The organism is Bradyrhizobium sp. NP1 (genome assembly GCF_030378205.1).
In the GTDB taxonomy this organism is placed as follows: domain Bacteria; phylum Pseudomonadota; class Alphaproteobacteria; order Rhizobiales; family Xanthobacteraceae; genus Bradyrhizobium.
Genome location: NZ_CP127385.1, coordinates 2006658 through 2926748 on the forward strand (window position 1 = coordinate 2006658; position 920091 = coordinate 2926748).

At 64.9% G+C, this 920091-nt stretch carries 825 protein-coding genes, 2 tRNA genes and 6 pseudogenes (2 of these 833 running past the window's edge); 487 read left to right on the forward strand and 346 right to left on the reverse strand.

Annotation, left to right across the window (positions count from 1 at the left end; all coding sequences use genetic code 11):
* A protein-coding gene (locus QOU61_RS09640) for an ATP-binding protein (protein WP_289657875.1) crosses the window boundary here: on the forward strand, nt 1-2871 show its 3' portion. It extends 1224 nt beyond the left edge of the window; only the last 2871 of its 4095 coding nucleotides appear in the window; its start codon lies off the left edge, out of view; it ends in the stop codon at nt 2869-2871.
* Nucleotides 2872-2887: 16 nt separating this feature from the next.
* On the opposite strand, the gene aptA is transcribed toward QOU61_RS09640, so the two are convergent.
* Nucleotides 2888-4225, reverse strand: coding sequence for an omega-aminotransferase AptA (gene aptA, locus QOU61_RS09645; RefSeq protein WP_289657876.1), 1338 nt, complete (start codon nt 4223-4225; stop codon nt 2888-2890).
* A 151-nt stretch (nt 4226-4376) separates the two neighbouring features.
* On the opposite strand from aptA, the gene QOU61_RS09650 reads away from it, so the two are divergent.
* The 8 genes from QOU61_RS09650 to QOU61_RS09685 all read left to right on the forward strand — a co-directional run bounded on the left by QOU61_RS09650 (nt 4377) and on the right by QOU61_RS09685 (nt 12599).
* Complete coding sequence (locus QOU61_RS09650) at nt 4377-4940, forward strand: cupin domain-containing protein (RefSeq protein WP_502876908.1); 564 nt, start codon at nt 4377-4379, stop codon at nt 4938-4940.
* Nucleotides 4941-5043: 103 nt separating this feature from the next.
* A complete protein-coding gene (locus tag QOU61_RS09655; protein WP_289657878.1) occupies nt 5044-5556 on the forward strand; it encodes a hypothetical protein in 513 nt (170 codons plus the stop codon).
* Between the two features lie 133 nt (nt 5557-5689).
* Nucleotides 5690-6751 (forward strand): ABC transporter substrate-binding protein, encoded by a 1062-nt coding sequence (locus QOU61_RS09660; RefSeq protein WP_289657879.1) that lies wholly within the window; start codon nt 5690-5692, stop codon nt 6749-6751.
* A 42-nt stretch (nt 6752-6793) separates the two neighbouring features.
* Nucleotides 6794-7594, forward strand: coding sequence for an ABC transporter ATP-binding protein (locus QOU61_RS09665; protein WP_289657880.1), 801 nt, complete (start codon nt 6794-6796; stop codon nt 7592-7594).
* A gap of 13 nt (nt 7595-7607) precedes the next feature.
* The gene (locus QOU61_RS09670; protein ID WP_289657881.1) at nt 7608-8432 is read left to right on the forward strand and encodes an ABC transporter permease; all 825 of its coding nucleotides are present in this window, start codon (nt 7608-7610) and stop codon (nt 8430-8432) included.
* Nucleotides 8433-8460: 28 nt separating this feature from the next.
* The gene (locus tag QOU61_RS09675) at nt 8461-9834 is read left to right on the forward strand and encodes an amidohydrolase family protein (protein ID WP_289657882.1); all 1374 of its coding nucleotides are present in this window, start codon (nt 8461-8463) and stop codon (nt 9832-9834) included.
* A 6-nt stretch (nt 9835-9840) separates the two neighbouring features.
* Nucleotides 9841-11238 (forward strand): amidohydrolase family protein, encoded by a 1398-nt coding sequence (locus QOU61_RS09680; RefSeq protein WP_289657883.1) that lies wholly within the window; start codon nt 9841-9843, stop codon nt 11236-11238.
* A complete protein-coding gene (locus tag QOU61_RS09685) occupies nt 11235-12599 on the forward strand; it encodes an amidohydrolase family protein (protein ID WP_289657884.1) in 1365 nt (454 codons plus the stop codon). Before QOU61_RS09680 ends, QOU61_RS09685 begins: the two co-directional genes overlap by 4 nt.
* Here QOU61_RS09685 and QOU61_RS09690 read toward each other — a convergent pair.
* The 9 genes from QOU61_RS09690 to QOU61_RS09730 all read right to left on the reverse strand — a co-directional run bounded on the left by QOU61_RS09690 (nt 12596) and on the right by QOU61_RS09730 (nt 22646).
* Entirely contained in the window at nt 12596-13699 is a 1104-nt protein-coding gene (locus QOU61_RS09690; protein WP_289657885.1) for a LacI family DNA-binding transcriptional regulator, read from the reverse strand. The two genes, QOU61_RS09685 and QOU61_RS09690, sit on opposite strands and share 4 nt — an antisense overlap.
* Nucleotides 13700-13912: 213 nt before the next feature.
* Entirely contained in the window at nt 13913-14464 is a 552-nt protein-coding gene (locus QOU61_RS09695; protein WP_289657886.1) for a YciE/YciF ferroxidase family protein, read from the reverse strand.
* A 95-nt stretch (nt 14465-14559) separates the two neighbouring features.
* Nucleotides 14560-15648 carry an arginase family protein gene (locus QOU61_RS09700; RefSeq protein WP_289657887.1) on the reverse strand — a complete coding sequence of 363 codons (1089 nt, stop codon included), beginning with the start codon at nt 15646-15648 and terminating at the stop codon, nt 14560-14562.
* A gap of 1 nt (nt 15649) precedes the next feature.
* Nucleotides 15650-16681: an ABC transporter ATP-binding protein gene (locus QOU61_RS09705; protein ID WP_289657888.1), complete on the reverse strand. Its 1032-nt coding sequence runs from the start codon at nt 16679-16681 to the stop codon at nt 15650-15652.
* Nucleotides 16678-17676 carry an ABC transporter ATP-binding protein gene (locus QOU61_RS09710; protein WP_289657889.1) on the reverse strand — a complete coding sequence of 333 codons (999 nt, stop codon included), beginning with the start codon at nt 17674-17676 and terminating at the stop codon, nt 16678-16680. The genes QOU61_RS09705 and QOU61_RS09710 overlap by 4 nt, the downstream gene beginning before the upstream one ends.
* Entirely contained in the window at nt 17673-18563 is an 891-nt protein-coding gene (locus tag QOU61_RS09715) for an ABC transporter permease (RefSeq protein ID WP_289657890.1), read from the reverse strand. The genes QOU61_RS09710 and QOU61_RS09715 overlap by 4 nt, the downstream gene beginning before the upstream one ends.
* Nucleotides 18556-19533: an ABC transporter permease gene (locus tag QOU61_RS09720; protein WP_289657891.1), complete on the reverse strand. Its 978-nt coding sequence runs from the start codon at nt 19531-19533 to the stop codon at nt 18556-18558. Before QOU61_RS09720 ends, QOU61_RS09715 begins: the two co-directional genes overlap by 8 nt.
* 86 nt (nt 19534-19619) lie before the next feature.
* Nucleotides 19620-21341: an ABC transporter substrate-binding protein gene (locus QOU61_RS09725; RefSeq protein WP_289657892.1), complete on the reverse strand. Its 1722-nt coding sequence runs from the start codon at nt 21339-21341 to the stop codon at nt 19620-19622.
* Nucleotides 21342-21407: 66 nt separating this feature from the next.
* Complete coding sequence (locus tag QOU61_RS09730) at nt 21408-22646, reverse strand: M20/M25/M40 family metallo-hydrolase (protein WP_289657894.1); 1239 nt, start codon at nt 22644-22646, stop codon at nt 21408-21410.
* Between the two features lie 227 nt (nt 22647-22873).
* Between QOU61_RS09730 and QOU61_RS09735 the strand changes: the two genes are divergently transcribed.
* The 5 genes and pseudogenes from QOU61_RS09735 to QOU61_RS09755 all read left to right on the forward strand — a co-directional run.
* Nucleotides 22874-23881, forward strand: a complete 1008-nt coding sequence (locus QOU61_RS09735; RefSeq protein WP_289657895.1) for a dimethylarginine dimethylaminohydrolase family protein — start codon at nt 22874-22876, stop codon at nt 23879-23881.
* 49 nt (nt 23882-23930) lie between these two features.
* Nucleotides 23931-25046 carry a M42 family metallopeptidase gene (locus QOU61_RS09740; RefSeq protein ID WP_289657896.1) on the forward strand — a complete coding sequence of 372 codons (1116 nt, stop codon included), beginning with the start codon at nt 23931-23933 and terminating at the stop codon, nt 25044-25046.
* Between the two features lie 134 nt (nt 25047-25180).
* Nucleotides 25181-25801 carry a cupin domain-containing protein gene (locus QOU61_RS09745; RefSeq protein WP_289657897.1) on the forward strand — a complete coding sequence of 207 codons (621 nt, stop codon included), beginning with the start codon at nt 25181-25183 and terminating at the stop codon, nt 25799-25801.
* 97 nt (nt 25802-25898) lie between these two features.
* A complete protein-coding gene (locus tag QOU61_RS09750; RefSeq protein WP_289657899.1) occupies nt 25899-26042 on the forward strand; it encodes a hypothetical protein in 144 nt (47 codons plus the stop codon).
* 18 nt (nt 26043-26060) lie between these two features.
* Nucleotides 26061-26219 (forward strand): annotated as a pseudogene (locus QOU61_RS09755) (PQQ-dependent sugar dehydrogenase); the annotation flags it as partial.
* 52 nt (nt 26220-26271) lie between these two features.
* Here the strand turns inward: QOU61_RS09755 and QOU61_RS09760 are convergent.
* Both QOU61_RS09760 and QOU61_RS09765 read right to left on the reverse strand, forming a co-directional pair.
* Nucleotides 26272-26742 (reverse strand): NUDIX hydrolase, encoded by a 471-nt coding sequence (locus QOU61_RS09760; RefSeq protein WP_289657901.1) that lies wholly within the window; start codon nt 26740-26742, stop codon nt 26272-26274.
* Nucleotides 26743-26791: 49 nt separating this feature from the next.
* Entirely contained in the window at nt 26792-27568 is a 777-nt protein-coding gene (locus QOU61_RS09765; RefSeq protein ID WP_289657903.1) for a cyclase family protein, read from the reverse strand.
* 164 nt (nt 27569-27732) lie between these two features.
* On the opposite strand from QOU61_RS09765, the gene QOU61_RS09770 reads away from it, so the two are divergent.
* Nucleotides 27733-28155, forward strand: a complete 423-nt coding sequence (locus QOU61_RS09770; protein WP_289657904.1) for a DOPA 4,5-dioxygenase family protein — start codon at nt 27733-27735, stop codon at nt 28153-28155.
* 309 nt (nt 28156-28464) lie between these two features.
* On the opposite strand, the gene QOU61_RS09775 is transcribed toward QOU61_RS09770, so the two are convergent.
* Entirely contained in the window at nt 28465-30123 is a 1659-nt protein-coding gene (locus QOU61_RS09775) for a porin (RefSeq protein ID WP_289657905.1), read from the reverse strand.
* A gap of 203 nt (nt 30124-30326) precedes the next feature.
* Between QOU61_RS09775 and QOU61_RS09780 the strand changes: the two genes are divergently transcribed.
* The 4 genes from QOU61_RS09780 (at nt 30327) to hemC (ending at nt 35062) form a co-directional block, all read left to right on the forward strand.
* Nucleotides 30327-30917 (forward strand): MarR family winged helix-turn-helix transcriptional regulator, encoded by a 591-nt coding sequence (locus QOU61_RS09780; protein WP_289657907.1) that lies wholly within the window; start codon nt 30327-30329, stop codon nt 30915-30917.
* Nucleotides 30918-31132: 215 nt separating this feature from the next.
* On the forward strand, nt 31133-32305 hold the full coding sequence (locus QOU61_RS09785; protein WP_289657909.1) for an alpha/beta hydrolase family protein: 1173 nt from the start codon (nt 31133-31135) through the stop codon (nt 32303-32305).
* A gap of 143 nt (nt 32306-32448) precedes the next feature.
* Nucleotides 32449-34065 carry a GMC family oxidoreductase gene (locus tag QOU61_RS09790; RefSeq protein WP_289657912.1) on the forward strand — a complete coding sequence of 539 codons (1617 nt, stop codon included), beginning with the start codon at nt 32449-32451 and terminating at the stop codon, nt 34063-34065.
* 55 nt (nt 34066-34120) lie between these two features.
* Nucleotides 34121-35062 (forward strand): hydroxymethylbilane synthase, encoded by a 942-nt coding sequence (hemC, locus tag QOU61_RS09795; RefSeq protein ID WP_289661422.1) that lies wholly within the window; start codon nt 34121-34123, stop codon nt 35060-35062.
* Here the strand turns inward: hemC and hemE are convergent.
* Nucleotides 35059-36108: a uroporphyrinogen decarboxylase gene (hemE, locus tag QOU61_RS09800; RefSeq protein WP_502876909.1), complete on the reverse strand. Its 1050-nt coding sequence runs from the start codon at nt 36106-36108 to the stop codon at nt 35059-35061. The two genes, hemC and hemE, sit on opposite strands and share 4 nt — an antisense overlap.
* 109 nt (nt 36109-36217) lie before the next feature.
* Between hemE and QOU61_RS09805 the strand changes: the two genes are divergently transcribed.
* Entirely contained in the window at nt 36218-36466 is a 249-nt protein-coding gene (locus QOU61_RS09805) for a hypothetical protein (protein WP_289657914.1), read from the forward strand.
* Between the two features lie 180 nt (nt 36467-36646).
* Here QOU61_RS09805 and QOU61_RS09810 read toward each other — a convergent pair whose 3' ends face one another.
* A complete protein-coding gene (locus QOU61_RS09810) occupies nt 36647-36859 on the reverse strand; it encodes a SlyX family protein (RefSeq protein WP_289657916.1) in 213 nt (70 codons plus the stop codon).
* The gene (gene trhO, locus QOU61_RS09815) at nt 36852-37604 is read right to left on the reverse strand and encodes an oxygen-dependent tRNA uridine(34) hydroxylase TrhO (protein WP_289657918.1); all 753 of its coding nucleotides are present in this window, start codon (nt 37602-37604) and stop codon (nt 36852-36854) included. The genes QOU61_RS09810 and trhO overlap by 8 nt, the downstream gene beginning before the upstream one ends.
* 172 nt (nt 37605-37776) lie before the next feature.
* Between trhO and ggt the strand changes: the two genes are divergently transcribed.
* A complete protein-coding gene (ggt, locus tag QOU61_RS09820) occupies nt 37777-39363 on the forward strand; it encodes a gamma-glutamyltransferase (RefSeq protein WP_289657920.1) in 1587 nt (528 codons plus the stop codon).
* Between the two features lie 120 nt (nt 39364-39483).
* Nucleotides 39484-39888 (forward strand): FKBP-type peptidyl-prolyl cis-trans isomerase, encoded by a 405-nt coding sequence (locus QOU61_RS09825; RefSeq protein ID WP_289661426.1) that lies wholly within the window; start codon nt 39484-39486, stop codon nt 39886-39888.
* 99 nt (nt 39889-39987) lie between these two features.
* Here QOU61_RS09825 and QOU61_RS09830 read toward each other — a convergent pair whose 3' ends face one another.
* Nucleotides 39988-40206 (reverse strand): CsbD family protein, encoded by a 219-nt coding sequence (locus tag QOU61_RS09830; RefSeq protein ID WP_289657922.1) that lies wholly within the window; start codon nt 40204-40206, stop codon nt 39988-39990.
* A gap of 127 nt (nt 40207-40333) precedes the next feature.
* Between QOU61_RS09830 and QOU61_RS09835 the strand changes: the two genes are divergently transcribed.
* Nucleotides 40334-40849, forward strand: a complete 516-nt coding sequence (locus tag QOU61_RS09835) for a cupin domain-containing protein (RefSeq protein WP_289657924.1) — start codon at nt 40334-40336, stop codon at nt 40847-40849.
* 147 nt (nt 40850-40996) lie between these two features.
* On the opposite strand, the gene QOU61_RS09840 is transcribed toward QOU61_RS09835, so the two are convergent.
* A complete protein-coding gene (locus QOU61_RS09840; protein WP_289657926.1) occupies nt 40997-42523 on the reverse strand; it encodes an amidohydrolase family protein in 1527 nt (508 codons plus the stop codon).
* A gap of 193 nt (nt 42524-42716) precedes the next feature.
* Here QOU61_RS09840 and QOU61_RS09845 point away from each other — a divergent pair, with 193 nt between their 5' ends.
* From QOU61_RS09845 to QOU61_RS09855, 3 genes are all read left to right on the forward strand, one after another.
* Nucleotides 42717-43733, forward strand: coding sequence for an alpha/beta hydrolase (locus QOU61_RS09845; RefSeq protein ID WP_289657928.1), 1017 nt, complete (start codon nt 42717-42719; stop codon nt 43731-43733).
* 210 nt (nt 43734-43943) lie between these two features.
* Nucleotides 43944-44375, forward strand: a complete 432-nt coding sequence (locus QOU61_RS09850) for a VOC family protein (protein WP_289657929.1) — start codon at nt 43944-43946, stop codon at nt 44373-44375.
* Nucleotides 44376-44402: 27 nt separating this feature from the next.
* Nucleotides 44403-44888 (forward strand): VOC family protein, encoded by a 486-nt coding sequence (locus tag QOU61_RS09855; protein WP_289657931.1) that lies wholly within the window; start codon nt 44403-44405, stop codon nt 44886-44888.
* 84 nt (nt 44889-44972) lie between these two features.
* On the opposite strand, the gene QOU61_RS09860 is transcribed toward QOU61_RS09855, so the two are convergent.
* Both QOU61_RS09860 and QOU61_RS09865 read right to left on the reverse strand, forming a co-directional pair.
* Nucleotides 44973-46046, reverse strand: a complete 1074-nt coding sequence (locus tag QOU61_RS09860) for a hypothetical protein (RefSeq protein WP_289657933.1) — start codon at nt 46044-46046, stop codon at nt 44973-44975.
* A gap of 2 nt (nt 46047-46048) precedes the next feature.
* Nucleotides 46049-46750: a FecR family protein gene (locus QOU61_RS09865; protein ID WP_289657934.1), complete on the reverse strand. Its 702-nt coding sequence runs from the start codon at nt 46748-46750 to the stop codon at nt 46049-46051.
* Nucleotides 46751-47089: 339 nt separating this feature from the next.
* On the opposite strand from QOU61_RS09865, the gene QOU61_RS09870 reads away from it, so the two are divergent.
* Nucleotides 47090-48418 carry a phospholipid carrier-dependent glycosyltransferase gene (locus tag QOU61_RS09870; RefSeq protein WP_289661428.1) on the forward strand — a complete coding sequence of 443 codons (1329 nt, stop codon included), beginning with the start codon at nt 47090-47092 and terminating at the stop codon, nt 48416-48418.
* Between the two features lie 96 nt (nt 48419-48514).
* Here the strand turns inward: QOU61_RS09870 and QOU61_RS09875 are convergent, their stop codons facing one another.
* Nucleotides 48515-49168, reverse strand: a complete 654-nt coding sequence (locus QOU61_RS09875) for an OmpA family protein (RefSeq protein WP_289657935.1) — start codon at nt 49166-49168, stop codon at nt 48515-48517.
* Nucleotides 49169-49358: 190 nt separating this feature from the next.
* Between QOU61_RS09875 and QOU61_RS09880 the strand changes: the two are divergent.
* Nucleotides 49359-49805 (forward strand): annotated as a pseudogene (locus QOU61_RS09880) (peptidoglycan-binding domain-containing protein); the annotation flags it as partial.
* A gap of 440 nt (nt 49806-50245) precedes the next feature.
* Nucleotides 50246-50476 (forward strand): hypothetical protein, encoded by a 231-nt coding sequence (locus QOU61_RS09885; protein ID WP_289661432.1) that lies wholly within the window; start codon nt 50246-50248, stop codon nt 50474-50476.
* Between the two features lie 89 nt (nt 50477-50565).
* Here the strand turns inward: QOU61_RS09885 and QOU61_RS09890 are convergent, their stop codons facing one another.
* Nucleotides 50566-51480, reverse strand: coding sequence for a LysR family transcriptional regulator (locus tag QOU61_RS09890; RefSeq protein ID WP_289657937.1), 915 nt, complete (start codon nt 51478-51480; stop codon nt 50566-50568).
* Nucleotides 51481-51592: 112 nt separating this feature from the next.
* Here QOU61_RS09890 and QOU61_RS09895 point away from each other — a divergent pair, with 112 nt between their 5' ends.
* Nucleotides 51593-52573, forward strand: a complete 981-nt coding sequence (locus QOU61_RS09895; protein WP_289657939.1) for a zinc-binding dehydrogenase — start codon at nt 51593-51595, stop codon at nt 52571-52573.
* 16 nt (nt 52574-52589) lie between these two features.
* Complete coding sequence (locus tag QOU61_RS09900) at nt 52590-53450, forward strand: alpha/beta fold hydrolase (protein WP_289657941.1); 861 nt, start codon at nt 52590-52592, stop codon at nt 53448-53450.
* Between the two features lie 32 nt (nt 53451-53482).
* On the opposite strand, the gene QOU61_RS09905 is transcribed toward QOU61_RS09900, so the two are convergent.
* On the reverse strand, nt 53483-53713 hold the full coding sequence (locus tag QOU61_RS09905; RefSeq protein WP_289662320.1) for a hypothetical protein: 231 nt from the start codon (nt 53711-53713) through the stop codon (nt 53483-53485).
* Here QOU61_RS09905 and QOU61_RS37175 point away from each other — a divergent pair.
* The 13 genes from QOU61_RS37175 to QOU61_RS09970 all read left to right on the forward strand — a co-directional run bounded on the left by QOU61_RS37175 (nt 53712) and on the right by QOU61_RS09970 (nt 70447).
* Nucleotides 53712-53843: a hypothetical protein gene (locus tag QOU61_RS37175; RefSeq protein ID WP_354142522.1), complete on the forward strand. Its 132-nt coding sequence runs from the start codon at nt 53712-53714 to the stop codon at nt 53841-53843. The two genes, QOU61_RS09905 and QOU61_RS37175, sit on opposite strands and share 2 nt — an antisense overlap.
* 88 nt (nt 53844-53931) lie before the next feature.
* A complete protein-coding gene (locus QOU61_RS09915; RefSeq protein ID WP_289657943.1) occupies nt 53932-55104 on the forward strand; it encodes a winged helix-turn-helix domain-containing protein in 1173 nt (390 codons plus the stop codon).
* Nucleotides 55105-55310: 206 nt separating this feature from the next.
* Nucleotides 55311-56642: an MFS transporter gene (locus QOU61_RS09920; RefSeq protein WP_289657945.1), complete on the forward strand. Its 1332-nt coding sequence runs from the start codon at nt 55311-55313 to the stop codon at nt 56640-56642.
* Between the two features lie 247 nt (nt 56643-56889).
* Complete coding sequence (locus tag QOU61_RS09925; RefSeq protein WP_289657947.1) at nt 56890-57996, forward strand: efflux RND transporter periplasmic adaptor subunit; 1107 nt, start codon at nt 56890-56892, stop codon at nt 57994-57996.
* Nucleotides 57997-58129: 133 nt separating this feature from the next.
* Nucleotides 58130-61270 (forward strand): efflux RND transporter permease subunit, encoded by a 3141-nt coding sequence (locus tag QOU61_RS09930; protein WP_289657949.1) that lies wholly within the window; start codon nt 58130-58132, stop codon nt 61268-61270.
* An 18-nt stretch (nt 61271-61288) separates the two neighbouring features.
* Entirely contained in the window at nt 61289-61894 is a 606-nt protein-coding gene (locus QOU61_RS09935) for a TetR/AcrR family transcriptional regulator (protein WP_289657951.1), read from the forward strand.
* 165 nt (nt 61895-62059) lie between these two features.
* Complete coding sequence (locus tag QOU61_RS09940) at nt 62060-62710, forward strand: flavin reductase family protein (protein ID WP_289657952.1); 651 nt, start codon at nt 62060-62062, stop codon at nt 62708-62710.
* A gap of 281 nt (nt 62711-62991) precedes the next feature.
* Nucleotides 62992-65259, forward strand: a complete 2268-nt coding sequence (locus QOU61_RS09945) for an acyl-CoA dehydrogenase (protein ID WP_289657954.1) — start codon at nt 62992-62994, stop codon at nt 65257-65259.
* Entirely contained in the window at nt 65259-66542 is a 1284-nt protein-coding gene (locus QOU61_RS09950; protein WP_289657956.1) for an acetyl-CoA C-acetyltransferase, read from the forward strand. The genes QOU61_RS09945 and QOU61_RS09950 overlap by 1 nt, the downstream gene beginning before the upstream one ends.
* Nucleotides 66543-66544: 2 nt before the next feature.
* Nucleotides 66545-68641, forward strand: a complete 2097-nt coding sequence (locus QOU61_RS09955) for a 3-hydroxyacyl-CoA dehydrogenase NAD-binding domain-containing protein (RefSeq protein WP_289657957.1) — start codon at nt 66545-66547, stop codon at nt 68639-68641.
* Nucleotides 68641-69075 (forward strand): acyl-CoA thioesterase, encoded by a 435-nt coding sequence (locus QOU61_RS09960; RefSeq protein ID WP_289657959.1) that lies wholly within the window; start codon nt 68641-68643, stop codon nt 69073-69075. The genes QOU61_RS09955 and QOU61_RS09960 overlap by 1 nt, the downstream gene beginning before the upstream one ends.
* A 153-nt stretch (nt 69076-69228) precedes the next feature.
* Entirely contained in the window at nt 69229-69417 is a 189-nt protein-coding gene (locus QOU61_RS09965) for a hypothetical protein (RefSeq protein ID WP_289657961.1), read from the forward strand.
* A gap of 160 nt (nt 69418-69577) precedes the next feature.
* Nucleotides 69578-70447 carry a DeoR/GlpR family DNA-binding transcription regulator gene (locus QOU61_RS09970; RefSeq protein WP_289657963.1) on the forward strand — a complete coding sequence of 290 codons (870 nt, stop codon included), beginning with the start codon at nt 69578-69580 and terminating at the stop codon, nt 70445-70447.
* 34 nt (nt 70448-70481) lie between these two features.
* Here QOU61_RS09970 and QOU61_RS09975 read toward each other — a convergent pair whose 3' ends face one another.
* Nucleotides 70482-71456 (reverse strand): ABC transporter substrate-binding protein, encoded by a 975-nt coding sequence (locus QOU61_RS09975; protein WP_289657965.1) that lies wholly within the window; start codon nt 71454-71456, stop codon nt 70482-70484.
* A gap of 245 nt (nt 71457-71701) precedes the next feature.
* Here QOU61_RS09975 and glpD point away from each other — a divergent pair, with 245 nt between their 5' ends.
* The 7 genes from glpD to QOU61_RS10010 all read left to right on the forward strand — a co-directional run bounded on the left by glpD (nt 71702) and on the right by QOU61_RS10010 (nt 79395).
* Nucleotides 71702-73246 carry a glycerol-3-phosphate dehydrogenase gene (gene glpD, locus QOU61_RS09980; protein WP_289657967.1) on the forward strand — a complete coding sequence of 515 codons (1545 nt, stop codon included), beginning with the start codon at nt 71702-71704 and terminating at the stop codon, nt 73244-73246.
* Nucleotides 73243-74388, forward strand: a complete 1146-nt coding sequence (locus QOU61_RS09985; protein ID WP_289657969.1) for an ABC transporter ATP-binding protein — start codon at nt 73243-73245, stop codon at nt 74386-74388. Before glpD ends, QOU61_RS09985 begins: the two co-directional genes overlap by 4 nt.
* A gap of 12 nt (nt 74389-74400) precedes the next feature.
* The gene (locus QOU61_RS09990; RefSeq protein ID WP_289657971.1) at nt 74401-75486 is read left to right on the forward strand and encodes an ABC transporter ATP-binding protein; all 1086 of its coding nucleotides are present in this window, start codon (nt 74401-74403) and stop codon (nt 75484-75486) included.
* The gene (locus QOU61_RS09995) at nt 75486-76388 is read left to right on the forward strand and encodes a carbohydrate ABC transporter permease (RefSeq protein WP_289657973.1); all 903 of its coding nucleotides are present in this window, start codon (nt 75486-75488) and stop codon (nt 76386-76388) included. The genes QOU61_RS09990 and QOU61_RS09995 overlap by 1 nt, the downstream gene beginning before the upstream one ends.
* On the forward strand, nt 76388-77194 hold the full coding sequence (locus tag QOU61_RS10000; protein WP_289657975.1) for a carbohydrate ABC transporter permease: 807 nt from the start codon (nt 76388-76390) through the stop codon (nt 77192-77194). The genes QOU61_RS09995 and QOU61_RS10000 overlap by 1 nt, the downstream gene beginning before the upstream one ends.
* A 2-nt stretch (nt 77195-77196) precedes the next feature.
* Nucleotides 77197-77526 (forward strand): DUF2160 domain-containing protein, encoded by a 330-nt coding sequence (locus QOU61_RS10005; protein ID WP_289657977.1) that lies wholly within the window; start codon nt 77197-77199, stop codon nt 77524-77526.
* Between the two features lie 72 nt (nt 77527-77598).
* Nucleotides 77599-79395 (forward strand): ABC transporter substrate-binding protein, encoded by a 1797-nt coding sequence (locus QOU61_RS10010; protein ID WP_289657979.1) that lies wholly within the window; start codon nt 77599-77601, stop codon nt 79393-79395.
* Between the two features lie 118 nt (nt 79396-79513).
* Here the strand turns inward: QOU61_RS10010 and QOU61_RS10015 are convergent, their stop codons facing one another.
* Complete coding sequence (locus QOU61_RS10015) at nt 79514-81184, reverse strand: virginiamycin B lyase family protein (protein WP_289657981.1); 1671 nt, start codon at nt 81182-81184, stop codon at nt 79514-79516.
* Nucleotides 81185-81323: 139 nt separating this feature from the next.
* On the opposite strand from QOU61_RS10015, the gene QOU61_RS10020 reads away from it, so the two are divergent.
* Nucleotides 81324-82040: a hypothetical protein gene (locus QOU61_RS10020; protein ID WP_289657982.1), complete on the forward strand. Its 717-nt coding sequence runs from the start codon at nt 81324-81326 to the stop codon at nt 82038-82040.
* On the opposite strand, the gene QOU61_RS10025 is transcribed toward QOU61_RS10020, so the two are convergent.
* The 6 genes from QOU61_RS10025 to QOU61_RS10050 all read right to left on the reverse strand — a co-directional run bounded on the left by QOU61_RS10025 (nt 82023) and on the right by QOU61_RS10050 (nt 89066).
* Nucleotides 82023-82835 carry a tetratricopeptide repeat protein gene (locus QOU61_RS10025; protein ID WP_289657984.1) on the reverse strand — a complete coding sequence of 271 codons (813 nt, stop codon included), beginning with the start codon at nt 82833-82835 and terminating at the stop codon, nt 82023-82025. The two genes, QOU61_RS10020 and QOU61_RS10025, sit on opposite strands and share 18 nt — an antisense overlap.
* A gap of 107 nt (nt 82836-82942) precedes the next feature.
* Nucleotides 82943-84046, reverse strand: coding sequence for an alkene reductase (locus tag QOU61_RS10030; RefSeq protein ID WP_289657986.1), 1104 nt, complete (start codon nt 84044-84046; stop codon nt 82943-82945).
* A gap of 226 nt (nt 84047-84272) precedes the next feature.
* Nucleotides 84273-84776: a DUF1993 domain-containing protein gene (locus QOU61_RS10035; RefSeq protein ID WP_289657988.1), complete on the reverse strand. Its 504-nt coding sequence runs from the start codon at nt 84774-84776 to the stop codon at nt 84273-84275.
* 163 nt (nt 84777-84939) lie between these two features.
* Complete coding sequence (locus QOU61_RS10040; RefSeq protein ID WP_502876910.1) at nt 84940-86295, reverse strand: lytic murein transglycosylase; 1356 nt, start codon at nt 86293-86295, stop codon at nt 84940-84942.
* A 109-nt stretch (nt 86296-86404) separates the two neighbouring features.
* Entirely contained in the window at nt 86405-88621 is a 2217-nt protein-coding gene (locus QOU61_RS10045; RefSeq protein ID WP_289657990.1) for a lytic transglycosylase domain-containing protein, read from the reverse strand.
* A gap of 313 nt (nt 88622-88934) precedes the next feature.
* Nucleotides 88935-89066 (reverse strand): hypothetical protein, encoded by a 132-nt coding sequence (locus QOU61_RS10050; RefSeq protein WP_289657992.1) that lies wholly within the window; start codon nt 89064-89066, stop codon nt 88935-88937.
* Nucleotides 89067-89271: 205 nt separating this feature from the next.
* On the opposite strand from QOU61_RS10050, the gene QOU61_RS10055 reads away from it, so the two are divergent.
* The 8 genes from QOU61_RS10055 (at nt 89272) to QOU61_RS10090 (ending at nt 97831) form a co-directional block, all read left to right on the forward strand.
* A complete protein-coding gene (locus QOU61_RS10055) occupies nt 89272-89526 on the forward strand; it encodes an iron oxidase (protein ID WP_289657994.1) in 255 nt (84 codons plus the stop codon).
* 181 nt (nt 89527-89707) lie between these two features.
* The gene (locus QOU61_RS10060) at nt 89708-91801 is read left to right on the forward strand and encodes a hydantoinase/oxoprolinase family protein (protein ID WP_289657996.1); all 2094 of its coding nucleotides are present in this window, start codon (nt 89708-89710) and stop codon (nt 91799-91801) included.
* Nucleotides 91798-93546: a hydantoinase B/oxoprolinase family protein gene (locus QOU61_RS10065; protein WP_289657998.1), complete on the forward strand. Its 1749-nt coding sequence runs from the start codon at nt 91798-91800 to the stop codon at nt 93544-93546. The genes QOU61_RS10060 and QOU61_RS10065 overlap by 4 nt, the downstream gene beginning before the upstream one ends.
* Entirely contained in the window at nt 93536-94216 is a 681-nt protein-coding gene (locus QOU61_RS10070) for a TetR/AcrR family transcriptional regulator (RefSeq protein ID WP_289658000.1), read from the forward strand. The genes QOU61_RS10065 and QOU61_RS10070 overlap by 11 nt, the downstream gene beginning before the upstream one ends.
* Before the next feature lie 25 nt (nt 94217-94241).
* The gene (locus QOU61_RS10075) at nt 94242-95225 is read left to right on the forward strand and encodes an ABC transporter substrate-binding protein (protein ID WP_289658002.1); all 984 of its coding nucleotides are present in this window, start codon (nt 94242-94244) and stop codon (nt 95223-95225) included.
* A complete protein-coding gene (locus QOU61_RS10080; protein ID WP_289658004.1) occupies nt 95209-96027 on the forward strand; it encodes an ABC transporter ATP-binding protein in 819 nt (272 codons plus the stop codon). Before QOU61_RS10075 ends, QOU61_RS10080 begins: the two co-directional genes overlap by 17 nt.
* On the forward strand, nt 96024-96830 hold the full coding sequence (locus QOU61_RS10085; protein ID WP_289658007.1) for an ABC transporter permease: 807 nt from the start codon (nt 96024-96026) through the stop codon (nt 96828-96830). Before QOU61_RS10080 ends, QOU61_RS10085 begins: the two co-directional genes overlap by 4 nt.
* Nucleotides 96830-97831: a DMT family transporter gene (locus QOU61_RS10090; RefSeq protein WP_289658008.1), complete on the forward strand. Its 1002-nt coding sequence runs from the start codon at nt 96830-96832 to the stop codon at nt 97829-97831. Before QOU61_RS10085 ends, QOU61_RS10090 begins: the two co-directional genes overlap by 1 nt.
* Here QOU61_RS10090 and QOU61_RS10095 read toward each other — a convergent pair.
* Nucleotides 97799-99244, reverse strand: a complete 1446-nt coding sequence (locus tag QOU61_RS10095; RefSeq protein WP_289658011.1) for a helix-turn-helix domain-containing protein — start codon at nt 99242-99244, stop codon at nt 97799-97801. The two genes, QOU61_RS10090 and QOU61_RS10095, sit on opposite strands and share 33 nt — an antisense overlap.
* A 231-nt stretch (nt 99245-99475) precedes the next feature.
* On the opposite strand from QOU61_RS10095, the gene QOU61_RS10100 reads away from it, so the two are divergent.
* From QOU61_RS10100 to QOU61_RS10110, 3 genes are all read left to right on the forward strand, one after another.
* Nucleotides 99476-101113: an isocitrate lyase gene (locus QOU61_RS10100; protein ID WP_289658013.1), complete on the forward strand. Its 1638-nt coding sequence runs from the start codon at nt 99476-99478 to the stop codon at nt 101111-101113.
* 15 nt (nt 101114-101128) lie between these two features.
* Entirely contained in the window at nt 101129-101338 is a 210-nt protein-coding gene (locus tag QOU61_RS10105) for a DUF4170 domain-containing protein (RefSeq protein WP_289658014.1), read from the forward strand.
* Nucleotides 101339-101532: 194 nt separating this feature from the next.
* Nucleotides 101533-102087 carry a hypothetical protein gene (locus QOU61_RS10110; RefSeq protein WP_289658016.1) on the forward strand — a complete coding sequence of 185 codons (555 nt, stop codon included), beginning with the start codon at nt 101533-101535 and terminating at the stop codon, nt 102085-102087.
* A gap of 60 nt (nt 102088-102147) precedes the next feature.
* Here QOU61_RS10110 and QOU61_RS10115 read toward each other — a convergent pair whose 3' ends face one another.
* Nucleotides 102148-103035, reverse strand: a complete 888-nt coding sequence (locus QOU61_RS10115; RefSeq protein ID WP_289658018.1) for a metallophosphoesterase family protein — start codon at nt 103033-103035, stop codon at nt 102148-102150.
* Between the two features lie 48 nt (nt 103036-103083).
* Here QOU61_RS10115 and QOU61_RS10120 point away from each other — a divergent pair, with 48 nt between their 5' ends.
* On the forward strand, nt 103084-103575 hold the full coding sequence (locus tag QOU61_RS10120) for an NUDIX domain-containing protein (RefSeq protein ID WP_289658020.1): 492 nt from the start codon (nt 103084-103086) through the stop codon (nt 103573-103575).
* 81 nt (nt 103576-103656) lie between these two features.
* Nucleotides 103657-104169 carry a GNAT family N-acetyltransferase gene (locus tag QOU61_RS10125; protein WP_289658022.1) on the forward strand — a complete coding sequence of 171 codons (513 nt, stop codon included), beginning with the start codon at nt 103657-103659 and terminating at the stop codon, nt 104167-104169.
* Nucleotides 104170-104309: 140 nt separating this feature from the next.
* Here QOU61_RS10125 and QOU61_RS10130 read toward each other — a convergent pair whose 3' ends face one another.
* The 6 genes from QOU61_RS10130 to QOU61_RS10155 form a co-directional block, all read right to left on the reverse strand.
* Complete coding sequence (locus tag QOU61_RS10130) at nt 104310-106589, reverse strand: TonB-dependent receptor (protein ID WP_289658024.1); 2280 nt, start codon at nt 106587-106589, stop codon at nt 104310-104312.
* Nucleotides 106590-106734: 145 nt separating this feature from the next.
* On the reverse strand, nt 106735-107148 hold the full coding sequence (locus tag QOU61_RS10135; RefSeq protein WP_289658026.1) for a DUF2946 family protein: 414 nt from the start codon (nt 107146-107148) through the stop codon (nt 106735-106737).
* A gap of 291 nt (nt 107149-107439) precedes the next feature.
* On the reverse strand, nt 107440-109503 hold the full coding sequence (locus QOU61_RS10140; protein WP_289658027.1) for a hypothetical protein: 2064 nt from the start codon (nt 109501-109503) through the stop codon (nt 107440-107442).
* A gap of 9 nt (nt 109504-109512) precedes the next feature.
* Nucleotides 109513-112326, reverse strand: a complete 2814-nt coding sequence (locus tag QOU61_RS10145) for a DUF4159 domain-containing protein (RefSeq protein ID WP_289661436.1) — start codon at nt 112324-112326, stop codon at nt 109513-109515.
* Complete coding sequence (locus tag QOU61_RS10150; RefSeq protein ID WP_289658028.1) at nt 112326-113267, reverse strand: DUF58 domain-containing protein; 942 nt, start codon at nt 113265-113267, stop codon at nt 112326-112328. Before QOU61_RS10150 ends, QOU61_RS10145 begins: the two co-directional genes overlap by 1 nt.
* Complete coding sequence (locus tag QOU61_RS10155; protein ID WP_289658030.1) at nt 113267-114265, reverse strand: AAA family ATPase; 999 nt, start codon at nt 114263-114265, stop codon at nt 113267-113269. The genes QOU61_RS10150 and QOU61_RS10155 overlap by 1 nt, the downstream gene beginning before the upstream one ends.
* A gap of 271 nt (nt 114266-114536) precedes the next feature.
* On the opposite strand from QOU61_RS10155, the gene QOU61_RS10160 reads away from it, so the two are divergent.
* The 6 genes from QOU61_RS10160 to QOU61_RS10185 are packed head-to-tail and all read left to right on the forward strand — an operon-like array spanning nt 114537 to nt 118307.
* Nucleotides 114537-115145, forward strand: coding sequence for a DUF1285 domain-containing protein (locus QOU61_RS10160; protein WP_289658032.1), 609 nt, complete (start codon nt 114537-114539; stop codon nt 115143-115145).
* 8 nt (nt 115146-115153) lie between these two features.
* A complete protein-coding gene (locus tag QOU61_RS10165) occupies nt 115154-115813 on the forward strand; it encodes a CoA pyrophosphatase (protein ID WP_502876911.1) in 660 nt (219 codons plus the stop codon).
* On the forward strand, nt 115810-116073 hold the full coding sequence (locus tag QOU61_RS10170; protein WP_289658036.1) for a DUF6111 family protein: 264 nt from the start codon (nt 115810-115812) through the stop codon (nt 116071-116073). The genes QOU61_RS10165 and QOU61_RS10170 overlap by 4 nt, the downstream gene beginning before the upstream one ends.
* A complete protein-coding gene (locus QOU61_RS10175; protein ID WP_289658037.1) occupies nt 116070-116213 on the forward strand; it encodes a hypothetical protein in 144 nt (47 codons plus the stop codon). The genes QOU61_RS10170 and QOU61_RS10175 overlap by 4 nt, the downstream gene beginning before the upstream one ends.
* Before the next feature lie 13 nt (nt 116214-116226).
* Nucleotides 116227-117489, forward strand: coding sequence for a CCA tRNA nucleotidyltransferase (locus QOU61_RS10180; RefSeq protein WP_289658039.1), 1263 nt, complete (start codon nt 116227-116229; stop codon nt 117487-117489).
* A gap of 50 nt (nt 117490-117539) precedes the next feature.
* On the forward strand, nt 117540-118307 hold the full coding sequence (locus QOU61_RS10185; protein ID WP_289658041.1) for a TSUP family transporter: 768 nt from the start codon (nt 117540-117542) through the stop codon (nt 118305-118307).
* Here the strand turns inward: QOU61_RS10185 and QOU61_RS10190 are convergent.
* From QOU61_RS10190 to QOU61_RS10210, 5 genes are read right to left on the reverse strand one after another with little or no spacing between them, the layout of a single operon-like run.
* On the reverse strand, nt 118304-119047 hold the full coding sequence (locus QOU61_RS10190; RefSeq protein ID WP_289658043.1) for an HAD family hydrolase: 744 nt from the start codon (nt 119045-119047) through the stop codon (nt 118304-118306). The genes QOU61_RS10185 and QOU61_RS10190 overlap by 4 nt on opposite strands.
* Nucleotides 119047-119934: an oxygen-dependent coproporphyrinogen oxidase gene (hemF, locus tag QOU61_RS10195; RefSeq protein ID WP_289658045.1), complete on the reverse strand. Its 888-nt coding sequence runs from the start codon at nt 119932-119934 to the stop codon at nt 119047-119049. The genes QOU61_RS10190 and hemF overlap by 1 nt, the downstream gene beginning before the upstream one ends.
* An 8-nt stretch (nt 119935-119942) precedes the next feature.
* Nucleotides 119943-120308 (reverse strand): 6-pyruvoyl trahydropterin synthase family protein, encoded by a 366-nt coding sequence (locus tag QOU61_RS10200; RefSeq protein WP_289658047.1) that lies wholly within the window; start codon nt 120306-120308, stop codon nt 119943-119945.
* A 17-nt stretch (nt 120309-120325) separates the two neighbouring features.
* Nucleotides 120326-120958: a 7-carboxy-7-deazaguanine synthase gene (queE, locus tag QOU61_RS10205; RefSeq protein WP_289658049.1), complete on the reverse strand. Its 633-nt coding sequence runs from the start codon at nt 120956-120958 to the stop codon at nt 120326-120328.
* A complete protein-coding gene (locus tag QOU61_RS10210; RefSeq protein WP_289658051.1) occupies nt 120955-121428 on the reverse strand; it encodes a tRNA (cytidine(34)-2'-O)-methyltransferase in 474 nt (157 codons plus the stop codon). Before QOU61_RS10210 ends, queE begins: the two co-directional genes overlap by 4 nt.
* Nucleotides 121429-121682: 254 nt before the next feature.
* Between QOU61_RS10210 and petA the strand changes: the two genes are divergently transcribed.
* The 3 genes from petA to QOU61_RS10225 all read left to right on the forward strand — a co-directional run bounded on the left by petA (nt 121683) and on the right by QOU61_RS10225 (nt 125165).
* A complete protein-coding gene (petA, locus tag QOU61_RS10215; RefSeq protein WP_289658054.1) occupies nt 121683-122213 on the forward strand; it encodes a ubiquinol-cytochrome c reductase iron-sulfur subunit in 531 nt (176 codons plus the stop codon).
* A 59-nt stretch (nt 122214-122272) separates the two neighbouring features.
* Nucleotides 122273-124333: a cytochrome c1 gene (locus QOU61_RS10220; RefSeq protein ID WP_289658056.1), complete on the forward strand. Its 2061-nt coding sequence runs from the start codon at nt 122273-122275 to the stop codon at nt 124331-124333.
* Between the two features lie 157 nt (nt 124334-124490).
* A complete protein-coding gene (locus QOU61_RS10225) occupies nt 124491-125165 on the forward strand; it encodes a dienelactone hydrolase family protein (RefSeq protein ID WP_289658058.1) in 675 nt (224 codons plus the stop codon).
* Between the two features lie 57 nt (nt 125166-125222).
* Here QOU61_RS10225 and QOU61_RS10230 read toward each other — a convergent pair whose 3' ends face one another.
* Complete coding sequence (locus QOU61_RS10230) at nt 125223-126218, reverse strand: VOC family protein (protein WP_289658059.1); 996 nt, start codon at nt 126216-126218, stop codon at nt 125223-125225.
* 287 nt (nt 126219-126505) lie between these two features.
* On the opposite strand from QOU61_RS10230, the gene QOU61_RS10235 reads away from it, so the two are divergent.
* Entirely contained in the window at nt 126506-128671 is a 2166-nt protein-coding gene (locus QOU61_RS10235; protein ID WP_289658060.1) for an anthranilate synthase component I, read from the forward strand.
* Complete coding sequence (locus QOU61_RS10240; protein ID WP_289658062.1) at nt 128671-129210, forward strand: adenine phosphoribosyltransferase; 540 nt, start codon at nt 128671-128673, stop codon at nt 129208-129210. Before QOU61_RS10235 ends, QOU61_RS10240 begins: the two co-directional genes overlap by 1 nt.
* 14 nt (nt 129211-129224) lie before the next feature.
* Here the strand turns inward: QOU61_RS10240 and QOU61_RS10245 are convergent, their stop codons facing one another.
* From QOU61_RS10245 to QOU61_RS10285, 9 genes are all read right to left on the reverse strand, one after another.
* Nucleotides 129225-129884, reverse strand: coding sequence for a hypothetical protein (locus QOU61_RS10245; protein WP_289658063.1), 660 nt, complete (start codon nt 129882-129884; stop codon nt 129225-129227).
* 60 nt (nt 129885-129944) lie between these two features.
* Nucleotides 129945-130694 carry a P-loop NTPase family protein gene (locus QOU61_RS10250; protein ID WP_289658064.1) on the reverse strand — a complete coding sequence of 250 codons (750 nt, stop codon included), beginning with the start codon at nt 130692-130694 and terminating at the stop codon, nt 129945-129947.
* A gap of 170 nt (nt 130695-130864) precedes the next feature.
* Nucleotides 130865-132088, reverse strand: coding sequence for a M48 family metallopeptidase (locus QOU61_RS10255; protein ID WP_289658065.1), 1224 nt, complete (start codon nt 132086-132088; stop codon nt 130865-130867).
* A 30-nt stretch (nt 132089-132118) separates the two neighbouring features.
* Nucleotides 132119-132679 carry a LemA family protein gene (locus QOU61_RS10260; protein WP_289658067.1) on the reverse strand — a complete coding sequence of 187 codons (561 nt, stop codon included), beginning with the start codon at nt 132677-132679 and terminating at the stop codon, nt 132119-132121.
* A gap of 297 nt (nt 132680-132976) precedes the next feature.
* Nucleotides 132977-133399, reverse strand: coding sequence for a COG4315 family predicted lipoprotein (locus QOU61_RS10265; RefSeq protein WP_289658068.1), 423 nt, complete (start codon nt 133397-133399; stop codon nt 132977-132979).
* A gap of 161 nt (nt 133400-133560) precedes the next feature.
* Entirely contained in the window at nt 133561-134529 is a 969-nt protein-coding gene (locus tag QOU61_RS10270) for a small ribosomal subunit Rsm22 family protein (RefSeq protein ID WP_289658070.1), read from the reverse strand.
* 137 nt (nt 134530-134666) lie between these two features.
* Nucleotides 134667-138131, reverse strand: coding sequence for a chromosome segregation protein SMC (gene smc, locus QOU61_RS10275; protein WP_289658071.1), 3465 nt, complete (start codon nt 138129-138131; stop codon nt 134667-134669).
* A gap of 247 nt (nt 138132-138378) precedes the next feature.
* Entirely contained in the window at nt 138379-139035 is a 657-nt protein-coding gene (locus QOU61_RS10280) for a DsbA family protein (protein WP_289658073.1), read from the reverse strand.
* Between the two features lie 120 nt (nt 139036-139155).
* A complete protein-coding gene (locus tag QOU61_RS10285) occupies nt 139156-139635 on the reverse strand; it encodes a DUF721 domain-containing protein (RefSeq protein ID WP_289658075.1) in 480 nt (159 codons plus the stop codon).
* Nucleotides 139636-139788: 153 nt separating this feature from the next.
* On the opposite strand from QOU61_RS10285, the gene mutY reads away from it, so the two are divergent.
* Complete coding sequence (gene mutY / locus QOU61_RS10290; protein WP_289658077.1) at nt 139789-140925, forward strand: A/G-specific adenine glycosylase; 1137 nt, start codon at nt 139789-139791, stop codon at nt 140923-140925.
* A gap of 66 nt (nt 140926-140991) precedes the next feature.
* Nucleotides 140992-141405 (forward strand): annotated as a pseudogene (locus QOU61_RS10295) (PaaI family thioesterase); the annotation flags it as partial.
* 11 nt (nt 141406-141416) lie between these two features.
* Here the strand turns inward: QOU61_RS10295 and QOU61_RS10300 are convergent.
* Complete coding sequence (locus tag QOU61_RS10300) at nt 141417-142691, reverse strand: flavin-dependent oxidoreductase (RefSeq protein ID WP_289658079.1); 1275 nt, start codon at nt 142689-142691, stop codon at nt 141417-141419.
* 134 nt (nt 142692-142825) lie between these two features.
* On the opposite strand from QOU61_RS10300, the gene QOU61_RS10305 reads away from it, so the two are divergent.
* Entirely contained in the window at nt 142826-143446 is a 621-nt protein-coding gene (locus tag QOU61_RS10305) for a glutathione S-transferase family protein (protein WP_289658081.1), read from the forward strand.
* Between the two features lie 18 nt (nt 143447-143464).
* On the opposite strand, the gene QOU61_RS10310 is transcribed toward QOU61_RS10305, so the two are convergent.
* Nucleotides 143465-144388, reverse strand: coding sequence for a LysR family transcriptional regulator (locus tag QOU61_RS10310; protein WP_289661439.1), 924 nt, complete (start codon nt 144386-144388; stop codon nt 143465-143467).
* A gap of 93 nt (nt 144389-144481) precedes the next feature.
* Between QOU61_RS10310 and QOU61_RS10315 the strand changes: the two genes are divergently transcribed.
* The 3 genes from QOU61_RS10315 to QOU61_RS10320 all read left to right on the forward strand — a co-directional run bounded on the left by QOU61_RS10315 (nt 144482) and on the right by QOU61_RS10320 (nt 145558).
* On the forward strand, nt 144482-144925 hold the full coding sequence (locus QOU61_RS10315; RefSeq protein WP_289658083.1) for a nuclear transport factor 2 family protein: 444 nt from the start codon (nt 144482-144484) through the stop codon (nt 144923-144925).
* 127 nt (nt 144926-145052) lie between these two features.
* The gene (locus tag QOU61_RS37180) at nt 145053-145160 is read left to right on the forward strand and encodes a hypothetical protein (protein ID WP_354142536.1); all 108 of its coding nucleotides are present in this window, start codon (nt 145053-145055) and stop codon (nt 145158-145160) included.
* Nucleotides 145157-145558: a RidA family protein gene (locus QOU61_RS10320; protein WP_289658085.1), complete on the forward strand. Its 402-nt coding sequence runs from the start codon at nt 145157-145159 to the stop codon at nt 145556-145558. The genes QOU61_RS37180 and QOU61_RS10320 overlap by 4 nt, the downstream gene beginning before the upstream one ends.
* Before the next feature lie 220 nt (nt 145559-145778).
* On the opposite strand, the gene QOU61_RS10325 is transcribed toward QOU61_RS10320, so the two are convergent.
* The 3 genes from QOU61_RS10325 to QOU61_RS10335 all read right to left on the reverse strand — a co-directional run bounded on the left by QOU61_RS10325 (nt 145779) and on the right by QOU61_RS10335 (nt 148159).
* On the reverse strand, nt 145779-146465 hold the full coding sequence (locus QOU61_RS10325) for a glutathione S-transferase family protein (protein ID WP_289658087.1): 687 nt from the start codon (nt 146463-146465) through the stop codon (nt 145779-145781).
* A gap of 142 nt (nt 146466-146607) precedes the next feature.
* Nucleotides 146608-146934, reverse strand: coding sequence for a hypothetical protein (locus QOU61_RS10330; RefSeq protein WP_289658088.1), 327 nt, complete (start codon nt 146932-146934; stop codon nt 146608-146610).
* Between the two features lie 88 nt (nt 146935-147022).
* On the reverse strand, nt 147023-148159 hold the full coding sequence (locus tag QOU61_RS10335; RefSeq protein WP_289658090.1) for a site-specific DNA-methyltransferase: 1137 nt from the start codon (nt 148157-148159) through the stop codon (nt 147023-147025).
* A 571-nt stretch (nt 148160-148730) separates the two neighbouring features.
* On the opposite strand from QOU61_RS10335, the gene ypfJ reads away from it, so the two are divergent.
* Together ypfJ and moaB are read left to right on the forward strand one after the other, a co-directional pair.
* Nucleotides 148731-149663, forward strand: a complete 933-nt coding sequence (gene ypfJ / locus QOU61_RS10340; protein WP_289658092.1) for a KPN_02809 family neutral zinc metallopeptidase — start codon at nt 148731-148733, stop codon at nt 149661-149663.
* Nucleotides 149664-149760: 97 nt separating this feature from the next.
* Nucleotides 149761-150324, forward strand: a complete 564-nt coding sequence (moaB, locus tag QOU61_RS10345) for a molybdenum cofactor biosynthesis protein B (protein ID WP_289658094.1) — start codon at nt 149761-149763, stop codon at nt 150322-150324.
* Nucleotides 150325-150359: 35 nt separating this feature from the next.
* Here moaB and QOU61_RS10350 read toward each other — a convergent pair whose 3' ends face one another.
* The 3 genes from QOU61_RS10350 to QOU61_RS10360 all read right to left on the reverse strand — a co-directional run bounded on the left by QOU61_RS10350 (nt 150360) and on the right by QOU61_RS10360 (nt 154849).
* Nucleotides 150360-152207, reverse strand: a complete 1848-nt coding sequence (locus QOU61_RS10350; protein ID WP_289658096.1) for a tetratricopeptide repeat protein — start codon at nt 152205-152207, stop codon at nt 150360-150362.
* Between the two features lie 1080 nt (nt 152208-153287).
* The gene (locus tag QOU61_RS10355; RefSeq protein ID WP_289658097.1) at nt 153288-154220 is read right to left on the reverse strand and encodes a bifunctional helix-turn-helix transcriptional regulator/GNAT family N-acetyltransferase; all 933 of its coding nucleotides are present in this window, start codon (nt 154218-154220) and stop codon (nt 153288-153290) included.
* Between the two features lie 59 nt (nt 154221-154279).
* A complete protein-coding gene (locus tag QOU61_RS10360; RefSeq protein ID WP_289661442.1) occupies nt 154280-154849 on the reverse strand; it encodes a glycosyltransferase family protein in 570 nt (189 codons plus the stop codon).
* Nucleotides 154850-155010: 161 nt separating this feature from the next.
* Here QOU61_RS10360 and QOU61_RS10365 point away from each other — a divergent pair, with 161 nt between their 5' ends.
* From QOU61_RS10365 to QOU61_RS10380, 4 genes are all read left to right on the forward strand, one after another.
* Nucleotides 155011-156204 carry a PA0069 family radical SAM protein gene (locus QOU61_RS10365; protein WP_289658098.1) on the forward strand — a complete coding sequence of 398 codons (1194 nt, stop codon included), beginning with the start codon at nt 155011-155013 and terminating at the stop codon, nt 156202-156204.
* A 53-nt stretch (nt 156205-156257) separates the two neighbouring features.
* Nucleotides 156258-156707 carry a VOC family protein gene (locus QOU61_RS10370; RefSeq protein ID WP_289658100.1) on the forward strand — a complete coding sequence of 150 codons (450 nt, stop codon included), beginning with the start codon at nt 156258-156260 and terminating at the stop codon, nt 156705-156707.
* Nucleotides 156708-156796: 89 nt separating this feature from the next.
* Nucleotides 156797-157621: a ribonuclease HII gene (gene rnhB, locus QOU61_RS10375; RefSeq protein ID WP_289658101.1), complete on the forward strand. Its 825-nt coding sequence runs from the start codon at nt 156797-156799 to the stop codon at nt 157619-157621.
* 111 nt (nt 157622-157732) lie between these two features.
* Nucleotides 157733-159241, forward strand: a complete 1509-nt coding sequence (locus tag QOU61_RS10380; protein ID WP_289658103.1) for a glycosyltransferase family 39 protein — start codon at nt 157733-157735, stop codon at nt 159239-159241.
* Nucleotides 159242-159249: 8 nt separating this feature from the next.
* Here QOU61_RS10380 and QOU61_RS10385 read toward each other — a convergent pair whose 3' ends face one another.
* Nucleotides 159250-160071 carry a uracil-DNA glycosylase gene (locus QOU61_RS10385; RefSeq protein WP_289658104.1) on the reverse strand — a complete coding sequence of 274 codons (822 nt, stop codon included), beginning with the start codon at nt 160069-160071 and terminating at the stop codon, nt 159250-159252.
* Nucleotides 160072-160198: 127 nt separating this feature from the next.
* Between QOU61_RS10385 and QOU61_RS10390 the strand changes: the two genes are divergently transcribed.
* From QOU61_RS10390 to QOU61_RS10400, 3 genes are all read left to right on the forward strand, one after another.
* The gene (locus QOU61_RS10390; RefSeq protein WP_289658106.1) at nt 160199-161857 is read left to right on the forward strand and encodes an electron transfer flavoprotein-ubiquinone oxidoreductase; all 1659 of its coding nucleotides are present in this window, start codon (nt 160199-160201) and stop codon (nt 161855-161857) included.
* A 248-nt stretch (nt 161858-162105) separates the two neighbouring features.
* Nucleotides 162106-163899: a tetratricopeptide repeat protein gene (locus tag QOU61_RS10395; RefSeq protein WP_289658107.1), complete on the forward strand. Its 1794-nt coding sequence runs from the start codon at nt 162106-162108 to the stop codon at nt 163897-163899.
* A 32-nt stretch (nt 163900-163931) separates the two neighbouring features.
* Nucleotides 163932-164810, forward strand: a complete 879-nt coding sequence (locus QOU61_RS10400) for a 4-(cytidine 5'-diphospho)-2-C-methyl-D-erythritol kinase (protein ID WP_289661445.1) — start codon at nt 163932-163934, stop codon at nt 164808-164810.
* Between the two features lie 50 nt (nt 164811-164860).
* Here the strand turns inward: QOU61_RS10400 and QOU61_RS10405 are convergent, their stop codons facing one another.
* Nucleotides 164861-165871: a polyprenyl synthetase family protein gene (locus QOU61_RS10405; protein ID WP_289658108.1), complete on the reverse strand. Its 1011-nt coding sequence runs from the start codon at nt 165869-165871 to the stop codon at nt 164861-164863.
* A 181-nt stretch (nt 165872-166052) separates the two neighbouring features.
* Between QOU61_RS10405 and QOU61_RS10410 the strand changes: the two genes are divergently transcribed.
* The 7 genes from QOU61_RS10410 (at nt 166053) to glyS (ending at nt 172222) form a co-directional block, all read left to right on the forward strand.
* Nucleotides 166053-166286: a putative signal transducing protein gene (locus tag QOU61_RS10410; protein ID WP_289658110.1), complete on the forward strand. Its 234-nt coding sequence runs from the start codon at nt 166053-166055 to the stop codon at nt 166284-166286.
* Nucleotides 166273-167043: a tRNA1(Val) (adenine(37)-N6)-methyltransferase gene (locus QOU61_RS10415; protein ID WP_289658111.1), complete on the forward strand. Its 771-nt coding sequence runs from the start codon at nt 166273-166275 to the stop codon at nt 167041-167043. The genes QOU61_RS10410 and QOU61_RS10415 overlap by 14 nt, the downstream gene beginning before the upstream one ends.
* Nucleotides 167044-167282: 239 nt before the next feature.
* A complete protein-coding gene (locus tag QOU61_RS10420) occupies nt 167283-168194 on the forward strand; it encodes a S49 family peptidase (protein WP_289658113.1) in 912 nt (303 codons plus the stop codon).
* A gap of 133 nt (nt 168195-168327) precedes the next feature.
* Complete coding sequence (locus QOU61_RS10425) at nt 168328-168519, forward strand: hypothetical protein (protein ID WP_289661447.1); 192 nt, start codon at nt 168328-168330, stop codon at nt 168517-168519.
* A gap of 110 nt (nt 168520-168629) precedes the next feature.
* A complete protein-coding gene (locus tag QOU61_RS10430) occupies nt 168630-169565 on the forward strand; it encodes a glycine--tRNA ligase subunit alpha (RefSeq protein ID WP_289658115.1) in 936 nt (311 codons plus the stop codon).
* 96 nt (nt 169566-169661) lie between these two features.
* The gene (locus QOU61_RS10435; protein WP_289658117.1) at nt 169662-170108 is read left to right on the forward strand and encodes an endonuclease domain-containing protein; all 447 of its coding nucleotides are present in this window, start codon (nt 169662-169664) and stop codon (nt 170106-170108) included.
* Nucleotides 170108-172222: a glycine--tRNA ligase subunit beta gene (glyS, locus tag QOU61_RS10440; protein WP_289658119.1), complete on the forward strand. Its 2115-nt coding sequence runs from the start codon at nt 170108-170110 to the stop codon at nt 172220-172222. Before QOU61_RS10435 ends, glyS begins: the two co-directional genes overlap by 1 nt.
* A gap of 264 nt (nt 172223-172486) precedes the next feature.
* Here glyS and QOU61_RS10445 read toward each other — a convergent pair whose 3' ends face one another.
* Entirely contained in the window at nt 172487-172831 is a 345-nt protein-coding gene (locus QOU61_RS10445; protein ID WP_289658121.1) for a DUF1236 domain-containing protein, read from the reverse strand.
* A 263-nt stretch (nt 172832-173094) separates the two neighbouring features.
* Here QOU61_RS10445 and QOU61_RS10450 point away from each other — a divergent pair, with 263 nt between their 5' ends.
* The 3 genes from QOU61_RS10450 (at nt 173095) to QOU61_RS10460 (ending at nt 178081) form a co-directional block, all read left to right on the forward strand.
* On the forward strand, nt 173095-173250 hold the full coding sequence (locus QOU61_RS10450) for a DUF3096 domain-containing protein (protein WP_289658123.1): 156 nt from the start codon (nt 173095-173097) through the stop codon (nt 173248-173250).
* 98 nt (nt 173251-173348) lie between these two features.
* Nucleotides 173349-176210 carry a pyruvate, phosphate dikinase gene (gene ppdK, locus QOU61_RS10455; RefSeq protein ID WP_289658124.1) on the forward strand — a complete coding sequence of 954 codons (2862 nt, stop codon included), beginning with the start codon at nt 173349-173351 and terminating at the stop codon, nt 176208-176210.
* 386 nt (nt 176211-176596) lie between these two features.
* Nucleotides 176597-178081 (forward strand): cell wall hydrolase, encoded by a 1485-nt coding sequence (locus QOU61_RS10460; protein ID WP_289658126.1) that lies wholly within the window; start codon nt 176597-176599, stop codon nt 178079-178081.
* Nucleotides 178082-178211: 130 nt separating this feature from the next.
* Here QOU61_RS10460 and nadC read toward each other — a convergent pair whose 3' ends face one another.
* Genes nadC through nadA form a run of 3 tightly spaced genes read right to left on the reverse strand, consistent with a single transcriptional unit; the run spans nt 178212 to nt 181840 of the window.
* Complete coding sequence (gene nadC / locus QOU61_RS10465) at nt 178212-179090, reverse strand: carboxylating nicotinate-nucleotide diphosphorylase (RefSeq protein WP_289658128.1); 879 nt, start codon at nt 179088-179090, stop codon at nt 178212-178214.
* A 5-nt stretch (nt 179091-179095) separates the two neighbouring features.
* Nucleotides 179096-180700 carry an L-aspartate oxidase gene (locus QOU61_RS10470; RefSeq protein WP_289658130.1) on the reverse strand — a complete coding sequence of 535 codons (1605 nt, stop codon included), beginning with the start codon at nt 180698-180700 and terminating at the stop codon, nt 179096-179098.
* Between the two features lie 24 nt (nt 180701-180724).
* Nucleotides 180725-181840: a quinolinate synthase NadA gene (nadA, locus tag QOU61_RS10475; protein ID WP_289658132.1), complete on the reverse strand. Its 1116-nt coding sequence runs from the start codon at nt 181838-181840 to the stop codon at nt 180725-180727.
* A gap of 381 nt (nt 181841-182221) precedes the next feature.
* Here nadA and QOU61_RS10480 point away from each other — a divergent pair, with 381 nt between their 5' ends.
* The 5 genes from QOU61_RS10480 (at nt 182222) to QOU61_RS10500 (ending at nt 186038) form a co-directional block, all read left to right on the forward strand.
* Nucleotides 182222-183472: an MFS transporter gene (locus tag QOU61_RS10480; RefSeq protein ID WP_289658134.1), complete on the forward strand. Its 1251-nt coding sequence runs from the start codon at nt 182222-182224 to the stop codon at nt 183470-183472.
* A 271-nt stretch (nt 183473-183743) separates the two neighbouring features.
* Entirely contained in the window at nt 183744-184730 is a 987-nt protein-coding gene (gene acuI, locus QOU61_RS10485; protein WP_289658136.1) for an acrylyl-CoA reductase (NADPH), read from the forward strand.
* Between the two features lie 113 nt (nt 184731-184843).
* Nucleotides 184844-185428, forward strand: coding sequence for a hypothetical protein (locus QOU61_RS10490; protein ID WP_289658137.1), 585 nt, complete (start codon nt 184844-184846; stop codon nt 185426-185428).
* 145 nt (nt 185429-185573) lie between these two features.
* The gene (locus QOU61_RS10495) at nt 185574-185807 is read left to right on the forward strand and encodes a DUF6894 family protein (RefSeq protein ID WP_289658138.1); all 234 of its coding nucleotides are present in this window, start codon (nt 185574-185576) and stop codon (nt 185805-185807) included.
* Between the two features lie 108 nt (nt 185808-185915).
* Nucleotides 185916-186038 (forward strand): hypothetical protein, encoded by a 123-nt coding sequence (locus QOU61_RS10500; protein ID WP_289658139.1) that lies wholly within the window; start codon nt 185916-185918, stop codon nt 186036-186038.
* Between the two features lie 3 nt (nt 186039-186041).
* Here the strand turns inward: QOU61_RS10500 and QOU61_RS10505 are convergent, their stop codons facing one another.
* The 6 genes from QOU61_RS10505 to ygfZ all read right to left on the reverse strand — a co-directional run bounded on the left by QOU61_RS10505 (nt 186042) and on the right by ygfZ (nt 192566).
* On the reverse strand, nt 186042-188726 hold the full coding sequence (locus QOU61_RS10505; RefSeq protein WP_289658140.1) for a DUF2339 domain-containing protein: 2685 nt from the start codon (nt 188724-188726) through the stop codon (nt 186042-186044).
* A gap of 166 nt (nt 188727-188892) precedes the next feature.
* The gene (locus QOU61_RS10510) at nt 188893-189861 is read right to left on the reverse strand and encodes an NUDIX hydrolase (protein ID WP_289658141.1); all 969 of its coding nucleotides are present in this window, start codon (nt 189859-189861) and stop codon (nt 188893-188895) included.
* A gap of 28 nt (nt 189862-189889) precedes the next feature.
* On the reverse strand, nt 189890-190396 hold the full coding sequence (locus tag QOU61_RS10515) for a tyrosine phosphatase family protein (RefSeq protein WP_289658142.1): 507 nt from the start codon (nt 190394-190396) through the stop codon (nt 189890-189892).
* A gap of 57 nt (nt 190397-190453) precedes the next feature.
* Nucleotides 190454-191065, reverse strand: coding sequence for a YfbR-like 5'-deoxynucleotidase (locus QOU61_RS10520; protein ID WP_289658143.1), 612 nt, complete (start codon nt 191063-191065; stop codon nt 190454-190456).
* Complete coding sequence (locus tag QOU61_RS10525; RefSeq protein ID WP_289658144.1) at nt 191062-191688, reverse strand: DNA-3-methyladenine glycosylase I; 627 nt, start codon at nt 191686-191688, stop codon at nt 191062-191064. Before QOU61_RS10525 ends, QOU61_RS10520 begins: the two co-directional genes overlap by 4 nt.
* On the reverse strand, nt 191685-192566 hold the full coding sequence (gene ygfZ, locus QOU61_RS10530) for a CAF17-like 4Fe-4S cluster assembly/insertion protein YgfZ (protein WP_289658145.1): 882 nt from the start codon (nt 192564-192566) through the stop codon (nt 191685-191687). Before ygfZ ends, QOU61_RS10525 begins: the two co-directional genes overlap by 4 nt.
* 124 nt (nt 192567-192690) lie before the next feature.
* Between ygfZ and QOU61_RS10535 the strand changes: the two genes are divergently transcribed.
* A complete protein-coding gene (locus tag QOU61_RS10535) occupies nt 192691-194025 on the forward strand; it encodes a dihydroorotase (RefSeq protein WP_289658146.1) in 1335 nt (444 codons plus the stop codon).
* 128 nt (nt 194026-194153) lie between these two features.
* On the opposite strand, the gene QOU61_RS10540 is transcribed toward QOU61_RS10535, so the two are convergent.
* The 4 genes from QOU61_RS10540 to QOU61_RS10555 form a co-directional block, all read right to left on the reverse strand.
* Nucleotides 194154-194417, reverse strand: coding sequence for a hypothetical protein (locus QOU61_RS10540; RefSeq protein ID WP_289658147.1), 264 nt, complete (start codon nt 194415-194417; stop codon nt 194154-194156).
* Nucleotides 194418-194616: 199 nt separating this feature from the next.
* The gene (locus tag QOU61_RS10545; RefSeq protein WP_289658148.1) at nt 194617-194994 is read right to left on the reverse strand and encodes a TIGR02301 family protein; all 378 of its coding nucleotides are present in this window, start codon (nt 194992-194994) and stop codon (nt 194617-194619) included.
* Between the two features lie 57 nt (nt 194995-195051).
* Nucleotides 195052-195477, reverse strand: a complete 426-nt coding sequence (locus QOU61_RS10550) for an NUDIX hydrolase (RefSeq protein ID WP_289658150.1) — start codon at nt 195475-195477, stop codon at nt 195052-195054.
* Between the two features lie 244 nt (nt 195478-195721).
* Nucleotides 195722-196234 (reverse strand): hypothetical protein, encoded by a 513-nt coding sequence (locus tag QOU61_RS10555; protein ID WP_289658153.1) that lies wholly within the window; start codon nt 196232-196234, stop codon nt 195722-195724.
* A 60-nt stretch (nt 196235-196294) separates the two neighbouring features.
* Between QOU61_RS10555 and QOU61_RS10560 the strand changes: the two genes are divergently transcribed.
* The gene (locus QOU61_RS10560; RefSeq protein WP_289658155.1) at nt 196295-197056 is read left to right on the forward strand and encodes an SOS response-associated peptidase; all 762 of its coding nucleotides are present in this window, start codon (nt 196295-196297) and stop codon (nt 197054-197056) included.
* A 15-nt stretch (nt 197057-197071) separates the two neighbouring features.
* On the opposite strand, the gene QOU61_RS10565 is transcribed toward QOU61_RS10560, so the two are convergent.
* The 4 genes from QOU61_RS10565 to QOU61_RS10580 are packed head-to-tail and all read right to left on the reverse strand — an operon-like array spanning nt 197072 to nt 200551.
* Nucleotides 197072-197653, reverse strand: a complete 582-nt coding sequence (locus tag QOU61_RS10565; RefSeq protein ID WP_289658156.1) for an NUDIX hydrolase — start codon at nt 197651-197653, stop codon at nt 197072-197074.
* 17 nt (nt 197654-197670) lie between these two features.
* Nucleotides 197671-198120, reverse strand: a complete 450-nt coding sequence (locus QOU61_RS10570; protein ID WP_289658158.1) for a GNAT family acetyltransferase — start codon at nt 198118-198120, stop codon at nt 197671-197673.
* Nucleotides 198117-199544, reverse strand: coding sequence for an FAD-binding oxidoreductase (locus QOU61_RS10575; protein ID WP_289658160.1), 1428 nt, complete (start codon nt 199542-199544; stop codon nt 198117-198119). Before QOU61_RS10575 ends, QOU61_RS10570 begins: the two co-directional genes overlap by 4 nt.
* 14 nt (nt 199545-199558) lie before the next feature.
* A complete protein-coding gene (locus tag QOU61_RS10580) occupies nt 199559-200551 on the reverse strand; it encodes an L-threonylcarbamoyladenylate synthase (protein ID WP_289658162.1) in 993 nt (330 codons plus the stop codon).
* A gap of 68 nt (nt 200552-200619) precedes the next feature.
* Here QOU61_RS10580 and QOU61_RS10585 point away from each other — a divergent pair.
* Nucleotides 200620-200696 (forward strand) — tRNA-Pro (locus tag QOU61_RS10585).
* Nucleotides 200697-200876: 180 nt separating this feature from the next.
* On the opposite strand, the gene QOU61_RS10590 is transcribed toward QOU61_RS10585, so the two are convergent.
* Nucleotides 200877-201812, reverse strand: coding sequence for a helix-turn-helix domain-containing protein (locus tag QOU61_RS10590; RefSeq protein WP_289658164.1), 936 nt, complete (start codon nt 201810-201812; stop codon nt 200877-200879).
* A gap of 609 nt (nt 201813-202421) precedes the next feature.
* Here QOU61_RS10590 and QOU61_RS10595 point away from each other — a divergent pair.
* From QOU61_RS10595 to QOU61_RS10605, 3 genes are all read left to right on the forward strand, one after another.
* Nucleotides 202422-202625: a hypothetical protein gene (locus QOU61_RS10595; RefSeq protein WP_289658166.1), complete on the forward strand. Its 204-nt coding sequence runs from the start codon at nt 202422-202424 to the stop codon at nt 202623-202625.
* Between the two features lie 182 nt (nt 202626-202807).
* Nucleotides 202808-203431 carry a hypothetical protein gene (locus tag QOU61_RS10600; protein WP_289658168.1) on the forward strand — a complete coding sequence of 208 codons (624 nt, stop codon included), beginning with the start codon at nt 202808-202810 and terminating at the stop codon, nt 203429-203431.
* A gap of 124 nt (nt 203432-203555) precedes the next feature.
* Nucleotides 203556-203753 carry a hypothetical protein gene (locus QOU61_RS10605; protein ID WP_289658170.1) on the forward strand — a complete coding sequence of 66 codons (198 nt, stop codon included), beginning with the start codon at nt 203556-203558 and terminating at the stop codon, nt 203751-203753.
* Nucleotides 203754-203765: 12 nt separating this feature from the next.
* Here the strand turns inward: QOU61_RS10605 and QOU61_RS10610 are convergent, their stop codons facing one another.
* Nucleotides 203766-203933, reverse strand: coding sequence for a hypothetical protein (locus tag QOU61_RS10610; RefSeq protein WP_289662321.1), 168 nt, complete (start codon nt 203931-203933; stop codon nt 203766-203768).
* Nucleotides 203934-204090: 157 nt separating this feature from the next.
* Here QOU61_RS10610 and QOU61_RS10615 point away from each other — a divergent pair, with 157 nt between their 5' ends.
* The 4 genes from QOU61_RS10615 (at nt 204091) to QOU61_RS10630 (ending at nt 207720) form a co-directional block, all read left to right on the forward strand.
* A complete protein-coding gene (locus tag QOU61_RS10615; protein ID WP_289658172.1) occupies nt 204091-205530 on the forward strand; it encodes a PAS domain S-box protein in 1440 nt (479 codons plus the stop codon).
* Nucleotides 205520-206128, forward strand: a complete 609-nt coding sequence (gene fixJ / locus QOU61_RS10620) for a response regulator FixJ (RefSeq protein WP_289658174.1) — start codon at nt 205520-205522, stop codon at nt 206126-206128. Before QOU61_RS10615 ends, fixJ begins: the two co-directional genes overlap by 11 nt.
* Before the next feature lie 119 nt (nt 206129-206247).
* The gene (locus QOU61_RS10625) at nt 206248-206463 is read left to right on the forward strand and encodes a YgaP family membrane protein (protein WP_289658176.1); all 216 of its coding nucleotides are present in this window, start codon (nt 206248-206250) and stop codon (nt 206461-206463) included.
* A 36-nt stretch (nt 206464-206499) separates the two neighbouring features.
* Nucleotides 206500-207720, forward strand: coding sequence for a cyclic nucleotide-gated ion channel (locus QOU61_RS10630; protein WP_289658178.1), 1221 nt, complete (start codon nt 206500-206502; stop codon nt 207718-207720).
* Nucleotides 207721-207736: 16 nt separating this feature from the next.
* Here the strand turns inward: QOU61_RS10630 and QOU61_RS10635 are convergent, their stop codons facing one another.
* Nucleotides 207737-207892: a hypothetical protein gene (locus tag QOU61_RS10635; protein WP_289658180.1), complete on the reverse strand. Its 156-nt coding sequence runs from the start codon at nt 207890-207892 to the stop codon at nt 207737-207739.
* 123 nt (nt 207893-208015) lie between these two features.
* Between QOU61_RS10635 and QOU61_RS10640 the strand changes: the two genes are divergently transcribed.
* From QOU61_RS10640 to ccoS, 12 genes are all read left to right on the forward strand, one after another.
* On the forward strand, nt 208016-208738 hold the full coding sequence (locus QOU61_RS10640) for a CBS domain-containing protein (RefSeq protein ID WP_289658182.1): 723 nt from the start codon (nt 208016-208018) through the stop codon (nt 208736-208738).
* Between the two features lie 14 nt (nt 208739-208752).
* Nucleotides 208753-208911, forward strand: a complete 159-nt coding sequence (locus QOU61_RS10645; protein ID WP_289658183.1) for a hypothetical protein — start codon at nt 208753-208755, stop codon at nt 208909-208911.
* A gap of 66 nt (nt 208912-208977) precedes the next feature.
* Nucleotides 208978-209217 carry a hypothetical protein gene (locus QOU61_RS10650; protein ID WP_289658184.1) on the forward strand — a complete coding sequence of 80 codons (240 nt, stop codon included), beginning with the start codon at nt 208978-208980 and terminating at the stop codon, nt 209215-209217.
* 21 nt (nt 209218-209238) lie between these two features.
* A complete protein-coding gene (hemN, locus tag QOU61_RS10655; RefSeq protein ID WP_289658185.1) occupies nt 209239-210573 on the forward strand; it encodes an oxygen-independent coproporphyrinogen III oxidase in 1335 nt (444 codons plus the stop codon).
* A 218-nt stretch (nt 210574-210791) separates the two neighbouring features.
* A complete protein-coding gene (gene ccoN, locus QOU61_RS10660; protein ID WP_289658186.1) occupies nt 210792-212447 on the forward strand; it encodes a cytochrome-c oxidase, cbb3-type subunit I in 1656 nt (551 codons plus the stop codon).
* Nucleotides 212448-212455: 8 nt separating this feature from the next.
* The gene (ccoO, locus tag QOU61_RS10665; RefSeq protein ID WP_289658187.1) at nt 212456-213190 is read left to right on the forward strand and encodes a cytochrome-c oxidase, cbb3-type subunit II; all 735 of its coding nucleotides are present in this window, start codon (nt 212456-212458) and stop codon (nt 213188-213190) included.
* Between the two features lie 10 nt (nt 213191-213200).
* Complete coding sequence (locus QOU61_RS10670; protein ID WP_289658188.1) at nt 213201-213365, forward strand: cbb3-type cytochrome c oxidase subunit 3; 165 nt, start codon at nt 213201-213203, stop codon at nt 213363-213365.
* 6 nt (nt 213366-213371) lie between these two features.
* The gene (gene ccoP, locus QOU61_RS10675; RefSeq protein WP_289658189.1) at nt 213372-214244 is read left to right on the forward strand and encodes a cytochrome-c oxidase, cbb3-type subunit III; all 873 of its coding nucleotides are present in this window, start codon (nt 213372-213374) and stop codon (nt 214242-214244) included.
* A 131-nt stretch (nt 214245-214375) separates the two neighbouring features.
* On the forward strand, nt 214376-215833 hold the full coding sequence (gene ccoG, locus QOU61_RS10680) for a cytochrome c oxidase accessory protein CcoG (RefSeq protein ID WP_289658190.1): 1458 nt from the start codon (nt 214376-214378) through the stop codon (nt 215831-215833).
* 27 nt (nt 215834-215860) lie between these two features.
* Nucleotides 215861-216358, forward strand: coding sequence for a FixH family protein (locus QOU61_RS10685; RefSeq protein ID WP_289658191.1), 498 nt, complete (start codon nt 215861-215863; stop codon nt 216356-216358).
* A 12-nt stretch (nt 216359-216370) separates the two neighbouring features.
* A complete protein-coding gene (locus QOU61_RS10690) occupies nt 216371-218563 on the forward strand; it encodes a heavy metal translocating P-type ATPase (protein WP_289658193.1) in 2193 nt (730 codons plus the stop codon).
* A complete protein-coding gene (ccoS, locus tag QOU61_RS10695; RefSeq protein WP_289658195.1) occupies nt 218563-218769 on the forward strand; it encodes a cbb3-type cytochrome oxidase assembly protein CcoS in 207 nt (68 codons plus the stop codon). The genes QOU61_RS10690 and ccoS overlap by 1 nt, the downstream gene beginning before the upstream one ends.
* Here ccoS and QOU61_RS10700 read toward each other — a convergent pair.
* Nucleotides 218730-218990 carry a hypothetical protein gene (locus QOU61_RS10700; protein WP_289658197.1) on the reverse strand — a complete coding sequence of 87 codons (261 nt, stop codon included), beginning with the start codon at nt 218988-218990 and terminating at the stop codon, nt 218730-218732. The genes ccoS and QOU61_RS10700 overlap by 40 nt on opposite strands.
* Nucleotides 218991-219195: 205 nt before the next feature.
* On the opposite strand from QOU61_RS10700, the gene QOU61_RS10705 reads away from it, so the two are divergent.
* Nucleotides 219196-219879 (forward strand): helix-turn-helix domain-containing protein, encoded by a 684-nt coding sequence (locus QOU61_RS10705; protein WP_289658198.1) that lies wholly within the window; start codon nt 219196-219198, stop codon nt 219877-219879.
* Here the strand turns inward: QOU61_RS10705 and QOU61_RS10710 are convergent.
* A complete protein-coding gene (locus tag QOU61_RS10710) occupies nt 219869-220159 on the reverse strand; it encodes a hypothetical protein (RefSeq protein ID WP_289658200.1) in 291 nt (96 codons plus the stop codon). The genes QOU61_RS10705 and QOU61_RS10710 overlap by 11 nt on opposite strands.
* On the opposite strand from QOU61_RS10710, the gene QOU61_RS10715 reads away from it, so the two are divergent.
* Nucleotides 220149-221408: a D-amino acid dehydrogenase gene (locus QOU61_RS10715; RefSeq protein ID WP_289658202.1), complete on the forward strand. Its 1260-nt coding sequence runs from the start codon at nt 220149-220151 to the stop codon at nt 221406-221408. The genes QOU61_RS10710 and QOU61_RS10715 overlap by 11 nt on opposite strands.
* Before the next feature lie 322 nt (nt 221409-221730).
* Nucleotides 221731-222903 (forward strand): M24 family metallopeptidase, encoded by a 1173-nt coding sequence (locus QOU61_RS10725; protein ID WP_289658204.1) that lies wholly within the window; start codon nt 221731-221733, stop codon nt 222901-222903.
* 26 nt (nt 222904-222929) lie between these two features.
* Here QOU61_RS10725 and QOU61_RS10730 read toward each other — a convergent pair whose 3' ends face one another.
* Entirely contained in the window at nt 222930-223748 is an 819-nt protein-coding gene (locus tag QOU61_RS10730; protein WP_289658206.1) for an IclR family transcriptional regulator, read from the reverse strand.
* 110 nt (nt 223749-223858) lie between these two features.
* Here QOU61_RS10730 and QOU61_RS10735 point away from each other — a divergent pair, with 110 nt between their 5' ends.
* From QOU61_RS10735 to QOU61_RS10775, 9 genes are all read left to right on the forward strand, one after another.
* Nucleotides 223859-225097 carry an ABC transporter substrate-binding protein gene (locus tag QOU61_RS10735; RefSeq protein WP_289658208.1) on the forward strand — a complete coding sequence of 413 codons (1239 nt, stop codon included), beginning with the start codon at nt 223859-223861 and terminating at the stop codon, nt 225095-225097.
* The gene (locus QOU61_RS10740; RefSeq protein ID WP_289658210.1) at nt 225094-225576 is read left to right on the forward strand and encodes a MaoC family dehydratase; all 483 of its coding nucleotides are present in this window, start codon (nt 225094-225096) and stop codon (nt 225574-225576) included. Before QOU61_RS10735 ends, QOU61_RS10740 begins: the two co-directional genes overlap by 4 nt.
* A complete protein-coding gene (locus tag QOU61_RS10745) occupies nt 225566-227191 on the forward strand; it encodes an acetate--CoA ligase (protein ID WP_289658211.1) in 1626 nt (541 codons plus the stop codon). The genes QOU61_RS10740 and QOU61_RS10745 overlap by 11 nt, the downstream gene beginning before the upstream one ends.
* 11 nt (nt 227192-227202) lie before the next feature.
* Complete coding sequence (locus tag QOU61_RS10750; protein ID WP_289658212.1) at nt 227203-227592, forward strand: RidA family protein; 390 nt, start codon at nt 227203-227205, stop codon at nt 227590-227592.
* Nucleotides 227593-227598: 6 nt separating this feature from the next.
* Nucleotides 227599-228465, forward strand: coding sequence for a branched-chain amino acid ABC transporter permease (locus QOU61_RS10755; protein ID WP_289658214.1), 867 nt, complete (start codon nt 227599-227601; stop codon nt 228463-228465).
* A 4-nt stretch (nt 228466-228469) separates the two neighbouring features.
* Nucleotides 228470-229420: a branched-chain amino acid ABC transporter permease gene (locus QOU61_RS10760; RefSeq protein WP_289658216.1), complete on the forward strand. Its 951-nt coding sequence runs from the start codon at nt 228470-228472 to the stop codon at nt 229418-229420.
* On the forward strand, nt 229417-230205 hold the full coding sequence (locus QOU61_RS10765; RefSeq protein WP_289658218.1) for an ABC transporter ATP-binding protein: 789 nt from the start codon (nt 229417-229419) through the stop codon (nt 230203-230205). Before QOU61_RS10760 ends, QOU61_RS10765 begins: the two co-directional genes overlap by 4 nt.
* Nucleotides 230189-230887 carry an ABC transporter ATP-binding protein gene (locus QOU61_RS10770; RefSeq protein WP_289658220.1) on the forward strand — a complete coding sequence of 233 codons (699 nt, stop codon included), beginning with the start codon at nt 230189-230191 and terminating at the stop codon, nt 230885-230887. The genes QOU61_RS10765 and QOU61_RS10770 overlap by 17 nt, the downstream gene beginning before the upstream one ends.
* Before the next feature lie 253 nt (nt 230888-231140).
* Nucleotides 231141-231929: a helix-turn-helix domain-containing protein gene (locus QOU61_RS10775; protein ID WP_289658221.1), complete on the forward strand. Its 789-nt coding sequence runs from the start codon at nt 231141-231143 to the stop codon at nt 231927-231929.
* A gap of 25 nt (nt 231930-231954) precedes the next feature.
* Here QOU61_RS10775 and QOU61_RS10780 read toward each other — a convergent pair whose 3' ends face one another.
* Nucleotides 231955-232728, reverse strand: coding sequence for a class II aldolase/adducin family protein (locus tag QOU61_RS10780; protein WP_289658222.1), 774 nt, complete (start codon nt 232726-232728; stop codon nt 231955-231957).
* A 22-nt stretch (nt 232729-232750) separates the two neighbouring features.
* Complete coding sequence (locus tag QOU61_RS10785; protein ID WP_289658223.1) at nt 232751-233629, reverse strand: ABC transporter substrate-binding protein; 879 nt, start codon at nt 233627-233629, stop codon at nt 232751-232753.
* Nucleotides 233630-233937: 308 nt separating this feature from the next.
* Between QOU61_RS10785 and QOU61_RS10790 the strand changes: the two genes are divergently transcribed.
* Genes QOU61_RS10790 through QOU61_RS10805 form a run of 4 tightly spaced genes read left to right on the forward strand, consistent with a single transcriptional unit; the run spans nt 233938 to nt 236795 of the window.
* Nucleotides 233938-234747, forward strand: coding sequence for an alpha/beta fold hydrolase (locus tag QOU61_RS10790; protein ID WP_289658224.1), 810 nt, complete (start codon nt 233938-233940; stop codon nt 234745-234747).
* A gap of 11 nt (nt 234748-234758) precedes the next feature.
* Nucleotides 234759-235160 carry a VOC family protein gene (locus QOU61_RS10795; protein WP_289658226.1) on the forward strand — a complete coding sequence of 134 codons (402 nt, stop codon included), beginning with the start codon at nt 234759-234761 and terminating at the stop codon, nt 235158-235160.
* A 38-nt stretch (nt 235161-235198) separates the two neighbouring features.
* On the forward strand, nt 235199-236011 hold the full coding sequence (locus QOU61_RS10800; RefSeq protein ID WP_289658228.1) for an ABC transporter permease: 813 nt from the start codon (nt 235199-235201) through the stop codon (nt 236009-236011).
* Nucleotides 235995-236795 carry an ABC transporter ATP-binding protein gene (locus QOU61_RS10805; protein WP_502876912.1) on the forward strand — a complete coding sequence of 267 codons (801 nt, stop codon included), beginning with the start codon at nt 235995-235997 and terminating at the stop codon, nt 236793-236795. Before QOU61_RS10800 ends, QOU61_RS10805 begins: the two co-directional genes overlap by 17 nt.
* Nucleotides 236796-237040: 245 nt before the next feature.
* Here the strand turns inward: QOU61_RS10805 and QOU61_RS10810 are convergent, their stop codons facing one another.
* Nucleotides 237041-239638: an MASE1 domain-containing protein gene (locus tag QOU61_RS10810; protein ID WP_289661451.1), complete on the reverse strand. Its 2598-nt coding sequence runs from the start codon at nt 239636-239638 to the stop codon at nt 237041-237043.
* 605 nt (nt 239639-240243) lie between these two features.
* Between QOU61_RS10810 and QOU61_RS10815 the strand changes: the two genes are divergently transcribed.
* Together QOU61_RS10815 and QOU61_RS10820 are read left to right on the forward strand one after the other, a co-directional pair.
* Nucleotides 240244-240708: an Rrf2 family transcriptional regulator gene (locus QOU61_RS10815; RefSeq protein WP_289658230.1), complete on the forward strand. Its 465-nt coding sequence runs from the start codon at nt 240244-240246 to the stop codon at nt 240706-240708.
* Nucleotides 240698-241591 carry an NAD(P)/FAD-dependent oxidoreductase gene (locus QOU61_RS10820; RefSeq protein WP_289658232.1) on the forward strand — a complete coding sequence of 298 codons (894 nt, stop codon included), beginning with the start codon at nt 240698-240700 and terminating at the stop codon, nt 241589-241591. Before QOU61_RS10815 ends, QOU61_RS10820 begins: the two co-directional genes overlap by 11 nt.
* Before the next feature lie 34 nt (nt 241592-241625).
* On the opposite strand, the gene QOU61_RS10825 is transcribed toward QOU61_RS10820, so the two are convergent.
* Nucleotides 241626-241838 carry a hypothetical protein gene (locus tag QOU61_RS10825; RefSeq protein WP_289658233.1) on the reverse strand — a complete coding sequence of 71 codons (213 nt, stop codon included), beginning with the start codon at nt 241836-241838 and terminating at the stop codon, nt 241626-241628.
* Between the two features lie 215 nt (nt 241839-242053).
* On the opposite strand from QOU61_RS10825, the gene QOU61_RS10830 reads away from it, so the two are divergent.
* The 4 genes from QOU61_RS10830 (at nt 242054) to hpaD (ending at nt 246940) form a co-directional block, all read left to right on the forward strand.
* Nucleotides 242054-242251 carry a hypothetical protein gene (locus tag QOU61_RS10830; protein WP_289658234.1) on the forward strand — a complete coding sequence of 66 codons (198 nt, stop codon included), beginning with the start codon at nt 242054-242056 and terminating at the stop codon, nt 242249-242251.
* 160 nt (nt 242252-242411) lie between these two features.
* Entirely contained in the window at nt 242412-243428 is a 1017-nt protein-coding gene (locus QOU61_RS10835) for a TRAP transporter substrate-binding protein (RefSeq protein WP_289658235.1), read from the forward strand.
* 201 nt (nt 243429-243629) lie between these two features.
* Nucleotides 243630-245702, forward strand: a complete 2073-nt coding sequence (locus QOU61_RS10840; RefSeq protein WP_289658236.1) for a methyl-accepting chemotaxis protein — start codon at nt 243630-243632, stop codon at nt 245700-245702.
* Nucleotides 245703-245959: 257 nt separating this feature from the next.
* Complete coding sequence (gene hpaD, locus QOU61_RS10845) at nt 245960-246940, forward strand: 3,4-dihydroxyphenylacetate 2,3-dioxygenase (protein WP_289658237.1); 981 nt, start codon at nt 245960-245962, stop codon at nt 246938-246940.
* Nucleotides 246941-246988: 48 nt separating this feature from the next.
* Here hpaD and hpaR (QOU61_RS10850) read toward each other — a convergent pair whose 3' ends face one another.
* Nucleotides 246989-247525, reverse strand: a complete 537-nt coding sequence (gene hpaR / locus QOU61_RS10850) for a homoprotocatechuate degradation operon regulator HpaR (RefSeq protein ID WP_289658238.1) — start codon at nt 247523-247525, stop codon at nt 246989-246991.
* A 187-nt stretch (nt 247526-247712) separates the two neighbouring features.
* On the opposite strand from hpaR (QOU61_RS10850), the gene QOU61_RS10855 reads away from it, so the two are divergent.
* The 4 genes from QOU61_RS10855 to QOU61_RS10870 all read left to right on the forward strand — a co-directional run bounded on the left by QOU61_RS10855 (nt 247713) and on the right by QOU61_RS10870 (nt 252781).
* Nucleotides 247713-248312 (forward strand): PAS domain-containing protein, encoded by a 600-nt coding sequence (locus QOU61_RS10855; RefSeq protein ID WP_289658239.1) that lies wholly within the window; start codon nt 247713-247715, stop codon nt 248310-248312.
* Between the two features lie 121 nt (nt 248313-248433).
* Nucleotides 248434-249411: a glycoside hydrolase family 16 protein gene (locus QOU61_RS10860; protein ID WP_289658240.1), complete on the forward strand. Its 978-nt coding sequence runs from the start codon at nt 248434-248436 to the stop codon at nt 249409-249411.
* Nucleotides 249412-249905: 494 nt separating this feature from the next.
* Nucleotides 249906-251366 (forward strand): GH1 family beta-glucosidase, encoded by a 1461-nt coding sequence (locus tag QOU61_RS10865; protein WP_289658241.1) that lies wholly within the window; start codon nt 249906-249908, stop codon nt 251364-251366.
* A 164-nt stretch (nt 251367-251530) separates the two neighbouring features.
* Nucleotides 251531-252781, forward strand: coding sequence for an ABC transporter substrate-binding protein (locus tag QOU61_RS10870; protein ID WP_502876913.1), 1251 nt, complete (start codon nt 251531-251533; stop codon nt 252779-252781).
* A 47-nt stretch (nt 252782-252828) separates the two neighbouring features.
* On the opposite strand, the gene QOU61_RS10875 is transcribed toward QOU61_RS10870, so the two are convergent.
* From QOU61_RS10875 to QOU61_RS10885, 3 genes are read right to left on the reverse strand one after another with little or no spacing between them, the layout of a single operon-like run.
* On the reverse strand, nt 252829-254049 hold the full coding sequence (locus QOU61_RS10875; protein ID WP_289658242.1) for an ABC transporter substrate-binding protein: 1221 nt from the start codon (nt 254047-254049) through the stop codon (nt 252829-252831).
* Nucleotides 254046-254993, reverse strand: a complete 948-nt coding sequence (locus QOU61_RS10880) for a dihydrodipicolinate synthase family protein (RefSeq protein ID WP_289658243.1) — start codon at nt 254991-254993, stop codon at nt 254046-254048. Before QOU61_RS10880 ends, QOU61_RS10875 begins: the two co-directional genes overlap by 4 nt.
* Nucleotides 254994-255016: 23 nt before the next feature.
* Complete coding sequence (locus QOU61_RS10885) at nt 255017-256171, reverse strand: mandelate racemase/muconate lactonizing enzyme family protein (RefSeq protein ID WP_289658244.1); 1155 nt, start codon at nt 256169-256171, stop codon at nt 255017-255019.
* A gap of 174 nt (nt 256172-256345) precedes the next feature.
* Between QOU61_RS10885 and QOU61_RS10890 the strand changes: the two genes are divergently transcribed.
* Both QOU61_RS10890 and QOU61_RS10895 read left to right on the forward strand, forming a co-directional pair.
* Nucleotides 256346-257074, forward strand: a complete 729-nt coding sequence (locus tag QOU61_RS10890; RefSeq protein WP_289658245.1) for a FadR/GntR family transcriptional regulator — start codon at nt 256346-256348, stop codon at nt 257072-257074.
* Nucleotides 257075-257246: 172 nt separating this feature from the next.
* The gene (locus QOU61_RS10895) at nt 257247-258983 is read left to right on the forward strand and encodes a PHA/PHB synthase family protein (protein WP_289658246.1); all 1737 of its coding nucleotides are present in this window, start codon (nt 257247-257249) and stop codon (nt 258981-258983) included.
* Nucleotides 258984-259195: 212 nt separating this feature from the next.
* Here the strand turns inward: QOU61_RS10895 and QOU61_RS10900 are convergent, their stop codons facing one another.
* Nucleotides 259196-260044: an Npun_R2479 family HD domain-containing metalloprotein gene (locus QOU61_RS10900; protein ID WP_289658247.1), complete on the reverse strand. Its 849-nt coding sequence runs from the start codon at nt 260042-260044 to the stop codon at nt 259196-259198.
* A 343-nt stretch (nt 260045-260387) separates the two neighbouring features.
* Here QOU61_RS10900 and QOU61_RS10905 point away from each other — a divergent pair, with 343 nt between their 5' ends.
* From QOU61_RS10905 to QOU61_RS10930, 6 genes are all read left to right on the forward strand, one after another.
* Nucleotides 260388-261983 (forward strand): NAD(P)/FAD-dependent oxidoreductase, encoded by a 1596-nt coding sequence (locus QOU61_RS10905; protein WP_289658248.1) that lies wholly within the window; start codon nt 260388-260390, stop codon nt 261981-261983.
* On the forward strand, nt 261983-262381 hold the full coding sequence (locus tag QOU61_RS10910; RefSeq protein ID WP_289658249.1) for a c-type cytochrome: 399 nt from the start codon (nt 261983-261985) through the stop codon (nt 262379-262381). Before QOU61_RS10905 ends, QOU61_RS10910 begins: the two co-directional genes overlap by 1 nt.
* A 14-nt stretch (nt 262382-262395) precedes the next feature.
* Nucleotides 262396-262890: a RidA family protein gene (locus QOU61_RS10915; protein WP_289658250.1), complete on the forward strand. Its 495-nt coding sequence runs from the start codon at nt 262396-262398 to the stop codon at nt 262888-262890.
* 137 nt (nt 262891-263027) lie between these two features.
* A complete protein-coding gene (locus QOU61_RS10920; protein WP_289658251.1) occupies nt 263028-264458 on the forward strand; it encodes a M20/M25/M40 family metallo-hydrolase in 1431 nt (476 codons plus the stop codon).
* A 115-nt stretch (nt 264459-264573) separates the two neighbouring features.
* Nucleotides 264574-265041, forward strand: a complete 468-nt coding sequence (locus QOU61_RS10925) for a hypothetical protein (RefSeq protein ID WP_289658253.1) — start codon at nt 264574-264576, stop codon at nt 265039-265041.
* A gap of 184 nt (nt 265042-265225) precedes the next feature.
* Nucleotides 265226-266044: an aldo/keto reductase gene (locus tag QOU61_RS10930; RefSeq protein WP_289658255.1), complete on the forward strand. Its 819-nt coding sequence runs from the start codon at nt 265226-265228 to the stop codon at nt 266042-266044.
* Nucleotides 266045-266168: 124 nt separating this feature from the next.
* On the opposite strand, the gene QOU61_RS10935 is transcribed toward QOU61_RS10930, so the two are convergent.
* From QOU61_RS10935 to QOU61_RS10945, 3 genes are all read right to left on the reverse strand, one after another.
* A complete protein-coding gene (locus QOU61_RS10935; RefSeq protein WP_289658256.1) occupies nt 266169-266381 on the reverse strand; it encodes a hypothetical protein in 213 nt (70 codons plus the stop codon).
* A 166-nt stretch (nt 266382-266547) separates the two neighbouring features.
* Entirely contained in the window at nt 266548-267186 is a 639-nt protein-coding gene (locus QOU61_RS10940; RefSeq protein ID WP_289658257.1) for a glutathione S-transferase family protein, read from the reverse strand.
* A gap of 252 nt (nt 267187-267438) precedes the next feature.
* Nucleotides 267439-268713, reverse strand: coding sequence for a serine hydrolase domain-containing protein (locus QOU61_RS10945; RefSeq protein WP_289658259.1), 1275 nt, complete (start codon nt 268711-268713; stop codon nt 267439-267441).
* 185 nt (nt 268714-268898) lie between these two features.
* Between QOU61_RS10945 and QOU61_RS10950 the strand changes: the two genes are divergently transcribed.
* Nucleotides 268899-270179, forward strand: coding sequence for an amidohydrolase family protein (locus tag QOU61_RS10950; protein ID WP_289658261.1), 1281 nt, complete (start codon nt 268899-268901; stop codon nt 270177-270179).
* A gap of 164 nt (nt 270180-270343) precedes the next feature.
* Here QOU61_RS10950 and QOU61_RS10955 read toward each other — a convergent pair whose 3' ends face one another.
* The 3 genes from QOU61_RS10955 to QOU61_RS10965 form a co-directional block, all read right to left on the reverse strand.
* Entirely contained in the window at nt 270344-273670 is a 3327-nt protein-coding gene (locus QOU61_RS10955; RefSeq protein WP_289658263.1) for an adenylate/guanylate cyclase domain-containing protein, read from the reverse strand.
* A gap of 361 nt (nt 273671-274031) precedes the next feature.
* Nucleotides 274032-275270 carry an aminotransferase-like domain-containing protein gene (locus QOU61_RS10960; RefSeq protein ID WP_289658265.1) on the reverse strand — a complete coding sequence of 413 codons (1239 nt, stop codon included), beginning with the start codon at nt 275268-275270 and terminating at the stop codon, nt 274032-274034.
* Between the two features lie 28 nt (nt 275271-275298).
* Complete coding sequence (locus QOU61_RS10965; protein WP_289658267.1) at nt 275299-275841, reverse strand: DUF3124 domain-containing protein; 543 nt, start codon at nt 275839-275841, stop codon at nt 275299-275301.
* A 331-nt stretch (nt 275842-276172) separates the two neighbouring features.
* Between QOU61_RS10965 and ribB the strand changes: the two genes are divergently transcribed.
* From ribB to QOU61_RS10980, 3 genes are all read left to right on the forward strand, one after another.
* Entirely contained in the window at nt 276173-277249 is a 1077-nt protein-coding gene (ribB, locus tag QOU61_RS10970) for a 3,4-dihydroxy-2-butanone-4-phosphate synthase (protein ID WP_289658269.1), read from the forward strand.
* Between the two features lie 207 nt (nt 277250-277456).
* Nucleotides 277457-278671: an acyl-CoA dehydrogenase gene (locus QOU61_RS10975; protein WP_289658271.1), complete on the forward strand. Its 1215-nt coding sequence runs from the start codon at nt 277457-277459 to the stop codon at nt 278669-278671.
* 157 nt (nt 278672-278828) lie between these two features.
* Nucleotides 278829-279752, forward strand: a complete 924-nt coding sequence (locus tag QOU61_RS10980; RefSeq protein ID WP_289658273.1) for an MBL fold metallo-hydrolase — start codon at nt 278829-278831, stop codon at nt 279750-279752.
* 11 nt (nt 279753-279763) lie between these two features.
* Here the strand turns inward: QOU61_RS10980 and QOU61_RS10985 are convergent, their stop codons facing one another.
* The 3 genes from QOU61_RS10985 to QOU61_RS10995 form a co-directional block, all read right to left on the reverse strand.
* Nucleotides 279764-280639, reverse strand: a complete 876-nt coding sequence (locus QOU61_RS10985; protein WP_289658274.1) for a caspase family protein — start codon at nt 280637-280639, stop codon at nt 279764-279766.
* Between the two features lie 202 nt (nt 280640-280841).
* Nucleotides 280842-281690, reverse strand: a complete 849-nt coding sequence (locus QOU61_RS10990) for a DUF1499 domain-containing protein (protein ID WP_289661453.1) — start codon at nt 281688-281690, stop codon at nt 280842-280844.
* Between the two features lie 281 nt (nt 281691-281971).
* Complete coding sequence (locus tag QOU61_RS10995; RefSeq protein WP_289658275.1) at nt 281972-283600, reverse strand: fatty-acid--CoA ligase; 1629 nt, start codon at nt 283598-283600, stop codon at nt 281972-281974.
* Between the two features lie 81 nt (nt 283601-283681).
* On the opposite strand from QOU61_RS10995, the gene QOU61_RS11000 reads away from it, so the two are divergent.
* On the forward strand, nt 283682-284797 hold the full coding sequence (locus QOU61_RS11000; RefSeq protein ID WP_502876949.1) for an extensin family protein: 1116 nt from the start codon (nt 283682-283684) through the stop codon (nt 284795-284797).
* A gap of 21 nt (nt 284798-284818) precedes the next feature.
* Here QOU61_RS11000 and QOU61_RS11005 read toward each other — a convergent pair whose 3' ends face one another.
* On the reverse strand, nt 284819-285505 hold the full coding sequence (locus QOU61_RS11005; protein WP_289658279.1) for a L,D-transpeptidase: 687 nt from the start codon (nt 285503-285505) through the stop codon (nt 284819-284821).
* Between the two features lie 471 nt (nt 285506-285976).
* Between QOU61_RS11005 and QOU61_RS11010 the strand changes: the two genes are divergently transcribed.
* Both QOU61_RS11010 and QOU61_RS11015 read left to right on the forward strand, forming a co-directional pair.
* Nucleotides 285977-286954, forward strand: coding sequence for a magnesium transporter CorA family protein (locus QOU61_RS11010; protein ID WP_289658280.1), 978 nt, complete (start codon nt 285977-285979; stop codon nt 286952-286954).
* A gap of 459 nt (nt 286955-287413) precedes the next feature.
* Nucleotides 287414-287632, forward strand: coding sequence for a hypothetical protein (locus QOU61_RS11015; RefSeq protein WP_289658282.1), 219 nt, complete (start codon nt 287414-287416; stop codon nt 287630-287632).
* 143 nt (nt 287633-287775) lie between these two features.
* Here the strand turns inward: QOU61_RS11015 and QOU61_RS11020 are convergent, their stop codons facing one another.
* The 4 genes from QOU61_RS11020 to pdxH form a co-directional block, all read right to left on the reverse strand.
* Nucleotides 287776-288471 (reverse strand): alpha/beta fold hydrolase, encoded by a 696-nt coding sequence (locus tag QOU61_RS11020; RefSeq protein ID WP_289658284.1) that lies wholly within the window; start codon nt 288469-288471, stop codon nt 287776-287778.
* A 918-nt stretch (nt 288472-289389) separates the two neighbouring features.
* Nucleotides 289390-290154 carry a class I SAM-dependent methyltransferase gene (locus QOU61_RS11025; RefSeq protein WP_289658286.1) on the reverse strand — a complete coding sequence of 255 codons (765 nt, stop codon included), beginning with the start codon at nt 290152-290154 and terminating at the stop codon, nt 289390-289392.
* 151 nt (nt 290155-290305) lie between these two features.
* Nucleotides 290306-291058 (reverse strand): SDR family NAD(P)-dependent oxidoreductase, encoded by a 753-nt coding sequence (locus QOU61_RS11030; protein WP_289658288.1) that lies wholly within the window; start codon nt 291056-291058, stop codon nt 290306-290308.
* A 21-nt stretch (nt 291059-291079) separates the two neighbouring features.
* Nucleotides 291080-291721 (reverse strand): pyridoxamine 5'-phosphate oxidase, encoded by a 642-nt coding sequence (gene pdxH / locus QOU61_RS11035; protein ID WP_289658290.1) that lies wholly within the window; start codon nt 291719-291721, stop codon nt 291080-291082.
* A 129-nt stretch (nt 291722-291850) separates the two neighbouring features.
* On the opposite strand from pdxH, the gene QOU61_RS11040 reads away from it, so the two are divergent.
* Nucleotides 291851-292255: an RT0821/Lpp0805 family surface protein gene (locus tag QOU61_RS11040; protein ID WP_354142523.1), complete on the forward strand. Its 405-nt coding sequence runs from the start codon at nt 291851-291853 to the stop codon at nt 292253-292255.
* Between the two features lie 296 nt (nt 292256-292551).
* Nucleotides 292552-293517, forward strand: coding sequence for a DnaJ C-terminal domain-containing protein (locus tag QOU61_RS11045; protein ID WP_289658292.1), 966 nt, complete (start codon nt 292552-292554; stop codon nt 293515-293517).
* Between the two features lie 296 nt (nt 293518-293813).
* Here the strand turns inward: QOU61_RS11045 and QOU61_RS11050 are convergent, their stop codons facing one another.
* Nucleotides 293814-294584: an anti-sigma factor family protein gene (locus QOU61_RS11050; RefSeq protein ID WP_289658294.1), complete on the reverse strand. Its 771-nt coding sequence runs from the start codon at nt 294582-294584 to the stop codon at nt 293814-293816.
* 64 nt (nt 294585-294648) lie between these two features.
* Entirely contained in the window at nt 294649-295137 is a 489-nt protein-coding gene (locus QOU61_RS11055) for an RNA polymerase sigma factor (protein WP_289658295.1), read from the reverse strand.
* A gap of 215 nt (nt 295138-295352) precedes the next feature.
* Here QOU61_RS11055 and fabI point away from each other — a divergent pair, with 215 nt between their 5' ends.
* The 5 genes from fabI (at nt 295353) to QOU61_RS11080 (ending at nt 299719) form a co-directional block, all read left to right on the forward strand.
* Entirely contained in the window at nt 295353-296171 is an 819-nt protein-coding gene (gene fabI / locus QOU61_RS11060) for an enoyl-ACP reductase FabI (RefSeq protein WP_289658297.1), read from the forward strand.
* Nucleotides 296172-296183: 12 nt separating this feature from the next.
* Nucleotides 296184-296783, forward strand: a complete 600-nt coding sequence (locus QOU61_RS11065) for a histidine phosphatase family protein (protein ID WP_289658298.1) — start codon at nt 296184-296186, stop codon at nt 296781-296783.
* A 95-nt stretch (nt 296784-296878) separates the two neighbouring features.
* A complete protein-coding gene (aroC, locus tag QOU61_RS11070) occupies nt 296879-297967 on the forward strand; it encodes a chorismate synthase (protein WP_289658300.1) in 1089 nt (362 codons plus the stop codon).
* 111 nt (nt 297968-298078) lie between these two features.
* Nucleotides 298079-299266, forward strand: a complete 1188-nt coding sequence (locus QOU61_RS11075; RefSeq protein ID WP_289658302.1) for an adenylate/guanylate cyclase domain-containing protein — start codon at nt 298079-298081, stop codon at nt 299264-299266.
* A gap of 123 nt (nt 299267-299389) precedes the next feature.
* Entirely contained in the window at nt 299390-299719 is a 330-nt protein-coding gene (locus tag QOU61_RS11080) for a PRC-barrel domain-containing protein (protein WP_289658304.1), read from the forward strand.
* 75 nt (nt 299720-299794) lie between these two features.
* On the opposite strand, the gene clpS is transcribed toward QOU61_RS11080, so the two are convergent.
* Nucleotides 299795-300100, reverse strand: coding sequence for an ATP-dependent Clp protease adapter ClpS (clpS, locus tag QOU61_RS11085; protein ID WP_289658306.1), 306 nt, complete (start codon nt 300098-300100; stop codon nt 299795-299797).
* A gap of 198 nt (nt 300101-300298) precedes the next feature.
* Between clpS and QOU61_RS11090 the strand changes: the two genes are divergently transcribed.
* The 3 genes from QOU61_RS11090 (at nt 300299) to QOU61_RS11100 (ending at nt 302671) form a co-directional block, all read left to right on the forward strand.
* Entirely contained in the window at nt 300299-301141 is an 843-nt protein-coding gene (locus tag QOU61_RS11090; RefSeq protein ID WP_289658307.1) for a DUF1194 domain-containing protein, read from the forward strand.
* A gap of 152 nt (nt 301142-301293) precedes the next feature.
* Nucleotides 301294-301932 (forward strand): hypothetical protein, encoded by a 639-nt coding sequence (locus tag QOU61_RS11095; RefSeq protein ID WP_289658308.1) that lies wholly within the window; start codon nt 301294-301296, stop codon nt 301930-301932.
* A gap of 208 nt (nt 301933-302140) precedes the next feature.
* On the forward strand, nt 302141-302671 hold the full coding sequence (locus QOU61_RS11100) for a septal ring lytic transglycosylase RlpA family protein (RefSeq protein ID WP_289658309.1): 531 nt from the start codon (nt 302141-302143) through the stop codon (nt 302669-302671).
* Between the two features lie 33 nt (nt 302672-302704).
* Here QOU61_RS11100 and QOU61_RS11105 read toward each other — a convergent pair whose 3' ends face one another.
* From QOU61_RS11105 to QOU61_RS11155, 11 genes are all read right to left on the reverse strand, one after another.
* Complete coding sequence (locus QOU61_RS11105) at nt 302705-303541, reverse strand: nucleotidyltransferase domain-containing protein (protein ID WP_289658310.1); 837 nt, start codon at nt 303539-303541, stop codon at nt 302705-302707.
* Between the two features lie 95 nt (nt 303542-303636).
* Entirely contained in the window at nt 303637-304554 is a 918-nt protein-coding gene (locus QOU61_RS11110; protein WP_289658320.1) for a hypothetical protein, read from the reverse strand.
* A 174-nt stretch (nt 304555-304728) separates the two neighbouring features.
* A complete protein-coding gene (locus QOU61_RS11115; RefSeq protein ID WP_289658323.1) occupies nt 304729-305787 on the reverse strand; it encodes a class I SAM-dependent methyltransferase in 1059 nt (352 codons plus the stop codon).
* Nucleotides 305788-305849: 62 nt separating this feature from the next.
* The gene (locus tag QOU61_RS11120; protein ID WP_289658325.1) at nt 305850-307094 is read right to left on the reverse strand and encodes a class I SAM-dependent RNA methyltransferase; all 1245 of its coding nucleotides are present in this window, start codon (nt 307092-307094) and stop codon (nt 305850-305852) included.
* The gene (locus QOU61_RS11125) at nt 307087-307821 is read right to left on the reverse strand and encodes a TlyA family RNA methyltransferase (protein ID WP_289658327.1); all 735 of its coding nucleotides are present in this window, start codon (nt 307819-307821) and stop codon (nt 307087-307089) included. The genes QOU61_RS11120 and QOU61_RS11125 overlap by 8 nt, the downstream gene beginning before the upstream one ends.
* A 24-nt stretch (nt 307822-307845) precedes the next feature.
* Complete coding sequence (locus tag QOU61_RS11130; protein WP_289658336.1) at nt 307846-308412, reverse strand: nucleoside 2-deoxyribosyltransferase; 567 nt, start codon at nt 308410-308412, stop codon at nt 307846-307848.
* Nucleotides 308413-308433: 21 nt separating this feature from the next.
* Nucleotides 308434-310383, reverse strand: a complete 1950-nt coding sequence (dxs, locus tag QOU61_RS11135) for a 1-deoxy-D-xylulose-5-phosphate synthase (protein WP_289658337.1) — start codon at nt 310381-310383, stop codon at nt 308434-308436.
* A gap of 547 nt (nt 310384-310930) precedes the next feature.
* Nucleotides 310931-311182 (reverse strand): exodeoxyribonuclease VII small subunit, encoded by a 252-nt coding sequence (locus QOU61_RS11140; protein ID WP_289658339.1) that lies wholly within the window; start codon nt 311180-311182, stop codon nt 310931-310933.
* Between the two features lie 224 nt (nt 311183-311406).
* The gene (locus tag QOU61_RS11145) at nt 311407-312336 is read right to left on the reverse strand and encodes a histone deacetylase family protein (protein ID WP_289658341.1); all 930 of its coding nucleotides are present in this window, start codon (nt 312334-312336) and stop codon (nt 311407-311409) included.
* A gap of 145 nt (nt 312337-312481) precedes the next feature.
* A complete protein-coding gene (locus QOU61_RS11150) occupies nt 312482-314155 on the reverse strand; it encodes a bifunctional metallophosphatase/5'-nucleotidase (protein WP_289661456.1) in 1674 nt (557 codons plus the stop codon).
* Between the two features lie 102 nt (nt 314156-314257).
* Nucleotides 314258-314671: a hypothetical protein gene (locus QOU61_RS11155; protein WP_289658343.1), complete on the reverse strand. Its 414-nt coding sequence runs from the start codon at nt 314669-314671 to the stop codon at nt 314258-314260.
* A 480-nt stretch (nt 314672-315151) separates the two neighbouring features.
* Here QOU61_RS11155 and QOU61_RS11160 point away from each other — a divergent pair, with 480 nt between their 5' ends.
* The 3 genes from QOU61_RS11160 to QOU61_RS11170 are packed head-to-tail and all read left to right on the forward strand — an operon-like array spanning nt 315152 to nt 318774.
* Nucleotides 315152-317410: a TonB-dependent siderophore receptor gene (locus QOU61_RS11160; protein WP_502876950.1), complete on the forward strand. Its 2259-nt coding sequence runs from the start codon at nt 315152-315154 to the stop codon at nt 317408-317410.
* A 9-nt stretch (nt 317411-317419) separates the two neighbouring features.
* Nucleotides 317420-318583 (forward strand): PepSY-associated TM helix domain-containing protein, encoded by a 1164-nt coding sequence (locus QOU61_RS11165; protein WP_289658347.1) that lies wholly within the window; start codon nt 317420-317422, stop codon nt 318581-318583.
* Nucleotides 318580-318774, forward strand: coding sequence for a hypothetical protein (locus QOU61_RS11170; protein ID WP_289658348.1), 195 nt, complete (start codon nt 318580-318582; stop codon nt 318772-318774). Before QOU61_RS11165 ends, QOU61_RS11170 begins: the two co-directional genes overlap by 4 nt.
* A 10-nt stretch (nt 318775-318784) precedes the next feature.
* Here the strand turns inward: QOU61_RS11170 and QOU61_RS11175 are convergent, their stop codons facing one another.
* Nucleotides 318785-320563 (reverse strand): acyl-CoA dehydrogenase family protein, encoded by a 1779-nt coding sequence (locus QOU61_RS11175; RefSeq protein ID WP_289658350.1) that lies wholly within the window; start codon nt 320561-320563, stop codon nt 318785-318787.
* Between the two features lie 290 nt (nt 320564-320853).
* On the opposite strand from QOU61_RS11175, the gene QOU61_RS11180 reads away from it, so the two are divergent.
* Nucleotides 320854-320928, forward strand: a tRNA-Gln gene (locus QOU61_RS11180).
* Nucleotides 320929-321106: 178 nt separating this feature from the next.
* Here QOU61_RS11180 and tcuA read toward each other — a convergent pair.
* Together tcuA and QOU61_RS11190 are read right to left on the reverse strand one after the other, a co-directional pair.
* Nucleotides 321107-322576: an FAD-dependent tricarballylate dehydrogenase TcuA gene (gene tcuA, locus QOU61_RS11185; protein ID WP_289658352.1), complete on the reverse strand. Its 1470-nt coding sequence runs from the start codon at nt 322574-322576 to the stop codon at nt 321107-321109.
* Between the two features lie 20 nt (nt 322577-322596).
* A complete protein-coding gene (locus tag QOU61_RS11190; RefSeq protein WP_289658354.1) occupies nt 322597-322818 on the reverse strand; it encodes a hypothetical protein in 222 nt (73 codons plus the stop codon).
* Between the two features lie 140 nt (nt 322819-322958).
* Between QOU61_RS11190 and QOU61_RS11195 the strand changes: the two genes are divergently transcribed.
* The 5 genes from QOU61_RS11195 (at nt 322959) to QOU61_RS11215 (ending at nt 328468) form a co-directional block, all read left to right on the forward strand.
* Nucleotides 322959-323627 (forward strand): FadR/GntR family transcriptional regulator, encoded by a 669-nt coding sequence (locus QOU61_RS11195; protein WP_289658356.1) that lies wholly within the window; start codon nt 322959-322961, stop codon nt 323625-323627.
* 132 nt (nt 323628-323759) lie between these two features.
* Nucleotides 323760-324686, forward strand: coding sequence for an ATP-binding protein (locus QOU61_RS11200; protein ID WP_289658358.1), 927 nt, complete (start codon nt 323760-323762; stop codon nt 324684-324686).
* Between the two features lie 130 nt (nt 324687-324816).
* Nucleotides 324817-326289, forward strand: a complete 1473-nt coding sequence (locus QOU61_RS11205) for an aldehyde dehydrogenase (RefSeq protein ID WP_289658359.1) — start codon at nt 324817-324819, stop codon at nt 326287-326289.
* An 8-nt stretch (nt 326290-326297) separates the two neighbouring features.
* Complete coding sequence (locus tag QOU61_RS11210; RefSeq protein ID WP_289658361.1) at nt 326298-326777, forward strand: hypothetical protein; 480 nt, start codon at nt 326298-326300, stop codon at nt 326775-326777.
* Nucleotides 326778-326818: 41 nt separating this feature from the next.
* Complete coding sequence (locus tag QOU61_RS11215; protein WP_289658363.1) at nt 326819-328468, forward strand: GMC family oxidoreductase; 1650 nt, start codon at nt 326819-326821, stop codon at nt 328466-328468.
* 105 nt (nt 328469-328573) lie between these two features.
* Here QOU61_RS11215 and QOU61_RS11220 read toward each other — a convergent pair whose 3' ends face one another.
* On the reverse strand, nt 328574-329404 hold the full coding sequence (locus QOU61_RS11220; RefSeq protein ID WP_289658365.1) for an AraC family transcriptional regulator: 831 nt from the start codon (nt 329402-329404) through the stop codon (nt 328574-328576).
* Nucleotides 329405-329701: 297 nt separating this feature from the next.
* Nucleotides 329702-330940, reverse strand: a complete 1239-nt coding sequence (locus QOU61_RS11225; RefSeq protein WP_289658367.1) for an ABC transporter substrate-binding protein — start codon at nt 330938-330940, stop codon at nt 329702-329704.
* A 312-nt stretch (nt 330941-331252) separates the two neighbouring features.
* Between QOU61_RS11225 and QOU61_RS11230 the strand changes: the two genes are divergently transcribed.
* The 14 genes from QOU61_RS11230 (at nt 331253) to QOU61_RS11295 (ending at nt 345588) form a co-directional block, all read left to right on the forward strand.
* The gene (locus QOU61_RS11230) at nt 331253-332572 is read left to right on the forward strand and encodes an MFS transporter (protein WP_289658369.1); all 1320 of its coding nucleotides are present in this window, start codon (nt 331253-331255) and stop codon (nt 332570-332572) included.
* Between the two features lie 57 nt (nt 332573-332629).
* Nucleotides 332630-333352, forward strand: coding sequence for an ABC transporter ATP-binding protein (locus tag QOU61_RS11235; RefSeq protein ID WP_289661457.1), 723 nt, complete (start codon nt 332630-332632; stop codon nt 333350-333352).
* Nucleotides 333345-334094: an ABC transporter ATP-binding protein gene (locus tag QOU61_RS11240; protein WP_289658371.1), complete on the forward strand. Its 750-nt coding sequence runs from the start codon at nt 333345-333347 to the stop codon at nt 334092-334094. The genes QOU61_RS11235 and QOU61_RS11240 overlap by 8 nt, the downstream gene beginning before the upstream one ends.
* Before the next feature lie 29 nt (nt 334095-334123).
* On the forward strand, nt 334124-334990 hold the full coding sequence (locus QOU61_RS11245; protein ID WP_289658372.1) for a branched-chain amino acid ABC transporter permease: 867 nt from the start codon (nt 334124-334126) through the stop codon (nt 334988-334990).
* A 2-nt stretch (nt 334991-334992) separates the two neighbouring features.
* Complete coding sequence (locus tag QOU61_RS11250; protein WP_289658373.1) at nt 334993-335964, forward strand: branched-chain amino acid ABC transporter permease; 972 nt, start codon at nt 334993-334995, stop codon at nt 335962-335964.
* A gap of 428 nt (nt 335965-336392) precedes the next feature.
* Nucleotides 336393-336599, forward strand: a complete 207-nt coding sequence (locus QOU61_RS11255; protein WP_289658375.1) for a hypothetical protein — start codon at nt 336393-336395, stop codon at nt 336597-336599.
* Nucleotides 336600-336686: 87 nt separating this feature from the next.
* Nucleotides 336687-338120 (forward strand): cytochrome ubiquinol oxidase subunit I, encoded by a 1434-nt coding sequence (locus QOU61_RS11260; protein ID WP_289658377.1) that lies wholly within the window; start codon nt 336687-336689, stop codon nt 338118-338120.
* Between the two features lie 2 nt (nt 338121-338122).
* A complete protein-coding gene (cydB, locus tag QOU61_RS11265) occupies nt 338123-339130 on the forward strand; it encodes a cytochrome d ubiquinol oxidase subunit II (RefSeq protein WP_289658378.1) in 1008 nt (335 codons plus the stop codon).
* Complete coding sequence (locus QOU61_RS11270) at nt 339130-339276, forward strand: DUF2474 domain-containing protein (RefSeq protein ID WP_289658379.1); 147 nt, start codon at nt 339130-339132, stop codon at nt 339274-339276. Before cydB ends, QOU61_RS11270 begins: the two co-directional genes overlap by 1 nt.
* Nucleotides 339277-339477: 201 nt before the next feature.
* Entirely contained in the window at nt 339478-339687 is a 210-nt protein-coding gene (locus tag QOU61_RS11275; protein WP_289658380.1) for a formate dehydrogenase, read from the forward strand.
* Between the two features lie 13 nt (nt 339688-339700).
* Nucleotides 339701-342646 (forward strand): formate dehydrogenase subunit alpha, encoded by a 2946-nt coding sequence (locus QOU61_RS11280; protein ID WP_502876914.1) that lies wholly within the window; start codon nt 339701-339703, stop codon nt 342644-342646.
* Nucleotides 342647-342658: 12 nt separating this feature from the next.
* Nucleotides 342659-343261 (forward strand): formate dehydrogenase FDH3 subunit beta, encoded by a 603-nt coding sequence (fdh3B, locus tag QOU61_RS11285; protein WP_289658383.1) that lies wholly within the window; start codon nt 342659-342661, stop codon nt 343259-343261.
* Between the two features lie 40 nt (nt 343262-343301).
* Entirely contained in the window at nt 343302-344300 is a 999-nt protein-coding gene (locus tag QOU61_RS11290) for a formate dehydrogenase subunit gamma (RefSeq protein WP_289658385.1), read from the forward strand.
* Between the two features lie 61 nt (nt 344301-344361).
* Nucleotides 344362-345588: an oxalate decarboxylase family bicupin gene (locus tag QOU61_RS11295; protein WP_289658386.1), complete on the forward strand. Its 1227-nt coding sequence runs from the start codon at nt 344362-344364 to the stop codon at nt 345586-345588.
* 31 nt (nt 345589-345619) lie between these two features.
* On the opposite strand, the gene QOU61_RS11300 is transcribed toward QOU61_RS11295, so the two are convergent.
* Entirely contained in the window at nt 345620-347614 is a 1995-nt protein-coding gene (locus QOU61_RS11300) for a 4Fe-4S binding protein (protein ID WP_289661458.1), read from the reverse strand.
* A 169-nt stretch (nt 347615-347783) separates the two neighbouring features.
* Here QOU61_RS11300 and QOU61_RS11305 point away from each other — a divergent pair, with 169 nt between their 5' ends.
* The 5 genes from QOU61_RS11305 to QOU61_RS11325 all read left to right on the forward strand — a co-directional run bounded on the left by QOU61_RS11305 (nt 347784) and on the right by QOU61_RS11325 (nt 351046).
* Nucleotides 347784-348797, forward strand: a complete 1014-nt coding sequence (locus tag QOU61_RS11305) for a DUF6352 family protein (protein ID WP_289658387.1) — start codon at nt 347784-347786, stop codon at nt 348795-348797.
* Nucleotides 348794-349297: a DUF3305 domain-containing protein gene (locus QOU61_RS11310; protein ID WP_289658389.1), complete on the forward strand. Its 504-nt coding sequence runs from the start codon at nt 348794-348796 to the stop codon at nt 349295-349297. The genes QOU61_RS11305 and QOU61_RS11310 overlap by 4 nt, the downstream gene beginning before the upstream one ends.
* Complete coding sequence (locus QOU61_RS11315; RefSeq protein ID WP_289658390.1) at nt 349294-349890, forward strand: DUF3306 domain-containing protein; 597 nt, start codon at nt 349294-349296, stop codon at nt 349888-349890. The genes QOU61_RS11310 and QOU61_RS11315 overlap by 4 nt, the downstream gene beginning before the upstream one ends.
* A 47-nt stretch (nt 349891-349937) precedes the next feature.
* On the forward strand, nt 349938-350549 hold the full coding sequence (locus tag QOU61_RS11320) for a TorD/DmsD family molecular chaperone (RefSeq protein ID WP_289658391.1): 612 nt from the start codon (nt 349938-349940) through the stop codon (nt 350547-350549).
* A 269-nt stretch (nt 350550-350818) separates the two neighbouring features.
* Nucleotides 350819-351046: a hypothetical protein gene (locus QOU61_RS11325; protein WP_289658393.1), complete on the forward strand. Its 228-nt coding sequence runs from the start codon at nt 350819-350821 to the stop codon at nt 351044-351046.
* 64 nt (nt 351047-351110) lie between these two features.
* On the opposite strand, the gene QOU61_RS11330 is transcribed toward QOU61_RS11325, so the two are convergent.
* Nucleotides 351111-351290 (reverse strand): hypothetical protein, encoded by a 180-nt coding sequence (locus tag QOU61_RS11330; protein WP_289658395.1) that lies wholly within the window; start codon nt 351288-351290, stop codon nt 351111-351113.
* Between the two features lie 402 nt (nt 351291-351692).
* Between QOU61_RS11330 and QOU61_RS11335 the strand changes: the two genes are divergently transcribed.
* From QOU61_RS11335 to QOU61_RS11365, 7 genes are all read left to right on the forward strand, one after another.
* Complete coding sequence (locus QOU61_RS11335) at nt 351693-352445, forward strand: IclR family transcriptional regulator (protein ID WP_289658397.1); 753 nt, start codon at nt 351693-351695, stop codon at nt 352443-352445.
* Nucleotides 352446-352700: 255 nt separating this feature from the next.
* A complete protein-coding gene (locus tag QOU61_RS11340; protein ID WP_289658399.1) occupies nt 352701-353903 on the forward strand; it encodes an ABC transporter substrate-binding protein in 1203 nt (400 codons plus the stop codon).
* Between the two features lie 22 nt (nt 353904-353925).
* A complete protein-coding gene (locus tag QOU61_RS11345; protein WP_289658401.1) occupies nt 353926-354798 on the forward strand; it encodes a branched-chain amino acid ABC transporter permease in 873 nt (290 codons plus the stop codon).
* 2 nt (nt 354799-354800) lie between these two features.
* The gene (locus QOU61_RS11350) at nt 354801-355895 is read left to right on the forward strand and encodes a branched-chain amino acid ABC transporter permease (protein ID WP_289658403.1); all 1095 of its coding nucleotides are present in this window, start codon (nt 354801-354803) and stop codon (nt 355893-355895) included.
* Nucleotides 355892-356671 (forward strand): ABC transporter ATP-binding protein, encoded by a 780-nt coding sequence (locus QOU61_RS11355; RefSeq protein WP_289658405.1) that lies wholly within the window; start codon nt 355892-355894, stop codon nt 356669-356671. Before QOU61_RS11350 ends, QOU61_RS11355 begins: the two co-directional genes overlap by 4 nt.
* Nucleotides 356658-357356: an ABC transporter ATP-binding protein gene (locus QOU61_RS11360; protein ID WP_289658406.1), complete on the forward strand. Its 699-nt coding sequence runs from the start codon at nt 356658-356660 to the stop codon at nt 357354-357356. The genes QOU61_RS11355 and QOU61_RS11360 overlap by 14 nt, the downstream gene beginning before the upstream one ends.
* A 43-nt stretch (nt 357357-357399) precedes the next feature.
* The gene (locus QOU61_RS11365; protein WP_289658408.1) at nt 357400-357552 is read left to right on the forward strand and encodes a hypothetical protein; all 153 of its coding nucleotides are present in this window, start codon (nt 357400-357402) and stop codon (nt 357550-357552) included.
* A 42-nt stretch (nt 357553-357594) separates the two neighbouring features.
* Here the strand turns inward: QOU61_RS11365 and QOU61_RS11370 are convergent, their stop codons facing one another.
* Nucleotides 357595-358884, reverse strand: coding sequence for an NAD(P)/FAD-dependent oxidoreductase (locus tag QOU61_RS11370; RefSeq protein ID WP_289658410.1), 1290 nt, complete (start codon nt 358882-358884; stop codon nt 357595-357597).
* A 169-nt stretch (nt 358885-359053) separates the two neighbouring features.
* Between QOU61_RS11370 and QOU61_RS11375 the strand changes: the two genes are divergently transcribed.
* The 4 genes from QOU61_RS11375 to QOU61_RS11390 all read left to right on the forward strand — a co-directional run bounded on the left by QOU61_RS11375 (nt 359054) and on the right by QOU61_RS11390 (nt 363352).
* The gene (locus tag QOU61_RS11375) at nt 359054-359920 is read left to right on the forward strand and encodes a carbon-nitrogen hydrolase family protein (protein ID WP_289658412.1); all 867 of its coding nucleotides are present in this window, start codon (nt 359054-359056) and stop codon (nt 359918-359920) included.
* An 80-nt stretch (nt 359921-360000) separates the two neighbouring features.
* Complete coding sequence (locus QOU61_RS11380) at nt 360001-360963, forward strand: LLM class flavin-dependent oxidoreductase (RefSeq protein ID WP_289658414.1); 963 nt, start codon at nt 360001-360003, stop codon at nt 360961-360963.
* Nucleotides 360964-361016: 53 nt separating this feature from the next.
* The gene (locus QOU61_RS11385) at nt 361017-362414 is read left to right on the forward strand and encodes a dihydroorotase (protein WP_289658416.1); all 1398 of its coding nucleotides are present in this window, start codon (nt 361017-361019) and stop codon (nt 362412-362414) included.
* Nucleotides 362415-362482: 68 nt separating this feature from the next.
* On the forward strand, nt 362483-363352 hold the full coding sequence (locus tag QOU61_RS11390) for a carbon-nitrogen hydrolase family protein (protein WP_289658418.1): 870 nt from the start codon (nt 362483-362485) through the stop codon (nt 363350-363352).
* Between the two features lie 254 nt (nt 363353-363606).
* Here QOU61_RS11390 and QOU61_RS11395 read toward each other — a convergent pair whose 3' ends face one another.
* Complete coding sequence (locus QOU61_RS11395; protein ID WP_289658419.1) at nt 363607-364056, reverse strand: nitroreductase family deazaflavin-dependent oxidoreductase; 450 nt, start codon at nt 364054-364056, stop codon at nt 363607-363609.
* A gap of 395 nt (nt 364057-364451) precedes the next feature.
* Here QOU61_RS11395 and QOU61_RS11400 point away from each other — a divergent pair, with 395 nt between their 5' ends.
* On the forward strand, nt 364452-366137 hold the full coding sequence (locus QOU61_RS11400) for a methyl-accepting chemotaxis protein (protein ID WP_289658420.1): 1686 nt from the start codon (nt 364452-364454) through the stop codon (nt 366135-366137).
* 138 nt (nt 366138-366275) lie between these two features.
* Here QOU61_RS11400 and QOU61_RS11405 read toward each other — a convergent pair whose 3' ends face one another.
* The 7 genes and pseudogenes from QOU61_RS11405 to QOU61_RS11430 form a co-directional block, all read right to left on the reverse strand.
* Nucleotides 366276-367823, reverse strand: a complete 1548-nt coding sequence (locus QOU61_RS11405; RefSeq protein ID WP_289658422.1) for a tripartite tricarboxylate transporter permease — start codon at nt 367821-367823, stop codon at nt 366276-366278.
* The gene (locus QOU61_RS11410; RefSeq protein WP_289658424.1) at nt 367824-368291 is read right to left on the reverse strand and encodes a tripartite tricarboxylate transporter TctB family protein; all 468 of its coding nucleotides are present in this window, start codon (nt 368289-368291) and stop codon (nt 367824-367826) included.
* Between the two features lie 172 nt (nt 368292-368463).
* Nucleotides 368464-369474, reverse strand: coding sequence for an LLM class flavin-dependent oxidoreductase (locus tag QOU61_RS11415; RefSeq protein ID WP_289658426.1), 1011 nt, complete (start codon nt 369472-369474; stop codon nt 368464-368466).
* Entirely contained in the window at nt 369471-370643 is a 1173-nt protein-coding gene (locus QOU61_RS37185) for a xanthine dehydrogenase family protein molybdopterin-binding subunit (RefSeq protein WP_354142537.1), read from the reverse strand. The genes QOU61_RS11415 and QOU61_RS37185 overlap by 4 nt, the downstream gene beginning before the upstream one ends.
* A 6-nt stretch (nt 370644-370649) precedes the next feature.
* Nucleotides 370650-371780 (reverse strand): annotated as a pseudogene (locus QOU61_RS37190) (xanthine dehydrogenase family protein molybdopterin-binding subunit); the annotation flags it as partial.
* Nucleotides 371777-372229 carry a (2Fe-2S)-binding protein gene (locus QOU61_RS11425; protein WP_502876915.1) on the reverse strand — a complete coding sequence of 151 codons (453 nt, stop codon included), beginning with the start codon at nt 372227-372229 and terminating at the stop codon, nt 371777-371779. The pseudogene QOU61_RS37190 and the gene QOU61_RS11425, both read right to left, overlap by 4 nt.
* Nucleotides 372230-372261: 32 nt before the next feature.
* Entirely contained in the window at nt 372262-373131 is an 870-nt protein-coding gene (locus QOU61_RS11430; protein ID WP_289658430.1) for an FAD binding domain-containing protein, read from the reverse strand.
* Between the two features lie 198 nt (nt 373132-373329).
* Between QOU61_RS11430 and QOU61_RS11435 the strand changes: the two genes are divergently transcribed.
* Genes QOU61_RS11435 through QOU61_RS11445 form a run of 3 tightly spaced genes read left to right on the forward strand, consistent with a single transcriptional unit; the run spans nt 373330 to nt 376739 of the window.
* Nucleotides 373330-374514 carry a M24 family metallopeptidase gene (locus tag QOU61_RS11435; RefSeq protein ID WP_289658431.1) on the forward strand — a complete coding sequence of 395 codons (1185 nt, stop codon included), beginning with the start codon at nt 373330-373332 and terminating at the stop codon, nt 374512-374514.
* 51 nt (nt 374515-374565) lie between these two features.
* On the forward strand, nt 374566-375567 hold the full coding sequence (locus QOU61_RS11440; protein WP_289658432.1) for an LLM class flavin-dependent oxidoreductase: 1002 nt from the start codon (nt 374566-374568) through the stop codon (nt 375565-375567).
* A 41-nt stretch (nt 375568-375608) separates the two neighbouring features.
* A complete protein-coding gene (locus tag QOU61_RS11445) occupies nt 375609-376739 on the forward strand; it encodes a DSD1 family PLP-dependent enzyme (RefSeq protein ID WP_289658433.1) in 1131 nt (376 codons plus the stop codon).
* An 88-nt stretch (nt 376740-376827) separates the two neighbouring features.
* Here QOU61_RS11445 and QOU61_RS11450 read toward each other — a convergent pair whose 3' ends face one another.
* On the reverse strand, nt 376828-377796 hold the full coding sequence (locus QOU61_RS11450) for a Bug family tripartite tricarboxylate transporter substrate binding protein (RefSeq protein WP_289658434.1): 969 nt from the start codon (nt 377794-377796) through the stop codon (nt 376828-376830).
* A 359-nt stretch (nt 377797-378155) separates the two neighbouring features.
* Nucleotides 378156-378974, reverse strand: coding sequence for an IclR family transcriptional regulator (locus QOU61_RS11455; protein WP_289658435.1), 819 nt, complete (start codon nt 378972-378974; stop codon nt 378156-378158).
* A gap of 156 nt (nt 378975-379130) precedes the next feature.
* On the opposite strand from QOU61_RS11455, the gene QOU61_RS11460 reads away from it, so the two are divergent.
* Nucleotides 379131-380399: a pyridoxal-phosphate dependent enzyme gene (locus QOU61_RS11460; RefSeq protein ID WP_289658436.1), complete on the forward strand. Its 1269-nt coding sequence runs from the start codon at nt 379131-379133 to the stop codon at nt 380397-380399.
* Between the two features lie 67 nt (nt 380400-380466).
* Here the strand turns inward: QOU61_RS11460 and QOU61_RS11465 are convergent, their stop codons facing one another.
* The gene (locus QOU61_RS11465) at nt 380467-381234 is read right to left on the reverse strand and encodes a 4'-phosphopantetheinyl transferase family protein (RefSeq protein WP_289658437.1); all 768 of its coding nucleotides are present in this window, start codon (nt 381232-381234) and stop codon (nt 380467-380469) included.
* 289 nt (nt 381235-381523) lie between these two features.
* Here QOU61_RS11465 and QOU61_RS11470 point away from each other — a divergent pair, with 289 nt between their 5' ends.
* Entirely contained in the window at nt 381524-384820 is a 3297-nt protein-coding gene (locus tag QOU61_RS11470) for a non-ribosomal peptide synthetase (protein WP_289658438.1), read from the forward strand.
* 6 nt (nt 384821-384826) lie between these two features.
* Here QOU61_RS11470 and QOU61_RS11475 read toward each other — a convergent pair whose 3' ends face one another.
* The 3 genes from QOU61_RS11475 to QOU61_RS11485 are packed head-to-tail and all read right to left on the reverse strand — an operon-like array spanning nt 384827 to nt 389143.
* Nucleotides 384827-385978, reverse strand: coding sequence for an ABC transporter ATP-binding protein (locus QOU61_RS11475; protein WP_289658439.1), 1152 nt, complete (start codon nt 385976-385978; stop codon nt 384827-384829).
* Between the two features lie 2 nt (nt 385979-385980).
* A complete protein-coding gene (locus QOU61_RS11480) occupies nt 385981-386817 on the reverse strand; it encodes an ABC transporter permease (protein WP_289658440.1) in 837 nt (278 codons plus the stop codon).
* Nucleotides 386810-389143, reverse strand: coding sequence for a condensation domain-containing protein (locus tag QOU61_RS11485; RefSeq protein ID WP_289658441.1), 2334 nt, complete (start codon nt 389141-389143; stop codon nt 386810-386812). The genes QOU61_RS11480 and QOU61_RS11485 overlap by 8 nt, the downstream gene beginning before the upstream one ends.
* Before the next feature lie 199 nt (nt 389144-389342).
* Here QOU61_RS11485 and QOU61_RS11490 point away from each other — a divergent pair, with 199 nt between their 5' ends.
* Both QOU61_RS11490 and QOU61_RS11495 read left to right on the forward strand, forming a co-directional pair.
* On the forward strand, nt 389343-389780 hold the full coding sequence (locus QOU61_RS11490) for a GNAT family N-acetyltransferase (protein WP_289658442.1): 438 nt from the start codon (nt 389343-389345) through the stop codon (nt 389778-389780).
* A gap of 243 nt (nt 389781-390023) precedes the next feature.
* On the forward strand, nt 390024-391616 hold the full coding sequence (locus tag QOU61_RS11495) for a gamma-glutamyltransferase family protein (RefSeq protein ID WP_289658443.1): 1593 nt from the start codon (nt 390024-390026) through the stop codon (nt 391614-391616).
* Nucleotides 391617-391695: 79 nt separating this feature from the next.
* On the opposite strand, the gene QOU61_RS11500 is transcribed toward QOU61_RS11495, so the two are convergent.
* The 3 genes from QOU61_RS11500 to QOU61_RS11510 form a co-directional block, all read right to left on the reverse strand.
* Nucleotides 391696-392403 (reverse strand): TetR family transcriptional regulator, encoded by a 708-nt coding sequence (locus QOU61_RS11500; protein ID WP_289658444.1) that lies wholly within the window; start codon nt 392401-392403, stop codon nt 391696-391698.
* Between the two features lie 145 nt (nt 392404-392548).
* Entirely contained in the window at nt 392549-393763 is a 1215-nt protein-coding gene (locus QOU61_RS11505) for an amidohydrolase family protein (RefSeq protein WP_289658445.1), read from the reverse strand.
* Between the two features lie 62 nt (nt 393764-393825).
* Complete coding sequence (locus QOU61_RS11510) at nt 393826-394848, reverse strand: polysaccharide deacetylase family protein (protein WP_289658446.1); 1023 nt, start codon at nt 394846-394848, stop codon at nt 393826-393828.
* Nucleotides 394849-394969: 121 nt separating this feature from the next.
* On the opposite strand from QOU61_RS11510, the gene QOU61_RS11515 reads away from it, so the two are divergent.
* The 9 genes from QOU61_RS11515 to QOU61_RS11555 all read left to right on the forward strand — a co-directional run bounded on the left by QOU61_RS11515 (nt 394970) and on the right by QOU61_RS11555 (nt 406195).
* Nucleotides 394970-396178, forward strand: coding sequence for an ABC transporter substrate-binding protein (locus tag QOU61_RS11515; RefSeq protein WP_289658447.1), 1209 nt, complete (start codon nt 394970-394972; stop codon nt 396176-396178).
* A gap of 35 nt (nt 396179-396213) precedes the next feature.
* Nucleotides 396214-397089 (forward strand): branched-chain amino acid ABC transporter permease, encoded by an 876-nt coding sequence (locus tag QOU61_RS11520; protein ID WP_289658448.1) that lies wholly within the window; start codon nt 396214-396216, stop codon nt 397087-397089.
* The gene (locus QOU61_RS11525; protein ID WP_289658449.1) at nt 397086-399632 is read left to right on the forward strand and encodes a branched-chain amino acid ABC transporter ATP-binding protein/permease; all 2547 of its coding nucleotides are present in this window, start codon (nt 397086-397088) and stop codon (nt 399630-399632) included. The genes QOU61_RS11520 and QOU61_RS11525 overlap by 4 nt, the downstream gene beginning before the upstream one ends.
* A complete protein-coding gene (locus tag QOU61_RS11530) occupies nt 399625-400653 on the forward strand; it encodes an oxamate carbamoyltransferase subunit AllH family protein (protein ID WP_289658450.1) in 1029 nt (342 codons plus the stop codon). Before QOU61_RS11525 ends, QOU61_RS11530 begins: the two co-directional genes overlap by 8 nt.
* A gap of 102 nt (nt 400654-400755) precedes the next feature.
* Nucleotides 400756-400947, forward strand: coding sequence for a hypothetical protein (locus tag QOU61_RS11535; RefSeq protein WP_289658451.1), 192 nt, complete (start codon nt 400756-400758; stop codon nt 400945-400947).
* A 10-nt stretch (nt 400948-400957) separates the two neighbouring features.
* Nucleotides 400958-402208: a YlbE family protein gene (locus QOU61_RS11540; RefSeq protein ID WP_289658452.1), complete on the forward strand. Its 1251-nt coding sequence runs from the start codon at nt 400958-400960 to the stop codon at nt 402206-402208.
* Nucleotides 402205-403740: an acyl-CoA synthetase FdrA gene (gene fdrA, locus QOU61_RS11545; protein ID WP_289658453.1), complete on the forward strand. Its 1536-nt coding sequence runs from the start codon at nt 402205-402207 to the stop codon at nt 403738-403740. The genes QOU61_RS11540 and fdrA overlap by 4 nt, the downstream gene beginning before the upstream one ends.
* Nucleotides 403727-404686: a carbamate kinase gene (gene arcC / locus QOU61_RS11550; protein WP_289658454.1), complete on the forward strand. Its 960-nt coding sequence runs from the start codon at nt 403727-403729 to the stop codon at nt 404684-404686. The genes fdrA and arcC overlap by 14 nt, the downstream gene beginning before the upstream one ends.
* Nucleotides 404687-404752: 66 nt before the next feature.
* Nucleotides 404753-406195: a DUF5107 domain-containing protein gene (locus QOU61_RS11555; RefSeq protein WP_289658455.1), complete on the forward strand. Its 1443-nt coding sequence runs from the start codon at nt 404753-404755 to the stop codon at nt 406193-406195.
* Nucleotides 406196-406260: 65 nt separating this feature from the next.
* Here QOU61_RS11555 and QOU61_RS11560 read toward each other — a convergent pair whose 3' ends face one another.
* The 5 genes from QOU61_RS11560 to QOU61_RS11580 form a co-directional block, all read right to left on the reverse strand.
* On the reverse strand, nt 406261-407142 hold the full coding sequence (locus tag QOU61_RS11560; protein WP_289658456.1) for an NAD(P)-dependent oxidoreductase: 882 nt from the start codon (nt 407140-407142) through the stop codon (nt 406261-406263).
* Between the two features lie 446 nt (nt 407143-407588).
* A complete protein-coding gene (locus QOU61_RS11565) occupies nt 407589-408644 on the reverse strand; it encodes an alpha/beta fold hydrolase (protein WP_289658457.1) in 1056 nt (351 codons plus the stop codon).
* 172 nt (nt 408645-408816) lie between these two features.
* Nucleotides 408817-409524: a hypothetical protein gene (locus tag QOU61_RS11570; protein WP_289658458.1), complete on the reverse strand. Its 708-nt coding sequence runs from the start codon at nt 409522-409524 to the stop codon at nt 408817-408819.
* Between the two features lie 117 nt (nt 409525-409641).
* Nucleotides 409642-412503 (reverse strand): ATP-binding protein, encoded by a 2862-nt coding sequence (locus QOU61_RS11575; protein WP_289658459.1) that lies wholly within the window; start codon nt 412501-412503, stop codon nt 409642-409644.
* A gap of 153 nt (nt 412504-412656) precedes the next feature.
* On the reverse strand, nt 412657-413010 hold the full coding sequence (locus QOU61_RS11580) for a winged helix-turn-helix domain-containing protein (protein WP_289658460.1): 354 nt from the start codon (nt 413008-413010) through the stop codon (nt 412657-412659).
* Between the two features lie 300 nt (nt 413011-413310).
* On the opposite strand from QOU61_RS11580, the gene QOU61_RS11585 reads away from it, so the two are divergent.
* The 12 genes from QOU61_RS11585 (at nt 413311) to QOU61_RS11640 (ending at nt 426252) form a co-directional block, all read left to right on the forward strand.
* Nucleotides 413311-414372, forward strand: a complete 1062-nt coding sequence (locus tag QOU61_RS11585) for a hypothetical protein (RefSeq protein ID WP_289658461.1) — start codon at nt 413311-413313, stop codon at nt 414370-414372.
* 112 nt (nt 414373-414484) lie between these two features.
* The gene (locus QOU61_RS11590) at nt 414485-415348 is read left to right on the forward strand and encodes an alpha/beta fold hydrolase (RefSeq protein ID WP_289658462.1); all 864 of its coding nucleotides are present in this window, start codon (nt 414485-414487) and stop codon (nt 415346-415348) included.
* 164 nt (nt 415349-415512) lie between these two features.
* Nucleotides 415513-416823: an epoxide hydrolase family protein gene (locus QOU61_RS11595; RefSeq protein WP_289658463.1), complete on the forward strand. Its 1311-nt coding sequence runs from the start codon at nt 415513-415515 to the stop codon at nt 416821-416823.
* 86 nt (nt 416824-416909) lie between these two features.
* A complete protein-coding gene (locus QOU61_RS11600; RefSeq protein WP_289658464.1) occupies nt 416910-417383 on the forward strand; it encodes a (2Fe-2S)-binding protein in 474 nt (157 codons plus the stop codon).
* A gap of 2 nt (nt 417384-417385) precedes the next feature.
* On the forward strand, nt 417386-419563 hold the full coding sequence (locus tag QOU61_RS11605; RefSeq protein ID WP_289658465.1) for a xanthine dehydrogenase family protein molybdopterin-binding subunit: 2178 nt from the start codon (nt 417386-417388) through the stop codon (nt 419561-419563).
* 25 nt (nt 419564-419588) lie between these two features.
* Nucleotides 419589-420179 (forward strand): redoxin domain-containing protein, encoded by a 591-nt coding sequence (locus QOU61_RS11610; RefSeq protein WP_289658466.1) that lies wholly within the window; start codon nt 419589-419591, stop codon nt 420177-420179.
* Nucleotides 420180-420201: 22 nt separating this feature from the next.
* Nucleotides 420202-420627: an OsmC family protein gene (locus QOU61_RS11615; protein WP_289658467.1), complete on the forward strand. Its 426-nt coding sequence runs from the start codon at nt 420202-420204 to the stop codon at nt 420625-420627.
* Nucleotides 420628-420687: 60 nt separating this feature from the next.
* Nucleotides 420688-421122: a cupin domain-containing protein gene (locus QOU61_RS11620; RefSeq protein WP_289658468.1), complete on the forward strand. Its 435-nt coding sequence runs from the start codon at nt 420688-420690 to the stop codon at nt 421120-421122.
* 127 nt (nt 421123-421249) lie between these two features.
* Nucleotides 421250-423046 carry a succinate dehydrogenase flavoprotein subunit gene (gene sdhA / locus QOU61_RS11625; protein WP_289658469.1) on the forward strand — a complete coding sequence of 599 codons (1797 nt, stop codon included), beginning with the start codon at nt 421250-421252 and terminating at the stop codon, nt 423044-423046.
* A gap of 51 nt (nt 423047-423097) precedes the next feature.
* Nucleotides 423098-424840: a ubiquinone-dependent pyruvate dehydrogenase gene (gene poxB, locus QOU61_RS11630; protein WP_289658470.1), complete on the forward strand. Its 1743-nt coding sequence runs from the start codon at nt 423098-423100 to the stop codon at nt 424838-424840.
* Between the two features lie 34 nt (nt 424841-424874).
* Nucleotides 424875-425210 carry a hypothetical protein gene (locus tag QOU61_RS11635; RefSeq protein WP_289658471.1) on the forward strand — a complete coding sequence of 112 codons (336 nt, stop codon included), beginning with the start codon at nt 424875-424877 and terminating at the stop codon, nt 425208-425210.
* A 274-nt stretch (nt 425211-425484) separates the two neighbouring features.
* Nucleotides 425485-426252, forward strand: coding sequence for a GntR family transcriptional regulator (locus tag QOU61_RS11640; RefSeq protein WP_289658472.1), 768 nt, complete (start codon nt 425485-425487; stop codon nt 426250-426252).
* A 129-nt stretch (nt 426253-426381) separates the two neighbouring features.
* Here QOU61_RS11640 and QOU61_RS11645 read toward each other — a convergent pair whose 3' ends face one another.
* From QOU61_RS11645 to QOU61_RS11655, 3 genes are read right to left on the reverse strand one after another with little or no spacing between them, the layout of a single operon-like run.
* The gene (locus QOU61_RS11645; protein WP_289658473.1) at nt 426382-427464 is read right to left on the reverse strand and encodes an aromatic ring-hydroxylating dioxygenase subunit alpha; all 1083 of its coding nucleotides are present in this window, start codon (nt 427462-427464) and stop codon (nt 426382-426384) included.
* A gap of 46 nt (nt 427465-427510) precedes the next feature.
* On the reverse strand, nt 427511-428266 hold the full coding sequence (locus QOU61_RS11650) for an SDR family NAD(P)-dependent oxidoreductase (protein ID WP_289658474.1): 756 nt from the start codon (nt 428264-428266) through the stop codon (nt 427511-427513).
* A 3-nt stretch (nt 428267-428269) separates the two neighbouring features.
* Nucleotides 428270-429334 (reverse strand): oxamate carbamoyltransferase subunit AllG family protein, encoded by a 1065-nt coding sequence (locus QOU61_RS11655; protein WP_289658475.1) that lies wholly within the window; start codon nt 429332-429334, stop codon nt 428270-428272.
* A 224-nt stretch (nt 429335-429558) separates the two neighbouring features.
* Between QOU61_RS11655 and QOU61_RS11660 the strand changes: the two genes are divergently transcribed.
* A complete protein-coding gene (locus tag QOU61_RS11660; protein WP_289658476.1) occupies nt 429559-430713 on the forward strand; it encodes an ABC transporter substrate-binding protein in 1155 nt (384 codons plus the stop codon).
* 126 nt (nt 430714-430839) lie between these two features.
* Here QOU61_RS11660 and QOU61_RS11665 read toward each other — a convergent pair whose 3' ends face one another.
* The 15 genes from QOU61_RS11665 to QOU61_RS11735 form a co-directional block, all read right to left on the reverse strand.
* Entirely contained in the window at nt 430840-432087 is a 1248-nt protein-coding gene (locus tag QOU61_RS11665; protein WP_289658477.1) for an NAD(P)/FAD-dependent oxidoreductase, read from the reverse strand.
* The gene (locus QOU61_RS11670; RefSeq protein WP_289658478.1) at nt 432075-432398 is read right to left on the reverse strand and encodes a 2Fe-2S iron-sulfur cluster-binding protein; all 324 of its coding nucleotides are present in this window, start codon (nt 432396-432398) and stop codon (nt 432075-432077) included. The genes QOU61_RS11665 and QOU61_RS11670 overlap by 13 nt, the downstream gene beginning before the upstream one ends.
* Before the next feature lie 166 nt (nt 432399-432564).
* Nucleotides 432565-433503 (reverse strand): LysR substrate-binding domain-containing protein, encoded by a 939-nt coding sequence (locus tag QOU61_RS11675; protein WP_289658480.1) that lies wholly within the window; start codon nt 433501-433503, stop codon nt 432565-432567.
* 147 nt (nt 433504-433650) lie between these two features.
* On the reverse strand, nt 433651-434229 hold the full coding sequence (gfa, locus tag QOU61_RS11680; protein ID WP_289658482.1) for an S-(hydroxymethyl)glutathione synthase: 579 nt from the start codon (nt 434227-434229) through the stop codon (nt 433651-433653).
* A gap of 48 nt (nt 434230-434277) precedes the next feature.
* Nucleotides 434278-435390 carry an S-(hydroxymethyl)glutathione dehydrogenase/class III alcohol dehydrogenase gene (locus tag QOU61_RS11685; RefSeq protein ID WP_289658484.1) on the reverse strand — a complete coding sequence of 371 codons (1113 nt, stop codon included), beginning with the start codon at nt 435388-435390 and terminating at the stop codon, nt 434278-434280.
* Between the two features lie 96 nt (nt 435391-435486).
* Nucleotides 435487-436647, reverse strand: coding sequence for an ABC transporter substrate-binding protein (locus QOU61_RS11690; RefSeq protein ID WP_502876916.1), 1161 nt, complete (start codon nt 436645-436647; stop codon nt 435487-435489).
* A 41-nt stretch (nt 436648-436688) separates the two neighbouring features.
* Nucleotides 436689-437711, reverse strand: a complete 1023-nt coding sequence (locus QOU61_RS11695) for a PDR/VanB family oxidoreductase (protein ID WP_289658486.1) — start codon at nt 437709-437711, stop codon at nt 436689-436691.
* A gap of 25 nt (nt 437712-437736) precedes the next feature.
* Nucleotides 437737-438456 carry a ferritin family protein gene (locus QOU61_RS11700; RefSeq protein WP_289658488.1) on the reverse strand — a complete coding sequence of 240 codons (720 nt, stop codon included), beginning with the start codon at nt 438454-438456 and terminating at the stop codon, nt 437737-437739.
* A gap of 326 nt (nt 438457-438782) precedes the next feature.
* Nucleotides 438783-440102, reverse strand: coding sequence for a dicarboxylate/amino acid:cation symporter (locus tag QOU61_RS11705; RefSeq protein WP_289658490.1), 1320 nt, complete (start codon nt 440100-440102; stop codon nt 438783-438785).
* Nucleotides 440103-440237: 135 nt separating this feature from the next.
* The gene (locus tag QOU61_RS11710) at nt 440238-441062 is read right to left on the reverse strand and encodes a bifunctional allantoicase/(S)-ureidoglycine aminohydrolase (RefSeq protein WP_289658492.1); all 825 of its coding nucleotides are present in this window, start codon (nt 441060-441062) and stop codon (nt 440238-440240) included.
* A gap of 16 nt (nt 441063-441078) precedes the next feature.
* Nucleotides 441079-441573, reverse strand: coding sequence for an ureidoglycolate lyase (locus QOU61_RS11715; protein WP_502876917.1), 495 nt, complete (start codon nt 441571-441573; stop codon nt 441079-441081).
* Nucleotides 441570-441740 carry a hypothetical protein gene (locus QOU61_RS11720; RefSeq protein ID WP_289658494.1) on the reverse strand — a complete coding sequence of 57 codons (171 nt, stop codon included), beginning with the start codon at nt 441738-441740 and terminating at the stop codon, nt 441570-441572. The genes QOU61_RS11715 and QOU61_RS11720 overlap by 4 nt, the downstream gene beginning before the upstream one ends.
* Nucleotides 441741-441860: 120 nt before the next feature.
* Nucleotides 441861-442310, reverse strand: coding sequence for a PaaI family thioesterase (locus QOU61_RS11725; RefSeq protein WP_289658496.1), 450 nt, complete (start codon nt 442308-442310; stop codon nt 441861-441863).
* 11 nt (nt 442311-442321) lie between these two features.
* Nucleotides 442322-444013, reverse strand: coding sequence for an AMP-binding protein (locus tag QOU61_RS11730; RefSeq protein WP_289658498.1), 1692 nt, complete (start codon nt 444011-444013; stop codon nt 442322-442324).
* A 56-nt stretch (nt 444014-444069) separates the two neighbouring features.
* Nucleotides 444070-444705: a TetR/AcrR family transcriptional regulator gene (locus QOU61_RS11735; RefSeq protein ID WP_289658500.1), complete on the reverse strand. Its 636-nt coding sequence runs from the start codon at nt 444703-444705 to the stop codon at nt 444070-444072.
* 106 nt (nt 444706-444811) lie between these two features.
* On the opposite strand from QOU61_RS11735, the gene QOU61_RS11740 reads away from it, so the two are divergent.
* Nucleotides 444812-445618 (forward strand): enoyl-CoA hydratase/isomerase family protein, encoded by an 807-nt coding sequence (locus QOU61_RS11740; RefSeq protein WP_289658502.1) that lies wholly within the window; start codon nt 444812-444814, stop codon nt 445616-445618.
* A gap of 91 nt (nt 445619-445709) precedes the next feature.
* On the opposite strand, the gene QOU61_RS11745 is transcribed toward QOU61_RS11740, so the two are convergent.
* On the reverse strand, nt 445710-446339 hold the full coding sequence (locus QOU61_RS11745) for a thiamine pyrophosphate-dependent enzyme (RefSeq protein ID WP_289658503.1): 630 nt from the start codon (nt 446337-446339) through the stop codon (nt 445710-445712).
* The gene (locus QOU61_RS11750) at nt 446333-446860 is read right to left on the reverse strand and encodes a thiamine pyrophosphate-binding protein (protein ID WP_289658504.1); all 528 of its coding nucleotides are present in this window, start codon (nt 446858-446860) and stop codon (nt 446333-446335) included. The genes QOU61_RS11745 and QOU61_RS11750 overlap by 7 nt, the downstream gene beginning before the upstream one ends.
* A 217-nt stretch (nt 446861-447077) precedes the next feature.
* Between QOU61_RS11750 and QOU61_RS11755 the strand changes: the two genes are divergently transcribed.
* From QOU61_RS11755 to QOU61_RS11770, 4 genes are all read left to right on the forward strand, one after another.
* Complete coding sequence (locus QOU61_RS11755) at nt 447078-448091, forward strand: ABC transporter substrate-binding protein (RefSeq protein WP_289658505.1); 1014 nt, start codon at nt 447078-447080, stop codon at nt 448089-448091.
* A 62-nt stretch (nt 448092-448153) separates the two neighbouring features.
* Nucleotides 448154-449005: an ABC transporter permease gene (locus tag QOU61_RS11760; protein WP_289658506.1), complete on the forward strand. Its 852-nt coding sequence runs from the start codon at nt 448154-448156 to the stop codon at nt 449003-449005.
* Nucleotides 449006-449827, forward strand: coding sequence for an ABC transporter permease (locus QOU61_RS11765; RefSeq protein WP_289658507.1), 822 nt, complete (start codon nt 449006-449008; stop codon nt 449825-449827).
* 10 nt (nt 449828-449837) lie between these two features.
* On the forward strand, nt 449838-450950 hold the full coding sequence (locus tag QOU61_RS11770; RefSeq protein WP_289658508.1) for an ABC transporter ATP-binding protein: 1113 nt from the start codon (nt 449838-449840) through the stop codon (nt 450948-450950).
* 169 nt (nt 450951-451119) lie between these two features.
* On the opposite strand, the gene QOU61_RS11775 is transcribed toward QOU61_RS11770, so the two are convergent.
* From QOU61_RS11775 to QOU61_RS11790, 4 genes are read right to left on the reverse strand one after another with little or no spacing between them, the layout of a single operon-like run.
* Nucleotides 451120-452535 (reverse strand): Dyp-type peroxidase, encoded by a 1416-nt coding sequence (locus QOU61_RS11775; protein WP_289658509.1) that lies wholly within the window; start codon nt 452533-452535, stop codon nt 451120-451122.
* Nucleotides 452536-452540: 5 nt separating this feature from the next.
* Entirely contained in the window at nt 452541-453269 is a 729-nt protein-coding gene (locus QOU61_RS11780; protein WP_289658511.1) for a hypothetical protein, read from the reverse strand.
* A gap of 5 nt (nt 453270-453274) precedes the next feature.
* A complete protein-coding gene (locus tag QOU61_RS11785) occupies nt 453275-454300 on the reverse strand; it encodes a catalase (RefSeq protein ID WP_289658513.1) in 1026 nt (341 codons plus the stop codon).
* Nucleotides 454301-454332: 32 nt separating this feature from the next.
* Nucleotides 454333-457086, reverse strand: a complete 2754-nt coding sequence (locus QOU61_RS11790) for an ATP-binding protein (protein ID WP_289658515.1) — start codon at nt 457084-457086, stop codon at nt 454333-454335.
* Between the two features lie 520 nt (nt 457087-457606).
* Here QOU61_RS11790 and QOU61_RS11795 point away from each other — a divergent pair.
* The 6 genes from QOU61_RS11795 to QOU61_RS11820 all read left to right on the forward strand — a co-directional run bounded on the left by QOU61_RS11795 (nt 457607) and on the right by QOU61_RS11820 (nt 463695).
* Nucleotides 457607-458452 (forward strand): dioxygenase family protein, encoded by an 846-nt coding sequence (locus tag QOU61_RS11795; RefSeq protein ID WP_289661463.1) that lies wholly within the window; start codon nt 457607-457609, stop codon nt 458450-458452.
* A gap of 5 nt (nt 458453-458457) precedes the next feature.
* Nucleotides 458458-459219 (forward strand): SDR family NAD(P)-dependent oxidoreductase, encoded by a 762-nt coding sequence (locus QOU61_RS11800; RefSeq protein WP_289658517.1) that lies wholly within the window; start codon nt 458458-458460, stop codon nt 459217-459219.
* Nucleotides 459220-459230: 11 nt separating this feature from the next.
* Nucleotides 459231-460139, forward strand: a complete 909-nt coding sequence (locus tag QOU61_RS11805; RefSeq protein ID WP_289658519.1) for a beta-keto acid cleavage family enzyme — start codon at nt 459231-459233, stop codon at nt 460137-460139.
* 9 nt (nt 460140-460148) lie between these two features.
* A complete protein-coding gene (locus QOU61_RS11810) occupies nt 460149-461177 on the forward strand; it encodes a quinone oxidoreductase family protein (protein ID WP_289658521.1) in 1029 nt (342 codons plus the stop codon).
* A gap of 77 nt (nt 461178-461254) precedes the next feature.
* The gene (locus QOU61_RS11815) at nt 461255-462607 is read left to right on the forward strand and encodes a dicarboxylate/amino acid:cation symporter (protein WP_289658523.1); all 1353 of its coding nucleotides are present in this window, start codon (nt 461255-461257) and stop codon (nt 462605-462607) included.
* Between the two features lie 26 nt (nt 462608-462633).
* Nucleotides 462634-463695 (forward strand): maleylacetate reductase, encoded by a 1062-nt coding sequence (locus QOU61_RS11820; protein ID WP_289658525.1) that lies wholly within the window; start codon nt 462634-462636, stop codon nt 463693-463695.
* A gap of 29 nt (nt 463696-463724) precedes the next feature.
* Here the strand turns inward: QOU61_RS11820 and QOU61_RS11825 are convergent, their stop codons facing one another.
* Complete coding sequence (locus tag QOU61_RS11825) at nt 463725-464576, reverse strand: VOC family protein (protein ID WP_289658527.1); 852 nt, start codon at nt 464574-464576, stop codon at nt 463725-463727.
* A 116-nt stretch (nt 464577-464692) separates the two neighbouring features.
* Between QOU61_RS11825 and QOU61_RS11830 the strand changes: the two genes are divergently transcribed.
* Nucleotides 464693-465991 carry an NAD(P)/FAD-dependent oxidoreductase gene (locus QOU61_RS11830; protein ID WP_289658530.1) on the forward strand — a complete coding sequence of 433 codons (1299 nt, stop codon included), beginning with the start codon at nt 464693-464695 and terminating at the stop codon, nt 465989-465991.
* Between the two features lie 4 nt (nt 465992-465995).
* On the opposite strand, the gene QOU61_RS11835 is transcribed toward QOU61_RS11830, so the two are convergent.
* The 5 genes from QOU61_RS11835 to QOU61_RS11855 all read right to left on the reverse strand — a co-directional run bounded on the left by QOU61_RS11835 (nt 465996) and on the right by QOU61_RS11855 (nt 471512).
* Entirely contained in the window at nt 465996-467624 is a 1629-nt protein-coding gene (locus QOU61_RS11835; protein ID WP_289658531.1) for an ABC transporter ATP-binding protein, read from the reverse strand.
* On the reverse strand, nt 467621-468451 hold the full coding sequence (locus QOU61_RS11840; RefSeq protein ID WP_289658533.1) for an ABC transporter permease: 831 nt from the start codon (nt 468449-468451) through the stop codon (nt 467621-467623). Before QOU61_RS11840 ends, QOU61_RS11835 begins: the two co-directional genes overlap by 4 nt.
* Before the next feature lies 1 nt (nt 468452).
* The gene (locus tag QOU61_RS11845) at nt 468453-469430 is read right to left on the reverse strand and encodes an ABC transporter permease (protein WP_289658535.1); all 978 of its coding nucleotides are present in this window, start codon (nt 469428-469430) and stop codon (nt 468453-468455) included.
* 24 nt (nt 469431-469454) lie between these two features.
* A complete protein-coding gene (locus tag QOU61_RS11850) occupies nt 469455-471074 on the reverse strand; it encodes an ABC transporter substrate-binding protein (RefSeq protein ID WP_289658537.1) in 1620 nt (539 codons plus the stop codon).
* Nucleotides 471075-471227: 153 nt separating this feature from the next.
* Nucleotides 471228-471512, reverse strand: coding sequence for a hypothetical protein (locus QOU61_RS11855; RefSeq protein WP_289658539.1), 285 nt, complete (start codon nt 471510-471512; stop codon nt 471228-471230).
* Nucleotides 471513-471973: 461 nt separating this feature from the next.
* Between QOU61_RS11855 and QOU61_RS11860 the strand changes: the two genes are divergently transcribed.
* The 9 genes from QOU61_RS11860 to QOU61_RS11900 all read left to right on the forward strand — a co-directional run bounded on the left by QOU61_RS11860 (nt 471974) and on the right by QOU61_RS11900 (nt 482905).
* Complete coding sequence (locus QOU61_RS11860; protein ID WP_289658541.1) at nt 471974-473071, forward strand: ABC transporter substrate-binding protein; 1098 nt, start codon at nt 471974-471976, stop codon at nt 473069-473071.
* Entirely contained in the window at nt 473049-474071 is a 1023-nt protein-coding gene (locus QOU61_RS11865; RefSeq protein ID WP_289658543.1) for an ABC transporter permease, read from the forward strand. Before QOU61_RS11860 ends, QOU61_RS11865 begins: the two co-directional genes overlap by 23 nt.
* Complete coding sequence (locus QOU61_RS11870; protein ID WP_289658545.1) at nt 474065-474862, forward strand: ABC transporter ATP-binding protein; 798 nt, start codon at nt 474065-474067, stop codon at nt 474860-474862. The genes QOU61_RS11865 and QOU61_RS11870 overlap by 7 nt, the downstream gene beginning before the upstream one ends.
* Nucleotides 474856-476040: an acyl-CoA dehydrogenase family protein gene (locus tag QOU61_RS11875; protein ID WP_289658547.1), complete on the forward strand. Its 1185-nt coding sequence runs from the start codon at nt 474856-474858 to the stop codon at nt 476038-476040. The genes QOU61_RS11870 and QOU61_RS11875 overlap by 7 nt, the downstream gene beginning before the upstream one ends.
* A 19-nt stretch (nt 476041-476059) precedes the next feature.
* Complete coding sequence (locus QOU61_RS11880; RefSeq protein WP_289658549.1) at nt 476060-477160, forward strand: LLM class flavin-dependent oxidoreductase; 1101 nt, start codon at nt 476060-476062, stop codon at nt 477158-477160.
* Entirely contained in the window at nt 477157-478107 is a 951-nt protein-coding gene (locus tag QOU61_RS11885) for an ABC transporter substrate-binding protein (RefSeq protein ID WP_502876918.1), read from the forward strand. Before QOU61_RS11880 ends, QOU61_RS11885 begins: the two co-directional genes overlap by 4 nt.
* Nucleotides 478108-478287: 180 nt before the next feature.
* Nucleotides 478288-479133, forward strand: a complete 846-nt coding sequence (locus tag QOU61_RS11890) for a CmcJ/NvfI family oxidoreductase (RefSeq protein ID WP_289658551.1) — start codon at nt 478288-478290, stop codon at nt 479131-479133.
* Nucleotides 479134-479219: 86 nt separating this feature from the next.
* The gene (locus tag QOU61_RS11895) at nt 479220-480863 is read left to right on the forward strand and encodes a hydantoinase B/oxoprolinase family protein (RefSeq protein ID WP_289658552.1); all 1644 of its coding nucleotides are present in this window, start codon (nt 479220-479222) and stop codon (nt 480861-480863) included.
* On the forward strand, nt 480860-482905 hold the full coding sequence (locus QOU61_RS11900) for a hydantoinase/oxoprolinase family protein (protein ID WP_289658554.1): 2046 nt from the start codon (nt 480860-480862) through the stop codon (nt 482903-482905). Before QOU61_RS11895 ends, QOU61_RS11900 begins: the two co-directional genes overlap by 4 nt.
* A gap of 30 nt (nt 482906-482935) precedes the next feature.
* On the opposite strand, the gene QOU61_RS11905 is transcribed toward QOU61_RS11900, so the two are convergent.
* Complete coding sequence (locus QOU61_RS11905; protein ID WP_289658556.1) at nt 482936-483391, reverse strand: RidA family protein; 456 nt, start codon at nt 483389-483391, stop codon at nt 482936-482938.
* Nucleotides 483392-483853: 462 nt separating this feature from the next.
* Between QOU61_RS11905 and QOU61_RS11910 the strand changes: the two genes are divergently transcribed.
* The 4 genes from QOU61_RS11910 to QOU61_RS11925 all read left to right on the forward strand — a co-directional run bounded on the left by QOU61_RS11910 (nt 483854) and on the right by QOU61_RS11925 (nt 486655).
* Nucleotides 483854-484237, forward strand: coding sequence for a hypothetical protein (locus QOU61_RS11910; protein WP_289658557.1), 384 nt, complete (start codon nt 483854-483856; stop codon nt 484235-484237).
* 177 nt (nt 484238-484414) lie between these two features.
* Nucleotides 484415-484648: a hypothetical protein gene (locus QOU61_RS11915; RefSeq protein WP_289658558.1), complete on the forward strand. Its 234-nt coding sequence runs from the start codon at nt 484415-484417 to the stop codon at nt 484646-484648.
* A 5-nt stretch (nt 484649-484653) separates the two neighbouring features.
* A complete protein-coding gene (locus tag QOU61_RS11920) occupies nt 484654-486240 on the forward strand; it encodes a glycosyltransferase family 39 protein (protein WP_289658560.1) in 1587 nt (528 codons plus the stop codon).
* A 115-nt stretch (nt 486241-486355) separates the two neighbouring features.
* Nucleotides 486356-486655 (forward strand): hypothetical protein, encoded by a 300-nt coding sequence (locus QOU61_RS11925; RefSeq protein ID WP_289658562.1) that lies wholly within the window; start codon nt 486356-486358, stop codon nt 486653-486655.
* 101 nt (nt 486656-486756) lie between these two features.
* On the opposite strand, the gene QOU61_RS11930 is transcribed toward QOU61_RS11925, so the two are convergent.
* Nucleotides 486757-486999, reverse strand: coding sequence for a DUF1127 domain-containing protein (locus tag QOU61_RS11930; protein WP_289658564.1), 243 nt, complete (start codon nt 486997-486999; stop codon nt 486757-486759).
* 153 nt (nt 487000-487152) lie between these two features.
* Between QOU61_RS11930 and QOU61_RS11935 the strand changes: the two genes are divergently transcribed.
* The gene (locus QOU61_RS11935; RefSeq protein WP_289658566.1) at nt 487153-488721 is read left to right on the forward strand and encodes a winged helix-turn-helix domain-containing tetratricopeptide repeat protein; all 1569 of its coding nucleotides are present in this window, start codon (nt 487153-487155) and stop codon (nt 488719-488721) included.
* An 8-nt stretch (nt 488722-488729) separates the two neighbouring features.
* On the opposite strand, the gene QOU61_RS11940 is transcribed toward QOU61_RS11935, so the two are convergent.
* Nucleotides 488730-490220: an AMP nucleosidase gene (locus QOU61_RS11940; RefSeq protein WP_289658568.1), complete on the reverse strand. Its 1491-nt coding sequence runs from the start codon at nt 490218-490220 to the stop codon at nt 488730-488732.
* A 141-nt stretch (nt 490221-490361) separates the two neighbouring features.
* Here QOU61_RS11940 and QOU61_RS11945 point away from each other — a divergent pair, with 141 nt between their 5' ends.
* Entirely contained in the window at nt 490362-491645 is a 1284-nt protein-coding gene (locus tag QOU61_RS11945) for a cystathionine gamma-synthase family protein (protein WP_289661465.1), read from the forward strand.
* 34 nt (nt 491646-491679) lie between these two features.
* Here QOU61_RS11945 and QOU61_RS11950 read toward each other — a convergent pair whose 3' ends face one another.
* The 4 genes from QOU61_RS11950 to QOU61_RS11965 all read right to left on the reverse strand — a co-directional run bounded on the left by QOU61_RS11950 (nt 491680) and on the right by QOU61_RS11965 (nt 495555).
* The gene (locus QOU61_RS11950) at nt 491680-491976 is read right to left on the reverse strand and encodes a hypothetical protein (protein WP_289658570.1); all 297 of its coding nucleotides are present in this window, start codon (nt 491974-491976) and stop codon (nt 491680-491682) included.
* Nucleotides 491977-492473: 497 nt separating this feature from the next.
* Nucleotides 492474-493298: a carbohydrate ABC transporter permease gene (locus tag QOU61_RS11955; protein WP_289658571.1), complete on the reverse strand. Its 825-nt coding sequence runs from the start codon at nt 493296-493298 to the stop codon at nt 492474-492476.
* Nucleotides 493295-494230 carry a carbohydrate ABC transporter permease gene (locus QOU61_RS11960; protein WP_502876919.1) on the reverse strand — a complete coding sequence of 312 codons (936 nt, stop codon included), beginning with the start codon at nt 494228-494230 and terminating at the stop codon, nt 493295-493297. The genes QOU61_RS11955 and QOU61_RS11960 overlap by 4 nt, the downstream gene beginning before the upstream one ends.
* Nucleotides 494227-495555 carry an ABC transporter substrate-binding protein gene (locus tag QOU61_RS11965; RefSeq protein ID WP_289658572.1) on the reverse strand — a complete coding sequence of 443 codons (1329 nt, stop codon included), beginning with the start codon at nt 495553-495555 and terminating at the stop codon, nt 494227-494229. The genes QOU61_RS11960 and QOU61_RS11965 overlap by 4 nt, the downstream gene beginning before the upstream one ends.
* Nucleotides 495556-495706: 151 nt before the next feature.
* Between QOU61_RS11965 and QOU61_RS11970 the strand changes: the two genes are divergently transcribed.
* Nucleotides 495707-496582: an MBL fold metallo-hydrolase gene (locus tag QOU61_RS11970; protein ID WP_289658574.1), complete on the forward strand. Its 876-nt coding sequence runs from the start codon at nt 495707-495709 to the stop codon at nt 496580-496582.
* 58 nt (nt 496583-496640) lie between these two features.
* Here the strand turns inward: QOU61_RS11970 and QOU61_RS11975 are convergent, their stop codons facing one another.
* Complete coding sequence (locus QOU61_RS11975) at nt 496641-497741, reverse strand: amidohydrolase family protein (RefSeq protein WP_289658575.1); 1101 nt, start codon at nt 497739-497741, stop codon at nt 496641-496643.
* Nucleotides 497725-497886, reverse strand: a complete 162-nt coding sequence (locus QOU61_RS11980; protein ID WP_289658576.1) for a hypothetical protein — start codon at nt 497884-497886, stop codon at nt 497725-497727. Before QOU61_RS11980 ends, QOU61_RS11975 begins: the two co-directional genes overlap by 17 nt.
* Before the next feature lie 140 nt (nt 497887-498026).
* On the opposite strand from QOU61_RS11980, the gene QOU61_RS11985 reads away from it, so the two are divergent.
* Entirely contained in the window at nt 498027-498275 is a 249-nt protein-coding gene (locus QOU61_RS11985) for a hypothetical protein (RefSeq protein WP_289658578.1), read from the forward strand.
* Nucleotides 498276-498575: 300 nt separating this feature from the next.
* On the forward strand, nt 498576-498776 hold the full coding sequence (locus tag QOU61_RS11990; protein ID WP_289658580.1) for a hypothetical protein: 201 nt from the start codon (nt 498576-498578) through the stop codon (nt 498774-498776).
* Between the two features lie 15 nt (nt 498777-498791).
* Here the strand turns inward: QOU61_RS11990 and QOU61_RS11995 are convergent, their stop codons facing one another.
* The 6 genes from QOU61_RS11995 to QOU61_RS12020 are packed head-to-tail and all read right to left on the reverse strand — an operon-like array spanning nt 498792 to nt 508687.
* Nucleotides 498792-499163: a BA14K family protein gene (locus QOU61_RS11995; protein ID WP_289658582.1), complete on the reverse strand. Its 372-nt coding sequence runs from the start codon at nt 499161-499163 to the stop codon at nt 498792-498794.
* Between the two features lie 17 nt (nt 499164-499180).
* Nucleotides 499181-499495 (reverse strand): hypothetical protein, encoded by a 315-nt coding sequence (locus QOU61_RS12000; RefSeq protein WP_289658584.1) that lies wholly within the window; start codon nt 499493-499495, stop codon nt 499181-499183.
* Complete coding sequence (locus tag QOU61_RS12005; RefSeq protein WP_289658586.1) at nt 499492-500991, reverse strand: efflux transporter outer membrane subunit; 1500 nt, start codon at nt 500989-500991, stop codon at nt 499492-499494. Before QOU61_RS12005 ends, QOU61_RS12000 begins: the two co-directional genes overlap by 4 nt.
* Nucleotides 500992-504273: an efflux RND transporter permease subunit gene (locus tag QOU61_RS12010; protein WP_289658588.1), complete on the reverse strand. Its 3282-nt coding sequence runs from the start codon at nt 504271-504273 to the stop codon at nt 500992-500994. It lies immediately after the preceding gene.
* 2 nt (nt 504274-504275) lie between these two features.
* Nucleotides 504276-507386, reverse strand: coding sequence for an MdtB/MuxB family multidrug efflux RND transporter permease subunit (locus QOU61_RS12015; RefSeq protein ID WP_289658590.1), 3111 nt, complete (start codon nt 507384-507386; stop codon nt 504276-504278).
* On the reverse strand, nt 507383-508687 hold the full coding sequence (locus QOU61_RS12020; RefSeq protein WP_289658592.1) for an efflux RND transporter periplasmic adaptor subunit: 1305 nt from the start codon (nt 508685-508687) through the stop codon (nt 507383-507385). Before QOU61_RS12020 ends, QOU61_RS12015 begins: the two co-directional genes overlap by 4 nt.
* Nucleotides 508688-508953: 266 nt before the next feature.
* Between QOU61_RS12020 and rfbF the strand changes: the two genes are divergently transcribed.
* The 4 genes from rfbF to QOU61_RS12040 are packed head-to-tail and all read left to right on the forward strand — an operon-like array spanning nt 508954 to nt 512927.
* Nucleotides 508954-509724, forward strand: a complete 771-nt coding sequence (gene rfbF, locus QOU61_RS12025) for a glucose-1-phosphate cytidylyltransferase (protein ID WP_289658594.1) — start codon at nt 508954-508956, stop codon at nt 509722-509724.
* Entirely contained in the window at nt 509718-510812 is a 1095-nt protein-coding gene (gene rfbG, locus QOU61_RS12030; RefSeq protein ID WP_289661468.1) for a CDP-glucose 4,6-dehydratase, read from the forward strand. The genes rfbF and rfbG overlap by 7 nt, the downstream gene beginning before the upstream one ends.
* Nucleotides 510805-512028: a class I SAM-dependent methyltransferase gene (locus QOU61_RS12035; protein ID WP_289658596.1), complete on the forward strand. Its 1224-nt coding sequence runs from the start codon at nt 510805-510807 to the stop codon at nt 512026-512028. The genes rfbG and QOU61_RS12035 overlap by 8 nt, the downstream gene beginning before the upstream one ends.
* Nucleotides 512025-512927 carry a Gfo/Idh/MocA family oxidoreductase gene (locus tag QOU61_RS12040; protein WP_289658598.1) on the forward strand — a complete coding sequence of 301 codons (903 nt, stop codon included), beginning with the start codon at nt 512025-512027 and terminating at the stop codon, nt 512925-512927. Before QOU61_RS12035 ends, QOU61_RS12040 begins: the two co-directional genes overlap by 4 nt.
* Here QOU61_RS12040 and QOU61_RS12045 read toward each other — a convergent pair.
* Nucleotides 512911-515250 (reverse strand): tetratricopeptide repeat protein, encoded by a 2340-nt coding sequence (locus QOU61_RS12045; RefSeq protein WP_289658599.1) that lies wholly within the window; start codon nt 515248-515250, stop codon nt 512911-512913. The genes QOU61_RS12040 and QOU61_RS12045 overlap by 17 nt on opposite strands.
* Before the next feature lie 199 nt (nt 515251-515449).
* Here QOU61_RS12045 and cyoA point away from each other — a divergent pair, with 199 nt between their 5' ends.
* Genes cyoA through cyoD form a run of 4 tightly spaced genes read left to right on the forward strand, consistent with a single transcriptional unit; the run spans nt 515450 to nt 519309 of the window.
* Complete coding sequence (gene cyoA / locus QOU61_RS12050) at nt 515450-516286, forward strand: ubiquinol oxidase subunit II (RefSeq protein WP_289658601.1); 837 nt, start codon at nt 515450-515452, stop codon at nt 516284-516286.
* Nucleotides 516276-518276: a cytochrome o ubiquinol oxidase subunit I gene (gene cyoB, locus QOU61_RS12055; protein WP_289658603.1), complete on the forward strand. Its 2001-nt coding sequence runs from the start codon at nt 516276-516278 to the stop codon at nt 518274-518276. Before cyoA ends, cyoB begins: the two co-directional genes overlap by 11 nt.
* Nucleotides 518276-518926: a cytochrome (ubi)quinol oxidase subunit III gene (locus tag QOU61_RS12060; protein ID WP_502876920.1), complete on the forward strand. Its 651-nt coding sequence runs from the start codon at nt 518276-518278 to the stop codon at nt 518924-518926. The genes cyoB and QOU61_RS12060 overlap by 1 nt, the downstream gene beginning before the upstream one ends.
* Nucleotides 518923-519309 (forward strand): cytochrome o ubiquinol oxidase subunit IV, encoded by a 387-nt coding sequence (gene cyoD / locus QOU61_RS12065; protein WP_289658605.1) that lies wholly within the window; start codon nt 518923-518925, stop codon nt 519307-519309. Before QOU61_RS12060 ends, cyoD begins: the two co-directional genes overlap by 4 nt.
* Before the next feature lie 51 nt (nt 519310-519360).
* Here cyoD and QOU61_RS12070 read toward each other — a convergent pair whose 3' ends face one another.
* From QOU61_RS12070 to QOU61_RS12090, 5 genes are all read right to left on the reverse strand, one after another.
* Entirely contained in the window at nt 519361-520506 is a 1146-nt protein-coding gene (locus tag QOU61_RS12070; RefSeq protein WP_289658606.1) for an OpgC domain-containing protein, read from the reverse strand.
* A 225-nt stretch (nt 520507-520731) separates the two neighbouring features.
* Entirely contained in the window at nt 520732-521487 is a 756-nt protein-coding gene (locus QOU61_RS12075; protein ID WP_289658607.1) for a GntR family transcriptional regulator, read from the reverse strand.
* On the reverse strand, nt 521480-522448 hold the full coding sequence (locus QOU61_RS12080; protein ID WP_289658609.1) for a Gfo/Idh/MocA family protein: 969 nt from the start codon (nt 522446-522448) through the stop codon (nt 521480-521482). Before QOU61_RS12080 ends, QOU61_RS12075 begins: the two co-directional genes overlap by 8 nt.
* On the reverse strand, nt 522445-523344 hold the full coding sequence (locus QOU61_RS12085) for an NAD(P)-dependent oxidoreductase (protein ID WP_289658611.1): 900 nt from the start codon (nt 523342-523344) through the stop codon (nt 522445-522447). Before QOU61_RS12085 ends, QOU61_RS12080 begins: the two co-directional genes overlap by 4 nt.
* 16 nt (nt 523345-523360) lie before the next feature.
* Entirely contained in the window at nt 523361-524323 is a 963-nt protein-coding gene (locus QOU61_RS12090) for a Bug family tripartite tricarboxylate transporter substrate binding protein (protein WP_289658613.1), read from the reverse strand.
* 140 nt (nt 524324-524463) lie between these two features.
* Between QOU61_RS12090 and QOU61_RS12095 the strand changes: the two genes are divergently transcribed.
* The 3 genes from QOU61_RS12095 to QOU61_RS12105 all read left to right on the forward strand — a co-directional run bounded on the left by QOU61_RS12095 (nt 524464) and on the right by QOU61_RS12105 (nt 527184).
* Entirely contained in the window at nt 524464-524856 is a 393-nt protein-coding gene (locus tag QOU61_RS12095; protein WP_289658615.1) for a carboxymuconolactone decarboxylase family protein, read from the forward strand.
* 15 nt (nt 524857-524871) lie between these two features.
* Complete coding sequence (locus QOU61_RS12100) at nt 524872-525762, forward strand: amidohydrolase family protein (RefSeq protein WP_289658617.1); 891 nt, start codon at nt 524872-524874, stop codon at nt 525760-525762.
* A gap of 78 nt (nt 525763-525840) precedes the next feature.
* Nucleotides 525841-527184 carry an aspartate aminotransferase family protein gene (locus QOU61_RS12105; protein ID WP_289658618.1) on the forward strand — a complete coding sequence of 448 codons (1344 nt, stop codon included), beginning with the start codon at nt 525841-525843 and terminating at the stop codon, nt 527182-527184.
* Nucleotides 527185-527203: 19 nt separating this feature from the next.
* On the opposite strand, the gene QOU61_RS12110 is transcribed toward QOU61_RS12105, so the two are convergent.
* Nucleotides 527204-528682: a sensor histidine kinase gene (locus QOU61_RS12110; protein ID WP_289661472.1), complete on the reverse strand. Its 1479-nt coding sequence runs from the start codon at nt 528680-528682 to the stop codon at nt 527204-527206.
* A 14-nt stretch (nt 528683-528696) separates the two neighbouring features.
* Complete coding sequence (locus tag QOU61_RS12115) at nt 528697-534987, reverse strand: HAMP domain-containing protein (RefSeq protein WP_289658619.1); 6291 nt, start codon at nt 534985-534987, stop codon at nt 528697-528699.
* Between the two features lie 255 nt (nt 534988-535242).
* Here QOU61_RS12115 and QOU61_RS12120 point away from each other — a divergent pair, with 255 nt between their 5' ends.
* From QOU61_RS12120 to QOU61_RS12140, 5 genes are all read left to right on the forward strand, one after another.
* Nucleotides 535243-535533 (forward strand): hypothetical protein, encoded by a 291-nt coding sequence (locus QOU61_RS12120; protein ID WP_289658620.1) that lies wholly within the window; start codon nt 535243-535245, stop codon nt 535531-535533.
* Nucleotides 535533-535697, forward strand: coding sequence for a hypothetical protein (locus QOU61_RS12125; RefSeq protein WP_289658621.1), 165 nt, complete (start codon nt 535533-535535; stop codon nt 535695-535697). The genes QOU61_RS12120 and QOU61_RS12125 overlap by 1 nt, the downstream gene beginning before the upstream one ends.
* A gap of 147 nt (nt 535698-535844) precedes the next feature.
* Nucleotides 535845-535976 (forward strand): hypothetical protein, encoded by a 132-nt coding sequence (locus QOU61_RS12130; RefSeq protein ID WP_289658623.1) that lies wholly within the window; start codon nt 535845-535847, stop codon nt 535974-535976.
* 155 nt (nt 535977-536131) lie between these two features.
* Nucleotides 536132-537448 (forward strand): PQQ-dependent sugar dehydrogenase, encoded by a 1317-nt coding sequence (locus QOU61_RS12135; RefSeq protein ID WP_289658625.1) that lies wholly within the window; start codon nt 536132-536134, stop codon nt 537446-537448.
* A 65-nt stretch (nt 537449-537513) separates the two neighbouring features.
* The gene (locus tag QOU61_RS12140) at nt 537514-539001 is read left to right on the forward strand and encodes an amino acid permease (RefSeq protein ID WP_289658627.1); all 1488 of its coding nucleotides are present in this window, start codon (nt 537514-537516) and stop codon (nt 538999-539001) included.
* Here QOU61_RS12140 and QOU61_RS12145 read toward each other — a convergent pair.
* Nucleotides 538998-539798: an SDR family NAD(P)-dependent oxidoreductase gene (locus QOU61_RS12145; protein ID WP_289658629.1), complete on the reverse strand. Its 801-nt coding sequence runs from the start codon at nt 539796-539798 to the stop codon at nt 538998-539000. The two genes, QOU61_RS12140 and QOU61_RS12145, sit on opposite strands and share 4 nt — an antisense overlap.
* Before the next feature lie 5 nt (nt 539799-539803).
* Nucleotides 539804-540574, reverse strand: a complete 771-nt coding sequence (locus tag QOU61_RS12150) for a thermonuclease family protein (RefSeq protein ID WP_289658631.1) — start codon at nt 540572-540574, stop codon at nt 539804-539806.
* A 195-nt stretch (nt 540575-540769) separates the two neighbouring features.
* Here QOU61_RS12150 and QOU61_RS12155 point away from each other — a divergent pair, with 195 nt between their 5' ends.
* The 7 genes from QOU61_RS12155 (at nt 540770) to QOU61_RS12185 (ending at nt 548143) form a co-directional block, all read left to right on the forward strand.
* Nucleotides 540770-542368 carry a GMC family oxidoreductase gene (locus QOU61_RS12155; protein ID WP_289658632.1) on the forward strand — a complete coding sequence of 533 codons (1599 nt, stop codon included), beginning with the start codon at nt 540770-540772 and terminating at the stop codon, nt 542366-542368.
* A gap of 8 nt (nt 542369-542376) precedes the next feature.
* Nucleotides 542377-542826 (forward strand): hypothetical protein, encoded by a 450-nt coding sequence (locus tag QOU61_RS12160; RefSeq protein WP_289658634.1) that lies wholly within the window; start codon nt 542377-542379, stop codon nt 542824-542826.
* Between the two features lie 51 nt (nt 542827-542877).
* A complete protein-coding gene (locus tag QOU61_RS12165; RefSeq protein ID WP_289658636.1) occupies nt 542878-543663 on the forward strand; it encodes a gluconate 2-dehydrogenase subunit 3 family protein in 786 nt (261 codons plus the stop codon).
* Nucleotides 543663-545426 carry a GMC family oxidoreductase gene (locus QOU61_RS12170; RefSeq protein WP_289658638.1) on the forward strand — a complete coding sequence of 588 codons (1764 nt, stop codon included), beginning with the start codon at nt 543663-543665 and terminating at the stop codon, nt 545424-545426. The genes QOU61_RS12165 and QOU61_RS12170 overlap by 1 nt, the downstream gene beginning before the upstream one ends.
* Before the next feature lie 8 nt (nt 545427-545434).
* Nucleotides 545435-546682, forward strand: a complete 1248-nt coding sequence (locus QOU61_RS12175) for a cytochrome c (RefSeq protein ID WP_289658640.1) — start codon at nt 545435-545437, stop codon at nt 546680-546682.
* Nucleotides 546683-546811: 129 nt separating this feature from the next.
* Nucleotides 546812-547840, forward strand: coding sequence for a S1C family serine protease (locus tag QOU61_RS12180; RefSeq protein ID WP_289658642.1), 1029 nt, complete (start codon nt 546812-546814; stop codon nt 547838-547840).
* A 48-nt stretch (nt 547841-547888) separates the two neighbouring features.
* A complete protein-coding gene (locus tag QOU61_RS12185; protein ID WP_289658644.1) occupies nt 547889-548143 on the forward strand; it encodes a hypothetical protein in 255 nt (84 codons plus the stop codon).
* Nucleotides 548144-548344: 201 nt separating this feature from the next.
* Here the strand turns inward: QOU61_RS12185 and QOU61_RS12190 are convergent, their stop codons facing one another.
* The 14 genes from QOU61_RS12190 to QOU61_RS12255 form a co-directional block, all read right to left on the reverse strand.
* Nucleotides 548345-551818 (reverse strand): indolepyruvate ferredoxin oxidoreductase family protein, encoded by a 3474-nt coding sequence (locus QOU61_RS12190; protein ID WP_289658645.1) that lies wholly within the window; start codon nt 551816-551818, stop codon nt 548345-548347.
* A gap of 183 nt (nt 551819-552001) precedes the next feature.
* A complete protein-coding gene (gene soxA / locus QOU61_RS12195; protein ID WP_289658648.1) occupies nt 552002-552781 on the reverse strand; it encodes a sulfur oxidation c-type cytochrome SoxA in 780 nt (259 codons plus the stop codon).
* Entirely contained in the window at nt 552778-553098 is a 321-nt protein-coding gene (gene soxZ / locus QOU61_RS12200; protein WP_289658650.1) for a thiosulfate oxidation carrier complex protein SoxZ, read from the reverse strand. Before soxZ ends, soxA begins: the two co-directional genes overlap by 4 nt.
* Nucleotides 553098-553577: a SoxY-related AACIE arm protein gene (locus tag QOU61_RS12205; RefSeq protein WP_289658652.1), complete on the reverse strand. Its 480-nt coding sequence runs from the start codon at nt 553575-553577 to the stop codon at nt 553098-553100. Before QOU61_RS12205 ends, soxZ begins: the two co-directional genes overlap by 1 nt.
* Before the next feature lie 175 nt (nt 553578-553752).
* A complete protein-coding gene (gene soxX, locus QOU61_RS12210; protein ID WP_289658654.1) occupies nt 553753-554202 on the reverse strand; it encodes a sulfur oxidation c-type cytochrome SoxX in 450 nt (149 codons plus the stop codon).
* Entirely contained in the window at nt 554195-555472 is a 1278-nt protein-coding gene (locus QOU61_RS12215) for an NAD(P)/FAD-dependent oxidoreductase (protein ID WP_289658656.1), read from the reverse strand. The genes soxX and QOU61_RS12215 overlap by 8 nt, the downstream gene beginning before the upstream one ends.
* Before the next feature lie 56 nt (nt 555473-555528).
* Nucleotides 555529-557712, reverse strand: a complete 2184-nt coding sequence (locus tag QOU61_RS12220) for a xanthine dehydrogenase family protein molybdopterin-binding subunit (RefSeq protein WP_289658658.1) — start codon at nt 557710-557712, stop codon at nt 555529-555531.
* Between the two features lie 12 nt (nt 557713-557724).
* Entirely contained in the window at nt 557725-558174 is a 450-nt protein-coding gene (locus QOU61_RS12225) for a (2Fe-2S)-binding protein (protein ID WP_289658659.1), read from the reverse strand.
* Nucleotides 558175-558358: 184 nt separating this feature from the next.
* On the reverse strand, nt 558359-559141 hold the full coding sequence (locus QOU61_RS12230; protein WP_289658660.1) for an ABC transporter ATP-binding protein: 783 nt from the start codon (nt 559139-559141) through the stop codon (nt 558359-558361).
* A complete protein-coding gene (locus tag QOU61_RS12235; protein WP_289658662.1) occupies nt 559129-560184 on the reverse strand; it encodes a dihydrodipicolinate synthase family protein in 1056 nt (351 codons plus the stop codon). The genes QOU61_RS12230 and QOU61_RS12235 overlap by 13 nt, the downstream gene beginning before the upstream one ends.
* A 10-nt stretch (nt 560185-560194) precedes the next feature.
* The gene (locus QOU61_RS12240; RefSeq protein ID WP_289658664.1) at nt 560195-561013 is read right to left on the reverse strand and encodes a GNAT family N-acetyltransferase; all 819 of its coding nucleotides are present in this window, start codon (nt 561011-561013) and stop codon (nt 560195-560197) included.
* Nucleotides 561000-562037 (reverse strand): NAD-dependent epimerase/dehydratase family protein, encoded by a 1038-nt coding sequence (locus tag QOU61_RS12245; RefSeq protein ID WP_289658665.1) that lies wholly within the window; start codon nt 562035-562037, stop codon nt 561000-561002. Before QOU61_RS12245 ends, QOU61_RS12240 begins: the two co-directional genes overlap by 14 nt.
* A 13-nt stretch (nt 562038-562050) precedes the next feature.
* On the reverse strand, nt 562051-562821 hold the full coding sequence (locus tag QOU61_RS12250) for an ABC transporter permease (RefSeq protein WP_289658667.1): 771 nt from the start codon (nt 562819-562821) through the stop codon (nt 562051-562053).
* Nucleotides 562822-562979: 158 nt separating this feature from the next.
* On the reverse strand, nt 562980-563627 hold the full coding sequence (locus QOU61_RS12255) for a TetR/AcrR family transcriptional regulator (protein ID WP_289658669.1): 648 nt from the start codon (nt 563625-563627) through the stop codon (nt 562980-562982).
* Between the two features lie 133 nt (nt 563628-563760).
* On the opposite strand from QOU61_RS12255, the gene QOU61_RS12260 reads away from it, so the two are divergent.
* Complete coding sequence (locus QOU61_RS12260; RefSeq protein ID WP_289658671.1) at nt 563761-564765, forward strand: ABC transporter substrate-binding protein; 1005 nt, start codon at nt 563761-563763, stop codon at nt 564763-564765.
* 33 nt (nt 564766-564798) lie between these two features.
* On the opposite strand, the gene QOU61_RS12265 is transcribed toward QOU61_RS12260, so the two are convergent.
* Nucleotides 564799-565770: a Bug family tripartite tricarboxylate transporter substrate binding protein gene (locus QOU61_RS12265; protein WP_289658673.1), complete on the reverse strand. Its 972-nt coding sequence runs from the start codon at nt 565768-565770 to the stop codon at nt 564799-564801.
* Between the two features lie 45 nt (nt 565771-565815).
* Nucleotides 565816-566634 (reverse strand): IclR family transcriptional regulator, encoded by an 819-nt coding sequence (locus QOU61_RS12270; RefSeq protein WP_289658675.1) that lies wholly within the window; start codon nt 566632-566634, stop codon nt 565816-565818.
* A gap of 99 nt (nt 566635-566733) precedes the next feature.
* Between QOU61_RS12270 and QOU61_RS12275 the strand changes: the two genes are divergently transcribed.
* From QOU61_RS12275 to QOU61_RS12285, 3 genes are all read left to right on the forward strand, one after another.
* The gene (locus tag QOU61_RS12275) at nt 566734-567996 is read left to right on the forward strand and encodes an acyl-CoA dehydrogenase family protein (RefSeq protein ID WP_289658677.1); all 1263 of its coding nucleotides are present in this window, start codon (nt 566734-566736) and stop codon (nt 567994-567996) included.
* A 30-nt stretch (nt 567997-568026) separates the two neighbouring features.
* Nucleotides 568027-569970: an alkyl/aryl-sulfatase gene (locus QOU61_RS12280; RefSeq protein WP_289658679.1), complete on the forward strand. Its 1944-nt coding sequence runs from the start codon at nt 568027-568029 to the stop codon at nt 569968-569970.
* A gap of 191 nt (nt 569971-570161) precedes the next feature.
* Nucleotides 570162-572510: a mechanosensitive ion channel domain-containing protein gene (locus tag QOU61_RS12285; RefSeq protein WP_289658682.1), complete on the forward strand. Its 2349-nt coding sequence runs from the start codon at nt 570162-570164 to the stop codon at nt 572508-572510.
* Here QOU61_RS12285 and QOU61_RS12290 read toward each other — a convergent pair.
* From QOU61_RS12290 to QOU61_RS12320, 7 genes are all read right to left on the reverse strand, one after another.
* On the reverse strand, nt 572507-573721 hold the full coding sequence (locus tag QOU61_RS12290; RefSeq protein WP_289658684.1) for an NAD(P)/FAD-dependent oxidoreductase: 1215 nt from the start codon (nt 573719-573721) through the stop codon (nt 572507-572509). The two genes, QOU61_RS12285 and QOU61_RS12290, sit on opposite strands and share 4 nt — an antisense overlap.
* Nucleotides 573722-573855: 134 nt before the next feature.
* On the reverse strand, nt 573856-574155 hold the full coding sequence (locus QOU61_RS12295; RefSeq protein WP_289658686.1) for a hypothetical protein: 300 nt from the start codon (nt 574153-574155) through the stop codon (nt 573856-573858).
* 195 nt (nt 574156-574350) lie between these two features.
* Nucleotides 574351-575055, reverse strand: a complete 705-nt coding sequence (locus tag QOU61_RS12300; protein WP_289658688.1) for an ABC transporter ATP-binding protein — start codon at nt 575053-575055, stop codon at nt 574351-574353.
* Nucleotides 575048-575797: an ABC transporter ATP-binding protein gene (locus QOU61_RS12305; RefSeq protein WP_289658689.1), complete on the reverse strand. Its 750-nt coding sequence runs from the start codon at nt 575795-575797 to the stop codon at nt 575048-575050. The genes QOU61_RS12300 and QOU61_RS12305 overlap by 8 nt, the downstream gene beginning before the upstream one ends.
* A gap of 9 nt (nt 575798-575806) precedes the next feature.
* On the reverse strand, nt 575807-576793 hold the full coding sequence (locus QOU61_RS12310) for a branched-chain amino acid ABC transporter permease (protein WP_289658691.1): 987 nt from the start codon (nt 576791-576793) through the stop codon (nt 575807-575809).
* Nucleotides 576793-577662, reverse strand: coding sequence for a branched-chain amino acid ABC transporter permease (locus QOU61_RS12315; RefSeq protein ID WP_289658693.1), 870 nt, complete (start codon nt 577660-577662; stop codon nt 576793-576795). Before QOU61_RS12315 ends, QOU61_RS12310 begins: the two co-directional genes overlap by 1 nt.
* Nucleotides 577663-577677: 15 nt before the next feature.
* Complete coding sequence (locus QOU61_RS12320; RefSeq protein ID WP_289658695.1) at nt 577678-578928, reverse strand: ABC transporter substrate-binding protein; 1251 nt, start codon at nt 578926-578928, stop codon at nt 577678-577680.
* Between the two features lie 190 nt (nt 578929-579118).
* Here QOU61_RS12320 and QOU61_RS12325 point away from each other — a divergent pair, with 190 nt between their 5' ends.
* The gene (locus tag QOU61_RS12325) at nt 579119-579862 is read left to right on the forward strand and encodes a GntR family transcriptional regulator (RefSeq protein ID WP_289658697.1); all 744 of its coding nucleotides are present in this window, start codon (nt 579119-579121) and stop codon (nt 579860-579862) included.
* Between the two features lie 122 nt (nt 579863-579984).
* Nucleotides 579985-581145: a patatin-like phospholipase family protein gene (locus QOU61_RS12330; RefSeq protein WP_502876951.1), complete on the forward strand. Its 1161-nt coding sequence runs from the start codon at nt 579985-579987 to the stop codon at nt 581143-581145.
* A gap of 12 nt (nt 581146-581157) precedes the next feature.
* Here the strand turns inward: QOU61_RS12330 and QOU61_RS12335 are convergent, their stop codons facing one another.
* Nucleotides 581158-582228 carry a glycosyltransferase family 4 protein gene (locus QOU61_RS12335; protein WP_289658702.1) on the reverse strand — a complete coding sequence of 357 codons (1071 nt, stop codon included), beginning with the start codon at nt 582226-582228 and terminating at the stop codon, nt 581158-581160.
* A gap of 298 nt (nt 582229-582526) precedes the next feature.
* On the opposite strand from QOU61_RS12335, the gene QOU61_RS12340 reads away from it, so the two are divergent.
* From QOU61_RS12340 to QOU61_RS12355, 4 genes are all read left to right on the forward strand, one after another.
* Nucleotides 582527-584290 (forward strand): ABC transporter ATP-binding protein, encoded by a 1764-nt coding sequence (locus tag QOU61_RS12340; protein WP_289658704.1) that lies wholly within the window; start codon nt 582527-582529, stop codon nt 584288-584290.
* A 156-nt stretch (nt 584291-584446) separates the two neighbouring features.
* Nucleotides 584447-586651, forward strand: coding sequence for an amylo-alpha-1,6-glucosidase (locus QOU61_RS12345; RefSeq protein WP_289658705.1), 2205 nt, complete (start codon nt 584447-584449; stop codon nt 586649-586651).
* Nucleotides 586652-586674: 23 nt separating this feature from the next.
* The gene (locus tag QOU61_RS12350) at nt 586675-587175 is read left to right on the forward strand and encodes a PRC-barrel domain-containing protein (protein ID WP_289658707.1); all 501 of its coding nucleotides are present in this window, start codon (nt 586675-586677) and stop codon (nt 587173-587175) included.
* A 95-nt stretch (nt 587176-587270) separates the two neighbouring features.
* Nucleotides 587271-588527, forward strand: a complete 1257-nt coding sequence (locus tag QOU61_RS12355) for an MFS transporter (protein WP_289658710.1) — start codon at nt 587271-587273, stop codon at nt 588525-588527.
* Here the strand turns inward: QOU61_RS12355 and glgA are convergent.
* Complete coding sequence (gene glgA / locus QOU61_RS12360) at nt 588512-589939, reverse strand: glycogen synthase GlgA (protein ID WP_289658712.1); 1428 nt, start codon at nt 589937-589939, stop codon at nt 588512-588514. The two genes, QOU61_RS12355 and glgA, sit on opposite strands and share 16 nt — an antisense overlap.
* 159 nt (nt 589940-590098) lie before the next feature.
* Here glgA and QOU61_RS12365 point away from each other — a divergent pair, with 159 nt between their 5' ends.
* From QOU61_RS12365 to QOU61_RS12375, 3 genes are all read left to right on the forward strand, one after another.
* Nucleotides 590099-591301: a CaiB/BaiF CoA transferase family protein gene (locus tag QOU61_RS12365; RefSeq protein ID WP_289658714.1), complete on the forward strand. Its 1203-nt coding sequence runs from the start codon at nt 590099-590101 to the stop codon at nt 591299-591301.
* 88 nt (nt 591302-591389) lie between these two features.
* A complete protein-coding gene (locus QOU61_RS12370; protein ID WP_289658716.1) occupies nt 591390-592460 on the forward strand; it encodes an alcohol dehydrogenase in 1071 nt (356 codons plus the stop codon).
* 148 nt (nt 592461-592608) lie between these two features.
* Nucleotides 592609-593691, forward strand: a complete 1083-nt coding sequence (locus tag QOU61_RS12375; RefSeq protein ID WP_289658718.1) for an isocitrate/isopropylmalate dehydrogenase family protein — start codon at nt 592609-592611, stop codon at nt 593689-593691.
* A 180-nt stretch (nt 593692-593871) separates the two neighbouring features.
* On the opposite strand, the gene QOU61_RS12380 is transcribed toward QOU61_RS12375, so the two are convergent.
* On the reverse strand, nt 593872-594036 hold the full coding sequence (locus tag QOU61_RS12380; protein ID WP_289658719.1) for a hypothetical protein: 165 nt from the start codon (nt 594034-594036) through the stop codon (nt 593872-593874).
* On the opposite strand from QOU61_RS12380, the gene QOU61_RS12385 reads away from it, so the two are divergent.
* Genes QOU61_RS12385 through QOU61_RS12395 form a run of 3 tightly spaced genes read left to right on the forward strand, consistent with a single transcriptional unit; the run spans nt 594014 to nt 596460 of the window.
* Entirely contained in the window at nt 594014-594511 is a 498-nt protein-coding gene (locus QOU61_RS12385) for a thioesterase domain-containing protein (protein ID WP_289658720.1), read from the forward strand. The two genes, QOU61_RS12380 and QOU61_RS12385, sit on opposite strands and share 23 nt — an antisense overlap.
* An 18-nt stretch (nt 594512-594529) precedes the next feature.
* Nucleotides 594530-595108, forward strand: a complete 579-nt coding sequence (locus QOU61_RS12390; RefSeq protein ID WP_289658721.1) for a protein-S-isoprenylcysteine O-methyltransferase — start codon at nt 594530-594532, stop codon at nt 595106-595108.
* A complete protein-coding gene (locus QOU61_RS12395) occupies nt 595108-596460 on the forward strand; it encodes a flavin-containing monooxygenase (RefSeq protein ID WP_289658722.1) in 1353 nt (450 codons plus the stop codon). Before QOU61_RS12390 ends, QOU61_RS12395 begins: the two co-directional genes overlap by 1 nt.
* Before the next feature lie 4 nt (nt 596461-596464).
* On the opposite strand, the gene QOU61_RS12400 is transcribed toward QOU61_RS12395, so the two are convergent.
* A complete protein-coding gene (locus tag QOU61_RS12400) occupies nt 596465-597277 on the reverse strand; it encodes an enoyl-CoA hydratase (RefSeq protein WP_289658724.1) in 813 nt (270 codons plus the stop codon).
* Between the two features lie 48 nt (nt 597278-597325).
* On the reverse strand, nt 597326-598654 hold the full coding sequence (locus tag QOU61_RS12405; protein ID WP_289658726.1) for a L,D-transpeptidase family protein: 1329 nt from the start codon (nt 598652-598654) through the stop codon (nt 597326-597328).
* A gap of 250 nt (nt 598655-598904) precedes the next feature.
* On the opposite strand from QOU61_RS12405, the gene QOU61_RS12410 reads away from it, so the two are divergent.
* The gene (locus tag QOU61_RS12410; protein ID WP_289658729.1) at nt 598905-599885 is read left to right on the forward strand and encodes a Bug family tripartite tricarboxylate transporter substrate binding protein; all 981 of its coding nucleotides are present in this window, start codon (nt 598905-598907) and stop codon (nt 599883-599885) included.
* A gap of 155 nt (nt 599886-600040) precedes the next feature.
* Here the strand turns inward: QOU61_RS12410 and QOU61_RS12415 are convergent, their stop codons facing one another.
* Complete coding sequence (locus QOU61_RS12415; RefSeq protein ID WP_289658731.1) at nt 600041-600436, reverse strand: helix-turn-helix domain-containing protein; 396 nt, start codon at nt 600434-600436, stop codon at nt 600041-600043.
* Nucleotides 600437-600870: 434 nt separating this feature from the next.
* Between QOU61_RS12415 and QOU61_RS12420 the strand changes: the two genes are divergently transcribed.
* Complete coding sequence (locus QOU61_RS12420) at nt 600871-601260, forward strand: hypothetical protein (protein ID WP_289658733.1); 390 nt, start codon at nt 600871-600873, stop codon at nt 601258-601260.
* A gap of 151 nt (nt 601261-601411) precedes the next feature.
* Nucleotides 601412-602146: a cytochrome c biogenesis CcdA family protein gene (locus tag QOU61_RS12425; protein ID WP_289658735.1), complete on the forward strand. Its 735-nt coding sequence runs from the start codon at nt 601412-601414 to the stop codon at nt 602144-602146.
* Nucleotides 602147-602158: 12 nt separating this feature from the next.
* On the opposite strand, the gene QOU61_RS12430 is transcribed toward QOU61_RS12425, so the two are convergent.
* Together QOU61_RS12430 and QOU61_RS12435 are read right to left on the reverse strand one after the other, a co-directional pair.
* Nucleotides 602159-603667: a sensor histidine kinase gene (locus tag QOU61_RS12430; protein WP_289658736.1), complete on the reverse strand. Its 1509-nt coding sequence runs from the start codon at nt 603665-603667 to the stop codon at nt 602159-602161.
* Between the two features lie 198 nt (nt 603668-603865).
* A complete protein-coding gene (locus QOU61_RS12435; protein ID WP_289658738.1) occupies nt 603866-605134 on the reverse strand; it encodes a serine hydrolase domain-containing protein in 1269 nt (422 codons plus the stop codon).
* Between the two features lie 139 nt (nt 605135-605273).
* On the opposite strand from QOU61_RS12435, the gene QOU61_RS12440 reads away from it, so the two are divergent.
* The 12 genes from QOU61_RS12440 to QOU61_RS12495 all read left to right on the forward strand — a co-directional run bounded on the left by QOU61_RS12440 (nt 605274) and on the right by QOU61_RS12495 (nt 620284).
* The gene (locus tag QOU61_RS12440; RefSeq protein WP_289658740.1) at nt 605274-606188 is read left to right on the forward strand and encodes an intradiol ring-cleavage dioxygenase; all 915 of its coding nucleotides are present in this window, start codon (nt 605274-605276) and stop codon (nt 606186-606188) included.
* Between the two features lie 143 nt (nt 606189-606331).
* Nucleotides 606332-606913, forward strand: a complete 582-nt coding sequence (locus tag QOU61_RS12445) for a hypothetical protein (protein ID WP_289658742.1) — start codon at nt 606332-606334, stop codon at nt 606911-606913.
* A gap of 369 nt (nt 606914-607282) precedes the next feature.
* On the forward strand, nt 607283-608665 hold the full coding sequence (locus QOU61_RS12450) for an MFS transporter (protein ID WP_289658744.1): 1383 nt from the start codon (nt 607283-607285) through the stop codon (nt 608663-608665).
* Nucleotides 608666-608730: 65 nt separating this feature from the next.
* The gene (locus QOU61_RS12455; RefSeq protein WP_289658745.1) at nt 608731-609156 is read left to right on the forward strand and encodes a globin family protein; all 426 of its coding nucleotides are present in this window, start codon (nt 608731-608733) and stop codon (nt 609154-609156) included.
* An 8-nt stretch (nt 609157-609164) separates the two neighbouring features.
* Nucleotides 609165-610379, forward strand: a complete 1215-nt coding sequence (locus tag QOU61_RS12460) for an NAD(P)/FAD-dependent oxidoreductase (RefSeq protein WP_502876921.1) — start codon at nt 609165-609167, stop codon at nt 610377-610379.
* 4 nt (nt 610380-610383) lie between these two features.
* Nucleotides 610384-613095 (forward strand): nitrate reductase, encoded by a 2712-nt coding sequence (locus QOU61_RS12465; protein ID WP_289658747.1) that lies wholly within the window; start codon nt 610384-610386, stop codon nt 613093-613095.
* 155 nt (nt 613096-613250) lie between these two features.
* A complete protein-coding gene (locus QOU61_RS12470) occupies nt 613251-614159 on the forward strand; it encodes an SMP-30/gluconolactonase/LRE family protein (protein ID WP_289658749.1) in 909 nt (302 codons plus the stop codon).
* Nucleotides 614160-614281: 122 nt separating this feature from the next.
* A complete protein-coding gene (locus QOU61_RS12475) occupies nt 614282-615121 on the forward strand; it encodes an aldo/keto reductase (protein ID WP_289658751.1) in 840 nt (279 codons plus the stop codon).
* Nucleotides 615122-615364: 243 nt separating this feature from the next.
* Complete coding sequence (locus QOU61_RS12480) at nt 615365-616309, forward strand: DMT family transporter (protein ID WP_289661476.1); 945 nt, start codon at nt 615365-615367, stop codon at nt 616307-616309.
* A 264-nt stretch (nt 616310-616573) separates the two neighbouring features.
* Nucleotides 616574-618748, forward strand: a complete 2175-nt coding sequence (locus QOU61_RS12485; protein WP_289658753.1) for an autotransporter outer membrane beta-barrel domain-containing protein — start codon at nt 616574-616576, stop codon at nt 618746-618748.
* Nucleotides 618749-618785: 37 nt separating this feature from the next.
* The gene (locus tag QOU61_RS12490) at nt 618786-619493 is read left to right on the forward strand and encodes a class I SAM-dependent methyltransferase (RefSeq protein WP_289658755.1); all 708 of its coding nucleotides are present in this window, start codon (nt 618786-618788) and stop codon (nt 619491-619493) included.
* A 389-nt stretch (nt 619494-619882) separates the two neighbouring features.
* Entirely contained in the window at nt 619883-620284 is a 402-nt protein-coding gene (locus tag QOU61_RS12495) for an EF-hand domain-containing protein (RefSeq protein WP_289658757.1), read from the forward strand.
* A 755-nt stretch (nt 620285-621039) separates the two neighbouring features.
* On the opposite strand, the gene QOU61_RS12500 is transcribed toward QOU61_RS12495, so the two are convergent.
* Nucleotides 621040-621501 carry an Lrp/AsnC family transcriptional regulator gene (locus QOU61_RS12500; RefSeq protein WP_289658759.1) on the reverse strand — a complete coding sequence of 154 codons (462 nt, stop codon included), beginning with the start codon at nt 621499-621501 and terminating at the stop codon, nt 621040-621042.
* 138 nt (nt 621502-621639) lie between these two features.
* Between QOU61_RS12500 and QOU61_RS12505 the strand changes: the two genes are divergently transcribed.
* Together QOU61_RS12505 and QOU61_RS12510 are read left to right on the forward strand one after the other, a co-directional pair.
* Complete coding sequence (locus tag QOU61_RS12505; RefSeq protein ID WP_289658761.1) at nt 621640-624006, forward strand: thiamine pyrophosphate-binding protein; 2367 nt, start codon at nt 621640-621642, stop codon at nt 624004-624006.
* A gap of 310 nt (nt 624007-624316) precedes the next feature.
* The gene (locus QOU61_RS12510; protein WP_289658763.1) at nt 624317-625747 is read left to right on the forward strand and encodes an aldehyde dehydrogenase family protein; all 1431 of its coding nucleotides are present in this window, start codon (nt 624317-624319) and stop codon (nt 625745-625747) included.
* A 63-nt stretch (nt 625748-625810) separates the two neighbouring features.
* On the opposite strand, the gene QOU61_RS12515 is transcribed toward QOU61_RS12510, so the two are convergent.
* Nucleotides 625811-626779 (reverse strand): SMP-30/gluconolactonase/LRE family protein, encoded by a 969-nt coding sequence (locus QOU61_RS12515; protein ID WP_289658765.1) that lies wholly within the window; start codon nt 626777-626779, stop codon nt 625811-625813.
* Between the two features lie 90 nt (nt 626780-626869).
* On the opposite strand from QOU61_RS12515, the gene QOU61_RS12520 reads away from it, so the two are divergent.
* Entirely contained in the window at nt 626870-627697 is an 828-nt protein-coding gene (locus QOU61_RS12520; protein WP_289658767.1) for an NAD-dependent epimerase/dehydratase family protein, read from the forward strand.
* On the opposite strand, the gene QOU61_RS12525 is transcribed toward QOU61_RS12520, so the two are convergent.
* Nucleotides 627694-628356 (reverse strand): GntR family transcriptional regulator, encoded by a 663-nt coding sequence (locus QOU61_RS12525; protein ID WP_502876952.1) that lies wholly within the window; start codon nt 628354-628356, stop codon nt 627694-627696. The two genes, QOU61_RS12520 and QOU61_RS12525, sit on opposite strands and share 4 nt — an antisense overlap.
* 192 nt (nt 628357-628548) lie before the next feature.
* Here QOU61_RS12525 and QOU61_RS12530 point away from each other — a divergent pair, with 192 nt between their 5' ends.
* The 5 genes from QOU61_RS12530 to QOU61_RS12550 all read left to right on the forward strand — a co-directional run bounded on the left by QOU61_RS12530 (nt 628549) and on the right by QOU61_RS12550 (nt 634377).
* The gene (locus QOU61_RS12530) at nt 628549-630255 is read left to right on the forward strand and encodes an IlvD/Edd family dehydratase (RefSeq protein WP_289658771.1); all 1707 of its coding nucleotides are present in this window, start codon (nt 628549-628551) and stop codon (nt 630253-630255) included.
* 193 nt (nt 630256-630448) lie between these two features.
* A complete protein-coding gene (locus QOU61_RS12535) occupies nt 630449-631453 on the forward strand; it encodes a TRAP transporter substrate-binding protein (protein WP_502876922.1) in 1005 nt (334 codons plus the stop codon).
* Nucleotides 631454-631682: 229 nt separating this feature from the next.
* Nucleotides 631683-632255 (forward strand): TRAP transporter small permease, encoded by a 573-nt coding sequence (locus QOU61_RS12540; protein WP_289658773.1) that lies wholly within the window; start codon nt 631683-631685, stop codon nt 632253-632255.
* Nucleotides 632252-633595 (forward strand): TRAP transporter large permease, encoded by a 1344-nt coding sequence (locus QOU61_RS12545; RefSeq protein WP_289658775.1) that lies wholly within the window; start codon nt 632252-632254, stop codon nt 633593-633595. Before QOU61_RS12540 ends, QOU61_RS12545 begins: the two co-directional genes overlap by 4 nt.
* Before the next feature lie 11 nt (nt 633596-633606).
* A complete protein-coding gene (locus QOU61_RS12550) occupies nt 633607-634377 on the forward strand; it encodes a substrate-binding domain-containing protein (RefSeq protein ID WP_289658777.1) in 771 nt (256 codons plus the stop codon).
* 137 nt (nt 634378-634514) lie between these two features.
* Here the strand turns inward: QOU61_RS12550 and QOU61_RS12555 are convergent, their stop codons facing one another.
* On the reverse strand, nt 634515-635096 hold the full coding sequence (locus tag QOU61_RS12555) for a histidine phosphatase family protein (RefSeq protein WP_289658780.1): 582 nt from the start codon (nt 635094-635096) through the stop codon (nt 634515-634517).
* A complete protein-coding gene (locus tag QOU61_RS12560) occupies nt 635093-635890 on the reverse strand; it encodes an enoyl-CoA hydratase/isomerase family protein (RefSeq protein ID WP_289658782.1) in 798 nt (265 codons plus the stop codon). The genes QOU61_RS12555 and QOU61_RS12560 overlap by 4 nt, the downstream gene beginning before the upstream one ends.
* A gap of 135 nt (nt 635891-636025) precedes the next feature.
* Here QOU61_RS12560 and QOU61_RS12565 point away from each other — a divergent pair, with 135 nt between their 5' ends.
* Nucleotides 636026-637228, forward strand: a complete 1203-nt coding sequence (locus QOU61_RS12565; RefSeq protein WP_289658784.1) for a cytochrome P450 — start codon at nt 636026-636028, stop codon at nt 637226-637228.
* A gap of 3 nt (nt 637229-637231) precedes the next feature.
* The gene (locus QOU61_RS12570) at nt 637232-638452 is read left to right on the forward strand and encodes an NAD(P)/FAD-dependent oxidoreductase (RefSeq protein ID WP_289658786.1); all 1221 of its coding nucleotides are present in this window, start codon (nt 637232-637234) and stop codon (nt 638450-638452) included.
* A 181-nt stretch (nt 638453-638633) separates the two neighbouring features.
* Here the strand turns inward: QOU61_RS12570 and rbsK are convergent, their stop codons facing one another.
* Both rbsK and QOU61_RS12580 read right to left on the reverse strand, forming a co-directional pair.
* The gene (gene rbsK, locus QOU61_RS12575; RefSeq protein ID WP_289658788.1) at nt 638634-639551 is read right to left on the reverse strand and encodes a ribokinase; all 918 of its coding nucleotides are present in this window, start codon (nt 639549-639551) and stop codon (nt 638634-638636) included.
* Nucleotides 639552-639571: 20 nt separating this feature from the next.
* Nucleotides 639572-640465, reverse strand: coding sequence for a sugar kinase (locus QOU61_RS12580; protein ID WP_289658790.1), 894 nt, complete (start codon nt 640463-640465; stop codon nt 639572-639574).
* Nucleotides 640466-640681: 216 nt separating this feature from the next.
* Here QOU61_RS12580 and QOU61_RS12585 point away from each other — a divergent pair, with 216 nt between their 5' ends.
* Together QOU61_RS12585 and QOU61_RS12590 are read left to right on the forward strand one after the other, a co-directional pair.
* Nucleotides 640682-641941 (forward strand): Glu/Leu/Phe/Val family dehydrogenase, encoded by a 1260-nt coding sequence (locus QOU61_RS12585; protein WP_289658792.1) that lies wholly within the window; start codon nt 640682-640684, stop codon nt 641939-641941.
* Nucleotides 641938-642789, forward strand: a complete 852-nt coding sequence (locus tag QOU61_RS12590; RefSeq protein WP_289658794.1) for a VOC family protein — start codon at nt 641938-641940, stop codon at nt 642787-642789. The genes QOU61_RS12585 and QOU61_RS12590 overlap by 4 nt, the downstream gene beginning before the upstream one ends.
* Here QOU61_RS12590 and QOU61_RS12595 read toward each other — a convergent pair.
* Nucleotides 642786-643877: a quinone-dependent dihydroorotate dehydrogenase gene (locus QOU61_RS12595; protein ID WP_289658796.1), complete on the reverse strand. Its 1092-nt coding sequence runs from the start codon at nt 643875-643877 to the stop codon at nt 642786-642788. The two genes, QOU61_RS12590 and QOU61_RS12595, sit on opposite strands and share 4 nt — an antisense overlap.
* Before the next feature lie 98 nt (nt 643878-643975).
* Here QOU61_RS12595 and QOU61_RS12600 point away from each other — a divergent pair, with 98 nt between their 5' ends.
* From QOU61_RS12600 to QOU61_RS12620, 5 genes are all read left to right on the forward strand, one after another.
* Nucleotides 643976-644683 (forward strand): TetR/AcrR family transcriptional regulator, encoded by a 708-nt coding sequence (locus tag QOU61_RS12600; protein ID WP_289658798.1) that lies wholly within the window; start codon nt 643976-643978, stop codon nt 644681-644683.
* A 181-nt stretch (nt 644684-644864) separates the two neighbouring features.
* Nucleotides 644865-646280, forward strand: coding sequence for an enolase-like domain-containing protein (locus QOU61_RS12605; protein ID WP_289658800.1), 1416 nt, complete (start codon nt 644865-644867; stop codon nt 646278-646280).
* Nucleotides 646277-647428 carry a Gfo/Idh/MocA family protein gene (locus QOU61_RS12610; protein WP_289658802.1) on the forward strand — a complete coding sequence of 384 codons (1152 nt, stop codon included), beginning with the start codon at nt 646277-646279 and terminating at the stop codon, nt 647426-647428. The genes QOU61_RS12605 and QOU61_RS12610 overlap by 4 nt, the downstream gene beginning before the upstream one ends.
* A 20-nt stretch (nt 647429-647448) precedes the next feature.
* Nucleotides 647449-648636 carry a dihydrodipicolinate synthase family protein gene (locus tag QOU61_RS12615; RefSeq protein ID WP_289658804.1) on the forward strand — a complete coding sequence of 396 codons (1188 nt, stop codon included), beginning with the start codon at nt 647449-647451 and terminating at the stop codon, nt 648634-648636.
* A gap of 171 nt (nt 648637-648807) precedes the next feature.
* Complete coding sequence (locus tag QOU61_RS12620; RefSeq protein WP_289658806.1) at nt 648808-649671, forward strand: sugar phosphate isomerase/epimerase family protein; 864 nt, start codon at nt 648808-648810, stop codon at nt 649669-649671.
* A 14-nt stretch (nt 649672-649685) separates the two neighbouring features.
* Here QOU61_RS12620 and QOU61_RS12625 read toward each other — a convergent pair whose 3' ends face one another.
* Together QOU61_RS12625 and QOU61_RS12630 are read right to left on the reverse strand one after the other, a co-directional pair.
* Entirely contained in the window at nt 649686-650360 is a 675-nt protein-coding gene (locus QOU61_RS12625) for a potassium channel family protein (protein ID WP_289658808.1), read from the reverse strand.
* Between the two features lie 30 nt (nt 650361-650390).
* Nucleotides 650391-651611 (reverse strand): cytochrome P450, encoded by a 1221-nt coding sequence (locus QOU61_RS12630; protein ID WP_289658810.1) that lies wholly within the window; start codon nt 651609-651611, stop codon nt 650391-650393.
* 212 nt (nt 651612-651823) lie between these two features.
* On the opposite strand from QOU61_RS12630, the gene QOU61_RS12635 reads away from it, so the two are divergent.
* The 9 genes from QOU61_RS12635 to cnbZ all read left to right on the forward strand — a co-directional run bounded on the left by QOU61_RS12635 (nt 651824) and on the right by cnbZ (nt 663343).
* Nucleotides 651824-652369, forward strand: a complete 546-nt coding sequence (locus QOU61_RS12635) for a phosphonopyruvate decarboxylase (protein ID WP_289658812.1) — start codon at nt 651824-651826, stop codon at nt 652367-652369.
* On the forward strand, nt 652366-652956 hold the full coding sequence (locus tag QOU61_RS12640) for a thiamine pyrophosphate-dependent enzyme (RefSeq protein WP_289658814.1): 591 nt from the start codon (nt 652366-652368) through the stop codon (nt 652954-652956). The genes QOU61_RS12635 and QOU61_RS12640 overlap by 4 nt, the downstream gene beginning before the upstream one ends.
* Nucleotides 652957-653125: 169 nt before the next feature.
* Nucleotides 653126-653827 carry a TetR/AcrR family transcriptional regulator gene (locus tag QOU61_RS12645; protein ID WP_289658815.1) on the forward strand — a complete coding sequence of 234 codons (702 nt, stop codon included), beginning with the start codon at nt 653126-653128 and terminating at the stop codon, nt 653825-653827.
* Between the two features lie 2 nt (nt 653828-653829).
* Nucleotides 653830-655023 carry an efflux RND transporter periplasmic adaptor subunit gene (locus tag QOU61_RS12650; RefSeq protein WP_289658816.1) on the forward strand — a complete coding sequence of 398 codons (1194 nt, stop codon included), beginning with the start codon at nt 653830-653832 and terminating at the stop codon, nt 655021-655023.
* 77 nt (nt 655024-655100) lie between these two features.
* Entirely contained in the window at nt 655101-658193 is a 3093-nt protein-coding gene (locus tag QOU61_RS12655; RefSeq protein WP_289658818.1) for a MexW/MexI family multidrug efflux RND transporter permease subunit, read from the forward strand.
* A gap of 129 nt (nt 658194-658322) precedes the next feature.
* Nucleotides 658323-660926 (forward strand): ATP-binding protein, encoded by a 2604-nt coding sequence (locus QOU61_RS12660; RefSeq protein WP_289658821.1) that lies wholly within the window; start codon nt 658323-658325, stop codon nt 660924-660926.
* Nucleotides 660923-661312, forward strand: coding sequence for a response regulator (locus QOU61_RS12665; protein WP_289658823.1), 390 nt, complete (start codon nt 660923-660925; stop codon nt 661310-661312). Before QOU61_RS12660 ends, QOU61_RS12665 begins: the two co-directional genes overlap by 4 nt.
* Nucleotides 661309-662559, forward strand: coding sequence for an adenylate/guanylate cyclase domain-containing protein (locus QOU61_RS12670; protein WP_289658825.1), 1251 nt, complete (start codon nt 661309-661311; stop codon nt 662557-662559). Before QOU61_RS12665 ends, QOU61_RS12670 begins: the two co-directional genes overlap by 4 nt.
* Before the next feature lie 40 nt (nt 662560-662599).
* Nucleotides 662600-663343 carry a 2-amino-5-chloromuconate deaminase CnbZ gene (gene cnbZ, locus QOU61_RS12675; RefSeq protein ID WP_289658827.1) on the forward strand — a complete coding sequence of 248 codons (744 nt, stop codon included), beginning with the start codon at nt 662600-662602 and terminating at the stop codon, nt 663341-663343.
* A 95-nt stretch (nt 663344-663438) separates the two neighbouring features.
* Here cnbZ and QOU61_RS12680 read toward each other — a convergent pair whose 3' ends face one another.
* From QOU61_RS12680 to QOU61_RS12735, 12 genes are all read right to left on the reverse strand, one after another.
* Nucleotides 663439-664326: an ABC transporter permease gene (locus QOU61_RS12680; protein WP_289658829.1), complete on the reverse strand. Its 888-nt coding sequence runs from the start codon at nt 664324-664326 to the stop codon at nt 663439-663441.
* Between the two features lies 1 nt (nt 664327).
* Nucleotides 664328-665269, reverse strand: a complete 942-nt coding sequence (locus tag QOU61_RS12685; RefSeq protein ID WP_289658831.1) for an ABC transporter permease — start codon at nt 665267-665269, stop codon at nt 664328-664330.
* Between the two features lie 22 nt (nt 665270-665291).
* Entirely contained in the window at nt 665292-666803 is a 1512-nt protein-coding gene (locus QOU61_RS12690) for an ABC transporter substrate-binding protein (protein WP_289658833.1), read from the reverse strand.
* A gap of 22 nt (nt 666804-666825) precedes the next feature.
* Nucleotides 666826-667926 (reverse strand): ABC transporter ATP-binding protein, encoded by a 1101-nt coding sequence (locus QOU61_RS12695; RefSeq protein WP_289658835.1) that lies wholly within the window; start codon nt 667924-667926, stop codon nt 666826-666828.
* 73 nt (nt 667927-667999) lie between these two features.
* Nucleotides 668000-668989, reverse strand: coding sequence for an ABC transporter ATP-binding protein (locus QOU61_RS12700; protein ID WP_289658837.1), 990 nt, complete (start codon nt 668987-668989; stop codon nt 668000-668002).
* Complete coding sequence (locus tag QOU61_RS12705; protein ID WP_289658839.1) at nt 668986-669696, reverse strand: DUF1028 domain-containing protein; 711 nt, start codon at nt 669694-669696, stop codon at nt 668986-668988. The genes QOU61_RS12700 and QOU61_RS12705 overlap by 4 nt, the downstream gene beginning before the upstream one ends.
* Before the next feature lie 5 nt (nt 669697-669701).
* Nucleotides 669702-671510, reverse strand: coding sequence for a gamma-glutamyltransferase family protein (locus QOU61_RS12710; protein ID WP_289658841.1), 1809 nt, complete (start codon nt 671508-671510; stop codon nt 669702-669704).
* Nucleotides 671511-671981: 471 nt separating this feature from the next.
* Complete coding sequence (locus tag QOU61_RS12715; RefSeq protein WP_289658844.1) at nt 671982-672971, reverse strand: ABC transporter ATP-binding protein; 990 nt, start codon at nt 672969-672971, stop codon at nt 671982-671984.
* Nucleotides 672968-673954 (reverse strand): ABC transporter ATP-binding protein, encoded by a 987-nt coding sequence (locus QOU61_RS12720; protein ID WP_289658846.1) that lies wholly within the window; start codon nt 673952-673954, stop codon nt 672968-672970. The genes QOU61_RS12715 and QOU61_RS12720 overlap by 4 nt, the downstream gene beginning before the upstream one ends.
* Complete coding sequence (locus tag QOU61_RS12725; protein WP_289658848.1) at nt 673951-674925, reverse strand: ABC transporter permease; 975 nt, start codon at nt 674923-674925, stop codon at nt 673951-673953. The genes QOU61_RS12720 and QOU61_RS12725 overlap by 4 nt, the downstream gene beginning before the upstream one ends.
* A gap of 4 nt (nt 674926-674929) precedes the next feature.
* Nucleotides 674930-675910, reverse strand: coding sequence for an ABC transporter permease (locus tag QOU61_RS12730; protein WP_289658850.1), 981 nt, complete (start codon nt 675908-675910; stop codon nt 674930-674932).
* 195 nt (nt 675911-676105) lie between these two features.
* Nucleotides 676106-677707, reverse strand: coding sequence for an ABC transporter substrate-binding protein (locus QOU61_RS12735; RefSeq protein WP_289658852.1), 1602 nt, complete (start codon nt 677705-677707; stop codon nt 676106-676108).
* A gap of 325 nt (nt 677708-678032) precedes the next feature.
* Here QOU61_RS12735 and QOU61_RS12740 point away from each other — a divergent pair, with 325 nt between their 5' ends.
* The 7 genes from QOU61_RS12740 to QOU61_RS12770 all read left to right on the forward strand — a co-directional run bounded on the left by QOU61_RS12740 (nt 678033) and on the right by QOU61_RS12770 (nt 686801).
* Nucleotides 678033-679286: an NAD(P)/FAD-dependent oxidoreductase gene (locus tag QOU61_RS12740; RefSeq protein WP_289658853.1), complete on the forward strand. Its 1254-nt coding sequence runs from the start codon at nt 678033-678035 to the stop codon at nt 679284-679286.
* Nucleotides 679287-679397: 111 nt separating this feature from the next.
* Entirely contained in the window at nt 679398-679649 is a 252-nt protein-coding gene (locus QOU61_RS12745) for a DUF6489 family protein (RefSeq protein WP_289658855.1), read from the forward strand.
* Nucleotides 679649-680449 (forward strand): esterase/lipase family protein, encoded by an 801-nt coding sequence (locus QOU61_RS12750; protein ID WP_289658857.1) that lies wholly within the window; start codon nt 679649-679651, stop codon nt 680447-680449. Before QOU61_RS12745 ends, QOU61_RS12750 begins: the two co-directional genes overlap by 1 nt.
* Before the next feature lie 59 nt (nt 680450-680508).
* Nucleotides 680509-682059 (forward strand): WS/DGAT/MGAT family O-acyltransferase, encoded by a 1551-nt coding sequence (locus tag QOU61_RS12755; protein ID WP_289658859.1) that lies wholly within the window; start codon nt 680509-680511, stop codon nt 682057-682059.
* 28 nt (nt 682060-682087) lie between these two features.
* A complete protein-coding gene (locus QOU61_RS12760; RefSeq protein WP_289658861.1) occupies nt 682088-683083 on the forward strand; it encodes an alpha/beta fold hydrolase in 996 nt (331 codons plus the stop codon).
* Nucleotides 683084-683223: 140 nt separating this feature from the next.
* The gene (locus QOU61_RS12765) at nt 683224-686454 is read left to right on the forward strand and encodes a bifunctional cytochrome P450/NADPH--P450 reductase (RefSeq protein WP_289658863.1); all 3231 of its coding nucleotides are present in this window, start codon (nt 683224-683226) and stop codon (nt 686452-686454) included.
* Between the two features lie 83 nt (nt 686455-686537).
* Nucleotides 686538-686801, forward strand: a complete 264-nt coding sequence (locus QOU61_RS12770) for a hypothetical protein (protein ID WP_289658865.1) — start codon at nt 686538-686540, stop codon at nt 686799-686801.
* A 62-nt stretch (nt 686802-686863) separates the two neighbouring features.
* Here QOU61_RS12770 and QOU61_RS12775 read toward each other — a convergent pair whose 3' ends face one another.
* Together QOU61_RS12775 and QOU61_RS12780 are read right to left on the reverse strand one after the other, a co-directional pair.
* The gene (locus QOU61_RS12775) at nt 686864-687331 is read right to left on the reverse strand and encodes a nuclear transport factor 2 family protein (protein WP_289658867.1); all 468 of its coding nucleotides are present in this window, start codon (nt 687329-687331) and stop codon (nt 686864-686866) included.
* A gap of 124 nt (nt 687332-687455) precedes the next feature.
* Nucleotides 687456-688376 (reverse strand): alpha/beta fold hydrolase, encoded by a 921-nt coding sequence (locus QOU61_RS12780; RefSeq protein WP_289658869.1) that lies wholly within the window; start codon nt 688374-688376, stop codon nt 687456-687458.
* 164 nt (nt 688377-688540) lie between these two features.
* Here QOU61_RS12780 and QOU61_RS12785 point away from each other — a divergent pair, with 164 nt between their 5' ends.
* The 16 genes from QOU61_RS12785 (at nt 688541) to QOU61_RS12860 (ending at nt 701789) form a co-directional block, all read left to right on the forward strand.
* Nucleotides 688541-688921 (forward strand): hypothetical protein, encoded by a 381-nt coding sequence (locus QOU61_RS12785; protein WP_289658871.1) that lies wholly within the window; start codon nt 688541-688543, stop codon nt 688919-688921.
* A complete protein-coding gene (locus tag QOU61_RS12790; protein ID WP_289658872.1) occupies nt 688918-690033 on the forward strand; it encodes a PHA/PHB synthase family protein in 1116 nt (371 codons plus the stop codon). The genes QOU61_RS12785 and QOU61_RS12790 overlap by 4 nt, the downstream gene beginning before the upstream one ends.
* Nucleotides 690030-690620 carry a GNAT family N-acetyltransferase gene (locus QOU61_RS12795; protein WP_289658873.1) on the forward strand — a complete coding sequence of 197 codons (591 nt, stop codon included), beginning with the start codon at nt 690030-690032 and terminating at the stop codon, nt 690618-690620. The genes QOU61_RS12790 and QOU61_RS12795 overlap by 4 nt, the downstream gene beginning before the upstream one ends.
* A gap of 153 nt (nt 690621-690773) precedes the next feature.
* The gene (locus QOU61_RS12800) at nt 690774-691250 is read left to right on the forward strand and encodes a phasin (RefSeq protein ID WP_289658875.1); all 477 of its coding nucleotides are present in this window, start codon (nt 690774-690776) and stop codon (nt 691248-691250) included.
* A gap of 236 nt (nt 691251-691486) precedes the next feature.
* Nucleotides 691487-692776, forward strand: coding sequence for a DUF445 domain-containing protein (locus tag QOU61_RS12805; RefSeq protein ID WP_289658876.1), 1290 nt, complete (start codon nt 691487-691489; stop codon nt 692774-692776).
* A gap of 199 nt (nt 692777-692975) precedes the next feature.
* Nucleotides 692976-693746, forward strand: a complete 771-nt coding sequence (locus tag QOU61_RS12810) for an esterase/lipase family protein (protein WP_289658877.1) — start codon at nt 692976-692978, stop codon at nt 693744-693746.
* A complete protein-coding gene (locus QOU61_RS12815; RefSeq protein WP_289658878.1) occupies nt 693743-693883 on the forward strand; it encodes a hypothetical protein in 141 nt (46 codons plus the stop codon). Before QOU61_RS12810 ends, QOU61_RS12815 begins: the two co-directional genes overlap by 4 nt.
* Before the next feature lie 28 nt (nt 693884-693911).
* Entirely contained in the window at nt 693912-694784 is an 873-nt protein-coding gene (gene paaX / locus QOU61_RS12820) for a phenylacetic acid degradation operon negative regulatory protein PaaX (RefSeq protein ID WP_289658880.1), read from the forward strand.
* Nucleotides 694785-694867: 83 nt separating this feature from the next.
* The gene (gene paaA / locus QOU61_RS12825) at nt 694868-695860 is read left to right on the forward strand and encodes a 1,2-phenylacetyl-CoA epoxidase subunit PaaA (protein WP_289658882.1); all 993 of its coding nucleotides are present in this window, start codon (nt 694868-694870) and stop codon (nt 695858-695860) included.
* 71 nt (nt 695861-695931) lie between these two features.
* Nucleotides 695932-696219 (forward strand): 1,2-phenylacetyl-CoA epoxidase subunit PaaB, encoded by a 288-nt coding sequence (paaB, locus tag QOU61_RS12830; protein WP_289658883.1) that lies wholly within the window; start codon nt 695932-695934, stop codon nt 696217-696219.
* 115 nt (nt 696220-696334) lie between these two features.
* Nucleotides 696335-697111, forward strand: a complete 777-nt coding sequence (gene paaC / locus QOU61_RS12835) for a 1,2-phenylacetyl-CoA epoxidase subunit PaaC (RefSeq protein WP_289658885.1) — start codon at nt 696335-696337, stop codon at nt 697109-697111.
* The gene (gene paaD / locus QOU61_RS12840) at nt 697105-697608 is read left to right on the forward strand and encodes a 1,2-phenylacetyl-CoA epoxidase subunit PaaD (protein WP_289658887.1); all 504 of its coding nucleotides are present in this window, start codon (nt 697105-697107) and stop codon (nt 697606-697608) included. Before paaC ends, paaD begins: the two co-directional genes overlap by 7 nt.
* The gene (gene paaE, locus QOU61_RS12845) at nt 697608-698684 is read left to right on the forward strand and encodes a 1,2-phenylacetyl-CoA epoxidase subunit PaaE (RefSeq protein WP_289658889.1); all 1077 of its coding nucleotides are present in this window, start codon (nt 697608-697610) and stop codon (nt 698682-698684) included. Before paaD ends, paaE begins: the two co-directional genes overlap by 1 nt.
* 33 nt (nt 698685-698717) lie before the next feature.
* A complete protein-coding gene (paaI, locus tag QOU61_RS12850) occupies nt 698718-699176 on the forward strand; it encodes a hydroxyphenylacetyl-CoA thioesterase PaaI (protein ID WP_289658891.1) in 459 nt (152 codons plus the stop codon).
* A gap of 23 nt (nt 699177-699199) precedes the next feature.
* Nucleotides 699200-700531, forward strand: coding sequence for a phenylacetate--CoA ligase PaaK (paaK, locus tag QOU61_RS12855; RefSeq protein ID WP_289658892.1), 1332 nt, complete (start codon nt 699200-699202; stop codon nt 700529-700531).
* A 202-nt stretch (nt 700532-700733) separates the two neighbouring features.
* On the forward strand, nt 700734-701789 hold the full coding sequence (locus tag QOU61_RS12860) for a YeeE/YedE family protein (RefSeq protein ID WP_289658894.1): 1056 nt from the start codon (nt 700734-700736) through the stop codon (nt 701787-701789).
* Here the strand turns inward: QOU61_RS12860 and QOU61_RS12865 are convergent.
* The 6 genes from QOU61_RS12865 to QOU61_RS12890 form a co-directional block, all read right to left on the reverse strand.
* The gene (locus tag QOU61_RS12865) at nt 701786-702733 is read right to left on the reverse strand and encodes a fatty acid desaturase family protein (protein ID WP_289658896.1); all 948 of its coding nucleotides are present in this window, start codon (nt 702731-702733) and stop codon (nt 701786-701788) included. The genes QOU61_RS12860 and QOU61_RS12865 overlap by 4 nt on opposite strands.
* A 28-nt stretch (nt 702734-702761) precedes the next feature.
* Nucleotides 702762-703982: a bifunctional alpha/beta hydrolase/OsmC family protein gene (locus QOU61_RS12870; RefSeq protein WP_289658898.1), complete on the reverse strand. Its 1221-nt coding sequence runs from the start codon at nt 703980-703982 to the stop codon at nt 702762-702764.
* A gap of 60 nt (nt 703983-704042) precedes the next feature.
* Nucleotides 704043-704708: a sulfite oxidase-like oxidoreductase gene (locus tag QOU61_RS12875; protein WP_289658900.1), complete on the reverse strand. Its 666-nt coding sequence runs from the start codon at nt 704706-704708 to the stop codon at nt 704043-704045.
* Between the two features lie 3 nt (nt 704709-704711).
* Complete coding sequence (locus QOU61_RS12880) at nt 704712-706028, reverse strand: MFS transporter (protein WP_289658902.1); 1317 nt, start codon at nt 706026-706028, stop codon at nt 704712-704714.
* A 41-nt stretch (nt 706029-706069) separates the two neighbouring features.
* Entirely contained in the window at nt 706070-707293 is a 1224-nt protein-coding gene (locus QOU61_RS12885; RefSeq protein WP_289658904.1) for a cytochrome P450, read from the reverse strand.
* Between the two features lie 61 nt (nt 707294-707354).
* Nucleotides 707355-707561: a ferredoxin gene (locus QOU61_RS12890; RefSeq protein ID WP_289661481.1), complete on the reverse strand. Its 207-nt coding sequence runs from the start codon at nt 707559-707561 to the stop codon at nt 707355-707357.
* A 158-nt stretch (nt 707562-707719) separates the two neighbouring features.
* On the opposite strand from QOU61_RS12890, the gene QOU61_RS12895 reads away from it, so the two are divergent.
* The gene (locus QOU61_RS12895) at nt 707720-708352 is read left to right on the forward strand and encodes a TetR/AcrR family transcriptional regulator (RefSeq protein ID WP_289658906.1); all 633 of its coding nucleotides are present in this window, start codon (nt 707720-707722) and stop codon (nt 708350-708352) included.
* Here the strand turns inward: QOU61_RS12895 and QOU61_RS12900 are convergent.
* Nucleotides 708349-709776 carry an amidase gene (locus QOU61_RS12900; RefSeq protein ID WP_502876923.1) on the reverse strand — a complete coding sequence of 476 codons (1428 nt, stop codon included), beginning with the start codon at nt 709774-709776 and terminating at the stop codon, nt 708349-708351. The genes QOU61_RS12895 and QOU61_RS12900 overlap by 4 nt on opposite strands.
* Nucleotides 709777-709867: 91 nt before the next feature.
* Here QOU61_RS12900 and QOU61_RS12905 point away from each other — a divergent pair, with 91 nt between their 5' ends.
* Complete coding sequence (locus QOU61_RS12905; protein ID WP_289658909.1) at nt 709868-710713, forward strand: alpha/beta hydrolase; 846 nt, start codon at nt 709868-709870, stop codon at nt 710711-710713.
* Between the two features lie 101 nt (nt 710714-710814).
* Here QOU61_RS12905 and QOU61_RS12910 read toward each other — a convergent pair whose 3' ends face one another.
* A complete protein-coding gene (locus tag QOU61_RS12910; protein WP_289658917.1) occupies nt 710815-711591 on the reverse strand; it encodes an SDR family oxidoreductase in 777 nt (258 codons plus the stop codon).
* A gap of 164 nt (nt 711592-711755) precedes the next feature.
* Here QOU61_RS12910 and QOU61_RS12915 point away from each other — a divergent pair, with 164 nt between their 5' ends.
* Entirely contained in the window at nt 711756-712835 is a 1080-nt protein-coding gene (locus QOU61_RS12915; protein ID WP_289658919.1) for a tartrate dehydrogenase, read from the forward strand.
* 30 nt (nt 712836-712865) lie between these two features.
* Here QOU61_RS12915 and QOU61_RS12920 read toward each other — a convergent pair whose 3' ends face one another.
* The 3 genes from QOU61_RS12920 to QOU61_RS12930 are packed head-to-tail and all read right to left on the reverse strand — an operon-like array spanning nt 712866 to nt 716004.
* Nucleotides 712866-713777 (reverse strand): NAD(P)-dependent oxidoreductase, encoded by a 912-nt coding sequence (locus QOU61_RS12920; protein ID WP_289658921.1) that lies wholly within the window; start codon nt 713775-713777, stop codon nt 712866-712868.
* 26 nt (nt 713778-713803) lie between these two features.
* Nucleotides 713804-715054 (reverse strand): Zn-dependent hydrolase, encoded by a 1251-nt coding sequence (locus QOU61_RS12925; protein ID WP_289658923.1) that lies wholly within the window; start codon nt 715052-715054, stop codon nt 713804-713806.
* Between the two features lie 32 nt (nt 715055-715086).
* Nucleotides 715087-716004: a LysR family transcriptional regulator gene (locus tag QOU61_RS12930; protein ID WP_289658925.1), complete on the reverse strand. Its 918-nt coding sequence runs from the start codon at nt 716002-716004 to the stop codon at nt 715087-715089.
* Between the two features lie 118 nt (nt 716005-716122).
* Between QOU61_RS12930 and QOU61_RS12935 the strand changes: the two genes are divergently transcribed.
* The 7 genes from QOU61_RS12935 to QOU61_RS12965 all read left to right on the forward strand — a co-directional run bounded on the left by QOU61_RS12935 (nt 716123) and on the right by QOU61_RS12965 (nt 722186).
* Nucleotides 716123-716938, forward strand: a complete 816-nt coding sequence (locus QOU61_RS12935; RefSeq protein ID WP_289658927.1) for a putative hydro-lyase — start codon at nt 716123-716125, stop codon at nt 716936-716938.
* Nucleotides 716939-717022: 84 nt separating this feature from the next.
* Entirely contained in the window at nt 717023-718270 is a 1248-nt protein-coding gene (locus QOU61_RS12940; RefSeq protein ID WP_289658929.1) for an ABC transporter substrate-binding protein, read from the forward strand.
* Between the two features lie 74 nt (nt 718271-718344).
* A complete protein-coding gene (locus tag QOU61_RS12945) occupies nt 718345-719178 on the forward strand; it encodes a branched-chain amino acid ABC transporter permease (protein WP_289661482.1) in 834 nt (277 codons plus the stop codon).
* The gene (locus tag QOU61_RS12950) at nt 719178-720158 is read left to right on the forward strand and encodes a branched-chain amino acid ABC transporter permease (RefSeq protein WP_289658931.1); all 981 of its coding nucleotides are present in this window, start codon (nt 719178-719180) and stop codon (nt 720156-720158) included. The genes QOU61_RS12945 and QOU61_RS12950 overlap by 1 nt, the downstream gene beginning before the upstream one ends.
* Nucleotides 720155-720886 carry an ABC transporter ATP-binding protein gene (locus tag QOU61_RS12955; protein WP_289658933.1) on the forward strand — a complete coding sequence of 244 codons (732 nt, stop codon included), beginning with the start codon at nt 720155-720157 and terminating at the stop codon, nt 720884-720886. The genes QOU61_RS12950 and QOU61_RS12955 overlap by 4 nt, the downstream gene beginning before the upstream one ends.
* The gene (locus QOU61_RS12960) at nt 720870-721574 is read left to right on the forward strand and encodes an ABC transporter ATP-binding protein (protein WP_289658934.1); all 705 of its coding nucleotides are present in this window, start codon (nt 720870-720872) and stop codon (nt 721572-721574) included. Before QOU61_RS12955 ends, QOU61_RS12960 begins: the two co-directional genes overlap by 17 nt.
* 96 nt (nt 721575-721670) lie before the next feature.
* Entirely contained in the window at nt 721671-722186 is a 516-nt protein-coding gene (locus QOU61_RS12965; protein ID WP_289658935.1) for a hypothetical protein, read from the forward strand.
* A gap of 150 nt (nt 722187-722336) precedes the next feature.
* Here QOU61_RS12965 and otnC read toward each other — a convergent pair whose 3' ends face one another.
* Complete coding sequence (gene otnC / locus QOU61_RS12970) at nt 722337-722993, reverse strand: 3-oxo-tetronate 4-phosphate decarboxylase (protein ID WP_289658936.1); 657 nt, start codon at nt 722991-722993, stop codon at nt 722337-722339.
* 114 nt (nt 722994-723107) lie between these two features.
* On the opposite strand from otnC, the gene ltnD reads away from it, so the two are divergent.
* From ltnD to QOU61_RS13010, 8 genes are all read left to right on the forward strand, one after another.
* Complete coding sequence (gene ltnD, locus QOU61_RS12975) at nt 723108-724022, forward strand: L-threonate dehydrogenase (RefSeq protein ID WP_289658938.1); 915 nt, start codon at nt 723108-723110, stop codon at nt 724020-724022.
* Between the two features lie 15 nt (nt 724023-724037).
* A complete protein-coding gene (otnI, locus tag QOU61_RS12980; protein WP_289658940.1) occupies nt 724038-724820 on the forward strand; it encodes a 2-oxo-tetronate isomerase in 783 nt (260 codons plus the stop codon).
* Nucleotides 724817-726094 carry a 3-oxo-tetronate kinase gene (gene otnK, locus QOU61_RS12985; RefSeq protein WP_289658941.1) on the forward strand — a complete coding sequence of 426 codons (1278 nt, stop codon included), beginning with the start codon at nt 724817-724819 and terminating at the stop codon, nt 726092-726094. The genes otnI and otnK overlap by 4 nt, the downstream gene beginning before the upstream one ends.
* A gap of 169 nt (nt 726095-726263) precedes the next feature.
* Nucleotides 726264-727955: a methyl-accepting chemotaxis protein gene (locus QOU61_RS12990; protein WP_289658942.1), complete on the forward strand. Its 1692-nt coding sequence runs from the start codon at nt 726264-726266 to the stop codon at nt 727953-727955.
* A gap of 240 nt (nt 727956-728195) precedes the next feature.
* Nucleotides 728196-729878, forward strand: coding sequence for a methyl-accepting chemotaxis protein (locus QOU61_RS12995; RefSeq protein ID WP_289658943.1), 1683 nt, complete (start codon nt 728196-728198; stop codon nt 729876-729878).
* A gap of 218 nt (nt 729879-730096) precedes the next feature.
* The gene (locus QOU61_RS13000) at nt 730097-733282 is read left to right on the forward strand and encodes an efflux RND transporter permease subunit (RefSeq protein WP_289658945.1); all 3186 of its coding nucleotides are present in this window, start codon (nt 730097-730099) and stop codon (nt 733280-733282) included.
* Nucleotides 733272-734465: an efflux RND transporter periplasmic adaptor subunit gene (locus QOU61_RS13005; protein ID WP_289658947.1), complete on the forward strand. Its 1194-nt coding sequence runs from the start codon at nt 733272-733274 to the stop codon at nt 734463-734465. The genes QOU61_RS13000 and QOU61_RS13005 overlap by 11 nt, the downstream gene beginning before the upstream one ends.
* An 89-nt stretch (nt 734466-734554) precedes the next feature.
* The gene (locus QOU61_RS13010; protein WP_289658949.1) at nt 734555-734950 is read left to right on the forward strand and encodes a VOC family protein; all 396 of its coding nucleotides are present in this window, start codon (nt 734555-734557) and stop codon (nt 734948-734950) included.
* A 22-nt stretch (nt 734951-734972) separates the two neighbouring features.
* Here the strand turns inward: QOU61_RS13010 and QOU61_RS13015 are convergent, their stop codons facing one another.
* Nucleotides 734973-736487 (reverse strand): acetyl-CoA acetyltransferase, encoded by a 1515-nt coding sequence (locus QOU61_RS13015; protein WP_289658951.1) that lies wholly within the window; start codon nt 736485-736487, stop codon nt 734973-734975.
* Between the two features lie 67 nt (nt 736488-736554).
* Entirely contained in the window at nt 736555-737688 is a 1134-nt protein-coding gene (locus tag QOU61_RS13020) for a nitronate monooxygenase (protein ID WP_289658953.1), read from the reverse strand.
* A 228-nt stretch (nt 737689-737916) separates the two neighbouring features.
* On the opposite strand from QOU61_RS13020, the gene QOU61_RS13025 reads away from it, so the two are divergent.
* Nucleotides 737917-739581 carry a flavin-containing monooxygenase gene (locus QOU61_RS13025; protein ID WP_289658955.1) on the forward strand — a complete coding sequence of 555 codons (1665 nt, stop codon included), beginning with the start codon at nt 737917-737919 and terminating at the stop codon, nt 739579-739581.
* A 1-nt stretch (nt 739582) separates the two neighbouring features.
* Here the strand turns inward: QOU61_RS13025 and QOU61_RS13030 are convergent, their stop codons facing one another.
* Genes QOU61_RS13030 through QOU61_RS13040 form a run of 3 tightly spaced genes read right to left on the reverse strand, consistent with a single transcriptional unit; the run spans nt 739583 to nt 744172 of the window.
* Nucleotides 739583-742822: a tetratricopeptide repeat protein gene (locus tag QOU61_RS13030; RefSeq protein ID WP_289658957.1), complete on the reverse strand. Its 3240-nt coding sequence runs from the start codon at nt 742820-742822 to the stop codon at nt 739583-739585.
* A 23-nt stretch (nt 742823-742845) separates the two neighbouring features.
* Nucleotides 742846-743382, reverse strand: coding sequence for a hypothetical protein (locus tag QOU61_RS13035; protein ID WP_289658960.1), 537 nt, complete (start codon nt 743380-743382; stop codon nt 742846-742848).
* A gap of 10 nt (nt 743383-743392) precedes the next feature.
* Entirely contained in the window at nt 743393-744172 is a 780-nt protein-coding gene (locus QOU61_RS13040; protein ID WP_289658962.1) for an SDR family NAD(P)-dependent oxidoreductase, read from the reverse strand.
* A 157-nt stretch (nt 744173-744329) separates the two neighbouring features.
* On the opposite strand from QOU61_RS13040, the gene QOU61_RS13045 reads away from it, so the two are divergent.
* The 3 genes from QOU61_RS13045 to QOU61_RS13055 are packed head-to-tail and all read left to right on the forward strand — an operon-like array spanning nt 744330 to nt 746540.
* Nucleotides 744330-745124 carry an enoyl-CoA hydratase/isomerase gene (locus QOU61_RS13045; RefSeq protein WP_289658964.1) on the forward strand — a complete coding sequence of 265 codons (795 nt, stop codon included), beginning with the start codon at nt 744330-744332 and terminating at the stop codon, nt 745122-745124.
* Entirely contained in the window at nt 745121-746110 is a 990-nt protein-coding gene (locus tag QOU61_RS13050; RefSeq protein WP_289658966.1) for a phosphotransferase family protein, read from the forward strand. Before QOU61_RS13045 ends, QOU61_RS13050 begins: the two co-directional genes overlap by 4 nt.
* A gap of 55 nt (nt 746111-746165) precedes the next feature.
* On the forward strand, nt 746166-746540 hold the full coding sequence (locus QOU61_RS13055; RefSeq protein ID WP_289658968.1) for a DUF6285 domain-containing protein: 375 nt from the start codon (nt 746166-746168) through the stop codon (nt 746538-746540).
* A gap of 122 nt (nt 746541-746662) precedes the next feature.
* Here the strand turns inward: QOU61_RS13055 and QOU61_RS13060 are convergent, their stop codons facing one another.
* Nucleotides 746663-747442, reverse strand: a complete 780-nt coding sequence (locus QOU61_RS13060) for an enoyl-CoA hydratase-related protein (protein WP_289658970.1) — start codon at nt 747440-747442, stop codon at nt 746663-746665.
* Between the two features lie 141 nt (nt 747443-747583).
* On the opposite strand from QOU61_RS13060, the gene QOU61_RS13065 reads away from it, so the two are divergent.
* Entirely contained in the window at nt 747584-748858 is a 1275-nt protein-coding gene (locus QOU61_RS13065; protein ID WP_289658972.1) for an acyl-CoA dehydrogenase family protein, read from the forward strand.
* Nucleotides 748859-748949: 91 nt separating this feature from the next.
* Here QOU61_RS13065 and QOU61_RS13070 read toward each other — a convergent pair whose 3' ends face one another.
* The gene (locus QOU61_RS13070; RefSeq protein WP_289658974.1) at nt 748950-749822 is read right to left on the reverse strand and encodes an SDR family oxidoreductase; all 873 of its coding nucleotides are present in this window, start codon (nt 749820-749822) and stop codon (nt 748950-748952) included.
* Nucleotides 749823-749926: 104 nt separating this feature from the next.
* On the opposite strand from QOU61_RS13070, the gene QOU61_RS13075 reads away from it, so the two are divergent.
* The 3 genes from QOU61_RS13075 (at nt 749927) to ppc (ending at nt 755165) form a co-directional block, all read left to right on the forward strand.
* Nucleotides 749927-750742: a crotonase/enoyl-CoA hydratase family protein gene (locus tag QOU61_RS13075; RefSeq protein ID WP_289658976.1), complete on the forward strand. Its 816-nt coding sequence runs from the start codon at nt 749927-749929 to the stop codon at nt 750740-750742.
* Nucleotides 750742-752301 carry an acyl-CoA synthetase gene (locus QOU61_RS13080; protein ID WP_289661485.1) on the forward strand — a complete coding sequence of 520 codons (1560 nt, stop codon included), beginning with the start codon at nt 750742-750744 and terminating at the stop codon, nt 752299-752301. The genes QOU61_RS13075 and QOU61_RS13080 overlap by 1 nt, the downstream gene beginning before the upstream one ends.
* An 83-nt stretch (nt 752302-752384) precedes the next feature.
* A complete protein-coding gene (gene ppc / locus QOU61_RS13085; protein WP_289658980.1) occupies nt 752385-755165 on the forward strand; it encodes a phosphoenolpyruvate carboxylase in 2781 nt (926 codons plus the stop codon).
* Between the two features lie 60 nt (nt 755166-755225).
* Here ppc and QOU61_RS13090 read toward each other — a convergent pair whose 3' ends face one another.
* From QOU61_RS13090 to QOU61_RS13105, 4 genes are all read right to left on the reverse strand, one after another.
* Complete coding sequence (locus tag QOU61_RS13090; protein WP_502876953.1) at nt 755226-756161, reverse strand: SMP-30/gluconolactonase/LRE family protein; 936 nt, start codon at nt 756159-756161, stop codon at nt 755226-755228.
* A 305-nt stretch (nt 756162-756466) separates the two neighbouring features.
* Nucleotides 756467-757381 carry an SDR family NAD(P)-dependent oxidoreductase gene (locus QOU61_RS13095; protein ID WP_289658984.1) on the reverse strand — a complete coding sequence of 305 codons (915 nt, stop codon included), beginning with the start codon at nt 757379-757381 and terminating at the stop codon, nt 756467-756469.
* A gap of 195 nt (nt 757382-757576) precedes the next feature.
* Nucleotides 757577-758716, reverse strand: a complete 1140-nt coding sequence (locus QOU61_RS13100; protein WP_289658985.1) for a thiolase C-terminal domain-containing protein — start codon at nt 758714-758716, stop codon at nt 757577-757579.
* 5 nt (nt 758717-758721) lie between these two features.
* Nucleotides 758722-759132 carry a Zn-ribbon domain-containing OB-fold protein gene (locus tag QOU61_RS13105; protein WP_289658987.1) on the reverse strand — a complete coding sequence of 137 codons (411 nt, stop codon included), beginning with the start codon at nt 759130-759132 and terminating at the stop codon, nt 758722-758724.
* A 206-nt stretch (nt 759133-759338) separates the two neighbouring features.
* Between QOU61_RS13105 and QOU61_RS13110 the strand changes: the two genes are divergently transcribed.
* The 12 genes from QOU61_RS13110 (at nt 759339) to QOU61_RS13165 (ending at nt 770365) form a co-directional block, all read left to right on the forward strand.
* On the forward strand, nt 759339-760586 hold the full coding sequence (locus QOU61_RS13110) for an amino acid ABC transporter substrate-binding protein (protein ID WP_289658990.1): 1248 nt from the start codon (nt 759339-759341) through the stop codon (nt 760584-760586).
* A gap of 43 nt (nt 760587-760629) precedes the next feature.
* Nucleotides 760630-761556 carry a branched-chain amino acid ABC transporter permease gene (locus QOU61_RS13115; protein WP_289658991.1) on the forward strand — a complete coding sequence of 309 codons (927 nt, stop codon included), beginning with the start codon at nt 760630-760632 and terminating at the stop codon, nt 761554-761556.
* A complete protein-coding gene (locus QOU61_RS13120) occupies nt 761549-762469 on the forward strand; it encodes a branched-chain amino acid ABC transporter permease (RefSeq protein ID WP_289658992.1) in 921 nt (306 codons plus the stop codon). Before QOU61_RS13115 ends, QOU61_RS13120 begins: the two co-directional genes overlap by 8 nt.
* Nucleotides 762459-763190, forward strand: coding sequence for an ABC transporter ATP-binding protein (locus QOU61_RS13125; protein WP_289658994.1), 732 nt, complete (start codon nt 762459-762461; stop codon nt 763188-763190). The genes QOU61_RS13120 and QOU61_RS13125 overlap by 11 nt, the downstream gene beginning before the upstream one ends.
* Complete coding sequence (locus QOU61_RS13130; RefSeq protein ID WP_289658996.1) at nt 763180-763899, forward strand: ABC transporter ATP-binding protein; 720 nt, start codon at nt 763180-763182, stop codon at nt 763897-763899. The genes QOU61_RS13125 and QOU61_RS13130 overlap by 11 nt, the downstream gene beginning before the upstream one ends.
* Nucleotides 763899-765242: an acyclic terpene utilization AtuA family protein gene (locus QOU61_RS13135; RefSeq protein ID WP_289661488.1), complete on the forward strand. Its 1344-nt coding sequence runs from the start codon at nt 763899-763901 to the stop codon at nt 765240-765242. Before QOU61_RS13130 ends, QOU61_RS13135 begins: the two co-directional genes overlap by 1 nt.
* The gene (locus QOU61_RS13140; RefSeq protein WP_289658999.1) at nt 765239-765553 is read left to right on the forward strand and encodes an AtuA-related protein; all 315 of its coding nucleotides are present in this window, start codon (nt 765239-765241) and stop codon (nt 765551-765553) included. The genes QOU61_RS13135 and QOU61_RS13140 overlap by 4 nt, the downstream gene beginning before the upstream one ends.
* 25 nt (nt 765554-765578) lie before the next feature.
* Entirely contained in the window at nt 765579-766925 is a 1347-nt protein-coding gene (locus QOU61_RS13145) for an amidase (protein WP_289659001.1), read from the forward strand.
* A complete protein-coding gene (locus tag QOU61_RS13150; protein WP_289659003.1) occupies nt 766918-767604 on the forward strand; it encodes a DUF2848 domain-containing protein in 687 nt (228 codons plus the stop codon). Before QOU61_RS13145 ends, QOU61_RS13150 begins: the two co-directional genes overlap by 8 nt.
* A gap of 53 nt (nt 767605-767657) precedes the next feature.
* On the forward strand, nt 767658-768407 hold the full coding sequence (locus QOU61_RS13155; protein WP_289659005.1) for a 2OG-Fe(II) oxygenase: 750 nt from the start codon (nt 767658-767660) through the stop codon (nt 768405-768407).
* Between the two features lie 75 nt (nt 768408-768482).
* Nucleotides 768483-769082 (forward strand): DNA oxidative demethylase AlkB, encoded by a 600-nt coding sequence (gene alkB, locus QOU61_RS13160; RefSeq protein ID WP_289661490.1) that lies wholly within the window; start codon nt 768483-768485, stop codon nt 769080-769082.
* 50 nt (nt 769083-769132) lie between these two features.
* Nucleotides 769133-770365, forward strand: a complete 1233-nt coding sequence (locus QOU61_RS13165) for an MFS transporter (RefSeq protein WP_289659007.1) — start codon at nt 769133-769135, stop codon at nt 770363-770365.
* A gap of 13 nt (nt 770366-770378) precedes the next feature.
* Here the strand turns inward: QOU61_RS13165 and QOU61_RS13170 are convergent, their stop codons facing one another.
* The 4 genes from QOU61_RS13170 to hpaH form a co-directional block, all read right to left on the reverse strand.
* Nucleotides 770379-772007, reverse strand: coding sequence for a thiamine pyrophosphate-dependent enzyme (locus QOU61_RS13170; protein ID WP_289659009.1), 1629 nt, complete (start codon nt 772005-772007; stop codon nt 770379-770381).
* A gap of 14 nt (nt 772008-772021) precedes the next feature.
* Nucleotides 772022-772894, reverse strand: coding sequence for a fumarylacetoacetate hydrolase family protein (locus tag QOU61_RS13175; RefSeq protein ID WP_289659011.1), 873 nt, complete (start codon nt 772892-772894; stop codon nt 772022-772024).
* 88 nt (nt 772895-772982) lie between these two features.
* The gene (locus QOU61_RS13180; protein ID WP_289659013.1) at nt 772983-773375 is read right to left on the reverse strand and encodes a 5-carboxymethyl-2-hydroxymuconate Delta-isomerase; all 393 of its coding nucleotides are present in this window, start codon (nt 773373-773375) and stop codon (nt 772983-772985) included.
* A 32-nt stretch (nt 773376-773407) separates the two neighbouring features.
* Nucleotides 773408-774214, reverse strand: a complete 807-nt coding sequence (gene hpaH, locus QOU61_RS13185; RefSeq protein ID WP_289659015.1) for a 2-oxo-hept-4-ene-1,7-dioate hydratase — start codon at nt 774212-774214, stop codon at nt 773408-773410.
* Nucleotides 774215-774331: 117 nt separating this feature from the next.
* Here hpaH and hpaR (QOU61_RS13190) point away from each other — a divergent pair, with 117 nt between their 5' ends.
* The 11 genes from hpaR (QOU61_RS13190) to QOU61_RS13240 all read left to right on the forward strand — a co-directional run bounded on the left by hpaR (QOU61_RS13190) (nt 774332) and on the right by QOU61_RS13240 (nt 791348).
* The gene (gene hpaR / locus QOU61_RS13190) at nt 774332-774859 is read left to right on the forward strand and encodes a homoprotocatechuate degradation operon regulator HpaR (protein ID WP_289659017.1); all 528 of its coding nucleotides are present in this window, start codon (nt 774332-774334) and stop codon (nt 774857-774859) included.
* 259 nt (nt 774860-775118) lie between these two features.
* Entirely contained in the window at nt 775119-776264 is a 1146-nt protein-coding gene (locus QOU61_RS13195; RefSeq protein WP_289659019.1) for an ABC transporter substrate-binding protein, read from the forward strand.
* Between the two features lie 90 nt (nt 776265-776354).
* Entirely contained in the window at nt 776355-777230 is an 876-nt protein-coding gene (locus QOU61_RS13200; protein ID WP_289659021.1) for a branched-chain amino acid ABC transporter permease, read from the forward strand.
* On the forward strand, nt 777227-779017 hold the full coding sequence (locus tag QOU61_RS13205; protein WP_289659023.1) for a branched-chain amino acid ABC transporter ATP-binding protein/permease: 1791 nt from the start codon (nt 777227-777229) through the stop codon (nt 779015-779017). Before QOU61_RS13200 ends, QOU61_RS13205 begins: the two co-directional genes overlap by 4 nt.
* A complete protein-coding gene (locus QOU61_RS13210) occupies nt 779018-779746 on the forward strand; it encodes an ABC transporter ATP-binding protein (RefSeq protein WP_289659025.1) in 729 nt (242 codons plus the stop codon).
* A gap of 19 nt (nt 779747-779765) precedes the next feature.
* Complete coding sequence (locus QOU61_RS13215) at nt 779766-780851, forward strand: malate/lactate/ureidoglycolate dehydrogenase (RefSeq protein WP_289659027.1); 1086 nt, start codon at nt 779766-779768, stop codon at nt 780849-780851.
* 29 nt (nt 780852-780880) lie between these two features.
* Nucleotides 780881-781660 (forward strand): HpcH/HpaI aldolase family protein, encoded by a 780-nt coding sequence (locus tag QOU61_RS13220; protein ID WP_289659028.1) that lies wholly within the window; start codon nt 780881-780883, stop codon nt 781658-781660.
* A gap of 63 nt (nt 781661-781723) precedes the next feature.
* Nucleotides 781724-783247 (forward strand): UxaA family hydrolase, encoded by a 1524-nt coding sequence (locus QOU61_RS13225; RefSeq protein WP_289659029.1) that lies wholly within the window; start codon nt 781724-781726, stop codon nt 783245-783247.
* Nucleotides 783248-783578: 331 nt separating this feature from the next.
* Entirely contained in the window at nt 783579-786848 is a 3270-nt protein-coding gene (locus QOU61_RS13230; RefSeq protein ID WP_289659032.1) for a transglutaminase family protein, read from the forward strand.
* 788 nt (nt 786849-787636) lie between these two features.
* Nucleotides 787637-787849, forward strand: a complete 213-nt coding sequence (locus QOU61_RS13235; protein WP_289659034.1) for a hypothetical protein — start codon at nt 787637-787639, stop codon at nt 787847-787849.
* A gap of 154 nt (nt 787850-788003) precedes the next feature.
* The gene (locus QOU61_RS13240; protein WP_289659036.1) at nt 788004-791348 is read left to right on the forward strand and encodes an adenylate/guanylate cyclase domain-containing protein; all 3345 of its coding nucleotides are present in this window, start codon (nt 788004-788006) and stop codon (nt 791346-791348) included.
* A gap of 33 nt (nt 791349-791381) precedes the next feature.
* On the opposite strand, the gene QOU61_RS13245 is transcribed toward QOU61_RS13240, so the two are convergent.
* The 7 genes from QOU61_RS13245 to QOU61_RS13275 form a co-directional block, all read right to left on the reverse strand.
* Nucleotides 791382-791738 carry a hypothetical protein gene (locus QOU61_RS13245; RefSeq protein WP_289659037.1) on the reverse strand — a complete coding sequence of 119 codons (357 nt, stop codon included), beginning with the start codon at nt 791736-791738 and terminating at the stop codon, nt 791382-791384.
* A 6-nt stretch (nt 791739-791744) separates the two neighbouring features.
* Complete coding sequence (locus tag QOU61_RS13250) at nt 791745-792890, reverse strand: SGNH/GDSL hydrolase family protein (RefSeq protein ID WP_289659040.1); 1146 nt, start codon at nt 792888-792890, stop codon at nt 791745-791747.
* 73 nt (nt 792891-792963) lie between these two features.
* Entirely contained in the window at nt 792964-794796 is a 1833-nt protein-coding gene (locus tag QOU61_RS13255; protein WP_289659041.1) for a carbamoyltransferase family protein, read from the reverse strand.
* Between the two features lie 10 nt (nt 794797-794806).
* Nucleotides 794807-794956, reverse strand: a complete 150-nt coding sequence (locus QOU61_RS13260; protein WP_289659043.1) for a DUF5989 family protein — start codon at nt 794954-794956, stop codon at nt 794807-794809.
* A gap of 11 nt (nt 794957-794967) precedes the next feature.
* Nucleotides 794968-795465 carry a hypothetical protein gene (locus QOU61_RS13265; RefSeq protein ID WP_289659045.1) on the reverse strand — a complete coding sequence of 166 codons (498 nt, stop codon included), beginning with the start codon at nt 795463-795465 and terminating at the stop codon, nt 794968-794970.
* A 175-nt stretch (nt 795466-795640) separates the two neighbouring features.
* Nucleotides 795641-796834 (reverse strand): aspartate kinase, encoded by a 1194-nt coding sequence (locus QOU61_RS13270; protein ID WP_289659047.1) that lies wholly within the window; start codon nt 796832-796834, stop codon nt 795641-795643.
* A gap of 211 nt (nt 796835-797045) precedes the next feature.
* A complete protein-coding gene (locus QOU61_RS13275) occupies nt 797046-798203 on the reverse strand; it encodes a M15 family metallopeptidase domain-containing protein (RefSeq protein ID WP_289659049.1) in 1158 nt (385 codons plus the stop codon).
* A gap of 450 nt (nt 798204-798653) precedes the next feature.
* Here QOU61_RS13275 and QOU61_RS13280 point away from each other — a divergent pair, with 450 nt between their 5' ends.
* Together QOU61_RS13280 and QOU61_RS13285 are read left to right on the forward strand one after the other, a co-directional pair.
* Nucleotides 798654-798890, forward strand: a complete 237-nt coding sequence (locus QOU61_RS13280) for a hypothetical protein (protein WP_289659051.1) — start codon at nt 798654-798656, stop codon at nt 798888-798890.
* 383 nt (nt 798891-799273) lie between these two features.
* Nucleotides 799274-799918, forward strand: coding sequence for a class I SAM-dependent methyltransferase (locus QOU61_RS13285; protein WP_289659053.1), 645 nt, complete (start codon nt 799274-799276; stop codon nt 799916-799918).
* Between the two features lie 165 nt (nt 799919-800083).
* Here QOU61_RS13285 and QOU61_RS13290 read toward each other — a convergent pair whose 3' ends face one another.
* A complete protein-coding gene (locus tag QOU61_RS13290; RefSeq protein ID WP_289659055.1) occupies nt 800084-801829 on the reverse strand; it encodes a methyl-accepting chemotaxis protein in 1746 nt (581 codons plus the stop codon).
* 289 nt (nt 801830-802118) lie between these two features.
* Here QOU61_RS13290 and QOU61_RS13295 point away from each other — a divergent pair, with 289 nt between their 5' ends.
* The 4 genes from QOU61_RS13295 (at nt 802119) to QOU61_RS13310 (ending at nt 808723) form a co-directional block, all read left to right on the forward strand.
* Nucleotides 802119-803501, forward strand: a complete 1383-nt coding sequence (locus QOU61_RS13295; protein ID WP_289659057.1) for an ethanolamine ammonia-lyase subunit EutB — start codon at nt 802119-802121, stop codon at nt 803499-803501.
* Between the two features lie 138 nt (nt 803502-803639).
* Complete coding sequence (locus QOU61_RS13300; protein WP_289659059.1) at nt 803640-805226, forward strand: B12-binding domain-containing radical SAM protein; 1587 nt, start codon at nt 803640-803642, stop codon at nt 805224-805226.
* Nucleotides 805227-805230: 4 nt separating this feature from the next.
* Nucleotides 805231-805995 (forward strand): ethanolamine ammonia-lyase subunit EutC, encoded by a 765-nt coding sequence (gene eutC, locus QOU61_RS13305; protein WP_289659061.1) that lies wholly within the window; start codon nt 805231-805233, stop codon nt 805993-805995.
* 361 nt (nt 805996-806356) lie between these two features.
* Nucleotides 806357-808723 carry an efflux RND transporter permease subunit gene (locus QOU61_RS13310; RefSeq protein WP_289659063.1) on the forward strand — a complete coding sequence of 789 codons (2367 nt, stop codon included), beginning with the start codon at nt 806357-806359 and terminating at the stop codon, nt 808721-808723.
* A gap of 83 nt (nt 808724-808806) precedes the next feature.
* Here QOU61_RS13310 and QOU61_RS13315 read toward each other — a convergent pair whose 3' ends face one another.
* A complete protein-coding gene (locus QOU61_RS13315) occupies nt 808807-809307 on the reverse strand; it encodes a hypothetical protein (protein ID WP_289659065.1) in 501 nt (166 codons plus the stop codon).
* A gap of 476 nt (nt 809308-809783) precedes the next feature.
* Between QOU61_RS13315 and QOU61_RS13320 the strand changes: the two genes are divergently transcribed.
* The 6 genes from QOU61_RS13320 to QOU61_RS13345 all read left to right on the forward strand — a co-directional run bounded on the left by QOU61_RS13320 (nt 809784) and on the right by QOU61_RS13345 (nt 816065).
* Entirely contained in the window at nt 809784-810026 is a 243-nt protein-coding gene (locus tag QOU61_RS13320) for a hypothetical protein (RefSeq protein WP_289659067.1), read from the forward strand.
* A 199-nt stretch (nt 810027-810225) separates the two neighbouring features.
* The gene (gene hpnC, locus QOU61_RS13325; RefSeq protein WP_289659069.1) at nt 810226-811104 is read left to right on the forward strand and encodes a squalene synthase HpnC; all 879 of its coding nucleotides are present in this window, start codon (nt 810226-810228) and stop codon (nt 811102-811104) included.
* On the forward strand, nt 811101-811940 hold the full coding sequence (gene hpnD, locus QOU61_RS13330) for a presqualene diphosphate synthase HpnD (RefSeq protein ID WP_289659071.1): 840 nt from the start codon (nt 811101-811103) through the stop codon (nt 811938-811940). The genes hpnC and hpnD overlap by 4 nt, the downstream gene beginning before the upstream one ends.
* The gene (hpnE, locus tag QOU61_RS13335; protein ID WP_289659073.1) at nt 811940-813187 is read left to right on the forward strand and encodes a hydroxysqualene dehydroxylase HpnE; all 1248 of its coding nucleotides are present in this window, start codon (nt 811940-811942) and stop codon (nt 813185-813187) included. The genes hpnD and hpnE overlap by 1 nt, the downstream gene beginning before the upstream one ends.
* A gap of 188 nt (nt 813188-813375) precedes the next feature.
* Complete coding sequence (gene shc, locus QOU61_RS13340; RefSeq protein ID WP_289659075.1) at nt 813376-815334, forward strand: squalene--hopene cyclase; 1959 nt, start codon at nt 813376-813378, stop codon at nt 815332-815334.
* Nucleotides 815268-816065: a phosphorylase gene (locus tag QOU61_RS13345; protein WP_354142538.1), complete on the forward strand. Its 798-nt coding sequence runs from the start codon at nt 815268-815270 to the stop codon at nt 816063-816065. The genes shc and QOU61_RS13345 overlap by 67 nt, the downstream gene beginning before the upstream one ends.
* Here QOU61_RS13345 and hpnH read toward each other — a convergent pair.
* Entirely contained in the window at nt 816006-817154 is a 1149-nt protein-coding gene (gene hpnH / locus QOU61_RS13350) for an adenosyl-hopene transferase HpnH (RefSeq protein ID WP_289659079.1), read from the reverse strand. The genes QOU61_RS13345 and hpnH overlap by 60 nt on opposite strands.
* A 31-nt stretch (nt 817155-817185) precedes the next feature.
* Nucleotides 817186-818112 carry a 4-hydroxy-3-methylbut-2-enyl diphosphate reductase gene (gene ispH / locus QOU61_RS13355; protein ID WP_289659081.1) on the reverse strand — a complete coding sequence of 309 codons (927 nt, stop codon included), beginning with the start codon at nt 818110-818112 and terminating at the stop codon, nt 817186-817188.
* Between the two features lie 435 nt (nt 818113-818547).
* On the opposite strand from ispH, the gene hpnN reads away from it, so the two are divergent.
* Nucleotides 818548-821136, forward strand: coding sequence for a hopanoid transporter HpnN (gene hpnN / locus QOU61_RS13360; RefSeq protein WP_289659083.1), 2589 nt, complete (start codon nt 818548-818550; stop codon nt 821134-821136).
* Here the strand turns inward: hpnN and QOU61_RS13365 are convergent.
* A complete protein-coding gene (locus QOU61_RS13365; protein WP_289661492.1) occupies nt 821104-821700 on the reverse strand; it encodes a DUF2147 domain-containing protein in 597 nt (198 codons plus the stop codon). The two genes, hpnN and QOU61_RS13365, sit on opposite strands and share 33 nt — an antisense overlap.
* A gap of 125 nt (nt 821701-821825) precedes the next feature.
* Here QOU61_RS13365 and hpnO point away from each other — a divergent pair, with 125 nt between their 5' ends.
* Nucleotides 821826-823217 carry an aminobacteriohopanetriol synthase HpnO gene (gene hpnO / locus QOU61_RS13370; RefSeq protein WP_289659084.1) on the forward strand — a complete coding sequence of 464 codons (1392 nt, stop codon included), beginning with the start codon at nt 821826-821828 and terminating at the stop codon, nt 823215-823217.
* A gap of 37 nt (nt 823218-823254) precedes the next feature.
* Here the strand turns inward: hpnO and QOU61_RS13375 are convergent, their stop codons facing one another.
* From QOU61_RS13375 to QOU61_RS13395, 5 genes are all read right to left on the reverse strand, one after another.
* Entirely contained in the window at nt 823255-824073 is an 819-nt protein-coding gene (locus QOU61_RS13375; protein WP_289659085.1) for an anti-sigma factor family protein, read from the reverse strand.
* Entirely contained in the window at nt 824070-824630 is a 561-nt protein-coding gene (locus QOU61_RS13380) for a sigma-70 family RNA polymerase sigma factor (RefSeq protein WP_289659087.1), read from the reverse strand. The genes QOU61_RS13375 and QOU61_RS13380 overlap by 4 nt, the downstream gene beginning before the upstream one ends.
* A 91-nt stretch (nt 824631-824721) precedes the next feature.
* A complete protein-coding gene (locus tag QOU61_RS13385) occupies nt 824722-825057 on the reverse strand; it encodes a cupredoxin domain-containing protein (protein WP_289659089.1) in 336 nt (111 codons plus the stop codon).
* A 13-nt stretch (nt 825058-825070) separates the two neighbouring features.
* Entirely contained in the window at nt 825071-826015 is a 945-nt protein-coding gene (locus QOU61_RS13390; protein WP_289659091.1) for a metallophosphoesterase family protein, read from the reverse strand.
* Nucleotides 826016-826326: 311 nt separating this feature from the next.
* Nucleotides 826327-827946 (reverse strand): GMC family oxidoreductase, encoded by a 1620-nt coding sequence (locus QOU61_RS13395; RefSeq protein WP_289659093.1) that lies wholly within the window; start codon nt 827944-827946, stop codon nt 826327-826329.
* 200 nt (nt 827947-828146) lie between these two features.
* On the opposite strand from QOU61_RS13395, the gene QOU61_RS13400 reads away from it, so the two are divergent.
* Entirely contained in the window at nt 828147-829316 is a 1170-nt protein-coding gene (locus tag QOU61_RS13400) for a M20 aminoacylase family protein (protein WP_289659096.1), read from the forward strand.
* 355 nt (nt 829317-829671) lie between these two features.
* Here QOU61_RS13400 and QOU61_RS13410 read toward each other — a convergent pair whose 3' ends face one another.
* Both QOU61_RS13410 and QOU61_RS13415 read right to left on the reverse strand, forming a co-directional pair.
* Nucleotides 829672-831300 carry an inorganic phosphate transporter gene (locus tag QOU61_RS13410; protein ID WP_289659098.1) on the reverse strand — a complete coding sequence of 543 codons (1629 nt, stop codon included), beginning with the start codon at nt 831298-831300 and terminating at the stop codon, nt 829672-829674.
* Nucleotides 831301-831587: 287 nt separating this feature from the next.
* Nucleotides 831588-833002 (reverse strand): annotated as a pseudogene (locus QOU61_RS13415) (UdgX family uracil-DNA binding protein).
* A gap of 378 nt (nt 833003-833380) precedes the next feature.
* Between QOU61_RS13415 and QOU61_RS13420 the strand changes: the two are divergent.
* The 4 genes from QOU61_RS13420 to QOU61_RS13435 all read left to right on the forward strand — a co-directional run bounded on the left by QOU61_RS13420 (nt 833381) and on the right by QOU61_RS13435 (nt 840556).
* Nucleotides 833381-834175, forward strand: a complete 795-nt coding sequence (locus QOU61_RS13420) for an ImuA family protein (RefSeq protein ID WP_289659100.1) — start codon at nt 833381-833383, stop codon at nt 834173-834175.
* The gene (locus QOU61_RS13425) at nt 834066-835670 is read left to right on the forward strand and encodes a Y-family DNA polymerase (protein ID WP_289659102.1); all 1605 of its coding nucleotides are present in this window, start codon (nt 834066-834068) and stop codon (nt 835668-835670) included. Before QOU61_RS13420 ends, QOU61_RS13425 begins: the two co-directional genes overlap by 110 nt.
* Nucleotides 835671-835672: 2 nt before the next feature.
* Nucleotides 835673-839041 carry an error-prone DNA polymerase gene (locus tag QOU61_RS13430; RefSeq protein WP_289661494.1) on the forward strand — a complete coding sequence of 1123 codons (3369 nt, stop codon included), beginning with the start codon at nt 835673-835675 and terminating at the stop codon, nt 839039-839041.
* A 117-nt stretch (nt 839042-839158) separates the two neighbouring features.
* On the forward strand, nt 839159-840556 hold the full coding sequence (locus QOU61_RS13435) for a CoA transferase (RefSeq protein ID WP_289659103.1): 1398 nt from the start codon (nt 839159-839161) through the stop codon (nt 840554-840556).
* Between the two features lie 9 nt (nt 840557-840565).
* Here QOU61_RS13435 and QOU61_RS13440 read toward each other — a convergent pair whose 3' ends face one another.
* Together QOU61_RS13440 and QOU61_RS13445 are read right to left on the reverse strand one after the other, a co-directional pair.
* Nucleotides 840566-841531 (reverse strand): amidohydrolase family protein, encoded by a 966-nt coding sequence (locus tag QOU61_RS13440; RefSeq protein ID WP_289659104.1) that lies wholly within the window; start codon nt 841529-841531, stop codon nt 840566-840568.
* Nucleotides 841532-841622: 91 nt separating this feature from the next.
* Nucleotides 841623-842171 carry a P-loop NTPase family protein gene (locus tag QOU61_RS13445; RefSeq protein ID WP_289659106.1) on the reverse strand — a complete coding sequence of 183 codons (549 nt, stop codon included), beginning with the start codon at nt 842169-842171 and terminating at the stop codon, nt 841623-841625.
* 194 nt (nt 842172-842365) lie between these two features.
* Here QOU61_RS13445 and QOU61_RS13450 point away from each other — a divergent pair, with 194 nt between their 5' ends.
* Entirely contained in the window at nt 842366-844228 is a 1863-nt protein-coding gene (locus tag QOU61_RS13450; RefSeq protein WP_289659108.1) for an acetyl-CoA hydrolase/transferase C-terminal domain-containing protein, read from the forward strand.
* A 165-nt stretch (nt 844229-844393) separates the two neighbouring features.
* Here the strand turns inward: QOU61_RS13450 and QOU61_RS13455 are convergent, their stop codons facing one another.
* Together QOU61_RS13455 and QOU61_RS13460 are read right to left on the reverse strand one after the other, a co-directional pair.
* Nucleotides 844394-845173, reverse strand: coding sequence for an enoyl-CoA hydratase (locus QOU61_RS13455; protein ID WP_289659110.1), 780 nt, complete (start codon nt 845171-845173; stop codon nt 844394-844396).
* A gap of 127 nt (nt 845174-845300) precedes the next feature.
* Nucleotides 845301-845903, reverse strand: a complete 603-nt coding sequence (locus QOU61_RS13460; RefSeq protein WP_289659112.1) for a hypothetical protein — start codon at nt 845901-845903, stop codon at nt 845301-845303.
* 294 nt (nt 845904-846197) lie between these two features.
* On the opposite strand from QOU61_RS13460, the gene QOU61_RS13465 reads away from it, so the two are divergent.
* Complete coding sequence (locus QOU61_RS13465) at nt 846198-846743, forward strand: sigma-70 family RNA polymerase sigma factor (protein WP_289659114.1); 546 nt, start codon at nt 846198-846200, stop codon at nt 846741-846743.
* 2 nt (nt 846744-846745) lie between these two features.
* Nucleotides 846746-847381, forward strand: coding sequence for an NrsF family protein (locus QOU61_RS13470; protein ID WP_289659116.1), 636 nt, complete (start codon nt 846746-846748; stop codon nt 847379-847381).
* Between the two features lie 9 nt (nt 847382-847390).
* On the opposite strand, the gene QOU61_RS13475 is transcribed toward QOU61_RS13470, so the two are convergent.
* Together QOU61_RS13475 and QOU61_RS13480 are read right to left on the reverse strand one after the other, a co-directional pair.
* Nucleotides 847391-848497: a DUF2336 domain-containing protein gene (locus QOU61_RS13475; RefSeq protein WP_289659118.1), complete on the reverse strand. Its 1107-nt coding sequence runs from the start codon at nt 848495-848497 to the stop codon at nt 847391-847393.
* Nucleotides 848498-848568: 71 nt separating this feature from the next.
* The gene (locus tag QOU61_RS13480; RefSeq protein ID WP_502876954.1) at nt 848569-849597 is read right to left on the reverse strand and encodes a GGDEF domain-containing protein; all 1029 of its coding nucleotides are present in this window, start codon (nt 849595-849597) and stop codon (nt 848569-848571) included.
* 522 nt (nt 849598-850119) lie between these two features.
* Between QOU61_RS13480 and QOU61_RS13485 the strand changes: the two genes are divergently transcribed.
* The 4 genes from QOU61_RS13485 (at nt 850120) to QOU61_RS13500 (ending at nt 853969) form a co-directional block, all read left to right on the forward strand.
* Complete coding sequence (locus QOU61_RS13485) at nt 850120-850689, forward strand: sigma-70 family RNA polymerase sigma factor (RefSeq protein ID WP_289659123.1); 570 nt, start codon at nt 850120-850122, stop codon at nt 850687-850689.
* A complete protein-coding gene (locus QOU61_RS13490; RefSeq protein WP_289659125.1) occupies nt 850686-851384 on the forward strand; it encodes a hypothetical protein in 699 nt (232 codons plus the stop codon). Before QOU61_RS13485 ends, QOU61_RS13490 begins: the two co-directional genes overlap by 4 nt.
* 37 nt (nt 851385-851421) lie before the next feature.
* Entirely contained in the window at nt 851422-853077 is a 1656-nt protein-coding gene (locus QOU61_RS13495; RefSeq protein WP_502876924.1) for a S8 family serine peptidase, read from the forward strand.
* Between the two features lie 412 nt (nt 853078-853489).
* Entirely contained in the window at nt 853490-853969 is a 480-nt protein-coding gene (locus tag QOU61_RS13500) for a TIGR03809 family protein (protein WP_289659127.1), read from the forward strand.
* Nucleotides 853970-853985: 16 nt separating this feature from the next.
* Here the strand turns inward: QOU61_RS13500 and QOU61_RS13505 are convergent, their stop codons facing one another.
* From QOU61_RS13505 to meaB, 3 genes are all read right to left on the reverse strand, one after another.
* Entirely contained in the window at nt 853986-855365 is a 1380-nt protein-coding gene (locus tag QOU61_RS13505; protein ID WP_289659129.1) for a TIGR03808 family TAT-translocated repetitive protein, read from the reverse strand.
* A gap of 125 nt (nt 855366-855490) precedes the next feature.
* Nucleotides 855491-856216, reverse strand: coding sequence for a pyroglutamyl-peptidase I (locus QOU61_RS13510; RefSeq protein WP_289659131.1), 726 nt, complete (start codon nt 856214-856216; stop codon nt 855491-855493).
* Nucleotides 856213-857205, reverse strand: a complete 993-nt coding sequence (gene meaB / locus QOU61_RS13515) for a methylmalonyl Co-A mutase-associated GTPase MeaB (protein ID WP_289659133.1) — start codon at nt 857203-857205, stop codon at nt 856213-856215. The genes QOU61_RS13510 and meaB overlap by 4 nt, the downstream gene beginning before the upstream one ends.
* Before the next feature lie 154 nt (nt 857206-857359).
* On the opposite strand from meaB, the gene QOU61_RS13520 reads away from it, so the two are divergent.
* Nucleotides 857360-857836: an SRPBCC family protein gene (locus tag QOU61_RS13520; protein WP_289659135.1), complete on the forward strand. Its 477-nt coding sequence runs from the start codon at nt 857360-857362 to the stop codon at nt 857834-857836.
* A 7-nt stretch (nt 857837-857843) separates the two neighbouring features.
* Here the strand turns inward: QOU61_RS13520 and QOU61_RS13525 are convergent, their stop codons facing one another.
* From QOU61_RS13525 to QOU61_RS13565, 9 genes are all read right to left on the reverse strand, one after another.
* Nucleotides 857844-858608 carry an RsiV family protein gene (locus tag QOU61_RS13525; protein ID WP_289661498.1) on the reverse strand — a complete coding sequence of 255 codons (765 nt, stop codon included), beginning with the start codon at nt 858606-858608 and terminating at the stop codon, nt 857844-857846.
* Between the two features lie 74 nt (nt 858609-858682).
* A complete protein-coding gene (gene scpA, locus QOU61_RS13530) occupies nt 858683-860839 on the reverse strand; it encodes a methylmalonyl-CoA mutase (RefSeq protein WP_289659137.1) in 2157 nt (718 codons plus the stop codon).
* Nucleotides 860840-861084: 245 nt separating this feature from the next.
* On the reverse strand, nt 861085-861564 hold the full coding sequence (locus QOU61_RS13535; RefSeq protein ID WP_289659139.1) for a GFA family protein: 480 nt from the start codon (nt 861562-861564) through the stop codon (nt 861085-861087).
* Nucleotides 861561-863429 (reverse strand): methylmalonyl-CoA mutase family protein, encoded by a 1869-nt coding sequence (locus tag QOU61_RS13540; RefSeq protein ID WP_289659141.1) that lies wholly within the window; start codon nt 863427-863429, stop codon nt 861561-861563. Before QOU61_RS13540 ends, QOU61_RS13535 begins: the two co-directional genes overlap by 4 nt.
* A 74-nt stretch (nt 863430-863503) precedes the next feature.
* Nucleotides 863504-864001 (reverse strand): 2-amino-4-hydroxy-6-hydroxymethyldihydropteridine diphosphokinase, encoded by a 498-nt coding sequence (gene folK, locus QOU61_RS13545; protein WP_289659143.1) that lies wholly within the window; start codon nt 863999-864001, stop codon nt 863504-863506.
* The gene (folB, locus tag QOU61_RS13550) at nt 863994-864371 is read right to left on the reverse strand and encodes a dihydroneopterin aldolase (RefSeq protein WP_289659145.1); all 378 of its coding nucleotides are present in this window, start codon (nt 864369-864371) and stop codon (nt 863994-863996) included. Before folB ends, folK begins: the two co-directional genes overlap by 8 nt.
* Nucleotides 864368-865228, reverse strand: coding sequence for a dihydropteroate synthase (gene folP, locus QOU61_RS13555; RefSeq protein ID WP_289659147.1), 861 nt, complete (start codon nt 865226-865228; stop codon nt 864368-864370). Before folP ends, folB begins: the two co-directional genes overlap by 4 nt.
* 137 nt (nt 865229-865365) lie before the next feature.
* The gene (locus QOU61_RS13560; protein WP_289659149.1) at nt 865366-865773 is read right to left on the reverse strand and encodes a DUF4332 domain-containing protein; all 408 of its coding nucleotides are present in this window, start codon (nt 865771-865773) and stop codon (nt 865366-865368) included.
* Nucleotides 865774-865796: 23 nt separating this feature from the next.
* Nucleotides 865797-866162: a DUF2267 domain-containing protein gene (locus tag QOU61_RS13565; RefSeq protein WP_289659151.1), complete on the reverse strand. Its 366-nt coding sequence runs from the start codon at nt 866160-866162 to the stop codon at nt 865797-865799.
* Between the two features lie 339 nt (nt 866163-866501).
* Between QOU61_RS13565 and QOU61_RS13570 the strand changes: the two genes are divergently transcribed.
* The 3 genes from QOU61_RS13570 to QOU61_RS13580 are packed head-to-tail and all read left to right on the forward strand — an operon-like array spanning nt 866502 to nt 870896.
* Complete coding sequence (locus QOU61_RS13570) at nt 866502-868118, forward strand: helicase HerA-like domain-containing protein (protein WP_289659153.1); 1617 nt, start codon at nt 866502-866504, stop codon at nt 868116-868118.
* A 27-nt stretch (nt 868119-868145) separates the two neighbouring features.
* Nucleotides 868146-869471: a glycosyltransferase family 87 protein gene (locus QOU61_RS13575; protein WP_289659155.1), complete on the forward strand. Its 1326-nt coding sequence runs from the start codon at nt 868146-868148 to the stop codon at nt 869469-869471.
* Between the two features lie 12 nt (nt 869472-869483).
* Nucleotides 869484-870896: a M20/M25/M40 family metallo-hydrolase gene (locus tag QOU61_RS13580; protein ID WP_289659157.1), complete on the forward strand. Its 1413-nt coding sequence runs from the start codon at nt 869484-869486 to the stop codon at nt 870894-870896.
* A gap of 146 nt (nt 870897-871042) precedes the next feature.
* Here QOU61_RS13580 and QOU61_RS13585 read toward each other — a convergent pair whose 3' ends face one another.
* From QOU61_RS13585 to QOU61_RS13595, 3 genes are all read right to left on the reverse strand, one after another.
* Entirely contained in the window at nt 871043-872026 is a 984-nt protein-coding gene (locus QOU61_RS13585) for an NAD-dependent epimerase/dehydratase family protein (protein ID WP_289659159.1), read from the reverse strand.
* Between the two features lie 24 nt (nt 872027-872050).
* A complete protein-coding gene (locus QOU61_RS13590; RefSeq protein ID WP_289659161.1) occupies nt 872051-872830 on the reverse strand; it encodes a class II aldolase/adducin family protein in 780 nt (259 codons plus the stop codon).
* A gap of 104 nt (nt 872831-872934) precedes the next feature.
* Nucleotides 872935-874584: a glycosyltransferase family 39 protein gene (locus tag QOU61_RS13595; protein WP_289659163.1), complete on the reverse strand. Its 1650-nt coding sequence runs from the start codon at nt 874582-874584 to the stop codon at nt 872935-872937.
* Between the two features lie 293 nt (nt 874585-874877).
* Here QOU61_RS13595 and QOU61_RS13600 point away from each other — a divergent pair, with 293 nt between their 5' ends.
* Both QOU61_RS13600 and QOU61_RS13605 read left to right on the forward strand, forming a co-directional pair.
* The gene (locus tag QOU61_RS13600; RefSeq protein ID WP_289659165.1) at nt 874878-875756 is read left to right on the forward strand and encodes a DUF308 domain-containing protein; all 879 of its coding nucleotides are present in this window, start codon (nt 874878-874880) and stop codon (nt 875754-875756) included.
* Nucleotides 875757-875905: 149 nt separating this feature from the next.
* Entirely contained in the window at nt 875906-876316 is a 411-nt protein-coding gene (locus QOU61_RS13605; RefSeq protein WP_289659167.1) for a Ros/MucR family transcriptional regulator, read from the forward strand.
* A gap of 68 nt (nt 876317-876384) precedes the next feature.
* Here QOU61_RS13605 and QOU61_RS13610 read toward each other — a convergent pair whose 3' ends face one another.
* Together QOU61_RS13610 and QOU61_RS13615 are read right to left on the reverse strand one after the other, a co-directional pair.
* Nucleotides 876385-876813: a SufE family protein gene (locus QOU61_RS13610; protein ID WP_289659169.1), complete on the reverse strand. Its 429-nt coding sequence runs from the start codon at nt 876811-876813 to the stop codon at nt 876385-876387.
* A gap of 94 nt (nt 876814-876907) precedes the next feature.
* Nucleotides 876908-877339, reverse strand: coding sequence for a DUF5330 domain-containing protein (locus QOU61_RS13615; RefSeq protein ID WP_289659171.1), 432 nt, complete (start codon nt 877337-877339; stop codon nt 876908-876910).
* Between the two features lie 397 nt (nt 877340-877736).
* Between QOU61_RS13615 and QOU61_RS13620 the strand changes: the two genes are divergently transcribed.
* The gene (locus tag QOU61_RS13620) at nt 877737-879560 is read left to right on the forward strand and encodes a PAS domain-containing sensor histidine kinase (protein ID WP_289659173.1); all 1824 of its coding nucleotides are present in this window, start codon (nt 877737-877739) and stop codon (nt 879558-879560) included.
* Nucleotides 879553-880248: a peptidoglycan-binding domain-containing protein gene (locus QOU61_RS13625; protein WP_289659175.1), complete on the forward strand. Its 696-nt coding sequence runs from the start codon at nt 879553-879555 to the stop codon at nt 880246-880248. The genes QOU61_RS13620 and QOU61_RS13625 overlap by 8 nt, the downstream gene beginning before the upstream one ends.
* A gap of 307 nt (nt 880249-880555) precedes the next feature.
* Here the strand turns inward: QOU61_RS13625 and QOU61_RS13630 are convergent, their stop codons facing one another.
* Both QOU61_RS13630 and QOU61_RS13635 read right to left on the reverse strand, forming a co-directional pair.
* On the reverse strand, nt 880556-881278 hold the full coding sequence (locus QOU61_RS13630) for a glutamine amidotransferase (RefSeq protein ID WP_289659177.1): 723 nt from the start codon (nt 881276-881278) through the stop codon (nt 880556-880558).
* Nucleotides 881271-881864 (reverse strand): amino acid synthesis family protein, encoded by a 594-nt coding sequence (locus QOU61_RS13635; protein ID WP_289659178.1) that lies wholly within the window; start codon nt 881862-881864, stop codon nt 881271-881273. Before QOU61_RS13635 ends, QOU61_RS13630 begins: the two co-directional genes overlap by 8 nt.
* Nucleotides 881865-882028: 164 nt before the next feature.
* Here QOU61_RS13635 and QOU61_RS13640 point away from each other — a divergent pair, with 164 nt between their 5' ends.
* On the forward strand, nt 882029-882373 hold the full coding sequence (locus QOU61_RS13640) for a DUF1491 family protein (RefSeq protein ID WP_289661499.1): 345 nt from the start codon (nt 882029-882031) through the stop codon (nt 882371-882373).
* An 18-nt stretch (nt 882374-882391) separates the two neighbouring features.
* Here the strand turns inward: QOU61_RS13640 and QOU61_RS13645 are convergent, their stop codons facing one another.
* Nucleotides 882392-883333, reverse strand: coding sequence for a DUF2336 domain-containing protein (locus tag QOU61_RS13645; protein ID WP_289659180.1), 942 nt, complete (start codon nt 883331-883333; stop codon nt 882392-882394).
* A gap of 294 nt (nt 883334-883627) precedes the next feature.
* On the opposite strand from QOU61_RS13645, the gene QOU61_RS13650 reads away from it, so the two are divergent.
* The 4 genes from QOU61_RS13650 (at nt 883628) to QOU61_RS13665 (ending at nt 888760) form a co-directional block, all read left to right on the forward strand.
* Nucleotides 883628-883813: a hypothetical protein gene (locus QOU61_RS13650; RefSeq protein WP_289659182.1), complete on the forward strand. Its 186-nt coding sequence runs from the start codon at nt 883628-883630 to the stop codon at nt 883811-883813.
* 19 nt (nt 883814-883832) lie between these two features.
* Complete coding sequence (locus tag QOU61_RS13655) at nt 883833-884594, forward strand: hypothetical protein (RefSeq protein WP_289659185.1); 762 nt, start codon at nt 883833-883835, stop codon at nt 884592-884594.
* A 291-nt stretch (nt 884595-884885) separates the two neighbouring features.
* A complete protein-coding gene (locus QOU61_RS13660) occupies nt 884886-888275 on the forward strand; it encodes a CHAT domain-containing tetratricopeptide repeat protein (protein ID WP_289659188.1) in 3390 nt (1129 codons plus the stop codon).
* Nucleotides 888276-888346: 71 nt separating this feature from the next.
* Nucleotides 888347-888760: a hypothetical protein gene (locus QOU61_RS13665; RefSeq protein WP_289659190.1), complete on the forward strand. Its 414-nt coding sequence runs from the start codon at nt 888347-888349 to the stop codon at nt 888758-888760.
* On the opposite strand, the gene QOU61_RS13670 is transcribed toward QOU61_RS13665, so the two are convergent.
* Nucleotides 888738-889079, reverse strand: a complete 342-nt coding sequence (locus QOU61_RS13670; protein WP_289659192.1) for a hypothetical protein — start codon at nt 889077-889079, stop codon at nt 888738-888740. The genes QOU61_RS13665 and QOU61_RS13670 overlap by 23 nt on opposite strands.
* On the opposite strand from QOU61_RS13670, the gene QOU61_RS13675 reads away from it, so the two are divergent.
* Nucleotides 889062-889739, forward strand: a complete 678-nt coding sequence (locus tag QOU61_RS13675; RefSeq protein ID WP_289659194.1) for a hypothetical protein — start codon at nt 889062-889064, stop codon at nt 889737-889739. The two genes, QOU61_RS13670 and QOU61_RS13675, sit on opposite strands and share 18 nt — an antisense overlap.
* A 73-nt stretch (nt 889740-889812) precedes the next feature.
* On the opposite strand, the gene QOU61_RS13680 is transcribed toward QOU61_RS13675, so the two are convergent.
* The 3 genes from QOU61_RS13680 to QOU61_RS13690 are packed head-to-tail and all read right to left on the reverse strand — an operon-like array spanning nt 889813 to nt 893268.
* Entirely contained in the window at nt 889813-890400 is a 588-nt protein-coding gene (locus QOU61_RS13680; RefSeq protein ID WP_289659196.1) for a DUF1254 domain-containing protein, read from the reverse strand.
* Nucleotides 890397-890975: a DUF1214 domain-containing protein gene (locus QOU61_RS13685; RefSeq protein ID WP_289659197.1), complete on the reverse strand. Its 579-nt coding sequence runs from the start codon at nt 890973-890975 to the stop codon at nt 890397-890399. The genes QOU61_RS13680 and QOU61_RS13685 overlap by 4 nt, the downstream gene beginning before the upstream one ends.
* A gap of 4 nt (nt 890976-890979) precedes the next feature.
* A complete protein-coding gene (locus tag QOU61_RS13690) occupies nt 890980-893268 on the reverse strand; it encodes a transglycosylase domain-containing protein (protein ID WP_289659199.1) in 2289 nt (762 codons plus the stop codon).
* A 287-nt stretch (nt 893269-893555) separates the two neighbouring features.
* Here QOU61_RS13690 and QOU61_RS13695 point away from each other — a divergent pair, with 287 nt between their 5' ends.
* From QOU61_RS13695 to QOU61_RS13705, 3 genes and pseudogenes are all read left to right on the forward strand, one after another.
* Nucleotides 893556-894071 (forward strand): YcgN family cysteine cluster protein, encoded by a 516-nt coding sequence (locus tag QOU61_RS13695; protein ID WP_289659201.1) that lies wholly within the window; start codon nt 893556-893558, stop codon nt 894069-894071.
* A gap of 148 nt (nt 894072-894219) precedes the next feature.
* Nucleotides 894220-895799, forward strand: a pseudogene (locus tag QOU61_RS13700) (MDR family MFS transporter).
* A gap of 244 nt (nt 895800-896043) precedes the next feature.
* A complete protein-coding gene (locus QOU61_RS13705; RefSeq protein WP_289659203.1) occupies nt 896044-896337 on the forward strand; it encodes a hypothetical protein in 294 nt (97 codons plus the stop codon).
* A 191-nt stretch (nt 896338-896528) separates the two neighbouring features.
* Here QOU61_RS13705 and QOU61_RS13710 read toward each other — a convergent pair whose 3' ends face one another.
* The 4 genes from QOU61_RS13710 to QOU61_RS13725 all read right to left on the reverse strand — a co-directional run bounded on the left by QOU61_RS13710 (nt 896529) and on the right by QOU61_RS13725 (nt 904769).
* Entirely contained in the window at nt 896529-898079 is a 1551-nt protein-coding gene (locus tag QOU61_RS13710) for a L,D-transpeptidase (RefSeq protein ID WP_289659205.1), read from the reverse strand.
* A gap of 351 nt (nt 898080-898430) precedes the next feature.
* Entirely contained in the window at nt 898431-898835 is a 405-nt protein-coding gene (locus QOU61_RS13715) for a response regulator (protein WP_289659207.1), read from the reverse strand.
* 2 nt (nt 898836-898837) lie between these two features.
* Nucleotides 898838-902992: a GAF domain-containing protein gene (locus tag QOU61_RS13720; RefSeq protein ID WP_289659209.1), complete on the reverse strand. Its 4155-nt coding sequence runs from the start codon at nt 902990-902992 to the stop codon at nt 898838-898840.
* A gap of 142 nt (nt 902993-903134) precedes the next feature.
* On the reverse strand, nt 903135-904769 hold the full coding sequence (locus QOU61_RS13725) for a thiamine pyrophosphate-requiring protein (RefSeq protein WP_289659211.1): 1635 nt from the start codon (nt 904767-904769) through the stop codon (nt 903135-903137).
* Between the two features lie 622 nt (nt 904770-905391).
* On the opposite strand from QOU61_RS13725, the gene QOU61_RS13730 reads away from it, so the two are divergent.
* Nucleotides 905392-905556 carry a Flp family type IVb pilin gene (locus QOU61_RS13730; RefSeq protein ID WP_289659213.1) on the forward strand — a complete coding sequence of 55 codons (165 nt, stop codon included), beginning with the start codon at nt 905392-905394 and terminating at the stop codon, nt 905554-905556.
* A 35-nt stretch (nt 905557-905591) separates the two neighbouring features.
* On the opposite strand, the gene ku is transcribed toward QOU61_RS13730, so the two are convergent.
* Nucleotides 905592-906548 carry a non-homologous end joining protein Ku gene (gene ku, locus QOU61_RS13735; RefSeq protein ID WP_289659215.1) on the reverse strand — a complete coding sequence of 319 codons (957 nt, stop codon included), beginning with the start codon at nt 906546-906548 and terminating at the stop codon, nt 905592-905594.
* A gap of 276 nt (nt 906549-906824) precedes the next feature.
* Here ku and QOU61_RS13740 point away from each other — a divergent pair, with 276 nt between their 5' ends.
* From QOU61_RS13740 to QOU61_RS13800, 13 genes are all read left to right on the forward strand, one after another.
* Nucleotides 906825-906980, forward strand: coding sequence for a hypothetical protein (locus tag QOU61_RS13740; protein WP_289659217.1), 156 nt, complete (start codon nt 906825-906827; stop codon nt 906978-906980).
* Nucleotides 906981-907224: 244 nt separating this feature from the next.
* A complete protein-coding gene (locus tag QOU61_RS13745; protein WP_289659219.1) occupies nt 907225-907896 on the forward strand; it encodes a response regulator transcription factor in 672 nt (223 codons plus the stop codon).
* A 64-nt stretch (nt 907897-907960) separates the two neighbouring features.
* On the forward strand, nt 907961-909337 hold the full coding sequence (locus QOU61_RS13750) for an ATP-binding protein (RefSeq protein ID WP_289661501.1): 1377 nt from the start codon (nt 907961-907963) through the stop codon (nt 909335-909337).
* 113 nt (nt 909338-909450) lie between these two features.
* Complete coding sequence (locus QOU61_RS13755) at nt 909451-910851, forward strand: hypothetical protein (RefSeq protein ID WP_289659221.1); 1401 nt, start codon at nt 909451-909453, stop codon at nt 910849-910851.
* 204 nt (nt 910852-911055) lie between these two features.
* Nucleotides 911056-911376 carry a hypothetical protein gene (locus QOU61_RS13760; RefSeq protein ID WP_502876955.1) on the forward strand — a complete coding sequence of 107 codons (321 nt, stop codon included), beginning with the start codon at nt 911056-911058 and terminating at the stop codon, nt 911374-911376.
* A 130-nt stretch (nt 911377-911506) separates the two neighbouring features.
* Complete coding sequence (ccmI, locus tag QOU61_RS13765) at nt 911507-912613, forward strand: c-type cytochrome biogenesis protein CcmI (protein WP_289659223.1); 1107 nt, start codon at nt 911507-911509, stop codon at nt 912611-912613.
* Between the two features lie 28 nt (nt 912614-912641).
* Nucleotides 912642-913154, forward strand: a complete 513-nt coding sequence (gene ccmE, locus QOU61_RS13770) for a cytochrome c maturation protein CcmE (RefSeq protein WP_289659225.1) — start codon at nt 912642-912644, stop codon at nt 913152-913154.
* Nucleotides 913151-915133 (forward strand): heme lyase CcmF/NrfE family subunit, encoded by a 1983-nt coding sequence (locus tag QOU61_RS13775; protein ID WP_289659227.1) that lies wholly within the window; start codon nt 913151-913153, stop codon nt 915131-915133. The genes ccmE and QOU61_RS13775 overlap by 4 nt, the downstream gene beginning before the upstream one ends.
* A gap of 4 nt (nt 915134-915137) precedes the next feature.
* Complete coding sequence (locus tag QOU61_RS13780) at nt 915138-915632, forward strand: cytochrome c-type biogenesis protein (RefSeq protein WP_289659229.1); 495 nt, start codon at nt 915138-915140, stop codon at nt 915630-915632.
* A 207-nt stretch (nt 915633-915839) separates the two neighbouring features.
* Entirely contained in the window at nt 915840-917432 is a 1593-nt protein-coding gene (locus QOU61_RS13785) for a Do family serine endopeptidase (RefSeq protein WP_289659230.1), read from the forward strand.
* A 358-nt stretch (nt 917433-917790) separates the two neighbouring features.
* Entirely contained in the window at nt 917791-918471 is a 681-nt protein-coding gene (locus tag QOU61_RS13790) for a response regulator transcription factor (RefSeq protein ID WP_289661504.1), read from the forward strand.
* The gene (locus QOU61_RS13795) at nt 918455-919915 is read left to right on the forward strand and encodes a sensor histidine kinase (protein ID WP_289659231.1); all 1461 of its coding nucleotides are present in this window, start codon (nt 918455-918457) and stop codon (nt 919913-919915) included. Before QOU61_RS13790 ends, QOU61_RS13795 begins: the two co-directional genes overlap by 17 nt.
* Nucleotides 919912-920091, forward strand: the 5' portion of a protein-coding gene (locus tag QOU61_RS13800; RefSeq protein WP_289659232.1) for a bifunctional [glutamine synthetase] adenylyltransferase/[glutamine synthetase]-adenylyl-L-tyrosine phosphorylase. The gene runs 2790 nt beyond the window's last position; the window shows 180 of its 2970 coding nt (coding positions 1-180); the start codon lies at nt 919912-919914; its stop codon lies beyond the right edge, outside the window. Before QOU61_RS13795 ends, QOU61_RS13800 begins: the two co-directional genes overlap by 4 nt.

Genomic DNA, 920091 nt, shown 5'->3' on the forward strand with positions numbered 1-920091 from the left:
AAGCTCGTGAACACGCTGCTCGATTTCGCGCGGATCGAAGCCGGTCGCGTCACGGCGGCGTATGAGCCGGTCGACCTCGCGGCTTTCACCGCGGAGCTTGCGTCGAATTTCCGTTCGGCGATGGAGAAAGCCGGCCTCCGGCTCGTGATCGACCCCGCCCCATTGCCGCAGCCGGTCTATGTCGACCGCGACATGTGGGAGAAGATCGTCCTCAATCTTTTGTCGAACGCCTTCAAGTTCACGTTCGTGGGAACGATCACGGTCGAGGTCAGGGCGGCGGACCACGCTCAGGCGGAGGTCGTGGTTCGCGACACCGGGACGGGCATCCCGCCGGCGGAGCTGCCTCATGTGTTCGAGCGGTTCAGACGCGTCGAAGGCGCGCGCGGACGTTCGTTCGAAGGCAGCGGCATCGGTCTTGCTCTGGTGCAGGAGCTGGTGAAGCTGCATGGCGGCCGCATCCAGGTCGAAAGCGAAATCGATCGCGGCAGCGCCTTCACCATTCGAATTCCATTCGGCAGCACCCATCTGTCGCCGGAACGGCTGAATGCGGCTCCCGGCCATGCCCACTCCAATGTGCGCGCGCAGGCCTATCTCGACGAAGCACTGGGCTGGCTCGACGGAAATGCTTCGGTCGACCGGCCTGCCGCATCGTCCACCGATGATTTCGGCCTCGTCGCCTCGTCCGCGCCGGAGCGCCGCCATCGCGTGCTGCTGGCCGACGACAACACCGACATGCGCGACTATGTGCGCCGCCTGCTCAGCGACCAGTATGATGTCGAGGCCGTCGGCGACGGCCAGGCCGCGCTCGAGGCCGCATGGCGTCAGCGCCCCGACCTGGTGCTGAGCGACATCATGATGCCGCGGCTGGACGGGCTGGGTCTGCTCAACGCCATGCGCAACGATCGCGAGTTGCGCGAGGTGCCGATCATTTTCCTTTCCGCGCGCGCGGGCGAGGAGGCCAGGGTCGAAGGCTTGCGGATGGGTGCCGACGACTATCTGGTCAAGCCGTTCAGCGCGCGCGAATTGCTGGCGCGGGTTGCCGCCAATATCGAGCTGTCGGCGACGCGAGCCGAGCGCGCGAAACTGCTGCAGGAGGAATCCCATGTCCTGGAGCTCCTGAACAAGGTCGGGACGACAGTTGCGGCCGAGCTTGACCTCGATCGCGCCGTCCAGATCGTGACCGACGCCGCCACTGAGCTCACTGGCGCCGCTTTCGGTTCGTTCTTCTACAATGTCATCAATCAGCAGGGCGAGAGCTACATGCTCTACCCGCTCTCGGGCGTGTCACGCGAGGCTTTTGCCGGATTTCCGATGCCGCGCAATACCGCGGTTTTCGCGCCGACCTTCAGCGGCGAGGGAATCATACGTTCCGATGATATTCTGCACGATCCGCGCTACGGCAAGAACCATCCCCATGGCGGCATGCCGAAGGGACATCTCCCCGTGCGCAGTTATCTCGCTGCCCCCGTCGTTTCCCGGTCCGGAGAGGTGCTGGGGGGCCTGTTCTTCGGCCATCCGGAGCCCGGCCGATTCGACGAGCGCTCGGAGCGGCTCGTTCTCGGCATCGCGGCGCAAGCGGCAGTCGCAATCGACAATGCCCGCCTGTTCCAGGCTGCAGAGCGCGAGCTTTCCGAACGGCGGCGCGCGGAGGCTGCTCTGCAAACGTTAAATGCGACGCTTGAGAAGCGCGTCCTGGATGAGGTCAATGAGCGCACCAAGGCCGAGGCGCAGCTACGCCAGGTGCAGAAGATGGAGGCGGTGGGGCAACTCACCGGCGGCATCGCGCATGACTTCAACAATATGCTCGCCGTCATCATCGGCGGCCTCAACCTGCTGCAGCGAAAGCTCGCCAAGGGCGAGACTGATGTCGGCCGGTTCGTCGAAAGCGCGATCGACGGTGCGCGTCGCGCGGCGGCGTTGACCCAGCGTCTGCTTGCCTTTTCGCGCCAGCAAGCGCTGTCGCCGGAAGCTTTCAATCCGAACCGGATGATCGCCGGCATGACCGATCTGCTCAGCCGCACCATCGGCGAGCACATCAATGTCGAGACCGTGCTTGCCGCCGGGCTGTGGCCGGTCAAGGCCGACGCCGGGCAATTGGAAAACGCGGTGCTCAACCTCTGCGTCAATGCGCGCGACGCCATGCCTGACGGCGGCAAGCTGACGGTCGAGACCTCGAACGCCTATGTCGATGAGATCGTGAGCAGGGAATATGCCTTGGCGCCCGGCCAGTATGTGCTGATCGCCGTGGCCGATAACGGGGTTGGAATGAGGGGCGAGGTGATCGCCAGGGCCTTCGACCCCTTCTTCACCACCAAGGAGGTCGGCAGGGGCACAGGCCTCGGCCTCAGCCAGGTGTACGGATTCGTGCGCCAGTCGGGCGGTCATGTGAAGATCTATTCGGAAGTCGATGTCGGCACCACCGTGAAGATCTATCTGCCCCGTCACTACGGCGAGCCGACGGCGGAGCAGGCAAGGCTCGGCCCCGACGCGCCCTACCGCGGCCTCAAGAGCGAGCTCATTCTGGTCGTGGAAGACGAGGAACGCGTGCGCGTCGTTTCGGTCGAGGCGCTACGCGATCTCGGCTACAGCGTCGTGGGCGCCGCCAACCCGGCCGAAGCGTTGCAGCTTCTGGAAAGCGGGCTCGGGGTGTCGTTACTCTTCACTGATGTGATCATGCCGGCCATGTCCGGCAGCGAGCTCGCCGATCGCGCGCGCGACCAAGTCCCGGGGCTGAAGGTGCTCTACACCACCGGCTACACGCGTAACGCGATCACGCATAACGGCTTTCTGGACCCCGGCACGAGCCTGTTGTCCAAGCCGTTCACCGTGGATGAGCTTGCGATGAAAGTGCGCCATATCCTCGATAGCTGAGCGGCGCAGCCCTGGCTTACGCTGCGCGCTTGAGCGCGTCACCCAGGATCGAGACCATCTCGCCGATCTGCGCCGCTTCCACGATCAGCGGCGGCGACAGCGCGATGATGTCGCCGGTGACGCGGATCAAGAGACCCTTGTTGAAGCAGTCCACGAACACCTCGTAGGCGCGCGCTCCCGGCGCCCCCGGCCGCGACGAAAGCTCGATGCCGGCAACGAGCCCGATGGTCCTGATGTCGATGACGTTGGGCAGGCTCTTCAGGCCGTGCATCGCCTCGGTCCAGGTTTCCTTGAGGCTCGCGCCGCGGGTCAGGAGGCCCTCGGACTCGTAGATGTCGAGCGTCGCCATGCCGGCGGCGCAGCCGACCGGGTGACCCGAATAGGTGTAGCCGTGGAACAGCTCGATCACCTCGGCAGGTCCGGTCATCATCGCATCGTGGATTTCGCGCTTGGCGAACACCGCGCCCATCGGGATCGCGCCATTGGTCAGCCCCTTGGCGGTCGTGATGAGGTCGGGAACGACGCCGAAATAGTCGGCCGCGAACGGCGTGCCCAGCCGGCCGAAGCCGGTGATGACCTCGTCGAAGATCAGCAGGATGCCGTGGCGCGTTGCGATCTCGCGCAGCCGCTGCAGATAGCCCTTCGGCGGCAGCAGGACGCCGGTTGAGCCTGCGACCGGCTCGACGATTACGGCGGCGATGGTTTCCGCACCATGCAGCGCCACCAGCCGTTCAAGATCGTCGGCGAGCTCCGCGCCATGTTCAGGCAGGCCCTTGGAGAAGGCGTTGCGGGCGGGATCGTGGGTATGGCGCAGATGGTCGGTGCCGGGAAGCTGCGGGAACACCCGGCGGTTGCTGACGATGCCGCCGACCGAGATGCCGCCGAAGCCGACGCCGTGATAGCCGCGCTCGCGTCCGATCAGCCGGGTCCGCGTGCCCTGGCCGATCGCGCGCTGATAGGCGATCGCGATCTTGAGCGCAGTGTCGATCGATTCGGACCCCGAGCCGGTGAAGAACACGCGGTCGAGCCCCGCGCTTGCGCCGCCAGGCGCGAGCCGCGCCAGCCGCTCGGCGAAGTCGAACGCGATGGGATGCCCAAGCTGGAACGACGGCGCATAGTCGAGTGTCGCGAGCTGCCGCTCGACGGCGCGTGCGATTTGCGGCCGCCCGTGGCCAGCATTGACGCACCAGAGCCCAGCCGTGCCGTCGATCACCCGCCGTCCGTCCGTCGTCGTGTAGTGCATCCCATCGGCGGCAGCGAACAGGCGCGGCGCCGTTTTGAACTGGCGATTCGCCGTGAACGGCATCCAGAAATTTTCAAGAACCGGCGTGTTTCGTCGCAACTGGATGGTCATGGCGCTCTCCCTTTGCCCCACCGGGCCACGAACGCGTTGTCGCAACAAGCCCTTTTCTGTTGTGACCTAAGCCATTGAAATATATGATAGTGTTTTGAGCGCGTTGCGATATTCGCAACGACCGCAACGGCATGGCGATCGCATGGAGAAAATGGGGAGTGCGTCCTTGGCTGATGACCTCGGCAACCGGCTTCGCTACGTGCGTACGCTGCACAACCTCTCGCAACGCGAATTGGCCAAGCGCGCCGGCGTCACCAATTCAACGATATCCCTGATCGAATCCAACTCCAGCAACCCTTCCGTCGGTGCGCTGAAGCGTATCCTCGACGGCATTCCGATCGGGCTTGCCGAGTTTTTCGGTCTTGAGCCGGCGCCTTCGAAGAAGGTTTTCTATCAGGCGGGCGAACTGCTGGAGATTGGCAAGGGCCCGATCTCCTATCGCCAGGTCGGCGACAATCTGTTCGGCCGCGCGCTGCAGCTGCTGAAGGAAAAATATCAGCCGGGCGCGGACACCGGTGTGATTCCGCTGGTGCACGAAGGCGAGGAGGGCGGCATCGTGCTCGCCGGCCGGCTCGAAGTCACTGTCGACGGCGAGCGGCGGATCCTCGGGCCGGGCGACGCCTATTATTTCGAAAGCCGCCGTCCGCACCGGTTCCGCTGCGTCGGCCCGGTTCCCTGCGAGGTGGTGAGCGCCTGCACGCCGCCGACCTTCTGACAGGCGCCAGAAAAAATACCGCTGGCTCGTCGGGCGCGACCGGCGCCGTTCGTCTTGTCAGGGATTGCGGGCCGCTGCGGTCAGCGGATCTCTGGAACGGCGCATGTTTCGTGTCGAAGCGGACAGCCTGAAAGCCTATTTCGATGTCGACCGCGAGCGGAAGGGCGACTTGAAGAAGCTTGACGCGCTAATCCGCAAGGTGGCGCCGCAGCTTCGCCGTCACTTTCATGAAGGGACCGCTGCGGGCGAGGCCGGCATGCGCATGAAGATGATCGGCTACGGAAAGTTTCGCTATGCGATCGGTTCGGGCAAGCGGGCCGACTGGCCCGTGATCGGCGTCGCGCTCCAGAAGAACTACATCAGCGTCTATCTTTCGATCACCCGGCGCGGCCGTCCGATCGTTCAATCCTACGCAGGCAAGCTCGGCGAGATCAGGGTCGGTCGCAACAATTTCAGTTTCGTGACATCGCAGGATTTGAAGGTTCCCGCATTGTCGGCGCTGTTTGCCGAGGCTGCCGCGATCTTCAGGGCCGATCCGCAAAATCCGGTGCGGTACAGGGAGGGCGGTCGCCGGACGCGTGTCAGCGCACAGGACGCCGTTGCGCGTCGACCCTGATCGCGTCACCGGTGGCGTGATGTGATGCCGAATGGGTGACATGTGCGCCGCGTCCGCGCAATCGCATTGACAGCGGCTGCGTTCGAGCTAGGATGCAATCGATTGCAAAGACACAAACGTCAAAGGGAAGCGAATGACCAAGGCGACACGGCGCCAGTTTCTGGCGGGATCGGCCCTCACCGCGGCAGGTTTGGTTGGCGCGCCCTATGTGTATGCGCAATCCGATTTTCTGGAACCTGTCCGGATCAGGATGGGCTACGCGCCCTACATCTCGGCCGGCCCGTATTACATCGCGCAGGAAAAGAGTTACTTCAAGAAGCTCAAGATCGACATCGTGCCTTCGAGCCATGTCGATGGCTCGCTGTCGATGCCCTCGCTGATTGCGGGGGAGCTCGACATCACCGGTGCGACCTTGAGCGCCGGCCTGTTCAATCTGATGACCAAGGGCTCGGACCTGCGTCTGTTCTTCGAACGCGGCCGCGAATCGCCGGGCTGGGGGTCGAATGCGATCCTGGTTTCGAACGAGATGTGGGAGAAGGGTTTTCGCAACGTCGACGGCTACAAGTTCGCCAAAGGCGCGAAGATCGGCATCTCCTCGCGCGGCAGCGTCGCGCATTACCTTCACACCGTGGGGCTGGAGCGCGCAGGCCTGAAGGTGGATGACGCCGAGTGGCAATGGGGCCTCACGCCTCAGGTCAGCCTGCCCCTGATGCAGCAGAATCGCCTCGACGTCCTCAATTTGCCGCTGCCAGGCGCCTATGCCGCGCAAAGCAAGGGCATCGGCAAGGTCGCGACCTGGAGCGACGAGCTTGCGCCCGATTTCGTGCTCGCCTGCTCGGTGGCGAGCCGAAAATTCCTGCGCGAGCAGCATTCAGCGGCAGTGCGCTTCTCGATGGCGATCATGCAGGCCAATGCCGAGTACATGGATGCCGCCAAGACCGGCAATCCCGAAGTGCTGAAGATCATCGCCGACAACACCGGCCTTGCGGTATCTGTGATCGACGAGACCCGGCCGCGCTGGACCTATATGGTGATCGACGGCACGCCGAACATGCCCTCGATCGTCGCGCAGCAGCGCTTCTGGCACGACCGCACCGACCTGTTGGCCAAGACGGTGCCGGAGGACGAGCTGTTCGACGACCGCGCCATCAAGGAAGCCAAGCAGCGGCTCGCCGAAAAGAATCCATTCAACTGATCCCGCCGTTCGCCGATCAAGCGCAGTCCGAGAATTCCTGGCATGTCATTCGAAGCCATCTCCATCGAAGGCCTTTCCCATCGTTTCCTGAGCAAGAGCCGCGCGCCGACGGTCGCGCTCTCCGACGTCTCGCTGCAGTTTCCCGCCGGGAAAGTGACCTCGATCGTCGGCCCGTCCGGTTGCGGCAAGTCGACGCTGCTGCTCATCATGCGCGGGCTCGTGAAGGCGAGCGAAGGCGAGGTGCGATTTCTCTATGGCGACGGCAAGGGGGAGCCGACCGCGGGCGGACCGCCGCGGATGGCAACGGTGTGGCAGTCGTTCAACCTCCTGCCGTGGCGCACGGTGATCGACAACGTCGCCTTCGGCCTCGAGCTGACGGGCGTGCCGCTCGAGGAGCGTCGTGCGAAAGCGATGGCCGCGATCCGGGCGGTCGAGCTCTCCGGCTTCGAGCAGCATTATCCCGGCCAGCTTTCCGGCGGCATGAAGCAGCGCGTCGGGCTGGCGCGCGGCATCGTGATGTCACCGGACATCCTGTTCCTCGACGAGCCCTTCGGCGCGCTCGATGCGCAGACCAGGCTTTACCTGCAGGAGCAATTGTCGACGCTGGTCGAGCAGAGCGCCAAGACCATCATCCTCATCACCCATTCGATCGAGGAGGCGATCTTCCTCGGCGACCGCGTGGTGGTGATGACGGCGCGACCCGGCCGCGTGGCGGCGACGCTCGACATCGACCTGCCGCGCCCGCGGAACTTCGAGGTCCAGAAGCAGAAGTCGTTCAGCGACCTGTTTTCCGAAATCTACGGCCTGTTGCGCGACGAAGTCCGCAAGTCGATGCTGAACTGAAGGACGCGAGGCGATGACACAGGTGGAACGATCCGCGGAGATCGAAGCCGCGACCTCGCGGTCGATGGAGGCGCAGGAGACGCGGCTGCGCGACGATACCTGGTGGTACGGCCCGGTCGCGCTCGCGCTGTTCCTGGTGCTGTGGGAAGTGGGCGTACGCCTCGGCAACATCCCGGAAGTGTTTCTGCCGGCGCCCTCGCTCGTGGTGGTGTCGCTCTACGACCTCTTCGCGCACAAGCAGTTGCTGTACGATCTCGGGGTCACGCTTTATCGCATCTTCGGCGGCTTCATCGCCGCCGCCTTCATCGGGATCGTGCTCGGCCTGCTGATGGGTATGTCGAAGCGGATCTACGCAATTGCCGACATCTTCATCGCCGCGCTCTATCCGGTGCCGAAGATCGCGCTATTGCCGCTGCTGGTGATCTGGCTCGGCACCGGCAACATCTTCCAGATCGCGCTGTCGGCGCTCGGCTGCATCTTTCCGATCCTGATCAACACGATCATCGGCGTCCGCCAGTGCGACGAGGGGCTCATTCTCGCCGCGCGCGATCTCGGCGCGACCAACATGCAGATCCAGCGCAAGGTGGTGCTGCCCGCCGCGGTGCCCGCCATCTTTGGCGGCTTGCGGCTTGCGCTCGGCATCTCGATCATCCTGGTGGTTGCGGCCGAGATGCAGACCGCCCGCTACGGCCTCGGCGCCAAGCTGCAACTCGCAGGGCAAGTGCTGGAAACGGGCCAGGTGTTCGCCATCCTGCTGCTGCTCGCGGCGATGGGAATCGTGCTGACCAAGGCGCAGGACCGGATCGGCAGCGTTGTCGATCGCTGGCGCGCGAAATGACAATCATGCCACTTGCGGAGTGCTGAAGATGAAGCGGATCTTGATCGAATGCGGCTGGCTCGTCACCATGGACGAGAAGATCGGCGACTTCCGTGGCGCGCAGTTGCTGATCGAGGGCAGCCGCATCGCGGCGGTCGGCCGCAACCTCAATGCGGCGGCCGACGAAACCATCGATGCGCGCGACAAGATCGTGATGCCAGGGCTGATCGATGCGCACATCCACACCTGGCAGGCCGGCTTGCGCGCGATCGGATCGGAATGGCTCGGGCCGGATTATCACAAGAACATCCACGCCAACCTCGCCACCCGCTACGGGCCGGAAGACAATTACCTCGGCAATCTCGTCGGCGCGCTCGGCCAGATCGACGGTGGCGTCACCACGATCCTCGACTGGTGTCATAACCTGACGTCGCTGGAACATGCCGAGCGCTCGGTTGACGGCCTGGAGGAATCCGGCATTCGCGCGGTGTTCGCGCACGGCACCGCAAAGCCGCCGACCAAACCAGGCGAGTTGCCCTACACCCATGTCCCGCATCCGCGCGATCGCATCGAGGCCTTGCGCAACGGGCGTTTTGCCAGCGACGACCGGCTCGTGACGCTTGCGATGGCGATCCTCGGCCCGCACTGGGGCACCTATGAGGTGGCCGAGCAGGACATTCGGCTGGCGCGCGAGCTTGACCTGCTGTCGACCTCGCACGCCACTCGCAAGCCTGCCGACCAGATCGCGCCGGGCGGCTACACCAGGCTCGCAAAGGCCGGCCTGATGGGCCCCGACCACAATCTGGTCCACGGCAACTATATCGACGACGAGGAGCTGAAGCTCCTGGTCGAGGCCGGTGCTTCGTTCACGGCAACCGTGCTGACGGAGCTGCACGGCCATGTTGCCGAGCCGGTGACGCTGCGGGTGCGCAAGGCCGGCGGCATGCCCTCGATCGGTATCGACGTCGAGCCGATTGTGACCGGCGAGATGTTCCGCGAGATGCAGGCGGCCCTGCTGCATGCGCGCTGGGCCTCGCTGCGCGACAACGCGGCGGCCGGCAATCCGGCGCCGCAGCACATTCCGGTCAAATCGCGCGAGGCGCTGGCCTGGGCGACGATCGGCAATGCGCGCGCGATCGGTCTGGAAGACCAGATCGGCTCGCTGACGCCGGGCAAGAAGGCCGACCTGATCATGCTCCGCGCCAACGACCTCAACCTGTTCCCGGTGCACGATCCGTTGTTCTCGATCACCGATCAGGCTCACGCCGGCAATGTCGACACCGTCATGATCGATGGCGTGACCAGGAAGCAGGGCGGCAAGCGCATCTTCCCGGACGCGGTGCTGAACAAGCGCCGCGCCGAGCTGGTCGCCTCCGTCGAGCGCATCATGCGCGAAGGCGATTTCACGCTTAAGGTTGCGTAACCGGTCATGGCACGGAGCCTGATCGAATGCGGCTGGATCGTCTCGATGGATCCGTCGATCGGGGACCTGCGCCAGGGCGAGATCCTGATCGAGGATGACCGGATCGTCGCGGTCGGCCGCGATCTTCAAGCCGCGCACGACGCGGTCATCCGCGCTCCCGACATGATCGCGATGCCGGGGCTGGTGGATGCGCACCTTCACACCTGGCAGACCGGGTTGCGGGCCATCGGTTGCGACTGGGCGCATCCCGACTATTTCAACTATCTGCACGGCGGCATGGCGACCCGCTACGGCCCTGAAGACAACTATCTCGGCAACTTGATCGGCGCGCTGAACCAGATCGACGGCGGCGTCACCACGCTCAACGATTTCTGCCACAACATCACCTCGACCGAGCAGGCGGGGCGGTCGCTGGATGCGCTGGAGGAAAGTGGCATCCGTGCGGTGTTTTCGCTCGGCGCCGGAAAACTGCCGCCCGACGGTGAGCGCGAGGAGCCGTTCGAGCGGCGGATCAATCCGCGCGAGCGGGTCGAGTCCTTCCGGAAGGGGCGGCTCGCCAAGGTCGACGCGCTGGTCACGATGGCGCTTGCCGTCTCCGGCCCGCACTGGTCCGAGCTTGATGCCAACCGCACCAACCTGAAGCTCGCGCGTGAGATGGGCTTACGCTCGTCCTCGCATGCGACCAAGCGGCCGGAGCTCGCGATCGCCCCGGACGGCTATCGGAGCCTGCTCGACGAAGGCCTGATCGGCGAGGATCACACCATCGTCCATGGAAACTATCTCTCGGACGATGAACTCAGACGCCTGATCGACGCGGGCGTCGGCGTCTGCTCGTCGGTGCAGACCGAGCTTCGTGGCTATGCGGCCGACCCGCTGGTCAATCGCGTGCGCGCGCTGGGCCACGTGCCGGCGCTGGGTGTCGATGTCGAGCCGCGGGTGTCAGGCGAGATGTTCCGTGAGATGCAGATTGCGCTGCTGCATGCGCTGTCGGTGTGTCATCGCGACAATGCCCGCGAGGGAAAGCCGCCCTTCCGCACCGTCCCGATCCGTTCGCGCGAGGCGCTTGGCTGGGCCACCATCGGCGGCGCCCGTGCGCTGGGGCTGGAGCACAGGATCGGGTCGCTGTCGCCGGGCAAGAAGGCGGATATCGTGCTGCTCGACGGCGCTGATCTCAACCTGTTCCCGGTGCACGACCCGGTGCTGTCGATCGTCGAACAGGCCAACCAGCATAATGTGGATACCGTCATCATCGACGGCGTCGTTCGCAAGCGCGGGGGCAGGCTCGCCTTCCGCGAAGACGTGTTGCGGCGGCGCAAGCAGGAGCTTGTCGCATCCGTCGAACGGCTGATGGGCGAGGTCGGCTATCGGCCGTTCGAGCCGGAAAGAAGGGCAGTGCAGCCATGAAACGAACGCTGATCCGGTGCGGCTTTCTGATTTCGATGGACGAGGCGATCGGCGAACGCCGAAATGTCGATCTCGCGATCTCGGGTGATCGCATCGAGGCGATCGGCGAGGGGCTTTCCGGCGCGGCCGACGAGGTTATCGACGCATCCGACATGATCGTGATGCCGGGCCTGATTAACATGCACCTGCACGCCTTCCAGGCCGGCTTTCGTGCCGCGGGATCGGAGTGGCTGGGCCCCGACTACTTCCGCATCTTCTACGGCGATATCGCAACGCGCTTCGAGCCGGAGGACAATTACCTCGGCACGCTGTTCGGCGCGCTGAACCAGCTCGACTGCGGCGTCACCACGCTGCTCGACTATTCGCACAACATTCGTACCCTGCAACAGGCCGAGCGCTCGGTCGATGCGCTCGTCGATTCCGGAATCCGCGCGCTGTTCGTCCATGGCGACGGCCTGCGCGAGAGGGCGGTACCGGGAAAATTCCCATCCTCGCGTCCGCATCCGCGCGACCGCGTCGAGGCGCTGATCAGGAGCCGCTTTGCGCGAGAGGGCCGCGTGCGGCTGGGGCTTGCGATCGCAGGTCCGCACTGGGCCGACTGGGAGGCCTCGCTGCACAATGTGCGGCTCGCACGCGATTTCGGCCTGATCGTGTCCTCCCACGTCACCAAGTCGCACGCCAATGCGGTCGTGCCTGACGGCTATGATCGGCTGGCGGCAATGGGCCTGCTCGGGCCCGAGCACAACCTGGTGCATTGCAATCATCTTTCGATAGACGAGCTGAAGCGGCTGCTCGATGCCGGCTGTTCGGTGACCTGCACCAACATGAACGAGCTGCACGACTATCCGAACCCGACGGCGATGATGAATCTGCTGGGCCTTGGCGCGCTGCCCTCGATCGGGATCGACGTCGAGGCGATGGTGTCGGGCGATCTCTGGCGCGAAATGCAGATGGCGCTCTTGTTCGCGCGGATCGAGAACCTGAAATCCGGGCGGTTCAAGCCGATGGTGCGTTCGCGCGAGGCGCTGCGCTGGGTGACGACCGCGGGCGCCAAGGCGCTGATGATGGAGCGCGAGATCGGCGCGCTCAGGCCCGGCATGAAAGCCGACGTCATCATGCTGCGGGGCAGCGACCTCAATTTGTTCCCCGTCCACGACCCGGTCTATTCCGTGGTCGAGCAGTCGCATGCGGGTAATGTCGATACCGTGGTCGTCGACGGCATCGTCCGCAAGCGCGGCGGGCGTCTGCTGTTCGACCAGGCCAAGCGGCATCATCTCGGCGAGCGGCTGCTCTCTTCGGTCAACAGGCTTTCGGCGGAAGCGGGCTACACGCTGCCGTTCGCCGCAGGAATCAGAAGTTAGCGCGCCGTTTGCCGGGAGCCGGGTTGCGCCGCCGGCCTGGCGTCGGCCGCCGGCGCCTTGGTCGACTGGCGAACAATCAAGGCCGGCTCGAGCACCATGCGCACGCTGGCCGGCGCGGTCGCGGCCAGTTCCTTCAGCATCAATTCCGCCGCCATCCGGCCCATCGCACGATGCTCGATCCGCACGGTGGTCAGCGGCGGCGAGATCAGGTCGACCAGCGGCATGTCGTTGTGTCCGACGATCGAGATGTCGTCGGGACAACGCAGGCCCAGCCGATGCACGGCATCGATGGCGCCGAGCGCGAGCAGGTCGTTGGCGGCGACGATCGCCGTCAGCCCCTTGACCCGGCCGATCAGCTTTTGCGCCGGCGGCAGTCCGCACTCGCGCGTATAGCGCTCGGCCTCCTCGACATGCGTCTTCAGCCGATGGCGCGCCATCGCCTTGGCAAAGCCCTCCCGGCGCAGCATGCCGGTCGAGGTGTGCCGGGGCCCGGCGATATGACCGATGATCCGGTGGCCCTGCGCGGCGAGGTGATCGACCGCCAACTGCATGCCCTTGTCGTCGTTGGAGACCACCGACGAGACCCGGCTGCGGATCTCGAAGCGGTTGACCAGCACCGCCGGCATGCCGTTACGGATGCAATGCCCCAGCACCTCGTCTTCCGACGACACGGTTGCTAGGATGAGACCCTCGACGCGCTGCACCAGCAGGCTGTCGATCATTTCGATCTGCCGCGAGGCGTCGTTGCCGGCGTCGATCACGACGGGTGCATAGCCTTCGGTGGCCAGCGCCTCCGCGATGCCGCCGAGGATCGGCGCGAACACGGGATTGGAGATGTCGGGCAGCAGCACGCCGATCAGGCGGGAGCGGCCGGTCTTGAGCGTGGTGGCGACCCGGTTCGGCCGGTAGTCCATCGCCTTGGCAAGCTCGGCGACCCGCTCGGCGACCTCGTCGGCGACAAGGTGACGCTTCTGCGGGTCGAGCGCACGCGACACCGTCGATGGGTGCACGCCCGCCCGCCGCGCGATCTCTTTCAGGGTGGCCGGTGCCCTCGGCTTTCCCGTCCTCACCGGCCGGCGGTCCGCTTCATCATTGGCCATGCATCGACACGTCAGAGTTGCAATCGTTTGCAGTGTGACCCGTTGTAGCACATGAAACGGCTGCAAACGCAACCGGTATCAACGATGGTCAAGGATGCAAGGTCCTGGCGCCGACCGCCGCGGATCGCAGCGCAACTCGCCGCTATGCCCCCGATCGTGGCAAAACGCCCCCAGCCGGGGAGGGCTGGGGGCGTTGTGTTGAGCGCGACCGGATCAGGCCGCTTCGCGCTGTTCGGCCTCGATGTTGACGACCGAGGTCGCAAGCCTGGTCAGGGTCTGGTCGGTCGCTTCCTCCTCGTCCAGCGTCGCCTGCAGCAGTTCTGCTGCCTCTGGCAGGCCAAGCTCCTCGGCCCAGGTGCGAAGCGTTCCATAGCGTGCGATCTCGTAGTGCTCGACGGCTTGGGCGGCGGCCAGCAATCCAGCGTCCAGCGCGGGCGCGCCCTTGAACTCCTTCATGATCTCCGCGCCTTCATCGGTAATGCCGTTGATGGCTTCGCAGGATTTGCCGCGCGCCGGCTTGCCCAGCATGCGGAATACCCGGTCCAGCCGCTTCACCTGGCCGTGGGTCTCCTTCAGGTGCTTGTTGAACGCGGCTGCCAACTCGCGGGACTGCGCGGCCTTGGCCATCTTCGGAAGGGTCTTGATGATCTTGTTCTCGGCGAAATAGATGTCCTTCAGCGTCTCGTGAAACAGATCGCTCAGGTTCTTCTGCTGCGCTCGATTGCGTCGCGCCGTCGTTCGGCTTTTCTTTGCTCGTTTGGCCATGGGACCTCCTGGTTGCGGGCGGGAAGAGACGTCCCTTCCTCGCAGGTCAACCAGTCGTGAGGATGAAGGTTCCGAGCGAGCGCAACCAGGCTCTCTCACGCGGTCTTCGGCGATTGGCGAAGCCCGTCGCCCTTGATGCGTCGCTTGGCGAGCCCCGCAAGAAGATAGGTGATCACATAGACGATCACCCGGTAGATGATCGGCGATCCCGGCGGGATGCAGATGAACGACAGCCCGCTCAGGCCACGCAGCCCAAGCTCGTGCGCGATCCGGATGACCTCGTAGTCGCTCATGCCGATCGGTTCGGCGAGCTCGCCGAGGATGTCGCCGCCGGTCGGGCCGGCGCCGCCCAGCACGTCCATGTCGAAATGCGCGTAGAGGTCGCTGGTGCCGTCATAGGCGCGGTCGAGCAGCTTGCAGAGGCCCTCGATGCCGAGTTCGGACCGCACCTTCCACATCGGCACGAAATGCGCGCCTTCCCTCACGAAGCGCCGCACCACGTTCTTGTCCTCGAGCATGCCGCGCTCGCCGATCTCGACGAGATGGGGGATGCTGAGGTTGGAATGCCACTCATAGAGCTTGTGCTTCCAGCTTGCCGCGCCCGCAATCAGAGGGTCCATGGAGGCGCGGTCGAGCGGGGCGGCGTCCCAATGGGTGTCGAGGCTGACCACGCCGACCTTGCCGGCGGCGCGCTCGGCGATCGCCTTGGCGATGGCATAGGAGCCGCAGGGCGAATTCTGGCCGATCACGATCGGGACGGCGCCGGCATCGAGCACTTCGCCGACCTTCTTCTCCACGGCCGCCTGCGCAGCCAGGATGTTGGCGGGCGTTGCCACAATGCTCGCCTCGGCCGGGATGTCGGCGTCGCCATAGTCGACGATCTTGAGGACCTCGGTCAGGTCGATGTCGAAGTCCTGTACATAGGTACCGTAGCGGATCGACTGTTGCCGGACGCGCTTCGGCCCCGCCAGCCATTGCGACTTGTCGACGCCGGCATATTGGGTTCCCCAGCCGGCGGCGAAAGGCGCGCCGATGATCGCGACATCGACACCCTTGAGGTCGGCGGGTGAATGTGCCTGCGGCACGCCGAGGAAGGTCGGCATGTCCTCGGCCAGCCGCGGGTAGAATTTGTGGCGCACGAAATGCGAGTTGCGGAATTCGTCCCATTCGGGATAGCCGGACATTTTATTTCTCCGTGATTGCGGCGCCTTTGCCGAGTTCTTCCACCCGGTGGCACGCGACCTCGACGTCGCCGATCCGTCGCGGCAACGGCACGGCGCTGCGGCAGGTTGCGACGGTGTGGATGCAGCGCGGCGCAAAATTGCACTGCGGACCGTCACCGACCACGCCGGCTGCGTTCATCAGCTGCGCCGGCAGCTCGGCAGGCGGGACCCGCGCATCGGGCACCGGCACGGCCGCCATCAGCTGCTGGGTGTAGGGGTGTCGCGGATGGTCGAGGATCGGAACCGCGGGGCCGAACTCCGCGACCTTGCCGCGGTAGAGGATCATCAGGTCGTCGCAGATCTGGCCGATCAGCGAAAGGTCGTGGGTGATGAAGACCAGCGCCATGCCGAGCCGCTCGATCAGCGAGCGCAACAGCCGCAGGATGCCGGCCCGCACGGACACGTCGAGCATGGACACCGGCTCGTCGGCGACCAGCACCGACGGGCCGAGCACGATAGCGCGCGCAATGGCGACGCGCTGGCGCTGGCCGCCGGAGAGCTCATGCGGGTATTTGTCAAGAAAGGCCGCGCCCGGTCGCAGCTCGGAGCGCTCCAGCGCCTCGATCACGCGCTGCGTGCGTTCGTGTCGCGGATGACGGTGGATGATCAGCGGTTCCTCGACCGTCTGGCGGATGGTGAAGCGGGGGTTCAGCGAGGCGTAGGGGTCCTGGAACACCATCTGCACCTGGCCGTGGAAGGCGCGCTTGTCGGTGCGGGAGAAGCCCGCGAGGTCGCGGCCTTCGAACAGCATCCGCCCCGAGGTCGGCGCCTCCAGTCCGACCAGCACATTGGCGAGCGTCGACTTGCCGCTGCCGCTTTCGCCGACCAGGCCCAAAACCCGGCCGCGCGCGAGGCGGAACGAGATGTCGTCGAGCGCGCGCACCTGGCTCGAGGCCTTCGCGCCGGGAATCAATTCGCCCATGCCGCGATGGCTGCGGTAGGTCTTGCAGACCTGCGCGAATTCGATCACCGGCATGCCGTTCGCCTCGCTCATTCCGGTCGTGCCCAGGTAGCGGGGTTGGCGGCGCGGACGCGAAACTCGGCGGCCTGTTCCGCGAAGTGGCATGCGACCTGGCGACCGGCGATCGGCCGCAACGGCGGCGCCTCATTCCGGCATCGATCCTGCGCGAACGGGCAGCGGGCTGCGAACAGGCAGGCATCGATGGGCCGATCGAGCGCGGGCGGGGCGCCTGGAATGTTGATCAGCGCGCGCCTGGAATCGCGCATGTCCGGAAAGGCCTGCTTGAGGCCGATGGTGTAGGGGTGCAGCGGCTCCTCGAGCACGTCGACGGTGGATCCCTTTTCGACGATGCGGCCGCCATACATCACCGCGACGCTGCTGCAGAGCTCGGCGATCACGGCGATGTCGTGGCTGATGAAGATCACGCCGGTGCCGTGCTGGATACGGATGCGCCGCAACAGATCGAGCACCTGGCGCTGCACGATGACGTCGAGGCCGGTGGTCGGCTCGTCTGCGATCAATAGCGGCGGCTCGAACAGGAGCGACAGCGCGATGATGACGCGCTGGCGCATGCCGCCGCTCAATTCGTGCGGAAAGCTTTTCAGCCAGCGGGCGTCGAGACCGACGTCGCGCATCAGCGCTTCCGCGCGCGCGGTGACATCCTTCTCGCCATGGGCCCGGCCGGTTTCCGCGAACTGGTCGAGAATGCGCGCCACCGGATTGAGCGAATCCATCGCGCTCTGCGTGACGTAGGCCATCTCGGTCCAGCGCAATTGCCGAAGCTGTTCGGCATTCGCCTTGAACAGCTCGGTGCCGTCGAGCACGACGGCGCCGCCGGTCACCCGCGCATTGCGCGGCAACAGCGCCAGGATCGCTTTCGCAAGCGTGCTCTTGCCGCATCCGGATTCGCCGACCACGCCGAGCGCTTCACCTGCGCCGAGCGAGAACGACACCTCGCTCAGCGCCTGCACCGACATGTTGCCGGCGCGGTAGGTCACGGTGAGGTCGCGGACGTCGAGCAGGCTCATGGGTTGCGCAGCCGGGGATTGACGATGGTTTCCGCCTCGCGGCCAATCATGAAGGCTGAGGCAACGAGCAGCGCGATGCAGACGCCGGGCGGCACCACCACCCACCAGGACGAGCGGAACGAACCGGTGAGATAGGCCTGATACAGGATCTCGCCCCAGCTCAGCATGTTGGGATCGCCAAAGCCGAGGAAGCTGAGGCTCGCCTCCGCCAGCACCGCCCAGCCGATGCCGAGCGCGACATAGAGCAGCGACATCGGCAGCACGTTCGGCAGGATGTGCACATACATGATGCGCAGGTGGCCCGCGCCCGCGACCTTGGCCGCCTTGATGAAGGGGCGCTCGCGCAGGCTCAGGACCTGGGCGCGGATCACTCGCGCCGTGGTGCGCCACAACAGGCAGGAGATCGTCAGGATGATGTTGGACAGCGAGGGGTGCAGCAGCGCGACCAGCACGACCGAAAAAGGCAGGAACGGAATTCCGAACACCACGTCGGTGATCCGCATCAGCACGGTGTCGATCCAGCCGCCGAAATAGCCGGCGACAAGCCCGATATTGGTGCCGATCGCGGTGATGAAGAAGGCCGAGACGATGCCGACGATCATCGCCACGCGCGTGCCGTAGATCAGCTGGCTCAGCACATCCCGTCCGTAATAGGTGGTGCCGAGCCAGAACCGCGAGGATGGCGGCATGAGCTGGGCCACGCTGTTGTCGGGAAGCCGGTGGATCATCAGCGGATCGTAAGGGGCGATCAGCGGGGCGGCGAGCGCGACAAGCGTGAACACGACGAGGATCAATACGCCCGTCGCCCCGATCCGGGAGGACAGGATGATGAACAGCGGCGCCTGCCAGCCGCGGCGGCGCGGGAGGGCGATAGTCGCGTCAGTCATAATGCACCCGGGGATCGATGAACACGTAGAGCACGTCGATCAGGAGGTTGAGCAGGATGGTGATGACGGCCATCAGGAAGAAGGCGGCTTGCGCCACCGGGTAGTCGCGCTGCGCCACCGAATTGACCATCAGGCTCCCCATGCCGGGCCAGGAGAACAGCACCTCGACCAGCACCTGGCCGCCGAAGGCGAAGGAGACCATGATGGCGAGATAGGTCAGCACCGGGCCGATGGCGTTGCGCCGGGCCATCTTGCGCACCGTCCGTTCGCGCAAGCCACGCGCTCGGGCGAACATGATGAAGTCCTCCTCGATCACCTCCAGCATGCTGGTGCGCATGATCATCAGCGGATCGGACAGGAAGTAGATCACGGACGTGAGCACCGGCAGGAACATGTGCTGCGCCAGATCATAGCCCGGCAGGCTCTGGATCGGCGTTTCCGGGATGAAGGCGGGCGTGCGCAGGCCGCCGATCGGAAACCAGCCGAGCCAGTAGGAGAACACCATCAAGAGCATGATGCCGATCCAGAAGATCGGCAGCGAACGCGGGATCAGCACCAGGAGACTGCCGATCGTCTCGATGCGCTGCCCGCGTTTCCAGCCGAGATAGGCGCCGACCACGACGCCGATCACGGTCGCCAGCACCATGGCGACGCCCATCAGGAGCACGGTGTTCCACAGCATCGGCAGCAGCACGTCGAGCACCGGCCGGCGGTAGTAGAACGACATGCCGAGATTGCCGGTCAGAAGATTGCCGACGTAGTCGAGATACTGCCGGTAGAGCGGGGCATCGAGGCCCCAGGAGTGGCGCAGCGCCGCCAGCGCGTCCGGCGGCAATTCGCCGCTGCCGAGGAAGATGGTGGTGGGATCGCCGGGGATCAGGCGAAACATGCCCCACATGAGCGTCAGCACGGCCAGCAGCGTGACCGCCGTCTGTGCAAGCCTGCCCCCGATGTAGCGCCACAATTTCAAGGAATGTTTCCCGTCGCTAAAACCTTGCCCGCGGATCGGCTGTTCGCAGACCCGCGGGCGGCTTCGAGGCTCAAGAACTCTACGGCCTATCCCTTCGGATAGAGCAGCTCGCCGCTCGAATTCCAGCTATAGCCGGCCTTCTCCAGCGTCTTGCGTGCCGCCTCGATGCTGAAGGTCGGGTTCGGCACATTCGGATTGCTCCAGAACTTGTTGATCGGAATGATCGGCGTGTTGTACGCGACCACCCCGGCCCCACCGAACACAAGGTCAAGCAGCATCTGCCGGTCGGTCGCCTGCTGCAGCGCCAGCCGCAGGTTGGGCTCGTCGAGCGGCGCCATTGTCACGTGCATGCGGATTTCATGCAGCCCGTGGGTCGGCGTCGAGACCACCGTGAGATCTGGATTCTTCGCCAGCATGTCGCCTTGCTTGCGGTCGATGTACCAGCCGAGCAGGTCGGCTTCGCCGCGCTCCATCATGCCCATCTGGTTTTCCAGGTTGGGCACCACGAGCCAGTACACGCCGTCGATCTTCGGCGCCATCCACCAGTCGGGATTGCTCTTGAGGAAGAGATACTCGCCGCGCTTCCACTCGCCGAGCTTGAACGGGCCCGAGCCGACCGCATCATCGTTGGGATAGTCGGCCGGCGTCTTGAGGTTGCCGCTGGAGGCGACCTTCTCCCAGATATGCTTCGGCGCGATGAAGGTGAATCCGAGCACGTTGGCGAGGAACGGCGCGTTGGGCTGCTTGAGATGGAAGCGCAGCGTGCGCGGCGGAATGATCTCGGTGCTCTCGACCGTCGAGGTGACGCGCGCGAAGGACGGGAATTTCCACTGCGCGATGAAGTCGAAGGTGAACTTGGCGTCCTCGATCGTGACCGGCTTGCCGTCATGGAACTTCATGCCGTCGCGGATCACGACGTCGACCGTGGTGGGGTCGACCACCTTGAAGGATTCGGCCGCCCATGGCGTCAGATTCCACTGCTCGTCGCGGATCACGAAGGTCGGATAGATCCAGCGCAGCAGGGTCGAGTTGTAGACTTCGGGCGTCGCGAACGGGTTCAGGGTGTGGATGTCGTAGATCGACGTCGACTTGACCAGCTTGCGGCCCGTCTTCGCCGTCATCTTCAGATAGGTCCAGGGGATATAGGGCATCGCGATGCCGCTGCCGGTCACCGGCACCACGCCTTCGAAGCGCTTGTTGTTGTAGGCCTGGATGTAGTTGCGCGAGAACAGGATCAGCGACGGATTGGCGGCCGCCGCCACCGCCTGCGCCTCGAACACCAGCTCCTGGCGCTTCTTGTCGTCCATCTCCTCGCGCTGCTTGTTATTGACGGCGTCATACTTCGGATCGTTGAACTCGCCGTAATTGATGCCGCCCTTCTGCAGGCGCGAGGAATTATAGAATTCGGTGAGGAAATAGTCGGGGTCGATGCGGTCGGGCGCGCCGCCCCATGACATCGCCGCCAGATGCGGCATCTGATGCTGGCCGATGATCTCCGCCGTCCAGGTGTCGAGCGTGCCCTGCTTGACCTGAACGGAAATGCCGAGCTTCTTCCAGGCGTCGGTGAGCTGGCGCGCGATCTCGATCATGTCGGGCCAGTTCGGGATCCAGAACTGCAGCGGCTCGACCGGCGCGCCGGGCTGCACCGCGGCGCGCGCGGCGTTGGCGCTGGCATCGAGCGCGGTCAGCACGGCCGGCGGAAGCACGGCACCCATTCCCAGCGCGCTCATCATGCGCAGCACGCCGCGCCGGGTCTCCGAGGGGGCGTCGGCTGGATCGGACGGCGGCAGATCGGTCATTTCCGACATGGGGACCTCCTCTTTTGCTGCAACCCGGCAGCACGGCCGAACGCGTCGTTCGGTGCCTTTGCGTTGCTATCTCGACAGATAGTCGTAGGCGGACAGCACGTGGGTCCGCACCACCTGCAGGAAATCGTCCACCGTCACGTGCTCGTCATAGGACGCCATCCCGGTCGGCGGCGGGCCGTAGACATAGGCGGGAATGTTGCGATAGCGCCAGAGACGGGCATCGGTGCCGCCGAGGCTGACGATGGGAGTTGGCGTGAGGCCGGACAATTGCTTGACGTTCTTCTGCAGGATCTCGACCATTTCGCCATAGGGGTCGCAATAGGACGGCGGCGTGAAGTTGATCTCCTCGAACGTCACTTCGGGATAGCGCGCCAGGATCTTGCGCACCTCCTTCATGATCGCTTCCTTCTCGACGCCGAGCGGCAGGCGGATGTCGGCTTCGACCCGGCATTGTCCGGGAATCATGTTGACCTTCAGCCCGCCGGTGACCATGCCGATGTTGAGCGTCACCTTCGGCACGATGTCGGCGGCGCCCTTGCCCATTGCCACGTCGACGGCGGGCGCTGCCAGCGTCACCGCCTGCGCGATGTTGTGCGGCGGGGTGGCGGGAATCTCGGTCAGCGCCTCGAGGTCGGCGATCAATTTTCCGGCGATCTTGGTCGCGCTGTCGGACAGGTGCGTGTAGGCGCCGTGTGCGCCGGGGCTTGCGATATTGAAGGCGACCCAGAACGGCCCCTTCTCGCCGAAGCGGATGGTGTTGGTGCCGCTCGGCTCGCCGTTGAGCAGGCAGTCACCGAGCACTTCCGGGCAATTGTCGACGAGATAGCGCGCGCCCCACGGACCGAAGGTCTCCTCGTCGGACACGCAGGTCAGCGTCAGCCGGCCCTTCAGCTTGTCGCGGATGCGATGCAAATAGCGATAGGTGAAGATCGAAGCCGACGTGCCCGCCTTCATGTCGCAGGCGCCGCGTCCGTAGATCTTGCCGTCGACAAGTTCGCCGCCCCAGGGATCCCTGGTCCAGCCGACCGGATCGACCGGAAACACGTCGATATGGCCGTTGAGCACGAGGTGGCGTCCCGACTGCGGCGCATCGAAGGAGGCGACCAGATTGGGAAACTCTTCCTTCGGCGCGACGGTGCGGAATTCGATGCCTTGCGCGGAAAGGAATTTGCCGACATAGGCGGCCGCATCGCGCGTATCGCCCGGCGGGTTCGGGCTCCTGACGCGAACGAAGCCGCGAAAGAACTCGATGATCTCGTCGCGATCCTGCTCAATTGCCGCGAGCAGAGACTCTCTTACGCTCACTTGCGCGCCCACCTGTGCATTCCACCCTGCGATTATTGTCGTTGCGCCGATCAGCGATCGCACTCAACGCTCCGGCCTTATTGTCAAGGACCTTGACTAAAGGATAAAGCAGCGAAACGATGACCGTCAAGCGATAGTTGCCCGCGCCGATTGCAGCGAGACAATGCTGCGACGATTGTTCGCGGCAGCGAAAACAACAGCACTTCCGTTTTTCGGGAATCGAGAACATGCCGATCATGTCCGCCGACGATCACAGCTACAACCAGCTGATGAAGACTTTTCCGTCGCTACCCGAACCTGCCTTTGAAAGCGCGGAAATGCAGGAACTGGTCTGGCACGGGCAATGGGGTTGCACCAATGACGTGGGACGGCTGCGTGCCGTGCTGATGCACCGCCCGGGCGAGGAAGTGAATCTGGTCAGTGGCGCTGCCTATCTTCCCGAGATCGGCGCGCATGGCGATCCAGCCGCGGGCTGGTACTGGCGGGGTAAGGAGCCGCCGGACCTCGTGGCGATGCAGGCGCAGCACGACGGGCTCGCCGCAGCGCTGCGCAAGGAGGGCGTGAACGTCGTTTATCTCGAGAATGTGCCGCGGCGGCAGCACAAGTCGATTTCGACGCGCGATGCCGTGATCGGCGTCGGCGGCGGCGCGATCGTCTGCCGGCTCGGCACCCGCTATCGCCGTGGCGAGGAGCTCGCCGTTACGCGCGCGCTTGCGAGGCTTGGCGTGCCGATCCTGCGTACCATTCATGGCACCGGCATCGTCGAAGGCGGCAGTTTCGCCTGGCTCAATGCGAGGACCGCGGTGCTGAGCCTGAGCACCCGGGTGAACGCCGAAGGCGCGCGGCAGGTCGAGGAGGTGTTGCGGGTCACCGGCGTCGAGCTGATCCAGGTGCCGCTGACCGGCTATCGCCAGCATATCGACGGTGTCATGACGATGATCGACGTCGACACTGTGCTGCTCAATCCGCTGACCACGCCCTATACGCTGATCGAGCGGCTCAACGCGATGAAGTTTCGGATCATCGAGCTCGATCCTGACGACCATGCCTTCACCATCAACTGCCTTGCGGTCGCGCCCGGCCGCGTCATCATGAGCGAGACCTCGCCGCGCACGCTGGAGCGGCTCGATCGCGCCGGCATCTCGGTGATCCCCGTGCCGTTCGACAAGGTGTATCGCGGCGGCGGCGGTATTCATTGCTCGACCGCGCCACTCGCGCGCGATCCGGCGGGATAAAGTCACAAGCAAGGATTCAAACAAGACGCGACAGAACGGGGAGGACATGGTGAACGACGCGAACGCGCGCGAGCGAATCAAGGCCGGGTTGAAGCGGACGCTGAACGATCTCTCCCGGCTGCATGGCATATCGGGGTTCGAGCAGAGCGTTGTGCGCTACACGCAAACGCGGTTCGGCGAATATGTCGATGACGTCGAGACCGATCGCTATGGCAACATCACGGCCACCAAGCGCGGCCGCGCGACGACAGCGCCGCGACTGATGGTCAGCGCGCATATGGATGAGATCGGCTTCATCGTGAAGGGCATCGAGCCGAACGGATACCTGCGCTTCGACCGGATCGGCGGGGCGGGCGATGCCCTGTTGAGCTGCCGCAAGGTTGACGTCAAAGGCCATTTCGGCCTGATCGGCTCGGTTTCGGGCCATCTCGGTTCGGCCGACCAGCTTTCGCGCGTCACGCCGCTGAAGGAGCTCTACATCGATGTTGGCGCTTGCAGCGCCGAGCAGGTCGCTGCCATGGGGATTGCGATCGGCGATCCCGTCAGCTTCGTCGGCGAACTCGCCGAGTTCTCCGGCGGCGACCGCGTTTGCGGCAAGGGCATGGACGATCGGGCGGGCCTTGCGATCCTGATCCAGGTGCTCTCCGAACTGAAGGGCGAGATGCCGCACGGCAGCGTCCATGCAGTCGCGACCGTGCTCGAGCAGGTCGGCCATCGTGGTGCTGCGATGGCGGCCTATCGGATCAAGCCCGATTATGCGATCGCCATCGACGGCGTGCCGGCCGGCGATACGCCCGATCTGAGCTCGACGAAGGACGTCCCGTGCACGATGGGCAAAGGTGCCGTGGTGCTGCTCGCTACTTCCAGCGGTGACATCAACGTCCGTGGCAACATCGCTCACCCCGCGATGAAGCGCTTCGTGCTGGAGGCGGCTGGCCGCGAGGTCCCCTATCAGTTTGCGACCACAATCGGCCGCGGCAGCACCGAAGCCGGTCTCGTCCACATGAGCCGCGATGGCATCCCGGCGATCAGCATCGGCGTGCCGCGACGCTATTCCTATTCGCCGCACGAGATGATCGACCTCAACGATGCCGCCGCCGCTGTCGACCTGATCGTCCGTTTCGTTCGCGGCATGGAGGGGCACGGCGATCTTGGATTCCTGTGAGGCGGGGCCCGGCCCGCGGGATTGATTTTGCGCCAGGCGCGGCGGTGGATTTACGGTCGCGGCAGGGCGAGGCTATAAATTGCTACTCGCCGGGACATTGTTTCCGGCGCCATTTGTAACCCCTGGGAGAATGCATGCCGCCGAGAAAGTCCCAACCGCGGCGCCGGGAAAAGGCCAAACCCGGCGACAACCTGCTGATCGGGGCGTACCTGAAGCACGCACGGCTGAACCAGCGCCGTAGCCTGCGTCAGCTCTCAGACGAGGTCGGCTGCTCCGAGAGCTTCCTGTCCAAGGTCGAGAACGACAAGCTGCGCCCGTCGCTTGCCATGCTGCACCGGATCGTCAGCGTCCTCGGCGTCAGCATCGGCAAGCTGTTCGTGGCCGGCAACGATGCCGATCCAAGCACGCTCACCGTGGTGCGGGCCAATAACCGACCGATCCTGAAGACCGGACATATGCGCGCCGGAACCGGCATCACGCTGGAGTCGCTGGTTCCAATGTCGACGGCCGTGCTTCTGGAAGCGAACATTCATCGGGTCGCCCCCGGCGGTTCGTCGCGCGGCCTCATTCAGCACCAGGGCGAGGAGATGGGTTTCGTGCTCGAGGGCCGGATCGAGCTCAACGTCCAGGGCAAGAAGGTCACGGTCAACAAGGGAGACACCTTCTTTTTCCAGTCGCACCTCAAGCATGGCTACCGCAACCCCGGAAAGACCGAGGCGCAGATCGTCTGGATCAACACGCCGCAAAGCTTTTGAGGGCGATCGCCCTTTCTCCGCAGCAATTTTTGCGACCGATGCGTGGAACAATCGGCCGGTCACTGAATTGTGACGCTACGGCAGCGGAGGACATCCCATGGCATATGTCGGGCGGCTCGCCATCGTCACGGCAGTGATCCTTCTGCTCGGTAGTGCGATCTGGGCCAATTTCACCAAGGCGCCGATGTCTGAAATGCGCGGTGCCTGGATCAGCCAGGCGATGCGCGGTTCGGTGCATTGAAGTATCGCGTGAGCGCTTAAGCCGAACGGGACCGCGCAGGACGTCGTGACCGGCTTCCTCAACGACGATAATCAGGCGCGCGGTCGCCCGGTCGGCGTCGCCATCGACAAGACCGGCGCGCTCCTGATCGCCGACGATGTCGGCAACACGGTCTGGCGGGTCACTGCGGCGCAATAGCTGCGTCAGGCCCAAGCCTCCGTACAACGCAGTGCATACTTTACGTCAGCCGTCAGGATTCCCGAACAAATGCCTGCAACCGTTCGAGGAACGGCACCTGCGCGGCGTTGATCTTCTGGCGCGCAGCGTCAGGCTGGAACCATTCCGCGCGGTCGATCTCGGGGAACGTCTGGTGTCGTCCGCTGCGCGGCGGCCACTCGATCTCGAACGTGTTGCTCTCGATTTGCCCGGCGTCGACGTCGATTTCGGTGGCGAAGGCGATCACGGTCTTGCCGGCGCGCTGGCGGATCTCGCCGAGCGGGATCAGCGGCCCAGCGAGCGCGACGCCAGTCTCCTCGCAAAATTCGCGCCGCGCCGCCGTCTCGGCGTCCTCGGTGTCGTTGAATTCACCCTTGGGAATGCTCCAGGCCCCGATGTCCTTGTTGCGCCAGAATGGGCCGCCGGGATGGACCAGCAGAACCTCGAGTGTTGCGCCTTGCTTGCGGAAGGCAAGCACGCCCGCGCTTTTCACTGCCTTTGCCATCGCCCGACGCCGCTCGATGCCGCGGGCCGCATTGCCCGATCCGGCTTGCTCACCTGTCGAGGATCGCGACCGCGCGGGTCCAGCCGGCAGATGCGCGCTCGATCTTCACCGGGAAGCAGGCGACCATAAAGCCGGTGGACGGCAATTGCTCGAGGTTGTGAAGCTTCTCCAGATGGCAATAGCCGATATGGCGTCCCGCCTTGTGGCCTTCCCAGATCAGGCTTGCGTCCCTGGTTTCCGCATATTTCTTCGCGGTAAAGACGAACGGCGCGTCCCAGCTCCAGCCGTCTGTGCCGGTCAGGCGGACCCCGCGTTCGAGCAGGTACATGGTAGCTTCATAGCCCATGCCGCAGCCGGAATTGACATAGTCGGGCCGGCCGAATTTGGCGCCGGCCGAGGTATTGACTACGACAATCTCGAGCGGGGCGAGCGAATGCCCGATGCGCTTGAGTTCCGCTTCGACATCGTCTGCGGTCGCCACATAGCCGTCGGGCAGGTGACGGAAGTCGAGCTTGACCGCCGGCTGGAAGCACCATTCCAGCGGCACCTCGTCGATGGTCCAGGATCGCTCGCCGCGGTTCATGGTGGGGTGAAAATGCCAGGGTGCGTCGAGATGCGTGCCGTTGTGGGTCGAGAGATTGACCTGTTCGACCGCCCAGCCCTGGCCGTCGGGCAGGTCTTCGGCCTTCAGTCCGTCGAAGAACTGCAGCATGCGCGGCAGGCCCTGCTGGTGATCGATATACTGGATGGTCGGGTGGTTGCCGGGGGGATCGGCGGGCACATCGTTCTGCAGGGGAACGGAAATGTCGATCAGCCGTCGCGCCATGACGCCCTCCCGGAAAATCTGGCGGAGCAACAATGGCGTCCGGCCGGCCGTCGTTCAAGGCCGTTGTTCAGCGCTGGAGGTCGCCGAGTCGGCCGCTACCCATCCGCTCGATTTGGGCCTATGAATTCATGGTGCGCGATCGACCGGTGAAGGAGCGCAAAGCCATGACCGATGTGCAGCAAGCGGAGCCGCGACCGCTCGCCGAAATCACCAGTTTCCATGCCCACGTCTATTACGATCCTCAGTCAACCCGGCCACAGGCCGAGCGGTTGCGCAGCTGGATCGGCGAGCGATTCCCGGTCACCCTCGGTCGCTGGCATGAGGTGAAGGTCGGGCCGCACGACCAGGCGATGTACCAGGTCGCCTTTGCCAAAGAGGTCTTTGCCGAGCTCGTGCCCTGGCTGATGCTGAACCACGAAGGGCTCAGCATCCTGATCCACCCCAACACGAGCAGTCCACGCCGCGATCATCTCGTCGATCCCATCTGGATCGGAAAGCCGCTTCCTGTGCATGCCGATCAGCTGCCGGAACAAGCCGAGATCGAGCTGGCGCCCGCGCCGAACACCCATCCTTCGCGCCGCGTCTGACCGCGGGACTATCGCATCAAGCCTCCCGAAAAACTGAAAGCCTCCGGCAGGGCATTGCCGGAGGCTTTTGGAGGTCTAGCAAAAGAGGTTTAGCTGCTCCTTTGCCAGCGGCTGGCCAAGAAAACCCGGTCAGCTACGAGAGCTTTATACGCGACCTAAATATCTTTTTCAATTACCTGAGCTACTCAACTAAATAAAAAATCCGCGGCGGTGTGTCGCGACATGAGCGCTGGGTCGGGGCGCTGCCGGCAAAGAAAAACCCCGGCGTTTCCGCCGGGGTTCTCTCAGATCGTGATCGGATGATCAGGATCAGAAGTTGCGCTGAACGCGCAGGTTCAGCGAGGTCGTGCCGTTGCTGCCGTAGGTGTAGTTGGTGGTCGCCAGCGGCAGGGCCGTCGACGGGCTCTGCGCAGTCGCGCCACCCGACATGTTGGTCTTGAGGTAGGCGTACAGCACTTCGGCGCTGAACGTCAGGTTCTTGACCGGGGTCCAGCGGGTGGTGAGACCGATCATCGAGACGGTGAAGCCCGGATCGCAGGACGAGCCCGCCGCCATGTTGGCAGCAGTGCCGCCACCGTTGGTCACGTTGCCCGTACCGCCGATCGCAATGCCAGCCGTCGTGGAGTAGGCGTTGCAATACAGGGTCTTGGCCGTCGAGTTGTAGCTCAGGCCGGCGATGCCGCCGAACAGGCTGCTCGACCAGTAGGGATCCCAGTTGTGGTTGAACGCACCACGGAAGCCCCAGCCGCGGGTCAGCTGCTGCTGCGTCTGCGCGTTGGTCGCGCTGGCACCCGAGTAGATCGAGTCGGTCACGACGCCCATAGCAAGCTTGGTGCCGCTATAGATGTCGAAGGCCGAAGGCGTCGGCGAGCTGGTGGCCAGCACGTATTTCGACGCGCCGAGCGACCAGGTCGCATCCATCTTGATGTCGTCGCCGGCACCGGTCGGGATGTTCTTGATCTGCAACGCAGCCGACACCGCACCGCCCCACTTGTCGTCGGGATGCCCGGTGTTCACGTTGCCAGCCTGCGTGAAGCCGCCGACAGCCGCACCAACAGTGTTGGCCGTGCCGAAGTAGCCTGCGCGATTGTCATGCAGGGCGCCCGAAATCTGGAACAGACCCCAGGCCTGGTCGACGCGGACGTTGCCGACGATGTCAGGAGCAGTCGTGCCGCCGTAGGCACTGCCGACGCCGGTGATGTTCGCGCTTGAGGCGCCACCGAAGCCGATCGAACCACCAGCCGGGCCACCGACCGCATTGATGATCTGGGTGCGGTTGAAGCCGTTGGCACTGGAGTCGTCGATACCCAAGGTCGCCGACACGCCGTTGCCGAACTGCCAGGAGTACTGGATGTTGTTGATGCCGGTGACCGTGTCGAAGCCGCCGATCAGGAACGACGAGTTGTTGCCCGGATAGCCATGCCACGGCGTCGAGAACGCCGAAGCGGACTTACCGAAGGTGAAGCCGGCGAACTGGATGAACACCATTTCCACCGCGGTGTAGCCGTTACCAGCGGTGTCGTTGTTCACCTGGCCCTGCCAGGCGGCCGGATTGACGCTGCCCTGCACGCCGATGCTGCTGCCCGAGCCGAAGGTCGAGAACTGGAAGTCAGCCTGACCGAAGGTGCGGACCACGCCGTACTCGGTCGCGGTGCGGGTGTCGATCGTCAGCGCCAAGCGCGAACGGTCGTTGTAGAAGTTGGCGTAACGGTCGCGGATGCCACCTTCGCCGTTCCAGAACGGGCCGTTATAGATGCCGCCGTTGATCGTCAGGTCGGCGCGCAGATAACCACCCAGCTTGATGCAGGTATCAGTACCCGGAATGTAGAAGAAACCGGCACCGTACAGCGAACAAATCCTCACGTATTCGACCGCTTTGGCCTTCACGGGAAGATCGGCTGCCTGTGCCCCGCCCACGGCGATCAGACCCGCCGCTGAGCCAAGGATGAGGCTCTTAATCGTCTTCATTTAAGTCTCCAAGTTGTGTTGGAAGGCTCTACCCCCCAGAACCCCCGAATTTTCCGCGGGTCATCATGGGCGCCCCGGGAAGACTCCCAGCGCACGAAGACAATGCATTTCGCAAATCACTTCGTAAAACAGTTTATCTACTCATATAACTTGATTGTGGGCCCGTGTGATTTTTGCGCAACATGGGATTTTCAGGACTTGTATTGACCCAATTAATTGATCTAATTATTGAAATTGCGTATAAAAGCGAGGTCGATATGGCCAAGCGGAACGTAACCTCAACGCTGACCGTTCGTGCGATTGACGGTTCTGCCCACAGGGGCGGTGAGATCAATCAGGACGTATTCCGGAGATTTCTCTGGGAAATCACGTCGATCAACGTGCATCTCGACCAGATTCGGGAGTTCTGGGCCAAAAATCTCGGTGTCACCGGCCCGCAATGGATGATTCTGACGGCGGTATCCGATCTCGACCGGGGACACGGCGTGCCGGTCAAGGACGTGTCGGCGATTCTCCGCGTTGACCCGTCCTTTGTGACGACACAGTCGAAAATGCTGGAAAAGATGGGCCTGCTTCGTCGCCTGTCGTCGAACGAGGACGCGAGAGTGGTGCTGATGTCGCTGTCGGAAAAAGCGCGCAAGCACGCTGCGAGCCTTGCTGCGAAGCAGGAACTGTTCAGCAAGTTCGTCTTCTCCGAGTTCAGCGAGGCGGCGGCGCGCGATATTCTCGGCAAGCTGTCGCTGCTGGAGATCAGGCTCGAGAAGGCGGCGCTCAAGCTCAACGCCGACCTGTAGCGAATCGCACGGCGCGCGCACATTTTGCCGCATCGTCATGCGTGAGGTTCACGGGTATCTAGAGTGGACGGGCGGAAGGGCCTGTGCGCTGCCTGGTGTCGCCGTACCACCTTCACGTCCCGCATCGCAGTAACCGGCTCCGACGAGGCGAGCCGGCGTTGTCTGCTGCCGTGTCCGAGCAGATCATGACAGCGCAGGGGTAAAAGAAGAAGAAAATGCAACGAAGGCTGCTGCATCCGCAGGAACCCGCCTGCAGCTTCGAGGGGTGGCCACGATGGCCCGACAACGAGGACTTCTCGCTCGAATTGATGCGCGTGCTTGCCACCGCGACGGAAGGCGCGAGCACCGTTTCGGAATGCTTCTGGGCGGCGCGGCAGATCGACCAGGCGGACCGCACGAGCTGGCACGATGCGTGGACGGCGCTCGCGGCACGGACCAGGCAGCGCGGCGACGCGGCGGCCGCATCGCGCGGCTTCGCCATGGCGACCGGCAACTGGCTGCGCGCCTCGAACTACTACCGGACCGCCGAGACGTTTTTGACCGAAGACGACGAGCGGCGAAAACCAACCATCGATCTGATGCGTGCCTGTTCGCGGCTCTACCTCGAGCACGCGGCTTTGCGCGCGAGTGTCGTGCGCATCGATGACGCCGAAGGCGGGCTGCTCGAAGGCTATTTTCTGCCGGCGCCGCGCATGCGCCGGCCGGGCGCGGTGATCTGCGTCGGCGGCATGCATTCCTTCAAGGAAGACCTGCTGTACACCATGCGCCGTCATGGTGCGGCGAACGAGCTGTCGCTGCTGCTCGTCGACCATCCTGGTTTCGATCCCGTAACGGGGCGCCATCGCGGAAGCCGACGGGCCGAGGCTCACTTTCCGCTCAGCCGCTGGCTGGATTATCTCCTGACGCACGCCGACGTCGATCCGGACCGTATCGCGATCTATGGCGACGGGCTCGGTGCTGCTTGCGCCACCCAAGCGGCCAAGCGCGACGACCGCTTTGCCGCCGCGGTGTGCGACGGCGGAATCTGGGAGGCCAAGGAAAAGGCCTTTGCCGCGCGGCGCCTGTCCCCGAATGCGACAAAGCTTGACAGTCGGCTGGTCGCGCCGAGCCATGCCGATCCGAAGCCGCTTGCTGAGGTGGCGTGGCTCACCCTGATCGGCCACAGCGATTTCGTATCGGTGACGGATGCGGAGGAAATCAGGGCTTCGAACGAGAGGTCGGGCCTGCATCACGATCTGAAGATCTTCACCGACGAGGAGACCGCCTCCGCCCCCGGCCAGGTGGACAACCCCACGCTTGCGAAGGAATTTGCGTTCGACTGGCTGCGGCAAAGGCTCAAGGAAGGCCGGCGCGTTCCGGCCGCCTCCGAGAGCGCTTTCGATTGCTGAAGCTGCGGCTCGGTTTCAGCCGGCAGCTTTGTTGCAACCTCCGCTTTTGGCGCTAGCCAGGCGCAGCCCGCGGTGGTCGCCTTTTGCAATTGACCCTGCCGGAACCCCCCGTTACCTGTTGGCGGGAATTGCGGGGAAACCAATTGAGCGAGAGCAGCGCCGGCACCTCCGAATACGACTACGTCATCATCGGCGCGGGATCGGCCGGCTGCGTGCTTGCCAACCGCCTGACCGCCGACGGCAGGCATTCGGTGCTGCTGCTTGAGGCGGGACCAAAGGACAGCAACATCTGGATCCATGTGCCGCTCGGCTATGGCAGGCTGTTCAAGGAGAAGAGTGTCAACTGGATGTACCAGACCGAGCCGGAGCCCCAACTGCACGGCCGGCAGGTGTTCCAGCCGCGCGGTAAGGTGCTTGGCGGATCGAGCTCGATCAACGGCCTGCTTTACGTGCGCGGTCAGCACGAGGACTATGATCGCTGGCGCCAGCGCGGCAATGCCGGCTGGGGCTATCAGGACGTGCTGCCTTATTTCAAGAAGGCTGAGGACCAGCAGCGCGGCGGTGACGCCTATCACGGCGCGGGCGGGCCGCTGCCGGTGTCCGATTGGCGTCATCATGACCCGCTGTCGGAAGCCTTTGTGCTCGCCGCGGCCGAGGCCGGAATTCCAACCAATCCCGACTTCAACGGCGCGACCCAGGAGGGCGCCGGCTTCTTCCAGACCACGACGCGGCGCGGTCGCCGTGCCTCCACTGCGTTCGCCTATCTGCGGCCGGCGCGGCGGCGCGGCAATCTGCATGTCGAAACCGACGCGCTCGCGCAACGGATCGTGTTCGAGGGCCGCCGCGCCAAGGCGGTCGAGTACCGGCAGGGCGGTCGGCTGCGTACTGCACGCGCCCGCCGCGAAGTTCTGGTGTCGAGCGGCGCCTATAATTCGCCGCAACTGCTGCAGCTCTCCGGCGTCGGCCCGGCGGAGTTGCTGAAACAGCACGGGATCGCGGTCGTGCTCGATGCGCCCGGCGTCGGCAATGATCTGCAGGATCATATGCAGGTGCGCCTGGTGACGCGTTGCGCGCAGCGCGTCACGCTCAACGACGTCGTCAGCCATCCCGTGCGCCGCGTCATGGCGGGCCTGCGGTACGCGGCGCTGCGCAAGGGACCGCTGACGATTGCGGCGGGAACGTCGGGCGCGTTCTTCAAGACCGATCCGCGGCTTGCCACGCCAGACATCCAGATCCATTTCCTGCCGTTCTCGACCGACAAGATGGGCGAGAAGCTGCACCCGTTCTCCGCTTTCACCGCCTCGGTCTGTCAGCTTCGCCCCGAAAGCCGCGGCTCGCTGAAGATCAGGAGCGCCGATCCGACGGTGCCGCCGGAAATCCGCATCAACTATCTCGCGACGGAAACCGACCGCCGCGCCTTCATCGACGGCATCAGGATCCTGCGCAGGGTCCTGGCGGCGCCGGCGCTCAAGGCCTATTGCGTGGACGAGGTCTATCCGGGCGCCAAGGTCGTCAGCGACGAGGACCTGCTGGAGTTCTGTCGCAAGACCGGCAGCACCGTCTATCATCCGACTTCGACCTGCCGGATGGGCAACGATGCGCTTGCCGTCGTCGACCAGCGGCTTAGAGTCCGCGGGATCGATGGCCTGCGCGTGGTGGACGCCTCGATCATGCCGGACCTGATGTCGGGCAACACCAACGCGCCCACGATCATGATCGCCGAAAAGGCCTCCGACATGATTTTGCAGGATGCGCGATGATCTGGAGTGGCGAATAGTGGCGGAGCGCTTGCGGATCGGCACGCGCAAGAGCGCGATGGCATTGGCGCAGACCGGCGAAATCGCGCGGCGGCTGGTTGCGGCCGTGCCCGGCATCGACGTCGAGATCGTCAAGTTCGAAACCACCGGCGATATCGACCAGACCGGCAAGCTCTTGGCGCATGGCGGCAAGGGCGGCGCGTTCGTGGCGCAGATCCGCGAAGCGGTGCTCGCCGGCAGGCTCGAGGCGGCGATGCATTCGTTGAAGGACATGCCAGGCAACGAGGACACGCCGGGCCTCGTGATCGGCGCGACGCTGTCGCGAGATCCGCCCGGTGACGTCTTGGTGCTGCGGCCCGGGCTGTCGCTCGACGAGTTCAGGCGCGCCAAGGGCAGGGGGTTCAAGGTCGGCACCAACGCGGTGCGGCGCGCGGCCTATGCGCGTCGGCTGTTTCCGGAGGTCGAGGTCATTCACTATCGCGGCGCCGCCGACACGCGCGTGCGCAAGCTCGATCATGGCGAGCTGCAGCGGCTCCCCGGCGGCGGCGCCGTGGGGCCTGCGGACGCGCTGATCATGGCGCGCTCGGGGCTGGAGCGCGTCGGCTTGGCCAGCCGCATCGCCTATGAATTCCCCGCGTCTGAAATGCTGCCCGCGGTCGGCCAGGGTATCGTCGCGGTCGAATGCGCTGCGAAGGATTGGCAGGCGCGCAAGACCTTGTCGCTGATCGACGATCCCGACGCGCACGCCTGCGGCGACGCCGAGCGCGAGGTGCTGTGGGTGCTCAACGGCCACTGCAATTCGCCGGTCGCGGGATTTGCCCGCATCGAGGGCGGCGAGATGTCGCTGACAGCTTCGGTGCTGGATGAGGCAGGCCAACGCTTCATCGAGGCGTCGCGAACGGGCCCGGCGAGCCGGCCACGCGAGCTCGGCCGCGCGGTCGGGATGGAGCTGCTCGCCAGGGGCGCAGCCGAGATCATCGAGCGCACGCGGCCCGTCTAATCACCTTTGAAGCTTCTGACACGCGCGATCATCCGCTCAACATGGGCGATCGGGGTTTCCGGCAGGATGCCGTGACCGAGATTGAAGATCAGCCGGCCGTGTCCGTAGTCAGCCAGCACGTCGTCGACGGCGCGCTCGAGCGCGGCGCCGCCCGCAATCAGCGCCAGCGGATCGAGATTGCCTTGTACGGCGACCTTGCTCTGCACGCGCTCGCGGATCAGCGACGGCTCGGCCGACCAGTCGATGCTGACGGCATCGACGCCGGTCGCCTCGACATAGCCGGGCAGCAGCGCGCCGGCGCCGCGGGGAAAGCCGATGATCTTCGCGCCCGCGACCTGCTTCCGCACCCCGGCCACGATGCGCCGGGTCGGCTCGACCGACCAGCGCGCGAATTCGCGTGGGGTCAGCACGCCGGCCCAGGTGTCGAAGATCTGCAAGACGTCCGCGCCCGCCTTCAACTGGCGCACCAGGTATTCAATGGAATTGTCGACCAGCGCATCGATGATTGCTTGGAACGACTCAGGATGCCGATACGCCATGATCCGTGCCGGCGCCTGGTCCGGTGTACCCTGTCCGGCGACCATGTAGGTCGCGACCGTCCATGGCGCCCCGCAGAAGCCGATCAGCGCGGTCCCGGGATCGAGCACATGGCGGACGCGGGACAGCGCCTCGAACACTGGCTCGAGCTTCGCAAAATCGGCGCGTGCGGCGAGCGTGGCCACTTTGTCCGGCGTATCCAAGGGATCGAGCCGCGGGCCTTCGCCAGCCTCGAAACGCACCGCGCGTCCAAGCGCGTAGGGGATCACCAGGATGTCGGAGAAGATGATCGCGGCGTCGAAATTGAAACGACGGATCGGTTGCAGCGTTACCTCGGCGGCAAGCTCCGGCGAAAAGCAGAGGTCGAGAAAGCCGCCGGCCCTGGCGCGCACCTCGCGGTACTCCGGCAGATAGCGGCCGGCCTGCCGCATCATCCAGATCGGCGGCGGCGCTTGCCTGTGGCCAGCGAGCACGTCGAGGAAGGGTTTTGTCGTGGATGTCTGGGTCACGCGCAGATCCTGGAACTCGAGACGATGCGCCCTGATACACCGTCACCGAGGCCGAGCGAAGGGGGAACCGAGCCCGGTTCCGCGGCGTTAGGCTCAATGGAGGATCATCATGGCAGAGAAATTCAACCCGTCGCCCCACGACAAGCATGCTGACGACCCCCACGAGGCCGCTCTCACCGACGCTGAAATGCACGCCCGACTCGAGGCCGGGCTGATCGATACCTTTCCGGCGTCCGATCCGGTCAGCGCAGCGCAGCCTGCGTCGAGCCGGCACGATCGCCCCCCGGCCGTGGCCGAGGAGGGCAATGATCCTCACCACGAGACGCTCTGGGAAAAGGTGAAGGCGGTGTTCCGATAAGCGCATGACGCATGCTGACCCGGAGTTCAATCATGCTGCGAACGATTCCCCGCGCCAGCGGCGGCTCGAAGCATGTCACGCCGGTCGTGTGGTGCTTGATCGTGGCGGTGGCGGTCGCCGTCTTCGTCTGGCTCGTGATGAGCCGGTAGCCGCCTCGGTTGCAGGCGCAAAGCGTGCGGCCTAATAGTGCGGCGGCCGCTCGCTGGGTGGCCGCGCATTCGCCTCGGCTTCGCTCAAGCGCTCGCTCACGGCGGCGATCTGGCGCTTGAGCGCGTCGATCTGCTGCCATTGCTCGGTGATCGTCTGGTTCAGCGTCTCGATGGTGTCGTCCTGATACATCAGGCGGCTTTCCAGTGCGTCGATCCGCTCGCTCAAATGCTTCACCTCACTCATGCGCTTTCTGTCCCTTGTCGCGCTCGCGCAGGCCGTGGCCGAGCGCGACGCGCTCGTCGAACACGAAGCATTCGCCGCGGAAGCTGCTTTGCTGCTCCGGCATCTCCTCCAGATATTTCAGGATGCCACCCTTGAGGTGATAGACCTCGGCAAAGCCGCGCGCGAGCAGATGCGCACTCGCCTTCTCGCAGCGGATGCCGCCGGTGCAGAACATCGCGATCCGGCGATGCCTTGCGGGGTCGAGATGGCGCGCGGCAAAATCCTTGAATTCGCCAAAACTCTTCAGCCCCGGATCGACCGCGCCCTCGAAGGTGCCCATCGCCACCTCGAAGGCGTTGCGGGTGTCGATGACCAGCGTGTCGGGCGATGCGATCAGTGCATTCCACTTGGCCGGCGCGACATAGGTGCCGACCCGTCGGGCCGGATCGGCTGCCGCATCGCCGAGCGTCACGATCTCCTTCTTCAGCCGCACCTTGAACCGCTGGAAAGGCATCCCGGCGCTTTGCGAAAACTTCAGCTCGAGATTGTCGAGCCGGCCCGCGAAGAGGGCACCATGGCGCAACTCCGCGACCCAGGCGTCGATCGCGTCAGGCTCGCCTGCGACCGTGCCGTTGATGCCTTCGGCGGCGAGCAGCACGCTGCCCTTCAGCCCGAGCCGGGCGCCGACCGTGCGCAGGGGCTCGCGCAGCGCGCGAAAATCGTCAAGCACGGCGAACTGATAGAAAGCGGCGACCTTGCAGGGCATGGCCCGCTCTTTATCAGGGGGGAGGCGTGCGGAAAAGCTGGTATACCAGCCATTGCCCTCTGCGGCATGAATATGTCATGTAGCAGCGCCCGTCTTGGCAGACGTGCGGGCACCAAAAGGCCCGACAAGAAGAGCACTTGGTAAGAGAGCACTTGGTAAAAGAGCGATTGGCATGAGGAACTTCCATCTCGCCGGCCGGTCCACGGTCCACACCCAGAACGGCATGATTGCCACCTCGCACCCGCTTGCGGCGCTTGCCGGGGTCGAGGTGCTGAAAGCCGGCGGCACCGCTGCGGACGCGGCGATCGCGGCCTCGGCGCTGCTGGCGGTGATCGAGCCGCAATCGACCGGGATCGGCGGCGACTGCTTCGCGCTGGTCCAGCCGCGGGGCGAGGGCAAGATCACCGCCTATAACGGCTCGGGCCGGGCCCCGATGGCGGCCAGGGCGGAATGGTATCTCGAGCGCAAGATCCACTCCGTGCCGCTGACTTCTGCGCACGCGGTCTCGATCCCCGGCGCGATCGACGCCTGGGACACCATCCTGCGCGATCACGGCAAGTTCGGGCTCGACATGCTGCTGCAGCCCGCGATCAGGGCGGCGGAAGAAGGCTATGTCGTGGCGCCGCGCATCGCCTTCGACTGGAAGAACCAGTTCGAGAAGCTCAAGAAGGGCGTCAACACCGACCGCTACCTGCTGCCGCATGGCAAGCCTGCGGCGGCCGGCGACGTGATCCGCCAGCCGGAGCTGGCGCAGACGCTACGCGCCATCGCCAAGGGCGGCCGCGACGCATTCTATAGCGGGCCGATCGCGGAAGACATGGTCGAGACGCTGCGCAGCATCGGCGGCCTGCACACGCTTGAGGATTTTGCCGCGCATACGACCGAGGTCACCGCGCCGATCGGCACCATCTACAAGGGCTGCGACGTCTGGCAGTGCCCGCCGAACGGTCCGGGCATCACCATGCTGGTGATGCTCAACATTCTGTCGCGCTACGACCTCACCAAATTCGATCCGCTCAGCATCGAGCGTTTCCATCTCGAGGCGGAAGCCGCGCGCATCGCCTACATGATGCGCGAGGAGCATGTCGGCGATCCCGCCCACATGAAGATCGAGGTGGCAAAAATCCTCGCGAAGGAATTCGCCGACGAGCACATCAGCCAGATCCGGATGGATCGGCTGCTCAATCTGCCCAATGTGGCGCCGCCGATGAACCCGTCGACGGTGTACATCACCGTGGTCGACAAGGACCGCAACGTCTGCTCGTTCATCAACTCGATCGCGCACGCCTTCGGCGCGGCGATCGTCTCCAACAAGACCGGCATCCTGTTGCAGAACCGCGCCGGCGGCTTCCGCATCCAGCCCGGTCATCCCAACTGCATCGGCCCGGGCAAGCGGCCGCTGCACACCATCATTCCTGCGCTCGCGACCAAGGGCGGCCGCGCCATCCTGTCGTTCGGGGTGATGGGCGGGCAGTACCAGCCGGTCGGCCAGACCCACGTCCTGACCAATATCCTCGACTATGGCTGCGACGTGCAGGAAGCGATCGATATGCCGCGCGGCCTGCACTATGAGGGCGTCTACCAGCTCGAGGACGGCGTGCCGGCGGCGACCGTCGAGGGCCTGAAGAAGCTTGGTCACAAGACCACGAACCTGGTCTCGCCGCTCGGCGGCGGCCAGGCGATCTGGATCGACTGGGACAAGGGCACGCTGACCGGCGGATCCGATCCTCGCAAGGACGGCTGCGCGCTCGGTTACTGAGCGCTCCGCCTTCGCGGCAGCTTTCCTGATCGAGCGCGCTGCGCTAAACACCTGTTTCGTCTCAACAGGAAAAGGTGGCCGATGCTGCGTGCAAGTCTTTCGTTTCTGTCGGCGATCGCGATGATCGCCGTGATCCTGTCACCCGGCGACGCATCGGCCCAAGGAGCAGCAAAACCCGTGACCACCGCTTCGGGACTTCAGATCATCGACACCAAGGTCGGCACCGGCGCCTCGCCCAAGCCCGGGCAGATCTGCGTGATGCACTATACCGGCTGGCTCTACGAGAACGGCCAGAAGGGCAAGAAATTCGACTCGTCGGTCGATCGCAACGAGCCGTTCGAATTCCCGATCGGTCAGCGCAAGGTGATCGCCGGCTGGGACGAGGGCGTCACCAGCATGAAGGTCGGCGGCAAGCGCACGCTGATCATTCCGCCCGCGCTCGGCTATGGCGCGCGCGGCGCGGGCGGCGTGATTCCGCCCAACGCCACGCTGATGTTCGATGTCGAGCTCCTGGCGGTGAAGTAGCGTTTCTTGGCGTCGCGACCACCGATCTACCACCGCAATCAAAATGAAGAGGACCGGCCTTTCGGCCGGTCCTCTCGTTAACGCAGATCGAGCACTGTCTTAGTCGGCTGCCTTCTTGGCCGCTCCGGCAGCGCGGTCGATCGCTTCCTTGGTGGCTTCCTTGGCGTCGCCCATCGCCTTCTGGCCCTTGCCTTTCACTTCCTGCATGGCGCCTTCGCCCTGCAGGCGCTCGGACCCGGTGGCTTCGCCCACGCCCTGCTTGGCCTTGCCGATTGCTTCGTTGGCGGTGCCCTTGATCTTGTCGGTCGTGCTACCCATTACATGCTCCTTATTCGCGGTTGCCGGGACAACCGGGGAGGCATGAAGAAGTTCCTCCAAACATGCTGGTTTGCGCGCGGCGGTTTCGCTACTGTTCCCCGCGATCCGGTTTCATCAGGACAGCACGATGTCAGGTTCCCACGACCACACCCACTCGCATGATCATACTCACGATCACGACCGCTGGAAGCACGACGGCGTGCGCGTCATTCCCGGCCACCAGCTCGATCCCAACGTGCCCTCGACGCCGGGCATGGACCGCAAGGCCGCGATCAACTTCGCCCGCGTCGGCGCGCAGAAACTGTGGGCGGGCACCGTCACCATCAAGCCCGACGCCAAGACCGGCGCGCATCATCACGGCCATCTCGAAAGCATCATCTATGTCGTGAAGGGCAAGGCGCGGATGCGCTGGGGCGAGCGCCTGCAGTTCACCGCCGAGGCCGGCCCCGGCGATTTCATCTTCGTGCCGCCTTACGTGCCGCACCAGGAGATCAATGCGAGCCCGGATGAAGTCCTGGAATGCGTGCTGGTGCGCTCGGACGGCGAGGCCGTCGCCATCAACCTCGACATCGAGCCGGTGGAGAAGCCGGAGACGGTGCTGTGGGTCGATCCCGTGCACCGCGATCCCGCGGAGAAGAAGTGACGGAGTGGCGTAGCCACGAAGTCATTCCCCACGCAAGCGCGTAGCGCTTGTCGCTCGCCCGACGCGGGAACGTCGAACCCGGATCTCGCCCACTCATTGGAGATTCCGGGGCCGCGCGCAAAGCGCGCGTCCCGGAATGACACCGAATTACGCGAACACCGCGTGGTCGATCTTGCCGTTCGGCACGACGTAGCCGTAGCGCATGTTGGATGGCTCCGGCCCAAGCTTCTCGTACTCCGCCTTCATCAGCGCGAAGCGGTCGCCCTTGAATTCCTGCATCGCGCGCTTGGGCTGGATGTCGTAGAGCCTCGCATTGTTGCTGCCGAAGATGGCGGTCTTCACCGGCCCGTCGGCAGGGCCGAGCGGCGCGTAACCGAACTTCTTCTGCATCTCCTCGGGAATCTCGAGCCGGCGCAGGCCCTCGATCTGCCATTGCGGCGCGCCGGTCCACAGCGCGTCGGTGCCCCAGCAGACGTGGTCGACGCCGAGCCCCTTGATCAGCGTGCCCATCAGGGCCGCGCAGACATTCGGTTCGGCGACGAGTGTTGTCGCGAACAATTGCCCGACGTCGCCATAGACGTTGTTCACGCCATACTGCGCCGGGATGTCGGCGAGGTCGCTGGTCCAGGCGATGCGGCCGGTGCGGTTGAATTCGGCCAGCGCCACCTTCGGGTCGCCGCCGACGTGGCGATAGGCGGAGTGATAGATCACGAAGTTGAGCTGCGGCCAGTCCTTGGCGGCCTGCCCGACATCGGCGACGTCGGCAAAGCCGCGCAGGTTCGGATACTGCTTCTCGATTCCCGGCGGGAACAGCCCTTTGTGCACGCAGACATTCTTGATGCCCGCCTTCACCATCTTCTCATAGCCCTTGTAGGCGACCTTCTCGTCGTCCAATCGCCAGGGATAGCGGCTGATGTCCTTGTGGGTGTTGTCGCCGATCGTGTAGCCCTTGCAGGATTCCGGCTTCAAGGCGAGACCGGCGTCGAGCTTGTCGAGCCAGCCGGGCTGGCCCGGCGTGAAGATCATGTGGCAGAACACGCGCCGCGATCCCGCCTCGTCGTTGATCTTCTTGCGCGCGTCGGCCATCTGCTCGTTGGTCAGGAACCAGTCCTGCTCGATGTCGGAGGGCGCCGACGAGATCAGCGAGATCTTGGTGTCGGAATCGAGAAACATCTCCTTCTTGTAGTTGTTGAACTTGAGATCATCGATGGTCTGCTCGTGCTCGGCGAGCTGCTTGTTCCAGCCGGCCTTGCCGACCGCGTTGCGCATGTCGACGAAGGTGGTGATGCGGGTGTCGTCGCGCAGGAAGTGCGTGTGCATGTCCATGATGAACTGGTCTTTCAGCGCGTTGGCGCGCTCCTGCGCCATGGCCGGCGTCGCGGCTTCCGCTTTCGTGACGTCGAACAGCGGACCGTAGACCTCGTTCATCGCCACGAAGGAGGCGGCCATTCCGGCTGCGGTCTGGAAGAAGCCGCGGCGATTGAGGCCCTGCTTGGCGCCAAGCTCGTCGGCCATCGCGAGCAGCCGCGCTTCCACCTCGCGCTGCCTTTCGTTCTGCGGATCGGGATAGAATTCGTCGCTGGCGACGATCTGGGTCGGGATCGGCGTCTGGTACTGGCACAGTTCCGACGGCATCAACGCGGCAAGTTCTTCCGGAGTCAGATTGTTGCTCATCAACTCGCTCCCTGCTTCACGCCGGATTTATCCGGTCTGGCGTTGCGGAGACTAGACCGCGTCTGGCAAGGTGTCAGCTTCTTCCATCGTTCATCGCGTGATGGTGTTTTAGGCAACTGCACCGCACACAAGTTCGGGACGATTGCAAAACTTTCATCATGCGAAAAAAGCGGACACCTTTTGGGGAAACGCCATGACTCATTTCGAGAACACGCTGGCGCGGCGCGCGGTCATCAAGGGAGCCGGCCTTGGTCTTGTTGCCGGCGCGCTTGTGGAGGCGTTGCCGGCGCAAGCCGCGACCGAGGGCGGCGAAATCTGGAGCGCGGAATACTGGGCGAAGAAGGGCGACGTGCCGTTGTGGATCTATCGCAAGCGGCTCGGCGCGCCGAAGCCCGGTGAGCCGCCAAGGCCGGTGGTGTTCTTCGTGCACGGCTCGTCCGTGACCTCGCGGGCGTTCGACCTCGCGGTGCCAGGCAAGGGCGAATATTCGCTCATGAACGAATTCGCCCGCTACGGCTTCGATTGCTGGACCATGGATCATGAGAACTACGGCAAGTCCGGCCGCACCTCTGGCAATTCCGACATCGCGAGCGGCGTCGAGGACCTGAAGGCCGCGGTCGAAATCGTCGCCCGCGAGAGTGGCCGGCAGAAATTCCATTTCGTCGGCGAATCCTCCGGCGCGCTGCGGGCCGGCGCCTACGCCATGGTGGCGCCCGAGCGCATCGACCGCCTGGTGTTCGCCGCCTTCACCTACAAGGGCGAGGGTTCGCCGACCCTGAAGAAGCGTGCCGAGCAGCTCGACTATTACCGCAGCCATAACATGCGCAAGCGCGACCGCGACATGATCCGCTCGATCGCCACCCGCGACAAGCCGGGTACCAGCGATATCGCCGCCGTCGAGGCGCTTGCCGATGTCGAGCTGCAGTTCGGCGACCAGATCCCGACCGGCACCTATCTCGACATGACCGCAAATTTGCCGGTGGTGCTGCCTGAGAAGGTTCTGGCGCCGGTGCTTTTGGTCCGTGGCGAGTATGACGGGATCGCAACCGTCGCCGACCTCGAGGAATTCTACAACAAGCTGCCCAACGGCGATCGCCAGTTCATCATCCTGCCGGGTACGGCGCATTCGGTCGTGCTCGCCATCAACCGGCAGCTGTTCTGGCACGTCACCCGCGCCTTCCTCACCATGCCGAGCCCGATCGCGACCTGACGCGCTAGCGCCACAGGGCTGGCGGACTTGCAGTGATTCGTCATGCCCGGGCCTGTCCCGGCCATCCACGCCCTTGGTTTCGCTAGGAAAAATCAAGCATGGGTGACTGGACACCGTCGGTCATGACGGACGAAATATTTTTTATGCCTCTTGTCGGCAGCGCGTCCGGCCATCCGTCCTTGGGGGCGAGCACACCCAAAAGGAGCCCACATGTCCAAAATGATTTTCGTCAACCTGCCGGTCAGCGATCTCGCGCGCGCGACGGCCTTCTATCAGGCGGTCGGCGCGACCAAGAACGCGCAGTTCTCCGACCAGACCGCCTCCTGCATGGTGTTCTCCGACACGATCCACGTCATGCTGCTGACCCATGACAAGTTCCGGCAATTCACGCCGAAGAAGATTTCCGATGCCAAGGCCTCGAGCGAGGTCCTGATCTGCCTCTCCGCCGACAGCCGCGCGGCCGTCGACGATGTCGTCGGCAAGGCCGTGAGCGCGGGCGGGTCCGCCGATCCCGGGCCGAAGCAGGATTACGGCTTCATGTACGGCCGCAGCTTCGAGGACCCCGATGGCCATATCTTTGAATTGATGTGGATGGACGTCGAGGCCGCGAGCAAGGCGCAGAACGCCGCGGCCAAGGCCTGATCTGATCGCGACCGAAGGAGCCTTTCGATGTCCAAGATTGAACCCTGCCTGTGGTTCGAAAGCGAAGCCGAGGAGGCCGCAAAATTCTATTGCTCGCTGCTGCCGGACTCCGAGATCGATACGATTCAGAGGAACACGGTCGATGGGCCCTCCGGCAAGGCGGGCACCGCGCTTGTGGTCCAATTCACGCTGGCGGGCCAGCCCTTCATGGCGCTGAACGGCGGCATGCGCGTCGAGTACACGCACGCGGTGTCGTTCAAGATCGACTGCGAGGACCAGGCGGAAGTCGATCGTCTCTGGGATGCGCTGTCGAAAGGCGGCTCGGGGGGACGCTGCGGCTGGCTCAAGGATCGCTACGGCGTATCCTGGCAGATCGTGCCGAAGGCCTTGCCGAAATATCTCGGCGGGCCGGATCGCGAGGGCGCCAAGCGCGCCATGCAGGCGATGCTCGGCATGGCGAAGCTCGACATCGAGGGGCTGCGCCGCGCCTATGAGGGCAAACCGGCGGCCTGAGCGCGCGACGCGGGCACAGTCCTGCAAACCCGAGGCTGGGAAGGGGCGCGACGGCGATGCCTCCATCGCGCCCCTTCGCTTGCGTCAGTAGTTGAAACGCAAGCCCACGCCGCCATGGATCGTATTGCCGACCGGCTGTGGGCCGAGCGTGCCGTTGACGAAGAGGTCGGTGACCCAGCCCTTGCTGATCCGGAAACCGAGCCGGCTGCCGTATTCGAACCAGCCCTGGTTGCCCATGGTCGGCACGATGGTGCCTTGCCCGGTGACGGTGGCGACGATGCCGGAATGCGTGCCAAACGACTGCACCCAGCCGCCGTTGATGTTGGCTTCGATGTTGCTGCCGAACAAATGGGTCCACTGCCCGCCGATCTTGACCAGGCTCGTGCGGTCTGTGCCGGTGGCGATGCTGGCGTCGAACGGGTTGAACGCGGCTGCGGGATCGGCATAGCCGCCGACGCGCTGCCACATCTGCCAGAGCTCGACGGATGCCGCGACCTCGTCGCGCGGCGAAAGCCGGCTGATCCAGCCGGCGCGGCCGTAGACACCGTAATCGGAGCTGTCGGTCGAGCTGGTCAGCGAGACCGGGCCGAGTGTCGTGTTGTAGCCGCGGGTGTAGCGCACATGCTGGAATGGCGAGAGGATCGTGCCGACGTCGAAAAACGGACGTGACGAACCCCAGTCGACGAAGTCGTAGCGCAGCGCGAACGCGCCGATCGGCGCGCTGGTGACATGGTAGCCGTTCTCGCTGAACTGCGTGTAGGCGAGGCCCGCGAGCAGCGACAGGTTCGGCGTCAGCTCCTTGCGCCCATGGACGCCGGCCGAGAACGAGCCCGCCGAACCGAACGCGCTGAGACAGTCGCTGCAATTGACTTGCTCGTTGACGCCGAGCAGCACCGTGCCCAGCACGCGGTTGGTGACCATCTGGTTGAAGCGCTGGTCGGCGAGGCCCTGCGTGCCGCTGGGGTCGGTGCCGGTCGGCATCGGTGTCGGGGTCGAGGGGTAGGGCCCTTCGCCGCCATTGCCGGGCGTCGGGCTTGGCCCGCAGTCGAATTCGCACTGTGCCGCCGCGGGCCGGACCTGCACGGCGAACAGAACAAGCGAAACCGCCGCGGTGAGCGCGAGCGATGCGATGAAGCTGCGGATGCCAAGCGCTGCCATGGTCAGCGCCCGCACAGCATGCCGGTGGGATCATTGCCCGGGCCGGCGTCCGCAAATTGCGTCACGGTGCACAGCCCGGCCGCCGCGCTGCATGTCGCGGCGAAGGTCCAGGGCGAATTCGTCGACTTCTGGATCGTGGTCTTGCCGTTGCCGGTCGAGGTGATGATCGCGGTGTCGCCGGGCTGGGTGAGCTGAATGCACTGGAAGCCGAGCGTGCAGACGGTGGATGCCCCCTCCTGCAGCACGACGATGGTCTGGCCGCGCTGCGACAGGATGTCCAGGATGGTGCCGCGCACGCCGATCGTCGCGAGTGGCGTCGTGATCTTGTAGGCGGTCTTGGCGGAGTCGCCGGTGACGAAGCGGAAAGCGCCCGAGGTCAGGCGGACCGCGATGTCGCGATAGGTGTGTTCGTCGTTGAACACGGTGCGGTCGAGCTTGATCGAGGCATTCGGGCCGAGCGAAAGGTTGGTGTTGTCGGCCATCACCAGCCGCGTCGCGCTGTCGAGGCCGGTGCGCACCACCTCGTCGCGCAGCAGGCCGTCGCCGACATTGATCCGGCTGCTCGCAGATCCTGCGATGCGAAGCACCTCGTTCTGCACGACGACGGCTTCACCGACGCGGGCTTGCGCTTGGGCTGAGCCTGCCGAAAGGCCCGCCGCCGCACTGAGTATCAGAAGAAGGAAAACGGTATGACGCCAATTCATTTTCTAAGTTCTTTGTTGAATTCCAAGTTTCTTTGTTGAAGCTCTTCGTGGGAGTCATCTTAATCGCAACGGAGCCAAACTTACTGGCCAGGGGCGAACGGGTCTTGGACCTGTGCGAACTCTCCAAACATTCGCCGCGCGTGTTGTATGCCGGCAACGGCGCGCGGATGATGCGGCCTGATTTTTTGCCTTGAACCGTGCCGCATCGTATTGGAATGTCGGCATGCGCGATGTTGTAAACGTGCCACAGGATTCCACCTCGAAGAGCCCCAGGGTTTAGTGGCCGCCGATCGAACAAAAGTTCACCTCCGCCGCGCGAAAGACGAGCCTGTGTCCGATGTGCCACGCATCGCGGGCAAGAGCGGCGCGGCTGCCGGCGAATCGTCTTTTGTTCCGGAGCTTTCGCGGCGAAATCTGATCGCGACCGCGCTGATCCTTTTCGTCTTCGCGCATCTGGCATTCGTGGTCGGGCTGACGAAGCCGCAAAAATTCGTCTTCGACGAGGTGCACTACGTGCCGGCGGCACGCCAGATGCTCGCGCCCATGATGTCGCAGCCGACGCTCAATCCGATGCACCCGCCGCTTGCAAAGGAGATCATCGCGCTCTCGATTCGCATTTTCGGCGACAACGCGTTCGGCTGGCGGTATCCCAGCACGCTGTCCGGCGCGCTCGCTATCGTTGGCGTCTATCTGTGCGGGCTTGCGCTGTTCTCCGCGCAAGGGCCGGCGCTGGCGGCCGCCCTGATCGCCTTCTTCAACCAGATGATCTTCGTGCAGTCGCGTATCGCGATGCTCGATATCTTCTCGCTCGCTTTTCTCCTGCTCGGCATTGCCGCCTTCATTCATGGCTTTCGCCAGGTGCGGCCCACGCGCTGGTTTGCTGCCGCAGGCGTCGCGTTCGGGCTTGCCGCCGCCTGCAAATGGAGCGGGTTGTTTCCGCTCGGCGTCGCCATCGTGATGATCGGCATGGTCCGCCTGCTGCAACGCTGGGGCACGCGCTTTGCCGATGCCGGCGCGGACGACTGGTATCGCCCCGACCGTTGGCCTGATTTGCGCTGGTATCATTTTGCGGGCTGCTTCGCGCTGCTGCCGGCGGTGGTCTATTTCGCGAGCTTCGTGCCGCTGTACGGCCTGTCGCTTGCCGATATCGCTGCCGCGCAACGCAGGATTTTCGCCGACAACGTCACCAGCGCATTTTCGGGCCACGTCTACTCCAGCGCCTGGCCATCCTGGCCGTTCCTCGCGCGGCCGGTCTGGTATCTGTTCGACAAGACGAGCGAGGACGACGTTGCCGCGATCGTGTTTCTCGGCAATCCCCTGGTGCTATGGCCGGCGCTGCTTGCGGTCGCGGTCTGCCTGCGCGACTTCATCGTGGCGCGCCGCGCCGACGCCTTCCTGATTCTCGCGTTCTATTTCGGGCTCTATCTCGCTTGGGCGGTGCTGCCGCGCGTGGTCGGCTTCATCTACTACTATATGCCGGCCGCAACGGTTGCGAGTCTCGCGCTGGTCTACGCCTTGCGGCGCGGCAAGAACCCGCGCTGGCTGTTGTGGGCATTCGTGGCGCTGGCGGCTTGCGGCTTTGTCGTGATGCTGCCGATCAGCGCCGCCTGTATCGGAACCTCGATGCGCGCGTTCAGCCGCCTGATGCTGTTGCGGAGCTGGATCTGAGTTCGATGACGAGGCGTCGATCGCCGCCATCGCCTCATTGATGCGCGTGCGACGCCGATATCGCCTGCCGCGGGGTCGCAGGCGACAGGCTTGCGGTCACTGCTGCGCGGTCTTGGTGTCCATGTTGACGACCTGGACGCGGCGGTTGATCGGATCGTTCGGGTTCTCGGTGTCCTTCAGCTTTGTCTTGCCGTAGCCGACGGTAACGAGGTCACTGCCCGCGATGCCATACTTCTCGATCAGGTAGCGCTTGATGGTGTCGGCGCGGCGCTCGGAAAGATCCTGGTTGAAGCTGTCGCTGCCGACGCCGTCGGTGTGGCCGGCCACCACGAAGGTCGAGCCGCGCAGGTTCGGGTTCGACAGCGCCTTGCCGAGCTCCTGCACCGCTAGCGTCGAGTTCCTGCTGATCGAGGCAGAGTTGTAGTCGAACTGGATCTCCAGATCGATCTTCGGCTTGGTTGCCGCGATCTCGGCGATCTGCTCGCGCTCGCCGAGCGACAGCGAGCGGGTGGCGCGGTTGCGCAGCGTCTTGACGAAGCTGATCTCCTTGGCGGAAGCAGCGGGATCGGCCTGCGGGCCGACCGAGAGGCTGCGGGTCAGCGGCTTCGGCTGCAGCGCGTGGAGAATCTGGTCCGCCGACACGGTATTGTCGGCGGCAAGCGCCAGGCCCGCCGTCATCGACAGCGCGGCGCCAAGGGTTACGGCCTTGAGTGTGATCGCCTTGCTCAAAGAGTTCTGAAAACGCGTCATCGTCGTATCCTCGTGGTTCACGCCTGCAAAGACGCTTGCATTGCGTTTGATGGTTCGAGGATAGAGTGGGTTCGAAACCAGGAATGTGATCCACGTCACTTAGGGAGGGGCCCGCTTCCAGCGGCGGCCGGAGCATGGTCGCGCCCATCGCAGCGCGGCGCGAACCGGTTCGATTCGCCGCTGCTGTCTGCGTATCGCTGCGTTGCAGGACGGCCCGTCGACCACGACGCGCAACCTGTCGACCGGCATCGACCCCGCGACCTTCACCCAGCAAGCGGACCAGGTCTCCGAAGACCAGCTCGGGCTCGACAAGGCGCAGCGTCGCGACGTGCAGCGCCGCCTCACTGCGCTCGGCTTCGACGCCCGCGTCACCGGCAAGTTCGACGAGGCGACGCGCACGGTGATCGGGCGCTGGCAGGCCACGCGCGGCTATCCGGCGACCGGCTATCTCAACGGCCTCCAGCAACGGGCGCTTTCGTCCGAGATCATGCCGACCCGGCTTGCCTCGGCCGATGGTTCCGACGACGAGCCGTCGCATCGTTCGCGTCATGCCGGTGGCGGGCGTCACTATCGCGGTGGTGGTGGCGGACCGGGCGCGTTCTTCGGTCACATGATGGGGGGACTGTTCCACCGCTAGAGCATGATCCGGAAAAGTGTGTAGCGGTTTTCCCTCGCGACAAACGCGGAGCGCGTTTGCGCGGAGATCATGCTCAACAAGAACCTAAAGCGCGATGACGATTCAACCTGATCTCACCGCGCTTTAGTGGGCGATTCGGAAGTCCGCATCGTTCCAGTCGCCGCTACGGTGTGGAACACGCGAGGCGAATGACAGAAAGCGACTCCCGCGAGCCGCTTTTTGTGTGCATGATCGGGACAGATGGTTTCACCGTGTCGATGTGGTCGCAAAGCCGACGCGCGAGCGCCGGTGTGAGAACAAGAAATGGGCCAGATGCGTTCCTAAGAAGGGCGTTCGTGAACAAGAAGCCGAAAGAAGTGCAGGGGGCCGTGTTCCAGTCAGTCAGGAAGCCAAGCGAGTATCAGACGTATCGCGCAGGAAATTCAGGTTCAGCAGGTGCAATGCCGGTTTTGGTCGGGGCGGCGATGATCGCGATCGCGATTCTGTTGTCGACGCTGGTCACGGCGCTGGGCACCCGCTATGTCGGGATCGAGGGGCCGACGGAAGAAAGCGCGTGGCTGGTCGATCGCCTGACCGGCAGCGTCTATCGCTGTCAGGCAACCGAGCGCGGCAAGGCCTCGTGCGAGGCCGAGGTGGCGACCGGCAGCATCCCCGATCGCAGCAAGCGCTGACCTCCGTCGGCGCGCGTCACCTCTCCCCGATGGGGCGCGGTCGGATCGCGTAAGCGATCCGGGTGAGGAGTTCCGCCTTGAGCGTCGCCTCAGCCAGCTGTCGGGATCATCCTGGCCGCCTGGTCGGCGATGAACTGCCAGAGGCGGTTCGCGACCGGGCCGTGCGGCGCGTTGCGCAGGCGCGCGGCCACCAGCTCGACCTGGCCGCCCCTGAAATATTTGCCGGCAATCGGCAACAGCGTCTTCTCGCGCAGATCGCGTTCGATCATGTAGCGCGGCATGTGGCCCCAGCCCATACCCTGGAGAATGAGCTCCCGCTTCATGAGCTGGTCGCTCACGGTCCAGCTCCGCGCGCCCTCGACCAGATAATAGTTGCGCGGTTCCGAATGGGTCGCGGTATCGCGGATCACGCATTGCACGTAATCGCGCATCTGCTCCGGCACGATCGATTTCGTGATCGGGAAGCGCAGGTAGTTCGGCGCGACGACCGGGATGACCTTCGTCGTGAACAGATCGACGAATTCCAGCCGCGGATCGCTCTTCTCGACATAATGGAAGATGAGGTCCGCCTCGTTGTCGAACAACCGCTCCCAAGGGCCGGAAACCGCCTCGAAGTGGAGGTGAAGCTTGGTGCCGGGATGGTCGTCGAAGAAGCTGCGCAACAGTCCGAGTGTTTCCGGCAGCGGGCTGACGTCGCCGATCACGACGTGCAGCTCGCTTTCCTGGCCGATCGCCAGCTGGGCGGCGTGGTCGCGCAGTCGGCTGAGCTCATGAAGGAGCACCCGCGCATGGTCGTAGAACGAGCGGCCGGCTTCGGTGAGGGTGACGCGGTAGCCGCTGCGGTCGAGCAAGGTGAGCCCGAGCTGGGCTTCCAGATTCTTCACCGACGTCGAGACGCTCGGCTGTGAGCGCAACAGCTTTGCGGCCGCGGCCTGAAAGCCGCCCTCGCTGACGACAGCTTCGAAGCACTGCAGCTGGTGCAGTGTCAGGCCATCCCCGATCATCCCGGAAATTCCATTGGAAGATCCTATAGAGATGATCAAAATTATATTCTTTTTCTCAATAGAGCAATCGGCGAGGCTCCGTCCTGTTCAAATCATCCTACGGAGCGCGGTCATGCGTGCCATCGTCATCAAGCAATATGGAGGGCCTGAAGTCCTGACCCTGGAAGAGCGGCCCGATCCCGAGCCGCGATCCGGTCATGTCATCGTCGAGGTGAAGGCGTTCGGCCTCAACCGGGCGGAAACCTATATGCGCGCCGGCGCATGGGGCGACGTCGCCGAGATCACCGGCATCGAGTGTGTCGGCACCATCAGGTCCGATCCCGAGGGCCGGTTCATGCCCGGCCAGAAGGTCGCGGCGTTGATGGGCGGCATGGGCCGGCTGATCAACGGTAGCTATGCCGAGCAGGTCAGCGTCCCCGCGACCAATGTCGTTCCCGTTGTCACCGGCCTTGCCTGGGAAGAATTTGCCGCGATCTCGGAATCATACGCGACCGCCTGGAGCAGCGTACGCGGCAATCTCGGGCTGTTGCCTGGCCAGACGCTGGTGGTGCGCGGCGCGACATCGGCGCTCGGCCAGGCCGCGATCAACATTGCCGTCGATCTCGGTGTGCGAGTGATTGCGACGACGCGCAGCGCAGCGCGGCGGCCCATGCTGGAAGCGCTCGGCGCAAGCGAGGTGCTGATCGAGGCCGGCGAACTGTCGAAACGCGTCCGCGAGCTCTACCCGAAAGGCGTGGATGCCGTGCTTGACGTCGTCGGTAATTCGACTGTGCTGGACTCATTGGCGATGGCGCGCCGCGGCGGCCGGGCCTGCATCGTCGGTTTGCTCGATCACGTGGCCTCGATACCCAACTTCAACCCGATGTTCCAGATGCCGCATGCCGGCGTGCACTTCTCCAGCTTCGTGAGCTGGTCGCTCGGAACGCCCGACTGCCCGCTGACCGAGATTCCGTTCCAGGGCATCGTCGATCGGGTCGCGGGCGGCCTCTACAAGGCGAAGCCCACCAGGGTGTTCGGCTTTGAAGACATCCGCGAGGCGCATCGGCTGATGGAGGCGAATGCGGCGAACGGCAAGATCGTCGTCCGTCTCTAGGATCGGGAGCATCGCCATGACCATTGCCTATCGCCACGCCGTCGTCGACGGCATCCGGATCTTCTACCGGGAAGCCGGACGGCCTGACGCGCCCGCGCTGCTGTTGCTGCACGGCTTTCCCACCTCGTCGCACATGTTCCGCGAACTGATCCCGCTGCTTGCCGATCGTTATCGCATCGTTGCCCCCGACCTTCCGGGCTTCGGCTTCTCCGACGCGCCAGATGCCGAGGTCTTCAAATACACCTTCGACGATCTGGCCCGCGTGGTCGAACGCTTCACCGAGCAGATCGGGCTGGCGCGCTTTGCGGTCTACGTTTTCGATTATGGCGCCCCCGTCGGGTTTCGTCTGGCGCTGAAGCATCCTGAGCGCATCAGCGCGATTATCTCGCAGAACGGCAATGCCTACCTGGAAGGTCTCAGCGAAGGCTGGAATCCGATTCAGGCCTATTGGAAGGATCCGACGCCGGAAAACCGCTGGGCGTTGCGCAGCTTCCTCACGCCCGAGACCACCCGATGGCAATACGTCCATGGGGTGCGGGACGAGAGCCAGGTTGCGCCGGAGTCCTGGACGCTTGATGCTGCGCTGCTGGCGCGGCGGGGCAACGATGAGATTCAGCTCGACCTGTTTCTCGACTACGTAAGCAATGTCGCGCTCTATCCGCAATTCCAGGCCTATTTCCGCAAGCACGCGCCGCCGCTGCTCGCCGTATGGGGCCGAAACGATCCGTTCTTCCTGCCGACCGGCGCCGAGGCGTTCAGACGCGACAACCCGCGCGCCCAGGTGCAGTTCTTCGACACCGGTCACTTCGCGCTCGAGACCCATGTGCGGGAGATCGGAGCGGCCATTGGGACGTTTCTGGCCGAGCATATCGGCTGAGAATTTGCCCCGCAGGGCTTGTCACTCGCGCCTCACATTGCATCGCGGCACATGAAAATGTCTTCTCCGCGAAACGTGCGGGGTAGAAGATGCGTATTGCGTTGGTCGGCAATTTCGCCGGTTTCTTGCAAAGAGGGTTTTGCGATGAGGATATTGATTGCTGCTGCGATGCTTTCCGCTTTCGCCTTCACGCCCGCTTCCGCCGCGATGATGAAATGCACGTCGGACAATATGGCCAAATCGGCCGGCGCGATGCAGACCATGCCGGACACGCCATCCAAGCGCGCGGCCGACAAGGAGATCGGCATGGCCAACGCCGACATGAGCAACGGCAAGATGCGCAGCGCCTGCGCCCACTACATGAAGGCCCAGAAGAGCGCGATGATGAAGTAGGCTCTTTGCAATTTTCTTGGCTCAAGCCGCGCTGCGCCGCAGCGCGGCTTTTTCTTTTGCGGTCGAATCCCGCTACAGTCACCTCCCGATGTCCCGCGACGAAAAATCGTTCCATCTCGGCAAGGCCGAAGGCCGGCGGATCTGGCTCGCCGCCCAGCGGCTCGATGCGCCGGCGCCCTTTGGCGAAGGATCGCAGGCGGTGGCGGCCGCGGTCGCGCATCTCGGTTATGTGCAGATCGACACCATCAACGTGATCGAGCGCTGCCACCACCACATTCTCCATAGCCGCATTCCGCGCTACCGGCGCGCTGACCTGCGTGCCGCGCAGAGCATCGACAAGAGCGTGTTCGAATACTGGACGCACGCCCTGTCCTACGTGCCGACGCGGGATTTCCGCTTCTTCCTGCCGGCGATGAAGGCGCACCGGCGCGAGAACGGCAAATGGTTTGCCTCGGTGAAGCCGGCGGACCTGCGCAAGGTGATGCGGCTGATCCGCCAGGGCGGGGCGCTCACCATCCGCGACATCGAGGACGACGTGCTGGTCGAGAAGGAGCATCTGTGGGCCAGCCGCAAGCCGTCGAAGCGGGCGCTGCAGCTTGCCTTCTACAACGGCGTGCTGACGATCGCCGAGCGCAACGGCATGCTCAAGACCTACGAGCTGATGGAGCGGCATTTCGGCTGGGAGGTGCTGCCGAAAGCGGCGAGCACCGCCGAGACCACCGCCTACCTGCTCGACCGCGCCTTGCGCGCGCAAGGCATCGTCTCGCTCGATTCCATCTGCCACCTCGATGCGCCCAGCAAGAAGGCGGTGGCGCGACTTATCGCGTCGCGCGTGCGTCGCGGCGAGCTTTTGCCGGTCGCGCTGGAAGGCGCGGGCAAGCAGGAGCATTGGGTGCAGCCGGCGACGCTGGAAGCGAAGCCCGACGCGCCGCCGTCGCTGGTCCACATCCTCTCGCCGTTCGATCCCTTGATCATCCAGCGCAGGCGCACGCATCTGTTCTTCGACTATGAGCACCGCTTCGAGGCCTATGTGCCGAAGGCGAAACGCAAGTTCGGCTATTTCGCGCTGCCGGTGCTGGCCGGCGAGGAGATAGTCGCCGCGCTCGACCTGAAGGCCGACAGGCAGAACAAGAAACTGCTCATGCAGAAATGGAGCTGGGTCGGCGCAGGCAAGGCAGCGAAGGGCGAGGCGCGCCAGGCGCTCAAGCGCCGCATCGAGGAGGAGCTCGATCGTTTCGAGCGCTTTCAGCTTGGCGATTGAACAGGCTGTCGCCGCGTCACAATGTGTCGCCGGCGACGCCTGTGGCGCAGCAATCGTGCCGAGTGCGCCCGCAGCATGCGTGGCGCGCAACGCCGGAATTCACCAATGAACATGCGCGCGCGCCTGAAAGCATTTGACTCTCCCGTGGCGATGCCAAAAAAACACGCGGGGTCTGTCAATCAATAATCGAGCTGGGGAGCTAACGCATGAGTCAGTCCACCATTGCCGCGGCAGGCGGCGCCAAGAGCGACATCGAAACCTCGACCATCAACGCCATTTCGTGGCGGCTGATTCCATTTTTGATCCTGGCCTACTTTTTTTCCTATCTTGACCGGGTCAATCTCGGTTTCGCGGCGCTCACCATGAATGCCGAACTGAAATTCACGCCGCTGATCTTCGCCTGGGGCGCCGGGATCTTCTTCATCGGCTATTTCATCTTCGAGGTGCCGAGCAACCTTGCGCTGGAGAAATTCGGCGCCAGCCGCTGGATCGCGCGCATCATGGTGACCTGGGGGATCATCTCGGCGTTGATGGCGACCGTGAGCGGCGAGTGGAGCTTCTATATTCTGCGCTTCCTGCTCGGCGTCGCCGAGGCCGGCTTCTTCCCCGGCATCATCCTCTATCTGACCTACTGGTATCCGGCGGAATATCGCGCCCGCTTCCTTGCGGCCTTCGCGCTCGCGGTGCCGGTTTCCACGGTGATCGGCGCGCCGATCTCGGGCTACCTGCTCAATCTCGACGGCGTCATGGGCCTCAAGGGCTGGCAGTGGCTGTTCATCATCGAGGGCATTCCCTCGGTGCTGCTCGGCATCGTCACCTGGTTCTATCTCACCGACAAGCCGGAACGTGCCGACTGGCTGAGCGCCGATCAGAAGGCGTGGCTGTCGGCCCGACTGAAGGCCGAGCTTGCCGCCAAGCAGGCCGCCACGCATCTGACGCTCGGCCAGGCGCTGTCCTCTCCGAAGGTGATCGCGCTCAGCCTGATCTATTTCGGCTTCGTCGGCGCGCTCTACGGCATGCAGTTCTGGCTGCCGCAGATCGTGAAAGCGTTCGGCCTGACCAACGTGCAGACCGGCTTCGTGACTGCGATCCCCTATCTATTCGGCACGGTCGCGATGATCCTGTGGGCGCGGCATTCCGACGCCACGCGCGAGCGCGTGGCCCATGTCGGCGCGCCGCTGCTGCTCACCGCGATCGCGCTTGGCGCCTCCAGCTATCTCACCGATCCGACCGCGACCATGGTCGCGCTGACCATCGCCGGGATCGGCGTGTTTTGCACCTTCGCGGTGTTCTGGACGCTGCCGACCGCATGGCTCTCGGGAACGGCGGCCGCGGGCGCGATCGCACTGATCAACTCGATCGGCAACCTCGCAGGCTTCGGCGGGCCTTATCTGATCGGCTGGGTCAAGGAAGCCACGGGCAACACCTCGACTGGCCTGCTGGGGCTTGCGATCCTGCCGTTGATCGCGGGCCTCCTTGTTTTCGCCGGGCAGCACAAGAGCGCCGTGGAATTCGCCGGGCAGCCGCAGGAAAGGTGAGAAGCGGCCGTTCTCTGGCGGTGGTCCGGCGCCGGGCGGGGTTCTCTGACAAATGATTGCCAGCGGCGTCGGAACCCCGGCGCCGCTGGCTTCGTATGAGGGGGCTGGCGAGGCGCAAGAGAAACCGAGGCGTAAGCGAACAGGTAACCAAGGTTGCGCTCACAAATTGATGATGATCTATGACGAATATTGACATTCGTCAGTTCATATTCGACACTCCCCGGGAACGCAGGCGATGGAGTGTCCGATGCTCGTCAAATCGATTTTGTCTAGCTATTCCAGGCTCTTCGCTGGAATTTCACTGGCCGCGCTGGCGATCTCGCTGGCTGGCTGCAATGACAAGGTCGCCGAAAACGCCACCCCGACGCGGCCGGTTTTGGTCGCCACGGCTCACTATGAGGCGGAGCAGCCGGCGCGCAGCTTCGTCGGTACGATCAAGCCCCGGATCGAGGCCGACATGGGCTTTCGGGTTCCCGGCAAGGTCGCCAAGCGCCTGGTCGAGGTTGGCCAGACCGTCGATGTCGGGCAGCCGCTCGCCACCCTCGACGAAGTCGATTTGAAGCTGCAGGCCGAGCAGGCGGAAGCCGAATTCCGCGCCGCGACCGGTGTGCTTGCGCAGGCGGCCGCAGCCGAGCAGCGCGCCAAGGACCTGAAGGCCAAGGGCTGGACCACGGACGCGCAGCTCGATTCCGCCAAGGCCGCCGCCGACGAGGCGCGGGCCCGGCTCAACCGCGCCGAGCGCTCGGTCGATCTCACCAAGAACTCCCTGTCCTATGCGACGCTGGCGGCCGACGCCCCCGGCGTCGTCACCGCAACCCTGATCGAGCCGGGCCAGGTGGTCGCTTCGGGCCAGGCCGCGATCCGCGTGGCGCGCTTTGCCGAGAAGGAAGCGGTGGTGGCGATCCCGGAGACGCTGCTCAACCGCGCCAAGGACGGCGCCGCCACCGTGACGCTGTGGTCGGAGCCGGATCGCAAGTACCAGGCGAAGCTGCGCGAGATCGCGCCGTCGGCCGATCCCGCGACGCGCACCTATCTTGCCAAATTCTCGTTGCCCGGCGCCGACGATCGGGTGTCGCTCGGCATGACCGCGACGCTGACGCTTGCCGATCCCGCCACCCAGCGGGTCGCGCGACTGCCGCTTTCGGCGCTGTTCAACGAAGGCGACAGTCCCTCCTTCTACGTGGTCGATGATGCCGGCAGCGTGACGCTGAAGCCGGTCATCGTGAAGGCCTATGAGAGCGGCGACGTGGTCGTCACCAGCGGCGTCGAGGAAGGCGCGAAGGTGGTCGCGCTCGGCGTGCAGAAGCTCGATCCCGCCCAGAAGGTGCGGGTGGTGTCGTCGCTGTCGTTCTAGTTTTCCTGTCATTGCGAGGAGCAACGCGACGAAGCAATCCAGGATCCGGGCGCCAATCGGTTCTGGAGTGCTTCGCTAATCGTTCGCAATGGCGTCCCAACGAGTACCGGAACAGAGATCATTGGAGAGTTCGATGAAGCGCTTCAATCTTTCGGCCTGGGCGGTCAGCCATCCCACCCTGATCCTGTTCCTGATGATCGCGCTCGGCGTCGCCGGCTTCTTCTCCTACCAGAAGCTCGGGCGCGCCGAGGACCCGTTCTTTACGGTCAAGGTCGTGAACGTGTCGGTGATTTGGCCGGGCGCGACCGCGGCCGAGATGCAGACCCAGGTCGCCGACCCCATCGAGAAGAAGCTGCAGGAATTGCCGTTCTTCGAGAAGGTGCAGACCTATTCCAAGCCGGCGTTCACCGCGATGCAGGTGACCTTCCGCGATTCCACCCCGCCGAAGGACGTGCCTTACCTGTTCTACCTGCTGCGCAAGAAGCTGGTCGACGTGCAGGGCCAGTTGCCTGCGGGCATTCTCGGCCCCGTGGTCAATGACGAATTCTCCGACGTCGATTCCATCCTCTACATGATGACCGGCGAGGGCGCCGACTACGCCCAGTTGAAGAAGGTCGCCGAGGGCCTGCGCCAGCGGCTCTTGAAGGTGAACGGCGTCACCAAGGTCGACCTCTACGGCACCCAGGACGAGCGCATCTATGTCGAGTTCTCGCATGCGAAGCTCGCCACGCTCGGCATCACGCCGCAGGCACTGTTCGACTCGCTTGCCAAGCAGAACAACGTCACGCCCGCCGGCACGGTCGAGACCTCGTCGCAGCGCGTGCCGCTGCGCGTCACCGGCGCGCTCGACGGCGCCAAGGCGGTCGCCGAAACCCCGGTCGAGAGCAACGGCCGCGTCTTCCGCCTCGGCGACATCGCGACCGTCACCCACGGCTTCGTCGATCCGCCGAGCTTCACCGTGCGCCAGGAAGGCAAGCCCGCGATCGGCATAGGCGTCGTCACCGCCAAGGGCGCCAATATCCTCGATCTAGGCACCGACGTCGCCGCCGCCACCGCCGAATTCATGAAGGCGGTGCCGCAGGGCGTCAATGTCGATCTGATCGCCGACCAGCCGAAGGTGGTCGAGCACGCCGTCAGCGAGTTCGTGCACTCCTTCATCGAGGCGCTCGCGATCGTGCTGTTCGTGTCGTTCATCGCACTCGGCTGGCGCACCGGGTTCGTGGTCGCGGCCTCCGTGCCGCTGGTGCTCGCGATCGTCTTCATCGTGATGAACACGATGTCGCTCGACCTGCATCGCATTACGCTCGGCGCGCTGATCATCGCGCTCGGTCTTCTGGTCGATGACGCCATCATCGCGGTCGAGATGATGGTGGTGAAGATGGAGCAGGGCTGGGACCGCTTCAAGGCGGCGTCCTTTGCCTGGGAATCCACTGCCTTTCCGATGCTGACCGGCACCCTGGTCACCGCGGCCGGCTTCCTGCCGATCGGCTTCGCCAATTCCGCGGTCGGCGAGTATGCCGGCGGCATCTTCTGGATCGTGGCGATTGCGCTCGTCGCCTCCTGGTTCGTTGCGGTGATCTTCACGCCCTATATCGGCGTCAAGCTCTTGCCGAACATCAAGGTCCATCACAACCACGATCCGCACGCGATCTACGAGACACGGCTCTATCGCGGCTTGCGCGGCGTGGTGCAGTGGTGCGTCGAGCACCGGGTGAAGACGGTCGCCGCCACCGTCGGCATCTTCGTGGCTTCGATCGTGGCGTTCGGCCATGTGCAGCAGCAGTTCTTCCCGCTCTCGGAGCGGCCCGAGCTGTTCCTGCAGCTTCGCCTGCCTGAGGGCACCGCCTTCAACGTCACCGAGAAGGCGGTGAAGAAAGCCGAGGCGCTGCTCAAGGACGACAAGGACATCGCGACCTACACCGCCTATGTCGGGCAGGGATCGCCGCGCTTCTGGCTCGGTCTGAACCCGCAGCTTCCGAACGAGGCCTTCGCCGAGATCGTGATCGTGGCCAAGGACGTCGAGGCGCGCGAGCGGATCAAGGACCGGATCGAGAAGGCCGCGAACGAAGGCGTGCTCAGCGAGGCGCGGGTGCGCGTCGACCGCTTCAATTTCGGGCCGCCAGTCGGCTTCCCCGTGCAGTTCCGCGTGATCGGTCCCGACACCGGCAAGGTGCGCGAGATCGCCTACAAGGTGCGCGATGTCATGCGGCAGAACAAAAACGTCCAGGAGGTGCAGCTCGACTGGAACGAGCAGTCGCCCTACCTGAAGCTCGTGGTGGACCAGGACCGCGCCCGGGCGCTCGGCCTGACCCCGCAGGACGTCTCCCAGGCGCTGTCGATGCTGATCTCGGGCGCGCCGGTCACCACCATCCGCGACGGCATCGAGAAGGTCGGCGTGGTGGCCCGCGCCGTGCCGTCGGAACGGCTCGACCTCGCCAAAGTCGGCGATCTCACCATCATTTCGCGGGGCGGCGTTGCGGTGCCGCTGCAGCAGATAGCCAAGATCGAGTATGCGCATGAGGAGCCGATCCTGTGGCGGCGCAACCGCGACATGGCGATCACGGTGCGCTCCGACGTCAAGGACGGCGTGCAGGCGCCCGACGTCACCAACCAGATCTGGCCGCAGCTCAAGGAAATCCGCGACCATCTCGAGCCGGCCTACCGGATCGAGGCGGGCGGTGCCTTCGAGGAGTCCGCCAAGGGCAATGCCTCGATCTTCGTGCTGTTTCCGCTGATGGTCATCGTCATGCTGACGCTCCTGATGATCCAGCTGCAGAGCTTCTCGCGTCTGCTCCTGGTGTTCCTGACGGCGCCGCTCGGCATCGTCGGCGCCTCGCTCGGCCTCAACGTCGCGAACCAGCCGTTCGGCTTCGTGGCGCTGCTCGGCCTGATCGCGCTCGCCGGCATGATCATGCGCAACGCCGTGATCCTGGTCGATCAGATCGAGACCGACGTCGCCCAGGGTCTGACCCGAAAAGAGGCGATCGTGGAGGCGACGGTGCGGCGCGCCCGCCCGGTGGTCTTGACCGCACTGGCCGCGATCCTTGCCATGATCCCGCTGTCGCGCTCGGCCTTCTGGGGCCCGATGGCGATCACCATCATGGGCGGATTGTTCGTTGCGACCTTCCTGACCCTCTTGTATCTGCCCGGCCTTTATGCGCTATGGTTCCGCAAGAGCCTTGAAGAAAGCGGCACCAACGAACAGATTGGCCTTGCGCCGCAACATCACGGCCCGGCTCGACCCGCATTTCCGCTTGCCGAAGCTGCTGAATAATTGAACATTGAGTAGGCCATGACGCTTGTTTCGGAACATATCGAAACCGACACCCGGGAGCGCATTCTCGTGGTGGCGGAGCGCCTGTTCCGCCAGATCGGCTACCAGAAGACGACGGTGGCCGATATCGCCAAAGAGCTCAGGATGAGCCCGGCCAACGTCTATCGCTTCTTCGATTCGAAGAAGGCGATTCACGAAGGCGTGGCGCGCACCCTGATGGGCGGGGTCGAGGAGGCCGCCGCCGTCATCATGGCGAAGCCCGGCTCAGCCGAGAGCCGGATGCGGGAGTTGCTCGCGACCATCCACCGCATGAACTGCGAGCGCTATGTCGGCGACGCCAAGCTGCACGAGATGGTCGAGATCGCCATGGAGGAGAGCTGGGAGGTCTGCGTCGCCCATGTCCAGACCCTCACTGAGACGATCGGCGGCGTGATCGCGCAGGGCGTGGCTTCGGGCGAGTTCAAGGCCGCGGACATCCCGCTGGCGGCCACATGCACGTGCCATGCGATGATGGGCTACTTCCACCCGCAGATGATCGCGCAGGCCCAGAACAAGCCGGGTCCCTCGATCGACCAGATGATCGACTTCGTCCTTGCGAGTCTTACCGCGCGGGGCCGGACATAGCGGCAGGCATAGCGCATTGCGGAGGCGCAACGCGATCACCCGCTCCGCTTGCTGCGCAAGGTCCGCCGGGTTAGGAATCTGCCGGAGCGTCAGGGCACGCAGGCCGAAGCAGTCCAGAAATCTCGATGCAGATCGCTGGCCTGGATTGCTTCGCTGTCGCTCGCCATGACGGGAGAAATCGAGGGAAGAAGGCGCGTGACGAAAGACCTGCATTTCTATGAGCCGAAGAATGGTCACGGCCTGAGGCACGACCCCTTCAACGCCATCGTGGCGCCGCGCCCGATCGGCTGGATCTCCTCACGCGGAGCCAGGGGCAATGTCAACCTCGCGCCCTACAGCTTCTTCAACGGCTTCTGCTACGTGCCGCCGATCATCGGCTTCTCCTCCACCTCCTGGAAGGACAGCGTGCAGAACGTGCAGGAGACCGGCGAGTTCGTCTGGAATCTCGCCACCATGGACCTCGCCAAACAGATGAACGCAACCGCGGCCCATGTCGCGCGCGACGTCAGCGAGTTCGAGACTGCAGGGCTGACCCCGGTGCCGGGCAAGCTCGTCAAGGTGCCGCGGGTCGGCGAAAGCCCGGTTTCGTTCGAATGCAAGGTGACCCAGATCATCCAGCTGCAGGGCGTGAATGGCGAAAAGGCGCAGGCCTGGCTGACGCTGGGTGAGGTGGTCGGCGTGCATATCGACAAGGCGATGATCCGCGACGGCGTGTACCAGACCGGGCTCGCGCACCCGATCGTGCGCGCCGGGCGGCGCGGCGACTATTTCGAGATCAAGCCTGAAAACATGTTCGAGATGATACGGCCGGACTGACCTTCCTCTCCTCCCGCGGTCGCGGGACGAAACGGGACTCTCCCGCGAAGGCGGCAGGCAAAGGGAGGCGGGGTGGCCCGTTCAGGCGCCCCATGCCACGATGCCGCAAGTCATGGTTGTCACGGCGGTTTTTCGGAACTGAGGCCGTGCCGTGCCGTTAACAAACAGCGCACGGACCCGCGTTAATTTCGCTCCATTTTGCAGGTGAAGTGTTCACCCGCGACCGGCACTTTCCGCTAACATGATCGCACCCCGCGCCGCCGATTCATGAGGATTCCACCATGAGCTTTCGCCGCGACTTCATCACCAAGCCGATCTTTTCCCTCGCCCGCGGCGTCATGCCCTCGATGTCCGACACCGAGCGCGAAGCGCTGGAGGCGGGCGATGTGTGGTGGGATGCCGATCTCTTCACCGGCAATCCCGACTGGTCGAAGCTCCTCGCCTATCCGCAGGCCAGTTTGACCGATGAGGAGAAGGCCTTCCTCACGGGGCCGGTCGACGAGCTCTGCGCCATGCTGGACGACTGGAAAATCAACTGGGAATGGCGCGACCTGCCGCCCGAGGCATGGGACTTCATCAAGCGCCACAAATTCTTCGGCATGATCATCCCGAAGGAGTTTGGCGGTCTCGGCTTCTCGCCCTTTGCGCATTCCGAAGTGGTGCGCAAGCTTTCCACGCGCTCGCTCACCGCGGCCGTCACCGTGATGGTGCCGAACTCGCTCGGGCCCGGCGAGCTCCTGATGCGCTTCGGCACCGACGAGCAGCGCCAGAGATGGCTGCCGCGGCTCGCCGACGGCCGCGACATTCCCTGCTTCGGGCTGACCAGCCCCGAGGCCGGCTCGGATGCCGCCTCGATGGTCGATACCGGCATCATCTGCAAGGGCACTTTCGAGGGCCGCGAGGTGCTGGGCCTCAAGCTCAACTGGCACAAGCGCTACATCACGCTCGGTCCGGTCGCGACGCTGCTCGGATTGGCTTTCAAGGCCTATGACCCCGATCATCTCGTGGGCCAGCAGGAGGAGCTCGGCATCACGGTTGCGCTGATCCCGACCCATCTGCCCGGCGTCGAGATCGGCCGCCGCCATCTGCCGGCGATGCAGGTGTTCCAGAACGGCCCGAACTGGGGCCACGACGTCTTCATTCCGCTCGACTACATCATCGGCGGCCAGGAACGGCTCGGGCAGGGCTGGAAGATGCTGATGACGGCGCTGGCCGCCGGTCGCGGCATCTCGCTGCCGTCGCTGTCGGCCGCGGGCGCGGCGTTTGCCGCCCGCACCACCGGCGCCTATGCGCGCGTCCGCGAGCAGTTCGGGATCTCGATCTCCAAGTTCGAGGGCATCGAGGAGCCATTGGCGCGGATCACTGCCACCGCCTATCTGCTCGACGCCGCGCGCCGGCTGACCTGCGCCGCGCTCAACCAGGGGCATCATCCCGCCGTCATCTCCGGCATCATGAAGCTGCAGGCGACCGAGCGGATGCGGATCGCGATCGACGACGCCATGGATGTCCATGGCGGCAAGGCCGTGATCGACGGCCCGCAAAACTATCTCGGCAGCCTCTATCGCTCGGTGCCGGTCGGCATCACCGTCGAAGGCGCCAACATCCTGACCCGCAATTTGATCGTGTTCGGCCAGGGTGCGATCCGCGCGCATCCCTACCTGCTCGAAGAGATGAATGCACTCGGCGAGGCCGATCGCGACAAGGGCCTCGATGCCTTCGACAAGGTGTTCTGGAAACATGTCGGCCACAGCATCAAGACATTGTTTGTCGCCGGGGGCCGCGCCTGGACCTTTGGCCTGTTCGCGCCGGCGCCTGACGCGGGCGATGCGAGCCGCTTCTACCGGCAGATGTCGCGCTATTCTGCGGCCTTTGCGCTTTGCGCCGACATGGCGCTGCTTACGCTCGGTGGCGCGCTGAAGCGCAAGGAGATGCTGTCGGCGCGGTTCGGCGACATCCTCTCCGAGCTCTACCTGTTGTCGGCGGCGCTGAAGCGCTGGCAGGACGAGGGCCGGCAGAGCGCCGACTTCGCCGCGCTCGAATGGTGCATGGCGCAGGGTTTCAGGACCATCGAAACGCGCTTTGCGGAAATCCTCGCCAACCTGCCGAACCGTTTCGTGGCGGTGATCCTGAAATTCCTGGTCCAGCCGTTCGGTGCTCGCGCGGTCGGACCCTCGGACCTGACCGTGCACCGCTGCGCGCAGCTCGTGCTGGAGCCGGGTGCGGCGCGCGACCGGCTGACCGCCGACCTCGCGCATGTTGACGATGACCGCGGCTTCGCGCGCCTGGAGAAGGCGTTCCTGCTGGTCGCCGACACCGAGGATGTGGCCAGGAAACTGCATGCCGCGCGCCTGCACGACTGGCAGGAGGCGGTGAAGCGCGGCGTGATCACGCAGGGCGAGGGCGAGCGGATCGCGGCCGCGCGCGCGGCGGTCGCCAAGGTCATCGAGGTCGATGATTTCGCGCCTGAGGCGCTGTCGCCGATTTACAAGAAGCCCGCCGACGTGCATCAGTTCTTCCAGGAGCTGGGTGAGCAGAGGGCGGCGAGCTGATGGCGCGACCGGTCTTTATCGTCGACGGCAGCCGGACGCCGTTCCTGAAGGCGCGCTCGGGCCCGGGCCCGTTCACGCCGGTCGATCTCGCCGTGCAATGCGGCCGGCCGCTGCTGGCGCGGCAGCCGTTTGCCCCTGATGCCTTCGACCAGGTGATCCTCGGTTGCGTCAATGTCATTGCCGACGAGATGAACCCGGCGCGCGTCGCAGCCCTTCGGCTCGGCATGGGCGAATCCATGGTCGCCTTCACCGTGCAGATCAATTGCGGCTCCGGCATGCAGTCGATCGATACCGCGTACCGCTATATCCGCGAGGGCAATGCCAATCTGATCCTGGCGGGCGGCGCGGAAGCGCTGAGCTACGCGCCGCTGGTGTGGCCGGCGTCCGGCGTGCGCTGGTTTGCCGGTCTCGCCGGCGCCAAGGGCCTGGGCGCGAAGATTGCCGCGGCGCTGAAGATCCGCCCGTCCTATCTCAAGCCGATCATCGGGCTCGAGCGCGGGCTGACCGACCCGATCACCGAGCTCAACATGGGGCAGACCGCTGAGGTTGTCGGCCATCTCTTTGGCATCACCCGCGCGCAGTCCGATGTTTATGCCGCCGAGAGCCACAAGCGGCTTGCGAATGCTCAAAGCCAAGGCTGGCTCAAGGGCGAGGTCGAGATCGCCTTTGCGCGCGACGGCAAGTTCTACGATCACGACGACGGAGTTCGCCCGGATTCGACGCCGGAGACGCTGGCGAAACTGAAGCCCGTGTTCGAACGGCCCTGGGGCCAGGTCACCGCCGGCAATTCCTCGCAGATCACCGACGGCGCCTCCTGGGTGATCCTGGCTTCCGAGGAAGCGGTCGCCAAGCATGGCTTGACGCCGAAAGCGGCCATCATCGACAGCCAGTGGTCGGCGCTCGATCCGAGCATCATGGGCCTGGGGCCGGTGCTGTCGGCAACCGCGCTCCTGAAGCGCAATGAGCTCACCCTGCAGGATATCGATACCTGGGAATTGAACGAGGCGTTCGCGACGCAAGTGCTCGCCTGCCTCGCCGCCTGGAACGAAGACAAGTTCTGCCGTGAGATCCTCGGGCTTGACGGAGCAGCCGGCGAGATCGATCGCGAAAAGCTCAATGTCGATGGCGGTGCCATCTCGCTCGGCCATCCCGTGGGCACCAGCGGCAACCGCATCGTGCTCCACCTCGTCAATGCGATGAAGCGGCTCGGCACGCGGCGCGGCGTTGCCACCGAATGCATCGGCGGCGGGCAGGGCGGCGCCATGCTGATCGAGATGGTGTGACCATGGAATCGCGGATCCTGGATGTGCTCGACGACCGCGTGCTCGAGCTCGGGCCGAAGCCTGAGGCGGGCGGCGCGTACCGCAATTTCAAGCTGACGCGCGATGCCGACGGCATTGCCTGGCTGCTGTTCGACCGCGAGGGCGCGAGCGCCAATACGCTTTCCGCCGACGTGCTGGAAGAGCTCGACAAGATCATCGCCGAGCTCGAAGCGCAGCGGCCGGCCGGCCTTGTCGTCCGCTCGGCCAAGAAAAGCGGCTTCATTGCCGGCGCCGACGTCAATGAATTCCGCGGCGCGAGCGATCCATCGGTGGTCGAGCGCGCGATCGGTCGCGCGCATGCGGTGATCGATCGCCTCGAGGCATTGCGCGTGCCGAGCGTGGCGGTCATCCACGGCTTCTGTCTCGGCGGCGGGCTCGAGGTCGCGCTCGCCTGCCAGTCGCGCATTGCCATCGACGACGCGCGTTTCGGCTTTCCCGAGGTGATGCTCGGGCTGCATCCCGGGCTTGGTGGCACCGCTCGTTTCACCGCGCTCGTCAACCCGATGCAGGCGATGACCCTGATGCTGACCGGGCGCACCATCGATGCCCGGCGGGCAAAGGCGCTCGGCCTCGTCGACGCCGTGACGCAGGAGCGTCACGTGCGCAACGCGGTGAAGGATGCGGTGTTCGGCGGGTTGAAGCGCGCACGGCCCGGCGTGATGAACAGCATCCTTAATGCCGGCCCTGTGCGCGGCTTTCTCGCCTCGCGCATGCGCCGCGAGGCCGACAAGGCCGCACCACATGAGCATTATCCAGCGCCGTTCGCGCTGATCGATCTCTGGGAAAAGCACGGCGGCGACAAGGCGGCGATGCTTGCCGCCGAGAAGGTTTCCTTCGCGAAGTTGATGGTGACGCCGACCGCGCAGAACCTGATCCGGGTGTTCTTCCTGCGCGAGCAGATGAAGAAGATTGCCGGAAGCGGCAACAAGGTCGGCCATGTCCATGTCATCGGCGCCGGCGCGATGGGCGGCGACATCGCTGCCTGGTGCGCGCATCAGGACATGCGGGTCACGCTCGCCGACATGAAGGCCGAGCCGGTCGCAGGCGCGGTCAAGCGCGCCAGCGATCTCTACAAAAAGATCGTCCGCAAGCCCACCGAGGTCAGGGACACGCTCGACCGGCTGATCCCGGACATGGAAGGCGAGGGCGTGCGCAACGCCGACTTGATCATCGAAGCGGTGCCGGAAAAGCTGGAGCTGAAGCAGAAGGTTTATGCCTCGCTCGAGCCGAAGATGAAGCCGGGCGCGATCCTTGCGACCAACACCTCGAGCATTCCGCTGCAGGACCTGCGCACCACGCTTGCAAGGCCGGAGCGGCTGGTGGGGCTGCATTTCTTCAACCCGGTGTCGCGGCTGCAGCTCGTCGAGGTCGTCAGTCATGACGGCAACGACCCGGAGCTTCTCAAGGAGGCGACCGCCTTCGTCGGCGCCATCGACCGCCTGCCCCTGCCGGTGAAGAGCTCGCCGGGCTTCCTCGTCAACCGCGCGCTGACGCCCTACATGCTGGAAGCGATGGTGCTGCTCGACGAGAAGGTCGACAAGACCGTGATCGATGCGGCCGCGGAAAAATTCGGCATGCCGATGGGGCCGATCGAGCTCGCCGACCAGGTCGGGCTCGACATCTGTCTCGACGTCGGCGACATGCTGCGCTCGAAATTCGGCGATGCGCTGCCGCCGACGCCGGCCTGGCTGCGCGAGAAGGTGCAGAAGGGCGAGCTCGGCCGCAAGACCGGCAAGGGTTTTTACACCTGGACGGACGGCAAGGCGCAGAAGGGCCCGACGCCTCCAAATGCCGGCCAGCCCTCGGCCGAGATGACCGATCGTCTGATCCTGCCGATGTCGAATGTCTGCGTCGCCTGCCTGCGTGAAGGCATCGTCGAAAACGCCGACGTGGTCGACGGCGCGATGATCTTCGGCACCGGCTACGCGCCGTTCCGCGGCGGCCCGTTGAACTATGCCCGTACGCGTGGCGTCGACGACGTCGTCGCCACGCTGCGGCGGCTGGCTGAAAAATTCGGCGGCCGCTTCACGCCGGACGCGGGCTGGGAGACCTTCAAATAATGAGCGATACCCATCCGCACGCGCCGCCGAACAGCGAGATCGAGCCCTGTGGCGATCTCTGCATCCGCACGCTGGCGATGCCGGCCGACACCAACGCCAATGGCGATATCTTCGGCGGCTGGCTGCTCAGCCAGATGGACGTCGGTGGCGGCGTGTTCGCCTCCAAGATCGCGAAATCCCGCACCGTGACGGTTGCGATCGACGCGATGAATTTCCGGAAACCCGTCTATGTCGGCGACCTTGTCTCCGTGCACGCCAATCTGGTCCGCCTCGGCCGCACGTCGGTGACGGTCCATCTCGAAGCCTGGGTGTTGCGTCGCAAGGAAGCGATACAATCGATGCTGGTGACCGACGGCAACTTCACCTACGTCTCGATCGACGATCAGGGCCGGCCGCAGGAGATCGCGCGGGACGGCGCGGCGATCACGACCTGAAGTACCCCGGTTCCCGCCTACACGCGAATGTCATCGCACGGATGGCTTGCGTGCCACGGCTTCGCTTGCGTCGCTGTCGCGCATTTCGCACCTGGAACGTTCTTCGCCCTGCTTCGTTGTTGGCCCGCTATTGAGGAGGCCAAGACCCGGGCAATGTCGAAGTCCTACATCATCGAAATCAATTCCCAGCCGGCAGGCATCGTCGTTCGTGACCGTTCCGGCTATCGCTTCTTCGCCGCTTCACCCAGATTCGGCCGCATGGAAGGCCAGGTTTTCCGTAGCGCCCGCGAGGCGGAGCGGGCTGCGGCGCAGCTGTCGCGCGAGATGAGCGCCGCCGCCTGAGCCATTCCGGCGGGGTGTGCGGGCGGCGCGGCGATCCGGCTCTCTTCGCCGGCCGTCACCGGGCAAATCCTTAACCGCGATTGCATGATCCGCCCTCCCGCTCCGTTGACCGTGCCGGAAAACCGCCGCACCATGGCCGCCCCCCTGTCCGAGCATCGCCATGGCAAGCCTGTCCAATCGCCAGACCGAGATCCTCAACCTCGCCCGCGCCTCCGGCCGCGTGATGGTGGAGGAGCTCGCGCGCCGCTTCGAGGTCTCCGCGCAGACCATCCGCAAGGATCTCAACGATCTCTGCGAGGAGCGCGCGCTGACCCGCATCCATGGCGGGGCGATCATCGCCTCCGGTGTCGAGAACCTCGCCTATGAGGCGCGCCGCTTCGTCGCGGCGGAGGAGAAGAAGGCGATCGGCGCCGCCGCCGCGGCGCTGATCCCGGACGGCTGCTCGCTCTTCATCAACATCGGCACCACGACGGAGGAGGTGGCGGCCGCGCTGACCTCGCACGAGGACCTGCTCGTCATCACCAACAACCTCAATGTAGCGATGCTGCTCTATCGTTTTCCGCGCATCGAGGTGATCGTCGCGGGCGGCACGGTGCGCCGTGCCGACGGCGCCGTGGTCGGCTCGACCGCGACCAACCTGATCGGCCAGTTCAAGGTCGATTACGCCATCATCGGCGCGTCCGCGATCGACGAGGAGGGCGCGCTGCTCGACTTCGACTATCGCGAGGTGCAGGCGGCGCAGGCGATCATCGCCAACGCCCGCAGCGTCATGCTGGTTGCCGACTCCACCAAGCTCAGGCGCAGCGCGCCGGTGCGCATCGCCCATATCGGCCAGATCCAGACCTTCGTCACCGACCGCGCGCTGCCATCGAGCCTTGCCAATATCTGCCACACCCGCGGCATCCAGGTGATCGAGGCAATGCCGCAGTCCGGTGACGATGCCGACGAGGCGGGGGAGGCGGCAGAGCCCGCCGCCGAGACCGCGGAGTCCTCAACCGAGGCCGCGCCGATCCCGTTCCGCCGCGCCTAGCTCCTTTACGCTGTCATATTCCGGCGCGGCGTGATCACTCGATCACTTCATCCACATTGGCGAGCAGCGGGCCCGGCACCGTCACGCCCAGCGCCTTCGCAGCCTTCAGGTTGACCACGAACTCGAATTTGGTGGGCCGTTCGATCGGCAGATCGGCGGGGCGCGCGCCGTGCAGGATCTGCGCAACATAAGGACCGAGGCGGCGATAGAGGTGCACGAGGTCGGGACCGTAGGACATCAGCCCGCCGCCGTCCGGAAAGGTGCGGAATTGCGAAATTCCGGGAATGCCCTGGCTTGAGAGGATTTCCGCGATACGTGCTCCGCCCTGGCGGATCAGCGGCGAGCCGAGCAGGATTGCGGCTTGCGGTCGCTGCTTCAGCCCGAGATCGAGCGCCGCTTCCAGGCCTGCATTGTCCTTGAAATCCATCGCCACGATCTCGATCGACCTGGCCTGCGCCGCTGTCTTGATGGCGTTGAACTGATAGACGCCGGTCGTCGTATCCCAGAGCACCGCGATCCTGCTCGCGTCCGGCTTGACGTCCAGGATCTGCTGCAGCCACTTGCCGCAAAGGCTCGGCGCATCCAGGAAGACGCCGGTGAGATTGCCGCCGGGATGGGCGAGGCTTTCGACATAGCCGCTGGCGACGGGATCGCTTTCGAGATCGTTGGCGATGAGCGGCAAATCCCTGGTCGCGGCTCTCGCGGCCTCGATCGAGGGGCGGGCCGTCGGGATCAGGAGCGCGACGCGAAGTTGAATCAGTTCCTGGACCAGTTGCGGGAGAATTTCCGGCCTGCCGCGCGCCCAGCGCTCTTCGACCTTGATCGTCTCGTCCACGACATAGCCCGCGTCGCGCAGGCCCTCGCGCAGGGCATTGGGAATGAGCGACCCGGACTCCGGCGTGCCGGGGTGCAGAAATCCGATCACCGGCAGCTTCGCGGGTTGCGCGCGGGTGCGCCGGACGCTCGCCGCTGCTGCCGCCAGCCCTGCAATGAACGTCCGCCGTTTCATGCATCTTCCCCCAAGGCTGTCGCATCGTATCGGCGCGACCGGACCGGAGGAAGGAGCCGTCGCGGCCTGCGATCTGCCGGCGACTGGGCCGTCACGCACCGGCCATCGCATTTGCGCCGCGCGATCGGGGTGTCTGGCCGGTCTCTCGCTCCGAACTTTCGCTTGCTTTCGTTTTAGGTTCTGTTGTAGTCACAAACGAAAGTAAATCGCCAATGTGAACGGGCGATCGCCGGGGAAAAGCGCCTTTGGACCGGATTTTCGACCTCGCCATCATCGGGGGCGGCGTCAATGGCTGCGGCATCGCGCGCGATGCGGCCGGCCGCGGCAATTCCGTTTTCCTCTGTGAAATGAATGATTTGGCGAGCGGGACATCGTCCTGGTCGACCAAGCTCGTGCATGGCGGCTTGCGCTATCTCGAATATTACGAGTTTCGCCTGGTCCGTGAGGCGCTGATCGAGCGCGAAATCCTCTGGCAGATCGCGCCCCATATCATCCGTCCCCTGCGCTTCGTGCTGCCGCACCACGCCGGCTTGCGGCCCGCCTGGCTGTTGCGGCTTGGCCTCTTCCTTTACGACCACATCGGTGGCCGCAAGCTGCTGCCGCCGACGCGGACGCTGGATCTCGCACGCGATGTTGTCGGCAAGCCGCTGATACCAGGCCGTTACACCAGGGGCTTTGAATATTCCGACTGCTTCGTCGACGATGCGCGCCTTGTCGTGCTCACGGCGCGTGATGCGGCCGACCGCGGCGCCGAGATTCGCACCCGTACCCGCGCGGTCGAGATCCGCCAGGTCGACGGCATCTGGCGTGTCACGGTCGAGAACACGCTGACCGGCGCGCGCGAGACGATCGGCGCCCGCGTGCTGGTCAATGCCGGCGGTCCCTGGGTCGAACAGGTGCTGGCGGCAGGCTCCGGCGTCAATGCGCGCGCCAAGGTGCGGCTGGTGCAGGGCTCGCACATCGTGGTGAAGAAGCTCTACGAGCACGACCGCGCCTACATCCTGCAGAACGCCGACGGCCGCATCGTCTTCGTCATTCCCTACCAGGACGACTTCACCCTGATCGGCACCACCGACCGCGACTATCACGGCGATCCGGCGAAGGTGAAGGCGACGGCGGAGGAGATCAGCTATCTCTGCGCGTCCGTTTCCGAATATCTCGCCAGGCCCGTGAAGCCCGAAGACGTGGTCTGGACCTATGCCGGCGTGCGACCGCTGTATGACGACGGCGCCAGCGAAGCCAAGGCCGCCACCCGCGACTATGTATTCGAGCTCGACCTGCCGGGCGGGGCGCCGCTGCTTTCGATCTATGGCGGCAAGATCACGACCTATCGCCGCCTGTCCGAGGAGGCGCTGGAGCGGCTTTCGCCCTATCTTCGCGGCTCGAGCCAAAGCGAGGGCTGGACCGGAAGAGCCCCGCTGCCCGGCGGCGACATGGATGTGTCGATGCCGCCAGCGCTCGCGGCCGAATTGGTGCGCGATTACCCGTTTCTCGCGCCGGCCCATGCCAACAGGCTCGCGCATGCCTATGGCACGCGTGCCGCCCTCGTGCTCGGCAGCGCGAAATCGATGGCCGATCTCGGCCAGTCCTTTGGCGCGACCTTGACGGCGGCCGAGGTCTCCTACCTGATGGCGGCGGAATGGGCGTTGACCGCTGAAGACATCGTATGGCGGCGCTCGAAGCTGGGTCTGCGCATGTCTTCCACCGAGGTCGCCGCACTCGACGACTGGATCGCCACCGTCAGGGACCAGCGCACGGCGCCGCGGGCGGAGGCGGGAGGGCGGCCATGAGCGTCACGCTCGACCATGTCATCCGCACGATCGACGGCGTCCCCGCCATTCGCGACGTGTCGCTGACATTGGAGCGCGGCACGCTCAACGTGCTGCTCGGGCCGACGCTGGCGGGCAAGACCTCGATCATGCGGCTGTTCGCCGGCCTCGACAAGCCGACCTCGGGCCGCGTGCTGGTCGACGGCCGCGACGTCACCGGGGCGGACGTGCGGCAGCGCTCGGTCGCAATGGTCTACCAGCAATTCATCAACTATCCGTCGCTGTCGGTCTACGAGAACATCGCCTCGCCCCTGCGGGTACAGGGCCAGCCGCGCGCCGAGATCGAGAAGCGCGTCGCGGAGGCCGCAAGGCTGTTGCGGCTCGAGCCTTACCTCGAGCGCACGCCGCTCCAGCTTTCCGGCGGCCAGCAGCAGCGCACCGCGATCGCGCGCGCGCTGGTCAAGGGCGCCGACCTCGTGCTGCTCGACGAGCCGCTGGCCAATCTCGACTACAAGCTGCGCGAGGAATTGCGCGCCGAACTGCCGCGGATCTTCGAGGCGTCGGGTGCGATCTTCGTCTATGCGACCACCGAGCCCTCCGAAGCGCTGCTGCTCGGTGGCCGCACCATCTGCATGTGGGAAGGCGAGGTGCTGCAGGCCGGCGCGACGCCGACCGTCTACCGTCATCCCGACACCTTGCGCGTCGCGCAGGTGTTTTCCGATCCGCCGCTCAACCTGGTGCGTATCGAGAAGCGCAGCGGGCAGGTCACCTATGCGGGCGGCGTCACCGCGCCTGCGAGCGGGCTCTATGCCAAGCTCGGCGACGGCGCCTATCGCGTCGGCTTCCGCGCGCATCAGCTCGAGATCGCAAATGGCGTGGCCGGCCGCCACGCCTTTCCGTCCACCGTCGCGGTCACCGAGATCACCGGCTCGGAAAGCTTCGTCCATCTGCACCGGCACGACGCCGACGCCAACTGGGTCGCGGTGCTGCATGGCGTGCATGAGTTCGAGCCCGGCCAGGCGCTCGAGGCCGTGCTCGATCCCGACAATGTCTTTGTGTTCGATGCGGCGGGCCGGCTGGTCGCTGCACCCGCGGTAGCGTTTTCGAGCGAAGTGCATGGCGGTTCGCGGCAAGAAAACCCGCCAAGAAATTCGAGCAATTGAGGGAGATGCGCCATGGCCCGCATTGACCTCGTCGACCTCGCGCATTCCTACGGCAGCAACGACGCGCCGCCGGAATCCTTCGCGCTGAAGCCGGTCACCATGACGTGGCGGCAGGGCGGCGCCTACGCGTTGCTCGGACCTTCCGGCTGCGGCAAGACCACGCTGCTCAACCTGATCTCCGGCATCATCGCGCCCTCGCGCGGGAAAATCCTGTTCGATGGCACCGATGTCACGCCACGGTCGACGAGGGAGCGCAATATCGCGCAGGTGTTCCAGTTCCCGGTGATCTACGACACCATGACAGTGGGGCAGAACCTGGCATTCCCCCTGAAGAACCGCGGCGTGCCGAAGGCGGAAATCGAGGCGCGCGTCGCCGAGATCGCGCGGCTGCTCGACCTCTCGCCCTATCTCAACCGCAAGGCGACGCGGCTCACCGCCGACGCCAAGCAGAAGATTTCGCTCGGCCGGGGGCTGGTGCGTTCCGACGTCGCCGCGATCCTGTTCGACGAGCCGCTCACGGTGATCGACCCCGAATTGAAATGGCAGTTGCGCTCCAAGCTGAAGGCGCTGCACCGCGAGCTCGATCTCACCATGATCTACGTCACCCACGATCAGACCGAGGCGTTGACCTTCGCCGATACCGTCGTGGTGATGCATGACGGCCGCGTGGTGCAGAGCGGCACGCCGGCCGAGCTGTTCGAGAAGCCCGCGCATACCTTCGTCGGCTATTTCATCGGCTCGCCCGGCATGAACATCATTCCGGCCGAGGTGAGGGGCCGCGAGGCGCGGATCGATGGTCACACCATCGCGCTGACGCGAAGCTATAACGCTCTGCCGTCGGGCGCGAAAATCGAGATCGGCGTGCGCCCCGAATTCGTCGACATCGCGCAGCCCGCGCCTGGTCTGCTGTCCGCCCGGATCGAGCGGATCGACGATCTTGGCCGTATCCGCTTCGCCCGGGTGCGGGTCGGCGATGCCAGGCTTTCCGCGCGCGTGCCATCAGGCTTTTCGGCTTCCGACGGCGTCGCGGGGCTGAAATTCGATCCTGCCCATGTGCACGTCTATGCCGACAGCCGTCTGGTCGAGGGAGCGGCCTGATGGACAAGACCGTCAACCAGAAAGCCTGGTTCCTCGTGCTGCCGGTGTTCGCAGTGGTGGCGTTCTCCGCCGTTTTGCCACTGATGACGGTCGTGAACTATTCGATGCAGGACACCTTCGGCAACAACCAGTTCTTCTGGAACGGGGTCGGCTGGTTCAAGGAGCTGCTCGATCCCTCGACCGATCTCGGCAGCCGCTTCTTCGCCTCGCTCTGGCGCAATCTGTTCTTCTCCGCGGTGATCCTTGCCATCGAGGTGCCGCTCGGCATCCTGATCGCGCTGTCGATGCCGCGGCAGGGCTGGCAGGTTGCCGCATGTCTGGTGATCCTCGCACTGCCGCTCCTGATTCCCTGGAACGTGGTCGGCACCATCTGGCAGATCTTCGGCCGTGGCGACATCGGCCTGCTCGGCTACGTGCTGAACAGCATCGGCATCAACTACAACTATGTCGCCAACGACGTCGACGCGTGGGTCACCGTGATCGTCATGGACGTCTGGCACTGGACGAGCCTGGTGGCGCTGCTTTGCTACGCCGGACTGAAGTCGATCCCCGACGCCTATTACCAGGCCGCGCAAATCGACGGCGCCTCGCGCTGGGCCGTGTTCAAGGCGATCCAGCTGCCGAAGATGAACCGCGTGCTCCTGATCGCGGTGCTCTTGCGCTTCATGGACAGCTTCATGATCTACACCGAGCCCTTCGTCGTGACCGGCGGCGGACCCGGCAACTCGACGACCTTCATCTCGATCGAGCTCGTCAAGATCGCGCTCGGCCAGTTCGACCTCGGCAAGGCTGCCGCGCTTTCGCTGGTCTACAATCTGATCATCCTGATCGTGTGCTGGGTGTTCTACACCGTCATGATCAATGCCGGCACCGAGCGTCGGGCCAAAGACGGGGGCAAGTGATGTACTCGATTCCCGGCCGCCGCCTCATCCTCGGGCTTTTCCTGGTCTTCCTGTTGTTGCCGATCTACTGGCTCGTCAACATGAGCTTCAAGACCAACAACGAAATCGTCACGACCATGACGTTGTGGCCGCATCAGCCGACACTGCAGCATTACCGGCGCATCTTCACGGACGAGAGCTGGTACTCCGGCTACATCAACTCGCTCGAATACGTCGTCATCAACACCATCATCTCGATCTCGGTCGCGCTGCCGGCGGCCTACGCGTTCTCACGCTACCGTTTCCTCGGCGACAAGCACCTGTTCTTCTGGCTGTTGTCGAACCGCATGGCGCCGGCCGCGGTCTATGCGCTTCCTTTCTTCAATCTCTATTCGGCGATCGGACTGTTCGACACGCCCTGGGCGGTGGCGCTGGCGCACTGCATCTTCAATGTGCCGCTCGCGGTATGGATTCTCGAAGGTTTCGTGTCCGGCGTGCCGCGCGAGATCGACGAGACCGCGTTCCTCGACGGCTATTCCTTTCCGCGCTTCTTCATCAAGATCCTGATTCCGCTGATCGCAAGCGGCATCGGGGTCGCCGCCTTCTTCTGCTTCATGTTTTCCTGGGTCGAGCTGCTGCTTGCCCGCACGCTGACGTCGGTGGCTGCAAAACCGATTTCGGCCGTCATGACCCGCACGGTCTCGGCCGCCGGCATGGACTGGGGCCTCTTGGCCGCGGCGGGCGTGCTTACCATCATCCCGGGTGCGCTCGTGATCTGGTTTGTCCGCAACTACATCGCGCGTGGCTTCGCGCTGGGACGGGTGTAGCCATGGAAAACATCGCATGGATGGCCTGGACCCTGCCGACCGCGATTTTCTTCGCGCTGCTTGCCGCCACGCTTGGCGCGATGACCTGGCTTGCGATCGCCTATCCGGAAGCCGAGCGCGTCGGCGTGTTGCGCATTCCGACCACGCGCGGCGACCGCCTGTTCATCTCGCTGGTGCTTGCCGCCGTGATCCATCTGTTGTGGATCGGCCTCGTCGGCACCGACGCCATCGCGACCTTGCCGATCGGGGAAGATGGCTTTGAGATTTCGAGCCTGTGGCTCGCGACCGCGATTTCGCTTGGTCTAGCCGTGCTGATTTTCCGCACGGTCTAGGACGGCGAAGAGGAGCAGATCCGGGACCAACCCGGGCCTGATGATGTTTGTAGCTGCCAACGGAGGAACAACATGCGACACTTGGAGAGCAGCAAGGGGCCTTTGACCAGGACCCGGGTTCTGATGATGACCAGCGCGTTCGCGCTGATTGCCGCGTCTGCCGCAGTGACCGCGCCCGCCCGCGCCGGTGAGGCCGAAGCCAAGAAATGGATCGACAGCGAATTCCAGCCGTCGACGCTGTCCAAGGACGACCAGATGAAGGAGATGCAGTGGTTCATCAAGGCCGCTGAACCCTTCAAGGGCATGGAGATCAACGTCGTCTCCGAAACGCTGACGGTGCACGAATATGAATCGCGCACGCTCGCCAAGGCGTTCGAGGAAATTACCGGCATCAAGGTCAAGCACGACATCATCCAGGAGGGTGACGTCGTCGAGAAGATCCAGACCCAGATGCAGTCGGGCAAGAACGTCTATGACGGCTGGATCAACGATTCCGACTTCATCGGCACGCATTTCCGCTACGGCCAGGCGGTCGACCTGACGGATTGGATGGGAGGCGAGGGCAAGGACGTCACCGATCCGATGCTCGACGTCAACGACTTCATCGGCAAGTCGTTCACGACCGCGCCGAACGGCCACCTCTACCAGTTGCCCGACCAGCAGTTCGCGAACCTCTACTGGTTCCGCTACGACTGGTTCTCCAATCCCGACTACAAGGCCAAGTTCAAGGCCAAGTACGGCTACGACCTCGGCGTTCCCGTGAACTGGTCGGCCTATGAGGACATCGCTGACTTCTTCACCAACGACATCAAGGAGGTCAATGGCGTCCGCGTCTATGGCCACATGGACTATGGCAAGAAGGACCCGTCCCTGGGCTGGCGTTTCACCGACGCCTGGCTGTCGATGGCCGGCAACGGCGACAAGGGCATCCCGAACGGACTGCCTGTCGACGAATGGGGCATTCGCATGGAAGGCTGCCGCCCCGTGGGCTCCTCCGTCGAGCGTGGCGGCGACGTCAACGGTCCCGCGGCGGTCTATTCGATCGTCAAATATCTCGACTGGATGAAGAAATATGCTCCGCCGCAGGCGCAGGGCATGACCTTCTCCGAGTCGGGACCGGTGCCGTCGCAGGGCAACATCGCCCAGCAGATCTTCTGGTACACCGCTTTCACCGCCGACATGGTGAAGCCGGGTCTGCCCGTGATGAACGCGGACGGGACGCCGAAGTGGCGCATGGCGCCATCGCCGCACGGCTCGTATTGGAAGGAGGGCATGAAGCTCGGTTACCAGGACGTGGGCTCGGCGACGCTTCTCAAGTCGACCCCGGTCGACCGCCGCAAGGCCGCCTGGCTCTATTTGCAGTTCATCGTCTCCAAGACGACGTCCCTGAAGAAGAGCCACGTCGGCCTGACCTTCATCCGCGAATCCGACATCTGGGACAAGTCGTTCACCGAACGAGCGCCCAAGCTCGGCGGCCTGATCGAGTTCTATCGCTCGCCGGCGCGCGTGCAGTGGACCCCGACCGGCAACAACGTGCCCGACTATCCGAAGCTCGCGCAATTGTGGTGGCAGAACATCGGCGATGCGTCGTCGGGTGCGAAGACGCCGCAGGCCGCGATGGATGCGCTTGCTGCCGCTCAGGACTCCGTGATGGAGCGTCTCGAGAAATCCGGCGTGCAGGGCGCCTGCGGGCCGAAGCTGAACAAGAAGGAGAAGCCGGAATACTGGTTCGCCAAGGCGGAGAAGGACGGCCACGTCGCCCCGCAACGCAAGCTCGCGAACGAGAAGCCAAAGGGCGAAACCATCGACTACGACACGCTGATCAAGTCGTGGCCGGCAACCCCGCCCAAGCGCGCGGAAGCGAAGTGAGGCGACCTCGCCGTCGTCGCCCGGCTTGACCGGGCGATGATCCGACATCGCGAAAGGCCGGGAGCGATCCCGGCCTTTTTGCCTGGCATTTCTCGCAATATTCTTGCAGAGCGTCTCGTCAATCCATCGGCTCGAGCCTGACGATCGAGGCGCCATCGTTGCTTCCCACCCAGAAGCTGACCGGCGTCGTCGAATTGTCGACGAAGACCCTGCGGATGTTGGTCGAGCGCGGCAGGAGATAGTCGACCACCTCGCCCGTTCTGGTGTTTAGCCGTGTCACCTGGTCGGTCACCATCGATCCTGTCCACGCATTTTCATTCTTGTCGAGCACGACATCGTAGGGCGCCGACCAGCGCGTGTTCAGTTTCCATTCCCTGAATTGCCCGGTTCTGGTGTCGAACATCCCGATCCGGTCGCCGCGATATTCGCCGAACCAGAGGCGATCCTGCGCGTCCATATTGCCGCGCCGTGGCGCCGAGCGGGGCGTCGGTGTCTGGAACAGCGAGACCTCGCCGGTCTTCGCATCGATGCGGCCGATCTGTCCCTGGCGGAAATCGGTGAAGTAGGCGTTGTTGTGGGAGTCGGGGATCACGTCGTAAATGTTGTGCGGTTCGCCCTTGGGCGCGTCCTTGAACGGTCGCCACGTCTCGATCTTGCCGGTCGCGATGTCGAGGCGGTGGACGCCGGCAAAGCCGTTGTTCTGCGTCCAGACCTTGCCGTCGACGTCCGAGTGCTGCGGGCTCACCATGTTGACCTGCGCCGCATCGATATTCGCTTCCGACGGAAGCGTCCAGAACCGAAACTGCTCGGTGTTCGGATCGAACTTGACGATGGTCGCCTGATACATGTTGCCGAGCCAGAGATTACCCGCGGCGTCGGCACGCAGGCCAAGGCTGCCGGTCGGAAAATTGTCGCGATGCGTGGGGTAGGGATATTCGGTGACCTTGCCGGTTCTGGGATCGAGCCTTCCGAGTTTTTGCTCGCCAAAGCCTGAAAACCAGACGGTGCCTTCCTTGTCGACGATGACGTCGTGGGGCGCCATTTCCTCGCGCGGCAGGTCGTATTCGGTATAGATCACCCGCGTCGCCGCGCCTTTCGGGCGCGGCAGCGTCTTCAACGCATATTTCCATTGCTCCGTTGTGCTGAGATTGATCGTGCTCAAATACTGGGCCACGGAGCGATAGATCTCGATCCGGTCTTCACCCTGCTCCTCCATCAGCCGCTCGGCCGGCCGCAATTGCGGGTGGATCGGCAGGCTCTGCTGGACATAGCTCTGCATGCGCGGCAGGATCTGGGTCAGAAAGCCGTCGGTATCGTATTTGGAGCGCATGATGCGCTCGACACGGTGGCAGCCGACGCAATTGAGGAGTTGCCCCTTCTGCTGGTCGGAGCCGGGGATGCTCGCCAGCCATTCGCCGTTCGACAATTGCGCGGCAAGGTCCCTGGCTTTCCCGAGCTTGAGGTCCGCCGTTGCGGTCGTCGGTCCGCCTATCTCGACCTTCTTTGGCTGCCCAAGCTCGTAGCCGATTGCGCGCACCGCAAGGGTATATTGACCGGGCGCAAGCCGGCTCACCGGAAAACGGTAGCGCCCATCCGCGTCGGTCACGACGGTAACCGTCGTATTCGATCCGTCCCTGGTGGCGCTGACGAGCACGCCTTCCATGACGGGCTCTTCCGCCGAGCTGACGAGACCAGTCAGCGCCGCAGCTGGTTGCTGTGCCTGGATCGCGGGCTGAAACGCGAGGACCAGGGCAGAGCCGATGGCGGCAAGCAGGGGACGACGACGCATGGTTTTCTCCCGACGTCTTTTTTGATTGCCCGGAGCATAGTCCGGGCCGGTTGGGCGCAGCAAGTTGCTCGACGCGCAGATCAGCCGTGATTGACCGCCGGGCAGCGGCGCCGCAACATGGGCGTCAAGGGAGCTTTCCATGCGCATGATCTTTCGCTGCGACCCAAAGCTCGTCGATCATCTGCCGCGGCCAGTCGCGGCGCGCAGCCGCTTGCCGGACTGGCTTCGTCAGATGCCCGCAAAGGCCTATTCGGAGATCCATGGTCGCGACATCCGTACCGTCAAGCAGTGCCCGCCCTTCGTCGACGCGATGGCCCATGGCGTCATGATCCTGCTGCCCTGCGACGTCAGGGTCGAGCGCGGAGCTTTTGCCTGGGACTGGGACATTCCGGAGCCCGCGACCTCGGGACATCCGCGCGCGCCGCTGAGCTTCCACCCCGCCGCACAATTTCCCGATGCTCCCTTTGCGAATGGAAGGGCCGCGCTCAAGTTCAACAGCTTCTGGACCATCGAGATCGATCCGGGCTGGTCGTTGTTTGCGACTCATCCCGTCAATCGCGACGACCTGCCGTTCCGCCTGATCTCCGGGCTGGTCGATGCCGATCGATTTCACGATGGCGGCATCAATTTCCCGGCGATCTGGACGCAGCCGGATTTTGCCGGCGTGCTGGCGAAGGGCACGCCGGTCGCGCAATGCTTTGCCGTGCCGCGCGAGGCGCCCGAACTGGTGTTCGAGGCATTCGACGATGCGCACCGGGAAGCCTATTCGAAGGTCGTCGGCGATGTGCTGGCGGCGCCCAACGTCTATCGCAAGCATTTTCGCGCCCGGCGCGGGCGGCTAACCACCACCGAGTGAGCGGCGAAGAGCAGCTTCGTCGATCCATAGCCGGCCATGGGACGCCGAGGTCAGGGCCATCGCGATGGTGCCGAAGCTTTGCGGACGCAGCCGATAGGCTTCCCGATAGGCTCGCATGGCGCCGTCGAGATCGCCCGATTCCTGCAGCGCAATCCCCAGGTTGAGCGCGGCCTCGGCATAGTCCGGCTTCAGCGCGATCGCCCTGCGGTAGGCATTTGCGGCCGAGGCATGGTTGCGAAGATCCTGGTATGCGAGGCCGAGATCGAACCAGACCGAAGCCGGGGCGTCGCCTGCGGTGGCGCGTTCAAGCATCGCGGCGGCGGCCGCGTGGTCGCCATCTTCAAGGGCAAGTCGCCCCAGTCGCGCAGCGGCCTCCTGATGCGTCGGAACGACTTTCAGGATCGCATGCCAGGCTTCGCGCGCCTGTTGCCTCAAGCCTGCCTGGTCGAGCGTCCGCGCCTTTTCGACAAAAGCATCGCGCTGTGGTGCGATCGCGATCGCGGCATCAAGATGCGAAAGCGCGGCATCGAAATCCTGCGCGGCGCGCGCGAGGCGAGCGGCGAGCAGGTGGGCCGCCGCGTTGCCGGGGCGCTTGGCAAGGCTCGTCTCGATGTGGCCCCGGGCCGCCCGAATGTCGTCTTTCGCAAACAGCACGGCGGCAAGCAGATGGCTCAGCATCGGCTCGCCGGATTGTTGGGCGAGGCCTTGCTCGCAGATTTTCTGCGCCTCGTCGCGCCGGCCGTCATTGAATGCGGCCGTTGCGCGGCGGACGATGTCCTCGGCAGTATCCGTCATGGCAGCGCATTAGAAACGCGCTGCGGGGCAAGCGCAACCGCCGTCATTCCAGGGCGCGCGTCAAACCTGGCGGTTGCGCGCCAGCCCGGAACGACGATGTTGCGAGGCTACTGTGCCGCTTCTGCCGTCTGCAGCGACGGGTAATCGGTATAGCCCTTGGCGTCGCCGCCATAGAACGTCGCCTTGTCCCACTCGTTCAGGGCTGCGCCCTTCTTCAACCGCTCGACCAGATCGGGGTTGGAGATGAACGGCTTGCCGAACGCGATCAGGTCGGCCGCGCCTTCGCGCAGCACCTTGTCGGCGAGCGCGAAGTCGTAGCCGTTGTTGGCGATGTAGGCGCCGGCAAAACGCTTGCGCAGGGACGCGTAGTCGAACGGCGCGAAATCGCGCGGGCCGCCGGTGGCGCCCTCGACCACGTGCAGGTAGACGAGCTTCAGCGCGCTCAAGCCGTCGACGATGTGGTCGAACAGGGCCTGCGGATTGGAGTCGGAGACGTCGTTTGCGGGCGTCACCGGCGAGATGCGGATGCCGGTACGATCAGTGCCAGCCTCCGTGGCAACGGCTTTCGCGACCTCCAGCATCAGCCGCGAGCGGTTTTCGATCGATCCGCCATAGGCATCGCTGCGCTTGTTGGCGCCGTCCTTGGCGAACTGGTCGAGCAGATAGCCATTGGCGCCGTGGATCTCGACGCCGTCGAAGCCGGCCGCCAGCGCATTCGCTGCGGCGCGCTTGAAGTCGTCGATGATTCCAGGGATTTCCGACAATTCGAGCGCGCGCGGCTCGGAGATATCGGTGAAGGCGTTGTTGACGAAGGTCTTGCCCTTGGCGCGGACCGCTGAAGGCGCAACCGGCGCACCATTGTTTGGCTGCAGGGAGGTGTGCGAGACGCGGCCGACGTGCCAGATCTGGATGAAGATGCGGCCTCCTCGCTCATGGACGCGGTCGGTGATTTTGCGCCAGCCCTCGACCTGCGCCCTCGAATAGATGCCGGGCGTGTCCTGATAGCCCTGGCCCTGTTGCGAGACCTGGCTCGCCTCGGTGACGAGGAGGCCGGCCGAGGCGCGCTGGCCGTAATATTCCGCCGCGAGCGGACCCGGAACCATGCTTGGGGGAACAGCGCGGTTGCGCGTCAGCGGCGCCATCACGAGCCGGTTCGGCAGCGTGATCGGGCCAAGCTTGAAGGGCTCGAGGAGTTTGGAAGACGTGCTCATCAGGATGCTTTCGGGAAAGTGAAGATGGCTAACAGATGGGGTATTTTGGGCAGTGCGGCAATGCCGCGGGCCATACGGAGCGCGCAGACGAGCCGTGCTGCGGGTCAGGGAAATATTCGTTCAAACATGCGGCAGCCGGGGGAAGGCTGGCCTCTCGTTCGGCCATGGCGGAAGCTTTCATTCCCGGCTTGCGCCGATCCGCGCAGCCGGGAATGACGCGCGTCATTCAATTAACGCCGAGGAAATCGCGCTTGCCGATCTCGACGCCGTTATGCCGGAGCAGGCCATGGGCGATCGCGGCATGGAAATAGAAATTCGGCAGCGAAAAACTGCTCAGGAATTGCTGGCCCTTCAGCGTCAACGACCGGTCGGGGCCGGCCGGGAAGGTGACGTCTTTGGTATCGGCGCCTTCGAACTGCGCCGGCTTGAACGACTTCACATAATCGATCGTCCTCGCCACGCGCTGCCTCAATTCCTCGAATGTCTTTTCGGTATCAGGCGTCGCGGGCACCTCGACATGAGCGAGGCGGGCGCAGCCCTTGGCGGCAAAGTCGCAGGCGAGCTGGATCTGCCGCGTGAACGGCAGCATATCGGGATAGAGCCGCGCGTTCAGGATCGCCTCGGGCTGGATGTTCTTCTTCTGGCAATGCGCTTCGGCCTTGGAGAGCAGGCCGTTGAGGGCGGAGAGAATCTGCAGGAAGGCGGGGACGGTCGCGTCATAGAAGGACATGTGATGCTCGTTCGGCTGGCGGGATGGTAAAGTCTTCCCGACATGGGGCGACGAGGAGTGAAATTCAACTCTCAAACGCCGCCGGCGCCAGTTAAATCTCGCGCAAATGCTGTCATCATCCTGAGACGTCGCCAGCGGGTCGAACGAATGCGTGCCGGATCGTCTAGCGCGCGATCGGCGCGGCGCTGGCCGCGGGCTGGGCCTGCGCCCGAGCGGGCCCGCGCATTCGCGCCAGAAGCTCGGCCGTCGGCCAGGAATCCGCCGGCAGGCCGTACTTGATCTGCATCGCCTTCACGGCGTTGCGGCTCTGCTGGCCGAGCACGCCGTCGATCTTGCCGACGTCGAAGCCGGCGTGCGCCAGAAGCTGCTGCAATTGCTTGATCTCGCCGAGCGGAAGTTGCGCGACGGGCGCGGAGGGCGGCCGCATCGGCGGCGCGCCGGCGATGCGGGTTGCGAGATAGCCGGCGGTGGTTGAATAGATCAGCGAATTATTCCATTCGGTATAGGCGGCGAAATTCGCGTAGGCCAGAAACGCAGGGCCGGTGCGGCCCATCGGCAGCAGCAGCGAGGCCGGCATGTCGTCATTGGCGAGCGCCCGGCCGTTCGGATAGGCGACCCCTAACTCCGCCCATTTCGAGCGCGGCAGCTTGATCGTGAGGTCGGCCTGGTCCCACGGGAAGCTTGCCGGTGCCGTCACCCGCACCTCCTCGAGCCAGGGCTCGCCGCGCCGCCACTTCAGTCCGGTGGCGATATAGTTCGCGGTCGAGCCGATCACGTCGGGCGCGCTGCCGAGCAGGTTGCGCCGCCCGTCGCCGTCGAAGTCGACCGCATAGGTGACATAGTGCGTCGGCAGGAATTGCGTCTGGCCGAGCTCGCCGGCCCAGGAGCCGATCATCTCCGACGGCGACAGATCGCCGCGATCGATGATCTTGAGCGCCGCGATCGTCTCGTTCTGGAAACGCTCCGCGCGCCGGCAGTCATAGGCGAGCGACACCAGCGACGGCAGCACCGGCAGGTTGCCCATGTTGGCGCCGAAATCGCTCTCCAGTCCCCAGAACGCGGCGATCACAGCGGGCGGCACGCCATACTCCTTCTCGGCGCGGGCAAACGCCGCCGCATGCGCCTTGATCTGCGCCTGGCCCTGCTGCATGCGGAAGGGCGCCGCCATGCGGCCGGCGAACTGGGTGAAGAGCTGGCCGAACACGCGCTGGCCGCGGTCGCGGTTGACGATGCCCTGGTCGTAGGTGAGATAGGGCGAAGCTTCCGCGATCGCCTGTTGCGAAACGCCCTCAGCCGCCGCGCGCTGCTTGAGATCGGCGAGGAAGCGCTCGAAGCTTGCGCCGTTATGGCAGGCCGCCGCGCGTGACGAGGGAGCGGTGGCGGGACGCGGCGTGGCGGGCGATCGAGGCGCTTCGCTGACGGGCCGGGTCGGCGCGGGAAAAAGCTGGGCCAAGGCGGGCGTCGAAAACGCCGCAACGGCCGCAAGCGCGAATGCAATTCGGAGGGAAGGGGTCTGCATCAAGTTCATCGGCTCAAGCGTGGCAGCCCTCTCCATACACCGGGGCCGAGGGCTGACATAGTGTCCCGCTCCCCAGCGCGCGTGAGGTGGATCCGAAAGGCCCGATCGATCACTCGGAGCCCTGGTGCGCGGCCGCGGTCGCCGGCTGCGAGCTCGCCTCCTGCGCCGCCGCCGGGCGCTCAGGCGATTTCGCGATCGTGGTCGCAGTCCCACCGTCGAAGCGCAACCGATAGATCTGGAAGTTCTCCATCACGCGCTGCACATAGTTGCGGGTCTCGGCGAACGGGATGCGCTCCACCCAGTCGACCGGATCGATGTTGGGATCGCGCGGGTCGCCATAGCTCTTCACCCACTGCCGCACGCGGCCGCGCCCGGCATTGTAGCCGGCAAACGTCATGATCTGCGAGCCGGCATATTCGCGCCATAGCGCGGAGAGCTCGGCGGCGCCCATCTGCGTGTTGTAGACCGAGTCGGAAACCATGCGGTCCCAGTCGTAGCTGACGCCGACGCGTTTCGCCGTATCGCGCCCGGCTTCCGGCGTGACCTGCATCAGCCCGACGGCGTTGGCCGCCGAGCGGTCGCGCGGATTGAAGGCGCTCTCGGTACGCGCCACTGCATAGATCATCGAAAGCTCGATCTCGGGGCCGACCTGCTTGTGCGGGGGGATGCCGATGGTCGGGAAGGCGTAAAGGTCGAGCGCGAGGCCGCGACCGAGCGCGGCCTTGCCGACCTCGAGCATCGAGCGTGCGTCGTTGTTCTGGCCGGCAAGCTCGCCGATCGCGGCAAGCGTCACCGCATCGGTGCACTGCTCGCCGAGGTCGGCGGCTAAGCTGACGACGACGTCGCGCTCGCCGATCGCATAGAGGATCTCGGCGGCGCGCACCAGTTCCTGCTTCAGCGCGGGGCTCTTCGCCTGCTCGGGCTGCGGCGGCGCGCGCAGCTCGATGTGGGCGAGACCGAGCCGGGCACGCGCAAGCTGGCCGTAATAGGCGGTGGGGTGGCGCGCGGCCGCCTCGTAGGCCGTGCGCATCGCATTCTTGTCGCCCGCTTCCTCCGCGGCGCGGCCGCGCCAGTAGTTCGCCCGCGCCAGGATGATCGGATCGGTCGAGCCGTCGTCGATATGGGCAAAATGCGCACGCGCCTTCCCCGCATCCTTCAGGTAGCGCAATGCGATCCAGCCGGGCAGGAAGTGGGATTCGGCCTGGTAGTTCTTGTTGGCCGGCGGAGCCGCGTCGCGTACCACGTCATAGGCGTTTTCATATTGGCCGACGTCGAGCAGCCTGCGCGCCAGCGTGCGCCGTTCGCGCCACCATTCGTCGGTGTCCTGCTGCGTCATGGTCTCGGGAGCTGCGATCTGCACCAGCCGCACGGCGTCGGCCAGGCGATCGTGCTTTGTCATCCAGTGCAGGCGGCACAGCGTGTAGCCGAGGTCCTTGCGTGCGTCGCTCGCAACGCCGTCGAGCAGGTCGAGCGCCTTGCCGGCATCGCCAGCCGAGGCGGCACAGGCCTTGACGATCGCGACCTCGTCGTCACCGAGCCGGCGCGCCGCGCGCATCGCCGCGCCGAAATCCTTGGCGCCGATGCGCTTGTCCATCCGCGCGCGATGATCCTCGCGCGTAACGAGGTCGCGAAAGGTGTCGAGCGCCTCGGTCTCGGTGCGCTCGACGAGTTCCTCCGAGCGCCACGCCTCGCGCGCCTGGCGCATGGCGCCGTCGCGGTCGCCTTCGGCAAGCAGCGTGCGCGCCAGCGCAAAGCGGCCTTTGGCCGTGGCGGGCTGGTCCTGCGTGAAGCGATGCACCGTCGCTCCGTCGCTCTTTTCCTGCCACAGCCGCGCTTCGGCGCGGCGTCGCATCCGCGGCACGCCGGGCCAGCCCGGACTGTCGGCGACGAAGGCGGCGTAGCGGTTGAAGGGCGCAGTCGATTCGGAATCGCGCAGGATGAACCATTCGGCGAGCTTGCGCGCCGCCGGCTCGCCGATCGCCTTGGCTGCATCTGAGGCGTCGTTGGTCTTTCCCTTGCGCGCGAGATCGAACACGTCCTTGACCACGGCGAGGTCACCGGTCAGCGGCGGCGTTTCGGGACGCGGCGCCGGCTCGCGTTCGGCGGCCTTCGCCTTGTGCCGCGACTTCTCGGCGTGCTTCGCGTGCTTGCTCTCGGCGTGCTTTTCGTGCTTGCCCTTGCTGCTCTTCTCGGCCTTGTGCTGCCGGGTCGCAGCGGCCTTGTTGGCGTGCTGGGCCGGCTTGGCGCGCGCCAGCGCGTCTGCGGAAAATGCGCCGAGCGCAAGCAGGGCGCAAACGCAGGTCATCGGCCGAAAAGCCTGGTACATTCCGAACTCCCCCCGCGAACCGCGTTGATCGAATCCGGAAGTTCGCAACATTTCGCGGCTGGCACCTTGCGAACGCTGGATTCGGAAGGACACTGGAAACCTACGACTCTGGTGCGTCTCGTTCACAAGCTCTCTTTGAAGAGTCAGCCGCGAAACTGAAGAGATCTTGCAGACGCCACACCAGCCGGATGATTCATCCGGATAAGCTGCTCGACAACGGTAGCACAGCCCGCAACCGTCGCTGTGCCGTTTCGGCAACAATGCCGCAAAACGTTGCGGCGGCCGGAACCAAAGCAATGGAATTGGGTGATTTTCAGACGCTGCTTCGCCCAAGTTTCGCCTTCAACTGGCCCCTGACGCGACAGCAGCCGGCGGCGCCGACACGCGTCGCGTCGGGATGCGTGGCGCGGTGATGCGCGGCGCGCTCATCCTTGATGCTCTGCATCGGCGGCTCGACGCTCGGCGCGTCCGACGTTGCACTTGGCGCGGTCGGCACCGCTGCCGTCGCTGCGCCTGCTCGGGCCCGAAAGACCCGGGCGCAATCGGCGCGCCCCAGAATGCGTCATACCTCCTCCTTGACAATTGAATGGGGAGCGGACGGCAAGGCGTGGCATCCTGCGCCCGCGCGGGCGACGGCAACGGGGAGAGCCATGGCGGCACAGCGGACACGGCGAAAAATTCTGTCGGCCGCGGTTGCCGGCGCATCGACGGCGTTGTTCTCGCGCCTCGCGCAGGCGCAGGCCTCCGACAAGATGACGCTGGCGCAGGCCGAATACCAGGATCACCCGAACGGCATCTATAGCTGCGGCATGTGCACGCTGTTCGTGGCGCCGAAGGCTTGCAAGGTGGTCGAAGGCGAGGTCTCGCGCGACGGCTGGTGCAAGGCTTTCGCGCTCGCGGATTGAAGCACGGCTCTCTGCAATCACCGCCTCATCCTCTCGCCGTTTCATCTCCGTCCTGGCCCGTGCCTTCGCACGAGCCATCACTGCAGCTGCCCGCGGGCCGCCAAAATCCGGCTTGACAGCGGGCGTCATCGTGTATTGACTAACTAGTTAGTAAATACAGGTTGGAAACACAGGGCTTGGCATGGCGACCTCCGCCTCCGCTGCCGGATTTCGCATTGCGGTCGATATCGGCGGCACGTTCACCGATATCGCGCTGCTCACCGATGAAGGCCTGATCCATCAGAGCAAGGTTTCCTCGACGCCTTCCGATCCGTCCGTCGCCGTTGTCGAGGGCGTCGGGCAGCTTCTCGCCGAGCTTGCGATCGCGCCGTCGGCGGTCCGCGAGGTGCTGCACGGCACGACCGTCGGCTCCAACACCATCCTGCAGCGCAAGGGCGCGCGCACCGGCTTGATCACCACGCGCGGCTTTCGCGACGTGCTGGAGATCGGGCGCATCCGCATGCCCGACATGTTCGATCTCACCTGGGACAAACCGAAACCGCTGGTGCCGCGCCGGCACCGGCTCGAAGTGATCGAGCGCATGGCGGCTGATGGAGAGGTGATCGAGCCGCTCTCGGAAGATAGCGTCATCGCCGCGGGCGAGGCACTGGTCGCCGCGGGAATCGAGGCGGTCGCGATCGCCTTCATCAACAGCTATCGCAATCCGGCGCATGAATTGGAGGCGGAAAGCATCCTGCGCAAGAAATTCTCGCAGCTCCTGGTGACGACCTCCTGCGCCGTGCTGCCGGAGATGAAGGAATATGAGCGCACCTCCACCACGGTCGTGAACGCCTACCTGCTCTCGGCGATGCGCAGTTACCTGCAGAGGCTGGAAAGCGGGCTGCGCGGTATAGGCGTGCATGCGCCGATCCTGGTGATGACCTCGAACGGCGGCATGCTGGCGGCAGGCGTAACCTGCGACAAGCCGGTGCTGGTGGTGGCTTCCGGCCCCGCCGGCGGCGTGATCGGCGCGGCGCGGCTCGGGGTGGCGCGCGACGACAGCGACGTCATCGTGTTCGACATGGGCGGCACCACGGCGAAGGCCGTCATCATCGAGGACGGCCGTCCGACCATGACCTCGGAATACGAATTCCGCGACGGCATCTCGACCTCGAGCCGTTTCATCAAGGCCGGCGGCTACATGCTGAAAGTGCCGGCGATCGACATCGCCGAGGTTGGCGCGGGCGGCGGCTCGCTTGCCGGCATCGACAAGGGCGGCCTGCTGGTGGTCGGTCCGGAATCGGCGGGCGCGGCCCCAGGCCCCGCCTGCTACGGTCTCGGCAACGAGCGGCCCACGGTGACTGACGCCAATGTCGTGCTCGGCTTCATCAATGACAGTGCGCTTGCCGGCGGCAAACTCGCGATCGACCGCGGCCTGAGCGAGAAGGCGATCCGCCATCACGTCGGCGATCCGCTCGGCCTGCCGCTGTCCGATGCCGCGCACGGCATCCGCGCTGTGGCCAATGCGGCGATGGCGCGCGCGGTGCGAGCCGTCACCGTCGAGCGCGGCCGTGACCCCCGCGACCTCACCTTGATGGCGTTCGGCGGCAATGGCGGCGTGCATGCGCCCGATCTTGCGCGGCTGCTCGGCATTCCGCGCGTGGTGGTGCCGCCGATGTCCGGCATCTTCAGCGCGATCGGAATGCTGGCTTCCGACATCGAGCACACGGCGCTGAAGGTTGTGAGCCGCCGCCTCGACAGGATGAGCGCGGCCGACCTCAAGGCGATCAAGGCCGGGCTGCAGCGCGAGGTCGCCGCGCGGCTGGCCGACGACGGCTATCGCGCCGGCCGCACCGCGTTTCTCTGGGAAGCGGATCTGCGCCATGAGGGGCAGGCGACCGAGCTGACCGTGCCGTTCGAGGGCGACGATCTCGATGACATCCGCGAGCGCTTCGTCGCCGAATACCTGAAGACCTACGGCTATCGCGACACCACGCCGATCGAATTGATGAAGCTGCGCGTCGCGGGCCGGGGCTTGCGCGACAACCGGCTCGATTTCGGCGCCATAAAGATCGCAGATCGCGCGAGCGCGACGCGCGCCGCGACACGGCGGATCTCGTTTGCTCGCGGCGAGCCTGCGGTCGAGGTCGAGGTTGTCGGCCGCAACGCGGTCGGCAGCGCCGCGCGGCCGGGGCCGCTGATCATCGATGAATTCGATGCGACGGTGGTGGTGCCGCCGGATGCGCGGGTGCATCGCGATGCCATCGGCTGCATCGTGCTGGAGTTCGACGCATGAAGGTTGATCCCGTCACATTCGCGGTCATCAAGAGCGGGCTCGATTCGATCGCCGACGACATGGCCTATACCGTCGTGCGGATCGCGCGCTCGGAGATCGTCAAGGACGTGATGGATTTCTCGGCGGCGCTGTGTGCCGGCGACGGCCAGATGGTGGCGCAGGCCAAGACCATCGCGCAGCATCTCGGCGCGATTCCCGAAGCCATGGCGGCCGTGCTGGAGAAGTATGAGGGCGACCTGCATGATGGCGACGTCGTCATCATGAACGATCCCTATCACGGCGGCATGCACCTGCCCGACATCTTCATGTTCGTGCCGATCTTCCACGAGGGCAAGCGGCGCGCCTTTGCCGTCGTGATCTGCCACCACACCGATGTCGGCGGCCGCGTGCCCGGCTCCAACGCCTCCGATTCAACCGAGATCTATCAGGAGGGCCTGCGGCTCCCGCCGCTGAAGCTCTACGACCGCGGCGTGCTCAACACCACGCTGGAGACGCTGATCAAGATCAATGTGCGGGTTCCCGATCGCGTCTGGGGCGATCTGTCCGCGCAGTTCGCCGCCGCCCAGGTCGGCAAGCGCGGGCTGGAAAAGCTGTTCCAGCGCTACGGCGCCGACGAGGTCGACGCCTACATGCAGGAGCTGCTCGACTATGCCGAGCGGCTGACGCGCGAGGAGATCAGGACCTGGCCGCAAGGCACCTACCGTTTCATTGATCACATCGACAGCGACGGCTTTTCCGACACGCCCATTCCGATCAAGGTCGCCGTCACCGTGAACGGCGACGGCACGCTGTTCGTCGACTACACCGGCTCCTCGCCGCAGGTGAAGGGCGCACTGAACTCCACGCTCAGCTTCACCCATTCGCTGACCTATCTCAGCGTGCGCTGCGTGCTGCCAAAGGACGTGCCCAACAATGTCGGCCTGTTCCGCTGCATCAAGGTGAAGGCGCCGGAAGCCTCCGTGCTCAACCCCGTGATGCCGGCGCCCTGCGCGGCGCGGGCGCTGACCGGCTACCGCGTGTTCGATACCGTGCTGGGCGCGCTGGCGCAGATCGTGCCGGAGAGGGTGCCGGCGGCGGGCGAGGGCGGCAACAGCGTGATCTGCATCAGCGGCTTGCGGCCGAACCGGCAGCCCTTCATCATCGTCGACATGATCTGCGGCGCCTGGGGCGGACGTCCCGACAAGGACGGGCTCGAGGCCGTCACCAACGCCTCGCAAAACCTCTCCAACATGCCGGTCGAGGTGATGGAGGCCGAGCATCCGGTCCGCATCGAGGACTATTCCTTCGTGCCGGATAGCTGCGGCGCCGGACAATACCGTGGCGGCGTCGGCGTGCGCCGCAGCTACCGCATTCTCACCAACGAAGCGCTGCTGCAGATGCGCACCGACCGCGTCAAGTTCCTGCCTTATGGCTTGAGCGGCGGCGAGCCCGGCGGCGCCTCGCGCAATTTCATCGAGATCGGCAATGAACGGCGGCCGCTGCCCGGCAAGATCACGACGACGGTCGGCCGCGACACCCTGATCATTCACGAGCAGGCCGGCGCCGGCGGCTTCGGCGATCCGCTCTCGCGTGACGTCGCCAATGTCGAGGAGGATTTCCTCGACGGCAAGATCACCGCGTCCTTTGCCGAGAAGCACTACGGCGTGGTGTTCGGCGCGCGCGGCACGCTGGACGCAGATGCGACCGCAAGGCTACGGTCGCAGCGCGCCGCATCGAAGCCCCAAGGGGCGCGCCATGGAGCTTGACGTGGTTGCATCGCCGCAGAAGGTCAGCCGCAATCCGGAGGCGAGCCGCGCCAGGATCCTGGAGGCGGCGCGGGTGGAGTTCGTCACCTATGGCTTGAGCGGCGGCCGCGTCGACCGCATCGCCGAGAGCAGCGGCGTCAACAAGAACCTGATCTACCACTATTTCGGGTCCAAGGACGCGCTGTACCTCGCGGTGCTCGAGCAGATCTATGCCGACTTGCGGGCGCGCCAGCAAGACCAGGATCTGCGCAACCTGCCGCCGGTCGAGGGCATGAAGCGGCTCGTCGCCAACACTTTCGATCATTTCGTGGCGACGCCCGATCTGATCCGGCTGATGAGCATCGAGAACATCCACTACGGCGAGCATCTGAAAAGCTCGCAGTCGACCAAGCAGCTCTATGGGGGATTGCTCGACACCATCCAGCTCCTGCTCAAGCGCGGTCAGGACCAGGGCGTGTTCCGCGCCGATGTCGATGCGGTCGATCTCTATCTGTCGATCTCCGGGCTCGCCTATTTCTTCCTGTCGAACCAGCACACGCTGTCATGGCTGCTCGACCGCGACCTTGCGTCGCGCCGGCGCGTGCAAAAGCGGCGGCATCATGTGGTGGAGATGGTGCTGAGCTATCTCATGGACGTGACGCCGCGGGAAAGCGGCGCCGGGCACAAGTAGACAAACAGGGGGAGGAACACAGGAAATGAGGCACACGTTACGCGCGATAGTCGCCGTCCTCGCGATGGCAGCACTGGCTGCTGGCAGCGGTGCGGCAGTGGCAGCAGACAAGCTCACGGTCAGGCTGGATTTCTCGCCATGGGGCGTCCAGGCCGCGATGCACCTGGCGCAGAACAAGGGCTGGTTCAAGGAAGCGGGCCTCGACGTCGACATTCAGGATGGCCGCGGCTCCGGCAATACCATCCAGCTCGTCAATGCCGGCCAGGCCGATGTCGGCCAGGTGCAGGTCGGCCTCGTCGGCTCGGCGCGGGCCAAGGGCGCGACCATCCGCTCGATCGCGACGTTCCAGCGGCGCACCGATCTCTGCGTTCTCGTCGACAAGGACTCAGCCGTCAGCAAGGCCGCCGATCTGCGCGGCAAGACGGTCGTGGTGTTCGCGGCCAGCCCCTGGACGCCCTTCATCGACGTCTACCTGAAGTCGGCCGGGCTCACCCGCGACGATCTCAAGATCGACGTGGTCGATCCGGCGGCGCTCTGGGGCACCTATCTCGCCAAGCGCGCCGATGGGCTGATGTCGACGGTCGGCTCGGCGCTGCCGATCGCCGAGCAGAGCCGTCCCTCCAAGTGCCTGCTCGCTTCCGACGCCAACATCGCTTTCCCGGCCTATGGCCTGGTTGCCCGCGAGGATACCATCGCGAACAAAGGTGCCGCGCTGCGCAAGCTGATCCAGGTCGAGCAGCGCGCCTGGCAGCATCTGCGCACCAACCCTGATGACGGCGTCAAGGCGATGATTGCCGAGCGCCCCGACGCCCGGCTCGATCCGGCGGTGCTGCTTGGCCAGATCAAGCTGACGCTCGACTATTTCGACACGCCCGCCTCGAAGGGCAAGCCGATCGGCTGGCAGGCGCAGGAGGACTGGGAGGCGGCGCTGAAGTCAATGGAGGCCGCCGGCGTCGTCAATCCCGGTTGGAAGGCAGCGGACTACTACACCAATGCTCTCATCGAGTGACATGGCGATCGGATCGCAGGCGGACGCCGCGGCACCAATGGTGTCGCTGCGTCGCGTCGGCAAGACCTATGAGTCGGCGCGGGGACCGGTATCTGCGCTGGTCGATATCGATCTCGACATCCGGCCGCGTGAATTTTTGAGCGTGGTTGGACCCTCCGGCTGCGGCAAGAGCACGTTGCTCAAGCTGGTCGCCGGTCTCGAAAACATTTCCAGCGGAACGGTCGACATCGGCGGCCGCCCGCTCGATGGTCCGCCGGACCGGCTCGGTGTCGTATTCCAGCGCGACGTACTGCTCGACTGGCGCACCATCCTCGACAATGTGCTGCTCTCGATCGAGTTCACGCGCACGCCGAGCGCAGCGGAGCGCACCCGGGCGATCGAGCTGTTGAAGCGCTTCGGGCTCGGCGGCTTCGAGCACCGTTACCCCTGGGAATTGTCGGGCGGCATGCGGCAGCGCGCCTCGATCTGCCGCGCCCTGTTGACTGATCCGCAATTGCTGCTGATGGACGAGCCGTTCGGCGCGCTCGACGCCATGACGCGGGATGATCTCAATGTCGAGCTGGCGCAGATCTGGCAGGACACGCGCAAGACGCTTCTGTTCATCACCCATTCGATCGTGGAAGCGGTTTTCCTCTCCGATCGCGTGGTGATGATGAGCAAGGCGCCCGGCGTGATCGTCGACACCATCGAGATCGACCTGCCGCGGCCGCGGCGGCTGGCCATCCGCGACAGTGCCGAGTTCGGCGCCTACGTCCACCGTATCCGCCATCACTTCGCCGAGCTTGGGATCGTCAAGGAATGATGTCGCGCGTCAAACGCTGGCTGACCGGAGAGAGCGAGGCGCGCGACGTCGTCGTCATCCTCCTGATCACCCTGCTCGTGTGGGAGGCCGGGGTCCGCCTGTTCAAGCCGGAGCCGCTGATCCTGCCCGCGCCTTCGGTCATTGTGGCGGCATTCCTGGAGACGCCCGGCGTGTTCATGCGCCATCTCGGCTTCACGGTCGCGATGACCTGCATCGGCTTCGTGCTGTCCGTCGTGCTCGGCATCGCGCTTGCGGTCGGCATCGTCTATTCGCGCTTCCTCGAGCGCACGATCTATACGCTGCTCGTCGCGCTGAATTCGATCCCGAAAGTGGCGCTGGCGCCGCTGTTCGTGATCTGGATGGGCACCGGACCCGAGCCCAAGGTCGCGATCGCGCTGATGCTCGCGATCTTTCCGATCGTGATCGACACCGTGCTCGGCCTGCGCTCGGTCGACCCCGATATGCTGTATCTGGCGCGGGTGTCGAAGGCTTCGTCCTGGGCCATCCTGACCAAGATCCGTTTTCCCTGCGCGTTGCCGAGCCTGTTTGCCGGCATGAAGGTCGCGATCTCCTTTGCGCTGGTCGGCGCCATCGTCGGCGAGTTCGTCGCCGGCAGCCGCGGCATCGGCTTCCAGATCCTGGTCGCGCAGGGACAGTTCGACACCATCCGGGTGTTCGTCTCGCTGCTCCTGCTCGGGCTGGTCGGCACCGTGCTGTTCTTCCTGGTCGATTATGCCGAGCGCTGGGTGCTGCCCTGGCACGTGTCGCAGCGCGGCCGCCACAGCCGCTCCACTGAGCGCTGATGACGACAGGGAAGGCAGGAGCGAACTGGCAGGGCTTCCTGGCGCTGACCGCCACCGCCGCGCTGTGGGGCAGCAACCACGTGGTCGCCCGCGCCGCGCGCGAGGCGGTGCCGCTGCCGGCGATGCTGTTCTGGCGCTGGTTTCCCGCGGCGATCGTGCTGACGATCGTGGCGCTGCCGGCGCTGCGATCGGCGTGGCCCGAGATCCGTCCGAGGCTGCGCGAGCTCGTGGTCGGCGGCGTCGTCGGTGTCGGCGTGTTCTCCTACCTGCTGTTCGGCGGCGCCTACCAGAGCCTTGCGATCGAGGTCGGCCTGATCAATGCGACGACGCCGGTCTGGGTCGCGTTGATGGCGTCGCGATCGGGCGAGGGCGCCTTCACGACAGCCATGAAATGGGGACTTGTGCTGGCGCTCGGCGGCACGGTGCTGATCATCACCAAGGGCCGGCCGCAGGCGCTCAGCGAACTGCACTTCAATCTCGGCAATCTCTGGTCGCTGCTCGCGGCGATCGCCTTTGCCTGGTTCTCGATCCAGGTTCGCGGCTGGACGCGTGTGATCGATCCCTTGTCGCTGACCACGGTGTCGGCCTGGGCGGGCCTCGCCGTCGTGATGCTGCCGGCCTATCTGGTCTGGATGCTGGCGGGCGGCCCCTGGCTCGTCTTCGAGGGCGCCGATCTCGGCTTCGCGCTGGCGGCGATCGGCTATATCGCGATCGGGCCGACCATGCTCGGCAACCTGTTCTATCTCTACGGCGTGGCGGTGGTCGGGCCGGCGCGCGCCGCCGCGTTCCTCTATCTCAGTCCGCTGTTCACCGTCACGTTCTCCGTGGCCTGGCTCGGCGAGCAGATCGCCTGGTTTCATGTCGCGGGCATCGCCGCGATCTTCGCAGGGCTCGCGCTGCTCGGACGCTCCGGTCCGAAGCGCGTGAGCGAGGGTACGCCCAGCCTGTCCGCGGCAGGCGAGCGGGCCTCACAACTCCCGCGCGTTGGAGAACGCAAATGAGGAGATCCGGCGGGTGTTCTCGTCGAGGATCAGGGTGCGGGTGATCGGCGGCTCGGCGCGCTGGCTGCAGTTCTCGCGCTCGCACAGCCGGCAGTTGACGCCGATCGGTGTGCCCTCGGCATTCTCCAGGTCCATCCCGGCGGCATAGACGAGCTTCGCCGCATGGCGGATTTCGCAGCCCAGCCCGATTGCAAAGCGCGGCTGCGGCAGCGGATGCGGCACAGTCGGCCGGCGCACCATCTGCGCGATCGAGAAATAGCGCGAGCCGTCGGGCAGCTCGATCACCTGTTTCAGCAGCCGGTCCGGGGTGTCGAAAGTGGAGTGCACGTTCCATAAGGGGCAGGTGCCGCCGAACTTGGAGAACGGGAAGGTGCCGGAGGAAAACCGTTTCGAGACGTTGCCGGCGTTGTCGACGCGCAGCATGAAGAAGGGGATGCCGCGCGCATTCGGCCGCGAGAGCGTGGTCAGGCGGTGGCAGACCTGCTCGAAGCCGGCGTTGAAGCGCTGCGCCAGCACGTGCACGTCGTAGCTGAGCTGCTCCGCGGCGGCATGGAAGGCCGCATAGGGCATCATCGCGGCGGCAGCGAAGTAATTCGCCAGTGTGATCCGGTAGAGCCGGCGCGGGGCATCGTCGAGCGGGCCGGCGCGGCCGATGATGCTCTCGATGCTGGCGCCGCATTCGGCCAAGGCGATCTGGAAGGCGAGCTGGAAGGTGCGCCCCGCGCCGTCGACGAGCTCGGATATCAGGAGCTGCCGGCGGTGGCGGTCGAAGCGGCGCAGCGTCTCGCGCATCACGTCGACCGGCATGACGCGAGTGACGATCGAGTGCTTCTCCCTCAGGCGCGCGGCGAGCGCGGCATAAAGCCCCTCGGCCGGCACGTCGAGCTCGTCGCGCAAGGCTTCCGCGGCCTGCTCGAGCTCGGGGAAATAATTGCGGTTGGCCTCGATCAGCTCGCGCACCCGCTCGATCGGGTTGGCCTCGAAGCGTGTGCCGTCCTCGCGGCTTGCGAACTGCTCCGCCGCCATGGTCTCGCCGCGCCGCGCCTCGGTATAGGCGGCATAGAGCCTTTGCAGCGAATGGGTCACGCCGGGGCAGAGCTCGGCGAGATCGCGCAGCTCCTGCTTTGGCACGTCGATCTGCCGGAACAGCGGATCGGAAAAGATCTCGTTCAGCTCGGCAAAGAAGCGGTCCTCGTCGGCGGTGGCGAGGTCGCGCAAATCGAGGTCGTAGGTCTCGGCGAGCCGCAGCAGGATCTGCGCCGTCACCGGGCGCTGGTTGCGCTCGATCAGGTTGACGTAGCTCGGCGAGATGCCGAGCCCCTCGGCGATCTGGGTCTGCGACAGGCCGAGCTGCTGGCGAATCCGGCGAAAGCGCGGGCCGACGAACAGCTTCTTTCCGGAATCCGCGGGCATGGCAGCCTCACTGACCTATTTGTGACAAAATTTACAAAGTGACATATATGACAAGTTCAGATGTTACATGACATCACCATTCAAATGCAAGCGGTCTAGCGGAACAAGGGGGATTCGCGTTTACGTCTCGCCACGCATTTCGCAATGCACTGTCAAGAATGTATGGCGAAGACAAACCCTGCAGAGAAGACGACCGCTGCAGATTTGTCGTCACCGAGAGGGATCACCGACATGAACTTCCAACCGCGCGGCGTGAGCGACAAGGCCATCCAGGGCCCGGCTTCCTATCACAGCGAGATCGAGGCGGCCGAAGCGCTCCTCAAGACCAAGGAGACCTGGAACGGCGTGACCGCCGAAGCCGTGGCGCGCATGCGTCTGCAGAACCGCTTCAAGACCGGCCTCGACGTTGCCCGCTACACGGCGGCGCTGATGCGTGCCGACATGGCCGCCTATGACGCGGACAGCACGAAGTACACCCAGTCGCTCGGTTGCTGGCACGGCTTCATCGCCCAGCAGAAGCTGATCTCGGTCAAGAAGCATTTCGGCAATACCGATCGCCGCTACCTGTACCTTTCTGGCTGGATGATCGCGGCTCTCCGCTCCGAGTTCGGACCGCTGCCGGACCAGTCGATGCACGAGAAGACCTCAGTGCCGGCGCTGATCGAAGAACTCTACACCTTCCTGCGCCAGGCCGACTCGCGCGAGCTGAACGATATCTTCCGCAGCCTCGACGCTGCCCGCAAGGAAGGCGACAAGGCCAAGGAAAAGGCCCTGATCGAGAAGATCGATAACTTCCAGACGCACGTCGTGCCCGTCATCGCCGATATCGACGCCGGCTTTGGCAACGCGGAAGCGACCTATCTGCTCGCCAGGAAGATGATCGAAGCAGGCGCTTGCGCCTTGCAGATCGAAAATCAGGTGTCCGACGAGAAGCAGTGCGGCCACCAGGACGGCAAGGTGACCGTGCCGCACGAGGTCTTCCTTGCGAAGATCCGGGCCTGCCGCCACGCGTTCCTCGAGCTCGGCGTCGAAGACGGCATCATCGTGACCCGTACCGATTCTCTCGGTGCCGGCCTGACGCAGCAGATTGCCGTGAGCCACAAGCCCGGCGATATCGGCGATCAGTACAACGGCTTCCTTGATTGCGAGGAAGTGACGGCCGCCAACGCCAGGAACGGCGACGTGATCATCAACCAGAACGGCAAGATGATGCGGCCGAAGCGGCTTGCCAGCAATCTCTACCAGTTCCGTCCCGGTACCGGTGAAGATCGTTGCGTGCTCGACTGCATCACCTCGCTGCAGAACGGCGCCGACCTGCTGTGGATCGAAACCGAGAAGCCGCATATCGAGCAGATCGCCAAGATGGTCGACCGCATTCGCAAGGTGATTCCGAACGCGAAGCTGGCCTACAACAACTCGCCGTCCTTCAACTGGACGCTCAACTTCCGTTGGCAGGTCTACGACGCGATGAAGCAGGCCGGCAAGGACGTCAGCAAGTACAATCGTGCCGAACTGATGAAGGCGGAATACGATGACACGCCGCTGGCGATCGAGGCCGACGAGCGTATCCGCACCTTCCAGGCCGATTCGGCAAAGCGTGCCGGTATCTTCCATCACCTGATCACGTTGCCGACCTATCACACGGCAGCTCTGTCGACCGACAATCTCGCGAGGGAATATTTCGGCGAGCAGGGCATGCTTGGGTACGTGAAGAACGTTCAGCGTGCGGAGATCCGTCAGGGCATTGCCTGCGTGAAGCATCAGAACATGGCAGGATCCGACATCGGCGACGATCACAAGGAATACTTCGCTGGCGAGGCCGCTCTGAAGGCGGGCGGCGCCCACAATACGATGAACCAGTTCGGCTAACGTTGGAGACTGAAAATGACCACAGGCAGTAATTTCTGGGTGATTGGCGGCGAGTTCGGCTCGATGAACTTCCACAAGCTCGTGGAAGGCTCGGCCCAGGTCAGGGGTCCGTTCAAGACCCGCAAGGAAGCCGAGGACTGCTGGCGCGAGGTCTCGGAAGAGAGCCGCCACAAGGCCGGCGTGCGCTTCTCGATCGTGGAGGAGCCCTCGCGCGTCCCGGCTTGAGCCGGGGCGGTCGACCCTGACAAGTCAAGAAACGTCCAAGGAGCGAACGGCCTCATCCGGCCTTGCCGGGTGGGGCCGTTCGATTTTTGGAACAGCGTCGCCGAGCCACCCCCGGGAACGAGCCGCCTTTGCGGCCGGCGACGTTACTGCTAGGGTCAAGTCAGATTTAACCCTTCAAGGACAGGGCCGGGGTAATGTCAGACGCGCAGAACAGTGGCAACGAGGCCCGCGAGATGCGACCGACGCGGCTGCGCGATGCCTTGCGTCAGGCGCGGATCGAGGCCGCCGACCGCACCGGCGTCGTGGTCGAGCTGCGCGATGCGGAAGTCGCCCGGCTGGAGATCCTCAACGAGGCACTCGATCCCTTGTTCGCGCAGATGCCCGACAACATCGACATGTTCGATCGCGGCATCAGCCAGGGCGAAACGCCGCGGCTGTGGATCGACGTGGTCGCCCACATCGTGATGGGGCGCGACAAGCGCATCTATCGCTTCGTGCAGGATACGCGCTTCGGCCGCACCGTGCTTGCCGAGTCCCACGACGTGCCCGCAATCGTCGATGCGGTGACCGACTATGTCGCGCGCCGCATGGTCGAGCGCGAACATGCACTCGCCGTGACGCCGGCGAGCGAGTCGCCCATCGAGACAACGCGCCGCCGTGGCGGTTTCGGCGTGTTCCTGCTCGGCTTCATCCTCGGTGCGGCCGCGCTGTTCGCGCTGGCGCTGTTTTCAAGCCTGAACAATTTCTGACGCCGTTTTCCCGGCGTGGCGAGCGAGGCTAGTGGAGCGGATTTGACGTTCGCTGGACCACTAGATCAGCCGGATGCGCCGGATTTCCCGCACCGTGAGCTGGTTGTCGATGCCGCGTACCGCCTGCTCGCAGCGCCAGGCATTGCCGTCGCGCTCGATCCGCAACAGGTTGTAGGCGGCTGCCGGATGGCGGCCGCGGGCGAGCGCGGAAGCAGCCGGCACGCCGAGCGAGGGGATGCGGCCGTCCGGCCCCTCGAACCACATGGTGGAATGGATGTGGTCATGACCGTGCAGCACCAGGTCGACGCCGTGTCGTTCGATCAGCGCGATCAGGCCCGCGGAATCGGTCAGCCGCTTGGGGCGTGAATCCGAACGCAGCGGATGGTGCACCAGCAGCACGCGAAAAGCCTCCTCGGCGGCGAGCTCGACCAGGATCTTCTCCAGCGCATCGAGCTGGGCGCGCCCGAGCGTCCCTGTCGCCATGAAGGGCGCCGTCGGCACCGCCGAGGACAGCCCGATCAGCGCCAGCAGGCCGCGCCGGCGCACGAAGGGATAGCTGATGCGGCCGTCGCCGGCATCGCCGCGCGAATAGTCGGCAAACGTCTCGGCGAAGCGATGTCGCATCGCGCGCACATAGGCGTCGTGATTTCCGGGAACGGTGGTGACCCGGTCCGCCGGGCCGACCTGCCGGAGCCAGGCCAGCGCCGGCGCGAATTCCGCCTCCAGCGCCAGGTTGACGAGGTCGCCCGTCACCGCGACATGGTCCGGCGCCTGTGCCTGCATGTCGGTGACCAGCGTGTCGAGCACCTCGCGGCGATAATATTTGTGGCGGTTGCGGGTCCAGTTGAGATAGCCCAGCACGCGCTTGCCCGCGAGTTCGGCCAGCCTCGGCGCGGGCAGCGGCGGCAGATGCGGATCCGACAGATGGGCGAGGGTGAAGGCTGCCATCTCAGGTCTATTGGCAAGCGGAAGCGGTCGGCGCAAGATCAAAACACGATGTCGGGACACGAAAGCAATTGGCGAAGGCGGTTGGAGCCGCTGCTGCGAGGCCTTTTTCACCAATACTGGCGCGTTGCGCGCGGCATGACGCTCGGGGTGCGCGCCGTCGTCCTCGATGACAGCAACAAGGTGTTCCTGGTCAAGCATAGTTACGTCGCCGGCTGGCATCTGCCCGGAGGCGGCGTCGAGACCGGCGAGAGCCTCGGCGAGGCGTTGCGCCGCGAGCTGCGGGAGGAGGGACGGATCGAGCTTGCCGGCGAGCCGGCGCTGCACGGCCTGTTCTTCAACAGCCATGTTTCCCGGCGTGACCATGTCGCGGTCTATGTCGTGCGCCATTTCAGCCAGGACCGCCTTCCCGAGCCGAATCGCGAGATCGTGGCCTGCGGATTCTTCGCCACCGACGCGCTGCCCGCCGAGACGACCCACGGCACGCGGCTGCGGATTGCGGAAGTGCTCGACGGCACGCCGCCGATGGCCACGTGGCGCTGAGCCTCCGCTCCGGAACCGATGTGGCCGCGGCGAACGCGGCGATGGACCGCACCGCCCGCAGATGCTATCTCGCGCTTCGCCATGACCGACCTCTCCCTGACGATCCTGCCGGAAGCGCCGAACGACGCCCAGGCGATCGAGCGCCTGCACGAACGCACGTTCGGGCCCGGTCGCTTCGTGCTGAGCGCCTACCGGCTGCGCGAGCACGTGGATCACCTGCTCGAGCTGTCATTCACCGCGCGCATCGGCACGCTGCTGGTCGGCTCGGTTCGCCAATTGCCGATCTGCATCGGCGACACCAGGGCCTTGCTGCTCGGACCGCTCACGGTCGAGCCGCCGTTTCGCGACCGCGGTGTCGGCCGCGCGCTGCTCGAGCGCGCGCTCGAGGATGCCGGGACAAAAGGCCATCGTCTCGTCCTCTTGGTCGGTGACGAAGCCTATTATCGCCGGGTCGGCTTCAAGCCCGTGCCGAAGGGCCGCGCGATCATGCCCGGCCCCGTCGACTACGGCCGCCTCCTCGTCGCCGAGCTCGTCGACGGCGCGTTTGAGGGCGTATCCGGTCCGATCCGGCCGGACTGGAGCATGGCGCGCTAGCGTTTGCGCGAATCAGCGCGTCATCGCGAGCGTAAGCGAAGCGATCCAGTCATCGAAGAGATCTGGATTGCTTCGTCGCTGTCGCTCCTCGCAATGATGCCAAGTCAGTGATCGAACCTGAAACCATCATGCTTTAGTCGCTACAGCTTCTGCGTGATGCCGACATAGAAGCCGCGGCGCGGTCCGAATTGCGGCGCGAACACGCCGATGCCGGAGCCGTCCCTGATCTCGTAGATCTTGTCGAACAGGTTGACGACGTCGAATCGCAGCGTGGTCGGCTTGTTCGGCGCGACGATGAAGAAGTCGTGCGCTACCCCCATATTGACCTGGGTGTAGGACGGCACGTGATCGAGGTTGGCGAAGCCGGAACGAAGGCCGGAGCCGTAGATCATCGATGCGGAAAAGCGCGTGTCGTTCCATTTATAGGAAGCGCCGGCGGAGGCGGTCAGGACCTGGCTGTGGTCGGTATAGATGTAATGCGTCGCGATATAGGCGAGGCGATCGGGATCGAATAGATACTGGTTCGATACGATGTCGGTGCCCAGCTGCCGCGCCCAGGCGAGGTTGCCGTACATCCTCAGATTGCCATTGGTGTAGTTCGCCTTCAGTTCGACGCCGAGATTGTTGGCCCGGTCGTAATTGAAGCCGGTGAGCACATAGGCCTGGCCGAACTGGCCGTCGTCGAGCAGGTCGCGCGCGATCTTGTAGTAGCCGTCGATGCCGACCTCAAGGCCGGGCACCGGCCAGATCTTCTGGACCACGCCGACATCGAAGACATGCGCCCGTTCGGGCAGCACCGGATCCTGCTGCTGCACCGGGGGGTTGATGACAGTGTTCTGCACCAGCGCGAGATTGACCGGCGCCGCGATCACCTGCGGCGGCGGCGTGAAGGTTCTGGCATAGCCGGCATGGAACGTGGTGCCATCCTGCGGGACCCACGTCATGTTCACGCGCGGGCTGAACTGGTTGGCGTTGACGTATTGATACATCTGGTCGAAGCGAAGGCCGGCATTCAGGGTCAGGTTGTTGGTGATCTTCCATTCGTCCTGAATGTAGCTGCCGAGCAGCCAGCCGAGTTTGGAATTGGTATCGTACAGCGTGATCGGCGGCAGCGGGGTGCCCGCTGCATCGGTCGCCTGACCACCGGTCGCGGGGTCGGCGAGGAAGGTGCTGTTGAAGCTCGTCACCAGGGAGCGCTCGGCGCTCGCGAAGAATCCGAACCGCAGCGTATGCGCATCGGCGACGCGCCAGGCGGTATCTTCCTGGATGCCGTTGACATAGCTCTGGCGGTAGACGTCGGAAGCCACGCCGTTGATGAGGAGATCGCCGATCGGGTCGGGCATGAAGTGGAGCTGGCTGTAGCGATTGAAATAGGAGATCTGGTAATCAATGCCCTCGGCCGAGTGCTGGTAGGCGAGCACGTTGAAATGATTGATCTCCTGCTGCCGTTCGTTGAGGAACGCGGAATTGAAGTTGGAGACCGTGGGGGTTGCGAAGTTGGTCGGCTGTCCCGGATTGTTGGGGATCTGGTAGAGCCCGTTTGAGGTGCCGCTCATGTAGGTGAGGCGGCTCTCCGGATCGAGTATCGTCGACAGATAAAGGAATCCCTTTTCCTGTGCGGTGCGGTCGTGGATCGCCTCCTTGGCCGGCGTCGGATTCTCGATGCCGAGATTGCTGCCGAAATAGCGGCCCGACACGAAATACTGCGTCTGCCCGGCCGTGCCGCCATATTCGAAGCTCGGCGTGATGGTCTGGTGGCTGCCGCCATAGACGCTCACGCTGCCGCTGTTGTTGAACGCGTCGGTCTTGGTGGTGATGTCGAGCACGCCGGCGGTGCGCAAGCCGTATTGCGCCGGCAGCGCGCCCACCAACAGCGCCATATTGCCGACGATGCCGGTGTCGAGGATCTGCCCGAAGGCACCGACCCCATCCGGCAGCATGATGCCGTTGATGCGGTATTGCAGGTTGCCGTGCTCGTTGCGCACATGCAGTTCGCCGCTTGCCGCCGAATCCTGGGTCACGCCGGGAAACTGCAGCAGCACCTTGTCGAGGGTTGCATTGTTGCCCTGCGGCAGCGCCTCGATCGTCTGGTGGTTCATCTCGGTCGAGCTGGCGCCAAGCGGCGCAAGAATGGTGTGCCGCGCCTCGTCGAATTTGTCGTTTTTGCCCGCGACGATCTGTTCCTCGGTCTGCCGCGGCGGCGGCGTGGGAGATTCGCGGCGCACGCCGGTCACGACCCGCGCCCGCGGCTTGCGCGGCGGCTGGACGCGTTTGGGCGCCACCACCTCGATGCTGGGCAGTTTCGTCGTCTCGCCCGATGATGATGGCGGCGTCTGCGCGAGCGCATCGTGGCCGCAATAGCCGAGCACCAGCGCCGTGAAGCCCGAGGCGGCCAGCGCTGTCTTCCTGGATACTGACATGGTCCTGATTCCGATCAGGCCGCTGCCGGATTCTTTTTTGCTTTAGGAGTTTCCGGAACAGCCTGCCGTCGACATGCGACGGATCGATTCCTGTAATCCCGGTCGCCCGCGCATGCGCGGATCACCAGGGGTTCACGCGATCGATTCAGGACAGCGGCGGTGCGCGGGATTGAAACGCCGAACGCGGCGATTCGAGATGCGTGAACTCGGTGTCGGCGGCAAAATAAAGAAGCTCGACGGCCTGCGGCAGCAGGAGCAGCGGCGGCGTCGCAAACAAGACATTGCTGGCTAGCGAGATGACGGCGCAGATCGCGCAGGGCTCGCCCGGCTGCTGATCGCCGTCGCGGCCGGATGGCTGGTGCGTCCAGACCGCCTGATTGGCGGTATCGGGCGCGATCGCGACATTCGTCCGATCAGCCTGCGTCAGGCCGGCCCGGACGGCCGGTGCCGCCTGCGCGGCGAGGGGATGGAAGTGGCCGAACGACAGCACGCACTGGACGGCAAGCGCGAACAGCGCCAGCCGTGCGCCTGTCTTGACGTGCCTTCGGAACCACTTCATGCCGCGCTACGCCCACCCTCGGGAACGGGCTTCAGATATCCCCGGCCGTTCCGATGTTACATTATAACATCGGATGGTGCCGATGTTGTCAACCGTGGCCGGAGCAGCCTCGCGCGATCCGGCAAGGCTGTGTGATTGCTGCAACGGGCGCAAGCATGATCCGGAAAAGTGGGTACCGGTTTTCCCTCGCGACAAACGCAAAACGCGTTTGCGCGGAGATCATGCTTGACCAAAATTGGAGCGGGATGGTGCTTCTGCCTGAAGTTCCTCGATCCACCCGCCTCGCTGCGTTCAGCGGCCCTCGCGCAGCCAGGTCGCGGCGAACGCGCCGAGCAGCAGCAAGAGGCCGATCAGGCCTGCGAACATCGGCAGCACGCCGACACCCTTGACGACGCTGGCATCGCGCATGCGCACGCCCATCCAGCCGTCGCCATGGAACACGCTGGAAGCGCGCACCGGAACGATGCGCGGCAGATCGACGCTGCCGCGGTCGACCACGCGGCGGGCGTCGCCGCCGGTCGCCTGCGCCAGCGGTTTCAGCGTCTCCGTGGTCGAGGTGACCTCGGAGAACTCCTTCGGATTGGTTGGCCCGACATTGATCAGCGCCTTGAGCGTGCCGTCGCTCGCCTGCCAGAGGCCGAGCTCGCTCGCCGGCAGGCTGGCGCGCCATTCACCGGGCTCGCCCTGCGTCAGCGTCAGCTCGCGCGTCGCGCCGGAAGGCGCGGTGACGGTGACCGGCGCGACGCTGTCCGCCATGGTCTGCCGCACCACCATGAGGTCATGGCCCTGCACCTGCATGCGCAGCGCTTCCTCGTCCAGATCCGGCTGCTTCATCAGCCAGTGCGAGGTCCGCCGCAACAGGTCGAGATGCGGCCCGCCGCCCTCATAGCCGCGTGCCCACAGCCAGATGTGGTCGGTGAGCAAGAGCGCGACGCGGCCCTCGCCGAAGCGCGACAGGAGCAGCAGCGGCTTGCCGTCGGCGCCGGTCATCAGCGGCGGGCTGGTCGCATTCTTGGTGTCGACGGTGCGGAAGAAGCGGCTCCAGTGCGGCGGCTCGCTCCCCGCGCCTTCCAGCCCGCGCGTCACCGGGTGACGCTTTCCGGCATCCGACAGGTGCGCGTAATAGGGCTTCTCGGTGACCCCGACCGGCTCGGCCGGCAGCACCGAATCCAGCGGCGTGCGCCAGATGCTGGTGGTCGAGGCATAGTCGGGCCCGGCCGAGACCAGCACCGCGCCGCCGGCGCGCACATAGCGTGCGATGTTGTCGAAATAGGCGATCGGCAGCACGCCCTGGCGGGCGTAGCGGTCGAAGATGATCAGCTGGAATTCGTTGATCTTCTGCTGGAACAGCTCGCGGGTCGGAAACGCGATCAGCGACAGCTCGTTGATCGGCGTGCCGTCCTGCTTCTCCGGCGGGCGCAGGATGGTGAAATGCACGAGATCGACGCTGGCGTCGGATTTCAGCAGATTGCGCCAGGTGCGCTCGCCGGAATGCGGCTCGCCGGAAACCAGCAGCACGCGCAGCTTGTCGCGCACGCCGTCGATGGCGACCACGGCGCGGTTGTTGACCGGAGTCAGCTCGCCTTCGAGCGGCGAAGCCTCGATCTCGACGATGTTGGGGCCGGCATGCTTGATGTCGACGTCGATGCTCGAGGTCTGGCCGCTTGTGAGCGTGCGCTCGCTGATCACCTCGCCGTCGCGGCGGATGGTCACCTTGGCGCGCTCGCCGGTGACGCCCTGGTCGTCGAGGCGATAGGTGATGGTCTGGGTCTGGCCGACGATGCCGAAGCGGGGCGCCGCCGAAATCGCGATGCGGCGGTCGCGTTCGTTCGCCGCGCCCGTGACCAGCGCATGCACCGGCGCCTGGAATCCGAGCGCCGCCGCGTTGGCCGGGATGTCGTGCACGCGCCCGTCGGTGATCAGGAAGGCGCCCGCGACGCGGTCGACGGGCACGTCCGACAGCGTGGAAGCGAGCGCGCCGAACAATTTTGTGCCGTCGGTCTCGCCGTCGGCCTGGCCGGCGTCGACGACGCGCACTTCGAGGCCCTTGATCTTCTTCAGGGCATCGACGAGCGCTTCCTGCGCCTGCGCGGCCTCGCGGGTCCGGTTGCCGAAATTCTGGCTCGGGCTCTTGTCGACGACAACAGCGGCGACCGAGCTCAGGGGTTCGCGGTCCTCGCGGGTGAAGGAGGGATTTGACAGCGCGAGCAGGATCAGCGCCAGCGCGGCCACGCGCACCGCTGCGCCGCGCGAGCGCCCGATCAGCAGCAGCGCCGCGATCACGACGATGGCGCCGGCCGCGAGCCAGAGCACGATCGAGGGAACGAGCGGGGTGAACGCAATACCGTAATTCATGGCGCGATCCTACTGGCCCAGCCGTTCGATCAGCGCCGGCGCATGCACCTGGTCCGCCTTGTAGTTGCCGGTCAGCGTGTACATCACGATGTTGACGCCGGCGCGGAAGGCGAATTCGCGCTGCTTGGGCTCGCCCGGCGTCATCGGCAGCATCGGCTGGCCGTCGGGGCGGATGGCCCAGGCGCCGGCGAGATCGTTCGAGGTGATGATGATCGGCGAGACGCCGTCGCCGCCGCGCGCCGGCCGCGAGGCCGCCTCTTCATCGTCCTCGCGCGGCAGGGCTTCGACCCAGGTCTGGCCGTTGGCGAAGCGGCCGGGGAAGTCGCGCAGCAGATAGAAGGTCTTGGTCAGCACGTGCTCGCGCGGCACCGGCTCGAGCTCGGGCACGTCGAGCGAGGAGAGCAACTCGCGCAGCGCCTGCATGCCCGGCGTCCGCGCGGCGCCGTTCTCGCCGGGACCGGCCTCGACGGCGTCGCGGGTGTCGAACAGCACGGTGCCGCCCTGCTTCATGTAGGCGTCGATGCGGTTGATGGCGTCCTGCGGCGGCTTCGGCGCGCCCGGCACGATCGGCCAGTAGATCAGCGGGAAGAAGGCGAGCTCGTCGCGCGCCGGGTCGACGCCGACCGGGTCGCCGGCTTCCAGCGCGGTGCGCTGGGCGAGGAACAGCGTCAGCCCGGACATGCCGGCCTTCACGATGGAATCGACGTCGGCGTTGCCGGTCATCACATAGGCGAGGCGGGTCTGCGACACCGCGCGAAGCGCGAAGTCGTCGCTGGCGTCGTCGGCGTGGACACGGCCGGGCACGGCGATCAGCGTCGACAGCGCGAGCGCCATCACCAGCGCTGCCGGCGCCGCGCGGCGGCGCAGCAGGCTCGCCAGCCCGCCGCCAAGCAGCGCGACGATGATCGCGTCGACCAGGAACAAGGCGAGCGACACCGACAGCAGCATGCCGCGCAGGTCGCGCGGCTCGGCATTGGTGTAGCTGGCGCGCTGCGCCTTCAGGCCGGAGGTGTCGAGCGGCGCGATGCGGTCGGCGGCCGCGAGCGTGTTCACGGCGATCGGCCCCTCGGCGGGACCATAGAATCCGGGCGGATGGTCCAGCGTCGCGCGGTCGCGGTATTCCGCCGGCAGCGGCTTGGCGGTCGACGGCGGCGGACCGAACGCGCCGAAGCCGTCGAGGATGTGCAGCGGCGCCACGGTCTCAGCGCTGGCTTCGCTCGCCACGCCCGCGCCGGGCTTCGAGGTGTAGCCGGACATGTCGACGATCCGCCGCAGCATCTCGACGAAGGCGCCCGACATCGGCAGATCCGACCAGCGCATGTCGCCGCTGATGTGAAACAGCGCGACCACGCCCTTGCCGCGGTGCTCGCCGGTGACCAGCGGCGTGCCGTCTTCGAGCGAAGCCCAGCTCCGCGTCACGAGCGCCGCGTCGGGCTCGGCAAGCACCTGGCGGCTGACGGTGACGTCTTTCGGCACGGCGAGGCCGGCAAACGGACCGTCGGCGGCGAAGGCGGCGAGATGCTGCGGCTTTTCCCAGGTCAGGCTGCCGCCGAGGCTGCGCCCGCCGCGCCTGAGCTTCACCGGCACCAGATCGTCGTCGGCCTGCGCGAGGCGCGGTCCGGCGAAGCGCACCAGCACGCCGCCCTGCTCGATCCAGGCGGTGAGCCGTTCGCGGATTTCCGGCGACAGCGTGCCGACATCGGCGAGCACGATCATCGGCAGCTTCTGGTCGAGGAACTGGGCGATCGCCTGCTGCGGCGCCAGGCCGCGGTCGCCGAGCCGCACGTCGGCGAAGGGAGCGAGCGCGCGCGTGAGATAGAAGGTCGCCGCGAGCAGCGGCTGCGCGGTGTCGCTGGTCGCGCCAGAGGCAATGCCGATGGCGCGCCGCCGCCAGCGCTTGTCGAGCAGCTGCACGGCGCCCGCCGAGCGCTCGCCCGCGATTTCCAGCCGCGCGATGTCGTTGCGCAGCTCGACCGGGAGGTCGAAGGCGGCCTCGGTCTCTCCGGCCTGCGGCGCGAAGCTGTAGCGGGCTTCTCCGATCGGGGAGCCCTTGGCGTCGATCGCGCGCACGATGCCGGTGGCGATGCCGCTGTCGGTGCGCAGCACCTTCACCGTCATTTTCGCCGCCGCGTTCTCGGCCGCTACCAGCGCCAGCGGCGAAGGCGTGCCGCCTTGATAAACCGTCAACGCGCGATCTCCGATGGTCTTGCCTAAGCCTTCGACGAATTCCGCGCCACGGCCGGTGTCGACGCCGTCGGTCAGCCAGACCAGCTCGCAGTCTCCGGTGGTTTTGAGGAAACGCTCGATCGCGGGGACGGTTTCGATCCGCTCCACGGCGTAGGGCTTGGGCGAAAGCTGGCGCAGCGCGACGCGGGCTGCACCCGCCGGCATGATGGTGATGTCGCGCGCGGGCTCCGACAGCGGCACCAGCGCCACCGCGCGGCGGTCGGTGTCGGCATTGGCGATCAATTCGTCCGCCGCCCTGATCCTGGTGTCCCAGCTCGCCGCGGCGCTCCAGCCGTCGTCGAGCAGGATGACGAGCGGCGTGGTCTTGCCGACGATCCCGGTTTTCGGATTCCACACCGGGCCTGCGGCCGCGAAGATGACGAGCGCGGCCGCCAGCAGCCGCAGCGCCGTCAGCCACCACGGCGTGCGCGACGGCGTCTCTTCCTTCGGCGCGATGTCGAACAGCAGCCGCGTCGGCGGAAACACGATGCGTCGCGGCCGCGGCGGCATCACGCGCAACAGCCACCACAGCACCGGCAGGCTGACGAGGCCGAGCAGGAGCAGCGGCTCGGTGAAGCTCAGGGGAAGGCCCGCGATCATGCGCTGCGCCCCGCCTTGACGGATATGCCGCCGCCGCTCTTGCTCACCATCATGCCGCCATGCAGGAACAGCAGCAGCTCGGCTGCCGAGCGGCTCGTGGTATGGGTCGAGAACAGCCAGTCGAGCTTGGCGGTCTCCTCGCGGATCTGGTCGCGATGCAGCGCCAGGCGGGCGACATAGTCGTCGGCCCAGCGTTCGGCGCGGCCCGCGGTGATGACGCCGAACCCTTCCGGCTCGACGAACTCGATGCGGCCCGAATAGGGGAAGGTTTCTTCCGCGGGATCGACGATCTGGACCAGCGCGCCATGCGCGCCGGAGGCCGAAAGCCCCGCCAGCATGGTGCGGATCTCGGTGATCGGCGACCAGAAGTCGGACAGCACGACGATCTCGGCGAGCGCCGACGGCACGAAGGAGGGCGGCAGGCTCAGGCGGGCAGCATCGTCATGCAGGATCGCCTGCGCCATCTTGTCGATCACCGAGCGGCTCGCGGTCGGATTCATCAGGCCGGGAATCCCGACGCGTTCGCCGCCGGCGACCAATAGCTCGGCCAATGCAAAGGTCACGATCAGCGCGCGCTCGAGCTTCGAGTCTCGTGCGCCCTTCGAGGCGAACGCCATCGAGGGCGAGCGGTCGGGCCACAGCCACACGGTGTGCGCCGCCTCCCATTCCTGCTCGCGCACATAGAGGTGATCGTCGCGCGCCGAGCGGCGCCAGTCGACGCGCTGCGAGGGCTCGCCCGAGACGAAGCGGCGATACTGCCAGAAGCTTTCGCCGGCGCCGGCCCGGCGCCGGCCGTGCAGGCCGTGAATCACGTTGGCGGCGATCCGGCGGGCTTCCAGCACGAGACGCGGCAGCGACGCGGCGAGCGTTCGGCTTTCGCCATCGGCACGTCGGACTGCGAGGATCTCCCTGTCTCGTTGCGTGGTCTCAGCGGCCATCAACCGATCCGCGTCTTAAGCTGTCGGATCACGTCCGGAATCGTGCGGCCCTCGGCGCGCGCCGAGAAGGTCAGCGCCATGCGGTGCTTGAGGATCGGCTCGGCGAGCTCCAGCACGTCGTCGATCGAGGGCGCAAGCCGTCCGTCGAGCAGCGCGCGGGCGCGCACCGCGAGCATCAGCGACTGGCTGGCGCGCGGACCCGGTCCCCAGGCGATCAGCTTGCCGGCTTCGCCGCCTTCGGGCCCCGGGCGAGCCGAGCGCACCAGCGACAGGATCGCCTCCACCACGGAATCGCCGACCGGCAGGCGGCGCACCAGCCGCTGCGCCGCGATCAGCGCGTCGGCGCTCATCGCGCCCTTTGCGAGCGTCTCCTCGGCGCCGGTGGTCTCGAACAGGATGCGCCGTTCGGCGTCGCGGTCGGGATAGTCGACGTCGATTTCCATCAGGAAGCGGTCGAGCTGCGCCTCGGGCAGCGGATAAGTGCCTTCCTGCTCCAGCGGATTTTGCGTGGCCAGCACATGGAACGGTTTCGGCAGATCGTGGCGCGCGCCGGCCACCGTGATGTGCTGCTCCTGCATCGCCTGCAACAGCGCCGACTGGGTGCGCGGGCTGGCGCGGTTGATCTCGTCGGCCATCAGGAGCTGGGCGAACACGGGACCCGCGATGAAGCGGAACGAGCGCTTGCCGGTCGAGCTCTCGTCGAGCACCTCGGCGCCGAGGATGTCGGAGGGCATCAGGTCCGGGGTGAACTGGATGCGCTTGGCGTCCAACCCGAGCGTGATGCCGAGCGTCTCGACCAGCTTGGTCTTGGCGAGGCCGGGCACGCCGATCAGAAGCGCATGGCCGCCGGACAGAATCGTCACCAGCGTGTTCTCGATCACCCGTTCCTGGCCGAAGATGACCGTCGCGATCGCGTCCTTTGCCGCGCGGACCTCGCCCGACACCTGCTCGGCCGAGCGGACGATCACGTCCTCGAGTTTTTCGACACTGTCCGCCATCCGGCTGCTACTCCGTTGCAAGCATGCGCGCCCGATTGCGTCGTCATGCCGTGAGGGCCATGCTAAACTGGTGCAAAGGCCCTGTATTCGTTGAGTTAATCTATCCCCACTTTATCGACATTTCAGGGTATGAACGGCATCACGATGTGGCGACCTGTCCCGGTAAATTTCCGGGGAACTCGTGAGGTTTCCACAGCGTCAGTCTTGCACCGATCTTGCACCATTCGTGCCAGAATTGCTCGACTGGGCAGATCAACCGTTAAGGCAAACCATGGCGAAGCAAGGGCAGAGCACGACCAGTCTCGAAGGCCTGACGGTCGCAGCACGCGCAGCGACCAGCGCCACGCCGGCCGGCAAGGGGCTGCCCCCGGTGCACCTGTGGAATCCGCCGTTCTGCGGCGATCTCGACATGCGAATCGCCAGCGATGGTACGTGGTTTTACATGGGCACGCCAATCGGCCGGGCGGCGCTGGTGCGGCTGTTCTCGACCGTCCTCAAGCGCGAGGGTGACAAATATTTTCTGGTGACGCCGGTCGAGAAGGTCGGCATCCGCGTCGACGACGCGCCGTTTCTCGCCGTCGAGATGGTCGTGGAGAAGGAGGCCGGCGGCCGGAGCCTGCGCTTCCGCACCAATGTCGACGACTGGGTCGATTGCGACGCCGCGCACCGGCTGCGCTTCGAGGCGGCTGCCGACGGCGGGCTCACGCCCTATCTTCATGTCCGGGCCGAACTGTGGGCCAAGGTGACACGAGCGCTCTATTACGATCTGGTTGACATGGGCGAGGAGCGGATGATCGATGGCGAGGCGATGTTCGGGGTAACCTCCTCAGGCGAATTCTTTGCGATGGCGGATGCTGAGCAGGTGAGGGCCGCGCTTTGAACGAGGCGATGGTAAGGAGCGTTCCGGCCGCATTCTCGTCGGACGAATTTTTCAAGCGGTCCCGCGCGCGGCTCACTTTCGACGTGCCGCGCGGGCTGGTCGATCCCGACGTCATTCCGCAGACCGGCGATCCCGGCACCGACCGCATGCTCGAGATCATCGCGAAGGAGCAGCCGGTCCGTCCCGCGGCGGTGCTGATCCCGGTGGTCGACCATCCGGAGCCGACCGTGCTGTTGACCCAGCGCTCGCCCGACCTTGCCGAGCATGCCGGGCAGATCTCCTTTCCGGGCGGCAAGATCGATGCGACCGATGCCACCCCGCTCGACGCCGCGCTGCGCGAGGCGTTCGAGGAGGTCGGCCTGCGACCCGAATTCGTCGAGCCGATCGGCTATCTCGATCTCTACGGCACCGGGTTCGGCTTCCGCATATTGCCGACGGTCGCCAGGGTGAAGCCGGGCTTCCGGCTCGCCATCAACCATTCGGAAGTTGTCGACGCGTTCGAGGTGCCGCTGTCCTTCCTGATGAACCCGGCCAACCACCAGGTCCACAGCAAGGAGTTTCGCGGCATGGAGCGCTCCTATTACGCCATGCCATTCGCGGAGCGCTACATCTGGGGCGCGACCGCGGGCATCTTGCGGGTGCTCTATGAACGGATCTGCCTCTCATGATCCGCCCGGCGCTGACCGAGATCGGGATCTTCCTCCTTCCCTTCGCGGTCTATGCGCTGTTCCTGATCGCGACGCGCTCCGGGATCTTCGTGCAGACCTCCTGGCCGATCCAGCTCGTCGCCAAGCTCGCGCTCGGCTCGCTCTTCCTGGTGTTCCTGAGCCTCGTCATGCTCGCGCAGTTCTCGGGCGGGGCGCCGAATTCGGCCTACATTCCCGCCCATATCGAAAACGGCAAGTTCGTGCCCGGGGTTGAGAAATGAAGCGTGCCTCCACACCCGGCGCCGCCGATTTGAAATTCCTGCGCCGCTTGTGGCACGCTCGTGTCAGGAATTTCAAATCGACAGGCGGCACCGGCCAATTTGATTTTTCCGGTGCTCCTTCGGTTCCGAAGTTCGCCTAGGATGGTGCCGCAAATGCCTGCGAACTTCGGAAGCGGAGCACTGGCGGACGCGCCCTGGCTGAGGAGCGGCGGCGTTGCGCGTGTGCTGGAATTGCTGAACCGCGGCGGTGAAGAGGCGCGGGTGGTCGGCGGCGCGGTGCGCAACGCGCTGATGGGGCTTTCGATAACGGAATTCGACATCGCCACGACCGCGCTGCCCGACGAGGTGATGCGGCGTGCCGAGGCCGCCGGGATCAAGAGCGTGCCGACCGGCATCGAGCACGGCACCGTGACGCTGATCATCGAGGCGCAGCCGTTCGAGGTGACGACGCTGCGGCAGGACACCGAAACCTTCGGCCGCAAGGCTACCGTCGCGTTCGGGCGCGACTGGAGGATCGATGCGGAACGGCGCGATTTCACCATCAACGCGCTGTCGGCCGATGCCGAGGGCGTCGTCCACGACTATGTCGGCGGCCTCGACGACATCGCCGCGCGCCGCGTGCGCTTCATCGGTGATGCGAACCGGCGCATATCGGAGGACTATCTGCGCATCCTGCGCTTCTTCCGCATCCATGCCGCCTATGGCACGGGCGAGCCCGATCGCGACGGCTATCTCGCCTGCATCGCCGGGCGCGACGGCCTCGGCGCGCTGTCGGCCGAGCGCGTGCGCATGGAGATGCTCAAGCTCGTGCTCGCGGACGGCGCGGTCGTCGCCGCGATCGCCATGGCGGAGGCCGGTCTCCTGCAAACCATCATCGGCGGCATCGCCTATACCGGGCCGTTCGCCGCGATGATCGCGGCCGAGCGCGCGCTCGAACTTCCGTCCGACGCGATGCGGCGGCTCGCTGCGCTTGCGGTCGCCGTCACCGAGGATGCCCGCCGCCTCGCGGTACGCTTGCGGCTGAGCAACGCCGAGGCGCGGTCGCTCGATTCCATGGGCCATCGCTGGTGGCGGCTCGCCGGCATGGACGACGCACGGGCGCGCCGAAGGCTCTACCGGCTCGGCGCCGATCGCTATCGCGATCGGCTGCTGCTCGCCTGGGCGCGCTCCGGTAATGCTGCCGACGATCCGCGCTGGCGTGCGCTTGCGACGCTGCCGCAACGCTGGCAGGCGCCGAAATTTCCGCTCAAGGCGGCAGATTTTCTTGCCCGCGGTCTGAATGAAGGGCCGGCGCTCGGCCAGGTGCTGGCGCTCGCCGAAGACGCCTGGCTTGCCGCCGACTTCCCGCTCGATGCGGCGATGCTGGCTTCGATCGCCGACCAGGCGATGGCGCGGCTCAAGCGCGATACAAAATAGAGCGCGCCAGCCGATAGACAAAGGACGATGGAGGGAGTATTGCGCGGCGCGTGAATATTCTCGCCGGCTTTGCTGATATTTCCCTTGTTCAGCTGCTGATCGTCGCCGCCGTCGCGCTGTTCGCCTCCGTGATCGGCGGCCTTGCGGGCTACGGCACCGGCGCCTTGATGCCGCTGGTGCTGGTGCCGCTGGTCGGCGCCGAGCCGGTGGTGCCGATCATCGCGATCTCCTCGGTCCTCACCAATCTCAGCCGCCTTGCTGCGTATCTGCGTTATACGGACGGCCGCCGCGCGCTGATCGTGGTTGCGGCCGGCGCGGCCACGACCGCGCTCGGCGCCTACGGCTATACGCGCCTGACCAATGCCGGCGCGGCGCTCCTGATCGGCGCCATGCTGATTCTGAGCGTGCCGCTGCGCCGCCTGTTGAGGCGCCGCGCGGTGCGGATCGGCGACGGCGGGCTCGCCGCCGGCGCGGTCGGCTATGGTGTGCTGGTCGGCGGCACGTCCGGATCAGGCGTGATCCTGCTGTCGCTGTTGATGGCGGCCGGGCTCGAAGGCGCCGCGGTGATTGCAACCGATGCGGTGGTCTCGCTCGTCACCAGCGCGATCAAGATTTCGGTGTTCGGCCTCGCCGGCGTCGTCACTGCGCAGGTGCTCGCCTTCGCGCTGCTGATCGGCGCAGTCGCGCTGCCCGGCGCCTTCCTTGCGAAAGCGTTCGTCGAGCGCATGCCGGTCCACATCCACACCGCGATCCTCGATGCGGCTGTCATCACCGGCGGGCTGGTGATGATCTCGTCGGCGCTGCGGCCGTTGATTTAAGGCTTCGCTGTTTCGGGCAGCAGTTCAGCCAGCGAGCGGATGATGCGGTCGGGGCGGATGGTGGAATCCGGCGGCAGGCCGTCGCCATGGACGTCCATCCAGATGGCGTAGATGCCGAGCCGCTGCGGCGCCTCGACTTCCCATTCCAGGTTGTCGCCGACCATCCAGGTCTCGGGCGCGGTGACGCCGAGCGCCTCCATTGCGTGCAGATAGGCGCGCTCTTCCGGCTTGCCGAAACCGTGCTCGCCTTCGATCTGGATGTGATCGAAGCGGTGCGCCAGCGCGAAGCGCTCGATCTTGGCGCGCTGGGTCGGCGCCGCGCCGTTGGTCACGAGCGCCAGCTTGACGCCACGGGCGCGGAACGCGTCGATGGCATCATGCGCGCCGGGAAAGACGAACATCTGCTCTTCGCGATAGTCCGTGAAGCGGTCGGCAAGCCGGACGGCAAGTTGATCCGGCAGCGCGGCATGGCCCGCCGCGGCCAGCGCGGCAAATCCGCCCCGGACCACCTCGCGTCGCGCTTCGACGAGCTTCTGCCGCCATTCGGCGTCTGCCGTCGTCCAGAAGTGGCGCGCGAAATCGACGATCGCCGCGGCGACCATGTTGGGCGACAGCGCCTTCAGCTCACCGCCAAATTCGGCCGCGATCGTGTTCCAGGCGATTTCGGGACGCCCATAGGCCGACAGGATGGTGTCATCCATGTCGATCAGCATCGCGCGCGGCAGCTCGTTGCTCGTCATCAGGGCCACTTCACCTCCGGCGGCATCGACGACAGGATCGAATCGACATTGCCGCCGGTCTTCAGCCCGAAGATGGTGCCGCGGTCGTAGAGCAGGTTGAACTCGACGTAACGGCCGCGGCGAATGAGCTGCTCCTCGCGATCGGCGGCGCTCCAGGGGCTGGCGAAATTGCGCCGGACGAGCTCGGGATAGATTTTCTGTAATGCGCGGCCGACGTCCTTGGTGAAGGCGAGGTCGGCGTCCCAGTCGCCGCTGTCATGCCAGTCGTAGAAGATGCCGCCGATGCCGCGCGCCTCCTTGCGATGCGGCAGGTAGAAATACTCGTCGCACCACTTCCTGTATTTTTCGTAAGGCGCGACCGCGGCATGGGCGTCGCAAGCCGCCTTCATCGCGGCGTGAAAGGCGGCCGCGTCGGGATCGTCCTCGCCGCGCCGGCGCTCGAGCACGGGGGTCAGGTCGGCGCCACCGCCGAACCAGGCCTTGGTGGTGACCACGAAGCGGGTGTTCATGTGCACGGCCGGCACGTTCGGGCTGCGCTGATGGGCGATCAGCGAGATGCCGGAGGCCCAGAAGCGTGGGTCCTCGGCCGCGCCCGGAATTTGCGCCCGGAATTCCGGGGCGAACTCGCCATGCACGGTCGAGCAGTGCACGCCGACCTTCTCGAACAGCCGCCCATGCATCATCGCCATCACGCCGCCGCCGCCCGGCGCGCCCGAGTGGTCGGTGCGCTGCCAGGGGGTACGCACGAAGCGTCCCGGCTCGCCCGGATAGAGCGCGGCCGGCGCCTCGTCCTCGAGCCGCTCGAAGCTTGCGCAGATATCGTCGCGCAGGCTCTCGAACCAGGCCCTCGCGCGCGCTTTCCGATCCTCGATCACGGCAGCATCCATCGGCGCACCTAGGCTTGCGGCCCGTAATAGGTGCAGCTCTCGCTGCAACTGTCACGGTGGATGCTGACCCGCGTGATCTTGCCGGCGTGCTGGACATGCTCCCAGACGAAGCGGGACAGGTTTTCCAGCGTCGGCGGTCCAAGACCCTCGACACGGTTGAGCAGCTTGTGGTCGAGCAGCTTCTGCACTTCCGAAATCCGCTGCTGCAACAGCCCGAGGTCGAGCACCATGCCGGTCGCCGGGTCAGGGGTGCCGCGCACCGTGATGTCGGCGCGGAACGAATGGCCGTGAATTTCCTCGCTGGCCGCGCCCAGCGTGGTCCCGGCCAGCGCATGCGCGGCCTCGAAGCGGAACGATTTGGTCAATTCCCACATTTTTCCAACAGTCCATCCTACCTGATGCCGAGCGTCTTGTGGGTCTGCAGGCTGAGCCGCCACTGCGGATGACGCAGGCAATAGTCGATCGCGCGCGCGGTGTTCGCGGCGACGTCGGGTCCGTCCATCGGCTGCAGCGAGAAGCGCTCGAAGTCGAGTTCGGCAAACGATTCGGGCCGGGCGTCCACCTGCGGGTAGACCAGCTTGAGCTCGTGGCCACGCCGGACGACGAGATCGGCGCCGGCCTTCGGGCTGACGCAGATCCAGTCGAGCCCCGCGGGCGGCGCGATGGTACCGTTGGTCTCGACCCCGACCGCAAAGCCGCGAGCGTGCAGCGCCTCGATCAGGGCCGCATCGAGCTGGAGCATCGGCTCGCCGCCGGTCAGCACGGTGTAGCGGCCATCGGCCGCCTCGGGCCATTGCGCCGCGATGGTGTCGGCAAGCGCGTCGGCCGAGGCATAGCGACCGCCGAGCGTGCCGTCGGTGCCGACGAAGTCGGTGTCGCAGAACTGGCAGACCGCGCTGTCGCGGTCCTGCTCGCGGCCGCTCCAGAGGTTGCAGCCGGCAAAGCGGCAAAATACTGCCGCGCGCCCGGCATGGGCGCCTTCGCCTTGCAGGGTCAGGAAGATTTCCTTGACCGCATAGCTCACGTCACTGTCTCCTCAAATGCCGGCATCCCGGTCTGCCGCAACGCCTCGCCGACCGCCATGGCTGCCGCGACGGCCACATTGAGCGAGCGCATGGAGGGCCTGATCGGAATCACGAGCCGCGCGTCGGCGGCGGCCACGACCTCGTCGGTGACCCCTGCGGATTCGCGGCCGAACAGCAGGATGTCAGACGCCTGGTAGCGAAAATCAAGATAAGGCGTGGCGCCCCTGGTGGTGAAAAGCAAGAGCCGGTGACCGGCCTCCGCCCGCCATTCCTCGAATTTCCGGAACGAGTCGTGGCGCATCAGGGACACCCGGTCGAGATAGTCCATGCCCGCCCGGCGGAATGTCCGGTCGGAGGTCGCAAAACCCGCCGGCTCGATGATGTGGGCGGTCACGCCGAGGCAGGCGCAGAGCCGCAGGATCGTCCCGGTATTCTGCGGGATGTCGGGTTGGAAGAGTGCGATATGCATGGTCCAAAATTGTCGCATTAAGACGACGCTTGCCGCAGATTTAGTGCATTGCACGCTTCATGGCCGATACCGGGCTTGCGCTCGTCCGGCAAGGGTGCCAATAGAACGATTCTGAACCGTTGGTTTCGCCGGATCGGCCGAAAAGCGGTCATTCTGCCGCCGCGGGGGCCGCGGGCGCCGGCAGCCACTCCGGGCGTTTCCTGGCGTCTTTTGGGGCGGTTCCACCGGCTGCAGATAAGAAAGGGCTTGGAATCGTGACCACAGCGTCTTCGGCGGACCATCCGACCCGCCGTGATTTCCTTTTTGTTGCAACGGGAGCCGCAGCAGGCGTCGGCACCGTTCTCACGGCGTGGCCGTTCATCTCCCAGATGAACCCGGATGCCTCGACGATCGCGGCCGGCGCACCCATCGAGGTCGACCTGAAGCCGGTCGCCGAGGGGCAGGACATCAAGGTGTTCTGGCGCGGCAAGCCGATCTACATCATGCACCGGACCAAGAAGCAGATCGAGGAAGCCCGCGCGGTCCCGGTCACCAGCCTGCCTGACCCCGCAACCGACCAGTCGCGCGTCAAGGACGGCCACGATCAGTGGCTGGTCGTGATCGGCATCTGCACCCATCTCGGCTGCATCCCGATCGCCTATGAGGGCAACTACGACGGCTTCTTCTGCCCTTGCCACGGCTCGCAATACGACTCCTCCGGGCGTATTCGCCAGGGGCCCGCACCCGCCAACCTGCCGGTGCCGCCCTATCAATTCGTTTCCGACAGCAAAATCCAGATCGGCTGACGTCCCGGATCTCATCCGGGGCGCTGTGCCGTCACGTCTTACTTCCTCAGGATCGCATCATGAGCGGACCCTCCGACTACCAGCCGAGCCATCCGGCATTGAAGTGGATTGAACGGCGCCTGCCGATTTTCGGTCTCATCCACTCCTCCTTCGTGGCCTATCCGACGCCGCGCAACCTGAACTACTGGTGGACCTTCGGCGCCATTCTTTCGATGATGCTGGCGCTGCAGATCCTGACCGGCGTCATTCTCGCCATGCACTACACGCCTGAGGCGACCATGGCGTTCCGCTCGGTCGAAGCCATCGTGCGCGACGTCAATTACGGCTGGCTGCTGCGCAACATGCACGCCGTCGGCGCCTCGATGTTCTTCCTCGCGGTCTACATCCACATGTTCCGCGGCCTCTATTACGGGTCGTACAAGGAGCCGCGCGAGGTGCTGTGGATCCTCGGCGTCATCATCTACCTCCTGATGATGGCGACCGGCTTCATGGGCTACGTGCTGCCGTGGGGCCAGATGAGCTTCTGGGGCGCGACCGTGATCACCAACCTGTTCTCGGCCATTCCCTATTTCGGCGAGAGCATCGTCACGCTCCTGTGGGGCGGCTATTCGGTCGGCAACCCGACGCTGAACCGCTTCTTCTCGCTGCACTACCTGTTGCCCTTCGTGATCGCCGGCGTGGTGGTACTGCACGTCTGGGCGCTGCACGTCGCGGGCCAGAACAATCCGGCCGGCGTGGAAGCGAAGACCGAGAAGGACACCGTGCCGTTCACGCCTTACGCGACGATCAAGGACATGTTCGGCGTGTCGGTGTTCCTGCTGCTCTACGCCTGGTTCATCTTCTACATGCCGAACTATCTCGGTGACGCCGACAACTACATCCCGGCCAACCCCGGCGTGACCCCGGCGCACATCGTGCCCGAGTGGTACTACCTGCCGTTCTACGCGATCCTGCGCTCGATCCCGAACAAGCTCGCCGGCGTCATCGCGATGTTCTCGGCGATCCTGGTGCTGGCGTTCCTGCCCTGGCTCGACAGCGCCAAGACGCGCTCCTCGCGCTACCGGCCGCTGGCGAAGCAGTTCTTCTGGATCTTCGTGGTGGTCTGCATCCTGCTCGGCTATCTCGGCGCGCAGCCGCCGGAGGGCATCTATGTGATCGCCGGCCGCATCCTGACGGTCTGCTACTTCGCCTATTTCCTGATCCTGTTGCCGCTGCTCGCTCGCATCGAGCAGCCGCGTCCGGTGCCGAACTCGATCGCCGACGACGTGCTGACGAAGGGCGGCAAGGTGGTTTCGGCCGCGGTCGCGCTCGTGGTTGCCGGCACCCTGTTCGCCGGCACCGCTACCGACGCGCGCGCAGCGGAGGGCCAGGACAAGCCGCCGCAGCAGAGCTGGTCGTTCTCGGGCCCGTTCGGCAAGTACGATCGCGGCGCGCTGCAGCGCGGCCTCAAGGTCTACAAGGAAGTCTGCTCCAACTGCCACGCGCTCTCCTACATCGCCTTCCGCAACCTCGCCGAACCCGGCGGGCCCGGCTATTCGGTGGCGCAGGCGGCGGCGCTCGCCTCCGAGTACAAGATCAAGGACGGCCCCAATGACCAGGGCGACATGTTCGAGCGGCCGGGCCGGCCCGCCGACTATTTCCCGTCGCCGTTCCCGAACGAGCAGGCGGCACGCGTGGCCAATGGCGGCGCGGCTCCGCCGGATCTGTCGCTGATCACCAAGGCGCGCTCCTATGAGCGCGGGTTCCCGACGTTCATCATCGACTTCTTCAGGCAGTACCAGGAGCAGGGGCCGGATTACGTCGACGCCATCCTGCAGGGTTTTGAGGACAAGCCGCCCGCGGGCGTCACGATCCCGGATGGCTCCTACTACAACAAGTACTTCCCGGGCCACGCCATCAAGATGCCGAAGCCGTTGTCCGACGGTCAGGTGACCTATGACGACGGCTCGCCGGCGACCGTTGCGCAATATGCCAGGGACGTGACCACCTTCCTGATGTGGGCCGCGGAACCCCATATGGAGGCGCGCAAGGAGCTCGCCATGAAGGTGTTCGTGTTCCTGATCATCTTCGCCGGCCTGATGTACTTCACCAAGAAGAAGGTCTGGGCCAACGCGCACTGATCCGCTTCGCGCGGAATACCGATCTGAAAAAGCCCCTTCGGGGGCTTTTTTGTTGCCGACGTCCGCGCCCGGGAATTACCGAGTGTTGATTGCATACTTGCTCCGCAGCCGCCAAAATGCAGACAGTTGCGCCAAACCCAGCACCGTCGGAGGAACCATGGGCACACTCATTACTTTCAAGCGTCCGGACGGCAAGGACGCGAGCGGCTATCTCGCCAATGCGTCGCGCGGCAATGCGCCGGGCGTCGTCGTGATCCAGGAATGGTGGGGGCTGCAGGACCAGATCAAGGGGCTGTGCGACCGCTTCGCGCTCGCCGGCTTCGATGCGCTGGCGCCCGATCTCTACAAGGGCAAGGTGGTGCCCTATCACGACACCGACGCGGCGGGGAAAGAGATGAACTCGCTGGATTTCATGGACGCCACGACGCAGACCGTGCGCGGCGCCGCGCAGTATCTGTCGCGCAACGGTGCCAGGGTCGGCCTGACCGGCTTCTGCCTCGGCGGCGCGGTGACCATCATCGGCGCGACGAAGATTCCGGAGCTCGCCGCCGGCGTCGTGTTCTACGGCATTCCGCCGGAGCAGGCGGCCAAGCCCGCGGACGTCAGGATTCCGCTGCAGGCGCATTTCGCCAACAAGGACGACTGGTGCACGCCGCAGGTGGTCGATGCCTTCGAGAAGGGCATGAAGGCCGCCGGCAAGTCGCTCGAGCTCTATCGCTACGACGCCGAGCATGCCTTCGTGAACGAGCAGCGTCAGTCGGTGCATGACCGCCAGGCCGCCGAGCTCGCCTGGGGCCGCGCCACCGACTTTTTCAGGAAGCATCTGGGCTAGTTTTTATAGCGCCCTTGCAAGCCGGTCTTAGCCCGCACGGGTGATGACACGGTCTCCTTAATTCTCCCGCACCCCGTCCCACCAGGCGCAGGTGCCGGACATCAGCCGGTAATTGCCTTCCATCACCTGGACCGGCGCGCGCAGCCCGCGTTCGGCGGCGCGCATCCGCATCTCGCGCGCGACCTCGCGATCGCGGTGCGGCAGCCAGACGCGCTCGTGGCCCCACAGGCTCGGTCCGTCCGTCATCTCGACCGGCTGCCAGCTCTTCGGATCGATCTCGCGGCCGCCCCAGCCGCATTCGACCATGAAGGCGGACGGCGTCTTGGCATAGAACGAGGTCATGAAATCGTTGGTGTGGCGGCCGAGCGTGACGCCGATACGGTCGGGCTCGCTCAGCGCGACGTCATAGGCCTGGCCGACATCGTCGAGCGAGAACATCTCGACCATCAAATGATGCATGCCGTTCCTGCCGGTCTCGATCAGCGCCAGCGAGTGGTGGCGCGGATTGAGATGGAAGAAATAGGCGCGGAACGGCTTTTCGATGTAGTCGGACAGCGCAAAGCCCAGCGTCTCGACATAGAACGGCATCACCGCACCGATGTTTTCGACCGTCAGCACCACGTGGCCGAGGCCAAGCGGGCCGGTGCGAAATCCCGAGATCGCGCGGCCCGGCGCGAACGGGGTGTCGTCGATCTCGGCGCCGTGAAAGGCTTCGAGCCGGTTGCCGGCGGGATCGCGGAACGCGATCAGCGCGCGGACACGCCGCGCATCGGCCAGCGCCTGCGGCTCGGCCGTGACCGTCACGCCGGCCGCTTCCAGCCGCGCGCCGAGCGCATCGAGGGCTGCGGCATCCGCGACCTCCCAGCCGAAGAAGCGGGACGCCTCGCCCATCTCGCGGTCGATCACGATGCGCTGCTTGCGGTCGTCCATGCGGAAGGCGAGCAGGGAGGCGCTGCGCTCGACCGCCTGCAGGCCGACCAGACGGGTCCCGAATTGACGCCAGTCGTCGAGATCGGTCGATCCGAACCCGGCATAGCCCAGGGATCTCAGCATCGCATCCTCCCTAAAATGCCCGTGAATTCCGTGCGATATCGAAATCCTACGCCTATTTTGAGGCCCGTCCACCTTGACGCGGCAGCCCCGCCATGGTGATACCTAGGCCATGAGCACCCAGGTCCACCCCCTGACGCGTTGGTGGCGCACCTCTTAAAGAGGTGGCCGGTGCGATTTCTGTTTCTCCCATCGTTCGAGGCCGCCATCGCAGTGCGGCGGCCTTTCGTTTGTCCTGTGTGGCGCTCCCTCGGCAAGTCTGGTTCGACAAGTCTGGTTAAGAGGATCACATGAACAGGACAGTCTTTTCGCTGCCAGCCCGGGGCGAGTACCGCACCCGCGGCGGCCTCTTGGTGAAGCGTTCGGTCGAGCAGTTTTCCGGCGGGGCGAGCCGCCTCGATGATCTGATCGAGCTGTTGGACCGCCGCCGCGGCGTGGTGCTGTCCTCGGGCACCACGGTGCCGGGCCGCTATGAGAGCTTCGATCTCGGCTTTTCCGACCCGCCTCTGGTGCTGGAAACCGCCGGCGTCAATTTTGCGCTCACCGCGCTCAATGAGCGCGGGCAGGTGCTGATCGCCTTTCTCGGCGATGTCATCAGCGATGCCAGCGTCGTCATCACCGAGCGCAGCGCCACGCGCCTTGCCGGGCATATCCTGCGCGGCGCCGCGCCGGTCGAGGAAGACCAGCGCACTCGCCGCGCCAGCGTGATGTCGCTGGTGCGCGATCTGGTGGCGGCGTTTTCCGCAAATGACGATCCGCTGCTCGGCCTGTTCGGCGCCTTCGCCTACGATCTCGTGTTCCAGATCGAGGACCTCGTGGAGAGGCGTGCGCGCGAGAAAGATCAGCGCGACATCGTGCTCTATGTGCCCGACCGCCTGCTCGCCTATGACCGCGCCACCGGCCGCGGCGTGGTTCTGAGCTATGATTTTGTCTGGAAGGGCCGCTCGACCGAGGGTGTTTCGCGCGACACCGCCGCCAGCGTCTATGCGAAGACGCCGCGGCAGGGATTTGCCGACCATGCGCCCGGCGAATATCAGGCGACCGTGGAACTGGCGCGGGCCGCGTTCGCGCGCGGCGACCTGTTCGAGGCGGTGCCGGGACAGCTCTTCGCCGAGCCCTGCGAACGGTCGCCGGCCGAGGTGTTTCAAAGGCTGTGCAGGATCAACCCGTCGCCCTATGGCGCGCTGATGAATCTCGGCGAGGGCGAATTCCTGGTCTCGGCCTCGCCCGAGATGTTCGTGCGCTCCGACGGCAGGCGGGTCGAGACCTGCCCGATCTCCGGCACGATCGCGCGCGGGGTCGACGCCATCGGCGACGCCGAGCAGATCCGCCAGCTCCTGAACTCGGAAAAGGACGAGTTCGAGCTCAACATGTGCACCGACGTCGACCGCAACGACAAGGCGCGCGTCTGCGTGCCCGGCACCATCAAGGTGCTGGCGCGGCGGCAGATCGAGACCTACTCGAAGCTGTTTCACACCGTCGACCATGTCGAAGGCATGCTGCGCCCTGGCTTCGATGCGCTCGACGCCTTTCTCACCCATGCCTGGGCGGTCACGGTGACCGGCGCGCCGAAATTATGGGCGATGCAGTTCGTCGAGGATCACGAACGGTCGCCGCGGCGCTGGTATGCCGGCGCGATCGGCGCGGTGAATTTCGACGGCAGCATCAATACGGGGCTCACCATCCGCACCATCCGCATGAAGGATGGCCTGGCCGAGGTGCGGGTCGGCGCGACCTGCCTGTTCGATTCTGATCCGGCCGCCGAGGACCGCGAGTGCCAGGTCAAGGCTGCGGCGCTGTTCCAGGCGCTGCGCGGCGATCCGGCAAAGCCGCTGTCGACCTTCGCGCCCGATGCCACCGGAAGCGGCAAGCAGGTGCTGCTGATCGACCACGACGACAGTTTCGTGCACATGCTGGCCGACTATTTCCGCCAGGTCGGCGCCAGCGTCACGGTGGTCCGATATGTGCATGCACTGGATATGTTGCGGCAAAGAAAGTGGGATCTCTTGGTGCTGTCACCGGGACCGGGCCGCCCCGAGGATTTCAGGATTTCCGGCACCATCGAAGCGGCGCTGGAGAAGGAGCTGCCGATCTTCGGCGTCTGCCTCGGCGTGCAGGCGATCGGCGAGTATTTCGGCGGCCAGCTCGGCCAGCTCGGCCAGCCCGCGCACGGCCGGCCCTCGCGCGTGCAGGTGAGGGGCGGGCGGCTGATGCACAGCCTCCCGAACGAGATCGTGATCGGCCGCTACCATTCGCTCTATGTCGAGCGCGACAGCATGCCCGACGTGCTGGAGGTCACCGCCAGCACCGAGGACGGCGTCGCGATGGCGATCGAGCACAGGACGCTGCCGGTCGCCGGCGTGCAGTTTCACCCGGAATCGCTGATGTCTTTGTCAGGCGAGGTGGGTTTGCGTATTGTCGAAAATGCCTTTCGATTGGACGTGGGGACGAATTGATGAGCTTTGATCTCGATCTGAAGAGCAGCATCCGCACCATTCCGGACTACCCGAAGAAGGGCATCCTGTTTCGCGACATCACGACGCTGCTCGCGGACGCCCGCGCGTTCCGCCGCGCCGTCGACGAGCTGGTGCATCCCTGGGCCGGATCGAAGATCGACAAGGTCGCCGGCATCGAGGCGCGCGGCTTCATCCTGGGCGGCGCGGTGGCGCATCAGGTCTCGGCCGGCTTCGTGCCGATCCGCAAGAAGGGCAAGCTGCCGCACACCACGGTGCGGATCGCCTATTCGCTGGAATACGGCCTCGACGAGATGGAGATGCACGCGGACGCGGTGCAAGCCGGCGAGCGCGTGATCCTGGTCGACGACCTCATTGCCACCGGCGGCACCGCCGAGGGCGCGGTGAAGCTGTTGCGCCAGATCGGCGCCAACGTGGTCGCCGCCTGCTTCATCATCGACCTGCCCGACCTCGGAGGCGCGGCCAAGCTGCGGGCGATGGACGTCCCGGTGCGCACGCTGATGAGTTTTGAAGGGCACTGACGTGCGCGGTCCGGCTACGGCACCAGCTTGAGCTCGATGTCGCGGAACGCGACATAGTTGCGTCGGATCCATTGATGCAGCTCGGTCGATGAATCCTTCTCGCCGCGCAGGTAGTCGGTGAAGGAGAAGCTCACCCGGTCGATATAGGTCTTCAGGAACACCGGCAGCGCCGGCAGGCGGAAGACGTGGCCGTTGGCCATCGCCTCCGGCAATTCGCCGCGCACCACGAACTCGTTGTCGACCGTGATCAAATTGGCGCGCGGAATCTGCTGGCGCAGCGCCTCGTGGCTGCGGGCCGAGCCGCGGTCCGTATCGGCCATGAACAGGACGATCGGCGCGATGTTGCGCCGCACCGCTTCCTTGATGAAGCCGATCTCCTCGATCATCCGGAAGAACTCGTCGAAGGCGTGGAAACCGAGATCGATCACCTTGGCGACGCCGTCGTCGATGATGACGCGGTCCATCAGCGCCATCTTGCCGTAGGTGTCGACGACATCGGCGGTCTCGGTGATCGAGGGCAGGTATTCGAGCAGCGACGGCTCTTTCAGGTTGATGTCGAACGCAACCGCCTCGCCGTTCTTGAGCAGCAGGAATTCGCCGAGCAGCCGCGCAAGCAGCGTCTTGCCGACCATTGGGCGCGGCGAGCAGACGATGTAAATCGGGGTTGCAGACATTTCAGGCTATATCGGGCGAAATTTCCACCCGATCCAGCCCGATCAGCGCGGAAGCCGCAACTATTTTTCCCCGGCGCGTGTGGTCGACTTGGCGCCGACCAGGTCGGTGAGCTTGATCCGGTCGAACTCGCTCCAGACATTGGCGAGCCAGTGCCGGACGTAACCGCGCAGCACGAACGAATAGTTGGCGGGATCGTCGTTGAGGCCCTTGTTGGCGACGAATTTCAGGAACGGCACGGAGGCGACCTCGACCTGCTCGAACGCCATTTCGTTGAGCTTGGGAATGGTCAGGTCGGTCGCGTCCTTGATGCGGTGGAAATAGGAATTGTAGGTCGACTGGTCCCACTCGAAGAAGCTGGTGTTGTTGATGAAGTTCTTCACCAGGAAGTATTTCGCGCCGACCATGAAGTTCGCGGTCTCGGCGATCTCGTCGAGCGAGGCGATCGAGGGCCCGAGGATGTGGAACACCGCAAAGGTGATCTGGCCGGAGCGCGCGGCATCGAGGAAGCCGATGTCGCGCAGGGCGGCCAGCGACGGCGACAGCAGGCCTGCGCGCACGTCGATCACGGTGACCGAGGGCCCCGCGTTCAGGGTATCGAAGATCTTCATCTGGTCCGGGGTCGTCGTCATGTCGACGATCTCGGTGATCTCGGGGTGGAACCGCTTCAAGGTGCCGCGCGGGGATTCGGTGTCGAACGCCCGGGTCACCACGTTATTGGCAGTGAAATAATCCAGCAGGGTCCGCGACACGGTGGTCTTGCCGACCCCGCCCTTGTCGGCACCTACAACGATAACAACCGGCTTCGCCATTGAATTTCCCCAAAAAACCGCGCCCCCGATCGCGGTGGCGACCGGCACTTGTGTCTCTCTGCTTTGGGCGCGAACATGGCAGAAACAAGGGAGAATTCAAATTCCTGAATGTGCCTCAAAACGGCCCGTTCGTGCCGGCGTGTCACCATATGGCGGCTTTCCATGAAGCGCTAATGGCGGCCCCACGGCCCCGTCGGATCGCCCCAAGGACCTGATGGAGCACCCGGCGGGCTGCCTTGCGGCTGACCGGCGCCACCGGACCGGTTTCCCCACGGTCCCGGCAGCGGCGGCGTTGCGTCCGTGTCCGGCTGCTCCGCCCGGTCGTCCGGTGTCCCCTCCGGGTGCATCGGCAGCGCGAGCGGGCCCTCGTAATGGCCGCCGGCATATTTCACCAGAGCCTGCACCCGCGCCTCCACCGACGGATGGGTGGCAAACAGGTCGGCAAAGCCCTCGCGCGGATTGTCGACGCAGAGCTCCATCACCGCGGAAGTTGCGCCCGGCAGCTCGCCGCGGCCCTCGATCTTGCGCAAGGCCGAGATCATGGCGTCGGGATTCTTGGTCAGTTCGACCGATCCGGCATCGGCCAGGAATTCGCGCGAGCGCGACAGCGCGAGCTTGACCACCTGCGACAGGAACCAAGCCACGATGAGCAGCGCGATCGCGATGACGATGATGAGGATGGCCGCGCCGCCCGAGCTCTTGCGGTCGCTGCTGCCGCCGGAGGACGACGACGAGGAGGATGAGCCGGAGGACGACCAGGACGAGCCGCCGCCATACCAGCCGTAATTGCTGAAGTTGAAGAAGGTGCGGAAGATCAGTTCGCCGAAAAATCCGACCACGCCGGCGATGATCACCGCGACCACCATCATCTGGACGTCGCCGTTCCTGATATGGGTGAGCTCGTGGCCGAGCACGGCCTCGATCTCCCCGTCGCTCAGCGTGTTCAACAGCCCGGTGGTGACGGTGACGGCATATTGGCGCTGGTTCAGCCCGGTCGCGAAGGCGTTGAGCGCATCGCTGTCCACGATCTTCAGCTTCGGCATCGGGATGCCGCGCGAGATGCACAGGTTCTCCAGCAGATTGTACAGCCGCGGCTGCTGCTGCCGCGTCACGGCTTCGCCGCCGGTCACCGCGTCGATGATCGACTGGTGGAAGAAATAGGCGATCACGATCCACAACGCGGCGGCGATCGTGGCGTAGGGAAGCGACCAGATCAGGTCGCGCAGCGCAGCGCGCAGATAATAGTCGACCGAGCCGTCGCCATTGTTGAGCACCTCGATGATCAACGCGCCGGCATAGACGATCACATAGACCAGCACGAACAGGCCGGTCAGCAGCAGCATCGAACGGAACTTGTTCGATGCGATATGCGTGTAGAGACCGTAGGCGGCCATGATCCGCTCCGGCTGCGCGCGGCGCCTGCTCTAGAACTTCACGCTCGGCGCCGTCTCCACCTCGGTGCGGCTCGCGCCGAGGTCGAAGAAGTCCTTGCGGGTGAAGCCGAACATGCCGGCAAACAGCGCCGCAGGCATCTGCTGGATGCCGGTGTTGTATTCCTGGACCGCGTTGTTGAAGAAGCGGCGGCTCGCCGCGATCTTGTTCTCGAGGTCGGAGAGCTCGGAGGCGAGCTGCTGGAAGTTGGCGTTGGCCTTGAGGTCGGGATAGGCCTCCGAGAGCGCGATCAGCCGGCCGAGCGCGCCGGAGAGCTGGTTCTCGGCGGCGGACACCTGTGTCGGTCCTTGCGCCGACATCGCCGAATTGCGCGCCTTGATCACGTCGTCGAGCGTGCCGCGCTCATGGGCCGCATAGCCCTTCACCGTCTCGACCAGGTTCGGGATCAGATCGTGGCGCTGCTTGAGCTGCACATCGATGTCGGCAAAGGCCTGGTTGACGCGCTGGCTGAGTGCGACCAGGCGGTTATAGGCGCCGAAGGCGAACAGGACGAGGACGACGACGATGCCGAGGATGATCCAGCCGGACGACATGGGGAAGAACTCCAGGGTGGGGGAAACCGGGCGAGGCTAGCGCATGATCCGGAAAGGTGGATACCGGTTTTTCGCTCGCGGCAATGGCGGAACGTGTTTGCGCGGAGATCATGCCTCAACGAGAGCTGACGAAAATCAGGGCGCGGATCAGCCGGCCCGAAAAGTGGACTTGCTTTGGTCGGACCGAAGCTGCGGGAGGTTCAAGCGGTGAAGCCGAACCGGGCAATGGACGGCCGGAGAGGCCGGGTGGCGATGCCTGAGGCGTCACGACGCCATGTCGGGCGCCGTCTTTCGCCCTTACTCGGGCCGGGCGACATGCCATTGCTGGGCAAAGCCGTTGACGTCGCCGGGCGCCTTGTCCGCCTGCGAGGTGTAGAGCGGGCGATAGCGATAGGCCCACATCTTGCTGCCGTCGGAGCGGATGATCACGGTGAAGTCACCGGATGCCTTGGCGTCGGCGGGCGCGGCGAGCGGCTTCCACTGTTCGGTGCATTTGCCGTCGCAGGTCGACTTGTTGCCGCTGTCGTCCCGGTCGAAATAATAGAGGGTCATGCCCTGCAGATCGACCAGCATGTAGCCTTTCTTGGTCGTGGCGATGCGGGCTGGCGGACCCTCCTGCTTGGGCGGAGGAGGAGGCTCGGAGGACGCGCCGTGCCCGCTCGCCAGCGCCGTCTCTGCCGCGAGCAAAATCGCGGCCGCAACCATCATAATCCTCAGCACGCGAAAACCCTTATGGTGAATGCCGCGTTAAGTATCGAACGGCGTCCGCGCCGCAGCCGCTATGGCCGGGTCCAGATGTCGCAAAATCAAAATAATGATCGATGAACGCGCGGGAGTGGCGCACCGCCCATGGCGCCGCGTGGACGCTTTGTCGCAGGCCTTCAATCGATGAGGTCGCCCCAGCGGCGCTTGCGGGCAACCGCGTAGGCGGGCTTGTCCCGGCGCGGCGCGCTCAGATGCGCAAGGCCGTCCGCCGTGCAGGCTTTGGTGGTCACCGCGATTTTTGTGATCACGGGCGGCGCGAGCACGCGCGCCAGGCGTCGCTCGGGCGCGGTCCTGGACAGCGCCACATAGGCGAACTTTTCATCCTCGAAGGGAAGCTCGGCGCCCTTGATCTGCCGGTGAGCCTGCGAGCGCGGCAGGCGTTGCGAGAAGTGGCACCAGTCCGGCGGCTGAAGCGGGCAGCGATGCTCATGCGGGCAGGGGGCGGCGACATGAGCGCCGGAGGCGATCAGGCGCGTCCGCAAGTCCATGATCCGCGCATAGCCCGCGGGCGTGCCGGGCTCGATGACGACGAGCGTGTCGCGCGTTTTGGCCCACAGCAAGCCGGCAAGATCGTTCCGCGCGTCTTCATCCAGCTCGCCGATCATGTAGCTCGCGATCACGAGATCGGCGCCTTGCGCTTTCGCCAGCAGCGCGAGCGCCTCGCCCTTGTCGTAGGTCATGCCGCGCAGCCGATCGGTTTCCTGCGCAAGCTCGAGCGCTAGCGCGCGCAGCGTGGCATTCGCATCGATCAGCGCGAAATCGGCGAGCGAAGCAAACGCCTGCGACGCCGCCCATGTCGCGGTGCCCGGCCCGGCGCCGACGTCGAGCAGGCTTTGCGGCGCCAGATCGGGTCTGATCTCGATGAGCGCGTCGAGCGCGGCGGTGATGCTGGCGTAGGTCGCGGGCATCCGCACCAGCGCATAGGCAAGCGCATCGGCGTCGTTTCGGATCACCGTCGAGCCGCTCCCTTCGCGGTAGGCCCGCGACATCGAAGCGGCGCGCGGCGCGATCTCGTTGCGCGAGACGCCGTCGAGCTTTGCGTCGAGCGCGGCCTTCAGCGCTACGGGCAGGGAGGGGGAAATCATCTAACGGTGTCATGCCCCGCGCAGGCGGGGCATCCAGTAAGCCGAGAAGACTCGGATTTTCACAGACGGCACTACGTCCTGGATCATCCGCTTTCGCGGATGATGACGTCAAGACGGCGGTACGGCGCGCTAGGACCTCACGCCACGTGCTGGTCGAGGATCTTCACCGCCTCGTCGAGCGCGACCGAAACCAGTTGCGAGACGCCGCGCTCGGCCATGGTGACGCCGAACAGGCGGTGCATACGCGCCATGGTGATCGGATTGTGCGTGATGATGATGAAGCGCGTCTCGGTCGAGCCGGTCATCTCGTGCAGCAGGTTGCAGAAGCGTTCCACGTTGTGGTCGTCGAGCGGCGCGTCGACCTCGTCCAGCACGCAGATCGGCGACGGGTTGGTCAGGAACACCGCGAAGATCAGCGCCAGCGCGGTCAGCGCCTGCTCGCCGCCTGACAGCAGCGACAGTGTCTGCGGCTTCTTGCCGGGAGGTTTCGCGATGATCTCGAGGCCGGCCTCGAGCGGATCGTCGCTCTCGATCAGGTGCAGCGCCGCTTCGCCGCCGCCGAACAGCTCGGTAAACAGCCGCTTGAAATGGCTGTTGACGATCTCGAACGAGGCGAGCAGGCGCTCGCGCGCCTCGCGGTTCAGGCTCTGGATGCCCTGGCGCAGCCGCTTGATCGCTTCCACCAGGTCGTCGCGCTCGGTGGTGAGCGCGGTGTGCTGGGCCTCGACCTCGCGCAGCTCTTCCTCGGCGCGCAGGTTGACGGCTCCTAGCCGCTCGCGGTCGCGGCGCAGTTTTTCGAGATTCTCCTCGATCTCGGCGAGCGGCGGTAGCGCCTGCCCCGGTTCGATCTCGGCAAGCCCGGCGACCGCCTGCGGCTCGACCTCGAGCATGTCGTGGATTTCGCGCTCGATGTCGGCGAGGCGACGCCGCGCGCCCTCGGCGCGTTCCTCGGCGCGCGCGGTGGCCTCGCGGGCGCTGGAGAGCGCTTCGAGCGAAACCTTCGCCGCGCGGTCGGTCTCGGCCATCGCGGCTTCGGCCGCAGCGAGGGCGTCGGCGGCGACGCGGCGGTCGTTCTCGGCAAACTCGATCTCGCTGATCAGCGCCCTGCGCTTCTCGGCAAAGACGGCGGGCGCGTTTTCGAGCTCAGTGCGTTCCGCCGTCACCTCGGTGATGCGGGCCTCGATGGTCGCGATCTGCGACGCCGCGCTGGCCTTGCGGTTCTGCCATTCGTTGCGCTCGGACAGGATCGCCTGCACGCGGCGGTCGGCCAGCTCGGCTTCGCGTGCCAGCGCCTGGGCTTCGGCGCGCACCTGGGCGGCGGCGCGGCGGTGGCCGTCGATCTCGGCGCGCACGGCGCCGAGCCGGGTCTCGGTCTCCAGGCCTGGCGGCAATTCGGCCAGCGCCGCGGTCGCCTTCTCATGCGCGGCCAGCGCCTCGGTGCTGTCGGCGGTGAGGCGGGTGCGGGCTTCCGTCAGCGCCGACTTGCGCGTGGCGTGGCGATTGATCTCGCGCTCGGCCGCGCCATGGCGTTCGCGCGCGGCGTTGGCCTCGCGCTGGGCGGCGCGCCCGGCCTCGCGGGCCGCGCTCTCGGCCGAAGCCGCCACCTTCAGCTCGGTCTCGGCGTTTTCCAGCGCCTGGCGCTTGGCGAGGGCGTCGGCCCGCGCCTGTTCCAATTCGTGTTCGATGTCGACCAGGCGGGCGCGCTCGGCAAGCCGCCGCGCCGCGCCGGTCGGCGCATGGGCGGCTGCGACAAAGCCGTCCCAGCGCCAGACGTCGCCTTCCGGCGACACCAGCCGCTGCCCGGTCTTGAGCTGCGACACCAGCTCGGCGCCGCGCTCCTTGGCCACCACGCCGATCTGCTTGAGGCGCCGCGCCAGCTCGGGCGGGGCCTGGACCAGCGCGGCGAGCGACTCGACGCCCTCCGGCAGCCTCGGATCGTCGGCAGGCACGCCGGCATCGGTCCAGCGCATCGGCGCCGACGGATCGACCGGCGCGTCGAGATCGTCGCCGAGCGCGGCACCCAACGCCTTTTCATAGCCCTTGGCGACGGTGACGCCGTCGATGATCGGCGGCCACAGGTTCTTGGTCTCGCCGTTGACGAGCTTGGAGATGGTGCGCGCCTCGGTCTCGAGCCGCTGCACGCGCTTGTCCGCCTCGTTCAGCGGCGCGCGGGACCCATCGAGCCTGGCGCGCGCGGCGACATGGGCCGCTTCGCTCGCCTGCGCGGCGGCTTCCGCGTCCACCACATGCTGCTCGGCGGCCTCCATCGCGGCGGCGAGCGCTGCGATGTCGCCGAGATCGCCGGTCTGTTCGGCGAGCTTCTGCTCCTCGGCCTGGACGTTGGCGATGTCCTGATCGAGCCGCGCCAGCTTGTCGCGATGGCTGCGCACATTGCCTTCCAGCGCGTTGCGCTTGGCGGTGAGGTCGGCGAGCGCCGTGGTCAGCTCGGAGAACAGGCGCTCGGCATCGGCCAGCGTCGTCTCCGCAGCGGCGACCCGCTCGTCGACGCCGGAGCGTTTTTCGACGCGCTCCCGGATCTCTTCCTTCAGCTCGGCGTCTTCGGTGTCGAGCCGCATCAGCGCGATCTCGGCGTCCGAGCTCTGCTGCTGCTCGCGGGCGACGTCGGCGGAGAACTGCGTCAGGCGACGGTCGAGCTCGGCGACGCGCTCCTTGGCGCGCTCCTCCTCGCGGTCGAGCAGCTCGCGGGCATTGTTGAGCCGTTGCAGGCCGGCCGCGGCGCGTGCCTCGGCCTCGCGCAGGGCCGGCAGCTCGGAGGCGCGGATCGCCTGGATGCGCGCGGCTTCCGCCTGCTCGCGGGTCCGCTCGGCCTGCTCGCGCACGCTGAGCTCATGGACGCGGGCGGCTTCCGCGACCTCGGTGTTGGCGTCGAGCCAGCGCAGGTGGAACAGCGTGGCCTCCGCCTTGCGCACCTTGGCGGCGACCTCGCGGTAGCGGATCGCCTGGCGCGCCTGCTTCTTCAGTCCTTCCATCTGGCCGGCGAGCTGGCCGATCACGTCCTCGACGCGGGTCAGGTTGGTCTCGGCCGCCTTCAGCCGCAGCTCGGCCTCGTGGCGGCGGGCGTGCAGGCCGGCCACGCCGGCGGCGTCTTCCAGCACGCGGCGGCGCTGCTCGGGCTTGGCCTGGATGATCTCGCCGATCTTGCCCTGGTGCACGAGCGCCGGCGAGCGCGCGCCGGTCGCGGCATCCGCGAACAGGATCTGCACGTCGCGGGCGCGCACGTCGCGGCCGTTGATGCGGTAGACCGAGCCGGCCTCGCGCTCGATGCGGCGGGAGATTTCCAGAAGCTGGCTGTCGTTGACCGCGGCCGGCGCGGTGCGATCGGCATTGTCGATCGTCATCACCACTTCGGCGTGGTTGCGCGCCGGGCGGTTGCCGGAGCCGGCGAAGATCACCGCATCCATGTCGGCGGCGCGCAGCGACTTGTGCGAGGTCTCGCCCATCGCCCAGCGCAGCGCCTCTACGAGGTTGGACTTGCCGCAGCCGTTCGGTCCGACGACGCCGGTCAGGCCCGGCTCGATCATGAAGTCGGTGGGGTCGACGAAGGATTTGAAACCGTGGAGGCGAAGGCGCGTGAGCTTCATAGACAGCATTCTCTATTGGCGGGGCGCGAATCTCCCTGCCGGGACAATACCATAGAAGGCAATGTCGGTGTGGGCCGAGTCGCTTCAAGCGCCCGGGATGGCCGGGGACAATGGCCGCGCCGCCGGTTCAGGGCAACGGCTTGACAGGGCTTTTCCCAAGCCTTTTGGAAACGAGCCTTTGGGGAGCAAGACGCTGGGCAGCGCGTCCCGGGTCGAGCGAATCATCAAGCCGTTGAGGCACAAGCGATCAGGTCTTCATCAGCGACTTGATCTTCTTGTCGAACTCCTCGAACGAGGTCTCGCCCTTGATCTTCTCGCCGTTGATGAAGAAGGTCGGCGTCGAATCCACCTTGAGCATCTCGGAGGCGTATTTCTGGTCGGCGGCGATCTTGTCGAGCAGCGCCTGGTCCTTCAGGCAGTCCTCGACCTGCTGCTGGGTGAGGCCCGCCTGCTTGCCGATTCGGGTCAGCGTCTCGGTGGTGTTCTTCACCACCCAGTCGTTCTGCTGCCGGAACAAGAGATCGACCACCGCGAAGTATTTTCCGGCGTCGTCCTTGGCGATGCAGCGCGCCAGCATCGAGCCGGCGGCGGCCTTGATGTCGAGCGGGAATTCGCGGAACACGTAGCGGATCTTGTTGGTGTCGATATATTCCGACTTGATCTTCGGGAACACGGCGGCGTTGAACGCCGCGCAGTGCGGGCAGGTCATCGACGCGAATTCGACGATGGTGATCGGCGCGTTGGCCGGGCCCAGCGCCATGTCGGGCAGCGACACCGGCTTGGCGACGTCGGACGCGCTCTGCGCCAGTGCGTCGGCGATGAAGCGCAGCGGCGAGACGGAGGCGAGGGCGGCAAGGCCGGTCAGGGAAAGAGGGGTCGTGAAGGCGCGGCGCGTGATGATCAACGGTCTGCTCCCGGTCGGCGCGGGTCCGCGCCCAAAGCACTGCAATATGAGGCCTGTTCGCTAGCTTGAAACCGCGATTGTGGCAATGGCGCGCGGCGCGCGCCGGCCGCGGCAAAAGCCTCAATTTCGCTTGATTGAGGCCCCCAATCGCGCCAGCGCCGCGCGCAATTGTTCATCTTCGACGGCGGACAGGGTTTCCTGGACCTTCGACACCGTTGCGGCATCGGGCGCGCGGGGCCGCACGCGGCGATCGCGCCGCGTCAGGGGGGCTTGCCGCAGCGCCAGCCGGCCCACGGCATTCCAGCCGAAGAAGCGGTTGACCCGCGCCAGGATCACGTCGGAGGAGTGCTGGATTTCCAGCGCCATCGGCCCCTCGACCCGCAGCACCAGCGTGGCCGGTTCCTGCGGCTGGCCCTCGACCGGCCGCGGCCATTGGATCTTCAGGGGTTCCGCATGGGCCGCGATCTCGGCGCCCGCGATTTCGCTCCAGCGCGTCACCAGTTCGCGCGCGGCGAAGCCCTGCTTGGCATAGGCGTCGGAGAAGACGTCGCCGAGCAGGACGGAGAGCGGTTTTGCGCTGATGCGACCGGGTTTTGCCACGACTTCTTATAGCACCGTGTCGTTTGGGGCGCGAACGCCAATCGTCGTCGCCGCGGCTGTCCCGGCTCTCCCGGTCGAGCCGCACGCGAAAACTCGTGGATGTCCGGGACAAGGTCCGGGCATGACGTGGAGAGATTGCGCTAGAAGTCGGTGATGAGTTCTTCCGGAGCCTTGAAAACGAAGCCGCGCCTGAGGGCCGCCGACGAGGCCGATCGCCCGGCGCGGCTGCTCGCCTGGTACGACCGCCACCGGCGCACGTTGCCGTGGCGGGCACAGGCCGGCGAGCGCGCCGATCCTTACCGCGTCTGGCTGTCGGAAATCATGCTGCAGCAGACCACGGTCAAGACGGTCGGTCCCTATTTCCAGAAATTCGTCGCGCGCTGGCCTGACGTCGAGGCGCTCGGCAATGCCGCGCTCGACGATGTCCTGCGGATGTGGGCGGGGCTCGGCTACTATTCGCGCGCCCGCAACCTGCACGCCTGCGCGGTCAAGGTCGCGCGCGATCATCGCGGGATTTTTCCCGACACCGAGGAGGGCCTGCGGGCGCTGCCGGGCATCGGGCCCTACACCGCGGCGGCGATTGCCGCGATCGCCTTCAACCGCCACACCATGCCGGTCGACGGCAATATCGAGCGCGTGGTGTCGCGCCTCCACGCGGTCGAGGAGCCGCTGCCGCAGGCCAAGCCAAGGATCCAAGAGCTTGCCACGGCGCTGCTGGATACGGCCGGCGACGGGAAGTCCCGCGCCGGCGACCGGACGTCCCGCGCCGGCGACAGCGCGCAGGCGCTGATGGATCTGGGCGCCTCGATCTGCACGCCGAAGAAGCCGGCCTGCGTGCTGTGTCCGTTGACGGACGGCTGCGCGGCGCGGGCGCTTTCGCTCCAGGAGACGTTTCCGCGCAAGGCGGCGAAGAAGACGGGGGCGCTGCGCCGCGGCGCCGCCTTTATCATCACCCGCGGCGAGGAGCTTCTGGTGCGCACGCGCCCCGCACGCGGCCTGCTCGGCGGCATGACGGAAGTGCCAGGCTCGGAGTGGCGCGCGGCGCAGGACGACAAGGCGGCGCGCGATCAGGCGCCGGCGATCTCAGGCCTTACGCGCTGGCATCGCAAGGCCGGAATCGTCACCCATGTTTTCACCCATTTCCCGCTGGAACTCGTGATCTACACCGCCCGCGTCGCGGCGCGGACACGCGCGCCCGAGGGCATGCGCTGGGTGCCGATCGCAACGCTCGACGGCGAGGCGCTGCCGAACGTGATGCGCAAGGCGATCGCGCACGGGCTTGGCGACTGATCCCTGCGCTTGCTGACACCATGCTGTCAGCAGGGCCGCGCTATCCGGGAGCAAACGGAGGCTCCCATGCTCGCGACCGCGCTCGATTCCATCCCCGTGCCGCCATCGGCCAGGCTGCTCGGCTGGCACCTGCTCGATGCCCGTCCGAAGGACGGCTGGGTCAGGATCGGGTTCGCCGGCAAGAGCGAGTTCTGCAACCCCGCGGGCTTCATCCAGGGCGGCATCCTGTCCGCGATGCTCGACGACACCATGGGCCCCGCCGTGTTCGTCATGACCGACGGCGCGCTCTACACCTCCACCATCAGCATGACCGTCAATTTCCTCAGCCCCGCAAGGCCCGGGCCGATCGTGGGCGAGGCCATCGTCACGCAGCTCGGCAGGACCATCGCCTTCGTCGAGGGGCGGCTGCTGTCGGAAGAGGGCACGGCGCTCGCGATCGCCGGCACCAGCGCGCGGCTGGTCGAGACGGCGAAAGCGCTCGATGGCGGATATCAGCGCGCCGCGCCGCCACGCGGCACGATCGGCGGCTTGGCGTTGAGGGCATCGACCTGGAAACCCGCCACCCGCTTGTAGTTGGCGGCGACCTCCTCCAGCTCCTGCTGCGACAGCACGTCGGTCACGACCGCAAAGCCGTCGGGCGCGCGCTCCTCGACGATCTGCATCACCTGCTCGGGGCCGTTGCGGCGGTTGAGCATCACGAGCTCGGACGTGGCCGGCCGCCGCTCGGCCTCATAGGCGGCAAGCGCAGCCTGCGTCGTGCCGTGGGCGAGGATCTCGCGGCTCAGGACGCGCGCGTCCAGAATGGCCTGCGAGGCGCCGTTGGAGCCGATCGGATACATCGGATGGGCGGCATCGCCCAGCAGCGTGACGCGCCCAAAACTCCATTGCGGGATCGGATCGCGGTCGACCAGCGGATACTCATAGGCGTGCGGGCAGTTCCTGATCAGGCCGGGCACGTCCAGCCAGTCGAACGTCCAGTTCTCGAACCAGGGCAGGAACTCCTCGAGTTTGGCGGTGCGGTTATAGTCCTCGCGCCGCCACTGATAGGTCGGCGGCATGTGCCGCTCGGCGATCCAGTTGATGCGGTATTTGCCGTTCGCGTCGGGCGCTCTCGAGATCGGATAGCAGACGAATTTCAGCGTCTCGTGGCCGGCCATGATCATGGTGCGGCCGGTCAGGAACGCGCCCGCCAGCGTGATGCCGCGCCATAGGATGCGGCCGTTCCAGATCGGCGGGCCCTCGTCGGGATAGAGCTTGTCGCGCACGGTGGAATGGATGCCGTCGGCGGCGATCAGCAGCGCGCCCTCAAAAGTACCCGCGGGCCGGCCGGTCGCCTTGTCGATGAAGTCGGCGCGGATGCCGTCCCCGGTTTCGGCCCACGCGGACAGATGATGGCTGGTCAGGACGTTGTCGCGGCCGAGCCGCTCGATCGCGGTCTCCAGCAGGATCTGCTGCAGCATGCCGCGGTGGATCGAGAACTGCGGCCATTTGTAGCCGGCCTCGATGCCGCGCGGCTCGCTCCAGATCGGCTGGCCGCGCTTGGAGAAATAGGCGAGCTCGCGGGTGCGCACGCCTTCGGCATCGAGCCGGTCCGCAAGGTCGAGCTCGGTCAGCTCGCGCACCGCATGCGGCAGCACGTTGATGCCGACCCCGAGCGGCCTCAATTCCGGCACGCTCTCGAACACGCGTGCGGGGATGCCGACCTGGTGCAGGCTGAGCGCCAGCGTCAGGCCGCCGATGCCGCCGCCGGCAATGAGAACCGTCATGCTGGATCCCTTTCTCTCGCACCGCGTCATGGCATGGGGTTGTGCCCAAAGGCAACGCCGGAAGTGATCGATCCGGCCGTAGACGGCGGAACCGCGCGCCAGTAACCTCCGCGCGCTTTCACATGAGGACGGCCATGCTCAAGCTCTATTACACCCCCGGCACCTGCGCGCTCGCATCCCACATCGCTCTGGAGGAGGCCGGCGCCAGCTACTCGACCGAACGGGTCGACTTCAAGACCAACCAGCAGAACAGCTCGCAATACCTTGAAATCAATCCGAAAGGCCGCGTGCCCTCGCTGGTGACCGACAAGGGCGTGCTGACCGAGACGCCGGCGATGCTCGCCTACATCGCGCAGACGTTTCCCAAGGCGAAGCTCGCGCCATCGGACGACGCCTTCGCGTTCGCACAGATACAGTCCTTCAACAGCTATCTCTGCTCCACGGTGCATGTGAATCACGCCCACAAGGGGCGCGGCTACCGCTGGGCGAGCGAGGAAAGCTCGTTTGCCGACATGAAGCGCATGATCCCGAAGACGGTCGGCGCGAGCTTCGCGCTGATCGAGAGCAAGATGCTGAAGGGGCCGTGGGTGATGGGCGACACCTATACGATCTGCGACCCCTATCTGTTCACGCTCACGCTGTGGCTGGACGGCGACGGCGTCGACGTGTCGACGCTGCCCCGGGTGATGGACCACTGCAAGCGGATGGAAGGGCGGCCGGCGGTGAAGAAGGTGCTGGCGGAGCAGCGAGCCTGAAGCCGGCGCGGCCGGGCGCTACGCCGGCTTGCGCCGCGGCTGGTCCAGCCCGCGCCCGGTTTCGAGCATCAGCCGGCGCAGCCAGATCGAGCCCGGGTCCATCTGGGCCCGGGTGGGATAGAACATGTACTGCTCGTCGGTTCCGGGATCGAACGGCGGGGTGACCGGGACCAGCGACAATTGCTTCGCCAACGCGCGGATCAGCCGCTGCGGCACGAACGCGACGAGGTCGGTTCGCGCGGCGACATGCAGCGCCTCGATATAGCCGGGCACGACCAGCGCAATGCGCCGTTCGACGCCCCTGGTGCGCAGCCACTGGTCGATCAGATCCTCGCTCTGGCCGCGGATGATCACCGCCACATGGCGCGCGGCGAGAAACGCCTCGCGCTGCTTCAGCTTCGCTGCCATCGGATGGCCGCTGCGCACCGCGAGCGCATCGCTGTCGACATAGAGAAGCTGGCGATGGAAGCCGCCGAACGCGTTGCCGATCGAGATCACGAGGTCGATGGTGCGGGCGAATTCGGCGGTGAAGATCGCCGGCCCCCGCCACGGCACCACGTCGATGCGCACATTTGGCGCAGCACGCGTGATCTTTTCCATCAGCGGCGGCATCAACAGCTCGACCGCGAGGTCCGGCATCATCAGGCGGAACTGGCGCTCGCTGCTGATGGCGTCGAACGCGTCAGGCAGGAACAGCGCGCGCACATGGTCGAGCGCCTGCGCCAGCGGCGCGCGCAGGCCTTGCGCGCGCGGCGTCAGCTCCATGCGGCTGCCGACGCGCACCAGCAGCGGATCGCCGATCAATTCGCGCAGCCGCCGCAGCGCGTGGCTCGCCGCCGGTTGCGACAGGCCGATCCGCATCGCGGCACGGCTGACATTGGCCTCCTTCAGCAGCGCGTCGAGCGCCACCAGCAGGTTGAGGTCAAGCGAACTCAAATTCATGAAGAGAATATATATCATATCCCCTATCGATTGGACGAATTTCATTCCGCGCGCGATGGTCGGCCAGGCCCCTTCGAGAATGGAGAATCCGCCATGAGCGCCGCCGCAAACAAGAAGCTTCTGGAAGACATTTTCGCCATTGCCAGCCATCCGGATCCGGCTGTCCGCGATCGCTCGCTGCTGATGGCGAGCCTTGCCGACGACGCGACATGGATGGTGACCGGGCAGTATTCCTGGTCACGCACCTTCCATGGCAAGCAGTCGATCATCAGCAATCTGCACGGCTATGTGCGCTCGCTGCTGGTCGAGCGCGGCCGCACCGTCGCCCGCCGCATCATCGCCGACGGCGATATCGTCGTCGTCGAGGCCAAGGGCGACAACCTCACCAGGAAGGGCGAGCGCTACGACAACGATTATTGCCTGGTGTTCCGGCTCGAGAACGGGAAGATCAAGGAGATCAGGGAATATTGCGACTCGGTGCTGACGGAAAGGGCGCTGGGGAAATTTCCGGAAATGACCGGCCGTGCTGCGGGCTGAGAGCTTGGCCGGCGCCGGCGATCGGCGCCGCGCGACGGTCTCGCCGCGCCGCTCGATCCGCGCCATCACAGGGCGGCTCGTTGCGCTGGTTCGGCGCTGGCGCGAACACGATCGCGTGCGACGTCATGTGGCTGTGATGACGGAGCGGGAGTTGATGGATATGGGTAGCTGCTGGTCGGAGATATCGGACCACGTCAACAAGCCATTCTGGAAGGCGCAAGGGAGAAGACGATGACGAAGCCGTCGAAGGAATTCATCAATCGCGCGCCGGTCGGCTATTCGCATATCGCGAAGGTCAACCGCGGCACGCTGATCTATCTGGCAGGGCAGGTGTCGACCGATCCGTCCGGCAAGCTGGTCGGCGAGGGGAATTTCGAGGCCCAGGTCGATCGCGTGTTCGCCAACGTCAAGGCGGCGCTGGAAACGGCTGGCGCCACCATGGCCGACATCGTCAAGCTCAACACCTATGTCGTCGCCTCGGTGCCGCCCGACGACATACCCAAGATGCGCGCGATTCGCGACCGCTACGTCAATGTGGAGAAGCCGCCGGCCAGCACGCTCGTCGTGGTCAGCCGCCTGGCGCGGCCGGAATGGCTGATCGAGATCGAGGCGGTCGCTGCGGTCGACGAGTAGGCGTGCCGAGTTCGGGTTCGAATACCGACTCGGTCGTCATTGCGAGGAACGACGGCGACGAAGTTCGTGGGGTGGGCAAAGCCAACGGGTCCGCGCGAAGCGCGGCCCGATGACAGGCTTTGCCCACCATTCAACTCTTCAACTGTCGTCAAAAAGAAAGGTGGGCATGGCGCGAGATGCGCCTTTGCCCACCCCACGATTTTTCGTGGTGCCGCGACGGTCAAGCCACCTTGGCCTTGAGGTGGCCGAACATGAAGTTCTTCGCCTCCTCGTCCATTTCGGTCTTGAAGACGAACTTGTCCTTCAGCGCCAGCGCGCGGGCGGCGGCCGGCCGCGCCCCGACTTCGTCGACTAGGCGCTTGACGTTCGGGTACTTGGTGTAGGCGTCCTCGCCGAGCGCGAACGGCGCCATCCGCGCCCAGCCCCAGAACGCCATGTCGACGATCGTGTACGTATCGTCGACCATGTAGCGCTGCTTCGCCAGATGATCGTCGAGGATCTTGTAATGGCGGTTGCCTTCATACTGGTAGCGGTTGTGCGCGTATTCGAGATCCTTCGGCGCGAAATGCTTGAAGTGCACCGCCTGGCCCGAATAGGGGCCGATGCCGGTCGCGATGAACATCAGCCAGGACAGGAGCTGCGCGCGGTTGTTCGGCGTGTCGGGCGGCAGGAACTTGCCGGTCTTCTCACCGAGATAGAGCAGGATCGCGTTGCTGTCGAACACAGGGACGCCGTCGTCGTCGATCGCCGGCACCTTGCCGTTCGGGTTGATCTTGAGGAATTCCGGCTTGAACTGCTCGCCCTTGCGGGTGTCGACCGCCACCAGCTCGTAGGGCAGGCCGGATTCTTCCAGAAACAGCGCGACCTTGGTCGGGTTGGGTGCGCCGTTGAAATAGAATTTCAGCATCGGAAATCTCCCTTGAAACCTTGTTGGCCCCATGAACGTGAGGCGCGGCGGCCCCGCCGCCGGCAAGGCGTTTTCCATGCGCAAATTTTCAAGCCAAGCGCAAGCGACGAGTTTGTGAGGAGTGGCCCCCGACGGATGCTGCTCAGCCGAAAAAGACGAGGCCGACAACGCCAGCGACCGCAAAGCCGCTACCTGTCGCGAGCATCAGCATCGCGAGGCGCACTGTCGCATGTCGCCGCGAGACGTGAACAGCGCGCTCGGACCTCGGCGCATAGCCGTGCACGACGATCTCCTGGTTGAAATCGCTGCTTGCCAGCAGCACGTCGGATAAGCCGGCGGACATCAGGAGTGCGCCGAGCAGGGCAAGGCCGGCAAAACCCAACAGACCGATCATCAATATCGGGAACATGCCGACCACGAAGATCGGTAACAGCGCGATCAGAAGCGATGTCTCGGATTGTCGTCGCATCGGATGACCAATCGGGAGACGGGGTGGCAGCTTCGCGGGATTCTAGTCACCGCTAAAGCGGGTAATCAAGGGCCGCGTCGAAGGAACTTTAAGCGCCCGCCGCCATCTGGCTGCGGATCTCGGCGCGCAGCTCGTCGATCAGCTTCAGGCCCTGCTTGGTCTCGACATGCCAGAAGGTCCAGCCGTTGCAGGCTTCGGAGCCCTGCGCCACCGCTCCGATGCGGTGGATCGAGCCGACCTTGTCGCCGAGCATGATGGCGCCGTCGGCGCGGACCAGTGCGCCGACGCGCTTCCTGGCGTCGACCAGCCTGGTGCCGGGCATGATCATGCCGCGCTCGATCAGCTCGGAGAACGCCACGCGCGGCGCCTCGCGCGCGGTCATGAACGGCGCGAGCGAGGCTTCGGGCAGCGGCTCGACCGCGGCGATGCGCGCTTCCGCGGCCCTGGCATAGGCGGTATCGCGCTCGAAGCCGATGTAGCGGCGGCCGAGCCGTTTTGCCACCGCGCCGGTGGTGCCGGTGCCGTTGAACGGATCGATCACGAGGTCGCCGGGTTTCGACGACGACAGCAGGACGCGCGCCAGCAGCGCTTCCGGCTTCTGGGTCGGGTGCACCTTCTTGCCGTCCTTGCCCTTCAGCCGTTCCTCGCCGGTGCAGAGCGGGATCAGCCAGTCGGAGCGCGCCTGCACGTCCTCGTTCGCCGCCTTCAGCGCCTCGTAGTTGAAGGTATAGCCCTTCGCCTTTTCGTCGCGCGCGGCCCAGATCATGGTCTCATGCGCGTTGGTGAAGCGGCGGCCGCGGAAATTCGGCATCGGGTTCGACTTGCGCCAGACGATGTCGTTGAGCAGCCAGAAGCCGAGGTCCTGCATGATGGCCCCGACGCGGAAGATGTTGTGGTAGGAGCCGATCACCCACAGCGTGGCGGAGGGCTTCATCGCGCGGCGGCAGGCGAGCAGCCAGGCGCGGGTGAAATTGTCGTAGTCGGCGAAGGAGGAGAACTTGTCCCAGTCGTCGTTGACGGCGTCGACATGGGATTCGTCGGGCCGCTTGAGCTCGCCCTTGAGCTGCAGATTGTAGGGCGGGTCCGCGAACACCAGGTCGACCGAAGCGGCGTTGAGCTTCGACATCTCGGCGACGCAGTCGCCGGTGATGATGCGGTGTTGTTCCGGGGACTCAAAATTTGTGCGGGGCGCCCTTGCAGACGCCCCGCGACGCGACACAACCATGACTCAAATACTCTGACTCAGGCGACGCTGTCGGCGACGCGGGACCAAACAACCGACTGGCGCTACATTGACCCGGCAAAGTAAAAATCGACTTAAGGAACGAGCGAAGCTAACGGCATCCGTGATCTCGTCGCGCGTCGCGGCCGCGACATTCGCGCGCGTCTCGCAAACGCGCGTTCTGGATCGTCGCGCGATGGCCGCTGCGCAAAGCGGTCGCAACGCCGCCGTTTCAGCCTCGTTTCCGCCGGAAAGTCTCGCGATGGATCGGCCGTCGGCATGAAGAGACCCGCACTAGGCAATTTTTGCCGGGCAGGATATTGATTAGGGCAAGAGAATTTTTACGTCTGTGGCACGCGGCCGCCTTTGACCTGCGTGGCTGCGCTAGTGTCCCGAATCCGAAGTTCGCAACATTGCACCGCATCCTCTTTCGCGAATTTCGGATTCGTAAGGACACTAGAAACCCATGATTCTAGTGTGGTTTTGGTTCAGAAGTTCTCTTGACGGGCTCGCTGCAACAATGAAGAGAACTTCTGAACCACCACACTGGCGACTGCAATGAGAGGAAACCGCCATGCGCTACGATGATTTCCGCCGCAGCGACGACATCGAGGACCGTCGTGACGATGGTGGAATGGGCGGCGGTGGCGGCGGCTTCGGCCTGCCGATGGGTGGCGGCGGGCTCGGCATCGGCACCATCATCGTGCTCGGCCTGATTGGCTATGCCTTCGGCATCGATCCGCGCCTGTTGATCGGTGGCGCCGAGATTCTCACCGGCGGCAGCCAGGCGCCGACCTATCAGACCGACCGCCGCTCCGGCCAGACCAAAACCGGCGCGCCGACCGACGAGATGGGCAGCATGATCGCGGGCATCCTCGGCGAGATCGACGATCGCTGGAGCGAAATCTTCCAGGCCTCGGGCCAGAGCTATACCGGACCGAAGATCGTGCTGTTCCGCAACGCCACCAATGGCGGGCGCTGCGGCATGGCGCAGTCCGCGATGGGGCCGTTCTATTGCCCGCCCGACCGCACCATCTTCCTCGACACCAATTTCTTCCGTGAGGTCGAGACGCGCTTCCGCGGCTGCTCGGGCAGCGCCTGCAAGTTCACCACGGCCTACATCATCGCCCATGAAGCCGGCCATCACATCCAGAACCTGCTCGGCATCCTGCCGCGCGTGACGCGGCTGCAGCAGCAGGCCGGCAGCAAGGCCGAAGCCAACGCGCTGCAGGTCAAGGTCGAGCTGCAGGCGGACTGCCTGTCCGGCGTCTGGGTCAACCGCGAGGCGAAGAAGCGTCCGAACTTCCTCGAGGCCGGCGACATCGACGCCGCGCTGACCACGGCGTCCGCGATCGGCGACGACACGCTGCAGCGCCAGGCCACGGGCCGCGTGGTGCCGGATTCCTTCACCCATGGCTCGGCCGCGCAGCGCAAGCAATGGTTCATGACCGGCTATCAGCAGGGCACGCTGCAGGCCTGCAACACGTTCGGCAGCGCTTCGCTGTAGTGATGGTTGTCATTCCGGGGCGATGCGAAGCATCGAATCCCGAGATTCCGGATCAGCCCGCTTCGCGGTCTGCCCGGAATGACAGGTTGAGGTAGGCATGTCCTCCATCGACGAAACAAAGCCGTTCATTCCGCTCAACATCGCGGTGTTGACGATATCGGACACGCGCACGCTCGCCGACGACAAATCCGGCACGACGCTTTCGGATCGCATCACCGCCGCCGGTCATCATCTGGCCGCGCGCGAGATCGTCACCGACGACGTCGAGGCGATCCGTGCGGTGGTCAGGCGCTGGATCGCCGCCGCCGACGTCGATGTCGTCATCACCACTGGCGGCACCGGCTTCACCGGCCGCGACGTCACGCCGGAAGCGGTCGAGCCGCTGTTCGAGAAGCGGATGGACGGTTTTTCCATCGCCTTCCACATGCTGAGCCATGCCAAGATCGGCGCTTCCACGGTGCAGAGCCGGGCCACCGCGGGCGTTGCGGGCGCGACCTTCATCTTCTGCCTGCCGGGCTCGCCCGGCGCCTGCCGCGACGGCTGGGACGGCATTCTGGCCGCGCAGCTCGACTACCGGACGCGGCCATGCAATTTCGTCGAGATCATGCCGCGGCTCGACGAGCATCTGCGCCGCCCGAAGGCGAAGGGCGCTTCGGCCTGAAGGCGCGGGGGCTCTGCTTCTCAGCTTGGCCTATCTTACAGCCTCGATAACTGAAGCAGGCTGCGGTCACCAGCCCACGTGTTCGAAAGATGCTCCTCCATTTGCTGCGCCTCGTCGGAGGCGCCGCGCGCCTTGTAAAGCTCGGCCAGCCCGAAATAGGACCATCCGTTATTCGGCGCGCGCCGCAGAGCGCGCTTGAACTGTTCTTCGGCGTCCCCAAGCCGGCCGGCCTGCAAGAGGGCGGCGGCCAAGGTCTGCCGGACTGGGTAGTACCAGTATGGGGGCTCCGTGTAGGGAAGGCCATCCTGCAAGGCAGCGGCTTCTTCAAATCGTGCAATGGCGGCGTCCTTGTCGCTTTGCGCCTGAGCCATGCGACCCAGTATCAAAGCCTGCGCAAGCCTGAACACGTCCTGCGCAGGGACGTGTGCCGCCTGATATGAACTGAAGTCAGTGGTCCGCTGCAGGTTGGCGATGGCGTCCGCCTCAGCGGTTGCCTCGGAAAAATTGCCTCTTGCGACCTCGGCGATGCCGCGGGCGTAATGCCACATCGCCTTGACATAAGGCATGCTGTCGCCGGGGTCCGCGAGCGCCACGATCGTGTCAGGCGCGCTGAACTGAGCGTGGGCAAAATAAGAGGCAGCCTTGACGGGATGCGTCATCGCGAAGCCGCGCGCGGCCTCATCGGGAATGATGGCCTGCAACTTCTCGGCAGATGCAATCACCGTCGGACCGTCGCCAGCCATCTGCGCTGCGGCCAAAACGAAATGAACATTGTGAGGATAGTAGCCTAGCCGATAGACGCCCATCGGCGCCCGGGTGGTGGTCAGATAGGCTTCGTCAACCGCCGCGGCTACCTTGTTGTCCTTCAGCGCATCGAGATAGCGCCCCACCCGGTAGTAGATATGACTGGGCATGTGCACGAGATGGCCGCCATTGGGAATGGCGCCGCGCAAACGATCGGCATAAGGCTCGGCGCGTTGCGGACGGTCGGACGCCTCCACGGCGTGAATGTAATAGTGAATGGCGCCAACATGATCGGGATATCGGGCCAGCACGCGCTCAAGCGTTGGGACGATCGGCCCGCTTTGCGGCTTGGGCGCGGCCCCGCCCGGTTGCCAATAATCCCACGGGCTCAGGTCCATAACGGATTCGGCATATAGAACAGCGATTTCGTTGTCATCAGGGAATTGCGCTGTGACCTGGGCCATGGCAGCGGCATAGGCCGCATCAAGCGCCGCGCGATCAGCCTTTGCGTCCGCTACATAGCGATTAGACAGCGCCGCGATCAGGGCCTGCTCGTGCGGACTCGCCTTGGCGGCGAGCGCCTTCGCCTTCTGCGTGGCGGCAAACGCCAGTGGGACTGCTTCCTCCTGCATTGGGAGATTGATGTTCGGCCCGAGCACGAGCGCCTCACCCCAGAAGCACATTGCGCAATCAGGATCGAGCCGCTGAGCCTTGCGGAATGCTCGCCGCGCCTCGTCGTGGTTGAAGGCATAGGCGAGCCGAAGTCCCTGGTCGAAGTACTTTTGCGCGTCCGAGCTCGCCGTCGTGATATTGTAGGTGATCGATCCCAGCCCGTCCCACAGCGGGGGATCGCTGTCGGCGAATTCCGGCGCGGATTGCATCGCCTGCAAAGCCCCAGGCCGGACCTCGACCTGGGCCAACCGGACCGTGCCGCCGGTTGCGCGGGCAACGCCAAGCGAATGGCAGATCGCAATCTCACCCCAATTGCCGTCCGGCAAAGATGCCGCAGTGCCACGATCGGCAACGCTTCGAAGCTCGAAATGTTCTGTCAGACCTCCCTTGGCGAGAGCGAGCACACTGGCTCCGGCAACCGCGCTTGCGCAGGTTGAAAGCAGTAACAGCTGGCCGATCTGCTTCATGTCATCCCTCCTCTGCTGAGCGTTTGATCAGACTTGGAACGGTGACGAGCGCCGCGGCAGTAGTCCTACTGAATCACTGGGGTTCTCTGCGACTTCGAGCGACATCGTTGCCGCTACCCAAGCCCATCTTCGCAATCGCTGAAGTGCCGCAGGCAGCATAGCACTTCGGGATATGGACCCGCATTACAACTGCGCCTCGGCGTCGCCGCGTTCGCGATGTGGCTGGAGGCGATATCGTGTGCGCCGTCCGGCGAATTTATCCAGCAATTTCAGGCTGATTTGGGTCGTCCAGTCCTGATCCAAAAAATATTCCGCTTGTCGCGTCGGGCAAATCAGTGGCTCCAATCGGTGCGTCCTGCGCCGGTGAGAGGGGCGTTACGCGTCGTCACGAACGTTGGAGCGGGATGCGATGGACGTGATGGCGTCGCCAGACGAGCGGCGACTATTGCGGGCGGCGAAGTCGTGTGGTCCTGGCATCCCGACGCTGATGCCAAGTTTGCGGATGATGATCTGCAGGCGACGGTGGCAAGAAAGCCCGGTCACCGGGGAGAGCACGAAGGAACCCGTTAAAACCAATCGCGCGGGGAAGGCCGGATTGTTTCGGTCAAACCTGTGGTGACTAACTCGTGTGCTTTTTTGTTGCACGCGAGGCCGCGGGTGCGATCGGCACCCGGCTTTCCCTGCGCCCTCTGCTGTCAGAGGGATCGTTATTCGCAAAACTCGGGCGCAAGCGCGCCGCGGGAAGGCGACCTTGTACGTCTCCGTCGTCATGCTCAGCGCAAGCGGGGCATCCAGTATCCCAGAGGCGTCTCAAGTGAGCACGGCCGTCTCTGGAATACTGGATCGCCCGGTCGAGCCGGGCGATGACAGCCCAATAGCTCTTTGACATTTGAATCCGGAAATCGGAGGCGATGCCGTCCCGGCGAACGCCAGGACCCATGATCATGGCTGTTTCGTCCCATGCGGGGATCGTAGGGTGGGCAAAGCGAAGCGTGCCCACCATCAAATGTTTCACTTCGATAAGGGTGGGCACGTCGCTACGCTCCTTTGCCCACCCTACAGCTCCTCGTAATGACGGTTCTAAAGCTTCATCTCCCAGGTCTCGCCGACCAGGTCGACGCCGAAGCTGTGATGCTTTTTCTGATCGGTGCGGAGGAAGCCGGCGCGCTGATAGATGTCGCGCGCGGCGACGAGGCTGCTCTGAGTCCACAGCGTGATCGCCGAATAGCCGGCCTCGCGCGCGAAGCGGATGCATTGCTCGACCAGCGCGCGCCCGATGCCGAGACCGCGCGCCTTTTTTTCCACCAGCAGCAGCCTGAGCTTGGCGACATCGCCGCTTCCCCGGACCAGGAAGATCGAACCCGCCGGCTCGCCGTCGACCTCCGCGATCCAGCAATGCTCGCGCGCGGGATCGAAGTTCCTCAAAAACTCCGCCGCGATCTCGGCGACCAGCGCCTCGAAGGAAATGTCCCAGCCATATTCCTGGGCATAGACCGCGCCGTGGCGCGAAATCACCCAGCCGATGTCGCCGGGCCGATGGCTGCGCAGCAGGAAGCCTGCGCCTTTTCGCGCCGGCGGCTCCAGCGCCTGCTCGATCCGCGTCATTGCGCCGACCACGGCGGCACGCTCGTTCTCGTCGAGGCTTCCGAGCAGGTGGCCGACGTCGCTGCGCGAGCGCGCATCGAGCGCGGCGAAGGCCTTGCGGCCCGCGGCGGTCAACTCGATCTCGCTGGTGCGTCGATCATCGCTGGACGGTGTGCGCGCCACGATCCCGCGCCGCTGCAGCGCCTTCAGCGTGCGGCTGAGGAAGCCGGCGTCGAGGCCGAGCGTTCGGGTCAGCTCGGTGGCGCTGCAGCGCGGATGATGCGCGATCTCGTAGATGATCCGCGCCTCCTGCAGCGTCCAGGGGCTGTCGAGCAGCTTCGGCTCGATGATGCCGAGCTTCTGCGTGTAGAAGCGGCTGAAGCCGCGCACGGCGGCAATCTGGTTGTCCAGGGCAGTATTTGATTTCATCAAGCGATTATTTGACAAAATCAACCATAATGCAAGACCTGTTGCGACCTGCGGCCGGTTCACGCCACCACGATGCGGCTGCGCAGAAGGATGCGGGAGGAGCGGCCGAGCCTGCGGATCAGGCGGGCCTCGGCGCGGCCATTGTCGCCGGCGTGGCCGCCGAGCCGCTCATAATGGTCGCGGGCGATCAGGAGGCCCTGTTCGGCGGAGGGGCCCAAGAACAGGCGGGTCAAGGTCTTGAAGCGGTCGCGCAAAGCCACCTCGGCATAGGGCGAGCGGGCGTAGCGGAACATACCGGCGCGCGGCCGCCCGCCCGCCGCCACGCTCTGGATGAATTGGCTGGTTTCCTCGATCCAGCCGGCATCGAGCACGGCGCCGGCGTGCAGGAACATCAGCCAGGGCGAGCGCGCCTGCCGCGCGCCGGCGGCAAGCGCGGCAGCCCGCGATCCCGCAAAGCGCAGGAACCGGCAGCCGGCGACATCGGCGACCCGCTCGATCACATTATTGTCGGCGCGGTCGACCAGCAGCACCTCGCGCACCAGGCCTGCGGCGGCGCCCGGCACCAGCGCGGCCAGGGTGGCGACCGCCGGTGCCTCGGCGCCTTCGGTCGCGATGATGACGCTCAGCATGATCGAGGCTTCGGGGTCCAGGAAGCGTGAAAAACGCTGCACTGTTATCATCTTGTCACAAGCTGCGCAGCCTCCCGCCGTGCAGCTATTTGCGGCAGCCCGGCCGCTCCTCACCCGAATGTGTTCTTGCTTTGTTCTTGTGGCCTGCTAATGATGGAGCCATGAGTCGAGCATCCTCTCATGCCCTCAAGCACCCGCCGGTCAAGGCGCCCTCCGAGCCGGCGGGTGCGCCCAAGGATATTGTCGAGAAGGATCTTGTCGAGAAGGATTTTCCCGAGCTTGACGTTGCGATCGAAGCGCCGCGGCGGCGCGGGCGCGGCGCGCAATCCAACGCCAGCGGCCGCTATGAGGCCGAGGCGCGCACGGCCTTCGACGACGGCTGGCAAAGCCTCGACGAGCTGCCGCCGTTCAAGACCACGGTCGCGCTCGACAGCTCGCGCAAGGTGATTGCCCGCAACGACTCCCCGGATATCGGCTTCGACCGCTCCATCAATCCGTATCGCGGCTGCGAGCATGGCTGTGTCTACTGCTTCGCGCGGCCGACCCATGCCTATCTCGGCCTCTCGCCGGGGCTCGATTTCGAATCGAAGCTGCTGGCGAAGCCCGATGCGCCCGCGCTGCTCGAGAAGGAGCTTGCGGCGCCCGGCTACGAACCGCGCATGATCGCGATCGGCACCAACACCGATCCCTATCAGCCGATCGAGCGCGAATGGAAGATCATGCGCGGCATTCTCGAAGTGCTGGAACGTGCCGGCCACCCCGTCGGCATCGTCACCAAATCGGCGCTCGTCGTGCGCGACATCGATATCCTGCAGCGGATGGCGAAACGCAGCCTGGTCAAGGTCGCGCTCTCGGTGACGACGCTCGACCCGAAGCTCGCGCGCACCATGGAGCCGCGCGCCTCGACGCCGCCGAAGCGGCTGGAGGCCTTGCAGCAGCTTGCCGCGGCCGGCATTCCAACGACCGTGATGGTCGCGCCGGTGATACCGGCGCTCAACGACGCCGAGATCGAGCGCATCCTCGATGCCGCCGCTCACGCCGGCGTCAAGGAGGCAAGCTATGTGCTGCTGCGGCTGCCGCTCGAGGTGCGCGACCTGTTCCGCGAATGGCTGCTTGCGAACTATCCGGACCGCTATCGCCATGTCTTCACGCTGATCCGCGACATGCGCGGCGGCCGCGACTATGACTCGCAGTGGGGAACGCGGATGAAGGGCACTGGACCGATGGCCTGGATGATCGGGCGCCGCTTCGAGATCGCCTGCGAGAAGCTCGGGCTCAACAAGCGCCGCTCCAGGCTTACGACCGATCATTTCGTGAAGCCGAAAGGCGGCGGCCAGCAGCTCAACCTGTTCTAGCGTCGGTCCGAAGACAACGAGTAAGAAGACAACGAGCAAGTGGAGAGTAAGAAATGAGCGAGCCCGTGCCTGTCCCGCGCTTCACCGTCATCACGCTCGGCGTCGTCGACATGCGGCGGGCGATCTCGTTCTACGAGGCGCTCGGCTTCGCGCGGAAGATGCGTGCGACCGGCGAGGCCGTGGCATTCTTTGAAACTGGCGCCACCGTGATCGGGCTGTTCCCATGGGACGAGCTCGCCGGGGAGGCGGAAGTTGCCGTTGCGCCGCGGCCGCAGGCGTTCCGTGGGGTGACGCTGGCCTGGAACTGCCGTTCGGTGGAGGAGGTAGATACCGTGCTCGCGTTCGCGGTCGCGAAGGGCGCTTCGCTGATCAAGAAAGCAGGTCGGACCAGTTATGGCGGCTATTGCGGCCATTTCGCCGATCCCGATGGCCATTTGTGGGAGGTCGTGGTCGCGCCGGGCGTCGAGGTCGGCGAGGACCGCCGCGTTCATCTGAAAGACTAGCCGCCGTCATCGCATGGCAGCTTGAATAATGGGAATTGCGCCGAGTTCCCGGTTGCGCGGGCGCGTCCGCCGGCGCAACGATCCCGTCCATGATTCGGGACGAGAGCGCGAAGAAATCCCGCCAGGGGACGGCGAAGGCCGGCAGGGAAAAAGCCGGCAAGGAAAAAGCCGGCAGGGAAAAAGCCGGAAAGGAAGACGCGAAGCCGCCGAAGGGCGTGATCGCGGTGGCCCCGCCGAGCTTCCGGCGCGAGCGCGCGCTGATCAAGCGCGGCATCTGGCCGATCGCGGGCTGCGACGAGGCGGGCCGCGGCCCGCTCGCTGGTCCCGTGGTGGCGGCGGCCGTGGTGCTCGATCCCAAGCGAATCCCGAAGGGGATCGACGATTCCAAGCGGCTTTCTGCGGAGCGGCGCGAGGAACTGTTCGAGGAAATCTGCGCGACGTCCGCCTTCGCCGTGGCCTTTGCTTCGCCGGCGCGGATCGACCGCGACAATATCCTGCGCGCATCGCTGTGGGCGCTGTCGCGCGCGGTCCATGCGCTGCCGGAAACGCCAAGGCATGTGTTTGTCGACGGCAGAGACCGCATCGATGTTCCTTGCGACTGCGACGCGGTGATCGGCGGCGACGGAATCGTGGTGTCGATCGCGGCGGCCTCGATCATCGCCAAGGTGACCCGCGACCGGCTGATGCGGGCGCTCGCCGAATCCTGCCCCGGCTACGGCTTCGAATCCCACAAGGGCTACAGCGTGCCGGAACATCTGGAGGCGCTGGATCGGCTGGGGCCGTCGGCGCATCATCGCAGCTTCTTTGCCCCGGTGGTCGCCGCGCGGGAGAAGCACTTCCCTTCGCCGGCCGAGCGGGACCTGTTCACGGTCGTCGACACTTCGCTCGACGACGGTGCTGCGGCTGTCGCCTAACGGCTTGTTGCGTCACGCGCCCGCGCGCTTTATCAAAACATCCAGTGGAGCGCCTCCCAAAGTGGGGAGCGAAGGAGACCGCCGGCGGCGGTCTCGCAATTCGGACACTGCATGCGGTTCACTTCCCTGGTTATCGAGCTGATCCGGGCCCGGCCGCGGCTGGTGGTCTGGATCGTGGTGCTGCTGCAGGCTCTGGTATGGCTGCTGGTGGTGCTCGCGTTCTACCGCAGCCCGCCCGGCGATCTCGCCACCGCGCTCGCCTTTGGCCGCGAATACCAGGTCGGCACCGACCTCGGGCCGCCGCTGTCGTTCTGGATCGCCGACATCGCCTACCGCGCGGTGGGCAACCACATGTTCGGCGTCTATCTTTTGGCGCAGCTCTGCCAGATCGCGACCTTCTGGACCCTCTATCTCCTGGCACGCACCATCGTCGGCAGCCAGCAGGCGGTGCTTGCGGTGCTTTTGACGATGACGATCACCGCGTTCGGCTCGTCGGTCCTCGCGTTCGGCCCGACGGTGGCGGCGCGGCCGCTCTGGATGCTGCTGCTGCTGCATACTTGGCAGTTGATCGGCCAGAACCGGCGCAATGTCTGGTTCGCCTGGTCGATCGAGGCGGGCCTGTTGCTGCTGACGACGCCGGCGGCGATCGGCCTGTTGCTCTTGATCGGCGGCTTCGCGCTCGCGACCGAGCGCGGCCGGCGCACGCTCTGGTCGCTCGATCCCCTGTTCGCGCTGCTGGTCATCGCCGTGCTGGTGCTGCCTTACCTGATCTGGCTGATCCGTGCCGACGCGCTGGCGCTGCCGGCTTTCCCCGCGCTCTCGGAATTGAGCGGGCGCGGGCTGCACTGGATCGCTCTGGTCGCCGGGCTTGCCTTGGCGATGGCGGGCATGCTGCTCCTGGTCGTGCTCAATTCCGGCTGGTTCGGCCGCAAGGCGGAGGAGGCGCCGATCATCTTTCGTCCGCCGGTGGAGCCCTTGGCGCGCGATTTCGTTTATTTCTTTGCGATCGCGCCGGCGCTGTTCGGCAGCCTGATTTCCGGCCTGTTCGGCTTCGATCGTGTCGTCGGCGGCGCCGGGCTTGCCCTCCTGATGTCGGGGCTGGCGATCATCGTCGCGGCTGGCGATCTGATCGCGCTGCGCCGCCAGCGCCTGCTGCGTTCGGTGTGGGCGGCCGCGGTGGTGCTGCCGGCGCTTTCCGTGGTCGCCGCGACGCTGTTCGTGCCCTGGACCGGCAGCGGCGAGGTCGCGACCTCGCTGCCGGCGCGCGCGATCGGGCGCTTCTTTGCCGAAAGCTTCGAGCGGCGCACCAATCAGCCGTTGCGGGCGGTCGCCGGCGATGCCCAGCTCGCAAGCCTGGTCGCGCTCGACCGCGACCGGCCGCATCTGTTCCTGCAGGAAACCCCCGAGCGCACGCGCTGGATCAGCTTTCCGCGCTTCAACGAAACCGGCGGCGTCGTGGTCTGGCGCGCCTCCGACACCGCGGGCACCCCGCCGCCCGAGATCGCGCAGCGCTTTCCGGGTCTCGTGCCCGAGGTGCCGCGCGCCTTCGAGTGGCTGGTCAACGGACGCCAGCCGCTGTTGCGGATCGGCTGGGCGATCGTGCGGCCGAAGGGGCAGTAGTCGCGACTTCACGCTGCGCTTGCCGCAAGCGCCTTTGCGATGGCGCAAAGATCCTGCCACGACATCCGCTTGTAGGAGGGCGAGCGCAGGAGATAGGCCGGATGGAACGTGGGCAGCGCGCGGATGACGCGGCTTCCGGTGTCGTAGTCGAACCAGCGGCCGCGGCTGCGCATGATGCCCTCGCGGGTCTGCAGCAGGGCTTGTGTCGAGGGATTGCCCAGCGTCACCAGCACGTCCGGATTCACCAGCTCGATCTGGCGCTGGATGAACGGCAGGCAGATCTGCGTCTCCTGCGGTGTCGGGGTTCGGTTGCCGGGCGGGCGCCATGGAATGACGTTGGCGATGTAGGCCTTGCTGCGGTCGAGCCCGATCGCGGCGATCATCCGGTCCAGAAGCTTGCCGGAGCGGCCGACGAAGGGCAGCCCTTCCAGGTCTTCGTCGCGGCCGGGCGCTTCGCCCACGAACATCACCCGCGCCTGCGGGTTGCCGTCGGCGAAAACCAGCCGGGTGGCGGTGTGCTTCAGCGCGCAGCCGTCGAATTTGTCGAGCAGCTCCCGCAGCGCCTCCAGCGTCGGGGCGGTACGTGCCGCCTCCCGTGCCGACGCGATCGCGGCTTCCGGGGCGGGCGCGACCTCGCCGCGCAAGAGCGGCATGGGGGATGCTGCCGGCCGGGCCGGCGCGGCCGGCGGCGTCTCGGCGCGCGGAGCGGGGACATCGGCGTCGAGCAGGCGATCGAGCGGTTCCTCCGCAAGCGCGCAGTCGACCCCGGCCTCGAGGTAAAAGGCCAGCAATTGCCTCAACGTAGGGGTGGGCTCGGGCGTCGGGGTCATGGCCTCTAGTTTAGGATGGATCGACGGCTGGCGAAACGCCTCGGCTGGGCATTTCCATGGTTGTCCTTGCCGGAAAAATCGGAAAGAACAAGTTTAGAGCCGTTCTCAACCGGGCCGGGACCAGATCATGAGCAGCGAAGAATTACCTCCACGCGAGTCCATGGAATTCGACGTCGTGATCGTCGGCGCTGGCCCCTCCGGTCTTGCGGCCGCGATCCGGCTGAAGCAGCTCAATCCCGACCTCTCCGTCGTCGTGGTGGAGAAGGGCTCCGAAGTCGGCGCGCATATCCTCTCGGGCGCGGTGATCGACCCGGTTGCCCTCGACAAGCTCATCCCGGACTGGCGTCAGGACCCTGATTGCCCGCTCAAGACCCAGGTCAACGACGACCGCTTCTACTGGATGACGTCCAGCGCGGCGATCCGGCTGCCCAACTTCGCAATGCCGCCGCTGATGAACAATCATCACTGCTTCATCGGCTCGCTCGGCAATGTCTGCCGCTGGCTGGCGCCGAAGGCGGAAGCGCTCGGGGTCGAGATCTATCCGGGCTTCGCCGCGGCCGAAGTGCTGTACGACGACAAGGGCGGGGTGCGCGGCATCGCCACCGGCGACATGGGCATCGCGCGCGACGGCTCGCACAAGGATTCCTATACCCGCGGCATGGAGCTGCTGGGCAAGTACACGCTGTTCGCCGAAGGCGCCCGCGGCAGCCTGACGAAGCAGTTGATCGCGAAATACGCGCTCGACGCCAAGAGCGAGCCGCCGAAATTCGGCATCGGCCTGAAGGAAGTCTGGCAGATCGATCCTGCCAAGCACAAGAAGGGCCTGATCCAGCACTCGTTCGGCTGGCCGCTCAACAATTCGACCGGCGGCGGCTCGTTCCTTTATCACTACGACGACAACCGCGTCGCGGTCGGCTTCGTCGTCCATCTCAACTACGACGATCCCTATTTGTCGCCGTTCGAGGAATTCCAGCGCTTCAAGACCCATCCCGCGATCCGCGATGTGTTCGAAGGCGGCAAGCGGCTCGCCTATGGCGCGCGCGCGATCACCGAAGGCGGCTACCAGTCGGTGCCGCGCCTGAGCTTCCCCGGCGGTGCCCTGATCGGCTGTGCGGCGGGCTTCGTCAACGTGCCGCGCATCAAGGGCGTGCACAACGCGATGGGCTCGGGCATGCTTGCCGCTGAGCATGTGGCGGCGGCGCTCGCGGCGGGCCGCGCCAACGACGAGCTGGCCGAGTATGAAAATTCCTGGCGTTCGTCGGCGGTCGGCCAGGACCTGCACAGGGTCCGCAACGTCAAGCCGTTGTGGTCGAAATTCGGCACCGTGGTCGGCGTCGTGCTCGGCGGCTTCGACATGTGGTGCAACACGCTCGGCTTCTCGCTGTTCGGCACCCAGTCGCACGCCAAGCCAGACCGTGCGACGCTCGACCCGGCGAAACCGCACCAGCCGATTGCCTATCCGAAGCCGGACGGCAAGCTGACCTTCGACAAATTGTCCTCGGTGTTCCTCTCCAACACCAATCACGAGGAGGACCAGCCGATCCATCTGAAGGTCGCCGACATGAACCTGCAGAAGACGTCCGAGCACGACGTCTATGCCGGCCCCTCCAACCGCTACTGCCCCGCGGGCGTCTATGAATGGATCGAGGAACAGTCCGGCCCGCGCTTCCAGATCAACGCGCAGAATTGCGTCCACTGCAAAACCTGCGACATCAAGGACCCCAACGGCAACATCACGTGGGTTCCCCCGGAGGGCGGTGGCGGGCCCAATTACGAGGCCATGTGAGGAAGCGCACGGTTGCGTGAGCGAACCCCGGCACCCGCGCGGGGCTTCCGGTCACGATGCCGCCATAGTAAAAGCGTTAGCGGTGATGCAGTGGGCCCTTTCGGCGGTTTAGGGGCATTTCCGCCAGCCATGGCTGTTGCGTATCCTTGCGGCAGGGCACCAAACGCGGCATTGTCCCGCCTCTTGGTGCTGCCATTTGGGTTCGCATTCGGGAAGATCCGTCAAAATCTGGAGCTAGGCGAACCGTGATGCTTTTCACCCGTTTCAACCGCTCGATTGCAGCCGGCCTTGCCGTTGCCGCCCTGGCCCTGCCTGGCGCTGGTCTTGCACAGACGCCCGAACATCCGACCGAGACGTCGCAGCAGTTTCCCAGCCGCAACGACCTCAAGTCGCTGACCACATCGGGCAGCTATCTCGCCGCTCGCCACGCCAGTGTCGAGCGCGACGCGACCTCTGCTTCCGCCTTTTATCTGTCGGCGCTGCGCACCGATCCCAAGAACAACGAGCTCTTGGATCGCGCCTTTATCTCCTCCGTTGCCGACGGCAATATCGACGAGGCGGTGAAGCTTGCCGAGCGAATCCTCGCCGTCGACAAGTCCAATCGCGTCGCGCGCCTCGTGGTCGGCGTGCAGGACCTCAAGCAGAAGAAATACGCCGCCGCGCAAGTCAACATCAACCAGTCGATTCGCGGACCGATCACCGATCTCGTCGCGACGCTGCTGTCGGGCTGGGCGATCTACGGCTCGGGCGACGTCAAGGGTGCGGTCGCCAGCGTCGACAAGCTGACCGGGCCGGAATGGTATCCGATCTTCAAGGATCTCCACACCGGCCTGATGCTCGACCTCGCGTCCCGCAAGGACGCCGGCATGCGGTTCGAGCGCGCCTACAAGCTCGACGACTCGATGCTGCGCGTGGCCGATTCCTACGCACGCTGGCTGTCGCGCAACAAGGACACCGCCGCGGCTTCCGCGATCTACGAGGCGTTCGACAAGAAGCTGGCGCGCCATCCGCTGGTGCAGGAAGGCCTGCGCGACCTCAAGGCCGGCAAGAAGCTGCCGCCGCTGGTCGATTCCGCGCAGACCGGCGCGGCGGAAGCACTCTATGGCATCGGAGCCTCGCTGACGCGCCGCGGCGGCGAGGACCTCGCGCTGGTCTATCTGCAGCTTGCGCTTCACCTTGCGCCCAACCATTCGCTGGCGCTGTTGTCGCTCGCCGACCTCTATGATTCGGTCAAAAAGCCGCAGATGGCGATCAAGGTCTATGAGCGCGTGCCGGCGAACTCGCCCTTGAAGCGCAACGCGCAAATCCAGCTCGCCACTGATCTCGATTCCGTCGACCGCAGCGACGATGCGATCAAGATCCTCAAGACCGTGATCACCGACGATCCGAAGGATATCGAGGCGATCATGGCGCTCGGCAATATCGAACGTGGCCGCAAGAAGTTCGCAGACTGCGCCCAGACCTATTCCCTCGCCATCGATGCGCTGCCGACGAACAACGACAAGACCAACAGCGGCTACTACTATTATCGCGGCATCTGCGAGGAGCGCTCCAAGCAGTGGAACAAGGCGGAAGCCGACATGCGCAAGGCGCTCGAGCTGCAGCCCGACCAGCCGCATGTGCTCAACTATCTCGGCTATTCCTGGATCGATCAGGGCATCAATCTCGACGAGGGCATGAAGATGATCAAGCGCGCCGTCGAGCAGCGGCCCGACGACGGCTACATCGTCGACTCGCTCGGCTGGGCGTATTACCGCATCGGCAACTACGAGGAAGCGGTGAAGAATCTCGAGCGCGCCATCGACCTCAAGCCGGAAGATCCGACCATCAATGACCATCTCGGCGATGCCTATTGGCGCGTTGGCCGCACGCTGGAAGCGAAATTCCAGTGGGCGCATGCGCGCGACCTGAAGCCGGAGCCTGACGACCTGCCAAAAATCCTCGCTAAGATCGATAACGGACTGCCGGACGACACGCCGTCGGCCGCGGCTTCCGCCGACAAGAAGAAGGATGAGGGCAAGGAAGACGGCAAGGGCGGTTGATCGCCTGATCTCCTGAGGGGCTGTTGAAGACAATGCTGGTTGAGGAAGGGCGCGCCAAGGTCAACCTGACCCTGCGTGTGGTTGGCCGCCGCGTCGACGGCTATCACGATCTCGAAAGCGTGGTGGCGTTCGCCGATTGCGCCGATCGCCTCAGCCTGCTCCCTGGAGACGAGTTGAAGCTTGCGACATCGGGGCCGCTGGCCAATGACTGCGGCGAGATCGCCGATAATCTCGTGCTCAAGGCGGCTCGGCTGCTCGGCGAGACCATTCCCGATCTGAAGCTCGGCGCCTTCACGCTGCACAAGGTGCTGCCGGTCGCGGCCGGCATCGGCGGCGGCTCGGCCGATGCCGCCGCTGCACTTCGGCTGCTCGCGGGGCTCAACGGCCTTTCGCTCGACGACGAGCGCCTGCGCGACGTCGCGCTTGCGACCGGCGCCGACGTGCCGGTGTGCCTGCTCTCGCGCGCCGCCGACATGACCGGCGTCGGCGAAGGCCTGTTGCCGCTTGATCTGCCGACAATGCCCTGCGTGCTGGTCAATCCGCGCGTCCATGTCGCCACCCGCGACGTGTTCGCGGCGCTCGGCCTGCGCAGCGGCGAGCTCCTGGTCGGCATCACCGATGTGATCGAGGCGGTGGCCTGGCCGGAAAAGGGCGCTTCGCTCGAAGACTGGATCGCGCAGCTCGAGCAGACCGGCAACGACCTCGAGGCGCCCGCGATGCGCATCCAGCCCGTGATCGGCGAGGTGCTGTCGGCGCTCAGGACGGCCTCCGGCGCGCTGCTGGCGCGGATGTCGGGATCAGGCGCGACCTGCTTTGCGATCTTTGCCGACGCCACCGCGGCCGCGCGCGCCGCGGAAAAGATCCGGCAGGAGCACCCGGGCTGGTGGGTGCATGCGGGCTCGCTGAGTTAGTCAAGCCTGCGCCCTGTCGTCACCCGCGCATGCGGGTGACTCGCGTCTGCCTAGTGCGACCGCGCGAGGCAGAACGCCACCGTCTCCTCGAGCGCCGACTTCATTGGCGAGGAGGGAAACAGCGCCAGCGCATCGACCGCCATCGCCCCGTAGTGATGGGCGCGGGTCAGCGTGTCTTCCAGCGCGCGGTGCTTGTTCATCAGGTCCAGCGCGTGATCGAGATCGCCATCGCCGATCTCGCCGCGCTCCAGCGCCTTCACCCAGAACGCGCGCTCGGCGTCGTTGCCGCGCCGGAATGCCAGCACCACCGGCAGCGTGATCTTGCCCTCGCGGAAATCGTCGCCGACATTCTTGCCGAGCTTGGCGGACTTGCCGCCATAGTCGAGCACGTCGTCGACGAGCTGGAACGCGATGCCGAGATTCATGCCGACCGAGCGGCAGGCGGTCTGCTCGGCCTTCGGGCGGTTGGCGATCACGGGCCCGACCTCGCAGGCAGCCGCGAACAGTTCGGCGGTCTTGCCGCGGATCACGGCGAGATATTCGTCCTCGGTGGTCGCGGTGTTCTTGGCGGCCGCAAGCTGCATCACCTCGCCCTCGGCGATGACGGCGGCGGCGGAGGAGAGGATGTCGAGCGCGCGCAGCGAGCCGACCTCGACCATCATGCGAAACGCCTGTCCGAGCAGGAAATCGCCGACCAGCACGCTTGCCTCGTTGCCCCACAGCATCCGGGCCGACAGCTTGCCGCGCCGCAGCTCGCTCTCGTCGACCACGTCGTCATGCAGCAGCGTCGCGGTATGCATGAATTCGACGGAAGCGGCGAGCTTGATATGGCCGTCGCCGGAATAGCCGGCGAGATTGGCCATCGCCAGCGTCAGCATCGGCCGCAGCCTTTTCCCCCCGGAGGAGATCAGGTGATTGGCGACCTCCGGGATCATCGTCACTTCGGAGCCGGTCCGGGACAGGATGGTCGCATTGACGCGTTCCATGTCGGCGGCAACGAGGCCCACCAACCGGTCGATCGAGGCGTTCGATGGGCTTTCGAAGGGTACAATAACCGCCACGCGGGTCTCCGGGTTGGTCCGATTAGGACGACGGGGCACAGGATGGTAGAATAGAAAGTGCGGCGCAACACGGCAAGCGGTTGACATTCGCCACCTGGCGTCCCGGTTCTGACATTCGTATCACGTTGCGAGCTCAGCTACGAATGTCAAACCCACCGCACTGATGCGAAGGAGAACACGATTGCGGGAATTGGTACGGACCAACGATCTCGTTTTGGTCTCTGCGATCGGCGCGCTGCTCGACGGCGCCAACATCCATCATCTGGTGCTGGACCAGAACATGAGCGTCATCGAGGGCTCGCTCGGCGTGCTGCCGCGCCGGATCCTGGTCCATGAGGAGGACAACCGCGAGGCGCGGCAACTGCTCACCGACGCCGGCCTTGCCCACGAATTGCGGCCCGATGACCGAGCCTGATGCCGCGACCACGGACGATGCCTTCCTCGGCGGGCAGTTGCGCCTGCGGCAACCGAAATCGGGACACCGCGCCGGCCATGACGCGATCCTGCTTGCCGCCGCGACTCCGGCCAGGCCCGGCGATCGCGCGGTCGATTTCGGCGCCGGCGTCGGTGCGGCGGGCCTGGCGCTGGCGCGGCGGGTGGCGGGAATAGAATTGGCCCTGGTCGAGATCGATCCCGTGCTCGCAGAGCTTGCGCGCACCAATGCCAGGTCGAACGCGATCCCTGCCAGCGTCCATGTGCTCGACGTCACCGCGGCTGCGGAGGCGTTCGCGGCGGAAGGACTTTCTCCCGACAGCGTCGACGTGGTGCTGATGAATCCGCCCTTCAACGATGCCACGCGCCATCGCGCCTCGCCTGACCGGGCGCGTGCCGGCGCACATATGGCGCACGCCTCGACGATCGAGGACTGGACCCGTGCGGCGCGCCGCGTGCTGCGCTCGAGCGGCATGCTGACCCTGATCTGGCGGGCTGACGGCGTTGCCGAAGTTTTGGCCGCGCTCGAACGCGGCTTCGGCAGCCTGGTCGTGCTTCCAGTTCACGGCGATGCGGCCTCGCCTGCGATCCGTGTGCTCGTTCGCGCCACCAAGGGCGGCAGGGCGCCGTTGCAGATTCTCAACGGACTCCTGCTCAAGGATGAGTCAGCGATGCCCAATAAAGAGGTAGCGGAAATCCTTGCGGGGAAGCGTGCCTTGCCCCTGGCAGAACACGGATGAGCGGCTGGTGGCCGGTGGCGGAACGCGAAAAAAGCCTATCTTGGCAGCGATTCCGGACGTTCTTCCGGCGCGGAAGTGAAACGAATTGCCGTCAGAAGGGTACCGATCAGCACCATCAGCAGATAGATCTTCATGTGATGCTCCCCATTTGCAGCTCCATGAGCCGCAAAGCAAAAGGCGTTCCAACCCCCTGAATGACACTGGCGTGATAAAAAATGGTTAATCTGAGGTAACGGTACATGGTGGAACAAAGAGTTGATCAGGCGAGCCTCTCAACCTTCCGCGACAGGGTGATGGCGCTGCTGCCGGCGATCCTGCGCCGGGGCACGCCGGTGGTTCCGGTGGTGCGGCTCTCCGGCGTGATCGGCGCGGTGACGCCGCTGCGCCCGGGGCTGACGCTTGCCGGCTTGGCGAAGACGCTGGAACGCGCTTTCTCGTTCCGGAATGCGAAGGCGGTCGCGGTCGTGATCAACTCGCCGGGCGGCTCGCCGGTGCAGTCCCGCCAGATCTATTTGCGCATCCGCCAGCTCGCGGTGGAAAAGCAGTTGCCGGTGCTCGTCTTCGTCGAGGACGTCGCGGCTTCCGGCGGCTACATGCTGGCCTGTGCCGGCGACGAGATCTTCTGCGACCCGTCATCGATCCTCGGCTCGATCGGCGTGGTCGGCGGCAGCTTCGGCTTCCAGGAATTGATCCGGCGGATCGGCATCGAGCGCCGGCTTTATACGGCCGGCGACCACAAGGCGATGCTCGATCCCTTCCTTCCCGAGAACCCTGACGATGTCGACCGGCTGAAGGCGATCCAGCGCGAGATCCACGCGATCTTCATCGCGCTGGTAAAGCAGAGCCGCGGCGCACGTCTCAAGGGCCCCGACAAGGTGCTGTTCACGGGCGAATATTGGGCCGGCGATACCTCGATCGCGCTCGGGCTTGCCGACGCCATCGGCGACCTGCGCTCGACCTTGCGCAGCCGCTTCGGCGACAAGGTCTTGATGCCGCTGGTCACCCCGGGCCGGGGTCTGCTGTCGAGCCTGTTCGGCCGCCGCTCGGCGGGTGCCGATACGCTTGGTATGCTCGACGGTATCTCGGAACTGCCGGAAGGGCTGATTTCCGCGCTGGAAACGCGGGCGATCTGGGCCAGATTCGGCTTCTAAGCAGGCCCTGTTCCGTGAGCCTGCCCGCGCCATTTGGTCCCGCATTCATCTCCGAAGTGTGATTGCAGGTGAGGCGCGCTTCGGCGACAATGCGAGCGGGGGGCTGAGCCGTAAGATGATGAGGGATCGACCGATGCCGCCGCTGATCGCATTTGCGGGTGTGTTGGGTGGGCTTGCCGTGGTTCGCTGGGCCTACCGGACGGCCGTCCGGATCAACCACGAGCTGGAGGAAGCCCGGCTGGCGCGCGTCGCGGAGGCGACCCGCGCCCAGGATATTCCGACGCTGCGACGGGATCCGGTGACCGGCGCCTATCGCCCGGGCTGATTTGACTGCAATTTTGCGAGCTTTGGCTGCTTTTGACGGCGGCCTTTGCTTGATTCCCGCACCCGCCGCCGATACGGTCCCGCGCGTTTTCAGCCCGAGACCGAACCAAAATGGACGCTCTGCCTGCCCATATGCGCCCGGAACGCTCGTTCCAGGGCCTGATCCTGACGCTGCAGCGCTATTGGGCCGATTATGGCTGCGTGATCCTGCAGCCCTACGACATGGAAGTGGGTGCCGGCACGTTTCATCCCGCGACGACGCTGCGCGCGCTCGGCCCGCGACCCTGGAACGCGGCCTATGTGCAGCCCTCGCGTCGGCCGAAGGACGGGCGTTATGGCGAGAACCCGAACCGGCTGCAGCACTATTACCAATTCCAGGTGATCCTCAAGCCCTCGCCGCCGGACATCCAGGAGCTTTACCTGAAATCGCTTGCCGCGATCGGCATCGATTCCGCCGTGCACGACATCCGCTTCGTCGAGGATGACTGGGAGAGCCCGACACTCGGCGCCTGGGGGCTGGGCTGGGAATGCTGGTGCGACGGCATGGAGGTCTCGCAGTTCACCTATTTCCAGCAGGTCGCCGGCGTCGAATGCGCGCCGGTGTCGGGTGAGCTCACTTACGGGCTGGAGCGGCTGGCGATGTATGTGCAGGGCGTCGACCGCGTCTACGATCTCAACTTCAACGGCCGCGACGGCGCCGAGCGCGTCACCTATGGCGACGTGTTCCTGCAGGCCGAGCAGGAATATTCGCGGCACAATTTCGAGGTCGCCGATACCGCGATGCTGTTCGAGCAGTTCCGGATGGCGGAGGAGGCCTGCAGGAAATATCTCGCGGCCGGCTGGCGCAACGGCAGCAACCGGAGGGAGCATCTTCTGGCGCTGCCTGCCTATGACCAGTGCATCAAGGCGAGCCATGTCTTCAACCTGCTGGATGCGCGCGGGGTGATCTCGGTCACCGAGCGGCAGAGCTACATCCTGCGTGTGCGCGAGCTGGCAAAGGCCTGTGGCGAAGCCTGGGTGCACACCGAGGCGGGCAGGGCGGCTTAGCTGGCGGCACGTTCCCGAATTTCCAGCATCCCGATCGCGATGTCGCCCTGCTCCCCTCCCCCCTTGCGGGGAGGGGTCGGGGGTGGGGGTCCAAAGATGACGGCCAATATGATTGTATTGCGCGCGATGGATGATCGTCAGCGAGAATTTGCGCGCAAGATGCGCGCAGAGCCTACGGACGCTGAGCGTGCCCTTTGGCGGCGGCTTCGCCACGACATCATGCTGGTCGGCTCGCACTTCCGCCGGCAAGCCGCGGTTGGTCCGTTCATTGTCGATTTCGCGAGCCGCCGCGCGAAACTCGTTATTGAACTCGACGGTGGGCAGCATGATCTGCAGCAGGCGCAAGACGAGGCGAGAACCCGCCTCATCGAAGCCGCTGGATATCGCGTCTTGCGTTTCTGGAATAATGATGTGCTGGCCAATCTCGAAGGGGTGCTAGATACCATTCAGCGCGCCTTGCCCCCCACCCCCGACCCCTCCCCGCGAGGGGGAGGGGAGTCACACCGGCGAACACCTCCGCGTCTTCGCAAAGAGCGCAAATAATGCCCGATCTTCTGCTCGAACTGTTTTCCGAAGAAATCCCCGCCCGCATGCAGGCCAAGGCCGCGGACGACCTGCGCCGTCTGGTGACCGACAAGCTCGTCGCCGAGGGCCTTATCTACGAGGGCGCCAAGGCTTTCGCGACCCCGCGGCGCCTCGCGCTCACCGTGCACGGCATTCCGGCGCGCCAGCCCGACCTCAAGGAGGAGCGCCGCGGCCCGCGCGTCGGCGGAGCGGAGGCCGCGATCGCGGGCTTCCTCAAGGCGACCGGACTCTCGTCGATCGACCAGGCGAAGATCCAGAGCGACAAGAAGGGCGACTTCTACATCGCGCTGATCGAGAAGGAGGGCCGCGCGAGCCTCGACGTGCTCGCCGAGATCCTGCCCGTCATCGTCAGGACCTTCCCCTGGGCCAAATCGATGCGCTGGGGCGCGCGCTCGGCCAGATCAGGCGCGCTGACCTGGGTGCGGCCGCTGCATGCGATCACCGCGACCTTCGGGCTGGAAACCGAGACGCCCGACGTCGTGAAATTCTCCGTCGATGGCATCGAGGCCGGCGCCACCACCTTCGGCCACCGCTTCATGGCACCGCAGCCGATTGCTGTGCGCCGCTTCGAGGACTACGAGGCAAAGCTGCTCGAGGCCAAGGTCGTGCTCGATGCCGAGCGTCGCAAGGATGCGATCCTGACCGACGCGAAACAGCTCGCCTTCGCGCAGGGCTATGAGCTGATCGAGGACGCGGCCCTGCTCGACGAGGTTGCGGGCCTCGTCGAATGGCCGGTCGTGCTGATGGGATCGTTCGACAAGGATTTCCTGGCGATCCCCGGCGAGGTGGTGCGCGCCACCATCCGCAACAACCAGAAATGTTTTGTGGTGAGCGATCCCAGGACAGGCAAACTCACCAACCGCTTCATCCTGACAGCCAATATCGAGGCGAGCGATGACGGCAAGGCGATCGTCGCGGGCAATGAGCGCGTGATCCGCGCGCGACTCTCCGACGCAAAATTCTTCTACGAGACCGACCTCAAGACCAAGCTCGAGGACCGGCTGGCGAAATTCGATGCGATCGTGTTCCACGAGAAGCTCGGCACGCAGGCCGAACGGATTGCGCGCATCGAACGGCTCGCGGCCGAGATCGCGCCGCTGGTCAATGCCGACGTTGCGAAGGCGAAACGCGCCGCGCGGCTGGCGAAAGCCGACCTGCTCACCGACGTGGTCGGCGAGTTCCCCGAATTGCAGGGCCTGATGGGGAAATACTACGCGCTGGCGCAGGGCGAGGATGCTTCCGTCGCCGCGGCCAGCGAGGAGCACTACAAGCCGCAGGGGCCGAACGATCGCGTGCCCACCGATCCCGTCAGCGTGGCGGTGGCGCTCGCCGACAAGATCGATACGCTGACAGGCTTCTGGGCGATCGATGAGAAGCCGACGGGGAGCAAGGACCCCTATGCACTGCGCCGCGCGGCGCTGGGGGTGATCCGGCTGATCATCGAGAACACGCTCCGGATCTCGATCCTCAAAGTGTCCCGATCCGCAATCGCAGGACTACCGGGGAAGGGCGCGAAATATCTGGCTGCCGACGCCGAGAAGCTTCCGGCTGATCTCCTCGCCTTCTTCGCCGATCGCCTGAAGGTTCAGCTTCGCGAGCAGGGCGCGCGCCACGATCTCGTCGATGCCGTGTTTGCGCTCGAAGGCCAGGACGATCTCTTGATGGTGGTCCGCCGCGTCGAGGCGCTCGGCAAATTCCTCGAGACCGACGACGGCAAGAACCTGCTCGCCGGCACCAAGCGCGCGAGCAACATCCTCGCGATCGAGGAGAAGAAGGACAAGCGCACGTATGACGGCGCGCCCAATCCCGCGCTTTACAGGCTCGATGCCGAAAAGGCGCTGGCCAAGGCGATCGACGAGGTGAAGCGCGAGGCCGGTGCGGCCATCGCGAAGGAAGACTTCGCTGGCGCCATGCGCGCGATGGCGAAGCTGCGCCCCGCGGTGGATGCGTTCTTCGATCAGGTCCGCGTCAATGACGAGGATGCAGCCGTGCGCGAAAACCGTCTCAAGCTGTTGAACGAAATCCGCGCCGCAACGCGGACGGTTGCGGATTTTTCGAAGATCCAGGATTAGGGCGCGATCCGGAAGGCGGGGTTGCGCCTGCGCGAGCGGTCCGAACCTGTTGCACATCGGCGCAAGCGATTGGCGCGAAATCGACGGCGCGCCACGACAGATCCACAAAATGAAGAGCCCCACCCGGCGGGGGGACCGGGCGGGGCCTTCAATGTCCGGTTGCTCGCCAGCTTGTGGGCTGCCGGCGTTGCTCCGGACATCAGGTGGGATCAAATCGTCTGATCGGAAGCGCGATGGCGAAGCCGCCGGGCCTCCGATCGCGGGCTATTCGATGACCTGAACGATGCGGCGCGTGCGCGGCTCGACCAGGATGGTGCGGCCGTTCACGACCGTGTAGCGGTAGGGCGTGGCGCCAAAGCTTTGCGGCACGTCATAGAAGGTGACGCCGGTCTCCGGCAGCACGCCGCCGACCACCACGCGATCCGGGATCGTGTAGCTCGGGGTGCGCTCGCGCACGACATATTCGCGGAAAGCCGGGCGCTGATCGGCTACGATGCCCATGCCTTCGTCGACCACGACGGTGCTGCCCGTCGTGATTTGCGCCTCTGCTGCGACCGGAGCGCCGATCGCTGCCGCCAGCGCCGCAATGGCAAGTATCCTGTTTCGCATGGCTCACTCTCCTCGCAGGGAACATGCGCGCGGCCCTTCGGCCGGCACGCCTTTCGCCAATGCATCGCGCGCCGCATCGTTCCCGCATTGCTGCGATCTCGCCTGCGGAAATTTCAGGTTGATTTGATGGCATTGAACGCTGGCGGGAACTCATTGCCGCCACGGGCGTCTCCTATTCCGGAACCCGCGACGCCAGCTAAGATGCCGCCTTCGAATCATCCTTTCCATCAATCCCCACACTTGCTGTCCTGCGGAGATTTCCCATGACCCTTACTGTCGCGCATATCTCGCCGATCATATCCGTCATTGCGGGTGTCTTGATCCTGATCATGCCGCGCCTTCTCAACTTCATCGTCGCGCTGTTTCTGATCCTGAACGGGCTGATCGGCCTCGGGCTCCTGAGATGGCTCCATATCTGATAAGACGTAAAAACAGGAACCCGGTGGCTTGCGCGGACCGGCCCAAAGTGGTGTAAGCGCGCAAAAATCCTCCCCTCACGCGGAATTGTCGGAAAGCCATGGCCAAAGCCGTTGCGAAGTCGAAGAAAATTGCAGTGAAATCAAAGCCATCCGCGCCGGCTCGGGGGAAATCTGCGGTTTCTGCCCCAGCCCGCAAAGCCTTGACGAAGGTGCCGGCCAAGCCGGTTGCGAAGCCTGCGGCGAAACCGGCCGCGCGCAAGCCGGCCGTCTTGCCGGTGAAGGCCGGCAAATGGGTCTATACCTTCGGAGACGGCAAGGCCGAGGGCAAGGCGGAGATGCGCGACCTGCTCGGCGGCAAGGGCGCCAACCTCGCCGAGATGGCCAATCTCGGCCTTCCGGTGCCGCCCGGCTTCACCATTCCGGCGTCGGTCTGCACCTATTTCTACGCCCACGACAAGACCTATCCGAAAGAGCTGAAGGCCCAGGTCGAAAAGGCGCTCGACTATGTCGGCAAGCTGACCGGCAAGAAGTTCGGCGACAGCGCCAATCCGCTGCTCGTCTCGGTGCGCTCCGGCGCGCGCGCCTCGATGCCGGGCATGATGGATACCGTGCTCAATCTCGGCCTCAACGACCAGACGGTCGAGGCGCTCGCCGAATTGTCGGGCGACCGCCGCTTCGCCTATGACAGCTATCGCCGCTTCATCACCATGTATTCCGACGTGGTGCTTGGCTTCGAGCACCATCATTTCGAGGACATCCTCGACACCTTCAAGGACGGCCAGGGCTATTCGCTCGACACCGATCTTTCCGCCGACGACTGGGTCGAACTGGTCGGCCGCTACAAGGAGGCGGTGGCGCGCGAGACCGGCAAGGATTTTCCGCAGGATCCGCACGATCAGCTCTGGGGCGCGATTGGCGCCGTGTTCTCATCCTGGATGAACGCGCGCGCGGTGACTTACCGCAGGCTGCACGACATCCCGGAATCCTGGGGCACCGCGGTCAACGTGCAGGCCATGGTGTTCGGCAACATGGGCGAGACCTCGGCGACCGGCGTTGCCTTCACGCGCAATCCGTCGACCGGCGAGAGCAGGCTCTATGGCGAATTCCTGATCAATGCGCAGGGCGAGGACGTGGTGGCGGGGATCCGCACGCCGCAGGACATCACCGATGAGGCGCGCAGTGAGTCCGGTTCCGACAAGCCGTCGATGGAAACCGCGATGCCGGAGGCGTTCAGGGAGCTGACGCGGATCTACACGCTGCTCGAGAAGCACTACCGCGACATGCAGGACATGGAGTTCACGGTCGAGCGAGGCAAGCTGTGGATGCTGCAGACCCGCGGCGGCAAGCGCACCGCGCGCGCCGCGCTGCGCATCGCGGTCGAGCTCGCCAATGAGGGCCTAATCTCGAAGAAGGATGCGGTCTCGCGCGTCGATCCCGCTTCCCTCGATCAGCTGCTGCATCCGACCATTGATCCCGCCGCCAAGCGCGACGTGATCGCCACCGGCCTGCCGGCCTCGCCGGGCGCCGCCTCCGGCGAGATCGTGTTCTCGTCGGACGAGGCCGCAAAGCTCCAGGCCGACGGCCGCAAGGTGATCCTGGTGCGCATCGAGACCAGCCCCGAGGACATTCACGGCATGCACGCCGCCGAGGGCATTCTCACCACCCGCGGCGGCATGACGTCGCACGCCGCCGTGGTTGCGCGCGGCATGGGCAAGCCCTGCGTCTCCGGCTGCGGCGCCATCCGCGTCGATTACGGCCGCGGCACCATGAGCATCGGCTCGCGCACCTTCAAGACCGGCGACGTCATCACCATCGACGGCTCGGTCGGCCAGGTGCTGGCCGGCCGCATGCCGATGATCGAGCCGGAATTGTCCGGCGAGTTCGGCACGCTGATGGGCTGGGCCGACGAGGTCCGCAAGATCGGCGTCCGCGTCAACGGCGACACGCCCGATGACGCGCGCACCGCGGTGAAGTTCGGTGCCGAGGGCATAGGGCTGTGCCGCACCGAGCACATGTTCTTCGAGGAAACCCGCATCCGCACGGTGCGCGAGATGATCCTCGCCGAGGACGAGCAGGCCCGACGCGCCGCGCTGTCGAAGCTGCTGCCGATGCAGCGCGCCGATTTCGTCGAGCTGTTCGAGATCATGAAGGGCCTGCCGGTCACGATCCGCCTGCTTGATCCGCCGCTGCACGAGTTCCTGCCGCACACGCAGGCCGAGATCGAGGAAGTCGCGCGCGCGATGAACACCGATCCGCGCCGGCTCGCCGACCGCGCCCGCGAGCTTGCCGAGTTCAACCCGATGCTCGGCTTCCGCGGCTGCCGTCTCGCGATCGCCTATCCCGAGATCGCCGAGATGCAGGCGCGCGCGATCTTCGAGGCCGCGGTCGAGGCGGGCAAGCGCACCGGCAAGGCGGTCGGGCTCGAGGTGATGGTGCCGCTGATCGCAACGCGCGCCGAATTCGACCTGACCAAGGCGCGGATCGACGCCACCGCGCAGGCCGTCATGAAGGAGACCGGCGCCAAGCTCAGCTATCAGGTCGGCACCATGATCGAATTGCCGCGCGCCTGTCTCCTGGCCGGCGACATCGCCAAGACGGCGGAGTTCTTCTCCTTCGGCACCAACGACCTGACGCAGACCACCTACGGCATCAGCCGCGACGACGCCGCGAGCTTCCTCGGCACCTATATCGCCAAGGGAATCTTCGAGATCGATCCGTTCGTCTCGGTCGACCGCGACGGCGTCGGCGAACTCGTCAGGATCGGCGTCGAGCGCGGCCGCAAGACGCGGCCTTCGCTCAAGGTCGGCATCTGCGGCGAGCATGGCGGCGATCCCGCCTCCGTGGCGTTCTGCCATCAGATCGGGCTCGACTACGTGTCGTGCTCGCCCTATCGCGTGCCGATCGCGCGTCTCGCCGCGGCGCAGGCCGCGCTCGGCAAGGCGGTCGCAAGCCAGGCGTAAGGCGCGCTAGCGACCAGGCATTACAACACTCCGTCATTCCGGGATGCGCCGTCAGGCGCAGACCCGGAATCTCGAGGTTCCGGGTTGGCGCTTCGCGCGCCCCGGAATGACTCGCTGGTGCTTGCACGTTTGCCGTCCCGTAATGAAGCGGGTTGGGCACGATCTCTTCATCATTTTTGTTGACCGGATATTTACCGTTTCGATCGAGCGGCCATTTACCAAGGCCCGCGATCGAAACGCGAAAACGGCACGGATTCCTTGCCTGTGTCGCGCGCGCCACGCCGGTTAACCGAGCGGCAACCTAAATTCGATACCACCAAAAATGGTCGAATTGCACGGATGTACTGCTCGACCGTGTAGCGAGTAAGCGTTGCGTGAGCGTATCGATGTCAGTGTTGCGTAACCACCCGAAGGGCGCGCGTTTGGCGTCCTTCGGCCTTGGCTTATGCATCTTCGCATTGATGCCGACGGAGATCGGGTATCAGGACATCGCTTCGCTGCTTGCGCGCCAGCCCGGCGTCGCCGAACGCTGGCAGAAGCGCGTGTTCTCCGCCGCAAGCTCGATCCAGCTTGCCACCTATTCGTTCGGCCGTCCGATCGGCACGTCCACGCCGCAGAGCGTCAGCTACCGGCTCGCCAGCCTCGACAACCAGGGTATCGACATCACCGGCTCGGTGACGCGCAATCCGATGCTGGTGCCGCCGCCGCGCTATCAGTCGTCAGACTTTCCGGTGGTGAACCGCACGCTGAAGGGCGACCGCCTCGTGGTCGCGCCGCTGCCGGCGTCGGTGACCCCGGAGACAATCGCGCCCGCGGGCGTCACGCCGGCGACCGATGATCCCGCCAATTCCAACGCCTCGGTCAGGGGCGCCAAGAGTGCCGCTGTCGCGCCGACCGATGATCGCGCTTCACCGATCGCACCCACCGAACGTGCCGCGCTCGATCCCGAGCTGCAGGAAGCGATGAACGCGCCGCCCCTGCCGCAATACGACATCTCGCTGTCGCTGGAACCCCAGCCGCTGGACGATCTGAAGGAAGCCGCGGCGATCGAGGCTGTGCCCTCTACCGAGGGCTTCAACGTCAAGACCGCGAGCCTCTATTTCGGCACCGCCTCGCTCGGTGGCTCGCTCGGCAGCATCGAGCGCTGGCAGCCCGGCGAGGAGCCGCTGATCGTCGTTCCCGCGCTGCCCGATCCCGACATGAAGGTGACGGCGTCGCTGCCGCTTGCCTCCGACGAGGCGACGAAGGCGATCGAAGGCGGCGAGAGCCTCGCGCCGAAGGGCGAGGTGAACACCGACAACCAGCGCGCCAGAACGCCGGCCGAGCGGCTCGGCCTCATCGACCCGAAATTGCGCGCCAAGTCGGAAAAGTGTCTTGCGGAGGCGGTCTATTTCGAGGCGCGCGGCGAAGCCGTGCGCGGCCAGATCGCGGTCGCCCAGGTGGTGATGAACCGCGCCTTCTCCGGCTTCTATCCGACCACTGTGTGCGGCGTGGTCTACCAGAACAAGCACCGGCATTTCGCCTGCCAGTTCACCTTCGCCTGCGACAACAATGCCGACGTGATCCGCGAGCCCGAGATGTGGGAGCGCGCCAGGAAGATCGCCAAAGCCATGCTCGACGGCCAGATCTGGCTCCCCGAGGTCGGCAAATCGACGCACTACCACGCCTATTACGTGCACCCGTCCTGGGTCAGCGAAATGAAGAAGATGTACAAGTTCGGCGTTCACACCTTCTACCGGCCGAAGGCGTGGGGCGACGGCAGCGACGCGCCGAGCTGGGGCACGCCGGCACAGACGGCCGCGCTCTCGGCGCAGCTCGCCGAGGAAGCCAAGAGCGAGGCCGAGCTCAATCCCAATTCGGTGCGGCGCTAACTGTCGCTAAGTCGGTCGCGACGGTAGCGGTGATCTCGACTTGTCATGCGCGGGATGACCCGCGCATCCATCAAGACAGGTTCTTCAAGGATGGATTGCCGGATCAAGCCCGGCAATGACGACGATCGGCTCACACCTCGATATCGAGCGCAATATCGAAATTGCCAGCCGAATGCGTCAGCGCGCCCGCGGAAACGTAGTCGACGCCGGTTGTCGCGATTTCCGCGATCGTGCCAAGCGTGATGCCGCCGGAGGCTTCCAGCACGACGCGCCCCTTCGCGAGCCTCGCTGCTTCGGCAAGCGTTGCCACGTTCATGTTGTCGAGAAGCACCACGTCGGCGAGGCCGGCGTCGAGCACGTCGCGGAGCTGGTCGAGCGTGTCGACCTCGATCTCGATCTTCACGAGATGGCCGACATGGGCGCGGGCGCGCTCCAGCACGGTGCGCACGCCGCCGGCAACCGCGATATGGTTGTCCTTGATCAGCACGGCGTCGTCGAGCCCGAAGCGATGGTTGAAGCCGCCGCCGCAGCGCACCGCATATTTCTCCAGCGCCCGCAGGCCGGGCGTGGTCTTGCGCGTGTCGCAGATGCGCAGGCTGCTGCCTTCGGTGCGCTGCACATGGTCCGCGGTGAGCGTCGCGATCCCGGACAGCCGGCCGACGAAATTCAGCGCGGTGCGTTCGCCCGACAGCATGGAGCGGGCGGGCCCCGCAAGTGTCAATACGCGTGTGCCGGCGGCGACGCGCGCGCCGTCACGGACATGGGCCTCGATGCCGATATCGCCGGACAATTTGCGGAACGTCGCGACCGCGAGCGGCAGGCCGGCGATGATGCCGGTCTGGCGCGCGACCATCACCGCGCGGGCCTGTGTTGTCTCCGGAATGGTTGCGGTCGAGGTGATGTCGCCGGCGCGGCCGAGATCCTCGTCGAGCGCGCGTGCAACGGCCTGATCGATCGCGAGCGGCGAGAGGAAGGCGTCGGGGTGGAGCAGGGCGGTGGGTGTGATCATGGCTGTCACGCGGTGATGGGGGCTGCGATTTCTTCGTGGGCTTGGTCTGAAAGATGTCCGGCGATCTCCCTGGCAGCGGCGAGCGTCGTCAGGGTGCGACGTGCGCGCGGGCTTTCAAGCGGATGATCGATGCGGCAATGGGCGCCGCGGCTTTCGCGCCGTGTCAAAGCGGATGCTGCCACCAGCAGCGCCGTCGTTGCCATGTTGCGCAGCGCGATATTGCCGGTATCGCGCTCGAGCGCCGCAAAGCTTCGCACGGCTTCGGCGAGGCGCTCGCCGTCCCTGAGCACGCCGACATGCGAGGTCATCATCGTGCGCAGGTTTTTTGTGGCAAGCGCCGGCATTGCGCCATTGCGGGGAACGACCAGCATCGGCGGCGGCGCGGCGGGCGCCGCGATCGCGCTGCCGGCGATGTCCTCGGCGATTCGCGCGGCATAGACCACGGCCTCGAGCAGCGAGTTGGAGGCGAGGCGGTTGGCGCCGTGCGCGCCGGTCGACGAGACCTCGCCGCCCGCCCACAGCCCTTCAAGCGAGCTGCGGCCGCGTTCGTCGACCGCGATGCCACCCATGTGGTAGTGCGCGGCGGGCGCCACCGGAATTGGCTGCGCCGCCGCATCGATGCCGGCGGCCATGCAGCTTGCGTGCACGGTCGGGAACCTCTCCGCAAAGCGGGCACCCAGCGCGTCCCGCGCATCGAGAAACGCGCCGCGGCCGGCTTGAACTTCCGCGAATACGCCGCGCGCCACGATGTCGCGCGGTGCCAGCTCGGCGAGCTTGTGATGCCCCAGCATGAAGCGCTCGCCCTTGCCGTTGATCAGGGTCGCGCCTTCGCCGCGCAGCGCTTCGGTCGCAAGCGGCGCCGGATCGCGGCCGACCATGATCGCGGTGGGGTGAAACTGCACGAATTCGGGATCGGCGATCGCGGCACCGGCGCGGGCGGCGATGGCAAGGCCGAGCCCGTTGGCTTGGGTCGGGTTCGTCGTCACGGCGTAGAGATGACCGATGCCGCCGGTTGCCAGCACCACGGCGCGCGAGGCGATGATCACGGGCCTTGCAGCGGGATCGGCGGCGCTGCGCAATTGCAGGCCGGTCACGCCTCGATCGTCGGTGAGAAGCGCCTCTGCAACAAGGCCTTCGATGATCCGGATCGAAGGCGTTCGTCGCACCGCTTCCGTGAGTGCCGCGATGATGGCTTTTCCCGCCATGTCGCCGCGCACATGCACGATGCGGCGCGCCGAATGCGCGGCTTCGCGGCCGAGCGCGAGCCTTCCTTCCAGGTCGCGGTCGAAGGGCACGCCATAACGCAGCAGATCCTCGATGCGCGCCGCCGCCTCGCGCGCGAGGTCGAGCGCGATCTTTTCCTCGACGAGGCCGGCGCCCGCCGCAACCGTATCGGCGGCGTGGGACTCGGGGCTGTCTTCGTCGCCGATCGCAGCGGCGATGCCGCCCTGCGCCCATGCGGTGGACGCGCCCTCGCCGAGCGGGGCGGCCGAGATCACCGTGATCGGCCGTGGCGCGAGCTTGAGCGCGCAGAACAGGCCGGCCAGGCCGCCGCCGACGATCACGACGTCGTCGGTCTGGCGGGTGAGGTCATAAGCATTGTTGGGCATCGATCGCTCCTGCCGTCGCGGGGATCAGTTCTTCAGGTTCACCATGCGCTCGACCGAACGTCGTGCGCGCGTCGCGATGGCCGGATCGATGGTCACTTCCTCGCGCAGGAGCCGCAGGCTGTCGAGAATCTTCGGCAGCGTGATCCGCTTCATGTGCGGGCACAGGTTGCAGGGCTGCACGATCTCGAGGTCGGGCAGCTCGGCCCGCACGTTGTCGGCCATCGAGCATTCGGTCACCATCACCACGCGTTTGGGGCGGTTGCTGCGCAGCCAGCCGATCATGTGCGCGGTCGAGCCGGTGAAGTCGGCTTCCGCCAGGACGTCGGGCGGACATTCCGGATGCGCGATGATCTGCAGCGATGGATCGCTTTCGCGACAGGCGCGCAGCTCCTCGCCGGTGAAGCGCTCGTGCACCTCGCAGGCGCCCTTCCAGGCGATGACCTTCACGCTGGTTTTCGAGGCGACGTATTTCGCCAGGTACTGGTCGGGCAGGAAGATCACGGTCGGCGCGTTCAGGCTCTCGACCACCTGCACCGCATTCGACGAGGTGCAGCAGATGTCGACCTCCGCCTTCACTTCGGCCGAGGTGTTGACATAGGCGACCACCGGCACGCCGGGAAAGCGCTCGCGCAGCAGCCGCACGTCGGCGCCGGTGATGCTGGCGGCGAGCGAACAGCCGGCGCGGGAATCCGGGATCAGCACGGTCTTGTCCGGGTTGAGGATCTTCGAGGTCTCGGCCATGAAATGCACGCCGCACTGGATGATGGTGCCGGCCTTCACCCTGGTCGCCTCGATCGCAAGCTGCAGCGAGTCGCCGGTGATGTCGGCGACGCAATGGAAGATCTCCGGCGTCTGGTAGTTATGCGCCAGGATCACCGCGTCGCGCTCCCTCTTCAGGTCGTTGATCGCCTTGATGGTGGGCGCCATCAGCGGCCACTCGATCGGCGGGATCACGCGCTTGACCCGTTCATAGAGCGGCGCGGTGGCGCACTCGACCTCCTCATTCCATTCCAGCGCCGGCATCGGCAGTGCGCGGGTGTGCGCCGCCCCGGCAATGCCGCTGTCGCCCCGCGCCGGATGAGCTGCGCTGAGCGGGGTGCTGCCCACATCTTCGGGTCCGTAAATTCCAGCGATCGGCATGGCAGCCTCCTTCATCTTCATCACATATACTCGTATTGAGCATATATGAGACCCGAGAAATCCGGCCCACCAAGGCCGGCAATGTTCTCGTACGTTTTGCCTGGATGTCGCGAGCCGCTCCGCTCACCGGGGCAAGCTCGGTGCTCGCAAGGGATGACTCATTATCCTCATTACGAGCAAAAGCGAATATAGCACGGTCGCGGCGCGGCCGCCAGACCGCGCCATTGTCAAATCGGCGGGACTGCCAGCGCGGATTTGCAGGGCTGCCCCGCAGGCAAAAATTTCGCGTGCTTGCGATTGGATTTTCATGCAGATGCATTAACTCGCTGTAATGAATCGCGCCCGCCGATGCCGGCGCGACAAACAAGACCGGGAAGAACAATGTCCAACGCGGCAAGCGACGTCAGGCCAGCCTCGACCTGGCGCACGCCTCTCGTGATCATCGTCTGCGGCTGCGCGGTCGCGCTGCTGGGCTTCGGGCCACGCGCGAGCGTCGGTTTCTTCATCCAGCCGATGAGCCGCGATCTGTCATGGGGCCGCGACGTGTTCGGCCTGGCGCTGGCGGTGCAGAACCTGTTGTGGGGCCTGGGCCAGCCGATCGCCGGCGCCATCGCCGACCGCTTCGGCACCTTCCGCGTGATGGTGGTCGGCGCGCTGATGTATGCGGCCGGCCTTGCCGTGATGCGCTACGCCACGACGCCGATGTCGCTCGAGCTCGGTGCCGGCGTGCTGATGGGCTTCGGCCTGTCCGGTTGCTCGTTCAATCTCGTGCTGTCGGCTTTCAGCAAGCTGCTGCCGCCGGAGCGGCGCGGGATCGCGCTCGGCGCCGGCACCGCCGCGGGATCGTTCGGGCAGTTCCTGTTCGCGCCCTTCGGCGTGGCGCTGATCGACAATTTCGGCTGGCAGACCGCGCTCATGGTGTTTGCCGCGCTGATGCTCCTGATCGTGCCGCTCTCGCTCGCGCTCAACACCGGGCCGGCGACGGCGTCGAGCGACGTCGCCTCCGGCGGCGAGCAGTCGTTCCGCACCGCGCTCGCGGAGGCGTTCGGCCATCGCTCCTACGTGCTGCTGGTGCTCGGCTTCTTCACCTGCGGCTTCCAGCTCGCCTTCGTTACCGTGCATCTGCCGCCGTTCCTGGTCGACCGCGGCATCTCCGTCCAGATCGGCGGCTGGGTGGTCGCGGCGATCGGCCTGTTCAACATCGTGGGCTCGCTCAGCGTCGGCTGGCTGCAGAACTACCTGCCCAAGCGCTACATCCTGTCGGTGATCTATCTCGCGCGCGCGCTTGCCACCGTTGCCTTCATCTCGTTCCCGATCACCCCGTTCTCGGCGATCGCGTTCGGCGCTGCGAGCGGCCTGCTATGGCTGTCGACGGTGCCGCCGACTTCGGCGCTGGTGTTCCTGATGTTCGGCACGCGCTGGTTCACCACGCTTTACGGCTTTGCCTTCGTCAGCCATCAGGTGGGTGGCTTCCTCGGCGTCTGGCTCGGCGGCATCGTGTTCGAGAAGTTCGGCTCCTACACGCCGATCTGGTGGCTTTCCGTGCTGTTCGGCGTGTTGTCGGCACTGATCAACCTGCCGATCGTCGAGAAGCCGGTCGCGCGCTTGGCGCGCCCGGTTCCGGCGACCTGACATTTCCCGCCATTCGGAACAGTGCGGGCATCGTCGGCCGCCGCAGTTGCGCGGCCGGCTTGATGCGATAAAACCCCTTGAAAGCCAGTGGAGTGGATTTGACATTCGCCGCTCATCCAGCCGCGCATTCGGAAAGCGAATGTCAAATCCAAAACTCCACTGGAATCCAATATTTTGCTAGGCGTCCTTTGACGCCAACATTCGCAAACGAGCCCGCTACAAAAGGGATGCGAATGTTGGCGTCGGACCACTAGATTGAGGGAGGTTTGCCGTGGCCACGTTCAAGGCGATCAGGATCGACAAGGCGGACAAGGGTACCACCGCCGCGCTCACGCAATTCGACGAGGCCGAGTTGATGGATGGCGACGTCACCGTCGCCGTCGAATGGTCGACGCTGAACTACAAGGACGGGCTCGCGCTGACCGGCAAGGCGCCCGTGGTCCGGCGCTTTCCGATGATCGCGGGCATCGACTTCGCGGGCACTGTCACGCAGTCCAGCCATCCGGCCTGGAAGGCCGGCGACAAGGTGATCTGCACCGGCTGGGGCATGGGCGAAACCCATCTCGGCGCCTACGCGCAGAAGGCGCGCGTCAAGGGCGACTGGCTGGTGCGGTTGCCCGACGGCATGTCGGCGCGCCAGGCGATGGCGATCGGCACCGCCGGCTTCACCGCCATGCTCGCGGTGCTCGCGCTGGAAAAGCAGGGGGTGTCGCCGAATAGCGGCCCGGTGGTGGTCACCGGTGCGGCCGGCGGCGTCGGCTCGGTCGCCATCGCCGTGCTCGCCAGGCTCGGCTATCACGTCATCGCCTCGACCGGCCGGATGGCGGAGGCGGGCTATCTGAAAGGCCTCGGCGCCACCGAGGTGATCGATCGCGCTGAACTGGCCGGCCAGCCGAAGCCGCTCGGCAAGGAACGCTGGGCCGGCGGCGTCGACAGCGTCGGCTCGACCACGCTCGCCAACCTGTTGTCGATGACGAAGTATGGCGGCGCCATCGCGGCCTGTGGCCTTGCCGCCGGCATGGACCTGCCGTCCTCGGTCGCCCCGTTTATTTTGCGGGGGGTGTGCCTTCTCGGCATCGATTCCGTGATGTGTCCGATTGCAGCGCGCGAGATCGCCTGGCGGCGCCTTGCCAGCGACCTGGATCCCGCAAAACTATCTGAAATAACTCATGAAATTGCGCTTGATCAGGTCCTCGCGGAGGCGCCGAAAATCCTCGCCGGCCAGGTCCGCGGCCGCGTCGTGGTAAAAATTCCCTAGGCCACGTTCAGACTTTACCAACCAAGCTGCTCCAATCTTGCCACGGTTGTTATGGTAAGCAGCGGGTAAAGGCATCAGACTTGCCCGCGCTCGGGTTATGTTGGAGTTGGAAAATGCTGGCGCGTTTTGTGTTGGGGACCGTCACCGCCGGCGCGTTGATCGCGCCCGCCCTGGCGGGGATGATGACCGCCGATGAGGCGCGCAAGTTCGTTGCCGGCAAGGTCTTCGCCTTCACCTGCTTCGACGGCACCCGTGGGGCAGGGCGCATCCTCGACGACATGGGCGCTGCCGGCGCCGTGCAATTCTCCGGCTCGGGTCCCGTGCGCCACATTCGCCTGCCCGGCAACACGCTGCAGATCCGCGACCAGATCGTCTGCGCGTCGATCAAGGGCATTCCGTTCGAGCCGTGCTTCAATCTCGACAAGAAGGATGAGCGCAGCTTCCGCGGCTCGGTCTCCGGCATGGGCTTCGCCTATTGCGATTTCCAGCATCAGGGCGCCTCGCAGATGCTGATGGCCCGCGCAGTGGCGAGGCCGCGTTCGCATCGGGCCGAACGCAACGGCGCGGCTGATGCCGCGCGCGCTGAAATGGCAACGCGGGTCGAGACGCCGCGCGTGGAAAGCGCCAAGATCGAGCCGGTCCGCTCCGAGCCCGCGAAACCCGAAAGCGCGCCGGAGCTGCGTCGTTCGACGGAGTAGTCGCCGTCTTCGGCCCGTCAGTCCGGCCGTCCGCCCGCCCGTAGTCTTACGGGGGATTCCTTTTGCTGGTTGGTAGGGACTAGTCACTCAGTTTGTGCGAGCTTCGGCCGCCCGCGGCGGCGAGCGAACCCACGGACTGAACCCAATGGCGCTTTATTTCTTTCGGATCAGCCAGGGTCGCTACTCGGGCGCCTCCGACCAGCCCTTCGAGTTCGACAGCCGCGAGGCCGCCTGGACCGAGATGACCGCGGTCTGCAGCAACCTGCTCAGCGGCATTTCCCGCGGGCTGAGACCGAACTCCGAATGGCGCATGGAAATGCTCGACGAGCGACGGAAGCCCGTTTTCTGCATCCGTCTGACCGCGGACACGCTCGACTGACGGACGCGCCGTCCGTCCGACCTCATCGTTGAAAGCATCGTTTCGATCGCGCGCGCCTCGCCGCGGGCGAAGCCATGCCCGCGCATCGGCTGCGCGTCGCTTGGGCATTTGCCCACCGAAACCGGATCGGCGTCCTCGCAGGTGTTCTCGGCGGCGCGCACGCTGTCGGGCGATTCGAGCCGCCTCAAGCTCGAAGTCGGCAAGTTCCTGGCGTCAGTGCGGGCGGCGTGAGCGTCACTCGCCTTGCTGCGCGATCGGCTGCGGCGGCGCCTGCCTGCGAAACAGGACGCGCCGGTAGATCCAGCCGATCGCCACCAGCACCACGCCGAGGCACATGAACGACAGCGCACGGTAAAACCCGGTCAGCGTCGACATGTCGATCAGGAAGGCTTTCGCGATCGTCAGCGCGATCACCGCGGCCGATGCCAGCCGCGCGCGCTGCGAATTAGCCAGCATGCCGATGCCAAGCAGCAGCACGCCGAACAGCAGCCACGCGATCGAGTAGCTGTATTGCTCGGCGCCGGTGGTCGGGCCGCGGCTGATGACCGGGCCGTGGTAGAGCCTGCGAATTTCGAACGAGACATAGGCAAGCGCGAGCACCAGCGCGAACGCGGCGACGGTGTTGGCGTAGGCGGCCGGGCGGTGACCGGCGACCGCATAGGACAGCAGCAGCGCAAGCAGCGCGGGCAGGGCATAGCCGAGCAGCAGAAGGTTGAGGACGGGTCCGCCGACATCGATCGGCCAGAGGATCGGCGTCTCCAGCAGCATCAATCCGAAGATGGTGGCGAGCCCGGCAAAGACGGTCAGCAGCACTGCGCCGACATTGTGCACGATGCTTCCGCTGCGGAGCCTGAGGCGCTCGAGCCCTATCGCCATGGCCAGCGCCGTGCAGACCTGCAGCGCGATCTCGCCGAGGTGGGGCTCGATGCGATAGATGTCGCCGCCATTGAGGACGTGACGGATCTCCAGGAAGGCGAGCAGCACCGTGAACAGGATCGCGGCCGCTTCCACCGCGCGCAGCGGCGCGTCGTCGCCGCGTCGCCGCAGCAAATGGCTGCCCACCCAGAACGATGCCGCCGGCACGCCATAGCCCCACAACAGCCAGTTGAAGATCGGCGTCGTGCCGACGGCGTCGCCTGCGATCCGCGGCTCGTAGCCGATCCGCAACGTGACGATGCCGGCCATGATCGCAGCCAGCGCGCGCAGGAACGGGATCGGCCGCCTGAGCGAAATCCAGGCCGCGCCGGCAGAGGTCAGCGCCAGCGCGATACTGAGCCAGCCCTTTTCCAGCGCGAAGGTCAGCGCCAGCGCCAGCGCGCCGAGCGTTGCGGTTGCAAACAGCGCGATGCCGACCGACTGGGCGGGGCGCTCCTCCCGCCGCGTCAGGAATTCGGTCGCTGCGCCGAATGCGGCCGCCAGCAGCACCGCGAGGATCGCAAACGGAATCGAGCGGTCGAGATGGGCGATGCGGGCATAAAGCGCGATCAGGAGCGCAAGCGGGGTGAAGGTTGCCACCGCGGCCCAGCGCGTCGTCAGGCGCGCGGCAGAAAAGCGGCGCTGCGCCAGAAAGCCTGTCACGCCGAAGCCGATCGCGAAGATCGCGGCGGTGACGAGGTGCAGCGACACCGATCCGTCCGTCGCGGCGGGACCGATGCCGGGTATCGGGCCGCCCGGCAGCACCAGGAGATCGGGATTGCTGCGCACCACCCACTCGGCGAACACGACGAAGACGAGGATCGCGGCAGCACCCAGCGCGCCCGCCGCCGACGGCGCGCGCCAGGCGGTCGCGATTGTTGCGATCACCAGGAGCGCAAAGCCGGTCATGGCGGCATCGGCGTGATGGCTGGCGAGCACGATCGCGGTCGCGCCGAGCAGATAGGCGGCGAGCGCGCCTGACGGGATCAGTTCGACCTGCTCCGTGCCGGCCTCCGGGCCGAAGGCGAAGCCGGACACGACCAGCAGCGCCGCGAGGATGAAACCCGCGATCACATGGAACAGATGCGGCGCGATCATCGATGGTCCGCATGGCAGGCATGGCGCCGTCCAGAGCAGCGCAAACACGATGGTGGTCACGGCGAGCCAGCGCCAGAGGCGGATCCGCGCCAGGCCAAACGACGCCGCGGTGACGATCGCAAGGTAGATGTAGAGCGCCCAATAGTCGGGCGTGTCGGACGACACCAGCAGCGGTGTGACGAAACCAGCCGCGACGCCGAGGCCGGCGAGCGCCGGCCCGTGCAGCAGCGCGGCGGCAAGCGTGCCGAGCGCGACCAGGCCGAGCAGGATGAAGGCGCTCGCCGGCGCGAGGAAGCCATAGAGCGCGTAGGCCGCGTAGACCGTCGCAAACGCGACCGCGGTGCCGGCCGCGGTGAGGATCGCCGGGATGTTGGCGACCGGCAGCGACTCGATGCCGGAGCTGTGTTCGATGCGGCGCGTCCACTCGCCGGCGCCAAGCAGCGCCAGCGCGAACAAGGCGCCAAGTGCGACCCGCACGCCGGGGCCGAGCAGCCCCGCCTCGATCGAATAGCGCACCATGAAGAAACCGCCGAGCGCAAGCGCCAGCCCGCCGATCCACACCACCCAGCGGGTGCCGAGGCGCTCCTCGAAGCCGGCGTCCTCCGGCGGGAGCGGCGGCGGCGCGGCGGTTTCGCCGCCGTTCTCGCGCGGCGCTTCGTCGGCAGGGAGAACCGCGGCTTCAGCCATCGGCTCCGCCGCGATGCTGGGCGAGGCGGTCGCGGGTGCCTGTTGGAATTCCGGCGTGGCGGCAAGCGGCGGCGGCGCAGGGCTCGCAGCGGTCGATGCCGCCTGGATCTGGTCGAGCCTTGCGCGCAGGCTTGCCGCCTGGTTGAGCGCCTTGCGCGCAATTGCCAGCGCGACGATCGCGATCAGCAGCGCGAGGAAGTCGAACGGTGAGTCAAACATCGCATTCTCCAGGCGTCAGCCCGAAGCTCAAGGGCTCACCGTGTCAGTTCGTCAAAGCGCGATCCTAAAGCGCGATGGGATCAAATTGAATCGCCATCGCGCTTCAGGTTTTTGATTGAGCATGATCCTTTCGGAAAAACCGCTGCACACTCTTCCGGATCATGCCCTAGCGCCGGCCGCGCACGCGCAAGCCCGGTGCGGGACGCTCCTGCAGCACCTCGCGGCGAAAGCGAAACAGCGCGGCCGGTCGTCCCCCTGTCTGTGTCGATACCACTCCGGTTGGTTCGACCAGCGCGCCTTGCTCCACCAGCCTGCGGAAGTTCTGCTTGTGCAGGTGACGTCCGGAGATCGCCTCGACGGTGTGCTGTAATTCGGTGAGTGTGAACTCGCCAGGCAAAAGTTCAAAGACAACCGGGCGATATTTCAGCTTGGCGCGCAGCCGGGCGATTGCGGTGGCGAGGACCCGCCGGTGGTCGAAACGCATCGAGACGCCGAGCGGAAGCCATGAGCGGCGCGCCAGTGCCGCAGGCCGGCCGTCGCGGCGCGCTTCCTCCACGAGGCCGGCTTCATAAAGCAGCTCGTAGCGGTCGAGCACGCGTTCCTCGTCCCATGGCGCGCCCTCGGTGCCGAAATAGAGCCGCACGCGGTCCTTGCGGCCGAGCGCGCGGTTCGCCTCCGGTGCCTCGTCCTGCGCGGCCCACCGGGTGAGTTCGGGGACGATGTCGCGCTCGATGATGTCGGGCTTGGCGCTGCGCCAATCCTCCCAGGGGAAAAAGCGGTACCAGGGCTCGAAGGTGGCACCCGGCGCGCGCGCGCCCTCGGCCGGCCGGGTCAGCGCAAGATACCCGATGGAGACGATATGTGCGCCGGTGTCGCCCGGCTCGGTATGGCGGCCGCGATCGCCGAAGGTGTAGAGCTGCTCGACATAGCCGAGCCGCAAGCCCGCCTGGGCCTCGACCCAGGCGCGCAGGCCGATCTCGAAGGTGCGATGCGACACCGCGTCGAACGGGCCGAACGGCAGGCCGGTGAGGCCGTCGCCGCCGGCAGCGGTCAGGATCGCGGGTTCATTGTCCTCGATGGCGACGATCGCCGCGGTCAACCCGATCTCGATCGGCGTCAGGTGCGTGTCGCTCATTCGGGTGCGCGGATCTGCATCCACTCCGCTATTCGAGTTCGACGCGGAACGGCTGGCCCTCGATCGTCATCGTGGCCGGCCCCATCTCGTCCAGCGCCCGCAGCATGCGCCCCTCGCGGCCGAGCGCCTTGTCGGCGAGGCTGACGATCAGGCGGTTCGGCTGCGCGATCGGGGAGGCGGCGCGGATCTGGCGCGCGATCGTGATCTCGTCGCGGCGCGGATTGAGTGCGCAGGCCGCGGCAAAGGCGCTCGCGGTCGAACGGCTGATGCCGGCATAGCAATGCACGACCAGCGGCGCGCTGCGGTCCCAGCCGCGCACGAAGTTCAGCACCTTCTCGATATGGGCCGGGCTCGGCGCGACAAAGCCCTCCATCTCCTCGATGATGTCGTCCATCGAGACCTTGAGGTGATTGGCAGGAAGCACCGACACCGGCCGCTGCACCTGGTCGACATTGGCCATCACGGTGAGGACGTGGCTGGCGCCGGTGGCGCGCACGGTTTCGGGCAGGGCGGCAAGCGAGCAGACGTGAATCATGACGGTCCTTTTGGCGCGGATTATAGGCCCGTGCGCCGGGGCGTGAAAGCCGCAGACCTATGCGTGCAGCGTCTTGAAGCGCGCCAGGAAGCGTTTTTCGGCCTTTGCCGCGGTCCAGGGCGTCAGATAGTCGCGCTCCATGGCCTCGGGCAGGCCGGGATCGCGGCCGAACAGCCGCTTCGCCTCGGCCTCGCCAAATCCCGCGAGCCGTGTCGCCTCCAGATAGGCGGCGCCCTTGTCGGCTTCCTTGATCTGTCGCGTGATCGCCTCGGGCAGCGCCGCGGGCAGGCCAAAGCGGATATGGATCGCCGAGAGCAGCCGCTTCTCGACCGCCTTGTAGTCGCCGCCGAGCACCGCCTTGAACGGCGAGATCATGTCGCCGATGACATATTCGGGTGCGTCATGCAGCAGCGCCGCGAGGCGGACGCTGGCGTCGATCCGCGGCATCTGCTCGCGCATCACAGCTTCCACCAGCAGCGTATGCTGCGCCACCGAGAAGATATGCGCGCCGCTGGTCTGGCCGTTCCAGCGCGCCACCCGCGCGAGCCCATGGGCGATGTCGGCGACCTCGATGTCGAGCGGGGAGGGATCGAGCAGGTCGAGCCGGCGGCCCGACAGCATCCGCTGCCAGGCGCGGGCATCGGCGACGGATGGCTTCACCGCTCTCATTTTGCCTGCAGGCGGGGGGTGCGCCGCTTGGTGGCGCAGCTCTCGTGGCAGAAGCAGCTGACCAGATGGTCGTTGACCATGCCGGTCGCCTGCATGAAGGCGTAGACGATGGTGGGGCCGACGAACTTGAAGCCGCGCGCGGACAGCTCCTTCGAGACCTTGACCGAGAGTGGGGTCGCGGCCGGCACGCTCGCGGTCGTCTTGAACTGGTTGACCTTCGGCTTGCCGTCGAGGAAGTCCCACAAGAACTTCGAGAAGCCCGGGCCTTGCTCCATGATCTTCAGGTACGACTTCGCGCTTTCGATCGTGCCCTCGATCTTGGCGCGGTTGCGCACGATGCCGGCGTCGTTCATCAGCGCGTGGATCTTCTTCGCATTGTAGCGCGCGATCTTCGCAGGCTCGAAATCGTCGAAGGCGCGGCGGAAATTGTCGCGCTTGCGCAGGATCGTGATCCAGGACAGCCCGGCCTGGAAGCCGTCGAGGATCAGCTTCTCGTAGAGCGCGCGATCGTCATATTCGGGCACGCCCCATTCGGTGTCGTGGTAGGCGACATAGAGCGGATCTTCGCCCGGCCACGGGCAGCGTGTCTTGCCGTCGGCATGCAGTCGTGCGGAACGGCTCATGCGACGGTCTTCTTCTCAGGCGCCCGGATCGAGCCGGGATCGGCAAGGCGAAGGCCGAGCCCGCCCGCGGTCAAGGGGATGCCGGCCTCGATCGCATCCGCCACCCGATCGGTCCGCACCAGCGCGAGGCCGTTGGGACCTGCGGTCGTGCCTGTTGTGCCGACCGGCTTGTCGCCGGCCATGATCGCAGTGCCCGGTTCCGGCGCGAAGTCGTCGAGGATGATCTTCACCGTGCGGGTGCGTGCGGTGCCGCGATGCTGCATCCGCGAAACCACCTCCTGGCCGACATAGCAGCCCTTGTCGAAGTCGACGCCGTTAAGGCGGTCCATGTTGGTCTCGTGCGGAAAGGCGTCGCCATAGATGAAGTCGAGCCCGCCGCGCGGCGTGCCGCAGGCGATGCGGTGCGCCTCGTAGGCCTGGCTGTCCACGAGCTCGGCGCCGATCAGGTCGGCGACCTTCTGCGCAAGCTCCTGCGGCACCAGCACGCGCCAGCCGAGCGCGGCGTCGCGGGGATCGGCGAAGGAGAGGTCGGGCCGCATCGCGAAGCTGCCGTCCCAGGCCGCCAGCAGCCCCATGCTGTCGGAGAGGTTTTCGACCGTGACCTTGGCGCGCAGCTTGTAGAAGCGGAGCTTGTCGGTGAGCCCCTGCGCGAGCGCGCGCGGGCAGTCGAGCAGGAAGCCGCCGCCATGGCCGGCGGGCGCTTCCGTGATCAGGAAGTCGATGATGATCTTGCCTTGCGGGGTGAGCAGCGCGCCGAAACGCGCCAGCCCCGGTGCGAGCCTGGTCACGTCGGTCGTGACGAGGCCGTTGAGGAAGTTGCGCGCATCCTCGCCTGCGACCTTGACCACCCCGCGGTCGGGAAGAAACGCTGCTTTCATCAGTTTCTCTTGAAGTTCTTGTTGAAACGGAGGTAGCGCATATCGCACGTGAACGTAAGGCGCTAGGGTGCCTCCCACAAGGCTTTCAGCGCGCACAGTTCCCTCAAACTGGCGTCGAGGAGTGATGACTCAAACGTTTGATACCATTCTAAAATCCGGCACCGTGGTCAACCAGGATGGCGAGGGGGTGCGCGACATCGGCATCAGCGGCGGCCGCATCGCCGAGATCGGCGGGCTGGCCCGCGCCGAAGCGCGCGAGATCATCGACTGCAAGGGCCTGCACATCCTGCCCGGGGTGATCGACACCCAGGTGCATTTCCGCGAGCCGGGCCTGACCCACAAGGAGGATCTGGAGACCGGTTCGCGCAGCGCCGTGATGGGTGGGGTGACGGCGGTGTTCGAAATGCCGAACACCGATCCCCTGACGGTCAGCGAGCGCGCGTTCACGGAGAAGGTGAAGGCCGGCCGCCATCGCATGCATTGCGACTTCGCTTTCTTCATCGGCGGCACCCGCGACAACGTCGCCGAGCTGCCGGAGCTGGAGCGGGCGCCGGGCTGCGCCGGGGTGAAGGTGTTCATCGGCTCCTCCACCGGCGCGCTCCTGGTCGAGGACGACGAGAGTCTGAAGCGCATTTTCAAGGTGATCCGCCGCCGCGCAGCCTTTCATGCGGAGGATGAATACCGCCTCAACGAACGCAAGCCGCTGCGCGTCGAGGGCGATCCGCGCTCGCATCCGCTGTGGCGCGACGAGACCGCGGCGCTGATCGCGACCGAGCGGCTGGTCAAGCTCGCCCGTGAGAGCGGCAAGCGCATCCATGTGCTGCACATCTCGACCAAGCAGGAGATCGAGTTCCTGCGCGACCACAAGGACGTCGCTTCCTGCGAGGCGACGCCGCACCACCTGACGCTGGCCGCGCCCGACTGCTACGAGCGGCTGGGGACGCGCGCGCAGATGAACCCGCCGGTGCGCTCGGCCGATCACCGGGAGGGGATCTGGCGCGGCATCGAGCAGGGCATCGTCGACGTGCTCGGCTCGGATCACGCGCCGCATACCGCGGATGAGAAATCGAAGACCTATCCGGCGTCGCCCTCGGGCATGACCGGCGTGCAGACGCTGGTCCCGATCATGCTCGACCACGTCAATGCCGGCCGGCTGTCGCTGGCGCGTTTCGTCGACCTGACCAGCGCCGGGCCGGCGCGGCTGTTCAACATCGCCTGCAAGGGCCGGATCGCCGCGGGCTACGACGCCGACTTCACGATCGTCGACCTCAAGCGCAGCGAGACCATCACCGACAATTGGGTCGCCTCGCGCGCCGGTTGGACGCCCTATGACGGTTTGCGCGTCACCGGCTGGCCGGTCGGCACCTTCGTGCGCGGCAGGCGCGTGATGTGGCAAGGTGAGGTGGTGACGCCGGCGACCGGTGAGCCGGTGCGGTTCCTGGAGACGCTGAAGCCGTAACCGTTTCAGCGCATTGTTGTCATCACCCGCGAAAGCGGGTGATCCGGTACGCCGCGGCGTCGGAATGAAAGTGAACCGTCGGTGGAATTCTGGATCGCCGGTCAGGCCGGACGATGACGGCGGCTGCGTTACTGCTTCGCCAGCGCGACGGAAAACTCGCCGTTGACGCGGGCCGGCACGCCTTCCACGAATTTCGCGACCGCATCCTCGCCATAGGTGGTGACGAGCTCGGCAAGCGCGGCGAACAGGCTTGCCTGCGCCAGGCAGTCGCCGTCGACCCCGTCGTGGCGCGCTTCCGCCCACGCCTCGTTGAGGTAGCTGAGCGCGGCCTGCTTCTGCTCGGCGTCGGCAAGCGGATTGTGGGCGAAGCGGAAGGAGGCGGGATGATTCATGAATGCAAGCAGGCGAACTGTGCGCCCCGGGGCGGTGCGCAATTGACAGTCAACGTGTAGCACGCGCGAGCGAGCCGCCTAGAGCAGTTCTTTAGGAAAGGTTAACGGCACCGAACACAATCGACCGATACCGAAGCAGCCGGCTTCGACAGCACCTTGTCCGGCCGGGCGGACGCGTCCGGCCGACCGCGCTGGCACGCTAGTTGGCGTAGCGGGCGGTGAGATCGCGCGAGATCCGCGATCCCTCCTCGATATAGCGGCGGATCGCAACGGCCGCGGCCGGGGTGCAGGTCCGGTAGGTCTGCTGGAAGCCATTATAGCCGCGGTTGAAGCCCGCGATCATGCGGGCGCGGCGGTCGCCGGCGGGGGTTTCGGCGTCGATCAGCGCCTGCATCTCGTTGCGCCATTTGCCGCCCTCGTTGCTGCCGCAGATGCCGCGCAGGTAGTGCAGGGTGCCGAGGATTTCGGCGAGCCGCTGCAGGTCGCCGTCGAACGGCGCCGCCGCGTCCTCGGCCCGTGCGGGCCCAAGATTCACGGCAGACAGGACGATGAGGGCGGCCAGGAGGTATTTCGTCATGGCGGTTCGCGTCTTAGCCCCTCAAATGCGCTGTAAGCAAGGCGGGAAACCGGCCTTTCAGGCTTCCACCAGACGCCGTGCGACCCCAAGCACCTCGGCCAGGCCGCCGGTCACCTTGAGATCGCCAAGCGCATCGGGCGCCAGCCAGCGGAAATCGTCGTTCTCCTCGTTCAGCACCGGTTCCCCGCTGTGCCAGCGCGCGGCGAAGGACATGATCAGGTAATGGCCGCCGCCCGTTGGACCCGGCAGCACCTCGCGCCAGCCGGAAATGCCCACGATATCGATCTTCAGGCCGGTTTCCTCGTCCACCTCCCGGTGCAGCGCCGCATGCAGCGATTCGCCGAATTCCACCCGGCCGCCCGGCAGCGAGTAAAAGCCTTTGGCCGGCGAGCGGGCGCGGCGCAGCAGCAGCACCTTGCCATCGCGAAAGATCGCGCTGCTGACGGCGAGCTGGGGATGGTGCGGTGGAATGGGCGTCGACACGGCGGCTCCGGCTTCGGATTTGAGAGCGCCAGTAGCACGATTGCTAGTGGTCCAATTCTAACATTCGCTCCCCACGTGGGGAGGCGCGTTTGCGAATGTTAGAATTTAAAGGACCACTAGCAGATTATTGATGCTAGTGGAGCTTTGGATTTGACGTTCGCATGAGGGAATCGCGGCAAATGGGCTGCGAACGTCAAATCCGCTCCACTAGAAGGTCGAAAGCTACGGGCGAAGCGCAGGGCGGCTAGCTCGCCATGATGGTCTCGACATCGGCTTCGACGCCGCCATTGATGATGCCGCCGGCGAGCGCCACCAGCGGCTTGACCCAGCCGGTCGCCTGCTCGGCGAGCCTGGCGCGGCTCCTGTCCTGGCTCACCTCGCGCATCGCGGCGCCGACCGCGGTCAGGATCGAGGTCATGGTGGAGGTGATGTTGTCGAATTCGGTGCGGACGGTCTCATCGGCCGTCTCGTAGGCCTCGATCGCAAGCTCACGCGCCCTGAAATGGGAGGCCATGAAATGCTCGCAATAGGACAGCGGGCACCAGCTGAGAAAATCCTCGGCGCATTCCGGCATGTCCGGGATCATCTCAAGCAGCATGATGGCTTCGTTGAAATGATTGAGGTAGTCGGTGGCGAGCCCGGTGCGGGGATTGATGTTGGCCGCGCGCAGCGCTGCGGCGCGTGCTTCCGCTTCGGGGCCTGTCGTTCGCGGTGGCCAGTGATCCGGTCGGGCGGCCTGGGAGGCTTTCGAGGTCATCGGCCCAGTGTTAACAGGGGGGGTTAAAGGGACCTGAACGCGTGATTATTTTGGCTGGAAATGTGCGGACGATTCGTCATCACCTCGCCCCCTGAGGCCCTGCGGCTCTTGTTCGGCTATCTCGAGCAGCCGAATTTCCCGCCCCGGCACAACATCGCGCCGACGCAGCCTGTGCCTGTGGTGATCCTGGAAAACGGCGGCCGGCATTTCCGGCTGATGCGCTGGGGGCTGATCCCGGCCTGGACCAAGGACCCGCGCAAGCTGTCGCTGATGTTCAACGCCCGTTCCGAGACGGTGCAGGACAAGCCCGCCTTCAAATATGCGATGCGGCGGCGGCGCTGCCTGATCCCGGCCGATGGCTATTACGAATGGCAGGATGCCGATGGCCGCAAAAGGCCCTTCTTCATCCACCGCCGCGACGGCCGCCCGGTTGGCTTCGCTGCGCTCGCGGAGAGCTGGATGGGGCCGAACGGCGAAGAGACCGATAGCGTCGCGATCGTCACCGCGCCGGCAAGCGCCGACCTCGCAACGCTGCATCCGCGCGTTCCCGTGACGATCGCGCCGGATGCGTTCGAGCGCTGGCTCGATTGCCGCGGCAATGACGTCGAGGCCGTGATGGAGCTGCTCAGGGGATCGCACGAAGGCGAGTTCGCCTGGCATCAGGTCTCGACGCGGGTCAACCATGCCGACAATGACGACCCGCAGCTCGTGCTGCCGATCAGCGACGAGCAGCGGGCTGCAGAAGAGGCACCAAAACCTGCGAAGAAGGCTGCGCCGCGCAAGGTCACGGCGTCAGATGACGGGCAGGGCAGTTTGTTTTAATGGAAAAAGTGCGGGTCACGGAAAAAGGTTCAGCGCCGCATATTGCAGCAGCATGATGGTCTTGGCGTCGACGATGCGGCCGCCCTCGATCATCGCCATCGCCTCGTCGATCGCAAGCTCGAGCACCTCGATGTCTTCGCCTTCGTCCGGGTTGCCGCCGCCGCTGCCGATCTTCATCGAGGGATCATATTCGGCGACGAAGAAGTGCAGCTTCTCGGTCACCGCGCCCGGGCTCATGAAGGCCTCGAACACTTTCCGCACCTCGCGCAGCCGGTAGCCGGTTTCCTCCTCGGCCTCGGCGCGAATGCGCGCCTCCGGCTCGGCATTGTCGAGCAGGCCGGCCGCGGCCTCGATCAGCAGGCCGTCATGGCCGTTGACATAGGCCGGATAGCGGAACTGCTTGACCAGCACGACGGTGCGCTTTTCCAGGCTATACGCCAGCAGCGTCGCGCCGTTGCCGCGGTCATAGGTTTCACGGTGCTGGGTCTGCCATTCGCCGTTGGCGCGCCGCCATTCGAAGGTCGTGGTCTTCAGCGTGTAGTGATTGTCGGAGAGCAGGCGGACGTCCTTGACGCGGATGCGGTCGGAGACGGACATGAAAGCCTCATTGCGGTCTACGGCGTCGGCTCGCGGCCGTCGAGCCATTTCGCGAAGGTGACGCGTTTCTGGTCGTAATAGCCGAGCGCCTCGTAGAAGGCATGGACCTGCGCATTGTCGCCGCGGACCATCAATTGCAGTTTTGCGATGCCGCGCGCCTGCAGCCAGTCCTCTGCCGCACGCATGATGGCGCGACCGAGGCCCTTGTGGCGGTGATCGGGATCGACGCTGACATAGTAGACCCAGCCGCGGTGTCCGTCATGGCCCACCAAAACGGAGGCGACAGCCGCGCCGTTTTCGCGGCCGAGCAGGACGGTTGCATTGGCCTCGCGCCGCGCCAGCGCGATGTCGCCGGCCGGATCGTTCCACTCGCGGATCAGGCCGCTTCGCCGCCACAGCGCGATGACGTCGGCGACGTCGCGGTCCTCGATCGCCGCAATGGTCAGCGCAGGCGCGGGGCTCTTCACAGCACCTTGCCGGGGTTCATGATGCCGAGTGGATCGAGCATCGCCTTGATCTGCCGCATCAGCGCGATCGCGACCTTGTCCTTGACCTCCGGCAGCTCGTCGCGCTTGAGCACGCCAATGCCGTGCTCGGCGGAGATCGAGCCGCCCATCCGGAGCACGATCTCGAACACGACCGCGTTGACCTCGTGCCAGCGGGCCAGGAAATCGGCAGCGTTGCCGCCGACCGGCTGGCTGACATTGTAGTGGAGGTTGCCGTCGCCGAGATGGCCGAACGGCACCGGCCGCGCGCCGGGGATCAGCTTCACGACCGCGGCATCGGCCTCCGCGATGAAGTCGGGGACGGCCGCCACGGGGACCGAGATGTCGTGCTTGATCGAGCCGCCTTCCGGCTTCTGCGCCGCCGACATCTCGTCGCGCAGCTTCCAGAACGCCTGGCGCTGGCTCAAATTCGCCGCGATCGCGGCATCGTCGATGATGCCGTGATCCAGGCCCTTGCCCAGGATCGTTTCCAGCGTGTCGCGCGCGTCGTCGCGCGGCGACGACAATTCCATCAGCACGTACCAGCGATGCTTGGCTTCGAGCGGATCGCGGATGTCGATGCCGTGGCGGATCGAGAAATCGACCGCGACCTCGGAAAGCAGCTCGAAGCTTGTCAGCGTGCCCGCGGCCTCGACTTGCGCGATCGACAGCAGCTTCAGCGCCTGCGCGGGCGAGGCAAGCCCGACAAAGGCGGTCTCGATCGCGCGCGGCTTCGGAAACAGCTTTAGCGTCGCCGCGGTGATGATGCCGAGCGTGCCCTCGGCGCCGATGAAGAGGTTGCGCAGGTCGTAGCCGGTGTTGTCCTTCTTCAGCTTGGAGAGAAGGTTCAAGACGCGCCCGTCGGCGAGCACCACCTCCAGCCCCAGCGCCATCTCGCGCGCCACGCCATAGGCGAGCGCCGCCGTGCCGCCGGCGTTGGTGGAAAGGTTGCCGCCGATGGTGCAGCTGCCTTCGGCGCCCAGCGACAGCGGGAACAGCCGGTCGGCGTCCGCGGCGCGCTGTTGCGCGACCTGCAGCACCACGCCGGCCTCGCAGGTCATGGTGTTGGAGGGGGCATCGACCTCGCGGATTTTGTCCATGCGGCGCAGCGAGACCACGACCTCGCCATTGTGCGGGGTCTGCCCGCCGACGAGGCCGGTGTTGCCGCCCTGCGGAACGAGCGCGATTCCATGCTCGCTTGCGAGCTTGCAGATCGCGGCGACTTCCGCGGTCGAGGCCGGCCGCAGCACCAGCGGCGAGCGGCCATGGAACAGGTCGCGCTCCTCGGTGACGTAAGGCTCGATGTCGGTCTGGTCGGTGACGGCGTATTTGGCGCCGACGATGGCGCGGAACTTCTCGATCAGCTGGGGGTCAAGCGGCGGCACAGCGGGCTTTGCGATATTCATTGTTGTCTTCCCGGTCATTCCCGTCCCACGGCCGCGCGGCGCAGCCGGTCATTGATGGCTTCGCCGAGCCCCTCATGGGGAATCGGCATCACCGCGATCGTGCGCGCAGCCTTCGCATCCAGCGCCCGAAGATAGCCGAAAAGATGGGTCGCGGCTTCGGTGACGTCGCCGCGTGGCGACAGGTTCATGACGGCGCTGGCGCGCTCGGCGCCCTCAGGTATCGCCGCGCCGAACGCCAGCAGCGCTTCGCCCGGCTCGATGCGCGCTGCGTCGAGCCGCACGCGGGTGCGCGGCGCGTAGTGCGAGCTCAGCATGCCCGGTGCCAAAGGCTTGCTGGTATCATGGTCCGCATCCGCCGGCGGCTGGGCGAGTTGGCAGCCCAGCACCCGCTCGATCGCTTCGCGCGGCAGGCCGCCCGGCCGCAGCAGCATCGGCGTCTCGAAGCAGCCTACGATGGTGGACTCGACGCCGACCGCGACCGCTCCCCCGTCGACGATCAGGTCGATCCGCCCGTCGAGATCGGCCTGCACATGGGCCGCCGTGGTGGGCGAGACATGACCGGAGAGGTTTGCTGAGGGGGCAACGACCGGCCGGCCGAGTGCGCGCAGGATGTCGCGGGCAAGCGGATGGGCCGGCACGCGGATGGCAACGGTGTCGAGGCCGGCGGTCGCGAGATCAGAAACCGCGGCGCCGGCCGCCTTGGGCAGCACCAGCGTGAGCGGGCCCGGCCAGAAGGCTTGCGCCAGCGCCCGCGCGGTCGCATCGAACCGGGCGATCCGCTCGGCGTCCGCCCGGTCGCCGACATGGGCGATCAGGGGGTTGAAGGCAGGGCGGCCCTTGGCCTCGTAGAGGCGGGCGACCGCATCGGCATTGCCGGCGTCGGCCCCGAGCCCGTAGACCGTCTCGGTCGGGAACGCGACCAGGCCGCCTTGGGCCAGGATCCGCGCGGCAGCTGCCACAGCGGCCCCGCCCGAGGCCAGAATCTGCGTTTTCAGACCCACATTCACCGGAATAGACGTCCTTGCATCCGCTTCTTGCGGTGGCCGAAACCCGAGGCTATAAGCCGCCCGTCAGTCGGAGTGTGGCTCAGCCCGGTAGAGCACTGCGTTCGGGACGCAGGGGTCGCAGGTTCGAATCCTGCCACTCCGACCATTATTTCAAGCACTTATAGTTTCGTTGGTCCGGCCGCGCAATGAAATGCGCCATGACATTGGCGCTGGTCGGGATACCTGGAATCGATGGGCCGATTCTCCTGGGCCTCGCGCTTCGGCCTCGCCGATTCGCGCCAGGTCCCGACTTGGAACCCAGCCAGCAGAAGGTCCCCCAAAGCACTCAGCTGTTTCGCGCCAGCGTGGTCGAGGCGGTCTCGCCGAACGTCATGCGGTAGGCGGTTGCGAATTCGCCCATGTGCCAAAAGCCATTGGCGCGCGCCACGTCCGAAATTTTCGTGTTGGGCCGGCCGAGCGAGAGCGTCCGCCTCACCGACCACAGCCGTCGCAAGCGCAGATAACGGTGAACGCTCATGCCTCTTACTGCGCGCGTCGCGGTTTGCAGCGTCCGCAGCGGGACATCGCAGGCCCGGACCAGGTCCGCGCCGTAGATATTGCTCGATGGGTTTGCGGCGAGATAGTCCTCCATGCGCCGCACGATCGTCAGGTAGCGCTGAAAGTGCCCGGGCAATGCGGTCGGCGCGATCGGAGCCATGACCGCATCGAGCGCAGCGAGCAGCGTCTCCTCGACATGCCGCAACATCGTGGCGGTTGGGCTCTCGGTTGAGGAAGCGAAGGCGAGAATTTCCCTTGTGACGACGCGGAATGACTGCATCGCCGCGGGATTTTCACTGCGAAGGAGCTGGGTGCGGTCGTCGGCGGCAGGTCCCGCGCGGTCGGAAACGGCCGGGTCCAGGTCGATGATGGCGAAGAGGTTGGCGCGCGGCTCGAAGACCTGACAGACCGGTGTGCCGCAGATCGTCATGATCGACTGGGCGTCCACCTGCATGCCGTTCACGCGCGCATCGATTGAATCGGCGAGCGGCATGAAGAGCAGTTTTCCGCCCGTCCTGTAGTGCGCCTCCAGGATGCGGGGAAATGTGCGCTGGACGATGAGGCGGCATGACGGCAAGGCAAGGTCAGCGCGCGCCGAGTCGCAGTGTCCGCTCAAGGGAATGTTATGGGCATTGCCGAGCTGCTTCGCCGACTGGAATTCGTCCACGCTCCGGAAGTGCACCAGATTGAGGGCCGACGTCGCTTTCAAACCCTGAAACGGCATTGGCTTACGACGGGCATGGATCAATGACGATTCGAATAACCGAACAATCCTAAGATCAGCCTCCCAGCGCCATCCCGTATTAGCACGGTGGCGCAACCCGCATTAACACGGTGGCGCAGATCGCATGCTCCGGCATAATTCCGATAGCCGGCTTAACCGCGCTGCAAAGCATGATGAGGATAATATCATCTGGTTACCGCAAGGGAGTTGCCTCGCTCGCAGCGAGCAACGCCTGCCGGGCTGACGATCAACGGCCAATGCCTTGCCAGTGTCGTCGCGCAATCCGGGATCCAGGCGGGGTCCAGGGGCCGGCCGGCGCAGGTGAAACTGCCGGTCGCACCGGCAAAAGGATCGCTTTGGAGCCAGCGCGCTGGACCACCTCGGCGCCCGCTCACGTTGCTGTGTTTTCGTCTTTGTGAGGGATCGCACAGACGCGGTGTTGATCTCGGACAAGGAATAGGGGGCGGCGGAAATCCGTCGTCCGTCGGCGGGGCCGATCGTGCAGGCCCGCAGGCATCGTCTCGCGCGGGGGAGGAGCGGATTGGAGGGCGCTGTCCGAGTTTTGAGCAAAATCAAGGCGCGCGCGCGACCGTCCGACAAATGACGCATATGCCTGACGACGACTTCAGATGCCGGTGGCTGCCGATCGCGATCGCACCGGAAAATTGCGACCTGCAGGTCGGCGTCGCCGGGAAGGGCGGCGTGATGCCCTTCCACTTTCCCTGCCGCCGCATCTCGGGCAGCTGGCTCAACGTGTGGTCCAACGAGCCCGTGCTGATCTACCCGACGCATTGGCGGATCTGGCGGGCCTAGTCACCGGGCCTGATCCTTCATCAATTTCGCGACGGCAAGGCGCCCGTCTTTTTTCGGGCGTGGCGCAATTCCGATAGGTCTTTTAGTCGGCCATTTTCCGCAAGCCCGGCATATCGGAGCAGGACAAATCCGAAAGCACGCCTCTGCGCGGCTTGCAGTTGGCATTCACGCCTGGCCCAGAGATGCATTTTGAGGCGCTATCGCCGCAGGCGATCAAGTCGATCACTCAGCGCAGCCTGTTGCTGGAATGGAACGAGCTCGCACGGGGCCGCCGTTTTCCGGCTCTTTCCGGTTTTCATCCCGATGCGGGGCTTCATGATCCTGCGCAGTTGATCATCTGGAACGTCGAACATGACGGCGGCACACGCCGGTTCCGCGCTTGCTATCAGGGCCGCTATCTCGCGGAAGCATTCAATGCCAGCTGGGTCGGGAGAACGCTGGATACGGTGGTTCCCGACTGCCTCCGGCCGTTCGTGTTGGAGACAGCGAACGAGTGCGTAGACAGCCGATGTGCGGTCTTCAGCATTCTCTCCACCCTCGATATCGCCGGCCATCGGGTGGACTGCGAGCGGCTCCTGCTGCCGTTCGGGCGCGATGGCGAGATCGTCGAGCAGGTCGTCGCCTCGGTGCAGTTGATCAGCCTGAAGGGCAGTTTCGACCGCAAGACCGTGCTGCAGCGCTATCAGCAGGGGCTGGAGATCACCGTTGCGGGCAGGATCAGCGCGGGCTTTGCCAGACCTCCGATCGCCACATCGGCAGGCGCAGGGGCCCTTGTGGAGCTTGGCCCGGCCGCCAAATTCCGCTGACCCAAGTTCTCTTGACCCAAGTCTCTTGACCCAGGTTCTGTTTGACCTAGGTCAACGCGCGCCAGTTGCCGGCCGCCTAGCCTGAATGTCTTTACGAACTGGCGAAAGCGGCATGCGAGACGGCATGAATGATCAGGCGATATGGCAACCGATCTCGACGGCTCCGTTCGGGCCGGATCTCGAGGTCGCCGTGATCGAAGGGGATCTCATCCATGCGCTGGTGTTTGCCTGCCGGCGCGCGCCGGACGGCTGGGTCAAGGTCGCGACCCGTGAACGGATTGTGGTCAGCCCGACGCATTGGCGCCCCTGGGCGTCCCAATAGCCAGCGATCAGATTAGCGCTGCTTGTCCTGCGGAGGGGTCGCGCGCGGCTGCGCCAGCTTGGCTTCTTCCTCTGCAAGAAGTCGCTGGATCGTCTCCCGCTTGGCCGCATCCGTCTCGGTTTCGAGCAGCTTCCTGAAGTGCGCGATATTCAGATCCGCCACAGTCTTGTCCATGGCCACGCCTTCGCATCTGAGACAACTGGTGCTATCTGGCACAATTCCAAAAGCGACAAAAGGGGACAACCGGCCGCGCCGCCGATTGGCCCAAACTATTGATTTCCGGCGCTTGATCGGGTCGTCTGCGACAGAGTCCCATGATGCGCGGCGGATTAGGGAAATGACGGAGCAGGGTCGCGTCTGGTTTCGCTACGGTTCGGCCGCGGGGGCGGCCGCGCTCGCTTTCCTGTTTCGCCTGATGCTGCAGCCCTATTTCGAAGGGCGGGCCTTCACGGTCATTTTCGTTCCGGTCGTCGCCTTTGCCGCGTTCGCGGGCGGCCGGGGTCCCGCGATTCTGGCGAGCGTGCTGTGCCTCGGCATTACGGCCTTCTTCCTGGGCGGCAGCCTCGGCGAGCCCGCCAACCTGATCGATGTCGCCTTCTTTGCCGTGCTCGGGCCGATCCTGGGCTTCATCGGCGACCGGCTTTTGCGGGAGACGGAGGAATCGCGTTACCGCCAGGTGCATCTGCAGTCGATCCTCGACACCGTGCCGGAAGCGGTCATCGTGATCGACGATCGCGGCATCATGCGCTCCTTCAGCGTCACCGCCGAACGGCTGTTCGGCTGGTCGGCGGAGGAGGTGATCGGAAAGAATGTGTCGATCCTGATGCCGACCCCCTACCGCGACGAGCATGACAGCTACCTCGATCGGTACCACAAGACCGGGGAACGGCGGATCATCGGCATCGGACGCATCGTCGTCGGCGAGCGCAAGGACGGCTCGACCTTCCCGATGGAATTGGCGGTCGGCGAGGCTCGCGTCGGCACCGAGCGGTTCTTCACGGGCTTCGTCCGCGACCTGACGGAGCGGCGGACGCAGGAGCGGCGCATGCAGGAGCTGCAGTCGGAGCTCGTCCATGTGTCCCGGCTGACCGCGATGGGGGAAATGGCCTCTTCCCTCGCGCATGAGCTGAACCAGCCGTTGTCGGCCATCACCAGCTATCTGCGCGGCGCCGCGACGCTGCTGAAGGCCGATCAACCCGACAAGGCCCGCGTCCGCGAGGCGATCGAGCGAAGCGCCGATCAGGCGCTGCGTGCCGGCGACATCATCAAGCGGCTGCGCGAGTTCGTCGCCAAGGGCGAAACCCAGCACAGCCTGGAAGATCCCGCCGTGCTCGTCGAGGAGGCGGCGGCGCTCGCTCTGGTCGGCGCCAGGGAGCAGGGCGTGCGTGTGGTGTTGCGCTGCGACCACGATCTTCCCGAGGTCGTGGTCGACAAGATCCAGATCCAGCAGGTCGCGCTCAACCTGATCAGGAATGCGGTGGAGGCGATGGAAACCACGCGCCGCAGGGAGCTCACCGTGGTGGTGTCGCGCCAGGGCGCCTTCGCGTGCGTCTCGGTTGCCGACACGGGCACCGGAATCAGTCCCGAGATCGCCAAGCACCTGTTCCAGCCCTTCGTGACCAGCAAGCCCAACGGAATGGGCGTCGGCCTCTCAATCTGCCGCACCATCATCGAGGCCCACGGCGGACGGATTTCCGCCGGCCCGAACGGGGGCGGCGGAACGATCTTCGAATTCACCGTACCCTTCGCCGAGCCGGAGGCAGGCCATGAGCGATAAGACCGTCATCCATATTGTCGACGACGATGCGGCGATGCGCGACTCGCTGGCGTTCCTGCTCGACGTCAACGGCTTCAAACCGCAGGTCTACGATTCCGCGGACGCCTTCGTGGCGCGCTCGGCGCCCGGCGCGCTCGATTGCATCGTCTCGGATATCCGCATGCCGGGCATGAACGGCATCGAGCTGGTGCGCAAGCTCAGGAGCGAAGGGGCGACCTGTGCGGTGATCCTGATCACCGGACACGGCGACGTCGCACTCGCGGTCGAGGCGATGAAGGCGGGCGCCGCCGATTTCATCGAGAAGCCGTTCGATGACGAGGCCCTGCTCGGCGCGATCCGTGCCGCGCTGGAGGCGCGTCCCGTCGCGCAGGGCGACAGCAATGCGCGCAAGGAAGCCGAGGCGCGTCTGGCCGAGCTGTCGCCACGAGAGCGCGATGTGCTGCAGGGCCTGGTTGCCGGAAAGATCAACAAGGTGATCGCGCATGACCTCAACATCAGCCCGCGTACCGTGGAAGTCTATCGCGCCAACCTGATGGCCAAGACCGGCGTGCGCAGCATGTCCGAGCTGATGCGGATCGCGCTGGCGGCGGGCCTGTGAGCGGCATCCTTCCCTGGCCGCACCCTGTGGCCGCCGGCGCGCTCGCGGTTGACCAGGATCAAGGCAGGCTTGCCCGCGGTGTCGCAGGATGCCTGCACGATCAACCGGGAGACGTCACCATGTCCCGCAATATCGGAATTCTCGACCAGGCGATCCGCACACTGCTCGGCTTCGCGCTGTTCGCCTTCCTGGTGAAGGATGGCGCGCTGATGCCGGCCTCCGCCTTGACCGCCCTGATCGCGATCTATCTATTCGTGACCGGCCTGTTGCGGTACTGCCCGCTCTACGCTCTGCTCGGCATGAACACGGCCGGGCGACTGGACCGCTCGGCTTAGGAAGCAGGCTGCGATCGTCCAAGGGTGGAGTCTTCCGTGTTTCGCCTTCGTCGGCTGGCCCGGCTTCGGCAGCGACTATACGGCATTCTTGATCCCGGCCCGGGCGCGGGCCGGCTCGGCGTGGGCGTCAATCTGACGCTGATCGGGCTGATCGTGGTGACGCTGGCGGCGACCATCCTGGAGAGCGTGCCGCGGCTCGCGGCGACCTATGGCGGCCTGTTCGAGGCGATCGAATATCTCGCACTCGCCGTCTTTTCCATCGAATACCTGGCGCGGCTATGGACCGCGATCGAGCAGCCGCCGTGGCGCCGTCTCGGCGCGATCCGGGCTCGCCTCGCTTTCGTCGTGAGCCCGGCCGGGCTGATCGATCTGGCCGCGGTGCTGCCGTTCTGGCTGTCCTTCGTCATTGCAGCCGATTTCAAGGTGCTGCTGGTGCTGCGGCTCGCGCGCTTCTTCAAGCTCACGCGCTATTCGCCGGCGATGCGCTCGCTGCTCGAGGCGCTCTACACCGAGCGGCGCGCCCTGGTCGGCTGTTTCGTGATCCTGTTCGGCGCGACGCTGGTCGCGGCGGCGCTGATGCACCTCGTCGAAGGCACGGCGCAGCCTGACAAGTTCGGCACCATCCCCGATGCCATGTGGTGGGCGATCGTGACGCTCGGCACCGTCGGCTATGGCGATGTCGTCCCGGTGACGCCGGCCGGCCGGCTGCTGGCAGGCGCGACCATCTTCGTCGGGATACTGATGGTCGCCTTGCCCGTCGGCATCGTGGCGACGGCCTTCGCCAACGAGGTTCATCGCAGGGAGTTTGTCGTCACCTGGAGCCTGGTGGCGCGGATTCCGCTGTTCAGCGAGCTGAACGCGACCCAGATCGCCGACGTGATGAAGCTGTTGCGCGCGCAGAAGGCGGAGAAGGGAACGATCATCGCCCGCCGTGGCGAGGCGGCCCATTCGATGTACCTGATCGTGGACGGCGCGGTCGAAATCAAGCTTCGCCACGGTCACGTGCAGCTCGGCGAGGGCGATTTCTTCGGGGAAGTCGCAGCGCTGCGTCAGTCGCGGCGTTCGGCAACCGTGATCGCGCTGCGGCCGACCCGCCTGCTCGCGCTCGATGCCTCCGATCTGCGCAGCCTGATGGACCGGGAGCCCCAGATTGCGGCCCGCGTCTGGGATGCGGCGCGCACGCGCCTGGGCAGTGACTTCGAAAAGGCGGCGGGCGACATTCTCGCCACGGAACTGCCCGCAAACCCGGCCGCCTGACGGCGGCTCGGGACGCTCAGAGCGACCGCCGCTTCGGCGGATCGGTGAAATCGGCCGGCGCCGGGCCGGTCGTGAGGTTGCGCGTTTGCGCCTCCGCCCAGGCCAGCGCGCCGGCGAAGACCGCGAACATCGCGACCACACCGGCAAGCAGGATCATTGTTGAAACGGGCATGGCTGATCTCCTGTCTGGATGAAACCACACTCGCCGAATCGACGCGGTCGCGCCTTGACGTGGATCAAACAGGTTCGATGCCTGCGGCGTAGGATCGTCTCATCAGCAGATCAGGAGATTGTCATGCGCGCGCATCAGATCATGACCCGGAACGTGATCACGGTCGGGCCCGAGGCCAGGATCGTGGAGGCAGCGAAGCTGATGCTCGAGAATCACGTCAGCGGCCTTCCGGTCATCGACAACACCGGCAAGCTGGTCGGTATCGTCACCGAGGGCGATTTCCTGCGGCGCGCCGAGATCGGTACGCAGCGCAAGCGCCCGCGCTGGCTGCAGTTTTTTGTCGGGCCGTCGCGCGCGGCGAGCGAGTTCGTCCACGCCAGCGGCCGCAAGGTCGAGGAGGTCATGACCGGGGAGCCGCTGACCGTGACCGAGCAGACCAGCCTCGACGAGATCGTGCGGCTGATGGAGAAGAACGGCGTCAAGCGCCTGCCGGTCGTGAGCGGCGACCGCCTGGTCGGCATCGTCTCACGCGCGAACCTCGTTCAGGCGGTGGCGAGCCTGGCGCGCGACGTGCCGGACCCGACTGCCGATGACGACCATATCCGCGAGCGTTGCACGCACGCGATCCTCGATACCGACTGGCGGCCGATCGGGTTGCAGGTGACGGTGCGCGACGGCGTCGTCCATCTGCACGGCATCATCATCAACGCCGACGCACGGCAGGCCGCGATCGTGGCGGCGGAAAACGTCGCCGGTGTCAAGGAGGTGCACGATCACCTCGCCTTCGTCGACACCTATTCGGGCTTCTACGTCGAATCGCCCGAGGACATCAAGGCAACGGGCTGACGGAGCGCGAATCGATGTTTCGCCTCATCATGATGTTGCTGACGTCGATCGCGGGGCTGTTCGTTGCGAACGAAGCCTTGAATCTCAGCCTGGTCGAAACAGTAGTGGCCGTCATCCTGATCCTCGGCTTCCTGGTATTGGCGACCGGCTGGACGCTCCGCCGCTCCGTCTGATTGACCCCGATCAAGGCGCCGGTTGCGAAAATGTCGGATCGTCGTTCAAGACAAGGGAGGACCGCCGTGCTTACATTCGACGTACGTTTCATCAAGACGGTCTGCGACGATACCGGTCACGAGCACCGCGCCTGCCAGGCCGCGTTTGCGATTGAGGCCACTTCGCTGAGTGATGCCGTGCGGCGCGCCGAAACCGAGTTCTGCCGGCAGAAGCACGTCCATGACTGGACCATCTTCGCCGATGCGGTGGAATTCCGCTCGCCGACCGGCGTGTCGCGGGCGTGGCTCGCCGACGCCGCGAACTGAAGGACGCGCACGAGGCAAGCCGTGGACAGCACCGCCCGACGATACGCCGAGCGCAACGTGCCTCGTTACACTTCCTATCCGACCGCGGCCGATTTTACCGCGCAGGTCGGACCAGGCGATCATGCCGCCTGGCTTGGCGCGCTTGATCCGCAGGAGAGCATTTCGGTTTACCTGCATGTGCCCTATTGCCGCGAGATCTGTCTCTATTGCGGCTGCAATACCAAGAAGGCGATCCGCGACGACGTGATTGCGGACTATCGCCGGGCGCTGGAGGCAGAGATCGCCCACGCGAGCCGCCTTGCGAAACGGCGGCTGTGTGTCGCGCGGCTGCATTGGGGCGGGGGCACGCCGAGCATTCTCGGGGCCGCCGGGCTGGAATCGGTTCTGGCCGTGATTGAGGAGCGTTTTTCCCTTGCGAATGGACTGGAGCATGCGATCGAGCTCGATCCGCGCCATGTAACCGAGACGCTCGCGAAGCATCTGGCGACGCTCGGCGTGACGCGCGCGAGCCTCGGCATCCAGGACACTAATCCGCTGGTGCAGGCGGCGATCGGCAGGCTGCAGCCCCTTGCCATGGTGCAGGCGGCGGTCGATCGCCTGCGATCCGCCGGCATCGACAATCTGAGCTTCGATTTGATGTACGGCCTGCCGCTGCAGTCGGTCGAATCGATCCGCAGGACCTGCATCGAGGCGCTGTCGCTGTCGCCGCGGCGGATCGCCTGTTTCGGCTATGCCCACCTGCCGCGGCTGAAGGCGAACCAGCGCCGGATCGATGCGGCCGCGCTGCCGTCGCAGGATCAGCGCATCCTGCAGGCCGAAGCCATGGCCGAAGCGCTCGCGGGTGCGGGCTATGTGCCGATCGGCATCGATCACTTCGCGCGGCCGGACGATCCGCTCGCGCGGGCTACCGTTTCGGGGAAGCTGCACCGCAATTTCCAGGGCTATACCGACGACGACCGCAAGGTGCTGCTCGGTTTTGGCGCGTCGTCGATCTCGACCTTTGCCAACGGCTTCGTCCAGAACATTGCCGATGTGCCGAGTTATGTCCGCAGGATCGGGAGTGGCGCGCTCGCTTCAGTGCGGGGCTGCCGGATCTCGCCGGAGGATCGCGCGCGCGGGCGGATCATCGAGCGGCTGATGTGCGACTTCGAGGCCGATCTGGATGCGCTCGCGCCTGGTCTTGATCTAACCGGAGAGCTTGCGCAGCTCGATCCGATGCGAAGGGACGGGCTCATCGAGACCGTGGCCGGCAGGCTTGTCGTGACCGATGCGGGGCGCGCCGTGGTCCGGGTGATCGCCGCAACCTTCGACGCCTTCAGGCGCAGCGAAGCGCTGCAGTTCAGCCGCGCTGTCTGAGCGCCGCATCGACCGGAAATCAAATTAATCCGATTCGTTCGCTGCGGCTGCCTCGCAGAAGGGCCTGACCTTGGCGCTGGCGCGTCCCGGCGCCACCGGGATTCCACGGATATCGGCATCGATTTGGCGCTCAACCTCGCATCGCTTGATCTCGATCAAATCGCCGGTGCGTCCGCTGTGGTTCCTAGACGGCGCAGATCCACAAAGAAAGTCGCGCCATGGCAAACGCGTCCATCAGTTCGAAATCGATGACATCAGGCGAAGCGATTCTTGCGCCGCTGTTCGTCGTGCTTGCATTCCTTTGCCTGGTCGGGGCGGCGATGGCGCAGGATGCGCCGTTTGCCTTTCATGCTTCGCTTGGCTGCGTGGCGAGCCTGTTCGCCGCCTTCATGATCCTGAACCGCTACTACGACCGGCCGGCCGAGTTGCCGCCACAGGAGATCGGCGGGCGGCCGAACTACAATTTCGGGCCGATCAAGTTCGCAGCCGGCGCGGCCATGTTCTGGGGCATTGCCGGCTTCGCGGTCGGGCTGATCATCGCCTGCCAGCTCGCATGGCCGGCGCTCAATCTCGATCTGCCGTGGACCACGTTCGGCCGGTTGCGGCCGCTGCACACCTCGGCGGTGATTTTCGCCTTCGGCGGCAACGTGCTGATCGCAACCTCGTTCTACGTCGTCCAGAAGACCTGTCGGGTGCGCATGGCCGGCGACATCGCGCCGTGGTTCGTCGTGCTCGGCTACAATTTCTTCATCGTCATCGCCGGTACCGGCTATCTGCTCGGCGTGACGCAGTCCAAGGAATATGCCGAACCGGAGTGGTACGCCGACCTCTGGCTGACCATCGTGTGGGTGACTTATCTGCTGGTGTTCCTGATGACGCTGGTCAAGCGCAAGGAACCGCACATCTTCGTCGCCAACTGGTTCTATCTCGCCTTCATCATCACGATTGCGGTCCTGCATCTCGGCAACAACCCGGCGCTGCCGGTGTCGTTGCTCGGGTCGAAATCCTACATCGCCTGGGGCGGCGTGCAGGATGCGATGTTCCAGTGGTGGTACGGCCACAATGCGGTCGGCTTCTTCCTCACCGCCGGCTTCCTCGCCATCATGTACTACTTCATCCCGAAGCGGGCGGAGCGGCCGATCTATTCCTACCGGCTTTCGATCATCCACTTCTGGGCGCTGATCTTCCTCTACATCTGGGCCGGCCCGCACCATCTCCATTATACCGCGCTGCCCGACTGGGCGCAGACGCTCGGCATGACCTTCTCGATCATGCTGTGGATGCCTTCCTGGGGCGGCATGATCAACGGCCTGATGACGCTCTCGGGCGCCTGGGACAAGCTGCGCACCGATCCGGTGCTGCGCATGATGGTGGTTTCGGTCGCCTTCTACGGCATGTCGACCTTCGAAGGGCCGATGATGTCGATCAAGGTGGTCAATTCGCTCAGCCACTACACCGACTGGACCATCGGTCACGTGCATTCCGGCGCGCTTGGCTGGGTCGGCTTCGTCTCGTTCGGCGCGCTGTATTGCCTGGTGCCATGGCTGTGGGGCCGCAAGAGCCTCTACAGCATGAAGCTCGTCAACTGGCACTTCTGGATCTCGACGCTGGGCATCGTGCTCTACATCTCCGCGATGTGGGTGTCGGGAATCCTGCAGGGCCTGATGTGGCGCGCCTACACCTCGCTCGGCTTCCTCGAATACTCCTTCATCGAATCCGTCGAAGCCATGCATCCCTTCTACATCATCCGCGCGGCCGGCGGCGCGCTGTTCCTGATCGGAGCGCTGGTCATGGCCTTCAATCTCTGGATGACGGTCAACGCAGGTGAAGTCGATCAAACGCAGGGCGCAGGCCTGCTGCAACCCGCCGAATAGGTCATCGCATGTCTCTCTGGAACCGACACGCCATTTTCGAGAAGAACTCGATCATCCTGATCGTGGGCATCCTCGCCGTCATCGCGATCGGTGGCCTCGTCGAGATCACCCCGCTGTTCTACCTGAAGAGCACGATCGAGGTGGTCGACGGCGTCAGGCCCTATACGCCATTGGAGCTGGCCGGCCGCAACATCTATGTCCGTGAGGGCTGCTATCTCTGCCACTCGCAGATGATCCGCCCGCTGCGCGACGAGGCCGAGCGCTATGGCCATTATTCGCTCGCGGCGGAGAGCATGTACGATCACCCGTTCCAGTGGGGATCGAAGCGCACGGGCCCGGATCTGGCGCGGGTCGGCGCCAAGTACTCCGACGACTGGCACGTCCGCCACCTGATCGATCCGCGCTCGATCGTGCCGCAGTCGATCATGCCGGGCTATCCGGCGCTGGCGACGACGGAGGTCGACCTCGGCAACGTCGCCGCGCACCTGCGCACCAACCGCGCGGTCGGCGTTCCCTATACCGACGACCAGATCGCCAATGCCGCGGCCGACCTGAAGGCGCAGACCGATCCCGACAGCCCCGGTCTCGACGGCTTCCAGAAGCGCTATCCGAAAGCGGTCGTGCGAAATTTCGATGGCAAGAGCGGCAATCCGACCGAGCTCGACGCGCTGGTCGCCTACCTGCAGATGCTGGGTACGCTGGTCGACTTTAAGCTCTACGACGAAAAAGCCAACCTGCGCTGAGGGGGCCGACATGAAAGCGATCGTTTCAATCGAGAACCTGGCATCGAGCTTCGTGCTGACCTTCTGGACGCCGATCTTCGTCGCCATTTTCGTCGCCATCGTCATCTACGCGCTGCGTCCCCGCAACAAGGCGCTGTTCGATGACGCGGCCAGGATGCCGCTGCGGGAGGATTGACAGATCATGAGCGAGCATCACGAAGTCGACAGCGTTTCCGGCCGCACCACCACCGGCCACGAATGGGACGGCATCAAGGAACTGAACACGCCGCTGCCGCGCTGGTGGATCCTGACGTTCTACGCCACCATCGTCTGGGCGATCGGCTACTGGGTCGTCTATCCGGCCTGGCCGCTGGTGACGGGCTACACCACGGGCCTGTTCCACTATTCGACGCGCGCGAGCGTCACCGAGGAGCTGGCGAACCTCGAGGCCATGCGCGGCGAGAAGATGAAGGTGCTCGGCAACGCCTCGCTCGCCGAGATCGAGAAGGACCCGGCGCTGCTGGCGCTGGCGCGGGCGCGCGGCAAGACGGTGTTTGCCGACAACTGCGCGCCGTGCCACGGCAGCGGCGGCGCCGGCGCCAAGGGCTTCCCGAACCTCAACGACGACGACTGGCTGTGGGGCGGCTCGCTCGACCAGATCATGCAGACCATTCAGTACGGCGCGCGGTCCGGCAATGCCAAGGCGCATGAAGGCCAGATGCTGGCGTTCGGCCGCGACGGCATCCTCAAGCCGGACCAGATCGTGACGGTGGCGAATTATGTCCGGTCGCTGTCGGGGCTTTCCACTGCGCCCGGCTACGATGCAGCAGCCGGCAAGAAGATCTTTGCCGAGAACTGCGTGAGCTGCCATGGCGAGAACGGCAAGGGTAACCAGGAGTTCGGCGCGCCCGACCTGACCGACCATATCTGGCTGTACGGGGCCGACGAGGCGACGCTGGTGGAGACCATCACCAACGGCCGCGCCGGCGTCATGCCGGCCTGGAGCGGACGCCTCGATCCCGTCACCATCAAGGCGCTCACGGTCTTCGTGCATTCGCTTGGCGGCGGCAAATAGGCCGGGAAAGCAACGCGAGGCTGGGGTGCGGCGGGCCGGTTTTTTCCGGCCCGCTTTTATCGTTGATGTAGGTCAAGCTCATCGGCGCGATCGCGCCTTAGGTTCAGGCCAGGATCACCCGAGCCTCCGGTATGAACAAGACCGTGTCCACCGACGAACTCCTTGCTGACGATGACGGTCCGCTCTATGTGGCCCACAAGAAGGTGTATCCGCAGAAGGTGTCCGGCACCTTCCGCAGGATCAAATGGGGGCTGATGGCGGTTTGCCTCGGCGTCTACTACCTGCTGCCGTTCGTGCGCTGGAATCGCGGGCTCGGCGCGCCGGACCAGGCGGTGCTGATCGACTTTCCGAATCGGCGGTTCTATTTCTTCTTCATCGAGCTGTGGCCGCAGGAGATCTACTACTTCACGGGGCTACTGATCCTGGCCGCGATCGCGCTGTTCCTGATGAACGCGCTGGGCGGACGGGTGTGGTGCGGCTATCTCTGTCCGCAGACGGTGTGGACCGACCTGTTCTACGCGGTCGAGCGCTGGATCGAGGGCGATCGCCGGCAGCGGATGAAGGCGGACGCCGCGGGCATGACGGTCAACCGCGCGGCGCGGCTTGTCGCCAAGCATGCGATCTGGCTGATGATCGCCTGGTGGACCGGCGGCGCCTGGGTGCTCTACTTCTCCGATGCGCCGACGCTGGTGAAGGATCTCGCCACCTTCCAGGCTCCGGCCATCGCCTATGTCTGGATCGGCATCCTGACGGCCACCACCTATCTGCTCGCGGGCTACATGCGCGAGCAGGTCTGCGTCTACATGTGCCCGTGGCCGCGCATCCAGGCCGCGCTCACCGACGAATGGGCGCTGAACGTCACCTACAAATATGATCGCGGCGAGCCGCGCTGCTCGGTGAAGAAGGCGATCGATCTGCGCGCGCTCGGGGAAAAGGTCGGCGACTGCATCGACTGCTACCAGTGCGTCGCGGTCTGCCCCACCGGAATCGACATCCGCGACGGCGCGCAGCTCGGCTGCATCCAGTGCGGGCTCTGCATCGACGCCTGCGATTCCGTGATGCGCAAGATTGGTCGTCCGGCCCGCCTGATCGGCTATGACAACGACATCAACGTCCAGCGGCGGATCGCGGGCAAGGCGGAGGTCTTCAAGCCCGTGCGCGCCCGCACCGTGGTCTATGCCTCGCTGATCGTCGCGGTCTGCGCGGTGATGCTCTACGCGCTGCTGACGCGGACGCTGCTCGATGTCAACGTGCTGCACGACCGCAATCCGGTCGCTGTCAAGCTCAGCGACGGCTCGATCCGCAACGGCTACACCCTGCGCTTCCTGAACAAGCGCGGCTTCGACCGCGTGATCGCGGTCGATGTCGACGGCCCCGCCAACGCGTCCGTGCATGTCGTCGGCCTGGACTCGGTGACGCCGGATCGCCCGATGATCATTATCGGCCGCGACCAGACCACCGAGTTGCGCGTGCTGGTCACGGCACCCTTCGACGAGAAGGCCGAGAAGAGCGTGCCGGTGACGTTCCGCGTCACCGACATCGGGCTCGGCGAGGTCGCGACCGCGACCGACCATTTTGTCACGCCTTAAAATCCGGGACGACGAGGAGCGAGAGCCATGAACACCCCCGCTTCGACCATGCGGCCAATTACCGGGCGCTTCGTTCTCATTGCCGTCGTCGCCTTCTTCGCCGTCGTGATCAGCGTCAACGTGGTGATGATGCGGCTTGCCATCGCGACGCTCCCGGGCACCGAGGTCGACAGCGCCTACGCGGCGAGCCTGGCCTATCAGAAGGAAATCCAGGCCGCCCAGCAGCAGGCCATGCGCAACTGGAAGGTCGACGCGCATATCGAGCGCGGCGCCGACGGCGTCGCGACGCTGAATATCGATGCGCGTGACGGGGATGGTGCGCCGCTCACCGGGCTTGCCGTCTTTGCCCGGCTTGAACGGCCGACCGACCGGCGCGCCGACCAGGCTTTCGAGCTTGCCGCGAGCGGCTCCGCCTATCGCGGCACGGCGCGCGGCGTCGCCGCGGGTCAGTGGGAACTCGTCATCGAGGCGGACGCGAACGGGCAGCGCCTGTTCCGGTCGCGCAATCGCATCGTCCTGAAGTGAGGGGGCGGTCTGATGCAGGCGACCATGGACTTTTCCCACTACCTCAGGAGCGCGGGCAGCGGCGTGCTGCACCTCGACCTCGCGGTTGAGGGCATCAACTGCGCCGGCTGCATGGCCAGGATCGAGCGCAGCCTTGCGAAGATTCCCGATGTGACGCTGGCGCGCGTCAACCTGACCGACCATCGCCTGGCGGTGGAGTGGAAGGCGGGATCGATCGACCCGGCGATGTTCGTCGACCGGCTCGCCGCGCTCGGCTACAAGGCCTATCCATTCGAGCGGGCAGGGGCCGAGACGCAGGAGGCCGAGCGCGCCAGTGCGCTGCTGCGCCGGCTCGGCGTTGCCGCCTTCGCTGCCATGAACGTGATGATGCTGTCGGTGCCGGTCTGGTCCGGCAACCTCAGCGACATGCTGCCCGAGCAGCGCGACTTCTTCCACTGGCTGTCGGCGCTGATCGTGCTGCCGGCCGCGGCCTATTCCGCGCAGCCGTTCTTCGCGTCCGCCTGGTCGGCGCTCAGGGTGCGCAGCGTCAACATGGACGTGCCGATCTCGATCGGCATCGTGCTGGCGCTCGCGATGTCGCTGGTCGAGACCGCCTTCCACGCCGAGCACGCCTATTTCGACGCCGCGATCATGCTGATCGCCTTCCTGCTCGCGGGCCGCTATCTCGACCAGAACATGCGGCGGCGGACGCGCGCGTTCGCCGGCAATCTCGCAGCGCTGAAGGCGGAAACCGCCACCAAATTCATCAACGACGACGAGATCCGCACCGTCCCGGTCGCGGCGATCGAGCCGGGCGATATCGTCCTGCTGCGGCCGGGCGAGCGCTCGACCGTCGACGGCACCGTGGTCAGCGGCCGCTCCGAGATCGACCAGAGCCTGATCACGGGAGAAACGCTCCCCGTGACCGCCACGGCCGGCAGCGCGGTGTTCGCCGGCACGCTGGTGCGGTCCGGCACCTTGCGCGTCCGCGTGTCGGCGGCTTCGGAAGGCACGTTGCTCTCCGAGATCTCGCGGCTGCTCGACAATGCGCTGCAGGCCCGCTCGCGTTATCTGCGGCTCGCCGAACGCGCCTCGCGGCTTTACGCGCCGGTCGTGCATGCGGCGGCGCTCCTGACCATGCTGGGCTGGCTTGTCGCCGGCGCGACGCTGCATGACTCGATCGTCACCGCGATCGCCGTCCTCATCATCACCTGTCCCTGCGCGCTCGGGCTTGCCATTCCAGCGGTGCAGACGGTCGCCTCCGGCGCGCTGTTCGGCTCCGGCGTGCTGCTCAACGCGGGCGACGCCATCGAGCGCATGGCCGAGGTCGATCGCGTCATCTTCGACAAGACGGGAACGCTGACCTTGCCTGAGCTTGATGTCGCGAACCTCGCCAACATTCCGGCCGATGTCGTCGCGCTTGCCGGGCGCCTTGCGCTGTCGAGCCGTCATCCGGTGGCCGTCGCAATCGCGCGCGCGGCTTCTGCCACCGCGCCGCTATCGGGTGTTGAGGAGGAGCCGGGGCAGGGCGTCCATGGCCTGCTCGATGGCGTCGAGATCAGGCTCGGCCGGCCGTCTTATTGCGGCGCCGACCGGCTGGCCAATGCGATCCTGAGCCGCGATCCGGAAGCCTCGGTCGTGGCGTTCAGGCATGGCGAGGTCTGTCACGTTTTTGCGGTGAGACAACGCCTGCGGGGCGACGCCCCGGAGGTCGTGGCACGGCTCCAGCGCTTGGGCATCGCGGTTGAAATCATCTCCGGCGATCGCGAGCCGGCGGTGCGCGCGGCGGCGGAAGCGCTTGGAATCAGCGAGTGGCGCGCGGAAATGACGCCGGTCGACAAGATCGCGCGGATCACCGACGTCGCGCAGCGCGGCTCCAAGGTGCTGATGGTCGGCGATGGGCTCAACGACGCGCCGGCGCTCGCGGCCGCGCACGCTTCGATGTCCCCGATCACCGCGACCCATATGAGCCAGGCGGTCGCGGACGCGGTGTTTCTGGGCGATCGGCTGACGCCGGTGGTGTCGGCGGTTGCAATCTCGCGCAGGGCGCTGCGCTTGATGCGCGAAAATCTCTGGCTTGCGGTGGTCTACAACGCGTTTGCGGTGCCGATCGCGGTTGCCGGCGTGGTCACGCCGCTGATCGCGGCGGCCGCGATGTCCGGCTCCTCGCTGCTCGTCATGCTCAATGCGCTGCGCGCACGGTCCGCAAGGAAGGAGGCCGTCTGATGGAAGTCCTGGTGTTTCTCGTCCCGCTCGCCATCACGCTCGGCTTTCTCGGCCTGATGGGCTTTTTGTGGTCGCTGCGCAGTGGCCAGTATGAGGACCTCGATGGCGCGGCGTGGCGCGCCATCGCCGATGACGAACCGGCTGAGGCGGTGGTGGAAGTGCAATCTCAGCAGCAGCAAAAAGGCAGCACGGCCGGTTGCCGGTAGCGCCAGTGCGTCGCGGTCACCGCGACCGGCCGCAGCGTCTCGGCGTCGAGCCAGCCGTCGGCGCAACGCAGACAGGAAAAGCCGAGCACGCTGATCTCGTCGCCGATCACGGCGAGTTCGAGCTCGCGATGAAGCGGCGCGGTCGCGATCTCGCGCCATTCCGGAGTCGCGGTGAACTTCGCAACAAGCGCCTTGAGCCAGGACATCATGAGCCAGGACATCGGCAGTCCCCGTGGATGATGGAATCCAGTATCGCGGCAGGCGCGCGTTCTCGCCTTGACCTGCCTCAACGGGGGGCCGGCGCTGCGCCAAAGCCGTAAAATTACGGAGACCTACGGGATTATACCTAGGGGGAATATCCAAATTTCGGAATTTTGGGAAACCGGCAAACTCCCGGCCATGAACGATTGAACCGGGAGTTGCACCATGCTCGCCACCGCCGCTGTCACCACCGCCAAGTCGCCGATTTACGCCCGCCCGCCGGTGTCGGTTCGCAGCAACTCGTTGCCCGAGGGGCCGCTGGCGCTGATGGGCGCGCCGATGCGCTTTGCCCGAAACGCCGAAGTCTATGGCGAGGACGAGCCCGCGGAATATCTCTATCAGGTGATTTCCGGCGCCGTGCGCACCTACCGGATGCTCGACGACGGCCGCCGCCAGATCAGCGCGTTCTATCTTCCCGGCGACATCTTCGGCATCGAGGCCGGCGACGTTCACCTGTCGTCCGCCGAAGCGGTGGCCGAATCGCAGGTCCTGGTCGTCAAGCGCGCGAGCGTGATGGCGCGCGCCGAACACGAGAAGGATCTCGCCAGGCAGCTCTGGAAGCTGACCGTGCAGGAGCTGCGGCGGGTGCAGCAGCACTCGCTGATCCTGATCAAGAATGCCGAAGAGCGCGTCGCCGGGTTCCTGCTGGAGATGGCCGGCCGCGGCTCGTCCGGAACGGCGATCGAATTGCCGATGTCGCGCCAGGACATCGCCGACTATCTCGGGCTGACCATCGAGACGGTTTCCCGCACCTTCACCCAGTTCGTGCAGTCCGGCATGATCGCGCTGGAGACCTCGCGGCGCGTCCAGTTCCGCAACCGCGCGGCGCTCAATCACCTCAACGGCTGAATCGATTCGAGGATTGCGGCCGCGGCGCACTGCGCGGCGGCCGCTTTTCTTTGCCTGCCAGCGACCGTCCACGGCCATCGGCCGAATCCAGTTTGGAATTCTGCGTAAATCGAACCAAAAACATTAATTTCTGTCGCAATATGGCGTGAACGATCGAGATTCGCAGGAAAGCAAAGCCAACTTCCTGATAAAAGCCATCATCTGCCGGTGCGCGCTGCCGTTGACGGCTCAAATGCGCCCGGGAATGAGGTTCAGGAGGTGTCTGATCGATGTCCCGCATTGCCATCATAGGGGCCGGCGTGACCGGCGTGACCACGGCCTATGCGCTGCAGGATCTCGGCCACACCGTCACGGTGTTCGACCGTCACCGCTATCCGGCGATGGAAACATCCTTCGCCAATGGCGGCCAGCTTTCGGCCTGTAACGCCGAGGTCTGGACCTCCTGGGCCACGATGCTCAAGGGGGTGCGCTGGATGTTCCGCCGCCAGGCGCCGCTGCTGTTCAATCCGGCGCCGAGCTGGCACAAATATTCCTGGCTCGCCGAATTCGCCGGCAACGTGTTCAACTATCGGCGCAACACCATCGAGACCACGCGGCTTGCGATCGAGGCACGGCGGCATCTTTGCGAGATTGCCGAGCGCGAAGCCATTTCGTTCGACTATGCCACCAAGGGCATCCTGCATCTCTATCGTGAGAGGAGCGCGTTCGAAAGCGGACTGAAGGTCAACGAACTCCTGCGCGCCGGCGGCCTGGACCGGTTTCCGGTGACGCCGGAGGAGATCCGTGCCCTGGACCCGGCTCTAAGCGGCAACTATTTTGCCGGGCTCTACACGCCGTCGGACACGACCGGCGATATCCACAAATTCACCCGGGGTCTTGCCAAGGCCTGCATGCGGCGCGGCGCGTCCTTCGTGCAGGACGCCGACGTCGAGCGCATCAAGCCTGTGGGAAGCGAATTCGAGATCGAGTGGCGCAGCGCGCCGTTGTCGCCGGACGCCACCGGCGCCCCGACCACGGCGAACTTCGACCAGGTGGTGATCTGCGCCGGCGTTGCGAGCCGCCGTTTCGCCGCGATGCTGGGCGATCGGATCAACATCTATCCGGTGAAGGGCTATTCGATCACGGTGCCGCTGACCTCGGCCACCGCGCGGCGTGCCGCGCCCCAGGTCAGCCTGCTCGATGACAGCGCCAAGATCGCCACCAGCCGGCTGGGCGAGAACCGTTTCCGCATCGCCGGCACCGCTGAGTTCAACGGCTTCAATCGCGATATCAGGGTGGACCGGGTTCGGCCGCTGGTGGACTGGGTGAGGGCGAACTTCCCCGATGTCGACACGTCGCTGGCCGAGCCGTGGGCGGGGCTGCGTCCGATGACGCCGAGCATGATGCCGTTCGTCGGGCCGGGGCGGCGCGCGGGCGTCTTCTACAATACCGGGCACGGCCATCTGGGCTGGACGCTTGCGGGCGCAACCGCGCGCACGGTCGCCGATCTCATCGGACCGCATTCTCTCCCGCTGGCGGCGGCGGCCTGACCGGCGACCGGCTCGCGGCCGCTCGCGACGTCGAGGATCACGCGGAACAGCTCCCAGCCCGTTTCCTCGACCGTCATTTCGCCGGGCGCAATGCGCCCGGCGTCGAAATCGATCAAGATCGTTGCAGCGCCGCGCCAGCTTACTGCGGGCCGCGGGGTTTGGCCGCGTGCGGATCGGCGCCAAGCCGAAGCCGGCGTGGACCGATCGGCGGCCGTCGCCCCGGTCGAAGCGGCGGCGCAGGCGGTAAACCTTGTTGGCGTCGGCTTTGTGGGCTTTGATGGATGGCCGCGCAATGACGGCGCCAGGGGGGAGCCAGGCCAGCATGCTGCTGTTCGATCGCACCGAATATCAGGCGCGCGTCAGGCGCGCCAAAGACGCCATGTCCGAGCGCGGCATCGATCTGTTGCTGGTCGCCTCGCCCGCCAACCAGTTCTGGCTCACCGGCTATGACGGCTGGTCGTTCTATACGCCGCAGATGGTCGCGGTCAGCCTGCACCATGACGAGCCGATCTGGATCGGCCGCAAGATGGACGCGGTCGGTGCAAAATTCACCGCCTTCCTCGACGAGAGCAACGTCGTTCCCTATCCCGACCATTATGTCGGATCGAGCGAGCTGCATCCGATGCAGTTCGTCGCCGAGGAGATCAGCCGCCGCGGCTGGGACATCGGACGGGTCGGCGTCGAGAGCGATGACTATTATTATACGGCGAAGTGGGACGCGATCCTGCGCGAGGGCCTGCCGAACTGCAGCTTCGTTGATGCCTTCCTGCTGGTGAACCGCTGCCGCATGGTCAAGTCGGCGCGCGAGCTCGACTATATGCGCCAGGCCGGGAAGATCGCAGCCGCCGCGCAGCAGGCCGCGTTCGATGCCGCGCGCCCCGGCGTGCGGCAATGCGACGTGATGGCCGAGGTCTATCGCGTCACCACGGCCGGCTTGCCCGGATTCGGCGGCACCTTCCCCTGCAAGCCGCCGAACGCGATGGTCGGCGAATATTGCTCGGCGCCGCATCTGTCGTGGACCGACGCGCCGCTCGCCGCAAACGACATCTTCTATATCGAGCTCGGCGGCGTGCGGCATCGCTATCATTCGCCGCTGTCGCGCTGCATCTATCTGGGACGGCCGACCGAGCGGATGGATTTCGTCGCCAAGGTGATCGCGGAGGGGCTGGCCGCGGTGCTCGACAAGGTGCGGCCGGGCGTCGTGTGCGAGGAGCTTGCTGCGGTCTGGAAATCTGTCATCGCCAGGCATGGGATCGAGAAGGACAGCCGCATCGGCTATCCCGTCGGCATCGGTTATCCGCCGACCTGGGGCGAGCTCACCGCCAGCATTCGCGCCGGCGACCGCACGGAGCTTGCGCCCAACATGACCTTCCACTGCATTCCCGCGATCTGGATGGACCACTACGGGCTGGTGATCTCGGAGACCTTCGCGGTCACCGAGCGCGGCGCCGAATGCTTTGCGGATTTTCCGCGCGTCCTGCTGTCGAAAAGCTGACGATCGATCGCTTTCGAAGAACGGTCCTATCGCGAGCGCAACCGTTCCGGCCGCAACGGCTGCGCCGCCGCGCCGCCTGCGGGCTGGCGTTCGCTGAGCGCCTTGGTCAGCGGCTCGATCGCCGAGCGCAGCACTTTCAGCGAACGTGCGATCGGCCTGCGGGTCAGCCGGTCGATCAGGCCTGCGGTACCGAGACTGTAGACGATGCCGACATCCGCCAGCGGTATCGGCACGGCGATCGCGCCCAGTCCCAGCTCCATCTCGTTCCAGCAGGTCGCAAAGCCGTTCTCGCGCACGGCCTCATAATCGGCGTCGATCTCCTTGCGCGAAATCTTGGTTTCCGGCGTGAGCTTCGGCAGCGGTCCCTTCAGCGCGCGGTCGATCAGCTCCTGCGACTGGAAGGCGAGGATCGCCTTCGCCGACGCTGCGACATGCGGCGCCAGCGTATGGCCGGGAATGACGTTGGCGCGAAGCCCGTCATTCGGCACAGCCCATGCCACCGAGATCACCTCGTGTCCGGTGAGCCGCGCGAGATAGCAGGTGTCGCCGAATTCCCCGACCAGGCGGTCGAGGATCGGCTGCACCGAAATCGCAAGCCATGCGGAGTCGGAGCCCGCGTGCAATAGTCGCAGCAGGCGCTGCCCGAGCTGGTAGTCCTTGCGCTTTCCGCCGGCGCTGCCGATCAGGTCGGTGCCTTGCAGGTTCTGCAGCAGGCGATGCGCGGTCGCGAGCGGCAGGTCGCAGCGCTCGGCGATGTCGGAGACGCCGAGGCCTGCTTTTGAAACGGCAATCGTCTCGAGAATCCTGAAATAGCGCTCGAGCGGCAGGTCGTTTTTCACAGTCACGTGGAACTCCACAGCGCCAAAGGCCGCCTTGACAGCGAATACGCTTAACCCTAGCCTTTTCAATAATCAAGAAAACTTTCCGATTTTCGAGATTTATTGGGAGAGCGGCGATGAGAGCGGAACGAGCGTGTGGTCCTTTCGTGAGGCTGAGACAGGCGGCCTTTATCCTGCTGTCGGCGGCTTCGGTCGCGCTGGCGCTGCCGGCGCGCGGCGTCGCGGCGGAGCCGGGCGTGAGCGACAAGGAGATCAAGATCGGCGTCCTCGGCAGCCTGACCGGGCCGTTCGCGATCTTCGGAACCGGCAATCTCGCGGGCGCCACCATCGCCTTCGAGGAGGCGAACGCCGCCGGCGGCATCAACGGCCGCAAGCTCGAATGGATTTCGCTCGACGATGAATCCTCGCCGCCAAAGGGGATTGCGGCCTACAAGCGGCTGGTCGAGCAGGAGAAGGTGTTCGCGGTGTTCGGGCCGGCGTCGAGCGCGATCGGGCAGGCGCTGGTGCCGACCTTGAAGAGCTCCACCACGCCGACCTTCGTATCGGTGTTCTCGACGCCCGCCGTCACCGAGCCGCCGATTCCGATCCTGTTCCGCACCGGCCCGATGAACGACCGCCAGCAGGGCACGGCGATCGCCAACTATGTGGTCGATCACCTCGGCGCCAAGAAGATCGCGTTGATCAGCCAGTCTGACGAATACGGCAAGCGCGGCGGCGAGAGCATCACGAGCCGGCTTAGCGAGCGCAAGATCGAGCTTGCGAGCAGCGAGGTCTTCAACATCTCCGACACCGATTTCACCGCGCAGCTCAGCCGCACGATTGCGGCCAATCCCGACGTGCTGATCGTCTACGGCTATCCCAACCCGTCGGCCATCATCACGCGCCAGGCCAAGCAGCTCGGGCTGAAGGCCAAGATCATGGGCGCCAATTCCGCCGGCAGCCGCGCCTATCCGAAGATCGTCGGCGAAGCCGCCGCCGGCACCCAGAACATCCTGACCCTGAAGGTGCTGCCCGAGGGCGACGATCCGGCCGCGGTGAAGTTCGCAAAGACTTTCGAGCAGCGTTTCCCCGATCTCGCGCGCCAGGGACGGCCCGATCTCGGCGACGTGCTCGGCTATGGCGGCGGGCAGGTCTTTATCGAGGCGTTGCGGCGGGCCGGACCCGAGCTCACCCAGCAGGGCTTCATCAAGGCGCTGGAGTCGCTGAAGAACTTCGAGAACCCGCTGATCCTGCCGACGACGTTCAGCGCCACCGAGCGCGAAGGCAACCAGTCGGCCAAGGTCGTCGAGATCCAGAGCGATCTGTCCCGCAAGATCCTGCCGGTGGTGGTGCGGGCCGAAGGCGCGGGCAAGTGAGCGCGCTGCCGCAAATCTTCGCCGACGATCTGCGGATAGGGCAGACCTTCTCCGGCGAGCCGCGCGTGATCGGCGACGAGCAGTTCGCCGATTTCGCCCGGATGACCGGGGACGATCATCCGATCCATTACGATGACGCCTATGCGAAGAAGACGCGCTACGGCAAGCGGCTTGCGCATGGCCTGCTGGTGACGTCGATGACTGCGCTCGGGGCGACCGCGATGTCGCATCAGATCGAGGATGCCATGGTCGCCTTCGTCGAGCACGGCATGCGCTTTCTCAAGCCGGTCTTCGTCGGCGATACCGTGAAAAGCGAGTTCGAGGTCGCATCGATCGCGCGCAAGGAAGGCCGCGACAAGGCGCTGGTGCGCTTCAACGTCCGTCTCGTGAATGGCCGCGGCGAAACCGTCCTTGAAGGTTTCCACGTCTACCTGCTTGCGCTGCGGCCACCAGCCGCCGGACCGTCCCATGCCGCCTGATGCTTACGCCGACGCCGTGCAGTCGTTCCGCTGGAGCGCCATCCACGAGGCGCTCGGTTGGAAGCCGGGCGAGAAGGTTTCGCTCGGCCATTCCATCGTTGATCGCCACGCGCAAAGCGGGCGTGTCGCGCTGATCGCGGTCGGCAGGGGCGGGCGCGAGCGGCGTTTCACGTACCAGGACCTTTCGGAAGCGAGCAACCGCTTCGCCAATCTCTTGACGCGGCTTGGCGTCAGGGCCGGCGATCGCGTCGCTGGATTGATGCCGCGTGGCGTCGACGTGCTGGTCACGATCATCGGCACGCTGAAGGTCGGCGCGATCTACGTGCCCGTCTTCACCGGCTTCGGCTCGGACGCGATCCGCTTCCGTCTCGATCATTGCGCGGCGAAAGTCCTCGTCACGCACCACGCGGTGAAGGGACACCTGCCTGATGGCATCACGGCGCAGGTGATTTGTGTCGCTGGCGAGGACGCGGCGCTGCCTTCGGGCTGGATCGATTTTCATCGCGCGCTGCGGGCGGAGGCTGCGGAATTCGCCGCGGTGCCTTGCGACCGCGGCGACATCGCCGCGCTGATCTACACCTCCGGTTCGACCGGTCCGCCGAAGGGTGGCGCGATCGCGGTGAATTTTCTCGGCGCGATCTGGCCCTACATGGTCTATGGCCTCGACTTCCGTCCCGATGACGTGTTCTGGCCGACCGGCGATCCCGGCTGGGGTTATGGCTTCGTGTGCTATCTCGGCGCACTGGCGGCAGGCGGCACCGTGGTCTCGGTCGAGGAGAATCCGTCCGCGGAGCTCTGTCTCGCCATCCTCGAGCGCTATCGCGTCACCAACCTCGCCACCACGCCGACGCTGTTGCGCAGCCTGCTGGTGCTGGACGAGGACGCGCTCAGCCGCGCGTCGATCGCCTTGCGGGCGATATCGAGCTGCGGCGAGCCGCTCAATGCCAAGGTCGTCGACGCCTTCCACCGGCTCTGGAATCTGACACCGATGGATCATTTCGGCGCCACCGAATTCGCGATCCCGATCGGCAATTTCAACGCCATCGCGATGCCGGTGAAGGCGGGCTCGATGGGCCGGCCGTTTCCCGGCTTCCGCATGGCCATCATCGACGAGACCGGCCGCGAGCTGCCGGCCGGCGAGGTCGGCCTGATCGGCAAGAAACCCGATCCGGATTGCCTTTATTGGTCGAACTACTGGAACGATCCGGCGGCCACGCGCGAGCTGGTCCACAACGGCTGGATTGCGACCGGCGATCTCGGCCGCAAGGACGGCGAGGGCTATTTCTGGTTCGAGGGCCGCGCCGGCGACATGATCAAGAGCGCCGGCTATCGCATCGGCCCGTTCGAGATCGAGAGCGCGCTGCTGAAGCACCCGGCCGTGGCGGAGGCCGCCGTCGTCGGCAAGCCGGACGAGCTGCGCGGCGAGATCGTGAAGGCCTTCGTGGTGCTGCGGCCGGGCATCTCCGGCAGCGATGAATTGTCCGAAGCGCTGGTCCGCCTCGTCAAGGATATGGTGGGCCGCCACCAATATCCGCGCCTGATCGAATATGTCGATGCCTTGCCGAAGACCGAGACCGGCAAGATCCAGCGTTTTGCCTTGCGTGCACGCCCTTGAAGGAGACAGCGATGGCGACCTATCAGCCGATTTTCCCGAACGACAAATGGCCCGCGCGGTATACGTTCTCACCGGCGGTGCGCGTCGGCAACCTGATCTTCCTGTCGGGCACCACCGGCACCGACGATGCCGGCAATATCGTCGGCCCCGGCGACATCGTGGCGCAGACGAGGCGCATCTTCGAGAAATTCGAGTTGATCCTGAAAAGCGCCGGCGCAAGCCTTGCCAACATCGTCGAGACCACGGACTACTTTCTGTCGCTCGAGGACTACAACAAGACCGCGGCGCTGCGCCGCGAGCTGTTCAAGGGACCGCCGTGGCCCGCCGCGACCGGCGTCGTCGTCAGCGGCCTCATTCGCGAGGGCGCCCTGATCGAGATCAAGGGCATCGCGGCGGTGTAGGGCGAAATGCTTGCGCAGGTCCTGGTCAGTTCGGCGACGGCGGGCGCGGTCTACGCGCTGATCGCGCTCGGCTTCGTGCTGATCCACAAGGGCACCGGCGTTGTTCACTTCGGCTATGGCGACCAGGTGACGTTCGGCGCCTATCTCGCGCTGATGGCGCAGGTCCTGATCGGCCTGCCGTTCTGGGCTTCGGTGATTGCGGCGCTGCTGCTGTCGGTGCTGATGGGCGCGGTGATCTATGGCGGCTTCATGTGGCCGCTGCGCAATGCATCGCTGTTGTCGCGGATCATCGCGAGTCTGGCGCTCGGCACCGTGATGCGCGAATTCCTGCGCGCCTATATGGGGCCGAACGCCTGGCCGTTCCCGTTCCTGCTATCGCAGACCTCGGTCCCGGTCGGCGGAATCCTGGTGGTGCCGGCCAATCTCGCGATTGTCGGCGTCTCGGTGCTCGTGCTTGGCCTGCTGTTCCTGCTGTTCGAGAAGACCGTCTACGGTAAGGCGATCATGGCGGCCTGCGACAACCAGGTCGGAGCCAGCATCGTCGGCATCCGCGTGTCCCAGGTGTTCCTGATGATCTGGGTGATCGCCTCGGTGCTCGCGACCGTGGCAGGCATCTTGGTCGCGCCGGTGCTCACGCTGTCGCCCGACATGGGCCTGATCGGCATCAAGGGTTTTACGGCGGCGGTGCTCGGCGGCTTCAACAGCCTGGCCGGCGCGGTCTGCGGCGGCATCCTGCTCGGCGTTCTCGAAGCACTCGGCGGCACCTATGTGTCGACCGCGCTGAAGGACATGATCAGCTACGGCATCCTGATCGCGATCATCCTGGCGCGTCCGCAAGGTCTGCTCGGTGTGCTCGCGATCAAGAAGGTGTAACGCGATGACCGTGCGCATCGTCCTCGGCGCGGCAGGGCTGGTGCTGTTCCTCGCGGCGCCGCATGTTCTGCCGGAATTCCGCCTGTTCCAGATCTGCCTGATCGCCGCGACAGCACTGGTCGTGCTCGGCCAGATCGTGGTGACCGGGTTCGCCGGGCAGATCTCGCTCGCGCAATCGGCCTTCGTCGGGCTCGGCGGATATGGTCCGGCGATCCTTGCCGCCGCCTGGGGACTGCCGCTCTGGCTCGGCATTCCCGCAACCGCTGCGGTCGTCGGCGCCGGCGGCTTTGTGCTCGGCCAGATGACGCTGCGGGTGTCCGGCCATTATCTCGCGCTCGCGACGCTGGCGTTCACCGCGATCGTGCAGCTCGCGCTTGTTCATTCCGACCTCCTCACCGGCGGCGCCGCCGGCATGGCGGTGCCGGCATTCCAGATCTTCGGTATCATCTTGAGCAAGGGCGGCGAGCTCTATTATCTGGTGCTGCCGGTCACGGTCGTGCTGTTCCTGGCGACCGGCAACGTCATGCGCTCGCGGTTCGGCCGCGGGCTCGCGGCGCTGCGGCAGAGCGAGACCGCGGCGGAAGCGATGGGGCTCAACGTGCGCCGCTACAAGGCCGCGGCCTTCGCGGCGAGCGGCTTTCTCGGCGCGATCGGCGGCGCGCTGCTGGCGCTATTGTCGACCTATCTCGATCCCTCGCAATTCGGCATCACGCAGTCGATCTATTATCTTGCGATCGCGGTCGTCGGCGGCATGCTGTCGCCGCTCGGCATCATCGTCGCGAGCGCGATTTTCGTCTTCATTCCGGAATGGCTGCAGGCCTTCCAGTCCTATCTCGGCCTCGTCTTTGCGCTGCTTCTGCTCGGCTTCATCGTGTTGCGGCCCGAGGGGCTTGCCAGCCTGCGCCCGTCCGCGCTCCGCCTCAACCTGACGCGATCGGGTGAGGGGCCGCGATGAGCGAACCGCTGCTCAGCGTCACCGACGTCACTGTCCGGTTCGGCGGCATCGTTGCGCTGAATGGCGTCTCGCTCGACGTCGCACCCGGCGCGATCCAGGCCGTGATCGGGCCGAACGGCGCGGGCAAGAGCACGCTGCTCAATGTCATCACCGGACTTTATCGTGCGAGCGCCGGTGCGATCTCCTTCGCAGGGTTGCGCATCGACGGCTCCCCGCCCCATCTCGTGTCGTGCAGGGGCATTGCCCGCACCTTCCAGAACACCGAGCTGTTCGGCGAGATGAGCGCGGCGGAGAACGTCATGGTGGGGTCGGACCGCCACCATGCCTATGGGCTGGAGAGTGCCGCGGCGCATGGCGGCGCTTATCGGCGGCGCGAGACCGAAGCGCGGCGCGAAGCGGAAGATCTGCTGGCGCTGGTGGGCCTGCGGGATCAGGCCGACACGGCCGCCTCGGCGTTGCCGTTCGGCAGCCAGCGGCGGCTCGAAATCGCCCGCGCACTCGCCACCCGTCCAAGGCTGCTGCTGCTCGACGAGCCTGCGGCAGGCCTGCGCGCGGCGGAGGTCGAGGACCTCATCCGTATTCTGCTCAAGCTGCGCGCCGAGCGCGGGCTGACCATCCTCGTGATCGATCACGTGATGGCGCTGGTGATGGCGATCTCGGACCGTATCAGCGTGCTCAATTTCGGCCGCAAGATCGCTGACGGCGATCCGGCTTCCGTGCGCAAGTCGCCCGAGGTGATCCGGGCGTATCTCGGGGAGAAGGCGGCGCATGCTTTCGGTGCGTGACCTCCACGCCGGCTACGGCAAGAAGAGCGTGCTGCATGGCGTTTCCATTCAGGTGCCGCGCGGCGCCATCGTCGCGTTGCTGGGCGCCAATGGCGCCGGCAAATCCACGCTCTTGAAGACGATGGTCGGCCTGCTGCCGCGGTCGGCGGGCACGATCGAGCTCGACGGCGCTCCGCTTGCCAATGCGACGCCGGACCGGGCGCTGAAGGCGGGCGTGGCGCTCGTCCCCGAGCAGCGCGAGCTGTTCCGAAGCTTGAGCGTGGCAGACAATCTCCGGCTCGGCGCCTTCCTGCGCAGCGACAGCAAGGCAATCCAGGCGGATCAGGCGCGTCTGCTCGACGCGTTTCCGATCCTGCGCGAACGCGCCGCGCAGCCGGTGCGCAGCCTGTCGGGCGGCGAACAGCAGATGCTGGCGATCGCGCGCGCGTTGATGGGGCGGCCGTCCATTCTGCTGCTGGACGAGCCGTCGCTCGGGCTGGCACCGAAGATCGTCGAGGAGATCTTCGCGATCATCGGACGGATCAGCGCCGACGGCACCGCGGTGCTCGTCGTCGAGCAGAACGCCGCGCTCGCGCTCGACGTCGCGCAATATGGCTATGTGCTCGATCTCGGCCGGATCACGCTGGAGGGCAGCGCCGAGATGCTGCGGCAGTCGCCGGTCGTGCAATCGTCTTATCTCTAGATCATGTCCGCCTTGCACTGAAAGCGAGGCGGTTGCTGCGTAGCAGCGAAGCGGAGCGAAGGGCCGGAAGCGGGCACTGCATGGCGGCCGGCAAACGGCCTTAAGCCCCTCCGCTACGGCATGCGCTTTCGACCCGTGTCCTTCGGCTAAGCGTGTCGGAACGGCGACCTGCGGCATCAGGGGAGGTAGAAACGGCCGTCAATGGCATGTAGCTTGCTTGAAAAACCAAAGGGCAGGTCACGGGGAGGTCGCAATGGTGCCGGACCCAAAAACAATCGTCGGCAGTCGGGACCGCATTGCGGTGCTCAATCTCGAGGGGGACGTCGTCGAGCACGCTCATCCGCAGGCTCAAGTTATGATCAAGATCGACGGTCCCGATCGCCTCATCGTCGTCGCGGGTCGGCGATATGTGCTGGCCGAGGATACGATGATCATTTTGCCGCCATGGGTTGCCCACGCGGGCATGGCAACCGCGGCCCAAAGCTCGAGCGTGCTTTCGATCAACGCCGGCGTTCCGGCCCGGGCGACGGGCGCGGCGAGCCGTGACACTGTTGTTTGCAAGGCGCTCGATCCCCGGCAGCGCCGAACGGCCAACGAAATCAGGGATCGCCTCGTGCGCGGACATTCTTCGGTCGGGGACGCAGATGAAATGCTGGAGTCGTTTTCCGAGGCATGTTCTTGCGGCTATGACCCGAGCCCGAACGGCACAATCGACTTCCGCATCCGCAAGGTCGTCGACCATATCAGCAGGGCACCGGCAGATGCGCAAAGCGTTGCGGCCTGGATCGATGTCGCCGGGCTATCGAGACAACATTTCTTTCAGCTGTTTCGCGAGTACATCGGCGTCACGCCCCGCCTGTATGCCAACTCGATCAGGCTCGAGCGGGCCCTGGATCGGCTGAGCCGAAGCACGACCCCGATTCACCAGCTCTCGCAGTCCCTCGGCTTCCGGGCACCAAGCCATTTCACGCGCTTCTTCGTCGACAATTTCGGCAGTACGCCGCGTGCCTACCGCCGCGGGTCGTACGTCGTTGCGGACTGAGCAGTCGCTGCCGGGTGACGGGAAGTCATACCCGGTAGGATGGATCGTCCCTGTCCATCTTCCGCAACATCGCGCGGAAGCCAACATCACCGAAGCTGCGATCACCGACGCCTTGCGCGGTCGCCACGGTCGTATCGATGATGTCCTGGCGTGGCAGGGCGAGCTCGGCACCACCGGACTGGGCCATGATCTGAATTTCGCAGGTACGCTCCAGATAATGCATGAGCGTAAAGGCCTCGGCGATGCTGCGGCCGAGCGCAAGTGTGCCGTGGTTGCGCAGGAACATCATCGGCCTGTCGCCGAGATCAGCGATAAATTGCTTCTGCTCTTCCGGACGGAGACCCGGACCATCGTAGTCGTGATAGCCGATCTTCCCGCTGTAGGTGACGGCGAACTGATTGATTGGCAGCAGTCCAGCCTTCTGCGCCGACACAGCGGTGCCGCAGATCGTGTGCAGATGCATGACGGATTGCGCTGCGGGGACCGCCTCGTAGACGACACGGTGCACGATCCATCCGGCCGGATTCACGGCCTGCCCGCTATTGGCCACGTCGTTTCCCTCGAGATCGACCTCCATCAGATTGGAGGCCGTGACCTCCTCGAACAACATTCCGAACGGGATGAACAGGAACCGGTTCTCCCGGCCGGGAAGACGGGCCGAAAGGTGCGTATAGATCAGATCGTCCATGTTGCGCCGTGCAAACATCCGGTAACAGGCGGCCAGTTGCCTGCGCGCCTCAAGTTCGGCTGCCCCCGGAATGGCTTGGGCTGGAGTCCGCTGCTTGGTGGCAATGTTCATCGTGGGAGCTTCCCGTGAGTGCTCAGTTGGAGATCTCGATCATCTTGATCGAGGAATCGAGAAAGCGGTTCGTGAACATCGTGTTCACTTCAAAGGGCGATGCAACGCCGAGATATTTTGCCACCAGGTCGTAGTCCGACTGCATGCGGGCAGGATCCAGATAGCCGAGGGCCCTGGAGCGCGAAATCTCGTCGCTCATCAATTGCATCGTCAGCTTCCAGTTGACCAGCTCATTGTCGGGTTTCAGGCCGCTCACGGAATCGATGAGCGCACTGACGCATGGTTCCGGTGAGGACACGCAAGCCCCATAAGCGCGCTGCGTCACCTTGACGAAACGCGCAACTGCGTCCTCGTTTGTCTTCAGGAAATCCTCGTTGACGAAGATCGTAAGTCCGTACGGATTGATGCCGGCCTTGGCCCAGGACAGATAGCCCATGTCGGAACCAAGCTCGCGCGACATGATGTGGTGCAGATTGTAGAAATTCGTCGTGATATCGATCGCGTGCGCCTTCAGCGCCGGCAGCTTTCCGTTCGGATCGATGTTCACCCATGTGACGGTGTTGGGATCGATACCGTTCCTGGCGGCGAGTGCAGGCCAGAGCGCTCGCTGCGCGTCGCCGGGCGGCACGCCGATCTTCTTGCCAGCGAAATCCCTGACATCGCTGATCCCGCTGCTCCTGAGCCAGTACATGCCAAGCGCCGTATTTGCGTAGATGTTCATGATGGCCACGACCTTGGCGCCCTTGCCGCGCGCCCCGATCGCCACGCCCATGTCGGCGAGACCGATCTGCGACAGGCCGGTGGAGACGCTCTGCAAGACGCCGACCGAGCCCTTGCCAGGCTCGAGGCTGACCTCGAGATTTGCGTCGCTGTACCAGCCCAGTTTCTTTGCGTAATACATCGCGGCGTGATCGCCTGCCGGGACCCAATTCAAGGCGACCGAAATTTTGTCCGCCGCGAAAAGCGGCTGCTGAAACAGGACGAGCAATCCCAAACCAGCCAGCAATTTAAGCCCGCGCATCGCACCTGCTTCCACAATTGCCTGTATTGATCGCCGCTCAAGACGAGCGTCGTGTCCCGATCGTAGTCGACGCCCGTTGCCATACAAGAAGTCGAGCCGCTCATGCCGCGATCAGGATTGGATTTTCCGACTGCACGGTAATTTCCCGCCGTGCGGCCCGAAGACGCTCGTGAGGGGCGCGGATATATTTGCGGCCGATCGTCGGCTTGAAGTCACGGAGGCGGTTCTTGCAAATAAACGGTGCGTCGTTGGCTGTTGACATACGCGGGACCGGACAGCCGATCATCTTCCTTCATGGACTTGGCAGTACGCACACCGTCTGGGAACCGCAGATTCGCGCGCTGTCGGCCTCGTACCAGGTCATTCGCTACGACCTTCGCGGCGCCGGGCGCTCGCCGCTGACCGGCACTCTGTCGATCGAGGGCTGGGTCTCCGATCTCGTTGCTTTGATGGACGCGCAAAAGCTTCGTAAAGCGCGCTTTGTCGGGCACTCGCTGGGCACGCTCATTCTGCAGCATTTCGCCTGCCAGTTTCCCGAGAAGGTCATCAGCCTCGCGTTGATCGGGGTAAATCGAGCGCCGACCGAGCAGCGGCGTCAGGCCGTCCGCGAGCGCGTCGCCAAGGTCCGCGCCGAGGGCATCACAGCGATTGCCGATGCGGTCGTCAGAGGCGGGCTCTCGCCGCATACCTATGAGCACAGGCCCGAAATCGTCGGCTTCGTGCGAGAGCTTCTGCTCGGCCAAAGCCGCGACGGCTATGCGGCCTGCTGCGAGGCCATGGCGGCCGCGAACGCGGCCGATATCGCCAGAATCGAATGTCCCGTCCTGGTGCTCTCGGGGAGCGACGACGCCGTGAGCCCGCCGGCGAACGGCGAGGGCTTCGCGCGCGAACTCCGCAATGCCGAATTCCTGCTCGTCGATCAATGCGGGCACTGGCAACCGATCGAGCAGCCGGCAGCCGTCAATTCCGCTCTGAATGCGTTCTTCACCAGAAGCTGATGAGGTCAACGATGAGTCGTATCCGGCATATCGCGCTTTCCGTGCCAGACCCCGAAAAGACAGCCGATTTCTATGTGAAAACCTTCGGCCTCCGCAGGGTCGGCAAGACCGAATCTGTCCTGGCCAGCGGCGTCTATCTATCGGACGGCTACATCAACCTCGCGCTCCTGAGATATCACAATGACGAAGTAGCCGGCGTGAGCGGCGGCAAGGATTTTGTCGGCGTGCATCACTTCGGTTTTCAGGTTGAGAGCGCAGAAGCGGCGAAAGGCAGCGTCGAGAGCAATGGCGGCAGCTTCTTCATGGACCTGCCGGCGCTGAAGGACACGCTCTATTACGAAGAGAAATATCGCGATCCGGACGGGATCATTTTCGATGTTTCACAGAACGGGTGGGCCACAAAGCCCGAGTAGAGCGCAGTTTCCCGATCAAGCGGAGGGGCAGGGCAGCGATGAGTGACGCGCCGATCTCACATCGGAGCATCTCGGAAAGCGGACTGCTATCATCGCGCGGGCTCGCGAGGCGCTACGGCTACTTCATCGCCAGCCATCTTCTGATACTCGTCATGTGGCAGTTGGCGGTCGTGTTCGGAAAGATACCGGCCTACATCCTGCCGCCGCCGCTGGCCACGCTGGCCACGCTTGCCGACGGAACTTACCACTGGTTCGCGAATACGATGACGACCGCAGCGGAGGTCTATGGAGGCTATCTGCTTGGTGTTACGACCGCCGTCGCTCTGGCTCTGCTCTTTTCCTGGACGGCTTCGTTGGAAAGATTGGCGATGCCGGCGCTCGTCAGCTTCAACATGATCCCGAAGGTCGCCCTTGGACCCTTGATGATCGTCTGGTTCAAGTATGGGGTCGGGCCCAACATGCTGATTGCATTCTCGATATGCTTTTTCCCCATGCTGCTCACGACATTGCGTGGCCTTCGCGAGGTCGACCCGGACCTGCTCGATCTGGTCCATAGTCTGAAAGGATCGAAATGGCAGCTCTTCATCAAGATCCAGTTTCCGAGCGCGTTGCCCTATCTGCTCTCGGGGATGAAGGTAGGCGCGATCCTGGCCGTTGCCGGAGCCGTCGTCGGTGAATTCCTGGGCTCCGAAAGGGGGCTCGGCTATTTGATGATGCAGGTCCAGGTCAGCCTCGATACGCCGGCAATGTTCATGGCGCTTCTTCTGATCACGCTCGTCGGCATGAGCCTCTACGGCCTTGTGCTGTTGCTCGAACGCATGCTGGTAACCCGCGATGCCCGCCTTGGCTGAGCGACCGATCGAGCGGAGCAGCGCTCCACCCTTCATTCGCATGTCGAAAGTCGGGAAGACCTATGTCAAGGACGACACCGAATTCGTCGCAGTCTCAGACGTGAGCTTCGAGATTGCTTCCGGCGAGTTGGTATCTCTGGTCGGTCCTTCGGGGTGTGGCAAGACGACGGTCCTCAAGATTTTGGCCGGGCTCCACGGGCGCAGCCAAGGTGAAATCTCAATCGGCACGCCGGAAGACCCCTTCACCCCCGGACGCGATGTTGGCATGGTCTTCCAGCAAGCGCTGCTTCTGAAGTGGCGTACGATTTTGGACAACGTTCTGCTCCCTGCGGAGATTCTCGGTCTGCCTCGCGCCGAAAGCGTAGAGCGGGCGCGGGACCTGCTGGCGATGGTGGGCCTGCAGGGGTTCGAATCGCAATTTCCCAACCAGCTTTCGGGTGGCATGCAGCAGCGGGCAGCGATTGCCCGCGCTCTGATTCACAATCCGAAGCTTCTTCTGATGGACGAACCGTTTGGCGCCCTCGACGCTTTGACGCGCGACAAGATGAATCTTGAGCTGCTGAACATTTGGCACAAGAGCGGAAGCACCATTGTGTTCGTCACACATGACATTACCGAAGCCGTATTCCTGGGCACGCGCGCGATCGTGCTCACTGCAAGGCCGGCGCGGATGGCGGAAAACATTCCCATCAGTTTGCCGGGCGAGCGCAATCTCGAGCTGCGCACGCATGAGGTCTTCGGCTCATACACGCGGCGGATTTATCGCCTTCTGGGTGTTGGATAGGGGACTTGCAAAACGGCAAGCCGATCGCCGAATGGCTGACGGGTCGAGCGGCCGCTGTCTGTAGCCGTATCATGGACGCACTCGCTGTCGCGGCGACGCCAACGACCTCGCGTTCGTCGGCGGCAGAAGCGGACATTGCACGAGGTCCGAGAACGGCCAGAAATGGACTCGCGCATTTGCGACGAAAGAAGCCTGTTCGATCACCGCGTCGGCACCGCCGAGCATGCCCGCGATGGCGCGACTGGTCAGCTTCTGCGCAAAACGTCAGTCGTGCTTGACGCCATAGGTACGCCGGATGATCTCATCGACCTCGGAGGCGCAAGATCCTGGATAAAATCTCTTAGTGCCTCGGTATCAAACGGCTTACGGAGTATTCTTAGATTTGGGGGAGCTGCTTTTGCAGCATCGCTGTAGCCGGTTGTAAGGGCTATGGGCAACCTGGGATACCGCGACCGGATTTCTCTCGCGAGCCCGACGCCATCGATGGTCCCCGGCATGACGATATCGCTGAAGACGAGATCGATCCTTGTACCGGCTTCGAGCAGTTTCAATGCCGCTTCGGCCGAATCTCGATAGATGGTCTCATAACCCAGATGCTCGAACAGCGAGGATGTCACATCCGCCACCTCGGGGCTGTCGTCGACAACGAGAACCGTCTGCCGCTGCGCATGTCTTGTTCTGGCAGCGGCGAGGTCTTTGCTGGTGATTTGCTCGTCTGCACAGGACGGCAAATAGATCGTAATCGTTGTTCCTTGTCCAACCTTGCTGTCTGCCGTCACCGTTCCGCCCGCCTGGTGCGCAAAACCATAAACCTGGGACAAACCGAGCCCGGTCCCTTTGCCGACCTCTTTGGTCGTGAAAAATGGATCGAACATCTTGGACAGAAGGTTTGGCGGAATACCGGTGCCCGTATCGCCAAGCGTTATCGCAAAGAAGCCCTTCCCACGGCGATCGCCGCCGGTTTCCTGATCTGCGGTCACCGCGTTGACGGATAATGTGAACGTGCCGCCGCTTGGCATTGCATCGCGCGCATTGACGGCGATGTTGACGATTGCAAGTTCCAGTTCGGCGAGGTCCACCTTGACCGGTGAAACACCGTCGCCAACGTTCTCGTTGTACACGATGTTCCCGCGCAGTGAGCTCTCAATCATGGTCCGCATGTTCTTTATGGACGCATTCAGATCAACGACCGTCGGGCTGAGATGCTGATGACGAGAGAATGTCAACAATTGGCGCGTGAGACTCTCGCCGCGTTTGGCCGCGGTCTGTATAGCTTCGATTGCTCTTGGCAGTTTTGGATCAAGCAGGCGTGCAAAGATCTGAGCGCTGCCTCCAATAATCATCAATAGATTGTTGAAGTCGTGTGCAATACCGCCGGTCAGTTTGCCGATTGCCTCCATTTTCTGCGACATCGCGAGCTGTTCGCGTGCCTGGACCAGTTTCTCCTCCGCGTCGCGTCGCTCCGTCGCGTCCCGCAATATGCTGATAAAACCGATCAGGTTTCCTGCGTCATCATGACTCGAAGAGACTGAGCCGGTGATGAAAAACGGCGTACCATTTTTTCTGATGCGCCAACCCTCTACTTCATGCTTGCCTCTTTCGATTGCCGACTCCAATGCGTGTGTTGGTGAACCCGCGCGGCGTTCATCCGGCCGATAAAATATCCCAAAATGCTTGCCTATGATTTCTTCCGGGGTGTAGCCGATGATTTTTTGAGCGGTGCTGTTCCAACTCGTAACGTGTCCTTCTCTATCAAGCGCAAAAATTGCATAGTCGACAACACCTTCGATAAGGGTTTGGAAGTGGCGTCTAATGCTGTCGAGCGCCAAGGTTTTCCGTTCGAGCTGGCTGTCCAGCTGGTCTTGAACATAAAGCAGATGGGCTTCGGTGGTCTGGCGCGTCGCAGTTGCCGCAGCCAAGGCAAGAGGGGGGGCCGATACGCTGACCGAAAGCACGAGCAATGATAATAGTGCTCCATTCGGATCCATTTTCGGAAATGGATCATTCCCCACCGAGAATCCCCACACGGCCATTCCGATGAAAATGAGCGCAGCCGTAGCCACGGTGCATCGATTGCCGCGCAGACCAGCCCAGATCAAGGGTAGTAAAACCAGAAAGCCCAGAAGGCTCCGATGCGGCAGCAGCACGTTGAGATCGTTGCTGATGAGGTCACTACCGATGAGCGGGCTGTAAGCAACGATCCCGATGATACTCGCGAGAACAGGGACTGCGATCAATTCCAATAGATTCCATTTGGAAGACATGCGTGAGGGCATCGTCGCCCAGAGCACGATGACCGGAGCAATCACCAGGGCCGCCGCAGCGTCTGCAAGCCACCAAGTTAACCCGGCGACGACGGAATCGGAAAAGCCCGGTTCGTTGGCGAGCATGAATCCGGCCAAGACGATGGTTGAACTAATCATCGTGGTCGGCGCAAAGGAAATGATTGCAAATTTTGCGACACCGGAAGGGGTGGCAAATGTCCGGCAACCGTTCGACCAGCGGCCAATCAGCCATGTCCCGGCAAATGCAGCAAGGACGGTGCCGATCCCGACGGCGCCAAGCTCCAGGAGCGATCGGTCGGCCATAAGGTAAGGAGAGACGGCCCCCACCAAGATCGCGGGCCAGATTCGGTAGCCGCGCAGCAGGACCAGCGCGAGCGCAAGCCCGGTTGGTGGCCACAGCGGTGTCGCGGCTGGATTTATTGCCGGAAGGAATCGCGCGGATTCGACAAGGCCAGCGTAAATCGCAGCGACTATTAAAATTTCGACCGAGTAGGTCGCAGCGCTCCGAGCGTCGCCAAAAGCGAAATTCTTGGCCTTATCAAATCTTGCCCTTTCCATCACAAGCCTTTGCGGTGGGCATCTCAAGAATGCGACCGGGGCACGACCTGGCTCCCCGGTCCAACGTCACCCGAAAGAGGGCGATCGCATTTCCACTACGTCGACGACCCTGCCAAACACTCAATGCAGTTTTGACCAAAGCATGGCCGCACGATCGTGAGTAGAGGGACGCCAGCAACTTCGGTGCGAGGGGCCATTGGGCAGCACCATTGACCTAATAGAGGTATACCAGGAGACGAAAGGGGCACGGCGGCATCGGGAACACAAATAGGTCCGATCCCGCCGGGTGTCGGTGAGGTCATCAGCAATCATTTTCTCTGCTGACGCAAAGGATCAGTTCTCGCGGACGTTCCAATGACCGTTTCGGGTCAAAAGCGCCGTTTTGGACGACGGCCAGTCACTTCGCGTCTTACCCGATAAGCGGACTATTTCGCGCTTCACCCGCACTTATCATTAGGGCCGGTTCCGGGCCAATGTAGCGAAGCAACAGGGGTCCCATTCAATCACCTCGTCGGCGCGGGCAGGCAGCGTGGGCGACACGGTCAGCCCCCACGCGACTCGATCAAGGCTTGACTCGCACCGCATCATGTAACATATGAAGTTTCATGAGACGCGACAGCCGATTGTCGGGCGTGCTCCATGTGCTGCTGCACATGGCGGCGCAGAAGGGCCCGGTGACATCAGAGATCCTCGCCAAGGCGATGGACACCAATCCCGTGGTGATCCGCCGCATCATGGCGGGCCTGCGCGAGCAGGGCTATGTGCAATCGGAGAAGGGCCATGGCGGCGGATGGATGCTCGCCTGCGATCTGTCGAAGGTGACGCTTCGCGAAATCTACGCGGCGCTCGGCAGTCCCGCGCTGCTTGCCATCGGCAATCGAACCGAGGCGCCCGGCTGCCTGGTCGAGCAGGCCGTCAATGCCGCGCTCGGTAAGGCATTCGATCAGGCCGAGGCGCTCTTGCTGGCGCGCCTTGGCGAGGTGACGCTCGCCATGCTCGGCGCCGACATTCACCGCCGTCTCGCGAGAAGCGGCAAATCCAGCGACATCGAGCGTGCCCATGCGTCATGACGCCATCATCATCGGCGGCAGCTTTGCCGGCCTGTCGGCTGCGATCTATCTCGCGCGGGCGCGGCGAAAGGTCTGCATTGTCGACGCCGGCGAGCCGCGCAACCGCTTTGCGTCGCATTCCCACGGCTTCTTCGCGCAGGACGGCAGCGCGCCGGGCGCGATGCTCGCCGCCGCCCGCGCGCAGGTCGGCGCCTATCCCGCGACCACGTTCGTCGCGGGCAAGGCGGCCGCTGCCGAGAAGCAGGCGGATGGTTTTTCCGTCAGGCTCGCCACCGGGGAGATGCTTGAAGGCGACAGGCTGGTGCTTGCTTTCGGCATCTCTGACGAGCTGCCGGAGATCCCGGGGCTTGCCGCGCATTGGGGCCGCGCGGTGCTGCATTGCCCTTATTGTCACGGCTACGAGTTCAGCGGGAAGCGGCTCGGTGTATTGAACGTCTCGCCGATGTCGACGCACCAGGCGATGCTGATCGCCGAATGGGGACCGACGACGTTTTATCTGAACGGCGCCGCGGCGCCTGACGAGGCCGTGCTGGCGGGGCTTGCCGGGCGCGGTGTCGCGATCGAGGAAGCTCGGCTCCGCGCCGTCCATGGTGACGGGACACGGTTGTCGTCCGTCGAGCTCGACGACGGCAGGCGGGTGGAGGCGGACGCGCTCTTTCTCGGCCCGCGCACGCGGCTGAACAGCGACATTGCCGCCGGGCTCGGTTGCGCATCGGAGGAAGGGCCGCTCGGCCAGATCATCCGGACCGACGACACCAGGGCGACCACGGTCGCGGGCGTGTTCGCGGCCGGCGACATTACGCGTGGCGCCCATAATGTAACCTGGGCCAGCGCCGATGGTGTCACCGCTGGCATAGCCGCGCACCGTTCGCTGGTTTTCTGATCCGCAGTCTGGCGACTTTCCGCCCGAGCGTCGTTCAGCGCTTCTTCCCGGGAGGCTGCGGGGGCGGCGGGGCCGGCGTTGGGGCCGGCCGCGGGGGCACGACCAGCGACTTCTGGGGCGTCGGCCCGCCGACGGCGGTCGGCTTCTTGGCGGTGGGCCCGCCGATCGCGCTTTGCGCCGCCACGGGTCCCGTCGCCAGCGCGCCGGCCCCGAGCAGTGCGCCGGCCAGAAAGAGGGCTCTCATCATCGGCGTTCCCTTCGGCATGTTCCAGCGATCGTAACCGGCTTCGCTGACGTCAGGCTTACACGAGGAAACGCGCGCGAGCCAACGCGGGAATGGCCGCATTAGGTGGCTGTTCACTACATCCAGCGAGAGCCGGAAACCGCGTTCGCGATGCCGCGTTGCGCTCCCCGGGAGGGAGGGATCTTCGATGCATTGGGGGATTTTCGCGGCGCGAAACCGTGCTGTTCGCCGTCTGTCTCGCTCTCGCCAGCCTGCTGGTGATCTGGGGCGTGCAGGCCTGCTTCGATGCCTGTCGCTCCGGTGCGGGTGCTGCAGCCGTCGGTGCGGCCGGTTCCGCAAACAGCGACGTCACGCGTGAGCCGTTGACGCCGACGCGGCGTATCCGGCTGACGGGGCGCGCCACGCCGCGCGACTAGCCCAGCTTTTCGTGGTCGGCTTGACGGCTTGCTTCGCGCAAGCGCGCTAGCTGCGAAAACCGGCCTGCTTGCCAAAGCCGAAACGAATCGATAACGTGTTAATGATAACACGTTAATGAAGGCTCGAAGAAGCCTCGCACAATCGCTTGGAGGAACACCGATGCGGAAGGCATTGCTTGCGCTGACGACTGCTGCCGGGCTTTTTGCTTCGCCCGCGACAGCCCAGGACAAGACCGTTACCCTGAAGATCTCGCTGTGGGTGCCTCCGGCGCATCCGCTGGTTCCGGCGACGCAGGCCTGGGCCGCCGACATCGAGAAGGCTTCCGGCGGTACCATCAAGGCCACCGTGTTTCCCTCCGAGCAGCTCGGCAAGGCGTTCGACCATTACGACATGGCGCGCGACGGCATCGCCGACGTGACCTACGTCAACCCGGGCTACCAGCCGGGCCGTTTCCCGATCATCGCCGCCGGACAGCTGCCCTTCACCTTCACCGATGGCAAGAAGGGCACGCTCGCGATCAACGAGTGGTACCGGAAATACGCCAAGACCGAGATGAAGGACACCAAGCTGTGTTTCGTCTTCATCCATGATCCCGGTGCGCTGCATGGCCGCAAGAAGATCGTGGCGCCCGCCGATCTTGCCGGCATGAAGGTGCGCCCCGCGCAGAGCACGATCGGCGAGATGGTCAAGCTGCTCGGCGGCACCAATGTGCAGGCGTCGGCGCCGGAGTCGCGCGATGCGCTGGAGCGCGGCGTGGCCGACGAGATCACCTTTCCCTGGGGCTCGATCTTCCTGTTCGGCATCGACAAGGTGACCAAATATCACATGGACGTGCCGCTCTATACGACCGTGTTCACCTACAACATCAACCCGGCGGCCTATCAGGCGATGTCGCCGGCGCAGCAGAAAGTGATGGACGATCATTGCACGCCGGAGTGGGCCGCCAAGGTCTCCGATCCCTGGAACGATTTCGAGGCCAATGGGCGCACCAAGATGAAGGCGCTCGCCGGCCATGAGGTCTATGCGCTCGGCGCCGACGAGCTTGCGCAGTGGAAGAAGGCTGTCGAGCCGTTGAGGGCGAGCTGGGTCGAAGGCGTGAAGAAGGCAGGCGGCGACGCGGACAAGATCGAAAACGAGCTCAAGGCCGAGCTTGCCAAATACGGCGCGGGCTTCTGAGGCGGCATTCGGCGACGCGGTCGCGCGGGCTTGCCGGTCGGGCGTTATCCTCATTGCTCTTTATCCGCGAGCAATGCGGCTACCACAACGCGTGCTAGAATGACGCGAGAATCGGCGTGAGGAAACGGGGACGATCGCGGTTGTTTTGACGCAAGGCTGCCTGGTTGAACTTCATCGGAGGAGCGCGTGCAGGGGCTATCGATGAGCGAACCGACGGAGGCGGGCGGGCTGGCCGATGCGGCGCGCGCCGGGCGGCCTTCGCAGGCTGCGGTCGGCCCCGGGCGCAGGCGCTGGATCGCCTCGGTGCGCATGCGCATCGTCCTGCTCGCCGTCATCCCGGTGATCGGCTTTTTCGCCAATGGCGCCAGCTTCGACCTCAACGAGCGGCAGGTCGGCAAGGCTTTCGACAATTCCGCGGAGTCGCGCCGGCTGATCGAGGCCGGTCTCGAGCTGAAGGGTGCGCTGGCGACACTGCTCGATACGGTGAGGGAATTTTCCGCGCAGCCGAGCGCTGATCTGATCGAGGCGTTCGACAAGGCCTACGGGATCGCCGAGAACGACATCGCGACGCTGGCCTCGCATTCGGCCGCCGAGGACCGCGGCCTGATCGGCGGGCTTGGCGACCAGCTCGGGGCGCTGCGCACCAAGTTTGCCTCGCTCGCGGACGAGCAGACCCGGTTCGGCCTCACCAATGCCGACGGCATCCGCGGCCGGCTGCAGGCTGCGGGTGCCGCGATCGATCGCGCCTCGACCGGCGCGGCCGGCGGCCTCGACGACAAGAGCCTGATGCTGTCGCTGCTGACGCTGCGCCGGCTCGATTTCGAGTACCGCATTGCGCGCACCGGCTTCATCCCGCAGCTTTTCCGCAGCGAGATCGAGCATGCGGCGGCGCTGCTGCAGCGCGCAGGCCTGCCGGGCGATGATCGCGACGAGCTCGCCGCGGCGCTCGCCGAATATGGCGAGGCGTTCGAGGGATGGATGCGCAATGCCGCGACGGTCGCGCCGCTGTTCAGCGCCATCAAGTCCGATATCCAGCTCATGCTGCCGCAAGCTTCCGAGCTGGTCGGCGCCGCGCGCGAACGGGCCGCAAGGGCTGCGATCGCGCAGCAGGACTCGCAGGCCCTGGCGCGCAGCATGGTGATGGGCATCGGCATTGCGACCGCCGGTATCGGCCTGCTGCTGAGCTGGCTGATCGGCCGCAGCATCTCGACGCCGCTGAAGCGGCTGACCGAGGCGATGGAGCACCTCGCGGGCGGCCGCACCGACATCGAAATCCCCGGCACGGCGCTGAAAAGCGAGATCGGCTCGATGGCGCGCACCGTCGAGGTGTTCAAGCGCAATGCCGAGGAGATGCGCGAGCTGACGGCGCAGCAGCTGGAGGCGCGCAAGAAGCTCAACGCCGAGCGCCGCCAGCTCCTGGTCGAGGCCGCGCATCGTTTCGAGGATTCGGTCGCTCACCTGCTGGACGAGGCCTCGCACGCCACCGGCCGGGTCGAGACCTGCGTCGGCGACATGAAGACGCGGATCGACGACGTGGCGCGCCACGCCGACAGCGTGCGCTCGGCGACCGGGCAGACGCTCAGCAATGCCAGGGCGGTGTCGAGCGCGATCGACGACATGACGCGCTCGGTCGAGCAGATTTCGCAGCGCACGACGCAGAGCGCGAATTTCTGCGCCAACACTTCCACCGCCGCGAACGAGGCCTGCGCCGCGATCGAAAACCTCGCCGAGCAGTGCCTGGAGATTTCCAGCATCGTCAACGTGATCCGCCAGATCGCCGAGCAGACCAACCTGCTGGCGCTCAATGCCACGATCGAGGCGGCGCGCGCCGGCGACAGCGGCCGCGGCTTCGCGGTCGTCGCCGAGGAGGTGAAGAATCTCGCCGGGCAGACCGCCAAGGAGATCGAGGGCATCGAGAGCAAGATCGAAAGCATTCAAAGCGCGACCGCAAGCTCGGTCGAGACGGTCAAGCACATTTCCGGGCTTGCGGTGAAGTCGCGCGAGGCGACGGCGGAGATCGCGGTCGCAGTCGAGCGCCAGAGCGCAACCGCGCGCCAGATCTCGAGCAATGTCGGCGAGGCCGGCAAGACGACCCAGGCGGTCGCCGACATCCTCGACCTGGTGACGGGCGACGTGTCGGCGGCGGAACGTGCAACCGGAGACGTGCTGGCCGATGTCGGGCTCCTGAAGCAGAAATTCGACCTTTTGGTCCGCCAGATCAAGGAGTTCCTCACCTCGATGAAGGAGGCCGAACTCGATCGATTGGCGGGTTGAGCGGGCCGTCCGCTCAACCCGCGTGCAAATCGCCGGACTGGCGCCTGCCGTCCGGCCTCGGGCTCTCCCGAACTGATCGGCCGCACGGGCCTTAAAAACCTGTGCGACCGATCTTTTTTGTCGGCGGGCAGGCGCTAAAATCCGTTTTTCGTTGACGCGGCGGCCGGATTGTTGTTAACATGTTAATTAAATCGGCCGGTTGCGGGCGGCGGCCTGGCAATGCTGGCGGACCACTAGCGACTAGCGAGGCAGTGCGAATGGCGATCCCGACCTCAAACCACAATCCGCCCTTCAACATCGTCCGTCTCAGCCACATCGTGCTCACGGTCACCGATCTTGCGGCGTCCCGGAAGTTCTATGCCGACCTGCTCGGCCTGCAGGTCACCGACGAGAACGACAAGCGCATCTATTTGCGCGCGATGGAGGAGCGCGGCCATCACTGCATCGTGCTCCAGCAGGGCGATGTCGCGGTTGCGGGCGATCTCGGCTTCAAGGTGCAGGACGACGAGCATCTCGAGCGCGCGAAGGCGTTCTTCGACAGAAGCGGGCTCGCCACCCAATGGGTCGAGGAGCCGCATCAGGGCCGCACCTTCAGGACGCGGGATCCCCAGGGCATTCCGCTCGAATTCTATTCGCGGATGGACCGCCTGCCGGCGATCCATCAGCAATACGCCCTGTACAAGGGCATCAAGCCGCTGCGCATCGACCATTTCAACTGCTTTTCGCCCGATGTCGGCGCGGCCGTGCATTTCTACAATTCGATCGGCTTCCGGCTCACAGAGTACACCGACACGCAGGAGACCGGCGACCTCTGGGCGGCCTGGATGCACCGCAAGGGCGGCGTGCACGATATCGCCTTCACCAACGGCATCGGGCCGCGGCTGCATCACGTGGCGTTCTGGGTGCCGACGCCGCTCAACATCATCGACCTGCTCGACGTGATGTCGACCTCGGGCTACCTCGCCAATATCGAGCGCGGCCCCGGCCGCCACGGCATCTCGAACGCGTTCTTCCTCTACATCCGCGATCCCGACGGCCATCGCATCGAGTTCTATTGCTCGGATTACCAGACCGTCGATCCCGACCACGAGCCGATCCGTTGGGACCTCAAGGATCCGCAGCGCCAGACGCTGTGGGGCGCGGCCGCGCCGCGCTCATGGTTCGAGGAGGGCAGCGTGTTTGCCGGCACCGAGCCGAGAAAGCCGAAGCTGCTCGCGACCCCGATCGTCGCGCCATAACCGCGGGCGCCGCCGGCGCGGCCTCGTCCGGCGGGCCGCAGGGAGCGTTCAATTCGATGCCGAGCGCGAACCGGCCTTGAGGCGACCGCTGGTCTTGCTTTCGTTGCCCGACGGCTGCGCGATCAACTCCCCCGACAGCGCCAGTTCGAGATCCTTCAGCATCGCCTGCAGGGTCGCGAGCTTCTTCAGGCCGTAGCGGGAGGAGATCTGCGCATAGATGAATTCGGAATGCGGCGCGACCTTCTCGATCAGCCGCAGGCCGGCGGCCGTGATGGAGACGTTGATCTTGCGCAGGTCCTCGTCGGTGGTGCGCCGCACGATCAGCTTGCGGCTCTCCAGCTCCTTCAGGATGCGCGACATGCTGGGCGCGAGCAGGAAGGTCATCTCGACCAGCTCGGAAAATTCCACCGTCCGCTTCGAGGCCAGCGCCCGCAGCACCCGCCATTGCTGCTCGGTGATTCCGAAGCTGCGCAGCATGGCCCGGAAATGCTGCATCACCGCCTCGCGGGCGCGCAACAGCGCCATCGGCAGCGACATCGAGAAGCCCCGAAGTCGGGCGCCGGCGGAGGAGGTATCGTCGATCATGGCAGGCTTTCGCTGGGTGGGGTCTTTAGCTACCTCTTTTAGCCAATGTTTACCAGCCGTCGGCGGCGCGGCCCGCCATGCAAGCTTAGGGCAGCGTTAAGCCTGTCGGAGCCGCGCCAGCGGCCTTCACCGAATATTTCCCACGTGATGCAACGCTGGCGGCGGGTCCCTTCGAGGAGCGGCAATCGTGGATTTCGAGAGTGCAGGTCCGTCGGTCGTGAAGTCCATCCGGCAGCGCGTGCTGCTGAATGCCTGGCTGCGCCTGTTCGTGAAGTCCGGACTGGTGCCTGCCATCGCCGATTTCGAGCCGGAGCGGGCCGCGGACGAACTGCGCAATCTGGCCTTGCTCAGGGTCGATTCGTCGGTTTCGCCGCCTCAGATCACCTTCATGCGGGAAAGCGCGATCATGGCGGCGGCCTATGGCGAGGCGAGCGAGGGGCGCTCGCTGGATGAATATATGGGGCCGCATCACGGGCCGGTCGTGCTGCCGGTCTATTTCGAATGCATCCGGCGGGCGCGGCCCACCTACACCATCTTCATGTATCGCGACCTCGTCGGGCGCTCGGTGGCCTATGAACGCCTGCTGCTTCCGTTTGCGACCGCGGGCCGGGTCACCGATATCTTCGCCTCGCACAACAACATCAGCGAGGACGGCAAGTTCGAGGCCAACAACCTGATCCGCGCCGCCGAGCCGCTGCCAGAGCCGGCGCTGCGCGCGGTCATCGATCGCGACCTCGTCCATCGGCCGCAGACGAATACGCCGGCCGGCGACATCGTCGAAATCTGACGAAGGCCGGCCGCGACTGCGCGGTATCCGGCCGCCTCAAATCGCGCTTTTTCCGGTCGCAAGGCGGTTTGCGCGGCGCGCGCCATGATCTATCCTGGCATGATCAGCCGAGGTGGAAAGCGTGACGCCGCGTGCCGTGATCGTGATCGCTTGGCTTGCAGCCACCACGCCCGCGCTGGCCGGGGACGAGCTTGCGGCGGCCCCGGCCGCGCTGAGCCTGCTGGCGACCACCGATCCGCTCGATCAAAGCTGCCGCCGCATCGCGGCCGCCGGCATGCGGACGTTCGAAACCGTCCCGCTGTACCGGACTTTTCACGACGATTTCGACCAGCATCCGCTCGCCAGCGGAAGGTGGGTGCCGCACTACGCGGGCGGGGCGTCCTGGCCGGAGGCCAACTACTGGGGCGGCGCCGGCTCCGACTTCAAGCGCAAGGACGCCTGGAACGGCGAGCAGCAGATCTATGTCGATCCGCGCTATGGCGGGCGCTCGACCACGCCGCTCGGGCTCGATCCCTTCAAGGTGCGGGACGGCGTGCTCTCGATCGAGGCGAGGCGCACGCCGGCTGCGCTCAAGGATGTGCTGTTCGACAATGAATTCATCTCGGGCATCCTGACGACGCAGGCTTCGTTTTCGCAGAAATACGGCTATTTCGAAATCCGGGCGAAAATCCCCGTCGGCACCGGCGTCTGGCCGGCGTTCTGGATGCTCGCCAATGACGGCGGCTGGCCGCCGGAGATCGACGTCATGGAAGGGCGCGGGCAGCGGCCGGGCGACCTCGTGATGACCACGCATTGGCGGATTCGGCAAAGCGGCCGGGTAGAATCCTGCGGCTTCGACTTCGTGCAGCCCGATGCGTCCACGGCCTTTCACGATTACGGCGTGCTGTGGGAACGCGACCGCATCGTCTATTTCATCGACCGCAAGCCGGTCTCCGACATCCGTACCCCCATAGGATTCGACGATCCCATGTACATGATCGTCAATCTGGCGATGGGTGCGAAGAACTTTCAGGGCGTCGGATTCGTCGACGGCGAAACGCCCAACACTGTCGCGTTCGAGATCGACCGGATTTCCGCCTATCAGATCGACCAGCGCTGATGGGAGGTGGTCCGATTCTAACATTCGCATCCCATCTGGGAGGCACGTTTGCGAATGTTAGAATCGCAGGACCACCAGCAAGTTATTGATGCTGGTGGAGCTTTGGATTTGACGTTCGCATGAGGAGCCGCGGCAGATGGCAGCGAACGTCAAATCCGCTCCACCAGGTGGTCCGATTCTGACATTCGCATCCCATCTGGGAGGCACGTTTGCGAATGTTAGAATCGCAGGACCACCAGCAAGTTATTGATGCTGGTGGAGCTTTGGATTTGACGTTCGCATGAGGAGCCGCGGCAGATGCTAGCGAACGTCAAATTCGGTGGTCATCCATTCGCATCCCATCTGGGAGGCACGTTTGCGAATGTTAAATCGCAGGACCACCAGCAAGTTATTGATGCTGGTGGAGCTTTGGATTTGACGTTCGCATGAGGAGCCGCGGCAGATGCTAGCGAACGTCAAATCCGCTCCACCAGTGGCGGCACGGGAGAATCGGCATGGCTGAAAAATTCTCGCGCAGGCAATTTGCGAGCCTTGCCGGGCTGTCGGTCGCGGCGCTGGCGGCAGGACCGCTGAGGGCGCAGGACAGTGGGGGGCTGTCGCGCGGGGCGGCCAGCTTTCCCTCCGGCTTCATCTGGGGCACGGCCACCTCGGCCTATCAGATCGAAGGCGCGGTCAAGGAGGACGGCCGCGGTCCGTCGATCTGGGACGTTTTCAGCCACACCCCCGGCAAGATCGCCGACCGCAGCAATGCCGATCGCGCCAACGACCACTACCACCGCTACAAGGAGGACGTCGGCCTGATCCGCGACCTCGGCGCCAGGGCCTATCGCTTCTCGATCGCCTGGCCGCGGGTGTTTCCGGAAGGCAAGGGCAAGCCGAACCCCAAGGGGCTCGACTTCTACAACCGCCTGCTCGACGAGCTGCTGGCAAGCGGCATCGAGCCCTTCGCCACCCTTTATCACTGGGACCTGCCGCAGGCGCTGCAGGACCGCGTCGGCGGCTGGCAGTCGGTCGAGACCTCGAAAGCCTTCGCCGATTATGCCGGCTATGTGGCCGAACGGTTGAGCGATCGCGTCAAATCCTTCTTCACCGTCAACGAGGCGGGCCGCTTCGTGAATTTCGGCTATGGCTGGGGCATCGATGCGCCGGGGCTGAAGCTCGCGCCGGCACTGCTCAACCAGGTCCGTCACAACGTCGCGCTGGGCCATGGGCTTGCCGTGCAGGCGATCCGTGCCAAAGCGCGCCCGGGCACCCGCGTCGGGCTGGCCGAGAACATCGCGGCCTGCCTGCCTGCGATCGACACGCCCGAGAACATTGCCGCGACCGAGATCGCGACGCGCGAGCTCAATGCCGGGCTGCTCAACGTCATCCTGACCGGCCAATATACCGAGCATTTCCTCGCCTATGCCGGCAAGGACGCGCCGAAATACACCGCCGACGAGCTGCGGATCATCGGCTCGCCGATCGATTTCGTCGGCCTCAATATCTACGCGCCGCAATATTACATCGTCGCGTCCGACAAGGTGCCGGGTTTCACCGTGCTGCCGTTTCCCTCCTCCTTTCCCCGCATGAATTCGGATTGGCTGCGCATCGGCCCGGAAACCGCCTATTGGGTGCCGCGGATCGCCGCCAAGATCTGGAACACCGGCACGATCTACATCAGCGAGAACGGCGCCTCCGCCGACGACAAGGTCTCGCCCGACGGCCACATCTACGATCTCGACCGCATCATGTTCCTGCGCAACTATCTCGTGCAGTTGCAGCGCGCGATCACCGACGGCGCGCCGGTGCGCGGCTATTTCCTCTGGAGCCTGATGGACAATTTCGAGTGGATCTACGGTTTCGGCAAGCGGTTCGGCGTCTACCGGGTCGACTTCGACACGCTGGTCCGCACCCCCAAGCTCAGCGTCGCCTTTTACCGCAACGTGATCGCGCGCAACGCGGTCGAGGCGTAGGCTTCGCGTCGGCAGGTTTGCGCCAGCCCAAGGCGTGCCGTCCGGTCGAGGTGAGCAGATTGCGCGATCAGATCGCAAAAAGTGCCAGATTTGGGGTAAACCTCGTCCGGCAAACGATCGCGGCGGCTCCGTTGGGCCGGCCGATAGTTGAGTGAGGCCGATCGATGCCCAAACCCGACAAGACCAGCAAGAAGAACAGCATCAAGGCGCTGCTCCCGGCGCTCATCATCATGGCCGGCTCGGTTCTGTCCGGCGCACCGGCCACGGCCGAGGACCAGGCCGAATCCGCCGACGAGATCCGCATCGGCAATGTGATGCCCTATACCGGGCCCCTGGCGGCGTTTTCGAGCATCGGAAAGGCCGAAGCGGCCTATTTCGACATGGTCAACGAGCATGGCGGCATCAATGGCCGCAAGGTCAGGTTCGTTTCCTATGACGACAGCTCCGATCCGGAGGCGGCACGCGAGAAGACGCGCAAGCTGGTCGAGGCCGACCAGGTGCTGCTGGTGTTCGGTTCGTTCGGCACGCCGGGCAACCTGGCCGTGCGGCCCTACCTGAACGAGCACAAGGTCCCGCAGCTTTTCCTCGCTTCCGGCGACGAGGAATGGAGCAAGCCGAAGGCGTTCCCCTACACCATGGGCTGGCAGCCGGCATTCCGCGCCGAGGGCCGGATCTACGCCAATTACATCCAGGCCTCCTATCCTGAGCGCAAGATCGCGGTGCTCTGGCAGAACGATCAGTTCGGCCGTGATCTGTTCCGCGGATTGCAGGAGGGGCTCGGCGACTGGGCGCGGATGATCGTTTCCGATATCGCCTTCGACCTCTCCGACAAGTCGATCGATACCCAGATCGACCTGCTCAAGGACTCCGGCGCGGAAATCCTGCTGTTCGATGGCGCCCCGGCGGTCGCGGCGCTGGCGATCCGCCGGATGGCGGAGATCGACTGGCACCCGGTATTCCTGCTCGACAACACCTCGGCCTCGATTGCGAACGCGCTGCGCCCGGCCGGGCTGGAGAATTCGATCGGCGTGATCTCGACCAGCTTTCTCAAGAATCCCGGCGATCCCGCCTGGAACGACGATGCCGGCATGAAGCAATGGTCCGACTTCATGGACAAATACTTTCCCGACGGGAACAAGGAGGACGGCAACGCGCTGTTCGGCTATGCCGCCGCCGAGACGCTGCATCAGGTGCTGAAGCAGTGCGGCAACGACCTCTCGCGCGAGAATGTGATGCGGCAGGCCGCCTCGCTGAAGGAGTTCCGCAGCGCGATCCTGCTGCCGGGCATTGCCATCAACACCGGGCCGGAGGATTTCCGCCCCATCCAGCAGATGCGGCTGGTGCAATTCGACGGCAGCACCTGGCAGCCGATCGGCGACACGCTCGAGAGCGCCTTCGTCGACGCCCCGAAGTAGCGCTGCGACGTAACACACCGCAGCGCTGCTCTGGCACTGTCCGGCCTTCACTGCGATGCGAGCGCGCAGCCGCCTTCGCTCAAGGCCCGGAACGCCTGTTCGCCGGGGGTCGACGCAAGCACCTTGTAAAGGTCCCAGGGGCCCTTGGACTCGCTGCGCGACTTCACCTGAAACAGGTAGGCGGGCGGCAGGTTGCGGCCGTCGACGCGGATTTTTCCCTTGCCGAACAGTTTGTCGTCGGTCGGGATTTCCTTCATTTTGGCAACGACCTTGGCGCCGTCCTTGACGTCGCCGTTGAGCGCGACCACAGCCTTCAGATAATGCAGCACGACGGCGTAGACGCCGGCCTGCGGCATGGTGGGAACGGCCGCGTTCTTCATGCGTTGGGCGAACCGCGCGGAGAAAGCCCGCGTGTCGTCATTGAGATCCCAGTAGAAGGTTTCGGTGAGGTTCAATCCTTGCCCGGCCTCGAGCCCGAGCGCGCGCACGTCGGGCAGGAACATCAGGAGCGCCGCGATCTTCTGGCCCGACCGGGTGAGGCCGAATTCGGCTGCCTGCTTGATCGCATTGGTGGCATCGCCCCCGGCATTGGCGAAGCCGATCACCTTGGCGCCCGAGGATTGCGCCTGCAGCAGGTAAGACGAGAAGTCCGACGTGTTGAGCGGATGGCGGACGTGGCCGATCACCTTGCCGCCGGCCTTTTCCACCGCCGCCGTCGTGTCGCGCTCCAGCGCAGCACCGAAGGCGTAGTCGGCCGTGATGAAGAACCAGCTGTCGCCTCCCGCCTTGGTGATCGCGGTCCCCGTGCTGTTGGCAAGCGCGTAGGTGTCGTAGGTCCAGTGGACGGTATTGGGCGTGCAGGCGCTGCCGGTGAGGTCGGAGGTGCCGCCGCTCGCGACCAGCGCCAGCTTGTTCTTGGCTTTCATGAGCTGGTTGACGGCGAGCGCGACGCCCGAACTGCCGAGGCCCGTGATCGCGTCGACCCCGTCCTCGTCAACCCACTTGCGCGCGATGTTGACGCCGACGTCGGGCTTGTTCTGATGATCGGCGGCGACGATCTCGATCTTCCAGCCTTTCGCTGCAAGTCCGGAATCCTCGACCGCCATTTGCGCCGCCAGCGTCGAGCCGGCGCCGGTGGCGTCGGCGTAGAGGCCCGACTGGTCCTCCAGCACGCCGATCTTGATGGCCCTGGTTTGCGCGCCGGCCCCGGTCGCGCCGAAGCCGACCGCGCAGGCGACAAGATACGCCGAGATCCTGTTGATCCTCATCGCCGTCCTCCAGCGCTGGCGCGTGCCGTCGCCGCCTGCTCTTGCGGGGCCGCCCCGGCGAGCCCGTCGAGAATGGCCGTGAGGGCGACGCGGTCCTGCTCGCCAAGTAGGCGCATCGGCCGCCGCGGCGGGCCGACCGGCCGGCCCATGAGGCCGAGGCCGGTATGGGCGACGCGGATATGGGATTTGGCGCAGATGAATTCGCAAATCGGGAACAGCTCGTCCCACAGCGTTTGCGCCGCAGCCGCGTCACGCCTCCTGGTCGCGGTCTCGAAGAACGCCATCGCCTTCCTTGGCGCGAAATTGCTGCAGACCGGCGCCCATCCGCGTGCGCCGGCGCTGAAGGCCTGCAGGCTGGTCGATTCCCAGCCGGCGATCAGGGTGACCTTGTCGTCCGTCAGCGCCCGGATGGCGCTGATCCGGGAGAGGTCGCCGGTGCTTTCCTTGATGCAGTTGACATTGTCGAGCTGTGCCAGCCTCGCCAGGAAATCCGGCTTCATGTCGACGCCGGTCGTCCACGGGTTGTTGTAGACGCAGATCGGAATGTTCACGGCGCGAGCGACCTGCTCGTAATGGGCGAACACTTCGTCCACCGTGAGCGGCCAGTAGGAGACCGGCAGCACCATGATGCCGTCGCAGCCCACGTCCTGCGCGTGGCGGGAGAGGGCGATGCAGCCACTCGTGGTTCGCGCGCCCGTGCCCGCGATGACCGAAAGCCGTCCGGCGGCATGCTTGACCGCAAGCCTGGTCGCAGCCTTCATCTCCTCGTCGGTGAACGAACCGTTGCCGCCGGTGCTGCCGAACACGCAGATGCCGTCGACGCCGTGCTCGGCCTGATAGTCGATCTCCTCGCACAGGCGCTTCTCGTCGATCCGCTCGCCATCCTCGCTTGTCGGCGTCGGAAGAAAGGTGAAAACGCGCGCCCAGAAGTTTTCCTTGTTCATTGTGCTCCTCCCAATGTTGATCTTCATTGCAGCGGCAAACGCCGGTACTGGCCAGGATTGTCCGGATCGCGGAAGTAGTTGTAGGGACCCTCTCGCAGGAACCGCTCGTGGCAGCGCGCCAGGCGCGACTGCGACAGCGTGACGCCGAGCCCATGTCCTTCCGGCACCGCGACCATATTGTTCTTCGGATTGAACGGGCCTTCCTCGATCACGTCGTCGGACTGCCAGTGCAGGATGCATTGGCCGGGCTCGGTGACCGATGGCGTCGCCGCCATCAGGTGCAGATAGGCCGATATGCCGATGCCGGTCTCGCCGCTGAAGCACCACCAGCCGATGTTCATCCGCTCGCACGCCGCGATGAATTTCACCGCGCGCGCAATGCCGCCAAGCACCGCGAGGTTGGTGACGAAGAAATCGGGCACGCCGAGCCGCACCGCCTTCTGCACGTCGACGGTGTGAGTCGAGAACGAGATCCCGCTGTGCTGGCGCAGCTTCGCCATGTTCTCCAGCGTCGCGACCGGGTCTTCGTAATTGCGCACGTTATAGGGCGCGATCTCGGCCAGGATCCGCCGCGCCGTCGGCACCGACCACGACATGTTGCCGTCGAGCCGGAGCAACGCGTCGTCGCCGATCGCGGCGCGAATGGCCTTCACCGAGCGGATTTCGAGCGCTGGATCGCCGAGCTGCAGCTTGCCTTCGAACATCGTCGATCCGTGCTCGCTCTTCATCCGCGCGCAGTAGTCGGCGATTTCGCCTGCGGTTCGCTCGCCGCCGATCTCGCCGCGGCGCTGGCGGAAGGCAAAATATTCGGCGAAGGCGATCTGCTTGCGGAAGGCGCCGCCGAGCAGCATGTAGAGCGGCTGACGGAACGCCTTGCCCTTGATGTCCCAGAGCGCGATCTCGATGCCGCCGAACGCGCGCAGCAGCGTGCTGTCGCCGGTGTTCGGCATCACCTGCAGATCGGGGACGCAGGCGCGCTCGCAGGCCAAAAGGTCGAGCGGATCGCGTCCGGCCAGCGCCGGACCGAGCACCTCGTTGATGACGGGGGCGCATTCGGGGGAGGGTGCTTCGCCCAGCCCCGAGATGCCTTCGTCGGTTGAGACCTCGACGATGACCTTGGTGTCGCCCGGATAGACGCCCACGCCGAACAGGAAGGGGACCTGGAGCGGAATATTCACGGGCGTCGCCTTAACCCCCGTAATTTTCATCCGTTTCCGCTCCCCGGCTCCTCAATCGAGCGGATCAAAGCACAAGTCAGGCTGTCTGACAAGCAGATAGCATGCTATGAGATAGCCGGACCGTTGCCAGAATCGCCGGGGCTTCGTAGTGCTCGGGAGGCGGATTTGAACGAGATGCCGAAATTACTGTCGCCGAACGCCTCCCTGCCGCGCGTGGCCAAGACGTCCCTGGTGGATGAAGTGATCGCCGCGATGCGCGGCATGCTCGGCAAGGAGGCCTGGGCTCCCGGCAGCAAGCTGCCCTCGGAGCAGGAACTGAGCCGGCAACTTGGCGTCGGCCGCTCCACCGTGCGCGAGGCCCTGCGTGTGCTCGGTCATCTCGGGCTTGTGGAGTCGCGCAGCGGCCTTGGGACCTATGTGATCGACCGCGGCATGCCGCAGGGCCGCATCGCGGCGACCCAGAGCGCGGATGCGCTGATCGAGCTCTACGAATTCCGCAAGGCGATCGAGATTCCCGCCGCCCGGCAGGCGGCCGAGCGGCACAGCGCGGCCCAGATGGCGCGCATCAAGTCGGCCTGGACCGATTGCGAGCGCGCGGTGAAGCGGAACAGCGCCGACGAGTTCGCGCAGCTCGACTATCAGTTCCATTTCGCGATCGTGCTTGCCGGCGGCAACCGCTTCGCGATCGAGGCCTATCGCGGCATCGAGGAGTCCTTTGCGCGCAACGTGACCATGATCCTGGGCCAGGGACAGTTGCGCAGCATGCTGCATTTTCACGACGATCTGATCGACGCGATCGACCGGCGCGACGCCGAGGCTGCCGAGCGCGAGGCAAGAGAAAATTTCGTCGAAACCGACGTGCGGCTGAAGCTCTTGCTTCAGGGCGATGCGAACGCGCGGTAGATCCGCCGCGGTTTAGGCCCGCCGCCGACGCGCAGGCATTTGTTGCGCTGCGATAGTCGTCGCATGATGTCCGATTGCAACCCCATGCCGTCGATCGCGATTTATCTGGCGGGACGTTCGATCCCGTATCAAGATAGTTGCCCGCGTTTGCATCGATCGTTTGGAGGCTCATATGGAAAGCACCCCCCTGCCGAACGATCCGTCCGCCTATCTTCAGCACCTGATGGAGGTCGGCGAGCAGTCGATGAAACAGTTCGACGATGCCGTGGCCGCGGCGATGGGTGTCGCCAACGGCGAGCCGACCAACGGGAAGGGGTTTTCGCCGGTCGCCTTCATGGCCGACATGCAGCGCGACTACTTCACCCAGGTCTGGCGCTTCTGGAACGCGGCTTTCGTGAGGGCGCTGACGTTCGGCGCGGACGCCAGGGTTCAGCCTGCGCGCAGCGACAAGCGCTTCAAGGACGAGGCCTGGGCCGAGACGCCCTATTACGACCTGCTCAAGCAGTCCTATCTGCTCGCGTCAAAGCAGCTGTCGGAGTATGTCGAGAACGCCCAGGTCGACGAGCGCTCCAAGCTGCAGCTTCGCTTCTATGCCCGGCAGTTCATCGACGCGATGAGCCCGTCGAATTTTCCCGCCACCAACCCCGACGTCATCCGCACCGCGATCAAGACCCGCGCCGCGAGCCTCGCCACCGGCATGCAGAATTTCATCGACGATGTCCGCAAGGGACGGATCACGCGCGTCGACGAATCCGCCTTCGAGGTCGGCGGCAATCTCGCCAACACGCCGGGCGCGGTGATCTACGAGAACGAGCTGATCCAGCTCATCGAGTACACGCCGCAGACCGCGGAGGTGGAGAAGACGCCGCTTCTGATCGTGCCGCCCTGCATCAACAAGTATTACCTGCTCGATCTCGGCAAGGGAAACTCGTTGGTCGAATATGCCGTCGCCCAGGGCCATCACGTGTTCCTGATCTCCTGGCGCAGCGCGGTGCCGGAGATCGGCCATCTCAGCTGGGACGACTACCTGACGCTCGGGCCGATCAAGGCCATCGACGTCGTGCGCGACATCGCAGGCGTCGATCGCGTTCATGCGCTCGGCTTCTGCGTCGGCGGCACGATCCTGAGCTGCGCGGCCGCGGTGCTCGCGGCGCGCGGGGAGGACAAATTCGTCACCATGACGCTTCTGACCACCATGCTCGATTTTTCCGATCCCGGCGAGATCGGCCTCCTGATCGACGACGCCTCGATCGCGCTGCGCGAAGCGACGATCGGGCGCGGCGGCATCCTGCCCGGCAAGGAGCTCGCCTTCACCTTCGGCACGCTGCGCGCCAACGACCTGATCTGGCGCTATGTGGTCGACAGCTATTTGAAGGGCGCATCGCCCGACGCCTTCGATCTGCTGTATTGGGATTCCGACAGCGTCAGCCTGCCGGGGCCGATGTATTGCTGGTACACCCGCAACGCGTACTTGCGGAACATCCTGCGCGAGCCCGGCAAGACCACGCAATGCGGGGTGCCGGTCGATCTTTCCGCGGTGAAGGTGCCGCTCTACGTGCTGGCCTCGCGCGAGGACCATATCGTGCCCTGGAGGAGCGCGTTCCGCTCCAAGGACCTCATGGGCAAGGAGCCGCGTTTCGTGCTGGCGGCGAGCGGCCATGTCGCCGGCGTCATCAATCCGCCCGCCAAGAAGAAACGCAGCCACTGGCTCAACGACGATCTCAGCAGTGACGCCGAGGGCTGGCTCGCGAAAGCGCAGGAAAGGCCGGGAAGCTGGTGGCCGGACTGGGATGCCTGGATGAAGCGCCATTCTGCCGGCACCATTCCAGCGCCGACGCAGCCCGGCAATGCGAGCTACCGGACCATCGAGCCGGCGCCGGGCCGCTACGTCAAGCAGAAATCGAACTAGTGTCTCGATTCCGAAGTTCGCATCATTCTGCGGGTCCCTCGTTTGCGAACTTCGGAATCGAAGGACACTAGCAACTTATCACACTAGTGTGGCTTTGGTTCAGAAGTCCGCATGACGAACTCGCAGCGACAATGATGCGGACTTCTGAACCGCCACACTAGCGTTCCGGCGAGTCCCCGAGGCGGAAAAATTTCCGTGTGTGGAAGCCCGCCTCAAGAGGCCCCGAATTCTCCCCTGTGTTCTTCTGAGAACACGTGGGCATAGAGGTTGGCGATCCACTGCTTGCCTTCCTGCGTGACCCGCAGATAGCGGAGTGCGTCGCCGATATAGGGGCGGACGGCGTGCCAGAAGAAAGCCGGATACGCTGCCCGCAAATCATCGGGAGTTTGGTACCCGAGCCTCTTGTTCGCGCCGGTTTCCCGAAATTCGGCAAACAACGCCGACGTCTTCCGCAGATAGTCAATGTCGGCCAATTGACCGATCAGATCCGCGGCACGAAGCAAGCCTGGATAATCTGCCGAGCTGGTATGCTGCTCGTCCTCCGGCACCGGGAAGCGCGTGTGCTCGATGTTTGCCTCGATTTCTCGCGTATCGATGTTGGTCAAGCTCCCTTTGCCGAAACGCTCGCGGACAAAGAGTTTCGAACGCGTGACATGATATGGGGTCAAGGATGCGTCCGTGGCTCCCGCCGGTATGGGCACGAGATCACCTTGTTCGCTACAGACATATTGCCCTTCGCGATCGCCCCGGCAGACCCCCCGTACATAGCCGATATCGTGGCATAGAAGCGAAATCATAAAATGGAGCCAGTCGCGCGGGCTGACGCCGCCCTCGCTGGTGTGTTTTCCAAGCAAAATCTCCTGGCCGACCAACGTAACCATGATGGTGTGATTCATGTCGTGGTAGGCCGCATCACTATTGGCAATATTCTCCAAAGCGAGGCGTCCAACAAAACCAATGATGTCCGGATAGGCTGGATCCAGGACTCCATAGATCAGGCGGTACTTGCCTTTTAGCTCCTCGACAAACGCTTGGATCACAATCTGAGTGGGATTGAACATAACTATCTCCGATCCGCGAATGCTATTCGGTTCGAGCCGCCCATCCTGCACCCTAATCGCTGCTATGAGATAGGAGCTTTTGGCCCCCGAACGGTCACGCCGGTGTCCGCATCCGTTGTCGGCTTGCAGGGGTGGAGCGGACAATACCGTGCGTGAAGCGCCAGATTTATGAGGACACCCCTTGGATGGCGCGCATCTCCTCGTCCTTCTGCCGCGCGCCTCGCCCGACGCATCAAAAGCGCGTGTGGCGCGGCCCCGCACACGATGCGTTTTCTTGACAGTGCGAGCGTTGGCGGCTTCTTCTCTCATCCCGCGGCGTGGGCCGTGCGGTGGGCGAACCGTCATGCAAGGCGAAGCTGCAGTCGTCAGGCGACGTGATCTGTTGTCGCTGATCGGGGCGATGGCCGGCAGCGCTGCGATGTATCACGCGATGACGAGCCTCGGATTCGCGTCGGAATCGCCTTACAGCGGCCCGGTCAGGCTCGATGGCGACCCGAAGGGCGCTTCGGTGCTCGTGCTCGGCGCCGGCCTCGCCGGCATGACCGCGGCGCTCGAACTGCGCAAGGCCGGCTACAAGGTCCAGATCCTCGAATTCAACGACCGTGCCGGCGGACGAAACTGGACGCTGCGCGGCGGCGACCGCTACACCGAGCTCGGCGGGTTCAAGCAAACTTGCGAGTTCGAGGAAGGGCTCTACATCAACCCCGGTCCGTGGCGGATTCCCTATCACCACACCGCGCTGCTCGACTATTGCCGCCGCTTCGGCGTCGCGCTCGAGGCCTTCATCCAGCTCAACCATAACGCCTATCTGCATGCCACGCGCGCCTTCGGCGGCGCGCCGCAACGCATCCGCGCGGTGCGCGCGGACTTTCAGGGCTCTGTCGCCGAGCTGCTCGCCAAGGTGACGCAGCAGGGGCGGCTCGATGAGGCTGTCTCCCGCGAAGACAAGCAGATGCTTTTGGAGGCGCTGCGCTCCTGGGGCGCGCTCGATCGTGATTTCCGTTACAGGTCGAACCTGGCGTCGGCGGAGTTCCGCGGCTATGCCAGGGATCCCGGCGGCGGGCTGTCGGCGCCGCCGCTGCCCGGCGAGACGCTCGATCTGTCGGAGATCCTGCAATCGCGGCTCTGGCGCTATTTGCAGAGTTTCGCCAACTACAATTTCCAGACCACGATGTTCCAGCCGGTCGGCGGCATGGACGCGATCGGCAAGGCCTTTGCGCGGGAGGTCTCTGACCTGATCCGCTATAACGCCAAGGTGACGCGGATCCAGCAGGATGACCGCGGCGTCGTCGTAAGCTTCATCGACACCAAGAGCCCTGCCACCGTGCAGCAGGCGAAGGCCGACTGGTGCGTCTGCACCATTCCGCTGTCGATCCTCAGCCAATTGCCGGTCGAGGTGAATGCGGCGATGAAGGCGGCGATCGACGCGGTGCCCTATGCCGGCTCGGTCAAGATCGGCCTGCAGTTCAGGCGGCGGTTCTGGGAGGAGGACGAGGCGATCTATGGCGGCATCTCCTATACCGACCTGCCGATCCGGCAGATCGCCTATCCCAACACCGGCTTTAACCGGCAGGGCCGCGGCGTGCTGCTCGGGGCTTACCTGTTCGGCGGCGCCAATGCCTACGAGTTCACCGCGATGACGCCGGCCGAGCGCGTCGCGCGCGCGGTCGAGTTCGGCGCCGCCATCCATCCACAGTACAGAAACGAATTCGAGACCGGCGTCGCGGTCGCCTGGCATCGCGTGCCCTTCGTGCTCGGTTGCAGCGGCGACTGGAGCGACGAGGCGCGGGCCAAGCACTACCGCAATCTGTGCGAGATCGACGGCCGCATCGTGCTGGCGGGCGAGCATGCGTCCGCACTGCCGGCCTGGCAGGAAGGCGCGATCCTGTCCGCGCTCGACGCGATCACCCGCCTGCACCAGCGCGTGATGAGGGCGTGATGGCGAGTCCTGCCTGGAACCTGCTTTTCGCCACCTCGCTGGTGCTGTCAGGCACGACGGCGGCACAAGACAACGACCGCACTTTCTCGTCCGGCTACAAATTCGTCGAGATGACCGGCGAGGAGCTGTTCGCCAATGTCTGCCAGGGCTGCCACATGCCCGATGCCGCGGGCGCGGCCGGCGCCGGCAGCTATCCGTCGCTGGTCGCGAACCGCAATCTCGGGGTGAGCGGCTATCCGATCTATCTCGTGATCAACGGCCGCCGCGCCATGCCGCCGTTCGGCGACATGATGACGGACGGCCAGATCGCCGCGGTGGTGAATTATCTGCGGACGCATTTCGGCAACAGCTACCAGGACGTGGTGACGTCGAAGGACGTCGCCGACGCCCGCCATTGAAGGGGAGGGGTTTTATGAAATGGACGATGATCGGGCTGGCCGGCGCGCTTGCAGCGGCGAGCCTCGCTGCACCGGCTGCGGCCGAGATTGTCAGGCATCCGATCCCGAACTCGAGCTTTCCGATCGCGCAGGCCGTGCAGGTCCCGCCGGGCGCCACGGTCACCTATGTCAGCGGCCAGGTGCCCCCGCTCGTCAGCAAGGACGCCGATCCTTCGTCGGTGCAGGCGTATGGCGACACCAGGACCCAGACCGTGGGCGTGCTCAACCGGATCAAGGCGATCCTCGAAAGCCTCGGGCTCTCGATGGCCGACGTCGTCAAGATGCAGGTGTTTCTGGTGCACAGCGCGGCGGCGCCGATGGATTTCAAGGCCTTCATGGAAGGCTACACGCAATTCTTTGGCGGTAGCCAGCCCAACCTGCCGGCGCGCTCGGTCGTCGGCGTGGCGTCGCTCGCCAATCCCGGCTTCCTGGTCGAGATCGAGGTGGTCGCCGCCAAGGAGACGAAATAGGCAAGCAAGGAAGCGAAGCAAGCGGGCAGCGAAATCGGCGACGATGCCCTGCAAAATTGACAGGGTCTTGCACCTTGCCAAGCGGTTTCATCCGGTCTGAAATCCCTTCATCAAAAGCCGGCACCATGGAGGGCGCGATGCAACGACGAGAGCGGCGAAGGCTTCCCACGATCTCCCTTGTCTGCGCACTTGCGTCGTTTCCGTTCGCAGCAGGTGGCGCGCTCGCCGAAGATCTGACCCCGCAACAGCAGCTCGCGCACGACATCTACAAGGAGCTGCTCGAGATCGACACCACGACCGCGACCGGCGACACCAACCGCGCCGCGCAGGCGGTCGCCGCGCGCCTGAAGGCGGCTGGCTTCCCCGACGCCGACGTGCAGGCGTTCTCGCCGGCGCCGCGCAAAGGCAACCTGGTGGCGCGGCTGCATGGCAGCGGTGCACGCAAGCCGATCCTGCTCGTCGCCCATCTCGACGTCGTGCCGGCCAACCGCGAGGACTGGTCGGTCGATCCGTTCAAGCTGATCGAGAAGGACGGCTATTTCTACGCGCGCGGCTCCGGCGACGACAAGTACATGGCGGCGGCCTTCGTCTCCAACCTGATCCGCTACAGGCAGGAGGGCTACAAGCCCGATCGCGACATCATCGTGGCGCTGGAGACCGACGAGGAGATCCTTGACCGCGACGGCCTCGGCATCCAGTGGCTGATCAAGAACCACCGCGACCTGATCGACGCCGAATTCGCGCTCAACGAGGGCGGCGGCGTCGGCCTGAAGGACGGCAAGGCGATCCGCAACAGCATCCAGACCAGCGAGAAGGTCTCGGTCTCCTTCCAGCTCGAGGTCAGGAATTCCGGCGGCCACAGCTCGGTGCCGCGCAAGGACAACGCGATCTATCATCTCGCCGACGGGCTGGCGCGGCTCGCGAAGTTCGATTTCCCGCTGCATCTCAACAGCACGACGCGCGCCTTCTTCACCCGCTCCGCGCAGTTCGAGAACGCGCAGACGGGTGCCGACATGCGCGCGGTCGCCGCCGACAAGCCGGATCCCGAAGCCGCCGCGCGGTTGTCGGCGAACGCCGGCTACAACGCGCAGCTCCGCACCACCTGCGTCGCGACCATGCTGCAGGGCGGCCACGCGGTGAACGCGCTGCCGCAGTTGGCGACCGCCCAGGTCAATTGCCGCATCATGCCGGGCGAGCCGGTCGACGAGATCAAGGCGACCATCGAGCGGGTGCTCGCCGACGACCAGATCAAGGTCAGCCAGATCGACAAGGCGGTCCTGAGCGAGCCTTCGGCGCTGAACGAGGAGATCATCGGTCCGATCGAGAAGCTGTCGCGCGAATTCTGGCCCGATGCGGTGGTGGTTCCGGTCATGAGCTCGGGCGCCACCGATGGCAGCTACCTGCGCAACGCCGGCATCCCGACCTACGGTCATTCGGGCCTGGCCAACGACATCAACGACATCCGCGCCCATGGCAAGGACGAGCGGGTTCCCGTGACGTCGTTCTACCAGGGCAACGACTATCTCTATCGGCTGGTGAAGCTCTTGGCCGGCGGGGGAACCAAATAGGATATTCGCGAGCGTTTGACGACCGCGATCGCTGGAAACGCCACCGGCACTGCCTAGATAAAGGCTAGTGGAAACCACTAGCTTTTCTTGATGCCGTGTTTCAGGAGGCGCTTTCATGATCCTGAAAGCCATTTCCGCATGTCTGGTCGGCGCGGCCCTGCTGGCGGCGGCGAGCCCGTCGCGGGCCGAGGACTACCGCGCGGACGAGTATCTCAGCCTCGATCCGTCGCAGGCGCTGCTGTCGCCGAAGCCGCTCGGGCCGCCGAGCGAGTTCGCGCCGGTGCCGGTAGAGGCGAAGGCCGACCACGCGGCCGAAGCCGCGCAGGCACCGGCGCAGCTGGCTGTCGCGCCGAAGGTCGTCGTCCGCAAGACGACGAGGCCCGTGCATGTCGCGCGCGAGAAGCCCGCCCGTCCTGCCCGCGATAAGCCTGTGCGCCTCGCCCGGGAGAAGCCGCGCGCGCCGGCGACAAGCCATGTCGCGCGGCGCCACACCAACCCGCTGGATGCGCAGGCCTTCGACACCCGCATCCAGACCTGGCCTTGCCGGAGCGGCGGCATCTGCAACTGGAAGCCGGCCGAATAGCGTGATGGTCGCGACATCTTGATGGCGCAAGTCTTGATCTTGATGGCGCAAGTCTTGATCGCCGCCATGCCGGGCGGGCAAACTGCTGGTGGCGATTCCGCCACCCCCTTCATTTCATCCCACCTTTGCTTGAGATGATGTCGCCGGCGTGCGTTTCGGCGTCGGAAAGCTTTCAGGAGTATTCATGGACAATCTGCAAACGCAGGGCATCAGCCTGCCGCGGCTCGGGCTCGGCACCTTTCGCATGCAGGGCGACACCTGCCGCGCCGCGGTCGAGAGCGCGCTCGCGCTCGGCTACCGCCATATCGATACCGCCGAGATGTATGCCAATGAGGAGCCGATCGGCGCCGCGATCGCCGCGTCCGGCCTCGCGCGGAGGGAGCTGCATGTCACCACGAAAGTCTGGCACGAGAATCTCGCGCCCGACGCGATCCGCCGTGCCTTCGATGCCAGCCTCGACAAGCTGAAGCTCGATCATGTCGATCTCTATCTCGTGCATTGGCCGTCGAAGGGCATGAACCTGCCCGCGATCTTCGAGACGCTCATGAAGCTAAGGGAGCAGGGGCGCACCCGCGCCATCGGCGTTGCCAATTTCACCACCGCGCTGCTCAAGACCGTGGTCGAGGAGATCAGGGCGCCGATCGCGTGCAACCAGGTCGAGTATCACGTCATGCTCGACCAGACCAAACTGCGCCACTATCTCACCGCCCATGCGATTCCGCTGGTCGCGTATTGTCCGCTGGCGCAGGGCCGCGTCGCCTCCGACGAGACGTTGATTGCGATCGGCAAAAAGCACAATGCGAGCGCGGCGCAGGTCGCATTGAAATGGCTGCTCGACCAGGACGGCGTCGCCGCGATCCCGAAGGCCTCGCGCCGCGAGAGCCAGCAAGCCAATCTCGACGCGCTGAAGGTCAAGCTCGACGACGATGACCGGAAGAAGATCGCCGGCCTCCCGAAGGACCGGCGCTGCGTCAATCCCGCCTTCGTGCCGGCGTGGGACTAAATGGAGCGTGATACGGCCAGCGTGTCATCGCGAGGAGCGACCTAGCACCAAAGAAGACCTGGCACCAAAGAAAATGGCTCCGCGAGGAGCCATTTTCCCGTTGTGTCGGCCTTGGTAGTCGATCTTAGTACCGATGCTCCCTGATCACAACCCGATCGCCACGATGCCGCCAGCCTTCATGCCAGCCGTGGTCGCGGTGGACGCGCATTTCGGCACGCGAGCGATCCCAGTCGTGGTGATGACCGCGCTTGATGACGACGGTCTCGGCGCTCGCCATCGACGGCACCGCAACCGCAATCGCGCCGAGCGCGGCAACGATGTAGCCAAACTTCCTCATGATGTTCTCCTCCTCATGCGGAGATTAAACTTCACATCGCAAGGAACGTTCCGCGGGAACTTCAGGAGAATTCTGAACGGATATTCAGCTACGAGCCCTGAAGGCAAAACGCCCGGGGCAGTGCAGAAACTGACGACGGAGTAGACGCGGCTCCGACAGATCGAGCTCAGTCTGCCGCAGCAAAATGCGCCATCTGGTCTGCGTGCGCCTTCACGAAGCACGGGCGGGCCGTGGCGCGCGCGACATAGTCACGACAGGCGGGATGGTGCGCCAGCCCGTCGAAACGATCGACCAGCCGCAGCACATCGGCCATGAGTATGTCGGCGACGGAGAACGACCCGGCCAGCCATTCGCGTCCTGCCAGGACCGGCTCCATGTGCCCGAGCCGCGCCTTGAGGAAGTCGTCCAGGCGCTTCCATGCCGGCGTATCACCGGTGTCGCCGGAGAACACCAATATGGACCAGGGCAGGCTCGCCATCTCGACTGAGTTGAGCGCCGCGAACAGCCATTCCAACGCCTTGCTGCGACCGCGCGGATCGGCCGGCATCAGCGCGTCGCTGCGCTCGCCCAGATGAAGCAGGATCGCGCCGCTCTCGAAGATCGAGATGTCTCCATCGGTCAACCACGGCACCTGCCCGAAGGGCTGGTGCGCGAAGTGCTCGGCATCCCGTGCGCGAAATGGCACGCCCTTGACGCGATAGGGCAATCCGGCCTCTTCCAATGCCCAACGCACACGCAGGTCGCGCACATAACCCCGCGGCGTCTTAGGAACCCAATCGAAAGTGTGCAGAGTCAGGTCGCCCATTCGGCCTCTCCATTTCCTGGTCCAATGCAAAGGACGGACGAACCGCTCGCGCGCCGACATCACCGACAATTTTTTTCGTCACCGCAGCAAGAGGGCTGAGTGACCGACACTGGTCGCGAACCGAGCGGCAGCTTCCCAGCGCGTCAGATTCGGTGCCCAGGATCTCGGCTGACGCCCGCTCGCGTTTTCTCAACGCCTGCCCGATGACGCCGCCGCCGGCGTGAGCCGTTCAGATGCACGGTAGCAGCGGCTCTATTCGACGATCGCCTGATAGACCAGCGCGTTGATCTTCTGACGATAGTGCCAGCGGATCGGGCCGGGTGCCGCGGAGAGATAGACCACCGCGAGCTCCTCCTTCGGATCGACCCACCAGTCGGTGCCGCTCGCGCCGGGCCAGGAGAACTGCCCCACCGATCCCATCATGCGGACGATGCCGGGCGTGGCGCGCACGGCGAGCCCGAGGCCAAAGCCGTAATCGGCGCGGGTCGGGTCCGCGTTGCCGACGAGATTCTTGATGTTCGGCCCAAGCTGGTCGGAGAGCATGTAGTCGACCGTCTTGCGGCCGAGCAGCCGCGCTTCGCCGGCGCGGCCGCCATTCATCAGCATCAACGCAAAGCGCAAATAGTCCGAGGCGGTGGACGCGGCGCAGCCGCCGCCGCATTCGAATTTCAACGGCTCGGTCAGCTCGGGACTGCGCGCCTGCGGCTTGCCGCTGTCGGGATCGGTCGGCAGCGGCTTGGCGTAGCGCGCGGCCTTGTCGGCGGGAATCGAGAATCCGGTATCGGTCATGCCGAGCGGGGCGAACAGATTGGCTTGCAGATATTTGCCGAGCGACTGCCCGCTGATCTTCTCGATGGTCAGGCCAAGCACGTCGAGGCCAAAGCCGTAGTCCCAGACGGTGGCGGGCTGATAGAGCAGCGGCAGCGAGGCGAGCTTGTCCATGAAGGCAGGCCCGTCATACTCGCGCGCCGCGTCGCCGCTGCCGGCCGGATACATCTTGTGCACCAGCGTGTTGCCGCGTCCGCCATAGACCAGGCCGGAGGTGTGGCGCATCAGGTCCTGGATCGTGACCGGCCGGTTGGCCGGCACCGTGTCCGGCGTCGGCTCGCCATTGGCGTCGCGCGCGGCGACGCGCATCTGGGCGAATTTCGGAAAATATTTGGCGAGCGGATCATCGATCAGGAGCTTGCCCTGCTCGTACAGCATCAGGGCGCCGACCGTCGTCATCGGCTTGGTCATGGACGCGATGTTGAAGATGGTGTCGGTGGTCATGGCCACATTGGCCGCCTTGTCGCGCCAGCCATAGGCCTCGAACATCACGAGCTTGCCGCGGCGGGCGATCGCGATCACCGCGCCGGGAATCCGGCCGGCGTCGATGTCCGCCTTGAGGACGTTGCCGATGCGCGCCAGCCGCTCGCTGGAGAAGCCGGCGTCTTCCGGCTTGGCGCGGGGCAGCGGATCGGCGGCAAGGGCCGCGGTGGCGGCGAGCAGGCCAAGCGTGGCCGCGGCGATGCGGATCGATATCATGAGCGTCTCCCGTCGGGCTTCCTGGTCCCTGTCGATGTCGAGCCTATGGCAACGTGGTGCGCGGGGCCAGCGTCGCGCTTATTCATTTTTGTGCAGGCGGCATTGCAGCGGCGCAGCGCTCGCTTGCGCGGAATGCAGCGGGAGCGCATCATCGCCGGATAAAAATCATGAAGGGGAGGGGCGCCATGTCCGGCTTGTCGCGCCGCAATTTTCTCGCGCTTTCTGGCTCGGCCGCAGCATCGGCGCTGACGACGGGCGCGCAGGCCGCGATGGGTCCGAACGACAAGTTCGACCTTGTGATCAAGGGCGGCGAGGTCATCGATCCCAGCCAGTCGCTGCGGGGAAAACGCGATGTCGGCATCCGCTGGGGCGTGGTCGAGTCGCTCGACCAGAGCATCCCCGCCGAACGTGCGCTGAAGACCATCGACGCCTCGGGCAAGCTCGTGATGCCGGGCCTGGTCGACCTGCACTGCCACGTCTACCCTTACGGCTCGGCGATCGGCATTCCCGCCGATGAGCTGGTGCAATTCCAGGGCACGACCACGGTGGTCTCGGCGGGGGACGCCGGCGTCAACAACCTCGCGGCACTGCGCCGCTACATCGTGGCGCAGTCGCGGGCGCGGATGTACGCTTTCGTCCACATCGCCAACAATGGCCTGTCGGCGTTTCCGGTCGCCGAGCTCTACAACATCGACAACGCGCAGGTGGAAGCCTGCGCGATGGCGCTCGCCGAGAATCCGGATTTCCTTGTCGGCGTCAAGGTGAGGATGTCGGAGAACGTCATCTTCAAGCACGGCATCGAGCCCTTGAAGCGCGGCATCCAGGCCTGCGAGATGTGCGGTTGGCCGGCGCGGATGATGGTGCATATCGGCGGCGTCGAGACCTCGGGGCTGATGTCCGACATCCTCGATATCCTTCGGCCGGGGGACGTGCTCACCCACGCCTATTCCGGCGCGCCCAACATGACCGGCGCCTTCACCAACATCGTGCAGGACGGCAAGCTCTTGCCGGCCGCGCTCGCCGCCAAGCAGCGCGGGGTGATCTTCGACGTCGGCCATGGCGGCGGCAGCTTTGATTTCACCGTCGCCGAGGTCGCGATCCCCGCCGGGTGCACGCCCGACACGATCTCCTCCGACATCCACGTGTTCTCCGGCAACACGCCCGGCGTGCCGTTCCTGCCCAACGTCATGAGCAAGTTCATGGCGATGGGCTTTTCGTTGGAGCAGGTGGTGGCGATGACGACGATCGCACCGGCAAAAATCATCAACCGCGCGCCAAAGATCGGCACGCTGCAGCTGGGGGCGCCCGGCGACGTCGCGATCATGGAGCTTGTGGAAGGCCCCGTGACCTTCGTCGACACCCGCAACAACAAGCGCGCCGGCAAGGCCTATCTGAAGCCGGTGCAGACCGTGATCAACGGCGTGCCGTTCGGCCGGCCCTACCAGGCCCCGTTCGCGGTGCGGTAACGTCCGCAGCCGGCGGTCCTCCGCATGGTTTGTCATGGCCGGGCTTGTCCCGGCCATCCGGGTCTTTCTTGCCAAGGCCGGACACGAACGTCGATGCCCGGCACAGGGCCGGGCATGACGAACTCGGCAAATGCCGCATCCCGCCACGCAAGAGGTGAACTGCATCAGGCCAGCTCTTCGAGCAGCGCCTTGGCGTCCCGCAGGACTGGCGTGTCGAAGCCTTCGGTGAACCAGCCATACCCCCGCGCGAGGAGGTCGCGAGCGTCCGGGCACTTGCCTTGGTCGCGCCACAGGCGGGCGAGGCTGGTCGCAGCGCGCAGCCCAAACGTCTTCGCGTTCTGGCGCTCCGCCACAGCGAGCGCTCGATGATAATTCTGCTCCGCAGCGGCTTGGTCGCCTCGCACATTCATCATATCGCCTCGAAGTCGATGCAGCTCGACCTCACTGGACCGCTCGTGGGTCGTCTCGATGAGCTGCGCAGCCTCGACGAGGCAATTCTGCCCCTCCTGCAGATGCCCGACCTTGGTGTGAGCCTCCGCGAGAAAGCAGAGCGCGCGCGGCGTGTGCACGACGGCTCCGGCACCACGAAGCACCGAGAGCCCCCTCGCGAGCATCGCGAGGCCATCTTGCGCCTGTCCAAGCGCTGTCAATGACCGACCATGCTGAAGGAGTCCGACGCCCAACCAGAGCGGAAAACCGTGCTCGTTCGAGAGAGCCACCAGCTCCTCCGCGTGCCGCCGTGCGTCATGCGGCAAGCCGGCGGCCGCCTCCACCGCACACACCTTGCTCAACACAAAGGCCACCGTAAACGGATGGTCGAGCCCGCGGGCTTCCGACAACGCCTCGTCCACCCGCGCGCGTCCCTGATCGATGTGGCCCAGAAGCGCCGATGTCAACGCCAAGTGACCCAGGCTCGCTGCGTACGGATCGGCCACCGCTATGGCAGCGCAAATCGCGCGAGCGGCCGGATCTCTCAGGCCATCACACAGCTCGAGAAGGGCGCGCGCTGTGACAAACTCCCCGCGAAAGTAGCAACTGGCGCCGTGGACATAGTGACCCAGCAGCAGAGCGACCTGATCTTTTCTAGTCTCGCCAAATTTCTCCATCTGCTCGGCAAGCGACACCGCCAGCTCGTGCTCGGACCGAACCATATGGAAACCCCATTGGGAATAGAGCAGCGGAACGAGACGATCCGGCCGATCGAACCGCTCAGCGAGCGCTCGCGCCCTGACGAGGGTATCGCCCACCACCGGCGCCGAATACCCTCGAGCTGCCATCAGCGCCCGCCCGAGGGCAATTTGCAGGTCGAGTTCGTGCTGCATGGGCCGGGACTCCTCAGGCATGTTCGCCAGCAATTCCAGACCCTTCTGCAGCTGCGCCACCGCTTCCGTCATCGCCGACCGCGCGACGGCCTGCTGCCCGGCCCTGAGCCGGTAGCCGACCGCCTTCTCGTTGAAACCGGCCTCGGCACAATGGTGGGCCATGAGTTGCGGCTGAGCGGCCACGATTTCAGGGAACTGGCTCTGCATCACCGTTGCAATGCGGGCATGGATCTGCTGGCGTCGACCGCGCAGCATTGTGCTATAGGCTGCGTCCTGCACCAGCGCGTGCTTGAAGGTGTACTCTGCATCGGGTGGGGCGCCCCGCTGGAAGACCAATTCGGCGCGTACGAGCTGCGCCAAGGCCCCGTCCACCTGTTGCTGCGGCATGGCCGCGACCGCGCTGATCAGCTCATGCGAGAACGACCGCCCGAGAGCCGCTCCGATCTGCGCCGTCTCGCGCACGGGTGCCAAGCGATCGAGCCGTGCCAGGAGCGAGGCTTGGAGCGAGGTAGGGATGGCAAGCCGAGGCACGGGCTCCCTCGCATCAAAGTGGTCGCCAGCGTCGGTCAGCATGCCGCTCTCGATGACCGTCTTGGTCAATTCCTCGATGAATAGCGGTATGCCGTCGGTCCGATCGATGATCTGTACGGCGATCTCCTGGGGCAACGCCTTGCCGCCGGTCACCCGCATGATCATCTCGGCGCGCTGTCCACGTGGCAGACGACTGAGGCTGATCGATGTCACGTGCGAGCGCCCGATCCAGGCCGGCGCGAACTCTGGCCGGAAAGTGATGATCAGCAAGACCCGGAGGGTGGCAACCCGGTCGACGATGAGGTCCAGCAGGTCGAGCGAAGTGGGGTCGATCCAGTGCACATCTTCGAACATCATCAGCACGGGCCGGCGCGCCGACAGTCCCTCGAGCTGGGCCAGGAGGGCCCGAAGCGTCTTCTCCTTGCGCTTCTGCGGGGTGAGGCTGAGCGGTGGATAGCGATTGCCGATCGGTACGGACAGCAGGTCCGCGATCAGAGGGACGGCCTCGCTGAGGTCAGCGTTTGCCTCCGCGAGCAACGCCTCGAGCTTGTCCAACCGTTGCTGGTCCGTATCGTCACGCCGGAATCCCGCTGCTCGCTCGAGCTGTGAGATGGTCGGGAAAAGCGCGCTGTCCTGGTGATGCGGCGAGCAGAAACGGCGCAAGGTGATGTGCGGATCATCGCTCAGCCGCTCCAGCGCGGTCTCGGCGAGGCGTGATTTGCCGATGCCGGGCTCACCCGATATCAGCACGACCGAGCCATCGCCGAGTTTTATCTGCTGCCAGCGGCGCATCAGCAGCTCGATCTCCTCATCGCGGCCGAGCAGTGGCGTTCTGGCCACGCGCAAGGCCTCGAAGCGGCTATCGACCGCGCTCGCACCGATGACCCGCCAAACCGGCACCAGGTCGCTGAAGCCTGTGATGGACACGCTCCCGAGAGCGAGATACTCGAAGAGGCCACCGATGAGGCGGCGGGTGCCGCCGTCGATGACCACCGTATCCGGCTCGGCCAGCGCCTGAAGCCGCGAGGCCAGATTGGGGGTCTCGCCGACCACCTCATGTTCCTGCGACGCGCCATCCCCGATGAGATCACCGACGATCACCAAACCGGTGGCAATGCCAACTCGCACTCGCAATCGTGCCTCCGGGCCGGCATTAAGTCCGGCCACGGCCGCGACCAATGCCAGCCCGGCGCATACCGCGCGCTCAGCATCGTCTTCATCCGCCCGCGGATAGCCGAAATATGCGAGCACGCCGTCGCCCATGTATCTGGCAACGAACCCGCCAGATTCCTCGATTTGCTCGGCACAGCAGCGGTGGTACGCGCCAATGATTTCCCGCAAGTCCTCAGGGTCGAGCCTTGTCGAGAGCGCTGTCGAGCCAACAAGATCAGCGAACATCACCGTGAGGTGACGTCTCTCGGCCGCGGTCCGAGGAGCAGGCGCGGGTCTCGGTCCGGCCTCATCGAGCTCCATAATCGCGCGCAATATCTTCCTGCGATGGCCGAGCGAGACACCGATTTTTTCGAGGTCTTGGTCGGTCAGATCGCGCAGAACGCTTGGATCAATATCGTTCTCGGCAAAGCGCTGCGCGTATTGTCCTAGGCCAAGTGTGTTGAGCCAGTCCGCAATCTGCTGCATGGCGGCCCCCACTGTCTCTGTGCGGCCTAAGCGAACCTTGGAGACGACGGAGACTATACCACTTTCTTTGGTGGATGGCACCTACGGGCGTTGGAACGTCTGTCGGCCGCTCGATACAGCCGGGTTGGACGTTTAACGCGCTTGATCCAAGCTGCTCTGATTTATGAGGACACGGCCTAGTGTGGTGGTTCGGAAGTTCTCTTCATTTGTGCTGCGAGTTCGTCAAGAGAACTTCCGAACCAAAAACCAAACTAGAACCATAAATTTGCTAGTGTCCCTTTGAACCCGAAGTTCGCAAAAAAAGCCCGCCGCAAAATGATGCGAACTTCGGATTCGGGGCACTGGTCTCATCCAGCCTGTCTCACCCGCGCGCCTTCTCCACATTGGCGATGCGGGCAGGGACGCCGAACTCCTTGCGGCAGACCTCCGCAAGCACGGCGACGCCTTCGCGGATCTGCGCATGCGAGGGGCTCGCAAAGCACAGCCGCAGGCGGCTGCCCGAATAGCCCCGGTTCGTCGACCATTCCGGCCCCGGATTGATGGAGACGCCGGCGGCGAGTGCCGCCTGATAGAGCCTCAAGGTGTCGACATTGTCGGGCAGCTTGACCCAGAGGAAGATGCCGCCCTTGGGCGCCTCGAACTCGGCAGATGTGCCAAACTGCGCGTTCAGTGCTTCCATCAGGGTATCGAGCTTGGCACGGAGCGCCCGCGTCAGCTCCGGCACATGCGTGGTGAAATGCGGTCGGCAATATTCCGCGAGCACCATCTGCTCGAGCGCGCCGGAGCCGGCATCGGTCTTCAGCGCCAGCATCCGCGACAGCATTTCCCAGGGCGCGACGATGAAGCCGACCCGCAAGGCCGGCGCGATCGATTTCGAGAACGAGCCGATATGGATCACGCCGCCGCCCGACGCCAGGGCGTGGATCGCGGGCGGGCGTCGGCCGTCCCAGATCAGGTCGGCGTAGCAATCGTCTTCGAAGATCGGCACGCCATGCTCTTGCGAAAGCTTCAGGAGCTCGGTGCGGCGCGCCTCCGGCATGATGGTCCCGGTCGGGTTCTGCACCGTCGGGATGGTGTAGATGTATTTGGGGCGGATGTTGCGGCGCTTGAGGTCGGAAAGCGCCGACGCGAGCGCGTCGATCCGCATGCCCTCGTGGTCGAGCGGAATGCCGACCGCGTTGACGCCGAGCCGGGCGAGCCGGGTCAGCGCGCCCTGATAGGTTTCCTGCTCCACGATCACGGTGTCGCCGCGCGAAAGCAGGGTCTGGTTGACGAGGTCGAGCGCCTGCAACGAGCCGGAGACGATCAGGATGTCGTCGGCAGTGCAGCGGATCGCGGCATCGCGCTGCAATTTCGCGACAAGGAATTCGCGCAACGGACGGTAGCCCTGCGGGCCGCTCGCCAGCCCGTAGGTCGCAAGCGTCCGGCCCTCGCGTTCGAGCACGGCGGTCGCGGCATCGGTCAGCCCCTCGACCGGCACCTGGTCGGCGTCGTTGTTGCCGCCCACGAAGCTGTATTTGGCAAGCCCGGTCCAGCGCGCCGCGGGTGCCGGCAGGTCCGCCGGGAACAGGGGCGCGAAATCAAAGGGGGCGGTGGCCATCGGCATTTTCTCCCGTCTTGTTCTGGAGCTAGTTGTTTCCGACCAGCCTGACCGGACGCCCCTGGCTCACGAAGGCATAATGGGCGTTGCCGACGCTGCCGACCATCAGCGCCTCGACCGCGGGCTCCGCGATCTCGCCGGCCGCCGCCCAGTCGACCGCGAAGTTGGCGCCGGTGCCGCCCCTGACGTCGCCGATGGCGATGAAGATTTCCACCGTCGCGAACGGCTTCAGCGCAATCGGCGCCTTCAGGTAGCTCTCGACCAGCTTTCCGGACGTGTCGAAATAGGCGATCCGCTTCACGACCAGGGGCTTCGTCTCCGAGGCGTTGTGGATGCTCAGCGTCACCGAGAAGTCGGCGCGCAGCTTGCCCTGGCTCATCGACACGCTGGAATAGACCGGAACGTAAAACCCGCCGGCGACGCTCAGATTGTCCTGCGGTATCGCCGTCAGGGAGGCGGCAAAATTCTGCTCGATGCCTGACTGTGCGGAGGCAGCCGGGGCAAGCACGGCCGTCAGGCCGATAACCACGGCAAGCCGGAGTGCTGCCGTGCCGATGCGGCGCAGGACCATTTGCGATATCACCTGATGCACCTTGTTCGCGAGGGGCTCGATCGGCCCACTCTATCGCCCGTCTTTTCATTGGTCCATTCGCCGGTCAGCCGCAGGCGCACGACGGCTGCGATGCTCCCGAACCGCGACATGCAGGCTCCCTTGTTTTTGCGGTAGGGCAACCCTAAACAATCTTACAGCGCCCGCGCATCCGGGGGGATGCCGCCGGGCGTGGCTCGCGAGCCATGCCGCGGTGCATGGTGGCACCGATGCCGGTGGCGCGGGCGAGACTGGCGCCGATGCCCAACTCCGGCTAATGGTCCCCCCCGCAACCACGAGAGAATTTGCTGATATGGCCGATACGATCCAGGAAGTGTTGCAAGCCTTCGCCAAGGGCGAGCTTGTCGTCGTCACCGACGACGACGATCGTGAGGGCGAGGGCGATCTGATCGTCGCGGCCTCCTTCTGCACACCGGAGAAGATGGCGTTCATCATCCGCCACACCTCGGGCATCGTCTGCGCGCCGATCACGACCGAGGACGCGCGGCGGCTGCGGCTCGACCCGATGGTGGCGCATAACGAGTCCAACCACACCACCGCCTTCACGGTGTCGATCGACTACAAGCCGGACGGCGGCACCGGCATCTCCGCCGAGGAGCGCGCCTCCTGCTGCCGGGCGCTCGCCAACCCCAATGTCGGCGCCAATGATTTCGCCCGGCCCGGCCATGTCTTTCCGCTGGTCGCGCGCGACGGCGGCGTGCTGCTGCGCTCCGGCCATACCGAGGCTGCCGTCGATCTCTGCAAGCTCGCAGGGCTCCCGCCGGTCGGCGTGATCTCCGAGCTGATGAACGACGACGGCACGGTGACGAAGGGCGCGCAGGTCACGCGCTTTGCCGCCGCCCACGGCCTCAAGCATGTCACCATCGCCGACCTGATCGCCTACCGGCAGGCGCGGGAGAAGCTGATCGAGCGGGTCTCGACCTTCACCACCGACAGCCCGATCGGCCCGCTGCAGGGCTATGCCTACCGCTCGCCGTTCGACGAGATCACCCACGCCGCCTTCGTCTATAACGGCATCGGCGATGGCCGCAACGTCCTGACCCGGCTGCACAAGCCGAACATCGTCAAGGACCTGTTCACCGGGCCTGCCCGCATGCAGGAGGTGCTGCAGCACTTCAAGAAGGCCGGGCGCGGCGTGCTGGTGTACTTGCGCGACGGCGCGGCCGGCGTTCCCGTCGAACCGGTGGGCACGCCGAAGACGGCGGAGGCCGACCGCAACCGGCAGTGGCGCGAGGTCGGCGTCGGCGCGCAGATCCTGCGCGATCTCGGCATCACCTCGATCATCAACCTGACCTCGTCGGTGCACGACTACAAGGGATTGTCGGGGTTCGGCATCGAGATCGTCGCCAACGAAAGGCTTGACGGTTGAGCACCGTCATTCCGGGATGGTGCCAGGCACCGGACCGCAGATGCGCGATGGCGCGGCGGTGAATCCCAGGTTTCCGGGTTCGATGCTTTCGCATCGCCCCGGCATGACCCTCACACAGGAACAGCTCGCAATACAATTGCGCTTCGAACGATAGCGATTTAGTTTATCAGGCAATTCCTTAAACGAGACGATGCGAAAGGATTTTCCATGAGCGCGCGCCCTCAGGCCAAGGACAAACCGTCCGCGGCCACGTTCCAGTGGGACGATCCGTTCCTGCTCGACGAGCAGCTCACCGAAGACGAGCGCATGATCCGCGACACCGCGCGCGCCTACGCGCAGGACAAGCTGTTGCCGCGCGTCATCAAGGCCTATCTCGAGGAGAAGACCGACCGCGAGATCTTCAACGAGATGGGCGAACTCGGCCTGATCGGCGTCACGCTGCCGGAGGAATATGGCTGCGCCAATGCCAGCTACGTGGCCTATGGCCTGGTGGCGCGCGAGATCGAGCGGGTGGACTCCGGCTATCGCTCGATGAACTCGGTGCAGTCCTCGCTGGTGATGTATCCGATCTACGCCTATGGCGACGAGAGCCAGCGCAAGAAGTACCTGCCCAAGCTTGCGACCGGCGAATGGGTCGGCTGTTTCGGCCTGACCGAGCCGGATGCCGGTTCCGATCCCGGCGGCATGAAGACCCGCGCCGAGAAGGTGTCGGACGGCTACCGGCTGAACGGAGCCAAGATGTGGATCTCGAATGCCCCGATCGCCGACGTCTTCGTGGTGTGGGCGAAGTCGGCCGAGCACAACAACCAGATCCGCGGTTTCGTGCTGGAGAAGGGCATGAAGGGCCTCTCCGCGCCGAAGATCGGCGGCAAGCTCTCGCTTCGCGCCTCCATCACCGGCGAGATCGTGCTGGACAATGTGGTGGTGCCGGAAAGCGCGCTGTTGCCCAACGTCTCCGGCCTGAAGGGACCGTTCGGCTGCCTCAACCGCGCCCGCTACGGCATCTCCTGGGGCGCGATGGGCGCCGCCGAAGACTGCATGCACCGCGCACGGCAATACACGCTCGACCGCAAGCAGTTCAACCGTCCGCTCGCCGCGACCCAGCTCGTGCAGAAGAAGCTCGCCGACATGGAAACCGAGATCGCGCTGGGGCTGCAGGCCTCGTTGCGCGTCGGCCGCCTGATGGACGAGGGCAAGATGGCGCCCGAGATGATCTCGATCGTCAAGCGCAACAATTGCGGCAAGGCGCTCGACATCGCGCGCACGGCGCGCGACATGCACGGCGGCAACGGCATCCAGATCGAGTATCACGTGATGCGGCACGCCGCGAACCTGGAGACCGTGAACACCTATGAAGGCACCCACGACGTCCATGCCCTGATCCTGGGCCGCGCCATCACCGGCATCCAGGCGTTTTCGTAAAGGCACGGAGAATTCGGACGCTGCCTTTGTTCTCCACTGTCATCGTCCGCGAATGCGGACGATCCAGCATTCCAGAGACGGTCGTTTTCAGCTCGATCGGTTCGGAGTACTGGATCCCCCGCTTTCGCGGGGTATGACGACCGCGTGCAGGATCGCCATGGCCGACAACGACGACATTCCGTTCAACAAGAACTTTCCGCTTAAGCCCGGTGCCGTCGAGGAAGTCCGCCCGGGCGTGCGCCGCATCCTCTGCGACAACCCGAGCCCGTTCACCTTCACCGGCTCGCTCACCTATATCGTCGGCCAGGGCAAGGTCGCGATCATCGATCCCGGGCCGGCGGACGAGGCACATGCCAAGGCCGTGCTCGATGCCGTCAAGGGCGAGACCGTGACGCATATCGTCGTCACCCACACCCATGTCGATCACTCGCCGGGCACCGCGCGTCTGAAGGCCGCAACCGGTGCGCCTGTCTATGCCGAAGGGCCGCACCGCGCCTCGCGGCCGCGCTTCGAGAGCGAGAAGCATAGTCCGGAGTCGGGCGCCGACCGCGACTTCCGGCCCGACATCGTGGTAGCCCACGGCGACGTCATCGAGGGCGACGGCTGGCGGCTCGAGGCGGTCGCGACCCCCGGCCATACCGCCAACCACATGGCCTTCGCCTGGCCGGAGCGGAAGTTCAATTTCGTCGGCGATCACGTGATGGGCTGGTCGACCTCGATCGTGGCGCCACCCGACGGCTCGATGGTCGACTACATGGCCTCGCTCGACCGGCTCGCCGGCCGCGCGGAGGATCTGTATTTCTCAGGTCATGGCCCGGAAATTCCGGAAGGGCCGCGCTTCGTGCAGTTCCTGATCCGCCATCGCCGCGCCCGCGAGGCGTCGATCCTGCATCGGCTGGCCAAGGGCGAGGCCGATATCCCGACCATGGTGCGCGCGATCTATATCGGCATCGACCCGCGGCTCATGAACGCCGCCGGCTATTCGGTGCTGGCGCATCTGGAGGATCTGGTCGCGCGCGGCGTTGTCGCCACGTCAGGCGATCCCGTGATCGGCGGGACCTACCGGCTTGTGGCCTCTTGAGGGCTTGCTGCTCAGGTCGGGCGGTCGGTCAGTCCCTCGCGTGCTGAGACGCGCGTGCCGGCTGCCGCGGGGCCAAGCGTCACATTGCCGGTCAACGCGGACGACACTGCGGGAACCTGCCGATTTTCGGTGATATGCGCCACGGCGTCCCGCGTGCTATCAAAAACCTGTGCGATCGGGCGCGCCGATTTCATCTCGTTGACCAGCGTGGTCATCAGCACGCTGTGCTGTCCTGTCGTCTCGTCGACCACATGGTCGGCTGTGTCCGAGGTCAGGATCAGCTCGTTCTGATCTGCCTCGATCGCCGCAAGGCCGTGCGAGTAGCTCCTGAAGCGGCGCTCATAGGGATTGCGGCGCGAAGCGTCGACCACGGCAACGCGGACCTTCGCGCCGGTGTCCTTCAGCTCTGAAAGCACGTCCTCGAGATTGATGCCCTCGCGTCGAACGTCACGTTCGGTCCAGATCTTTGCATCGACCGGAATCAGGTAGTTGTCGCCGCGGGATTGAACGCCAAAACCGCCGAAGTAGATCATCACGGTCGAACCGGGATGCAGCCTGGCCTGCAGGCGCGCGATCGCGCGGGTCATGTCGTGGCGGGTGGCGTTACGCACCAGCTCGACGTCGAAGCCGTCGTCGCGAAGCGCGCTGGCCAAGGTGTCGGAGTCGCCGGCGATCTGTGCGAGCGGCGCATCGGCGTCGGGGTAGCTCGAATTGCCGATCACGAGCGCAAGGCGGTTGCTGTCGCCATGCTCGGCCTGCTGCTGCACCTGCGTCACCGGGCGGGGGCTGTGCGCACGGAGTTTGCCAAGGTGTTGCGCCGCGCCAAGGCTCGTCGACAGGAGGATTGCGACCGCAATCGTCGCCAGTATCGTTTTCCATCCGCGCATAGGTGGCCTCGTTCTCTGGAGTCGGCGAGCCAGCCGTCTCCTTTTATATAGGGCCCGTCCTGACGGAAAAGAAACCGAAACAATTGAAACGCACTGTTTCCAAAAATTGGCTTAGGTGGGTGGGGAGGCGGATAGGGAACGGGCGAGGCGCGGGCGGCGCTTCACGCCTCCCCGCTGGTGGCCACATGCCACGCGCTGGCCGCTACTTTTTCACCGTCTTGGCCGGCAGTTTTGGCGGCGGCGCCTTCTTCACCGGCTTGAGCGCATCCGCATCGGCCGCGGTGTTGATGTCGTCGATCAGCTTGGCGATGCGGGCGGCGTTGCTGCCGAGGTCGCTGTCGAAATAGCGCGAGGAGGAGCGGATATCGATCCGCGAATCCTCGCCGTCGGGTAGCACGCGGATCGCGACATCCTCGCGGAAACCCATGATCGGGGTGCGCGCCACCGCCTCGATGCGGCCGACGCGGCGCGGCGGGGTCGGCGCCCGCTCGTCGATCACCAGCCATTTGCGCTTGTGGACGAGCTGCAGCGCGATCGCGTAGGCGCGCTCGGCCGGGATTTCGAGCTCGACCGGCTCGATGTCGGGATAGGCGTGCCGCTGCTGCTCGGCGGAATACAGCCCGGCATAGACGGCAGTGTTGGTGCCGTCGCCGGTGCGCAACGGAGCCAGCGCCTCGAACCGCGGCGGGTCGATCGGATCGGTGGTGATGTCGTGGATCGGCGGCAGCCGGCGGTACTGCCAGGCGAGATAGGCGGGATAGCCGAGCACGGCCGCATCGATCAGGAAGGCGAGCATGATGCGCGCCATGCCGCGCGAGCCGTTCTGCCAGATCGCGGCGAAACCGGCCAAGCCGATCAGGATGGACAGCGCGGCCAGGCCAAGCGCGCCGAAGAAGGTCGCGAGCGCCGGCTTCATCTCGAGAATGCCGAAGCGGACGATGAGGATCGAGACCACGACCGCCACCACCGCAAACACCGCGAGGTTGCGCGCCCAGTTGGCAAGGGAGGACACGGGCTCCGACTGATAGGGGGCGGAGATGCGGCGGGCCATTTCTCTAGATCTGCCGGGTTGGAACAGGCCGCTGCCGGTGGCGCCCGGCGGCCTCAACGCCGTTGAGACCATGCCGGTGCGGCAAATTCAAGGGAGTTTGCGGGCGCTTGACCCTCCCCTGGAGGGGGAGGGTCGATCGCGAATGAAATGAGCGATCGGGGTGGGGTGACATCTGCTTCGACGATCTCACCCCACCCCGTCTCACATTTCGCTTCGCTCATGTGAGCCGACCCTCCCCCTCCAGGGGAGGGTGGCCGTAACACGGACGCGGAGCCCGCCCCTTACGCCGCGGCGTTGGGGAAGCGGTAGTCCTTGAACTGGTCGCGCAATGCGGTCTTGAGGATCTTGCCGGTCGCGGTATGCGGGATACCCTCGACGAAGACGACGTCGTCGGGCATCCACCATTTCGCGATCTTGCCGTCCATGAATTTCAGGATGTCCTCGCGGCTCGCCTTCTGCCCCTGCTTGAGCTGCACGATCAGCAGCGGACGTTCGTCCCATTTCGGATGATGGATGCCGATCACGGCGGCTTCCGCGACCGCGGGGTGGCCGACCGCGAGGTTTTCCAGGTCGATCGAGGAAATCCACTCGCCGCCGGACTTGATCACGTCCTTGGAGCGGTCGGTGATCCGCATGTAGCCGTGGCCATCGACGGTGGCGACGTCGCCGGTGTCGAAGAAGCCGTCCTGGTCGAGGATGTTGGCGTCGATCCGGTAATAGGCCTTGGCGACCGCGGGGCCGGACACCTTGAGCCGGCCGAAGGTCTTGCCGTCCCACGGCAGATCGTTGCCGGAATCGTCGGTGATCTTCATCTCGACGCCGAACGGCGGGAATCCCTGCGTCTGCAGGATGTCGAGCCGCTCCTCGCCGGCGAGATCGGCGAACGGCGGCTTGAGCGTCGCCAGCGTGCCGATCGGGCTCATCTCGGTCATGCCCCAGGCGTGGCGCACCTTCACGCCCATGTCGAGGAACGACTTGATCATCGAGCGCGGCATCGCCGAGCCGCCGCATACCACCATGCGCAGATGAGGCAGCTTCAGATTGTTCGCCGCCATGTGCTGCAGCAGCATCAGCCACACCGTGGGCACGCCGGCGGTATGCGTCACCTTCTCGGTGGAGAGCAGCTCATAGACCGAGGCGCCGTCGAGCTTGGCGCCGGGCATCACGAGCTTGGTGCCCATCGAGGGCGCGGAAAACGCGATGCCCCAGCTGTTGGCGTGGAACAGCGGCACCACGGGGAGCATGGTGTCGGCGGCGCTGGCGCCGAGCGCGTCGATGTTGTTGGCCATCAGCGCGTGCAGCACGTTGGAGCGGTGCGAATACAGCACGCCCTTGGGATCGCCCGTGGTGCCCGAGGTGTAGCACATCGCCGCCGCGGTGTTCTCGTCGAAGTCCTTCCACTTGAACTTGCCGTCGGCCTCCGCGATCCATTCCTCGTAGGGCACGGCGTTCTTCAGCCTGGTCTCCGGCATGTGGGCGCGGTCGGTCAGCACCACATAGCGCTCGACGCTTGGAAGCTTGTCGGCGATCTTCTCCAGCACGGGGACGAAGGTGATGTCGGTCATCACGATGCGGTCCTCGGCATGGTTGATGATCCAGGCGATCTGTTCCGGGAACAGGCGCGGGTTCACGGTGTGGCAGATCGCCCCGATGCCCATGATCCCGTACCAGCATTCCAGATGCCGCCAGGTGTTCCAGGCGATGGTGGCGACCCGGTCGCCGAACTTGATGCCGTCGCGTTCCAGCCGCTGCGACACCTTCAGCGCGCGATCGTGAATTGCGCGGTAATTGGTGCGATGGATCGGTCCCTCGACCGATCGCGTTACCACTTCCTGCGTGCCATGATAGGTCGCCGCGTGCTCGATGATCCGGTGACACAGCAAGGGCCAGTCTTGCATCAAACCAAGCATACGGACGTTCCTCCTCCAGTGTGGTCCCTCGCACGGCCGCCCCTTGTCCCGGGCGCTGGCCTGCGCTTTTGCGTCATTGGCATCAACTTTAGCGCGGCGCAAGCAGGCCGCAAATGGCCTAATCGCGCCTTTCGCCGCACCGCGGCTGCGATGGTTACCGTGGCCGCGCTGGTGCTCATGATTGATGCAGCCGCGACCCCCGCCGCTGCCGCGCGCAAGCCGTCCCGCGGCCTGTTCGACAGCCCGTTTGGCGCGCCGCCGCTGCCGAAAGCGCGCGACAGGGCGCGGGCGGCGAAGGTGCCGCTGCCGCGGCCGCGCCCGCCCGAGGCGCCGCACGCGGAGCCCGAGGTGCGTCCGGCAGAAGCTGCGCCGCAAGCGCCGCCGCAACAGCCCGCTGAAGCCGCAGCGCCGGAGCCGCCAAAACCCTCGGCCTGCCGGCAGGCGCTGACCGAGGACGTCGCGATCGCGCCCTCGATCCCCGACATCCATGGCCCCGGCGATTGCGGCGGCGAGGACCTGGTGCGGCTGGAGGCGGTGGTGCTTTCGGGCGGCGCCAGGGTGAAGCTGCGGCCGGCGGCGATCCTTCGTTGCAAGATGGCTGCCGCCATCGCCGACTGGGTGCGTGGCGATGTCGCCCCGCTCGCCGCGAGCCTCGGCAGCGCGGTCAGCGACCTCGACAATTTCGATTCCTTCGAATGCCGCGGCCGCAACCGCATCAATGGTGCCCAGCTCTCCGAGCACGGCCGCGCCAACGCGCTCGACGTGCGCGCCTTCACGCTCGCCAACGGCCAGCAGATTGGCCTCACCGACCGCGGCGTGCCCCGCGAGACGCGCGAGCGCGTGCTGCATTCGGTCTGCACGCGCTTTACGACCGTGCTCGGCCCGGGCTCGGACGGCTATCACGAGGACCACATCCATCTCGACCTGATGGAACGGCGCAACAACTACCGGATCTGCCAGTGGGACGTATGGGATCCGCTGCCTTCAGTCGCGCCGCTGCTGCCGGCGGAGCGGCCGGCGGAGGCGCCGCCGCGGGAGGTCTCCTCGACGCCTGAGGAAAAGCCCGATGCGGACTCCGCATCAAAGCCGGACGCCGGTCCGGCCGCGCAGCCGGATGCACAGCGCACGGAAGATGCGAGCCCGCCCCTAAAGCAAACCGCGCCAACAAAAAAGCGCCGGGGCAACCGGCGCTTTTGATCGTCGCGATGAAGCGAGAATTTACTGCGTCATCGGCCCGCTGAGGCCGCCGCCTGACAGCGCCATCTGCGAGTTGAACGGCGAGTCGCCGCGATGCGGCTCGAGCACCACGACGATGGTGCCGACCTTGACGCGGTTGTAGAGGTCGATGACGTCCTCGTTGGTCAGGCGGATGCAGCCCGAGGAGATCGAGGCGCCGATATATTCCGGCTGGTTGGTGCCGTGGATGCGGAACAGCGTGTCCTTGCCGCCGGAATAGAGATACATCGCGCGCGAGCCCATCGGATTGTCCGGGCCCGGCGCCACAAAGGTCGGCACGCCCAGCCGCGAGATCTCGCCGGGCGTCGGATGCCAGGCCGGCCACTCGGTCATGCTGCCGACCTTGGCGATGCCCGACCAGGCCATGGCCTCTTCGCCGACGGTGATGCCGTAGCGGATCGCCTTGCCGCCCTCGAGCACGTAATAGAGATAGTGGTTGTCGGAATCGACCACGATCGAGCCGGGCGCTTCCTTGCGGTGGTACTCCACGATGGCGCGGCGGAACGGTTCCGCGACCGGCGTGTTGGTGTAGCGCACCTTGGACAGGAGGTCCTTATCACGCGGCTTGAAATTGGTGGTGTTGGTCGCCTCGTAGGTCGTGGCCTGCATGCAGCCCGACAACATCAGGCCGGCGGCCAGAATTCCCATCAATACCTTCAGCGACGGCATGGCATAATTCCAATCGAAAGGCTGACGTCAAAGCGGCAAGGTTACGCCGCAAACGCCATGATTCAGTTAATCCTTATTATCGCCGAACCCGGCCTTAATTCCAGCACTGAGACGCTTTTCCCGCGTTGCAGCGGCCGATCTGTGGCTTTTTTGCCGCAAGTGATGTGACGTCCGGCCGCTTTTTGGGCAGGTCGCGCCGCGCGGCCTCATCCGGGCCGTGCTCTTGCCGCCCGGCTGCCATAATGCGGGCCGAAGGGCCGCGCCGGCCGCCCTCAAGCGTTGTAACGGCCGTTCACGCGGCCGTCATGTCACGCTTGCCAGAATCGCGGTAACGGGGGGAGCATGATCCGGGACAGTGGGGACCGGTTCTCCTTGCGGCGAGCGCCGACCGGCGTTTGCGCGGAGATCATGCTCAGACACGGAGCTGGAGCGCGAACCTGATCCCAGGGGCGCGCCTACGGGGAGTTTTGCATGTTCTCGGTATTCGTTCACTCCGACTCCTCCCTGAAGAAGGCGGCGGTGCAGGACCTCAGCGCGCTGCCGGAAAGCGCGGTCTGGATCGACCTGGTCAAGCCGAGCCAGCAGGAGGACCGCGCGGTGGAGCGGCTGGCCGGCATCGCCATCCCGACCCGGGAGGACATGCAGGAGATCGAGATCTCCAGCCGCCTCTATATCGAGAACGGCGCCCGCTACATGACGGCGACGCTGATGTGCAACTCCGACAGCGACATGCCGCGCACCACGGCGGTGACCTTCATCCTCTCCGGTCACCGGCTGGTCACCGTGCGCTACGACGAGCCGAAGCCGTTCGCGCTGGTCGAGAACAAGCTGGCGCGCGCCTGCTCGGCCTCGATCACGGGCGAGATGGTGCTGATGGAGCTGCTCGACGCCGTGATCGACCGCTGCGCCGACATCCTGGAGCGGGTCGGCGCCGACGTCGACCAGGTCTCTCACGACATCTTCGAGCCGGAGGCCGAGCGGCACGGGCACGCCAAGCAGTATTCCAGGATCCTGATCACGATCGGCCGCAAGGGCGACCTGACCTCCAAGGTGCGCGAGAGCCTGGTCTCGATCGGCCGCCTCGTCACCTTCCTGTCCGCCGTCATGGAAGGCGTGAAGTGGTCGAAGGACATGCGCGAACAGCTCAAGACCCAGCAGCGCGACGTGGCCTCGCTGACCGACCACGCCTCCTACCTCTCCAACAAGATCACCTTCGTGCTCGACGCCATGCTCGGCGTCGTCAACCTCGAGCAGAACAACATCATCAAGCTGTTCTCGGTGATGGCGGTGGTCCTGATGCCGCCGACGCTGATCGCCTCGATCTATGGCATGAACTTCAAGAACATGCCGGAGCTCGACTGGGCGCACGGCTATCCGTTCGCGCTGGTCGCGATGGTGGCCGCCGCCGTCGTGCCCTACTGGGTGTTCAAGCTCAAGAAGTGGCTGTGAGTTATCTATCCCCCCGCGAAGCGGTGGGAGGGCCGGCCTGCATGCAGCGGAGCGAGTGCGAGCCGGGGTGGGGGCGTTCCACGCTGCGCGATCGCGCAGGCAAACGCGAATGGTGAATGCGACCTGAAGCCGATCCACAACGCCGCGTTGTGGCCGCCTCAATTCCTCCGGTAAAATTTGAGCGGTGCGCTGAACGTTTGAGCGAAATCTTTCTGTCATAAGATTCGCCACGCATGATCCGAGCCGGCGGGGCAAGCAGCGCGGGCAACCGGTTCGGTAGGCGACAAACGCGAACTGGTTTGCGCCGACGTCATGCGGAGGAACAACAGGTTGAGGCGCGCAGGAGTGCGCCTCAAGCATGATCCGGAAAAGGTGGTTACCGGTTTTCCGATCATGCGGAACCAGAACGCTGAAAACCCGACGCGGACGCAGTCGGGCTTCGGCCCCGCGAGGACTGCAATGGTTGAGAAACTGATAACGTCGCCCCGCACCATCATCGATCTCGCCCGCTACCGGGATGCGCGCGCCGGCGCCCGCATGCCGCAGCTTTCGCTGCGCCTCTGCCGCCATTGCGGCGCCGCGCTTGCCGAGGGCGAGCGCGAGGACGAATGTTCCGGCGCGCTCAATGTCGTCGCGGGCGCCGCGCCGCCCGAGCCGCGGCGCTTCGTCGCGGAGTGAGGAGGGCGTCTCGTCGCTGCGAGCGAAACGGGCCGCGCGCCGACCGCGTCGTCCGCTGCGTTGTCGGTTATCCCGGCACGTTCGACTGGGCGATGAAGCAGCGCAACGGCGCAACAGGCGCCCTGCGGCGCGCCTGATCGGCCTTAGCTCTTTTGGACGCCGGCGGCCGCCTTGCGGATCACGTCCAGGACGAGGTTGGGCTTGGAGAGCATCGGGACGTGGCTGCTGTCGGCCTCGACGACGGTGGCGCCCATGCGTTTCGCTACGAAGCGTTGCAGCTCGGGATGCACGGTACGGTCCTGCTTGGCCAGGACGTACCAGCTCGGCTTCGACCGCCAGGCGGTGCCGTCGACTTTCTGGTTGAACAGGTCCGCCGCCGGCACTGCCTGGGTTGCCCAGACCAGCTTCTGTTCCTCTTCTGACAGGTCTCCCGCAAAGCAGGCAACGCCATCCGGCTTCAGCCAGATGCGTCCGTCCGCGACCTCGATGTGCGAAAAGACATCCGTGACGGGAAACTTGGCCTGCTGACTCTGCGATGTCTCGTCGGCATCGGGCGCGAGCGCGGCGATGTAGACGAGCCCGGCAACGCGGGGATCGGCCCCGGCGGCGGTGATCAGCGTGCCGCCATAGGAATGGCCGACCAGGATCGCCGGGCTCTTGACGCGCCCCAGCGCGTTCTTCACTGCGGCAACGTCGCCCGCGAGCGTGTCGAGGCCGTACTGCGCGGCGATCACCTCGTGCCCCTCCGCCTGAAGCGTCGGGATCAGCTTGCTGAAGCACGAGCCGTCGGCCCAGAGGCCATGGACGAACAGGATGCTCGGTTTGGTCTGCTTGGACATGGCGCGCTCCTTTTTGCGGCGGTCTTCTTGCCTTCACGCGCGTGTTGTTGCCGCAGCGCGCTCAAGCCGACCGGGCAGGTCCCGCTACATTGCTTTCTGCTATAGAGGTCGCTGATCCCTGTGAGAAAGACTTTGTAGGCTGGAGCCATGCTTGCGAGGGATGGGGCTGTGATAAAGCTCTCTCCCTCACTGATTTGCCCGACGGGCAAATCAGTGCAAAACGTGTCCAGCCCCAACGCGAAAAATATTCCGCTTGAGCCGTCGGGCAAATCATCTTTAGAACCCCGCGCCGTTCCAGCCCGCACGAGGGGCGTATCGCGATCGTCACGGACGTTGGGTTGGAATGCGGTGGACGCAGGCGGCGCCGAAAGACGAACGGCGCTGGCTCGCGGACGGCGAAGTCGTGTGGTCCTGGCGCCCCGACGCTGGCGCTAAGTGCGCGAAGCTTTTTCACGCGCGACGGTGGCAAAAGAGCCCGGTCACCGGGGAGAGCACGAAGGAAACCGTTAAAACCATTCGCGCAGGGAATGCCGCTTGTTGCGGCCAACCTGTGGTGACTAACTCGTGTGCTTTTCTTTACTGCACGCGAGGCTGCGGGTGCGCCAAGACACCCGGCATTCCCTGCGCCCTCTATTCTCTCGAGGGACCTGTTCGATGCAATACCCGGGCGAAAACCTGCCGCGGGAATGCGAAGGCGTGTCTTGTTGTTTGACAGTTGAATCTGGACGTCGCGGCGAGCCGGCGCGCCTCGTCTGGTTATCGCCCGCGAAAGCGGGCGATCCAGTATTCTCTGGCCTTGGTGCTGGAGCCGCGAGGCCGCAGCGTGCTGGATACCCCGCCTTCGCGGGGTATGACAGCTCGCGCGAGCAGGAAGGCGATCGCCTGAATAGCGCCTGCGCAACGCGAGAGGCGGGCCAGCTATCGCCTCGCGACCTGCGCTGTCGCGACGAAGACTTCGGTGATGACGCCGTCGCGACTGAGGGGACGCATGCGCTGCTCGACATCATCGAGCATCGCCTCCACCCTGTCGCCGAGCATGTCGGGCGAACTCGTCGAAAACGTCAGCACGCGCCGCGCAAGATCGCGCACGCCGATCTCGTGGCTGCCTTCGACCTTGATGAAATCAGCGACCCGAAAGGCGCTGCCACTGAAAAACGCCGCGAGGTCCTTGTGCAGACGTTCGCCACGGCGGGGGTCCTCCGCCTTCGGCGCCCAGGCGTTGCGCGCGGCGTTGTAGGTGTCGAGCCACGGATTGCGGCCATCGCTGGCGGAGCTCGACCCGCATATGGCGATGGCGCTGCCGGGGGCGACAAGTCGCTCCAGCACGGCGAGCGTCGGCTCACGCTCCATCCAGTGCAGGGCGCGACCGATAGTCACGAGGTCGAACGCGCCGATCCCGGCGGGAAGCGCTTCCGCCTTGCCCTCGATCAGCGTGAGATCGCGTCCGGCGCGCGCCGCCGCTGCCCTGGCCGCGGCAATCATGCCGGGCTCGGGATCGACGCCGACGATCCGGCCGACATAAGGCGCGAAGCCGAGCGCGAGCAGGCCCGGCCCGGTGCCGAGATCGATCAGCGCATGCCGGCGGGACAGTTCGAGCTGTTGCGCCACCGCGCGGAAGAACTCCGGCGGATAGGGCGGGCGCAATTCCTCATAGAGGGCGACGGTGGAGGCAAAGCGGGCCATGGTGCCAGTTCACTCCAGGCCGTCATCGCCCGGCTTGACCGGGCGATCCAGTATTCCGAGGCGTCAGTGATGGAGCCGACAGGCCGCGGCGTACTGGATGCCCCGCCTGAAGCGGGGCATGACGAGTCATTGGGCGGGGAGAGGAAACACTCTACACATGCTGGCCGCCGTTGATGTGGATCTCGGCGCCGTTCACGTAGGAGCTGGTCTCCGTGCACAGCACGTAGATGATCTTGGCCACCTCGTCGGGCGTGCCGAGCCGATGCATCGGGATCTGCTGCTCGACGATCTTCTCCGTTCCCGGAGAGAGGATCGAGGTGTCGATCTCGCCCGGCGCGATCGAGTTGACGCGCACGCCGACCCGGCCGAAGTCGCTCGCCATCTCGCGCGTCAGCGCGGCGAGCGCCGCTTTCGAGGTCGCGTAGGCCGCACCGGCAAAGGGATGCACGCGCGAGCCCGCGATCGAGGTCACGTTGACGACGCTTCCCTTCACCTTCTTCAGCTCCTCGATCAGCCCGCGCGCCATCATGATCGGCGCAAAGAAGTTGACGTGAAACACATGCGTCCAGGTGTCGAGGTCGGTGTCCATGGTGCCGAGGCGCTTGCCGCCTTCGCCCTTGGGCGAGATCGCGGCGTTGTTGACCAGGGCGTGCAGTTCGCCGCCGTCGAGCCGCTTCCTGATCTCGGCGATCGCGCGCGTGGTGTCGTCGTGGTCGGCGAGGTCGACCTGGATGTGGTCCTCGGGCCCCGCGCCCCACGGGCACTCCTCGGGGAAGGGATGGCGCGAGCAGGTGAGCACGCGCCAGCCGGCCGAGGAGAAGCGGATCACCGTGGCATGGCCGATACCGCGGCTGGCTCCGGTCAGAAGCAGCGTCCGCCGCGGCGCGTTGGATGAACTGGGCATGCGGTCAGAATTCTCCCGGCGTCACGGATAAAGCCGCGTCTTGGTCCAGGCCTGCCCGGCCGCGGAGCGAGCGAATTCGATGCGGTCGTGCAGGCGGAACGGGCGGTCGTGCCAGAACTCGAAGCGCAGCGGCGTGATCCGCCAGCCGCTCCAGCCCGGCGGCCGCGGCACCTCGCTGACGATGTATTTGGCCGCCACCTTGGCGATCGCCTGCTCGAAGGCGAAGCGGCTCTCGAGCGCCTGCGACTGCTTCGAGGCCCAGGCGCCGATCTGCGCCTGCTTCGGGCGGGTGGCGAAATAGGCGTCGGCCTCGGCGTCGGTGACCGGGGTCACCGGCCCGCGGATGCGCACCTGGCGGCGCAGCGACTTCCAGTGAAAAAGCAGGGCGGCCTTGGGATTTGCGGCGAGCTCGCGGCCCTTTTGGCTGGCGGTGTGGCTGTAGAAGACAAAGCCGTCGGCGTCATAGCCCTTCATCAGAACCATGCGCAGGTCGGGCAGGCCATCGGCGTCGACGGTGGCGAGCGCCATGGCGTTGGGATCGTTCGGCTCGGCCTTGCAGGCCTCGGCAAACCATTCGGCGAACAGGGCAAACGGTTCCCCGGCCTCGGTGAAATCACCCGATGTTAACGGTGTCGGGTGTTTGATGGAGGTCGTGTCCGTCATTGCTGGAGTTCCGCGTTGCACTTGCCCGCTGCCCAACACGAGCAGCCGTCCGACGATCGGCTCACCCTATATAGGGCATGGCAGCGGCTTGGCCTATTGGCGATCCGCCCGGCCGGCGCGGCGGCTGCAGTGATTCTAATCGGTGTTGGCGTCTCCGGCTGCAGCTTTTCCCGCGGCGACGGCGGTCCGTTCGCCAGCGCATCGGACAAGGACGTGACCGGGGCGGTCGGACCGGCCAAGCCGCCGCCGAGCCCGACCGAGAGCGACCTCGCCTTTGCCCGTACCGCGGCCTCCGACGTGCTGACCAAGGGGACCAAGGATTCCAGCCAGCCCTGGCAGAATCCGGAGACCGGGGCCCGCGGCTCGGTGACGCCGCTTGCGCAGTCCTATGCCGCCGATGACGGCCGGACCTGCCGGGATTTCCTCGCAAGCTACGTCAATGGCACCACCGAAAGCTGGCTGCAGGGCGCCGCCTGCAGGAGCGAGCAGGGCCGCTGGGAAATCCATACGCTGAAACCCTGGCAAAAGGGTTGAACCGGTCGGCATCTGTCCGTCCGGGGCCGTCCGCCCGTTGCAGAAATGCCACGGAGTCCCCAGATGAGGGCAGTGGAGTGGATTTGACATTCGCCACCCGGGAGGGCGCGAGTTCCTGGGGCGAATGCCAGATCCAAACCCCACTGGAAACATATATTTGCTGGTGGTTCTTTGATTCCAACATTCGCAAGCATGGATGCCGAAACGGGAATGCGAATGTTGGAATCGGACCACCAGGATAGGGCAAAATGCCCTAAGCTCGATTCTCGATTTTTCCCGTGAAGGAGACGTGAGGGATGCGCGACCCCTATGAGGTCTTGGGGGTGCCGCGGAGCGCCACCGCTGCCACGATCAAGAGCGCCTATCGCAAGCTCGCCAAGAAGCATCACCCCGACAGCAACAAGAACGATCCGAAGGCGGCCGCGCGGTTTTCCGAGATCAACTCGGCGAACGAGATCCTCGGCGACGAGGACAAGCGCAAGCAGTTCGACCGCGGCGAGATCGACGCCGAAGGCAAGCCCCGTTTCCAGGGCTTTCCGGGCGGCGATCCGCGTGCCGGCGGGGCCGGCGGCTTCCGCAGCTACAATTTCCGCACCGGCGGTGGGCCGGAAGGCGCGGGCGGCGGCGCCGCCTTCGAGGACATCCTCAACAGCATGTTCGGCGGGGCCGCACGTGGTGCGGGCGCCCGGGGCGGACGCTCCAGTCCGTTTGAATTCGACACGGGCGGTGTCGGGCTCGACCTCGACCTCTCGGTCGCCATGACCGTGTCGCTGGAGGAGGCGGCGCGGGGTGGCGAGAAGCGTATCCGGCTGCCGAACGGCAAGGAGCTCAACGTCAAGATTCCGGCCGGCGTCGTCGCCGGCCAGCAGATCCGGCTGAAGGGGCAGGGCGAGACCGCACCCGGTCACCCGCCCGGCGACCTCCTGATCACCATCAACATCGCCCCGCACCCCTACTTCAAGGTCGAGGGCAGCGATCTGAGGCTGGACCTGCCGATTACGCTCTACGAGGCGGTGCTCGGCGGCAAGGTGCGGGTGCCGACGCTAGGCAACGCCGTGGAGCTCTCGATCCCGAGGAACACCTCGAGCGGTCGGACTTTCCGGCTGAAGGGCAAGGGCCTGCCGCAATCGGGCGGCGGTGCGGGCGATCTCTTCGTCACCACGCGGATCATGCTGCCCGACGGGAACGATGCCGAGCTCGAGGCGTTGATGCAAAAGTGGCGGGACGCACACCCCTACAATCCGCGCAGCGCTCTCGGCTGACCGCAGAAGCGTTAACGAAGGCTGATTTTGCAAAAAAAGGTGCGGCCTCGAAAGGGGGACCAGCGCGGTACCAAACCCCAATCGAGGCCGCTTGCGTCGATCGGCGGATCGAACGCTTCTCATTTTCTCGTGATCAAGCGGTGCGATAATGAGACGCACCCATGACTTGATTCCAGATTTTCAATGTCCGAATTGGGACACCGGCGCACTGGCGCCCGATTCGCGCGCAGCGTGCATCCTTCCCGCCGGCGCGGGGCGGCTGCCAAATCCCGCAAGAACTCAGTTTGGGCCGGCCGTCAGCCGCCGGCTTTTTCCGCCTGGTCGTAGACCAGCCGCGCCACCTGGGCGAGCCGGTCGCGGTCGGTGCTGCCGCTCACCACATAGCCGACGCCGCGGTCGGTCCAGAACAGGGCGCCGTTGTTGTCCTGGTGCGTGTAGCGCATCTGGGTCGTCTCGGTTGCCGCCTTGGCCGAGTAGATGGTGAAGCGCTCGCCGGAGGTGCTCTCATACATCAGGAACGAAGCCGGGCCGGTCGGCCCCGGCAAAAGCCTGCCGCCGACCAGCTTCAGCCCGGCCGAATCGAGCTCCGGCGCATGCACGGTCCAGCCGCAGCGCTTGGTCAGCCAGAGCTGCAGATGGGCGCGCTCGTTGCCGGGCACCTCGACGGGATGGCGGACCTCGACGACATAGAGGCGGTGCGCATCCAGCGCGTCGAGCGTAAAGCTCTGGAAGGTCGAGGGCGAAGCTGCCGCGCCATGGGCGATCCAGCCGGCGCCGCCGCCGGCGACGAAGGCGGCAAACGTGGCGGCGATCGCGCCATAGAGCCATTTGCGCGGCTGCCGTTCCAGCCGCTCGAGCTCCAGCCGCTGCGGCACCGGCTCGTTGGCGACCGCGTCGTAGCGGGCATGCAGCAGCTCCGCCATGGCGCGCCACGACTGCACCCGCTCGGCATCGTCAGGATGGGCCGAAAGCCACGCCTCGACATCGCCGCGGCGTTCGGCCGGCAGCTCGTTGTCGACGTAAGCGTGCAGCTCGTCTTCGGTCACGGGGATCTTGTTGTCGGTCATCGTCGTCGTCTCTTCTCAAGTCCGCATCGCAAATTGCTCATGAATAATCCCTGCCGCCGCATCCCTATTTCACCCGCCGCAACGCCGGCCGTTCGCCTTCGAGCGAGGCTTTCACATGCGCGCGCGCCCGAGCAAGCCGGGACATTACGGTGCCGATCGGCACGCCCTGGATGTCGGCGACCTCGCGGTAGCTCAGGCCCTCCAGCATCACCAGCAGAAGCACCGATCGCTGCTCTTCGACCAGCGTCGAAAGGGCGCGCGAAATGTCGCGGCCCTCGGCCTCGGTGCCGCTGGCGTCGGGATTGTTCTCCAGGAGCGGCATGAATTGCGGCCGCCGCGCCAGCGAGCGCCGTCGGTTCTTGTTGAGGTTGGTCAGGATCGTGTAGAGCCAGCTCCTGATGTCGCCGCCGAGAAACAGCCGCTCCGAGCGCAGCGCCCGCACCAGCGTGTCCTGCACCAGGTCGTCGGCGATGTCGGGGTCGCGGGCGAGCGCGCGGGCGTAGCGGCGCAGGGCCGGAATCATGGCTTCGACACTCTGACGAAACGCGCTCATCTCAAGCTCGATCTGCTCGCTCGATTCTCGGGTTAGCTCGGCGGCGCGCAGCATCGCATGATGTGCGCCTATTCGACATAACACCCGGGCAGAGCGGCTATTCCGGCCCGCGGAGGTTGCCGCCGGCAGCGTTAACCAGGCCCGGATTTGGACTGTACCGGGGTAGAGGGCTGGTGTACCTGAAATCCTCAAATCCAGCTTCGATTGGAAAGCCGATGGCGCAGAATTCATCGTTGATGCAGGGCAAGCGCGGGGTCATCCTCGGCGTGGCCAATAACCGCTCGATCGCCTGGGGCATTGCCAAGGCCTGCCACGCGGCGGGCGCCGAGATCGCGCTGACCTGGCAGGGCGATGCGCTGAAGAAGCGGGTCGAGCCGCTCGCCAAGGAACTGGGCGGTATCCTGCTCGGGCATTGCGACGTCACCGATCCCGCGACCATCGATGCGGTGTTCGACGCGGTGAAAGCGCAATGGGGCAAGATCGACTTCGTCGTTCATGCCATCGCCTTCTCCGACAAGGACCAGCTCGACGGCCGCTACATCGAGACCACCGCCGACAACTTTTCCAGGACCATGCTGATCAGCTGCTATTCGCTGACCGCGATCGCCCAGCGCGCCGAGAAGCTCATGACCGACGGCGGCTCGATCGTGACGCTCACCTATTATGGCGCCGAGAAATGGATGCCGCACTACAACGTGATGGGCGTTGCGAAAGCGGCGCTGGAAGCCAGCGTGCGCTATCTCGCCGCCGATCTCGGCGAGAAGAACATCCGCGTCAACGCCATCTCGGCCGGACCGATCAAGACGCTTGCGGCGTCCGGCATCGGCGACTTCCGCTATATCCTGAAGTGGAACGAGTACAACGCGCCGATGCGGCGCACCGTGACCATCGAGGAGGTCGGCGACAGCGCGCTGTACCTGCTCTCGGACCTGTCGCGCGGCGTCACCGGCGAGGTGCATCACGTCGATTCCGGCTATCACGTCGTCGGCATGAAGCGCCCGGACGCGCCGGACATTTCGCTCGCCAAGGAATAGCTGCGACCCAAGATGCCCGCGCCGACCATCTACTACATCCGGCACGGCCAGACGTCGTGGAACGCGGAAGGCAGGCTGCAGGGCGTGCAGGACGTTCCATTGAACAGGCTTGGCCGCCGGCAGGCGGCGCGTGCGGGAGAAATCCTCGCTGATCTGTTCGCGCGCGATGGCCGCGACAAGACCGAGCTTTCCTTTGTCGCCAGCCCGCTTGGGCGCGCGCGCGCGACCATGGAGCTGGTGCGCGGCGAGCTGAAAATGCCGCCCGCCGACTATGCGCTCGACGCGCGCCTGCGGGAGATCGGTTACGGCATCTGGGAGGGCTCGACGCTTGCGGAGATGCAGGCCGCCGATCCCGCGCTGTTTGCGCGCCGCCAGGCGGAAAAATGGACAGTGGCCCCACAGGGCGGCGAGACCTATGTGCAGGTCCAGGCGCGCGTGACGGACTGGTACAATGAGCTCACGTCGGACACGGTGGCCGTGGCGCATGGCGGCACGGCGCGGGCGCTGATGGTGGCGCTCGGCCTGGAGACGCCGCTTTCTGCCGCCGACCTCCCGATCGAGCAGGGCGCGGTCTATCTGTTCCGCGACGGCGGGGTGAGCAAATATAGTTAAGGCTAATTCTGCGGGTCTTACCGGGTCTTGTCGTCGCCTTCCACGCGCGTTACCACAGTCAGTATTGACTGAGATCTGTCGAGCAAACGCAGCACATGTCCCACAACACCTTCGGCCATCTGTTCCGGGTCACGACCTTTGGCGAGAGCCACGGGGTTGCGATCGGCTGCGTGGTCGACGGCTGTCCGCCCTTGATCCCGCTCACGGCGGAGGACATCCAGCGCGACCTCGATCGCCGGCGCCCAGGGCAGTCGCGCTACACCACCCAGCGCCAGGAGGCGGATGCGGTGAAAATCCTGTCGGGCGTGATGGCGCATCCCGAAAGCGGCGTGCAGGTGACGACGGGCACGCCGATCGCGCTTCTGATCGAGAACACCGACCAGCGCTCGAAGGACTATTCCGAGATCAAGGACAAGTTCCGCCCCGGTCACGCCGACTTCACCTATGAGGCCAAATACGGCCTGCGCGACTATCGCGGCGGCGGGCGGGCCTCGGCGCGCGAAACCGCAAGCCGCGTCGCGGCCGGTGCGATCGCGCGCAGGATCCTGCCCGAAGTCACGGTGCGCGGCGCGCTGGTACAGATGGGGCCGCACAAGATCGATCGGGCGAAATGGGATTGGGACGAGATCGCCAAGAATCCGTTCTTCTGCCCGGACAAGGACAAGGCGGCTTTCTTCGAGACCTATCTCGACGACATCAGGAAGAAGGGCTCCTCGATCGGCGCCGTGATCGAGATCGTGGCGGAGGGCGTGCCGGCCGGCCTTGGCGCGCCGATCTATGCCAAGCTCGATGCCGACCTCGCGGCAGCGATGATGAGCATCAACGCGGTGAAGGGGGTCGAGATCGGCTCCGGGTTCGCCGCGGCCGAGCTGACCGGCGAAGAGAACGCCGACGAGATGCGCATGGGCAACCAGGGCGCGAAATTCCTCTCCAACCATGCCGGTGGCGTTTTGGGCGGCATCTCGACCGGCCAGCCGGTGGTGGCGCGCTTTGCCGTGAAGCCGACGTCGTCGATCCTCACCCCGCGCCGCACCGTCGATCGCAAGGGCGGCGACACCGACATTCTGACCAAGGGCCGCCACGACCCTTGCGTCGGCATCCGCGCCGTCCCCGTCGGCGAGGCGATGATGGCCTGCGTGCTGGCCGATCACTTCCTGCGGCACCGCGGGCAGGTCGGGCGCTGAAGGCCGGATAAAGGCGCAGCCATCCGATCGCCAGCCGGACGGCTTCCTGCATCGCAACGCTCGCGCGCCCGGCTTGACCTTGTCGCCGGGAGGGCCGCAAATGCGGTGGTCATGGATGCATCGAAGCTGCGAGAGCTCACCGAATGGCTGGTCGATGGCGCCCCGTCGGCGCGCAGCCCGGTTGCGCTCCTGACCGAGACCTGCGAGCGACTGGTCGCGGCCGGCGTTCCGCTCTATCGCGCCGCGGCTTTCGTAAGGACCCTGCATCCTGACGTTTACGGCCGCAGCTTCGTCTGGCGGCGGGGAGCCGAGGTTGTCGTCAACACCGCCGATTTCGATATCAGGGAGCAACCCGAGTGGCAGCGCAGCCCGCTGTCGCTTCTCTACGGCAGCGGACAAGAGGTGCGCTACCGGCTTGATGATCCCGAGAGCAGGCGCTTTCCGTTCTTCGACGACATGCGCGCCGAAGGCGTCACCGACTATATCGCGCTGCCACTGTCGTTCACCGACGGCAGCCTGCACGCCTCGAGCTGGACCACGCAGCAGGCGAACGGTTTCACCGACGAGCAACTGGCAGCGCTGCGCGCGATCGTGCGTCCGTTCGCCCGGATCGGCGAGATCTTCGCGTGGCGGCGCACCGCGGCCTCGCTGCTCGACACCTATGTCGGCAACCGTGCCGGCGAGCGGATCCTCGCCGGCCAGATCCGGCGCGGCCATGCCGAGACCATGCAGGCCGCGATCTGGCTGTCGGACCTGCGCGGCTTCACCGCGCTGTCCGACCGGCTGTCGCCCGAGATCGTCGTCGACATCCTCAACCAGTATTTCGACTGCCAGGTGCCCGTCATCCGCAAGTTCGGGGGCGAGATCCTGAAGTTCATGGGCGACGGGCTGCTGGCGGTGTTCCCGATCGCGCGCGACGACAGCAATCTGCGCGAGGTCTGCGGCCGCGTGCTCGAGGCGGCGCGTGAGGCACGCACCAATGTCGATGCGATGCAATATCCGGGCGCGGAAGAGCCGGAGCGCTTTCGGTTCGGCGTCGCGCTGCATATTGGCGGCATCCTGTTTGGCAATATCGGCGGCTCCAGCCGGCTCGACTTCACCTGCATCGGACCGGCGGTGAATCTGGCGGCGCGGCTCGAGAAGATTGCCGGGCGCCTCAAGCGCACGGTCGTGGCCTCCGAAGCCTTTGCCGGCGCCTGCGCCGAACGCTGGGCCGACCTTGGCGAATTCCCGGTCGCAGGATTCTCCCGGGCGGCGCGGGTGTTCGGGCTTTCGGAGGAAATCTCGGCCGACGCCTAGTCAGGACGCTGACTCTTTGGCCCGCAGCCGGTCCGCCTTGCCGGCGAGCGGGGCGCGGATACGATGCCGGCGCCCCTTGTTCGTGCTATGATGTCCTCAGAACAAGAGAACAGGGAGGACGCCATGCATACCCTCGTTCCCAGTGATCGCGTGGAGCACGTCTGCGTCTTTGGGCGCGATGGCACAAAGCTCGGCATCATCGAGCGACTGATGCTCGACAAGGCGAGCGGAACGGTGGCCTACGCCGTGATCAAGACCGGTGGGCTCTTGGGCAGCCACCACCACCATCCGGTCCTGTGGAGGGCGCTCAGATATGATCCCAGGCGCCAGGCTTTCGAAACCGAGCTGACCCTTGACGATCTGCGAGCCGGCCCGTCCGAGTTCGACGAAGATGCCTTCGACTGGGGCGACCGCTCGCGATCCTATCCGCATCCACACTACTGGACGGTGTAGTGGAGGATCTGACGTTCGCTGGCTGTTTGCCGCGATTCCTTGTGCGAACGTCAAGCGCAGCCACGTCGTTGCCCGCTATTCCTCCGGCTCGGTCGTGAAGAGCAGCGGATAGCCCTTGGCGCGGCCGGCGTCGGTTGCGCGCGTCGCCTTGGTCTCGGCGACGTCCTTGGTGAAGACGGCGACCACGCAGACCCCGCGCCGGTGCGCGGTGATCATGACCTTGTAGGCCTGGTCCTCGGTCATGCGGAATTCCGCCTTCAGCACGCTGACGACGAATTCGCGCGGCGTAAAGTCGTCATTGACCAGGATGACCTTGTGCAACCGCGGTCGTTCGACCTTGGTGCGTACGCGGGTCTTGGGCTTGGTGACGGCGTCGATCATTGCGGCGGCACCTTGGTTGGCTCGAGCGCAAGAATATCGCCTGCCGGCAACATGGGGAACCGGCAGTTTTGCGCCGCCTGCTTGCACGGGCCGCGCGCCCTGCTTGGGTTAACCCGAAAGTGAAGGGCAGATGCTCTTCCTGCTTTGCGCCGCCTCATTTGCGTGCCACGATCCTTCTCGTTCATCGGGAGGGCCGCTATGCGCTGGTGTGTCTCGATCGGGGCTGTGCTTCTCGCAGGCTTGCTGGCCAGCGATGTTGCCGGTCACGCCGCGCCAGTTCCCATCAGGCAAGCCGCCGAGAAGGATCAGGCCGCTGCTGTTGACGTCGAGCTGATCCTTGCCGTCGACGTCTCCTATTCCATGGACATGGACGAACTCGCGATCCAGCGCGAGGGCTACGCGCAGGCCATCATGTCGAAGGAATTCCTGCAGGCGCTGAAGGCGGGGCCGACCGGCAAGGTTGCCATCACCTATTTCGAATGGGCCGCTTCCAGCGACCAGAAGATCATCATTCCCTGGCGCGTCATCGACGGTCCGGAAACCGCGGACGCCGTCGCGAACGAGATCATGAAGACGCCGATCCGGCGCGCGTCACGGACCTCGATCTCGGGCGCGATCTATTTCGCGATGCCGCTGTTCGACGAGAACCCGTATCACGGCCTGCGCCGCGTCATCGATATTTCCGGCGACGGCCCCAACAACAATGGCGCGCCGGTGGAGGGCGCACGCGATACGGCGCTCGCGAAAGGCATCGTCATCAATGGCCTGCCGATCATGGTCAAGGAGCCCTCCTATTCGACCATGGATATCGACAACCTCGATTGGTACTACGAGGACTGCGTGATCGGCGGACCCGGCTCGTTCGTGGTGTCGATCAAGGATCGTGACAAGTTCAAGGAAGCAATCCGCACCAAGCTGCTGCTTGAAGTGGCGGGCGCGTCGCCCGATCGTGGCGTCGTCCCGGTCGCAGAGAAGGACAAGGAGCCGCGGGTGTCCTGCCTGATTGGCGAAAAGATCTGGCAGGACCGCTGGGGCCGCTGAGCACCGCGACCATTCGCCTCGTGCGTCCGGAGGCGATTTTAACCACCTGTTAACCAGGCAACGGGCGTATTCGACAGCAGCTTATCTGGATAGCTGCGAATCCTCCGCGCCTGAACGTGCCGGGTTCTGCAGCATTTGGAGCTGAGCCTGCGATGACCACGATACAAAGCAGCAGCCAGATATCTCCGGCGAACGAGCGGGTCTATCACCAAAGCAATTTGCTTGGTGACTGGAAGGGCTCGTCAAAAGAGAACAATCAGCCCGTCGAGTTCAAGGTCGTCAACATCCGGGGGACCAAGGCCCAGGTCGAATATACCCACAATGGCCACACGGAACGCGGGTTCGCCGACGTCAACGGCGCCACGATCACCTTCGGCAATGTCACGATTGCGACCCGCAACGGACAGAAGGCGGCGATGGAGTTCTCCGCAGGGACCGCGAAATGGACCGCCGTTCTCGACAAGCAGGCGTCGACCGCCGATCAGAACAAGCTGGTCGGAAGCTGGGCCGGTTATTCAGCCGCGAACGGTCAAAGCGCGAGCTTCTCGGTCTTGTCGATCGATGGAAGGGATGCGCAAGTCCGATACACGCTGAATGGCGTTACGCACCAAGGCACCGGCACCGTGTACAAGAACACCGTGATGTTCCAGAAGGCGCAGATCACCTCCGACGACGGCAAGAGCGGAAGCGTCGTGTTTCAGGTCGGTCGTCAATCCCTGTCGGTGCCCGTGAAGAAATTGCCGTCGACAAGCCCTTCGAGCTCTTCATCTTCAGTGAACAAGCTGGCCTGACGCGTTCGTCGCGCGTTGCAGATCGATAAGCGTCCATCAGCCTTGCCTGGCCGCAGCTCACGCGCTTGATCAGCCAGCAAGGCTGTGTCGCTGTGGCAACACTCATCGGAAATCACAGGGTCGACAGGTGGCCTGATCCGTGCGGTCACGGTTCTGCCTCCATTTGGCTCGCGCATGGCGAGCGGGGCTGAGGTGGAGGCGAATCGGAATGCCGTCCATCAGTGCTGTCGCGGCTGCAAGCCGCTCTACGATCGTCCGATACCTGGCCTTCGTCCTGGCGGCGGTGTCGCTTGGTGCCTGCGCCCAGTCTTCCGTCGTCAGCAGGAAATCCGAGTTCACCGCCAGCCGGCAGGCTGCCATCGAGCGCCAGCGCGAGGCGCGCCTTGCGCGCAGCGAGCGGGTCTCGATTGTGAGAAGGCACGAACCTCCGGCAAACAGGGATTCCACCGGCTTGAAACTTGGCTCGCGTGGCGTCGCCAGTTTCTACAATGAAGGCACGCAGACCGCGAGCGGCGAAAGGTTCAATCCAGCGGAATTGACCGCGGCCCACCCGACCTTGCCGTTCGGCACGAAGTTGCGCGTCACCAACACGACGACCGGCCGCTCGGTCACGGTGCGCGTCAATGACCGCGGTCCGTTCGTTTCGGGTCGCGTGGTCGATGTGTCCTATTCCGCGGCGCAGGCGCTGGGAATGGTGAAATCGGGCACGGCAAACGTGCGCCTCGACGTCGTGCAATAGCCGCCTGGAAAGGCGTCCACGATCGCCGGCTGATCAACCGTCCCGTGGCGAAAGCGCCGCGGCTTCCTGCGCGATCGCGCGCAAGGCGGAAAGGGCACGGCCGAAATCCTTCTCGCCGACACTCCGCCATATCGTGTCAACGCGTTTCGCCAGGTCGGGGATGGTCACGTGAAAGCCGGCCGCTTCCTGCAGCGCGCCTTTTTCGTTGATGAGGTAGCGTTCGTTGATCGCGAACAGGACCTGCGCGCTGCAGGCCAGCGCCCGATAGACACAACCGGCGACGTGGGTCTGCTCGCCTCTGGCAGCCGCAAGCTCCGCATTGTCGATGCTGAATGAAACTTCCCACCGGAAGCGGCGGATCAGCGCCGCGCGCAGCGCTTTGGGATAGGGCAGGGCAATAGCCTTCAGCCCTGCAACGACGCCATGCGGATCGTGCAGCGGCCGGCACAGCGCAGCTTCGCCTGCCCAGATTGCCGAACAGAAACCATGCGGGTGTCCCGGCTGATAGTCCATGCTGACGGAGCCGGCCCGGCAGCCTTCGATCACGCGCGCGACCGCCTCGACCTCACGATAGAGCAGGTCGACCTTGCAACGGCTGATCGACAGCCATGCACCGCCGACGATCCATGGCCCCCATTCGCCGACCGGGGTGACCACGGCCGCCTCCGGCTCGTCTGCAAGGCCTCGCGCCTCGGCGAGAAGTCGCTCGGTATCGAGCGGATGTCGGCTCGAAAAATAGAGGCCGATATCGTAGTCGGAATTCTTGCCTGCGCTGCCTCGTGCGCGCGACCCGCCGAGCACGATAGCCTCGATGCCGGGCACCTGCGCGAGCGCGGCGACGATTCCGCGCAGAAATTCATCGTGCTGCATGTCGAATACGTGCCGAGTGCTTCGTCCCGGCATGATAGCCGTGCTGCGTGGTCAGTGGAAATGGGCGATCGCGTCTGCCGCAGCCCGAGCGCGCCTCACAGGCTGGGGCTCAGCGCCCCTGACGGACTGTGCGCGAGTCGAGGCATGGAAGGCGCGGTAACGGCGGCAGCCTCCGCGCGATAGCGCGGCAGATGATCCTCCAGCGAATAGGCAGCGCAAAGCGCGAGGCTCGACCACACCGCCGCACTGAAATAGAGCGACATCCAGGCAATCTCGCCCTTCCAATGCGCGATGTCGTGTGTCACGACCCAACGCGTGCTGACGTCGCGCAGACCTTCGAACAGTCCGAGAAGCTTGCTGCCGTCCGCAAGGCCCGCCCGCCACCGGCTCAAATACATCGGCACGTCGATGGTGACGAGAAACGCCAGGTAGCCGGCGACCCCGGCGATCGCGATCAGGATGGCCCAGCGGACCGGGCCCTGGAATTCGGGGAGCAGGCGGCAAAGGGCGATCCCAACCAGGAGGAAGGCGACCGCCCATATCGAATTCTCGATGGCATTGCCGAGATAGTTGGTGGTCAGCACCGCATACCAGGAAAAGCATTCCGCGATCAGGATCAACGGCACGATCACCAGCGCGGCGTTCAGCGTGGTGTCCGCTCCCGCCATCTTGCCAAGCTGGTCGAGGATGATCGCCCATTGTGCGGCGAAGCAGACTTCGGCGACGGTCGCCACAGACCGCCCGACCAGGACGCTCGACAGCCAGGTGTCGAACAGACAGATCCGCTGCACGTCGGCGCGCGGCAGAAACGACCTGAAGGCGCAGCCAAACACATAGGCCGCACACAGCAGCAGCATGAGCTCGATGTCGGTGCCATCAACGCTGCCGGTCGGCAGCCCGTGGAATTGGCCATAAAGCGCGAACCAAAGCGCGATGTTGGCGCCACTTACCAGGGTCAGGAATCCCCACCACCAGGCCAGGGGATTTGACCGCGCCTGCCACACCAAACGCATCGGCCGCTCCGCATGTTACTCAACTGACATGTCGTCGTAGCAATTCTGTCACAAAAAATCGCGGCGTCACGACAAAAATGTGCGTGAGGCTGACGTTTTCGGGCGGCGGCCGATGGGGTGAATGGCGGGCTGGCGATCGCAGTAAACGGCGGGCCCGCGAGCCCGCCGGATGGTCTAGATCCGCGCCTCCAGAATGAGGTTGAACGGCGTTTCGGTGGCGCGCCGGAAGCGGTTCAGCCCCGCCTGGCGGGCGACCTCGCGCAGCCGCGCTTCGCCTGCCTGCGCGCCGAGCGCGAGCCCGACCTCCTGGTCGAGCGATGCCGGCGTGCAGATCATGGTGGAAGCCGCGTAGTAGACGCGGCCGACCGGATTGAGATTGTCCTCCAGGCGGTCATTGGCAAAAGGCTCGACCAGCATGCAGTTCCCGTCCGGCGCCATGGTCTCGCGCACGTGCTTCAGTGCGCCGACCGGATCGCCCATGTCGTGCAGGCAATCGAAGAAGCAGACGAGGTCGTAGCCCTGTGCCGGATAGGTTTTGGCGGTATGCACCTCGAAGCGCGTGCGATCGCCGAGACCCGCTGCTTTCGCCGACTGCTGTGCAATTTCGATCGACGCGCCGTGATAGTCGAAACCGAAGAAGCGGGAATTCGGAAACGCCTGCGCCATCAGCTGTGTCGACACGCCATGTCCGCAGCCGATATCGGCGACCTTGGCGCCACGCTTGAGCTTGTCCACGACGCCCTCGAGCGCCGGCAGCCATTCCTGCACGAGGTGGTGCTTGTATCCAGTGCGGAAGAAACGCGCGGTGCCGCAGAACAGGCATTCGCTGCGCCGGTTCCAGCCGACGCCCCTGCCGCTCTTGAAGGCATCCGAAATCTTCGGCTCGTCGAGAAAGGTCGACGCGATGACGTTGGCAGCGCCGGCCAGGAAAGCCGGACTGTCTTCATCGGCAAGCGCCATTGCCTGTTCGGGCAGCATCGAGAACTTCTGTGACTTCGCATCATATTCGACATAGCCCGACGCGGCTTGCGCGGCGAGCCATTCGCGGACATAGCGTTCGCTGGTGCCTGTGGCGTTGGCAAGTTCGGACGCGTTCATCGGTCCCTTGGCGGCGAGCGTCCTGTAGAGGCCGAGCTTGTCGCCAAGCAGCATCAGTGACGCATTCATCGCGGCGCCGAGGTCGCCGACCATCTTTCCCACAAACGCATTCAGTTTGTCGGTATTGACTTCCATGACGGCCTCCTGAGAGTTTGCGAGTCCTTTACTCAGGTAGGTCATCGCCACCAAGCGCAGGTTCAACGCTCGCGCTCGAAGCGCGCCACGAGTTCCACATGCGGCGTGTGACGGAATTGGTCGATCGGCATCACACAGTCGAGCCGATAGCCGCCGTCGACCAGGAGCCGCGCGTCGCGGGCAAACGTCGAGGCATTGCAGGACACCGCGATCACCATCGGGACCTTGCTCGCGGCGAGCTGCAGGGCTTGCGCCTGTGCGCCCTGCCGCGGCGGGTCGAACACGACAACATCGAAGTCGCGCAGCTCAGGTGCGACCAGCGGCCGGCGGAACAGGTCGCGCGTCTCGGCCTTGACGGGCTTCAGGCCCGTCGTTGCCGCGGCCGCCTTCCGGAGCGCGGCGATCGCGCCGGCATCGCTGTCGAAGGCCGTTATCTTGGCGCGCGACGCGAGCCGCAGGGCGAAAGGCCCGACGCCGCAGAACAAGTCGGCGATGCTCTTGGCGCGCCCTGCAAGGGTCAGCACCTCTGTCGCGAGTGCCTCTTCGCCTGCGGTGGTCGCCTGCAGGAATGAGCCCGGCGGCAGCGTCACTTGCGCCGTGCCCATCGTGATTACGGGCGGCCTGCGCAGCAGCACCAGCTCGCCATGGCGTGTCAGGCGCGCCAGCCGGTGCTTTTCCGCTACCGCCGAGAGCTTCGTAACCATCGAAGCCGGCAGCGCGCCGGAGCCGCGCACGTCGATGTCGAGGCCGCCCTTCGTTGCGGTGACCTGGATATCGAGCGGCTTGCCGGTTCCGATCACGGGCTCGGCGACGGCCCAGGCGGCTTCAAGCGCGCCGGCCATGGCGGGGTCGAGAATCGGGCAGCGGTCGATCGGGATGATGTCGTGGGTTTGCGCGGCGGCGTAGCCGACCTTGAGCACCGCGTGCGTGCCCATCCGCGCGTGCAGGGTGATGCGCCGTCTTCCGGCGCCATGGGCGTCGATCAGCGGCGCCACCTCGCAGTCGAGCTTTGCTTGCGCCAGCGCTTCGACCACGAGATTGCGTTTCCAGGCATGATAGGGCTCAGGCTTCCAGTGCTGGATGGCACAGCCGCCGCAGACGCCGAAATGCGGGCAGAACGGCGCGACGCGCTCGGGGCTTGCGATCTCGATCTGCAACAGGCGGCGGCGGTCGGGATGGCCGGAGACAGTCTCGACCGCGACCGTCTCGCCGCCGAGCGTGTACGGTACGTAGATCGCTTCGCTGCCGGCGAGCGCAACGCCGTCGCCGCGGTGGCCGACATGGTCGATGGTCAAAAGTTCAGCCACGCCGGGCGCCGAGAAAGAATTCGATATTGCCGTCGCCGCCCTTGATCGAGGACGGGAACACCTGGATATCGGTGCAGCCGAGCTCGGTGGCGAAGGCCACGATGTCGTCGCAGACCTCCTGATGCACCATCGCGTTGCGGATGATGCCGCGCTTGGCGTGCTTTCGCTGTGCCTCGAACTGCGGCTTGATCAGCGCCAGCAGGTGCATGGGCGCGGCGGCGAGCGACAGCGCGACCGGCAGCACCGCCTTCAGCGAGATGAAGCTGACGTCGATGACGACGACATCGGGCCGCGCCGGCAGGCGTCGGCCCTCGAAGGCACGGATGTCGGTCTCCTCCATCGAGACGACCTTGGGATGGCCGCGAAGCGACGGATGCAGCTGGTCGCGCCCGACGTCGATGGCAAAGACCATGGCGGCGCCATGGGCGAGCAGCACGTCGGTGAAGCCGCCGGTGGAGGCGCCGACGTCGAGGCAGACATGATCCTCGATCTCGATCGGATAGGTCTCGAGCGCGCCCAACAATTTCACGCCGCCGCGCGAGACGAAGGGATGAGCGGGCTGCGCCTGCAGGCTGGCGTCGGCCGGAATCGTCTCCGACGGCTTTGCCACCAGTCTGTCATTCGCCGTGACCAGTCCGGCTTCGATCGCGGCGCGCGCCCGCGCCCGGCTCTCGAACAGGCCGCGCTCGACCAGAAGCGTATCCGCGCGCTTGCGGGGAGGGCTCATGACTGGGCTCGCAATCCCTTGCGCTCAACCGGGCGTCGGCCGTCCGGTGAGCCGTTGTGCCGCCACGCGCACGCAGGCTTCAAACGCGGTCAGATCGCGCCAGAGATCCGAAGGCATCACCCTCGGCGTCACCAGCGGGCAGCCGCAGGCGTCGAGCGCGTGGATCATCATCAGATTGTCGCTGAGGCCGAAATCTTCAACCGTCAGGCCGACGGAATCGACCAGCCGGCCGTCGCGACCCTCCACCGCGGTGAAGTTCCGCACCCGATCGGCGTAGACTGAGGGATCGTTGGAGTAGCCGAGGCAGAGCTTGCCGCGCCCGGCCATGTAACCGAGTTCGTAGACGGTGCCGGCGTCCGCGCCGGGTCCGCGAAACGGCGTGAGGTTGGCGACGATGGCGGAAGCCTCGTCCATCATGCGCTCGTTCGCCCGGAAGATCTGCAAAGACGCGTCTGGCGCCGCGCGATCGACGACATTGTCGAGCGGATAGAGCCCGGAAAGGCCGTGAAGGGCGCAGATTTCGGCCTTGCGCCGGCCCATCTCCACCGCATCCGGCAGGAACACCTCGGGACCTGCCAGATAGATTTTCATGGAAGCCGAACGGAAGACGGCTCAGGCGAGCTTGACGGTCTCGGTCTTGACGTCCTTGCCGAGCGCCTCGAACACCTTGGCGACGATGCTCTTGGCGTCGAGCCCTGCGCGCGCATACATCGCGGCCGGCGTGTCGTGGTCGAGGAACACGTCGGGCAGGATCATCGAACGCACCCGCACCGCGCCGCTGTCGAGCACGCCGTTATCGGTCAGGGTCTGCAGCACATGCGAACCGAAGCCGCCGACCGAGCCTTCCTCGACGGTGATCAGGATCTCGTGCTCGCGCGCGAGCTTGAGCAGAAGGTCAACGTCGAGCGGCTTCATGAAGCGCGCATCCGCGATCGTGGTGGAGAGCCCGTGGGCGGCGAGCTCGTCGGCCGCCTTCTCGCACTCGGCGAGCCGGGTGCCGAACGAGAACAGCGCGATCTTGCTGCCCTGGCGGATGATGCGGCCCTTGCCGATCTCGAGGGGGATGCCGACCTCCGGCATCTCGATGCCGCGGCCTTCGCCGCGCGGATAGCGCAGCGCGCTCGGGCGGTCGTTGATCGCAACCTGGGTCGCGACCATGTGCACGAGTTCCGCCTCGTCCGAGGCCGCCATGATCACGAAATTGGGCAGGCAGCCGAGATAGGCGTTGTCGAAGGAGCCGGCATGGGTGGCGCCGTCGGCGCCGACCAGACCGGCGCGGTCGATGGCGAAGCGCACCGGCAGGCTCTGGATCGCCACGTCGTGCACGACCTGGTCGTAGCCCCGCTGCAGGAAGGTCGAGTAGATGGCGCAGAACGGCTTGTAGCCTTCAGTGGCAAGGCCGGCGGCGAACGTCACCGCATGCTGCTCGGCGATGCCGACGTCGAAGGTGCGCTTCGGAAACGCCTTGTTGAAGATGTCGATGCCGGTGCCGGACGGCATCGCCGCGGTGATGCCGACGATTTTCTCGTCCTTCTCCGCTTCCTTGACCAGGCTCTGGCCGAACACGTTCTGATAGGCGGGCGCGTTCGGCTTGGCCTTGGCCTGGGCGCCGGTCGCGACGTCGAACTTGACCACCGCGTGGTACTTGTCGGCGGAGGCTTCGGCCGGCGGATAACCCTTGCCTTTCTGGGTGACGACGTGGACCAGGATCGGCCCGGTCTCCATGTCGCGGACGTTCTTCAGAACCGGCAGCAGATGATCGAGGTTATGGCCGTCGATCGGGCCGACATAATAGAAGCCGAGTTCCTCGAACAGCGTGCCGCCGTCCATCATGAAGCCGCGGGAGTATTCCTCGACACGGTTGGCGCGGTTGGCCAGCACCTTGGGCAGACGCTTGTTGATCTGCTTGGCGGCCTCGCGCAGCGTGCGATAGGTCTTGCCCGAGTAAAGCCTGGACAGGTAGGCCGACATCGCGCCGACCGGGGGCGCGATCGACATGTCGTTGTCGTTGAGGATGACGATCAGGCGGGAATTCATCGCGCCGGCATTGTTCATGGCCTCATAGGCCATGCCGGCCGACATCGCGCCGTCGCCGATCACGGCGATCACGTTGTTCTTGCCGCCGGAGAGGTCGCGGGCCACCGCCATGCCAAGGCCGGCCGAGATCGAGGTCGAGGAGTGCGCGGCGCCGAACGGATCGTAGTCGCTCTCGGAGCGCTTGGTGAAACCGGACAGGCCGCCGCCGGTGCGCAGCGTGCGGATGCGGTCCCGCCGCCCGGTCAGGATCTTGTGCGGGTAGGCCTGGTGGCCGACGTCCCAGATCAGCCGGTCGCGCGGAGTGTCGAAGGTGTAATGGATCGCGGTCGTCAGTTCGACCACGCCGAGGCCGGCGCCAAAATGGCCGCCCGTCACCGAGACGGCATCGATCGTTTCCTGACGCAGCTCGTCGGCAACCTGCTGCAGCTGTTCCACCTTGAGGCGGCGCAGATCGTCTGGTGTATGGATGGTGTCGAGAAGCGGCGTTTTGCTAAATACGGTCACAGCGACATTCCAATTTTGCATGTCGGAAACGGGATCCGACGTGTGATGGTTTGCACGGTATCAGCGCAGCGAGCACCCTGGGCTTCCAAAAACCGCTTCGCGAGCCGAAGCCCGATTTGGAAGCCTACGGACGCTCCCGATCGGCCTGTGTGATCTACATCACGTTCAGTAGCTTCACCCGTCTTGGCTATTTCGGTAGGTATTTGAGGCAGTTATCGTCGGCGAACGGCGCCATCAGATCGCCAGCAAAAGACCACAGACCCCCAAGCATTACAACAAAGCAACGGCCAAAGCCAACCCGCTGAGCGCTCAGGGCGCCCCGAAGGCTGCGCGGCCGCGTCGGCGTCAATCGCTGGAGGAGGGGGAAGTTCCAAGTTCGCCCACCAAATAACCAAACCGAAAGCGCGAAATGTGGCTTTTACGGATTATTTGGGCGCAAAAAGGGCGCGTCCACGGGCAGGTTCCCGGCGCGGTTCGCGAAATGGACCTTCCGCCCCAGACAAGCCATGCGTTTGCGAATAGCGCTTATCCGAGCCCTTGACCTGGAGAAGGGTGAATCCCGCCGAATCTATTGAACATCGAGCGGCTCCGTCCCGGAGACTTCGCCGCGCGCATCGGTCGTGATCTTGTCGACCCGCGCTTCGGCCTGGCGCAGCAGTTCCTCGCAGCGCCGCTTCAGCGCCTCGCCGCGTTCGTAGATCGTGACCGATTCCTCAAGCGGCACCTTGCCGTCCTCGAGCCGCTTGACGATCGATTCGAGTTCCTCGATCGCGCGCTCGAAGGAGAGCTTCTTCACGTCCATCTGGGTGCTTTCGGCCATGCTGCGTTCCTGCTCTTCTGGCGGCCTGGAATCAAAGGGCTGTTTGCGGGCGTATTGTGGCGGCCGGCCCGCGGTCCAGTTGTAACATTCGCTCCCCCACTTCCGGGCACGCTTCTGCCGACGTTAGAATCAAAGAACTACCAATAAATCTAAAATTCTAGTGGAGTTTTTGGTCTGTTTCACGAACTTGCGGCCGGCCCGGAGGGAATGTCAAATCCGCTCCGTCAGGAGCCCATCAAGGCTGTGACGTGGGCGGCAACCGACTCCTTCAGGCCCTGAAGGTCGTAGCCACCCTCCAGCACGGACACTACCCGGCCGCCCCCGCTCGTCCCGGCGACATCCATCAGCTTGCGTGTGACCCAGCCGAAATCCTCGGCCTTGAGGTTCAGCGACGCCAGCGGGTCACGATAATGTGCGTCGAAGCCGGCCGAGATGATAACGAGCTCCGGGCTGAATTTCCGCAATTGCGGCAGGATCAGGTTCTCGAAGGCGGAGCGGAACTGGGCGCTGCCGTCTTCCGCGGCGAGCGGCGCGTTGACGACTGTGTCGTGCTCGCCGCGTTCGCCCTTGGCGCCCGTGCCGGGAAACAGCGGCATCTGGTGAGTCGAGCAATACATCACGCTGGCATCGGACCAGAAGATGTCCTGCGTCCCGTTGCCGTGATGGACGTCGAAATCGACGATCGCGGCGCGTGCGATGCCGTATTTGCGCTGCGCGTGGCGCGCGGCGATCGCCACATTGTCGAAGAAGCAGAAGCCCATCGGCCGCGCGATCTCGGCGTGATGGCCGGGCGGGCGGATTGCGACGAAGGCATTGTCGTTTGCGCCGGACATCACCGCATCGGTCGCGGCGATCGCGCCGCCGACGCCGCGCATGACGGCTTCCCAGGTGCCGGGCGACATCGACGTATCACCGTCGATGTAAACGATGCCGCTGTCGGGGGCGATGTGGCGAAGCTCGCCGACGTAATGCTCGTTATGGCAGAGCAGGACGGAATCGAGATTGCCTTCCGGCGCCTCCCGGCGCACCAGCGGATCGAAGCGCGCTTCCGACAGCACTTCGGCAATCGCGCGCAGCCGGTCAGGCCGCTCGGGATGGCCGGGCGGGGTGAGATGATCGAGGCAGGCCTTGTGAGTGAGAAGCAACGTGCTCATGCGTCATGTGATCCTACAGCATGATCCGGCAAGGTGAATACGGCTTTTCCGGGCCGTGCCCATCAATCCGGGGCGCAGGGGATGGTTCAACCTGAACGCGCTTTAGCGGCTTGCCGCCAAAATGGGAAGGCCGCGATCGGCGAGCTCACTCCGTCTTCGCGATACGATCGGTCTTGCCGGGTGCAACCGGGCTGTTTGCCTCGAAATAGGCATAGAGCGCGTCGACGTCGTAGGCGCCGAACAGTTGCGACGTTCCCTGCGTGAAGACCGTGAAGCCGTCTCCGCCGACGGCGAGGTAGTTGTTCACGGTGACGCGATAGGCGGCTTGCGGGTCGATGCGCTTGCCGTGCAGCGCCAGGCGGTTTGCGATTACGCGCTGGCCGAGCGGCTTGCTGCTGTCCCAGGCATAGCTGAATCCCTTGGAGACCTGCAGGATCCGCGGCCGATTGGGATCGAGCCATTGCTGCTCTAGCGCATCCTTGATCTGCGCGCCGGTCAAGGTCAGCGTGACGAGCTGGTTGCGGAACGGCTGACTGGCGAACAGGTCGGCATAGCTCACCGCGCCATCGTCCTTTTTGAGAAGGTCGGTGCGGATGCCGCCCGGATTGGTCAAGGCGATGACGGCGCCGCCCTTGTCGGCCGCGGACGTGGCGGCAAGCTGTGCGTCGGCGATGACGTCGCCGAGCGCGCTTTCACCGGTATCGTTAGGCGCACGCGACAGCGTTTGCGCGATCGATCCGGCGCGGCGATTCGCAATCGGGGCCGCGAGCTTTTCGTAAGCATCGATCAGCGCCGTCTGCTCGGGGTCCTTGTCATAGACGTTGCTGCGGACGATGACATTGTTGGCCTTGGCGCCGACGACATCGCGCGTCTTGCGGTCGAGCTTGAGATCGATCGCGGTCACGAGCGTGCCGAACTTGTCGCCGGATGTGACGAGTCTGCCGTCGATGTCGCAAACATAGGCACGGTGGGTGTGGCCGCTGATGACGACGTCGACCGCGGAGTCGAGATCCTTGACGATATCGACGATGGGCCCGGAAATGCCGGGGCATTCGTTGTAGTCGCCGGCGGGAAAGCCGCCTTCGTGGATCAGCACCACGATCGCCTCGACGCCTTGTGCCTTGAGCTCCGGAATCAGTGCATTCACGGTCTCGGCCTCACCTTTGAATTCGAGGCCGGCGACGCCGGTCGGTGCGACGATAGCGGGGGTGCCCTTCAGCGTGAGGCCGATGAAGGCGACGGGGATGCCGTCGAATTCCCTGATCTCGTAGGGCGGAAAGATCGTCTTGCCGGTCGCCTTGTCGACGGTGGAAGCCGCCAGGTAGTGGAATTTTGCCCCGGCAAAGGGATGCGGCCCCTGGCAATGATCGACCGGGTGGCATCCGCCATTCTGCATCCGCAACAGCTCGTCCTTGCCTTCGTCGAACTCGTGATTGCCGACGGAGGCGACGGCGAGTCCCATCATCGACAGCGACTCGATCGTTGGCTCGTCATGAAACATCGCCGACAGCAGCGGGCTGGCGCCGATCAGGTCCCCGGCTGCGACGAAGATGCTGTTGGGATGGCCCTCGCGCAATTGCTTGACCAGCGTCGCCATCTGCTCGGCACCGCCCGCCGGCACGACGACGGATTTGGAGCGGTCGTCGGGATCGGCAATGCGGATGCCGCCGGGCGGCGGCTTCAGATTGCCGTGGAAGTCGTTGATCGCGAGAATCCGAACATCGACCGTGGTGTCTTCCTGGGTGGTGGCTTGTGGCGCCGCGCCGAGGGCAAAGGCGAGCGCCGCGGCTGCGAGCGTACGTGAACGAAAAAGCTTCATGCCCGCAGGATAGAGGAGCAATGCAGCGATTTCACGAAGTTTTGCGCCCTCGTCGCACGCAGATTGCGCGCGCGAGGCGGGATCGAAGCCGATGGCCCGAATTCAGCAGCCGCGGCAGATGGTCGGAACGCCGTGATCGACCCTGCCATTGTATCGCGCCGCCTGGCGAACCGAGGCGCGCCTGTTGCGCGGCGTGACATAGTGCTTGCGCCGGACCGTCTCGCCCAGCGGTATCCCGGCCGCGTGAGTGACGATGGGCGATGGTACGTTCGGCACCGGCACCGGGGCCAGGTTCGGCTGCGGCAGCGGCGGCACCCTGCCGGCATTTCCGATGCCGGAAGGATCATTCACCGAGCCATTGAGCCCACGGGCATTCGCGGGTCCCGGCGGAATGCCGCTGACGCCGGCATCCTGCGCCCTTGCGGATGTGGGTGGCGCGGCAAGCAGCGCCAGCGCCAGTAACGATGTCGCGGTTATCGCGCGCGTGAAAGGCAAAACGGACCGGGCGGGCATCATGGCGTTCCCCTCTCGATTGATCCGTCAAGATACAACAATTTGCAAAGCGGGCCGAGGTTCCACGACGTCGGGAAGCGGATTTCTTGCGAGCGGCCGCAGCGCCGCATGACGAGCCACCGTGCGCTTGAAGACCCCTTGCTTGCGTAACGCGAGCCGATCGCCGCTGCGTGAAGGATGGCGAAGGAGAATCAGCGTTGCGAGAAGAAGCGCAGCATCGCACCGCGCGCACTCACTTTAGAAGAGCTCTTAGACTCACTCTTAGAAATCATCTTGGGGGACATCCAGCTTTGCGCGGCGCTTCGTCGCAATCGAAGCGCCACTTCGTTGCGAGCTCGCAACACGCCGTTTCGTTTACGCGCTGCTTCGAGAGGTTCTAACGCGCGAGACGGTCAACGTCGCTTTCATCGTGATAAGGACGCGCCCCGTCGTTGAACTGATTGGGGCGTTGGAATGATCAAGAAGAAACTGACCGCACGCTGCATGGCGCAGAGCGGTCTCGTCGTATTGTGCTTCGGCTTCGCCGACGAAGGATTGGCGCAGGCGCAGTTGCCGGCGGTGACGGTGGACGCGCCGCAAGAGCAGGCGAAGCGTCCTGCGCAACCGTCGAAGCGCGCGGCTCGCGTCCGGGCGGGCGCGCGCCGCGTCACGACGGCCGCACGCAGCACGGAGGCGACGCCCGCTTCAGGCGCGAGCCATGGTGTCGAGCGCGCCAACGGTCCGGTGACGGGCTACCTCGCCGGGCAGAGCGCGACGGCGACGAAGACGGACACGCCGATCTTGCAGACGCCGCAGTCGATCTCGGTGGTGACGAAGGATCAGGTCGAGGCGCAGGGCGCGCAGAACGTCACGGAAGCGTTGCGCTACACGCCCGGAGTCACCGTGCAGAGCTTTGGCGCCAACGCCTTCTTCGACGCCTTCAAGCTGAGAGGCTTCGATGCCCCGCGCTACCTCGACGGGCTGCGATTGCCCGCGGACACGACGACGTTTGCCGTGCCGCGGATCGAAACCTACGGCCTGGAACGGCTCGAAGTGCTGAAGGGGCCATCGTCGGGGCTCTATGGCCAGTCGGATCCGGGCGGCCTGCTCAACATGGTCAGCAAGCGGCCGACCGCGACGCCGCAGAACGAAATCGTTGGGACGTTCGGCTCGTTCGATCGCTTCCAGGGCGCCTTCGACCTCGGCGGTCCGGTCGACAAGAACGGCGAATTTCTCTACCGCATCGTCGGCCTCGGCCGCGACAGCAATTCGCAGACCGACTTCGTGCAGGACAACAAGCTCTTCATCGCGCCGAGCTTCACCTGGCGTCCGACGCTCGACACCAGCTTCACGCTGCTGTCGCAGTACCAGAAGGTCGACAACAGGGGATATCAGCAATACGTGCCGGGACAGGTGTCGTTCCTGCCCAATCCGAACGGTCAGATTCCCTATAGCCGCTATCTCGGCGTGCCCGGACTGGACGGCTACAATCTCGAGCAGTTCTCGGTCGGATACGCGTTCGAGCACCGCTTCGACAACAACCTGCAGTTCCGCCAGAACCTGCGCTACATGGAGGTCAGCAACGACCTTGCCTCGACCCGCAGCCAAGGCAGGCTCAGCGACCGGCTGGTCGCGCGCACCTACAACTACGTCAAGGCGAACGCCAGCAACGTCGCGCTGGATAACCAGTTGCAGGCCGATTTCGCGACCGGGCCGCTGACGCACAAGGTGCTTGCCGGTTTCGACTACTTCAATCTATGGGCCAAGACCGACTATCGCACGTCGCCGATCGCGCCGATCGATGCCTATGCTCCGGTCTATGCCACGGCCGTTCCGTCCTTTGCCTCGTTGCCTTCGTTCATCCTGCGCGACGACAAGCAGAGCCAGGCTGGCCTCTATCTGCAGGATCAGGTGAAGCTCGATCGCTGGACGTTGACGATGAGCGGCCGTCAGGACTGGGTCAGCACGGCGTTCACCAGCCGCGCGTTCTATCCGCGGGCGGGCGACTATGCCCGCGACGATGCCGCACAGACCGGGCGGGTCGCTCTGAACTATCTGTTCGATGTCGGCCTGTCGCCTTACGTCAGCCATGCGACGTCGTTCACGCCGAACCTCGGTGCGGACGCCTCGGGTAATTCGTTCAAGCCGACGACCGGGGAGGGGACGGAGATCGGCGTGAAGTTCAAGCCCAACGGCTCGAACCTGATGCTGACCGCCGCGGTGTTCGATATCCGCCAGCAGGACGTTCTGACCGCGAGCCCGCTCAACCCGCTGTTCAACGTGCAGACCGATGCGGTGCGTGTTCGCGGTTTCGAATTCGAAGCCAAGGGCAATCTCACTCGCGAGCTCGAGATCGTCGCCGGTTACAGCCATCTCGATCCGCGTGTCACCACCAGCATCGCCGGTTATGCCGGCAAGACCATGATGAACATTGCGCGCGACCAGGCCTCGCTATGGGGCAAGTATAGCTGGTACGACGGCACGCTGGCCGGATTGGGCGTGGGCGCGGGGGTTCGCTATGTCGGCGAAACCTATGGCGACACTTTCAACACCTTCGTGATCCCGTCCTACACCCTGATCGATGCGTCGATCAGCTACGACCTCGCCTATGCGCGGCACGAATGGAAGGGATGGAAAGCGCAGGTCAACGTCACCAATCTGACCGACCACTTCTATGTGGCTTCCTGCCTGACGGGCCTGGCCTATTGCGGGCTCGGCAACGGACGAACCGTGCTCGGCACGCTGAAATACGCCTGGAACTAGGGATTGGCCATGACCGCCGCGACCCGATCGCTTCGCCGCTGGGGGCTGGTCCATAAATGGAGCAGCCTGATCTGCACTGCCTTCATGCTGCTCTTGTGCCTCACCGGCCTGCCGCTGATCTTCCATGACGAGATCGACGATCTCCTGCACGACCAGGTCAGGCCGGCGGAGGTGCCCGCGGGAACAGCCTACGCGGACCTCGATCGGCTGCTCGCCAACGCGCTTGCAAATACGCCCGGCCAGGTCCCGCACTTTTTAGTGTGGGACCGTGACGATCCCAATGCCATGCTGGTCAGCGTCGGCCCGTCGATTACGTCCGATCCGACCAAGAATCGCCTGGTGCGGATGGACGCGCATACCGGTCTCTATCTCGACGCGCCCGACGTCACCGGCCGATTCACCTACATCATGCTCAAGCTGCACACCGACATGTTCGCAGGGTTGCCCGGAAAGCTGTTCCTCGGCCTGATGGGCATCCTGTTCTGCGTTGCCGTGATTTCCGGCATCGTGGTCTACGCGCCCGCGATGCGGAAACTTCCATTCGGAACCTATCGTGCGGGGCGCGCGCGCGTGGTGCGCTGGCTCGACATTCACAACCTCGCTGGCATCCTGCTTGTGGTGTGGACGCTGGTGGTCGGCTTCACCGGCGTCATCAACACCTGGGCCGACCTGGTGTTGAAGATGTGGCAGTTCGGCCAGCTCGCCGAGATGACAGCGCCCTACCGTGACCGGCTGCCGCCGACGCGGCTCACCTCCGTCGACCAGGCGGTCAGGACGGCGGCGGCGGCGGTGCCGGGAATGCGACCGAGCTTCGTCGCGTTTCCCGGCTCGATCTTCTCCAGCAAGAGTCATTTTGCCGTGTTCCTGCGCGGCGAGACGCCGCTGACGTCGCGGCTGCTCAAGCCCGCGCTGATCGATGCCGAGACCGGCGCGCTCACCGACAGCCGCGACATGCCCTGGTACGTCTCGACGCTGTTTATCTCGCAGCCGCTCCACTTCGGCGACTATGGCGGAATGCCGTTGAAGATCCTGTGGGCGCTGCTCGACATCGTCACGATCATGGTGCTGGCGACCGGCCTCTATCTCTGGATTCGCCGCCGCAAGTCGGGCGTCGGCGTCGAACGCGCGATCATCGGCACATCGGTTGTCGAAGCAAGCGGTGTCTCGCCATGACCGCGATCAGGCCCGCGCATCGGACGCTGCGCGCGATTTTTGCCGCGCCATTCGCGGTCGGCGCGCTCAGTCTCGTCGGTCTGGTTGCGGCCCTCGTCGGCGACGGGGCGTGGGACGCCGTCTCGTGGGTGACGCTCGCTGTGCCCGTGCTGCTGTTCGTCCGCTTCGTCTGGCGTCGGGCGCCGCGCTGAAAACGCGAGCTTAGCTCAGCAGCACCGCGTCCGCGCCGTTGACGGCGTCGGCGCCGTCGGTCACCGTCTTTTCCAGCGACGCCGCATGCACTGCGACGTTCTCGGCGAAGAAGCGCGCAAGCGCGACGTAACGCTGCGGCTCGCCGACCCCGTTGCCCTTGGCGGCGAGCGCTTCGCCGGCCAGCATGCAGCCGCCGAGCGTCGAGCCGAACAGCCGCAGGTAGGGCGTGGCGCCCGCGAGCGCGTCGTTCGGCGCGGTCGGGACGCGCTCGAGCAGCCAGCGGCTGGCGCGCTCCAGCGAGCCAAGCGCGTCGCGCAGCTTGGCGCCTGTCGTGCCGAAGGCGGGATCGTTGGAGGCCTCGACCTGCTTCACGGTCGCGGCCAGCTCTTCCAGCAGCGCCCACACCGAGGCGCCGCCATTGACCGCCAGCTTGCGCGTGACGAGATCGATCGACTGGATGCCGTTGGTGCCTTCATAGATCGGGGTGATGCGCGCGTCGCGGTAGTGCTGTGCGGCGCCGGTCTCCTCGATGAAGCCCATGCCGCCATGAATCTGCACGCCGAGATAGGCGACCTCGTTGCCGATGTCGGTGGAGAAGGCCTTGGCGATCGGGGTCAGCAGCGCGCCGCGCGCGGCGGCGTCGCTGCGCACCTTGGCGTCCGTGGCGCGCACGGCGACGTCGAGCGCGACCGCGGTGGCGTAGCAGATCGAGCGCGCGGCGGCCGTCATCGCGCGCATCTGCATGAGCATGCGCTTGACGTCGGGATGGGCGATGATCGCATCCGAGCCGTCGCCCCTCTTGCCCACCGCGCGACCCTGGCGCCGCTCCTGCGCGTAAGCCAGCGCCTGCTGATAGGCGCGGTCGGCGATGCCGACGCCTTCGAGGCCGACACCGAGCCGCGCCTGGTTCATCATCGTGAACATGCAGCGCATGCCCTGGTTTTCCTCGCCGATCAGATAACCGATCGCGCCGCCATGATCGCCCATCGTCATGGTGCAGGTCGGCGAGGCGTGCATGCCGAGCTTGTGCTCGACGCCGGACGCATAGATGTCGTTGCGCGCGCCGAGCGAGCCGTCGGCGTTGACCATGAACTTGGGAATCAAGAACAGAGAAATGCCCTTGGTGCCATCAGGCGCATCGGGCAGCCGCGCGAGCACGAAATGCACGATGTTGTCGGTCATGTCGTGCTCGCCATAGGTGATGAAGATCTTGGTGCCCTTGATGCGATAGGTGCCGTCGCTGGCTCGCTCGGCACGGGTGCGCAGTGCGCCGACGTCGGAGCCGGCCTGCGGTTCGGTGAGCTGCATGGTGCCGGTCCATTCGCCCGAGACCAGCTTCTCAAGATAGATCTTCTTCAGTTCCTCGCTGCCATGGGCGTCGAGCGCCTCGATTGCCGAGAGCGTGAGCAGCGGGCACAGGCCGAAGGCCACGTTCGACGCGCTCCAGATCTCGGTGCAGGCGGCATTGATCGCAAGCGGCAGGCCCTGGCCGCCGAAAGATTCCGGCCCCGACACCGCGTTCCAGCCGGCCTCGGTCCAGCGCTTGTAGGCGTCCGGCCAGCCCGGTGCGGTCGTCACCTTGCCGGCATCGAGCTTGATGCCGTGCTCGTCGCCGACGCGGTTGAGCGGGGCCAGCACGTCGCTTGCGAACTTGCCGGCTTCTTCCAGCACGGCGGCGGTGATGTCGGCGTCGAAGTCGCCGTAATGTCCGGCGTCCACGGCGGCCTTCAGGCCTGCACCATGGGTGAGCGCAAGCAGCATGTCATTGATCGGCGCACGGTAGGTCATGACGGTCATCTCGCCTCAAGCGGAAACAGACTTTCCGTCTTCCCACGAAACCCGGAATCCCTCAACTCCCGAGGGGGTAGTGGGCTGCCCCGGTCCGGGCTGTTCCTGACAGCCGGTCCGGCGGGGGCACCCATTATGTTCACACTTTATATATACCTATTGGGGGTGGGGATGCCGGGCGGGCCTATTCGGGGGACGAAACCCGGCAAACCCGTTGAAATGACGCCACGCCCCCGCTAGACCGGCGTGGCCGAAGCGAAGGACGGGCCTTTCGGCCCGCGCCGCGCCGATGGGGCGTAGCCAAGCGGTAAGGCAGCGGATTTTGATTCCGCCATTCGGAGGTTCGATCCCTCCCGCCCCAGCCAGCCAGTCAGATGTGCGCGGGCTCGTGTCAGTGGCAGCACATGATGCTGCCCCTGACCTAATAAAGAACGGATTGAATTTACCCGTTTCAAGGATTCTCGGAGCTGGAACGACAGCCGAGATAGACGGCTAGGCGCCCTCCGCGCGCCCAGCCGCGTTGTCGTTCAATGCGGCTTGCGTCTAAGCATTGAGCAGTTTTGCCGCATGCGATCCGGCGGCGCGTCCGGTGACGGCGCCGCGCATCAGCCCGGAGCCGGCCGGATAGCTGTTGTAGAAGAAGCCGCCGGTCATTTCGCCGGTCGCGTAGAGGCCCGGGACCGGCTGGTTTGTGTAGTCGAGCACGCGCGCGTGCCGGTCGATCTTGACGCCGCCGAAGGTGAAGGTGATGCCCGAGATCACCTTGTAGGCGACATAGGGGGCCTTCTCGATTGCGTTCGCCCAGTTCGATTTCGCGACCGGCAGGCCGCGCGTGATGCGACCATCCTTGACGTTTGGATTGAACGGTTTGGAGGTGTCGATCGCCGCGTTGTATTCGCGCACCGTCCTGGCAAGCTCCGCCGCATTGATCCCGCATTTCTCGGCGAGTTCCTCCAGCGTCTGCGCGACGATCGAAGGCTGGGTCTTGTACTGCGGATCGATCAGCTCCACCGCGCTTTGATCGAAGATCTGGAACGCGGTCTGGTCCGGCTGCTTGAGCACCGCCTTGCCCATCCGGACATAGGTCTGCGACGGCCAGTCCCAGCCCTCGTCGAAGAAGCGCTGGCCGTTGCGGTTGACGCTGATGCCATAGCTGAAGCTGGTGCGCGTGGTGAACTCCGCGCGCGAAAGCTCGCCGACGTCGGGCGACGACGGATCGATGCAGGTGGCGTGCGCGCCGCCCCAGTTTCCGGCGGTCTGCGCGCCGATGCGCAGGCATTCCTGCAGCATCTCGCCGGTGTCGAACCTGGCTCCGCGGACCTTGATGACATTCCATTCGGCGCCGAGGTAGCGGGTCCGCATCTCCGGGTTGGCCTGGAAGCCGCCGGCCGCGAGGATCACGGCGCCGAGCAGTTCCTCGACCCGGCCGGAAGCGTCGCGGACGCGCACGCCGGTCACCGCGCCGGACGCGTCGGTGAGCAGCGCGGTCGCGGCCGTCGAATAGCGGATTTCGACCTGCTGCTGTTCGACCGCATTCATCTGCATCGAGACCCAGCCTTCGCCCATCGCCTTCGACTGCAGCACGAGACCGCCGCTATAGACGCGGTTGCCACCGATCGCGGTTGCCATCAGCTGGGCGAACTCCCACTTCATGCCGTGCCGGGTGAGCCAGAGGATGGTGTCCTTGCTCGAGGAGACGAGCCAGTCGGTGAGGTCCGGATCCGGCTGATAGTCGCCGGTCTTCATGATCGCGTCGTAGAACACCTTTTTCGGATACGGCTCGACGGTGATTTGCTTCCACTCGGAGGCTGACACCTCGGGGAGCAGTTCCTTGATCTCCTTGGGGTCGTCGAACGCGAAGCGGATCAGGCCGAAGGTGAAGCGGGTGTTTCCTGCCCGTTCCTGCTTCGAGGCCTTGTCGAGCATGATGACCTTCGCGCCCGATTCCCGCGCGGCGAGCGCGGCGGCCGCGGCGGCATTTCCGGTTCCGACAACGATGACAGTCTTTGACACGGTGATGGCTCCTTAAGACATCAGATGATCTGATCAATGCAGTCGGTGCCCGGTTCGTCGATGGCGCCGGCTGTTTGGTCTGGCTGTTCGCGGACCATAGCGGTCATGCCGCCGGCGCGCTGCAAGCGGAGTCGCGGATCGCATCGTTTGGCAGAAAATCGCAAGCGCTTTTCCCGTCGCGCCGCCGGCCTGCGCGGCGATCGGCGGCGGACGAAGCGGCGGCCTCCGGCCGTGCGATGCATGCGCGATGTCGTCAGGCGCAACGGATCAGCCGCGCGCCGCGCCGCATCCTTGTCCGGTCATTTCCTTCATGGTATCGGAGCGCATGCCTCCAATTAATTCCCTGGCCCCCGTTCAGTCGCGAAAGCTCGCGGATCAGGTCTTGGAGCAGCTTCGCCAGTGGCTCGAGCACAATGAATTGCCGGTCGGAAGCAAGCTGCCGACCGAGCCGCAGCTCATGGAGCTTTTCAAGGTCGGGCGATCGACGATCAGGGAGGCGGTGAAGGCGCTGGTCTATGCCGGCATCCTCGAGGTTCGTCCCGGTGACGGCACCTACATCAAGGCGCATGCCGGCGAGATCGAAAGCTTCGCCGCCACGCTGAAGCGGTCGGACGTGGTCGAGGTCTTCGAGGTCCGCAGAACCTTCGAGACGGCGGTCGCGCGGCTGGCGTCGCTCAACCGCAGCGAGACCGATCTGAAGAAGATCGCGAAGCTGATCAGGGCGTGCAAGGACGATGTCGGGCGCAAGGATTTTGCCGCTTTCCTCGATCATGACTATGACTTTCACGTCGCGGTCGCCGCGGCCGGCAAGAACCGCCTGCTGGCCGAGCTCTACGGATCGTTCCGGCGCGTGCTGAAGGACAGTATCGGAGACGCGCTGGAAAACAGCCAGCTCCGCCTCCAGGCCGTGCTCGACATCCACGACAATCTCTACGCCGCGATCCGCGACCGCGATCCTGACCGCGCGCAGGCGGTCTGGCTTCTCACCAGGAACCCGTTCGAGGCGCAGCCTTCGCCGCGATCCGGTCGGACCGTCCGCCCGTCGAGGTGACGGGCGCTTGCGCGCTGTGCTTTGGCGCAAGATCGACATCGACCGACTCAGCATCACTGCCGCATCGGCAGTAGGGTGTCCGGCTCATCCCTAGAGCTCATCCGCAAAGGGCGCGCGCGCCGTCGAGAAGCCATGCTGACACGAACCCCCGTTGAATCACCGACATCGCAGGACCTGATGGAGCAGCTCGTCGTCGAGTTGCGACGCATCGCGCAGACATTGGAGCGCATCGCGCCGCCGCCGCCAGCGGCGCCCGACTTCTCGGAAGCGACGGCCTTCCTGTGGAAGGCGGGGGCGCGCGGCTTCGCGCCCGTGCAGCGGATCAATGCAGTCGATCTGGACCTGCTCTGCGGCGTCGATTCGCAGAAGGAGGCGTTGCTCAGGAATACGCGGATGTTCGCGACCGGCCGTGCGGCGAACAACGTGCTGCTGTGGGGTGCCCGGGGCACCGGCAAGAGCTCGCTCGTCAAGGGCGTGTTCGCCCGCGTCGAGGCCGAGCATCCGGGCCGAATCGTCCTGATCGAGATCCAGCGCGACGATCTGCCGAGTCTCGTTCCGATGCTGGCCTGCCTGCGGCGCCTCGACACGCGCTTCATCGTGTTCTCGGACGATCTGTCGTTCGAGGCGGATGAAGCAGCGTACAAGTCGCTCAAGGCGGTGCTCGATGGCGGGCTCGAGGGCCGACCGGAGAATGTGATCTTCTACGCGACCTCGAACCGGCGTCACCTGCTGTCGCGCGACATGATCGAGAACGAACGGTCGAGCGCCATCAATCCGTCGGAGGCGGTCGAGGAGAAGGTTTCGTTGTCCGACCGGTTCGGGCTCTGGCTCGGCTTCCATGCCGGCAGCCAGGATGCCTATCTCGATATGGTTCATCGCTACGCCGCGTTCTACCGCTGCACTGTCGATCGCGACCAGCTTTTGGTCGAGGCGCTGCAATGGGCGGCGGCGCGCGGTTCGCGTTCGGGCCGCGTCGCCTTCCAGTTCATCCAGGATTTTATTGGCCGCGACGACGTAGCGGTCGGGCCCGGAAGCGCCGGCCCGGAACAGCACGGATAGTCTGCCAAACGAATTGGCGCCTTCGCGATATCCCAATGAGCTGACGATCGTTCGATCGCTCGACATAACAAAAGGGCGCGGCCGCTGCGACGCGCCGCCGCCCTGGCTCGCATGTATCCGGAGAAACGAGATGTCGAAACCTGCGCCAAGCGCACCGCCGCTCAAAAGATTCCTGCAATTCATCGACGGCGCGTTCGTCGAATCGGACTCCGGCGGCTGGCACCCCTGCATCTACCCGGGAACGGCGCAGGCCTGGGCCGAAATTCCGCGCGGCAATGCCAGGGATGCGGTCGCTGCCGTCGCCGCGGCGAAGCGGGCATTCGCCGATCCGGCGTGGTCGAAGCTCACCGCCACGCAGCGCGGGCGGCTGCTCTATGCGCTCGCCGATCTCACCGCCGCCAACGTCGCCACACTCGCAGAGCTCGAAACGCGCGACAACGGCAAGCGCTATGCTGAAAGCGCAGGTGCGATCGGGCTGGTGCCGTCTTGGCTGCGCTATTTCGCCGGCCTTGCCGACAAGGTCGGCGGCAGCGTGATCCCGGTCGACAAGCCGAATGTGCTGAACTTCACCCGCTCCGAGCCGCTCGGCGTGGTTGCCGCGATCATTCCCTGGAATTCGCCGCTGTGGCTTCTGGCCTGGAAGCTCGGGCCCGCGCTTGCGGCGGGCAACACCATCGTCATCAAGCCGTCGGAATACGCCTCGACCTCGACGCTCGAATTCGCAAGGCTGGTCGAGCAGGCCGGCTTCCCGAAGGGCGTGGTCAACGTCGTGACCGGCGTCGGGCCCGAGGTCGGTCAGGCCCTGGTCGATGATCCTGACGTGGCGATGGTGAGCTTTACCGGCTCGGAAGCCGTCGGGAGAAGAGTGGCGGAGGCCGCAGGCGCCAAGCTCAAGCGGGTCGTGCTGGAGCTCGGCGGCAAGTCGCCGCAGATCGTGTTCGACGACGCGCCGCTCGAGGAAGCCGTTTCCGGCGTCATGCTCGGAATTTTCACCTCGAACGGGCAGAGCTGCGTCGCCGGCTCGCGCCTCCTGCTGCAGTCGTCGGTCTACGACCGCTTCATGGCGGCTTTCCTGGAAAAGGCCGGCGGCAAGTCGTTCGGCGATCCCATGGACCAGGCGACCGAGGTCGCCCCGCTCGCGAACGAGCCGCAATTCAGGAAGGCGCTCGACTACATCCGCATCGCCGAAGGCGAGGGCGCCCACCGCGTGCTCGGCGGCGGCGTGGCGTCGGATCGACCGGGCTATTTCGTCCAGCCAACGGTTTTCACCGACGTCACGGCCTCGATGCGGATCGCGCAGGAGGAGGTGTTCGGTCCAGTGCTGGCGGTCATTCGCTTCGAGACCGAGTCGGAGGCGATCGAGCTTGCCAATTCGACCTCGTACGGGCTTGCGGCGGGCGTCTGGACACAGGACTTGCGGCGCGCCTTGCGCGTCAGTGAGCAGGTGAAGGCCGGCACCGTCTGGGTGAACACCTATCGCGGGTTCGATCCGGGCAGCCCGGCCGGCGGCTACAAGAGCAGCGGCATTGGCCGGGAAAACGGCCACGATGCGTTGAACGACTATCTCCAGACCAAGAGCGTCTGGATCTCGACGGGACAATGAGGGCTGCGATGTCGACACCGCGAATTACATCGGACGAGATCGATTTCATCCTGTGCCTGGCGGATGCCATGATCCCCGGCAACGGCGCCTGGCCGCAACCCTCTGCGACCGATCTCGGGCGTTTCATCCGCGAGCACTGCGGCCGGGATGCCGACATCGCTGCCTTGCGGAACGTCGTGAGCGCCTTTCGCGAGAGCGGACGGCCGCCGGTGCAGTTCCTGGAGCATCATCAACGCGCCGCCGCGAAGGAATTTCGCGTGCTGATCGACTTTGTCTATCTCGGCTATTACAGCCGCCCCGAGGTCGTTCGCGCGATCCAGTCTGAGTGCGAATGCGACTACATCAGCCCGCCGCAGCCTCGCGGCTACCACATGCCGCCCGAGCCTGACGTCAAGCCGAGCCGGCGCGGCCGCTATACGCCGACCACCGACGTGAAGCGCGTCGACATGTCCCGGCTCGCGCACCGCGACTATTCGCAGATCGGCTGAACGCGCCGGGCTCTCATCATCAGATTTCGAAGGAATGCATCATGCTGGGTGGAAACAGGGAAGCGAGCGACGAGGTCGACGTCCTCATCATCGGCGCCGGAATGGCCGGCGGGGCGCTGGCCAAGCGGCTGAGCGATCACGGCATCAGTGTCGTGTGTCTCGAGCAGGGGCGCGAAATGCACCCGATGGAGCTGCCCCACATGGCGGAAACCTGGGAGCTCGACAAGACGCGCGACCACAGCCCGCAACCGAACGTGCGCGCATGGGCCGAAGACTATCCCGTGGCCGGCGAGGAGAAGAGCACCATCCGCATGGTCAGCGGCGTCGGCGGCAGCGCGCTGCGTTATTCGGCGCATTGGCCGCGGCTGAAGCCTGTCGATTTCCGCAAGGGAACCGAGCACGGGCTCGCGCCGGACTGGCCGATCAGCTACGAGGATCTCGAGCCCTTCTTTGCGATCAACGACGACGAGATGGGGATCGCAGGCCTGCCCGGAGATCCCGCCCAGCCGCCGAAGGCTTCAAGGGTGCTGCCGCATATTCCGCTCGGCAAGTTCGGCAAGACCATTGCCGGCGGTTTCGAAAGGCTCGGCTGGCACTGGTGGCCGCTCGACAATGCCATTGTCACGCAGGAGCATGACGACCGGCTGCCCTGCAACCATTGCGGCCAGTGCGTGCTCGGATGTCCGCGAGGCTCGGTTTCGACCAGCATGACGAGCTACTGGCCGCGTGCGGTTCGCAACGGCGCGTCGCTGCGCACCTGGTGCCGGGTCGAGCGCATCGTCGTGAAGGACGGACGCGCCGCGGGAGCCGTCTATATCGACCTGATCACCGGCCAGCGCCATCAACAGAATGCCCGCGTCGTCATCGTCGCCGGCAACGGCATCGGTACGCCGCGCCTGCTTCTGATGTCGAGCGAGGGGGCGAACCGCGAAGGCATCGCCAATTCGAGCGGCATGGTCGGCAAGAACCTGATGTTCCATCCGCAGGCCTTTGTCGAGGGAATCTTCGACGAGCCGATGGAAAGCTTCAAGGGCGCCCGCGGTGCGCCGCTCTACAGTCAGGAATTCTACGAGACCGACGTCGAAAGAGGGTTCGTCAACGGCTTCTCCCTGCTCCTGGTACGGGCGCCGGGTGCCGGCTACGCCGCCACCGGCTATGCCACGTTCCTGCCGATCGCCTGGGGCGGGCGGCACCACGAGGAATTCAAGCGGATGTTCAACCATCACGCCTGGTTCATCGTGATGGGCGAGGATCTCCCGCTCGAGCGCAACACCGTGACGCTCGATCCGGTTCTGAAGGACGGGTCGGGCCTGCCGGCGCCTAAGATCAGCTATCGCATGCATGATCAGGACCGCGACCTCGTCAGGTTCGGCATCGCGCGGGCCGAGGACGTGCTGCGTGCCGCCGGCGCCGCGCAGACCAGCAATTCGGGCGTGCTCGAACAACCGCCGGGCTATCACCTGCTCGGCACCGCGCGGATGGGCAACGATCCGCGATCCTCCGTCGTCAACAAGTTTCACCGCTCCTGGGACATCCCGAACCTCTTCATCTGCGACGGCAGCTCCATGCCGACCAGCGCCGGCGTCAATCCGACGTCGACGATCGGCGCGATGGCGGTGAGGCTTGCCGACCACCTCGTCCGCAACCGCGCCTCGGCTGCGGGAGTGAAGCGAACGACGGCGGACTGTTAGGATGACGAAATGCCTCGGGCGCGGGGCGCCCGAGGCATGCGAAAGGTGAACTGGCGGCATTAAAGCTGGGATGACCCCGGTCCGAACGCGCGGGCGTCCGCGGAGCTAGCGCGACAGCTCGAGATAGCGCTTTGGCGACATGCCGAAATGTTTCCGGAAGGCGGACACGAACGCGCTGGAGCTGTTGTATCTCAGATCCAGCGCCACCGTCTTGACCTGCTGGTCTTCCATCAGCCGCGCCAGCCCTTCCAGCAGCCTGAGCTGAAGCCGCCATTGGCGGAACGGCATCCTGGTCTCTTCCTGGAACAGCCGGGTCAGCGTGCGAGCGCTGGCGCCGACCGATTTCGAGAAATCCGCGAGCGACCGCTTGTCCGTAGGATTGGCGAACAGGGCTTCGGTGACGCGCAACAGTCGGGGATCGCGGGGTAACGGAAGCCGCGGGGCGGGCGCTTTCCGCAGGAAAAGCTGCTCCAGCAGGACTTCCGCCAGCCGTTCGTCGGGGCTGTCTTCCGCGTAGAGATCGGACATTGCGATGACGCGAAAGATGAGTTCGCGCAGCAGGTCGGAAATATCGATCGTGACCGAGCGGTCCGGGACGTCGCCGTGCTCGGGATCGATGAACAGGCTTCTCAGATGCACATTGCTCGAGGACTTGACCTCGTGCTCCTGGCCGGGCGGCAGCCATACGCCGCGATTGGTGGTCACGGTCCAGGTGTTGCGGCGGGTACGCACCGAAAGCACGCCGGCGGAAGCAAACAGCAATTGCCCCTTTCGGTGAGCATGCGCCGGCACGACGGCGCCTTGCGGCAACACCGTGTGGCGACCCACCAGCGGGCGCGGAATATCGTCGACGCCGCGGATCGATTCCCAGGGATCGAAAGCAATAGCCGCCGCCGGCCGTGAGGCCGAGCTGAAACCATGGTTTGCGTTGAGCATATTTCCCCCACCCCTTTGCGTTGCTGCGGACCGGAGGCGCGAGCGCCGCTCTGCCGACCGGTGCACCCGTAAAACGAAGGCTCGTTCTCCGGGATCGTGTGCCCCGGTTTTGATCCGGGGTCCTCGGTTCTCGCCTGCCGTGGACCGCGCGCCGGTTCACCCTAAACATCAGATGATATGATGAAATGACGTGTGGTCGAGTTTGTCAAGCGCGACAAAAAAGCCAGGGCCGGAGCGATCCGGACCCTGGCTCAAGTCTTCGGGAGAAAGGCTTTCGGAGGTGTGTTTCGTCGCGCGTCAGTTCTTGACGAGCGGGCACTTGGACTGGGCGAGCGGCAGGAAGGCCTCGGATGCCGGGATCGTTCCCAGCAGCGTGTAGAAATCCCAGTCGTATTTCGATTCTTCCGGCGTCTTGACGCGATAGGTGTACATGTCGTGGACCATCCGTCCGTCGGCCCGGATCCGGCCGCCGCGAGCGAACAGGTCGTTGATCTCGAGCTGCTTGAGCTGCGCCATCACCGCCGTCGGGTCGTCGGTCTTGGCGGCCTCGATCGCTTTCAGATAGCTCAGCACCGATGAATAGACCCCGGCGTGGTTGGAGGACGGCATCCGGTTCATCTTCTGGAAGAAACGCTTGGCGAAGGCGCGCGACGCGTCGTCCTGGTCCCAATACCAGGCATCGGTCACGACCATGTTCTGCGCGGCCTTCAACCCGAGCGCGCGCGTATCGGTGATCAGGAGCAAAAGCGGAGCGACGGTCTGCTTCGGGCTCACGCCGAACTCCACCGACTGCTTGATCGCGTTGACGGCGTCGGGCCCGGTGTTGGACAGCGCGATGACGTCGGCGCGCGAGCTCTGCGCCTGCAGGATGAAGGACGACAGGTCGGGTGTGTTGAGCGGATGCTTGACCGAGCCGATCACCGTGCCGCCGCCGGCGCGCACGGCGTTGGTCGCGAACTGCTCGAGCGAATGGCCGAAGGCGTAGTCCACGGTCAGGAAGAAGAACGACTTCTTGCCCTGCTGCAGCAGGATCCTTGGCGTTCCAGAGGCGAGCGAATAGGCGTCGAACACGTAGTGGATGGTATAGGGCGTGCATTCCTCGTTGGTGAGGGCGGTCGGCACCGAGCCGGTCGAGACAAAGATCTTCTTTGCATTCGCGGCGATATGGGAGACGGCGAGCGCGACGCCACCGTTCAGCCCGTCGGTGATGAAATTGACGCCCCTGGCGGCGTACCATTCCCGCGCGATGCCGGATCCGATGTCGGGCTTGTTCTGATGGTCGGCGGCGATCACTTCGATGGTCCGGCCAAGCACCTTGCCGCCGAAATCGGCCACCGCGAACTTGGCGGCCTCGACCGATCCTTGGCCGCCGAGATCGGAATAGACGCCGGACATGTCGGTCAGCACGCCGATGCGGACCGGTGAGTTTTCCTCGGCGTGGCCGGGCATGATCGCCATCGTCGCTGCAAGCGCTGCCGCTGTTTGCAGAATCAGAAGTCGAGCCGCGCGTCGGGCTAGATTGGCGATGAGTGCCATGGGTGTCCTCCAGTACGTTTGTTATGACCGGCGAACATTCTGGGTGCCGTGCGCCGCGGCCGTCTAGCCGCGCTCCGGCAAATCGATGGTGATTTTCCGCCAACTGCAGAACGCGCGCTGCGTGCGGCGAATGCCTTGACTCGAATCCGATCAGCGGCGGCTCGCAGCAACCGGCGGGTGCGATGACAGGCGTTGCCGCGCATCTTCTCGATTGGTGTCGAGTTTCTGACAGAGTGCGTTGCTGTTGCTGCCCGGGCCGGCGACAGCGTCGGATCTCCTGCTAACGTCCGCGGCAATTCAGGGGAGGCGTACATGGCAAGGAAGCAGCAGCTCGGCTGGATCGCGGCGGCAACCGTGATCGGCACCACCATCGAGTGGTTCGATTTCTTCATCTACGGAACGGCGGCGGCGCTGGTGTTCAACCGCATTGTGTTTCCGAGCTTCGACCAGACCGCAGCGACGCTCGCCTCGTTCTCGACATTCGCGGTCGGGCTTCTGATGCGGCCGCTGGGAGCTGCGATCGTCGGGCATTTCGGCGATAAGGTCGGTCGCAAATCGATGCTGATGTTCACCCTGCTTCTGATGGGCGTGCCGACCGTGCTGATCGGCCTGGTGCCGACCTACGAGCAGGTCGGCCTGTGGGCCGCGATCATGCTGGTCGTGCTGCGCATCCTGCAGGGCATCGCGCTCGGCGGCGAATGGGGCGGCGCGGTGCTGATGGCGGTCGAGCACGCGCCGGCGGGCGAGAGCGCGCTCTATGGCAGCATGCCGCAGCTCGGCGTCCCCCTCGGCCTGATCTGCTCGACCGGCGTGTTTGCCGCCTTGAGCGGCTTGTCGGAGGCCGACTTCCTTGCCTGGGGCTGGCGCCTGCCGTTCCTGTTCAGCATCGTGCTCGTGGTCCTTGGCCTCGTCGCGCGCAACCAGATTGCCGAATCGCCGGAGTTCGAGCGTGCGAAGGCGATGGGGCGGATGGTGCGGATGCCGGCGATCGCGGTGCTCAAATCCAATCCGGGGCCGTTGCTGTTGACCATGGGCGGCAAGATGGGCGAGGTGACCTTGTTCTATCTGTTCACCGTGTTCCTGCTGTCCTTTGCGACGAGCAAGCTCGGCATGCCGCGCGGCGATGTCCTGCTCAGCGTGATGATGGGGGCGGGGCTCGGCATCATCACGATCCCGGTCTTTGGCAAGTTGAGCGATCTATTCGGTGCGCGGCGCATCTACGCCTTCGGCTCGGTGATGCTCGCGATCTGTGCGCTGCCGCTCTTTATGCTCGTCGAGCTGCGTTCGTTTGCCGCGATCGCGGCGGCGGCGACGCTGGCGCTCGGCATTCTCTATCCCTTCACCTATGGCGCGCAGGCCGCGCTCTACAGCGCCCAGTTTCCGCCCGAGCTTCGCTATTCCGGGATTTCGCTCGGCGTGCAGATGGCTGCGGCGATCGGCGGCAGCCTCGCCCCCTTCGTCGCCACCACGTTGCTGGCGACGCTGCAATCGTCGACGGCGATTGCGCTCTATCTCGCGGCGATGGCGCTGCTCGCCACGTTCTGCACGCTGAAAATGCGCGAGACCAGGCGCGATGACGCGGCGGTCCGGGATCTCGCCGTGGTGGCCGACCAGAGCTCGGCGTCGCGATAGCGAACAGTCAGAGAGGCAAAGGTGCAGAGCGAGACGTTCATTCTCGAGACCAAAGGCTTGACCAGGGAATTCGCGGGTTTCGTCGCCGTCAACGACGTCAACCTGCGGATCAGGCAGGACAGCATCCATGCACTGATCGGACCGAACGGCGCCGGCAAGACGACCTGCTTTAATCTCCTGACCAGGTTTCTGAAGGCGTCGCGCGGACAAATCCTCTACAAGGGACGCGATATCACCGCCGCGCGGCCGGCCGACGTCGCCCGGCTTGGCCTGGTGCGCTCGTTCCAGATCTCCGCAGTGTTTCCGCACCTGACCGCGATCGAGAACGTCCGCGTCGCGCTCCAGCGGAAGCACGGCAGCTCGTTCGATTTCTGGCGTTCGAAGCGCGTGCTTGATCGCTTCAACGCGCGGGCACGGGAGCTTCTGGACGACGTGGGGTTGAGCGCGTTTGCCGCCATCAAGGCGGTCGAGCTGCCCTATGGTCGCAAGCGCGCGCTCGAGATCGCCACGACGCTCGCGCTCGATCCCGACATCATGCTGCTCGACGAGCCGATGGCCGGCATGGGCCACGAGGACATCGACCGGACCGCAGCGCTCATCAAGCGGATGGCGGCGCGCTGCACCATCGTGATGGTCGAGCACAATCTGGGCGTGGTCGCAGACCTCTCAGACCGCATCACCGTGCTGACGCGCGGGCGCGTATTGGCCGAGGGCAGCTATGCCGAAGTCGCCGGCGACGCCCGCGTCAGGGAGGCCTACCTTGGTGCCGGCCATGCTTGAACTGACCAGCCGCGCGCCGGTTTCGAAAGCGCCCGCCGTGCGCGACGGGATCCTGTCGGTGCGCAATCTTCAGGCCTGGTATGGCGAATCGCACGTGCTGCACGGCGTCGATTTCGACGTCGGCGATGGCGAGGTGGTGACGCTGCTCGGTCGCAACGGCGCCGGCAAGACCACGACGTTGAAGGCGATCATGGGCATGATCGGCCAACGTGCGGGCTCGGTTCGCCTGCGCGGCGAGGAGATCGCGCGTGCATCCTCCGACCGCATTGCGCGGCTGGGCATTGCGATCTGTCCCGAGGAGCGCGGCATCTTCGCGAGCCTGAACGTGCGCGAGAACCTGCTCCTGCCGCCGGTCATCGGCCCTGGTGGATTGCCGCTGGAATCGATCTTCGACCTGTTCCCGAACTTGCGGGAGCGCCTCGACAGCGAGGGCACCAAGCTTTCCGGCGGTGAGCAGCAGATGCTGGCGATCGCCCGCATCCTGCGTACCGGGGCACGTCTTTTGCTCCTCGACGAGCCGACCGAGGGGCTTGCGCCGGTCATCGTCGAGCAGATCGGCCGCACCATCGCGCAGCTCAAGGCGCGTGGCTTCACCATCCTCCTGGTCGAGCAGAATTTCCGCTGGGCCTCGACCATCGCCGACCGCTTCTACGTAGTCGAGCACGGCAGGGTGGTCGATCATCTCGTCAATGCGGAACTGCCGTCCAACATCGACCGGCTGCACGCCCATCTCGGCGTCTGATCCATCGCCATCCACACCCCGCGAAAGCCATGTCGCAAGCTCTCTTCGCCCAACTCCTGGTCGGCCTGATCAACGGCTCGTTCTACGCACTGCTCAGCCTCGGCCTCGCCGTGATCTTCGGCATGCTCGGGATCATCAATTTCGTCCATGGCGCGCTCTACATGATGGGCGCGTTCCTGGCCTATTTCCTCCTCGAATATGCCGGCATCGGCTATTGGTGGGCGCTACCGCTCGTGCCGGTGGGCATCGGCCTGTTCGGTGTGCTGCTCGATCGCGCTTTTCTGCAACGGCTGCACGGGCTCGACCAGGTCTACGGCCTGCTGCTGACGTTTGGCCTGGCGCTCGTCATCCAGGGCGTGTTTCAGAACTATTTCGGTTCGTCGGGCTTGCCTTACGCGATACCGCAGCAGCTTCAAGGCGGGATTGATCTCGGCTTTATGGTGCTGCCGGTCTATCGTTTGTGGGTGGTGGCATTCGCGCTGATCGTCTGCGTGCTCACCTGGTATCTGATCGAGCGCACCCGGCTAGGGGCTTACCTGCGCGCCGCCACCGAAAATCCTGCTCTGGTGCGTGCCTTCGGCGTCAACGTGCCCCGGATGATCACGCTCACTTACGGCCTGGGCGTCGGGCTTGCGGCGCTTGCCGGCGTGCTGTCGGCGCCGATCAACCAGGTGCGGCCGCTGATGGGCGCCGACCTGCTTATCGTGGTGTTCGCGGTGGTGGTGATCGGCGGCATGGGCTCGATCGCGGGATCGATCGTCACCGGCTTTGCCCTCGGCCTGATCGAGGGCTTGACCAAGTATTTCTACCCCGAGGCGTCGAACACCGTCGTGTTCGTGCTGATGGTGCTGGTGCTGCTGGCAAAGCCGGCGGGACTAACCGGACGGACCAACTGACCATGACGTCGATCGCCGAAACGACAGCCTTTGAGCCAATCCGTCGCGACGAGGCCACGGCCTTTGCGGTCATGGCCGCGGTGCTCGTGATTGCGCCGTTCACCGGCCTTTATCCCTATTTCGTGATGCAGGCGCTCTGCTTCGCGCTGTTCGCCTGCGCCTTCAATCTCCTGGTCGGCTATGGCGGCCTGCTGTCGTTCGGGCACGCCATGTTTCTGGGCACCGCCGGCTACATCACCGCACATGCGCTCAAGGTGTGGGGCGTCGGCCCCGCGACGGGCGTGCTGCTTGGCGTGGCGGCATCGGCCGCGCTCGCGCTGGCGACCGGGATCGTCGCGATCCGGCGCCAGGGAATCTATTTCGCGATGACCACGCTCGCGCTGTCGCAGCTTCTCTATTTCGTGTACCTGCAGGCGCCGTTTACCCGTGGCGAGGACGGTATCCAGGGCGTGCCGCGGGGGCGCCTGTTCGGCGTGTTCGATCTCGAGCAGCCGCTGGCGCTCTATTTCACGGTCGTGGTCGTCTTCCTGCTGGCCTTCCTGCTGATCGTGCGGATCATCCATTCGCCGTTCGGCGAAGTCCTGAAGTCAATTCGCGAGAACGAGCAGCGCGCCATCTCGCTCGGCTACCGGACCGTTCAGTACAAGCTGCTCGCCTATGTGTTGTCCGGCTGCCTTGCCGGGCTCGCCGGCGCCATCAAGGTCCTGGTTGCGCAAAACGCGTCGCTGACCGACGTATACTGGTCGATGTCGGGCGAGGTGGTGCTGATCACGCTGGTCGGCGGCCTCGGGACGATCTTCGGTCCGGTGGTGGGCGCCTTCATCATCATCGCCATGCAGCAATATCTGGCCCCGTTCGGCCAATGGGTGATGGTGATCCAGGGCGTCGTCTTCGTCGTTTGCGTGCTCACCTTCCGCCGCGGCGTGGTCGGCGAGATCGCGCGGGCTTTGGGATCAGGTTGTAGGCGGCCGTGACTGCTGGCTGATAAGACCATTGTCAAGCTATCACCGTGCACGGCGGCAATTCCCCGATCCCTTGTGCTTGTCGGGCTCAGGCGCCGTCGAAGTCGCCGGAGCCGATCATCAAGGAGCCTCGCGGACAGAGTTTGCCCGAGAGGCACCAAAGCGCATCAATTCAGCTACGGCTTATCGTGTGGCCGGTTGAGGTGAACGCACGACCTCCTTGGCTTTTGTCTCGGACAGTTTCTCGTTCAGGTAGCCGCCGAGGACTTCGACCCGCTGCCGTTTAGCAGCTCCGGATCTTGAACCCTTCCGAAAATGCCAATCAGGATAAAGTCGTGCGATTTTACAAAAACGGCGGCGCCGAATGGCTTTCATTGTGATTGAGGTCAGCTCCGACGTCGGGTAGGCTACTGGCAAGTCTGGTCTGGAAGCATCCCTCGATGAAAAAAGAATTCGAGCGAGAGTTTCCTGGGCGCGACCTGCTTCGTTTTGCGATTGCCGGTACCGGCGCAGCGGGCTTCGTGGCGGCGCTGCTCACCGCGGCAATTGTCGCCGGTATCTCCGCGGTCGCAATCCAAATCGATCGGCGAGGGGCAGGTCATCATCGGAGACTGCTTTCGTCGTCGTGGAAGAGCGCCACCGTGTGAGCAAACCGGTTGTCAGTGCGGCCCCCGTCTGAGCAGGCGCAGCACGGACCCAGATACGGCTCCCGGGGTTGCTGAAAGAGAGGAGCCATGTTCGGCCTGACCGCACTGGAACTCGCGCGGATCCAATTCGGATTCACCATATCAGCCCACATCATCTTCCCGGCGACCACCATCGGCCTTGCGAGCTATCTCGTGACGCTGGAAGGTCTGTGGTTGTGGAAGAAAGACACCACCTATCGCGACCTCTATCATTTCTGGTCGCACATCTTCGCCGTGAACTTCGCCATGGGCGTCGTTTCCGGCATCGTCATGGCCTACCAGTTCGGCACCAATTGGAGCTATTACTCGGCCTTCGCAGGGACCATCACGGGTCCGCTGCTCAGCTACGAGGTCTTGACCGCCTTCTTCCTCGAGGCCGGATTTCTGGGCGTGATGTTGTTCGGATGGAATAAGGTCGGGCCCGGCCTGCACTTCTACGCCACCATCATGGTCGCTATTGGGACACTCATTTCCGCAACCTGGATTCTCGCCTCCAATAGCTGGATGCAGACACCGCAAGGCTTCGAGATCATCAATGGCCGTGTCGTACCCGTCGATTGGCTGAAGGTGATCTTCAATCCATCCTTCCCCTACCGCCTGGCGCACATGACAGTAGCGGCCTATCTCGCCGTTGCGCTGTTCGTCGGAGCATCTGGGGCGTGGCATCTGCTCAAACGGCGCGACACGCCGGCCGTGCGCACGATGTTATCGATGGCCATGTGGATGGTGCTCATTGTTACGCCTGTGCAGATTGCCATCGGTGACCAGCACGGGCTCGTAGACCTTAAATATCAGCCCGCAAAAATCGCCGCGGTCGAGGGCCACTGGGAGAACAAGCCTGGGGAGAGCCTGCCGCTGATCCTGTTTGGCTGGCCCGACATGGCCGGTGAGACCACACGTTATGCCCTTCAGATCCCGCATCTGGGCAGCATCGTCCTGACCCATAGCTGGACCGACCAGATTCGCGGCCTAAAGGATTTCGCCCCTGAGGACCGGCCGAACTCCACGATCGTTTTCTGGACCTTTCGGATCATGGTCGGGCTGGGGTTCCTTATGCTGCTGCTTGGACTTTGGGGCGCATGGGCACGCTGGCACAATCAGTTGTATCAGTCGAAGATCTTTCTGCGTTTCGCGGTGCTGATGGGCCCCGCTGGCTTGATCGCGATCGTGGCCGGATGGCTGACCACGGAGATCGGGCGCCAGCCCTGGGTGGTCTACGGCGTCATGCGGACGAAGGACGCGGTATCTAACCATTCTGCGCTCGAACTTTCGATAACGCTGTTCGTGTTCATCGTCATGTATGTAGCCGTCTTTGGTACAGGCATCAGATACATGCTGGCGCTGGTGGCGAAAGGCCCCGAGCCGCAGGGCGAACATCCACCTGAACCGGAAGGTCAAAGCGGGCGACCGGCGCGTCCTTTGTCTGCCGTTCCCGACCGCATCGATCCGGCGATCGACGTGCCGGGCGGCAGGAGGAGATAGCGATGGGCATTGATCTTCCGGTCATCTGGGCCGTGATTATCGGCTTTGGATTGATGATGTATGTGGTGATGGATGGTTTCGATCTCGGGATCGGCATCCTCTTTCCGTTCATCCGCGACCGGGCAGACCGCGACACCATGGTGAACACGGTTGCGCCGGTCTGGGATGGCAACGAGACCTGGCTGGTGCTGGGCGGAGCCACGCTGATGGGAGTCTTCCCGCTCGCTTATTCCGTGCTGCTGAGCGCGCTCTACATCCCAATCTTCTTCATGCTGGCAGGACTGATTTGGCGCGGCGTCGCTTTCGAATTCCGCTTCAAGGCGGACGAAGCGCACAGGCCGTTCTGGGACAAGGCCTTCGCCTGGGGCTCCTATATCGCGACGTTCTCGCAAGGCGTCGTGCTGGGCGCCTTCATCAACGGCTTCAAGGTGACTGGGGCCTCCTACGAGGGCGGCAGTTTTGACTGGCTCAGTCCATTCAGTCTCTTCACAGGCGCCGGCCTCATCGTGGCCTATGCCCTGCTCGGCTGCACCTGGCTCATCATGAAGACTGAAGGCGAACTCCAGCACCGACTCAAAGCGCTGGCGCCTCCGGTGACGCTCGTCCTTGTCGCGTCGATCGTCATCGTGAGCGTGTGGACCCCGCTCACGCATCCGAGCATCGCGACACGGTGGTTTTCATTCCCCAACATCATCATCTTCTCGCCGGTGCCACTGCTTGTCGTCGCGACGACTTGGGTCATGATGCGCGTGCTTCGGAGCGAGACACACGCATCGCCATTCCTGCTCGCGCTCCTGCTGCTGTTCCTGGGCTATACTGGTTTGGCGATCAGCCTGTGGCCGAACATCATTCCACCGGCCATATCGATCAGGGAAGCCGCCGGGCCGCCGGAAAGCATGGGCTTCACGCTGGTCGGTGCGCTTTTCGTCATCCCCTTCATCCTCGCCTACACCGCAATGTCCTATTACGTGTTCCGCGGAAAGGTCAGAGCCGGTGAGGGGTACCACTGATGACTGCTCATCCATCCGTCGGCGCACAGACATGGCTTCGGAGGGTCGGCTGGCTTGTTCTGATCTGGGCGGCCAGTGTGCTGGCGCTGGGCGCTGTCGCGGGATTTTTCAGAGTGCTGATGAATCTTGCCGGGCTGACCGTGTGAAGTTCAAAATGACTTCGCGCGCATTGCCGTGTCTCGGCATTGCGTCAGCGTTCGGAAACTCTGCATGCAGGAAATTCTACCACACTTGGGACGGCGATTGAAATACCGGTGACTGAGGAGTAGGTTGCTCACGCAAGATGGTGATCGAAGCCAGGCTGTGATGGCGGTATGGCCACGGCCTGATGTGGGAGGGCTGCCCTCATGAAGGAGCGCCTGAAGACGATTATCCACCGGCGCGATTTGCTTCGCTTTGGGATTGCCAGTGCTGGAGCAGCGACCGCGAGCACCTTGGTGCTGGAGCCGGCGGCAGCCAAACCCGTCGATCTCAAAGATAAGCGCAGGGCGCGCTATCACGCCGACTCCGCCGAGGTTCAGGACTTCTACCGCGTCAACAGCTATCCCACCCGATAAGGGGGAAGCCGCTGTGCTAACAAGAATATCCAAGGAACGTCCTGCGAAAAGGCCTGGTGATGCACCTGCACCAGGTGGCGAGTTGGGACGTCGTGCGTTTCTGATACGCTCCGGCGTTGTTGCTGGAGCGCTTGCCGCGCTCGGCACTCTTCCGCTGACCGGCGTGCGGAAGGCACAGGCCGGCCCGCCGCCGCCCCCCGGCGCGACAGTCACAACGCGCAAGAATGTTTGTACTCATTGCTCGGTCGGCTGCTCGGTGATCGCTGAGGTCGCCAACGACGTGTGGATCGGGCAGGAGCCGGACTATGACAGTCCGATCAATCGCGGCTCGCATTGCTGTAAAGGGGCCGCGGTTCGCGACGACGTGCTGAGCGAGCGCCGCCTTCGCTATCCCGTCAAGCTCGTCAATGGCGAGTGGACCCGCATCACCTGGGAGAAGGCGATCGACGAGATCGGCGACAAGATCCTCGACATTCGCCAGAAGGCTGGTCCCGACTCGGTCTACTGGCTCGGGTCAGCCAAATTCACCAATGAAGCCGCGTATCTCAATCGCAAGCTTGCGGCGTTCTGGGGCACCAACAATTCGGATCATCAAGCGCGTATCTGCCACTCCACGACCGTTACCGGCGTAGCCAATACCTGGGGCTATGGCGCGATGACGAACAGCTATAACGACATCCGCAACGCCAAGACGATTCTGGTGATGGGCGGCAACCCGGCTGAGGCGCATCCCGTCTCGTTGCAACACATTCTGGAAGGCAAGGAGCTTAACCGTGCCAACATGATCGTTGTCGATCCGCGGATGACGCGGACCGCGGCCCATGCCACCGAATATGTAAGGGTGCGTCCGGGCACCCACATCGCCACGATCTACGGCATGCTGTGGCACATCTTCGGGAACGGCTGGGAAGACAAGGAATTCCTGAGCCAGCGCGTTTACGGCGTTGACGAGATTCGAAAGCAAGCGGCGAAATGGAATCCGAAGGAGGTCGAGCGCGTCACCGGTCTGCCTGAGGCTCAGGTCAAGCATATTGCCGAGCTGTTCGCCAAGGAGAAGCCGGCGACCCTGATCTGGGCGATGGGCCAGACCCAATTCACCACCGGGACCGCCAACGTCCGCGCCAGCTGCATTCTCCTGCTCGCTACCGGCAATGTCGGCGTCCCCGGCGCCGGGGCCAACATCTTCCGCGGCCACACCAATGTGCAGGGTGCGACCGATCTCGGTCTCGATGTGACGACGCTGCCGCTCTACTACGGCCTGGCGGAAGAAGCATGGCGGCACTGGTGCCGGGTGTGGGAAGTCGACTATGACTGGATGAAGTCGCGTTTCCCCGACAAGAAATTGATGGAAACGCCGGGTATTCCGAGCACGCGCTGGTTCGACGCGACATTGCTGCCTAAAGATCAGGTCAATCAGCCCAATCCGGTGCAGGCCATGTTCGTCATGGGACACGGCGTCAACACGATTACCCGGATGCCGGAGGCGGTGCGCGGCATCGAGAAGCTCGAGCTGCTCGTGGTTTGCGATCCCTATCCCACGGCGTGGTCGGTGCTGTCCGAGCGCAAGAACGGCACCTATCTGCTGCCCGCCTGCACGAGCTTCGAGATGGACGGCTCGCGCACGGCCTCGAACCGCTCGCTGCAATGGGGCGAGAAGATCGTCGAGCCGGTCTTCGAATCGAAGAACGACTACGACACGATGTACATGCTGGCGCGCAAGCTCGGCTTTGCCGACCTGATGTTCAAGAACATCAAGGTCGAGAACGGCAAGGTATCGGCGGAGGACATCCTGCGCGAGATCAATCGCGGCGGCTGGTCGACCGGCTATTGCGGTCAATCGCCCGAACGGCTCAAGGCGCATATGCGCAACCAGGCCAAGTTCGACCTCGTCACGATGCGGGCGCCAAAGGACGATCCTGAAGTCGGCGGTGACTACTACGGCCTGCCTTGGCCGTGCTGGGGAACGCCGGAGTTCAAGCACCCCGGAACGCCCATCCTCTACAACACCAACCTTCCGGTGAAAGAGGGCGGCGCCACATTCCGCGCCCGGTTCGGAGTTGAGCGGGTCGTCAAGCGCAAGGTGATGGAGAACGGCCAGGAGGTAGAGCGGGAAGACCATGACAACCTGCTCGCGGAGGGCTCCTATTCGGTCGGCTCGGAGATCAAGGACGGGTATCCGGAATTCACGCTTGGCGTTTTGAAGAAGCTGGGCTGGGACAAGGACCTGACGCCGCAGGAACTGGAAGTGATCCAGCGCGTCAATACCGCAAATCCTGATGCCGTATCATGGTCGCTTGACCTATCGGGCGGGATCCAGCGCGTGGCGATCGAGCACGGCTGTTCGCCTTACGGCAACGCAAAAGCGCGCATGATCGCCTGGAATCTTCCTGATCCGATCCCGGTGCACCGAGAGCCGATCTATACGCCGCGCCCTGACCTCGTCGCGGACTATCCGACGCTGCCGGATGCCAAGCAGTTCCGGGTGCCCAATATCGGCTTCTCCGTGCAGAAGGCTGCCGTCGACCGCGGCATCTCCAAGCAGTTTCCATTGATCCTGAGCTCGGGTCGACTGGTCGAATATGAAGGAGGCGGCGAGGAGACGCGTTCCAACAAGTGGCTCGCCGAACTGAAGCAGTACATGTTCGTCGAAATAAATGTGGCGGATGCAGCCGAGCGGGGCATCAAGGACGGCGGCTGGGTGTGGGTTACTGGCCCGGAGAATAACTCGCGAACCAGGATGAAGGCGCTCGTTACAGAGCGCGTCGGCAAGGGCGTCGCCTGGATGCCGTTTCATTTTGCCGGCTGGTTCGAGGGCGCCGATCTGCGAGCCAAATATCCGAAGGGGGCCGATCCGATCGTACTGGGCGAGAGCGTCAATACGCTGACAACGTATGGCTACGACCCCGCAACCGGCATGCAGGAGCCGAAGGCCACACTTTGCCAGATCAGGGCCGCCTGAGAGGAAAAATCGATGGCTCGAATGAAATTCCTTTGCGACGCAGACCGCTGTATCGACTGCAACGCATGCGTCACGGCCTGCAAGAATGAGAACGAGGTACCCTGGGGTATCAATCGCCGCCGCGTGGTGACCATCAACGACGGCAAGCCGGGCGAGCGTTCAGTGTCGATGGCGTGCATGCACTGCACCGACCCGCCCTGCGCGGCAGTCTGTCCGGTGAGCTGTATCTATCCGACCGAAGACGGCGTCGTTCTCCACGACAAGGACCTGTGCATCGGTTGTGGCTATTGCTTCTATGCCTGTCCGTTTGGCGCGCCGCAGTATCCGAAGGTGGGCAATTTCGGCTCGCGCGGCAAAATGGATAAGTGCACCTATTGCGCCGGCGGCGGCGGACCCGAAGCCCCCGGCAGTGCCGCGGAATATGCGAAGTACGGGTCAAATCGTTTCGGCGAGGGCAAGCTGCCATTGTGTGCCGAGATGTGCTCGACGAAATCTCTGCTGGCCGGGGATGGCGACATCATCGCGCAAATCTATGGAGAGCGTGTTCGCAAACGCGGTTACGGCTCGGGTGCCTGGGGCTGGGAAACGGCCTATCACGAGGACATCAAGAGCTGAACGGACGGGCTGATCGAGAGGATCAGAACAGGTGATTGTCATGACGTTTCTCGCACGCATTCGCCTCGTGACAATCTTCCTGATATTGATCGGCGTTGCCGCGGTACCCGTGTGCGCCCAAAAGCTTGGTCCGGACGGTGCCCCAAATCCGGATGCGAGCGTCACCAGCCAGCGCGCGCTGCTTGAGCAGGCTCCGCGGATCGAGGGGCGCATCGACATTCCCGACGTCAAAGCCAGCGTGCTGATGCAGCCCGCAGGCCGGACGTGGGACTATTTCCATGAAGTTCTTCTGCATTGGGGTGGAGCGATCGTGATCGTCGGAACGATCGCGCTCCTCGCGCTCGCGTATCTGATCATCGGGCGCATCCGCATTGCGGCAGGGCGTTCAGGCCAGAAGATCGTCCGCTTCAAGACCTTCGAGCGTTTCTCTCATTGGCTGACCGCGGTCTCCTTCGTCATCCTCGGCCTGACCGGCTTGAACATCACCTTCGGCAAGATCCTGCTGCTGCCGCTCCTCGGCCCGGAGACCTTCTCCGATATCTCCCAGATTGCCAAATACCTGCACAATTTCACCAGCTTCGCTTTCGTGGCGGGACTGATACTGATTGCGGTGATCTTTTTCAGGGACAACCTGCTGGCGAGAGTCGATGTCGAATGGCTCAAGCAGGGTGGCGGCTTCATCAAATCCAAACACGCGCCGGCAGGACGGTTCAATCTCGGTGAGAAGATGGTCTATTGGCTGTCCTTGGCAGCCGGTATCGCGGTCTCCGCCTCGGGATTTCTGCTGCTGTTTCCTTTCTATGGCACCGACATTGCGGACATGCAGCTCGCGCAGGTCGTCCACGCCATTATCGCCATTTTGTTCATCGCGCTGATCCTGGCTCACATCTATATCGGCACGCTCGGGATGGAAGGCGCGTTCGAAGCCATGGGCTCGGGCGAAGTCGATCTCAACTGGGCGAGAGAACATCACGATCGCTGGCTTGCCGAGCAGCTCGAACGGGAAGGCGGGCGACCTTCCGCGACGCCGGCGGAATGAAAGCCGGGACATCCGAGCGGCACGACTTACTGCTGCGAGTTTTTCTTCAGGGATAAACACCATGGATGAAGTGACGCGACGTGCCATGCTGGCCGCAACGGCGGCCGGCGGCGTTTTGACCTTGACATCCGCGGCCAATGCGCAATCGGCTGAGCCGACGCCGCAACCGCAGCGACCCGGACATGGCGGCACTGATCCGGGACCGCGCAATCTGGCGCGTGATCGGCAAAATCCGGATCTGCTCGTTCCGCCGTCGACCGACCACGGCACGCTTCCCAACCTGCGCTTTTCATTCTCCGACGCTCATATGCGGCAGGAAACCGGCGGCTGGGCCCGTCAGGTCACGGTTCGGGAACTCGGCGTATCCAGGGAAATGGCGGGCGTGAATATGCGCCTGAACGCCGGTAGCGTTCGCGAGATGCATTGGCACAAGGCCGCCGAATGGGCCTACATGCTGTACGGAACGGCCCGCATCACGGCGATCGATGCTCAGGGGCGCAATTTTGTCGACGACGTCGGCGTCGGTGATCTCTGGTATTTTCCGCCAGGTGTCCCGCATTCAATTCAGGGCCTCAACCCGGACGGCTGTGAATTTCTGCTCGTGTTCGACGACGGCGATTTCGACGAAGAGAATACGTTTCTGCTGAGTGATTGGTTCAAGCACACGCCGAACGAGGTACTCTCGAAGAACTTCGGGGTTTCAGGCTCCGCTTTCGCCCATGTTCCGGATCCCAGCGAGCTCTATATATTCAACGCCAAGGTGCCGGGCTCGGTTCAATCCGACAAGATCGCCGGGGCCACTGCGGTATCCCCGGGTTTCAGCCACAAGATGCTGGCGCAGCAGCCGATCAAGACGAAGACCGGCACGGTGCGCATTACGGACACCAGCGTCTTTCCGGTGTCGAAGACGATTTCGGCGGCGCTGGTCGAGGTTGAGCCTGGTGGGATGCGGGAGATGCATTGGCACCCCAACAGCGACGAATGGCAATATTACATTGACGGGCAGGCACGGATGGGCGTTTTTGCTGCATCGGGCCAGGCCCGCACCTTCGATTTTCAGGCCGGCGATGTCGGCTTCGTTCCCTTTGCGATGGGGCACTATGTGGAAAACACCGGTACGACGACGCTGCGTTTCCTGGAGGTTTTCAAGAGCAGCTATTATGCCGACGTCTCGCTCAATCAATGGCTGGCGCTGACGCCGCCAGAATTGGTGAAGGCTCACCTCAAACTGGACGATCAGGCCATGGCTGCCCTGCACAAGGAGAAGTTTCCGGTCGTGCCGGGATGATCGCCGTCGCGATGGAAAAATCGCCGGCGATCTATTCGTCGCTGCCGTCCGGCGCGCGTTGCGCCTTCGCGTCGCGCTCACGCAGATAATCATCGGTCGTGCGAACGGTCGGACTCGGTGCGCCGTAGGACTCGAAGCCCTGTTCTGCGACAAAGGCGACGCGGCAGTCTTCGCACATCTTGATGACGTCCAGCCTCTTGGCCGAAGCCGTGTACATCCAGTGCCTGCCTTCGAGCCTGGCCACCACGCGCTCGATGCTGCTTTTGACGCCGAATGGCTTGCCGCAGCGGATGCAGCAGAACGGCTCTTCCTCCTTGAGGATGCGAACCGGTGCTCTTGAGGCACCAAAATCGATCCGCGGCACCAACGTGATGACTTTCTCGGGGCAGGTTGACCGGCACAGGCCACACTGCACGCAGGCATCCTCGACAAATCGCAGCACTGGCCGCTCGGGATCGTCGCGCAAGGCGCCCGTCGGACATGCCGACACACAGGACAGGCACAGCGTGCAGCCGCCCACATCAATCTCGACTGCTCCGAACGGCGCGCCTTCGGGCAGCGCGATCACATCGACGGGGGCCGGGGCGCAACGGTGCAGTTCACTGAGAGCAAAACGCAACACGTCGCGTTTCTTGCCGACCGGGCGGAAGCTCGCCGGGTGCGGCACCGGCAACAGGTGCGGAATCGCGTGAAGTGCGTCAAGCAGGCTGTCTGGATCATCTGTCTCGATCGTCGCGATACGGCCCGCCCCGAAACCAAGCCCGACGAGGATGGGATCCGCCACCGCGATCGTGCGCGCCAGGCCCGAGACATCGTGACGCGGTTTTGCCCGCAACAGGAAGCGCACGGCTGATGCGCCATAGGCGAAAGCGGCGGTGACAGTTTCCAGTCCGACCTGCGTAATCTCGTTCACCGCAAACGGCAGCACATTTGCCGGCAGCCCATCGCCGAACCGAGCCAGCGCGTCGATCAGCGGCGTGCCGTGCGTCTCGTCGTGAACCAGCACGACGGCTGCTTCGCCGCCGGCCTCGCGGAAGGTGATCAGCATCGCGCGGAGCCGGCGCATGAGCGCGTCCTCTGGCGGCAACGCGTAGGAGGCCGCGCCGGTAGGGCACGCGGCCGCGCATTGGCCGCAGCCTGCGCAGATGTTCGCGTCGATCGCGACATGGTCTCCTGCCGAGCTGATGGCGCTCGCCGGACAGAGGTCCAGACACCGGGTGCAACCCGTTCGCTGCGAACGCGAGTGAGCGCATAGCCTGGCTTCGAAATTGATGTAGCGCGGCTTCTCGAAGGTGCCGACGAGATCGCGGGCCTTGAGGACCGCCTGTAACATCGCCGCGGGATTGGCCGGGTCCGCCCGCAAATAGCCGTCACGCAGATCAGCAGCAGAAAACAGCGCGGCTCCGCCGGTTAGATCCAGGACGATGTCGCAAGTCGAGCGGGCGTTGTTGCGCGAAGGTCCGAAGGTTAACACCTTACGCGAGGAGGGGGCAGCTTCGGCGAAATCGTCGACCGTGATCTCGAACGCGCCGAGATAGCCTTTGGCGCCGGTTACCTTGCCTTTTGCCACCGGAAATTCAGCGCTGCGCGGCGGCGCAATCAAGGCGGGCGGCTCGATCAGCACGGTAACGTCGAGATGATCCTTGAGCAGGTTGCCGGCCTCCACGGCGGTCTCGTCCCGGCCGCAGATGAGAATGACGCCGCTGCTTTGGAGTTCGACCGATGGCGTCGGTGGAACTGGCTCGGCGGCGAGCGCGAGCAGCGCCGCCATCTTCGGGCCGGCCTGTTTCGCCTCGCTGGACCAGCCGGCGGTCTCGCGGATATTCGCAAACTGCATTTCGTTCTCGCGGCCGATCTCGGCAGCGACATCGGTGAACAGCGTTGCTTGCCGAGTGCATCCGACCGTGAGAGGACCATTCTCGGACGCGATCGCCCTGAAGCGGTCAAGTTCCGCGCCACAAAGCTGAGTCGCGGGCGTGGTGTCGCAGCGGCAGCCACGGCGGACGGCCTCCGCGTCGAGTGGCATCGTGCCTTCGCACGAGCAGATCAAAACGCGCCGCGCGGGATCAGGTGTTGCGGTCACGATCGCATGCAGCCTCTGGTATAGCCGGCGCCGCTGGCCCGGAACTCCCGGGAAGTATATACTGTCTGGGCTCAAAAACCGATGCCGAGATACCAGGACAGGTGGGTGGCAGGTGGGCATACCGCGCGACTTTTGGCTCTCCTGCGGTCATCATCTGCTCGACCGCGACGCGGCCGGTCGCTTGGTGGTCACGGATGAGTTCCTGAAGGTGTATCTGGCCCGCCCGGAACTGGTGCCGCCACCGGAGGCGTGCGCTGCCGAGCGGGCCCTGCACAGCGAACTGCTGCGTGAACCAAGACAGCCAATCGCGGCCTCGCGGATTACCGCGATAGCCGATGCGGACGCGTGCGAGAACTGGCAGATGCTGATCGCCTGGCGGGATCATCTGCTAAGGCACGACAGTCTGGAAGCTGCCTATCTTGCGATTGCCCGACACAACATTCACTTTCCCCGGCTACTCGTCGGTCAATTGGTTCAGGTGATCCTGCGCAACATCCTGGATGGGTGCGATGATGTCTTCGTGCTGCGCGCAGCCGAGATGTTCTTTCGGCCGCAAAAGATCGCATTCCAGGAGATGTCGGTCATCGCAGTCGATGAAGACACCGAAGCGGAGTTTTCGAAGCACTCGGCGTCACCGCTGCTGGCGCTGTTGGGATTGCCGGCGGCTGCGGATATTGATCTCCTGAGCGAGGCAACGGCGCAAAGCTATTGGGAGCGGAGCGACCGTTTCGACATGGCGCTCGATCTTTCGCCGGGCGGATATGGCCTGGCCGCGCTCAGTGATGTCATCGCCCGCTGGCTTGCGCATCTGCTGGCGATCGACGCGGCGGTCGCCCCCGTTGCAGATTTGGAGAATTTGCCGTGGAATTGGTACGTCGGACTGAGCTCGGAAGCTACCCATATCGGCGACGCCATCTGGCGCGGAGGTGACCTTGCCGATGCGCAGCGCGCGCAATTGGTCAGCCTGCTGCGACTATCGTTTCGTGATCCGATGGATATGATCGAGAAGGTCAGAGGCGAGCCGGTGCACCTGCTGCTCGCGGTGACTGCCGATGGGGCACTGCGGCTGAAGCCGCAAAACCTTCTGACCGGATTGCCGGTTCGCGATGTGGAGGCGGTGAATTGATATCGACCGCACTGGCACGAATTTCTGTCGGCGTCGTGGTCGAGCGGCGAAAGGCGAAAAGTGCTTGGGCCGATGTCCTGTGGCGCCCGGTTTCGGTATTTGCGGGAACTCCGGCGGCGACGCCTTGGACGCTGCTAGGTGCCGAAGGGGAGGTAACGCTATTCTATGCGGGTGAAGCAGTGATCGAGTTGCATCGCACCGAGACCACCAATTATCGTAACAACCTCGTTTCAGGTACGCCGTGTCTGTGGGTCAACATGCGTCCGACCACGTCTGAACCGCCGTACGAATTGCTGGCCGTCACGGCAGATCCGGCCGAGGGCGAAGCCTTTACCGATGCCGGCAGCAATCTGGTCGAAGCAGTGCCGATGCCACCAGAAATCGCCGATATCGTCCAGCGGTTCGTCGCCGCGCATCATGTGGAGCGCCCCTTCGTCAAACGGCAGCGCGATCAACAGGCGGCTCCGCTTCGCGATGCAGCGGAAAAGGGCAAGCGATGAGTGAGCAGAAAAACCCTTTGCTGCGCTGGGCGCGGTTGAAACAGGCGGCCAAGGCCGCGGAGGAGATCGATGCTTCGGCCAGCACCGAGGTAACGGCCGCGCCAGAGGCGCCATTTGATCCTGCGAGCCTGCCCTCGACCGAGTCTATCGTGGCGGATACCGACATCATTGCATTTTTGCGTGCCGGCGTGCCGGCCGAATTGGCGCGGGCGGCCTTGCGCAAGGCATGGACGAGCGATCCTGCTATTCGGGATTTCATCGGGATCGCGGAGAACCAGTGGGACTTTAACGACCCAAACGCGATTCCCGGCTTCGGCCCATTGCTGCCAACGGAAAGTGGCGTGGACATTCTTGCTCAACTCGCCAGCGGACTTGAGCGGCAGCCACGCACGCTTGAAGATATTGCGGCCGCGGAGCCGACAATCCCTGCGGACGCGAACGCTCACGCATCCGATCCGCCGCTCATTAATCCGCCACTCGTTAGCCCGGGCGCCGCGGCCGGCGAAACGCTGGCTCCCGCAGAAGGGGAGAATATGTCGACGGTCAGTGGGACCCGAAAAGCCCGGCGTCACGGCAGCGCGTTGCCGCGCTGAATGGTCCGGTTCGGCCGCCGGCTTTTGCTTTTTTCGGATCAGGAACCATGGTGGACATAGCTTCTCAGGGCTTGCCCGGGCGCAGCATCGACGAGATCGACGGCGCGCGCGCACGCGAATATGCGCTGTTGGCAACCTTGCTCTCGCACAGTCCGGACGCGCAACTATTGTCGACTCTGGCCGGCGTCCGCAGCGATACCAGTCCGATCGGACTGGCCCATGCCGCCCTGGCTGAAGCAGCCCGGCGATCCGTCAGGGAAGGTGTCGCGCGCGAGTATTTTGCGCTGTTCGCCGGGCTGAGGGACGGTGCGCTATTGCCGTATGCCTCGCATTATCTGGCCGATACATTGTACGGCCGCCCTCTGGCGCGAATTCGGGAGACACTGCAACGTCTTGGCGTCGAGAAGGCGCCAGAGCGAATTGAGCCGGAGGACCATGCAGGATTTCTCTGCGAAGTCATGGCAGGTCTGGTCGGGGGCGATATTTCCGCACCCGACGGCACGGACCGGGCCTTCTTCGAGGAACATCTTGCCTCGTGGATCGGACGTTTTTTCGTTGATCTCGAAACGACCAAGTCCGCTCATTTCTATAGATCTGTCGGCACACTCGGCCGAACCTTCATCGAAATCGAGGCGCATGCTTTTGCGCTGTCCGCCTGAACACGTACTTTTGTGCGCCGAGGGAAGCTCTGGGGTCGCCAGGTGTGCTAGGAAGCGAAAATCGGAGAATACTGAATGCGCGCATTCATTTTTGCCTGCCTGGTGTTGACCGGTGTCGCGGTTGGCTCCGCCGCCATCCTTTTGGGAGTTGTTCAAGAGCCGGTCTCAACGGCGTTCGCCGAACCAAGCGCAAGGGTCTAAATAGCACAGGAAGGTTTAGGCCGAATTAGGCCAGAACACTTTACCCATATTGGAAACGGAGGTTTCGCATGACCCGTTCCCTGCTAATTGCATTCATGATTTTGGCTTTTGTTGTTGTCGGCGGCGAACTGTTGAGCCCCCGGCCGAGCGCCCTGGAACAGTCGACCGCAGCAATGCCCTCGTTGCAAGAACTGCACACGATGGCGAGCGTCCAAAAGCTCCCGCTTCAGGACATCGAGGATCAGTCGCTGATTTATCCCACCGCAGCGAATGAGGAAGCGCGGCCAAAGCCATGATCTTTGGGCGTCGCCAGTAGCAGCACGACGCACACCACTGCGATCGATCAAATGACCGGTCCCGTCAGACAGCGGGATGATAAGCACGGCGTGATCGTGGCGCGCCAGCCGGCAACGGCTCCTGCAGGCCGGCTGCGAAGCAACCGACGCTGACGACGTAGAGCCCGACGGGGCGGGGCGAGCTCCGGGTGATGACCTCCGCTTCGTTGAGCTGCTGGTTGGTCAACGCGTGATAGTGGTTCACCGGCGATTCCAGGATTTGCGGGCAGCGAGACCAGGCTGACGAACGCCGTGATTGTGCCCTTCAGGAGCAGCAGATATGGCAGCCCGACGTTCATGAAGGCTCCGGCAGGAGAATCCGATGACGGCGGCGAGCACCAGAACGTCGATCGTGGAAATTCCGACAATCACGTGAAGGGCGACGGGAATATTTTGCAAACCAGAGTGCCCGGACGATTGCCTTGTATCGCAATGCGATGTACTGGCATTAGCTGAGCGCGATCTCAGTGCGAATTCCTCTCACCGATATTTCTGCTGGACCATCCCAATGCCGCGTGCCTCTGAAGCAAAGAATCCTTCGCGTAAGCAACGTAACAACGCCGCAGGGGTAATCACGCGCGCGCCGATAGACGGAAGTGAGAGTGGATTGTTCGTCGCCTCCGTTGAGAAGGCCTTTCGGGTGCTGGACGTGTTTAAGGCGACGAAATCCGAGTTGGGGCTCTCGGAAGTGGCGGCGAAGAGCGGCATTGGCAAGAGCGCGGCGCAAAGGTTTCTCTACACCCTCCAGACCCTTGGATATCTGACCCAGAATCCTGCTTCCAAAACGTTCCGGCTTTCTTCAAAGCTCTTTGAACTCTCCGCCTCCTACGTGCCGGAAAATCTGTTGCGCGAGAAGGCCGAACCCGTGCTGGAAGAGGCCAACCGTCGCTGCGAGGAAACATTAAACCTCACAATTCTCGACGGAACCGACGTGACCTACATCCTGCGCTTTCCCAGCAAACACGTGGTCAGCGTCAATTTGACGGTGGGAACGAGGCTGCCTGCATTCTGTACCGCGCCTGGACGCATCTTGTTGGCTCATGCTGAAGCCGGGACAGTCGAGGCGGCTCTCGATAAGTCGCAGCTTGTGCGACGAACAGAACATACGGAGATCGATCCCGCGAAGCTGCGCGAGATACTGAAACAGGTGCGTCGACAGGGCTATTCGTTTTGCAACCAAGAGGCCTTTTTGGGTGACATCTCGATCGCCGCGCCAGTCGTCAATTCGTCGGGCGATGTCGTAGCCGCAGTGAATGTCGCGGTCCCCTATCCTCGCTGGTCCATTGCCAAAGCGCAGCGGCAGCTCGTTCCGGTCATCAAGGACGTGGCCGAAGGCGTATCGGCGGCCCTGCGTTCCTAGCGAGCCGTTTCTCCAAAAAAGCCGGCCGGATGCGGCCGGCGCCTCGCGCATTCGCTGAGCGCAGTCGGCATTTCAAGGCCTGATTGCGAAGTCCCGCTATTTTTCCGTCGCTCTCCGTACGGCCTTCCCGGTGCGTATCCGGAATCCGCCTGCCGATGCCGCCTTGACAGGGCGTGTATCAAATAGTGATATTACTGTATCGTATTTCAATCGGTGCCGTCAGAGCGTCGAATTTCTAACGATGGAGACGAGGGAATGTCGCGAGATGGCTGTGGAATGTTCTGGCGTGGTGCCGGCGTCGCGTTTTGCGGTGCGATCCTGTTGAGCGCTATCGATTCCGCGGCTGCGCAGGATCGGACGGGAATAACGGACACGTCGATCAAGATCGGTATTTTCCAACCTCTTACGGGGCCGGCGACGATTTTTGGCTATCCCGTAAGCAACGGCGTCACCGCAGTGTTCGACGAGGCAAACGCCAAGGGCGGCATCAACGGACGCAAGATCGAGATTGTTCTTGAGGATGACGGCTGCGACAACGCGAAAACGGTGGCTGCGGTAAAGAAGCTTATCTATCGCGACCGCGTATTCGCGCTGCACGGAGGAACATGCAGCGCGGGCGTGCTCGCTTCCAAGCCCGAAATGATCTCCTCGAAGGTGCCGTATCTGGCAATGGGAGCGACGGTCGATGCCGTAGCCACCCCCCTCAGTCCGAATATCTTCAGTACGATCATGCCTGCGAGCCAGGAAGGCGTCATGATTGCTCAAATGCTGCGCGACGCCCCCGGCCAGAGGGTTGCGATCGTCAAGCACGCCGACGAGTGGGCCGATACGCGTACGACCCCCATGTTGGAAGCGCTGAAGGGAAGCGGCAAAGACATCGTCGCGACGGTTCAACTCGATCGACGAGCGGTAGATGCAACGGCTCAGGTGCTGCAACTCAAGGAAGCCAAGCCCGACGTGACGGCGGTGATCCTGTTCCCTGCTGAACTCGCTGTGTTTCTGCGAGACGCTCAGAAATACGGCCTAAAGGGACCATTCGCGATTCCGACATCGGGGCAGGACATCATGGATCTGGCGCGCAGGGCCGGTAGCGAGGAAGCTTTGGCCGACATCTATACCATCTCGCAGATGAGAGGCGTGCCCGGTTCGGAGCAGATGAAGCCCTTGGAGGAGCTGATCCACAAATACTACAAGGACGAGAAGATCCAGCAGTTCAGCTTCCTGGGAATTTCAGGTGCGGTTCTGATGGTCGATGCTCTGAAACGCGCGGGCAGGGATATTGATCGTCAAAAATTCCTGGCTGCGCTTGAGCAAACCAAGGGGTTGGATGCCGAAGGAGCCGACTGCAAGATCGAATTTTCGCCGACCGATCACCAGGCCTGCAAGACGGGCACCTGGCTGACCTATAGAAATGGAAAGATCGTCGTGCTGGGACCGCATTGGCATAAGTTCGACTAACCAAGTATCCGAGGGAAACGCCGTGAACGTCGTCAACCTGTTGATCGCGGGACTAGCAAACGGCAGCCTTTATGCCCTCGTCGCACTCGGCCTGGTCTTGATCTATAAAAGCCAGGACATGGTGAACTGGGCGCACGGGGAAACGCTGATGCTCGGCGCATTCACCGGCTATTTTGTGTATGTCCAGCTCAAGCTGCCGTACGTCGTCGCCTTTCTTCTTTCGGTCATAGCCGGCGTTCTCCTCGGATACATCGTCGAGCGACTGCTTGTTCGTCGGTTAGCTCACGTTCCCCATATCAGGCTTGCCATGCTGACCGTCGGGTTGGCCATATTTCTAAGGGGGGTGGCGCGGCTTCCTTTCGGATCTGACATCTACGCCTTTCCCCCTGCGTTCGGGTCGCAGCCGCTCAGCTTCGACGGGTTGGTCATCGCACCACAGGCGCTCATCAACATCGTTGCCGCTCTGCTGCTGGCGGGATCGTTCTTCGTCGTATTTCGTTTTACATCACTTGGCCGGCAGATGAGGGCGACACAACAAAGTCCGACCGGCGCGTCGATGGTCGGCGTGAATATAAACTGGATCTACTCACTCACATGGATCATAGCGTCGGCTGTCGGTTCGACCGCGGGCTTTCTCGCAGCGCCGCTGACGCTGCTCTATCCGGATATGGGGGCCGCCTATCTACTGAAGGGCTTCGCTGCCGCTGTGGTTGGAGGGTTCGGAAGTGCCCCAGGAGCGATTGTCGGGGGCTTCACGATCGGAATCGTGGAAATGCTGTGCGGCGGCCTGATCAGCACGAAGATCATCGACATCTCGGCCTATCTGCTGATCATTCTGATCATTTGCGTCCGGCCGGAGGGATTGTTCTCGACCGGCATTCGCAAGCGGGTCTGAGAATGAAGAACATCATCTTCTTCCTTTTTGCTGGCTGCGCCGCCGCACTCTTGATCGCACTTCCTGAGATCGGTGATCCCTATATTCTATACATCGCCAATCTAGTCCTGGCCTACGTCGTTGTAGCCATAGGCTTCAACATCCTGCTGGGGTTCGCAGGACAGTTCGCATTCGCGAGCGCGGCATTCATGGGAATCGGCGCCTATACCCTTGCGCTGCTCATGTCGCGACTGGGAGTTAGCTTTGCCGTAGCCCTTCCTGCATCCGGCGTCGTGGCCGCCGTGATAGGCGGTCTGGTGGCATTGCCGTCGCTGAGAATGAAGACCGTCTACCTCGCGATGGTCACGATGGCGTTTGCCGAGATCGTCCAGTGGGTGCTGGTACAGTGGAAGGACGTCACCCTCGGTACAGAAGGCGTCAATGTTCCGTTCCCGAGTCTGGCCGGGTTCGAGATTTCAACTGATGAGGGCGTGTACTATCTCCTGCTGGGCATCGCTGCGGTGTGTTACTATCTCGCTCGCCGCCTCCTTCATTCGTGGATCGGGCGCGCCTTTGTGGCGATTCGTGAAAATGAAATCGCGGCGAAATGCAGCGGCATCAACGTGCCGGCAACCAAGGCGATTGCGTTCTGTCTTAGTGCTTTCTTTTCGGGCATCGGCGGAGCGATGTTTGCGCTGTCGCTGCGCTATATCGTCCCAGACGGTTTCGGCGTTTTTCAGCTCACGATTCATTTCTCGATGGTCGTGATTGGCGGTCTTGGAAGTCTCGTCGGTTCCCTGCTCGGCGCGCTTCTTCTCACGAGCCTCCCCGAGCTGCTGCGTGGTGCGCAGGCTTATCAGGAAATCATCTATGGCGGTCTTCTGATATTCTTCGTGAGCTTCCTTCCCAACGGATTGGCGGGCTTCCTGCGAGCGCGCGGAATTCTGCCACCAGAAGTTCTTGTGCACGGTTGGAGATCGTTCGCGGTGGGCCGTGAGGCCGGAGCGTCCGGCAAATCAAGCGATGGAGCCATGCCGTCGGGACTTCAGCAATCGGCATTTCACGAGGAAGCGGAGCAGGTTGCGGCCAAAGCTTGCGCCTCGAGGGCTGATACATGAGCACCGCACTGCTTCGCGCAGAATCGATTTCGGTGCGCTTCGGCGGGCTGTTGGCAGTCGACAATGCGTCGCTTCAGGTCGGCAGTGGAGAGATTTGCGGTCTTATCGGACCCAATGGTGCGGGCAAGACAACGTTCTTCAACGCAGTCTCTGGCCTTGTTCCAATAACATCAGGTGAGATCGAACTCGATGGTACTCGGATCAATACGCTGGCCGCACATGTGCGGGCGAAGCTGGGATTGAGACGAACGTTCCAATCGGTTCAGCTCGCGCAGGAATTGACCGTCCTGGAAAATGTCGCGATCGGTCTCCATACGCAAATCAGGGAAAACATCTTCACCACGCTTTTTGAGCCCCGCGAGCGAAAACTCGCAGATTACGCGGCGCAGGAGAAGATTTATGAAGTCCTTGAAGAATTGCACGTCGGAGATCTTGCACTCAGACCCGTGAAGACGCTCAGTTTTGCGCAGCAGAGATACGTCGAAATCGCCAGAGCGCTTGCTCCCGCACCGAAGGTGCTGATGCTGGACGAGCCAGCCGCCGGCCTTACGCCAGCGGAGATCGTGAACCTCGACAGGCTTTTGGTAAGGCTGGCGCGAAAGAACGGCATTGCGATTCTACTCGTCGAGCACGTGATGGATCTGGTCCTGAACGTGTGCGATCGGGTCTTCGTCTTCGAGAGTGGCCGACTGATCGCGAGCGGGTGTCCCGCCGAAATCGCGGGCCATCCTCGAGTCCGGGCTGCGTACCTCGGAGATGAATATGCTGAGGGTTGAGGGTGTGGCGGCGCGCTATGGCACCGTTGAGGTCCTTCGTGGCGTGTCGCTGGAGGTCGTGCCAAGAAGCGTCGTCGCGCTTCTCGGCGGAAACGGTGCCGGCAAAACGACGACGATGCGCGCCATTATGGGATTGTTGCCGATCACGGGCGGTTCCATCGAGTTTCGGGGGGCGAGGCTGGATGGCAGTTCTCCTCATAAAGTCGTTCGCCGGGGATTGGCTCTGGTCTCGCAGGATCGGGACCTTTTTCCCGAGATGACAGTAGCGGAAAACCTCGAGTTGGGCGCGCTGTCCCTGTCCAGCAGCTTCGACAAGGAAGCGCTGCTTCACGACCAGTTGGAGTCGTTTCCTCGGCTCCGCGAACGGTTGTCGCAGCCAGCAGGAACTCTTTCCGGTGGAGAGCGGGCAATGTTGGCCGTTGCGCGCGCCCTCATGTCCAAACCGGAGCTGTTGCTGCTCGATGAGCCGACCTGCGGACTCGCTCCAATTGTTGTATCGGAGCTGGGTCGGGCGATCGTCAGGCTCAGTCAAGCTGGTCAGACGATCCTGCTCGTTGAGCAGAACATCAGGCTGGCCCTGCGAGTGTCCCAGCACGTTTACGCCATCAGGAATGGCAGGATCGACCTATCTGCCAAAACATCCGAAGTCTCGGAGGACGAATTGGCGAAATCCTACCTTCTGTGATCAGTTGCGGTCGTTCGTATGGGGAGGAAGTGGAGCGCTGCTTATGATGATCCCGGAGCGCCGCAGTGAATTCTCCTGGCAACCGGCGCAACGTCTGGGCGACGAGAGGCTTTCAGAAGCATTTCTCTGGATCCTGTCCATTCTGGGGGCGGTCGTGAATGTCGCCGTTATCGCAGCCGTTCTCTTGCTGAAGTAGTTCGTTTCCAGATGCCCTGCGCGTGCGCCGCCGGAGGCGTTGCTAGAAGCGAGAAACTCGAAATGGCGAGATGTCGATCGCTGGCTTTGATCCGGTGACCAGCGCCGCAATAAGTTCAGCAGTCATTGGAGCGCCGGTCAGGCCGAGGTGACCGTTCCCGAAGGCGTAGAACACATTGTTGAATCGTGAAGCTCGGTCGATAACTGGCAGCGAGTCTGGCATGCAGGGGCGATGGCCCATCCAAATACTCTCGTCGATCCCGACTTTAAGATCTGGCAGCAGTTCCGGTACGTTCGCGATGAGCGCGCGTGCCCTGGCGTAGTTGGGGGCGCTGTCAAGACTGTCAAATTCCACCGTTCCGGCAATTCTCAACCCGATATCCATGGGCGTGACAAAATATTTGCGATCTGCAGCGACAACCGGCCGGCTTAGCTCGACGTTCGGCTTGTGAACGGTGATATGATAGCCGCGCTGCGTTTGGAGGGGCAGATCATCACCAATCTGCCGGGTGAGCCTCGTCGACCAAGCGCCTGCTGCAATCACGAAGGCATCCCCCGTCACGGGGCCGGAATTCGTCAGCAGCGCGCGTGGCCTTTCCGGGCCGATATCGAACGCAACCACTTTTGCATTGATGACCTCGCCGCCCCTTCTCACAAACACTTCCGTGAGCCTGTCGACAAGTCCCGCGGGATTGGTGATCATGCCTTCGTTCGGAAGATAGACGCCGAACGAGTATCGCTTGCCGATGGATGGCTCAAGCTGACGTATATCGTCGGCATTGACATCCTCGACGGTTACGCCGCGCGCCCTTCGCAGCGCCCAAACTGCCTGATCTTTCCGAAAACTGTGCTCGTCCGCATAAAGCTGCAGCTGGCCGCGCCGGCGGATGAGGTCGGTACCTCCGATCTCGGCCAGGAGTCCCGTGTACAGCTCGATCGAAGTGCCGAGCAGGGCGCTCAAACCCAGCGAGATTTCCTGAACGCGAGCAGGCGACGCTTCCCTGACGAAGCGCCACAGCCACGGCGCCGCCTGCAGAATGTAACTCGCGCGAATATGGAGGGGAGCCTTGGGATCAAGCAGCATTCCGGGCACCTGGGCAAGCACGCCGGGCATGGCCAGCGGCGCGACCGATCCGGGGCTAAGGCTTCCCGCGTTGCCGAAAGAACAGCGCTTCTCGGCGATCCCCTCGTCGACCACCACGACCTGCAGGCCGCGCTTCAATAGCGCCAGCGCCGCCGTGATGCCGGCGATTCCACCTCCTACCACCACGAGCCGGGAAAATGGTCGATGTTCGGCTCTTTGCGGATTGATTGTGTGCACTGGGAGGTGCATTCCGGACCCCTGCGTGAAATCGCAATACAATGTTTATGTATCGTATTGCAATCAATGGGAGTGTCAATGAACTTGCCTCAGTGGCCGCCCTGCGCGGCGGGCAATTGACGCATTTGCGATAACCGAGTATCGTACTCCGATTAAAGCGTATCGAAAGTCGGAGCGGGCGATGGCGAGAACGATCAAGGTGGCTGCAGCGCAGACTGGCTCGGTCGAATCGGATGACATGATGTCAACCGTTCCGCGCGCGCTCGGCATGATCGATGAGGCGGCGCGCCAAGGCGTCAAGATCATGACGTTCTGCGAACTCTTCCTGTCTCCGTTCTTTCCGAACCAGTTGATCGAAGATAACGATCGATTCTTTACTGAGCCCACGGGCCCGGTCTTGAGTCCGATCCTGGAGCGGGCAAGATCGCTTGGGGTCGCGCTCGTCCTGCCATTCGGAGAGCGGGCCAATACCGGCAACTACAATTCGGCGCTGATTGTCGATTCGTCAGGAAAGGTTCAGGGCGTCTATCGCAAGACGCACATACCGGCGTACTTTCCAAATCAGCAGGCCGGGGGCACTGGCAGTTACGAGAAGTTCTACTTCACGCCAGGCGGTTCATTGCCGGTATTTGAGGTGGACGGCGTTCGGATCGGAGTCCAGATCTGCAATGACCGTCTGTATCCGGAAGGCTCGAGAGTCCTGGCCTTGTCGGGTGCAGAGATCATATTCATGCCGATTGCGTATTCTGTCTATGCCAACCCCGAGCATCGTAATTCCATTTGGGAGCTGGCGCTCAGGTCGCGCGCATTTGAGAATGGTGTCTACGTCGTTGCCGCAAACAAGGTCGGCGTCGAGGGAGTGCGCCGACATCTTGGTCGCAGCATGATCGTCGATCCGCAGGGCATGAAGATGGCGGAGGCCAGCAACGAACAGGAGGAGTTGCTGGTGCGCGAGTTGGACCTCGATGTGGTGTCGGCCTATCGCAAGAAGTTTCCGTGGTGGCGCGACCGTCGTCCCGAGCTTTACGGGGCGATCAGTCAGGCGTGACCCCCAAGGGCAGGATGGCCACGCCACCGTGACGAGCTTGTGCGACGGCCGTCAAAACCTCGCGAGGGAGGCGGGTTGGAATGAAGATCAGTCTGGGCGTTTATCCGAACGAGACCCCCGCCCAAATTATCGATAGCGCAAAGCTTGCCGAGAAGGTCGGCTTCGACACGCTTTGGATGCTCGATTCGCATCTGCTGTTCAGGGAAGTTTACACCATGCTCGGTGCCCTGTCGGTGTCGACGACTAAATTGCGTTTCGGTACGGCGGTGACCAATCCGTTGACGAGGCATCCCACGGTCACTGCGTCCGCGTTCTCCACGCTGCATGCGTTGAGCGGCGGACGTGCAACGCTTGGCATCAGTGTCGGAGACAGTGCGCTGAAGGCCATGAATCTAGAGATAGCGAAGATGGCCGAGCTGGCCGATACGGTGGTGAAGATCCGCGCGTTGCTCGGGGGGCAGTCGGCTTCGTTTTCGGGAGAGGATCAGGCGAAACTGATCTTCGGCAACGTGGATATTCCGATCTATGTCGCAGCCACAGGCCCCAAGATGCTGAAGATGGCCGGAGCGATGGCGGACGGCGTTATCCTCATGAACGGTGTTGCGCCCGAGCTGATCGAGGCGGCGATTGCGCTGGTGCGCGAAGGAGAGCGCGAAGCCGGTCGGCCGAACGGAGAGACAAAGATGGTGGTGTGGGCGGCCTGTCACCCGTCCTTCGACGCCGTCAAGTATAACGTCGCAAGGGCAATCCTTCGCAACATTCCGGGCCCCATGGATGAGCTCACAAGGACGACGGCCGCCAAGGTAAGGGAAGCATACAACTACGAACAGCACGGGCGGTCGGAAGCGGAGTTCGGCAAGATCGTTCCCGACGCAATCGTCACGCGCTACGCGTTTGCGGGTGACCCTTCGATGATCAAAGGCCAGATTGATGCCTTGGCGCCTCTCGGCGTCGACGAGGTGGTACTCGCGATTCCGGTCGCGCCGGAAATCAAGTCACGGAACGACGTCATGCAGGAACTCACGCCAATCATCTCAAATTGAGGTGTCGCTGGATTTAACTTCTGGCGAGACGTCGGCAGCGTCGGAGCACATCAATGAAAGAATGCGATGTTATCTTCACTGGTGGTCAGGTGGTGTTGGGCGACGGCTCCGTCGAAAATGTCGATATCGGTGTTAAGGAAGGCAAGGTCTCGCAAATAGCTCAGGTCGGCGAGATCGGAAGTGGAGCAGAGCGCGTCGACATTCGCGGGCTGACTGTCCTGCCGGGTATCGTAGACGCACATATCCACCTGGGGCACGGCAACGACATTACTCGCCCCAGGGCCCCAAGCGATGCCGATACGGAAACGGCGTCAGCGGCTGCTGGCGGGGTAACGTCCTTCATCTCGTACGTCATAGCGTCCGAGCCGTACGAAGACGGCATCTTTGAAACGATTCGAAACATCTGCGAGCAACGTGCGAGGGTGGACTTCGGCTTCCACCTGGTCATTTCGACGCCAGAGCAGCTTGCCTCCGTCCCCATGTACGCAGAACGGTTTGGTGTCTCCTCGTTCAAGCTGTTCATGTATAATCGTGGAGGCGAGGGGGCTCGGCTCGGTTTGCCGGACATAGATGATGGGTTCCTGTATCGGCTCGCGGAGGCGGTTCACGCTTCCGGGGCAGTGTTGTGCCCTCATTGCGAAAACATCGAAGCTGCCTGGGTGTTCCGAGATCGGCTGATGACTTCCGATCCCGAGGGAAAGGGAGGCCTGGCCGCATGGAGTGGCTCACGGCCGCCCTTCCTGGAAGCCGAGGCAGTCCATCGGGTTTCGACGCTCGCGCGACATGCCGACGCTCCGGTTCATATGGTCCATTGCTCGTCCGCGGAAGGTCTCGCCGCATCCGTCGCCCAGCGCGCCCTCGGCGCCGATCTGACCGTCGAAACGTGCACACAATATCTCACTCACGATGTCGATTGGCCCGGTGGGATCAAGGCGAAGGTCAATCCTCCGGTCAGGACCAGGAGCGACGTGGAAGCGCTCTGGAACGGAATCAGGCTGGGCCAGATCGACACCGTTGCGACGGATCATGTGCACCGACCGGGGACGGCAAAGCAGGGCGGCGTATGGAAAGCGTCGCCCGGCTTTCCGGGGCTCGAGACGTTACTCCCCGTCATGCTCAGTGAAGGTCATCATAAGCGGGGAATATCCCTCGGCCGTATTGCTTCGCTCCTTAGCGCGAATCCCGCCCGAATCATGGGCTGCCGGTCAAAAGGCAAGATCGCGGTGGGAAAAGACGCAGACCTGTCGATCGTCGACTTGAATGCGGAGTGGACCGCCGACGAGCGAAGCATGAGGTCAGATGCGGGATTTTCCATATACGACGGTTGGAAGTTCAAGGGGCGCGTCGTTCACACCGTCGTACGTGGCGGATTCGCCTTCCGCGACGGCAAGCTATGCGAAAGCGCTGTCGGTACCGGCAAATATCTTTATCGAAAGCGTGGCCGTGGCTAGCGTCGAGCAGAGACCAAGCGCGAACATCGAACCCCGAACGCACAACATTGCCGAGTCAGGAAATTAGGATGTCCAGGAAAGTGACAGTGGCCGCCGCACAAACTGCTGGCGTCTTGAGTGAGGACCTTACGGTTGGAATTGGCGAGGCCTGCAAGATGGTTGATGATGCCGCGGGCAGGGGCGTCGAAATCATCTCGTTCTGCGAGCTGTTCCTCACGCCCTTCTTTCCGAATCGTCTGGAGAAGAATTTTGAGAAATGGTTCATCAACTTGTCAGATGAACGGATTCAACCGCTCCTCGCCAAAGCGAAGCAACGGAATATGGCGCTGATCTTCCCATTCGGAGAAAGCGATGGGTCTCACTTCTACAACTCGGCCGCAGTCTTTGATCAGCAAGGCAAGCTTAAGGGCGTCTACAGGAAGACGCATATTCCAGCCATTTTTCCCTCCGAGTTAAAAGGCGGGACCGGCTCGTACGAGAAGTTCTACTTCACGCCCGGAAGTGAACTTCCAGTGTTCGAACTAAACGGCGTCAGGATCGGAATTCAAATCTGCTACGATCGCAAGTTCCCGGAAGGCTCTCGCGCTCTCGCGGTGAAGGGAGCCGAAATACTGTTCATGCCTATCTGCGCGGCCACTTATGGTGAGACAAAATTGCGGGACAAGGCATGGGATGTGCCGCTGCGAGCAAGAGCCTACGAGAACGGCACGTTTGTGGTGGCGGTAAATCGGGCCGGTGACGAAAATGGCCGCAGGCACATCGGACGCAGCATGATCGTCAGCCCTATCGGGGCAGAGATCATCGCGGAGGGAGGCGAGGACAAGTCGGAGTTGATCGTTGCCACGCTGGATTTGGGCGAGGTTCGCACAGCGCAAACGAGCCTTCCCTGGTGGCGTGATCGCCGTCCCGGAATTTACGGCGATCTGGTAGCGGTCTAACGTCCTAGTGCCTGGTCGGATCCTGCCGCGATAATGACAACGACGTCTTGCCGTGCGACGACCTCGCGGCCTCTCGCCTGATGGGGCGCCTTTCCGTGCTGTCTATCGAGGGCGTGCCTCAGGATGGTTTTGATTCTGGCGATGTCGGTGGGTGGCAGACCAAGTCACCGCCTGGATCCGCCGGCCGGTGGTTTATCGATCCGATCGGGCCCAGTCGAAAATGGTGGTGTAGACAGATAACGCCGCGCAGGAAGCTAAGGCGCTGGCGATCCACTCCGTTCTGCAACAAACAGGGGGATGCGACGATCAGTGCGTTCCTGGTATTCGGCGTAGGGCGGAAACGCCGCGACAGCAAGCTTCCAGAGGCGGGACCGTTCACGCTCGTCCTTGACCTCACGCACGCGCATCGGCTGCACGACGGTCTCATCCCGAATTTCCACATTCGGATCGACGCGGAGATTATGGACCCATGCGGGATCGGTTGGTGCACCGCCCTGCGACCCCACCAGGATATAATCATTGCCGTCCTTCACGCGCATCAGCGGGGTCTTTCGGATGGCGCCGGTCTTGTTGCCGTGGTGCGTCACGATGACAACGGGCAGCCCGGTGTCGCGCAAGGTGGTGCCTTTCGTTCCACCGCTGCTTTCGTAAAGCTCGACCTGCTCGCGCACCCAGTCACTGGGACTTGGAACATACTTCGCCATTGCTAGGCCTCCACGGGTGAATGGTCAGGGGCCGGTCCAAAATTGAACGCGTCCGAACACGATTGAGCGTCTCCTGAAGCGCGACAGCCGTCAACGATTTCGATGAGCCTCAGCGAGGAACCCGGCTTGCGGCATTTCGGACCCCCGATCGTGAGGTGCCGGCCGCGGGCCGCGACAATTGGAAGCGGCGAGGCGCCTGATCGGCCACCCATCCCATTGTCCGACCACACCATCTCCCTGCGCGCGGATCGCTAGGGTTCGGATACCGCTGGCCGATGACGCGGCCGAGCATGGGGCAAGGCGCCTTGTTAGCCGGTCTTTCATATTTGTAACCATATCGTGAAATCGGGGTGGTGAATTCGCGAAGGATTCGCCGGCGAGGGGGACGGAAGCCAGTGCAGAAGGCCATTCACAGCATCAACAGCCGCATCCTGTTTATTCCGGTTATCGCGCTGGCCGCCCTGATCGTTGCCGGGGTCGTGTCGATCCGGAACATCGCGAACGTCACGCTGCAGGAGCACCAGGCGCGCGCCCGTGCGGTGACCGAGGCGGCGGCAAAGATCGTCGAGGCGTTCGAAGCCCGAGCTGCCCGTGGCGAGATGACCGAAGAGGTTGCCCAGGCGGCCGCAAAAGACGTGCTTCGCGCCATTCGCTATGACGGCAACGAGTATGTCATCGCGCGTCGACGGGACGGCATCATCGTGGTCAACGGCCTGTTCAAGGATCGGGAAGGCACCCCGTCGCTGGACAACAAGGATAGCAACGGCACATATTTCGGCCGCGATATGATCAGGACGGCTGAGACCGGAGGCGGCTTCACCTACTATCTTTGGCCGAAGGCGCCTAACACGCCACCCTTGCGCAAGGCGACGTTCTCCAAAATGACCCAGGGCTGGCAATGGGTGGTCGGTTCGGGCGTCTATCTCGACGAGGTCGAAGCCGCGACCTGGTCCAGCGCCGTGGATACCGGTTGGCTGATCGGCGCGGTCGCGTTCCTGACCTTTGCGATCGCCTTCTGGCTTGGCCGGCGCATCACTCGGCCGATACTGCGACTCACCGACGCCACGCATCGCCTCGCCGAGGGGGACGGCGCGGTTGTCATTCCGGAAGTCGAGAGGCGCGACGAAATTGGAACCATGGCTCAGGCCGTCGCTGTGCTCAAGCAAAGATCGGCCGAGGCGACGCGGCTGGCCAGCGAGCAGGACCGTCTGAAGGCCGACGCCGCAAGAGACCGCGAAGCTGCGATGCGGGCGCTGGCCGACACGTTCGAAGCTTCGGTCAAGAGCGTAGCCGACCGGATGGCTGCCTCGACGACGGAGATGCAGGGTTCCGCCGATGCCCTGGGCGCGGCCGCGAGGACATCGGACGGTGAGACGGCGGCGGCCGCCGCCGCTGCGGAGCGCACCAGTTCGAATGTCGGCGCGGTGGCCACCGCGACGGAAGAGCTATCGTCCTCGATCCAGGAGATCTCGTCCCAGATCACGCGCTCGTCGCAGGTTGCCTCGAACGCCGTCGCCGAGGCCAACAGGGCCGGCTCAACGATGGCCAATCTGGAGAATTCGGCCAGGCGCGTCGGCGATATCGTCGCTCTCATCAGCGGCATCGCCGAGCAGACAAACCTGCTGGCACTGAACGCGACCATCGAGGCTGCGCGAGCTGGCGAGGCCGGAAAGGGCTTTGCGGTGGTGGCCTCGGAAGTGAAATCGCTCGCGACCCAGACGGCAAAGGCTACCGAGGAGATCCAGGTCACCGTCGGGGAGATCCAGTCGATGACCGAAAATGCGGTAAGCGCAATCCAGACGATTGGCGGAACGGTCGCGCAGATGAACGAAATCACGACCGCCGTGGCCGCCGCGGTGGAACAGCAGGGCGCCGCGACAGGTGAGATCGCGAACAGCATCCAACAGGCTGCATCCGGTGCGCAACAGGTTTCGCAAAGCGTCTCGACGGCGCGCGGCGCGGCGTCGCAAACCGGCGCAATTGCTGGCCGCGTGCTCGACACCGCCGGAAAATTGTCCGGTGAGGCCGAGCGTCTGAAGTCCGAGGTCGCGAACTTCCTGGCCGAGGTTCGCGCCGCCTGATCGACGCAGGCTGACCGGAGCGGACAGGCCGGCCGTGGTCATGGCGGGCGCGTCACTCCCGGGTCATTTGCAGGCAGCTCCTTGTATTGGTGCCCGCGGAATAATGCGCCATCCGCGGGATTCCAGGGCGACGCCCCATCAGCTACCGGGGAGCGCTTCGCCTGCGGCGGAGGAAAGGTCCGGGGTCGAGATCGCTTTCGGCTTGCGCAAACGCACGTAGATCTGCGCCACGATAAGGACCGCGCATAGGAGCAGGAAAAACGCGCTGATCGGACGTTCGAGGAAAACAAGGACATCGCCACGGGAGATCAGCATGGAGCGACGGAAGTTCTCCTCAAGCCGGGGACCCAGCACAAATCCCAGGAGGATGCACGCCGGGTGGAAGTCGAGCAGCAGCAGGAGATAGCCGACAAGCCCGATCGCGACGGTTTCTCCGACCTGGAACATGTCGTTATTTGTCGAATAGACGCCGATAGCGACGAAAAACAATGCGCTCGGGTAGAGATACTTGTACGGAATCATCAGCAGCTTCACCCACAGGCCGATCAAGGGCACGTTGAGCAAGACCAGCATGATGTTGCCGATCCAGAAGCTCGCGATCAGACCCCAGAAGATGTCGGGATGTTCCTTGATCAGTTGCGGGCCGGGCACGATGCCTTGAATCATCAAGGCCCCGAGAATCAGAGCCATTACGGCGTCACCGGGAATCCCGAGACTCATTGTCGGGATGAAGTCGCCTTGCACCGACGAGTGGGTTGACGCCTCGGGGCAGGCGACACCTTCAATCATGCCGGTGCCGAATTTCTCCGGCGTCCTCGAAATCTTTTTCTCGGCCGCATAGGAGATGAACGAGGCGATCGTCGGCCCCGTTCCCGGAATGAGCGAACACAGGCTGCCAATGATGGTGCCGCGCAACATCGCGGGGATCGAGCGGCGCAACTCGTCCCTGGTCGGGCGAAGGTCGCTGATCTTCACGTTGGAATAGCGCGTATTGATATCGGAGTACTGGTTCACGCTTTTCATGAATTCGGCAATGCCAAACAGCCCGAGCGCAAGCCCAACCAGTTCGATACCATCAAACAGGCCCTGGAAACCGAATGTGAAGCGCGGCGTTCCGGTTTCGATGTCGGTGCCGACAATGCCAAGGAGCAGGCCCACGAGGGTCATGGCGACGCCCTTGAGCGGCGCCCCGCGCGCCAGGGTCGATCCCGCCAGCAGGCCAAGCAGCATGAGCGAGCAGATTTCCGTGGGGCCGAACTCCAGCGCGACCCTCACCAGGAGCGGTGCCAGGAAAATCATCTCCGTGATGCCCCATGACGCGCCCACGAACGAAGAAATCACCGTGATGCCAAGGGCTGCGCCGCCGCGCCCCTGCTTGGTGAGCGGGAATCCGTCGAGGCATGTCACCGCGTGGGGCGGATGGCATGGAAGGTTGAGCAGGATCGAGCAGATGGCGCCTCCGTACTGCGCGCCGTAGAACACGCCCGACAGCATCAGGATGGCGCCAACGGGCTTTATGCCAAACGTCAGTGGCAGCAGGACCGAGATCGTGGCGAGCGGCCCCATTCCCGGCAAAACGCCGACCATATTGCCGACGAGCACGCCGATGAAACACCACATGATGTTGTGGGGTTCAAGAGCGACGCCGAAACCATACCAGAGATCGGAAAGAGCGGTCGCCAGCATCTAGAAACCCCAGCGGAACAGTGGAAAAGGCACTTTCAGCACGTACGAGAAAAGGAATGAGCCCACGACCGTAATGCCTGCGGCCAGCAATACTGAACCTTTCAATGTCGCGGTTCGATCGCCGAGCGCCGATACGAAGACGCACATGAAGGTGGCCGCTACCATGCCGAAATATTTGCCGAAGAGGATGAACATGAGGGGGCCCGCAAGAATGCAGGCCCAGCCGCGCCACTCCATGCTTTCCGGAAGAATACGTTCGCCTTCTTCGACCGGCGTCATCAGTCCCGAAATGAAAATCAGGATTCCGATGAAGGTCATCAGAATCCCGAGCATGAACGGGAACATGCCTGGGCCCATATGCATGAACGTTCCCAGGTTGTAGGTCATCGAATTCAGGGTGACGAAGGCACCGAGCAGCACGATGGCCAGCCCGGCATAGAAATCCTTTTTCTGGAGCAGGTTCTGCACGCCAACATCTCCGAGGTTCATTTTCTCATTATCACCAGGCGCCGGCCGGCCGGCTGGCCAACATCAGGCGAGTAGATCAAGAAGTCGTTAGCTGCCCCTACCGGGAAAGGCGCCGAACGCGGCGTTCTGGAAGCCGGATTCGGCGAGATTGACGCAAAGATCTGGGTTCGTTTCAATTGGCCGCCGCAACCGCCTGACCGATGGCTCTAATTGCATCGGGGGCGGAATTGCCCATGAAGGTCAGTCCCAACTCGTCCACCCCAGCGCTCTTGTATCGCCCAGCGAGCAACAGGCACTCTTCTGCCGTCCCGTAGATCGAGAATGCGGTGGTGTAGCGTTCATCCAGGACATCAGCTGGATCTTGACCGCGGTTGATACGATCCGCAGCCTCGGCAAATTCGTTCTCCTCGATTGTCGTCCCCAGCAGCAGCGCTTCCTTCGCCGATGGAACCTTTTGCCCGAGCGTCCAAAAACGCGGGACCATTTCTCCGACAATGCGTTTTGCGTCTCTCAGCGCCACCAACGATGACGAATTGACGATGCATGGCATGTACTGAACGACACGGCCGCCTGTGGCCTGGGAGCGCGCGGAGCGCATCAATTCCGCGGAGCGTCCGGCGTAGCCTGCTGAACACATGTTGGACACCAGCAGCCCATCTGCGGCTGCGCCGGCTAGTTTGATTGTCATATCGCCGCGACCGGCCAAAAAGATTGGAATATCCCGTAACGGCTTGCAGTCCAGCCTGACCTTCTTCGCCGAAAAGCGTTGGCCGACGTAATTGACTTCTTCGCCATTGAGCAGCCCGCGCAAAATGACGAGCGCGTCTCGAAGCGCCGGAACGGGCTTTTCGGCATCGATGCTTAGCTTGGCCGATGCCGAGATGATGCCTGCCCCGATACTGATACTGGCCCGGCCGTTCGCCAGTTCGTCGAAAGCACCGATTTCCATCGCCATCATCGTTGGATGGCGATTGAACGGGTTGAACACGCCGGCATGAATGTGGATGCGCCTGGTTGCGACCGCGCAAGCAGCGGCCGCCGGCCAGATACCTCGCGCAAAAGCATTTTCCGCAAACCAGACGCCGGAAAGGCCTGCCTTGTCGGCTTCGGTCGCCAGTTCGACGCACTGCCGTGGCGACATCGAGCCGTCCAGCCGTATGCTGATCCTGGGAATGTCGCTCATCGCGATATCACGCTTGTCTCGTGGTTTTGGTTCGACGACGTCGCTTGCCGGATTAGTCTCCAGACACGCGATGGCGACAAAGGCAGATCTCGCGGTTCGATCGACATCGAGCGGAGCGCGGCCGCGACGGCATTGGCAATCACACCTCCGACCGGAATCAAGCCGCCTTCGCCGGCGCCCTTCGCCCCGAGCGGATTATTTGGACAGGGCCGAAGGCCGACTGAAATGCCGCGGATATTGGGGAAGTCGGTCGCAGTCGGCAAAAGATAGTCTGCGAGCGAGCCGGTCAGCAACTGCCCGTTCTCGTCGTATTGCAAGTGCTCCAGGAAGGTGCTGCCCAATCCCTGGACGATGGCGCCGAGAATCTGTCCGTGAAGCGTCGCTGGATTGATGACACGGCCGACGTCGTCCACCGTTACATAGTCGACGATCTCCACATGACCGGTACCGGGATCGACGGAGACATGTGCCGCGTGGGTCCCGTAGCTGTAAGTCAGCTTGCGATTTTCGAATTGCTGTTCGACCTGCAATCCGGCAAACGCGGAAATGTCGATCGATCCCTTTTCATGCCGGACATGGCCGTCAGATACCGTGACATCGCCAGGTTCGCAGCCGAAATGCTTCGCGCCCTTCTCGCGCAGCAGGGCGACAAGCGCGTCAGCCGTCAGCAGAATGGCAGAACCTCCCATCACGGTGGAGCGTGAATGAAACGATCCAAAACCCTGTGTCACCAGCGTGGTTGATCCGTGCAGGAGCCTAATTCGTTCGATGGGCAGAGAAAGTGCGTCGGCAGCGATCTGGCTCAACACCGTTTGGAGGCCCTGTCCGAGCGCCGTAGAGCCGACCGCGACCGTGACGGTTCCGTCCGCTTCGACCGTCATCCGGGCATTCTCGAAAGTCCCGCCGGCGCCGCCCTCGACGAAGTTGCCGACAGCAATGCCATGATAACGGCCATCGATCAGCCGGCCCTGAACCTTCTTCTTCTTCTCCCAGCCGAATTCGTCAAGGCAGCGTTGCATGATGATGCCATAGGCGCCGCCGTCAAGCTCCGTCTGCCAGGTTCGATCGAGACCTGCCATGGTTGCCAGCGGGCGCGGCAGCTGATCTTCCGGAATCAAATTCCTCAAGCGTAGTTCGGCCGGATCGATGCCGAGATCGTGGGCGGCCATATCCAGCAGCCGCTCGCAGAAGAAGCTCGATTCGTAGCGGCCTGGCCCGCGATAGGTGCCGGTTGGCGTCTTGCTGGTCAGGTAGGAATGGGCGTCGATCCGGATGTTGGGAACAAGATAGGGACCGGAAACGAACTGGACGACGTTGCGCGGCGCGGTGAAGCCGTTGGTTCTTACATAGGCGCCGAGATCGACGTCGATACGTCCCCGGATTCCGATTACGGTACCGTCGGCGCGACAGGCGATTTCCAGATCCGCGTACATCTCGCGGGCATGGTTCGTCGCCATCAGATGTTCGCGACGGTCCTCGACCCAGCGGACCCTTCCGCCGACGTGGCGCGCCGCGAAAGGAATGAGGAAGTCCTCAGGATAGAATTCGCCTCGCGCACCAAAGCCGCCGCCGACATCAACCTCCATCAGGTCGACCTGCGACGGCTCCAGTTTCAGCATTTCGGCGAGGACGCGCCGATTGAAAAACGGAACCTTGGTCGCGCCGCTGACGACAATCCGCTGATGCTCTGGACCCCATTCGGCCAGCAGGCCGCGCGTCTCCATCGGCGAAGCGGTATGGCGCTGAACGCTGAACTTCTCTCTTCGCCGGTAATCGGCCGTCGCGAAGGCCGTATCCGCATCGCCCATCCGGGCGAAGAAGGAGGTCGCAAGGTTGGTCGTGGTTTTCTCGAACAGAAGTGTGCGGTTCGCCGCCGACTCCTCATGGGTAGCCAGCGCGGGCAATTCGTCGATTTCAAGTTCGATGAGCTCGGCGGCATCTTCCGCGATGCACTGTTCCGAGGCGACGATGACGGCGATGGGTTCACCGACATAGCGGACCTTCTCGAAGGCGATCACGGGCTGCCGATACGGCTCGCCTTCTGGCTTGCCATGTTGTCGAACAGGAATGACGGGAATCTCGCCGATCTCGGCTGCGGTGATGACGGCTGCAACTCCAGCCAACGACCGCGCCGCCGCGGTCGCGATCTTCCTGATCCGCCCATGCGCAATCGGACTTCGAAGAACGGTAGCATAGAGCAGGTTTTCAGGCTTGAGGTCGCCGACATAGGTGCCGGCACCCGCAAGCAGGCGCAAATCCTCGATACGATCGATCGGACTGCCGATATAGGCGTTGGGTCTCGTCATGTCGGCGACCCGATGCGGGAATAGCTCGCACGCGCCTCCATCACGGCTTCGACAATCTGGACGTAGCCGGTGCAGCGGCAGATATTTCCGGAAAGGACCTCACGGATTCGTTCCTCATCCGCGCCCGGCTCTTCCTCCAGCAGCGCGTGCATGGTCGTCAGGATCCCCGGTGTGCAGAAGCCGCACTGGACGGCGTGATGCTTCCTGAAGGCAGCCTGCAGCGCCGACAACTCGCCTTTGCGGGCCAGGCCTTCGACGGTTACAACCTCGCTGCCCGCCGCTTGAACCGCGAGCATCAGGCAGGAGCGCACGGCGAGCCCGTCGATGATGACGGTGCACGCCCCGCAAACGCCGTGCTCGCATGCGACGTGCGTTCCGGTGAGGCGGGCGACGTCTCGCAAGGCGTCCGCGAGCGTCATCCGGGACGACGCATTCAGGCTGGTCTTCACGCCGTTGATGGTGAGTGTGACTGTTTCCGATGTCATGGGCCTGGCGGTTCGGCTGCGTCGATCAACGCACGCTTGATGAGGGTTTCGAGCAGTGCCTTTCGATAGTCGGTATCGGCGTGAATGTCGCTCCGCACTTCGATGCCGCGAACACCAAGCGCGGCTGCTTCCTCGAACATGCGCAAGCTCACGCTGTTGCCCAGGAGAAAGCTCTCGGCTTCGGTTAGCCGCACAGGCGTGTCGGCGACGCCAAAAGCTCCAACATGGGGTGAACGGATATGCCCTTCCTCGTCCCTGTCGAAGAAGACGATCGCGCCCGCCATCGCAAAGTCGCCCCTGCGGCGCGCGAATTCCTGGAAGCCGAAGCTGCGCGTCTTCGGCCAGGGCGGAAGACGCAGCGAAACGATGATTTCGTTCGGCTCGAGCGCGGTTGTCAGAGGCGACAGGAAGAAGTCGCGCGCCGGCAACGACCTTCGGCCTGCAGGTCCGACGACATCGATCGTTGCGTCGCAAGCAACCGCCAAGGCCGGCAGTTCGGATGCCGGATCGCCGTGCGCCAGGCTGCCGCCCACCGTGCCCCGATTCCGTATCGCGTAGTGGGCGATATGCTTGACGGCCGTCGAGAGCAGCGGGTGAGCGATGGGCAAACGGGTATCCCGCTCGATATCGCGCCAACGCACCCTGGCGCCGAGCTCGACGCCGTGCGCGCTGACGGCGATCCCGTCGAGTCCGGGAACGAGCTTGAGATCCACGAGGATGCTGCATGATGCCAGGCGGAAGGCCAGCATCGGCATCAGGCTTTGTCCCCCGCTCAACAGCTTGGCATCCGCACCGTGCTCTTGCAGAAGCGCGATGGCTTCGTCGAGCGACTGCGGTGCCAAATAACGGAGAGGGGGAAGCTTCACGTCAGGTCCACTCCCGGCTTTGCAGCACAGACCATCATCCGCAGCGTACCGATAATCAGAACGGTGTTTCGATCGACAATGACATCGCGAATTTCGGGTGTCAATTTCCGTTCCTTGTTGACAGAAAGCATGCGGCGGACCAACCTACTGAAACGCTGTTCTTATATCTGGAACAGACCTCGTTGAAAGGTTGGGACCATGCTGGCGAACATTCCCCGGCTGAGGGCGCTGATGAAAAAGGACGGCCTCGACGCCGTCATCGCCACCTGCGCGGAGAACGTGACCTATCTCAGCGGCTTCTGGGCGATGTCGCAGTGGGTTCGGCGCGGTCCCCAGGCGTACGTGCTGTTTCCCGGCGACGGCAACGAACCCTGCATCGTCGTGAACTCCGGCCTTCTCGATCTGGTCCCGGACCAGGAGCCGTGGATCACCGACATCCGCAGATACGGCTATTTCCAGATTGATACCGATGCATCCGCTCAACTCGACGACGCTGATCAACTTCAGCGCCGGCTGTTCGGCAGCAGGGCCTACAAGGATTCGGTCGACGCGCTGGTGAGCGCGATGAAGGAACAGGGCATCGAACGCGGAACGGTCGGCATCGATGAAATGGGTATCACGCCCCAGTGCATGGACCAACTGAGGGCCGCGCTCCCTGACGTGAAGTTCGTGCGCTGCTTTTCGCTGTTCGAGCGCGTCCGCGCCATCAAGACCGCTCCGGAAATCGAGATCCTGAAACATGCGGCGCGCGTGACCGAGGGAGCGATCGATGCGGCGCTATCGATCGCAAAGGAAGGTGTGACCGAACGGGAAATGCTGCGGAAGTTCAATGCCTATCTGGCCGAGAACGACGCGGCGCCGGTCGTCGGCTGCATCGGGTTCGGCAACCGCAGTGCGATGATCAATGTGCAGCCGTCGGACCGGAAGCTGAAGAAGGGCGATCTCATCCGCTTCGACGTGGGGGGGCGCTACCGCCACTACCGTTCCGACATGTCCCGGGGCGCAGCGCTGGGGGATCCCGGGGAGAAGGTCCGTAAATACTACGCGGCGGTCGAAAAAGGAGTGCTCCGCGGATACGACATCATCAAGCCGGGCCTCAAGGTCTCCGACCTCTTCAAGGAGATCGTCGCCACGGTTCAGCGGGAAGGCATTCCGCATTTCGCGCGCAGTCACGTCGGGCATGGCATCGGCGTGGACGGATACGATCCGCCGAATATCGCTGAGAGCTCGATCGATGTCCTGGAAGAAGACATGGTGATCTGCGTCGAAACGCCGTATTACGAACTAGGCTTCGCCGGGCTGCAGGTGGAAGACATGGTCAGGGTGACCAAGCACGGCGCCGAGTCGCTCATGTCCCTTCCTACAGCTTTAAGAATTCTTTAGGACGCCATCGCCGATCAGCGGCCGTCCTGACAAGCGAGGAGCGCGCGAGCCATGAAGTTCTCGATTTGCCTTTCCACGGGATATGAGGGCCTCGTCTATCCCGTGAACTTCTGCACGCCGCAAGATCTGATCCGGCAGGGCCAGCTGGCCGAGAAGCTCGGATTCGACTCGGTGTGGGGCAATGATCACATTACGCCGCCAAATTATGTGCGCGATCACTTCAAGGACTCGCCGAACTTTTATGACGTCCTGATTACGCTTGCGATGATTGCCCAGGCGACGACGAAGCTTCGTGTCGGCACGGCGCTTTTGGTGATGCCAAACCGGGAGCCTGTCTACCTCACCAAGCAGGTCGCGACGATCGACCAGATGTCTGGTGGCCGCTTCATGCTTGCGGTCGGTCTCGGCGCATATCGCGAGGAATTCGAGTCCTGGGTGGGCAATCGCTATCCGAGTCCCCACCGCGGCGACATGATGGACGAGGGCCTTCAGATCCTCCACAAGCTGACGACCGAAAAAGTATCGTCGTTCGACGGAAGATATTATTCCTACCGGAACATCGAGATGTTTCCGAAGCCGCTGCAGAGCCCGTTCCCGCTCTACATCGGCGGTCACAACATCAAGGCGGTCGAACGGGCGGCCGAAATCGGACAGGGGTGGCTTCCGGGCTGGAGGCCGTTCCACGAGGTGGCCGAACGGATCCAGATGCTGCACAAGCATGCGGAAGCGGCCGGACGCGATCCGAAGGAAATCGAGATTGCGCCTCAATTCTCGCTGCTGGTCGGCAAGACCCAGGAAGCCGCCGAACAAACCTACATGAAGAGCGGCCTCGTGGCGCATCGGGTCTCGCTGGCGCATACCGGCCGAGATCCGGCGTATCAAGTGAGCGCAAACCTGGTGGGCTCGCCGCAGTCGATCGTCGAGAAAATCTATCAGCTCAAGGCCATGGGCGTTGATCACTGCGCCGCCATGGCGGTTGCGGTCAACACGCAGGCCGAGCTGATCGAGCAGATGCAATGGTTTGCCGAAGAGGTCATGCCGCATATCAAATGAGTGCAGAACCTGCGCATAGTTGTCGTTAGCGGGCGCCCCTCGTGCTTCGATTCGATATCGTACTCCGTGAGGTCGACACGCCGGCGCTGGTGGTCGATTTGGCAGCGCTCAAGCGCAATATCGCAAGGATGGCAGCGATCGCCGGGCGATCGGGTGTGAAGCTGCGGCCGCATGCCAAGACTCACAAGTCCATCGAGATCGCGCGCCTCCAGATCGAAGCAGGGGCAATCGGCATCGCCTGCGCGACGGTCACTGAAGCGGAAATGCTCGTCACAGCCGGCCTGCCCGACGTGCTGCTGACCGCGCCGGTGGCCGATCCCGCCAAGTTCGCCCGTCTGGCAGCTCTCAACAGAAGAAGTCCGCTCAAGATTACGGTCGATCATGTCGAGCAGGTTCGGGCTGCTGCCGACGTGGTCGCGCTCGACCATCCGCCTCTCGCTGTTGTCGTCGATACCGATGTCGGACAGGGGCGTACCGGCGTTACAGATATCGCTGAGGGAGTGGCCTTGGCCCGCGCGATCGCCTCCTATCCCCAACTTCGATTCGCCGGCATTCAGGGCTTTGCAGGCAATGCGCAGCACATTCCTGAACCGCTTGCTCGACGAGCGGCGGCCGGGAAGGCTGCGGACATGCTCAGGGAGTTTGCCGCCGCCCTGGCGGAGGTGAATCTTCACGCAGCGATCATCACCGGAAGCGGGACGGGAACGCACGACCAGGATAAAGCTGGTCCCTACAGCGAGCTTCAGGTCGGATCCTATATCTTCATGGATTCCGATTATTCGCGCATCGTCGACGAGGCGGGCTCGGGTCCGCCGTTCGAGCCAAGCCTGTTCGTCATGGCCACCGTCGTCTCGGTAAACCGGCCGAACGAGGTCACGGTGGACGCTGGGACCAAAGCGCTTGCGACGAACGGGCCACCACCGTGCAGCATGCACGGTGTCGCCCACGGCGCGATCTACCGCTTCGCCGGCGACGAGCACGGGATCCTCACGCTTCCGAAGGACGCTGCGCCGGCTTCGCTCGGCCAGCGGGTGTTGCTCGGCGCCAGCCACTGCGACCCGACCGTCAATCTTCATGCCTGCTATCACGTCATCGACGGGCAGAAGGTACAGAGATGGCCGATTGGGGCGCGTTATGGTGCGAGCAAGGCGTCGAGCCCCACAGAGCTGTAGAAGCCGCGATATTTGGCGCGGCTCTTCACGACCAAAGAGTGCCTGCCCCGGCTGCCAATTGCCGGGGCGAGAGCACCTTTTGCTTTTTCTACAGCTTCGGGATCTTGGCGGCTTTGATCGCCGCTTCCCATTTCGGGCGTTCAGCCTTGAGGAACGCCGCGAGTTCTTCCGGCGAGCCGCCTACGGGATCCGACCCAAGCGCCTTTATTTTTTCGGCGACGTCGGGAAGGTGCACGATCCGGTCGCATTCGCGCCCGACCAATTGAACGATGTTGTCAGGCGTCTTCGCCGGCATGACGAGCGCGTTCCACGGGCTGAGCTCGTAACCCTTGAGAACCGTGTTGATCGGGGGAATATTGGGAAGTGCGTCGACCGGGTCCTTGGTCGACACGCCGAGCGCGATCAGCTGGCCGGACTTGATGAACGGCAGAATCGGACCGATGTTGTCGATCGTGAAACCGACTCGGCCGGCGACCAGGTCGGTGACCGACTGCGAGGTGCCCTTGTACGGCACCGAGGTCGTATCGAGTCCCGCCATTGCGGCAAACAACGCGCCGGACAGATGGCTGGTCGTACCAATTCCGGCAGTCGCGTACTGAATCGCTCCTGGATTGGCTTTGATCTTGTCGATCAACTGCTGAATGGTGGTCACGCCCAGCGAAGGGTGAACGACCAGCACGTTCGGGACGCGCGCCGGCAGACAAACCGGCGCGAAGGCGGTGTCCGGATCGTATTCCAGGCGCTTGAAGATGAACTGATTGATGACGAACGAGGCAGGTGCATTGATGAGCATCCTGTAGCCGTCCGGGTCGCTCGAGGCGACATATTCCGCGCCGATATTAGTGCCGGCTCCCGGCTTGTCGACGACGACGACCGGCTGCTTCAACGAACTCTGCATCTTGTCGGCGATCAGCCTTGCGATGGTGTCGGTGTTGCCGCCGGCAGTGAAGGGGACCACGATCTGAATCGGCCGATCGGGGTAGTCGCCTGCGTGAAGCGGCAACATCGTGCCAAATGAAATCGATGCGAGCGCGATCACCGTCATCGTGCACTTCACTCGTCTGTTTCCCGAGCCTGACGAGCACTTCCGAAATACGAGCATGTGTGGCCTTTCTCAAACCCGCGCCGTGGTGCGCTAGAATTGCATGCTCGACAGAGCAAATGACGGGCCAACCGGTGCGGTTGTCGACCCTGTGCCGTATATCGGCACAGCGTTCTAATTAATGCTTGCATGGTGATGCGGGGGTGTCAATGCAAGCGAGGTGCCGCCGTCGTGTCAGATGGCCGCAGCAAAGATGCCAGCTGATTCCTTGCGAAAATTTGCGGCATTGCGGCGCGCATTTGGACGCCGGCCGTGTCATCCAGCCGGTTCGATGTGGCTCGAAGGCGCAGCCAAATCCGGATGGCGCCTTTTCCCTATCGCGCCTTGCGGCTTGACCTCGCGGGGGGCTCACGTCGGCTTATCGGTGCCCCCAGCTTCAGCGAAGCATTCTGGGCGGCCTGATAGACGTGATCGGCGACCTTGGATCGATCGTCGGATTTCATCAGGGCAGCCGGAACGGCGCCGCTGATAACGGCAATCGCAGTTCCGCTGAAGTCGCGAACGACGCTTCCGGCCGAAAAGAAGCCATAGCGATTTTCTTCTTCGCTGATCGCGATGCCGGTTCGACGGATGGTTTCGATCTCCTTGAGCAGCTGGGGCGCCGAGATCTTCGTTCTCGGTGTCAGGCGCGGCAAAGGATGGGCTGTCAGGATGTTCCTGATCCTGGCATCGTCCATCTCGGCCAGCAGCGCTTTTCCCATCGCGGTCGAGTGCAGGTAGGTCTGCGAACCCGGACGATGGGTTACCGCGACAGGGCCCTCGCTCTGCACTGTCGCAAGATAGACCACCATGTTTTCCCGCAGCACGCCGAGAAATCCGGTGATGTGCAGGCTCGCGAGATGATAGAGCTCGGGCATCGCGGCCGAATAGAGATTGTTTTGCTCGACAAACGCGCTGCCGACGCGAAACGCGCGATGACCGATCTTGTAGCGGCCGTTTTTCTCGGTTTGCTCGAGAAAGCCCGCCTTGGTCAGCGTATTGACAAGTCGTTGTACGTTGCTCGGCGCAACGTCGATGCGCCGGGCGATATCGCGGACACCGAGGGGCTCGGCGGAATCGGCCAGCAGATTGAGCAGCTCGATCGCCCGCGTAACGGATTGATTTTCGCCACGGCCTGACGCAATTGGAGCCACAGGCATCTCCCGGGGTTAGGACGGCAAGGCGGCAGGGCCCGACTTGACAGCCCAAAGCGAAATGGCTCTCTTCAAGGCAGTCGATTGGAACGATGTGCCGATATTTGGCACGTCGTGATGTCCCTGTCAAACGGCGGGGCGGCTGTGGGAGTTTGCATGGCGAAAGTAGCGGGACTTCGATGTTTGCGCTGCAACGCCTCCTTTGGTGTGCAGGACTACGCCAGCGCTTGCCCCAAATGCAGCAATGAGGCGGCGCCGAGCAATCTGGTCGTCGCGTATGAGGATGGTGACGCAGCATTTCGTCCCAGGCCCAGGCCGTCAGGCACCGACCGAGGGTTTTGGCGCTACGGAGACATTTTGCCGGTTTCGAGCCAGGAGGCCGTCAGTCTCGGGGAGGGGGGTACGCCGCTGCGTCGGCTCTCGTCCTTGGGCAAAGATCTCGGCCTGCAGGGATTGTTCGGCAAGGACGAAACGCGCAACCCGACGTGGTCGTTCAAGGACCGGCTGGCTTGCATCGCGGTTTCCACGGCGAAGAAGATGGGCGCGCCGGCGGTGGTATCCAGTTCGACGGGAAACGCAGGCGCCTCTGTGGCTGCGTACGCGGCGAAGGCCAGCCTTCCATGCGTTGTCTTTACCGCCGCGGGAGCGGCCGGCCCGCTGCTCACGCAGATGCGAGTCTACGGAGCGACGGTCGTTTCGCTTGCGCGGAAAGATCGGCGCTGGCCACTGATGCGCCACGCAGTGGAGCAATTCGGCTGGTTTCCGACCTCGCCGTTCTTCAGTCCGGTGGTGGGCAGCAATCCCTACGGGATCGAAGGCTACAAGACCCTGGCGTACGAAGTCGCGGAAGCCATGGACTGGCGAGTGCCGGATTGTTGCGTGCTGCCGGTTTGCTATGGCGACGCGCTGATCGGGATGTGGCGCGGTTTCGAGGAGATGCTTGCGCTTGGCTGGACCAGCCGAATGCCGCGAATGATGGCGGCGGAGGTTTATGGTTCGCTTGGTACGGCGTTGCTGACCGGCGGCGACGCGCTGCCGGACATGCCGATGACCCACGACACGCTTGCCAAGTCGACGACCGCAACGCGCAGCACGTTTCAGGCTCTATACGTCTTGCGAAAATCAGGTGGCGCCGCAACGACGGTCAGCAACGAGGCGATTCTGGAATACCAGGCAAAGCTGGCGCGGCTGGAAGGCCTTTATGTCGAGCCAGCGTCGGCCGGTGCGATCGCTGCCGTCGCGCAGTTGAGGGCGACGGGTCAAATTCGTGACGGTGAAGCCGTGGTCGCGTTGCTGACCGCTTCGGGTCTGAAGGATCCGCAGGCGACAGCGGTTGCGCTTGGCGAACCGCCGACGGTGGAAGATGATCTCGAAGCTGTGTTCGCGCACCTGCGCGAGGCCGTGCCGGCTGCCTTCGAGGCCTAGGCGGAACGCCGGCCGCCTGTCGCGCGCCACCTTCGCTTGCCGCTCGACAGGCCGCTCAGTCCCGACCTCATCCATTCTCCCTATGACTGGGCCAATCCCACAACCGCAGTTCAAGCTCGGGTGCGACTTCAATCGCCACGGCGGCAAGATACGCTGATCCCATGTCCAGTTCGCGCAGACACCACCGCGCAGCATCGGCGGGGTCAAACCGCGTCTCAAGCAGGCGCGGCATTTCACCCGGTAGGAAGGCGACGTCAAATGACTCCAGCGGCAGGCTGAGCCCATCGCCCCGGGCTTTCAGATAGGCCTCTTTCAGGGTCCAGCACCGATAGAACGACTGGGGCCTCATGCGTTCCGGAATTGTCTGCAAGCGCGAATACTCGGCTTTCGAGAAACATCGTGCGGCGATCTCGTTCAGGTCCCTGATGTCGGAAATCTGTTCGACGTCGACGCCGACCCGGCGATCGCGTGCAAGCGCGAGCAGGACATAGTCGCCCGCGTGAGAAATATTGAAATGGAGCGGCGGCGTCTCAGATGGTGAGGCGACGACCGGCTTTCCCGCATGGTCTACCGCCAGTTGAATGGTGCTCGCCGGCTTTTGCAGACAATGGCCGAGTACAGATCGCGCCATGATGCGGCCGAGCATGAACCGCGCGCGGTCTTGTTCCCATCGAAATCGATCGGCGCGTTCCCTCTCTTCAGAAGATAGGGAACCCGACAGCTTCGACAGATCAGCGCTCGACGAGTTGAGCGTGGTGCGCCAGACGTCAACCGCGCGATCGAGAAGCCCGTAGGTACCGTCAGGGCTGCACCAGATGGAACTGCGGCGGCTCATCGCACTTTCCGGGTTCAGGGTGGTCCGAACAGAGCAATCACAATGACTTGTAAAGGTTATTTCAGGCGAGTCGGTAATGTTGAAGTTCAAAACCAGTACCGCCGATCTGCGTTACCTGTTAAGTTCCTGCCACGAGTCGGCCGCCTTCGGATTTCCGAGCCGATAATCGCAAGCTGATTTCCAAGTAACCCGTGACTTTCCAAAGCTTGCGAAGAGATCTTGCGGATAAGCCTTGATCGTCGCTACTGAAACAGGAGCATCCGAACGGTAGCTTGAGCGGAGGTACTATTTGCTTAACGTCTTGACGCCAGGTGAGCTGAGAGCAGCCTCCGCCCAGCAGCGCGCATTCTGGCTATCCGGTGAAGTCGATCCGGGCACGCCCGCCTACAACTTGCTGAGGGTGCTGCGGCTCACGGGAGCTGTTCACAAGCAGATACTCGAGCGTGCGTTCGATACGATCGTCGCGCGGCACGAAATACTTCGCACCGGACTCGTCGAGAGGGACGGTTCGATTATTCAGCGCGTCCTCGCCCGGATGCAGGTTACTCTTGAGGAGCACGACCTTACCTCCTTGTCGGGGTCGGAACGTGCTGTCGCGACCGACGCACTCGTGGCCAAGATGTGCGAAACGGCTTTTGACCTCGCTGTACCCCCGCACTTCCGCGTGGCGCTGGTGCGTCTGGCTCAAGAAGAACATCTGCTGGTGATCGTGTTCCATCACGCTATCATCGATGGGTGGTCGATGGGGCCGTTCTTCGACGAACTGGCCCGCCTCTACGAGGCGGGACTGCGCGGGGGGAAGCCGGCCAAGCTGCCGGATCTGCCAGTCCAATATAGCGACTTTGCCGAAAGGCAGGCGCGGTCGTTCGCAGCGGCCTCGTTCGAGAAGGACGTTGCGTTCTGGCGGAAGATGCTTGCCGGTTCACCGCCTCTGCTCACGTTGCCGACCGTCCGCCCTCGTCCCGCCGTGCAGCGGCACCATGGAAGTCGGCTCGGATTCACGTTGGATGCGCCTCTCGCGGACGCGTTCCGTGCTCTGTGTCAGCGCCATGGTGCCACTCTCTTCATGGGCCTTCTTTCGGCGTTCCAGATCCTGCTTCAGCGCTGGGCCGATACCGACGATCTGGTGATCGGTACACCGGTGTCCGGAAGTCGTGACGAGGATCTCGCGCGGCTGATTGGCTGTTTCGTGAACACGCTGGCGTTGCGCGGTGATCTGACGGGCGATCCCAGCTTCGCGGTTTTGCTGGACCGCAACCGGGCAGTCTCGCTTGAGGCGTTTGAGCACCAGGAGGTTCCGTTCGAACGGGTCGTCGCAGAAGTGGGGCGCCCGCGGACACGAGATCATGCTCCGCTTTTCCAGGTCATGTTTGTGCTGCAAAACTTCGGGCACCAGGCGCCGCGGCTCGCCGGGCTCGAAGTTCAGGAGGTAGAACTCGACTCAGGCATTGCCAAGCTCGATCTGACGCTGGAGATCATCGAGGGTGACGAGCTCACTTGCTCCTTCGAATATGACCGCGACCTTTTCGATGAGCCCATGATGGCGCGAATGGCCAGCCATCTTCAGCGCATCCTGGAGGCGGTGGTGGCCCGGCCCGAGCGACCGATCAGCAGCATTGGTCTGCTTGAGAAAGCCGAGTGGCAGCGTGCCGTGCTCGGCTGGAATTCCACGTCGCGCGACTACCCGGAACGCACGCTTGCCGGTGCCTTTGCCGCGATTTCGGCTGAACGGTCCCGCGACGTCGCGCTCATCTCGGATGGTCAGCGGATCAGCTTTGGCGAACTTGCACAGCGTGCCGGACGGGTCGCGACCGCGCTGCGGAGCCGCGCCGTCAGTGGCGCCGAGCCGGTCGCGATTTTCCTGCCTCGCTCCGCCGAGGCCTTCGCAGCCGTGCTGGGCTGCTTCATCGCCGGAGTTCCATGGGTTCCTCTCGATACGGCGCAGCCGGATAAACGTCTCGCACAGCTCGTCGGCCTTGCCGGCTGCCGCACCGCGCTCACCCTTCCTGCCTTGGTGAAGCGTCTGCCGGAGGGCCTCACCGCCATCCCGATGGATCGGGATGCTCCCCTTTGGAGCGAGCCGGTCGGAGCCACCCAAGCCGGACCCGCCAACGATCTTGCTTATGTCCTCTTCACGTCCGGCTCGACCGGCGTGCCGAAAGGCGTGATGGGCGCGACCAGAGCCTTGATGAACCGCATCGACTGGATGCACGAGACCTATCCGTTCGCCCGTGGTGAGGTCGCCTGCTGCAAGACGTCGATCGGCTTCGTGGACGCGATCTGGGAAATGCTTGGACCGCTGCTGGCGGGCGTGCCAACGGTGATCGTCCCGGATGAGACCGTGCTCGATCCGGAGGCATTCATCACATTGCTAGCGCGGCATGGCGTCACCCGAATTGTGCTCGTGCCGACGCTGCTGCGCGTGCTGCTGGATCACGCGCCCGATCTGGGCGCGCGCCTGCCGGCTCTGAGAATTTGGTCGGTGAGCGGAGAAGTGCTCCCGACGGATCTCGTCAGGCAATTCAAGCGGGCCTGTCCTGGCCGGAAACTCATCAATCTCTATGGATCTTCGGAAGTTGCCGCCGACGTTCTTGTTCACGAGGTGGAGGACGCGGACATTGACGGGGCCGTGCCGATCGGCAAGCCGATCGCCAATACGCAGGTGTACGTCCTCGACCGTGCGGGCCAGCCTGCCCCGGTGGGATTGCCCGGCGTGATCCACGCCGGTGGCGCTTGCCTCGCGCTGGGATACTGGAACAAACCCGATCTTACCGCCGAGCGGTTCAGGGCCAATCCCATCGCGGGCGCGCCTTCACCGCTGCTGTTCAATACCGGCGATCGCGGCGTCTGGCGGGCGGATGGCACCGTGCTTTATCTCGGCCGCACGGACAATCAGGTGAAGCTGCGGGGCGTCAGACTCGAACTTGGCGAGGTTCTGGCGGCGCTGCGGGACCACGCCTCGGTCAAGGATGCGGCTGCTGTGATCGTTGGCGATGGCGACCGGCAGCGGCTCGTCGCTTTCATCGTCGGAGCGCAGGGGCAGAGCGCGCCCGTTCCGACCGAACTGCGCGCCCATCTTCAGGAGCGGCTGCTGCCGGCGGCAGTCCCCGCGAAACTGCTCGTGGTCGAGGCACTTCCGCTCTTGCCGAGCGGCAAGGTGGATCAGATGGCGCTCGTCGCGCTGGCCGATGCGCCGACCCGGCATGAGGCTGCACTTGACACGGTTTCCGTGAACGCCGACGTGGCGCAGATCTGGCGCGCCGTGCTGCGCGAGGAGGAAATCGACGCCGCCGACGACTTCTTCGATCTGGGCGGCAATTCGCTGCTGGCCATGCAAGTCATCGTTCGCGTGCGTCGCCGGTTCGGCATCGGCATTCCAATCCGCGCGCTGTTCGACAACTCGACGCTGGCAGGTTTCTCGAGCGCGGTCGAAGCTGCGCCCCCGGCCGACGATCAAGGATTGGGAGAGATCAGGCCGCAGGCGCGCTCGACAACGGAGTTGGGCGACCTGAGAGAGCGCCTTGGCAAGCTGTCGCCGGAAGAACTGGATGCGCTGATACGCAGCGTAAGACAGGACTTGAGCTGAAGCGGTTCAATCCTGGTCCCGCTCCAGCTTGCTGGTGTGCGGCATATGGAAATCGCCCTGCACGATAACACCCGGATCGACGCGAAAGGGCGCGGCACGCACGCGCCTGGCAAGAACACGCCCGGCGGCCGTCGCGACTGTCAGATCGACCGTATACAGCCCGCGCTGCATGGCAAGGACTGGACAATCGAAAACGACGGATCCCGCTCCCGCGACAAGGGTGGACGAGGACGAGACGACCTCGGTGCAGATATAGCCGCTGGGCCAGACGAAGCTCACCGTGAACACGGCGTCATCGACGGATAGTCCGGTCTCGTAGCCCACGCGGATGGTCAGAGGGTCCCCCGTCCTGGGCGGAGCGCCGTCGCGACCGACGAAGCTGACGCCGTGAAGGGTCACGGCGCCATTCTCGAGATTCAAGCCGGAATTCGGCACGCGCTTTGCGGCGCTGATCTGGTATTCTTCTATCACGTCGCGCGGAGCGCCTTCGCACACCATTTCACCGGAGGTAAGCAGGAGGGCGCTATCGCAGAGCCGCTCCACCGCGGCGAGATCGTGGGAAACGAGCAGGATCGTGCGTCCCGAGCGTCGGATTTCTCCGATCCGGTCCATGCAGCGGGCCTGGAACGCCAGGTCGCCGACAGCCAGCACTTCGTCCAGAAGGAGAATGTCCGCATCGAGGTGCGCGGCGACGGCGAAGCCGAGCCTGACGAACATGCCGGAAGAATACGTCTTGACGGGTGCATCGATAAAGTCGGCGAGCCCGGAGAATTCCAGGATGCGCTCGAAGCGCTTTTGCACCTCCGCGACCGGAACGCCGAAAATTGCCGCGTTCAGGAAGACATTGTCCCGCCCGCTGAGCTCGGGATGGAAGCCGGCTCCGACTTCGACCAAAGACATCAGCCGCCCGGTGATCGTGATTTCTCCGCTATCGGGCGCGGTGATGCGGGCGAGCAATTTGATCAAGGTCGTCTTGCCGGAACCATTGGGACCGACAACGCCCAGCGCCTCGCCGCGCCGAACGTCGAAGCTGACGCCTTTCAGTGCCCAAAAACGCTCCGTGGTCCCGAACCTGAACAGACCATGGCCACGACCGCTATCGTGATGGATGCGATACGACTTCGAGACGTTGCGGACGGCGATATCGACAGCAGCCATGGCTAGATTTCGTCGACCATGTCTGGTTCGGCGGTCTTGAATATGAAATATGCAATGCCGAGCAGAACCAGGCCGAGGACGGCAGCGTAGACGAGCTGCTCGGCGCTGACGATTTGCTTGCCCACCAGTGCGCCTCGGAAGGCTTCGACAAGCAGTGCCAGGGGATTGAGCGCATAGACTGCGCGCCATTGGGCAGGAACGGCTTCCAGCGAGTACAGCACGGGTGTCGTGAACATCAATCCCTGCAGCAGGAGAGGCAACCCGATGGCGATGTCGCGAAACCCGATCTGCGCGATGGAAAGCAGCAGCGACAACGCGGCGGAATATATGATCAGGATCAGGCAGATTGGCAGGAGTGTGATCGCCGTCGCGGGAATGCTGTGGCCGGTGCATGCGAGGGCCACGATCGCCAGCGCCGTCGCGATCGCCAGATCGGCCAGCGCGGCGAAAACGTAAGAGAGCGGAACGATCTCGCGCGGGAAATACACCTTGGCGATGAGTGACCTGCTGGCCAGCACGCCCGCCGCCGAGGTGCTGAGCGAGGTCGCGAGGAATGCCCACGGAGACAGGCTGGCGAGAATGAAGAGCGGATAGGCGATCCCTGCGGTGGAATGGCCGCTCACGGCGGCGCCCGCCACCGAGAGAAATGCCAGGAACGCAAGCGGCTGCAGAATTGCCCATAGCCAGCCGAGCCAGCTCTGGGAGTAGCGTACCCGCAGGCGGTTGATTGTCATGTATCCAAGCAGCTCGCGATAGGCCGCAAGCTCCGCAAGACCGGCAAATATGCGCCGCGAGGCCGGTACGGCGTTCCTGATGACGATGGTGGGTCGCTCAGTCAATGAGTTGGTTCCTCGAGACGGTTGAAACAGAGGGCACGATCGCGTCCAAGGCGGCGCGGACGATAGCAGCGCTCCGTGGGTATTCCATCCAGGTGTGATGGCCACCGGGCACCTTATGGATCACGACCCGGCCGCTGACCCGACGGTCCCAGCCCGAGGCGACATCGGCCATGCCAAGCGTTCGGGCCGCCCTGAAGAGGTGAACGTCACCGTCGAACGGGCGCCCAGGGTGGTACGCGCGCATTGTAAGCCAGATTTCCGCCCAAATGCGCAGGTGCCGTTCATACTCGGGCGCATTCGAAGTCAGCATTCGGCGGATGCAAACATCCAACCATTGTTTGGCAGCTCGGATGGGGCCCAGAAAGGCCGGCTTCGACTCGAAGAAGCCGCGAACGGGCGTGTCAAGCTGTCCAAGCAGAGCTACCTCTTCGCCCTCCTGCTGAAACTGGACCGCCATTTCGAAAGCTACGACGCCGCCCTCGCAGCCACCTGCCAGCAGGTATGGGCCTTTTGGTTGAATGGTCTTTAGCCTGGATCGGAATTCAGCGGCGATGGCTTCAACATTGTCGAACATGGGCTGGTCAGCAAGCAGCCGCTGCTCCTGAAGGTTGTAAGCGTCCAGCTTGTACACGGTTGGCCCCGGTGCCAGTGCCTTTGCCAGCTTGATGCTATTGTGCTGCGCGCTGCACATGAACAGCAGTCGCCCGTCATTCCCTTCGATAATCTTGGTGACCGCGTGGTCCAATACGCCGCCTGAATCGCTTTTCATGAGACCCGCCACCAGGCCGGCTACCGAGGGGTCTTCGAAGAACAGCGCAACCGGCAGCTTGCGATCGAGGCGACGGCACAGTGCGGACATCAGGCGCACCGCCAGCAGCGAGTCGCCGCCAGCAGTGAAGAAGTCCTCGCGCAAGTGAGATGGCGGTGCGCCGAGAAACTCCTGCCACAGTTCGAGGACGAGTTTCTCGAGGTCGCCATGGCGCTGGAGGGTTTCCGATGAGTCGAGGGAAAGACCACTGGCGGATACGGTGCCGCCACGGGCGTCGTGGAGAGGCAGGTCCGTGCTGCCGATCCCCCGGGGAAGCGCTTCGAGCGTCGAAATATCTCCGTGAGCGATCTCGAGGAGCACGGTTCGAAGCGCTCCCGACAAGCGGGAGATCGTACGATGGGAGACCTTGTCCGGCCGGCTGTCGAAACCAAGCCACAGCACGCCGTCCGGCGTCTCCGATGCGCTCACAAAAAGGTCGGCCGATGGCGCGGGAGATGGAAGCCAGATCGGCCGGCACGGGAGGCGCCCAAAGCGTTCAAAAGGCGAGGGTACCGCTATCGAGGAAAACATCACTTGGCTGAGCGGTGCGGCATCGGCGGAGCGCGAAGGATTGATGGCGCGCACCAGTGCATCCCAAGGCACGTTCTCATATTCCAGAGTATCGACAAGTTGGCGTCCGACGTCGGCCAGCAGCTCTGCCATGGTCTGGCTCGCACGAAGGCTCGTCTTCAGGGCAATGATATTGGCAAATGGACCAATCACGCCCTCTGCGCCATCGCTGCCCCGACCGGCCACGGGCACCGCGATGACGAAATCCGGCCCGTCCGCGTAAGGGGCGAGCACCTTCTCGAGCGCGGCAAGCAGCACCGCGAACAGCGTCACGCCGGCCCGCTGCGCCACCTGCTTGAGGTGATCGACCACCACCGGTCCAAGAGATATCAGGTGGTTCGCGCCGACCAGCGCGGTCGCGGCGGTTGGCTCCGAACCGAAGTCCAGGCGTGTCGTCGTCGGGCGGAGTTGCTCCGCGTAACGCTGCAGGCGAGCGCGGAATGTCGAGCTGGCGAGCCAGCGGGCTTCGGCGACGGCGAAATCGGCGTATTGCCAGGGCAGCGCCGCAAGCGTCGGCATGTTGCGAGAACTGAGGGCTCCGTAGATCTCCGCCATCTCGCGCACGAACAGGCCAAGCGACAGGTTGTCGGCGATGATGTGGTGCAGGACGAACACCAGGACATGCACCCCCGGCGCGCGTCTGACGGCGACCAGGCGAACCAGCGGTCCTCGGCTGAGGTTGAACGGGGCAGCAACTTGTTCACGGAGAATGACCTGCAAGTCGACATCGGGCCCGGATGGGGCATCGACATGCGCGACCACGGGCCGAGGGCCGCTGATCGCCTGGCGAAGCTCGCCGCCATCGTCCACAAATACCGTCCTCAGGGCCTCATGGCGCTCGACGAGCAAATCGAGGCTGAGCTGCAGCGCCGCCACGTCAAGCTCGCCGAAAACTTCGAGCGCAAACGGTAAATGATGCTGCGGAATGCCTGGAGCAACGAGCTCCATGAACCACGTCCGACGCTGCGATGCGGATGCGGGATGCAACAGCGGTTCCGCTCTCGTCTCGGACGTCAATAGAGCCGCCATTCTGCTTTTCTCAGATTTTCGCTCGCAAAGCTGCAGCGCGGCCTTTAAGACATTTGAAGTTCCGAGCTGAACCACGACGATCCGCGCAGAAGCCAGCATCGAACGCGTGAGTTAAGGCATGAAGCACGAATTTTTCCTCGACTGGTCACCCGATCCCCGCGACCATGCGGCCCTGCTACAACGGCTGGTCAGCCACAATCTAGCTCGGAGTGGACCGAGCGGCTATCGAAACATCGCCGTTATTTTGCGAGACCCTGATACTGGCGAGGCTTCCAGCGGCGTTTGGGGCAGCATCCTTTACGGCTGGCTTTTCATCGATCTGCTGTATGTCGGCGAACCCGATCGTCGCCATGGCCTCGGCTCTCGACTTTTGACAGCGGTCGAAAATGCCGCGCGCGAGCAGGGGTGCGTGGGCGCCTGGCTGAGCACCTACGCTTTCCAGAGCCCCGGCTTTTACGAGAAGAACGGATATGAGCAGTTCGGAGAGCTTGCGGCCAGCCGGGCGGCGCCGGGATCTGTCGACAGCCGCCTTTGTTTCTACCGCAAGCAATTCTAGCCGCCGCCCCACCTCGTGCCGGGGGGCGGAAATGCCTTGTTTTCCCGCGCTTGCCGGCCGAGTGCTGCGCTTCGCCGCGCGCTCACCCCTGGCCACTTGCAGTGTCAGCGCGATGCTGCAACATCCAGGGGCATGCGCATCAAGAGCTGCATGAGCATCGACGGGGCGAATTCTGCAGAATGCAGGCCCGGCTTGACAGTGTAAGTAAAAACATTATTACAAAAAGGATCGAAAGGCATAGCGATGTTGCAGACAAAGCGAAGCTATGGCGGCATGGTGACTGCGCCGCACCACCTTGCGGCGCAGGCCGGGCTCGGCGTGCTGTCGGAAGGGGGCAATGCCATCGAGGCCATGATCGCGGCTGCGGCCGCGATCGCGGTCGTTTATCCGCACATGAATGGTCTCGGCGGTGACAGCTTCTGGCTGGTCGGTCGTGCCGGCTCGACGCCGATTGGAATCCAGGCCTGCGGGCGCTCTGCGCTAACGGCCAGTCGCACCTGGTATCGCGAGCAGGGATACAGCAGCATTCCAAGCCGCGGGCCCCTGGCGGCGCTCACCGTCGCCGGCACGGTCGACGGCTGGCAAAAGGCCTTCGACCTCAGCCGGGACCGCCACGCAGGGCGGTTGCCGCTGTCGCGCCTTCTCGAACCCGCGATCGCTCATGCCGCCGAGGGCGTTGCGGTCACTCAAACGCTGCACAACAATATCGGCAACAAGCGCGCTGAGCTCGAGAATGTGCCGGGCTTTGCCGAAGTCTATCTGCAGCAAGGTGCGCCGCTGGCCGTCGGTACGCGGCTGCGTCAGCCGCGTGTGGCCGAGACGCTGAAGCGATTGTCGCAAGCAGGCCTCTCCGATTTCTATCGCGGCGATCTGGCTCGCTCGCTGGCCGCCGATCTCGAACGGCTGGGCAGCCCGCTCCGGCTTTCCGATCTTGAGCGCCACCAGGCATCGCTGGTGACGCCGCTCTCCGTTGCGGTGGCCGGCCACAAGGTCTTCAACATGCCGCCGCCGACGCAGGGCCTCGCCTCGCTCCTCATTCTCGCGCTCTATGCCCGGCAGATGGCGAAAGCGGCGGATGGCGTCGATCATCTTCACCGGCTCGTGGAGTGCACGAAGGCTGCCTTCCGCATCCGCAACCGCTACGTGACCGACCCCGACCACATGGCCCGAGCGGCCGCCGAGTTTCTCACCGACGGCGCCATTGCCGCACTTGAGAAGACGGTAGCGATCGAGCGGGCGGCGCCCTGGCCCGATCCGCCCAGCCAGGGCGACACGGTATGGCTCGCTGCGACCGACCGCAGCGGTCTCAGCGTTAGCTTCATTCAGAGTGTCTACTGGGAGTTCGGATCGGGCGTCATCCTGCCGCAAAGCGGGGTCACCTGGCAGAACCGCGGGACGAGCTTCAGCCTCGCCGAGACGGACGTGAACAGGCTGGAGCCCGGCCGGCTGCCGTTTCACACCATCCAGCCTGCGATGGCTGAACTCAGCGATGGCCGCCTGATGTCCTATGGCACGATGGGCGGGGAGGGGCAGCCGCAGACGCAAGCGGCGGTCTTCACGCGCTACGCGTTGCATGGTCAGGACCTGCAATCCGCGGTCACCGCGCCGCGCTGGCTGCTCGGCCGCACCTGGGGCGAGGAAAACAACAACCTCAAGATCGAAGCCCGCTTCGACCCCGCCGTCATCGATTCGCTGCGCAAGCTTGGTCACGACATTCAAACCGTCGGCCCGTTCGAGGAATTCATGGGCCATGCGGGTGCGATCGTCTGGCATCCGGATGGCCTGCTCGAGGGGGCGAGCGATCCGCGCAGCGACGGCGCTGTTGCCGCGCGCTGAGGCAATCGCGATCGGGCGCGGCCACGCCTGCGCGCGGAAAACGGCCGGCGGGTATCAGGGTTAGCGCGCGCTCAGGGGCCTAGCCCCTGCCGGCCCTGTGCTTCCGCTGGCCGCCCGCAGGTGCCGTCAGCCAGGTGAGGATCATGTCCTGTGCGTGCGCGCGGCGTCGCTCCAGCCAGCCCGGTTCCCCCAGATCCTTGTCGAACATCGCCGACAGGGTGTACCGGTTCGAGACGTGAAAATAGCTCATCGCGGTGATCGTGACGTAAAGCTGGATTGGATCGACGTCATTGCGAAATAGCCCGGCCGCCACGCCGCGGCGCAGGATGCTTTCGATGCTCGCGACCAGGGGTAGCGTGAGCTCGGCGATCTTGCGCGACTTGCGCAGGTTGCGGCCGCGCTGGAGGTTCTCGTTGTTGATCAGCGCGATGTAGTTCTGGTGGTCTCCGAAGAAGGTGAAGGTGAAATTGATCAGCTCGCGCATCGCGGCGACGGGTTCGCGGTCGTCCAGGTTGAGCTGCTGCTCCGCCGCGCGAATCTCGGTGTAGACGTGCTCGAGCACCGCAATGTAGAGCCCGTGCTTGTCGCCGAAATAGGCATACAGCAGGCGCATGTTGGCCTTGGCGCGTTGCGCGATGGCCTCCACGCGGGCGCCGCCAATGCCGTTGCGGCAGAATTCGAACGTCGCCGCACGCAGGATTGATTCCTTGGTGAGCGCCGAATCGCGCGGACGTCTGCCGCGCGTGGCGCTGCGGGCCGGGCTCGCTGGTACTGTCGTTTCAGTCACGGGGCAACCTTGCTCAAATGTCGGCGTGTCCGCGCGGGCGATCCGCAGTCTGCGGAATGTCCGCCGCGGAGGCTGGCGCGATTGAGATCGCGATTGCGGCAACTCGTCAAGGGGGACATCGCTTCCGCTACGTTCCTTCCTGCTCTTATTTGCGGGCTGCCGTCACGATTGCACCATTGCGGGCGACAAGTCGCCCCCGCTTGTAGACGTCGCGCGGTTTCGGCCGCGCCACCACGGCTTCCTGGACATGTCGCGCATCGAGCACGACGAAATCCGCCGGCCCGCCCTCGACCACGCCATACCCGGCAAGGCCGAGCGCGCGCGCTGCGTCCGCCGTCACCATGTCGAACGCCGTCGCCAGTTCTGAGTCCGTGCTGAAGCCCGAGCGGTAGCCGATGATCATGGCGCGTTCGAGCAGGTCGCCGTCGCCATAAGGCCACCAGGAATCGCGGATGTTGTCGTTGCCGGCGAACACGTTGACGCCGGCCTGGCGCAGCAGCAGCACGGGCGGAAACGCATGTGCGCCCGGCGCGTTGGTCAATATCGCAACCCCCGCCTCGGCGAGCAGGTGCGCGGTGCGCTGGACGATGTCGCGCGGCACTTCGCCGAGCGCATAAGCATGGCTGATCGTGACCTTGCCGCCGTGCCCCAGGGCTTTCGTGCGCCGTGCAATTTGCTCGATCTCGAAGATGCCGAGCTGGCCGCCGTCGTGCAGGTGGATGTCGATACCGACGCCACGGCGATCGGCGATGCCGAAGATGGCGTCGAGATGTCCGTCGATGTCGGCATCGTGACCTGCAGGATCAAGTCCGCCGACGAGATCGGCTCCGGCGCGAACCGCCTCGTCGAGCAGTTCGGCCGTACCCGGCGACGTCACGATGCCGCTTTGCGGGAAGGCGACGATCTGAACCGACACCTTGTCGCGGTGGTCATCACGGGCGGCCACGACCTGTTCGAAGTTGCGCAACCCGACCTGCGCATCGATATCGACATGGCTGCGCATCTGGGTCGTGCCGTGCGCAACGCAGAGATCGATCAACGCCGCCGCCCGCACCGCGATCGGCCGCGCCCCGGCGAGCGCCTCCTTTTCGAACCGCACGCGCTCGCGCACGCTGAAGCCGGCGGTGCAAGGGCGATGCGGCTTCCATTCGTCGCCGATAAACCCCTTGTCCAGATGGATATGTCCGTCGACCAGGCCCGGCAGCACCAGGCGCTGGCCGAGATCGCGGGTTTCGCCGACCGCGCCATGGGCCTGCGGCGTCGCCGCGATGGAAACGATGTCGCCGTCACCAACCGCGATATCGACGACACGTCCATCGGTCAGACGGGCATTTCGAAACAGCGTGTCGATGGCGGTCAATGGAAATCTCCGAGATCGTTGCAGGGCAGGGGGTCGAAGCGCGGCATCTCCGGATGGCCTCGCTATGTCGGTACGACGCCGTCGGGCAAGCCACGCGAAAATGCCGCGATGCCGCCGGCGGTGGTGATCCAGATGTCATCGCGCCGCGCCACGATCGCCTGCAGCGCGCGCCGCAGCGGCCGCAGGCGGTGCGGCTGGCCAACCAGATAGGGATGGAGCGCGATGCCCATCACCAGCGATTGCCTCCTGGATTGCGTCAGCATCTCCTCAAAGGTGTCCGTGATCATGGTGGCAAACTGTTCCCCGGAGTCCTTGCGTCCCACGATCGAGGGAATGTCGTTCAATTCCTGTGGATAGGGCACCGACAGGATCCGCCCGCCGTTTCGCGTCGAGAACCACACCGGCTGGTCGTCCATGCACCAGTCGAGCAGATAGTGGTAACCCGCTTCGGCGAGCAGGTCCGGCGTAACCGGCGACTGCGAAATCCACGGGCCGAGCCAGCCAAGCGGCGGCCGGCCCTCCGCACACGTGATGATCTCAGTTGCTTCCTTGATCAGCCGCCGCTCCTCCTCCTGCGAGAGCACCCCTTGGCGCTCGGAATTGGTCCGGCCGTGGCCGACGATCTCATCGCCGCGCGCGCGAAAGGCATCCATGACCTCAGCGCAGTAGTGGTAGATGCTGCTGTTCGCGAGCACGGAGAGCGGCAGCGCCAGTTCGTCGAAAAGCTCGATCAGCCTCCACACGCCGACCCGGTTGCCATAATCGCGCCAGGCGTAGTTGAGGACATCTGGCTGCGGACCGCCCGGACAGAGCTCGGCGCCCAGTCCGTCGCCAAACGCGAAATGCTCGAGGTTGAGCCCGACATAGACGGCAAGGCGCCGTCCGCCAGGCCAGCTGAAATCCGGACGGCGCGTAATCGCGCTGTAGCGATAGCGATCATGGGAGACGAGCCCGGGCGCGAATTGTCGTGGCCGATCCGCCTGTTGGCGGGGCGCGGTGCCGTCGTTTAGCTCTCGCGAGGCCGTCCGCTCGAACCCTGCACCGACATTCTCGCGCATGCGAATCTCCCCGGCATCGTCGATCACGCTTGACATTCCCCAATTTGTGAAGAAAGTTTTTACTTCCGTCAAGATCGCGAAAACGCGGCGACGGGAGCGGAGGCGGCGTCCGAGCCGGACGGCCGCCATCAGTGGGAGGACTGCAGAAATGGATCCTGTACGTATCGTTTTCGCCGGACGTGTGCATCGTCGCCCGATCGTGGCGGCCGTGGCTGCCCTTGTTCTGGGCGCGCTGCCGCTCGCACCGGGCGCGCGGGCAGCGGAACCGATCAAGATCGGGCTTGTCACGGCATTGTCGGGCCAGTCGGCGCGCGCCGGTGAGGCGCTGACCCGCGGAGCCACCATCGCGATCGAGGAGATCAATGCGAGGGGCGGGGTGCTTGGCCGTCCGCTCGAACTGGTGCGCCGCGACGACGAGAGCAATCCGGCCAAGGGGTTGACCGCCGCGCGCGAACTGATCCAGCGCGAGAAGGTCGCAGTGCTTCTCGGCGGTCTCGATACGCCGGTCGAGCTTGCGATCGTGCCCTTCGTCAACAACGTCAAGGTGCCTTTCGTGGTGCCGTGGGCCGCGGGGACCAACATCACGCAGAATGGCGCCGCGTCCAACTACGTGTTTCGCGTCTCCGCCATGGATGATGAGGTGGACAAGGCGATCGTTCAGTTCTCGCGAAAGACCTACGGCGCGAAGAAGCCGGGGCTCATCCTTGTCAACAACCCCTGGGGCGAATCGAACGAGCATGGCCTGAAGGCGGCGCTGAAGGCCGCTGGAATGGAGCCTGCCGGCGTCGAGAAGTTCGAGCCCAACGACGTCGACGTCGTCTCCCAGCTGTCGCGGCTGAAGCAGGCGGGCGCCGACACGTTGTATCTGGTGGGCAATGTCGGCCCGGCTTCCCAGGTGGTGAAGTCGCTCGATCGCATGGGCTGGGCGCCACCGATCGTGTCGCACTGGGGGCCGGCCGGCGGCCGCTTCACCGAACTCGCCGGGCCCAACGCGAAGAACGTCATCTTCGTGCAGACCTACAGCTTCTTCGGCGACCTCTCGCCGGTCGGCAAGCGGGTGATGTCAGAGCTGCAGGCGAAGTATGCCGACGTCAAGGGGCCGGTGGATGTGACGCCGGCGGTCGGCGTCGCCAATGCCTATGACAGCATCCTGGTGATCGCGCGCGCGATCGAGAAGGGCGGCAGCACCGAGCCGACCGCGATTCGCGACGGCTTCTACGCCATCGACCGCGTCGATGGGCTGATCAAGACCTATGAGAGGCCGTTTACGAAGGACAAGCACGATGCGCTGACGGCGAACGACTACATCTGGGCCCGCTTCGAGGACAACCACATCATGCCGTTCGTCCAGAACTGACGGCGCCGTCGTCCAACACAAGCAGGGTGCTCGCGATGTCGTTTCTTCCAGCGGTCATAACCGGGTTGGCGCTCGGGAGCATGTACGGGCTGCTCGCGCTCGGCTTCCATGTCACCTATGCCGTATCGGGCACGGTCAATTTTTCCCAGGGCAGTTCAATGACCCTGGGCGCCGTGGCCGGATATTTCTTCCTGGTGCTGTGGGGCTGGCCTGCCGCGGCCGGCATTCCCGCGGTGCTGCTCGTATGCGCGGTCTACGGCCTCGTCATCGAACGTTATGCCGTTCGCCCCTTCGTGCAGCGCGGCTCCGACAACTGGCTGATGGCGACCGTTGCGGTCGGCATCATCGTCGACAATTTGATGCTGTTCGTGTTCGGCAAGGAGCCGCGCAGCTTTCCGTCCATGCTCGCGGCCAAGCCGATCCAGATCGCGCAGGACGCGGGCGTCTATCCGCTGCAGCTCCTGATTCCCGTCGTCGGCCTGCTGCTGGCGCTGGCGCTGCATCTGGTCAGCCGGCGGACGCGGCACGGCGTCGCCATGCTCGCGGTGGTGCAAAACCCCGGCACCGCGCGGCTGATGGGTGTCAATGTCAATGGCGCCATCGCCGCGAGCTATGCGGTGTCGGCTGTGCTGGCGGGCGTAGCGGCGCTGCTGATCGCGCCCCTGTTCAATGTGTCCTCCGAGATGGGCACGCTGTTCGGGATCAAGGCGTTCGCCGCGGCGATCATCGGAGGGTTGGGCAGCGCCTGGGGCGTGATGCTGGCCGGACTGTGCCTCGGCCTGATCGAGGTGTTCGCGACCAACTATCTCGGCTCGGTCTATACCCAGATCATCACGTTCGCTTCCGTGATCCTCATTCTCGTCGTCCTGCCTCACGGGCTGCTCGGCCGAGCCGGAGTTAAGAAGGTATGACCTCCCGCGTCTCCGTTTTCGCCCTGACTGCCGCGCTCGTGGTTGCGCTCGGCTACGCCGCCGTCGCCGACAGCTATGCCGTATTCCTGATCGCAACCATCTCGCTGACAGCGATCGCCTGCATCGGCCTCAACGTACTGCTCGGCCTTGCGGGCCAGATCTCGCTCGGGCATATCGGCTTCATGGCGATCGGAGCCTACACGACCGTGCTTCTGATGGAGAAGGCGGGCTGGCCCTATCTCGCTTCCACCGCTGCGGCCATTGTTCTCGTCAGCATCGTCGGCGGTCTCCTCGCGATGCCGGCCTTGCGCGTGCGCGGTCCCTATCTGGCGATGGTGACGATTGCCTTCGGCTTCATCGTCGAGCATGGCACGATCGAATGGCGTGACCTGACCGGCGGCGGCAATGGCCTGGTCCTGACCGCGCCGCCGAGCGTTTTCGGTTTCCAGTTGGCGGAGCGGCATCTTGCGATCGCGGGCATCCTCCTCGTCTTTGCCGGCCTCGTCCTGTTCGAGCGGCTGAAGCGGAGCGGCTGGGGCTATGCGATGCGTGCGGCCCGCGATGCGGAGGTCGCGACCCGGTCGGTCGGCATTGATCTCGTGCGCGTGCGCTCCGTGGCCTTTGTCATTTCGGCGGCCGCGATGGCTTTGGCGGGAGCCTTGTTCGCGCCGCTTCAGGGCTATATCAGCCCAAGCTCGTTTCCCTTCCTGCAGTCGATCCTGCTGCTGTTCGCCGTGATGGTCGGCGGCGCCGGCTCGACGCTGGGTCCGGTGATTGGCGCCGCACTCGTGGTGCTGTTGCCGGAACTGCTGTCTGATCTGGCGGAATATCGCCTGCTGGCGTTCGGCGTGTTGCTGTTCGTGGTGCTGCGGCTCGCGCCGTCGGGCATTGTGGGGCTCATCGAACAGCTCGCGGCCAAATTCCTGCCGGCAGGGTCGAAGGCCGACGCTGCCATCGTCGATATCGAGCCCGTGGCCGACCTCGGCATCGAGAACCGCAGCCCGCGGCGCCTTGCCGTCACAGACCTCTCGATCTCTTTCGGCGGCGTTCGCGCCGTCCAGGATGTGTCATTCACGGCCGAGCCGGGTGCCGTGACCAGCGTCATCGGTCCCAACGGAGCAGGGAAAACCAGCGCGCTGAACCTGCTCTGTGGCTTCTATCGTCCCAAGTCCGGAACGGTGATGCTTGGCGAGCGTGATGTCACCGGGATGCCGTCGCACCGGCTGGCGCGTGTCGGCGTGGCGCGCACGTTCCAGACCACGCAACTGTTCGGCTCGCTCTCCATCATCGAAAATGTCCTGCTGGCCGCGACGGTAGGCAAGCTCGGCGGTATCATCTCCGCGCTTCGCAACGACCCGGCGGATCGCTTCGCGCGTTCGCTGCTGTATTTTGCCGGCGTCGACGGCGACCTCGACCGGCGGGCCGACTCGCTGTCCCATGGCGAGAAGCGGCTAGTCGAGATTGCCCGCGCGCTCGCGCTGCGCCCGAAGGTCCTGCTGCTCGACGAACCGGCGGCAGGTCTCTCGAAGGGCGACAAGCAACGGCTGACGGTTCTGCTGCGGCGTATCGCGGATCTCGGGATCGCGGTCATCATCGTCGAGCACGACATGCCGATGATCATGTCGCTCAGTGACCTCGTCGTCGTGCTCGACGGGGGCAAGCGCATTGCGATGGGCGACGCAGCTGCGATCCGCAGCGACCCGCTGGTCCGCAAGGCCTATCTGGGCGACGCTCCCTCGGGAGAGCGAAGCCGCGCGCCACGTCCTGCAAGGCAAGGCACGGTGCTGGAAATCAAGGCGCTCGATTCCTTCTATGGCCAGTCGCGGGCGCTCGCCGGGATCGATGTCAGGGTTGCTCCGGGCGAGGCGGTTGCCGTGCTTGGGGCCAATGGCGCGGGGAAAACCACCCTGATGCGCTTGATCGCCGGTCTCGAACCGCCGCGCTCGACGGGAGAAATCCGCCTGTTTGAGGCACGCATCGACAAGATGCCGGCCCATATCCGGGCGCGTGCCGGCGTCGTGCTGGTGCCCGAGGGGAGGCAGGTATTTCCCGAGTTGACGGTGCGGCAGAACCTGCAGCTCGGCGCCTATTCACGCAAGGACATTGATCTTGACGCCGCGATCGAAGCGATGTTTGTCCGCTTTCCCCGCCTGAGGGAGCGGGTCAATCATCGTGCGGGCCTGTTGTCCGGCGGCGAGCAGCAAATGCTCGCGGTCGCGCGCGGGCTTTTGACCGCGCCGAAGGTCTTCATGCTTGACGAGCCGTCGCTCGGGCTGGCGCCGCTCGTCGTCGACGAGCTGTTCGCCTCGTTCGAGCAGCTGCGTGCCGAAGGGATGACCCTGATCGTGGTCGACCAGATGGCCGGGCAGGCCCTCGCCCTCGCCGACAGGGCCTACCTGCTGGAGACCGGCGTGATCCTGAAAAGCGGCGCGGCGGAAATCATCGCGGAGGATCCCTCGCTCGAGGCTGCCTATCTTGGCGGCGAAGCCCAGGCGAGTACCATGGCGCGATCCGCGGTGGCTCGTATCGTGAGCCATGGATGAGCGGCGGGAGATCGACGTGATGTGGCCAGCAGACAGTCAGCTTCGCGTCCCCGGCGCCGGCACGTCCGAGCGACTCGGTGGCGGCGTGGTGATCGAGGCGGGTGTACTGGCGCACCGCGCGTTGCGCGGCGGATGTCGCGGTCGCATCGCCGCGGTGTTCGAGCGCAGTCTCTATGCGGCGCTCGACGATTGCTGGATCTGCATCGGCTCGGCTGAACTCGGTTCGGGGCCGCTGCATCTTCTGTGCCGGGGCATCGAACCGCGGCGGTTCGAGGCCGGGCAAGAAGTCGCTGTTGCCGACAGGACAATCCTCGTGGACGGCCTGCCGCTTGCCGGTTTCGAAGCGGCGTCCGTGTGGGCGCCGCCGCCGTCGCCGGATTGGACGCGCGAAAGCTTGCGCGCGGGGCTCGCGGCGGTCGACCAGATCTGGTGCCTCCTGCCGACGGATCAGGGGCTGGCGGCGTCGGGCGGCGCAACGTCTCCCGCGCGGCCGTCTCGTGTTCTGGTGGCCGCGTTGCCGGGGCTCGCGACGCTCAGGCGATTGATCGAGGCCGGGCTTTGCGGGCATCGGTCCTCGCCACACCGCTACAGGCAGATCGTCGAACTGATCGGCCTTGGTCCCGGGCTGACGCCATCCGGTGATGACCTGATCGGCGGCGCATTGGTGGCGCTCGCCAGCATCGGTCGTCTCGCGACGCGGGATGCGCTATGGAGAGCCTGCCGCAGCCATCTTGCCCGGACCAACGAGATCAGCGCCGCGCATCTACGCAGCGCGGCCCTCGGTTACGCAGCGGCGGCCCTGCACGAGGCGATTGACGCGACGATTGGCGGGCAGGCGGGACGGGTCAAGCCCGCTCTCGCCGCGCTGTCCGGGATCGGACACAGTTCGGGACTCGACGCGTTTGCAGGAGTATTGATGGTGCTGCGTGCGGCCGAATATCGGCTGTTCTGCGACGGCGCGCGGCGTCACTCCGCTCTGGCCGGACGCGACCCGCAGCAGCGTTTCGCTGCCGGGGTCTGAAACGATTGGGCGCCGCGGCGGCCGCGCGCAGAGCTGCAGGCGATTTGACAAAGTAAAAACTTTCTTACTAATCTTGGTGCATCCGATGTCGAGGAGGCTGGAATGGTGATCAAGCAGGAAGGGGCGCCGTACCAGCGTCTGCTCATGGACAAGGTCAGTGTCGTGAACGTCGGGCTGGAAGGCTTCGTGAAGGATTTGCGCGATTGCGACATCGAGGTCGTCCATGTCGACTGGGTGCCGCCTGCCGGCGGCGACCCGAAGATGGCGGCGCTGCTCGCCAAGCTCGGCGTGTGAGAGCGTAGCCATGAAGCTGATCGAAGATGCCAACAAGCAGGCGCTGGCTCGCATCCTCGAGGGCGAGCCCAGGCTGATCGATATCGTGCCGGCGCGCGAGGTGCTGCGCGGTCTGAAAGAGCGCATGATCCTGCACGCAGGCCCGCCGATCGGCTGGGAGCGGATGTGCGGTCCGATGCGCGGGGCGGTGGCGGGCGCCATTGTGTTCGAGGGCTGGGCTCCTGATTTGAGGGCCGCCGAGGAGCTCGCGGCGAGCGGCGCGATCGCCTTTCATCCGAACCACCATTTTGGCGCGGTCGGCCCGATGACCGGCATGACCACGGTCTCGATGCCGGTCTTCGTCGTGGAAAACGTTCGGTTCGGCAACCGTGCCTACTGCGCGATCAACGAGGGGCTCGGCAAGGTGATGCGCTTCGGCGGCAACGACGAAAGTGTGCTGGCGCGACTTGCCTGGCTGCGCGACGTGTTCGGACCGGTGCTGGCAAGGGCGATACGCGCGCAAGGAGGCGTCGATCTGAAATCGATCATCGCGCGCGGCCTGTCGATGGGCGACGAGATGCACCAGCGCAATCTCGCCTGCTCCAGCGTGTTCCTGCGCGAGATCGGCGCTTCGCTGGCGCGCACGTCGGCCGACAACGCGGTGCTTTCGGATTGCATCGCCTTCATCGCGCAGAACGACCAGTTCTTCCTCAACATCGCGATGGCGATGGGCAAGGCGCTCACCGATCCGGCGAACGGCATTCGCGGCTCGACCGTGGTCACCGCGATGTGCCGCAACGGAACCGATTTCGGCGTGCGCGTCAGCGGCATGGGTGAACGGTGGTTCACCGCTCCGGTGGAGATGCCGGAAGGGCTGTATTTCCCGGGCTATTCGCGTGCGGACGCCAATCCCGACATGGGAGATTCCGCGATCGTGGAGACGGTGGGACTGGGCGGCTTCGCGATGGCGGCGGCTCCTGCGGTCGCCGGATTCGTCGGCGCGGGCTCGCCGTCGAGCGCGGGCAATTTCACCCGTGCGATGGGCGAGATCACCGTCGGACAGAACCCCGAATGGACGATCCCGGCGCTCGATTTCGCCGGCGTACCGACCGGCATCGATGTCCGGCTGGTGGTGGAGACCGGGCTTGCTCCCGTCATCAACACCGGCATCGCGCATCGCGAGCCCGGCATCGGCCAGGTCGGCGCCGGCGTGGTGCGGGCGCCGATGGCCTGTTTCCGGCAGGCTGTCCTCGCGATTGCCGAAGATCTGGGGGTGTCATGAGCGCGCATGTCCTGAACGAAATTCGCAAGGGCTTCTATCTCGACTCGGTCGCGCTGATGCGGCTGTCGCGCGAGATCGCATCCGCAGTGGGTGTCATCGAAGCGGCGCTGATGATGGGGACGCCATCCAATCAGGCGATCATGCGGAACGCCGGACTGCTGGGCGCAGGCGTCGCCGCGCAGGGCAACGATCTGATCGTCGCGATCAAGGCGGAGAGCGAAGAGGCCGCGCGCGCTGCGCTCGGCGAGGCGCTCAAGGCGCTGGACAAGCCCAGGAGCCGGGCCTCGGGCGAAACCGAGTGGCGGCCGCGCAGCATCGCGGCGGCCGTCAAGGCCGTGCCGGCCGCCAATCTGGCGCTGATTTCCGTTCCCGGCGAGTTCGCCGCGGCCGAAGCCCGCAAGGCGCTGAACCGCGGGCTGCATGTCTTGATGTTCAGCGATAACGTCTCGATCGCCGACGAGCTGTCGCTCAAGCAGCAGGCGCGCGACGCCGGCCTTCTGATGATGGGGCCCGACTGCGGCACGGCCGTGATCGGTGGCGCGCCGCTCGCGTTTGCCAACCGGCTCGAGCGCGGCCGGATCGGGATCATCGGCGCATCCGGCACCGGCACGCAGGAAGTCTCGTGCCTTCTCTCGGAGGCCGGCGAGGGCATTTCCCACGCGATCGGCGTCGGCGGCCGCGATCTCAAGAAGGAGATCGGCGGCATCACGACGCTGATGGCGATCGATGCGCTCGACGCCGATCCCGAAACCGATCGTGTGGTGTTGATCTCCAAGCCGCCGCATCCGGACGTTGCGAAAGCCGTGCTGGCGCGGATCGGAATGAGCCCAAAGGCCTATACGGTCTGCTTCATCGGTGCGGCCTCGGTCGATCTGCCGCCGAATGCGCGCTTTGCCGCAACGCTGAAGGAGGCCGCGGAAAAGACGCTGCACGGCGGCCGGCGTATCGGCGCCGGTTTCGACGCGGTTGCACTGGCTGCGCGCCTGACGCGACGGCGCAAGGCGTCGCATCGCATCGAAGGACTTTTCGTCGGAGGGACACTATGTGCCGAGGCGCAGGTGATCCTCACCGCCGGCGGCCGCAAGGTGGCAAGCAATGCCGCGATCCCCGGTGTTCCCCATGTCGATGCGTCGGAGGCTGCGGGGCGCGATCTTATCGTCGATCTCGGGGCCGACGAATATACCCAGGGGCGGCCGCACCCGATGATCGATCCCTCCGTCCGCGACGAGGCGCTACGGGCGGCCCTGATCAATCCGGAGATTGCCGTCATCCTGCTCGATCTCGTGATCGGCTACGGCGCGCACGCCAATCCGGCGGCCCATCTGGCGCGGATCGTGGCTGATCGCCCGGACGATGCGCCGATCCTGGTTGCGTCCGTGACGGGAACGGAGCTCGACCACCAGGTGCGCTCAGCGCAGATCAGGCTGCTGGAGGAGGCCCGCATCGTGGTCGCGCCATCCAACGCCCAGGCCTGTGAATTGGCCCTCGCTCTTGCAACCGACGTCAGGATGCCGCGCTATGCGAACACTTAAAGAGATCCCGCGCCGGCTCGTGATCGCGATCGGCGGCAACGCTGTCCACCCCGAAGACATCAGCGGCACCTCGGAAGAGCAGAAAACCGTCGCCCGGCATACGGCCGAGGCGCTGCTGCCGCTGGCCGAGCTCGACAACGAGCTGGTGATCACCCACGGCAACGGACCCGTCGTGGGCAAGATCATGATGCGCCAGATGCTGACCATGAGCCGCATTCCGCCGATGTCGATGGACATCTGCGTCGCGCACAGCCAGGGCGGCATCGGCTATCTCCTGATGCAGGCGATCGAGAATGCCTTGCGCGAACGCGGCAATGGCCGCCACGTCGCGAGCCTCTTGACCCAGGTCGAGGTCGACGCCAACGATCCGGCATTTGGCAACCCGACCAAGTTCGTCGGACCGTTCTTCACCGAGGAGGAAGCCAGCCGCATCAGCGCCGAGCTCAACTGGAAAATGCGCGAGGATTCCGGGCGCGGCTGGCGCCATGTGGTGCCGTCGCCGAAACCGAAGCATGTCTGCGACATCTCGCTGGTGGAGGCGCTGGTCACGCGCGGCACCATCGTCATCGCCGGCGGTGGCGGGGGCATGCCGGTGATCCGCGACGCGCGCGGTGTTCGCACCGGCGTGCCGGCCGTCATCGATAAGGATCTGACGTCGGCCCACATAGCCAACGTGCTCGGTATCGACGAGCTTCTGATCCTGACTGCGGTGCCGCGCGTCGCGGTGAACTACGGCAAGCCCGGTCAGATGGAGCTCGCAGAGGTGACGCTCGAGGAGATCAAGGCTTTCCACCGCGAGGGGCACTTTCCGCCCGGCAGCATGGGACCCAAGGTTGACGCCGCGATTCGCTTTCTCGAGGGGGGTGGCAAGCGTGCGATCATCAGCCATCTCGACCACGCGGTGCCGGCCCTGCGCGGCGAGACCGGCACCCACATCGTGCACTAGCTGGAAGGCGGCGCCGCGCGCTAGAATTGGACTGTTGGTCTCGTCCCTTTTCCGAAGGCGACATAGATGACAGTTCACGCCTCCTGTACTCGTGGTTGCTTCGCGCTCGCGGTCGTTTCGGCGGCCTGCGCATTCAGTGCCGCGCATGCCGCCTCGCCATCGCCTGATAGTGTGTCTCTCAGCAAGTCCACGATCACGTGGAGCACCGTCAAATATGCGACCGATGCGGAGAACGGACTGGTCAGCGGGTCGCTCGACAAGAACACCATCGTCGGCCGCACGTTCAAGACCTATGTGCTCGAGAACCGCTACCTAAAGGTGACGCTCGTGCCCGACTTTGGTGGGCGCATTCTCTCCATCATCTACAAGCCGACCGGCCACGAGCAACTCTACCGGACGGAAGTAGGCGTGCCCTACGGGATCCAGGGCGGCATTTTCTACTACGACTGGCTGATGGTGTATGGCGGCATCTTCCCCACCTTCCCGGATGCCGAGCACGGCAAGACCTGGCTGAAGCCCTGGCATTTCAAGGTGGTGACGGAAAGCGCCGGCGAAGTGACGGTGTCGATGTCCCTCAAGGACGATTTCGCGTATGCCGCGGCGCCGGGGCAGTTCTTGCGGGGCTCGACGGGTATGGAGGCGACCTATTATGTCACGCTGAAGGCCGATCGCGCCGCGGTCGATGCGCGCATGGTGTTGAAAAATCCGCAACCCAAGGCGATCAAATACGAGTACTGGACCTGCACGACGCTCGCGCCGGGATCGGACCCGAAAATTCCCAAAGCGACCGGCGGCGCCGAAATCATCGCGCCGATAGAGGCCTACAGCACGCCCGGCTGGTCGGCCAATCTGTCCGCCGGCGACAAGCGCCTGGGTAACGGCGCGAGCCGCTTCGAGAAGCTGCGCTACTTCAGGAACTGGCCGACGATGGGCATCGCCTACGCGGCGCCCGACATGCAGGGCGGGAATTTCTGGGGCGTGATCAACCACGACAACGAAGAGGGGATCATTCGCATCGCCGACAACACGGTCACGCCTGGCCTGAAAATGTGGACCTGGGGATACCCGTCCTTCACCAACGAAACCGACGCGCGCAAGGATCCGAACCCGCAGCGGCCATACGTCGAATTGTGGGCGGGCGTGTCAGACCAGTTTTTCCATAGCGCCAGCCTTCCTGCGCTGGGGGAAGTGTCGATTCCGGAGACTTATAGTCCGACCGTCGGCATGAGCAACGTGACGCACGCGAACGAGAACATGCTGGTCAATCTCTCGGCCGAGGCATCGGGCGTGGACCTGCAGTTCTTCAGTATCGAACCGGCGACGCCGTTGCGCGTGACGTTGAGGCGTGGCGACGCGATATTGTTCGACGCTGGCGTGAAAGCCGACCCCAAGAGTGGAAATCATCTTTCCGCGGCGCTTGCCGCCGGTGGCAGCGCCGAACAGGTCAAGCTGACGATCAGCACCGCGGAAGGCAAGGAGCTGATCGCGGCCGAGGCACGAATAAGATAGGCACTGGCGAATCCGTCCGGGTCGCGCACGCCAGCGTTCTCGGGCGCGGCCTGTGGTCAGCGATTTCAGGTCCGCTTCGTCCAATTCTGGTACATGGCGAGCAGTGAAACGATATCCTGGCCGCGAAATCCCTCAGCCAGTGCCAGCGCGTAGAGCTCGCGGGTGGCGGATGCGGACGGGGTCGGCATCTGCATCGCCCGTCCGAGCTCGATACCTAGCGCCAGGTCCTTCTCGCCGAGCTCCATCTTGAATCCCGGCGAGAAGTCGCCCTTGAGCGCGTTGGGGAAGCGCTTGGTGAAATGGTGCGAGCGTCCGCCGCTGACCGACAACACGTCGTACAGCTTCTGCGGCTCGACGCCGGCCGCGACGCCGAGCGCGAAAGCTTCCGCCGCGACGAGCACATTGCCCATTGACATCATGTTGTTGACGATCTTGACGACCTTCGCCGTTCCAACGCCGCCGGTGTATTTCCAGTCGGTGCCAAGCAGCCTCAGAATGGGCTCGGCACGCGCCACGTCGGCCGCTTCGCCGCCGGCAATCAGAATCAGTTTGCCTGAGCGCGCCTCGTTCGGGCTGCCGCTGACCGGACAATCGACGACCGCAATCCCGCGTGACGCAGCCGCCTCGGCGACCTGCCGCATCGTTTGCGGATCGATGGTGCTGAGCTCGATGCACAATGTGCCCCTCGCGGCGTGGGCCACGATGCCGTCGGCTCCAAGCCACGCGCTCGTCACCGCCTTCGGATCCGGCAGGCTGGTCAGCACGAGCTCGCGGCCGGCGAGCGCCTCCGCAATGCTCGGCGCCATCTGAAAGCCGTCGCTGGAAAGACGGGCGCGCTGATCGGGATCAAGATCATATCCGGCGACATCGAGGCCGGATTCGCGCAGACGTCCGGCCATGCCTGATCCCATCTGGCCCATTCCGATCACCGCGACTTTCTCAGGCATCTGATCCTCCCTTCACTCGATGGCTGCGCCACCCGCGCACAACGAGATGAGGCGCCGCGGAGCTGTCCCGGCGGACCACGCATCCGAATTTCGGCGTCATTACGTATCTACAACGACCGGCGGCTCCGCGCCATCCGCGGGCAGGGGGCGCGGCGCCTGCGTCGTCCCGGGGCGTATTCCGTCTCGCGGGGAGCGGACACGATGCGGCGTGGCGCTTGCCGGCCATGCAAACGGCTCATTTGCGCCAGCTGCGTGGTCTGATGAGGGCGCGGCCGGATCGCTCAGCGAAGAACGACGGAGGGGCCAAATTGCGCGAACGCCAGAAGCACGATGACGATGAGAGCGGCGAGAGCGATGAGCTTGCGCATCTTGATCATCCCCTTGTTCGGACCACGGGCAACTCGCGGAGACTGCAGCCGGCCGGTCCGCGAGGTCCCTTGCACCGGTTACGCTTCGGCCGTCACGTTGATGACCGCCTCGGCAAAGGCTTGGGGCGCCTCCTGGGGCAGGTTGTGGCCGATGCCGCCCTTGATGGTCCGGTGCGCATATTTGCCCGAGAACATCTTGGCATAGGCGGCGGGCTCCGGATGCGGAGCGCCGTTGGCGTCGCCCTCCATGGTGATGGTGGGCACGCTGATGACGGGGGCCTGGGCGAGCCGCTTCTCGAACTCGTCATATCTCGCTTCACCCTCGGCAAGCCCGAGCCGCCAGCGATAGTTGTGGATCACGACCGCGACATGGTCCGGATTGTCGAAGGATTTCGCGCTGCGGTCGAAGGTCGCGTCGTCGAAATTCCACTTCGGCGAGGCGAGCTGCCAGATCAGCTTCGAGAAATCGTGACGGTACTTGTCGTAACCGGCGCGGCCGCGCTCGGTCGCGAAATAGAATTGGTACCACCATTGCAGCTCGGCCTTCGGCGGCAGCGGCATCCGGCCCGACTCCTGGCTGCCGATCAGGTAGCCGCTGACGGAGACCATGGCCTTGCAGCGCTCGGGCCAGAGCGCGGCGATGATGTTGGCCGTTCGTGCACCCCAGTCGAATCCGGCAAGCGTCGCCTTCTGGATCTTGAGCGCATCCATCAGCGCGATGGTATCGACGGCGATCGCCGAGGGCTGGCCGTTGCGCACCGTTGCATCGGAAAGAAACCGCGTGGTGCCGTAGCCGCGCAGATACGGCACGATCACCCTGTAGCCTGCCGACGCCAGCACTGGGGCGACGTCGGCAAAGCTGTAGATGTCGTAGGGCCAGCCGTGGAGCAGGATCGCGGGTTCGCCGCTGGCGGGGCCTGTCTCGACATAGCCCACGTTGAGGAGGCCGGCATCGATCTGCTTCGGCGAAGCGAACGCGGCGTTCGCCTCCGGCCTGACCGGTCGCGGGCTTGCGGATTTTGTCTTGCCCGGCCGCGCCTCGGCGGACCGATTGAAGGTGAGCTGGGATGCGGCAAAGGCAGCCGCGGCGGTGCCGAGCAAGCGGCGGCGCTGGTGATTGAACTCGTCTGACATCCTTCTCTCCGGTTGGCTCGTTGACAGCCGCATGATGCGACCGTCGCGTGGACTCTCGATGTTGGTTCTGCCGTACTCTGCACCTTGGCGGAGCCCATGGCTCGTTAAGTGTTGTTAGACGTTGCGAGCGAGAACCTTGGCATAACCGGACGGGCGCCCGGGATTTGCCTCGCTACTCGAATGAGGCGTCGAAGATCTCGACGTCGAGGAGGACCGGCCTGGGCGTAACCGTTCCGTCGGGCTGCAGGGGCAGTGATCGCCGCAGCGTGGGAAGCACGATGCCGGAGAATGCCTGATGCGCCCATGAAAAGTGTGCGACCCTGGTACCGAGGAGATCATGGTCTGTCCGCCGCTGCAGACCCTTGTCGTCGAAGTAGAAAATCTGTTCCGCAGAGTGGGTGACGACGGTTGGCGGAAATATGGCCTTGAGGCGTCGCCACGCATGGCCGTGCTCCTGTACCGGCGGCAGTTCACCCGTCCTGACGTCGGGGTGGGTGAGAAGGAATGGCGTCGTCAGGTAGTTCCAGAGCGAAAAGCCGCAAAAGAAGATCAGATATGGCTCATCCCACGGAGCGTCCGCGGCGTGGTCGCGGAACGACAGCTGTGGGCTGCGCCAGGTGCGCAGCACCTGGCCGTCCGCGCCTTCGATCATGACGCAGTCCGGCTGGTAGAGGCCGCAGGTATCGGGGCCATTGAATCCTGTGAACCGCACGAGCTGCGTCTGGGTGGCTCCTTCCGCCACGATGTCCTTGAAGCGGCCGGTTCGGCCCGCGCGGGACAACAATGTGCCGTCGATTGAAAGCTGGAGCGTGAATCGCTTCAAACTGTTCCAGCGCGTCATGCTGCCGCTGGCTTCGATCACCTCGTCGAGCAGTGTCATACGTCGCATATTCCGTCAGGTGCCGGACCCCTCTGGTCCTTCTCACCATGACGGCGCCGATGCGATTTGGCGCGTTAGAAGTTGTTAGGAGTTGCAAGCGCGTTGCGCGATTCTATCTTATTGACGTGGCGCGCGATTTTCTGCCTCAAGCAGGGTCCTTGCAGCAATCAGGTCGAGGCTGGCGAGGCCTTCGGTGTATCGGGCATGAAGCGGGGCGATCAAGGCGCACGCCTCGGCGCCGCGGCCGCTCTGCCGCCAAAGCCGTCCGAGCGTGAGTGCCGCGCGCAATTCCCACCCGAGCGCAGATTGCTTGCGGGCAATCTCGATCGCCCGCAGCAGCCAGCTTTCGGCCTCGGCGGTGCGACCGCACAAGCCCAGGATATGACCCTTGACCCGGAGCATTTCGGGCAGATCGAAGGACTCCCCGCTATCGCCGATCTGGGCCATGGCGCCGTCGATCGTATGCAGCGCCTCGTCGAACTGGTTCAGCGACGTCAGGCCTTCGGCCAGCGCAGTTGCAAACACCGTCGTCATGATCCGGTGGCGCGTCTCGTACAGTGTCGCCTGACTGCGGCGCAGATGCTCGATTCCGGCGCGGACTTCGCCGCGGCGGACCAGAAGTTCTCCCTTCTGACCGATGCCGACCGCGTGGTACGGCCCGAGAAAATGCTTCGCCGCGTGATCGATCAATCGTTCGATCAGGTTTTCGGCGTTGGTCCAGTCCCCGGTCCAGAGAAACACGTAGATCGTCCAGATCAGGGAAATGCCGAGCGTCAGCGGCTGCTCGAGGCGCTCCGCTTCGCCGATCGTATATCGCGCGGCCTCCACGGCTCGATCGGGGTGCCCGGTCAGCCACAGGCTCCGCGCGAATGCCACCAGCGCAATGAGGCGGTCGTCATATCCCAGCCGAAGAATGTTGAGGCGCTGCGAGCTCGGATTATGGGTCATCGCGCTCTCGCAGAGCTCGACGGCCTTGTCCTGGTTGCCGATCAGGTGGTGGGCGACGCCGAGCATCCATTCGACGTTCAGCGTGCTGGCAGGATCATCCAATGCCCTGGCAACAGCCTCACCCTGCTCGCCCATGTGCAGCGCGCCGCGGAAGTCGCCGATCCGGGTCAGGTAGATATGAAGCCCCCGCAACAGCCACAATTGCCAATGCAGATCGTCAAGCGACCTGGCAAGGGCGAGGCTGCGCGTGAAGGCCGACCGGACCGCCTCGGCATTGCCTTGCGTAAACATCACGGACACGCCGAGCGCGGCTTGCAGCTCCATCTCCCGGCGAGGGCCGGTCGATCCCCCCTCGAGCGAGGCAAGCGCCTGCCTGGTCCAGCGATTGCATTCGGTCAACAGCGAAAGCTCGAGAAAGAATTGAGCGGCTGCCGCGGCGAGATCCACCGCGATGCGGCGATCTCCGTGTTCGGAAAAGCTCCAGTCGAGCGCGGCGCGCACATTGGCGAGATGTTCGGCGTGAGGAAGGAAGCTTTCTCCTGTCGGAACGCGCGTGGAGTCGGCGGGAATGTCGGCGAGCAGGTCGATGAAGTGTTCTGCATGGACGCGGTGGACGCGATCCGCCTCGCCGCTTGTCGCGAGCTTCTCGGCCGCAAAGGCGCGCGTCGTATCGAGCAGGCGATACCGCAGCGGTCGCACCGAATAGGGCGTCGCGATCAGTGACTTCACCACCAGGCCCGCGATCGCTTCGATGACCTCCGGCTCGCCGAGGCCTTCGCCGGTTGCAACCGCAAGCGCTGCGTCGAGCGTAAACGGGCCGACAAATACCGACAAGCGGCGCAACGTGGCGCTCTCGGCTGCCGGCAGCAGGTCGTAGCTCCAGCCGAGCGCGGCGCTCAGGGTCTGATGTCTGGGTATCGCCGTGCGTCTGCCTTGCCACAACAGCGAAAAGCGGCTGTTGAGCAGCGATGCGATGCCTGCAATGCCATAGGCATTGACCCTGCCGGCGGCGAGCTCGATCGCCAGCGCGATGCCGTCCAGCTTGGTGCAGATCTCCGCAACCAGCGGCGCCTCGTCGTCGCTGAGCTTGAACTCGCCGAGGCTCGCGGTGACGCGATCGACGAAAAGCTGCACCGCGGGATAGGTAAGCGCCTCGGCTGCATTCAAGCCGTCACGCCGGGGCGGACAATCGAGCGGGAACAGCCGGTAGACCTGTTCGCTTTCGATGCGAAAGGATTCGCGGCTGGTTGCCAGGATATGGAGTTCGCCAGCCTCCCTGACAATGCTTTCTGTGAGCGGCGCCAGTGTGTCCAGCACATGCTCGCAACTATCGAAGATCAGCAGCATCCGCTTGTTGCGCAGGAAGGTGATCAGCCCTGGCATAGGGTTGTCAGAGCTGACGGTCAGGCCCAGACCCGATGCGATCGCGCTTGGTACAAGCTGGATGTCCCGGAGCGCGCTGAAATCGATGAAGAAGACCTGGCCGCCGAACGCCGCAAGCTGGCGGTGCGCCACGGCGACGGCAACCGACGTCTTCCCGATGCCGCCGGGCCCCACGATTGCGACGAGGCGATGAAGTTGAAGCTCGGCCGAAATCCTGTCGATCGATTCCGTCCGACCGATCATCTTGGAAAGCTGGGCGGGCAGGGAATGGCCGGTGGTGTGTCCGTTGACGGATGGCGCGGTACGCGATACGGCGGTCGCCGCGATCGGCGCGGCGAAACAATAGCCGCGTCCTGGAACGTTCACGACATAGCGCGCGTCGGACTCTCCATTGCGGAGCGCCTTGCGCAGCGCGGTGACATGGAATCGGAGACTGCCTTCATCCACGTTCACGCCGGCCCAGACTCGTTCGACCAACTCTCTCTTGTTGACGATCTCGCCGGCTCGCTCGGCGAGGAAGATGAGGATATCGAGCGCACGGCCGCCGATGTGGACGGGGGCGCCATCCTTTTCCAGCAGCCTTGCCTTCGGGAGCAGCTTGAACGGGCCGAAGGATATGGCGGCGTCCTCAGTATTTTCGCGGGGCACGCGCGCTTGCTTCTTGTTAGAGGATGGTTCCGGACCGCTTTTTTACTAGCCCGGGGCGAACCGGCGGTAAACAAGGTGTGATCGTATAATCGCTTGTCTTACCTCTCTTTTATGTCACGAGGCGCAACGCATAGTCGGCCTGCGAATGTCGTTTCAGCCACTTCTCGCGGCCTGACCCTTCAGCGAAAGCGGCGAGCACGCCCCGAGGTTTATCGCGGGATCGACAACACGCTTTTTTGCAGGATCATCGTCAGGCGCCCCGCGGAGGCTTGCGATGTGAAATCGCAGGCTGCCCCCCTCGACGGTGACATTGGGCCAGACCTGTGTGCGCAGATCGTCCTTGCCGACGACTTCGTTGGGGCATGACACCAGGACGACCAAAATATCGAAGGCCCGCTCGCTCAATTCGGCGGCAGCTCCGTCCTTGGTCAGCCGTCTCTCGTTCGCGACGAGGCTGAAAGGACCGAACGAGATGACCTCGTTGGTTTGCGCTGCCGGCGTCTTCATTGGCGTCGTCTCTTGTAGCGCACTGTCTGCGCGACATTTTATGCCAATCGCGAGGCCCGCACCATAGCGAAGCCGTCGCGGCCGCGACCCTTCGACCTGCCCGACGACTGGAATACCATGGCTCCTCTCAAGAGATGACGGGCAATGCAATTGAGCCCTTGGCCATCGACTCCGTGCGGACGAGACCGCTCGCACGAGCACCTACGACATCGTGAACGGAAGAAACCTGGTTGCGGAGGGGTTATGCAGGTCGTGTGCTGAGCAACGGAATTTGTGGCTTCAATGCAAAACGAATTGACGATGTCGACGTCGGTGCGGCGATCTTCATTCCTGCTGGAGGGACCAGCTGTCGATTATCTCGCGCCGGTCGCTGCCCTGATTTATCCGGTTACGCTGTGGTGCTTTCACTGGTCGGTGAACGCATTCGAGACCGGCGGAAGATCGCCGATCGCGATCGTCGCGGCGGCCGCTTCATTTGCCTCGTTGTTTCTCCTGCCGGGTCTGATCCTGCTTGCGGCCCTGCATCTCGCCAGCATCGACAAGCCAAATGCACGACAGCTTCGCGCTCGGCGCGTTGCATTCATCTCGGTTGCCGCGCCGACCATTCTTGTCTTTCTCGGTGTCCTGCTCTTCATGGCCCACAATCCAATTCCGGACAGCGTGGCGTGGGTGGCCATCTGGATGGGAGCCATCGCCTTTGTTGGCCTCGGCGGCCTATCCGGGGGAGAGCCCCATGAGACAGCTCCCTCGCAGCGAGTCTCAACCGTTCGGGTCGTGCATGGGATCTCCGCTTCGGTGATCATTCTCTTGTTTCCTGCCCTGCATCTCAGCAACCACCTGATGGGCCTGTTCGGCGCGGAAGCTCACGCTGCCTTCATGAAGGTGGCGCGCAACCTCTACCGGGCAAAACTCGTTGAGCCGTTGCTGGTGGGCCTGCTGCTGTTCCAGGCGGCGTCGGGCCTCTGGCTGAGCCGGAAATACGTGGCAGGGCGAATGGACCTGTTTCGTGCCTTCCAGCTCGCCTCAGGAACGTATCTCGCATTCTACGTGGTCGGCCACATGGATTCCGTTTTCATTCTTGCCCGAACCTATCTTGGAATAGACACGAACTGGGCGTTTGCCACGGGTGCGCCTGCAGGGCTTATCCGGGACCCTCGCAACATTCGTCTCGTCCCGCACTACTGGCTTGGGGTATTTTTTGTTCTGTCTCATTTGTCGTCCGGGCTGAGGCTCGTGCTCCTCGCCCATGGGTGGCGCAAGGCGATCGCTGATCGAGTCATGATCGGCGGTTCGTTGGTCGGTGGCCTCGTGGCGACGCTTATCCTGCTCGGAATGTGCGGAATGCGTATCCAGTTTGCGTGACCGGCCCCGGATCGAATTGCTATGATGAGGATGGCGCCGATATCGTCCGTGCTTTCCGTGGTACTCGCATCAGTTGTGCTGGTTGCCCCTTGCCCAAGGAAAGGATTCCGCCATGCGACGCCCGACGCGTTATCTCAGAAAGCAGGTCGACGGGTTATCGATCTTCTATCGCGAGGCAGGCCCGGAAGATGCGCCGACGCTGTTGTTGCTGCACGGATTTCCTTCCTCATCGCGGATGTTCGAGCCGCTTTTTGCCCGACTTTCCGGGCGCTACCATCTTGTGGCGCCGGACTATCCCGGTTTCGGCCACAGCGACTGGCCCAAGCCGAAAGAGTTCGCCTACACGTTCGATCATCTCGCCGACGTCATGAATCATTTCACTGAAGCGCTCGGCCTTTCGCGCTACACGCTCTACATGCAGGACTACGGCGGCCCGGTCGGCTTTCGCATGGCGCTCGCCCATCCGGAGCGGGTCGAGGCCCTCATCGTCCAGAATGCCGTCGCGCATAACGGGGGTCTGGGTGAGCTTTGGAAGCCGCGGCGCGCCTTTTGGGTCGACCGGGCGGCCCACGAGGGTGCGCTTCGCTCGAATTTTCTGTCGCTTGCCGCGACGAAAACGCGGCACGTCGGCAGCGACCCGAATGTCGAACGCTATGATCCGGATTTGTGGACCGACGAATTTGCGTTCCTCAGCCAGCCGGGGCAGGCTGACATTCAGACCGACCTGTTCTACGATTATCGGACCAACGTGGAAACCTACCCCAGGTGGCAGGGCTGGATGCGCGCACATCAGCCGCGTCTCCTTGTGGTCTGGGGCAAATACGACCCTTCGTTCGACATCTCGGAACCGGAGGCTTATCGCCGCGACGTGCCGACCGCCCAGGTTCACGTGCTTGATGCCGGTCATTTTGCGCTGGACACGGCCGCCGACGAGATTGCGGCACTGGTTTGCAGCTTCGTCAATGCTCCACATTGACCGAGCTCAGCTCACAGGGCCGGTAACGACCGCCGCTCGCAACGGCTAACGACCTCTAACAACACATAACGGGCTATTTCCCGGCCTTTGCGCGAATGTCGTCTCCAGCAGCGGCCAGACCCAAGCGGGGTCGGGACGCTCAATCGAGTCAGGGAGATACAGCTATGCGTTCGCAATCAAGCTCCGACGTCGTCGATCGGAACCGGCGCCAGCTCTTGAGCACGGCCGCAATGGGCATCGCCGCGGCCGGCGCCGCCAGCCTGTTTCCCCTGGGTTCGGCGCCGGCGGCCACCGGCGACGCCATTCGCCCGTTCCGTATCAATGTACCGGCGGACGATCTCGTCGACCTGCGCCGCCGCCTCGCGGCGACGCGGTTGCCGGAGAAGGAGACTGTCGCCGATCAGTCCCAAGGGGTGCAACTGGCGACCATCCGAGAACTCGTACGCTATTGGCAGACGGAGCATGATTGGCGGAAGGTCGAGGCGCAGCTCAACGCCTTGCCGCAGTTCGTCACCGAGATCGACGGGCTCGACATTCATTTCATTCACGTTCGTTCGAAACACGACAACGCGCTGCCGCTCATCGTCACGCACGTTTGGCCCGGCTCGATCATCGAGCAGCTCAAGATCGTCGCTCCGCTGACCGATCCCACGGCGTACGGCGCGAGCGCGTCGGACGCGTTCCATCTGGTGATCCCGTCGCTGCCGGGTTACGGCTTTTCGGGCAAGCCGACCGCGACCGGCTGGGATCCCATTCGCGTCGCGCGTGCCTGGATCGTGCTGATGCGGCGCCTCGGATACACGCGATTTGTCGCGCAAGGCGGCGACTGGGGGAATGCGGTCACGGAGCAGATGGCCCTGCTGGCGCCACCGGAATTGATCGGCATCCACACCAACATGCCCGCCACTGTTCCGGATGACGTGGAAAGCGCGCTCCATGGCGGCCCGCCGGTGTCCGGCCTCTCGAGCGACGAGAAGCACGCCTACGACCAACTCGACTTCTTCTACAAGCACGGCCTGGGCTACGCCCAGGAGATGGCGAACCGGCCGCAGACGTTATACGGTCTCGTGGATTCACCCGTTGGCCTCGCCGCCTGGATGCTCGACCACGACGCGCGCAGTTACGCACTCATCGCACGCGTCTTCGACGGCCAGTCCGAAGGCCTCACGCGAGACGACATCCTCGACAACATCACGCTCTACTGGCTGACCAACACGGCGGTTTCTTCGGCTCGCTTGTATTGGGAAAGCAAGCTGGCCTTCTTCAAGCCCAAGAACGTCACGATCCCGGTCGCCGTCAGCGCCTTTCCTGACGAGCTCTATCAGGCGCCGCGAAGCTGGACTGAGCGCGCCTATCCCAAACTCATCCATTACAACAAGCTCGACAAGGGCGGTCACTTCGCGGCCTGGGAGCAGCCGCAGCTCTTTTCACAGGAGGTTCGTGCGGGCTTCCGGCCGCTCCGCAAATCGACGTGAAGGCTGCATCGCGCCGGCGATGTCGAGACGAATTCCCGCGTGGCCGTCACGTCGCGCGGGGCCAACCGCAACAGAGGAGAGGCACTATGGCCTTTACCATCAAAGTCAATGGAAACGCCCACAGCGTCGATGTCGATGGCGATACGCCGCTGCTCTGGGTGCTGCGCGACGTGCTGGGCATGACAGGCACGAAATTCGGCTGCGGCGTGGCGCTATGCGGTGCCTGCACCGTGCATATCGATGGTGTCGCGACGCGCTCCTGCGTTACCCCGATCGACAGCGTCGGCGAGTCTCAGGTCATGACGATCGAGGCGATCGGTACGACGCCCGCCGGCGCAAAGATCCAGAAGGCCTGGCTCGACCATGAGGTCGTTCAGTGCGGCTACTGCCAATCGGGACAAATCATGTCGGCTTCGGCGCTGCTGGCAAGCAATTCTCAGCCCACCGATTCCGACATCGACGACGCCATGAGTGGGAATATCTGCCGCTGTGGGACCTACATGCGCATCCGCGAAGCGATCAAGATCGCTGCCGCGGAATCCAGCAAGAAGGGAGGCTGACCATGACCTTCAATCGCATCATGCCTCGCGCGTCTGACGCCAGCCTGTCGCGGCGGACCTTCCTCGCAACCAGTGCAGCTGTCAGCGGCGGCCTGATTGTGAGCCTCTGCCTGCCGTTTGGTCGAAGCGATGCCGCCGGCTCCGAGGCCTTTGCGCCGAATGCGTTCGTTCGGATCGGCAGTGACGGCCAGGTTGTTCTCACCATGCCCTATGTCGAAATGGGGCAGGGCACCTACACCTCGATCCCGATGCTGATTGCCGAAGAGCTCGACGTCAGTCTGAATCAGGTGCGGCTCGAGCATGCGCCGCCGAATGAAAAGCTTTATGCCAACCCGCTGCTCGGCGTGCAGGCGACCGGCAATTCGAACGCCATGCGCGGCGCCTGGAAGCCGTTGCGCGAAGCCGGTGCCACCGCACGGATGATGCTGGTCGCCGCGGCGGCCAAGCGTTGGGAAGTCGACGCGAAATCGTGCCGCGCGCAGGACGGCGAGGTGATCCACACGCCGACCGGACGACGCCTGAAATATGGCGAGCTCGCCGCTGAGGCGGCAAAGATGCCTGCGCCCACGGGCGTCGCGCTCAAATCGCCGGACGAGTTCAAGCTGATCGGCACGCCCGCGAAGCGGCTCGATGCGCCGGGCAAGGTCAATGGAACGGCGCTTTATGGCCTCGATGCGAGGCCGGCGGGCGTGAAGATCGCGACGCTTGCGCAATCGCCTACCTTCGGCGGTCGCGTCAAGAATCTCGACGACACCGCGGCGAAGGCCGTGAAGGGCGTGCGCCAGATCGTGCGGCTCGATGATGCAGTTGCTGTCGTCGCCGACCATATGGGCGCCGCGAAAAAGGGGCTCGAGGCGCTCAAGATCGAATGGGACGATGGCCCGCATGCCGCGCTCGCCACCGATGAGATCGCCCGCCAGCTCGATCAGGCGACGCTCGGCTCCGGCGCGGTGGCGCAGAACATCGGGGATGCTGACAAGGCGATGGCCGGCGCCGCTACCAAGGTGGAGGCGACCTATCAGGTTCCGTTCCTGGCGCACGCCACGATGGAGCCGATGAACTGCACGGTGCATGTGCGCAAGGATGCGTGCGACATCTGGATCGGCAGCCAGGCCGTGGCACGGGTCCAGGCAATGGCTGCGCAGGCCGCAGGCCTGCCGGTCGAGAAGGTCATCGTGCACAATCATCTGATCGGCGGCGGTTTCGGCCGGCGACTTGAGGCGGACGGTGCGGTGCGTGCGGTCGAGATCGGCAAACATGTCGATGGTCCGGTCAAGGTGGTGTGGACGCGCGAAGAGGACATCCAGCACGACATGTATCGGCCTTATTGGTTCGATCGCATTTCCGCAGGGCTTGACCAGCAGGGCAGGCTGGTTGCCTGGAAAAATCGCTTCGCCGGATCCTCGGTGATCGCGCGCTGGCTGCCGCCGGGATTCAAGGACGGCCTCGATCCGGACTCGACGGAAGGCGCGATCGATCTGGTCTATGACCTTCCGAACTTCCACGTCGAATATGTGCGGGCGGAGCCTCCGGCTATTCCGACCGCATTCTGGCGCAGCGTCGGTCCCTCCCACAATGTCTTCGTCACCGAAAGCTTTATCGACGAACTGGCCGCAGCCGCAAAGCAGGATCCGGTCGACTTCCGGCGATCTCTCCTCGGCAAGAACCCGCGCGCGAAGGCGGTGCTCGATCTGGCGGCGGAAAAGGCCGGCTGGGGTCAGCCTCTGCCCAAGGGGCGCGGCCGCGGCGTCTCGCTGCAAAACGCGTTCGGCAGCCTTTTGGCGCAGGTCGCCGAGGTCGAGGTATCGAAGGATGGCGCGGTGCGTGTTCGCCGCGTTGTCTGCGCGATGGATTGCGGCACCGTCGTCAATCCCGACACGGTGCAGGCTCAGCTCATGAGCGGCATCGTCTTTGGTGCGACGGCGGCGCTCTATGGCGAGATCACGCTCAAGAACGGGCGCGTCGAACAGAGCAACTTTGACACCTACCAGGTGCTGCGCATGAACGAGGCTCCGGTGGTCGAGGTCCACCTCGTCAAGAGCACGGAGCCGCCCGGCGGCATGGGCGAGACCGGGACGTCGGCGATCGTTCCCGCGATCGCCAACGCGATCTTTGCCGCGACCGGAAAGCGCCTGCGCAAGATGCCGGTTGACGCCAGCGCACTGAAGCAGCCCGTGTAGGCAAACTGGTTCTGGAGGAGCCCCGATGCGATCCGACATGGTGCCAGGTGCGGTTTTTCCCGATTACGAGCTGTCCGACCACACCGGAAAGCACCGGAAGCTGTCCGAGCTGCAAGGACACGACCCGATGATCGTCGTGCTGAGCCGCGGCAGCTTCTGCCCGAAGGATCGTCGGCAGGCTGAAGGCCTCCTCCAGCTCCACCGCGAGATGGAAGTCGGCTACTGCCGGCTGGTTACGATCTCGACCGACAATATCACCGAGACCAATGAAAACCGCAGCGGTATCGGCGCGCACTGGACTTTCCTCTCTGACCCACGGCGGATCGTTCAGAAGGATCTCGACATCGCCGAATACACCGACCCCAAGCACAATCCCATGATCCCGCATGTGATTGTGCTCGAGCCGGGGCTCGTCATCTACAGGATCTACAATGGCTACTGGTTCTTTGGCCGGCCGACCGTGGAAGAACTCCGTCAGGACCTGCGCGTCGTCAGCATGAAGTGCCGGCCGGACTGGGACATCACCACGCCCGAGCTGAAGGCCGCGTGGCAACAAGGCCGCAAGGAGCTATTTTATCCTTACGGCAAGACCTTCGTCGAAACGCTGAGCGAATAGAAATGGCAAAAGGAGGCGTAACATGATCCGCAAGGCAAAGGCAGTCTGGCATGGTAACGGCCGCACCGGCAGCGGCAATCTTTCCAGCGAGTCCGGCGTGCTCGCCGAGACACCTTATTCCTTCAAGACCCGCTTCGAGAACGAGAAGGGCACCAATCCCGAAGAGCTGATCGCGGCGGCACATGCCGGCTGCTTCACCATGGCGCTGGCCTTTGGTCTACAGGCTGCGGGCTTTACGCCGACGGAGCTCGCGACCGAGGCGGCCGTCGCGCTCGAGCCGGAAGGCCAGGGCTTTCGCATCAGCCGTTCCGCGCTGACGTTGCGCGCGAAGGTGCCGAATCTGGACGAAGCTGCCTTTGCCCGCCTCGCCGGCGAAGCCGAGAAGAACTGCCCGGTCTCAAAAGTCCTCAACGCCGCCATCACGCTGGACGCCAAGCTAGTCCAGTAGGTACGGACTTGCGAAACGTCGTCCGCGTTCTCATGCCCACTGAGATCAGGGAGGAGCGCAATGGCCCGCACGCATCAGCCGGATGAGGCGACTTTCAGATCGATCCTGCCCGAAGATATCGACTGGAAACCGTTCCCCGCGTTTTCGCCGGGGGCGCGCCTGGCCGTCCTGGTCGGTCATCCCAGTGAACCCGGTCCTTATATGATCAGGGTGAAGGTGCCTGCCGGCACGAAACTGATGCCGCACAAGCACCCCGAGGATCGCATCTACACCGTCATGTCGGGCGTCTTCTACATCGGGCTTGGCGAAGCGTTCGACGGCGACAAGGTGAAGGCCTATCCGCCGGGCAGCGTCATCGTCTTGCCCGGCGAGACTTGGCATTTTCATTGGGCGAAGTCCGGTGAATATGTCACGCAGGTGACCGCGGTTGGCCCGCTCGGTCTCGAATATCACGATCTGCAGGATGACCCGCGCGAGCAGGCCGCGCCCCGATGATCTCGCCGCAGGGGGATCAGGATGATCGCTGAAACCCGAACCAGGTCGGATTTCCGTTGCTCAGAGGAGTAGTCCTCGGAATTGAACCGATCCGCATCTGATCAGGACTTATCTTCGGAAATGAGGGATGACGGAAGCTTACGAGCTCATCGAGCATAGCTATGACGTCGTCATCGTCGGCGCCGGCGGCGCGGGCCTGCGCGCGGCGCTCGGGATGGCGGCTTCAGGGCTGAAAACGGCCTGCGTCACAAAGGTGTTTCCGACGCGCAGCCACACCGTGGCGGCGCAGGGCGGCATGGCGGCCTCGCTCGGCAACATGGGCGACGGCGACAACTGGCGTTTCCACATGTACGACACGGTCAAGGGCTCCGACTGGCTCGGGGACCAGGACGCGATCGAATATATGTGCCGCCAGGCCGTGCCTGCCGTGCTTGAGCTTGAGCATTACGGCGTGCCGTTCTCGCGGACCAATGAGGGCAAGATCTATCAGCGTCCGTTCGGCGGCCAGACCATCGGCTATGGCAAGCAGATGGCGCAACGCACCTGCGCGGCAGCCGATCGCACCGGCCATGCCATCCTGCACACGCTCTACCAGCAGTGCCTGAAGCACGATACCGAGTTCTTCGTCGAATATTTCGCGCTCGACCTGCTGATGGACGATGACGGCACCTGCCGCGGCCTGTTGGCCTGGAACATGGAAGATGGCACGCTGCATCGCTTCCGGGCGCATCAGACGGTGCTGGCAACCGGCGGCTATGGCCGCGTCTACTTCTCCTGCACCGCCGCCCATACCTGTACCGGCGACGGCAACGCCATGGTGCTGCGCGCGGGCCTTCCGCTCGAGGACATGGAGTTCACGCAATTCCACCCGAGCGGCATCTACGGTTCGGGCTGTCTGATCACCGAAGGCGCGCGCGGCGAGGGCGGCTATTTCACCAATTCGCAAGGCGAGCGGTTCATGGAACGCTACGCGCCGAGCGCCAAGGATCTCGCGGGCCGCGACGTGGTCTGCCGTGCGATGACGATCGAGATCAACGAGGGTCGCGGCTGCGGGCCGCGCAAGGATTATATCGAGCTGCATCTGGAGCATCTCGGCGCCAATATCCTGCATGAGCGCCTGCCGGGGATCAGCGAGACCGCGAGGATCTTCGCCGGCGTCGATGTGACGCGCGAGCCGATTCCGGTCCTGCCGACCGTCCACTACAACATGGGCGGCGTACCGACCAATCTCCACGGCGAGGCCATCACCAAGCGCGACGGCAATCCGGACGCGGTAGTGCCGGGATTGATGGCGATCGGCGAAGCGGCGTGCGTTTCGGTCCACGGCGCCAACCGGCTCGGATCCAATTCGCTGCTCGATATCATCGTGTTCGGCCGCGCCGCGGCGCACCGCGTCACCGAGACCCTTCGTCCCGGCGAGGGCCATGCTCCGGCTTCCGAAGCGGCGACTGACCGCGCGATCGGCCGTCTCGACCGGATCAGGTGGTCGAAGGGCAAGACAGGAGCGGGCGCGATCAGGCTCGCGATGCAACGGACCATGCAGCGGCATTGCGCGGTTTTTCGCACCGGGTCGCTGCTGGAGGAGGGGTCGCGCAGGCTCGACGAAGTCATCGGGATGATGCAGTCTGATCTCGCCGTGGCCGATCATTCGATGATTTTCAATACCGATCTCGCCGAAGCCCTGGAGCTCGACAACATGCTGGCACAGGCGAGCGTCAGCCTGCACTCGGCTATTGGGCGGACCGAAAGCCGCGGCGCGCATGCGCGCGAGGATTTTCCGAAGCGGGACGACGAGAATTGGCTCAAGCACACCCTGTCCTGGCTCGACGACGGCGGCCATGTCCGGCTCGACTACCGGCCGGTCCATCTGCAGCCGCTGTCGAACGAGGTGTCGACGATCCCGCCCAAGGAACGCGTGTACTGATTGCGGAGCCGATAGCCGGATATCGGGACAAGAAACAAGCTGGAGAGAGCGATGGCGAGCAGCATAAATAACGTGGCCGACCTCCTGGTTGCGACACTGGCTCAGGCGGGCGTGAAGCGAATATTTGGCATTGTCGGCGACAGCCTGAACGGGCTCACCGAAGCGCTCCGCGTCCAGGAGATGATCGAGTGGGTACACGTGCGGCATGAGGAAGTTGCGGCTTTCGCCGCAGCCGGCGAAGCTCAGACCACGGGCCAACTGGCGGTGTGCGCCGGCTCCTGCGGTCCCGGCAATCTTCATCTCATCAACGGCCTGTTCGATGCTCACCGCAGCCGGACGCCGGTGCTCGCCATCGCTGCCCAAATCCCCTCCGCGGAGATCGGCGGCGGCTATTTCCAGGAGACGCATCCGCAAAACCTCTTCCGGGAATGCAGCCATTATTGCGAGCTCGTCTCGGACCCGAGCCAGTTGCCATACGTCATCGAGAACGCGATCCGCGCCGCCGTGGGATTGCGTGGCGTCGCCGTCGTCGCCATCCCGGGCGATGTCGCACTGCGCAAGCCGGTCACGCGGGCACTGTCCACCTCGCGCGGCTTGCTGCCTCCGGCCCCAAACGTCGTACCGAGGGCCGAGGAGCTGAAGTCGCTTGCGGACCTCCTCAATGGCGCCGGGCGCATCACGCTGTTCTGCGGCAGGGGATGCGCGGGCGCGCACGCCTCGCTTTTGAAGCTCGCGGAGGCCCTGAAGAGCCCGATCGTGCATGCGTTAGGCGGCAAGGAATTTGTCGAGTACGACAATCCCTACGACGTCGGGATGACCGGCTTCATCGGCTTTTCGTCGGGCTACGCCGCCATGCACGCCTGCGACGCCCTGGTGCTGCTCGGCACCGATTTTCCCTACAAGCAGTTTCTGCCTGATGACTGTCAGATCGCGCAGGTCGACATCCGGCCGGAAAATCTCGGCAGGCGGTGCAAGCTCGACCTTGGGCTCGTGGGCGATATCGGCGCAACGATCGACGCGCTGTTGCCGTTGCTGAAAACGAAGGCGGATCGGCGGCACCTTGATGACGCCATCGCGCACTACAGGAAGGCGCGTCAGGGTCTTGATGACCTTGCCAGGGGAAAGCCGGGGCAAAGGCCGATCCATCCGCAGTATCTCGCCAAGCTGGTCAGCGATCTGGCGACCGATGACGCCATCTTCACAGCCGACGTCGGCACGCCGACGATCTGGGCCGCGCGCTATCTCAAGATGAACGGGCGCCGCAGGCTGATCGGCTCCTGGGTCCATGGGTCCATGGCGAACGCCATGCCGCACGCGATCGGCGCCCAGGCGGCTGATCCGCGGCGGCAGGTCATCTCGCTTTCCGGTGACGGCGGGTTCACGATGTTGATGGGCGATCTCATCACGTTGACGCAGATGAAGCTCCCGGTGAAAGTCGTGATCTTCAACAATGGCGTGCTGGGATTCGTCGCGCTCGAGATGAAAGCCGCGGGATACCTGGACACCTATGTCGACCTGAAGAATCCCGACTTCGCCGCGATGGCGAACGCCATGGGAATTCACGCGCGCCGGGTCGAGGACCCCGGCGAATTGCAGGGTGCGCTGGGCGATATTCTCGCCCATGACGGCCCTGCGCTATTGGACGTCGTCACAGCCAAGCAGGAGTTGTCGATGCCGCCGACGATCGCCGTCGAGCAGGTGAAGGGCTTCAGCATCTGGGTGCTGAAGGCGGTCATGAGCGGCCGCGGCGACGAGGTCCTCGATCTCGCCAAGACAAATCTCCTGCCGCGCTGAGAACGGTCCATGCCGCCAATGAGGAGCATTTCCCATGAGCGATGGCACCGATGATGACGCGGCAACCGGCGCATCAAATCCACGTCGCAAGCGTCTCGCGACATGGACCGTCATCGCCGTGCTGTCGCTGCTTTTGATCGCGGCTGGCGTGCTTGCCTATCAGGGCTGGACGAGTACTGACGCCGACGTGCCGGCTTCAGGTTACGTCGCCCTGGCATTGGGCGTGCTGTTCTCCCTGGCCTTCGGCATCGGGCTGATGGCGCTTGTCTTCTACAGCAGCCGCGCAGGCTATGACGAACCGGCGACGCTGGTCCGAGAACCCGACGATGCCGAGAACAGCGAAGAAACCCCGCGCAAGGACGCTCCATGATGCCGGCGCTTCTGCCTCAGACGCGTGCTGCCGCCCGGCGGTGATGCCGCCGGTTGCGGCGCGGGCATGACAACGCCATGCGTCACAGCCTGTCGTCATGCGTGGGGTCGTTTGGGCTTTCGGCCGGAAATTCAGTGCGGCCGGCTGTCGTTTTCGGCTCACATCAAGCAGCAATACTCTTCGCCATAGTGGTCGGACGCCGTTGCAAAGGGCAGCAAATTGCGTAATACCTGCCGGGACATATCGTTCGGTCCGCCGTACCTAAAGTTGTTCGATGGCCAAGCAGATCTTCAACTACGACCTCAGCCGGATACCCCTTTATATCCAGGTCGCCTCGGTCATGCGGCAACGCATCGAATCGGGCCTCTGGAAAGAGGGCGACAAGATTTCGACGATCGAGGAGCTCGAGACCGAGTTCGGCGTCGCCCGCATCACCATCCGGCAGGCGATCGAGATCTTGAGCGAGGAAGGCCTGCTCGATGCCCGCCAGGGCAGGGGCACCTTCGTCTCGGGACGGCCCAAGGGCAGGCATTGGTTCAACCTCGCGAGCGATCTCGACGCCGTCGTCAGCTCGATCAAGAACAACGTTCTGCGCATTGTCCATATCGAGGAGGACGCGATGCCTCCGATGCTCGAGGACAACGAGGGCGTGCTGGCGGACGGCTATACGATGCTGCGCAGCGTGCAGTATCACGCCGACGAACCGTTTGCCGTCGTCAACCTCCATCTCGCCCGCGACATCTTCAATCGCGACCGCAAGCGTTTCACGCGGCAGCCGGCGTTGCCGCGCCTGCTGGAGATGAGCGACGTCGCGATCTCCCACGCGCTTCAGATCGTCACGATCGGCGTTGCCGGGCCTGAAACATCCGAGTTGCTCAAGATCGGCCTCGGCGAGCCGACGGCCGATTGCCGGCTGGTGCTGGTCGATGACAACGGCACCGCCATCTACGTGGCGAAGTTCCACTATCACCGAAACTGTTTTGCCCTTCGCCGGGACCTGGTCGATCCGCGGAAGGGTGTTCGCCCTGCGGGATCGCGTTGAAGCCTGGGCGATAGCGCCGTTCCGACGCAGGCCCATTCAACCGTTCGGATTCCAAACCTCTTCAAAATGAAAGAGGACCCCGAAGCCAGGCTTCGGGGCCAGTCAGGAGGAACCCCTCCGTCCGCATGATCAAACCGCGGGCCGGGCCGTTTTCCGTGCTCCGGACGCGGTCGCGCCGCCCTCTTGGCGGGCGGCCGACTCCGCCTCGATCAGCTTGTCGACCATGCGGCGCATCTTCATCGGTGCGGCATCGATCCCCAGAATGATGCGCTTGAAGTCGGGATCGCGCTCTTCCTCGATCTGGATACGCTCAAGAATGACCTTGTCTTCCTTGAAGGCCATATCCAGGCTCGACGTCAGCTCGGCGTCCATGTCGTGCTCCTCGGTGCGGAAGTTGCGCACGTGGAACCAATGCTGCAGCACGGTTCGCTCGTCGACCGGGGTCAGCACGTGACAGGCGTACATCTGGACGCCCTCGGAGCGCTGTTCCATGTCGGGGATGCTGCCGGCAGGGCACGAACCCATGTCGATCGCGAAATAGCAGGGCGTCGAATAGTTGTAGTAGTGCCAGCGATCGACCATGCCGCTCAGCTTGCCGAACTTGGCGAACAAGGGAATCGCGGGCGCATTGCGGATCCAGCGCCAGACCGTGATCTCGTTGTTGCGATACTCGTTGTTGACCGGCACCGTCGCGCCGGCCGGCGTGCCGAGCGTGGTGGTGTGCACGAAGGTGACGTGGGCGGGATCGAGCAGGTTGTCGCACAGGCTCAGATAGTTGCACTCGATGCGCAGCGTGTCGCCCTGCACCGCGTGCCAGCCGTCCTGTCCATATTGCGGCAAATGGAAGATCTTGCCCGGATCGGCATTCTTGGCGTCACCCATCCAGACCCAGACCAGCCCGTATTTGACCTGGAGCGGATAAGAGCGGACCAGCGCGCTGCCCGGAATGATGTCCTGCCCGGGAATGCGCACGCACTTTCCGCTGCAGTCAAAGGTCATGCCGTGATAGCCGCATTCGATCGTGTCGCCCTTCAGCTTGCCGAGCGAGAGCGGCGCCAGGCGGTGCGGGCAGGCGTCCTGAAGTGCCGCGATGTCCCCGTTCTCCAGCCGGTAGATGACGAGCGGCTCCTCGAGCACGACATGCCGTGTCAGTTCGCGGCCGACGCGATCGGCCCATACCACGGGATACCATGCCTCTTTGACGTATTTCATTGTCGATCTCCTCTGCAGGAAAATGGAAACAGGTTTCGGCCGCTGCTCAGTGGTAGTAGGCGCCGCCGTCAACGACGAGCGTCTGGCCGGTGATGAATGCCGCATGCGGACCCGCAAAGAAGGTGACCGCGCCGACGACGTCGGCCGGGACCATGTCGCGCTTGAGCGCGCGGTTGCGCACGGAGAAGCCCGAGACGGTCTTGGCCAGTTCGGGGTTCTGATGAACGCCGTCGCTCAGCGTGAAGCCGGGCGCGACGCTGTTCACGAGCACGCCATGCTCGCCGAGCTCCGTGGCGAGCGTCCGCGTCATCGACACGATGGCGCCTTTCGATGCGACGTAGTGCAGCATTCCGGGATTGCCCTTGAAGGCGACGCCCGAGGAGATGTTGATGATCCGGCCCGAGCCCTGCTTCTTGAACGTCGGCAACACCGCCTTGCAGCACAGGAACTGCCCGATGACGTTGACGTCGAGCATCTTGCGCCAGTCGGTCACCGTGAGCTGTTCGAAGGGTTTCAGCGACAGTGCCGAATAAATGGCGGCGTTGTTGACGAGAATGTCGATCCGCCCGAACGCCTTGAGGGTGGCCTCGGCCATCCGGTGACTGTCGTCCTCGACGGAGACATCGATATCCGCGTGCGCTGCCTTGTATCCCCTGGCGCGCAACTTTTCGGCCGCCGCGGCGGCGCCCTTGAGGTCGGCGATGACGATGGCGGCGCCCTGGGCGGCCAGCGCCTCGCAGGTCGCGAAGCCTATCCCCATCGCGCCGCCGGTGACGATCGCCACCTTGTCTACGAGGTCCATGGTCTAGTCTCCTGTTGAGAAAAGGGTTGGCGGAACGATCACGACCCCGCGGCCCAGCGGGGCGGCTGCACCGTCCCGATCGAGAATGGCGAGATTGATGATCGGTTCGATCCGGCTGTCCCTGATACGGGCAATGTCGACGATGCCGGAGTGGGAATCGACGATGCGGTCGCGGCGCTGCTTCAAATCCGACGGCAAGACGTCGGCCCATTCCTGCATGAGCGCCGGCGCGCAATGAAGCGCCTGGCCGCCAAAGCCGCAGATGTCGACGATGGCGCTGTCTCCGACCGCGCCGAGCGCATGCGCCGCGCGATCGGGCTGGAAATACTTTCCTGTCGGCGGCGGAGCCGGCATCGTTCGCCAGGCCGCCTGGTCGCGCGGCCGCCAGCCGAATTCGCGGCCGTTGCCGCCGATCGCGGCGATCATCGCCTGGCTGGTTTGCAGCTTCCAGCCTGCCCAGGCCATCCAGACCCCGAGCACGAAGCCGGCATTGCCCGATATCGCCGCCTTTATCTCCGCCGGCAGCGGGCCGAGCTGCTCGATGAACAGCCGATTGCCGGCGGCCGTGATGGCGTGGCACTCGTCGCCCTGCTGCAAGGCGGCCGACATCAGCGGCTCGACCGCGAGACCATTCGCCAGCAGCGGATTGATGGCGCCGGCCGCCTCGGCGCACCAATCGCGCGCCCGCGTGGCGCATGCCGGATCGTCCGAGCCGAAGCGCAGCGCCGGCGGCGGCCCCTCGCCGACCGGCGAGTGGAAGACGCGCGTGTCGTCGCCGACTTCGAAGCACCACATCTGCGCGGACAGCACCATGCCGAGCGGAACCGCGATGCCGTGGTCCTGGGCCGGCAGCAGGTCGAGCTCGCTCCGCTCGATCATGCGCCGCGCCTGTTCGGCGGTTTCGGCGAGGCCGCTGACGACCGCAGCCTGCGCTGCGGCATTCGTGACCGCTTTCGGGGGTGTTCCCCGGTAGGGCGGGCCCGCATGGAACAGTGTTCGGATGGAGAGATCCGGCCTGGCATCGTGCAATCGAACGAGGCGGCGGAGGCGCGCGTGCGTGTCTGTCATTCTTGTCGTTTTCTCCTTGGGCCGCCCATCGTCTCGCGGGCGCCAAAGAGGGCCTCTCCCTCTGCTAAATCATCCTATAAATAGCATGATAGGTTTTTAAAGCAAGGCACTTGTGCCCATTCTATAAGCATATTTGATCGCAGTTGAAAGACTATCATCCTAATGTTATGCTTTTAGGGTGTCGAGCGGTCCGGCTCGACCGGGGGAAACCAAGGAGGAGTTTTATGAAGTCGTGTTTGCCGCGGGTCGCCGCTGGAATCATCGTCGCTTGTCTGGGGCAGGGCGCCCTGGCGCAGGACGCGACGATCAAGATCGGAATCAACCAGCCGCTGACCGGCGTGGTTGCCGCATCCGGCAATATGGTCACGGCAGGCGCCAAGATCGCGGCCGAGGATATCAATGCGAACGGCGGCATTCTCGGAAAGAAGATCCAGCTCGTCATCGAGGATAACAAGAGCAACCCGACTGAGGCTGCAAGTGTCGCCGAGAAGCTGATCACCAGCGACAAGGTGTCCGCGCTCGTCGGAGCCTGGAGCTCGACCTACACGCTCGCCGTCATGCCCAAGCTGATGGAATACAAGGTGCCGATGATCGTCGAGACGTCGAGCGCCGACAAGATCACGAGCTCGGGCAATCCCTATATTTTCCGCATCAGCCCCACCAACAGCACGGAAGCCAAGGCCTTTACGCGCTTTGTCGAGCCGCTCGGCATCAAGAAGGCCGACTTCCTGGTCGTGAACAACGACTGGGGGCTCGGCGCCGCGGCCGAGTTTTCCAAGATGCTGAAGGAAAAGGGCGCCACCGTGAACCGTTCGCTGCAGATGGATGCAGCTGCACAGGACCTCTCGGCCCAGCTTTCCTCGATCAAGAGCTCCGACAGCGATACGCTGTTCATCACCACCAGCGTCGAGCAGATGACGCTTCTGATGAAGCAGGCCCAGGGCCTCGGCATCAAGCGCAAGATCGTCACCACCGGCGGCACCCTGCCGGACCAGCTGATCGAGCAGGCGGGCTCCGCCGCCAACGATTCCTATCACGACGCGATGTTCGCGCCCTGGTTCCCGGACACCGCTGGTGATCCCGATATTGCCAAGAAGTTCATCGCGACCTGGACCAAGGCCGGATTGAAGCCGGCCGGCATGCCGGAGGGCGCGCGGGGCTACGATGCCGTTCGCATTCTTGCCAAGGCGATCGAGAAGGCGGGCGCGGCCGACCCGGAGAAGATCCGGGCCGCGCTCTGGCAGGTCAGCTACGCAGGTCTCACCGGCAACATCAAGTTCGAGAAGGTTGGCCCCGAGGGCAAGGAAAGCGGGCAGAGCCCGGCCAGCACCCATCTCGTCAAGATCGAAGACGGCAAGGTGTCGCTGGTCAGCAAGTGATCGATGCATGCGGGCCTGGACGCGCAACGTCCGGGCCCGCAGCGGACTTGCGCGCGGACCAATCTGTTCAGCAATCCCGGTGTCGGGGGTTGGCCGTTCCTGGAACGCGACGGTCGCTTTGCAACGTCAGGCTGGCCGCAGCCGGCCGAGATCGAAGGAGATATCGCTGACCTGGTCGATGGTGGGCGACACGCCCACACCGATCAGCTGTCGCGCAATGACGTGATCCCTGGCGGCATTGATCGAATCGACGGCGACGAGGCGGTCGACGGCATAGTGGAAGATCGAAAAGGACTTGCCGGCCATGTCGCCCCTCGCGACGCTGCGATCCGCGCTGCGCGACAGGCCCGCGATCTGCAGTTTGGCATCATACTGGTCCGACCAGAACCACGGCGTTCCCGTGAACGGCTTCTCCATGCCGAGCAGCGTGTAGGCGGCGGCGCGGCCCTGCTCGACGGCGCTCTGCACCGACTCGAGCCGCCTCATGGAACCGTCGGGCAGGCGGCACACCGTGCAATCGCCGGCAGCGACGATCCCTGCGATCGAGGTGCGGCTGCAGGCGTCCACGATGATGCCATTGTCGCAGGCAATGCCGGCGCGGCGCGCCAGTTCGTCGTTGGGGATGATGCCGACGCCGACCAGGACGAGGCCAGCCTCCCAGCGCCGGCCATCGATCAGGCGGACCTGCGCGGTCGATCCCGACGTCTCGACCTTGTCGATCCGGGCGTCGAGCACGAGGGTGACGCCATGCGAGGCGTGCAGCCGGGCGTACCAGTCGGAGAGTTCGCGCGAGAGGGCGCGCTGGAGCAGCCGCGGCGCGGCTTCCAGCACGACGACATCAGCGCCGAGCTTGCGGGCGCTGGCCGCGACCTCAAGGCCGATGAATCCGCCGCCGATAACCACGAGCGGGAGCCGCGCTTGCAGGCAGTTCCGCAGTCCTTTCGCAATCGCGCTGGCGTCCTCGCGCGAGCGGAGCGCGCATATCGTGCCGTCCGCGGGCGCGGCGTTGCCGAGCATTCGTGGCGTGGCGCCGGTTGCGAGCACGAGCCCGCTATAGGCGATCCTGCTGTCGTCCTGCAGTCGGACGGCTCGGGCGTTGGCGTCGATTTCGGCGACATGGGATGCGACGCGCAGGTCGATGTTCTTGCGCTCCAGCGCGGATACGTCGCGGATCGCGAGCTGCCGCGCATCCAGCGCTTCGCTCAACCAGCCCTTCGACAGCGGCGGCCGGTGATAGGGAGCGTGCGGCTCGCTGCCAACAAGCGTGACTCTCCCTTCGAAGCCGCCGGCGCGCAAGGTTTCCGCGGCCTGCAGGCCGGCCTGTCCGGCGCCGACGACAACGATGTGCGCGTCGGCCTCCGTCAAGTCTGACACGGCGGTATCGTGACGACGAGGCCAGCGAGTTCGGGCGTTGCCGTGATCTGGCAGGAAAGCCGGCTGTTGGGACGGCGCTCGGCCTTCACCTCCTCCAGCAGTTCGAGCTCGATCTCGCCTGGGGCGGGAAGCGCTGCAAGTCGGGTCTCATCCACATAGACGTGGCAGGTGGCGCATACGCAGGAGCCGCCGCATTCGGCGACAATGCCGTCGACGCCGTTGGCGACTGCGGCCTGCATCAGGCTCCAGCCCTCGGTCGCATCCACTGCCACTTCGGCTCCAGCCGGCTCCACGAAGGTGATCTGAACCATTCCTCTCCCCAATCATCCTATTAACGGAATGATAGGTTATTTGAATCGGGAGCGCAAGCGGCTAGCGGCGTGCACGTGATTGGAGGGTCAATGGAATTGGCGCAGCGGCGCCGGCAGCCGCTTTGGCGCGGCGCAGTTCTGTCCGCGGCCGATCGGATTCGGCCGGTCAGCCCCTGGACTGCTGCGCGTCCGGCGGATGATCCTGGCTGCGCGCCAATCCGATCAGCCAGCGCTGAAAATCGCGCGCACCATGTTTGTCGAAGACGCCGGCGCGCCATGCCAGGAAATAGGGGGATGGCAGCATCAGTCGATGGGAGAAGGGCACGACCAGCCGGCCGGCGCGAATATCTTCCGAGACGAGCGAGGACTGCGCCAGCGCCACGCCACGCCCGTCGATCGCGGCCTCGATGGCCAGGCTCGACAGCGAGAAGACGAAAGTATCGCGCAGCGCCGCACTGGGCGTGACCCCGGCGCTAGCGAACCAGTCCTTCCAGCTCGGCGAGGGCGACAGCAGGGGCTTCCAGTCGATGGTCAACAGCCGATACAGGGCCAGGTCGCCCGGGCTCTCCAAAGGTGATCCATTCCTGAGCAGATCGGGGCTGCACACCGGCACCAGCGAATCCGTGTAGAGCGGAACGCCGCTCTCGAAATGGCGGATGCGGTCGCGGTATGAAATCCGGAAATCGACCTGCCCGGATTCGAGCGACGGCTCGATGATCGATCCTTCCAGATGCAGGCTGATGTCGGGATGGAGCGCCTGCCATTCCAGCATGCGGGGCGCCAGCCACTTGCTGGTGAGCAGCGGCAGGCCGCTGACGATCAGGCCGCTGGAGGCACGCGTCGCGGCGAGCTCGCGATGCGTGCGGCGCAGATCGGCGAGGATGCGCGAAGTCTCGCGGTGGTAGCGCTCGCCGAATTCGGTGAGGCGAAGTCCGGCGGTGTTGCGTGCGACAAGCTGAAGGCCGAGTGCCTCCTCGAGGATCTTGATCTGCTGGCTGACGGCGCCCGGCGAGACGCCGAGCTCGTCGGCCGCCCGCTTCATGCTTGAACAACGGCCGACGACGTCGAACACCAGCAACGCACGAAACGGCGGCAAATCGTTCATCGTCGTCTCATCGTTTCCGCTGCCTCGACCTCCCTTGTCATGGTTCGAAATCTGACGGAGCGCGAGCCGCCTGGCAAGCCCGCGGCGCTCCGGTCGGGGCCGCGAGCCTGGTTCCATTTCCGGCGCGCTTGGAACGCCGGAACGGCGCTAGGGCGTCAAAACCCCGGATTTCTTCGCAACGTGTGTTGCGATCGCATCCATCAGAGGCGGCGACAGGCAATCATAGGGGGCAAGGCCCGCATCCTTCAGCGTCCTGCGCACGGATTCCATCCTGTCCGGTCTGACGCCCGACTCGATCACCGACGACACGAAGGCCGCGAATGCGGGCGGCGCCCAACCCTCATCCTTCGACAGCTCGGTATGGATGAAGTCGAGACCGTAGAACGGATGATCCTTGTTCTCGATGCGGCCGTACATGTGGACACCGCAGTCCTTGCAGGCGTGGCGCTGGATGGCCGCGCCTTCATCGACCACGTAGAGCTTGGCAGCATTGGCGCCGACCCGCAGCCCGTCGCGCGGCACCACGCCGACCACCGAGAACATGGCGCCATCCGGCTTCCAGCATTTGGTGCAGCCGCAGGCGTGGTTGTGCGCGACCTGGCCCTTGATCTCGACCGTGACCGGCGCGCTCGCGCAGGAGCAGGAGAGCGTGCCGCCGGCAAAATCCGGCTTCGCCGGGCGCATGCCGCCGTCGATGGAGGGATGAATACGGATAGCGTCGGACATCAATGGCTCCTCTGGTCCTTCAAGATGAACGAACTTGGCCGGCTCGCGTCAGTACACAACGACGCTGCGGATCGATTTTCCCGCCTGCATCAGGTCGAAGGCGTCATTGATGCGGTCGAGCGGCATGGTGTGGGTGATCAGGTCGTCGATGTTGATCTTGCCTTCCATGTACCAGTCGACGATCTTCGGCACATCGGTGCGGCCGCGCGCGCCGCCGAACGCCGAGCCCTTCCAGACCCTGCCGGTGACGAGCTGGAACGGGCGTGTCGTGATCTCCACGCCGGACGGCGCGACGCCGATGATGACGGATTCACCCCAGCCGCGATGGCAGCATTCCAGCGCTTGGCGCATGGTCGGTGCGCTGCCGATGCATTCGAACGAGAAATCCGCGCCGCCGCCGGTGAGATCGACGATCGCCTGCACGACGCGGTCACGACCGATCTCGTCCGGGTTGATGAAATCAGTCATGCCGAACTTGCGCGCCATGGCGGCCTTGGCGGGATTGATGTCGACGCCGATGATCTTGTCGGCGCCGACCATGCGCGCGCCCTGGATGACATTAAGGCCGATGCCGCCGAGCCCGAATACCACGACGTTCGCGCCGGGCCAGACCTTGGCGGTGTAGACGACGGCGCCGATCCCGGTCGTCACGCCGCAGCCGATGTAGCAGATCTTCTCGAACGGCGCGTCCTTACGCACCTTTGCGAGCGCGATCTCGGGCAGCACCGTGAAATTGGCGAAGGTCGAGCAGCCCATGTAGTGAAACACCTCGCCGCCGTCGCAGCGGAAGCGCGATGTGCCGTCCGGCATGAAGCCCTGGCCCTGGGTGCCGCGAATCGCGGTGCAAAGATTGGAGCGGCGCGACAGGCACGTCTTGCAGCTCCGGCATTCGGGTGTGTAGAGCGGAATGACATGGTCGCCGACGGCAAGCGACGTCACGCCCGGTCCGAGCTCGCGGACCACGCCGGCGCCCTCGTGGCCCAGGATCGCTGGAAACTTTCCTTCCGAATCGAGGCCTGCCAGCGTGTAGGCGTCGGTGTGGCAAACCCCGGTCGCCTTGATCTCGACCAGGACTTCCCCGGCCCGGGGCCGCTCGATATCGATGGTTTCGATGCTCAGGGGCTTTTTGGCTTCCCAGGCAACCGCGGCGCGCGACTTCATCCTGTTGTCCTTGACGTTTTCCATGCGGACGGCGCGGCTCGCTGGGCCCGCCGTCCGTCTCGTTGCTGGTGAGGGTGCTTGAGGTTCTGAAAAGATCTACTCGACGAGCTTGATCTTCCCGCCGTCGACCTTGACGAAGTAGATTTGCGGGATGCTCTGGCCGCTTTCCTTGCCGGCCGGCCCGGCCTTGTTGAACGTCACCGTGCCGTTCAGTCCGGGAACGGAGACGTTCCACAGCGCCTGACGGATCGCCTCGGGCTCGTCCGATCCCGCCTTGCGGATCGCTGCCGCGATCACCTGAATGCCGTCATAGCCGCGGAAGCTTTCGGTCAGCCCCGCGGGCGCAAATCCACGGCGCGCCCAGGCGTCGATGAAGGCTTTCGCCTTCTCGGGGTGGGCTGTCCTGTCCGGCGTCCAGGGCGAGAAGAACACGAGATGGACCGAGCCATCGGCCGCCGCGCCGGCATGTTCGACGAGCTGATCCGGGCTCTGCGAGCCGCCGGTCGTGATCACCTGCTTGCCGAGATTGAGCGCCTTGACCTGCTTGAGCACCAACGTGAGCTGCTCGACCGCCGTGGTCACGATCAGCGTGTCGGAATCCGACGACTTGATCTTGGCGATCTGCGCGCTCATGTCCTGCGCCGCCTGGTCCATGATCTCGGTCAGGCCGACCTGGATGCCGTTCTCCTTGAACATCTTGCTGAAGTCGGCTGCGGTGCTGCGGCCCCAGTCGTTGTTGATGATGAGGAAGTCGGCCTTCCTGATCTTGAACGTATCGAGCTTGCGCTTGAGGCCCTCGGCCTCGAGGTAGGCGGGCGCGGCGATTCGGAATATGTAGGGGTTGCCGCTCTCGGTGATCTTGTTGGCGCCGGAGGTCTCGACCAGCATAGGCACCTTGTATTGCATGACGACGGGAAGTGCCGCGAGCGTCAGGGTCGAGCCCCAGGCGCCCATCACCACATGGACGTTGTCGCGCGAGATCAGCTTTTCGGCGACGGATGCGGACTCCGTCGGATTGCTCTTGTTGTCCTCGACGACGAGCTTCAGCTTCTGGCCGAGCACGCCGCCATCGGCATTGATCTCGTCGGCGGCGATCCTGGCTCCGTTCAGCACATAATTGCCCGACGCGGCAAACGGACCGGTCAACGGCATGCTCACGCCGATCGCGATCTCGGACGCGTGGCCTGACGCGATCGCGCCCAGCATCAAGGCGAGACCCGCAGCTATCGAGCGCTTTATGTTTTCTGTCTTGCGCATTTTCACTCCCCTCCTGTTTTTCGTTCATCGAGAACGTGACGTCACAATTGCAAAACCAGCCTCTTTGTTTTTGATCGAGAAACGCATGGCAGGATCATCGCGTTGCTCGCGCGCTGCTCGTCGTCCAGCAGGTCGTCGCGATGGTCCGGTTCGCCCGCCGCGACCTTGAGCAGGCACGTGCCGCAGATGCCGGCGCGGCAGGAATTGGTGACCTGGTAGCCGGCGTTTTCCAGCACTTCGAGCAGGCTGTCATCCTCGCCGACGACAAGAACCTGGCCGGAAAGCGCCAGTTCGACCTCGAAGCTGTCGCCGGCAGCAGGCTCGGCGACCAGCTTCGGCGCAAAGCGCTCACGGTGCAGGGAGGCTGGCGGCCAGCACCGCGATGCGCCCTCGACCGCGTCGATCAGCGGGCCGGGGCCGCAGCAATAGATCAGCGTGCCGCGCTGCGGGACCGACAGGTGCCGGTCGAGATCGATCAAGCCGAACTCGTCCTGCGGCACGATGGAGATGTCGGCATCCTGATGGCCTGCGATCTCGTCGAGAAACGCCATCGAGCCGCGCGTGCGACCGCCATAGACCAGTGTCCAGGGGCGCCCGTGGCGCGACGCCTCCTTCAGCATGGGCAGGATCGGCGTGATCCCGATGCCGCCGGCGATGAACAAATAGCGGTTCGCATCGGTCAACGCGAAGTTGTTGCGCGGCCCCGACACCGGTATCACGTCGCCGGCACGCAGGGCGTCGTGAACATAGGCGGAGCCGCCGCGGCTGTTCGGCTCGCGCAACACCGCAATCCGCCAGGTCTCGCGGTCAGCGAGCTCGCCGCACAGCGAATATTGTCGGGCGATGCCGTTGGGCAGTTTCAGATCGATATGCGCGCCCGCGTCCCAGGCGGGCAGGAGGCCGCCGTCGGCATGACCAAGCTCGATCGCGAGCACGCCGTCCGCGACCGCGGAGAGGCGGCGTACCCTGGCGTTGAATGTCGAGCTTGCGTCCATCGTGTTGCCTTGCAGCGGGTGTCCCGCGACGACCCGTATGAACGGGTCGCGCGAGCAATGGCGGCGCATGGCGGCGCCGGATCGATGATCTGCGTCAGACGGCGGCGGCCGTCTTGCCTTCCCTGGCGCGCATCGTTGCGGCCACCACTTCGGGCGTGAACGTCTTCCAGGCGATGTCGCGCATGCCGATCATCGCGCGCAGGATTTCCTCGCGATCCTCGTCGGTCTTGGCGTAGGTGCTGAGGATCTGCCGGCCGAGCCCGGTGTGGAATTTCTCGTCGATCTCGATCTGCTTGTAGATCTTCACCACCTCGGTGTGGCCCTGGCGCGCGGCGCCGATGAAGGTCGGCTCGAAGCTGCCCGAGGCGGAGGTTTCCGAGACGTACCAGGCCGCTATTCCCGCGAGATGATGACGGTCCATGCAACCCCAGAGCCAGCTGCTCCAGGGCACGGAAGAGTCAGGCACGCTGGTCGGCACGGTGCCGCCGAGCGACTCGACGGCCCGGCCGACGTCCTCATAGTGTTCGGCCTCCTGAAACGACTGCTTGGCAAGCAGCGTGATGTGATTGCGCTTGAAGCGCATGCCGTAGCGGCGGATCTGCTCGTTCAGCAGGAAGACATAATCGATTTCCCGCCACGCCCGCGTTTCAAGCCAGGTCGCCAATACCTTCGGATTCGGGTTCTCGTTGTAGGCGTCGAAGAAGGCCGTCGTGGCCTTCCGCGTGGTCTCGAAAACCGACTCCAGGATTTCGTCGACCTGCGTGCTGATCGGTGCCAGACCATCGCCGCCGCGTACTTTGTTGACGTCAAGCATTCCAGTTTCCCCTGTCTCTTCGAGTGAAGCGTTGCTCTCCTTCGATGAGACTAGGGGAGGTGGTGGGGCGCCGGGAACGCGGCTTGAACTATCGCAGCCTTTAGAGATTCTAAAGCGGGGTCTGGCGGCAGCTACCGCTGGAACCAGCGACGGGCGATACGCTAGTGGTCCGATTCTAACATTCGCATCCCGTTCTAGCAGGCATGTTTGCGAATGTTAGAATCAAAGGACCACTAGCAAATATAGATTTCTAGTGGAGTTTTGGATTTGACATTCGCTTTGCGGGCTCGTGGTTAGGATGGGTAGCGAATGTCAAATCCACTCCACTAGCCGGTCGTCACATCGACCAGCTCGCGGCCGTCGAGCACGGCGCTGGCCTTGGCGCGATCGAGATCGCCCTCCCAGGCCGCGACCACGACGGTTGCGACGCAATTGCCGATCAGATTGCCGAGCGCCCGCGCCATGCCGATGAACCAGTCGACCGAGAGCACGAGCACAAGCCCGATGGCGGGAATGCTCGGTACCGCATTCAAGGTGGCAGCCAGAATGACGATGGCCGATCCGGGAACGCCGTGCGCGCCCTTCGAGGTGATCAGCGACACCGCCAGGATGAGCAGAAGGTCCCCGAACGAGAGCGGCGTGTTGGTGGCCTGCGCAATGAATACCACGGCAAGCGTCAGGTAGATCGAAAACGCATCGAGGTTGAAGGAATAGCCGGTGGGAATGACGAGGCCGACGACGGAATCCTTGACACCGAGCCGTTCGAGCTTGCGCATGACCTGCGGCAGCACTGCGTCCGAGGAGGCGGTAGCGAGCACGATCGTCAGCTCCTCGCGCAGGTAGTTCAGGAACTTGAGGATGTTCAGGCCGGCAAGCGCCAGCACGCCGCCGAGGACAGCGAGTACGAAGATCGCGACCGAAACATAGAACAGCGCAACCAGCGAGATCAGTTGCTTCAGCGAGCCGACGCCATATTTCCCGACCGTGTAGGCAACGGCGCCGAGGACGCCGAGCGGTGCGACGCGAACGATCAGGCCCATGGCGCGGAACAGCACGGTCGATACCGCATCGATCAGGGAGCCGATGCGCTCGCCTTTCTCGCCGCCGACCAGCGCGAGGCTGACGCCGAAGATGATGGCGAAGAACAGCACCTGCAGCACGTCATTGCGCGCCAGCGCGTCGAAGGAGGTGGTGGGGATGATGTTCATCAGGAAGCTGCCGATGCCGCCGCCCTGCAGCCTGTGCGCGTTGTCGGCGTAGCTGCTGAGCGCCTTGGCGTCGAGCGTCGAGGTGTCGATGTTCATGCCGTGGCCGGGGCCGAACAGATAGGCGAGCAGGAGACCTATGATCAGTGCGACCGTCGTCATCACCTCGAAATAGACCAGTGCCTTGACCCCGACCCGGCCGACCTTCTTCAGGTCGCCCGCGCCCGCGATGCCGTGAACGACGACGCAGAACACGATCGGCGCGACGATCATCGAGATCAGCTTCAGGAAGGCGTCGCTCAGGATTTTCAGGCTGACGGCAAATTCGGGTGCGGTCACGCCCAGCACGATGCCGAGGATCAGGCCCGCCAGCACCTGCACGAACAGCGAGGTGTAGATCGGCTTCCGCGCGCCGACCGCTGTCGCTGACATCGTGGCCATGGCGTGCTCCCCCTCGTTCGGCGCATGTTAGCGGAAGCGCAAGCAACACGCATGCCATTTCCGAGAACCGGGAGGCACCGGCCGGGCTTTATCCTTGGCACGTCGCTTGCTTAGTCTTTCGAATGAGCGCGTCGTTCAACCGCGCAGCAGGCGGGGGTGCCGGTTGACGTCCTTGTAGAGGAGGTAGCGGAAGCGACCTGGGCCGCCCGCGTAGCATGCCTGCGGACAGAATGCGCGCAGCCACATGTAGTCGCCGGCCTCCACCTCGACCCAATCCCGATTGAGCCGGTAGACCGCCTTGCCTTCGAGCACGTAGAGACCGTGTTCCATCACATGCGTTTCCATGAACGGGATCACGGCGCCGGGCTCCAGGCTGACGATGTTGACGTGCATGTCGTGGCGCAGGTCGGCGGGATCGACGAAGCGTTGCGTCCCCCATTTGCCGTCCGTGCCGGGCATGCCGTGCAATTCGGCCAGCTTTTCGTTCGTGACGAAAGGGTCCGGCGCGGCAAGGCCGGCGACCGGCTCATAGGCCTTCCTGATCCAGTGGAATTTGGCCAATGCGGCGCTGCGGTTGTGCAGGGCCCACTGCGCGCCGGCTGGAATATAGGCGTAGCCGCCGGCCGCGAGCGTGTGGGCCGAGCCGCCGAGCCAGAGACGCACCTCGCCTTCGACGACAAACAGCACGCTCTCGGCCTGTGCGTCGGCGTCGGGCTTGTCGCTGCCGCCGCCCGGCGCCACTTCCATGATGTAGTGCGAGAACGTCTCGGCAAAGCCGGACAGCGGGCGGGCGATGATCCACAGCCGCGTCTGCTCCCAGTACGGCAGGTAGCTCGTCACGATATCGCGCATCACGCCGCGCGGGATGACGGCGTAAGCCTCGGTGAAGACGGCGCGGTCGGTCAGGAGGTCGGTCTGCGGCGGATGTCCGCCCATGCCCGAATAGTAGTGGTTTGTCATGCAACGCCTCCGATGGTCATGCCGCAAGCGCCATCTGCCCGGCCGTGCCGAGTTCGACTTCTTCGAGGTTGTTTCCAGGGCCCATCCGGTCGACCACGAGAAAGCGACTGTCCGGATCGAGCACGAGCAGGGGATGGTGCCAGACATTGCGCGCATAGTTGACGCCCTGTCGGCCCGAGGCGCGGAAGGCACGGTAGCTCTGCGCCTCGCGTGGGTTTGCGCACACGACGACGAGCCAGGGCCTGTCCTGCATCGGCGCAAAGAGCTGGCTGCCGAGCGGATGGCGCTCCATCAGCGCGATGACGACCGGCGAGGGACGCGGCTGCGCCGTGAACAGGCTGACATTGAGGTTGCCGCCTTCGCTTGCGACATCGATCGTCGCAAGGCCGTTGCAGCGCTCCGCAAAGCCCTGGTTGATCGGTATGGCCTGCGCGCCGGCGGCGTCGATGACGTCGCCGAACGGTGCGAAGGCCTCGCGCGTCAGCGGTTCGATGGGGATCGTCTTCATCATCGCCGTTCGATCCAGGATGCGAGAACCCTGCGCTCGTCGTCGGTTATCTCGGTGATGTTGTTCGGCGGCATAGCGCCGGTCAGCACGGCCTGCAGATAGATGAGCGGCGCGTTATGGGCGATTGCGCCGGACGAGTCCAGAAGAATCGCGGTTCTGCTCGGCATCATCGTTGGCGCTGTTGTCGCGGCACTCACGGGCAAGATGAGCTTTGCCACCGTCGGAAGCTGTTGGCTGTGCCGAGCTTGCGGCCGCCGCAAAGCAGGCGCCAGGCGAGCATTGAGGGCTGATCAGCCCGGCTTTGGGGCCGGGATCGCGTAACTGCAGGTCGAAGTGCAAAGGATCGTCTCTGGATTGGTGGCCGGGAATACGATGCAACGTCCCACGGACGTGGCCTCGCTGGCATGGAGCATTCGGCATTCCGCGAGCAGGTCCGTTGCGGCCGGCCGTTGAAGAAACTGCACGGCAAGCTGGGTTGTGAGGGCGCCCGTGCTGTCTGCGTCCAAGGAAAGGACGACCGCATACATGGCAAGATCAATCAGCGCCATCATCGATGGTCCGCCATGCGTTCCACCGGGTCTCAGGATCTTGGGACTGTAGTCGAGTCGGAGCAGCGCGACCCCCGGATCAATCCTTTCCGCCTGAATGCCGAAGAAGATCGCGGCCGGCATTGTGGCGCGGAGGATATCGTTGAATTCCGACGTTGAGATGCCTGATTTGTGCGCGGACATCGTGCCCATGTGAGCGCTCGTCACGCCGTCTGTTCTTCCCGAAGGCCGAGTTCCTCGCGCATCATTGCCCGCATTTCGACCTTGCGGACCTTCCCAGTGACCGTCATGGGAAACTCCTCCACGAACTTGACATAGTGTGGCGCCTTGAAATGGGCGAGCCGCGCGCGGCAATAGTCACGGACGTCGTTGGCCGTCAGTTCCCACCCGGAGCGCAGCCTGACCCACACGCAAATCTGCTCGCCGAATTTGGCATCGGGAACACCGAATGCGCAGGCCGCCTCGATGCCGGGATGCCCGTGGAGCGTCTCCTCGATCTCGCGCGGATAGATATTTTCGCCACCGCGTATGATCATGTCTTTGAGTCTGCCAACGATGTTGCAATAGCCCTCCGCATCCATCGTTGCGAGATCGCCGGTGTGCAGCCAGCCGGCGGTATCGATAGTCTCGGCTGTCTTTTCGGGGTCGCCCCAGTAGCACTGCATGACCGAATAGCCCCGGACCAGCAGCTCCCCGATGCTCCCGCGCGGCACGGTCGTGCCTTGTCGATCGACGATCTTGATTTCGACATGCGGATGAGCGCGACCGACCGTGCCGACACGGCGCTCGATCGGATCATCGGGCGAGCCCTGACAGCTCAGCGGGCTGGTCTCGGTCATACCATAGCCGATCGTAAGCTCGCGCAAGTTCATTCGTTCGATGACGCGGCGCATGACCTCCAGAGGGCAGGGGCTGCCTGCCATGATGCCTGTGCGAAGCGATCGCAGGTCGAAGCGGGAAAATTGCGGATGCTCCATCTCGCCGATGAACATGGTGGGGACGCCGTACAGGACGGTGCATCGTTCAGCTTCAACCGCCTGAAGGACACGCAGAGGGTCAAACGACGCGTCCGGATAAACCAGTGTTGCGCCATACAACACGGCCATCAGGTTGCCGAGCACCATGCCGAAGCAATGATAGAGTGGAACAGGGAGGCAAATGCGATCGGTGCATGAAAGCTTCAGCGGCCGGCCGCTGAAATAGGCGTTGTTGAGAACATTGTGATGGGTGAGCGTTGCGCCCTTTGGCGGCCCGGTTGTCCCGCTGGTAAACTGGATATTGGTCGCGTCGTCGAAGCCGAATGCCGCGGCGATGTCATGCAGTTCCCGTTCGCCGGTCGCGACGCCGAGTTCGATTACGTTGTCGAACGCGAGGGCGCCGGGCATCGCTTCACCGATCTGGACGATGATCTCGAGCTTGGGAAGCCGTGATGCCTTCAGCCGTCCCGGCTCGGAACCAGCAAGTTCGGGCGCCAGTTCGTTCAGCATGCCCGCATAGTTGCTGCCCTTGTGGGACGTCGCGATGACGAGAGCTTTGCAGCCGACCTTGTCGAGCGCATAGCCGGCTTCCTCGACACGGTAGGCCGGATTGATGGTCACCAGAATAAGACCGGCTTTGGCGGCCGCGAACTGCGCAACCACCCATTCCGCGTTGTTGGGGGACCATATGCCGATGCGGTCGCCCGGACGAAGCCCCAAGGCGAGCAGGCCGGCGGCGAAAGCATTCACCTTGTCCGATAGCTCGCGATAGGTCCAGCGTACATTCTGATAGGGGACGACGAGTGCTTCGCGCGAAGACCAAAGTGCGACCGCGAGATCGAAACGAGCGCCTATGGTCTCGCCGATCAGCGGTTCGTCGCAAGCACCGTGCGCATAGCTGGTCGCGGCTTGAAGCATCTGGTTGACTCCCTTCGTCCTGGTTGACTGGCGCGAGGCCGGAGCAACGAACGCAGCTAGGAGCGTTTTCGCGCCTTCGGCAGTCGCAGTGCCAGGTTTGTGGTGTGACGATCGACGACGCTTGCGAGGTCGGTACCGATCACGCGCAAACGGCCCGTATGGGCGGCGACCAGCGAGCCGATCATCTCGTCGAAGATCACCGCGACCTCGACGTTAAGCTGCGTGTCGGGTATTCCGGCACGCGACAGTTCGGTCCGGAACACGTCAAGCACCGTCAGCAGCTTTTCGTTGAGCTCCCGGTTCAGCTTGGGCGTCAGGCCTCGTGGCCGGGCGCCGTTGAGGAGATAGAGGCTGAGGTCGAGATCGCGCGGGTTCTGGTCGTAGAAGCGGACCAGCGCCCGGAAGGCGGCCGCGAGCCTTTCAAGCGGCTCTCCGTTTGGAGCGACCGATCGCTCGACCTCCATAAAGAGCTGATCGAGCGAGGCGCGGAGGATGTCGGCGTACAGCTCTTCCTTGTTGGCATAGTGAAAATAGATCGCGCCGGTGGTGTAGCCCGCCAGTCGCGCAATTTCGCGCACCGAGGTTCGCTCCAGCCCGAAATCGGCAAAAAGCTTCTTTGCCGCCGAACGGATCAGTTCGCGCTTGGTCGCATCCACTGCAAGTTTGCGGTTTTTCCTCTCGGGATCGTCCATGATCAATCCTGTCCAGCGGAACTGCGCTCGAAGCTTGCGTACATAACGATGTTATGTATTTATAACTTCGTGATGTTCAAAGTCAACACCGAATGGGAGTTCACACATGGCCGTGCTGGAAATCGAAAAACGCAATAGGATCGCTTACCTCAGGCTCAATCGCCCGGAAGCGAAGAACGCGATCAATCTTGAACTGCATAATGCGCTTTGCGCCGCCTGGGATGATCTCGAACGCGACGATCTGACTGACGTGGTGATTATCACCGGCACGGGCGATGCCTTCTGCGCCGGGATGGATCTCAAGACGCACGTCTCCGCCTATGTCGGCGCCTCGCCCGGAAAACTTGCCGATTGGGTGAAGTTGGGGCTTGGTGGCGCGACGCGGGGCAAGCACCGTTTTCCAAAGCCCGTCATCGCTGCAGTGAACGGCTGGGCGCTGGCCGGCGGGTTCGAGACGGCGCTTGCTGCGGACATTCGCATTGCTTCAGAGCGCGCCCAATTCGGGTCGTTCGAAGCGCGCCGGGGCTTCCACCATGGCGACGGCGGCATCGCCCGGCTGGTCAATTTCTGCGGAGTCGGGATTGCGCTGGAGATGCTGCTGACCGCAGAGCCGATTGATGCGTACCGAGCCTTTCAGATCAACCTGGTTTCGCAGGTCGTGCCGCATGAAAAGCTGATGGAGACGGCTGAAGCTGTGGCCAGAACCATCCTCCGCAACGATCAGGCATCCATCCGGTCGGCAAAGCGGGTGACTCTCGACATGGTCGGGCGCAGCCTTGACGACCAGCTCTACAGGGAAGCGTATGCCGCCTATACGCTGATGGCGAGCAACCCGACCGTGCCCGAGCTTCTGAAGAACTTCTACGAGAAGACCGACAAGGGACGACACGGCGTCAGTGCGACGCGCCTGTAGCCGAGCAAACCGCTCAACCTTCAGGCCTGGGAAGCGCGGCCCGAGCGGGCCACGCTTTCCGGGGACGGGTGCGACCTCGCTCGACGCACGCCTACATCCCTTCGAGCTTGCCGCCGCCGAACAGCGTCGGGATGTAGCGCGGCGCGCCGATCGCCGCCATGAAGCGCTGCTTGGTCATGATGGGATCGAGCGCGACCGGCGGATGCACCACTTCGATGTCGGGCTCGGTCGCGAGCACCAGAAACTCCGCGCCGTCGCGCTTTGAGCTGGCCCGCATTTTCGCACCCAGCGCTTCCGGCTTGGCGAGGTTCTCGGCGCGCGCAATGCCTGACGCTCGGGCAAGTGCGGCAAGGTCGAGCCCGGCATTGGTCAGCGCCTGACCGCCGGAGGCCGCGTGAACGCCGTTCTGGATCAAGAGCATCGTGAGGTTGGGCGGATTGACGGCGCCGATCGTGACCAGCGCGCCCATATGCATCAACAACGCACCGTCGCCCTCGACCGCGATCACCGGCCGCTTCGGCTGCGCCACCGCAAGACCAAGCGCGAGCGGCAGCGCAAGCCCCATCGCATCCTCGAAGTAGAAATTTTCCGGCGCGTGATGCAGCGCGGCCCACAGATAGGACGCGTTGCCAAGGCACGTCACCACGAGTGCTTCAGGCGGCAGGGTCGCGGCGAGCGCCTTGTAATAGTCGGCCCTGGTCGGATGAGCGGTCTTCACCATTGGACGTCCTCCCGTGACACCAGCAGCGCAAATGGGCACGATCCCTCTTCGGCATAGGTCGCGGCCTGCTCGACCTGCGGGCCGATCGGCCGGTAGCGATCCGAGCGTGTGTGCGCGAGGCCAAGGCCGGTGAAGACCGGCTCCGTCGCGCGCCCCTTGGGGATGTGATAGAAGACGGGGTCTTCCGGCGCGCCGCGATACGACACCAGCATCAGAAGCGGAAACTGGTAGCGCTGTGCCAGGGAGACCATGCCGGCCCCCATGCTGAGCACGCCGGCGTTCTGCACCAGTAGCGCCGTGCGCACGCCGCCGAGGCGGATGCCGCAGGCGATCGCCAGCGCTTCCTCCTCATGGGTTGCCCGCACCAGCTGCATCGTCGGCTCCTGCTCGATGCGAACCAGCAGCTCGCCGAGCCATCCGTCCGGCACCGAAACGACGGCGCGGAAGCCGAGACGCTTGAGCGTCGCCAGCATTTCCGACGGCCGATGCGCATCTGGGCGTTCTGCACCCGTCTTGGTCATCAATTGCATCTCCTGGTGGCACGCGGTTGGATCGGGGCGCGCCTCGACGGTTCCCGGCCGAAAACCGGCGGACTATCCCGTCGCGGGCGCGGACGATATCGGCATAAGGTTCTATTGTCGATAAGACAAACCTATTGTCGGCACCGTTTTGTTGGTGCAGGATCGCCGTTGCTGGGGAAACGATCCGGCGGCGCCCGGCGCCGCGAGGGGGATAAAAATGGCTCGCTTTTGGCTCGTGCTCTTTTCTCTTATCATTGCGCTGCCGGCGCATGCGCAGGACAAGCTCGTCGTCAGCATCTGGGGCGGCAGCTGGCGCGACCTCGTCGCCGAAACCGTGGCCAAGAAATTCACCGCCGACACCGGGGTGCCGGTCGAGTTCATCACCGGCGGCACGATCGACCGGCTCAACAAGGAGAAGCTCGCCAAGGGCAATCCCGAGAGCGACATCACCTTCACCACCTCGCATGTCGGCTGGCTCTATGCCAATGACGGCCTGTTCGAGACGCTCGACACGTCAAAGATCCCGAACGCCCAGAACCTCGCCGACGAGGCGCGCATCAGCCCCTATCATCTCGGCGCGTGGGCCTACGTCTACACCATCGGCTATCGCCCCGACCTGCTCAAGGGCGTCAAGTTCGAGAGCTGGAACGACCTCTGGAGCCCTGACCTGAAGGCGAAGCTGGCGGCGCCCGATTTCGATCCGAGCCATATCATCGCGGTCGCGGCGATGCTGTCGGGCGCGGACGCGGCGCACTGGGAGAAGGGCCAGGACAAGCTCAAGGCGCTGAAGCCCAACTTCAAGGCGTTCTACACCAACGACGCCAACAGCCAACAGTTGCTTGCCTCCGGCGAAACGCCGGTGCAGATCGTGCTTTCCATGAACGCCTATTACATGATCGGGCAGGGCGTTCCGATCGCACTCGCGATTCCGAAGGAGGGCGCGGTGCTCGGCATCGACACCGTCGCCATCATGAAGGGGTCGAAGAAGGCGGATCTCGCCTACAAGTTCATCAACACGCTGTACGATCCCGATATCCAGGCCGAGATCGCCAAGATCAAGAAGGGCAGCCCGGCCGTGCTCAACGCCAAGCTCGATCCCGAGATCGCCAAGCTGCCCGGTGTCTTCACCACCGCGGCGCAGTGGAAGCAGCAGATCAACATCGATTCCAAGCTGCGCGCGGAGAAGACCGCGGAATGGCGCAAATGGTTTGCCGAGAACATCATGAACTGAGCCGGCACGAACCGACCTGACATGAACCGGCCTGATCCGCTTCGGCGCCTGATGCCCGTCCGATGAACCAGCAGCCTTTCCTTCGCCCCTTCACGGCGCCGGCCGCGCTCTGCGCGTTCGCCTTCGTCGCCGCCATGGCCGCGGTGCTGCAATACAGCCTGCGTGCCTATGTGCCGGGTTCGCTCGATCCCGGCGGCTTCACGCTCGCCAATTTTGCCGACCTGTTGAAGCCGCTCTACGCGCGGGTGTTTCTCGATACCGTGTGGATCTGTGCGCTGACGGCGGCGGCGACGCTGGTCGTCGGCTATCCGCTGGCCTACGCGCTGGTGCGCGTCGAGAACGCGGTTGCGAAATCGGCGCTGCTGGTCATCGTCGTCACGCCATTGTTCCTTGGCGAAGTGGTGCGGACCTATTCCTGGATCATCGTGCTCGGCAACAATGGCTTCATCAATTCGGTGCTGCGCGGCCTTGGACTGATCGATCAGCCGGTGCAGTTCATGTTCACCACCTTCGGCGTGGTGGTGGCGCTGGTCCATGTCACGCTGCCGGTCATGGTGATCATGTTGGCGGCCGGGCTGTCGCACATCGATCGCGACTACCTGCGGGCCGCCGAGAGTCTCGGCGCCGGCCCGATCCGCGTGTTTCTCACCGTGACCCTGCCGCTGTCGATGCCGGGCGTGATCGCCGGCGTCACGACGGCATTCGCCTGGACGTTTTCCGCCTTCGCCACGCCGCAACTGATCGGCGGCGGCCGCGTCAACATGATCTCGAACCTGGTCTATCAGCTCGGCTTCGCCAGCTTCAACTTCCCGTTCGCCGCGACGCTCTGCGTCGCGGGGCTGGCGCTCACCATCGCGGTCTTGTTCCTGCTGCGGCTTGCGGCAAAGCCGCTCGAAAACATCGAGTCTCATTAGATGATCCCGCGCTCGACCTATCAGCGGATGCTTGGGCTCGCCGGCAAGGTGGCCGTGATCCTGATCCTCGGCTTCCTGATCCTGCCGGCCGCGGTCGTCACCATCGCCGCCTTCAACGACAAGGCGATCCTGTCGTTCCCGCCGCAGGCCTGGTCGTGGCGCTGGTTCGGCAGGGCTCTGGCCTACCAGGACTTCCGCGACGGCTTCCGCAACGGCCTGATCGTGACCGCCTGGAGCTCGACGATCGCGCTCGCCGTCGGCGCCATGTTCGCCTTCGTGATCGACCGCTACCGCCTTCCGTTCAAGAAGGCGATCGAAGGCATATTGGTATCGCCGCTCGTCATCCCGCACTTCACTGTCGGCCTCGGCTTCCTCATCCTCGCGGCGCAGATCGGGCTGAGCCGCGGCTTTGCGGTCGTCGTCGCCTGCCACGTCATTCTGGTGCTGCCCTTCGTGCTGCGCAGCGTCTACGTTTCGCTGAAAAACCTCGATGAGAGCTACGAGCTTGCCGCGGCGAGCCTCGGCGCGACGCCGCTGCGCGTGCTCCTGACGGTCACGCTGCCGCTGTTGCTGCCGGGTCTGGTGAGCGGCTGGCTGTTCGCCGCGATCCTGTCGTTCAACGAATTCACCGCATCCCTGTTCGTCACCTCGCAGCGTACGCAGACCCTGCCGGTTGCGATGTACAACTATGTCCGCGAGTTCGCCGATCCGTCGATGGCGGCGCTCTCGGTGATGTATATCGTCGGCACCGCCGCCCTGATCGCGTTCGCGAACGCCTTCCTGGGGTTAGGCAAGGTGCTCAACATCGAACAGAGCCACTGACGGAGAAGGCATGGCGCAGCCAGTTTCAAGCACGGCTCAGCACGACGCGGCGGTCAGCTTCGACGGCGTCACCAAGCGCTTCGGCGATGTAACCGCGCTCAACGACGTTTCGCTCTCGATCCGGCGCGGCGAATTCATGACCCTGCTCGGACCCTCCGGCTGCGGCAAGACCACGCTGTTGAAACTTGCGGCCGGCTTCCTGGGGCCGGATGGTGGCTCGATCTCGATCGACGGGCGGCTCGTCAACGACATGCCGACCTACAAGCGCGAAATCGGCATGATGTTTCAGAACTACGCCCTGTTTCCCCACATGAGCGTGGCTGAAAACGTGGCCTATGGCCTGAAGACGCGTCGCGTGCCGAAGCAGGAGTGCTACAAGCGTGTCGCCGACGCGCTGGCGCTGGTCAAGCTCAAGGGCATGGAGGACCGCAAGCCGCGGCAGTTGTCGGGCGGCCAGCAGCAGCGCGTTGCGCTGGCGCGCGCGCTCGTCATCAATCCGACCGTGCTGCTGCTCGACGAGCCGTTCTCCGCGCTCGACAAGAACCTGCGCGCCTCGATGCAGGTGGAATTGCGCGAGATCCAGCGCAAGCTCGGATTGACCACGATCTTCGTCACCCACGACCAGAGCGAGGCCCTGAGCATGTCGGACCGGGTAGCGGTCATGTCGGACGGCCGGATCCGCCAGCTCGCGACCCCGATCGAGATCTATCGCCGGCCGAGCGACCGCTTCGTGGCTTCCTTCGTCGGCGATACCAACCGGCTGCGCGGCACGCTGGTCAGCGTCAGTTCGACGGATGCGTTGATCGCATTGGGGACGACGCAATTGAAGGTGCCCGGCGAGTCGCTGTCCGGCGCTGGCGTTGCCGCGCCGGTCGACCTGTTCGTCCGGCCAGAGCAGCTTCGCCTGGTGGGCGCGAGCGAGCCCTGCGCGCTGACCGGTAATGTCGTGGCGCAGGTCTACCAGGGTGGCCATGTCGACCTGCAGGTCGAATGTGCGGCTTCCGGTTACGACCGGCTGCTGGTGCGTTCCAGCGGCGACCAGGCCATGACGCTCTGGCCGCTCGGCGCCAAGGTCGGGATTTCCATCCACAGTGACGGCTGCTCGGCGTTCCCCGCCGAATAGGCTAGTGGTCCGATTCTAACATTCGCATCCCGTCGTGGCAGGCTCCTTTGCGAATGTTAGAATCAAAGGACCACTAGCAAATTATTGTTTCTAGTGGAGCTTTGGATTTGACGTTCGCATCAAGGAATCGCGGTGAGGAGGTAGCGAACGTCAAATCCGCTCCACTAGCTCAGTTGGCAAGCGTGCTGAGGTAGCGGATCGCGGGAATGCTCGGCAGGAAGGTGTAGGCGCCGCCGCGCGTCGTCACGAAACGCGGAAAGCCGCGAAGCCGGATCGGCGCACCCTTCTCAAGCGGCAGGTCGAGCCAGCTCGTCGTTGTCTCGTTGTATCCGACCAGCGGATCGTTGGAGCCGGTGATGCGCGGATCCTGCAGCCCGAGATTGAGCCAGTCGCACGACATCGCCTCGAATTGCGCGCCGAGATTGGCGCCGATGAAATTGCCGAGCAGGCCGCGCTCCTGGTTGTCCGGCTTCTTCGGGTCGAAGGGGTCCCCATAGGGCATGCCGCGGCGGATCAGGCGCCGGCTGTAATTGGCGACGCGCTGCACGATCTGCCCGCCGCGCGGGTTGCAGCGGCGGATATGGGCGCCGTAGGGGCAGGCTGAATTACTGCTGTAATCGAATTCCGTGAGGTCGACCGGCGCTTTCGGGTTGGGCGTGGTGGGCGACAGCGCGAGCGGCACCCCGTTGCGCCAGCGTCCGCACATGGCCGCGGCGACGACCTCGCGAAGGGCTTCGTGGCGCGAGACGCCATCGCCGAAGCTGGCCTCAGTGCCCGGCGGCAGCAGCGCGTTGACGTCGGGATGGTCGGACAGCTCCGTCGCGGCTTGCGTGAGATAGTCCTCGAACGCGGCCGCGTCCTGCGCTAGCACGCGGAAGGCGTTGAAGCTGCCGTTCAGGCCGAGCGCCGCAGGCTCTGGCACGTGAAAGAACAGCCCCTCGAAATTGGTCTCATAGCCCAGCAAGACGGTACCGAGCGGCGCGAAAGGCTGATCGTCGGGCAGGTCGCTGGAGGAATGGATCTCGCGAAACCGCGGCTGCGAGATGTTGTCGCGATAGCCGAAGTGAACGTAGTCCTTCTTGAAGAAGAAGCCGTCGCGGCTGCCGCGCAAATCGAGACCGGAGCCGCCTCTGAGGGCGGCGGCCTGGACGCGATCGAGCTGGTCCTCCTCGTCGGCATGGATCGAGGCGATCAGGTGGACGCGATCCGGCTCATCGAACGGCTTTGCCCAGTTCTCCGGCGCGCTCGGCCCGGCGTCGCCGAGCTTCAGTGCGCGCGCAGTCATGCCTTCCTTGAACTCGGTGGGGAAGCTGTCGAGCGAGGACGAGGGCGCACCCAGCGCGCGCAGCCCCTCGAATGTGAGGGCGATGTTGAAACAGGTATCCGGCTTGGTCTTCCAACGCTCCGGCGTTTCGGTGGTGATGGCGGGAAAGCCGTCGCGGCCGGCGAGACAGGCCGCGAGCCAGCGCCGCGCCGCGCCGCGGTCCTTGACCTCGAGGAGGAGATAGCGCACGCGCGGCTTGTTGTAGCCGCGCAGGATATTGCCCTGGACGTCAGCGTGGTTGAAGTCAGCGGAGTTTGCCACGGTGCTCACCATCCGATTCCGAACTTGTCGCGCACTTGCGCCGCGGAGTAGCCGGGATAGGCGCGATAGCCGCTGCCGAGCGAGACATTGGGGTTGACGTTGAGCTGCAGGATCAGTTCGCGCGGCAGCAGCGTCAGGTCGTCCTTGCCGGTGTCGCCGTTCACGGATTCCTGGTCGCGCAGGATGTCGGTCGCCATGTCGGGCACCTGGTAGAGGTCATGGGCATGCACCCAGTCGATGAATTTCTCGATGTTCTTTTCGGACGGGATCACCTTGTCGCCGCCTTCGACCAACTCCACCACGGCATTGAAGACGCTGCCGATGGTGGCGATGAAGTCGCGGATGTAGTTGGTGAAGTCGCCGTCATAGACGGAGAACATGCAGATATTGTCGTCGACGATCACGAAGCGCGCGAAATGCACGGTGCCGACATTGTCGAGCCCCGCATAGATCTCGTCTTTGTTCTGCGCGATCGCGAGCGCCGCCTTGGCGCGTCCGATCGGCGACTTGTCCTTGAGCGGCATCACGAGGTTCATCATGCGCTGGATGTTGTCGCCCGCCTGCACGGAGAAGCGCGGACCGCCGGGCTGGGGCTTGACCGGCGTCTTCCAGGCCCAATAGGGCACCAGGATTCGCGCCGCGACGAACTGGAAGAAGCCCGTATCCGGCAGCTTGTTGACCAGATCATTCAGCGTGTCTTCAAATCGACCAAACCAATTTTTCTTTTCCGGCATTTAGGTCAGCTCCGGCTGAAAGGGCAGGGCGCACCTTTGCGCATCTCGCTCGAGGCCTCATAGGCGTCCTTGCGGGCGCGCAGGATCGGATCCCCTGACGGCTCGATGCCATCTGTCAGCAGCATGGGATTGAAGCTGATCCGTTCGCCGAGAGCGACCTGCTCGTCTCCTTCGGGGACCTCGGTGAGCGTCAGCGTGCCCATCACCACGCGCACGCGCCGCGCCGGCCAATGCTGGGTCGGATCGTCGAGCACATCGCCCGCCTCGCCGATCGTCATCATCAGCATCATGCGCGCCGGCCACTTCTTCAGGCGTTCCGCGAGCTCCTCCTTGAGATAGTTGTCGACCGGCGGCAGCTTGGGATCGGTGGTCAGCACGCCGGCCACCGGCTGCCAGGAAAAGCGCACCGGACGTCGAACGCCGTCGGCGCCCGTCACGAAGAAGGTGTGGACGGCGTGATAGGAGGCGCGGACATAGCTGACGGGCGCGCCGATCGAAGCCGCCTGAAACACCCCGAGCTGGGAAAACCGGTGCCGGTTCGCATAAACGAGCGTGCCGGCGTCGCCGCTCTTGGTCTTGCCGGGGGGCGGATCAGGCATCGGCGGCTTGAGCTGCAGCATGTCGAGAAATTTTCGCCACGGCTTTTCCCGCGCGACGATCGTCTGCTGCGCATCCTTGGTGAATTCGAAGAATTCGTCGACGGTACGCACGAAGAATTCACCGAGCGTCATCGCGATCAGATCGGTGGACTGGCCTTTCTTCAGATGGAATCGCGTCGCCATGCCGCGGACGTCGGACCAGCCGTCGTGCCGGGCCGGGCTGCCCGATCCGTTGGAGAAGCGCACCGTGACGTCGACCGGCTGGCCCTGGAAATGCTCGGCGATGCAGTAGGAACGCGCCACCTCGGAGGCCACGAAGGTGCCCTTGACGCCGATCCCGATGGTGTGAATCGGCCGCGTGCCCTCGGCATGGTCCGGAAAATCGGCGATGACGGCTTTGACCAGCCGCTTGGCGACGGATGAATCGTCCATGCCCCTCCCCACCGTAGGCGGACCGGCAAATATCAGCGATTGCGTGCCGTGCCCAGTTTCGCGTTACGTGTATCCGTATTCTGCCACACGTCGATGATGTACCTGCGCGCTTCGCCAAGGTCAAACCGGTATCCGCGCGCAGCCGCCTTTTCGAACGCCACGTCGCCGAACCGGGCGATGCCCTTGTCGACGGCATTGCGGGCGGGGCGGTTGAGCTTCAAGGGCGAAGCCCGCAGCGCGCCCACCAGGACCGCCAGCGGCTCGTCGGCCCCGAGCTCGGCGAGCGGCAGGATCAGGGAGCGGATCGTCAGCCAGTTGTAGAAGGCGGCACCGTGGCTCGGCAGCTCGATCAGCGTGCGCATGTGGATCGCAAGCGCTTCCTCCGGGCCGACGTGCGCGGCCTGCAGATCGCCAATCAGCTGCTTGACGCGCAGCGCGCCGAGATGGTTGCCCGCCATGTTCGCCCATTCGACCGAGATCTGGTACTCGTCGATCGCGCGGGCGGGGTCCTTGGCGATGCCGCCGCGGGCATAGTGGATGTAGCCCATCAGCGTCGGCTGCAGGCCGGCCTGCCGGGTCGCCTCATGGAGAAACCGGTCGGCGCCATCGGTGTCGCCGGCGCGCGCCTTGACATAGGCCGCCATGCACAGCGACATCACCTCGCAGGCGGTGTTGCCGGCCTTGCGCGCCTCTTCGACGGCCGCAGCGTGATGACCGATGCAGGCGGTCGTGTCCCCGAACCACTGCGCCATCTGGCCGGCGACATGGGCAAGCCAGCCCTGACTCGACCGCCTGCCGTCCCGTTCGGCATTGAAGCCGCGCTCCATGAACGCGGACGCCTTGGCCTGGTTGCCCTCGTCGTGGAAGGCGTGGCCGGCGGCGCCGGCCAGAAACAGCGGCGCCTGCTCCAGATCGTCGGCTCCCGGCCTTGCCATGATCCGTTCGTACCAGTTGCCGGTTTCGGCGCCGCGATGCGAATAGTTGAACAGGAACAAGGGCGCCGCAAGCTCCGCTGCGCGCTTGAGGTCGCGCGTGATCGCACGTTCGAAGGCGGCACGCAGATTGGACAATTCGTCATAGATCGCGTTGGTCGCCTTGGCCTCGTTGACGCCGGCGATCTGCTGGCCAAGCTGGCGGCAGCGCGCCGCATAGACCTCGCCATGCCGGTTCTCCACCATCTGCAGCAGGCTCGCCTGGTCGAGGTTCTCGCGGCCGAAGGCCTGCACGGTCTGCAGCATTCGCAGCAGCGGAAGGCCGCCGACATCGCGGATCAGCAGCGAGCTCTCGACAAGCTGATCGATCCCCTTGAGTACCTCGGATTCGTCCGGAATGTCGCCGGCGCAGACCGCAAGCGCCTGCTCTTCGTGAAACGAGCCGGAGAAGACCGACAGCCGCTGCAGCACCTGGCGGCTGTTTGCATCGAGCAGGTCGTATGACCACTCCAGCGCCTGCCGCAGCGTCTGGTGACGGCCGGCGCGGCGGCGGAAGCTGCTCGACTGCAGGTCGAGCGGCTTTGCCACGCCGCCTTCGATGCTCTCGAGCGTGTGACGCCGGAGCTGGGCGGCTGCGATCTCGATCGCAAGAGGAATGCTGTCGAGATTGGCGCAGATCCGCTGGATGATGGCGATTTCCTCCGGCGTCGGCTGAAAGCGGCGATTGACGAGCCGCGCGCGCTCCACGAACAGCCGCACCGCGGCCGACGGGCCGCTGCTCGAGGGCGAATGGGAATCGAGCGAGGAGACCTCATAGACGGCCTCGCCCTCCACGCCGAGCGTGCGCCGGCTGGTGTTGATCAGCAGCAATTCACCGCAGCTGAGGCCGAGCTCGATGACGGCGTCCGCGACCGGATCGAGCACATGCTCGCAATTGTCCATGAGCAGGATCGCGCGCGCCCGCTGCAGCCGTTCCAGCACCTGGATCCGCGGTTCCGCGCCCGGAACGGGCAGAATGAGCAACGCCTGCGCCACCGCGGGCCAGACCTCGCTGTCCCGCTCGAGGGCGGAAAGGTCGACAAGCCATGCCCCGTCCGGGAAGGTGCTTTCTAGCGAACGGCCGAATTCGATCGCCAAGCGCGTCTTGCCGATGCCGCCGGCGCCGACCAGCGTCAACAGTCGTGACTCGCGGGCCATCTGCGCGAGCTCGTCCAGCTCCCGCTCGCGGCCGAGGAACGAGCTCAGATTGGCGGGCAGGTTGCCGCTTGCGCTTTCCCGCTTGCCGCCGATCGGCGGGAAGGCACTCGGCAGGTCGTCGGCGCTCACCTGGTGAACGCGGATCGGCTCGATGCCCTTGAAATGATGCTCGCCGAGGTCGGTAAGCTGAAAGCGCGTGTAGAGCGGGTCGGGCGCGATCCGTTCCACGGTGGTGCCGGAAAGCAGGATCTGGTCGCCGCTGGCAGCGCTTTGCAGCCGCGTGGCCGTGGGCAAGGCCGGACCGAAGAAGTCGTTGTCGCCGCGGGCCCGCGTCAGGCCGGTGTGAATGCCGACCCGGACCTGCAGCCGTCCCGTCGGGCCCCAATCGATGCGGCGCATCTCGCGCTGCGCCTCGATCGCCGACATCACGGCGTCTGCCGGCCGGTCGAAGATCGCGAGCACGCCGTCGCCGGTGTGGCGGAAGGGGCGTCCCGAATGACGCCGGATCGCGGTGTGCAGGATCTGGTCGTGCAGGTCCATCGCGCCGAGCATGTCGTTGGGGTAGCGGCGCAACAGCGCGGTGCTGCCGACAATGTCGGTCGTGAGGATGGTCCGTTCCCGGCTGTCCGCTGCTGCTTCCGGCTCGCTTCCAGTCATGAATGACGTCTCAACCAAATAGTTGGTCCGCTCGGTCGCGCCGAGGGCGCCGCAATGCGCCCAAAGTTGCAGGTCCAAGTCAGAATGCGGTCGACCCGCCCATTCCGGCAAAGGTCACGGCCGGCGTTCTGCGAGCCCGGAAGCTACGGGAAATGAAACCAACAGGGGCGACTTCTACGGGAGATCGGTGCGTTCTGCAATGTTTCGCGCGCAGATCGCGGTTCTGTTCCGGGTCGCTTCGTCCCGCAGGGCGGAAATGCGCGGGAAAGCAGGGCCTCGCAAGCCGCGCAACGGCAAGTCGGTTGGGCCTGCACGGGCCGCTCCGGCGCGCGAAAGCGCTTTTCGCCTCACAGTTTCGTTATTCGGGCTCGACATCGGGCCATCGGTTGTGCATATACACTGCAATCGATTGCATAAAGGAAAACTGTATATGACGGTCGAGACGCGGAAATCCGGTGAGGGCCGGGTTGGCGGCATCATCGGCGGTGCCGCCGATGTGACCCCGACAGTGCTGCGGGCCATGGCGGGCGCCGATAATCCAAGGCTGCGCGAGATCGCTGAAGCCTTCGTGCGGCACATGCATGCTTTCGCGCGCGAGGTGAAGCTCAGCGAGCACGAATACGATATCGGGATCGATTTCCTCAACCGCATCGGGCAGGCGACCCACGATGCCCATAATGAGGGCATCCTGTTTGCCGACGCGATCGGGTTCTCGACCCTGGTCTGCCTGATGAACAACGGTAATGGCGGTCCGACCGAAACGGCGGCGGCGCTGCTCGGCCCGTTCTGGCGGGCCAACTCGCCGGTGACCGAAAGCGGCGCTTCAATCGTGCGTTCGCCGACACCCGGCCCCGATCTGTTCGCGACCTGTCAGGTCGTCGACACCTCCGGCGCGCCCGTTGCCGGCGTCACGGTTGACGTCTGGCAGGCGTCGCCGATCGGGCTTTACGAGAACCAGGACGAAACCCAGGCCGACATGAACCTGCGCGGCAGATTCACGACCGATGCGGAAGGACGCTTTGCCTTCCGCTCGGTGAAGCCGGCCGGCTATCCGGTGCCGACCGACGGTCCGGTCGGCGAGATGCTGCGCGCGCAGCATCGTCATCCCTATCGTCCGGCGCATGTTCATTTCCTCGGCTACAAGCCTGGATACAAGACGCTGATCACCCAGGTCTTTGTCGATGACGACGAGCATCTGGAGAGCGACGCGGTGTTCGGCGTCACGCGCGCGCTGATCGGCGACTACCGGCGGCATGATGGCGGCACGCCGCCGGCGCCAGGGGTCGCTGCGCCCTGGTACACGCTGTCGTATCGCTTCGTCATGCAGCGTGGCGAATCCATCCTCCCCAAGCCGCCGATCAAGTGAACGCGATGAACAGCACACTCGCATTACAGAACAAGGTCGTCCTCATCACGGGCGGGGCCGGCGGCATTGGCGCGGCGGCGGCGCGGCAATTCGCGAGCGAAGGCGCGACCGTCGTGATCACGTATCGCGACGGGGCCGACAAGGCGAGCGCTGCCGCAAAGGCGCTGGCTTCGCTGCCGGGGCAAGGCCATGCCGCCTTTGCCGCCGATGTTGCGCAGACGCCGACGCTTCTCAAGCTGCGCGAACAGGTCGAGCAGCGTTTCGGCCGGCTCGACGTGCTCGTCAATGCGGCCGGCTTCACCAAGCCTGTCCCCCATGCCGATCTCGACGGGCTCGACGACGATCTGATCGATCGCATGTTCGAGGTGAACTGGCGCGGGCAATTTGCAGCGATCCGTACCTTCGCGCCGTTATTGAAGGCGTCGGGCGACGGACTGATCGTGTCGGTCTCCTCGATCGCTGGCACCACCGGAAGCGGCTCGTCGATTGCCTACTGCGCCACGAAAGCCGGCATCGACGTGATGACGAAGTCGCTGGCGCGGGTGCTGGCACCGGAAGTCCGCGTGCTCGCGGTTGCGCCCGGTGTCGTCGATACCGGCTTCGTTCCCGGCCGCGGCGCTGATTTCAACGCCAAGAGCGCGGCGACGACGCCGCTCAAGCGGGTCGCGACGGCCGACGACGTCGCTGCCGCAATCCTGTCCTGCGCAACCCAGCTCCGCTTCTCCACCGGAACCATCCTGGTGGTCGACGGCGGCCGTTCGCTCTGAAGGAGGATTTCATGCGTGCGCCACGCGACAAGGTCATCATCACCTGTGCTGTGACCGGCAACCTGACTACGCCGGACCAGACGCCGTACCTTCCGATCACGCCGCAGCAGATCGCCGATTCCTGCCTCGGCGCGGCCGATGCGGGCGCGGCCGTCGTCCACATCCACGTGCGCGATCCTGCGACCGGCCGCCCGTCGATGGCGCTGGAATATTACCAGGAGGTGGTCGAGCGCATCCGCGCGAAAAATCCCGAGCTGATCCTCAACATCACCACCGGGCCCGGCGGACGCTTCGTGCCGTCGGCCGACGATCCGAAGGTCGCCGCTGCCGGCACGACGCTGATGGTTCCGGAGAAGCGGGTCGAGCACGTCACCGCGCTCAAGCCTGATATCTGTACGCTCGACCTCAACACCATGAATTCGGGCAAGGAGGTCGTGATCAACACGCCCGGCAATGTCCGCCGCATGGCCAAGGTGATTGCGGAGGCTGGCGTCAAGCCGGAGATCGAGCTGTTCGATTCCGGCGACATCGCGCTGATGAATGACCTTCTCAAGGACGGCACCCTGAAAGGGCCGATCCTGTGCTCGTTCGTGATGGGCGTGCGCTACGGCTTCCAGCCCGCTCCCGAGACCGTGATCTACGCACGCAACCTGCTGCCGCCCGACGCCGAATTCACCGCGATCGGGATCGGCAGGGCGGCGTTTTCGTCCGTGGCGCAGTCCTATCTCGCCGGCGGCCATGTGCGCGTTGGTCTCGAGGATGGCGTCTATATCTCGCGCGGCAAGTTGGCCGCTTCCAACGCCGAGATGGTGACGAAGGCCCGCCGCCTCGTCGAGGATCTCGGCGGCGAGATTGCAAGCTTTGCCGAGGCGCGCCGCATCGTCGGGCTTGCGCCGTATTCGGCGACGCGGGCGGCGTAGGAGGTGGAGATGACGACGGCAACGGCCACAAGTGCCGCCCAGGCAGCGGTGTTCGAGGCGACTTGCGTGCGGCTTCATGCGAAGGCGCCGGATGCCGGCTCGCTTGCGCCTGTCATCGAGACGCGCAGCTTGTCGCGCGGTGCCGGCGACGTGGTGGTCCGCATCGAAGCGGCCGGCGTCAATCCGTCCGACGTCAAAGCGGCGACCGGGCTGATGCCCTATGCGGTGTTTCCGCGCACGCCGGGACGCGATTTCGCGGGCCGGGTCGTCGATGGCCCGGCGGAATGGATGGGTAAAGCGGTGTTCGGCACGTCGGGCGACCTTGGCATCCGGCGCGACGGCACCCACGCCTCGCATCTGGTGGTCGAGGCGGCCGCGCTGGTGGAAAAGCCCGAGGACATCTCGATGGAGGAAGCCGCCGGCATCGGCGTTCCCTTCGTCACGGCGATCGAAGGCTTCCGTCGCAGCGGCATACCGAAGGCGCACGAGCATGTCCTCGTGCTCGGTGCCAACGGCAAGGTAGGGCAGGCGGCGATCCAGCTTGCGACCTGGCGCGGCGCCAATGTGATCGGCGTGGTGCGCAAGGACGAGGGCTATCAAGGCCACGCCAACGGCCCGGTCGAGATCATCAATTCGGCGGCGACCGACGTTGTAACGCGGGTGCGCGAGCTGACTGACGGCAAGGGGGCCGACATCGTCTTCAACACCGTCGGCGATCCCTATTTCCAGGATGCGCACCGCTCGCTTGCAAAAGGTGGCCGGCAGATCCTGATCGCCGCGATCAATCCGCGTGTCGAATTCAACATTCTCGAATTCTACCGCGGCCGGCACACCTATGTCGGGGTCGACACGCTGGCGTTTTCGTCGGTCGAAAGCGCCGACGTGCTGCGCAGCGTGATGGCTGGCTTCGGGGGCGGCCAGCTCAAACCGTTCCCGATCGCGAAGGGATCGGTCTATCCGCTTCGTGAAGCCAGGGCGGCCTATCTCGCCGTCATCGGCTCGTCGCGGGAGCGCATTGTGCTGCGGCCGGACGGATAGCCGGGCCAGCCGAATAGAGCGCCGGGCACGAGTATCGCGGCCGGCTTGGATAGTCAGAAAACTCCTTGGAGATATCGATGTCTGAGGCGACGACGACGCGTGCCCGGAAGCCTTTTTATGCGATGCTCTATGTGCAGGTGCTGGCCGCGATCGCGGTGGCGATTGCGCTCGGCCATTTCTGGCCTTCGATTGCCGTCGAGATGAAGCCGCTCGGCGACGGCTTCATCAAGCTGATCAAGATGGTGATCGCACTCGTCATCTTCTGCACCGTCGTCTCGGGCATCGCAGGCATGTCCGACATGAAGAAGGTGAGCCGTGTCGGCGGCAAGGCGCTGGTCTATTTCGAGGCGGTCTCCACCCTTGCGCTGCTGATCGGCTTTGCCGCCGCGCATCTCGCAACGCCAGGCGCGGGCTTCAACGTCGACCCGGCTACCCTCGACGTCAAGGCGGTCGCGCAATATGCGGGGAAGGCCAAGGAACAGACGATTGCCGAGTTTCTGCTCAACATCATTCCCAACACGGTGGTGGACGCCTTCGCCAGAGGCGACATCCTGCCCGTCGTGCTGGTCTCGATCCTGTTCGGCTTCGTGCTGTCGCATCTGGGCGAACGCGCAAGGCCGGTCCGCGACCTGATCGACGCCGGCGCGACGCTGGTGTTCGGCACGATCAACGTGGTGATGCGGCTCGCGCCGATCGGGGCATTCGGCGCCATGGCGTTCACGGTGGGGCGCTACGGCGTTGCGTCGCTCGGGCCGCTGATCAAGCTGGTGCTGCTGTTTTACGTGACCTCGGCGGTGTTCGTGTTCGCCGTGCTCGGCCCGATCGCGCGCTGGTCCGGTTTCAGCATCTGGAAGTTCCTGGTCTACATCAAGGAGGAAATCCTGATCGTGCTTGGCACGTCATCCTCCGATCCGGTGCTGCCCAGCCTGATGCAGAAGCTCGAGCGTCTCGGCTGCTCCAAGCCGGTGGTCGGCCTCGTGGTGCCGACCGGCTATGTCTTCAACACCGACGGCTCGTCGATCTACATGACGCTTGCCGCCCTGTTCGTGGCGCAGGCGACCAATGTGGACCTCTCGATCCCGCAGCAGATCGCGATCTTTGCCGTCGCCATGCTGACGTCGAAGGGGGCGAGCGGCGTGACCGGGGCGTCCTTCATCGCGCTGGTCGGCACGCTCTCGGTGGTGCCGACGATTCCCGTCGCCGGCATGGCGCTGATCCTCGGGATCGACCGCTTCATGAGCGAGGCGAGGGCGCTCGTCAACGTGATTGGAAATGGTGTCGCGACCATCGTGATCTCGCGGAGCGAGGGCGAGCTCGATGTCGCTCGCCTCCAAGCCGTGCTTGATGGTAGGATCGCTGATGCTGAGGCGGTCGAATTGCCCGCGACCGTACGCACCACCGAGCCTGCGTCGCTGCCCGTGCAGCCCTGAGATCGTGCCCGCGCGTGGAGGATCACATGGACCCGTTCGTCTACCGCTCGCAAGCCGTCCGTGTCGTGTTCGGCGACGGAACGCTGGACAGGCTCGGCGAGGAAGTCGACCTGCTGTCGATCCGCCGCGCGCTGGTTCTGACCACGGCCGGCCATGAAGCGCAGGGCCGCGCGCTCGCCGATCGTCTCAAGGATCGCTTCGCGGGTGTGTTTCCCGGCGCGGTGATGCACACGCCCCTCGCCGTGACCGAGCAGGCGCTGCGCTTCGCCAGCGAAGTGAAGGCCGATGGCGTGATCGCGCTCGGCGGCGGCTCCACGATCGGGCTCGGCAAGGCGATCGGCGTGCGCACCGGGCTGCCGCAGATCGCGATCCCCACCACCTATGCCGGCTCGGAGATGACCCCGATCCTCGGCGAGACGGCGGACGGCGTGAAGACGACGCGCTCCGACCCCGCGATCGCCCCGAAGACGGTGATCTATGACGTCGCGCTGACGTTGTCGTTGCCGCCGCGGCTGGTCGCCGTGTCCGGCTTGAACGCGATGGCGCATGCGGTCGAGGCGCTCTACGCGCGCGACCGCAACCCCGTGATATCGCTGATGGCGGAAGAGGCGATCCGCGCCATGGCGACCGCCTTGCCGGCGGTCGTCTCCGGACCTTCGGACCGCGAGGCGCGTGCCAACGCGCTTTATGGTGCTTGGCTGTGCGGCCTCTGTCTCGGCTCGGTCGGCGTCGCCCTGCACCACAAGCTGTGTCACGTGCTCGGCGGCGCCTTCAACCTGCCGCATGCGGAGACGCATGCGATCGTGCTGCCGCATGCGCTGCGCTACAACGCGGGCGCCGTGCCCGATGCGATCAACAGGATGACGCGGATTTTTGCCGGCCGCGATCCGGCCGACAGCCTCTACGACCTCGGCCGGCAAATGCAGATCCCGGCGAGCCTGCGCGAGATCGGAATGCCGCAGGATGGAATAGCCCGCGCAGTCGACCTGACCTTCGCCAACCCATACTGGAATCCGCGGCCGCTCGAGCGCGGCGCAATCGAAGCGCTGATCGCGCACGCGTGGGCGGGCGAGCCGCCCGGCAACTAGATGGCCGCTCGCCCCGCGAAGAGCTCAGGCTAGGCCACGAACGCGAGCAGCGTGCCGTTCGCCGCGGCTGGTGCAACGCAGATCGCTTGTCCCGAGCGGGCGCCGTTCGCGCCAAGCACCTTCTCCGCCTTGGCCAGGTCCGCCGCGATCACGAGCCCGGCGCCGCCACGCTCGGAGAGCCCGGCGAGCGGCACGCCAGGATAGCGCTTGCCGAGCTGATCCTTCGTCAGGAAGACGAAGTCGGCGCGATCCGCCCCCGAAGGCACCGCGACCGCGCCGTCCGGCTCGTTCCGCGTTTCGCGGTCGATCATGCGGGAAAGCTGGGCGGCGTCCTTTGCCGGTTCGGGCGTTACGATCAGGACCTGGCGCAGGCGTTTCGCGCCATTGGCATGCGTCATCAGTTCTGGAATCCACACGGTTTCGCGCGTCTTGTGTTGGCAGGCGAAGATGCGCACGCCGCCCGGCGCTTCCGCCGTCGGCCACTGGAAGGTCCTGAACTTGGCGGCCGAGACGGTGCCGTTGGGCAGCGTCACCGGACGCTCGAAATCGGTCGGTCCAATCGGGGCAAATCCGCGCGCACGGATTTCCTCGGCGCCTTCAGCCGAATCGACCGCGGTGAAGGCGATGCGCTCGATGCCGTCGCCATGCTTGGCAAGATAGGCCCGGGCCGGCGCATTGTGCTCGGTCTCCTTGAGCACCCCGAGCAATTCCATGTAATCGGGGTCGAGCATGATGGTATAGTTGCCCGAGCCCATATGCGCGCTGTGGGTGCCGCGCGGCGAAATGGTAAATCCCAGCCGCTTCCAGTTCTCGGCGGCCTTGTCGAGATCCTTGACCATGATGACGGCATGGTCGATGCCGATGACGTTTTTCAGTGCCACTCTTTGTTTCCCGGGCTAAATGAGGCTTGCTAAGCTAAGCAAACGGTGCGGCGGATCGCAAGCCGCGGACGTGCAGGGCACCCGCGCCGCCGGTGCAGGAAGGAAAATGGAGCGACATGACCGAGGTGCGATGGCCGGGTTCGTTGTGGGCCGCCGTGACGCCGCGTGGGCCCGATTTCCCGGAACTGATCGGATCGCATGAGGCCGATGTCGTCATCATCGGCGGTGGCTTTACCGGGCTGTCCACCGCGCTGCATCTGCGGGAAGCGGGCGTCGATGTTGCTATCGTCGAGGCGATGGAGCCGGGCTGGGGCGCCTCGGGCCGCAACAACGGCCAGGTGATCCCGACCCTGTCGCGGCCTGATCCGGAGGACATCGTTGCAAAACACGGTCCGGCAGGCGAGCGCTTCGTCGGCCTGTTGCGCGACAGCGCCGCGACGCTGTTCGACATGGTCGGTCGCTATGGCATCGAGGCCGAGCAGGAGCAGGCCGGTTGGGTGCAGCCGGTGCATTCGCCGGGCCGTATCAAGATCGCCGAGCGCCGGGTCAGGCAATGGTCGAAATTCGGCGCGCCGGTCGAGCTTCTGTCGCGCGAACAGGTCCGCGACATGCTGGGCTCGGATGCCTGGTTCGGCGGCTTCTGGAACAAAAGCGGCGGCCATATCAATCCATTGGCGCTGGCGCGCGGGCTATCGCGCGTCGTGCTGGAGCGCGGCGGACGCATCTTTGCGCGCTCGCCGGCCGAAAGTTTTCAGCGCTGCATCGGTCGATGGCAGGTGAAAACTGCCAAAGGCGAGATCACCGCGCGGGCGCTGGTCGTGGCGACCAACGCCTATAGCGGCGAGATCGCGAAGTCGCTGGCGCCCGAAATCGCTCACGAGGTAATGCCGGTCCTGTCCTGGCAGATGGCGACCCAATCCCTGTCGGACAACGTCCGCAAGACCATCATTCCCGGCCGGCAGGCGATGTCGGATACCCATGGCGAGCTTTATTTCGCCCGCTACGACGCTCGCAACCGCCTGGTTACCGGCGGCGCGGTGATCGGGCCCGGCGACAAGGCCGAGCGGCTGAAGGCGCGGGTGGCGGAGCGCTTGCTGCGGCTGTGGCCGCAGATCGGCGAGGTCTCCTTCGATTATGTCTGGAACGGCTATGTCGGCATGACCACGGACTTTTTGCCGCGTTTCCATCGCCTTGGACCGGATGCCTATGGCTGGACCGGCTGCAACGGCCGCGCCGTGGCGCTGACCATGGCGCTGGGCGGTGAATTCGCCAAGGCCGTGCGCGGTGTTCCCGAAAAGGATCTCGCGCTGCCGTTCACCGAGCCCGTGACCATTCCCGCGCATGGGCTGCTCCGCAAGCTCGCGCCGCTGATGCTGCTGCTCTACCGCCGCCGCGACGCGCGCGAGATCGCCTGAGATCTCAGGCGATCGCGACCGCGTCATGCTCGCGCGTGAAGGCGCCGCCGGGAATCGAGGCCAGCAGCGCCTGGGTGTAAGGGTGCTGCGGGTTCTCGAACACCTCCGCGGTCAACCCATGCTCCACCACCATGCCGTCCTTCATGACGACGACGAGATCGCAGATCTGCGCGGCGACGCGCAGGTCGTGCGTGATGAAGACGATCGAAAGCCCGAGGCGCTTGCGCAAATCCGCGAGCAGCCGCAGCACCTGCGCCTGAACCGAAACGTCGAGCGCCGAGACCGGCTCGTCGGCGACCAGCACGTCGGGTTTCAAGGCAAGCGCGCGGGCGAGCCCGATGCGCTGGCGCTGGCCGCCGGAAAATTCATGCGGAAAGCGGTCCGTGGCCGATGGATCGAGCCCGACAAGGGCGAACAGCTCGCGCGCCTCGGCAACAGCCTGCGCCCGCGGCGTGCCGTGCACGATCGGCCCCTGCGCCACCAGCTCGACCGCCTTGCGGCGCGGGTTCAGCGAAGCGAACGGGTCCTGGAACACCATCTGGATGTGGCGGGTTTCGCGGCGAACATTTTCACGCGACAGGGTCGCCCAGTCCTTTCCATCGAGCATGATCGAGCCGGTATCGGGATCGATCAGGCGGACGATGCAGCGCGCCAGCGTCGACTTGCCCGAGCCGGATTCGCCGACAATGCCGAGCGTCGCGCCTCGCGGCAGCGCGAGCGAGACGTCCTTTACCGCGGGCGTGACGCGCGCGCCGCGGCCGAGAAATCCGCCGCTGCGATAGGTCTTGGACACGTTCGAGAGGCTCAGGATGGCGTCGGAGGACAGCGAACGCGGCGGCGGCGCCTTCAGGGGCGGCACCGCGGCGATCAGCTGCTTCGTATAGCCGTGCTGCGGCTTGTTCAGCACCGCGCCTGCTGCGCCCTGTTCGACGACCACGCCGTGCTGCATCACGGCGACGCGGTCGGCGATCTCGGCCACGACGCCGAAATCATGGGTGATGAACAGCACCGCGGTCTTCCTGCGCTGCTGCAGGTCGCGGATGAGCTTGAGGATTTGCGCCTGTGTCGTCACGTCGAGCGCGGTGGTCGGCTCGTCCGCGATCAAAAGCTTCGGGTCGAGCGCCAGCGCCATCGCGATCATGGCGCGCTGTCGTTGCCCGCCGGATAGCTCGTGCGGATAGGCTTTTGCCGCCCGAGCCGGATCGGCAATCCGGACATCCTCCAGCAACGCCAGCACCCGCGCGCGGATCGCGGCGCGGGAAAGATCGGTGTGAATGGCAAACATCTCGCCGATCTGGTCGCCGATGGTGCGCAGCGGATTGAGCGCGGTCATCGGCTCCTGGAAGATCATTGCGATGCCTTCGCCGCGCACCTTGCGCATCTCGGCAGGCGGAGCGGCACAGAGGTCGCGCCCCTCGAAGCCGATATGCCCGCCCTCGATGCCGACCTCGTCGGGCAACAGCCGCATGATGGCGTTCGCCATCACCGACTTGCCGGAGCCGGATTCGCCGACGAGGCAGAGGATCTCGTTCGCTGCGATCGAGAGCGAGACGTCGGAGAGCGCATGCGCGCGGTCGGCGCCCTCGGGCAGGCGCACGGTCAGATGATCGACGACCAGGACGGGATCGCTCATCGGCTCTTCAGCCTCGGATTGAGCGCATCGTTCAGACCCTGTCCGACGAGGGACACCGCCAGCACGGTAACGAGAATGGCAACGCCGGGAATTGCCGAGACGTACCACTGCACGCGCAGCACGTCGCGGCCGAGCCCGATCAGGTTGCCCCAGGAGGCGACATTGGGATCGGATAGGCGCAGGAAGGCCAGCGCGCTCTCGAGCAGAATCGCGACCGCCATCACGACGCTGGCATAGACGATCACCGGCGGCAGCGCATTGGGCAGGATTTCGCCTAGAATCAGTTGCAGGTCCTTCATGCCGAGCGTACGTCCGGCCTGGACGAATTCGCGGTTGCGCAGGGACAGGAACTCGGCCCGGGTCAGCCGCGCCGGCGCCGGCCACGACACGAAGCCGACCGCGATGGTCACGGTCGTCAGCGTCGAGCCGAACACGGCGACCAGAACCAGCAGCAGCACGAAATTCGGCAGCGTCTGGAACGCCTCCGTGATCCGCATCAGGATGTTGTCCACCCAGCCGCCGTAGTAGCCGGCAAATGCGCCGACCAGCACGCCGATCGCAATCGCGATCGCGGTGGCGACGCCGCCGATCAAGAGGGAAATGCGGGCGCCATAGAAGATCTGCGCGGCGATGTCGCGCCCCGAATTGTCGGTGCCGAGCGGAAAGCGCGGATTGGCGAACGGCCAGACCAGCGGACGGCCGGCGAGCGCCAGTGGATCTCGCGGATAGAGCCAGGTCGCGCTTGCCGCCATCGCGATCACGAGCAGCAGCAGCACGAGGCCAATGACCGCGGCGGGACTGCGGAAATAGCGCTTGACCGCGTCCATCTCAGCCCTCCGCCGAGATGCGCGGATCGAGCCGCGCATAGAGCAGGTCGACGATGAAGTTGACCGCGATCACCAGCAGCGCCGAGACGAAGACGATGCCGAGCAGCGTGTTGAGGTCGCGCTGCACCACCGATTCATAGGCCAGCCGCCCGAGGCCGGGCAGCGAGAACACGCTTTCGACCACGACCGAGCCGCCGAGCATGGTTCCGGCCTGCAAGCCGATCAGCGTCACCATCGGCAGCAGCGCATTGCGCAGCACGTGGCGGGTGATCACATGCGTCTCGTCGAGGCCCTTGGCGCGCGCGGTGCGGACGAAATCGAGGTTCAGAACCTCGAGCATCGAGGCGCGCATGATGCGCAGATAAATCGCGAGGAAGATCAGGCCGAGCGTCAGCGTCGGCAGCACGAGGTGGCCGGCGATGTCGAGCATGCGCGAAAGACCGGTATGGACGTTGCCGATATCCTCGAAGCCGCCGGGCGGCAGCCATTGCAGGTAGATCGAGAACACGACAATGGCCATCAGCCCGAACCAGAACGAGGGCGTGGCATAGAAGACGAGGCCGAGCGTAGAGATCAGCGTATCCGGCCATTTGTTGACGCGCCGCGCCGCGAACACGCCGAACAGGAGGCCGAAGAAGAAGGCGAACGACAGCGACGCCGTCATCAGCAGCAGGGTCGGCGGCAGGCGCTCCAGGATCACGGTCGCAACCGGCTTGCCGTAGATCGAGGAAAAGCCGAGGTCGAGTCGCACCAGCCGCCACAGGTAGTTGGCGAGCTGCAGCGGGATCGACAGGTCGAGCCCGTAAAAGTGCCGCAGCTCGCGCGCGGTCGCGGCATCCCCGCCGCCCATTTGCGCCATCATGGCGTCGACGGTGTCTCCCGGCGCAAGCTGCAACAACAGGAACACGCCGATCAGGATCAGCACAAGGGTCGGGATCGAGGCGGCGAGCCGCCGCCCCGCGAGGCTCAGGATGCGCATGGCGTCATCTTGTCGAAATTTGGCTTATGCGGAAAGCCAAAGATCGTACCAGCTCGCCGAGCCCCAGCGCGGGGTGTTGGAGTGGTTGCGGGCCTTGGCCGACAGCACCGAGACGAAAAGCTGCTCGATCGGCATCCAGACCGGCAATTCGGTGTTCACCTCCGTGACGAATTCGGCGTAGAGCGCCTTGCGCTTGGCCGGATCGATCTCGGTGGCAGCGTCATCGATGGTCTTGTCGACCTTGGCGTCTTCCCAGCCCCACTGGTTGGTCCATGGCGCCCCCTTGGGCTGACCGGAGCGGTACCAGACCGTGGTCGAGACGGCGGGATCGTTGCGATACTGGTGCCATCCGGTCGCCAGATCAAAGGCGTGCTCGTCATAGACCTGCTTGAGGAAGCCGCCGCCGTCATTGCGCACGATGTCGACGGGGATGCCGACCTCTGACAGCGACTGCTGTACGAAGGTCGACCACAGCGAGATGTCCTCGCCCCACGGCGCCGGCAAAAGCCGGATCGAGAACCGCTGTCCGCCGGCGCCCGGCTTGAAACCGGCCTCATCCAGCAACGCGGTCGCCTTCGCCTTGTCGTAAGGGTATTGCGGCGTGTTCGCGCCTGGGTAGAAATCGGTCGAGGTGGAGGGGATCGGCCCGGTGCCGAGCCTGGCGAAATCGCCAAGGAAGTTGTAGATGAAGAACGGCACGTTGATCGCGTGCGCGATCGCGCGGCGGACGCGGATGTCGGACAATTCCTTGCGGCGGAAGTTGAACTCGATGGTGTTGGTGCGCGCGTTGCCTTCGTTGCCCTTGGTCGAGACGATGAAGCGCTTGTCCTTCGAGAGCCGGGCCATGTCGGAGATCGTGAGCCCGGAGAACGGGCTGTAGTGCAGCTCGCCGGCTTCCATTTGGGCTGCGGCCGCGGCGCGGTCGGTGATCACCTTCCAGACGATGCGGTCGAGATAGGGTGCGTTGGGGCGCCAGTAATCGGGATTGCGGTCGGCGATGATGTACTGGCCGCGTTCATATTTCACGAACTTGAACGGGCCCGTGCCGATCGGCGCGAGATTGTTCGGGTTCTGGCGGATGTCGCCGCCGGATTCATAGAGGTGCTTGGGTGAGACGTAGCCGAGATCCGGTAGCGCCCGCAGCAAAAGGTTCAGTGGCATCGGCCGCTCATAGCGGAAGATCGCGGTCTGCGGGTCAGGCGTGTCAACTGCGGTCAGGAACAGTTGCAGCGTCGAGCCGTAATTGAGGATCTTCTTCCACATCTGCATGGCGGTGAATTCGACGTCTGCCGAGGTGAACGGCTTGCCATCGTGCCAGGTGATGCCCTTGCGCAGCTTGAAAGTGATGGTCTTGCCGTCGGGAGAAGCGTCCCAGCTTTCGGCGAGTACGCCGACCGGCTTGCCGGCGGCGTCGAGGTCGACCAGGTTTTCCTGGATCTTGCCGCCGATGATGTAGACGCCGGTCGATGCCTGCAGGCTGGGATTGAGCTGGCGCTGCTCCGCGCCATAATGGACGTTGAACACGCCGCCCTTGCGGGGCGTTTCCTGCGCAAAGGCCCGCAGTGGATTGGCGACATTGGCGGCGATCGCAGCCGAAGTCAAAAGCGCCGTGCGGCGGCTGATCTCGAACCTGTTCAAATCCATGCAACCCTCGTCTGGAAATTCCGTCTCAAGCACTATCGCGGCCGGCAATCGACCGTTACACCGATGTTACGACGGAACCCGGCGGGGAGTCATTTTATAATTGGTAGCAGAGAATGTAACTGATCAGGTGCCGGGCGGATCGGCGCTTCGCATTCAGTGCCCGGGCAAGGGCGCGACCAGGAAGTCGCGGGCTTCGTCGGCGAACTCGATCGCGAGGTCGCGATAGAGCGACGCTTCCTGTTCGGTCGCCGGGCGGGTACGGACCGCGACGCGCTCGTTCGGAAGCCTGCGGCTTTGTCGATGGAAGCTGCTGACGGCGCGCATGAACCATGGCGCGCGGGCGAATTCCTCGGCCTGCGAGGTGTGCTCCGCCTCGAAGGCGAATGCCGACATATCGATCAGCTCGGCGACGAATATCGACCGCTTTTTCGCGGACATTGCAGGACCTCGTTCCTCACCATCGCCGACCGGGCCATGGGTTTCCTGAGTCTAGGATGCCACGCGGTTCAGTCAATGAAAGGACTGACTGAATTACAGGCAGGCGAAGATAAAGAACGTCTCGCTCGGAGCTTGCGACTGGAATGCTTTGCGCACTTCCCGCACAAACGGCCGTCGTTTCGTGCGGCGAGGTTCTTCCGCTTCGTATCGGAGCGACAGGCGGGCGCAAAATCCTGTGCTCGCTTGTCGCGATGCTGCTGCAGATAATCTCCTCACCTGCTGCAACATTCGAAATTCCATTTCATTGACGAGAGCGCGACCGCACCGCATCATTTGCGTATCGATTGAGCGGCGATGCGTCGCCTGATTTCACGATAGACCGCAAGCTCCAAACGGAGAATGCGCAAGCACGAGGGCGTGCTGCGCACCGGCGAAGCTTTGCCGAAACGAGGGAAGTGTTCATGCGAGATGAAGGAAACAATGCAGCATCGCGGCTCGACCGCCGCACGTTGCTGCGCGCGGGCGCAGCAGCTGCCTTTGCCGGTCCGCTCGGCGCGCTGGGAGCGCAGGCGTTGTCGCTGCGCGCGGCGCCGGCGATCGACTTCTCCGAGTTTCCCATCTGCAAGACATCGTCGGATGCGCCGCCGCTCTCCGGCGCGCCGCGCAAGCTGAAGCTTTCCTGGAACGCCGGCGCGGTCTGCCTGACGCCGCTGCCGGTTGCCATCGACCAGGGCTTTTTCCGCAGGCAGAACCTCGACGTCGAGCTCGTCAACTACAGCGGGTCCACCGACCAGTTGCTGGAAGCGATCGCGACCGGCAAGACCGATGCCGGGCTCGGCATGGCGCTGCGCTGGCTCAAGCCGCTGGAGCAGGGCTTTGACGTGAAGATCGCGGCCGGCACCCATGGCGGCTGCATGCGGGTGCTGACCCGCGCCGATTCCGGCGTCAACGCGCTCGCCGATCTCAGGGGCAAGATTGTCGCCGTCGGCGATCTTGCCGGGCCCGACAAGAATTTCTTCTCCATCCAGCTTGCCAAGCTCGGCATCGATCCGAACCGGGACGTCGACTGGCGGCCCTATCCCGGAAACCTGCTCAACCTCGCGGTCGAGAAGAAGGAAGTGCAGGCGTTCCTGTCGTCCGATCCGCTCGCCTATCTCTGGCTGAAGGATTCCACCTACAAGGAGGTCGCCTCCAACCTCGACGGCGAATATCGGGACAAGAGCTGCTGCATCGTGGGCTTGCGCGGCAGCCTGGTGCGCGAGGAGCCCCATGTCGGGCGCGCGGTCACGCAGGCCTTGCTCGATGCTGCAATGTTCACGGCGCAGAACCCGGCCGAGGCGGCGAAGTCGTTCCAGCCCTATGCGCCGAAGAACGCTGATCTTGCCGACATCGAAGCGATGGTCCGCTACCACACCCATCACCACCACCCCACCGGCGACGTGCTCAAGCGCGAGCTGAAGGCCTATGCCGACGACCTGAAGACGGTATCGGTGTTCAAGCCGAGCACCGACACGGCCAAATTTGCGGAGCGAATCTATGTCGACATATTCGCTGTCTGATGGCATCGCGCTCCGCGGATCGGCGGCGTCACCCAGGCGTCAGCTTGCTGATTGGCTGAAGAACTCTGGAGTGGGCGTTGCGGCCAGTGCGGCATGGATCGCGTTCGGGGTAGTCTGCCTTGCATGGGACGACGTCGGCGACTGGTCGCGGACCCATTCGCTGGGGATCGGCGCCTTCGTCGTCGCGGCACTGGTGTTTTTCGGCACGGTCAGCGCCGATTTCCTCGGCCGCACCGGTGCCGCATTGCGCCAGCGTGCGCCGTGGCTGCTGGCGCTCGGGATATGGTTCGCGCTCTGGGAAGCCGCGACCGCGAAATTCGCCTGGCTGCCGCTGCCGTTCTTTCCGCCGCCGCAGGCCATCCTGGAGGTCTACACCGACGACCTGCCGAAACTGCTCGACAGCGTCTTTGCATCCGTCAAATTGCAGCTCGGCGGCTATCTGATCGGTGCCGCCGTCGGTTTCCTCACCGGCGTCTCGATCGGCTGGTCACGAGGCGTCGGTTACTGGGTGCATCCGGTACTGCGTTTCATCGGGCCGCTGCCGGCGACCGCCTGGCTTCCGATCGCGTTTTTCACCTTTCCCTCGAGCTGGAGCGCCTCGACCTTCCTGATTGCGCTCGCGACCGGCTTCCCGGTCACGGTCCTGACCTGGTCGGGCGTCGCCAGCGTCAGCAACGCCTATTACGACGTGGCGCGCACGCTCGGTGCAAAGCCGTCCTTCCTGATCCTGAAGGTCGCGATTCCTGCGGCACTGCCGCACGTGTTCGTCGGCCTGTTCATGGGGCTCGGCTCCTCCTTCGCGGTCCTGGTCGTCGCCGAGATGATCGGCGTCAAGGCCGGGCTCGGCTGGTACTTACAATGGGCGCAGGGCTGGGCCGCCTATGCCAACATGTATGCGGCGCTGATCGTGATGTCGCTGTTGTGCAGCGGCGCGATCACGCTCTTGTTCAAGACGCGCGACCACCTGCTCGCCTGGCAGAAGGGGGTAGTCAAATGGTAGCGCACGCCGTCGCCAAGCCGATCGCCTATCCCGCGGTGGGGGCCGCGCTTGATATCGAGCATGTCAGCCATGCCTTCGATATCGACGGCATCGAGCTTCCCGTTCTCGACGACGTCAATTTGATGGTCGAGCCGGGCGAGTTCGTCGCGCTGCTCGGGCCATCCGGCTGCGGCAAGTCCACGCTGCTGCGCCTGGTGGCCGGCCTCGATCAGCCGCGCGCCGGGAGCCTGCGGGAAGACGATGAGCGTATCCGGGGGCCGCATCCGTCGCGGGTCGTCGTGTTCCAGGACCCGACGCTGTTTCCATGGCGTTCGGTCTGGGACAATGTGGCGCTCGGGCTGGAGGCGCAGGGCATCCTCAAAAGCCAGCGGCAGCGAGTCGACGCTGCGCTCGATCTGGTCGGCCTGTCGAACTTCCGCAACGCCTATCCGCATCAACTGTCCGGCGGCATGGCGCAGCGGGTGGCGCTGGCGCGGGCGCTGGTGAACGATCCCAAGGTGCTGATCCTCGACGAGCCGCTCGGCAAGCTCGACTCGCTGACGCGCATCACGATGCAGGCCGAGCTGGTGTCGCTGTGGCAGCGCCAGGGTTTTACCACGCTGCTCGTCACCCACGATGTCGAGGAGGCGCTGTTTCTCGCCAACCGTGTCATCGTGCTGAGTGAGCGGCCGGCGCGCATCAAGGCCGATATCAGGGTGCAGCGGCCGCACCTGCGCCATCGCGGCGATCCCTATCTCGCCGAGCTGCGCCGGCAGATCCTCAGTCTGCTCGGATTGGACGCGACATGGTGACGACGCTTGGCTCGACGACGGCGCGTGAGCTGCCGGCCCATGGCGCGGCCGATCGCACGGCGTGCGCCCGTGAAGTCTCGGCCGGCTTTGCCGAGCGCGCGGCAGTGCACGACCGTGACGGAAGCTTTCCCTTCGAGAACTTCAAGGAGCTGTCGGAAGCCGGGCTGCTCGCATTGACCGTTCCGGCCGCGCTCGGCGGCGGCGGAGCAGGGGCGCTGGAGACGGCGCGCGTCCTTGGCATCGTCGGCAAGGCCGATCCCTCGACCGCGCTCGTGCTGTCGATGCACTACATCCAGCATCTCGTGATGGCGAGAAGCGCGCGCTGGCCGGGCCGGCTCGCGCGCAAGCTTGCGAAAGAGACGATCGAAGGCGTCGCGCTGATCAATGCGCTGCGCGTCGAACCCGAACTCGGCTCGCCGGCGCGTGGCGGCCTGCCGTCGACCATCGCGCGCCGAACCGAGACCGGCTGGCGGCTCTCGGGCCGCAAGATCTATTCGACCGGCGCGCCGCTCCTGAAGTGGTATGCGGCGTGGGCGAGGACCGACGAGGAGGAGACGCGGGTCGGCCTGTTCCTGGTGCCGGCCGGCCTGCCGGGAACGCGGATCGTCGAGACATGGGATCATCTGGGCCTGCGCGCCAGCGGCAGCCATGACGTGATCTTCGACGACGTAGTCTTCCCGCTCGACTACGAGATCGACGTCCGCGCGCCCGAGGAATGGCTGACGCCCGATTTCACGCAGGCAACGATCCACGCGATCTTCATCGCCGCGATCTATGATGGCGTGGCGCGCGCGGCGCGCGACTGGCTGGTGGAGTTCCTGAAAAGCCGCGTGCCCGCCAATCTCGGCGCGCCGCTGGCGACGCTGCCGCGCGTTCAGGAAATCGTCGGTGGCATCGAGGCCCGTCTTCTGGTCAACGCGCGCCTGATCGAGAGCTTTGCCGGCGATTTCGACGACGGCGTGCTGCTGAGCGCGGCCGAGTCCAATGTCACCAAGCTGACCGTCACCAACAATGCCGTGGCGGTCGTCGAGGACGCACTGTCGCTTTCGGGCAATCATGGATTGACGCGCTCCAATCCGCTGGAGCGGCACCACCGCGACGTGCTGTGCGGGCGCGTCCACACCCCACAGGATGATTCCACGCGCTTGAGCCTCGGCCGCGCCGCGCTCGGACTTTGAACGTCAACAGGAGGACATCATGTCCATCGAGTTCATCGGCTACATCACCAACAACAATTCGTCGGAAACCATCGTGCGCCAGGGGCCGGCGCTCGATCCGACCTGGATCGAGACGGTGGCCAAGGCGCATGAAAATGCCGGCTTCGATCGCGCGTTGCTCGCCTTTCATTCGACCTCGCCGGATGGCTTGCAGGTCGGCCAGCACGTGCTCTCCGTGACCGAGCGGCTCAACGTGCTGATCGCGCAGCGCCCCGGCTTCACGGCGCCGACGCTGCTGGCGCGCCAGCTTGCCACCGTCGATCAGTTCTCGCGCGGTCGTGTGGCGTTGCATGTCATCACGGGCGGCAACGCCACCGAATTGAAACAGGACGGCAACATCATCGACGACAAGGACGAGCGCTACGCCCGCACCAGCGAATTCCTCGATGTGCTGCGGGCCGAATGGAGCAGCGACAAGCCGTTCGACTACGCCGGAAAATACTACCAGGTCCGGGGCGGCTTCTCGCATGTGAGGCCGTATCATCCCGAAGGGATCCGGATCTTCGTCGGCGGTGCGTCGGATGCCGCGATCGAGGTGGCAGGCAAGCATGCCGACACCTTCGCGCTCTGGGGCGAATCCTATGCGCAGGTGCGCGACGTCACCTCGCGCGTGCACAGCGCCGCGGCCCGCTACGGCCGGCCGACGCCGCGCTTCAGCCTTTCGGTCCGTCCGATCTTGGCCGATACGGAGCAGAAGGCCTGGGAGAAGGCCGAGGCCATTCTCGCGCGCGCGACTGCGCTACAGGACAGGACCGGCTACCGCAAGCCAGCCGATGGCCATGCCACTGCCGGTGCGCGCCGCCTGCTCGCGCTCGCCGAGCAGGGCACGCGCATCGACAAGCGGCTGTGGACCGGGATCGCGAAATTGACCGGCGCCAACAGCAACACCACGGCGCTGGTCGGCACGCCGGAGCAGGTCGCCGAAGTCTTCGGCGACTATTACGATCTCGGCATCAGCCATTTCCTGATCCGCGGTTTTGATCCGCTGGTCGATACCATCGGCTACGGCCGCGAGCTGATCCCGCTCACCCGCAAGCTGGTCGCCGGGCGCCAGGCGGCGCGAGGGATCGCGGCCGAATGAGGATGCTGCAGCGGTTCGCTTTCGCGCTGGGCTTCCTGGCCGGCGGTCTTTCGCTCGCTTCGGCGCAGACGACGTTGGTCGTCGGTGACCAGAAGGGCAATTCGCAGGCCGTGATGGAGGCGGCCGGCGTGCTGAAGGACGCGCCGTACCGGATCGAATGGAAGGAGTTTGCCGCCGCAGCGCCGCTTCTGGAGGCGCTCGGCGCCGGTGCGATCGAGACGGGAATCGTGGGCGATGCGCCCTTCACCTTTGCGGCCGCCGCAAATCGGCCGATGAAGGCTGTCGCCGCCATCCGGCAGTCGCAGGAAGGCCTTGCCATCCTTGTGCCGGAGAAATCGCCCATCAGGTCGTTCGATGATCTGCGTGGCAAGACCATCGCAACCGGTCGTGGCTCGATTGGCCACCAGTTGATCCTCGCGGCGCTCGACGCGAAAGCTTGGAAAGCGGATGACGTGAAGATCGTCTTTCTCGCGCCGTCGGACGCCAAGATCGCCTATACGCAAGGCGCGGTCGACGCGTGGTCGACCTGGGAGCCCTATGTCAGCCAGGAGGAGGTGCTGTTCAAGTCGCGCCGCATCATCACCGGCGAGGGGATCACGCCGGGGCTCGGCTTCCAGGTCGCATCTCCCGCAGCTATCCAGAACAAGCGCGCCGCGCTCGAGGATTTTTTGCAGCGCCTGGCGGCGGCGCGGGCGTGGTCGCTCGAACATGTCGGCGACTATGCGCAAACATGGGGCAGGCTGATGAGCATTCCGCCGGCCGTTCCGCTGAACTGGCTGGCGCGCGCAAAGATCAGGATCGCTCCGGTTGATGACGGCGTTGTCGCAGACGAGCAGAAGACGATCGATCTCTATTTCCAGGCCGGCCTGATCGGCCGGAAGCTCGACGCGGCCGACATCGTCGACCGTTCGTTCTCGCAGGCGATTGCGAAAGGGGCGGGTCTCTGACCCTTGCTAACGAATCCGTGATCGGAACGGCCATTCCAATCCGCCGGGAGCTTCGGAAGGAATTTTTCTCAATTTGCCTTTGCGGAAACGGCAACATTGCTATTTGTGCGAGACGCCTTGCCGGGTCCGCTGACGCCGCCAAAATAGAATCGTACGAATAATGAAGTCCGGGAGACCATCATGGGTCTGCAAGAAGCAAGAATAGAATCCCTGCCTTTCGTCGTTGCCGAACTGAACTATCTCGCGCCGATCGCAGGCAAGCCGCGAACCTACGCCTATGATCCGCCGCCCGGCGAGCCGAAATCGACGGCGCTGCCCGAGCCGCACCAGGTCCCGATCTTCGATGCGCGCTCGATCGCCGGGGATATCTCGCTCGACCGCGAGGGTTTTGCGCTGGTGCGCCACCCGACTGTGGTGCGGAATTTCTTCGACGACGATGAGGTTCGCAAGGTCTACTACCCCCTTGCCGAGGCTTTCATCAAGGCGACGCTGAAAGCGGACCGCGTCTTCATCTTCGATCACACCGTGCGCAAGCGCGTCGAAGGCGCGGCCGATGTCCGTGGCGCCGGTCCGCGTCAGCCGGCAACGCGCGTCCATGTCGACCAGACCGCTCTTTCGGGCGCCAACCGGGTTCGCGAGCATCTGCCGCAGGAAGCGGACGAGTTGTTGAAGGGGCGCGTCCAGGTCATCAATCTGTGGCGGCCGATCAGGGGCCCGCTGCGCGACTCCCCGCTTGCGATGCTCGACGGACGCACGCTCGCCGATGGCGATCTCGTCGCATCCGACCTGATCTATCCCAACCGCAGCGGCGAGACCTACTCGGTGAAGTTCAATCCGAACCACCGCTGGTACTACGTCCCCGAGATGACGCCGGACGAAGCCATTCTGCTGAAGTGCTACGATTCGGCGACCGACGGCCGCACCCGGTTCGGGCCGCATACCGCTTTCGTCGATCCGACCACGCCGGCGGATGCACCGCCGCGCGAGAGCATCGAGCTGCGCACCCTGGTGTTCCACAAGCATTGACGGAGATGGCGGCCCGCCGGGATGTCCGGCGGGCCAGCTTTGCTGGCACCCTTGGAGCGGCCGCATCGATCAGCTACAAGGGGTGAATGGCCCCGAAAGTCGATCCCATCACGCGATCGGTCGTCCAATATCGCCTCTCTTCGATCGTGCAGGAGATGGGCGAAGCAATGCTTCGCACGTCCTATTCCCAGATCCTCAATTCCAGCCGCGATTTTTCGCTGGCGATCTGCGACACCCGCGCGCGGCTGGTCGCGCAGGCCGACCACATCCCGGTCCATGTCGGCGCCTTGCCGTGGGCGACGCGGGCGGTGGAAGAGCGTTTTGGCGATGACATCAGCCCGGGCGACGTCATCCTGCTCAACGACCCCTATCGGGGCGGCAGCCACCTGCCTGATCTGACCGCTTTCGTGCCGATCTTCGCGTCTGGCAAGCGCCTGCTCTGGACCATCGTGCGCGCCCATCAGAGCGACATCGGCGGCGCCACCCATGGCGGCTACAACCCGTCCGCCACGGAGATCTGGCAGGAGGGCATCCGCGTTCCGCCGATCAAGCTTTGTGAGGCAGGACGCCGTCGCGACGACCTGCTCGATCTGCTTGCGCTCAACGTGCGCAACGAGCGGGAATTCCGCGGCGACCTCGCCGCGATGGTCGGCGCGGCGCATCTCGGCGAACGCCGCCTGTCGCGCCTGTTCGCCGAGTTCGGCGAGCCGATGGTCGACGCCGCGATGGAAGCGATCCTCGACGCCACCGAGCAACAGACGCGCGCGGTGGTCTCGACCTGGAAGGATGGCGTGTTTTACGGCGAGGCGTTTCTCGACGACGACGGCCACGGCCGCAGCGACATCAGGATCGCGGCGAAAGTGACGAAGAGGGGCAGCGACGTCGAAGTCGATCTGTCCGACTCCGATCCGCAGTCGACCAGTTTCGTCAATTCATCGCACGCCAACATGCAGGCCGCCGTCGCCATGGCCTTTGCCTATCTGATCGACGCCGACATCCCCAAAAACAGCGGCGCGCTGCGCCCGCTCAAGGTGATCGCAAAGCAGGGCACGGTGGTGTGGGCCGATCCGGGCCGGCCGGTAACGCTCTGCACCAGCCATCCCTCCAACGAGATCGTGGAGGCGATCGTCAAGGCGCTGTCCGCGTCCTGCCCGGAGCGCGCGATGGCGGGCTGGAGCCGTCGCTTCCGCATCGCGATCCAGGGCGAGGACCCGCGCTCGGGACGGAATTTCATCTGGCACATGTTCCAGGCGCGGCCTGGCGGCGGCGCCTCGTCGGGCGGCGACGGCTGGTCGTCGATCGGCGAATGGCACACGGTCGGCGGCATCAAGTTCGGCAGCATCGAGGTCGCGGAAGTGCGCTTTCCGCTCTATTTCCGTCATCACGAATTCCGCGCCGGCTCCGGCGGCGACGGAAAGCATCGCGGCGGGCTCGGCGTCGCGCTCGACCTCGTGCTGGAGACGGAAAAGATTGCGCGCGGCAACACCGCTGGCGACGGCGCGCGCCATGGGCCGTGCGGCCTCCTGGGTGGCGAGGATGGCGAGCCGCACCGCTACCGCCTGTTGTCGGAGGGACGCGCGCCCCGGCTGTTGCAGACCAAGGAGACCGGCATCGAGATCCGCCCCGGCGATTGCCTGGAGGTCCGCTCGTCCGGTGGCGGCGGCTGGGGGCCGCCGGAGCAGCGATCGGACGCGGCGCGCCGGCGCGACGCCGAGCAGGGGCTGACGTGACATTCACGATCGGGGTCGATGTCGGTGGCACCTTTACCGACCTTGTCGCGAGCGACGAGGCGGGCCGCACCGTGTTCGCGAAATCGCCGTCGACGCCACAGGACCAGTCGATCGGCGTGATGGCCGGACTGGAGGAGCTGGCGCGGCGATTGAATCTCTCTCGTGGCGAACTGCTCGCCGCGACCACGCGCCTCGTTCATGGCACGACGGTTGCCACCAATGCGCTCTTGGAACGCAAGGGCGCCAAGGTCGCGCTGCTCACAACGGAGGGCCATCGCGATGTCGTCGAGATGCGCGAGGGCCTCAAGCCGAACCGCTATGATCTGCGCTCGCCGCCGCCGGAGCCGCTGGTGCCGCGCGAGCGCCGCATCGGCATCCGCGAAAGGCTCAAACCCGACGGCGAGGCGAGGATCGCGCTCGACGCGAAATCGCTGGAGGCCGGGATCGGCGCGGTCAAACAATCCGGTGCCAATTCAGTCGCGGTCTGCTTCCTGCATTCCTACCTCAATCCCGTCCATGAGCTTGAGGTGGTCGAGAGGCTGCTCGCGGCGCTGCCCGATGTCAGCATCTCGCCCTCCAGCGACGTGCTGCCGCAGATCAAGGAGTATGAGCGCGTCTCGACCACGATCGTGAACGCCTATGTCGCGCCGGTCGTGCGCCGCTATCTGACCCGCCTCGAACAGCGGCTTGGCGAAGCCGGATTTGCGGGCAGCCTGTTCATCGTGCTGTCGCATGGCGGCATGGCGCCGGTCGGGGAGGCAGCAAGGCTCGCTGCCGGCACGGTGCTGTCGGGCCCGGCCGGCGGCGTGTCCGGCAGCCGGCGCTGCGCCGATCTCACAGGGCTTGCCGACCTCGTGCCGTTCGACATGGGGGGCACGTCGACCGATATCTCGCTGATTGCAGGCGGGCAGGCCTCGCTCTCGGCCGATGGCATGCTCGCCGGCCAGCGCATCGCGCTGCGCAGCCTCGACATCGCGAGCATCGCCGCCGGCGGCGGCTCGATCGCGAGCGTCGATGCGAGCGGAACGCTGCATGTCGGCCCGGAGAGCGCGGGCTCGGTGCCGGGCCCGGCCTGCTACGGCAATGGCGGTATGGCCGCAACCGTCACCGACGCCAATGTCGTGCTCGGCTATCTCGACGCGGCGGCTTTCATGGGCGGCAAGCGTCCGCTCGACCGCGCCGCGTCGGAGGTGGCGGTCGAGCGCATCGCCAACGCGCTCGGCCTTTCGCGCGTGGAAGCCGCCGCCGGCATCTACCGCATCATCAACCTCAAGATGGCCGACGGCATCCGCCTGATGACGCTGCGCCGCGGCGTCGATCCCAGGCGTTTTGCGCTATTGAGTTTCGGCGGGGCGGCGGGCCTGCATGCGGTCGAGGTCGCGCGCGAACTCGAGATCAAGCGCATCATCGTGCCGACGGTCGCCTCGGTGCTGTCGGCCTGGGGCATGCTGACGAGCGATCTGCGCTACGAGGTGAGCCGCACGCATTACGGGGCGGGATCACGCATTTCCGCCGTGGAGGTGCGAAACCTGTTCGGCGAGCTCGAGGGTCAGGCGTCGAACCGGCTTCGCGCCTGGTTCGATGGTCCGATTTCGATCGAGCGCTCGGCCGAGATGCGCTATGGCGAGCAGGTGTTCGAGATCGACGTGCCGCTTGATGGGCTCGATTGGGCGTCCGGCGATCTGATCGATCGCATCGAGGAGCGGTTCCACCGCCGTCATGAGGAGCTCTATACCTATGCCTCGCCCGGCCAGGAGGTCGTGTTCGTCAATGCGCGCGTTGCGGCAGTCGGCGCGGTGTCATCAAGTGGACCCAAGGCGGAGCCCGTGCGATCAAGCGAGCCTTGCCGGCCGTTCGCTACGCGGCAGGCGTTCTTCGGCGCATGGCGTGAGGTTCCCGTCTATGCGTTCGATGCGCTCAAGCCGGGTCAGTCCCTCGCGGGGCCCGCGATCATCGAGGCGGAGACCACGACGGTCCTGATCGATGACGGCGACCGCGTCACGGTCAATGGGCTCGGCTGGCTCGACATAACGCTGCGCTAGGATCGCCGCCAGCCCCGAGACGCCGTCGTCTTATTTGAGCGGGTGGGATCGCTTGCTGAGAACGGCATCGGCCTCGATCTCGATCATGCCGGCGTCGCGCACCAGGCTCGTGATCTGGACCAGGGTGCTCGCCGGATATTTGTCCTTGGTGAAATAGCGCGCTCTCACTTCATGGATGTCATGCAGCGATTTTTCATCGAGCTTGGTGGTGAAGACCCTGACGCGGACGATGTCATCGAAAGTCGCGCCTTCATGGTCCAGCACCTTCTTGATGTTCTTGAGGACCTGCTCGGTCTGCTCGGCCATGGTGGTGCCGACGAGCCTGTGGTTCTCGTCGATAGGCGTTTTCCCTGAAATGAACAACAGCGTGCAGTCACTCAAATCGATTCGGACAGCGTCGGAAAACACCGCGGCCGTGCCATCCTTGCTCAGCGCCGACATTCCCCGCGATGCGTCCGCCGTAAGATTGATGCGTGATACCTGCATTTTTGCTTCTCTTCCCTTCGTGATTGCTGATCGGATCGAAACCAGCATATCTCAAACGCAGCCGGCGGGCAGGCTGGTTGGAGTCGCTAGCGGCGCAGGCGGTTCGGACGCGCCTCGCTGGCCGAATTCGACGGGATTCGCCGAGCGATGTGGCCGCTTGGGCAACGAATCCGCAAAGTTGACATGCTAGTGTCCCGCTCCCGACGCTTGTATCCCTTTGCAGCAGGTACATTTTCAAGCGTCGGGAGCAAAGGGACACTAGCAACTCATTGATCTAGTGTGGCTTCGGTTCAGAAGTCCGCATGACGAATGCGTGGCGCCAAATGATGCGGACTTCTGAACCGCCACACTAGTGTCAAGGCGATGGGCCAAAGTCGGATATGCCGCGGTGCCTCCCGCCGCCGTTGCGCGAGGGGTCCTATCAGATGCGGGGCCCGGTGGAAGCGCCGAATTGGAAGACCCATGAAAAGCCTTCTTGTCACGCTACTTGCGACGCTTGTGTCGATGACAACCGCGTCTGCGCAAACGGCAGCCAGGACCGGCGCGGACGAGGCCGCTTCGGCATTTGACTCCGATCCGATCATCGAGATCACGACGACGTTCCGGGCTCGCATTGACGGACTGGCGGATCCGCGCGAGGTGCCAAGCCCGACGGCCCAGGACGCCGCGCGTCGGACGCTCTACAACATGGCGGCGAACGAATGCACCGTATTGTCCGAATTCTGGAAGGCCGAATGCCGGCTGAGTTCGTTTTTTGTGGCCATCGGGAGATCCGACCCGGAGCCACCGCAGTTTCCATCGATGTTCGGTACGGCGGTTTATGAACTCCGGCCAAAGCCACACTAGACGCGTCGTCCGCTGCTGCTTTCCACCCCCGGTTGACCGTCGCGCCGAGCCACCGTGACCACGTCGAAATATGGCCGTTGCTCGGGATCGTCTTTTTGACAAGAAGATGACCTGGCACGGCATCCGTGTGCCGGAGGGGGCATCGCACGATACGGCTGCCGCCTCCGAAGCATTTTTTTGAACGCATATGATCTCAATTTCTTCACCAAGACTTTCGATTTGGGACATGAACATTTTTTAATGAAGCCGAACACGCGCTGTTTTGAGGCGCGGGCGGATTGTCACCTCGGCGTCGCAATGCGAGTGGAGGACGAGACTTGTCTTGCCCTATCGCAAGCGATGGATTTGTCGCGCCCCTGGTGGCTGCGCGCCCGCGAGTCTCCTTTGGGCGCTGGCGGCAGCCAATTCTGACCTGGATGGACGGCGTCGAAGCGGGTTGGGCTGTTCCGCTGCTGGTGCTTGGTTTCGTCGCGGTCTGGCAGGGCTTCCTGTCTATCGCTTATTTTGGCGGTGACCTGCATCCCGACGTGCTCGAAACATGGACACTCGGGCGCAGCCTCGAATGGGGCTACGCCAAGCATCCGCCCCTGATGGGGTGGGTAGCGCGAGCCTGGACATCGATCTTTCCGCTCAGCAATTGGTCGTTTCAGTTGATGGCATTGACCAATTCGGCGATCGCGCTGTGGATCGTCGATCTGATTTCGCGTTGCTTCGTAAGGGGCGACAAGAGGCTGGTCGTGCTGTTGCTTCTCATGCTGCTGCCGACCTATCAGTTTCACGCCCAGCGCTTCAATGCCAACGCTGTACTGCTGGCGACCTGGCCGCTTGCGACCTATTGCTTTCTCAAGTCGTTTGAAACCCGCCGGCTCGGTTGGGCGGTCGCGGCGGGCGTAGCAGGCGCGCTTGCGATGCTTGGCAAGTATTATTCGGTGTTTCTGATTATCAGCTTTGCTTTCGCCGCGATCTGTCATCCGCAACGCCGCGCCTATTTTGGTTCGTGCGTCCCCTGGATCTCGGTGATTGTGGGCCTGGCGTCGCTCGGACCACACCTGTACTGGCTTGTAACGACCGGCGCTAAACCGTGCGTTTATGCGCTCGCGACGCATGCGGGCAAGGCCTTTGGCCCGTCGGTGCTGGCAGCGCTTCTCTTCATTCCGGGTGCTGCGATGGTCCTCGTGCTACCTGCGGTGGCATGGATTCTGATCGCGGGAGAACGGCTCAAGAGGTTTTCCCGGGACTTCCGGGCGCTGAACTCCGGGCTATGGCTGCTGTTTCTCGTCAGCGTCGGGACAATGATCTTCCCCGCGATCACCGCGGTCGCGCTCGGGACCGACATGGAGCCGATCTGGGCTCTGCAAGGCAGTTTCATGATCGCGATTTTGATTGTCTGCGGCGCCAGCTATTCGATCGAGCGCTTCCACACCGTCAACCTCGCCGTCGCGGTCATCGCCATCGGGGTTCTGGCCGCCGTGGTGGCGGCACCTGTTCATGCGCTCTATCGAAATTCCCATCCGCTGCACGAAGGCCGCAATTTTTATCGGATGGCGGCCGAGGAACTGACACGGCTCTGGCGCGCGCAATCCGATGCCGCGCTACCGGCTGTCGTCGGCGACGACGATCTGGCCCTGGCGCTCGCCTTCTACAGTCCGGATCATCCTTTCTATGAGCAGCACCTCGTCAATCCGGGGATACGGGGACCAGCGAGCAGCGATGTCCTCGAACGAGGATGGGCCGCGCTGTGCTTTGGCGAAGATGCGGGCTGCATTGCCGCAATGGAGCAGATCGCGGCGCGCACGTCGCGGTTTGTCAGGTCGGAATTTGTCGTCCGCTCGATGTTGTTGGGCCAGCCCGGTGCCAGCCAGCGCTTCACGGCGATCATCGTGCCGCCTTCGGCAGAGCCGACCGATGGCGCCGCCCCAGCCTCCGTGCCGTCGGGGACCCGGGATCTGACCGCTCCAAGTCGGCTGGCTGCCGGTGCCGGCTCAACAGGTGCGCCGGAGTGAGGCCGAGACAATCTGATATGCGACGACGCGGCTCTGTCATGCCTGGGTTTGGTAGCGCGATAGCGTGACCGGGCGTATAACCCGGTAGCTTCTTCTCCCACTTGAAGAGGCTGAAATGAATGACTTGCATGCGTGGCTCGCGCAGCAGCCCCACGGTCTGCACACCTTCCGGATCTTCCAGCAAAAGCTCGAGACGCTAGGCAGGAGCGAGCCTGAACAGCTGGCTCTATGCCAGCTGCTCAAGAATATGGTCGGCAGCTATATCGAAGCGTTCGATGAAGAGCCGTTGCCGGTCGCGGTCGCCGACCGTGCCCATCATCGCCTGGTTGAGTTGCTGGCAAGCCTGAATGTTGAAGCCAATGCGGAACGCCGTCTGGCGGACCTCAATCATGTCGCAGTGTGCCGGCTGTGGTAGGCGGCCGCGTCCGACCGCGGCGCTACTGAGACGCAGCTTTCGCAAAGCTTCGGAGCTTGCGCGCGTGCAGGCGCGCCTTGATCGCTCCCCGCCACGATCGTTCATTGCGAGTGCATGACACTGCGCGGGTCCGTGGCGCGATTGGCGGCGACGTAGTCGATCTCGCCGCGCGTCGTGCCGATGTCCTGCAGCTCCCGTTCGCTCAGGTCACACAGACGCGCCCGCAACGTCCGGCGCTCGTACCGTTCCAGAAGTCCATCCCACCAACGTCGCAACCAGCCGAGGGTGGGTTGCGTCGCCACGATGGCCTGCGTCGATCTGACCAGGACGTAGATCGTATCCATCGGAGAATCTCCGGGTAACGCTTTCCACCCGATCTGAGAGTACGAAACCCGGGAAATCGCGCTTAACGAGCGGCTTACATTTTCCTTACGTGTGGCTTACCTTTAAGTCCGCTTGTTCTGGGCGCGCACCGGCGGGTCCGAGGATTTGGCAAATTGCGCTATCTCTTCGAGGAATATGCATTGGACGTCGGCCTGCGCGAGCTGCGCCGCGGGCAGGAGGTTGTCCCTGTCGCACCTCAGGTTTTTGACCTGATCGAATACCTGGTCCGGGAGCGAGACCGGGTCGTCAGCAAGGACGAGCTGATCCAGGTCATCTGGAACGGCCGCATCGTCTCCGATGCCGCGCTGACGACCCGTCTGAATGTTGCCAGAAATGCAATCGGGGATTCCGGTGAGCAGCAGCGCCTGATCAGGACGCTGCCGCGAAAGGGCTTTCGCTTCGTCGGCCAGGTGCGGGAAGCGGACACGACAGCACGGGCGGAGCTCGCTGGCGATCCGGAGGGGTCAAAGCCCGTCCTGCCGCTTCCCTTGAAGCCTTCTATCGCGGTGCTCCCGTTTGTCAATTTGAGCTCGGATCCCGAGCAGGAGCATTTCGCCGACGGCGTCGTGGAAGACATCACCATGGCGCTGTCGCTCTTTCGCTGGCTGTTCGTCATCGCACGCAATTCGAGCTTCACCTACAAGGGCCGCACTGTCGACGTGAAGCAGGTCGGCCGCGACCTCGGGGTGCGCTACATCCTCGAAGGAAGCGTGCGCAAGGCGGGAAACCGCCTTCGAATCGCGGGCCAGCTGATCGATGCCGAAACGGGCGCGCACCTCTGGGCGGATCGTTTCGAGGGAGCGCTCGAAGACGTGTTCGAACTCCAGGATCACGTTACGTCCCGCGTGGTCGGCGCAATCGCTCCGAAGCTGCAGCAGGAGGAGATCAAGCGCGCCAGGCACAAGCCGACAGAAAACCTCGATGCGCGCGACTATTACCTGCGCGGGATGGCGAAAGCCCGCTGGTGGAGCAGGGAGGCAAACAGCGATGCGCTGAAGCTGTTCAGCAAGGCGATCAAGCTCGACCCGCGGCTGTCCTCCGCCTACGGCATGGCTGCGTGGTGCTACGCCCGTCGCAAAGCCAACGGCTGGACGGACAGGCGGGCGGAGGAAAGTGCGGAGGGCGTAAGGCTGGCGCGCAAGGGCGTGCAGGTCGGAGCAGACGATCCGGTGGCCTTGTGCATGGGCGGATACGTCCTCGCCTTTGTCGCTCGGGAGTTCGACGATGCGGCGATGCTCATGGAGCAGGGATTGGCCGTCAATCCCAACTACGCGCTGGGCTGGATGCTCAGTGCCTGGTTGAGGGTGTGGAGGGGCGAGTCCGACCTTGCGCTCGATCACGTCGCGCGAGCGATGCGCCTCAATCCGCTCGATCCTTCCATGTACGGCCTGTACGGAGCGATGGCGTATGCTCACTTTATCGCCGGCCGCTATGACGTGGCCGCCTCATACGCCGAAAAGGTGACGCGCGACAATCCGATTCTCCTTTTGGCGAATAGCGTATCCGCAGCCAGCAGCGCGCTCGCCGGACGGCTGGACCAGGCGCAGCAGGCTCTTGCGCGGGTGCTCGCGTGTGATCGCGGCCTGCGCGCTTCCAGTTTGACGGACCTGGCGCCGTTCCGCCGGGCGGAGGATGCCGACGCCTTTGCCCGGGGGCTCCGTCATGCCGGCCTTGCCGCGTGAGCACGCGGCTACTGAAACGCCACTTCGGCAAAGCTCCGAAGCTTGCGTGAATGCAGACGCTCCGATTCCTGGTGCTTGAGCCGCTCGAGCGCCTTCAGGCCGATCTCGAGGTGCTGGCCGACGCGCTGGCGGTAGAATTCGCTGGCCATGCCGGCGAGCTTGATCTCACCATGAAGCGGCTTGTCCGAGACGCAAAGCAGGGTGCCATAGGGGACGCGGAAACGATAGCCGTTGGCCGCGATGGCTGCCGACTCCATGTCGAGCGCGACCGCGCGCGATTGCGACAGACGCCGGATGACCGAAGGACCGCTGATTTCCCAATTGCGATTGTCGACGCTCGCCACCGTTCCGGTGCGCATCAGCCGCTTGAGCTCGAAACCCGATAGTCCGGTGACCTCGCCGACGGCCTGCTCGAGCGCGACCTGCATCTCTGCCAGCGCGGGAATCGGGACCCACAGCGGCAGCTCATGATCAAGCACATGGTCCTCGCGAACGTAGCCGTGAGCGAGGACGTAATCGCCGAGCCGCTGCGTGTTCCTCAAGCCTGCGCAATGCCCCAGCATCAGCCAGGCGTGCGGCCGCAGCACGGCGACGTGGTCCGTGACGTTTCGGGCGTTGGATGGGCCAGTCCCGATGTTAATCAGCGTGATGCCGCCATATCCAGGCTCGACAAGATGGAAGGCCGGCATTTGCGGCATGCGCTCCGGGGCAACCCCGGAGGTGCCGCCGCCAAGACGTATGCTGCGCGTCACGACGTTTCCAGGCCCGACGAACGCATCGGGACCGATCTGGCCCGAAGCCAGGCGCTGCTGACACAACTGCACGAAGGCATCGACATAGAACTGATAGTTGGTGAAGATCACGAAGTTCTGGAAGTGCTCCGGATCGGTGCCCGTATAATGATAAAGCCGACGCAACGAGTAGTCGACGCGCGCCGCGCGGAACAAGGCGAGCGGTTCCGGAACTCCGGGCGGAAGTTCGAATGTTCCGTCGGCGATCGCATCGTCCATGGCGGCGAGATCGGGCGTATCGAACACGTCGCGCAGCGCCCGCATGTCGATCGAACCGTTGGTGAGCGTCGCCTCGACGTTGATGTCGCGCCGGTAGGCGAAATGAATGGGGATCGGTTCGTTCGACACGCCGATCTCGACCGGCACGCCGTGGTTCTTGATCAACAATCCGATTTGCTCGGTGAGGTAGGTCCGGAACAAATCCGGCCTCGTCACGCTGGTTTCATGCACGCCCGGCCGCGCGACGAATCCATAGGCGAGGCGCGAGTCGAGCCGCGCATGGGTCGAGGTCGTGACCCGGACAAACGGATAGCAGGCGCGCACGCGTGTCGTGAGCGCCTCACCATTGGCATAGGCTTCAAAACGGTCCCTGAGGAATTTTGTGTTGCGCTCGTAGATTTCTTCAACGCGGCTGACCGCAGCGTCGGCATCGGTGAAAGTTTCGGTCGCAACCGCCTGCGGTGTCTGGATGATCGGTGCGGGACTCATTTTCTCCAACGCAGGTTCGTGGTCTAGCGCAGATCCGCTTTGGAACCTGTTTCCCAGGCGAGTATAAAACGAACGGAGTGTCCATCCAAATGGACTCTTGAGCGCGGGGCGAGCATCCGAATCCAGACAGCGAGGCAGGCCATGGTGAAACCGTTTCCCTCGAAGACCCACATCGGCAACCATATGCTGCATCCCGAAACGCTGATGCTGAGCTACGGCTACGACCCGCAACTATCGGAAGGTGCCATCAAACCGCCGGTCTTCCTGACCTCGACCTTCGTTTTCAGGTCTGCCGAAGACGGGCAGGACTTCTTCGATTTCGTGGCAGGCCGGCGCGAGCCTCCCGCGGGGATGGGGGCGGGGCTGGTCTATTCGCGATTCAATCACCCCAACAGCGAGATCGTGGAGGACAGGCTAGCCGTCTACGAGCGCACCGAGAATTGCGCGCTGTTCTCGTCCGGCATGGCCGCGATCGCGACGACGATCCTGGCGTTCGTGCGCCCCGGTGACGTCATTCTGCACTCTCAACCGCTCTATGGCGGGACGGAAACGCTGCTTGCGAACACGCTTGCGGGCCTCTCCATTGGCGCGGTCGGCTTTGCGGACGGGACCGACGAAACCGCAGTCGCACTGGCAGCGGAGGACGCCATGCGCAAGGGCAGGGTCGCGATGATTTTCATCGAAACGCCTGCCAATCCCACCAACGGTCTGGTCGATATCGCAATGATTCGCCGCGTCGCCGACATGATCGGCCGGACCCAGGGCCACACCCCGATGGTCGTATGCGACAACACGCTGCTGGGACCGGTGTTTCAGCGGCCGATCGAGCACGGCGCGGATGTCTCGCTGTACTCGCTGACCAAATATGTAGGTGGTCATTCGGACCTGATCGCGGGCGCCGTGCTCGGCTCAAAGGCGATCATCAAAAGCGTCAAAGCGCTGCGAAGTGCCATTGGCACCCAGCTGGACCCGCATTCGTGCTGGATGATCAGCCGGTCACTCGAGACGTTGGGGCTCCGCATGGAGAAGGCCGACGCCAACGCGCGGATCGTCGCGGATTACCTGGTCGACCACGCCAAGGTGGCGAAGGTGCATTATCTCGGTCATCACGAAGACGCTTCTCCTGCGGGCCGTGTTTTCGCGAAACAATGCACCGGCGCGGGCTCCACATTCTCGTTCGACATCGTTGGCGGGCAGGCCGCCGCATTCAAATTCCTCAACGCGCTGCAAATCTTCAAGCTGGCGGTAAGCCTGGGCGGCACCGAGTCTCTTGCCAGCCTCCCGGCAAGCATGACCCACTCCGGCGTTCCGGTTCACATCCGCCAGAAGATTGGCGTCCTCGACTCCACGATCCGCCTGTCGATCGGCATCGAACATCCCTCCGATCTGATCGCGGATATCGAGCAGGCGTTGAGCCAGGCATAGCTGCTGGCCGCGCCGCGCGTCAGTGCGGCCCTGTTCAACAAAAGCGCCCGCAGGGCACTGCTTTCCATCCCGCAACGTGCCTGCGCGTGACGGTCCTGTCTGGATAGAGCGATCGCGCGGCTCTCAACGCGCGCGTTTCCGCATGCGCCAGCCGGTCGGGCAAGCCAGTTCGATTGTTGATGAGGCCGTCGCTCGCAAGCCTACCCAAAGCGCGCGAAATCGCATGCGCCAAAACGCGAATTTTTTCGAGCAATTTCAGGCTGATTTGGGTCGTCCAGTCCTCAAGCGAAAAATATTCCGCTTGAGCCGTCGGGCAAATCAGTGGCTTCAATCGGCGCGTCCCGCCTCGACAAGAGGGCGTATCGCGATCGTCACGAAACGTAAGGCGGGGTGCGATGGACGCGGCGGCGTTGCCAGACGAGCGACGCCAAGGCGGACGGCGAAGTCGTGTGGTCCTGGCATCCCGACGCTGATGCCAAGTCAATGGACGATGATCCGTTGATGACGGTGGCAAGAAAGCCCGGTCATCGGGGAGAGCACGAAGGAAACCGTTAAAACCATTGCGCAGGGAAGGCCGGATGGATCGGCAGTACCTGTGGTGACTAACTCGTGTGCTTTTTACTTTCGCACGCGAGGCTGCGGGTGCGGCCAGCGCCCGGCTTTCCCTGCGCCCTCTGCTGTCAGAGGGACATGCTACGCACAGAACTCGGGCGCAAGCGCGCCGCGGGAATGCACCGCATGTCTTCGGTTGTTTGAAAACCGAATCTGAAAGAAGCGGTCCACGGTCGGGTTGCGTCAGCCACCTACGACACCGCCACTCATGGTTGATCAGCCGCCCTTGACTGCGCCCGCGGTGAGCCCGGCGACGATCTGCCGTTGCGCGAACAGCGTCAGTAGAAGTACGGGGAAGGTGACGATGAGTGCGGCTGCGGCCAAGGGTCCCCAACTGAGCTGGTCGAACGAGATCATGTTGTAGACGGCGACCGGCAGGGTGCGGGTCTCGCGGCCGGCCAGCACGATGCCGAACACGAAATTGTTCCAGGAGAAGATCACGGCGAGGATGAAGGCCACCGCCAGCCCCGGCCGCGCCACCGGAAGCGCGACGTGGCGAAACACCTGCCAGCGCGTGGCGCCGTCGATTCGGGCCGCCTCTTCGAGTTCGATCGGCGTGGTCTCGAAATAGCCGATCATGATCCAGATCACGATCGGCACGGTCACCACGAGATGGATGATGATCTGCGGCACCAGCGTGCCGAGCACGCCGAGCCACTGGAACAGCAGGAACAGCGGAATGAGATAGGACAGGCCCGGCGTGATGCGCGCGATCAGGATCACGATTGCCGATTTGTGCGCGGCCATCCGGGCGATGCCGTAGCCGGCGGGCACGCCGACCAGCATCGCAAGCAGCGTGGCGGAGCCGGTGACGATCAGGCTGTTCCTGAAATAGGTCAGGAAGCGGTTGGAGGCGAGCACGTCGGCATAGTTCTTCCAGGCGAAATGCTCGGGGATGAAGATCGGCGGATAGGACGCGTTGTCGACCTCGAACTTGACCGACAGCGAGAGCATCCAGAGGAAGAACAGGATTGCCGGCGAGACGATGATGAACACCGCGATCGCAAGTCCGACCTTGCCCATGATCTGCCGAATAGTCATGTGCCGCCGATCTCGGTCCACAGCGTGCGCTGGCGCACATAAAGCAGCACGGCGGCCAGCGTCACGATCAGGGCGAAGAACACCACAGCGATCGCCGATCCGTAGCCGAGGTCGTAATAGACGAAGGCGACGCTGTAGAGGTAGAGGTTGATGGTTTCCGAGGCCGAGCCGGGGCCGCCTTGGGTGATCGCGAAGATCACATCAAAGCTCTTCACCGCGTCGATGGTGCGGATCATCGCGGCGATGAAGATGAAGGGCGTGATCAGGGGCAGCGTGATGTAGCGAAACATCTGCCACATCCCGGCGCCGTCGATCTGCGCGCTCTCGTAGGGCTCGGTCGGGAGCGCCGCGATGCCGCCGAGCACGATCAGCATGACCAGCGGCGTCCATTGCCAGGTCTCGACCAGCACCAGCGACGGGATAACTGTGGCCGGGTGGAACACCCAGAGCTGCGGCGGCAGGCCGACCAGCGACAGCAGGTAGTTCAGGACACCGAGTTGCGGGTGGAACATCATGGTCCACACCAGCGCGATCGCGACCGGGGTCGCCATCATCGGCATGATGAACACCCCGCGCAGAAAGCCGCGCCAGGGGAATTTGGCGTGGAAGACGACCGCCGCGAAGGTCCCGAAGATCAGGGGCAGCAGCACCGAGAGCGCGGTGTAGAGCAGGGTATGTCCGACCGCCTCGATGAAACGCGGATCGGCGGGCAGGCGCAGATAGTTGGCGAAGCCGACGAAGGTGATGGGCGAGCCGACCTTCCACTCGTTGAAGCTCATCCAGATCGTGAACAGCCAGGGAAACACGATCACTGCCAGCACCACGACGAGCGCCGGCAGCACGAACGGCCAGTATGAGGGGGGACGCGAGGCCTCGCCCGGCGCGGGCTCGATCCGCGCCGGGGCTTTCGTGGATTGCGCGATCGTGCTCACGCTTTCTCGCTGCGCTCCAGGATCGGGCGGAACTGCTCATGCGCCTTCTTCAGCTCGGTCGCGGGATCGGCGCCCGACAGCGTCGCGGTCAGCGCCGCGCCGACGATGTCGCGGAATTCGGCGACGGGAATCACGACCGGCAGGCCGAGCTTGGAGATCTTGGCGGAGTCGATCGCCGACTGCAGCCATTCCTGCGGCAGCTTGACGCCCTTCTGGATCTCGGGATCGTTGAGCACGGAGTTGCGGAACGGCACGCCGCCGCCGGCCTGCACGAGGCGCGCGCCTTGCGCCTTCGAGACCACCCATTGGCAGAGCAGGTAGGCCGCCTCCTTGTTCCTGCTCGCCGCCGCAATGCCGATGCCGTCGCCATAGGTCGCGGAATATTGCCCCTTGGGCCCGGCGGGCACGACGGTGTAGCCGACCTTGCCGACGACGCGGGAGGCGTTCGGATCTTCCAGCGGCGGCGCCCAGCCGACGCCGTCGATCCACATCGCCGATCTGCCTTGCGTGAAGGAGGCCATCGACTCCATCCAGTTGAAGCCGGCGACGCCGGGCGGTGCGACCTTGGTCAGGAGCCGCTGATAGAGCTTTGTCGCCTCGATCGCCTCGGGGCCGTCGGTGAGGATATTGCCTTTGGCGTCAAGGAATTCGCCGCCATAGTTGAGGAAGAAATTGGTCCACAGCGTCATGTTGGCGTTGCGCAAGCCCCGTCCGACGAAGCCGAAGGTGCCGTCCTTGGGATCGGTGAGCTTTTCGGCGGCCAGAACCATCTCGTCGAGCGTTTTCGGAACGGCGACGCCTTTCTTCGCGAACATCTCCTTGTTGTAGTAGAGGATGAAGTAGTCGACCGACCACGGCAGCGAGAGCATCTGGCCCTTGTCGTTTTTGGCGTAGACGAGGCCTGCAGCGGAAAAGTCGCTCTCCATGAGATCGGGCACGGTCATGGTCGGATCTTTCAGGTATCCGGACATGTCGGCCAGCCAGCCGGCCTTCTCGAATTGCCGCTTCTGCACATGATAGCTGAGATGGATGACGTCGAAGCTCGGTTTGCCCGACGCCAGCTCGATCACCGCCTTCTGGCGCTGCTGCTGTTCGGGGATCTGCTCGGATTCGACTTCGATGCCGGTGAGTTCGGTGAATTCCTTGATGTTCTTCTGCAGATTGTCGCCGCGCGGTCCCTTGGCCAGGATCACCTCGAGCTTCGTTCCGGCATATTTCTTCCATTGCACCTCGGCGGCGCGTGCCGGAAAGCCGGCCAGCGCCAGTGCGCCGGCGGCCGCGGAGCCGGCGAGTGCGGCGCGGCGAGAGATATGGTGGTCTTTCATCGGTTCCTCCCCTCAATTCGTCTTTTTCTGAAGGCGAAGTCTAGCGCCTGCAGCGTTCCTGTGAAGGCCCGTGCCGCTCGCCCGGCTCGCTTGAACAGGGAGGAGGCGCCCGATACGCTCGCCCGGCCTCAGCCGGGGAGGAAACCCAACAATGAAGCAGCTCAGGATTGGCGACATCACCATCGATGCTGTGATCGAACGCGAAGGGCCGTGGCGGCGCCCGCGGGATTTCTTTCCGGCCTATCACGAGGCCACCTTCAGGCATCATCTGCCGTCGATGGAGCCGGAAGCCTACGACGCCGAGCTCGGCATGATGCTGATCACCTATCAGACTTTCGTGGTGCGCACGCCGCGCCACACCATCCTGGTCGACACCTGCACCGGCGAGGACAAGGGCCACCCGCCGCCGTTCGACTTTCCCGGCAAGGAGCGCTGGCGCCACGAGCTGTTCGCGCTCGGGGTCAGCTTCGACAAGGTCGACTACGTCTTTTGCACCCACCTGCACATCGACCACACCGGCTGGAATACCACGCTGCGCGACGGCCGCTGGGTGCCGACCTTCCCGAACGCGAAATACATCTTCCACAAGCGCGAATATGCGGCCTGGGAGGCGGAGCACAGGAAGGGCGCCAACCCGCCCGGCACCGTGTTCCGCGACAATTGCCTGCCCATTGTCGAGGCAGGCCAGGCGCTGCTGGTCGACGACGATTTTGAGCTCGACGACACTATCACGCTGACGCCGACCCCAGGGCACTCGCCCTGTCACTGCTGCGTCAATATCTTTTCGCGCGGCCAGCGCGCGGTGGTGGCCGGCGACCTCATGCACCACGTGATCCAGTGCCGCGAGCCGGACTGGTCGGCGAAGCCGGATTGGGACCCGAAGCAGTCGGCGGTGTCGCGCCGAAAATTCTTCGCTTCCGTCGCCGACACCGACACGTTGATCCTGCCGGTGCATTTCCCGGCGCCGACCGCCGGCCGTGTGATCGGCGACGGCGATCGCTTCAACTACCGCTTCAAGCGGGACTAGCCTTTTGATTAGGCATGATGTTGTTCGGAAAACCGGTGTCCACTTTTCCGCATCATGCCTAGCCCGTCTTCATGCTGAACAACTTTGCTGCGGTGCGGCCGAGAATGTCCGCCTTCTCGTCCTCGCTGAGCGATGCGGTGGCCAGGATCGGGTCGACCGGGTGCATCTCCCAGGGGTAGGGATAGTCGCTGCCAAGCACGACCTGGCCGACGCCGACCTGGGCGATCAGATGGCGGATCGCCTCTGGTTCGAAGATCAGCGAATCGAAATAGATCTGCTTGAGATATTCCGTCGGCTTCTTCTTCAGCTTGACGTCGGGATTGCAGCCTTTCGGGCCGACCAGGCAGGCATGGTCCGAGCGGTCGGCGTAGGAGGGCAGGTAGCCGCCGCCATGGGCCGCGATCACTTTCAGCCCGGGAAAGCGGTCGAAGGTGCCCTCGAAGATCAGGTGGGATAGCGCGATCGTGGTGCCCAGCGGGTTGGCGATGGTGTTGCCGAGCCAGCCATTGCCGGCAAGGCGCTTGTTCAATTCCGGGATGCCCTGCGGATGGATGAACAGGGGCACGCCGAGCTCTTCCGCCTTGGCCCATACCGGATTGAATTTCGGGTCCGAGAATTCCACGCCGTTGACGACGTCGCCGATGGCTGCCCCCTTGAGGCCTTGCTTCTTCACCGCGGTCTCCAGCTCCTGCACCGCAAGGTCGGGCGCCTGCAAGGTCAGCGAGGCGAAGGCCGCGAAGCGGTCTGGCTTGGACGCGCAGAGCTCGGCGAGCTTCTCGTTCTGGACCTTGACGATCTGGGCGGCCAGGTCGCGATCGCGGTCATACCAGAACGGATTGATCGACAGCACCTCCATGTCGATCGCCTGTGAATCCATGGCGGCGATCCGCTTGTCGACCTCGATGAAGGCTTCTTCGGCCCCGTTGACCGGCGGAATCTGGAGCTTGGCGGCGTCGGGGCCGATCAGCGCGCCGGCCTCATGGAAATGGCAGTGGGCGTGCACGTCGATCGTCTTGATGCGCCTGCCGCCGACCGTGACGGGAAGGGTTTGCCGAGCCGGCTGCTGCGCATGCGCGCCTTTCAGGAGGCCGCAGCTGCAGAACACGATGCCTGCCGCAGCGGCCGTGCCGTTCCTGAGAAAATCACGGCGCGTCGTCATGACCATTCCTCCCTGTTGATTTTTGTCCGGTCTGGCGCGCGGCCAGACCGTGCCGGCTTTCAAGCTGCCGCTCCAGGCGCCAGCCGATCCGGTTACCGGCAGCGTAGGATGCGCGGTCGGCCGGCGGCAAGGCTTTCGAGATCACGAGCGCGTCGGCTGTCGATGGAGCGGCGGAGAAGTTGCTGCAATGTGCACTGCGGCGGCCTCTGTACGGCGGACGGGAGGACTTGATCGGCCGCACGTTCTGCGGTCAAATTCGGTTCCCACGATGTCAGGAGGACACCCATGGTGAGAAGCATTGCTCTGGCTGCCGTGATCGCGACGCTGGCGATCGGTTCGGCCTTCGCGCAGGAATCCTGCGACAGCAAGGCAGTCGGCAAGGACGGCAAGCCGTTGGCGGGCGCTGCGAAAACGTCCTTCATGAAGAAGTGCATGGCCGATCAGTGTGCGGCCAAGGCCGTGGGCTCCGACGGCAAGGCCCTTGCGGGCGCGGCCAAGACCTCATTCATGAAGAAGTGCGAGAAGGGCGCCTGACGGGCGGACTTCTGGCCAATCGCGCGCGACAGGGACACTGCGTCGCTTCTTCTTGATCCGATCGGCGACGCCGTGAGCTGCCGCGGCGAGCTCTCCCTTGGGCGAGCAACGACTACGCTTGCCCGGCCAGCCCGCAAGACCTGATGCTGTCACCCCCGGCGCCAACCTTTCGCCGGGCCGCCGGGTTTTGCCTGTGAACATCTTCGTGAGCTTAACACGGCTGACATCGGCCGCGACTAAACCGCCACGCAGGTGATTTTCGCTGGTGATTTCGCTGGTGATTTCGCTCTTGGAGAGCCCATGTTTGATCCCAAGACCGCGGCGCTGTTGCGCGCCGTGCTCGACGAGCTCTGCGAGGACGTTCCGCAACTGGAAACGTCGACGCGAACGCGCGTGGCGTCGCGGCTGCTGGAGGCCGCGACCAAAAGCGACTGGTCGATCGATGACTTGAAGAAGGCGGGCAGGGAAGCGCTTGCCGACGCACCGACGATGTGGCGCTAAAAAGCGCTCTTGCGATCAGCAGGGATGGCGGCGGCCGTCGCGCCCGCGAAAAGTGCCGGTCACGGGATCATAGGAGCGATAGCGACGGGCGCAAAAATTTGGCGCAGCTGCCGGGACGATCGTGACTTGCGACGGATAGGGCACGGCTGAGCGCCAGGGATTGCTGCCAAGGAGCCCGGCGGCGCCGATCCAGGCGATCGAGGGATCGGCGGCGAAATTGCCGGGAAAGAAGCCGTTGGTCGGGAAGTCGCGATCGTCATTGCGGTTGTCGTAGTGCCAGCCGCTGGTGTTGCCGTAGCGAACAACGGGGTAGTCCCACGCGCAGGCCGGCGCTGCGGTCAAGGACAGCAGGATCGTCGCGGCCAGTCCGATACCCGATTTGATCATGTGCGTCATTCCTTGCCTCACGGCCTGATCGTGCCCCAGTCGCCCTTCCAGCCCGTCAGGTGCCACTTCCGGAACTGCAGATAGAGGGCGTCGCTGCGGTAGGCCAGCGTCATGCCCTTGACGTTGGGAAGCGCGAGATACAGCTCATTGCCGGGGCGGCCGCGCACATAGATCAGGGGTACGCCCAGCGCCATCGAGGCTTCGTCGGCGGTCATGCCGAAAGCGAGCGGCAGGCGATTGATCGGAATCGAGATGCCCGGCTGCTGGGCGAATGCCGCCGGCACGAGTGTGAGCAGCATCCCGATCAGCGCGATCCCAAACAGCCGCCTCACCGAACGCTCCCGTCTGGTTGCTGGAATGACACCAACGTGCCGCGCGGCGTCCAGCCGCCGCCCAGCGCCTGGAACAGGCTGGTCGCGGCGAGCAGCTTGTTCAAGCGCACCAGCACCAGCGTGCTCTCGGCCGTGAACAGCGTCTGCTGCGCCTGCAGCACCGTGATGAGGTTGATGGTGCCGCCGCGGAGCTGGGTTTCGGCGACGTCGAACGCCTTGCGCGAGCTTGCGACCGCATCCGACTGCAGCTTCTCCTGCAGCGTGAACTTCTGCAGCGCGATCAGCGCCGTCTCGACGTTAGCGAAGGCCGACAGCACGGTCTTGCGATAGGTCTGCAGGTTCTGCAATTGCACGCCCTTGGCCTGCTTCAACTGGCTTTCCAGCAGGAAGCCGTCGAAGATCGGCTGGGTCAGGCTTGCAATCGCGGTGTAGTACCAGGCGCCCGGCGTGAACAGCGAAGCAAGCGCGGTGCTCTGATAGCCGGTGGTGCCGGTCAGCTGGATCTGCGGAAAGAACGCGGCGCGTGCCGCCTCGACGTTGAAATTGGAGGCGGCAAGCTGCGCCTCCGCCAGTCGGATATCCGGCCGCTGGTAGAGCAGTTCGGAAGGCAGGCCCGGCGTCACGCGGGGGACCGCGATCTGCCGCGCCGAGCCGCCGCGCACGGTGAAATTCGCCGGCGCCCGGCCGACCAGCACGGCCAGTGCGGCGATGTTCTGATCGCGCGTGACCTCGAGCGGCGGGATGTTGGCGCGTTGCGTCGCGACCAGCGCCTCCTGCTGCGACAGGTCGAGCTGCGAGGCCGTGCCGCCGTTGAACTGCTGGCGGACCAGCGTCAGGATGCGCTCGGCCGCCGCGAGGTTCTGCCGGGTGACGCGGAGCTGGTCTTCAGCTGCGAGGACCTGGAAATAGGTGTTGGCGACCGTCACGATCGACGTCAGCGCGACAACCTCGCGATTGTAGCGCGAGACCGTTGCATTCTCTTCGGCAGCATAGAGCAGGGCGCGATTGCGGCCCCAGAAATCGAGCATGTAGCTTGCGGTGAGATTGACGTTGAACCGCGGCAGGCTGATGCCGGCCTGCTGCATGGCTTCGCCGCTGGCGTTTCCGGTCAGCGAGGGCAGCAGCGGGGAGCCGGCAATGCCGACCTGCGCGTCCGCCTGCACGATCTGCGCAATCGCGACTGCGATGTCGAGATTGTAGGTCTGGGCCTCTTCCATCAGCGAGGTCAGCTCGCCGGAGCGGAAGCCGCGCCACCAGTCCAGCATCGGCACGGCCGCATCCGCATTGTGCTTCGACGCGTAGCGATAGTTGTCGGACATGTCGAGCGCGAGCTCCGGCCGTTCCGTGCCGAGGATGCAGCCGGACAGCGGCGGGCCGAGCAGGAGCGCCGCCAGCGCGCCGCGCAGCGAGCGGCCGAGCTTTCGGCCACGCGCGCGGGTGATCCGGGCAGGCGTGTGGATTGTCCTGATGGGTCGAATTGAAGCAGTTGTCGGCATTTACTCGCCCGGTTGCAGCGAAGGCCCGGGCGCGTGCGGGGCCCCACCCCTGAAACGTTGGCTCCGCAGACGGAGTCTGTCTAGATACAAATAGATCACAGGTGTCGAATAAAGCGTCAGAGCCTGGCTGAGAATCAGTCCGCCGACGATCGCTATTCCCAGCGGCTGGCGCAGCTCGCCGCCTTCGCCAATACCGAGCGCAAGCGGCAGTGCGCCCAGCATGGCGGCCATCGTCGTCATCATGATCGGGCGGAAGCGCAACAAACAGGCCTCGCGAATCGCGTCAAGCGGGCTCAAGCCCCGCCCGCGCTCGGCCTCCAGCGCGAAATCGATCATCATGATGGCGTTCTTCTTCACGATACCGATCAGCAGAATCACGCCGATCAGCGCCATGATGCTGAATTCGGTCTTGAACGCCATCAGCGCCAGCAGCGCGCCGACGCCGGCGGACGGCAGGGTGGACAGGATCGTCAGCGGGTGGACGTAGCTCTCGTAGAGCACGCCGAGCACGATGTAGATCGTGACCAGCGCCGCGAGAATCAGGAAAGGCTGGTTGCTCAGCGAATCCTGGAACGCCTTGGCCGTGCCCTGGAAGGTGCCGCGAATCGTCGCGGGCACGCCGATCCGGTTCATCGTCGCCTCGATGGTTGCGGTCGCGGTGGAGAGCGAGACGCCTTCCGGCAGGTTGAAGGAGATGGTGCTGGCGACCAGCAGGCCTTGGTGGTTGACCGCAAGCGGCGTCGCGCCCTGCACGAAGCGGGCGACGGCGGACAGCGGAATCATGGTTTCCTTCGAGGTGCTGACTGCCGATCCGGTGGAGGCGACGCCCTTGCCGGTCGCGCCGATCGAGTTGGTCGCCTGATTGCGCGCGGCCTGGGCGTTGGCGGAACTGGCCGCCGTCGCCTTGCCGCCGACGATGGTTCCGGCGACCGCATTGGTCGCCTGCGAGCCGCCGACCGAGCCGCCGGAGGTGGAGATATAGACGTCCTTCAGCGTCTCCGGATTTTCCCAGTAGCGCGGCGCCACCTCCATGATCACGTGATACTGGTTGCGCGCGACATAGATGGTGGAGACCTGGCGCTGGCCGAACGCGTCGTACAGCGTGTTGTCGATCTGGCTCACGGTGATGCCGAGCCTTGCTGCGGCATCACGGTCGATCACGAGGTCGGATTCCAGCCCCTTGTTCTGCTGGTCGCTGTTGACGTCGGTGAGGTTCGGCTCGCGCTGCAGCGCGGCTGCGATCTTCGGCGACCATTCATTGAGCTCCTCCAGCGTCGGGCTCTGCAGCGTGTACTGATATTGCGCGTTGCTGGCGCGGCCGCCGACGCGGATATCCTGCACCGACTGCAGGAACAGCGTGGCGCCGGGCACCACCGCCATCTCGCGCCGCAGCCGCGCGATGACGCCATCGGCGCTGATCTTGCGCTGATTGAGCGGATAGAGCGACACGAACATGAAGCCGGAATTGGTCTGGCCGCCGCCGGTGAAGCCGACCACGGTCTCGACCGCCGGATCGTCCTTGATGATGTTGACGAACTGCGAGAGCTTCTGCTGCATGAGCTGGAACGAGATGCTCTGGTCGGCCTGGATCGAACCGATGATGCGTCCGGTATCCTGCTGCGGGAAGAAGCCCTTCGGGATCACGTCGTAGAGATAGAAATTGAGGCCGAGTACGGCCGCGAGGATCAGCATCACCGAGCGCGGATGCTCGAGCGCCGCGGTGAGCGTGCTGCGGTAGAACGAAAGCATCGCGTCGAAGAAACGCTCGCTGGCGCGGTAGAGCCGGTCGTGCGGCTCGCCGCTTTCGCCGCGCAGCAGCACGGCGCACATCATCGGCGTGGTCGAGAGCGAGACGGCGAGCGAGATCAGGATGGAGATCGAGATCACCATCGCGAATTCGCGGAACAGGCGTCCGACGATGCCGCCCATCAACAGGATCGGTATGAACACGGCGATCAGCGAGATGCTCATTGAAAGGACGGTAAAGCCGACCTCGTTGGCGCCCTTGAGCGCCGCCTCGAGCGGCGACAGGCCCTGCTCGATATAGCGGGTGACGTTTTCGAGCACGACAATAGCGTCGTCGACGACGAATCCCGTCGCGACCGTAAGCGCCATCAGCGACAGGTTATCGAGGCTGTAGCCGATCAGGTACATCGCGCCAAATGTCGCAACCAGCGACACCGAAACCGCGACCACGGGGATGAGGGTCGCGCGCAGGTTCCGCAGGAACGCGAAAACCACGATGATCACGAGCAGCACGGCGAGAATCAGCGTGCGCTCGACGTCGCGCAAGGAAGTGCGGATCGTGGTCGAGCGGTCGACGCCGACGCCGATGTCGATCGCGGGCGAGATCGAGGCCTTCAGTTGCGGCAGCAGCGCCTTCACGGCGTCGACCGTCGAGATGATATTGGCGCCGGGTTGGCGGTAGAGAATGATCAGCACTGCCGGCCTGCCGTTGGCGAGGCCGGCATTGCGCAGATTCTCCACCCCGTCTACGACGTCGCCGACGTCGGTGAGATGTACCGGCGCGCCGTTGCGATAGGCGACGATCAGCGATTTGTAGTCGTCGGCCTTGTTGGCCTGGTCGTTGGCATAGATCTGGTAGCGGCGGTCGCCGACGTCGATCGCGCCCTTCGGGCTGTGGGCGTTGGCGCTGCCGAGCGCGGCGCGCACGTCCTCGAGGCCAATTCCGTATTGGTAGAGCGCCTGCGGTATCAGCTCGACGCGCACCGCCGGCAGCGAGCTGCCGCCGACCACGACCTCGCCGATGCCCTCGACCTGTGAGAGCTTCTGAGCCAGCACCGTGGAGGCCGCGTCGTAGAGGTCGCCGCGGGTCGCGGTAGCCGAGGTCAGCGTGAGGATCAGGATCGGCGCGTCGGCCGGGTTGACCTTGCGGTAGGTCGGATTGGAACGCAGGCTGGTCGGCAGGTCGGCGCGGGCCGCATTGATCGCCGCCTGCACGTCGCGCGCCGCGCCGTTGATGTCGCGGTTGAGCCCGAACTGCAGCGTGATGCGCGCACTGCCGACCGAGCTTTGCGATGTCATCTCGGTTACGTCGGCGATCTGCCCCAGATGGCGCTCGAGCGGGCTTGCCACCGTGGTCGCGACATCCTGCGGGCTTGCGCCCGGCAGCGTCGCCTGCACCGAGATGGTCGGGAAGTCGACCTGCGGCAGCGGCGACACCGGCAGCTTGAAGAAGGCGACCGCGCCGGCAGCCGCAAGCCCGAAGGTCAACAGTGTCGTTGCGACCGGCCGGCGGATGAAGGGCGTTGACGGGTCCATGGCTAGTGCGACCCGCTTGGCTGGCCGGCGGCGTCCGCCGGCGGCCCTGCCAGGCGCAGCGCCAGGCGGTCGAACCAGAGATAGATCACCGGCGTGGTGAACAGCGTCAGCACCTGGCTGAGCAGAAGCCCGCCGACGATCGAGACGCCGAGCGGGTGACGCAGCTCCGAGCCGGCGCCGGTCCCGAGCATCAGCGGCAGTGCGCCGAGCACCGCGGCCATCGTCGTCATGATGATCGGCCTGAACCGCAGCAGGCAGGCCTGGTAGATCGCCTCGCGCGGGGACTTGCCCTCGTTGCGTTCGGCATCGAGCGCGAAGTCGATCATCATGATCGCGTTCTTCTTCACGATGCCGATCAGGAGGATGATGCCGATGATCGCGACGATCGTGAGATCGTGGCCGCCCAGCATCAGCGCCAGCAGCGCGCCGATGCCGGCGGAGGGCAGCGTGGAGAGGATAGTGAGGGGATGGATGAAGCTCTCGTAGAGCACGCCGAGCACGATGTAGACGGTGACGATCGCGGCCAGGATCAGGAAGAGCTGGTTCGACAGCGACGACTGGAAGGCCAGCGCAGCACCCTGGAAGCTGGTGATGACGCCAAGCGGCTGGCCGATATCGACCTGCGCCTGCTTGATCGCGGTGACCGCCTCGCCGAGCGAGGCGCCCGGCGCCAGGTTGAACGATACGGTGGCGGAGGGGAACTGGCCGAGATGCGAGATCTGCAGCGGCGCGATATCCTCGCGGAATTTCGCCACCACGGCGAGCGGCACCAGGGCCGAGCCGACCGAGGAGGGCAGATAGATATCCGACAGCGACTGCAGCGATCCCTGCAGCGCCGGGTCGGCCTCGAGGATGACGCGATACTGGTTGGAATTGGTGAAGATGGTCGAGACGATGCGCTGGCCGTAGGAATCGTAGAGCGCGTTGTCGATGGTGGCGGGCGTGATGCCGAAGCGCGCGGCCTGGTCGCGGTCGATCTCGACGAACACGGAAAGGCCCTGCGCCGAGATGTCGGTGGCGACATCGCCGAGCTGCGGCAGTGTGCGCAGCTTGTCGACGAGCTTCAGCGTCCATTCATTGAGCTGCGCCGGGTCGGCGTCCTGCAGGATGAACTGGTACTGCGTCTTGCTGACGGTGCCTTCGATCGTCAGGTCCTGCACCGGCTGCATGTACAGCGTGACGCCGGTCAGCGACGCGGTCGCTTCCTTGATCCGCCGCATCACGGTCGCGATGTCGGACTTGCGCTGCTCGTACGGCTTGAGGTTGATCAGGATGCGGCCGTTGTTGAGCGTGGTGTTGGTGCCGTCGACGCCGATGAACGATGACAGGCTGTCGACGTCGGGGTCCTGCAGGATGATGCGCGCCAGTTGCTGCTGCCGTTCCGCCATCGCGGCATAGGAAACCGACTGCGGCGCCTCGGAGATCGCCTGGATCACGCCGGTGTCCTGTAGCGGGAAGAAGCCCTTGGGGATGACGATGTAGAGCCAGGCAGTCAGGCCGAAGGTCGCCAGCGCGATCAGGAGCACGAAGGTCTGGCGGTCGAGCACCCAGTTCAGCATCTGGCCGTAGATCGCGATGACGCGATCGAATCCCTCGCGGCTGAGGCGCTGGAAGGTATTTTCCTCCGCTTCGCTTTCGGGCCTGAGCAGCTTGGCGCAGGCCATCGGCACCAGCGTCAGCGACACCACTGCCGAGATCAGGATGGTGACGGACAGCGTGATGGCGAATTCGCGGAACAGCCGGCCGACCACGTCACCCATGAACAGGAGCGGGATCAGCACCGCGATCAGCGATACCGTCAGCGAGATGATGGTGAAGCCGATCTGCTCGGAGCCGCGCAGCGCCGCCTCGAGCGGCGGCTCGCCTTCCTCGATGTAGCGCGAGATGTTCTCGATCACCACGATGGCGTCGTCGACCACGAAGCCGGTCGCGATCGTCAGCGCCATCAGCGAAAGATTGTTCAGGCTGAAGCCGAACAGGTACATCGCGCCCAGCGTGCCGACCAGCGACAGCGGCACCGACAGGCTCGGGATCAGGGTGGCGCGGGTCGATCGCAGGAACACGAAGATCACCAGCACCACCAGGATCACCGCGAGTGACAGCTCGTATTCGACGTCGCGCACCGAGGCGCGGATGGTGATGGTGCGGTCGGTGAGGACGTTGAGGTCGATCGCGGCCGGCAGCGTCGCCTGCAGTTGCGGCAGCAGCGCCTTGATGCCTTCGACCACCGAAATGACGTTGGCGCCGGGCTGGCGCTGGATGTTGAGGATGATCGCCGGCGTGTCGTTCATCCAGGCGCCGAGCTTGTCGTTCTGGGCGCCGTCGATCACGTCGCCGACGTCGCTGAGGCGCACCGGAGAGCCGTTCTTGTAGGCGACGACCAGCGACCTGTAGTCGGCGGCGTTGCGGATCTGGTCGTTGGCGTTGATGGTGTAGGCGCGCATCGCGCCGTCGAAATTGCCCTTCGGCGTGTTGACGTTGGCGTTGCTGAGCGTGGTGCGCAGGTCGTCGATGTTGAGCCCGTAGGCCGCGAGCTTGCGGATATCGGCGCGGATGCGCACCGCCGGCCGCTGGCCGCCGGAGATGCTGACCAGGCCGACGCCGGGAAGCTGCGAGATCTTCTGCGCAAGCCGCGTGTCGACGAAGTCCTCGAGCTGGGTCAGCGGCATGGTCTTCGACGTCAGGCCGAGCGTGAGGATCGGCGCGTCGGCCGGGTTCACCTTGGCGTAGATCGGCGGCGCCGGCAGGTCGGAAGGCAGCAGGTTGCCGGCGGCGTTGATCGCGGCCTGCACCTCCTGCTCGGCGATGTCGAGCGAAATGCTCAGGCCGAACTGCAGGGTGATGACGGAAGCGCCGGCCGAGCTCACCGAGCTCATCTGGTTGAGGTTCGGCATCTGGCCGAACTGCACTTCCAGCGGCGCGGTGATGGATGAGGTCATCACATCGGGGCTCGCGCCGGGATAGAAGGTCTGCACCTGGATCGTGGGATAGTCGACCTCGGGCAGCGCGGCGACGGGGAGGAAGCGAAATGCCAGCATGCCCGACAGCATGATGGCGATCATCAGGAGCGTCGTTGCAACAGGCCGCAGAATGAACGGCTGCGACGGGTTCATTGCTTCTGTCCGTCTTCCGATCGTCGCTTGCCGGCCTCGCCGGGGCCCTGCTGGGCGGGACGTCCCTTGGTGGCGTCAGGCGCAGGGGCGTTGGCGCTGGCCGCTTCGCGGATGATCACCTTGGCGCTGTCGCGCAGCTTGTCGGCGCCGTCAATCACGACGCGGTCGCCGGGCTCCAGCCCCGACAGGACCTCGACGCGGTTGCCGTCGGTCACGCCGAGCTTGACCGGGCGCACCGAAACCGTGCTGTCGGCGTTGACCAGGTAGACGAAGGTTCCGGGCAGGCCGCGCTGGACGCCGGCGGTCGACATCGTGGTGACGTCCTTGTGGGTGTCGAGCAGGAGCCGCACATTGACGAACTGGTTCGGATAGAGCGTCCGCGCATCGTTCGGGAACTGCGCGCGCAGCTTGATCGTCCCAGTGGTGGGATCGATCTGGCTGTCGAAGGTCTGCAGCGTGCCGTCGGCGATCTTGTTGGCGCCGCCGCGGTCATAGGCCGCGGCCGGCAGTACGGCGCCGGATTGCAGCCGCTTGGAGATCGCCTGCAGATTGTCCTCGGGCAGCGTGAACAGGACGCTGATCGGATGGATCTGGGTGATGACGACGAGGCCGTTGGCATCGCCGGGCGTCACGTAGTTGCCCTGGTCGATCTGGCGCAGGCCGACGCGGCCGTCGAGCGGGGACACGATGCGGCAATATTGCAGGTTCACTTCCGCGGCGCGGACCGCGCCGCGATCGGCCTCGACGATGCCCTGGTCCTGCGCGACCAGGGCGATCTGGGTGTCGAGCTGCTGGCGCGGGACCGCATTCTGCGCCGCCAGTCCCTGATAGCGCGTGAGATCGACCTGCGCGCCCTTCAACAGCGCTTCGTCGCGGGCGAGCTGTCCCTTGGCCTGGGCCAGCGCCGCTTCATAAGGCCGCGCATCGATTTCGGCGAGCAGGTCGCCTTTTTTCACCTCGTCGCCCTCCTTGAAGGCGACCTTGATCAGGTAGCCGCTGATCTGGGTGCGGATCGTGACAGTGGCGAGCGAGCTCACGGTGCCGAGCGCGTTGAGGTTGATGCCGATATCGCCCTTGGTGATCGTTTCCGGGACGATCGACATCGGCGCGCTGCCGGCGCCGCGGCGGCCGCCAGCGCTCTCCGGCTGTGGCGAACTGCCTTGCCGGGTCCACCAGACGATGCCGGCGACCACGAACAGCACGGCCAGCAGCAGCAGCACGAAGCCCCGGCGGCGGGGCGGCTGCTTCAGCGCAGGACCGACCGCAGGCGCTTTAATCGGGGGCTTGAGATGTTGATCCATGGCCGGCCATCAGGACTGCGTTTCAGGGGCTTTCAGAACGCCCCAATTCTACCCGTTCTAACCGCTTTAGGACATTGGAAGGCGCGACATTTTGGACGGTTTCACAGGCACTTGTCGCCTTAACATTCGGAAAGGAATGTGGTCGTGAAGCCACGCTTGTCCACAAAAATGATGGCGCCTGTTCGCCTGCCGCAGCCACAACTAGTATTTGGCGTTGCCACGCGCTGATTCGCGGCCCGATGGCGCATCACAATCGCGGCAGCCGCATGAAAATCGTCATATTGGCCGGTGGTCTCGGGACCCGGATTTCCGAGGAGACGGCGGTCCGGCCAAAGCCGATGATCGAGATCGGCGGCAAGCCGATCATCTGGCACATCATGAAAATCTACAGCCATTTCGGCTTCAACGATTTCATCGTCTGCCTCGGCTATCGCGGCTACCAGATCAAGGAATATTTCGCGAACTACTTCCTGCACATGTCGGACGTGACCTTCCACCTGGCGGAGAACCGCATGGAGGTGCACCGCGAGACCGCGGAGCCCTGGCGCGTCACGCTGGTCGAGACCGGTGACGACACCCAGACCGGCGGACGCGTCAAACGCGCGCTGCATTATGTCGGCGGGGACGAGACCTTTGCGCTCACCTATGGTGATGGCGTCGCCGATATCGACCTGCACGCGCAGCTCGCCTTTCATCGCGCCCATGGCCGGAAAGCCACTGTCACCGCGGTACGGCCGGCGCGGCGGTTCGGCGCCATCGCGGTGGAGGGCGACCGGGTGCTGACGTTCAAGGAAAAGCCCGAGGACGACGGCGGCTGGATCAACGGCGGCTTCTTCCTGCTGTCGCCGAAGGTGGGCGAATTGATCGCCGGCGACGAGACGGTGTGGGAGCAGGGGCCGATGGAGGCTCTCGCCCGCAGCGGCGATCTGCGCGCCTATGTCCATCACGGCTTCTGGCACCCGATGGACACGCTGCGCGACAAGACGTTCCTCGAGCAGTGCTGGGCGTCCGACAGCGCCAAATGGAGACGATGGTGATCAGCGAGGCCTTCTGGCGCGGCCGACGCGTGCTGCTGACCGGCCATACCGGCTTCAAGGGCGCCTGGACGACGCTGGTGCTGCATCGGCTCGGTGCCGCGATTTGCGGGCTGGCGCTGCCGCCCGACCATGACAACGGGCTGTTCGTCACTGCCGATCTGGCTTCCGATCTCGACCACCACGTCGGCGACATCAACGATCTCGCGGCGGTTGGGGCCGTGTTCGCGCGGTTCCGGCCCGAGATCGTGCTGCACATGGCGGCGCAGTCGCTGGTGCGGAAGTCCTATGCCGATCCGGTCGACACCTTCGCGACCAACGTGCTCGGCACGGTGCATGTGCTGGAGGCGGCGCGACGATCGCCCGGCGTTCGTGCCGTGATCGTCGTGACCAGCGACAAATGCTATGAGAATACCGGCCTGGCTCGCGGCTATGTCGAAGCCGACCGGCTCGGGGGCGCCGATCCCTACAGCAGCAGCAAGGCCTGCGCCGAGCTTGTGGCCGAAAGCTATCGCCGCAGCTATTTCGCCGCCGAGGACGCGCTGCGGGTCGCGACCGTGCGTGCGGGCAACGTCATCGGTGGCGGCGACTGGTCGGCCGACCGGCTGGTGCCCGATGCGGTGACGGCCTTCACGAAGAGCGCGCCGCTTTCGATCCGCAGCCCCCATGCGATCCGGCCCTGGCAGCACGTGCTCGATCCCGTGCTCGGCTATCTCATGCTGGCCGAGCGGCTGGTACGCGACGGCAAGCCGCACGCGCAGGCCTGGAATTTCGGCCCTGACCACGCAAGCGAGGTCACGGTCGGTGAAATCGCCGACCAGCTGGTGCGGCGATGGGGCGGGACGGCAAGCTGGCGCCATGACGCCGGCGAGCATCCGCACGAGGCGGCCTATCTTCGCCTCGACTCCAGCAAGGCGAGAAGCGGGCTCGGCTGGCGTCCGGCACTGGCGCTTGGTGATGCGCTGGACCTGACGGTCGCGTGGTACAGGCAATGGGCCGCCGGCGCCGACATGCGCAAGGCGGCGCTGACGCAGATCGATCGCGTGCTGGAAAACAGCTCGATGCGCGCTTCGCAGGCGATCCATGCCTGATCGGAGCCTGATCGAAATCGACCGGTGTGAAGTCTGCGGTACCGCGGCGCCCCGTGCCGTGCTCGATCTCGGCGCGCATCCGATGTGCGATGACCTCGTGCGCATCGGCGAGGATCGCATCTGTCGCGAATATCCGATCCATATCCTGTTCTGCGACACCTGCCGCACCGCGCATCAGCGCTTCCAGGTACCCAAACACGAGCTGTTTCCCGCGACCTACCACTACCGATCGCGGCAGACGCTCGACGTGCTGAACGGCATGCGGCGTCTCGTCGAGTCCTGTGCCGCGCGCTACGGCGATCTCGAAGGCAAAAAGGTGCTCGATATCGGCTGCAACGACGGCAGCCTGCTGTCGATCTTCCGCGAGCACGGTGCGGTCACATTCGGCATCGAGCCGACCGGTGCTGCGGCCGATGCGGCGGCCGCCGGGCATCGCGTCGTCAATGCGTTTTTTGCCGAGGATGTCGCGGACGATTTCGCCGGCCGGTTCGGGCAGCCTGACATCGTCACGTTCACCAATGTGTTCGCGCATATCGAGGATCTCGCGGCCGTGATCCGCGCGCTGAAGATCGTGTCGAAGCCCGAGACCAGGATCGTGATCGAAAACCACTATCTCGGCGCCATCATCGACAAGCGCCAGTTCGACACCTTTTATCATGAGCACCCGCGCACCTATAGCGCGACGTCGTTCACCTTCATCGCGGCTGCGCTCGGCATGAGCGTTGCGGACGTGGAATTCCCTGACCGCTATGGCGGCAATATCCGCGTGTTTCTGGCTCGCGCTCCGCAAGCAGGAGAGCCGGCTCTCTTCGAAAAGGAGAGCGTCTATGGCGACGGTCTTGCAAAAATGCCTGGCGAGATCGCGCGCTGGCGCGACAGGAAGAGGCAACAGATCGAACGGGCGGTCGCGAAATGCGGCCCCCTGATGGCAAAGGCCTTTCCCGGTCGCGCCGCCATTCCGATCAAGATGCTCGGCCTTGGCCGCGACGGCATCGATGCGGTCTACGAAAAGCCGGGGTCGGGCAAGATCGGGCATTTCGTGCCGGGAACGCGGATCCCGGTGTTTTCCGACGACGACTTTCCGGCCGAAAAGCGCGTCGCGCCGCTGGTCAACATGGCCTGGCATATCGCGGGCGAGATCGAAACCTATCTGCGCGGCCGCGGGTTTACAGGCGAGATCATCGACATCATCGCGCCCGCCGATTTTGCGCCATGAGGGTCACGATCCTCGGCGGCGGGTTCGGGCTCTACGGTTACCTTCCGGCCGTGCTCGGGCTCGGCGCGGACGTCGTGCTTGCCGAACGCTACCGCTCGATCGTCGCGCGCCGCGTGGAGCTTGCGCCGCTGGCGACGCGAGTGTCCTGGGCTGTCGACGAGAGGGAAGCCGTTGCCGGCGCGGCGGCCGTGATCGTCGCGCGCCGGCCGGTCGATCAGGCTGACCTCATTGCGGAGTTGCTGGCAAAGCCGAACGTCCGGCGACTGCTCCTGGAAAAGCCGCTGGCGCCGGGGCCGGATGCGGCGATGCGGCTTCAGGACCAGCTCGAGGCGTCAGGCCGGATTGTCCGGGTCGGCTACACGTTCCCCTTCACCGGGTGGGGGCGCGACCTCGTCGCACGGCCCGGCGCATCGCGCGATGACATCGGTATGCGGTGGACGTTCCGCGCGCATCACTATGCAACGAAGCAGGCGAACTGGAAGCGCCTCCACTCCGAAGGCGGCGGCGCGCTGCGGTTCTACGGCATTCAACTCATAGGCCTGCTGGCGCGCCTCGGGTTCGACCGGGTGGAGGCATCTGCGATCGCCGCCTCCGATCCGGACGAGGCGGAGGATTGGCGCGCGACAATCACCGCAGGTGGCGGCGCGCGCTGCACGGTCGAGCTTCGCTCGCGTGCCGAACCGGCCGAATTCGCCGTGACCGCGCCGGCGACCGGCATCCGGCTGTCGCGGTCGGATCCGTTCGACGACCCGGTCGGTGCCGATGGCTTTGATCGCAGGGTGCCGGTCTTGTCGGCGTTGTGCCGGGAATGGCTCGGTGCGGACGCTTCGCCGCAACATTGGTATCGCGACACGATCGCGCTGTGGAAGGCGATCGAAGCGGTCACTGTTCGCGGCTGACGGCCGGGACCTGCTTGTCGCACCAGATCCGCCACATCTCGCGATAGGCCGTTTCCATGTCGCGGGCGAAGGCGGCAAAATCCATCGCGCGGCTTGCCGCCATCCGCTGGCGCAGATTGTGCCGGACCGTTCGCAGCTTCGCGCCGTCGGTCGCCAGCTCGACCGCGAGATCGACATAGCTCGCCTCGGTCTGCGCGATCAGTTCGGGCAGGCCGACATTGCTGAGGATCGTCACCCCCATGCGCGCGGTGAAATACGCGCCCGCGAGCGTAACGACCGGAACGCCCATCCACAGCGCGTCCATGCTCGTGGTGCCGCCGTTGAACGGAAACGGATCGAGCGCGACGTCGATCCTGTTGTAGAGCACGTACTGGTTGGAGCGCTTGCGCGGCTCCAGGATCACCCGATCGAGCGGGAAGCCGTGCCGCTCCAGCCGCTCCATCGTCTCGCGGCGGAAATCGGCGCTGTCGATGCCGATGATCTCCAGCAAGAGGCGAGCGTCCGGCGCACGGGCGAGGATCTCGGACCAGCCTTTCAGCGTGCGATCGGTGACCTTGGTGAAATTGTTGAAGCAGCCGAACGTCGTGTAGCCGTTGTCCTCGCGAGGCGGATGGTCGATCGGATCGGCGACGCCGGGTCGCGGCTGGTAGACGCAAAAGGTCGAGGGCAGTCGCCACAGTGTTTCTGTGTTGAGGTGTTCGGTCATCCCGGGCGGATCGGCAAAGGGATCGGTGATCCGGTAGTCGATCGCCGCGACGCCCGTCGTCGTAGTGAAGCCGAGCCAGGTTGCCTGGACCGGCGCGGGCTTGCGCGCAAAGATCATGATCCGGTTGCCGGCGATATGGCCGGACATGTCGATGAGGATGTCGATGCGGTCGGCCTCGATCAGATCGCAGGCCGCGTCGTCGCTCAAATTGCGGATGTTGCGCCAGTGGTCGAAGTTCGGCTTCAGCCGCGCCGTGATCGCGTCCTCGGCGAGCATGTTGGCGTAGGCGAAGAACTCGAAATCGCGCTTGTCGTGATGGGCGAGAAGCGGCTCGAAGAAATAGTTGACCGCGTTGTCGCGAAAATCGCCTGAGACATAGCCGATCCGCAGCCGCCTATCGGGATCGGGCGCGTTGGTGAAGGGGCGGGACCGCAACACCGGCGCTGCGACGTCATTGTTGAACTGGCGGGCATGGTCGACAAGTATTTCATGGGGGACGTCGGCCGAGTAGCCGAGCAGCATGATCAGGTTGTTGTAGGCGTGGACGAAATCCGGCTGCAGGCGGATGGCGGCCTTGTAGTGCTCGACGGCCTCGACGATCAGGCCGCGTGTCTTGAGCGCGCCCGCAAGGTTGCTCCAGGCCCCCGCGAAGCCTGGCTTGAGCCGTATCGCCTCCTGATAGTGCCGCACGGATTCGTCGAGCCGGCCGATCTCGCGATGCGCATTGCCGAGGTTGTTGTGTGCCTCTGCAAAGTCCGGCTTCTGCCGGATCGCCTCGGTGAGCTGGATTGCGGCCTGCTCGAGCCTGCCGAGATCGAACAGCAGCGCGCCGAGGCTGTTATGCGCGTTGGCCGTGTTGACGCCTGTGGCGATGGCGGCCTCGAACTGCGCCGCGGCCTTATCCAGGTGGCCCAAAGACCGCCACACATTGCCGAGGCCGACATGTGCTTCGGGAAGGGTCGGCTCCAGCTCGATCGCGCGCATAAAACTCTGACGCGCCTCCTCGTGCTGTCCACGTGCGGCCAGCGCGTTGCCGAGGCTGCAGTGATAGGCCCCGACGTCCGCCTTCAGCCGGATCGCCTGTTCGATCAGCTGAATGCCGACATCGACGCGATCGGTCTGGGTGGCGAGCTGACCGATCATGTGCAGGCTGTCGGCGTGCGCGGGATCGACGGAAAGAATGGCGGCATAGAGCGCTTCGGCTTCCGCGAATTGCCTCAACTGGTGATGGTCGACGGCGCGCTGATAGCGCTCGACCTGTTCAAGCCGCTGTCTCAGCCCGACAAGCTCCGGGCTCGAAAAGCGCATCATCGCCTTCTCGATCACGGCGCGTGCATCGCCGATCGAGCCGGCCTGCATCAACGCTTCCGCAAACGACAGCCAGTGCCGCGCTTCCTGCGGGTTCGCCTGCAGTGCCTTGGTCAGGAAACCGAGCGCGAGCGGCAGATTGCCCTGCTGCACAGCCAGCGTGCCGAGTGCGTGATTAGCTTCCGCATTGCCGGGCTCGGTCTTGAGCACGCTGCGGAACAGCCGCTCCGCCTCGTCCGCGCGGCCGGCGTTCAGATGGGCGAGGCCCTTGCGAACGGCCTTGTTGCTGGGGCGTGCGCTTGCATTCATCCGCGAGGTACCGGCAGGCTGCAAAATTGTAGCAAATTCTTATAGTTGATTCGCCGCGGGCCAGCGTCTTTCAGAACCGGCCGCGCTGTCATGCGGCGCGTGCACGGACTGGCCTGCGATTCTGGCCGCAATATCGGGTGACATGGGGCTCGGCCTGCGCTTAAATGCAGATCGATCTGATGCGAGGCCGGACTTTCCGATGAACCTCCTTGATCCCCAGGGTCCGATCGCGACCGCCGAAAAGACGATCCTGATCGACTCCGTCGCGATCATGCTGGCGATCGTCCTGCCGACGATTGTGGCTGTTTTTGCCTTCGCATACTGGTTTCGTCATTCCAATCCGCGCGCGCACTATCAGCCCGAGTGGGCCTATTCGGGCCGCCTCGAGCTCGTGGTCTGGTCGATCCCGGCGCTGACCGTCATTCTTCTGAGTGGCGTCGCCTGGATCGGATCGCACCAGCTCGATCCGGGCACTCCGGTTGGCGGCACCGGCAGCCCGGTCCGGGTCCAGGCGGTCTCGCTCGACTGGAAATGGCTGTTCATCTATCCGGACCAGAAGATTGCAACCGTCAATACGTTGACCGTGCCGGTCGGTTCGGCGCTGCGCTTTGAATTGACTTCGTCCAGTGTGATGAACGTCTTCTTCGTTCCGCAGCTCGGCAGCATGATCTACACCATGAACGGCATGGTCACGAAGCTGCATCTTCGTGCCGACAACGAGGGTACCTATCAGGGCTTGTCCGCGCATTTCTCCGGCGACGGCTTTCCGGACATGCTGTTCGACGTCCATGTCGTTCCGCAGCTCGCCTTTCCCGACTGGGTCGAGCGCACGGCGCGCGACAGCCAGACCGTCCTGAATGCGGACAGCTATAACAAGCTGGCGCAACAGTCGGTCCCGACCGGCAAGCCGACCTTCCGCCTGGAAGATCCGACCTTGTTCAACGCCATCGCGACCCAGCATCTGCCCCCGGGCCCGGGTCCGCGCATCACCACGCAATCCGCGCAATCCTATCTCGGAGCCACCGATGCTCGGTAAGCTCGATTGGTCGGCGATTCCGATAGATCAGCCGATTCCGCTGGTTGCAGCCGCGGTCGTGCTGGTGGCGATCCTCGGCGTGCTCGGCTGGGCGCTGGTGAAGGGCTACATGCCCTATCTCTGGAGCGAATGGATCACGAGCGTCGATCACAAGCGGATCGGCGTGATGTATGTGCTGCTCGCCTCGGTCATGCTGCTGCGCGGCGGCTCCGACGCCATCATGATGCGGGCGCAGCAGGCGATCGCCTACCAGTCGAACGGCTATTTGCCGCCCGAGCATTTCAACCAGATCTTCTCCGCCCACGGCACGATCATGATCTTTTTCGTGGCGATGCCCTTCGTGATCGGGTTGATGAACCTGGTCGTGCCGTTGCAGCTCGGGGTGCGCGATGTCGCGTTTCCGACGCTGAACTCGGTCGGCTTCTGGCTCACCGCGACCGGCGCGCTCCTGGTCAACGTCTCGCTCGTGATCGGCGAGTTCGCGCGCACCGGCTGGCTGCCTTTTCCGCCGCTTTCGGAGCTCACCTATTCGCCTGGCGTCGGCGTCGACTACTATCTGTGGTCGCTGCTGATCTCCGGCGTCGGCACCCTGGTTGCGGGCATCAACCTGGTCACCACGGTGCTGAAGCTGCGCACCCGTGGGATGACCTACTTGCGCATGCCGATGTTCTGCTGGACCACGCTGGCGTCCAATCTGCTGATCATCGCGGCCTTTCCGATCCTGACCGCGACGCTGACGATGCTGATGCTCGACCGCTATTTCGGCTTCCATTTCTTCACCAATGAAGCCGGCGGCAACATGATGATGTTCATGAACCTGATCTGGGCATGGGGACATCCGGAGGTCTATATCCTGGTGCTGCCGGCGTTCGGCATCTTCTCCGAGGTGGTCTCGACCTTCTCCAGCAAATCGCTGTTCGGCTACCGCTCGATGGTGCTCGCCACCATGGCGATCTGCGTCATCTCCTTCATGGTCTGGCTGCATCATTTCTTCACCATGGGGGCGGGGCCCGAGGTCAACGCGATCTTCGGCATCGCCAGCATGATCATCGCGGTGCCGACCGGCGTGAAGATCTATAACTGGCTGTTCACGATGTATGGCGGCAAGGTCCGCTTCACGACGCCTATGCTCTGGGCGATCGGTTTCATGGTGACCTTCATGCTCGGCGGGCTGACCGGCGTCCTGCTCGCGGTGCCGCCGGCCGACTTCGTGCTGCACAACAGCCTGTTCCTGGTCGCGCATTTTCATAACGTGATCATCGGCGGTGTGCTGTTCGGCGCCTTCGCCGGCTATACCTACTGGTTTCCGAAGGCGTTCGGCTTCCGCCTTCACGAAGGGCTTGGCAAGGCTGCATTCTGGTTCACCCTGGTCGGCTTCTACGTCACTTTCGTGCCGCTCTACGCGGCGGGATTGCTGGGCATGACGCGCCGCATGCAGCATTACGACGTTGCTGCGTGGCGGCCGTGGATGATCGTCGCCGGAATCGGCACCATTCTGCTCACCGTTGCTATCGTGTTTCAGGTCCTGCAGCTTGCCGTCAGCATTCGCCACCGCGCACAGTTGCGCGATACGACCGGCGATCCCTGGGACGGCCGGTCGCTGGAATGGGCGACGTCGTCGCCGCCGCCGGCTTTCAATTTCGCCATCTCGCCCGACGTGCGGGGCGAAGATGCCTATTGGGACATGAAGGGCCACGCCAAGCAGCGACTGCTCGAGCCGAAGGAGCCGGAATATCGCGACATCGAAATGCCCCGGAATTCGCCGACCGGCTTCGTGTGCGCGTTCTTTGCCGCCGTGATGGGCTTTGCGCTGATCTGGCACATCTGGTGGATGGTCGCGCTGGGCGGGATCGGCGCTTTCGCGACGTTCGTGGTGTTCGCCTGGCGCGACCATGACGAATATATCATTCCCGCGGCGGAGGTCGCACGCATCGATCGCGCCAATATCGAGGAACGGCGCAAGCTCGTCAGCCTGGCAGGGAGCCCGTGATGGTCGACACCACGGTTGCCTACGGCCACGGCGATCCGCATCACCTGCGCAGCATGCAGGCGGAGGCCATGGAGCATGAGGGCCCCGCGTCGAAGCGGATCGTCACCGGCTACGGCTTCTGGATCTTCCTGCTCTCCGACATCGTGATGTTCTCCTGCTTCTTCGCCGCCTATGCGGTGCTGCTGGGACAGATCGCCGGCGGGCCGAAGGGCTCGGAGCTGTTCGATCTTAGAAGCGTCGCGGCGGAAACCGCCTTTCTCCTGCTGTCGAGCTTCACCTGCGGGCTTGCGATGATCGCCGCCGACCTGCGCGACGCCCGCTGGTACCAGCTCGGCATGGCGGTGACCTGCCTGTTCGGGCTTGGTTTTCTCGCGCTCGAATTCCGCGAATTCGCCGATCTCGTCGGGCGCGGCGCCGGTCCCACGCGCAGCGCCTTTCTCACCTCGTTCTTCACGCTGGTCGGATGTCATGGCGCGCATGTGTCGGCGGGCATTCTCTGGCTGCTCACCATGATGGCGCAGGTGTTCGCCAAGGGCTTTCGCGCCGATATCATGCGGCGGCTGTTGTGCTTTGCGCTGTTCTGGCACGCGCTCGACATCATCTGGGTCGCGATCTTCTCCGTCGTTTATCTGATCGGGAGCGCCGCATGAGCGAGGCTGATCTGCACCATCGTGCCGATCTTGCGCCGGGCGATGAGGAGGAAGTCCGCATCGGCCCGCGGCTGCTCGGCTACGTCATTGGCTTCGGGCTTGCGGTGCTTTTGACCGCGACCTCGTTCTTCATTGCCGGCACCGACCTGGTCTGGCAGCCGTCGATCCCGGTGGCGCTGGTCGTGCTCGCGATCGCCCAGATGGGCGTGCACCTGGTGTTCTTCCTCCACATCACGACCGGGCCGGACAACACCAACAATATCATGGCGCTCGCCTTTGGCCTGCTGATCGTCTTTCTGGTGATCGGCGGCTCGCTCTGGATCATGGCGAACCTCAATCACAACATGATGCCGATGGATCAGCTCATGCGGATGCAGGGCTAGCGGGCTGATCGGGGGCGGCGTGGGTGACGGATTCCGCGAATGCGCTTTCCGTCACGACCGTGCACCGAGCACGGACTTGTAGTCCTGCCGCTTCGACCAGGAGACGTAGTAGGCGACGCAGGCCATGATCGAAATCCCGGCGGCGCTGACGAACACCTGCATGGCAAGCGAATTCGGTCCGGTGATCAGGAGCAGGTGGCCGGCGAAGGAAAGGAAGACGCCGGCGCAGAAGGCGGCGAGCCATTCCTGTCCCGAGATCAGGATCGGCTGCAGCGCGCGGGTGCGGAAGCCGGCCCAGTCGCGCGGCACGGCGTCGGCAAACAGCAGCACCAGCGCCACCAGATGCAGCACGCGGTAGGGCGCGATGTTCTCCCTGTCGACGGGCAGGAACACTTCCAGCAGCCAGTCCGGGGCGAACTTCGCGAATATGGTGGCTTTTCCCGCCGCGGTGACGATGAGTGCGAAGACGAGGAAGGCCAGCGCCGCGGTGCGCACGAACGGCGTGCTGCGCAGCCCACGCAGGCGTTGCGCCCCGCCGAGCGCGCACCAGGCACCGAGCACGAGCGGCAGCTGCCAGCAGAACGGATTGAAGTACCAGCTCCCGTCGGGAAACGACGCCAGCGTCCAGTCGAACAGGCGCGCCACGAGATAGAGCGCGATCGATGCAAGCAGCGTCAGGTTAGGCCAGCGGAACAGGCCCCACAGCGCCAGCGGAAAAAACGCCATCAGCGCGATGAAGAGCTGCAGCACGTCGAGATTGAGCGGCTTTGCCTGCAGCAGGAGGCCGTGAATCAGGATGCGCAGCGGGTGGTCGATGATGCCGCTGATGTTGAATTCGTTGATCAGCTCGGGCGCCGCATATTGCGCGGCCACGTGGCTGATGGTGTCGACATAGATGACGAACAGCACGACATAGGCGGCGTAGAGATGCCAGACCCGCTTGAACACACGGGTAGCCATGACAATGAAGCCGCGCTCCAGCAGCATTTTTCCGTACAGCAGCGCCGCGGCATAGCCGGTCGCGAACACGAACAGATCGGTCGCGCCGCTGAAGCCGAAGTTGCGCAGCGTCAGCAGGCTGACGACGTTTTGCGGGATATGGTCCAGAAACAGGAACCAGATCGCGATGCCGCGTACGAAGTCGAGGCGGGGGTCATGATCGCGGGCAGCGAGATCATCGGCAGCGGGCAGGCGCATTTCACGAAGAAGGCTTGAGGGTGATTCGGATTGAACGCGAATCTAGACCGGCTGTTCGCACCGTCCGAATAGAGTTCGCGTGAGATAGTGATCGCCATCGCATTTGGCATGCGATTCGCGGGCATTTTCTCTACCGTGCGCGATCACAATTGCGCAAGGAAATGTGATCATCCGGTTCGGATGACTTGTCGTCCGGTTCGCATGACTCCAGCAACGGGCGATGCATCAGGCGCGCGGCCGCAGCGAGCGCTGCATGTCCATGGAATAGGTGTAGCGTCCCTCGGGATGCGTGGTGACGGTGACCTCGAACAACTCCTCCTTGAGGCCGTAATAGCGGCGCACCACAGTCAGCGCAGGCGATCCCGGCTTGACCTTCAGCGCCCGCGCGATACCCGCCGGCATGCCGCGCGCAAAAATCTCCATCTGGGCATATTCGGTGGTCTGGCCGAACATCCTGGCGATCTGCTCGTGCACCGGCGCGCGGCCATGGTCGCTGCGCTTCACCACGCCGGCGAACTTGCGCAGCACGTAGATCTCGACCCATCCAAGCGGCGCCGCAAACTGGTCGGCGCGGCGGACAGCCTCGATCAGGAACCAGTGCTTGCCAGGCTCGCATTTCAGCAGGCCTGCGAGCTTGCGGTCGGCAGTGATCTCGCGGGTAGCGACGACCTCGCGATAGGTCTCGTTCGAATAGCGCAGCCATTCGTTGAGCGAGGTGACGCTGTGGGTGAACAGGACGGGCGGCTCCGCGGCGATCACCACCGAGCCGAGGCCGGCGCGCCGCACGATCAGGCCCTGGTCGATCAGGATGCGGAGCGCCTCGCGCACGGTTTGCCGGCTCGCTGCGTGCTGCGCCATCAGCTCGGTCTCGGTCGGCAGCAGGTCGCCGACCCCGTAACGGCCGAGCCGGACCTCCTTCTGCAGCTTGCCTGCGATGTCGCGGTAGCGCGAGGGCCTCTGCTTGCGCGGTTTGTCAGCCATGACAATCCGCGGGCTGGCCGCTCTGCATCGACCGGAGCGCGGCCTCGAAGGCGGCCAGCGTCGCCAGCACCTCGTGTTCCGGCACGGGGAAGGGGCGTGTGCCTTCGATCGCGTCCGCAAAGGCATCGAGCTCGGCGGCCAGCGTGTCGATCGCCGTGTAGCGGATCGTTTCGGGCGGGCGGCCGGAGCGGCGCATCACCATGGTGCTGTCGTCCAGCACCTCGGCCGATCCTGCGGTGCCGAACACATGGACGCGCCAGAAGAAAGGTGTTGCGCGCACGGTGGCGAGCGTGCCGGTGACGCCGCTGGCGAAATCGATCGCAAGCATGGCGCAATCGCGCGGCGGGGGGCCGGCCTCGTGTGAGGAGAGGCGGCCATAGACCCGGCTGACGGGGCCGAGCATGCTGACGAAGCCTTCGAGCACGTGCATGCCGGCGCCGGTCAATCCGCCGCCGGGCGATTCCTCCGGCGACAGCCGCCAGCCTTCCATGATCTTCTCGGAATTCTCGTTGCTGTTGTGACCCTCGACATGGAGCAGCTCGCCGAGCTCGCCGCTCGCGACGATCGCGCGCAACGCGGCCATCGAAGGCCAGAACCGGCGGTTGTGGCCGACGGCAAGCAGGACGTTTGCCTTGCGGCAGGTCGCGAACATCGCCTGCGCATCGTCGCGGCGCAGCGCCAGCGGCTTTTCACAGAACACCTGCTTGCCGGCGCGGGCCGCGGCGATCACCTGCGGCAGGTGCAGCGAGTGCGGCGTCGCCAGCAGCACGGCCTTGATCGCGTCATCGGCGAGCACGGCCTCGAAATCGTCGGTGAGATCGAGGCGATGCTGCGCGCAAAAGTCGCGTGCGCGCGCCAGATCGGTCTCCACCGCGCGCGTGATCCTGATGCGCCCTGTACCCGCGGCCTCGATGAGGCTGCGACCCCAGCGTCCGAGCCCGATGATCGCGGCGTTGATCATGACGGCCTTTCGGATTGCCGACGGCCGGCGCGGACGGCCTCGATGATCGCGGCGCTGTCCGCATCGGGGCCGGCCAGCGCGATCGCCTTGCGCAGCAGTGCTGCTTGCGTCGACGTCATCGGCAGCGGCAGATCATGGCTGTCAGCTTCCTTCAGGATCAATTCGGCGTCCTTCAGCGTCTGGGCGATACGGGATTGCGGAGCAAAATCCCCTTTCAGCATCTTCTCGGCCTTGATATCCATCACCCGCGAATAGGCGGCAGACCGCCGCACGGCGGCAAGGAAAGCCTCGCCATTGAGGCCCATGGCTTCCGCAAAGGCAATGCCTTCGGCGAGCGCCGCGCGGTTGCTTTGCAAAATCAGGTTGATCGCAAGCTTGAGGCGGGCGGCGTCGCCGATCGCGGGTAGCGCAATGCGTTCAGGACAGATGATTTCGAGAACGTCTTGGGCGGCAGCGATCGCCTCGCGCGGGCCTGTGATCAGCGCGAGCGCCGAACCATGGCGTACTTCTGCACTGGTGCCCGATAGTGGCATCTCCACCAGCGGAAAGCCGGCCAGAGCGGCATGCCCCGCAATGGCGGCGATTTCCTGGGGCACGCAGGTCGTGGTGCAGATCAGGACCGGGCGCGTCGGCATCGCCGGCCTTGCGAGATCGGCGAGCAGCGCCTGCACCTGCGCGGCGTCGAACACCGCAATCAGCACGATCCGGGATCGCGCCACGGTGTCTGCCACCGACGCAGCCAGCACCCCGCCGGCGGCGGCAAATGACGCGCCGCGCGCGGGGTCGATGTCGAAACCGACCGGCGCGACCCCCGCATCGATCAGGCGCGCGCCCAGCGCCATGCCCATCAGGCCAAGCCCGACGATGCCGATGCGCTCGTCCTGTTGCGCGACCACGGTTCGTCCTCGCGTGCTATTGCGGCTCGATTCCGGCGTCCTTGATGGCCGCCGTCCAGCGCACGATCTCGCTGCGGATGAAGGCACCGAACTCGGCCGGTGGCAGCGGAGAGACGATGACGCCGACATTGGCGAGCTTCTCCCGGGTTGCCGGCATCGCCAGGAACTTCGCGCATTCCGCGTAGATCTTGTCGACGATCGGGGCGGGCGTGTTGGCCGGCGCCAGCAGTCCGTACCAGATCGTCGCCTCGAAGTCCGGCATCGCCTCGGCAAGCGCGGGAAGGTCAGGCAGCAGCTCGTTGCGCTTCGGCGAGGTGACGCCAATGCCGCGCAGCGTGCCGCCCTGCATCTGCGGGATCGCCACCGAAAAATCGCCGAAAGTCAGGTCGATCACGCCGGCCATGACGTCGGTCATCGCCTGCGGCACGCCGCGATAGGACGCCGCGACCAGCGACACGCCGCCGCGCGACTGCAGTTGAGCGACCGAGATCTGCGACGCGCCGGAGCCGAAGCCCGCAGTCAGGTTCGGATGGGATTTGGTGTAGGCGAGAAACTGCGGCAGGTCCTTGGCCGGAAAGCTCGGCTTCACCAGCAGCACCATCGCCGTGGTGGTGGTCCGGATGATCGGCGCGAAATCCTTCACCGGGTCGTAGGGCAGGTTCTTCAGGCTCGCCACGTTGCTGGCATGGGTGGTGTTGGTGCCCATCACGAGCGTATAGCCGTCCGGCGCGCTGCGGGCGACCTCCAGCGCGCCGATGCTGCCGAGCGCGCCGGCGCGGTTTTCGATCAGCACGGTCTGGCCGAACGCATCCTGCAGATGCTGTCCGATCAGGCGCGCAACATTGTCAGGACCCGCGCCGGCCGGAAACGGCACGATGATCCGGATCTGCCGCTGCGGGTAGTCGTCGGCGGCGCGGGCGTTCGGCGTCGCGAGCGCAAGCGCGCACAGGCCGGCAAGCAGGCGCAGGGGCAGGGTCATCGGACGTCTCCCGCATTTTTGTAATTTATACGGACAAAGTTTGAGGAAGCGCAAGCCGAGAGACTGCTCCTGGATTGAATAGTGACAAATTTGTCCGTATAAATCGAGGACTGAACTCCCCCGGAGGAAGCGAGGCCGTCATGGTCGACGTCACGGATTTGCATGCGCGCGGTCTTCGGCGCCGCAAAAAGATGTTCGGCGCCGCCGATGTCGAGAAGCGGATGGCGGCCGCGGGCGAATTCGGCGCGCCGCTGCAGAATATCATCAATGCCTATGTTTATGGCGACGTCTGGGAACGGCAGGGCCTTTCCGACGCCATGCGCAGCCTCGTGATGCTCGCGATCACGGCCGCGAGCGGCCGGACCACCGAGTTCCGGGTCCATGCCAGAGGCGCGCTTGCCAACGGCTGTACGCGGGAGCAGGTGCAGGACGTGCTGTTGCTGGTCGCGATGTATTGCGGCATTCCCGCCGCCATCGAGACCAACAGCATTGCGGCGGAGTTTTTCGGCAAGGACGCGGCCGCGAAAGCGTGAGGGGCAGCGACGACGATGAAGCCCGTTCCGACCATTGATGCCCATCACCACATCTGGCGGCTTGGCGACCTGCCCTGGCTTTCGGGCCCGCAGGTGCCGCGCATCTTCGGCCCCTATGCGCCGATCTGCCGCGACTATCCGATTGAGGAATACCGCGACGACATCAAGAGTTGCGACGTCGTCAAGTCGGTCTATGTCCAGACCAACTGGCCTGCGGGCAAGAGCTATGACGAGGCACTCTGGGTACAGTCGGTGATCGATGCGACCGGATGGCCGCACGCCAATGTTGCGCATGCGGATCTTGCGGACGAGGACGCGCCGGCGCTGATCGCGCGGCTGGCAAAACTGCCGGCGACGCGCGGCATCCGCCAGCAGCTGCACTGGCACGAGAAGGCGCAATATCGCTTCGCCCCGCGACCTGACGTGATGAACGACGCCGCCTGGCGGCGCGGCCTGGCCGCGCTTGCTGACCACGGACTGTTGTTCGAAATCCAGGTCTTCACCAGTCAGATGGCCGACGGCGCAAGGCTCGCGCGTGCGTACCCGGACATCGTTTTCGTGCTCGAACATGCCGGGATGCTCGAGGATACCTCGGCCAGCGGCGTCAGGCTGTGGCGCGAGGGGATGCGGGCGCTTGCGGATTGTCCGAACGTCAACGTCAAGCTTTCCGGCCTCGGCACCTTCGTGCATGAATGCCGCGCGGAGCTGATGAAGTTCGTCATCGGAGAGACGGTCGCCATTTTCGGCGCCGATCGCTGCTGCTATGGCAGCAATTTCCCGATCGAAAAGCTGTGGACCGACTACAAGACGCTATACCGGACCTTTCGCAGCACCATCGCGACGTTCAGCGATCGCGAGCAGGCCGCAATCCTCCACGATACCGCGGCCCGGCTATACCGCATTTAGCCTTGCCATCACCGCCGCAATCGGCTGAAGCTCTCGCAAAATCCTTTGCGAACAAGCCCAGCCGAGGGAGCAGCGGCCGTGACCCATATCCTCCATCGCGTCGCCAATGCCGTGATGCCGGTTGCCGTCGGCGGCAAGGGCATCGAGCTGTTCGACCAGAACGGCAAGAGCTATATCGACGCCTCGGGCGGTGCTGCGGTTTCCTGCCTTGGCCACGGCCACCCCGATGTGATCGCGGCGCTGCACAAGCAGCTTGACGCGCTGGCCTACGCGCATACCGGCTTCTTCACCAGCGAGGTCGCCGAGAAGCTCGCCGACCGCCTGGTCGAGGATGCTCCGCAGGGAATCGACCACGTCTATTTCGTGAGCGGCGGGTCGGAGGCGGTCGAGGCGGCCATCAAGATGGCGCGGCAATATTTCGTCGAGAAGGGCGAAAGCCAGCGCCGCCACATCATCGCGCGCCGTCAGAGCTATCACGGCAACACGTTGGGGGCGCTCGCGACCGGCGGCAATGCCTGGCGTCGTGCCCAGTTCCAGCCGCTGCTGTTCGAGACCCACCATATCGAGCCCTGCTACGCCTATCGGTTGCGCGAGGCCGGCGAGAGCGAGGCGGATTACGCCGCGCGTGCGGCGCAGGCGCTGGAGGACAAGATCCTCGAACTCGGAGGCGACCAGGTCATCGCCTTCGTCGCCGAGACCGTGGTCGGCGCCACGCTCGGCGCGGTGCCGCCGGCGGGGGACTATCTCAAGCGCATCCGCGCGATCTGCGACCGCTACGGCGTGCTCTTGATCCTCGACGAGGTGATGTGCGGCATGGGCCGTACCGGCACGCTGCATGCCTGCGAGCAGGACGGCGTGGCGCCCGACCTCATGACCATCGCCAAGGGACTCGGCGGCGGCTATCAGCCGGTCGGCGCGGTGCTGCTCTCAGGCGCGATCTTCGAGGCCTTCTCGAAGGGCTCGGGCTTCTTCCAACATGGTCATACCTATACCGGCCATCCGATGGCGGCGGCCGCGGGCCTTGCGGTGCAGGAAGTCATCCGGCGCGACAATTTGCTGCAGAACGTGGTGGCGATGGGCGGCCATCTGCAGCGGCGGCTGGAGGAGCGCTTCGCCAATCACCATCATGTCGGCGACATCAGGGGGCGCGGGCTGTTCCGCGGCATTGAGCTCGTGGCCGATCGCGACACCAGGCGGCTATTCGCGTCGCAGGCGAAGCTCCACGCGCAGATCAAGCGCGAAGCGATGGCGCGCGGGCTGATGGTCTATCCGATGGGCGGCAACATCGACGGTGTCAACGGCGACATCGTGTTGCTGGCGCCGCCCTTCATCGTGAATGCGGCGCAGGTCGATACTATCGTGGAGCGACTGGGTGATGCGGTCGATGCGGCGATCGCCTTGGTGAGGCAGCCCGCGGCATAGTCGATCGTGCCGGAGACGCTCAGGATACCCGCTGCAGGCGGCTCGCCGAGGCATCGGCGGCCTGCGACGGCGTCAGCGCCTGCCGCGCCAGCGGCACCGTGAGCCGGCAGACCAGGCCCTCGGGGCGCCAATCGAACGCGGTCTGTCCGCCGAGCTGGGTTTCCACGCTTGCGATCAGGCTGCGCGTGCCAAATCCGCGCGTCGTCGGCGGCAGCACCACTGGTCCGCCGGATTCCTCCCAGGTCACCGCCAGCACGTTGTCGTCGACCTGCCATTTGATCGCGAGCTGGCCCGACAGCGCCGAGAGCGCGCCATATTTCGCGGAATTGGTGACGAGCTCGTGCAGGGCGAGCGCGAGCGTCTGGGCAGTCGCCGGCTGCAGCTGCACCTCCATGCCGGAAAGCTTGATCTGGCCGGCGCGCGAATAGGGTGCGAGCTCTTCATCGACCAGCCGGCTGATCTCGGCGCCCTGCCAGCTCGACAGCGACAGGATGGTGTGCACGCGCGCCAGCGCGCTGATGCGGCCTTCAACCGCATCGACGTAGGTCTTGACGTTGTCGGCGCGGGTGAGACGGACGATCGACTGGGCCAGCGCCAGCGCGTTCTTGGCGCGATGGTCGACTTCCCGTGTCAGCAGGCTCTGGCGTTCTTCAGCGCGCTTGCGTTCGGTGATGTCGATGGTGACGCCGCTGATGCGGACGACCCGGCTTTGCCTGTCCACGGTCGCAGCCGCGGTGCCGACGCACCAGCGCACCTCGCCGTCAGGCCTGCAGATGCGGAATTCCGCCTCGTAGGACCGCGCCCCCTTGGTGAATTCGACGACCACCTTGCGCAGCGCTTCGACGTCATCGGGGTGCAGCAGCGCCTGGATGTTCACCGAGGTGACCTCGAACTTTTCCGGGTCGACACCAAAAATCCGGTATTGCCCGTCGTCCCACATCCAGTCGCCGTTGATCCAGTCCCAGTCCCAGGACCCCATTTTGCCGGCGGCAATCGCCATGCTGCGGCGCTGCTCGCTCTCGACGAGCTGCGCGGTCGAACGCTCGAGCTCGGCCGTGCGCGCGCGAACGCGATCCTCGAGCTCGGTGTTGAGGCGCTCGAGCTGACGGGTCTTGCGGTAGAGTTCGGCAAACACCTTGATCTTGGCCCGCAGCACCTCGGGCACGACCGGAACCGGCACATAATCGACGGCGCCCATTTCGTAGCCGCGCAGCCGATCGATATCGCTGACCTGAATCGCCGAGATGAAGATCATCGCGGTTTTCTGAAAGCGCGGATGTTCGCGGATCATGGCCGCGAGCTCGAAGCCATCGAGCTCCGGCATGCAGACGTCGACCAGGATGATCGCGATCTCGTTCTTCAGCAGGATTTCCAGCGCCTCGCGGCCAGACGCGGCGACCACGAGGTTCTCGCCGAGCTCCTTGAGGATCACCTCATAGGCGAGCAGCTTCGCGGGCTGATCGTCGACCAGAAGGATATTTACCTTTTCATGCTCCATCATGCGGCAACCGGTCAGCGATGTAGCCACATGCGAATGGCGAGAAGCAGTTGTTCGGTATTGACTGGCTTGGCCAAGTAGTCGGATGCGCCCGCTTCCAGACATTTCTCCCGATCACCCTTCATTGCCTTTGCGGTGAGCGCGATGATCGGTAGCCGACCGAACGCCGGGTTCTGACGGATCGCGCCGATGGTCTGGTAACCGTCCATCTGCGGCATCATGATGTCCATCAGCACGATCGCGATCTCGGTGTTCGATTTGACCAGCGTGACCGCTTCGCTGCCGGTGGTCGCGGTAAGCACCTTCATACCGCGCCGCTCCAGCACGCTCGAGAGCGCGAAGATGTTGCGGGCGTCGTCGTCGACCAGGAGCGCGGTCCTGCCGACGAGGTCTTCGTCGGAACTGTTGAGCTTCTCCAGCATCCGCTGTTTCTCGGCCGGCAGTTCCGTGATCACGCGGTGCAGAAACAGTGATGTTTCGTCGAGCAGCCGCTCTGGCGATTCCACTCCCTTGACCACGATGCTGCGCGCCATGGTGTGAAGTTCCGCGTCCTCCTCGGCGGACAGTTCCCGGCCGGTGAAAACGACGACCGGAACATTGGACAGTTCGTTGTCGTTGCGGATTTCGTTGAGTACCTCGAAGCCGGTCATGTCCGGCAGCCGCAGGTCGAGCACCACGCAGTCGCAGGGCCGGCCACGAAGCGCGGACAGCGCGCCGGCGCCGGTGTCGGCGGTAACGATCTCGATGTCGTCATGGTCGAGCAGTTCGCGGATGCCCATCTGTTCGGCCGCATTGTCTTCCACGATCAGGAGCCGCTTGCGCCGCGGTTTGGCGTATTCCTTGATCTGCGCCAGCGCAGCGCTGACCCCCTCGGTCGTGGTCGGCTTGTTGACGAAGGAGAACGCGCCGCGCGCCAGCGCATGCTGGCGGTCCTCGTCGAGCGTGATGATCTGCACCGGGATATGGCGCGTCAGCGGGTTGTGCTTGAGCTGGCTCAGCACGGTCCAGCCGAGCATGTCGGGCAGGAACACGTCGAGCGAGACCGCCGCCGGCTGGTACTGCTTGGCGAGGTCGAGCGCTTCCGCGCCGCGGCTTGCCACCAGGACCTTGAAGCCCTTGTCGCGGGCCAGATCGATCAGCACCCGCGCATAATGCGGGTCGTCCTCGACGATCAGGAGGATGGTGTCGCCGGGTTCCAGATTGAGCCGGTCGTCGGGCAGTTGCTCGATGACGCGTTCCGGCGCCGTCGCCTGTAGCGCGGGGGCTGAGGCATATTGCGCCGGCGACACGTTGAGGCGCGGCGCCACCGTGGGACCGGAATATTTCAGCGGCAGGTAAAGCGTGAAGGTCGAACCCTTGCCGGGCGCGCTGCGCAGATGGATCTCGCCGCCGAGCAGGCTTGCGAGCTCGCGGCTGATGGCAAGGCCGAGGCCGGTGCCGCCATATTTGCGGCTGGTGCCGGCGTCCGCCTGCTGGAACGCCTCGAAGATCAGCTTCTGCTTCTCGGGCGGGATGCCGATACCGGTGTCGGACACCTCGAAGGCGATCACCGCGGGCGCGCTGTTGAGCAGCGGATGATCGACGCTCCAGCCGCCGAGCGCGCCGGACACCCGTAGCCGCACGCCGCCTTCGGCGGTGAACTTGAATGCGTTCGACAGCAGGTTCTTCAGCACCTGCTGCAGGCGCTTGGAGTCGGTGACGATGCTGCGCGCGAGATTCGGATCAAGCTCGATGTTGAAGGAGAGCTGCCGGTTCTCGGCCTCGTGGCGGAACGGCCGGCCCACGGTGTCGAGCAGGCTGGTGGTGAGGATCTCCTCGGCATCGACGGTGACGGTGCCGGACTCGATCTTGGAAAGGTCGAGGATGTCGCTGATCAGGTTGAGCAGGTCGGTGCCGGCGCCGTGGATGGTGCGCGCGAATTCGACCTGCTTGGCCGTCAGGTTGCCGTCCGGGTTTTCGGTGAGCTGCTGGCCCAGGATCAGGATGCTGTTCAGCGGCGTGCGCAGCTCGTGCGACATGTTGGCCAGGAACTCGGACTTGTACTTGGAGGTGAGGGCGAGCTCGGTCGCCTTTTCCTCCAGCGCGCGGCGGGCCTGCTCGATTTCCTGGTTCTTGCGCTCCACCTCGACATTGCGCTCGGCGAGCTGCTGGGCCTTCTGCTCGAGCTGCTCGTTGGTCTGCTGCAGCTCCTTCTGCTGGGTTTGCAGTTCGGTGGCGAGCTGCTGCGACTGCTTCAGGAGGCCCTCGGTCTGCATCGTGGCCTCGATCGAGTTGAGCACGATGCCGATGGAGTCGGTGAGCTGCTCGAGGAACGTCATCTGCGAGGTCGTGAACGAGCTCACGGAGGCAAGCTCGATCACCGCCTTGACCTGGTTCTCGAACAGCACCGGCAGCACCACGAGATTCCGTGGCATCACGCGCATCAGGGCCGAATTGACCGGCGTGGTGTCCGACGGGATGTCGGAAACCAGCCGCTGGCGCTTGTCCATCGCGCATTGCCCGATCAGGCCGACGCCGAACTGCACGATCTGCTGGTGCGGATAGATGCCATCGCTGGCGTAGGCCGCGAGCAGGTTGAGCTGCGGGTCCTCCTCGGCGAGGACCTGGTAGATCACGCCCATATGGGCGTTGACCAGCGGCGTCAGCTCGGAGAGCAGCAGCCGGCCGACGGTGGCGAGATCGCGCTGGCCCTGCAGCATGTTGGTGAAGCGGGCAAGGTTGGTCTTCAGCCAGTCCTGCTCGGTGTTGAGGTCGGTGGTGAGCCGAAGGTTGGTGATCATCGTATTGATGTTGTCCTTCAGCTCCGCCACTTCGCCGCGCGCATCGACCTGGATGGAGCGGGTGAGGTCGCCCTTGGTCACCGCGGTCGCCACCTCCGCGATCGCGCGCACCTGCGAGGTCAGGTTGGCGGCAAGCAGGTTGACGTTGCCGGTCAGGTCCTTCCAGGTGCCGGCCGCGCCGGGCACGTTGGCTTGTCCGCCGAGCCGTCCTTCGACGCCGACCTCGCGCGCCACGCTGGACACCTGATCGGCGAAGGTCGCGAGCGTCGCGGTCATGTTGTTGATGGTCTCGGCAAGGGCAGCAACCTCGCCCTTCGACTTCACGGTGAGGCTCTGCTTCAGGTCGCCGTTGGCGACCGCGGTCACCACCTTGACGATGCCGCGCACCTGCTCGGTCAGGTTGGCGGCCATGAAGTTGACGGTGTCGGTCAAGTCCTTCCAGGTGCCGGCGACGCCGGGCACCTGCGCCTGTCCGCCGAGCTTGCCTTCGGTGCCGACCTCGCGCGCCACGCGCGTCACTTCGCCGGCAAACGCGTTGAGCTGGTCGACCATGGTGTTGATGGTGTTCTTCAGCTCGAGAATTTCGCCCTTCACGTCGACGGTGATCTTGCGCGACAGGTCGCCGCGGGCGACCGCGGTCGTGACTTCGGCGATGTTGCGGACCTGTGTCGTGAGGTTGGCGGCGAGCAGGTTGACGTTGTCGGTCAGGTCCTTCCAGGTGCCGCCGACGCCGGGCACCACGGCCTGGCCGCCGAGCCGCCCCTCGGTGCCGACCTCGCGCGCCACGCGCGTCACTTCGGCGGCGAAGGAGCGGAGCTGCTCCACCATCGTGTTCAGGGTGTCCTTGAGCAGCAGGATTTCGCCGCGCACGTCGACGGTGATCTTCTTCGAGAGGTCGCCGCCGGCGATGGCGGTTGCGACCTCGGCGATGTTGCGGACCTGCGCCGTCAGGTTCGAGGCCATGAAGTTGACGTTGTCGGTCAGATCCTTCCAGGTGCCGGCCACCTCCGGCACTTCGGCCTGGCCGCCGAGCTTGCCCTCGGTGCCGACCTCGCGCGCCACGCGCGTCACTTCGGAGGCGAAGGCGTTGAGCTGGTCCACCATGGTGTTGATGGTGTTCTTCAGCTCGAGGATTTCGCCCTTCACGTCGACGGTGATCTTGCGCGACAGGTCGCCGCGGGCGACCGCCGTCGTCACCTCGGCGATGTTGCGCACCTGCGCGGTGAGGTTGCCGGCCATCGAGTTGACGCTGTCGGTCAGGTCCTTCCAGGTGCCGGCGACGCCGGGCACGTTGGCCTGGCCGCCGAGGCGTCCTTCGGTGCCGACCTCGCGCGCCACGCGCGTCACCTCGCCCGCGAAGCGGTTGAGCTGGTCGACCATCGTGTTGAGCGTTTCCTTGAGCTGCAGGATTTCGCCGCGCACGTCGACGGTGATCTTGCGCGACAGGTCGCCATTGGCGATCGCGGTCGCGACTTCGGCGATGTTGCGGACCTGCGCGGTGAGGTTGCCGGCCATCGAGTTGACGCTGTCGGTCAGATCCTTCCAGGTACCGGCGACGCCGGGCACCTCGGCTTGTCCGCCGAGCTTGCCGTCGGTGCCGACCTCGCGCGCCACGCGCGTCACCTCGCCGGCGAACGCGTTGAGCTGGTCGACCATGGTGTTGAGCGTTTCCTTGAGCTGCAGGATTTCGCCCGACACGTTCACCGTGATCTTCTTCGACAGGTCGCCCTTGGCCACCGCGGTGGCGACTTCGGCGATGTTGCGGACCTGCGCGGTGAGGTTGCTCGCCATCGAGTTGACGCTGTCGGTCAGGTCCTTCCAGGTACCGGCGACGCCGCGCACCAATGCCTGGCCGCCGAGCTTGCCCTCGGTGCCGACCTCGCGCGCCACGCGCGTCACTTCGCCGGCGAACGCGTTGAGCTGGTCCACCATCGTGTTGATGGTGTCCTTCAGCTCGAGGATTTCGCCGCGCACGTCCACGGTGATCTTCTTTGACAGGTCGCCACCCGCGACTGCGGTCGTCACCTCCGCGATGTTGCGGACCTGCGCGGTGAGGTTGCTCGCCATCGAGTTGACGCTCTCGGTCAGATCCTTCCAGGTGCCGGCGACGCCGAGCACGTTGGCTTGTCCGCCGAGCTTGCCTTCGGTGCCGACCTCGCGCGCCACGCGCGTCACCTCGCCGGCAAACGCGTTGAGCTGGTCCACCATGGTGTTGAGCGTTTCCTTGAGCTGCAGGATTTCGCCCGACACGTTGACCGTGATCTTCTTCGACAGGTCGCCGCCCGCGATCGCGGTCGCGACGTCGGCGATGTTGCGGACCTGCGCGGTGAGGTTCGACGCCATGAAGTTGACGCTGTCGGTCAGGTCCTTCCAGGTGCCGGCGACGCCGGGCACCTGCGCCTGGCCGCCGAGCTTGCCTTCGGTGCCGACCTCGCGCGCCACGCGCGTCACTTCGGACGCGAACGAGTTGAGCTGGTCCACCATCGTATTGATGGTGTCCTTCAGTTCGAGGATTTCGCCCCGCACGTCGACGGTGATCTTGCGCGACAGGTCGCCGCGGGCGACCGCCGTGGTGACGTTGGCGATATTGCGGACCTGCGCCGTCAGGTTGCCGCACATCGCGTTCACGGAGTCGGTCAGGTCCTTCCAGGTGCCGGCGACGCCGGGCACGATCGCCTGGCCGCCGAGCTTGCCCTCGGTGCCGACCTCGCGCGCCACGCGCGTCACTTCGGAGGCGAAGGAGCGCAGCTGGTCCACCATCGTGTTGATGGCTTCCTTGAGCTGCAGGATCTCGCCGCGCACGTCGACCGTGATCTTCTTCGACAGGTCGCCATTGGCGACCGCGATCGTCACCTCGGCGATGTTGCGCACCTGGCCGGTCAGGTTGTTGGCCATCGAGTTGACGCTTTCGGTCAGGTCCTTCCACACGCCGGTCACTTCCGGGACTTGCGCCTGTCCGCCGAGCTTGCCTTCGGTGCCGACCTCGCGCGCCACGCGCGTCACCTCGGAGGTGAACACCGAAAGCTGCTTGATCATGGTGTTGACGATGTTGGCCGACTGCAGGAATTCGCCACCGAGCGGCCGCCCGTCGACGTCGAGCTTCACGGTTTGCAGGAGGTCGCCCTGCGCCACGGCGGCGACCGCTCGCGTCACCTCGCGCGTCGGCCACAGCAAATCGTCGATCAGGGTGTTGACCGAGTTCTCCATGTCGGCCCATGAGCCGGAGGCGAGTCCGAAGCGGACACGCTGGCGGGTCTTGCCTTCGCGGCCGACCACCTGGCCGACACGCTCGAGCTGCTGCGCCATGCGCTCGTTGGCCGCGATGATCTCGTTGAAGGTGTCGGCGATCTTGCCATCGATGCCGAGCTGATCGCCGCTCATCCGCACCGAGAAATCGCCGGAGCGCATCGCCTGTAGTGCGTGCAGCAACTCCTGCCGTGAATCCGGTGGATCGCCTGAACCATTTTTTCGTCGGGGAACTGGGCGGGGGTCTTGCGTCGCCGGGCCGGGATCGAGATCGCTCATATATTCCCCCAGTAATGCGCGCCTGAGTCGGCGCAGCAGGTGACGCATTTGAAGCGCCGCAGAATCTCAAAGCAAGCAAACAACGCAATGCTCGAAAAATGGAACCCGCTCGATTCGGTACAGGCGCAACAACGCCGCCGCGGCGCGCGGGTTCCATTGCGCGCGTCGTTTTGGCCTACCGCGGGCGCGTTTTCCGGAGAATTGGAACCCGCCATTTTCCGAGACGTTAACGATTAGCCGTTGAAGGAGACTGCCATGAAGTCTGCGATCGTCTGTGCCATCGCGGTGTTCGCGAGCGGCCTTACCTGGGCGCAGTCGGGCGTCCCCAGCGGACGTGGTTCAACCACCGGCGATCCGGCGGCGAGCTCCGCCACACCCGGCTCGTCGCCAACCACGGGCAGCGCAATGAAGCCGAATCGCAGCGGCAGCGGCACATCCACCTCCGGCGGCAGTGACGCCACTGGCGATCAGGGGCGCGACAAGATGCCGGAGTCGAACCGGGCCGTGAAGCCGCTCCATGAGGAGGGCAAGCCGGATAAGATGTGATGAGCAAGTTCCGCGAAAAGGCCCAGGGCCGAACCAAGCAGGTCGTTGGCGAGATGATCGGCGATCGCGAGCTCGTCGACGAGGGCAGGGAGCAGGAGCGCAAGGCCGAGAAGGAAGCGCAGCGCGACCACCAGGATGCCGACCAAGCGCCCGACCGGCACTGAACGTCTTCGTCCAACGTCCTCGTCGCCAGCATGCCCCGGGGTGCCGTGGACCTGATTTGCCTGTGCCGATTTCCTGTGGGGCTTTAATCCGGCCGCCTCGCGCGCCATATGACCAGTGGGTGGAGGAGAGACATGGGAGGTCGCGTCATGCGCCCGAAATCCGTCTTGATCGCGCTCATTGTCGCCTTCGGCATTGCGGTAGCGTTTGCGACGGCGACCACGATCAGGCAGGTCCATACCGCCAATTCGTTGACGACGCACCAGACCACGCGGACCTGAACCGAACGCCAGGATGCGAGCGCGGCTCGCCGCTTCCGCCGCCGATCGTGCCCGATCACATTCCGGAAATGGCGAAGTGATGTCCCCCTGCATTTCGGTGCAGGGGACGTTGTCCTATGGTCGGGCGTCAACTCGGGGCCGCCAGGGAAGGTTCAATGAAATATGCGGTTTTGACAGCCCTGCTGATCACCTGGCAGGGCGCGGCGCTCGCCGATCACCTGCAGGGCAGCGAAGCCTTCGGCGACTGGCGAGGCGACAAGCCCGGCACCATCAGACTGATCAGGCCGGCCGACTTGCCGAAGCCTGGCGCGACACCGTCGTCGGCCAATGTCTCGCGGGTGGTGGCGCGTCCCCAGGGCGCCACGCCGCAGGTGCCGCCGGGATTCAAGGCCGACCTGTTCGCTGAAGGCCTGAGCGGGCCGCGCATCATCCGCGTCGCGCCCAACGGCGACATCTTCGTGGCGGAGACCCGCGCAGGGCGCATTCGCGTGCTCCGTCAGGCGGAGGGCTCGGCAAGGCTCGTCGCCAATGAGAAGTTTGCCGGTGGCCTTCATGCGCCGTTCGGCATCGCTTTCTTTCCCAGTGGCGATAATCCGCAATGGGTCTACGTCGCCAACACCGACAGCGTCGTGCGGTTCGCCTATCATTCCGGCGATCTGAAAGCATCGGGGCCTCCGCAGACGGTTGTCGGCAACCTGCCGCACGGCTACGGCCACTCCACCCGCGACATCGCCTTCACCGCCGACGGCAAGCGAATGCTGGTTTCGGTCGGCTCGGCCGGCAATGACGGCGAGGGCCTCGGCAGCCCGCCCGGCGGGCTTGCCGCCTGGAGCGCGCGGCATGCGGTCGGCGCTGCCTGGGGCAATGAGACTGATCGCGCGGCGGTGCTGTCCTTCGATCCCGGCGGCAAGGACAAGCGGCTGTTCGCGACCGGCATCCGCAACTGCGTCGGCCTTGCGGTGCAGCAGGCCAATGGCGCGGTGTGGTGCTCCACCAACGAGCGCGACGGCCTCGGCGACAATCTGGTGCCGGACTACGTCACCCGCGTCCGGGAGAGCGGGTTCTATGGCTGGCCCTGGTTCTACATCGGCGCCAATGAGGACCCGCGCCATGCCGGCGCGCGCCGCGACCTCAAGGACAAGGTCGCGGTGCCCGACGTGTTGTTGCAGGCGCATTCGGCCTCGCTTGGCCTCGCCTTCTACCAGGGCGACAACTTTCCCGCCGATTATCGCGGCGACGCCTTCGCTGCCGAGCATGGCTCCTGGAACAGGTCGAAGCGCACGGGCTACAAGGTCGTCCGCATCCGGATGAAGGACGGCGTGCCGACGGGCGAATACGAGGATTTCGTCACCGGCTTCGTCGTCAACGACTCCGAGGTCTGGGGCCGTCCGGTCGGCGTTGCGGTGGCGCGCGACGGCGCACTGCTCGTCTCGGAGGACGGCAACGGAACAATTTGGAGGATTTCCCACTAATCACCTTGCGGGGCGATGCGCGGCGGCCTTCACTGTTCGACGCAAATTGCTTGCCGGAGGCATGATTGACCGACGTCTGGGCGCGGAAATCCATTGTTGAGCTTCTGGCGGAAGCCTCGCATGCCGGCGCCGGCGACGAGGTGCAGCCCTTGAAGCGCACGCTGTCCGCGCTCAACCTCGTCGTGCTCGGCGTCGGCGGCATCATCGGGGCGGGTATCTTCGTGCTCACCGGCCATGCCGCGGCGGCCAATGCCGGCCCGGCCGTCACCCTGTCCTACGTGCTCGGCGCGGTCGCCTGCGCCTTCGCCGGGCTTTGCTACGCCGAGATGTCCTCGACCGTGCCGATCAGCGGCAGCGCCTACACTTACGCCTATGCCACGCTCGGCGAGCTGATCGCCTGGATCATCGGCTGGGACCTGATCCTGGAATATGCGGTGGGCGCCATCGCGGTCGCGATCGGCTGGTCGGGCTATGTCGTCAGCTTCGCACGCGATTTCGGCATCACTCTGCCGGCACAATTCGTCTCCGCGCCGCTCTCCTTCGATTCCCAGACGCACACATGGGCCGCGACCGGCGCCATCCTCAACGTGCCCGCAATCATCGTGGTCGTCCTCATCTCGGCCTTGCTTGTGATCGGCATCCGCGAATCCGCGCGGTTTTCCAGCTTCGTCGTGGCGGTCAAGCTGATCGTGATCTTCCTGTTCATCGCCTTGGCCGCACATGCGGTCACGACCGCGAACTGGGTGACCGCGGCCAATCCCGAAGGGCGCTTCATTCCGCCGAATGCCGGCGAGGGTGTCTTTGGCTGGTCCGGCGTGATCCGCGGCGCCGCCGTGGTGTTCTTCGCCTATATCGGCTTCGACGCGATCTCGACCGCAGCCCAGGAGGCGAGAGAGCCGAACCGCGACATGCCGATCGGCATTCTCGGCTCGCTCGCGATCTGCGCCGTGCTGTATGTCGCGGTTGGCTTCGTGCTGACGGGCATCGTGCCTTTCGACAGGCTCAACGTGCCCGATCCGATCGCCGTCGGCATCGACGCCGCAGGGATCGGCTGGCTGTCGCCGTTGATCAAGCTCGGCATCGTGCTCGGTCTCACCTCGGTGATCCTGGTCATGTTGATGGCGCAGCCGCGCATCTTCCGCGCGATGGCCCATGACGGGCTGTTGCCGCAGGTCCTTGCAAAAATCCATCCGCGCTTCCAGACGCCCCATGTTGCGACCATCGGCTGCGGCGCGGCGGCGGCACTGCTCGCGGGGCTGTTGCCGATCGGGCTCGTCGGCGAGCTCGTCAGCATCGGCACGCTGTTCGCCTTTGCGGTTGTTTCCGCCGGAACGCTCGCGCTGCGCATCATCGATCCCGCGCTGAAGCGGCCGTTCCGCGCGCCGTTGATCTGGGTGGTCGCGCCGGCGGGCGCGCTGACATCGATCGCGCTGATGCTCGGGCTGCCCGAAGATACCTGGCTGCGATTCGCGATCTGGCTCGTGATCGGGTTGGTGGTTTATTTTACCTATGGCCGCAGCCGCGGCCGCGGCCGGCGGGCGAGGACGAATTAACCCCGCCGCACGCTGGCCCCGCCGTCGACCGGCAGCGTCACGCCGGTGATGAAGCTGGCCTCGTCGGAGGCCAGAAACAGCGCGGCATTGGCGACGTCCCAGGGCGTACCCATCTTCCGCCGCAACGGCACCTTGCTGTCGCGCTCGGCGGCGACCTCGGCGCGGGTCTTGCCGAATTCGCGCGCGCGGGTGTCGACCGCCATCGGCGTGTCCATCAGTCCCGGCAGGATGACGTTGGCGCGAATGCCGTATTCGGCGTTCTGGTAGGCGAGCTGTTCGGTGAACGCGATCATCGCGGTCTTGGTCGCCTTGTAGGCGACGTAGGGGTAGGTGGTGATCGCGGCCATCGAGGAGATGTTGATGATGGCGCCGCTGCCCTGCTTTCGCATCACCGGGATCACGTGCTTGGCGGCGAGGATGCAGCTCTTCAGGTTGATGGCGACGCAGCGGTCGAAAGCCTCCTCGGTCAATTGAAGCAGCTCGGCGTCGCCGCCGGCGAGGCTGACGCCGACATTGTTGTGCAGGATATCGATGCGGCCCCAGCGCGCCAGCGCCTCGCCGATCATCGCCTTGATCTCGGCATCCCGGGTGACGTCGGCCTGGAAGGCTGCCGCGGTGCCGCCCTTGGCGGCGATCAGGTCGACGGTTTCCTGCGCGGACGCAAGGTTGAGGTCGACGCACAGCACCCTGGCGCCCTCGCGGGCAAAGGTCAGCGCGGTGGCGCGGCCGTTGCCCATGCCTTCGCCGGGGCTCTGCCCGGCACCGACGACGATGGCGATGCGATCCTTCAGGCGCATGACGTTCACTCCCGGCTGCCGGTTCTGGCGCGGCAATTAAAGGCGCGGCGGAAGCCCGCGGCCTGGGCTTCGTCCTCGGAGCAGAACCAGCGATCCGGCTGGGTGCCCGGATAGCTTGCGCAGCCCTGCAAATGGTAGATGCCGATATTGCCGGTCACCCGCGCCCGCACCGCGAACTTGCCCTTGATGTTGCAGGCCGACGGCATCGCAAGACCGTCCGGAAACAGCACCTCGCGGATCTGGCGGTCACGATCGGTGCGGCAGGCGGCGCCGCGCAGGGCGCCGTCTTTCTCCCGCTCGCGGAATTCGGCCGGCGCCACGAAGCAGCCCTTCCACAGACCAAGGCGCGCATCCCGGGCCGCCGCCTCATCCTGCAGGAAGCGGCCCCTGGCGGCGGGTTCGAAGTCCAGCGCAAAGCCCTGGCGAATCATCAGCTGATTGAGGCTCGTGGCTTCGCCTTCCACCTTGCAGACGCCGGCGCGGCGCCGCTTGAAAATCCGGTCGGGGCCCTGGTCATCGCAGCGCACTGATCGTCCCGCGATCAGCCGGGTCAACTGGTCCCGGGCTTCGACGCCGCAGGTCCAGGGATCGGCATGATCGTCGATGCAGATCTGGTCGAGCTCCGGCGCGTCGACGCCTTCCAGCCGATAGGTGGTATCGCCAAACTGGATCGTGTTGCCGTCCTTGACCACGGCGGTCGCGGCGCGCGCCTCGGCTATTGCCACGGACAAGCCGAGCAACAGCGGAAAAAACCAATAAAAATGTCCTGAACGCATGCGCACTCGCTGGGATGCCTGACGCCAATCCCGATCGCCTACCATATCCGGAAAGCGCGGTCATGCCAGTGGTCCGATTCCGCCATTCGTTCTCCCATGCGCTGCGCGATTGCGGCCTTGTCGGCTGCGCGGCGCACCACGCTTTGACTGATCGCCCGCTCTGATCCTATCGTCGAGCCCGGAGGAAATGCCTGCATGAACGATCCGGTCGATGTCCTGATCATCGGCGCTGGCGCTTCCGGCGCAGCCGTCGCCTGGAGCCTCGCCGAGACCAGGATGCATATCCTCTGCATGGACCAGGGCGGCTGGATGAACCCGGCGCACTATCCGAGCACGGGGCGGGACTGGGAAGCCCGCTTCTTTGGCGACTATTCGCCGAGCCCCAACATCCGCGCGCGCCCCGAGGACTATCCCATCAACGACGACAACTCGCCGATCAAGGTGGTGAACTTCAACGGCGTCGGCGGCTCGACCATCATGTACACGGCGCATTTCCCGCGCCTGCATCCTTCCGATTTCAAGGTCAGGACCTTGGACGGCGTCGCCGACGACTGGCCGATCGATTACGAGACGCTCGTGCCGTTCTTTGCCGAGAACGACCGCATCATGGGCGTCTCGGGCCTTTCGGGCGATCCCGCCTTTCCGCCGACCACTCCACCGATGCCGCCATTGCCGCTCGGGCGCTCCGGCGCGATGCTCGGGCAAGCCATGAACAAGCTCGGCTGGCACTGGTGGCCGTCGGACACCACGGTTGCCACGACCGACTATGAGGGGCGGGCACGCTGCATCAACCTCGGCCATTGCACGCCGGCCTGTGCGCAGGGTGCGAAGGCCTCCACCGACATCACCTATTGGCCGCTGGCCCAGCGCGCCGGCGTCGAGCTGCGCACGCATTGCCGGGTGCGCGAGATCGTGACCAACGAGCACGGCATGGCGTCCGGCGTGGTCTATTACGACAAGGACGGCATCGAGCAATTCCAGCCGGCCGAAGTCGTCATCGTCGCCTGCAACGGCATCGGCACGCCGCGGCTCCTGCTCAACTCCGCATCGGGGCGCTTTCCGAACGGGCTTGCCAATTCGAGCGGCCTCGTCGGCAAGAACCTGATGTTCCACCCCTATGCGCAGGTCTATGGCTATGTCGACGAATTCACCGACAGCAACCGCGCCCCGCCGACCTGCCTGTGGAGCAAGGAATTCTACGAGACTGACCGCGCGCGCGGCTTCGTTCGTGGCTACGCCTTCCAGTTCGGGCGTGGCATGGGGCCCGTCATGGAAGCGGTGCAGAGCGAGGCCAAGGGCGTCCTGCCCTGGGGCGAACAGCATCATGCGGTGTTCCGCAAGCTCAATGGCCACCGGCTACAGCTCTCCGCGATCTGCGAGGATCTGCCCGAGGAGCACAACCGCGTCACGCTCGATCCTGTCCTCAAGGACAGTCACGACATCCCCGCGCCGAAGGTCGACTACACCATCAGCGAGAACAGCGCGAAGATGATGGAGCACGGCATCGCGCGCGCCAGGGAAGTGCTCGCCGCCGCCGGCGCCAGCGATATCTGCGTCAACAGCCCGATCCTCTATGGCGGCTGGCATCTGCTCGGCACCGCGCGCATGGGGACTGATCCCGGACGCTCCGTCGTCAACGAATGGGGACGTTCGCATGACGTCAAGAACCTCTTCATCGTCGACGGCAGCGTGTTCGTGACATCTGGCGGCGTCAATCCGACCTCGACCATTCAGGCCATCGCGCTCTACATTGCCGACCAGATGAAGCGCCGCCTCGCCGACCTGTTCGATTGAAGATGTCCATGCATGCTCCCGCGCCACTGACCCAGCGCCAGCGCAGCGATCTGCGCGCCGTCGCCGCGATGATCGTCCCCGCGAGCGAGCAATATCGCGTGCCCGGCGCCGACGACGAGAAAATCCAGGCGGACATCCTGGCGACGCTCGGGCGCGACATCGAGCGTGTCGCGGAAGCGCTCGATCATCTGGCGCGGCTCGCGGGCCGGCCGCTCGCCGAGCTCGATCGGGAAAAGCGCGACGAGGTCGCGAGCGAATTCCGCAGCACGGGAGGCATTTCCGCAAGCACGCTCACCCGCGTGGTGCTGCAATGCTACTATCGCGACGATCGTGTCCTGCGTTCGCTTGGCCTCGAGCTGCGGCCGCCGTTCCCGAAAGGCTATCCGCTCGAGCAGGGCGATTGGTCGTTGCTCGATCCTGTCAAGGCGCGGCCGCCGATGTGGCGACGCGTGAAATGAACCGGCCAATTGTACAAGATCGGTCGCGCCGGTCGGGGGTAGGAGGGAATGATGCCTGGAATTGATGCCCGACAGCCGAACCGGAAACCGCCGCAACGGCATGCGTCTCATTCCGGCGTCACACGCCGCAGCCTGCTTGCCAGCGCAGCCCTTCTGATGACGACTTCGATCGCGGGCGCGCGGGTCGTCACGAAAGTGCTGCCCTGGAAGCCGAACGAAGCCTATCCGGTCACCCCGGTCGTGCCCGGCGGCTATCTGTTCTTCACGCCGGCCGAAGCGACCATTGTCGATGCCTTCGTCGATCGCCTGATTCCGACCGACGAACTCGGCGCCGGCGCCAAGGACGCCGGCGTCACCACCTTCATCGACCGCCAGCTGACCGGACCCTATGGCGGGCACGACTGGCTCTATATGCAGGGACCGTTCTCCGCGACGCCCTTGCCGTCGCAAGGCCTGCAGTCGCCGCTGACGCCGCGCCAGCAGTACCGCTTGGGGCTCGCCGCGCTCGAAGCCTATTGCAAGGAGAGCTATGGCGGCCGCGGCTTCACCGAGCTCAATTCGGACGAAAAGGACAAGCTGATCGCGGCCATGGAAAAGAGCGAAGTCCAGTTCAAGGGTTTCTCGAGTCGCATGCTGTTTTCCGCGCTCTACACCAACACCATCGAGGGCTATTTCGCCGATCCGATCTATGGCGGCAATCGCGACATGGTCGGCTGGAAGCTCGTCGGCTTCCCCGGCGTGCGCTACGATTTTCGCGACGTGATGGAGAAGCCGAACCAGGCCTACACGCTGCCGCCGGTTTCCATGCAGGGCCGCGCCGCCTGGGGAGAACGCTGATGGCCCGCCGTCTTCCGCGCAAGGATGTCGTCATCGTCGGCCTCGGCTGGACCGGATCGATCCTGGCTTACGAGCTTTCGCGCAGCGGGCTCGAGGTCGTAGCCCTCGAACGCGGGCCGTGGCGCGACACCGCCTCCGATTTCAACATCGGGACCGCCGCCGACGAGCTGCGCTATGCGGTGCGCCACGACATCTTCCTGCGTCCGAAGCAGGAAACGCTGACCATGCGCAACAACCCGTCGCAGACGGCGCTGCCGATCCGCAAATGGGGCAGCTTCCTGCCCGGCAACGGCGTCGGCGGCGCCGGCGTGCACTGGAACGGCCAGACCTGGCGTTTCCTGCCCGACGACTTCCGCATCCGCAGCCACATGATCGAGCGCTACGGCGAAGCGATCCTGCCCGAGGGCAACCAGATCCAGGACTGGCCGGTCTCCTATGAAGACCTCGAGCCGCACTACGACAAGTTCGAGCGCGTCGCCGGCATCTCCGGCAAGGCCGGCAACATCAAGGGCGAGGTCCAACCGGGCGGCAATCCGTTCGAGGGCGCGCGCGAGCGCGACTATCCGACGCCGCCGATGCGGCAGGGCTACGCGCAGGAGTTGTTCACCAAGGCCGCGAGCGGCATGGGGCTGCATCCGTTCCCGCGGCCGTCGGCGAACATCTCGATCGCCTACACCAATCCGTATGGTTGCAGCATGGCGCCCTGCACCTATTGCGGCTTCTGCGAGCGGTTCGGCTGCGCCAACTATTCCAAGGCCTCGCCGCAGACCTGCGTGCTGCCGGCGCTGGTGCGCGAGCCGACCTTCGAGGCGCGCACCGAGTGCGAGGTGATGCATGTGAACCTGTCCGGCGACGGCAAGATGGCGACCGGCGTGACCTATGTCGATGCGAGCGGCGAGGAGTGGGAGCAGCCGGGCGATCTCGTGCTGATCTGCGCCTACAGCCTGTTCAATGTGCGCCTGCTGCTGCTGTCGGGCATCGGCAGGCCGTTCGACCCCGCGACGGGCGAGGGCGTGGTCGGGCGCAATTACGCCTACCAGACCGGCTCCGGTTCGACGGCGTTTTTCGAGGACGCCAAGTTCAATCCGTTCGCGGCGGCGGGTTCGCTGGGCGCGGCGCTCGACGATTACAACAGCGACAATTTCGATCACGGCCCGCACGGCTTTGTCGGCGGCGCCAATATCACCTGCGCCTATACCAATGGACGGCCGATCCTCTATCACCCGACGCCGCGCGGCACGCCGACCTGGGGCAGCGCCTGGAAGAAGGCGGTGCACGACACCTATCAGCGCGTCACCACCGTCGGCGCGCAGGGCAGCGTGATGAGCTACCGCAACAACTATCTCGACCTCGATCCGACCTACAAGGATCCGCTCGGCCGTCCGCTGATGCGCATGACCTTCGATTACCAGGACAATGAGCGCAAGATGGCGAACTGGATGGCCGATCGTTGCGACGAGATCGCGAAGGCGATGGGCGCCAAGACCACGCAGATCGGCCGCCTGGTCGGACCGTGGTCGGTCGTGCCCTACCAGACCACGCACAATACCGGCGGCACCATCATGGGCAGCGATCCCAGGACCAGCGTGCTCAACCGTTACCTGCAATCCTGGGACGTGCCGAATGTGTTCGTAACGGGCGCTTCCGCCTTCCCGCAGAATGCCGGCTATAACCCGACCGGCACGGTGGGCGCGCTGACCTATTGGGCGCTGGACGCGATCTTCGACTATCTGAAGTCGCCCGCGCCGCTGGTGCAGCCGTGAGGGGCGTCATGACAGGCTTGCGGCGGGCTACGACGCTGTGCGGCGCGCTCGCGCTCGTCTTGCTGGTTGGCGCCGAACGCGCCATCGCCGATCCCGACACCTTTACCGACGTCGAGCGCGGCAAGGCGCTGGCGACCGCGGGCGACTGCACCGCCTGCCACACCGTGCCCGGCGGCAGGCGGTTTGCCGGGGGACTCGCGCTGCAAACGCCGTTTGGCGTGATCATGACGCCCAACATCACGCCTGACAACGCGACGGGGATCGGAAGCTGGTCGGCGGATGATTTCGCGCGCGCCATGCATGAGGGCCGGCGGCCGGGCGGCACCTTCCTCTATCCGGCGTTTCCCTATCCCTATTACACCAGGGTGACGCGCAAGGATCTCGACGCGATCTACGCCTATCTGCGCTCGCTTGCTCCTGTCGACAATCGCGTCAACCGCAACACGCTGCCGTTCCCGTTCAACATCCGCCTGTCGATGGTCGGATGGAATGCGCTGTTCTTCAAGCCCGGCGCCTTCGTGCCCGACCCGAAACGCTCCGACGAGTTCAACCGCGGCGCCTATCTGGTCGAGGGGCTCGGCCATTGCGGCGCGTGCCATACGCCGTTCAACGCGTTCGGCGCCGGCAAGAACGAGCGCTATCTCGAAGGCAACCAGATCGACAACTGGACCGTGCCCAACATCACCAACGACCCGCATGTGGGACTGGGCAAATGGTCGGTCGACGATATCGTGCAGTACCTGAAGACCGGCCAGAGCCGCACCAGCCTCGCCAGCGGCCCGATGAAGGATGTGGTGGAGAATTCGACCTCGAAAATGCCGGATGCGGACCTGAAGGCGATCGCGGTCTATCTGAAGGAGCGCGGCGCGGCCGGCCCGTCCGCGCCGGCGCCGCTGCCGGAGACGGACGCGCGCATGCAGGTCGGGCAGGCGATCTTCGTCGACAGCTGCGCGGCATGCCATACCCGCGCCGGCGCCGGGGTCGAGCACATGTTTCCAAAGCTCGCCGGCAATGTGATCGCGACGCAGGACGATCCGGCTTCCCTGATCCGCATCGTGATTGCGGGCGGCCGTGCCGCCTCGACCGACGAGCGGCCGACCGCGCCAGCGATGCCCTCTCTCGGCTTCCGCCTGAGCGACGAGCAGATCGCCGCCGTCGTCACCTATGTCCGCAATTCCTGGGGCAACGCGGCTTCCCCCGTCTCGGCCGAGACGGTGAAGGCCTTGCGAGGGCGCGTCGCGGGGGCGGGGGACTAATGGTCCAATTCTGACATTCGCTCTCCACTTTGGGAGACAGGCTTGCGAATGCTGGAACCACTAGCCGGTTGGCTAGGCTTGCGCGGCTTACGCCGGGTAACCATCTGATGTGGCCAAAGGAATTTCGCCATGTTGGATTTGACCTCTGCCCTCCCGGATAACGGCGCGTCATCGCGGGCGACTGAACGTACCCCCGACAACGACCAGGCGCTGCTCGACGCCTATTCAAACGCCGTGATCGCCGTGACCGACCGCGTCGGCCCGGCGGTCGTGCGCGTGGAGACGGGCCCGAAGGTCCGCAATCCGCGCGAGCGCGGCGGGCTCGGCTCCGGCATCGTGATCTCGCCCGACGGCCTGGTTCTCACCAATAGCCACGTCGTCGGCACCTCGAAGGAAATCAGGCTCCGCGACATCGAGGGCGTCGTCACCGATGCGCGCGTGCTCGGCGTAGACCCCGACACCGATCTCGCGCTGCTGCGCGCCGACGGCGTGCGCGACCTGCCTTACGCCTCGCTCGGCAACTCCAAGACCTTGCGGCGTGGCCAGCTCGTGGTCGCGATCGGCAATCCGCTCGGCTTCGAGTCGACGGTCACCGCGGGCGTGGTTTCCGCGCTCGGCCGCTCGATCCGCTCGGTGAGCGGGCGGATGATCGAGGACGTGATCCAGACCGATGCCGCGCTCAACCCCGGCAATTCCGGGGGGCCGCTGGTGTCGTCGAAATCGGAGGTGATCGGCATCAACACCGCGATCATCAACGGCGCGCAGGGAATCTGCTTTGCGGTCGCGAGCAACACCGCGCAATTCGTGCTGTCGGAGATCATCCGCCACGGCTATGTCCGGCGCGCCTATATCGGCGTATCCGGCCAGACCGCGCCGATCCCGCGGCGGCACGCGGTTGTGGCCGGCGTCGAGAACAAGATGGGCGCGCTCTTGGCGCAGATCGAGCCGGACGGGCCGGCGGCGAAGGCCGGGTTGTTGCCGGGCGACGTCGTCATCAAGCTGGACGGCGTCGACATCAAGGGTGTCGACGACCTGATCCGCGCGCTCGATCGCGACCGCATCGACCGCACGCTCGAGACGGACGTACTGCGGCTCGGCCGCCTGCGTTCTCTGGCGATCCACCCGGTCGAGCGCAAGCCTGCGGGGCGCGCTGCTTGAGCCTGCGCCTCGATCTTTGTCGGCATCACGCTTGAACAAAGGACTGCCATGGAGCGAGACATAAAGGACGTCATTGGCATTCTGATGCGCGTGTTGGATGGTGGGGAAACCTCGCACGATGAATTGAACGATCTGGTATTCGAAGCTGACGGCGAATTGGGGACTGCCCTCAATGAGACGTACGTAAAGCTGCGAGAATTTGTAAACGATCGAGAGCTCAGGCTGAAAAATCTCGAGATGGATCGAGGGATGCGTTTCGAGCTGCAGGATTGTCTCGACAATATCGTGAAAGCTTGTCCATAGGCGAATGCAAGAGGGGCTATTTGTCTGTGGAGGCAAACCCCTCACCCGGATCGCATCTTCCGATGCGACATAGCCGAAGCTGCGCTTCGGCGTCGTCTTCAAAGAACGGCCGCCGAAGGCGGCCTATGCCTCTCCCACAAGGGAGAGGTGGATTGGCGATCCGGCAACAACTTAACTTGATCGTATCACGCCCTAGCAGCGCTATTCCGCTGCCGCCGCAAACCGGCTGTTCTCCAGCTCCGCTTTCAGCCGCGAACGCTCGGCGGCGGCCTTGGCCATGCTCGCTTCCTTGATGTGGCCGTAGCCGCGGATCGTTTCCGGAATGCGCGCAAGCCGCGCCAGCAGCGGGATCTGCTCCGTTTTCAGGCCAGCCGTGCGCTCGTCGATCATCGCGAAATAATCCTCGACCAGCCTGCGTTCGGCCTTGCGCTCGGCGGTACGGCCAAAGATGTCGAACGCGGTGCCGCGCAAAAATTTCAGCCGCGCCAGGAGGCGGAAGGCCGACATCATCCAGCCGCCGAATTCCTGCTTCTGCAACCTGCCGGTTCTCTTGTCGCGGCGCGCGAAGATCGGCGGCGCCATATAGAACTTGAGACTGAAATCACCTTCGAATTTCTCGCCGATCTTGCTGGCAAAGCTGCCGTCGGTGTAGAGCCGCGCGACCTCGTATTCGTCCTTGTAGGCCATCAGCTTGAACAGGTTTTTCGCGACCGCTTCGGTCAATTCGGTCGAGGCGGGCGCAACGGCGCCTTCCGCCTTGCGCACCTTGCCGACGGCTTCGCGGTAGCGCGCGGCATAGGCTTCGTCCTGGTAGCCGGTCAGAAATTCCGCGCGCAGATCGATGGTCTCGTCGAGCGTCCGCGTTGCGGTCGCCGGACGCGTGCGGAACTGCAGCACGCTGCGCACCCGCGACAGGTCATGCGCGGCGAGCCGGCCCCAGGTAAAGGCCTGCTTGTTCATTTCGATCGCGGCGCCGTTGATCTCGATCGCGCGCAGGATCGCTTCCAGCGACAGCGGGATCGCCCCCTTCTGGAAGGCATAGCCGAGCATGAAGGCGTTGGTCGCGATGCTGTCGCCCATCAGCGTCGTCGCCATGCCGGTGGCGTCGATGATGTCGAGATTGTTGTCGCCGATGGCGTCGCGCAGCGCACTCCGCATCGCGCCCATCTCGAAATCGATGTCCGGATTCTGCACGAAGCTCGCGGTCGGCTGCAGGTCGGCGTTGACGAAGGCTTTGGTGACACCGCGCTCGGCGCGGCTGAGCGCGGGGTCGCTGACGGACACCACGATGTCGCAGCCGAGGATGAGGTCGGCGCCTCCCGAGGTGATGCGGACGGTCGAGATGTCCTCCGGCCTGGGCGCGATCCGCACATGGCTCATGACCGCGCCGTTCTTCTGCGCAAGGCCCGTGAAGTCGAGCGCGGAGCAGCCGCGGCCGTCGACATGGGCGGCCATGCCGAGCAGGGCGCCGATGGTGATGACGCCGGTGCCGCCGATGCCGGTGACGAGGATGTTGTAGGGGCCGTCGAGCGGGCGTACCGGCGGCAGCGGCAGGTCGGCGAACAGCTGGCCGGAATCGACCGCCGTATTCCTGGCGCGCTTGAGCGTGCCGCCATGCACGGTGACGAAGCTCGGGCAAAACCCCTCGACGCAGGAATAGTCCTTGTTGCAGTTCGACTGGTCGATCTGGCGCTTGCGGCCGAACTCGGTCTCCAGCGGCTGCACCGAGACGCAGTTCGAGGCGGCCGAGCAGTCGCCGCAGCCTTCGCAGACGAGATCGTTGATGAAGACGCGCTTGGGCGGATCGGGATAGAGCCCGCGCTTGCGGCGCCGCCGCTTCTCGGCCGCGCAGGTCTGGTCGTAGATCAGGGCTGACAGCCCCTTGACCTCGCGCAATTCGCGCTGCAGCGCGTCCATCTCGCGGCGGTGATGCACGGTGGCGCCGGGCGGGAAGTAGTTCGCGGGGTATTTGTCGGGATCGTCGGAGACAATCGCAAGCCGCTTCGTCCCCTCGGCCCAGACCTGGTGCGCGATCTGCGCGACATTGAAGCGCCCTTCCGCGGGCTGACCGCCGGTCATTGCGACCGCATCGTTATAGAGGATCTTGTAGGTGATGTTGACGCCGGCGGCTGACGCGGCGCGCAGCGCCAGCAGGCCCGAATGGGTATAGGTGCCGTCGCCGAGATTCTGGAAGACGTGGTCTTCGCTGGTGAAGGGCGCCTGTCCGATCCAGTTCGCACCTTCGCCGCCCATATGCGTGATGGTCGCGGTGCGCCGCGCCGGGATGTAGAGCGCCATGCCGTGGCAGCCGATGCCGGCCATGGCGCGGCTGCCCTCGGGCAATTTGGTCGAGGTGTTGTGCGGACAGCCCGAGCAGAAATAGGGCGTGCGCTGCAGCGTGATGGGCGTGCTCGCCGCGACCGGGGCGTCGAAGGCCTCCAGCCGCGCCAGACGCTGCTCGAGCACCGGGTTCGGCGGCCCGAGCCGCCGCAGCCGGGCCATCAGCGCGGAAGCGACGATGGTCGGCGTCAATTCGCCCTCGCTCGGCAGTAGCGGGCGGCCTGCCTCGTCGCGCTTGCCGACCACGGTGGGCCGATTCCAGGCATCCACATTGTAGAGGATGCGCATCAGCTGGTCCTCGATGAAGCCGCGCTTCTCCTCGACCACCAGCACGTCCTGCAAGCCCTCGGCGAAGCGCTTGGCGCCTTCCTCTTCCAGCGGCCAGGTCAGCGCCACCTTGTAGATGCGCAGTCCCAGCGCCTTGGCCTCGCGGTCGGTGATCCCGAGATCGGCCATGGCCTGCCGCAGATCGAGATAGGCCTTGCCGGTTGCGATGATGCCGAGCCGCGCCGGCTTGGCGTCGAGCACGATTCTGTCGAGCTTGTTGGCGCGCACGAAGGCTGCAACCGCGGCCATCTTCGCCCCGAACAGCCGCCGTTCCTGCTCCAGCGGCGGATCGGGCCAGCGGATGTTGAGGCCGTCGGGCGGCATCTCGAAATCGCTTGGCGTCACGATCTCGATCCGCGACGGGTCGCTGTCGATCGAGGCGGAGCTTTCCACCGTCTCGGAGATCGCCTTGAAGCCGACCCAGCAACCGGAATAGCGCGACAGCGCAAAGCCATAGAGGCCGAGGTCGAGATAATCCTGCAGCGTCGACGGATTGAGGATCGGGATCAGCGCGGCGGCAAACACCTGCTCGCTCTGATGCGCCAGCGTCGAGGACTGGCAGCCATGGTCGTCGCCGGCGAGCGCCAGCACGCCGCCATGGCGCGAGGAGCCGGCCGAATTGGCATGCTTGAGCGCATCGACCGAGCGGTCGACGCCCGGTCCCTTGCCGTACCAGATGCCGAACACGCCATCGACCTTGGCGCCCGGAAACAGGCCAACCTGCTGGCTGCCCCAGACCGCTGTTGCGGCAAGGTCCTCATTCAGGCCGGGGACGAAGGCGATGTCCTGCGCCTGCAGGAAGGATTTCGCGCGCCACAGCGCGTGGTCGTACATGCCAAGCGGCGAGCCGCGATAGCCGGAGATGAAGCCCGCGGTGCTGAGGTTTGCGCGCCGGTCCCGTTCGCGCTGCAACATGGGCAGCCGCACCAGCGCCTGGACGCCTGAGAGATAGATTCGCTTGGTCTCGAGCCGGTATTTGTCGTCGAGCCCAACCTCCATCAGCGTCATCTGGCGAACTCCGTGCGATGCGGATTGGATCAGTGAAGGGGATGCGCTGGCGATGTCAATTGGCGCAAGAGGCGGGCGGCTTCAGAAACAGGATGAAGCCACAGAACAATAGTCTGCTGCAGGAGCGAAGTACAACCGGCTGGAAACATGGGAGATTTGCGCGCGCGGCAGTACGGGTGCGCCTCATGGCCGTACTGCCGGTGTCTCCATCGCCATGCCGCTGGCGCGCGTCATCAGATAGAGCTCGAGCGCCACCAGCTCCGGCGCGCCATAGTCGTAAGGTTGCGCGCGGATGCCAAAGATGCAGGCGCGCAGCCGGCGCTGCAGCGAGCCGAGCGACTGCCATTCCAGCCGGTACTCCGGATAGCCGGTCGGATGGGCTTGCGTGATCGGCGAGCCGGCGAGGCGCTTGTCCCAATTGTCGTCATGGCAGTTGGCGCAGGCGAGGTTGAGCTGGCCCTGCCGCTGCATGAACAGTCTTTGGCCCTGCGCGACGAACGGCTTGAGCTGCGGATCCTCCCCGGCCGTGATCGGAAGCCCGCGCGACTGCGCGGCGACGAAGGCGGTGAGCGCCAGCAGGTCGTGGCTTTCGTTCGCAAGCGGCGGTGCCTGTTGATGCCGGCTGCGCTCCAGGTTGATGCGCTGCGTGAGGTCCACCGGCCGGCCGAGCGCCGCGTCGAAGGCGGGATAGCGGGCGGCGAGACCCTTCATGCTGGCGCGGGCGTCGCCGTGACAGTCGGCGCAGGCCTTGTCCGCGCTGCCGGCCTTGGCGTTCCACAGCTTCTCGCCGTCGACCACCCAGAGCATGCCCGGATTGGCCGTCTCGTCGTTCTGCATGACCTGGCTTTCCGGCCCCATGAAGGTGAAGCCGGAGCGGCGCTGGTCGCGCGGGATGTCCGCGGCGGTGACCGACGCGGCGGCAAATAGCAGCGCCGCAACAGCTATCGCCGGCAGAACCTTCATTCGACCGTGATGGCGGCGGACGCGGTTTCGGAAAATCCCTTGTCGCCGATCCATTCGAACTCGAACTTGCCGCTCTCGCTCGCGACCGTGAAGAAGGAGAAGAAGGGATTGGCGGCGATTGCCGGGAACAGATCGGCGCGGAAAATCTCCTTGCCGTTGAAGCGGCAACTGAAGTTGGTGATGATGTCGCGCGGGACCTTTTCGCCAGCGGCCGTATAGCGATAGCCGGTCTCCATGATGTGCGACATCAGCGTCTTGATCTCGATCACATCGCCGCGTTTGGCCTTGGCCGGGACGTTGATCAGGGCTGACGGCATCAGATCACCTCCTCGGTGCAGGCGGCGAGCGTGACCACGACGTCGACGGCGGCCTGCCAGAAACTGCCGTCCGAAAGCTGTGCGATCGCCACCACCTTCTGGCTGTCGGCAAGCCGGATGCGGGTTGCGACCTGCGCGCGGCCGGCCTGCGGTGTCAGGTAGAAATTGCCGATATTGGGCTGCGGGTTCTTCTCGTTGAAGACGTGGATGCTCTTGACGTGATCCTCCGCCGTCATCGGGCTGTCGACGCTGACCGTCATCGGCACGGTATTGCCGTTCTCAACCAGCGGCGGGATGTCGAGCTTGACCTTGCCGGTCCTGACCGGGGCCTCGCCGACGACGTTGCGGATCGCGGAAGCCAGCATGGCCGGCGTCGCCTCCAGTGGCCGCAGCGTGATCACGGGCAATGCGGCCGCAACCGCGGCGCTGCCGGTCAGCTTCAGGAAACGGCGGCGGGTGGATGGGTCTCCCTGACGCATGCGAAGGCCTCTAGTACCCGCTTTCCGAAGTTCGTGAGTCATTTGCCGCAATCTCCTCTTACGAACTTCGGAAAGCAAAGGGTACTAGCAAGCTAACGTTCTAGTACCGCTTTCGATTTGAAGTCCGCCTTGCCGATTCGTGGAAGCCTGTGTGGCGGACTTCAAATCGGCGGTACTAGTCGCGCAAGGTTACGAGATAGGCCACGATGTCCTCGATCTGGTCGGCGGACAGGATCGGCTTGCCCCGCCAGGCGGGGCCAACCCGATCTAGTCCTTCGGCGCGGTAATAGGAGGGCATGATGGTTGCGGGATTGAGATGGGAGGCATCGACCAGCCGCAGCCTTAGCTGGGCCGCCGAGGCGCGGCTCCCGGCGCCGGCGAGGCTGGGCGCAAGATCACCCTGGAACCGGGTTTCCGGAAACGGGCCGGAATGGCAGAGGATGCAGGTCGAGGTGCGGTCGAGCACCAGCGCCCGGCCGTGCGCGGGATCGCCGGGCACCCCGGTGAGCGATTGCGGAATGCCGTCGCCGACGACGGCGTAGGGCTTGAGTGCCTGCGCCGCCGCGCTGCACGGCAGCGCCAGGATCAGCGCAAGCGCGGCGCGTCGATTGAGCCGCCTAGCCAAACGCCTCTCCCGTGATGGTCTTGAACCATTGCCGCGCCGCCTCGGCCTCGCGTGCGCGCTGCTCGCGCGGCGCATCGACAGGGCTCGTGCCGGCGGCCTCGACCTCGGCGAAGATGTCGTCCTTCGGCTGGTAGATGCCGGCGAGCGAGAACGCATAATCCGGTGCCACAATGTTGTAGCAGAAGCCGGCAAGCCGTGGCGTCTCCGGCGTTTTTCCCGAGAGCAGGCTGGCGATCGCGGCCGCACAGGCTTTGGCCTGGGCGCTCGCGGCGGATGCCGATTTGGGAATGCCGCCGCCGAGACAGGCATCGCCGATCACATGGGTGTTGGGCACGAGCTTCGAGGCGAAGGTTGAGGGATCGATCGGGCACCAGCCGGTATGGTCGGTGGCGCCGGCGATCTCGGCGATGCGTCCGGCCCGCTGCGGCGGGATCACATTGGCCACATCAGCCTTGTAGTCGCCGAACTCGGTGACAATCGTATTGGTCGACGGATCGACGGAGGTGACGCGGCCACCCTGCGAGATCGAGATCCGTTCGATCAGCCCGCCATAAAGCTCCTTCCAGGCATTCTCGAACAGCTTCTGCTGCGCAAATGAGTCCTTGGCGTCGAGGATCAGCACCTTCGAGCGCGGCTTTTTTTCTTTCAGATAATGCGCGATGAGGCTGGCGCGTTCGTAAGGCGCGGGCGGGCAGCGCATCGGGTTGGCGGGCACCGCGAGCACGACCACGCCGCCATCCTCCATCGCCTCCAATTGCCTGCGCAGCAGCACGGTCTGCTCGCCGGCCTTCCAGGCATGCGGCATCTTGCGTGAGGCCGCCTCGTCATAGCCGGGCAGGGCGTCGAAGCGCACTTCGATTCCCGGCGCCAGCACCAGGCGGTCGAAGGTAAGCGACGTGCCGTCGGCTAGGGTGAGATTGCGCGCCTGCGCGTCGATCTTCGTGGCGGCCTGTGCCACCACGGTGATGCCACTGGCCGCGATGCGGTCATAGCCGAATTGCTGCGCCTCGATATCGCGCAGGCCGGCGATCACCTCATTGCTGCCGGGGCAGGCGGTGTAGGTCGGGTTCGACTCGATCAACGTCACGCCGAGCTTCGGGTCGATCTGGCGCAACGCGCGCGCGCAGGCCGCCCCCGCAAAGCCGCCGCCGACCACGACGATCCGCGCCGCGCTTTGGGCGCGGGCGAGACGCGGCAAGGCGAGGGAGGCGGCCGACGCTGCGACGCCGCCAACGACGGTTCTCCGCGTCACCGGGCGCAACGCTTCCATCAGCATATGTTCCGAAAAAAAGGGCGGCGGCCGAATCCGGCCGCCGCGCTACTCTATCAGGCGAAGGTGATGTTGAGATCCCGCAACGGCACCGAACGGATGCGTTTTCCGGTGGCGGCGAAATAGGCATTGAGTACCGCCGGACCCGCGACGCAGATCGTGGGCTCGCCGACGCCGCCCCAGAAGCCGCCGCTCGGCATGATGATCGATTCGACCTTCGGCATCTCGGCAATTCGCATCGAATTGTAGGTGTCGAAATTGGTCTGCTCGATCTTGCCGTCCTTCACCGTGCAGCCGCCGTAGAACAGGCCGGTCAGCCCGTAGACGAAGGAGCCGGCGATCTGCCGCTCGATCTGCGCCGGATTGACCGCATAGCCGGGGTCGGTGGCGGCGACGATCCGGCGCACCTTGATCTTGCTGCCGTCGATCACCGAGATTTCCGCGGCGGCGGCGACATAGCTGCCATAGCCCATGTGCTGGGCGAGGCCGCGGAAGACGCCCTGCGGCGCCGGCTTGTCCCAGCCGATCTTCTCGGCCACGGCATTGAGCACCGCCAGATGCTTCGGATGGCTTGCCATCAGCTTGCGCCGGAATTCGAGCGGGTCCTTTCCGGCAGCCTGCGCGATCTCGTCCATGAAGCATTCGAGATAGACCGCGTTCTGGTTCACGTTCACGCCGCGCCAGAAGCCCGGAATGATGTGCGGGTTGCGCATCGCGTGCTCGATCAGGAGGTTCGGTACCGAGTATCCGATCGCGGCATCGCCGTTCGGGGCAAGGCCGGCGAAGGTCGCCGGGTCCTTGCCGTTGACCAGCGCTTCCGGGCGCAGGCTGAACAGGATCGACTGCCCCGAGATCCGCATGTGCAGGGCGGTCAGGTTGCCGTCGGCGTCGAGGCCTGCGGTCATCTTGCACTGCGTGATCGGGTGGTAGCGGCCGCGCAGCATGTCCTCCTCGCGCGACCACAACAGCTTGATCGGCGTGCCCGGCATCTGCTTGGCGATTGCGACCGCCTGGCTGACATAGTCGGTCTGGCCGCGCCGGCCGAAGCCGCCGCCGAGCATCTGCTTGTGCACGTCGCATTTGCTGGCGGGCAGGCCCGAAGCTTCCAGCACCGCGGCGAACGCCGCTTCGCCGTTCTGCGTGCCGGTCCAGACCTCGCACTTGTCCGCGGTGTAGAGCGCGGTGGCATTCAGCGGCTCCATCGCGGCGTGGTTCTGGTAGGGATAGTTGTAGACGGCTTCGACTTTCCTGGCGGCGCTGCCGAGCGCAGCCTTGACGTCGCCATTCTCGTTGCCGACGAAGGCAGGGCCCGACTCGAGCCCTTCCGCCAGCCATTTCGCGATCGAGGCCGAGGTGACCTTGGCATTCTCGCCCTCGTCCCAGACGATGGGCAGCGCCTCGAGCGCGGTCTTGGCGTGCCACCAGGTGTCGGCGACGACGGCGACCGCGCTGTCGCCGACCCGCACCACCTTCTTCACGCCCTTCATGCCGGCGATCTTGGCCTCGTCGTAGCTCTTGAGCTTGCCGCCGGTGACCGGGCAATCCTTGATCGCCGCGTTCAGCATGCCCGGCAGCTTGACGTCGATGCCATAGACGGTCGTGCCGGTGACCTTGTCGGGGCTGTCGAGCCGCTTGATCGGCTTGCCTGCGACCTTCCAGTCCTTCGGGTCCTTCAGCTTGACCTCGGTCGGCGGGGTGAGCTTGGCGGCGGCTTCCGCGACCTTGCCGTAGGTCGTGGTCTTGCCCGAGGCCGTGTGGCTGATGACGCCGTTCGCAACGGTGCATTCGCCGGCCGGCACCTTCCACTCATTGGCGGCGGCCTGAATCAGCATCATGCGCGCGGTGGCGCCGCCTTTGCGCACATAGTCCTGCGAGGTGCGGATGCCGCGGCTGCCGCCGGTGGAGAAATCGCCCCAGGCGCGGTTGCGCGCGACGCTCTGGCCCGGAGTCGGAAATTCGGTGACGACCTTCGACCAGTCGCATTCGAGTTCCTCGGCGACGAGCTGGGCAAGGCCGGTCAGCGATCCCTGGCCCATTTCCGAGCGCGCGATGCGGATCACGACGGTATCGTCGGGCCGGACCACGACCCAGGCGTTGACCTCGGGCGAGCCGTCGGCGGCGCGCACCACGGAGGGGCCGCCAAAGGGAAGATCGAGGCCGAGCGCGAGGCCGGCGCCGGCTGCGGCCGTGCCGATGACGAAGGAACGGCGGTTGAGCATGGGTTTGACGTGCTGGTTCATGAGCAGCCTCCCTCAAGCGTTCGCGGCGGCGTGAATCGCCTCGCGCACCTGCTGGAAGGTGCCGCAGCGGCAGATATTGGTGATGGCCTCGTCGATATCCTGGTCGGTCGGCTTCGGCTTCTCCTTGAGCAGCGCCGCCACCGCCATGATCATCCCGCTCTGGCAATAGCCGCATTGCGGCACGTCGTTGGCGAGCCAGGCCTGCTGCACCTTGTGCAGCGCGGCGCCGGAGGCTAGCCCCTCGATGGTGGTGATCTGCTTGCCGGCGGCATCAGCCACCGAAACGCTGCAGGATCGCATTGCAACGCCGTCGATATGGACGGTGCAGGCGCCGCATTGTGCAATGCCGCAGCCGTATTTCGTTCCGGTCAGCCCGACGTTCTCCCGGATCGCCCACAGAAGGGGCGTATCGTCCTCGACGTCAACATTGATCGTCTTGCCGTTTATGATGAGGTTTGCCATCGCATCCACCCTGATTGGTCCAATCCTCCGACTGGACGGGCGGAACCTAAAACTCTCGGCCGGAATCGTTCAAATCAACATTCCGCGTTCATTCCGGGAGGAATAATCGGGCCCGGCCGGCGTTGCAGGGCCGGACTGCAATGGCATCGGCGGGAGACTGTCTTTTCCGGTTTTCGGCTTGCGCTCAGATGTTCGCGCCGAGCCCAAGGCTGGCATAGATGCGCCGCGCATAGGCGCCGAATTCGTCGGTGGTCTTGATCGGCAGCGCGCGCGGAAACGGCAGCTCTATCGGAAAATATTCTGCCATCCGCGCCGGCCCAGCGGTGAGCACCGCGCAATGCGAAGCCAGGAACACCGCCTCCTGGATCGAGTGGGTGACGAACAGGATGGTCTTGCCGCTCTCGCGCCAGATCCGCAGCATCTCCAGGTTCATCTGCTCGCGGGTCAGGGCATCGAGCGCGCCGAACGGCTCGTCCATCAGGATCAGTTTCGGATCATGGATGAAGGCGCGCGCGATCGCGGTGCGCTGCTGCATGCCGCCGGAGAGTTGCTGCGGATATTTGTCCTCATGGCCGGCAAGGCCGACGAGGGCAAGCAGGTCGCGCGCCCGCTCGCGCGCGGCTTTCAGCGGCAGGCCGACGATCTCCGCCGGCAACAGCACGTTGTCGAGGATGGTGCGCCATTTCAGCAGCAACGCCTGCTGGAACACCATGCCGATGTCGCGCGCTGGATCGAACGGCGTGGTCGCATTGCCGATCCGGATGGTGCCGCCATCGGCGCCATGCAGCCCGGCGAGGATTTTCAGGACCGTGGTCTTGCCGCAGCCGGAGGGCCCGACGAGTGAGACCAGCTCACCTTCCTGCACGTCCATGGTGACGTTGGAGACGGCGAGAAACTCGGCGCCTCCGGTCCGGTACACCTTTCGGACATTGCGCAGGCTGATGAAGGGCTCGCTCATGCCAGCCATTTGTGCAGGTTTGCCGCGACGAAATCGTCATCGGAGAGGTCGGCATGCTCGTTGCAGACCCGATCGATCTCCTCGATCTGCCCCGGCGACAGGCCTTCATGCGGGTCGAGGCACCAGATACCCTGCATCAGGCCCTGACGGCGCAGCACCTCATGGCAGCCGGCAATGCAGCCGTGAAAATCATGGGCGACGTCGAAGAATGCGCTGTTGCAGTCGGTGACGCGCGCATCGAGCGCCAGCAGGTCCGCCGGCAGGCTTTCCTTGCCGCGCGCGGCCTTGCAGCGCTCGAACTGCCTGATCGCGGCGGCTGTCCACACCGACCAGTGGCCGAGCAGGCCGCCCTTGATGTGGACGCGGGTGGTGACGCCCGCATCGCGCAGGTCGAACGGCAGGGTCAGATCGAGCAGGATGTGGTCGTCATTCCCGGTATAAAGCGTGATGCGGTCGAGCGCTTTCGCCGCCGCGACGCCGCGCAGCACGTCGAGCGTGCGATAGCGGTTGAACGGCGCGATCTTGATCGCGATCACGTTGTCGATCTCAGCGAAGCGTCGCCAGAAATTCGCGCTCAAGGCGACGCCGCCGACCGCGGGCTGCAGGTAGAAGCCGACCAGCGGAATCTCGCGCGCAACGGCGGTGCAATGTTCCACGATCTCGTCCTCGCCGGCCGATTTCATCGCGGCCAGGCTGAGCAGGCCGGCGTGATAGCCGATGCCGCGCGCCGTCCTTGCTTCCGCGACCGCCTGCCGCGTCGGACCGGCAAGGCCCGCGACCAGCGCCAGCGGCCGCCTGGTCCAGTGCGCGGCGGTCTCCGCCGCAAGCTCCAGCACCGGCCGGTACAGCCCGACCTCGCGGATCGCGAATTGCGTGGCGTGGACGCCGACCGCGAGTCCCCCGCTGCCGGCATCGATGTAATAGCGCGTCAGCGCGCGCTGGTGCTGCGTGTCGAGGGTGCGGTCGCTGTGAAGCGCCAGCGGATGGGCCGGCACCACCGTGCCGTCGGCAATCAGCTTGCGCACCTCGGGCTGGATCTCGCTTTGATGCATCACGTAACTCCTATCCGAATTCCGGGCCGGCGACCGCAAATGGCGGCGCCTGGCTCTCGACCGTGGCGCGGCCAAGCCGCATGCGCTGGAACGGCCGCTCGACCATCCAGCCGTCGGCGTCGAGGCCGCCAACAAATTCGCGTTGCGACGCCACCGCATCCATCAGCAGAGGACCCGCCTCGCGCTCGGCGATCGTTCGGATCAGCGCCCGCGCGCTTTCCGTGTTGTCCGCAAACAGCGGGCCGACATGGCGGGTGGTGCGGCCATCTCGCACCAGCGCGCACGCCTTGCCGTTGTCGTACAGGTGCGAACCGGGTCGGGCCGCCAGGTCGCGCAGCAGCTCTTCGCGGTCAAAACCCATGGCCGCGCGATCGCGTGCGATGAGGCCGTCGAGATCGCCGGCCTCGGGCGTGCCGCGTTGCCCGGCGGCATTGGCGAGCAGCAGCCGCCACAGCTCCAGCGTCGGCTGGAATCCAAGCGGGCCATAGACCATGGCGCCGGCGGGCGTGGCGTCGAGCCAAGTCGTGAGATCAAGCCGGTCGGCCTGCCTGAGGCAGGCATCGATCAGCCGCGTCGCGAGCCCGCGGCGGCGCCAGTCCGCCGTCACCAGCACCATGCTGATCCAGGCCTGGCCCGCGGCGTAGGGCAGCAGCGCGGCGCTCGCGACCAGGCGCTTGCCGTCGCGCACGCCGTAGACACATCCGTGGGTGAGGAAGAACCGCCAGTCCGCTTCGTTCTGGTTCCAGTGCGCTTCGGTCGACAGCAGCAGGCCCGCCGGCGCGTCGGCGACCCCGAGCTGGACGATGGTGGGGCCGTCAGTAGCGGCCATCGCGCACCTCATATTTGGTCGGCTTGCCGAGGCTCGGCATTGCGCGGGCAACCCAGTCTGCCGTCCAGCGGATCAACTGCTCGGTATCAACGATCGGCAGGCCGAACAGCCTTGTCGCCTGCGACGTGTCGGTCAGCCATGCGGTCGGTTCCTCCTTGCCGACGATCACGGGCTCGCGGCCGAGCAGCTTGCCGATCCTGGCGGCGAGATCGCGCACGGCAAGGATCTCGTGGCCCGAGACGTTGATCGGCGAGGTCGGCGTGTCGCAATGCGCGAGGCAGCGCAGCGCCTGCGCCGCCGCATCGCCCTGCCAGATGAAATTGACATGGCCGAGGCTGACGTCGATCGGCTTTCCCTGCCAGACCTTGCTCGCGATGTCGTGCAGCACGCCATAGCGCATGTCGATCGCGTAATTGAGGCGGAACAGGCGGCCGGGCGTGCCGAACTTGCGCGAGAAATACTCGAACATGCGCTCGCGCCCGACGCAGGACTGCGCATATTCGCCGGGCGGATCGGGCGGGATGCTCTCATCGGCGCCGCGGCCATCGACCGGCACGAAGGGATAGACGCAGCCGGTCGAGAACGCGACGATGCGCGAGGCGGCAAACGCCTGCGCCACCAGCGCCGGGACATGCGCATTCATCGCCCAGGTCAGCGACAAGTCGCCCTCGGCGCCGAACTTGCGCCCCGCCATGAAGACGACGTTCGGCGCTTTCGGCAGTTCGTTGATCGCGGCCTCGTCGAGCAGGTCGCAATGCAAGGTCTCGATGCCGCGCGCACGCAGCCACTGCTCGACGTCGGGTTCGCTGAAGCGCGCCACGCCGATGATGCGGCGGCGCGGGGAGGCCGCTTTCGCAAGGCCCGCCAGCGTCGGCCCCATCTTGCCCGCGACGCCGAGGAACATGATGTCGCCGTCGACCTTTTCGAGATCGTCGATCAGCGCCTGGCTCGGCCGGCACAACAGTTCGTCGAGCGCGGCGATATCGGGGATCGTCTTCGGCAGGGTGTCGCGGGTGAGCAGCATGGTTGTTTCCTTGTTATTGCAGCCTGACGTCCTTGACCACGAACAGCCGTTCGAGGCCGAGCACGAGGCCGTAAAGGGCGACGCCGAGCAGGGTCAGCAGCACGACCGCCATCACCATGGCGGGCGTATCGAGTGCGGACTGCACCTGGATCATCAGGTAGCCGAGGCCGCGATCGGAGGCGATGAATTCGCCGACGATGGCGCCGGCGACCGCGAGGATGGCGCCGACCTTCATGCCGGAGAACACGTAAGGCAGCGAGCCCGGAAGCTGGATCTTGCGGAACAGCGTCCAGCGCGAGCCGCGCAGCGATTTGACGAGATCGAGCAGGTCGGGCTCGACCTCGCTCAGGCCGCGCGCCGTGGTGAGCAGGATCGGAAAGAAGCAGATCGAGAACGCGATCAGGATGTTCGGCAGGATGCCGTAGGAGAACCAGACGATGAAGAGCGGTCCGAGCGCCACTTTCGGGATCATGTTGAGCGTGACGAACAGCGGCAGCAGCAACAGGCTCACCAGCGGCGACCAGGTGAAGAAGACCGCGAGCGCGACGCCGACGACCGCGCCGAGCGAGAAGCCGCCGAGGATTTCCACCGCCGTCACCAGGACGTTCGACGCCCACGCATAGTTCGGCGCCGCCAATGTGGCGAGCGCCGCGAGCGGCGAGGGCAGGATGAATTTCGGCACCTGGAACAGGTCGACCGCGACCTGCCAGAGCACGAGCACGGCCAGGTGCACGACCAGGATGATCGCCAATGAACGCGCCGATCCTCCGCCACCATCCGCCACGACGCCTGCTCCTCGCGCGCTTTCTTGCCGCTCTTCTTGTTCCGGCTCTGCCGGCCCGCTGCCCGTCCGGGCCTTGAGCGTGGTTCCCCCGGGGCGGCCGTCGCGGCAATCTAGCCCGGGCCGCCCGAACTATCAACCAGCTGGTTGATTAGTTCGTCTTAGGGCCGCAGCGCCTGTAGCACCAGGTCGACGACGTGCCTGCGGCGGGCGCGGCGCGCCGCAGCGCTGCCGAGATCCTTGCCGAAGATCGCCGACAGCGTCGGTGTGTTGGAGAAGTAGAAGTAGCTCAGTCCCGCGATCGAGATGTAGAGATGCACGGGGTTGATGCCCTTGCGGAAGGTGCCTTCGCGCACGCCTTCGGTCAGGATCTTGGAGAGCATGGCAACGAGCGGCGAATGCATCGCCTCGAGCCGCGCGGATTTGCGCACGTGGCGCGCGCCGCCGCGGTTCTCGTCATTGAGCAGCACGATGAAATCAGGATGATCGGCGAGATGGTCGAACGAGCTCTCGACCAGCTTCCGGATCGCCCGTTCCGGCGGCAGACCCTCGAGCTTGAGCTTGCGCTCCTGCTCGCGGATCTCCTCATAGACCCATTCCAGCACCGCGAGATACAGCGCGTCCTTGTCGCCGAAATAGTGGTAGACGAGCTGCTTGTTGACGCCAGCGCGCGCGGCGATCTCGTCGACCCGGGCGCCGGCAAGGCCGCTGGCCGCGAATTCGCGGCGTGCCGCGGTCAAAAGCTTCCTGCGCGTGGCGGCGGGGTTGCGCCGCTGCGGCGTCGCGCCGTTGGATCCTCGTCTGGGCATTTCCAACCAGATAGTTGACAATGGGAGCAGTCCCTTGTTGCATTGGTAGCCGCTGGAAGCGGCGCCGACAAGCCAGGCGGCGGAAGAAGCCGGGACAGCGGCCGGGGATAATCCAAGCGAGGGAGTTGCTCCGATGAAGCGTTTGACGATGGTGGGGCTTGCGCTCGCGTTCTCGCTTTCGGCGGTGCCGGTGCGGGCCGGCGAGGCCGTCAACCTGCTCCTGAACTGGACGCCGACCGCCGACCACTCGCCGTTCTATTATGCCAAGGCGCAAGGCTGGTACGAGAAGGCCGGCATCGACCTCACCATCGAGGTCGGCAAGGGCTCTGGCGTTTCGGCGCTGAAGGTTGGCTCCGGCGGCTCGCCGTTCGGCATCGCCGACCTCGCCACCATGCTGGTGGCCCGCAGCAAGGGCGCCGACGCGGTCGCGGTGATGAGCATCTACGCCAACACCGGGCAGACCTTCTACTGGCTGAAGAGCTATGGCGTGAACGGGCCGAAGGATTTCCCGGGCCACAAGATCGGCAACCCGCCGGGCGACGCCTCGCGCGTGATGTGGCCGGCCTTTGCCAAGGCTGCCGGCATCGCGCCGGACTCGGTCAATTTCGTCAATGTCGGGCCGACCGCGAAGATCGCGGCGCTGAAGAGCCACACCGTCGATATCATCAGCGACTTCTACAACGAGCATGATCTCAAGGTGATCGAGTTCGGCAGCGACCTCGGCTACATCAACTGGAAGGATGTCGGGCTCAACCCGTACGGCAACGCGCTGATCGTCAACGGCGCATATCTTCAGAAGAACCCGAAGCTGGTCGAGGATTTCGTGCGCATCAGCCAGAAGGCCTATGCGGCCTGCGTCGCCGATGTCGCGCCCTGCCTCAAGGCGCTGCTCGACCAGGTCTCGGGGCTCGACAGAGAGAACCAGCAGCGGCAGTGGGAGCGCATCAAGTTCCTGATGACGGACCCGTTCACCACGACCAGGGCATTGGGCTGGATCGACGGCGAGCGCATGAAAAAGGACTATGAGCTGGTCCAGACCTATCTCGGCATGGAGAAGCCGTTCGACGTCGAGACCGCATTCGCGACGAAAATGCTCGATCCCGCCATCAAGATGGATGCGAGCAAGGTGAAGCAGTGACGGCCGAAGGCCGTCATGGCCGGCCGCTGCGCGTCACTGCAGCGCCATGCCCGAGGTCTTGACCACTGTCGTCAGCTTCTCGTAGTCCGCTTTCATCAGGCTTTCGAGCGCTTGAAGCGACATCGGCCTGCCGGGAACGTCCGACACCGCGAGCTGGCGCTGCACGGTCGGATTGGCAAGCGCCTTGTTGATCGCAGCGTGGATGGTCTCGACCAGCGGCGCGGGCGTCGAGGCCGGCACATAGATGCCATACCACGGCACGTAGGCCGCCGCCGGAAAGCCGGCCTCCGCGATCGTCGGCACATCGGGCAGGTCAGCCACGCGCTTGTCGGTGAAGACGGCGAGCGGCTTCACCGTGCCCTGCTTGATATGCGGCAGCGCCAGCGCCAGCGAGACGATCTCGAAATGCATCAGGTTGGTGATGAGGTCGACCAGCGCCGGCGGCTGACCCTTGTAGCCGACATTGGTGAGCTTGATGTCGGCGACCTGGAACAGCTTTTGCGCCGACAGGTCGATCGAGGAGCCGGTGCCGGGATTGCCGAAATTGAGCTCGCCGGGCTTTTGCCGTGCCAGCGCGACGAATTCGGCCATTGTCTTGACCGGCATTGATGGCGGCACCAGCGCCACGCTTTGGTTCCACACCGCCAGCCCAACGCACTTGAAGTCCTTCAGCGGATCCCAGCCGGCGTCCTTGTAGAGGCTTGGATTGACCAGCACCGCAGGCCCGGTGACGAGCCAGGTGTAGCCGTCGCCGTCGCTGCGCGCGACCGCCGCGGTGCCGATATTGCTGTTGGCGCCGGGTCGCGCTTCCACCACGATCGCCTGTTTGGTGTCGCGGCCGACCTGCTCGGTGACGGTGCGCGCGACGATGTCGACGATGCCGCCGGCCGGATAGGGCACGATGATGTGAATCGGGCGGTTCGGATAGGCGCTTTCGGCCCTCGCGGCGGGTGCGCCGAGCAGAAGCACGAGCCCCAGTGCGACCGCGCTTCTCATTCCTCCCATGATATCCTCCGGTCCTCGCCGCATCGGTGCGATGCGGCTGGTTGTTCAGCGTGTCCCTTGCGCATCATCGGCGATGAGCGAGCGGATGCTGCGCGCAAGTCCCAGCATGCGGGGCGCGCATTCGCGCTCGATCTGCTCGGCGCTGAATCGGAACGAGGGGATGCCGCAATTGACGGCAAGGCAGTCGCCGTTATCAGCACGATAGAGCGGCGCAGCAACGCCAAAAATCTCGCGCCGCCATTCGCCCAGGGAAACGGCGAAGCCGCGCTCCTTGCAGAGCGCGATATCCGGCAGCGTGCGGCGCTTGACATAGTCGGCTTCCTGCGGGCGCTCGGCCTTCACCGCCTTCACATAGGCGGCGAGCTCATCCTCAGTGAACAGCGACAGGAGCGCGCGCCCGACCGCGGTCGGCGCCAGCGAGCTGCAGAAGCCCACGTCAGGCACATGCGGCACCGCGTCGGTGGTGCGCAGCGTCTCGACATAGATGAAGTCGAGCCCGAACGGCATCGCGATCGAGACCGTGCCGCCGGCATAGCTCGCAAAATCCCGCATCAGCGGCCGCGCCATCTGCCGCACGCGCAGCGCCGAGAGCAGCGGATAGGCGGTTGCCAGCACGCCAAGTCCGAGCTGGAAGCGCCCCTTCGCGTCGCGCCTGAGATAGCCGAGCTGCGCCAGCGTGTAGGTGAGCCGCGACACCGTCGGCCGCGACAGCCCGGTCTCGCCCGCAAGCTCGGCGTTGGACCGCGAGCCGGCGCCGTTGCGGAAGACGGCGAGCACGTCGAGCCCGTGCGCCAGCGTGGTCGCAAAGGCAGGATCGGCGTGGTCGGTCCGCGACCGGCTCGCGGAAGCGCGCGAATGAGCCATGAGCGGAAATATCGAACAGATATCAGTGATTTGTCAATATATCGAAACATCAATTGCCAATCGTATCGGTATCCTGTTAGATCGCCGCCAGGAGGCCCGATGGATTTCGCGTTCTCGGAGCGGTCGGAGACCTGGCGGACCAGGCTGCAATCCTTCTTCGAGAGGGAGGTGCTGCAGCGCCACCGCGCCTGGCTCGATCACGTCGTTGCCCGCGGCGAGGCCGCGCCCTTCATGGATGAATTGCAGCAGAAGGCGCGCGCGGCAGGTCTGTGGAATCTCGCGCTGCCGGAGCTTGCGCCGGACGAACCAGGCACGCGGCTGTCCAACCTCGAATATGCGCCGCTCGCCGAGATCATGGGGCGGCTGTTCTGGGCGAGCGAGGTGTTCAACTGCCAGGCGCCCGACGTGCCCAACATGATCGCGCTGCAGAATTGCGCGACGCCTGCGCAGAAGCAGCGCTGGCTGAGACCGTTGCTCGATGCCGAGACGCGTTCGGCGTTCGGCATGACCGAGCCGGATGTCGCGTCCTCCGACGCCACCAATATCGCAACGACAATCCGGCGGGACGGCGACCACTACCTCATCAACGGCCGCAAATGGTTCATCACGGGGGCCGCGCATCCCCGCTGCAGCTTCCTGATCGTGCTCGGCAGAACCAATCCGGATGTCGAGCGCACGCGCCAGCATTCCTGCGTCATTGTGCCGATGGCCGCATCAGGCGTGCGGCTGGTGCGGCGATTGCGCTGGATGGGCTGCGAGGACCATGTCGCGCCGATCGGCGAGCTTGCCTTCGACAATGTCCGCGTGCCCGTCGAAAACCTGCTCGGCGAGGAGGGGGACGGCTTCCGGGTCGCACAGGTCCGGCTGGGGCCGGCGCGCATTCACCATTGCATGCGTTCGATCGGGCTGTGCGAGCTACTGATCGAATTGATGATGGCGCGGGCCGCAGAACGCTCCGCCTTCGGCCGGCCGGTGATTCAATATGACACCGTGCAGCGCTGGATCGCGGAATCCCGCGTCGAGCTCGAGCAGGCGCGCCTTTTGACCTATCGCTGCGCCTGGCTGCTCGACCGCAGCGGCCATCATGGCGCGGATTCTGCCATGAAGAATTGGCGCGACGTCTCGCTGATCAAGGTCGCGGTGCCCGTCGTGCTGCAGCGGATCGCCGATCGCGCGCTGCAGGTGTTCGGCGCGATGGGCGGCTCCGACGATACGCCGATCCACCAGGCGCTCGCCTGGGGCAGGCTCTTGCGGATCGGCGATGGGCCGGACGAGGTGCATCTGCGGCAGATTTTCAAGATGGAAACGATGCCGCCGTGGACGATTGCGGCTTCGCCCTATCTGGCGAGCCGGCTGGCGTAAAGGGTTTAATTTCCGCGTGAGGAGGAGAGGATGAGCGAGGGAGCGGTCAACGAGAAAACGGAAATGCCGAAGGACGCCGCTCCCTCGGTCATCGCGCAGCACGCGGCGATGCGAAACGCGCTGCCGTTTCTCGATACGCGCGATTTCGAGGAGGCCAAGCGCGGCTTTCTCGGCACCATCGAGAACGCGAAAGTCACCTCGGTGCAGGGCCGGGTGGTCTGGAGCCTCGAGCCATACGGCTTCCTGTCGGAAGCGGAGGCGCCTGCGACCGTCAACCCCAGCCTGTGGCGGCAGTCGCGCCTCAACATGAATCACGGCCTGTTCGAGGTGGTGCCCGGCGTCTACCAGATACGCGGGCTCGACATCGCCAACATGACGCTGATCGAGGGCGATCGCGGCGTGATCGTGGTGGATACGTTGACCTCGATCGAGGGCGCGCGCGCCGCGATGGAGCTTTATTTCCAGCATCGCGGCAAGCGGCCGGTCGCAGCCGTCATCTTCACCCACACCCACACCGACCATTGGGGTGGCGCGCGCGGCGTGCTCGACGAGGAGACGCTGGCGAGCGGCCGCGTGCCGATCATCGCGCCCAACCTGTTCATGGAGCATGCGGTCTCCGAGAACATCATCGCTGGCCCCGCGATGCTGCGGCGTGCGCAGTACCAGTTCGGCCCGTTCCTTGCCAAGGGCGTGCGCGGCCAGGTCGATTGCGGGCTCGGCAAGTCGATGGCGGCCGGTTCAGTGGCGCTGTTGCGTCCGACCGACCTGATCATGGCGACCGGCGACAGGCGCGTGATCGACGGCGTTGAATTCGAGTTCCAGATGGCGCCGAACAGCGAGGCGCCCGCCGAGATGCATTTCTTCATTCCGCGCTACAAGGTGCTGAACCTCGCGGAGAACTGCACGCACAACTTCCACAATCTGCTGCCGTTCCGCGGCGCCGACGTGCGCGATGCGCTGGCCTGGTCGAAATACCTCAACGAGGCGCTGCGATTGTGGGGCGGCAAGGCGGAGGCGATGTGCGGCCAGCATCATTGGCCGGTGTGGGGAGGAGAGCGGATCGACACCATGATCCGCCAGCAGCGCGACCTCTACAAGTTCGCCCACGACCAGACCATCCGCCTGATGAACCACGGGCTGACCGCAACCGAGATCGCCGAGACGATCAGATTGCCGGCAAGCCTCGAAGGCGCCTGGCATGGCCGCGGCTATTACGGCCATATCCGGCACAATGTGAAGGCGATCTACCAGAAATATCTCGGCTGGTATGACGCCAACCCCGTCAACCTCGATCCGCTGCCGCCGGTCGAGGCGGGCAAAAAGTATGTCGAGTATATGGGCGGCGGCGAGGCGATCCTCGCGCGGGCGCGCACGGATTTCGACAAGGGCGAATTCCGCTTCGTGGCGCAGGCGCTCAGTCATCTCGTCTTCGCCGAACCGGACAACAGCCAGGCGCGCGCGCTGCTCGCCGACACGTTCGAGCAGTTGGGCTATGCCGCGGAAAGCGCGACGTGGCGCAACGCCTATCTGTTCGGCGCGCAGGAATTGCGGCAGGGCATGCCGAAGGCGCCGCCGCGGCCGCCGATGCCGCGCGAGACGCTCGCCGCGCTGCGCACCGAGCAATTGTGGGACGTGCTCGGCATCCGCCTCAACGGGCCCAAGGCCGAAGGCAAGCGCATCGTGCTGAACTGGAATTTCACCGACACCGGGGAGACCTTTGCGCTGACGCTTGAGAACTGCGCGCTGACCTACACCGAGGGCGTGCCGGCGGCCGACGCCGATGCCGGCTTCACGCTGGCGCGCGCGACGCTGGATGAGGTGATCGCCAGGCAGACCAGCTTTCCGGAGGCCATCGCTGCCGGCAAGGTCGCGGTCAGCGGCAACCCGATGCGGCTGGCCGAGCTGGTGGCGCTGATGGACGAGTTTCCGCGCATGTTCGAGATCGTCGAGCCGAAGCGGACGGCGGTGAGCTGACGCGCCGTCGGCCGTGTTTTGACGAGAGAAATATCGGGAACAAATGCCAAGAGAATGCCGTCGCCATGGCAAACTTCCGACACATGGCAACGGCGAAAAGGGGAGATTCGACATGACGCAGGCGCGGCCGCCGATGCCGGTTACGGTTTTGGCGATCGCGCACATAATACCGTTTGAAAAAAGAGGCCTTCGTGTCGCACCGACTGCTTCCCTCGCTCCTGCTCGCCTGCGCACTGTTTGCTTCCCCGGCGGCCGCCCGGACCGATACGCCGCCTGCGGCGGCGCCCGCCGCCACGAACCAGGCCGATATGCTGACGCCGGATCAGGCGAAGCGGGCGCTCGAGACGCTTCAGGACGACAAGAAGCGGGCGCAGATGATCGATACGCTGCGCGCGATCGCCAATGCCGTGCCGGGCGGGCAGGCCGCGCCAGCCGCCCCTGAACCGCAACCTGCGATCCCGCTTACGGCTGACAGCCTCGGTGCTCAGCTGCTGCTGGCGGTGTCGGAACAGGTCGGCGAGATCTCGCACCAGGTTGCCGATATCGCGCGGGCGGTGACGCATTTTCCGGCGTTCTATTACTGGGTCGTGAGAACCGCCAACGATCCCTCCGCCATGCAGCAATTGTTCGACATCGCCTGGAAACTGGCGCTGGTATTTGGCTGCGCGTTTGCCGCGGAATGGCTGGTCTTCCGTATCATCAGGCGCCCCGTGTCGGTGCTGGAAGCCCGTATTCCGCAGGCCGCGCGACTGCCGGCGCAGGTGCTGGCGATGGCCGATCCGCCATCCTCGGCGGCCGATGTGGCCGCCGAACCCGCGCAGCATCGACGGCGTCTCAGCATGGCGCGTGCCTGGCAGTCGCTGATCAGGCTGCCGTTCGTGGTGGGGCGCCTCGCGCTCGAACTGCTCCCGGTGCTTGTCTTCGTCGTCGTCGCCACGATGCTGTTGGGAACCGAGATCGGCGACCTCGCCACGACCAGGCTCGTGATCCTCGCGGTCGTGAACGCCTATGCGCTGTCGCGGGTGCTGATCTGTGTCGCGCGGGCGCTGGCGGGACCCTTCGGCCTGTTTCGCGTCCGCGCCGAGACCGCCGCCTATATCGAGATCTGGGCGCGGCGCATCATCGCCGTCGGCGTTTCGGGCATCGCCTTTGCAAATGTGGCGCTACTGCTGGGCCTGCATCGCGCCGGCTACGCGGCGATGCTGCGCCTGGTGATGCTGCTGGTGCATCTCTTCATTGTCGTCATCATCCTGCAGTGCCGCCGGCAGGTCGCCCAGGCGATTCGCGGCTCGGTGGAGCGCGACGGCGCAGCCGCCGCGCTGCGCAATCGTATCGCCGGCCTGTGGCATTACCTCGCGATCGCGCTCGACCTCGCCTTGTGGGCGGTGTGGGCGCTGAACATCCGCAACGGCTACTCGCTGCTGCTGCAGTATTTCGTCGGCTCCATTGCCGTCATGCTGATCACGCGCCTTGCCACCATCGTGGTGCTGGGCCTGATCGATCGCGGCTTCAGCATCAGCCCGGACATCCTGCAGCGCTTCCCGGGGCTCGAGACCCGCGCCAATCGCTATTTGCCGCTGTTGCGCAGGATCGTCGCGGCCGGCATCGCCGTTATCGGCTTCGTGGCGCTGCTCGAGGTGTGGGGCGTGGACGCCGTCGTGTGGTTCTACGGCGGCCGGATCGGCAGCCGGTTGCTGTCGGCGGTGGTGACGATCGGGATTGCCGCGCTGGCGGCTGCGGCGATCTGGGAAGTCAGCAACGCGCTGCTCGATCGCCAGCTCAACGCGCTGTCCCGCGAAGGCCACTTCGCCCGCGCGGCGCGACTGCGCACCTTTCAGCCGATGCTGCGCACGGCGCTGTTGTGCCTGATCGTCACCGTGGTCGGCCTGACGGCGCTGAGCGAGATCGGCGTCAACGTCGCGCCGCTGTTGGCCGGCGCCGGCATCGTCGGCATCGCGATCGGCTTCGGCTCGCAGAAACTGGTGCAGGACCTCATCACCGGGCTGTTTCTCCTGCTGGAGAATACCGTCCAGGTCGGCGACACCGTCAGCGTCTCCGGGCTTTCCGGCGTCGTGGAGAATGTTTCGATCCGTACCATCCGCCTGCGGGCCGGCGACGGCGCGGTGCACATCGTGCCGTTCAGCGCCGTGACGACGATCACCAATTCAAGCCGCGGCGCCGGCAATGCGGCCGTCAGCGTCAATGTGTCCTACAAGGAGGATACCGACCGCGCCGGCCAGATCCTGAAGGACATCGTCGCCGAAATGCGCCGCGAGCCGGAATTCCGGCAGGCGATCCGCGGCGACCTCGAATTGTGGGGCGTCGACAAGGTCGACGGCTCGATGGTGTCGATCGTCGGCCAGATCCGCTGCACCGACAGCGGCCGCTGGCCGGTGCAGCGCGAATTCAACCGCCGCATGAAGCGGCGGTTCCAGGAGTGCGGGATCGAGATCGCGTCGATGGGCCAGACCATCCTGATGCAGATTCCGGCGCCGGCCGAAGCCGCATCGGAGTCGATGCCGCGGCGAGCGACGGCCTAGCGCGCCGTCGGCGGTGGCGCCTGCACGCTTGGCGCGGCGGCCGCGAACAGCTCGGCGCGGCTGCCGTTCCGGGGCGGATAGATCCTGACATGGTTGATGGTCTGTTTGGTCGCTTTGGCAGCCGCGCCGGTCGTGCGCACCTGGCGGTCCCATCCGGTCGTGTAGAGCGCGCCCCATTGGCCGAGATCGAGCACCGTCACATACCAGTCGATCGTAAGCGGAAGCATCGGCTCGCCGAACAGGTCGGCCACCACGTTATGCCCGGCGAAGCGGCCCATCGGCCGCGCAAACTGGCAGGACATCACGGTGGGATGGACACCGTCCGCCAGGCACGAGGCCGCGTCGCCGGCAGCGAAGATGTTTGGCAGGCCGGTCGCGCGCATGAAGGGGTCGACGATGAGGCGGCCATAGCGGTCGTGCTCAGCCGCGAGCGTTGCGGCCAGCGGACTGGCGCGCATGCCCGCGCACCAGATGACGGTCTGCGCGGCGATGAATTCGCCCGAGCTGAGCGCGAGGCCATTTGCCTCGACAGCCGTGACCTTGACGCCGAGCCGCGTCTCGACGCCGAGCGCGGCGAGGGCCTCGTTGATGATGGGGCGCGCATGCTCGCCGATCGTGGCGCCGACCACGGGGTTCGGATCGACGAGAACGATGCGCCGGTCGCCGGTCACGCCGGCGCGGTCGAGCTTGCCCGGCATCTCGGTCGCGACCTCGATGCCGGTGAAGCCGGCGCCGACGACGACCACGGTCGACCGTCCTTGCGATGCCCCGCGCTTGCCGAGCGCCGCGAGATGGGCATCGAGCCGGGTTGCCGCCGCATAGGTATCGACGTCAAAGCTGTACTTGGCGAGGCCGGGGATCGGCGGGCGCACCAGCTCGCTGCCGAGGGTGAGCACCAGCCGATCATGGGCCAGTGATTCCTCGCCGCGGTTGGTCTTGACGACCACTTCCTGCCTGGCCGGATCGATCGCCTGCACGTCGCCGACGAGGTGCTTGACCCCGATCGGATCAAGAACCCCGGCGAGCGGGATCGCGGCGTCGCTGATGTCGACCTCGTAATTGCGCACCCGGATGTTGTGATAGGGATTGCGGTCGACGACGAGAATTTCGGTGTCTTTTGCCCGCACTCCGAGCTCGTCGCGCTTGCGCGCCGCACCGATCGCGGCCCACAGGCCGGCAAATCCCGCTCCCAGCACCAGGATGCGCGCCATCGCTGTTCTCCGCTCGCTCGGGTCGCCGACCAAGCTTGTCGCGAGAGGGTGGCCGGATCAAGCCGGTCGGATTGCGGCCGCCCTCGCGCTGGGCGCGACCGCAAACGGTGCCGCCACGTCCCGCCTGTCCATGATCAGGGCTTGGTCTTCTTGACCGGCTTTTTGACGGGGAGGGCGTCTGCGGCATTTCGCATCGACCTAGCGTAACTGTCCGCGGCGTTATCGGCCGCGATTTGCAGCCGCTTGGCGGCGGCGGTGCCCTGCAACAGGGTGTTTTTGGCGAGCTGCCGGTATCGCGCCCTGGTCTCGCTGTCCTTCGCCTTGGCGGCGAGACTGATGTATCGATCACGCCTGCTTTTTGCGGCGGCCAGGATGTCTTTATTCTGTCGCTTCGCAAGCTGCCGGATTACGACATCCAGATCGGCGTTCGCCATCATCATTCCTCAAGTGCCTCGAACCATTTCGAATCTCGACTATGCAATTGCCGCGCGGGCTTTGCAAATATGCGAGCTGCCGAGGGGCTCGACTGACCAGCACCGCGGAAAACGTCCCCGGGACGGGCGAGCGGAAGCGACGCCGTCTTTCGGACGGCCAGCCCCAGCCCTGACGGAGCGGGCAAGCGGCGCGCCTCAAATCCCGAGATAAGCCGACTGCACCTGCCTGTTGTTGGCAAGCTCGATGCTCGTGCCCTGCATGATCACGTTGCCGCTTTCCAGCACATAGGCGCGGCTCACCAGCGACAGCGCGCGGCTGACATTCTGCTCGACCAGCAGGATCGCGGTGCCCATCTTGTGGATCTCGCCGATCTTCTCGAAGGTGACGTCGGTCATGACGGGGGCGAGGCCGAGCGAGGGCTCGTCGAGCATCAAGAGGCGCGGTTTGAGCATCAGGCCGCGGCCGACGGCGAGCATCTGCTGCTCGCCGCCGCTCATGGTGCCCGCGAGCTGCCGCCTGCGCTCGGCGAGCCGCGGAAAGATGGCGTAGACCAGCTCCATGCTGCTCGCGCGGTCCGCTTTCGCCTTCGGCACGTAGGCGCCGATCTCGAGGTTTTCCTGCACGGTCATCTCGGGAAACACCTGCCGGCCCTCCGGCACATGGGCGATGCCGAGCTCCGGAATCCGGTGCGGCGGCAACGAGGTGAGGTCGGTGCCGGCGAACGTCGCCGTGCCCGAGGTGAGCTTCACGAGCCCCGAGATCGCGCGCAGCGTCGTGCTTTTTCCCGCGCCGTTGGCCCCGAGCAGGCCGACCGCTTCGCCTTCGCCGATTTCGATCGAGACATTGGAAATCGCCGGCACCGAGCCGTAGCGCGCGCTGATGCCCTTCAGTTCAAGCATCGTGCTCTCCCGCGGGCGGATGGACGTAGCCGGTGCCGAGATAGGCGCGGATCACTTCCGGATTCGCCACGATCTCCTTCGGCGCGCCCTCCGCGATCTTCTGGCCGTGATCGAGCACGACGATGTGTCGGGCCACCGCCATGATCGCGCGCATCACATGCTCGACGATCACGATGGTAAGCCCGCGCGCCGCAAGCTTCTTCACCAGCGCGACCGCCTGGTCGATCTCGGACGGGTTGAGGCCCGCCATCACCTCATCGAGCAGCAGGATGCGCGGCGCCGTCGCCAGTGCGCGGGCCATCTCCAGCCGGCGCTGGTCGATGGTGGTCAGGTCCTTTGCCGGCGTCTGCTCGCGCGCGGCAAGGCCGACGAAGTCGATCGCCTCGCGGGCCTTCTCGCGCGCGGCTGCGACATGGCGGTCGCGCAGGAAGGCGCCGGTCATGACATTGGCAAGCACGGTCATGGCGCCGAACGGCTTTGCCACCTGGAAGGTGCGCGCGAGCCCCAGCGCGCAGACATCGTGCGGCCTCAAGCCCACGACCTCCTGGCCGAAGGCGAGCACTGAGCCGGAGTCGGCCTTGTGGAAGCCGGTGATCAGGTTGAAGCTCGTGGTCTTGCCGGCGCCGTTCGGGCCGATCAGCGCCACGGTCTCGTTTTCCTTCACCGTGAAAGAAACGTCCTGCACCGCGCGAAGGCCGCCGAACCGCTTGCTGATACCCTTGATGACGAGCGCGTCCGCCATGTCAGCGCCTCACGCCCGTGCCGGCTTCGGATGCGCGCGGCGCTGCCAGACTTCGTTCAGCATGCCCATCAGGCCGGTCGGCCGCCACAGGATCACCGCCATCAGGATCAGGCTGTACACGGTGAGCTGGATGCCGCCGGTGTTGCTGCCGAGCCAGCTCTGCAGCAGGGCCGACGCGGTTTCCAGCAGCACGGTCCCGATCACGGGCCCCCACAGCGTGCCGATGCCGCCGACGATCGACACCAGCGCCGCCTCGATCGAGATGCTGAAGCTGAAGGCGGTCGCGGGATCGATGAAGTAGATGTATTGCGTGTAGAACGTGCCGGCCATCGCGGTGAGGAAGGCGCTGATCATGTAGATGTCGCGCTTGATGCGCGGCGCGTTGACGCCGACCGCTTCCGCGGCTTCCTCGTCCTCGCCGATCGCGACGAGGTAGTAGCCTATCCATGACCGCTCGATGCGCCAGGTGATGAGAAGCCCGAGCGTCAGCAATCCGAGCACGACATAGTAGTAGGCGGCCTTGCCCTCGAACTGCATCATCAGCGGCGATGAACCGAGGTTCGGGATCGTCGTCCCTTCCGCGCCCCAGGCGAAGTCACGGAATTTCAGGAAGATCAGCATCAGCGCTTGCGCGGTCGCGATCGTGGCGATGGTGAAATAGGGGCCGCGCAGGCGGAAGCAGAGCCAGCCGATCGGCAGGCTCGCGAGTGCGGCGACGATGCCGCCAGCGACCATGCCGATCCAGGGCGAAATGCCGAAATCGATCTGCATCAAGGTCGAGGTGTAGGCCCCGAGCCCGAAATAGGCGGCGTGTCCGAGCGACAACTGCTTGGCGTAGCCGCCCATCAGGTTCCAGGCGACGCCGATGAAGGAGAACAGCAGGATGCGGATGAAGATGTCGATCGCGAACGAGCTCTTCACCACCTGGGGCAGCAGCAGCATGACAGCCGCCAGGATCGCGAGCGCCAGCCACTTCCATTTGGTGGAGGTTTGCATCAGCGCGCCCTCCTGCCGCCGAGCCCGCTCGGCTTGAACGCCAGTGTCAGCAGCAGCATCGCGAACACGACGATCAGGCCGGAGTCGGCGCCGACGAACTGGATGCCGAGCGATTCCGCGACCCCCATCATCAGGCTAGCGACCAGCGCGCCCACGACATTGCCGAGCGTGCCGAGCACGACCGCGACAAAGGCCATCAGCACGAAGACCTGTCCGACAAAGGGATAGGCCGAATAGAACGGCATCAGCAGCGAGCCGGCAGCACCCGCAAGCGCCAGCGCCGCGCCAAAGGCGACCGCGAAGACACGGTTCGGGTTGATGCCCATCAGGGTCGCCACGTCGCGGTTCTGCGAGGCGGCGCGCATCGCCCTACCGAGATCGGTGGTGTGCAGGAACAGCCAGAGCAGGCCGCTCAGGGCCATCGCCACCACGAAGGCGATCAGCTTCGCGACCGGAATATAGAGGCCGCCGAGATGGATCGCCTCGTCCGAGTACGACGTGTGGACGGTGCGGTAGTTCGCGGAGAAGAGCAGCAGCGCCAGGTTGAGCAGGAGCAGCGACAGCGCGAAGGTCAGGAAGATCTGCGGCATGTCGTTCGGCCCCAGCACCCGGCGGATCAGGAAATGCTGGATCAGCACGCCGAGAACGAACAGCGTCGGCATCGACACCACGAGCGAGAGCAGGGGGTCGATGCCGAACTGGGTGGCGAGGAAGAAGGAGATGTACATCCCGATCATCACGAATTCGCCCTGGGCGAAATTGACGATCTTGACCACGCCGAAAATCAGCGTCACGCCGATCGAGACCAGCGCATAGATGCCACCGATGAGCAGGCCGTTGATGACGGCCTGGACTACTGTCTCCAGCATTGGAACGGACCGGCCTTAGCTTTTGATCAGCGGAGCACGGGCGTCTTCCTTGGGGAAGACGCTGGCGAGGTCGCCGTTCTGCCACTGCACGCCCACGGGGCGGCCATAGACGTTCTTGCCGTCGGGCCCGAACTTCACCTTGCCGCCCGGCGCCATCGCGGCGTAGCCGGACGAGACGTCGAGCGTCGAGAGCGCCTCGCGCACTTTTTGCGGGTCAGGGGAGGCGGCGCGCTCCAGCGCATCGGCGATCATGAAGGTCTGCGCGACGAGGCCGCCGGCATATTCGAACAGGAATTCGCCGGTGCGCTTCTTGTATTCGGCGTTCACCTTCTGGGCGTTGTCGTCCATGTCGTGGTTCCAGTGCGCCACGCCCTGCAGGCCGTCGGCGAGCTTGCCGACATTCTTGTAGAAATCCGGGATGACGAAGCCGCCGGAGCCGCCATTGATCGCGACGTTGAGGCCGACCTGGCGCACGGTGCGCACGATCAGGATCAGGTCGTTGAGATAGGACACCGAGAACAGGGTGTTGGCGCCCGACGCCTTCACCTTGTTGATCAGCGGGCTCGCATCGGTGAAGCCGGCGGAATAGGGCTCGAACATCACGATCTCGACGCCTTCGCCCGGCGCCAGCTCCTTGAGCCCGTTGGAGGTCGAGGTGCCGAACGCGGTGTTCTCGAAGATCACGGCGACCTTGGGCTGGTCGGCGACGAGCTTCGACATCTGCAATTGCGCGCGGGCAAACTGCGAGGCGCGGGCGAACGGCGTGAATGTATAGGTTCGGCCCTTGTTGAGCTGGTCCGAGCTCGAGCCGGTGATGATCGGCACCTTGGCGCGCTCGCACACTTCGCTCGCGATCAGCGTCAGCGCGCTGGCGAAGCAGCCATGGATCGCAGACAGCTTGTTGCCAGAGATCAGCCGGTCGGTCTCGGTGCGCGTCACCGTGGTGTCGCTCTGCACGTCGGACAGGATCAGGTTGAGCTTGGCGCCGCCGAGCGACTTGATGCCGCCGGCATCGTTGATCATCTCGACCGCGAGCTTGGCGGCGGCGACGCAGCCGACGCCGATCTGCGCCATGCTGCCGGTGGTTGGATAGAGAGCGCCGATATTGACGGGATCGGCGGCCCAGCCGCGCAGCGGCACCGCGCCGAAGCCGGCTGCGGCGAGCGCCGTGCCCGTCGTTTTCAGGAACTGGCGGCGGCTGTGCCGGCGGGGTTTCTCGGCCGCCTTGCGGCTTGCGACGACGGATTGCGGACGCTCGTTGGTCATGCCGTCTCCCCCTGGTGCGACCCGCGGTGGAACCTGTCCGCCCGGCTTCGCTCTTTGTTGTTTGGTGGGCCGATCGTAGCGTGGGCAAAAATTGTTTACAATATAGTTTGCAATATTATTATTGCACAATTGCAGGTTTCGCCGCCCGGTCCGCCGGTTGTGCCGGGGGCGTCGTCTGATCGGGGAAATGATGGCGGCAAAATCGCTCAAGCCGGCGAAGGCGCGGGGATCGAAATTGCGCGAGGCGGAGGCGGCGCGGGAGGCCTCCGCTGCCGCCCGCATCGCGCGCGCCATTGAGGAGGACATCGTGCTCGGGCGCCGCCAGCCGCGCGAACGGCTGGTCGAGCAGGATCTGTGCGACCTGTTCCAGACCCATCGGGGCGACGTGCGGCTCGCGCTGTTCGAGCTCGAGAAGAAGGGACTGGTCGAGCGCATTCCGAACCGCGGCGCGATGGTGCGCGGGCTGACGCCGCAGCAAGTGACCGAGATCTACGCGGTTCGCGAGGAGCTCGAGGTGATGGCGGTGCGCATCATCCCGTTCCCGGTCGCAGCCGATGATATCGCGCGCCTCGAGGCGCTGCAGCGCGAGCATGCGGCAGCAATCGAGAGCGGCGAGATGCTGAGGATGTTCTACAGCAATCTGCGCTTCCACCAGATGCTGTTCGGCCTGTGCGGCAATGCCTGCCTGATCGAGACCATCGACCAGCTCGCGCAGAAGGTCTACGGCATCCGCTCCTATGCGAATGCCTTCCCGGAGTCGCTCGACCAGTCGCGCCGCGATCATCTCGACATGATCAAGGCACTGCGCGGCGCGAAGCGCGACGAGCTGATAGCGCTGACCCGCCGGCATCTGAAGCCGTCGCCGGCGGCCTACATCAAGGCCTATGAGCGGCGCTTCGGCAGGGCCGGGGAAGCGGCCTCTGCCGCTCGCTAGACGTCCGAGAAAGCATCGAACGCGCGCATTGAAAAGCCGCGTTCGGCGTAACAAAATCCCCGGAATTGCGAATAGGAGACGCGGCTGATAACAGCGGCGCGGGACCCGGACGGAAACTGGAGATAAACGGCGTGCAGGACAATTCACCTTCGCGGGGCATTACGCCCTGCAAGCCGCTTCCCGGCCAGGTCGTGCTGGTGCTGCAGGGCGGCGGCGCGCTCGGGTCCTATCAGGCCGGCGTCTATCAAGCGCTGCATGAAGCCGGCATCGAGCCGGACTGGATCATCGGCACTTCGATCGGCGCCATCAATGCGAGCCTGATCGCCGGCAACAGGCCCGAGCTGCGCCTCGCACGCTTGCGCGAATTCTGGAAACGGATGGAGCAGACGTCGGCCTGGCAGATCGGCGACGCCTTTGCCGGTTTCCACGAGCGGCTGTCGGTGTGGTCGACGGTCGCGCACGGGATTGCCGGCTTCTTCAAGCCCAACCTGCTCGCGCATATCGGCGATTCCTATCCGCTGGGCGCGGATCATGCCGGCTATTACTCGATCGCGCCGCTGGAGCGGACGCTTCTGGATCTGGTCGATTTCGGTCTGGTCAACCGGGGTTCGCCGCGCTTGACGGTCGGCGCCGCCCATGTGCGAAGCAGCCAGATGCGCTATTTCGATACCGGCGTCTGCGCGCTTTCGGTCAAGCACATCCTGGCGTCGGGTGCCTTGCCGCCGGCTTTTCCGCCCGTGCGCATCGAGGGCGAGCTCTATTGGGATGGCGGCATCCTCTCCAACACGCCGACCGAAGCCGTGTTCGATGACAATCCGCGCCGGGATTCGTTGATATTCTCCGTGCACCTTTGGAATCCGGATGGCTCCGAGCCGACCACGATGGCGGATGTGTTCAATCGCCAGAAGGACATTCAATACTCCAGCCGGATCGCGACCCAGATCGCGCGTCAGCAGCAGGCACATCGCCTGCGCCATATCATCAACGAGCTTGCGGCGAAGTTGCCGGAGAGCGAACGCAACAAGCCGCTGGTGAAGGAGCTCGCAAGCTATGGCTGCCAGACGCGCATGCACGTGGTCCGCCTGCAGGCGCCTCAGCTTGATCGCGAGAGCCACACCAAGGACATCGATTTCAGCGCCGCCGGCATCAGGCAACGCTGGGACGCCGGCTATGCCCACACCAAAACCGCGCTCGAGCGCGCGCCCTGGGAGGGTGAGTTCGATCCGCTCTCCGGCGTGATCCTGCATGACCAGCCGGAGTTGCTGCCGCGCGCGGCCGAATGACGAGCCTGCGCGCTATTCGGCGCTCGAAACCAGCTTGATGCGCGGCTCGGCAGCCTCGGTCAGGCTCCGATAGGCGGCAAGGTAATCGAGCGCCATGCGTCGCGCCGTGAAGCGCGCCTCGAACTGCTTGCGGATCGCGCGCCTGTCGAGCAGGCGGAGACGATCGACGGCGGCGACCGCGCTGGTCTCGTCCTCGACGATAAAGCCGGTCACGCCTTCCTCGACGATCTCGGGCACCGAGCCGCGGTTATAGGCGATGACGGGCGTGCCGCAGGCCATGGACTCGATCATGACGAGGCCGAACGGCTCCGGCCAGTCGATCGGCACCAGCAGGGCGATCGCGCCGCTGAGAAAATCCGATTTCTCGTTGTCGCTGATCTCGCCGATATATTCGACAAGCGGGTTGCCCGTGATCAGCGGGCAGATCACCTCGTCGTAATATTCCTGGTCGGCGCGGTCGACCTTGGCGGCGATCTTGAGCGGGATGCCGCATCTCGTCGCGATCCGGATCGCGCGGTCGATGCCCTTTTCCGGCGCGATGCGGCCGAGCACGCCGAGATAGTTCTGCTTCGCCGGCTTCGGCGTCAGCAGCTTCTCGGGCAGGCCGTGATGGATGGTCGCGATCCAGTTCGCCTGCGGCACCGGCCGGCGCTGCGCATTGGAGATCGAGATCACCGGAACCTTCGAGAACGTGTCGAACACCGGCTGATGTTCCGGCAGGTCCAGCCGGCCATGCAGCGTGGTCAGAAACGGCGTCGGCTGACGGTAGAACAGCGAAAAGGGATAGTAGTCGAGGTGGAAATGCAGGAAGTCGAATTCCTCGTCGTCACATTTGCGGCGGACGAGCTCCAGCATCACCATGTGAAGCGCGTTGGGGTCGCGCACGGCGCCATCGAGCCGCAGCGCCTTGGGCCAGATCGCTTCGAGCTTCCCAGCGGTCCTGGAATCGCCGCTGGCAAATAAGGTGACATCGTGTCCAAGTGCTACCAGCTCCTCGGTCAGCCAGTGCACCACCCGTTCGGTGCCGCCATACAGCTTGGGTGGAACAGCCTCCGTCAGCGGAGCAACCTGCGCGATGCGCATCTCACTGTCTCCTCTTCGCGATTAGGGATTGGATTAAAGCCCCCACCGGTCGGCACCGACATGCCCAACGAGGGAACGTTCCCGCATCTGCGAAGTTCCTTGCCGTAACGTTACTTCTTCGACAGCCGGCCCGGTTGGCCTTGCTGATGCCACCACTTCGAAACAAGTTTTCAACGTGGCTGGTGCGGCGAGGCCGCTCGGCTGCGCCGGGGTGGAACCGGACGCGCGCGTCCGTCGTTCAAGCTGCCGGAACCGCTTTGTCTCGATCGTGCCCCTCTTCAGATGGAACTAGAGCCTTATGGATCAGCTTTCGAGATATGCGCACCGTCCGTTTGCCTTCGTGATGCGCTATCTGCGCAAGCGTATTGCCTCGCATTTGATCATTCTGACTGCCGTGATGGCAGCGGTGGCCTGCTCGGTCGGCACGCAATACGGCGTGAAGTACCTGGTCGACTGTCTCGCCGCGGGGCCCACGCGTGCGAACGGGGTATGGCTGGCATTCGCGCTGCTCATATCGCTGATCGGCGCCGACAATTTTCTGTGGCGGATCGCGAGCTGGACCGCGAGCTTCACATTCGTGCGAGTGACCGGTGATCTGCGCCGCGACATATTCCGGCATCTGACCGGGCACGCGCAGAGCTATTTCTCCGACCGCCTGCCGGGCATGCTGACGAGCCGCATCACGGCGACCTCGAATGCGATCTTCACGGTCGAGAACATGTTCGTCTGGAATGTGTTGCCGCCGTGCATCGCCACAATTGCGGCGATCGCCCTGATCGGCACGGTGAGCCCGGCAATGGCGGGCGGCATGGTGCTGATCGCCGGGGGCATGGTGGTCGCGATGTTCCATCTCGCGGCCGCCGGCAAGCCGCTGCACGACGACTTCGCCGACAAGGCCGCCGCCGTCGACGGCGAGATGGTCGACGTCATCAACAATATGCCGCTGGTGCGCGCGTTCTGCGGGTTGAGCTACGAGCACGACCGCTTCGACGCCACCGTCGACCGCGAGCTTGTCGCGCGCGGCCGCAGCCTGCGTTACCTGGAAAAGCTCCGCCTCACGCATGCCGCCGTCACCGTGACGCTGATCGTCGCGCTGCTCGCCTGGGCGATCACGCTCTGGCAGCGCGGCGGCGCCACCACCGGCGACGTCGTGCTGGTCTGCACGCTCGGGCTGTCGATCCTCAATGCGACGCGCGATCTCGCGGTGGCGCTGGTCGACGTCACCCAGCATTTCGCCCGCCTGACCGAGGCGATCGCGACGCTGCTTCTGCCGCACGAGCTGCGCGACCATCCCGAGGCCGAGCCGCTGGTGCGGCGGGGTGCCGCGATCGCCTTCAACACCATCACGTTCCGGTATCCCGGAGGCTTGCAGGTCTTCGATCGCTTCAACCTTCGCCTCGAGCCCGGCCAGCGCGTCGGCCTGGTCGGCGAGTCCGGCGGCGGCAAGTCCAGCCTGTTCGCGCTGCTGCAGCGTTTCTACGACGTGCAGGACGGCTGCATCACCATCGACGGCCAGGATATCGCGCGGGTGACGCAGCAGAGCCTGCGCCAGGCGATCTCGGTGGTGCCGCAGGACATTTCGCTGTTCCACCGCTCGATCCTGGAGAACATCCGCTACGGCCGGCCCACCGCCACCGACGACGAGGTCTTGCGCGCGGCGATCGCGGCGCGCTGTGACTTCGTCGAGAGCCTCCCCGAGGGGCTCGCGACCTTGGTCGGCGACCGCGGCGTCAAGCTGTCGGGCGGCCAGCGCCAGCGCATCGCGATCGCGCGCGCATTCCTCAAGGACGCGCCGATCCTTTTGCTCGACGAGGCGACCGCGGCGCTCGACAGCGAATCCGAAGAGGCGATCCGCGAAGCACTGTCGCGCCTGATGCGCGGCCGCACCGTGATCGCGATCGCGCACCGGCTGGCAACGCTGCGCAATTTCGACCGCGTCGTGGTGCTGAAAGCGGGCAGGATCATCGAGGATGGCCCGCCGGATCGGCTGATGCAGGCTCACGGCCCGTATCGCGAGCTGGTGATGAAGGAAATGAACAGGCTCTCGAAATTCGCGGCCTAAGGCACGCCGGGATCAGGTTGAATCGCCATCGCGCCTTTGGTTTTGATCGAGCATGATCTTTTCGGAAAACCGCTGCACACTTTTCCGGATCATGCTTCACTTCATGCCTGCTCGCAGCGCGTTGGATGAAGCCGGGGGGAATCGCGCGAGGTCATGATGTCACCTGAAGCTATCACCCAGATCATCGTCTCGTCGCGTACCGAGGAGCTTGCGGCCGAGCAGCCGTTCTATATTCCGATGACGGGCCCCGCGGCACGGCCGCGGCGTTCATTGAAGCACGACGACACCTTCATCGTCCTCGACAGCCATGGCGACATCGGCGCTTCCGCCGGCGGCCCCGATGGCCTGTTCAACGCGGACACCCGCTACCTTGCGCGCCTCGAGCTCGTGCTCGACGAGCTGCAGCCGCTGTTGCTCGGTTCCAACCTGCGCGACGACAATTCGGCGCTGACGGTGGATCTCACCAACCCCGACATCTACCAGCACGGCCGGATCGTGCTGCCGAAGGACATGCTGCACATCGTGCGTACCGTCTTTCTCTGGCGCGGCACGGCCTATCAGCGTATCGGCGTGCAGAACCATGGCGACCGCAGCGTCAGCTTCGACCTCACCTTGTTGTTCGACAATGATTTCGCCGACCTGTTCGAGGTGCGCGGCGAGAAGCGGCCGCGACGCGGCACGGGTTTCAGCAAGCTGACCGGTCCGACCGACGTGCTGTTCGAATATCTCGGCCTCGACGGCCGCACCCGCGCCACCGCGCTGCATTTCGATCCGCGACCGACGCGGCTTGCCGTCAACGCCGCGACCTGGCATCTCGACCTGCAACCGCATCAGGTCTCCTCGCTGTTCGTCGCGGTCTCCTGCAACAAGCCGCCCGGCGCCAGGCCGGTGCGTTTCTTCCAGGGTCTGCTCGCGCATCGTCGCGAGATGCGCCGCTGGACCTGCGGCACCGCCACCGTCGAGACCTCCAACGACATCTTCAACGAGGTGCTGTGCCAGGCGATGGCCGACCTCAACATGCTGATGACCGACACGCCGCAAGGCCGCTATCCTTACGCTGGCATTCCCTGGTACTCGACGACGTTCGGCCGGGACGGGCTGATCACGGCGATGCAGATGCTGTGGCTCGATCCCAGGGTTGCGCGCGGGGTGCTGAAACGACTGGCCGTCCATCAGGCGAAGGTGGTCGATCCGGTCTCGGATGCCGAGCCCGGCAAGATCCTGCACGAGATGCGCGGCGGCGAGATGGCGGCGCTCGGCGAGGTGCCGTTTGCGCACTACTATGGCAGCGTCGACGCGACGCCCCTGTTCGTGCTGCTCGCCGGGCTCTATGTCGAGCGCACCGGCGACGAGGCGACGCTGGTCGAGTTGTGGCCCGCGATCGACGCTGGCTTGCGCTGGATCGACGGACCGGGCGATCCCGATGGCGACGGCTTTGTCGAATATCAGCGCGCCACCGAGAAGGGGCTTGCCAACCAGGGCTGGAAGGATTCCTACGACGCGATCTTCCACGCCGACGGCCGCCTCGCCGAAGGCTATATCGCGCTCGCCGAGGTGCAGGGCTATGTCTATGCGGCCAAGCGCCTTGCGGCGAAATGCGCGCGGCGGCTCGGCAAGCTTGATCTCGCGCATGAGCTCGACCTGCAGGCCACCGCGCTCGCCGAGCGCTTCGAGGCGGCGTTCTGGTGCGAGGAGATCGGCACTTACGCGCTGGCGCTCGACGGCGCCAAGCAGCCGTGCCGCGTACGCAGCTCGAACGCCGGACAGTTGCTGTTCAGCGGCATGGTGCGCGAGGACCGCGCCCGCAGGCTCGCGGCCGACCTGTTGCGGCCGCATTTCTTCACCGGCTGGGGCATCCGCACCATTGCGCTCGGCGAGGCGCGCTACAATCCGATGTCCTATCACGACGGCTCGATCTGGCCGCATGACAACGCGCTGATTGCGCTTGGGCTCGCGCGCTACGGCCTGAAACATGCGGTCGGGCAGGTGTTCAAGGGCATGTTCGAGGCGGCGACCTACATGGATCTGCGACGCCTGCCGGAACTGTTCTGCGGCTTCCGCCGCGAAAAGGGCCGCGGACCCACGCTCTATCCGGTCGCCTGCGCGCCGCAGGCCTGGGCCAGCGCGACGCCGTTCACGCTGCTGGAAGCCGCACTCGGGCTTGAATTCGACGCCGAGCGCGGCGAGATCCGGCTGCGCAACCCGCGGCTGCCAGCCTTTCTCGACGACGTGACGCTGCGTGAGCTGCACCTCGGCGAGGCGAGCGTGGACCTGCGGGTTCGCCGCCACAATGACGACGTTTCGCTGGAGGTTCTGCGCAAACGCGGCCGGATCCAGGTGTCGATCGTGCTGACGCATTAGTGCCGTGCATGGAAGGAGTTCCTATGGGTGCAGCCCGCAAGCTGGTCCTGGTGATGCTCGGCGCGATGGCGCTTGCAGGCGCCGCGCGCGCCGAAAACGAGGCGCCGCCGGCCGATCAGGCGTCGCAGCCTGCTGCCCCGCCGGCCGCGCCGGGAGCCAAGGAGCCCGCACCGCCGCCTTCGGTGACGGTGATCGAGGCGCGGGAGGCGCATGGCGTGCTCGGCCGCGACGTGCGTGGACCGAATGACGAGAACATGGGCCGTATTGTCGACGTGATCGTCGACCGGGCCGGGGTGGTGCGCGCCGCCGTGATCGATTTCGGCGGTTTCCTCGGCGTCGGCAGCCGTAAAATCGTGGTCGACTGGAACGCGCTGCATTTCGGGCGCGTTGCCAACAAGGGCGACAGCATCACGCTCGAGCTCACCAAGGAACAGGTCAACGCCGCGCCGGAATATAAGGAGGATGCGCCGATCGTCGTGCTGGGCGCGGCCGGCAGCCTCAAGCCGTTGCTGTTCGACCACTGAAGAAGCGGAGGCAGGCTCTGGTCGCTCGTCAATCCCACTGGTTCGATCGGATCGACGATGACCGCCCGAAAGGTTCGAGCGGCGAGGGCAACGGTGTGCCGAAAACGCCGGAGCCGGCGCCTTCGGGCCGCAAGCCGGTGCCGTCGCGCGAAAGCCTGCGCGGGCTCGACTGGTTCATCTTCTTCCTGGCCGACGTGCAGACCGGCTTCGGTCCGTTCATCGCGGTCTACCTGACCACGCAGAAATGGACCCAGGTGGAGATCGGCTTCGTGCTGTCGATCGGCGGGGTGGTCGGCCTGATCGGCCAAATGCCGGGCGGCGCCATCGTCGATGCCGCGCGCTCGGAGCGGCTGGTCGCGGGCCTTGCCATCGCCGCGATCGGATGTGTGGCGCTGGCCTATGCCGCCTGGCCGATCTTCCCCGTGGTTGCAGTGGCCGCGACGCTGCACGCCGCGGCAAGCTGCGTGCTGGGTCCGGCGATCGCGGCGATCAGCCTTGGTCTGGTCGGGCCGCTCGCGATCGGCGAGCGCTTGGGACGCAATGCGCGCTTTGCCTCGCTTGGCAACGGCTTCGCCGCGGCACTGATGGGAACCTGCGGCTATCTCATTTCGAGCCGCTCGGTGTTTGTCGTGACGTTCCTCCTGGCAATTCCGACCCTGCTCGCGCTGGCGCGCATCCGCGAGAGCGATATCGACATCGCGCGCGCCCATGGCGCGGTGGTGCGGCAACAGCCCGATCCGGAGGCGACCAGCGTCGTGCACCTGATCTGCCAGCGTCCGCTGCTGATCTTCGCCTGCGGCGTCATGCTGCTGCAGCTCGCCAATGCGGCGATGCTGCCCCTGATGGCGGGCGTGGTGACGACCCGCTCCAGCCAGTGGGCGCCGGTCCTGATCGCGGCCTGCATCATCGTGCCCCAGGCGATCGTCGCGCTGATGTCGCCCTCGGTCGGCGCCAAGGCGCAGGCCTGGGGCCGGCGCCCGCTGCTCCTGATCGGGTTCGGCGCGCTGGCGATCCGCGGCCTGTTGTTCGCCACAGTGCACGACCCTTACCTGCTCGTGGCCGTTCAGGTGTTCGACGGCATCACCGCCGCCGTGTTCAGCGTCATGACGCCGCTGATCGTGGCCGACGTCGCCTTCGGCAGCGGCCATTTCAACTTGGCGCAGGGCATTGTCGGCACCGCCGTCGGCATCGGCGCATCGCTCTCGACCGTGCTGGCGGGCTATGTCAGCGACAGGTTCGGAAGTCCGGTCGCCTTCACCGGGCTTGCCGCGATCGCGGCGCTCGGCTTCCTGATGATGTGGCTGATCATGCCGGAGACGCGGCACCTGGAGACGGATCAGGCCGCCACCTGAGTGAGCGCGATCTTGCGGTAGAGCGCGCCATAGCAGGCGGCGGAAAGCTCCCAGCCAAACCGCCGCGCCATGGCGGACCGGCGCATGGCGTCGAGGCGGTCCTTGGCGCCGAAGGTCGAGAAGGCGCGGCGCACCCCGCCGAGGAAGGATTCCTTCGATGGCCGCGTGAACAGGAAGCCGGTCTCGCCGTCCGTGATGGTCTCGGCGAGGCCGCCGGTCTGGTGCCCGATCGGCAGCGATCCGAACCGCTGCGCATACATCTGGCTCAAGCCGCACGGCTCGAAGCGCGACGGCATCAGGGTGAAGTCGCTGCCGGCGAAGATCCGCCGCGCCTGGGCGTCGTTGAAGCCGATCGCGACGCCGATCGCATCCGGCCTGCGGCGATGGGCGGCGACCAGCGCCAGCTCGATCGCGGGCTCCCCTGAGCCGGTGACGACGATCTGCCCGCCGGAATCGACGATCTCGTCGGCTGCCGCCAGTACGAGGTCGATGCCCTTCTGGTGCACGAGGCGGGCGACGATGCCGAACATCGGCCCGCGCGACACTGCAAGGCCGAACTGCTTGCGGACATAGTCGGCATTGGCCTGCTTGCCGGCCCAGTCGCCGGCGCTGAATTGTTTGGCAAGCTGCGGACAGAAGCGCGGGTCCCAGCTCTCGTCGATGCCGTTGAGGATGCCGGTGAGCTCGGCGGCGGCGGAACGGGCGCGGAGCAGGCCCTCGAGCCCGCAGCCGAATTTGGCGGTGGTGATCTCGCGCGCGTAGGTGGAACTGACCGTGGTCAGGTGCGAGGCATAGACCAGGCCGCCCTTGAGGAAGGACAGCTTGTCGTAGAACTCGACGCCGTCGATGTGGAACGAGCTTTCCGGCGCGCCGATCCGGCGCAGCGAGTCTCGTGGGAAGAGGCCCTGATAGGCGAGATTGTGGATGGTCAGGATGGTCGGCAGATTGACCCCGCGCCAGGCGAGATAGGCCGGCACCAGCGCCGCCTGCCAGTCATTGGCATGGACCAGGTCGGCTGCCCAATTCTTGTCCACCTTGCCTGCGGCCAGATCGGCGGCCGCCGAGGCCAGGCGGGCAAAGCGGATGTCATTGTCCGGCCAGTCCCGGCCTTCTTCATCGCCATAGGGGTTGCCCGCACGGTCATAGAGTGAGGAACACAGCAGCACATAGACCGGCAGGCCGTCGCGGGTGGCGGCCCGGCCTATCCGGCAGGCCGGCATTTCCGCAAGGCTCGCGCACTCGCCGACGATTTCGATGTGGGTCAATTCCTCAATGACGTCGCGGTAGCCCGGCAACAGCACCCGCACGTCGCTCCAGGGGCGCAGCGCGCGGGGCAGTGCGGCCGAGACGGCGGCGAGCCCGCCCACCCGGATGAAATCGTCCATTTCCGTCGTGACGAACAGGACCCTCAAGAAAATGCCCTCAAAATGACCCGGCCCGTGCCATGCAAGTTTAGGTCCAATTGCTTTTTCGCCTCAACGCGGACGAAGCCGCGCAGGTTCCAAAGGGCCGCGCGGGTCGTGCTAATGAGGGACGGACCGCGCAGCCAGAGCGCGGACGGGGAGCGCGCAATGACGATACGCCGAAACGATGAGGGCAGTTTGACAAGGAGCTTCGCCGGTTTGCGCGTGCTCGATTTCTCGACCACGATCGCGGGTCCGCATTGCGCGCGCATGCTCGCGGACCTGGGCGCCGAGGTCATCAAGGTCGAGACCGCCGAAGGCGAGACGATGCGCACGCGGCCTCCGGTGCGCAACGGGTGCAGCACCGCCTTTGGCCAGCTCAATGTCGGCAAGAAGAGCCTGGTGCTCGACCTGAAGTCGCCGCAAGGCGTCGAGGCCGTGCGCCGGCTCGTCCAAGGCTGCGACATCCTGGTCGAGAATTTCCGCCCCGGCGTGATGCGCCGGCTGAAGCTCGACTACCCGACGCTCAGCGCGCTGAACCCGAAGCTGATCTATTGCTCGATATCAGGCTATGGCCAGACCGGCCCGTCCGCCGAACTGCCGGCCTACGCGCCGGTGATCCATGCCGCCTCCGGCTACGACATGGCGCATCTCGCCTATCAGCCGGGCCGCAGCCGCCCGGATTTTTGCGGCATCTATCACGCCGACGTCGTCACCGGCACCTACGCCTTCGGCGCGATCGCGGCCGCGCTGTACCAGCGCCAGGCCACCGGACGCGGCCAGCATATCGACGCCTCGATGCTGGAAACCATGCTGACCTTGACGCTGAACGAGGTGCAGTGGTCGCAGTTCGAGGTCGAGCCGCCCGGACGCCCGATGTTCGGTCCGATCGAGACCTCGGATGGCTACGTGATGGTTGCGGTCGCCAGCGAAAAGACCTTTCAGGGCCTGATGAAGGTGATCGGGCGCCCCGAATGGGTCGATGATCCGCGCTTTGCCCTTTATGCGGACCGCCGCCGCAACTGGGCGCATCTGATTGACGGCGTCGAGGTGTGGTCACGCACGGTGACGACGGCGCAGTGCCTCGCCGCGCTGAACGAGGAGGGGGTTCCATCCTCGGCCTATCGCACCGTCGCCGAAGCGCTCGATGATCCGCAGATTGCCCATCGCCACGCGCTGGCCGACGTGGAAGACGGCGGCGGCCGCTTCAAGGTGCTCAACCTGCCGTTCCGCATGTCGGGGGCGGAGGTCGCTGCGGGCGGGTGGGTGGCGCGGCTTGGCGAGCATAACCGCACCCTGCTCGAGGAAGCCGGATTTTCGGAAGGCGAGATCGCGGCCTTTTCGAACCATGCAGCGCGCGAGCCGGGCTGAACGCGAGCGCGGTGCGCGTTTGTCTCGACCGTGACGGCGTGGCAAGCTGCATGGCAGAACGAGAACAAACAGGTCAGGGAGTGGAGCGATGAAGAGTTTCCAGGTCGTCGATTTCAACGCGCCCTTGCAGGAGGTCGATCAGCCGACGCCGCAGCCTTCCGGCAAGCAGGTGCTGATCAAGGTGAAGGCGGCCGGCGTCTGCCACAGCGATCTGCACATCTGGGAAGGCGGCTATGATCTCGGCCATGGCCGCAAGCCGCTGTCGCTGAAGGATCGCGGCGTGTCGCTGCCGCGCACGATGGGCCACGAAACCGTGGGCGAGGTGGTCGCGTTCGGTCCCGACGTCACCGACGCCGACAAGGGCGGCCTGAAGGCAGGCGACATCGCGCTCGCTTATCCCTGGCTCGGCTGCGGCAAATGTCCGACATGCCTTGCGGGCGACGAGAACATGTGCGCGGTCAAGCCGAATTCGCTCGGTGTCTATTGCGACGGCGGCTATGCCGACCACATGACGGTGCCGCATCCAAAGTATCTCTTGAACCTGAAAGGGCTCGATCCGCTCACGGCGGCGCCTTACGCCTGCTCCGGCGTCACCACCTATTCGGCGCTGAAGAAGGTCGAGTCCGCGTTCGATACGCCGATCGTGATCTTCGGCGCCGGCGGGCTCGGCCTGATGGCGCTGTCGCTGCTGAAGGCGATGGGCGGCAAGGGCGCGATCGTGGTCGACATCGACGCCAGGAAACGCGAGGCGGCCGAGAAGGCCGGCGCGCTCGCCTCCGTCGACGGCAAGGCGCCGGATGCGCTGGAGCAGCTTGTGAAGAAGGCCGGCGAACCCATTCGCGCCGTCATCGATCTCGTCGGCAATGCCGCAACCGCCCAGCTCGGCTTCGACTGCCTGACCAAGGGCGGCAAGCTCGTCATCGTCGGCCTGTTCGGCGGCGGCGCGCCATGGGCCCTGCCGCTGATCCCGATCAAGGCGGTCACGATCCAGGGCAGCTATGTCGGAAACCTGAGGGAGACGCAGGAGCTGCTCGATCTGGTGCGTGAGAAGAAGATCGCGCCGATCCCGGTCACGCCGATGCCGCTCGGGCGCGCCAACGACGCGCTGCGCGAATTGCAGAAGGGCAATCTGATCGGCCGCGCGGTGCTGACGCCGTAGGCGCGACCACGCCCCACTTGCCGTCATTGCGAGGAGCGATAAGCGACGAAGCAATCCATCTTTCCCCGTGCCGAGGTATGGATTGCTTCGCTCCGCTCGCAATGACGACAAAACTGCCGTCTCGCCTCGATCCTGCAAAGGCATCCCCATGTCGGCCAACAGCGCCTTCCACATCGCCGTCCTCGCCGGTGACGGCATCGGCCCGGAGGTGATGGCGCCGGCGCTCGAGGTGCTGCGCAGGATCGAGGCGAGGTCCGGCCTGAAATTCCGTTTCACGGACGCGCCGGCCGGCGCCAGCCATTACCGGGAGACCGGCAAGTCGATGCCGGACTCCACCATCCGGCTGTGCGAGGAGGCGGACGCCATCCTGCTTGGCGCCTGCGGGCTGCCCTCGGTGCGCTACCCCGACAACACCGAGATCGCGCCGCAGATCGAGCTGCGCTTCCATTTCGATCTCTATGCCGGCGTGCGTCCGGCGCGGCTCATTCCGGGGGTGTCGAGCCCGATCGTCGGCGCGGATGCGCGCGGCATCGATCTTGTCGTCATCAGGGAGTCCACCGAGGGCCTGTTCGCGTCGATGGGCAAGGGCGTCGTCACCGACAGCGAGGCGCGCGAGACGCTGGTGATCACGCGCAAAACCTCGGAGCGGCTGTTCGAGTTCTCGTTCCGCCTTGCCGAGCGGCGCAAGGCGCGCGGCCGCGGTCATGGCGGGCTGACCTGCGTCGACAAGGCCAACGTATTCAAGGCGTTCGCGTTCTTTCGCGAGATGTTTGACGAGGCGGCGAGGCGCCATCCAGCGGTGAAGGCCGACCGTGTCTATGTCGATGCCTGCGCGGCGATGCTGGTCAAGCGTCCCTGGGACTTCGACGTCATGGTCACCGAGAACATGTTCGGCGATATTCTGTCCGACCTCACGGCCGGATTGATCGGCGGCATGGGCATGGCGCCATCGGCCGACATCGGCGACCGCCACGCGGTGTTCCAGCCTTGTCACGGCACGGCGCCTGATATCATGGGGCAGGGCAAGGCCAACCCGACTGCGATGATCCTGTCGGCGGCGATGATGCTGGACTGGCTCGCCGACAGGCATGGCGTGGAGAGCGCGGCTGATGCCGCCGAGCGCATCGAGCGCGCGGTCGACAAGGTCTATGCCGATGGCATCAAGCCGATCGAGTTCGGCGGCCGCAACGGCACGGACGATGTTGCCAGGGCGGTGCTGGCGGCGCTGTAGCAAGCCGCGATAGGTCCGATTTGAAACCGATGACGGTTCCGGACTCAAGACCTCGGAAACTTCGCGGCTTTTTCGCGCAGTGGCTTGCGCGCTTCTGAGGCAAGAATACTACAGTCGTGGCGCAATTGTGGGTTTAATCGCGCCGTTGCTTGACTGTTCTCGGGCGGTGCAATTATGGCTTCACAAGGGCAACTTACCGGGTTTGTCGAACGTGAAACTCTCAATGATCCGATTGGTCGCGGCGTTTGCTCTGTCGACCGCCATTTGTCTGCCGAGCCAGGCGAACACGCCGGTGGCACCCGGCGCGTCGCGGGCGCCGAAGGTGTTCCTGCTGCGCGGCTTCATGAACATTTTCTCGCTCGGCATGGACCAGCTTGCCTATGAGCTCCAGCAAAAGGGCATCAGGGCCGACGTGTCCAACCACGCGTCGTGGTCGTCGGTGGCCAGCGAAGCGGCGGCGGAGTGCAAATCGGGCAAGATTGGCTCGGTCATCCTGGTCGGCCATTCGCTGGGCGCCGGCGCGGCTGTCGACGCGGCCCGTCAGCTTCAGCAGGACGGCGTGCGCGTCGCGCTGGTGGTGACGCTCGACCCGGTTTCCACCACCCACGCTCCCAGCAACGTGGCGCGGCTGGAGAACTACTACCTCTCCAACGGTGTCGGCGCGGCCGTGCAGAAGGACGCGGGCTTCCACGGCAAGCTGCAGAACATCGACCTCGCCAACCGGCCGGACGCCGGTCACGTGGCGGTGTCGCGGTTGCCCGACATCCACAAGCGCATCATCGCGCAAATCTCGGCGGCTTCAGGGATTTCCTGCCGCTGAACAACGATCGGGGGTGACGTGACCCCTCATATCGCAAGGCTCGTGTTTATTGTCGCCATCCTGGCATGGGGAGCGATTCGCTTCCCCTACCAGATGCGGAAGGTGCCGGTCGCGCGAGCCGATCGCGGCTGGCCCGAAAAGCTCCGCATGACCGCCGCGGCGCTCGGAATCGGGCTGATTCCGGTCGGCTATACCGTGAGCGGGTTCCCCCGCGGCGCCGATTTCGCCTTCAGGCCAGAGCTTGCCTGGATCGGGGCGGCGGTCTTTGCGCTTTCGCTCGCGCTGTTCTATAGCGCCCATCGTGACCTCGGGCGGAATTTCTCCAACAGCCTCGTGGTCCGCCAGGGCCACACGCTGGTGACGTCAGGCATCTACGCCCATATCCGGCACCCGATGTATGCAGGGTTCTGGCTCTGGGCGGTCGCGCAGGCGCTGCTGCTGCAGAACTGGTTCGTCGGCCTTGCCGGCTTTGTCGGATTCGGCATCCTGTTTTTCGGCCGGATCGAGCAGGAAGAGAAGCTGATGCGTGAGACCTTCGGCGAGGACTATGAGCGTTTCGCGCGGCGCACCAGCCGCCTCGTGCCGTGGATCTATTGATGCCGGCTGCTTCTCCCTCATCATCGCGGCGCGTCTGTGTCATCGGTGCGGGCCCGTGCGGGCTCACCACCGTCAAGAACCTGCTCGCGGCCGGCATCGACGACTGCGTCTGCTACGAGGAAGCTTCCGCGATCGGCGGCAACTGGGTCTATGACGCCGCGCCACAGCGGCGCAGCGTCTACTACGCGACCAAGCTGATCTCGTCGAAGCGCCTTTCCGAGTTCGAAGATTTTCCGATGCCGGGCGATTACCCGGATTTCCCATCGCACCGGCAGATGCTCGACTATTTCACGGCCTACGCCGATCATTTCGGCCTGCTGGCGAACATCGCGCTGAACACGCGGGTCGAGAGCGCGAAGCGCCTTGCCGACGGCAAATGGTCGGTGGCGACGCGCGGGCCGCAGGGCGAGCGCCTCGAGACGTTCGATCATCTCATCATCTGTTCCGGCCATCACCGCGAGCCGCTGATCCCCGACTATCCCGGCACGTTCTCCGGCCGCGTGCTGCACTCGCGCGAATACAAGCGCCCCGAGCCGTTCGAGAACCAGCGCGTGCTCGTCGTCGGCGGCGGCAATTCGGCCTGCGACATCGCGGTCGATGTCGGGCGCGTCGCGGCCGCCACCACGATCAGCCTGCGCGAGGGCTATTACATCCTGCCCAAGGTGATGTTCGGCCGCCCGGTCGACCAGCTCTATGCCAAGCTCAGGCAGCGCCTGCATCTGCCGAAATTCCTGGTCGAACCGATCGTCAAGGCGATCGTCAGCCTCGAGGTCGGGCCGTGGCGGAAATACGGGCTGCAGAAGCCGGAAGGCAGCCCGACCTCGATGCATCCGACGCTCAACACCGCGATCCTGATCGCGCTGCGCGACGGCGCGGTGTGCCCGCGCCCCGGCATCGCGCGCTTCGAGGGCGAGCGCGTTCATTTCGTCGACGGCTCGGTCGAGACCTTCGACACGCTGATCTGGGCGACCGGCTACCGCTTCGGCTATCCGTTCCTGGACGAGGCGGTGCTGGGGGCGGAGTTCATCCGCGCGCCGCAGCTCTATCTCAGCATGATGCACCCGCGGCTCGACAATTTGTTCTTCATCGGGCTGTTCCAGCCGATCGGCTGCATCTGGCGGCTTGCCGACTACCAGGCGCGGATCGCGGCCCTTCAGGTCAAGGGCGTCCTAAAGCGCCCTCCAGACATGGCCGCGCGCATCGCCAGGGAAGCGGCCTCGCGGCGGCGTCGCTTCGGCACCGCGCCGCGGCATCTGATCGAGGTCGACTATCACGATTTCCGCAACGCCCTGCGCCGCGAGCTTGGCGATTATGCCGAGGCCGCGAAGGTGCGTCAGCGCTCGGCCGCGTAGCGCGCTATTTCCCGGTAAAGCGCGGCTTGCGCTTGTCCATGAAGGCGCGGCGGCCTTCGCGAAAATCCTCACTGTCCATGCAGGCGGCGCCGGTCTGTCTGATCGCCTCCATGTCGCGCCCGGCCGGGTCCTTCAGCACTTGCGCGATGGTGATCTTGGCGGCCTTGACGGCGAGCGGCGCGTTCTCGGAGATCGTGCGCGCGATCGCGACCGTCGCATTCCACCATTCGTCGTTCGCGATGACGCGATCGACCAGGCCGATCCGCAGCGCCTCCGCTGAATCGAGCCGCATGCCCGTATACATGATGAGCCGCGCCCAGGACGGGCCGACCAGCGACACCAGGTGGCGCAGGCCGTCATAGCCATAGGCGATGCCGAGCTTTGCCGCGGGTATGCCGAACTGGCTCGCCTCCGCAGCGATGCGGATGTCGCAGAGCATCGCGACCTGCATGCCGCCGCCGAGACAGAAGCCGCGGATGGCAGCGATCGTCGGTTTCGGATAGTCCGCCAGCAGCGCGCGCTGTGCGGCGCTGCGTTTCGAGTATTCCTCCGAGGCCGCCGCGTTGTGGCGGGTCTTTTCGAACTGGCTGATGTCGGCGCCGGAGACGAACGCCTTCTCTCCCGCGCCGCGCAGGATCACGACGCGCACGGCGTCGTCGTCGCGCAGGCCGGTCAGCGCCTGGCCAAGGCCCTCCCACATGTCGAGCGACATGGCGTTGCGCTTGTCGGGATTGTTGAAGGTGATGATGCCGATGCCTTCGTCGACGTGCTTGAGGATCTTGCCGTCGGCGAAGGATTTCTCATTGTCGTTGGGCACGTCTAACATCGGGCGGGCTTTCGCTTGGATAGTGTGCCCGCCACTCAATCACTGCGCCAGATGCGCCGTCAATGGATGGTTGGCGGCCTGGCTGAAGAACGCCGCCTCCTCAGCGGTCGCCTCCAAGAGCTGCTCGTCCTGGTCGTAGATGTCGTTGCGGAACTGCACGGTCTGGTCCCGCGTCATCCACGCCGTCAGGTAGATCCAGGCGACCGGAACCTTCTGCGGCAGCGCGATCTCCTGGTGCTGGCCGGTGGCGATCGCCGCGTCGATCGCGGCGCGATTCCATTTTGCCAGCTCCGCCGACAACAGCCATGCCGCCAGGTCGCGCACATTGTCGACGCGCGAGCAGCCATGAGAGTCGAAGCGGTAGTCGTCGTTGAACAGGCTCCGCTGGTTGGTGTCGTGCATGTAGACCGAATAGGAATTCGGCATGTCGATCTTGACCGCGCCAAGCGCGTTCCAGGCGCCGTTCTGCTGGCGTACCGTGAAGTTCGGCGTGTGCGCACCGGACCAGTCCACCGCGTGCGAGTCGATCGGGTTGTCGTGCGCGTCGAGCACTTCCATGTGCATGCGCGACAGGTAGGTGGGGTCCTTGCGCATATGCGCGGAGATCTCGCTTTTCGCGATCGAGGACGGCACCGTCCAGGTCGGGTTGAGCACGACGCCGGTGATCTGCGCCGTCAGCGTCGGCGAGGGCTTCTCGGTCTTGCCGACGATGACACGATAGCGCCGCACCACGACGTCGTTCTCGACCGCCTCGGCGAAAGTTGCGGGGATGTTGACCACGACATAGCGCGGGCCGAAGGTGAAGTTCATGTTCTCCAGCCGATCGAGCGAGGCCTCGAGCTGGCGGATGCGCTTCTGCACCGGGACGTTCATGGCCGCGATCGTGCGCGGGGTCATGGTGCCGGTCGGCGCCAATCCATGGCGGGCCTGGAAACGCTTCACCGCTTCGGTCAGGGCATCGTCGAACGCGCCGCTCGCCTTCTCGGCGGCGAGGTCGCCGGAGATGATCAGGCGCGTGCGCAACAGCTCGTCATTCGCGCCCGCCGTGCCGGCCGCGAATTTCGCATCAGGCGGGATCATCGGCCAGCCGCCGCGCACCGCGAGATCGGAATAGCTCAGCGCCGCTTCCTTGATCCGCTGCGCGGTGCCTTCGTCATAGGTCGGCTCGCGCGACAGCGCCAGCGCCGCGGCCGAGCGCTGCTCCGGGGTCGATGCGGGTGCTTTCGGCGCCGTCGGGTGCGCAGGTCCGGCGCCTGCGGCCGGCTTTGCCGCGGCGGGTACGGCCGAAGCAGGGGCGGGGGCGCCCTGGCCGAACGCCGGCGCGCTCGCGAGCGCCGCGGCAACGGCAAGGATCAGGCTGGTTCGCATGGCAATCACCTTGGAAGAACTGGCGCAGGAAAGGCGGGCGCAGGAGGAAAGAGGGCGGGCGGAAAGCGTTTCGGGTCAGGTTAATCCATCAAGTCTTGCGTTTTGATTGGGCCGACAATGCGGCTGTTGCGTTGCCGCACAGTGCCGGGATTGGCCTTTTGCGCTGTCTTTGCTATGTCGCCGCAGCAAGCAGGTTGGTTCGCGAGACGTCCAGCCAAAGCCAACCAGAACAAGAGGTCCGGAGGCCCCCATGCTGTTGACGCGCCGGCAGACCATGATCGCACTTTCCACGGGGCTCGCCTCGCTGGCCGCGCCGGCGAGGGCCGATGCTTCCTATCCCGGCCGCATCATCAAGATCATCGTGCCCTATCCGGCCGGCGGCACCACCGACTTCCTGGGCCGGCTGGTCGCCGAGCAGCTCAAGAACGGGCTTAGCGCCACCGTGATCGTGGAGAACAAGCCGGGCGCCGGCACCACGCTGGGCGCCGAGCAGGTGGCGAAGTCCGAGCCCGATGGCTACACGCTGTTGATGGCGACCTCGACGACGCTGGCCATCAACAAGACGCTGTACAGAAAGCTGCCTTACGATCCGGTGAAGGATTTCGCGCCGATCGCGCTGGTGGCCGCGGTGCCGTTCGCGCTGATCGTCAATCCAGATGTCCCGGCGAAGACGCTCGCCGAGTTCGTCGCCTATGCCAAGGCCAATCCGGGCCTCGCCTATGGCTCGGCGGGCAATGGCAGCCCGCAGCATCTCGGCGCCGAGATGCTCAAGAGCGCCGCCGGCATCGACATCCGCCACGTGCCCTATCGCGGCAGCGTGCCGGCGATGCTCGACGTGATGGCGGGACACATTCCCTTCATGATGGTCGACCTGCAGCCGGCGCTGCAGCAGATTCGCGAGGGCAAGGTGCGGGTGCTGGGCGTGACCACGCCCAAGCGCGTCGCCGCGGCGCCCGACGTGCCGACGCTCGCCGAAGGCGGGCTTGCGGGTTTCGAGCTGGTCGCCTGGCAGGGCGTGGTCGCTCCCGCGGCCACGCCGCGGCCGATCATCGATCAGCTCGCGGGACAGATCGACAAGCTGCTCGCCGATCCCGCAACGCGCGACAAGCTGACCACGATCGCGCTCGAGCCGCTGCCGGGTTCGACGCCGGACAGTTTTGCCGCCTACCTGAAGAGCGAAGTCGATCGCTGGGCGGTGATCGTGAAGAATTCGGGCGCCGAGCCGGAGTAGCCGCGAACGAGGTTCGGTCAAGCGCGCCGGCGCGGTCGTATCGTCGCCTGCGCGATCATATCGTCGCCGGCGCGATGGCACCGCGGCCATCGCGCACAGGCCTGAAGGCAACGTCTCGGCCCCGCGCGGGTCGCGCTGCCTTGACGCTGCGAGTCTCAGTCCTCGTTGGCGGCAATCGATTCCATCAAGGAGACGAGCTGACGCTGCACCGTCTGGTCCTTGATCTTGCTGTAGGCGCGCAACAACCGCAGGCTGAAAGCGCTGTCGAGGAACAGCAGGCTTTCGACCTCGCGCGCCTTGGCATCGCCGTCATAGAAGAAGGTGACGGGCACATCGAGCGCGGCGGCGATCTGCTGCAGGCGTGCGGCGCCGACGCGATTGACGCCCTTCTCGTACTTCTGAACCTGCTGGAAGCTGACGCCCAGCTTTTCGCCGAGCTCCGCCTGGGAGATCTTCTGCTCGACGCGCCGCAGCCTGATCCGCTTCCCAAGCTCAATGTCGGGTTTGCCGGCACTGCGCTGCTTCATTCTCTTCGCCGCTGATTTGTTCATTCTGCTCTACCGTCCTTCCGTCGAGAATCCCCAAACATGGGCAGGGGCTCACCCATATACACTGCTTTGAATTGACGTGGATGGACGCGTTCGTCCTTGAGCCACGACTGCTTTGCTGATCTGCACGCCGGCGACGAACGCGGAAAATCGTTGTTGCCTTCCCGCTCGGCGACGTCGTCGGGGCGACCTGACGATATTTGCCTGGGCGGCGCATCCCTTCCGCAGGGTACGTGCAAACCCTAGGCGCTGAACTTGGCAGAATATCGCGGCATCCACAACCTCGGCGGGTCATCGCTCAACGCGCGATATTTGAAACGGTATTCCCGGACTGGGTGCAGGCGACGCCGCGCAGCGCGGTTCTGCGGCCAGAGGTATCTAATAACCATCGAGGACAAAGTGTTGCCCCGCGCCGGAAAAATGAAAGGGGGGGCGGCGTGTTCCATTCGCGTTGCCGATGCCTGATAAAGCATCGCGCGCTGGACAATTCCGGAAAGGTGCCCGACGATTGTCCCACACACGGCAGGGGCACGTCCCTGTCTCAGACGACGGAAAGTGGGCCGGTGGGGAATTCAGACGAACGGGTATTTTCGGTTCTTGCCACGCTTGAGGAATGTCGAGCGGCGCTTCTTGCCGCCGATTGCAGGGAAACGGCGCAGCTTGTGGCGGTGGCGATTCTGGATATCAGGACGCGGCTCGGCGGCATTACCGATGCCGAGCTGAAGGCGTTGTGCGAGGAGATGGCATCGGCCGAAGTCGCAAATAGCGATGCCGCCGACAACGGAATAGCGCCGCGCCGCCGTCCATTGTTGCGAATCGTCAAATAGGCGAGAGCTCTTCGCGATCGTCCGACGGCGCGGCAGGGGCGGCGGCGATGCCGCATTTGTGAAAGAGAAAATCCGGCATCATCGCTATGGGTGAGCGGAGAGAAACGGCCGCGCCTGCCGCGCCGCCGTCCAGACCGGGCCTTGGAGTTGCATGATTCAGACCGTATCGATCCCGGCAGCCTTCGTCGCCGGGCTGATCAGCTTCCTCTCGCCCTGTGTGCTGCCGCTGGTGCCGCCCTACCTGATCTACCTGACCGGCGCGACCATCGAGCACGTCGCCAATGAGGAGACGATGGCGGCGTCGAGGCGCGCCGTCATGACCTCGGCGGCGCTGTTCGTCGCCGGATTCTCCACGGTGTTCGTGATGCTCGGGGCCAGCGCCTCGCTGATCGGCGGGCTGATCCGCGCCTGGTCGGCGGAGCTGTCGATCGTGGCCGGCATCGTCATCGTCGTGATGGGGCTGCACTTCCTCGGGCTCACGCGGATCGCGCTTCTGATGCGCGAGGGGCGGCTGGCGATCCCCAAGCCCGTCGGGCTGTGGGGCGCCTATGTCATGGGCCTTGCCTTCGCGTTCGGCTGGACGCCCTGCATCGGCCCGATCCTCGCCGCCATCCTGTCGATCGCCGCGGCGGAAGCCACCGTGGTGAAGGGCGCGGGGCTGCTTGCGGTCTATTCCGCGGGGCTTGGGATCCCCTTCCTGGTCGCGGCCTTCATGGTCGAGCAGTTCTCGGCGCTGTTCTCGCGGATGAAGCGGCACCTCGCCACCGTCGAGCGCGTGATGGGCGTGCTGATGGTCATCACCGGCGTCGGATTCCTCACCGGCGCGATCTCCGGCATGAGCATCTGGCTGCTCGAGACGTTTCCGGTGCTGCAGAGCTTCGGCTAGCCGTCCACAGGATCAGCCTGCATCGTCCAGCGCGCAGGTCACGGTGCAGACCACGCCGCGCGGCAGGAAGTCGACGGTGGCTTCGCCGCCGAGCTGGTCGCGCGCGCTCCGCTCGATCAGGCGCGACCCGAAGCCGCGATGGATCGGAGTGGTGACGGGGGGCCCGCCGCTTTCGGTCCAGATCAGGCGCAATCTCGGCCGGCCGTCATCCTCGATCACCTCCCAGTCCAGCGTGACCGTGCCGGTGTCGTTGGAGAGCGCGCCGTATTTCGCGGCATTGGTCGCGATCTCATGCACGATCATCGAGAGCACGACCGCCAGCCGCGGCGACAGCGGCACGATCGGCCCGAACATCCTGAGCCGCTCCGGACTGTTGAGGAGATAGGGCCGCAGCACGCGGCGGACGACGTCTTCGAGCTCCGAGCCCTGCCATTTCTCCTGGCTCAACAGGTTGTGCGTTTCCGCCAGCGCCCCGAGGCGGCCCTCGAACTTCTCGCGCTCCGCCTTGCTCGCGCTGCGGAAGGTCTGCACCGCGATCGCCTGCAGGATGGCGAGCGTGTTCTTGACCCGGTGATTGAGCTCCTCGATCAGGAGGTCGTGCAGCATCTCGCCGCGGGCGATCGTGGTCGCCATGCGCAGCGCGAAGCCGAGCCCGACCATGAGCAGGACGCCGCCGATCACGCTGGTGATTGCGATGTTGCGCCACAAGGGCGCGATCAGCGAGCTTTCCGTGATGCCGGCGGCGACGATCCAGCCGGTGAGGGTGGAATGTGCGAAGCCGGATATCAGCGGCACGCCGTCAAGCGACACCGTCGACAGCACGGAATCGGGCCTGCTGAGCATCGGCTGCAGCACGCTCGGCGAGGCGCGCTTGCCGATCGTGTCCCGCGGATTGGGCACGCGCGCGAACACGGTGCCGTCCGCGTCCAGGATCGAGAGCGTCCAGTCGCCCGACGGCTGCTGTTTCTCGATCAGGTTCTGGAACATCCCGATCGGCGGACTGAAGGAGATGTCGTAGATCACCTCGCCATCGCGGATCACCGGGATCTCGACGGTGACGATCGGCTGCTTCTTCACCGCGCCCATGAAAAGGTTCGAGTAATAGGGCTGCCGGTCCGCGAAGACCTTCTGCACGATGTCGAGGTTGTTGCGCCGCGGCAGTTCCGCCGTGTCGGGGTCGAGCGAGGAGAACAACAGGCGGCCGTCGCGATCGGCGACCAGCACGACGCCGTCCTTGCCATACTGGTCGAGGAAGGCCGCGACGATGTGGCGGAAACCGTCGAAGTCGCCGTTGCGCAGCGCCCCGGTCAGCGCCAGCACCTGCAGGCCGCCGGTCATGCGCTGCATTTCCGCGTCCAGCGTCAGGCGGATGCTGCGCACCGTGTCGAGCACGCGCTGCGTCGCCTCCTTGCGGTCCTGCTGGTAGTTGTGAACGACGATGCCGACCGCGAACACGATCAGCGGCAGCATCGTTCCTGCGACCAGGAGGGCGAGGCGCACCGGAAGTGAAAGCTTTGGCAACGGGTGCCCCGTTTCAAGGAATCCGGGCTCAAATCACAGGGGGTGTCGGAACGGCGCCCAATCAGGGACGCCGGCGGCCGGGAGCATAGGAGATGCAGCCGAAAACCGTCAAAGGAATCCGCCGTCGCCGCCGGTTCCCGCGGGCCTGCACGGGATCGGACGGCCGGCTATGCAAGCCAGGTTACAGATCCAGCCGGCCTACAGATTGCTGTCGGTGATCGCCGAATAGATCATGCTGCGCAGCTCGCGCCGGATCGGATAGGCGCTCGACGGCAGCACCTGGGTCATGAAGATCACGGCCAGCTCTTCCGCCGGATCGATCCAGAACGAGGTGGTGGCAGCACCACCCCAGGCATATTCGCCCGGGCTTCCCGCAATCAGCGTCTTCGCCGGGTCCATGGTGACGGAGAAGCCGAGGCCGAAGCCGATGCCGTTATAGGTCGCCTCCGAGAACAGCGAGCGCGACAGTTCCGGCAGGTCGCGTCCGCCCGGCAGGTGGTTCGATGTCATCAGCTTCAGCGTCTTTGGCCCCAGCAGCCTCACGCCGCCGAGCTCGCCGCCATTGAGCAGCGCGCGGCAGAAGGTGAGATAGTCGGAAGCGGTCGAGCACAGGCCGCCGCCGCCGGAGACGAGGTCGGGCGGGGCGAGGAATGAGCTCGTCGCCGGATCGTCCTGCAGCGTCAGCGTGCCCTTGCGCTCGGTGGCATGGAAGGTCATCGCGCCCGGCGGGTCCGCCGAATAGCAGGCGGCGAAGCGCGAGGCCTTGGCCGCCGGCACGAAGAAGTCGGTGTCGGCCATGCCGAGCGGATCGAAGATGCGGGTTTTAAGAAACTGCTCGAACGGCATGCCGGAAATCTTGCCGATCAGGTAGCCGATCACGTCGGTGGAAACCGAGTAGTTCCAGGCCTCTCCGGGCGAAAACTCGAGCGGGATCTTGGCCAGATCCGCGATCATGGAATCGAGCGTGCCCGCCTTGACGACGTCGCCGATCTTCTGCTCGCGGTAGGCGGCATCGACATTGGAGCGCTGCTGGAAGCCGTAGGTCAGCCCCGAGGTGTGGCGCAGCAGGTCGACGATCAGCATCGGCCGCGACGGCGGCCGGGTCAGGAAGGCGGGGGCCGTTCCGGCGACGAAGACGCCGAGGTTCTTCCATTCCGGGATGTATTTGTGCACGGGCTCGTCGAGCGCGACGCGGCCCTCTTCGACCAGCATCATGAAGGCCACCGAGGTGATCGGCTTGGTCATCGAATAGATGCGGAAGATGGTGTCGTCCCTGAGCGGGGCCTTGCGTTCGAGATCGGCAAAGCCCTGCACGGCGCTGTGGGCCACCTTGCCGCGGCGGTAGACCACGAGCTGGGTTCCGGGGAAGCGGCCGGCGTCTACATAGCGGCTTTTCAGATGGGCTTCGATACGATCGAAGCAGGCCTTGGACATGCCGACGGATTCGGGCGAGGTGGGAGCGAGCATGGGGGCGGTCTCCGGCAGTTTTCGCGTATCCCTGTTAGCCGAAACCGCGTCCCGTTCCAATCGCGGCATGCTTACCTCTGTCGCAAGCCTGATGTAGGCTTGCCCGGCCATGTTCCGGCCACCCGCAGGGAATTCAGCCATGCCCCAATTCAACGATGCCGAACTGACCGCCGCCGTCGTCACGAGCTTCGACGAGACACCGAATGAACGGGCGAAATTCCTGCTGCAGGAACTCGTGAAGTCGCTGCACGACTTCGTGCGCCGCACCGATCTCACCTTCGACGAATGGGGCTATGCGATCGATTTCCTCACCCGGGTCGGGCAGAAATGCACCGATACGCGGCAGGAGTTCATCCTGCTGTCCGACGTGCTCGGGGTGTCGATGCTGGTCGATGCGGTGAACCATCGCGAGCGGGGCGGGGCCACCGAGACCACCGTGCTCGGTCCGTTCTATGTCGGCGAGCACAAGGAGACGGCGCATGGCACCGACATCTCCAGTGAGCTGGAGGGCGAGCGCATGTTCGTGCAGAGCCGCGTCACGGATCTGAAGGGCAAGCCGCTCGCAGGCGTCGCGGTCGACGTCTGGCATGCCGACGGCGACGGCTACTATGATTCACAGAAGCCTTCCTACGAGACGCACGGCCCGTCATCTCGGGCGCGCTTCGTCACCGATGCCGACGGCCGCTTCTTCTTCCGCACCATCCTGCCGTGCAGCTATCCGATCCCGACCGACGGTCCGGTCGGCGAGATGATCATCCAGACCCGGCGCCATCCGATGCGGCCCGCCCATGTGCACTTCCTCGTCAATGCGCCGGGTTATGAGCCGCTGATCACCCATGTCTTCATCGACGGTGACAAATATCTCGACTCCGACGTGGTGTTCGGCGTGAAGGATGAGCTGGTCGCTGATGTCGAACCGCGGCGTGACGCGACCATGCCGGACGGCAAGCCGGCTGACGGTCCCTGGCATCTGATGACCTATGATTTCCGCATGAAGCCGGGCCAGGGCAATGCGCCGAAGCCGATGATGGCCAAGGCGCATGAGGACGCCTGAATATGAGGCCGGATTGACTCCGGCCGCTGCGGCCAGTGGCCCGATTCTGACGTTCGCATCCCATCGCGGCAGGCACTTTTGCGAATGTTAGAATCACCACTCGTGTCCCGATTCCGAAGTTCGCGCTAGAAGGAAATCATTTCATGGCTCCGGAAATCGCTCCTCCCGCTGTCGACCGTTTCCGCCTGCATCCGGTCGAGCCGCGTCATGCGTCGATTTTCTGCTTCGCGCTGCTGACCGTTTCCTGTGCGCTCGCCAGCTTCGTGCTCGCCTGCGCAACGCCCTTCGCGGCGTTCGCGGTCGTGGCAGCCGCGATGTTGCCGCTGCGTCCGGCGCTTCTCGTCGTCACCGGCGCGTGGCTCGTCAACCAGACGATCGGATTTGCTGCGCTTCACTATCCGATCGACGCGAGCACCATTGCCTGGGGTTTTGTGATCGGCGCCGCCGCGCTTGCGGCGACCGCAGCGTCCGCCGTCGTTCTTCGCGCCTTGCCGCCGAACCGGACGCCGCTCGTCTTGGCGCTCACCCTGTTTTGCTCGTATGCCGCCTATGAGCTTGTGCTGCTTGCGGCCACGCCGCTTCTGGGTGGGGCAGGAGCCTTCACGCCGGCCATCGTGGTTCGCCTGGGGCTACTGAACGTCGTGTGGCTGATCGCCCTCGTCGCGGCCTGCGAAATCGTCCGCCTGCTCAATCCGTACCGCCGGGGCCGCGCGATTTCGACTTGAGGGAAGCCCGCTGCCGACGCTGACATCGACGCCGATGCTCGCGAAAGCGGCGTCGATGGTCGGCAAACTCAATTTCTGTGCAGCGTGCTTGTTCTTTGTGCGTCGCACAATCATTGTGCGAATCGCAAATTTTGAATGCGAATCCGGCTTGCGACTTTTTCGGGCAAGCCGCGTAAGCTCGCTTGTTTCATAGAGAATTCTGGCTCGCGTGGCTTGGCATGAAGCTTGAATAGCTTCACGCCGACGCCAGCGAAGCCGTCGCTCGAATCCATCATCCGAATTTTGACGCCGTCGAACCGGGCGCTCCCCGGCGCGCACCTCTGCGTCCCAACGCGACACGACCAGCCTGCGAGAGAGGAATTTTTCAAGATGAGCATGGAAAGCCCGACCTGGATTTCCGACTGGAAGCCGGAGAACGAGACGTTCTGGAACAGCAAGGGCAAGTTCATCGCCCGTCGCAACCTGATCTGGTCGATCGTGGCCGAGCATATCGGCTTCTCGGTGTGGCTGATCTGGAGCATCGTGGCGACCAAGCTGCCCCAGGCCGGCTTTCACTACTCGACCGACGAGCTGTTTCAGCTTGTCGCCGTGCCCGGCCTGATCGGCGCGTTGATGCGCTTTCCCTACACCTTCGCGGTCACGATGTTCGGCGGCCGCAACTGGACGATCCTGAGCGCCTCGGTGCTGTTCATACCGACGCTTGCGCTCGCCTATTTCGTCGGCAAGCCGGACACGCCGTTCTGGCTGATGCTGCTGGTGGCTTCCACCGCCGGCCTCGGCGGCGGCAATTTCGCCTCCTCGATGGCCAACATCTCCTTCTTCTATCCGGACCGGATGAAAGGCTGGGCGCTCGGGTTGAATGCCGCCGGCGGCAATATCGGCGTCTCCAGCGTGCAGCTGCTCACACCGATCCTGATGGGCATCGGCCTGATCAATCTCTACCAGGCCGAGCCGGTCGGCGGCGTGTACTTGCAGAACGCCGGCCTGATGTGGGTGCTGCCGCTTGTGGTCGCGGTGTTCGGCGCCGTGTTCTTCATGAACAACCTGACCTCGGCGAAGTCGTCGTTCCGCGACCAGATCGCGATCGTGAAGCAGAGGCACACCTGGATCATGTCCTTCATCTATATCGGGACGTTCGGGTCGTTCATCGGCTACTCGGCGGCGTTTCCGCTGCTGATCAAGACCCAGTTCCCCGCGGTCACCATCGCCATCGCCTTCCTCGGGCCGCTCGTGGGCTCGCTGTCGCGTCCGCTGGGCGGCCTGCTCGCCGACAGGGTGGGCGGCGCGATCGTGACCTTCTGGAATTTCATCGCGATGGCGGCGGCAACCGTCGGTGTCCTCTATTTCGTCGGCGCCAAGGATTTTGCCGGCTTCCTCGTGATGTTCCTGATCCTGTTCGTTACCACGGGCATCGGCAACGGATCGACCTACCGGATGATCCCCTCGATCTTCCGCGAGGAGAACCTGCGCAAGGCGCGCGGGGCGGGCGAGGCCGCGCGCGCGGCGGCGCTGAAGACCGCGAGTATCGAAAGCGGCGCGGCGCTCGGCTTCATCGGCGCGATCGGCGCCTGCGGCGGCTACCTGATCCCGAGCGGTTTCGGCAAATCGATCGCCATCACCGGCGGCCCGCAGCTCGCGCTGGTGATCTACCTCGCTTTCTACGCGACCTGTCTGGCGCTGACCTGGTGGTTCTACCTGCGCCGCAGCGCCGAGACCTCGGGCGCGCCGAGCCTCGCGGAAGCGCGAATCTAGCGGTCGCTTCGTCAAACGGCCTTCGCCCCGCAAGCGGGGCGAAGGATCGGCGAAAGGAGTGAAGCATGACACAAGATCAGGTCAGGCTCGTGCAGGAGAGCTTTGCCAGGGTCGCGCCGATTTCGGATCAGGCCGCGGCGATGTTCTACGATCGCCTGTTCGAAATCGCGCCACAGGTGAAGCCGCTGTTTCCGGCCGACATGGCCGAGCAGCGGCGCAAGCTGATGGCGGCGCTTGCCATCGTCGTGAACGGGTTGTCCGCGCTGGAGCAGATCCTGCCGGCGATCGCCGCGCTTGCGACGCGTCACGTCGCTTACGGCGCCAAAGCCGAACACTATCCCGTCGTCGGCGCGGCGCTGTTGTGGACGCTGGAGAAGGGGCTGGGCGAGGGGTGGACCGCCGAGGTCGCCGAGGCCTGGACCACGGCCTACGACACCCTGTCCGCCGTCATGATCAAGCAGGCCTATCACCGGCCGCAGGCGGCAGAATAGGGGGACGCGTGAGTGAATCGCTTGTCATCGTCGGCAACGGCATGGCGGCGGCCCGCCTGGTCGACGAGCTCGCGCGCGCCGCGCTCGGGCGCTACGCGATCGCGGTGATCGGCGCCGAGCCGCGGCTTGCCTATAACCGCGTGCTGCTGTCCTCGGTGCTCGCGGGCGAGACCGCCTCCCACGAGATCGAGCTCAAGCCCGCCCGATGGTGGCGCGACCGCGGCGTCACCCTGAAATACAATTGCAGGGTCGACGAAATCGATCTCGGCCGCCGCGAGCTCAAGATCGAGGGCGAGGAGAGCGTCGCCTTCTCCAGGCTGGTGCTGGCGACGGGCTCGGAGCCGCTGCGGCTCGGCGTGCCCGGCGCGGATCTCGCCGGCGTCCACACTTTTCGCGACAGCCGCGACGTCGATCTCCTGCTGGCGCTGGCGGCGAAGAAGAAGCGCGTGGTGGTGATCGGCGGCGGCCTGCTCGGCCTGGAAGCAGCCTATGGGCTGGCGCGCGCCGGCGCGGCCGTCACGCTTGTGCATCTGATGGACCGGCTGATGGAGCGCCAGCTCGATCGGCCTGCGGCCGCGCTATTGAAGACGCTGGTCGAGCGCAAGGGCATCGAGATCCTGCTCGACGCCAGCACCGCCCGCATCCACGGCGGTGGCGGCGTCGAGAGTGTCGAGCTCGCCGATGGCCGGCGGATCGACGCAGACGCCGTGATCTTCGCCGCCGGGATCAAGCCGAGCGTCGCGTTGGCGCGTGAGGCCGGCATTGTGGTCAAGCGCGGCATCGTGGTCGACGATCATCTCGAAACCAGCGCTGAAGGTGTGTTCGCGCTCGGCGAATGCGCCGAGCATCGCGGCATCGCCTATGGCCTGGTCGAGCCGGCCTATGAGCAGGCGGCGGTGCTGGCGCGGCATCTTGCGGGCCGCGAGGCGCGCTACCAGGGCAGCGTGGTCGCGACCAATCTCAAGGTGTCCGGCGTCAGCGTGTTCTCGGCCGGCGACTTCCTCGGCGAGGGCGGCAGCGAAAGCATCGTGCTGAGCGACGCGCGGTCGGGCAGCTACAAGAAGCTCGTCATCGCAAGCGGCAGGCTCGCGGGCGCCGTGCTGGTCGGCGATACCACCGACGCGCTCTGGTATCTCGGCTTGATCCGCAGTCGCGAGCCGGTCGCGGCGATCCGCAGCCAGATGATGTTCGGCCGCGCGCTGGCGCTGGCAAAGGCGGCATGATGCCATGACGTCGATCGACCCGGCTCTCCGAACAACGCGCACGACCTGTCCCTATTGCGGCGTCGGCTGCGGCGTGCTCGCGGCGTCCGACGGGCGCGGCGGGGCTGCGATCGCGGGCGATCCCGATCATCCCGCCAATCTGGGGCGGCTCTGCTCGAAGGGCTCGGCGCTCGGCGAGACGCTCGGGCTCGAGAGCCGCCTGCTGCATCCGATGATCCGTTGCGGCAAGGAGGGCGTGATGGAGCGCGTCGCCTGGAGCGATGCGCTCGACCATGTCGCCCATCGCCTGAAGCACATCATCGCGCGCGACGGCGCCGGCGCGGTCGCCTTCTATCTCTCCGGGCAGCTTTTGACCGAGGATTATTACGTCGCCAACAAGCTGATGAAGGGTTTCATCGGCTCGGCCAATGTCGACACCAATTCCAGGCTCTGCATGGCCTCCACCGTCGCCGGCCATCGCCGCGCCTTCGGCGCCGACACGGTGCCCGGCAACTATGAGGACCTCGACGCGGCCGATCTTCTGGTGCTGGTAGGCTCGAACGCCGCCTGGTGCCATCCGGTGCTGTATCGCCGCATGCTGGCCAACCGCGAGCGGCGCGGCGCGCGCCTCGTGGTGATCGATCCGCGCCGCACCGATACCGCCGGTGAGGCCGACCTGTTTCTGCCGCTCAGACCCGGCACCGATGCCGCGCTGTTTGCGGGATTGCTCGTGCATCTCGCCGATCACGGCGCGCTCGATGACGCCTATATTGCCGCGCACACGGCCGGCTTCGGCGAGACGCTGGCGCGCGCCAGGGCGATTGCCGGCAGCGCGGCCGCCACCGCGCTCGCAACCGGACTGTCGGAAGCCGATGTCGCAGCCTTCTTCCAGATGTTCCGCGACACGCCGAAGGTCGTCACGCTGTTCTCGCAGGGCGTCAACCAGTCGGCGCAGGGCACCGACAAGGTCAACGCCATCCTCAACTGCCATCTCGCGACCGGGCGGATCGGCAAGGTTGGCGCCTCGCCGTTCTCGCTGACCGGTCAGCCCAACGCGATGGGCGGCCGCGAGGTCGGCGGGCTCGCCAACCAGCTTGCGGCGCATATGGGCTTCACGCCGCCCGACATCGATCGTGTCAGGCGGTTCTGGAAGGCGCCGCGCATCGCGACCCATGAGGGGCTGAAGGCGGTGGCCCTGTTCGATGGCATAGCTCGCGGCGAGATCAAGGCGCTGTGGGTGATGGGCACCAACCCGGTGGTGTCGCTGCCGGAAGCCGATCTCGTGCGCGACGCCCTGAAGAAGCTCGACCTTTTTATCGTCTCGGAGAACGTCCGCCACAACGACACGGTCGATGCGGGAGCGCACGTGCTGCTGCCGGCGCTCGCCTGGGGCGAGAAGTCGGGCACCGTGACCAATTCCGAGCGGCGGATTTCCCGCCAGCGCGCGTTCCTCACCGCGCCCGGCGAAGCGCGGCCGGACTGGTGGATCGTCTCGGAAGTGGCAAAGCGCCTTGGCTTCGGCGCGGCCTTCGACTTCAAGTCGGCCGCGGCGATCTTCCGCGAGCACGCCGCGCTGTCCGCCTTCGAGAATGACGGCGCGCGCGACTTCGACATCGGCGGCCTGCAGGCGCTGTCGGAGGAATCCTATGACGCGATGGCGCCGGTGCAGTGGCCGGTGCGATCGGGCGCGCGCGAGGGCGAGCCGCGGCTGTTTGCCGATGGCGGTTTCTTCACCGGGGATCGCAAGGCGCGCTTCGTCGCGCCTGACGTGCCGGCGCTGCGCAGCGAGACCAGTCCTGCCCGGCCGCTGCGGCTCAACACGGGGCGCATCCGCGACCAGTGGCACACCATGACGCGGACAGGCCTGAGCCCGCGGCTGGCGGCGCATCTCGCCGAGCCCTTTGTCGAGATCCATCCCGACGACGCCGCGCGCTTCGGCATCGTCGACGACAGCTTTGCGCGCGTTGCGACCGACCACGGCCAGTGCGTCCTCAAGGCGGTGGTCAATCCGAGCCAGCAGCGCGGCATGCTGTTCGCGCCGATCCACTGGAGCGCGGCGAACGCATCAGCCGCGCGTGTGGGCGCGCTGGTCGCGCCCTTCACCGATCCGTTCTCCGGCCAGCCCGAAGCCAAGGCGACGCCGGTGTCGATCGCGCCGTATGAATATGTGTTTCGCGGCTTCGTGCTGTCGCGCCGGCCGGTCGCGCTGCCCGACAACGTCTGGTGGGCGCGCGCCGCGGTCGAAGGCGGCCATGGCTATCTGTTCGCCGACAACGCCGACCTCGACCGCTGGTCGTCGTGGTTCGGCGCGTCGGCCGGCGATGACGTCGCCGAATACCGCGACCTCAGCGGCGGGGTTTTTCGCGCGGCATCGTTCCGCGACGGCCGCATCGAGACCTGCCTGTTCGTCGGTCCTGCGCACGACGCCGGCGACTGGAACGTGATCAAGAGCCTGTTCGCCGGCGAGCGCCTTGATGGCGAGCAGCGCCGCATGCTGCTGTCGGGCCGCGCGGCGGATGGCGTCGCGAGCGCCGGACCTGCCGTCTGCGCCTGCTTCGGCGTCGGCCGCCATGCGATCGCGGAGGCGATTGCCTCCGGCGCCGTCACTGCGGAGGCGATCGGCGCGCGGCTCAAGGCCGGCACCAATTGCGGCTCCTGCATTCCGGAGCTGAAGCGGCTGATCGCGCAGGTGCGTATCGATTCCACTCGGCGGCATTTGACCGCTGCCGCTCGCTAGCAGCCTTCACCGTCATTCCGGGGCGCGTCGAAGACGCGAACCCGGAATCTCGAGAATCCGGGTCTGGCGCACCATCCCGGAATGACGGAACAATCGACGATCCGGCGTTCGTCCTCTATGGTGCGCCCGCGCGGGGACGCGGGTGACGCAAGAAAATGCACTATCTGGAAACGCCGCCGAAGCTGATCGGTACAAAAGTCTTTTCCGCGATGCCGGAAAAATTCCGTCGCAAGGGCGTCGCCACCGAATGGGCCGACGCCAACCGGCCGGGGCAACCCACCGACAGCTTCATCGAAGGCCCGGCGTTCGACGCGGCCGGCCATCTCTACGTCGTCGATATTCCCTTCGGACGCATCTTCCGGATCGCGCCCGACGGCGAGTGGTCGCTTGCGATCGAATATCAGGGTTGGCCGAACGGGCTGAAGATCGCCCCCGACGGACGCGTGCTCGTCGCCGATTACCGGCACGGCATCATGGAGTTCGACGTGAGAGCGTCGGCCATGCGTCCGCTTCTCACCTCACGCAACTCGGAATCCTTCCGCGGCTGCAACGACCTGCATCTCGCTGGAAATGGCGACATCTATTTCACCGACCAGGGCCAGACCGGCCTGCATGATCCCACCGGCCGCGTCTATCGGCTGACGACCGGCGGCAGGCTCGATTGCCTGCTCGATACCGGCATCAGCCCGAACGGGCTGGTGCTCGATCCGAGCGAGACCGTGCTGTTCGTCGCGATGACGCGCGACAACGCGGTGTGGCGCCTGCCTTTCATGAAGGACGGCAGCGTCTCGAAGGTCGGCCGCTTCTGCGCGCTGTTCGGCGCCAGCGGCCCGGACGGCATGACGATGGACGATGCGGGCAACCTGTTCGTTGCGCACGCTTCTCTCGGACACGTCTTCGTGTTTGCGCCGAACGGCGAATGTATCGCGCGCATCAAATCATGTATGGGGGCGACCACGACTAATGTCGCGATCGGCGGCGAAAATCATGACCATCTCTACATCACGGAGTCGGCGACCGGCTCGGTTCTGGTCGCGGACATCAGCGGGCTGGACAAGTCGTAGGGTGGGCAAAGCGATAGCGTGCCCACCGCCTCACGCGCACAGCGCAGATGGTGGGCACGGCGCGAAGTGCGCGCCTTTGCCCATCCTACAGGAAATTTGAAGCGCACAACGCGAGGTAAGCGATGCGACAACAGAGTTTCGGCCGTGGCGGCGCCGAGGTGCCCGTGATCGGGCAGGGTACCTGGTACATCGATCGCGGCCATCGCGGCGAGGCTGTTGCGGCGCTTCGCCGCGGCATCGCGCTCGGCATGACCCATATCGATACCGCGGAGATGTATGGCGACGCCGAGCTCGTGATCGCGGAAGCGATCGAGGGCCTGCGCGAAAACCTCTTCCTGGTCTCGAAGGTGCTGCCTAGCAACGCCTCGCGGCGCGGCACCATCACCGCCTGCGAGCGCTCGCTGAAGCGGCTGAAGACCGATCATCTCGACTGCTATCTGCTGCACTGGCGTGGCTCCTATCCGCTGGAGGAGACGGTGGCGGCCTTCGAGGCGCTCAAGGGCGCCGGCAAGATCCGCTCCTGGGGCGTCAGCAATTTCGACGCCGACGATCTCGACGAATTGCTTGGCGTGGCGGGCGAGGGCGCGATCGCCTGCAACCAGGTGCTCTATCACCTGAAGGAGCGCGCGATCGAGCACGCGGTGATCCCGTGGTGCGAGCGTCATGGCGTCGCGGTCGTCGCCTATTCGCCGTTCGGCCATAACGATTTCCCGCTGCCGCGCAGCGAAGAGGGCAAGGTGCTCGCGAGGATCGCCGACGCGCACAAGGCGACGCCGCGCCAGGTGGCGCTCGCCTTCCTCACGCGCGATCGTTCGGTGTTCGCGATTCCGAAGGCGTCGAATGCGGAGCATGCCGCCGAGAACGCCGCGGCCGGCGACCTCGTGCTGACGGCGGGCGAGATCGCCGCGCTCGACAAGGCGTTTCCGCGGGGGCCGAAGCCGCGCAGCCTGCCGATGCTTTGAGGGCTTTGTCGCGCCGCGTGCGTTTGGCGGGACACTGTTTCTTACGAAATGTTGCAGGCCGTGCTGCGGCGCGGTTGCGGCAGGCCGCCGCGGTCGTCAATGCATATCGGCATCCTGTTTTCGGCGGTTGTGGAGCGGCGCTGTTTGGCGTTTTCTGCAAGCTCTCCTGATTCGAATATTGTCCGAGCCACATTTGTGACCCCGCCACCCGCCGCAGCAGCCGCAAGGCTGGATAGCGTTTCGCTGCCATTGCCTGAGAGGAAGCCCGCCCGGCGCCGCGCGCCTGCGCGCGCCGACCGGCCGTTCAAGGGCATCGCGCTGATCCTGATCTCGACGGTGTTTCTCGGCTCCTCCGATGCCACTGCGAAATATCTCTCCACGAGCCTGCCCTCGATCGAGATCGCCTGGATCCGCTTTCTGGTGTTCGCGCTGATCATGACGCCGGCAATGCTGCCGGCCTCGCCGCTCTATGCGCTGCCGACCCAGAACCTCAAGCTGCAGCTGATGCGCGGCACGGCGCTGCTCAGCTCTTCCCTGCTGTTCATCTCGGGCTTGCGCTTCCTCCCGATCGCGGAATGCTCCGCCACCGCCTTCGTATCGCCGCTGTTCGTCACCGCGCTGTCGCTCGTCTTCCTCAGCGAGAAAGTCGGCCTGCGGCGCTGGATCGCGACCACGGTCGGACTTCTCGGCGTGCTGATCGTCCTGCGGCCGGGCACCAACGCCTTCCATGTCGCCGCCTTCTTCCCGCTGGTGTCGGCGCTGGCCTGGGCTGCGACATTGATCATGACGCGGATGATGAGCGGCAAGGACCGCGCCATCACCACCATGACCTATTCGTCGATCGCGGGCCTCTTCATCCTCACCGCGATGGTGCCTGCGGTGTGGGTCACGCCGAGCTGGAACGCGGTCCTGCTCGGCATCTTCATCGGCGTCGCCTCGACCGCCGGGCAGTGGATCGTGGTGCTCGCCTTCCGCTATGCGGACGCCTCCGTGCTGGCGCCGTTCTCCTACGTGCAACTGCTCTGGGTCTCGATCCTCGGCTTCCTCCTGTTCGGCGAGATGCCCGACGTCTGGACCGTGACCGGTGCCGGCTTCATCGTCGCGAGCGGCCTCTACACCGCGCATCGCGAGCGGGTGCGGCGCTCGCAATTGCTGGCTGCGGCGGCCGAGCCCACGCCGAACGCGTGAGGGAGGCGCCCCTTCCCAAATGAGAAGGGTTCGTTGCCGGACCGCCACAACCGCCGGGAATCTCGGTCAGGCTCCTGTCAGAAGTGCAACATTCGTGCGTCTTTTGCGCACATCGAGCAGCCCGGCTTGGTGACTCCGTCGCCCTGATTTGCGAATGTTCCCCGCGCGGAATCTCCCTGCCAAAAGGGAGGACCGCGGCAGGGCTGGGGCTTGGGAAGTTTGGCACAAACGGGATGGCGAGCCGGGGCGGCGCTCGCGGCGGCCTTGGCCGCATGCGGCGTCGCGAACACTCCTGCGCGCGCCCAGCAATATTTCAACGGTGCACAGACCGCGCCGAACGGCGCGATCAATGGCGGTGGCGGCGTCTGGAACAACGCTACCACGAACTGGACCAACGCCACCGGAAGCGTCAGCGGCGCCTATGATCCGGCGCGGGCGACCACGACGTTCGGCGCGTCAGGCTCCTCGACCCCGGCGCGCGGCGGCACCGTCACGGTCGATCCGGCCGGCGTCCAGCTCACGGAGACGGTCCGGTTCCGCGCCACGGGCGACAACTCGATCTACACCATCCAGGGCGGCAACCTCACCACGGCCGCGGGAGGCACGATCTTCGACGTCGCCGCCGTTCCGAACAGCCTTGCGTCGGCGATGATCGCTGCCGGGATCGTCGGCGGCGACGACGTCACCGTGCAGGGCGGCGGCACGCTGGTGCTTTCCGGCATCAACAGCTATGCCGGCGCCACCAACGTCAACGCGGGCACGCTGCTGGTGACGGGCTCGATCGGCTCCTCTGCCGTCGTGCTGGTCGATCACGGGGCGACGCTGGGCGGCACCGGCACGGTGGCGGCGAGCTTTCTCAACGGCGGCGCGACGCTGGCGCCGGGGCTGCCGAATGCGCTGGGCACGCTTACGGTCAACGACATGCTGCTGTTCTGCGATTGCACCTTCTACAACGTGAAGGTGACGTCTGGCGGCAGCGATCTCACCCGGGTCGTTCCGTTTTCCGGAGGGCCGGCAGCCGCCGGGCTTGACGGGACCGTGCGGGTCGCCTCGCTCAACAATTCCTACAGGTTCAACTCGCCCTATACCATCCTGACCGCCCAGGGCGGCTTCGATCTCGGCTCCGGCCCGACCACGTTCTCTTCCTTGGTCACGCCCACCGGCATCAACGGGTCGCTCGGCTATACGGCAACCGACGTCAATCTGACGCTGACATCAGCGCTCGGACAGCTGGCTGGGCTCAACGTCAACCAGCGCAACGTCGCCGCCGCGCTCGATAGCGCGTTCAACAATTCGGGCAATTCCGGCGCGCTCGGCGCGATCTTCAGCGGCAATGTGCCGCAAAACCTGACGCAGGCCTCCGGAGAGCTTGCGACGGGAACGCAGCAGGCGACGTTCTCCGCCATGAACATGTTCCTCAACCTCCTGACCGATCCGTTCCTCGGCGGCCGCGACGGCAATGCGGCGCCGGTGCCGGCGCAGCCTTACGCAGCGGAAGGCGAGGGCGCGCTTTCCTATGCCGCAGGCAAGAAGGCGGCGCGGGACGCGTTTGCGAAAATTCCGACCAAGGCGGATGCGGCGCGCAACGATCTGCTGGACGGCAGGTGGAGCCTGTGGGGCACCGCGTTCGGCGGCGGCGCCACCATCGACGGCAATGCCGCGCTCGGATCGAACTCGGCCGGCGTGCGCGCCTTCGGCTTCGTCGGCGGCGCCGATTACCGAATCTCGCCCGCGACCATCGCGGGCTTCGCGCTGTCGGGCGGCGGCACCAGTTTCAGCGTCGCCGGCTCCGGCACCGGGCGTTCGGACCTGTTCCAGGCCGGCGCCTTCGTGCGCCATGGCGTCGGCGCGGCCTATGTCGCGGCCTCGGTGGCCTACGGCTTCCAGGACGTGACGACCGACCGCATCGTCACGGTGGGCGGCCCGGATCATCTGCGTGCCGAGTTCAACGCCAACGCTTTCTCCGGCCGCGTCGAGGGCGGCTACCGCTTCGCAACGCCGTGGCTGGGCGTGACACCCTATGCCGCCGCGCAGTTCACCAGCTTCAGCCTGCCGGCCTATGCTGAACACTCGCTGATCGGCAATGGCGCCTTCGCGCTGGCCTATGCCGGCAAGGACGTCACCGATCCCCGCAGCGAACTCGGCGTTCGCACCGACCGCGCTTTCGCGATGCAGGACGGCATCCTCACACTGCGCGGCCGTCTCGCCTGGGCGCATGACTTCAACACCGACCGCAATGTCGCCGCCGCCTTCCAGACGCTGCCAGTCGCCTCCTTCATCGTGGGCGGTGCCGCGCAGGCGCGCGATTCCGCGCTCACGACCGCTTCCGCCGAGATCAAATGGCTGAACGGCTGGTCGGCGGCCGCGGGCTTCGAGGGCGAATTCTCCTCGATCAGCCAGTTCTATGCCGGCAAGGGCACCGTGCGCTACACGTGGTAGGGCGGCCGCGGATTTCCTCACCGGCGAAAGGACGGGTATGGTCGTCGGCATGGCGCGCGATGATTCCGACCGTCCAGCCGTCCTTGCCCATCAGCGCTTTGTCGCGGACCGGCAATCCTTTGCAGGTCTGGATCTGCGCCAGCGCTTCCAGCGCATCCATGACACCAATTTGTGGGGTGCGCCGGCATCGGTCTCCGGTCTGGGCTCGGAGCTGGATGCGACGGCAGCGCTGCGCCAGCAATTGCCGCATCTGTTGCGCAGGCTTGGCGTCGTCTCGCTGCTCGACGCGCCCTGCGGCGATGCCGGCTGGATCAGTGCGGCCGGTCTCGGCGTGCGCTTGGCCGGCGTCGACATCGTGCCCGAGATCATCGCGCGCCTTCAGGCCCGTGTGAGGGCCGGCGAGATCGCGGGTGATTACCGTCTCGCTGACATCACCAGCGATCCGCTGCCGCGCTGCGATGCGATCCTCTGCCGCGACTGCCTGGTTCATCTTGCCTTCGCCAATATCGGCCGTGCGGTCGAGAACTTCCGCCGCTCGGGTGCCGTCTGGCTGATCACGACGACGTTTCCGGAGTGGCGGGACAACTGCGATTGCGAGGACGGCGACTGGCGCGCGCTGAATTTCGAGCGCGCCCCGTTTGGCTGGGGAGCGCCGCTCGAGCTGATCAACGAGAACTGCGCCGAAGGCGAGGGCGGCTGGGGCGACAAGAGCCTCGGCGTGTGGCGGCTTGACGCGATCGGATAGGTTCGGCGCGGCCAGACCGTCAGCACCGCGCTGGTCTACCGCTTCAATTGGGATAACCGGTGGTGACCTGCCGGTGCAGCTCGCGACTGAATTTGAGTTGATCATCAACCTGAAAACGGCCGAGCAGATGGGGCTGACAATTCCGCCTGCGCTCATTGCCCGCGCCGATGAGGTTCTTGATTAGGGGTAGAGCGGACTTGTGTCATGTGATCCCACCGGCGTTTTTGACCGACAGCAGTCCTGCACCCGCTTGGTGGCCCGGCCTGGCCGAAGCCTAGCCATCTCAATAGTCGATTAGCTTAGCGGCTGCCTCGCGAAAAGTGATAGGATCAATATCGCTCGGGGCGGGATTTATCGGACGATGGTGACGGTTCTCAGGAGGTTTTTCAATGTCCAGCCGTATCTTGGGACTCACGACATCTGCTCTTATTCTGGCGTACGGCACTGTCGGTGCCTTTGCACAGAACCAAACGGCGTCCCAACCAGATCAGCAACAGATGCAATCGCATCCCATGGGCCAGGAAGGCGCGGGCCCGATGGGGCACGGAAGCATGATGGGCGGTGGCATGATGGGACATATGATGGGGCGCGGCATGATCGGTGGAGGCGTGATGGGACCACCTTTTATGATGCGTATGATGTTCGCTCTGATGGACGCGGACGGCGACGGGACCATCTCACTGCAGGAGTTTCAGGCAGCTCACGAACGAATTTTCAGGGCAATGGACACCAATAAGGACGGCAAGCTTACGCTGGAGGAGATGCAAGCGTTCATCCACGGGACCAGGTGATCGGTTTCCGTGCGGCAGTCTGACGAGTAGGCAGAGCACCGTGGCGACCCCTGAAATCGCCTGCGCGAAAAAGCCAAATTCACGCGAGGGTTCAACGTGATTTGGGTGGTCCAGTCCTTACGCGAAAAATAAATCGCTTGAGCCGTCGGGCAAATCAGTGGCTTCAATCGCCCCGTTCCGCGCCTGATCAAGAGGGGCGTATCGCGATCGTCACGGACGTTCGGCGCGGGATGCGATGGACGCCTTGGCATCAACTGACGAGTGATGCTGACGCGGACGGCGAAGTCGTGTGGTCCTGATGCCCCGACGCTGGCATCAAGTTCGCGAGAGGCACGCTTCTCGCTGATGACGGTGGCAAGAAAGCCCGGTCACCGGGGAGAGCACGAAGGAAACCGTTAAAACCAATCGCGCAGGGAAGGCCGGGATGTTGCGGCGTACCTGTGGTGACTAACTCGTGTGCTTTCTTCATTTGCACGCGAGGCTGCGGGTGCGACCATGCACCCGGCTTTCCCTGCGCCCTCTGTTTGCCGAGGGACACGATATTGCAAGACCTCGGGCAAATGCTGTCGCGGGAACGCGGGCGTGTGCCTTTGATCATTGGATCGGAAAATCGTTCAGCGAATCCGGATCACCTCGCCCCGCTTGCGGGGAGAGGTCGGCGCGTAGCGCCGGGTGAGGGGGACTCTCGAGCTTTCGCGCTGTTCGAGATTCCCCCTCACCCCGACCCTCTCCCCGCAAGCGGGGAGAGGGAGAAGCTACACCGGCAGCGCGATGGAATACTTCACCTGGCTCAGTGCAAAGCTACTCTCGATCGAGGCGATGCCATCGAGCCGCGTCAGCTTGTTCTTCAGGAACGCTTCATAGGAGGAGAGGTCGGCGGCGACCACGCGCAAGAGATAGTCGCGGTTTCCCGTCATCAGGTAGCACTCCAGCACCTCGTCCCATTTCGAGATCGCCTTTGCAAAGCGATCGAGATCCTCTTCCTTCTGCCGCGCGAGCTTGATCGAGATGAACACGCTGACATGCAGGCCGAGCGATTTCTGGTCGACGGTCGCGATGTAGCGGGTGATGACGCCGCGCTCTTCCAGCAGTTTGACGCGGCGATGGCAGGGCGACACTGACAGCCCGACCTTGTCGGCGAGCTCGGCCATGGTGATGCGGCCGTCGGCCTGCAAATGCCCGAGGATCTTGCGGTCGATGGCGTCGAGGTCTGTCATTGGGATAAAATCGCTTCTATTGACGGTGGATTGGGATGATATACCAAGTATGGCGGGTATGGCGCGAAAATTTGAGAATTTTGCGCCCCGCCGCGGCGTTAACATCCGGTTTTCAAGCACGCGCTCCGGAGCCTCGCCATGACCACCGACCCGACCCGTCTTGCCCTGCTGTCGGCGCTGTCGCGCAAGGTGCTGTGGCTGTCGTCCTGGACCATCCACCACGCCAACCACATCCGCGCCAACACCGATGGCTTGAAGGTCGGCGGCCATCAGGCCTCATCGGCCTCGCTCGCCACCATCATGTCGGCGCTTTATTTCCACGTGCTGCGCCCCGAGGACCGCGTCGCGGTCAAGCCGCATGCGAGCCCGGTGTTTCACGCCATCCAGTATCTGTTCGGGCGGCAGAGCCGCGAGAAGCTGGAAAACTTCCGCGGCTACAAGGGCGCGCAGTCCTATCCCTCGCGCACCAAGGACACCGACGATGTCGACTTCTCGACCGGCTCGGTGGGCCTGGGCGTCGCGCAGACGCTGTTTGCCTCGCTCGTGCAGGATTACGTCAAGGCGCATGGCTGGATGAAGGAGCGGCCCGAGGGCCGCATGATCGCCCTGGTCGGCGATGCCGAGATGGACGAGGGCAACATCTTCGAGGCGCTGCTCGAGGGCTGGAAGCACGGCCTGCGCAACGCCTGGTGGGTGGTCGACTACAACCGCCAGAGCCTGGACGCCGTGGTGCGCGAGGGACTGTGGGCCAAGTTCGAATCCATGTTCCGCAATTTCGGCTGGGACGTCGTGATCGTGAAATACGGCTCGCTGATGCGGCAGGCCTTTGCCGAGCCCGGCGGCGACAGGCTCAAGCAGTGGATCGACAACTGCCCGAACCAGATGTACGCCGCGCTCTGCTTCCAGGGCGGTGCCGCCTTCCGCAAGCATTTGCAGGACGACATCGGCGACCAGGGCGAGGTGTCGCAACTGATCGACCGCCGCAGCGACGAGGAGCTGCTCGCGCTGATGTCCAATCTCGGCGGCCATGACATGGCGAGCATGCTGGAGGCCTTCGAGTCGATCGATCACGACCGCCCGGTCTGCTTCATCGCCTACACCATCAAGGGCGTCGGCCTGCCGTTCCAGGGCCACAAGGACAACCATGCTGGCCTGATGACGGTCGCGCAGATGGAGAAGTACCGGCAGGCGCAGAACATCCGCGAGGGTCACGAGTGGGACAAGTTCGAGGGCCTCGACCGCGACCCGGCCGAGCTTGAAGCGTTCCTTGCGAACGTGCCGTTCAGCCGCGTCGAACGCCGAAGGCTGGATGCGCCTGTCATCGACGTGCCGGCGCAACTGACCTACAAGCCTGCTGCCCAGATGTCGACGCAGCAGGGCTTTGGGCTCGTGCTCAACGAGATCGCGCGCGGTGACAGCGAGCTTGCTGCGCGCATCGTCACGGCGTCGCCCGACGTCACCGTGTCGACCAATCTCGGCGCCTGGGTCAATCGCCGCGGCCTGTTCGCGAAGGCGGAGAACCACGACCTGTTCCGGCAGGAAAAGATCCCGTCGGCCTACACCTGGGAGTTCTCGCCCAAGGGCCAGCACATGGAGCTTGGCATCGCCGAGATGAACCTGTTCATCCTGCTCTCCGCGCTCGGGCTGTCGCACCAGATCAACGGCGAGCGGCTGCTGCCGGTCGGTACGCTCTATGACCCCTTCATCGAGCGCGGCCTCGATGCGCTGAACTATGCCTGCTACCAGGATGCGCGCTTCATGGTGGCGGCGACGCCGTCAGGAATCACGCTCGCGCCCGAGGGCGGCGCGCACCAGTCGATCGCGACGCCCCTGATCGGCATGGCGCAGGACGGGTTGTCGTCGTTCGAGCCGGCCTTCGTCGACGAGCTTGCCGTCATCATGGCGTTCGGCTTCCGTCACATGCAGGGCGAAGGGGCGGAGGGCGGCTCGATCTATCTGCGGCTGTCGACCCGAACCATCGAGCAGCCGCAGCGGATGATCACGCCCGATCTGCAGCGCGACATCACCGAGGGCGCCTACTGGCTGCGCAGGCCGGGCGCGAATTGCGATCTCGTGATCGCCTATACCGGCGCGGTGGCGCCCGAGGCGATCGAGGCCGCCGGGCTGATCGGCGAGAGCCATCGCGACGTCGGCCTGCTCGCGGTTACCTCCGCCGATCGGCTGCATGCCGGCTGGACCGCGGCGCGAAGCTTGCGGCGCGACCGCCGCGGGGTTCAATATTTGAGCCATATCGAAAAGATGCTGGCGGAACTGCCGCGCGACTGCGGCATCGTCACCGTGCTCGACGGCCATCCCGCGGCGCTCGGCTGGCTCGGCAGCGTGCGCGGCCACCGCGTCGAGGCGCTCGGCGTCGAGCACTTCGGCCAGACCGGCACGATCGACGAGCTCTATCGCCATTATGGACTGGACGCCAATTCCATCATCGACGCGGCGGAAGGCGTCACCTCGGGCGCGCCGGTGCGGCATCGCAAGATGGCGGTGTGATCTTCACCCTCCCCTAGAGGGGGAGGGTCGCCGCGAATGAAATGAGCGGCGGGGTGGGGTGATCGTGTCGTCCACTGCACACCCCACCCCGTCACGCATTTCGCTTCGCTCATGCGTGCCGACCCTCCCCCTCCAGGGGAGGGTAAGGAGAAGGGATCACCTTGCCAGCGCCGCATCATCGATCCTATATCCAGCGTGTGCCGCATCGCCGGCCGCTCGCATATGGCGGGTTCAATTGTCGGGACTTTCGTGCAAGGATGCTTGCCGAACGCGTTCCCCTTCCATTCGCTCCGCTCTAAAGAGGTTTCCGATGGTCAATCGCATGCAGTTCTACATCGACGGCGCCTGGGTCGATCCGGTCGTCAAGAAGTCCACGCCGGTGGTCAATCCGGCGACGGAAGAGGCGATGTACGAGATCGCGCTCGGCTCCAAGGCCGATCTCGACAAGGCGGTGGCCGCGGCAAAACGCGCCTTCGCGACCTATTCGCAGACCAGCCGCGAGGAGCGCGTCGCGCTGCTCTCCAAGGTCATCGAGATCTACAAGGGCCGCATGAAGGAGATCGGCGCCGCCGTCTCCGACGAGATGGGCGCGCCGCTGCCGATGGCGGAAAAGCTGCAGGCCGGCGCCGGGCTCGGCCATCTCATGAACACGCTCGAGGTGCTCAAGAAGTACGAGTTCGAGGAGGCAATGGGCACCGCGGTGGTGGTGCGCGAGCCGGTCGGCGTCATCGGCATGATCACGCCGTGGAACTGGCCCTTGAACCAGATCACCTGCAAGGTCGCGCCGGCACTGGCCGCGGGCTGCACCATGATCCTCAAGCCGTCCGAATTCACGCCGACCTCCGCGCTGATCTTCGCCGAAATCCTGCATGAAGCCGGCGTGCCGAAGGGCGTGTTCAACCTGATCAACGGCCTCGGCCCGGAAGTCGGCGCCGCCATGAGCGAGCACCCCGACATCGACATGATCTCGTTCACCGGCTCGACCCGCGCCGGCATCGATGTGGCGAAGCGCGCCGCCCCGACCGTGAAGCGCGTCAGCCAGGAGCTCGGCGGCAAGTCGCCGAACGTGATCCTCGACGATGCCGATCTCACCAAGGCGGTGACCGGCGGCGTGATGCACATGTTCAACAACTCGGGCCAATCCTGCAACGCGCCGTCGCGCATGATCGTGCCGCTGTCGAAGATGAAGGAAGTCGCCGCGATCGCCAAGGGCGTCGCCGAGAAGACCAAGGCCGGCGATCCCCGCGCCGACGGCACCACGATCGGTCCGGTCGTCAACCGCACGCAGTGGGACAAGATCCAGGCGCTGATCAAGAAGGGCATCGACGAGGGCGCCACCCTGGTTGCCGGCGGTCCCGGCCTGCCGGAGGGCGTCAACAAGGGCTACTATGTGCGGCCGACCATCTTCGCCGATGTCACCAATGAGATGACGATCGCGCGCGAGGAAATCTTCGGCCCCGTGCTGACCATCATCGGCGCCAAGGACGAGGCTGATGCGGTGAGGATCGCCAATGACACGCCCTATGGGCTTGCCGGTTACGTCTCGGCTGGCACCGTCGACCGCGCCCGCAAGGTGGCGCGGCAGATCCGCGCCGGCAACGTCAACCTGCAGGGCGTGCCGAACGAACGCAGTGCGCCGTTCGGCGGCTACAAGCAGTCGGGCAACGGCCGCGAGTGGGGCAAGTACGGCCTCGAGGAATATCTCGAGGTGAAGGCGGTCGCCGGCTTCAACGCGGCTTGAGCGTTCGTCGTCATTGCGTAGGGTGGGCGGGGGCGCCTCGGCGGCCGTGCCCACCTTGCGGAACTATCCTCCGAACGCGCCCTGCGTATTCACATAGAGCGCGTAGATCGACTGGCTCGCCGCCATGAACAGGCGGTTGCGCTTCAATCCGCCGAAGCAGACATTGGCGCAGCGCTCGGGCAGCGCGATGCGGCCAATCGGGGCGCCGTCGGGCGCGAACACCATGACGCCGTCGAGCTCGGCGCTGCCCATGCCCCAGCCGCACCAGAGGTTGCCGTCGATGTCGCAGCGCATGCCGTCGGGGGTGCCGGGGCCGGCGTCGATCAACACGCGCTTGTTGGTGATCCTGTCGCCGCCGGGGGCGACGTCATAGGCGAGGATCTTGCGGTTCGGCGCCCCGCGGGATTCCACGATGTAGAGGATTTTCTCGTCGGGCGAGAAGCAGAGCCCGTTCGGACCCAGCACGCCCTCGGCGACGATTGCGGCTTTGCCGGTCTCGCCGTCGATACGGTAGACATTGGCGTCGATCTCGGGCTCGGCCTTGTAGCCTTCGTAATTGCCGAGCAGGCCGAACACGGGATCGGTGAACCAGATCGAGCCGTCGGACTTCACCACGACGTCGTTGGGCGAATTCAGCCGCTTGCCGTTGAAGGAGTCCATCAGGACGGTGATCGAGCCGTCATATTCGGTGCGCACCACGCGCCGTCCGCCGTGCTCGCAGGTGACGAGCCGGCCCTGACGATCGCGGGTATTGCCGTTGGCGAAGTTCGAGGGTTTTCGGAAGATCGAGACCGCGCCGGTTTCTTCCTCCCACTTGATGATGCGCTGGTTGGGGATGTCGCTGCACAAGAGATAGCGCCCGTCACCGACCCACACCGGGCCCTCGGCCCAGCGCAAACCCGTGGCGAGGCGCTCCACCGCGGAAAGCTTCAGCCAGTATTTCTCGAAGCGGGGCTCAAGCGCGTGGATCGCCGGATCGGGATAGCAAGTCGCAGGCCGCCAACCCTGGGCGTGAGAAGATGCATCTGACATTTGCTGTTCTCGTTGTTGCGTTTCCTCGGCCATAGTCTGCTATCATTGCCAGCCGATGACCGCAAACGACCAAGAAACGAGGAAACGAAAATGCCACGCATATTGATGACCGGCGCGTCGGGAGGAATCGGCACGTCCTTGCGCAAATTGCTGCCGGCGCTCTATCCGGATCTCGTGCTCAGCGACATCAGGAAGCCGGCCGACCTTGCCCAGAGCGAAAAATTCAAGGCGGCCGATCTCGCCGACCTCGCCCAGGTGGAGGCGATCTGCGAGGGCATCGACGGCATCCTGCACTTCGGCGGCTATTCGGTCGAGGGACCCTGGGACGAAATCCTGCAGTCGAACATCATCGGCTGCTACAATCTGTTCGAGGCGGCGCGCAGGAAGGGCGTCAAGCGCGTGGTGTTCGCCTCCTCGAACCATGCGGTCGGCTTCTATCCGCGGGATCACCGGATCGGCACCGACGTCACCACGCGGCCCGACAGCCGCTACGGCGTCAGCAAGGCTTTTGGCGAGGCGACCGGCGCGCTCTATGCCGACAAGCACGGCATCAAGGTGACCTGCATCCGGATCGGCAATTTCGGCGACAAGCCGCTTGACCACCGAAGACTGTCGATCTGGCTGAAGCCGGAGGACCTCGTGCAGCTCTGCCGCATCGGGCTTGAGCATCCCGACATCCATTTCGAGATCTTCTACGGCGCCTCCCATAACGAGCGGTCGTGGTGGGACAACCACCGCGCCTATGATCTCGGCTATCGTCCGACCGGCCGCGCCGAGGATTTTCGCGAGCATGCCTTTGCCGAGCAGAAGAAGCTCAAGCCCGATCCGGTCGGCGACTTCTACCAGGGCGGTACGTTCTGCAGCATGGAGTTTTCCGGCGACAAGAGCCGGATCATCGACTGGAACAAGCGAAGCTAGCGCATTCCTTCGCCCGCGATGCGGGCGAGGTAGTCCGACTTGCTGAACTGCATGTGGTCGACGCAGAGCTGGGCGAAGGCCCAGCGATCGCGTCCCCTGAGCAGCTCGATCATCAGCTCGTGCTGGCGGCGCGACAGCGCGAGGCCTTCCTGGTCGGCAAGGTTCTTGGCGCGCATCGGCAGCGTCAGGTTCATGTAGTCGCGCAGCGATTGCACAAGGTAGGGATTGCCGCAGGCCGCAAACAGCGCGAGGTGGAAGGCGTCGTTGGCCTCATGGATGCCGCGCAGGTCGCGCGCATCGGCTTTGGCGCAATAACGCCGCTGCAGTTCGCTCAGCTCCTCGATCAGCTCGGCCGGCGCCGGCAGCGCGATCATCAGCGCCGCCTGTCGCGTCAGCATCTCCCGCACCTCGTAGATCTGGCGGACCTCGTCGGCCGAATAGAACCGCACGGTGGCGCCGACATTCTTCTCGCGCAGCACGATGCCCTGGCGTTCGAGCTGGAACAGCGCCTGGCGGACAAAGTGACGGCTCGCGTCATAGCGGCCCATCAGCGTGTCCTCGACGAGGCGCGACCCCGGCGCGAAGCGGCCGAAGATGATGTCCTCTTCGAGCCGGCGGATGACCTCGGCCTGCTCTTCCTCGCGGCTCAGTGCGGCCATTTCGGCGACGGCCTGCGGCTTCATGGTTGCTCGCTCGGGATCATGGCGCGACGTCATCATGCGCACGCGTTATTGTCAATAATCACGAGGTTTTTGATCGCATCAAAGCCGGATTCCGGCTTAGATCACCAATATTGACAATAATTCAACGTGCTCCTTAAGTGGAGCTCGATAGCGACAGGACACACGACGATGGCAGACGGGCTTCGCAAGGGACTGACGAGTTATGGCGATGCCGGCTTTTCGCTGTTCCTGCGCAAGGCCTTTATCAAGGCGATGGGCTATTCCAACGATGCGCTCGATCGCCCGATCGTCGGCATCACCAACACCTATAGCGACTACAACCCTTGCCACGGCAACGTCCCTGACATCATCGAGGCGGTGAAGCGCGGCGTGATGCTGTCGGGTGCGATGCCCTTCGTGTTTCCGACCATCTCGATCGCCGAGAGCTTTGCCTATCCGACCTCGATGTATCTGCGCAACCTGATGGCGATGGATACCGAGGAGATGATCCGCGCCCAGCCGATGGACGCGGTGGTCGTGATCGGCGGCTGCGACAAGACGCTGCCGGCGCAGATCATGGCCGCGATCTCCGCCGACCTGCCGACAGTCGTCATTCCCGTCGGGCCCATGGTGGTCGGCCATCACAAGGGCGAGGTGCTCGGCGCCTGTACCGATTGCCGCAGGCTATGGGCGAAATATCGCGCCGGCGAGATCGATGATGCCGAGATCGAGGCCGTCAACGGCCGCCTTGCGCCGTCGGTCGGTACCTGCATGGTGATGGGCACGGCGTCGACCATGGCCTGCATCACCGAGGCGCTCGGCCTGTCGCTGCCGATGAGCGCAACGATTCCGGCGCCGCATGCCGAGCGTTTCCGCTCGGCGGAGGCGAGCGGCCGGGTCGCGGCCGGCATGGCGAAGGCGAGGGGGCCGCGGCCGAGCGAGATCCTCAACCAGGCTTCGTTCCGCAACGCGCAGGTCGTGCTGCAGGCGATCGGCGGCTCGACCAACGGCCTGATCCACCTGACCGCGATCGCCAACCGCACCAGCCTTCGCATCGACCTCGAAGCCTTCGACAGGCTGGGCCGCGAGGTGCCTGTGCTGGTCGACCTCAAGCCATCGGGCGATCATTACATGGAGCATTTCCATCATGCGGGCGGCGTGCCGAAGCTGATGGCGCAGCTCGGCAACCTCATCGACCTCGACGCGAAAACCATCACCGGCCAGACGCTGCGCGAGGTCGTCGCGGCTGCTGAGGAGGTGCCGGGGCAGGATGCGATCCGCCCGCGCAACCATCCGATCAAGCCGGAAGGGGCGCTTGCCATCCTGCACGGCAATCTGGCGCCGCGCGGCGCGGTCATCAAGCAGTCGGCGGCGAGCGAGAGGCTGCTGCAGCACACCGGGCGCGCCGTGGTGTTCGAATCCGTCGAGGACATGACGCTGCGGGTCGATGACCCCGATCTCGACGTCACTGCCGATGACGTGCTGGTGCTGCGCAATGCGGGACCCAAGGGTGCGCCGGGGATGCCGGAAGCGGGCTATCTGCCGATCCCGAAGAAGCTCGCGCGCGCCGGGGTGAAGGACATGGTGCGCATTTCAGACGCGCGGATGAGCGGTACGGCCTTCGGCACCATCGTGCTGCATATCACGCCGGAAGCCGCGGTCGGCGGGCCGCTCGCGCTGGTCAAGACCGGCGACATGATCCGCCTCGATGTGGCGAAGCGCAGCATCGAGCTTTTGGTCGAGGCGAGCGAACTGGAGAAGCGCCGCGCGGCGCTGAAACCTGCGGCGACGCCTGACTGGGCGCGGCGCGGCTACGCGCAACTCTTCAACGAGTCGATCCTGCAGGCCGACGAAGGCTGCGACTTCGATTTTCTCCGCGAGCAGGGCAAGGGCTAGCGACCGCTTCGCTCGGCCTGTGACGCCAAGGGATCTGCGTCGGCGCTCACGGCGCGCCATCGCGTGTGATTGTCAACAATCTGTCAGGAAGGCTTCGCTGAAGTGCTGATCTCGCCCACTTGTCCGGATGAATTATTGACAATCCTTCTGGCTTGATGGGATGATCCCGGCAAAATCAAAACGGGGGGATTGCGTGACGAAAAATCCAGCGAAATTCGTCGGCGCGGCCATCACGGCAATCGGCATCCTGCTTGCCGGCGGCGCGTGCGCGCAGGAGGTGAAGCACTATCGCTTCGCGCACGACCAGCAGCTCAACTCCGGCTACAGCATCGCCTACGACATCTTCTCGGCGAAGCTGAAGGAGTTGAGCAAGGGCACCATGCTGGTCGACCAGTATCCGGGCGCCCAGCTCGGTCAGGAGCCGCAGATCCTCCAGCTCGTGCGCTCCGGCGACATCGATTTCGCGATCGTCTCCTCCGCCAACACCTCGACGATCTCGCCGCAGGCCGGCGTGATGTCACTGCATTTCCTGTTCCGCTCCGAGCAGCACGACATCAAGGCGCTCGGCGATCCCAAGGTGTTCGAGGCGGTGCGCGAGATGATCGACGACACCGTGCAGGGCATTCACGCGATCGCGCTGGGCACGCAGGGTTTTCGGCACATGTACGGCAAGAAGGAGGTGCACAAGGTCGACGACCTCAAGGGCTACAAGGTGCGCGTCCAGGCGACCGCGACCGAGGACACCATGTTCGCCGCCTATGGCGCGCAGACCGTGCACATGCCGTTCGGGAGCGTCTACACCTCGCTGCAGACCGGCGTCGTGGATTTCGGCGAGAACGCGGTCAATGTCTACCTGATCAACAAGCATTACGAGGTCGCGCCGGTCCTGTCGCTGACCGAGCACGAGGCCAACAACGCCATCGTGTGGATCAGCGACAAGCTGTGGCAGAGTCTCAGCGCCGAGCAGAAGCAGTGGGTGACGATGGCCGCACGCGAGGTCAGCGAGCAGGAGCCGAAGCGGGCGTTCGAGTTGGAGAGGACCGCCGCCGCCAGGCTGGAGAAGATCGGCGTCAAGATCGTCAAGGATGTCGACAAGGCGGGCTTCCAGAAGATCGCCGACCCCTACCTCGACAAGCTCGCCAAGGACCTCGGCCCGCATGCGGAGAAGATCAAGAACCTGATCCGCGCGATCAACTGACGCCCTCGCTTTGCCCTCCCCTGGAGGGGGAGGCATAGGCCGCCTTCGGCGGCCGTCCTTTTAAGACGCCGAAGCGAAGCTTCGGCTATGGCGAATGCAAATGAGCGACGGGGTGGGGTGACGCTCATCTCGCTGCCTCACCCCTCGTCTCACATTTCGCTGCGCTCAACGGGAGCCGACCCTCCCCCTCCAGGGGAGGGTGGAGGAGGAATACGGAGCCTACTCGACGATGCCGATCGCCGACAAACTGGTGCTGCAGCGGCAGCGTCACCTCAAGTGGCGGGCCTTCGACCGGCTTGAGCTTGCCTTGATGATGCTGTGCGGCGTCCTGTGCTTCGGCTTCTCGCTCTCGGTCGCTGCCGACGTTGTGACGCGCACCATCGGCCATCCATGGCTGTGGTTGCAGGAAGTAACCTCCAATCTCTTCGTCTACGCGATCTTCATCGGGGCCGCGGTCGCCACGCGCCGCAACGATCACCTCTACCTCACCGCAATCGCGGAGGCGATGCGCGGCACGCCGCGTCTGATCATCGAGATCGCCATTCGCCTCGTCGTGCTCGCCGTCGCCATTTGCCTGATCTGGTACGGCTATCTGAACTATCTTCGCGGCTTCGGCAGCTTCCGCCTGCCGTCGGGCACGCCGATCGCCTCGCTCTACGCGGTGATCCCGTTGTCGGGCATCCTGATCGCGCTGTTCACGATCGAGCAGCTCGTCAACGGCATCACGAACGGCTTCGATCATCCGGAGCCGGACGAGGAGGGTGCCGGAAGCGTCGATGTTCAGACGAGGGCAGGGACGTGAGTGCGCCCGTCATCCTCGCCTTGATGTCGTTCTGCTTCCTGTTCTTCGGCTATCTCGGCGTGCCGGTACCGTTCTCGTTGCTGGCCGGCGTGTTCATTGGCGCCTATTTCGCCGACGTTTCGCTCGCGGCGATCGTCCAGAAGATCTTTGACGGCGTCGATTCCGAGGCATTACTCGCCATTCCGTTCTTCCTCCTGGTCGGCGAGCTCATGAGTTCCGCCAATGTAGTGGTGCGGATCGCGAACCTGTCGCTCTCCCTGGTCGGCCATATCAGGGGCGGGCTGTCGCAGGTCGTGGTCGTCTTCTCGATGTTCTTTTCGGAGATGTCGGGCTCGACCACGGCCGACGTCGCGGTCATGAGCCGCGCACTCGGCGGCCCGATGAAACGCGAAGGCTATACGCCCGCCTTCATCGCCGCGATCATCGCTGCCGCCTCCACCATCGCCGCCCTGGTGCCGCCGAGCATCACCGCGGTGGTCTACGGCGCGGTCGGCAACGTCTCGATCGCAGGCCTGTTCATGGCCGGCGTCGTCCCCGGCTTCATGATCGGCTTCGGGCTGATGATCTATTGCTATTTCTTCGGCCCCTCCGGCATGCGCAAGCCGCGCGCGCCGCTGCGCCAGATCGTATTTGCGACCGGCGACGCTGCGCTGCCGCTGATGATCCCCGTGATCCTGCTCGGCGGCATCCTCACCGGCTGGTTCACGCCGACGGAAGCCGGCGTCGTCGCGGTCGCGTGGATCATCCTGGTCGTGATCCCGGCGCTGAACCGCAAGCATTTCGCGCGCATTCCCTACGATTTTTGCCTCGCGGGGCTGATCTTCTCGCTGCCGCTGATCACGATCGGCGCGGCGAACGCCTTCGGCTGGATGCTCGCCTACTTGCGCGGCGCCATTACCATCGCCGGTTGGATCACCTCGATCGCCGGCAACGATCCGCATCTGATCATGCTGTTGATGGTGCTCCTGTTCACCGTGGTCGGCGACTTCATCGAGCCGGTGCCGACCATCATCATCTTCATGCCGCTGGTGAATGCGCTGACCCAGGCCGGCGACATCAACGGCGTGCATATGGGGGTGGTGCTGATCGCGACGCTTGCCTTCGGCCTGATCACGCCGCCTTATGGGCTCGTGCTGCTGATGGCCTCGAAATTCGTCGGCATCAGCTTCTCCAAAGCGTTGCGCGCGGCGCTGCCGATCTACGTGGTGTTCCTGGCCACCATCACTTTCACGATCTTTTTCCCTGAAGTGGTGCTCTGGCTGCCCAAGCACGTGATCCCGGAATCGGTCGGCTGCTTCAAATCGCCGGCGGGAACGGGCTATATTTGTCCGCAGCAGTGACGGGAGGCACGATGATGATGAAGACCGCGCTTGTTGCCTTTTCCGTGCTGCTCCTCTGGCCGCAAGGAGCCTTTGCACAAATGAAAGTGCTGATCTCGGGCGGCTTCTCGGGCGCGTATGAACGGCTGCTGCCGGAGTTCGAGCAGGCGAACGGCGTGAAGGTGATTACGGGATCGGGCGCCTCGCAGGGCGACGGACCGCAGACCATCGGCGCGCAGCTTGCACGTGGCGAACCGGCTGACGTGGTGATCCTCTCGCGCGAAGGCCTCGACGGCCTGATCGCCGCGAACCGGATCGCCGCAGGCACCGACGTCGATCTGGCCCAGGTCGGGGTTGGCGTCGCGGTGCGCACGGGGACGGCAAAGCCGGACGTCGGCACGGTCGAAGCGGTCAAGCAGACGCTGCTCCGCGCCAAGCTGATAGTCGTGCCGGCCAGCACCTCCGGCATCTGGCTCACCAAGGATTTGTTTCCGCGGCTCGGCATCGCCGAGAAGATCAATGTCAAGATTTCGCCGCGCGGGGCCGGCGCAACCGCGATGGTCGCAGCCGGAGAGGCGGATCTTGGCGTACTGCCGGTCAGCGAAATCCTGCATGCCGCCGGCGTCGAGCTTGCCGGCGTTTTTCCTGCGGAAATCCAGTTCATCCAGACGTTTTCGGCTGCCGTGGTCGCGGGCGCAAAGGAGGCAGAGGCCGGCAGGAAGTTGATCGAATTCCTCGCCTCGCCACGCGCGTCGGAGGCGATCAAGGGTGCCGGCCTGGAGCCGCGCGTCGCCAGGAACTAAAGCATGATCCGGAAGAGCGGGTACCGGTTTTCCCTCGCGACAAACGCGGAACGCGTTTGCGCGGAGATCATGCTCAAACAAAAAGCTAAAGCGCGATGGCGATTCAACCTGAAGCCATCGCGCTTTGGCGGCGCCGCTCAGCCGACCTCCACCACGCTCCACGCATCCTCGCTTCGCGTGAAGCGGAACGGCCGGCCGTGGCCGTTCTTGAAGAATTTTCCGGTCAGCGTCTGTGCCATCGATTGCATCACCGCGTCATGGCAGACAAACAAGACCTCGTCCTGCGGGTGACGTTCGAGCCACTGGTTGACGCTTGCCAGCGCGCGCGAGGCAACGTCGGCCCAACGCTCGGAGTCCGCGGGCAACATGTCGACCAGTCCCTGCGCGCTATCCTTGCCGTGCCGGATCATCAGCTCGCGTACCGGCTTGCCTTCGAAGCTGCCGAAATCGAGCTCGATCAACCCATGCTCGAGCGCAACCGTTTTCGAGGCAATGCCGGCGATGATCTCGGCGGTCTGCACAGCGCGGCGCAGGGGACTTGAGACAACGTGTCCGAGCGCGATGGTACGCAGTTTCTCCGCGGCCGCGTGCGCCTGCGCAATCCCGTCGTCGTTCAGCGGATTGTCGGTGCGGCCCTGGAAGCGGCCTTGCCGGTTCCAGTCGGTCGCGCCGTGACGCAGGCAGATGAAGGAGCGCGATGGGGCGAGGGCGGCGCTCATTTTCCCTTGCTGGTGAACTTCTTCACCGCGATCCGGAATTCCTCGGTGTGCATCGCCCTGACGATGTTGTGTTCCTCGGCGTCGAGCTGCTGCTTCGTCGGGGTGGTCGCGGCCTGATAGACCAGCGACTTGGTGCCTGCGATCGCGGCGGATGGATTCTGCGCCAGCCGCGCGGCGAACTGCCGCGTCGCTGCCTTCAACTCGGCCGCAGGGACCACCTTGGCGACGAGGCCCCATTCATACGCCTGCTGCGCGCCAAAACTGTCCTCCGACAGGAAGATCTGCAGTGCGCGCCGCGTTCCGACCGTGTCGACGATGCCGACTGTGCTGCCGCCGTCCGGGGATACGCCGATCTTGGCATAGGCCGGCGTGAAGCGCGCGTCCTCGGCGGCGATGCAGAGGTCGGTGACGAAGGCAAGGCCCATGCCTGCTCCGGCGGCCGAGCCGTGGACGCTCGCCAGTACGATCTTCGGCATCCGCCGCACGGTCTCGATGAAGGCGTGATAATGCTTCAGGAGCTCGCCGACGACGGGGGTCACCGTGCCGGCTTCCGCCGCGGCGCCGATAGTCTGGAGATCGCCGCCGGCGCAGAAGGCGCGGCCTTCGGCTTCGATGACGAGCACGCGGACGGCGTCATTGGCCTCGACCTCACGGCCGAGCTGCTCGAGCCTCTCGGCGATCGCGAGGTTGATGGAATTGAATGCGGCCGGCCGGTTGAGCGTGATGGTGGCGATCGGGCCTTCGATCCGAAGCAGCGCCGGATCGTCGGAGGCGGCGGGATTGGTTGTCGACATCGGGAAAGCTCCGGCTGGAGGTGTTGTCCGCGATTAAAACCAAGACGGCGAGGGGTGACAATCCCCCGGCCAGCCTGCACAATGCCTGTCGAGGGACGCGGGAACAAGCGCGCGCGAAAAATTGGGGAGGGCGTGATGGGCATCGATGCGACAGCAATCCGTCCGGTTTCCACCGTCGACCCATTTTCGCACGCGTTCCTCACCGATCCCTATCCGCACCATCAGGCGATGCGCGAGGCCGGTCCCGCAGTGTGGCTCGCGCAATACGGCATCTGGGCGATGGCGCGGCACCAGGAGGTGCGCGATGCCCTGACCGACTGGCAGACCTACTGCTCCGGCGCCGGGGTGGGTCTGAGCGACTTCCGGAAAGAGCCGCCCTGGCGGCCGCCCAGCATCATTCTGGAAGCCGATCCGCCGCTGCATACGCGCACTCGGGCGGTGTTGACCCGCATCCTCTCGCCCGCAGCGATCAACGTGCTGCGCGAAACCTTCACGCGGGAGGCGGAGGCGCTGGCCGGGCGGCTGGTGGCGCGGGGGTCCTTCGATGGCGTGGCGGATCTTGCGGAAGCCTATCCTTTGAAGGTTTTTCCGGATGCGGTCGGCATTTCCGAGGAGGGGCGGGAAAACCTGCTTCCCTACGGCAACATGGTGTTCAACTCGTTCGGTCCCCGCAATGATCTGTTCGAAAAGGCGATGGCGAATGCGGCAGCGGTGCGCGACTGGATCATGTCGAAATGCAGCCGCGCGGCACTGGCGCCCGAGGGCCTCGGCATGCAGATCTTTGCCGCGGTCGATGCCGGCGAGCTCTCGGAAGTCGAGGCCGGCATGCTGGTGCGCTCGTTCCTCTCGGCGGGGATCGACACCACGGTCTATGGCCTCGGCAACGCGCTCTATTGCTTCGCACAATATCCGGAGCAGTGGACGATCCTGCGCGAGAATCCGAACCTGATGCGGCTTGCCTTCGAGGAGGTGCTGCGGTTCGAGGCGCCGGTGCAGACCTTCTTCCGCACCACGACCCGGGCCGTCGATGTCGGCGGCGTCAAGCTCGCCGATGGCGAGAAGGTGCTTTTGTTCCTCGCCGCCGCCAACCGCGACCCGCGGCGCTGGGAGCGGCCGGACAGTTTTGACATCCGCCGCCGCGCCACGGGCCACATGACCTTCGGCACCGGCATCCATGGCTGCGTCGGCCAGGCGATCGCCCGACTGGAGACCGAGGCGGTGTTTTCCGCCCTTGTCAAGCGCGTCAAGGCGTTCGAGCTCGTGGACGAGCCGGTCCGGCGGCTGAACAATACGCTGCGCGGCTTTGACAGCCTGCCGCTTCGTGTCGTACCAGCCTGAGCCATGAGCCAAGGACCCGTTCTGATCGTCGGCGCCGGACACGCCGGTTTCCAGGTCGCCGCCTCGCTGCGCCAGCACGGCTTTGCCGATGCTATCCGTCTGATCAATGACGAAGCGCATCTGCCCTATCAGCGACCGCCATTGTCGAAGGCGTATCTGAAGGGCACCGGCGGGCCGGACAGCCTGATGTTCCGGCCGCAGAAGTTTTTCGACGATCAGAAGGTCGAGCTGTTGGCCGATCACGCGGTCGCCATCGACCGCGCCGCGCGCAAGCTGAAGCTCGCCTCGGGCCAATCGCTCGACTACGGCCATTTGGTGCTGGCGACCGGCGCGCGCAACCGCCTGATCGACATCCCCAACGCCAACCTGCCCAATGTGCGCTACCTGCGTATCCTCGACGACAGCGAGGATCTGCGTGCCCGGATCGCCGCGAGCAGGCATGTCGTGGTCATCGGCGCCGGATTCATTGGCCTCGAATTCGCCGCCACTGCGCGCATCAAGGGGCTGGAGGTCGACGTCATCGAGCTCGCAAGCCGGGTGATGGCGCGCGCCGTGACGGCCGAAGTGTCCGACTATTTCCAGAAGCGTCATACGCAAGCCGGCATCCGCATCCGTCTCGGCGTGCAGGTCACCAGCATCGAGGCCGACGGTAGCAAGGTGACCGGTGTCTCCCTGAGCGACGGCCACCACATCCCGGCGGATCTCGTCGTGGTCGGCGTCGGCGTGCTGCCCAATGTCGAGCTCGCGGCCGAAGCCGGCCTGCCGGTTGCGTCGGGCATCATCGTCAATGAGCATCTCTTGACCGCCGATCCCCATATCTCCGCGATCGGAGATTGCGCGCTGTTCGCAAGCCCGCGCTTCGGCGGCTCGCTGCGGCTGGAATCGGTGCAGAACGCGACCGACCAGGCGCGCTGTGTCGCGGCGCGATTGACCGGCGACGACAAGGCCTATGACGGCCTGCCGTGGTTCTGGAGCGACCAGGCCGACGACAAGCTGCAGATCGCCGGGCTGACCACCGGCTACGACCAGGTGGTGATGCGCGGCGACCCCGCAAAGAAGGCGTTTTCGGCGTTCTGCTACAAGGCCGGAAAGCTGGTCGGGATCGAATCCATCAACCGCGCCGGCGATCACATGTTCGGCCGCCGGCTGCTCGCCGCGAACGGCTCCATTTCGCCGCAGCAGGCGGCCGATCTCAGTTTCGATCTGAAGAAGGCGCTGGGTTGACTTTTCCCTCTCCCCTTGTGGGAGAGGGTGCCTGAGATGCGAAGCATCGAAGGCGGGTGAGGGGTCCTTAGCATGCTGACCCCTCACCCGGCTCGAATTCGCTTTGCTCATTCTCGCCACGCTAAGAGCGAGCTTCGCTCGTCTCGGCTCCCACAAGGGGAGAGGGAAACGTCCCCCTGCGTCAGACTGTCTTAAGAACTGCTCCGACCTCTACAGCCGTCGGCATCGACGGTGCCGCGCCCATCCGCTGCACGCAGATCGAGGCAGCGAGGTTGGCATAATCAAGCGCATCGCGAATGGCCGCGCCCTCGGCGAGGCGCGCAGCCAGGGCGCCGACGAAGCAGTCGCCCGCGCCGGTGGTGTCGACCGCTGTAACGGCGTGGCCGGGAATGACCAGCGGCGTGTCGTCGGCCAGCGCCAGCGCACCACGCCGGCCCAGCGTCACGCAGATGATTTGAGTTTTGTTGACGCGGAGGCGACGCGCGGCGTCGATGAATGTTGCGTCTTCATCGCTGTCGCGCAGTTCGGTCCCGGCCAGCACGCCAAGCTCGGTCTCGTTGAGCACGAGGATATCGACGAGGCCGAGCAGCGCGTGATCGAACGCGACGGCCGGCGCCGGGTTGAGGATCGTGGTGGCGCCCGTCGCGCGCGCCCGCGTGAAGAAGGCGGCAATCGTCGCAAGCGGAATTTCGAGCTGGCTGACCGCGACGTCGCCGCGTGCCAGCGGCGCCGATGAGACATCGTCGACTGTCAGGTGCGCATTGGCGCCGCCGATGACGACGATGGTGTTGTCGGCACTGGCGACCGTGATGAGGGCAGTTCCGGTGTGGGCCGCCGCGGTCTGCTGCACGAAGCTGACATCCACGCCTTGCGCCGCCAGAAAGGTTCGCAGCTGCGCACCGAACGCATCGACGCCGATCCGGCCGATCAGCATGGTCGGCGCGCCCAGCTTGCTAGCTGCGACCGCCTGGTTCGCGCCCTTGCCGCCGGGAAAATACAGCACCTCGTGGCCAGCGACGGTTTCGCCGACGCGCGGATGCCGCTCGGCGGTTGCCACAACATCCATGTTGATGCTGCCGGCGACGACGACGCGACCCATTTCTCCCCCGTCAGCCAGGCTCAGACCCTGGCCTCGAACTCCTGCCTGACCTTCTCGAGGTCGGCCAGCGTCGGCAGCCCGGCCTCGTTACCGAGGCGCTGCACCTTGTAGGCGGAAGCCGCGCGCGCGAACGCAAAATGCTCGCGCCAGCTCTGGTCGGGATGGGCGAGGTAGGAATAGACATAGGCGCCGTGGAAGACGTCACCGGCGCCGTTGGTGTCGATCACGCGTTCGCGCGGGACCGGCAGCGCCGGCTGGGTGTGGACATGGCCGGTCTCGTCGTACCAGAGCAGGCCGCGCTCGCCGAGCGTGATGCCGCCGATCCGGCAGCCGCGGCTCTTGAGATAATCCAGCATCTTCTCCGGCGTCAGGTCCATCTGTTCGCACAGCCGTTCGGCGACGATGGCGACATCGATGAATTCCAGCAGCTCGTGGGTGTTGGTGCGCAGGCCACCGCCGTCGAGCGAGGTCAGGATACCTTCCTCGCGGCACAGCCTGGCATAGTGGATCGCGGCGTCGGGCTGGTGGCCGTCGATATGCAGCGCGCGGCAGTTGCCGAGATTGAGCAGCGGAAAGGGGTGGATGTGGGCGTCGTCGCGGCAGCGGACGATGGCGCGCTTGCCGTCCTTGGGCATGATGAAGGACAGCGACGACGAATTGACCTTGCGCGGATGCACGGAGATTCCGTACTTCGCGCTCATGTCCTGAAACATCCGGCCCAGCCAGTCATTGGCGACGGTCGCGATCAGGTCCGGCACGATCCCGAGCTTGGCGCAGCAGAAGGCCGCGGTCACCGCATTGCCGCCGAACGAGATGGCATAGGCGTCGGCGACATGCTTCTCATCGCCGGTCGGAAAATGGTCGGTGATGAAGGTGACGTCGATATAGGTCTGTCCGATGAAGAGAGCCTGCATTCGTCTTCCATGGGCTGATGGATGGTCCCCGCCCGGCATTACAATCTTAGCATCTCGCGGCGGCGATGTTCGCTGAAAATTTTCGCAAACCGCTCGTGTTAGTCGCTAAGATGGGTGCGGGTAGCATGCGGCCGTTGCACGACCGCGCCAACGTCCGCTCACAACGGCCGGCTGCCGTCCTGGTTCCGGACGGCAAACACAAAAGGGGAGAAGGCAATGACGGTCTATTCCGGTCCCGTGTTCGAGATGGCGGCAAACCAGTTCAACGTGATCGCCAACTATCTCGAAATTCCGATGGACGAGCGCGACCGTCTGCTGATGCCCAAGCGTGCCGTCACGGTGTCATGCCCGATCCACCGTGACGACGGCACCACCGCGGTGTTCGAGGGTTACCGCGTGCAGCACCATCTGACGCTCGGCCCGACCAAGGGCGGCACGCGCTTTGCGCCCACCGTCGACATCGGCGAGGTGGCGGCGCTGGCGATCTGGATGAGCTGGAAATGCGCGCTGGCGGGCCTGCCCTATGGCGGCGCCAAGGGCGGCGTCAATGTCGATCTCTCCAAGATCTCCAGGCGCGAGCTCGAGGCATTGTCGCGGCGCTACATGCAGGAGATGATTCCCTTCGTCGGCCCGCACACCGACGTGATGGCGCCCGACATGGGCACCAACGAGCAGGTGATGGCGTGGTTCATGGATACCTATTCCATGTACCAGGGCCAGACCGTCACCGAGATCGTCACCGGCAAGCCGGTATCGTCGGGCGGCACGCTCGGCCGGCGCGAGGCGACGGGCCGCGGCGTCGCCCACCTGGCGAAACGTGTGATGAAGGAGCTTTCGATCAACCTCTCCGGCTCCACGGCCGTCGTCCAGGGCTTCGGCAATGTCGGCTCCTACGCCGCGCTCGATCTGCATCATTTCGGGCTGAAGGTGATCGCGGTCAGCGATCACACCGGCGCGCTGTTTGACGAAAGAGGGCTCGATATCCCGGCGCTGATGCGCCATGCGGCCACCCATGGCAGCATCGCCGGCTTCTCCAACCAGTTGCAGTTCGACCCGGCGCAGATCCTGACGCTGCCCTGCGAGGTGCTGGTGCCGGCGGCGCTGGAGCGCGTCATCGACGCCGGGGTCGCCGAGAAGCTGCGATGCCGGGTGCTCGCGGAAGGCGCCAACGGGCCGACCACGCCGGATGCAGACCTCGTGCTGGAGAAGCGGCAGGACGAGGTCTTTCTCATTCCGGACATCCTCTGCAATTCGGGCGGCGTCGTCGTCAGCTATTTCGAATGGGTGCAGGATCTGCAGCAATTGTTCTGGGAAGAAGAGGAAGTGACGCGGCGCGAATACCAGATACTGGACCGCGCTTTCGACCAGATGCTGGTCCGCGCCAGGGCCGACAAGGTGCCGCATCGCACCGCCGCCATGGCGATCGGGGTGGAGAAGGTGCGCGCCGCCAAGAACACCCGCGGGCTGTTTCCGTGATCTCTGGCCTCGACCACGTCGTCGCGCTGGTCGGCGACATCGAGCAGGCGCAATCGGCCTATCGGACTCTGCTGGGATGCGCGCCGTCGTGGCAAAGCGCCGGCGACGGGTCGCAAACGGTGCTGTTCACGCTCGACAACGTCTCGATCGAGCTGATGGCGCCTGAGGGCTCCTCTGACGGCGCCGGGCATATCCGAAGCGTGCTTGCGGCGCAGGGCGAGGGGCTCGCGAGCCTCTGCTTTGCGACCTCAGACATCGCAAAAATGCATCGCAGGCTGGAGCGCGTGGCGCTGCAGCCCGAGCCGGTCGCTACCGTCGAGGGGCGCGATGCGCGGTCGGGCGCGACGCTCTCCTGGAAGCGCACCCGCACCACCACCGAGCTGTCGCGCGGCGTTCGGATGTTCTTCCTTGAACTCTCGGGCGAGCGCCCGCGCTCGGCTGCGACCTCGGCCTCGCCGGTGCTCGGGCTCGACCATGTCGTGGTGTCCACAGGCGATCCCGAACGCGCCGCCGCGCTCTATGGCGCGCGGCTCGGCCTCGACATGGCACTGGACCGCTCGCATCCGGATTGGGGCCGGCTGATGTTCTTCCGCTGCGGCGACCTCATCGTCGAGGTCGTGCACCGCAAGGATGCCGACGCCGATCCGGCGCACGATCAATTGTGGGGATTGAGCTGGCGCGTCGCCGATATCGACGCAGCGCGGACGCGGCTCGTGGACGCAGGGCTTGATGTTTCGGAAGTGCGGATCGGCCGCAAGCCCGGCACCCGCGTCATGAGCGTCCGCAGCGGCACCTGCGGCATCCAGACGCTCATGATCGAGCGCACGCCGCGGGCGGAAAGCGCTTAAGCGTCGACGCCAACCGCATCGGCGACGTTCCCGAATCCATCGCGCGCCAGAAGCGCGGAAAGGCCCGTCGTGATCGTGCGCACGACGCCGGGGCCCTCATAGATCAGGGCCGTCAGCAGTTGCACGAGCGAGGCACCGAGCCGGATTTTCGCATAGGCGTCCTCGGCGGTCGCAATGCCACCGGCGCCGATCAGGACATGGCGCTTGCGATCCATGCGGCGGAAAGCCTCGCGGATGCAGAAGTCGGCCAGCGCCGCCGCCGCTGGACCCGACACCGCGCCGGGCATGGCGCGCAGCACGGAGCCCGGCGTACGCATGTGCTCCGGTTTGACCGGCGGCAGGTTGAACATGAAGCCGGAGACGAAGGATCTGATGTCGGCGGCCGCAAGCACGCGTTCGATCGCCGCGATGCCGCCGAGCGGCGAGACCTTCAGGAACACCGGGAGCGAGAGCTGCAATTCGGAAAGCGCGGCAAGGCAGGCGTCGAGATGGGCGGCATCCGCGAAGAAGTCGCGGCCATCAGCCGTGTTCGGGCACGACAGGTTCAGCATCAGATAGTCGGCGCGGGGCGCCAACACCTTGGTCGCCGCGACGTACTCGCCGATGATCTGGTCGGCCGCGAGCGGTGGCGCGCCGGGGCCGCGATTGGTGACCACGAGGTTGATGCCGAGCGGCACCGGCAGCCGCACCTGCGCCAGCCGCCCGGCGATGATGGTCGCGCCGTCATTGGGCAGGCCGTAATGCACGACGATGCCCTTGTCCTCGGGTATCCGCCACAGTCGCGGCTTCGGATTGCCTTGCGACGGGTCGATCGAGACCGAACCGATCTCGATCGAGCCGAAGCCGAGCCCGGCCAGGGCCGTAATCGCCGCGCCGCTCTTGTCGAAGCCGGCGGCCAGCCCAATCGGCGTCGGGAAGCGCAACCCCGCGACCGTGGTGGCGAGCCGTACGTCGTCGGCAGCGGTGACGGCGCGCATCGCGCCCGCGGCCCAGCCGAACGAGGCACCGCTCGCGATCGCGAGATGATGGGCGGTCTCCGGATCGAGCCGGAACAGCAGGGGCCGAAGCAGCGTCGCGTAGATGCTCATGTCCTTGATCCATGCATCGCGGGCCGGGAGACGCTACTGCCGTTCTCAAACGCGCGGGCGCATGCTATCCATGCCGGCGACATCATCGAGCACGTAATTTGGCCAAGGCAAAGCGAATCCTGAAGTGGCAGCGCGACCCCGAGGGGATGCGGATCCGCATTCTCGAGGCCGCGAAGCAGGAATTTGCCGCCCACGGCCTCGCCGGCGCGCGGGTCGACCGCATTGCGGCAAAGGCCGGCGCCAACAAGCGCATGCTGTATTACCATGTCGGCAACAAGGAAGACCTCTACCTCACGGTGCTCGAAGCCGCCTACGAGAAGATCCGGGTCGAGGAGCGCGGGCTCGATCTGGAACATCTCGAGCCGCCCGAGGCGATCGCGCGGCTGATCGATTTCACCTGGAACTATTTCATCCGCAATCCGGAATTCCTCGCGCTGCTGCAGACCGAGAATCTCGCCTGCGCGCGTCATTTGAAGCGCTCGGCCAAGGTCAAGATGATGCATTCGCCTTTTGTCGAGATGATCCGCACCGTGGTGCGGCGCGGCGTCGAGAGCGGAGACTTCCAGGTCGCGGTCGACCCCGTTCAGCTTTACATCTCGATCGCGGCGCTCGGCTTCTTCTATCTCTCCAACAGCGCGACGCTGAGCGTGATCTTCGGCCGCGACCTGTTATCTCCCGCGGCACGCGATGAACGGCTCCGGCACATGACCGCGCTGGTGCTGGCTGCCCTGACGGGCCAGTCGACGTCGCTGTTCGAAAGGAACAAGCGGCCGCGGCCGCGCGTTCCCGCGCCGCAGACCGCTTGAATCGGGAATCGCCAGGCGCCAGCCGAACGACGTATCGCAAGGCCGGACTGCAAGGCTGCACTGCAGCCGGCGGTTCACGCTGGACAGTATTTATCCAGCAGGTTAATTTCTCTGACGAACCAATTGAGCAGGGAGAGCCGGACGTGATCGGGCCGCAGGGCGATTTTCACGCGAGGCGCGCGTGACCAGGGGACAATCGATACCGCTTCGTTTCGCGCTGCGCGATATCCAGTTTTTTGAGCGCCCAGTGCCGTTCGTCCGGCCGTTCCGCTTCGGCGCGGTGACGGTCACGGGCGCGGTACAGGTGTTCGTGCGCGCCGAGATCGAGCTCGAAGGCGGCAAGCGGTCGGTCGGCGGCACGGCCGAGCTGCTGGCGCCGAAATGGTTCGACAAGCGGCCGCAATTGTCGCCGGACGAGACCGTCGACGAATTGCGCCGCGCGCTCCTGATCGCGCGTGGGCTCTATCTCGGCCACGGCGGTCTCGAGACCGCTTTCGGCCTGCACGCGGCCAGCATCAACGCCCAGCTCGAGGCCTGCGCGAAGGAGGGCATTCCGCCGCTCGCCGCGGCTTACGGTCCTGCGGAAATCGACAAGGCGATCCTGGATGCGGTGCTGCGCGGCGCGGGCATCAACTTCTTCGACGGCATGGCGCAGAACATCGCCGGCATCGACGCGCGGCTGTCGCGCGATCTCGCCGACGACGACATCGCGCGCTTCCTTGCGGGCCGGAAGCGGCTGGAGCGCATCGCACTGCGGCACACGGTCGGCCTCGACGACCGGGTCGAGGGCGAGGGTGGTGTTGCCGACGCGAAGGAGAATGCGGGCGCGCGCTATTTCAAGCTTAAGCTCGGCGGCGACCCGCAAGCCGATGCCACCAGGCTGACCCGCATCGGCAAGGAGCTGAAATCGCTGCCTTACGATTATCAGGTCACGCTCGACGCCAACGAGCAATATGCCGATCTTGCAGCACTCGGCGCGCTGATGGATCGCCTAGAACGCGACGCCGAGCTGCGCCCGATCGCGTCGAAACTGCTCTATCTCGAGCAGCCAATGCCGCGCGACGTCACGCGGGCCTCGCCGCTCGGGGCGCTCTCGCGCCACGGCTTCATCATCGACGAGGCCGATGACTCCTATGATGCCTTCGTCGCGGCTCGCGGCCTCGGCTATCGCGGCATCTCCTCGAAATCCTGCAAGGGCTTTTACAAGTCGATCGTCAATGCGACGCGAGCCGCCAAATGGAGCGCGCAAGGCGAGGCCTGCTTCATCAGCGGCGAGGACCTGACCTGTCAGGCCGGCCTCTCCGTGCAGCAGGATCTCGCGCTCTGCGCGCTGATCGGCGCGACCCACAGCGAGCGAAACGGCCATCATTATGTCGACGGCTTTGCCGATACGCCGGCAAGCGAGGCCAACGCGTTCCTCGCCGCGCATGGCGATCTCTACACCGGTGGCGACAAGGTCCGGCTCGCCATTCATGATGGCGAGCTTTTGACAGGTTCACTGACCGCGACAGGCTTTGCCTCCGCGGTCCACCCGGATTGGTCGGCGATATCGCCGCTGAAACAGCCAAAAGAAAGAACAAGGGAGCAAGCGAGATGACCACCCAACGCCTCGGCGTGATCATGTACGGCGTCACCGGCCGCATGGGTCTGAACCAGCATCTGATCCGCTCGATCCTCGCGATCCGCGAGCAGGGTGGCGTGCTTCTGTCGAACGGCGACCGCGTGATGCCCGATCCGATCCTGGTCGGCCGCGACGCCGCGAAGGTCGAGGCGCTCGCCAGGCGCTACAACCTGACGCGCTGGAGCACCGACCTCGACAAGGCGCTGGCCGACAGGAACGACACCGTGTTCTTCGATGCCGCGACCACGCAGGCGCGGCCCTCGCTGCTGACGAAGGCGATCAACGCCGGCAAGCACGTCTATTGCGAGAAGCCGATCGCGACCAATTTCGAGGAAGCGCTCGCAGTGGTGAAGCTTGCGAATTCAAAAGGCATCAAGCACGGCACGGTGCAGGACAAGCTGTTCCTGCCGGGGCTGAAGAAGCTCGCGTTCCTGCGTGATTCCGGCTTCTTCGGCCGCATGCTCTCGGTGCGCGGCGAGTTCGGTTACTGGGTGTTCGAAGGCGGCTGGCAGGAGGCGCAGCGGCCGTCCTGGAACTACCGCACCGAGGATGGCGGCGGCATCATCCTGGACATGGTCTGCCACTGGCGCTACGTGCTCGACAACCTGTTCGGCGAGGTCGAGAGCGTGGTCTGCATCGGCAACACCGACATTCCCGAGCGCGTCGACGAGAACGGCAAGCCCTACAAGGCGACCGCCGACGACTCCGCCTATGCCACCTTCCGCCTCAAGGGCGGCGTGATCGCCCATATCAACATGAGCTGGGTGACGCGGGTCTATCGCGACGATCTCGTCACGTTCCAGGTCGACGGCACCCACGGCTCGGCGGTCGCGGGCCTGACCGACTGCATGATCCAGGCGCGCCAGGCGACGCCGCGGCCGGTGTGGAATCCGGACGAGAAGCGGCTGCACGATTTCTACGGCGACTGGCAGAAGCTGCCCGACAATGTCGTGTACGACAACGGCTTCAAGGAGCAGTGGGAGATGTACATCCGCCACGTCTGCGAGAACGCGCCCTACAAGCACACGCTGCTGGAAGGCGCCAAGGGCGTGCAGCTCGCCGAATGCGCACTCAAGAGCTGGCGCGAGCGGCGCTGGATCGACGTCGAACCGATCAAGGTGTGAGGCAACAAGGACACCAAGCCATGAACAAGCCCGTCCAGCCGATGTCGTCGCTGTCCCTGAAGCTGCCAAAGGCCGATCGCGGCATCGAGACCTATCGCCTCGCGGCAGGCAGGACGTTTCCGGCGAAGCTTGCGGGCACGCTCAATCGCGTGGCGTTCTCGGCGGCGCATGTGGTGGCCGATCCTTTAGGTGACGTCGATCCGTGGCTCACCACCGCGGTCGACTGGGACAGGACCATCGCCTTCCGCGAACATGTCTGGGATCTAGGCCTCGGCGTTGCGGAGGCGATGGATACCGCGCAGCGCGGCATGGGGCTGGACTGGCCGACCTCGCTCGAGCTGATCCAGCGTTCGGTGAAGGCGGCGAAGGCGAGGGGGAACGCGCTGGTGTTCTCCGGCGCCGGCACCGACCATCTGCCAGTCGAGAATGCGAAGACGATCGACGACGTGATCCGCGCCTATGAGGAACAGATCACGGCGATCGAAAAGGCCGGCGGCCGCATCATCCTGATGGCCTCGCGCGCGCTCGCCAGGATCGGCCGCAACGCCGACGACTATGCGAGAGTGTATGACCGCGTGCTGTCGCAGGTCACGGAGCCCGTGATCATCCATTGGCTAGGGGACATGTTCGATCCGGCGCTCGCCAACTATTGGGGCTCGCCGAGGCTCGATGCAGCGATGGAGACCGCGCTTGCGATCATCAACCGCAATGCCGGGAAGGTCGACGGCGTCAAGATCTCGCTGCTCGACAAGGGCCGCGAGATCGACATGCGCCGGAGGCTTGACCGGAGCGTCAAGATGTATACCGGCGACGATTTCAATTATGCCGAACTGATTGCGGGCGACTCGCAAGGTTATTCGCATGCGTTGCTCGGCATTTTCGACGCGATCGCGCCGGCCGCCTCCTACGCGCTGTCGCGGCTCGCCGCCGGCGACGAGAAGGGCTTTCATGATGTCCTGGGGCCGACGGTGCCGCTGTCGCGCCACATCTTCCAGGCGCCGACCCGTTTCTACAAGACCGGCGTCGTGTTCATGGCCTACCTCAACGGCCATCAGGATCATTTCACCATGGTCGGCGGGCAGGAGAGTGCGCGCTCGACGCTGCATCTCGCCGAGTTGTTCCGGCTTGCGGACCGGGCCGGGCTGCTCGCCAATCCGGAGCTGGCGACGCAGCGCATGAAGGCAGTGCTGGCGCTGCGCGGCATCTAGTACCGCCGATTTGAAGTCGCTCACGGGCTTCCACGAATCGGCGATGCGGACTTCAAATCGAAAGCGGTACTAGAATTTTTAGATTTGCTAGTACCCTTTGCTTTTCCGAAGTTCGAAAGAAGGGATTGCCGCGATGAGTTACGAACTTCGGAAAAGAGGGTACTAGGCCCGATGCGGGATTTTTCCGCCGACCACCGCTGGCTGTCGCTCAACACCGCGACGGTGCGCAAGCAGGGCGACCTGACCGCTATCATCGACGCCTGCGCGCGGCATGGCATCCGCGCCATCGATCCCTGGCGCGACCAGGTCGCGTCCGTCGGGCTCGATCGCGCGGTGCGTGCGGTGCGCGATGCCGGACTTGAATTGTCGGGCTATTGCCGCGGCGGCATGTTCACTTCCGATGCGGCGCGTCGCACCGAGGTGCGCGACGACAACCGCCGCTGCGTCGACGAAGCCAAGGCGCTCGGCGCGTCCTGCATCGTGCTCGTGGTCGGCGGCCTGCCGCAATATTCGCGGCCGGGAAGCGCACCGTCAAAGGATCTGGTCGCCGCCCGCGGCCAGGTTCACGACGCGCTCGCCGAGATGCTGGAATACGCGAGAGAGGCAAAGCTGCCGCTCGCGATCGAACCGCTGCATCCAGCCTACGCCGCCGACCGCGCCTGCGTGAATACCACGAAGCAGGCGCTCGACCTCTGCGATGCGCTCGACCGCGAGCGCACCGGCGCGCTTGGCGTCGCGCTCGACGTCTATCACATCTGGTGGGACCCGGAATTGATGGCGCAGGTCGCGCGTGCCGGCCGCGACCGCCTGCTCGCGTTCCACGTCTGCGACTGGCTGGTGCCCACGAAAGACATCCTCAATGACCGCGGCATGATGGGCGACGGCGTCATCGACATCAAATCGGTCCGCGCGGCGGTCGAGGCGCAGGGCTTTGCCGGCTATTCCGAAATCGAAATCTTTTCCAACGACTGGTGGTCGCGCCCGATGGAAGAGGTTTTGAAGACCTGCATCGAGCGGCATCGCACGGTGGTGTGAGCGTTAGCCGCGCCTCATTCGTTGTCCCGATGCGCGAGCTCCAGCGTGACGAGCCGAGCCAATAGCGTCGCCGGATAGAGCTGGCCGAAGATCGCTTCGAGATTGCACAGGCTGCGCGCCAGCGGATGGACCGGCGCGAGGTCGCCATAGCCTGTTGTCGTCAGCGTCGCGAAGCTGAAATAGATCAACTGGCTTGCCAGCTTCGCGCTGTCTTCGACCGACATGCCGGCGAACGCCTTCGGTGCCAGCGTGCCGATGAAGGTGAACAGCGCCGCGAAGATCACGGCAACGGTCAGGTAGAGCAGAACGGCGCCGATCACGCGGTGATAGGTGATGCGTCCCGGCGCGAAGGTCGCCTGCGCGACCGTCCAGGCGAGCGTTACGCCGACGATCAGCCATGCCCCGGCAAAGAGATTGAGGTCAAGGATCGAGGGCGATTTCAGCCGCAGGACGGCGCCGGTTACGATCATGGCGAGCGCGCCGAGCATGGCGACGACGGCCACGCGACTGCCCGACATCACGAACACGCCGCCGACCAGGAACAGCGCGAGCAGCAGCTCGAAGATCTGAAAGGCAAAAATCCCCAGCGCCTGTAGCGGCGCCACGACGAACATCATGACGATGAGAAGTGCGGTCAACACGGTCAGCAGGGAATCGCCCCAGCGCTCACGCGTCTTGCCGATGTCCATTGCATCCCCCTGCGATCACGCCTGCCGTGGCTAGCCGATCGAACATGGCACGCGCAAAAAGCCGCGGAAGCGCACGCGGCCGCCGCGGACCGGCTGGCCTGCCAGCGCGTAGTTCGGAAAGCGTTTGAGGAAGCGCGCGATCGCGATCGCGCCTTCGAGCCGTGCCAGCGCCATCCCGGCGCACTGATGCGGGCCGGTCGCAAAGGCGAGATGGCGGTTGGGGTTGCGGCCGACGTCGAACCGCTCCGGATCGGGGAACTGCGCGGGGTCGCGGTTGGCCGCACCGATGCACAGCGTCACCGAGGTGCCTTCGTCCAGCGTGACGTCGCCAAGCGTGATCCGCTCCGTGGTCATGCGGTTGCCGAGCTGGTTGGAGCTTTCATAGCGCAGCACTTCCTCGACCGCGGTCTTGATCAGGTCGGGGTTTTCGATCAGCCGCCGCCTCTCCGCGGGGTGCTCGAACAGCGCCACGAGGCCGTTGCCGATCAGGTTGGTGGTGGTTTCGTGGCCGGCGTTGAGCAGGAAGATGCAGTTGTGCAGGAGCTCTTTCTCGTTCAGCCGCTCGCCGTTTTCCTCGCCCTGGATCAGCCGCGTCAGCACGTCGCGTTCGGGATTGCCGGGTCGTGCGCGCCGCCGTTCGACCAGGCTTTCGAGATAGGCGAGGAAATCCTTCACCGCGCTGTTGCCGCGCGCAAAGGCCTCTTCGCCGATCACGGGCTCGAGCGCACCGAGAATCGCGAGCGACCAGTCGCGCAACGGCTCGCGCTCGTCGTGCGGCACGCCGAGCAGGTTGCCGATCACCTCGATGGGTATGGCGGCGGCGTAGTCCTCGATCACGTCGACGCGGCCCTTTGCAGCGATGGCGTCGAGCAGTCGGTCGACGAGGGCGACGAGGTCGCCTTCCATGCTGGCGATCGCGCGTGGCGACAGCGCGCCCATGATCAGCCGTCGCACCCTGGTGTGCGCCGGCGGATCATTGAAGACGAGGCTCGTGGTGTGATGCTCGTAGAGCAGGGAGTTGCCGTATTTCGGCAGAAACTCGCGCTTCTTGTCGGACGAGAATGCTTTTGTGTTCTTGTAGGCCGTGACGAGATCGTCGTAGCGGGTCAGGAACCAGGTGCCGTTCGGCAGCTGCTTGACGGGCTCGCTCTCCCGCAAGGCCCTATAGGTCGGGTAGGGGTTGGCATAGAATTCCGGCGTCAGCCTTTCGAGGTCGAAACTCGCCGCCAGCGCTCGCGCGTTTCCATCCATGCCCGTCATTCTCAAGCGTTGGTTCGCTCAATTAGTCTCACTTGCAACTATCGTAGACCCCGGTTGGGGCCCACGCAACTAAAATCGGATCGATTTTTGACAGGCGGGCAGGGTCGACGGGTGTCGCAGAGCCGTATGCGCAGTTTGCGCTTTGATGGGACACATCGCTCCGTTTACAGTCCCCTTCACCTTGCCACCTCACGGAACGTCCGATGCACGCGCGGGCCGAAACCTCATCCGAACAAGCCGCCTCCTGGCCGCAGGACATCTTTGCCACGCTGGAGCGCTTCGACGTCCGCCAGGTGCCTTACGTGCCGGATGCCGGGCATTCGGAGCTGATCCAGCGCGTGCTCGCCTCGCCCACGATGCGCGGCATTCCGCTGACCACGGAAGAGGAGGGCGTGGCGCTGCTTGCCGGGGCCTGGGCCGGCGGCCAGCGCGGCGTGCTGCTGATGCAGTCGAGCGGGGTGGGCAACTGCATCAACATGCTGTCGCTGACCCAGATATTCCGCTTTCCGTTCCTGACCCTGGTGACGATGCGCGGTGAGTGGGGCGAGTTCAATCCCTGGCAGGTGCCGATGGGCTCGACCACGCAAGACGTTCTCGAGCTCGCCGGCGTCAAGGTACTGCGCGCCTCGCATCAACAGGAGGTCAAGGACGTCATGGAGGCCGCCGCGAGCCAGGCCTACAACGCCGCCACGGCAACAGCGGTGCTGCTGTCGCAACGGCTGATCGGGACGAAGGTGTTCGTGAAATGAGCAAGGCCAACCTGCTCGACCGCCGCGCGGTCGTCTCCACGCTGCTGGCGAACCGGCAGGGAGCCATCGCCGTCGGCGGGCTCGGCGCCTCGACCTATGACATCGCGGCCGCCGGCGACCATGCGCGCAATTTCTATCTCTGGGGCGCCATGGGCGGCGCGCTCATGATCGGCCTCGGGCTGGCGCTGGCGCAGCCGCAATTGCCGGTGCTCGTCATCACCGGCGATGGCGAGATGCTGATGGGGATGGGGAGCCTTGCCACCGTCGGCCTGCAGAAGCCGGGCAATCTCTCGATCGTCGTGCTGGACAACGAGGCCTATGGCGAGACCGGCGGCCAGGTCAGTCACACAGCCGCAGCGGCCGACCTCGTCGGCGTCGCCAAGGCCTGTGGCATTGCCAGGGCGAGCGCGATCACGACCCTGGCCGAGGTCGAAGCCTTCGCCGCCTCCCTGCAGGACGTCACGGCCGGCCCGCGCTTTGCCAATGTGAAGATCGACGCCGCCAACCTGGAACGGGTGCTTTCCAACCGCGACGGCACCTTCATCATCAACCGGCTGCGCGGATCGCTGGGATACTCTCCGATCTAGCGCGGTGTCATGCGCCCCTGCGGGGACCCTTCCAGGGGTGATTCCCTGCGTCGTGCCCCTTCCACCTCCGAACCCAAACGCCACACCGCCCAAATTTCGGGCAGTTTCAGGTTGCAACGCAACAAAATTTCTTGACTTTTACGTGGGTGAGTAGTTACTCACACACCTTATGTCTACCCTGCGCATGACCAGTGACCTGAGGCGGCAGCTCATCCTGGGCGCAGCCAGACGTTGCTTTGCCCGCAACGGCTTTGCCGGCACCACGACCAAGAGCGTGGCGGCGGCCGCAGCCATTTCCGAAGGGCTGCTGTTCAAGCACTTCCCCTCCAAGGCTGCCCTCTACGCCGAGATTCTGGCGGACGAATGCGAAGCCGATCCTGCGCTTGCGCATCTGTTGGGGCAGGAGCCCTCGACCGCGACGCTGGTCGAGCTGATCAAGGGCATGGTCCGGCACTTTACAGAAATTTCCGACGGCCCGGACGAGCAGGACGCGCAACGGCTGCGGCTAATGGTCACGAGCCACCTCGACGATGGCGAGTTCGCCCGGCTGCTCTACGCCAAGATCGGCGCCCTGATTGGCCCGACATTTTCGGCCTCGCTGGATCGGGCCGTGGCGGCGGGCGACGCGCGGCGGATCGGGACCGACCCGCTCAACCTGTTCTGGTTCGCCCACCACACCGTGCTGACGGCGGCGCTGACCCGGCTGCCGCCGATGCCTTGCCTCGACTACGGCAGCTCCACCGATCTCGAGCGGCAGCTTTGCGAGTTCCTGCTGCGCGGGATCGGACTTAACGAAGCCGCAATTGCTTCTCATTTGGACCGCGACTTGTCGCCGGAAGCGAGCCGGCCGGCAACCGCAGAAAGTGCATAGCCATGAATATCGCGACCGAACCCAAGCTTGCGGGCAAACCGATCAGCGACAAGCCGCGCACGCGCCCGGTGCGGACGGTGCGCTGGTTCATCATCGTGGGGCTGGCGCTGTTCGTGCTGGCCGGAGGGCTGGTCGGCTTCAACGCCTTCCGCAGCCACATGATCGCGCAGTTCTTCGCCAACAATAAGCCGCCGCCGGCAAGCGTGAGCGTGGTCGAGGCGAAGTCCGAGGTGATTCCGAACCTCCTGACCGCGGTCGGCGAGCTCGTCGCGGTGCACCAGGTCAACGTCACCTCCGACGTCTCCGGCCGCATCACCGACATCATGTTCAGCCCCGGCGCGCATGTCACGGCGGGTACGCCGCTGGTGCAGTTGTTCGACGGTCCCGATCAGGGCGACCTCGCCAACTACAAGGCGCAGGCGACCGTCGCGCAGCTCCAGCTCGACCGCGCCAAGCAATTGGCCGCCCGCCAGTTCGGGCCGCAGGCGACCGTCGACCAGGCGCAGGCGGCGTTCGACCAGGCCAGTGCGGGCATCGCCAAGACCGAGGCGATCATCTCGCAGAAGCTGGTGCGCGCGCCGTTCGACGGCGAACTCGGCGTTCGCAAGGTCGAGGTCGGCCAGTTCCTCACTGCGGGCACGCAGATCGTCTCGCTGACCGATCTGTCGATGCTCTATGCCAACCTGACCGCGACGGAAAAGCAGAGTGCGCAGCTCAGCGTCGGCCAGACCGTGCGCATCGCGGTCGACGCCTATCCGGGCCGCACCTTCGAGGGCAAGATCACGACGATCGAGCCGCAGATCGCGAGCGATACCCGTAACATCCGCATTCAGGCGACGGTCAACAATCCCGATCACATCCTCAAGCCCGGCATGTTCGCGACCACGACGATCGTGCTGCCGGAGAGGCCGGCGGTCGTCACCGTTCCGGAAACGGCGGTCGACTACACGCTGTACGGGGATTCGGTGTTCCTGATCACGGAGAAGAAGGGCGCCGACGGCAAGACCGGCCTGACCGCGGAGCGGACCTTCGTGAAGACCGGAAACCGGATCGAGGGCCGCGCCGAGATCCTCAAGGGCCTGCAGCCCGGCGACCGCGTTGTCGCTGTCGGGCAGATCAAGCTGCAATCGGGAATGCCGGTCGCGATCTCCACCGATCCGGCGCCGCCGGTTCCTGCGGAGCCGCCGCGCTACTGAGCGCAATTATCCCGGAGGGCCATTGGCCCTCCGCAACGCTTTGCCGCAAGCGGCAGATAAAAACGAATAGGTTGGCGATGGCCTTCACTGATATTTTCATCAAGCGTCCGGTGCTGTCGGTCGTCGTCAGCCTGCTGATCCTTCTGCTCGGCCTGCGCGCCGCGACCGTGCTGCCGATCCGGCAATATCCCAACCTGTCGAACACGGTGGTGACGATCACCACGTCGTATCCCGGCGCGTCGGCGGACCTGATCCAGGGCTTCATCACCACCCCGATCGAGCAGGCCGTCGCCTCGGCCGAGGGCGTCGACTACATCACTTCGTCGTCGGTGCTGGGCACCAGCACGATCCAGGTCTTCGTCAAGCTCAACTTCGATCCGAACCAGGCGCTGACCGAGGTGCTCGCCAAGGTCAACTCGGTCAAATATTTGATTCCGAAGGAATCCAACGACCCGGTCGTCAGCAAGGCGACCGGCGACACCATCGCGGTGATGTATCTCGGCTTCTCCAGCGAGGAACTGTCGGGCTCGGCGATATCGGACTATCTGACGCGCGTGGTGCAGCCGGTGCTCTCGACGGTCGACGGTGTCGCGTCCGCCGACATCCTCGGCGGCCAGACGTTCGCGATGCGGCTCTGGCTCGATCCGGTCCGCATGGCCGGACGCGGCGTGTCGCCAAACGACGTTGCGGCCGCGATCGCCGCCAACAATTTCCAGGCCGCCGCCGGCCAGACCAAGGGCTATTTCATCGTCTCCAACGTCTCGGCCAACACCGATCTGCAGAACATCGATCAGTTCAAGCGGATGATCGTGAAGTCGAAGGACGGCGGCTTCGTGCGGGTCGAGGACATCGCCACGGTCGAGCTCGCGGCCCAGAGCACGGATGCGAGCGTCGCCTTCAACGGCGAGCATGCGATTTTCATCGGCATCAAGGCAACCCCGCAGGGCAACCCGCTGACGCTGGTCAAGGGCGTGCGCGCGCTGTTCCCCGAGCTGGAGCGCAACCTGCCGCCCTCGATGAAGATGAAGGTGGCCTATGACTCCACCAAATTCATCCAGTCCTCGATCGACGAGGTCCAGAAGACGCTGGGCGAGGCGGTGCTGATCGTCGTCGTCGTCATCTTCCTGTTCCTGGCCTCGATCCGGTCGGTCGTGATTCCGGTCGTCACCATTCCGCTGTCGCTGATCGGCGTCTGCATCCTGATGCTTGCCGCCGGCTTCAGCTTCAACCTGCTGACGCTGCTCGCCATGGTGCTGGCGATCGGACTCGTGGTCGACGACGCCATCGTAGTGGTGGAGAACATCCACCGCCACCTCGAGGAAGGCCTGCCACCGGTACAGGCGGCGCTGAAGGGCGCGCGCGAGATCGTCGGCCCCGTCGTCTCCATGACCATCACGCTGGCGGCGGTGTATGCGCCGATCGGCTTCCTCGGCGGCGTGACCGGTGCGCTGTTCCGCGAATTCGCCTTCACGCTCGCGGGCTCGGTCATCGTGTCGGGCGTGATCGCGCTGACGCTGTCGCCGATGATGTGCTCGGTCTTCCTCAAGAGCGCCGACGAAGGACGCTTCGCCAAGCTCGTCAACAAGGTGTTCGGTGCAGTGACGCGCTGGTATGGCCGCAAGCTCGACCGCTCGCTCGACTATCGGCCGATCACCGGGCTGTTTGCGGTGACCATTCTCGGCCTGGTCGGCTTCCTCTACATGCACACCTCGAAGGAGCTGGCGCCGCAGGAAGACCAGGGCATCGTGTTCGCGGTGACCAAGGCGCCGAAATACGCCAACATCGACTATATCGATTTCTACGGCGACAAGATCGACAAGGAGTTCCAGAAGTTTCCTGAGACCGACCTGCGCTTCGTGCTGAACGGCATCACCGGTCCGCAAGGCGGCTTCGCCGGCATGCTGCTCAAGCCGTGGGATGAGCGCAAGCGCTCCGCCCAGCAGTTGCAGCCGCTGGTGCAGGGAGAGCTGTCGAAGATCGAGGGCGTCAACGCGTTCGCGTTCAGCCTGCCGCCGCTGCCGGGCGGCCCGGGCGGTCTGCCGGTGCAGATGGTCATCAGCTCGACCGCCGGGTTCGAGCAGGTCTTCGACCAGATGGCGAAGCTGAAGGACGCCGCGCGCAAGAGCGGCCTGTTCATCGTCTCCGACAGCGACCTCGACTTCAACCAGCCGGTGGTTCGTGTGAAGGTCGACCGTTCCAAGGCGAGCGATCTCGGCATCACCATGCAGTCGATCGGCGGCGCACTGGCGACGCTGCTCGGCGGCAATTACGTCAATCGCTTCAACCTGGAAGGACGATCCTATCAGGTGATCCCGCAGGTGCCGCGCGAAAAGCGCCTCTCGCCGGATTCGCTCGATGGCTACTACGTTCCGACCACCACCGGCCAGCTCGTGCCGCTCTCGACGGTGGTTTCTGTCCAGACCGGGACCGATCCGAACGCGCTGACCCATTACAACCAGCTCAACTCGGCGACCTTCCAGGCCGTGCCGATGCCCGGCGTCTCCATGGGACAGGCTGTCGAATTTCTCGAAGGCGAAGCGAAGAAGCTGCCATCGGGTTTCAGTCACGATTTCCTGTCCGACTCCCGGCAATACGTGCATGAAGGCAATCAGCTCCTGATCACCTTCATGTTCGCGATCATCATCATCTTCCTGGTGCTGGCGGCGCAGTTCGAAAGCCTGCGCGATCCCCTCGTGATCATGATCTCGGTGCCGATGGCGATCGTCGGCGCCCTGATCCCGCTGTTCTTCGGGGTGGCGACGATGAACATCTACACCCAGGTCGGCCTGCTGACGCTGGTCGGCCTGATCACCAAGCACGGCATCCTGATGGTGGAGTTTGCCAACGAGCTTCAGCTCAATGAGGGGCTCGACCGCCGCTCGGCGATCGAGATGGCGGCCCGCATCCGCCTGCGTCCAATCCTGATGACCACCGCGGCGATGGTGACAGGCCTGCTGCCGCTGCTCACCGCCTCCGGCGCGGGCGCGGCCAGCCGCTTCTCGATCGGGCTCGTGGTGGTGGCGGGCATGACGATCGGCACCCTGTTCACGCTGTTCGTGCTGCCCGCGGTCTATGTCACGCTCGCGACCGACCATCAGGCCAAGGCGAACTCCGAGCGGGCCAAGCAGATCGCGGACTACGATTTGGGCCGCGCGCTCAAGCCGACCTGACCTGCCGACCCCCTCATGATTTGAACGGCGGCCGCCACACCAGCGGCCGCCGTTTTCGTTTCGGCGCCGCGCGCCCTTGCTGCGGTGCGGTAAGAGACAAGATCGAGGCTTCTTGCTAAAGGTAAGGGAATGAGCATTTCCCTCCATCCCGACGCGCCGCAGGGGCGGACGCTGGCGACGCCGCGCGCCGACGCGCCGGAGACGCCGGCCGTGCCGGGCGGGAAGGTCCACAGCCGGCTGTTCACCAAATATGTCGCGCTGTTTGTCGCGGTGGTTGCGATTGCCCTGCTATCCAACGGGATCTTCGAGGTTTTCTTCTATTACCGCGAGCACAAGGCGGCGCTGATCCGGATCCAGCACGAGCAGGCCGAGGCGGCTGCCGCCAAGATCGGCCAGTTCATCAAGGAAATCGAAAGCCAGCTCGGCTGGACCACGCAGCTGCCCTGGTCCGCCGGCTCGATCGAGCAGCGCCGATTCGACGCGCTCCGCCTGTTGCGCCAGGTGCCGGCGATCACCGAGCTCGCGCAGGTGGATTCGACCGGCAAGGAGCGGCTGCGCGTCTCGCGGCTCGCCATGGACGTGGTCGACAGCGGGCTCGATTTGTCCGCCGATCCGAAATTCACGGAAGCGGTCGCCCACAAGGTCTATTACGGCCCGGTCTATTTCCGCCGCGAGTCCGAGCCCTACATGACGCTGGCCTTAGCGGGCACCCGCAAGGACGCCGGCGTCAGCATCGCCGAGGTCAACCTCAAGCTGATCTGGGACGTCGTCTCGCAGATCAAGGTCGGCGAGCACGGCCACGCCTATGTGGTCGGCGCGCAGGGCCGCCTGATTGCGCACCCCGACATCAGCCTCGTGCTGCGCAACACCGACATGTCGAAACTCGCGCAGGTGCAGGCGGCGCAGGCCGGCCGCGGCAGTGGCATGGCCGATGAATTGCAGGGCGCGCTCAACATCCAGGGCCAGCAGGTTCTGACGGCCTCGGCGCCGATCGCGCCGCTCGGCTGGACCATGTTCGTCGAGCTGCCGGTCGAGGAAGCCTATGCCTCGCTCTATGCCGCCTTGCAGCGGCTTGCGATCGTGCTGCTCGCCGCATCGCTGTTTGCGGTGCTGGCGGGAATTTTCCTCGCCCGTCGCATGGTCGGCCCGATCCAGGCGCTGCGCGCCGGCGCCGCGCGCATCGGCAGCGGTGACTTCTCCCAGCGCATCTCGATCAAGACCGGGGACGAGCTCGAAGGGCTCGCCGACCAGTTCAACGACATGGGCGCGCGGCTGCAGGAATCCTATGCCGACCTCGAAAACAAGGTCGAGCAGCGCACGTCCGAATTGAAGGAATCGCTGGAGCAGCAGACGGCTACCGCCGATGTGCTGAAGGTCATCAGCAATTCATCGGGCGATCTGCAACCAGTCTTCGATGCGATGCTAGCTAATGCAACGAAGATTTGCGGTGCAAAATTCGGAATGATGTGGCTGATCGAAGGAACCGCGGCGCGCTGCGTAGCTCTCCATAATGCACCACCAGCTTTTGCCGATCTGAGGAAGCGTGAACCGGTTATCCATCCGGGCCCAAGCACTGCCATGGGCCGGTTGCTCAAGACGAGGCAAGTCGTTCACATCGAAGATGCCATGGCGGAACAAGCCTATGTTGAAGGGGATCCTGTTCGCCGGGCAAATACTGACCTCGCTGGAGCGCGGACGATCGTCGCGGTACCGATGCTCAAGGACAACGAGGTGATCGGCGCAATTGGCATCTTCCACCAGACGGTTCAGCCGTTCACGGAAAAGCAAATCGACCTCGTCACTAACTTCGCGAACCAGGCGGTCATCGCCATCGAGAACGCGCGGCTGCTCAACGAGCTGCGCCAGCGCACGACGGAACTCTCGCAGTCGCTCGACGAATTGCGTACCGCGCAGGACCGCCTGATCCAGACCGAGAAGCTTGCTTCGCTCGGCCAGCTCACCGCCGGCATCGCGCACGAGATCAAGAATCCACTCAACTTCGTCAACAACTTCTCGGCGCTGTCCACCGAGCTGATCGACGAGTTGAACGACCTGCTGAAGATCGCCGCGCTCGACGACAAGACGCGCGAGGAGGTCGACGAGCTCACCCACATGCTGAAGGGCAACCTCGAGAAGGTCGTGCAGCACGGCAAGCGCGCCGATTCGATCGTGAAGAACATGCTCCTGCATTCGCGCGAGGGTTCGGGCGAGCGCCGGTCGGCCGACATCAACGCGATCGTCGAGGAAAGCCTCAATCTCGCCTATCACGGCGCGCGGGCGGAAAAATCGGGCTTCAATATTGCGCTCGAGCGCGACCTCGATCCGCAAGCCGGCATGGTCGATCTCTATCCGCAGGAGATCACCCGCGTCTTCCTCAACCTGATCTCGAACGGCTTCTACGCCGCGACCAAGCGCAAGGCGGCGGGGGAAGCCGGCTTCGAGCCGACGCTGCGCGCCACCACCCGGAATCTTGGCAACCGCGTCGAGATCCGCATCCGCGACAACGGCACCGGCATCCCGAAGGACGTCAGGGAGAAGATGTTCAATCCCTTCTTCACCACCAAGCCGGCAGGCGAGGGTACCGGGCTTGGGCTCTCGATGAGCCATGACATCGTGGTGAAACAGCATGGCGGCAGGATCGAGGTCGAGACCGCGCCGGGCGCATTTACCGAATTCATCATCACGCTGCCGAGGACGCTCGCGGCGCAGGAAAGTACCGGAGGCAGGAATTGAGCGTTTACATACTCGTCGTCGACGATGAGCCGGATGTCGAATCGCTGTTTCGCCAGCAGTTCCGGCGCGACCTGCGGGCCGGGCGTTTTCAGATGGAATTCGCGCCGTCGGCGCCGGTCGCGCTGGAGCGGGCCGCTGAGCTCGGCGAGCCGTCGCTGATCCTGATCCTGTCTGACATCAACATGCCCGGCATGAGCGGGCTTGAGATGCTGCCGCGGGTGCGCGCCGAGCGCCCCGAGGTTCCCGTCATCATGATCACCGCCTATGGCGATGCCGAAACGCGCCGCAAGGCGATCGAGCGCGGCGCGGAGGGACTTCTGACCAAGCCGATCGACTTCGCGCAGTTGCGGCAGGAGATCGACATGAGGCTCGAGCAGGCCGCATGACCGCCACCATTCTCGTCGTCGACGACGAGCCCGATCTCGAGGCGCTCGTCCTGCAGAAGTTTCGCAGGCAGATCCGCGAGGGCGTCGTCAGCTTCATGTTCGCGCATGACGGCCTGGATGCGCTGCAGTCGCTCGCGCAGCATCCGCAGGTCGACATGGTGGTCTCCGACATCAACATGCCGCGCATGGACGGCCTGTCGCTGCTCGCCAAGCTGCAGGAGGCCGAGGACAAGAAGTCGACCATCATCGTCTCGGCCTATGGCGACATGAGCAATATCCGGACCGCGATGAACCGCGGCGCGTTCGACTTCCTGACCAAGCCGATCGATTTTGGCGACCTCGAAGCTACCATCGACAAGACCATCCGCCATGTCGAGATGCTGCGCGAGGCGCGACGCCGCCAGATCGAGGCGGAGCGCGCCTATGCCTCGCTGTCCCGCTATTTCTCGCCGCAGATCGCAAGCAGGCTCGCGGCGACCGGCGAGGGCGACGCCATGGACGTGCATTGGCGCGACGTCGCCGTGATCTTTACCGACATCGCGGGCTTCACGTCGCTGGTGGAAACCGTCGCGCCCGAGGTGCTCGGCGAGATGCTCAACGAATATGTCGGCGGCATGACCGACGTCGTATTCGCCCATGAGGGCACGGTCGCGAAGATCATCGGAGACGCGATCCAGATTCTGTTCAACGCGCCCGGCGAGCAGCCTGATTATGCGACGCGGGCGGTAGCCTGCGCGCACGATCTCGACATCTGGGCGGAGGGTTTTCGCGAGCGCTGGAAGGCGAGGGGTGTCAATTTCGGCGCGACCCGGATCGGCGTCCATGCCGGCAGCGCGCTGGTCGGCAATTTCGGCGGCAGCCGCTTCTTCGACTACACGGCCTATGGCGATAGCATCAACACCGCGGCGCGGCTCGAGGCCGCCAACAAGTTCTTGGGTACCCGCATCTGCGCCAGCGCGGCGATCGCTTCTACCGCGAAAGATTTCAAGGGCCGGCCGGTCGGCGACCTGATGCTGCGTGGGCGCAGCGAACCGTTGCGCGCCTACGAGCCGTTGCGGGGGGAGGCGGTCGGTACGCCAGCGACCGCCCAATACGCCGAAGCCTTCGCAAAACTCGAAGCCGGCGATGCAGGCGCGATGCCGGCGTTTGCGGCGCTGGTCGGGCTGCATGCCGACGATGCATTGGCTGGCTTCCATCTGAGGCGGCTGCTCAACGGCGCCAAGGGCGTGCGCATGCAGCTCGAATAGGAACGGAAACCGCTCAACCAAAAAAACAGGGAGCATCCAGATGGTGCGCGATTTCGCTGCCGGCAATTACCGCTTCATTCCCGCCGTGTTTCAGTATTCGAGCGGCGCCGCCGCGCTGCCCGGCTACGAGATCGAGCGGGTGCGCTTCGACAGATGGCTGCCGCTCGCTGAAGGTTTTGCCGAGGCCGCGAAATATATCCAGGCGGCGGGCCGGCCCTTGACCGCGTTCTGCGCCTGCGAGCTGCGCTCGCCGGCCGCCTTCACCGAAGAGGGCTTTCGCAGGTTCAACGAGCACTACGTCAAGACGCTGGCGGCCTGGGGGATCTATGACGGCACCACCAATCCGGTGGCGCGCAGCAATGTCTGTCCCGAGATCGACCCGCCGTCGGAGCCGTCGTTCTACGCGTTCTCCTTCACGCGGCCGAGCCAGCACAAGGCGCCGAGCTTCGTGATCGCCGGCGGCGCCGAGGCGCGCGGCGGCAACGCGCCCTATCCCGAGCGCATCGTGCGCTATCGCGACATGAGCCCTGAGGGCTGGCGGGAAAAGGTCCGCTTCACCACGCGCGAGATGGAGAGCCGGATGGAGGCGTTCGGCTTCGGCTGGAAGGATGCCACCGGCGTGCAGGCCTACACCATCCACGACGTCCACCCGGTATTCGCCGAGGAGCTGGTTCGTCGCGGTGCCGCCCGCACCGGCTTCACCTGGCACTTTGCCCGTCCGCCGGTGATCGACCTCGAATACGAGATGGATTGCCGGCGCGTGCTGCGGGAGACGGTGATCTAATCTAGACTAACCGCTGATCAAGGTGCGGCTTGGCGTACCCTCCCCCTCCAGGGGAGGGTGAGAATAGGGTTGCCTCGGCAGTTTGTCAGATGAACCTATCGTTCCCTTGGATCAAGCGCGTCGCGCAGGCCGTCGCCGACGAGGTTGAGCGACAGCACGACGAAGAAGATCGCAAGTCCCGGCCAGATCGCCATCCACGGCGCATTGGTGAGGAAACGCTGCGCGGCGTTGAGCATGCTGCCCCAGGACGGCGCCGGCGGCTGCTGGCCTAAGCCCAGGAAGGAGAGGGCGGCCTCCGCGATGATCGCCGCCGCGATCGACAGCGTCGCCTGCACCAGCAAAGCGGGGAGGATGTTGGGCAGGATGTGGAACAGCGCGATGCGCCAGCGCGGATTGCCGATGGCGCGCGCCGCCTCGACATAGTCCTCGACCTTGACGCTCATCACCTGCCCGCGGGTGAGCCGGATGAAGATCGGGGTTGCGCTGACGCCGATCGCGATCATGGCGTTGCCGAGGCTCGGGCCGAGGAAGGCGGCGAGCGCGATCGCCAGGATCAGGAACGGGCAGGCGAGCATCGCATCGGTGATCCGGCTGATCAGCGCGTCGATGAAGCCGCCGCGATAGCCCGCGAGCAGCCCAAGCGGCACGCCGATCGCAAGCGCAATGGTGACGGAGATCGCACCCGCCAGCAGCGAGGCGCGGGCGCCATAGATCACGCGCGCCAGCACGTCGCGGCCGAGGTCGTCGGTGCCGAACCAGTGCGCGGCCGAGGGGGCTTTCCGCACCAGCGTCCAGCTTGTCGCGAGCGGATCATAGGGCGCGACCAGCGGCGCGAACACCGCAAGCACGATGAAGGTCGCGATCACGACCATGCCGATCACGGCGCCCTTGCGCTTGAACAGGCGCCGCAGCGCGCGCCGCGCCGGGCTTTCCAGCGTTTCGTCGAGCTCGGCGGCTAGCGCGGAAAGCGCGGCGTCGGTCATTTCACGCCCTCAGCCGCGGATTGACTAGGATATAGGCGATATCGGCGATCAGGTTGAGCGTGATGTAGATCGTCGCCGTCACCAGCACCACGCCCTGCACCACGGCGTAGTCGCGGTTGAACACGGCGTCCACGATCAGCTTGCCGAAACCGGGGATCGAGAAGATCTGCTCGGTCAGCACCGCGCCCGACAGCAGCGTGCCGAGCTCCAGTGCGCCCAGCGTGATGATGGGCGTCAGCGCGTTGCGCATCGCATGTTTCAGGATCACCGAGCGCTCGGTCAGGCCCTTGGCGCGGGCGGTGCGGACATAGTCGCTTTCCAGCACCTGCAGCATGGCGCTGCGGGTGTGCCGCATCAGGATCGCTGCGATGGCATTGCCGAGCACGAACGCGGGCATGATGGTGGCGGCAAGGCTCGCGCGCCAGTTCTCCGACAGCGGCACGTAGCCGGAGGCCGGCAGCCAGCCGAGCTCGATCGAGAACAGGAAGATCAACATGATGCCGAGCCAGAAGTTCGGGGTCGAGATGCCCCACAGCGCGAACAGGTTCGCGCCATAGTCCCAGGCGGTGCCTTTCTTCACCGCCGAGATGATGCCGGCGGGAATGCCGATCAAGAACGCGATCACGATCGCCATCGCGGCAAGCTGCAGCGTCACCGGCAGCTTCTCGCGGATCAATTGCAGCACCGGCACCTTGATCCGCAGCGACTCGCCGAAATCGCCCGACAGAACGCCCTTGATCCAATAGGCGTATTGCACCGGGATCGGCTGGTCGAGCCGGTATTGCTGGCGGATCTGTGCGATCACGGCCGGATCGCGCTCCTCGCCTGCCATGACCAGCGCGGGGTCGCCGGGCAGAAGCTGTTGCAGCGAAAAGATCAGGATCGACACGAAGAACAGTGTCGGGATCAGTTGCACGATGCGGCGGGCCAGGAAGTTCAGCATGGCTTTTCCTTGCCGGCTGTCCTCACTTCAGCTTCAGCCCGATGACGCGGACCAGCCCATCCGGCATCTGCTTGTAGCCTTCGAGCTTGTTGGTATGCGCGATCAGGATGCGGCGGTGATAGAGATAGAGGATGGCGTGGTCTTCCAGCTCGAGCTTCGTCAGCTTCTCGTAGATCGCCTTGCGCTGCGCCATGTCGGTGACGAGGCGCGCGTCGTCGAGCGCCTTGTCGGCGTCGGCGTTGGCCCAGACGCTGTAGTTCTGCGGCGCGTCCTTGTGCAGGAAAACATATGAATTGCCATCGGGATCGATCCGCCCGCTCCAGGCCAGCATGTAGGCCTGATACTCGCCGGCTTCCGCCTGCTTGAGCGAGGTGGCGAACTCGGTGACGCGGATCTTCATGTCGAAACCGGCTTCCGAGGCCATCGACTGCACGACCTGGGCGACCGCCTCGGTCTCCGCGCCCTTCGGCACCATGAAGTCGACAGCAACCGGCGGCTTGACGCCGGCTTCCTTCAACAGCGCCTTGGCCTTCTCGACGTCGCGGCCGTGGACGGGGAAGGACTGCTGGTAATAGGGGTGATCGGGGTTGACCCACTGGTTGCCGGGCTTGAACTCGCCGTTGAACACCACCTGGTTGATCGCCTCGCGGTCGATCGACCAGTCCAGCGCCTGACGCACCTTGGCGGACTGGCTCAGGGGTCCCTTGTTCTTGTCGTTGCCGATGTTCAACGTGATGCCCTGGTAGCCGAGCTCGATCGCGGTCGACAGCTTCAGTCGCGAATCCGCGCGCACATCCTTGATGTCGGTGGCAAGCACGCGCTCGATCAGATCGAGGCCGCCGGACTTGAGGTTGGCGAGCCTGACGGTGGCATCGACAATCGGCAGGAACACGACACGGTCGATGAAGACATTGTCCTTGTTCCAGTAGTCGGCGAACTTCTCGAACACGATGCGGTCCTGTTGCACGCGCTCGACGAATTTGTAGGGGCCGGCGCAGATCGGATGCAGGCCGAACTTGTCGCCGGCGGCCTTCGCCGCCTTCGGCGACACCATCATGCCGGCGCGGTCGGTGAGCTGCGCGATCAGCGGGGAGTAGGGGTTCTTCAATACCAGCTTGACCGTGAGCGGATCGACCACCTCTACCCGATCGACTGCGCCAAGTTCGGGCTTGCGGAACGATCCCGGGAAGGTGAGGTGCCGCTCCAGCGAGTATTTGGCGGCCTCCGCATCGAACGGCTCGCCATCATGGAACTTGACGCCGGGCCTCAGCTTGATCGCGACTTCCTTGCCGTCGTCGGAGGTCGAATAGGACAGCGCAAGCTGCGGCACGATGTTCAGCTTCTCGTCGATGTCGAACAGCTTGTCGCAGAAGGCCGCGAACACGATGCGCCCGACATAGGTGCGCGCCATGGTCGGATCGAGCACATCAGGGTCTTCCGCAAGCCCGATGCGCAAGGTCGTCTGCGCTGCAGCGCCCGACGCCCACGAGATCCACAATGCTGCCGATATAGCCGCCCAACGCGAGAGCTTCATACGCCTGTCCCCTTGCTTCTGGTCAGTCCGAAGGCTTCACTGTACCAACCCCGGTCGCAGCCGGTCCTTCCCTGTTCTCGCTGAAAGCCGCCACCAGCCTTTCCAGCACGGGTGAGAAGCCGCCGTCGGCGGGCACGATCGCGCCGGCTGGCGGCAAGTCGGCCGTGCGGTGGCAGGCGGTGGCGTGGCCCGCGTCATCTCCGATCAGCTCCGGCGCTTCGCTGCGGCAGCGCTCGATCGCATGAGGGCAGCGGGTGTGGAAGCGGCAACCCGAAGGAGGGTTCATCGCGCTCGGCAATTCGCCCTGCAACAGCATGCGGCTACGCTTGGCCTGCGGCTTCGGCACCGGGATCGCCGACAACAGCGCGCGGCTATAGGGATGGCGCGGGGCGGCAAACAGCGCACTTGTATCCGCCATCTCGACGATGTTGCCGAGGTTCATCACCGCGACGCGGTCGGCGATGTGCTTGACGACGGCGAGGTCGTGCGAGACGAAGATGTAGGCGAGCCCGAGACGGTCCTGCAGGTCGCGCAGCAGGTTGAGGATCTGCGAGCGGATCGAGACGTCGAGCGCGGAAACCGGCTCGTCGCAGATGATGAGTTTCGGCTCGACCGCGAGCGCACGCGCGATCGCGATGCGCTGGCGCTGGCCGCCGGAGAATTCGTGGGCATAGCGCCGCGCGAAACGCGGCTCCAGGCCGACCAGCCGCAGCAGCTCCTCGACGCGGGCGCGGCGGTTTTCGCGCGGCACGAGATCGTGCAGGGCGAGCGGCTCGGCCAGAATCTGGTTGACGGTCATCCGCGGGTTGAGGGAGGCGTAGGGGTCCTGGAAGATGATCTGGGCTTGGCGCCGGAAGGAACGCAATTCCTCCGTGCTGAAGGCCAAGAGATCACGGCCCCCGAAACGGAGCTCGCCCGCATCGGGCTCGATCAGGCGCAGCACCAGCCGGCTCAGCGTCGACTTGCCGCATCCGGATTCGCCGACCAGCGCCAGTGTCTCGCCGGCTTCGACATGAAAACTCACGCCGTCGACGGCCTTGACGACGGCGGTCGGCCGGCCGAACACCGAGCGTGTGGCGACGAAATGCTTGACCAGGTTTTTCGCTTCCAGCAGCGCGGTCATCTGCTTCCCTCCCTACGCGAAGCGAAGCGGAGCGGCGGGAAGGGAAAGGAAACATTCGTTATGCATCGCGCCATCACGACACCAGCCTTTCCAGCGGCGCCTTGATGCAGCGCGACCAGTGCGTCGGGCTCAGCGGTGCGAGTGCCGGCCGCGTTCGCGTGCAGGCCTCGCTTGCGAACGGGCAGCGCGGGGCGAAGCGGCAGCCAGGCGGCGGCATGGTCATGTTCGGCACCATGCCTTCGATGGTGGCGAGATGTACGGCACGGCGGTCGAGGCGCGGGATCGAGCCGAGCAGGCCGACGGTGTAGGGATGCTGCGGCGAGGCGAACAGCTCGTTCACCGGCGCTCGTTCGACGATTTCGCCGGCATACATCACCGCGACCTCGTCGCAGACCTCGGCGACGACGCCGAGATCATGGGTGATGAGGATGATCGCGGCCTGGCTCGTCGCCTTCAGCTCGCGCATCAGATCGAGGATCTGCGCCTGCAGCGTGACGTCAAGCGCGGTGGTCGGCTCGTCCGCGATCAGGAGTTTTGGATCGCAGGCAAGCGCAATAGCAATCATCACGCGCTGGCGCTGACCGCCGGAAAGCTTGTGCGGGTAGTCGTCGATGCGCTTGACGGGCGAGGGGATATGGACGCGGCGCAACAGCTCGATCGCGCGCTCGCGCGCCGCGCGGCGCGATCCGCCGCGATGGCGCAGGATGGTCTCGATGATCTGGTCGCCGATGGTGAAGCTCGGATTGAGCGAGGTCATCGGCTCCTGGAAGATCATCGCGAGCCGGTCGCCGCGCAGATCGCGCAGGCGGTCGTCGCCCGCCTTCAGGAGATCGAAGCCGTCGAAACGGATGGCGCCGGAAACCTCCGCCGAGCGCTTCGGCAGCAGCCCCATGATCGCGAGCGACGTCACGCTCTTGCCGCAGCCGGATTCGCCGACGAGGCCGAGCGTCGCGCCGCTTTCGACCGCGAGGTCGACGCTGTCGACGGCGTACGTAATGCGGCCGTCGTCGCCGCGGAACAGCACGCGCAGGCCCTCGATCTCGATCAAGGGCGCCGCGCTCATCGCTCGCCTGCTGTTGCGGCCGCGATCGCCGCGTCGATGACGGCCCGGTCGGTAATGCCGGCGGGATTTTTCCGCGTCGGCAGGAATTTCCGAAAATGCACCCAGCGCTCGCGGCTGGCGCGTTCGAGCCGGGCGAGCTCGGCCAGTGGATCGGAATGGTCGTCGACGCGGAGATCCAGATCAGACCATTCCTCCTCGCCATGGATGAGGAGCGCGGCCGATTGCCTGCCTCGCTTGTCGCCGCCGGCCGCTTCGCCGGCAAACATCGCCGCGATCAGGCGCTCGGCGAACGGCCGCGCCGCGTTGGCGACGAAGGCATTTGCGGTATCATCCAGCACAGTAGCGCCCGTCAGCATGTTGCCGGCGATGGAAAACCCGTCGGCTGCGATATGGCCGCACCAGTCGACGCACTCCTTGCCTGTGTGCGCGGCGATCCGACCATGCGCGTCCATGACATGGACCTGCCGGCTCTCGCGGCCGGTGTCGCCGGCGAGCAGCGCCGCGATCACCTCGTCGGGATGCTTGCCCTCGCGCAGCAGTTTCAGGCCGTCGATGCCGTAATACGGATTGACCAGCGCCTGCGTCGCGATGGCGCCGAAGCCGGCGGCGATATGCGGCACAAGCGCGCCGACCGCGAAGAATCTTGTTGCGACCGCAATGCCGATCTGGCCGGTCTCTGGATCATGGGCGATGATCGACCAGGTCATTGCGCCTATCGTCCGGCTGCGTAGCCCTGCATACCCCGGGGATTGGCGGCGGCGCGGCGGCGCGGACCGACGCGCGAGGCCGCCGTCAGGCGGCCTTCCGACCAGTCGGGGCCGACCTCGACGATATGGCCGCGGCGCGTCAGTTCCTCGACCGTCTTTTTCGGCACGCGGTTCTCCAGCACGAGCACGCCGGGACGCGCGGTGCGCGGCCAGAACGAGATCGGGAAATGCTCGGAGTGCCAGGCCGGCGCGTCGATCGCTTCCTGCAGGTTCATTTTTGCGTGGACATGCCGCAGGAAGAACTGCGTGATCCACTGATCCTGCTGGTCGCCGCCCGGCGAGCCCCAGGCCAGATACGGCTCGCCGTCGCGCAGCGCCAGGGTCGGCGACAGCGTGGTGCGCGGACGTTTGCCCGGCGCGAGCGAGGCCGGATGATTCTCCTCGAGCCAGAACATCTGGGCGCGGCTGCCCAGGCAGAAGCCAAGCTCGGGAATGACCGGCGAGGATTGCAGCCAGCCGCCCGACGGCGTCGCCGAGATCATGTTGCCGGCCTTGTCGATGATGTCGAAATGCACGGTGTCGCCGCGCACCTCGCCGAAGCGGCCGACGGTCGGCTCGCCGGCGCCCATGGCGCCGACCGCCTCGCGATGGCCTTCGGCGCGGCGCAGCTTGACGACAGCGCCAAAACCCTCGACCGAGCCGGGAATGAAATCGAGCGAGGCCTTGTCCTTCGAAATCAGCTTGCGGCGCGCGTCATTGTAGGCGTCCGACAAGAGCGTCGCGACCGGAATGTCGGAGAACTTCGGATCGCCATAGAACGTCTCGCGGTCGGCATAGGCGAGCTTGGCGCATTCGATCTGCAAATGGATGAAGTCGGGACCAACAGGGTCGAGCCCGTCGAGATCAAACCCCTTCAGCAGCGCGAGCTGTTGCAGCATCACCGGGCCCTGGCTCCAGACGCCGGCCTTGCAGACGGTGTAGCGGCCGTAGTCGTAGGTGAGCGGCGCTTCGATCGTCGGCTGCCAGCGCGCCATGTCGTCGGCGGAGAGCACGCCCTTGTGCGGCGAGCCGGAGACGTCCATCACGGCCTGCGTCCGGCAGAACTTGTCGATGGCTTCGGCGACAAAGCCCTGCGACCAGGCTTTTCGCGCGCGCTCGATCTGCGCCTCACGGCCGCTGCCCGCGCTTTCCGCCTCCTTCAGGATGCGGGAATAGGTCTCGGCGAGGCGCTTGTTGGTGAAGATGGTGCCGGGCCGCGGCACCTCGTTGTTGGGCAGATAGACCGCAGCCGAGGTCGGCCAATACTGCCGGAACAATTGCTCGACGGTCTGGATGGTCGCGGACGCCCGCTCGACCAGCGGATAGCCGTCACGCGCATAGGCGATCGCCGGTTCCAGCACGTCGCGCAGCCGCAGCGTGCCGTAGTCGCGGAGCAGCAGCATCCAGGATTCGAACGTGCCGGGCACGCAGGCTGCCAGCAGCCCGGTGCCGGGCACCATGTCGAGCCCCTCGCTCCTGTAATGGGCGATGGTGGCGCGCTCCGGCGCGGGTCCCTGGCCGCAAATCACCTCCGTGCGCCCGCGTTTGACGTCATGGACGATAATAGGCACGTCGCCGCCGGGCCCGTTCAGGTGTGGCTCGACCACCTGCAGGGTGAAGGCGGCCGCGACGCCGGCGTCGAAGGCGTTGCCGCCCTTCTCCAGGGCCGCCATCCCGACCGCGGTGGCGATCCAGTGGGTCGACGTCACCACCCCGAAAGTGCCCTCGATTTCCGGCCGGGTCGTAAACGGGTCGGGGTTGATGTTGCTGGCCATGGGAACCGGTCCTGGTTGTGGGGCGGGTGCCCGCTTTCCGAAGTTCGTGATCCATCGTCGCGGCCACTTGCACGAACTTCGGAACGCAAAGGGCACCAGTAAACCTATGATTCTAGTGCCGCTTTCGATCTGAAGCTCCTGTAGGGAAGCGCAGCAGGTGGTGCAGGAACTTCAGGTCGGCGGCACTAGTAGCGGCCGCAATTGATCACAGCCGGCCTGGTATGCCAACACGCGCCGCAGCAAGTTTTACCCGCACATCCCCGTGATCGGCCGGCGGTTGGCCGCGTGCGGCCGAACCGGACGGCATCAGGCCGGCGCCGGGGCGAGTAGTCCAATTCCAACATTCGCATCCCATTGCAGCGGGCACTTTGCGAATGCTGGAATTAAAGGACCACTCGCAAATATATGATTCTAGTGGAGCATTGGATTTGACGTTCGCATCGTGGACTCGCGGCGAGCCGGCAGCGAACATCAAATCCGCTCCACTAGATTGACGGCGTGGCAGGCCACGCCGCCGATCAGTTGCGGCGCCTCGCGCCGGCAGAGATCGAAGGCCAGCGGACAGCGCGGGTTGAAGGCGCAGCCGGGCGGGGGATTGATCGGATTGGGGATTTCGCCCTTGACCGGGATGCGCTGGCGGCCGGACATCGCCAGATCCGGCACCGCGCCGAGCAGCATCTTGGTGTAGGGCATGCGCGGACCCGCGAACAGCGCACGGCCCTCCGCGATCTCGACGATGCGGCCGAGATACATCACGCCGATGCGGTTCGCCATGTGGCGGACCACCGCGAGATTGTGGCTGATGAAGAGGTAGGTGAGGCCGAACTTGTCCTGCAGGTCGCGCATCAGATTGAGGATCTGCGCCTGCACGGAGACGTCGAGCGCCGAGGTCGGCTCGTCGCAGACGATGAACTCCGCCTCCGACGCCAGCGCGCGCGCAATCGCGATGCGCTGGCGCTGGCCGCCGGAAAATTCATGCGGATATTTCACGCCGTCGTCGGGATGCAGGCCGACCAGGCTCAAGAGTTCGCCGACGCGCTCCCTGATGGCGCGCTCGCCCTGGATCAGGTTGAAGGCGCGGATCGGCTCGGCGACGATGGCATCGACCCGGAAACGCGGGTTGAGACTCGCATAGGGGTCCTGGAACACCATCTGGATGCGGCGGCGCAGCCGTTGCCGCGCCTGCGCCTGTCTCGCGCTCGACATCGACACGCCGTCGATGATCACTTCCCCTGATGATGGCGGCAGGAGGCCGACCACCATGCGCGCGACCGTGGTCTTGCCGGAGCCGGACTCGCCCACCAGCGCAAAGGTCTCGCCCTTCCTGATCTCGAAGCTGACGCCATCGACCGCCTTCAGGAATTCGACATGGCCGCCTTCGATCACGCGGTTGAGCCAGGGCTTCGAGACGTCGAAGACGCGGCGCAAGTTCCTGATCTGGACGAAAGCCGCTTCGCTCATGCCGCGCTGTCCTTGGCGCTCGCGTCATAAAGATGGCAGGCGACCGCCTGGGCGCCTTGCCGGATCGGCTCCGGCCGCTCGATACGGCAGCGGTCGAAGGCAAACGCACAGCGCGGGTTGAACGAGCAGCCTTGCGGGATGGCCGACAGCCGCGGCATCGAACCTGGAATCTGCACCAGCCGCTTGTCCTCGCCGGCCAGCGTCGGGATCGCGCCCATCAGTCCCTTGGCGTAGGGGTGCAACGGATTGCGGATCACGTCCTGCACCGGGCCGATCTCGGCCACGCGCCCCGAATACATCACGGCGACGCGGTCGCAGGTCTCGGCGATGACGCCCATGTCGTGGGTCACCAGCATCACGGCGGTGCCGTGGTCGCGGCCGAGCCGCTTGATCAGCGTGATGATCTGCGCCTGGACGGAAACGTCGAGTGCGGTGGTCGGCTCGTCCGCGATGATCAGCTCGGGCTCGGCGCAGATCGCAAGTGCGATCACGACGCGCTGGCGCATGCCGCCGGAGAACTGGTGCGGATAGCCGTCGATGCGCTTCTCGGGCGCGGAAATGCCGACTTCCGCGAGCAGGTCGATGGCGCGCTTGCGCGCCGCGGTCTCCGACAGCGCCAGATGGGTGCGGATGGTCTCGACGATCTGGTCGCCGATCCGGTAGAGCGGGTTGAGGCTGGTCAGCGGGTCCTGGAAGATCATGCCGATCCGCTTGCCCCTGACGCGGCGCAGTTCGTCCGGCGGCAGGTTGTCGATCCGCATGCCGCCAAGCCGCACCTCGCCGCCGGCGATGCGGCCGGGCGGGTCGAGCAGGCCGATGATGGCAAGCCCGGTGACCGACTTGCCGGCGCCGGATTCGCCGACCACGCCCAGCACCTCACCCTTGGCGATATCGAAGGAGATGCCGTCGATGGCGCGCAGCGTGCCGCGGCGGGGTGCGAACTCCACCAGAAGGTTACGCACGGAAAGCACGGGTTCGGTCATCGCAGTTTCGGGTTGAGCGCGTCGCGCAGCCAGTCGCCCAGCAGGTTGATGGAAAGGATCAGCGTCGCCAGCGCCAGCCCGGGGAAGGCGACGATCCACCATTCGCCGGCAAACAGATAATTGTTGCCGATCCGGATCAGGGTGCCGAGCGAGGGCATGGTGTCGGGCATGCCGGAGCCGAGGAACGACAGCGTCGCTTCCGTGATGATGGCGAGCGCGAGGTTGATGGTGGCAATCACCAACACCGGCCCAAGCGTATTGGGCAGCACATGGCGCAGCATGATCTTTGGCGCCGGCAGGCCGATCAGCTCGGCGGCCGCGACATAGTCCTTGTTCTTCTCCACCATGACCGAGCCGCGCACGGTGCGCGCATATTGCACCCAGAAGGAGAGGCCGATCGCGAACACCAGCACGCCCAGCATGCTCATCTCGTCGAGCCGGTTGCCGAACACCGACTTGACCACGCCGTTGACGAGCAGCGCGATCAGGATCGCGGGGAAGGTGAGCTGCACGTCGGCGATGCGCATGATCAGGCTGTCGATGATGCCGCCGAAATAGCCCGCGATCAGGCCGAGGCCGATGCCGAGCGTGCCGGAGAACGCTACGCCGAGCACGCCGACGATGAGCGAGATGCGCAGGCCGTAGAGGATCGCGGAAAACACGTCGCGGCCCTGCTCATCGGTCCCGAGCAGGAACGGGCTCTGGCCGTCGGCGGTCCACAGTGGTGCAATGCGCGAATTCATCAGCTGGAGCTGTGCCGGATCGAACGGGTTCTGCACGGCGAGCAGCGGCGCGAAGATCGCGAGCAGGAAGAACAGCGCCGTCACTGCCGCGGCCACCATGGTGAGCCGCGAGCGGCGGAACGAATAGAACACGTCGCTTTCGACCAGCCGCGCGAACAACCCGGCCGGACGAGCCGGGGCGGGCGCGCTGCCTGATTCAGTTCGATGCGGGAGGGCGGCGTCGCTCATTGTGTCAGGCCGGTCGGCTGATGGTCGCGCGCAGGCGCGGATCGACCACGGTGTAGAGGATGTCGACCACCAGGTTGATGGTGACGAAGATCAGCGAGACCATCAGCAAGTAGGCCGCCATGATCGGAATATCGACATTCTGCACCGCCTGCACGAACAACAGCCCCATGCCTGGCCACTGGAACACGGTCTCGGTGATGATCGAGAATGCAATAACCGAGCCAAACTGCAGGCCGACGACCGTGATGACGGGGACGAGCGTGTTCTTCAGCGCGTGGCCGAAATGGATCGCGCGGGTGGTGAGCCCGCGGGCGCGGGCGAAGCGGATATAGTCGGTGCGCAGCACCTCCAGCATCTCGGCGCGCACCAGCCGCATGATCAGGGTCATCTGGAACAGGCCGAGCGTGATCGAGGGCATGATCAGCGCCTTCAGCCCCGACAGCGTGAGGAGGCCCGTGGTCCACCAGCCGATCTTCACGACCTCGCCGCGCCCGAAGGAGGGCAGCCAGCCGAGCGTGACCGAGAACAGGTAGATCAGCAGGATGCCGATCAGGAAGGTCGGCAGCGAAATTCCGATGAGCGAGACCGCCTGAAACGCCTTCGCCAGAAAGGTGTCGCGGCGCAGTGCCGAATAGACCCCCATCAGGATGCCGAACACGAGCGCCAGGATGGTCGCACAGGTCGCAAGCTCCAGCGTCGCCGGCAACCGCTCCATCAGAAGCGTAGCGACCGGCTGGCGGAACTGGTAGGAGACGCCGAACTTGAACTGCGCGGCATTGACAAAATAATGCGCGAACTGCACCAGCACGGGATCGTCGAGGCCGAGCGAGTGGCGGATCGCGGCGCGCTCGGCGGCCGAGGTGTCGATCGAAACCATCTGGTTCACGGGATCGCCGGCGAAACGGAACATCGCAAAGGCGATGACGCCGACGGCGATCATGACGCCGACAGCCTGGAGCGCCCGACGAAGCGTGAAGGCGAGCATCTGTTCCTTTCACTTCATTTTCGGAGCATGATCGGTTCTGATTGAATCAGAACCGAGGCTCTGGATTGACGCGCTTTCTTCACGCGGACCGGTGCCCACTTGGCTCGAAAACGCGATGGCGTGCGCGTCGTCGCTTGGCAAAAAAGCAAAAGTCCCGGAAGCATGATGCCACCGGGACTTTGGTTATGAGAAACCCTATTCTTCCTGTTTGGTCGCCCAGTAGAGCAGGACCTGGTTGTCCGCGCGCTGGGTCAGCTTCACTTTCTTCGAGACGCCCCAGGACAGCGCCTGCTGATGCAGCGGGATGTAGCCAAAGTCCTTGATGCTGATCTCGAAGGCCTGCTTGATCATCTGGTCGCGCTTGGCGACGTCGGGTTCGATCAGAATCTTGTCGGCGAGGGTGTCGATCGCGCGATTGCAGTAGCCGCCGAGATTGGCTTCGCCGCGCGTCGGGTCCTTGGCGTCGTCGCGGCAGCCCATGATGTCGTGCAGCACGTTGTGCGAATCCATCGAGGCCGGGGTCCAGCCCAGCATGTAGAAGGAGGTCTTGAAGCCGCCGGGCTTCAGCACTTTGGCGAAATACTGCGCCTTGGGCTGAGCCAGCAGGTTCACCTTGATGCCGATGCGGGCCAGCATGCCGACCACCGCCTGACAGATCGCGGCGTCGTTGACATAGCGGTCGTTGGGACAGTCCATCGTCACTTCGAACCCGTCCGGATAGCCCGCCTCGGCGAGCAGCTTCTTGGCGGCATCGGGGTCGACTTTCGGGCGCGCGAAATCCTTCGACAGCGCGAACAGCTGCGGTGCCACCATCAGCACGGACGGGGTCGACAAGCCCCGCATGACGCGGTTCTTGATCAGCTCGACGTCGATCGCCCGGTAGAAGGCTTCGCGGACGCGGATGTCCTTGAACGGGTTCTTGCCCTTGATGTTGGAGTAGAGCAGCTCGTCGCGGGCCTGGTCCATGCCGAGGAAGAGGGTACGGACTTCGGGTCCGTTGAGCACGGTCGCGACCCCGCTCGAATTGACTCGCTGGATGTCCTGGATCGGCACCGGCTCGACGACGTCGACTTCGCCCGACAGCAGCGCGGCCACCCGCGTCGCATCGGAGGAGATCGGCGTGAAGATGATTTCCTTGAGATTATGCTCGGGCTTGCCCCACCAGTTCGGGTTGACCTTGAAGACGGTCTTCACGCCGGGCTGATGGCTCTCGATGATGAACGGGCCGGTGCCGTTCTCGTGCAGCGAGGCATAGCTCGGTGTGGTGGCGGAGGCTGGCGTCGGCGCGACCGAATTGTTCTCCTCGCACCATTTCTTGTCCATGATGTACCAGCCGTCCCATTGCGAGGTGAGAATGGGGTTCGGCGAATCCAGCAGCACGTCCACGGTATAGTCGTCGACCTTGACGAATTTGGCGTCGGCCGGGACGTTGGAGAGGAAGTTGGAGCCGGTGGCGCGCACGCGCGCGGCGGAGAAGATCACGTCGTCGGCGGTGAAGGGATCGCCGTTGTGGAACTTGACGCCCTTGCGCAAATGGAAGCGCCAGCGCGTCGGCTCCGGCGTCTCCCAGCTTTCCGCCAGCGCCGGAACGATTTTCAGCTCCTTGTCGCGTCCCACCAGACCCTCATAGACATGGGCGTGATGGGCGATCGTCGTGGTCTCCTTCAGCGTGTAGGGATCGAGCGATTTCAGGTCACCCTGGTTGGCGTAACGCAGCGTCTGGCTCGATGCCGGTGACAGGCCGATGACGGCTATGGCGACGCTCGTCGCTGCGAACACGATATGACGGACCGACATCGGCTCTCCCCTGTGGCGCGCCGTCCAATTTTTTTTCCGTATCGGCGCGGTATGATGGAACCATGTTGACAGAGTTTATCCGCGGCGCAAGGGCGATTTCCGCGGCAATACGAGGCTGCTTGCCGCGGCGGTGCGCCGTCACCGCCGTCTGGCTTCGATCAGGCCAAATCGGCGATTTTCGGAATTCAAGCGCGATCGACGTGAATTTTGTGCAACATGCGCTTGCGTGCTGATCAAATCGGAAGCGGCCTTGACAGGGTAGGATTGCGCGCACCGCTTCGCGGCTGCGAGGGGCGGCGAGTTCACGGGCTTCGAAGGGCGCCAGATGGCGGAACTGAGGGCGGAGGTTCTTGTGCTCGGCGCCGGCATGGTCGGCGTCGGTGCCGCCTTGCATTTGCAGAGTCGCGGACGCGACGTGATCATGGTCGATCGGCAGGAATTGGCGGGCGAAGGCACAAGCTTCGGCAATGCCGGCATCATCGAATGCGCGTCGGTCTTCCCCTACATGTTCCCGCGCGATTTCGGTGAGATCCTTCGCTATGCACTGAACCGGGCGCCGCAGGTGCGCTATCGGCTGCGCGATCTGCCGACCTTCGCGCCATGGCTGCTGCGCTATTTCCGCGCCTCCTCGCCGAAGCGGGCCTTGCACAGCGCGATGGCCGAGTTGCCGCTGATCCGGCGCAGCCTGGTCGAGCATGAAGCCCTGATCAGGGAAGCCGGCGTGCCCGAACTGTTGCAGCGAAACGGCTGGCTCAAGCTCTATCGCTCCGAACCGACGCTGAAGGCGGCGTTGCGCGATTTCGAACGCGCCAGGCAGTATGGCGTCGAGGGCGATATCCTCGACAACGCGGCGATCCGGCTGCGCGAGCCGCATTTGAGCGGGGATTTCGCCGGCGCCATCCACCTGCCGGCGCCCGCCTTCGTTCCGGACCCCGGCGGCCTGGTCAAGGCCTATGTCGCGCTGTTCAGGCGCAAGGGCGGCCGCTTCCTCGCCGGCGACGCGCGGACGCTGGAACAGGCCAGCCGCGGCTGGCGCGTCAGCATCGAACAGGGCGCGGTGAACGCACGCGAGGTCGTGGTTGCGCTCGGGCCGTGGTCCGATCTGGTGTTCGAGCGGCTCGGCTATCCCATTCCGCTCGGCATCAAGCGTGGCTATCATCTGCATCTGGCAGCGCGCGGCAATGCGGTGCTCAACCGCCCGGTGCTGGATGCCGATCAAGGTTTCGTGCTGGCGCCGATGAACCGTGGCATCAGGCTCACCACGGGCGTGGAATTCGCCCCGCGCGATGCGCCGCCCAGGCCCGTCCAGATCGAGCGGGCGCTGCCGAAGGCGCATGGGCTGTTTCCGCTGGGCGAGGCGGTCGACGCCAGGCCCTGGATGGGCGCGCGGCCTTGCCTGCCGGACATGCTGCCGGTGATCGGCCGGGCGCCGCGCCACGACGGGCTGTGGTTCGATTTCGGCCACCAGCACCATGGGCTGACGCTGGGGCCCGCGACCGGGCGGTTGCTGGCCGAAATGATGACGGGGAAGGAGCCGTTTGCCGATCCCGCGCCGTTTGCGGTCGAACGGTTTGGTTGACCATATTTGGCGGAAACGCCTTTCACGCCGCCGTGTCCGGCCGGCAGGTCGCTTGCGTCGCACCGCAACTCGCGGTGATATGGGCTGAAACGACCCAGCGCAGGAGCGGAAATGAAGGTTAATGTCGAGATCGATTGCACCCCGCTCGAAGCCAGGCAATTCCTGGGTCTCCCCGATGTCGGGCCGATGCAGACCGTGATGATGGAAAAGCTGCAGCAACAGATGGCCGCCAACATCGAGAAGATGTCGCCCGAGGCGCTGATCCAGAGCTGGTTCAGCTTCGATCCGAAGCTTGCCGAGCGGTTTCAGGACATGTTCGTGGCGATGCTCGGTGGTCCGCGCTCCAGCGACAAGAAGAGATAATGCGCGCGGGCTCCAGCGAAGCGGACGAGCCGGGCCGGCTGCGGGCGCCGGGCCTCGCGCTGCTGCTTGCGGAAGCGCGCGGGATCTTCGAGCTCAACTCGAGCCTGCTGCTGTCGCCCCTTCTGATGCGCGCGCCGCGCGGCGACGGCCATCCGGTGCTGACCTTGCCGGGATTTCTCGCCAGCGATCTCTCGATGGTGCCGATGCGGCGGTATCTCAGCGAGCTCGGCTACAATGCCCATCCCTGGCGTATGGGCCGCAATATCGGCGGCTTGGTACGGCTCAAGCAGGCGCTGCTGGATCGGCTGGCCGAGATTCACGCCGATGTCGGCTGCAAGGTTTCGATCGTGGGCTGGAGCCTGGGCGGCGTCTATGCGCGCCATCTCGCGTTGCAGGCGCCGGAGATGATCCGCCGTGTGGTGACGCTGGGCAGCCCGTTCGCCAACGACGTGCGTGCGACCAACGCCACGCGTCTGTACGAGACGCTGTCGGGCGAGACGGTGGAGACCACCTCCGAGCTGCGTGAGGCCATAGCCGGCGACCTGCCGGTGCCGGCAACCTCGGTCTATTCGAAGAGCGACGGCATCGTGAACTGGCGGACCTGCCTGCTCCGGCCCACCGACACGGCCGAGAACATCGAGGTCTATTTCGCCAGCCATATCGGGCTCGGCGTCAATCCGGCGGCGCTGTGGGCGGTGGCCGACCGTCTTGCGCAGGCCGAAGGCGAGTTTCATCCCTTTGACCGCTCCGGGCCCTTTGCCATTGCATATGCGCCTGCGGAAAAGGCACAATCGGCCTGAACCGCCAAATCCGCAAGAAGCGCCGACCTCAAGGCGCCGCGTGATCTCGGGAGGAAAGCATGGGTGACGGCAAAAAACTGTCCTCGCTGGACGCATCGTTTCTGTATCTGGAAACCCCGGAAATGCCGATGCATGTCGGCAGCATGGCGATCTTGCGCCTGCCCGACGGCTACAAGGGCGACTTCTTCGAGGAGTTCAAGGCGATGATCGCCTCGCGGCTCCACGTCGCGCCGATCCTGAAAGCCCGCCTGGAAAAGACGCCGCTCGACATCGACCATCCGTCCTGGGTCGAGGACGACCAGTTCGACATCGACCGCCACATCTTCCGCGCCAGCCTGCCGGCGCCGCGCGACCGCGCCACGCTTGAGCGCATCGTCGGCTGGATGCATGCCAAGCTTCTGAACCGCGCGCGGCCGCTCTGGGAGTTCTACGTCTTCGAGGGCATGAAGGACAACGAGATCGGCCTCTATTCCAAGATGCATCATGCCTGCATCGACGGCGGCGCAGGTGCTGCGCTGACCAACATGATCTACGACATCACGCCGGTGCCGCGGCAGGTCGATCCGCCGAGCGCGAAGGCCAAGGTCGGTCAGGAGCCGCGCGACATCGCCGCCAACCTGCTCGATTCCTACCAGCAGCTCTGGACCCAGCCGCTCGAGGCGGCGGCCGCCGCCAAAAGCGTCGAGCTGCCGCGCTCGGGCAAGAGCGATCTCGGCTCGATCCTGTTCGACAACGCGATGTACCAGATCGAAAGCGCGATGCGCTTTGCCGGCAACATCCCGACCATGCTCAAGAGCGTGTCCGACGTGATCGGCAAGATCTCCGATCCCAAGGCGCGTGACAGCCTCGCCAGCATGATGTCGCCGCCGACCATCCTCAACAAGTCGATCTCCTCGGAGCGCAGCTTCGCCGGCACCTCGATCTCGCTGTCGCGCGCGAAAGCGCTGGCAAAGCTGTCTGGCGGCAAGCTCAACGACGTGGTGCTGGCGCTCGCCTCCGGCGTGGTGCGGCGCTATCTGCTCTCGCAAGGCGCGTTGCCGAACAAGTCGCTGACCGCGGGGGTGCCGATCTCGCTGCGCGAGGAAGGCAATGCCGAGGCCAACAACCAGGTTTTCGGCATGATCTGCTCGATCGCCACCAATGTCGAGGATCCGAAGACGCGGCTTGAGACCATCATCGCGCAATCGACCCGCTCCAAGGAAATGTCGCATCCCTTGCGCGCGCTGATGCCGCAGGTCTCCAACATCTCGATGCTGGGTACGCCGATCCTGGTGCAGATCATGGCACTGCTCTACAGCCGCTCCAGCCTCTCCGACGTGCTGCCGCCGGCCACCAATATCACTGTTTCCAACGTCCCCGGGCCGCGGCAGACGCTGTATGCCGCGGGCGCTGAGCTGCTGCACATCTTCCCGGTCTCGATCTCGACCCACGGCATCGCGCTCAACATCACCGTGCAGAGCTACCGCGATCAGCTCGACTTCGGCTTCATTGTGGGGGCCAACATCATCCCCCATGTCCAGGTGCTCTGCGACATGCTGCCGGAGGAGTTCGCCGCGCTGGAAGCGGCCTACGCGCCGCCGCCGGCCGACATCAAGGGCGCGGCCGAGTAGCGCGCCCAAGCCAGACGGGACGACGACCATGATCGAAATGCCGCCGCTGCAGTTCGCGTCCACCAACGGGATTCGCATGGGCTACTACGAGGCCGGCCCGAAAACGGACCAGCCGCCCGTCATCCTCTGCCACGGCTGGCCTGAGCTCGCCTTTTCCTGGCGTCACCAGCTCAAGGCGCTGGCCGAGACCGGCATCCGCGTGATCGCGCCGGACCAGCGTGGCTATGGCGCAACCGACCGGCCCGAGGCGGTCGAGGACTACGACATGGAGCATCTCACCGGCGATCTCATCGGGCTGATGGATCACCTGAAGATCGACAAGGCGATCTTCGTCGGCCACGACTGGGGTGGCTTCATCATCTGGCAGATGCCGCTGCGGCACATCGACCGCGTCGCCGGGGTGGTCGGCGTCAACACGCCGCATACCAACCGCGTCTGGGCCGATCCGATCGAGCTGCTGCGCGCCCGCTTCGGTGACAAGATGTATATCGTGCAGTTTCAGGATCCCGGTCGCGAGCCAGACCGCATCTTCGGCAGCCGCGTCGAGCAGACGTTCGATGCCTTCATGCGCAAGCCGGCGCCGCGCAGCGAGACAGCGCCGCCCGAGCAGCCGGTCGCGGGCGTCGGCGCTTCGCCGCGGCTCAACCTGGCCTTTCCGCAGATGATCGCGAACTACGACGCCAAGCATGATCCGCGCACGCCGATCCTGTCGGCGGAAGAGAAGCAGGTGTTCGTCGACACCTTCAGCAAGACCGGCTTCACCGGCGGCATCAACTGGTATCGCAACATGTCGCGCAACTGGCAGCGCTCGGAAGGCCTCGACCATACCGTGCGGGTGCCGGCGCTGATGATCATGGCCGAGCTCGACCAGGTGCTCCCGCCATCGGCTGCCGACGGCATGGAGAAGCTGATCCCGGACCTGGAGAAATATCTGGTCCGCGGCAGCGGCCATTGGACGCAGCAGGAAAAGCCGGAGGAGGTCAGTGCCAAGCTGATCGAATGGCGTAGAAGGCGGTTCGGATGACGACCAAGTCGTCATTCCGGGGGCGCGAAGCCAACCATGGTGCGCAATTGATCACCTGAGAATCTCGAGATTCCGGGTCTGGTCCTTTTGGACCAGACCCGGAATGACAAGGCCGCGCGAGGCAGGGGGAAGTTTTCACGATGGCGTCCAAGAACAGGCTCAGTCCGATCCCGCGTCCACCGGTCAAGCCGGTGGTCGGCAACATGCTGTCGCTGGATTCGACCGCGCCGGTGCAGCATCTGGCGCGGCTAGCGAAGGAGCTCGGGCCGATCTACTGGCTCGACATGATGGGCGCGCCGATCGTGATCGTCTCCGGCTACGACCTCGTCGACGAGCTCTCTGACGAGAAGCGCTTCGACAAGGCGGTGCGCGGCTCGCTGCGCCGCGTGCGCGCGGTCGGCGGCGACGGCCTGTTCACCGCCGATACCAACGAGCCGAACTGGGGCAAGGCGCACAACATCCTGCTGCAGCCGTTCGGCAACCGCGCCATGCAGTCCTATCACCCGAGCATGGTCGACATCGCCGAGCAGCTCGTGAAGAAATGGGAGCGGCTCAACGCCGACGACGAGATCGACGTCGTCCACGACATGACCGCGCTGACGCTGGATACGATCGGCCTGTGCGGTTTCGACTATCGCTTCAACTCGTTCTACCGGCGCGATTACCACCCCTTCGTGGAGTCGCTGGTGCGCTCGCTGGAAACCATCATGATGACCCGCGGGCTGCCGATGGAGAATCTGTGGATGCAGAAGCGGCGGCGCGATCTTGCCGCCGACGTCGCCTTCATGAACAAGATGGTGGACGAGATCATCGCCGAGCGCCGCCGCAATGCCGAGGCCGAGCAGAAGGACATGCTGGCGGCGATGATGACCGGCGTCGACCGCGCATCTGGCGAACAGCTCGACGACGTCAACATCCGCTACCAGATCAACACCTTCCTGATCGCGGGTCATGAAACCACCAGCGGGCTGCTGTCCTGCACCATCTACGCGCTGCTCAAGCATCCGGAGGTGCTGAAGAAGGCCTATGAGGAGGTCGATCGTGTGCTCGGCTCCGACACCAACGTCAAGCCGACCTACCAGCAGGTCACCCAGCTCACCTACATCACCCAGATCCTGAAAGAGGCGCTGCGGCTGTGGCCGCCGGCGCCTGCCTATGGCATCGCGCCGCTCAAGGACGAGACCATCGGTGGCAAGTACAAGCTCAGGAAGGGCACCTTCATCACGGTCCTGGTGCTCGGGCTGCATCGCGACCCAAGCGTCTGGGGGCCGAATCCCGACGCCTTCGATCCGGAAAATTTCAGCCGCGAGGCCGAGGCCAAGCGGCCTGCCAACGCCTGGAAGCCGTTCGGCAACGGCCAGCGCGCCTGCATCGGCCGCGGCTTCGCGATGCACGAGGCGGCGCTGGCGATCGGCATGATCCTGCAGCGCTTCAAGCTGGTCGACCATCACCGCTACCAGATGCATCTGAAGGAGACGCTGACGATCAAGCCGGACGGATTCAAGATCAAGGTGCGCCCGCGCACCGATCGCGATCGTTCCGTCCCAGCCGGCGCGGCGGTCCAGGCAGTGGCCTCACCGGCCGCATCGGCGCCGCGGGCGCGGACACGGCCCGGCCACAACACGCCGCTGCTCGTGCTCTACGGGTCGAACCTCGGCACCGCCGAGGAGTTGGCCACGCGGGTCGCCGACCTCGCCCAGGTCAACGGCTTCGCCAGCAAGCTTGCCCCGCTCGACGATTATGTCGACAAGCTGCCGAAGGAAGGCGGCGTCCTGATCTTCTGCGCCTCGTACAACGGCGCCCCTCCCGACAACGCCACGCAGTTCGTCAAATGGCTGAGCGACGATCTGCCGAAGGACGCCTTTGCCGGCGTCCGCTACGCCGTGTTCGGCTGCGGCAACAGCGACTGGGCTGCGACCTATCAGTCGGTGCCGCGCCTGATCGACGAGAAATTGCGCGACCATGGCGGCCGCAGCGCCTATGCGCGCGGCGAGGGCGATGCCCGCAGCGATCTCGACGGCCAGTTCGAGAGCTGGTTTGCCGCGGCGGCGCCCGTGGCGGTGAAGGAATTCGGCGTCGATTCCAAGTTCAGCCGCTCGGCCGATGACGAGCCGTTGTACCGGATCGAGCCGGTGGCGCCGACCGCGATCAACACCGTGGTGGTGCAGGGCGGTGCGGTGCCTATGAACGTGCTTGATAACGACGAGCTTCAGAACAAGGCTGGCGCGAATCCGTCCGACCGCTCGACCCGCCACATCGAGGTGCAACTGCCGGCCGGCGCGGCCTATCGTGTCGGCGATCATCTGAGCGTGGTGCCGCGCAACGACCCGGCGCTGGTCGATCGGGTGGCGCGCCGCTTCGGCTTCCTGCCGGCCGACCAGATCCGGCTGCAGGTGGCGGAAGGCCGCCGCGCGCAATTGCCGGCGGGAGAGCCGATCTCGGTCGGGCGGCTGCTCACCGAATTCGTCGAGCTGCAGCAGGTCGCGACCCGCAAGCAGATCCAGATCATGTCGGAGCAAACCCGCTGCCCGGTGACCAAGCCCAAGCTCCTGGCGCTGATCGGCGACGATGCCGCATCGGGCGAGCGTTACCGCAGCGAGGTGCTGGACAGGCGCAAGTCGGTGTTCGACCTTCTGGAGGAATTCCCGGCCTGCGAGCTGCCGTTCCACGCCTATCTGGAGATGCTTTCGCTGCTCGCGCCGCGCTATTATTCGATCTCGTCCTCGCCCTCGAAGGGGTCGGAGCGCTGCAGCGTCACGGTCGGCGTGGTCGAGGCGCCCGCAAGTTCCGGGCGCGGCATCTACAAGGGCGTCTGCTCGAATTATCTCGCCAACCGCCGTATCGGCGACACCATCCACGCCACCGTGCGCGAGACCAAGGCCGGCTTCCGCCTGCCCGAGGACAATTCGGTGCCGATCATCATGATCGGGCCGGGCACCGGGCTCGCGCCGTTCCGCGGCTTCCTGCAGGAACGCGCGGCGCGCAGGGAGCGCGGCGCGACGCTCGGCCCCGCGATGCTGTTCTTCGGCTGCCGCCATCCCGACCAGGACTTTCTCTATGCCGACGAGCTGAAGGCCTTTGCGGCCGACGGAATCACCGAGCTCTACACCGCGTTCTCGCGCGCCGACAGCCAGAAGACCTATGTGCAGCATCTCGTCGCAGCACATAAGGATCGCGTCTGGGCGCTGATCGAGCAGGGGGCGATCGTCTATGTCTGCGGCGACGGCGGCAAGATGGAGCCGGACGTCAAGGCGGCCCTGGTTGCGATCCATCGCGAGCGCACCGGCGCCGATGCGGCGGCCAGCGCGCGCTGGATCGAGGAACTCGGCGCCAACAACCGCTACGTGCTGGACGTGTGGGCCGGCGGTTAGCTGCCGACCTCTGCCAATGGAGGCGTTCGCGCCTATCGAAATTGACCGTTGTTTGCAGCTTTAGCTTGGGGGCGACCGACACCATGGCCGATGCACCGAAGTCAGACGCAGACTATGTCGAAGCCGCTTACGCGGATGCGATTCAGCTCCTGTACAAGCAGTTATTCACGGGAATTGATACCCAGCCAGCCAACGAGAAAGAATTCCTGGCGCATTTTACGACCGGCCTTGCGGCTGCGCGACGAGCCAAAGAGCTTGGGCTGGGCGCGCTGAAGCCACAAATCTCGCCGACTGCGATTGCCGAGATAACGGTGCAAAAAACCCGGCGCAAGCCCCGCTCGCGCTAGCCTCCAGTGCGCGTTTCGCCCGCCTCGGCGATTCGAAACGAGGCGATGTGCGTCCCACCCTTCTAGAACATCGTGTTGTTGTTGGCAGGATTCTCTGGAATCGGCTGGCCGACGTCCCAATGCTCGACGATCTTGCCGTTTTCGAGCTTGAAGATGTCGATGATCGCGGTACCTCTTGTGCCGGGCTCGCGAACCGCGTGAACGTGCAGGATGACGTAATCGCCGTCCACGAACGAGCGCTTGATCTCGCTGTGCGAGTTCGGGAATTTTTCGCGCAGGAAGGCGATGAACTTGCGGAAACCGTCGGGCCCGTCGGCCGCGTTCGGGTTGTGCTGCACATAGCGGTCGCCGACATAGGCGAGCGCGCCGTCGGCGTCCTTCTGATTGAGCCCTTTTTCATAGAAGGCGAGCACAGCCTTCCGGTTGGCCTCCTGCTGGGTCTCCGCCGAGGCCGCGCTCGCGCCCAAGGAAGCAAGCGCCAGAAGGATCGTCGCGGCGATTGCCGCGCGCGGTCGCAAGACGCAGTCCATGCTGAAGCTCCTGATAGCGGAAAGCGCCTGTCTCGCGCGTTGCAGTGCGCCCTGCATAGGCTGCCGGGCGATCGGCCGGAAGAGCGCACGTCGGGTTCACCAGGTTACTTTGAGGAAACCCGGGTCACGCCGCCTTGGCGGCGGCGCCATGCGCGTGCTTGTCGATGGCGTCGATGATTTGCGGCCACATCGGGATCGGCAGGGCGTGTCCCATGCCCTCGATCATCAGAAGCCTGGCGCCTGGAATCGAGGCGGCGGTGTCCTTGCCGCCCTCCGGCCGCACCAGCGGATCGACCGTGCCGTGGATCACGAGGGTCGGCGCCTTCACCGCGGCGAGGCGCTGCTTGCGGCTGCCGGAGGCGAGGATGGCCCGCAGCTGCCGGCCGACGCCGGCCGGGTTGAGCCCGCGCTCAAAGGTGCGTTCGGCGCGCGAGCGGTCGAGCGCCTCGTCCTCGGGAAAGCTGCCGACCCGCAGCACCTTCCAAGTCTGCGCGAAGCGTTCGAAATATTCCTCCCTGGTCGCGGGCGGCGGCGCGGTCAGGACCGCGGCCGCCTCGCGGGTCGGCGGCGGCACGCGCGGATTGCCGGTCGTCGACATGATCGAGGTCAGCGAGCGCACCCGCTGCGGAAACTCGATCGCGACTTCCTGGGCGATCATGCCGCCCATGGAGGCGCCGACCAGATGCGCCGACTTGATGCCGAGCGCATCCATCAGCCCGATCGTGTCCCGGGCCATGTCGATGAGCCGGTAGGGCGCGGCGACCGGAATCCGCAGGAAGCGCAGTTTCAGGAATTCCAGCGCGCTCAGCCGTCCGCCGCCGGCAAGCTTCGAGGATTTGCCGATGTCGCGGTTGTCGAAGCGGATCACGCGAAAGCCGCGCGCGGCGAGCCTGCGGCAGAACTCGTCATCCCAATGGATCATCTGGGCGCCGAGCCCCATGATGAGCAGGATCGGCTCGGCGTCGGGCGCGCCGAAGATTTCGTAACAGATGTCGATGCCGTTGGCGTGGGCGATCTGCGGCGGCTGATGGGCGGTTGCGTTCACGGCGATCCTCGAGAGCGGTAGCGGGATCGGAACTGTATGACATGGTTTCCGCCGCCGCGAGAAGTCCTTGTCGGAAGGTCTTGGACGCAGCGCAGTTGACCGGGTCGCCGCGACGGTGTCGTATGTCGGAAACGACGGGGAAAACCCTGCAGGAGGAGGACGCCATGGTCGACAAGAATAACGACCCGATGGTGCTGTGGCACACCATGATCGGGGAACTGGAAAAGGGATTCAATTCGTTCGCGAACCAGGCCATGGCTTCGCCGGAATTCTCGCGCGCGATGAACCAGGCCGGCGGCGCCGCCGCCGGCGCCCAGAAGCAGCTTGGCGAGCTGATGGAAAAATACCTGCTCGCCATGAACCTGCCGAGCCGGGTCCAACTCGTCGGCATGGCCGAGCGGCTGCAATCCATCGAAGGACAGCTCCATGAGATCAAGGCGATGCTGTTGCAGATGAACAGGGATGCCGGTGCGCCCGGGTTTGCGGCCACGCCGCGTCCGCCGCGCACCAGGCAGCCGCCGTCCTCGTCCGGAGAGCAGACATGAGCGCGCCCACCGCCGCCGATGAACGGCGGAAGGCAGCCGATGGCGGGCTTGACCTGGCCGCGATGTCGGAACGCATCCAGAGCGAGGTGCAGCGCGCGATCCAGCGCAGCATCAAGGGCGCCGAATATTTCTCGACCTCGGGCCCCGCGCTCGGCTCGACCCCGAAGGACGTGATTCATTCCCGCGGCACGATGAACCTCTATCACTACCGCCCGATGGCAAGCGAAGTCTATCGCGTGCCGATCCTGATCGTGATGGCGACCACCAATCGCGGCTACATCCTCGACATGGTGCCGGGCCAGAGCTTCATCGAGTTCCTCCTGAAACGCGGCTACGACGTCTACATGCTGGACTGGACCGCGCCGAAGCCCGAAGAAAAGGGCCTGCGGATGGAGGACTACGTCCTCGACTTCGTCCCGGACAGCATCCGCCGCGTGCAGCAGGATTCCGGCGAAACGGATGTTTCCGTGATCGGCTACTGTTTCGGCGGGGTGCTGTCGCTCCTGTACGGCTCGATCTTTCACGACGGGCCGATGAAGAACCTGATCTGCTTCACGACGCCGATCGACTTCCGCGAGATGAAGCTGTTCCAGAATTTCTCCGACCGCCGCTATTTCGACGTCGATCGCCTGGTCGATTCCGTCGGCAACGTGCCGCCGGAAATGATCCTGTCCTCGTTCGAGATGCTGCGGCCCGCCTCGCGCGCCGTCAGCCAGGTGCAGCTCTGGGAGAACATCTGGAACGACGAATATGTGAAGTCGTACCGGATGTTCGACCGCTGGGCGACCGACACGCTGCCCTTGGCCGGCGAATATTTCCGCGCCATCACCAAGGACCTGATGTGGGACAACAAGCTCTATAACGGCACCATGACGGTCGGCGGCCGGCCCGCGGATCTCACGAAAATCAAGGTGCCGATCCTGCATGCGGTCGCCGAGCACGATCACATCGTGCCCTATGACGCGGCCAAGCATCTGATCCCGCGGGTCTCTTCGACTGACAGGGAAGAGGTGATGCTGAAGGGTGGGCATGTCAGCCTGGTCGCCGGTGCCAACGCGATCAAGCGGCTGTGGCCGAAACTGGACTCCTGGCTAGCTGGAAGGTCGACATGAGCGAGCAACGTTCCTATCCGCGCCACGTCAAGACCGACGCCGGCGACATCGAATTCCGCCTGATGGAGCGCGCCGACGAGGCGGCCGTGCTCGCCTTCGCGCAGAAGCTGCCGACCCACGACCTCTTGTTCCTGCCGCGCAACATCAGCCAGCCCAAGGTGCTCGCGGCGTGGGTCAACGAGATCGAGCGCGGCGCAATCACGAGCCTGCTCGCGATCAAGGGCGACGAGGTGGTCGGCTGCGGCACGCTGGTGCGGGATCCGCATTCCTGGTCGCCCCATGTCGGCGAGATCCGCATGGTGGTGTCGCTATCCGTGCGCGGGGAGGGGGTCGGGCGGGCACTCTCGCAGGAGACCTTTGCGCTCGCGCTGGGCGCGGGACTGGACAAGCTCTCGGTGCAGATGACGGTCGACCAAAGGGCCGCGATCACTTTGTTCGAGAGCCTCGGCTTCCGCGCCGAAGCGCTGCTGCGCGACCATGTCCGCGATGTCGACGGCAACACCCACGACATCGTCGTGCTTGGGCACAACATTGCCCAGGTGCGCGGCCAGCTCGAGGCGTATGGCGTGTCGGATGCGGTAAGATAATACTTCCGACAGACGTCACTAAATATCACGGTGTCGTGATATCGCATCGCAACATTCGTGTTGCGGTGCACCATTAACTGTGGCATGACAATTGCGCCCCGGGCCAGTCCGGACGGGGTGAGCCCATAGCTCAAACCGAGGATGGAGAGACCCATGACCACCGAAACCAACACCGTGTTCGACACCGTGAAAGACGCCTTTGCCCCCGTCACCGAGGCCCTGAAGAACTTCCAGAACGTGGAAGTCCCCGAGGCTGCCCGCGAGTTCGTCAAGAAGACAGCCAACACCGCCAAGGACCGCGCGGCCGACGTCTATGCCGGTTCGGAGAAGGTGACTGCCGCGATCGAGGCCGCCGTGTCCGACTCGGTCACCGAGGCCGCCAAGATCAGCCGCAACATCCAGCAGGCGCTCTACCAGGACGCGGAAGCGTTCTTCGCCGGCATCGACAAGCTGGCCTCCGCCAAGTCGCTCAACGAGGCGGTGCAGATCCAGTCCGACCTCGTGCGTGCGCGCGGCGAGGTACTGATCTCCCGGGCCAAGTCGACCACCGAATATTTCGGCAAGCTCGTTGCCAACGGTGCGAAGGCCGCCCAGGACAATTTCGCCAAGGTCTACAACAAGACCGCGTAAATTGCGTTCGATCGGCGGACAAGTTCGAGGGCCCGCGTCACGCGGGCCTTCTTTTTGTCTGCGGCCGGCATAGATCACACACGTCATTTGCGAGGAGCGCACGCGACGAAGCAATCCAGTCGTGGTTTGAGTTCGCTGGATTGCTTTGCATAGTCTATCCTCGGGCGGCGCTTTTGCGCCGACCATCGGCTCACAGTGATGGCTAATCTGGGCAGGACCAGCTTTTCAAAAGAGCCATGACCACCACATCACGCACATTCTCCTTCGACGCGCCCGGTGATGCTTCACGCGCCGCCGAGCTCCGGCGCGTGAAGGCGCTGGCGACGCTGGTGCTGGCCTCGACGCTTGCCCTGTTCGTCGCCGCGAAGCTGCTCTTGAACGTCCATCCGATGTTCGGCTTCGTCGCGGCCTTTGCCGAGGCCGCCACCATCGGCGGGCTCGCCGACTGGTACGCGGTGGTCGCGCTGTTTCGCCGACCGCTCGGCCTGCCGATCCCGCACACCGCGATCATCCAGAGCAACCAGGAGCGCATCGCCGACAAGCTCGGCGAATTCATCGAGGTGCACTTCCTCGAGGCGACACCGGTCGAAGCCAAGCTGCGCGAGGTCGATTTCGGCAGCTTCATCGCCGACTGGCTGCGCGACCGCAAGCGGAGCAACGATCTCGCGCGCTTCACGCTGCGGCTTCTGCCCGAGGCGTTTTCGGCGACCGAAAGCTCGGGGCTGATGAACTTCATCGCGCGCCGGATGACCGCGCAGTTGCAGGCGATCGACGTCGCGCCGCTCGCCGCCGGCACGCTGCGCGCCTTCGTCGAGGAGGGCCGCCACCAGGTGCTGTTCGACGACTTCCTGCGCATCATCCATGACACGCTGACGCAGGCCGAGACCATGGCGATGATCCGCGCCAAGGTCCGCGACGAGCTGCCGACGCTGCTCAAGCTCTATCGCACCGACAGGTTCCTGGTGAACAAGATCGTCGCCTCTGCCACGAAATTCTTCGACGAGGTGAGAAACGATCCAGCCCACCCGTTCCGCGGCGAGTTCGACCGCATGGTGTTGTCCTTTGTCGATCGGCTTTCGACCGACAAGAACTATGCCGACCGGCTCGACGGGTTGAAGCGCGATCTTCTGGCGCGCCCCGAGCTTTCCGAGCTCGTGCGCAACGTCTGGTCCAACGCGCGCACCTTCATCGAACGCAGCGCCGCGAGCGAAACCGGCGTGCTGCAGCATCATCTGGCGCGGATGTTCGTCGCCGCTGGGGAGGCGCTCGCAGGCGATGCCGAGCTGCGTAGCGAGATCAACAACGGACTCGTCGCGGTCCTGCGCTCCTTCATCGCCGATCAGAAGAGCGGCGTCTCGACCTTCATCTCCGATCAGGTCAAGTCCTGGAACATGTCGCAGCTGATCGCGCTGATCGAGATCAATATCGGCAAGGACCTGCAATATATCCGCTTCAACGGCTCGCTGATCGGGGGCCTTGCCGGCCTTGCGCTTTACACGGCCGAATCTCTGCTGCGCTTATTGTGATTAATAGATCACGACAACGTTTTTAGTTGTGGCTGCGGCATTGCGGCCTGCTTGAAACGCCAAAAGCTCTTCCTTAGCTTTTCATGAGTGTTTGTTGCGCCGCACGGTTTGTTGCGCTGCGGAATATTCCGCGAGGTTTTATTCAGGAATCGGCCGGTCGTTGCGATCTCGCGCGAGCCGGTTACGAGAAGGAGATATGATGTCGGTTGCTGCACACACGCTTCGCCCGCCTTCAAGAACGCTGATGTTCCTGGAAGGGCGTGCCTTGCACGAACTCGGCGCCTTCGTCGGCGCGCTGCCACTGCTCTCGCTCGCGCCGCGCGGCGACGGCCATCCTGTGCTGGTGCTGCCCGGGCTTGTCGCGTCCGACGTCTCCACGCGCCCGCTGCGCGCATTCCTGCGCACGCGCGGCTACGCGGTGAAGGGCTGGGGGCAGGGGCGCAATCTGGGCCTGCGCCCCGGCGTGCAGCAGGCGATGGTCGATCTCGTGCAGGAGATGAGCGACACCCACGGCCGCAAGATCTCGCTGGTCGGCTGGAGTCTCGGCGGCCTCTATGCACGACAGCTCGCCAAGATGATGCCGGAGCGCGTGCGCGGCGTGATCACGCTGGGCAGTCCGTTCGCCGCCGGCCCGAAGTCGACCAACGCCTGGCGCGTCTATGAGTTCGCGAGCGGCCGCCGCGCCGAGGAGGAAGATGCGCGCTTCGGCGGCTCGCTCGCCGGCTGTCCGCCGGTGCCGACCACCGCGATCTTCAGCCGCACCGACGGCATCTGCGCCTGGCAGGGCTGCGTGGAAAAGACCTCCGCGACGTCGGAAAGCATCGAGGTCGAGAGCAGCCATTGCGGCATGGGTCACCATCCGGCCGCGGTCTATGCGGTTGCCGAACGCCTCGCGCAGCCGGAAGGGGCGTGGAAGCCGTTCGATCGTTCCGGCTGGCGGAGCGTCATCTTTCCCGATCCGAACCGGTGATCGGCGCGTTGCTTTCGGTCATGGCCGGGCTTGTCCCGGCCATCGGCGTTTTGTTGCGGATCGATGCGAAGGACGTGGATGCCCGGCGCGCGGCCGGGCATGACGACGTCACGTATCGACAAGCGACATTGTTGTGAACCGATGAAACGCGGTATGCGTTGAAACATGCCGCAGCCCGCCGCTCTTTCCCGCATCGTCGCCCAGCTCAAGCGAGAGCCCTCCCGCACCGGCTCGATCGTCGTGACCGTGTTCGGCGACGCCATCGTGCCGCGCGGCGGCTCCGTCTGGCTCGGCACGCTGCTCGAGTTCTTCCACGGGCTCGACGTCGATGCCACCGTGGTGCGCACGGCGATGTCGCGCCTCACAGCGGATGGCTGGTTCGAGCGCGAGAAGGTCGGCCGCAAGAGTTTCTACCGGCTGGTCGAGAGCGGGCGGCAGATATTCGATATCGCGACCCGTCATATCTATGATCCGCCGCCGTCGGAGTGGACCGGCCGGTTCGAACTCCTGTTGATCGAAAGCGCCGAGCATCGCGACGCGGCGCGCGAGGCCTTGAAGAGCGCGGGCTTCGGCAGCCCGCTGCCGGGCGTTTGGGTGGCGCCGTCGGGTGCGCCTGTCCCGCAGGAAGCGGCAACGGCGATCCGCCTCGAGGTTTCCGCCGAGGATGAGAGCGGCCGCCGCTTGCTTGGCGCGAGCTGGCCTTTGGAGCGTATCGCGGACGCGTATCAGACCTTCATGAAGACGTTCGATCCATTGCGCGGCTTGATCGAGCGCGAGCAGGGGCTCGGTGATGCCGATGCCTTCACCGCGCGAATCCTGCTGATCCACCAGTATCGCCGCGTGGTGCTGCGCGATCCGCTGCTGCCGATCGCGCTGTTGCCCAAGGACTGGCCGGGCGGCACCGCGCGCCAACTTTGCGGCGATATCTATCGCGCGCTGCTTCCGCAGTCCGAACAATGGCTTGACCGGCATGGAAGCAACGAAACCGGGCGCCTGCCGAAGGCCGGGGCTGATCTTTCGCTCCGGTTCCGCGACTGATCTTATGTTACAAAAAATGCTTGCATAAAGAAAATTATGTTATATGTTGGGGCCAACAAGATCGATCCTCGAGGGAGGTTGGCATGTACACCCAGGCGCTCAATACCGCTGAGGCCGACGACCGCCACGTCGAGGATGCCGCGCGCTCCGCGCAGTTTCAGGCCCGCATCGATGCCGAGGAGCGCATCGAGCCGAACGACTGGATGCCCGCCGCCTATCGCAAGACGCTGACGCGGCAGATTTCCCAGCACGCCCACTCCGAAATCGTCGGCATGCTGCCCGAGGGCAACTGGATCACGCGTGCGCCGTCGCTGCGCCGCAAGGCCGCGCTGCTCGCGAAGGTGCAGGACGAGTGCGGCCACGGGCTCTATCTCTACGCCGCCGCCGAGACGCTCGGCTCTTCGCGTGAGGAGCTGGTCGATGCGATGCTCGCCGGCAAGGCGAAATATTCCTCGATCTTCAACTATCCGACACTGACCTGGGCCGACATCGGCGCGATCGGCTGGCTGGTCGATGGCGCGGCGATCATGAACCAGATTCCGCTCTGCCGCTGCTCCTATGGGCCTTACGCGCGTGCCATGATCCGCGTCTGCAAGGAGGAGTCCTTCCACCAGCGCCAGGGCTTCGAGATCATGCTGACGCTGTCGCGCGGCACCGAAGAGCAGAAGGCGATGGCGCAGGATGCGCTGAACCGCTGGTGGTGGCCGGTCCTGATGATGTTCGGGCCGCCCGACAATCTCAGCCAGCACGGCGATGCCTCGACCAGGTGGAAGATCAAGCGCTTCTCCAACGACGAGCTGCGTCAGAAGTTCGTCGACGCCACCGTGCCGCAGGCGCACTTCCTCGGGCTGACCATTCCGGATGCCGGCATGACGCAGGATGCCGAGGGCCACTGGCGCTACAGCGAGATCGACTGGGAAGAGTTCAGGCAGGTGCTGGCCGGCAACGGCCCCTGCAACCGCGACCGCCTGGCGTCGCGGCGCAAGGCGCATGAAGAGGGCGCCTGGGTCCGCGAGGCAGCCGCCGCCTACGCCGAAAAACGCAGCTATCGCCAGACAGCCCAGGCTGCCGAGTAGGCGAGCATGATCAGGAAAAGTGGGAACCGGTTTTCCGAAAAGATCATGCTCAAGTAACGAGGGAGGCCGCCATGGCCACGCCGAACACGCCGCTCTGGGAAGTCTTCATCCGCAGCCGCAACGGGCTCGCGCACAAGCATGTCGGCTCGCTGCATGCGACGGACGCGACGCTGGCGTTGCAGGCCGCGCGCGACATCTACACCCGCCGCGGCGAGGGGCTGTCGATCTGGGTGGTGCCGTCGAGCGCGATCACCGCGTCCGATCCCGCCGAGAAGGGCCCGATGTTCGAGCCGGCGGAATCCAAGATCTACCGGCATCCGACCTTCTACGACGTGCCGGACGAAGTCGGGCATATGTGAACTCATTGCGAGCGCAGCGAAGCAATCCAGCCGGGCCGTGAAAAATCTGAATTGCTTCGTCGCTATCGCTCCTCGCAGTGATGACAGATCGTACTTCGTACAGGATTTGAGCAACATGGCCGCCGCCAACATCCAGGTTTCCGAAACGCCGCTGGTGCTCTACGTGCTGCGCCGCGCCGACGATGCGCTGATCCTCGGCCACCGGCTGTCGGAGTGGTGCGGCCATGCGCCGATGCTGGAAGAGGACATGGCGCTCTCCAACATCGCGCTCGACCTGCTCGGCCAGGCGCGCGAACTCTTCGGCTACGCCGCGAAGGTCGAGGCAAAGGACAACGACGAGGACAAGTTCGCCTATCTGCGCGACGTCAGGCAGTACCGCAACCTTCTGCTGCTCGAGCAGCCGAACGGCGACTTTGCCCGCACTATGGTGCGGCAGCTGTTCTATTCGGCCTTCGCCGATCCCTATTGGCGCGCGATGATGAAGTCCGCCGATCCGACGCTCGGCGCGATCGCGGCGAAGTCGGAAAAGGAGAGCGCCTATCACCTGCGTCATGCTTCTGAATGGATCGTGCGACTCGGCGACGGTACCGCCGAGAGCCACGCGCGCGTGCAGGCCGCGATCGACGATCTCTGGGCCTTCACGGGCGAGATGTTTGTCGTCGACGAGGCCGAGCGCGCGCTGGTCGAGGCCGGCATCGCCGTTGATCCCGAAAGGCTGCGCCCGCAATGGCTGAAAACCCTTCGCGGCGTGGTGGAAGAGGCGACGCTGAAACTTCCCGCGAGCGACTGGATGCAGCAGGGCGGCCGCGTTGGCCGGCACAGCGAGCATCTCGGTCATCTGCTCAGCGAATTGCAGTCGATGCAGCGGACCTTTCCGGGGGCGACATGGTGAGCGCTCTTGCCAGCGACGCGGAGCTGCGCCAGCACGCCTGGGATGCCGCCGCGCAGGTGGTCGATCCGGAAATTCCGGTCCTGACCATTGCCGATCTCGGCGTGCTTCGCGACGTCACGGTGCGGGACGGCGAAATCGAGGTCACGATCACGCCGACCTATTCCGGCTGTCCGGCGATGAACATGATCGCGCTGGAGATCGAGCTGGCGCTGGAGCGCGAAGGTTTTCGCAAGCCCAAGGTCACGACCGTGCTGTCGCCGGCCTGGACCACGGAATGGATGAGCGAGGATGGCCGGCGCAAGCTGCGCGACTACGGCATCGCGCCGCCCGAGCGATCGGCCTCGCGCCGCGCGCTGTTCGGCGTGCAGCAGGTTGCCTGCCCGCAATGCGGCTCCGGCAACACCGAGCTTTTGTCCGAGTTCGGCTCGACCTCCTGCAAGGCGCTGTGGCGCTGCAAGAACTGCCGCGAACCATTTGATTATTTCAAGTGTCACTGATGTCCACACCGCGCTTTCATCGTCTTGCCGTGAACGACCTGCGCCGCGAGGCCGCCGATGCGGTGTCGCTGACCTTCGCGATCCCGAGCGAGCTCGCGGACGATTACCGCTTCACACCCGGCCAGTATCTGACGCTGCGGACCACGATGGACGGCGAGGAGGTTCGCCGGTCCTATTCGATCTGCTCCGGCCCTGATGATGGCGAGCTGCGCATCGCGGTGAAGAAGGTCGATGGCGGCGCGTTCTCGAGCTGGGCCGCCGACGAATTGAGATGCGGCGACGCGCTCGACGTGATGACGCCGACCGGCCGCTTCGGCATCGCGCCGGCGCCGGAGGAGGCCCGCATCCACGTCGGCTTTGCCGCGGGAAGCGGCATCACCCCGATCCTGTCGATCATCAAGGGCGTGCTGGCGCGCGAGCCGAACAGCCGCTTTTTCCTGTTCTACGGCAACCGCACCACGGAAGGCATCATGTTCCGTGAGGCGCTGGAGGAGCTGAAGGACCGCTTCCTTGAGCGCCTCGCGCTGTTCTACGTCATTTCAGGCGAGGAGCAGGACATCCCGATCCTGCAAGGCCGGCTCGATGGCGAGAAGGTCAAGGTGCTGCTGCGCTCGCTGGTGCCGGCGGCAACCGTCGACCATGTCTTCATCTGCGGCCCGACCGGCATGAGCGAGGAGATCGAGACGACCTGCCGCGACATCGGCATCGGCGAGGATCGCATCCATGTCGAGCGCTTCGTCTCGGGGCTTGGCGGCAAGCCGCGCCCGAAGGCCGTCGTGCCGGTTTCCGCGCCGCCGAAGGCGATCGCCGCCCTGATCATCGACGGCAAGCGGCGCGAGGTGCCGGTTGCCGAAGGCGAGGCCATTCTGGATGCCGCGCTGCGCGCCGGGATCGACCTGCCGTTCGCCTGCAAGGGCGGCATGTGCTCGACCTGCCGCGCCAAGCTCACCGAGGGTGAGGCGCAGATGGAGGTCAACTATTCGCTGGAGCCATGGGAGCTGAAGGCTGGCTTTGTGCTGACCTGCCAGGCCCGGCCGGTTTCCGAAAAGGTCGTGGTCGACTACGATCACGTCTAGCGCAACAAGACCAAACAACAATGGGAGGCCGCATTGAACGTGAAGGCCACGCTCTCGCCCGACGACCTGGCGCGCGCCTGCGCCGAGGCGATGTGGAAGGAAGACGACGCCAGCCGCGGGCTCGGCATGGAGATCGCCGAGATAAAGGCAGGGCAGGCGACGCTGACCATGACCGTGAAGCCGGAGATGGCGAACGGGCACGGCATCGCCCATGGCGGCTTCATCTTCACGCTGGCCGATTCCGCTTTCGCCTTTGCCTGCAACAGCCGCAACGAGCGCGTGGTGGCGGCGCAGGGCAGCATCACTTTTCTCAGGCCCGGCAAGCTCGGCGACCGTCTCGTCGCGACCGCGCGCGAGATCTCGCGCAGCGGGCGGTCCGGCATCTATGACGTGCGCGTCACTGCCGGCGATGTCGTGATCGCCGAGTTTCGCGGCCATTCCCGCGTCATCGGCGGGCCGTGGTTGCCGACAGGCGAGACCGGGACAAAATAAAAGGAAACGAGGGGAAACGCAGGATGGCTCAAGGGAAATTGCGGGCAACGCAAGGCGGCTACCGCGCCGAGCTGGATGAGACCGAGCGCGCCTCGCGCGATCAGATCATGGCGCTGCAGCAGAAGCGGCTCGCCTGGTCGCTCAAGCACGCCTACGACAATGTCGCCCATTACCGCAAGGCGTTCGACGCCGCCGGGGCGCATCCGTCCGATTTCAGGCAGCTTTCGGACCTGGCGAAATTCCCGTTCACCACCAAGCTCGACCTGCGCGACAACTACCCCTTCAAGATGTTCGCGGTCCCGCGCGAAAACCTGGTCCGCATCCATGCCTCCTCCGGCACCACGGGCAAGCCGATCGTGGTCGGCTACACCCGCGCCGATATCGGTGTGTGGTCGGAGGTGATGGCGCGGTCGATCCGCGCCGCCGGCGGACGCAGAGGCATGATCATCCACAACGCCTATGGCTACGGGCTGTTCACCGGCGGCCTCGGCGTGCACTACGGCGCCGAGCAGCTCGGCTGCACGGTGGTGCCGATTTCCGGCGGCATGACCGAGCGGCAGGTGCAGCTCATCAATGATTTTCGTCCCGACATCATCACGGTGACGCCGAGCTACATGCTGGCGATCCTCGACGAGTTCAAGCGGCAGGGCCTCGATCCCCGGAAATCGTCGCTGCGGTTCGGCATCTTCGGCGCCGAGCCCTGGACCAACGCGATGCGGTCGGAGATCGAGCAGGCCTTCGACATGGATGCGACCGATATCTACGGCCTCTCGGAGGTGATGGGGCCGGGCGTCGCGCAGGAATGCGTGGAGACCAAGGACGGCCTGCATGTCTGGGAGGACCATTTCTACCCGGAGATCATCGACCCCGACACCGGCGAGGTGCTGCCCGACGGCGAGAAGGGCGAACTGGTCTTCACCTCGCTGACCAAGGAGGCGTTCCCGGTCATCCGCTACCGCACCCGCGACCTGACGCGGCTGCTGCCGGGCACGGCGCGGCCCGGGATGCGGCGCATGGAGAAGGTCACCGGGCGCTCCGACGACATGATCATCCTGCGCGGCGTCAACGTGTTCCCGACCCAGATCGAGGAGGTGCTGCTCGCGACCGACTGGTGCGGCGGTCATTTCATCATCGAGCTGACCCGGGAGGGCCGCATGGACGAGATGGCGATCCTGGCCGAAGCCCGCCACGAGCACTGGGACGGCAGCGGGCTTGCGGTCCATGCCGAGAAGGTGTCCGACCTGATCAAGAACACGATCGGGATTTCGACCGCGGTCCGGATCGTGGCCCCCGACACGCTGGAACGCTCGCTCGGCAAGGCCAAGCGTGTTTACGACAGGCGGCCGAAAGGGTAACTCCTGCGAGAAGCCGTCGCCGCGGGGAACCGGGCGACCACATCCCTCGGACGGCGCTCCCGGCGCCTCCCGCGCGTGACGGCGCGCATGATCCGGAAAAGTGGCTACCGGTTTTCCGAAAAAATCATGCGCAAACAATAACCTAAAGCGCGATGATGGCTCGCCTAAGGCCATCGCGCTTTGGACGCTCGGGGAATGCACCATGGCCGTCGCCAATATCGCCGTCCTAGCCGGCCTCGTCATCGGCCTGATCTATGGTTCGGTCGGCCTCTTGAGCGGCTTCTGCATGATGAGCGGCCTGCGCGGCTGGTGGGCGGAAGGCGACGGCCGGCTGGTGCGCACCTATGCCCTGGCGATGGGCGTGGCGATCGCCGCCTCGCAGCTGCTGGTGACGCGGGGGCTGGTCGATCTGTCCAAGTCGATCTACCTGCAGCCGACCTTCTCGGTTCCGCTGATCTTCTTCGGCGGCCTCCTGTTCGGCTACGGCATGGTGCTGTCGAACGGCTGCGGCTCGCGCGCGCTGGTGCTGCTCGGCCGCGGCAACTTACGCTCCTTCGTCGTCGTGGTCGTGCTGGCGATCGCGGCGGAAATCACGCTGAAGGGCCTGATCGCGCCGCTGCGGATCGCGGCCCAGCAGTTCTCGCAGGTGACGACCAAATTCACCTCGCTGCCCACGCTGCTCGCGCATGCCGGCCTGAGCGAAGCGCTCGCGCGGATGTTCACGGCCTCCGTGATCGCGGCGGCGCTGATCATCTTCGCCTTCACCCATGCGCCGTTCCGCAAATCGCCGGGGCAGATCGCGGCCGGCTTTGTGGTCGGGCTCCTGATCGCGGCCGGCTGGTTTGCGACCGGCTTCCTGGCCCTCGATGACTTCAATCCGGTGCCGCTGAGCTCGCTGACCTTCGTCGCGCCGATCGCGGACGCCCTGCAATATGTGATGCTGTCGACCGGCTCGACGGTGAATTTCGGCATCGCCACCGTCGGCGGCGTGTTAGCGGGCTCGCTGGTGACGGCGCTCGCGACCGGTCGCTTCCGCTGGGAAGGCTACCAGTCGCCGCAGCACATGCTGCGCTCGGCGGGTGGCGCGGCGCTGATGGGGATCGGCGGGGTGATGGCGCTTGGCTGCTCGGTCGGCCAAGGCCTGACCGGCCTGTCGACGCTGGCGTTCACCTCCTTCGTCGCGGTGGCCGGCATCATGCTCGGCACCGCCGCGGGCCTGCGCGGCGCGCTCCGCGTCCGCCCGCTGGCGCAGGCCTAGCCTTTGGAAGTGGCGAGCCGCATCACCTCGCGATAGCCGGGCCGCACCTCCATGCGCTTGATCAGGCCTTTCTCGACCAGGAGCCGATGCGCCTCGGGCAGGCGGTAGCAGGGCAGGTACATGAAGAGGTGGTGCTCGGCGTGGTAGTTGACCCAGTAGGGCGCGATCAGCAGCCGTTCGATCGGATTCGCGAGCGTCGTGCGCGCATGGCTGAATGGGTCCTCGCCGGTCGAGGTGCAGGCATGTTCGGCGATGTTGCGGATCCGCGTCACCAGCGACAGCCAGGTCGCCATCGCAACCAGCCAGACCACGAAGAACCAGACGCCGGCACCCGCTAGCCAGAACAGGACGAACAGGAGCGCGTTCACGCCAAGGAAGCGCGCCATCTTTTCCCGGCCCGTCGCCACGAAGCTCTCATGCGTCACCGGCGTATCCTTCCCGGCGCGCCTGAACAGCGACAGGAACAGCGGCAGCCGCTGCTTCACAAAAGTCTGCCCGGTGAGATCGCGGATCGCCTTCCGCCTGTAGCTCTCGGTGGAGATCGGAAACGGCGCCGACAGCGAGAGATCAGGGTCTTCCGGCTGCTGCGTGAACTTGTGGTGTTGCAGGTGATAGGCGCGGTAGCTGGCGAGATCGGCGCCGACCGGCACCGCGCACAGCCATTGTCCGACGAATTCGTTGACCGCCTTGTTGGCATGAAGCCCGCCATGGGCGGCCTCGTGCATCAGGATCGCCAGGCCCAGCTGGCGCGTGCCGACGACCATTACCGCGACAAGCCAGGTCAGCGGGTTCGGCCAGAGCGCGACCAGCGCGATGCAGGCGGCGATGGTGCCCCAGGCATGTGCGACCAGCCACATCCCGCGCCACGAGCTGCGCGACGTCAGGCGGCTCCATTCCTCCGGCGCGAATACGGTCCTCGGATCGATGCGCTTGACGACTGGCATGGGCTGATCCTCGCGCGCGGATATTATGCTAATCGGCCGCCCTGGTCACGATGCGAATTTCCGAGGTGAGGGTGCGATGCACCGGGCATTTGTCGGCAATTTCCAGGATCCGCTTGCGCTGATCGGCGTCGAGCGGACCTTCCAGGCCGATCGCGACCTCGATCTGGTCCAGCATGCCTTCCTTCGTCTCACACTCCGCGCAATCCTTCGCGTAGATCTTGCCGTGACGGAGCGTGACGGTGGCGCGCTCAAGCGGAAACGATTTGCGGTCGGCATAGAGCCGCATGGTCATTGACTTGCAGGCACCGAGCGCGGTCAGGAGAAAATCATAGGGCCCAGGTCCCGTGTCGTCGCCACCGGAGGCAATCGGCTCGTCCGCCAGCAACTGATGCGGGCCGACCGAAACGCTGTTCTGGAATTTGCTGGTGCGGGTTTCGCGCACCACCACCTGCCGCGGCGCCTCGCTCACGTCAGCGGCGGCCAGCTGAGCCGGCTCGACATAACGTTCGGCCCAGGATGCGATGACGTCTGCGACATAGGTGCTGTCGCGGCGCTGGCTCAACAGATGATCGGCGCCCGCGAGCGAGATGAAGCTCTTCGGATGTTTGGCGGCGACGAACAGGCGCGTCGCGTTGTCGATGCCGACCGTGTCGTCGGTCGGCGCATGCATGATCAGGAGCGCCTTGTGCAGATGGGCGACGTGGTTGGTCAGACTGTGCTCTGCGACGTCGTCGAGAAATTCGCGCTTGATGCGGAACGGACGGCCGGCCAGGGACACTTCACCCTCGCCTTGCTGACGGATGGTGTCGACGTGCTCCCTGAAGAGACCGGTGACATGGGAAGGGTCCGACGGGGCTGCGATGGTGACGACCGCTTTGGCCTCGGGAATGCGGGAGGCGGCAGCCAGGATCGCCGCACCGCCGAGGCTGTGGCCGATCAGGAGCGCCGGCGCCTGGCGAGCCTCGCGCAGATGGTCGGCGGCGCGCACGAGATCGGCGACGTTGGAGGAAAAGGTCGCGTTGGCGAAATCACCCTCGCTGGAACCGAGCCCGGTGAAGTCGAAGCGCAGCACGGCGATTCCCTTCGAGGCCAGCGCCGCCGCGATCCGCCGTGCCGCCAGCACATCCTTGCCGCAGGTGAAGCAGTGCGCGAACAGCGCATAGGCTGATGGCGCGCGGTCCGGCCGGTCGAGCGCGGCTGCCAGCTTGTGGCCGCCTTCGCCTTCAAATTGGAAACGCTCGATCGGCATGGGCGGCCTCCGTGGTGGTGGTCCTCACCTTTCCCCACTGCGGAGAGGTGAAAAAGGCGTTCAATCGCCGGAATAGCGCTGCTCGGTCCAGGGATCGCCGCGGTTGTGATAGCCGCGCACTTCCCAATAGCCCGGCGCGTCCTGCTCGAGGAATTCGATCGCCTTGAGCCATTTGGCGCTCTTCCAGAAATAGAGATGCGGCACCACCAGCCTGACCGGGCCGCCATGCTCGGCAGCTAGCGGCGCGCCGGACCAGCCATGGGCGAGCAGGGCATCTTCGGCCGCGAAGTCTTCCAGCGGCAGGTTGGTGGTGTAGCCGTCATACGAAGAGAGCACGACGAAACGGGCTTCGTCACGCGGCCGGCAGGCCTCGAGCAGGTCGCGCGTGGCAAGCCCGTCCCAGCTGTTGTCGTAGCGCGACCAGGTCGTCACGCAATGGATGTCGGAGACGAAATGGCTCTGCCGCTCGGCCGTCAGGTCGGCGAAGGTCCAGAAGATCGGATTCTCCACCGCGCCATGAACGTCGAGCCGCCAGCGCTCGCGCGAAATGTCCGGGGTCATGCCGAGGTCGAGCGTTGGCCAGTCCCGCGTCAGGTGCTGGCCTGGCGGCAGCCGCTCCTGCTCGGGGCGCGAAACCCTGCCGGTGAGGAAGCGGCCCTCGCGTGCCCAGCGCTGCTTGGTGCGGGTGAGCTTGCTCTCGGCGGGCGGCTCGTCGTCGTCGCTCATGCGCTATTCATGGCGGTGCATTGCGGACTCGTGCTTGGTGTCGCGCATCGTAGCATAGATGATCAGCGACAGGCAGATCATGCCGGAGAGATAGTAGTAGAACCACTCCTCGTGCCCGATGGTCTTGAAATAGAGCGCAACCGCCGGCGCGGTGCCGCCGAATATCGAGACCGTGATCGCGTAGGGCAGGCCGACGCCGAGCGCGCGGACATTGGTCGGAAACAGCTCGGCCTTCACGATGGCGTTGATCGAAGTGTAGCCTGCCACGAAGATCCAGGCCGCGCAGATCAGGAGGAACGCCACGAAGGGCGACTTGGTTTCCTTCAGCGTCATGAGGATCGGCACGGTCGCGAGCGTGCCGACCACGCCGAAGAAGATCAGCAGCGGCTTGCGGCCGATGCGGTCGGACAGTGCGCCATAGAGCGGCTGCAGGATGGTCGCGAATATCAGCGAGCCGAAGATCACGGTCGTGGTCTGGTCCTCGGTGAGGCCGACCGACAACTTGACGAAGGTCTGCATATAGGTGGTGAAGGTGTAGAATGCGGCGGTGCCGCCGGCGGTCAGGCCAACGACCAGCAGCAGCTCACGCGGATATTTCAGGAGACTCGCAATAGAGCCGGTCGGCTTGACGGCCTTCTTGGCCTCGATGAAGGCCTCCGTTTCTTGCAGGCTGCGCCGCATCACGGCGGCGAAGATCGCCAGCCCCGCGCCGATCACGAAGGGGATGCGCCAGCCCCAGGCTTTGAGCTCCTCCGGCGTCAGGAAGACCTTCTGCAGCAACAACAGCACGATGATCGCGGTGAGCTGGCCGCCGATCAGCGTGACATACTGGAACGAGGAATAGAAGCCCCGGTGCTTCGCGTCGGCGACCTCGCTCAGATAGGTTGCACTGGCGCCATATTCGCCGCCGAGGCTCAGCCCCTCGATCACGCGGGCCAGCGCCAGGATCGCAGGCGCGGCAAAGCCGATCGTGGCGTAGGTCGGCGTCACCGCGATCATCAGCGAGCCGAAGCACATGCAGACGACCGACAGCGTCAGCGACAGCCGGCGGCCGAAATGGTCGGCAAGGTAGCCGAACAGCCAGCCGCCGAGCGGGCGCATCAGGAAGGTTGCGGCGAACAGCACGGCGGCGTTGAACTGCTGCACCACCGGGTCGGAGGTCGGGAAGAACGCAGGCGCGAAATAAAGCGCGAACGCCGTATAGGCGTAGAAGTCGTACCATTCGACGAGGTTGCCGACCGAGCCGATGAAAATCGCCTTCAGCCGCCGCTCGACGTCGGTGATGTCGAGCTGATCACTGTTGACGGCTTGATCGGTCATGGCAGGCCTCCCTGGGGTGGCCCGCTATTTCCTCGATCGTCTCAGGCCTGCTTCCCGAATAGCACCGGAAGTTGCCGCGGTCCACGGACGGTACCTTCGGACCAGGTCACCTTGCCGGCGGGATCGAGCCGGAACTCGGGGATCCGCTTCAGCCACTCTTCCAGCGCGACCGTCATCTCCATGCGCGCAAGGTTGGAGCCGACGCAGCGGTGGATGCCGAGGCCGAAGGCGGCGTGGCGGTTCTCCTTGCGGTCGATCACCACCTTGTCGGCATCGGGGAACACGGCGGGATCGCGGTTGGCGGCGGGGAACGACAGCAGCACCATCTTGCCGGCCTTGATCGGGCAGCCTGCGATGCTGGTTTCCTTCATCACCTCGCGCGCCATCGTCACCGGCGAATAGGCGCGCAACAGTTCCTCGACTGCCGTCGGCATCAGCCCAGGCTCGCGGACGAGGCGCTCGCGGTCGGCCGGCGTCCTTGCGAGATGCCAGAGCGAGGAGCCGATCGCGCTCCAGGTGGTGTCGATGCCGGCGATCAGGAGCAGGCGCAGCGAGCCCAGCACGTGGGAATCGTCGAGCGGCTGGCCGGTCTTGTCCTTTGCCTGCATCAGTGTCGAGATCAGGTCGTCGGTCGGCTTCGCCTTGCGGGCTTCGATATGGCCGGCGAAATAGGCGGTCATCTCCTCGACCGCCTGCTTCAGTTGCCGCTCGTCCTTGATTCCGAGTTCAAGGATCTGGTGGATCCAGTGGATGAAGAGATCGCTGTCGCTCTCGGGAATCCCCAGCATATGCGCGATCGCGCGGACCGGGATATACTTGGCGTAGCGCGCCGCGGCGTCGCAGCGTCCGGCCGCGATGAATTCGTCGATCAGCTCGTTGCAGATGGCCCGCACCCGCGGCTCCAGCTTCTTCATCGCATCGGGGGTGAACGGCGGCAGCAGCAATTGCTTGGCCGGCTTGTGTTCCGGCGGGTCGGAGGTGATCGGCGGGGCGGCGTTCCTCTGGACCTCCGGCCGCTCGTCGCGGACAACGACGCGGCGCGAGGAGAAATGCTCGGTGTCGTAGGCGATCTGCTTCACCGCCTCATAGGTGGTCGGCAGATAGCAGCCGAGGAAGCGGTCGGTGTGCACGACCGGGCTCACCGCGCGCAACTCGTCCCAGATCGGAAACGGATTTTCGGTCCAGCGCGGATCGGTATGGTCGAAATCATGCACCCAGTCGGTGACGGGCGGGTGCTCGGGCAGGACGCGGTCGGTATCGGACATCGGCGCAAATCCTCTGCTGTGTTCGCTCAGACGAGGCTCGATCGCGAGCCGCCGGGGAGATTCACTCCTCGGTCACTTCGATTGCGATTTCCGGGCAGTTGGTCTGGGCAAGCCACGCCTTGTCTTCGAGCCCTTCGGGCACCGTGCCGTCGCCGACCTCGTGCGCATTGCCGAATTCGTCGAGCTCGAACAGCTCCGGCGCCAGCGATTTGCAGCGCGCATGCCCCTGGCACTTGTCCTGGTCGACGTGGATTTTCAGTTTTCCCATGGCCGTCGCTTCCCTGATCAGGCGCGCGCGCTTCTGCCGCGCGTCCAGCGTTTCCAAGCAGCATTGCGGCATCTTGGCTGTGCCGCTAAATTATAGCATATTACATTCGCCAGCCGACCCGGCTGTCAAGTGAAAAGATCAGAAAGTCGTCAGCCAATATGCCGCCGCGCCTGGTTCGCAAACCTGAAAATGCCTATCACCACGGCGATCTGCGCGACGCCCTGACCCAGGCGGCGCTGCACGAGGTCGAGCGCGGCGGCCCGGAAGCGGTCAGTCTCAAGGCATTGGCGAAGAAGCTCGGCGTGTCGCAGCCGGCGCCGTACCGGCACTTTGCCGATCGCGACGCGCTGATGGAGGCGGTGACCGCGGAAGCCTTTCGGCAATTCACGGCGGAGCTCAAGGAATCGATCGAGCGGTCTTCGCGGCGTTCAAAGCTGTCGCGGTTCGCGCAGGCGGCGCTGGCCTTCGGTTTGCGGCGCAACGGCATCTATCGGTTGATGTTTGCCTCTCGCGTCATGGCCTGTTCGCCCGATGGCAGCGAGCTGCACAAGGCGGCGATGGAAACCTTCAGCCTGCTGGTCGAGGCACTGGAAGCGCCCGCGGTCGGTTTGATCCGCGAGCGCCATGCGCTGCAGATCTGGGCCGCGCTGCACGGCGTGGTGATGCTGGCCGAGCAGGGGCTACTCACCGGCAAGGTCGCGCGCGTCAGCCGCGAGGAGCTGGTCGAGGACATCGTCGAGCAGACGAAGCTTGCGCTCTCCGTCGCGCTGAAGGCGGACGGCGAGCTCTAGGCTTTCGCCGGCCGGGGGTCGATCGGCGTCGAACCGCGCAGGCCCAGAATGTCCTCGAGCAGCTTGGCGCCGGCGAGCAATTGCGCGTCGCCGCGCGGCGGTGCCACCACCTGCAATCCCACCGGCAGTCCCGACGCGGTGAAGCCGCAGGGCAGCGACAGCGCGGTGGCGCAGGTCAGCGTAATCGCATAGACGATGCCGAGCCATTCGACGTAATTGTCGAACTTCTTGCCGGCGCATTCCGCGACATAGCGGTTCTCGACCGGGAACGGCGGGACGATGGTCGCAGGACAGAGCAGAAGATCGTAGGTCTTGAAGAACTCGATCGCGCGCGTGGCCATGGCGAGGCGCTGCGCCTCGGCGCGCGTGATCTGCTCGACCGTAAGCTTCAGGCCCTGCTCGATGTTCCAGATCACCTCGGGCTTCAGCAGGTCGCGCTTGGTTCGCAGCAGGTCCATCTTGGTCATCGCGAAGTCGAAGGCGCGCAGCACGTGGAAGGATTCATGGGCCTCGCGCAAGTCGGGATGCGCCTCCTCGACGATGATGCCGGCTTCCGCAAAGCGCTGCGCCGCCTTGCGTGTGATGGCGACGACCTCGGGATCGACAGGCGTGATGCCGAGATCCGCCGAATAGGCGATCCGCTTCGGCTTCTTGCCGGAACGCGCCGCCGAGAGAAAGGATTGCGCCGGCGGCGGCAGCGACAGCGGATCGGCAGGCCATTCGCCGCTCATGGCGTCCAAAAACAGCGCGAGGTCCTCGACGTTGCGCGCCAGCGGGCCATGGACGGTCAAGTTGCGGTCGACGGTCGCGCTCGGCGTGTGCGGGACGCGGCCGATGCTGGGCCTCAAGCCGACGACGCCGCAGAAGCTTGCGGGATTGCGGCAGGAGCCGCCCATGTCGGTGCCGTGGGCGAGCCAGGCCATGCCGGTTGCGAGCGCGACCGCTGCTCCACCGGACGAGCCGGCCGCGGATTTCGAAATGTCCCAGGGATTGCGGGTTGCGCCGAACACCTCGTTGAAGGTGTTGGCGCCCGCGCCGAATTCCGGCGTGTTGGATTTTGCGTAGACGATCGCGCCATTGGCCTCGAGCTGCTCGACCGCGATGTCGGATTGCGGCGAGACGACATCCTTGAAGATCGGCGAGCCCTGCGTATTGCGCACGCCCTTGACGTGGGTGAGGTCCTTGATCGGAACCGGCAGGCCGGCGAGCAGGCCGCGCGCGGCGGCAGGCTTTCGCATCAGCGCGCGGGCATGATCGCGGGCGCGGTCGAAACACAGCGTCGGCAGCGCATTGACCTTGCCATCGACCACGGCAATGCGCCTTTCCAGCACGTCGAGCAGGTCGAGTGGGCTGACCTCGCCGCGCTTGAGCCTGTCCACCACCGCGCACGCCGTCTCCTGCACCAATTCCTGACCCACCGGCATTTCTCCCGATTTTCGCTCCGTCTGGTAGCGGAGTACGTCATGCTGTAAATGATTTCCAGAAAAATGGAAATGCGAGACCGGGAGACATGCCATGACGCCACCGTTCGACACGCTCGATTGGCGCAAGATGAGCCAGGAAGCGCGCGACCTCGGTCTCAACAACAGCGTTGCCGTCAAGGGCAGCGCGGACATCATGACCGACTGGGAACGTCGCTCGGGCGAGATGCGCGGCCGCCACGCCGGCCGTCTCGACCTGCGCTATGGTCCGCGCGAGCGCAACCGGATCGATTTCCTGAAAGCGCGCGACCGGGCGCCGACGCTGCTGTTCATCCACGGCGGCTACTGGCAGATGCGGTCCAAGGAATTTTTTACGCATTTCGCGGCGGGGCCGATGGCGCAGGGCATCAACGTGGCGCTGATCGGCTATACGCTCGCGCCCGACGCGAAACTCGACGAGATCGTCGCGGAGATCCATGCCGGCATCGATTTTTTGGCGAAGGAATTGCCGGCGCTCGGCGGTGACGGTGAGGGGATCGTGGTGTCCGGCTGGTCGGCCGGCGGCCATCTGACCGCGATGGCGCTGTCGCATCGGCATGTGCGGGCCGGCATGGCGATATCAGGCATCTACGACCTCGAGCCGATCAGGCATTCCTACCTCAACGTCAAGCTCGGGCTTGACGAAGCGGCTTCGCGCCGCAACTCGCCGATGAGGCTAGCCGGCATCGACAAGCCGCTGTCGCTGGTGGTCGGCGGCGCCGAACTGCCGCTGCTGCGCAAGGAGACCTCGGATTTTGCTGCCCATCGCGCGCGCCAAGCGCTGCCGGTCACTTACGAGGAGATCGCCGGCGCCGACCATTTTTCGATCATGAACGAGCTCGCGTCTCCAACAGGCCGGATCACCACACTGATCCGGCAGTTGTTCGAACGGACGGAGTAACCAGTCGCGTCATTGCGAGGAGCAAAGCGACGAAGCAATCCAGCGTGCAGCCGTGAAGGTCTGGATTGCTTCGCTGCGCTCGCAATGACGATGGTATAGCGCTAACCCCAGCCCGCGGCGATCCCGCCATCGACCGTGTAGATCACGCCCGACGTATAGCCGGAGCGGTCGGAGGCCAGGAACGCCATGAGGTCGCCGATCTCGCGGGCATGCGCAGGGCGGCCGAGCGGCAGGCCCTTCTGGAACTCCTTGTAGCGGCTCTCGTCGCCGAACTGGTTTTTTGCCCGCGTCTTCAGCAGCGTGACGTGGCGGTCGGTGCCGACGGGGCCCGGATTGATGCCGACGACGCGGATGTTGTCGGCGAGGCTCTTGCTGCCGAGCGCACGGGTGAACGCCATCAGCGCCGCATTGCCGGCCGAGCCGCAGATATAGTTGGCGTCGAATTTCTCGCCGGCCGCGCCGATGTCGTTGACGATCACGCCGTGCCCACGCGCCTTCATCTGCGCATAGATCATCCGCGTCAGATTGATATAGCCGAACACCTTCAGTTCCCAGGCGTGGCGCCAGGTCGCCTCGTCGATCTTGTCGATCGAGCCGCCCGGAATGTCGCCGGCATTGTTGACGAGGATGTCGATGTCGGCGGCGTCCTTTGCGAGCCGCGCGATATCCTCGGCCTTGCGCAGGTCGGTGACATGGGTGCTCGCGTCGATCTGGTGCGCCGAGCGCAGGCGATCGGCCAGCGCCTTCAGCTGCTCGCCGCTGCGCGCGGCAAGCATCAGATGAGCGCCTTCCTCGGCAAAGGCTTCGGCGGCGGCCGCGCCAATGCCTTTGGACGCGCCGGTGATGAGAACGCGCTTGCCGCGCAGGTGCAGGTCCATGGGAATACTCGCTTGCTGGAAAAGGCGGGGTGGTGAAAAATTGGCGGGAGCCGTCCGGGCGGTCAACACTGCACTGCAGCGTTGCGCTCGACCCGAGTTTGGTCCATTGCAGGGCGACCCAGCAAGTGCCTGCGGGGCCAGGACATATCACAAGGACGTTCTCGATGAGCAGCGGCAAGAAACCATACCGCATCGCGGTCATTCCCGGCGACGGGATCGGCAAGGAAGTGATGCCGGAGGGGCTGCGCGTCATCGAGGCGGCGGCGAAAAAGAACGGCGTTGCCGTCGCCTTCGACCATTTCGACTTCGCCTCCTATGACTATTACGAAAAGCACGGGCAGATGATGCCCGACGACTGGAAGGAGCAGATCGGCAAGCACGACGCGATCTATTTCGGCGCGGTCGGCTGGCCGGCGAAGATCCCCGATCACATTTCCTTGTGGGGATCGCTGATCAAGTTCCGGCGCGAGTTCGACCAGTACGTCAATTTGCGTCCGGTGCGGCTGATGCCGGGGGTGCCGTCGCCGCTCGCCAACCGCAAGCCCGGCGACATCGATTTCTGGGTGGTGCGCGAGAACACCGAGGGCGAATATTCTTCCGTCGGCGGGCGCATGTTCCCAGACACCGAGCGCGAATTCGTCACGCAGCAGACCGTGATGACGCGGGTCGGCGTCGATCGCATCCTGAAATTCGCCTTTGAGCTCACCGCATCGCGGCCGAAAAAGCACCTGACCTCGGCGACCAAGTCGAACGGCATCTCCATCACCATGCCCTATTGGGACGAGCGTGTGGAGGCGATGGCGAAGAACTATCCGAAAGTGAAGTGGGACAAGTATCACATCGATATCTTGACCGCGAATTTCGTGCTGCATCCGGACTGGTTCGACGTCGTGGTCGGCTCGAACCTGTTCGGGGATATTCTTTCGGATCTCGGTCCCGCCTGCACCGGCACGATCGGGATCGCGCCGTCAGGCAACATCAATCCGGAAGGCGATTTTCCGTCCGTGTTCGAGCCGGTCCATGGCTCGGCGCCCGACATCGCCGGGCAGGGCATTGCCAACCCGATCGGCATGATCTGGTCGGGCGCCATGATGCTGGAGCATCTCGGCGAGAAGCAGGCGGCGGAGGCGATCGTCGGCGCGATCGAGCGCACGCTCGGCGAACGCACGCTGCGCACCCGCGATCTCGGCGGCAATGCCGACACGACGGCCTGCGGCAAGGCGGTCGCGGAGATGGTGGAGTGATTTTGCCTGCGTAGGTTGGGCTAACCCACCCTACGACTGCGCGATCCGCCTGCAATGTTCCCACGCGGCGTGGATCAGGTTCTCGCTTGCCTCGGGCGTGCGGAACGCCGAATGCGCCGATAGCGTGACATTCGGCAGCTTTGTCAATGGGTGATTCCGGGGCAGCGGCTCGACGCTGAAAACGTCGAGCCCGGCGTGGCGGATATGGCCGGACTTCAGCGCTTCGATCATCGCGTCTTCGTCGACAACAGCGCCGCGCGCGGTGTTGACCAGGATCACGCCGGGCTTCATTCGCGCGATCCTTTCGCGGGAGAGAAAGCCGCGCGTCTCGTCGTTCAGCAGCAGGTGCACGGAGACGACATGGCTGTCGGCAAGCAGCTTGTCGATATCAACGAATTCGACGCCGGGATATTGCTTTTTGGTCCGGTTCCAGGCGAGCACCTTCATGCCGCTTCCGAGCGCGATCCGGGCGACCTCCGCGGCGATGCCACCAAAGCCGACGAGCCCGATGGTCTTGCCGGTGAGCTGCATGCCGTCCTCGCGCAGCCAGTTGCCGCCGCGCATCTCGCGGTCCATCAGAGCCAGCACCCGCGCTGAGGCCCACATCAGGGCGATCGCGGATTCCGCGACCGCGGTGTCGCCATAGCCCTTGATCAGGTGCACGGAGATGCCGAGCTCGGCGAGCTCTTCCGGATTCATGTAGCTGCGTGCGCCCGTCCCCAAGAACACCACGTCCTTCAGGCCCTTGCACTGGCGCGCAATGTCGGTGGGCAGGTAGGTGTGATCGACGATGGCGATCTCGGCGCCGTCCAGCACCTTTGGCAACTGCTCCGGGGTGACGTCGGGATCGCGGTGGATGCGCATCCGGGGATCGCCGGGCTTTTCCAGCCGCTCCATGATGGCGGCGAGCGATTCATTGGCGTCGACGAACACTCCGCGCACGGCGAACTCCCGTTGTTGTTATCTTGTCAGGATGCGACCCCGGCGAGCGCGAGCACCGTATGCATCAGCACGTTGGCGCCGGCGGTGCAGTCGGCCTGCGTCGCGTCTTCGAGCTCGTTGTGGCTGACGCCGTCCTTGCACGGGACGAACACCATCGCCGCCGGGATCTTGGTGTTGAGGTTGCAGGCATCGTGGCCGGCGCCCGAGGTGATGCGGCGATAGGAGTAGCCAAGCGCCTTGGTTGCGGTCTCGACCGCGCCGACCAGCTTGGCGTCGAAGTGGGTGGGCGCCTTGCGCCAGACCAGATCAAGCGCCACCTCGACCTTGCGTCGCCCGGCGATCTCGGCAGCGGCAGCGCGCAGCTCGGAATCGAGCGCGTCCATGACCTTCGCATCGACGCTGCGGCAATCCACCGTGAAGGCGATCTCGCCGGGGATCACGTTGCGGGAGGGGCTTGCGATCACGGCCTCGCCGATGGTCGCCACCGCGTTCGGCCCGTGCTTTTTCGCGATGGCCTCGAGCGCCAGCACAATTTCCGAGAGGGTGGCGAGCGCGTCGCGGCGCAGCGGCATCGGCGTGGTGCCGGCATGGCTCTCGAAGCCCGTGATCCTGCCGTCATACCACAGCACGCCCTGGCCGGAATCGACCACGCCGATGGTCTTGTTCTCGGCCTCCAGGATCGGGCCCTGCTCGATGTGCAGTTCGACAAAGCCCGAGAATTTCTGCGCCCCGACCGCCGCGTCGCCGCGATAGCCGATCGCGTCGAGCGCTTCGCCGACCGTGACGCCTTCGGCATCCTTGCGCGAAAGAATGTCCTCGGTGGTGAAGTCGCCGACATAAGCCGCGGACGCCATCATCGCCGGCGCAAAGCGCGAGCCTTCCTCGTTGGTCCAATTGCAGATGCAGATCGGCGCCTCGGTCTCGATCCCGGCGTCGTTCAGCGTGCGGACCACCTCGAGCGCTGCGAGCGTGCCGAGCACGCCGTCATATTTGCCGCCCGTGGGCTGGGTGTCGAGATGCGAGCCGAGCCCGATCGGCGGCTTCGACATATCCCGTCCTTTCCTCAATCCGAACATCGAGCCGAGCGCGTCGACGCGGACCTCCAGCCCCGCGGCCTCGCACGCCTTGCGGAACCAGTCGCGCACCTGCTTGTCCTCAGGTCCGAGCGTCAGCCGCCGCACGCCGCCCTTGGGGGTCGCGCCGAATTTCGCGGTCTCATGGATGGTGCCCCAGAGGCGGGCGGAATCGATCTGCAGGTTGGTAGCGGCTCGGCTCATGCGGTGGTTTCCGTCTTTTGCGCATTATTTGTTCAATGGCGCGGCGGCGCGGCTTCGTCAACCGACGTTGCGGACTGCGCGATCCGCTGGGCGAGATCGACGACGCGTTCGACGGCCGCCACGTCCGGCGAGGCGAGCCAACTCGCCGAGAAGGTGAGCGGGGGCATTTTGACGTTGGTTGCGAGATGCTGCAGCCGTCCGGCGGCGAGCTCGTTCTCTACGATCGCGGACGGGATGATGGCGATGCCGAGACCTTCGAGCGCCATATGAATGACGGTTGCGATCGAGGCGCTGGCGTGCAGCCGGATCGGCGGCAGATCGGGCCGGTTGAACAGCGCGCGCACGGCCTCGTAGGGCTGGGTCTTGCGGGCGAAGGTGATGATCGGGAATTTGGCGAGGTCGCGCAGTGCGAGCGGTCCGGTGCCGAGCCCGAGGGAGGGGCTGGCCAGAAAGCCGATCGAATAGTCGCACAGCACGCGGTTGCGCACGTCGGGCGCCGAGGAGGGCCCGAGCACGAAGGCGAGCTCGATCTCCTGGGCCAGCAGACGGGCGTTGAGGTTCGGCGTGATGTCGACCTCGATTTCCAGCGACAGGTTCGGATAGGTCGCATTCATGCTCTTGATCAGCCGCGGCAACCAGGTGTGCACGATGGTCTCGGCAACGCCCAGCCTCAGCCCGCCGCGCATCACCGTGCGGTCGCCGACCTCAGCGACCATCGCCGAGCGCAGCTCCAGCATTTTCTCCGCGTAGACCATGAGTTGCCGGCCGCTCGGGGTCGGCGAGGCCACGCGGTGGTCGCGGTTCAGAAGCTTCACGCCCATCTCGCGCTCGAGCTGGGCGATACGCTGGGAAATGGCGGGCTGGGTGGTATTGAGACGCTGGGCCGCTCCGCGGAAGCTGCCGAGCTTGACGACCCAGAGAAAGGTTTCGATGGATCGGAAATCCAGCATCGCGCGCCCTTGGCTTTCGATAAATCAGACTTATCCAATATGATTAAAAACCACGATTAGACTTTATATCACGGTTGCGATTGACTGTCCTTGTCGAGATTGTGGGCAGGTCACCCGGATGACTGTTTTGGCGGCAGATCAAAAGCCTGTGGACTCCCGGACGTCTCCCGCCCTGGAGGCGCGCCTGGCCTGCCGAACCGGCATGATGTCGACCACTGCCGGCCTCGCCGACGGCTTCGTGCAGGGCAATCTCGCGATCCTGCCGGAGAAGTTCGCAGGCCACTTTCATCGCTTCTGCCAGCTCAATCCCAAGCCGTGCCCGATCATCGGCATGTCCGAGGTCGGCAATCCGCACATTGCGGCGCTGGGGGCCGACCTCGATATCCGCACCGACGTGCCGCGCTACCGGGTCTGGCGCGACGGCGAGGTGGTGGAGGAGCCGACCGAAATCAAAGCGCACTGGCGCGACGATCTCGTCGCCTTCGTGCTTGGCTGCTCCTATTCGTTCGAGGAGGCCCTGATCGCGGAGGGCATCTCGATCCGCCATGTCGAGCGCAAGCAGCGCGTGCCGATGTATCGCACCAACATCGCCTGCACGCCGTCCGGTCCGTTCGCGGGGCCGCTGGTGGTGTCGATGCGCCCGTTCAAACCGAAGGACGCGATCCGCGCCATCCAGATCACCACACGTTTTCCATCGGTGCACGGCGCGCCGGTGCATCTCGGTCATCCCGGTTCGATCGGGGTCAGCGACCTCGCTAAGCCCGACTATGGCGATCCGGTCCCGGTCGAGGACGACGAAATCCCGGTGTTCTGGGCTTGCGGTGTGACGCCACAGGCGGTGATCGCGGCGGCGAGACTTCCGTTCGCGATCACGCATGCGCCCGGCCTGATGCTGGTCACCGACCTGCATAACCGCGACCTTGCGGTGCTTTGATGCAGGGGATGCCGATCATTCCGGCTTTACCGGCGCCAAAATCCGTTCCATCGATAGCGTTCGTTCAACAGAGGATATGCGAAGATGACGATCAGCCGCCGAAATGTATTGCTTGGTGCAACCGCCGCCGCCGCGCTCGGGCCGATGGCCGCCGGCGCGGCGGATCCGGCGGACGTGGTGATCGGCGTCATCTATCCGCTCTCCGGCGCCAGCGCCCAGATCGGCGTCGACGCGCAGAAGGCGTTTGAGACCGCGGCCGACATCATCAACAAGAAGTATGATTTTGCGCTGCCGCTGGCAAAGGACGAGGGACTGCCCGGTCTTGGCGGCGCCAAGGTTCGCCTCGTGTTCGCCGATCACCAGGCCGACCCCCAGAAGGGGCGTGCCGAAGCCGAGCGCCTGATCACGCAGGAGAAGGTTTGCGCCATCATCGGCACCTATCAGAGCGCGGTCGCGGTCACCGTCAGCCAGATCTGCGAGCGCTACCAGATTCCGTTCCTATCGGCGGACAATTCCTCGCCAAGCCTGCACCGCCGCGGGCTGAAATTCTACTTCCGCGCCGCGCCCCATGACGAAATGTATTCGGCCGCGATGTTCGACTTCTTCGACGCCATGAAGAAGAAGGGCACCAAGATCGACACGCTGTCGTTGTTCCACGAAGACACCATCTTCGGCACCGACTCCGGCAACGCCCAGCTCAAGCTTGCGGGCGAGCGCGGCTACAAGGTGGTGGCCGACATCAAGTATCGCGCCAACTCGCCGTCGCTCTCGGCGGAGGTGCAACAGATCAAGGCTGCGAATGCCGACGTGCTGATGCCCTCGAGCTACACCACCGACGGCATCCTCCTGGTCAAGACCATGGGCGAGCTCGGCTACAAGCCGCCGGCGATCGTGGCGCAGGATGCCGGCTTCTCGGAGAAGGCGCTCTATGACGCGGTTGGCGACAAGCTCGAAGGCGTGATCTCGCGCGGCACCTTCTCGCTCGACCTTGCCGCCAAGCGGCCGATGGTCGGCGCGATCAACGCCATGTTCAAGGAGCGTTCGGGCAAGGACCTCAACGACTATTCGTCGCGCCAGTTCATGGGGCTGATCGTGATGGCGGACGCCATCAACCGCGCCAAGTCGACCGAGGGCGACAAGATCCGCGAGGCGCTTGCCGCCACCGACCTGCCGGGCGAGCAGACCATCATGCCGTGGAAGCGCGTGAAGTTCGACGAGACCGGCCAGAACAACGACGCCGACCCGGTGCTGCTGCAATATGTCGGCGGCAAGTTCGTCACCATCTTCCCGGCGCAGGCGGCCGTCGCCGAAGCCATCTGGCCGATGAAGTAGGTTCGACGGGAACGGACAAGGGGGGAGCCGTGACCGCCGAAACGATCATCCAGAGCCTGGCAAGCGGACTGTTGATGGGGCTGCTCTACGGTCTCATCGCGGTCGGGCTCGCGCTCATTTTCGGACTGATGGACGTCGTGAACTTCGCCCACGGCGAATTCCTGATGATCGCGATGTATGCGACCTTCTTCCTGTTCGCCTATTTCGCGCTCGATCCGCTGCTGTCGGCGCCGCTGGTCGCGGCCGCGCTGTTCGTGTTCGGCGCGGTCGCCTATCTCCTGATCGTGCGCTTTGCGGTAAGGGCGAAGGCCAATGCCGGCATGGTGCAGATCTTCTCGACCTTCGGGCTTGCCATCGTCATGCGCGGGCTGGCGCAGTTCTTCTTCACGCCCGATTATCGCAGCGTCACCCATTCCTGGCTCGGCGGCAAAACCGTCTCGGTGGCCGGCATCTTCCTGCCCGAGCCGCAGCTGATGGGCGCGGCGGTCTCGATTCTGGCCTTTGGCGCCCTTTACTTCTTCATCAATCGCACCGATTTCGGCCGCGCGCTGGAGGCCACGCGCGAGGATGCCGGCGCGGTGGCGCTCGTCGGCATCGACAAGAACCGGGTGTTTGCGCTGGGCTGGGGCCTTGGCGCGGCGCTGGTCGGGCTTGCCGGGGCCATCATGGCGATCTTCTTCTACGTCTATCCCGACGTTGGCGCGTCCTTTGCGCTGATCGCCTATGTCACGGTCGCGCTCGGCGGCTTCGGCAGCGTGTTCGGCGCCTTTGCCGGCGGCATCATCGTCGGGCTCGTCGAGGCGACGACGGCGCTGATCCTGCCGCCGTCGCTGAAGTCGGTCGGCATCTACGCAGTCTACCTGCTCGTGGTCTTCATCAGGCCGCGCGGCCTGTTCGGGTCGATCTGATGGACAGGGCTTTCGCCGACCGCCGCCGCCGTGAATTGATCATAGCGGCCTGCCTCGCGGCTCTCGCGGCGCTGGCGCCGCTCGTCGTCAAGGACGTCTACGTCCAGAACATCATGGTGCTGACCCTGATGTATGCGGCGCTGTCGCAGAGCTGGAATATCCTGTCCGGCTATTGCGGGCAGATCTCGCTCGGGCACGCGCTCTATTTCGGGCTCGGCGCCTACAGCACTGCGCTTCTGTTCACGAAATTCGGCATGCTGCCGTGGTTCGGCATGCTCGGCGGCGGCATCATCTCGGCGCTGATCGCGATGGCGCTCGGCTATCCCTGCTTCCGCCTGCGCGGCCATTATTTCGTGATCGCTACCATCGTCATCGCCGAGACCGCGCTGCTCCTGTTCCAGAACTGGGACTGGGCGGGCGCCGCGCTCGGCATCGACATTCCGGTGCGCCGCGACAGCTGGCTGACCTTCCAGTTCACCCGCAGCAAGCTGCCTTATTTCTACTTCGCGCTGGCGCTCGCTGCCGTCGCCTGGTTCGTCACCTGGTGGCTCGAGGATTCGAAATGGGGTTTCTGGTGGCGCGCGGTGAAGGACAATCCCGATGCCGCCGAGAGCCTCGGCGTCGTCGTGTTCAATTCGAAGATGGGCGCGGCCGCCGTCTCGGCTTTTCTCGTCGCGGTTGGCGGCGGCTTTTATGCCCAGTTCGTCTCCTATATCGATCCCGAAAGCGTGATGGGCTTCCAGTTCTCGCTGCTGATGGCGCTGCCGGCCGTGGTCGGGGGCATCGGCACGCTGTGGGGGCCGATACTGGGCGCTGTGATCCTGATTCCGCTCACCGAGCTGACACGTTCTTTCATCGGAGGCTCCGGGCGCGGCGTCGATCTCATCGTCTACGGTTCGCTGATCGTGCTGATCTCGCTGGCGCGGCCGCAAGGGCTTGTCGGGCTGTTCGCGCGGCGGCGCACGGGGGCCGGCGCATGACGGCTCTGCTCGAAACCCGCGCCGTCACGCAGCGCTTCGCCGGTCTCGTCGCCAACAGCGACGTGTCGATCTCGGTCGGTCGCGGCGAGATCGTCGGCCTGATCGGTCCCAATGGCGCCGGCAAGTCGACGCTGTTCAACCTGATCGCGGGCGTCATGTCGCCGACCCAAGGCTCGATCTGGTTCGACGGCACGGACGTGACGCGGCTGCCTGCGGCGGAGCGCTGCCAGCGCGGCATCGGTCGCACGTTCCAGGTGGTCAAGAGCTTCGAGACCATGACAGTCATCGACAATGTCATCGTCGGCGCGCTGGTCCGCACCACCGTGATGCGGGAGGCGCGGCGCAAGGCGCATCAGGTGCTGGAGTTCTGCGGTCTCGATGCGCGGGCCGGCGTGTTCGCAAGCGATCTCGTGCCGTCGGAAAAGCGCCGGCTGGAGGTGGCCCGCGCGCTTGCGACCGAGCCGAAGCTGCTGCTGCTCGACGAAGTGCTGACCGGCCTGACGCCGGTCGAGGCGCAGAGCGGCGTCGAGCTGGTGCGGCAGGTGCGCGAGACCGGGATCACCGTGCTGATGGTCGAGCACGTCATGGAAATCGTGATGCCGCTGGTCGACCGCGCCATCGTGCTCGACCTCGGCAAGGTGCTGGTCGAGGGCAAGCCGGGCGACATCGTTCGCGATCCGAAGGTCATCACTGCCTATCTCGGGGACCGTCATGCTGTCGGTGCATGAGATCACCACCGCCTATCAGGGGCTGGTCGCGATATCAGCGGTCTCGATCGAGGTCGCCAGGGGCGAGATCGTCTGCGTGGCAGGCGCCAACGGCGCCGGCAAGTCGACGCTGCTGAAATCCATCGCGGGCGCCGAGCGCCCGCGCGCGGGCTCCGTCACTTTCGACGGCGAGCGCATCGATGGCGTTCCGCAACACCTGATCACCGGGCGCGGCATCGCCTACGTGCCGGAAAACCGCCGGCTGTTCCCGCGCCTGTCGGTGCGGGACAATTTGAGGCTCGGCAGCTATCTCTATCGCGGTAAGACGGATCGCGAAGGCCCGCTCGACCTCGTGTTCAAGCTGTTCCCGCGGCTGTCGGAGCGGCTCGACCAGCGCGCCGAGACGCTGTCCGGCGGCGAGCAGCAGATGCTGGCGATCGGACGCGCGCTGATGACGCGGCCGCGCCTTTTGATGCTGGACGAGCCGTCGCAGGGCATCATGCCGAAGCTGGTCGACGAGATCTTTGCCGCCGTCAAGCGCATCCGCGACGCCGGCATGACGGTTTTGATCGTCGAGCAGCGGATGGCCGAATGTCTTGAAATCGCCGACCGCGCCTACATCCTGCAGACCGGCCGCGTGCTGATGCAGGGCTCGGCAGCCGAGATCAAGGTCAATCCCGACGTCCGCAAGGCGTATCTGGGATTGTAGACACCACGAATTTTTGCCGTCATGCCAGGGCTTGAGAGGTCGCAGGCTTGAAACCATCACCCCTACAAGGGCGTTTGTGTGGTGGAGACATTCGCCATGAAGCACGCGCTCAAGATTCTCGGCTATGTCCTTGTCACGGTTTATTTTATCGCCGATCTGGTGTTTGAAACCGTGGCGGCTCCGCTGTCCAGGTGGATCGAGCGGTTACCCGTTCTACAGCCTCTGAATGATTGGATCCGGGGTCTACGTCCGTATCCGGCCCTCGCCCTGTTTTCCGTTCCGGTCGTCATTCTTGAACCTGTGAAACCCGTTGGCGCGTTCCTCGTCACGACAGGCCACGTTACGGAAGGTGCCCTGACCATTTGCGCAGGCGAGATCCTGAAGATCACGCTGATCGAGCGTCTCTTCCGATTGACGCGCGACCGCTTGTTGCAGATACCGGCCTTCGCGGTCTTGTATCGTCACTGGATCAGGTTTCATGATTGGGTGACATCGTCCGAAATCTGGCGATGGACGCGTGAGCAGATTGCGCGCTTGAAGTTCTGGTGCAGAAGGGTTGCAGCATCCGCCCGGCTGCGGCCAGCCATTCGGCAAATGCGATCCCGTGACTGACCGGCGCGATTCACGAGGAGCGTCCGAGTTGGGCCGCGTCACCGCTCTCATTGCGAGCAAAAGCAATCCAGAGTTTTGAAAGGCCCTGCATTACTTCGTCGCGGAGCCTGTCATCGGGGCCGCGCTGCGCGTGGATCGCTCTCCGCAAAACTATCGGTGATCATGGTGCTCCGGCAGCCCAAAGGCCTTCACGAGATCGTCGACCTGCTGCGGCGTCAAGTAACGCGGGTTGAGCCCGCGTAAAAGCAGATAGAGTCTTGCAGTCTCCTCCAGCTCCTCGATCGCGAACACCGCGGCCTCCAGCGTGTCGCCCGACACCACGGGCCCGTGATTGGCGAGCAGCACGGACGAATATTTGCCGGCGAGTCCCTTGATGGCATCGGCGACATCAGGGTCGCCCGGCCGATAATAGGGCACGAGCGCCGTCGCGCCGCATTTCATGACATAGTAGGCGGTCAGCGGCGGCAGCGCCGCGCGCGGATCAATCTCCGGCAGCATCGACAACGCCACCGAATGGGTCGAGTGCAGATGCACCACCGCGCGCGCCGCATCGCGGGTCTGGTAGAGCGCGCTGTGCAGCGGCACTTCCTTGGTCGGCGGATCGCCTGAGAGCAGGCGACCGTCGCTCGCCAGGCGCGACAGCCGCGCCGGATCGAGAAAGCCGAGCGAGGCGTTGGTCGGCGTCACCAGCCAGCCGCCGTCATCGAGCTTGACGCTGATATTGCCTGAGGAGCCCGGCGTCAGGCCGCGCTCGAACAGCGAGCGGCCGAGCCGGCAGGTGTCTTCACGCAGCTTTGTTTCGCTCATGGCAGGGCCTTTGCTTTTGCGGTTCTCTCACGCTTTGGCGGCGCGGCCAAGCCGTGATACGCAAAGCGGAGAAGGCCGCAAGTTCAATGGCGGCCGCCCAAGAGGGAACGCCGCATGCCGCAATCCGGAAAACCTGTTGTCGCCGTGATCGGACTGGGGTCGATGGGTTTTGGCATGGCAACCTCGCTCAGGCGCGCCGGCCTTGCGGTCACCGGCTGCGACGTTTCGGCCGACAGCGTCGCCCGCTTCGTCGCCGAAGGCGGCAAGGGCGCCAGGACGCCGTCCGAGGCCGCTCGAGGTGCCGACATCGTCGTCAGCGTCGTGGTCAATGCGGCGCAGACCGAGACGATCCTGTTTGGCAAGGACGGCGTGGCCGAGACGCTGGCGGAGGGTGCCGTGTTCATCTCCAGCGCGACCATGGACCCCGAGATTGCCCGGCGTCTTGCCGCGCAACTGGAGGCCAGTGGCCGGCATTATCTCGACGCGCCGATCTCGGGCGGCGCGCAACGCGCCGCGCAGGGCGAGTTGACCATCCTGGCCTCGGGGAGCGCGGCGGCCTTTGCCGGGGCGCGGCCCGCGCTCGATGCCATGGCGGCCAAGCTCTACGAGCTCGGCGATGCCGCAGGCCAGGGCGCGGCCTTCAAGATGATCAACCAGCTCCTGGCCGGCGTGCATATCGCCGCCGCTTCCGAAGCGATCAGCTTCGCGGCCAAGCAGGGCCTCGACCTGCGCAAGGTCTACGAGGTGATCACGGCGTCAGCCGGCAATTCCTGGATGTTCGAGAACCGCATGCCGCACGTGCTCGACGCCGACTATGCGCCGCGCAGCGCGGTCGAGATCTTCGTCAAGGATCTCGGCATCATCCAGGACATGGCGCGCGGCGCGAAGTTCCCGGTGCCGATGGCCGCCGCCGCGCTGCAGATGTTCCTGATGACGGCGGCCTGCGGCATGGGCCGCGACGATGATGCGTCGGTGGCGCGGCTTTATGCCAGGGTCGGCGGCGCGCATTTGCCCGGCGAGCCGAAGTAGCAAAGAGGAAAAGACATGCCGCGTTTTGCCGCCAATCTCACCATGATGTTCAACGAGGTGCCGTTCCTCGACCGCTTCGAGGCCGCGGCAAATGCCGGTTTCACCGCGGTCGAGTTCCTGTTTCCCTACGAGCATGCGGCCAAGGACGTCGGCGAGCGGCTGCACCATTTTGGCCTGACGCAGGCGCTGTTCAACCTGCCACCCGGCAACTGGGCGGCCGGCGAGAAAGGCTATGCGGCGCTGCCGGAGCGCTTCGACGATCTCAGGGAAAGCCTGCAAACCGCGCTTCCCTACGCGCTGGCGACCGGCGTCAAGCGGCTGCACCTGATGGCTGGTATCGCCGACCGCGCCGATCCGCAGGCGCTGGCGGCGTTCAGGAAGTCGGTGGCGTTCGCCGCGGAATTCTTCGCCCCCCACGGCCTCGACGTCGTGATCGAACCGATCAACCCGCGCAACGTCCCCGGCTATTTCCTCAACGACTTCGGCTTCGCGCGCGACCTGATCGAGGATCTCGAGATCCCGAACCTGAAGCTGCAGTTCGACATCTATCATTGCCAGATCATCCATGGCGACGTCACGATGCACCTGCGCGAGATGATGCCGATAACGGGCCATATCCAGATCGCCAGCATTCCCTCGCGCCACGAGCCCGATGGGGAAGAGCTGAACTATCCCTACCTGTTCGACGAGCTCGACCGGCTCGGCTATGGCGGCTTTGTCGGCTGCGAGTACAATCCGCGCGGCAAGACCACCGACGGGCTTGGCTGGTTCAGCCGGTATGCGGGAGAAAAACCGTGACGCTGGTGCTGGGCTGTATTGCCGACGACTATACCGGCGCCTCCGATCTCGCCAACACGCTGACGCGCGCGGGTCTGCGCACGGTGCAGACGATCGGCGTGCCCCCGGACGATCTCGCGCTTCCCGAGGTCGACGCGGTCGTCGTGTCCCTGAAGAGCCGCTCGATCGAGGCGGATCTTGCGGTGTCGCGCTCGCGCGCTGCCGAAAAATGGCTGCGCAGCCGCGGCGCCGGCCATGTGCTGTTCAAGATCTGCTCGACCTTCGATTCCACCGATGCGGGCAATATCGGCCCCGTGATGGATGCGCTGCGCGCCGATTCGGGCGACCGCATCGTGCTGGTGACGCCGGCCTTCCCGGAAACCGGGCGCACCGTCTACCAGGGTCATCTCTTCGTCGGCCTGGTGCCGCTCAACGAGAGCCCGCTCAAGGACCACCCGCTGAACCCGATGCATGATTCCAGCCTGGTGCGGGTGCTGGGACGCCAGAGCGAGACCAAAATCGGGCTCGTCAACCTAGCGGTGCTGGCGCAGGGCGCTGCCGCCGTTCGAACCCGCTTGGCCGGGCTGGTGGGCGAGGGCATTGGCGCCGCCATCATCGATGCGGTGTTCGACCACGATCTCGAAACCATCGGCGCGGTGGCGATCGACCATCGCCTCTCGGTCGGCGCCTCCGGCATCGGCCTCGGGCTTGCGCGTGCGCTCGTTGCCTCGGGCAGGGTGAAGGCGCACTCAGCGGCGGCGGATTTGGGCGCGCCACTCGGCGGGCCGGCGGCGTGCCTCGCGGGCAGTTGCTCGCAGGCGACCCTTGGCCAGATCGCGAATGCCGAGCGTCTGATGCCGGTGCTGCGGCTTGATCCCGACCGGTTGGTCACGGCCAGGGACGAGGCCGGCCGCGCGCTCGCCTGGGCGAAGGATCGGCTCGGCAAGCGTCCGCTGTTGATCGCGAGCAGCTCGTCACCCGAGCAGGTCGCGGCGGTGCAGGCGCGCCACGGCCGCGACGCTGCGGGTCACGCCATCGAGCAGGCCATGGCCGACATCGCCGAAGGGCTGGTCGAGGCGGGCGTGCGCCGCCTCGTGGTGGCGGGCGGCGAGACGTCGGGCGCCGTGGTCGACCGCCTCGGCATTCCCGGTTTCCTGGTGGGCGCTGAAATTGCTGCTGGTGTCCCGGTACTGCGCGCGGTGGGCGCAAGGCAAGGCGCAATGCTGCTGGCGCTCAAATCAGGCAATTTCGGTGGCCCGGCGTTCTTCTCCGATGCGCTCCGGCTGATGCCCTGACGCCGCATCACCCTTGATTCCAATAGGCTTCCAACGCGGCTCCGTAATTTTACGGGCGCATCATTAACGTAAATGTAGGTCAAATGGGTTTTTTATGGCGCCGGCTCCGCTTCGCGGTGCCGCACTCTCCGCCTCGCAGCGCGTCGCGCGCCAAACCAAGAGACCCCCAATGTTCTCCAAGTTTTCGATCCGCGCCAAGATAACCTTTGTCGTGGCGCTTCTCCTCGTCGCGCTCGCCGGCACGGGCCTTCTCGCAGTCATGAAGATGCGTGCGATCAACGAAAATACGGTGCAGATCACGACGAACTGGCTGCCGAGCGTGCGCGTGCTGGGCGAGTTGCGCAGCGGAGTCGTCAGCTATCGCAACGTGGTGCGCGAGCACATGCTGGCGGAGACGCTGGAGGAGAAGCTGGCGGCCGAAAAGACCATGGCGTCACTGGTCGAGAACAATATGCGCCTGCGCAAGAACTATGAGACGATGATCACCTCGCCGGAGGAGCGCGCGCTCTATGGCGAGTGGTCGAAGACCTGGGATGCCTACAAGCTGGGCGCGGATGAAGTGCTCGCCTTGTCGCGCAAGGCGGCCGGCCAGCCGCCGCACGAGGCGCACACGCTCAACAAGACCAGGGTCAACAAGATCGCGATGGACGCGGATGAAATCCTGAAGAAGGATATCGATCTCAACAACCAGGGTGCGGAAACCGAGACACGCAACGCAGCCGATTCCTACAATACCGCCTTCATGCTGGTCGTCGTGATCCTGGGTCTCGCCGTCGTCGGCGGCGTCGGTGCCGGCATCTATCTCGTGCGCGATGTCTCGCGCGGCATTGGCTCGATCGTCACGCCGATGCAGGCGCTCGGCGCCGGCGATCTTTCCGCCGAAGTGCCGCATCGCGGCGAAAAGACCGAGATCGGCATGATGGCCGATGCGTTGCAGGTGTTCAAGGAAGCCCTGATCGCCAAGAAGGCGGCCGACGAGGCGGCGGCAAAGGACGCCGAGGCCAAGATCGAGCGCGGTCGCCGGGTCGATTCCATCACGCGCGATTTCGAGTCGATGATCGGCGAGATCGTCCAGACGGTGTCGTCGGCCTCATCGCAACTCGAATCGTCCGCCGGCACGCTGTCGTCGACGGCTTCGCGCTCGCAGCAGATGGCCACCGCCGTCTCCGCGGCGTCGGAAGAAGCCTCCACCAACGTGCAGTCGGTCGCTTCCGCCACCGAAGAGCTGTCGTCCTCGATCACCGAGATCAGCCGGCAGGTGCAGGACTCCGCGCGGATGGCGGGCGATGCCGTCAGCCAGGCGCGCTCGACCACCGATCGCGTCAGCGAACTGTCGAAGGCGGCCACCCGGATCGGCGACGTGGTCGAACTGATCAACACCATCGCCGGCCAGACCAACCTGCTCGCGCTCAACGCCACCATCGAGGCGGCGCGCGCGGGCGAGGCGGGCCGTGGCTTCGCCGTGGTGGCCTCGGAGGTGAAGGCGCTGGCCGAGCAGACCGCGAAAGCGACCGGCGAGATCGGGCAGCAGATCGCAGGGATTCAGACCGCGACCAACGAGTCGGTGGATGCGATCAAGGCGATCAGCGGCACGATCGAGCGGCTGTCGGAAATCTCCTCGGCGATCGCCGCTGCCGTCGAAGAGCAGGGCTCGGCGACGCAGGAAATCTCCCGCAACGTGCAGCAGGCGGCGATCGGCACCCAGCAGGTGTCGTCCAACATCACCGACGTGCAGCGCGGCGCGACCGAGACCGGCGCGGCCTCCAAGCAGGTGCTCTCCGCGGCACAGTCGCTGTCGGGCGACTCCAGCCGCCTGAGGAGCGAAGTGAGCAAGTTCCTGACCTCGGTGCGCGCCGCCTGACGCCGCGACAGCTCTGGATCGAACGGAAGCGCGATGGCAGGACCAACTGCCATCGCGCTTTCTATTCGAGAGCGGCCGGACTATTCGGCCCCGTACTGCGGTAGGCCGCGTTCCCGTGCTTTTCCGGTGTTCCAAATTTACTTTCGGTTACGGCTATCACGCTAGGCATCGGCATCACACGTCGATGGCTGAGTCGCGCCGAAATGCGTTCTCGCATCGGTACAGCCGAATTGTGGGGACATGCGCAAAAACCTTCCTGTTACCGACACCGAATATCCGATCAGCGACGAGACGCTGATCGTCTCCAGGACCGACACCAAGGGCAGGATCGTATCCTGCAACGATGATTTCACGGCCGCCTCCGGCTTTGCCACCGTGGAGCTGATCGGCCAGCCCCACAACATCATCCGTCATCCCGACATGCCGGCGGAGGCGTTCGAGAACCTCTGGGAAACGCTCAAGACCGGCAAGCCCTGGGTCGGCGCGGTCAAGAATCGCCGCAAGGACGGCGGCTTCTACTGGGTGCTGGCGACCGTCTCGCCGATCCGGGAAGGCAGCCGGATCGCCGGCTACACCTCGATCCGCACCAGACTGCCCGCAGATCAGCGCCGCGAGGCCGAGCAGGTCTATGCGGCGTTGCGCGAGAAGCGCCGGCATGGCTACCGGATCGATGCCGGCATCATCCGCCGCCGCTCGCCGTTCGATCGCCTCTCGATCTTCACCGGCACCATCAAGGCGCGACTGACCACGCTGGTCGCGACCGCCTCGATTTTCCTGCTGGCCGCCGGTGCCGCGCCGGCGCTCGGCGTGCCGCTCGTGGCGCCCATCCTCGCGCTGATCGGCATCGTGGCCGCTGCGCTGCTCGGCCGGCAGGCGATCCGCGCCATCCAGGTGCCGATGGCCCATCTGAACGACACCATGCTGAATTCCATCCAGGACAGGTTCGACAACCGTATCCGCATCGAACGCGACGACGAGATCGGCGAGGCGCTGCGCAACCTGCAGACCGTGCAGACCATCGTTCGATTCAGCCGCGAGGAGCTGAAGGCGAGCGAGCAGCGCGCCGCGATCCAGCGCAAGGCCGACATGGCGAAGCTCGCCGACAGTTTCGAAGGCGCGATCGGCGAGATCGTCGAGACCGTGTCGGCGGCGTCATTGCACCTCGAAGGCTCCGCAGGCACGCTGTCGGCGACGGCGGCGCGCTCGCAGCAGATGGCGACCACGGTTTCGTCGGCGTCGGACGGCGCTTCCACCAACGTGCAGTCGGTCGCTTCCGCCACCGAAGAGCTGTCGTCCTCGGTCACCGAGATCAGCCGCCAGGTGCAGGAATCGAGCCTTATCGCCATCGACGCGGTCGACCAGGCGCGCGCCACCACCGAACGCGTCAGTGAATTGTCGAAGGCAGCCACCCGGATCGGCGACGTCGTGGAGCTGATCAACAGCATCGCGGGCCAGACCAACCTGCTGGCGCTCAACGCCACCATCGAGGCGGCGCGCGCCGGCGAGGCCGGCCGTGGCTTCGCCGTGGTCGCCTCGGAGGTGAAGGCGCTCGCCGAGCAGACGGCGAAGGCGACCGGCGAGATCGGCCAGCAGATCGCTGGAATCCAGGCCGCAACCGGCGAATCGGCCGACGCGATCAAGGCGATCAGCGCCACCATCGAGCGGCTGTCGGAAATCGCGGCGGCGATTGCAGCGGCGGTCGAAGAGCAGGGCGCGGCGACCCAGGAAATCTCCCGCAACGTGCAGCAGGCGGCGCTCGGCACCCAGCAGGTGTCGTCCAGCATTGCCGACGTGCAGCGCGGCGCCGCCGAGACCGGAACGGCGTCGGGCGAGGTGCTCACCGCCGCGCAGTCGCTTTCCCGCGAGTCGAGCCGCCTCAAGGCCGAGGTCGGCCGGTTTCTGGGCTCGGTGCGGGCGGGCTGAGGCGCCGAGGGCCGCCGTCGGCAAGCCAGCGCGGGTCCCCGCCTGCGCGCCCCCTTTGCTCAATCCCGCGGCAGCAGTCACGGTCAGCTATCGCGGAAGTGAAGGGGGGTATCCGGCAGCGATATTGGCCTTTTTGCCGCAATTCCGCTAAACAGCGCCGACGAATGGCTGCGGGGGAGGTTCCGGGTCATCTCGTCTGACCTGGGACTGCCTGTTCGATGATTGCACTGGTCCGCATTGCGCTGAGCCGGCCGTATACTTTTGTCGTGCTGGCGCTGCTCCTTCTGATTGTCGGTCCGCTCGCCGCGCTGCGCACGCCGACCGACATCTTTCCTGACATCCGTATCCCCGTGATCGGGGTGGTCTGGTCCTACACCGGCCTGCCGCCGGACCAGATGGCGGGCCGCATCACCTCGCCGTTCCAGCGCGCCCTGACGACGACCGTCAACGACATCGAGCACATCGTCGCCAATTCCTATAGCGGCGTCGGCATCATCAAGATCTTCTTCCAGCCCAATGTCGACATCCGCACCGCCAATGCGCAGGTCACCGCGATCTCGCAGACGCTGCTGAAGCAGCTGCCGCCCGGTTCGACGCCGCCTCTCATTCTCAATTACAGCGCCTCCACGGTGCCGATCATCCAGGTCGCGCTGTCCGGCGAAGGGTTGACCGAGCAGAACCTGGCCGACATCGGCATCAACCAGCTCCGCACGCCGCTCGTTACCGTGCCGGGCGCTGCGATCCCCTATCCGTTCGGTGGCAAGCAGCGCCAGGTCCAGATCGACCTGAACTCGCAGGCCTTGCAGGCCCGCGGCCTGTCGGGCCAGGACGTCGCCAATACGCTCGCGGCGCAGAACCTGATCACGCCGATCGGCACCCAGAAGATCGGCGCGTTCGAATACACGCTGCAGCTCAACAACTCGCCCTTGAAGATGGAGGACCTCGGCAACCTGCCGATCAAGGCCGTCAACGGCGCCATGGTCTATGTCCGTGACGTCGCCACCGTGCGCGACGGCAATCCGCCGCAGACCAACATCGTCCATGTCGATGGCAACCGCTCGGTGCTGATGATGGTGTTGAAGGCGGGCGCGATCTCGACGCTCGACATCATCTCCGGCATCAAGCAGAAGGTGATCGAGGTCCGCGACACGCTGCCGGATGCGCTGAAGATCGCCTTCATCGGCGACCAGTCGATCTTCGTACGCGGCGCGATCAGCGGCGTCGCCTATGAGGGCATCATCGCGGCGCTGTTGACCAGCGTGATGATCCTCCTGTTCCTCGGGAGCTGGCGCTCCACCGTCATCATCGCGATCTCGATCCCGCTGTCGATCCTCGGCGCGATCATCATGCTCTCAGCGATCGGCGAGACGCTGAACATCATGACGCTCGGCGGCCTCGCGCTCGCGGTCGGCATCCTGGTCGACGACGCCACGGTGACGATCGAGAACATCAACTACCATCTCGAGCAGGGCAAGCCGGTCGAGCAGTCGATCCTCGACGGCGCGCAGCAGATCGTCACGCCGGCCTTCGTGTCGCTGCTCTGCATCTGCATCGTGTTCGTGCCGATGTTCTTCCTGACCGGCGTCGCCCGCTTCCTGTTCGTGCCGATGGCCGAAGCGGTGATGTTCGCGATGATGTGGTCGTTCATCCTGTCGCGCACCCTGGTGCCGACCATGGCGAACTATCTGCTGCAGGCGCACGTCCATCACGCCGAAGGCGAAGCGCCGCCGCGCTCGCGCAATCCGCTGCTGCGCTTCCAACGCGGCTTCGAGGCGCGCTTCGAGCGCGTCCGCCAAGGTTACCACGATCTCCTGTCGCTCGCGCTTTCGCACCGGCCGACCTTCGTGATCGGCTTTCTCGGCTTTGTCGCGGTCTCGTTCCTGCTGGTGCCGTTCCTGGGCCGCAACTTCTTCCCGGCGGTCGATGCCGGCAACATCCTGATGCATGTCCGCAGCCAGGTCGGCACCCGTGTCGAGGAGACCGCCAACCAGCTCGCCGACGTGCAGAAGGCGATCCGCAAGCTGATCCCGCCCGGCGAGCTCGACACGCTCACCGACAACATCGGCATGCCGATCTCCGGCATCAACATGACTTACAACAACACCGGCGTGATCGGCCCGCAGGACGGCGACGTCCAGATCAAGCTGAAGGAGGGGCACCGGCCGACCGCCGAGCACGTCAAGACGCTGCGCGAACAGTTGCCGCGGCTGTTTCCGGGCATGACGTTCTCGTTCCTGCCTGCCGACATCGTCAGCCAGATTCTCAATTTCGGCGCCCCAGCGCCGATCGACCTGCAAATCCGCGGCGCCAATCTCGACGCCAACTTCGCCTATGCCAACAAGCTGCTCGCCCGCATTCGCCGTATCCCGGGCGTGGCGGACGCGCGCCTGCAGCAGTCGCCCAACAACCCGACCTTCAACATCGACGTCGACCGTAGCCGCGCGCAATATGTCGGGATGACCGAGCGCGACGTGACCAATGCGCTGGTGGTCAACCTCGCCGGCAGCTCGCAGGTCGCGCCGACCTATTACCTCAACCCCGACAACGGCGTGTCCTATTCGATCGTAATGCAGACGCCGCAATACCAGATCGATTCGCTCGGCGCGCTGCAGACGCTGCCGATCACGGCGCCGGGCGCCGCGCAGGCGCCGATCCTCGGCGGCATCGCCGACATCACGCGCACCACGTCAAGTGCGGTCGTCTCGCAATACGACATCCAGCCGATGGTGCAGATCTATGCGACGCCGCAGGATCGCGACCTCGGCGCCGTCGCGGCCGACGTCCGCGCCGCCATCGCCGATACCGCCAAGGACGTGCCGAAGGGAACTTCGGTGGTGCTGCTCGGCCAGGTGCAGACCATGAACAGCGCCTTCTCCGGCCTGCTGTTTGGCCTGCTTGCGGCCGTCGTGCTGATCTACCTGCTGATCGTCGTCAACTTCCAGTCATGGTCCGACCCGTTCGTGATCATTACCGCGCTGCCGGCGGCGCTCGCCGGCATCGTCTGGATGCTGTTCACCACCCAGACCACGCTGTCGGTGCCGGCCCTGACCGGCGCCATCATGTGCATGGGCGTCGCCACCGCCAACAGCGTGCTGGTGATCTCCTTTGCGCGCGAGCGCTATGAGGCGAGCGGCGATCCGGTCGCGGCCGCGCTCGAAGCCGGCTTCGTCCGCTTCCGCCCGGTGCTGATGACGGCGCTCGCCATGATCATCGGCATGGCGCCGATGGCGCTGGGCCTGGGCGAGGGCGGCGAGCAGAACGCGCCGCTCGGCCGCGCCGTGATCGGTGGCCTCGTTTTTGCAACGTTTGCCACGTTGATGTTCGTTCCCGTGGTTTTTAGTATGGTCCACAAGAAGCAAGGCGCCCAAGGCGCCGTGGGGTTGGAGAAATCGCATGCCCACTAAAGAACGCCCGCCGGTATCGCGCCGGAGGCTGGGCCTGGTCGGCATGCTGGCGGCGATCGCGCTGATCGTGGTGGTGACGATCGGCATCCGTTCCCGCGAGGAGGCCAATGCGAAGCTGCGCGAATGGACCGACGACCAGTCGATCCCGACGGTGGCGGTGGCTTCCCCCGATGCCAAGGCGCTCAATCCGACGCTCGACCTGCCGGGACGGCTGGAGGCCTATTATCGCGCGCCGATCTTCGCGCGTGTCTCCGGTTACCTGAAGAGCTGGAACGCCGACATCGGCGCGCGGGTCAAGGCCGGCGAGGTGATCGCCGAGATCGAGGCGCCCGACCTCGATCAGCAGCTCTTGCAGGCGCGCGCCGATCTCGCCAGCCAGCAGGCCAGCGCGAAACTGTCCGAGGCGACGCTGACGCGTCGCAGCTCGCTGCTCGCCTCGAATTTCGTCTCGATGCAGGAGATCGACGAGCGCACCGCCGACCTCTCCAACAAGAACGCCGCCGTCAAGGCCGGCCAGGCCAATGTCGAGCGGCTCGAGGCGCTCGCCGGCTACAAGAAGATCACCGCGCCCTTCGACGGCGTCGTCACCGCGCGCGACACCGACGTCGGCGCGCTGATCAATGCCGGCGGCGGTTCGGGGCCGGCCATGTTCGTGATATCGGACATCAAGAAGCTGCGCGTCTATGTCAGCGTGCCGCAGACCTACGTGCCCGCGATCAAGATCGGCGCCAAGGCCGTGATCACCATGCCGGAATATCCGAACCGGACATTTGCGGCGACGGTGGAGGCGTCCTCGCAGTCCGTCGACGTCGCCTCCGGCACCACGCGCATGCAGCTCGGGCTCGACAATGCGGGCGGCGAGCTGATGCCGGGCGGCTATGCCAATGTGCGGTTGACGCTGCAGCGCGACAGCGTGCCGCTTCACATCCCGGCGAGCGCGCTGATCTTCAACCAGAACGGCCTGAGGGTCGCGACCGTCGGTGTCGACGACAAGGTGCTGTTCAAGGCCGTGACGATCACGCGCGACCTCGGCAAGGAAATCGAGCTCGCCTCCGGCCTGTCGCCCGACGACCGCATCATCGTCGCCCCGCCGGATGGACTTGCCGACGGCGACCAGGTCCGCGTCGCAGGCGCCAAGGGCAAGCCGGCCAAGGTCTCCGAGCGCGAGGACCGCAAGGGGTAGGGGACGCGCAGGAGGCGCCCCGGCCCGTCTTTTTGCATCTGGCAAATCATGACATGATGCGCTCGTGGGCCTTGTCTGCGGGTAACTCCATGTCCGACACGCTTTCCCAATCGAAGCGCCATCAGCCGGCAGGTTGGCCAACGATCATCCCGAGGATTATCACCCGCGATGTCGATGGCTTGGTCGGATTTATGAGAACGGTTTTCAACGCCGATTGTACCAGGCGGGGCGAAGGCCCGGCCGAATTGAGGATAGGTGACTCCATCGTCATGGTCAGCAACGGCGACGGCTTGCGCGAGGCGAGGTCGGCATTTCTCTACGTCTATGTCGAAGACGCCGACGAGATTTATCGGCGCGCGATCAAGGCTGGCGCCCACACCGTCGAGGAGCCCCTGGATATGCCCTACGGAGACCGTCGCGCGATGGTGAGAGACGCGTGGGGTAACCTCTGGCAAATCGCGACACATCATCGCCAGGCAATCTAGGATCGGCGATGCTGGAGGAGTGCTAAGCGACGCGCCACTCCGGCACGCCATCGTCCGCCATGGTGATCGCGCCCAGCGATCCGACCGGCGTACGGTCCATGCTCTGAAGATGCGCGAGCGTCGCGCCGTCGCTTGCGGGAATGCGCGCCAGCGTGCGGTTGTCCTGTTCGGTGCGCAGCATGACGACGCCATGCTCGACCTCGCCCTTGCCGCGATAGATCACGGTAAAGCTTTCGACCTTGCCCTTGCCGTCCGCCGCGGTGACGAATTCCGGAACGACGCGCTTGTTGCGGTCGGCTGCCGCCTGCACGCTGGTATCCTGCTTCAGCGCATCGCGCGGTTGCGTGCGCGAGACCACCAGCGCGTGGTGCTTGGTGACGAAGCCGCCCTGGCCGTAGAGCAGGCCGAGCTTTGCGCCGCCACGCAAGGCGCGAACCATCGCACAGGCCGCGTGCGTCATATAGGTGTTGAGTGGTGCGCCGAAGAAGGTCAGCCCGCCGGTGACGGTCGGCCTGACGTCGGGGCCAAGCCCGAGCGTGCGGCGCGCCATCTTCGGCACGCAGGGGAAGCAGCTATAGAGCTCGATCGCGTCGAAATTCTTGCCGTCGCCCCCGACCAGATCGATCACCGCATTCAGCACGGCGTTCTGCGGATGGCTTTCATAAAACTGGTCGCGCAGCAGGTAGTCGCGCGGCTCCTCGGCCGACGCGCCGCCGAGCGGATAGATCAGCTTGTCCTCGGCGATCCCGGCGGCGCGCGCCTTCGCAAGGCTGGTCAGGATCAGCGCGCCGCCCATGTTGACGGTCGGATTGGCGACCATCAGCTTGGTGTAGGGCCAGGCGATCAGGCGGTTTTCGGCCGTCGGCGTCGTGATCTCTGCCGGCGTGAAGTGCTTCTTCAGCCAGGCATTGGGATTGTCAGCCGCCGCATCGGCGTAGCGCGACCACAATTCGCCTGACTCGGCGAGCGCCTCGCGCGGCGTCTGGCCCCAATGCGCTGATGTCGCGGATTCATAGAGCGGATAGACCGTGATCGGCCTGTATACGCCAAGCTTCACCGCCAACGGCTTCTGGAACGCCGCGCCGCGCTTCGGCTCCTCGACGTCATGGGCGAACGGCGTCCACGGCAGCGTGACGCCGGCGCGCTCGGCCTTGGTCGCCGTCGACTGTGCCTCGGCGCCGCAGACCGCGGCGACCGCGCATTCGCCGCGCGCGATCCGCTGCGCCGCCTCGTGCAGGTAGCGGATCGGGCTCTCGCCGCCGACCGGCCCGTAATAGAGGTGCGAGGGGTTGATGCCGAGGCGCTGCGCAAGCTGCTTCTCGGGATCGCGGTAGCGCCAGCTCAGGAAGTTGACGACGTCCAGCGAGCCGATCTCGTGCAGCAGCCTGGCGCCGGCGTCGAGCTCGGCGCGCTTGAGCGCCGCTTCGAGCAGAGCGAGCGGCTCGAGCCCTTGCGCGACGTCCTTTGGCCGGTCGACGATCTCGCCGACGCCGACGATGACGGGAATGCGGTGTTCGGATTGCAAGCCAGTTGTCATTTCTTCTTCGCTTTTCAGTCGTCATTCCCGGCTTGGTGCTGGCGCACCATCCCGGAATGACGGCGAGCTACTCCGCCACCAGCGCGTTCATATGCTCGACGGCCTCGGCAAAATCTTCCTTGAACTCCTGCACTACCGCGCCTGCCGACTTCACGCTGTCGATCAGGCCGACGCCCTGGCCGACGAAATAGCTGACGAGATCGCGCGCCCGGGGGTTGCCGGCCGCCGCCGAGCGGTCGATCGCCTCGAAGGCGTCGCGGCTGATGATGCTCTGCAAGGGCATCGGCAGCGCGCCGGGACTTCCCTCGCTGCGGTCCCAGGCGTCGGTCCAGACCGAGCGCAACTGCCGGGCCGGCTTTCCGGTCCGCCCCTTCGAGCGTACCGCATCGCGCGAGGAGGCCGCGATCATCTTCTCGCGGAAGATTTCCGATGTCTCGGATTCCACCGTGGCAAGCCACACCGAGCCGGTCCACGCGCCGGCGGCGCCCATCGCCATGCAGGCCGCCATCTGACGTCCGGTCATGATGCCGCCGGCGGCAAGCACCGGCACGTCGCGGATCTCTCTGATCGCCTTGATCACCTCGGGCACCAGCACCATGGTGGAGACCTCGCCGCAATGGCCGCCGGCCTCGGTGCCCTGCACGACGAGGATGTCGACGCCGGCCGCGACCTGGCGCAGCGCATGCTCCTTGGCGCCGACCAGCGCCGCCACCGGCACGCCGTGCTTCTTGCCCATCTCGATCATTTCCTTCGGCGGAACGCCGAGCGCATTGGCGATCAGGCGGATCGGGTGGCGGAACGAGACCTCGAGCAGCTTCAGCGCGGTTGCCCCATCGAACGGTTGCGGCTGGTCGGCGGTGACCTCCGACGTCGTCAGCTCGATGCCGTTCTTCTTCAGGAGGTCGCGGGTGAAGTCGCGATGTTCCCTCGGGATGCGCGCCTCGAGACTCTTCCAGGTGACGTTCTTCTCGCCTGCGGTCGAGATGTTTTCAGGAATCAGCACGTCGATGCCGTAAGGCTTGCCATCGACGTGGTCGTCGATCCACTTCAGCTCCCGCTCGAGCGTTTCGGGCGAATGCACGGTGGCGCCGAGCACGCCGAAGCCGCCGGCGCGGCTGACGGCGGCAACCACGTCGCGACAATGGCTGAAGGCGAGCAGGGGGAATTCGATTCCCAGCATGTCGCAGATCGGCGATTTCATGGTCACTCCCTGTCGCGGCTTCTTCTCGTTCCGTCCGAAAGCGGGTGACGCTAACCCATCGGGACGACCCGAGCCAAGGTGGTTTCAGCGTGGGAAATCTTGCGTTGAGGCGTCGTGCGTTTTCGTATTCGGCGTGGCGGAATTTTGCGCGGCGTCATTTGTCCCTTGCGCTTTCGCGGGGACCGGGAGAATGCTTGCGGCAAGCAGAGAGGTTCGAAGGAGAAGCTGATGTCCGCCGTGCCGTCGCCATCAAGCCCGATCCAGCCGTCGGGAACCTACGACGTCGTCGTGGTCGGCGCCGGCTTTGCCGGGATGTACATGCTGCATCGGCTGCGTGGGCTCGGCTTCTCGGCCAGGGTCTTCGAGCAGGGCGGCGGCGTCGGCGGCACCTGGTACTGGAACCGCTATCCCGGCGCGCGCTGCGACGTCGAGAGCATGCAGTATTCATACTCGTTCTCCGACGAGCTGCAGCAGGAGTGGGACTGGAGCGAGCGCTACGCGCCGCAGCCGGAAATCCTGAAATACGCCAACCACGTCGCCGACCGCTTCGACCTGCGGTCCGACATCGAATTCAACACCCGTGTCGAGCGTCTCGTCTTCGACGAGGAAAGCAATCTCTGGTCGGTGACGACGTCCACCGGCAAGACTGTCGCGGCGTCATTCGTCGTGCTCGCCACCGGCTGCCTGTCGAATGCCCGCACGCCCGACATCAAGGGGCTCGACCGCTTCAAGGGCAAGGTCTACCACACCGGTCATTGGCCGCACGAGGCGATCGACTTCGCAGGGCTTCGTGTCGGCGTCATCGGCACGGGTTCGTCCTGCATCCAGTCGGTGCCTGTGATCGCCGAGCAGGCGAGCCACGTCACGGTGTTCCAGCGCACCGCGAATTTTTCGATTCCCGCCCGCAACGCAAGGCTCACCGATGCGGAGCGGGAGTGGTTCCGCGAAAATTATCCGGAGATCCGGCGTTTCGCGCGCGAGGAGGCGCGCAACGGCATCTATACCGACTGGCCGGATCGCGGCGCGCTCGACGACGGCGACAATGCGCGGCGCGAACGCTACGAGGCGCGCTGGGAGCGCGGCGGGCTGACCTTCATGGCGACCTACAACGATCTGGTCCTCAGCGAGGACGCCAACGACACCGCGGCCGACTTTGTCCGCGACAAGATCGCGGAGATCGTGAAGGACCCGGCGACCGCCAGATTGCTGCAGCCCAACGACCACCCGATCGGCTCCAAGCGCATCTGCGTCGACACAGATTATTACGCGACCTTCAACCGCGGCAACGTCACGCTGGTCGACATCCGTGCCAACCCGATCGAGGAGATCACCGAAGGCGCGGTGCGGGCCGGCGGCAGGGACCATGCCGTCGACGCGCTGGTGCTGGCGACGGGTTTTGATGCCATGACCGGCTCGGTCGCCAAGATCGAGATCGCCGGCCGGGACGGTGAGACGCTGAACCACAAATGGGCGGAAGGGCCGAAGACCTATCTCGGCCTGATGAGCGCGGGCTTTCCCAACCTCTTTGTCATCACCGGGCCGGGCAGCCCGTCGGTGCTCTCCAACATGATCGTTTCGATCGAGCAGCATGTCGACTGGATCGCCGACTGCCTCGCTCATATGCGCGCACACGGCCTCGCCGCGATGGAGGCGAAGCGGGATGCCGAAGAGAAGTGGGTTGCCCATGTCAACGAGGTCGCTTATGCGACGCTCTATCCGCAGGCGAATTCCTGGTACATGGGCGCCAACATCCCCGGCAAGCCGCGGGTGTTCATGCCCTATATCGGCGGGGTCGGCGCCTACCGGGCGATCTGCAACGACGTCGCCGCGAAAGGCTATGAGGGCTTTGCGATGACGTCGGCGCCGCGCCAGCGCGCAGCGGCCGCTTCGTGACCTACGGCTTTGCCGTGTATTGATCGACAAACGCCGTAAGCTGGTAGCCGCCCATCGAAAGGCGGTCCAGTTCTTCGGCGATCGGCCGTGCCTTCGCCGATTGCCCTTCAGCAACCAGACTGAACATCCCGAGCGCCGCGCCGATGAAGGCGAGCTGTTCGCAATTTCCGGCGGGATTCCGGTTCGCGACCGTCTGGCAATGCTGCAACAGGGCCTGAAGCCTGGCGTGGAGCGGCTGCCATCCGATCTGCGCTGCGGCGTGCTTGATGCGGTTCACGATGAAGGAGACGATGTTTCGCCTCAGGTTGAAGTCGCCGAAATTGATCACGTCGATCTGTGTCCGCATGGTGTCGAAGATCGGCACCAGCGCGGTGGCGCCAGTCGGATCGAGCGCCAGAAGCTCCTCCTCGGCGCGGCCGAGCGCGAATGCGATCTTGGCCACATTCCCGGTGCGCGCAAAGAGCGGCGCCGCCTCCAGCGCGGATGCGACCGCGCCGGCATGGTCGTTCATCTTGGACCTGATGTTGGTGAAGTCCATCAGGAAGTCGCCGGCCGAGACCGCGATCCCGAGAGCCCGCGCCTGGTCCAGTCCCTTCTGTGCATATTTCAGGGCTTCCGCGAGGTCGCCTTTCCCGATCAATGCCATGGTGATCACGCCATAGGCACTGAGCTCGCGCTCTTCGTCATGCGCCCGTCGGCTGAGGTCGAGGAAAGTCCGGGCTTCCGTCAGCGCTTCGTCGAATCGCTTGAGCTTCACCAGAATGCGGGCCTCGTCGCCCTTGAATTCGGCACGTTCCTTCAGATCGTCGAGGGTCGTCGCAAGCTTGAATCCCTCGCGGGCGCGGTTCAGCGCCGCGTCCAATTGTCCGAGCGCGCTCGATATCTGGGTTATTCGTCCAAGCGAACCGAGCCGGGACCGGTGCGTCGGCGACACTGCCGCGAAATCGGCATCCGCCTTTGTTGCCAGGGCGAGCGCCTCCTTGTTCTGCCAGCGCATCCTGTGCGCATCGCACAGTTCGAGGGCGATCTCGCCGGCAAGCTGGGCGGAGGGGACCTTTTCCGCCGCCGCCATGGCGCGCTGGTATTCGGGAATGGCCTTTTCGACTTCCGTAAGGTTGAGGAGCAGCCTGGCCCCGAAACGGACGATGTTGGCGAGCTGCTCCTGCCTTGTCTTCGGATCAAGCGTGAGCGCGGCCAGCATTGTCTCCGCGTCCTTCTGGACGTGGAGGCGGGCCTTGATCTCGTTGGGCCAGCGCTCGGCCATGTAGGCAAGCACCAGGAGATGCGGGATCGCTGCTTCCACGCGATCGGCGGTCGGGCCCGGCCAGCGGCGGTCATGTTCGGCCAGCAGCTTTTCGGCTTCGCGCCAGAACTGATTTTCCGGCTCAGTGATCAGGCGGACGGAGTTGCGGCCTCCGCCTCGCGCGAGGCTGGTGGCGGCGCTCTCCAGCAGGGATACGGCGGCAGATAGCGTTCGGTGTTGCTCGGCGTCGGCGCGATCGAGTTTTGGGTCATCGAGCCGTGCGCCGCAGGTGCCGATATAGATGTAGGCGCGCTCGGTCGAGGATGCGACGCCGGTGTTGCGCATCGCCCGGCTGACCGGCCACCCCTGCCGCGTGATGCGGTCGAGCACGATGCCGGCATAGCTGGCTGCGACCTCCGCATCGACGCTCCAGAGCGTGCCGGCATATCCGCGTGCGCCGACCCGGATGAACTCTCGGCCGACGCCGACCCAGGAAAGGCAGGAGCTGTTGAACACGAACGGGCGGCTCGGAAGGGTTTGGCGCTGCAGCAGCTTGAAGGCGGGAAGCGGTCCATCGCTGAGCAGGATCGCCTTGTCGGAGCCATGGGTGTTGAAGAACAGAAAATCCAGCGGCAGCGAAGCGCCGACGTGAAGAAGCGACATGCTCGATCCCGAAAGCCCGCTCAGCACCAGCGGATAGGAAGACCGCTTTTGCAGCGTCGCGAGCACGGTCTGCGTCTCCGACGTCTGGAAAAATCCGGGATCGAAGATCAGGCTGAAGCTCACATCGGAATCGATCGGCTTGGCGCATAGCTCGGTGAGGACGAGCAGCGAGGCGTCGCCAGTCACGTGCCCGATCGCCTTGTTGGCCCAGTCCACGCCTTTCTTCCTGACGAAATTGTAGGGAATCCCGGTCGTGAACACGGTGAGGTCGAGGTCGCCGACCGCGGCCACGACGTCGGCCGGCACCGATTGCGACACCGTCTTTTCGAGCTCGCGGATCCGGTCGCCGACGGTGGGGTCGCCGAAGATGTATTCGCGCAGCGCGGCAAGGCCGAGCCGCTTGACTTCCGCGGGAGCGTCCTTTTGCCGAACGTCCTGCCGCGCCTCCACGGCCGCGCGTGCATTCTCGACGCCGGCGGCGTGCGGCTCCGGATACATCACGAGTTTTGCGCGACGGTGATGCGCATACTGGACGCCGAGCAGCTTTGTCGCGTCCTCCGACACCTCGATGAGAACGGCCTCGGAAGGGGCCGCGCCGTTCCCATCACCATCGCCCTGGCCCTGGTCGGCGGGCGGCGGGGCGCCATCGGCGCGCGCCCGCAAGGGAACGCCGCGTTTCAGCGCGCGCGACAGGCCGGGGAAGAACCCGGTCGGGTCCGCCGCGGGCACATCGACGGTGCTGGCGGGTGACTGGCCGTCGCGGCCGCAGACGCGCCAGGCCACGTCCGTCAGCTTGTTCAGCGAACCGTAGAAGTAGCGGCCTTCCGCCTCGTCGTCGGGATCGAACCCAGGGAGCACATGCGCGGATTTCAGCCCGTCGGGAAGCAGCGGCATGCGTTCGTCACCGATCCGGCTCATCGGCACGGCCTCGATCAAGCCAAGCTCGTGCGGCGCCGGCTCGAAAAGGAAGACGGCGAGCTGCGGCGCCAGCGAGCGCAGGAGATCGCGAATGAAGAGCTGATGGCGCCACCAGGAGCGATACGAGGTCAAGGCTTCCGCCTTGCTGTCCACCTCCAGATTGGCGGCCCGCACGGCGGCGAGATTGCGGATAGCTTCCTGGCGCGCGAGCGGTCCGCCGACGAGGGCATCCCGCCGGTCGCGCGCCTCGACATAGATGTCATAGCGCGCGCGGTATTCCTCGTCGGGGATCGGCGAGCGCTCCATCACGATGAGCGGCGTGAACCGATCCGCCGGACAGCACGACAGCGCAACCGCCGCCTCCTGCACCTGCTCGGGCCGGCAAAAGATCACGGTATCGCCGACTGCGGATGCCATAGGCGCGCCTCAGTCGAAAGGTTTCAGAGGCCTTCGACGAATGAATCGAACCGCGACAGCTTCCGATCTTCGGCGATCGCCTTCTTGACGCCGGTTCGCTTGTTCCCGCCGGCGCCCTTCTTCGCCACCGCATTGATGAGGACCGGCGTGGAGATGCCGGCGTACAGCGCGGCGCGGGCGTTATCGGCCGGCAGGAGCAGGGCAACGAGCCCGGCGAGACATGCGAAAATGATCGAGATGATGATATAGAACCATGACCAGGTGAAAGTCTGTGGATTCGTCCTGATCGAATACAGGCGGACAATTTCCGGCGCCAATCCGCCGATCGCCCCCAGTGCAAAATAATTGGATAGCAAATCCATCGCTGCTCTCCTTGCCGGCAATGACACGACTTCAGGTAGAGATAGCGGAATTGCTCTATCACATTGTGACACCGCGGGCAACGCCCGCAAACGGCGGCGCGTCGGATCGGCGAGGCCCTTGTCGGAGCAACTGATTTGCGCCTCTGGAATACTGGATCGCCCGGCCAAGCCGGGCGATGACGGCGGAGAAAGCGTCAAAGCATTGAACTCAAAACGCCGTATAGCCGCCGTCGATCACGAGGCAGTCGGCGGTGTGGTAGGACGACGCACTGCTCATGAGGTAGACCGCGATGCCGCCGAAATCGGAGGGTTCGCCGAAGCGGCGCACCGGAATCCGCGGCAGCACCGCGCCGACGAATTTCTCGTCCGCCAGCACGCGCGCCGTCATGTCGCTCCTGATCCAGCCCGGCAGGATGGCATTCGCGGTGACGCCGTATCGCGCCAGTTCCACTGCGAGCGCGCGGCAGAGCGCGTTCAGCGCCGCCTTGGTTCCGGCATAGTGCTCGTTGCGCGCGGTGCCGTAGAGCGAGGCCAGACTAGAGGTCGCCACCAGCCGGCCGAACGGATCGCCGGCTTGCGCGCGCTCGGTCATGTGGCGCGCGGCGGCCTGGAAGGCGTGGAACACGCCGTCGAGATTGGTCGCAAACATCGTGCGCCATTCCTGCTCGGTGCGCTCGATGAAGGGTTTTCGGCCGCCGCCGCCGATGCCGGCGTTGGCGAAGCAGCCGTCGACGCGGCCGAAGCGGCCGAGCGTCGCGGCCATCGCCGCGTTCACGGAGGCCGGGTCGGTGACGTCGCAGACCTGGGTATCGACCTTGCCGGGACCCGCAGCCATCGTCGCCGACGCGCTCCTGTTCTTCTCGGCATTGCGGCCCCAGATCGAGACGTTGCAGCCACTGGACGCAAGAGCCTGCGCGATGCCAAGCCCAATACCGCCATTACCGCCGGTGATGACCGCGACGCGGCCGGTGAGGTCGAACAGGTTCATGGGCGTTTCCGTCGGTTTTGAATGATGCGCATCCACGCATTCGAATGCTTGCAACAAGCATGGACAAGGGCTCCGCAAAAATCAAATATGGATGCGAGAAACAATCCGAAGTGCCGCAACACGGAAATAGGCGGCACACAGCCTTTGCGAGGAAACCATGCAATTCAAGCACGTCACGCTCGATTTCGACGGATCGGTCGCGATCCTCAAGCTCGACCATCAGGAGGTGATGAATGCGGTGTCGCTCGACATGCTTGGCGGGCTCGCCGAGGCGATGGATGCGATCGATGATCGCAAGTCGGAGGTGCGCTGTCTCGTCCTGACGGGAGCGGGGCGCGCGTTCTGCACCGGCGCAAACTTGCAGGGCCGCAACGCCAACGCGAAGCCCGGCCGCAGCAATGCGGGAGCGGCGCTCGAGACCGCGTTCCATCCGTTCCTGCGCCGCCTGCGCAATCTGCATTGCCCCATCGTCACCGCCGTCAACGGGCCTGCCGCCGGCGCCGGGATGAGCTTTGCCTTGATGGGCGACATGATCCTGTGCGCGCGCTCGGCCTATTTCCTGCAAGCCTTCCGCCGCATTGGTCTGGTGCCCGACTGCGGCTCGACCTGGCTGTTGCCGCGCCTGATCGGCCGCGCCCGCTCGATCGAGTTGTCGCTGATGGGCGAGAGGCTGCCGGCCGAGAAGGCGCTGGAGTGGGGTCTCGTCAACCGCGTCCATGAGGATGCGGCGCTGATGGAGGAGGCGATGAAGCTCGCGCATGACCTCGCCAACGGGCCGACCGTCGCGCTGTCGCTGATCCGAAAGCTCTATTGGGAAAGCCCGGAAAATTCCTTCGAGGATCAGCTCAACCTCGAGTTCCAGTCGCAGCGCATCGCGGGCGCGACGGAAGATTTCCGCGAAGGCGTCGGCGCCTTCCTGGAAAAACGCCCGGCGAAATTCAAGGGCAAATGATCGAGGCCGCGCTATCGCGTTGCGTGACGGCCTGGTGTCCGGGCGCGACCGGCGTCGCTGCGGCTGCCAGGCTGTCGGGCGGCGCGAGCCAGGAGACCTGGACTTTCGACATCGTCCATCCCGAAAGGACTATCGGCGCGATCCTGCGCCGCGCACCGCCCGGCTATGGCGCGGCGCCGGGCCGCGCGGCCGGGTTGGAGGCGGAAGCCGCGCTGATGCAGCTCGCGCATGATGCGGGCCTGCCGTCGCCCGAGGTCATGCATGTGCTTGAGCCCGAGGAGGGGCTCGGCACCGGCTTCATCATGCAGCGGGTCGAGGGCGAGACGATCGCGCGAAAGATCCTGCGTGACGCGCCGTTTGCAAAGGCGCGTCCCATGCTGGCGCGCCAGCTCGGGGAGATCATCGCCGGCATCCACGCCCTGCCAGGGGCGAAACTGCCTGACCTGCGCGAGATGACGGCGACGAAAGAGATTGCCGACATAGAGCGGGAATACCGTGGTTTCGGCTGGCCGCGCCCGGTTTTCGAACTGGCGCTGCGCTGGCTCAGGGGTCACGATCCCGGTCCGCCGCCGGCGCTGACGCTGGTGCATGGCGATTTCCGCCTCGGCAATCTCATCATCGGTCCCGACGGCGTGCGCGCGGTGCTCGACTGGGAGCTCGCCCATCTCGGCGATCCCATGGAGGATCTGGGCTGGATCTGCGTCAATTCGTGGCGGTTCGGCGAGATCGACAAGCCGGTCGCAGGCCTTGGTTCGCGCGAGGAGCTGTTCGCCGGATATGAAGCGGCGGGTCGGAAGGTCGACCCGGTGCGCGTCAAATTCTGGGAGGTGATGGGGACGCTGCGCTGGGGCGTGATGTGCTGCGGCATGATGCAGCGGTTTCGCGCTTCGCCCGATCACTCGATGGAGCGCGCCATGATCGGCCGCCGCGCCTCGGAGACCGAGATCGATCTGTTGCGACTGTTGGCGCCGAGAGGAGAGGCATGATCCCGAAAATTGGGAACCGGTTTTCGGACAAGATCATGCCCGATTGGAGAATCTGATGCAGGACGAGCCGACACCCGCCGAACTTGCCAAGGCCGTCGCCGATTTCCTGCGCGACGAGATCGCGCCGACCATCACCGGTCACAACGGTTTCAAGCTGCGCGTCGCCGTCAACATGCTCGAGCTGGTCGTGCGCCAGCTGACCCTTGCCGATGCGAGCGATGCGGCAGAGATGGCGCGGCTCAGGCAGCTGCTTGGGGTTGACGGCGCGTTGATCGACCTCAATCGCGCGCTGTCAGAGAAGATTGCAAAGGATGAGGCCGACCTTTTGACGCCGGGGCTCGCCGCGCATCTATGGCAGACCACGCTCGACAAGCTCGCGGTCGATCAGCCGAACTATGCGTCGTACAGGCGGGAAGCGGGGAAAGAATGAAACGCGTGAAAACTCCCTCCGTCGTCATTCCGGGACGGTGCGCAAGCACCGGACCCGGAATCCGGAGGTTGTTGCACGCGATTCCGGGTTCGCGCTCACGCGCGCCGCGGAATGACGGCGTTTCACCGCCCCAGCCATTTCGGCGGGCGCTTTTCGGCAAACGCCTTCGGCCCCTCGACATAGTCCTGCGAGGCCGCCATCGCCTTGACCGCCGGGTATTCGCGCTGCTCGGCCATCGCCTGCTCCAGCGGCACCTCCATGCCCATGCGGATCGCCTGCTTGGAGGCGCGGATCGACATCGGCGAGTTCCTGGCAATCGTCTCGGCCCAGCGCTCGGCGGCGGCGAGCGCTTCGCCCTGCGGCACCACCTCGTTGACGAAGCCGAGCTCGAGACCTTCCTTCGCCGAGACGTGCCGTGCGGTCAGGATCATGCCCATCGCGCGCTTCAACCCGATCTGCCGCGGCAGGCGCTGCAGGCCGCCGGCGAGCGCGGCAAGCCCGACGCGCGGCTCGGGCAGGGCGAACGTGGCGTTTTCAGACGCAATGATCAGGTCGCAGGCGAGCGCGATCTCGAAGCCGCCGCCCATCGCCACGCCATTGACGGCGGCGATGATCGGCTTGTCGCAGTCGAAGCGCGAGGTGAGCCCGCCAAAGCCGCCCTTGTCCCAACCGCGCTTGCCCCCGGCCGCCTGCCATTTCAGGTCGTTGCCGGCGCAGAACGCCTTGTCGCCGGCCCCGGTGACGATCGCGACCCACTGCTCGGGATCGGCGGAGAAATCGTCGAACACCTTGTTGAGCTCGAAATGCGCCTCGATATGCAGTGCGTTGTACACTTCCGGGCGCGACAGGGTGACGATCGTGATCGGGCCCTTGCGCGTCACTTTGGAAAATTTCAGGTCCATGGCCGCTTCCTTCCTCATCGATTTTCTGTGTCGCGGAACGTCGTCATGGATACTAGCGCGCCAGCGCAAGCTTTCGCCATGCCCGTGATGCGAACCTCGTGCGGCGGCTCAATCCAGATCGGAAACACATAGGAGGTCGCCTTGGATTTCACGCTGCCGGCCGACCTCACAGCCTATCTCGACGAACTCGACCGCTTCATTGCGCGCGAGGTCAAGCCGCTGGAGGAGGCCGACGACAACATCCGCTTCTTCGACCATCGCCGCGAATGGGCGCGTACCGATTTCGAGCATGGCGGCTTGCCGCGGCAGGAATGGGAAGCGCTGTTGCGCAAGGCCAAGGACCGTGCGGATGCCGCCGGCCACCTGCGCTTCGCGATCCCGAAGCGCTATGGCGGCAAGGACGGCTCCAACCTCTGGATGGCCGTGATCCGCGAGCATTTTGCCTCCAAAGGCCTGGGCCTGCACAACGATCTCCAGAATGAGCACTCCATCGTCGGCAACTTTCCCGTCGTCACCATGCTCGACCGCTACGGCAGCGATGCCCAGAAGGCGATGATCGAGGGCTCTATCACGGGAAAATACCGCATCACCTTTGGCTTGACGGAGCCCCACCACGGCTCGGACGCCACCCATATGGAGACGCGCGCCATAGCGGCGACGCGCGACAACGTAACTGGCTGGCTGATCAACGGCGAGAAGATGTGGACCACGGGCATGCATGTCGCGACCCATTGTGCGCTGTTTGCCCGCACGTCGGGCAATGACGGCGACGCGCGCGGCATCACCTGCTTCCTGGTGCCGGCGAAAAGCGCGGGCGTGAAGGTTGAGGAATATCTATGGACCTTCAACATGCCGACCGATCATCCGCGCGTCAGCTTCACTGACGTGTTCGTGCCTGATGATGCCGTCTTCGGCGAGGTCGGGCGCGGGCTGTCGCTCGCGCAATGCTTCGTGCATGAGAACCGCATCCGCCAGGCGGCGAGTTCCCTCGGTGCCGCCGTCTATTGCATCGACGAAAGCGTCGCTTACGCGCGCGAGCGAAAGCCGTTCGGCAGAGCGCTCGCCGAGAACCAGGCGATCCAGTGGCCGCTGGTCGAGCTTGCCACGCAAGCCGAGATGCTCCGCCTCCTGATCCGCAAGACGGCGTGGGAGATGGATCAACTCACGCAGGCCGAGGTCGAGCACACGCTCTCCGACAAGGTTTCCATGTGCAACTACTGGGCAAACCGGTTGTGCTGCGAGGCGGCCGACCGCGCCATGCAGGTGCATGGCGGCATCGGCTATTCGCGTCACAAGCCGTTCGAGCACATCTATCGCCATCACCGGCGCTACCGCATCACGGAAGGAACTGAGGAGATCCAGATGCGAAAGGTGGCGGGGTTTTTGTTCGGCTATATGGGCAAGGGGAAGCGGTAAGGTGATTGGCATACAGCGTTCTCACCGCGTCGGGTCCCGGCTCGCGCGCGAACACCGCGCTTGGCCGGGACGACAGAAAGCGGCCAGCGATCTATCCCCGCGACGACTTGTCCTTCTCGTTTTGCGCCTTGATCGACTCGCGCGCCGTTTCCCAATCGGCGTCGCTCCAGTCGCGGAGCTGATAGAAATTGCCGCCCATCGCGAGCGCCTGGGCGCCGTCCATCGCGATGGTCTCGCCGTTGATCCAGTCACAGCCGCCGGAGATCAGGAACACCGCGAGGTTCTGCAGTTCCTCCATGGTGCCGACGCGGCCCATCGGGTTCATCGCCTTGGTGCGTGCGCCGGCTTCGTCTCCCGGCTTGATGCGCTTGCTCATGCCCTCGGTCGGGATCTCGCCGGGCGCGATGGTGTTGAGGCGGATGCCGTAGCGCCCCCATTCGGTCGCCAGCGACATGGTCATAGCGTGGATCGCCGACTTGCTCATTGCCGACGGCACCACGTAAGGCGAGCCGTTGCGCACCCAGGTCACGGTGATCGACACCACGTTGCCGGGCTGCCTGTCGGCGATCCAGCGCCGGCCCACCGCATGCGTCACGTAGAACGTGCCGTGCATGACGATGTTGGCCACCGCGTCGAAGCCGCGCGGGCTCAATTCCTCCGTGCGCGAGATGAAATTGCCGGCGGCGTTGTTGATGAGATCGGTGAGGGGGCCGTCGCGAAAAATGGTCTCGACCATCTCCTCGACCGCGAGCGCGTTGCGGATGTCGACGCCGTGGCTCGTCACCCGTCCGCCATACAGATCCATCAATTCGGTCGCGGTCTCGTCGCAGACGATCTTGCGGCGGCCGCAGATATGCACCTCCGCGCCCAACTGGAGGAAACGCGCCGCCATGGCCTTGCCCAGGCCGGTGCCGCCTCCGGTCACGAGAATTCGCCGCCCTGCAAGAAGCTGGTCCTTGAACATGGGTCCACCCGCGAAAATTGCCGATTGATCCGTCGATTGACTAAATCCGGACAACGCCATTCTGTAAAGCCGCAAACAACGAATATGAGCCCAAGGAGGATGTCATGGAGCAGCGCGTCTCGATAGCCATCACGGACGGGATCGCCGACGTTCGCCTGGTGCGAGCGGACAAGATGAACGCGCTGGACGCCGCGATGTTCGAGGCGCTTGTCGCCGCGACCGATCGCTTGTCGAGCGAGAAGGGCCTGAGGGTGGTAGTATTGTCCGCGGAAGGCCGTGCCTTCTGCGCCGGGCTCGACATGGGCCGCTTCGCCGCCATGAAGGAGAAGGGCGGCAACGGGGTGGCGGGCGGAGAGAAGCGCGACCTCACTATCCGTAGTCATGGCCTCGCCAACTTCCCACAGCAGGCGGTGTGGGGTTGGCGGCAACTGCCGGTTCCGGTGATTGCGGCGGTCACCGGCGTCGCGTTCGGCGGCGGCTTCCAGCTGGCGCTTGGCGCCGACATGCGATTTCTCGCGCCCGATGCCCGGATGTCGATCATGGAGATCAAGTGGGGATTGATCCCTGACATGGCAGGCACGCCGATCCTGGCGAGCCTCGTGCGCGACGACATCCTGCGTGAGTTGACCTATACGGGACGCATCTTCTCGGCGCAGGAGGCGCTGGCTTATGGGCTTGCCACGCGGGTCTGCGACGACCCGCGGGCCGCCGCCTTCGAGATGGCGCGCGAGATCGCCGGCAAGAGCCCCGATGCGATCCGGGCCGCCAAGCGGCTTCTCAACAAGCTCTCGGTCGATCCGGGACCGGCGCTGCTCGCGGAGTCCGTCGAGCAGCAAAAATTGCTGGGCAGCCCGAACCAGACCGAGGCCGTGCGCGCCAATATCGACAAGCGTGCGCCGCGCTTCGTGGACGTCGGATGATGGTGGCAACGCCGCTCAGCGCGGGCTCCTTGTTCGCAGGCATCGCCAGCGGCGACCGCCGCCGCTCGCATGACGAGGTCAACGGGCGCGTCAGTCGGATGGCGAGCGGGCTTGCCCGGCTCGGGGTCAGGCCCGGCGACAGCGTCTGCATGCTGATGCGCAACGACATCGCCTTCATCGAGGCGGCTTACGCGGCGATGCGGCTCGGCGCCTATGGCGTGCCGATCAACTGGCACTTCAAGCCCGACGAGATCGGCTACATCCTCAAGGATTCCGGCACGTCTGTGCTGATCGGGCACGCCGACCTCCTGCATCAATTGCGCGAGGCGATCCCGCAAGGCGTCTCCGTCTTCAGCGTGCCGACGCCGCCGGAGATTCTTGCCAACTACAGGATCGATCCCGGCCAACTCACGCCGCCCGGTTTCGCCACTGACCTGGAATTCTGGCTCGGGGCACAAATGCCTTACGACGGTCCCGTCGTGCCGCAGCCGCAGAACATGATCTACACCTCTGGCACCACAGGCCATCCCAAAGGCGTGCGGCGCGATGCGCCGACGGCTGAGCAGTCGGCGGCCGCCGAGCGCATGCGCGCCATGATCTATGGCCTGAAACCCGGCATCCGCACGCTGCTGCCGGGGCCGCTCTACCATTCCGCGCCGAACTCGTTCGGCATCCGCGCCGGCAAGCTCGGCGGCGCGCTGGTGCTGATGCCGCGCTTCGACCCGCAGGAGTTCCTGCGGCTGATCGAGACCGAGAAGATCGACACCGTCTTCATGGTGCCGACCATGTTCATCCGCCTGATGAAGCTTCCGCAGGAGGTACGCCGCCGATACGACATGTCGTCGCTGCGCCACGTCATCCATGCCGCGGCCCCGTGCCCGGCCGACGTCAAGCGCGCCATGATCGACTGGTGGGGCCCGGTGATCCACGAATTCTACGGCTCGACGGAGTCGGGCGCGGTCACCTTCGCCACGTCGGAGGACGCGCTGAAGAAGCCCGGCACCGTCGGCAAGATCTCGCCCGGCGCGGAGCTGCGCTTCATCGGCGAGGACGGCCGGCCGCTGCCGCCGGGCGAGATCGGCGAGATTTATTCGCGCATCGCCGCCAATCCGGATTTCACCTATCACAACAAGCCCGAGAAGCGGGTCGAGATCGACCGCGACGGCTTCATCACCTCGGGCGATGTCGGCTATATCGATGCCGACGGCTACGTCTTCATCTGCGACCGCAAGCGCGACATGGTGATATCGGGCGGCGTCAACATCTATCCCGCAGAGATCGAGGCCGTGCTGCATGGCGTCCCTGGCGTGCATGATTGCGCGGTGTTCGGGATTCCCGACGCGGAATTCGGCGAGGCGCTGATGGCCGTGGTGGAACCTCAGGCCGGCACCGCGCTCGACGTCGCGGCCTTGCGCACGGCGCTGAAGGGGCAGCTTGCCGACTACAAGGTGCCGAAGCATATCGAGATCCGGACAGGCCTGCCGCGCGAGGATTCCGGCAAGATCTTCAAGCGGCGGCTGCGCGACCCCTATTGGGAGCGGGCTGGGCGGCGGATTTGACGCGCCGCCCGCATCTTCATCTTGCACTGCGGCAAAAAACTTGCAGACTCACCTCTGGCCGGGCAGTTTCTGGAGAGCTTCCTATGTTGAGCCAGAGCATGCCTTTGAACGCTGAATTGCGACCCAATCGCGCTGAAGACGCCCAGGCGCTGGAGGAGGACACCCGGCTTCGCAACGATATCAGGCTGCTCGGGCGCATCCTCGGCGATACCGTCCGCGACCAAGAGGGCGCCGACGTCTTTGACCTGGTGGAGCGCATCCGGCAGACCTCGATCCGGTTCCATCGCGACGAGGACCGGCAGGCGAGGGCCGAGCTGGAAACCATCCTCGACAGCATGTCGATCTCGGAGACGGTGCGCATCGTGCGCGCCTTCAGCTATTTCTCCCATCTTGCCAACATCGCCGAAGACCAGAACAACATCCGCCAGATGCGCGCGCCGGCTGTCGGCGGCGCACCGCGCCCGAGCGTGCTCGACCAGACGCTGGCGCATGCCCGCAACGCCGGGTTCGGTGCGGTCGAGCTCAAGCGCTTCTTCGGCTATGCGCTGGTGAGCCCGGTGCTGACCGCGCATCCGACCGAGGTGCGGCGCAAGAGCACGATGGATCGCGAGATGGCGATCGCGGCGCTGCTCGACCGCCGTGAGCGGGTGCAGCTCAGCCCGGACGAGGTCGCAGCCAGCGACGAGCAGTTGCGCCGCGAGGTGCTGACGTTGTGGCAGACCAATCTGTTGCGACGGACCAAGCTCACCGTGCTCGACGAGGTCGCCAACGGGCTGTCGTTCTACGACTACACCTTCCTGCACGAGGTGCCGCGGCTGCACAGTGCGCTGGAAGACCGCCTGAATGAAGAGGGCGAGCTGGGCTCGTTCCTGAGGATGGGAAGCTGGATCGGCGGCGACCGCGACGGCAATCCCTTCGTCACGGCCGACGTGATGCGCGGCACGCTGCGCCTGCAGTCGAGCCGCGTCATCAGCTTCTACCTCGAGGAGCTGCATGCACTGGGCGCGGAGCTTTCGATTGCCGCGCATCTCGCCGACATCTCCGAGGAACTGCGTGCGCTCGCCGAGCGATCGCCCGATACTTCCCCGCACCGGAGCGGCGAGCCTTATCGGCTTGCGGTCTCCGGCATCTATGCGCGGCTGACGGCGACCGCAGCCAAGCTCGACGTCGAGATCACGCGGCGGCCGGTCGGCGCTGCCGCGCCTTACGCCAGTGCAAGGGAATTCAAGTCCGATCTCGATGTGCTCGACCGTTCCCTGATCTCCAACAACTCGCGCGTCATCGCGCGCGGGCGCTTGCGGCTGTTGCGGCGCGCGGTCGACTGCTTCGGCTTCCATCTGGCGCGGCTCGACATCAGGCAGAATTCTGCCGTGCATGAACGCACCGTGGCCGAGTTGCTCGATGCCGCCATCCCCGGCATGTCCTACCTCGCGCTCAGCGAAGACGCCCGCGTGGCGCTGCTGTCGAGCGAGTTGCGCAGCGCGCGGCCGCTCACCTCGTCCTTTGTGAAATACAGCGAGGAGACCCTGAGCGAGCTCGCGGTGTTCCACGGCGCTGCCGAGGCGCATGCCAAGTTCGGCCCCGACGCCATCCCGCAATGCATCATCTCGATGTGCAAGGGCATGTCGGACATGCTCGAGGTCGCGCTGCTGCTCAAGGAGGTCGGCCTGGTCGATCCTTCCGGCCGCAGCGCCATCAACATCGTGCCGCTGTTCGAGACGATCGAAGACCTGCAGGCTTGCAGCGGCATCATGGACCGCATGCTGGCGTTGCACGACTATCGCAAGCTGGTCGACAGCCGCGGCGGGGTGCAGGAGGTGATGCTCGGCTATTCCGACAGCAACAAGGATGGCGGCTTCGTCACCTCGGGCTGGGAACTCTACAAGGCCGAGATCGGGCTCGTGGACGTGTTCGAGCGCCACGGCGTACGGCTGCGGCTGTTCCACGGCCGCGGCGGATCGGTCGGCCGCGGCGGCGGGCCGAGCTATGACGCCATCGTCGCCCAGCCGGGCGGGGCGGTGAACGGCCAGATCCGGATCACCGAGCAGGGCGAGATCATCTCCAGCAAATATTCCAACGCCGAGGTCGGTCGCAGCAACCTGGAAATCCTGGCCGCTGCGACGCTGGAAGCGAGCCTGTTGCAGCCCAGGCAGAGCGCGCCGCGCCGCGAATATCTGACCGCGATGGATGAGCTGTCCTCGCTTGCCTTCAAGGCCTATCGCGGCCTGGTCTACGAGACCGAGGGCTTCTCCGACTATTTCTGGGCCTCCACCGTCATCACCGAGATCGCGACGCTCAACATCGGCAGCCGCCCCGCCTCGCGCAAGAAGACGCGCGCGATCGAGGACCTGCGGGCAATTCCGTGGGTGTTCTCCTGGGCGCAGTGCCGGCTGATGCTGCCGGGCTGGTACGGTTTCGGCAGCGCGGTCGAGGCCTGGATCGCGGAGCATCCGGAGCAGGGCATGGCTTTCCTGCAGGAGCTCTACCGCGAGTGGCCGTTCTTCCGCATGCTGTTGTCGAACATGGACATGGTGCTCGCCAAGAGCTCGATCGCGATCGCCTCGCGCTATGCGGAGCTCGTGCCCGACGTCGACTTGCGCGAGCAAATCTTCGGCCGCATTCGTCGCGAATGGCACCTCTCGATCGAGACGCTGCTCGACATCATGGGCCATGAGCGGCTGTTGCAGGGCAACCCGCTGCTTGAGCGCTCGGTGCGCCACCGCTTTCCCTATCTCGATCCGCTCAACCATGTGCAGGTCGAGCTGCTCAAGGAACACCGCGCCAACAATCCGGACGAGGCGGTGCTGCGCGGCATCCAGCTCACCATCAACGGCATCTCGGCGGGATTGAGGAACACGGGCTGAAAAAGGCGAGTGGCGAAACAGACTGGTCCAATTCGCTACTCGCTATTCCCTCTTCGCTGATTACGGCTTCATGGCGCCTTGCGCGCTCGTATAGACCGCGTAGAGCGATGTCGAGCCGCAGATATAAAGCCGGTTTCGCTGCTGACCACCGAAGCACAAATTGGCGACTGTCTCAGGAATGTGGATCTTGCCGAGTAATTCGCCGTCTTTGGTGTAGCAGCGCACGCCGTCCTCATTCGGATCGCCCCAGCCCACAGAGCACCAGACGCGGCCCTCGGTATCGCAGCGCAGCCCGTCGGTGATGCTCGGCTTGGGCATCTCCGCGAAGACCTTGCTGTTCGACACCTTGCCGCCGGCGACGTCCAGGTCGAACACGCGGATATGCGACGGGTTGTCAGGTCCGTCGGTGAAGCCGGTGTCGATGACATAGAGCTTCTTCTCGTCAGGCGACAGCGTAATGCCGTTGGGTTCGACGAAGTCGTCGACGACAACCTTGATCTCGCCGGATTTCGGATCGACCCGGTAGACGTTGTGCTTGTCCTGCTCGGGATCGGCCTTGACGCCTTCATAGTAGCCGCCGATGCCGTAGATGGGATCGGTGAACCAGATCGCGCCGTCGGACGTGACGACGGCGTCGTTGGGTGAGTTCAGCCGCTTGCCGTTGTATTTGTCGGCGATGATGGTGATCGAGCCATCGAGTTCGGTTCGCGTCACGCGGCGGCCGGAATGTTCGCAGGTGATCAGGCGTCCTTCGCGGTCGATGGTGTTGCCGTTCGAGTTCATCGACGGCTGACGGTAGACGCTGACATGACCGTCATCCTCCGAAAAGCGCATGATCCGATTGTTCGGAATGTCGCTGAACAGCACATAGCGTCCGGCGGGGAAGTAAACCGGTCCCTCGGCCCAACGGAATCCGGTCGCGACGCGTTCAACCGCCATGGTTCCGGCGAAGGCCGGAAAGTCGGCCGGCCCGAACGAGACCTTGGGCTTTTTCATCGACTCCAGGTGCGAGTCCGGATAGCGGCTTCCCGGCAGCGGTCCCAGCGGCAGCGGGGCGGTTGATCGGGTCGGCGCGCCCGTTTGACCCGATGGCGCTACGGTTTCGGCAAAGGCGCTCGTGGATGCGGTCGCCGCGGCCAAGGCCGCCGCGCCTTTCATGATGGCGCGGCGGTTGAACAAATGATCGCGAAAGGTCAGTGGAGTTGTCATGATTTCCTCCCACATTTTCTTGTTGGAAGGAAATCATCAGATGCCAATCCGGCATAAAGCGGGCGATCAACCTGAGATAGATCGATCCGTTCTCAGATCGCGTCCCAGCTGAAGACGTCGGCGGAGCGGTCGAGCTTGTAGAACGACGGCCTCAGTGCCGGCATCGCGTGCTCGGCGATGGTGTGCGGTGTCCAGCCCTCGCTGCGTTGCACCGAACGCAGCGGGCGCGACTGGCTCATCAGGAAGATCTCGTTCATGCGCACGGCAAAGATCTGTCCCGTCACCTCCTTCGAGGCGTCGGCGAGCAGGTAGGCCACGATTGGCGCGATCTTCTCCGGTCCCATCTGCTGGATCTTCGCCACCCGCGCCTTCTCGGCTTCCGTCTCGGTCGGAATGGTGCCGATCAGCCGGCTCCAGGCAAACGGCGAGACGCAGTTCGAGCGCACGTTGAAGCGGTTCATGTCGAGCGCGATCGACTTCGACAAGCCAACGATGCCGAGCTTGGCGGCGGCATAGTTGGCCTGACCGAAATTGCCGACAAGGCCGGACGTCGAGGTGAAATGCACGAAGGAGCCGCTTTCCTGCTCCCGGAACAAGCGCGCGGCGGCATGGGAGACATAGAATGAGCCCATCAGATGAACCTTGATGACGGCCTCGAACGCCTCCACGCTCATGCGGTGGAAGATCATGTCGCGCAGGATTCCGGCATTGTTGACGACGCCGTCGAGCCTGCCGAAATGATCGGTCGCCGCTTTCACGATGCGGCTGGCAGGGATCGCTTCCGCCACCGTCTCGAAATTGGCAACCGCGGTGCCGCCGTGCTTCCTGATCTCATCGACCACTTCCTCGGCCGGCGCCGCATTCGTTCCCGATCCGTCGGCCGCGCCGCCGGGATCGTTGACCACGACCTTGGCGCCTTCGGCGGCGCAAAGCAGCGCGATCGCGCGGCCGATGCCGCGGCCCGCGCCGGTGACGATGATGGATTTTCCTTCCAGCGATTTGGCCATGGCGTTTTCTCCCGCTTCTGCCGTTGCTTCTTACCTCGCCCCGCTTGCGGGGAGAGGTCGCATCGCATCGAAAGATGCGATGCGGGTGAGGGGGACTCAGCGAGCTGCGCTCGTGGAGGCGGCCCCTCACCCCGACCCGTTCCCCGCAAGCGCGGGGAGAGGGAGAAGAAAGAGTCGCCGGCTCGTAGTGAATCGTCACTTCTCGTTCGTAAAAATGATCGTGCCTGACGCGGCGAACATGCCACCGACGCCGTGGCAGACCGAAATCTTCGCTCCCGGCACTTGCGCCGGCGCCAGCCCACGCATCTGCCGCACACTCTCCTGCAGCGCGTACATGCCGTACATGCCGGAATGCATGTAACTCAATCCGCCGCCATTGGTGTTGAGCGGCAATTTCCCGCCAGGCCGCGTATGGCCGTCGGCGATGAATTTCCCGGTTTCTTCATGCGGCATGAAGCCGAGATCGCCGAGCCCGTAGAGCGGCAGATGCGCAAAGGCGTCGTAGATCATCAGGTGATCGACGTCCTTGTGGGTGATGCCGGCTTCGCGGAAGGCGAGGGGGCCGGCGACCTTGAAGGCGCGCGAGGAGTTGAAGGTCTGCATCTGGCTGACCATCGGCGTCTCCACGCTCTCGCCGGTGCCGAGGATGTAGACCGGTTTCTGCGGAAAGTCCTTCGCACGTTCCGCCGAGGTCAGGATCAGCGCGCCGCCGCCGTCGGTGACGAGGCAGCATTGCAGCAGGCGGAACGGATAGGCGATCATCCGCGAGTTCAGGACGTCGGCAACCGTGATCGGCTCCTTCATCGTCGCGCGCGGATTCTTCGCCGCCCATTCGCGCTGCACCACCGCGACCATCGCGATCTGCTCGTGGGTGATGCCGTGGGTCTTCATGTAGCGCAGCACCGGAATCGGGAACATGCTCGCGGGCGTCGTGACGCCATAGGGCAGCTCGAACTGCCCGTTTAGGCTGTCGGGACCGATCATGCGCGGCGTACGTCCGATGTTCGACTTGCCGCTTTCGGCGTGGGTAATCAGCACGGTTCTGCAAAGGCCGGCTTCGATGGCGGCGGCCGCATGACGGACATGCAGCATGAAGGAGCAGCCGCCGACCGAGGTGCCGTCGACCCATGTCGGCGTAATGCCGAGATAATGACAGATCTGCTGCGGCGTCTCGACCGCGGTCGCGAAGCCGTCGATGTCCGACAGCTTCAGTCCGGCATCGGCGATCGCGTTCAGCGCCGCATCCGCGTGCAACTGGATCTGCGACATGTTCGGGATGACGCCGAGTTCGGTGGTCTCGGCCGCGCCCACGATGGCAACCTGGTTCCTGCGCATGGTGCTTACCCCTTCGCCGGGCGGAACAGGGGAAGGCTGATGGCGTCGTCGAGCTTCTCGAACTTCACCTCGAGCGGCATGTCGAGTTCGAGCGCCTCCGGCGTCTGCGGGCAGTCGACGATGTTGGTCATCATCCGCGGGCCTTCATCGAGCTCGACCACCGCGATGGAATAGGGCGGGGTGAAGCCGGGCGCGGGACGGTGATGGATGATGTAGCTGTAGAGCTTGCCCCTGCCGCTCGCCTTGAAGACGGAAACCTTGCGCGAAGCGCAGGACGGGCAGAACGGCCGCGGCGGGAAGTAGACATGGGCGCAGGCGTCGCAGCGCTGCAGGCGCAATTCGCCGGCCCTTGTGCCATCCCAGAAATGCTGGGTCTCCGGTGTTGGTTTGGGTCGCGCACGCGTCGCTTCGGCCATGCGGGCTCTTCCTCCTGTACGGGCCGTGCGGCCCGGTCGTTTTCCGACCTTGATGCGCCTTGCATGGCTACTCGTCAACGGTCCGGCGAAGCCGGCGCATGGCGCATATTCCGGCTCACGCAAAAGGATAAGGTGGGAGCGCTTGTATCCCACTGGTCAGGCCGGTAGAACAGCCATCAAGCCAAGAGAGTCCGGGAGGATCAATAATGCTCAAGCTGATCGGCGCGCTGCTCGCCGCCAATCTCGCGCTGGCCACGCAGGCATACGCTGCGGATGCGCCATCTGAAATCAAGATTGGTACGCTCTACGCTTCGTCGGGCCGCTATGCGTCGATCTCGATGCCGGTCCACAGCGCGCTGAAGCTCTGGGTCGATCAGAAGAACGCGGAAGGCGGCGTCTATGTGAAGGCGTTCGACAAGAAGATTCCGATCAAGCTCGTCGCCTATGACGATCAGAGCAACACCGCGACCGCCTCCACGCTCTATAACCAGCTCATCACCCAGGACAAGGTGGACCTCCTGGTCGCCGATTCCGGCTCGGTGCTGACGGCGCCGGCGGTCGCGATCGCGCGCGACCACAAGATGTTCCTGTTCGACCAGACCGGCACCGGCGCGAGCTTCTTCTCCAAGGACAATCCGTATATCGCGCTGATGGCCGATCCGGTCTCGACCGTCTGGCCGAAGCCGGTCGCGGATTTCATCACCCATGACGGGCCGGCGCTGGGCATCAAGAAAGTCGCCATCCTCTACGCGACCAACGAGTTCACCGGCACCCAGGCCAACGCGTTCCGCAAGTTTGTCAAGGATTCCGGTGCGCCGATCGAGATCGTCTACGACCAGGGCATTCCGACCGAAACAACCAATTACACGGTCATCATCAACAACATCAACAACACCAATCCCGACGCGGTGATTCACTTCGGCTACGCGCCGAACGACATCGCCTTCCTGCGCAACGTCCAGGACGTCGGCGTCAAGTTCAAGATGCTGTTCTGCATCTATCCGGGGCTGGAGACCGAGCTGCTCGAGAAGAATGTCGGCGCCAAGGGGCTCGAGCACGTCTTCACCTATGTGCCGCCCTCCGAGCTCGAATATCCCGTCAATTTCGGCATGAGCATGAAGGACTACAAGGCTGCCTGGGACAAGAAGTACTCGGACGGCAAGATCGAGTTCGGCTTCAACGCGGTGGCCGGCTACACCACCGCGCTCGTGATCGAAAAGACGCTGTCGGTCGCCAACAACCTTGATCAGCTCGAACTGCGCCGCGCGGTGTTCAGCCTGTCCAACGAGCTCAAGACGCTCGACGGCACCTTCGCGCTGGACGAGACCGGCGGCCAGATCGGCGAGCTGACGCCGCTCGGCCAGCTCGAGCTGAACGACCACGGCCATATCAAGTTCATCTCGGTCTATCCGCACGAGACAGCGACCGGCAAGCCGGTCTATCCGCGTCCATGAGGCGGCAGGGGGCTGACGTGGGCGCAGCGGAGGCGAGAAGCTGATGCTCGTCTACGCGCTCGTCGCCGGCGTGCTGTTCGGGCTCTATTTCAGCCTGGTCGGCATCGGCCTCAATCTCGTGTTCGGCGTCATGCGCATCGTCAACCTTGCGCATGGCGACATCCTGATGCTGGGCGCCTTCATCGCGTTTGGCGTGGTGACGCTTGCGGGTATCGATCCCTTGTTCGCAGTGCCGCTGGCCTTCGTCGTGTTCCTGCTGGCGGGGCTTTTGCTCTACTGGGTGCTGGTGCCGCGGCTGCAGGGCTCGGTGAATCCGGAGATGCTGTCGATCATCCTGTTCTTCGGACTGTCGCAGGTGATCGAGGCGGTCACGACGATCTACGCCGGAACCAGCGAGCGCTCGATCCAGAGCCGTGCGCTCGGCACGGTGTTCACGACGATCAAGGTGAAATGGTTTGGCGGCAAGGCGGATGCGCCGGGCCCGGTGCAGATCTTCGGCCAGAGCTTCCCGGCGCCCTGGGTGATCGCGGCCGGGGCCAGCCTGATCGCGATCGCCTTGGTCTATGTCTATCTTTATCGCACGCGGCTCGGGACGCTGACGCGCGCGGTGATGTCGCGACGCGACGAGGCGCTGGCGACCGGCATCGACGTCGATCGCGTCTCGGCGGCGGCCTTCGGCATCGGGCTTGGCCTCGCCGCGGTTGCCGGCGTGTTTGCGCCCTTCATGTTCGGCTCGGTGACGCCGGCCTTCGGCGCAGATGCGACCGTCACATCCTTTGCCATCGTCGTGCTCGGCTCGCTGGGCAATCCCCTGGGCACCGCGCTCGGCGGCGTCGTTTACGGCGTCTGCTACATGCTGGTGCAGACCTATTTGAGTTCCTGGGCCGATCTCTTGCCTTATGTGCTGTTGATCCTGATCCTCTTGTTGCGGCCGAGCGGTCTGCTCGGAAGGCGGGTGCGCGTTGCCTAGCGCGTTCAAGCACACGCTGTTCATCCTGCTGCCGCTGGTCGCCGTGTTCGCGGTGCTGCCGGGCGTCTACCAGAACCACCTGCTGCTGTTCAATTTCGTGATCTTCCTGATCCTGGCGCAGGGCGTGAACATCATCTACGGCTTCACCGGCTACCTGCCGTTCGGCTATGTCGGCTTCTTCGGCGCCGGCGCCTATGGCTTTGCCATCATGGTGATGCACTACCAATTGCCCGCGGCCGTGGCGGTCCTCGTCGGCGGGCTCGTCGGCGTCGCGCTGGGCCTCCTGCTGACGCCGCTGCTTCGGCTGTCGGGCGCCTATTTTGCGATTGCCAATCTCGCAGCATCGCTTGCCGTGCTGCATTTTGTCGCCAACCCGGCGCTTGAAGACATCACGCGCGGACCTTACGGCGTCTCGCTGACCGGCACCTTCAACCCGACGCAGGCCTATGCCGGCGCACTGGTCATCCTGACGCTGACGGTCGGCGCCGTCATCTTTCTGAAGAACGCCCGCTTTGGGCTGGCGCTGCAGGCGGTGCGCGAGGATTCGGTCTCCGCCGCCATGGCCGGCGTCAACGTCGTGAAGATGCGCGTGATTGCGTGGCTGGCGTCGGCGCTGGTCGCCGGCCTCGCCGGCGGCGTCTACGCCTGGTACGTCTCGGTTTTTTACCCGGACAACGTGTTTTCCGGCGAGTTCTCGATCTTCGCGATCGTGTTCGCGCTGTTCGGTGGGGTGGCGACCATCACCGGTCCGATCGTCGGTGTCATCATCCTCTACGGCATCTACAACCTGATCGGCTTCACCACGCCGCAATATTTCCAGCTCATCTATGGCCTTCTGATCATGGGGCTGGTGCTGTTCCTGCCGGCCGGCCTGGTGTCGCTGGCAACGCGGAGGGGCTGGCATGTCCCTTGAGCCGAAGCCGATCCTCACCGTCTCGAAGCTGGTCAAGCGCTTTGGCGGCTTCTACGCGCTCGACGGCTTGAGCTTCCATGTGGCGCCCGGCGAGATTCTGGGCCTGGTCGGCCCGAACGGTTCCGGCAAGACCACGGCCATCAATGTCGTCTCCGGCCTTTATGCGCCAGATGGCGGCGAGGTGAGGCTGGACGACGCCTCGATCGGCGGCGTCGCCTCCCACCGTCTCGTGCACCGCGGCATCAACCGCACGTTTCAGGTTCCAAAGCCATTCCTGTCGCTCACCGTCCGCCAGAATGTCGAGGTGGCACTGGCCTATGGCCGCGCCGCGGTGGCGCCGCCGCCGATCGCGGAACTGCTGGAGGAGTACCGGCTCGACCAGCTTGCCGATCGGCCGGCCGCCGACCTCAACAGCGCGCAGCAGAAGATGCTCGATCTCGCGCGCGCGCTGGCGACCCGGCCGCGCCTGCTGCTGCTCGATGAGCTTGCCGCCGGCCTCAATCCGGCCGAGCTCGACTGGATCGCGGGTCGTATCAAGGCGCTCGCCGCGACCGGCATGGCCATCATCGTGGTCGAGCACCTCATGGGCTTCATCGAGCACATCACCGATCGCGTCATCGTGCTCAACGCCGGCAAGGAAATCTTCGAAGGGAAGCTTGCCGCCGCGGTGCAGGAGCCCCAGGTGATCGAGGTGTTTTTGGGAGGCGAGCATGCCGCCTGAAGCCGCACCGCTGCTGCATGCCGCCGGTGTCGATGCCGGCTACGGCACCATGCAGGTGCTGTGGGGTGTCGATCTCGACGTCCGCCCGGGCGAAACGGTGCTGCTGCTCGGGGCCAACGGCGCCGGCAAGACCACCTTCCTCAAATCGCTGGTCGGCCTGGTCGAGCCGCGCCACGGCCAGATCCGGCTCGCTGGCGCCGACATCACCCATATGCGCTCCAGCGACCGCATGCGGCGCGGCATGACCTATATGTCGGAACTCGCGGTGTTTCCCGACCTCTCGATCGAGGAGAACATCCGCGTCGGGGCGCAGGCGCTGGGGCATGCGGATTCGTCCGCGCGGGTTGACGAGCTCTATGGCCTGTTCCCGGTGCTGCGCGACAAGCGCGGCGATCCCGCCTCCAGCCTTTCGGGCGGCCAGCGCAAGATGCTGGGGATTGCCAAGGCTCTGGCTGCTGACCCGAAGCTGCTGGTCATGGATGAGCCCTCGGCCGGGCTATCGCCGCTGTTCGTCAAGGAAGTCATCCACGTTCTCAGTGCCTTGCAGGGGCGGGGGCTGGCGCTCTTGATCGCGGAGCAGAATATCGGTTTCCTTGAGGTGGCGACGCGCGTCTTCGTGCTGGAAGGCGGCCGCATCCGCTTCTCCGGAACGGTTGCCGAGATGACCGACAACGAGGCCCTGCGTCGCGCCTATTTCGGGCTGAAATGATGCGGACCATCCGGATAGGGTCCGGCGCCGGCTATTCCGGCGACCGGATCGAGCCAGCGATCGAGCTCGCCGAGCAAGGCGGCATCGACTATCTCGTGTTCGAATGTCTCGGCGAGCGCACGGTGGCGCTGGCGCAGCAGGCGCGCATGAAGGACCCCGAAGGCGGCTACGATCCGCTGCTCGAAGAGCGGATGCGCGCGGTGCTGCCGATCTGCGCCGCCAAGGGCATCAAGGTTGTCACCAATATGGGCGCCGCCAATCCGGAAGGCGCGGCCAGGAAGACCGCCGAGATCGCGAAGTCGCTCGGGCTTGCGCTGAAGGTCGCTGCCGTCGTCGGCGACGACGTGCTGGACGCCTGCAAGGCGCGCGATCTGCCGATCATGGAATTCGACGGCACCATCGCCAGCCTCGGCAACCGCCTGCTCTCCGCCAACGCCTATCTCGGCGCCGCGCCCATGGTCGAGGCGCTCGCGGGCGGCGCCGACGTGGTGATCACCGGGCGCGCCTCTGATCCCGCGCTGTTCCTGGCGCCGATGGTCCAGGCCTTCGGCTGGGCGATGGACGACTGGAATCTGATGGGGAAGGGCACCGTCGCCGGCCATCTCCTTGAATGCGCGGGGCAGATCACGGGCGGCTATTTCGCCGATCCCGGCTACAAGGACGTGCCTGACTTGGCCCGGCTCGGCTTTCCGATCGGCGAGATCGGCGAGGACGGCTCGCTGGTCGTCACCAAGGTCGAAGGCTCGGGCGGCGCAGTTAGCGCGCGCACCTGCAAGGAGCAACTGCTCTACGAGGTGCACGATCCGACAAAATACTTCCAGCCCGACGTGGTCGCCGATTTCTCCCAGGTCAAGGTCGAGGAAGTGGGTAAGGATCGCGTGCGCGTCTCGGGCGGCCGCGGATCGAAGCGCACCGACACGTTGAAGGTCTCGGTCGGCTATCTCGACAGCTTTGTCGGCGAGGGACAGATTTCCTATGCCGGCCCCGGTGCGCTCGCGCGCGGAAGGCTCGCGCTCGACATCGTCAGGGAGCGGCTGAAGCTGACTGGTGTCGCCGCAAGCGAGTTGCGCTTCGACCTGATCGGGGTCGACGCGCTGCACGGGCCGCAAGTGTCGGCGCATGCGGGCGAACCCTATGAGGTGCGCGTGCGGGTCGCGGGTCGCACCGATACGATGCGCGAAGCAGTGCGGATCGGCAACGAGGTCGAGACACTCTACACCAACGGGCCCGCCGGCGGCGGCGGCGCCTGGAAATCGGCCCGCGAGGTGGTCGCGGTCGCTTCCGTGCTGCTGCCGCGCGAGCTGGCGAAGCCGCAGGTCAGGTTTATCGGGGGCCTGCGATGAAGCTGCGCGAGATCGCCCATTCCCGGACCGGCGACAAGGGCAACACGTCAAACATTTCCGTGATCGCCCATGATGCGGCGCATTTCCCGCTGCTCCGAGCCCAGGTGACGAGCGAACGGGTCAAGGCGCATTTTGCGGGTGTGGTCGAGGGCGAGGTGGTACGCTATGAATTGCCCAACATTGCCGCGCTGAATTTCGTCATGACGAACACGCTCGGTGGCGGCGTGACGCGATCGCTGGCGCTCGACGCTCACGGCAAATCCCTCTCCTCCGCGCTGCTCGACCTCGAGATCGAGCTGCCGCACGACTGACAGGCACTTAAAAGAAAGAAACGCCATGGCCAATCCGACCCTCGCTTCGCTTGCCGTCGACCTCGCAAGCGGCAAGACGTCCGCGCGCAAGCTGGTCGAGGAATGCATTGCCCGGATCGCCGATCCCGCAGGCGAGGGGCAGAGGACCTTCATCCACGTCGACAAGGAAGCGGCGCTGGAAGCGGCCGAGGCGATGGACCGCCTGCGCAAGGCCCATGCCGCGCCGTCGCCCTTTGCCGGCATTCCGGTCTCGATCAAGGACCTGTTCGACATCAAGGGGCAGGTGACGCGTGCGGGCTCGCGTGCGCTGGACGATTCGGCGCCCGCTGACAGCGACGCGTCCGCGGTGGCACGGTTGCGGCGCGCCGGCTTCGTCGTGATCGGCCGCACCAACATGACCGAGTTCGCCTATTCCGGCATCGGCATCAACCCGCATTACGGCACGCCGAAGAGCATCTGGAAGAGGAAGGAGGGCCATGTGCCGGGCGGCTCCTCGTCGGGCGCGGCGGTCTCGGTCGCCGACCGCATGGCCTATGGTGCGCTCGGCACCGATACCGGCGGCTCCTGCCGGATTCCGGCGGCCTATAACGGCATCGTCGGCTACAAGCCGACCCAGCGCCGCGTGCCGCTTGACGGCGGCGTGCCGCTGTCCTTCTCGCTCGACAGTTTCGGGCCGCTCGCCAATTCAGTCGCCTGCTGCCACGCGCTGGACGCCGTGCTCGCGGCCGAGCCGCCCACGCAGCTTGCACCGCGCCCGATCAAGGGATTGCGGCTGGCGGTGCCGACAACGGTTGCGCTCGACGATCTCGACGATGCCGTGGCCAAGACCTTCGAGCGCGCGCTGTCCGCGCTGTCGCGTGCGGGCGCGCTGATCGAGCGCGTCGAGGTGCCGGAATTCCTCGACGTCGGCCTGATCAACGCCAAGGGCGGATTTGCAGCCGCCGAGAGCTACGCCTGGCACCGCTATCTCCTCACCGCGAAAGGCGATGACTACGATCCCCGGGTTTCGGCGCGCATCCTGCGCGGCGAGGCAATCAGCGCCGCCGAATATATCGACATGCTCAACGCACGACGGTCGCTGATCGCCCGCATGGAAAAGCGCGCCGCGCCCTATGACGCGCTGGTGCTGCCGACCACCGCCAACACGCCGCCTGTCATCGCCGATCTCGCCGACGACAAGGCCTTTGCCGTCGCCAATCTCCGATCCTTGCGCAACTGCACACTGATCAACATGATCGACGGCTGCGCGATATCGCTGCCCGCCCATCGCGAGGGCGAGGTGCCGGTCGGGCTGATGCTGGCCGCCACCGGCGGCTCGGACCGCCGCATCTTCGAGATTGCCGCCGGAATAGAGGGAGCGATCCGTGTTTGATCTGACCTTCACCATCGACGACAAGGGCGCCCCGACCCCGCTGACGCTGCCGATCGACCAGGCCGTGATCGCCGGCTGGACCGGCCGCGATCCGGTCGCGCGCGACAAGCACATCGCCGAGCTCGAAGCCCTCGGCATCGCGCGTCCGGCGACCACGCCGATCTACTACCGCGTCTCGGCGCGGCGGCTGACCACGGAGGACTCGATCGAGGTCTGCGGCAACGAGAGCAGCGGCGAGGTCGAGTTCGTGCTGATCGGCTGGCAGGGCCGCGTCTTTGTCGGGCTCGGCTCAGACCATACCGACCGCAAGGTCGAGGCCTACAGCGTCACCGTCTCCAAGCAGATGTGCGACAAGCCGGTCGCCTCCGAGCTCTGGGAACTCGAGGACGTCATCGGCCACTGGGACCGGATGATCCTGCGTTCCTATGCCTGGATCGGCGGCAAGCGGGAGCTGTACCAGGAGGGTACGCTGGATGCGATGCTGCCGGTGAAGGAACTGATCCGCGGCTGCTTCGCCGACGGCAGGCTGCCTGACGGCTGCGCCATGTTCGGCGGCACCTTTGCCGCCAAGGGCGGCATAAGGCCCGCCGACCGCTTCGAGTTCGAATTCGAGGATCCCGTGCTCAAGCGTTTCATCCGCCACGCCTATGACGTGATCACGCTGCCGGTCCGGGGGTAATGGCAGTCGGAAATCGGGTGGCGGAAGCGTCCTGCGCGCGCCAGATTAGTGGCATGAAAGCAACCGCCAAAACCACACTCCGTCCCGTTCCGTCGCCCGATACCGCCGCGCGCGTCGATGCGATCGACTGGAGCCGCGCCATCGCCGACCTCGACACGCAGGGCTGCGCGGTCCTGAAAAGCCTGCTCACGCCGGACCAGTGCCGTACGCTTGCCGCGCTCTATCCTGACGACGCGCATTTCCGCAGCCGCATCGTGATGGGGCGTCACGGCTTTGGCCGCGGCGAGTACAAATATTTCAACTACCCGCTGCCGGACCTGATCGCCGAGCTGCGGCCACGGCTTTATGCGCGCCTGGTGGGCCTCGCCAACCGCTGGAACGAGACGATGGGGATCGATATCCGCTATCCCGACCGGCACGAGGCGTTCCTCGCGCGCTGCCATGACGCGGGCCAGAAGCGGCCGACGCCGCTGCTGCTGCAATATCATGAGGGCGACTACAACTGCCTGCATCAGGACCTCTACGGCGAGCATGTGTTTCCGCTGCAGGTCGCGATCCTGCTCTCCGAGCCCGGTCGCGATTTCGAGGGCGGCGAGTTCGTGCTGACCGAACAGCGGCCGCGCATGCAGTCGCGCGCCGAGGTGGTGCCGCTCGCCCAGGGTGACGCGGTCGCCTTTGCCGTGCATCACCGCCCGGTGCAGGGAACGCGCGGCTTCTATCGCGTCAACCTGCGCCACGGCGTGAGCCGGTTGCGTTCGGGCAAGCGCCACACCGTCGGCGTGATCTTTCACGACGCCAAGTGAGCACAGCGCAGGCGGGTTCGCAGCTTGACTGATCTGTTCGATGCCGTCCCCGATGTACGACCGTCCCGCGAGACGATGGCGGACGGTGCCGTGCTGCTGCGCGGCTTTGCTCGGGCTGATGAGCAGGTGCTGCTCGCCGCCTTGCGCGAGATCACAGCCGCAGCACCATTCCGGCACATGGTTACGCCGGGCGGTTACCAGATGTCGGTCGCGATAACCAATTGCGGCGATGTCGGCTGGGTCACCGACCGCTCCGGCTACCGCTATGACGCGGTCGATCCCGGGTCCGGAAAACCATGGCCGGCAATGCCGTCAGCCTTTCGCGCATTGGCGGCGCGGGCGGCGGCTGAGGCGGGATTTCCCGCATTTGCGCCCGACGCCTGCCTGATCAACCGCTACGAGCCGGGCGCGCGCCTCTCGCTGCACCAGGACCGCGACGAGCGCGATTTCGCCAGTCCCATCGTCTCGGTGTCGCTCGGCCTTCCCGCCATCTTCCTGTTCGGCGGCCTCAAGCGCAGCGACAAGCCGCAGCGCTACCGGCTCGAACACGGCGATGTCGTGGTCTGGGGCGGGCCGTCGCGGCTCTTCTTCCATGGCGTGGCGCCGCTTGCCGACGGCGAGCATGCGCTTCACGGGCGCGTGCGCGTCAATCTGACCTTCCGCCGGGCGCGCTGACCTCAAGGCCGACGTTCCATCCGCGCCTGGCCCGGTCTATGCTGCCGGCCATGACCGCGGCTGAATTTGAAGTCGGCTCCGACAGGGCGGGCGCCAATCGCACCGGCGTCTATCTCGCCGTCCTCCAGCTCGTGTTCACGCTTCTGTGGACCACCTATGTGATCTACCTGCCGAAGCTTGCGGCCGAAGTCGGCATCGCGCCGACCGCGGTCATCCTGATCCTGATGATGGACCAGGCCATCTTCACGATCACCGACACCGCGATGGGCATCGCAGCAGATCGGATCGCGCGGCTTGCTGGCCGGCTTGCGCCCTTCGTCGGCCTGCTGACGGCGCTGTCCTGCGCCGCCTTCGTGGCGCTGCCCTTTGTCGCCGGCGCCGGCAAAGGCGCGCAGGGCTGGTTCATCGCGCTGATCGTGATCTGGGCCGTCACCTCATCGGCACTGCGCGCGCCACCCCTGACGCTGCTCGGCAAGCACGCCGCGAAACCGCGGCTGCCATTCCTCGCGGCGCTGGTGATGCTGGGCTATGGCATTGCCGGCGCGGTCTCACCCTATCTTGGCGTTGCGCTCCGCGATCACGACGCCCGGCTGCCTTTCGTGATCTCGAGCGTCGTGCTGCTGATCGTCACGCTCGGTCTTTTCAGGATCGAACAGCACGTGGCAACGGAGGCGCCGGCGAAGCTCGCGGCGCCGGCAAAATCCATCGGCACGGTGCCCGTCATCTTCATCGTTGCGATGATGGTGCTGGCGCTCGGCTATCAGCTGCATTTTTCCATCAACAGCGCTCCGTTCTATCTGCGCTTTGCCAAGCCTGCAGACCTGCAATGGCTGCTGCCGGTTTTCTGGATCGGCTTCAACCTCGCAATCTTTCCGGCGAGCAGGATCGTGAAACATCGTGGCGGCCTGATCGTGATGGGCGCGTCGGGCCTGCTCGGGGCGCTTGCGATCATCGCAACCGAGTTCGCCGGCGGGCTCACCACCATGATCGTCGCGCAATTCGTCGCCGGCGCGGCCTGGGGCGGCATGCTGATGAGCGCGATCTCGGCGGCACTCGCGATCGGCTCGGGCGGCACGGAAGGCAAGGTGACGGGGCTCGTCTTCTCCGCGCTGGCGCTGGCAACGTTTGCGCGCATGGCGGCGGTGGCCGCTGGCCTGCAGAAGCTGCCGGACTATGCGCCGCTGTTGCAGTGGGCGCCGGTGGCGTGCTGGTCGGTTGCCGGCGCCGGGCTGCTGGTCATCGCCGCGGCGCGCGCGCAGGGCGCGTCGCTGCAGCGGGTGTGAAACCTTCCGCGCGCTAGTTGTTTCGCGCCGGGTGGATGTAGGTCCAGGGCGTCGTCTCGGAATCCCGCGTCACCTCGACCGCGATCAAATAGGGGCCGCCATGGGCGAGCGCTTTCTCCAGCGCGGGGCGGAAGTGGTCCGGTGACGTCACGCGGCTTGCCGCGACGCCAAAGGACTCGGCGAGCTTGACGAAATCCGGATTGACGAGGTCGGCGGCGACCACGCGGCCGTCGAAGCGCTGGACCTGGTCGCGCCGCACATTGCCGTAGGCGTTGTTGTTGAACACCAGCGTCACCACGCCGATGTTGAACTGCACGGCGGTCGCCAGCTCCTGCACGCCGAACATGAAGCCGCCATCGCCGGTGATCGCGACCACGGGCCGGTCCGGGTTGGCGACCTTGGCGCCGAGCGCGGTGGGAAAGCCCGAGCCGAGCGTGCCCTGATAGCCCGACGTGATGAAGGTGCGCGGCTCGTAAATCGGAAAGCCGTACCACGAGGCGAAACCGACCTGCGACAACTCATCGGTCACGATGGCGTTGGGCGGCAGCACCTCGCGCAGGATGTTCAGGTAAGCCATCTGCGGCTGCACCTTCTGGATCTCCTGATGCGCCGCGGCCGTTGCCTCGCGAATCTCGCCGCGGCGGCCACTCGTCTTTCTGTAGCCGACCTTCCTGACCGCGGCAGTAAGCGCGCGCGTGCCGCTCTGCGCATCCGAGATGACGGCGACGTCGGGCGTGTAGCGGCGCATTTCCGAGGGATCGATGTCGATGCGGACGGACTTCAGTCCGTCGGGTCGGTACGGCCAGCGCGACATCGTCGGCAATTCCAGCCTTGTGCCGATCCCGATCATCAGGTCGGTCTGCGGCCACAGCCGATAGGCCGCGGCCATGGTCAGGCCGAGCTCATGCGCGTTGGAGACGATGCCGCGCCCGCTGCGGAACGCCACGACCGGCGCGTCGATCAGCTCGGCGAGCTCGAGGATCTCTTCGCGCGCATGGATGGCGCCGCTGCCGACGAAGATCATCGGCCGCTTGCCGGCGGCGACGAGCGTCGCGGCGTCCTTGATGCGATCGGCGTCGGGCGCCGGCGCGGGGAGGGGGGCAAGCACCTTCGCCGGGCCCGTCTCGGCCTGCTGCGTGAACACGTCCCAGGGCATTTCCACCGCCGCAGGCCCGCGCCGCCCGGACAGCATTTCCTGGAACGCGCGCGAAACCGTTGCGGGCGCAAGGTCGGGATATTCGATCCGCTCGGCCCATTTCACGAAGGTGCGCAGCGTCGCAAGCTGGTTCGGCATTTCGTGCAGATGGCCGCGGCCCTTGTCGAGGAACTGCGTCGGCACCTGGCCGGTCAGGCACAGCACCGGCTCGTTGGCGCCGTAAGCGGTGAGCAGCGCCGCGCCGGCATTGAGCACGCCCGGGCCCGGCACCACGCTGAACACGCCAGGCTTGCCGCTCGAGCGCGCATAGCCGAACGCCATATAGCCGCAGGCCTGCTCGTGCCGCGCGCCGATCACCTTCAGCTGCGCCTGCTGGAACGCGTCGAACAGGCCATAGACCTGCGCGCCGGGCAGGCCGAACACGGTGTTGACACCGTGCGCGACGAGGCCGCTCACGATCGCTTCGCCGCCGGTCATGGATGTCATGATGGATCCGTCTCTCAGGGTTGTTCGTCGACGACGCCGTTGCGAAGCAGGCCGATGCCTTCGGCCTCGACCTCGATGACGTCGCCGGGCTTCAGATAGCGCGGCGGATCGAAGCGCGCGCCGGCGCCGGTCGGCGTCCCCGTGACGATGACGTCGCCGGGCACCAGCGTCGTGAAGGTCGAGATGTAGCTGATGATATAGCGGAAGCCGAACATCATGCGGCTGGTGCGGTCGTCCTGCCTGATCTCGCCGTTGACCTTCGTCGTCAGCCTGATGTCCGCGATCTGTGCCTCGCCGGTATAGGGCACGAGCCAGGGGCCGAGGCTGCCGGTCGAATCGAAATTCTTGCCCTGCGTGACGTTGAACTTCGCGTGCCGCACCCAGTCGCGGATGGTGCCCTCATTGGACAACGTGACGGCGGCGATGTGATCGAGCGCCCTGGCTTCCGCGATGTGGCGGCCCGGCTTGCCGATGACGACCACGACCTCGCCTTCATAGTCGAGCTGGTTCGAGGCGCGCGGGCGCACCAGCGGCGTGTTGTGGCCGACAAAGGAGCGCGGCGTGCGCATGAACATGCTGGGATATTTCGGCATATCCGAGCCGTCCTTGTACTCGGCATTGCGGTCAGGATAGTTGACGCCGATGCAGATGATCTTTTCGGGCGAGGGGATCGGCGGCAGCCAGGTGATGGCCTCGAGCGGATAGTCCGGCTTCTGGCCTGCGCCTGCCTCGGCGAGTTTTGCAAGCGCGCCGGCGGCAATCGCCTCGCGCAAGGTCGGATAATCCTGCTTGAAGCGCGCGGAGAGATCGATGATGCCGCCGTCGGTGACGAGACCGTAGCGGGTCGATCCGTTGGGGGAGAAGGTGGCAAGGCGAGGGGAGGTCATCGGGGAAGTCTTTCCGGTTCAATCGGCAAAAGTTACGTCGGCCACGGACAGCGCGTCGCGTACGAGATCGGGTCTCGCCGCGACCCTATCAATGCGCCTCTGCCTTCAGCGCCTCGTGGATGTTGTTGCGCTTCCAGCTCGTCTCCTTGTCGTTGATCTGCATGTCGAACGACAGGGCGAACCGGCTCTGGGCAAAGACCGGATCGAGATGATCCGAAAGCGCCTTGAAGATGTGCTCGCCCGCCTTCTTGCGGGCGGCAAGGTCGCGGCCCTCGCCGAGCCTGAGCACCATGGCGAGGAAGCCGAGACCGGGGCTGCCGTCGGCGATGGCATAGTGCTCGCAACGGATGGCGCGGACGCGGATGCCGCCGAGCGGAAAGATGCCGGTTTCGACGGCGGCCTTCCGCACGATCTCGACCACTTTGGCCATGTCGACGCGCGCATCGAGATTGGCGGAATATTCGATGGTGAAATGCGGCATGCGGGATCACCCCTTAACGATTGTCCGGCTCGTCAGGCGAAGTAGCAGCTCACCGAGCCATACGGTCCATAGTCGGCCTGAATTGTGTCGCCCTTGCGGGTCTCGATCGGGCGGATGAACGAGCCCGCCAGCACGACCTGGCCGGGCTCCAGTGCAAGCCCCAGCGGCGCGATCTTGTTGGCGAGCCAGGCGACGCTGGTGGCGGGATGGTTGAGCACGCCGGCGGCAAGGCCGGTCTCTTCCAGTTGTCCGTTGCGGAAGCACAGCGCACCGATCCAGCGCAGGTCGGCCTCCAGGGGGCGGATCGGCCGGCCGCCGAGCACGATGCCGGCATTTGCCGCATTGTCGGCGATGGTGTCGAAAATCTTTCGCGTCGCCTTGGTTTCGGGGTCGACGCGTTGCACGCGCGTGTCGAGGATTTCCAGCGCCGGCACCACATAGTCGGTGGCGTTGAGCACGTCGAACATCGTGCAGTCGGGACCGGCCAGCCGCTTGCTCATGATGAAGGCCAGCTCGGCTTCGACGCGGGTGCCAATGAAGCGGTCGGATGGCACCAGCCCGCCGTCGGCGAAGAACATATCATCGAGCAGCACGCCGGAATCCGGCTCGTCGATGTTGAGCGCGCTCTGCATCGCCTTCGAGGTCAGCCCGATCTTGTGACCTTTGACGACGCGGCCTTCCGCCACCTTCATCCCGACCCAGGCCTTCTGGATCGCGTAAGCGTCCTCGATCGTGATCGCGGGATATTCGAGCGAAAGCTGCCGGATCTGGGTTCGGGTTTTTTCCGCCCGGTGCAGGCGTTCGGCGGCTGCGCGGATGTCGTCCTTGGAAAGAGCCATGAGTGACCTGCAAAAAGGGCGTGCCGGAAATTGATTAACATGTTAAGCGTATCCGGGCAAACCGAATTGCCGTTTGCTGCAGTGCAAACGCGGTTCGTTGCCATGGCGGACGATCAGATGGCGCGAAAAAAATCGCCTGGGAGTTCCGAACAGCGCTTGGCTGATGGCCGCGCCGCGCCGATCCGCGACTTTTCCCGCTCGCTGCCGATGACGCTGCTGCGCACGCGGGAAGCCGTGATGCGCCAGTTCCGGCCCTCGCTGCGTCAACATGGGCTGACCGAACAGCAGTGGCGCATCCTGCGCGCGCTGGCCTCCGTCGAGGCCGTCGAGGTGACCGAGCTGGCGCGGATGGCATTCCTGCTGGGACCAAGCCTGTCGCGGATCCTGCGCGACCTGGAGACCCGCGGGCTGATCGAGCGGCGCGCTGCCGAGAACGATTTGCGGCGCGCCCGGGTCTCGATCTCGCAGGAGGGGTTGAAGCTGATCGAGATCGTCGCGCCTTATTCCGAGGCGATCTACGCCGAGATCACGAGACGCTATGGCACGTCGCGGCTCAAGGATCTGCAGCAGATGCTGGGCGCGCTGGAAGGCAGCCTGGCCAGGCTGGAGGGCGCGACGTCCGAGGATGGCGAGAGCGAAGAGTAACTGCAAATTTGCATGGCGAGCCAATCGCCGCGCATAGCTCCGACAAACTGCCTACAATTTGAACATCGGCGCTTCCGGCTTTTGCGGCAGCGGTCGCGGTGGCAAACCTGTGTTTCGTGATGGTCGGGCACTGACATATCAATTTACTCCCGCCGCGATAGTCCGTAAGTAGCGATGCGGTCTTGCGTGAAGCACGCTATCCGACCGCCAAAACATCAATGAACAGCCGGCGGAAAAGTCCGGTTCAGGGAGGAAGTGAATGAAATTAACGAGACGCGAATTCGCGGCCGGTGTCGCCGCAGGCCTGGCGGCGCCCCATGTCATCACGGCTGCGAGGGCGCAGGGGTCGACCATCCGGATCGGCATGTGCGTGCCGATCACGGGGCCGGCGGCGGAGCAGGGGCTCTGGGCGCAGAACGGCGCCAAGCTCGCGCTCGCCGCAGTCAACAAGGCGGGCGGCGTTCTCGGCAAGCAGGTCGAGCTCGTCATCGAGGACGACCAGACCACCAATCCTGGCATCGTGCTGGCCTTCTCGAAACTGGCCGCCCAGTCCGACATCGTGGCTTTCCTCGGCTCGATCCGCTCGACCCAGGTGCAGGCCATGGCGCCCGACGTGCTGAAGCTCGGCAAGCCCGTGATGATCGGCGGCACCAACCCGGACCTCACCCATTCCGGCAATCCCTGGATCTTCCGCTTCCGCCCCAACGACAACTATTCGGGGCGCGTGATTGCAGATTTCGGCGTCAACACGCTCGGCAAGAAGAAGTGGGCGATCGTCCATTCGACCGACGCCTTCGGCACCGCCGGCGGCAAGGCGCTCGCGGACGCGCTGACCAAGCTCGGCGCCCCGCCGGTGCTCGATCAGGGTTACGCTAACCAGAGCCAGGATTTCACGCCCGTCGTGCTCGCGGTGAAGCAGTCCGGCGCCGACGTGCTCGGCACCTACTTCACCTTCGAGAACGATCTCGGCATCTTCGGCCGCCAGTTGCGCCAGCTCGGCGTCAATATTCCCTGGGTCGGCTCGCCTTCGGTGGTTGCGGTTTCCTCGACCAAGCTCGCCGGTGCCGCGCTTTACGGGACTTACGGGGTTGCCGATTTCGCGGAGGATTCCAGCGAGGCTTCGAAAGCCTTCGGCAAATCCTACCGCGACGCCTACAAGACCGCGCCCGACAACCAGAGCGCATGGCCCTACGACGCCATCACCATCCTGTCGGCTGCGATCAACAAGGCCGGCTCGACCGATCCCAACAAGATCCGCGACGCGATCCTGGCCACGCAGAAATTCGCCGGCGCCGAAGGCGAATACAATTTCGACAAGAATGGCGACGGCCTGCACGGCTACAACGTCGTGCGCAATGAAAAGGGCACGATCGTCTACGACAAGCACATCGACTTCAACGATTGATCGCGCATCGCCGGCCTCCCATCATTGACGGGAGGCCGGACCTTGCCGGCCGGGGCTTTCCCCGGCGCAACCCGTTACCGAGCGCTTGGCATGGATCTCGTCATTCAACTGCTGTTCACCGGTATCGGCATCGGCGCCGTCTATGCGCTGGTCGCGCTCGGCTTCGTGCTGATCTTCCGCGCCACCAATGTGGTGAATTTCGCGCAAGGCGAGTTCTCTATGGTCGCGGCCTATCTCATGGTGGTGTTCGCCGTCGACCTCGGCTGGCCCTATTGGCTGTCGTTCCTGATCGCGCTCGGCGGCATGGCGCTGCTGGGGATCATCTTCAATCTCGGCGTCTACTATCCCTTGCGCCACCGCACGTTCCTGCCGGTCATCATCGCCACCATCGGCGCCTCGATCCTGCTTTCGAATTCGGTGCTGGCAATCTACGGCCCGCAGCCGCAGGTGCTGCAGGGCTGGTTCGACACGCCGGGCATCCAGCTCGGCCCGGTCTATCTCGACAGCCAGTACCTCCTGATCATCGCGGTCACGATCGCGCTCGTGATCTTCAACTACTGGTTCTTCGAGCACACGCTGCTCGGCAAGAAGCTGCAGGCGACCTCGCAGGACAAGGAGATGGCCTCGCTGCTCGGCATTTCCGTCTCCACCATGATCATGATCACCTTCATCTACTCGGCGGTGCTGGGCGGGCTTGCCGGCATCCTGGTCGCACCGGTCCTGTTCGTGTCGATCCAGATGGGTTCGACGATCGCGCTGAAGGCGTTCGCCGCCACCATCATCGGCGGCTTTGGCGATGTCGCCGGCGCGATCATCGGCGGGCTCGCGCTCGGCGTGATCGAGACCTTTGGCGCGGCCTACATTTCCGTTCCCTACAAGGACGGTTTCGCCTTCCTGGTGCTCATCGCCTTCCTGATCTTCAGGCCGCAAGGCATCTTCGGCGAACGTGTGGCGGAGAAGGCATGACCGCGCCCAGCGAAAACCTGGCCGTGCCGGTGGTGGCGCGGGCGAAACCGATGTGGCTGCGCCACTCGCCCTATTTCATCGCCGCCGCCGTCCTGGTCGCGCTCGCCGCCACCATGCGGTTCGACGGCTATGTACTCAACATCCTGATGCAGGCGACGACCTTCTCGATCGCGGTGTTCGGGCTCTCGGTCGTGCTCGGCCTGTGCGGGCAGATCAACCTGGCGCAGGCCGCGTTCTTCGGCTTCGGCGCCTATGCGGTCGGGCTCGGCACCGCCGACCTGCATTTGAGCTTCTGGCTTTGCCTCGTCGGCGGCTGCCTGGCGACGCTGGTTGCGGGCGCCTTCCTCGGCATGTCGACGCTGCGGCTCGGCGGCCACTACCTCGCGATGGTGACGATATCGTTCCAGCAGATCGTCACCCTTGTGATGATCAATGCGATCTGGCTCAGCCACGGACCGGACGGCGTCTCCCACATCGGCCGGCCCAGCCTGTTCCAGGACTCGCAGAGCTATCTCGCCTTCTGCGTCGCAATGCTGGCGATCGTCGGCTACCTGGTCTGGCACCTGCCGGACACGCGGCTCGGCCGCGCCATGCGCGCGGTGCGCGACAACGAGCTTGCCGCGGGGGTCAACGGCATCGACGTGTTCCGCACCAAGGTCTCCGCCTTTGCACTCTGCGCGGTGCTCGGCGGGCTTGCGGGCGGGCTGTTCGCCGGCGGCTTCGCCTATGTCAGCCCCGATCAGTTCTCCTTTGCGGAATCGATCGTGTTCCTGACCATGTCGCTGCTCGGCGGCGTGGCGTCGCCAATTGGTTCCGTGATCGGCACCGCGCTTTTGATCCTGATCCCCGAATGGCTGCGCTTCCTCAAGAGCGTGCCCGGCCTTTACCTCGCGATTTACGGCCTGTCCGTGATCCTGATCATCCGCTTCATGCCCGACGGCATCTGGGGTTTTGTCTCGGCCGCCTTCGAGCGCTGGCGCAGCGCCACCAAGGCGCCGCCTGCGGCCGCGGCCTTGCAGTTGCAGCCCGCGGCTACCGGCGGGGAGATCGTGCTCGAGGTCAAGGGACTGTCGAAATATTTCGGCGGCCTCAAAGCGGTCGATCAGGTCGACTTCTCCGTCAGGCGCGGCGGGGTGCACGCGCTGATCGGGCCGAACGGTTCGGGCAAGACCACGACGCTCAACGTTCTTTCTGGTCTCTACAAGGCAACCGCGGGCCGGATCGTGCTCGACCGCACCGACATCACCGACATGCCGCCGCATCAGCGCACCGCCGCAGGGCTGGGCCGGACGTTCCAGAACATCCGCCTGTTCCGCTCGATGACCGCGCTGGAAAATGTCGAGATCGGCGCCGAGCGGCCCGGCAATCCGATGATCGGCAAGGGGATTAACAAGGGCGGCGACGATGCCCTGACCGAGCGTGCGGTGGAGGCGCTGACTTTCGTCGGGCTTGGCGGTCGCGCCAACGAACTGATCTCGAGCTTCTCCTACGGCCACCAGCGCCTGATCGAGATCGCGCGCGCGCTCGCCGGCAATCCGACGCTGCTGCTCTTGGACGAGCCGGCGGCGGGCCTGAATTCCAGCGAGAAGCGCGAGCTGCATGAGCTGTTGAAGCGCATTGCCGCGCAGGGGCTGACCATCCTGATCATCGATCACGACATGACGCTGGTGTCGGAAGCGGCCCAGCACATCACCGTGCTCAACTTCGGACGCCGCATCGCGGACGGCGAATCCATGGCGGTGCTGCGCCATCCCGACGTCGTCTCCGCCTATCTCGGAACCGAATAAATGGCGCTGCTCGAAATCCGCGACCTGGTGGTGCGTTACGGCGAGATCGAGGCGCTGCGCGGCGTCTCGCTTGCCGTCGAGGCTGGCCAAGTGGTGACGCTGCTCGGCGCCAACGGCGCTGGCAAGTCGACGACCCTGCGCGCGATCTCGGGGCTCGCGAAGCCCGCCTCGGGCGAGATCGTCTTCGACGGCCAGTCGATCGCGGGGCTGGGGCCGGAAGCGATCGTGCGCCGTGGCATCTCGCACGTGCCGGAGGGGCGGCGGGTGTTTCCGGGCCTCTCGGTCAAGGAAAACATCATGCTCGGCGCGTCGAACCGGCGTGCCTCGAAGGCGGAAATATCCCGCGAGGCGGGTGCGATGTTCGACCTGTTCCCGGATATCCGCGCCTTCTCCAATGCGCTGGGCTGGACGCTCTCGGGCGGGCAGCTGCAGATGGTCGCGGTCGCCCGCGGGCTGATGGCGAAACCGCGCCTCTTGCTGCTGGACGAGCCGTCGCTAGGGCTTGCGCCCGTCATCGTGCAGGCCGTGTTCCGCATCATCTCGGAAATCCGGCGCACCACGACGGTCTTGCTTGTCGAGCAAAATGCGCGCATGGGACTTTCGGTCGCCGATCACGGCTTCGTCCTGGAAACAGGGCGCATCGTCCTCGACGGCAAGCCAGACGCATTGTGGGGCAACGAAGCCATCCGCGCCGCCTATCTCGGCGGCCACGCCAAGGTCAGCGCTTAAGACAACGAGCCGGTCATCCATGGTCATCATCAAGGTTCAGAACCTCATCGATTTCGTGGCCGAGGTGTTCGCGCATGCGGACTCCTCGCAGGAAGAGGCGCGGCGCATCGCGACCTACCTCACGACCGCCAACCTCACGGGCCACGACAGCCATGGCGTGATCCGCGTGCCCGTCTACATGCGCTGGAAGAAGATGGGATCAGTCGTTCCCAACCAGACCGCTGAGGTCGTGGTCGACACGCCTTCGCTTGCGGTCGTCGACGGCAAGTTCGGCTACGGCCAGACGGTGGCGCCGCAGGCGGTCAAGGTCGGCATCGCCAAGTGCAAGAAGGCGGGGCTGGCGGCGGTCGCGCTGCGCAACGCCGGCCATATCGGCCGCGTCGGCGACTGGGCCGAGATGGCCGCGGCCGAGGGCCTCGTCTCGGTGCATTTCGTCAATGCCGCCGGCTCGCTGCTGGTGGCGCCGTTCGGGGGCGTCGAGAAGCGGTTGTCGACGGCGCCCTATTGTGTCGGCATTCCCCGTCAGGGCCAGGACCCGATCGTGCTCGATTTCGCCACCTCGATCGTGGCGGAAGGCAAGGTGCTGGTTGCAAGCCGCGGCGGCAAGAAGCTGCCGAAGGGCGCACTGGTCGATTCCGACGGCACCTTGAGCGAAGATCCGCATGTGCTGTACGGGCCCTACACGCCGGACGGCCCGCGTGACCACACCAAGGGCAGTGGCGCGATCCGCGCCTTCGGCGAGCACAAGGGCTCGGGGCTTGCGTTCATTTGCGAGCTGCTCGGCGGCGCGCTGACCGGAACCGGGGCGACCGCCCCGAACCGGCGCTTCGCCAACGGCATGCTGGCCTTCTATGTCGATCCAAAGGTGGTCGACACCTCGAACTTCTTCGACGGCGAGATTTCGCGCTATGTCGACTTTATCAGAGAGACCAAGCCGATCGCCGGCGTGGATGCCGTGCTGATCCCCGGCGATCCCGAGCGCAAGACGCGCGCCGAGCGCACCAAGAACGGCATCCCCTTGCCCGACGATACCTGGGCGGCGATAGTGAACACCGCGCGCGAGGTCGGCGTCAGCGAGGTCAGCATCCAGCGCGCCACCAGCTAAGCATTGTGCAGACGAGAGGAACGCGATCCATGGCAAACAACAAGGTCAAGCAAATCTGGGCGTCGGGCAAGGCGGTGGTGAATGCCTGGCTCGCGATCCCGTCCGGCTTCTCGGCCGAAATGATCGCGCAATGCGGCTTCGACAGCGTCACCGTCGACATGCAGCACGGCGTGCAGGACTATCTGTCCATGGTGCAGTGTTTCCAGGCGATGCATGCCCACCCTGTCACGCCGATGGTCCGCGTGCCCTGGAACGAGCCCGGCATCGTCGGCAAGGTGCTCGACGGCGGCGCCTATGGCGTGATCTGCCCGATGATCAACACCCCGCAGGAGGCGAAGAACCTCGTCTCCTATTCGAAATATCCGCCGCAGGGCGTGCGCTCCAACGGGCCGATCCGCGCCGGCATGTATGGCACGGCGGGTTCCTATCAGAAGACCGCGAACGAGGAGATCGTGCTGCTGCCGATGATGGAGACCAGGACGGCGGTGGAGAACATGGAAGCGATCCTCGACGTCGAGGGCATCGACGGCGTCTATATCGGTCCGTCCGATCTCGGGTTCTCTTACGGGCTGGTGCCGAAGCTCGACCGTGACGAGCCGGAGATCCTGAAGATCTACGAGAAGATCATCAAGGAGTGCGGCAAGCGCGGCCTCAATCCCGGCATCCACTGCAGCGGCGCCGAAGGCGCGGCGCGCGCGATCAACATGGGCTTCAAGCTTGTGACGCTGTCGAACGAGGTCGGACTGATGTCGATTTACGCGAAGATGCAGGTGAACCAGACCCGCAAGGAGTCTGGCGGCAAGGCATGAGCTTCCTTCTCCCTCGCCCCGCTCTTCGCGGGGAGAGGTGAAGGCAATCAAAGGAGACATCCCATGACCCCGGCACCCGTCATCCGCCTGCATCCCGACGACGGCGTGCTGATCGCGCGCGCGAGCCTGCCGCCGGGGCTTGCGGTGGCCGACGGCGTGACCACGCTCGAGCGCATTCCGGCCGGCCACAAGGTCGCGATCAAGCCGATCGCGACAGGCGAGCCGATCCGCCGCTATGGCCAGATCATCGGTTTTGCAACGCAGCCGATCGCGCCGGGCCAGCACGTGCACACGCAGAACTGCGGCATGGGCGACTTCGCCAAGGACTATGCCTATGGCGTCGACGTCAAGCCGGTGCCGAACTTCGACCTGCCTGCGACCTTCGACGGCATCCGCCGGCCTGACGGCCGCGTCGCCACCCGCAACTATATCGGCATCCTCACCTCGGTGAATTGCAGCGCCCATGTCGCGGGTCTCGTCGCCGACATGTTCAGGAAAAATCCGTTCACCGGCGACAATCCGCTGGCCGATTTTCCCAATGTCGATGGCGTGGTCGCGCTCACCCACAAGACCGGCTGCGGCATGACGCAGGATGAGCCGCTGAAGCTGCTCCGCCGCACACTCGGCGGCTATGCGCGGCATGTGAATTTTTCCGCCGTGGTGGTGCTCGGCCTCGGCTGCGAGGTCAACCAGATCGGTGGGCTGATGGAGGAGCAGAAGCTCGCCGGCCGCCTGCGCTCGATGGACATTCAGGAGAAGGGCGGTACGCGCAAGACGGTGGAGGCAGGCGTCGCCTTCGTGAAGGAGGCGCTCTCTGATGCCAACGGAGCGAAACGCGAGCCGGTGCCGGCCAGCGAACTGACGGTCGCGCTGCAATGCGGCGGCTCCGACGGCTATTCCGGCGTCTCCGCCAATCCGGCGCTGGGCGCTGCGAGCGACCTTCTGGTGCGCCATGGCGGCACCGTGATCCTGTCCGAGACGCCGGAGACCTACGGCGCCGAGCATCTCCTGACGCGCCGCGCCGTCAGCCGCGAGGTCGGCGAGAAGCTGGTGTCGCTGATGCGCTGGTGGGAGGAATACACGCAGCGCGAAGGCGCCGAGATGAACGCCAATCCGAGCCCCGGCAACAAGGCGGGCGGGCTGACCACGATCCTGGAGAAGTCGCTCGGCGCGATGGCGAAGGCAGGCAGCACCAACCTCGTCGACGTGCTGCACTATGCGGAGCCGGTCACCAAGAAGGGTTTCGTGTTCATGGACACGCCGGGCTACGACCCGGTCGCGGCGACCGGGCAGGTCGCAGGCGGCGCCAATCTCGTCTGCTTCACCACCGGCAGGGGCAGCGTGTTCGGCTGCAAGCCGGCGCCCTCGATCAAGCTCGCCACCAACACGCCGATGTACCGGCGTATGGAAGACGACATGGACGTCAATTGCGGCAGCATCCTCGACGGCGAGGAGACGGTGCAGCAATGCGGCGAGCGCATCTTCGAGCTGATCCTGAAGACCGCCTCGGGGCAGCCGACCAAGAGCGAGAGCTTCGATTTCGGCGGCGCCGAGTTCGCGCCCTGGGTGCTGGGCGCGACTATGTGACGGTCTTTCGGCCGCCCCCGGCTGCTGACTGACGGCGGCGACCGTGATGTCGCCGAGCTTGGTCCAGGTTTCGGATGCAGGTCTCGGGTCCAAGTCTCGGCTCCAAGTCTCGGCTCCAGCTCTCGCCGCCGCACGGTCCCGTGTCGCGGGGACTGACGCGGATCTTTGCCGCGCAAGGCAAATAAATCTGGCCAAGCAATGGCTTGGAGAAGAGTCCTGATAATCTGGAGCGCCCGCGCCCTCGATCTAGGCAGTTGCTGCTCGTTGTTATGGCTTGAACCGTGCCTTGCGCAGTGTTCTGCTCAAACAAGCTGCGGGGAGCCCAAGATCTGTGTCGATGCTGGTCGCCGTCCATCACGTCACGCGCTACCGATACGATCGATCCGTCGCCCTCGGCCCGCATATCGTTCGGCTTCGTCCGGCACCGCATGGGCGCACGCCGATCGACAGCTATGCGCTGAAGGTCTCGCCCGCGAACCATTTCGTGAACTGGCAGCAGGATCCGCAGGGCAACTGGCTGGCGCGCTTCGTCTTTCCCGAGCAGGCCGACGAACTGACGATCGAGGTCGGCTTCACCGCGGAGATGATCGTCGTCAATCCCTTCGATTTTTTCGTCGAACCCTATGCCGGCGCTTTTCCATTCCAGTATTCCGACGATTTGAAAGCCGAGCTTGCGCCGTTTCTTGGCATCTCGACGCCGGGTCCGCTGCTCGCGGCTCTGCTTGCGACCATCCCGCGGCGCGCGGACTCCACCGTCGACTTCCTGGTCGAACTCAACCGGCAGCTCCAGAGCAAGATACGCTACGTCACGCGGATGGAGCAGGGCGTCCAGTCGGCGGAGGAGACGCTGGCCGCCTCGGCGGGTTCGTGCCGTGACTCGGCGTGGCTGTTGATCGAGGTGCTGCGCCATCTCGGCTTCGCCGCCCGTTTCGTCTCGGGCTATCTGGTTCAGCTTCGCCCCGACGACGATGCGGATGAAACATTGCGCGGGATCAAGAACGATTTCACCGACCTGCATGCCTGGGCCGAAGTATACCTGCCGGGCGCGGGGTGGATCGGCTTCGACGTCACCTCGGGCATGCTGACCGGGGAGGGGCACATCCCGGTCGCCGCCACGCCGCATTATCGAACGGCGGCGCCGATCACTGGCAGCGCCAGCGCGCCGAGCGTCGATTTCGCCGTCGAGATGAGCGTCACGCGCATCCGCGAGGCACCGCGGATCACGACGCCGTTCTCGGACGAGGCCTGGGCGCGGCTCGACAGGCTTGGCGAGCAGGTCGATGCCGACCTTGCTGCCGCCGACGTGCGGCTGACCATGGGCGGCGAGCCGACCTTTGTCGCCCGCGATGATCCTGATGCGCCCGAATGGAACACCGCGGCGCTTGGCCCGACCAAGCGTGCCTTTGCCGACGAGGTGATCCGCCGGCTGCGGGCGCGCTTCGCACCGGGCGCGTTGCTGCATTACGGCCAGGGCAAATGGTATCCCGGCGAAAGCGAGCCGCGCTGGGCGTTCGGGGTTTACTGGCGCAAGGACGGCGTGCCGATCTGGAAGAATGCCGACCTGATCGCGGCATTCGACGGCGCGCGCAAGTCCGGGATCGAGGATGCGAAGCGGCTCATGGAGAGGGTCGCCGCCGGGCTTTCGCTCGATGTCGGCCATGTCGTGCCGGCCTTTGAGGATCCCGTCGCCTGGCTCAAGCGCGAAGCGGCGCTGCCGGTCAATGTCGATCCCACCGATTCCAGGCTTGCCGATCCCGAAGAGCGTGCCCGCATGGCGCGGGTCTTCGATGCCGGGTTTGGCACGGCGACAGGCTTCGTGCTGCCGATCCGCCGCGCCGGCGGCAACAACCCGCGCTGGCGGAGCGAGCGCTGGAAGCTGCGCCGCGGCCATCTGTTCCTGGTCGCGGGCGGCTCGCCCCTGGGATCGCGGCTGCCGCTGCCGTCGCTGCCGCATCTTGCCCCGGACCAATACCCTGAGATCATCGAGCAGGACCCGCTGGCGCCGCGCGGCGAATTGCCGGTGTTCGACCTCGTCGAAAGCGCGGAAGCGGCACAGCCAGGCGCAGAAGCGCAGCCGGAAAAATCGCCGGCGGTGCGCACGGCAATGTCGAGCGAGCTGCGCGAGGGCGTCGTCTGCGTCTTCATGCCGCCGGTCGCAACGCTCGAAGATTATCTGGCGCTGGTTGCCGTCGTCGAGACGGCCAGCGCCGCGCTGAATATTCCGGTGCATCTCGAAGGCTACGCGCCGCCCTTCGATCCGCGCGTCGAGGTGATCAAGGTGACGCCCGATCCCGGCGTGATCGAAATCAACGTCCACCCGGCGAAAAGCTGGCGCGAGGTCGTCGCCATCACGCGCGGTGTCTATGCGGATGCGGCCGAGACGCGCCTTTCCGCCAACCGCTTCCAGGTCGACGGACGCCACACCGGGACCGGCGGCGGCAATCATGTCGTGGTGGGCGGCGCCAGCGTTGAGGATTCGCCGTTCCTGCGCCGCCCCGATCTCTTGAAGAGCCTGGTGCTGTACTGGCAGCGCCATCCCTCGCTGTCCTACTTGTTCGCAGGCATGTTCGTCGGCCCGTCGAGCCAGGCGCCGCGGATCGACGAGGCGCGCCATGACAGCCTCTATGAGCTCGAGATCGCCATGGCCAAGGTGCCGCGGCCCGGCGAGGCGGTGCTGCCCTGGCTGGTCGATCGCCTGTTCCGGCACACCCTGGTCGACGTCACCGGCAACACCCATCGCGCCGAAATCTGCATAGACAAGCTCTATTCGCCCGATGGTCCGACCGGCCGGCTCGGGCTCGTCGAATTCCGCGCCTTCGAGATGCCGCCCGATGCGCGCATGGCGCTCGCCCAGCAGCTCCTGATCCGCGCGCTGGTCGCAAGGCTCTGGTGCGTGCCGCAGGAAGGCCGGCTGGTGCGCTGGGGCACCACGCTGCATGACCGCTTCATGCTGCCGCATTTCCTCTGGGAGGATTTTCTGGACGTGCTCGCCGATCTGCGGCAGAGCGGCTACGATTTTGCAGCCGAGTGGTATCTCGCCCAGCTCGAGTTCCGTTTTCCCGTGTTCGGCAGCGTTCATCGCGCCGGCGTCACGCTCGAGCTGCGCCAGGCGCTGGAGCCCTGGCATGTGCTGGGCGAGGAAGGCTCGCCCGGCGGCACGGTGCGCCATGTCGATTCCTCGGTGGAGCGGCTTCAGGTCAGGGCCGAAGGCCTGGTCGAGGGCCGCCATGTCATCGCCTGCAACGGCAGGCGGCTGCCGATGACCGCGACCGGGCGCGCAGGCGAGGCGGTTGCGGGCCTGCGGTTCAAGGCCTGGCCCTTTGCCTCGAGCCTGCATCCGACGGTTCCCGCGCACGCGCCGCTGACCTTCGACATCGTCGATAGCTGGAATGGCTGTTCGCTCGGCGGCTGCGTCTACCATGTCGGGCATCCCGGCGGGCGCAACTATGAGACGCGGCCGGTCAACGCCAACGAGGCCGAAGCGCGGCGGCTTGCCCGTTTCGAGGAGCAGGGCCACACGCCGGGCAAGGTCGATCCTCCGCGCGAGGAAAAGAGCCTCGAATTCCCGCTGACCCTCGATCTGCGGACGCCGCTTCCATAACGGTGCAGCGACAAGAGGCGCAGCAACGCAGCGCTGATCTCTCTGGCTTCGTCCTCGCGAAAGCGAGGACCCATAACCCCGAGCGGACGTCGTTGAGCGAGATCGTCGAACATCGCGTAGATAACTGTGGTCTGTGGCTATGGGTACCGGATCGCGCTCACTGACGTTCGCTTGTCCGGGACGACGCAAATTATTCTCGCCGCGCCACGCGCCCGAGCTTTGCATCATCATGTCCCCCTGAAAACAGAGGGCGCAGGGAAAGCCGGGTGCATGATCGCACCCGCAGCCTCGCGTGCAGAAAACAAAAGCACATGAGTTAGTCACCACAGGTACGCCGAAACATCCGGCCTTCCCTGCGCGATTGGTTTTAACGGTTTCCTTCGTGCTCTCCCCAGAGACCGGGCGTTCTTGCCTCTGTCAATCGCAAGATCATCTTGCAATCTTAGCATCAGCGTCGGGATGCCAGGACCACACGACTTCGCCGTCCGCGTCAGCATCACTCGTCAGTTGATGCCAAAGCGTCCATCGCATCCCGCGCCCAACGTCCGTGACGATCGCGATACGCCCCTCTTGATCGGGCGCGGAACGCGGCGATTGAAGCCACTGATTTGCCCGACAAACCAAGCGGAATATTTTTTGCTTGAGGACTGGACGACCCAAATCAGATTGAAATCGCTCGGAAATTTCGCGCGACGGCGCATGCATAATTATTGCGCGCCTTCGACGTTGCGAGGGCGGTTTTGCACCAACATTCGTGTTCAGGTGTTCCGCATGGCGATGAGGCGGCCTTGCACGAAACCTATCATATGCAGTTGAACATCTTCGCGTTTTTACGCAGCCTCGGCCCGAGCCGGACGTCGCGCAGTCTTGGTTGCCGGCGCATGGACCTGCTCAATGAGTTGTCGGTGAGATCGATCGCGCTCGTCCAGCCGCGCAACGCTCCTTGCCGGGGCACGTACCACATCCAGTTGTTCTCATCGTCGCATGTGCTGCTTGGGTAGCGGTCACCTGTACTCGTGCACCTTTGACAGAGATCAAGGGAGGCCCGCGGCCGGATGCCGAGAATAACGCATGCTATCCTAGGCGGATCAGATTACATTTCTTCGCCGTGGTCCAAAATTCGGCTAGCCGCCAACCAGACAGTCGGTGGTGCCAATGCAGCAGATTGCGGACTGGCTCGAGAGGCTTGGGCTTGGGCAATACGCGAAGCGTTTTGCCGACAATGGGATCGATGTTGGTGTCCTTCCCGAACTGAAGGACGAGGACTTCGACAGGCTCGGGGTTCTGCTCGGCCATCGCCGCAAGATGCTGCGCGCGATCGCCGAGCTCAATCAAGCTGAATCAACCGCCGAGCTTGTTCGTCACCGCGACATCGCCGAGCGACGCCACCTCACCGTCATGTTCTGTGACCTGGTGGGCTCGACTGCGCTCTCAGCGCGGCTCGATCCCGAGGACATGTGGGAGGTGATCCGCGCCTATCGGGCCGCCTGCGCGAGGGTCATTGCTGCGTATGACGGCATTATCGCCAGGTTTGTCGGTGACGGAATACTCGCCTATTTCGGCTATCCGCGCGCGCACGAGGATGATGCAGAGCGCGCAGTGCGAGCGGGTCTCGACATCATCGCCGCTATAGGGAAGCTCGAAACGCGCGAAGAACGGGTCGAGGTGCGGATCGCGATCGCGACCGGGCTTGTGGTCGTGGGCGACCTCATCAGCGAAGGCGCGTCAGAGGAGCAGGCGATGGTCGGTGATGCACCGAATGTTGCCGCCCGGCTCCAGAGCCTAGCGCAGCCGGGGGTGGTTGTCGTCGCCGCTTCGACGCGCCAGCTGCTTGGCGATCTATTCACTTTCCGCAGTCTCGGCCAGCGCGAGGTCAAGGGCATCTGCGAACCGATCGCGGTCTGGGCGGTCGAAGGTGCGGTCGCATCGGAGAGCCGCTTCGAGGCGGTGCGCGCGGCGCGCTCGATCGGCTTTGTCGGCCGCAAGGCAGAAATCGAATTCGTGCTCTCGCGCCAGCAGCTGGCGTGGCAGGGCCATGGGCAGATGGTGTTGATTTCGGGCGAGGCCGGGATCGGCAAATCGCGCCTTGTGGAAGCGCTCTGCGACAGCATCGCGTTGACGGGGCAACGCCGGGTGCGCTATCAGTGCTCGCCCTACCATACGAACAGCGCGCTCCATCCCTTCATTGCTCAGCTCGAGCGCGCCGCCGGCATCAGGCCGCAGGACGCGCCCGGGCAAAAGCTCGACAAGCTCGAGGCAATGCTTGCGCTTGGAACGCAACAGGTGGCTAAAGCGACGCCGCTCATTGCCGCGCTTCTTTCGATCCCAACCGGTGAGCGCTACCCGCCGCTGGGCCTCAGTCCGGCGCAGCAGCGGCGACAGACATTCGCCGTCCTTCTCGACCAGCTTGAGGGGCTGGCACGGCAGCAACCTCTGCTGATCATCTGCGAGGACATGCATTGGGCCGACGCCACGACGCTCGAGCTTTACGACCTCGGGGTCGATCGGATCAGAGGGCTACCGATTTTCGTGCTCATGACATTCCGGCCCGAGTTCGAACCGCCCTGGACGGGTCTTCCCAATGTCGGCCTGTTGCGGCTGGATAGGCTCGACCGGCAGGACACGCGCACTCTGGTCGAGCAGGTGGCTGTCGGCCGACAGCTGCCACGCGAGATGATGAGGCAGATCATCGACAAGACGGATGGCATTCCACTCTTCGTCGAGGAGTTGACCAAGATGGTGCTGGAGTCCGGGCTGCTCGTGGAGGAATCCGGGCGCTATCGCCTCGACAGTCCGCTCCCGCCGCTCGCTATTCCCGCGACACTGCAGGACTCGCTGATGGCGCGCCTTGACCGCCTGGCGCCGGTCAAGGAGGTGGCGCAGATCGGTGCTGCCATTGGCCGCGACTTCTCATACACGCTGCTGCGATGCGTGGCGGGGCGCGACGATCTGACCCTGAGCGCCGCGCTCGCGCAACTCGAAGACGCCGAGTTGCTGTTGCGCCGCGGGACGCCACCCGAATCGAGCTATAGCTTCAAGCATGCACTCGTTCAGGAGGCGGCTTACGAGAGCCTGCTCAAGAGTCGTCGGCAACTGCTCCACAAGCATATTGGCGAGGTCCTGCGTGACAGGTTTCCGGTCATCGCCGAGACCGAGCCGGAAGTCGTGGCGTACCACTTCACCGAGGCGGGGCTGAGCGGCGTAGCCCTGGAGTGGTGGCGCAAGTCCGGCCAGCAGGCCTTGAAACGCTCGGCATATCCCGAGGCGGTCGCGCATCTCGGCAAGGCGGTTGCCATCGCCGATGAGCTGCCTGCTGGGCCGGGCCGGACCATAGACCGGCTTCAACTCCAAATCTCATATGGCCGCGCGCTGCGGGGCAGCCTTGGGCACAGCGCTCCCGAAACGGTGGCTGCATGGACACGCGCTCGAGAGTTCGCAGCTCTCAATGATCCCGTGGAACTGGCGCCGATCCATTCAGGCCTCTTCAATGCCAGCCTGACTCAGGGCGAGATCACGCCGATGCGGGAGTTGACAGAGTCGATCATGAGTGCCGCGAGCCGGCGACCGGAATCGCCGGTGGCCGCAATCGTCGCACACTGGAGCAGCGGAGTGACCTGCTGGTTCGGGGGCGATTACTTGAGCGCGAGAGCGCATCTTGAACAAGCACTCGCGATCTATGGAGCCGAGCCTGATCCCGCGACTTTCAAGGCGGCAGCGCTGGACCTGCCGTTCGTGATCAAGAGATTTCTTGCCCTGGTGCTTTGGCCACTTGGGAGCATTGAGAGATCGCGCCGGCTCGCCCGAGAGGCGGTGGGTGCCCCGGAGGAAAAGCGTGCGCTTTCTCAGGTCAATGCGCTCGTTCACAGCGCTGTTTTCGACGGCCTGCGCGGAGACATGTTGCGACAGACGGAGACGATGCTTGCGCTCGCCCGCGAGCACGCGATGCCGTTATATGTGGCCGCCGGCACCTATCTGAATGGCCTGGCAAAATGGCGTACCGGCGATCGAACGGCTGGGCTCGCGGACATGCGCCGAGGCTGGACCTCGCTGCACGAAAACGACTGCTACCTTTGTGAACCGTTCTGGGGCATGCAGATTGCCCTGGCGGATGCGGAGGTAGGGCAAGTCGAGACGGGGCTGGAAATCTTGAGAGAGCTGATCACCTGTACGGAACAATCCGGCCAGCATTGGCTCGACGCCGAGCTGCATCGTGCGCAGGGTGAGCTCTCTTTGCGTTGTGCCCGTCCGAACGTTTGTTGTGCCGAAGATGCCTTCAACAAAGCCCTGGAAATCGCCCGACGCCAACAGACGAAGACTTTCGAACTGCGCGGCGCACTTGGACTTGCGCACCTCTACAATACGAATGGCAGAGCAGGGGCGGCATCCGAGGTGCTCGCTCCGGTCCTCGTCGGTTTCGGTACGGCGCAAGATCTCCCCGAAATCGAAGAAGCAGGAAAGCTGCTCAAGCGCGTAAGCACTGGCCCGCGCGCGCGCCTCTGATGGTGCCGGACCGTTTTGCGGCAACATTCGCGGTCAGGGTTTTGGCACGGCGACGGCGGCCAGTGACAGCGCTGCGCGCGCATCTTCGCGGTAACTGTTCCAGAACTCGACCGGTACGTCCTCGCTTCGCCACGCCCGCCTTGCGGCAAAGGTCGTTTGATCCGAAAGGCGCGCTTGCTGGGACTCGTAAATGCGGCGCCCCGCTTCCTCGATGATAAGCTCGTTGAGCTGTTCGCTCGCGAAAACCTCGCCCGTTCCGTTCGCAGCATACAGGCATTTCCACGATGAGCCCTGCAACAGTCCGAGCAGGGCCAATTGCTTCGGCTCGTCCTTGGCTTCCGCCAAAAATCCCCAATGGCGATCGTGATCAAATTCAGCCGGCTTGTTCATGGCGCCTCACTGAGACTTCACCTCGTGTCCGGTCTCACGGTCTTTCGCCACCCGGTCGAGCGCCGGCGTGCGTGCCGGCGCCTGGCCGAGCCGCGCTGCCAGCAGCCTGGCGGCCTCGGCATTGCCGAGCTCGTTCCAATGATTGTCGCAGGACAGAAAGAATCGCTCGTAGTCTCGAGGCATCGACTCGGCCATGTCGATCACATCGACGTTCGGCCGCACATTTTGCAGGAAGCGCAGCTGGCGGTACCAATACTGGTCCGCATAATGCTCGCCCGCCTGGATGCGACGCAGGTCCGCTCGATTCGGGATCACCAGGATGATGACGGGGCGTTGGCCGGCCCGATCGACGATCCGCTCGAGGAAATACAGGACCGCCTTTTGCTCGTCCGCGGTCCCATCGAAGTAGCCGCTGTATTTCGACTCCTGCGCATTCCCTGTGAGAAGATATGTGATCGTTCGCAGCGTATTGGCGGTGAAGGTGTAATCGAGAAGGAGGCGCTTGAACCAGCCGGGCCTGTCGAAATGCTCATCGGGGACCGCCCCGTCCGGGTAGAAGACGCCGTACCGTCCTCCATCTTCCTTCTTGTAATACGGCCGGTACCAGGTCGGATGCAAAGTCTTCCAGACCGCAAAATTGTTGTCGGTGAAGTCGTTGGCGGGGAGAAAGAACAGGACCACGCCGTCATGCTGATAGCTGTTCGCGAGCTTCTCGTAGATCAGGTCGTACTGTACCGGGCCGAAATAACCGTCGGACCCGAAATTGTAGATGTCGATACCGGTCAACGTCTCGAGCCGGGCCTGGGCGGTGTTCTCGAAATCGATGCCAAACCCCTCTGCGAAGGAGTCGCCGAGCAGCACGTAACGCGGCGATGGACCGGGCTTCTCCCTGCTGAACGCGCCGTCCCGCGCCCCGATCTCATTCGCCTGATAGCGCACGTCGAAACAGGCCGAGCGGTGCCGGTCGGTGGAATTCGGCCGGTGCCATGAGCCCCACGGATCTTTCTGGGTCCGCCATTCCTGACCGTCATAGCGGTGCCGGTAGACGCCCGGCATATCGTTGAACAGCAGCAGGTTGGCTTGCGTCGCGACGAACGAGAACAGCTCGAGACTGAACAGCGAGACGAGGATCGCAAGAAGGACGTTTGCCATCCGATATACCTCCCGCGCCGCGGGAAATCCGCGGCTTGCCTCGCGTCGGCAGGTCTGCGGCCCGCAGCCGTCGTCAGTCGGGCTCAAATCCGGCGCGATAGTCGAGCTTCAAGGCCTGGTTCTGTTCCGATTTGTGCAGGATGCAATTGCCGACCACCAGGAGGTGGAGCTCGTTACCCATGAAACAGCGGAATGCGTCCTCCGGCGTACAGACGATCGGTTCGCCCCGCACATTGAAACTCGTGTTGACCAGCACCGGGCAGCCGGTGAGCTGCTTGAACCGTCCGACAAGGCGGTGATAGAGCGGATGCGTCTCCGCATGAACGGTCTGCACGCGCGCCGAATAGTCCACATGCGTGACGGCCGGAATCTCGGAGCGGACGACGTTCAGCTTGTCGATCCCGAACAGCCCCTGCTCATCGTCCGTCATGCTCCGGCGCCTGTGCTTCCGCACGTCGGCGACAAGCAGCATGTAAGGGCTTTCCGATTCGAGCTCGAACCAGTCGCCGACATCCTCTGCCAGCACCGAGGGGGCGAAGGGACGGAAACTCTCCCGATACTTTATCTGCAGATTGAGATCCCTCTGTACGTCCGGCGAGCGTGGGTCGGCCAGGATGGAGCGCGCGCCGAGAGCGCGCGGGCCGAATTCCATGCGCCCCTGGAACCAGCCGACCGACCTCTGGCCGGCGAGCGCCTGCGCCGTCGTCTCGATCATTTCATCGCTCGACGACACGGAGAATTTCGCTCCGGCCGACGTCAGTCTCGTCTCGATCTCGCGCTGCTCGAAGCTCGGCCCAAGATAGGAACCCGCCATGGCATCTCCATCGCGGACAGAACGGTGGCCGCCCCGAAACAGGTGAACGGCAGCAAGCGCGGCGCCCAGCGCGCCGCCGGCATCACCCGCCGCCGGCTGAATCCAGATGCTGTCAAAATGTCCGTCGCGAAGGATCTTCCCGTTGCTGACGCAGTTGAGGGCGACGCCGCCTGCCATGCAGAGATTGCGCGAGCCCGTCTGTTTCGAAAGGCTGCGGGTCATCCGAAGCACGGCCTCGTCGAGCACGGCCTGGATCGACGCAGCCATGTCCATATGAAACTGGGTCAGCAGTTGCTCGGGCCGCCGCGCCGGGGCCCCGAACAGCGCGGCGAAGCGGTCCGCCGTCATCGTCAGGCCGGTGCAGTAGTCGAAGTACGACATGTCGAGACGGAATGATCCGTCCGGTTTCAAATCGATCAGGTTGTCGAGGATGAGCTTCGCGTATTTCGGCTCCCCGTAGGGGGCAAGCCCCATGACCTTGTATTCGCCGGAATTCACCTTGAACCCGGTGTAGTAGGTCACCGCGGAGTAGAGCAGCCCAAGCGAATGCGGAAAATGAATCTCCTGAAAGATCTCAAGGTTGTTGCCGTCACCCAAGGCAGCCGAGGTGGTTGCCCATTCGCCGACCCCGTCCATCGTCAGCACCACGGCGCTTTGGTAGGGTGACGGATAGAATGCGGAAGCCGCGTGGCTGAGGTGATGCTCGCAGAAGAGCAACTGCGTGCTCGCGTCGAACTTCGCGGAAAACTTCCTGAGCTCGCGCCGCAGCAGGCTTTTCTGGAACAGCTTCTCCCGGAGCCAGAGCGGAACGGCCATGTTGAACGAGCGGAAGCCGCGCGGAGCGAAAGCGATATATGTTTCCAGCAGCCGTTCGAATTTGATGAACGGCTTGTCGTAGAAGACGACGTGATCAAGCTCCTCCAGCCTGACATTCCCTTCCTTCAGGCAGTAGTCGATCGCTTGAAGCGGGAACGAGGGATCGTGCTTCTTGCGGGTGAAGCGCTCCTCCTGCGCAGCCGCGACGATCCGGCCGTCCTCGACCAGTGCCGCCGCGCTATCGTGGTAGAACGCCGAGATGCCGAGGACACGCATGGAGAACGGCTCAGAAAATCGTGTAGATGAAGGGCGCCACCGCCGAGCCCTTGGCAACGATCGCCAGGCCTCCGAACACGACCATCATGGAAATGATCGGCAACATCCAAAATTTCTTGCGTACGCGCATGAAACGCCAGAACTCCAAAGCGAATTCCATGAACCGTCTCCTCAGAATTGATCCTGCATCGTCTCCGGCAAAGGTCCCGGGGGCCGCCGGACGATCCAATAGCTGTCCGCATCCGGCTGTGGCTTGAGGCGCAGCAGGTCCTTGCCGAGCGCGCGCGCGACAAGGCCCGTCGGCAGCACCGCGCCATAGAACAGCAGACCCATGATGAGGGGGCTGACGACGCTATGCAGCAGCAGCCCGAATTTGAACCATAACCGATTGAACGGGGCGAGGGCCGCTGGATAGAACAGCGCCAGAGCACCGAAGACCAATGCAACGCCGGTCATCCAGGGCCAGGCCCGCCCGCCGTGCCACGCATTGAAGCCGGCCAGGATCGAAAAGGCCGCCAGCATGACAAGTCCGAATGAACGATTGGAACCTGGCGTCACCGGTTCGGGAGCGGCGTGGCGTTCATGATGTGCATGCTTCATCGACAATTGCCCCACGCGCCAATAAATCAATAAAAATGACGCGGCACGCCAAGCCCAGTATTCCTTCAACGCTATCTCGCTGGGGTGCTGTCGCGAACGTCAATTAAGGAGCATCGGGGGTACTCCTTACGTTGCACAGACCCCATTCGAAGGAGTAATCGGCTCGGGCTGGCGAAGGCGCAAGGGTGCGAAGACGACATCGGAAACGACGTGGTGTCGATTTGCCGCTTCTCGAAGACGCCTGTTAGACCAGCGAATGCAAAGCCTTGACCGCGGCCTCGCGGCTCTCCACAGCAACGAATAAATTTACCGAATGCGGCGACAAGACATATTTGTCGACGATTATCCCGTGTTGCTGCAGAATCTGAACCGCCTTGAACGGCAAGTCTGAAGAAACGCCGCCGAAGCAAGTTAGGCTCACCGAACTCAAGGTCTCACGCTGCTTGCGTAAGTCTTTGCTGCCTTCCAGCGTGCGCAGCAGAGTGTCGAGCGACTCCGCATCGCAAGTCATCATCAAGCGGGTTTTTCCGGCGGTGAAAGCCGAGGCAAGGAGTTGCGGCCAAGACAGGCCGTTTTGTTTGAGATGCTGCGCGAACTTTTCAAAGCCCTGATTGAGATCCGCCGAATCGATCTCCACATGCTCGATGCGAGCCATCGAGTTGACGGCCAGGATTTTTCCGTTTTCCATCCCCGCAACCTCTGTCATCACCTGCGTGCTGTGTTCACGGCCGCCCCATTTTTTTATGACCAAGGGCACATTTTGGCTTTGCGCCAGCTCCACGCTGCGAAAATGCAAAACCTTGGCGCCCCAAAAACACATTTCGGACAACGATGCAAAGTCCAGCTGACGCAAGGGTTTTGCATTCGCGACGATGCGCGGATCGGCCGAGCAAACGCCGTCGACCTCCTTGATAATCTCACAGCACTCGGCTTTTAGCGCCGCGGCCATGGCGACCGCAGTGGTGTCGCTGCCGCCCCGGCCCAGCGTGGTGATTTCTTTGGTAACCGGGTTCACGCCCTGAAAGCCCGCCAAGACCACGACGCGTCCGCGCTCGAGTTCCTCGCGTACGCGAACGGGCCGCACATCCAAAATGCGCGCGGACGAATGGGAGTCGTCGGTCATCACTCCGGCCTGACTGCCGGTAAAACTGATGGCCGGCACGCCGAGATCGGCCAGCGCCATGCTCATCAGAGACATGCTGATGCGCTCGCCGGTCGTGAGCAACATGTCGAGTTCGCGGCGATTGGGGTGCGGACTTACCTGATAGGCCATCCTAACCAGTTCGTCCGTGGTCTTGCCCATCGCTGAAACGATCGCCACGACACGATGGCCACGGCTGTGCAAATCGGCGAGGCTGCTCGCGACCGCGCGGATTTTTGCCGGCGTCTCAAGACAGGCGCCGCCGTATTTTTGCACGATGACGGGATCGTTGCGCATTCTGACAACGGCCTACATGCTAGTGGAGCGGATTTGACGTTCGCTGCTCCTCACCGCGTTTCCTTGATACGAACGTCAAATCCAAAGCTCCACCAGAAACGATAATCTGCTGGTGGTCCTTTGATTCCAACATTCGCAAAAAGAGCCTGCGGCGACGGGATGCGAATGCTAGAATCGGACCACTGGTGTGGTGGCTCTTTGTCGTCTTGCGTTAGATGGTTCTGACCTTCGACGATCTTGCGGTTCTTGGGCGTTTGGCCACACTGTGATCGTCCCGCGCAGCCGACCGGTTGCGCTTCTTCATATTCGACCCTGCGTGTTGAACTTTCGTCCCGCGGTGGTGAGCGGCATATTCCTTGCCGTCGATCGGTGCCACATGCGGCGGATCTCGATCGGAATAGGGTCGGCCGATTCCAAATTCCGTCCCATGTGCATCGATCCATTTCCAGAGCTTGTCACTGGAATTCCATCGTTCGTCCCGGGTTTCCCCTTTGACACTCACGACATCGGCCGCAAGCCCGTGGCCATAGCCACCTCGCAAGCTCCCGCCATGGTACGACCTGTTAGTCGCCGCCCTCAGGCCGCTTGCGAGCGATTGACGATAGTCATCGCGGAACGCGCTGGTTATGCCAGGTGATAGCCCGGCCTGCTCCGCCGCGCGAAGCGTACGGAAGAGCTTCAGCTTGAAGCTCCGATCCATGCCTCCGATCACATAGTCCATCATCGGCATGCCGGCTTTTTCCGCGGCCTTCGGATCCTTCCACGTGAAATCCTCATCGACGAGCTTGGTAAAGCTTCTGGTGACAGTCACCATTTTGCCCTTCCTCTTGACCGTCACCTTCCTCTGCTCGGACTCCTTGATGCTGTCCTCCTTGGGCGTCCGTTGGTAGAGCGCCCACAGGTATCGGTCGATGCAGATGTCCACCGCCAGGCACTCGTCGAGAATTTCGACGGAGCTCACGGCCCTGGGGTCGTTGGGCGCCGGATCAGCAGCGGGTGCTGTCGCCACCTGCACGGGCGGCGTTTCGGGCTGCTGCTGCGTCTGCGACGAATCGGTCAACGCCGCGTTGACGATGGATTTCTGCTCGTCGGACGCCGCCGTCGCATCGGTGACAGTCCTCGTCGCCAATTCGGCAGCGGTCGCCACATCGGCGTTACCGACGGCGGCATTGCCCGTTGCGGTTGCCTGCGGCGCGTCTGCGGGCTCGGCGTTGGCGGCGAGAGATGGTACGCGGCGGTCCAAGACCGGCGCTGCGGTGTTCTCGATGCCGGCCGAACCGAAGCCGGCGAGCCAGGCGACAACCCAGGCCGCGCAAACGACCGTCGGGCACAGCACCGCCGCTACTGTCGTAAACCGCCGCGGGTTCATGATCGCAGCCTCCAAAGGCGAGCCAGATTGCAGGGCCAAGCATGCGACGACGCTGATCTTTTCGGGTTAATGTGCGCGCGCAATGGCGGAAACTACGGATCATCAATTTCTTCGAAGGAGTGTTGCCAAAATGCAACGTTTCTCTGCGATGGCGCGTGCTGCTCCGTTCGGTGATTTCCGGTCAACCCGACAGCCGACATGTGGACGAACGATGGTTGGTCCGACCAGGCGTTCGCGCTCGCACCCTCAGCGCTGCGAAAGTCCGATGCTGACGACGTCATCCCGCCTCTGGCGTTGCTCTCGCAACCAGCCGTTCGACCGTTGAGCACAGGCCTGCGTCCCAGCTCAAACGAAGCGCGTCCAGCGGAAAAAAGTCCACTGGATCAACCAGCCCTTAATCAAGCTCGATTAAATTTCCGATTGGGCATTCGGGGCGTGTGAGCTGGCTTATTGAGCCAGCGCAAGCACAGGCGCGCAAAAATGGCCTTTGACCCGGAAGAACTAGTGAACCTGACCAATCACGGCACCATGAGATTGCGCTCAGCGGTGGCGAGAGCAATGACCTTATCCGTCGACGAGCGCAAGAGGGCGACCATTGTCCGAAAGGGCAAGCCGGCGACCTTGAAATACGAGCGGATCAAGGATCTTGCAGCAGAGTGGGCGAAGCAGCCCGTGGCCTCTGAATGAGTGCCGCGCGCGTCTGACACGGTCCAGGGTTTCCCTTTCAGCCGTGTGGAATCGCGCACGCCGATAAACAGTGCAACAGCCTCCAGCTCGTGGCCAATCGAGCTTTTTGCAGTCGAGACCTTAAATGAGGTGGTTCGATGCGTGCTGAACCGTCCGATAACAACTACGATCCTGCGATTTGGGCAATCGCGGTGGCTCTCAGCGGGGCTCTCCTTTATCTCGTTCTGTTCGGCTAAAACGTTTCAGGACGTTGTGTGGGCTCGCGTTGACAGTCGCATCACTCGGTTGTCTGCTCCCACGCCGACCTTGTCAGGCCAGATTGGCCTTGGCAGTTCGAGTTTGCCGTTAGCGTTTCCCATTTGCTTCTCTGTATTGAGGTCGCAATGCGAACGGCTGAGGATTTCAACAGCTACTATGCAACGCCTGATCCCTGGCACATTTCGCGCGCGAGATTCAGGGACAGGGTGTTGCGCCGATGCCTTAACCGCTTCGTTCGCGGCAAATTGGTCCTGGAGCTTGGCTGCGGCGAAGGTCACCTGACCGAAGCGGTTTTCTACAAGGCGCGATCCGTGGTTGGCGTCGACATCAGTGATGTCGCGATTGGTCGCGCCAGATCGCTAAATCTGCCTAATGCCAGATTTGAGAATGCTGATCTTTTGCAAATTTCCTTCAACGGCTACGACGTGATAGCCGCGATCGAATGCATCCAGTATTTGTCTCACCAGGAACAGGGTGCGTTTTTAGAGAAGGTTGCCAGAGAACACGCTGGCAAGATCCTTTTGCTTTCGGGTCCGATTGTCGACTACCAGAGACACTTCAGTCACAGGCGATTGATGCTCGAGTTCAAGACTCTCGGTTTCGCTCTCGTCACGTCTCGTAACCTGTCCGTCCTTTGGTACACGCGTTCATTGAGAATCGTCGCCGAAATCATCAAGTTGCCACTCGGTTACGTTCTGCTTGATTGGCTACCTGAGTGGATGATCTACCAAAGACTATACGTACTTCGAGCCCCCAAACGTGACGGTTGAGGGGGCTCATCCAGCAAGATCATTGAGCGGGGCATATCGGTCGCTGCTGCTGCCCAGAGTGTTGGAGAGCCCGGCGATCAACACGACGCATCCCATCTGCGCCCCGATGCTTCCCTGGCCGCTCTCGGGGCTGGGCGGTCGGTGATCGATTGATGAGTCGAGGCCCTAGCTCGCGATGCGTTCGGCTTCGCCGGCGCGCAGGCCCTGGAAGAATTTTTCGACCTCGTGCGACAGCGTTTCCGCGGTCGAGGTCAGTTCGCTGGAGGCCGACAGCACGGAGGCGGCGGCGCTGTTGGTCTCGCCGATCGAGTCGCGCAGCGAAGTGATGTTGGCGACCAGCGTGCTGTTGCCCTGCGCCGCCGATTGCGCGTTCGCGGAAATTTCGCGCGTCGCCGTATCCTGCTGTCCCACTGCGCTTGCAATGATCGACGTCACGTCGTTGATCTCGCCGACCGCCTTGCCGATCTCCCGCACCGCATCGACCGCGTTGCGGGTCGACGTCTGGATCAGGCCGACGTTCTGGCCGATCTCGGCGGTAGCCTTGGCAGTCTGCTCGGCGAGCGCCTTTACCTCGTGCGCCACCACGGCGAAGCCGCGGCCGGCGTCGCCGGCACGCGCGGCCTCGATCGTCGCGTTGAGCGCAAGCAGGTTGGTCTGCTCGGCGATGGCCTGGATCAGGCCGAGGACGCCGTCGATCCGCTGGGTCGCCGCTGCGAGACCCTCGATCTCGTTGATCGACTTTTCAGTGCGCTGCCCGGTCTGCTCGACGGCGGCCGCGGATTGATTGACCTGCCGGCCGATCTCCTGCACGGAAGCGGAGAGCTCCTCGGCCGCACCGGCCACCGCCGCGACGTTGCTCGCGGCCTGCTCGGTGGCGCCGGCTGCCGCAACCGCGCGTCCGTTGGCGTCGGAGGCGACGCGGGTGATGGTTTCCGCCGTTTGCCGCATCATCGACGCGTTGTTCTTCACCGCGCGCAGCATCGCGCCGATTGCGGCGCGGAATTCCTCGACCGACGCCTCGATCCGGCGGGTCCGCTCGCTGCGCGCCGTCGATTCCTCGGAAACCTGCTGGTTGAGCTTGCGATTGCGCTCCATCGCCTCCTGGAAGATCCGGATCGCCCGCGCCAGCGCGCCGATCTCGTCCGGCCGCTCGACATGAGGAACTTCGACCGCCTCGGCGCCGGCGGCGACCTGCCTGATCGTCGAGGTGATCGCCGAAAGGGGGCGCGCAATGGAGCGGTAGATGATGAAGACGCCGACGCCCACCAGCACCAGCGCCAGCGCGCCGAGCGCGGTGAGGACGTAGGCAAGCTGGCGATTGGACTCGGTCTGCTCGGCAATGCGCTTGCCGCGCTCGGCATAGACCTTGGAAAGGGCCTCGAGATCCTTGTTCAAGGCCGAACGAACCGTGCGGTTCGCATCATTGTCGCCCCATTCCCGACCGGCGGCCGGGCTGATCTCGTTGGCGCGGCGGACCAGCTCCTTGCGAAATTCGACGAACTGCTCGATGCGCTTCTTGAAGTTGTTGAACTGCTCGGCGTCGTCGGCGCGGACGATATCCTGCCACTTGCGCACCACGCCCAGGATCTGGTCGTTGAACCTGAGCAGGCCCTCGCCGTATTTCTTCACGACCGCGGGATCGCTCGACATGTAGACGCCGCGGGATTCCATCACCACCGCATAGACGAGCGAATTGACGCGCTCGACATTGAGCGCCGCCTGGTCGGAAATCTCGATGGATTGGGTCAGCTCCGTGGCGCGGCGCGTGTTGTAGTCGGACAGGACCGTGATCGCCGCCGTCAACAGCGCAAACAGCGCGAAGATCGAATAGAGGCGGCCGGCGAGTGACAGCCTCGCGGCGAACGAGCGAGGGGCCTCGGAAGCGGTCGAAGGGGGCGTCTGCGAGGTCATGGGTCGGGTCACAGCGGTCATTAGGGCGGGTGGCCGGTCAGCCGTGTCTGATCGTCTCTGGTCAATCTAGTTGAAAAACCTTAACGTGTGGTATGCCAGTAAGATTGCGATATCTCGAAGATAAATCAGTATCTTACACGGGTGGTTTGGAGCTGTTGGCGCCGGAGAGCGGGTCCGCTCGCCCTGCGGTTGAGGTCCATCGGCCGCGATTGGCGGTCATGTCGACAGTGCTAATCTGTCGCGCAAGGTCGATCGGCAAGCTGACCATCGATCTGTCGGGAGCCGCCATTTGGCCTATCGTCATACCATCGACGCGACCGCCTATATCTTCGAGGATCTGCGCGACCTGCTCGCCAAGGCGACACCGCCGCGCTCCGGCGATCGTCTCGCCGGAATTGCCGCTGACAGTGCCGAGCAGATGGTGGCCGCGCGCATGGCGCTGGCCGATCTTCCGCTCCAGCGGTTTCTCAGCGAGGCCGTGATTCCGTATGAGACGGATGAGGTTACCCGCCTGATCCTCGACAGCCACGACGCGGCAGGCTTTGCTCCGATCGCGTCGCTGACGGTCGGCGGCTTCCGCGACTGGCTGCTGTCGGATGCGGCGACGACGGAAACGCTTCGCTCGGTCTCGCGCGCCATCACCCCGGAAATGGCGGCCGCGGTCTCAAAACTGATGCGCAACCAGGATCTGATCCTGGTGGCGCGCAAATGCGAGGTGAGGTCGGCATTTCGCAACACCATCGGCCTGCGTGGCCGGATGAGCGTCCGCCTGCAGCCGAACCATCCCTTCGACGACGCCAGAGGCATCACCGCCTCGATCCTCGACGGTCTCTTGCTGGGCTCGGGTGATGCCTGCATCGGCATCAATCCGGCGAGCGACGATCCTGCCGTGATCGGCCGTTTGCTGCGCCTTCTCGACGACATCATCGCCCGCCTGCAGATCCCGACCCAGGGCTGCGTCCTGACCCATGTCACGACGACGCTCGGCCTGATCGCGCAGGGCGCCCCGGTCGATCTGGTTTTCCAGTCGGTCGCCGGCACCGAGGCCGCCAACCGCAGCTTCGGCGTCGATCTCGCGCTGCTCGGCCAGGCCCGTGACGCCGGCCTGTCGCTCGGCCGCGGAACGGTGGGGAACAACGTGATGTATTTCGAGACGGGGCAGGGGTCGGCGCTGTCGGCCAATGCCCATCACGGCGTCGACCAGCAGACCTGCGAGGCGCGGGCCTACGCGGTGGCGCGGGCCTTCGATCCGTTGCTGGTCAACAGCGTGGTCGGCTTCATCGGCCCGGAATACCTTTATGACGGCAAGGAGATCATCCGCGCCGGGCTGGAAGATCACTTTTGCGGCAAGCTGCTCGGCCTGCCAATCGGGATCGACGTCTGCTACACTAACCACGCGGAGGCCGACCAGGACGACATGGACAACCTCCTGACACTGCTTGCGGCGGCCGGTGTCACCTTTATCATGGGAGTGCCGGGCGCTGATGACGTGATGCTGAACTATCAGTCGACGTCGTTCCACGATGCGCTCTATCTGCGCGACCTGTTCGGGCTGAAGCGCGCGCCCGAGTTCGACGACTGGCTGGTGCGTGCTGGACTTGCCGGTGCCGACTTTCGCCTTGCGGGCCCAGCGGGGCAGCTACCCGATTTTGCCTCCCGCCTGATCGCATGAGCTATTCCAGCGGCGGCGGCCGATCTCGTGCGCTGCAACTGGCAAGTTTTACGACATGAAGCGACGCCACAATGTTGAGGAAATTCTGGCCCAGCCTTATCTTGTGCTGAATTTACAGTGTCTTGCCGAGGAAGTTTGATGCGAGCTGAGGGTACCGGTACGACCAGGCGCATCCTCTGTGTTTTCCCGCGCTATACGTCTGCTTTCGGCACGTTCGAATACGCCTATCCCCTGACCGATGGCGTGCAGGCTTTCATGCCGCCGCAGGGGTTGCTCCTGATCGCGGCCTATCTCCCCGAAAACTGGCCGGTCCGCTTCGTCGACGAGAATATCCGCCCCGCGACGAAAGAAGACTTCGAATGGGCGGAAGCCGTGTTCGTCAGCGGCATGCACATCCAGCGCCAGCAGATGAACGACATCTGCCGCCGCGCCCACGCCTTCGACCTGGCGGTCGCGATCGGCGGGCCGTCGGTCAGTGCCTGCCCTGACTACTATCCCACCTTCGACTACCTCCATGTCGGCGAACTCGGCGACGCCACCAACGAACTGATCGCGCGGATCGCCCGCGATCCGTCGCGGCCCGAGCAGCAGGTGGTGCTGAAAACCGCCGATCGCGTCGCGATGACGGATTTTCCGCTTCCCGCCTACGAGCTTGCCGAGCTCAAGCGGTATTTCCTCGGCAGCATCCAGTATTCGAGCGGCTGTCCCTATCAGTGCGAGTTCTGCGACATCCCGGGCCTCTACGGCCGCAACCCGCGCCTGAAGTCCCCGCAGCAGATCATCGCCGAGATCGAAAAGCTGCGCGCATGCGGCATGACGGACACCATCTATTTCGTCGACGACAATTTCATCGGCAACCGCAAGGCGGCGATGGACCTGCTGCCGCATTTGATCGAATGGCAGAAGCAGACCGGCTACACGATGCGATTCGCCTGCGAGGCGACGCTCAACATCGCCAAGCGGCCGGAGATCCTGGAGAAGATGCGCGAGGCGTTCTTCGTCACGATCTTCTGCGGCATCGAGACGCCGGACCCCGACGCGCTCCATGCGATGCACAAGGACCACAACATGATGGTCCCGATCCTGGAAGGGGTTGAGACCATCAATTCCTACGGCATGGAAGTCGTCTCCGGCATCATCATGGGGCTCGACACCGACAAGCCGGAAACCGACAAGGCGCTGTTGTCCTTCGTCGACCAGTCCCGGATTCCGCTGCTGACGATCAACCTGCTGCAGGCGCTGCCCAAGACCCCGCTATGGGACCGGCTGGAACGCGAGAACCGGCTCAATCATGACGAGGGTCGCGATTCCAACGTCGAGTTCCTGCTGCCTTACGATCAGGTGGTCCGTTCCTGGCGCCAATGCATGGAAGCGGCCTATCAGCCGGAGAAGCTGTACGCCCGCTACCAGCACCAGGTCGACTACACCTATGCCAAACGGTTGCAGGTGCCCGTCAGTCCGGAGCGCAAGAGCTGGGTCAACGTCAAGCGCGGGCTGATCATGCTGCGCAACATCTTCTGGAAGGTCGGCGTGCTCGGCGATTATCGCAGGGTGTTCTGGAAATTCGCGCTCGGTCGGCTGCGGCGCGGCGATATCGAGGGGTTGATCTCCTGCTCCATGATCGCCCATCACCTCATCATGTTCGCGCGTGCGGCCTCGACCGGAAAGCAGAACGCCTCGAACTACTCGGTGCGGCTGCGCGAGGCCTCTGTTCCCGCCGAGTAGGGCCATGAAGCCGCCGGCGCCGTCGCCTTCGATCACGGATCTGCGGTCCATGACGCCGGCCCGCGTCGCGCTGGGGCGCGCCGGCGCGAGCCTGCCGACCAGCGCCTTGCTCGCTTTCACGCTCGACCACGCACGCGCCCGCGATGCGGTCCACGCCGTTTTCGACGCTGATCGCATCGTCGCCGAGCTCGGCGAGCTGGGCCTTGCGGCCTGGCGCGTGCAAAGCCGCGTCAACAACCGGCAGGACTATCTGAGACGTCCCGATCTCGGGCGGCGCCTCGACGAGGCCTCGGCGCGGCTGCTCGCCGAGCGCAGCGCGGGCGCATCTCGGCTTGCACTGGTGATCGGCGATGGCCTGTCGCCCACATCAGTGCACGCGCACGCACTTCGATTGCTTGGCCATCTCGTGCCCGAGCTCGTCGCACGAGACGTCCCGGTCGGCCCTGTCGTGGTCGCCAGCGGCGCGCGCGTCGCGCTCGGCGACGAGATCGGCGCGATCCTGGCCGCGCGGATGGTCGTGATGCTGATCGGCGAGCGGCCGGGCCTTTCGGCGCCCGACAGTCTCGGCGCCTATCTGACCTTTGCGCCGCGGGTCGGAGTGACCGATGCCGGGCGCAATTGCGTCTCGAACATCCACCGTGCCGGGCTGGATTATGCCGAGGCGGCGCACAAGATCGCCTGGCTCGCCGGGGAGGGGCTGGCGCGCGAGCAGACCGGTGTGGCGCTGAAAGATGAAAGCGGCGACCGAACGTCGCGGCTGGTCACCTGAGTGCTTCTGCAGGTTCGGCGGTGGCGAATCGGCGGCTTCGGTGGAAATGGCTCGGATAGCCGATTTGCCGAGCCGGCCGCGCTTGCGAGGCGCGCCTCTGACCTGCTAAAGCGGTGTCCGATCATTTTCCACGTGTTTTCAAGGGGTAGTGGTCCGATCCTGACATTCGGTCCTCGCTTTGGGAGGTACTTTTGTGGATGTTAGAATCAAAACTTCGCTGGCGCTGATCGGGAAGGCTCAGTGCCGTCGTTTCGGCCACTCTTTGGCTTTTCCTTGAACCGCTGCACCGCGGCCTCAATTGCGCCCCAGGAAACAAGCTGAACCTGAGCTATAAGCCTGCGACGCGAGAACTGGACAGAGCATGCTCGAAAGAACGCGCGACAACGAAATCCACGTCGAGATGGTCGAGGCGCCCCCGGCGAAAAGCATCGCTTTCGGGATCGAGCGACTCGGGCTGATCCCGATGAAGGCGCCGATCGTCTCCTGCATCGTCCTGGTCGGCCTGATCATCGCGGCCATCTTCGGCATCCAGCGAATCAAGATCGATGATTCGCTCTCGCAGCTGTTCCGCTCCAACACCAAGGAGTTCCACCAGTACGAGGAGGTCACCAAGAAATTCCCGGCCGAGGAATTCGACGTACTGGCGGTCGTCGAGGGCAAGAACCTGCTGGCCCGCGACAATCTGGAGAAGCTGCGCGATTTCGTCACCGATCTGCAGCTCGTCGAAGGCACCCGCGGCCTGATCTCGCTGTTCTCGGCGCGGCAGGCGCCGGCGCCCGGCAAGCTGCCGGCAGCCCTGTTCCCGGCGGAACTGCCCGAAGGGGCCGACTACGACAAGTTCATCGAGACCGTGAAGGCCAACGAGATCATCCGCGGCAAGCTGTTGTCCGAAGACGGCACGCTGGCGCTGATCGTGCTGTCGCTCGAGCCTGAGGTGGTCGCCTCCAGCAAGCTTTCCAAGGTGGTCGGCGACATCCGCAAGCTGATGAAGGACGATCTCGGCGACACCGGGCTGAACGCGGAATTGTCCGGCGTGCCGGTGATGCAGCTCGAGATCCGCAACGCGGTCGAGCGCGACGGGCTCACCTACAACGTTCTCGGCATCCTGGCCGGCTGCATCATCGCGATCATCTTCTTCCGCAAGATATCGTTCATGGTGGCCGCCGCCTTCCCGCCGCTGATCGCGATCCTGCTGGCGCTCGGCGGGCTCGGCTGGGCCAATTTCAATCTCAACATGTTCCTCAACGTGATGACGCCGCTCATCATGGTGATCAGCTTCTCCGACTCGATGCAGCTCACCTTTGCGGCGCGCGACCGCCTGATCGCGGGCCAGGACAAGTTCACCGCGTTCAAGAATGCCGTGCTGGTGGTGGGTCCGGCCTGCGTGCTCACCCACGGCACCGCCGGCATCTCGTTCATCGCGCTGCAGTTCTCCGATTCCGACCTGATCCGCAAATTCGGCGAGGCGGGGCTGGCCGCGACCATCATCGCGCTGATCGCGGTTCTGTCGCTGGTGCCGGTGTTCGGCGTGCTGCTCGTGCGCAACGAGAAGGTCTTCGCGGTCAAGTTCAAGAGCGCCGATTTCGGCGTCCAGGCGCTGCGCAATTTCTGCTACTGGATCGCGGTGCGCATGGTCTCCAGGCCCGGCCTGTTCAGCCTGATCGCCGTGCTGCTCGTCGGCGGCCTCGGCATCATCTACGCCAATCTCGAGCCGCGCTACCGGCTGGCCGACCAGGTGCCGGACAAGCGGCAGGCGGTTGCGGCCAGCAACCGGCTCGACGCAAAGCTGACCGGCGCCAACCCGGTCAACGTCTTGATCACCTTCCCCAAGGGCGAGTCGCTCTATTCGCCGGAAACGCTGCAGACGATCGCCGATGTCCACGCCACGGTGGAAAAGACCGCAGGCGTCGGCAACGTCTGGTCGATCGAAACGCTGCGGCGCTGGCTGGCGGAGAAGGCCGGCTCGAGCGACGTCGCGACGCTGAAGGAATATGTCAACCTGATCCCCGAGCATCTGGTGCGGCGCTTCATCGACGCCCAGCAGGATGCGGTCGTGGTGGCGGGCCGGGTGCCGGACCTCGATTCCAGCGAGCTTCTGCCCGTCGTCGAAAAGCTCGACCACGAGCTCGATGCGGTGCGCGAGAAGCATCCCGGCTATGAAGTCGCCGTCACCGGCCTTGCCGCGATCGCCGCGCGCAACTCGGCCAACATGATCGAGAAGCTCAACCGCGGGCTGACCGTCGAATTCGCGCTGGTCGCGATGTTCATTGGGCTCGCCTTCCGCTCCTGGGTCGTGATGTTCGCCTGCATCCTGCCGGGCATCTTCCCGGTGGTGCTGTCAGGCACGCTGTTGTGGGCCATGGGGGAGGGGCTGCAATTTGCCAGCGTGGTGGCGCTCACGGTGTCATTCGGCCTCGGGCTTTCCGCGACGATCCACTTCCTCAACCGCCTGCGGCTGGAGAGCAAGCCGGGCGTCACCTCCGACGTCGCGGTCGAACGCGCCACCGTGCTGGTCGGGCCGGCGCTGATCCTGACCACGGTGGTCCTGGCCTGCGGCCTCGTCGTCACCGTGTTCTCCGATCTGCCGTCGCTCCGCCTGTTCGGCTGGCTCAGCGCCTTTGCGATGGTTGCGGCCCTGGTCGCGGACCTCTTCATCCTGCGGCCGACAGCGATGTTCCTGATCAATCTGTCGGAGCGGATTCGCGGGGTGCGCGGCGGCGCGCTCTGACGCACTTTGCAATCACACAGAAAAGCCCCGGTCCTGCTCGGGCCGGGGCTTTTCCTTTCGATCCGCCGTTTTCGTCTTCGCAGCTATCCCTTGACCATCGTGATGTTGACGCCGCGGATCTCGCCCTTGGACGAGATCTGGACGGTCTGCCGGGTGCCGTTGGTACGCAGCGTCAGGTTGGCGGCAAAGCCGTTGGCCTCGACGAAAACCTCGATCTGGCCGCCGCCGGCGGTGCCCTGGAGGTTGCCGAAGATGTTGCGGCTCGCCTCGCTCCAGTTGCCGGAGATTCGGTCGCCGTTGGAGGTGACGTCGCTGGAGAGGTCGAATTTGTAGCTGTCGCTGGCGCAACGCAGCTGTTGCTTCAGGCCCATGCCCGTGCTGTTGACCCTGTAATCCGCCTTGCAGCGGATGCGCTCGGTCGAACCGTCCGAGAGCGACACCGTTCCGGTCCCCGACCAGGCGCCGTCGAAGCCGGCAAACGGTCCGGATTGCGCGTGGCCGATCGACACCGACAGCAAGAGTGCGGCGCCGGCGCCCGCAGCCCTGATCGCCTGTCCATAGAGGCTGGAACCAAACCGTTTCATATCAGGTTTCCCATTCAGATTTGACGCACGTATCAGACGCGTCTCGCCACATCGAGGGGTTAGTGTCTCCGGCGCATGTTAGGTTCAAATGACCGCTTGACAACGGCCTCGGTGCGCGATCGGTCCCTTGTCCTGTCCGATTGATTTGTTTTTTCGCGAAGTCAAAACAGGCCTTTGCGCGAATTTTCTCGAATGCTTTCAGCCACCTCGGAGTGAAATTGATTCGCGATTACTGCATGCGAAAAATCGTGAACGTAGTAAAAATGAGCAATATCAGCTAGTTATAAGAGCGTTGCGATCTAGCGGTGGAAGCCGGGGCTGTCGGCGCCTTTCGTCGTAAATTTGGCCGCATTTACCAGCGCTCTTGTTTGCTCGATGCTGCGCTTTGCGGCAACTGCAACCGAGTAATCCGTCCCGGTCCGTGCGTAGGGTTGTCGGGAAAAGGAATTCCTCTGCCGTCGAAATGAAGGAACAAAATGCAAAAGTATTTCCTGGCACTCAGCCTGTTGTCGCTTTCCCTGTCCACCGCGGCGATCGCGCAACCGGCGCAGCAGCGCAGCGGCACGCCGGAGGAGCAGAAGGCCTGTTCGCGCGACGTGCAGCGTCACTGCCGTTCTGTGATCGACCAGGGCGATTTCACGATTCTGGCCTGCCTGCAGCAGAACCGGCCCAAGATCAGCGCGGCCTGCGATGCGGTCCTGAAGAACCACGGCCAATAACGACGGTGTTCGCCTCCGGCGCGGCCGTTGCAGCCATGTGACGGCCGTCGCCCGATCTTCGAGGGCCGCGCCGCGGGGTGCCCGATAGCATTGGTTTTGGCATCGTAATCTCCTATATGGGGGCTGCGATGCCTTGGCGCGTGCATGAAAATTCACGCGCGGGCGGGCCTTTGCATTGGACGATGACAGTCAATTCCTGATGAGCAGCGCGAGCGAATTGCGATCCGGTAAGACCCACCGCGACGAGAATTTTCCAGTCGCGTCGTGGCTGATTCATCCGCGCCATCGGGCGCTGATCCTCGCCTTCTACAATTTCGTCCGCACCGCCGACGACATCGCCGATCATGCGACGCTGTCGGCCGACGACAAGCTCGCCTATCTTGACCTGCTCGAAGCCGAACTGTTGGGCAAGGGTGACACCCAGCGCGAGGCGGTGGAGCTGCGCCGCGCGCTCGCCGAGCGCGCCATGCCGCCGCGCCATGCGCTTGATCTCTTGACCGCGTTCCGGATGGACGTGACCAAGCTCCGCTACGAGAACTGGGACGAGCTGATCCACTATTGCCGCTATTCGGCGATGCCGGTCGGCCGCTTCGTGCTCGACGTGCACGGCGAAAGCAGCGCGACCTGGCCGGCGAACGATGCGCTCTGTGCGGCCTTGCAGATCAACAACCACCTTCAGGACTGCGCCAAGGATTTTCGCAACCTCAACCGCGTCTATCTGCCGCTCGATGCGTTGAAGGAGGCGGGCGCCACGGTCGAGATGCTCGGCGAGACGAGGGCGCCGGTGCCGCTTGCGCGCTGCCTCGAGGCGCTTGCCGCGCGTAACGAGGGATTGCTCGGCGAGAGCCGGTCGTTCAGCGGCGAGGTGAGGGATTTCCGGCTTGGGCTCGAGATCGCGGTGATCCAGGCCTTTGCCGAGCGGATCGTGCGCCTGCTTAAGGCCCGCGATCCCCTGAGCCAGCGCGTTCATCTCAACCCGATCGAGCTGCTCGCCTTCACCTTTGGGGGCATTGCCGGCGAGACCGCGCGGCGCGCCGCGGGCCGGCATCCCGTATCCCGACCGGCGGCCGGCGCATGACGATCGAGGCGACCGTGGCCGAGACGAACTATGGAACGACCGCCTCCGGCAGCTCGTTCTATGCGGCGATGCGCATCCTGCCGCGCGCGCAGCGCGAGGCGATGTTCCAGATCTACAGCTTCTGCCGCAAGGTCGACGACATCACCGATTCCGGCGGCCCGCGCGCCGAGCGGCAGGCGGCATTGCAGCAATGGCGTGACGACATCGACGCGCTCTATCAGGGCCGGCCGCCGGCGCGGCTTGCCGACTACGCCGCCTCGTTGCGCACCTTCGGCCTCAAGCGCGAGGATTTCATCGCCATCATCGACGGCATGGAAATGGACGTCGTGGCCGACATCCGCGCGCCCGACCTCGCGACGCTCGATCTCTATTGCGACCGCGTCGCCAGCGCCGTCGGGCGGCTGTCGGTGCGGGTGTTCGGCCTGCCGGAGGATGACGGCATCCAGCTCGCCTATCATCTCGGCCGCGCGCTGCAGCTCACCAACATCCTGCGCGATATCGACGAGGACGCCGCGATCGGCCGGCTCTATCTGCCGCGCGAGGGCCTGCTGCATGCCGGCATCACCGGCGACGATCCCGAACTCGTTGCCGCCGACCGTGCGCTGCCGAAAGCCTGCACTGCGCTGATCGCGCGGGCGCGGACGCATTTCGCCAAGGCCGACGAGATCATGGCGCGCAACTCGCGCCGCGTGGTGCGCGCGCCGCGGATCATGTCGAAATATTACGGCGCGATCCTGGAGCTGCTGGTCGCCAGGGGATTTTCGCCGCCGCGCCAGCCCGTTCGCCTCAACAAGTTCGCACGGCTCGCCATTATCCTTCGCCACGCCTTCATCTGATGCAAAAATCCGTTCACATCATCGGTGCCGGAATATCCGGCCTCTCGGCAGCCGTGCGGCTTTCGAACGCCGGCTACAGCGTGCACGTGCACGAGGCCACCCAGCAGGCCGGCGGCCGCTGCCGCTCCTATTTCGACGCCGCGACCAGTCTCACGATCGACAACGGCAACCATCTCATGCTGTCGGGCAACCATCACGCGCTCCGCTATGCGCGCGCGATCGGCAGCGACGCCGGCCTGGTGGGACCGCAGCGGGCGCAGTTTCCCTTCGTCGACCTGACCACCGGCCAGCGCTGGCAGCTCGACCTCGGCGATGGTCGCCTGCCGCTGTGGGTGCTCGACGAGGGCCGCCGCGTGCCCGACACCGGGCTCACCGACTATCTCGCGCTGGCGCCGGTGCTGTGGGCCTCGACCGAGAAGCGCCTCGGCGACACCATCGCCTGCAAAGGAACGTTGTACGAGCGTCTCGTGCATCCGCTATTGCTTGCGGCACTCAACGTCGATCCGCCCGAGGGCTCCGCCGGCCTTGCCGGCGCCATCGTGCGGGAAACCTTGCTGGCAGGCGGGCAGGCCTGCCGCCCGCTGATCGCACGCGATGGGCTGAGCGCCGTGCTGATCGAGCCCGCGATCAAGCTGTTGCAGGAACGCGGCGCCAGCATCCAGTTCGGCCATGAGCTGCGCGAGCTCCTCGCTGGATCCGACCGCGTCAGCGGCCTGAACTTCGGCGGCGACACCGTCGCCATCGGCTCTGACGATGCAGTCGTGGTCGCGGTCCCGCCGCGCGCCGCTGCCGCGCTGCTGCCCGGGTTGAAAGTGCCGTCGCAGTTCCGCGCCATCGTGAACGCGCATTTCCGCTTCGATCCGCCGCGCGATGCGCCGCCGATCCTGGGCGTCGTCGGCGGGCTTGTGGAATGGCTGTTCGCCTTTCCCCAGCGGCTGTCGGTGACCATCAGCAACGGCGACCGCCTGGTCGATATGCCGCGCGAGGAGCTCGCGCAGGCGATCTGGCGCGACGTCTGCAGGGCCGGCGGCGTCAGCGGCGAATTGCCGCCCTGGCAGATCGTGCGCGAACGCCGCGCCACTTTTGCCGCAACGCCCGAGCAGAACGCGCTGCGGCCAGGGGCCGTCACGGCGTTCAAAAACCTGTTCCTTGCCGGCGATTGGACTGCTACCGGGTTGCCCGCAACCATCGAAGGGTCGGTGCGTTCAGGAGACCGCGCCGCAGATCTGGTTCTCGCCATGCACTAGTGGAGTGGATGTGACATTCGCTACCCATGTAACCGCCGGCTCGCAAAGCGAATGTCAAATCGAAAACTCCACTAGAAACTTATATTTGCTAGTGGTCCTCGATTCCAGCATTCGCAAACATGCCTGCCAAAACGGGATGCGAATGTTGGAATCGGACCACTAGGCGTAAGCGAAGGATGTTGAGCACCATGCAGGAGCACCGCAGCATCGCAGTCGACCCGGCCGCGCTGGAGAAGACCATCGCTTCGGCGACCAGTGCGCTGCTGGACTACCGCCAGGCCGACGGGCACTGGGTGTTCGAGCTGGAGGCCGACAGCACGATTCCGGCCGAGTATGTCCTGCTGCGCCACTATCTCGGCGAGCCGGTCGATGCCGTGCTCGAAGCCAAGATCGCCAACTACCTGCGTCGCACTCAGGGCGCGCATGGCGGCTGGCCGCTGGTCGCCGACGGGCCGTTCGACATGAGCGCCAGCGTCAAATCCTATTTCGCGCTGAAGATGATCGGCGATTCCACCGACAGTCCGCACATGGTCCGGGCGCGCGAGGCGATCCATGCCCATGGCGGCGCCGCCAAGAGCAACGTCTTCACCCGCTTCCTGCTCGCGCTGTTCGGCGTCCTGACCTGGCGCGCGGTCCCGGTGCTGCCGATCGAGATCATGCTGCTGCCGATGTGGTCGCCGTTCCACCTCAACAAGATCTCCTACTGGGCGCGCACCACGATCGTGCCGCTGATGGTGCTGGCCGCGCTGAAGCCGCGCGCGAAGAATCCCAAAGGCGTCGGCATCGACGAGTTGTTCCTGCAACCGCCGCACACGATCGGCATGACGTCCAAGGCGCCACACCAGAGCTGGGGCTGGTTTCTGCTGTTCCGCACCCTGGACCGCGTGCTGCGCGCGATCGAGCCGTATTTTCCGAAGAAGCTGCGCGCGCGTGCGATCGACGCCGCCGTTGCGTTCATCGAGGAGCGGCTGAACGGCGAGGACGGCATGGGCGCGATTTTTCCGCCGATGGCCAATATCGTCATGATGTACGACGCGTTCGGCAAGCCGGCCGATTATCCGCCGCGCGCCATCACGCGCCGGGGGCTCGACAAGCTCTTGGTGATCGGCGAGCACGAGGCCTATTGCCAGCCCTGCGTGTCGCCGATCTGGGACACCGCGCTGGCCTGCCACGCGCTGGCGGAGGTCGGCGGCGAGGCGGCGGTGGCGAGCGCGACGGCCGGTCTCGACTGGCTGAAGCCGCGGCAAGTGCTCGACCTGAAGGGCGACTGGGCCGCGAAAAGCCCCAATACGCGCCCCGGCGGGTGGGCATTCCAGTACAACAACGCCCATTATCCCGATCTCGACGACACCGCCGTCGTCGTGATGGCCATGGACCGCGCCCGCCGGCAGTCGGGAAGCGCCGACTATGACACCGCCATTGCGCGTGGCCGGGAGTGGATCGAGGGCATGCAGAGCCGCGACGGCGGCTGGGCGGCATTCGACGTCGACAATCTCGAATACTATCTCAACAACATCCCGTTCTCGGACCACGGCGCGCTGCTCGACCCGCCGACCGAGGACGTCACCGCGCGCTGCCTGTCGATGCTGGCCCAGCTTGGCGAGACCGCTGAGACGAGTTCGGCAGTCGCCCGGGCGATCGACTACCTGCGGCAGACCCAGCACCCTGAGGGCTCCTGGTACGGCCGCTGGGGCATGAACTACGTCTACGGAACCTGGTCGGTGCTGTGTGCCCTGAACATCGCCGGCGTCGACCATGGCGATCCCATGGTCCGCAAGGCGGTGGACTGGCTGGTGTCGGTCCAGAGCGAGGACGGCGGCTGGGGCGAGGATTCCGTCAGCTACCGGCTCGACTACCAGGGGATGGAATCGGCCCCCTCGACCGCCTCGCAGACGGCATGGGCCTTGCTCGGGCTGATGGCGGCCGGGGACGTGGACCATCCGGCCGTGGCGCGGGGGGTGGAGTACCTAAAAGCCACACAGGCTGAAAATGGCTTGTGGGACGAGGCTCGATACACGGCCACGGGCTTTCCGCGGGTGTTTTATTTGCGTTATCATGGCTATCCCAAGTTCTTTCCGCTCTGGGCTCTGGCGCGGTATCGAAATTTGAGGAGCACCAACAGAAGGGTGGTAGGGGTCGGGATGTGAGGTTGGGGGCGGCGTTTACCGGAACCGTGGGACACGTGGTTGACCCTCGGCCGGTGCTAATTGTGACTGGTCTGGTGCAGGAGGCGCGCATTGCGGCCGGCCCGGGCATGTTCGTTATCTGCAGTAGTAGCGATTCCAGCCAATTGCGGGCGCTTCTGGCCACGCTGGATTCGACCACGTTCAGGGGCGTCATCAGCTTTGGCGTGGCCGGCGGGCTTGATCCGGCGCTGCGGTCCGGCGACGTGGTGGTGGCGACCGAGGTGATGGCCGGCGACACGCGCTGGCTGGCCGGGCTGTCCTTGAGCGAGGAAGTGATCAGGAGCGTCGCGATGCGGCGCCGTCGGGTGGTTCGCGGCGGCCTCGCCGGGGTTGAGCATGTTGTCGCAGCGCGCTCCTGCAAGGCGGCGCTGCGGCTCGAGACGGGCGCCGCCGCCGTCGACATGGAAAGCCATATCGCGGCCGCCTATGCGGCCGAGGCTGGCCTTCCGTTTGCCGCGCTGCGCGTGATCAGCGACCCCGCCACTCGCGCCTTGCCGGCCGTCGCCCGCAACGCGATCAAGCCCAATGGCGATATCGATCTGCCCAAGGTGTTCCGCAGCATCGCGCGCAACCCGCTGATGCTGCGTTCGCTGGTATCGACCGGTATCGATTTCAACCGGGCGCTGCGGTCGCTACGCGGCTGTCGAAGCTTTCTGCTGGGCAGCGAGAGTCTCGTCCCGGCGAATTTCTGAGAGCTTCTTCTGGACCTGCTCTGAGAACACGTACTGCGCCGGGCGCTGCTTCGAGAGATCGATCTCCGGCGCCATCGGCCCCTTGGTGCGGATGCCGCGCAGCGCCACCGCGAGCGCCTTGAACGGGTGGCTGAACGCAGTGTTCGCCGCCGTGGGCTCGTAGCCGCAATGCGCCATGCAGTTGGCGCACTTCTCGTACTTGCCGGTGCCGTAGGAATCCCACTCGGTGGTGTCCATCAGCTCCTTGAAGGTCTTGGCATAGCCTTCACCGAGCAGGTAGCAGGGCTTCTGCCAGCCGAAGATGTTGCGTGCGGGCATGCCCCAGGGCGTGCATTCGAACTCCTGGTTTCCGGCAAGGAAGTCCAGGAACAGGCCGGAATGCATGAAATTCCACTTCTTGCCCTTGCCGAGCGCAAAGACGTCGCGGAACAACCGCTTGGTCTTGGTGCGGTTGAGGAAGTGCTCCTGGTCCGGCGCACGCTCATAGGCATAGCCGGGCGACATCGAGACGCCGACGCCGAGCTCGCTGGTGAAGTCGAGGAATTTGGCGATGTCCTCGGCGGCGTGACCGTCGAAGATGGTGGCGTTGACGTTGACGGCGAAGCCGCGCGCCTTCGCCGCCTTGATCGCGGACACCGCGCGGTCGAACACGCCCTTTTGCGACACCGACTTGTCGTGGTGGTCGCGCATGCCGTCGAGATGCACCGAGAAGAACAAATAGGGTGAGGGCTCGAACAGGTCGAGCTTCTTCTCCAGCAGCAGCGCGTTGGTGCACAGCGAGACGAACTTCTTGCGCGCGACGAGGCCGCGCACGATCTCGCCGATCTCCTTGTGGATCAGCGGCTCGCCGCCGGGAATGGCCACCATCGGCGCGCCGCATTCGTCGGCCGCGTCCCAGCATTCCTGCGCCGTCATGCGGCGGTTGAGGATGGCGTCCGGATAGTCGATCTTGCCGCAGCCCGCGCAGGCGAGGTTGCAGCGAAACAGCGGCTCGAGCATCAGCACGAGCGGATAGCGTTTGCGACCGAGCAGCTTCTGCTTCAGCATGTAGCCGCCGATACGCATTTCCTTGAGGAAGGGTATTGCCATTACAGGTCTTCTTTCTGGAATGAGATTGGGGTCAGCCCGCAGCCAATTCAGCAGGAAGCCGGAACTCGATATTTTCTTCCCGGCCCGGGAGCACCGAGACCTTGACCGGTCCGATGCGTCGCAGGGCCTCGATCACGTCGTCCACGAGAACCTCCGGTGCCGAGGCGCCGGCGGTGATGCCGACGGTCCTGGCGTCTTTCAGCCATTCCGGGTTGAGCGCGCTGCCGTCGGCGATGAGATAGCTTGCGACGCCGGCCTCAGTGCCGATTTCGCGCAGCCGGTTGGAGTTGGAGCTGTTGGCGGCGCCCACCACCAGAATGACGTCCACGAGCTTGCTCAGGTCCCTTACCGCAGATTGGCGGTTCTGTGTCGCATAGCAGATATCCCGGATGTCAGGGCCTTGAATGTCTGTAAACCGCTGCTGGAGCGCAGCGATGATGTCCTTGGTATCGTCCACGCTGAGCGTGGTCTGGGTGATGTAGGCGACCGGCGTGTCGGCGGGTAGGGTCAGCGCCGCCACATCGTCCACATTCTGCACCAGGAGGACCGGCCCGGGTACCTGGCCCATCGTGCCCTCGACCTCCGGATGGCCGGCGTGGCCGATCAGGATCAGCGCTCGTCCCTTCGACATATAGCGCTTGCCCTGATTGTGAACTTTCGTGACCAGCGGGCAGGTCGCATTCAGGACCGGCAGGCCGCGGCTTGCCGCCTCTTCCTCGACCGAGCGCGCCACGCCATGGGCGCTGAATACGGTGACCGCGTGAGGCGGCACCTCCGACAGATCCTCGACGAAGATCGCGCCCTTGTTTTTCAGGCTTTCCACGACGTATTTGTTGTGAACGATCTCGTGGCGCACATAGACCGGCGGCCCGAACTTCTCGAGCGCCCGTTCCACGATTTCGATCGCGCGCACCACGCCCGCACAAAAGCCGCGCGGCTGCGCCAGATAAACTTCCATTGGACGTCCATTACGCAAGTTGCACCAAATTCGCCCCGTATGTCCCTAAAGGCGCGCTCGGGATATTTGCAATATCCGCACCAACCCACAGGTCTCCGCGCCATCCAAACGCATGGACGTACCGGACTTTGTGTCAAAAAATCGTCGATGAGGAAAGGCGGAACGGAAAGCGGTTGTTCCCCGGGGAACCCATTTTAGGTATTATGGTAAGGAAAACGGCGAACAGATGAAGGTATAAGCGGCCGGCACTCAATTGTTCGTCACTTTACGCCCGTCAATGTCGGCTATATCAGGCCGCCCTGCGAATTCGCCATTTTTTCGGCCTCTTGTGCCTGGCCGCGGCGAAAAACCACCCAAACAACGTTAGCCCGCCTCCAGGAACTCCGCTAGACAGCGAACGTTTTCGGCAGGCTTTTAACGCTAGAAAGAGTAGATGTGCTGACACGTATTGTCGTCTCGATTGTCAAAGGCTGCACGCGATTTGCCCTTCCGACCCTGCTTGTGGCGCTCGTGCTTGCGGTCGGGGCAGGCTTCTACGCAGCGAAGCACTTTGCGATCAACACCGACATCAACACCCTGATTTCGGACAAGCTCGACTGGCGCCAGCGCGACCAGGTGTTCGACCGCGCGTTTGATCGCGACTCCACCATTCTGGCGGTCGTCGAGGCACCGACGCCCGAGCTCACGAAGTCGGCTGCCGAGGCGCTGGAGCAGAAGCTCAAGGGCGACACCAAAAACTTCCACTCCATGCAGCCGCTCGGCTCCGGCGATTTCTTCAACAAGAACGGCCTCCTGTTTCTGCCGACCGAGCAGCTCGCCCGGCTGACCGGCCAGTTCGAATCGGCGGCCCCCCTGATCGAGATCATGGCCGGCGATCCCTCGATCCGCGGGCTGACGGGTGCGCTGGAAACCGGCCTTGCCGGCGTGCAGCGCGGCCAGGTCAAGCTCGACAGCACGGCGCGCCCCTTCAACCTGATCGCGCAAACCGTCGAGGACATCCTCAACAAGGGCAATGCCACTTTCTCCTGGCGCGAACTGACCAGCGACAAGCCGCTCACCGATTCGGACCGGCGCGCCTTCATCGAGTTCAAGCCGGTGCTGGACTACAAGGCGCTGGAGCCGGGCAAGGATGCCACCGATGCGATCCGCAAGGCCGCGGCCGAGGCGGAATTTCCGGCCAAATACCAGGCCCGCGTCCGCCTGACGGGGCCGGTTCCGATCGCCAACGAAGAATACGCGACCGTGCAGGAGGGCGCCGTCGTCAACGGCCTTGGCACCGTCCTGGTCGTGCTCTTGATCCTGTGGCTTGCGCTGCATTCGGCGAAGATCATTTTTGCCGTGTTCGTGAACCTGTTTATCGGCCTGTCGATCACGACGGCGCTCGGGCTTGCGATGGTCGGCTCGCTGAACCTGCTGTCGGTGGCGTTTGCGGTGCTGTTCGTCGGCCTCGGCGTCGACTTCGGCATCCAGTTTTCCGTCCGCTATCGCTCCGAGCGCTTCAAGAACGACAACCTTGCCGAAGCGCTCGAGGAAGCCGCGCGCCGTGCGGCCGTGCCGCTGTCGCTCGCGGCGATGGCGACCGCCGCCGGCTTCCTCTGCTTCCTGCCGACCGACTACAAGGGCATCTCCGAACTCGGCGCGATCGCCGGCGTCGGCATGATCGTCGCGTTCACCTCCAGCATCACGGTGCTGCCGGCGCTGCTCAAGCTGCTCAACCCGCCGGGCGAGAAGGAGCCGGTCGGCTATGCGTTCCTCGCTCCGGTCGACCGTTTTCTGGAGCAGCACCGCGTCATCATCGTGGTCGGAACGCTCCTGGTGGCGCTCGGCGGCCTGCCGCTGCTCTACTTCATGAAGTTCGACTTCAACCCGATGAACCTGCGCAATCCCAAGGCCGAATCCATCGCCACCTTCCTCGACCTGCGCAAGGATCCGAACACCGGCGCCAACGCCATCAACGTCCTGACCCATTCGGAGGCCGAAGCGAAGCAGATCGAGGCGAAGCTGGAAAAATTGCCCGAGGTGCTGCGGGTCCAGTCGCTCGACAGCTTCGTGCCGGAGGATCAGCCGGCCAAGCTCAAGCTGATCGCGCAGGCGGGCCGGGTGCTCAATCCCGCGCTCAATCCGGATTCGGTCGATGCGCCGCCTACCGACCAGGAGAATGTCGATTCGCTCAAGAGCTCGGCGGGCACCCTGCGCAAGGTCGCCGGCGACGGGAAAGGTTCCGGCGCGGTCGCCGCGCGGCGGCTGGCAGACGCGCTGTCGAAACTGGCCGACAGCAGCGAGGACACGCGCAACAAGGCCCAGGCGATCTTCGTGACGCCGCTGAACATCGTGCTCGACCAGCTCAAGGATTCGCTGCAGGCGCAGCCCGTCAGCCTGAAGACGCTGCCGCCCGACATCGTCAATGCCTGGAAGGCCAAGGATGGCCTGATCCGGGTCGAGGTGCTGCCGAAGGGCGATCCCAACGACAATGACAACCTGCGCCACTTCGCCAATGCGGTGCTGGCGGCGCAGCCGACCGCGATCGGCGGCCCGGTGTCGATCCTCAAATCCGGCGATACCGTGGTGAAGGCGTTCATCCACGCCGGCATCTATGCGCTGGTCGTGATCGGCCTGCTGCTGTGGATCACGCTGCGCCGGATCACCGACGTCGCGATGACGCTGGTGCCGCTGTTGGTGGCGGGTGCCGTGACCCTCGAGATCTGCGTGCTGATCGGATTGCCGCTCAACTTCGCCAACATCGTCGCATTGCCGCTGCTGCTCGGCATCGGCGTCGCCTTCAAGATCTACTATGTCGTGGCGTGGCGCTCGGGCAGGACGAATCTGCTGCAAACCAGCCTGACACGGGCAATCTTTTTCAGCGCGCTGACCACGGCGACCGCGTTCGGCAGCCTGTGGCTGTCGTCGCATCCGGGAACGTCGAGCATGGGCAAGCTGCTGGCGCTGTCGCTGCTCACCACGCTTGCCGCAGTGCTGCTGTTCCAGCCCGCGCTAATGGGCAAACCGCGCGATGTCGGGGAGTAGGCAGATGTCGCCGACGGGATCGGCCGGCTGAGGCTGAACGCCGGCCTTCTTGCCCGCGCCCGGCGTGCCCGCGGTTTTCGGGGCGGGGGCGGCGCCCGTCGTTCCGCTCTTGGGCGCGCCCTTGGCCATGCTGTTGACGGGGCTTGCCGGAATCGGAGGAGCGACCCGGGTCCAGGTTTCGCCGCCGCAGAGGAAGCCGAGCACGCAGCCCTTGATCTCGAGCTGGTCGGAACCCGTGGGCGTGATCGTGGCGCTGTAGGTTTGCCCGTCCTTGGCGTTGTAGACTTGGCCTTCCCATTGATCGGCGCCGGCTTTTTTCTTCATGTCGAGCAGGATCGGCATGGCCAGCGTCGGCCTGTTCTTTTTTGAGACATCCGGATTGTTACTGTCACGGCCGCCGGGCTCTTTTTCCCAGACCACGACGCCCCACATACTGCCATTGCATTGAGCAACGCGGATGCTGGCAACGCCGTCGGCAACCCGCCAGTCCCCGGTGGGATCGGCGGCCTTGGCTGAAATGAGGCCTGCCGCCAAAAAGACTACAGAATAAAGTAGTGTTTGCATGGTAACTCTTGGGCAGTGCAACATATTAGAGCCTGTGCTTCCTTGGGCGGGCCAAACCACGGCAAAACGCCGCGCATTGAGCGATTGTAGTTGACGAACCGACCCTCAACCGACCTATGTAACCGATGCTAAGTTCAAATCTAGACGTTTCCGAGATGTTTGTGGAGCGCCAGGCGCAGCGCAGTTCCATGCATGCGCGCCACCTCAACGAGCAACTCGTCCGAGTCCTCAAGACCATCGGTTACGACGTCGGATTCCAGAAGGGCCAGGGGCAGTACCTCTTCGATCGTGAAGGCGCGCGCTATCTCGACCTATTGAGCGGTTTTGGCGTTTTTGCGATTGGTCGCAATCACCCGGCGCTGCGTTCAGCGCTCAAGAGCGTGCTCGACAGCGACCTGCCGAATCTCGTGCAGCTCGACGTCTCGACGCTGGCCGGCGTGCTGGCCGAGCGGCTGCTTAAATACGCTCCGTATCTGGACAAGGTGTTTTTCGCCAATTCCGGTGCGGAGACCGTCGAGGCCGCGATCAAGTTCGCCCGCGGCGCTACCGGGCGGCCCGGAATCGTGCATTGCGCGCACTCGTTCCACGGCCTGTCCTACGGCGCATTGTCGCTCACCGACGATCCAAATTTCCGCAGCGGCTTCGAGCCCTTGTTGCCCGGCTGCACGGCGATCCCGTTCAACGATCTGGCCGCGCTCGAGCAGGCGCTGTCGTCGCGCGAGGTGGCCGCCTTCATCGTCGAGCCGATCCAGGGCAAGGGCGTCAACATGCCCACCGACGAGTTCCTGCCCGGCGCGGCTGCGCTGTGCCGCAAATACGGCACGATCTTCATCGCCGACGAAATCCAGACCGGCATCGGGCGCACCGGCCGCTTCCTCGCGGTGGAGCACTGGAACGTCGAGCCCGACATGGTGCTGCTCGCCAAGGCGCTGTCCGGCGGCCATGTCCCGGTCGGGGCGCTGCTGACGCGCAAGAGCATCTTCGACAAGATCTTCAACCAGATGGACCGTGCGGTCGTGCACGGCTCGACCTTCGCCAAGAACGATCTCGCGATGGCCGCCGGCATCGCAACGCTCGAGGTGATCGAGCAGGAGAAGCTGATCGAGGCCGCCGCCAAGCGCGGCGCCGAGCTCAGGCTGGCGCTGACGCGGATGGTTCCGGGCTACGAGCTGATGAAGGAAGTGCGCGGCAAGGGCCTGATGATCGGCGTCGAGTTCGGGCCGCCGAAATCGCTGCGGCTGAAGGCGTCGTGGAACGTGCTGGAGACCGCCAACAAGGGCCTGTTCTGCCAGCTCATCACGGTGCCGCTGTTCAAGGACCACAAGATCCTCACGCAGGTCGCCGGCCACGGCAGCCACACCATCAAGCTGTTGCCGCCGCTGGTCATCACCGAAGACGACTGCAAATGGATCGAGACGGCGTTCGATACCGTGATCGCCTCGAGCCACAAGGTCCCCGGCGCGATCTGGTCGCTCGGCAAGACGCTGGTCGACAACGCGGTGCGCCGCTCGGCGTAACGCCGGTGCCGCCTTCCGGGACGTCAAGTCGGCGCGGTCAGCCTTCGGTATTCGCCCGCAGCGCGTTTTCGAGCTTGTCGCCGAACTCGGCGAGCTCGTCGGCGCCGATGTCGCTCACAGCCCAGTAGTTCAGCCCGCGATCGCTCCAGCGGCGGATGTTGAAGCCCTGAACGGTGTCCATCTTGGCCGCGCGATGCTCCATGCTCGCCGTTTGCGACACGAACAGGTTGATCACATGGGCACGGCGCCGATAGACCACGGCGCCGATGGCCCGGGCGTCGACGTAATCGAGGCGGCCGCCGATCAGGGTGAAGCCCTGCGTAGTGAGGTCGATCACCGGCGGGGAGACATCGAGCTTGCCGTTGAACCACGGCTTCACCGTATGCTTGTCGGTGGAGATCACGTCGGTCAGGTGCCCGGCCTGCAACGAGCGCAGATGCGCCGAGACGATCTCGGATTCGATGTGCTGCTGGTCGTCATTGCGCAGCACGATCGCGACGAGCCCGGTCGCGGCCATCGCGGACACCGCCGATCCCATCGCAAAGCCGCGCAGCACCGCGCGCCGGCTCGGCAGCGGCACCACCTGCGCCTGAACCTGCGCGGGTGCCTGGGACGGCGCCTGCACCGCCGCCTCTGGCTGGGGCAGGGCCGCCTCGATCCGCTGCCTGAGCGAAGCCGGCGCCTTGTAGCTCAAATCGGTCGCAGCCATCAGGCGGCGCATCTCGCGGTAGCTTGCAAGCTCCGATGCGCAGGCCGGACAGGCCGCGATCTGCTTTTCGATCTCGCGGGCGTGCCCGGCGTCGAGTTCGCCGTCGAGCAGTGCGTGAAGCATGGTCTCGTCGTGGTCGCAACTCATCTCACTTGCTCCTGTTCCGCAAGCCAGGCCGAACGCAGCATGGCGCGGGCGCGCGCGAGGCGGGACATCACGGTGCCGACTGGGGCGCCGACCGCCTCGGCGATTTCGCGATATGAAAGGTTGTTGATCTCACGCAGCACGAAAGTCTCCCGGAACGGTTCGGCAAGCGCCGCGACCAGCCGGCGGACAGTGTCGGCGTCGCGCGTGCGCAGCATCTGGGCCTCCGGCGTTTCCTGCGCTTCGTTCCACAGCGGTGTCTGGTCGGCGCCTTCCGGCAGGTCGTCGATCGCACCCGTCGGCGAGTTCGCGCGGCGCGCGTATTCGGCCCGGCAGACGTTGCGCAGGATCGCGAACAGCCACGGCTTCATGGCCGGACCGCGATAGCCGTCGAAATGTTTCAGCGCGCGCAAATAGCATTCCTGAACCGCATCCTCCGCATCGTTTGCGTCGCGCAGCAAATAGCGCGCCAGCGTGTAGACGTCGTCCAGATGAGGCAGCGCCGCCTCGCGAAAGCGGCGCGCCTTCTCGGGGTCGTCATTGGCAGCTTTGACCGGCATCGCCCTTGGCTCGGCTTTGACTGGATGAGCATATGCCCGGCCGGCAGGAACCCACCGGCCGGGCATTGTTGTGATGCCTTGGTTTGGGCCGCTACTCAACCTTGATCGTCCCTGTCATGTGCGGGTGGAGCGAACAAAAGTACTTGTAGTCGCCGGCCGCGGTGAACGTGAACGAGAAGCCGTCGTCGGTGTCCATGGTCTTGGACCTGAACTTGCCCGCCGACACCACGGTGTGGGGGATGTCGTCATGGTTGGTCCAGGTAACGGTGTCGCCGACTTTCACCGAGACCTGCTGGGGGGCAAAGGTGAAATTGTCGATCGTGACCTTCACCTCCTCGGCATGGGCCGACAGGATACCGAACGGCAATAGGAGGGCCGAGGCCACGGCGAGACGAGCGCCGAGGCCACGGAGCATGGCTGATGTCATAGCTCGAATTCCCTTATCCCTGCAGCGGCGTGTCGATAATGGCCAGACGCTGGTCACCGAGCTTGAAGTTGACGCTGGCGATGCCGAGCACGCTGCGCAGCTTGTCGTCCGCGACCTTCATAGGTCCGGGCGAGGAAGCGGTGCCGGGTGCCGGCTGCGGGAAGGCCGTCGAACGCGCGGTGTGGAAGGTCACGGCGCCTTCGACCTTCTGCATCACCTGGTGGATGTGGCCGTTGAGCACCGTCACCGAGCCGAAGCCCTTCATGTATTCGAGCGCGCGGGCGCCGTCCTCGGTGCCCCAGCCCCACTCCTGGTAGACCGTCCAGAGCGGGATATGGGCGAACACCACGATGGGCGTGGATTTCGAGCGGCCCTTGAGGTCGTTCTCGAGCCATTCGAGCTGCTCGGCGCCGAGATTGCCCAGCCCGCCGGCCTTCAGGTCGACGACGTTGACGAGGCCGATGAAATGCACCCCGTTGGCGTCGAACGAGTACCAGCCGGCGCCCTTGGTGCCCTTGCCGTAGCGCTCCTTGTAGAACTTGACCTCCTCGTCCAGGAAATCGTGCTCGCCCGGCACGTAGTGCACGTCGAGCTTGGCCTGCGAGATGATGCGATCGGCATTGTCGAACTCCGCCTGCTTCGACAGATGCGTGATGTCGCCGGTGTGGATCATGAACGAGGGCTTCTTCTGCAGCCCGTTGATCTTGTTGATGGCTTCCTCGAGCGTGCCGAGCGCGTTCGGGTTGGCCGGCTTGTCGAAGCCGACATGGCTGTCGCTGATCTGCAGGAAGGTGAGCCCGGACGCCTCGGCCGCCGCAGCCGAACCGATCAGGCCCAGCGAACGGGGCACGCCGCCGGAAATGGTCCAGAGTACGCCGGTGCCGGCCCAGGTCATGCATTCCAGCACGTGGCGACGGCTGACGCCGTGGCCGTCATCATGGTGATCGTGATCGCTCATCGCGCTTTTCTCCGCTTTGAACCCCTGATTGGGTCCGCCCACCTGATCGGCCAAGCGCCGCCCTTATTCCCGGCATCCCAGCGAAAAATCTTTTTTCCGACGCGGGGTTAATGACGACTTCGTGAGTGCGACGTGAGTAGCCAGCGCAAGCCTCCGCCGGGTGGGCACGGGGGCTTTGCTTTCAGGATCGCGGGGGGGCCGCGTTATTTCATCACTTTCAAGGGTTTGCTTGGTGAATTGTGATGTCGTGCTGGAACTTGGTCGGGCGGCCCGTCCACTGGCGCGCACTTTGACGATCGCCGGCGCGACGATCAGCGCGCGTCCTGAAGGATCATGGTGGCGGCTTTTTCCGCGATCATGGCGGTCGGGGTGTTGGTGTTGCCCGACGTGATGGTCGGCATCACGGAGGCGTCCGCCACGCGCAGGTTCGCGATCCCGCGAAACCGCAGCCGCTCGTCGACCACGGCCATGGGATCGTTCGCCATCCCCATCTTGGCCGTGCCCACGGGGTGGAAGATGGTGGTGCCGATGTCGCCGGCGGCTTTGGCAAGGGAAACCTCGTCGTCGCCGACTGAAGGGCCCGGCAGGAATTCGACCGGCCGGTAGCGCGCGAGCGCCTGCTGGCGCATCAGCCGCCGCGTGACGCGGATGGCGTCGGCGGCGACCTGGCGGTCGTCGTCGCTCGACAGGTAGTTCGGCGCGATCGCGGGGGCCTGATCGGGCTTTTCGGAGCGGATGCGCACCGTGCCGCGCGAGGTCGGCTGCAGATTGCAGGCGCTCACCGTGATCGCCGGGAAGCGGTGCAGGGGATCGCCGAACTTGTCGAGCGACAGCGGCTGCACGTGAAACTGGATGTTGGCGCGGGAGCGGGTGGCGTCGGAGCGCGTGAAGATCCCGAGTTGCGAGGGCGCCATGGTCAACGGGCCGCGGCGGCGGAGCGCATAATCGAGCCCCATCAGGGCGCGCCGCGGCAGCGAGTAATAGGTCTCGTTCAGCGTGCGGATGCCCTCGACCTTGTAGATCGCACGCTGCTGCAGGTGGTCCTGCAAATTGCGCCCGACGCCCTGCCGGTCGAGCACGACTTCAATGCCAAGCGGCCCCAGCCAATCCGCTGGCCCGATGCCGGAGCGGTGCAACACCTGGGTCGATCCGATCGAGCCGGCGGAGAGGATCACTTCGCCCTTCGCGCGTGCCTCGACGGCCTCATTGCCCTGGATGAAGCGCACGCCGACCGCGCGGCCGTTCTCGACGATGAGGCGATCCACGAGCACGTGCTTTTCCAGCCGCAGGTTGGGGCGATGCAGCGCGGGCTTCAAAAAACCGCGCGCCGAGGACCAGCGGCGGCCGCGCTTCTGGTTGACGTGGAAATAGCTGATGCCCTCATTGTCGCCTGTGTTGAAATCGGGAATGCGCTTGATGCCCATCTGCTCGGCGGCGTCGCCCACCGCGTCCAGAATGGCCCAGGACAGCCGCGGCGCCTCGATGCGCCAGCCGCCGCCTACGCCATGGTGCTCGCTTTCGCCCAGGAAATGATCCTCCAGCCGCCTGAACAGCGGCAGCACGTCCGAATACGCCCACCCGGCGAGGCCAAGCTGGCGCCAGTGGTCGTAGTCGGCCGCTTGTCCCCGCATCGAGATCATGGCGTTGATGGCGGAGCAGCCGCCGATCACCTTGCCGCGCGGGTAGGCCAGTGACCGACCGTTGAGGCCGGGCTCGGCCTCGGTCCGGAACATCCAGTCCGAGCGCGGATTGCCGATGGCGAAGAGATAGCCGACCGGAATGTGGAACCAGATCCAGTTGTCGTCGCCGCCCGCTTCCAGGATCAGCACGCGATTTTTCGGATCGGCGGAGAGGCGGTTGGCAAGGATGCAGCCCGCGGTGCCCGCACCTACGATGACATAGTCGAAGTCGCCCTCAAGCTGTCGTGCCATCTCGCATTTCGCCCGCCGTCAGCCCCGGCTTGATGCCGGGCATCCACGTCCTTGCTTCTCTATTAGTCGGACGCGGATGGCCGGGACAAGCCCGGCTTTTGCAGGCCCTTGGTCGGCGTTCGGGCATCCCCGGCAGGCTTGGGTGGATTGCGCGGGCCGTGCTACACAAGACGTTCAACCCATAAGAAACCGGACCCGCCATGCCCATCGTCAACCGCGTCGCCGATCTGCAACCCGATATCCAGGCCTGGCGCCGGGACCTCCACGCGCATCCCGAAGTGCTCTACGAGGTGCATCGCACGGCCGCCTTCGTCGCCGAGCGACTGCGCGAATTCGGCTGCGACGAGGTCGCAACGGGTCTTGGCAAGACCGGCGTGGTCGGCGTCATCAAGGGCAGGAAGCCGGCCGGCGGCGACGTCAAGGTGATCGGCTTGCGCGCCGACATGGACGCGCTGCCGATCGAGGAGCAGACCGGGCTGCCTTACGCCTCCAAGACCCCGGGCCAGATGCACGCCTGCGGCCATGACGGCCATACCGCGATGCTCCTGGGCGCGGCGCGCTACCTCGCCGAGACCCGGAATTTCGCCGGCCAGGCGGTCGTGGTGTTCCAGCCGGCGGAGGAGGGCGGCGCGGGTGCCGCCGCGATGATCAAGGACGGGCTGATGGAGCGCTTTGCCATCGACCAGATCTACGGCATGCACAACGGCCCCGGCATGCCGATCGGCTCGTTCGCGATCCGCACCGGCCCGATCATGGCGGCGACCGATTCCATCGACATCAACATCGAGGGCATCGGTGGCCACGCGGCGCGGCCGCACAAGAGTCTCGATTCCGTCCTCGTCGGCGCCGAACTGATCACGGCGCTGCAGCAGATCGTCTCGCGCAACGTCGATCCGCTCGACGCTGCGGTGATCTCGATGTGCGAATTCCACGCCGGCAACGCCCGCAACGTGATCCCGCAGACCGCGGTGCTTCGCGGCACCGTGCGCACGCTGACCGCCGAAGTGCGCGAGCTGGTCGAGAAGCGGGTGCGTGCGGTGGTGGCCGGCGTCGCGCAGATGACCGGCGCCAAGATCGACCTCACCTATGAGCGCGGTTATCCCGTCACCAACAATCACGCGGTACAGACGCAGTTCGCGACCAGGGTCGCGAAGGAAATTGCGGGCGACACCAATGTGCACGAGATGCCGCCGCTGATGGGTGCGGAGGATTTCGCCTATATGCTGGAGAAGCGGCCGGGCGCCTTCATCTTCTGCGGCAATGGCGACAGCGCCGGCCTGCACCATCCGGCCTACAATTTCAGTGACGAGGCGATCGTGTTCGGCACCTCGTACTGGATCAAGCTGGTCGAGAACACGCTGCCGGCGTGAGAGGTCATTTGCGAGGGAAATGAGTAGGGTGGGCAAAGCGGAGCGTGCCCACCGCGATGATGGCGACCTCGAACGTCACATCGATTACATTCATTTCAATCCAGTCAAACATGGGCTCGTTACGCGCGTCGTCGATTGGCCGCACAGCAACTTTTCGCTTTGTCGCGCGCGGGCTGCTCGTCTCCGACCGGGGTGGAGACATAAGGGATATCTTGGGATCGTTCGGTGAATGAACGGTGGGCACGCTTCGCTTTGCCCACCCTACGGGAATTTGGCGCTTGCGATCGCCAATGCCAAAAGGCCCGCGCCGAGCGCGGGCCTTCTGTTTTGGACTGCCGCGCGGCCTCTCGCGTACTCAGAACAGGCGCGAGAAGATCACGTAGAGGCAGCCCGAGATCAGGATCGCGGCCGGCAGCGTCAGCACCCAGGCCATCACCATGTTGCGGATGGTTGCGACCTGAAGCCCTGAGCCGTTGGCCGCCATCGCGCCCGCGACGCCCGAGGACAGCACGTGCGTGGTCGATACCGGGAGCCCGAAATTGTCGGCGGCGAAGATCGTTGCGGCCGCGACCAGTTCGGCGGAGGCTCCCTGCGCATAGGTGAGGTGGGTCTTGCCGATCTTCTCGCCGACCGTGACCACGATCCGCTTCCAGCCGATCATGGTGCCGAGCCCGAGCGCGATCGCGACCGCGACCTTGACCCAGGTCGGGATGAACTTGGTGGCGTTGTCGAGCGAGGCCTTGTAGGCGTTCAAGGTCGCGACCTCCTCCTTGTTGAGATCGTTCTCCTTGTCCTTCATCAGGAAGCGGATCGCTTCCGAGGTCAGGTACATGTCGTTGCGGGTGTTGCCGACGACCTCCGCAGGCACCTTGCTGAGCGAGCCGTATTTCTGCACCTGGTCGCCGACGTCCTTCACCAGCACCGCGAGCGAAGGATAGGTGCCCTCATTGAGGTGGTGCTGCGAGACATATTGCGTCACCGCGGGCCGCGGATCGCCGATGATGCTGTGGCCGGCGCCCTTGGCCGCGATCACCTTGGAGGCGGCGTCCGACGTCTGCTGGAACTGCGCGACCTGGGATTCCGGCAGTGCGCGGTTGAGCGCATAGGCGGTCGGCACGGTGCCGATCAGGATCAGCATGATCAGGCCCATGCCCTTCTGGCCGTCATTCGAGCCGTGCGCGAAGCTGACGCCGGTGCAGGTCAGGATCAGCAGGCCGCGGATCCAGAGCGGCGGCGCCTTGTTGCCTTCGGGCGCGGCGTAGAGCGCGGGGTTGCGGACGATCACCCTCAACAACATCAGCAGCAGCGCGGCGCAGATGAAGCCGACCAGCGGCGAGAGCAGCAGCGCATAGCCGATCTCGGTCGCCTTGCCCCAGTCGACGCCCGAGGTGCCGTCGCGGCCGCGCAGCAGCGCGTTGGCGACGCCGACGCCGATGATCGAGCCGATCAGCGTGTGGGAAGAGGAGGCGGGCAGCCCGAAATACCAGGTGCCGAGATTCCACAGGATCGCGGCGATCAGCAGCGCGAACACCATGGCGAAGCCGGCGCTGGAGCCGACCTGCAGGATCAGCTCGACCGGCAGGAGCGAGACGATGCCGAAGGCGACCGCGCCGGTCGAGGTGAGCACGCCGAGGAAGTTGAACAGCCCGGACCACATCACGGCGGCTTCGGCCGGCAGCGAATGGGTGTAGATGACGGTTGCGACCGCGTTGGCGGTGTCGTGGAAGCCGTTCACGAACTCGAAGCCGAGCGCGATCAGGAGCGCGACGAACAGCAGGATATAGGGCAGGTAGGTGGTGACGCGGGCACCGGTCGCGTCGACGTCGACATAAATGCTGTAGGCGACAAAGAGCAATCCGGCGGCGAGGATGCCGAAGAAAATGATCATCGTCAGCGGGTTGAAGCCCTTGTCGAGGTTGGGCCGCGATGCCGGCTGGATCGGCGCGCCCTCGCTCATCGACGGATTTAATGCAACGTCGGTCATTCTGACCCCCATGAAAGTCACTGAAGGCCCATTTGTGACCGATGGATTTGAAGGTTAGATGACACAGGCCGGGCTTGTTGATGCGGCGCAGCAACCACGAAAATCATGCGTGATGCGTTATGTGATGCAGTGAATTGAGATCGATGCCTGGGAGCCGTGATTGCGCGGAGCGAAGGCGACGAAACAACGCCCATCGGTGCCGGCAGGATGCTGGATTGCTTTGCGGAGCCCGCGAGGGCGCATTCGCGTGGCCTATTTGCTCGCAAGGATGATGCGCGAGGGGCGTTTCACGCCGCGCGCGCCGATTTCTTCAAAAAGTCTGCCGCGAGCTTCAGGTCGTCGACGAAGCGCTGATATTCGAGCGCCTTTGCCTCTTCGTCCGGCAGCCGCAAGAGATAGGACGGATGCACCGTCACCAGCGCCTTGGTGTTGTCGTCGAGATCGATCAGCCGGCCGCGGTTCTTGTTGATGGGCGTGATCTTGCCCAGCACGCATTGCGCAGCGGTGGCGCCCATCGCCACCACGAGGCCGGGCCTGATGGCGGCAAGCTCGCGCTCATACCACGGCCGGCAGGCCTTGATCTCCGGCGTCGACGGCTTCTGGTGCAGCCGGATCTTGCCGCGCGGCACGAATTTGAAGTGCTTCACCGCGTTGGTGATGTAGACCTTGCTGCGGTTGATGCCGGCCTCTTCCAGTGCGCGGTCGAGCATCTGGCCTGCGGGCCCGACGAAGGGCAGGCCTGCGAGGTCTTCCTTGTCGCCGGGCTGCTCGCCGACCAAGACGATCGAGGCGTCTTGCGGACCTTCGCCGAACACGGTCTGGGTCGCGTTCTTCCAGAGCGGGCAGGCGCGGCAGGAGGCTGCTTCCTCGCGCAGCGTCGCGATAGTGTCCGTCGAGGTTGCAGGCTTGCGTTTCATCGAGGCTTCCGGCCGTTGCGGGATTGAAGCCGCACCGGCGATCCTTGTACCGGTCCAGTATTCGGCATCGGCGATCAGAGGCTTAATGATCGAACTGTCGTGCAGGTTCCTCCAGGATCGTGTCGGCATGTCCTCCATGGTCTTCAGCCGCACCCGCGTCGGATCGAAGATGGGTGCACAGTAGCGGCGCCAGATTTCTTCCAGCCTGTCCTCGGCTGGTGTTTCGGCGCGCGCGATCCCTGCGGTATCGCGACGGCATGACCGTCCCAATGCGCGCAGACATCAGGGGTCAGGATCGACCAGGGCATGTCGGCATAACGGCTTGCGAAGAACGGTGCGGTTGCCGCGACAATGTGATGCTCGGGCTCGAACCAGGCGACGAAATGCGACTTCTGCTCGCGGCCGACTTCGCGGAAGCGGACGAGAGTTTGCATCCTCTGCTGGTCGCGATGCACCGCCTTCGCCATTTCAGTCACCCGCGCGACCTCAGGGTCGTCGGCCACATTCAGCAGATCATGATGGCTGCGCAGCCGCCACAACAGGCGGTAGAGCAGGTCGAAGCGGTTGACGTCGCGGTGCAGGATCGCGGCCTGCGCGCGTTCGACAAACTTCGCCGCGACGCTGAACGTGTCGGCGGATGTGTCGAGCGGCTCTGTTGCGACCGCCTCGCTGCCTCCCACCGTCCACGTCACCTCGGCGGGGCTTATGTCGTTGAGCGCCAGCGCGCGCGCAGCCCTGCGCCAGCCATCGAAATCGGTTTCGCTGTCGAGCGAGATGCGATGCATGGGCTTTCCTTTCGTCATGACCTAGTGCCCGCTTTCCGAAGTTCGTGAACCATCGCCGCGACCTCTTGCACGAACTTCGGAAAGCAAAGGGCACTAGCAAACCTATGATTTCAGTGCCGCTTTCGATCTGACGTTCCTGAGACGATCTCGCTGCAACCACTGCAGGAACGTCAGATCGGCGGCACAGATGCGAAGTGACGAGGCAGGCGGCTATCGGCTTGAATCGCATTGATTTTGCTGATGAATTTTCAGGTGTCTCAAGTCGATTGACTCTTGGGAGCCTGTTAGCTTTATATTAGAACATATCATGAACAAATGGGCCAGATCCTGGTTCTCTAAAAACCAGCAATGGCCTCATCACCTCTTGAGGAGCGGCGCATGACCAGCGCACGCCTGAGCACGCTTGCGTCCTTGCGCGGCGACATCGCGCGCCTGGAAAGTTCGCCTGCAGCCGATGCGCTGAAGAAGGCCCGGCTCGGCCATGCCTTAGCCGACGCGGCGCTGCATGGCGGGCTCGCCGCGGCCGCCGTGCATGAAGTGTTTTCCGAAGGCCATCAGAGCGCAGCCGCCACCGGATTCATCGCAGGGCTCGCTGCGCGCGTCGCGCCGCGCCGGCCGCTGGTCTGGGTGCGGCAGGATTTTTCCGCCATCGAAGCCGGCGCGCTGTCGATGGCGGGGCTTGCCGAACTCGGCCTCGATCCGCGCGCGCTGGTAAGCGTGCATGCGGCCGATGCCGAGGGCGCCTTGCGGATCGCAGCCGATGCGCTCGCCTGCGACGCGGTCGGCGCGGTCGTTCTGGAAGTATGGGGCGAGGCGCGCTCGTTCGATCTGGTCGCAAGCCGCAAGCTGACACTGACTGCGCAGGCGTCCGGGGCGACCGGCCTGTTGCTGCGGATCGCGGCAAAACCTTCTCCCTCCACCGCGGAGACGCGCTGGATCGTGCGCGCGGCGCATTCGCCGCCGGCGGCACGCTTTGCCGCATGGGGCGCGCCGGTGTTCGACGCCGAGCTCGCTCGCAACCGTCATGGCCCGGTCGGTCGTTGGATCATGGAATGGAAATGTGATGAGTGCCTTTTCGCAGAACCAGCGGCGTATTCTCAGCCTGTGGCTGCCGCGCCTGCCCATCGACCGCATCCGGCGCAAACTGTCCGGCGGCAACGACGCGCCGGGTAATCATGCGGGCCGTATCCCGTGTGTCGTCATTGCGAAACAGAACAATGCGGTGACGCTTTATGCCGTCGACGATGAAGCCGCGCGCGGGGGCCTGACGATCGGGCTGCCGCTCGCCAACGCCCGCGCCATCTGCCCGGAGCTCACCGTGTTCGACGCCGACGAGTCGGCCGACGCCAGGACGCTCGAGGACATCGCCGCCTGGTGCGACCGCTTCACGCCCCTGGTGGCGCTCGATCCGCCGCATGGCCTGTTCCTCGACATCACCGGCTGCGCCCATCTGTTCGGCGGCGAGGCCGCGCTGCTCCGCCAGGTCAGCGATGAATTGCGGCGGCAGGGTTTTGTCGTCAGTGCGGCGATTGCCGGCACGTCCGTCTGTGCGCGCACGCTGACGCGCTGTGCTTCCGGCGTGATCGTGGAGGAGGGCGGCGAAGCCGCCGCCGTCCAGCGGCTGCCGGTCGCCGCGCTCGGCGCCGACGAGGCGATCGCGAGCGGCCTGCGCCGGGCCGGCTTGAAGACGATCGGCGACGTCGCTGCGCGCGCCAGCCATGAAATTGCGGCGCGCTTCGGCGCCGGCTTCACGACGCTATTGGCGCAGGCGCTCGGCCAGGACGATACGCCGATCAGTCCGCGCAAGCCGGCGCCGGATTATATCGTCGAGAAGCGCTTTGCCGAGCCGGTCGCAACCGACGGTGCGATCCGGCTCACTTTGTTGCATCTGGCGCAGACGCTGGTCGCCGCGATGGATCGGCAGGGCAAGGGCGCGCGGCGGCTGGAGGCGAGCTTCTTCCGCACCGACGGCGCGGTGCGCGCGATCGTGGTCGAGACCGGGCGGCCCGTGACCAGGGCCAATGTGATCGAGCGCCTGTTCCGCGAGCGGCTCGAGGCGCTGAACGACCCCCTCGACCCCGGTTTCGGCTTCGACCTCATACGCCTCTCCGCCGGTCATGCCGAGATCGTCGTGCAGCAGCAGCGTGATCTCGACGCCAACGTCCATGACAGCGACGTGCTCTCGGCCCTGATCGACCGCATCGCTGCGCGGATCGGAGGCAAACGCATCGTCGTGCATCTGCCGCAGGATAGCCATATCCCCGAGCGCGCGGTCATGGCCGCGCCGGCGCAGCATCATTTGATGGCCGCGGGCGAAGCAGCCTGGCCCGTGCGCATGGAGGGCGAGCCGCCGCTGCGGCCTTTGCGGCTGTTCGAGCGGCCGGAGCCGATCAAGGTGCCGTTTGCGACCGTGCCGGACGGACCGCCGCATCATTTCACCTGGCGCCGCGCCACCCATGTCGTGGTGCGGGTCGAGGGACCCGAGCGCATCGCCATGGAATGGTGGAAGCAGGATGGTGCGACGCTGACGCGCGACTATTTCCGCGTCGAGGACGAGGCGGGCCTGCGCTTCTGGATTTTTCGCGACGGGCTTTACGGCAGCGAGCTTGTCGACGGCGAGGGCAAGCCCATGCCGGCCAACTGGTTCGTGCACGGGCTGTTCGCATGAGCATGCATGAGCCTTCCTATGCCGAGATCGGCATCACGACCAATTTCTCCTTCCTGCGCGGCGGCTCGCATCCGCAGGAATATGTGCAGCAGGCCGGCGAATTGCGGCTGGCCGCGATCGGGATCGCCGACCACAACACGCTCGCCGGCATCGTGCGTGCCTATAGCGAGCTCGATAATCCCGAGATCAAGCACAGGCTGAAGCTTCTGATCGGCGCGCGCCTCGTCTTCATCGACGGCACGCCCGATATCCTCGTCTATCCGCGCGACCGTGCCGCCTACGGCCGGCTGTGCCAGCTCCTCACCCACGGCAAGCGCGCCGCAGAAAAGGGCGAGTGCCATTTGCGGTTCGACGATCTCCTGGAATTCTCGGATGGCCAGCTTCTTGCGGTGAGCCTGCCGTATCGCTTCGAGGCGGACGCGGTGCATAAGGTGCTGGAGCGCTTGCGCGCAAGCTCTGCCGACGGCGTGTGGCTCGTGGCAAGCCTGCTCTATCGCGGCGACGACCAGCGCCGCCTGATGCGGCTTTCCAACATCGCAGCCAGAGACAACGTGCCGCTACTGGCGACCAACGAGGTGCTGTACCACCATCCCGCGCGCCGGCCGCTGCAGGATGTCGTGAGCTGCATCCGGGAGAAGACCACGATCGAGGCGATCGGCAGGAAGCTGGAGGCCAATGCCGAGCGGCATCTCAAGCCGGCTTCCGAAATGGCGCGGCTGTTTCGCGATTTTCCCGAGGCGATCGCGGAAACCCTGCGCTTTGCCGATCGCATCAATTTCTCGCTCGACCAGCTCAAATATCAATATCCCGACGAGCCGGTGCCGCCGGGCAAGACCGCGCAGCGACATCTGGAGGATCTCACCTGGGCCGGTGCGCACAAGCGCTTCCCGGTGCGGATCGCACCCAAGACCAAAAAGGTGCTGCACAAGGAACTGCGCCTGATCCGCAAGCTGAAATACGCGCATTATTTCCTGACCGTGCACGACATCGTGCATTACGCGCGCAGTCAGGACATCCTGTGCCAGGGCAGGGGATCGGCGGCGAATTCCGCGGTCTGCTACGTGCTCGGCGTGACCTCGGTCGATCCGACCAAGGTCGATCTCCTGTTCGAGCGCTTCATCTCCAAGGAGCGGCTGGAGCCGCCCGACATCGACGTCGATTTCGAGCATTCGCGCCGCGAGGAGGTGATGCAATATGTCTATCGCCGCTACGGCCGCCACCGCGCCGCCATCATCGCGACCGTGATCCACTATAGGCCGCGCAGCGCGATCCGCGACGTCGGCAAGGCGCTGGGGCTGACCGAGGACGTTACCGCGGCGCTCGCCGACACCGTGTGGGGAAGCTGGGGCAAGGGCCTCAACGACATGCAGGTGAGGCAGGCGGGGCTCGATCCTGACAACGCGATGATCGGCCTTGCCGTCGAGCTTGCGACCGAGCTGATCGAATTCCCGCGCCATCTGTCGCAGCATGTCGGCGGTTATGTGCTCACCCAGGATCGGCTCGACACCTATGTGCCGATCGGCAATGCCGCGATGGAGGACCGCACCTTCATCGAATGGGACAAGGACGACGTCGATGCGCTGAACATGATGAAGGTCGATGTGCTGGCGCTGGGCATGCTGACCTGCATCCGCAAATGCTTCGATCTGGTCGCACTCCACAAGGGCAGGCGCTACGAGCTGGCGGACATCCGGGCCGAGGATGACGACGAAGTCTTCCAGATGCTGCAGAAGGGCGAGTCGCTCGGCGTGTTCCAGGTCGAAAGCCGCGCGCAGATGAACATGCTGCCGCGCCTGAAGCCGAAGACCTTCTACGACCTCGTCATCGAGGTCGCGATCGTCCGCCCGGGGCCGATCCAGGGCGACATGGTGCATCCCTATTTGCGACGGAGAAATGGCGTGGAAAAGGAGAACTATCCCTCGCCGTCGCCCGAACACGGCCCATCGGACGAGCTCTACAAGGTGCTGCACAAGACGCTCGGTGTGCCGCTGTTCCAGGAGCAGGCGATGCGGATCGCGATCGAAGCGGCTGGATTTACTTCAGAGGAGGCCAACGGACTGCGCCGTGCGATGGCGACATTTCGTAACGTTGGAACGATCGGAAATTTTGAAGACAAGATGATCGGAAACATGATCCGGCGAGGTTATGATCCCCAATTTGCAAAGAATTGCTTCGACCAGATCAAGGGATTCGGCTCCTACGGCTTTCCGGAAAGCCATGCCGCGAGCTTCGCCCAGCTCGTCTATGTCTCGTCATGGCTGAAATACTGGCATCCCGATGCGTTCTGTTGCGGCTTGTTGAATTCGCAGCCGATGGGTTTTTACGCACCGGCGCAGATCGTCGGCGACGCCCGCAAGAACGGCGTCGAGGTACGCGAGGTCGATGTGTCCCATAGTTTCGCGCAGAACATGCTGGAGCAGGCGGACGGCAAATATTGCGCGGTGCGGCTCGGCTTCCGCCAGATCGACGGCTTCAGCTGGCTCGATCCGGATGAGCGGCGGTTGAAGCGCCTGCAGCGGCTGTTGCGGAACGACACGAATGCGGATGACGAAGGTGAAGACTGGGCCGACCGCATCGTCGCTGCGCGCGCACGCCGCCCGTTCACCACGCTGGAGGATTTTGCCCGCGATACCGCACTTCCCAAGCGCGCGCTGATCCTGCTCGCGGATGCCGATGCGTTCCGCTCGATCGGGCTCGACCGCCGCGCCGCGCTTTGGGCGGTGCGGCGGCTGCCCAACGATGTGGCGCTGCCGCTGTTCGAGGCGGCGATCGCGCGCGAGCAGCCGGACGAAGGCGCAAAGCCGTTGCCCCCGATGCCGCTGCCGGAGCAGGTGGTCGCCGATTACCAGACCATTCGCCTGTCACTCAAAGGTCATCCGATGGAATTTCTGCGCGCGATGTTCGCAAAAGAGCGCGTCGTGCCGTGCCGCGAGGTCTGTCGGAAGAACGACAAGCTCACCATGCGCTGCGCCGGCGTGGTGCTGGTGCGCCAGCGCCCGGGCAGCGCCAAGGGCGTCGTCTTCATGACGCTGGAGGACGAAACCGGCATCGCCAATATCGTGGTGTGGCCGAAGGTGATGGAGAAATTCCGTAAAGAGGTAATGGGTTCGCGGCTCATCCTGGTCGAGGGCCATATCCAGAGCAGCCCGGAAGGGGTGACGCATCTGGTGGCGCAGCGCATGGTCGACCGCTCGCGCGATCTGATCGGGCTTGCCGACGACACGCCGGCCCGCAGGCATCCGGTTCCCGCGGGGCTCGCGCTGGTCGAACCGCTCAATGACGATCGGCGCGACCACATCGATACGCCGGCGCAGAAAATCCGCCATCCGCGCAACGTGCGCATCCTGCCGCCGTCGCGGGATTTTCATTGAGGGCTGTTACACCCATCGGGTGTCATGGCCGGGCTTGACCCGGCCATCCATCGCGTCTTGAATCGTTTTTAAGAGCGATGGATATGCGGGGCAAGCCAGCGTATGACGAGTCGAAGCATGCAAACCCCTCGCGACATCCTTTCCGACCTCTGGAAACTTGCTGGCGGCGCGCCGGCCGCGCTCGAGGCGGTCACGCTGACCGGCGAGGAGCCGCAACTGCCGTCTTCGTTCCGCGTCGCCGCTGCGGCGCAGGCGAGCGTGGCGGCGGCTGCTCTCGCCGCCGCGGAGATCTGGAGGGCGCGCAGCGGAGCGGCGCAACAGGTCGCGGTCGACATGCGCCACGCTGTCGTCGAATGCCGCAGCGAGCGCTACCTGCGTGCCGACGGCAAGCCGCCGCCGCCGGCCTGGGACGCGATCGCCGGCGTCTATCGCACGGGCGATGCGCGCTTCGTCCGCCTCCACACCAACTTCCCGCATCACCGCGACGCCGTCTGCAAGGTGCTGAACTGCAAGGCCGAGCGCGACGAGGTGCAGGCTCGGCTGATGCTATGGGACGGCGAGGCGTTCGAGACCGCGGCCTATGACGCGGGCGGCGTGGTTGCGCTGATGCGCTCTTACGAGGAATGGTCGGCGCTGCCGCAGGCACGCGCTCTTGCAGACCTGCCGACCTTTACGATCGAGAAGATCGGCGAAGCGCCGCCGAAACCGTGGCCGGCGGGCGATCGGCCGCTGTCGGGGCTTCGCGTGCTCGATCTGTCGCGGGTGATCGCGGGGCCGGTCGCGGGGCGCACGCTCGCGGCGCACGGCGCCGACGTCATGCTGATCGCAGGGCCCGACCTGCCGGCGATCCCCTGGCTCACCATCGACACCGGCCGCGGCAAGCTCTCGAGCTTCGTCGAACTGAAAAGCGAGCAGGGCAGGGCAACATTGCGTGGCCTGCTCGCGCAAGCCGACATCTTCTCGCAGGGCTACCGGCCGCGCGCGATCGCGTCGCTCGGCTTCTCGCCGGAGCAGGCGGCCGAGATCAGCCCGGGCATCGTCTATGTTTCGCTCTCGGCCTATGGCCACGCCGGGCCGTGGGCGAGCCGCCGCGGCTTCGATTCCCTGGTGCAGACCGCGACCGGCTTCAACCATGCCGAAGGCCGGGCTGCCGGCGTCGACGGGCCGAAGGAATTGCCGGCGCAGATGCTCGACCACGCGACCGGCCACCTGATGGCGTTCGCCACCATGATGGCAAGGGCGCGCCAGGCGCGCGAAGGCGGGAGCTGGCTGGTGCGTGTGTCGCTGGCGCAGACCGGACGCTGGCTGTGGAATCTCGGCCGCCTCGCCGACGGTTTGAAGGCAGACGACCTCAAGGGCGAGGCCATCCGGCCCTGTATCGAGGACATGCCGTCGGGCTTTGGCCTGCTCAACGCTGTCAGCTACTCGGCAAAACTGTCGAAGACCCCTGCCTTCTGGGCGCGTCCGGCCGTGCCGCTCGGCAGCCACGCGCCGGAGTGGCCGGCGCGCGATTAGCGCCGTCGTTCAGAACCCGTAGAGCCGTGCCGGATTGTCGACCAGGATCGTCTTCCGGGTCGCGTCATCCGGCGCCCAGACCGGAAGCTGGTTGAACAGGCGGCCATCGTCGATCTGGAACAGCGGCGTCACGTCGGTCGGCTTGTTGCCCGGCGGCGTCACCGAGTCCGGATGCGGCCAGTCGGTGCCCCAGACGATGCGCTCGGGATTGGCCGCGATCAGCGCTTTGGCGAGCGGCGTGGCATCGAGATAGTCAGGTGCGAGCTTCGAGGCGCGATAGGCGCCGGAGATCTTCACATAGGCCTTGCCGGATTTTACGAGATCCACCAGATCGGCAAAGCCAGGCTGCGTGGGGCCGGCCTCCGCCACCGCGCCGCCGAAATGATCGAACACCACGGGCACCGGCGAGGCCAGGACCTGCTCCTTGATCGCGGAGATCACCGGAAGCAGCGTGTAGATCTGCACGTGCCAGCCACGCGCCTTCATGCGATCGGCGGCGGCCGTAAAGCGCGCGCGGGCGACATTGGGATCGTTGACGCCGCTGGTGGCGAGGTTGAGGCGGATGCCGCGGAAGCCGTCCTTCTGCATCCGGTCGAGATCGCTCTCCGGCGTCTTGTCGTCGATCACGGCGACGCCGCGCGCGGTGGCGCCGCGCGCCCGCATGCCGAATATCGTCGCCGAATTGTCGGTGCCGTAGACGCTGGGGGTCACGATCACCACGCGCTCGATCTTCAGCGCCCCGTGCAGCGCCGACATCTCTTCTGGCGAAGCGGGCTCCGGCGTATAGACGCGCCCTGCGAAGAACGGGAATTTCTCGGGATCGCCATGAATATGGGTATGGCAGTCGCAGGCCCCTGCGGGCACGTCGAAATTCACTGGCGTTGACGGTTGCGCTGCCTTGGCAAGGGCTTGTCTGTTGGTCATGGCTACTCCGGCGGCGACCGAGGCGAGCAGGATTCCGCGTCTGGTCAGCATGGGTGTTACCTCATTTATTTTTTTGGGCTCGATGAGCGCGCTTCAGCGTGAACCGTTCCACCGCTGTCCGCAAGGCGGATTCGGTGCACATTCAGCGATCGAGCGCCGCACAAACTGTCGTGACGAGCTCGGAGAGCGGCCTTGATCCGTCGAACCGCAACACCGGGCAGGGCAGTCGCGCAAGCCACGCCTCCTGCCGCGCCAGGTTGCGACCCTCGCGATCCCCGGCCTCGTAACGCGAGGCCCAGTCGATGAACTCTTCGGTCTCCTGATGTCGCCAGCCGCCGGGGCCGATGGCTTCCGCTCCGAAATGCCTGGCCTCGCGGACGCGCAGGCGCTGCATCCGAACCTCGTGCGGCGTCCTCAGGAACACCACGAGATCGAGCAGGGGAATGAGTTCGTCGCCCCAGGGGTCGAGCCCGCCGCTCAGGATCCAGTCCACGCGTGGCACGAACATCTCATGCATCAGGCGCAGGCGCTCCGCGGGGTCGCGCAGGGTGCGATAGGGCGGCACCGTGGGAGCCCAGAAATAATCGTCGGTGTCGTGGTGCGGCAGCGCGAGCGCATCTGCGAGCGCGCGGCCGAGCGTGGTGGCGCCGGCGCCGGAAGCGCCCGTGATGTGGATGCGGCGGTTTTCCATGGAATGATCTGGCGTTATTCGAGAGAGGCTCTGCCTGTGATCGATGGCAAATCGATGGTCATGGCGCAATCCGCTTCTTGCGCGGGTCGCAGTTGCAGCGCGCAAGAGTCGCAGGTTGGCAGGCGCGATGCTAGAACGGGACAGGCCGCGCTCGATTCCGTGCTCGGCCTGCTCGCGGAGCAAACTTGCCTTCCATGCCAAAACAGTTCTCCGACCCCGAGGCGATCGCCGAAGACATCATTCGCGACGTCGGTCGCAATCTCGTGGTCGGGCTGCCGCTCGGCCTCGGCAAGGCCAACCACATCGTCAACGCGCTCTATGCGCGCGCTGCCGCCGATCCCTCGATCAAGCTCACGTTTCTTTCGGCGCTGACGCTGGAAAAGCCGCAGCCGACAAACCTGCTCGAACGCCGCTTCATCGAGCCGGTGATCGATCGCCTGTTCGGCGGCTATCCGGACCTCGCCTACGCCGATGCGCTGCATCACGGCCGCCTGCCGCCCAACATCAGCGTCATCGAGTTCTTCTTCCTTGCCGGCCGATGGCTGCACGTCCCTTATGCGCAACAGCACTTCATCGCCGCCAACTATACCCACGCCGTGTCCTATCTGCTGGAGCGCGGGTTGAACGTGGTCGTTCAGCTCGTGGCCAAGCGCGTCATCGATGGCAAGGCCAGCTACAGCCTGAGCTGCAACACCGACACCACGCTCGAGGTGCTGCGCGCCCGCCGCGAGGGCACGGCGTCGTTCAAGCTGGTCGGCCAGGTCAATTCCGAATTGCCGTTCATGCCTGGACCGGGCGTGCTGCCGGCGGATGAATTCAGCGCGGTGCTCGAGAGCCCCGCCACCGAATTCCCGCTGTTCGCGCCGCCGTCGGAGCCGATCAGCGACACCAAATATGCGATCGGGCTGCATGCGGCGAGCCTCGTGCGCGACGGCGGGAGCTTGCAGATCGGCATCGGCCAGGTCGGTGATGCGCTGGCGCAGGGGCTCGTGGTGCGCCACCGCAGCAACGGCGAATTTCGCGCGATCATGCAGCGCCTTTCCCCGGCGCGCGCGCCATTGCCGCCCGCGCAGGCCGGCCCGTTCGACAAGGGGCTCTACGGCGTCAGCGAAATGCTGTTCGAGGCGTTTCTCGGCCTGGTCGAGGCCGACATCCTCAAGCGCGAGGTCGACGGCGTGGTGCTGCACGGCGCCTTCTTCCTCGGGCCGAAATCGTTCTACCGCGCGCTCCGCGAGATGCCGGGCGAACAGCTCGCCCGCATCCAGATGATGCCGGTGTCCTTCACCAACGAGCTCTATGGCGAGGAGGAGGCGCAGAAGCGCGCGGCGCGCGTCGATGCCTGTTTCGTCAACAACACCATGATCGCGACATTGCTGGGGGCGGCTGTCTCCGACGGCCTCGAGAACGGCCAGGTCGTGAGCGGCGTCGGCGGCCAGTATAATTTCGTGGCGCAGGCCTTTGCGCTGCGTGGGGCCCGCTCGATCCTCGCGCTGGAGGCGGCGCGGCGCGCGGGCGCGAAGTGGCAATCCAACATCCGCTGGGCTTATGGCCACGAGACCATTCCGCGGCATCTGCGCGATATTTTCGTCACCGAGTACGGCATCGCCGATGTCAGGGGCAAATCGGATGCCGACGTCATCGCGGCGATGCTGTCGATCGCGGATGCACGCTTCCAGGACGAATTGATGCGGGGCGCCAAGGACGCCGGCAAGCTGCCGAGGACGTACGAGATTCCGGCCGCCCACCGCGAGAACACGCCGGAGCGGATTGCCGCGGCGCTGAAGCCCGCGCGCGAGGCGGGCCTGTTGCCGTCATTCCCGTTCGGCAGCGATTTCACCGATATCGAGCAGCGCCTGATTCCGGCGCTGCAGCTCCTGCAGGAAGCGCAGGCCTCACCGCTGCGGCTCGCCTCCATGCTGTGGCAGGGCATGCGAAAGCCGGATTCCGCCAACGAGCCGTATCTGGCGCGGCTCGGGCTCGACCGTCCCAAGAGTTTTACCGAGCGCGCCTATCGCGTGCTGGTGGCCGCGGCGCTGGCGCGCAGCGGCGCGCCTTGAGGCTGCCGCGGTGGGAAAGTCGTCATGGCCGGGCAAAAGCGCGAAGCGCGTCTTCGCGCTAGATGACCCGGCCATCCATCTTTCGTGAAAGAAACAATCGTTTGATGGACACGCGGGTCAGGCCCGCGTGTGACGACTGGGTACGCGGCGTCCGCCTCGCAGACCTTACCGGTTCCTGTTCACCGGCTTGCGCTTCTCGATGAAGGCGGCCATGCCCTCGGCGCGGTCTTCCAGCGCGAAGGTCGAATGAAACAGGTTGCGCTCGACATTGAGCCCGTCGGACAGCGATGTCTCGAAGGCGCGGTTGACCGCCTCCTTGGCCATCGCCGCGGCCGGCTGCGACATCGAGGCGATCTTCTCGGCGGCCGCAAGCGCCTCCTCCATCAGCTTGTCGGCGGCGACCACGCGGCTGACGAGGCCGGAACGCTCGGCCTCCGCTGCATCCATCATGCGCCCGGTCAGGCACAGGTCCATCGCCTTGGACTTGCCGATCGCGCGGGTCAGCCGCTGCGTGCCGCCGATGCCCGGAATGGTGCCGAGAGTTATTTCGGGCTGGCCAAACTTCGCGGTGTCGGCGGCGATGATGATGTCGCACATCATGGCGAGCTCGCAGCCGCCGCCGAGCGCGTAGCCCGCGACCGCCGCGATCGTCGGCTTGCGGCATCGGGCGACGCGGTCGCCGCCGGCGCTGGCGAAGTCCGACGAGAACATGTCGATGAAGCGTTTCGGCTGCATCTCCTTGATGTCGGCGCCGGCGGCAAAGGCCTTGTCGCTGCCGGTGAGCACGATACAGCCTATGGCGTCGTCAGCCTCGAGGTCGTCGACCGCCGCCGCGATCTCGCGGAACACGCCGAAGGAGAGCGCATTGAGCATTTTCGGGCGGTTCAGCCTGATGATGCCGACCGCGCCCTGGGTTTCGACGATGATGTTTTCGAATGTGCTCATGACCTGACCCCGCGCAAGCTTTGTTGCGCAATCTGCCTGCTGCAGGGACAGTCTTCAAGTGGGCGAAAGGCGCGCCGCGGCGCCAGGTTGACGCCAGGCCGGCGCGCCTTTCGTTGAAACAGGCCGCTTACGCGATGAACATGCGCGCGGCGGAGGCGACCGTCAGGAGCGCGCCAAAGCTGATGAAGATCTTTCCGATCAGCGAACTCTGGTCCCACGCCGAGCCTTCGCTGCTTTCCTGGCTGCGGGCGCTGGATGAGGCCGCAGGCGCCTCGGCGGAGGCCATCGCGATGACCTTTGGCGCCGGCGGATCGTCGCTCAGCGCGCGATCGAGGTCGTTGAGCTGATCGGGTGCGACCACCTGCGCTTCTGTGGCCGGCGGGCTGTTCGCCGCGGCCTGCGTAAGATCGGTGGCGCGTGCGGTCATCGCGCTGGCGCTTGCAGCCGCCGGATTGTCCGGAGCCGGCATTTGCGCATTGGCGTCGGCCACAGTGGCCGACAGCGGCGCGCCGCCACCGGCATCGGCAGTATTGGCGTCCTTCGCCTTGCTGTTTTCGGCCTGATCGTCGGATGACCGGGCCGCCTTGCCACTGCGCTGCTGCGCGTGGTGGCGCTTGACGGCCTTTGCGCCGGAATCATCCGACGCCGCGGAAGCCAGCGGAGCGCCGGCAAAACACACCAAAAGCCCTGTTGCGAGTATCACCGCCGTGCGCCCGCTGGCTCTGATCATTGGCAATCTCCCCGAATTTGCCAGTCCCTAACCGGCGAACAGAGACCCCGGGTGATGTCCGCAACGGGGCGAAATGTGGGAATCTTCGGGCTTCGCCGGGCAAAAGCGGGGCACGGCCGCCCGTGGCCGATCTCCGGTACTGCCCACGTTGCCCCGGCGATGCCAGCCGTTCCAATCGGTGTTATGAGACGGGCGGCCGGCCCGGTCTGAATCGACCGTGATCACGATTTCGTGATTTTTGATCTCAGACGTAACAAATTGAAAGATCGATCGAATTGCAATCCAGGAGCGGGCGTGCGGGAGCGTGAAGACGAATGGACCGGCCTGATGCGGTCGGCCATCGCGGGAGACGGCGCGGCCTATCACCGCCTGCTCAGGTCCGTCACACCGGTGCTGCGGGCCACGGCGCGGCGCGGGCTCGCGCGCGCTGGACAGCCGGTCGATCAAGCCGAGGACATCGTGCAGGACATTTTGCTGGCGGTGCATCTGAAACGACATACCTGGGACGCCGACGCGCCGTTCGCGCCCTGGCTGTTTGCGATCGCCCGCAACAAGCTGATCGATGCGCTCCGACGGCGGGGCAGGCGCGTGTTCGTCGACGTCGACGATTTGGCCGAGACGCTGGCCGGCGAGCCGGCCGCCGAAACGGTCGCGCCGGGCGAGGTCGCGGCCCAGCTCAATACCCTGCCGGCGCGCCAGCGCGAGGTGCTGCAATCGATCGCGGTCGATGCCGCCTCGATCAAGGACACCGCCGCCAAATTCTCGATGAGCGAGGGTGCCGTCCGCGTGGCGCTGCATCGCGCTCTTGCCAGCCTCACCGCCAAACTCCGGGATCGATGAGCATGGATACCGATCAACTCATCCGCACCCTCGCTGCCGACGACACCCGTGCCCGCCCGGTCGGCTTCGTGCTGACGCTGGCCCTGCTCGCGGCCGCGCCGGTCTCGCTCCTGATCTTCTTCGCCGAGCTCGGCGTGCGGCCGGACGTGATGACGGCAATGCACAATCCGTTCTTCGACCTGAAATTCGCGGTGACGCTCGCGCTCGCCTCCGCCGCCATCATCGTCAGCCTGCATCTGACGCGCCCGGAAGCCTCGATGCGAGGCTGGGGCTGGCTGTTCGTGATTCCGGCCGGCCTTCTGGTCGCCGGCATCTCCGGCGAGATGATGATGCCGCAGCGCCTGCCGATGATGACGCGGCTGGTCGGCCATAATTCGCGTGTCTGCCTGACCGCGATCCCGGTGATGTCGCTGCCGCTGCTCGCGGCGGCGCTGGTCGGGCTGCGCCATGGCGCGACGACCAGGCCTGCGCTTGCCGGCGCCGCCGCCGGCATGCTGTCGGCGGGGCTGGCGGCGACCTTCTACGCCTCGCATTGCACCGACGACTCGCCGCTGTTCGTGGCGACCTGGTACACGATCGGCACCGCGCTGATCACCGCGATCGGCGCGCTCATCGGATCGCGCGTGCTGCGCTTCTAGCGCGATCGCTCAGGCCGCCGGCGCCGCGGATTGCTGCATGCGGTGGAAGCGCAGCACCTGCTGCGCGGTCGACGGCCGCAGCCGTTCATAGGTTTCCTTGCAGGCTGCGATGTCCGCCGGTTCGCCGCCCATCAGCTCGTCGCGCATGTTGATGATCGCCTTCACCGTCGACCACGACATGCCCGAAACCTTGGCCAGGATCATCACGCCCTCGGCACGCGTCTCGACCATCATGCTTTCGGCGACAGCTACCGGCACGTTGGCGAGCGCGGCGATCGAGGCGTTGGTCTCGTCGAACTTGCCGCCCTCGGCGAAGCTGGCGACCTGGTGCTCGTCGAGACGGCCATCCTCGAACAGCGACTTGACCAGCGCATGCGCGATCGCGGTCTGCTGGCTCATCGCCGCGCGCGAGGTGCGCGCACGCCGCGTGACCTCGTGCACCGCGTCCGGCACTTCGCCGGCATGCTGCGGATCGGCGGCCTCCAGCCGCGCCCGCACCGTCGCGGACGCCTTCGCAAGCAGCTTGAGATAGAGATGGCGCGGCAGCGTCGGCCGCAACCCGACGCAGGTCGCGAGATTGTCGTCGCCCTCGGCGCGACTGACCAGCCGCGTGAAGCCGCGCTCGGTAAATTCGGCGCCGGGATTGTTGACCGTGTTCTGGATCACTTCGTCATTGCCACGCAGCACCAGCACGTCGGTCACCGCGCCGCTCAGCACGCGGCGGGTCGAGATCGCCATCAGATGAGCCTGGCTCTTGCTGCGCGCCGTCTCGATCAGGATCTCGTCGTCGAGCCGCTCCGATTTCGACAGCACGGGGCCGGCGATCTCGATGACGTCGTCGAAGGCGAGGGTGCGGATGGTGCGCGGTGGCGCGGTGTCGATCGGGGCGAGGCGGCTCGCCAGCAGCGCCCTGGCCGAGGTCTCGATATGCATCATCAGGCACTGGAACACGTCGTCGAAAAGCGTGATCTGCTCGTCTGAGAAATCGACCGCGCCGTTGACGAAGAGGTCGGTGACGCGGCGCAGCGTCTCGACCCGGCGCGCCACCGTGCCGTGCGCGAGCGCGCTCTGCAGCTCGTCGAGCAGGTTTTCTGAAGCAATCGATTTCGAACTCATGACTCTGTCCTGGAGTATCCGGATGCCGGATCGGCGATCGATTCTTCGCCTCGGCAGTAAAAATGATTTGGTCAGGCGCTGGCGGTGCGGTTGCGTCCCTGCGCCTTGGCTGAATAGAGCGCGCGATCGGCGCGCGCGAGGAGGGTGTCGGGGCTCTCGTCCGCGCGAAGCGCCGTGATGCCGGCGGAGATCGTCACCTGCATGCCCGGCGAGAATGCGCTCCAGTCGAGATTGGCGATGATGACGCGCAGCCGCTCGAGGACACGGTCTGCGGTTTCCGGCGCGGTGTCGGGCAGGATCAGCAGGAATTCCTCGCCGCCGTAGCGACCGAACCGGTCGATCGGGCGGATATTGGCGAACGTCGTGATCGCGAAGGTGCGCAGCACCTCATCGCCGATCGGATGGCCGTAGGCGTCGTTGATGCGCTTGAACCAGTCGAGGTCGATCAGCGCGACGGCGCACGGTTTTTGCGTGCGCCGCGCGCGGGCGATCTCCTCATCGAGCATGCGCATGATGCAGCGCCGGTTGTGCGAGCCGGTCAGCTCGTCGAGCTCGGCGAGCTCCTCGATGCGTTTGTTGGCGTCGGCAAGCTCGACGCTGCGCCGGTACAGCTTCTTGCGCAGCGAATCGCCGTAGAGGCCGACGAAGGCGCACTGGCCGATGGTCAGGATGAAGGAGAGCGTGCTGGCGAGGCGCTCCATGCTGTTCGATACCGGCAGGCCGATTGGACCGGAGGCGAGCATGAAGATCGGCGCGACGCAGGCGGTCGTGAAGGTCCAGGAGGCTGCGGCCTGCAGCGACGTCATGCGCAGCGAGGCGACGGCGAAGATCAGGAACAGGACGTTCAGGAAGGCGTAGCCGATCGCGGGCGCGGCGAGCAGGAAGCCGAGCTGGATCACCACATGGCCGACCACCTGGAATACCGCCAGATGATGATCGGCGAAGCGGTCGCTGACATAGGTTTCCGACAGCAGGGCAAATACGCCGACCAGGCCGACGCCAGACAGGAAAAAGGCCGACGGGATCAGGAGCGAAACCGTGCCGGCATGGGCGTAGATCAGGAGGACGCTGGCGCCGAGCCCGTAGCTCAGCACCTGCATGGCGAGCGTCTGGCGGCGCTGGATGGCGCGGCGCTTCAACAGGCCTCGCGGGAGCGGCTTGGCGGGTGCGGCTCCTTCCCTGGAATCCTGAACTAGTGAAGCCGCGCTGACCATGTGTCGCCGTTGACCGGATGCGCAGGAACTCTAGGGAGCAAAGCCTTTAGGTTTGGTATCTTTGCCGCTGATTCAGGGCCTTGCGGAGGTGGCACGGCCTTGTCCGGCAACGCGATTTTGTCCGGGCGCGAAAAGCAGGGCCGCCAGCCCGCGGCCGCCCCGTACAAATACTGGCTTGTCGGCCACGCCTTGCTAAGCTTGGAAAGCAGATAGGACGAGGATGTTTTTCGCTACTATGATACCTTCTTCACCAGGGAATGTCGGTCGATTGCGCGTATCCGGGCAAAAAAACTGCTATTTGTGCGGTGGATCACAGATGTCTCCGGAATGTTACGTTAACTTGAAGAATCTTGCCTTTGTCGTCGAACCGGCGGCCGATCCAGCCCGACCAACCTTGCGAGACGGCCATTGAGTGCGACGCAGGCGGCTTCGGACGAGGTTCTGATCGGCCGGATCGCACAAGGCGACCGGCTCGCCATGCAGGTGCTGTACGGACGGCACCATGTCAGGGTGTTCCGGTTCGGGCTTCGGCTCGTGCGGAATGAGCAGATTGCGGAAGACCTGATCAGCGAGGTGTTCCTCGACGTCTGGCGTCAGGCCGGCAAGTTCGAAGGCCGTTCCGCCGTTTCCACCTGGCTCTTGGCAATCACGCGATTCAAGGCCCTCTCCGCGCTGCGGCGGCGGAAGGATGTCGAGCTGGAAGACGACGCTGCCAACGCCATCGAGGATCCTTCCGACGATCCTGAAGCGACGGCAACGAAGAAGGATACCAGTGAAGCGTTGCGCAAGTGCCTGACCGCGCTTTCGCCGGACCATCGGGAGATCGTCGACCTCGTCTACTACCACGAGAAGTCGGTGGAAGAGGCGGCCGAGATCGTCGGGATACCCGAGAACACCGTGAAGACGCGGCTGTTCTATGCGCGCAAGAAACTGGCCGAACTGCTCAAGGCAGCCGGCGTGGAACGAGGTTGGCCATGATGGCATTGAGCCAGAAGATGCCGGAGCAGGAACCGAGCGACATCGAAATGCTGCTGCCGTGGCATGCAGCCGGCACGCTCAATGCCCGCGACGCGCGCCGTGTCGAGGAGGCGCTGGCCCGCGATTCCGAGCTTGCGCGGCAATATGCCGTGATCCGCGAGGAATACGCCGAGACTATCCGTCTGAATGAAAGCCTGGGTGCGCCGTCAGCGCGCGCGATGCAGAAGCTGTTTGCCGCGATCGAGGCGGAGCCGGCGCAGGGCGCCGCGCCGCGCAGGCTCGCGGCGCGCATCTCGGACTTTTTCGCCAGCCTCTCGCCGCGCGCGCTCGCCTGGTCGGCGGCCGTCGCCGTGCTCGCACTGCTGGTGCAGGCGGGCGTGATCGGCGCGGTCGTGATGAAGAACCAGGCCGCCTCCTACCAGGTCGCCTCGCTCAGCATGAACGAGCCGGCGTCGATCACCCGCGATCTCGGCGCGGCGGCTCCGCTTCGGGTGCTGGTGCGCTTTTCGCCCGACGCACGGGTCGGCGACATCAATGCGCTGCTCGACGCCTATCAGGCCTCGATCGTTGACGCCAGGAGCGGCCTGTTCCGCCTGCAGTTCGCCGACAAGACGATGACCAAGGAGCAGGCGGCAAAGCTCTTGAGCCGGCTGCAGAGCGAGAAGATCGTCAGCATGGCGGTTGCCGCGCAATAGGCGTTTGCGCCGCGCGGTTGCCTTGAGTTCAGGTGGCATGACCAGACAGGATGCGGATCGGGGCAAGGCCAGGCGGCCGGCGTCGCCTGCGAGGGCGGCCTTGACGGCCGGGTTGCTGGCTGCCGTTTGCTTCGCCACGACGCCGGGAGAAGCGCAGAGCATCATGCGCTCGCCCTCGATCAGCATCCCCTCGCGTATCCCGACCATCAATCCCAATGTGACGGGCAGGGCGATCACCTCGGTCGGCCCGCGCTATTCGCCGAACCTTGCGCCGCCCTGCGGCTATGCCTATCGCGACCAGAGCGGCGAATGTTCAGGCAAGCCGGTCGCCTCCGATGGCGGCGGCTCGGGCAATTCCGGCAATTCGGGTAATTCCGGCAAGAAGGGCGCGAAGGGCTCGCGCGGCGGCAGCGCGGTGCAGTCCGCCGCTGTCAACCTGCAGACCGTCGCCGGCCAGCTCGTGGCCGAGCTCGACGGCGCGCTCACCGACGCGCAAGCCGACGCGCTGGCCCGCCGCCATGGGCTGGCGCGGATCGGATCGCAGAATTTCCCGCTGATCGGTGCCACCATCGGCCTGTTCCGCATTACCGACGGCCGCGCGGTCGACGTGGTGCGTCGCGAGCTCGCCGCCGACGCCGGCGTGCGCTCGGTGCAGTCCAACTTCCGCTATCGGCTGCAGCAGCAGAAGGCGGAGCCCGGGGAAGGCGACCCCGCGCAATATGCGCTGGTGAAGCTGCGCCTTGCCGAGGCCCATGCGCTCTCCCGCGGCGGCGATGTGCTGGTCGCGGTGATCGATTCTGGGATCGATGCCAACCATCCCGAACTGTCCGGCGCGATCGCCGACAGTTTTGATGCGTTGGCGGCGAAGGAGGGCCCGCACAGCCATGGCACGGGCGTCGCCGGCGCGATCGTCGCGCATGCACGGCTGATGGGCAGCGCGCCGGCGGCGCGGCTGGTCGCGATCCGCGCCTTTGGCGTCGCCGCGAAGGGGGCGGAAAGCAATTCCTACGTGATCCTGAAAAGCCTTGATTACGCGGCACTGCACGGCGCGCAGATCATCAATATGAGCTTTGCCGGCCCGAAGGACGATCTGATCGACCGCGCGATCGCGGCCATAGCGGCGCGCGGTATCGTGATGGTGGCGGCCGCCGGCAACGCCGGAGCGAAGTCGCCGCCGCTTTATCCCGCCGCCAATGCCAATGTCATCGCGGTCAGCGCCACCGACGCGCAGGACCGGCTGTTCGCGGCGTCGAACCGCGGCGGCTATGTCGCGATCGCCGCGCCGGGCGTCGATATCTTCCTGCCGGCGCCGGATCAGAAATACCAGATGGCGTCGGGCACCTCGTTTTCCTCGGCCTATGTCAGCGGCGTGGCCGCCTTGATGCTGGCGCGCAATCCGGCGCTGAAGCGCGACGAGCTGCGCGACACGCTTTTGCGAACCGCGCGCGATCTGGGATCACCAGGTCGTGATGACCTGTTTGGTGCCGGCGAGGCCGATGCCTTCGCGGCAGTGCAGGCGGTGGGAAGTGCGCCCGCGGCCGCGCCGGTGGTCGTGGCTCCCCAGGCGCCAAGGCAAGAAAGCGTTTCCGAACAGAAGGATATGCCGGTGACGCGGGATCTCGCGGCGCCAGGTGCAACGGTCGCCTCCGACAAATCGGCCGTCGTCGGCGGTGGCCGCCCTGCCGCCCAATAGCGCCGGGTGCGGCATACCGCGCGGCCCAAGCGTTAAAAAATCTTGCACCCGCTTTGAACGTCGACCTGACCTCGACGACCAATAAGTGTGGGAGCGTTAATCCCTCCCCGACAGCTATATCAGGCGCGAGCGCCCATCCACCCCAAGCGCCCATATGGCTTTGACCCGTCCGGTTGTCCCCCCGGACGGGTCTTCTCTTTTCGGCCCACCTTTTCGACCGGCATGCGCCGAGGCGCGCGCAGCACGGGCGACGTCAGTGTCAGAACGGGAGCACTCGCGCGCTTTCGCCCGCTAGACGTGCAGACTCACGCTGGACAACGCCACAAGTTTTCCACAAAATAAATCCGTCACGTCGTGTTGATTCGTGTCGGTTGCGTCTTGCGAGTTCTCCCTACTCGTTCCGGACAGGTTCATGACACAACATCCCGACGTGGCCCGCGGCCGCGATGTCGTGGCGCGCTGGTGCGCGCTTGCCGAGCAAAGGCTGGAATATCTCACCGAATTGTTCGAGACCGGCCGCTGGCGGCGCTATCACTCCGAGCGCGCGTTCCTCGAAAACATCCAGGAAGCCAAAAGCGCCGTTCAGATCTGGCGCAATCTGTCAATGCGCGAGGCGGCGCGTGACAATTCCGCCATCGATCTGTCCTGGCTCGCGCGCAAGGGGGTGACTGCCGCGCGAATCGAGCGGCTGCGCGAGGCGGTGCGCATCGCGCCGCAGCCGGTCCCCGCTGCCGCCGAACGAAAACCGCCGGAGCCCGCAGCACCCGCGCTCGTTTCATATGATGAGGCGCAGCCAGAACCGGTCGGGCTCGTGCTCGACGACGGTCGGGAAATCACACTCGACCTCGGCCTGATCGAGGCCCGCTATCCGGTGCTGCGCAACGCGTTCTGAGGCCGCCTACAAGAGATCAGCGCCGCACCGCGTTGCTGCCGATCACCACCTGCGCAAAGCGCTGCGCGCCCTCGGCGGCGAGGTCCGTCGTCACCGCGCGCGCATGGTCGAGCCCGACCACGGCGCCGCGCGGTGTCCCCGAGATCATGTTGTTGTTGACGAGCGCGCTGCCGGCGCCCGCGACCACCGATACGCCGACGCCGGCGAAGGCATTGCGGATCACATTGCCGGATATGACGACGTCGCGCAGATATTTGCCCCAGCCGGCGACGATGCCGAATGACGGCGCGTTCTCGACCACATTGCCGATGACGGAACTGTCGGCCTCGACATAGATGCCGATGCCGGCATCGTCGTCGGGCGCGGTCCCGATCGGGCGCTTTGCCGCGAGGTTGCGGATGATGTTGCCCTGCACGACCGCGATGCGGCCGCCCTCGTTGAAATTGCAGACGGAGACGCCGAAGGCGGCGCCGTCAACGGTATTATTGGCGATGACGGCGCCTTCGAACGAGAATTCCGAATAGAGCGCGACCTCGCGCACGTCGGTGACGCTGTTGCCCACGATCTGGATGTTGGAGGCGGAATTGCCGCGCACCGCGGAGTAGTCGCAGTTCCTGATGCGGTTGCCGCGCACGATCACGTTGCCGGCGCGGAACGCGTTGATGGCGTTGCCGTACTGGCCGGAGCCGCCGGGGCCGGCCTTGATGTCCTCGATGCGGTTGTCGGCGACCAGCGTGCCGTCGTCGCCAACAGCCGTGCGCAGGATCTCGATGCCGTTGTCACTCGTGTCGACGATGGTGTTGCGCGCGACGATGAGGCCCTTCGCGTCGAACGACACCACGGCGGTGACCGCAGTCTTGGTGATGATGTTGCCGGCAACCTCGCCCGAGACCTGCTCGAACCAGATCGCGCTGCCGCCGCTCGCGGTGATCTCGCAGTCGGTCACGCGGATATCGCGGCCGCCGAGGCAGTGGACAAGGCCGCGCCGCTCGGCAAGCGGAATGCCGCCGCCGTCGAATGTGATGCCACTGATGCCGAGGTGATCGGCGCCTTCGCCAAGCAGCAGCGAAGCACCGCCGGTGAACGCGAGCTTCGTCGCGCCGCGGACGCCGATGAGCTGGGCGCCGCTGGCCAGTCGCAGCATGCCGGTGCGATAGACGCCCGGCGGCAGCACCAGCGGGACCTGCGCGCGCGTGGCTTCGTCGATCGCGCGCTGCAGGGCTCTGGTCTGATCATCGGGGCTGCCCGGCCGCACGCCATATTGCGTGACGTCACGGCCCAGTGTTGAAGGTAGTGGCGCTGCATGCGCCGCGTCCGGCGCGATCGCGAATGCACCGGCGGCGCCCGCCGCGCCGGCGGCAGAGCCTTTGAGAAGATGGCGGCGATCGAGGTCCATGGCGAGACGCCTCGCAAACGCAAGCGGTCTGCTTCGAAAGCCTTCAGTAGCGCCAAAATCGGCTGCCGCATGGTGAACGCGGCACGCGTCGCACGGGATTGTTGAGGGTAGGGTTAACAGGGCGCTCAGGATGGCGCGTCGGCGCGCGCCATCGCGGCCTGCCGCGCCAGCCGTACCATCTCCATCAGCACGGCTTCGCCGGCATCGACCAGTTGCTCCAGCGTGATGCGCCGTGCACCGCGGCGCGCCCAGGCCGCCTCGCGCGCGATCAGCGGGATGTGGACGAAGGCGGCAAGCGCCGGGCCGTCTGTCATTTGGGCATGATCTTTTCCGAAAGCCGGTCGCCGCCTTTCGGGATCATGCCGTGCGTCGCCGGTTGCCTCGATCGCGCGCCAGCTCAGATAGTTGCAGAGGTAACTTCCGGCGTCGCGTGAAGCGCGGGCATCGATCCCGGTGGCAAGCGCCGCGCGCAGCAGTTTTGCCGTGTGCGGGCCGAATGCGCGCGCATCGGCGTCGCGCGCGATCGATCCCTTGCCTATGCGCGTGTGGGCGGCATCCGGCCAGATGGTCGTGATCGCGTTGCGCGCCCGGGTCTCGATCCGCAGATACGGCGTCCGCGCTGCGAGCCCGAACATCAGAAGTGCCTGCGGCCTGTGCCTTGCCAGGAGCTGCGGCAGCTCGCGGTCGACATCGGCATAGGTCACGGGAAAAATGTGGCTTGCGAGCGCAACATCGTCGAGCGCGGGACGGCGCAGCCGCATCAGCCGCGCCACCAGCGGCTCCGTCGGATTGAACGGCGCGCCGGGGAAGGGGCCGAACCCGGTGATCAGGACGGAAAGCCTGCCGCTCATCGCAGCATGTCCGCCAGCCGCTCGGCGGCAACCGCGGGCGTGAGGCGGCCGTCGGCGACTTCCGCCTCCAGTTTCTTCACCCTGGCGCGCACGGAGGGCTCGGCGCGCAGCCGTGCCAGCAGGCGCTGCTCCAGCATCGACCACATCCACTTCACCTGCTGCTCGCGCCGCCGGCTCGCGAACTCCCCTGAAGCGTTCATCGCGGTGCGGTGGTCGAGGACCTTCTGCCAGAGCTCGGGGATACCCTTGCCGGTCATCGCCGAATAGGTCAGCACCGGCGGATGCCAATGCTCCGAGCGCGGCTTGAGGATATGCAGCGCGCTGCGATAGTCGGCGGCGGCGTGGTTGGCGCGCTTGATATTGTCGCCATCGGCCTTGTTGATCGCGATCATGTCGGCGAGCTCGACAAGGCCTTTCTTGATACCCTGCAATTCGTCGCCGGCGCCGGGCAGCATCAGCGCGAGGAAGAAGTCGGTCATGTCGGAAACCGCGGTCTCGGACTGGCCGATGCCGACGGTCTCCACCAGCACCACGTCAAAGCCCGCCGCCTCGCACAGCAGCATGGCCTCGCGGGTCTTCGCCGCGACGCCGCCGAGCGTGCCCGAGGAAGGCGAGGGCCGGATATAGGCATGCTCGGAAGCGGCGAGCTGCGCCATTCGCGTCTTGTCGCCGAGGATCGAGCCGCCGGTGCGCGCCGAGGAGGGGTCGACCGCCAGCACCGCGACCTTGTGGCCGCCCCCGATCAGGAACATGCCGAGCGCATCGATCGTGGTCGACTTGCCGACCCCCGGCGAGCCGGTGATGCCGATCCGGATCGCCTTGCCGGTGTTGGGCAGCAGCGTCTGCACGAGCTCGCGCGCGGCCGCCTGGTGGTCGCTGCGCCGGCTCTCGATCAAGGTGATGGCGCGCGCCAGCGCGGCGCGGTGGCCCGCGAGCAGGTCGCGCTTCAAGGCATCGATGTCCGGGGCGGCATTGCGGGGGACAGGCATGGCTTGGTTTACAACGGCTGGGTGGCGCAGGCGAGAGCAGGGCAAGGCCGCATCCCCCGATCATTTCGCATCGGAAATCGGGTGGGCCGGTTGCAACCGAAGCGGCACGATCCGCCTCCATCGCCCGCAACAATCATCCCTGCCGGAGCCTCTCATGACGCGCGCCTATTACAGCACCGTGCTCGATCATCCCCTGGAAACCGTGTGGTCCTTGATCCGCGACTTCAACAACTACCCCGCCTATATCGAGGGCGTCTCGGAAAGCGTGATCGAGGACGACAGGCGTGGCGACGAGGTCGGCGCGGTCAGGCGTTTCTGCTATCTCGGCAACTGGGTGCGCCAGAGCCTGGTCGGCCATTCCGACGATACGCACAGCCTGACCTACCGGGGTATCGAACCCCTGCCGTTTCCGGTGGGAATTGTCGCCGAGCCTCCGTCGCCGACGCCCTACGAAGGCACGATGCACCTCATCGGCATCACCGAGGGTAATCGGACCTTGATCGAATGGGCGGTCGCGCTCGATCCGGCGCCGCAGGATGCTAGCGCCTGGCAAACGCTGTTTCAGTCCTGGATCCCGGAATGGACGGCTTCACTTACAAGGGCCCTGGCGCGACGCGCCGCGGAGGCGTGAGGCGGCGTCACGGCGGCTCGATATCGCTTTTGGGGCGCCTGCCGCCGAAGACCCTCTCACCCTCGGGCGAGAGATAAGGCTTCAGCGTCTCCCAGGGGACGAAGGCCACATATTCGCCTTCGGCGTACGGACCGACCGCGTAGGGCGGATAGTGGAAGGTGAGGCCGGAGCTCTTGCCCGCTTCGGTCGAGGGCGCCAGCGTCACAGCGCCGATCTTCAGCAGTTTCGGCTCCAGCCCCTTGTACCACTCGGCGGTCGCGGTATCCGACGCGTCGCGCTTCTTCTTCTCGAGATTGAGCGAGGCGATCACAGCCTTCAGCATCGCCGTCATGGTCGGCCCGTTGTCGCCGGCCTCGGTGAAGAACGGACGGATGCTGATGCGCTTCTTTGCCGTCGCATCCCACAGGATGGTGTCGACGTCGGAATTCGGATGCGCGCCGTGGGTGTCCATGTAGTCGGACCTCACCAGGCTGACATAGTGGCCGTCGACCGTCGAGCGCAGCGCATATTTGCGCTCGAATGACCAGCCGCCATCGCGGAACAGCTGCGGGTCCTGCTTGCGCGACGCGTTGGCTTCCGCGACGTTCTTGTCGATCCATTTCCGGCCCTCGGCGAGGCTGTCCGCCGCGAGCGCCGGATCGGCCTTGACCTTGTCGTCGAGGAAGACGCTGGCCTCGATCGCCTTGTTCTTGACGGCGGCGTCAGGTTTTGGATCGGCAGCGAATGTCGTAACCGGTAGCGCGAAGCAGGCGATGATGCCGGCAAGAGCCAGCGAGCGGACAAAAAACGACAGGCGGGCGTGCACGAGAGATCCTAAGCGGCAAGAGACTCGCAAGCGGGGCGGCGTTATTCCGCCGCCTCGCTATGGCCGAGCCGCGCGTTGAGCTTGCGGATCAGCTCTTCGGCGGCATCGGCGATAACGGTGCCGGGCGGGAAGATCGCCTCCGCGCCGGCGGCATGGAGCGCATCATAGTCCTGCGGCGGCACCACGCCGCCAATGATGATCATGATGTCCTCGCGGCCGTGTTTCTTCAGCGCGGCCTTCAATTCCGGCACCGCGGTGAGATGGGCGGCGGCGAGCGAGGAGACGCCGAGAATATGGACGTCGTTCTCGACCGCTTGCCGCGCGGCCTCGTCGGCGGTGGCGAACAAGGGACCGATATCGACATCGAAGCCGAGATCGGCGAAGGCGGATGCGATCACCTTCTGGCCGCGGTCGTGGCCGTCCTGGCCGATCTTCGCCACCAGGATGCGCGGCCTGCGTCCTTCGGCCTCCTCGAAGGCCTCGATCAGGGCCTCCACCTTGCCGACCCGGTTGGACATGGTCGATGCCTCCCGCCTGTAGATGCCGGTGATCGACTTGATCTCGGCACGGTGCCGGCCGAACACCTTTTCCATCGCGTCCGAAATCTCGCCGACGGTGGCTTTCGCGCGTGCGGCGTCGATCGCTAGCGCCAGCAGGTTGCCGTTGCCTTCGCCGGCGGAGCGCGTCAGCGCGGCGAGCGCCGCATCGACGTCCTTCTGGTTGCGCTCGGCGCGCAGCCGCTTGAGCTTGTCGATCTGCAACCGCCGGACGTTGGAATTATCGACCTTCAGGATCTCGATCGGCGCCTCGTCGGCCACCTTGTACTTGTTGACGCCGATCACCGCCTGCTTGCCGGCGTCGATCCGCGCCTGGGTCTTGGCGGCGGCTTCCTCGATGCGAAGCTTGGGCACGCCGGCCTCGATCGCCTTGGCCATCCCGCCGAGCTCCTCGACCTCCTGGATGTGACCCCACGCCTTGGCGGCGAGGTCGCGGGTCAGCCGCTCGACATAATACGAGCCGCCCCAGGGATCGATGATGCGCGTGGTGCCGCTCTCCTGCTGCAGGAAGAGCTGGGTGTTGCGCGCGATCCGCGCCGAGAAATCGGTCGGCAGCGCCAGGGCCTCGTCGAGCGCGTTGGTGTGCAGCGACTGGGTATGGCCTTGCGTTGCCGCCATCGCCTCCATCGTGGTGCGCATCACATTGTTGAAGACGTCCTGTGCGGTCAGCGACCAGCCCGAGGTCTGGCAATGCGTGCGCAGCGACAGCGAGCGCGGGTCTTTCGGATTGAACGGCTTCAACAGCTTCGCCCACAAGAGCCGCGCGGCGCGCATCTTGGCGACTTCCATGAAGAAGTTCATGCCGATCGCCCAGAAGAACGACAGCCGCGGCGCGAAACGGTCGACGTCGAGGCCTGCGGCGATGCCGGCGCGCAAATATTCGACGCCGTCGGCGAGCGTATAGGCGAGCTCGAGGTCCTGCGTCGCGCCGGCCTCCTGCATGTGATAGCCGGAAATGGAAATAGAATTGAATTTCGGCATCTTCTGCGACGTATAGGCGAAGATGTCGGAGATGATCCGCATCGAGGGCGTCGGCGGATAGATGTAGGTGTTGCGCACCATGAACTCTTTCAGAATGTCGTTCTGAATGGTGCCTGACAGTTTCTCCGGCGGCACGCCCTGTTCCTCGGCCGCCACCACGAACAGCGCCAGGATCGGCAGCACCGCGCCGTTCATGGTCATCGACACGCTCATGCGATCGAGCGGGATGCCGGCGAACAGCGTGCGCATGTCGTAGATCGAATCGATCGCGACGCCGGCCATGCCGACATCGCCGGCAACGCGCGGATGATCCGAGTCATAGCCGCGGTGGGTGGCGAGGTCGAAGGCGACGGAAAGGCCCTTCTGGCCGGCCGCGAGGTTGCGCCGGTAGAAGGCGTTGGAATCCTCCGCCGTGGAGAAGCCGGCATATTGCCTGACGGTCCAGGGCTGGTTGACATACATGGTCGGGTAGGGGCCGCGCAGATAGGGCGCAATGCCCGGCCAGGTCGCGAGGAAGTCGATGCCCTCGAGGTCGGCTTCGCTGTAAGCCGGCTTGACCGGAATGCCCTCGGGCGTCAGCCACGGCTCGGCGCGGCTGGCGGGCGTTGCGGCCGTGACGGGCTCGAAGGCGACATCGGCGAAGTCAGGAATACGGGTCATTCCTTCGTTTCCTCAAACCTGCGATTCCGTTCAATCAACCTTTGCAGGCTCTTCTGGTAGACGGGATCGTCTCGACGACTTTGAAGGCTCTTCTTGTAGACGGGGACGCCCAGACGGCTCTTCGGGGCGCCACGAGCCCACCAGGACGTGACTATCAGAATATCGATCAGAACTCCGAGTAAGGCCTGAAACATGGTCACATTCTAGCACGCCTGAAACCTGGGATAAGCCGACCGAAACGCTCGTTAATCATGATCCGGATGCTGGTGGCTGACGATGGTTGCCATCTTTTCCGGGCCGTAATTCTGCACCGTGGTCTGGCTCGGTAAATTGGCGATCCCGACCACCCAGCCGAGCCGCGACTCCGTGCCATACTGCCTGGTCGGCACCACGTGGTCCGGCCGGTCGAAGGCGCCGGTCATGATCTCGATCCGCTCACCGTCGATGCGGCGGAAGCTCAACGGCGTGCCGCAGGCGGCGCAGAAGTCGCGCTCGGCAAAAGAGGAGGAGCGGAACGCGGCCGGCGTGCCCTTGGTCCAGGCAAAATGGTCCTTGTCGATGTCGGCAAAGGAGGCGAACGGCGCACCTGACGCCTTCTGGCACATCCGGCAATGGCAGATACCGATCTTGTCCGGCGGCGCCGTCACCGCAAAGCGGATCGCGCCGCACTGGCAGCCGCCGGTCAGGACGGGTTTGCTGTCCGATGTCTTGGTGTCAGCCGTCATGTGCCTTCCATCCGGTGATAGGCATCATCGAGCGCGGCCAGCGCATCGCAGCCGGCAAAGATGAACGCGGCGATCCCGGCCGAGCGGAACGAGGCTTCCATGTCGCCGGGCCGGCCTGCCAGATAGATATGCCTTGCGCCGGCGTCCTGAAGGGCCTTTGCAGCGGCCGCGGCGTGGGCGGCATAGACGGCATCGGAAGAGCAGAGGCAGGCGAACGCCGCGCCCGACGCCTTGAAGGCTGAGGCCAGCGTGGCCGGATCGGTGGAACCCGCGCCTTCGACGGCCTCGATGCCGCCGGCTTCAAAGAAGCTGCGGGCAAAGGTCGCACGCGCGGTGAAATCGGAAGGCCGGCCGAGGGTGGCGAGGAACACCTTGGGCCGCGCGCCCTTGCCCTTGAGCATCTCGTCGGCGCGGTCGCGCAGGCGTTCGAACGGCTCGGCGAGCCGCAGCGGGGCCAGCGCCTCGAAGCTGAATTTGGCTTCGCCATAGGGCGGCAGCGTGACGGGCCTCGCTTCGAGCACCGCAACCTGGGCTTCCCCGAGGTTTGGAAATTCGCTGGCGCCGGTCAGTATGTCGCGGCGTCTGGCGATATTGGCTGCGCGTGCCTCACGCGTCGCGGCGACCTTGCGCTGGATCAGGTTCTGCTCAAGCGCGGCAAACAGCCCGCCGGCCTTTTCCGTCTCCTGGAACAATGTCCAGGCGGCCTCGCAAAGCTTCGTCGTCAGCGCCTCGATGCCGCCGGAGCCTGCGGCAGGATCCGCCACTTTCTCGATGTTGGATTCTTCGAGCAGGATGAGCTGGGTGTTACGCGCCATCCGCCGTGCAAAGCCGTCCGGCAACCCGAGCGCCAGCGTGTGCGGCAGCACGGTGATCGCATTGGCGCCGCCGATCGCGGCAGAGAATGTTGCGATCGTCGCGCGCAGCATGTTCACATAGACATCGCGCTGCGTGAGCATGCGCCAGGCGCTGTCGGCGGCGACGAACAGCGGCTTCGGCTGCAGGCCCGAGGCCTGCTCGATCCGCGCCCACAGTCGACGAATGCCGCGCAATTTCGCAATCGTCAGGAACTCGTCGGCATCGGCGGCAAGGCGCGCATAGACCATTCCCTGCGTCTGCTCGAGCGGAACGCCCGCCTGCTCGAGCGCGCGCAGATAGGCCACGCCACTTGCCAGCACGAAGGCGAGTTCCTGCGCTTCCGATCCGCCGGCGTCATGGATCACGCGTCCGTCGGCAGCCGCGAACGGGCCCTTGAACCCCGCATCAGTGAGGCCTTTCACCGCGCCGGCCAGCGCCGGGACGATCTCGGGCCAGGCATAGGGGCTCGATCCCCAGGCGGCACAGGCGCCGAGCGGATCGAGGCCGAAGCGGATGTTGCAGGCTGTCGGATCGATGCCGCGGCGTTTGACATATTCCGCGATGTGGATCGCGGCCATCCGCGACTGCGGGCCAATCTCGAGCTCGATCGCAATCCCGGCATCGAGCAGTACGCCGTCGAGCACCTTGCCGATCGCTTCAGGCGTAGGTTCCAGCCCGAAGCCGCGGGCCGCATTGGCGCCCGCAAACACCAGCGAAAGCCCGGTCGCACCGCCTTCGAGGTCGTGCAGCGCCTGGCTGTTGGCTATTGCCGGATCGGGATGGTCGACCCGCTGCACGATCTGCCACGGCGCGGCCGCAGGCCGCCCGGCGATGGCGGCAGCCCCTGCGGCGCGGCGGTAGATCGGCTGGATTGCGATCCCGTCGTAGCTCTTGCCGACCAGCTTCTCGAACGGCGCGCCCTTCAGCACGCCATCGACCAGCTTGCGCCAGTCCGCTTCGCTTGCCAGTGCAAAATCGGCTGCCAGCGGCAGGTCGTCTGGTGTCGTCATCGAAAGGCTCTTTCCATCATGGGCGGAAATTGCCACGCTCCGGCGGCCAAGCCAAACGGTGTTTGCGACAGATCCTACCGCGAACCCACATCCGGCAACCGCTCGATGCCCTCGGTCGATACCGCCCCCAGCGCCGCGCGGACGGTCCGTCCCGCAATGACACGGTCGGGGGCGATCTCGGCGAGCGGCACCAGGACGAAGGCACGCTCGAACAGGCGCGGGTGAGGCAAGGTCAATTCCGCGGTGCGGATCGTGGCGTCGTCATAGGCGATCAGGTCGAGGTCAAGGGTGCGCGGGCCCCAGCGCTCCTCCCTGGCCCGGTCACGTCCGAACCTGTTCTCGATCCTTTGCAGCGTGAACAGCAGCGCGTTCGGATCGAGGCTGGTTTCGATCTCGACGCAGGCGTTGACGAAGCGCGCCTGCTGCTCGTTGCCCCAGGGCGGAGTGGCATAGTCGGACGAGCGCGCCACAAGCTCGGCCTGCGCCATCCCGCAGATGTGGGCGATCGCCTTGTTGAAGGTCGCGCGCACGTCGCCGACATTGCCGCCCAGCGCGATCAGCGCGCTAGTCATGGTTCGGATGCCGGTTGCGGGTGAGCACCACGCCGACATCCTCGAAGATCGCGTCGATCGGCGCGTGCGGCTTGTGCACGGTGACCTTGACGGCGCGGATGCGCGGGAAGGCGGCGAGGATCGCATCCGCCACCGCCCCGGCGGCCCGCTCCAGGAGCTTGTAGTTGGTGTCCTTGAACGCCGCCGTCGCGGTCGCCACCACGTTGGAATAGGACACGGTGTCGGCGAGCCGATCGGTATGCGCGGATTCAGAAAGATCCGTGAACAGCTCGATGTCGATCACGAAGCGCTGCCCGACCTCGGTCTCGTGCTTCATCACGCCGTGGCGGGCATGGACGACGAGGCCGTTGATGAAGATCGTATCGGTCATGCTTTATCCTCAATGGCGGCGGCGACCCGCAATGCCTGCACGGTTTCTGCCACGTCATGGGTCCGGATGATGTCCGCGCCATTCTGTGCTGCGATCAGATGCGCGGCTATCGAACCGCCGAGCCGCTCGCCAGGTTCGGACGGTACGACGGAGGCGATGAAACGCTTGCGCGAGGCGCCGACCAGGAGCGGCAGGCCGAAGGCCTTCAGCTCCGCAAGCCGTGCCAGCGCCATCATGCTCTGCTCGGCCGTCTTGCCGAAGCCGATGCCGGGATCGAGCACGATATTTTCGGCGGGAATGCCGGCGCGCGCTGCGATGTCGAGCGAGCGGGCGAAGTAGTCCGCGATGTCCCGCATGATATCAATCGCGGGATCGGCGCGGTCGCGGTTGTGCATGACGATGATGGGCACGTTGCGCGCTGCGACCAGCGCCGCCATGGCACCATCGCGCTGCAGACCCCAGACGTCGTTGGCGACGACGGCGCCGGCGTCGAGCGCGAAGGCTGTGACCTCGGCCTTCATGCTGTCGATCGAGACGGGCACGCCAAGTGCAATCACCTGTGCGAGGACCGGCCGCAACCGCTCCATCTCCTGTTCGGCGGATACCGCCTGTGCGCCGCCATAGGGGCGGGTGGATTCCGCGCCGATGTCGATGAGGTCGGCGCCCTCGGCGATCATCCGCTCCGCCTGCGCCAGTGCCAGGGAGGGATCGAGGAAGGCGCCGCCGTCGGAGAACGAGTCCGGCGTGATATTCAGGACGCCCATGACGGCAGGACAGGGCCGCGCCTTCAGCGCCCGCAGTATTGGATGGGCCGCCGCGCCGGCTGAACGCGAAGGGTTTTTCGAGGTCGCGACCATGCGGTCGCTTTGCGCGGTCCGTGCCGCGGAGTCAAGACGTGGAAGGCGGCTGGTCGGCTGCCGCGAGGGCGGAGGTGATATCGGCGTATTGCCTGAAGGCAGTGTCTACGATGGAAAAGTAATATCCAGGATAATGTCTAGTACGAGATTTTCGGCTGCAGCTTGCGGGCGTGCTCGACGAGCTGCTGGACCGACTTCTCCGAGGGCAACACGCGGACCAGCCTTCGCTTGGTGTTGATCTCCTTCATGTTGTGCGCAAGCCGCGCCGGATTGCGCATGGCCAGCTCGCGCACCGTGGCGACGCCTGCGGCGCGCACCAGCCCGACCTTGGCCCTGCCCATGCCGGGAATGCGCATGTAGTCGGACACGTTCGCCCATTCCAGAAGCTGCTGTTCGCTGATCCCGGTCTTGGCCGCCAGCATCTTGCGTCCCTTGACGGTGCGCGCCGCTTCGAGGAGCGCTTCCGTCGTGCGAATGCCGAGCGATTTCAGTTTGGAGGCGGAATAGGCCGACAGGCCTTCGATCTCGGAAAGAGGATATGTCATGGTGCTCGATAAAAAAAGGTGCTTCAGGCGAACTGGCGGAGGCCCGGTGTCCTCGCGATGATCTCGCCCATCTGATCGGCCCCGATTTTGTCGCGGCCGAAGGTGAAAAGTTCGCGGGCGAGGGACCGGATTTCGGTCACGCCCAATCCAAGCGCCATCAGCCTGGTGCCGACGGCCATCAGGCCGCCGCCCATCAGCTTCAGGAGCCCGCTGTTGTCTTGAGATGTCCTGATCGCCGCTTCCGCGCCCGGAATCGTGTTGATCAAAGCCTGGACCTGGTTGGCAGGGCCTTCGCTGCGGAGGAAATCCAGGATCACGCCGATGGATTTTTCAGCGACAACGTCATCGATGCTGACCGTGGCGGCCAGCCGTCCAATCAGTTCGTCCATATTGCCCCGCCTCACCCGGTTTTATATGCCGGACCCTTCCTTATGAATTTCATCTTGAGCTTCCACGCCATGAAATACAAGCGACCAGCGTCCGGGTGACACGATTCCGCTTCAATCGCGCGCCGAGTGTTGCAGCATTGCAAGAGCGAAGATGGTTTCAGCGAAAAAATGTCGCGTTGCGAACGATCGTTCCGTCTTTCGAAACCGCAAAGGCACCATCTCACCGCGATCAGGCGGGCTTGAAACGGGATCTGAGCGGTTTTAATCGACCTCGAACATGCGATATGATCGCTTTCCCGGTGCTTTCATGCCCGGACGCGTGCGACAAGGCAGACGACGATGGCGACAACAGATAATCCTCCAGCCGACACCAGCGAGAAGATCTTCGTCGGCAAGGGCGAACAGCCGGCATGGCTGACGCTTGCGCTCGCCAATCGGCACGGCCTCGTCACGGGCGCGACGGGAACCGGCAAGACCGTGTCGTTGCAGGTGATGGCCGAAGGTTTTGCGCGCGCCGGGGTCCCGGTTTTCGCAGCCGACATCAAGGGCGATCTCTCGGGGATCGCGGAGGTAGGCGAGGCCAAGGACTTCATCGTCAAGCGCGCGGCCGAAATGGGCCTCAATTTCCAGCCCGACCAGTTCTCGACGGTGTTCTGGGATGTGTTCGGCGAGCAGGGCCATCCGGTTCGTGCCACCGTCACCGAAATGGGACCGCTGCTCCTGTCGCGGATGCTCGATCTCAACGACGTGCAGGAAGGCGTGCTCAATGTCGCGTTCCGCGTCGCCGACGAAAACGGGCTTGCGCTGATCGACATGAAGGACCTGCGCGCGCTGCTCGATGCGATCGTGCCGGATTCCGGCAAGAAAGGCGCCGACGGTGACGACGATCCGCTGGCGCCGATCCGCAAGGCGGCGCAGTCGTTCGGCAACGTCACCAAGGCGACCGTCGGCACCATCCAGCGCCAGCTTCTGGTGCTGGAAAACCAGGGCGGCGGCAAGTTTTTCGGTGAGCCGGCGCTGTCGCTGAAGGACTTCATGCGCACCGACCGCGACGGCCGCGGCATGGTCAATATCCTGGTTGCCGACAAGCTGATGCAGAGCCCGCGGCTCTATGCGACCTTCCTGCTGTGGATGCTGTCCGAGCTGTTCGAGGAGCTGCCGGAGGCCGGCGACCTGCCGAAGCCGAAGCTCGTGTTCTTCTTCGACGAGGCGCATCTGTTGTTCAACGACGCGCCGAAGGCGCTGATGGACAAGATCGAGCAGGTGGTGCGGCTGATCCGCTCCAAGGCGGTCGGCGTCTATTTCGTGACGCAAAATCCGATCGACGTGCCCGATCGTGTGCTCGGCCAGCTCGGTAACCGCGTCCAGCACGCGCTGCGCGCTTTCACCCCGCGCGACCAGAAGGCGGTGGCGGCGGCGGCGCAGACCTTCCGGCCCAATCCGAAGCTCGATACCGCGAAAGCGATCATGGAGCTGGGCAAGGGCGAAGCGCTGGTGTCGTTCCTCGAAGGCAATGGCACGCCCGCCATGGTCGAGCGCGTCATGATCCGGCCGCCATCGGCGCGGATCGGACCGGTCACGCCGGAGGAGCGCAAGGCGATCATGGATGCGAGCCCCTTCAAGGGCAAATACGACACCGCCATCGATTCAGAATCCGCCTATGAGATTCTGCAGAAGCGGATCGCCGGCACCGCCGCGCCCGCCGACGGCTCGGCGGGCGAGGGCGGTATCCTCGGGCATCTCGGCGCCATCGTCGCGACCATCTTCGGCACCAATACCGGCCGCCGCCGGCTGTCGACCGGGCAGTTGATTGCGCGAAACGTCACGCGTTCGGTCACCAACAAGGTGGTCGGCGGGGTGGTTGCCGACGTCGGCAAGTCGGTCGGCGGATCGGTCGGCGGCTCCATCGGCCGTGCGCTGGTGCGCGGCGCGCTCGGCGGCCTGCTGCGCCGCTAAATCCCTTCGCTTTTGGAAAGACCGAGCGTGCTGAGATTCCCATCGTTGCGAGCGCCGCTCGACGTCCTGTTCATCATCTGCTGCGTCGTGCTGACGCTCGATGTGCTGGGGCCGGAGATCTGGGGCCACGGCAAGACCAAGGACTATCCGCTGTGGTACTGGGCCGGCCAGCAGGTGCTGCAGGGCAAGGACCTCTATCCGCACAATATCGGCGGCTACTTCGATTTCCTCTATCCGCCGCTGCCGGCTGTCATGCTTGCTTTGCCGAGCTGGTTCGGCAAGATCGTTCTCTATACCTGCCTGTCGCTGGTGAACATCATCGCCTGGTGGATGACGGGCCAGCTCTCCAACGCGATGACCGGGTCCGGCCGGACCCCGGGGCCGTGGCTGTTCGCGCTGCCGGCCTTTGTCACCGTCACCTTCGTGTTCGACATGTTCGATCTCGGGCAGCCGAACCTCGTGCTGCTCGCGCTGATGCTGTACGGGTTCTGGCTCATGCAGCACAAGCGGCCGTGGTTCGCAGGGCTGATGTTCGCGCTGGCGACCGCGATCAAGGTGTTTCCGGTCGCGGTGCTGCCGTATCTCGCCTGGCGTCGGCAATGGGCGGCTCTGGCAAGCATGGTACTGTTCACGGCCCTGCTGCTGTTCGTCGTGCCGGGGCCATTTCGCGGCTTCGAGCGCAACGCTGCCGAGCTCAAGACCTGGTATCAGGGCATGGTCGCATCGAGCTCGGAGAAGGGGTTCGGTCAGCGCGCCGAACAGAACTGGTCCTGGGTCAACCAGTCGATCATCGCGGTGACGCATCGGCTGACGCGGCCGATCAACTATAACCAGGAAGACCCGGCCAAACCCGCGCGCACCATGAACGTGGTCGATCTCGATTACCAGACCGCGAACCTCGTGGTGCTTGTGATCTCGCTCCTGCTCGGGCTTGGCTTCCTTGCGGTGATGCCGCGCGCCTCGCAACGCACCGTGCGCTCCGACGCCGAGGAACTCGGCATCCTGTTCTGCCTGATGACGGTGGCCTCGCCACTGGCGCGCCAATACTACTTCATGTGGCTGTTCTTTCCGGTCACCGTCCTGATCCACCGCGCCGCCTTCGATCCGCGCGAGAAGGTGCGAGCCTGGACCTGGGCGATCCTCGCGGCCGCGGGCGTTCTGGTGGCCCTGTCGCTGCCGCTGTTTCCGCACGACATCCAGGCCTACGGCAACAACCTTGCCGCCACCGCCCTGCTCGCCGGCGGGCTGGTCTGGCACATCCTGCATCCGCCGGCCGCTGGCCCGGATGCCGCGGCGGCGCTACAAGATAGGCCAGCATCCCGCGACCACGCAGAAAAAAGTCCCTCCGGCTAAGGAAGCCCCGACATGTCCAATCCGTCGCAACTTCAGCCCGTCCTCGACCGCATCGATGCCGATTTCGACAACAGCCTTGCGCGCCTGTTCACGCTGTTGCGCATCAAGTCGATTTCCGCCGATCCGGCGTTCGCCGAGGATTGCAGGAAGGCCGCGGATCATCTCGCGCGCGACATCGCGACGCTCGGCTTCGAGGCCAGCGTCAGGCCGACCGCCGGCCATCCCGCGATCGTTGCAAAGAGCAGCGCGAAGGGGAACGGCGCGCCGCGGCCGCACGTCCTGTTCTACGGCCATTACGATGTGCAGCCGGTCGATCCGCTCAATCTCTGGCATCGTCCGCCGTTCGAGCCGATCGTCACCGACCATGCCGACGGCCGCAAGATCATCGTCGCGCGCGGCGCCGAGGACGACAAGGGGCAACTCATGACCTTCGTCGAGGCTTGCCGCGCCTGGAAGTCGGTGACGGGATCGCTGCCGCTCGACCTCACCATCCTGATCGAGGGCGAGGAGGAGATCGGCTCGAAGAATTTCGTGCCGTTCCTCGAGGCGAACAAGCAGGAGCTGAAGGCGGATTTCGCGCTGGTCTGCGACACCGGCATGTGGGACCCGAACACGCCGGCGATCACCACCTCGCTGCGCGGCCTGGTCTATGAGGAGGTCAAGATCAAGGCGGCGAATCGCGACCTGCATTCCGGTGTGTTCGGTGGCGGCGCGCAGAACCCGATCCGGGTGCTGACCCGCATCCTCGGCGGCATCTTCGACGACAACGGGCATATCACCATTCCCGGCTTCTATGATGGCGTGAAGGACCTGCCGCCCGACATCCTCGCGCAATGGAAGAAGCTCAACCTGACCGCGGACACCTTCCTCAAGCCGATCGGGCTGTCGATTCCGGCGGGTGAAAAGGATCGGTTGCTGATCGAGCAGATTTCCTCGCGTCCGACCTGCGACGTCAACGGCATCGTCGGCGGCTATACCGGAGAGGGTTCGAAGACCGTGATCCCGGCGGAGGCCTCGGCCAAAGTCTCGTTCCGCCTCGTCGAGGGGCAGGACCCGGTCAAGATCCGCAACGCCTTCCGCGCCTACGTCACCGCGCGGCTGCCCGGTGACTGCAAGGCCGAGTTCCTGGACCATTCCAACGCGCCGGCGATTGCGCTTGACTGGAACATGAAGCCGCTCGCCGCCGCCAAGCGTGCGCTGACCGACGAGTGGGGCAAGGAGGCGCTTCTGATCGGCTCCGGCGCCTCGATTCCGATCGTCGCGGATTTCAAGAAGACGCTTGGGCTGGACACGGTGCTGATCGGCTTCGGGCTCGACGACGACAACATCCATTCGCCGAACGAGAAGTACGACCTCAAGAGCTTCCACAAGGGCATCCGCTCCTGGGCGCGCATCCTCGCCGCGCTCGCCGAGGCGCCGCGCTGAGGCGGGGCCGGTTGCAGCCGCACCCCGACGCAAAAACGCCGCCCGGAATTGGACGGCGTTTCATTCAGGATGTGCAGAGGTCTATGGCGTGCCTTATAGCGAATCTTCGCCGGCACGTCCACATCTGAGGCCGGCCCGCCGCGGCTTCATTCGACGGGATAGGGGCCCTCGCTGAAGACGCGGTCGTGATAGCCCTTGGCGCCGATCGCGCGTGCGAGCGGGCTCAAGACGTCCTGGCTGGCCTTGAGCCGCGCCACGATGGCGCGAAAATCGTGCCGAGGCTGCCAGCCGAGCTCGGTCCGCGCCTTTTCATTGACATAGACGCGATCGATGTCCGCGATCATGGTCCAGCCGCGGCGGGCATATTCGGCTTCATAGTCCGGGACGCAGCGGCGGACCACGCGCGGTGCGTGGCCGCGCAGTTCGGCGACGTCGTCGCGCGCGAACGGCGTGGTGGCGCTGATGATGTAACGCGCAAACCTTCGTCCCGGCGCGTGGCGGAGCGCGAGCAGATGCGCGCTGACCACATCCTCGATGTCGACGCGGCGATAGAGGAATTCGTTGGCCTTGGCATTGTCATCGGCATAGGCCGCGCGTACCGCGCGATTGTCGTCCTCCTCGGGAAAGAACCGCGAGGTGCGCAGCACGATCGCGGGCAGGGCGTGATTGCGCGCGAAGAGCTGGCAGAGATCCTCTGCGGCGGCCTTGGTGACGCCGTAGATGTTCTTCGGCGCCGGGACGACATCCTCCGTCACCCAGGCTGCGGGCTGGCCCGGCGGCGGAACCAGCGCGTCGCCGAACACACTGGTCGTGCTGGTGTAGACGAAGGCGGCGACGCCGGCCGCCGTGGCCTCCTCCAGCAGGTTGAGGGTGCCGGCAATATTGACGTCGACGAACTCCTGCCGGCCGTGGGTCGCAACATGCGGCTTATGCAGTGTGGCCGCATGGAGCACGGCGGTCGCGCCCGCCATGCAGCGGCGCACGAAGGCGCGGTCGGTGATCGAGCCGACGTGACGGGTGAAGGCGCCCGGCAGGATGTCGATGCCGATCGCTTCGTGACCTTGCGTCTCGAGCGTCCGCACCAATGCTTCGCCGAGATGGCCGGAACTGCCGGTCACCAGCACGGTCACGATTCAATTCCTCTTGCGCCGCGTTCAGGTCCGGTAGCTCGGATCGATGCGATCGAGCTTGCGCAGGAGCGGCGGCCAGACGAGCTTTGTCGCGCGCAATTCGGCGCGATCGAGGTTCGACACCAGTTCGGTGTTCTTGTCGATCGCGGATGGGTCGACAGGGTAGGCCGATGGGCCGAGCATGCGGGTGCGAACCTGCATCGAGCAGGCGCGCTCCAGGTGATACATGCGCTCGAACGCGGAGGCGACCGAGCGTCCGACCGTCAGCGTGCCGTGGTTGCGCAGGATCATGTGGTTTCTGGTGCCGAGGTCGCGCTGCAGGCGCGGCCGTTCGTCGTGATCGAGCGCGATGCCTTCATAGTCGTGATAGGCAAGGTCGTGCGTGACGAGCTGCGCGGTCTGGTTCAGCGGCAACAGGCCCTCGGTCGAGCTCGAGACCGCGGTGCCGTCCACGGTGTGCAGATGGAGCACGCAGATCGCGTCCTCGCGCACCTCGTGGATCGCCGAATGGATGGTGAAGCCGGCGGGATTGATGCTGTAGTCGCTCTTCGAGAGCTGGTTGCCGTCGAGATCGACCTTGACCAGGCTCGATGCCGTGATCTCCTCGAACAAGAGGCCATACGGATTGATCAGGAAGTGATGGTCCGGTCCCGGCACGCGGGCGGAAATGTGGGTGTCGACGAGATCATCCCAGCCGTACAGCGCGACCAGCCGGTAGCAGGCCGCGAGGTTGATGCGCTGGCTCCACTCGGCCTCGGTCATGCCGGAGGGGACTTGCTTCACACGGGCTTCCGCTGGCGACATGGCCGCTTCTCCGAAGTTGGCTGCGTTCAGCCAACGCTAGCCGCGCGCGGCCATCGCAGCAAGGCGCCTTGGCTGCGCGGCTGTCATGCGGAGCGGGGAACCGCTTACGGCGCCGGGATCGAGAGCAGGCCGGAGATGCTGCGGCCACGGATGTCGTAGACGCGCGCGAACACGACGTCGTCGCGCTTGATCTCGACCATGACGGGCGCGGTCAGGCCCTTGCAGTAGAACTCGCCGAGCGTCATCGCGAAATCAGCAGCATGGCTGTCCCATCCGATGGTGAAATCGGGGCCGAGCGCAACCTGCGCCGGTCGCTGCGGACCGCACACTGCGACCTTCCATTTGCGGCCCGGCGGCGGCCCTTCCTGTCGCTCTTCAAGCTGATCGCGCAGGCCGTCGGAGGCCTGCTTCAGCGCGAGGCCCCAATAATCCAGCATGTAGCGGTCGTCGGCGCCGCGCACGGTGCCGGCTATATGGTTGAAGTGCGTGTACTGATAGGGGTGCAGGCGGATCATCTCGCCGAGCGAGAGCAGCAGGCCGAAGAGGAAAATCGCCAGCACCGCCGGCTGCCAGCTCCGCTTGTTGTCGCCGAGCCAGTTCATGATCCAGGCGAAGGAAAGTCCCGCGAGCACCGTCATCGGCGGAATCACGAAGATGAAATGCCGGATGCCGTTGTAGAGCGCCGGCCGCTTCACCATCGCGGTCACGAGCGGCAGCATGGCCGCCAGCATCAGCATCAGCAGGATGGTCTTGCGCCTTGCGGTGACGTCCTTGCGCGGCAGCACCACGAAACTGCCGATCACGCCGGCGAGGGTCAGTCCCAGCAGCACCTCGGGAAGCTGCAGCGCGAACAGGGTCGGCAGATACGACCAGGGCATGTCCGGCACCGACACCAGCGCGCCGTCGAACATCTCCTTCCAGGGCTTTTCGAAGAAGTGCGAGAAATAGGTCACGGCCTGGAATGGATTGCCGGGCTCGATGATGGACCACGGCCAGATCAGACCCATGATCAGATAGCCGAGCACCAGGCCCGGCACGAGCACGTAGACGACATGGGCGAAGCGACGTGCGGCTTCGCCGGCGCCCTGGGTGCGGAACTCCTCCGCAAGCAGCGGAATGAAACCGATCAGTGCATAGATCAGCGCGAGCCCCCCGAGCACGCGTGATCCGAGCGACAGCCCGGAGCCAAGCCCGACAATCAGGATGGTCCGCGGGCTCGGCGAGGGATATTCTTCGGCCAGGCGAACCAGCCCCAGCATCAGGATGGCCATCGCGACGGCGAACGGCGCATCCTTCGGGTTCATGAACATGTGCCCATAGAAGGTCGGGCACAGCGCGAGCAGGAGCAGCGTTGCAAGGCCGGCGACCGGACCGCCGACACGGCGGCCGAGCCGCCAAGTCACCGCAAGCCCGATCACGCCGACGATTGCACCGAGCAGGCGGCGGGTTTCGAACAATTCTAGCGGAATGACCTTGTGCAAAAGGGCAGCGGCCATGTCGAAACCGCCGCCATACATATAGAGATTGGCAAAGGACAGCGCGCCGGTGTCCTTGAACCCGGAGCCATACATCCGCAGCAACAGGTCGGCATATTCGGCGTGGGTGTAATCGTCCCAGCCCAGGCCGTAATCGCGAAAGGTCAGTCCGGCAACGACGGCGACCACGGCCAGCACCAGCATGGCAAGGTCGTCGCAGGTCCGGTCCACCGAGCGCCGCGACGGCAGGTCGATGGCGGAGGTCGTGATGGATGACATGTCTATTGGTAACCCGGTGTCCCCTTGTGGCCCAGCTTTTGGCGCTTTTGGGCCTCGTTCCCCGGCATCCATATAGCGCAGTTCCGGGTTCAAGTAATTGGGAATTGTGGCGTAATTTCCCTAATGCAATGCAACAGCGAAGCGTTGAGGATGAAATCGCGGCAAGGTTCCAAGGTGTTAACTCGATTTCGATCGCGGACCTGCGATCCACTGGTTTTGGAACGGACCGCGCTATTTGGTGGTTGGCGCTATGCACAATATGACGGTATCGTGGCGAAGGGGGTGAACTCTAAATGGTTATGGCCTTGTTGGTCGCGGGGATCGGCTGTGTGCTGGCCGGGCTCGCGGCGCTCGTTTTCGGGATACCGAACAACCAATTCGGGCTCGGCAACACCCTGATTCTGGTCGGCACGGTCGGGGTTTGCGCGGGATTGATCCTGATTGGGCTTTCCCAGGTCGTGCAGGAACTCAAGCTGATCGCCCGGCGGCTCGGAAGCGCAACCACGGCCGACCAGCGGAAACGCGCGCCTTTGCCGGCGCTGGGTGCGCCGGCGCCTGGGATGGCCGCCCCCGAAGCCGGCATTCCGTTCGGCCGCGACCCCACGGACATGGAACCGCCCGGTGGTGACGAACCCGCAGCCCCGATGGCCCCGCCGCCTCCACCGCCGTGGCACGAGGAAGCCGCCGCGCGCGACCGCGTGCGGGTCGATACTCCCGCCGGCGCGCCGGCCGAGCCAACCTCGCCGGGCGGCAAGCCTCGGCGCAACCTGTTGTTCTCGTCGGTTTCCCGCAAGGAGCGCGAACGCGCAGCCGGCCGTGCCGGCGATGCGCCGCCGTCCGAACCAGCCGTCGCGCCTCCGGTCGTGCCGCCCGCGGTACCCGAGCCGGTCCCCCCGGCGAGCTTCGACGAGGCCTGGCCGAAATCGGAGCGCGGACGGGGCGAGGCGCCGCCGCGCCGCGCCGGCGGCCGCGCGCCGTCAACCTTCGAGCCTGGCGCGCCTGCAACTGGTGAGGAGGCGCCGCCGGTGACCGTGCTGAAATCAGGCGTGGTCGACGGCATGGCCTATTCGCTCTACTCCGACGGCTCGATCGAGGCCCAGATGCCCGAGGGCATGATGCGCTTCGCCTCGATCGACGAGCTGCGCGCCCATCTCGATCAGCGCCCGTCATAGTGCAAGCCAAGGCACTGTCGTCCTTGTCATGGCGCAGGCAATCCGTTCAAATCGGATGAACAGCGCAAGATCCTGCGCAAGGGATTTGCGGCGGAATACTTGCAATCTGCTTCAAGACCGCCCGATGACCGTGTTCGAAAGGTTCTCCGATGAGCGATGCCGGCAAGAGCTTCATTGATCTGACCGCCAACATCGTTTCGGCCTATCTCAGCAACAATCCGACGCCGGCCGCCGAGATACCAAACCTGATCAGCCAGGTTCACGCGGCCCTGGTGCGGGTTTCCAGTGGCCGGCCTGAGACGCCGCTCGAGCCGGCCAAGCCCGCGGTGTCGCTGAAGAAGTCTGTGACGGCCGACTATCTGGTGTGCCTGGAGGATGGCAAGCGCTTCAAGTCGCTGAAGCGGCATCTGCGCACGCAGTACAACATGACGCCGGAGCAGTATCGCGAGAAGTGGGGTCTGCCGCCGGATTATCCGATGGTGGCGCCGAACTACGCGGTGGCGCGCTCGCAGCTTGCCAAGAAGATGGGGCTGGGCCAACAGCGGCCGCGCCGCAAGTAGCGCTTCAGATTCCTGTTTTGACGCGTTTTCCTCACGCGAACCGGTGCGCCACTTCGCTCGAAGACATCTTAGGAGGCAGTCGCGAGCGCCTCGCGTGCATCGGCGCGGATCCGCTCGACCATCGAGCGCAGGCCGTTGGAGCGTTGCGGCGTGAGATGATCGCGGAAGCCGAATTCGTCGAACAGCGCGACCGCGTCCGTTGCGAGAATTTCCCGCGGCGTGGTGCCTGAATAGAGCGTGAGCAGGATCGCGATCAGCCCGCGCACGATATGCGCGTCGCTGTCGCCGAGATAGTTCAGCACCGGCTCGCTCTTGCCATTGCGGCCGACCCGCTTCGACAGCCAGACCTGGCTGACGCAGCCCTGCACCTTGTTTTCGGCCGAATGCTCCTCGTCCGGCATCGGCTTCAGCGTGCGGCCGAGCTCGATCACATAACGGTAGCGATCGTCCCAATCGTCCAGCAGCTCGAAATTGTCCCTGATCTCGTCGATCGTCATGCTAGGTCCGCGGTTCAGTTCTAGCTCCTATATAGGGCTGGAACCGGCCGAAAGCGATATCAAGGTGCAAAGAACGGCGGGGTTCCGCGCACTCTCATGGCGTCGGCGGCAGGTGCCATTCGGCGGCGAGGTCGTCCGAGGTCAGCGTATCGCGCGGGGCCATGTCGCCGGGCGGTCCGCCGATGGTGTCGATCGATCCGGTATGGTCGGGCGCCTTCTTGTCGGCAGCGGGCTTGTCGGTGGCCGGCTGATCCTTCTTTTCGGCCTTGTCGGTGATGATCTGGTAGAGCTTGCGGGCGCCGTCCTGGGCGCGCTGGCCGATGATGGTCGCGGCCTGTCCGCCGACTTCGCATGCCGCCGGCTGACGCTTGCAGAACTGGCTCATGTCGGAGACCGCAGCGGTGGCGGCGTGCACCGCCTCGGAGGCGCCGAGCTGCGGCAGCTTTTCCGATTCGTGCGTCTTCTCCCGCGGCAGCAGCACGAGCACCAACCCAAGCCAGAACGCCATGCGGAGCAGAAAGGACATCTCGCGACTCGTCGATTCGAAAGCCTCGATGGCGGACGACCCCTGTCGGCCTCTTCACGCCTAACAGCACTCGATAAATCGCAAGTGATTGCGTTGGGCTTAATGGGCGGAAAATTCGCGGCGAGTTGATTCGCCGTAAATTTTTGATTGATGCGGGGAACACGCATGGCCGCCTGCGCCCGGTGCATCCACCTTTTCGAAACCATGACGCCGCGCCGTCCGGAAACCAGCCGTTCACCATTCGCGCCGGCAGGCGCGGCAAAATCCGCGGCGAGATATGGTGATTTGCCGCGCCGCGCGCGGCCTTAGCGTTCGTTTAATGTCGCTCTGACACGGTGTGGCGACAAGGAGGCGTCCCGGCGCGTCTTTTCGACGAACAAGCCGAGGCGCGAGAGCCGTGACTGTGTTGAGTATCTTCCACGATTGTCTCGATGCGCTGCTGCATCCCTCGGCACGCCATGACGCGCTGACGCGTGCCCGCCACCGCGCCTTCATGGCGCCACGGCTGGTCGGAAGCCTGCTCGCCTTCGCGGCGTTCCCGATCTATCTGGTGACGCGCGGTGCGCCGACGGCGCTGGAAGTCGCGGGCCTTGCCTGGCTGATCGCGCCGATCCTCTTGTCCTGGTTCCTGTCGCGCACCGGCCGCTACGAGAGTGCGCACGTGCTCTCCTCGCTGGCGCTTGCCGGCTTCATCATGGTGGTCGCCGCCCACACCGGCGGAATCGAATCCTTTGCCGCGGTCTGGCTTGTCCTGATTCCGCTGGAGGCCGCGCTTTCGGCCTCGCGCCGCGTGGTCGCGCTTGCTTCCGTGCTGGCACTGTCCGGCGCGGCGCTATTGATCGCGGCCGGCTATCTCGATCTGTTGCCGCCGCCGGTCGATCCGGCGCTGCGCGTCGCGCTGACCGGCTTCGGCGTGGCGTCGGCGATCCTCTACGCCGCAGGGCTGGCGTTCGGCGCCGAATCGCTTGCCCATACCAGCGTCGCGCTGCTCAACCTCGAGGAAGAGCGCTACCGGTTGCTGGCGCGGAACATGAGCGACGTGATCTCGCGTCACCACAAGAACGGCGCCGTGCAGTTCATCTCGCCGGCAGCCGAAACCATGCTCGGGGTGCCGGTCGCAACACTGCTCGGACACGGCCTGTTCGACCGCGTCCATGTCGCCGACCGTCCGGCCTACCTGACCGCGCTTTCGGACGCGGCGCGCACCGGCGAAGCGCGCAGCGTCGAATTCCGCCTGCGGCGAGAGGCGTCGCGCGGCGAACGCGTGGCGGTCGATTTCGTCTGGGTCGAGATGCGTTGCCGCCCGCTGGAACGGCACGCGCAGGACGCGGCTGCGCCGGAAGCGGAGGTCGTCGCCGTGATGCGCGACGTCACCGACCGCAAGCTGCAGGAGCAGGCGCTGGACGGGGCGCTTGTCGCCGCCGAACAGGCCGACGCCGCCAAGAGCCGCTTCCTTGCCACCATGAGCCACGAGCTGCGCACGCCGCTCAATGCCATCATCGGCTTCTCCGAAATGATCGCGAAGGAAGACACGCTGATGCTTGACGCGGCGCGCCGACGCGAATACGCGCAGCTCATCAATGATTCCGGCCAGCATCTGCTGGCGGTGGTGAACGGCATCCTGGACATGTCGAAGATGGAGGCCGGCAATTTCGAGATCGCGCCGGAGCCGTTCGCGCCGCGGCCTGCGCTCGTGAACTGCTGCAACCTGCTGGCGCTGAAGGCGCGCGAAAGCGGTATCGACCTCGCCACCGACGTGCCGCAGGACCTGCCTGATGTCACCGGTGATCCGCGCGCGTTCAAGCAGATCGTCATCAATCTGGTCTCGAACGCCGTCAAGTTCACCGAGCGCGGTGGCAAGGTGATGGTGTCGGCCGGCATCGAGGGCGAGCGGCTCGTGCTGCGCGTCAGCGACACCGGCGTGGGAATTGCGGCCGACGACCTCAAGCGGATCGGCGCGCCATTCTTCCAGGCCGGCAAGACCTATCAGCGCCGCCACGAAGGCACCGGGCTCGGGCTGTCGATCGTGAAAAGCCTGGTCGGCCTGCATTCCGGCGAAATGACGGTGCAGAGCAAGGTCGACGAGGGGACCATTGTCACGGTGGCGCTGCCGCTGATCTTCACAGCGGCGTCGCAGCCCTCCAGCAATATTGCAACACTTTCGCCGGCGCAGCGTCCGCCGCACCAGGAGCCAACGATCCCAGTGAGGAAAAGTGCCTAGACTGATCGCAGACGACGAAGAGGAAATGCCGCGCCGCCGCCGCAAGCGCGCTCGCGCGGCTGTGGCCGCGCTCGAGAACGAGCGTGGCCTTCTGATGCGCCTTCTGCTGCGCAGTCCCAAGGACGTGATCGCCGGCCTGCTGGCCTTCGCCGCGGCGAGTGCGATCATCACCAACGCGCTGTTCCTGCAGGCGGGCCGCCATCCCGCTCCGATGTTCGGGTCGCCGGCGCCGATTCCGGCGGCAAGCCTGCCGCAGGGAAATCCGTTGCCGCGCCCGCGTCCTGCGGAAGCAGCGAGCACGCCGGAGCCGCGCCTCGCCGACATCCGGCCGGCCGAGACCAGGGCGGTCGAGACCAAGGTCCCCGATTCAAGGTCTCCCGACCCCATGACCAATCTGGTCAAGGCGACGACGGCCGCGCCAGCGACGACCTCCAATATTGCGCGTCCGCCGGCACCGATCCCGGCCGCGCATGGTGAAGCGGCGGCGGGCCCGCGCCGGGTCGCCGCCGTGCAGCGCGTGCTCACCGAATATGGCTACGGCCAGTTGAAGCCGACCGGCACGGTCGGCTCCGACACCCAGGCCGCGATCCAGAAATTCGAGCGCGACCACAAGATGCCGCCGACCGGGCAGGTATCGGACCGCCTGGTCCGAGAGCTCGCGGCGATGCTCGGCCGTCCCATCGAGTGAACGCGATCGCCCCGCTTGCCGATCTGGTGGAGCGGATTTGACGTTCGCTACCCCTTCACCGCGATTCCCGGATGCGAATGTCAAATCCAAAACTCCACGAAAGCGCGACGAGATTAGGTTGAATCGTCATCGCGCTCTAGGTTCTTGATTGAGCATGATCTCCGCGCAAACGCGTTCCGCGTTTGTCGCGAGGGAAAACCGCTTTTCCGGATCATGCTCTGGAAACAATAACTTGCTGGTGGTCCTTTGATTCCAACATTCGCAAAAGAGCCTGCCGTGACGGGATGCGAATGTTGGAATCGGACCACTAGGCGGTCTCCGACGCCTCGATCCAGGCGGCCATCGCGTCGCGGCCCCTGGCAGCAATTGCGGGCAACTGCGCCTGCAGCTCGCGCCGCAACTGCATCACGTCGATGCCCGTCGATCCAAGCTCGAAAGTATGGCCGATCAGCCAGCGCTCGATTCCTCGCGGCGCGGCTTCGATATGGAATTGCAGGCCGAGCACCCTGTTTTCGTGTGCAAAGGCCTGGTTCGGCGTGATCTCGGTCGAGGCGAGACGGACCGTGCCGGCGGGCAGGTCGAACGTGTCGCCGTGCCAGTGCAGAACGAGCGGATCGGGTGCGAGCCTGCCAAGGCAGCTGTCGCGCCCCTCGGGCGTCAGCGCAATCGCGCCGATGCCGATCTCCCTGGCGCGGCCGGGATAGACGCGCGCACCGAGCGCGCGCGCGAGCAGTTGGGCGCCGAGGCAGATGCCAAGCACGCGCGAACGTCGCCTCAGCGCGCGCTCGATCAGTCGCAGCTCTTCGGCAAGAAACGGGTAACGGTGTTCTTCATAGGCGCCGATTGGCCCGCCCAGGACAATGAAAAGATCGTCTTCCGCAAGCTCGACCGCAGCAAGATCGTCGACCCCGGCCTCCCGGTAGGTCGTGCGATAGCCGCGTTGATCGAGAATATCGGCGATCGTTCCGAGATCCTCGAAGGCGAGGTGGCGGATGGCAAGCGCGCGCTTCTCGCGCGTGGCCTCAGGCACGGTCGCGGCTCCGGATCTTGCGAACGACCTCGGCGACCTGTTCGGGCGAGGCGCCCTTGATGCGCGCATTGGGCCGCGTGCCGCCGAGGAAGGCCACGATCAGCAGGATCTCGTCGGGGCGGGGCGCGTCGGCGACCGAAACCGTCATCGTGTCCATGGCGTCGTAGTCCCAGGAGTCGTCAAGGCCGCCGAAAATCACGTCGATCGGCGCGCCGGGTCCGCCGACCCTGGCATTGCCCGGAATCAGCGCAGGCCCGCCGCCGGCCGCCTGGCGCATCGCAAGCCCGATCCGGACATGGATCATGCTGGCGCCGTGCTCGAGATCGCCCGACGTGCCGACGAGGACTGCCTTGCCATAGCCGCGCGGCTTCAGCGGGCCAAGCGCCTCGAGCGCGCGCGCCGACAGCACGTTTCCGGCCTCGACCGAAAGATCGACCAGCGCGCCGAAATCGTCGATCGGCGGCCCGCCGGCATATGGGTTGTGCAGCACGCCGCAGGCGGCGGCGCGACGGCAGGGGGCGGCGAGTTCGCGACCGCCTTCGCTGAATATGTCCTGGCTGACGAGCGTGATCTGGCGGAATTTCATGCTGGTCTCCTTCGAGGCGAGCCTCGCGAGCCGTTTTCGGCGGCAGACGCGCCTGCCGTGCACCAATCCATACCCACCATCACGGATCGTCACGCGTCTGACAAGGTTGGGGCATTCGCAGTCGGCGCTGGTCTACCATGCCCCACTGTCCTATCGTCCCGCGCATGCGATTGAAGACCAGCATATGGGTGGCTGCCTACCTGCGCCGCTGCCAGGGGGAGGGCGTGTTCGGCGCGGTGCGTCGGCGCGGCGCCGAGGAGGCCGGTGCGGTATTCGTCAAGGTCGCGCTGCTCGACGGCAAGGCAATACTGTATGTGCCGGCGCCGCAGACCGCCTATGATGACAGCCGGCCGGCGGAACGCATTTTTGTGCCGACGTCGCCCGAGCCGGTGCCGGAGCAGTCGGTGGAAGAGCGGCTCAAGAAGGAAATCCGCTTTGATCCCGACGTCTGGATCGTCGAGACCGAAGACCGCGAGGGGCGCCATTTCCTGGATCTGGCGCGCGCGTGAGCCGCGCGCCGCTTGGCGTCACGAGCCCTGCGTGCCGGTGCGCGTCGCGGGCAGGGATGCCGGCTGCGCCGCGGGGCGGGTCGTGGCCGCCGACCGTGCGCGCTGGCGCTCGTCGTCATAGAGCGCAGGCCGGAACTTGGCCCGCGTGACCGCCATGGTCGAGCCGCGCCAGGCCGCCAGCATCACCAGCGCCGAGCGCTCGCTCAGGCGGTCATAGAGTCGCGACAGCCGGTAGACCTGCTGCACCGAGCAGCCGATCGCGGGATTGAGAAACAGCAGCACGCGCTGGAACACCGGGCCCGGCATCTCGAGCGCCCGCGCGCTGCAGGCCAGCGGCTCACCGCCGGGATCGTTGACCACCTGCGCGGCGACGCGCGCCGGCAGGATCAATGTCTCGCCGAGCTCGAGGGTGAAATTCTCGACGTCGGCGTTGAAGGCCGCCATCTCCAGCGCCTCGACGGCGTGTGCCGCGCGCGAGGGCGGAATCCGCGCCGCGGCCCGCAGCGGGGTTTCCGCGAGGTTGTGCAGGATCAGCGCCCGCTCGGCGGCGCTGGCGCGGAAGAACATGTCATGGATCTCAGCAGCATCCTGCGGCTGCATCGAGAGGCTGCGCTCCAGCCGCGCCTGTGCCTCGGCAATCGGCCGCGGCTCGACCCGCGTTTCGACAGCCGCGGGCGGTGGTGCCGGAATTTGCCGGGCGAGCGGCACGGCGCGTTCGGGATCGGCAGGCCTGAGCCCGAGCTTGCGCAATGTCTCGATCGGTGCGTGCGGATAGATCGCAAGGCGCGCGCGCACGGCGGCGCGCGTGGTGTCGTCGACCTCGTCGATCAGGCGCGAGGTCAATTCGACAAACTGGCGCTCCTCGTCGGCGGAATGCTTGCCGGCCTGCACATAAAGATCGGTCAGCACGCGCAGGAGGGTGGGGCGGATGTCGACGCCTTCGCGGCGCGAGAGCGTCATCAGTCCGTCAAAGCCTGGGAATGGCGGAGGCGTGGTCATGTCAGGCGTACGCAACTTTGGTCATGCTTCGCGCGAAGCCTACGCCCGGCAGCTTTACAGCTCGTTAAGGAAAATAATTCGTGAAGATTTTCGGTCGGTTTTGAGCGGTGTGGTCGCCGGGCAACGGAAAGCGGCCGCATCGCACAGCCGGCGGATATTAGGAAACCAAATTAAGAAGCCGTTAACCACGTCCTGATCTTAATTCGCCAGGCTGCCGGACGGTCCGCGTCGAAGCAGCGAGCAAAGAGAGCTGACATGGGGACCATCATCGATTTTCCCGCGTCGCGATGGGCGGGGTCGGCAGATGAATGCGCGCCGCGCGAAGGCATGGGCACTGTGCTGATCCTTCCAGTCGTCCGGATCGATCGGCAAGGCGAAGAGAGCAGCGGCAGCGGCCCGAAAGAGGGAGCGGCGCCGGGGCGCCGCCGCCGCCGGCGCTAGCGCCGGCCGGCTCCCGATCATGTCCTGCACGCAAAACCCGATCCGGCGCAAGGCGCCGGCCCTGACCCTGCTTTTCGCGAGCGTCGCCCTTGCAGCTTGCAGCGGCGGTGATTTCGGTCGCGCGCGCCAGGATGTCCTCAACGACGACATGCACCGCTGGATCGGCACCGAGGCCACCGCCAGCGTCGGCCTGCGCGCCTCGCAATTCCAGCTCACCGACGGCGAGCGCCGGCTCCGCGACACCGCCTATCCCCTGATCGAGCCGCCGCATTCGCGCCCGGCCTGGCGGACCGTGTTCGGCGACTACCAGGTGCTGCCGTCACCCTGGCGGCAGAGGGTGATCTTCGACCGCACTGCCTATGGCCGCACTCTGATCGACGAGCCGCACCGCTCGCATTCCTCGCGCTATGCGCAGTTGATCGACGACGTGCGCGACGACATCACCCGCTTCGAAACGTTCTACGGCAACGCGATCAAGGTGCTTGAGCTCGACCGCAGGCGCAACGCGAGCCTCGGGCGCGTCTCGGAACTGTCGCCGCGCGAGCGCGACGACGCGGTCGCGCGCATGCAGGAGAACGCGCTGATCGTGCAATGGGTGCAGCAGTGCCTGGAGCGGCGGGTGTCGTCCTATCGCTGGGCGCTGGAGCGGCTGGTGATACAGGCTCCCGACAGTCTGGCGGCCGACGCCGACCGCCTGATCAGCGAACTCGCGGCGCAGACCGCCAATCCGCCCGTCGTCACCGCGCCGGTGGTCGGCCGCGCGCTCGCAACGCGGGGCTAGCGGGCCGATTCCAGCATTCGCTCCCACCAAGGGACCATCAGCAAACAATGGATGCTGGCGGCGCTCTGGATTTGACGTTCGGATAGGGCGATCGCGGCAAGCGGGCAGCGAACGTCAAAATTTGCTCCACGCGCCGCTCTCTCTGGTCGCGCGCATCGGTTCTCCCGCGGGCCGGACGCGCCGATTGAGACTTGTCCTCGATGAGGGCAAGCGAATAGAATTGGCCTTTCGTACGAACTCAATTTGGGCAAAGGTTCCCATGTGGTTCGTCCATTGCGCGGGGATTGAGTGATGCATGACCGCTCCCCGATCCGATACATCTGCGGGCTGGCTGCCGCCGTCGTCCTGATTGGATCCGCCGGTCCCGCATTGTCTCTTTCCATGGAAGCGGCGATCGAGAATTGCCGGATGAGCGTCGGCAGGCCGATCGTGATGGCCTGCATGCGCGCCAGCGGCGGGATGGCCAGCCTCGAGGCGTGCCGCTCCCAGGCAAAGCCCAAGGTGCGGGCCTGCGTGATGGCCGCACTGAACGCCGCCAATGGGCGCGCCAATACCGCCGTCGAGCTTCCCACCGAAGCCGCGCCGAAGGCAGCTTCCTCGACGACGGCGCTGCCGGCCGGCTTCGTTCCGCCGCCCCGGACCATCGCTGACATCACCGCGATCCTCGATGCCGAAAAGCCCGACCTGAAGAAGATCGAGAAGGTCAAGTCGGACGCCGACAGGATGCCGACCGGAAAGGAGTCGAAACAAGAGCTCGCGCAGTTCTATTACGACCGGGCCAATGCGCGCTCGCAGCTCGGCCGGCTGGCCGATGCGATCGCCGACGCCAACAAGGCCGCCGAGGTCGGCCGCGGGGTCGTCGACTTCAATATGATGGGGCGGCTCATGCTGTTCGCCGGGCTGCAATACGCAACCGCCGGCGACCCCAAACATGCGCTCGAAATCTATCAGCGTGTGCTTCGCGAAGCCGCCTCGATGCCCGGCGCCAAGGGCTTTCAGTTCAGCACCTATCGACAGATGGCCGGCGTCGTCGTTCAGATGGGCGATATCGCCCAGGCCGAAGGCTATCTGCAGCGCGCCCTTACCGGCATCCGCGAGGCGCGAACCAGCGGCCATCCCGCGTGGAGGGCATCCTACGCCAAATACGGACAGGCCTGGGAATCCGACATCGACTACACCCGGGCCATCATTGCCGAGGCGAGGGGGCGGTTCGCCGAGGCGGAGGCGGCCTATCGCACGGCGGAGCAGCGCAAGCGGGCCAGCATGAAGGCCTTGCTGGCCTCGGAGAATCCGCCGACCGAATCCACGCTGCTGCAGGCGATCGATACGACGGCGGTCTGTCAGGCGCGGATGAAGGCCGCCCAGGGCAGGCTCGCCGAAGCCGAAGTGGACGCGCGCCGCGCGCTGCTGGCACGGCTGAAGGATGTCGGCAAGTACAATGGCATGATGCCCTATTATGTGACCGGGCTTGCTTCCATCCTCGTCGAGCAGGGCCGCTACCCGGAGGCCGAGCAGCTCGCGCGGGTGGCGCTCGAGATCAACAAGACGGTCGGTTCGGCCGACAATTCGCAATCCAGGGTGCAACTGCTGGCCCGGCTCGGCGGCGTCCTCTATCTGGAGCGCAAGAACGACGAGGCAGGCCTGGTCTATGACGCGATCGACAAGGCGATCGCCGATTGGGAACCGCAGCGGCGGCTGGTCTTCGAACTCAACCCGTCGCGGATTCTGTCGCTCTATGCTTCCGGTCAGACTGCGGCCGGAATCGCCGCCGCCGAAGAGTTGGTGAAGAAGCTGACGGCCCGGCTCGGCGAAAGTCACGCCGATACCGCAGGGGCGCGCGCTGTGTTCGCGATGGGCCTGGCGCGGGCGGGGCGGAACGCCGATGCGGCCCGCGAGTTCAGGGCCGCGATCCCGGTCATGATATCGGCCTCCCGCGAGGGCGCCGATGACGAGGGCTCCGGCTCGGTCGCTGCGCGCAGCCTGCGCCTGCAGGTGTCGGTCGAGAACTATCTCGCCATGCTCGCGCGGGACAAGGACCGCACAGGTGAGATCGGCGAGGAGACGTTCGGTCTTGCCGACGCGGTGCGCGGTCACGCGGTGCAGCAGGCGCTGGCAGCGTCGAGCGCGCGGGCCGCGGCCAGGGATCCGGCCCTTGCCGAGCTGGTGCGCAAGGAGCAGGACCTCGCCAAGCAGGTGAACGCGCAGCTTGGACTGCTGAACAACGTGTTGTCGCAGCCATCATCGGAGCGCGACGAAAAGGGCGTGCAGGCCATCAATGCCTCGATCAGCAGCCTGCGCGCCGAACGCGAGACGGCGCGGCGGGAGATCAATCAGAAATTCCCGGTCTACGCCGATCTGGTGTCGCCGAAGTCCCCGACCGTCGCCGAAATTAGGGCGACGCTGGCGGATGGGGAGGCGATGCTGTCCTTCTACTTCGGCCAGACCGGAAGCTTCGTATGGGCGGTTCCCAAAAGCGGCGGGGTGGCGTTTGCGGAGATCAAGGCAAAGAGCGCCGAGATCGAGGACAGGATCCGCAAGCTGCGCGAGGCGCTCGAACCGCAGGCGGCGATGGTTTCGGACATCCCCGCTTTCGACCTCAAGCTCGCCTACGAGCTCTATGGGTTGTTGCTGCAGCCGGTCGAGAGCGGATGGAAGCCGGCCAAGAATCTGATCGTCGTGACCAACGGCGCGCTCGGCCTGCTGCCGCTGTCGCTGCTGCCGACCGCGCCGGCCGAGGTGGCGCAGGACGACGATCCGCTGTTTGCCGGATATCGCAAGGTGCCATGGCTGGCACGCACGCATGCGGTGACGACTGTCCCGTCGGCGGCGGCCCTGCGCACGCTCAGGCAGCTTCCGCCGGGCAAGCCCGGCCGCGGCGAACTGGTTGGATTCGGCGATCCCTATTTCAGCAAGGAGCAGGAGGCCGAAGCGGCCTCGGCCGAAAGCACTGTCCGGGTGGCCGATGCCGGCACCACGACGACGCGGGGCCTGCCCCTGAAGCGCCGGAGCAGCCCGAAGCTGGAGGGCGTCGACAGCGCCGAACTGGGGCTCTTGCCGCGTCTTCCCGACACCGCCGACGAACTGAAATCGATCGCGCTGGCGCTGCAGGCCGATCCTTCGAAGGTGCTCTATCTCGGCAAGGACGCTTCGGAGGCGAAGGTCAAGTCGCTGGACCTCTCCGGCTTCAAGGTGCTGGCGTTTGCGACCCACGGCCTCGTTCCAGGCGAGCTGAACGGATTGAGCCAGCCGGCGCTTGCGCTGTCGTCGCCGGCGATTACGGGCGAGGAAGGCGATGGCCTGCTGACCATGGAGGAAATCCTCGGTCTGAAGCTCGATGCCGACTGGGTGGTGCTGTCGGCCTGCAACACCGGTGCGGGCGCAGGCGCCGGCGCCGAGGCGGCGTCCGGCCTCGGGCGCGCGTTCTTCTATGCTGGTACAAGGGCATTGCTGGTCACGAACTGGTCGGTGCATTCACAGTCGGCGCGTCAACTGGTCACGGACCTGTTCAAGCGGCAGGCCGACGATCCGAAGCTGGGGCGCGGCGAGGCATTGCGGCAGGCGATGATGGCGCTTGCCGACGGACCAGGCTACGTCAACGCCGAGGGCAAGACTGAATTTGCCTATGCCCATCCGCTGTTCTGGGCGCCTTACACGATCATCGGAGACGGCGGCGTCCGCTGACATGGTTCGTCTCTCGCTGGAGAAAAAGAGTCTTGAGTAGACATGTTGCAAGAACGATATCGCTGGCGTGCATGGCAGCGGCCGTCCTGGCATTCAGCGAGGCCTATGCGACGCCATTGATCACCGAGGAGGAGGCCAAGCTGCCGCCGCCGAAGGGGGCGGTGGCGGTGGATCGGCGCGGCATCCTGCGGGGTCCCAAGGTCGATCTTGTCTCGCCCGGCGACACGGTGCGATCTCCGGTGCATCTGCAGCTCAAGTTCGAATCCTTTGGCGGTACCAAGATCGACCTCGAGTCGGTGAAGATGACCTTTCTGCGCACGCCGAATGTCGACCTCACGGCGCGGATCAAGCCGTTCATGCAGCTCAGCGGCGTCGATATGCCAAACGCCGAGCTGCCGCCCGGCGAATATATCGTCCGGGTCGACGTGAAGGACAGCGAGGGTCGTCCCGGTAGTGCCAGCTTCATCCTGAAGGTTTCGCCCTGATACGAGCATGGATTGTCCGTACTGCCTGTCCACCAATGCCGAGGGCGCCCTGGTTTGCGCAGCCTGCTCGCGCGACATCGCGGTACCGGCGACGCTGATCGCCGAGCGGGACGATCTGCTCCGCAAGCGTGATCTCCTCCGCAACCAATTGCAGCAAGCGAGGAAGCAGCTCGAGATGATCGTCAAGCGTCGCAGAAAATCCGGCTGACCGGCGATGGAATGTCCGTTCTGCGCCGAAACCATCAAGAACGAAGCGGTCGCGTGCAAGCATTGCTCGCGCGATCTGCGCGTCGTGCGGCCGGTGCTGCTGGAAATCCACGAGATCGTCGCCGAGCTGGAAGGGCTGCAGCGCGACCTTGACCGCGTCAATGCGAGGCTCGAGCGTTATCAGCACCCGCTGCGCTACATTCTCACCCACGCCGTCGCTTATGTCGCGATTCCCGCGCTGCTGCTCGTGGTTGCGCATGTCATCGTCACCATCGTGCTGGATGCGTCCCAGCTTTGGCTGCGCCTGGCCTCGGTGATCATTCCGCTGCTGTTCGGGTTCGCGGCGCGTGCGCTGAACAAGATCTGGATCGAAGAGGCGCTCGCGCTCGGCGTGGCGACGGCCGCCGTCAGCGTGACGTCGATGCTCACCGTCACCGGCCTTCACGATCACGTGCCGATATTGCCTTCTGTTCCGGTCGAGTGGCGTGAGGTGATCGAATATGGCACCAGTATTCTGCTTGCCTTTGTTTCGGGCAACATTCTCGGCATGCTGGTCTTCCAGGTATTGCCGAAGGTGCTTTCGGAAGGCGGCAAGCCGAACCCCGCCGCATTCAGGATTGCCCGTCTGCTGGGACAGCATGTCGGAGAGGAGCAGTTGCGCCGCCGCGCGCGCCTGATCCAGGACCTGATTCAGACCGCGGGGCCGCTGGCCGGCGTCGCGATCACGGCGGTCGGTTCGATCTATACCGGTCTGCGCGGAATTCTGGGCTAGGCGCTCAGTCCGCATCCGCAAAAGGGCCTGCCGTGACGGGATGCGAATGTTAGAATCGGACCACCAGCGTTCGTCAGCGCTTCCGGGTCGGCGCTTCCGCCTGCTTGGCCGGCGCCTCCGTCTGCACCTTGCAGCTTGCGGTGGCGAGTGAGGCGCGCGCCTGTGGCATCAGGCCCGGCTCCGGCGCCAGCGCCTTCATCACGATCAACCCGGTGGCGGTCGGCGAATCGATGATCAGCCGGTCGGCCGCGGTGACTTCCTCGTCCTCCGGCAGATCGTTGTGCTGCGCCTCGGTCATCAGGTCGAGCTCGATCACCTTGCGCCCCGCCGAGCGGTCGTTGATCGCGTAGTAGGCGATCTCGTTGCGGGTATAGAACGACACCGAGGTGTAGGCCTGGCTCACAGGGACCGCGAGCTTGATCGGTCCGGTGGACAGATCGTAGCGGCAGATCGCGGTCGCAAACGCCGGGTCCATGAACGGCATCGGCGAGTTGCCGGGCTCGGCGAGCGGCAGCGGCGTCACCGCGTTGAGCTTGGTCATCGGAGTGAGGCGTGAATAGGCGTCCTGGGTCGCGATCCGCGGCAATGCGAGCACGCTGACCAGATGCACCACGCCGCCGAGCAGCACGCCCGCGATGATCGTGAACACCAGCCGGATCATGGGCAGCCCACCGTCGCGATCGAGGGCATCGGCGCGTCGCGCTGCGTCCGCGTCGCAACCCCGACCGGCGTGTCGTAGAGCCGCAGCATCAGCGCATAGCGCTCGATGCCGCCGGTGGGCAGCCAGTTGCCGGCGCGCGAGCGCGAGGCGACGCGGATCTCGAAGGAGCCGTCGGAGCCGCGGATGATCTCCTGGCTGGTGAAGCCGTAACGCTGCAGCGCGTTGGCGACGAGATGGCCCTTCTGGTCGTAGAGCGTCAGCGTCCAGAACCGGGCAGCAGGCGTCACGCCGCTCACCACGACGTCGCAGCGCCCGTCGAGCGGCTTCTTCCTGTCGTCGGTGGTGGCGGTGAACGCGACGCCGTCGCCGGTGCCGATCGGCAGCTCGCCGTTGCGCACGATGGTGGCGCGCGAATAGGGATCGATGTCGGAGGTGCCGCTCTTCGGCCGCGCGGTCCAGGCGCCGATCGTCAGCGTGCCGAGATCGGTGCCGCGCGTCGCCGTCATCCAGGTTGAGCCGACGCCGACGAAGGCGGCGAGCAGGAGCGCGAGCAGGGTGATGAGGACGAGCCGCACGGGTCTAGTTCTTGCGTGGCGCCGCCGACGGGGTAGCGCTGCCCGGTGCCGCCGACGCAAGGCTTTCCGGGAAGGCCAGCGAACTCGACGAGACCGGCTTGGTCGGTTTGGTCGATTCCTCCGTGGTCTTGGTCGCGGTCTTGGCGGCTTCGTCGAGCAGCTTCTCGACCCGCACCAGGATGTCGGCGCCGCGCCGCGTCAGCACCGGCGGCGGTCCCGGCTTGATCTCCGGCGGCTTCGGCGCGCCCGCCGCGGCGACGGTCGCCGGCGTCGTCGGCTGCGGCAGCTTCTGGCCCATGCCGATGCCCGCGATTTCCTTGATCTCGACGCCCTGATGCGCCACGGTCATGATGTCGTGCCAGGTCTGTGCCGGCAGCGAGCCGCCGGTCATGCGGTTGGTCGGCGAGTAGTCGTCATTGCCGTACCAGACCGCGCAGGTGAAGTTGCCGGTATAGCCGACGAACCAGGCGTCGCGATAGGCATTGGTGGTGCCGGTCTTGCCGGCGGTCGGAATGCCGTCGAGCGCGGCGCGGCGCGCGGTGCCTTCGCTGACGACGTGGCTCATCATGCCCGCCATGTCGGCGGCGGTCGCAGGCGGAATGGCCTGCTTGGGCTTCGGCCCGTCGCGATCCCAGCGCCACACCAGATCGCCGGTGCCGGTTCGCACCTCGAGCACCGAATGCGGCGTCACCGACTTGCCTTTGTTGGGGAAGGTGGCGTAGGCGACCGCGTGCTCGATCACGGTAACTTCGTCGGAGCCGATCGGCAGCGACGGCGTGTCCGGCAGCGGCGCCTTGATGCCGAAGCGGCGCGCCACCTCGACGATCTTGGCGCGGCCGACCTTGGCCGGGTTCGGTGACTTGCCGCCGAGCGCGATCGAAAGCTTCACCGGCACCACGTTGATCGAGCGGGTGATCGCCTGCGTCAGCGTCACCGCGCCGGAATAGGAGTGGCCGTAGTTCTGCGGGCACCAGTTGCCGATGCAGACCGGGCCGTCGACCACGATCGAGGTCGGCTTGAAGCCGTTGAGCAGCGCCGTGGTGTAGACATAGGGTTTGAACGACGAGCCGGGCTGGCGGTAGGCGTCGGTGGCGCGGTTGAACTGGCTCGCGCCGTAGTCGCGGCCGCCGACCATGGCGCGGATGCCGCCGTCGAGGTCGGCGACGACGGTCGCCGCCTGCGTCGCGTGATAGTCGCGGCCGAACTGGCGGAGCTGGTTCTCGATCGCCTCTTCGGCGGCGCGCTGCACGTTCATGTCGATCGCGGTCCGCACCACGAAGACGCGCTCGGTATAGGACCTCGGGAAGGTGTCGACGAGCTTGCGCATCTCGTCGAAGGCGTAGTCGAGATAGTAGTTCGGCGAGTTTTCGTCACGGCGGTCGACCGCGAATGCCGGGTTGCGGCGGGCGCCGAACACCTGGCCCTCGGTCATGAAGCCGGCATCGACCAGGTTGTCGAGCACGACGTTGGCGCGGGCGCGCGCCGCCGGCAGGTTGATGTGCGGCGCGTATTTGGTCGGCGCCTTGAACAGGCCAGCGAGCATCGCGGCTTCCGCGAGATTGACGTCGCGCACCGACTTGTTGAAGTAGAAATGCGCGGCGCCGTCGACGCCGAAGGTGCCGCCGCCCATATAGGCGCGGTCGAGATAGAGCTTGAGGATCTCGTTCTTGGTCAGTCGCGTCTCGAGCCAGACCGCGAGGAACGCTTCCTTGATCTTGCGCTCGATGGTGCGCTCGTTGTTGAGGAACAGGTTCTTGGCGAGCTGCTGGGTGATCGAGGAGCCGCCTTGGCGCACGCCGCCGGCCTGGGCGTTGGTGACGAGCGCGCGCGCCGTGCCCGCGATGTCGATGCCGAAATGGTCGTAGAAGCGGCGGTCTTCGGTGGCGAGCGTCGCCTTGATCAGGTTGTCCGGAAAATCTTCCAGCGGGATCGAGTCGTTGTGCTTGATGCCGCGGCTGCCGATCGGGTTGCCGTAGCGGTCGAGGAAGGTCACCGCGAGGTCGGATTTCTTCAGCCAGTCCTCGTCGGCGGTCTCGCGAAAGGCGGGGATCGCGAGGGTGAGCATCAAGAGCAGGCCGCCGAGCCCGATGGTGGCGGCTTCCGAGAGGGGCTCGATGAACACCCAGCGCTTCCAGCGGCCGACATAGAAGCGGTCCATGAAGGCCGAATAGCGCTCATAGAGCTCGCGCGCGCCGCGCAGCGAAGAGAACAGCCCGGAATCAAAGCGCGCATCCAGATCCAGGCGGAAATTGTTGATCCGCCGCTTCCAATCCTCTGGGATGATCGTGCGCACCGGGACCTAAGACCTTGCCAGTTCGAACCGTTCGATCGCCCCGGCCGGGCGTCGCCAGAACGTCTTGCTGGAGTGTTGCGGCAAACCCAAGGCGGTTTGCTCGCCTCCGGGAGACTCATCCCTATCTAGCCGAGCGGGCTTGATAAACCAATGGTCTGGCTCGCGATTTTAACCGCAAAGCCTAACGCCGCCCCTTGTGGGCGCAGCATTCGCCCCCACTTGCAGGCGGCCTTGGCCTGCTCCTAGAAGGGTTCGATGCAAAACCTCATCGATCAGCACATTCAGCCATGACCGCGCCGCCCAAACGACCCTCGGACCAAGCCGGATTTTTCTGGAAAACCAAGGCGTTGGAGGAAATGTCTGACGCCGAATGGGAAAGCCTGTGCGACGGCTGCGCGCGCTGCTGCCTGGAAAAGCTGGAAGACGAGGACACCGGCCGGATCTATTTCACCCACGTCGCCTGCCGGCTTCTGGATGCGGGCCTGTGCGCCTGCAAGGACTATCCGAACCGATCTGACAAGGTTTCCGACTGCGTCCGGCTCACCCCGGAAAACGTGCGCACCCTCAACTGGCTGCCTCCAAGCTGCGCCTATCGCCTGGTGGCGGAGGGGCGCGACCTCTATTGGTGGCATCCGCTGGTGTCGGGCGATCCCAACACGGTCCATGAGGCCGGCGTCTCCGTGCGGGGCCGGGTGCAGGGAACCGAGGAAGAGATCGCGGTTGCCGATCTCGAAGACCACATCGTGCAATGGCCTGCGCAATTGCCGAAGCGCGCCCGCCTCAAGAAGCGCCCAAAGCCGTAAGCGTTCACGTTTCCGCGAATTCATGGGCACAGCAGCGGGACGCACCTATGCGCTCAACCCGCTGCCGCAGCAGCGCTTTGCCGCCTAAATATGGAGGAAGCCGCGATTCCCCGCGGCTTTCTGCTGCGCAGCAATAAAAAAATCGCCCATGAACAAGTTCGAACGGCAGAGCCGTCGACCTGCCGATGAACAGACATTGCCCGAAGAGCTCGCCGGCGAGCTCTCGCATCTGTCGACCGAGGTGATCGACATCGGCGATGCCCCGCCGATCGCGCCGCGCGCGCCACTGTCTCCCGAAGAGGTCCGCACCATCCTGGCCAGCCTGATGCTGACCATGTTCCTGGCGGCGCTCGACCAGACCATCGTCGCCACCGCGCTGCCGACCATCGGCCGCCAGTTCCATGACGTCACCAATCTGTCCTGGGTGATCACGGCCTATCTTCTGGCCTCGACCGCGGTCGCGCCCGTGTTCGGTACGCTGAGCGACATCTACGGCCGCCGCGCCATGATCATCGTCTCGCTGAGCCTATTCCTGTTGGGCTCGGTGCTATGCGCGGTGGCGCCGAACATGCCCGTGCTGATTCTGGCGCGGGGCCTGCAGGGGCTCGGCGGCGGCGGCATCCTGCCGCTGGTGCAGACCATCATCTCCGATCTGGTCACGCCGCGCGAGCGCGGCCAGTACCAGGCCTATTTCAGCGGCGTGTGGGTCGCCGCCGGCGTCGGCGGCCCGATCCTCGGCGGCGTGTTCGCCGAACATCTGCACTGGTCGATGATCTTCTGGATCAACGTGCCGCTCGGCCTTGCCTCGCTCGGGATGCTGCTGCCGAAGATGGCCAAGATCCCGACCTATCACCGTCGGCGCAAGGTTGACTGGCTTGGCGGCGTGCTCCTGATGGCCTCCGCCGTCGTGATCATGCTGGTGCTGACCTGGGGCGGCAATCGTTACCTCTGGCTGTCGCCGACGATCCTTGCGATGGTCGGTGCCTCGATTGCGCTCGCATTCGCCTTCGTCTGGTACGCGCGGCGGACGGACGAGCCGTTCCTGCCGCTGCCGCTGATGGGCGGCTCGGTGGTGCCCTATGCCATGGGTGCTGGCGGCTGCGCGCTCGGCGCGATGATGGGTCTCACCGTGCATCTGCCGCTCTATTACGAGGTCGTCTATCGCCTGAGCGCCAGTGAGGCCGGGCTTGCGCTGATCCCGCTCGCGGCGATCTCGACCGGCGGGGCCGCGATCGCCGGCCGCACCATGGCGCGCGCCAGGCACTACAAGCGCGTCGCGGTGGTCGGCACGGCGGTTGCCGCCGTGTGCGGCGCCATCATGGCGCTGACGACGCTGCCGCTGTGGGGGCTGCTCGTGCTGCTGTCGGTGTACGCGCTCGGCTCGGCACCGCATTCCCGATCAGCGTGGTTTCGCTGCAGAACGCGGTGGTGCGTTCGCAGGTCGGCACCGTCACCGGCGCGATGAATTTCTTCCGCGCCCTGATGGCTTCACTGATGGTCGCGGTCTTCACCGCCATCCTGTTGATGGCGCTCGGCGCGGATATCTCGCTTGCGGGTGAACATCGCGGCCCGGTGAGCTCGATTCCGGTCGCCGACATGGTCATCGCGTTCCGCTACGTGTTCGGTGCGGCTGCGGCGCTGATGGTCGGTGCCATGCTGTGCATGATCGCGATGGAGGAGCGGCCGCTGGCCGGCCCCGCATCGCGGCCGATGGAGATGGCGGAGTAGGGGTGTTCCAACCCCGGCGCTCGATTCCCGGAAATGACTGCTCTGGAAGGTGATCCACAGCGGACGTTCGCTCGGCATCTGCTGAGTTCAGGGAAATCCCGCAGTAGGCGGCTTGCACGCCTATGCGGCCGGGCGGTCTCTGTATCTTTTTTGCGACTTGCGCTCGTAAAGAAGAATTTATTGGGTTCGGCACGGCGCCTGCTTACTTCAAGCATACAGCATACTGGATGCCCGGAGGGCAGGCTTGTCCGCGACCGACCCGGTCGTGGCCGCTGGTGTGCTTGCCACACGAGCGGACAGCAAAGCCGTGTCGAACCAGGACCCTTCTTCTCCAGCAAACGAGCGGCGAAGGCCCGATGCCGGCAAGAACGAGCAACCGGTTTCGAACCGGGCCAAGGCCATTTTCGTCGCCGTCCTCGGCGCAATTCTTGTACTGGGCTATCTGCTCATGACCGAGCTGGCCGACGACACGAGCGCGGAGCACTGCATGATGGCGCACCGCAAGAATTGCGGCGCAATCGAATGGCCCTCGAAGTGACGAGGGCGGGCCCCAAACGCGTTATCGACGTCGATACGCTGCTTGTCACGCCTTCGGATCTTGGCGTCGAATCTCGACACTTGCTTTGGCGTCTGCTGCCTGGGGTAAACCGGACGTCGTCGGGGCATGACCCAGTCGACGCGAATGGCGTCTGAAAAGACCATGCGGCCAGCGTGCGGCGTGCCGCGTCTTTACCACCAGCGCTGTTGCATCGGTTGATAGTATTGGCCGGCGCGCGGACGCGTATTGCCAGGTTGGTTGCCAGGTTGGGAGTTCCAGTTGCGCTGGAAAAAGAAGCCGAAGCCGTCATTGCCCCAGTCGTTGCCGCTTGCAACGGGGACCTCGACCGTAGGCCGGCGCGTCACGAAGCCGCCCTGGGGCTGGTTGTTCAGCACCGCCACAAACTCGGTGCGATAGTTGGTTTCGCGGCTCAGCGGCTCGTCCGAGACGATGATCGAGGATCGCGGCAATGCCGTTGGCGCGATGCGGTCGAGCACATCCTGCGGGATAGTAATGCGGTCGAGCGCGTCCTTGGCGTCGTCCCCGTCGTCGATCGTGACCGCGGTCCAGCGCAGGCCGGCATCGTTGCGCGCCATCGCCGTGAACACATGCGTGCCGATTCGCCTGTCGGGATTGCGGATCGTGACCGGAACCTCAATGGTCGCATCGAACACCTCGCCCCCGTCCGGCCACTGCTTATGCGTGTTGCGCCGCACGTAAAGCTTCTGCGTCGCGCGGCTGATGTAGAGCGAGACCGGCTCGAGCGCGAGCTTCGCCTCGCGCGCCGCCTTGGCGGTGTCGGCCTTCCTGGTCTGGGCCGCTTTGGCGGCGTCCTTTGCGGCGGCGGCGGCGTCGAGTTTCGACTTCGCGTCGGCCTTGGCGGTGTCGAACTGCGTCCCAACTTCCGCGGCCCGAACGGCGGCCTTCTGCTTCTGCTCCTCGGCCCGCGCCTTGGCCTGGTCCGTCTTTGCGGCGGCGAGCGTCTTGTCGGCGAACGCGAGCTCGGCGTCGGCGCGGGTCTTGAGCCACTCCAGCTTGCGCAGCGACGCCGTGAGCGATGCCGTCTCGCGCGCCGTTGTCGCGGCGGCTTTCTTCGCCTCGTCGGCTGTCCTGGCCGCTTCCTCGGCCTCGCGGGCGAGCGTTTCGGCGCGCGCCGGAGCAGCCGCGATGGCTTCCGCGCGCGGCACGAATAGCGCCGGGTGGGAAAACTCGACTGGGGCGGCGTCGTTCGGCGCGATGATCACCCGCATACCGATCCACGTCTTGTCGAACAAGTTCTCCGCAAAGTCGTAGGGCATTCGCACGCAGCCGTGCGAGGCCGCATAGCCGGGCAGCGGCCCGCCGTGCAGCGCGATGCCGTTCCAGGTGATGCGCTGCATGTTCGGCATCCAGGCATCGTCATAGAGGGTCGAGTGGTGGTCCTTGTCTTTCTCGATGACAGCGAAGACGCCGGCAGGCGTCTCGCGTCCCGTGGTGCCGGTCGACACCGGCGCGCGCAGGATCCAACCCTCGGCGTCGTAGAAAGTGACCTGCTGAGTCTTGATCGACACGATCGCCATGATCGGCTCGCCTGCATCGCGCGGCGCCGTCGCCTCGACGGGTGATGCGGTGCGCGCCTGTCTCGCCGCGGCGTCGGAGGTCAGCGCCGCAAGTAGCGCCATTGCCGCGAGCGTCACAACGGCGGGAAATCCCCAATGTCGTATCGCCACGGGGGATTGCGCCGTCATGAGTCGATTTACCATGCCATGCCCCGGTTGAAATGCCTGTCTGCGCTTGCGTCGATCAAGATTGGCGACGAGCTTATTTGACTCACCCCGAAACGGCTAGTGGAGCGGATTTGACGTTCGCTACCCCTTCACCGCGATTCCTGGATGCGAACGTCAAATCCAAAGCTCCACTAGAAACAATCATTTGCTAGTGGTCCTTTGATTCTAACATTCGCAAAAGAGCCTGCCGTGACGGGATGCGAATGTTAGAATCGGACCACTAGACCGATCCGATATCGCCTGCCGGCCCGTTTTCCGACGTCACACGATGTCCGGCTTAAGTCCGGAATGGGGCACCAAGGCGGACGTCTGCGGATCATTCTGAATCTATCGGTTCATGCCATGGCCCGGCGGCGCGAGCCTTGCGTCGATCTCCTCGCGCAACTGCGCAAAGTCGATCGGCTTGGTCAAAAGCCCCTGCGCGCCGCTTTCGAGCGCCTTGCGCCTGGTTTCGGCATCGCCATAGGCCGTGATCATGATCACCGGCACCTCGGGCCTGATCTCCTTGACCTTGGGCAGCATTTCGAGCCCCGTCATCCCGGGCATGTTGATGTCGGACAGGACCAGGATCAGCGATTGGCCGATCGAGGAGGCGATGCGCGACAGCGCGTCGGCGGCGGAATTGGCAAAGTCCATCACAAAGCGTTGCGCGCGCAGGTCGCGCCGGAATTGCTGGCGGAACAGGGCCTCCACGTCGGGCTCATCATCCACCACAAGAACAAGAACGCTCACGTCTAACCCCTGGTCCTATTTGAAAAATTGCTGGTTCGCGGCAATAGCAGGATGAATTCGGTGAATTCCCCCGGAGCAGTATCGACCTCGATCGTGCCACTGTGCTGTTTTACGACGATGTCGTGGCTCATCGACAGCCCAAGCCCGGTGCCTTCGCCGGCCGGCTTGGTGGTGAAAAAGGGATTGAACATCCTTTCCTTCACCTCGGGTGGAATTCCCGTGCCGTTGTCGCGAATCCGGATCTCGACATGGCTGCCACGGTTTCGCGTCGTGGCGCGGACGGTGGGCTCGAAGACAGGCTCGCCCTCGGCCTTGCGCTTGGTCACCGCATAGAAGGCATTTGCGATCAAATTCAGGAGCACCCGGGTGATTTCCTGCGGGAACGCCTCGATCGTGCCGGCATCGGGGTCGAGGTCGCGCTGCAGCGTGACGTTGAATTGCGGCTTCTCGGCGCGGGCGCCGTGATAGGCGAGGTTGATGCTTTCGTCGACGAGCGCGTTGACGTCGGCAGGGCGGTGCTCGCCGGAGCCTTCGCGCGAGTGCAGCAGCATGCTTTTCACGATGGAATCGGCGCGCTTGCCGTGCTGCACCACCTTCTCGAGGTTGTCCTTGAGCAGCCCGGTCAGCTCGTCGACATCAGCGCGGATTTTCCCGGCAAGTGTCGCCTGCGCGAGCACGTCGTTCAGTTCGTCGGTCAATTCGGCCGACAGCGCCGCGAAATTGTTGACGAAGTTGAGCGGGTTCTTGATCTCATGCGCGATGCCCGCGGTGAGCTGGCCGAGCGAAGCGAGCTTCTCGGTCTGGATCAGGCGGTCCTGCGCGGTGCGCAGCTCTTCGAGAGATTTCGCGAGTTCCCGGGTGCGCGCCTGCACCTCGTCGAACAGGCGGACGTTCTCGATGGCGATCACCGCCTGGTCTGCGAAAGTCTGGACCAGCTCGATCTGCTTGTCGACGAACGGCTCGACTGTTTCGCGGCCGAGAAACAGCACCCCGATGGGGTCCCCTGATCGAAGCAGCGGAACGCCGAGCAGCGTGCGAAAGCCGCCGGCCTTTTGCACTTCGGGATATGCGTATTCGGCATCAGCCAGAACGTCGCCGATTTGCACGGCCTTGCGCGCCAACAGGACGCGTCCGACCAGACTGCCGCGCTCAGGACGCAGTCGAAAGGCATCCGAGACCGCCGCCCACTGCGCGGGAAAGTTGTATCTGGTGGCGTGGTGGTAGCTGCCGTCGGCCTCCTGTCGGACGATCGCAGCCATGTCCGCACGGCAGAGCCGCGCCGCCGATTCCGTCAGCGTGTCGAGGACGATCTGCAGGTCGAACGCCGAGCGGCTGATCACTTTCAGCACGTCGGCGGTCGCCGTCTGCTGCTGCAGGGACTCGCTCAAATCGTCCGTTCGTTCGCGCAACTCGCGAAGCAGCCGCGTGTTCTCGATGGCGATGACGGCTTGCGCTGCGAACTGCTGCAGGAGCGCGATCTGCTTTTCCGAAAACGGCAGTTGCTCCTGCCGGAAGATCATGACGTTGCCGACCACGCGCTCGTCCTTGAGCAGAGGAACCGCGAGCAGGCTGCGCGCACCCCCGATGTCGACCAGGGCGCGGCGGTTGAGGTCGCCGCGGCGATACGCCTCGGTGTCGACAAGGTCGACGATTTCGACGAATGGTTCGCCCTCCAGCAGGCGAGCCGGCGCGGTGCCCGGGGCGTAGTTGAGCGGCTGGCTTCGCCGGAACTCGTCATAGGCTGGCGGGAGCCCGTGGGTGGCCGCAGTGTGAAACTGCGTACCGTCGAAGGTGTTGAGCACGCCGAAATTGGCGGTGCAGAGCTGCATCGCCTTGCTGAGCATCGCGTCGAACACGGGAGCGAGATCGCCGGCCGAGCTCGAGATGACGCTCAGGACCTCGGAGGTCGCGGTCTGCTGCTCCAGCGCTTCGGAAAGTTCCTGCGTCCGCGCCTGCACTTCGTCGAATAGGCGGACATTCTCGATCGCGATCACCGCCTGGTCGGCGAAGGTGGTAACGAGCTCGATCTGCTTGTCGGTAAAGGGCCGCACCTTTCGACGCAACAGCACGAGCGCGCCGACGGGCTTTCCTTCGCGCAGCAGGGGTACACCGAGAAACGTGCGGGGGTCGCCGCTAAGCCTCTGGGCTTCCGAAAAGGTGTAGTCGGGGTCAACGTGCACGTCGGGCACATGGGTCACCTTGCCGTCGAGCAAGGTCCGCCCGGTAATGGTCGAACGTTCAGGCTTGACCGGGATGTCCTTGACATAATCCATGAACTGCGGACCAAACCCGTATGAACCGGCACGGAAATACTCGCCGCCCTTTTGACGGGTGATCGCTGCCATATCCGCCTCGCACAGACGCGCCGCCGACTCGACGAGGGTATCAAGCACGATCTGTAGATCGAATGCCGACCGGCTGATGACCTTCAGCACGTCGGCGGTCGCGGTCTGCTGTTGGAGGGATTCTTCCAGGTCCGCCGTTTTCGCCTGTACCTCCTCGAACAGCCGCGCATTCTCGATCGCGATCACTGCCTGGTCGGCGAAGGTTTGCAGCAGCTGCACGTGATGTTCGGCAAAAGTGCCTGGCTGGACGCGGGTCACCGCGATCAATCCGATCGAGGTGCCCTTGTTCACCAGCGGCGCGAACAGCATGCTGCGGAAGCCGCGTGCCCGCGCAATCGCCAGGATTTCGCCCGTCAAGGCCTCGGTATCGGTGATCTGCGTGACTTCGCCGGCCTGCGCCACCTTGAACGGTTCGAAATAGGCGACTGGAAGCGGGAAGGTTGATTTGAGGATTTCATCCGCCTCCGGCGTCGTTGGCGTGAACGCCGCGAGGTGAGTCTGGCCCTCGATGAAGCGGTAGACGGTGCTGGAGAAGCCGCCAAGCAGGCGCTTCGCACTTTCCACGATCGTCTCGAAAACCGGCTGCACGTCCGATGGCGAGCTCGCGATCACCTTGAGCACGTCGGCGGTCGCGGTCTGGCGTTCCAGTGCTTCCCGGGTTTCGTTGAACAGCCGCGCATTCTCGATCGCGATGACCGCCTGGTCGGCGAATGTCTTGAGGAGCTGGACGTGGTTGTCGGCGAACGGCCCGGGTTTTGCGCGCGTCACGCTGATGATGCCGATCGGCTCGCCGCGGTTCATCAACGGCGTGAACAGAACGCTGCGGAAACCGCGCAGCCGTGCCAGGTCCCGGTTGGCAGGCGGCACATCGGGGGCCTCGGTATCCGGAAATTGCACGGTCTGGCCGTCGCGGACCAGCGCAAAGACCTGAAACTCGGCGAGGGACCGCGGGAATGCCCTGCTGAGCGCCGCGTCCGCCGTCGGCGTGGTCGGCGTATAGGCCACCAGGTGCAGCTCGTCGCCGATGAAGCGCAGGACCGTGGTCGAAAAGCCGCCGAGCAGGCGCCTGGCGCTCTCGGCAATGGCCGTAAACACCGGCTGCACGTCCGAGGGCGAGCTTGCGATCACCTTCAGGATGTCGGCCGTCGCGGTCTGCCGTTCCAGCGCATCGCGGGTCTCGTTGAAAAGACGCACATTCTCGATCGCAATCACTGCCTGGTCGGCGAAATAGCGCAATAAGGCGATCTGGGAATCAGAGAACGGCCTGACCTCCTTGCGATAGATCGTTATCGCGCCGCGCAACGATCCGCTTCGGCGAAGCGCAACCACCAATGCGGATCGCGCGCCGCCGAGATCCACCACGGCTCGGCGCCACGGATTTCCCGCTCGATAGGCGTCCTCGTCCTTCTGATCCAGATTGTGAATCAGGTCCTCACCGCCCAGCAAACGCCAATGCGCATCTCCCGGCCGGGGTTGATCCGTTCCCGCGGCGAAATACCGGGCGAGCTCCAGCGGCACCCCATGCTGCGCCGCGACCTCAAATTGCTCGCCGTCATAGGTTGTCAGAAATCCGAACGCCGCTTCGCAAAGATGCAACGCCCGATCGAGGATCTCATCGAACACCGGCTGTACGTCGGCGGGGGAGCTCGCGATCATTTTCAAAATGTCGGACGTTGCATTCTGGCCGTCGATCGCGGCGCGCAGCGCGGTCCGCAGCTCGGCGTTCTCGGCCGCCTCCGACTTGAGCTTCCGTTCCAATTCGGCGAGCTGCCGCCTGAGGTCGGCCACCTCGTCCTGGGAGAGTGCAGTCATTCGGTTTGTCAGCCCTTTGCCGGCTGCCGGCTGGCAGCGCAGAGGTCCGGACCGCCGGGTCCTGTATGCATTATCCCATCAGCCGGCTCCCGCGGCCAGCGCTCGGTGCGGCTGTTTCGCCGGCGCCGGCCGCCGGCGGGGCTCAGGTGCCCGGCCGGGAGACCTCGGTCTCCTTGCTGGTGATGAATTCCAGCAGCGTGGGCACGCCCTGGCGGGTCTTCTCGATGCCCCGCCTGATCGCCGGCACGATGTCTTCCGGCCGCATCACCCGCTCGCCATGGCCGCCGAAGGCGCGCGCCATCGCGGCATAATCGCCGGAGATATCCGTGGAGCGATATTTCTCGGTCGAGACCGGCATCACCTTCAATTCGATCGCCATCGAGAAGTTGTTGAGCAGGATCGACAGGATCGGGATGCGCTCGCGCACGGCGGTCTCGAAATCCATGCCGGTGAAGCCGATCGCGGCATCGCCCCACACGTTGATGCAGAGCTTGTCGGGTTTCGCGAGCTTGGCGCCCATTGCGAGCCCGAGGCCGTAGCCGAGCTGCGTGGTCTTGCCCCAGCCGAGATAGGACAAGGGCTCGACCGACTTCCAGAATGGCGAGAGCTGGTCGCGCGGACTGCCGGCGTCATGCGTGATGATGGTGTTGCTGATGTCCACGGTGTGCTGCAGATCCCAGAGCACGCGGTAGGGATTGAGCGGCGCATCGTTGCTGGTGAGCTTCGGCATCCACTTTGCCAGCCATTCCCTGTGGTGGGCTGCGATCTCGGCTGCGACCGCCGACGCGTCGCGGTTCGCGGTGACGCTCTTGCCGATCTCTTCGAGCAGCGCATCGAGCACGAGACCGGCATCGCCGACGAGGCCGACCTTGGCCTCGACGTCCTTGTTGAGATGGCTGGGATCGAGCGTCGAATGGATGATGGTCTTTCCTTTCGGCATAGTGATGCCGAAATTGGTTTCGGTGAAGGAGCAGCCGATGCCGAAGATCACGTCGGCTTCATCGAGGAATTTCGGCACCGCGCGCGGCACCGCCAGCCCGCCCGAGCCGAGCGAGAGCGGGTGCGTCTCGGGAAAGGACGATTTGCCCCCGAGGCTGGTGGTGACCGGGATCGCCAGCCGCTCGGCGAGCCGCTTCAGTTGCGGCCAGGCCTGCGCATAATGCACGCCCTGGCCGGCATAGATCACCGGCCGCCTGGCGTCGATCAGGAGCTGCGCGGCCTCTTTCACATGCACGGGATCGGCGCCGTAGCGGGTGCGCAGCGCCGGGGTGTAGGCGAGCGGTTCCGGGACCTCCTCATTCCACATGTCGGCCGGGATTTCGACGATCACGGGGCCGCCGCGGCCGTTCTTCAGCCTGGTGAAGGCGCGGCGGAAGATGTTGCCGACCTCGGCGGCAAGGTTGATCGGCTCGCTGGATTTCGCGAACGCCTTCATGGCCTGGCTGGAATTGAAATTCGGCTCGATATTGGAAAGCCGGCGCGGATAGCCCATCGGCAGCACCAGGACCGGCACCGACTCGCCGAAGCACTGGGCGACGCCGCCCATCGCGTTCTCCGCGCCGGGACCGTGCTGCATGCAGAACGCGCCGATGGACCGGCCCGAGCTGACGCGCGAGATCGCGTCCGCCATGTGCAGGCCGATGCGCTCCTGGCGCACCATCACCGGGCGGATGTCGGCCTTGGCCGCATGTTCGATCAGGTGGTTGACGGGATAGCCGCAGAGGATCTCGATCCCCTCGCGCTTCATGATTTCCGCAATCGCGGTGCCGAGCTTCATGCCGACCTCCCAGAAGCGCCGGGGCGCAGGCCCGGCCTTTTGGGCGCTAGTTGGAACAGAGATCGGCGGATCGGTAAAGCGCGGGCGCCAGCGCGTCCGGGAAGCTCTGATATCCCGTTTTGCATTTCGCTCCTTGCCCGCTGCCCACCGGCGAAGGTCTGGCCAGCGTGGTACGAGGGTTGAATATCGCGCCGACCACCCGGTGACCGGGCGTATGGCCAGCCGGTGACCAGACGCATGACCGCCCGGTCACCGCCGCCCGCCCGGTGACCGGCTGGACGAGAAGACTCGATGGCACGCCGCTCCTGGGGGCGCCGCTCCTTGGCCTTGTCGCTCCTTGGGCTTGTCGCAGATGAGATTGACAGGATCTTTCCGGTGCCGTTGCGGTTCAACCGCAAGGCGAGCCGGCTCTTTGCCGGCAAATCGGACCTAGGTCGCAAGGCAGGATCGGGCTTTCGGGGATCTCACCGGCCTGGACCTCTCCGAAACATCGGCGCGATGGGTCGATCTTAACGAATGATTCAGCCTGTTCATGAACGCGCCTGCAACATGTCCAACCCTAGATTGCGCATCCGGGATGGGCGGGCGAAAATCCCGCGCGATCCGTTGACAGGAGCCTTCCATGCGCCGGCTGCTTGCTGGATTCTGGGCCGATCAGTCGGGTGCGACTGCGATCGAATACGCCATCATTGGCTGTGGGATCAGCATCGTGATCGTGGCCGCCGTCAACGGCATGGGCACCAAGCTGAGCGGCACTTTCTCCACGGTCAGCACGTCGCTGAAATAGCCTTCCCGCCAGATCGAAACCTTTGAACCACGACGCTAGCCGGCCTTTTTGGAGCGGGCAGGGGCGCGCACCGGCTTCTCCGCCTTCTTCGGCGTTTCCTTCGCGGCACGCTTGCCGCTGCCGCTGCCAGCGATCGGCAACAGCATTTCGCGCTGGCCCTCGACACGCTTGTTCGCCTTGCGGCCCTTCGCCTTTGCGGCCGGCTCCGCCTTCCGCTCGCTGGCGAGGCTCTTCTTCAGGGCGTCCATCAGGTTGATGACGTTGCCGCCGGTCTTCGGCGCCGCCTTCGGCTCGATCCGCGCGCCGCTGCGCTTCTTGTTGATCAGGTCGATCAGCGCGGTCTCGTAGTGATCCTCGAAATTCTCCGGCTCGAAATCCGCCGATTTCTGCTCGACGATGTGCTTGGCGAGCTCGAGCATGTCCTTGGTGATTTTCACGTCCTGGATGTCGTCGAAATATTCCTTCTCGCTGCGCACCTCGTAGGGGTAGCGCAGCAGCGTGCCCATCAGGCCCTTGCCGAGCGGCTCGAGCGCCACGATGTGCTCGCGGTTGGTCAAGACGATGCGGCCGATCGCGACCTTGTTCATCGTGCGAATGGTCTCGCGGATCACGGCGAACGCGTCGTGGCCGACCTTGCCGTCGGGCACGAGATAATAGGGCCGGATCAGGTAGCGGTTGTCGATCTCCGATCGCGGCACGAACTCGTCGATCTCGATCGTGTGCGTCGATTCCAGCGCGATGTCGTCGAGCTCGTCCTTGCTGATCTCGATATAGGTGTCGGTGTCGACCTTGTAGCCCTTGACGATGTCCTCGGAGGAGACTTCCTCGCCGGTCTCGGCGTCGACCTTGGAATATTTGATCCGGTGGCCGGTCTTGCGGTTGATCTGGTTGAACGAGACCTTCTCGGTATCCGACGTCGCCGGATAGAGCGCCACCGGGCAGGTGACGAGCGAAAGCCGCAAAAAACCCTTCCAGTTGGCGCGCGGGGCCATGGGACTACTCCGGAACGCTACAGACGATCGCAGACGATAACACGCGGGCGGCCCATTTGGGCATGCGGGCGCAAGGGAATCTCCGGTTGGCGTTAACCGTCGCTGCTTGGCGCGGTGGCAGGGCGGGCCCGCCGGTAGCCGGCAACGGGCAGCTGCGGTGCCGAATGGGGGGCCTGTGGCGGCCGGAACATCGGCCGATTTCAGGCGTTGCTTCCGTACCTTAGGCCGCTAGGAGCGCGCGGGGGATTCGCACGGCACCAAGCATTCGAGGTCACCATGGCAACGACCAAAGAAGAGCACCGGATCGTCGAAACCCCCACCGAAGCACGGCAGGCCGAGCCCGGCCCGTCGGTGTTCGCGCTGCTGACGATCTCCACGGGGCTCGCGGTCCTGATCCTCGGCGTGATCTGGTTCGCGTTTTTCCGGACCTGATGGAGGCGCCGGCAGCGACGATTGGCCGCGAGGCGGGAAACGGGCTTTCGATGATTGGCTTGAAGAACCCGCCGCTGGGGGCTAGTGGCATGGCCTCCTGCCGGGCCAAAAAAGACTGACCCAAAAAAGACTGACCATTGTGAAGAAAAAGTAAGGTTCGCGGTGTTGCTCTGTTCATGGGCGGTTCACGCCGGCAGGCATCATCTGGCGGCTGCTATCGTGCAAATTATTTCTGGAGACCACCGTGCGCCTGCTCGTTGTTGAGGACGATCCCGATCTCAACCGTCAGCTCACCACCGCGTTGTCCGATGCCGGCTACGTGGTGGACCGCGCCTTCGACGGCGAGGAGGGGCATTATCTCGGCGACAGCGAGCCCTATGACGCGGTGGTCCTCGACATCGGCCTGCCAAAGATGGACGGCATATCGGTGCTGGAGGCGTGGCGCCGCAACGGGCGTTCGATGCCGGTCCTGATCCTCACCGCGCGCGATCGCTGGAGCGACAAGGTGCAGGGTTTCGACGCCGGCGCCGACGACTATGTCGCAAAGCCGTTCCACCTCGAGGAGGTGCTCGCGCGGATGCGCGCGCTGCTGCGCCGCTCCGCCGGCCACGCCCAGAGCGAACTGACCTGCGGGCCGGTGACGCTGGACACGCGCACCAACAAGGTCACGGTGGCGGGCAATCCGGTGAAGATGACCTCGCACGAATACCGGCTGCTGCAATACCTGATGCATCATGCCGGCCGCGTGGTGTCGCGCACCGAGCTGGTCGAGCATCTCTACGACCAGGATTTCGACCGCGACTCCAACACCATCGAGGTGTTCGTCGGCCGCATCCGCAAGAAGCTCGAGGTCGACATCATCCAGACCGTGCGCGGGCTGGGCTATCTCCTGACGCCGCCGACGGCCGGCACCTGATGACCGCGCTGGCAAGCGGCCACTAGCCGTGGCCGATGCGAATGCTTTCGACTATCCTGCGCTGATGCGCGCCTCTTCGCTCGCCACCCGCCTGTTCCTGTCCGCGACCGCATGGGTGGTGGTGATCCTCGTCATCACAGGCTTCGTGCTGTCCTCGGTCTACCGCAACGCGACCGAGCGCGCCTTCGATCGCCGCCTCAACCTCTATCTGCGTACCCTGGTCGCCGAGGTCGCGACCCCCGACGAGCCGCCCGACCGCCAGTTCCAGTCGCTCGGCGAGCCCCTGTTCGAGCTGCCGCTGTCAGGCTGGTACTGGCAGATCACGCGCACCGACACCGAAAAGGGCGACACCCGCGCCTCCCGCTCGCTGTGGGACAAGAAGCTGCCCAAGCTCGACGAGCACGGCGCCGAGCTGACCGCGGCCGGCGTTCGCCTCGGCTACGTCGAAGGTCCGGAAGGGCAGACGCTGCGCATGGTGGAGCGCCCGGTCGATCTCGGTGCGGACGGCAGATATCTGGTCAGCGTGGCGGGCGACGCGACCGAGATTTTCGACGAGACGCGCAGCTTCGACTATTACCTCGGCGGCACGTTCGCCGCGCTCGGCATCGTGCTGCTGCTGACCACGATCTTCCAGGTCCGGTTCGGCCTCGCGCCGCTCAAGCGGATCTCGGAAGCGATTGCCGATATCCGTTCCGGTCGCGCCGAGCGGCTGGAAGGCGACTTTCCGGTCGAGATCGCGCCGCTGGCGCGCGAGACCAACGCGCTGATCGACGCCAACAGGGAAATCGTCGAACGCGCGCGCACCCATGTCGGCAATCTCGCCCATGCGATCAAGACGCCGCTGTCGGTGATCGTCAACGAGGCGTCCTCCCATGCCGCCGATCCGTTCGCGGACAAGGTGCTGGAGCAGGCCGACGTGATGCGCAGCCAGGTCGCCCATCATCTGGAGCGCGCCCGCATCGCGGCGCGGGTCACCATCGTCGCGGCGGTGACCGATGTGGCGCCGACGGTCGAGGCGCTGCGGCGGACCATGGAAAAGATCCATCGCGACCGCGGCGTGATCATCGAAGCCAAGGTCGACCCGAACGCCCGGTTTCGCGGCGAGCGGCAGGATCTCGAGGAAATGGTCGGCAACCTCGTCGACAACGCCTGCAAATGGGCAGCCTCGCGGGTTTTCATCGAGGTGCTGACGGAGCGGCCGGCCGCGCCCGGCGCGGGTCCCATGCTGCGGATCATCGTCGATGACGACGGCCGGGGCCTCTCGGCCGCCGAGCGCGCCCAGGTCGCCCGCCGCGGCCAGCGGCTCGACGAATCGAAACCGGGGTCGGGGCTCGGGCTTTCAATCGTGATCGACCTTGCCTCGCTTTATGGCGGCAACCTTACCCTTGGCGATGCGCCGACCGGCGGATTGCGAGCGGAACTGCTGCTCCCGGCAGTGTGAACGGGCCTATTCCTAAACGGGTTCTTAACGCGGCGGCTCCTATAGTAGCCGGCGGACACGTCATTATTGCCATTTTTGCCGTCCGCGCGACGGAACGTGCTTAGCGGGCGCGCATGAACCAGGCCTCAGTTGAGCGGTTGAAGGAATATCTCGCGCAGCTGCCGCCGCGATCGCAGGCGCTGCTGATGCGGGAGTTCGAGCGCGCCCTCGAACGGGGCGAGGATGTCGCGGTCGCCAACTTCGTGCTCGAGCAGCTGCGCAGGATCGTGCGCGCGGCCGACGATGACGGGCAGCCGCGCACCAATGATCCGGTGCGGCTGCTGTTCCATCCGATCGAGCCGTTCCTGATCGACGGCAATGGCGAGGCGCGTCCCGGACAGATCCGTCGTGGCTCCCTGACGTCGGTGTGGCGATGGCTGATCCGCGACGGCGCGCCCGAACAGGCGCGGGCGTTCGAGACGATGCTGGCGGGGATGTCCGACAGCGCCGCGGAGCGCGATCTCGAGCCGCATGTGCGCAAGCTGCAGGCCGCCACCGCCGACGCCGTCCTGAAGCTTGCAACGCCCGTTCCCGGCCATGACCTGCAGCGCACGCTGGCGCGGGTCGGGCCGCCCGAGCTGGTCGAGGACCTGCTGGCGATCGGGTCGATCCTGCAGGCCCGTGACGCCCTGGAGGCGCTGGGCAACCGCCTGCCGAGCTTCGCGCGCGTGTTCGGCGATTCCCAGATCGCTTCAGTGACCGCGGCGCTCAATGTTCCTTCGCTGCAGACCGGGCAGATGCTGCCTTTTGCGCTGTCGCTCGTGATGCAGCGTCTCGCCGCGCCCTGGCAGATCATCCGCCTCGCCATCCGGATGGCGGCGTCAGACGACGAACTCCGCGTCGCGGCGACGCCGTACGGCGTCGCCGTCTCCATTGCGCTGCATGATCTGGCGGTGCTCGCGGCAGACCTCAGGCTCGATATCAAGCGCGGCCGGTTCGAGGGCGTTGCCGAGAGCCTGAAGTCGCTTCATGACGGCGTGCGCGGCCTGCGCACCGAGCTCGATCTGCGCCAGGATTCCGCCTGGGGCCGGCAGCTTGCCGCGATCCGGGCCGACATCTCCAACGCCGTGCAGTCGGAAATCGACAGCGTGCCGGGCCGGGTCCGCCGCCTGCTGCGCCAGCGCCCGGACAAGGACATTCTGCCGGGTGCGCGGATCGACCCCTCGGAGGTCGACGAGGCGGCCGCGCTGATCGATTTCGTCGCGGTGTGCCGCACCTATGCAAGCGAGCTTGCGATCAACGAAGTCACGTTGCGGACCTATTCCGATCTGCAGCACTATGTGGAGCAATCCACCGAGGGGCTGGTTGAATCGCTGCGCAGCGCCAGCCCGAAAACGCGCGCCTACCGCCAGATGCAGGTGTCGGCCGCGATCCGCTTCTGCGAGGTCTTGTTCGGGCACGATTATGCTTCGCTGATGAACAGGGCCGCCGAAAACGCCATTACCGGCGAGCGCAAGGCGACGCGCGCCAGCTAGTGGTCCGATTCTAACATTCGCTACCCATTTCGGGAGGCACGTTTGCGAATGTTAGAATCAAAGGACCACTAGCAACTTATTGATGCTAGTGGAGCTTTGGATTTGACGTTCGCATAATGGATCGCGGCAAATGGGTAGCGAACGTCAAATCCGCTCCACTAGAAAATAGAATAACGTTCCATTTGCAATTTCTGGTTGACCAGGGTGCCGTGGAAACGTACCGTCCGCGCGCTGGTTTCCGGACTGTCCCCGCGCATGAATGCCTTCATCAACTTCGTCGAGTTCGAAAATCGTGTCATTGCCGCCACCTATCGCAACCTGATGATCCGCGCGAAGGTCATCCTGGTGGAACAGGCCACTGGCGAGCCGCTTTCCGATCCCACCACGACCATCACGTCGCCGGCACCCAATGGATCGCTCCGGATTCGGCTGCCCGAAACGGTCAGGCCTGGCCGCTACCAGCTTCGCGCGCTCAATCTGCACGGCGAACCGGTGGCCCAGAGCGTCGAATTTCTGATCGACTAAGGTGATCATTTTCCTGATGTTTCAGCTCCCGTGGCAATCCCGGGAAATTGAGATTTGTCAATTGCCGCGTTGCTTCATGGTGGTGTAAAGCGGCGCATCGGCGCCCGTCGCGCCGCCGGGAACCCGCTCGATGGCCTTGTGGTTTGTGTTCGCGCTGATGACGGCCGCGGCGACCTTCGCCGTGCTTTGGCCGCTCAGCCGCGGTAACAAGCCCCCAGTCGGCGGCAGCGAGACGGTTGTCTATCGCGACCAGCTTGCGGAGATCGATCGCGACCTGACGTCGGGCTTGATCGGCAGCACCGAGGCGGAAGCCGCGCGCGTCGAGATCGGCCGCCGCCTCTTGGCCGCAGCCGAAAGCGAGCAGCAGGAGCCACCGGCACGACCGAACATGCGCTGGCGCCGCACCGCGGCGGTCGTGGCGCTGATCGGCCTGCCGCTGCTGGCCGTTGCCACCTATCTGCCGCTCGGTTCGCCCAACCTCGGCGATTTTCCGCTTGCTGCGCGTGCCCGTACTCCCGACGGCACGCAGCCGATCGACAATCTGGTCGCGCAGGTCGAGCGGCATCTGGAAAAGAATCCCAGCGATGGCCGCGGCTGGAGCGTGCTTGCTCCGGTGCTGGCGCGGCTCGGGCGCTATGACGACGCGGTCCGCGCCTATCGCAATTCGCTCACCTATAACGGCGAGAGCGCTGCGCGCCGCGCCGATCTCGGCGAGGCGATCGCGGCCGCAGCCGGCGGCGTCGTCACGGCGGAAGCCAAGGGCGAGTTCGAGCGCGCGCTGGCGCTTGACGCCGACGAGGCCAAGGCGAGCTACTATCTCGGGCTTGCCGCCGAGCAGGACGGTCGCGGCGCGGATGCGGCGGCGATCTGGCGCGCAATCCTCGCGAAGGCGCCGGCGGAGGCGCCATGGCGGCCGCTGGTCGAGGCGGCACTGGCGCGCCTCGACGGTTCTGCCGCGCCCGCGCTGTCCAATGAAACCATGGCCGCGGCCAAGGAGATGAACGAGACCGATCGCAGCGCGATGATCCGCGGCATGGTCGAGCGCCTCGCCACCCGCCTGAAGCAGCATGGCGATGACGTCGATGGCTGGCTGCGGCTGGTGCGGGCCTATATGGTGATGGGCGACCGCGACAAGGCGAAGAGCGCGCTCAGCGATGCGCGCCAGGCGGTCGCGGGCGACGCCGAGCGGCTGCGCCAGCTCAACGAGGGGCTGAAGAGCCTGGGGCTCGACGGATGAACGCGGAAAGGCGCAAGAGAGCAGGGACATGACGCGCAGGCAGCGGCGATTGACTGTTATCGGCGGCTCGCTCGCGGTGCTTGCGCTCGCGGCGGCGCTGGTGCTGAACGCGCTGCGCGATTCCATCGTGTTCTTCTCGACGCCCTCGATGGTCGCCGAGAAGCACCTTGCACCCGGCCGGCGCTTCCGGCTCGGCGGCCTGGTGCAGCCCGGCTCGCTCAAGCGCGGAGACAACCTCGCCGTCACCTTCGAGGTGGCCGATGGCGGCGCGAAGCTGCCGGTCGCCTATCAGGGCATTCTGCCCGACCTGTTCCGCGAAGGGCAGGGCGTGATCGCAGAAGGTGCGCTCGATGGGTCCGGCGTGTTCCGCGCCGACACCGTGCTTGCCAAGCATGACGAGACCTACATGCCGAAGGAGGTCGCCGACGCCCTGAAGAAGCAGGGGCACTGGAAGGACGATTACGCCAAGGGCGCTTCCGACGTTTCGCGCAACGCGCGCGACGCGCAGGCGACGCCCGCAGCGCAGGGGGTGACGCGGTGATCGCGGAGTGCGGCCATTATGCGCTGGTGCTGGCGCTGGCGCTGGCGCTGATCCAGTCGACGGTGCCGTTGCTCGGCGTCAGGCTGCGCGACGAGGCGCTGATGAACGTCGCGCGCTCGACCGCGCTGGCGCAGCTCCTGTTCGTGGCGACGTCGTTCGCGGCACTGGTCACCCTGCACGTGATCTCGGACTTCTCGGTCGCCAACGTGTTCGAGAACTCGCATTCGCTGAAACCGCTACTCTACAAGATCACCGGCGTGTGGGGCAATCACGAGGGATCGATGCTGCTCTGGGTGTCGATCCTGGCGCTGTTCGGCGCGCTGGTCGCGGCCTTCGGCAGCAACCTGCCGCTGTCGCTGCGCGCGCATGTGCTCAGCGTGCAGGCCTGGATCGCCAGCGCCTTCTATCTCTTCATCCTGGTCACCTCGAACCCGTTCCTGCGCATCGCCAACCCGCCGATCGAGGGCCGCGATCTCAATCCCGTGCTGCAGGACATCGGCCTCGCGGTGCATCCGCCGATGCTCTATCTCGGCTATGTCGGCTTCTCGATCTCGTTCTCCTTCGCGATCGCGGCGCTGATCGAGGGCCGGATCGACGCGGCCTGGGCGCGCTGGGTGCGGCCGTGGACTCTCGTCGCCTGGATCTTTCTGACGCTCGGCATCGCCATGGGCTCGTACTGGGCCTATTACGAGCTCGGCTGGGGCGGCTGGTGGTTCTGGGATCCGGTCGAAAACGCCTCGCTGATGCCGTGGCTGGCCGGCACGGCGCTGTTGCACTCGGCGCTGGTGATGGAGAAGCGCAACGCGCTGAAGGTCTGGACCATCCTCTTGTCGATCCTCACCTTCTCGCTGTCGCTGCTTGGCACCTTCCTGGTGCGCTCGGGCGTCCTCACCTCGGTGCACGCCTTCGCCACCGATCCGACGCGCGGCGTGTTCATCCTGCTGATCCTCTGCCTCTTCATCGGCGGCGGGCTGACGCTCTATGCCTGGCGCGCCTCGGCGCTGAAGCAGGGCGGGCTGTTCGCCCCGGTGTCGCGCGAGGGCGCGCTCGTGCTCAACAATCTGTTCCTCACCACCGCCTGCGCCACCGTGCTCATCGGCACGCTCTATCCGCTGGCGCTGGAAGTTCTCACCGGCGAAAAAATCTCGGTCGGCGCGCCGTTCTTCAACCTGACCTTTGCGCCGCTGTTCGTTCCGCTGCTCATGGCGGTGCCGTTCGGACCGATGCTGGCGTGGAAGCGCGGCGACCTGCTCGGCGCGTCACAGCGGCTGATTGCCGCCGGGATCACCGCGCTGGTCGCGATCGCGCTGGTGTGGGGCTTCACCCGCGGCGGACCTGCGCTCGCGCCGCTCGCGATCGGGCTTGCCGTGTTCGTCATTGCCGGCGCCCTGAGCGATCTCGCCGAGCGGATGGCGCTGTTCCGGGCGCCGTTCGCGACCGCGTTGCGGCGGGCGCGCGGCCTGCCGCGCTCGGTCTGGGGCACCGCGTTTGCGCATGCCGGCCTCGGCATCGCCCTGCTCGGCATCGTCTGCGAGACCACCTGGAACAGCGAATACATTGCAACCATGAAACCGAACGACGTCGCCAGCGTCGCCGGCTACGCGCTGAAGCTCGATGGCCTGACGCAGCGCCAGGGCCCGAACTTCCGCGAGATGGTCGCGCAGTTCAGCGTGAGCGAGGACGGCCAGCCGCTCAGCGTGATGACGCCGTCGAAGCGCAGCTTCACCACCCGCGGCGCTTCGACGACCGAAGCGGCGCTGCTGACCCGCGGCGTCAGCCAGCTCTACATTTCGCTTGGCGACATCGGAAGCGATGGCGCGATCGCAGTCAGGATCTATCACAAGCCGCTGGTGCTGTTGATCTGGTTCGGCCCGGTGCTGATGGCGTTCGGAGGCCTGTTGTCGCTGTCCGACCGGCGTTTGCGCGTTGGCGCGCCGAAGCCTGCCAAGGCCCTGCGCGCGCTGCAGCCGGCGGAGTGAGCGAATGAAGCGGCTGCTGGCCCTGATCGTCGTGTTCGCGCTTGCCGGATCGGGTGCGGCGCTGGCCGTGCAGCCCGATGAGATCATGGCGGACCCGGCCAAGGAAGCGCGCGCGCGCAACCTGTCGCGCGAATTGCGCTGCATGGTCTGCCAGAACCAGTCGATCGACGATTCCGAAGCGCCGCTGGCGCGCGACCTGCGGCTTCTGGTGCGCGAACGGATCGCCGCCGGCGACAGCGATTCCCAGGTGATCGATTTCCTGGTGGCGCGCTACGGCGAGTTCGTGCTGCTGAAGCCGCGCTTCGAGCGCCAGACCCTGCCGCTCTGGTTGTTGACGCCGCTCGCGCTCCTGGGCGGCGGGCTCGTGCTGTGGCTGAACGTGAGGCGGCGGAAATCGGCGGTGCCGGAAGAGGCCGGATCGGGCGCGTTGAGCGCCGAGGAAGAAGCGCGGCTGCGGCAATTGATGGCGACCGATCCGACCCCGGAGAAGCCGGCCTAGCCGCCCGCGGCCTGGCGTTCCGGTCGGCGTGCCCGGGGATTCCGGCCGGCAGGGACCGCCTGCGATAAACTGCCGCATTCGGCAGGGCCTTTATTACAAAAGTTTAACTCCGCCGCCAGCGCCCCGTAAGGCGGAAAACCCCATCTTGCCCCCTATCAGGGTGCTGACCCCCCGCACCATCAGCTTCAAGGCTCTGGAGAATTCTTTATGACTGAACGTCCGATTGATCTTTCCTCGCTGCCCTCCTACCGGCAACCCCGCTCGCTCCTCTCGTTCCGCAAGCTGGCGCTGATGGCCTCCGTCGTGGCCGGTCTCGGTGTCGCCGCCTACGGCTTCAGTCCGTCGGGCGGACCAGCCGATCTGTTCACGACCCCCGCGCATGCCCAGGTCAACAACGAGGTCCGGAAAGTTCAGCAGCCGGTCGGCTTTGCCGACATCGTGGAGCGCGTGAAGCCCTCGGTGATTTCGGTCAAGGTCAACATCACGCAGAAGCTGGCCAAGGATGACAGCGCCGACGATAATGACACGCCGTTCCAGCCGGGCTCGCCGATGGAGCGCTTTTTCCGTCGCTTCGGCGGTCCTGACGGGTTGCCGCCCGGCCTTCGCGGCGGACCGCGCGGACGCGGTGGTGGCGCGATCACCGGCCAGGGTTCCGGCTTCTTCATCTCGCCCGACGGCTATGCGGTGACCAACAACCATGTGGTCGACGGCGCCGACAAGGTCGAGGTCACCGCCGATGACGGCAAGACCTACAGCGCGAAGGTGATCGGCACCGATGCACGCACCGACCTCGCCTTGATCAAGGTCGAGGGTGGTTCCAATTTCCCGTTCGCCAAGCTGTCCGACAGCAAGCCGCGGATCGGCGACTGGGTGCTCGCGGTCGGCAATCCCTTCGGTCTCGGCGGCACCGTGACCGCCGGCATCGTCTCGGCCAGCGGCCGCGACATCGGCAACGGCCCGTATGACGACTTCATCCAGATCGATGCGCCCGTGAACAAGGGCAATTCCGGCGGTCCGGCCTTCAACACCGAAGGCGAGGTGATCGGCGTCAATACCGCGATCTATTCGCCCTCCGGCGGCAGCGTCGGCATCGCGTTCTCGATTCCCGCAGCGACCGTGAAGAACATCGTCGCCCAGCTCAAGGACAAGGGCTCGGTGAGCCGCGGCTGGATCGGCGTGCAGATCCAGCCGGTCACCCCCGACATCGCCGACAGCCTCGGCATGAAGAAGGCGGAAGGCGCGCTGGTCGCCGAACCGCAGGCCAACGGCCCGGCTGCCAAGGCCGGCGTCGAATCCGGTGACGTGATCACCGCGGTCAATGGCGAGCCGGTCAAGGATGCGCGCGAGCTCGCCCGCACCATTGGCGGCATCGCGCCCGGCTCGGCTGTGAAGCTCAACGTGCTGCACAAGGGCCAGGACAAGGTCTTGAACCTCACGCTCGGCACCTTGCCGAACACGGTCGAGGCCAAGGCCGACAACGACAATGGCGACCGCGGCAGCCTGAACCGCGGCACCGACGTGCCGAAGCTCGGCCTGACGGTCGCGCCGGCCAACAGTGTCGCCGGCGCCGGCAAGGACGGCGTCGTGGTCACCGAGGTCGATCCCAAGAGTGCGGCTGCCGAGCGCGGCTTCAAGGAAGGCGACGTGATTCTGGAAGTCGGCGGCAAGACCGTGGCGAGCGCGAACGACGTCCGCGACGCGCTCAGTGCCGCGAAGAACGACAACAAGAACAGCGTCCTGATGCGCGTGAAGAGCGGCGGCCAGTCGCGCTTCGTCGCGCTGCCCCTCGCCAAGGGCTGAGATCAGGAGGTTTGACGAGATGGAGGGTGTCGCCGGCTTTAGTCGCCCCCGCCGACGGCTCTTTCCGGGGAGCGGGCCAAAAGTCCGCTCCCGCCCGGTTGTCCCGGTTCTGGCATTCGCGCCCCGCCGTGGCGGGCCTTCCCCGCGAACGCCGGAATCAGGGGGACGACAGTGAATACGCGTTACCTTCCGGTGGAATACGCCCCCCTCCGTCGGAAGGGTCTAAGGGCGGTGAGGTCCCCCAGCTTCACCGCCCGCTTTTTCGTTCGATGGAGACGCGTCCGGTTGTCTTGCATGAGAGCGCCGGCCGCGCCATGGTGATGGAAAGCTTACGCCCTTGACCGCAACCGCCCCCGAGATGCGCCTGCTGATCATCGAAGACGATCGCGAATCCGCCGACTACCTCGTCAAGGCGTTTCGCGAAGCCGGCAACGTCGCCGATCTCGCCATCGACGGCGAGGAAGGTCTCGCGCTGGCCGAAAGCGGCGACTACGACGTGCTCGTCGTCGACCGCATGCTGCCGAAGCGCGACGGGCTGTCGCTGATCGGCGCGCTCCGCGAGAAGGGCAACCGCACGCCGGTCCTGATCCTGTCCGCGCTGGGGCAGGTCGACGACCGCATCAAGGGCCTGCGCGCCGGCGGCGACGACTACCTGCCGAAACCCTATTCCTTCGCCGAACTGCTCGCCCGCGTCGAGGTGCTGTCGCGCCGCCACGGCGGGCCGGCCGAGGAAACCGTCTATCGGGTCGGCGACCTCGAGCTCGACCGGCTTTCGCACAGGGTCATCCGCGGCAAGGAGGAGCTGACGCTGCAGCCGCGCGAGTTTCGCCTGCTCGAATATCTGATGAAGCACGCCGGCCAGGTGGTGACGCGCACCATGCTGCTCGAAAACGTCTGGGACTACCATTTCGATCCGCAAACCAACGTCATCGACGTGCACATCTCGCGGCTGCGCTCCAAGATCGACAAGGGGTTCGAGCGGCCGCTGCTCCATACCATCCGCGGCGCGGGATACATGATCCGTGACGGCATTCGGTAAGCTGATCCGGACCACCGCGTTCCGGCTGACGCTGGTCTATCTGTTCCTGTTTGCGCTGTTCGCGGCGTCGCTGCTCGGCTATTTCGCCTGGAATACGCGGCGGCTGATCACCGAGCAGATCACCAGCACCGTCAACGCCGAAACCTCCGAGATCAGCGACATCTACACCCGCAGGGGCCTGCGCGGCCTCGTCTTCACCATCGAAAACCGCGCGCTGCGGCCGGGCGCCAACCTCTACCTCGTGACCACGCCGGCCGGGCAGGCGATCGCCGGCAATGTCGGCTCGCTGGCGCCGGGCGTGATGGGCACCAATGGCTGGAGCGAGACCGCCTATCGCCGGCTCGACGAGCAGGACAACACCGATCACCGCGCGCTCGTGCATGTCACGCAGCTCAGCAGCGGCTTCCGGCTGCTGATCGGGCGCGATCTCGAGGAGCGGCGGCGGTTGTTCGGCATCGTCGCCAAGGCCGCGCAATGGTCGATTCTCGTGGTCGTGGTGCTCGGCATCGGCGGCGGCATCTTCGTCGCCCGCCGGGTGCTGCGGAGGATCGACGCCATGACCGGCACGACCCAACGCATCATGGCCGGCGATCTCACCGGACGGCTGCCGGTCGGGCGCAGCGGCGACGAGCTCGATCGTCTCGCCAGCAACCTCAACGCCATGCTGGAGCGGATCGAGGCGCTGATGACGGGCCTCAAGGAGGTCTCCGACAACATCGCCCACGATCTCAAGACGCCGTTGACGCGGTTGCGCAACCGCGCCGAGGAGGCGTTGGCCCGCTCGAGCAGCGAGGCCGACTACCGCGCGGCGCTGGAGCGCACGATCGAGGAATCCGACGGCCTGATCCGCACCTTCAACGCACTGCTGATGATCGCGCGCGCCGAGTCCGGCCAGGCGCGCGGCGACATGGACGATTTCGACGCCGCCGACGTCGCCAACGGCATCCACGAATTGTACGAGCCGCTCGCCGAGGACGGCGGCATGAGCCTGCGCGTGAAGACCTCGCCGGCACCCATTCACGGCAACCGTGAATTGATCAGCCAGGCGCTCGCCAACCTGGTCGAGAACGCGATCAAATACGGCAAGCCGCTCGGCGCGCCGCAAGGGCAGGTGGTCAGCCTCGATTCCAAGCAGATCCTGATCGAAGCGCGGCGCGAGGGCGATTCCGTGCTGCTCAGCGTCACTGATCATGGCCCGGGCATTCCCGAAGCCGACCGCAAGCATGCGGTGGAACGCTTTGTCCGGCTCGAGGCCAGCCGGACGCTGCCGGGCTCCGGCCTGGGCTTGAGCCTCGCTTCGGCGGTCGCGACGCTCCATGGCGGCGAGCTGCGGCTCGGTGACGCCAGTCCTGGCCTGGTGGCCACGCTCGCGCTGCCGGTGCGGAAGGACGCGGCCGACAGGCTTGCAGCGCAAACACAGGATGTGCCACAGAAGGTGGCATGACTTCATCCGCGCCGGGAAACGCGGACCGACATCGTCCAGTGCTGGCCGCGCGATTTGCGGACGGTCCGCGTGTCGCCGTTTCCGACCATGCCGAACGCCGCCTCGCCGACTGGCTTGCCGAACTCGAGCCCGCGCAGGCGGCCGCCATCGGCGAGCTTCTCGACCATCCGTTCGCA

Coding starts and splice junctions, on each gene's coding strand:
- aptA (WP_289657876.1), bottom strand. CDS start 4,225: ATGACCATCCAGTTGCGACGAAACACGCCGGTTCTTGAAAATTTCTGG.
- QOU61_RS09650 (WP_502876908.1), top strand. CDS start 4,377: ATGGGGAGTGCGTCCTTGGCTGATGACCTCGGCAACCGGCTTCGCTAC.
- QOU61_RS09655 (WP_289657878.1), top strand. CDS start 5,044: ATGTTTCGTGTCGAAGCGGACAGCCTGAAAGCCTATTTCGATGTCGAC.
- QOU61_RS09660 (WP_289657879.1), top strand. CDS start 5,690: ATGACCAAGGCGACACGGCGCCAGTTTCTGGCGGGATCGGCCCTCACC.
- QOU61_RS09665 (WP_289657880.1), top strand. CDS start 6,794: ATGTCATTCGAAGCCATCTCCATCGAAGGCCTTTCCCATCGTTTCCTG.
- QOU61_RS09670 (WP_289657881.1), top strand. CDS start 7,608: ATGACACAGGTGGAACGATCCGCGGAGATCGAAGCCGCGACCTCGCGG.
- QOU61_RS09675 (WP_289657882.1), top strand. CDS start 8,461: ATGAAGCGGATCTTGATCGAATGCGGCTGGCTCGTCACCATGGACGAG.
- QOU61_RS09680 (WP_289657883.1), top strand. CDS start 9,841: ATGGCACGGAGCCTGATCGAATGCGGCTGGATCGTCTCGATGGATCCG.
- QOU61_RS09685 (WP_289657884.1), top strand. CDS start 11,235: ATGAAACGAACGCTGATCCGGTGCGGCTTTCTGATTTCGATGGACGAG.
- QOU61_RS09690 (WP_289657885.1), bottom strand. CDS start 13,699: ATGGCCAATGATGAAGCGGACCGCCGGCCGGTGAGGACGGGAAAGCCG.
- QOU61_RS09695 (WP_289657886.1), bottom strand. CDS start 14,464: ATGGCCAAACGAGCAAAGAAAAGCCGAACGACGGCGCGACGCAATCGA.
- QOU61_RS09700 (WP_289657887.1), bottom strand. CDS start 15,648: ATGTCCGGCTATCCCGAATGGGACGAATTCCGCAACTCGCATTTCGTG.
- QOU61_RS09705 (WP_289657888.1), bottom strand. CDS start 16,681: ATGAGCGAGGCGAACGGCATGCCGGTGATCGAATTCGCGCAGGTCTGC.
- QOU61_RS09710 (WP_289657889.1), bottom strand. CDS start 17,676: ATGAGCCTGCTCGACGTCCGCGACCTCACCGTGACCTACCGCGCCGGC.
- QOU61_RS09715 (WP_289657890.1), bottom strand. CDS start 18,563: ATGACTGACGCGACTATCGCCCTCCCGCGCCGCCGCGGCTGGCAGGCG.
- QOU61_RS09725 (WP_289657892.1), bottom strand. CDS start 21,341: ATGTCGGAAATGACCGATCTGCCGCCGTCCGATCCAGCCGACGCCCCC.
- QOU61_RS09735 (WP_289657895.1), top strand. CDS start 22,874: ATGCCGATCATGTCCGCCGACGATCACAGCTACAACCAGCTGATGAAG.
- QOU61_RS09745 (WP_289657897.1), top strand. CDS start 25,181: ATGCCGCCGAGAAAGTCCCAACCGCGGCGCCGGGAAAAGGCCAAACCC.
- QOU61_RS09750 (WP_289657899.1), top strand. CDS start 25,899: ATGGCATATGTCGGGCGGCTCGCCATCGTCACGGCAGTGATCCTTCTG.
- QOU61_RS09760 (WP_289657901.1), bottom strand. CDS start 26,742: ATGGCAAAGGCAGTGAAAAGCGCGGGCGTGCTTGCCTTCCGCAAGCAA.
- QOU61_RS09765 (WP_289657903.1), bottom strand. CDS start 27,568: ATGGCGCGACGGCTGATCGACATTTCCGTTCCCCTGCAGAACGATGTG.
- QOU61_RS09770 (WP_289657904.1), top strand. CDS start 27,733: ATGACCGATGTGCAGCAAGCGGAGCCGCGACCGCTCGCCGAAATCACC.
- QOU61_RS09775 (WP_289657905.1), bottom strand. CDS start 30,123: ATGAAGACGATTAAGAGCCTCATCCTTGGCTCAGCGGCGGGTCTGATC.
- QOU61_RS09785 (WP_289657909.1), top strand. CDS start 31,133: ATGCAACGAAGGCTGCTGCATCCGCAGGAACCCGCCTGCAGCTTCGAG.
- hemC (WP_289661422.1), top strand. CDS start 34,121: ATGGCATTGGCGCAGACCGGCGAAATCGCGCGGCGGCTGGTTGCGGCC.
- QOU61_RS09805 (WP_289657914.1), top strand. CDS start 36,218: ATGGCAGAGAAATTCAACCCGTCGCCCCACGACAAGCATGCTGACGAC.
- QOU61_RS09810 (WP_289657916.1), bottom strand. CDS start 36,859: ATGAGTGAGGTGAAGCATTTGAGCGAGCGGATCGACGCACTGGAAAGC.
- trhO (WP_289657918.1), bottom strand. CDS start 37,604: ATGCCCTGCAAGGTCGCCGCTTTCTATCAGTTCGCCGTGCTTGACGAT.
- ggt (WP_289657920.1), top strand. CDS start 37,777: ATGAGGAACTTCCATCTCGCCGGCCGGTCCACGGTCCACACCCAGAAC.
- QOU61_RS09825 (WP_289661426.1), top strand. CDS start 39,484: ATGATCGCCGTGATCCTGTCACCCGGCGACGCATCGGCCCAAGGAGCA.
- QOU61_RS09830 (WP_289657922.1), bottom strand. CDS start 40,206: ATGGGTAGCACGACCGACAAGATCAAGGGCACCGCCAACGAAGCAATC.
- QOU61_RS09835 (WP_289657924.1), top strand. CDS start 40,334: ATGTCAGGTTCCCACGACCACACCCACTCGCATGATCATACTCACGAT.
- QOU61_RS09840 (WP_289657926.1), bottom strand. CDS start 42,523: ATGAGCAACAATCTGACTCCGGAAGAACTTGCCGCGTTGATGCCGTCG.
- QOU61_RS09845 (WP_289657928.1), top strand. CDS start 42,717: ATGACTCATTTCGAGAACACGCTGGCGCGGCGCGCGGTCATCAAGGGA.
- QOU61_RS09850 (WP_289657929.1), top strand. CDS start 43,944: ATGTCCAAAATGATTTTCGTCAACCTGCCGGTCAGCGATCTCGCGCGC.
- QOU61_RS09855 (WP_289657931.1), top strand. CDS start 44,403: ATGTCCAAGATTGAACCCTGCCTGTGGTTCGAAAGCGAAGCCGAGGAG.
- QOU61_RS09860 (WP_289657933.1), bottom strand. CDS start 46,046: ATGGCAGCGCTTGGCATCCGCAGCTTCATCGCATCGCTCGCGCTCACC.
- QOU61_RS09865 (WP_289657934.1), bottom strand. CDS start 46,750: ATGAATTGGCGTCATACCGTTTTCCTTCTTCTGATACTCAGTGCGGCG.
- QOU61_RS09875 (WP_289657935.1), bottom strand. CDS start 49,168: ATGACGCGTTTTCAGAACTCTTTGAGCAAGGCGATCACACTCAAGGCC.
- QOU61_RS09885 (WP_289661432.1), top strand. CDS start 50,246: ATGCCGGTTTTGGTCGGGGCGGCGATGATCGCGATCGCGATTCTGTTG.
- QOU61_RS09890 (WP_289657937.1), bottom strand. CDS start 51,480: ATGATCGGGGATGGCCTGACACTGCACCAGCTGCAGTGCTTCGAAGCT.
- QOU61_RS09895 (WP_289657939.1), top strand. CDS start 51,593: ATGCGTGCCATCGTCATCAAGCAATATGGAGGGCCTGAAGTCCTGACC.
- QOU61_RS09900 (WP_289657941.1), top strand. CDS start 52,590: ATGACCATTGCCTATCGCCACGCCGTCGTCGACGGCATCCGGATCTTC.
- QOU61_RS37175 (WP_354142522.1), top strand. CDS start 53,712: ATGCCGGACACGCCATCCAAGCGCGCGGCCGACAAGGAGATCGGCATG.
- QOU61_RS09905 (WP_289662320.1), bottom strand. CDS start 53,713: ATGGTCTGCATCGCGCCGGCCGATTTGGCCATATTGTCCGACGTGCAT.
- QOU61_RS09915 (WP_289657943.1), top strand. CDS start 53,932: ATGTCCCGCGACGAAAAATCGTTCCATCTCGGCAAGGCCGAAGGCCGG.
- QOU61_RS09920 (WP_289657945.1), top strand. CDS start 55,311: ATGAGTCAGTCCACCATTGCCGCGGCAGGCGGCGCCAAGAGCGACATC.
- QOU61_RS09925 (WP_289657947.1), top strand. CDS start 56,890: ATGCTCGTCAAATCGATTTTGTCTAGCTATTCCAGGCTCTTCGCTGGA.
- QOU61_RS09930 (WP_289657949.1), top strand. CDS start 58,130: ATGAAGCGCTTCAATCTTTCGGCCTGGGCGGTCAGCCATCCCACCCTG.
- QOU61_RS09935 (WP_289657951.1), top strand. CDS start 61,289: ATGACGCTTGTTTCGGAACATATCGAAACCGACACCCGGGAGCGCATT.
- QOU61_RS09940 (WP_289657952.1), top strand. CDS start 62,060: ATGACGGGAGAAATCGAGGGAAGAAGGCGCGTGACGAAAGACCTGCAT.
- QOU61_RS09945 (WP_289657954.1), top strand. CDS start 62,992: ATGAGCTTTCGCCGCGACTTCATCACCAAGCCGATCTTTTCCCTCGCC.
- QOU61_RS09950 (WP_289657956.1), top strand. CDS start 65,259: ATGGCGCGACCGGTCTTTATCGTCGACGGCAGCCGGACGCCGTTCCTG.
- QOU61_RS09955 (WP_289657957.1), top strand. CDS start 66,545: ATGGAATCGCGGATCCTGGATGTGCTCGACGACCGCGTGCTCGAGCTC.
- QOU61_RS09960 (WP_289657959.1), top strand. CDS start 68,641: ATGAGCGATACCCATCCGCACGCGCCGCCGAACAGCGAGATCGAGCCC.
- QOU61_RS09965 (WP_289657961.1), top strand. CDS start 69,229: ATGTCGAAGTCCTACATCATCGAAATCAATTCCCAGCCGGCAGGCATC.
- QOU61_RS09970 (WP_289657963.1), top strand. CDS start 69,578: ATGGCAAGCCTGTCCAATCGCCAGACCGAGATCCTCAACCTCGCCCGC.
- QOU61_RS09975 (WP_289657965.1), bottom strand. CDS start 71,456: ATGAAACGGCGGACGTTCATTGCAGGGCTGGCGGCAGCAGCGGCGAGC.
- QOU61_RS09985 (WP_289657969.1), top strand. CDS start 73,243: ATGAGCGTCACGCTCGACCATGTCATCCGCACGATCGACGGCGTCCCC.
- QOU61_RS09990 (WP_289657971.1), top strand. CDS start 74,401: ATGGCCCGCATTGACCTCGTCGACCTCGCGCATTCCTACGGCAGCAAC.
- QOU61_RS09995 (WP_289657973.1), top strand. CDS start 75,486: ATGGACAAGACCGTCAACCAGAAAGCCTGGTTCCTCGTGCTGCCGGTG.
- QOU61_RS10000 (WP_289657975.1), top strand. CDS start 76,388: ATGTACTCGATTCCCGGCCGCCGCCTCATCCTCGGGCTTTTCCTGGTC.
- QOU61_RS10005 (WP_289657977.1), top strand. CDS start 77,197: ATGGAAAACATCGCATGGATGGCCTGGACCCTGCCGACCGCGATTTTC.
- QOU61_RS10010 (WP_289657979.1), top strand. CDS start 77,599: ATGCGACACTTGGAGAGCAGCAAGGGGCCTTTGACCAGGACCCGGGTT.
- QOU61_RS10015 (WP_289657981.1), bottom strand. CDS start 81,184: ATGCGTCGTCGTCCCCTGCTTGCCGCCATCGGCTCTGCCCTGGTCCTC.
- QOU61_RS10020 (WP_289657982.1), top strand. CDS start 81,324: ATGCGCATGATCTTTCGCTGCGACCCAAAGCTCGTCGATCATCTGCCG.
- QOU61_RS10025 (WP_289657984.1), bottom strand. CDS start 82,835: ATGACGGATACTGCCGAGGACATCGTCCGCCGCGCAACGGCCGCATTC.
- QOU61_RS10030 (WP_289657986.1), bottom strand. CDS start 84,046: ATGAGCACGTCTTCCAAACTCCTCGAGCCCTTCAAGCTTGGCCCGATC.
- QOU61_RS10035 (WP_289657988.1), bottom strand. CDS start 84,776: ATGTCCTTCTATGACGCGACCGTCCCCGCCTTCCTGCAGATTCTCTCC.
- QOU61_RS10040 (WP_502876910.1), bottom strand. CDS start 86,295: ATGCAGACCCCTTCCCTCCGAATTGCATTCGCGCTTGCGGCCGTTGCG.
- QOU61_RS10045 (WP_289657990.1), bottom strand. CDS start 88,621: ATGTACCAGGCTTTTCGGCCGATGACCTGCGTTTGCGCCCTGCTTGCG.
- QOU61_RS10050 (WP_289657992.1), bottom strand. CDS start 89,066: ATGCAGAGCATCAAGGATGAGCGCGCCGCGCATCACCGCGCCACGCAT.
- QOU61_RS10055 (WP_289657994.1), top strand. CDS start 89,272: ATGGCGGCACAGCGGACACGGCGAAAAATTCTGTCGGCCGCGGTTGCC.
- QOU61_RS10060 (WP_289657996.1), top strand. CDS start 89,708: ATGGCGACCTCCGCCTCCGCTGCCGGATTTCGCATTGCGGTCGATATC.
- QOU61_RS10065 (WP_289657998.1), top strand. CDS start 91,798: ATGAAGGTTGATCCCGTCACATTCGCGGTCATCAAGAGCGGGCTCGAT.
- QOU61_RS10070 (WP_289658000.1), top strand. CDS start 93,536: ATGGAGCTTGACGTGGTTGCATCGCCGCAGAAGGTCAGCCGCAATCCG.
- QOU61_RS10075 (WP_289658002.1), top strand. CDS start 94,242: ATGAGGCACACGTTACGCGCGATAGTCGCCGTCCTCGCGATGGCAGCA.
- QOU61_RS10080 (WP_289658004.1), top strand. CDS start 95,209: ATGCTCTCATCGAGTGACATGGCGATCGGATCGCAGGCGGACGCCGCG.
- QOU61_RS10085 (WP_289658007.1), top strand. CDS start 96,024: ATGATGTCGCGCGTCAAACGCTGGCTGACCGGAGAGAGCGAGGCGCGC.
- QOU61_RS10090 (WP_289658008.1), top strand. CDS start 96,830: ATGACGACAGGGAAGGCAGGAGCGAACTGGCAGGGCTTCCTGGCGCTG.
- QOU61_RS10095 (WP_289658011.1), bottom strand. CDS start 99,244: ATGCCCGCGGATTCCGGAAAGAAGCTGTTCGTCGGCCCGCGCTTTCGC.
- QOU61_RS10100 (WP_289658013.1), top strand. CDS start 99,476: ATGAACTTCCAACCGCGCGGCGTGAGCGACAAGGCCATCCAGGGCCCG.
- QOU61_RS10105 (WP_289658014.1), top strand. CDS start 101,129: ATGACCACAGGCAGTAATTTCTGGGTGATTGGCGGCGAGTTCGGCTCG.
- QOU61_RS10110 (WP_289658016.1), top strand. CDS start 101,533: ATGTCAGACGCGCAGAACAGTGGCAACGAGGCCCGCGAGATGCGACCG.
- QOU61_RS10115 (WP_289658018.1), bottom strand. CDS start 103,035: ATGGCAGCCTTCACCCTCGCCCATCTGTCGGATCCGCATCTGCCGCCG.
- QOU61_RS10120 (WP_289658020.1), top strand. CDS start 103,084: ATGTCGGGACACGAAAGCAATTGGCGAAGGCGGTTGGAGCCGCTGCTG.
- QOU61_RS10125 (WP_289658022.1), top strand. CDS start 103,657: ATGACCGACCTCTCCCTGACGATCCTGCCGGAAGCGCCGAACGACGCC.
- QOU61_RS10130 (WP_289658024.1), bottom strand. CDS start 106,589: ATGTCAGTATCCAGGAAGACAGCGCTGGCCGCCTCGGGCTTCACGGCG.
- QOU61_RS10135 (WP_289658026.1), bottom strand. CDS start 107,148: ATGAAGTGGTTCCGAAGGCACGTCAAGACAGGCGCACGGCTGGCGCTG.
- QOU61_RS10140 (WP_289658027.1), bottom strand. CDS start 109,503: ATGAATTACGGTATTGCGTTCACCCCGCTCGTTCCCTCGATCGTGCTC.
- QOU61_RS10150 (WP_289658028.1), bottom strand. CDS start 113,267: ATGGCCGCTGAGACCACGCAACGAGACAGGGAGATCCTCGCAGTCCGA.
- QOU61_RS10155 (WP_289658030.1), bottom strand. CDS start 114,265: ATGGCGGACAGTGTCGAAAAACTCGAGGACGTGATCGTCCGCTCGGCC.
- QOU61_RS10160 (WP_289658032.1), top strand. CDS start 114,537: ATGGCGAAGCAAGGGCAGAGCACGACCAGTCTCGAAGGCCTGACGGTC.
- QOU61_RS10165 (WP_502876911.1), top strand. CDS start 115,154: ATGGTAAGGAGCGTTCCGGCCGCATTCTCGTCGGACGAATTTTTCAAG.
- QOU61_RS10170 (WP_289658036.1), top strand. CDS start 115,810: ATGATCCGCCCGGCGCTGACCGAGATCGGGATCTTCCTCCTTCCCTTC.
- QOU61_RS10175 (WP_289658037.1), top strand. CDS start 116,070: ATGAAGCGTGCCTCCACACCCGGCGCCGCCGATTTGAAATTCCTGCGC.
- QOU61_RS10180 (WP_289658039.1), top strand. CDS start 116,227: ATGCCTGCGAACTTCGGAAGCGGAGCACTGGCGGACGCGCCCTGGCTG.
- QOU61_RS10190 (WP_289658043.1), bottom strand. CDS start 119,047: ATGACGAGCAACGAGCTGCCGCGCGCGATGCTGATCGACATGGATGAC.
- hemF (WP_289658045.1), bottom strand. CDS start 119,934: ATGGATGCTGCCGTGATCGAGGATCGGAAAGCGCGCGCGAGGGCCTGG.
- QOU61_RS10200 (WP_289658047.1), bottom strand. CDS start 120,308: ATGTGGGAATTGACCAAATCGTTCCGCTTCGAGGCCGCGCATGCGCTG.
- QOU61_RS10210 (WP_289658051.1), bottom strand. CDS start 121,428: ATGCATATCGCACTCTTCCAACCCGACATCCCGCAGAATACCGGGACG.
- QOU61_RS10220 (WP_289658056.1), top strand. CDS start 122,273: ATGAGCGGACCCTCCGACTACCAGCCGAGCCATCCGGCATTGAAGTGG.
- QOU61_RS10225 (WP_289658058.1), top strand. CDS start 124,491: ATGGGCACACTCATTACTTTCAAGCGTCCGGACGGCAAGGACGCGAGC.
- QOU61_RS10230 (WP_289658059.1), bottom strand. CDS start 126,218: ATGCTGAGATCCCTGGGCTATGCCGGGTTCGGATCGACCGATCTCGAC.
- QOU61_RS10235 (WP_289658060.1), top strand. CDS start 126,506: ATGAACAGGACAGTCTTTTCGCTGCCAGCCCGGGGCGAGTACCGCACC.
- QOU61_RS10240 (WP_289658062.1), top strand. CDS start 128,671: ATGAGCTTTGATCTCGATCTGAAGAGCAGCATCCGCACCATTCCGGAC.
- QOU61_RS10245 (WP_289658063.1), bottom strand. CDS start 129,884: ATGTCTGCAACCCCGATTTACATCGTCTGCTCGCCGCGCCCAATGGTC.
- QOU61_RS10250 (WP_289658064.1), bottom strand. CDS start 130,694: ATGGCGAAGCCGGTTGTTATCGTTGTAGGTGCCGACAAGGGCGGGGTC.
- QOU61_RS10255 (WP_289658065.1), bottom strand. CDS start 132,088: ATGGCCGCCTACGGTCTCTACACGCATATCGCATCGAACAAGTTCCGT.
- QOU61_RS10260 (WP_289658067.1), bottom strand. CDS start 132,679: ATGTCGTCCGGCTGGATCATCCTCGGCATCGTCGTCGTCCTCGTCCTG.
- QOU61_RS10270 (WP_289658070.1), bottom strand. CDS start 134,529: ATGATTTCCCCCTCCCTGCCCGTAGCGCTGAAGGCCGCGCTCGACGCA.
- smc (WP_289658071.1), bottom strand. CDS start 138,131: ATGAAGCTCACGCGCCTTCGCCTCCACGGTTTCAAATCCTTCGTCGAC.
- mutY (WP_289658077.1), top strand. CDS start 139,789: ATGAGTTCTTCCGGAGCCTTGAAAACGAAGCCGCGCCTGAGGGCCGCC.
- QOU61_RS10300 (WP_289658079.1), bottom strand. CDS start 142,691: ATGACGGTTCTCATTGCCGGCGGCGGCATCGGCGGCCTGACGCTGGCG.
- QOU61_RS10305 (WP_289658081.1), top strand. CDS start 142,826: ATGCTCAAGCTCTATTACACCCCCGGCACCTGCGCGCTCGCATCCCAC.
- QOU61_RS10310 (WP_289661439.1), bottom strand. CDS start 144,388: ATGAATTTGAGTTCGCTTGACCTCAACCTGCTGGTGGCGCTCGACGCG.
- QOU61_RS10315 (WP_289658083.1), top strand. CDS start 144,482: ATGAGCGCCGCCGCAAACAAGAAGCTTCTGGAAGACATTTTCGCCATT.
- QOU61_RS10320 (WP_289658085.1), top strand. CDS start 145,157: ATGACGAAGCCGTCGAAGGAATTCATCAATCGCGCGCCGGTCGGCTAT.
- QOU61_RS10325 (WP_289658087.1), bottom strand. CDS start 146,465: ATGCTGAAATTCTATTTCAACGGCGCACCCAACCCGACCAAGGTCGCG.
- QOU61_RS10330 (WP_289658088.1), bottom strand. CDS start 146,934: ATGCGACGACAATCCGAGACATCGCTTCTGATCGCGCTGTTACCGATC.
- QOU61_RS10335 (WP_289658090.1), bottom strand. CDS start 148,159: ATGGTTGTGTCGCGTCGCGGGGCGTCTGCAAGGGCGCCCCGCACAAAT.
- ypfJ (WP_289658092.1), top strand. CDS start 148,731: ATGCGCTACGATGATTTCCGCCGCAGCGACGACATCGAGGACCGTCGT.
- moaB (WP_289658094.1), top strand. CDS start 149,761: ATGTCCTCCATCGACGAAACAAAGCCGTTCATTCCGCTCAACATCGCG.
- QOU61_RS10350 (WP_289658096.1), bottom strand. CDS start 152,207: ATGAAGCAGATCGGCCAGCTGTTACTGCTTTCAACCTGCGCAAGCGCG.
- QOU61_RS10355 (WP_289658097.1), bottom strand. CDS start 154,220: ATGAAATCAAATACTGCCCTGGACAACCAGATTGCCGCCGTGCGCGGC.
- QOU61_RS10360 (WP_289661442.1), bottom strand. CDS start 154,849: ATGCTGAGCGTCATCATCGCGACCGAAGGCGCCGAGGCACCGGCGGTC.
- QOU61_RS10365 (WP_289658098.1), top strand. CDS start 155,011: ATGAGTCGAGCATCCTCTCATGCCCTCAAGCACCCGCCGGTCAAGGCG.
- QOU61_RS10370 (WP_289658100.1), top strand. CDS start 156,258: ATGAGCGAGCCCGTGCCTGTCCCGCGCTTCACCGTCATCACGCTCGGC.
- rnhB (WP_289658101.1), top strand. CDS start 156,797: ATGATTCGGGACGAGAGCGCGAAGAAATCCCGCCAGGGGACGGCGAAG.
- QOU61_RS10380 (WP_289658103.1), top strand. CDS start 157,733: ATGCGGTTCACTTCCCTGGTTATCGAGCTGATCCGGGCCCGGCCGCGG.
- QOU61_RS10385 (WP_289658104.1), bottom strand. CDS start 160,071: ATGACCCCGACGCCCGAGCCCACCCCTACGTTGAGGCAATTGCTGGCC.
- QOU61_RS10390 (WP_289658106.1), top strand. CDS start 160,199: ATGAGCAGCGAAGAATTACCTCCACGCGAGTCCATGGAATTCGACGTC.
- QOU61_RS10395 (WP_289658107.1), top strand. CDS start 162,106: ATGCTTTTCACCCGTTTCAACCGCTCGATTGCAGCCGGCCTTGCCGTT.
- QOU61_RS10400 (WP_289661445.1), top strand. CDS start 163,932: ATGCTGGTTGAGGAAGGGCGCGCCAAGGTCAACCTGACCCTGCGTGTG.
- QOU61_RS10415 (WP_289658111.1), top strand. CDS start 166,273: ATGACCGAGCCTGATGCCGCGACCACGGACGATGCCTTCCTCGGCGGG.
- QOU61_RS10420 (WP_289658113.1), top strand. CDS start 167,283: ATGGTGGAACAAAGAGTTGATCAGGCGAGCCTCTCAACCTTCCGCGAC.
- QOU61_RS10425 (WP_289661447.1), top strand. CDS start 168,328: ATGCCGCCGCTGATCGCATTTGCGGGTGTGTTGGGTGGGCTTGCCGTG.
- QOU61_RS10430 (WP_289658115.1), top strand. CDS start 168,630: ATGGACGCTCTGCCTGCCCATATGCGCCCGGAACGCTCGTTCCAGGGC.
- QOU61_RS10435 (WP_289658117.1), top strand. CDS start 169,662: ATGACGGCCAATATGATTGTATTGCGCGCGATGGATGATCGTCAGCGA.
- glyS (WP_289658119.1), top strand. CDS start 170,108: ATGCCCGATCTTCTGCTCGAACTGTTTTCCGAAGAAATCCCCGCCCGC.
- QOU61_RS10445 (WP_289658121.1), bottom strand. CDS start 172,831: ATGCGAAACAGGATACTTGCCATTGCGGCGCTGGCGGCAGCGATCGGC.
- QOU61_RS10450 (WP_289658123.1), top strand. CDS start 173,095: ATGACCCTTACTGTCGCGCATATCTCGCCGATCATATCCGTCATTGCG.
- ppdK (WP_289658124.1), top strand. CDS start 173,349: ATGGCCAAAGCCGTTGCGAAGTCGAAGAAAATTGCAGTGAAATCAAAG.
- QOU61_RS10460 (WP_289658126.1), top strand. CDS start 176,597: ATGTCAGTGTTGCGTAACCACCCGAAGGGCGCGCGTTTGGCGTCCTTC.
- nadC (WP_289658128.1), bottom strand. CDS start 179,090: ATGATCACACCCACCGCCCTGCTCCACCCCGACGCCTTCCTCTCGCCG.
- QOU61_RS10470 (WP_289658130.1), bottom strand. CDS start 180,700: ATGCCCAACAATGCTTATGACCTCACCCGCCAGACCGACGACGTCGTG.
- nadA (WP_289658132.1), bottom strand. CDS start 181,840: ATGCCGATCGCTGGAATTTACGGACCCGAAGATGTGGGCAGCACCCCG.
- QOU61_RS10480 (WP_289658134.1), top strand. CDS start 182,222: ATGTCCAACGCGGCAAGCGACGTCAGGCCAGCCTCGACCTGGCGCACG.
- QOU61_RS10490 (WP_289658137.1), top strand. CDS start 184,844: ATGCTGGCGCGTTTTGTGTTGGGGACCGTCACCGCCGGCGCGTTGATC.
- QOU61_RS10495 (WP_289658138.1), top strand. CDS start 185,574: ATGGCGCTTTATTTCTTTCGGATCAGCCAGGGTCGCTACTCGGGCGCC.
- QOU61_RS10505 (WP_289658140.1), bottom strand. CDS start 188,726: ATGTTTGACTCACCGTTCGACTTCCTCGCGCTGCTGATCGCGATCGTC.
- QOU61_RS10510 (WP_289658141.1), bottom strand. CDS start 189,861: ATGAGCGACACGCACCTGACGCCGATCGAGATCGGGTTGACCGCGGCG.
- QOU61_RS10515 (WP_289658142.1), bottom strand. CDS start 190,396: ATGATTCACGTCTGCTCGCTTGCCGCCCTGCCCGAAACCGTGCGCGCC.
- QOU61_RS10520 (WP_289658143.1), bottom strand. CDS start 191,065: ATGAGAGCGGTGAAGCCATCCGTCGCCGATGCCCGCGCCTGGCAGCGG.
- QOU61_RS10525 (WP_289658144.1), bottom strand. CDS start 191,688: ATGAGCCGTTCCGCACGACTGCATGCCGACGGCAAGACACGCTGCCCG.
- ygfZ (WP_289658145.1), bottom strand. CDS start 192,566: ATGAAAGCAGCGTTTCTTCCCGACCGCGGGGTGGTCAAGGTCGCAGGC.
- QOU61_RS10535 (WP_289658146.1), top strand. CDS start 192,691: ATGACTCAAACGTTTGATACCATTCTAAAATCCGGCACCGTGGTCAAC.
- QOU61_RS10540 (WP_289658147.1), bottom strand. CDS start 194,417: ATGAATCATCCCGCCTCCTTCCGCTTCGCCCACAATCCGCTTGCCGAC.
- QOU61_RS10545 (WP_289658148.1), bottom strand. CDS start 194,994: ATGACGAAATACCTCCTGGCCGCCCTCATCGTCCTGTCTGCCGTGAAT.
- QOU61_RS10555 (WP_289658153.1), bottom strand. CDS start 196,234: ATGACCTCGAAAGCCTCCCAGGCCGCCCGACCGGATCACTGGCCACCG.
- QOU61_RS10560 (WP_289658155.1), top strand. CDS start 196,295: ATGTGCGGACGATTCGTCATCACCTCGCCCCCTGAGGCCCTGCGGCTC.
- QOU61_RS10565 (WP_289658156.1), bottom strand. CDS start 197,653: ATGTCCGTCTCCGACCGCATCCGCGTCAAGGACGTCCGCCTGCTCTCC.
- QOU61_RS10575 (WP_289658160.1), bottom strand. CDS start 199,544: ATGAATATCGCAAAGCCCGCTGTGCCGCCGCTTGACCCCCAGCTGATC.
- QOU61_RS10590 (WP_289658164.1), bottom strand. CDS start 201,812: ATGCCGTTTCAGGGTTTGAAAGCGACGTCGGCCCTCAATCTGGTGCAC.
- QOU61_RS10595 (WP_289658166.1), top strand. CDS start 202,422: ATGCCTGACGACGACTTCAGATGCCGGTGGCTGCCGATCGCGATCGCA.
- QOU61_RS10600 (WP_289658168.1), top strand. CDS start 202,808: ATGCATTTTGAGGCGCTATCGCCGCAGGCGATCAAGTCGATCACTCAG.
- QOU61_RS10605 (WP_289658170.1), top strand. CDS start 203,556: ATGAATGATCAGGCGATATGGCAACCGATCTCGACGGCTCCGTTCGGG.
- QOU61_RS10615 (WP_289658172.1), top strand. CDS start 204,091: ATGACGGAGCAGGGTCGCGTCTGGTTTCGCTACGGTTCGGCCGCGGGG.
- fixJ (WP_289658174.1), top strand. CDS start 205,520: ATGAGCGATAAGACCGTCATCCATATTGTCGACGACGATGCGGCGATG.
- QOU61_RS10625 (WP_289658176.1), top strand. CDS start 206,248: ATGTCCCGCAATATCGGAATTCTCGACCAGGCGATCCGCACACTGCTC.
- QOU61_RS10635 (WP_289658180.1), bottom strand. CDS start 207,892: ATGCCCGTTTCAACAATGATCCTGCTTGCCGGTGTGGTCGCGATGTTC.
- QOU61_RS10640 (WP_289658182.1), top strand. CDS start 208,016: ATGCGCGCGCATCAGATCATGACCCGGAACGTGATCACGGTCGGGCCC.
- QOU61_RS10645 (WP_289658183.1), top strand. CDS start 208,753: ATGTTTCGCCTCATCATGATGTTGCTGACGTCGATCGCGGGGCTGTTC.
- ccoN (WP_289658186.1), top strand. CDS start 210,792: ATGGCAAACGCGTCCATCAGTTCGAAATCGATGACATCAGGCGAAGCG.
- ccoO (WP_289658187.1), top strand. CDS start 212,456: ATGTCTCTCTGGAACCGACACGCCATTTTCGAGAAGAACTCGATCATC.
- QOU61_RS10670 (WP_289658188.1), top strand. CDS start 213,201: ATGAAAGCGATCGTTTCAATCGAGAACCTGGCATCGAGCTTCGTGCTG.
- ccoP (WP_289658189.1), top strand. CDS start 213,372: ATGAGCGAGCATCACGAAGTCGACAGCGTTTCCGGCCGCACCACCACC.
- ccoG (WP_289658190.1), top strand. CDS start 214,376: ATGAACAAGACCGTGTCCACCGACGAACTCCTTGCTGACGATGACGGT.
- QOU61_RS10685 (WP_289658191.1), top strand. CDS start 215,861: ATGAACACCCCCGCTTCGACCATGCGGCCAATTACCGGGCGCTTCGTT.
- QOU61_RS10690 (WP_289658193.1), top strand. CDS start 216,371: ATGCAGGCGACCATGGACTTTTCCCACTACCTCAGGAGCGCGGGCAGC.
- ccoS (WP_289658195.1), top strand. CDS start 218,563: ATGGAAGTCCTGGTGTTTCTCGTCCCGCTCGCCATCACGCTCGGCTTT.
- QOU61_RS10700 (WP_289658197.1), bottom strand. CDS start 218,990: ATGTCCTGGCTCATGATGTCCTGGCTCAAGGCGCTTGTTGCGAAGTTC.
- QOU61_RS10705 (WP_289658198.1), top strand. CDS start 219,196: ATGCTCGCCACCGCCGCTGTCACCACCGCCAAGTCGCCGATTTACGCC.
- QOU61_RS10715 (WP_289658202.1), top strand. CDS start 220,149: ATGTCCCGCATTGCCATCATAGGGGCCGGCGTGACCGGCGTGACCACG.
- QOU61_RS10710 (WP_289658200.1), bottom strand. CDS start 220,159: ATGCGGGACATCGATCAGACACCTCCTGAACCTCATTCCCGGGCGCAT.
- QOU61_RS10725 (WP_289658204.1), top strand. CDS start 221,731: ATGCTGCTGTTCGATCGCACCGAATATCAGGCGCGCGTCAGGCGCGCC.
- QOU61_RS10735 (WP_289658208.1), top strand. CDS start 223,859: ATGAGAGCGGAACGAGCGTGTGGTCCTTTCGTGAGGCTGAGACAGGCG.
- QOU61_RS10745 (WP_289658211.1), top strand. CDS start 225,566: ATGCCGCCTGATGCTTACGCCGACGCCGTGCAGTCGTTCCGCTGGAGC.
- QOU61_RS10750 (WP_289658212.1), top strand. CDS start 227,203: ATGGCGACCTATCAGCCGATTTTCCCGAACGACAAATGGCCCGCGCGG.
- QOU61_RS10755 (WP_289658214.1), top strand. CDS start 227,599: ATGCTTGCGCAGGTCCTGGTCAGTTCGGCGACGGCGGGCGCGGTCTAC.
- QOU61_RS10760 (WP_289658216.1), top strand. CDS start 228,470: ATGACCGTGCGCATCGTCCTCGGCGCGGCAGGGCTGGTGCTGTTCCTC.
- QOU61_RS10765 (WP_289658218.1), top strand. CDS start 229,417: ATGAGCGAACCGCTGCTCAGCGTCACCGACGTCACTGTCCGGTTCGGC.
- QOU61_RS10770 (WP_289658220.1), top strand. CDS start 230,189: ATGCTTTCGGTGCGTGACCTCCACGCCGGCTACGGCAAGAAGAGCGTG.
- QOU61_RS10775 (WP_289658221.1), top strand. CDS start 231,141: ATGGTGCCGGACCCAAAAACAATCGTCGGCAGTCGGGACCGCATTGCG.
- QOU61_RS10780 (WP_289658222.1), bottom strand. CDS start 232,728: ATGAACATTGCCACCAAGCAGCGGACTCCAGCCCAAGCCATTCCGGGG.
- QOU61_RS10785 (WP_289658223.1), bottom strand. CDS start 233,629: ATGTATTACGCAAAGAAACTGGGCTGGTACAGCGACGCAAATCTCGAG.
- QOU61_RS10795 (WP_289658226.1), top strand. CDS start 234,759: ATGAGTCGTATCCGGCATATCGCGCTTTCCGTGCCAGACCCCGAAAAG.
- QOU61_RS10800 (WP_289658228.1), top strand. CDS start 235,199: ATGAGTGACGCGCCGATCTCACATCGGAGCATCTCGGAAAGCGGACTG.
- QOU61_RS10805 (WP_502876912.1), top strand. CDS start 235,995: ATGCCCGCCTTGGCTGAGCGACCGATCGAGCGGAGCAGCGCTCCACCC.
- QOU61_RS10810 (WP_289661451.1), bottom strand. CDS start 239,638: ATGGAAAGGGCAAGATTTGATAAGGCCAAGAATTTCGCTTTTGGCGAC.
- QOU61_RS10815 (WP_289658230.1), top strand. CDS start 240,244: ATGAGACGCGACAGCCGATTGTCGGGCGTGCTCCATGTGCTGCTGCAC.
- QOU61_RS10820 (WP_289658232.1), top strand. CDS start 240,698: ATGCGTCATGACGCCATCATCATCGGCGGCAGCTTTGCCGGCCTGTCG.
- QOU61_RS10825 (WP_289658233.1), bottom strand. CDS start 241,838: ATGATGAGAGCCCTCTTTCTGGCCGGCGCACTGCTCGGGGCCGGCGCG.
- QOU61_RS10835 (WP_289658235.1), top strand. CDS start 242,412: ATGCGGAAGGCATTGCTTGCGCTGACGACTGCTGCCGGGCTTTTTGCT.
- QOU61_RS10840 (WP_289658236.1), top strand. CDS start 243,630: ATGAGCGAACCGACGGAGGCGGGCGGGCTGGCCGATGCGGCGCGCGCC.
- hpaD (WP_289658237.1), top strand. CDS start 245,960: ATGGCGATCCCGACCTCAAACCACAATCCGCCCTTCAACATCGTCCGT.
- hpaR (WP_289658238.1), bottom strand. CDS start 247,525: ATGATCGACGATACCTCCTCCGCCGGCGCCCGACTTCGGGGCTTCTCG.
- QOU61_RS10865 (WP_289658241.1), top strand. CDS start 249,906: ATGGCTGAAAAATTCTCGCGCAGGCAATTTGCGAGCCTTGCCGGGCTG.
- QOU61_RS10870 (WP_502876913.1), top strand. CDS start 251,531: ATGCCCAAACCCGACAAGACCAGCAAGAAGAACAGCATCAAGGCGCTG.
- QOU61_RS10875 (WP_289658242.1), bottom strand. CDS start 254,049: ATGAGGATCAACAGGATCTCGGCGTATCTTGTCGCCTGCGCGGTCGGC.
- QOU61_RS10880 (WP_289658243.1), bottom strand. CDS start 254,993: ATGAACAAGGAAAACTTCTGGGCGCGCGTTTTCACCTTTCTTCCGACG.
- QOU61_RS10890 (WP_289658245.1), top strand. CDS start 256,346: ATGCCGAAATTACTGTCGCCGAACGCCTCCCTGCCGCGCGTGGCCAAG.
- QOU61_RS10895 (WP_289658246.1), top strand. CDS start 257,247: ATGGAAAGCACCCCCCTGCCGAACGATCCGTCCGCCTATCTTCAGCAC.
- QOU61_RS10900 (WP_289658247.1), bottom strand. CDS start 260,044: ATGTTCAATCCCACTCAGATTGTGATCCAAGCGTTTGTCGAGGAGCTA.
- QOU61_RS10905 (WP_289658248.1), top strand. CDS start 260,388: ATGCAAGGCGAAGCTGCAGTCGTCAGGCGACGTGATCTGTTGTCGCTG.
- QOU61_RS10910 (WP_289658249.1), top strand. CDS start 261,983: ATGGCGAGTCCTGCCTGGAACCTGCTTTTCGCCACCTCGCTGGTGCTG.
- QOU61_RS10915 (WP_289658250.1), top strand. CDS start 262,396: ATGAAATGGACGATGATCGGGCTGGCCGGCGCGCTTGCAGCGGCGAGC.
- QOU61_RS10920 (WP_289658251.1), top strand. CDS start 263,028: ATGCAACGACGAGAGCGGCGAAGGCTTCCCACGATCTCCCTTGTCTGC.
- QOU61_RS10925 (WP_289658253.1), top strand. CDS start 264,574: ATGATCCTGAAAGCCATTTCCGCATGTCTGGTCGGCGCGGCCCTGCTG.
- QOU61_RS10930 (WP_289658255.1), top strand. CDS start 265,226: ATGGACAATCTGCAAACGCAGGGCATCAGCCTGCCGCGGCTCGGGCTC.
- QOU61_RS10935 (WP_289658256.1), bottom strand. CDS start 266,381: ATGAGGAAGTTTGGCTACATCGTTGCCGCGCTCGGCGCGATTGCGGTT.
- QOU61_RS10940 (WP_289658257.1), bottom strand. CDS start 267,186: ATGGGCGACCTGACTCTGCACACTTTCGATTGGGTTCCTAAGACGCCG.
- QOU61_RS10945 (WP_289658259.1), bottom strand. CDS start 268,713: ATGATATCGATCCGCATCGCCGCGGCCACGCTTGGCCTGCTCGCCGCC.
- QOU61_RS10950 (WP_289658261.1), top strand. CDS start 268,899: ATGTCCGGCTTGTCGCGCCGCAATTTTCTCGCGCTTTCTGGCTCGGCC.
- QOU61_RS10955 (WP_289658263.1), bottom strand. CDS start 273,670: ATGCAGCAGATTGCGGACTGGCTCAACACACTTGGCCTAGGACAATAC.
- QOU61_RS10960 (WP_289658265.1), bottom strand. CDS start 275,270: ATGGCCACCGCCCCCTTTGATTTCGCGCCCCTGTTCCCGGCGGACCTG.
- QOU61_RS10965 (WP_289658267.1), bottom strand. CDS start 275,841: ATGGTCCTGCGCCGCATCGGCACGGCAGCACTCCGGCTTGCCGTGGTT.
- ribB (WP_289658269.1), top strand. CDS start 276,173: ATGGCCGATACGATCCAGGAAGTGTTGCAAGCCTTCGCCAAGGGCGAG.
- QOU61_RS10975 (WP_289658271.1), top strand. CDS start 277,457: ATGAGCGCGCGCCCTCAGGCCAAGGACAAACCGTCCGCGGCCACGTTC.
- QOU61_RS10980 (WP_289658273.1), top strand. CDS start 278,829: ATGGCCGACAACGACGACATTCCGTTCAACAAGAACTTTCCGCTTAAG.
- QOU61_RS10985 (WP_289658274.1), bottom strand. CDS start 280,639: ATGCGCGGATGGAAAACGATACTGGCGACGATTGCGGTCGCAATCCTC.
- QOU61_RS10990 (WP_289661453.1), bottom strand. CDS start 281,690: ATGGCCCGCCGCATCTCCGCCCCCTATCAGTCGGAGCCCGTGTCCTCC.
- QOU61_RS10995 (WP_289658275.1), bottom strand. CDS start 283,600: ATGCTTGGTTTGATGCAAGACTGGCCCTTGCTGTGTCACCGGATCATC.
- QOU61_RS11005 (WP_289658279.1), bottom strand. CDS start 285,505: ATGCCGTCGCTGAAGGTATTGATGGGAATTCTGGCCGCCGGCCTGATG.
- QOU61_RS11010 (WP_289658280.1), top strand. CDS start 285,977: ATGTTCTCGGTATTCGTTCACTCCGACTCCTCCCTGAAGAAGGCGGCG.
- QOU61_RS11015 (WP_289658282.1), top strand. CDS start 287,414: ATGGTTGAGAAACTGATAACGTCGCCCCGCACCATCATCGATCTCGCC.
- QOU61_RS11020 (WP_289658284.1), bottom strand. CDS start 288,471: ATGTCCAAGCAGACCAAACCGAGCATCCTGTTCGTCCATGGCCTCTGG.
- QOU61_RS11025 (WP_289658286.1), bottom strand. CDS start 290,154: ATGGCCCGCTTTGCCTCCACCGTCGCCCTCTATGAGGAATTGCGCCCG.
- QOU61_RS11030 (WP_289658288.1), bottom strand. CDS start 291,058: ATGCCCAGTTCATCCAACGCGCCGCGGCGGACGCTGCTTCTGACCGGA.
- pdxH (WP_289658290.1), bottom strand. CDS start 291,721: ATGACGGACACGACCTCCATCAAACACCCGACACCGTTAACATCGGGT.
- QOU61_RS11045 (WP_289658292.1), top strand. CDS start 292,552: ATGCGCGACCCCTATGAGGTCTTGGGGGTGCCGCGGAGCGCCACCGCT.
- QOU61_RS11050 (WP_289658294.1), bottom strand. CDS start 294,584: ATGACCGACAACAAGATCCCCGTGACCGAAGACGAGCTGCACGCTTAC.
- QOU61_RS11055 (WP_289658295.1), bottom strand. CDS start 295,137: ATGAGCGCGTTTCGTCAGAGTGTCGAAGCCATGATTCCGGCCCTGCGC.
- fabI (WP_289658297.1), top strand. CDS start 295,353: ATGGCGCAGAATTCATCGTTGATGCAGGGCAAGCGCGGGGTCATCCTC.
- QOU61_RS11065 (WP_289658298.1), top strand. CDS start 296,184: ATGCCCGCGCCGACCATCTACTACATCCGGCACGGCCAGACGTCGTGG.
- aroC (WP_289658300.1), top strand. CDS start 296,879: ATGTCCCACAACACCTTCGGCCATCTGTTCCGGGTCACGACCTTTGGC.
- QOU61_RS11075 (WP_289658302.1), top strand. CDS start 298,079: ATGGATGCATCGAAGCTGCGAGAGCTCACCGAATGGCTGGTCGATGGC.
- QOU61_RS11080 (WP_289658304.1), top strand. CDS start 299,390: ATGCATACCCTCGTTCCCAGTGATCGCGTGGAGCACGTCTGCGTCTTT.
- clpS (WP_289658306.1), bottom strand. CDS start 300,100: ATGATCGACGCCGTCACCAAGCCCAAGACCCGCGTACGCACCAAGGTC.
- QOU61_RS11090 (WP_289658307.1), top strand. CDS start 300,299: ATGCGCTGGTGTGTCTCGATCGGGGCTGTGCTTCTCGCAGGCTTGCTG.
- QOU61_RS11095 (WP_289658308.1), top strand. CDS start 301,294: ATGACCACGATACAAAGCAGCAGCCAGATATCTCCGGCGAACGAGCGG.
- QOU61_RS11100 (WP_289658309.1), top strand. CDS start 302,141: ATGCCGTCCATCAGTGCTGTCGCGGCTGCAAGCCGCTCTACGATCGTC.
- QOU61_RS11105 (WP_289658310.1), bottom strand. CDS start 303,541: ATGCAGCACGATGAATTTCTGCGCGGAATCGTCGCCGCGCTCGCGCAG.
- QOU61_RS11110 (WP_289658320.1), bottom strand. CDS start 304,554: ATGCGTTTGGTGTGGCAGGCGCGGTCAAATCCCCTGGCCTGGTGGTGG.
- QOU61_RS11115 (WP_289658323.1), bottom strand. CDS start 305,787: ATGGAAGTCAATACCGACAAACTGAATGCGTTTGTGGGAAAGATGGTC.
- QOU61_RS11125 (WP_289658327.1), bottom strand. CDS start 307,821: ATGAGCCCTCCCCGCAAGCGCGCGGATACGCTTCTGGTCGAGCGCGGC.
- QOU61_RS11130 (WP_289658336.1), bottom strand. CDS start 308,412: ATGAAAATCTATCTGGCAGGTCCCGAGGTGTTCCTGCCGGATGCGGTG.
- dxs (WP_289658337.1), bottom strand. CDS start 310,383: ATGCAAAATTGGAATGTCGCTGTGACCGTATTTAGCAAAACGCCGCTT.
- QOU61_RS11140 (WP_289658339.1), bottom strand. CDS start 311,182: ATGGCCGAAAGCACCCAGATGGACGTGAAGAAGCTCTCCTTCGAGCGC.
- QOU61_RS11145 (WP_289658341.1), bottom strand. CDS start 312,336: ATGAGCACGTTGCTTCTCACTCACAAGGCCTGCCTCGATCATCTCACC.
- QOU61_RS11150 (WP_289661456.1), bottom strand. CDS start 314,155: ATGAAGCTTTTTCGTTCACGTACGCTCGCAGCCGCGGCGCTCGCCTTT.
- QOU61_RS11155 (WP_289658343.1), bottom strand. CDS start 314,671: ATGATGCCCGCCCGGTCCGTTTTGCCTTTCACGCGCGCGATAACCGCG.
- QOU61_RS11160 (WP_502876950.1), top strand. CDS start 315,152: ATGGCGCAGAGCGGTCTCGTCGTATTGTGCTTCGGCTTCGCCGACGAA.
- QOU61_RS11165 (WP_289658347.1), top strand. CDS start 317,420: ATGACCGCCGCGACCCGATCGCTTCGCCGCTGGGGGCTGGTCCATAAA.
- QOU61_RS11170 (WP_289658348.1), top strand. CDS start 318,580: ATGACCGCGATCAGGCCCGCGCATCGGACGCTGCGCGCGATTTTTGCC.
- QOU61_RS11175 (WP_289658350.1), bottom strand. CDS start 320,563: ATGACCTACCGTGCGCCGATCAATGACATGCTGCTTGCGCTCACCCAT.
- QOU61_RS11190 (WP_289658354.1), bottom strand. CDS start 322,818: ATGCATCGCACGGCCGGAGGCCGCCGCTTCGTCCGCCGCCGATCGCCG.
- QOU61_RS11200 (WP_289658358.1), top strand. CDS start 323,760: ATGCTGACACGAACCCCCGTTGAATCACCGACATCGCAGGACCTGATG.
- QOU61_RS11205 (WP_289658359.1), top strand. CDS start 324,817: ATGTCGAAACCTGCGCCAAGCGCACCGCCGCTCAAAAGATTCCTGCAA.
- QOU61_RS11210 (WP_289658361.1), top strand. CDS start 326,298: ATGTCGACACCGCGAATTACATCGGACGAGATCGATTTCATCCTGTGC.
- QOU61_RS11215 (WP_289658363.1), top strand. CDS start 326,819: ATGCTGGGTGGAAACAGGGAAGCGAGCGACGAGGTCGACGTCCTCATC.
- QOU61_RS11220 (WP_289658365.1), bottom strand. CDS start 329,404: ATGCTCAACGCAAACCATGGTTTCAGCTCGGCCTCACGGCCGGCGGCG.
- QOU61_RS11225 (WP_289658367.1), bottom strand. CDS start 330,940: ATGGCACTCATCGCCAATCTAGCCCGACGCGCGGCTCGACTTCTGATT.
- QOU61_RS11230 (WP_289658369.1), top strand. CDS start 331,253: ATGGCAAGGAAGCAGCAGCTCGGCTGGATCGCGGCGGCAACCGTGATC.
- QOU61_RS11240 (WP_289658371.1), top strand. CDS start 333,345: ATGCTTGAACTGACCAGCCGCGCGCCGGTTTCGAAAGCGCCCGCCGTG.
- QOU61_RS11245 (WP_289658372.1), top strand. CDS start 334,124: ATGTCGCAAGCTCTCTTCGCCCAACTCCTGGTCGGCCTGATCAACGGC.
- QOU61_RS11250 (WP_289658373.1), top strand. CDS start 334,993: ATGACGTCGATCGCCGAAACGACAGCCTTTGAGCCAATCCGTCGCGAC.
- QOU61_RS11255 (WP_289658375.1), top strand. CDS start 336,393: ATGAAAAAAGAATTCGAGCGAGAGTTTCCTGGGCGCGACCTGCTTCGT.
- QOU61_RS11260 (WP_289658377.1), top strand. CDS start 336,687: ATGTTCGGCCTGACCGCACTGGAACTCGCGCGGATCCAATTCGGATTC.
- cydB (WP_289658378.1), top strand. CDS start 338,123: ATGGGCATTGATCTTCCGGTCATCTGGGCCGTGATTATCGGCTTTGGA.
- QOU61_RS11270 (WP_289658379.1), top strand. CDS start 339,130: ATGACTGCTCATCCATCCGTCGGCGCACAGACATGGCTTCGGAGGGTC.
- QOU61_RS11275 (WP_289658380.1), top strand. CDS start 339,478: ATGAAGGAGCGCCTGAAGACGATTATCCACCGGCGCGATTTGCTTCGC.
- fdh3B (WP_289658383.1), top strand. CDS start 342,659: ATGGCTCGAATGAAATTCCTTTGCGACGCAGACCGCTGTATCGACTGC.
- QOU61_RS11290 (WP_289658385.1), top strand. CDS start 343,302: ATGACGTTTCTCGCACGCATTCGCCTCGTGACAATCTTCCTGATATTG.
- QOU61_RS11295 (WP_289658386.1), top strand. CDS start 344,362: ATGGATGAAGTGACGCGACGTGCCATGCTGGCCGCAACGGCGGCCGGC.
- QOU61_RS11300 (WP_289661458.1), bottom strand. CDS start 347,614: ATGCCACTCGACGCGGAGGCCGTCCGCCGTGGCTGCCGCTGCGACACC.
- QOU61_RS11315 (WP_289658390.1), top strand. CDS start 349,294: ATGAGTGAGCAGAAAAACCCTTTGCTGCGCTGGGCGCGGTTGAAACAG.
- QOU61_RS11320 (WP_289658391.1), top strand. CDS start 349,938: ATGGTGGACATAGCTTCTCAGGGCTTGCCCGGGCGCAGCATCGACGAG.
- QOU61_RS11325 (WP_289658393.1), top strand. CDS start 350,819: ATGACCCGTTCCCTGCTAATTGCATTCATGATTTTGGCTTTTGTTGTT.
- QOU61_RS11340 (WP_289658399.1), top strand. CDS start 352,701: ATGTCGCGAGATGGCTGTGGAATGTTCTGGCGTGGTGCCGGCGTCGCG.
- QOU61_RS11350 (WP_289658403.1), top strand. CDS start 354,801: ATGAAGAACATCATCTTCTTCCTTTTTGCTGGCTGCGCCGCCGCACTC.
- QOU61_RS11355 (WP_289658405.1), top strand. CDS start 355,892: ATGAGCACCGCACTGCTTCGCGCAGAATCGATTTCGGTGCGCTTCGGC.
- QOU61_RS11360 (WP_289658406.1), top strand. CDS start 356,658: ATGCTGAGGGTTGAGGGTGTGGCGGCGCGCTATGGCACCGTTGAGGTC.
- QOU61_RS11365 (WP_289658408.1), top strand. CDS start 357,400: ATGATGATCCCGGAGCGCCGCAGTGAATTCTCCTGGCAACCGGCGCAA.
- QOU61_RS11370 (WP_289658410.1), bottom strand. CDS start 358,884: ATGCACCTCCCAGTGCACACAATCAATCCGCAAAGAGCCGAACATCGA.
- QOU61_RS11375 (WP_289658412.1), top strand. CDS start 359,054: ATGGCGAGAACGATCAAGGTGGCTGCAGCGCAGACTGGCTCGGTCGAA.
- QOU61_RS11380 (WP_289658414.1), top strand. CDS start 360,001: ATGAAGATCAGTCTGGGCGTTTATCCGAACGAGACCCCCGCCCAAATT.
- QOU61_RS11385 (WP_289658416.1), top strand. CDS start 361,017: ATGAAAGAATGCGATGTTATCTTCACTGGTGGTCAGGTGGTGTTGGGC.
- QOU61_RS11390 (WP_289658418.1), top strand. CDS start 362,483: ATGTCCAGGAAAGTGACAGTGGCCGCCGCACAAACTGCTGGCGTCTTG.
- QOU61_RS11395 (WP_289658419.1), bottom strand. CDS start 364,056: ATGGCGAAGTATGTTCCAAGTCCCAGTGACTGGGTGCGCGAGCAGGTC.
- QOU61_RS11405 (WP_289658422.1), bottom strand. CDS start 367,823: ATGCTGGCGACCGCTCTTTCCGATCTCTGGTATGGTTTCGGCGTCGCT.
- QOU61_RS11415 (WP_289658426.1), bottom strand. CDS start 369,474: ATGAGCGACATTCCCAGGATCAGCATACGGCTGGACGGCTCGATGTCG.
- QOU61_RS37185 (WP_354142537.1), bottom strand. CDS start 370,643: ATGGCCGCCCACGATCTCGGCATCGATCCGGCCGAACTACGCTTGAGG.
- QOU61_RS11435 (WP_289658431.1), top strand. CDS start 373,330: ATGCTGGCGAACATTCCCCGGCTGAGGGCGCTGATGAAAAAGGACGGC.
- QOU61_RS11440 (WP_289658432.1), top strand. CDS start 374,566: ATGAAGTTCTCGATTTGCCTTTCCACGGGATATGAGGGCCTCGTCTAT.
- QOU61_RS11460 (WP_289658436.1), top strand. CDS start 379,131: ATGGCGAAAGTAGCGGGACTTCGATGTTTGCGCTGCAACGCCTCCTTT.
- QOU61_RS11465 (WP_289658437.1), bottom strand. CDS start 381,234: ATGAGCCGCCGCAGTTCCATCTGGTGCAGCCCTGACGGTACCTACGGG.
- QOU61_RS11475 (WP_289658439.1), bottom strand. CDS start 385,978: ATGGCTGCTGTCGATATCGCCGTCCGCAACGTCTCGAAGTCGTATCGC.
- QOU61_RS11485 (WP_289658441.1), bottom strand. CDS start 389,143: ATGGAGCTCGTTGCTCCAGGCATTCCGCAGCATCATTTACCGTTTGCG.
- QOU61_RS11490 (WP_289658442.1), top strand. CDS start 389,343: ATGAAGCACGAATTTTTCCTCGACTGGTCACCCGATCCCCGCGACCAT.
- QOU61_RS11495 (WP_289658443.1), top strand. CDS start 390,024: ATGTTGCAGACAAAGCGAAGCTATGGCGGCATGGTGACTGCGCCGCAC.
- QOU61_RS11515 (WP_289658447.1), top strand. CDS start 394,970: ATGGATCCTGTACGTATCGTTTTCGCCGGACGTGTGCATCGTCGCCCG.
- QOU61_RS11520 (WP_289658448.1), top strand. CDS start 396,214: ATGTCGTTTCTTCCAGCGGTCATAACCGGGTTGGCGCTCGGGAGCATG.
- QOU61_RS11525 (WP_289658449.1), top strand. CDS start 397,086: ATGACCTCCCGCGTCTCCGTTTTCGCCCTGACTGCCGCGCTCGTGGTT.
- QOU61_RS11530 (WP_289658450.1), top strand. CDS start 399,625: ATGGATGAGCGGCGGGAGATCGACGTGATGTGGCCAGCAGACAGTCAG.
- QOU61_RS11535 (WP_289658451.1), top strand. CDS start 400,756: ATGGTGATCAAGCAGGAAGGGGCGCCGTACCAGCGTCTGCTCATGGAC.
- QOU61_RS11540 (WP_289658452.1), top strand. CDS start 400,958: ATGAAGCTGATCGAAGATGCCAACAAGCAGGCGCTGGCTCGCATCCTC.
- fdrA (WP_289658453.1), top strand. CDS start 402,205: ATGAGCGCGCATGTCCTGAACGAAATTCGCAAGGGCTTCTATCTCGAC.
- arcC (WP_289658454.1), top strand. CDS start 403,727: ATGCGAACACTTAAAGAGATCCCGCGCCGGCTCGTGATCGCGATCGGC.
- QOU61_RS11555 (WP_289658455.1), top strand. CDS start 404,753: ATGACAGTTCACGCCTCCTGTACTCGTGGTTGCTTCGCGCTCGCGGTC.
- QOU61_RS11560 (WP_289658456.1), bottom strand. CDS start 407,142: ATGCCTGAGAAAGTCGCGGTGATCGGAATGGGCCAGATGGGATCAGGC.
- QOU61_RS11565 (WP_289658457.1), bottom strand. CDS start 408,644: ATGTCAGACGAGTTCAATCACCAGCGCCGCCGCTTGCTCGGCACCGCC.
- QOU61_RS11570 (WP_289658458.1), bottom strand. CDS start 409,524: ATGACACTGCTCGACGAGGTGATCGAAGCCAGCGGCAGCATGACGCGC.
- QOU61_RS11580 (WP_289658460.1), bottom strand. CDS start 413,010: ATGAAGACGCCGGCAGCGCAAACCAACGAGGTCATCTCGTTCGGTCCT.
- QOU61_RS11585 (WP_289658461.1), top strand. CDS start 413,311: ATGTCGACGTCGGTGCGGCGATCTTCATTCCTGCTGGAGGGACCAGCT.
- QOU61_RS11590 (WP_289658462.1), top strand. CDS start 414,485: ATGCGACGCCCGACGCGTTATCTCAGAAAGCAGGTCGACGGGTTATCG.
- QOU61_RS11595 (WP_289658463.1), top strand. CDS start 415,513: ATGCGTTCGCAATCAAGCTCCGACGTCGTCGATCGGAACCGGCGCCAG.
- QOU61_RS11600 (WP_289658464.1), top strand. CDS start 416,910: ATGGCCTTTACCATCAAAGTCAATGGAAACGCCCACAGCGTCGATGTC.
- QOU61_RS11605 (WP_289658465.1), top strand. CDS start 417,386: ATGACCTTCAATCGCATCATGCCTCGCGCGTCTGACGCCAGCCTGTCG.
- QOU61_RS11610 (WP_289658466.1), top strand. CDS start 419,589: ATGCGATCCGACATGGTGCCAGGTGCGGTTTTTCCCGATTACGAGCTG.
- QOU61_RS11615 (WP_289658467.1), top strand. CDS start 420,202: ATGATCCGCAAGGCAAAGGCAGTCTGGCATGGTAACGGCCGCACCGGC.
- QOU61_RS11620 (WP_289658468.1), top strand. CDS start 420,688: ATGGCCCGCACGCATCAGCCGGATGAGGCGACTTTCAGATCGATCCTG.
- sdhA (WP_289658469.1), top strand. CDS start 421,250: ATGACGGAAGCTTACGAGCTCATCGAGCATAGCTATGACGTCGTCATC.
- poxB (WP_289658470.1), top strand. CDS start 423,098: ATGGCGAGCAGCATAAATAACGTGGCCGACCTCCTGGTTGCGACACTG.
- QOU61_RS11635 (WP_289658471.1), top strand. CDS start 424,875: ATGAGCGATGGCACCGATGATGACGCGGCAACCGGCGCATCAAATCCA.
- QOU61_RS11640 (WP_289658472.1), top strand. CDS start 425,485: ATGGCCAAGCAGATCTTCAACTACGACCTCAGCCGGATACCCCTTTAT.
- QOU61_RS11645 (WP_289658473.1), bottom strand. CDS start 427,464: ATGAAATACGTCAAAGAGGCATGGTATCCCGTGGTATGGGCCGATCGC.
- QOU61_RS11650 (WP_289658474.1), bottom strand. CDS start 428,266: ATGGACCTCGTAGACAAGGTGGCGATCGTCACCGGCGGCGCGATGGGG.
- QOU61_RS11655 (WP_289658475.1), bottom strand. CDS start 429,334: ATGACAGACACGCACGCGCGCCTCCGCCGCCTCGTTCGATTGCACGAT.
- QOU61_RS11660 (WP_289658476.1), top strand. CDS start 429,559: ATGAAGTCGTGTTTGCCGCGGGTCGCCGCTGGAATCATCGTCGCTTGT.
- QOU61_RS11670 (WP_289658478.1), bottom strand. CDS start 432,398: ATGGTTCAGATCACCTTCGTGGAGCCGGCTGGAGCCGAAGTGGCAGTG.
- QOU61_RS11675 (WP_289658480.1), bottom strand. CDS start 433,503: ATGAACGATTTGCCGCCGTTTCGTGCGTTGCTGGTGTTCGACGTCGTC.
- gfa (WP_289658482.1), bottom strand. CDS start 434,229: ATGTCCGACGCTATCCGTATTCATCCCTCCATCGACGGCGGCATGCGC.
- QOU61_RS11685 (WP_289658484.1), bottom strand. CDS start 435,390: ATGAAGTCGCGCGCCGCGGTTGCCTGGGAAGCCAAAAAGCCCCTGAGC.
- QOU61_RS11690 (WP_502876916.1), bottom strand. CDS start 436,647: ATGCGCAAGACAGAAAACATAAAGCGCTCGATAGCTGCGGGTCTCGCC.
- QOU61_RS11695 (WP_289658486.1), bottom strand. CDS start 437,711: ATGCGCCGCCATTGCTCGCGCGACCCGTTCATACGGGTCGTCGCGGGA.
- QOU61_RS11700 (WP_289658488.1), bottom strand. CDS start 438,456: ATGCTTGACGTCAACAAAGTACGCGGCGGCGATGGTCTGGCACCGATC.
- QOU61_RS11705 (WP_289658490.1), bottom strand. CDS start 440,102: ATGGCCACGATGTCAGCGACAGCGGTCGGCGCGCGGAAGCCGATCTAC.
- QOU61_RS11710 (WP_289658492.1), bottom strand. CDS start 441,062: ATGACAAACCACTACTATTCGGGCATGGGCGGACATCCGCCGCAGACC.
- QOU61_RS11715 (WP_502876917.1), bottom strand. CDS start 441,573: ATGATGAAGACGATCCCCATCGAACCGCTGACGCGCGAGGCCTTCGCA.
- QOU61_RS11720 (WP_289658494.1), bottom strand. CDS start 441,740: ATGATGCCGAGCAGAACCGCGATTCTTCTGGACTCGTCCGGCGCAATC.
- QOU61_RS11725 (WP_289658496.1), bottom strand. CDS start 442,310: ATGGGCACGATGTCCGCGCACAAATCAGGCATCTCAACGTCGGAATTC.
- QOU61_RS11730 (WP_289658498.1), bottom strand. CDS start 444,013: ATGCTTCAAGCCGCGACCAGCTATGCGCACGGTGCTTGCGACGAACCG.
- QOU61_RS11735 (WP_289658500.1), bottom strand. CDS start 444,705: ATGGACGATCCCGAGAGGAAAAACCGCAAACTTGCAGTGGATGCGACC.
- QOU61_RS11740 (WP_289658502.1), top strand. CDS start 444,812: ATGGCCGTGCTGGAAATCGAAAAACGCAATAGGATCGCTTACCTCAGG.
- QOU61_RS11745 (WP_289658503.1), bottom strand. CDS start 446,339: ATGGTGAAGACCGCTCATCCGACCAGGGCCGACTATTACAAGGCGCTC.
- QOU61_RS11750 (WP_289658504.1), bottom strand. CDS start 446,860: ATGACCAAGACGGGTGCAGAACGCCCAGATGCGCATCGGCCGTCGGAA.
- QOU61_RS11755 (WP_289658505.1), top strand. CDS start 447,078: ATGGCTCGCTTTTGGCTCGTGCTCTTTTCTCTTATCATTGCGCTGCCG.
- QOU61_RS11760 (WP_289658506.1), top strand. CDS start 448,154: ATGAACCAGCAGCCTTTCCTTCGCCCCTTCACGGCGCCGGCCGCGCTC.
- QOU61_RS11765 (WP_289658507.1), top strand. CDS start 449,006: ATGATCCCGCGCTCGACCTATCAGCGGATGCTTGGGCTCGCCGGCAAG.
- QOU61_RS11770 (WP_289658508.1), top strand. CDS start 449,838: ATGGCGCAGCCAGTTTCAAGCACGGCTCAGCACGACGCGGCGGTCAGC.
- QOU61_RS11780 (WP_289658511.1), bottom strand. CDS start 453,269: ATGCCGGAAAAGAAAAATTGGTTTGGTCGATTTGAAGACACGCTGAAT.
- QOU61_RS11785 (WP_289658513.1), bottom strand. CDS start 454,300: ATGGACGATTCATCCGTCGCCAAGCGGCTGGTCAAAGCCGTCATCGCC.
- QOU61_RS11790 (WP_289658515.1), bottom strand. CDS start 457,086: ATGACTGGAAGCGAGCCGGAAGCAGCAGCGGACAGCCGGGAACGGACC.
- QOU61_RS11795 (WP_289661463.1), top strand. CDS start 457,607: ATGGCGGGCGCCGATAATCCAAGGCTGCGCGAGATCGCTGAAGCCTTC.
- QOU61_RS11800 (WP_289658517.1), top strand. CDS start 458,458: ATGAACAGCACACTCGCATTACAGAACAAGGTCGTCCTCATCACGGGC.
- QOU61_RS11805 (WP_289658519.1), top strand. CDS start 459,231: ATGCGTGCGCCACGCGACAAGGTCATCATCACCTGTGCTGTGACCGGC.
- QOU61_RS11810 (WP_289658521.1), top strand. CDS start 460,149: ATGACGACGGCAACGGCCACAAGTGCCGCCCAGGCAGCGGTGTTCGAG.
- QOU61_RS11815 (WP_289658523.1), top strand. CDS start 461,255: ATGTCTGAGGCGACGACGACGCGTGCCCGGAAGCCTTTTTATGCGATG.
- QOU61_RS11820 (WP_289658525.1), top strand. CDS start 462,634: ATGGACCCGTTCGTCTACCGCTCGCAAGCCGTCCGTGTCGTGTTCGGC.
- QOU61_RS11830 (WP_289658530.1), top strand. CDS start 464,693: ATGACCGAGGTGCGATGGCCGGGTTCGTTGTGGGCCGCCGTGACGCCG.
- QOU61_RS11835 (WP_289658531.1), bottom strand. CDS start 467,624: ATGAGCGATCCCGTCCTGGTCGTCGATCATCTGACCGTGCGCCTGCCC.
- QOU61_RS11840 (WP_289658533.1), bottom strand. CDS start 468,451: ATGGACGCGGTCAAGCGCTATTTCCGCAGTCCCGCCGCGGTCATTGGC.
- QOU61_RS11845 (WP_289658535.1), bottom strand. CDS start 469,430: ATGCGCATCCTGAGCCTCGCGGGGCGGCGGCTCGCCGCCTCGATCCCG.
- QOU61_RS11850 (WP_289658537.1), bottom strand. CDS start 471,074: ATGGATTTGAACAGGTTCGAGATCAGCCGCCGCACGGCGCTTTTGACT.
- QOU61_RS11855 (WP_289658539.1), bottom strand. CDS start 471,512: ATGTCCGCGAAAAAGCGGTCGATATTCGTCGCCGAGCTGATCGATATG.
- QOU61_RS11860 (WP_289658541.1), top strand. CDS start 471,974: ATGCGAGATGAAGGAAACAATGCAGCATCGCGGCTCGACCGCCGCACG.
- QOU61_RS11865 (WP_289658543.1), top strand. CDS start 473,049: ATGTCGACATATTCGCTGTCTGATGGCATCGCGCTCCGCGGATCGGCG.
- QOU61_RS11870 (WP_289658545.1), top strand. CDS start 474,065: ATGGTAGCGCACGCCGTCGCCAAGCCGATCGCCTATCCCGCGGTGGGG.
- QOU61_RS11875 (WP_289658547.1), top strand. CDS start 474,856: ATGGTGACGACGCTTGGCTCGACGACGGCGCGTGAGCTGCCGGCCCAT.
- QOU61_RS11880 (WP_289658549.1), top strand. CDS start 476,060: ATGTCCATCGAGTTCATCGGCTACATCACCAACAACAATTCGTCGGAA.
- QOU61_RS11885 (WP_502876918.1), top strand. CDS start 477,157: ATGAGGATGCTGCAGCGGTTCGCTTTCGCGCTGGGCTTCCTGGCCGGC.
- QOU61_RS11890 (WP_289658551.1), top strand. CDS start 478,288: ATGGGTCTGCAAGAAGCAAGAATAGAATCCCTGCCTTTCGTCGTTGCC.
- QOU61_RS11895 (WP_289658552.1), top strand. CDS start 479,220: ATGGCCCCGAAAGTCGATCCCATCACGCGATCGGTCGTCCAATATCGC.
- QOU61_RS11905 (WP_289658556.1), bottom strand. CDS start 483,391: ATGCAGGTATCACGCATCAATCTTACGGCGGACGCATCGCGGGGAATG.
- QOU61_RS11910 (WP_289658557.1), top strand. CDS start 483,854: ATGAAAAGCCTTCTTGTCACGCTACTTGCGACGCTTGTGTCGATGACA.
- QOU61_RS11920 (WP_289658560.1), top strand. CDS start 484,654: ATGGACGGCGTCGAAGCGGGTTGGGCTGTTCCGCTGCTGGTGCTTGGT.
- QOU61_RS11925 (WP_289658562.1), top strand. CDS start 486,356: ATGAATGACTTGCATGCGTGGCTCGCGCAGCAGCCCCACGGTCTGCAC.
- QOU61_RS11930 (WP_289658564.1), bottom strand. CDS start 486,999: ATGGATACGATCTACGTCCTGGTCAGATCGACGCAGGCCATCGTGGCG.
- QOU61_RS11940 (WP_289658568.1), bottom strand. CDS start 490,220: ATGAGTCCCGCACCGATCATCCAGACACCGCAGGCGGTTGCGACCGAA.
- QOU61_RS11945 (WP_289661465.1), top strand. CDS start 490,362: ATGGTGAAACCGTTTCCCTCGAAGACCCACATCGGCAACCATATGCTG.
- QOU61_RS11955 (WP_289658571.1), bottom strand. CDS start 493,298: ATGACTATTCGGCAGATCATGGGCAAGGTCGGACTTGCGATCGCGGTG.
- QOU61_RS11965 (WP_289658572.1), bottom strand. CDS start 495,555: ATGAAAGACCACCATATCTCTCGCCGCGCCGCACTCGCCGGCTCCGCG.
- QOU61_RS11970 (WP_289658574.1), top strand. CDS start 495,707: ATGAAGCAGCTCAGGATTGGCGACATCACCATCGATGCTGTGATCGAA.
- QOU61_RS11975 (WP_289658575.1), bottom strand. CDS start 497,741: ATGACGACGCGCCGTGATTTTCTCAGGAACGGCACGGCCGCTGCGGCA.
- QOU61_RS11985 (WP_289658578.1), top strand. CDS start 498,027: ATGGTGAGAAGCATTGCTCTGGCTGCCGTGATCGCGACGCTGGCGATC.
- QOU61_RS11990 (WP_289658580.1), top strand. CDS start 498,576: ATGTTTGATCCCAAGACCGCGGCGCTGTTGCGCGCCGTGCTCGACGAG.
- QOU61_RS11995 (WP_289658582.1), bottom strand. CDS start 499,163: ATGATCAAATCGGGTATCGGACTGGCCGCGACGATCCTGCTGTCCTTG.
- QOU61_RS12005 (WP_289658586.1), bottom strand. CDS start 500,991: ATGCCGACAACTGCTTCAATTCGACCCATCAGGACAATCCACACGCCT.
- QOU61_RS12010 (WP_289658588.1), bottom strand. CDS start 504,273: ATGGACCCGTCAACGCCCTTCATCCGCCGGCCGGTCGCAACGACACTG.
- QOU61_RS12015 (WP_289658590.1), bottom strand. CDS start 507,386: ATGAACCCGTCGCAGCCGTTCATTCTGCGGCCTGTTGCAACGACGCTC.
- QOU61_RS12020 (WP_289658592.1), bottom strand. CDS start 508,687: ATGGATCAACATCTCAAGCCCCCGATTAAAGCGCCTGCGGTCGGTCCT.
- rfbF (WP_289658594.1), top strand. CDS start 508,954: ATGAAAATCGTCATATTGGCCGGTGGTCTCGGGACCCGGATTTCCGAG.
- rfbG (WP_289661468.1), top strand. CDS start 509,718: ATGGTGATCAGCGAGGCCTTCTGGCGCGGCCGACGCGTGCTGCTGACC.
- QOU61_RS12035 (WP_289658596.1), top strand. CDS start 510,805: ATGCCTGATCGGAGCCTGATCGAAATCGACCGGTGTGAAGTCTGCGGT.
- QOU61_RS12040 (WP_289658598.1), top strand. CDS start 512,025: ATGAGGGTCACGATCCTCGGCGGCGGGTTCGGGCTCTACGGTTACCTT.
- QOU61_RS12045 (WP_289658599.1), bottom strand. CDS start 515,250: ATGAATGCAAGCGCACGCCCCAGCAACAAGGCCGTTCGCAAGGGCCTC.
- cyoA (WP_289658601.1), top strand. CDS start 515,450: ATGAACCTCCTTGATCCCCAGGGTCCGATCGCGACCGCCGAAAAGACG.
- cyoB (WP_289658603.1), top strand. CDS start 516,276: ATGCTCGGTAAGCTCGATTGGTCGGCGATTCCGATAGATCAGCCGATT.
- QOU61_RS12060 (WP_502876920.1), top strand. CDS start 518,276: ATGGTCGACACCACGGTTGCCTACGGCCACGGCGATCCGCATCACCTG.
- cyoD (WP_289658605.1), top strand. CDS start 518,923: ATGAGCGAGGCTGATCTGCACCATCGTGCCGATCTTGCGCCGGGCGAT.
- QOU61_RS12070 (WP_289658606.1), bottom strand. CDS start 520,506: ATGCGCCTGCCCGCTGCCGATGATCTCGCTGCCCGCGATCATGACCCC.
- QOU61_RS12075 (WP_289658607.1), bottom strand. CDS start 521,487: ATGGCTGACAAACCGCGCAAGCAGAGGCCCTCGCGCTACCGCGACATC.
- QOU61_RS12080 (WP_289658609.1), bottom strand. CDS start 522,448: ATGATCAACGCCGCGATCATCGGGCTCGGACGCTGGGGTCGCAGCCTC.
- QOU61_RS12090 (WP_289658613.1), bottom strand. CDS start 524,323: ATGACCCTGCCCCTGCGCCTGCTTGCCGGCCTGTGCGCGCTTGCGCTC.
- QOU61_RS12095 (WP_289658615.1), top strand. CDS start 524,464: ATGGTCGACGTCACGGATTTGCATGCGCGCGGTCTTCGGCGCCGCAAA.
- QOU61_RS12100 (WP_289658617.1), top strand. CDS start 524,872: ATGAAGCCCGTTCCGACCATTGATGCCCATCACCACATCTGGCGGCTT.
- QOU61_RS12110 (WP_289661472.1), bottom strand. CDS start 528,682: ATGGAGCATGAAAAGGTAAATATCCTTCTGGTCGACGATCAGCCCGCG.
- QOU61_RS12115 (WP_289658619.1), bottom strand. CDS start 534,987: ATGAGCGATCTCGATCCCGGCCCGGCGACGCAAGACCCCCGCCCAGTT.
- QOU61_RS12120 (WP_289658620.1), top strand. CDS start 535,243: ATGAAGTCTGCGATCGTCTGTGCCATCGCGGTGTTCGCGAGCGGCCTT.
- QOU61_RS12125 (WP_289658621.1), top strand. CDS start 535,533: ATGAGCAAGTTCCGCGAAAAGGCCCAGGGCCGAACCAAGCAGGTCGTT.
- QOU61_RS12130 (WP_289658623.1), top strand. CDS start 535,845: ATGCGCCCGAAATCCGTCTTGATCGCGCTCATTGTCGCCTTCGGCATT.
- QOU61_RS12135 (WP_289658625.1), top strand. CDS start 536,132: ATGAAATATGCGGTTTTGACAGCCCTGCTGATCACCTGGCAGGGCGCG.
- QOU61_RS12145 (WP_289658629.1), bottom strand. CDS start 539,798: ATGCGCCTGAAGGATCGCATCGCCATCGTCGTCGGTGCCGGGCAGAGC.
- QOU61_RS12150 (WP_289658631.1), bottom strand. CDS start 540,574: ATGCGTTCAGGACATTTTTATTGGTTTTTTCCGCTGTTGCTCGGCTTG.
- QOU61_RS12155 (WP_289658632.1), top strand. CDS start 540,770: ATGAACGATCCGGTCGATGTCCTGATCATCGGCGCTGGCGCTTCCGGC.
- QOU61_RS12160 (WP_289658634.1), top strand. CDS start 542,377: ATGCATGCTCCCGCGCCACTGACCCAGCGCCAGCGCAGCGATCTGCGC.
- QOU61_RS12165 (WP_289658636.1), top strand. CDS start 542,878: ATGCCTGGAATTGATGCCCGACAGCCGAACCGGAAACCGCCGCAACGG.
- QOU61_RS12170 (WP_289658638.1), top strand. CDS start 543,663: ATGGCCCGCCGTCTTCCGCGCAAGGATGTCGTCATCGTCGGCCTCGGC.
- QOU61_RS12175 (WP_289658640.1), top strand. CDS start 545,435: ATGACAGGCTTGCGGCGGGCTACGACGCTGTGCGGCGCGCTCGCGCTC.
- QOU61_RS12180 (WP_289658642.1), top strand. CDS start 546,812: ATGTTGGATTTGACCTCTGCCCTCCCGGATAACGGCGCGTCATCGCGG.
- QOU61_RS12185 (WP_289658644.1), top strand. CDS start 547,889: ATGGAGCGAGACATAAAGGACGTCATTGGCATTCTGATGCGCGTGTTG.
- QOU61_RS12190 (WP_289658645.1), bottom strand. CDS start 551,818: ATGACGCTGATGGAGGTTGGGCTCGACGACAAATACCGGCTCGAGACC.
- soxA (WP_289658648.1), bottom strand. CDS start 552,781: ATGAAGGTTCTGCCGGCGATAGCTGTTGCGGCGCTGCTATTTGCCGCC.
- soxZ (WP_289658650.1), bottom strand. CDS start 553,098: ATGCCGTCAGCCCTGATCAACGTCCCGGCCAAGGCCAAACGCGGCGAT.
- QOU61_RS12205 (WP_289658652.1), bottom strand. CDS start 553,577: ATGCGTCAGGGAGACCCATCCACCCGCCGCCGTTTCCTGAAGCTGACC.
- QOU61_RS12215 (WP_289658656.1), bottom strand. CDS start 555,472: ATGGAAGCGTTGCGCCCGGTGACGCGGAGAACCGTCGTTGGCGGCGTC.
- QOU61_RS12220 (WP_289658658.1), bottom strand. CDS start 557,712: ATGAACCAGCACGTCAAACCCATGCTCAACCGCCGTTCCTTCGTCATC.
- QOU61_RS12225 (WP_289658659.1), bottom strand. CDS start 558,174: ATGGCAAACCTCATCATAAACGGCAAGACGATCAATGTTGACGTCGAG.
- QOU61_RS12230 (WP_289658660.1), bottom strand. CDS start 559,141: ATGGCTGGCATGAGCGAGCCCTTCATCAGCCTGCGCAATGTCCGAAAG.
- QOU61_RS12235 (WP_289658662.1), bottom strand. CDS start 560,184: ATGCATCAAAGCGAGATCCAGCCCGAGGTGCGCAAGCTGATTGCCGAC.
- QOU61_RS12240 (WP_289658664.1), bottom strand. CDS start 561,013: ATGGCCGCTACTGACGGCCCCACCATCGTCCAGCTCGGGGTCGCCGAC.
- QOU61_RS12245 (WP_289658665.1), bottom strand. CDS start 562,037: ATGCTGCTCACCCGCGACACCCTGCCGAAGACGATCCCCGATATCGCC.
- QOU61_RS12255 (WP_289658669.1), bottom strand. CDS start 563,627: ATGCCCAGACGAGGATCCAACGGCGCGACGCCGCAGCGGCGCAACCCC.
- QOU61_RS12260 (WP_289658671.1), top strand. CDS start 563,761: ATGAAGCGTTTGACGATGGTGGGGCTTGCGCTCGCGTTCTCGCTTTCG.
- QOU61_RS12265 (WP_289658673.1), bottom strand. CDS start 565,770: ATGGGAGGAATGAGAAGCGCGGTCGCACTGGGGCTCGTGCTTCTGCTC.
- QOU61_RS12270 (WP_289658675.1), bottom strand. CDS start 566,634: ATGGCTCATTCGCGCGCTTCCGCGAGCCGGTCGCGGACCGACCACGCC.
- QOU61_RS12275 (WP_289658677.1), top strand. CDS start 566,734: ATGGATTTCGCGTTCTCGGAGCGGTCGGAGACCTGGCGGACCAGGCTG.
- QOU61_RS12280 (WP_289658679.1), top strand. CDS start 568,027: ATGAGCGAGGGAGCGGTCAACGAGAAAACGGAAATGCCGAAGGACGCC.
- QOU61_RS12290 (WP_289658684.1), bottom strand. CDS start 573,721: ATGGCGCGCATCCTGGTGCTGGGAGCGGGATTTGCCGGCCTGTGGGCC.
- QOU61_RS12295 (WP_289658686.1), bottom strand. CDS start 574,155: ATGGCGAACGCCGATCTGGATGTCGTAATCCGGCAGCTTGCGAAGCGA.
- QOU61_RS12300 (WP_289658688.1), bottom strand. CDS start 575,055: ATGCTTGAACTGAAGGGCATCAGCGCGCGCTACGGCTCGGTGCCGGCG.
- QOU61_RS12305 (WP_289658689.1), bottom strand. CDS start 575,797: ATGGCGGACGCGCTCGTCATCAAGGGTATCAGCAAGCGGTTCGGCGGC.
- QOU61_RS12310 (WP_289658691.1), bottom strand. CDS start 576,793: ATGCAAACCTCCACCAAATGGAAGTGGCTGGCGCTCGCGATCCTGGCG.
- QOU61_RS12315 (WP_289658693.1), bottom strand. CDS start 577,662: ATGCTGGAGACAGTAGTCCAGGCCGTCATCAACGGCCTGCTCATCGGT.
- QOU61_RS12320 (WP_289658695.1), bottom strand. CDS start 578,928: ATGACCAACGAGCGTCCGCAATCCGTCGTCGCAAGCCGCAAGGCGGCC.
- QOU61_RS12325 (WP_289658697.1), top strand. CDS start 579,119: ATGGCGGCAAAATCGCTCAAGCCGGCGAAGGCGCGGGGATCGAAATTG.
- QOU61_RS12335 (WP_289658702.1), bottom strand. CDS start 582,228: ATGCGCATCGCGCAGGTTGCTCCGCTGACGGAGGCTGTTCCACCCAAG.
- QOU61_RS12340 (WP_289658704.1), top strand. CDS start 582,527: ATGGATCAGCTTTCGAGATATGCGCACCGTCCGTTTGCCTTCGTGATG.
- QOU61_RS12345 (WP_289658705.1), top strand. CDS start 584,447: ATGTCACCTGAAGCTATCACCCAGATCATCGTCTCGTCGCGTACCGAG.
- QOU61_RS12350 (WP_289658707.1), top strand. CDS start 586,675: ATGGGTGCAGCCCGCAAGCTGGTCCTGGTGATGCTCGGCGCGATGGCG.
- QOU61_RS12365 (WP_289658714.1), top strand. CDS start 590,099: ATGACGATACGCCGAAACGATGAGGGCAGTTTGACAAGGAGCTTCGCC.
- QOU61_RS12370 (WP_289658716.1), top strand. CDS start 591,390: ATGAAGAGTTTCCAGGTCGTCGATTTCAACGCGCCCTTGCAGGAGGTC.
- QOU61_RS12375 (WP_289658718.1), top strand. CDS start 592,609: ATGTCGGCCAACAGCGCCTTCCACATCGCCGTCCTCGCCGGTGACGGC.
- QOU61_RS12380 (WP_289658719.1), bottom strand. CDS start 594,036: ATGAAGCCGCGCAGCAGGAACACCTTCGGCGCCCGCGACGCGCCGGGT.
- QOU61_RS12395 (WP_289658722.1), top strand. CDS start 595,108: ATGCCGGCTGCTTCTCCCTCATCATCGCGGCGCGTCTGTGTCATCGGT.
- QOU61_RS12405 (WP_289658726.1), bottom strand. CDS start 598,654: ATGCGAACCAGCCTGATCCTTGCCGTTGCCGCGGCGCTCGCGAGCGCG.
- QOU61_RS12410 (WP_289658729.1), top strand. CDS start 598,905: ATGCTGTTGACGCGCCGGCAGACCATGATCGCACTTTCCACGGGGCTC.
- QOU61_RS12415 (WP_289658731.1), bottom strand. CDS start 600,436: ATGAACAAATCAGCGGCGAAGAGAATGAAGCAGCGCAGTGCCGGCAAA.
- QOU61_RS12425 (WP_289658735.1), top strand. CDS start 601,412: ATGATTCAGACCGTATCGATCCCGGCAGCCTTCGTCGCCGGGCTGATC.
- QOU61_RS12435 (WP_289658738.1), bottom strand. CDS start 605,134: ATGCTCGCTCCCACCTCGCCCGAATCCGTCGGCATGTCCAAGGCCTGC.
- QOU61_RS12440 (WP_289658740.1), top strand. CDS start 605,274: ATGCCCCAATTCAACGATGCCGAACTGACCGCCGCCGTCGTCACGAGC.
- QOU61_RS12445 (WP_289658742.1), top strand. CDS start 606,332: ATGGCTCCGGAAATCGCTCCTCCCGCTGTCGACCGTTTCCGCCTGCAT.
- QOU61_RS12450 (WP_289658744.1), top strand. CDS start 607,283: ATGAGCATGGAAAGCCCGACCTGGATTTCCGACTGGAAGCCGGAGAAC.
- QOU61_RS12455 (WP_289658745.1), top strand. CDS start 608,731: ATGACACAAGATCAGGTCAGGCTCGTGCAGGAGAGCTTTGCCAGGGTC.
- QOU61_RS12465 (WP_289658747.1), top strand. CDS start 610,384: ATGACGTCGATCGACCCGGCTCTCCGAACAACGCGCACGACCTGTCCC.
- QOU61_RS12470 (WP_289658749.1), top strand. CDS start 613,251: ATGCACTATCTGGAAACGCCGCCGAAGCTGATCGGTACAAAAGTCTTT.
- QOU61_RS12475 (WP_289658751.1), top strand. CDS start 614,282: ATGCGACAACAGAGTTTCGGCCGTGGCGGCGCCGAGGTGCCCGTGATC.
- QOU61_RS12490 (WP_289658755.1), top strand. CDS start 618,786: ATGGTCGTCGGCATGGCGCGCGATGATTCCGACCGTCCAGCCGTCCTT.
- QOU61_RS12495 (WP_289658757.1), top strand. CDS start 619,883: ATGTCCAGCCGTATCTTGGGACTCACGACATCTGCTCTTATTCTGGCG.
- QOU61_RS12500 (WP_289658759.1), bottom strand. CDS start 621,501: ATGACAGACCTCGACGCCATCGACCGCAAGATCCTCGGGCATTTGCAG.
- QOU61_RS12505 (WP_289658761.1), top strand. CDS start 621,640: ATGACCACCGACCCGACCCGTCTTGCCCTGCTGTCGGCGCTGTCGCGC.
- QOU61_RS12510 (WP_289658763.1), top strand. CDS start 624,317: ATGGTCAATCGCATGCAGTTCTACATCGACGGCGCCTGGGTCGATCCG.
- QOU61_RS12515 (WP_289658765.1), bottom strand. CDS start 626,779: ATGTCAGATGCATCTTCTCACGCCCAGGGTTGGCGGCCTGCGACTTGC.
- QOU61_RS12520 (WP_289658767.1), top strand. CDS start 626,870: ATGCCACGCATATTGATGACCGGCGCGTCGGGAGGAATCGGCACGTCC.
- QOU61_RS12525 (WP_502876952.1), bottom strand. CDS start 628,356: ATGGCCGCACTGAGCCGCGAGGAAGAGCAGGCCGAGGTCATCCGCCGG.
- QOU61_RS12530 (WP_289658771.1), top strand. CDS start 628,549: ATGGCAGACGGGCTTCGCAAGGGACTGACGAGTTATGGCGATGCCGGC.
- QOU61_RS12540 (WP_289658773.1), top strand. CDS start 631,683: ATGCCGATCGCCGACAAACTGGTGCTGCAGCGGCAGCGTCACCTCAAG.
- QOU61_RS12550 (WP_289658777.1), top strand. CDS start 633,607: ATGATGATGAAGACCGCGCTTGTTGCCTTTTCCGTGCTGCTCCTCTGG.
- QOU61_RS12555 (WP_289658780.1), bottom strand. CDS start 635,096: ATGAGCGCCGCCCTCGCCCCATCGCGCTCCTTCATCTGCCTGCGTCAC.
- QOU61_RS12560 (WP_289658782.1), bottom strand. CDS start 635,890: ATGTCGACAACCAATCCCGCCGCCTCCGACGATCCGGCGCTGCTTCGG.
- QOU61_RS12565 (WP_289658784.1), top strand. CDS start 636,026: ATGGGCATCGATGCGACAGCAATCCGTCCGGTTTCCACCGTCGACCCA.
- QOU61_RS12570 (WP_289658786.1), top strand. CDS start 637,232: ATGAGCCAAGGACCCGTTCTGATCGTCGGCGCCGGACACGCCGGTTTC.
- rbsK (WP_289658788.1), bottom strand. CDS start 639,551: ATGGGTCGCGTCGTCGTCGCCGGCAGCATCAACATGGATGTTGTGGCA.
- QOU61_RS12580 (WP_289658790.1), bottom strand. CDS start 640,465: ATGCAGGCTCTCTTCATCGGACAGACCTATATCGACGTCACCTTCATC.
- QOU61_RS12585 (WP_289658792.1), top strand. CDS start 640,682: ATGACGGTCTATTCCGGTCCCGTGTTCGAGATGGCGGCAAACCAGTTC.
- QOU61_RS12595 (WP_289658796.1), bottom strand. CDS start 643,877: ATGAGCATCTACGCGACGCTGCTTCGGCCCCTGCTGTTCCGGCTCGAT.
- QOU61_RS12610 (WP_289658802.1), top strand. CDS start 646,277: ATGACCACCCAACGCCTCGGCGTGATCATGTACGGCGTCACCGGCCGC.
- QOU61_RS12615 (WP_289658804.1), top strand. CDS start 647,449: ATGAACAAGCCCGTCCAGCCGATGTCGTCGCTGTCCCTGAAGCTGCCA.
- QOU61_RS12620 (WP_289658806.1), top strand. CDS start 648,808: ATGCGGGATTTTTCCGCCGACCACCGCTGGCTGTCGCTCAACACCGCG.
- QOU61_RS12625 (WP_289658808.1), bottom strand. CDS start 650,360: ATGGACATCGGCAAGACGCGTGAGCGCTGGGGCGATTCCCTGCTGACC.
- QOU61_RS12630 (WP_289658810.1), bottom strand. CDS start 651,611: ATGGATGGAAACGCGCGAGCGCTGGCGGCGAGTTTCGACCTCGAAAGG.
- QOU61_RS12635 (WP_289658812.1), top strand. CDS start 651,824: ATGCACGCGCGGGCCGAAACCTCATCCGAACAAGCCGCCTCCTGGCCG.
- QOU61_RS12640 (WP_289658814.1), top strand. CDS start 652,366: ATGAGCAAGGCCAACCTGCTCGACCGCCGCGCGGTCGTCTCCACGCTG.
- QOU61_RS12645 (WP_289658815.1), top strand. CDS start 653,126: ATGTCTACCCTGCGCATGACCAGTGACCTGAGGCGGCAGCTCATCCTG.
- QOU61_RS12650 (WP_289658816.1), top strand. CDS start 653,830: ATGAATATCGCGACCGAACCCAAGCTTGCGGGCAAACCGATCAGCGAC.
- QOU61_RS12655 (WP_289658818.1), top strand. CDS start 655,101: ATGGCCTTCACTGATATTTTCATCAAGCGTCCGGTGCTGTCGGTCGTC.
- QOU61_RS12660 (WP_289658821.1), top strand. CDS start 658,323: ATGAGCATTTCCCTCCATCCCGACGCGCCGCAGGGGCGGACGCTGGCG.
- QOU61_RS12670 (WP_289658825.1), top strand. CDS start 661,309: ATGACCGCCACCATTCTCGTCGTCGACGACGAGCCCGATCTCGAGGCG.
- cnbZ (WP_289658827.1), top strand. CDS start 662,600: ATGGTGCGCGATTTCGCTGCCGGCAATTACCGCTTCATTCCCGCCGTG.
- QOU61_RS12680 (WP_289658829.1), bottom strand. CDS start 664,326: ATGACCGACGCCGCGCTTTCCGCGCTAGCCGCCGAGCTCGACGAAACG.
- QOU61_RS12685 (WP_289658831.1), bottom strand. CDS start 665,269: ATGCTGAACTTCCTGGCCCGCCGCATCGTGCAACTGATCCCGACACTG.
- QOU61_RS12690 (WP_289658833.1), bottom strand. CDS start 666,803: ATGAAGCTCTCGCGTTGGGCGGCTATATCGGCAGCATTGTGGATCTCG.
- QOU61_RS12695 (WP_289658835.1), bottom strand. CDS start 667,926: ATGACCGCGCTGCTGGAAGCGAAAAACCTGGTCAAGCATTTCGTCGCC.
- QOU61_RS12700 (WP_289658837.1), bottom strand. CDS start 668,989: ATGAGCGCGGCGCCCTTGATCGAGATCGAGGGCCTGCGCGTGCTGTTC.
- QOU61_RS12705 (WP_289658839.1), bottom strand. CDS start 669,696: ATGACCTGGTCGATCATCGCCCATGATCCAGAGACCGGCCAGATCGGC.
- QOU61_RS12710 (WP_289658841.1), bottom strand. CDS start 671,510: ATGGCCAGCAACATCAACCCCGACCCGTTTACGACCCGGCCGGAAATC.
- QOU61_RS12715 (WP_289658844.1), bottom strand. CDS start 672,971: ATGAGCGAAGCGGCTTTCGTCCAGATCAGGAACTTGCGCCGCGTCTTC.
- QOU61_RS12720 (WP_289658846.1), bottom strand. CDS start 673,954: ATGACCGAACCCGTGCTTTCCGTGCGTAACCTTCTGGTGGAGTTCGCA.
- QOU61_RS12725 (WP_289658848.1), bottom strand. CDS start 674,925: ATGAGCGACGCCGCCCTCCCGCATCGAACTGAATCAGGCAGCGCGCCC.
- QOU61_RS12730 (WP_289658850.1), bottom strand. CDS start 675,910: ATGCTCGCCTTCACGCTTCGTCGGGCGCTCCAGGCTGTCGGCGTCATG.
- QOU61_RS12735 (WP_289658852.1), bottom strand. CDS start 677,707: ATGTCGGTCCGTCATATCGTGTTCGCAGCGACGAGCGTCGCCATAGCC.
- QOU61_RS12740 (WP_289658853.1), top strand. CDS start 678,033: ATGGCGGAACTGAGGGCGGAGGTTCTTGTGCTCGGCGCCGGCATGGTC.
- QOU61_RS12745 (WP_289658855.1), top strand. CDS start 679,398: ATGAAGGTTAATGTCGAGATCGATTGCACCCCGCTCGAAGCCAGGCAA.
- QOU61_RS12750 (WP_289658857.1), top strand. CDS start 679,649: ATGCGCGCGGGCTCCAGCGAAGCGGACGAGCCGGGCCGGCTGCGGGCG.
- QOU61_RS12755 (WP_289658859.1), top strand. CDS start 680,509: ATGGGTGACGGCAAAAAACTGTCCTCGCTGGACGCATCGTTTCTGTAT.
- QOU61_RS12760 (WP_289658861.1), top strand. CDS start 682,088: ATGATCGAAATGCCGCCGCTGCAGTTCGCGTCCACCAACGGGATTCGC.
- QOU61_RS12765 (WP_289658863.1), top strand. CDS start 683,224: ATGGCGTCCAAGAACAGGCTCAGTCCGATCCCGCGTCCACCGGTCAAG.
- QOU61_RS12770 (WP_289658865.1), top strand. CDS start 686,538: ATGGCCGATGCACCGAAGTCAGACGCAGACTATGTCGAAGCCGCTTAC.
- QOU61_RS12775 (WP_289658867.1), bottom strand. CDS start 687,331: ATGGACTGCGTCTTGCGACCGCGCGCGGCAATCGCCGCGACGATCCTT.
- QOU61_RS12785 (WP_289658871.1), top strand. CDS start 688,541: ATGGTCGACAAGAATAACGACCCGATGGTGCTGTGGCACACCATGATC.
- QOU61_RS12790 (WP_289658872.1), top strand. CDS start 688,918: ATGAGCGCGCCCACCGCCGCCGATGAACGGCGGAAGGCAGCCGATGGC.
- QOU61_RS12795 (WP_289658873.1), top strand. CDS start 690,030: ATGAGCGAGCAACGTTCCTATCCGCGCCACGTCAAGACCGACGCCGGC.
- QOU61_RS12800 (WP_289658875.1), top strand. CDS start 690,774: ATGACCACCGAAACCAACACCGTGTTCGACACCGTGAAAGACGCCTTT.
- QOU61_RS12805 (WP_289658876.1), top strand. CDS start 691,487: ATGACCACCACATCACGCACATTCTCCTTCGACGCGCCCGGTGATGCT.
- QOU61_RS12810 (WP_289658877.1), top strand. CDS start 692,976: ATGTCGGTTGCTGCACACACGCTTCGCCCGCCTTCAAGAACGCTGATG.
- paaX (WP_289658880.1), top strand. CDS start 693,912: ATGCCGCAGCCCGCCGCTCTTTCCCGCATCGTCGCCCAGCTCAAGCGA.
- paaA (WP_289658882.1), top strand. CDS start 694,868: ATGTACACCCAGGCGCTCAATACCGCTGAGGCCGACGACCGCCACGTC.
- paaB (WP_289658883.1), top strand. CDS start 695,932: ATGGCCACGCCGAACACGCCGCTCTGGGAAGTCTTCATCCGCAGCCGC.
- paaC (WP_289658885.1), top strand. CDS start 696,335: ATGGCCGCCGCCAACATCCAGGTTTCCGAAACGCCGCTGGTGCTCTAC.
- paaD (WP_289658887.1), top strand. CDS start 697,105: ATGGTGAGCGCTCTTGCCAGCGACGCGGAGCTGCGCCAGCACGCCTGG.
- paaE (WP_289658889.1), top strand. CDS start 697,608: ATGTCCACACCGCGCTTTCATCGTCTTGCCGTGAACGACCTGCGCCGC.
- paaK (WP_289658892.1), top strand. CDS start 699,200: ATGGCTCAAGGGAAATTGCGGGCAACGCAAGGCGGCTACCGCGCCGAG.
- QOU61_RS12860 (WP_289658894.1), top strand. CDS start 700,734: ATGGCCGTCGCCAATATCGCCGTCCTAGCCGGCCTCGTCATCGGCCTG.
- QOU61_RS12865 (WP_289658896.1), bottom strand. CDS start 702,733: ATGCCAGTCGTCAAGCGCATCGATCCGAGGACCGTATTCGCGCCGGAG.
- QOU61_RS12870 (WP_289658898.1), bottom strand. CDS start 703,982: ATGCCGATCGAGCGTTTCCAATTTGAAGGCGAAGGCGGCCACAAGCTG.
- QOU61_RS12875 (WP_289658900.1), bottom strand. CDS start 704,708: ATGAGCGACGACGACGAGCCGCCCGCCGAGAGCAAGCTCACCCGCACC.
- QOU61_RS12880 (WP_289658902.1), bottom strand. CDS start 706,028: ATGACCGATCAAGCCGTCAACAGTGATCAGCTCGACATCACCGACGTC.
- QOU61_RS12885 (WP_289658904.1), bottom strand. CDS start 707,293: ATGTCCGATACCGACCGCGTCCTGCCCGAGCACCCGCCCGTCACCGAC.
- QOU61_RS12890 (WP_289661481.1), bottom strand. CDS start 707,561: ATGGGAAAACTGAAAATCCACGTCGACCAGGACAAGTGCCAGGGGCAT.
- QOU61_RS12895 (WP_289658906.1), top strand. CDS start 707,720: ATGCCGCCGCGCCTGGTTCGCAAACCTGAAAATGCCTATCACCACGGC.
- QOU61_RS12900 (WP_502876923.1), bottom strand. CDS start 709,776: ATGCCGGTGGGTCAGGAATTGGTGCAGGAGACGGCGTGCGCGGTGGTG.
- QOU61_RS12905 (WP_289658909.1), top strand. CDS start 709,868: ATGACGCCACCGTTCGACACGCTCGATTGGCGCAAGATGAGCCAGGAA.
- QOU61_RS12910 (WP_289658917.1), bottom strand. CDS start 711,591: ATGGACCTGCACCTGCGCGGCAAGCGCGTTCTCATCACCGGCGCGTCC.
- QOU61_RS12915 (WP_289658919.1), top strand. CDS start 711,756: ATGAGCAGCGGCAAGAAACCATACCGCATCGCGGTCATTCCCGGCGAC.
- QOU61_RS12925 (WP_289658923.1), bottom strand. CDS start 715,054: ATGAGCCGAGCCGCTACCAACCTGCAGATCGATTCCGCCCGCCTCTGG.
- QOU61_RS12930 (WP_289658925.1), bottom strand. CDS start 716,004: ATGCTGGATTTCCGATCCATCGAAACCTTTCTCTGGGTCGTCAAGCTC.
- QOU61_RS12935 (WP_289658927.1), top strand. CDS start 716,123: ATGACTGTTTTGGCGGCAGATCAAAAGCCTGTGGACTCCCGGACGTCT.
- QOU61_RS12940 (WP_289658929.1), top strand. CDS start 717,023: ATGACGATCAGCCGCCGAAATGTATTGCTTGGTGCAACCGCCGCCGCC.
- QOU61_RS12945 (WP_289661482.1), top strand. CDS start 718,345: ATGGGGCTGCTCTACGGTCTCATCGCGGTCGGGCTCGCGCTCATTTTC.
- QOU61_RS12950 (WP_289658931.1), top strand. CDS start 719,178: ATGGACAGGGCTTTCGCCGACCGCCGCCGCCGTGAATTGATCATAGCG.
- QOU61_RS12955 (WP_289658933.1), top strand. CDS start 720,155: ATGACGGCTCTGCTCGAAACCCGCGCCGTCACGCAGCGCTTCGCCGGT.
- QOU61_RS12960 (WP_289658934.1), top strand. CDS start 720,870: ATGCTGTCGGTGCATGAGATCACCACCGCCTATCAGGGGCTGGTCGCG.
- QOU61_RS12965 (WP_289658935.1), top strand. CDS start 721,671: ATGAAGCACGCGCTCAAGATTCTCGGCTATGTCCTTGTCACGGTTTAT.
- otnC (WP_289658936.1), bottom strand. CDS start 722,993: ATGAGCGAAACAAAGCTGCGTGAAGACACCTGCCGGCTCGGCCGCTCG.
- ltnD (WP_289658938.1), top strand. CDS start 723,108: ATGCCGCAATCCGGAAAACCTGTTGTCGCCGTGATCGGACTGGGGTCG.
- otnI (WP_289658940.1), top strand. CDS start 724,038: ATGCCGCGTTTTGCCGCCAATCTCACCATGATGTTCAACGAGGTGCCG.
- QOU61_RS12990 (WP_289658942.1), top strand. CDS start 726,264: ATGTTCTCCAAGTTTTCGATCCGCGCCAAGATAACCTTTGTCGTGGCG.
- QOU61_RS12995 (WP_289658943.1), top strand. CDS start 728,196: ATGCGCAAAAACCTTCCTGTTACCGACACCGAATATCCGATCAGCGAC.
- QOU61_RS13000 (WP_289658945.1), top strand. CDS start 730,097: ATGATTGCACTGGTCCGCATTGCGCTGAGCCGGCCGTATACTTTTGTC.
- QOU61_RS13005 (WP_289658947.1), top strand. CDS start 733,272: ATGCCCACTAAAGAACGCCCGCCGGTATCGCGCCGGAGGCTGGGCCTG.
- QOU61_RS13010 (WP_289658949.1), top strand. CDS start 734,555: ATGTCCGACACGCTTTCCCAATCGAAGCGCCATCAGCCGGCAGGTTGG.
- QOU61_RS13015 (WP_289658951.1), bottom strand. CDS start 736,487: ATGACAACTGGCTTGCAATCCGAACACCGCATTCCCGTCATCGTCGGC.
- QOU61_RS13020 (WP_289658953.1), bottom strand. CDS start 737,688: ATGAAATCGCCGATCTGCGACATGCTGGGAATCGAATTCCCCCTGCTC.
- QOU61_RS13025 (WP_289658955.1), top strand. CDS start 737,917: ATGTCCGCCGTGCCGTCGCCATCAAGCCCGATCCAGCCGTCGGGAACC.
- QOU61_RS13030 (WP_289658957.1), bottom strand. CDS start 742,822: ATGGCATCCGCAGTCGGCGATACCGTGATCTTTTGCCGGCCCGAGCAG.
- QOU61_RS13040 (WP_289658962.1), bottom strand. CDS start 744,172: ATGAACCTGTTCGACCTCACCGGCCGCGTCGCGGTCATCACCGGCGGT.
- QOU61_RS13045 (WP_289658964.1), top strand. CDS start 744,330: ATGCAATTCAAGCACGTCACGCTCGATTTCGACGGATCGGTCGCGATC.
- QOU61_RS13050 (WP_289658966.1), top strand. CDS start 745,121: ATGATCGAGGCCGCGCTATCGCGTTGCGTGACGGCCTGGTGTCCGGGC.
- QOU61_RS13055 (WP_289658968.1), top strand. CDS start 746,166: ATGCAGGACGAGCCGACACCCGCCGAACTTGCCAAGGCCGTCGCCGAT.
- QOU61_RS13060 (WP_289658970.1), bottom strand. CDS start 747,442: ATGGACCTGAAATTTTCCAAAGTGACGCGCAAGGGCCCGATCACGATC.
- QOU61_RS13070 (WP_289658974.1), bottom strand. CDS start 749,822: ATGTTCAAGGACCAGCTTCTTGCAGGGCGGCGAATTCTCGTGACCGGA.
- QOU61_RS13075 (WP_289658976.1), top strand. CDS start 749,927: ATGGAGCAGCGCGTCTCGATAGCCATCACGGACGGGATCGCCGACGTT.
- QOU61_RS13080 (WP_289661485.1), top strand. CDS start 750,742: ATGGTGGCAACGCCGCTCAGCGCGGGCTCCTTGTTCGCAGGCATCGCC.
- ppc (WP_289658980.1), top strand. CDS start 752,385: ATGTTGAGCCAGAGCATGCCTTTGAACGCTGAATTGCGACCCAATCGC.
- QOU61_RS13090 (WP_502876953.1), bottom strand. CDS start 756,161: ATGAAAAAGCCCAAGGTCTCGTTCGGGCCGGCCGACTTTCCGGCCTTC.
- QOU61_RS13095 (WP_289658984.1), bottom strand. CDS start 757,381: ATGGCCAAATCGCTGGAAGGAAAATCCATCATCGTCACCGGCGCGGGC.
- QOU61_RS13100 (WP_289658985.1), bottom strand. CDS start 758,716: ATGCGCAGGAACCAGGTTGCCATCGTGGGCGCGGCCGAGACCACCGAA.
- QOU61_RS13105 (WP_289658987.1), bottom strand. CDS start 759,132: ATGGCCGAAGCGACGCGTGCGCGACCCAAACCAACACCGGAGACCCAG.
- QOU61_RS13110 (WP_289658990.1), top strand. CDS start 759,339: ATGCTCAAGCTGATCGGCGCGCTGCTCGCCGCCAATCTCGCGCTGGCC.
- QOU61_RS13115 (WP_289658991.1), top strand. CDS start 760,630: ATGCTCGTCTACGCGCTCGTCGCCGGCGTGCTGTTCGGGCTCTATTTC.
- QOU61_RS13125 (WP_289658994.1), top strand. CDS start 762,459: ATGTCCCTTGAGCCGAAGCCGATCCTCACCGTCTCGAAGCTGGTCAAG.
- QOU61_RS13130 (WP_289658996.1), top strand. CDS start 763,180: ATGCCGCCTGAAGCCGCACCGCTGCTGCATGCCGCCGGTGTCGATGCC.
- QOU61_RS13135 (WP_289661488.1), top strand. CDS start 763,899: ATGCGGACCATCCGGATAGGGTCCGGCGCCGGCTATTCCGGCGACCGG.
- QOU61_RS13140 (WP_289658999.1), top strand. CDS start 765,239: ATGAAGCTGCGCGAGATCGCCCATTCCCGGACCGGCGACAAGGGCAAC.
- QOU61_RS13145 (WP_289659001.1), top strand. CDS start 765,579: ATGGCCAATCCGACCCTCGCTTCGCTTGCCGTCGACCTCGCAAGCGGC.
- QOU61_RS13155 (WP_289659005.1), top strand. CDS start 767,658: ATGAAAGCAACCGCCAAAACCACACTCCGTCCCGTTCCGTCGCCCGAT.
- alkB (WP_289661490.1), top strand. CDS start 768,483: ATGGCGGACGGTGCCGTGCTGCTGCGCGGCTTTGCTCGGGCTGATGAG.
- QOU61_RS13165 (WP_289659007.1), top strand. CDS start 769,133: ATGACCGCGGCTGAATTTGAAGTCGGCTCCGACAGGGCGGGCGCCAAT.
- QOU61_RS13170 (WP_289659009.1), bottom strand. CDS start 772,007: ATGACATCCATGACCGGCGGCGAAGCGATCGTGAGCGGCCTCGTCGCG.
- QOU61_RS13175 (WP_289659011.1), bottom strand. CDS start 772,894: ATGACCTCCCCTCGCCTTGCCACCTTCTCCCCCAACGGATCGACCCGC.
- QOU61_RS13180 (WP_289659013.1), bottom strand. CDS start 773,375: ATGCCGCATTTCACCATCGAATATTCCGCCAATCTCGATGCGCGCGTC.
- hpaH (WP_289659015.1), bottom strand. CDS start 774,214: ATGGCTCTTTCCAAGGACGACATCCGCGCAGCCGCCGAACGCCTGCAC.
- hpaR (WP_289659017.1), top strand. CDS start 774,332: ATGGCGCGAAAAAAATCGCCTGGGAGTTCCGAACAGCGCTTGGCTGAT.
- QOU61_RS13195 (WP_289659019.1), top strand. CDS start 775,119: ATGAAATTAACGAGACGCGAATTCGCGGCCGGTGTCGCCGCAGGCCTG.
- QOU61_RS13200 (WP_289659021.1), top strand. CDS start 776,355: ATGGATCTCGTCATTCAACTGCTGTTCACCGGTATCGGCATCGGCGCC.
- QOU61_RS13205 (WP_289659023.1), top strand. CDS start 777,227: ATGACCGCGCCCAGCGAAAACCTGGCCGTGCCGGTGGTGGCGCGGGCG.
- QOU61_RS13210 (WP_289659025.1), top strand. CDS start 779,018: ATGGCGCTGCTCGAAATCCGCGACCTGGTGGTGCGTTACGGCGAGATC.
- QOU61_RS13215 (WP_289659027.1), top strand. CDS start 779,766: ATGGTCATCATCAAGGTTCAGAACCTCATCGATTTCGTGGCCGAGGTG.
- QOU61_RS13220 (WP_289659028.1), top strand. CDS start 780,881: ATGGCAAACAACAAGGTCAAGCAAATCTGGGCGTCGGGCAAGGCGGTG.
- QOU61_RS13225 (WP_289659029.1), top strand. CDS start 781,724: ATGACCCCGGCACCCGTCATCCGCCTGCATCCCGACGACGGCGTGCTG.
- QOU61_RS13240 (WP_289659036.1), top strand. CDS start 788,004: ATGCAGCAGATTGCGGACTGGCTCGAGAGGCTTGGGCTTGGGCAATAC.
- QOU61_RS13245 (WP_289659037.1), bottom strand. CDS start 791,738: ATGAACAAGCCGGCTGAATTTGATCACGATCGCCATTGGGGATTTTTG.
- QOU61_RS13250 (WP_289659040.1), bottom strand. CDS start 792,890: ATGGCAAACGTCCTTCTTGCGATCCTCGTCTCGCTGTTCAGTCTCGAG.
- QOU61_RS13255 (WP_289659041.1), bottom strand. CDS start 794,796: ATGCGTGTCCTCGGCATCTCGGCGTTCTACCACGATAGCGCGGCGGCA.
- QOU61_RS13260 (WP_289659043.1), bottom strand. CDS start 794,956: ATGGAATTCGCTTTGGAGTTCTGGCGTTTCATGCGCGTACGCAAGAAA.
- QOU61_RS13270 (WP_289659047.1), bottom strand. CDS start 796,834: ATGCGCAACGATCCCGTCATCGTGCAAAAATACGGCGGCGCCTGTCTT.
- QOU61_RS13275 (WP_289659049.1), bottom strand. CDS start 798,203: ATGAACCCGCGGCGGTTTACGACAGTAGCGGCGGTGCTGTGCCCGACG.
- QOU61_RS13285 (WP_289659053.1), top strand. CDS start 799,274: ATGCGAACGGCTGAGGATTTCAACAGCTACTATGCAACGCCTGATCCC.
- QOU61_RS13290 (WP_289659055.1), bottom strand. CDS start 801,829: ATGACCTCGCAGACGCCCCCTTCGACCGCTTCCGAGGCCCCTCGCTCG.
- QOU61_RS13300 (WP_289659059.1), top strand. CDS start 803,640: ATGCGAGCTGAGGGTACCGGTACGACCAGGCGCATCCTCTGTGTTTTC.
- eutC (WP_289659061.1), top strand. CDS start 805,231: ATGAAGCCGCCGGCGCCGTCGCCTTCGATCACGGATCTGCGGTCCATG.
- QOU61_RS13310 (WP_289659063.1), top strand. CDS start 806,357: ATGCTCGAAAGAACGCGCGACAACGAAATCCACGTCGAGATGGTCGAG.
- QOU61_RS13315 (WP_289659065.1), bottom strand. CDS start 809,307: ATGAAACGGTTTGGTTCCAGCCTCTATGGACAGGCGATCAGGGCTGCG.
- QOU61_RS13320 (WP_289659067.1), top strand. CDS start 809,784: ATGCAAAAGTATTTCCTGGCACTCAGCCTGTTGTCGCTTTCCCTGTCC.
- hpnC (WP_289659069.1), top strand. CDS start 810,226: ATGAGCAGCGCGAGCGAATTGCGATCCGGTAAGACCCACCGCGACGAG.
- hpnD (WP_289659071.1), top strand. CDS start 811,101: ATGACGATCGAGGCGACCGTGGCCGAGACGAACTATGGAACGACCGCC.
- hpnE (WP_289659073.1), top strand. CDS start 811,940: ATGCAAAAATCCGTTCACATCATCGGTGCCGGAATATCCGGCCTCTCG.
- shc (WP_289659075.1), top strand. CDS start 813,376: ATGCAGGAGCACCGCAGCATCGCAGTCGACCCGGCCGCGCTGGAGAAG.
- hpnH (WP_289659079.1), bottom strand. CDS start 817,154: ATGGCAATACCCTTCCTCAAGGAAATGCGTATCGGCGGCTACATGCTG.
- ispH (WP_289659081.1), bottom strand. CDS start 818,112: ATGGAAGTTTATCTGGCGCAGCCGCGCGGCTTTTGTGCGGGCGTGGTG.
- QOU61_RS13365 (WP_289661492.1), bottom strand. CDS start 821,700: ATGCAAACACTACTTTATTCTGTAGTCTTTTTGGCGGCAGGCCTCATT.
- hpnO (WP_289659084.1), top strand. CDS start 821,826: ATGCTAAGTTCAAATCTAGACGTTTCCGAGATGTTTGTGGAGCGCCAG.
- QOU61_RS13375 (WP_289659085.1), bottom strand. CDS start 824,073: ATGAGTTGCGACCACGACGAGACCATGCTTCACGCACTGCTCGACGGC.
- QOU61_RS13380 (WP_289659087.1), bottom strand. CDS start 824,630: ATGCCGGTCAAAGCTGCCAATGACGACCCCGAGAAGGCGCGCCGCTTT.
- QOU61_RS13385 (WP_289659089.1), bottom strand. CDS start 825,057: ATGACATCAGCCATGCTCCGTGGCCTCGGCGCTCGTCTCGCCGTGGCC.
- QOU61_RS13390 (WP_289659091.1), bottom strand. CDS start 826,015: ATGAGCGATCACGATCACCATGATGACGGCCACGGCGTCAGCCGTCGC.
- QOU61_RS13395 (WP_289659093.1), bottom strand. CDS start 827,946: ATGGCACGACAGCTTGAGGGCGACTTCGACTATGTCATCGTAGGTGCG.
- QOU61_RS13400 (WP_289659096.1), top strand. CDS start 828,147: ATGCCCATCGTCAACCGCGTCGCCGATCTGCAACCCGATATCCAGGCC.
- QOU61_RS13410 (WP_289659098.1), bottom strand. CDS start 831,300: ATGACCGACGTTGCATTAAATCCGTCGATGAGCGAGGGCGCGCCGATC.
- QOU61_RS13420 (WP_289659100.1), top strand. CDS start 833,381: ATGACCAGCGCACGCCTGAGCACGCTTGCGTCCTTGCGCGGCGACATC.
- QOU61_RS13425 (WP_289659102.1), top strand. CDS start 834,066: ATGAGTGCCTTTTCGCAGAACCAGCGGCGTATTCTCAGCCTGTGGCTG.
- QOU61_RS13430 (WP_289661494.1), top strand. CDS start 835,673: ATGCATGAGCCTTCCTATGCCGAGATCGGCATCACGACCAATTTCTCC.
- QOU61_RS13435 (WP_289659103.1), top strand. CDS start 839,159: ATGCAAACCCCTCGCGACATCCTTTCCGACCTCTGGAAACTTGCTGGC.
- QOU61_RS13440 (WP_289659104.1), bottom strand. CDS start 841,531: ATGCTGACCAGACGCGGAATCCTGCTCGCCTCGGTCGCCGCCGGAGTA.
- QOU61_RS13445 (WP_289659106.1), bottom strand. CDS start 842,171: ATGGAAAACCGCCGCATCCACATCACGGGCGCTTCCGGCGCCGGCGCC.
- QOU61_RS13450 (WP_289659108.1), top strand. CDS start 842,366: ATGCCAAAACAGTTCTCCGACCCCGAGGCGATCGCCGAAGACATCATT.
- QOU61_RS13455 (WP_289659110.1), bottom strand. CDS start 845,173: ATGAGCACATTCGAAAACATCATCGTCGAAACCCAGGGCGCGGTCGGC.
- QOU61_RS13460 (WP_289659112.1), bottom strand. CDS start 845,903: ATGATCAGAGCCAGCGGGCGCACGGCGGTGATACTCGCAACAGGGCTT.
- QOU61_RS13470 (WP_289659116.1), top strand. CDS start 846,746: ATGGATACCGATCAACTCATCCGCACCCTCGCTGCCGACGACACCCGT.
- QOU61_RS13475 (WP_289659118.1), bottom strand. CDS start 848,497: ATGAGTTCGAAATCGATTGCTTCAGAAAACCTGCTCGACGAGCTGCAG.
- QOU61_RS13480 (WP_502876954.1), bottom strand. CDS start 849,597: ATGCAGGTGCTGAGCTACGGGCTCGGCGCCAGCGTCCTCCTGATCTAC.
- QOU61_RS13490 (WP_289659125.1), top strand. CDS start 850,686: ATGATGGCATTGAGCCAGAAGATGCCGGAGCAGGAACCGAGCGACATC.
- QOU61_RS13495 (WP_502876924.1), top strand. CDS start 851,422: ATGACCAGACAGGATGCGGATCGGGGCAAGGCCAGGCGGCCGGCGTCG.
- QOU61_RS13500 (WP_289659127.1), top strand. CDS start 853,490: ATGACACAACATCCCGACGTGGCCCGCGGCCGCGATGTCGTGGCGCGC.
- QOU61_RS13505 (WP_289659129.1), bottom strand. CDS start 855,365: ATGGACCTCGATCGCCGCCATCTTCTCAAAGGCTCTGCCGCCGGCGCG.
- QOU61_RS13510 (WP_289659131.1), bottom strand. CDS start 856,216: ATGAGCGGCAGGCTTTCCGTCCTGATCACCGGGTTCGGCCCCTTCCCC.
- meaB (WP_289659133.1), bottom strand. CDS start 857,205: ATGCCTGTCCCCCGCAATGCCGCCCCGGACATCGATGCCTTGAAGCGC.
- QOU61_RS13520 (WP_289659135.1), top strand. CDS start 857,360: ATGACGCGCGCCTATTACAGCACCGTGCTCGATCATCCCCTGGAAACC.
- scpA (WP_289659137.1), bottom strand. CDS start 860,839: ATGACCCGTATTCCTGACTTCGCCGATGTCGCCTTCGAGCCCGTCACG.
- QOU61_RS13535 (WP_289659139.1), bottom strand. CDS start 861,564: ATGACGGCTGACACCAAGACATCGGACAGCAAACCCGTCCTGACCGGC.
- QOU61_RS13540 (WP_289659141.1), bottom strand. CDS start 863,429: ATGACGACACCAGACGACCTGCCGCTGGCAGCCGATTTTGCACTGGCA.
- folK (WP_289659143.1), bottom strand. CDS start 864,001: ATGACTAGCGCGCTGATCGCGCTGGGCGGCAATGTCGGCGACGTGCGC.
- folB (WP_289659145.1), bottom strand. CDS start 864,371: ATGACCGATACGATCTTCATCAACGGCCTCGTCGTCCATGCCCGCCAC.
- folP (WP_289659147.1), bottom strand. CDS start 865,228: ATGGTCGCGACCTCGAAAAACCCTTCGCGTTCAGCCGGCGCGGCGGCC.
- QOU61_RS13560 (WP_289659149.1), bottom strand. CDS start 865,773: ATGACATATCCTCTTTCCGAGATCGAAGGCCTGTCGGCCTATTCCGCC.
- QOU61_RS13565 (WP_289659151.1), bottom strand. CDS start 866,162: ATGGACGAACTGATTGGACGGCTGGCCGCCACGGTCAGCATCGATGAC.
- QOU61_RS13570 (WP_289659153.1), top strand. CDS start 866,502: ATGGCGACAACAGATAATCCTCCAGCCGACACCAGCGAGAAGATCTTC.
- QOU61_RS13580 (WP_289659157.1), top strand. CDS start 869,484: ATGTCCAATCCGTCGCAACTTCAGCCCGTCCTCGACCGCATCGATGCC.
- QOU61_RS13590 (WP_289659161.1), bottom strand. CDS start 872,830: ATGTCGCCAGCGGAAGCCCGTGTGAAGCAAGTCCCCTCCGGCATGACC.
- QOU61_RS13595 (WP_289659163.1), bottom strand. CDS start 874,584: ATGTCATCCATCACGACCTCCGCCATCGACCTGCCGTCGCGGCGCTCG.
- QOU61_RS13600 (WP_289659165.1), top strand. CDS start 874,878: ATGGTTATGGCCTTGTTGGTCGCGGGGATCGGCTGTGTGCTGGCCGGG.
- QOU61_RS13605 (WP_289659167.1), top strand. CDS start 875,906: ATGAGCGATGCCGGCAAGAGCTTCATTGATCTGACCGCCAACATCGTT.
- QOU61_RS13610 (WP_289659169.1), bottom strand. CDS start 876,813: ATGACGATCGACGAGATCAGGGACAATTTCGAGCTGCTGGACGATTGG.
- QOU61_RS13615 (WP_289659171.1), bottom strand. CDS start 877,339: ATGTCCTTTCTGCTCCGCATGGCGTTCTGGCTTGGGTTGGTGCTCGTG.
- QOU61_RS13635 (WP_289659178.1), bottom strand. CDS start 881,864: ATGAAATTCCGCCAGATCACGCTCGTCAGCCAGGACATATTCAGCGAA.
- QOU61_RS13640 (WP_289661499.1), top strand. CDS start 882,029: ATGCGATTGAAGACCAGCATATGGGTGGCTGCCTACCTGCGCCGCTGC.
- QOU61_RS13645 (WP_289659180.1), bottom strand. CDS start 883,333: ATGACGCTCTCGCGCCGCGAAGGCGTCGACATCCGCCCCACCCTCCTG.
- QOU61_RS13650 (WP_289659182.1), top strand. CDS start 883,628: ATGGGGACCATCATCGATTTTCCCGCGTCGCGATGGGCGGGGTCGGCA.
- QOU61_RS13655 (WP_289659185.1), top strand. CDS start 883,833: ATGTCCTGCACGCAAAACCCGATCCGGCGCAAGGCGCCGGCCCTGACC.
- QOU61_RS13660 (WP_289659188.1), top strand. CDS start 884,886: ATGCATGACCGCTCCCCGATCCGATACATCTGCGGGCTGGCTGCCGCC.
- QOU61_RS13665 (WP_289659190.1), top strand. CDS start 888,347: ATGGCAGCGGCCGTCCTGGCATTCAGCGAGGCCTATGCGACGCCATTG.
- QOU61_RS13680 (WP_289659196.1), bottom strand. CDS start 890,400: ATGATCCGGCTGGTGTTCACGATCATCGCGGGCGTGCTGCTCGGCGGC.
- QOU61_RS13695 (WP_289659201.1), top strand. CDS start 893,556: ATGACCGCGCCGCCCAAACGACCCTCGGACCAAGCCGGATTTTTCTGG.
- QOU61_RS13710 (WP_289659205.1), bottom strand. CDS start 898,079: ATGGTAAATCGACTCATGACGGCGCAATCCCCCGTGGCGATACGACAT.
- QOU61_RS13720 (WP_289659209.1), bottom strand. CDS start 902,992: ATGACTGCACTCTCCCAGGACGAGGTGGCCGACCTCAGGCGGCAGCTC.
- QOU61_RS13725 (WP_289659211.1), bottom strand. CDS start 904,769: ATGAAGCTCGGCACCGCGATTGCGGAAATCATGAAGCGCGAGGGGATC.
- QOU61_RS13730 (WP_289659213.1), top strand. CDS start 905,392: ATGCGCCGGCTGCTTGCTGGATTCTGGGCCGATCAGTCGGGTGCGACT.
- ku (WP_289659215.1), bottom strand. CDS start 906,548: ATGGCCCCGCGCGCCAACTGGAAGGGTTTTTTGCGGCTTTCGCTCGTC.
- QOU61_RS13740 (WP_289659217.1), top strand. CDS start 906,825: ATGGCAACGACCAAAGAAGAGCACCGGATCGTCGAAACCCCCACCGAA.
- QOU61_RS13750 (WP_289661501.1), top strand. CDS start 907,961: ATGCGCGCCTCTTCGCTCGCCACCCGCCTGTTCCTGTCCGCGACCGCA.
- QOU61_RS13755 (WP_289659221.1), top strand. CDS start 909,451: ATGAACCAGGCCTCAGTTGAGCGGTTGAAGGAATATCTCGCGCAGCTG.
- ccmI (WP_289659223.1), top strand. CDS start 911,507: ATGGCCTTGTGGTTTGTGTTCGCGCTGATGACGGCCGCGGCGACCTTC.
- ccmE (WP_289659225.1), top strand. CDS start 912,642: ATGACGCGCAGGCAGCGGCGATTGACTGTTATCGGCGGCTCGCTCGCG.
- QOU61_RS13780 (WP_289659229.1), top strand. CDS start 915,138: ATGAAGCGGCTGCTGGCCCTGATCGTCGTGTTCGCGCTTGCCGGATCG.
- QOU61_RS13785 (WP_289659230.1), top strand. CDS start 915,840: ATGACTGAACGTCCGATTGATCTTTCCTCGCTGCCCTCCTACCGGCAA.
- QOU61_RS13790 (WP_289661504.1), top strand. CDS start 917,791: ATGCGCCTGCTGATCATCGAAGACGATCGCGAATCCGCCGACTACCTC.